The sequence below is a fragment of the Clostridium beijerinckii genome (genome assembly GCF_018223745.1).
Taxonomy (GTDB): Bacteria; Bacillota; Clostridia; order Clostridiales; family Clostridiaceae; genus Clostridium; species Clostridium beijerinckii.
This window is the reverse complement of sequence record NZ_CP073653.1, coordinates 1,232,400-1,945,000: the sequence shown is the minus strand read 5'-3', so window position 1 is coordinate 1,945,000 and position 712,601 is coordinate 1,232,400. Positions and strand designations below refer to the sequence as shown.

Annotated in this window: 652 protein-coding genes, 4 tRNA genes, 1 other RNA gene, 8 pseudogenes, 5 riboswitches and 5 other annotated features (1 of these 675 only partly in view); of the genes and pseudogenes, 100 read left to right on the top strand and 565 right to left on the bottom strand. The window is 29.6% G+C overall.

Annotation, left to right across the window (positions count from 1 at the left end; genetic code table 11):
* Positions 1 to 288: 288 nt before the first annotated feature.
* The gene (locus KEC93_RS08950; protein ID WP_011969080.1) at positions 289 to 702 is read left to right on the top strand and encodes a DUF1284 domain-containing protein; all 414 of its coding nucleotides are present in this window, start codon (positions 289 to 291) and stop codon (positions 700 to 702) included.
* 153 nt (positions 703 to 855) lie between these two features.
* Here KEC93_RS08950 and trpA read toward each other — a convergent pair whose 3' ends face one another.
* From trpA to trpE, 7 genes are all read right to left on the bottom strand, one after another.
* Positions 856 to 1,632: a tryptophan synthase subunit alpha gene (gene trpA, locus KEC93_RS08945; RefSeq protein ID WP_017208947.1), complete on the bottom strand. Its 777-nt coding sequence runs from the start codon at positions 1,630 to 1,632 to the stop codon at positions 856 to 858.
* Positions 1,632 to 2,807 (bottom strand): tryptophan synthase subunit beta, encoded by a 1,176-nt coding sequence (gene trpB / locus KEC93_RS08940; protein WP_017208946.1) that lies wholly within the window; start codon positions 2,805 to 2,807, stop codon positions 1,632 to 1,634. Before trpB ends, trpA begins: the two co-directional genes overlap by 1 nt.
* A 21-nt stretch (positions 2,808 to 2,828) precedes the next feature.
* On the bottom strand, positions 2,829 to 3,518 hold the full coding sequence (locus tag KEC93_RS08935) for a phosphoribosylanthranilate isomerase (protein ID WP_011969077.1): 690 nt from the start codon (positions 3,516 to 3,518) through the stop codon (positions 2,829 to 2,831).
* A 42-nt stretch (positions 3,519 to 3,560) separates the two neighbouring features.
* On the bottom strand, positions 3,561 to 4,364 hold the full coding sequence (trpC, locus tag KEC93_RS08930) for an indole-3-glycerol phosphate synthase TrpC (RefSeq protein WP_077855706.1): 804 nt from the start codon (positions 4,362 to 4,364) through the stop codon (positions 3,561 to 3,563).
* A gap of 24 nt (positions 4,365 to 4,388) precedes the next feature.
* Positions 4,389 to 5,405 (bottom strand): anthranilate phosphoribosyltransferase, encoded by a 1,017-nt coding sequence (gene trpD / locus KEC93_RS08925; protein ID WP_207652012.1) that lies wholly within the window; start codon positions 5,403 to 5,405, stop codon positions 4,389 to 4,391.
* A gap of 82 nt (positions 5,406 to 5,487) precedes the next feature.
* Positions 5,488 to 6,075 carry an anthranilate synthase component II gene (locus KEC93_RS08920; protein WP_017208942.1) on the bottom strand — a complete coding sequence of 196 codons (588 nt, stop codon included), beginning with the start codon at positions 6,073 to 6,075 and terminating at the stop codon, positions 5,488 to 5,490.
* Positions 6,072 to 7,463 carry an anthranilate synthase component I gene (gene trpE, locus KEC93_RS08915; RefSeq protein WP_077869460.1) on the bottom strand — a complete coding sequence of 464 codons (1,392 nt, stop codon included), beginning with the start codon at positions 7,461 to 7,463 and terminating at the stop codon, positions 6,072 to 6,074. Before trpE ends, KEC93_RS08920 begins: the two co-directional genes overlap by 4 nt.
* A gap of 730 nt (positions 7,464 to 8,193) precedes the next feature.
* Here trpE and KEC93_RS08910 point away from each other — a divergent pair.
* Positions 8,194 to 8,379 carry a hypothetical protein gene (locus tag KEC93_RS08910; protein ID WP_023974682.1) on the top strand — a complete coding sequence of 62 codons (186 nt, stop codon included), beginning with the start codon at positions 8,194 to 8,196 and terminating at the stop codon, positions 8,377 to 8,379.
* Between the two features lie 74 nt (positions 8,380 to 8,453).
* Here KEC93_RS08910 and KEC93_RS08905 read toward each other — a convergent pair whose 3' ends face one another.
* The gene (locus KEC93_RS08905) at positions 8,454 to 8,882 is read right to left on the bottom strand and encodes an RrF2 family transcriptional regulator (protein ID WP_011969072.1); all 429 of its coding nucleotides are present in this window, start codon (positions 8,880 to 8,882) and stop codon (positions 8,454 to 8,456) included.
* Positions 8,883 to 9,205: 323 nt separating this feature from the next.
* On the opposite strand from KEC93_RS08905, the gene KEC93_RS08900 reads away from it, so the two are divergent.
* Positions 9,206 to 10,315 (top strand): DEAD/DEAH box helicase, encoded by a 1,110-nt coding sequence (locus KEC93_RS08900; protein WP_077830663.1) that lies wholly within the window; start codon positions 9,206 to 9,208, stop codon positions 10,313 to 10,315.
* A gap of 214 nt (positions 10,316 to 10,529) precedes the next feature.
* Here KEC93_RS08900 and KEC93_RS08895 read toward each other — a convergent pair whose 3' ends face one another.
* Positions 10,530 to 11,222: a cyclic nucleotide-binding domain-containing protein gene (locus KEC93_RS08895; RefSeq protein WP_039770497.1), complete on the bottom strand. Its 693-nt coding sequence runs from the start codon at positions 11,220 to 11,222 to the stop codon at positions 10,530 to 10,532.
* Positions 11,223 to 11,394: 172 nt separating this feature from the next.
* Between KEC93_RS08895 and KEC93_RS08890 the strand changes: the two genes are divergently transcribed.
* Both KEC93_RS08890 and KEC93_RS08885 read left to right on the top strand, forming a co-directional pair.
* Complete coding sequence (locus tag KEC93_RS08890) at positions 11,395 to 11,817, top strand: DMT family transporter (protein ID WP_011969069.1); 423 nt, start codon at positions 11,395 to 11,397, stop codon at positions 11,815 to 11,817.
* Between the two features lie 21 nt (positions 11,818 to 11,838).
* The gene (locus KEC93_RS08885) at positions 11,839 to 12,300 is read left to right on the top strand and encodes a DMT family transporter (RefSeq protein ID WP_011969068.1); all 462 of its coding nucleotides are present in this window, start codon (positions 11,839 to 11,841) and stop codon (positions 12,298 to 12,300) included.
* A 93-nt stretch (positions 12,301 to 12,393) separates the two neighbouring features.
* On the opposite strand, the gene KEC93_RS08880 is transcribed toward KEC93_RS08885, so the two are convergent.
* From KEC93_RS08880 to KEC93_RS08850, 7 genes and pseudogenes are all read right to left on the bottom strand, one after another.
* On the bottom strand, positions 12,394 to 13,173 hold the full coding sequence (locus tag KEC93_RS08880) for a M48 family metallopeptidase (protein ID WP_077869461.1): 780 nt from the start codon (positions 13,171 to 13,173) through the stop codon (positions 12,394 to 12,396).
* A gap of 81 nt (positions 13,174 to 13,254) precedes the next feature.
* Complete coding sequence (locus KEC93_RS08875) at positions 13,255 to 15,291, bottom strand: GTP-binding protein (RefSeq protein ID WP_077869462.1); 2,037 nt, start codon at positions 15,289 to 15,291, stop codon at positions 13,255 to 13,257.
* A gap of 281 nt (positions 15,292 to 15,572) precedes the next feature.
* Entirely contained in the window at positions 15,573 to 16,274 is a 702-nt protein-coding gene (locus tag KEC93_RS08870; RefSeq protein ID WP_011969065.1) for a lysophospholipid acyltransferase family protein, read from the bottom strand.
* 266 nt (positions 16,275 to 16,540) lie between these two features.
* Positions 16,541 to 17,467, bottom strand: coding sequence for a ribonuclease Z (locus KEC93_RS08865; RefSeq protein WP_077869463.1), 927 nt, complete (start codon positions 17,465 to 17,467; stop codon positions 16,541 to 16,543).
* A gap of 69 nt (positions 17,468 to 17,536) precedes the next feature.
* Positions 17,537 to 18,319, bottom strand: coding sequence for a peroxide stress protein YaaA (gene yaaA, locus KEC93_RS08860; protein ID WP_023974684.1), 783 nt, complete (start codon positions 18,317 to 18,319; stop codon positions 17,537 to 17,539).
* Positions 18,320 to 18,452: 133 nt separating this feature from the next.
* Positions 18,453 to 18,608 carry a hypothetical protein gene (locus KEC93_RS08855; RefSeq protein ID WP_011969062.1) on the bottom strand — a complete coding sequence of 52 codons (156 nt, stop codon included), beginning with the start codon at positions 18,606 to 18,608 and terminating at the stop codon, positions 18,453 to 18,455.
* A gap of 307 nt (positions 18,609 to 18,915) precedes the next feature.
* Positions 18,916 to 19,511 (bottom strand): annotated as a pseudogene (locus KEC93_RS08850) (FMN-dependent NADH-azoreductase).
* A gap of 363 nt (positions 19,512 to 19,874) precedes the next feature.
* Here KEC93_RS08850 and KEC93_RS08845 point away from each other — a divergent pair.
* Entirely contained in the window at positions 19,875 to 20,363 is a 489-nt protein-coding gene (locus tag KEC93_RS08845; protein WP_011969060.1) for an RNA polymerase sigma factor, read from the top strand.
* Positions 20,356 to 21,759, top strand: a complete 1,404-nt coding sequence (locus KEC93_RS08840; protein ID WP_077869464.1) for a hypothetical protein — start codon at positions 20,356 to 20,358, stop codon at positions 21,757 to 21,759. Before KEC93_RS08845 ends, KEC93_RS08840 begins: the two co-directional genes overlap by 8 nt.
* 103 nt (positions 21,760 to 21,862) lie before the next feature.
* On the opposite strand, the gene KEC93_RS08835 is transcribed toward KEC93_RS08840, so the two are convergent.
* The gene (locus tag KEC93_RS08835) at positions 21,863 to 23,095 is read right to left on the bottom strand and encodes a hypothetical protein (protein ID WP_077869465.1); all 1,233 of its coding nucleotides are present in this window, start codon (positions 23,093 to 23,095) and stop codon (positions 21,863 to 21,865) included.
* 491 nt (positions 23,096 to 23,586) lie between these two features.
* Here KEC93_RS08835 and KEC93_RS08830 point away from each other — a divergent pair, with 491 nt between their 5' ends.
* A complete protein-coding gene (locus KEC93_RS08830) occupies positions 23,587 to 23,889 on the top strand; it encodes a hypothetical protein (RefSeq protein WP_017208926.1) in 303 nt (100 codons plus the stop codon).
* 174 nt (positions 23,890 to 24,063) lie between these two features.
* On the opposite strand, the gene KEC93_RS08825 is transcribed toward KEC93_RS08830, so the two are convergent.
* The 56 genes from KEC93_RS08825 to dapF all read right to left on the bottom strand — a co-directional run bounded on the left by KEC93_RS08825 (position 24,064) and on the right by dapF (position 75,152).
* Positions 24,064 to 25,578 carry a sensor histidine kinase gene (locus KEC93_RS08825; RefSeq protein ID WP_077868100.1) on the bottom strand — a complete coding sequence of 505 codons (1,515 nt, stop codon included), beginning with the start codon at positions 25,576 to 25,578 and terminating at the stop codon, positions 24,064 to 24,066.
* Positions 25,579 to 25,580: 2 nt separating this feature from the next.
* On the bottom strand, positions 25,581 to 26,258 hold the full coding sequence (locus tag KEC93_RS08820) for a response regulator (protein ID WP_017208924.1): 678 nt from the start codon (positions 26,256 to 26,258) through the stop codon (positions 25,581 to 25,583).
* A gap of 148 nt (positions 26,259 to 26,406) precedes the next feature.
* Positions 26,407 to 26,913, bottom strand: a complete 507-nt coding sequence (locus KEC93_RS08815; RefSeq protein WP_041895770.1) for an NUDIX hydrolase — start codon at positions 26,911 to 26,913, stop codon at positions 26,407 to 26,409.
* 255 nt (positions 26,914 to 27,168) lie between these two features.
* Positions 27,169 to 28,392 carry a macrolide family glycosyltransferase gene (locus KEC93_RS08810; protein ID WP_077868099.1) on the bottom strand — a complete coding sequence of 408 codons (1,224 nt, stop codon included), beginning with the start codon at positions 28,390 to 28,392 and terminating at the stop codon, positions 27,169 to 27,171.
* Positions 28,393 to 28,550: 158 nt separating this feature from the next.
* Complete coding sequence (locus KEC93_RS08805) at positions 28,551 to 29,003, bottom strand: hypothetical protein (RefSeq protein ID WP_011969052.1); 453 nt, start codon at positions 29,001 to 29,003, stop codon at positions 28,551 to 28,553.
* Between the two features lie 181 nt (positions 29,004 to 29,184).
* Positions 29,185 to 30,075, bottom strand: coding sequence for a UTP--glucose-1-phosphate uridylyltransferase GalU (gene galU, locus KEC93_RS08800; protein ID WP_039770524.1), 891 nt, complete (start codon positions 30,073 to 30,075; stop codon positions 29,185 to 29,187).
* Positions 30,072 to 31,823 (bottom strand): glycosyltransferase 87 family protein, encoded by a 1,752-nt coding sequence (locus KEC93_RS08795; RefSeq protein WP_077868098.1) that lies wholly within the window; start codon positions 31,821 to 31,823, stop codon positions 30,072 to 30,074. Before KEC93_RS08795 ends, galU (KEC93_RS08800) begins: the two co-directional genes overlap by 4 nt.
* Before the next feature lie 295 nt (positions 31,824 to 32,118).
* Positions 32,119 to 34,335: a glycosyltransferase family 39 protein gene (locus tag KEC93_RS08790; RefSeq protein WP_077868097.1), complete on the bottom strand. Its 2,217-nt coding sequence runs from the start codon at positions 34,333 to 34,335 to the stop codon at positions 32,119 to 32,121.
* A gap of 13 nt (positions 34,336 to 34,348) precedes the next feature.
* Positions 34,349 to 35,335 (bottom strand): glycosyltransferase family 2 protein, encoded by a 987-nt coding sequence (locus KEC93_RS08785; protein ID WP_077868096.1) that lies wholly within the window; start codon positions 35,333 to 35,335, stop codon positions 34,349 to 34,351.
* 304 nt (positions 35,336 to 35,639) lie between these two features.
* Positions 35,640 to 36,050 carry a methyl-accepting chemotaxis protein gene (locus KEC93_RS26460; RefSeq protein ID WP_238892780.1) on the bottom strand — a complete coding sequence of 137 codons (411 nt, stop codon included), beginning with the start codon at positions 36,048 to 36,050 and terminating at the stop codon, positions 35,640 to 35,642.
* A complete protein-coding gene (locus KEC93_RS08780) occupies positions 36,044 to 36,868 on the bottom strand; it encodes an MCP four helix bundle domain-containing protein (protein WP_238892779.1) in 825 nt (274 codons plus the stop codon). Before KEC93_RS08780 ends, KEC93_RS26460 begins: the two co-directional genes overlap by 7 nt.
* Before the next feature lie 424 nt (positions 36,869 to 37,292).
* The gene (locus KEC93_RS08775; protein WP_077868095.1) at positions 37,293 to 38,459 is read right to left on the bottom strand and encodes an iron-containing alcohol dehydrogenase; all 1,167 of its coding nucleotides are present in this window, start codon (positions 38,457 to 38,459) and stop codon (positions 37,293 to 37,295) included.
* Positions 38,460 to 38,934: 475 nt separating this feature from the next.
* Positions 38,935 to 40,092: a metallophosphoesterase gene (locus KEC93_RS08770; RefSeq protein WP_077868094.1), complete on the bottom strand. Its 1,158-nt coding sequence runs from the start codon at positions 40,090 to 40,092 to the stop codon at positions 38,935 to 38,937.
* Between the two features lie 178 nt (positions 40,093 to 40,270).
* Positions 40,271 to 40,882 carry a histidine phosphatase family protein gene (locus KEC93_RS08765; protein WP_039770533.1) on the bottom strand — a complete coding sequence of 204 codons (612 nt, stop codon included), beginning with the start codon at positions 40,880 to 40,882 and terminating at the stop codon, positions 40,271 to 40,273.
* 25 nt (positions 40,883 to 40,907) lie between these two features.
* A complete protein-coding gene (locus KEC93_RS08760; protein WP_077868093.1) occupies positions 40,908 to 41,918 on the bottom strand; it encodes a type II toxin-antitoxin system antitoxin SocA domain-containing protein in 1,011 nt (336 codons plus the stop codon).
* Positions 41,919 to 41,956: 38 nt separating this feature from the next.
* Complete coding sequence (locus KEC93_RS08755) at positions 41,957 to 42,358, bottom strand: hypothetical protein (protein ID WP_023974700.1); 402 nt, start codon at positions 42,356 to 42,358, stop codon at positions 41,957 to 41,959.
* Between the two features lie 183 nt (positions 42,359 to 42,541).
* Positions 42,542 to 43,150, bottom strand: a complete 609-nt coding sequence (locus KEC93_RS08750; RefSeq protein WP_026015633.1) for a thioester domain-containing protein — start codon at positions 43,148 to 43,150, stop codon at positions 42,542 to 42,544.
* A 211-nt stretch (positions 43,151 to 43,361) separates the two neighbouring features.
* Positions 43,362 to 44,654, bottom strand: coding sequence for a uracil permease (gene uraA / locus KEC93_RS08745; protein WP_171780394.1), 1,293 nt, complete (start codon positions 44,652 to 44,654; stop codon positions 43,362 to 43,364).
* Between the two features lie 352 nt (positions 44,655 to 45,006).
* A complete protein-coding gene (locus KEC93_RS08740) occupies positions 45,007 to 45,234 on the bottom strand; it encodes a hypothetical protein (RefSeq protein ID WP_017208908.1) in 228 nt (75 codons plus the stop codon).
* Between the two features lie 409 nt (positions 45,235 to 45,643).
* Positions 45,644 to 46,051 (bottom strand): bacteriohemerythrin, encoded by a 408-nt coding sequence (locus KEC93_RS08735; protein ID WP_011969037.1) that lies wholly within the window; start codon positions 46,049 to 46,051, stop codon positions 45,644 to 45,646.
* 884 nt (positions 46,052 to 46,935) lie between these two features.
* Complete coding sequence (spo0A, locus tag KEC93_RS08730) at positions 46,936 to 47,757, bottom strand: sporulation transcription factor Spo0A (RefSeq protein ID WP_023974703.1); 822 nt, start codon at positions 47,755 to 47,757, stop codon at positions 46,936 to 46,938.
* A 607-nt stretch (positions 47,758 to 48,364) separates the two neighbouring features.
* A complete protein-coding gene (gene spoIVB / locus KEC93_RS08725) occupies positions 48,365 to 49,555 on the bottom strand; it encodes a SpoIVB peptidase (protein WP_023974704.1) in 1,191 nt (396 codons plus the stop codon).
* Between the two features lie 228 nt (positions 49,556 to 49,783).
* Positions 49,784 to 51,472 (bottom strand): DNA repair protein RecN, encoded by a 1,689-nt coding sequence (gene recN / locus KEC93_RS08720; protein WP_077868091.1) that lies wholly within the window; start codon positions 51,470 to 51,472, stop codon positions 49,784 to 49,786.
* A gap of 19 nt (positions 51,473 to 51,491) precedes the next feature.
* Entirely contained in the window at positions 51,492 to 51,944 is a 453-nt protein-coding gene (locus KEC93_RS08715) for an arginine repressor (RefSeq protein WP_011969033.1), read from the bottom strand.
* Positions 51,941 to 52,795: an NAD(+)/NADH kinase gene (locus KEC93_RS08710; protein ID WP_011969032.1), complete on the bottom strand. Its 855-nt coding sequence runs from the start codon at positions 52,793 to 52,795 to the stop codon at positions 51,941 to 51,943. The genes KEC93_RS08715 and KEC93_RS08710 overlap by 4 nt, the downstream gene beginning before the upstream one ends.
* Positions 52,796 to 52,811: 16 nt before the next feature.
* Positions 52,812 to 53,621: a TlyA family RNA methyltransferase gene (locus KEC93_RS08705; protein ID WP_023974707.1), complete on the bottom strand. Its 810-nt coding sequence runs from the start codon at positions 53,619 to 53,621 to the stop codon at positions 52,812 to 52,814.
* Positions 53,622 to 53,633: 12 nt separating this feature from the next.
* A complete protein-coding gene (dxs, locus tag KEC93_RS08700) occupies positions 53,634 to 55,490 on the bottom strand; it encodes a 1-deoxy-D-xylulose-5-phosphate synthase (RefSeq protein ID WP_039770546.1) in 1,857 nt (618 codons plus the stop codon).
* Between the two features lie 17 nt (positions 55,491 to 55,507).
* Complete coding sequence (locus KEC93_RS08695) at positions 55,508 to 56,377, bottom strand: polyprenyl synthetase family protein (protein ID WP_077868090.1); 870 nt, start codon at positions 56,375 to 56,377, stop codon at positions 55,508 to 55,510.
* Positions 56,364 to 56,588 carry an exodeoxyribonuclease VII small subunit gene (locus tag KEC93_RS08690; RefSeq protein ID WP_011969028.1) on the bottom strand — a complete coding sequence of 75 codons (225 nt, stop codon included), beginning with the start codon at positions 56,586 to 56,588 and terminating at the stop codon, positions 56,364 to 56,366. The genes KEC93_RS08695 and KEC93_RS08690 overlap by 14 nt, the downstream gene beginning before the upstream one ends.
* Before the next feature lie 12 nt (positions 56,589 to 56,600).
* Positions 56,601 to 57,800 (bottom strand): exodeoxyribonuclease VII large subunit, encoded by a 1,200-nt coding sequence (xseA, locus tag KEC93_RS08685; RefSeq protein ID WP_077868089.1) that lies wholly within the window; start codon positions 57,798 to 57,800, stop codon positions 56,601 to 56,603.
* On the bottom strand, positions 57,790 to 58,638 hold the full coding sequence (locus tag KEC93_RS08680; protein ID WP_077868088.1) for a bifunctional methylenetetrahydrofolate dehydrogenase/methenyltetrahydrofolate cyclohydrolase: 849 nt from the start codon (positions 58,636 to 58,638) through the stop codon (positions 57,790 to 57,792). Before KEC93_RS08680 ends, xseA begins: the two co-directional genes overlap by 11 nt.
* 127 nt (positions 58,639 to 58,765) lie before the next feature.
* Positions 58,766 to 59,167, bottom strand: coding sequence for a transcription antitermination factor NusB (nusB, locus tag KEC93_RS08675; RefSeq protein WP_077868087.1), 402 nt, complete (start codon positions 59,165 to 59,167; stop codon positions 58,766 to 58,768).
* A gap of 131 nt (positions 59,168 to 59,298) precedes the next feature.
* Positions 59,299 to 59,679 carry an Asp23/Gls24 family envelope stress response protein gene (locus KEC93_RS08670; RefSeq protein WP_011969024.1) on the bottom strand — a complete coding sequence of 127 codons (381 nt, stop codon included), beginning with the start codon at positions 59,677 to 59,679 and terminating at the stop codon, positions 59,299 to 59,301.
* Between the two features lie 101 nt (positions 59,680 to 59,780).
* Entirely contained in the window at positions 59,781 to 60,296 is a 516-nt protein-coding gene (locus KEC93_RS08665) for a SpoIIIAH-like family protein (protein WP_011969023.1), read from the bottom strand.
* 39 nt (positions 60,297 to 60,335) lie between these two features.
* Entirely contained in the window at positions 60,336 to 60,956 is a 621-nt protein-coding gene (spoIIIAG, locus tag KEC93_RS08660) for a stage III sporulation protein AG (protein WP_011969022.1), read from the bottom strand.
* Positions 60,957 to 60,967: 11 nt separating this feature from the next.
* Entirely contained in the window at positions 60,968 to 61,567 is a 600-nt protein-coding gene (gene spoIIIAF, locus KEC93_RS08655; RefSeq protein WP_077868086.1) for a stage III sporulation protein AF, read from the bottom strand.
* Between the two features lie 6 nt (positions 61,568 to 61,573).
* A complete protein-coding gene (gene spoIIIAE / locus KEC93_RS08650; protein WP_039770562.1) occupies positions 61,574 to 62,863 on the bottom strand; it encodes a stage III sporulation protein AE in 1,290 nt (429 codons plus the stop codon).
* 10 nt (positions 62,864 to 62,873) lie between these two features.
* Complete coding sequence (gene spoIIIAD, locus KEC93_RS08645; RefSeq protein ID WP_011969019.1) at positions 62,874 to 63,257, bottom strand: stage III sporulation protein AD; 384 nt, start codon at positions 63,255 to 63,257, stop codon at positions 62,874 to 62,876.
* Positions 63,258 to 63,268: 11 nt separating this feature from the next.
* Positions 63,269 to 63,466 carry a stage III sporulation protein AC gene (gene spoIIIAC, locus KEC93_RS08640; RefSeq protein ID WP_011969018.1) on the bottom strand — a complete coding sequence of 66 codons (198 nt, stop codon included), beginning with the start codon at positions 63,464 to 63,466 and terminating at the stop codon, positions 63,269 to 63,271.
* A gap of 64 nt (positions 63,467 to 63,530) precedes the next feature.
* The gene (gene spoIIIAB, locus KEC93_RS08635) at positions 63,531 to 64,049 is read right to left on the bottom strand and encodes a stage III sporulation protein SpoIIIAB (protein WP_023974715.1); all 519 of its coding nucleotides are present in this window, start codon (positions 64,047 to 64,049) and stop codon (positions 63,531 to 63,533) included.
* A complete protein-coding gene (gene spoIIIAA / locus KEC93_RS08630) occupies positions 64,037 to 64,957 on the bottom strand; it encodes a stage III sporulation protein AA (protein WP_023974716.1) in 921 nt (306 codons plus the stop codon). Before spoIIIAA ends, spoIIIAB begins: the two co-directional genes overlap by 13 nt.
* A gap of 154 nt (positions 64,958 to 65,111) precedes the next feature.
* Positions 65,112 to 65,477 carry a CD1247 N-terminal domain-containing protein gene (locus KEC93_RS08625; RefSeq protein WP_011969015.1) on the bottom strand — a complete coding sequence of 122 codons (366 nt, stop codon included), beginning with the start codon at positions 65,475 to 65,477 and terminating at the stop codon, positions 65,112 to 65,114.
* Positions 65,478 to 65,567: 90 nt separating this feature from the next.
* On the bottom strand, positions 65,568 to 66,125 hold the full coding sequence (efp, locus tag KEC93_RS08620; RefSeq protein ID WP_077868085.1) for an elongation factor P: 558 nt from the start codon (positions 66,123 to 66,125) through the stop codon (positions 65,568 to 65,570).
* A 321-nt stretch (positions 66,126 to 66,446) separates the two neighbouring features.
* The gene (locus KEC93_RS08615) at positions 66,447 to 66,815 is read right to left on the bottom strand and encodes a hypothetical protein (protein WP_017208892.1); all 369 of its coding nucleotides are present in this window, start codon (positions 66,813 to 66,815) and stop codon (positions 66,447 to 66,449) included.
* Positions 66,808 to 67,218, bottom strand: coding sequence for a hypothetical protein (locus tag KEC93_RS08610; RefSeq protein WP_017208891.1), 411 nt, complete (start codon positions 67,216 to 67,218; stop codon positions 66,808 to 66,810). Before KEC93_RS08610 ends, KEC93_RS08615 begins: the two co-directional genes overlap by 8 nt.
* The gene (locus tag KEC93_RS08605; RefSeq protein WP_023974719.1) at positions 67,169 to 67,834 is read right to left on the bottom strand and encodes a hypothetical protein; all 666 of its coding nucleotides are present in this window, start codon (positions 67,832 to 67,834) and stop codon (positions 67,169 to 67,171) included. The genes KEC93_RS08610 and KEC93_RS08605 overlap by 50 nt, the downstream gene beginning before the upstream one ends.
* Before the next feature lie 64 nt (positions 67,835 to 67,898).
* The gene (locus KEC93_RS08600) at positions 67,899 to 68,321 is read right to left on the bottom strand and encodes a hypothetical protein (protein ID WP_023974720.1); all 423 of its coding nucleotides are present in this window, start codon (positions 68,319 to 68,321) and stop codon (positions 67,899 to 67,901) included.
* Entirely contained in the window at positions 68,312 to 68,776 is a 465-nt protein-coding gene (locus tag KEC93_RS08595; protein WP_023974721.1) for a hypothetical protein, read from the bottom strand. The genes KEC93_RS08600 and KEC93_RS08595 overlap by 10 nt, the downstream gene beginning before the upstream one ends.
* Positions 68,766 to 69,191 carry a hypothetical protein gene (locus KEC93_RS08590; RefSeq protein ID WP_039770571.1) on the bottom strand — a complete coding sequence of 142 codons (426 nt, stop codon included), beginning with the start codon at positions 69,189 to 69,191 and terminating at the stop codon, positions 68,766 to 68,768. Before KEC93_RS08590 ends, KEC93_RS08595 begins: the two co-directional genes overlap by 11 nt.
* Positions 69,163 to 69,633 (bottom strand): type II secretion system protein, encoded by a 471-nt coding sequence (locus tag KEC93_RS08585; protein WP_077868083.1) that lies wholly within the window; start codon positions 69,631 to 69,633, stop codon positions 69,163 to 69,165. The genes KEC93_RS08590 and KEC93_RS08585 overlap by 29 nt, the downstream gene beginning before the upstream one ends.
* Positions 69,630 to 70,745: a type II secretion system F family protein gene (locus KEC93_RS08580; RefSeq protein ID WP_023974724.1), complete on the bottom strand. Its 1,116-nt coding sequence runs from the start codon at positions 70,743 to 70,745 to the stop codon at positions 69,630 to 69,632. The genes KEC93_RS08585 and KEC93_RS08580 overlap by 4 nt, the downstream gene beginning before the upstream one ends.
* Positions 70,738 to 72,102 carry a GspE/PulE family protein gene (locus tag KEC93_RS08575; RefSeq protein ID WP_172462727.1) on the bottom strand — a complete coding sequence of 455 codons (1,365 nt, stop codon included), beginning with the start codon at positions 72,100 to 72,102 and terminating at the stop codon, positions 70,738 to 70,740. The genes KEC93_RS08580 and KEC93_RS08575 overlap by 8 nt, the downstream gene beginning before the upstream one ends.
* 206 nt (positions 72,103 to 72,308) lie before the next feature.
* Positions 72,309 to 72,530: a hypothetical protein gene (locus KEC93_RS08570; protein WP_023974726.1), complete on the bottom strand. Its 222-nt coding sequence runs from the start codon at positions 72,528 to 72,530 to the stop codon at positions 72,309 to 72,311.
* Between the two features lie 91 nt (positions 72,531 to 72,621).
* On the bottom strand, positions 72,622 to 73,044 hold the full coding sequence (locus KEC93_RS08565) for a GNAT family N-acetyltransferase (protein WP_023974727.1): 423 nt from the start codon (positions 73,042 to 73,044) through the stop codon (positions 72,622 to 72,624).
* Positions 73,045 to 73,290: 246 nt separating this feature from the next.
* Entirely contained in the window at positions 73,291 to 74,298 is a 1,008-nt protein-coding gene (locus KEC93_RS08560) for a hypothetical protein (RefSeq protein ID WP_077868082.1), read from the bottom strand.
* Positions 74,299 to 74,324: 26 nt separating this feature from the next.
* Positions 74,325 to 75,152 carry a diaminopimelate epimerase gene (gene dapF, locus KEC93_RS08555; RefSeq protein ID WP_039770578.1) on the bottom strand — a complete coding sequence of 276 codons (828 nt, stop codon included), beginning with the start codon at positions 75,150 to 75,152 and terminating at the stop codon, positions 74,325 to 74,327.
* Between the two features lie 430 nt (positions 75,153 to 75,582).
* Here dapF and KEC93_RS08550 point away from each other — a divergent pair, with 430 nt between their 5' ends.
* Positions 75,583 to 77,316: an Rqc2 family fibronectin-binding protein gene (locus KEC93_RS08550; RefSeq protein ID WP_039770580.1), complete on the top strand. Its 1,734-nt coding sequence runs from the start codon at positions 75,583 to 75,585 to the stop codon at positions 77,314 to 77,316.
* A 71-nt stretch (positions 77,317 to 77,387) separates the two neighbouring features.
* Here KEC93_RS08550 and KEC93_RS08545 read toward each other — a convergent pair whose 3' ends face one another.
* The 4 genes from KEC93_RS08545 to KEC93_RS08530 all read right to left on the bottom strand — a co-directional run bounded on the left by KEC93_RS08545 (position 77,388) and on the right by KEC93_RS08530 (position 81,252).
* Positions 77,388 to 78,233: a MurR/RpiR family transcriptional regulator gene (locus KEC93_RS08545; RefSeq protein WP_017208879.1), complete on the bottom strand. Its 846-nt coding sequence runs from the start codon at positions 78,231 to 78,233 to the stop codon at positions 77,388 to 77,390.
* 362 nt (positions 78,234 to 78,595) lie between these two features.
* Positions 78,596 to 79,756: a THUMP domain-containing class I SAM-dependent RNA methyltransferase gene (locus KEC93_RS08540; RefSeq protein ID WP_077868081.1), complete on the bottom strand. Its 1,161-nt coding sequence runs from the start codon at positions 79,754 to 79,756 to the stop codon at positions 78,596 to 78,598.
* A 23-nt stretch (positions 79,757 to 79,779) separates the two neighbouring features.
* Entirely contained in the window at positions 79,780 to 80,316 is a 537-nt protein-coding gene (gene pyrR, locus KEC93_RS08535; RefSeq protein WP_039770583.1) for a bifunctional pyr operon transcriptional regulator/uracil phosphoribosyltransferase PyrR, read from the bottom strand.
* Between the two features lie 18 nt (positions 80,317 to 80,334).
* Positions 80,335 to 81,252, bottom strand: a complete 918-nt coding sequence (locus KEC93_RS08530) for an RluA family pseudouridine synthase (RefSeq protein WP_039770585.1) — start codon at positions 81,250 to 81,252, stop codon at positions 80,335 to 80,337.
* 294 nt (positions 81,253 to 81,546) lie between these two features.
* Between KEC93_RS08530 and KEC93_RS08525 the strand changes: the two genes are divergently transcribed.
* Positions 81,547 to 82,320, top strand: a complete 774-nt coding sequence (locus tag KEC93_RS08525; RefSeq protein WP_011968920.1) for a flagellar motor protein — start codon at positions 81,547 to 81,549, stop codon at positions 82,318 to 82,320.
* 12 nt (positions 82,321 to 82,332) lie between these two features.
* Positions 82,333 to 83,088: an OmpA/MotB family protein gene (locus KEC93_RS08520; protein ID WP_039770587.1), complete on the top strand. Its 756-nt coding sequence runs from the start codon at positions 82,333 to 82,335 to the stop codon at positions 83,086 to 83,088.
* Between the two features lie 444 nt (positions 83,089 to 83,532).
* Here the strand turns inward: KEC93_RS08520 and KEC93_RS08515 are convergent, their stop codons facing one another.
* On the bottom strand, positions 83,533 to 84,168 hold the full coding sequence (locus KEC93_RS08515; protein WP_011968918.1) for a DivIVA domain-containing protein: 636 nt from the start codon (positions 84,166 to 84,168) through the stop codon (positions 83,533 to 83,535).
* Here KEC93_RS08515 and KEC93_RS26885 point away from each other — a divergent pair.
* A pseudogene (locus KEC93_RS26885) lies at positions 84,068 to 84,295 on the top strand (hypothetical protein); the annotation flags it as partial. The gene KEC93_RS08515 and the pseudogene KEC93_RS26885 overlap by 101 nt on opposite strands.
* A 39-nt stretch (positions 84,296 to 84,334) precedes the next feature.
* Here the strand turns inward: KEC93_RS26885 and KEC93_RS26880 are convergent.
* The 19 genes and pseudogenes from KEC93_RS26880 to pheS form a co-directional block, all read right to left on the bottom strand.
* Positions 84,335 to 84,694: pseudogene (locus tag KEC93_RS26880) on the bottom strand (YlmH/Sll1252 family protein); the annotation flags it as partial.
* Positions 84,695 to 84,949: 255 nt separating this feature from the next.
* The gene (locus tag KEC93_RS08505) at positions 84,950 to 85,204 is read right to left on the bottom strand and encodes a YggT family protein (protein WP_011968916.1); all 255 of its coding nucleotides are present in this window, start codon (positions 85,202 to 85,204) and stop codon (positions 84,950 to 84,952) included.
* 12 nt (positions 85,205 to 85,216) lie between these two features.
* Positions 85,217 to 85,669 (bottom strand): cell division protein SepF, encoded by a 453-nt coding sequence (locus KEC93_RS08500; protein WP_011968915.1) that lies wholly within the window; start codon positions 85,667 to 85,669, stop codon positions 85,217 to 85,219.
* Positions 85,662 to 86,342, bottom strand: coding sequence for a YggS family pyridoxal phosphate-dependent enzyme (locus KEC93_RS08495; protein WP_023974735.1), 681 nt, complete (start codon positions 86,340 to 86,342; stop codon positions 85,662 to 85,664). The genes KEC93_RS08500 and KEC93_RS08495 overlap by 8 nt, the downstream gene beginning before the upstream one ends.
* A 92-nt stretch (positions 86,343 to 86,434) precedes the next feature.
* On the bottom strand, positions 86,435 to 87,169 hold the full coding sequence (locus tag KEC93_RS08490; RefSeq protein ID WP_011968913.1) for a DUF881 domain-containing protein: 735 nt from the start codon (positions 87,167 to 87,169) through the stop codon (positions 86,435 to 86,437).
* 12 nt (positions 87,170 to 87,181) lie between these two features.
* Positions 87,182 to 87,574, bottom strand: a complete 393-nt coding sequence (locus KEC93_RS08485; protein WP_011968912.1) for a small basic family protein — start codon at positions 87,572 to 87,574, stop codon at positions 87,182 to 87,184.
* Between the two features lie 12 nt (positions 87,575 to 87,586).
* Positions 87,587 to 88,315: a DUF881 domain-containing protein gene (locus KEC93_RS08480; RefSeq protein WP_011968911.1), complete on the bottom strand. Its 729-nt coding sequence runs from the start codon at positions 88,313 to 88,315 to the stop codon at positions 87,587 to 87,589.
* A 7-nt stretch (positions 88,316 to 88,322) separates the two neighbouring features.
* Positions 88,323 to 89,084 carry a cell division protein FtsQ/DivIB gene (locus tag KEC93_RS08475; protein WP_011968910.1) on the bottom strand — a complete coding sequence of 254 codons (762 nt, stop codon included), beginning with the start codon at positions 89,082 to 89,084 and terminating at the stop codon, positions 88,323 to 88,325.
* 190 nt (positions 89,085 to 89,274) lie between these two features.
* Positions 89,275 to 90,411 (bottom strand): stage V sporulation protein E, encoded by a 1,137-nt coding sequence (gene spoVE / locus KEC93_RS08470; RefSeq protein ID WP_017208869.1) that lies wholly within the window; start codon positions 90,409 to 90,411, stop codon positions 89,275 to 89,277.
* 29 nt (positions 90,412 to 90,440) lie between these two features.
* The gene (mraY, locus tag KEC93_RS08465) at positions 90,441 to 91,421 is read right to left on the bottom strand and encodes a phospho-N-acetylmuramoyl-pentapeptide-transferase (RefSeq protein ID WP_011968908.1); all 981 of its coding nucleotides are present in this window, start codon (positions 91,419 to 91,421) and stop codon (positions 90,441 to 90,443) included.
* A gap of 103 nt (positions 91,422 to 91,524) precedes the next feature.
* The gene (locus tag KEC93_RS08460) at positions 91,525 to 92,877 is read right to left on the bottom strand and encodes a UDP-N-acetylmuramoyl-tripeptide--D-alanyl-D-alanine ligase (protein WP_011968907.1); all 1,353 of its coding nucleotides are present in this window, start codon (positions 92,875 to 92,877) and stop codon (positions 91,525 to 91,527) included.
* Positions 92,878 to 92,973: 96 nt separating this feature from the next.
* Positions 92,974 to 94,434, bottom strand: a complete 1,461-nt coding sequence (locus tag KEC93_RS08455; RefSeq protein WP_077868080.1) for a UDP-N-acetylmuramoyl-L-alanyl-D-glutamate--2,6-diaminopimelate ligase — start codon at positions 94,432 to 94,434, stop codon at positions 92,974 to 92,976.
* Positions 94,435 to 94,731: 297 nt separating this feature from the next.
* Positions 94,732 to 96,981, bottom strand: a complete 2,250-nt coding sequence (locus tag KEC93_RS08450) for a stage V sporulation protein D (RefSeq protein WP_474259584.1) — start codon at positions 96,979 to 96,981, stop codon at positions 94,732 to 94,734.
* Between the two features lie 246 nt (positions 96,982 to 97,227).
* A complete protein-coding gene (locus KEC93_RS08445) occupies positions 97,228 to 99,489 on the bottom strand; it encodes a stage V sporulation protein D (RefSeq protein WP_023974740.1) in 2,262 nt (753 codons plus the stop codon).
* Positions 99,490 to 99,600: 111 nt separating this feature from the next.
* A complete protein-coding gene (locus KEC93_RS08440; RefSeq protein WP_011968903.1) occupies positions 99,601 to 100,131 on the bottom strand; it encodes an FtsB/FtsL family cell division protein in 531 nt (176 codons plus the stop codon).
* A 17-nt stretch (positions 100,132 to 100,148) separates the two neighbouring features.
* Positions 100,149 to 101,081 (bottom strand): 16S rRNA (cytosine(1402)-N(4))-methyltransferase RsmH, encoded by a 933-nt coding sequence (rsmH, locus tag KEC93_RS08435; RefSeq protein ID WP_011968902.1) that lies wholly within the window; start codon positions 101,079 to 101,081, stop codon positions 100,149 to 100,151.
* A 12-nt stretch (positions 101,082 to 101,093) separates the two neighbouring features.
* Complete coding sequence (mraZ, locus tag KEC93_RS08430) at positions 101,094 to 101,522, bottom strand: division/cell wall cluster transcriptional repressor MraZ (RefSeq protein ID WP_011968901.1); 429 nt, start codon at positions 101,520 to 101,522, stop codon at positions 101,094 to 101,096.
* 217 nt (positions 101,523 to 101,739) lie between these two features.
* Positions 101,740 to 104,118 carry a phenylalanine--tRNA ligase subunit beta gene (gene pheT / locus KEC93_RS08425; RefSeq protein ID WP_077868078.1) on the bottom strand — a complete coding sequence of 793 codons (2,379 nt, stop codon included), beginning with the start codon at positions 104,116 to 104,118 and terminating at the stop codon, positions 101,740 to 101,742.
* A gap of 293 nt (positions 104,119 to 104,411) precedes the next feature.
* Positions 104,412 to 105,431 carry a phenylalanine--tRNA ligase subunit alpha gene (gene pheS / locus KEC93_RS08420; RefSeq protein ID WP_011968899.1) on the bottom strand — a complete coding sequence of 340 codons (1,020 nt, stop codon included), beginning with the start codon at positions 105,429 to 105,431 and terminating at the stop codon, positions 104,412 to 104,414.
* 119 nt (positions 105,432 to 105,550) lie between these two features.
* Positions 105,551 to 105,771: a binding site (T-box leader), on the bottom strand.
* A gap of 366 nt (positions 105,772 to 106,137) precedes the next feature.
* Here pheS and KEC93_RS08415 point away from each other — a divergent pair.
* A complete protein-coding gene (locus KEC93_RS08415; protein ID WP_172462726.1) occupies positions 106,138 to 106,953 on the top strand; it encodes an IS982 family transposase in 816 nt (271 codons plus the stop codon).
* A 227-nt stretch (positions 106,954 to 107,180) separates the two neighbouring features.
* Here the strand turns inward: KEC93_RS08415 and KEC93_RS08410 are convergent, their stop codons facing one another.
* The 5 genes from KEC93_RS08410 to ytxC form a co-directional block, all read right to left on the bottom strand.
* The gene (locus KEC93_RS08410) at positions 107,181 to 107,963 is read right to left on the bottom strand and encodes a TrmH family RNA methyltransferase (protein WP_077868076.1); all 783 of its coding nucleotides are present in this window, start codon (positions 107,961 to 107,963) and stop codon (positions 107,181 to 107,183) included.
* Positions 107,964 to 108,063: 100 nt separating this feature from the next.
* A complete protein-coding gene (rplT, locus tag KEC93_RS08405; protein WP_011968897.1) occupies positions 108,064 to 108,423 on the bottom strand; it encodes a 50S ribosomal protein L20 in 360 nt (119 codons plus the stop codon).
* Between the two features lie 28 nt (positions 108,424 to 108,451).
* Complete coding sequence (rpmI, locus tag KEC93_RS08400) at positions 108,452 to 108,649, bottom strand: 50S ribosomal protein L35 (RefSeq protein ID WP_011968896.1); 198 nt, start codon at positions 108,647 to 108,649, stop codon at positions 108,452 to 108,454.
* Positions 108,650 to 108,669: 20 nt separating this feature from the next.
* The gene (gene infC / locus KEC93_RS08395; RefSeq protein ID WP_023974742.1) at positions 108,670 to 109,191 is read right to left on the bottom strand and encodes a translation initiation factor IF-3; all 522 of its coding nucleotides are present in this window, start codon (positions 109,189 to 109,191) and stop codon (positions 108,670 to 108,672) included.
* Positions 109,192 to 109,362: 171 nt separating this feature from the next.
* Complete coding sequence (ytxC, locus tag KEC93_RS08390; RefSeq protein WP_111944690.1) at positions 109,363 to 110,262, bottom strand: putative sporulation protein YtxC; 900 nt, start codon at positions 110,260 to 110,262, stop codon at positions 109,363 to 109,365.
* Between the two features lie 225 nt (positions 110,263 to 110,487).
* Here ytxC and KEC93_RS08385 point away from each other — a divergent pair, with 225 nt between their 5' ends.
* Complete coding sequence (locus KEC93_RS08385) at positions 110,488 to 111,192, top strand: DUF6873 family GME fold protein (RefSeq protein ID WP_077828810.1); 705 nt, start codon at positions 110,488 to 110,490, stop codon at positions 111,190 to 111,192.
* Positions 111,193 to 111,297: 105 nt separating this feature from the next.
* On the opposite strand, the gene KEC93_RS08380 is transcribed toward KEC93_RS08385, so the two are convergent.
* Together KEC93_RS08380 and KEC93_RS08375 are read right to left on the bottom strand one after the other, a co-directional pair.
* The gene (locus KEC93_RS08380; protein WP_011968892.1) at positions 111,298 to 111,480 is read right to left on the bottom strand and encodes a hypothetical protein; all 183 of its coding nucleotides are present in this window, start codon (positions 111,478 to 111,480) and stop codon (positions 111,298 to 111,300) included.
* Positions 111,481 to 111,778: 298 nt separating this feature from the next.
* Positions 111,779 to 112,330 (bottom strand): GNAT family N-acetyltransferase, encoded by a 552-nt coding sequence (locus KEC93_RS08375; protein WP_077868752.1) that lies wholly within the window; start codon positions 112,328 to 112,330, stop codon positions 111,779 to 111,781.
* 465 nt (positions 112,331 to 112,795) lie between these two features.
* Between KEC93_RS08375 and KEC93_RS08370 the strand changes: the two genes are divergently transcribed.
* From KEC93_RS08370 to ilvA, 3 genes are all read left to right on the top strand, one after another.
* Positions 112,796 to 114,352, top strand: a complete 1,557-nt coding sequence (locus tag KEC93_RS08370; RefSeq protein WP_077868751.1) for an ABC-F family ATP-binding cassette domain-containing protein — start codon at positions 112,796 to 112,798, stop codon at positions 114,350 to 114,352.
* Positions 114,353 to 114,675: 323 nt separating this feature from the next.
* On the top strand, positions 114,676 to 115,095 hold the full coding sequence (locus tag KEC93_RS08365) for a YjdF family protein (protein WP_077868750.1): 420 nt from the start codon (positions 114,676 to 114,678) through the stop codon (positions 115,093 to 115,095).
* A 330-nt stretch (positions 115,096 to 115,425) separates the two neighbouring features.
* A complete protein-coding gene (gene ilvA, locus KEC93_RS08360) occupies positions 115,426 to 116,646 on the top strand; it encodes a threonine ammonia-lyase (RefSeq protein ID WP_077828807.1) in 1,221 nt (406 codons plus the stop codon).
* A gap of 126 nt (positions 116,647 to 116,772) precedes the next feature.
* On the opposite strand, the gene KEC93_RS08355 is transcribed toward ilvA, so the two are convergent.
* The 4 genes from KEC93_RS08355 to KEC93_RS08340 form a co-directional block, all read right to left on the bottom strand.
* Entirely contained in the window at positions 116,773 to 117,387 is a 615-nt protein-coding gene (locus KEC93_RS08355; protein ID WP_077868749.1) for an alpha/beta fold hydrolase, read from the bottom strand.
* A gap of 34 nt (positions 117,388 to 117,421) precedes the next feature.
* Complete coding sequence (locus KEC93_RS08350) at positions 117,422 to 118,087, bottom strand: HAD family hydrolase (RefSeq protein WP_023976268.1); 666 nt, start codon at positions 118,085 to 118,087, stop codon at positions 117,422 to 117,424.
* Positions 118,088 to 118,211: 124 nt separating this feature from the next.
* Entirely contained in the window at positions 118,212 to 118,832 is a 621-nt protein-coding gene (gene udk / locus KEC93_RS08345) for a uridine kinase (protein WP_077868748.1), read from the bottom strand.
* A 187-nt stretch (positions 118,833 to 119,019) separates the two neighbouring features.
* Positions 119,020 to 119,832 (bottom strand): hypothetical protein, encoded by an 813-nt coding sequence (locus KEC93_RS08340; protein WP_054249140.1) that lies wholly within the window; start codon positions 119,830 to 119,832, stop codon positions 119,020 to 119,022.
* Positions 119,833 to 120,185: 353 nt separating this feature from the next.
* On the opposite strand from KEC93_RS08340, the gene KEC93_RS08335 reads away from it, so the two are divergent.
* Positions 120,186 to 120,665 carry a CarD family transcriptional regulator gene (locus KEC93_RS08335; protein WP_011968883.1) on the top strand — a complete coding sequence of 160 codons (480 nt, stop codon included), beginning with the start codon at positions 120,186 to 120,188 and terminating at the stop codon, positions 120,663 to 120,665.
* Between the two features lie 232 nt (positions 120,666 to 120,897).
* The gene (locus KEC93_RS08330; RefSeq protein WP_011968882.1) at positions 120,898 to 121,050 is read left to right on the top strand and encodes a hypothetical protein; all 153 of its coding nucleotides are present in this window, start codon (positions 120,898 to 120,900) and stop codon (positions 121,048 to 121,050) included.
* A 96-nt stretch (positions 121,051 to 121,146) separates the two neighbouring features.
* Here KEC93_RS08330 and KEC93_RS08325 read toward each other — a convergent pair whose 3' ends face one another.
* The 7 genes from KEC93_RS08325 to KEC93_RS08295 all read right to left on the bottom strand — a co-directional run bounded on the left by KEC93_RS08325 (position 121,147) and on the right by KEC93_RS08295 (position 130,081).
* Complete coding sequence (locus KEC93_RS08325) at positions 121,147 to 121,302, bottom strand: zinc-ribbon domain-containing protein (protein WP_011968881.1); 156 nt, start codon at positions 121,300 to 121,302, stop codon at positions 121,147 to 121,149.
* 165 nt (positions 121,303 to 121,467) lie between these two features.
* Complete coding sequence (locus tag KEC93_RS08320; protein ID WP_077868747.1) at positions 121,468 to 123,084, bottom strand: cell shape-determining protein; 1,617 nt, start codon at positions 123,082 to 123,084, stop codon at positions 121,468 to 121,470.
* Between the two features lie 598 nt (positions 123,085 to 123,682).
* The gene (locus KEC93_RS08315; protein WP_077828805.1) at positions 123,683 to 125,524 is read right to left on the bottom strand and encodes an ATP-binding protein; all 1,842 of its coding nucleotides are present in this window, start codon (positions 125,522 to 125,524) and stop codon (positions 123,683 to 123,685) included.
* A 79-nt stretch (positions 125,525 to 125,603) separates the two neighbouring features.
* A complete protein-coding gene (locus KEC93_RS08310; RefSeq protein ID WP_077868746.1) occupies positions 125,604 to 126,950 on the bottom strand; it encodes an FIST signal transduction protein in 1,347 nt (448 codons plus the stop codon).
* Positions 126,951 to 127,217: 267 nt separating this feature from the next.
* The gene (locus KEC93_RS08305) at positions 127,218 to 128,513 is read right to left on the bottom strand and encodes a homoserine dehydrogenase (protein ID WP_077868745.1); all 1,296 of its coding nucleotides are present in this window, start codon (positions 128,511 to 128,513) and stop codon (positions 127,218 to 127,220) included.
* 205 nt (positions 128,514 to 128,718) lie between these two features.
* Positions 128,719 to 129,324: a DUF975 family protein gene (locus KEC93_RS08300; protein WP_023976274.1), complete on the bottom strand. Its 606-nt coding sequence runs from the start codon at positions 129,322 to 129,324 to the stop codon at positions 128,719 to 128,721.
* Between the two features lie 58 nt (positions 129,325 to 129,382).
* Complete coding sequence (locus KEC93_RS08295; RefSeq protein WP_077305796.1) at positions 129,383 to 130,081, bottom strand: DUF554 domain-containing protein; 699 nt, start codon at positions 130,079 to 130,081, stop codon at positions 129,383 to 129,385.
* A 319-nt stretch (positions 130,082 to 130,400) separates the two neighbouring features.
* Between KEC93_RS08295 and rpsD the strand changes: the two genes are divergently transcribed.
* Both rpsD and KEC93_RS08285 read left to right on the top strand, forming a co-directional pair.
* Positions 130,401 to 130,997, top strand: a complete 597-nt coding sequence (rpsD, locus tag KEC93_RS08290; RefSeq protein ID WP_039770608.1) for a 30S ribosomal protein S4 — start codon at positions 130,401 to 130,403, stop codon at positions 130,995 to 130,997.
* Between the two features lie 70 nt (positions 130,998 to 131,067).
* Positions 131,068 to 131,775 carry a hypothetical protein gene (locus KEC93_RS08285; protein WP_077828803.1) on the top strand — a complete coding sequence of 236 codons (708 nt, stop codon included), beginning with the start codon at positions 131,068 to 131,070 and terminating at the stop codon, positions 131,773 to 131,775.
* Positions 131,776 to 131,909: 134 nt separating this feature from the next.
* On the opposite strand, the gene aspS is transcribed toward KEC93_RS08285, so the two are convergent.
* The 21 genes from aspS to KEC93_RS08180 all read right to left on the bottom strand — a co-directional run bounded on the left by aspS (position 131,910) and on the right by KEC93_RS08180 (position 153,656).
* Positions 131,910 to 133,709 (bottom strand): aspartate--tRNA ligase, encoded by a 1,800-nt coding sequence (gene aspS / locus KEC93_RS08280; protein WP_077868744.1) that lies wholly within the window; start codon positions 133,707 to 133,709, stop codon positions 131,910 to 131,912.
* A gap of 31 nt (positions 133,710 to 133,740) precedes the next feature.
* Complete coding sequence (hisS, locus tag KEC93_RS08275) at positions 133,741 to 134,994, bottom strand: histidine--tRNA ligase (protein ID WP_011968872.1); 1,254 nt, start codon at positions 134,992 to 134,994, stop codon at positions 133,741 to 133,743.
* Between the two features lie 59 nt (positions 134,995 to 135,053).
* Positions 135,054 to 136,481, bottom strand: coding sequence for a coproporphyrinogen III oxidase (locus KEC93_RS08270; RefSeq protein ID WP_011968871.1), 1,428 nt, complete (start codon positions 136,479 to 136,481; stop codon positions 135,054 to 135,056).
* 45 nt (positions 136,482 to 136,526) lie between these two features.
* The gene (locus KEC93_RS08265) at positions 136,527 to 137,123 is read right to left on the bottom strand and encodes an MBL fold metallo-hydrolase (RefSeq protein WP_011968870.1); all 597 of its coding nucleotides are present in this window, start codon (positions 137,121 to 137,123) and stop codon (positions 136,527 to 136,529) included.
* 12 nt (positions 137,124 to 137,135) lie between these two features.
* Entirely contained in the window at positions 137,136 to 137,585 is a 450-nt protein-coding gene (dtd, locus tag KEC93_RS08260) for a D-aminoacyl-tRNA deacylase (protein ID WP_011968869.1), read from the bottom strand.
* Positions 137,586 to 137,616: 31 nt separating this feature from the next.
* A complete protein-coding gene (locus tag KEC93_RS08255; RefSeq protein WP_011968868.1) occupies positions 137,617 to 139,833 on the bottom strand; it encodes a RelA/SpoT family protein in 2,217 nt (738 codons plus the stop codon).
* A 344-nt stretch (positions 139,834 to 140,177) separates the two neighbouring features.
* Entirely contained in the window at positions 140,178 to 140,696 is a 519-nt protein-coding gene (locus KEC93_RS08250) for an adenine phosphoribosyltransferase (RefSeq protein WP_011968867.1), read from the bottom strand.
* Between the two features lie 90 nt (positions 140,697 to 140,786).
* Positions 140,787 to 141,662, bottom strand: coding sequence for a DHH family phosphoesterase (locus KEC93_RS08245; RefSeq protein WP_011968866.1), 876 nt, complete (start codon positions 141,660 to 141,662; stop codon positions 140,787 to 140,789).
* Between the two features lie 123 nt (positions 141,663 to 141,785).
* Positions 141,786 to 142,661 (bottom strand): protein translocase subunit SecF, encoded by an 876-nt coding sequence (gene secF, locus KEC93_RS08240; protein ID WP_039770614.1) that lies wholly within the window; start codon positions 142,659 to 142,661, stop codon positions 141,786 to 141,788.
* Positions 142,654 to 143,919, bottom strand: a complete 1,266-nt coding sequence (gene secD, locus KEC93_RS08235) for a protein translocase subunit SecD (RefSeq protein WP_039770616.1) — start codon at positions 143,917 to 143,919, stop codon at positions 142,654 to 142,656. The genes secF and secD overlap by 8 nt, the downstream gene beginning before the upstream one ends.
* Before the next feature lie 372 nt (positions 143,920 to 144,291).
* Positions 144,292 to 144,660 (bottom strand): TIGR04086 family membrane protein, encoded by a 369-nt coding sequence (locus KEC93_RS08230; RefSeq protein ID WP_011968863.1) that lies wholly within the window; start codon positions 144,658 to 144,660, stop codon positions 144,292 to 144,294.
* A 51-nt stretch (positions 144,661 to 144,711) separates the two neighbouring features.
* On the bottom strand, positions 144,712 to 144,990 hold the full coding sequence (gene yajC / locus KEC93_RS08225; RefSeq protein WP_017208831.1) for a preprotein translocase subunit YajC: 279 nt from the start codon (positions 144,988 to 144,990) through the stop codon (positions 144,712 to 144,714).
* A gap of 162 nt (positions 144,991 to 145,152) precedes the next feature.
* Entirely contained in the window at positions 145,153 to 146,289 is a 1,137-nt protein-coding gene (gene tgt / locus KEC93_RS08220; protein WP_077868743.1) for a tRNA guanosine(34) transglycosylase Tgt, read from the bottom strand.
* 193 nt (positions 146,290 to 146,482) lie between these two features.
* Positions 146,483 to 147,508: a tRNA preQ1(34) S-adenosylmethionine ribosyltransferase-isomerase QueA gene (queA, locus tag KEC93_RS08215; protein ID WP_077841714.1), complete on the bottom strand. Its 1,026-nt coding sequence runs from the start codon at positions 147,506 to 147,508 to the stop codon at positions 146,483 to 146,485.
* Between the two features lie 132 nt (positions 147,509 to 147,640).
* Positions 147,641 to 148,684 carry a Holliday junction branch migration DNA helicase RuvB gene (gene ruvB, locus KEC93_RS08210; RefSeq protein WP_077841715.1) on the bottom strand — a complete coding sequence of 348 codons (1,044 nt, stop codon included), beginning with the start codon at positions 148,682 to 148,684 and terminating at the stop codon, positions 147,641 to 147,643.
* Positions 148,685 to 148,749: 65 nt separating this feature from the next.
* Positions 148,750 to 149,346 carry a Holliday junction branch migration protein RuvA gene (ruvA, locus tag KEC93_RS08205; protein WP_077868742.1) on the bottom strand — a complete coding sequence of 199 codons (597 nt, stop codon included), beginning with the start codon at positions 149,344 to 149,346 and terminating at the stop codon, positions 148,750 to 148,752.
* A 205-nt stretch (positions 149,347 to 149,551) separates the two neighbouring features.
* Positions 149,552 to 150,121, bottom strand: coding sequence for a hypothetical protein (locus tag KEC93_RS08200; protein ID WP_077868741.1), 570 nt, complete (start codon positions 150,119 to 150,121; stop codon positions 149,552 to 149,554).
* 118 nt (positions 150,122 to 150,239) lie between these two features.
* A complete protein-coding gene (locus KEC93_RS08195) occupies positions 150,240 to 150,974 on the bottom strand; it encodes a hypothetical protein (protein WP_023976288.1) in 735 nt (244 codons plus the stop codon).
* Between the two features lie 16 nt (positions 150,975 to 150,990).
* Positions 150,991 to 151,860 (bottom strand): radical SAM/SPASM domain-containing protein, encoded by an 870-nt coding sequence (locus KEC93_RS08190; protein ID WP_077868740.1) that lies wholly within the window; start codon positions 151,858 to 151,860, stop codon positions 150,991 to 150,993.
* Between the two features lie 620 nt (positions 151,861 to 152,480).
* Complete coding sequence (locus KEC93_RS08185; protein WP_373866461.1) at positions 152,481 to 152,912, bottom strand: L,D-transpeptidase; 432 nt, start codon at positions 152,910 to 152,912, stop codon at positions 152,481 to 152,483.
* Positions 152,913 to 153,041: 129 nt separating this feature from the next.
* Entirely contained in the window at positions 153,042 to 153,656 is a 615-nt protein-coding gene (locus KEC93_RS08180; RefSeq protein ID WP_023976291.1) for a DUF488 domain-containing protein, read from the bottom strand.
* A 308-nt stretch (positions 153,657 to 153,964) separates the two neighbouring features.
* On the opposite strand from KEC93_RS08180, the gene KEC93_RS08175 reads away from it, so the two are divergent.
* Both KEC93_RS08175 and KEC93_RS08170 read left to right on the top strand, forming a co-directional pair.
* Positions 153,965 to 154,324 (top strand): DUF5658 family protein, encoded by a 360-nt coding sequence (locus tag KEC93_RS08175; RefSeq protein ID WP_039772866.1) that lies wholly within the window; start codon positions 153,965 to 153,967, stop codon positions 154,322 to 154,324.
* Between the two features lie 383 nt (positions 154,325 to 154,707).
* Positions 154,708 to 155,979, top strand: a complete 1,272-nt coding sequence (locus KEC93_RS08170; RefSeq protein ID WP_017208821.1) for a cation:dicarboxylate symporter family transporter — start codon at positions 154,708 to 154,710, stop codon at positions 155,977 to 155,979.
* 146 nt (positions 155,980 to 156,125) lie between these two features.
* Here the strand turns inward: KEC93_RS08170 and KEC93_RS08165 are convergent, their stop codons facing one another.
* A complete protein-coding gene (locus KEC93_RS08165) occupies positions 156,126 to 156,590 on the bottom strand; it encodes a CBS domain-containing protein (protein ID WP_017208820.1) in 465 nt (154 codons plus the stop codon).
* A gap of 160 nt (positions 156,591 to 156,750) precedes the next feature.
* Positions 156,751 to 158,274 carry a DHA2 family efflux MFS transporter permease subunit gene (locus KEC93_RS08160; protein WP_023976357.1) on the bottom strand — a complete coding sequence of 508 codons (1,524 nt, stop codon included), beginning with the start codon at positions 158,272 to 158,274 and terminating at the stop codon, positions 156,751 to 156,753.
* 286 nt (positions 158,275 to 158,560) lie between these two features.
* Here KEC93_RS08160 and KEC93_RS08155 point away from each other — a divergent pair, with 286 nt between their 5' ends.
* A complete protein-coding gene (locus KEC93_RS08155; RefSeq protein ID WP_077870035.1) occupies positions 158,561 to 159,211 on the top strand; it encodes a TetR/AcrR family transcriptional regulator in 651 nt (216 codons plus the stop codon).
* A 128-nt stretch (positions 159,212 to 159,339) separates the two neighbouring features.
* The gene (locus tag KEC93_RS08150) at positions 159,340 to 160,734 is read left to right on the top strand and encodes an IS5 family transposase (protein ID WP_111944702.1); all 1,395 of its coding nucleotides are present in this window, start codon (positions 159,340 to 159,342) and stop codon (positions 160,732 to 160,734) included.
* A 201-nt stretch (positions 160,735 to 160,935) separates the two neighbouring features.
* On the opposite strand, the gene thiH is transcribed toward KEC93_RS08150, so the two are convergent.
* The 7 genes and pseudogenes from thiH to KEC93_RS08115 all read right to left on the bottom strand — a co-directional run bounded on the left by thiH (position 160,936) and on the right by KEC93_RS08115 (position 169,903).
* Positions 160,936 to 162,096: a 2-iminoacetate synthase ThiH gene (gene thiH / locus KEC93_RS08145; RefSeq protein WP_011968848.1), complete on the bottom strand. Its 1,161-nt coding sequence runs from the start codon at positions 162,094 to 162,096 to the stop codon at positions 160,936 to 160,938.
* A gap of 10 nt (positions 162,097 to 162,106) precedes the next feature.
* Positions 162,107 to 162,877 (bottom strand): thiazole synthase, encoded by a 771-nt coding sequence (locus KEC93_RS08140; protein ID WP_011968847.1) that lies wholly within the window; start codon positions 162,875 to 162,877, stop codon positions 162,107 to 162,109.
* A 205-nt stretch (positions 162,878 to 163,082) separates the two neighbouring features.
* On the bottom strand, positions 163,083 to 163,280 hold the full coding sequence (thiS, locus tag KEC93_RS08135) for a sulfur carrier protein ThiS (protein ID WP_011968846.1): 198 nt from the start codon (positions 163,278 to 163,280) through the stop codon (positions 163,083 to 163,085).
* 202 nt (positions 163,281 to 163,482) lie between these two features.
* A complete protein-coding gene (locus tag KEC93_RS08130) occupies positions 163,483 to 165,120 on the bottom strand; it encodes a putative ABC transporter permease subunit (RefSeq protein ID WP_077869994.1) in 1,638 nt (545 codons plus the stop codon).
* Positions 165,113 to 165,838, bottom strand: coding sequence for an ABC transporter ATP-binding protein (locus KEC93_RS08125; protein WP_077305780.1), 726 nt, complete (start codon positions 165,836 to 165,838; stop codon positions 165,113 to 165,115). The genes KEC93_RS08130 and KEC93_RS08125 overlap by 8 nt, the downstream gene beginning before the upstream one ends.
* Positions 165,839 to 166,093: 255 nt before the next feature.
* Complete coding sequence (locus KEC93_RS08120; protein ID WP_077869995.1) at positions 166,094 to 168,136, bottom strand: thioredoxin domain-containing protein; 2,043 nt, start codon at positions 168,134 to 168,136, stop codon at positions 166,094 to 166,096.
* 398 nt (positions 168,137 to 168,534) lie between these two features.
* Positions 168,535 to 169,903, bottom strand: a pseudogene (locus KEC93_RS08115) (ISNCY-like element ISCb1 family transposase).
* A 168-nt stretch (positions 169,904 to 170,071) separates the two neighbouring features.
* Here KEC93_RS08115 and KEC93_RS08110 point away from each other — a divergent pair.
* A complete protein-coding gene (locus KEC93_RS08110; protein ID WP_023976360.1) occupies positions 170,072 to 170,224 on the top strand; it encodes a hypothetical protein in 153 nt (50 codons plus the stop codon).
* 247 nt (positions 170,225 to 170,471) lie between these two features.
* On the opposite strand, the pseudogene KEC93_RS08105 reads toward KEC93_RS08110, so the two are convergent.
* Positions 170,472 to 171,796: pseudogene (locus tag KEC93_RS08105) on the bottom strand (IS1380 family transposase).
* 231 nt (positions 171,797 to 172,027) lie between these two features.
* Between KEC93_RS08105 and KEC93_RS08100 the strand changes: the two are divergent.
* The 8 genes from KEC93_RS08100 (at position 172,028) to KEC93_RS08065 (ending at position 180,016) form a co-directional block, all read left to right on the top strand.
* On the top strand, positions 172,028 to 172,213 hold the full coding sequence (locus tag KEC93_RS08100; protein ID WP_011968842.1) for a hypothetical protein: 186 nt from the start codon (positions 172,028 to 172,030) through the stop codon (positions 172,211 to 172,213).
* A 205-nt stretch (positions 172,214 to 172,418) separates the two neighbouring features.
* Positions 172,419 to 173,099, top strand: coding sequence for a GntR family transcriptional regulator (locus tag KEC93_RS08095; RefSeq protein ID WP_077869686.1), 681 nt, complete (start codon positions 172,419 to 172,421; stop codon positions 173,097 to 173,099).
* Between the two features lie 64 nt (positions 173,100 to 173,163).
* Entirely contained in the window at positions 173,164 to 174,102 is a 939-nt protein-coding gene (locus KEC93_RS08090; protein WP_077869685.1) for an AEC family transporter, read from the top strand.
* 489 nt (positions 174,103 to 174,591) lie between these two features.
* Complete coding sequence (locus KEC93_RS08085; RefSeq protein WP_017208809.1) at positions 174,592 to 174,768, top strand: DUF1540 domain-containing protein; 177 nt, start codon at positions 174,592 to 174,594, stop codon at positions 174,766 to 174,768.
* 146 nt (positions 174,769 to 174,914) lie between these two features.
* Positions 174,915 to 175,601 carry a FadR/GntR family transcriptional regulator gene (locus KEC93_RS08080; RefSeq protein WP_011968839.1) on the top strand — a complete coding sequence of 229 codons (687 nt, stop codon included), beginning with the start codon at positions 174,915 to 174,917 and terminating at the stop codon, positions 175,599 to 175,601.
* Positions 175,602 to 175,742: 141 nt separating this feature from the next.
* Positions 175,743 to 177,413 (top strand): dihydroxy-acid dehydratase, encoded by a 1,671-nt coding sequence (ilvD, locus tag KEC93_RS08075; RefSeq protein WP_077869684.1) that lies wholly within the window; start codon positions 175,743 to 175,745, stop codon positions 177,411 to 177,413.
* Positions 177,414 to 178,069: 656 nt separating this feature from the next.
* A complete protein-coding gene (locus tag KEC93_RS08070; protein ID WP_077869683.1) occupies positions 178,070 to 178,786 on the top strand; it encodes a DUF434 domain-containing protein in 717 nt (238 codons plus the stop codon).
* A 129-nt stretch (positions 178,787 to 178,915) separates the two neighbouring features.
* Positions 178,916 to 180,016, top strand: coding sequence for a hypothetical protein (locus KEC93_RS08065; protein WP_077869682.1), 1,101 nt, complete (start codon positions 178,916 to 178,918; stop codon positions 180,014 to 180,016).
* Positions 180,017 to 180,108: 92 nt separating this feature from the next.
* Here the strand turns inward: KEC93_RS08065 and KEC93_RS08060 are convergent, their stop codons facing one another.
* The 9 genes from KEC93_RS08060 to KEC93_RS08020 all read right to left on the bottom strand — a co-directional run bounded on the left by KEC93_RS08060 (position 180,109) and on the right by KEC93_RS08020 (position 187,089).
* Positions 180,109 to 180,723 (bottom strand): superoxide dismutase, encoded by a 615-nt coding sequence (locus KEC93_RS08060; RefSeq protein ID WP_077869681.1) that lies wholly within the window; start codon positions 180,721 to 180,723, stop codon positions 180,109 to 180,111.
* Between the two features lie 92 nt (positions 180,724 to 180,815).
* Entirely contained in the window at positions 180,816 to 181,799 is a 984-nt protein-coding gene (locus KEC93_RS08055) for a D-isomer specific 2-hydroxyacid dehydrogenase family protein (protein ID WP_077869680.1), read from the bottom strand.
* 355 nt (positions 181,800 to 182,154) lie between these two features.
* Positions 182,155 to 183,399 (bottom strand): Nramp family divalent metal transporter, encoded by a 1,245-nt coding sequence (locus KEC93_RS08050; RefSeq protein ID WP_023976367.1) that lies wholly within the window; start codon positions 183,397 to 183,399, stop codon positions 182,155 to 182,157.
* Positions 183,400 to 183,660: 261 nt separating this feature from the next.
* Positions 183,661 to 184,458: a TIGR00266 family protein gene (locus KEC93_RS08045; RefSeq protein ID WP_011968832.1), complete on the bottom strand. Its 798-nt coding sequence runs from the start codon at positions 184,456 to 184,458 to the stop codon at positions 183,661 to 183,663.
* Between the two features lie 260 nt (positions 184,459 to 184,718).
* Positions 184,719 to 185,024 (bottom strand): spore coat protein, encoded by a 306-nt coding sequence (locus KEC93_RS08040; protein ID WP_017208801.1) that lies wholly within the window; start codon positions 185,022 to 185,024, stop codon positions 184,719 to 184,721.
* A 29-nt stretch (positions 185,025 to 185,053) separates the two neighbouring features.
* On the bottom strand, positions 185,054 to 185,272 hold the full coding sequence (locus KEC93_RS08035) for a spore coat protein (RefSeq protein WP_041895638.1): 219 nt from the start codon (positions 185,270 to 185,272) through the stop codon (positions 185,054 to 185,056).
* 33 nt (positions 185,273 to 185,305) lie between these two features.
* A complete protein-coding gene (locus KEC93_RS08030) occupies positions 185,306 to 186,442 on the bottom strand; it encodes a zinc-dependent alcohol dehydrogenase (RefSeq protein WP_017208799.1) in 1,137 nt (378 codons plus the stop codon).
* Positions 186,443 to 186,461: 19 nt separating this feature from the next.
* A complete protein-coding gene (locus KEC93_RS08025) occupies positions 186,462 to 186,824 on the bottom strand; it encodes a spore coat protein (RefSeq protein WP_023976371.1) in 363 nt (120 codons plus the stop codon).
* 55 nt (positions 186,825 to 186,879) lie between these two features.
* A complete protein-coding gene (locus KEC93_RS08020; protein ID WP_017208797.1) occupies positions 186,880 to 187,089 on the bottom strand; it encodes a hypothetical protein in 210 nt (69 codons plus the stop codon).
* 280 nt (positions 187,090 to 187,369) lie between these two features.
* On the opposite strand from KEC93_RS08020, the gene KEC93_RS08015 reads away from it, so the two are divergent.
* Positions 187,370 to 189,079 carry a methyl-accepting chemotaxis protein gene (locus tag KEC93_RS08015; protein ID WP_077869679.1) on the top strand — a complete coding sequence of 570 codons (1,710 nt, stop codon included), beginning with the start codon at positions 187,370 to 187,372 and terminating at the stop codon, positions 189,077 to 189,079.
* A gap of 337 nt (positions 189,080 to 189,416) precedes the next feature.
* Here the strand turns inward: KEC93_RS08015 and KEC93_RS08010 are convergent, their stop codons facing one another.
* From KEC93_RS08010 to KEC93_RS07970, 9 genes are all read right to left on the bottom strand, one after another.
* Positions 189,417 to 189,620 (bottom strand): hypothetical protein, encoded by a 204-nt coding sequence (locus tag KEC93_RS08010; protein ID WP_077831202.1) that lies wholly within the window; start codon positions 189,618 to 189,620, stop codon positions 189,417 to 189,419.
* Positions 189,621 to 190,429: 809 nt separating this feature from the next.
* Positions 190,430 to 190,750 (bottom strand): carboxymuconolactone decarboxylase family protein, encoded by a 321-nt coding sequence (locus KEC93_RS08005; protein WP_017208795.1) that lies wholly within the window; start codon positions 190,748 to 190,750, stop codon positions 190,430 to 190,432.
* 21 nt (positions 190,751 to 190,771) lie between these two features.
* Complete coding sequence (locus tag KEC93_RS08000; protein WP_238893124.1) at positions 190,772 to 191,077, bottom strand: glycosyltransferase; 306 nt, start codon at positions 191,075 to 191,077, stop codon at positions 190,772 to 190,774.
* 23 nt (positions 191,078 to 191,100) lie between these two features.
* Positions 191,101 to 191,625, bottom strand: a complete 525-nt coding sequence (locus KEC93_RS07995) for a PadR family transcriptional regulator (RefSeq protein ID WP_236892160.1) — start codon at positions 191,623 to 191,625, stop codon at positions 191,101 to 191,103.
* 236 nt (positions 191,626 to 191,861) lie between these two features.
* A complete protein-coding gene (locus tag KEC93_RS07990) occupies positions 191,862 to 192,236 on the bottom strand; it encodes a nuclear transport factor 2 family protein (RefSeq protein ID WP_023976376.1) in 375 nt (124 codons plus the stop codon).
* On the bottom strand, positions 192,236 to 192,652 hold the full coding sequence (locus tag KEC93_RS07985) for a hypothetical protein (RefSeq protein ID WP_011968826.1): 417 nt from the start codon (positions 192,650 to 192,652) through the stop codon (positions 192,236 to 192,238). The genes KEC93_RS07990 and KEC93_RS07985 overlap by 1 nt, the downstream gene beginning before the upstream one ends.
* 14 nt (positions 192,653 to 192,666) lie before the next feature.
* Positions 192,667 to 192,999 carry a TfoX/Sxy family protein gene (locus KEC93_RS07980; RefSeq protein WP_011968825.1) on the bottom strand — a complete coding sequence of 111 codons (333 nt, stop codon included), beginning with the start codon at positions 192,997 to 192,999 and terminating at the stop codon, positions 192,667 to 192,669.
* Positions 193,000 to 195,321: 2,322 nt separating this feature from the next.
* On the bottom strand, positions 195,322 to 196,323 hold the full coding sequence (locus KEC93_RS07975) for a GGGtGRT protein (RefSeq protein ID WP_011968824.1): 1,002 nt from the start codon (positions 196,321 to 196,323) through the stop codon (positions 195,322 to 195,324).
* Between the two features lie 25 nt (positions 196,324 to 196,348).
* Positions 196,349 to 197,041 (bottom strand): iron-sulfur cluster assembly scaffold protein, encoded by a 693-nt coding sequence (locus KEC93_RS07970; RefSeq protein WP_011968823.1) that lies wholly within the window; start codon positions 197,039 to 197,041, stop codon positions 196,349 to 196,351.
* Positions 197,042 to 197,412: 371 nt separating this feature from the next.
* Between KEC93_RS07970 and KEC93_RS07965 the strand changes: the two genes are divergently transcribed.
* Both KEC93_RS07965 and KEC93_RS26820 read left to right on the top strand, forming a co-directional pair.
* Positions 197,413 to 197,499, top strand: a tRNA-Leu gene (locus KEC93_RS07965).
* Between the two features lie 611 nt (positions 197,500 to 198,110).
* Positions 198,111 to 198,305 (top strand): hypothetical protein, encoded by a 195-nt coding sequence (locus KEC93_RS26820; RefSeq protein WP_307725812.1) that lies wholly within the window; start codon positions 198,111 to 198,113, stop codon positions 198,303 to 198,305.
* A gap of 69 nt (positions 198,306 to 198,374) precedes the next feature.
* On the opposite strand, the gene KEC93_RS07955 is transcribed toward KEC93_RS26820, so the two are convergent.
* From KEC93_RS07955 to KEC93_RS07945, 3 genes are all read right to left on the bottom strand, one after another.
* Positions 198,375 to 199,688, bottom strand: a complete 1,314-nt coding sequence (locus KEC93_RS07955) for a reverse transcriptase/maturase family protein (protein ID WP_077869475.1) — start codon at positions 199,686 to 199,688, stop codon at positions 198,375 to 198,377.
* A gap of 490 nt (positions 199,689 to 200,178) precedes the next feature.
* On the bottom strand, positions 200,179 to 200,745 hold the full coding sequence (locus tag KEC93_RS07950) for an ATPase (RefSeq protein WP_077869476.1): 567 nt from the start codon (positions 200,743 to 200,745) through the stop codon (positions 200,179 to 200,181).
* Positions 200,745 to 200,918: a hypothetical protein gene (locus KEC93_RS07945; protein ID WP_105412195.1), complete on the bottom strand. Its 174-nt coding sequence runs from the start codon at positions 200,916 to 200,918 to the stop codon at positions 200,745 to 200,747. Before KEC93_RS07945 ends, KEC93_RS07950 begins: the two co-directional genes overlap by 1 nt.
* A gap of 1,458 nt (positions 200,919 to 202,376) precedes the next feature.
* On the opposite strand from KEC93_RS07945, the gene KEC93_RS07940 reads away from it, so the two are divergent.
* Positions 202,377 to 203,333 carry a DMT family transporter gene (locus KEC93_RS07940; protein ID WP_077869477.1) on the top strand — a complete coding sequence of 319 codons (957 nt, stop codon included), beginning with the start codon at positions 202,377 to 202,379 and terminating at the stop codon, positions 203,331 to 203,333.
* Between the two features lie 375 nt (positions 203,334 to 203,708).
* On the opposite strand, the gene KEC93_RS07935 is transcribed toward KEC93_RS07940, so the two are convergent.
* Entirely contained in the window at positions 203,709 to 204,947 is a 1,239-nt protein-coding gene (locus KEC93_RS07935; RefSeq protein WP_065418584.1) for a GNAT family N-acetyltransferase, read from the bottom strand.
* Between the two features lie 557 nt (positions 204,948 to 205,504).
* Here KEC93_RS07935 and KEC93_RS07930 point away from each other — a divergent pair.
* The 6 genes from KEC93_RS07930 to brnQ all read left to right on the top strand — a co-directional run bounded on the left by KEC93_RS07930 (position 205,505) and on the right by brnQ (position 211,030).
* On the top strand, positions 205,505 to 206,356 hold the full coding sequence (locus KEC93_RS07930) for a sensor histidine kinase (RefSeq protein ID WP_077869478.1): 852 nt from the start codon (positions 205,505 to 205,507) through the stop codon (positions 206,354 to 206,356).
* A 148-nt stretch (positions 206,357 to 206,504) separates the two neighbouring features.
* On the top strand, positions 206,505 to 207,002 hold the full coding sequence (locus tag KEC93_RS07925) for an NfeD family protein (RefSeq protein WP_023976780.1): 498 nt from the start codon (positions 206,505 to 206,507) through the stop codon (positions 207,000 to 207,002).
* Between the two features lie 26 nt (positions 207,003 to 207,028).
* Positions 207,029 to 208,015 carry a flotillin-like protein FloA gene (gene floA / locus KEC93_RS07920; protein WP_023976781.1) on the top strand — a complete coding sequence of 329 codons (987 nt, stop codon included), beginning with the start codon at positions 207,029 to 207,031 and terminating at the stop codon, positions 208,013 to 208,015.
* Positions 208,016 to 208,036: 21 nt separating this feature from the next.
* Positions 208,037 to 208,438, top strand: coding sequence for a hypothetical protein (locus KEC93_RS07915; RefSeq protein WP_077869479.1), 402 nt, complete (start codon positions 208,037 to 208,039; stop codon positions 208,436 to 208,438).
* Between the two features lie 17 nt (positions 208,439 to 208,455).
* Positions 208,456 to 209,199: a LytR/AlgR family response regulator transcription factor gene (locus KEC93_RS07910; RefSeq protein WP_077869480.1), complete on the top strand. Its 744-nt coding sequence runs from the start codon at positions 208,456 to 208,458 to the stop codon at positions 209,197 to 209,199.
* A 472-nt stretch (positions 209,200 to 209,671) separates the two neighbouring features.
* On the top strand, positions 209,672 to 211,030 hold the full coding sequence (gene brnQ, locus KEC93_RS07905) for a branched-chain amino acid transport system II carrier protein (protein ID WP_023976784.1): 1,359 nt from the start codon (positions 209,672 to 209,674) through the stop codon (positions 211,028 to 211,030).
* 551 nt (positions 211,031 to 211,581) lie between these two features.
* Here brnQ and KEC93_RS07900 read toward each other — a convergent pair.
* The 5 genes from KEC93_RS07900 to KEC93_RS07880 all read right to left on the bottom strand — a co-directional run bounded on the left by KEC93_RS07900 (position 211,582) and on the right by KEC93_RS07880 (position 213,439).
* Positions 211,582 to 211,657, bottom strand: a tRNA-Lys gene (locus KEC93_RS07900).
* A gap of 6 nt (positions 211,658 to 211,663) precedes the next feature.
* A tRNA-Gln gene (locus KEC93_RS07895) sits at positions 211,664 to 211,738 on the bottom strand.
* A gap of 3 nt (positions 211,739 to 211,741) precedes the next feature.
* A tRNA-His gene (locus KEC93_RS07890) sits at positions 211,742 to 211,817 on the bottom strand.
* A 380-nt stretch (positions 211,818 to 212,197) separates the two neighbouring features.
* Positions 212,198 to 212,797 (bottom strand): nitroreductase family protein, encoded by a 600-nt coding sequence (locus KEC93_RS07885; protein ID WP_077869481.1) that lies wholly within the window; start codon positions 212,795 to 212,797, stop codon positions 212,198 to 212,200.
* A 333-nt stretch (positions 212,798 to 213,130) separates the two neighbouring features.
* A complete protein-coding gene (locus KEC93_RS07880) occupies positions 213,131 to 213,439 on the bottom strand; it encodes a winged helix-turn-helix transcriptional regulator (protein WP_011968801.1) in 309 nt (102 codons plus the stop codon).
* A gap of 173 nt (positions 213,440 to 213,612) precedes the next feature.
* On the opposite strand from KEC93_RS07880, the gene KEC93_RS07875 reads away from it, so the two are divergent.
* Positions 213,613 to 214,146, top strand: coding sequence for a DODA-type extradiol aromatic ring-opening family dioxygenase (locus tag KEC93_RS07875; protein ID WP_023976786.1), 534 nt, complete (start codon positions 213,613 to 213,615; stop codon positions 214,144 to 214,146).
* A 54-nt stretch (positions 214,147 to 214,200) separates the two neighbouring features.
* On the opposite strand, the gene KEC93_RS07870 is transcribed toward KEC93_RS07875, so the two are convergent.
* The 10 genes from KEC93_RS07870 to KEC93_RS07825 form a co-directional block, all read right to left on the bottom strand.
* The gene (locus KEC93_RS07870; protein WP_023976787.1) at positions 214,201 to 214,653 is read right to left on the bottom strand and encodes a hypothetical protein; all 453 of its coding nucleotides are present in this window, start codon (positions 214,651 to 214,653) and stop codon (positions 214,201 to 214,203) included.
* A 167-nt stretch (positions 214,654 to 214,820) separates the two neighbouring features.
* The gene (locus tag KEC93_RS07865; RefSeq protein ID WP_023976788.1) at positions 214,821 to 215,690 is read right to left on the bottom strand and encodes a cation diffusion facilitator family transporter; all 870 of its coding nucleotides are present in this window, start codon (positions 215,688 to 215,690) and stop codon (positions 214,821 to 214,823) included.
* A gap of 394 nt (positions 215,691 to 216,084) precedes the next feature.
* Entirely contained in the window at positions 216,085 to 216,867 is a 783-nt protein-coding gene (locus KEC93_RS07860) for an HD domain-containing protein (protein WP_077869482.1), read from the bottom strand.
* 217 nt (positions 216,868 to 217,084) lie between these two features.
* Positions 217,085 to 218,479 (bottom strand): NADPH-dependent glutamate synthase, encoded by a 1,395-nt coding sequence (gene gltA / locus KEC93_RS07855; RefSeq protein WP_077869483.1) that lies wholly within the window; start codon positions 218,477 to 218,479, stop codon positions 217,085 to 217,087.
* A complete protein-coding gene (locus KEC93_RS07850; RefSeq protein WP_111944703.1) occupies positions 218,479 to 219,369 on the bottom strand; it encodes a sulfide/dihydroorotate dehydrogenase-like FAD/NAD-binding protein in 891 nt (296 codons plus the stop codon). The genes gltA and KEC93_RS07850 overlap by 1 nt, the downstream gene beginning before the upstream one ends.
* Positions 219,370 to 219,519: 150 nt before the next feature.
* Positions 219,520 to 220,602, bottom strand: coding sequence for a 2,3-butanediol dehydrogenase (locus tag KEC93_RS07845; RefSeq protein WP_077868643.1), 1,083 nt, complete (start codon positions 220,600 to 220,602; stop codon positions 219,520 to 219,522).
* Between the two features lie 240 nt (positions 220,603 to 220,842).
* Positions 220,843 to 222,789 carry a sigma-54-dependent Fis family transcriptional regulator gene (locus KEC93_RS07840; protein ID WP_077868644.1) on the bottom strand — a complete coding sequence of 649 codons (1,947 nt, stop codon included), beginning with the start codon at positions 222,787 to 222,789 and terminating at the stop codon, positions 220,843 to 220,845.
* 160 nt (positions 222,790 to 222,949) lie between these two features.
* On the bottom strand, positions 222,950 to 223,438 hold the full coding sequence (locus KEC93_RS07835; RefSeq protein ID WP_236892158.1) for a hypothetical protein: 489 nt from the start codon (positions 223,436 to 223,438) through the stop codon (positions 222,950 to 222,952).
* A gap of 797 nt (positions 223,439 to 224,235) precedes the next feature.
* Positions 224,236 to 224,727, bottom strand: a complete 492-nt coding sequence (locus KEC93_RS07830) for a 2Fe-2S iron-sulfur cluster-binding protein (protein WP_077868645.1) — start codon at positions 224,725 to 224,727, stop codon at positions 224,236 to 224,238.
* Positions 224,728 to 225,114: 387 nt separating this feature from the next.
* Positions 225,115 to 225,264: a hypothetical protein gene (locus KEC93_RS07825; RefSeq protein WP_017211431.1), complete on the bottom strand. Its 150-nt coding sequence runs from the start codon at positions 225,262 to 225,264 to the stop codon at positions 225,115 to 225,117.
* Between the two features lie 536 nt (positions 225,265 to 225,800).
* Here KEC93_RS07825 and KEC93_RS07820 point away from each other — a divergent pair.
* Entirely contained in the window at positions 225,801 to 226,379 is a 579-nt protein-coding gene (locus KEC93_RS07820; protein WP_023976864.1) for a 5' nucleotidase, NT5C type, read from the top strand.
* A gap of 48 nt (positions 226,380 to 226,427) precedes the next feature.
* Here KEC93_RS07820 and KEC93_RS07815 read toward each other — a convergent pair whose 3' ends face one another.
* The 7 genes from KEC93_RS07815 to kdpF all read right to left on the bottom strand — a co-directional run bounded on the left by KEC93_RS07815 (position 226,428) and on the right by kdpF (position 234,940).
* Positions 226,428 to 227,126 carry a response regulator gene (locus KEC93_RS07815; protein WP_039773319.1) on the bottom strand — a complete coding sequence of 233 codons (699 nt, stop codon included), beginning with the start codon at positions 227,124 to 227,126 and terminating at the stop codon, positions 226,428 to 226,430.
* Positions 227,119 to 229,830 carry an ATP-binding protein gene (locus KEC93_RS07810; RefSeq protein ID WP_031276378.1) on the bottom strand — a complete coding sequence of 904 codons (2,712 nt, stop codon included), beginning with the start codon at positions 229,828 to 229,830 and terminating at the stop codon, positions 227,119 to 227,121. The genes KEC93_RS07815 and KEC93_RS07810 overlap by 8 nt, the downstream gene beginning before the upstream one ends.
* A gap of 146 nt (positions 229,831 to 229,976) precedes the next feature.
* The gene (locus tag KEC93_RS07805; protein WP_065415896.1) at positions 229,977 to 230,312 is read right to left on the bottom strand and encodes a hypothetical protein; all 336 of its coding nucleotides are present in this window, start codon (positions 230,310 to 230,312) and stop codon (positions 229,977 to 229,979) included.
* 47 nt (positions 230,313 to 230,359) lie between these two features.
* Positions 230,360 to 230,986 carry a K(+)-transporting ATPase subunit C gene (locus tag KEC93_RS07800; protein ID WP_077868646.1) on the bottom strand — a complete coding sequence of 209 codons (627 nt, stop codon included), beginning with the start codon at positions 230,984 to 230,986 and terminating at the stop codon, positions 230,360 to 230,362.
* A gap of 66 nt (positions 230,987 to 231,052) precedes the next feature.
* A complete protein-coding gene (gene kdpB, locus KEC93_RS07795; protein ID WP_077868647.1) occupies positions 231,053 to 233,116 on the bottom strand; it encodes a potassium-transporting ATPase subunit KdpB in 2,064 nt (687 codons plus the stop codon).
* Positions 233,117 to 233,150: 34 nt separating this feature from the next.
* Positions 233,151 to 234,830, bottom strand: a complete 1,680-nt coding sequence (gene kdpA, locus KEC93_RS07790) for a potassium-transporting ATPase subunit KdpA (RefSeq protein WP_023976870.1) — start codon at positions 234,828 to 234,830, stop codon at positions 233,151 to 233,153.
* A gap of 32 nt (positions 234,831 to 234,862) precedes the next feature.
* Positions 234,863 to 234,940, bottom strand: coding sequence for a K(+)-transporting ATPase subunit F (gene kdpF / locus KEC93_RS26875; RefSeq protein WP_077310054.1), 78 nt, complete (start codon positions 234,938 to 234,940; stop codon positions 234,863 to 234,865).
* Positions 234,941 to 235,335: 395 nt separating this feature from the next.
* Between kdpF and nifJ the strand changes: the two genes are divergently transcribed.
* Positions 235,336 to 238,854 (top strand): pyruvate:ferredoxin (flavodoxin) oxidoreductase, encoded by a 3,519-nt coding sequence (gene nifJ / locus KEC93_RS07780; RefSeq protein WP_023976244.1) that lies wholly within the window; start codon positions 235,336 to 235,338, stop codon positions 238,852 to 238,854.
* Between the two features lie 313 nt (positions 238,855 to 239,167).
* On the opposite strand, the gene KEC93_RS07775 is transcribed toward nifJ, so the two are convergent.
* The 4 genes from KEC93_RS07775 to KEC93_RS07760 all read right to left on the bottom strand — a co-directional run bounded on the left by KEC93_RS07775 (position 239,168) and on the right by KEC93_RS07760 (position 245,184).
* Complete coding sequence (locus KEC93_RS07775; RefSeq protein ID WP_023976245.1) at positions 239,168 to 239,332, bottom strand: CDIF630_02480 family spore surface protein; 165 nt, start codon at positions 239,330 to 239,332, stop codon at positions 239,168 to 239,170.
* A 237-nt stretch (positions 239,333 to 239,569) separates the two neighbouring features.
* Positions 239,570 to 241,408, bottom strand: coding sequence for a S8 family peptidase (locus KEC93_RS07770; RefSeq protein ID WP_023976246.1), 1,839 nt, complete (start codon positions 241,406 to 241,408; stop codon positions 239,570 to 239,572).
* A gap of 569 nt (positions 241,409 to 241,977) precedes the next feature.
* Positions 241,978 to 243,180 carry a cadherin-like beta sandwich domain-containing protein gene (locus KEC93_RS07765; protein WP_077868648.1) on the bottom strand — a complete coding sequence of 401 codons (1,203 nt, stop codon included), beginning with the start codon at positions 243,178 to 243,180 and terminating at the stop codon, positions 241,978 to 241,980.
* 174 nt (positions 243,181 to 243,354) lie between these two features.
* Entirely contained in the window at positions 243,355 to 245,184 is a 1,830-nt protein-coding gene (locus KEC93_RS07760) for a S8 family peptidase (RefSeq protein WP_077868649.1), read from the bottom strand.
* 276 nt (positions 245,185 to 245,460) lie between these two features.
* A riboswitch (cyclic di-AMP (ydaO/yuaA leader) is annotated at positions 245,461 to 245,595 on the top strand.
* 202 nt (positions 245,596 to 245,797) lie between these two features.
* Between KEC93_RS07760 and ablB the strand changes: the two genes are divergently transcribed.
* Positions 245,798 to 246,664: a putative beta-lysine N-acetyltransferase gene (gene ablB / locus KEC93_RS07755; protein WP_023976251.1), complete on the top strand. Its 867-nt coding sequence runs from the start codon at positions 245,798 to 245,800 to the stop codon at positions 246,662 to 246,664.
* An 81-nt stretch (positions 246,665 to 246,745) separates the two neighbouring features.
* Here ablB and KEC93_RS07750 read toward each other — a convergent pair whose 3' ends face one another.
* The 13 genes from KEC93_RS07750 to KEC93_RS07690 form a co-directional block, all read right to left on the bottom strand.
* Positions 246,746 to 247,105 (bottom strand): C-GCAxxG-C-C family protein, encoded by a 360-nt coding sequence (locus tag KEC93_RS07750; protein WP_023976252.1) that lies wholly within the window; start codon positions 247,103 to 247,105, stop codon positions 246,746 to 246,748.
* Between the two features lie 73 nt (positions 247,106 to 247,178).
* The gene (locus tag KEC93_RS07745) at positions 247,179 to 247,499 is read right to left on the bottom strand and encodes a rhodanese-like domain-containing protein (RefSeq protein WP_011968783.1); all 321 of its coding nucleotides are present in this window, start codon (positions 247,497 to 247,499) and stop codon (positions 247,179 to 247,181) included.
* 39 nt (positions 247,500 to 247,538) lie between these two features.
* Positions 247,539 to 248,231: a Crp/Fnr family transcriptional regulator gene (locus KEC93_RS07740; RefSeq protein ID WP_023976253.1), complete on the bottom strand. Its 693-nt coding sequence runs from the start codon at positions 248,229 to 248,231 to the stop codon at positions 247,539 to 247,541.
* A 125-nt stretch (positions 248,232 to 248,356) separates the two neighbouring features.
* Positions 248,357 to 250,786, bottom strand: coding sequence for a heavy metal translocating P-type ATPase (locus KEC93_RS07735; RefSeq protein ID WP_023976254.1), 2,430 nt, complete (start codon positions 250,784 to 250,786; stop codon positions 248,357 to 248,359).
* A 22-nt stretch (positions 250,787 to 250,808) separates the two neighbouring features.
* Entirely contained in the window at positions 250,809 to 251,174 is a 366-nt protein-coding gene (locus tag KEC93_RS07730) for an ArsR/SmtB family transcription factor (RefSeq protein ID WP_011968780.1), read from the bottom strand.
* A gap of 601 nt (positions 251,175 to 251,775) precedes the next feature.
* The gene (locus KEC93_RS07725; RefSeq protein ID WP_011968779.1) at positions 251,776 to 251,982 is read right to left on the bottom strand and encodes an alpha/beta-type small acid-soluble spore protein; all 207 of its coding nucleotides are present in this window, start codon (positions 251,980 to 251,982) and stop codon (positions 251,776 to 251,778) included.
* Positions 251,983 to 252,166: 184 nt separating this feature from the next.
* On the bottom strand, positions 252,167 to 253,363 hold the full coding sequence (gene nhaA / locus KEC93_RS07720; RefSeq protein ID WP_023976255.1) for a Na+/H+ antiporter NhaA: 1,197 nt from the start codon (positions 253,361 to 253,363) through the stop codon (positions 252,167 to 252,169).
* A gap of 123 nt (positions 253,364 to 253,486) precedes the next feature.
* Positions 253,487 to 253,544, bottom strand: a sequence feature (sodium ion sensor (DUF1646 type); this cis-regulatory element may regulate processes involved in with the transportation of sodium ions).
* A 131-nt stretch (positions 253,545 to 253,675) separates the two neighbouring features.
* Positions 253,676 to 254,563 carry a DUF1002 domain-containing protein gene (locus KEC93_RS07715; RefSeq protein ID WP_017211448.1) on the bottom strand — a complete coding sequence of 296 codons (888 nt, stop codon included), beginning with the start codon at positions 254,561 to 254,563 and terminating at the stop codon, positions 253,676 to 253,678.
* A gap of 218 nt (positions 254,564 to 254,781) precedes the next feature.
* On the bottom strand, positions 254,782 to 256,446 hold the full coding sequence (locus tag KEC93_RS07710) for an alpha-glucosidase (RefSeq protein WP_023976256.1): 1,665 nt from the start codon (positions 256,444 to 256,446) through the stop codon (positions 254,782 to 254,784).
* Between the two features lie 34 nt (positions 256,447 to 256,480).
* Positions 256,481 to 258,853, bottom strand: a complete 2,373-nt coding sequence (locus KEC93_RS07705) for a glycoside hydrolase family 31 protein (protein ID WP_077868653.1) — start codon at positions 258,851 to 258,853, stop codon at positions 256,481 to 256,483.
* Positions 258,854 to 258,973: 120 nt separating this feature from the next.
* Positions 258,974 to 259,831: a carbohydrate ABC transporter permease gene (locus KEC93_RS07700; RefSeq protein WP_077868650.1), complete on the bottom strand. Its 858-nt coding sequence runs from the start codon at positions 259,829 to 259,831 to the stop codon at positions 258,974 to 258,976.
* Complete coding sequence (locus KEC93_RS07695) at positions 259,831 to 260,871, bottom strand: carbohydrate ABC transporter permease (RefSeq protein ID WP_023976259.1); 1,041 nt, start codon at positions 260,869 to 260,871, stop codon at positions 259,831 to 259,833. Before KEC93_RS07695 ends, KEC93_RS07700 begins: the two co-directional genes overlap by 1 nt.
* A gap of 161 nt (positions 260,872 to 261,032) precedes the next feature.
* Positions 261,033 to 262,325 (bottom strand): ABC transporter substrate-binding protein, encoded by a 1,293-nt coding sequence (locus KEC93_RS07690; protein WP_023976260.1) that lies wholly within the window; start codon positions 262,323 to 262,325, stop codon positions 261,033 to 261,035.
* 446 nt (positions 262,326 to 262,771) lie between these two features.
* Here KEC93_RS07690 and KEC93_RS07685 point away from each other — a divergent pair, with 446 nt between their 5' ends.
* Positions 262,772 to 263,806 (top strand): LacI family DNA-binding transcriptional regulator, encoded by a 1,035-nt coding sequence (locus tag KEC93_RS07685; protein WP_023976261.1) that lies wholly within the window; start codon positions 262,772 to 262,774, stop codon positions 263,804 to 263,806.
* 242 nt (positions 263,807 to 264,048) lie between these two features.
* Here the strand turns inward: KEC93_RS07685 and KEC93_RS07680 are convergent, their stop codons facing one another.
* From KEC93_RS07680 to KEC93_RS07665, 4 genes are all read right to left on the bottom strand, one after another.
* Positions 264,049 to 264,405 carry a hypothetical protein gene (locus tag KEC93_RS07680; RefSeq protein WP_077868651.1) on the bottom strand — a complete coding sequence of 119 codons (357 nt, stop codon included), beginning with the start codon at positions 264,403 to 264,405 and terminating at the stop codon, positions 264,049 to 264,051.
* A gap of 73 nt (positions 264,406 to 264,478) precedes the next feature.
* The gene (locus KEC93_RS07675) at positions 264,479 to 265,708 is read right to left on the bottom strand and encodes a cell wall-binding repeat-containing protein (protein WP_077868652.1); all 1,230 of its coding nucleotides are present in this window, start codon (positions 265,706 to 265,708) and stop codon (positions 264,479 to 264,481) included.
* Between the two features lie 253 nt (positions 265,709 to 265,961).
* The gene (locus KEC93_RS07670) at positions 265,962 to 267,224 is read right to left on the bottom strand and encodes a S8 family peptidase (RefSeq protein WP_039773340.1); all 1,263 of its coding nucleotides are present in this window, start codon (positions 267,222 to 267,224) and stop codon (positions 265,962 to 265,964) included.
* Positions 267,225 to 267,567: 343 nt separating this feature from the next.
* Entirely contained in the window at positions 267,568 to 269,388 is a 1,821-nt protein-coding gene (locus tag KEC93_RS07665) for an urease accessory protein UreH domain-containing protein (protein WP_023976266.1), read from the bottom strand.
* Between the two features lie 1,317 nt (positions 269,389 to 270,705).
* Between KEC93_RS07665 and KEC93_RS07660 the strand changes: the two genes are divergently transcribed.
* Positions 270,706 to 271,827: an IS4 family transposase gene (locus KEC93_RS07660; RefSeq protein ID WP_172462699.1), complete on the top strand. Its 1,122-nt coding sequence runs from the start codon at positions 270,706 to 270,708 to the stop codon at positions 271,825 to 271,827.
* A gap of 177 nt (positions 271,828 to 272,004) precedes the next feature.
* Here the strand turns inward: KEC93_RS07660 and hcp are convergent, their stop codons facing one another.
* The 6 genes from hcp to KEC93_RS07630 form a co-directional block, all read right to left on the bottom strand.
* A complete protein-coding gene (gene hcp / locus KEC93_RS07655) occupies positions 272,005 to 273,708 on the bottom strand; it encodes a hydroxylamine reductase (protein ID WP_111944704.1) in 1,704 nt (567 codons plus the stop codon).
* Positions 273,709 to 274,005: 297 nt separating this feature from the next.
* Positions 274,006 to 274,761, bottom strand: coding sequence for a DUF438 domain-containing protein (locus KEC93_RS07650; RefSeq protein WP_077870038.1), 756 nt, complete (start codon positions 274,759 to 274,761; stop codon positions 274,006 to 274,008).
* Positions 274,762 to 274,974: 213 nt separating this feature from the next.
* Positions 274,975 to 275,613, bottom strand: a complete 639-nt coding sequence (locus tag KEC93_RS07645) for an oxygen-binding di-iron domain-containing protein (protein ID WP_077870039.1) — start codon at positions 275,611 to 275,613, stop codon at positions 274,975 to 274,977.
* Positions 275,614 to 275,653: 40 nt separating this feature from the next.
* A complete protein-coding gene (locus KEC93_RS07640) occupies positions 275,654 to 275,887 on the bottom strand; it encodes a DUF2249 domain-containing protein (protein ID WP_011968764.1) in 234 nt (77 codons plus the stop codon).
* A gap of 350 nt (positions 275,888 to 276,237) precedes the next feature.
* Positions 276,238 to 277,515: a serine--tRNA ligase gene (gene serS / locus KEC93_RS07635; RefSeq protein WP_023974205.1), complete on the bottom strand. Its 1,278-nt coding sequence runs from the start codon at positions 277,513 to 277,515 to the stop codon at positions 276,238 to 276,240.
* Between the two features lie 66 nt (positions 277,516 to 277,581).
* Positions 277,582 to 277,788, bottom strand: a binding site (T-box leader).
* 457 nt (positions 277,789 to 278,245) lie between these two features.
* Positions 278,246 to 278,902, bottom strand: coding sequence for a YczE/YyaS/YitT family protein (locus KEC93_RS07630; RefSeq protein WP_017211463.1), 657 nt, complete (start codon positions 278,900 to 278,902; stop codon positions 278,246 to 278,248).
* Positions 278,903 to 279,428: 526 nt separating this feature from the next.
* Here KEC93_RS07630 and KEC93_RS07625 point away from each other — a divergent pair.
* Together KEC93_RS07625 and KEC93_RS07620 are read left to right on the top strand one after the other, a co-directional pair.
* Positions 279,429 to 281,090 carry a glutamine--tRNA ligase/YqeY domain fusion protein gene (locus tag KEC93_RS07625; RefSeq protein ID WP_039772134.1) on the top strand — a complete coding sequence of 554 codons (1,662 nt, stop codon included), beginning with the start codon at positions 279,429 to 279,431 and terminating at the stop codon, positions 281,088 to 281,090.
* Between the two features lie 265 nt (positions 281,091 to 281,355).
* A complete protein-coding gene (locus tag KEC93_RS07620) occupies positions 281,356 to 283,119 on the top strand; it encodes a methyl-accepting chemotaxis protein (protein WP_017211465.1) in 1,764 nt (587 codons plus the stop codon).
* A gap of 82 nt (positions 283,120 to 283,201) precedes the next feature.
* On the opposite strand, the gene gltX is transcribed toward KEC93_RS07620, so the two are convergent.
* The 3 genes from gltX to KEC93_RS07605 form a co-directional block, all read right to left on the bottom strand.
* The gene (gene gltX, locus KEC93_RS07615) at positions 283,202 to 284,863 is read right to left on the bottom strand and encodes a glutamate--tRNA ligase (RefSeq protein WP_077867990.1); all 1,662 of its coding nucleotides are present in this window, start codon (positions 284,861 to 284,863) and stop codon (positions 283,202 to 283,204) included.
* Positions 284,864 to 285,127: 264 nt separating this feature from the next.
* Positions 285,128 to 285,769, bottom strand: coding sequence for a lactate utilization protein (locus KEC93_RS07610; protein ID WP_023974211.1), 642 nt, complete (start codon positions 285,767 to 285,769; stop codon positions 285,128 to 285,130).
* Positions 285,770 to 285,824: 55 nt separating this feature from the next.
* Positions 285,825 to 286,093, bottom strand: a binding site (T-box leader).
* Positions 286,094 to 286,219: 126 nt separating this feature from the next.
* Positions 286,220 to 286,717, bottom strand: coding sequence for a DUF6803 family protein (locus KEC93_RS07605; protein ID WP_077867991.1), 498 nt, complete (start codon positions 286,715 to 286,717; stop codon positions 286,220 to 286,222).
* A gap of 156 nt (positions 286,718 to 286,873) precedes the next feature.
* Between KEC93_RS07605 and KEC93_RS07600 the strand changes: the two genes are divergently transcribed.
* Entirely contained in the window at positions 286,874 to 287,452 is a 579-nt protein-coding gene (locus KEC93_RS07600; protein ID WP_023974215.1) for a serine/threonine protein kinase, read from the top strand.
* Between the two features lie 89 nt (positions 287,453 to 287,541).
* Here the strand turns inward: KEC93_RS07600 and lgt are convergent, their stop codons facing one another.
* From lgt to KEC93_RS07575, 5 genes are all read right to left on the bottom strand, one after another.
* Positions 287,542 to 288,318, bottom strand: a complete 777-nt coding sequence (gene lgt / locus KEC93_RS07595) for a prolipoprotein diacylglyceryl transferase (protein WP_077867992.1) — start codon at positions 288,316 to 288,318, stop codon at positions 287,542 to 287,544.
* A 276-nt stretch (positions 288,319 to 288,594) separates the two neighbouring features.
* Positions 288,595 to 288,846 carry a TM1266 family iron-only hydrogenase system putative regulator gene (locus KEC93_RS07590; protein ID WP_011968754.1) on the bottom strand — a complete coding sequence of 84 codons (252 nt, stop codon included), beginning with the start codon at positions 288,844 to 288,846 and terminating at the stop codon, positions 288,595 to 288,597.
* 118 nt (positions 288,847 to 288,964) lie between these two features.
* On the bottom strand, positions 288,965 to 290,005 hold the full coding sequence (locus KEC93_RS07585) for a hypothetical protein (protein WP_077867993.1): 1,041 nt from the start codon (positions 290,003 to 290,005) through the stop codon (positions 288,965 to 288,967).
* Positions 290,006 to 290,019: 14 nt separating this feature from the next.
* Complete coding sequence (locus KEC93_RS07580; protein ID WP_011968752.1) at positions 290,020 to 291,054, bottom strand: phosphodiester glycosidase family protein; 1,035 nt, start codon at positions 291,052 to 291,054, stop codon at positions 290,020 to 290,022.
* A 202-nt stretch (positions 291,055 to 291,256) separates the two neighbouring features.
* On the bottom strand, positions 291,257 to 292,624 hold the full coding sequence (locus KEC93_RS07575) for an MATE family efflux transporter (protein WP_023974217.1): 1,368 nt from the start codon (positions 292,622 to 292,624) through the stop codon (positions 291,257 to 291,259).
* A gap of 483 nt (positions 292,625 to 293,107) precedes the next feature.
* Between KEC93_RS07575 and KEC93_RS07570 the strand changes: the two genes are divergently transcribed.
* Both KEC93_RS07570 and KEC93_RS07565 read left to right on the top strand, forming a co-directional pair.
* Positions 293,108 to 293,755, top strand: a complete 648-nt coding sequence (locus KEC93_RS07570; RefSeq protein WP_031275701.1) for a hypothetical protein — start codon at positions 293,108 to 293,110, stop codon at positions 293,753 to 293,755.
* 241 nt (positions 293,756 to 293,996) lie between these two features.
* Positions 293,997 to 294,641 (top strand): macro domain-containing protein, encoded by a 645-nt coding sequence (locus tag KEC93_RS07565; protein WP_023974219.1) that lies wholly within the window; start codon positions 293,997 to 293,999, stop codon positions 294,639 to 294,641.
* Positions 294,642 to 294,744: 103 nt separating this feature from the next.
* Here the strand turns inward: KEC93_RS07565 and KEC93_RS07560 are convergent, their stop codons facing one another.
* A complete protein-coding gene (locus tag KEC93_RS07560) occupies positions 294,745 to 295,287 on the bottom strand; it encodes an NADH peroxidase (protein WP_011968748.1) in 543 nt (180 codons plus the stop codon).
* Positions 295,288 to 295,696: 409 nt separating this feature from the next.
* Between KEC93_RS07560 and KEC93_RS07555 the strand changes: the two genes are divergently transcribed.
* From KEC93_RS07555 to KEC93_RS07545, 3 genes are all read left to right on the top strand, one after another.
* Positions 295,697 to 296,602: a DUF5685 family protein gene (locus KEC93_RS07555; RefSeq protein ID WP_023974220.1), complete on the top strand. Its 906-nt coding sequence runs from the start codon at positions 295,697 to 295,699 to the stop codon at positions 296,600 to 296,602.
* On the top strand, positions 296,602 to 297,207 hold the full coding sequence (locus KEC93_RS07550; RefSeq protein WP_011968746.1) for a J domain-containing protein: 606 nt from the start codon (positions 296,602 to 296,604) through the stop codon (positions 297,205 to 297,207). Before KEC93_RS07555 ends, KEC93_RS07550 begins: the two co-directional genes overlap by 1 nt.
* Before the next feature lie 177 nt (positions 297,208 to 297,384).
* Complete coding sequence (locus tag KEC93_RS07545) at positions 297,385 to 297,879, top strand: hypothetical protein (RefSeq protein WP_011968745.1); 495 nt, start codon at positions 297,385 to 297,387, stop codon at positions 297,877 to 297,879.
* Positions 297,880 to 298,043: 164 nt separating this feature from the next.
* Here the strand turns inward: KEC93_RS07545 and KEC93_RS07540 are convergent, their stop codons facing one another.
* The gene (locus KEC93_RS07540) at positions 298,044 to 299,066 is read right to left on the bottom strand and encodes a pyruvate kinase (protein WP_023974223.1); all 1,023 of its coding nucleotides are present in this window, start codon (positions 299,064 to 299,066) and stop codon (positions 298,044 to 298,046) included.
* A gap of 144 nt (positions 299,067 to 299,210) precedes the next feature.
* On the opposite strand from KEC93_RS07540, the gene KEC93_RS07535 reads away from it, so the two are divergent.
* Complete coding sequence (locus tag KEC93_RS07535; protein ID WP_077855359.1) at positions 299,211 to 299,693, top strand: DUF4883 family protein; 483 nt, start codon at positions 299,211 to 299,213, stop codon at positions 299,691 to 299,693.
* 251 nt (positions 299,694 to 299,944) lie between these two features.
* Positions 299,945 to 300,784 carry a PHP domain-containing protein gene (locus KEC93_RS07530; RefSeq protein ID WP_023974224.1) on the top strand — a complete coding sequence of 280 codons (840 nt, stop codon included), beginning with the start codon at positions 299,945 to 299,947 and terminating at the stop codon, positions 300,782 to 300,784.
* Positions 300,785 to 300,870: 86 nt separating this feature from the next.
* Here KEC93_RS07530 and KEC93_RS07525 read toward each other — a convergent pair whose 3' ends face one another.
* From KEC93_RS07525 to KEC93_RS07515, 3 genes are all read right to left on the bottom strand, one after another.
* Positions 300,871 to 302,268 (bottom strand): aminopeptidase, encoded by a 1,398-nt coding sequence (locus KEC93_RS07525; RefSeq protein ID WP_077867994.1) that lies wholly within the window; start codon positions 302,266 to 302,268, stop codon positions 300,871 to 300,873.
* 99 nt (positions 302,269 to 302,367) lie between these two features.
* Complete coding sequence (gene hprK / locus KEC93_RS07520; protein WP_011968740.1) at positions 302,368 to 303,276, bottom strand: HPr(Ser) kinase/phosphatase; 909 nt, start codon at positions 303,274 to 303,276, stop codon at positions 302,368 to 302,370.
* A gap of 6 nt (positions 303,277 to 303,282) precedes the next feature.
* Positions 303,283 to 303,480 carry a DUF896 domain-containing protein gene (locus KEC93_RS07515; RefSeq protein WP_023974226.1) on the bottom strand — a complete coding sequence of 66 codons (198 nt, stop codon included), beginning with the start codon at positions 303,478 to 303,480 and terminating at the stop codon, positions 303,283 to 303,285.
* 308 nt (positions 303,481 to 303,788) lie between these two features.
* Between KEC93_RS07515 and KEC93_RS07510 the strand changes: the two genes are divergently transcribed.
* On the top strand, positions 303,789 to 304,001 hold the full coding sequence (locus tag KEC93_RS07510; RefSeq protein ID WP_017211484.1) for a hypothetical protein: 213 nt from the start codon (positions 303,789 to 303,791) through the stop codon (positions 303,999 to 304,001).
* Positions 304,002 to 304,183: 182 nt separating this feature from the next.
* Here the strand turns inward: KEC93_RS07510 and ssrS are convergent.
* The 4 genes from ssrS to KEC93_RS07490 all read right to left on the bottom strand — a co-directional run bounded on the left by ssrS (position 304,184) and on the right by KEC93_RS07490 (position 305,914).
* Positions 304,184 to 304,377: non-coding RNA, 6S RNA (gene ssrS / locus KEC93_RS07505), on the bottom strand.
* 56 nt (positions 304,378 to 304,433) lie between these two features.
* The gene (locus KEC93_RS07500) at positions 304,434 to 304,832 is read right to left on the bottom strand and encodes a hypothetical protein (RefSeq protein WP_011968738.1); all 399 of its coding nucleotides are present in this window, start codon (positions 304,830 to 304,832) and stop codon (positions 304,434 to 304,436) included.
* A gap of 16 nt (positions 304,833 to 304,848) precedes the next feature.
* Positions 304,849 to 305,094: a DUF1292 domain-containing protein gene (locus KEC93_RS07495; protein ID WP_011968737.1), complete on the bottom strand. Its 246-nt coding sequence runs from the start codon at positions 305,092 to 305,094 to the stop codon at positions 304,849 to 304,851.
* A gap of 271 nt (positions 305,095 to 305,365) precedes the next feature.
* Entirely contained in the window at positions 305,366 to 305,914 is a 549-nt protein-coding gene (locus tag KEC93_RS07490) for a hypothetical protein (protein WP_023974228.1), read from the bottom strand.
* A gap of 248 nt (positions 305,915 to 306,162) precedes the next feature.
* On the opposite strand from KEC93_RS07490, the gene KEC93_RS07485 reads away from it, so the two are divergent.
* Positions 306,163 to 306,966, top strand: coding sequence for an MBL fold metallo-hydrolase (locus KEC93_RS07485; RefSeq protein ID WP_023974229.1), 804 nt, complete (start codon positions 306,163 to 306,165; stop codon positions 306,964 to 306,966).
* 110 nt (positions 306,967 to 307,076) lie between these two features.
* On the opposite strand, the gene KEC93_RS07480 is transcribed toward KEC93_RS07485, so the two are convergent.
* From KEC93_RS07480 to KEC93_RS07435, 11 genes are all read right to left on the bottom strand, one after another.
* Positions 307,077 to 309,482 carry a homocysteine S-methyltransferase family protein gene (locus KEC93_RS07480; protein WP_077867995.1) on the bottom strand — a complete coding sequence of 802 codons (2,406 nt, stop codon included), beginning with the start codon at positions 309,480 to 309,482 and terminating at the stop codon, positions 307,077 to 307,079.
* Entirely contained in the window at positions 309,472 to 310,155 is a 684-nt protein-coding gene (locus KEC93_RS07475; RefSeq protein WP_077867996.1) for a vitamin B12 dependent-methionine synthase activation domain-containing protein, read from the bottom strand. The genes KEC93_RS07480 and KEC93_RS07475 overlap by 11 nt, the downstream gene beginning before the upstream one ends.
* Before the next feature lie 158 nt (positions 310,156 to 310,313).
* Positions 310,314 to 310,422: riboswitch (SAM riboswitch) on the bottom strand.
* 102 nt (positions 310,423 to 310,524) lie between these two features.
* Complete coding sequence (locus KEC93_RS07470) at positions 310,525 to 311,481, bottom strand: MraY family glycosyltransferase (protein WP_023974231.1); 957 nt, start codon at positions 311,479 to 311,481, stop codon at positions 310,525 to 310,527.
* 163 nt (positions 311,482 to 311,644) lie between these two features.
* On the bottom strand, positions 311,645 to 312,859 hold the full coding sequence (locus KEC93_RS07465) for an MFS transporter (protein WP_238892904.1): 1,215 nt from the start codon (positions 312,857 to 312,859) through the stop codon (positions 311,645 to 311,647).
* 63 nt (positions 312,860 to 312,922) lie between these two features.
* Positions 312,923 to 313,108: a hypothetical protein gene (locus KEC93_RS26450; RefSeq protein WP_238892902.1), complete on the bottom strand. Its 186-nt coding sequence runs from the start codon at positions 313,106 to 313,108 to the stop codon at positions 312,923 to 312,925.
* Between the two features lie 494 nt (positions 313,109 to 313,602).
* Positions 313,603 to 314,916, bottom strand: a complete 1,314-nt coding sequence (locus KEC93_RS07460) for an acyl-CoA thioester hydrolase/BAAT C-terminal domain-containing protein (protein WP_077867997.1) — start codon at positions 314,914 to 314,916, stop codon at positions 313,603 to 313,605.
* Positions 314,916 to 315,389 (bottom strand): MarR family winged helix-turn-helix transcriptional regulator, encoded by a 474-nt coding sequence (locus KEC93_RS07455; RefSeq protein ID WP_077305554.1) that lies wholly within the window; start codon positions 315,387 to 315,389, stop codon positions 314,916 to 314,918. Before KEC93_RS07455 ends, KEC93_RS07460 begins: the two co-directional genes overlap by 1 nt.
* 277 nt (positions 315,390 to 315,666) lie before the next feature.
* Positions 315,667 to 317,325 (bottom strand): B12-binding domain-containing radical SAM protein, encoded by a 1,659-nt coding sequence (locus KEC93_RS07450; protein ID WP_077867998.1) that lies wholly within the window; start codon positions 317,323 to 317,325, stop codon positions 315,667 to 315,669.
* On the bottom strand, positions 317,300 to 317,854 hold the full coding sequence (locus tag KEC93_RS07445; protein WP_017211495.1) for a hypothetical protein: 555 nt from the start codon (positions 317,852 to 317,854) through the stop codon (positions 317,300 to 317,302). Before KEC93_RS07445 ends, KEC93_RS07450 begins: the two co-directional genes overlap by 26 nt.
* Positions 317,855 to 318,009: 155 nt before the next feature.
* On the bottom strand, positions 318,010 to 319,314 hold the full coding sequence (locus KEC93_RS07440; protein ID WP_077867999.1) for a PQQ-dependent sugar dehydrogenase family protein: 1,305 nt from the start codon (positions 319,312 to 319,314) through the stop codon (positions 318,010 to 318,012).
* A 249-nt stretch (positions 319,315 to 319,563) separates the two neighbouring features.
* The gene (locus KEC93_RS07435; protein WP_077868000.1) at positions 319,564 to 320,394 is read right to left on the bottom strand and encodes a methyl-accepting chemotaxis protein; all 831 of its coding nucleotides are present in this window, start codon (positions 320,392 to 320,394) and stop codon (positions 319,564 to 319,566) included.
* Between the two features lie 187 nt (positions 320,395 to 320,581).
* Between KEC93_RS07435 and spoVB the strand changes: the two genes are divergently transcribed.
* Complete coding sequence (gene spoVB / locus KEC93_RS07430) at positions 320,582 to 322,081, top strand: stage V sporulation protein B (protein WP_077868001.1); 1,500 nt, start codon at positions 320,582 to 320,584, stop codon at positions 322,079 to 322,081.
* Positions 322,082 to 322,262: 181 nt separating this feature from the next.
* On the opposite strand, the gene KEC93_RS07425 is transcribed toward spoVB, so the two are convergent.
* The 4 genes from KEC93_RS07425 to KEC93_RS07410 form a co-directional block, all read right to left on the bottom strand.
* Entirely contained in the window at positions 322,263 to 323,879 is a 1,617-nt protein-coding gene (locus KEC93_RS07425) for a putative polysaccharide biosynthesis protein (RefSeq protein WP_077868002.1), read from the bottom strand.
* Positions 323,880 to 323,888: 9 nt separating this feature from the next.
* Positions 323,889 to 324,863: an RluA family pseudouridine synthase gene (locus KEC93_RS07420; RefSeq protein ID WP_077868003.1), complete on the bottom strand. Its 975-nt coding sequence runs from the start codon at positions 324,861 to 324,863 to the stop codon at positions 323,889 to 323,891.
* A 93-nt stretch (positions 324,864 to 324,956) separates the two neighbouring features.
* Positions 324,957 to 326,138, bottom strand: coding sequence for a M20 metallopeptidase family protein (locus KEC93_RS07415; RefSeq protein WP_077853954.1), 1,182 nt, complete (start codon positions 326,136 to 326,138; stop codon positions 324,957 to 324,959).
* Positions 326,139 to 326,291: 153 nt separating this feature from the next.
* Positions 326,292 to 328,385 (bottom strand): cell division protein FtsA, encoded by a 2,094-nt coding sequence (locus tag KEC93_RS07410; protein WP_077868004.1) that lies wholly within the window; start codon positions 328,383 to 328,385, stop codon positions 326,292 to 326,294.
* Positions 328,386 to 328,651: 266 nt separating this feature from the next.
* Between KEC93_RS07410 and KEC93_RS07405 the strand changes: the two genes are divergently transcribed.
* The gene (locus KEC93_RS07405; protein WP_077868005.1) at positions 328,652 to 329,281 is read left to right on the top strand and encodes a hypothetical protein; all 630 of its coding nucleotides are present in this window, start codon (positions 328,652 to 328,654) and stop codon (positions 329,279 to 329,281) included.
* A 501-nt stretch (positions 329,282 to 329,782) separates the two neighbouring features.
* Here KEC93_RS07405 and KEC93_RS07400 read toward each other — a convergent pair.
* Entirely contained in the window at positions 329,783 to 331,525 is a 1,743-nt protein-coding gene (locus KEC93_RS07400; protein ID WP_077868006.1) for a solute:sodium symporter family transporter, read from the bottom strand.
* Between the two features lie 450 nt (positions 331,526 to 331,975).
* Here KEC93_RS07400 and KEC93_RS07395 point away from each other — a divergent pair, with 450 nt between their 5' ends.
* From KEC93_RS07395 to KEC93_RS07385, 3 genes are all read left to right on the top strand, one after another.
* A complete protein-coding gene (locus KEC93_RS07395; protein WP_077305535.1) occupies positions 331,976 to 333,715 on the top strand; it encodes a sensor histidine kinase in 1,740 nt (579 codons plus the stop codon).
* 59 nt (positions 333,716 to 333,774) lie between these two features.
* Complete coding sequence (locus KEC93_RS07390) at positions 333,775 to 335,400, top strand: response regulator transcription factor (protein ID WP_077305533.1); 1,626 nt, start codon at positions 333,775 to 333,777, stop codon at positions 335,398 to 335,400.
* 66 nt (positions 335,401 to 335,466) lie between these two features.
* Positions 335,467 to 336,462 carry an arabinose ABC transporter substrate-binding protein gene (locus KEC93_RS07385; protein WP_077853957.1) on the top strand — a complete coding sequence of 332 codons (996 nt, stop codon included), beginning with the start codon at positions 335,467 to 335,469 and terminating at the stop codon, positions 336,460 to 336,462.
* A 94-nt stretch (positions 336,463 to 336,556) separates the two neighbouring features.
* Here the strand turns inward: KEC93_RS07385 and KEC93_RS07380 are convergent, their stop codons facing one another.
* On the bottom strand, positions 336,557 to 338,572 hold the full coding sequence (locus KEC93_RS07380; protein ID WP_077868007.1) for an ATP-dependent helicase: 2,016 nt from the start codon (positions 338,570 to 338,572) through the stop codon (positions 336,557 to 336,559).
* A 298-nt stretch (positions 338,573 to 338,870) separates the two neighbouring features.
* Here KEC93_RS07380 and KEC93_RS07375 point away from each other — a divergent pair, with 298 nt between their 5' ends.
* Complete coding sequence (locus KEC93_RS07375) at positions 338,871 to 340,355, top strand: nicotinate phosphoribosyltransferase (protein WP_023974245.1); 1,485 nt, start codon at positions 338,871 to 338,873, stop codon at positions 340,353 to 340,355.
* Between the two features lie 142 nt (positions 340,356 to 340,497).
* Here the strand turns inward: KEC93_RS07375 and KEC93_RS07370 are convergent, their stop codons facing one another.
* Together KEC93_RS07370 and KEC93_RS07365 are read right to left on the bottom strand one after the other, a co-directional pair.
* The gene (locus tag KEC93_RS07370; RefSeq protein ID WP_236895129.1) at positions 340,498 to 340,734 is read right to left on the bottom strand and encodes a hypothetical protein; all 237 of its coding nucleotides are present in this window, start codon (positions 340,732 to 340,734) and stop codon (positions 340,498 to 340,500) included.
* A 142-nt stretch (positions 340,735 to 340,876) separates the two neighbouring features.
* Positions 340,877 to 341,203, bottom strand: a complete 327-nt coding sequence (locus KEC93_RS07365; protein ID WP_011968671.1) for a hypothetical protein — start codon at positions 341,201 to 341,203, stop codon at positions 340,877 to 340,879.
* A 413-nt stretch (positions 341,204 to 341,616) separates the two neighbouring features.
* On the opposite strand from KEC93_RS07365, the gene perR reads away from it, so the two are divergent.
* Positions 341,617 to 342,024, top strand: coding sequence for a transcriptional regulator PerR (perR, locus tag KEC93_RS07360; RefSeq protein ID WP_011968670.1), 408 nt, complete (start codon positions 341,617 to 341,619; stop codon positions 342,022 to 342,024).
* A 137-nt stretch (positions 342,025 to 342,161) separates the two neighbouring features.
* Positions 342,162 to 343,085 carry a hypothetical protein gene (locus tag KEC93_RS07355; RefSeq protein ID WP_077853960.1) on the top strand — a complete coding sequence of 308 codons (924 nt, stop codon included), beginning with the start codon at positions 342,162 to 342,164 and terminating at the stop codon, positions 343,083 to 343,085.
* Between the two features lie 281 nt (positions 343,086 to 343,366).
* On the opposite strand, the gene KEC93_RS07350 is transcribed toward KEC93_RS07355, so the two are convergent.
* From KEC93_RS07350 to hisZ, 21 genes are all read right to left on the bottom strand, one after another.
* Positions 343,367 to 343,891, bottom strand: a complete 525-nt coding sequence (locus KEC93_RS07350) for a hypothetical protein (RefSeq protein ID WP_077853961.1) — start codon at positions 343,889 to 343,891, stop codon at positions 343,367 to 343,369.
* Between the two features lie 114 nt (positions 343,892 to 344,005).
* Positions 344,006 to 344,260, bottom strand: a complete 255-nt coding sequence (locus tag KEC93_RS07345; RefSeq protein WP_011968667.1) for a hypothetical protein — start codon at positions 344,258 to 344,260, stop codon at positions 344,006 to 344,008.
* A 31-nt stretch (positions 344,261 to 344,291) separates the two neighbouring features.
* Entirely contained in the window at positions 344,292 to 344,780 is a 489-nt protein-coding gene (locus KEC93_RS07340; protein ID WP_017211512.1) for a hypothetical protein, read from the bottom strand.
* Between the two features lie 220 nt (positions 344,781 to 345,000).
* Positions 345,001 to 345,597 (bottom strand): ribosome biogenesis GTP-binding protein YihA/YsxC, encoded by a 597-nt coding sequence (gene yihA, locus KEC93_RS07335; protein WP_011968665.1) that lies wholly within the window; start codon positions 345,595 to 345,597, stop codon positions 345,001 to 345,003.
* Positions 345,587 to 347,917, bottom strand: a complete 2,331-nt coding sequence (lon, locus tag KEC93_RS07330) for an endopeptidase La (RefSeq protein ID WP_039772091.1) — start codon at positions 347,915 to 347,917, stop codon at positions 345,587 to 345,589. The genes yihA and lon (KEC93_RS07330) overlap by 11 nt, the downstream gene beginning before the upstream one ends.
* Before the next feature lie 307 nt (positions 347,918 to 348,224).
* A complete protein-coding gene (gene lonB / locus KEC93_RS07325; RefSeq protein ID WP_077868008.1) occupies positions 348,225 to 349,901 on the bottom strand; it encodes an ATP-dependent protease LonB in 1,677 nt (558 codons plus the stop codon).
* A gap of 245 nt (positions 349,902 to 350,146) precedes the next feature.
* Entirely contained in the window at positions 350,147 to 351,436 is a 1,290-nt protein-coding gene (clpX, locus tag KEC93_RS07320; RefSeq protein ID WP_023974252.1) for an ATP-dependent Clp protease ATP-binding subunit ClpX, read from the bottom strand.
* Between the two features lie 42 nt (positions 351,437 to 351,478).
* On the bottom strand, positions 351,479 to 352,078 hold the full coding sequence (gene clpP / locus KEC93_RS07315) for an ATP-dependent Clp endopeptidase proteolytic subunit ClpP (protein ID WP_011968661.1): 600 nt from the start codon (positions 352,076 to 352,078) through the stop codon (positions 351,479 to 351,481).
* A 156-nt stretch (positions 352,079 to 352,234) separates the two neighbouring features.
* Positions 352,235 to 353,518, bottom strand: a complete 1,284-nt coding sequence (tig, locus tag KEC93_RS07310; RefSeq protein ID WP_039772087.1) for a trigger factor — start codon at positions 353,516 to 353,518, stop codon at positions 352,235 to 352,237.
* 95 nt (positions 353,519 to 353,613) lie between these two features.
* Positions 353,614 to 354,429: a hypothetical protein gene (locus KEC93_RS07305; RefSeq protein ID WP_077868010.1), complete on the bottom strand. Its 816-nt coding sequence runs from the start codon at positions 354,427 to 354,429 to the stop codon at positions 353,614 to 353,616.
* 129 nt (positions 354,430 to 354,558) lie between these two features.
* Positions 354,559 to 354,753, bottom strand: coding sequence for a hypothetical protein (locus KEC93_RS07300; protein WP_017211518.1), 195 nt, complete (start codon positions 354,751 to 354,753; stop codon positions 354,559 to 354,561).
* Positions 354,754 to 355,391: 638 nt separating this feature from the next.
* On the bottom strand, positions 355,392 to 355,718 hold the full coding sequence (gene hisE / locus KEC93_RS07295; RefSeq protein ID WP_011968658.1) for a phosphoribosyl-ATP diphosphatase: 327 nt from the start codon (positions 355,716 to 355,718) through the stop codon (positions 355,392 to 355,394).
* 31 nt (positions 355,719 to 355,749) lie between these two features.
* Positions 355,750 to 356,079, bottom strand: a complete 330-nt coding sequence (gene hisI / locus KEC93_RS07290; protein WP_011968657.1) for a phosphoribosyl-AMP cyclohydrolase — start codon at positions 356,077 to 356,079, stop codon at positions 355,750 to 355,752.
* A 57-nt stretch (positions 356,080 to 356,136) separates the two neighbouring features.
* Entirely contained in the window at positions 356,137 to 356,898 is a 762-nt protein-coding gene (gene hisF / locus KEC93_RS07285) for an imidazole glycerol phosphate synthase subunit HisF (protein WP_011968656.1), read from the bottom strand.
* Between the two features lie 4 nt (positions 356,899 to 356,902).
* Positions 356,903 to 357,625 (bottom strand): 1-(5-phosphoribosyl)-5-[(5-phosphoribosylamino)methylideneamino]imidazole-4-carboxamide isomerase, encoded by a 723-nt coding sequence (gene hisA / locus KEC93_RS07280; protein ID WP_011968655.1) that lies wholly within the window; start codon positions 357,623 to 357,625, stop codon positions 356,903 to 356,905.
* Positions 357,622 to 358,242: an imidazole glycerol phosphate synthase subunit HisH gene (gene hisH / locus KEC93_RS07275; RefSeq protein ID WP_023974255.1), complete on the bottom strand. Its 621-nt coding sequence runs from the start codon at positions 358,240 to 358,242 to the stop codon at positions 357,622 to 357,624. The genes hisA and hisH overlap by 4 nt, the downstream gene beginning before the upstream one ends.
* A 127-nt stretch (positions 358,243 to 358,369) precedes the next feature.
* On the bottom strand, positions 358,370 to 358,957 hold the full coding sequence (hisB, locus tag KEC93_RS07270) for an imidazoleglycerol-phosphate dehydratase HisB (RefSeq protein WP_011968653.1): 588 nt from the start codon (positions 358,955 to 358,957) through the stop codon (positions 358,370 to 358,372).
* 217 nt (positions 358,958 to 359,174) lie between these two features.
* Positions 359,175 to 360,215: a pyridoxal phosphate-dependent aminotransferase gene (locus KEC93_RS07265; protein ID WP_023974256.1), complete on the bottom strand. Its 1,041-nt coding sequence runs from the start codon at positions 360,213 to 360,215 to the stop codon at positions 359,175 to 359,177.
* Complete coding sequence (gene hisD / locus KEC93_RS07260; RefSeq protein WP_077853965.1) at positions 360,202 to 361,500, bottom strand: histidinol dehydrogenase; 1,299 nt, start codon at positions 361,498 to 361,500, stop codon at positions 360,202 to 360,204. The genes KEC93_RS07265 and hisD overlap by 14 nt, the downstream gene beginning before the upstream one ends.
* 132 nt (positions 361,501 to 361,632) lie before the next feature.
* On the bottom strand, positions 361,633 to 362,262 hold the full coding sequence (gene hisG / locus KEC93_RS07255) for an ATP phosphoribosyltransferase (RefSeq protein ID WP_011968650.1): 630 nt from the start codon (positions 362,260 to 362,262) through the stop codon (positions 361,633 to 361,635).
* Between the two features lie 2 nt (positions 362,263 to 362,264).
* Positions 362,265 to 363,410, bottom strand: coding sequence for an ATP phosphoribosyltransferase regulatory subunit (gene hisZ / locus KEC93_RS07250; protein WP_077868011.1), 1,146 nt, complete (start codon positions 363,408 to 363,410; stop codon positions 362,265 to 362,267).
* A 270-nt stretch (positions 363,411 to 363,680) separates the two neighbouring features.
* Here hisZ and KEC93_RS07245 point away from each other — a divergent pair, with 270 nt between their 5' ends.
* Positions 363,681 to 364,430, top strand: a complete 750-nt coding sequence (locus KEC93_RS07245) for a YoaK family protein (RefSeq protein ID WP_011968648.1) — start codon at positions 363,681 to 363,683, stop codon at positions 364,428 to 364,430.
* Positions 364,431 to 364,496: 66 nt separating this feature from the next.
* On the opposite strand, the gene thiI is transcribed toward KEC93_RS07245, so the two are convergent.
* The 6 genes from thiI to KEC93_RS07215 form a co-directional block, all read right to left on the bottom strand.
* A complete protein-coding gene (gene thiI, locus KEC93_RS07240) occupies positions 364,497 to 365,654 on the bottom strand; it encodes a tRNA uracil 4-sulfurtransferase ThiI (protein WP_011968647.1) in 1,158 nt (385 codons plus the stop codon).
* A complete protein-coding gene (locus tag KEC93_RS07235; RefSeq protein WP_011968646.1) occupies positions 365,654 to 366,802 on the bottom strand; it encodes a cysteine desulfurase family protein in 1,149 nt (382 codons plus the stop codon). Before KEC93_RS07235 ends, thiI begins: the two co-directional genes overlap by 1 nt.
* A 228-nt stretch (positions 366,803 to 367,030) precedes the next feature.
* Positions 367,031 to 367,906, bottom strand: a complete 876-nt coding sequence (locus KEC93_RS07230) for an NAD(P)-dependent oxidoreductase (protein ID WP_011968645.1) — start codon at positions 367,904 to 367,906, stop codon at positions 367,031 to 367,033.
* A gap of 65 nt (positions 367,907 to 367,971) precedes the next feature.
* Positions 367,972 to 368,796 (bottom strand): RelA/SpoT domain-containing protein, encoded by an 825-nt coding sequence (locus KEC93_RS07225; protein ID WP_011968644.1) that lies wholly within the window; start codon positions 368,794 to 368,796, stop codon positions 367,972 to 367,974.
* Between the two features lie 444 nt (positions 368,797 to 369,240).
* A complete protein-coding gene (locus KEC93_RS07220) occupies positions 369,241 to 370,461 on the bottom strand; it encodes a dicarboxylate/amino acid:cation symporter (RefSeq protein WP_077868012.1) in 1,221 nt (406 codons plus the stop codon).
* 45 nt (positions 370,462 to 370,506) lie between these two features.
* The gene (locus KEC93_RS07215; protein WP_011968642.1) at positions 370,507 to 371,976 is read right to left on the bottom strand and encodes a UDP-N-acetylmuramoyl-L-alanyl-D-glutamate--2,6-diaminopimelate ligase; all 1,470 of its coding nucleotides are present in this window, start codon (positions 371,974 to 371,976) and stop codon (positions 370,507 to 370,509) included.
* Between the two features lie 319 nt (positions 371,977 to 372,295).
* Between KEC93_RS07215 and KEC93_RS07210 the strand changes: the two genes are divergently transcribed.
* Entirely contained in the window at positions 372,296 to 373,156 is an 861-nt protein-coding gene (locus KEC93_RS07210; protein ID WP_077869748.1) for an AraC family transcriptional regulator, read from the top strand.
* A gap of 73 nt (positions 373,157 to 373,229) precedes the next feature.
* Here the strand turns inward: KEC93_RS07210 and msrA are convergent, their stop codons facing one another.
* From msrA to KEC93_RS07170, 8 genes are all read right to left on the bottom strand, one after another.
* Positions 373,230 to 373,703, bottom strand: a complete 474-nt coding sequence (gene msrA / locus KEC93_RS07205; protein WP_172462736.1) for a peptide-methionine (S)-S-oxide reductase MsrA — start codon at positions 373,701 to 373,703, stop codon at positions 373,230 to 373,232.
* A gap of 175 nt (positions 373,704 to 373,878) precedes the next feature.
* A complete protein-coding gene (locus KEC93_RS07200) occupies positions 373,879 to 374,826 on the bottom strand; it encodes an alpha/beta hydrolase (RefSeq protein ID WP_077869746.1) in 948 nt (315 codons plus the stop codon).
* A gap of 313 nt (positions 374,827 to 375,139) precedes the next feature.
* Complete coding sequence (locus KEC93_RS07195; RefSeq protein ID WP_077869745.1) at positions 375,140 to 376,090, bottom strand: DUF3800 domain-containing protein; 951 nt, start codon at positions 376,088 to 376,090, stop codon at positions 375,140 to 375,142.
* 439 nt (positions 376,091 to 376,529) lie between these two features.
* Positions 376,530 to 377,762 (bottom strand): anti-sigma-I factor RsgI family protein, encoded by a 1,233-nt coding sequence (locus tag KEC93_RS07190; RefSeq protein WP_077869744.1) that lies wholly within the window; start codon positions 377,760 to 377,762, stop codon positions 376,530 to 376,532.
* Position 377,763: 1 nt separating this feature from the next.
* On the bottom strand, positions 377,764 to 378,318 hold the full coding sequence (locus KEC93_RS07185) for a sigma-70 family RNA polymerase sigma factor (RefSeq protein WP_077837974.1): 555 nt from the start codon (positions 378,316 to 378,318) through the stop codon (positions 377,764 to 377,766).
* Between the two features lie 367 nt (positions 378,319 to 378,685).
* Positions 378,686 to 379,759 (bottom strand): anti-sigma-I factor RsgI family protein, encoded by a 1,074-nt coding sequence (locus KEC93_RS07180; RefSeq protein WP_077869743.1) that lies wholly within the window; start codon positions 379,757 to 379,759, stop codon positions 378,686 to 378,688.
* Between the two features lie 217 nt (positions 379,760 to 379,976).
* Positions 379,977 to 380,117, bottom strand: a complete 141-nt coding sequence (locus KEC93_RS07175; protein WP_011968634.1) for a hypothetical protein — start codon at positions 380,115 to 380,117, stop codon at positions 379,977 to 379,979.
* 559 nt (positions 380,118 to 380,676) lie between these two features.
* Complete coding sequence (locus KEC93_RS07170) at positions 380,677 to 381,816, bottom strand: acyltransferase (RefSeq protein ID WP_077869742.1); 1,140 nt, start codon at positions 381,814 to 381,816, stop codon at positions 380,677 to 380,679.
* A gap of 592 nt (positions 381,817 to 382,408) precedes the next feature.
* Here KEC93_RS07170 and KEC93_RS07165 point away from each other — a divergent pair.
* Entirely contained in the window at positions 382,409 to 382,750 is a 342-nt protein-coding gene (locus KEC93_RS07165) for a hypothetical protein (protein WP_077869741.1), read from the top strand.
* A gap of 301 nt (positions 382,751 to 383,051) precedes the next feature.
* Here the strand turns inward: KEC93_RS07165 and KEC93_RS07160 are convergent, their stop codons facing one another.
* The 6 genes from KEC93_RS07160 to KEC93_RS07135 all read right to left on the bottom strand — a co-directional run bounded on the left by KEC93_RS07160 (position 383,052) and on the right by KEC93_RS07135 (position 388,816).
* Complete coding sequence (locus KEC93_RS07160) at positions 383,052 to 383,717, bottom strand: hypothetical protein (protein ID WP_077869740.1); 666 nt, start codon at positions 383,715 to 383,717, stop codon at positions 383,052 to 383,054.
* A 437-nt stretch (positions 383,718 to 384,154) separates the two neighbouring features.
* Positions 384,155 to 384,709 (bottom strand): hypothetical protein, encoded by a 555-nt coding sequence (locus KEC93_RS07155; protein ID WP_077869739.1) that lies wholly within the window; start codon positions 384,707 to 384,709, stop codon positions 384,155 to 384,157.
* Positions 384,710 to 384,914: 205 nt separating this feature from the next.
* Positions 384,915 to 385,352, bottom strand: coding sequence for an ACT domain-containing protein (locus KEC93_RS07150; RefSeq protein ID WP_023974269.1), 438 nt, complete (start codon positions 385,350 to 385,352; stop codon positions 384,915 to 384,917).
* Positions 385,352 to 386,248: a homoserine kinase gene (thrB, locus tag KEC93_RS07145; protein ID WP_077869738.1), complete on the bottom strand. Its 897-nt coding sequence runs from the start codon at positions 386,246 to 386,248 to the stop codon at positions 385,352 to 385,354. Before thrB ends, KEC93_RS07150 begins: the two co-directional genes overlap by 1 nt.
* An 11-nt stretch (positions 386,249 to 386,259) precedes the next feature.
* Complete coding sequence (gene thrC, locus KEC93_RS07140) at positions 386,260 to 387,717, bottom strand: threonine synthase (protein WP_011968627.1); 1,458 nt, start codon at positions 387,715 to 387,717, stop codon at positions 386,260 to 386,262.
* Positions 387,718 to 387,877: 160 nt separating this feature from the next.
* Complete coding sequence (locus KEC93_RS07135; protein WP_077869737.1) at positions 387,878 to 388,816, bottom strand: DUF6414 family protein; 939 nt, start codon at positions 388,814 to 388,816, stop codon at positions 387,878 to 387,880.
* Between the two features lie 373 nt (positions 388,817 to 389,189).
* Here KEC93_RS07135 and KEC93_RS07130 point away from each other — a divergent pair, with 373 nt between their 5' ends.
* The gene (locus tag KEC93_RS07130; RefSeq protein WP_077869240.1) at positions 389,190 to 390,164 is read left to right on the top strand and encodes an alpha/beta hydrolase; all 975 of its coding nucleotides are present in this window, start codon (positions 389,190 to 389,192) and stop codon (positions 390,162 to 390,164) included.
* 418 nt (positions 390,165 to 390,582) lie between these two features.
* Here KEC93_RS07130 and KEC93_RS07125 read toward each other — a convergent pair whose 3' ends face one another.
* From KEC93_RS07125 to hemA, 8 genes are all read right to left on the bottom strand, one after another.
* A complete protein-coding gene (locus KEC93_RS07125; RefSeq protein ID WP_077869239.1) occupies positions 390,583 to 391,140 on the bottom strand; it encodes a DUF3867 domain-containing protein in 558 nt (185 codons plus the stop codon).
* Positions 391,141 to 391,223: 83 nt separating this feature from the next.
* Positions 391,224 to 391,865: an epoxyqueuosine reductase QueH gene (locus KEC93_RS07120; RefSeq protein ID WP_077869238.1), complete on the bottom strand. Its 642-nt coding sequence runs from the start codon at positions 391,863 to 391,865 to the stop codon at positions 391,224 to 391,226.
* A gap of 40 nt (positions 391,866 to 391,905) precedes the next feature.
* The gene (hemL, locus tag KEC93_RS07115) at positions 391,906 to 393,201 is read right to left on the bottom strand and encodes a glutamate-1-semialdehyde 2,1-aminomutase (RefSeq protein ID WP_077831519.1); all 1,296 of its coding nucleotides are present in this window, start codon (positions 393,199 to 393,201) and stop codon (positions 391,906 to 391,908) included.
* A gap of 237 nt (positions 393,202 to 393,438) precedes the next feature.
* On the bottom strand, positions 393,439 to 394,404 hold the full coding sequence (gene hemB, locus KEC93_RS07110) for a porphobilinogen synthase (RefSeq protein ID WP_041900860.1): 966 nt from the start codon (positions 394,402 to 394,404) through the stop codon (positions 393,439 to 393,441).
* A gap of 97 nt (positions 394,405 to 394,501) precedes the next feature.
* Complete coding sequence (cobA, locus tag KEC93_RS07105; protein WP_077869237.1) at positions 394,502 to 395,965, bottom strand: uroporphyrinogen-III C-methyltransferase; 1,464 nt, start codon at positions 395,963 to 395,965, stop codon at positions 394,502 to 394,504.
* Between the two features lie 12 nt (positions 395,966 to 395,977).
* The gene (gene hemC, locus KEC93_RS07100) at positions 395,978 to 396,853 is read right to left on the bottom strand and encodes a hydroxymethylbilane synthase (protein ID WP_077869236.1); all 876 of its coding nucleotides are present in this window, start codon (positions 396,851 to 396,853) and stop codon (positions 395,978 to 395,980) included.
* Between the two features lie 43 nt (positions 396,854 to 396,896).
* Positions 396,897 to 397,577 (bottom strand): NAD(P)-dependent oxidoreductase, encoded by a 681-nt coding sequence (locus KEC93_RS07095; RefSeq protein ID WP_077831515.1) that lies wholly within the window; start codon positions 397,575 to 397,577, stop codon positions 396,897 to 396,899.
* Positions 397,535 to 398,740 carry a glutamyl-tRNA reductase gene (hemA, locus tag KEC93_RS07090; protein WP_077831514.1) on the bottom strand — a complete coding sequence of 402 codons (1,206 nt, stop codon included), beginning with the start codon at positions 398,738 to 398,740 and terminating at the stop codon, positions 397,535 to 397,537. Before hemA ends, KEC93_RS07095 begins: the two co-directional genes overlap by 43 nt.
* A 1,249-nt stretch (positions 398,741 to 399,989) precedes the next feature.
* On the opposite strand from hemA, the gene KEC93_RS07085 reads away from it, so the two are divergent.
* Positions 399,990 to 400,631 carry an undecaprenyl diphosphate synthase family protein gene (locus KEC93_RS07085; protein ID WP_077869235.1) on the top strand — a complete coding sequence of 214 codons (642 nt, stop codon included), beginning with the start codon at positions 399,990 to 399,992 and terminating at the stop codon, positions 400,629 to 400,631.
* A gap of 144 nt (positions 400,632 to 400,775) precedes the next feature.
* Positions 400,776 to 401,042, top strand: a complete 267-nt coding sequence (locus KEC93_RS07080; protein ID WP_077869234.1) for a DUF1294 domain-containing protein — start codon at positions 400,776 to 400,778, stop codon at positions 401,040 to 401,042.
* Positions 401,043 to 401,081: 39 nt separating this feature from the next.
* On the opposite strand, the gene KEC93_RS07075 is transcribed toward KEC93_RS07080, so the two are convergent.
* Entirely contained in the window at positions 401,082 to 401,690 is a 609-nt protein-coding gene (locus KEC93_RS07075; RefSeq protein WP_077869233.1) for a DUF2238 domain-containing protein, read from the bottom strand.
* Positions 401,691 to 401,774: 84 nt separating this feature from the next.
* The gene (gene metA / locus KEC93_RS07070) at positions 401,775 to 402,689 is read right to left on the bottom strand and encodes a homoserine O-acetyltransferase MetA (RefSeq protein WP_077869232.1); all 915 of its coding nucleotides are present in this window, start codon (positions 402,687 to 402,689) and stop codon (positions 401,775 to 401,777) included.
* A 587-nt stretch (positions 402,690 to 403,276) separates the two neighbouring features.
* On the opposite strand from metA, the gene KEC93_RS07065 reads away from it, so the two are divergent.
* Complete coding sequence (locus KEC93_RS07065) at positions 403,277 to 404,335, top strand: lactonase family protein (RefSeq protein WP_077869231.1); 1,059 nt, start codon at positions 403,277 to 403,279, stop codon at positions 404,333 to 404,335.
* 255 nt (positions 404,336 to 404,590) lie between these two features.
* Entirely contained in the window at positions 404,591 to 406,360 is a 1,770-nt protein-coding gene (ade, locus tag KEC93_RS07060) for an adenine deaminase (protein ID WP_077869230.1), read from the top strand.
* A gap of 45 nt (positions 406,361 to 406,405) precedes the next feature.
* On the opposite strand, the gene KEC93_RS07055 is transcribed toward ade, so the two are convergent.
* Complete coding sequence (locus KEC93_RS07055; RefSeq protein WP_017211561.1) at positions 406,406 to 407,512, bottom strand: HD-GYP domain-containing protein; 1,107 nt, start codon at positions 407,510 to 407,512, stop codon at positions 406,406 to 406,408.
* A gap of 463 nt (positions 407,513 to 407,975) precedes the next feature.
* Entirely contained in the window at positions 407,976 to 408,788 is an 813-nt protein-coding gene (gene yidA / locus KEC93_RS07050; protein WP_077853987.1) for a sugar-phosphatase, read from the bottom strand.
* Positions 408,789 to 409,098: 310 nt separating this feature from the next.
* On the opposite strand from yidA, the gene ytaF reads away from it, so the two are divergent.
* Positions 409,099 to 409,725, top strand: a complete 627-nt coding sequence (gene ytaF / locus KEC93_RS07045; RefSeq protein ID WP_011968608.1) for a sporulation membrane protein YtaF — start codon at positions 409,099 to 409,101, stop codon at positions 409,723 to 409,725.
* Positions 409,726 to 409,925: 200 nt separating this feature from the next.
* Here ytaF and KEC93_RS07040 read toward each other — a convergent pair whose 3' ends face one another.
* The 20 genes and pseudogenes from KEC93_RS07040 to KEC93_RS06950 form a co-directional block, all read right to left on the bottom strand.
* The gene (locus KEC93_RS07040; RefSeq protein WP_077830304.1) at positions 409,926 to 410,441 is read right to left on the bottom strand and encodes a hypothetical protein; all 516 of its coding nucleotides are present in this window, start codon (positions 410,439 to 410,441) and stop codon (positions 409,926 to 409,928) included.
* 16 nt (positions 410,442 to 410,457) lie between these two features.
* The gene (locus tag KEC93_RS07035) at positions 410,458 to 411,957 is read right to left on the bottom strand and encodes a cobyric acid synthase (protein ID WP_077869229.1); all 1,500 of its coding nucleotides are present in this window, start codon (positions 411,955 to 411,957) and stop codon (positions 410,458 to 410,460) included.
* 106 nt (positions 411,958 to 412,063) lie between these two features.
* Positions 412,064 to 412,726 (bottom strand): Dph6-related ATP pyrophosphatase, encoded by a 663-nt coding sequence (locus KEC93_RS07030; RefSeq protein WP_077869228.1) that lies wholly within the window; start codon positions 412,724 to 412,726, stop codon positions 412,064 to 412,066.
* Positions 412,727 to 412,746: 20 nt separating this feature from the next.
* Positions 412,747 to 413,484, bottom strand: a complete 738-nt coding sequence (locus tag KEC93_RS07025) for an immunoglobulin-like domain-containing protein (protein WP_077869227.1) — start codon at positions 413,482 to 413,484, stop codon at positions 412,747 to 412,749.
* A 76-nt stretch (positions 413,485 to 413,560) separates the two neighbouring features.
* Positions 413,561 to 414,646, bottom strand: a complete 1,086-nt coding sequence (gene cobD / locus KEC93_RS07020; RefSeq protein WP_077869226.1) for a threonine-phosphate decarboxylase CobD — start codon at positions 414,644 to 414,646, stop codon at positions 413,561 to 413,563.
* Positions 414,647 to 414,833: 187 nt separating this feature from the next.
* Positions 414,834 to 415,781 (bottom strand): adenosylcobinamide-phosphate synthase CbiB, encoded by a 948-nt coding sequence (gene cbiB, locus KEC93_RS07015; protein ID WP_077830308.1) that lies wholly within the window; start codon positions 415,779 to 415,781, stop codon positions 414,834 to 414,836.
* 56 nt (positions 415,782 to 415,837) lie between these two features.
* On the bottom strand, positions 415,838 to 416,446 hold the full coding sequence (locus tag KEC93_RS07010; protein ID WP_077869225.1) for a histidine phosphatase family protein: 609 nt from the start codon (positions 416,444 to 416,446) through the stop codon (positions 415,838 to 415,840).
* 53 nt (positions 416,447 to 416,499) lie between these two features.
* Positions 416,500 to 416,886, bottom strand: a complete 387-nt coding sequence (locus tag KEC93_RS07005) for a bifunctional adenosylcobinamide kinase/adenosylcobinamide-phosphate guanylyltransferase (RefSeq protein ID WP_077869241.1) — start codon at positions 416,884 to 416,886, stop codon at positions 416,500 to 416,502.
* A 17-nt stretch (positions 416,887 to 416,903) separates the two neighbouring features.
* Complete coding sequence (locus KEC93_RS07000; protein WP_077869224.1) at positions 416,904 to 417,662, bottom strand: adenosylcobinamide-GDP ribazoletransferase; 759 nt, start codon at positions 417,660 to 417,662, stop codon at positions 416,904 to 416,906.
* The gene (locus KEC93_RS06995; protein WP_077869223.1) at positions 417,659 to 418,198 is read right to left on the bottom strand and encodes a bifunctional adenosylcobinamide kinase/adenosylcobinamide-phosphate guanylyltransferase; all 540 of its coding nucleotides are present in this window, start codon (positions 418,196 to 418,198) and stop codon (positions 417,659 to 417,661) included. The genes KEC93_RS07000 and KEC93_RS06995 overlap by 4 nt, the downstream gene beginning before the upstream one ends.
* 38 nt (positions 418,199 to 418,236) lie before the next feature.
* Positions 418,237 to 418,767: a cob(I)yrinic acid a,c-diamide adenosyltransferase gene (locus tag KEC93_RS06990; RefSeq protein WP_077869222.1), complete on the bottom strand. Its 531-nt coding sequence runs from the start codon at positions 418,765 to 418,767 to the stop codon at positions 418,237 to 418,239.
* 420 nt (positions 418,768 to 419,187) lie between these two features.
* A complete protein-coding gene (cobT, locus tag KEC93_RS06985) occupies positions 419,188 to 420,279 on the bottom strand; it encodes a nicotinate-nucleotide--dimethylbenzimidazole phosphoribosyltransferase (protein WP_077869221.1) in 1,092 nt (363 codons plus the stop codon).
* Positions 420,280 to 420,353: 74 nt separating this feature from the next.
* Complete coding sequence (locus KEC93_RS06980) at positions 420,354 to 421,319, bottom strand: glycoside hydrolase family 73 protein (RefSeq protein ID WP_077869220.1); 966 nt, start codon at positions 421,317 to 421,319, stop codon at positions 420,354 to 420,356.
* A 519-nt stretch (positions 421,320 to 421,838) separates the two neighbouring features.
* Positions 421,839 to 422,018, bottom strand: coding sequence for a hypothetical protein (locus KEC93_RS06975; RefSeq protein WP_011968594.1), 180 nt, complete (start codon positions 422,016 to 422,018; stop codon positions 421,839 to 421,841).
* 72 nt (positions 422,019 to 422,090) lie between these two features.
* Positions 422,091 to 422,267 (bottom strand): hypothetical protein, encoded by a 177-nt coding sequence (locus KEC93_RS26445; protein WP_242958782.1) that lies wholly within the window; start codon positions 422,265 to 422,267, stop codon positions 422,091 to 422,093.
* Between the two features lie 24 nt (positions 422,268 to 422,291).
* Positions 422,292 to 422,537: pseudogene (locus KEC93_RS26870) on the bottom strand (NUDIX hydrolase); the annotation flags it as partial.
* Positions 422,538 to 422,759: 222 nt separating this feature from the next.
* Positions 422,760 to 423,212, bottom strand: a complete 453-nt coding sequence (locus KEC93_RS06965) for a GNAT family N-acetyltransferase (RefSeq protein WP_077868676.1) — start codon at positions 423,210 to 423,212, stop codon at positions 422,760 to 422,762.
* Positions 423,213 to 423,225: 13 nt separating this feature from the next.
* Positions 423,226 to 423,990: a cobalt-precorrin-6A reductase gene (locus tag KEC93_RS06960; protein WP_039772190.1), complete on the bottom strand. Its 765-nt coding sequence runs from the start codon at positions 423,988 to 423,990 to the stop codon at positions 423,226 to 423,228.
* A 129-nt stretch (positions 423,991 to 424,119) separates the two neighbouring features.
* Positions 424,120 to 424,842, bottom strand: coding sequence for a precorrin-3B C(17)-methyltransferase (cobJ, locus tag KEC93_RS06955; protein WP_011968592.1), 723 nt, complete (start codon positions 424,840 to 424,842; stop codon positions 424,120 to 424,122).
* Between the two features lie 180 nt (positions 424,843 to 425,022).
* A complete protein-coding gene (locus KEC93_RS06950) occupies positions 425,023 to 425,577 on the bottom strand; it encodes a helix-turn-helix domain-containing protein (RefSeq protein ID WP_077830320.1) in 555 nt (184 codons plus the stop codon).
* Positions 425,578 to 425,727: 150 nt separating this feature from the next.
* Here KEC93_RS06950 and KEC93_RS06945 point away from each other — a divergent pair, with 150 nt between their 5' ends.
* Positions 425,728 to 426,663 (top strand): DMT family transporter, encoded by a 936-nt coding sequence (locus KEC93_RS06945; protein WP_077830321.1) that lies wholly within the window; start codon positions 425,728 to 425,730, stop codon positions 426,661 to 426,663.
* A gap of 173 nt (positions 426,664 to 426,836) precedes the next feature.
* Here KEC93_RS06945 and lon (KEC93_RS06940) read toward each other — a convergent pair whose 3' ends face one another.
* The 6 genes from lon (KEC93_RS06940) to KEC93_RS06915 all read right to left on the bottom strand — a co-directional run bounded on the left by lon (KEC93_RS06940) (position 426,837) and on the right by KEC93_RS06915 (position 432,343).
* Complete coding sequence (gene lon / locus KEC93_RS06940) at positions 426,837 to 429,224, bottom strand: endopeptidase La (RefSeq protein ID WP_077830335.1); 2,388 nt, start codon at positions 429,222 to 429,224, stop codon at positions 426,837 to 426,839.
* A 126-nt stretch (positions 429,225 to 429,350) separates the two neighbouring features.
* On the bottom strand, positions 429,351 to 429,914 hold the full coding sequence (locus KEC93_RS06935) for a TetR/AcrR family transcriptional regulator (protein WP_077868677.1): 564 nt from the start codon (positions 429,912 to 429,914) through the stop codon (positions 429,351 to 429,353).
* A 276-nt stretch (positions 429,915 to 430,190) separates the two neighbouring features.
* Positions 430,191 to 430,562, bottom strand: coding sequence for a four-helix bundle copper-binding protein (locus KEC93_RS06930; protein ID WP_077868678.1), 372 nt, complete (start codon positions 430,560 to 430,562; stop codon positions 430,191 to 430,193).
* 253 nt (positions 430,563 to 430,815) lie between these two features.
* Positions 430,816 to 431,211: a carbonic anhydrase gene (locus KEC93_RS06925; protein WP_077868679.1), complete on the bottom strand. Its 396-nt coding sequence runs from the start codon at positions 431,209 to 431,211 to the stop codon at positions 430,816 to 430,818.
* A gap of 229 nt (positions 431,212 to 431,440) precedes the next feature.
* Positions 431,441 to 431,848 (bottom strand): VOC family protein, encoded by a 408-nt coding sequence (locus KEC93_RS06920; RefSeq protein ID WP_077868680.1) that lies wholly within the window; start codon positions 431,846 to 431,848, stop codon positions 431,441 to 431,443.
* A 54-nt stretch (positions 431,849 to 431,902) separates the two neighbouring features.
* Positions 431,903 to 432,343, bottom strand: a complete 441-nt coding sequence (locus tag KEC93_RS06915) for a YiiD C-terminal domain-containing protein (protein WP_077868681.1) — start codon at positions 432,341 to 432,343, stop codon at positions 431,903 to 431,905.
* Between the two features lie 202 nt (positions 432,344 to 432,545).
* Between KEC93_RS06915 and KEC93_RS06910 the strand changes: the two genes are divergently transcribed.
* Positions 432,546 to 433,247 (top strand): MJ1433 family protein, encoded by a 702-nt coding sequence (locus tag KEC93_RS06910; protein WP_077868682.1) that lies wholly within the window; start codon positions 432,546 to 432,548, stop codon positions 433,245 to 433,247.
* A 72-nt stretch (positions 433,248 to 433,319) separates the two neighbouring features.
* Here the strand turns inward: KEC93_RS06910 and amrS are convergent, their stop codons facing one another.
* The 4 genes from amrS to KEC93_RS06890 all read right to left on the bottom strand — a co-directional run bounded on the left by amrS (position 433,320) and on the right by KEC93_RS06890 (position 436,321).
* On the bottom strand, positions 433,320 to 434,306 hold the full coding sequence (gene amrS, locus KEC93_RS06905; protein WP_077868683.1) for an AmmeMemoRadiSam system radical SAM enzyme: 987 nt from the start codon (positions 434,304 to 434,306) through the stop codon (positions 433,320 to 433,322).
* Between the two features lie 100 nt (positions 434,307 to 434,406).
* The gene (amrA, locus tag KEC93_RS06900; protein ID WP_077830326.1) at positions 434,407 to 435,813 is read right to left on the bottom strand and encodes an AmmeMemoRadiSam system protein A; all 1,407 of its coding nucleotides are present in this window, start codon (positions 435,811 to 435,813) and stop codon (positions 434,407 to 434,409) included.
* 21 nt (positions 435,814 to 435,834) lie between these two features.
* Positions 435,835 to 435,990, bottom strand: a complete 156-nt coding sequence (locus tag KEC93_RS06895) for a hypothetical protein (RefSeq protein ID WP_017210005.1) — start codon at positions 435,988 to 435,990, stop codon at positions 435,835 to 435,837.
* A gap of 190 nt (positions 435,991 to 436,180) precedes the next feature.
* Positions 436,181 to 436,321, bottom strand: a complete 141-nt coding sequence (locus tag KEC93_RS06890; protein ID WP_017210004.1) for a hypothetical protein — start codon at positions 436,319 to 436,321, stop codon at positions 436,181 to 436,183.
* Positions 436,322 to 436,733: 412 nt separating this feature from the next.
* On the opposite strand from KEC93_RS06890, the gene KEC93_RS06885 reads away from it, so the two are divergent.
* Entirely contained in the window at positions 436,734 to 438,734 is a 2,001-nt protein-coding gene (locus KEC93_RS06885) for a KUP/HAK/KT family potassium transporter (RefSeq protein WP_307725779.1), read from the top strand.
* A gap of 80 nt (positions 438,735 to 438,814) precedes the next feature.
* Here the strand turns inward: KEC93_RS06885 and KEC93_RS06880 are convergent, their stop codons facing one another.
* From KEC93_RS06880 to KEC93_RS06855, 6 genes are all read right to left on the bottom strand, one after another.
* Positions 438,815 to 439,183 carry a ribosomal maturation YjgA family protein gene (locus KEC93_RS06880; protein WP_077868685.1) on the bottom strand — a complete coding sequence of 123 codons (369 nt, stop codon included), beginning with the start codon at positions 439,181 to 439,183 and terminating at the stop codon, positions 438,815 to 438,817.
* A 275-nt stretch (positions 439,184 to 439,458) separates the two neighbouring features.
* Positions 439,459 to 440,751 carry a C40 family peptidase gene (locus KEC93_RS06875; RefSeq protein ID WP_038457272.1) on the bottom strand — a complete coding sequence of 431 codons (1,293 nt, stop codon included), beginning with the start codon at positions 440,749 to 440,751 and terminating at the stop codon, positions 439,459 to 439,461.
* A 477-nt stretch (positions 440,752 to 441,228) separates the two neighbouring features.
* The gene (locus KEC93_RS06870) at positions 441,229 to 442,521 is read right to left on the bottom strand and encodes a lactate racemase domain-containing protein (RefSeq protein ID WP_011968577.1); all 1,293 of its coding nucleotides are present in this window, start codon (positions 442,519 to 442,521) and stop codon (positions 441,229 to 441,231) included.
* A 637-nt stretch (positions 442,522 to 443,158) separates the two neighbouring features.
* Positions 443,159 to 443,515: a PqqD family protein gene (locus KEC93_RS06865; RefSeq protein ID WP_011968576.1), complete on the bottom strand. Its 357-nt coding sequence runs from the start codon at positions 443,513 to 443,515 to the stop codon at positions 443,159 to 443,161.
* Complete coding sequence (locus KEC93_RS06860; RefSeq protein WP_011968575.1) at positions 443,502 to 445,424, bottom strand: OPT/YSL family transporter; 1,923 nt, start codon at positions 445,422 to 445,424, stop codon at positions 443,502 to 443,504. Before KEC93_RS06860 ends, KEC93_RS06865 begins: the two co-directional genes overlap by 14 nt.
* Positions 445,425 to 445,756: 332 nt before the next feature.
* Positions 445,757 to 446,344, bottom strand: a complete 588-nt coding sequence (locus KEC93_RS06855; protein ID WP_039772220.1) for an acyl carrier protein phosphodiesterase — start codon at positions 446,342 to 446,344, stop codon at positions 445,757 to 445,759.
* Positions 446,345 to 446,674: 330 nt separating this feature from the next.
* Here KEC93_RS06855 and KEC93_RS06850 point away from each other — a divergent pair, with 330 nt between their 5' ends.
* The gene (locus tag KEC93_RS06850) at positions 446,675 to 447,154 is read left to right on the top strand and encodes an S-ribosylhomocysteine lyase (RefSeq protein ID WP_026889258.1); all 480 of its coding nucleotides are present in this window, start codon (positions 446,675 to 446,677) and stop codon (positions 447,152 to 447,154) included.
* A 533-nt stretch (positions 447,155 to 447,687) separates the two neighbouring features.
* On the opposite strand, the gene lacZ is transcribed toward KEC93_RS06850, so the two are convergent.
* Positions 447,688 to 450,714, bottom strand: a complete 3,027-nt coding sequence (lacZ, locus tag KEC93_RS06845; protein WP_077868686.1) for a beta-galactosidase, LacZ type — start codon at positions 450,712 to 450,714, stop codon at positions 447,688 to 447,690.
* Positions 450,715 to 451,113: 399 nt separating this feature from the next.
* Here lacZ and KEC93_RS06840 point away from each other — a divergent pair, with 399 nt between their 5' ends.
* Both KEC93_RS06840 and KEC93_RS06835 read left to right on the top strand, forming a co-directional pair.
* Positions 451,114 to 452,667 (top strand): response regulator transcription factor, encoded by a 1,554-nt coding sequence (locus tag KEC93_RS06840; RefSeq protein ID WP_077868687.1) that lies wholly within the window; start codon positions 451,114 to 451,116, stop codon positions 452,665 to 452,667.
* A 30-nt stretch (positions 452,668 to 452,697) separates the two neighbouring features.
* Positions 452,698 to 454,488, top strand: coding sequence for a sensor histidine kinase (locus KEC93_RS06835; protein WP_077868688.1), 1,791 nt, complete (start codon positions 452,698 to 452,700; stop codon positions 454,486 to 454,488).
* A 422-nt stretch (positions 454,489 to 454,910) separates the two neighbouring features.
* Here KEC93_RS06835 and KEC93_RS06830 read toward each other — a convergent pair whose 3' ends face one another.
* From KEC93_RS06830 to KEC93_RS06780, 11 genes are all read right to left on the bottom strand, one after another.
* Complete coding sequence (locus tag KEC93_RS06830) at positions 454,911 to 455,843, bottom strand: ketopantoate reductase family protein (RefSeq protein ID WP_077868689.1); 933 nt, start codon at positions 455,841 to 455,843, stop codon at positions 454,911 to 454,913.
* Between the two features lie 327 nt (positions 455,844 to 456,170).
* Positions 456,171 to 458,264, bottom strand: coding sequence for a beta-galactosidase (locus KEC93_RS06825; RefSeq protein ID WP_077868690.1), 2,094 nt, complete (start codon positions 458,262 to 458,264; stop codon positions 456,171 to 456,173).
* A 109-nt stretch (positions 458,265 to 458,373) separates the two neighbouring features.
* Positions 458,374 to 459,207: a carbohydrate ABC transporter permease gene (locus KEC93_RS06820; protein WP_023973300.1), complete on the bottom strand. Its 834-nt coding sequence runs from the start codon at positions 459,205 to 459,207 to the stop codon at positions 458,374 to 458,376.
* Positions 459,197 to 460,093: a carbohydrate ABC transporter permease gene (locus tag KEC93_RS06815; RefSeq protein WP_039772232.1), complete on the bottom strand. Its 897-nt coding sequence runs from the start codon at positions 460,091 to 460,093 to the stop codon at positions 459,197 to 459,199. Before KEC93_RS06815 ends, KEC93_RS06820 begins: the two co-directional genes overlap by 11 nt.
* 113 nt (positions 460,094 to 460,206) lie before the next feature.
* Complete coding sequence (locus KEC93_RS06810) at positions 460,207 to 461,520, bottom strand: ABC transporter substrate-binding protein (protein ID WP_023973302.1); 1,314 nt, start codon at positions 461,518 to 461,520, stop codon at positions 460,207 to 460,209.
* A gap of 477 nt (positions 461,521 to 461,997) precedes the next feature.
* Positions 461,998 to 463,002 (bottom strand): LacI family DNA-binding transcriptional regulator, encoded by a 1,005-nt coding sequence (locus tag KEC93_RS06805; protein ID WP_039772234.1) that lies wholly within the window; start codon positions 463,000 to 463,002, stop codon positions 461,998 to 462,000.
* A 1,106-nt stretch (positions 463,003 to 464,108) separates the two neighbouring features.
* Positions 464,109 to 464,573, bottom strand: a complete 465-nt coding sequence (gene ribH / locus KEC93_RS06800) for a 6,7-dimethyl-8-ribityllumazine synthase (RefSeq protein WP_077868692.1) — start codon at positions 464,571 to 464,573, stop codon at positions 464,109 to 464,111.
* 167 nt (positions 464,574 to 464,740) lie between these two features.
* Positions 464,741 to 465,934: a bifunctional 3,4-dihydroxy-2-butanone-4-phosphate synthase/GTP cyclohydrolase II gene (locus tag KEC93_RS06795; protein WP_077868693.1), complete on the bottom strand. Its 1,194-nt coding sequence runs from the start codon at positions 465,932 to 465,934 to the stop codon at positions 464,741 to 464,743.
* Positions 465,935 to 465,998: 64 nt separating this feature from the next.
* Entirely contained in the window at positions 465,999 to 466,649 is a 651-nt protein-coding gene (locus tag KEC93_RS06790) for a riboflavin synthase (RefSeq protein WP_011968561.1), read from the bottom strand.
* A gap of 26 nt (positions 466,650 to 466,675) precedes the next feature.
* Positions 466,676 to 467,761, bottom strand: a complete 1,086-nt coding sequence (ribD, locus tag KEC93_RS06785) for a bifunctional diaminohydroxyphosphoribosylaminopyrimidine deaminase/5-amino-6-(5-phosphoribosylamino)uracil reductase RibD (protein ID WP_077868694.1) — start codon at positions 467,759 to 467,761, stop codon at positions 466,676 to 466,678.
* A gap of 332 nt (positions 467,762 to 468,093) precedes the next feature.
* Positions 468,094 to 468,209, bottom strand: a riboswitch (FMN riboswitch).
* A 53-nt stretch (positions 468,210 to 468,262) separates the two neighbouring features.
* A complete protein-coding gene (locus tag KEC93_RS06780) occupies positions 468,263 to 469,513 on the bottom strand; it encodes a DUF6398 domain-containing protein (protein WP_011968559.1) in 1,251 nt (416 codons plus the stop codon).
* A gap of 459 nt (positions 469,514 to 469,972) precedes the next feature.
* On the opposite strand from KEC93_RS06780, the gene KEC93_RS06775 reads away from it, so the two are divergent.
* Positions 469,973 to 470,968 (top strand): amidase domain-containing protein, encoded by a 996-nt coding sequence (locus KEC93_RS06775; protein WP_011968558.1) that lies wholly within the window; start codon positions 469,973 to 469,975, stop codon positions 470,966 to 470,968.
* A gap of 449 nt (positions 470,969 to 471,417) precedes the next feature.
* Here KEC93_RS06775 and purB read toward each other — a convergent pair whose 3' ends face one another.
* Positions 471,418 to 472,848, bottom strand: a complete 1,431-nt coding sequence (gene purB / locus KEC93_RS06770; RefSeq protein WP_039772241.1) for an adenylosuccinate lyase — start codon at positions 472,846 to 472,848, stop codon at positions 471,418 to 471,420.
* 201 nt (positions 472,849 to 473,049) lie between these two features.
* On the opposite strand from purB, the gene KEC93_RS06765 reads away from it, so the two are divergent.
* A complete protein-coding gene (locus KEC93_RS06765) occupies positions 473,050 to 473,268 on the top strand; it encodes a DUF378 domain-containing protein (protein ID WP_011968556.1) in 219 nt (72 codons plus the stop codon).
* Positions 473,269 to 473,395: 127 nt separating this feature from the next.
* On the opposite strand, the gene KEC93_RS06760 is transcribed toward KEC93_RS06765, so the two are convergent.
* From KEC93_RS06760 to KEC93_RS06585, 36 genes are all read right to left on the bottom strand, one after another.
* Complete coding sequence (locus KEC93_RS06760) at positions 473,396 to 473,656, bottom strand: HPr family phosphocarrier protein (RefSeq protein WP_011968555.1); 261 nt, start codon at positions 473,654 to 473,656, stop codon at positions 473,396 to 473,398.
* A 122-nt stretch (positions 473,657 to 473,778) separates the two neighbouring features.
* On the bottom strand, positions 473,779 to 474,039 hold the full coding sequence (locus tag KEC93_RS06755; protein WP_009169189.1) for a stage V sporulation protein S: 261 nt from the start codon (positions 474,037 to 474,039) through the stop codon (positions 473,779 to 473,781).
* 220 nt (positions 474,040 to 474,259) lie between these two features.
* A complete protein-coding gene (rny, locus tag KEC93_RS06750; protein ID WP_011968554.1) occupies positions 474,260 to 475,801 on the bottom strand; it encodes a ribonuclease Y in 1,542 nt (513 codons plus the stop codon).
* 294 nt (positions 475,802 to 476,095) lie between these two features.
* Positions 476,096 to 477,181, bottom strand: coding sequence for a recombinase RecA (recA, locus tag KEC93_RS06745; protein ID WP_023973309.1), 1,086 nt, complete (start codon positions 477,179 to 477,181; stop codon positions 476,096 to 476,098).
* A gap of 171 nt (positions 477,182 to 477,352) precedes the next feature.
* Complete coding sequence (gene pgsA, locus KEC93_RS06740; protein WP_011968552.1) at positions 477,353 to 477,943, bottom strand: CDP-diacylglycerol--glycerol-3-phosphate 3-phosphatidyltransferase; 591 nt, start codon at positions 477,941 to 477,943, stop codon at positions 477,353 to 477,355.
* Entirely contained in the window at positions 477,927 to 479,246 is a 1,320-nt protein-coding gene (rimO, locus tag KEC93_RS06735; protein ID WP_171780387.1) for a 30S ribosomal protein S12 methylthiotransferase RimO, read from the bottom strand. The genes pgsA and rimO overlap by 17 nt, the downstream gene beginning before the upstream one ends.
* Positions 479,247 to 479,538: 292 nt before the next feature.
* On the bottom strand, positions 479,539 to 481,908 hold the full coding sequence (locus tag KEC93_RS06730; protein WP_039772245.1) for a DNA translocase FtsK: 2,370 nt from the start codon (positions 481,906 to 481,908) through the stop codon (positions 479,539 to 479,541).
* Between the two features lie 113 nt (positions 481,909 to 482,021).
* Positions 482,022 to 482,729, bottom strand: coding sequence for a ClpP family protease (locus tag KEC93_RS06725; RefSeq protein ID WP_011968549.1), 708 nt, complete (start codon positions 482,727 to 482,729; stop codon positions 482,022 to 482,024).
* Positions 482,730 to 482,997: 268 nt separating this feature from the next.
* Positions 482,998 to 484,194 (bottom strand): aspartate kinase, encoded by a 1,197-nt coding sequence (dapG, locus tag KEC93_RS06720; RefSeq protein ID WP_077868866.1) that lies wholly within the window; start codon positions 484,192 to 484,194, stop codon positions 482,998 to 483,000.
* 16 nt (positions 484,195 to 484,210) lie between these two features.
* Positions 484,211 to 484,492, bottom strand: coding sequence for a YlmC/YmxH family sporulation protein (locus KEC93_RS06715; protein ID WP_011968547.1), 282 nt, complete (start codon positions 484,490 to 484,492; stop codon positions 484,211 to 484,213).
* 67 nt (positions 484,493 to 484,559) lie between these two features.
* A complete protein-coding gene (locus tag KEC93_RS06710; RefSeq protein ID WP_017210729.1) occupies positions 484,560 to 485,867 on the bottom strand; it encodes a M16 family metallopeptidase in 1,308 nt (435 codons plus the stop codon).
* Positions 485,868 to 485,916: 49 nt separating this feature from the next.
* On the bottom strand, positions 485,917 to 488,022 hold the full coding sequence (locus KEC93_RS06705; RefSeq protein WP_011968545.1) for a polyribonucleotide nucleotidyltransferase: 2,106 nt from the start codon (positions 488,020 to 488,022) through the stop codon (positions 485,917 to 485,919).
* A gap of 106 nt (positions 488,023 to 488,128) precedes the next feature.
* Positions 488,129 to 488,392 (bottom strand): 30S ribosomal protein S15, encoded by a 264-nt coding sequence (gene rpsO / locus KEC93_RS06700; protein ID WP_011968544.1) that lies wholly within the window; start codon positions 488,390 to 488,392, stop codon positions 488,129 to 488,131.
* 119 nt (positions 488,393 to 488,511) lie between these two features.
* Positions 488,512 to 489,447: a bifunctional riboflavin kinase/FAD synthetase gene (locus KEC93_RS06695; protein WP_011968543.1), complete on the bottom strand. Its 936-nt coding sequence runs from the start codon at positions 489,445 to 489,447 to the stop codon at positions 488,512 to 488,514.
* A gap of 57 nt (positions 489,448 to 489,504) precedes the next feature.
* Positions 489,505 to 490,380 carry a tRNA pseudouridine(55) synthase TruB gene (truB, locus tag KEC93_RS06690; RefSeq protein WP_023973315.1) on the bottom strand — a complete coding sequence of 292 codons (876 nt, stop codon included), beginning with the start codon at positions 490,378 to 490,380 and terminating at the stop codon, positions 489,505 to 489,507.
* Positions 490,381 to 490,474: 94 nt separating this feature from the next.
* The gene (locus tag KEC93_RS06685) at positions 490,475 to 491,455 is read right to left on the bottom strand and encodes a DHH family phosphoesterase (protein ID WP_011968541.1); all 981 of its coding nucleotides are present in this window, start codon (positions 491,453 to 491,455) and stop codon (positions 490,475 to 490,477) included.
* Positions 491,448 to 491,804, bottom strand: a complete 357-nt coding sequence (gene rbfA, locus KEC93_RS06680; protein ID WP_011968540.1) for a 30S ribosome-binding factor RbfA — start codon at positions 491,802 to 491,804, stop codon at positions 491,448 to 491,450. The genes KEC93_RS06685 and rbfA overlap by 8 nt, the downstream gene beginning before the upstream one ends.
* A gap of 17 nt (positions 491,805 to 491,821) precedes the next feature.
* Positions 491,822 to 493,909: a translation initiation factor IF-2 gene (infB, locus tag KEC93_RS06675; RefSeq protein WP_011968539.1), complete on the bottom strand. Its 2,088-nt coding sequence runs from the start codon at positions 493,907 to 493,909 to the stop codon at positions 491,822 to 491,824.
* Positions 493,910 to 493,935: 26 nt separating this feature from the next.
* Entirely contained in the window at positions 493,936 to 494,247 is a 312-nt protein-coding gene (locus tag KEC93_RS06670) for a 50S ribosomal protein L7ae-like protein (RefSeq protein WP_011968538.1), read from the bottom strand.
* Positions 494,240 to 494,506: an RNase P modulator RnpM gene (gene rnpM / locus KEC93_RS06665; protein ID WP_017210732.1), complete on the bottom strand. Its 267-nt coding sequence runs from the start codon at positions 494,504 to 494,506 to the stop codon at positions 494,240 to 494,242. The genes KEC93_RS06670 and rnpM overlap by 8 nt, the downstream gene beginning before the upstream one ends.
* 13 nt (positions 494,507 to 494,519) lie before the next feature.
* The gene (gene nusA / locus KEC93_RS06660; RefSeq protein ID WP_011968536.1) at positions 494,520 to 495,716 is read right to left on the bottom strand and encodes a transcription termination factor NusA; all 1,197 of its coding nucleotides are present in this window, start codon (positions 495,714 to 495,716) and stop codon (positions 494,520 to 494,522) included.
* Positions 495,717 to 495,732: 16 nt separating this feature from the next.
* Entirely contained in the window at positions 495,733 to 496,191 is a 459-nt protein-coding gene (gene rimP, locus KEC93_RS06655; protein ID WP_011968535.1) for a ribosome maturation factor RimP, read from the bottom strand.
* Between the two features lie 455 nt (positions 496,192 to 496,646).
* Positions 496,647 to 497,726, bottom strand: coding sequence for a flavodoxin-dependent (E)-4-hydroxy-3-methylbut-2-enyl-diphosphate synthase (gene ispG / locus KEC93_RS06650; RefSeq protein ID WP_065415744.1), 1,080 nt, complete (start codon positions 497,724 to 497,726; stop codon positions 496,647 to 496,649).
* Positions 497,727 to 498,086: 360 nt separating this feature from the next.
* Positions 498,087 to 499,097 carry an RIP metalloprotease RseP gene (rseP, locus tag KEC93_RS06645; protein ID WP_011968533.1) on the bottom strand — a complete coding sequence of 337 codons (1,011 nt, stop codon included), beginning with the start codon at positions 499,095 to 499,097 and terminating at the stop codon, positions 498,087 to 498,089.
* Positions 499,098 to 499,114: 17 nt separating this feature from the next.
* A complete protein-coding gene (dxr, locus tag KEC93_RS06640) occupies positions 499,115 to 500,278 on the bottom strand; it encodes a 1-deoxy-D-xylulose-5-phosphate reductoisomerase (protein WP_077868865.1) in 1,164 nt (387 codons plus the stop codon).
* Between the two features lie 124 nt (positions 500,279 to 500,402).
* Entirely contained in the window at positions 500,403 to 501,371 is a 969-nt protein-coding gene (locus tag KEC93_RS06635) for an AI-2E family transporter (RefSeq protein ID WP_011968531.1), read from the bottom strand.
* A gap of 140 nt (positions 501,372 to 501,511) precedes the next feature.
* On the bottom strand, positions 501,512 to 502,306 hold the full coding sequence (locus tag KEC93_RS06630; protein WP_023973317.1) for a phosphatidate cytidylyltransferase: 795 nt from the start codon (positions 502,304 to 502,306) through the stop codon (positions 501,512 to 501,514).
* A 15-nt stretch (positions 502,307 to 502,321) separates the two neighbouring features.
* The gene (locus KEC93_RS06625; protein ID WP_077868864.1) at positions 502,322 to 503,080 is read right to left on the bottom strand and encodes an undecaprenyl pyrophosphate synthase; all 759 of its coding nucleotides are present in this window, start codon (positions 503,078 to 503,080) and stop codon (positions 502,322 to 502,324) included.
* 412 nt (positions 503,081 to 503,492) lie between these two features.
* A complete protein-coding gene (gene frr / locus KEC93_RS06620; protein ID WP_011968528.1) occupies positions 503,493 to 504,050 on the bottom strand; it encodes a ribosome recycling factor in 558 nt (185 codons plus the stop codon).
* Positions 504,051 to 504,278: 228 nt separating this feature from the next.
* Positions 504,279 to 505,001: a UMP kinase gene (pyrH, locus tag KEC93_RS06615; protein WP_011968527.1), complete on the bottom strand. Its 723-nt coding sequence runs from the start codon at positions 504,999 to 505,001 to the stop codon at positions 504,279 to 504,281.
* A gap of 108 nt (positions 505,002 to 505,109) precedes the next feature.
* On the bottom strand, positions 505,110 to 506,027 hold the full coding sequence (gene tsf, locus KEC93_RS06610) for a translation elongation factor Ts (protein ID WP_011968526.1): 918 nt from the start codon (positions 506,025 to 506,027) through the stop codon (positions 505,110 to 505,112).
* Between the two features lie 95 nt (positions 506,028 to 506,122).
* Positions 506,123 to 506,824 (bottom strand): 30S ribosomal protein S2, encoded by a 702-nt coding sequence (rpsB, locus tag KEC93_RS06605; RefSeq protein WP_011968525.1) that lies wholly within the window; start codon positions 506,822 to 506,824, stop codon positions 506,123 to 506,125.
* Positions 506,825 to 507,365: 541 nt separating this feature from the next.
* Positions 507,366 to 508,142 (bottom strand): GTP-sensing pleiotropic transcriptional regulator CodY, encoded by a 777-nt coding sequence (gene codY / locus KEC93_RS06600; RefSeq protein WP_011968524.1) that lies wholly within the window; start codon positions 508,140 to 508,142, stop codon positions 507,366 to 507,368.
* 208 nt (positions 508,143 to 508,350) lie between these two features.
* Complete coding sequence (topA, locus tag KEC93_RS06595) at positions 508,351 to 510,444, bottom strand: type I DNA topoisomerase (RefSeq protein ID WP_039772254.1); 2,094 nt, start codon at positions 510,442 to 510,444, stop codon at positions 508,351 to 508,353.
* A 46-nt stretch (positions 510,445 to 510,490) separates the two neighbouring features.
* Positions 510,491 to 511,546 carry a DNA-processing protein DprA gene (gene dprA / locus KEC93_RS06590; RefSeq protein ID WP_011968522.1) on the bottom strand — a complete coding sequence of 352 codons (1,056 nt, stop codon included), beginning with the start codon at positions 511,544 to 511,546 and terminating at the stop codon, positions 510,491 to 510,493.
* A gap of 22 nt (positions 511,547 to 511,568) precedes the next feature.
* On the bottom strand, positions 511,569 to 513,089 hold the full coding sequence (locus KEC93_RS06585) for a YifB family Mg chelatase-like AAA ATPase (RefSeq protein ID WP_023973320.1): 1,521 nt from the start codon (positions 513,087 to 513,089) through the stop codon (positions 511,569 to 511,571).
* Positions 513,090 to 513,250: 161 nt separating this feature from the next.
* On the opposite strand from KEC93_RS06585, the gene KEC93_RS06580 reads away from it, so the two are divergent.
* Complete coding sequence (locus KEC93_RS06580) at positions 513,251 to 513,622, top strand: YraN family protein (protein ID WP_077869956.1); 372 nt, start codon at positions 513,251 to 513,253, stop codon at positions 513,620 to 513,622.
* Between the two features lie 190 nt (positions 513,623 to 513,812).
* Here KEC93_RS06580 and KEC93_RS06575 read toward each other — a convergent pair whose 3' ends face one another.
* The 20 genes and pseudogenes from KEC93_RS06575 to pta all read right to left on the bottom strand — a co-directional run bounded on the left by KEC93_RS06575 (position 513,813) and on the right by pta (position 534,497).
* Complete coding sequence (locus tag KEC93_RS06575) at positions 513,813 to 514,625, bottom strand: ribonuclease HII (RefSeq protein ID WP_077869955.1); 813 nt, start codon at positions 514,623 to 514,625, stop codon at positions 513,813 to 513,815.
* Positions 514,612 to 515,475: a ribosome biogenesis GTPase YlqF gene (gene ylqF, locus KEC93_RS06570; protein ID WP_077869954.1), complete on the bottom strand. Its 864-nt coding sequence runs from the start codon at positions 515,473 to 515,475 to the stop codon at positions 514,612 to 514,614. Before ylqF ends, KEC93_RS06575 begins: the two co-directional genes overlap by 14 nt.
* A gap of 217 nt (positions 515,476 to 515,692) precedes the next feature.
* Positions 515,693 to 516,043, bottom strand: coding sequence for a 50S ribosomal protein L19 (gene rplS / locus KEC93_RS06565; protein ID WP_017210749.1), 351 nt, complete (start codon positions 516,041 to 516,043; stop codon positions 515,693 to 515,695).
* A gap of 116 nt (positions 516,044 to 516,159) precedes the next feature.
* Positions 516,160 to 516,879, bottom strand: coding sequence for a tRNA (guanosine(37)-N1)-methyltransferase TrmD (gene trmD / locus KEC93_RS06560; RefSeq protein ID WP_011968516.1), 720 nt, complete (start codon positions 516,877 to 516,879; stop codon positions 516,160 to 516,162).
* Positions 516,869 to 517,366, bottom strand: coding sequence for a ribosome maturation factor RimM (gene rimM, locus KEC93_RS06555; protein WP_077869953.1), 498 nt, complete (start codon positions 517,364 to 517,366; stop codon positions 516,869 to 516,871). The genes trmD and rimM overlap by 11 nt, the downstream gene beginning before the upstream one ends.
* A gap of 558 nt (positions 517,367 to 517,924) precedes the next feature.
* Positions 517,925 to 518,152, bottom strand: coding sequence for a KH domain-containing protein (locus KEC93_RS06550; protein ID WP_011968514.1), 228 nt, complete (start codon positions 518,150 to 518,152; stop codon positions 517,925 to 517,927).
* A 48-nt stretch (positions 518,153 to 518,200) separates the two neighbouring features.
* Positions 518,201 to 518,446 (bottom strand): 30S ribosomal protein S16, encoded by a 246-nt coding sequence (gene rpsP, locus KEC93_RS06545; RefSeq protein ID WP_008424801.1) that lies wholly within the window; start codon positions 518,444 to 518,446, stop codon positions 518,201 to 518,203.
* Positions 518,447 to 518,498: 52 nt separating this feature from the next.
* Positions 518,499 to 519,851 (bottom strand): signal recognition particle protein, encoded by a 1,353-nt coding sequence (gene ffh / locus KEC93_RS06540; protein ID WP_011968513.1) that lies wholly within the window; start codon positions 519,849 to 519,851, stop codon positions 518,499 to 518,501.
* A 12-nt stretch (positions 519,852 to 519,863) separates the two neighbouring features.
* A complete protein-coding gene (locus KEC93_RS06535) occupies positions 519,864 to 520,193 on the bottom strand; it encodes a putative DNA-binding protein (RefSeq protein WP_065415735.1) in 330 nt (109 codons plus the stop codon).
* A gap of 334 nt (positions 520,194 to 520,527) precedes the next feature.
* A pseudogene (locus KEC93_RS06530) lies at positions 520,528 to 521,852 on the bottom strand (IS1380 family transposase).
* A gap of 511 nt (positions 521,853 to 522,363) precedes the next feature.
* Positions 522,364 to 523,272 carry a signal recognition particle-docking protein FtsY gene (ftsY, locus tag KEC93_RS06525; RefSeq protein WP_023973327.1) on the bottom strand — a complete coding sequence of 303 codons (909 nt, stop codon included), beginning with the start codon at positions 523,270 to 523,272 and terminating at the stop codon, positions 522,364 to 522,366.
* A 138-nt stretch (positions 523,273 to 523,410) separates the two neighbouring features.
* Positions 523,411 to 526,968, bottom strand: coding sequence for a chromosome segregation protein SMC (smc, locus tag KEC93_RS06520; protein ID WP_077869860.1), 3,558 nt, complete (start codon positions 526,966 to 526,968; stop codon positions 523,411 to 523,413).
* 240 nt (positions 526,969 to 527,208) lie between these two features.
* On the bottom strand, positions 527,209 to 528,240 hold the full coding sequence (locus tag KEC93_RS06510; RefSeq protein WP_023973330.1) for an elongator complex protein 3: 1,032 nt from the start codon (positions 528,238 to 528,240) through the stop codon (positions 527,209 to 527,211).
* Positions 528,233 to 528,931, bottom strand: coding sequence for a ribonuclease III (gene rnc / locus KEC93_RS06505; RefSeq protein ID WP_011968508.1), 699 nt, complete (start codon positions 528,929 to 528,931; stop codon positions 528,233 to 528,235). Before rnc ends, KEC93_RS06510 begins: the two co-directional genes overlap by 8 nt.
* A gap of 274 nt (positions 528,932 to 529,205) precedes the next feature.
* A complete protein-coding gene (acpP, locus tag KEC93_RS06500) occupies positions 529,206 to 529,436 on the bottom strand; it encodes an acyl carrier protein (RefSeq protein WP_009169140.1) in 231 nt (76 codons plus the stop codon).
* Positions 529,437 to 529,516: 80 nt separating this feature from the next.
* Positions 529,517 to 530,518: a phosphate acyltransferase PlsX gene (plsX, locus tag KEC93_RS06495; RefSeq protein ID WP_077869861.1), complete on the bottom strand. Its 1,002-nt coding sequence runs from the start codon at positions 530,516 to 530,518 to the stop codon at positions 529,517 to 529,519.
* A gap of 638 nt (positions 530,519 to 531,156) precedes the next feature.
* The gene (rpmF, locus tag KEC93_RS06490; protein WP_011968506.1) at positions 531,157 to 531,339 is read right to left on the bottom strand and encodes a 50S ribosomal protein L32; all 183 of its coding nucleotides are present in this window, start codon (positions 531,337 to 531,339) and stop codon (positions 531,157 to 531,159) included.
* 3 nt (positions 531,340 to 531,342) lie between these two features.
* Positions 531,343 to 531,849: a YceD family protein gene (locus KEC93_RS06485; protein WP_011968505.1), complete on the bottom strand. Its 507-nt coding sequence runs from the start codon at positions 531,847 to 531,849 to the stop codon at positions 531,343 to 531,345.
* A 347-nt stretch (positions 531,850 to 532,196) separates the two neighbouring features.
* A complete protein-coding gene (locus tag KEC93_RS06480) occupies positions 532,197 to 533,399 on the bottom strand; it encodes an acetate kinase (RefSeq protein WP_011968504.1) in 1,203 nt (400 codons plus the stop codon).
* 96 nt (positions 533,400 to 533,495) lie between these two features.
* The gene (gene pta / locus KEC93_RS06475; RefSeq protein ID WP_011968503.1) at positions 533,496 to 534,497 is read right to left on the bottom strand and encodes a phosphate acetyltransferase; all 1,002 of its coding nucleotides are present in this window, start codon (positions 534,495 to 534,497) and stop codon (positions 533,496 to 533,498) included.
* A 559-nt stretch (positions 534,498 to 535,056) separates the two neighbouring features.
* Between pta and KEC93_RS06470 the strand changes: the two genes are divergently transcribed.
* Both KEC93_RS06470 and ylbJ read left to right on the top strand, forming a co-directional pair.
* Entirely contained in the window at positions 535,057 to 536,262 is a 1,206-nt protein-coding gene (locus KEC93_RS06470) for a nucleotidyltransferase (protein WP_039772275.1), read from the top strand.
* A 52-nt stretch (positions 536,263 to 536,314) separates the two neighbouring features.
* On the top strand, positions 536,315 to 537,496 hold the full coding sequence (gene ylbJ, locus KEC93_RS06465) for a dipicolinic acid transporter SpoVV (protein WP_077869205.1): 1,182 nt from the start codon (positions 536,315 to 536,317) through the stop codon (positions 537,494 to 537,496).
* On the opposite strand, the gene KEC93_RS06460 is transcribed toward ylbJ, so the two are convergent.
* The 6 genes from KEC93_RS06460 to KEC93_RS06435 all read right to left on the bottom strand — a co-directional run bounded on the left by KEC93_RS06460 (position 537,476) and on the right by KEC93_RS06435 (position 543,559).
* Positions 537,476 to 538,018 carry an ATPase gene (locus KEC93_RS06460; protein ID WP_011968500.1) on the bottom strand — a complete coding sequence of 181 codons (543 nt, stop codon included), beginning with the start codon at positions 538,016 to 538,018 and terminating at the stop codon, positions 537,476 to 537,478. The genes ylbJ and KEC93_RS06460 overlap by 21 nt on opposite strands.
* A gap of 174 nt (positions 538,019 to 538,192) precedes the next feature.
* Entirely contained in the window at positions 538,193 to 538,672 is a 480-nt protein-coding gene (gene coaD, locus KEC93_RS06455; RefSeq protein WP_011968499.1) for a pantetheine-phosphate adenylyltransferase, read from the bottom strand.
* 3 nt (positions 538,673 to 538,675) lie between these two features.
* Positions 538,676 to 539,233, bottom strand: a complete 558-nt coding sequence (rsmD, locus tag KEC93_RS06450; protein WP_077869204.1) for a 16S rRNA (guanine(966)-N(2))-methyltransferase RsmD — start codon at positions 539,231 to 539,233, stop codon at positions 538,676 to 538,678.
* Between the two features lie 227 nt (positions 539,234 to 539,460).
* Positions 539,461 to 541,494: an ATP-dependent DNA helicase RecG gene (gene recG / locus KEC93_RS06445; protein ID WP_077869203.1), complete on the bottom strand. Its 2,034-nt coding sequence runs from the start codon at positions 541,492 to 541,494 to the stop codon at positions 539,461 to 539,463.
* Between the two features lie 60 nt (positions 541,495 to 541,554).
* Complete coding sequence (locus KEC93_RS06440) at positions 541,555 to 543,195, bottom strand: fatty acid kinase ATP-binding subunit FakA (RefSeq protein ID WP_077869202.1); 1,641 nt, start codon at positions 543,193 to 543,195, stop codon at positions 541,555 to 541,557.
* 13 nt (positions 543,196 to 543,208) lie between these two features.
* On the bottom strand, positions 543,209 to 543,559 hold the full coding sequence (locus KEC93_RS06435; RefSeq protein WP_017210764.1) for an Asp23/Gls24 family envelope stress response protein: 351 nt from the start codon (positions 543,557 to 543,559) through the stop codon (positions 543,209 to 543,211).
* A 1,103-nt stretch (positions 543,560 to 544,662) separates the two neighbouring features.
* Here KEC93_RS06435 and rpmB point away from each other — a divergent pair.
* Entirely contained in the window at positions 544,663 to 544,854 is a 192-nt protein-coding gene (rpmB, locus tag KEC93_RS06430; protein ID WP_008424849.1) for a 50S ribosomal protein L28, read from the top strand.
* Positions 544,855 to 545,343: 489 nt separating this feature from the next.
* On the opposite strand, the gene KEC93_RS06425 is transcribed toward rpmB, so the two are convergent.
* The 63 genes from KEC93_RS06425 to KEC93_RS06115 all read right to left on the bottom strand — a co-directional run bounded on the left by KEC93_RS06425 (position 545,344) and on the right by KEC93_RS06115 (position 614,663).
* Positions 545,344 to 545,979, bottom strand: coding sequence for a thiamine diphosphokinase (locus KEC93_RS06425; protein ID WP_077869201.1), 636 nt, complete (start codon positions 545,977 to 545,979; stop codon positions 545,344 to 545,346).
* A 4-nt stretch (positions 545,980 to 545,983) separates the two neighbouring features.
* A complete protein-coding gene (gene rpe, locus KEC93_RS06420; protein ID WP_039772286.1) occupies positions 545,984 to 546,628 on the bottom strand; it encodes a ribulose-phosphate 3-epimerase in 645 nt (214 codons plus the stop codon).
* Positions 546,622 to 547,494 (bottom strand): ribosome small subunit-dependent GTPase A, encoded by an 873-nt coding sequence (gene rsgA, locus KEC93_RS06415; RefSeq protein ID WP_017210766.1) that lies wholly within the window; start codon positions 547,492 to 547,494, stop codon positions 546,622 to 546,624. Before rsgA ends, rpe begins: the two co-directional genes overlap by 7 nt.
* 352 nt (positions 547,495 to 547,846) lie before the next feature.
* Positions 547,847 to 549,793 (bottom strand): Stk1 family PASTA domain-containing Ser/Thr kinase, encoded by a 1,947-nt coding sequence (gene pknB / locus KEC93_RS06410; RefSeq protein ID WP_017210767.1) that lies wholly within the window; start codon positions 549,791 to 549,793, stop codon positions 547,847 to 547,849.
* 1 nt (position 549,794) lies between these two features.
* Positions 549,795 to 550,514, bottom strand: a complete 720-nt coding sequence (locus KEC93_RS06405; protein ID WP_011968490.1) for a Stp1/IreP family PP2C-type Ser/Thr phosphatase — start codon at positions 550,512 to 550,514, stop codon at positions 549,795 to 549,797.
* On the bottom strand, positions 550,498 to 551,559 hold the full coding sequence (gene rlmN / locus KEC93_RS06400; RefSeq protein WP_011968489.1) for a dual-specificity RNA methyltransferase RlmN: 1,062 nt from the start codon (positions 551,557 to 551,559) through the stop codon (positions 550,498 to 550,500). Before rlmN ends, KEC93_RS06405 begins: the two co-directional genes overlap by 17 nt.
* Before the next feature lie 11 nt (positions 551,560 to 551,570).
* Positions 551,571 to 552,890 carry a 16S rRNA (cytosine(967)-C(5))-methyltransferase RsmB gene (rsmB, locus tag KEC93_RS06395; protein WP_017210768.1) on the bottom strand — a complete coding sequence of 440 codons (1,320 nt, stop codon included), beginning with the start codon at positions 552,888 to 552,890 and terminating at the stop codon, positions 551,571 to 551,573.
* Between the two features lie 14 nt (positions 552,891 to 552,904).
* Positions 552,905 to 553,597: a zinc metallopeptidase gene (locus KEC93_RS06390; protein WP_017210769.1), complete on the bottom strand. Its 693-nt coding sequence runs from the start codon at positions 553,595 to 553,597 to the stop codon at positions 552,905 to 552,907.
* Between the two features lie 15 nt (positions 553,598 to 553,612).
* Positions 553,613 to 554,539 carry a methionyl-tRNA formyltransferase gene (gene fmt, locus KEC93_RS06385; protein WP_077869200.1) on the bottom strand — a complete coding sequence of 309 codons (927 nt, stop codon included), beginning with the start codon at positions 554,537 to 554,539 and terminating at the stop codon, positions 553,613 to 553,615.
* A gap of 22 nt (positions 554,540 to 554,561) precedes the next feature.
* Positions 554,562 to 555,020, bottom strand: coding sequence for a peptide deformylase (def, locus tag KEC93_RS06380; RefSeq protein WP_011968485.1), 459 nt, complete (start codon positions 555,018 to 555,020; stop codon positions 554,562 to 554,564).
* Between the two features lie 12 nt (positions 555,021 to 555,032).
* Positions 555,033 to 557,231 carry a primosomal protein N' gene (gene priA, locus KEC93_RS06375; RefSeq protein WP_077869199.1) on the bottom strand — a complete coding sequence of 733 codons (2,199 nt, stop codon included), beginning with the start codon at positions 557,229 to 557,231 and terminating at the stop codon, positions 555,033 to 555,035.
* A 180-nt stretch (positions 557,232 to 557,411) separates the two neighbouring features.
* Entirely contained in the window at positions 557,412 to 558,596 is a 1,185-nt protein-coding gene (gene coaBC, locus KEC93_RS06370; RefSeq protein WP_011968483.1) for a bifunctional phosphopantothenoylcysteine decarboxylase/phosphopantothenate--cysteine ligase CoaBC, read from the bottom strand.
* A 1-nt stretch (position 558,597) separates the two neighbouring features.
* Entirely contained in the window at positions 558,598 to 558,816 is a 219-nt protein-coding gene (gene rpoZ / locus KEC93_RS06365; protein ID WP_011968482.1) for a DNA-directed RNA polymerase subunit omega, read from the bottom strand.
* Positions 558,797 to 559,435 (bottom strand): guanylate kinase, encoded by a 639-nt coding sequence (gene gmk / locus KEC93_RS06360; RefSeq protein ID WP_039772294.1) that lies wholly within the window; start codon positions 559,433 to 559,435, stop codon positions 558,797 to 558,799. Before gmk ends, rpoZ begins: the two co-directional genes overlap by 20 nt.
* Positions 559,435 to 559,707, bottom strand: coding sequence for an extracellular matrix/biofilm regulator RemA (gene remA / locus KEC93_RS06355; protein WP_011968480.1), 273 nt, complete (start codon positions 559,705 to 559,707; stop codon positions 559,435 to 559,437). The genes gmk and remA overlap by 1 nt, the downstream gene beginning before the upstream one ends.
* Positions 559,708 to 559,721: 14 nt before the next feature.
* A complete protein-coding gene (locus KEC93_RS06350) occupies positions 559,722 to 560,603 on the bottom strand; it encodes a YicC/YloC family endoribonuclease (protein WP_017210774.1) in 882 nt (293 codons plus the stop codon).
* Between the two features lie 869 nt (positions 560,604 to 561,472).
* Complete coding sequence (locus KEC93_RS06345; RefSeq protein ID WP_077869198.1) at positions 561,473 to 561,898, bottom strand: PBECR3 domain-containing polyvalent protein; 426 nt, start codon at positions 561,896 to 561,898, stop codon at positions 561,473 to 561,475.
* A gap of 441 nt (positions 561,899 to 562,339) precedes the next feature.
* Positions 562,340 to 563,818 carry a stage IV sporulation protein A gene (spoIVA, locus tag KEC93_RS06340; RefSeq protein ID WP_011968476.1) on the bottom strand — a complete coding sequence of 493 codons (1,479 nt, stop codon included), beginning with the start codon at positions 563,816 to 563,818 and terminating at the stop codon, positions 562,340 to 562,342.
* 361 nt (positions 563,819 to 564,179) lie between these two features.
* Entirely contained in the window at positions 564,180 to 565,172 is a 993-nt protein-coding gene (locus KEC93_RS06335) for an NAD(P)H-dependent glycerol-3-phosphate dehydrogenase (protein WP_077869197.1), read from the bottom strand.
* 2 nt (positions 565,173 to 565,174) lie between these two features.
* Positions 565,175 to 566,491 (bottom strand): ribosome biogenesis GTPase Der, encoded by a 1,317-nt coding sequence (gene der, locus KEC93_RS06330; RefSeq protein ID WP_039772301.1) that lies wholly within the window; start codon positions 566,489 to 566,491, stop codon positions 565,175 to 565,177.
* A gap of 58 nt (positions 566,492 to 566,549) precedes the next feature.
* Entirely contained in the window at positions 566,550 to 567,884 is a 1,335-nt protein-coding gene (locus tag KEC93_RS06325) for a radical SAM protein (protein WP_039772303.1), read from the bottom strand.
* Positions 567,885 to 568,237: 353 nt separating this feature from the next.
* On the bottom strand, positions 568,238 to 569,359 hold the full coding sequence (locus KEC93_RS06320; protein WP_172462732.1) for an IS4 family transposase: 1,122 nt from the start codon (positions 569,357 to 569,359) through the stop codon (positions 568,238 to 568,240).
* A 147-nt stretch (positions 569,360 to 569,506) separates the two neighbouring features.
* Positions 569,507 to 570,628 carry an IS4 family transposase gene (locus KEC93_RS06315; RefSeq protein ID WP_172462699.1) on the bottom strand — a complete coding sequence of 374 codons (1,122 nt, stop codon included), beginning with the start codon at positions 570,626 to 570,628 and terminating at the stop codon, positions 569,507 to 569,509.
* A 173-nt stretch (positions 570,629 to 570,801) separates the two neighbouring features.
* On the bottom strand, positions 570,802 to 571,464 hold the full coding sequence (gene phoU, locus KEC93_RS06310; RefSeq protein WP_077868362.1) for a phosphate signaling complex protein PhoU: 663 nt from the start codon (positions 571,462 to 571,464) through the stop codon (positions 570,802 to 570,804).
* Positions 571,465 to 571,724: 260 nt separating this feature from the next.
* Positions 571,725 to 572,387 (bottom strand): phosphate signaling complex protein PhoU, encoded by a 663-nt coding sequence (gene phoU, locus KEC93_RS06305; protein ID WP_011968471.1) that lies wholly within the window; start codon positions 572,385 to 572,387, stop codon positions 571,725 to 571,727.
* Between the two features lie 18 nt (positions 572,388 to 572,405).
* Positions 572,406 to 573,155: a phosphate ABC transporter ATP-binding protein PstB gene (pstB, locus tag KEC93_RS06300; RefSeq protein ID WP_011968470.1), complete on the bottom strand. Its 750-nt coding sequence runs from the start codon at positions 573,153 to 573,155 to the stop codon at positions 572,406 to 572,408.
* A 9-nt stretch (positions 573,156 to 573,164) separates the two neighbouring features.
* Positions 573,165 to 574,049 (bottom strand): phosphate ABC transporter permease PstA, encoded by an 885-nt coding sequence (gene pstA / locus KEC93_RS06295; RefSeq protein WP_077868361.1) that lies wholly within the window; start codon positions 574,047 to 574,049, stop codon positions 573,165 to 573,167.
* Positions 574,049 to 574,942 carry a phosphate ABC transporter permease subunit PstC gene (gene pstC / locus KEC93_RS06290; RefSeq protein ID WP_077868360.1) on the bottom strand — a complete coding sequence of 298 codons (894 nt, stop codon included), beginning with the start codon at positions 574,940 to 574,942 and terminating at the stop codon, positions 574,049 to 574,051. Before pstC ends, pstA begins: the two co-directional genes overlap by 1 nt.
* 23 nt (positions 574,943 to 574,965) lie before the next feature.
* Complete coding sequence (locus KEC93_RS06285) at positions 574,966 to 575,874, bottom strand: phosphate ABC transporter substrate-binding protein (RefSeq protein WP_077868359.1); 909 nt, start codon at positions 575,872 to 575,874, stop codon at positions 574,966 to 574,968.
* 202 nt (positions 575,875 to 576,076) lie between these two features.
* The gene (locus KEC93_RS06280; protein ID WP_077868358.1) at positions 576,077 to 577,783 is read right to left on the bottom strand and encodes a sensor histidine kinase; all 1,707 of its coding nucleotides are present in this window, start codon (positions 577,781 to 577,783) and stop codon (positions 576,077 to 576,079) included.
* A 2-nt stretch (positions 577,784 to 577,785) separates the two neighbouring features.
* Positions 577,786 to 578,487: a winged helix-turn-helix domain-containing protein gene (locus KEC93_RS06275; protein WP_011968465.1), complete on the bottom strand. Its 702-nt coding sequence runs from the start codon at positions 578,485 to 578,487 to the stop codon at positions 577,786 to 577,788.
* A gap of 15 nt (positions 578,488 to 578,502) precedes the next feature.
* On the bottom strand, positions 578,503 to 579,243 hold the full coding sequence (gene pgeF / locus KEC93_RS06270) for a peptidoglycan editing factor PgeF (RefSeq protein ID WP_077868357.1): 741 nt from the start codon (positions 579,241 to 579,243) through the stop codon (positions 578,503 to 578,505).
* A gap of 264 nt (positions 579,244 to 579,507) precedes the next feature.
* A complete protein-coding gene (nrdR, locus tag KEC93_RS06265; protein WP_011968463.1) occupies positions 579,508 to 579,957 on the bottom strand; it encodes a transcriptional regulator NrdR in 450 nt (149 codons plus the stop codon).
* A gap of 70 nt (positions 579,958 to 580,027) precedes the next feature.
* On the bottom strand, positions 580,028 to 580,297 hold the full coding sequence (locus tag KEC93_RS06260) for a YlmC/YmxH family sporulation protein (protein ID WP_011968462.1): 270 nt from the start codon (positions 580,295 to 580,297) through the stop codon (positions 580,028 to 580,030).
* Positions 580,298 to 580,337: 40 nt separating this feature from the next.
* Complete coding sequence (gene sigG, locus KEC93_RS06255) at positions 580,338 to 581,111, bottom strand: RNA polymerase sporulation sigma factor SigG (RefSeq protein WP_011968461.1); 774 nt, start codon at positions 581,109 to 581,111, stop codon at positions 580,338 to 580,340.
* Positions 581,112 to 581,193: 82 nt separating this feature from the next.
* Positions 581,194 to 581,901 (bottom strand): RNA polymerase sporulation sigma factor SigE, encoded by a 708-nt coding sequence (sigE, locus tag KEC93_RS06250; protein ID WP_011968460.1) that lies wholly within the window; start codon positions 581,899 to 581,901, stop codon positions 581,194 to 581,196.
* Complete coding sequence (locus tag KEC93_RS06245) at positions 581,876 to 582,718, bottom strand: sigma-E processing peptidase SpoIIGA (protein WP_171780169.1); 843 nt, start codon at positions 582,716 to 582,718, stop codon at positions 581,876 to 581,878. The genes sigE and KEC93_RS06245 overlap by 26 nt, the downstream gene beginning before the upstream one ends.
* Before the next feature lie 954 nt (positions 582,719 to 583,672).
* Positions 583,673 to 584,812: a cell division protein FtsZ gene (gene ftsZ / locus KEC93_RS06240; protein ID WP_017210785.1), complete on the bottom strand. Its 1,140-nt coding sequence runs from the start codon at positions 584,810 to 584,812 to the stop codon at positions 583,673 to 583,675.
* Between the two features lie 14 nt (positions 584,813 to 584,826).
* On the bottom strand, positions 584,827 to 586,080 hold the full coding sequence (gene ftsA / locus KEC93_RS06235) for a cell division protein FtsA (protein ID WP_077868355.1): 1,254 nt from the start codon (positions 586,078 to 586,080) through the stop codon (positions 584,827 to 584,829).
* A 100-nt stretch (positions 586,081 to 586,180) separates the two neighbouring features.
* Positions 586,181 to 587,212, bottom strand: coding sequence for a type IV pilus twitching motility protein PilT (locus tag KEC93_RS06230; protein ID WP_077868354.1), 1,032 nt, complete (start codon positions 587,210 to 587,212; stop codon positions 586,181 to 586,183).
* Between the two features lie 248 nt (positions 587,213 to 587,460).
* Positions 587,461 to 588,159, bottom strand: coding sequence for an RNA polymerase sporulation sigma factor SigK (gene sigK, locus KEC93_RS06225; protein WP_011968455.1), 699 nt, complete (start codon positions 588,157 to 588,159; stop codon positions 587,461 to 587,463).
* A gap of 309 nt (positions 588,160 to 588,468) precedes the next feature.
* Complete coding sequence (locus KEC93_RS06220) at positions 588,469 to 590,085, bottom strand: penicillin-binding transpeptidase domain-containing protein (protein ID WP_039772337.1); 1,617 nt, start codon at positions 590,083 to 590,085, stop codon at positions 588,469 to 588,471.
* Positions 590,086 to 590,335: 250 nt separating this feature from the next.
* Complete coding sequence (locus KEC93_RS06215) at positions 590,336 to 591,556, bottom strand: peptidase U32 family protein (protein ID WP_011968453.1); 1,221 nt, start codon at positions 591,554 to 591,556, stop codon at positions 590,336 to 590,338.
* A 6-nt stretch (positions 591,557 to 591,562) separates the two neighbouring features.
* Positions 591,563 to 592,207 carry an O-methyltransferase gene (locus KEC93_RS06210; RefSeq protein WP_011968452.1) on the bottom strand — a complete coding sequence of 215 codons (645 nt, stop codon included), beginning with the start codon at positions 592,205 to 592,207 and terminating at the stop codon, positions 591,563 to 591,565.
* Positions 592,208 to 592,306: 99 nt separating this feature from the next.
* A complete protein-coding gene (mltG, locus tag KEC93_RS06205; RefSeq protein WP_077868353.1) occupies positions 592,307 to 593,332 on the bottom strand; it encodes an endolytic transglycosylase MltG in 1,026 nt (341 codons plus the stop codon).
* Positions 593,333 to 593,440: 108 nt separating this feature from the next.
* Positions 593,441 to 595,267: a translational GTPase TypA gene (gene typA, locus KEC93_RS06200; protein ID WP_039772323.1), complete on the bottom strand. Its 1,827-nt coding sequence runs from the start codon at positions 595,265 to 595,267 to the stop codon at positions 593,441 to 593,443.
* A 399-nt stretch (positions 595,268 to 595,666) separates the two neighbouring features.
* Complete coding sequence (locus KEC93_RS06195) at positions 595,667 to 597,334, bottom strand: ribonuclease J (protein WP_011968449.1); 1,668 nt, start codon at positions 597,332 to 597,334, stop codon at positions 595,667 to 595,669.
* Between the two features lie 363 nt (positions 597,335 to 597,697).
* Entirely contained in the window at positions 597,698 to 598,162 is a 465-nt protein-coding gene (locus KEC93_RS06190; RefSeq protein ID WP_011968448.1) for a Fur family transcriptional regulator, read from the bottom strand.
* Between the two features lie 85 nt (positions 598,163 to 598,247).
* Entirely contained in the window at positions 598,248 to 598,526 is a 279-nt protein-coding gene (locus KEC93_RS06185; RefSeq protein WP_017210790.1) for a DUF1292 domain-containing protein, read from the bottom strand.
* Positions 598,527 to 598,733: 207 nt separating this feature from the next.
* Positions 598,734 to 599,150, bottom strand: a complete 417-nt coding sequence (ruvX, locus tag KEC93_RS06180) for a Holliday junction resolvase RuvX (protein WP_011968446.1) — start codon at positions 599,148 to 599,150, stop codon at positions 598,734 to 598,736.
* A gap of 108 nt (positions 599,151 to 599,258) precedes the next feature.
* On the bottom strand, positions 599,259 to 599,516 hold the full coding sequence (locus KEC93_RS06175) for an IreB family regulatory phosphoprotein (protein ID WP_008424959.1): 258 nt from the start codon (positions 599,514 to 599,516) through the stop codon (positions 599,259 to 599,261).
* A gap of 136 nt (positions 599,517 to 599,652) precedes the next feature.
* Positions 599,653 to 602,292: an alanine--tRNA ligase gene (alaS, locus tag KEC93_RS06170; RefSeq protein ID WP_077868352.1), complete on the bottom strand. Its 2,640-nt coding sequence runs from the start codon at positions 602,290 to 602,292 to the stop codon at positions 599,653 to 599,655.
* Between the two features lie 399 nt (positions 602,293 to 602,691).
* Positions 602,692 to 602,870, bottom strand: a binding site (T-box leader).
* Positions 602,871 to 603,301: 431 nt separating this feature from the next.
* Positions 603,302 to 604,330, bottom strand: coding sequence for an AI-2E family transporter (locus KEC93_RS06165; RefSeq protein WP_077868351.1), 1,029 nt, complete (start codon positions 604,328 to 604,330; stop codon positions 603,302 to 603,304).
* On the bottom strand, positions 604,311 to 604,811 hold the full coding sequence (locus KEC93_RS06160; RefSeq protein WP_011968443.1) for a PRC-barrel domain-containing protein: 501 nt from the start codon (positions 604,809 to 604,811) through the stop codon (positions 604,311 to 604,313). Before KEC93_RS06160 ends, KEC93_RS06165 begins: the two co-directional genes overlap by 20 nt.
* A gap of 603 nt (positions 604,812 to 605,414) precedes the next feature.
* A complete protein-coding gene (locus tag KEC93_RS06155; RefSeq protein ID WP_241394019.1) occupies positions 605,415 to 605,726 on the bottom strand; it encodes a hypothetical protein in 312 nt (103 codons plus the stop codon).
* 385 nt (positions 605,727 to 606,111) lie between these two features.
* A complete protein-coding gene (gene mnmA / locus KEC93_RS06150) occupies positions 606,112 to 607,188 on the bottom strand; it encodes a tRNA 2-thiouridine(34) synthase MnmA (RefSeq protein WP_077868350.1) in 1,077 nt (358 codons plus the stop codon).
* An 11-nt stretch (positions 607,189 to 607,199) separates the two neighbouring features.
* Positions 607,200 to 607,637 carry a Fe-S cluster assembly scaffold protein NifU gene (gene nifU / locus KEC93_RS06145; RefSeq protein ID WP_011968440.1) on the bottom strand — a complete coding sequence of 146 codons (438 nt, stop codon included), beginning with the start codon at positions 607,635 to 607,637 and terminating at the stop codon, positions 607,200 to 607,202.
* Position 607,638: 1 nt separating this feature from the next.
* Positions 607,639 to 608,820: a cysteine desulfurase NifS gene (nifS, locus tag KEC93_RS06140; protein ID WP_039772333.1), complete on the bottom strand. Its 1,182-nt coding sequence runs from the start codon at positions 608,818 to 608,820 to the stop codon at positions 607,639 to 607,641.
* A 2-nt stretch (positions 608,821 to 608,822) separates the two neighbouring features.
* Positions 608,823 to 609,275, bottom strand: coding sequence for an RrF2 family transcriptional regulator (locus KEC93_RS06135; RefSeq protein ID WP_039772335.1), 453 nt, complete (start codon positions 609,273 to 609,275; stop codon positions 608,823 to 608,825).
* A 122-nt stretch (positions 609,276 to 609,397) separates the two neighbouring features.
* On the bottom strand, positions 609,398 to 610,642 hold the full coding sequence (locus KEC93_RS06130; protein ID WP_077868349.1) for a replication-associated recombination protein A: 1,245 nt from the start codon (positions 610,640 to 610,642) through the stop codon (positions 609,398 to 609,400).
* 811 nt (positions 610,643 to 611,453) lie between these two features.
* Positions 611,454 to 612,536, bottom strand: coding sequence for a cell wall-binding repeat-containing protein (locus tag KEC93_RS06125; RefSeq protein ID WP_077868348.1), 1,083 nt, complete (start codon positions 612,534 to 612,536; stop codon positions 611,454 to 611,456).
* Between the two features lie 102 nt (positions 612,537 to 612,638).
* Positions 612,639 to 613,943 (bottom strand): hypothetical protein, encoded by a 1,305-nt coding sequence (locus tag KEC93_RS06120; protein ID WP_077868347.1) that lies wholly within the window; start codon positions 613,941 to 613,943, stop codon positions 612,639 to 612,641.
* 60 nt (positions 613,944 to 614,003) lie between these two features.
* Complete coding sequence (locus tag KEC93_RS06115) at positions 614,004 to 614,663, bottom strand: hypothetical protein (RefSeq protein ID WP_077868346.1); 660 nt, start codon at positions 614,661 to 614,663, stop codon at positions 614,004 to 614,006.
* 338 nt (positions 614,664 to 615,001) lie between these two features.
* On the opposite strand from KEC93_RS06115, the gene KEC93_RS06110 reads away from it, so the two are divergent.
* Positions 615,002 to 615,976: a PspC-like choline-binding domain-containing protein gene (locus tag KEC93_RS06110; RefSeq protein WP_077868345.1), complete on the top strand. Its 975-nt coding sequence runs from the start codon at positions 615,002 to 615,004 to the stop codon at positions 615,974 to 615,976.
* A gap of 306 nt (positions 615,977 to 616,282) precedes the next feature.
* Here KEC93_RS06110 and KEC93_RS06105 read toward each other — a convergent pair whose 3' ends face one another.
* The 9 genes from KEC93_RS06105 to KEC93_RS06065 form a co-directional block, all read right to left on the bottom strand.
* Positions 616,283 to 618,262: an ABC transporter ATP-binding protein/permease gene (locus KEC93_RS06105; RefSeq protein ID WP_077868344.1), complete on the bottom strand. Its 1,980-nt coding sequence runs from the start codon at positions 618,260 to 618,262 to the stop codon at positions 616,283 to 616,285.
* Between the two features lie 38 nt (positions 618,263 to 618,300).
* Complete coding sequence (galU, locus tag KEC93_RS06100; RefSeq protein ID WP_077868343.1) at positions 618,301 to 619,179, bottom strand: UTP--glucose-1-phosphate uridylyltransferase GalU; 879 nt, start codon at positions 619,177 to 619,179, stop codon at positions 618,301 to 618,303.
* Positions 619,180 to 619,689: 510 nt separating this feature from the next.
* Complete coding sequence (locus KEC93_RS06095) at positions 619,690 to 620,211, bottom strand: VanZ family protein (protein ID WP_077868342.1); 522 nt, start codon at positions 620,209 to 620,211, stop codon at positions 619,690 to 619,692.
* A gap of 178 nt (positions 620,212 to 620,389) precedes the next feature.
* Complete coding sequence (locus tag KEC93_RS06090) at positions 620,390 to 620,617, bottom strand: acyl carrier protein (protein WP_017210807.1); 228 nt, start codon at positions 620,615 to 620,617, stop codon at positions 620,390 to 620,392.
* 379 nt (positions 620,618 to 620,996) lie between these two features.
* Entirely contained in the window at positions 620,997 to 622,508 is a 1,512-nt protein-coding gene (locus tag KEC93_RS06085) for an amino acid adenylation domain-containing protein (RefSeq protein ID WP_077868341.1), read from the bottom strand.
* Between the two features lie 42 nt (positions 622,509 to 622,550).
* Positions 622,551 to 623,915 carry an SGNH/GDSL hydrolase family protein gene (locus tag KEC93_RS06080; protein ID WP_077868340.1) on the bottom strand — a complete coding sequence of 455 codons (1,365 nt, stop codon included), beginning with the start codon at positions 623,913 to 623,915 and terminating at the stop codon, positions 622,551 to 622,553.
* Positions 623,902 to 625,500, bottom strand: coding sequence for an MBOAT family O-acyltransferase (locus tag KEC93_RS06075; protein WP_077868339.1), 1,599 nt, complete (start codon positions 625,498 to 625,500; stop codon positions 623,902 to 623,904). Before KEC93_RS06075 ends, KEC93_RS06080 begins: the two co-directional genes overlap by 14 nt.
* A 1,207-nt stretch (positions 625,501 to 626,707) precedes the next feature.
* A complete protein-coding gene (locus KEC93_RS06070) occupies positions 626,708 to 628,480 on the bottom strand; it encodes a diguanylate cyclase (RefSeq protein WP_242960324.1) in 1,773 nt (590 codons plus the stop codon).
* A gap of 323 nt (positions 628,481 to 628,803) precedes the next feature.
* Positions 628,804 to 629,016 carry a nucleotidyltransferase domain-containing protein gene (locus tag KEC93_RS06065; RefSeq protein ID WP_172462737.1) on the bottom strand — a complete coding sequence of 71 codons (213 nt, stop codon included), beginning with the start codon at positions 629,014 to 629,016 and terminating at the stop codon, positions 628,804 to 628,806.
* Positions 629,017 to 629,490: 474 nt separating this feature from the next.
* Here KEC93_RS06065 and KEC93_RS06060 point away from each other — a divergent pair, with 474 nt between their 5' ends.
* Entirely contained in the window at positions 629,491 to 630,048 is a 558-nt protein-coding gene (locus KEC93_RS06060) for a hypothetical protein (protein WP_077868336.1), read from the top strand.
* 87 nt (positions 630,049 to 630,135) lie between these two features.
* On the opposite strand, the gene KEC93_RS06055 is transcribed toward KEC93_RS06060, so the two are convergent.
* The 12 genes from KEC93_RS06055 to KEC93_RS06000 all read right to left on the bottom strand — a co-directional run bounded on the left by KEC93_RS06055 (position 630,136) and on the right by KEC93_RS06000 (position 641,970).
* Positions 630,136 to 630,711, bottom strand: coding sequence for a Uma2 family endonuclease (locus KEC93_RS06055; RefSeq protein ID WP_077868335.1), 576 nt, complete (start codon positions 630,709 to 630,711; stop codon positions 630,136 to 630,138).
* A gap of 180 nt (positions 630,712 to 630,891) precedes the next feature.
* Entirely contained in the window at positions 630,892 to 631,941 is a 1,050-nt protein-coding gene (locus KEC93_RS06050) for a galactose ABC transporter substrate-binding protein (protein ID WP_077868334.1), read from the bottom strand.
* A gap of 164 nt (positions 631,942 to 632,105) precedes the next feature.
* Positions 632,106 to 632,282, bottom strand: coding sequence for a Uma2 family endonuclease (locus tag KEC93_RS06045; RefSeq protein ID WP_241394816.1), 177 nt, complete (start codon positions 632,280 to 632,282; stop codon positions 632,106 to 632,108).
* Positions 632,283 to 632,431: 149 nt separating this feature from the next.
* Complete coding sequence (locus tag KEC93_RS06040; protein ID WP_238892883.1) at positions 632,432 to 634,513, bottom strand: hypothetical protein; 2,082 nt, start codon at positions 634,511 to 634,513, stop codon at positions 632,432 to 632,434.
* Between the two features lie 348 nt (positions 634,514 to 634,861).
* Positions 634,862 to 635,713 (bottom strand): Rpn family recombination-promoting nuclease/putative transposase, encoded by an 852-nt coding sequence (locus KEC93_RS06035; protein WP_077305086.1) that lies wholly within the window; start codon positions 635,711 to 635,713, stop codon positions 634,862 to 634,864.
* 298 nt (positions 635,714 to 636,011) lie between these two features.
* Positions 636,012 to 636,350: a hypothetical protein gene (locus tag KEC93_RS06030; protein ID WP_173696062.1), complete on the bottom strand. Its 339-nt coding sequence runs from the start codon at positions 636,348 to 636,350 to the stop codon at positions 636,012 to 636,014.
* A 199-nt stretch (positions 636,351 to 636,549) separates the two neighbouring features.
* Positions 636,550 to 637,515, bottom strand: coding sequence for an Rpn family recombination-promoting nuclease/putative transposase (locus KEC93_RS06025; protein ID WP_077868333.1), 966 nt, complete (start codon positions 637,513 to 637,515; stop codon positions 636,550 to 636,552).
* 41 nt (positions 637,516 to 637,556) lie between these two features.
* The gene (locus tag KEC93_RS06020; protein WP_077868332.1) at positions 637,557 to 638,465 is read right to left on the bottom strand and encodes an Rpn family recombination-promoting nuclease/putative transposase; all 909 of its coding nucleotides are present in this window, start codon (positions 638,463 to 638,465) and stop codon (positions 637,557 to 637,559) included.
* A 226-nt stretch (positions 638,466 to 638,691) separates the two neighbouring features.
* Positions 638,692 to 639,555 carry a GH25 family lysozyme gene (locus tag KEC93_RS06015; RefSeq protein ID WP_077868331.1) on the bottom strand — a complete coding sequence of 288 codons (864 nt, stop codon included), beginning with the start codon at positions 639,553 to 639,555 and terminating at the stop codon, positions 638,692 to 638,694.
* 191 nt (positions 639,556 to 639,746) lie between these two features.
* Positions 639,747 to 640,790 carry a putative phage replisome organizer gene (locus tag KEC93_RS06010; RefSeq protein ID WP_077868330.1) on the bottom strand — a complete coding sequence of 348 codons (1,044 nt, stop codon included), beginning with the start codon at positions 640,788 to 640,790 and terminating at the stop codon, positions 639,747 to 639,749.
* 374 nt (positions 640,791 to 641,164) lie between these two features.
* Positions 641,165 to 641,713 carry a YqaJ viral recombinase family protein gene (locus tag KEC93_RS06005; RefSeq protein WP_051144820.1) on the bottom strand — a complete coding sequence of 183 codons (549 nt, stop codon included), beginning with the start codon at positions 641,711 to 641,713 and terminating at the stop codon, positions 641,165 to 641,167.
* 53 nt (positions 641,714 to 641,766) lie between these two features.
* The gene (locus tag KEC93_RS06000) at positions 641,767 to 641,970 is read right to left on the bottom strand and encodes a helix-turn-helix domain-containing protein (RefSeq protein WP_039771242.1); all 204 of its coding nucleotides are present in this window, start codon (positions 641,968 to 641,970) and stop codon (positions 641,767 to 641,769) included.
* 193 nt (positions 641,971 to 642,163) lie between these two features.
* Between KEC93_RS06000 and KEC93_RS05995 the strand changes: the two genes are divergently transcribed.
* The 5 genes from KEC93_RS05995 (at position 642,164) to KEC93_RS05975 (ending at position 644,497) form a co-directional block, all read left to right on the top strand.
* On the top strand, positions 642,164 to 642,583 hold the full coding sequence (locus KEC93_RS05995; protein ID WP_039771244.1) for a helix-turn-helix domain-containing protein: 420 nt from the start codon (positions 642,164 to 642,166) through the stop codon (positions 642,581 to 642,583).
* Positions 642,584 to 643,030: 447 nt separating this feature from the next.
* Positions 643,031 to 643,621 (top strand): sigma-70 family RNA polymerase sigma factor, encoded by a 591-nt coding sequence (locus KEC93_RS05990; protein ID WP_077870045.1) that lies wholly within the window; start codon positions 643,031 to 643,033, stop codon positions 643,619 to 643,621.
* Complete coding sequence (locus tag KEC93_RS05985; protein WP_023973389.1) at positions 643,603 to 643,800, top strand: YvrJ family protein; 198 nt, start codon at positions 643,603 to 643,605, stop codon at positions 643,798 to 643,800. Before KEC93_RS05990 ends, KEC93_RS05985 begins: the two co-directional genes overlap by 19 nt.
* A 95-nt stretch (positions 643,801 to 643,895) precedes the next feature.
* Complete coding sequence (locus KEC93_RS05980) at positions 643,896 to 644,120, top strand: DUF1659 domain-containing protein (RefSeq protein ID WP_039771247.1); 225 nt, start codon at positions 643,896 to 643,898, stop codon at positions 644,118 to 644,120.
* Positions 644,121 to 644,278: 158 nt separating this feature from the next.
* Entirely contained in the window at positions 644,279 to 644,497 is a 219-nt protein-coding gene (locus tag KEC93_RS05975; RefSeq protein WP_017210821.1) for a DUF2922 domain-containing protein, read from the top strand.
* A 209-nt stretch (positions 644,498 to 644,706) separates the two neighbouring features.
* On the opposite strand, the gene KEC93_RS05970 is transcribed toward KEC93_RS05975, so the two are convergent.
* The 47 genes and pseudogenes from KEC93_RS05970 to KEC93_RS05745 form a co-directional block, all read right to left on the bottom strand.
* Positions 644,707 to 645,555: an Rpn family recombination-promoting nuclease/putative transposase gene (locus KEC93_RS05970; protein WP_077870047.1), complete on the bottom strand. Its 849-nt coding sequence runs from the start codon at positions 645,553 to 645,555 to the stop codon at positions 644,707 to 644,709.
* Positions 645,556 to 645,771: 216 nt separating this feature from the next.
* The gene (locus KEC93_RS05965) at positions 645,772 to 646,047 is read right to left on the bottom strand and encodes a DUF2442 domain-containing protein (protein WP_077870044.1); all 276 of its coding nucleotides are present in this window, start codon (positions 646,045 to 646,047) and stop codon (positions 645,772 to 645,774) included.
* Positions 646,048 to 646,059: 12 nt separating this feature from the next.
* A complete protein-coding gene (locus tag KEC93_RS05960; RefSeq protein ID WP_077870043.1) occupies positions 646,060 to 646,320 on the bottom strand; it encodes a DUF4160 domain-containing protein in 261 nt (86 codons plus the stop codon).
* Between the two features lie 187 nt (positions 646,321 to 646,507).
* Positions 646,508 to 647,467, bottom strand: a complete 960-nt coding sequence (locus KEC93_RS05955; protein WP_111944705.1) for an Rpn family recombination-promoting nuclease/putative transposase — start codon at positions 647,465 to 647,467, stop codon at positions 646,508 to 646,510.
* Between the two features lie 277 nt (positions 647,468 to 647,744).
* On the bottom strand, positions 647,745 to 648,716 hold the full coding sequence (locus KEC93_RS05950) for an Rpn family recombination-promoting nuclease/putative transposase (RefSeq protein WP_111944706.1): 972 nt from the start codon (positions 648,714 to 648,716) through the stop codon (positions 647,745 to 647,747).
* A 155-nt stretch (positions 648,717 to 648,871) separates the two neighbouring features.
* Complete coding sequence (locus KEC93_RS05945) at positions 648,872 to 649,411, bottom strand: Uma2 family endonuclease (protein WP_017210825.1); 540 nt, start codon at positions 649,409 to 649,411, stop codon at positions 648,872 to 648,874.
* Positions 649,412 to 649,579: 168 nt separating this feature from the next.
* Positions 649,580 to 650,275, bottom strand: a complete 696-nt coding sequence (locus KEC93_RS05940; RefSeq protein ID WP_077868868.1) for a Fic family protein — start codon at positions 650,273 to 650,275, stop codon at positions 649,580 to 649,582.
* 236 nt (positions 650,276 to 650,511) lie between these two features.
* Positions 650,512 to 650,781 carry a DUF2442 domain-containing protein gene (locus tag KEC93_RS05935; RefSeq protein WP_077868869.1) on the bottom strand — a complete coding sequence of 90 codons (270 nt, stop codon included), beginning with the start codon at positions 650,779 to 650,781 and terminating at the stop codon, positions 650,512 to 650,514.
* A 5-nt stretch (positions 650,782 to 650,786) separates the two neighbouring features.
* Positions 650,787 to 651,035 (bottom strand): DUF4160 domain-containing protein, encoded by a 249-nt coding sequence (locus KEC93_RS05930; RefSeq protein ID WP_077868870.1) that lies wholly within the window; start codon positions 651,033 to 651,035, stop codon positions 650,787 to 650,789.
* Positions 651,036 to 651,193: 158 nt separating this feature from the next.
* Positions 651,194 to 652,056, bottom strand: a pseudogene (galU, locus tag KEC93_RS05925) (UTP--glucose-1-phosphate uridylyltransferase GalU).
* A gap of 262 nt (positions 652,057 to 652,318) precedes the next feature.
* On the bottom strand, positions 652,319 to 653,365 hold the full coding sequence (locus tag KEC93_RS05920) for an NAD-dependent epimerase/dehydratase family protein (protein WP_077868871.1): 1,047 nt from the start codon (positions 653,363 to 653,365) through the stop codon (positions 652,319 to 652,321).
* Positions 653,366 to 653,409: 44 nt separating this feature from the next.
* Positions 653,410 to 654,120 carry an IspD/TarI family cytidylyltransferase gene (locus tag KEC93_RS05915; RefSeq protein ID WP_077868872.1) on the bottom strand — a complete coding sequence of 237 codons (711 nt, stop codon included), beginning with the start codon at positions 654,118 to 654,120 and terminating at the stop codon, positions 653,410 to 653,412.
* A 360-nt stretch (positions 654,121 to 654,480) separates the two neighbouring features.
* On the bottom strand, positions 654,481 to 655,689 hold the full coding sequence (locus KEC93_RS05910) for a CDP-glycerol glycerophosphotransferase family protein (RefSeq protein ID WP_077868873.1): 1,209 nt from the start codon (positions 655,687 to 655,689) through the stop codon (positions 654,481 to 654,483).
* A gap of 82 nt (positions 655,690 to 655,771) precedes the next feature.
* Complete coding sequence (locus tag KEC93_RS05905) at positions 655,772 to 657,223, bottom strand: lipopolysaccharide biosynthesis protein (protein WP_111944707.1); 1,452 nt, start codon at positions 657,221 to 657,223, stop codon at positions 655,772 to 655,774.
* A 201-nt stretch (positions 657,224 to 657,424) separates the two neighbouring features.
* Positions 657,425 to 657,955, bottom strand: coding sequence for an acyltransferase (locus tag KEC93_RS05900; RefSeq protein WP_238892882.1), 531 nt, complete (start codon positions 657,953 to 657,955; stop codon positions 657,425 to 657,427).
* Positions 657,952 to 658,764 (bottom strand): O-antigen ligase family protein, encoded by an 813-nt coding sequence (locus tag KEC93_RS05895; RefSeq protein WP_172462738.1) that lies wholly within the window; start codon positions 658,762 to 658,764, stop codon positions 657,952 to 657,954. Before KEC93_RS05895 ends, KEC93_RS05900 begins: the two co-directional genes overlap by 4 nt.
* Before the next feature lie 319 nt (positions 658,765 to 659,083).
* The gene (locus tag KEC93_RS05890; RefSeq protein WP_077868876.1) at positions 659,084 to 659,800 is read right to left on the bottom strand and encodes a glycosyltransferase family 32 protein; all 717 of its coding nucleotides are present in this window, start codon (positions 659,798 to 659,800) and stop codon (positions 659,084 to 659,086) included.
* Between the two features lie 27 nt (positions 659,801 to 659,827).
* Complete coding sequence (locus KEC93_RS05885) at positions 659,828 to 660,445, bottom strand: acyltransferase (RefSeq protein WP_077868877.1); 618 nt, start codon at positions 660,443 to 660,445, stop codon at positions 659,828 to 659,830.
* A complete protein-coding gene (locus KEC93_RS26660; RefSeq protein WP_274597742.1) occupies positions 660,438 to 660,569 on the bottom strand; it encodes an LbetaH domain-containing protein in 132 nt (43 codons plus the stop codon). The genes KEC93_RS05885 and KEC93_RS26660 overlap by 8 nt, the downstream gene beginning before the upstream one ends.
* Positions 660,570 to 660,572: 3 nt before the next feature.
* Positions 660,573 to 660,740, bottom strand: a complete 168-nt coding sequence (locus tag KEC93_RS05880; RefSeq protein WP_173696061.1) for an LbetaH domain-containing protein — start codon at positions 660,738 to 660,740, stop codon at positions 660,573 to 660,575.
* Between the two features lie 6 nt (positions 660,741 to 660,746).
* Positions 660,747 to 660,917: a hypothetical protein gene (locus tag KEC93_RS05875; RefSeq protein WP_172462739.1), complete on the bottom strand. Its 171-nt coding sequence runs from the start codon at positions 660,915 to 660,917 to the stop codon at positions 660,747 to 660,749.
* 5 nt (positions 660,918 to 660,922) lie between these two features.
* Positions 660,923 to 662,014, bottom strand: a complete 1,092-nt coding sequence (locus KEC93_RS05870) for a glycosyltransferase (protein WP_238892881.1) — start codon at positions 662,012 to 662,014, stop codon at positions 660,923 to 660,925.
* Positions 662,015 to 662,069: 55 nt separating this feature from the next.
* The gene (locus tag KEC93_RS05865) at positions 662,070 to 662,816 is read right to left on the bottom strand and encodes a WecB/TagA/CpsF family glycosyltransferase (RefSeq protein WP_077868878.1); all 747 of its coding nucleotides are present in this window, start codon (positions 662,814 to 662,816) and stop codon (positions 662,070 to 662,072) included.
* Between the two features lie 14 nt (positions 662,817 to 662,830).
* Positions 662,831 to 663,484: a D-sedoheptulose-7-phosphate isomerase gene (locus tag KEC93_RS05860; protein ID WP_077868879.1), complete on the bottom strand. Its 654-nt coding sequence runs from the start codon at positions 663,482 to 663,484 to the stop codon at positions 662,831 to 662,833.
* Between the two features lie 44 nt (positions 663,485 to 663,528).
* Positions 663,529 to 664,803, bottom strand: a complete 1,275-nt coding sequence (gene gmhB / locus KEC93_RS05855) for a D-glycero-beta-D-manno-heptose 1,7-bisphosphate 7-phosphatase (protein WP_077868880.1) — start codon at positions 664,801 to 664,803, stop codon at positions 663,529 to 663,531.
* A 49-nt stretch (positions 664,804 to 664,852) separates the two neighbouring features.
* Positions 664,853 to 665,899: a GHMP family kinase ATP-binding protein gene (locus KEC93_RS05850; RefSeq protein WP_077868881.1), complete on the bottom strand. Its 1,047-nt coding sequence runs from the start codon at positions 665,897 to 665,899 to the stop codon at positions 664,853 to 664,855.
* A gap of 83 nt (positions 665,900 to 665,982) precedes the next feature.
* On the bottom strand, positions 665,983 to 666,654 hold the full coding sequence (locus tag KEC93_RS05845; protein ID WP_077868882.1) for a sugar transferase: 672 nt from the start codon (positions 666,652 to 666,654) through the stop codon (positions 665,983 to 665,985).
* A gap of 78 nt (positions 666,655 to 666,732) precedes the next feature.
* A riboswitch (cyclic di-GMP riboswitch) is annotated at positions 666,733 to 666,815 on the bottom strand.
* Positions 666,816 to 666,905: 90 nt separating this feature from the next.
* Positions 666,906 to 667,670 carry a tyrosine-protein phosphatase gene (locus tag KEC93_RS05840; RefSeq protein ID WP_077868883.1) on the bottom strand — a complete coding sequence of 255 codons (765 nt, stop codon included), beginning with the start codon at positions 667,668 to 667,670 and terminating at the stop codon, positions 666,906 to 666,908.
* Between the two features lie 946 nt (positions 667,671 to 668,616).
* Positions 668,617 to 669,333, bottom strand: coding sequence for a CpsD/CapB family tyrosine-protein kinase (locus KEC93_RS05835; RefSeq protein WP_077868884.1), 717 nt, complete (start codon positions 669,331 to 669,333; stop codon positions 668,617 to 668,619).
* A gap of 11 nt (positions 669,334 to 669,344) precedes the next feature.
* The gene (locus KEC93_RS05830) at positions 669,345 to 670,043 is read right to left on the bottom strand and encodes a YveK family protein (RefSeq protein WP_077868885.1); all 699 of its coding nucleotides are present in this window, start codon (positions 670,041 to 670,043) and stop codon (positions 669,345 to 669,347) included.
* Positions 670,044 to 671,026: 983 nt separating this feature from the next.
* Positions 671,027 to 671,821, bottom strand: coding sequence for an ABC transporter ATP-binding protein (locus KEC93_RS05825; RefSeq protein WP_011968424.1), 795 nt, complete (start codon positions 671,819 to 671,821; stop codon positions 671,027 to 671,029).
* Positions 671,787 to 672,689 carry an ABC transporter permease gene (locus tag KEC93_RS05820; RefSeq protein ID WP_011968423.1) on the bottom strand — a complete coding sequence of 301 codons (903 nt, stop codon included), beginning with the start codon at positions 672,687 to 672,689 and terminating at the stop codon, positions 671,787 to 671,789. The genes KEC93_RS05825 and KEC93_RS05820 overlap by 35 nt, the downstream gene beginning before the upstream one ends.
* A complete protein-coding gene (locus tag KEC93_RS05815) occupies positions 672,689 to 673,705 on the bottom strand; it encodes an ABC transporter substrate-binding protein (RefSeq protein ID WP_039771287.1) in 1,017 nt (338 codons plus the stop codon). The genes KEC93_RS05820 and KEC93_RS05815 overlap by 1 nt, the downstream gene beginning before the upstream one ends.
* 545 nt (positions 673,706 to 674,250) lie before the next feature.
* Complete coding sequence (locus tag KEC93_RS05810) at positions 674,251 to 675,843, bottom strand: AAA family ATPase (RefSeq protein WP_077868886.1); 1,593 nt, start codon at positions 675,841 to 675,843, stop codon at positions 674,251 to 674,253.
* Positions 675,844 to 675,894: 51 nt separating this feature from the next.
* Positions 675,895 to 676,308 (bottom strand): HutP family protein, encoded by a 414-nt coding sequence (locus KEC93_RS05805; protein WP_077868887.1) that lies wholly within the window; start codon positions 676,306 to 676,308, stop codon positions 675,895 to 675,897.
* 48 nt (positions 676,309 to 676,356) lie between these two features.
* Complete coding sequence (locus tag KEC93_RS05800) at positions 676,357 to 677,919, bottom strand: AAA family ATPase (RefSeq protein ID WP_077868888.1); 1,563 nt, start codon at positions 677,917 to 677,919, stop codon at positions 676,357 to 676,359.
* A 599-nt stretch (positions 677,920 to 678,518) separates the two neighbouring features.
* A complete protein-coding gene (locus tag KEC93_RS05795) occupies positions 678,519 to 679,337 on the bottom strand; it encodes an acetyl-CoA carboxylase carboxyltransferase subunit alpha (RefSeq protein ID WP_077868889.1) in 819 nt (272 codons plus the stop codon).
* Positions 679,338 to 679,339: 2 nt separating this feature from the next.
* Positions 679,340 to 680,203, bottom strand: coding sequence for an acetyl-CoA carboxylase, carboxyltransferase subunit beta (gene accD / locus KEC93_RS05790; RefSeq protein ID WP_039771293.1), 864 nt, complete (start codon positions 680,201 to 680,203; stop codon positions 679,340 to 679,342).
* The gene (locus KEC93_RS05785; RefSeq protein WP_039771295.1) at positions 680,196 to 681,548 is read right to left on the bottom strand and encodes an acetyl-CoA carboxylase biotin carboxylase subunit; all 1,353 of its coding nucleotides are present in this window, start codon (positions 681,546 to 681,548) and stop codon (positions 680,196 to 680,198) included. Before KEC93_RS05785 ends, accD begins: the two co-directional genes overlap by 8 nt.
* A gap of 14 nt (positions 681,549 to 681,562) precedes the next feature.
* Positions 681,563 to 681,991: a 3-hydroxyacyl-ACP dehydratase FabZ gene (gene fabZ / locus KEC93_RS05780; protein WP_077868890.1), complete on the bottom strand. Its 429-nt coding sequence runs from the start codon at positions 681,989 to 681,991 to the stop codon at positions 681,563 to 681,565.
* Between the two features lie 3 nt (positions 681,992 to 681,994).
* Entirely contained in the window at positions 681,995 to 682,510 is a 516-nt protein-coding gene (gene accB, locus KEC93_RS05775) for an acetyl-CoA carboxylase biotin carboxyl carrier protein (RefSeq protein ID WP_039771297.1), read from the bottom strand.
* A gap of 407 nt (positions 682,511 to 682,917) precedes the next feature.
* Entirely contained in the window at positions 682,918 to 684,153 is a 1,236-nt protein-coding gene (fabF, locus tag KEC93_RS05770) for a beta-ketoacyl-ACP synthase II (RefSeq protein WP_077868891.1), read from the bottom strand.
* A 17-nt stretch (positions 684,154 to 684,170) separates the two neighbouring features.
* On the bottom strand, positions 684,171 to 684,911 hold the full coding sequence (gene fabG, locus KEC93_RS05765; protein ID WP_017210853.1) for a 3-oxoacyl-[acyl-carrier-protein] reductase: 741 nt from the start codon (positions 684,909 to 684,911) through the stop codon (positions 684,171 to 684,173).
* Positions 684,912 to 685,109: 198 nt separating this feature from the next.
* On the bottom strand, positions 685,110 to 686,054 hold the full coding sequence (gene fabD / locus KEC93_RS05760) for an ACP S-malonyltransferase (RefSeq protein WP_077868892.1): 945 nt from the start codon (positions 686,052 to 686,054) through the stop codon (positions 685,110 to 685,112).
* Positions 686,047 to 686,988, bottom strand: a complete 942-nt coding sequence (gene fabK, locus KEC93_RS05755) for an enoyl-[acyl-carrier-protein] reductase FabK (protein WP_011968412.1) — start codon at positions 686,986 to 686,988, stop codon at positions 686,047 to 686,049. Before fabK ends, fabD begins: the two co-directional genes overlap by 8 nt.
* Before the next feature lie 353 nt (positions 686,989 to 687,341).
* Entirely contained in the window at positions 687,342 to 688,313 is a 972-nt protein-coding gene (locus tag KEC93_RS05750; protein WP_011968411.1) for a beta-ketoacyl-ACP synthase III, read from the bottom strand.
* 14 nt (positions 688,314 to 688,327) lie between these two features.
* Entirely contained in the window at positions 688,328 to 688,777 is a 450-nt protein-coding gene (locus tag KEC93_RS05745; protein ID WP_011968410.1) for a MarR family winged helix-turn-helix transcriptional regulator, read from the bottom strand.
* A gap of 494 nt (positions 688,778 to 689,271) precedes the next feature.
* Between KEC93_RS05745 and KEC93_RS05740 the strand changes: the two genes are divergently transcribed.
* Positions 689,272 to 689,883, top strand: a complete 612-nt coding sequence (locus KEC93_RS05740) for a hypothetical protein (protein WP_023973448.1) — start codon at positions 689,272 to 689,274, stop codon at positions 689,881 to 689,883.
* A gap of 142 nt (positions 689,884 to 690,025) precedes the next feature.
* Positions 690,026 to 691,347 (top strand): IS3 family transposase gene (locus tag KEC93_RS05735; RefSeq protein ID WP_420022546.1). Its coding sequence is split into 2 segments (ribosomal slippage): positions 690,026 to 690,419 and positions 690,419 to 691,347, totalling 1,323 coding nucleotides; the frame shifts between segments, so codons are not numbered across the junction.
* A 294-nt stretch (positions 691,348 to 691,641) separates the two neighbouring features.
* Here the strand turns inward: KEC93_RS05735 and KEC93_RS05730 are convergent.
* The 17 genes from KEC93_RS05730 to KEC93_RS05650 all read right to left on the bottom strand — a co-directional run.
* Positions 691,642 to 692,175, bottom strand: a complete 534-nt coding sequence (locus KEC93_RS05730) for a hypothetical protein (RefSeq protein WP_039771304.1) — start codon at positions 692,173 to 692,175, stop codon at positions 691,642 to 691,644.
* A gap of 985 nt (positions 692,176 to 693,160) precedes the next feature.
* Entirely contained in the window at positions 693,161 to 694,096 is a 936-nt protein-coding gene (locus tag KEC93_RS05725; RefSeq protein WP_077868053.1) for a tetratricopeptide repeat protein, read from the bottom strand.
* A 117-nt stretch (positions 694,097 to 694,213) separates the two neighbouring features.
* A complete protein-coding gene (locus KEC93_RS05720; RefSeq protein ID WP_077868054.1) occupies positions 694,214 to 694,672 on the bottom strand; it encodes a HepT-like ribonuclease domain-containing protein in 459 nt (152 codons plus the stop codon).
* Positions 694,656 to 695,096: a nucleotidyltransferase domain-containing protein gene (locus tag KEC93_RS05715; RefSeq protein WP_236892141.1), complete on the bottom strand. Its 441-nt coding sequence runs from the start codon at positions 695,094 to 695,096 to the stop codon at positions 694,656 to 694,658. Before KEC93_RS05715 ends, KEC93_RS05720 begins: the two co-directional genes overlap by 17 nt.
* 198 nt (positions 695,097 to 695,294) lie before the next feature.
* Complete coding sequence (locus KEC93_RS05710) at positions 695,295 to 696,119, bottom strand: Rpn family recombination-promoting nuclease/putative transposase (RefSeq protein ID WP_077868055.1); 825 nt, start codon at positions 696,117 to 696,119, stop codon at positions 695,295 to 695,297.
* 372 nt (positions 696,120 to 696,491) lie between these two features.
* Complete coding sequence (locus tag KEC93_RS05705) at positions 696,492 to 698,801, bottom strand: M56 family metallopeptidase (protein ID WP_077868056.1); 2,310 nt, start codon at positions 698,799 to 698,801, stop codon at positions 696,492 to 696,494.
* A 4-nt stretch (positions 698,802 to 698,805) separates the two neighbouring features.
* A complete protein-coding gene (locus tag KEC93_RS05700; protein ID WP_077304961.1) occupies positions 698,806 to 699,174 on the bottom strand; it encodes a BlaI/MecI/CopY family transcriptional regulator in 369 nt (122 codons plus the stop codon).
* 790 nt (positions 699,175 to 699,964) lie between these two features.
* Positions 699,965 to 700,267, bottom strand: a complete 303-nt coding sequence (locus KEC93_RS05695; RefSeq protein WP_077868057.1) for an HAD family hydrolase — start codon at positions 700,265 to 700,267, stop codon at positions 699,965 to 699,967.
* Positions 700,268 to 700,385: 118 nt separating this feature from the next.
* Complete coding sequence (locus tag KEC93_RS05690) at positions 700,386 to 700,565, bottom strand: hypothetical protein (protein WP_154861613.1); 180 nt, start codon at positions 700,563 to 700,565, stop codon at positions 700,386 to 700,388.
* A 61-nt stretch (positions 700,566 to 700,626) separates the two neighbouring features.
* Positions 700,627 to 700,709, bottom strand: a riboswitch (cyclic di-GMP riboswitch).
* Positions 700,710 to 700,950: 241 nt separating this feature from the next.
* Complete coding sequence (gene purD / locus KEC93_RS05685) at positions 700,951 to 702,201, bottom strand: phosphoribosylamine--glycine ligase (protein WP_077841359.1); 1,251 nt, start codon at positions 702,199 to 702,201, stop codon at positions 700,951 to 700,953.
* Between the two features lie 415 nt (positions 702,202 to 702,616).
* Complete coding sequence (gene purH, locus KEC93_RS05680) at positions 702,617 to 704,125, bottom strand: bifunctional phosphoribosylaminoimidazolecarboxamide formyltransferase/IMP cyclohydrolase (RefSeq protein WP_077868058.1); 1,509 nt, start codon at positions 704,123 to 704,125, stop codon at positions 702,617 to 702,619.
* Positions 704,126 to 704,138: 13 nt separating this feature from the next.
* Entirely contained in the window at positions 704,139 to 704,750 is a 612-nt protein-coding gene (gene purN, locus KEC93_RS05675; protein WP_039770439.1) for a phosphoribosylglycinamide formyltransferase, read from the bottom strand.
* Complete coding sequence (gene purM / locus KEC93_RS05670; RefSeq protein WP_011968400.1) at positions 704,738 to 705,739, bottom strand: phosphoribosylformylglycinamidine cyclo-ligase; 1,002 nt, start codon at positions 705,737 to 705,739, stop codon at positions 704,738 to 704,740. The genes purN and purM overlap by 13 nt, the downstream gene beginning before the upstream one ends.
* 69 nt (positions 705,740 to 705,808) lie before the next feature.
* Positions 705,809 to 707,224 carry an amidophosphoribosyltransferase gene (purF, locus tag KEC93_RS05665; protein ID WP_011968399.1) on the bottom strand — a complete coding sequence of 472 codons (1,416 nt, stop codon included), beginning with the start codon at positions 707,222 to 707,224 and terminating at the stop codon, positions 705,809 to 705,811.
* A gap of 257 nt (positions 707,225 to 707,481) precedes the next feature.
* Entirely contained in the window at positions 707,482 to 708,189 is a 708-nt protein-coding gene (gene purC / locus KEC93_RS05660) for a phosphoribosylaminoimidazolesuccinocarboxamide synthase (RefSeq protein ID WP_011968398.1), read from the bottom strand.
* Positions 708,189 to 708,668, bottom strand: coding sequence for a 5-(carboxyamino)imidazole ribonucleotide mutase (gene purE / locus KEC93_RS05655; RefSeq protein ID WP_017210869.1), 480 nt, complete (start codon positions 708,666 to 708,668; stop codon positions 708,189 to 708,191). The genes purC and purE overlap by 1 nt, the downstream gene beginning before the upstream one ends.
* Positions 708,669 to 709,077: 409 nt before the next feature.
* Positions 709,078 to 712,601 carry the 3' portion of a phosphoribosylformylglycinamidine synthase gene (locus KEC93_RS05650; RefSeq protein WP_039770444.1) on the bottom strand. It continues 223 nt past the right edge of the window, so only the last 3,524 of its 3,747 coding nucleotides appear in the window; the start codon falls outside the window, past its right edge; it ends in the stop codon at positions 709,078 to 709,080.

Sequence of the window (712,601 nt, the reverse complement as noted above, 5' to 3'; positions counted from 1 at the left end):
ACTTAAACACCTCATTTCCTCAAAATTATAACATTATTAATTACAATTTACTATTTATATTCAATACACCTTAATAAAACTATTTTTTAACTGATGTATTATTATATTTTACTCCTATAAAAAATTCATATCCAGATATTTTATAGACTTCTTTATCATAAACTTTATTTTCAACATAAACTATTTCATAAATCAATCATGCAAATAGTCAACCTTACAATTCCATAAGGTTGACAAACTATTTTTATATGCTATATACTGGAAGAAAAATTAGATGGAGTTATAAAAATGTTATTACTTAGACCACATCATATAAATTGCTTATTTTTTTATCAAGGATTAGGATACAGTAAGGATTTTACAATAGGCATGGATAAATTGGTAACTTTAATTAAGGAAAATCCTTATTCTAAAGTTATGTTCATTGTAGGATGTGATATCCTATGTAATAATTGTCCTAATAGACAAGTTAATAATTGCTGCATCACTCAAAATAAAGTTAATGAATTAGATTATAATACTTTACGAACATACAATATCAAAGAAAATAAAGTATATACGTTTCATGAAATTATAGATACTATTTACAAAAATTTTAGTGAAGCTAAATTTAATAAAATATGTAGCTCATGTAACTGGTACAAAAAAGGAATATGTACGCAAAGTATAATTAGCTGTCAAATTGAAAAATGGGACTTATAAAGCAAATATCCAATATATACTTTTCACTACTTCAGCCAGTTTAACATAAAAATATGAAATCCACTTTATCTTTACGATAAGGTGGATTTAACTGAAAATATCATAATAATAAATATGATATTTTTTTATAGCTCATATTAAATATACTTTATATTATTTAAGACCATCACTTAAATCTTTCACGAAATCTATTACTGCTTCTTTGCCTTCTGCCATTCTCTTCACTATTGCACTACCTACAATTACCCCATCACAATAGTCTTTAACTTCTTTTACTACCTCTTTTGACGAAATTCCAAAACCGATGCACATTGGTATATCTACGTTCTTTCTAACTTCTTCTAAATATTCATGAGTGCCAGAATCCAAAGTTTTTCTTTCCCCTGTAGTTCCATTTGTAGATACACAATATACAAAACCTTTTGCCCCTTTTGTTATTGCTGCTATTCTATCTTTTGAAGTTCTAGCCACTAGAGGAATTAAGTATATGCCATTATCTTCACAAATTTTATCAAGATCTCCCCTCTCCTCTAGAGGGACATCTGGAACTATAAGCCCATCTACACCGCTTTTTGCCGCTATTTTTAGGAAATTTTCTACTCCAGTAAAGTATACAACATTGAAATACACCATTAATACAATCGGAACTTCTGATTTTCCCCTTATTAATTCTACACATCTAAATACGTCTTTTACTTTTGTTCCATTTTGAAGCGCTTTAGTATATGCATTTTGTATTACTGGGCCATCAGCAAGAGGATCTCTAAAAGGCACTCCAATTTCAACTATAGTTGCTCCTTCTTTTTCTAAAGACACTATCAAATCAGCTGTTTCTTCAACCGTGAAATCTGCCCCACATGTTACAAAAGGTATTAAGGCTTTTCTATTTTCTTCTTTTACTTTATTAAATGATAAATCTATTCTATTCATTATTTTTCACCTAGATATGCAAGCACAGCATCCATATCTTTATCTCCTCTCCCTGAAATATTTACAATTATGATTTTATCGCTGCTAAGTGTTTGTGCTAATTTTTTAGCATATGCTACAGCATGAGATGATTCAAGGGCTGGTACTATCCCTTCTATTCTTGTTAAATACATAAATCCATCTCTTACAGCTTCTTCATCTGTTATGCTTTCATATTCAGCTCTATTAGTTTCAGCTAAATATGCATGTTCAGGTCCAACTCCTGGATAATCAAGACCAGCTGATATTGAATATGCTTCAAGCACTCCACCATCATTATCCTGAAGTACATAACTCAACATTCCATGTAAGATTCCTTTTTCCTTCTTTGTAATGGTTGCTGCATGTTCTCCAGTTTCAATACCTTTACCTGCAGCTTCAACTCCAATAAGATTAACTTCCTTGTCGTGAATAAATGGATAAAATATTCCTATTGCATTGCTTCCTCCACCAACTGGAGCTAAGATATAATCCGGTAGCCTTCCTTCAAGCTCTAATATTTGCTTTCTAGCTTCATCACCTATAACTCTTTGGAAATTCCTAACCATAGTTGGATATGGGTGAGGACCAGCAGCTGTTCCTAAAACATAGTATGTATCTTCTACATTTGAGGCCCAATATCTAATTGCTTCAGTTACTGCATCATTTAATGTTCTTACTCCATTTAATACTGGAACAACTTCAGCACCCAAAAGTTCCATCTTCTTAACATTCATAGCTTGTCTCTTTATGTCTTCTTCTCCCATAAATATCTTACATTCCAAGCCAAACTTTGCTGCTACTGTAGCTGTTGCAACGCCATGTTGTCCAGCACCTGTTTCTGCTATAACTTTCTTCTTACCCATTCTTTTAGCTAAGAGTACTTGTCCTAAAGCATTATTAATTTTATGAGCGCCAGTATGATTTAAATCTTCTCTCTTTAAATAAATTTTTGCCCCACCTAAATCTTTTGTCATATTTTCAGCATAATAAAGTGGACTTGGTCTTCCTGTATAATAGTTTAAATAATACATGTACTCATCCATAAATTCTTTATCATCTATCACCTTATTGTAAGCATCTTCAAGTTCAATAAGTGCATTCATTACAGTTTCAGGAACATATTGCCCCCCAAATTCATTAAATCTACCTTTCATTACTTTTCCGCCTTTCTTGATTCAATTAATATTAATTGCTCTCACTTTTTCAATTAAACTTCTCATCTTTTCAAAAGATTTTGTTCTAGTTCCATCTTCATTTGTTATTTCTATCCCTGATGAAACATCAATTCCATAAGGACTTACTTTCACTATTCTTTCAGCTACATTTTCTGGTGTTATACCACCTGCCAAAAAGAAACTGCAGGTATTGTTAGTTAGATTACAATTATTTTCCTTGTTAGAATCTACTTTTAATAATTCGCATATATCTTCTAATGGAAAAGTTTCTCCACTACCTGGTTTATCCCCATCAATAAGGATATTATCAATTGAATCTCTATACTTATGATCTGCATATTTTCTTATATTTTCAGCATCGCTTATTGATAATGCTTTCCATATACTTACTGATTTCTCCACTCTTGCCTTTAACGATGATATAAAGTTTTCATCTTCTTTTCCATGAAGCTGAATAATATTTAAAGGTAGTATGTTAATTACATCTAGAATTTCATCTATAGAATTATCTTTAAATACTCCAACGATTTTTATTTGTTTATCTAAATTATTAGATAACTGTTTAGCTTCTCTTACTGTTACCTGTCTTTTACTTTTTGTAAAAACAAATCCCATATATTCTGGCTTTAATATATTTAAATATTTAATCTCATTCTTATTAGTTATCCCACAAATTTTAACTTGAATCATATCAAATCCTCACATAATCTAATATTATTTTAGATTTATAAATTACTTATTATTTCTAAATTCTTTATATTTAGCTTTAAATTCAGAATCATTTATTTTTCTCATAAATAATTCTCCAATTAAAACTCCATCTACTCCATATTCCTTAATTACATTCAAATCTTCTATACTCATGATTCCACTTTCAGCTATTATTATCTTATCTTTTGGAATACACCGAATTAATTCTTTAGTTATATCTAACGAAACATTGAAATTTTTTAAATCTCTATTATTAACTCCAATAATTTCACAATCATATTTAAGTGCTAAATCTAGTTCTGCCTTATTATGAATTTCTACTAATGGTTCTAAATTAAATCTCTTTGCTTCTTTGTAAAACTCCCCCAACCTTTCACCTAAAACACTAGCAATAAGCAAAATTCCATTCGCGCCCAAAACTTTCGACTCATAAATCTGGTAGAAGTCAATTATAAAATCTTTACGCAATATTGGAGTATGCGAAATTTTTCTAATTTCTTTTAAATAATCATCACATCCTAAAAAGAAATCTTCTTCAGTTAGAATTGAAAATACATCTATTCCAATATACGTATAATAGTTTAATATTTCTTTTATATTAAAGTCCTCTACAATAATGCCTTTAGATGGTGATGCCTTTTTAAATTCTCCTATTACTGATAACCCATCTTTTCTTAATACCTTTATAAAAGGATTTCTAAAACTTGCTTCTACTTCATTTTCAACTCTAAATAATGCTTGTTTTTCTAATTCTTTCATAGGAATTTCTTTTTTTCTCTTCTCTACCCTTATTTTTTTCATTTCAATAATATCATCCAAAATCAAAAACATTGCCCCCTTTATTATTATTTAAACTATCACTTGCAAACTAGAAAGTTCCTCATACTTTTTATAAGCTGCTCTCGAATCAATGAGCTCTGATGCTTTTTTAATACCATCTTCTATGGAATCAACTAAGTTCGCTACGTATAATGCGGCCCCCGAGTTCAAAACTACAATATCTCTTTTAGGACCTCTTTCCCCCTTAAGAATTTTAATTATTATTTCTGCGTTTTCTTTTGCTTCTCCACCCTTAATATCATCTAAAGTAGCTTTCTTAAAACCTAGCTTTTCTGGATCTAGTTTGTAATTTTTAATTTTTCCATCTTTAACTTCACATATACTTGTTGATGTAGTAATCGTAATTTCATCTAACCCATCATCACCATGAACAATCATTGCTCTCTTTAATCCAAGATTTAGCAATACTTCCCCAATATCCTCTAGTAAAGCTCCATCATATACGCCCATTAGTTGCCCAGTAATTGGTGCTGGATTTGCTAACGGCCCTAGTAAATTAAAAATTGTTCTTATTCCAAGTTCTTTTCTTTCTTTTGATACATTCTTCATAGCACCATTGTATTTTGGTGCAAATAGAAATGCCATTCCATTTTCCTCAATGATTTTTTTACTTTGAATTTCATCAAAATCAATATTTATTCCAAGTTCAACTAGTACATCTGCACAACCACTTTTACTCGAAACTGCGCGATTCCCATGCTTTGCAACCTTAGCACCACCACTTGCTGCAACTATTGCTACTGCTGTAGATATATTAAAAGTTTTTGAACCATCTCCTCCTGTACCGCAGGTATCAATCAAATGTTCTGTGTTTTCTATTTCAACTTTTACCCCATTATCTCTAATTGCTTTAACTGCACCTAATATTTGCCTTGGAGTTTCCCCATTTACTCTAAGGCCAACTAAGAAACCTCCAATTTGTGACGAAGTTGCTTCCCCTTTCATAATCTGATTAATTACACCTCTTACTTCATCTTCAGTTAATTCTTCCCTTAAAGCCAACTTCTTGATTGCATCATTTATGATCATTTTAATGCCCCCTTAAAATTTATAAAATTGCTTATTTCAGCGCTTTCACATTTAATATCACATTCTTTAATATTTAATTTTAATCGCCTAATGTGTCCCCACAAATATTAATCACAAAATTTCCAATAATATGTTTACCTTTTGCTGTATATATTGATTCCGGATGGAATTGAAGTCCAAAAACGTTATATTCCTTATGCTTAAGTGCCATTATATAGTTGCCTTCAACAGTTAAAGCTAGTACTTCAAGACAGTCCGGAAGTGAACTATTCTCAACTATAAGCGAATGATATCTCATAACCTCTAATTTTCTTGGTATTCCTTCAAATATATCCTTTCCTTTTACTTGAATTTTTGATGTTTTGCCATGAAAAATTTCGTTTGCTCTAATTACTTTTCCTCCATAAGCTTCTGCAATGCTTTGATGCCCAAGACATATACCTAAGATAGGAATCTTATTTCCCAATTCTTTTACAACATCTATCGATATACCTGCATTCTCTGGAATACCTGGTCCTGGGGATATTACTATACCTTTTGGATTTAGTTCTCTCAACTTCTCTACAGTTATTTCATCATTTCTAAAAACCACTGTTTCTGCAAATTCACTTAAGTATTGATATAAGTTAAATGTAAATGAATCATAATTATCTATTAAAGCAATCATCTTAAAGCCTCCTTTAAAGCCATTAGTTTACTTTGAACTTCTTCAAATTCTTTTTCTGGAACTGAATCATATACTATTCCAGCTCCTGCCTGAAGATAAGCTGTTTTATCTTTTAATATTAACGTCCTTATAGAGATTGCTGTATCCATATTTCCTCCATAAGAAAAATATCCAACGGCCCCTGAATAAATTCCTCTTTTGAAATCTTCAAGATCTTCTATAATCTCCATGGCTCTGATTTTAGGAGCACCAGATACTGTTCCTGCTGGAAGGCAGGCTGCTAATGCATCAAATCCATCTAAATCATCTTTTATATCCCCAACAACCTTAGTAGTAATATGCATAACATGCGAAAACCTCTCAATTTTCATAAAATCGCTCACATTAACTGTTCCTATCTTGCTTACTTTACCTATATCATTTCTTCCTAGATCAACAAGCATAACATGTTCTGCAAGCTCCTTTTTATCTTCAATTAATTCTTTTTCAAGTGCATTATCAATTTCTGGAGTTTCACCTCTTTTTCTAGTTCCAGCTATAGGATTTGTAATAACTTTTCCTCCTCTCACCGATACTAAACTTTCTGGTGATGATCCTATAACTTGATAGCTATCATAATCTATTAGGTACATATACGGTGAAGGGTTCTCTTCTCTAAGCTTTCTATATATCTCAAAATGGCTTTTTTCAGTTTCACAAGTCATTCTCTGTGATAATACAACTTGGAATATATCGCCTGCCAATATATGTTCTTTTGCTTTTCTAACTTTTTCTTCAAAATCTTCTTTGGATGTATGAAATCTGAACGAAACATCTTTCTTTCCTTTCGATGGCTCTGTTACTATCGGCTTATAAAGCAGACTATTTATATATTCATATTGTGATTCGATTATTTCATCATACTCTCGAGCATCGTTTTTTAATATGTTGTCTATAATATAAACTTTATGAGTAAAATGATCGTAGCAAATATATCTGTTATAAAAATTAAATCTTATTATAGGAAGCTTTAAATCATCTTTGTTATTAAAATTAAGTTTTTTCTCATAAAACTGTATGGAATCATATCCCATATATCCTATAGCCCCACCTTTAAATGAAAAAATATTAGTACTATTATCAAACTTTAATCTACTTTCTTTTTTGAGTTCATCTATTTCTTCTTTTCCATCCCCACAAATTTCTTTATAGGGATTTTCTCCCAAAAACGAATACCTGCCGAAATAATTTTCTTTACTTCCACTTTCGAAAATAAATTTTCTTTTACCTTTGAATCCACCAAAAATTTTAATAGGAGTAATTTCATCTCCTCTAAATTCACTTATTAATGAAAATATATATTCATCCTTCTTTTTTTGATTAAAAGTTTCCTTTGAAATATTAATCATGATTCTCCCCCCAATTTTAGTTAAATTATATAAAAAAAGCCACTCCATCCCGAATATTGGGACGAAGTGACTCGTTATGCCACCCAAAATCAAATACAATCTAAACGGTATTTCTCATAGCTACTTTAATCTTTAAATAATAGTCAAATTTAATATGGCGAATAGTAAATACTTTTACTTCTAACTCTATATTTAATAGAATTAAAAGTATTTTATAAGAACAAATAACATATTAAACTTATTAAAAATAAAAAAACATCCCGTCCTAAATAGGACGAAATGTATAAATTTCGCTATACCACCTAATGTATATATGCTATCAGATACTATTATGAAATTCAGTCAAACACAAAATTTCCTAATTATATCCTGTCATTTTAACGGCTGACTTCCCGTACATTCCTACTCTTAAAATTTCAAAATGTCACCTCAAAGACCCATTCAATAATATCTTCAGTACTCGACTCTCACCAAACATCGAACTCTCTTTACACTAAGTTTTATTATCTACTATTCTTATCAAAGGTTTTAATTTATTGAACTTATAATAACATAGTCTTAAGAATAATACAAGCCCTTTTAACATAGATAATTTATCTATAATATTAACTAAAAACATTATAGAAATATATAATTCACAATAAATATTTAAATTGAATATACTACCTTAGTAATTAATTATCCATTACTCTTTCTAAATTATTTATATTTCAATGAAAGGAGTTTTCATATGGAAACAGCATATGATTTATTTAAAAAATTACTTGTAGTTATGGCCGATATAGATAGAATTTTAGATGAAAAATCTAAGATAATTGACTCTAAACGTATAGAAATCTTAGATAAAAAAATAGATTCCTTGGAATTAGAAATGTTTGAATTAAAAAACAAATTAAAAAGCATTAAGCTAAAATAAAATAAGCCTACAGTAATGGTAGGCAGTACATATTTAGTAGCAGTAAATATATATCTACTGCTACTAAATCATGATTAAATATAATACATATCTTCTTTATTGTATTTTTTATAATCATTAACCAAATCCTCTAAAGTTATAGAATTGAAAAAATTAATTATTTTATTATTTATAACATTCCACAAATTTTCGCTCATAAAATTTTCTATTTCATTTTCATCATTCTCTATATCAATTAGAAGTAAATCACCTTCTAGAACATTTAATATATCTCCAATTGTAAATTCTCTAGAACTTTTAGCCAAAAAGTAGCCTCCTTGAGCTCCTTTCTTAGCATTTATAATGCCTCCTTTTCTTAAAGAAGAAAATATTTGTTCCAAATATCTCTCAGATATTCCTTGTCTTTCAGAAATACTTTTTACAGTAACCATCTCTGAAACCGAGAATATACAAATATCAATTAATGCTCTTAATCCATATCTACCTTTTGTTGAAATCTTCATAAAATCACCGTATCTTGCCTTTCTTCTATATTTAATTATATTAAGACACATTTAGAAAATCAACTATTAAAAGTTTTGTTTTACATACGATTTTCTTCAAATCTTTCTTTATAAATATATAAAATACTATCTTTTTCCCATAATTGTAAATACATTTTATTCTTCCTATTATAATTTAACACATTTTATTATTTTGTAAAACTCTTTTATATAGTAGATTGACTTTTAATGCTAGATAATTATATTATAAAGAATAGTGTCTAACATAAAAAGAAATACTTAAATTGATACTTTATTTGTAAATTATGAAAGGTATGAAAATAATGAATTTTAAACAATTAGGTCTTAGTGACGATTTAATCAAAATACTAAATAAATCAGGGATTGCTGATCCCACACCAATACAGAAGCAAAGTATCCCCAAAATAAGAGATGGTAAAGACGTCATTGCAGAAGCAGCTACAGGAACTGGGAAAACCCTTGCATTTTTACTTCCTCTTTTAGAAAATATAAATTCAAAATCTAATGAAATTCAGGCTCTCATATTGACTCCAACTCGAGAGCTTGCAATACAAATAACTAATGAAGCTAACAAACTCAAAGAATTTAATGATATCAATATATTACCTGTTTACGGAGGTAAAGATATTGCTTCGCAGTTAAAAAAACTAAATAATAATATTCACTTAATTATTGCAACTCCAGGCAGACTATTAGATCATCTAGAAAGAAAAACTATCGACTTAAGTAAGTTAAAAACTTTTATCTTAGATGAAGCAGATCAAATGTTACTAATGGGATTTAAAAACGAAGTTGAATCGATTATAAGTAAGATGCCTAGAAAAAAACAACTTCTTTGCTTTTCAGCTACAATTGACTCTTCTGTAAAAAAACTAGCTTATAGATATATGAAAGATCCTATTGAGGTATTCATAAAACAAGATGATATAGCTCTAGATGCTATAGAACAAGATATTGTTGAAACTACTGATAGAAAAAAACGAGATGCTTTATGCAAAGTTCTAGATGAAGATAATCCATTTATGGCTATTATATTTTGTAGAACAAAAAGAAGAGTTGATGAACTTGAAGCAGTCTTGCATACTCGTAAATATAATTGCGAAAAATTACATAGTGACATCCCTCAAAATAAAAGAGAGAGAATAATGAAATCTTTTAGAAATGCAGAAATTCAATACTTAATTGCTACCGATGTTGCCGCAAGAGGACTAGATATAAATGGAATAACACATATTTATAATTACGATATTCCTGAAAGCGTGGAAAGTTATATACATCGTATTGGTAGAACTGGAAGAGCTGGCGAAAGCGGCTATACATGCATGTTTATAGATCCAAAGAACATAAAAGACGTCAACGAAATTGAGGGCGCAATTGGATTTAAAATAAGAAGACGAAATGTAGAAATATAAAATTCAGACCACTAGCAGTTTTGAAAATACTAAATCAAAATTTTGTGTGAGTAAAAGTCCTCTACTAAAAATAATTTTAAACTTAGTAGAGGACATTTTTTAATACCATTCTTAAATATATAATTCAATTCATATTTATCTAAATAAGCCTTTGCATCAATCTATGCTAATTATATATCTGGTGGATCCTAAAATAAGTAAATACAACAATCTGTTATTTATATAAATCTCCTGCTAAATACAATAATTTATCATAATCCTGAATAAAATATTCCTTATTATCTCTTTTCAAAATCCCTTCTAAGCAAAGCTTATTCAATGTTCTACTTAAATGCCTATAACTTGTTCCTAGCAATTCTGCTATTTCAATATAATTTTCTCTAAATACAATTTTTCTAGTATTTGAATTTTCAATTTCAGAGAATGCTATTATATAACTAGCAAGCCTATTTTCAAGTGGATATAATAAGTTTATTGAAGTATTAGTACTGCTATTTGTTAATTTCTCACTCAAATAGCTACATAAATTCACCAAAAACTTACAATCATTTATTAGAATTTTTCTTACAATATCAAATCTAATTCCTATACAGTAAGTGTCCTTAATTGCTTGAACACTGCAATCTGTTGGATTATTTCTCACAAATTCAGCATCTCCAATTATTGTAATCGGACTATAAAATGATATTAATAATGATTTACCATTTTCTAGATGCTTAGATACTTTAGCTTTTCCCTCAACTAAAAAATACATATTTTCTAAAATCTCTTCTTCCCTACAGATATATTCATTTTTATTAAACATATATAGTTCCATATATCTTCCCATATCTTCTGAAAATAGGTTTTCTAATTTATTTTTATTTATATATTCTGAAATCCTAATATTATCTTCTATCTTTATCAATGAAGTCAACTCCTAATAAATATTGAATAAAAAAATTAATTTTAAACATGACATTTGTCCTATATAAATCTCATTATAGTAATTTACAATATAAAGAGCAACTTTCCTATCAAAATAACTCTTAAAACTATTTATAAACAAAATAATAAATTTATTTAAGGAGATAGCACTTATGTATAATATTTTATCATTACTAATAGGCGTACTTATAACTATTATGATTGCTTTCAACGCTAAATTATCTGACGGACTTGGCAACTATTCTTCTTTAATTGTAATTCACTTTGTAGGATTAATAATTGTTATAGGAATAGTCATCTTTAAAAAGATTAAAATTACTTTTAAGAATAATTTACCATTATATCTTTATATTGCTGGGGCTATTAGTGTTTTCACCGTTATGTTTAATAACTTAAGCTATGCAGCTCTTGGAGTTTCTCTTCCTGTTGCATTAGGACTTCTAGGCCAACTATTAACTTCATTAGCTTTTGATCACTATGGATTCTTAGATGTGCCAAAGTCTAATTTTAATAAGAAAAAATTTATAGGCCTCTTAGTTATAACAGCTGGAATCTTTATCATGTCATTTTTTTAAAAGAAAGGAGCAATTATTAATATGTTTTTTGTTTTAATTTCGATAGCAGCTGGCGCTATTGTAGTAATTTCAAGAATTCTAAATACTAGACTTTCTGAGAAGGTAGGGTTAGTACAATCAAGCTTTTTTAATTATATTACTGGTTTAGTTGCATCAATATTATTATTTATTATTATAAAAGATAAATTTTTACTTGAACAATTTCGCACTCTTCCACTTTATGCTTATTTAGGTGGTCTATTAGGAGTAATTGTTGTCATCTTATCTAGTGTTATAACGCCAAAGATGACCTCATTTTATGCCACTTTATTAATATTTATTGGACAACTTTTTACTGGAATCATTTTGGATTGTGTGATACAAAATACTATTCCATTAGCCAAAATCATCGGGGGACTTTTAGTTGTCTTAGGTTTAGCGTACAATTTGCATATAGATGCATCTACACAAGAACTTACAGAATTAGATGAAAATATTATATAGGCTAATCTACAAATATGTAATTATAAAAAGAGGTAACATACAAAAACAAAGTGTTACCTCAAAATCCACATATTATATTTTACAGTGTTTATCCTATAAATACATATTTAATCCATTTAATTTAAGCCATTCATGTTTTTCTTTATAATCCGGCATTATTTCATGAACTCTATTCCAGAAATCCTTTGAATGATTCCTGTGGTCCATATGGCACATTTCGTGTACAACAATATAATCCAAAACATCAGGTCTTGCCATACTACATCTCCAATTAAATAGAATAACATTTTTCCATGTGCAGCTTGCCCATCTTCTTTTTTGTTCCTTAACTCTTATACCTGTAACCTTGTCTCTAAAATTCTTTGAATAATAACCTATTCTTTGTGTAACAATCTCCAAAGTTTCTTTTCTATACCACTTTTCAAATGCTGCCCTTAATTTTTCTATTTCCATTGTATTTGTGTGTATTATAAAACATTTCTCCTCATTACTGATATCTATATCTCCTAATAGCTCTTTACCATTTCTATATACATTATTAAAATTTCCACTAAGTTGAATATATATGTTCTTTATTTTTTCATCAAAAATTAATTTAAAAGAATACTCTTTTCCTAAATATATAAATGTGCTTTCTGGTGTAAAATCTCTCTTAGTCTTTTTTGAATTTCTTTGAATCATTTCTTTCTGCTTTTCAAAAATCCAATCTGACCTTTTTCTCACAACTAACATAATATAATCTTTGCTAGTTTTTAAAGGAGCACTAACAACAACTTTTCCACTTTCTTCAATTTTAATACATATAGTTTTTCTTTTCCTACGAATTAACTCAAATTCTATAATCTTCTTTTCAAACTCCAATTTATATTTCATTTTATCTCCAAATTATTAAATTTGCATTATAATTATTAAAATGAGTAATTACCTAAATGCAAATTTACTATAGTAACTTATTTATGCATCAAATTCAATATGCATTTCCTCATCAGCTCTATCCCATGTGACCAAATAGCCTTGACCATGCGAACAAAATACTGATGTTGACGTATATTCAATATCAGCGTTTTTATTGTATGCTTTAGTTTCTATTACTTCTTCACTATTATGGCATAAATCATATCCATCATATATTAAGTTTATGCTGCCTTTCCCTCTTGTAAAAGCTATAACTTCCATACTGTAATCCATAAATGTTGATACTGGTCCCCTCCCATTTATTATCACTTTATTTTCTAGCATTTCTATAGGTTCAAAAGTTCCACTTAGTTTTTGAATATCTGCTAAAATTCTTCCAACATGTTCATTAGAGGCTCCTATTACAAATTTATAATATGGTTCCAATAGTATATTATAAGCTTTCTCTAATCCTTGCCTTAATGCCCTAAATGTTGCCTCCCTAAAATCCCCCCCGCAAGTATGCTTATTATGAGCTCTTCCAGTTAATAGTGTTAACTTTATATCTGTTATAGACGATCCTGTTAATATACCATGATGCTCTCTCTCAAAAATATGCGTTCTAATTAAATTCTGATTTCCTTGAGTCAAATCATCGTCATGACATTTATTTTCAAAAACAATTCCACTATTCCTTGGCAACGATTCAAGTTTAAGATGCACTTCTGCGTAGTGTCTTAATGGCTCAAAGTGTCCACGACCTATAGATTCTTCTGCTATAGTCTCCTTATAAATAATTTGACACTTACCAAAATCAACTACTAAACCAAACCTTTCTTTAACTAGCTCCTTCAATACCTCTAGCTGAATTTTCCCCATTACATGCACATGGATTTCTTGAAGAATTTCATTCCATGTAACATTTAGTGATGGGTCTTCTGACTCTAGCACCTTGAAATACCTTAAAATTTCACGAGCATTGCAATTTTTATCAAAAATCACTTTAGACATTAAAGCTGGAGTCATTTCGTATTGTGTTTTTTCTTTTAGGTCCCCAATACCATCTCCTGCTACTGCCTTTGAAATACCTGTCACAGCAAATAAATCTCCAGCTTCTACAACATCCACTGCTTTAAATTTTTTCCCATTATATATTCTTATACTGCTTATCTTCTCAGTAATTTCGTTAGAATTTTCTTGTACATGATCTAATTCTTTTACGAATTCACCACCATAGCTTACTTCCTCTCTAATCTTTAACTTTCCTTTTAAAGCTTTAATAAAAGTTACACGATTTCCATTTTCATCATGACGAATTTTATACACACGCCCAGAAAATTTTTCATTACTTTTATACTCTGTATATGTTAATTTATCAATAATATTTAGGAATTCTATTATTCCATCATCTTGAAGTGCAGATCCCCCAAAACATGGAAATACTTTATTTTCTTTTATGAGTGATATAAACGTTTTTATCCAAAGATCATAATCATAGTTTCCTTCAATATATTTTTCTAAAAGTCCATCATTATGCTCACTTATAAATTCTATTAAATACTCATTTAAATTGAACTCATCAAATTTGTTTATATCATCTATTTCTTTTTTGCTGTCATAAATAAAATTATTATCTATATAACACGCATCACTCGATAAATCTCTTTTTATTTCTCTTATAACTCTATCTTTATCTGCTCCAGTTCTGTCTAATTTATTAATGAAAAATATAGTCGGAATCTTATATTTTCTTAATAAATTCCACACTGTCTTTGTATGACCCTGTACTCCTTCAACTCCGCTTATAATGATTATCGCATAATCCATAATTTCTATAGACCTTTCCATCTCTGTGCTAAAATCAATATGTCCTGGAGTGTCAATTAAGTAATACGTAGAACCATTCAGTTCAAAAGTCCCTTGATCAGAAAATACAGTTATTCCTCTTTCTTTTTCTATATTATGACTATCTAAAAATGAGTCTTTATGATCTACTCGTCCTCTATTTGTTATACTTTTAGTATGATAAAGTACTTGTTCTGAAAATGTAGTCTTCCCTGCATCAACATGTGCTAAAATCCCTATTGTCTTTTTCATCAAATCATCCTTATAGTTTATTTATAAAATAATTATTTACCTTAATCTTCTATTAGTATTTACTTAGAGTATATCACATAAATTATTTGGAAGTAATATAAAACAAATGCACAATATTCAACTAAGTAATCTCAAAGAAAAAACATAATTTAAATTTTATCTATAATTATCATAATAATTATTATATAAAATAAATTTCTTCTTCCCGTAAAATTATTTACTGAAAATTGTGCATTAGTATTAATACAAATAATTTAGTTCTAAAAATTATTAACTATTCTTTATTTTAAGTTATCTATAATTGTATTTCTTATATTCTCTGCTAAATTATACTCTTCTTCTTTAGATAAATTTTTAGTATCAATAGTTTTCCCAAATACCACTTTTATTTTTGTAGGTTTAAATTTCCTAGTATCTTCAAATGCTCTAGAAGCCCTATCTATACTTACTGGCACTATCATAGCTTGAGATTTAGTTGCTAATTTCAAACTTCCTTTTTTGAATTGCCCTACTTTTCCTTCTTTATTTCTAGTTCCCTCTGGAAATATAACCATTGAACTTCCATTCTTAATATTTTCAATTGCTTCATTTATTGATGCAATGGCAGCTCTTGTATTACTTCTGTCTAAAGGTACACATTTACTCTTTTTCAACCAGTAACCTAGTATTGGAGTTTTTAGCAATTCCCTTTTAGCAATAAATCCCATCTTCTTATTCACAGTATAAAGCAATATTATTATATCTAATATACTTGAATGATTACCTACAAACACGCATTGCTCTTCAGGTATATTTTCCGTGCCCGTCACATCTAATTCTATTCCTATTATTTTTAAAGTGAATTTACTCCAAAGATATGCAGTTTTTCTTACATACTCCTCAGCAGATTCATCACCCTGAGTTCTCAAAATAAATGTATGCTTAACTCCTTTTATCCTTACCCACAGCATATAAAAAACATAACATATTTTTTTTAAAAACATTTCTTGATTTCTCCTTTTTCTTTCGTCTCCAATTATTATATAATTTCTACCATATTATACTCTTTTTTTATTACATTGGCTATTTATATATGTAAAAATTATATAATTTCATTTTTTAAATTCACAACTAACTCAAATTCATGTTAATCTTCTTACTATCAAGTATAACATCAAAACCATATACACATTTAGATTAATGTACTCAAATACTAAAAGTAAAAAAACATAAAACTAATATTCATAATCGGTTTTATGTTTCTCCTGGATTAATCTTCATTAAAATTTAAAGTTGTTTTATACCTATCAAAGCCAATTATAGTTTTATCGAAAACTTCATTTGCATTATTTAAGTATTCTTCCGGCTCGTTCATGGCCGTTCCAAAATGAGTTAATAAAAGTTTTTTAACATTGCCTTTTAGTGCTAAATCAGCTGCTTCTCTAAAAGTCATATGTTTATTTTTAATAGCTTTAGGTAAATCTTTATCATCTCCATAAGTACCCTCACAAATGAAATAATCACTATCATTAATAAATTCTATTATATTTTTAATTGGTCTTGTATCTGTAATTATACTGACTTTTATTCCTTTCCTCTCTTCTCCCGTTACCATATCATTAGTATATAAAGCACCATCTAGCACAATATTTTCTTCATTTCTTTGCAACCTATTCCACAGAATTTTAGGAACTTTATTTTTTTCAGCTTTCTCTACATCAAATTTTGGCTGCCGTTTAAAATAAAAACAATAACCTATACATGGTGAAGAATGATCTAACTCTAGAACTGATATATCTACATCTAAATTTATATTACCATCAAATAATTTAAAGGTATCTTTAGGATTTTCTATTATATTAATTTCATAAGGCAACCAATTTGCTATTACTCTTAATTTTTCTACTGTTTCTCTTATTCCTTCTGGTCCTATAATTGTTATGGGTTCAGTTCTTCCACTATTACCTATCGTTCCAAGAAGTCCTGGAAGTCCTACAATATGATCGCCGTGGATATGAGTAATGCAAATAACATCTATAGACTTAAATCCTGTATTTGATATTCTCATTGATACTTGAGTTCCTTCACCACAGTCAACCAGAATTTTCCTTCCTCTATAGTTTATTAGTGTAGCTGATAGAAATCTATTGGGCATAGGCATTCCACCTCCGCAACCTAATAAAAGTATATCAATCATCTAATTTCACCTCCTTTATGTAAAATACATTAAATTAGCTTGTCTAAAAGCAAGTAAATCCAAAATTATCTAGTGACTATTATGTATATCTCTAGTAAATACCAAGTCCGCTTCATTAGATAACTCTTCATTAAATTCATAACCATCGTGATTGAATTCTTTTAATTCTTCTAAATCTTCTATCTTATTTCTTATAATAAAAGAGGTCATCAGCCCTCTTGCTCTTTTCGCCATTATAGTTATTATTTTATATTCTCCATCTCTATATTCCTTAAATATTGGTGTTATAACCCTTATGTCTCCTATTGTTTTAATATCTTCTATTGCTTTAAAATATTCATAAGAAGCTAAATTAACAATGGCATTATTTTCACGTCTTTCTATATCTTTCATAATATTACCTATTAATTTATTCCCCCAATAATCATATAAATTTTTAAACCCACCAATACCTAGCCTTGTTGCCATTTCTAACCTATAAAGATTTATTCCATCAAAAGGCTTTAAAACTCCATAAAGTCCTGATAAGATTCTTAGATTATCATTGGCATAAAAATAATCTTCCATCGTATAACTCCCTACATCAATTCCCTTAAAAACCTCACCTTTAAATGCAACTAGACACTGTCTCGCAGATTCTAAAGACTCTGACCAATTTTGAAATCTTTGGGTATTTAATTTAGCTAGCTTAGGACTTATTTTCATAAGCTTTTCCAAAGAGAAATTATCATATTTTTTCAACTCCTCAACTAATTCTCTAGCCTCATTTAAGAAATATGGCTTAGTCATTGGTAATGTCTCATTAAACTTAGAAAAATCTAAAGTTTTAGCTGGGGAAATTATTATCATCATTAAGTTTCTCCGCCTTTCATTTATAATATACTTCTTCTAGTTAATATAAATTTAGTATTAAATACTTACTTTGTGCTGTTCAAGTTACTTTTGAAAGTTTTATTCGTAATGAATTTATTATTTTATGGCCTTATTACTTATCAAATAAACCTCCACCGTTACCCACTTTTACACCTTTAGAATGTTTTCCTATAACTTTTTTTGCCCTTTGATTATTTTTACTGTTATTATTTTTTTGCTTCTTTTCCTCAATTATTTTTTTCATAATTTCTATGCTTTTATCGTTCATGTAAAATTCCTCCGTCGTATAACATATTTCTCTCTGCATTTAATCTTAATAGAATAATTTGCAGCTTATTAGATCTTTAAATATAGATTTATTATTGTAACATATATAATTTAGTTTAATAGTTACCAAATTATTTTACAATATAGAAAATGCATTAAAATTCATGATTACTACATAAAAAGATTTGTTTATAATTTATGAAAATTTTCTAACATTTACATATAAAAATAACCGGATAAATAAAATTAATCATTATTAACTAGTTAATTTAATAGCTAATAATGATTAATAAATAATATTATTAAATTTAGAAATTCTTGGCAGTTTCCTTTGCTTTATCTATAGCTTCTTCTAGTATTTTATCAACATTTTCTCCTTGTACATCTAATTTCTCAGCTGAAATAGTTGTAATGTCTTTTATTCCAAAAAAGCCTAGTATACTTCTTAAATAGATACCATCAAGCTCATATGGTGTTTCAGCATATGAGCCACCTCTTGCCGCAATATATACAGCCTTTTTATTTTCTAAAAGTCCTACAGCTCCTTCTTGTGTGTATTTAAACGCAATTCCTACTACACTTATATAATCAACATATGCCTTTAATATCGCCGGAACACTTAAATTCCACATTGGTGCTGCTATCACATATTTATCAGCTTCTGCAAATTGATATGCATACTTAAGTGTTGGATGATTTTTACTTTCCTCATTTTTAGGTCCAAATACTGTATCTAAATCCTTACTTCTTAAGAAATCTATATCTTCTTTATACAAATCTAATGTAATAATTTCATCATCAGGATTATTTTTTTTTATTCATCTATAAATACATCCGAAATTTTAAAAGTTCTTGATTTTCCTTCTGGTTTTGCATTTGCTTTAATATATAATACTTTGTTCATGTATCTATCTCCCTTACTATATTATTCATATATAAGTTTGCACAGCTTTTTTATTTCTATTACTAAAAACTGATAGTTTTCTTTTACATTGATTTCTCCCTATCAGTTGCTAGACTATATTTCAGAAAAAGTGCTTTTATATTATATGTTATTTAGTTTAATGACAGACATATATTAAAATATTATTTTTCGAATTTTGATTGATTAAATTATTAATATCTTTTAAAGTATTCTATATACAATTATTACTCTTATATACTTATTCTAATAGATTGAAATTCATCATAAACTAAGAAAATTATTGTCGTTTGCAAAATTTTGTTGTTATAAATCGTATTAAGTATTGGAGGGGGTAAAAATCAAATGGATGAGTTGGACAATAACAAAGGTTACATTCATTACTTAATAGAAACGTATTCCGATATGCTGATTCGAATTTCGTATTCATATATGAAAAATTTAAGTGATGCCGAAGACATAACCCAAGAGGTTTTTATAAAACTACTTGAAAAACGACCAGATTTTAAGAACGGAACACATGAGAAATCCTGGTTAATTAGAGTTGCTATAAACTTAAGTAAAGATAAATTAAAGTCTTCTTATTTTAAAAATACTACATCATTAGAAGATGATTTTGTTGATACAACTCAGGAGGATACTGATGTAATCCAAGCAGTACTTAGCCTGCCAGTAAAATATAGAAGTATCGTTTTTTTATATTATTATGAGAATTATAGTATTTCTGAAATTTCTAATATTTTAAACATAAAGGAATCTACTGTAGGTTCACAACTTAGCAGAGGACGAAAATTGCTAAAATCTATACTAAAGGAGGATTTTGAATATGAATAAAATTAAGAGCTCTTTTTCCAAAATAAAAGCAAGTGAAGAATTTAAAGACAAGCTAAAAATGGAATTGCTAAATAATACTTCACAATTAGGGAAAAAAACAACTGTAAATTATTATCCATTTGGATTAAAAGTTGCTGCTGTATTATTAATATTTTTAGGCACTGCTAGTTTTAAGCTAATTATAAACAATACATATAAACCAGAAAATATAGATGCAGGAAATACGACGTATGTCTCAAAAGATGAAGTAGATAAATTCACTAATGATAATTCAATTTCTTCTCCTGTTTCTAACAAAAATGATAACCATGCTATTGATAATAGTAAATCAAATGTAAAAGCTGAAAACTCTGCTGGTATAAAAAATAGTTCAAATTCTCATGATAATTCGCCAAGTACTAACAATAAGTATAACAATAATAATAATAGTAGTAATAATAAAGTTAAATATTCTAAAGAGACACCTTCAGGAAATACTAACACTAATAAAAATATAGCATCAGTTTCACAAAATTCTGATGATAATAATTTAACACCTTCAAACGATATAAATTCATCACAATATGCAACGACTTCAAACACTACTAATGATAATTCTAACAAGAACGGGGCTTTGTCCCTTAATTCAACCTTGAGAAGTTTTAGTTCGAATGCAGTATACATTCCAAAATTCCAAATACCAAATATTCAAGAAAAAACCAAATCCACAAAAATGGTTCCGTTAATTATTTACAATGGAAATGTATATCTCAAATCCCCTATATCGATAGATTCAAAAAGCTCAAAAAATATTTTAGGAAGAAAAATCGGTACTACAATGGGTGCATTAAATGAGATTAATCCTATGAATACCTATTCTAAAAATATCATTTCTAATATAGGCACTACTGATGTATATGCTGTAAACGGATATGATGAGGATTTTAGAATAATGACTAATGTAACTTTAAGTGATGGGACAAATTCCCCCGAAATTTATGAGTGCCTTAATGGAATTACAATAACTACTGGCAATGACTTTTTCGGAAAACTTAATCTCCCGGGAAATATCGTGAATGCCAGAGTTCAAATTCAAACATTTAGTAATTCGAATAGTGAAAAAGAGAACTTTTATACAGCTAGTGATCTTAGTTTTCTTAATTCTTTTGTTCGAGAACTAGACAATTCAACTCCATATCTACCAGAAAATATAGAGAATTCTTTAGATGATTATAAAAATAATGATAAATGTAAAAAGATATTTTTGGATTTAAAAGATGGTAGTAAAAATATTCCTTTTACGATATTAAGGAATGGTTATATATACTATGGAGAATATCCTACAATCTACTTTAAAATTAGTACTAACTTTATAAATAAAATTTGGAGTACTCCCTCTATAATTGACGCTAATTAATCTGTGAATAAAAAAATAGTAGGGTCTGTCTGTTATATTCCCTACTATTTTTATAAAAGTCTTCTTAACATAATATATTTATCAATATTCTATTTAAATAACTCTATTCTAGTGGCTTTGAATTCATAAATTCTTTAACAATTCCATCACAATTTTCAATATTCACAAAAAATATTACACTATAATATATGTTATTTTCTTTCCAGATATAATTAACCTGAGGCACGATACCTTCTTGTGAACGTTTAAATACTTGATTATTTTCAATTCTTAATTCTTCAACTTTCTTCTCTACGTTTCTTTCTTCATTAATTTTAATATACTTATTTCTCATTATTTCATCATAAACTGATGAATTCACAGACTGACTAAATGTTATCGAACCATTTTTGTTTGAATAAAGATTATTTATTTCATAGCATGTTTTTTCTTTGTTATTATTCAAATCTCCAACTAACCTAGCAGTGGAGTTAGTTATACTTATATCATTACTAATTCTAATTGGAAATTTAGGATCAAATCCGAGAGCATTTTTTGCTTCTTCTATATCTTCTCTATCATAAATGTTCATTTCTATATTTCCATCATTAAGATTCTTTATACAATAATTTGAATCTTTTGTGTCCTCAGGATATTTTAACGATTTCACTATATTTTTTATATCATCACTTGAAAGTTCTAATGAGTTATTACTACTCTTTTCGCTTTTAGACTCCGATTTATATTCCACACTATACCATAATCCATCATCTTTCCATGAAAAATAATTATTAACAGCTTTTATTTCACTTAATTGGTTTTCCATAGCTTTTTTTACCGGAAATGTGGTTGTTAAAATAACACTTAATCCGTTTATATCTCCTACTTTCATTGGTTGCTTGGAGATTTCCACCTGAGAATTTTCTAATGCCTTAGATTTCCCATTTTCTATCACTTTTAATGATTCTGAAGGATCTTGTTCCGATATTTGTAACGAATATATTCCATCTTTATTTCCGTAAACTATTTCTAAAACGTTATCTTTATCAGAAATCCTTTTTAATTGAAGCTCTTGAACTTTGTAGCCATCTGGAAAAAAATCTGGAATTTTAAATCTAAAGTCCGATACCTGCTCCACTCTTTCTATGTCATTATAAAATTTTATAGGTGCATCAATAATAAATTTATGTTGTTCCTTCATCTTATCCATGTTATTTGAACCTATTTCATAAAGACTATTTTCTTGCGTAGCTTTAGCAACTATAAAATTTGTAAAAAATACTGCTGTTATTGCAATGCAACTTAGAATAAATCTTGTTAATTTATTATTATATCTATTTCCCAACACCTTCCCCATTGTATTCCTCCTTTTATTCATTATTGTTTTCCTTTTAGCTATGCATATTTTAAATCATTCCAATATTCTAAGAGTATGGAACCAGACACTTCTTAATCGTAAATAATTTATAGAAATTATTTATAAAGAAATTGAGTTGTCCTTTAGCTTCTTATGATATAATTATTGTAATAATTTTACAATAATTATATCATAACTTTTGGTTTATTAAATTTGTTTTTTTAAAACATTTTTCCTTATTTTATAAACATTTAAGCTCAATTTTCACTTATTTCTTTATCATTATTGTCTCTCAGCGTATAAGTAAATATTAAGGATAATAACTATTCTCTAGTAGAATACACTTATAAAAGAATATAATTACTCTAATGTAATAAAGAACTATTTGTCTATTTATTTCTCCCATATTATAATTAGGTATAAAAATATCTATTATTAGAGCTTAAATACCTAAATAACTAAATTATTTTCGTGGAGGATGATAAAATAATATGATAGATTTACTTTATAAATTATTGCCTATGGTATTCTTACTAATACTGAGTCAAGCTATCTATTTAAAGTTCGATGAAAAATACAAATTTACAGATATAATAAATTCAAAAATTAAAGTTCAACAAAAATGGAAACAATCTATTTGTATACTCTTTTTAGCGATTTCTTTATTATTTATTGCCGCTATTGGTATTTATGTGATTGAAATTCCTACAATTGTTTACTCTATGTTATGTGGTGTTTTAACTGGTACAAGCATTGGTATTTCGAACAAAATAAAAATTAAAAATAGTTTATAATATGTATTTTCTAAAAAATTTAGTTCATTGAAACTTATCTTAGGCTATTAATCTATATAAACTAAATAATTTTATAATGAATAAATTATCTTATTGAAAACTTATATATAAATTAGGGAGCTGCCGCTAACAGATTTTAATCTGATATCCACAACTCCCTTTGTATTTTTATTTTTAATTTTCTGCCGAATTTAAATCTATCTTATCAATTTCAAACCAAAAGTTAACTCCACCTTCAGTGTTTTCCACTCCATAAGCATTACTATGAAGATCTGCTATTGCCTTTACTATAGATAAGCCTAAGCCATAACCCCCATAAGATCTTGTCCTAGCTTTATCTACTTTATAAAAACTATTCCATATCTTATCCAAATATTCATCTGGTATATGCTTTCCTGTATTAAATACATTTATTCTTATTTTATCTTTAACACTAATCTTAGTTATCCCAATAATCTTATTATTGTCTACATGATTAATTGCATTATTAATGTAGTTTGTAAGTATTTGCTCTATACGAGTCATATCTCCATATACAATCACGCTTTCTCCGGGTTCAAATCTGATTTCTATGCTTTTTTCTTCGAAAGTTGATTTATATCTATTAAGTACATATTCTATTAGTGATACTAAATTAAATTCTGTTTTTTCTATATGAAAATAACCAGATTCAATTTGTGATAAGTTTAATAAATCTCTTACTAATTTGTTCATTTTATCAGTTTCATTCATAATAACATCACAGTAAAATTTCCTATCTTCATCGCTTTCTGTAACATTGCTTACAAGACCTTCCGCATAGCCTTGTATTACTGATAGCGGAGTTCTTAACTCATGAGAAACACTTGAGATAAATTCTTTTCTCATTTCATCTATTTTTCTTTCCTTCTCTATATCTTCTTCTAATTTCTTATTCTTTATATTCAATTCCGTAATTGCCCGACTTAGCTCTCCAGATAGATAATTAACGCTTTGTCCAAGCTGCCCGATTTCATCTTTTCCATTTATGCTGCATTTTTTACTAAAATTGAATTTAGACATATTCTGCGCTATGCTGTTTAATTCTAGTATTGGTTTTGTAAATCTTTTTGAAAACCAAAATGCCCATAAGCTCCCTAAAAGTATAATTACTCCTCCAATAATTAATATAAATCTATTTGCAATATCAACACTTTCACTTATTGAGACTAATGGAACTCTTATAGCAAGGATGTCACCATTACTTATTTTGGTTACAAGAGTTAGAAAGTCTATTTTAAGTTGAACATCTCTTCTATTTTCAAATGTATACTTGCCCTCACTATATGTATTGTTAATCTTATCATTTTGAACATCAGAATCTGGTGGTGGCTCCATATTAGGTTTAAATTTATTTCCCATATTATCAACTATATTTTTTTCATTTGGCAGTCGTCTTGAAGATTTATATATTAGCTTACCATCTTTATCTCTAATATCAATACTACCACCTACTATATTAGCGGTCCTATCCAATTCATCTTGAATGTCATTTGGATCTCCGGTGTACATATCAACTAAATGCTTTGCATTATTTTCAAGCATATTTTCTTTATTCTTAATATAGTATTGCTGAAGATATAAGTTATTTAATACCCATAAAGCAGAGATAAAAAAAACTAGCAATAAAGTTATAGATAAAAAAAGTTTTGATCTTACTGACTTACTCATACCTATTCCTCAAATCTATAGCCGTAACCACGTACTGTTTGTATATAATCACTTTTTCTATCTAACTTTATTCTTAATCTATTTATATGTGTATCCACTGTCCTTAAATCTCCATAATAATCGTATCCCCATACCTTATCTAATATTTGTTCTCTACTTAATGCTTTTCCATAATTTTCAGAAAGATAAATCAATAGTTCATATTCCTTAGGACTTAAATCAACAACTTCTCCATCTATAACTACTTGATGAGCACTATGGTCTATTGTCAATCCATTAAAATCTTTGAGTTCTTTACCTTTATCTTCTGAATTTGCCCTTCTCAGAACAGCATTAACTCTCGCGATTAGTATATTAGGACTAAAAGGTTTTGATATATATTCATCAGCTCCAATATCTAATCCAAAAACTTCATCAAATTCCTCACCTCTTGCAGTTAGCATAATAATCGGAACTTTAGATTTCTTTCTTATCTCTCTGCATACAGTAAACCCATCATATTCTGGCAGCATTACATCAAGAATTATTAAATCTATATTTTCCTCACTAGAAAACAAATTCATAGCTTTCTTTCCATCATCAGCCTCAATTGTTACATATCCTTGTTTTTTTAAAAAATCTGTTACGAGTTTTCTTATTAATGGTTCATCATCAACAACTAATATCCTTTTCCCCTTCATTATATCCCTCCACAAAAATATCAATCATTCTTATTGTAGCTAATTTTTGTTACAAACATGTCACAGATCATTCTTATATCTTAAAATAAACAAATATTAAGATATGCATTATAAATTTTCTTGTCTTATTTAATATAACTAACTGTCTCTAATATTCACTAACTTTATCCTTAACTAGCGATAGCATATCATAAATTTCTGGATATTCAAATAATTCTCCAGATAAAAGCATATTATTAAATTCTTCTATAGATACAAATTTCACGTTACTAACCTCTTCCTTTTGAAGGATTAATTTCGATAATTCAACATTCTTATATACAAAATATATATCCCAAATAGAATTTTCGCGAAATATTCTACGAATAAAATTTAATTCATCTTTTTCAATAGATAATCCAATCTCTTCCTTAACTTCTCTTAAAGCCCCTTCCGCTGTGTTCTCTCCACTAACCATACATCCTGTAGTTAGCCCCCACATATTAGGAAGTACATCCTTGTTACTTGACCTTTGTTGAATTAATATTTTGCTGCTGTTATTAATTATCCACACTTCAGTTGCTAAATAATATTCACCATCTTCTAACTTTTCGGACCGTTCTTTTCTTACTCCAGTTTTATATCCTTTATTATTGTATATATCTCTTAATTCCATATTGCATCTCCTATTTAATTAATATAAAGTTGATAATCAATTATATATAGCTTTATTTCTTTTTGAAATATTATAATAAATATACTATCATAAATTATAATATTATATTTCATTTGATGCGAATTTCTTCCATATAAATTATAAATTTTTAAAATAAATATCGCATAATTCAAATGAATTTGCGATATTCTAGCACCTTATGTTTATATACAATAAATCTAAGCTAATTAAATTTGGCTTATCAATAGCTAAATACTATTTCATAGAATCTTTTAGCTTTATTATTTCATCAACTCCAACTTTATATCCTCCTGATTCCCTTAAGGATTCACCTATCTTCTCACTGTTAATCTTAAAGTTATCATCTGATAGTATTTCAGCTACACATTTATTTAGTACTTCCGGTGTAACTCTATTTTTTTCTATGACAATTCCTGCGCCAAGTTCAGCCACCCTATTAGCCACAAAAGGTTGATCAACCGATTGAGGTATTAAAATTAACGGTATGTTAAAGTATAAACCTTCATTTGTACTATTCATACCACCATGAGTGATAAATACATCTGCATATTTTAATACTTCTAATTGTGGTACATAGTTACGAACTATAAAGTTTGATGGGATATTTTTAAATATGCTTATATCAATTTTTCTGCCTACAGACATAATAACTTTTACATTCATATTGCAAAAAGCTTTAAAGCAACACTCATAGAATTCAATAGAATTATTGAATATAGTTCCTAGCGATATATAAATTACCTTCTTATCCTCATTATTTGATAAATCAAAGTCGATACTTTCTTTTCTATCTATTACTGATGACCCAATAAATTTATAACTTTCATCAAAACTTTCGCTATATGGTTGAAAGTACTTAGATGTATATACAATATTAAGCATTCCTTTCTTTCCAGATCTATCTACCATACTAGGAAACTTTATATTATACTTCTCTTGTAATTCATTTACAAAGTCCACATAATTATGACTGCTTAGAATTTCTTTAATCTTTGGTTTAGCTCCTTCCATCTTTAACTTAAATTCTTGTGAGATTGGTAGATCTAACAAACTTTTTATTATTTTTTCATTTATTGCAAAAATGCTACTAGAAGAAATTGTTGGTATATTTAATACTCTTCCCACTTCTTCACCTAATACAAACGAAGAATCGTAAATAATATAATCAAATTTTTTATCTAATTTGAAGATCTCTTCGATTATTTCTTTAAAAGTATTAAGGGCATTCAATAGTTTTTCATTAGTTTCTAAATTTAAACTACTCGTAATTAAACTAGATAAATCAAATAAATTTTTATGCCCAATAAACTTAGCACCTGTTTTTTCTATTTTATCTCTAAACTCTTCTCCTGCTATATATGTAACATCTTCTCCTCTATTTATGAGCTCCCTAACTATTCCTATAGTTGGATTAACATGTCCGTGACCTAACATATTTACAAATAAAGCTTTTGACATTTTTTTCACTCCTTTGCCCTTATATATTTATATTAATGATTCGCAAATATTTGTTTTTTGCAAGACTTTAAATATTAATTTTATATTATCTAATGTTTATTTAAAAAATCCACGTATTACTAAAAAGTAATCCATGGATTTTTGTTTTTAAGAAAGATTTAAAACCGCTTATTGGGTTGGATTTGATATGCTGCCATGCTTATATTTTGGCAATACTCCGCATCAAAGTCTGGTACATCCCAATCTATTTCAGATTTATGAAATACTCCTTCATTGTGACTACCTTTTTCTATATATACTTCTCCATCCTGTATTATTGTAACTGGCATCAAGCTTCCAAACTTTACAGCTACTGGACCCTGTATAGTTTCATCGCTCATTTGCATAAATTTTCTATCCTTAGGAATAAAAATTCCGTCACATTGCCAATCACTAGGAATAGTTTCTCCTGAGTGGAGAACATACCACGAATTATCATAGTTTCCTCCATCTGTTTCTCTTCTTGGTCCATATACAATAATAGTTTCAGATGTTGAATTCGTTATTATAGCATTCTGATCCTTATGTTCTAACTTTTTTTTAGTCGCAATAGTCATAGTTGAACTACTCATATTTCTCCTACTTTTATTACTTTTTATCTTACGTTACTAATATACCCAACATTAATTAACTATACTCATACTATAAATTTGTTTTTCCTAACTATTGATATATTCATTTATTTATAAAATGCTTTTATACAAACGGAGAAAATTATATAAAGTTTGCATCATATAGACAATGTATTACGTTTTAATGAATCAAATCTAGATTAGCACTTCTGTCTCTTAAATCTGACAAGTAAGTTATAAAATCATCCCTTAAATCGTCGCGTTTTAAAGTAAATTCTATATTAGCTTGAAGGTATCCTAACTTATCACCAACATCATACCTTTTTCCTTCAAAACAATAAGCATATACTGCTTCTTGTCTTGTTAATTCTTTTAGCGCATCTGTCAATTGAATTTCTCCTGATTTTCCTGGTTTGGTACTCTCAAGTATATCAAATATATCTGGCGTTATTATATATCTACCTAAAATAGCTATGTTAGATGGTGCCTCTTCAATTTTAGGCTTTTCCACCATATCACTAACCTTATAAAGTCCTTCATCAATCTCTATCCCTTTTATTATTCCATATTTCGTTATATTACATTCTGAGATTTCTTGAACTCCTAATACTGAAGTCTTATATTTATCGTAGCAATTTATCAATTGTTTTAAGCATGGAACTTCATTATCAACTATATCATCACCAAGCATTACTGCAAAAGGTTCATTTCCAACAAAATTTTTAGCATGACTTATTGCATCTCCAAGTCCTTTGGGCTCTTTTTGACGTGTATAGTAAATATCTACCATATTAGATATACTTTGTACCATCTTAAGCAACTCGTCTTTTTTACTGTTCTCAAGCTCATCTTCAAGCTCTACAGATTTATCAAAATGATCTTCTATAGCCCGTTTATTTCTCCCTGTTATTATAAGTATTTCCTCAATGCCAGATTCAACGGCTTCTTCTACTATATATTGGATAGTAGGTTTATCTACTATAGGTAACATTTCTTTTGGTTGAGCTTTAGTTGCTGGCAAAAACCTAGTTCCAAGGCCAGCTGCAGGTATTACAGCTTTTCTTACGTTCATAACAATTCACTCTCCTTATTATCAATTTTTAAAGAAAATTTTTTAACAGTGTTATCTATAATAACTTTTACTAAATATAAAACTAATATTACATTAAATAATGAAGTTACTTTCAATAAAACCTCAAAAACTGATGTGTTTGTTTTGAATAAAACCGTGGATATGTTGATATAGCTAGTAATACTAAACCCGATAGCCATTATAAAAAATCTCCTGTCTTTTGAATATATAAATGCTAAAATTGATAATGCTACCGCTGGAAATAAATATCTTTCGTGCATTCCAACCGAAAACGTAAATATTCCTGCAATTTGAAGTAAGGACACTGCCGAAATATACTTTCTATCATTCCCTTTTATATATAAAATCCATCCAATTAAAGTTGTTAGAATTATAAACATAATTCCAATTGTATGATAGCTAAATATAAAAAATGTAGTATTACCATTTTTATAATTTGCTCCCACTAAACCAAAAAAATTGAACGCATTTACAGAAGCATATGGATATTCTGATATTGTCTTTAAGTAAAGATTAAAAATCCAAATTGGACTTTGTTCGTTTAATGAAAAAGGAATTATAATTACAATTATAGTTGCTACTGCTGAAACTGCAGCATATATAAAATTTCTAATTTTTCTTTGTCTAACTAATTCAAAAAAAAGTACTGGAAGAAATATAATTCCCTGTGGTTTCATAAGTACAGATAATGCAAACAGTACTGATGAAAATACATATTTTTTTTCATATAACAGATATATCGAAATAACAATAAGTAATGTAAATAAAGAATCAACTTGTCCCCAAAATGTGGAATCTATAAAAATTACTGGATTAAAGATGTAAAATATAGCTAAAAAAATACTAGTTACTATATTTAAAAACCTTTTCCCAATTCTATATATAAAATAAGCTGTCGCAACATCTGCTATTATAGATGGAATTTTAAGTAATAATATATAATACGAATTAAACACTTGTATATTTGCAATTCTTCCTATGCAACCTAATATGTATATATATACAGGTGGATAATCGGCTTGTCTAGCATTAGCATAAAATTGTGAAAAACCATTTGCCGCAGTTTCTGCCCAATTTTTAAATAAATTAATATCATTATGTCCATTTACAAGTGTAGAAGCTGAGATTCTCAGAAAAATTCCTGTAAATATTAATATAATTATCATGAATTTTTCATCTTTATAATTAAATTTTATATTTTTTCGTTTAATTAAACAGTAAGCGCTACATGATCCAATTAAAAATAATACTGAATATATAGTGATACTTAAAAGATATCTATCATCCACTCCCCCTCTTTGAATATTGCCATTTACCTCCCCTTGCTTAGCATTTTTATTGTTTCCTCTTTGTTTACTATTAGATCCAAATTTAGTATCACGACCCCCATTTATCCCTACATTTCCATCTTGCTGTGATTTATCATTCATTCCTTTCTCAATAGAATCAGCATTTCGTGAACCTATTCCATTCGGACCATATTGGCTATTATCACTTTTTATCTCATTATTTTCTAAATTAGATCCACTATTGTTTAATGAAGGTATATTATCTGGTAAATTTTCGCCATCTCTTATATTTAATATTTTTTTTAATCCACCACTTTGTTCCATAACATTAATACTTTTATAGTTTCTTACCGCATAAATACTAGAAAACATTGATACTAATAATATAAAAATCAAACCTATTCTAAATATATACTTCTTAAAGTTTACTTCATTCATCACTATTGTTTCCTTTCACAATATATAAATATATGTTGCAATTAAGTTTCTATATTCTAGCCTTAATCGATTATTTGCTTTGCGAGAATTTTAATTTTAGATTTATTATTGGAATATATATTAATCATTTTCTTTAAAATTTTAAGAATTTATTCTACTAAAAAAGGGCTTGTTCTTGCAAATATTAAACTATAAGAATTAGTTCTAAAACTACTAAATAGTTAAACTCTTTAGTCTTTATGCAGCTAAATCTTAATAACTTGCACTAATACATGCCCTTTTTATTGTAAAAAACTTATTTTAAAATATTTGCTTCATCCTTTAAATCATATAATTGTTCCTGATTATTTCCTCCTAGGCCTCCCATATTCTGACTTATTGAATTTACATTCTGATTGTCATCTTTTGAATTATTTTTTATATCGTTACTGTCTTTAATATTTGGTTCATTACCTGATACAACATCCTTATATTGACTTTCCGGAACTAATGTTCCATTTTCAGCAACCCATTTTAGAATTTCACTACTTTCGCCTCTGCCCATGCCACCAGTAAGTACATATCTCACTTCTCCATTCTTAACCATCTCTTTAAATTCATCTAAAGAAAGAATCTTATCAGATCCTGAAAATCCACCAAGTGCCATTACTGATTCACCAGTTTGGATTATTATACTATCAGCGCTTTGTGATGATGGTACGACAAGTGAATATTTTTCAGTTGTTATATTACTTTTTAAGAAATCAAGTAACTTCGAATTTTTACCATTGTCACTTCTTTCCTTACCAAAACTTGCTCCGCCTCTTTCACTGTTTGAAAGAAGTTCCAATCCAGCAGTAGGAATAGTACTATTTACACTATGAGTAATTGCTGCACTTGATCCAATAAATGGTACAGTTAAAATACTGACTATAGAAATTCCTAGCAATATTTTTTTCAAATGTATGTCCTTATTATCACTTAAATTAGTATTATTTTTTCTTCTAATAAAGCTCAATAAATTTAATATTGCTAATATTGATGAAGTTAAAAAACACAATAACAAGGCTATTAAAATTATTTTTCTTATACTATCTGATAGATTATTTGAAAAATAAGATAACATCATCATATTAACAAGACCTTCTATAATTAATGATATTGGTAATAACCATGACGCCCATTTTTTTTCATTATATAGTTTCCACATTGTTACTATTCCTATTCCAGCTAATGCTGCAGCCGGAGGTGCCATCATTGTTAAATAATATGGATGGAATAAACCTGTTGTGTAACTGAAATATATGAATTCAGGTACCAACCATAAAATCCATAATGCTAGTGATATTTTTCTTTTATTATCTAACTTTAATCTTAGTTTTTCTTTTATAGCACCAGCTACAAAACCTAACAACGCAAGTGGTAAAAACCAAATTATTTGATCAGATAAACTATTTTTAGAAAATAATCTTGCTATTCCTGCTTTTGTCTGTCCTCCAAAGGTACCTTGAAGTCCACCTTGTCCTCCTAGGCCTCCTGGCATTCCTTCATTAGGTGCTTTCTGCATACTTCCGTCACCTTGTCCATCTCTATTTTCTGCTCCACTTACCATTCTATTAGTGCTTCCATTGTAATTTTCTTTATTCACTTGTTGATTCTGATCATTAATTACTTCAGTATTATTTTGAATTTGTCTATCATCTTTTTTATTATTGCTAGCATTAAATCCTTTATTTGATTTACTGCCAATTCCAAGTCTTTCTAATCCATTGTGACCAACTATAAGTTCCATAACACTATTATCTGTACTACTACCAATATAAGGTCTATTTTGTGCTGGAACTAAATCTACAATTAAAGCCCAAGATAATGATACTGACATAAGAACAAATGTGCCTATAACAATATGAACTATTCTCTTTTTTAATGTTATAGATGAAGAAAGAAGATATGTTATATAAATTGCTGGCCCAATCATATATGCTTCCAGCATTTTTATATTAAAACCAATTCCGACAAGTATTAAACTTAGATAAAGATATTTAGCTTTTCCTTTTTCAGCGGCTAGTGTAAGAGCTAAACATGCAAAGAGCAGTGTTAGAACAAGCAAGTTATCTATTGTATTGTTTCTACTTGCTGCTACAAAAACTGGAGTTACTGAGAGACATAATCCTGAAATAAGTCCAGCGGCACTTCCAAAAGATCTTTTCACTATAAAATATATAAGATAAACTGAAATTACTCCAGCTAATGCTTGTGGTAACAATATACTCCATCCGTTAAATCCAAGTATCTTAGCAAATAAGGCCTGTATCCAAAATCCCATTGGCGGTTTATCAATTGTAACAAAACTCCCTGGATCAAAGGATACAAAAAGGAAATTTTTAAGATTCATAGTCATGCTCTTTACTCCAGCAGCATAGTAGCTATTACCATATCCTTCAATTCCTATATTAGCAAAATTCAATACCGCAGATAATATTAAAATTAAAGATATACTTATATTCTCTTTAGTTAATTTTAGTTTCTTCAAATTCGTTCCCCCTCTATAAAGTCTTTTTATCTAGATCAATAATATTATATTTTTTACTTGATCTATTATAATTTGTTGTACTAGAAATTATATAAATTGGTCTACCTTTGCTTTCATCGAATATTCTTCCAATATACTGACCCATTATCCCAATACAACCTAAAACTACTCCAAACATCATCATGTTAATTCCTATCATCATAGTAAAATTCAACAAGCTGCTTTTATTAATTATAGCTTTCATAATATCAACAAACATTAAAATCATTCCAACCAGCAAAGCTAGAATCCCAAAATGGCCCGCAATAATAAGTGGTTTATATGATAGTGCTGTTATACCATCACATGCCAACTTAAGCATCTTTTTTAAAGGATATTTAGTTTCTCCTGCAAATCTTTCCTGTCTTATAAACTCAACATAAGTTTGCTTATAGCCAACCCAACTTACAAGCCCTCTTACATATCTGTTCCTTTCAGGTAAAGCTATTAGTGTATTACACACCTTCCTATCTATAAGCCTGAAATCTCCTGCATCTACTGGAACGTCAACTGTTGTCATACTTCTTAATAATCTATAATAAACTCTTGCCGTAAATTTTTTAAAAAAGGTTTCACCTTCTCTCTTTACTCTCTTTCCATAGACAACTTCATAACCTTCTTTCCATTTTTCAATCATTTTAAGCATTACTTCTGGTGGATCTTGGAGATCAGCATCTATTACAATAATTGCATCTCCTAATGCTAGATCCATACCTGCAGTTATAGCCGCTTGGTGACCAAAATTTCTTGAAAAATTAATGAGTTTTATATTCTCATCTCTGCTACATATTTCTTCTGTTATTTCTCTTGTTCTATCTTTACTTCCATCATTCACAAATACAATTTCGTAACTTTCAGTTGTAGAATCCATAACTTCTTTAAGTCTTTTATAACTTTGATTTATAACAAGTTCCTCATTATATAAAGGTACTATAACAGAATAAACTGTTTTATCATTCATATTTATCACCTCAAATATCTTTTATAAATTAAATGTTGAGTTATAAACTCTTTTAAATCTATATTTACATTCTAGAAAATAATTGTCACAGTTTTGTTACATTCCAATCACAAATTATATACATTTTAAATAAATATTATTATTAGAGATTTACCTATGAACTTATACCAATATATTTATGCGAGGAAGATTTCTCATTAAATAAAAAATAATTCACAAAAAAAGATAGCACCTCATCTTGAAAATGCTATCTTTTTTTCTTTAAATACTATAATTTTAAAGAGATCTACTTATATATAATTACTTATATCTTAAATTTGTTCACCACTTCATTTAACTTTTCTGCTAGCAGAGCCTGCTGCTCTATCTCAATTGTTGTTTCGCTTACACTATCTTTTATTGTTTCAGCGTTTTCAGATGATTTCTGTGCAATTTCAGCTGTATTTTGTACTGCATTAGTTATTTCATGAATTGTTGCTGTAAGTTCCTCTGACATATTTGCTACAAATTCTGCATCATCATAATATTGATTCCCCATATTCTTCATATCCTCAAATTTAGAATTTACATCTTCTTTTATAAAATCTAATACTTCTACGTTATTATCAGAAAAATTTCTAAACGCAGCTTGTACTTTTACTATTGTATCTTTTATAATAGTAACAGCCTGAGATGCCTCTTCCGCTAACTTCCTAACTTCTTCTGCTACTACCACAAAACCTTTTCCATTATCTCCTTTACTAAAATACTAATATCATTTTTCATTAAAAATATTGAATTAGCTAGATCTCCAATTTCATCTTTTCGTTTTAAAAGCAGTTCAGGAACTGATACTGTAAAATCTCTCTTAGCTAAAACTCTAATGCACTCTACTGATAATTTCAATGGGTTAGCAATTGTTTTAGATATAATAACTGATAAAGTAGCTGCTATCACTACTGATAAAAAACCTAGTATTATAAAAATCTTTCTAGAATAACTAAAACTATTGTTATTTTGAACATTTATTTCTTGTGCTTTATCAGCATTATATATCGCCAAAGTCTTTAAGTTTTTTTGAAATTCATCTACTTTCCCTGTTATTGATTTATATTTTTCTAAAGCCTCTTCTTGCTTCCCATCCATGGCTAACTTTATAATTTCATCTCTTGCTGCTCTATATTCTTTAAGATCATTCTCAACTAAAGGTATAATTTCTAATTCGAATTGATCAACCTCATTCCCTTTATAAGCCTGCCAGTTATTATCATATGCCTTTACTCTATCTTTAATATCATTTAATTTCTTATTTTGTTCTTCAGTATCTTTTACATTCAAAATAATATTATATGTATCTGCCTCTATTGCCCTTGATTGGTTTCTATTATCATTTAACCACTGTACAGGAAGCAATCTATCTTTATACATAGATGTTACATTATAATTTGATTGTAAATTATAATAATATCCAATTCCCCCCATAAAAATAATCAGTAAAATCATTATCCCCGAAAATAAGAAAATCTTCTGTTTAACTTTTAAATTATTAATCATATTTTATCCCCCTTTAAGCATTGAAAACTTAATTTAATCGTTTAATCTTTTAATTATTTAATATTTACTCCTACCCAAATATAATAATAGACCAATTAAAACTGTAAAGTTTGAACCGGCCTTTTGTAATGTTAACTGCAAACTACTATAATATTTACTAAAAACAGTTAATCACACTCTTTTATTTATTACACCAAATTACATTATGTGACTTTCATTCATCTCATAGCAATTATTATTTTCTTAATATTAAAGTAATTTTATCATTTAAATAAAAAATAACAATAAATATTATAATTTTCCCATAATTTTTTCATAATAAAAAAGCCCTCAAAAGAGAGCTTTTTATTATGAAAATCAAAAACATTGATTTATACAATTATATTATTTTATTCTTATGTTATTAAATTTATACATCTAAGTACTATAGTTCAACCTTTGTCCCATAATATGTGCATTCAAATAATTTTTCCATTGTAGCATCATCTATTTCTCTAGGATTTGATCCTGTACATGCATCTAACACTGCATTATGAGCAATAAATGAAAGATTTGCCTTAAAATCATCCTCTGTAACCCCATATTCTTTCATTGAATGAGGAATATTTAAATCACTATTCATTTTATTAATCATTCCAATTAATGAATCAGTTAATTCTGAATCTGTATTTCCTTCTAATTTTAATGCTCTAGCAATATCAGCATATCTATCTTCGCATTTAGTTCTATTATATTGTATTACATATGGTAAGAATATAGCATTCGCACATCCATGAGGAATATGGAATACAGCACCAACCTTATGAGCCATTGAATGAACTATTCCAAGTAATGCATTAGAAAATGCCATTCCTGCTAAACATTGAGCTTCATGCATTAAGTTTCTAGCTTCCTTGTCTCCTTCAAAAGACTTGAGTAAATTTTCTTGTACCATCTGCAATGCTTTAATTGCTAAAGGATCAGAAAAGTTTGATCTAAGCGATGCAGTATATGCTTCTATAGCATGAGTTAGTGCATCCATTCCAGTATGAGCTGTTAATGTTTTTGGCATGGTTTGAGCTAATACTGGATCAACTATTGCTATATCTGGAGTTATGTTAAAGTCAGCTAAAGGATATTTAATCTTTTCTGTGTAATTTGTTATAACTGAGAATGCTGTAACTTCTGTAGCTGTACCACTTGTTGATGGAATAGCTACAAATTTAGCTTTTTGTCTAAGCTCTGGTAAACCAAATGGAACAACCGCTTGTTCAAAAGTAAATTCTGGGTATTCATAGAATATCCACATAGCTTTTGCAGCATCTATTGGCGATCCTCCACCCATAGCAACTATCCAATCAGGTTCGAAGTTTCTCATTGCTTCGGCACCCTTCATTACTGTTTCTACTGATGGATCTGGTTCTACTCCTTCAAATAGCTCTACTTCCATTCCTGCTTCTGTTAAATAATCTTCAACTTGTTTAAGAAAACCAAATCTTTTCATTGATCCTCCACCAACAACTACAAAAGCTTTTTTGCCTTTTAAAGTTTTAAGTACTTCAAGCGCCCCTTCTCCATGATATAAGTCCCTAGGTAAAGTAAAACGTGCCATAAATTTATACCTCCTAAAATTCATCTGTCATATTTATTTGCTTTTAACCACATTAATTATGTAAAGCAATATTTATGCCAAATGTTATTATTTTATCAATTTATTATATAGGTTTATGTAATATTCTGGTATAATTTATCGCATAATTTTTATTTCATACTAATACAAATAAGGATATATTTCCCTGTAAATACAAGGTTCTAATTCATCAATCTACGTGAATTTTTCAAAATATATTAGTAGACTTATTTCTCCATTTATTGAAATTTTATAATCTAATTATTAACAATGTAGTTTTTCTAACACAAATTTACTGTATCAAAAAAATACAATTTATAAATAAAATGTTCAATTTTATTACACTGTATATTTTTAGGACATATATTCCATTCATTTTTTTATGTTTATATATTGTTCATTTTTGATTCATGATAGTTTATCTATTTAATTGCTTGTAGACACTAAAAATAATCCTTTACTTAAATGTTACATTTATATTTACTATCTCACATTTACTCCCAATCCTTATAGGCGGTCCCCACGTTCTTGTGCCACATGAAACTATTATTTGAAATTTATCCATTTTTAGATATCCATAATCAATTTTAAATACTCTTTTCGTTATTAAATTAAAAGGAAAAAACTGTCCTTTATGTGTGTGACCAGATAATTGTAAATCAATTCCTTCACTCACAGGTTCATTTAGGTTATTGGGCTGATGATCAAGCACTATTATAGGTAATTCTCCACTAATTTCATTTACAGTTTCTGATAGTTTTTTTCTTCTTATCCCGCTTATTCTTTCATAAGAGATATCTTCACGCCCTATAACATAAAAACTATCATCAATTTTTACATAACTATCTCGTAATATATTAACTCCTACTTTTTTGAAATTATTTATTCTATTTGATGAATCACCTTTATGATCATAGTCATGATTCCCCAAACATGCATAAATCCCATATTTACTTTTTATTTTTTTAAAATTACTTTGCATCTTAGAAAAATCATAATTTATCATATCTCTATTAGAATCAATTATATCTCCTGCAATTAAAACAATATCTGGTTGTATAGAATTAATTTTATCTATTAGTTTATCTATTCTTTTATCCATTAAATTACCAAGATGAATATCTGATAAAAACGCTATTTGCAATTTACTTATCTTTCCTGCCTTTCTAGGTAAATCTATATTATATGGTGTAATTGTTGCGTTTTTAGCATTTATCGTTCCGTATAGAATTATAATCATTACAGTAAAAAGAATTATCAAAGCAATATAAAATAAAACATTTGCATTAAGTTTAATATCGCTAGGTATAAACTGTAAAGTCTTGCCTAAAATAAAAAAGCACTCAATCATGCCAATAAATATTGCAAAGTATAATATAACAGCAAGCCAATAAGATGCTATCAAGTAAATTCCATCATGGAGAAACTTAGGTATATGGCGATTCCATATAACTCCAACTAAGCTTATTATAAATATAATAAAAAAGAAGCTAAAGTATATTTCACTATTAAAAAAAGGGATCATACTGCATAAATTTTTCCAAAACCATATGCTAATGTAATAATTTATTCCAGAATATAAAATCAATATAATACTTATCATCATGTATATCATTCTTTTTTACTCCTTATGAATCATCGTAAAATACATTTACGATAATTTTATAAACTTCATTGGTAAAATAAATCTTATCTATTTATTTAGAATAATTATTTTATGTTTAACATTTAGTATATTTTGATACCTTTTATAGAATTGCATTTTTTTAATTAATTCATATAACTTTCGTAATTTAATCTAAATGAGTTGTATCATTTAAACTAACTAACATTGGCATTAAATCATCATTGAAAGTTATTTTATTAATACAAGTATTGCCAAGTGCTACTTTATGATACATTGTCATATCCCAGTCAAATATTCCTATAAGTCCAGCTTTTATTATTCCTCCATGAGCAACAATTACTATCTTCTCACCTTTATGTTTAGATACTATTTCTAGAATACACTTCTTAGCTCTACCTACCGCATTACGTATACTAGAATCTCCACCGCAAATATAACTTTCTTTTTTATCAGTTCTCCAAGCTTTAAAAACATCAGGATATTTTTCACTAATTTGCTTAACAGTTAATCCTTCCCATTCACCAAAATTAATTTCTCTTATCTCAGGCTCTATTATAACTTCTTTATTCGTAATTGATGCTAATATATTTGCTGTTTTAAAAGCTCTACTTAACGGACTAGCATATATCCAATCAAATTCTTCATTAAGTCTATTTTTTAATATTTGCGCTTGTTTTACTCCTTCCTCTGACAACTCTATATCTGTACACCCTTGAAATTTTCCTAAAGCATTCCATTCTGTTTCGCCATGTCTAATAAGTAATAATGTAGTTTTCATAATTTACCTCTTTCCTAACTTCATATTAAATAGATATCTTATCGAATGAATCTCTACTATAATTTTGTATATCTAATAAACTACTAATATTATATTTTTCCTTAATACTATCAAAATACTCTTGGATCAAACTTTTTTCAATCACAGTATTAAATTCACCATATTTGATATTCTTTCCATTAATAGAATTAGTTCTTGTTAATATCCAAGGAGCTTCGCTTTTAGTCATCTCCTTTAATATTTTCCCACTATAACAACCATAAAATTTTATTATACTTTCTACAATATTCCGTTCAAAATTCTCCAACCTTAACTTATCATTAGCCATTATATCTTTATTAACTTTTTCATATCCAAATTGTTCATATCTTTCATATAAACTTGGATAAAACGGACCATCCTTCCAAGCTTCGCAATCTTCTTCAAACATAAAATTACCAGTAAAGACATAATGAAATGCTTGTACATAATATAGAAGTTTTTGGATTGATAAAGCTGTGAAATCTTCACATCTTATCAACAAATATTTTATTACTGCGTCGATTTTTTCTTCTGTCTCATCTTGATCTAAAATATATCTAATAGCTTGTCTACTTTTATTGTAATCTGCTGGATTTATTCTTTCCTTATTATTTTGCAATATGATAGAATAATAACTGGTATTTTCATATACTTTTCTTAATAAATCACTATTGGAGACTCCAATCATATCCCCATCTAAATATCGTTCTATAGTCTTACTATTCCATCCTAATATTAGTGAAAGTGCTTCTGAATTAATTGAATACTTTATTTTAACTTTTTCTATTTCATCCGTACTAATAATATTATAATTCCTTCTATATTCTTTATATAAGTTCATCAAATTATACTCACATATGTCTGACACAAAAATCTCATTACCACAAACGTTACAAACAGCTTCTTTAGCCTTGTAGCTTACCTCTTCTTCTTTTAGTATAGATGTTCTTCTTACTTTATATACTTGATATTCTCTTTCGCTAAAACAATATTCACAAAATGCTGATTTCTTCATGAGTTTATCCCTCCTTTTAGAAATGAAGACAATTCTTTTTATCTAAAAAGATATGTAATAGGCTTGTTTCTTTTATGTAGAGAGACTAATACTCTACTACTATTCACTTCATTACATATTACATTAAATTTCAAATAAATATCTACTATTTCTCTCTTATCCTCAACATTATACAATTCTTTTTGTAAACAAAATACATAAAGATCATTTTGCTCAACTCCATTTTTTACGTTTTGGAGGCCATAACAAAAATCTTTGTAGTCTATATCGCATAGTATACTTATTCTCTTCTTTTCATTTATATTGTATTCTTCTATAAATTGAATATTTTCTGCCTTATTTTCTTCTAAAGATATAGTATACATATCTTCACGGACACAATCTTTAATAATTTCAACTAAATTCCTAATTTGTTCCTTACTATAATCCTTTAGCAGCAATCTTCTTCACCACCTTACTACTTCTAATAATCTAACAAAAGGTTATCATTTTATAGAATTGGTGTCAATCATAGCCAAGATTTCCTTCTAATTAACTATTAATGCTGTTACAAGGTAAATTCTTTAGACTAATCATAAAACATTCATTATGTAACAGCATTAACATGTAATCTGTAATTTTATTTATCCTTCTTGTGGTGCATATTCTGTTTGAATTGATTCTCCTTTTTCTTCCGATACTAAATCATCAGTATATACAACTATTATTTCTTGTATAGATTCATCACTTGTTTTATATACTTTACTTCTTATTTTACTTGAATATTTCCCATTTACCCCATCATTATATATGCTCTTTATCGCATCTACTATTTTAGAGTTATTTCCTTTTATTTTATTAACATCATATCCTTCCATTGAACTCCATATTGCTATCTGAGTAGCGAAATACGCTTCGTTTTCATTGTCTAAATTTAATTCAGCTACAGATCTATTTGGATATCCGGCAGCAATAACATTACGAACTGATTCACTTAAATTACTATTTGACGAAAAATTTTGCCCAGATGGATATTTTTCATTTATCTCTAAGCAATATGCAACATTGTTGCTTCCAGCAACTCTTATTCTTCTCGCTGTAAGATCATAGCCATCGTACTCAACTGTATATAATGGTTCCTTATCAGTAGTTATTTTCACAGTATTAGCATCAGCGCCAACGAAAGCCAAACTCATAAGTACGTTAAAAATAATAAAATAACTTAATACTTTTATGTATTTTTTTAATTTCATTTGTATTCCTCCTATACATTTATCTTCATACATAGTTTCTCTTTTAATACTCTTATATATTCATAAATTAACTATAAAAATATAAATAGTTAAATATATCTACTTTCTTTAATTTTATACTTCTTTTCTTTAAAATAAAAAATGCCATTAGTATTTTCATTAATACTAACAGCATTCTTATAATTAATTTCATTATTTATAAACTTTTATCTTATTCCGCTTCGTTCATTATACCTAATTTATCAAATATCATAAAACTTATACTTAACACCATAGCAACCAATGTTGCTAGCCCCATTCCTTTAAGTTCAATAGTCCCTAAAGTTAATTTTATGCCACTTAATCCTACTATAAATACTACCGAAGTTAATATTAAATTTCTTGATTTAGAAAAATCAACTTTTTCTTCAATAAAAGTTCTTAATCCTGAAGTTGCAATAGTCCCAAATAATAAGAAGCTTATTCCTCCAATAACAGGCGTTGGAATTGTACTAATAAGTGCTGACATTTTCCCAGAAAACCCTAGCAAAATTGATACTAAGCCGGCCCCACATATTACATATACACTATACACTTTAGTTAGAGCTAAAACTCCTATATTTTCACCATAAGTTGTTGTTGGTACAGAACCAAACATTCCCGAAATGATAGTTGATAGCCCGTCTCCAAGTAAAGATCTATGAAGTCCAGGATCTTTTGATAAATCTCTTCCAACAATGCTACTAGTAACTTTTAAATGACCAACATGTTCTGCAATTACTACAAATGTTGCAGGTAGTATAGTTAAAATTGCATTTAAACTGAAATGTGCAACCTTTATATTAGGTAAAACAAAATAATTTGCATTATTTATAGTACTAAAATCTACTAATCCCATAAAGAATGCTGTAATGTATCCAACTACTACCCCTATTAATATAGGTATAACTTTCAAGAATCCTTTTAATAAGATATTACATAAAATCACTGTAGCTAAAGTAACCATCGAAACAATTACCCATGTTATGTTTAAAGTTGGAGAATTACTTAATCCAACCGGAAAACCTGCTTGATCTGCTGCATTACTGGCTAATTCTAAACCTATAATTGTTATTATTGATCCCATAGCAGCTGGTGGAAATAATTTATTTATCCATCCCATACCTGTATATCCAACAATAATCGCTATTATTGAAAATGATATACCTACAAATACAAAACCGCCTTGTATAGTCTGAAAATCATATCCTTGACTATATAAAAGTAATACTGGTGATATAAAGGCAAAACTTGATCCTAAATAAGCTGGAATACTTTTTTTGGTAATAAAGGCATAAAGTAATGTACCAATACCATTAAAAAATAGCACTGTTGTTGGATCAATTTTAAAAATAAGTGGTACTAAGACTGAAGCTCCAAACATTGCAAACAAATGTTGGATACTTAATGGAATTGCTCTCTTTAAAGAAACTTTCTCTTTTACATCTATAAAATTTTTTTCGCTTTTTAATGATTTATTATTCATCATATGTTCCCCCTTCTTAGCTTCTCTGAACTAAATTAAAAGTATGCTTTTACAAAAATATCATATATTCATGAGTTTTGTCAACAATTCTGTGCAATTTTTTTAAATATTATTGTTGAAATTTTAATATTAGTTTTTTATTGTTGTCATAATATTGCCACAATATATATTTATACTATTACTTGAAACAAGATAAAACATTATTTTACTCCTATAAAAAATACTATGACCCATATAAGAATAGTTCATTTCACCCTAGTGAACTATTCTTTTTTGTTATGTGAAATATTTTTTATGCTGCACTAATTATACTTTAATAACACTATATCTATTTTAATTATTTAGATTAGTTTCATATTCCTTCCCACAAAACGCCTTTATCAAGCTTACATTTCGTTATAAATTCTATTGCTGCCACACTATGTTCAAGATCACCGTATAATTTTTGTTTCTCTAGGCCTGATATATTATTATTACTTATTAGCAACATCTTGTAGTTTTCTACTATTGTTGTTATTGCGCTTTTTAATGCTTCTTTTTGTTGATCCTTTGTTAGCTTTTCATCTTTTACTTCTCCCATACCCTCACCCCTTTTCTATAACTAAAAATATTCTATAAATTATATAAAATCCCTTTTTCCAATTTGCAGTATTTATGTTATTCTGTATAAGATTTTTATTTATAAAACTGTGTTATCGATATTTTCTAATATAAAACAATTTTTTCATAAACTTAAAATTCAATAAGAATTAATTTATATACTAGCCTTGTCATAATCCTGTAGCAATCTTAAGTTATAATATCAATATAAACAATTTTCATTATTTTTTTTACCTCAAAAAAATATCGTCAACCAATTTTAAGATAGCTTATATTTCTAAATAAGCTATCCTTTTCATTGATTTTTCTTAATAATTTACCAAATTCAAATGATTGGATTTTTTATCTTGTAGTACAATTCGATTCCATCATACCTTCAGTAAATAGTACTATTTAGAACTTTCTATTAAGAATCCTCCTAGATCTCTATCCAATTCTCTAATATGCTTTCTCCACCAACTGGACATCTTTTGTTGTACATTTATAACAAACAATGCTGAGACACCAGCTTTTTCAAAAACTTTTCTTAATTCTCTAAGCTCCTCTTTGAATTCTTCATGTTGCTTATGTTGAATATCGTATTTAGGATAATTGCTCTTTCTTTGCATCTCTTCTTCATCATTAAAATGCTTAATAACGTACTCTTCTAGAAAGCTTAAAGTCTCTATAACCTCATCTTTTCCTTTTCCCTCTCTCATCGCACTTACTAACTTATTAATTCTATCAAACAATTCTTTGTGTTGATGATCTATTTTATCAATACCCACTGACCATTTCTTATCCCAATTAAATTCCATAAAAAACCACCCTTCATTAATGCATAAATTATTCTTAAGTTGATTCTCTTTTTTATAATACCTCCATAATATAATTTTAGTTAAATTGACTCGATATACTTATCAAGATCGAATCTCTTTTACCTAATCATATATTTCTACATTCTTATACAAATACCTTCTTTCTGTAATCTTTATTTTAACTTTTATTTCCACATTTTTCAGCATTAAAAGCATATTTTTCTCTTTTTTATACATGATGTATTGTAAATTTATAACATTGTATAAACTTTTGTGTCGTTAATAATTTACTATCGTAATATATTTCTTAATAGAAATATACTTATTCACTTTTTATTAACGCTTGTATACCATAGAATTATATTTTCACATACTATAATCTACTTTTGAAATATCATGACCTTCTTGTTAATTAATTTATTTTTTTACATAAAAAAAAGACCAAAGAATAATTATATCTCCTTAGTCTAAAATATCATATCTATTTATATACTATTATTCCAGTTATATAACCCAATATTCCCGAAATAGTTATCGCTAATATTTTTAATACTGGAATATTAATTTTTATTTCCATACACTTTAATCCTCTGTCTTTCTATATCTTAAATTCTAACACTTTAATTATAACATGTCCGCTTTAAATTTTCCACTTAAAAAGGATGGTTAATTTATGTTGCTTTCCTCTATAATCTTTTGTTTTTATTTTTGCATAAAAATAACCTTTTATTAGTTAGATTGTTACACCCAACTAATAAAAGGTATTAGTCTTACATAAATTTAGAGTATTAATTGATATGAAAAACTATTAGTTGCTATTAAAATATAGATGAAAGATATTTTCCATTACCTTCAACGTAGCTTTTCACATTACTTCAAGCCAATTAGCTAACTTTATTTTTAAGTCTTAATTTATCAGCTATTATAGCTATAAATTCACTATTTGTTGGCTTACCTTTATCATTATGCACTGTATATCCAAATAACCTGTTAATCGCTTCTATTTGACCTCTTCCCCATGCTACTTCTATTGCATGTCTTATTGCTCTTTCAACTCTTGAAGCTGTTGTATTGTACTTTTTAGCAATTGAAGGATATAACTCTTTAGTTACTGCTGATAATAATTCCATATCGTTTACTACCATTGTTATAGCTTCTCTCAAATACATGTAACCTTTAATATGAGCTGGTACTCCAACTTCATGTATTATATTAGTTATTTCCGTTTCTAAATCAATAGGCGCCTTTGCTTTATTTTCACTTGGAGTAGATATCATTGATGATGCATACGAATTTCTCATATTTGTTTCTTGAACTGCTGCAGAGCTATTAAACATTTCTCTGATTCTCTTTGTAAATACTTCCATGTCAAAAGGTTTTACAGTATAATAATCTGCACCAAGAGTTATTGCCTGTTGAGTAATCTTATCTTGGCCTACTGCTGATAATATTATTATTCTTGGAACCTTTTCCAATTGCATTGTATTTAATTTTTCTAAAACACCTAATCCATCTAAATGTGGCATAATTATATCAAGAATAACTAAATCAGGCTTTCTTTCTACTATTAACTCTAAAGCCTCTCTACCATCTTTTGCAATTCCTGTGACAACTATATCTTTTTGATTAAGTAGATAATCATTTAATATACTGCAAAATTCTTTGTTATCATCAGCAATTAGTACAGATATTTTTGAATCTTCCATATTTTTTCTCTCCTTTTGTCCATTCTTTTATTATGTTTGTATTTTAATATATTATTTAACCCCTATAACCATATCTTATTAAATAGTTCCATCATTGTACAATATAACACAATATATTACTTCTACAAATTATTGTAAGATCCTTGACATTAATAGGGTATGTACGTCTACATTTGCAATAGTAATTTTTCTATTAATATATTCCCTTTTACATAAATATCTCTTAAGTCCGATTAATATTACTTTATCATCTTCCACTATTTGTAAATTATACACTTTTTTTCTCAGAAAGTAAATAGGTTCTGACAAAATACTTTTAAAGTATTTTTTTAAGTAAAAATGTAACTATATATTTCCTAAATTCTCAATTATTAAGCGAATACATATTTATTATATAATTATATTTCTTTTTCTACAATCTATATCGAAATTATATATTAATAATTATTTTAAAATTATGTACTTTTATATAATATAACACCATAAATTAATACTATATTTCCCTATGTTTATTTTATATTCCATAAATTCAAATAACTTTATATCAGACTCAAAACAAAAGCAAATATAGGTAGCGATTTTTAAATACGCTACCTATCATTTGTTTTTATTTTATTATTCCTGCTTCTTGAAGCATCCACTCTATATAAATACCATATCCGGTATCAGGTTTATTTATTAGTACATGAGTGACCGCTCCAACTATTTTATCGTTTTGAATTATAGGACTTCCACTCATTCCCTGAACAATTCCACCTGTTTTTTGTAATAGCCTTGGATCAGTAATTTTTATTACCATGCTTTTCGATCCTGGAATAGATTGATTTAAAGTCTTTTCAATCTCAATATCGAATTCTTGTGGACCACTCTCATCTACTGTTGTAATTATTTTAGCTTTTCCTACAGATATATCATCCCTAAACCCAACTTTAAGAGGTTTAATTTTATTATTTAATACTTGAGTATTTTTGATTTCACCAAAAATTCCACTTTGCGTATTTTTTTCAATGTTTCCAGTTGGTGTCTCTTCGTTTAAAAAAATTCCTTTTAATTCACCTGGTGATCCTTTTTCTCCTTTTCTAACACTTATTATAGATGACTCTAATAAGTCTCCTTTCTTTACTAGAAATGGTTCATTTGTGTCTGCATCTGTTATCGGATGTCCTAATGCTCCGAACTTTTTAGTAGTTGGATCAAAAAAAGTCATTGTTCCCACTCCTGCAGTTGAGTCTCTTATCCATAATCCTATTTTATAATCTTTATTATTTTCTTTTTTTAGATGTATTGTTTTTGTGAGATTCTCACCATTTCTTAAAATATCAACCTTTATACTTTCATTATCACATTCTTTAATTGTTTTTAACAAATCCATGGAATTCTCCATATTTTCACCATTTACTCTTAGTATTACATCACCAATTTCAAGCCCAGCAGCCTTACCAGGACTTTCTTCTTTCTTATTATTGATTTCAATTTCAGAATATCCAACAATAATCACGCCTTCACTATTCACTCTAACTCCGACTGGATTTCCGCCTGGACATATCTCTAAATCTTTAATTTTTTGTACTTCGACAGCTTTCAGAGGAATCATTCCCAAAAATTTTATCTCATACTCATTATCGTTATTACCAATCTTACTTATGGTGTTTCCTATGGGTGCAATTGATTGTACTGTCTTTTCATCTCTTGTATAAATCTTACTTGGTAATTTCCTTATGCTCATCGTGGTAAATAAAATTAGAATAAGGATTGGAGTCATAATTAAACTAGTAGCACATAAAATTTTTCTCTTCATATTTCTCTCCTCCTTTACTTACTAAATTTAATTTTCCCACTGCACTCAAGTCTTATCCTATAAGAACTTTGTTATTGTAGTCAAAAAATTTAGCTTATACTAAATTTTAAAAGTATATAACTTTATTTCTTTTACTTTATATATAAATTTCCAAAATTATAAAAATAAAAAAATAAAACCATGCAATTACATGGTTTTATTTTTACCAATTTTATTTTCTATATGTATTTATTTTTGAATTTCTAGCTTTTTTAGTTCACTTAATTTTATCATTTCCTTAACATTATTTAATGTAGCTTCTGTTACATCGTCTCCTGCTAACATTTTACTTATCTCAAGTTCTTTTTCTTCCTTTTTTAAAACCTTTATCTTTGTAAATGTTTTGTTATCTTTAACTTTTTTCATAACAAAATAATGATGATCAGATAATACAGCAATCTGCGGCAAATGAGTTATGCATAAAACTTGATGCGTATCTGATAATTGATACATCTTTTCTCCAACTCTTTGTGCAACTGCTCCACTTATTCCTGTATCTATTTCGTCAAAAATTAATGTTGGTATTTCATCCTTCTCAGCAAAAACACATTTTAAAGCTAACATTATTCTTGACAGTTCTCCACCTGATAATACTTTTTCAAGCGGCATAAGTGGTTCTCCTGGATTTGTAGATATTAAAAAACTAACATCATCAAATCCCTTTTCATTAAACTCTTCTTGACGAACTATACTTATTTCCATTCTTGATTTTTCAAGACCAACAAACGTAAGTTCTCTTAATATTTTTTCTTCTAAGAATTTACTTTTTCTTACTCTTAGTTCATGAAGAATTAACGCTTCTTTTTCCATTTTAGATAGAATTTCTTTCTCTTTTTCCTTAAGACTTTCTATTATTTGTTCAGAATTTAATATTTCATTATATTCTTTTTTTATTTTTTCATAATAATCTAAGATCTCTGGAATTGTTGGCGCATATTTCTTCTTGTAAATATTTATTTCATAAATTCTAGCATTTACTTTCTCCAACGCATCTTGATCAAAAACAATCTCTTCTGCCATGTCACGGATCTCACGACTAGCTTCTTCTAAAGTATAAAATGCTTCTTCAATTAATTGCTTATTCTTCTTAATCTTTTCAAAATGATTTTCTACATTAGATAGTTCGTGCATTATCTTTGATATGGAATCAATCACATTTAACTCTTCGTTTCCACTAAGCATTCCATATGAGATAGATAAACTATTATTAATTTTTTCAGCATTTGCTAAAATATTATATTCTTCTTTTAAAGTTTCTTCTTCATCCTTTTTTAATTTAGCTTTCTCAATATCTTCAATTTGAAATTTAAGATAGTCTAGCAATTTTTCTCTATCTTGATTGCCACAAATCCTATTAATTTCTTCTCTTATTTTTATTAAATCTGCCCTTAAATCGCTAAATCTACCTATAGGATGTATCATCTCATCTCCTATAAATCCATCTAAATATGATATATGAGTATTTCTTTGTAGAAGTTCTTGATTAGCATGTTGTCCATGAATATCTAAAAGTTTTGCTCTAATTTTTCTAAGTTGTGAAGTAATTAAGCTTTTCCCATTTACCTTTATCAAGTTTTTCCCACTCGCATGACTTTCTCTCGAAATTATTAAGACATCTTCATACTCAATATCTAATTCTTCCAATACCTCAGAAACTTTTGATTTTTCTAATGAAAATAATGCCTCTACATATGTTCTATCTTCACCAGTTCTTATTAAATTTTTCGAGAACTTTCCACCAAGAACAAAGTCGATTGCATCTATCATGATGGACTTTCCTGCTCCAGTTTCTCCTGAAAGTATATTAAACCCTTCACTAAAATTTATCGTCATGTCTTCTATCAACGCAAAATTTTTGATATTTAATTGAATTAGCATTTCATCCCACCCTTAATATTTATGATGACATTCTTTTTCTTATTTTATCAACCAAATCTTCAGCACTTTCCAAACTTCTAACTAAAATGAAAATAGTATTATCTCCTGCTACTGTTCCTGCAATATCCGCACTTTCCAAATTATCAATAGCTTCAGCTGTAATTGGTGCCGACCCTGTTATAGTTTTTATTACAACCATTTTATCTACATTTTCTACTGAAAGCACTGTATTAGCTAAAATATTGCTTAATCTATCAATGATATTTTTTTGTTCTCCTGTAGACACAGCATATTTAGATTTACCATTAGTCGATTGCATTTTTATTAACTTTAAATTCTTTATATCTCTAGATACAGTCGCTTGTGTGACATCAAATCCTTCTTTTTTTAATGCATCTGCCAACTCTTCTTGTGTCTCTATTTCTCTTGAGCCTATGATTTCTAATATTTTAGTATGCCTTTTTGATTTCAAAGTTTCTCACCATCACATTCTTTAGAATTATTCAAAATCTTACTTCTCAAGACTTTAAAATAATCATAATCATCAAATACAAGTAATTTTACACTTTTTTTATTTTTACTTACCTTTACCGAAGTTTCATGATTAATTTTAATAGCCTTTTGACCATCTACAGTCAAATAAATTTTTTCTTCTTCATGGTCCGCATATATATCTATAACACTGTCTCCTTTTAATACGATAGTTTGCATACTTTTAGTATGAGGACATATAGGAGTTATTGTTATAAGTTCTAAATCCGGATATATAAATGGTCCTCCTGCTGAAAATGAGTATGCTGTAGATCCAGTAGGTGTTGCTATAATAAGTCCATCACCTTTGAATGTAGAATATATCTTTCCATCTACAAATATCGTAAATTTCACCATTCTTGAAAGAGTTCCTCTAGCCAGTACCACATCATTTAAAGCCTTAAGTTCTTCTTTATTTTCATCTGATTCAACTTTACAATTTAACATCATTCTGTCAACAAATTTATATTTCCCGTCTTTTAATTTTTCAAGAGCAATATCAATATCTGATATATCTACACTTGACAAAAATCCTAAATTGCCTATATTAATCCCTAAGATAGGTGAATTAAAACTATCATTTAAAGATCTAGCTATTCCAAGGAGTGTACCATCTCCACCCAATACGATAAGTAAATCAATATCTGCTAAATTCTGCTCTTCTATATCGAATGAATTAAAAACTTCAATATTTTTCAAGTTAAACTTTTCCTTAAATTTTTTTACAACCATATTCAATATTCTATTATCTACATCTTTTGATGGATTAATTGCAATCCCAATATTATTCATAGCCCCTCCAAGGAAGTTAAATTTCTATGTGTGAATTTTCAACAACTTCATCTATATCATCTTTTCCAAAATCACTCTTTTTATTTTTATCCTTTGTAAAATACACTAAATATTCTCTATTTCCTTCTGGCCCTTTAATAGGAGAAAAACTCACACCTAAAACATTTAAGTTTTGCTGTAATAAAAAGTCTACAATATCATGCACTACTTCTTTATGTGTGCTTATCTCTCTTACAACGCCTTTTTTTCCTACTTTCTCGCGTCCAGCTTCAAATTGAGGCTTTATAAGTGCAACAACTTCTCCATCATCTTTTAGCAAATTTATTGTCGCAGGCATTATTTTTTTTAATGATATAAAAGATACATCTATAGATGCAAAGTCCAAAGGTTCTCCTATATCTTCTAGAGTAACATATCTTATATTTGTTCTTTCCATACAAACTACTCTTTCGTCAGTTCTAAGTTTCCATGCAAACTGTCCATACCCAACATCTACAGAAAACACTTTAGAAGCACCGTTTTGAAGCATGCAATCAGTGAATCCGCCTGTGGATGCCCCTATATCCATACACACTTTATTCTCTAATGATATGCTATAAGTTTTCATTGCTTTTTCTAATTTAAGTCCACCTCTGCTAACATACTTAAGTGTTTCTCCTCGATATTCAATATTAGCATTAGAACTTACTTTCTCACCAGCCTTATCTACTTTCTGGCCATCAACATAAACTTTACCTTCCATTATACAAGCTTTTGCTTTTTCTCTAGAATTAATTATGCCCTTTTCTACTAAAAGTAAATCAAGTCTTTCTTTTTTTTCCGCCATTTGTTTCTCCTTTTAATCATAAAGCTTCATAACAATCTTGCTTATATTCTCGTAATCTAATTTATATGTTTTGTACAAGATTTCTACATTTCCCTGAGGAATAAATTCATCATCATATCCAAGTGATCTAATAGTTCCTTTATAATCTATTTCACTTAAATAATCTTTTACAGCTGAACCTAACCCGCCTTTTAAAATGTTATCCTCTATTGTTAAAATATTATATCCTTCTTTTTTTATATTTTCTAGTAATTTTTTATCAATTGGCTTAACAAATGTTGCATTAATAACCGTTGGATTTAATCCTTTCTCATATAGGAATTCTTTTGCAAGCATTGCATGTTGAACCATCCTGCCAGTTGCAATAATACAAACCTTAGAACCTCTATTTACTATTTCCCATTGTCCTTCTACCACCTCTTTAATTGGTGAAAGAGTATCAATTATGTTTCCACCCTTTGGATATCTTATTGCAACTGGCGCATTTTTGTTAATTGCCCACTTTAATAAAACATCAACTTCTTCTAGACATTTTGGTACAACTATATGTATATTAGGGATCATAGATAAATAGGATAAATCATTAATGCCTTGATGAGTTTCACCGTCTTCTCCAACTATTCCCGCTCTATCTATCGCAAATACTACTGGAAGATTTTGAATGCAAACATCATGCAATACCTGGTCAAACGCCCTTTGTAGAAATGTTGAATAAACTGCGAAAACAGGTTTTAAACCGTTACTCGCCATCCCAGCTGCAAGAGTAACTGCATGTTCTTCTGCTATTCCCACATCAAAGAATCTATCTCTAAATTTCTGTGAAAAGCACTTAAGTCCTGTACCTTCTGGCATAGCTGCTGTAATTGCAACTATTTTTTCATCTTGAGCTCCAAGATTTACTAGTGCCTTTCCAAATGCCTTTGAATAGCTATTCTTTGGTGATGCATTTGATTCACCGCTTTCTAAATTAAATGCTCCTACCGCATGGTACTTACTTGGACTTTCTTCTGCTAGCGCATAACCTTTTCCTTTTTGAGTTAAAATATGTATTATTACTGGTTCGTTTATTTCTTTTGCTTTTATAAACACCTCTGTCATTGCATCGATATCATGCCCATCAATTGGTCCAATATATTTTACCCCCATGTTTTCAAAAAACATAGATGGAACTATTAATTGCTTTATGCTATCTTTAACTTTAGATATTTTTCCCGCTATATTTTTACCTAGATTTGAGTTATCTAAAGATGCATGAATATCAGTCTTTAACTTATTGTATACTGGAGCTATTCTAAGTTTATTTAAATATCGTGATAATCCTCCGACATTTGTTGAAATTGACATCTGGTTATCATTTAATATAATTATTAATTTTGTTTTTCTAAACCCAACATCATTTAGAGCCTCGATTGCCATTCCACCTGTTAGCGCACCATCACCTATAACAGAGATAACATTATATTTTTCTTTCTTTAAATCTCTTGCCCTTGCAATTCCAAGAGCTGCTGATATTGAAGTACTACTATGGCCTGTGTCAAAATAATCATATTTACTTTCATTTCTCTTAGGAAATCCACTTATTCCATCGTATTTCCTAAGCTTTTTAAACCCTTCTTTTCTTCCAGTCAAAATTTTGTAAATATAACTCTGATGTCCTACATCCCATACTATTTTATCTTTATCAAAACTAAAGGCTTTAAATAAACTTAATGTTAATTCAACAACCCCTAAATTAGATGCTAAATGGCCACCAGTTTTAGAGACACTATCTATTAAAAATTTTCTAATCTCACTACTTAAAACTTTATAATCTTCTTCATTAAGCTTTTTTAAATCTTCTGGAAAATTTAATTTATCCAGTAAGTTCATAACAATCATTCCCTCTATTAATTTTCTCTATTTAAAAGAGTATATGTAAGTTCAACTAAGCAATCTGAATTAACACTCAAACTGTTAAGAATAGATATGCATTCTTTAGTTAAAGTTTCGCATAATTCTTTGCACTTATCTAATCCAAAGACCGATATAAAATTTGTTTTATTATGTTCTTCATCTGCATGTATATTTTTACCTAATATATTACTATCTCCAATAACATCTAATATATCATCTTTTATTTGAAAAACAAGCCCTAGCTTTTCACCATATTCCCTTAATAATCTCAAATCATCTTCAGGCGCTTCAGCTAAAATTGCTCCTGAAACTATTGCCGCTCTAATAAGTGCACCTGTTTTTTTAGCATGCATATATTCTAGCTCATCTTTTGATATCTTCTTTCCTTCTGAAATAATATCTACTACTTGACCGCCTATCATACCTTCTGCGCCTGCCGCAACTGCTATCTCATGTGCTGCTCTTAAAGCATTGTTTTCACTTTTTATCGCATAATCCATCATTATTATCATAGCTTCATTTAATAAAGCATCTCCTGCAAGAACTGCTATATTTTCCTGAAATTTAATATGATTTGTTGGTTTTCCTCTTCTTAAATCGTCATTATCCATACAAGGAAGGTCATCGTGAATTAATGAATATGTATGAATCATTTCCATAGCAGCCGCCATTGGTATAACTTTCCTATAATCTTCTTTGTATATATAATAAGTTAGCGAAAGCAATATTGGTCGTATTCTTTTTCCACCTATATTCAAACTATAGCTACATGAATCATATATAATTCTATTAAAACTTCCTTTTTCACTGAAGTAATTTTCCAAATATTCATTAATATCTTTTTTTAAATTATTTATCTCCATAATCTTCACTAAACTCCAATTCTTTATCATCTTTAATTATAGAAATTTTAGCTTCATAGGAATCTAAAATCTTATAAATCTTATTTACAAGTTTAACACCTTCTTCATAAGATTTCATAGATTCCTCAAGATTCAAGTCATCTGTTTCTAAATTGCTTAATATATCTTGAAGTTTAGTTAACATTTCTTCATAACTCTCTTTTTTAGCCATATCTCAAACTCCTCATTTTGATGGTATGAATTTTCCTTCTATATTGCCATCTTTAAGAATAACTTCTATATTTTTATCTTCATTTAGCTGTTCTTTCGATGTAATAATATTATTTTCATTATCTTTTATTATAGCATATCCTTTTGAAATTACCTTAATTGGATTATGAGCAAAAAGCAAATTATTTAAATTTTCTACTTTGTTCTTTTCTCCTTTAATTTTCGTTCTCATTGCAAAATTCAACCTATCTTGTAATCTATCCACTTCTAAATATGAATTAGATATTTTAGCCATCGGAGAATGAACCTTTAAAATTCTTTGAGCTCCTGATAAATTATTTCTACAAGTATCTAATCTATCACTTATATACTTATCTAAATTCTTTGAAATATCTAGTAATCTATCTTTTATATTATCACTAAGTGGAACAGCAATCTCAGCTCCTTGAGAAGGTGTTGCTGCCCTGACATCTGCTACAAAATCACAAATCGTAAAATCTATCTCATGCCCTACTGCTGAAATTATGGGTATTTTAGATTTGAAAATCGCCTTAGCCAACTCCTCTTCATTAAAATTCCATAATTCCTCTATGGAACCTCCGCCTCTGCCTACTATAATTATATCTACTGATTTCTTTCTATTAAAATAACTAATTCCAGAAATGATATCCTTGTAGGCACCTGCACCTTGTACTTTTGCCGGATATAGCACTACATCCACAAGACTGCTTCTTCTAGTTGAAACATTTATAATATCTCTTATTGCCGCTCCTGTTGGCGATGTAACTATTCCTATTCTCTGAGGATACTTTGGTAATTCCTTTTTATATGCTTCATCAAAATATCCTTCTTTAGATAGTTTTTCTTTAAGTTTCTCAAATTTAATGAATAAATCTCCTAAGCCTTCTTTTCTTATCTCATCACAATAAAGTTGGAAGCTTCCAGTGGCAGGGTATATTGATGCCCTACCTTTAATAATAACTTCCATTCCTTCTTCTAATGGAAAATCTAATAGTACTGCATTATTTTTAAACATAACGCAATTTATCCTGCCACTACTATCTTTAAGTGTAAAGTAAATATGACCACTACTATGATACTTCAAATTAGAAATCTCCCCTTTTACAGAGAGATTACTTAAGATAAAATCATTGTCTAACATTCTTTTTATATAATTTGTGACCTCTGAAACAGTTAAAGTCTTAATATTCATTTTCCTGTAAAGCCTCACATGCATTTTTTATTAATAAAGTAGTTGTTAACGAGCCAACTCCACCTGGAACTGGAGTTAAGTATCTACATTTATCTATTACCTTATCAAAATTTACATCTCCAGTTATTTTACCCTCAAAAGATGATGTTCCAACATCTATTACAATCGCATTTTCATTTACGTATGTATCATCAATGAATTTTGGTCTTCCTATAGCTACTACCAAAATATCTGCATTCTTGCAAACTTCTCTTAGATTCTTAGTTTTTGAATGACAAATTGTAACTGTTGCATTTTCATTCAATAAAAGCTGAGCTACTGGCTTTCCAACTATGTTGCTTCTTCCAAGGACTACAACATTCTTCCCTACAATATCTATGTTTAGACTTTTAATTAAGGTAATTACTGAATTAGGTGTACAAGGTAAAAATTTTGGCTCTCCCATATATAGTTTTCCTTGACTCTCAAATGTAAGACAATCAATATCCTTATTAGGAGATATTTGCTTGATAATTTTCTTTTCATCAAAATTATTCGGAAGTGGCAACTGTAGAATAATTCCATGAATATTATTATCTTCATTTAATTTATGTATTTCTGCTATAACATCTTCGTCATTGCAAGTTTCTGGTAAAGTTAATTTTAGAAACTCAACTCCAAGAGAATTAGCTACTTTCTCTTGACTGCCCATATAATAAATAGATCCACCATCATTTCCAACTAATATTGATGCAATTTTAGGAACTTGAAGATTTTTTTCTTTTCTATTATTAACAAAATTTTTTATTTCTTCTTTCACTTTTAATGCAACTTCTTTACCATTAATAATTTGCCCCATTTTATCATTCTACCTACTTTCACTTTGTAATCCTATTTTATATAATTTTAAGTATCTTTATTGCAAATATTCTAAACATAATTAAATTATAAATCATGTATATTTAAAATGTATTAGTATATAAAAATTAGTCCTGCTTAATCTTATCTAGTACTCCGTTTATAAACGATACACTTTTTTCATCTGAATATCTTCTTGTAATTTCTAAAGCTTCGTTGATTGCAACACCTCTTGGTACTTCCTTATCATATAATAATTCGTATGTTGCAATTCTTAAAATGCTTAAATTAACTTTAGATATTCTTTCAATTTTCCAGTTATGTAAATTCTCTTGTATAACTTTGTCAATTGCTTCTTTATTATTGCTTACACCAATTAACACTTGTTTTACATATGTTAAGTCAATCTCTTTTATATCCCCTTCATAATTCTCTACAAATGCTTCCACTGCATCTTCCATTGTATCTTTGCTCAAAGTCATTCCAAATAGTAACTCCATAGCCTTTTCCCTTGATAATTTTCTGTTCATATATTCCTCCTAAATATGTATCATAGTTAATTATGTACATTTATCATTATACACACTTTTGCTTTCTTTTAAACCTTGGTTAATTTCAGCATAGAAACACCCTCTGAAAGCTTCAGAGGGTGAAAATCAAACTAGTTAGATTCACTTTCTTCCTTTTTTGATATATAAATATTCTGAACATAGATATTAACGGCTTCAACATATAGTCCCGTCATAGCTTCCACGGTTTTCTTAACATTATCTTGCACCTGAGGCACAACTTCCATTATTTTTTTACCATATTCAACTGATACGTTCATATCTATAATTGCTTTATCTTCTTCTAGAGTAACTTTACTTGCTTTAGCGGTGTTCTTTTTACCTTTAAATATGTTTGTTAAGTTGTTTGCAACACCCATTTGAGCATCTAATATTCCATCAATCTCCTGAGCAGCAATTCCTGCAATAACGCTTACTACCTCATCAGAAATTTTAACTACTCCGATATTTTCTTCTCTAACTAAATCTTCCATGTTACTTTAACCTCCTAGGTTTTGTGATAACAAAACATGATAATCTTGTGTTCATTATATCAAATATAATTTAACATTACAAATATATTATGGTTTTTATACTATTTTTGTACTTGTATTATTACGTCTTTAATTTTTGATATCTCTTGAACTATTTCTTGTATAGCCACAGTTTCACTTTCTTGAAGTTCATTAGGTGATTTAACAATTACTGTTGCTTTATCTGATTGTAACATACATAAAGCATCCTCATAACCTTTATTTTTGATACTTAATTCTATTCTTCCTTCACTATCTTTTGTCATTGTTTTTTGTGTTAACTCTTTTGTTGCTTGATCCTTTTGCTCCTTTGATGTATTTGCATCTGAAATTATTGAATTTAAAGTTTGTATTGTAGTTGAATCCTGTTGATCTCTTTCGCTTCGCGCATCATAAAAATAATTTTGTTGACTTAAAGCCTGTGTATCTTGTTCAGTTTTTGATTGATCAGTAGATAAAACCTGGCTTAAATCTGTTGGATCATTTAGCCCTCCGTTATTAAGTTTTGCTGCTAGCATTCCTACACATAATATTAATGCTAATAATGTAAATATAATCCCACATTGTTTCTTTGTCATAATATTCTTCCTCCCATTCTTTTTCTATAAAATTATATGCTACTTCTTCATGCTATATACATTAACCTTATCTAAACTTAAGTTATATAGTTTTGACACAGCTTGTTCTATTCCATATTTTATCTTGCTATTGTCAGCACCTTCTGCAAGTATTATTATCCCAGTAATTTTAGGCTTATAGGTTTTCAAAATAAATGGTTCATTATTCCCATCAGATGTTGTCATTACAGTTTTTGACGTATCTGTGTCTTGATTTGTAACTCTTTTTCCACCCTCGGTATCATTTTCCTCTGTAGTTGACTTTTGATTATTATTATCATACGCCGGAACTTTTTCTCCCCCATTTTCAAAAGACATCATTACCTCAACATCACCAACTCCATTCATTTTCTTTAATATGTTTTTTAAATCATTTTTTTGTTTTTCTTCATAATTTTTTTCATCTGATTCATTATTTATTTTAGTATCATCTACATTTTCTGCATTTGTTTTAGCTGCGGTAGATGATAGTTTATTGCTGCTAAAATTATTGTTGCCAGATGAAAATACATTCATAGCAATAAGTATAAATGCAAGTATTATACAAACTGCTATAAGACTTTTCATCTTTTTCTGCTCTAGTATTTTGCTAAATTCTTTTTTAAATTTATCTTTATCCATATATATACCTCCTACTCCTCTAATCCATATACTTCTATTTTCTCCTTTGGAATGTTTAATTCATTGCTTGCAAAATCAGCTATTTCACTATATTCCGCATTTTTTCCTTCGTTATTTTCATCTGCACCTTTGCTTATTACTATTTTTTTTATTTTATTTATTTTATTACTACTTACACCTATCCTAAGTTTCTTTACATTTATAGCTACTTTACTAAAATCCACATCACAATCAACTTCGCTCTTAAAGTTCATCTCTTTGAAATTATTTTTTAAAATGTTATCACAATTTTTATTAAAGTTGGCTACAAATGCTTTTTTTCTCTCATCATCTGTATTACTTTTGCTTAATGTATTTATACTTTCAAAATTAGCTGTATCTCTATCTTTTGAAAATGCTTGTTCATAATTATTAATTACATCTGTAAAGTTTTTTTCTCCACCTTCTACAATTTGCAATATTGGATTTAATATAATTGTTATTAGTATTAATCCCAAGACAAATTTTATATATTTCTTCATCTTACTAGGAGCAATCATCTCTACAGCGCTCATAAATATAAGAACAGTCACAAGGGTAATTACAAATTTTTTTAAAGCTTCCATAAACATATTATTTTATCCTCCAACTATAAACCTACCAGTGGATGCCATGATACCTATTAATATAAAAAACATAAAGCTTACAGTTAATACACATGATATTATAAGCATCATGGAACTTCCCGCTGCCTCCAATGACTTCGTTATTCTAGAATCGCTTATTGGTTCTATTAATGCCGCTGATAATTTATATATAAACTCTATAAGAACTAACTTAATAAGGGGGTGTAAGAGAATTAAGATAATTACAACTAACCCTATTGAACTTATAGCGTTTTTTATTATAAGTGAATATCCAGCAACAGAAGTAATCGCATCCGAAAAGGCTTTTCCAACAATAGGAATAAAGTTGTCTACAGCGAATTTTGCCGTCTTTAGTGTTACTGCATCAATCGTAGTTGATGTAATCCCTCTAATCGTTAATAATCCTATAAAAATTGTTACTATGATTCCCTGAAACCATATGATGATTTGCTTAAACAACTTACACAAATTATTTATTTTATGCTCTGCTGATATGTTATTCGCAAATTCTAATACAAATCCCATTAATATCATTGGAATTATCACATTGGAATAAACTTTAGGTATAAATACAACTGCACCAAGTACTATAGGATCTAATGTAGTAGCCGCTGCTATTCCTCCAGCAAGAGAAATCATAGTCACAAGAATAGGGAGAAGCGCACTCATAAAATCTGAAATATTATTTATTACATCTTTAGCAACTGAAATTGAAATTATAAAACTCTTTGATAACACCATTATTATTAAGGCGTAGCATGCATAAAATGCTACTTGGGATATACTTTCACCTGAAAATGCATCTTGTAGATTTTTTAGTAGTGAACATATTATTGCTATTGTAACTATTGATATTACTAAAGATAATACACTTTTCACTTCTTTAAATATTATGCTTAATGCTGCTTTTAGAAGTGTATCAATTGAAAGATTCCCTTTACCTTCTTTGATATAAGTTTTGACATATTCAACTGGATTTAAATTATTCATGAGCTCAACATCTGTTTTCATTTTGCTTATATATTCATATAGCGAATTAATTTCTTCTTTCGCACTTCCCCCTAATTCATCTATGTTAACTTCATTTTCAGAAGATTGTTTACTTTTATTCTTATCATAAAAGTTTGTGTTATTACCTGTTTCAATATCAACTTTATTATTTACTTCTGCCGCATAAATAGTTCTCGATTCAATAAAAGAATCACCTGTCACAGCCGAAATAAATATGTTAATCATAAGGCTCATTAATACTATAAACGTAACTCTTTTTATCATCTTCATATATAAACACCTACATTATCTGCAATATAGAATTTAATACTGCCATAAGTATCGGAATTGCTAGTACTAAAATCATTATTTTACCTGATAAATCTATTTGAGTCGCAAGGCTATCGGCATTAGCATCCTTACATAATGCACTTGAAAATGATGCTATATATGCTATAGCCAAAATCTTGAGTACTATTCCAATATAGACCATATCAATATTGGCTTTATCTGCAATTTCTTTTACAAAGTCTATCACTTGTCTAAGTGGCTCTATCATAATAAGAAGAATTAATGCACCCGCAGTTAGAACAAGGAATGTATTTAATTCATTTTTAGATTGCTTGAATAATAGCATAATAAATAATGTTATAAACGCTATGCCTACAATTTTTACTATTAACATAATCTGCATCCCTACATTACAAACATAGTTTTAACAGTACTAAATAAATCCCCTATGATCGAAACTATCATAAGCAGAATTATTACAACTCCTGCAATATTTGTTATAGCTGCAATCTCACCTTTTCCACTGCTAGTAAGAACCTTATCTAATACTACTAAAAGTATCCCAGCTCCTCCAATTTTAAAAAGTATAGTTATATCATGCATTTATCTTCCTCCAATCCTTATTTAGTATAATTATTTTAGCTATTATAAATTATTTATAATGACCTCATATCATAAATATGATTATCATTGCTCCCAAACATACTCCAAGATATCTATAAAGCTTTGTATTCTTCTTTGCATTTTCCTCTGCATCACTTAGATTTATTTTTATTCCTTCAATCGCCAATAAGAATATTTTTTCTTGTCCATAAACACCTGATTCTCCAAGAGACTTAAAAAAATCTGACATTATCTTTCTGTCATCACGTTCAAGATAAAATTCATTTTCCAACACTTCAAACTCCTCTAATGCTGCTTCATATACGCTTTCTACATTCCCTTTTAGTAATCTATTAACCACTAATTCAATAAAATTGCTCAGAGGCTTGCACACTTTATGTGATAAATTTCCTAAAGCTTCAGGCAAAGGAGTTGTTCCATAAACTATATCATTTTGGAGAATTGTTAAAGATTTCAATATCTCTTTAAGCTGCTCCTGCCTTTTCTTGAAAGTTTCTCCATATGCAAATCCTATATATGTGCTTATAATAAATATGCATACTATAAGAATTAATTTAAGCACATACTCTCACCTCCTTTTATGCTATACACATTTTCAACTGTTCCAATACCATTTCTATTACTTAATATTATTACTCTTTCCAAAATCTCATTATCTAATAAGTCACTAAGGACCCTTCTCTTATATAGATCTTCTATTGTAAAACCATGGATTGTTGTTATTATATTTACGCCAGAATTGAACGCCATAATAAGTGCTTCTACATCTCCCTTAGTGCCTATTTCATCGCAAATTAGTACTTCCGGAGAAAGACTTCTAATTGCCATGATTAACCCTTCTCTTTTTAAACAGTTATCTAATACATCTGTTCTGATTCCTAAATCGCTTTGAGGAATTCCAAAATAGCAGGCTCCTATTTCACTTCGTTCATCTATCACCGCCACCTTCTTACCAGCAATCCCCAAAGATGGCATTCCACTTGATATATTTCTAGCTATGTCTCGTAAAATTGTTGTCTTTCCACATTTAGGTGGAGAAATTATTATAGTATTATAAACTTTATATGCTGATGTAATATATTTCATAACCTTATTTGAACATCCAATTACTTCTCTGCAAATTCTTATATTTACAGATGAAATATTTCGTATAGTCTTTACTTCACCCTTTTCCATTACACATTCACCAGCTATGCCGATCCTATGTCCACCTTTAATTGTTATAAATCCTTGCCTTATATCTTCTTCATAGGCATATAATGAATAATTGGAAACTTTTTGCATAATACTTTTCATATCTTCCTTTGTAGAAATATAATTAATAATACTTTCTCCATATTTTGAGTAAACTAAAATTGGTTTCCCAATTTTAATTCTAAGCTCATATACCTGTTCTTTATTAAGCCTATCCTTAAGTAAATTGCCTATTTTAGTTGGAAAAATTCCTACTATCTCTTCTTCACCAATCAAAACTCCACTGCCTCCTCCATCGTTCTCTTAATTAATTAATATTTAATATCTCCCCAAAATATTACTGAATTATAATAAAAATATGTAAATTAAAAAATGGCTATCTTAAATTTAACTTTAAGATAGCCATTTTATTTATATATTTAATAATTAATTATCCTTTTATATTCTTTTTACAATAAGGACATGGAATTTCTTCGTTATTGCTTAGGGTAGATTGTTCAATAAAAATTGGTTTATTACAATGAATACAGTTTATTTCCGTATATTCATCTTCGATATCATTTAATTCATCTATAGACATCTCTTCAAATAGTTCATCTTGAATATTTGATAAATCATCATCCATAAATCTAATATTTTCTTCCAATGTTTCTTGATTTACAGTCAACTCTTCTATTCTTTGATTCATAACTTCTAAAATAGAGTATACATTATCAAAACATTCTTTATAATCCTTATTTTCTATTTTAGATAAATTCTTTTTTAAAGCTTCAATCTCTTTGCTAAGCTCTTCCATATCTTTTCACTTCCTTCTCTTTATTTGTAAAAATGTTGAGATTAAATATAAAATAAAGTTGCTAAGCTTCTCGCTTAGCAACTATATAGCTTAAACTCTTTCCATGTATTCGCCAGTTCTAGTGTCTACTCTTATAACATCACCTTCATTAACAAACATAGGAACATTAACTATCGCACCTGTTTCAAGTGTAGCTGGTTTCATTGCATTAGTAGCAGTGTTTCCTTTAACACCTGGTTCAGATTGTGTTATTAATAATTCAACAAAGTTTGGAGCTTCTACTGAGAATGCATCACCTTTAAAGAATTTTATTGTTGCAAACATATTTTCTTTTAAGAATCTTATTGCATCTTCAACTTTTTCATAGTTTAAAGGAATTTGCTCATATGTTTCTTGATCCATGAAGTAATATAATTCTCCATCTGAATAAAGATATTGCATTTCTTTTCTTTCAATTACTGCTTCTTGTAATTTTGTAGTTGGGTTGAATGTTGTATCTGTAACTCCACCTGAAATTACATTTCTAAGTTTAGTTCTTACGAATGCTGCTCCTTTACCTGACTTAACATGTAAAAATTCTACTACTGTAAATACTTGTCCATCCAATTCAAACGTTGTTCCTTTTCTTATATCTCCTGCTGTTATCATTAAAGATCCCTCCAAATTTATAAAATAAGACATATAATAAATAACACCTCTAAGATGTTCTGTATTCTTTTTGTTACTAAATAAACAACATTACATCAAAGTAATATATTATTCAGTAAATATATTACTTTAGTATTATACAAAACAGACTATCATAATGACTTGTTATTTTTTTAATATGCCTAATTACCGCGTAACTTTTTCCAAATATTAAGCTAATATACTTAATCGTTGACATAACACTCATATTTTATCAAAAGACAATGATAATTGCAATCTTTCTGATTATTTTCCAGTAAAATTTTATAATTTTATAGCCTTTTAAACACTTTCCTTAGTGCTTATATCTAATATAATAGAGGTTTCGTCCTTATTTTTATCTATAATATAGTTATTCACATCATAATTTTTTAATTTAGGCAACTCATTTAATAGATCATCTTTACTACCGGATATTTTTATTTTCACATACCATTTACCGTCTTTTTCATTAGCAGAAAGAATATTCTTTTCATTTAAGCAATCTAAATCTCTGTTAATTTGTTTTAAAGTTTTATGATCGTAAAATTTATTTTGATAATTGTGTACTTTGATATTATTAGCTTTTTTTATATTATTTATACATAGTATTTGCGTAAAGGCTAATATTATCATTATGCTTAAAATTATATGATTGAGTAGTCTATTCATATAAGCTTACTCCTAGTTTATATTTTTCATTATCATTTAAATTCATATCATGTATTTCTATAAAACCATTGGAACTTAACTCATCTATATCACTTAAATTATTTACTATTATATCCCCGCCATTATTAGTTATGTGTGCCTCTTCAATATTGTCTTTCATTAAATTTTTTACCCAAATGCTAATATCTTCAAACTTAATCTTACCTTCTTCTAGGTTACTATTTCTATTTAATTTAGAACTTTCTTTAGTTTCACTTATATTTTGAACTACAAACGGAAAAGCAATTAAGTTAATAATTAAAAATAATATTATTACTTTATTCTCCTTTCTAATTGTGTTCATTTCAGCCTTGTTAAAAAATCTTTCTGGAATGAAATCTTTGTTTTTCGTATATATTTTCATTTATAAATTCTCCTATATTCACTTTTTTAGCCTTAGATTTATTATTGTCTGAAATAATATCAACCGTATTGTCATCAACGTATATTCCTTCGAGATCACCTTTCTTTAAAAGTTTCTCTTCAACAATATGTTTATTTTCAGAAACAAATCCATCATGATATAATCTATCCCTAAATGATACATAATAATAGCATGTATCATATTTTATTAGTGCTTTAAAATTTCTATTATTATCTCTAACTATTTTCATCAAAGCATCTTTTATTATAAATTGAATTGGCTTAATTTCTATATTTATTGCCTTCTCCACTACTTTTTCAACTCTCTTAGACCCCTTTATAGAGTATATTGAAATTACATTTCCCTTTTTCTCAAAATCATATAGTATATCTCCATTTTGAGGGAAATCATTTCTAATTTTTGAATCTACAAAGCCGCATAATTTACATCTTCTTACAGAATTCTCAAAATGGCTCACAAATAATTCTTCTTGAAGTATTACCACCTTTATATTTGAAGTTAATAAACCACTTAATTCTCTAAATTCATTAAAATCATATTTTTTTCCATCATATGTGCAATAATTTTTTTTAATAAATATTATTGATTTTCTCATTAAACACCTCTTTTATAAACTCTTAGTCTAAATGCTTTTATAATTATTCACATTATCATAGATGCTATTTGTTATAGTCATCAAAATTATATGTCGGAATTAAAATTATTTTTTCCCCCTTAAAACTGTAAACAATTGATCTTTTTCTTATTACATCATCTTCTTTGTAAGTTGTTAATAGAAGTTTATTATTATCTTTATTGTATTCGATTATATTATCATCTATTTTTTTATTAAAGTTTTCTGAAAACATATCTTCATTCAGTTTCTCACTATTTACTTTCTCTCTATTAATCTCTATCATAAACTTATTTAACACTTGCTCCTCATTTGAATTCAAATCATATCTATCTTTATCAAAATTGTATAAACAGCTTAGTTCATTGTTGTTTTTCATCATTTTGAACATAAAACACCCTAGAATGCTCATTAAGGATAATACTATCATAGTACTTATTAATACAGTTCCTTTTTTCTTCAAATGCACTTAATAAATTCCCTCCCATCTTTGTCATGTAGTATAAAATAAATTAATTTTCCTTTTCCCTTAATTTCAAGATTGTCTATATCTTCAAGCATAGTATTTATTGTTTGTGTAACATCATTTCTTGTATATTTTATAAAAACTTTTCCATCATAAGATTTAATTATTTTATCCATGCTATTAAATTCATCATTCTTTAAAAATTTAATTTGGTTATTATTGACTGTTATCTGCTTAATTCCACCTTCACTTACGATATTATCTAAATCTATAAAAAAATTTTGATAGTTATTATACTTTATACTTAACTGAATTGATTCTAAATACGCTCTATACATGGATGTAAACAAACTTATTCCAGATGCCAAAATCATTGTTGTTAAAAAAATATACGCTAATGATTCAATAATAGTAAATCCTCTCTTCTTTTTAAAAACGTATCCAATTTTATACTTCATCCATCCACCAACTTTTAGTAAACTTTTTTTCCACATTCACTTCATTTTTTCCGACCTTAATATTAGCTACTATTTCTAAATTTAAGCCAATGCCATCCTCACTTATTTTGTTTAGCCTAATGTCTTCTCCATCTTCTAATTCATCTAAATTTTTATATATTAATTCTCTACTAAAATCACCATTATATTTAAATCCAATTTTATTTTCTAACATTTCATGTATCTCTTCACTTGATGTATTGTATTTTAATTCATTTTCCAAATTACTTATTGCCCTATCGACTTCTTCTTTTAAAATTCTTTCCCTTAGTATATTAGAATTTTCTATGCTCGTACTTATAATAAATGTAGCAGTCAAAGTTACAATCATTGCAGACGCTAATGTTTCAATTAATATACTGCCCTGCTTTTTCATATTGCTTCACCTTCTTTATACTAATCAAATCCACTCCAACGCCTATCGTTATATCCTGCTTTACACCGCAATTATCTATTATCTTTATTGTATTCCCCCTAGATATTTTTCCATCTGGCGTTACCAATATATTTATATCTCCACTAATGATTTTTATTTCTTTCGAAATATATACAGTCTTCTCTATACTATCCCATCCATCTATAAATTTAATTTCATTTTTACTTGCCATTACAGTTATTTTTCCATAGTTATTCTTTTCTCTACAAACCGCTTTGCCATATGAAAGTAAATTTTGAATCTCATAAATATATTCCGAATTATCTATATTTTTTGATACATTCCGAGCAAATTTACTTAATGATATTCCTACACTAAGTAAAATTGTTAGTATAAAAATACTTACCATAGTTTCTATTAAAGTGAATCCCTCTCTTCTCATTTTCTTATTCCACCCTGAAGATTATTAAACAATGGAAGGACAAATATCAGTAAAAATAAAGCTATGAAGCTTGCCATCATAATTATGAAAATCGGGTTTATCATTTTTAAATATTTTTGTATTTTCTCATTAAGTCTATATTCTAGAGTATTGGCTAATTCTTTAAAACCTTCTTCTATTGTCCCCCCTTCTTCTCTAATCCTTACAATAGCTAACGCATATTTTGAAAAAACTCCACTTTTCTCTAAAGACTCAGTTAGAGTTTCCCCGCTTATAATATTTGAATTTATTTCAGTAATTTTATTTCGTAAATACATAAAACTCATACTATTTTCACAATATTTAAGAGCCTGTGAAATATTTATTCCAGTACTTGTTATTATTGAAAAAAGCAATACCATTATATACTCAAAGAAAGATCTTACTATACTTATTTTCGTTAGCTTGTTTATGCTAATTTGATTAGATAAACACTTTGCTAAAATTATTAATATTACACTCCAAGAAAAAATTGCAGCACCAGTAACTAGATGATTGTCCTTAAAAGCAATACTCATATCATATATGACTTGGCAACCTTTTGGTAATTTGATATTCATAGATTTATAAATTTCGAAGAAATTCGGAATCACTTCATTTACCAAAAATATACTAAGTAATATCATTGAAATAAATACAAACATCGGATAAATACATGCATTTTTAATTTCTTTCTTAATAAATATAGATTTATCATAATAGATACTTAATCCCTTTAACACCTCATATAGTTTTCCTGTATTCTCGCCAATTGAAATAATTCCTATGAAGAATTCTGGATATAAGTCTTTAAACTCCGAAAATCCTTGTGACAAACTACTGCCTTGTTTTATTAACTCTAAAACGCCATATAAACTTTCCTTATATATCTTACTTTGTAATGTATCCGCCACCAAATCTAACGCTTCGGTTATTCTTATTCCATCTTTATAAATCTGTGCTAAACTTCCTGATATTAATGCCAGTTGTTCTTCATTTACTTTATGCTTAATCTTAATCCCTTTTTTTAAGCTAAAATATGTTATATTTTTAAATCCTCTATAACTTGAACTTTCCGAATCATTACTATTCATTCAATCTTTCCCCTTCTATAAATTCTATATAATCACTATTAGATATCTTTCCTTGAAGTAATAACTCTTCCAAATCTTTCTTCATATTTTCATTTGATAGGTATTTGCTATCCTTATATAAATCCACCATCCTTTTTTCACTATTTTCCTGTAAGAAGTGAACCGAACTGATTATTTGTCTTCCTGCATACCCTGAATAATTACACATTTTACAGCCACATTTTTTATATAATATCTTTCCATTCACTGAATTTTCATCATCTATATTCTTACAATCATCACATAAAATCTTAACTAATCTTTGTGATATTATTCCAACTAGCGCATCACTCAATAGATATGGTTTGATCCCCATATTTTCTAATCTTATATAAACTTCCCTTGCTGATTTACAGTGAATAGTGCTATATACTTTATGCCCAGTAATCGATGCTCTTACCGCCATGCTAGCAGTCTCTTCATCTCTTATCTCTCCAATCATAATCACATCTGGGTCCTGTCTCAATATACTTCTAAGGCCATTCGAAAAATCTATGTCCAATTTTTTATTTAGACTCATTTGGTTGATATTAGGCATGACTATCTCAACTGGATCTTCCAAAGTCGTTATATTTAAAGCCTTGGAATCGATTTCCTTCAATATTGTGTAGATTGTAGTAGTTTTACCAGAACCGGTTGGGCCGCTAATTAATATAAGCCCGTTCTTCAAAGATATTATTTTTCTAATCAGTTTAATTTGACTTTCTGAAAATCCTAAGTCCTCAAGATTATAGTCAAAGTTATCACAATATAATATTCTAATTACTAATTTTTCTCCATATACTACAGGTATTGAAGATACTCTTAAATCGTATTTTAGATTATTATAATTAACTATTATTTTTCCATCTTGAGGTCTTCTTTTTTCAGTTATGTCCATATTAGCTTTCAGCTTAATCTTCGATGCAAGAGTTATATATTCATCAGAATCTATTTTGTGCACCAAAACTAAACTACCGTTAATTCTATATCGTACATAAACACATCCATTTTGAGGTTCTATATGAATATCGCTGGCATTAACCTTTATTGCATTAGTTATCAATATCTCTTCTAATGATTTATCATCTATACCAAATATTATATTTTTTAAACTTTCGTAATTTCTCTCTTCGATTTCTTTGATAACTATGTTTTTGTTATATATAAATCTTAGATATTCTTTTGCTTCTTCAGTTACTCCATATGACAAAACTATTACCTCGTCCAATTTTTCCTTTATTGGAATAACTCTATACTTCTCACAAATTTCTTTTTTTAAATTTTTAGCAGTTCCTAAATCTACATCTTCAATTTCATATTCCTTAATTTTAAACACACCTATCTAATTATATATTTTTTAGTTTCTATTTTAAATTTTGAACCAAAATCTCAGTAATTATTCATTATATTCCAAATAATGTAATCTTTTTTATCGCCTAAATAATAGAAATTACTAAACTTTTAAATTAAAAATCCTAGACATTAATTAAAATGCCTAGGATTTCATGATAACTTAACGAATCAAATTCTAATACATACTTTTTATTTCTTAACATCACTATATTTTCTTGCAGCTTTCCATGTTTTACCGTACAATGACTTAGGATTTTTATTTGGCTTAACTCCCCTCATTTCTTCTCTAACAATTGCTCTAGCAATAATTTTAAATTTTCTAAACTCTTCTTCAGTAACTTCTTGCCCAAGTAAGTTCTTTGTTATTAATTCACTAGTCTTTTGGTTAATAACTTTATCAAATTTATTCATTTTCTACGCTCCTATATCACAATTTTAAATTCTAAAGATATTATTATCTTTAAAGCTTTAGTTTATCCATTAACTCTTACTTATTCTTTTATTATTCTATAAAACCTTTCATTTGCATTTTAATTGAATTTCTGAAAAAAGCCATTCCTGTTTTCATCTTTTTAAAATTTAATTTTTCATAAAATTTTTCTTTTCCAGGTGAAGCATATAATATAGCATTACATGTAGGAACGCATTCTAAGATTTTATTAACAATCTTACTTCCTATACTCTTACCTTGATATTCAGGTAGCACAGCTATATCATAAATTGCAGATTGATAAACTCCATCAGAGATTGCTCGTCCAAAGCCAATCAACTTATCATTATCAAAAGCAAATACAGCAGCATAACTATTTTCAAATGCTTTCTTATGTATTTCGCCTTCATAATGACTCATCCCTACTTTTTCTAGTATACTAGATACTTCTTCCCAATCTATATTACTACAGTTATATTGTAATTTTAGATCCATTCTACTATCTCCTTTTTTAATATATATGTTGCAATTCGCAATGCATATTTCATAATTCACAATTACAGCTAAAATTCTTTTGATATTTTTAGAATTATGATGAAGAATTATTTTTGCAATATGTATATTATTATTTTTATGATAAGAATAGCATATACTCCTACGTAAGGTAAGAGTCAATACTTTTTTATATTAATAAAGAATCCTCCATCATATAAAAACATGATAAAGAATTCTAAATTTAAATTACTGCGTATATGCTAAAAAAACATATTCTGATGAACTATTCCCTATTTCACTTATACTACCATCTTGAGTGTATGTATAAATTTGCTCTTTCTTGAGATCTCCATTACTAGAACCTATAAACAAAACATCTCCATTTTCACTTACCTCTAATCCTTTTTCTATTTTTACGGTACCCGGAAAATCAAAAACTAATCTTTTTACCTTATTATTTATTAATTCATATAAAGAATTAACATTATTATACGCTTTTCCTGTAAAATACAATTTATCTTTATTTATAATTATATCTGAAATCTCTTCTACGTTATCTGCCAAAAGCTTAACATCCTTTGTTTTTTTGTTTATCATCATTACTTCTCTTTTATTTTCCAGTGTTAATTGTAAAAATACTACATCGTCATCTCTTGATTTTATAAATGCTAAATAGCCTTCATTAATCTTATAAAGTAACTCTTCTTTATTTTCTTTTATATTATAAGTAAATAATCCATTAACGCCATCATTGCTTACTCCATAATAAACCAATGTATCTGTATCATACCAATCATATAATGTTCCCGATATTGAAACATTAGATTTCATTTCAATTTCTTTATTTCCATTTGTATTGAATATTTTTAACTTAAGCCCATTATCATCTATAAAGTAAGAAATATAATTTCCACCTTTTGATAATTTTAATCCACTATAATTTTCATCTTGGATTTCATATCTATTTCCGTTATTAACTACATAATTTTTACCACTATCTACATATATATAATTAGAACTACTTTTATCATAATCTATGATAACCTTATTTTCCTTTGTCTCCACATACTTACCATTGTCATAATTATATAGTTTATAATTACCGTCTTCGCTTTTTAGAACTGCTCCTATATTTAACTTAATATCCTCTGTCACATTAGGTATGTCTTCTTTTTTAGATGCACATCCTAAGACAAACAGTGGAATTGCAATGAAAGCAAAAATGCTTAAGCACTTTCTTACTAATGAATTCATTTTTTGTTTCCTCGTTTTTTATAATTTTATAAAGAAAGTTCACCCTTGAAAACCACTTCTGCAGGACCTTTCATATAAACATCTTGACCTAAAATTTCTATGATTAACTCTCCTCCAGGAGCTTTAACAAAAATTTCTTTATCCTTATTAACAAGTCCCAACTTCTTGGCAACTACTACTGAAGCACTACATCCTGTTCCACAAGCTAACGTAGCTCCAGCGCCTCTCTCCCATGTATTAACTCTTATATGGGTATCATCAACTATTTTCACAAAATTCACATTACTTCCTTCACCAAAAATATCCAATTTTTCTATCTTTGATCCCTCTTGAATAACATTGTATTCTCTATCACTTTCGAAAATTATTGTATGAGGAACTCCAAGGAGCAACGTAGTCATCTTATACTTTTTATCATCTACTGCAATTTCTTTTTCTATAAGACTTTCCAAATTATTTAAAGGTATATCGCATCCGTTATAAGATGGATTCCCCATATAAACTCTCACATACTTAACCTTTTCATTTTCTAATATTATTTCAATCTCTTTAATTCCATCACCAGTTTCAACTGAAAATTTATCACCCGTAGCTATTTTATGTTCATAAACATATTTTCCAAAACATCTTATAGCATTTCCACACATATTAGCTCTTGAACCATCGGCATTTATTATAACCATTCTAGCATGAGCTAACTCTGATTTTCTGACAATCACAAGACCATCGGCACCAATTCCAAAATGTCTGTCACAAATCTTCTTTGCTAATAAGCATTCATCTTTAATCTTATTATCGAAATCCTCAATAAATACGAAATCATTTCCTGCCCCTTGCATTTTATAAAAGTTCATCTAAATTCCCCCTACTGATTAACTGTATTTCTTATAATTAGTAATTGTATAATTTCATAAGCTTCAACTATTTAATATTAAACTTTTGTATTTAATCATTTAATAATATCACCAAGTTTAAATTATAACTTATTTAAAAATTTTTCTATATACTTTTTTAAATTTTTTTATAATATTTGGCTCTTTTTTCATTCTATTATTCTAATTTTACATTTATAATATATAATTTTTTAATATAAGTTTACATTTGGTATTTTAGCAATCCAAAAACTCAATTAGGATTACAATGATAAAACTATATTATAATACATCAATATAACATCTATGCATGAATTTGATTCACCCTTCTTCTCATTTTTGCTATTAATTGATAATTATATGCCTATAATGTTATACTATTTATAGTTACACTAAGAAAGGATGACATAAAATGGCATTAGATGGTATCTACCTATATAGTTTAGTAAATAATTTAGAAAAATCAATATTAAATTCCAAAATAGATAAGATAAATCAACCTGAAAAAGATGAAATTATTCTGACTCTAAGAAAAGATCGTCAGAATATCAAACTTTTAATTTCAGCATCCCCTAGGTTTGCCAGAATACATTTAACAAATAGCACGAAAGAGAATCCTATTAAAGCTCCTATGTATTTAATGGTTCTTAGAAAATATATACTAGGTGGTAGAATTACAAATGTTACTCAAAAAGATAACGATAGAATCTTAATAATAGAAATTGAAAATAGAGACGAACTAGGATTTGATAGTTTATATTCTCTTATAGTTGAAATTATGGGACGACACTCTAATATCACACTTGTTAGAAATAGAGATAATAAAGTTATGGAATCAATAAAACATATAACTGCTGATATAAATAGTTATAGAGTATTATATCCTGGTGTTAATTTTATTTATCCCCCATCTTCTACTAAGTTAAATCCTTTTTCTATTACTTTAGAAGAACTATCCTCTTTTACAAACAAAAATTCTATTGTTTTTGATAATAAATTTTATTTTAATTGTTTCACAGGAATAAGTAATCTATTGTCTAATGATTTATATTATAACATTACAAATCATAATAATTCACCTACAATAAGTGAAATTTATGAAAATTTTAATAAATTCATTTATGATTTAAATCAAAATATCTCTTACAATATGTATACAAATAAATTAGGAATTGTAAAAGATTTTTATTCTCTAAAATTAAATTCACTAAATGAAGATTATTTATCAATTTCATATGATGATCCTAATGTATTAATGGATGCCTTTTATGAGAAGAAAGATAAACAAGATAGATTACAAAATAAATCTACTGATTTACAAAAGCTTATTCATACAAATATTGATAGATGTAATAAGAAATTAAAAATACTTAATGAAACTCTTAGTGAGTGCGATGAAAAAGAATCATTTAGAATAAAAGGTGATCTTTTAACTTCATATATTTATAGTATAAAAAAAGGTGATAGCGAATGTACTCTACTAAATTTTTATAACGAAAATCAAGAAGAATATATTACTATCTCTTTAAACAAAACCAAAACACCTGCTGAAAATATTCAGTATTATTATAAAAAATATAATAAGTTAAAGACATCTGAGGAATACGCTAAAGTTCAACTCAAGAAAAATGATGAAGAAATGAAATATTTAAATTCTGTACTTACTAATATTCTAAATGCTGAAAGCTATAATGAAATTGATGAAATAAAAAACGAACTTATTGAAACTGGATATATAAGATTTAGAAAAAACAACAAGAATTCAAAAAAGGTAAAGACTTCTAAGCCTAATCACTTTGTTTCAAGCGATGGAATTGATATTTATGTTGGTAAGAACAATCTGCAAAATGATTATCTAAGTTTAAAATTTGCAAATAAAAACTATCTGTGGCTCCATGCAAAAGATATTCCTGGATCTCATGTTATAGTTTGCTCTTTTGATGTACCAGACAAAACTCTTGAGGAAGCAGCTATAGTCGCAGGTTACTATAGTAAAGGAAAAAATTCATTAAAATTACCTATTGATTACACAAAAGTTAAAGAATTAAAAAAGCCTAATGGGGCAAAACCTGGAATGGTAATTTACCATACTAATAAAACTCTAATTGTAAACCCTGCTGACTTTAATAACATATTTAATTCATAATCTACTGAAAAAGAGATATATCTTAATCCTAGGATATATCTCTTTTTAGTAAACATATAATATTTTTAGATTTAAATAAACAAATCAAACTTTCTACACGCTTCCTCTAGCAATTCTACATTACTATTAAAAAAGTCTTTCTTTTCTTTTTCAATAGATGCAATCAAAGCATTAATCAGGCTCAATGGTGCAGCAAAAGATTCTATAAACCTTGTTCCCTTGCTTATAGCTGTTAGAGTTATATCAGAATATGGAACAAGCGGAGACAACATACTGTCAGTTATTGATATTGTTGTAGCTCCTTTTCTTTTTAGATGTGTAAAAATTTCTACTGTACTTCTTGCATATTTCTCAAAGGTAATCCCTATAATTACATCTTCATTATTAACTCCACTAATCTGCTTTGGAATTTGCTCTATATGCTCAATTAAATTTACGTTGTTAAACATTAAATCAAGATAATATTTTAAAAACATTCCGAGTACAGCAGAACTTCTTCTTGCTACTATATATATTCTTTTTGCATTTAATAGCAGATTAACAGACTTTCTTAATTCATATATATTTAAGTCCTCCATTGTCAGTTTAATATTATTTACGTCATCTTCAAATATGTTATAAATATCTCTTTCTTCACTATCACTTGAATCAGAATCAATCCTTATACGCTTGGCTTTAGATACTTGCTGTTGCATGGATTCTTGAGTATGTTTTAAAAATTCAGGATAACCTTTGTATCCCAAAAAAATCACAAACCTCGTGACAGTTGCTATGCTTACTCCTGATAATTTAGCTAACTTTTCAACAGTTAGAAAAGGCGTACTATTTGGGTGCGCTAATATATATTTTGCTATTTTTTCTTGTGCTTTGCTCATATTCGGTATTTTTTCTGCCATTTTTTGATATACCTCTGACATAGTTTAAACTCCTTTCTTTTGGCAATTTAAGAGTATCTATCTGACTACTAGTTTCAAGTTCTTTACAATCTCATTTCTCAAATTATTAATTTCTAATATGCATATTACAATTGATTCCCTACATTTTACTTATAACTAAAGATTTGGATTATTAAATTTTCAAATTTAAATTTGTTATTGAAACTGTATATCTTATATGTTTTTATTTCAATTATCATATGCAGAAACTCTTTAACAAAAAAAGACGCTAACAATTCCAACTGATTGTTAGCGTCTTTGCTATCAAATTTTATTTAAATTTATTTTATCACTTTAAGAAAACTTTGTAAATATGTTTTCAAAGCTTTCTGATGCCTTAAACTTTACTTTATTAATTCATTTATTAATATATCACCAGCATTTTTAATTTTATTATTGTCAAAGTATTGATAATAATAACATTTTATTTTTCCATTGTATAATTTTCTATTCTTTGTTGATTTTAATCTAAATGTTTTTTCAAATGGCTCAAAGGATGTTAATATGTTAAAATCCCAATCTTCCAGCTTTTTCTTTGCATTTCCCATATGTTTATATAGTATAGGTAATATTTCCTTCTCACCGATTCTTTCTCCATATGGTGGATTTGAAACTACAAATCCATACTTTCTTGAAGTTGAAAATTCCATAAAATCTCTTTTTTGAAATTGTATATATTTATCAACTCCTGCTTTTTTTGCATTTTCCATAGCAACTTTAAGAACTCTATAGTCTATATCGTATCCTATTAGTTTTATATCCTTATTCTTTTCAGATTTCTTTGCACCTTCTCTTACTGAATCAAATATATCTTTAGTAATTGAAGGCCATGTTTCACATACAAAACTTCTGTTTACTCCTGGTGCAATATTTTGAGCTATCATAGCCGCTTCAATTAAGATTGTCCCCGATCCACAAAATGGATCTATTAATTCAAACTCGTCCTTCCATCTTGAGATTAGAAGCATTGAAGCTGCTAAAGTTTCTTTTAATGGTGCTGCTCCAGCAAGTTCTCTATAACCCCTTTTATGTAATCCTGGTCCTGTTGTATCTATAGTAAGCGTAACTCTATCTTTTAAGATAGCTACTTCTATTTTATAAACTGGTCCACTTTCGCTGAATGTCTCCATTCCATAGCTTTCACTCATACTTTTAACAACAGCTTTTTTAACTATAGATTGGCAGTCAGGAACGCTATGAAGCGTTGATTTAATACTTTTGCCAACAACATGCATAACTCCATCTTCAGGAATTATCTTACTCCATTCTACTTTTTTGGTCCCTTGAAAAAGTTCTTCGAAAGATTTAGCTTCAAATTCTGCCATTTTTATAAGTACTCTATCCGCAGTTCTTAAGTGAATATTGCAAATTGCTATATCCATTTCGTCTCCCTCAAAAGTTACTCTTCCATTTTCAATTTTCAAATCTTCATAACCAAGTGCCCTTAATTCTTTTGCAGTTATGCTTTCTATTCCGAAAGTACTTGTTGCAATTAACTCATACATATTTTTGCATTCTCCCTTTTTATCTATTTATCAAATATTTTCACTGAATCTTCTCCATCAATTTCTTTTAGAGATACTGCTATAACCTCATTTTTAGAAGTTGGAATATTTTTGCCCACATAATCTGCTCTAATTGGTAGTTCTTTATGCCCTCTGTCTATAAGAACTGCTAATTGAATACCTCTAGGTCTATTTACATCCATAATTGCATCTATAGCCGCTCTTGCTGTCCTACATGTATATAAAACATCATCAATTATAATTATCTTTTTATCTTTTATTTCAAGACCTAAATCTAAATTCTTAATCTCTAAATCTTCACTTATCTTAGTTAAATCATCTCTGTACAATGTTATATCTACAGATCCAACTGGAACATCTACCCCTTCTATTCCCTTTATATACCTAGCAATTCTTTTTGCAAGCGGATACCCTCTAGTCTTAATTCCAAGTAAAACTAGTTCATCTATTCCTTTATTTCTTTCAATTATTTCATGAGAAATTCTTATTAGTGTTCTATTAACAGCTTTTTCATCTAATAAAACTGATTTTAATTTCATGTTATTCCTCCAATATTTTTATCTTACTTCATTTCTTAATTTTTCTATTATTTCTTGAAAGTATTCTGGCAATTCTGTTGTGAATTCCATATACTCATTTTTGCTTGGATGAACAAAACCTAATGTCTTCGCATGTAACACTTGACCTTTCAATTTGAATCTTTGTTTCTTAAATCCATAAAGAGGATCACCAACTAGCGGAAATCCGATAGATGCCATATGAACTCTTATCTGATGTGTTCTTCCAGTTTCTAATATACATTTTATCAATGTGTAGCCATTGAATCTTTCTAAAACTTCATAATGTGTTACAGCTCTTTTGCCTCCCTCTACAATTCCTATCTTTAATCTATCTCTCTTATTTCTAGCCAAAGGTTTATCAATTATACCTTTATCATTCTTTAGTCTTCCTTCAACCAAAGCATAATATTCTCTCTTCATTGAGTGATCTTTTAATTGATCTGAAAGCTTATTATGAGCTTCATCATTTTTTGCTACAACCAGAACTCCGGATGTATCTTTATCAATTCTGTGAACTATTCCTGGTCTTATAATTCCATTTATGCTCGATAAATCTTTACAATGATAAAGCAGAGCATTAACTAACGTTCCATTATAGTTTCCAGGCGCAGGATGCACAACCATCCCCTGAGATTTATTAACAACAACTACATCTTTATCTTCATAAAGTATATTAATAGGTATTTCTTCAGCCTCTACTTTTAATACTTCAGGTTCGCTAAATGTTACTTCTATTTCATCAAGAGCTCTTAGCTTATAATTACTCTTAGGAGTTTTATTATTAACCTTAATACCATCCTTTTCAATAAGTCCTTGGATAAAAGATCTTGATTTATCAACAAAAATTTCAGCTAAATACTTATCGATTCGCTCTCCTCTATCTTTTTCATCAACTATAAAAACATTTTTCTCCATAAATCAATATCCCTTCCTATTTAGCATATTCTTTCAACATTATAATATAATAACTTAGACTTTACAATTACTTAACACCTTAAATTTATTAGATTAATTTGTATGAATTAACGGTCATACATGAACTTCTCCCCTAAATATATAATTATTTTACATATTTTTTATAATATGCTATTATTTTTATATAAGTATATAAATTCATATACTGTATCAAATTTACATAAATATATATTAACCAGTATGAAAAATGCTACATATGAGCTAAAATTTCATATATTCAAGGGGGATAATTTTATGGATATTATGACAATTTTAAGTGTACTATTTGCATTTATTTGTATTATAGTAGGCTTTATTATTGAAGGGGGAAAACCCATAGCTTTACTGCAGCCAACTGCTGCAATGATAGTTATTGGTGGAACACTAGGTGCCGTAGGAATTTCATTTCCTTCCTCAACATTGAAGAAATTCCCGAAAGTATTATCAATAGCTTTCAAAAAGAAAGAGATTGATCTTAAGGGGTATATAGACTATTTCAAAGGAGTATCACTTAAAACAAGAAGAGATGGGCTTTTGAGTTTAGAATCTGAGCTAACAGATGATGCCTTAGATCCATTTGTAAAAAAAGGGCTACAAATGGTTGTGGATGGTATAGATCCATCCTCTGTGAAAAGCATCTTAAATACCAAGCTCGAACAGCTTTCTACAAGACATGAAAATTGTATTGAAATGTTCACCTCTGCAGGTGGCTATGCTCCTACTATGGGAATAGTAGGAACCATAACGAGTTTAGTTATAATATTGAGCGCTTTAAGTGATGTAGCTGCAATGGGTGAAAAAATTGCTGTTGCATTTGTAGCTACTCTATATGGTCTTGCTACAGCAAATCTTTTTTGGCTTCCTATAGCAAGTAAATTAAGAGAAATAAATAAAGAAGAGATTGCTGAAAAAGAAATGATCATTGAAGCAGTATTACTCATTCAAGAAGGAGTTAATCCAAATACCTTAGTGAGTAAACTTGTTAGTTATCTAACCGAAGATGAAGCTAAAGATTTAGAAGGAATTTAAAGAGGTATAATTATGAAAAAGAATACAAAAAAAGAAAAAGATGATACTGAGAGATGGATGTTATCTTACCTTGATTTTATAACATTAATGATGATTTTCTTTTTAATGATGTATGCTATTTCTAATGTGGATACTAAAAAATCTCAAGCTCTAGCAAATTCATTGAAAATTGGATTTAATAGTGGTAATGGAGAAAACGTAATAGCAGTATCTGATAGCTCAAATTCTCCTCCTACTGTAATTGATCAACAAAATACTCAGAACAATTCAGACTCTATAGCAGAAGAAGAAAAACTATCCGATGTAAAAAAGAAAGTAGATGATCTTGTCAATGATTCCGAGCTAAAAGGAAGTGTTACTACATCCATTCAAGAAAGAGGACTCATAATAAGCTTCAATGATAGCGTATTCTTTAATAGTGGACAATCTACTATCAAACCTGATTGGCAAGGTAAACTAATATCTATTTCAAAGATTTTAAACGATATTGATAACTATATACATGTTGAAGGACATACTGATAATGTTGCTATTAATAATGATTATTTTCATTCTAACTGGCAGCTTTCAGCTGTAAGAGCCGCAAATGTAGTAGAGTTTCTAATTTCAAAGGGAAACGTTAAACCCGAGAGGTTATCTTCAGTAGGCTATGGAGAGTATAGACCTGTTAAAGATAACAATACCGAAGATGGCAGAGCTGCAAACAGAAGAGTTGATATAGTAATATTAAATACTAAATTTAATAATTCTGAAATCCCAAAGGAATAATATTATAGATAACACAATCACAAACTCTACTTAGACTATGAAATATATTCCAACCAGAAATGAGTAAAATACTTTTGTAACCACAAGGGTCATAATATGGAATGTTTCATTAGTAATTTTGATGGATGTGATTCTTTGGCTATAAGTTGTTCCAAATCTGCTAGTTAAAAGCCTGTTCTTTGAGGCTAGCACTTTGGGTGCAACTTTATAGCCTTAGAATTGCCCAGAAACTGGAATAAACGTATTTTACTCATTTCGGCGAGTTATATGCATAAGTTCAGGTCTTAGTTTGGTTATCTGTAATTAAGCAAATATAGAAAAGCTATCCTTAATCGCTTCAGGATAGCTTTTCTATTATTCAAAAAATACATAATCTTCATTTTATTACGTTATGTAAATAAAATATGCATAATTTTTATTCATTATTTCTGTTGGATAGTAAATTTATTCACCTTGAACAAAAAAACTTTTAATCTCATTTAATTCATCATTCAATGAAGGATCATTTTCTTCAGCCTCTATATTTTCACTTAATCCACTCGTAGTGCTTGCAACTTCTTTTTCAACTATTTTTTCTATATTAGTTACTTCATCATCTTCTATAGGATCAGATACATTATAATTTTTTATAAAATCCTTCTCTAAATCATCAAATGTTTCTAACTGTGCATTCATGAAGTTTCTATATTTTGCTCTAAATTTAATAAATTCTTGTTTAACTCTTTCATATTCATCATTTATTTGAATAACATCATTATGTGCCTTATCCATAACCTTCTGAGCAGTTTCGTTAGCATTTTTCATCATAAATTCGGCTTCTTTTTTAGCCGAATTTTTTGCTTGCTCTGCAGCATTTTGAGCTAATATCAATGTATTTTGTATAGTACTTTCGATTTTAGAGTAATGCTCTACCTTTTCATTCAAATTAGCAAGCTTCTCTTTTAGATTTGCATTTTCTTTATAAAGCTCTTCATAGTTATCTACTACTTCATCCAAAAATTCATCAACTTCATCAGAATTATATCCTCTTAATCCCTTTTTAAATTCCTTGTTGTTTATATCCATTGGTGTCAACTTCATACTTTCACCTCTATTATGTATATTTTTTGATAATAATTTTTATCCTTCCACTTTTGCTATTTCCAACAGAATTACCAACTATAAATTTTCCAAAACCTCTTATAGTAATTCTTTCTTGTCCTTTTAGTTCATAACTTTTATCTTTTATCTTAACGTAATCTATAAGCACTCGACCCTGCTCGATCATTGCTTGAGCTTTAGATCTAGATATATTTATAATCTTAGAGACAATTCCATCAATTCTCAAAGAAGAAACTAAAACTACTTCTTCTTCAAAATTAACCTTTGGTAAAAATCCAAAATCATCCACCACTTTTACATTACAAATAACCTTAGAAATTCTGTTTAAATTATATATAATGAAATCTTCTACTTCTTCGTGAACTGGCACATAACATGTATTATTATCTACTAATAAATCACCTATCTTATTTCTTTCTATTCCTAGAGATAGAATTCCGCCCAAAAAATCTCTATGAGTAAGATTAGAAAATTTCGAGGTACTTTCAATTTTAATCAATTTCATAGGAAATGGACTTTTATATATGTTATTAAAAGAAACCATTCTTCTTTCAGAATCATCTAAAAGTCCATTACTTTCAATTTTTAAATCATTGCTAGAGAGGTTTTTCTCAAACCACATCCATATATTTGGTGTATAAAAACTTTTTCCAAATACAGTTATGTTTTTATCTCTAGCTAGTAAATATTTCTCATATAAATTCAATGCATCATTTCTATCATCATCTGCAAAATACTTTGCTATTCTTTCTTTCATAATTTATGGTATAATCCTTTGTAAAAAATTTATAATAATCAATGCAAATATAGGTGAAAAATCCAATGGTAATCCAGGACTTAATCTATATTGTAACTTTCTAATTGGTTCTAAAACGGGACTAACAAAACTGTGTAGTAAATCAATAAATTTATTCCCCTGAATTTGTGGTATCCACGAAACTATACATTCTATGAATATAGCTAGCTCTAATATGTTTAGAAACATATCAATAACTATGTAAACACTATATATCATAATTTATACCTCCTATTTTGACCAATTAAATAGAGCTTTTGAACTTAGTTCATTTTTTAATTCATTTGTTACTTCTACATTTGATGGTGAAAGAATATATACTCCCTTTTCAATTTGTTGTAATTCTCCGCCTAAAGCATAACATGAACCACTGATGAAATCTAATAATCTTTGTGCAATCTTTAGTTCCAAAACCGTTGTGTTTACTAATACTATTCTTCTATTCTTAAGTGCTTCACAAATTTCAGTAGCCTCTTCATAATCGATTGGCTTAGTTATTGTTACCTTTGTAGTCGAAGATGTATGGATATTTACAACCTTACTATTCTTCTTATTGGTAATAACAGGTTCTATTTCGTCTTCATCCTTCACCTGTTCTTCGTATTGTTCTTCTTCGTACTCGTCATACTCCTCGTAGTCCTCAAACCCTAATAAAGATTTAACTTTTGATATAACATTACCCATTATTTTCGCCTCCTAAATTATAATTTCTTTCTCCAAATATTCCTGTTCCTATTCTTACTAAGTTAGAACCTTCTTCTATAGCTGTCATAAAATCATGAGTCATCCCCATTGATAATATTTTCATACTAATATTATTATAATTTTTTTCCTTAAGCTCATCAAATATTTTTTTTGTTTTCTTAAAATATTTTCTATTGCTTTCTTCATCCCCTATTGGAATAATAACCATTATACCTTTTACAGAAACAAATTTGCATTTTTCAATTGCTTCTATGAATTCATATAAATCTTCTTCCAAAATTCCACTTTTGCTTTCCTCTCTTCCAATATTAATTTGGATTAAAGTATTAGCAACCTTGTTAACTTTACTAAACTGCTTTTCAATTTCATTTAGCAAACTAATACTAGATAAAGAATGTATCAAATGTACCTTATCTACTAAATACTTAACTTTATTACTTTGAAGCTGTCCTATAAAATGCCATCGTACATCCTCATGAAAATTTTCGGATTTTTTTACTAATTCTTGAACTTTATTTTCCCCAAAATCTCTCATTCCTGCCATATACGCATCTTCTAGAGCCTCTAATGGCTTCGTTTTTGAAACAGCTAAGAGCGTTACTTGTTCTGGAAGTTTGGATCTTAGTTCTTCAATATTTTGCTTAATTCCCATACTATAACACCTTACTAAATTATTCCTTTCTTTATCACTTTGTATAATATTCTATATAAACTTAAAATTTCCTTCCTAAATATCAATTAATTTCATTTTTTACTTTCATCTCTACTCATATATTTTACATTTGAATTTGCTGTCGTTGGCGGCATAATTATTTTATCTACAACTTTAATATCAACATAAAGTTTTCTAAGCATTAATTGTTTAACATGGCTTCCATCTTCAAGTAAAGCCGCCTTCAATTTTTCTGGATCTCCTATGGCATATATATTAAAAGGAGCATACTCCATTCCACCATCATCAAACCCTAAAAATGCCCAATTACAAATTACTCCAGACCATGGAAGTATTCTATGGTTATTAACACTAATCGCCTCAGCTCCAGCCACTCTAAGTTCATTTAAAACAAGCGCCATATCATTATCATGTAAAAGCTTATTATTTATTTCATCTGTATTTTCTTCAAGAGCATTTGTAGTTCCATCATTTATCTTAAGTATAATTCCTGGTCCCTCTACGTTATTTGACCCAATAAATGATTTATAATCACTAATTTGAGTTTTCATATCATCAAGGATCTTATCATTTTTTTTATCATTCTGAGCATAATTCCTAATCTTATCTTTTTTCTCATTATTATCTTCTTGAAGATTTCCAATGTCTCTATATAATGCTGCCCTTTCTTCAACAGCATTTTGGTACTCTGTTGCATTTAATTGACTATAGGACTGAATACCTTTAAAATTAAAATTCATTGATATTAAAACCCCTAATATTATGGTTGCAATGAAAACAAAGAAAAAACCTTTATTATTTTTCATCACATCACCTCTCTATTTATCATCATGATTTTCTTTATCTATAGAATTATTTCTAGACCTATTTCTTCTTCTTATTTTAAATTCTTCTAATAATAGTCTGCGTATTATTGCGAAGTTATCAAATATTCTTCCTCCGAAAACTATTACCGCCGCCATATATATAGGTATTCCAAGCTTATCACCTAAATAAGCAAGTCCTGCTGCAAGTAATGCATTTCCAAAAAATCCAGATATGAATATATCTGCTTGAAAGTTTTTAGAGAGATTTCCTCTGACTGCTCCAAAAACTGAATCCAAACATGCTAGTATTGCAACAGACATGTATGGTGACAATTTATCAGATATATTAACATCTAATACAAATCCAAGTATTATTCCGATTAGTAGTCCTATAATTGCTATCAAATTAACTCTCTCCTATTCTTTAACTGATTTAATAAAGTCACTCTTCAATGACTGTTTTGATTTTCCTATAAATATATCATCTTCTGATTTAACTTCATTATTGTAGTTAGGAAGAGCAAGATATTCTAATGAACCTGGGAAAGAAATTCCAACGTTAAGTCTGCCCTTGTCTCCAATTGCCTTAATTATAATTTTATCTCTAGGATAAACTTTCCCAGTCGAACCTATGGCTATTCCATTTCCAGCAGTTTTTATTCCCGTTTGTGGTGTTATTCTAATATCATTTATAGATATTGCCTCAGCTCCTGAATACCAAAGTAAGTTAACTATATGAACCAATTCATCTTCTCCTAGATCTCTGCTACTATCATTTGTCGTAGAACCAAAAATAGATGTTTTAGGTGTTATTGTAAGAACAATGCCCTGCCCTTTAACATCAACTATACCTAAATGCATTCTAGCCTCATCAAGTTGATTTTTTATATCTTGCCCCATGTCACCATTTTTAGCTGCTGTTTCTTCCATTTGTTTTAACTGATCGGATAACTTTGAATTTGTTGACGCTAATTCTTCTTTTTCTTTTTTTAGAGATTCAACTTCTGAAATAATATCGTTTTTATCATAATTACTAATTTTTGACTCTATATTCTTATTTGATAATACCTTAAATTGATATGCCAATAAAAAGCCTAAAAGTCCACAAACAATTGCTATAAATAATTGTGATCTAGATATCTTCATTAATTACCTACCTTTCTTCCTTATAATATACAGGCGCACCATTAAATCCTACATCTACATATCCCTTAACAATCCCTATATCAGGATTTTGAATTATATGTAATAATTTATTCATTTTATCTGGTATATTTTCATCATTACCAAGTCTTCCTTCTACTTCACCAACATATACCTTTATGTTAGTAAAATCACTTATATCAACATAATCAATTTTATAATTTGTCGGATTGATCTTTATAATTTGATAAAAAATATCTAAAAAATCTAATACTCTACTGTCATCTATCATCTTTTGTCCTAGCGCTACATCTTTTAAATCTATTCCTTTAACATTAACTAAACTTCTGTTTTCAACGCTATCTGTTTTTTCAAGTAAATTTCCATCATTATCCAAAACATATTTATATCCATCTTTTTCAACATAATAAATCCCCTCTTTTTCTGAGATCTTTATATTAACTTGTTTAGGATACGACTTGCTTATTTCAACATTTTCTACGTATGGATTCTTTTTAGCATTGCTTATTATATTTTGTTTATTTATAAATAGAATATTCTGTCCTATTAGATTCTCTGTGCCATTCTTAACATCTTCTCCACTCATTACTGGATTACCTAAAATAGAAACCTTTTTAATAATGAAAAAATTCGATTTTATTGCAAAAATTGTTCCCACTATAAATAGGACTATAATAGTCATAATTATTTTCCTTATTAGTCTTCTTCTTTGCGACCTCAAGATCAATTTATTATTATTCGTTTTTACCATACCCATCCCTATTCTTATCTATGCCTTATATATTCTAACACTTATTATTTTATAATCTTTAGTATAAATTTCATATATAATAATACCACTTTAACGATATATTTTCATCTAAAATTTAAAACTACTTTAAATAATTACCTAAAAAATACAGGGCAAAGACTTGTATTCTAATTCTTTGCCCTGTATTTTCTTATATTTCCTTAAATTCATCTTTTCCTTCAGTTTGCCTTGATATGTTTAAAAGTATTCCTATTGCCGTCATATTTATTACTAATGAAGTTCCCCCATAACTAATAAACGGTAGCGGAACCCCTGTAACTGGCATCGATCCTGTAACAACTGCAATATTTATTAAAGATTGAACTGCTACAACTCCAGTTATGCCTATTGCAAGAAGAGTACCATATGTGTCTCTAGCTTTCATCGCTACACTTATTCCTCTCCAAACAAATATTACAAAAAGTAATATTATACATATACATCCAATAAGCCCCAATTCCTCGCCGATAATGGAGAAAATAAAATCATTATGTGGCTCTGGCATATACAAAGTTTTTTGCCTTGATTGGCCAAGACCAAGCCCTGTAACCCCTCCAGCACCTAATGCATAAAATGATTGTATAAGTTGATATCCATCTCCTATTGGATCTTTCCATGGATTTGTAAAACTCATTAACCTTTTCATTCTATACGGTTCTAATACTGTAAATGCAACTGCTGCTGCAACTAATGCTGGCGCAACAATTCCAAATAAATGCTTTATTCTTCCACCTGCTGCAAACAAAACAAGAAATGTAACTATCATTATAACAGAAGCTATACTTAAATTTTTTTCAGCTAATACAATAGCTGCATAAAATCCTGATGTAGCTAAATAAGGAACTATTCCAGTTTTAAAATCTTTTACTCCTTCACCTTTCACTTCAAGGCTTCTTGCTAAAAAGAGCACCACAACATATTTTGCAAGCTCAGATGGTTGAAAGCTTAACGGACCTAAATTAATCCATCTTTGCGCTCCATTAGTTCCTGGAAAAAGAAATACTGCTAATAGTATAGGTATAGTCGCTATCATTATTATAGCCGTATATTTCTTTATCTTATGATAATCAACACTCATCGCTACTGCCATCGCTATAACTCCAACAACCCCTGCCATTAATTCTTTTTTCAGAAAAAACATGCTATCTTTATACATAAACATAGCATAATAAGAACTTGCAGAATATACCATAACCACACCAATTGTTAAAAGTAATGCTACTGTATAAAATATTCCATAATCTATTTCACCCATTTTTGATTTTCTTTTGGACCCAATGACCTTCATACATAAATCCTCCAAATCTACTACTTAACTTAAAGTGCTACAAAGCCAATTATACATAAAATTGCTGTAATGCTTGAAAAAATTGTTACTATTTTTACTTCACTCCACCCAACTTGCTCAAAGTGATGATGGATCGGAGACATTCTAAATACTCTTTTACCTGTTAATTTAAATGATGTAACTTGAATTATAACAGACAATGTTTCGATTAAATATATTCCTCCAACTATAATCACAAACAACTCCATTTTTAACATTAATGCTATTGTTCCAATAACTCCCCCTAGAGCTAGCGAACCTGTATCACCCATAAATATCTTTGCAGGGAAAGCATTAAATTTTAAAAATCCAAGTAATGCTCCAGCTAATGCTATTGCAAAAACTGCTACTTCAACATTCTGTGTTCTAAAACCAATGATAGCAAAGAAAGTTAACACTATAACCGTAACTGAAGTTGCAAGTCCATCTATTCCGTCAGTTAAGTTTACAGCATTAGTTACTGCTGCATAATATACTACTATAAATGGTATGTATAGTATTCCTAAATTCAATCTAAAATTTTGATTTATAAATGGAATCAAAATATCTGTACCCACATTTGTATATCCATACCATGCTAAAGCTACTGAAAATAAGACTAGCAAAATCATCTTTTGCGCTGCTCTTAATCCTAGATTATCTTTATGAATTATTTTTAAAATATCATCTAAAAATCCAATAAATCCAAAAGCTAAAAATGAATAAAGTAATATCATTTCTCTACTCATAGGTTTTTGCCCCATAATTAATATAGCTGTAGCTGTAGCTATAAAAAATATAAGCCCTCCCATTGTTGGTGTTCCAGATTTTTTCTGATGACTTTTAGGTCCTTCTTTTCTTATATTTTGACCAAATTTCAACTTGTGTAATATCGGTATAAATATTGGTCCAAGTACTATTGAAAATAAGAACCCCATAATTAATGGTGCTAAAATTTTTGAGTTAATTAATAAGTTTATTGCTTCCCCCATCCAGTGTTGCCTAAAATATCCGAAAGAAAATAATCATGCTAAGTAATTATTTTCTTGAAGATCCTAATTAAGGCAAGTCACCTCCTTCGTGTTATTTTAAATTCTATAGATATTTGGTTATTTCCTCAAATTTTGCACTTCTAGATGCTTTAATTAAAATAGTATCATTTACTTTAATCATATCAGTTAACCTCTGCATTAATTCTTGTTTACTCTCAAACACCATTGTACGCTCTCCAAAGCCTTTCTTATAATACTCTTTAAATTCACCAGTAGTCAATAAAATATCTGCCTTATCTTTCGCAAATTCACCAACTTGGATATGTGCTTCTTCCGCATAATCTCCAAGTTCACCCATAGTTCCAAGTACTGCGATTTTCCTTGATCCAGAATAATTTTTTAGCACTTCAAGTGCAGCTTTCATTGAATCTGGATTAGCATTATAAGAATCATTTATAATAGTAAACTTATCTTTATTTATAACTTCAAGTCTCATAGAAGTAGCATTAAAATTCCCTAACCCCTTTTCCATCTCTTCAAAAGTCAACCCAAAATTTCTTGCTATTTGTATTCCTATAAGTGCGTTTAAAACATTATGTTCTCCGACCATATTTAGAGTAAATCTATAATTTTCATTATCATCAGTAACTACATCAAACGAAGTATTTTCAGATGTTAATTTTATATTCTTAGAGTAAAGATTATAAGTAGAATCATAACCTACTCTCTCTAAATTAAACTTATCACACTCAACTATTGTTTTTAGCATATCATTTTCACAGTTCACTATTAATGAGTTTTTGTTTTCAAAGAAATCTGTTATAGACATCTTCTCTTTAAGTATATTTTCTCTAGTCTTCAAATATTCTATATGAGCCACTCCAATATTAGTTATTGCACCAACATCCGGAAGTGCAATACTCGCCAACTTGTTTATCTCTCCAAAATTACTCATTCCCATTTCAAGGACAGCTATATCATAATCTTTAGAAAGTTCAAATATCATAAGTGGTAATCCAATTTCGTTATTGAAATTTCCTTGAGTTTTAAAAACTTTGTATTTTCCACTTAGAAATGCAGCTACTAAATCTTTTGTTGAAGTCTTACCAGTAGATCCTGTTATCCCAACTACCTTTACTCCAATTTTCTTTCTGTAAAACCTAGCCAAATCTCCTAAAGCTTCTTTAGTATCTTTTACTTTAATAATAGTTCCCCTATTTTTTAACTCTTCAATTTTAAACTTCACATCATCAATTATTATTATAGATGCCCCTTTTTCGATAGCTTGTATTGTATAATCATTGCCATTAAAATTCTCTCCTTTTAATGCAATGAATAAATTATTTTCCTGAATTTTTCTAGTATCAGTTGAAATCTTATTAAAAATACCTTCGTTATTTTTAACTATTATTTCTCCATCCACTGCCTTAATTATTTCCGCTAAATTTAAATCCAAGTTCATCCACCCCTTATTTTCCTGTTAGCTTCATCACCAAAATAACAATCCTAAATATCGCTTAAATCCGTCATTGTTACATTATGAATAAGCTCCCTAATTGTTCATGTTATCTAATATTTCTTTTACAATTTCTCTTTCATCAAAATGTATAGTTTCATCTTTCAATACTTGGTAAGTTTCATGACCCTTACCCGCAATAACTATTACGTCATTATCTAGAGCTATATCTATAGATTTTTTTATTGCTTCTTTTCTATTTTCTATTACAAAATAATTATCCTTATCAATTCCAGATTCAATATCTTTTATTATACTTAGAGGTTCCTCACTTCTAGGGTTATCTGATGTCACAATTGTAATGTCTGCAATATCTGTAGATATTTTACCCATTTCAGGCCTTTTTACCTTATCCCTGTCTCCCCCACAACCAAATACAGATATCAATCTTCCTTTTGTAAATGCCTTAGCTGTCTTTAATATATTTTCTAAACCATCTGGAGTATGTGCATAATCTATGATGATTTCATAACCTAAATTATATTCTTTTGCTACTCTTTCACATCTTCCCAAAACTACTACATTTTCAATGCCGCTTTTTATATCCTTTATAGGCATACCTAATTTAAAACACGCTGCTATTGCACCTAACGCATTATATATATTATATTCACCTGGTATATTTAAAACAAATTGCTCATCTTCTTTCAAGTTGAGTTTAAATTTGATTTCTTTACTTCCCATTTCTTCATCAAAAGCTTTAAAATCTGAAATGCTTTTTACTGAGAATGAATATATATCATCACATTTTAAATTGTTTAAATCACTAATTACTTGTCTCCCGTAATTATCGTCAACATTAACAATTTTTATTCTAGATCTTTCAAACAATTTAAACTTTGCCTTATAATAATTTTCAAAAGTCTTGTGAAAATCCAAATGATCTCTAGTCAAATTAGTAAATATTCCAACCTGAAATTCAATACCATAAACTCTATCTAATGCTAATGAATGGGAAGACACTTCCATAACACAATACTCTACACCTTTATCAACCATTTCAGAAAATAATTCTTGAAGCTCTAAGGATTCTGGAGTTGTTCTTTCAGTATGAATTTTTTCATCACCTATAAAATTTGCAATAGTTCCGATAAGACCAACTTTTTTATTACTTTCTTCTAAAATATGCTTAATCATAAAAGCTGTAGTAGTTTTCCCATTAGTTCCAGTAACTCCAATTATCTTCATTTTAGAACTAGGATTATCATAATAATTTGCTCCCATTAATGCCAATGCTTTTCTTGTATCATTGCATTTAATAATGGTAATATTCTCATCCTTTATTTCTATATCATCTTGGATTACTATAACTTTTGCTCCGTTTTCAATAGCTTTTTCTATATATTTATGGCCATCAGTTGCATATCCTTTTACACAGACAAAAACATCATCATTGCCAGCTTTTCTGCTATCATAGTTTATTTTGTTAACTTCAATATCAATATCACCCTGAATTGATTCATAATCTATTCCTTTTAAAATACTTTTCAAATTCATATTGAATTCCTCCTAATTAACTTATGGTATATGAATATTTTAATTTATTTTTTATATTAATAATTATTACGTTTAAGAAAATTAAATGCACAATTATTATCTAATCTCAACGAATATGATTTATTTTGTATGTAATGATCTTATGAACTATGAAATCCATTAATTAGAACTTATATGATAAAAAAATATAGCATGCGAGCACCCCCACATGCTAGTATTTTATCATTCGCCAATTTACTTTAAATTTTCCGCAAAAAGCGATTTTAATTTAAATTTCCTATATATCTACCATTATTCTTAATCTTCATAATACGAACTTAAAATCAACTCGGCAGTTGTTCCTTTAGGTATAACTTCACCTTCTGAAATATTCTGTACTGAAACAACTCCATTTCCTTCAAAAGTTGCTGTTATTCCAAGATTTTTTAATAAAGTAGTCGCATCCTCTTTTGAATATCCCCTAACATTTGGCATTACAACATTATTATTATAAGTCGCATCCCCACTTGTGTAAAGAGTTATTTTAGAACCTTCCTTTACTGATGAACCTGGATATGGCTTCATACTTAATATTGTTTCTTCATTTCCATCTATATTAAAATCTAGGCCTTTATCCTTTAATACTTTCTCAGCATCTGAAACTTTCATGTTTCTAACTTCTGGGATAATAATATCCTTAACAATTTTCTCATTAGAAGATGCACTATCTAAATAGTTAAAGATACCTGTAAACAGCATTTTTGCATATGGTACTGCTACTTGTGAAGCATAGTATTCACCGTTACTAGGCTCATCAACAGTTATCATAACTGTAACTTTAGGATCATTAGCTGGAGCCATTCCCACAAATGAAGATATATATTTGCCTTCTCCATACTTACCACCAACAACCTTTTCTGCAGTTCCTGTTTTACCCCCAATGTGATATCCCTCTATAAAAGTTCCAGTTGCTGTTCCTCCAGTTACAACACCTTCAAGATAACTTCTAAGTTCTGCTGTTTTTTCTACACTTGCGACTGTAGCAGTCGTAGGTTTAAAAGTTTCATCAACAATCTTAACACTATTTTCATCATTATGAGTAATTTCTTTCATTACGTGAGGTTGAATTAGAGTACCTCCATTAGCAATAGCATTAAATGCAGCCATATATTGAACAGAATTTACTGTATTAGTCTGTCCAAATGATATTGTTGCAAGATCCGCTTCTGAAACTTTATCGATTGGTTTCACAATTCCAGATGCCTCCCCTGGTAAGTCAATTCCACTTACTTTTCCGAATCCGAACTTATTAATAGATTCATACAATTTGTCTTTACCAATCATTTGTCCTAATTTTACAAAACACACATTTGATGAATTCTGAATGATTTGAAGTAAATTTTGAAGTTTATTTTCTCGTTCCGCATCCTTCACTACAATTCCACCTACAGATATTGATCCATTATCCACAAATTGTGTATCTTTATTTGCAACATTGTTTTCTAGACCAGATATAGTAGTGATTACTTTAAATATTGATCCTGGTTCAAACGTATCACTTACCAATCTATTTCTCCACATTTTCTGTATCTTATCAGTGAGGTCTGCTCCATCAAATTTACTTGCTCCATCATATGGATTATTAGGATCAAAATCTGGTTTATTTACCATTCCTAGAACTTCCCCAGTCTTAGGATTCATTACTAATATCGAAACTTCTTTAGCTTTATCATCTTTATAGGCTTTTTGTGCTATATTTTCAACAATGTTTTGGATATTTTCATCGATAGTTAAAGTAACATCTTTTCCATTTACAGGTTCCGTATATTGAGAAACTGTATAAGGCAAATCTTCATTATTTTTATCAAGCTCCGCAACCTTCATTCCAGGAATTCCTGACAAATATGAATTATATTGAAGTTCTACACCACTTAATCCTTTGCCATCAGGATCAGTAGTTCCTAAAACATGCGATAGAAAATTATTATTAGGATGATATCTTTTAGTATCTTGCGAAACTATAATTCCATTTATATTAAGTTCTTTTACTTTATCCGCTATATCTTTTTCTATTTTTCGTGCTACAGTCACAGAAAATGCATCTGCCCCACTTGGAAGCTTCTTTTCTAAATCCGCTTTTATTTCTGACACATCCATATTCAATACTTTCGCAATTACGGGTGCAATATCATCGTTTGTTAAGCCACTTCCTTCTGTAGGGATCGGAATTCCTACACTTTTCATATTGGTAAGCTCTTTATTTGGAATGGATTTTACAGATCTTTTCAAGTAATTCCTTATTGAATTTAAATCAAAATCCACTCTATAGACATTAGCAGATACAGCTAGCTCATTTCCATTTCTATCCAGAACTTCTCCTCTTTTAGCATCTATTTTCACTTCACTTGTCCACTGTTCTTCAGCTCTTGCAGAATAGTCTTTTCCATCAACCATCATTATATAAGAGAGTCTAATTATTAATATAGCAAAAATAGCTGTTAATGAAAAAGCGACACTTCTCGTTCTCTTTCGTATTTTTACTTTACTTACATGTTTTTTCTTTTTCAATACCTGTTCCTCCATTTATTTTCCTCTGAATAAAACACTAATTTAGATATTCACCTATTAGCTGAGTATTGCTTTTAACAATTCTAATAAAATACGTAAATATATAACGGATATTATTACTAAAAAATATTAGTATGCGAGAATTCTCACATACTAATATTTTTTCATTTGTATAATTCATACCAAACCCCTTACAAAACATACCCGTTTCGTTTTAAAGTTTTAGTATTAATTTATTCTCACTTTTTAATCCTTATAGTCTGAACTTAATGTCAACTTAACAGTTGTTCCCTTTGTTATAACTTCACCTTGAGAAATATCTTGTTCTGAGACTGCTCCACTTCCTTCAAAGGCAGGCACTATTCCAAGCTTCTTCAATAGTGTATTAGCATCTTCCTTTGAATATCCCCTAACATCAGGCATTACAACATTATTATTATTTGTTCCATCGCTACTTGTATAAAGATTTATTTTTGACCCTTCTTTTACCGAATATCCTGGATATGGTGTTAAGTTTACTACTGACTCCCCATCACCATCTATATTAAAATCTAACTTGGCATCCTTCAACGCTTTTTTAGCATCATCAACTTTCATTCCTCTAACTTCTGGAATAATAACATCTCTAGTAATTTGTCCCATATTTTCATCAGAAAATTTGTTATTAAGGTAATTAAAAATATCAGTAAATAATGGTTTTGCTGGCGGTACAGCTACTTGTGCCGCATAATAAGCACCATTACTTGGTTCATCAATAGTTACCATCATAGTAATTTTAGGATCATCCACAGGCGCCATTCCAACAAATGAAGATATATACTTACCTTCTTGATATCTTCCATCAATAACTTTCTGAGCCGTACCTGTTTTACCGCCTATATGGTAACCTTCTATAAATGTTCCTGTTCCAGATCCCCCAGTAATAACCCTTTCAAGATAACTTCTAAGTTCTGCTGTCTTTTCAGTACTTGCAACTGTTGTTGTCTTAGGCTTAAAAGCTTCATCGACAATATTAACATTATTTTCATCTTCATGAGTGATTTCTTTCATTACATGTGGTTGTATCAAAGTTCCGCCATTAGCAATAGCATTAAACGCAGTCATATATTGAACTGAATTAACCGTATTAGTTTGACCAAAAGATATTGTAGCAAGATCTGCCTCAGAAACCTTATCAACTGGTTTAACAATTCCTTTTGCTTCTCCAGGTAAATCAATTCCACTCGCTTTTCCAAAACCGAATTTATTAATATATTCACATAATTTTTCTTTTCCAATCATTGCTCCAAGCTCCATGAAGCCTACATTACATGAATTTTGAATTATGTCTGGGAATACTTCTGCTCCATGCCCCTGAGTTCTCCAGCACTTAGGAGTAATTCCTCCAACTTTTAATGAACCTCCACAATAAAACTTACTATCCTTATTTACAATGTTTTCTTCAAGACCTGTAATAGCTGTTACTACCTTAAATATTGAACCAGGTTCAAAAGTATCATTTACAAGCCTATTTCTCCACATTTTTTGTACTTTGTCATCTGAATTTGCCCCATCAAATTTATCTGCACCATCACGCGGATTATTAGGATCAAAATCAGGTTTGTTTACCATTGCTAAAACTTCACCTGTTTTAGGATCCATAACAAGAATTGAGACTGCCTTAGCTTTTGTATCATTATAAGCTTGTGTGGCAGCTTTTTCCGCAAAATTTTGTATATTCTCATCAATTGTAAGTGTAACATCTTTACCGTTTACCGGTGCTGTAAACTGAGATATTGTATAAGGTAAATCTCTATTATTTTTATCAAGTTCTGCTATCTTCATTCCAGGAATTCCTGATAAATACGAATTATATTGAAGCTCTACTCCTGTAAGCCCTTTACCATCAACATTAGTACTTCCAAGTACATGTGATAAGAAATTATTATTTGGATAATATCTTTTAGTATCTGGTGATACTAAAACTCCACTTATATTAAGATCTTTTACCTTATCTGCCTGTTCTTTTTCTATCCTTCTAATTAAAGTAGCAGATCCAGCCTTTGCTCCACTTGGAAGCCTTGTTTCAAGCTTATCTTTTACTTTATCTACATCTAAATCTAATGCCTTTGCAATAACAGGCGCAATATCATCAGTTTTTAATCCATCATCTCCAGAAGGTATTGGAATTCCTACACTTTTCATATGCTCTATTTCTGTTTTTGATAAATCCTTTAATCCTCTTGATAAATATGCTCTTATAGAGTTCAAATCGAAGTCTACTCTATAAACATTCGCAGATACCGCTAATTCTTTACCATTCCTATCTAATATCCTTCCTCTTATGGCATCTATTTTTACCTCACTTGTCCACTGTTCTTCTGCTCTTGCTGCATAATCAGCTCTTTTAACTATCATTATATAAGAAAGTCTAAGAGTTAATATTACAAAAACAATTGTCAACGCAAAAGCTGCTATACTCATCCTTTGGCGCATCTTTGCCCTATCTTTATAATTCTTTTTTTTCAACTTTTATTTCCCCCATGCACACTTTCTTTTACATAAAACCCAAAAGAACCAAGATAAAGCCAATTAATTTTCTAATATAATTACTTATTTTTTATTATTTTAAGTAACTTATTATTTTATTAAACTTATTAATTTAGAGAATATGTTCTTACTTTTAGCAGTATTTTCGGAACTTTTAGGTTTTAAATCTTCAAAATAATTCTGTGAAAAATCAACTTTTATAGTTTGTTCTTTTTTGGGAATAGCCATTGCCAATTTGCTTTCAGCATTTTTTTGAATATTATTTAATGAAGAAAATTTCAATATTTTTACTTTTAATGCCTCATTATCTTCTTGTGTTTGTTTTATTTGAGTATCCAAGTTTCTCGCATTGCTTTCCATAGTATAAACCTTGTTATCTCCGTGAATAGTAATAAACCCTAAACTAAATATGACAACTGCCACAGTTAGTAAGTATTTCCTATCATTTTTTCTCCTGTTTTTTAATAGGATATTTTTACTTATAATTTGTTTTCTTCTTTGTATTTGTTTATATTTTTTATCCGGTTTACGTACTCTTGTTTTTCTTTCTGGAGCTAATACTGTATTCCCTTTTATATAATCATATTCTCTTCTTCCCAATTTATTCACATCCCAACTCATTTATAACATAATAATAATTATAATTTCTCAATTACTCTAAGCTTAGCGCTTCTACTCCTTGGATTTTCTTCAATCTCTTCTTTAGTTGGTGCAATACCTTTTTTAGCTATATTTTTAACTAATGGCGATTTTCCACATATACACATTGGAAATTCTTTTGGACAAGTACATGGATTTTCTAATTCTCTAAACTTTAATTTCACTATTCTATCTTCCAAAGAATGGAAAGTTATAATAGCCATTCTTCCACCCTTATTTAATCTATTCACTCCATCCTCTATAGTTTTATTAAGTATCTTTAATTCTGAATTAACTTCTATTCTAATTGCCTGAAAAGTTCTTTTAGCCGGATGAGGCCCTTCTCTTCTCATCTTTGCTGGAATTGCAGCCTTGATAATGTCTACAAGTTCAAAAGTTGTTTCTATAGGCTTCTCAATTCTTCTATTTATAATAAAATTCGCAATCCTTTTAGCAAATCTTTCTTCACCATAGTCCTTTATTATTTTATATAAGCTGTCCTCATCGTAATTATTTACAATATTGTACGCTGAAAAATCATTTTCTCTATTCATTCTCATATCTAACGGAGCATCTTTCATATAACTAAAACCTCTTGATGCTTCATCAAGTTGATATGATGAAACTCCAAGATCCATCAAGATTCCATCAACCTTTTCAATATCTAGATCGTTTAAAATACTATCAATATTATAAAAATTGCTATGAACATACTTTACATTTTCAAAATCTTTAAGTTTTTCTTTTGCTGCCTTTAGAGCGTCTTGGTCTTGATCTATCCCAATAAGCATCCCATCTTTAGAAAGATTGCTTAAGATATGAGATGAGTGTCCTGCTCCTCCTAAAGTACCATCAACATAAATCCCATTTTCCTTTATGTTTAATGCCTCTATACATTCATTTAATAAGACCGATACATGTTTAAATTCCATAATAAAAACTCCTTATATTCCTAAATCATTCATTTTTTCTGCAATTGAATCAAAGTCTATATTTGATTCGTTATATTCGCTCCACTTTTCCTTGCTCCATATTTCTACTCTAGATAATACTCCAATACTTACTATGTCCTTTTCTATACCTGCATATTCCTTTAAATTTTGTGGAATCAATCCTCTTCCTTGCTTGTCTAACTCGACTTCACAAGCTCCAGAAAAAAAGAACCTCACAAAGGATCTAGCATCCTTATTTGTTAAAGGTAAAGTTTTTAATTTATCCTCCAATATTCTCCATTCATCAAGCGGATAAGCATACAAACACCCATCAAGTCCTTTGGTAATAACAAATTTATTACCAAGTCCATCTCTTAGCTTTGCTGGAACAATTATTCTATTTTTAGGATCTAACGCATGTTGATATTCCCCAATGAACAATATTCTCAGCTCCTACTTTTATTGATTAGGTAATTTCCCTCTATTTTAAACCACTTAACACCACTTTTAACCACTTTATCTATACTTATTCTATAGAAACATGATATTTCCTTCTTTAAACTTATATTTTTTTGTATAAATAAAAATAGCTGCTTCAAAAATAATAAAACTTATTTCTGAAGCAGCTTTCATGGAGCAAAGCTTGAGTTATTATATTTTAATCTCTTAATGTAGCTCCAAGCTTATATTCTAAAGATTTTAGGATTTTTTCATGAACTTTATTAACATCTTTATCTGTTAATGTTTTATTTTCATCTCTGTACCAGATTGCATAAGCTATACTCTTTTTACCATCTGGAATTTGTTTTCCTTTATATATATCAAATAATTCTACTTTTTCAACTAAATTTCCACCAGCTCTTTTTATTGTATCATCAATTTCTTGGACCAAAAGACTATCATCAACAAGTAATGCAATATCTCGTGTTACTGCTGGGAATTTTGGAAGTGCTTTATATTTTTTATCCATATCAGCATTTTCATATAAAACATCCAAATCTAATTCTGCTACATAACAAGGCACATCCAAACCGTAATTTTCGCATACATCTAAATGAACTTCTCCTAAAGTTCCAGCATTAGTTCTGCCAACAACTATCTTAGCTGTTTTTCCAGGATGGTAACTTACATTTTCGCTCTCTCTTTCATATTTAACACTCTTTATACCTAATCCATCAGTTATATTTTCAACAACACCTTTAAGATCTAAGTAGTCACAATCTCCATAAATACCTATAGTTAAAATATTCTTTTCTGTTGGAAGTTTTGTTTCATCCACATTTGGAATGTAAACTTTCCCCATTTCAAACAATCTTACATATGAGTTATTTCTAGAATAATTTCTTCCAAGTGATTCCATCATTGATGGAAGTGTTGAAGTTCTCATCACACTATAATCTTCCCCTAATGGATTTCTTATCTTAACTACATTTCTAAGGTCACTATCTTCTAGTAAATTAATTTTATCAAAAACCTTTGGAGATACAAACGAATAACTGATAGATTGATTTAATCCACTTCCTGTAGCAAGCATCACTACTCTATTATCTAATAATCCTTTTCTATATCTTGGCTCTCTTTCCGTAGAAACTTTAAAAATTGTTGTAGGAATTTTTTCATATCCATAAATTCTTGCAATTTCCTCAGCTATATCTTCTCTAATTGCAATATCAACTCTAAAAGTTGGAGCTGTCACAACTAAGTTATCACCATTTATTTCTGTAAATAAATCAACACTATCTAAACATCTCTTCATCTCTTCTTTAGAAAGATCTGTTCCAAGGAAGCTGTTTACCCAATTTGATTCAACAGTTACAGTTGATACTTCTTTCTTGTTATTGTAAACATCTATAGTACCTTCCATAACTTCTCCGGCATCTAATTCACAGATTAATCTACATGCTCTATTTAATGCAATTTCAGCTAAGTTAGGATCTATATCTTTTTCAAATCTCCCAGACGCTTCTGTTCTTAGATTTAATTTCTTTGAATTTACTCTTATGTTAGTTCCATCAAAATTTGCACATTCAAAAACAACTTCTGTAGTATCTTCTTTTATTTCTGAGTTTAAACCACCCATTATTCCAGCAAGACCGATAATATTTTCTCCATCTTTAATGCAAAGCATCGAATCATCTAATTCTCTTTCTACTTCATCTAAAGTTGTAAACTTTTCTCCTCTCTTTGCTCTTTCAATTACTATTTTATTCGTAGCAATTTCTCTTTTATCAAAAGCATGCATTGGTTCACCAGTTTCAAGCATAACAAAATTTGTTATATCAACTATATTATTTATTGGTCTTATACCAGCTTCAAGAAGTCTCTCTTGCATCCAGCCTGGTGATGGCTGAACTTTAACATTTTTCACGCCTCTTGCCATATACCTATTGCAAAGAGTATCTTTAACTTCAACAGTTAACTCTTCATTTATATTTTTAGAATTTTTAATTTTATATTCTAAATTTGGCATTTTATAAGTTTTTCTAAGAGCTGCTGCTGTTTCTCTTGCCATCCCTACCATACTTAGGCAGTCAGGTCTGTTTGAAGTAATTTCAAAATCTAAGATAGCTTTATTTAATCCTAAAAGTTCCTTAATATCAACTCCAAGCTTAGTATCAGTAGGTAAGATCATCAATCCATGAACTGGCTCATCTCCAGCTGTACCTAATTCTTCTTCTGAGCAGAACATACCATTAGATACTACTCCTCTAAGTTTTCCTTTTTTTATTTTAGTTCCGTCAGCAAGTGTTGAACCATGAAGAGCAACCGGCACAACATCTTGCTCTTTCATGTTCGTTGCTGCTGTAACTATTTGTATTTGTTCACTTCCTATATCAACTTGACATATGCTTAACTTATCTGCATCAGGATGTTTTTCAATATTAGTAATTTTTCCTGTAACTACATTTTGAATTACATCTCCTTGGATAACAAGTTCTTCTAGTTGTGAACCAGTTAAAGTTAATTTATCTCCTAATTCCTTAGGACTAACATTTATATCAACATAATCTTTAAGCCAATTATATGGTACTTTCATTTTGTTTCCTCCTTTTATTGCTGGGTATAGAATAATATTTTAATCCAATTTCTTCACTAACCCTCATTTTTAATATTCAAAAAATCTTAGTTGTAGCATAACTGCTTTTTTAAGGTGATAAGTTCGTAATTGAAACATAACTGCTTTTTTTAAGTTAATAAGTTTTTAATTGCAGCATAGCTGCTTTTTTCATATGGGCATATCTTTAGAATATATATGGTAATATTCTTCAGAATAAATATTCCTAAGAATGTATATTCTTAAATTCTTGAATTTCAAATAAAACTAAGCTTTTAGAATTGATTTAAGAATCTCATATCACTTTCATATAATAATCTTATATCATCTATTCCATACTTTAGCATTACCATTCTATCAACACCAAAACCAAAAGCAAATCCACTATATACTTCTGGATCAAGTCCGCAGTTTCTAAGAACATTTGGATGAACCATTCCGCAACCTAAAAGTTCTATCCAACCGCTGCCTTTACATACTCTACAGCCTTCACCGCCACACACAAAGCATGTTGCATCCATTTCAGCAGATGGCTCTGTAAATGGGAAGTGATGTGGTCTGAATTTAGTTTGAACCTTGTCTCCAAACATTTTTTTTGCAAATAATTCTAATGTTCCTTTTAAATCAGCAAATGTAACTCCTTTATCTATAACTAATCCTTCCATTTGATAGAATATAGGTGAATGTGTAGCATCTACTGAATCTGATCTATATACTTTACCAGGGGAAATCATCTTTATTGGTGGTTTTTGATTTTCCATAGTTCTAACTTGAATTGGTGAAGTCTGAGTTCTAAGTACTATATTATCATTTATATATAAAGTATCTTGTTCACTTCTAGCCGGATGATCCTTAGGTATATTTAGAGCTTCAAAATTATAATGATCATATTCAACTTCAGGTCCATCTTCAATTGTGAACCCCATTGAAACGAAAATTTCTTCCATACTTTGAAGAGTCAAATCTAACGGATGCCTCTTTCCTATAACTTTCTTTCTTCCTGGAAGAGAAATATCTATAGTTTCACCTGCAAGCTTTTCAGCCTTTTCTTTATCTTTAATAGCTTTTAACACGCTTTCTAATTTTTCTTCAACAGCAGCTTTAGCTTCATTAACTAATTTTCCTACAATAGGTCTTTCTTCTGGAGAAAGATTCCCCATACCTCTTAATATTGTAGTAAGTTCCCCTTTTTTTCCTAAGAACTTAACTCTAATTTCTTCTAATTCACTGCTAGTTTTAACAGCTTCAATTTTGCTTAATGCAAGTTCTTGTAATTCTTTAAGTTTTTCTTTCATTATTGTTTCTCCTTTCAATAAGACATATAAAAATAATAATAGACCTATAAATATTTCTTTTAAAATCATTTGTTGGTAATTAAAAAGATTTTTTGCATAAAAAAAAACGCCACCTCATAAAAAGGGACGAATTATCCGCGTTACCACCCTAATTGGAACTAAAAAAGTACCCAACTCAATTTAATTAACGACTCTTCTTGCCGCTAGCTACTACTATAAATTTCACAGCTAGAACTCCTGAGCGAACTTCAATATTATATTATTTAAGAAGGCTTACAGTCTATGACCTTCTCTCCCTTAAAACTTTTCTAATATCTACTCTCTCATTCACAGTTTTTCAATGTTCAATTAATACAACTCATTATACAAATAAATATATAAAATATCAATACTATTTTCAAAATTTATATATAAATCCACTGCTTTTCTAATATACCATATTTATAAGTATATTCCCAAATCAAATTAAATATTTTATCTTAACATAATTATTCTATTTTAAATATAAAACCTCTGAACACCAGATGTTTCCTATAAATATTTATATATTTTAAAATTTACATGCGAATCAACTGTTAGAAAATAACAAAAGAAACATAGCAAGAATTAGTGTAAAATAAAATTCATGAAAAACCATTTTATCTTAAAACTAATAGAATTATATTGCTATGTTTCTGCTATTTATGATAGCAGAATAGCGTATTCTGTGCAACGTTTTAGTAATAATTGTTTACCCAAATTCACAGATGAGGAGATAATAACAATATATTTATGGGCTACAATGCAAAAACAATTTACTAAAAAGGATGTTTACAAATATGCTATAAATCACTTAATAGAGTATTTTCCTGATATACCGAGCTATCAAGCTTTTAATAAAAGACTCAATAACTTACATGAGGCATTTAGAGAAATTACTTCTACATTAACAGCATTATTTGAAAATAAGTTTTCTATCTCTACTGAAAGCATCATAGATTCTTTTCCGATAGCGTTAGCAAAAGATAAACGCTCATATAAAGGGAAAGTAGCAGGTTTAATATGCAATAAAGGTTATTGTGCAACTAAAGACTTTCATTATTATGGATGTAAGTTACATGTTATTGCACATGTAAGACCTAAAACAACACCTTATCCAGAATATGCACTATTAACTCCTGCATCAGAGCATGATTTACAAGCAGTTAGAGAGATTATAAGTAACTTTGAAAACCGCAATATATATGCTGATAAAGCATATATTGATTCTGATGTAAAAATATCAGCTAACGCTAACGGAACGGTAATCCGTACACCAATCAAGAAAAAACGTGGTCAGAAACAACTGGATTCAGCTGAATCATTGCATTCCACCTCTGTAGGTCGCATTAGGCAACCAATAGAATCACTTTTTAATCAAATTGATGAAAAAGTAAAATTGCAAAATGCATCTAAAGTTCGCTCTTTAAAAGGCGTGTTAACTCATGTATGGGGTAAATTAGCAGTATTTATGATATCTGTTTCTGGTATCTTAACTGTATAAATTTGCTAATTCCTAAAATCATTTAAGATAAATATATTTGTTATTTTCGGAATATTAAATTTATTTAAATATTGATTCGCATACTTACATAGATAAATATATAAATTTTAAAATTTTTTCATATTAATATAGATTCCTAGAAATATTCAAATCTACTTTCATTCTTAAATAGTTTCAAATTTTCCTAGAAACCTATTAATATACTTTCCTATTTTAATAAGATTTAATCACAATTGATTTTGTCTTACTTTCTCATACATTATAACAGATGAAGCTACTGCTACATTTAAAGATTCAGCATTGCCTGGCATTGGTATCTTAACCTTAGTATCCGCCATCTCTAACACTTCTTTACTTACTCCATTTCCTTCATTCCCAACAGTTAAGAGAACTCTCCCTCTTAAATCTGCTTGAAAGAAATTTTTATCTGTATCTAAGGATGTCACTACTAAATTAAAACCTTTCCCCTTTAATTCTTTTACCAAAGAGAGATTCTCATCATCATAATAAATAGGAATATAAAATATAGATCCCATTGTAGATCTAATTGTCTTTTCATTATATATATCCACAGTACCCTTTGTTAATATAATTTCTTGTACTCCAGCTGCATGTGCAGTTCTTATTATAGTCCCTAGATTCCCTGGATCTTGCACCTTGTCACAAAGCAAGTAAAAATCTCCATCGAATTTCAATTCCATTGTATTCATTTTTATAACAGCAAGTATTCCTTGGGGATTTTCTGTAGAAATAAGTTCTTTAAATAAATTGCTGGAAATTTCATAAATCTTAATTTCATCATTTATATATTTGCCCAAAAATTCGTCTACTTTATCATGTGCATCTTCAGTCACAATTAGGTAATCTACATCGACTTTGGCCTTAAATGCCTCTTGAACTAATCTAAATCCTTCAATTATATATCTACTTGTTTTAGTCCTATTTTTTCTTTCTTTAAGCTTTTTTGTATTCTTAAACAAATTATTTTCTTTACTTTCTATATATATCAAAGTTTTACACCTCAAAACTATAGGATTATGGAAAAATAATAGTATTATTATTTATATTTGAATATAAAAATAAAATGCGGCATAAGCCGCATTTTATGTACTAAGCATTTAATTGTTTCTTAGCAACTTCTACTAATTCAGTAAATGCCTTTGGATCATTTATAGCTATTTCAGATAACATCTTTCTGTTGATGTCTATTCCAGCTAATTTGATTCCATTCATGAATTTAGAATATGATAAGTTGTTTATTCTTGTAGCTGCGTTAATTCTAGCTATCCATAAACTTCTATAATCTCTCTTCTTATTCTTTCTTCCAACATAAGAATTTCTTAATGCTCTTATTACTGATTCATTAGCAGTTTTATATAACTTACTTTTTCCACCGTAGTATCCTTTTGCAAGTTTTAAAACTTTTTTATGATTTTTACGAGAATTCTTCGCTCTCTTTACTCTTGCCATTACTTAAACCTCCTGCATTACCCCTATATTATAGGTATGGTAATAATTTCTTCATTACTTTTAATTGTGAATCTGAAACATATCCAGCTTTTCTAAGATGTCTCTTAGTTTTTGAACTCTTCTTTGTTAAGATATGGCTTCTAAATGCCTTACCTCTCTTAAGTTTTCCTGTACCTGTTTTTCTGAATCTTTTTGCTGCACCTCTATGAGTTTTCATTTTTGGCATGATTAAATCCTCCTCTCAAGTTACGCCTTTTTAGGCCCTAAAACCATTGTCATATTTCTGCCTTCTCTTTTAGGTCTTTTTTCTACTAGGCAGACATCTTCTAATTTAGCTGCAAAGTTATCAAGAATCTTTTGTCCCATGTGGGCAAGTTCCATTTCCCTACCTCTAAATCTTACAGTGATTTTAACTTTATCTCCTTCTAATAGGAACTTTCTGGCATTTTTTGCTTTTATATCAATGTCATGTTCCTCAATAGTTAGACTACATCTTACTTCTTTAATAGATATGATTTTTTGCTTTTTCTTAGCATCTTTTTCTTTTTTAGATTGCTCATATACATACTTACCATAGTCCATAATTCTACAAACTGGTGGTTTCGCAGTAGGAGACATCATAACTAAATCCATATCTTTTTCTTCAGCAAGTTTTTTTGCTTCAATAGTTGGGACAATCCCTAATGGTTCCCCGTTACTTCCTATTAGTCTAATCTCTTTTTCTCTAATTTCTTCATTCATAGAAAAATCTTTATTAATATTTTTCACCTCCGAAAAACTATATACATAATAAAAAGACGGCATAACTGCCGCCTCAAATTATCAATACTCAATGTATAGACATCACACAAAACCCATACTAGTAAATTCAACACTGCAGGGTGAGAAACGGCTGTTTCTTCTTAACATGTATGAGTATATCATTGTTGTTAATCCATGTCAATATTTTTTTGCTATTATTTGACCAATTTTATTATAGTCGCTATTTGCTTCATAAAAATGAACCTTATCTCCAAATACATTTTGAATAGTATCTAAAAATTCTTTATTGCTACATTTTTCTTTTCCATAGATATTTATATTTTCAGGTGCACTTGTTATTAGTCCGCTAATTAATATATCTTCCATATTTAATTCAGCTTTATTTTGATCTGTTGCGATTTCACTGAAAAAATCGTAATATAAATCTTTGCCTTCCTTATCTCTTACTATATAATTATTATCTTCTACTATTATATTTATTTCTTCTATTTTACATTCCTGTATTTCTACAAAGTACTTTAATAGTCTTATAAATTCCTTATATTCTTTTTCTACCATATATCTTTCTACTACTTTATCTATAACTTTTTCTATATCCTCTCTTAATTTTCTCATCCTAAAAGTTATAAATCCATCTATATTAATCTCTTGTTTTTCACTTATGCAGTCTCTAATCTTTTCTACCATAGAATTAATTTTATTTAAACAAAATATAGTATCCTCATTTGCATCTACTTCTTCATACTTTAACACCTTTAGTATTTGATCTTCAACCTCTAATATTTCAGATTGCTTTAAGAAAAAATAATTATCCGTTATAAATTCAAACATTTCCTTTTTTCTATAATTATCAATAACTATTCTATATAAAATATTACTAACATATAAGTTAATAATCTCTTTTACTTTTTCATTATAACAATTTTCTTCACAAATTATCTTTATTATATGAGTTTTTCCTTCTATACTTTCAACAAATCCTATTAAAATCTCCTTCTTCTTTAGTAGCTCTTTTAGCTCTTGCAGGTCACGGGAAAAAGTCAAGTCTTCACTATAAGCTAATTTTAAAATAAGCATGGATTTCACTCCCTTCTTAATATTAGTATGTATTAAAAATTTGAGGATATGCAAAATTCATATGATATATTTCTAGTTGATAAAATATTAATTTTTATACATTCTAGCAGTTACTTAATTGACATATCTGTCTTTAAAGCGCAAAATATAATTTAAAATAATAATTTCAGTATTGATTATTTTGCCTTTAAATATCAGTTATACATTCTTATAAGGAGAATTTATATGCATTGTTTTGTCGATTATAGAATTACTAAAGAAGAATTACTTAGCCTTTCCAAACTAGACCTAAAACCAATATTAGTCCCTAAATGTAATGATGTTTATGATGCCATAAATGGTCATCCTGATATTCAATTAAATGTACTAAAAAATGATTCATTTAATAAGATAATTATCCAACGAAATATCTCAGAAAATTTCAAAGAGATCCTTAAATTAAACGACATAAATTATATTGTTTCAAAAAACACATTGTCCAATACATATCCAAACGATATTATTTTAAATTCTTTAATTTTAGAAAACTATTTTATACATACTTTAAAATATAGCGATGAAAATCTCTTAAACTCTCAAAATTCAAAAATACACATTGATGTTCCTCAAGGTTACACAAAATGTTCTATTCTCCCTGTTAGAGAAAAAGCCTTAATCACAAGTGATAAAGGGATTTTTAATTCTCTTAAAAATTACGATTTTGACATCCTTCTGCTTCCTCCTGGAGATATACTACTACCTTCACTAAATTATGGTTTTATAGGCGGGGTCGGTGGTATGGTCTCTAATAATAAGATGGCTTTCTTTGGTGATTTAGATAGTTACACATGGGGAGATCAAATAAAGAAATTTCTTTTTAAATATGACGTCTTACCCATTGCACTAAGAAAAGGGAACTTAATAGATCGAGGTAGTCTATTTACCCTATAACCATGTCCACTATATAATATGATTTCTACTTTTTTATGTTACTTTTAAATAAATATAAAGAAGATAGCATTCACACTAATAATGTAATTACTATCTTCTTTATATTCACCTTGTCATTCTATTCTTTATTTCATCAGTCAATTTTTCTGCTTTTGACTTTACTAATTCTCCTACGTTTCTCATTTCATTCCCCATATCTTCTGCCAAGCCTTTCATTTCGTAACCCATTTTTTCTGCCATTTCTTTTATTTCCTTAGTTAAATCTAACATCATAGTATCTCCTTTCATATAATAATTTACGCAATTTATAATACCATCAATAAAAATTTTTTTATACTAAAAGTTTGCCCCAAAATAGGAATATTATTATAGAAATTCGGCTAAATTATTTTTTTAATTACTTGCAAACAAAAACAATTTTTATCTGAATATAAAAATTAAGCTAATAGATATTTTCTTATCCATTAGCTTAATTTCGTGCCTTTTCTCTTACTATTAAACAAAATATTAATTTACTAACTAATTATTCTAAAAGTTCTTTAGACATTCTATTGTAGTCAGAATCATGTAAATTCATAACATTTGGTTATATTCTTAAGTTATTTTTATACTCAGTTCTAAAAATACAATAATACAATGTGGTTACCTCTTTATTATTTAGAAATTTTAATCTCTCGAACTTTTTAAATTTATATTTGAATCCGCACTTTTCAATTACTCTTTTTGAGTTGTTGTTAAAATCAAAATGTGCGCACCAAATTAATTCTAAATTTAGTTTATTAAACCCATAGTCTACTAAAGATTTTACAGCTTCAGGAACGATTTCTTTTCCCCAGTATCTAGGATTGAGAGCATACCCCACTTCTTTCTGATTTAGTTTCAACAAATTATTATCAGGCTTTCTATCATGAAGCCCTATGCTACCAATAACTTTATTTTCTGATTTTAAAACTACAGCATATGTTTCATTATTTCTAATAAACATTCTTATTATTTTTCTACTTTCATCCTCATCTTTATGCGGCATCCAACCAGCGTTAGGACCCACCAACTCACTTTTGGCATATTCATATAAATCTTTGTAATCATCCTCTTTCCATGTTCTTAATAGCAATCTATCAGTAACCAAATCCTCCATCTTGCTTCCCCCTTATATAATCTGGTCAAATATCTAATTACGCCTCCAGCATATCCTCTTTTCGTTTCTAACACATTGAACTAAAAGTTTTATCGAGTAAATTCTCTAAACAATTATTAACATTCTTTAATTTATAGACACACGGATTTTATTACTAAAATTATAACATATTATGTAAATATACAACTACAATTTATACCCAGGGTGCTTTGGGCAATTGATAAATATTAGCTTTAATGAATTTTACTATTTTATGAATATATTGTTATAGTTTCAATACTCTTCTCATCTATATTTTTAATATACACAAATTTTCTTAAATTTACTTTGACATACTAGCTTTTTATACTTTAAACTATTATGGATACGCAACTACAAAAAGTGATTATAAGCTTATTATTTTTCTCTTATTTTAGGAGTCTTTTCACTTAGTTGCAAATTTTATAAGTTTTTTGGAGGTAATTGATGAGCATACTTACTGTTAAAAATATGAATCACGGATTTGGAGATAGAGCTATTTTTGAAGATGTTTCATTTAGATTATTAAAGGGTGAACATGTTGGTCTTATTGGTGCTAATGGAGAAGGTAAATCTACATTTATGAATATAGTAACTGGTAAGCTAATGCCTGATGAAGGGAATGTTATTTGGTCTAATAATGTTAGAGTTGGTTACATGGATCAGCATGCAGCATTAATGAAAGGTCAAAGTATAAGAGATGCCTTAAGAGATGCTTTTAAATATCTTTTTGATCTAGAAGCAGAAATGAATTCTTTATACGAAAAGATGGGGGATTGTACTGAGGATGAGTTAAATAAAATGCTGGAAAGAACTGCTGTAATTCAAGACATGCTTGATCATAACGGATTTTATGTTATTGATCCAAAAGTTGAAGAAGTTGCAAAGGGTCTTGGGCTTTTAGACCTAGGGTTAGATAAAGACGTTGATGATTTATCTGGTGGACAAAGAACCAAAATCCTTCTAGGAAAACTATTATTACAATCTCCTGATATTTTACTTTTAGATGAGCCTACAAACTACTTGGATGAAGAACATATCGAATGGCTAAAAAGATATCTTCAATCATATGAAAATGCGTTTATATTAATATCCCATGATGTTCCATTTATAAATTCAGTAGTTAATTTAATATATCATGTAGATGAAAGAAAACTTACACGATATGTTGGAGATTATGATGAATTCCAAAGGATATATGCAATAAATAAAGAAAAATTAGAAGCTGCTTATGAAAAGCAACAAAAAGAAATCTCAAGACTTGAAGATTTCGTAGCAAGAAATAAAGCTAATGTTGCTACTGCAAATATGGCTAAATCTAGACAAAAGAAGCTAGATAAGATGGATATAATTGAACTTTCAAAAGAAAAGCCAAAGCCAGAATTCAACTTCAAATCTGCTAGAGCTTCAGGCAAAGTTATTTTTGAAACTAAAGATTTAGTTATAGGTTATGACTCTCCTCTTACAAAACCATTAAATTTATATATGGAAAGAGGACAAAAAATAGCATTAGTCGGGGCTAACGGGCTTGGTAAATCAACTCTTCTAAAAAGTTTACTTGGTATAATAAAACCAATAAGTGGAGAAGTTCATTTAGGAGATTATCAATACATAGGTTATTTCGAACAAGAAGATAGAGGCAATAATAGCAATACATGTATAGATGAATTATGGCAGGAATTCCCTGGATATACTCAATATCAAATAAGAGCTGCTCTTGCTAAATGTGGACTTACAACTAAGCAATTAGAATCACAAATAAGAGTTCTATCTGGTGGTGAGGCTGCAAAAGTTAGACTTTGTAAAATTATAAATAATGAAACTAATATATTAATACTTGACGAACCTACTAATCACTTAGATGTTGACGCAAAAGATGAGTTAAAAAGAGCGCTTAAAGAATATAAAGGAACAATTCTGTTAGTTTCGCATGAACCTGAATTTTATAGAAATATAATAACAGAAACTTGGAATTGCGAAGATTGGACAACTAAAATAATATAGTCAGTTAATAAAAAAATGTAGTCAGTTTATTAAAACTGGCTATTTTTTTATGTTTCAACCTAAATTTCTCTATAAAACTTATCAATAATTCTATTTTTATAGGCTTTATCTAGATTATCTACTAAGTCATAGAAGACATAATATAAATATAATTAATAACAACCTCTCTTTTCATTAGTATACTCTTCTACTATAATAATATTTAAAGAGATAAAAACACTGTTTCTGTTGGTAGTCAGAACCTATATTATAATATAGCAGTAACCTGCCCTCCTGGGGTTGTCCATTCTCTGTGAATTTATATACTACAGGAGGATTTAATTATGATAACAATAATTAAATTAACAGTTCTTTTTGATGATCCATTTTGGATTGGTGTCTTTGAAAGTATTAAAAATGGTGAATATAAGGTATGCAAAGTTACCTTCGGCTCAGAACCAAAAGACGAGGAAGTTTACGAGCTCATACTGAAAAAATTCTATCGTCTAAATTTTAGTTCGCCAGTATTGTCTGATGACTTCAAATCACCAGCAAAACCTAATCCTAAAAGGCTTCAACGAAGCATTAGAAAAGAGGTTAATGTTAAAGGCATAGGAACTAAAGCCCAAATAGCAATGCAATTACAGCATGAACAAAGCAAAATTGTACGCAAACAAAAATCAAAAGAACAAAAGGAGCAAGAAGAGCAAAGAAAATTCGAGTTAAGAAAAAATAAAAAGCTTGAAAAGCATAAAGGACATTAACAATAAAAGTTCTTTATGAAAATCATATATCTTAACTATATATTATGAATTTTTTCCTATCTAAAATGCTCAGAAATAACAAGTTAAAAATGCTATTAACACTTTAATACTAATAAATATATCTTTTTGATAAATATATTTATTTAATTATAGTATTACAGCATCATCTTAACTTGTTATTTTTTATTATTCCTTATTCCTAGAGTTACCTTTCGATTTAAATTTACGAAACTTATTGTCTTAAAAACTCTTACTTGACATAAAATGCTAACATGTTATCATAAAACTATTAGCTAAAAGCAATATACATATAAAGGGGATATTACAAAAATGATGACACTTGATAAATTTGAAGAAGCATATGAAATCGTACAAAAAGTAATCTTAAAAACCAAGTTAGTGTTTAGCGACTATTACTCAGATATTACAGGAAATAAAGTTTACTTTAAGCCTGAAAATATGCAAAAAACGGGGGCGTATAAAATCAGAGGGGCATACTATAAGATCAGCACACTTTCAGAGGAAGATAGAAGCAAAGGTCTTGTGACAGCTTCTGCTGGCAATCATGCTCAAGGGGTAGCTTATGCTGCCAAAGCCTATAACACAAAAGCAATAATTGTAATGCCAACCACCACTCCTCTAATGAAAGTTAATCGTACAAAAGCCTATGGCGCAGAAGTTATTTTACATGGAGATGTTTATGATGAGGCTTGCAATTACGCTTTAAAACTTGCTGAAGAAGAAGGTTATACTTTTATTCATCCTTTTGATGACTTAGACGTAGCAACTGGTCAGGGCTCAATAGCAATGGAGATCATAAAAGAATTGCCAACTGTTGATATAATCTTAGTTCCAATAGGTGGCGGCGGACTTGCTACAGGTGTTTCTACACTTGCAAAACTTCTAAACCCTAATATAAGAGTTATAGGGGTAGAGCCTGCTGGCGCAAACTGCATGCAAGTTTCTTTAAAGAATGGAGATGTAACTACTCTTCCTTCAGTAGATACAATAGCTGATGGTACTGCCGTTAAAACCCCTGGTTCTAAGATTTTTCCATATATACAACGAAATCTCGACGATATCATAACTATCGAGGATCACGAACTTATAGGAGCGTTCCTAGATATGCTCGAAAATCACAAAATGCTTGCTGAAAACTCAGGCTTATTAACTGTGGCAGCTTTAAAACACTTAGATGTAAAAGATAAAAAGATTGTATCAATTATAAGCGGTGGTAATATGGATGTAATTACCTTTGCATCCCTAGTGCAACATGGTTTAATAGAAAGAGAACGTATTTGTACAGTTTCTGTTTTACTTCCAGATAAACCTGGAGAATTAACCAATGTATCTAAGGTAATTGCAGAAGCTCATGGTAATATAATCAAACTTGATCACAATCAATTTGTAAGTATTAATCGTAACAGTGCAGTTGAACTTGATATCACAATGGAAACCTTCGGACATGATCACAAAGAAGCAATCATTAGAGCTCTCAAGGATAGCGGATATGATCCTAAAGTTATTCAACCTAAAATGATTTATCAATAAAATCCATAAAAATCTTAGTTGACTGTGAAGTCATAGATTTCACAAACATGATATTTAATGCTAACATTATAATTTTTTTAATATAACAAAAAACATTTAAAGAATACATTCTTTAAATGTTTTTTGTTATATTAAGTATTTCTTTTCAGCCTCAATTACTTTACGAATAACATCTATACTTCTTAATATATCATTACTTATATTTAGCGAATGGTCAGCTCCTTCTATTTCAATCATCTCTACACCATTAATTCTTTTTATTTTTTCAATAGATTCTATATTTATTAGCGGATCATTTGTTCCACTTATTACTAACGAATTTTCCTTTATTCCAACTCCTAAAGTATGATCTATAGGCGTTAAGTAAATATGCTTAACTTCATAACCACTAATCTCATCACAAAGTAGAGTATGTACAATAGTTCCTATGCTTTTAGATATGAATACTATCTTGGTGTAATTCCCTTTTAATGCTGATTTAAAGATACATATAGATTCTTTTATTAAGTGCTGAAGCTCCTTTTCTATAAGCAAGTTTTTTCTTGCAATCTGAAAACCATATTCTAAAGAAAGAACATCACAACCTAACTCTAGAGCTAATTTCTTCGAATAATCTAAAAGAGGTCTGTCTAATGTATAGCCAATTCCTGGCATCAACACAGTTAGCGTCGTACTAGATTGACTTATTACTTTACTTTCTAAATTAACTCCCCAATAAGAATTTATTAACTCTTCACTCATAAATTTAGTGTTCCTTTCTCAAACTTAATTAAATTCAATACTCTTTAATTTCTTCCAAAACGCTCTTAACATCAACCAATTCCTTACATATTTTAAACGCTAGCTTCTTTGTCTTATCATCTAATATCTTCATATCTGGAACATGAACTCCTGTCATACTCGCTGCATGTGCTGCTGTTATTCCAGCATCTGAATCTTCAACAACTAAGCAGTTATTTGGTTTAACATTTAACCCTTCTGCTGCTCTTAAAAATATTTCTGGATCAGGTTTAGAATTTTCAACTTGATCTCCACAAACTATATAATTAACTTTTTCCTTTATTTTTGCTCTTTCCAATAATTCAAGGGCTCTTTGTCTTCTTGTTGAAGTAGCTACCGCTATTTTATAATTTTCATTATTTAGGTAGTCTAATAGTTCATGTACTCCAGGCTTGATTTTAACACCATTTTTATCAGTAAATTCCAATGCTAATTTAGATTTTTTCTTATATATCTCATCGAAAGGAAAGTCCTTCCCAAACTCTTCCTGCAATGCCTCTTTTATACCCTCAACATTTCTTCCTATGAATTTTACATAAATCTTTTCATCCATTTCATATTGATAATCTTTTAAAACTTCCTGATAACATTTGAGCGATATTCTTTCCGAATCTATTAATACCCCATCCATATCAAATATTACTGCATCTACCTTTTTCATACGTATCTTCTCCTTTTTATGAATTACTACCAACTTGTCTACAATAATTAATAAATGCCTTTTTAAATTTATTCAAACTTAAAAAGACACACTTTATTTAATACTACTTAAAAATTATGTACTGCTATTCTTTATATATAAAATTCCTTACTCTTTCCAGTAGCATGCTTAAAGCAACTGCATTACAACCACCCTCTGGAATTATTATGTCTGCCCTTCTCTTACTTGGATCAACAAACTCCTCATGCATAGGTTTCACTGTACCTAAATATTGATTGATTACAGAATCTAAATCTCTTCCTCTTTCTTTTACATCTCTTAGCAATCTTCTTATTATTCTAACATCACCAGCTGTATCTACAAAAACTTTAATATCCATCAAATCGCAAAGTTCCTCATTTTCAAATATTAATATACCTTCAACTATTACAACTTTAGCTGGTTTTACTTCTACAGTTTCGTCTAATCTTGTATGTTCAACAAAAGAATATACCGGATGATATATTGTATTTCCCGCTTTTAATTCTCTAAGCTGCTCTATTAGTAGATCTGTGTCAAAGGAATTAGGATGATCATAATTAAGTTTTTTTCTTTCTTCCAAAGAAATTCCCTCATTAGATTTATAATAGTAATCATGACAAAGAATTACTATATCATCACTAAAAGCTTCTCTTATATTTTGAGCCAAAGTAGTTTTACCTGACCCGCTTCCTCCAGCTATGCCTATTATCATTATATCTTGCATTTTTTCCTCCATAAGTAATCTAATATAATTATACTTATAATTAATTTTAATAAATACATATTACTACACTCATTAGATTTTATTACAAAATAAAAAAAAAGACAACTCCTATAACTGCGATATCAAATCATATACTACAGTCAATAGAAGTTTACTTTTTACTAACTTTATTATAAATGTTAGCTCATCACAATACGTTTTTTTGTAGTGGCGATGACTTTTTATATAAATATACTGTAAGATTTTTATTTTCTTTATTAACATTTTTTAGGACAACGGCATTTTCGTTAATGTTTTCATTATCTCCATCATCAAAGAACTCAATTGCTTTGTTAACTCTCTTAATCTCTCCATCACCATTTTTATAAAGCACAGAAAATTTTTCATTAAAACTTCTATAATAATTATTTACTCTCGTATTTTTATGCTCATCCCTATTATATATTTCACAATTTATATTATTATCATTTTCAAAGAAAGTAATTTCACTATTATCTATTATAAGTTCTTCTTTGTTATCTATATTTGTTTTATCCTTGAAAGTTATATTTTTTAAAGCAAATTCAATATTTGTTACTAAAGCTTCATATTTATCCAACATGCTTACCAATTGTTCATACTCAACGATATCTTCTCCATATTTAACTTTAAAATCATTTAACATATCCTCTACTTTACCTTTATTATATATCCCTTTAAAAGATAAATCCTTTGCTATTTCATTTACTATATTATTTATGCTTTTATATTTAATAAACTGCAACATTCTAATAATAAAAAACATAGACAATATACAACAAGGCACTGATATTATCGGAAAGTCGATTAACAAAGCTCCAAGAAATATTAAAAATATAAAGTTTCTACTTGCATCTTTATATACTGCAATTCCTTCCAAAAACACAGGATTATAAGCCAAAATCTTATCAGCAAGTAAATTCTTATTTTTCCGTTTTATTTTTCTTTCACTTTTTATAACTTTTTTATTATGAACCCCCACGCCAGCAACCCCCTCTTTTCTGTAATCATTTCCTTAATTTTACATCACATATTATTTATTATCAAGCTGTTGTTTTACTTATATTTCTATATTTTTTTACATTTTTTACATTTAATTTATTTTTTGTATTATTATTACTTATCATAATTTCTTTAAATATGTATTTTTCAATTTACTTTTTACCTTTAATTGTCATATAAATTTTTACGTATATAGTTATCAAAGAATTAATATTACATTCTAAAAAAACACAAATATTATTGACATGAAATAATAGATATGATATATTTAAGTTTTATTTTTTTTAATAATGTGTTATAATAATAGAACAACCATTTAAGGAGGTGTGTTTTTTGTTTTTGATAGGAGATAAAGTTGTTTATCCAATGCAAGGCATAGGCACTGTTGAAAGAATAGAAAATAAGATTTTTTCAGGAAATACCAAGGAATACATAATAGTAAAGATTACGTCAAATAATTTAGAAATTATGATTCCAAGTGATAAGGCATCTAACTCAAATTTACGAAAAGTTTGCGATAACTCTACCTTAGATCATATATTGCTCACTCTTGAAAATAAAAGTAGTGAATTTGAACTTGCATCATCTAAGGAAAGATATCAAGCTAATGCAAAAAAAATAAGATCTGGATTACTTAAAGATAGTGCAGAAGTAGTTTACGATCTGATTCTTATGAATAAGAAAAAATCACTTAGTTCAAGTGAAAAACAATTATTTAATACTGCTTACAAATTTTTAGTTGAAGAAGTTTCAGTTATAAAAAATATTAGTGAAATTGAAGCTACAAGCTTTTTAAATTTGAACCTTAATTAATTTTTGTTTAGATTAACTATTACCAAATAACCTATATACTGAAAATAGATTTGAATAAACCTGCTAAATAATATAGGTATAATTAATATATTATTTAGCAGGTTTATTTATTTTCTATTTAATTAATAATATAACTAATATTGTTATTATTTTTTCTACAGCTTACGAATAATATTGTATCACTTAGCAAAAAATTAATATGTAAATTTATTGTTTAAGGGAGGTTTTTATTATGCCAAAAGATAGTCAACCTGATAACAAACATGCTAGAATGGAAAAATGCAATCATCAAACTCCTATAACTCAAGAAAATATGAACCACAATCCAAACAGAAAAAGACATTCAGTTAAAAGAGAAGGGGTTCAAAATGACCATATAAATTAGTGTATGGTTTGTCAATTAATAGTATCCTATATATACCAATATATAATAAAAAAGCTATAAGAATAATATCTTATAGCTTATCTTTGCAAACAGAAACTATCTTCTGTTGTTTTGTTGCTTTCTAGCTCTTCTACAATCTGCACATCTTACAGGATCATTTTCGAATCCTTTTTCTTTGTAGAATTCTTGTTCTCCAACTGTGAATATAAATTCTTTTCCACAATCTTTACATACTAATGTTTTATCTTCCATTTTCAATTCCTCCAAATTTAAAGACTTAGTTAAATAATACTTTCTCATAAGGAGAAATTTTAATATAATTAAATCTTTGATATATTTTTTTATTCCCTTTAGGAACTATTTTAGTATATCATAGCTCCCTTTTAATTGCAATACTTAATTTTAATTATTTTCTTCCTATTCCTTTTTCTGTTTCTCACTGTTAACAAAAGAAAGATTACTAAATGAATTGGTTATAATATATCTATTATCTCCAACTTTAATAAACTTCATTTCCACTGAGTCGTTAGCCTGAGTTAATGCAACCTCTCTAGATGTCTCCGTTGAAACCGAAAAAATATTTTCATTATTTTTTAACTTAATGTCATAAATACTCGTACCTTCTTTTATAACTAGACCTATCCTTTCTACTTCTCCTCTTATAACTTCTTCCTGGTTTCCACTTTCGAGAGAAATATTAGTATTGGTTAATCCCTCTAAATATTTATTTAAAGTAGCTTGAAGTGTATCTCCAACTCCTACAGTGTTATAATTTTTTACATTCACCATAGCATATTGCTTAACTAATCCATTAGAATCTTTCAGCGTCATAAAATATGTCGGCTCATTTTGTATGTTTATCAGATATGGAAAAGTAGCTTTATAACCATACTGTTGTACTTTTCCTTCTGCTGATCTCATGCCTGCTTCTTCTGTAGCACCAGCCGTTTTATACATTTTAGTTTCTCCGGTTCTTGTATTTGTAAGCATAAATCCTACAAGTGATTCATCACTTCCTACTGACGTTATACCTGTATAATAGTAGCAGACACCCTTATCGTATATAATATTCATACCATCTGTTGTTGTCTTAAGTTTATCTTTATCCGTAAAATTCAAAACACCATGAACCAATTCTCCCCATTTGTTAATATACCTATTAATATATTTCATCGGCTGTATTCTGTCTACCCATTCTGGTAGATTATCAATATTATAAATAGTTGAGTCACCTGTCTGAGCATCCATTATTAATGCACCTATGGCCTTTTCTTCTGTAATGCCCACGCCAGTATCATATCTTGTAATGACCCAATATGGTCTGCCGCTATCATCTAATTCAAAAGTATAATCTGTGTGCCCTGCTTTCATATCTCTAAAGTAAGCCGCTCTATTTAAATCACTAAGAAAATATGCAGAATTTAAATATTTAAGCCTAATATCTTTTCCATCAAGCTGGGTAACCAACTCTACATCATTTTGATTTGTAGCACTTACCTTAATATACCCTATCGTTCCTTCTCTATTGCTAATCCATTTAAGAAAAGAAGAATGCTCAAGTGGTCCAACATAACATAGTTGACCATTTACACTTTGTAATGTCAATTGACCAACACTCACTTGACTCCCAAGACTAGTAATTTCACCTAATTTTTTATCAGCTAGCTTGTATGCAAGTTCTTTATCAATAATAGGCAACTGGTTTATATCAATATATTCTATTTGGCTAGAAAAATCCATTTCTTCTATATTTCCTATTAAATTCCTATGAGCATTATAACTAATTAAAGGACTATATATGATAATTGCACCAACATATAACAAGGCAACAATAATTGCCGTAGATATATATTTTTTATTTCTAATTAATACTCCATATACCAGTGTACACGCCACAAATATGCCTGTTATTGTTAAAATATTAAGACTTAAATCTAAAACCATAGAACTACTAAAAATTAAAATTAATCCTATAATTAAATATGCGCTTAATAATATCTTTAAATATCTAATTAAATCTCTATTATTCCCCATCCTTTTCCTCCACACTGTATTTTATTTCTTTTGCTTAAATTATAACATAAAGAATGGAATTAAAAAGCCTCTGTATTTATGAAGCTATATAAATACAGAGGTTCATATATTATTAAAAGGTAATATTTCTAATAACATAGCATATAAAGTGTGGAAACTATATTACTTGAATACTTAGATATATGCAATAGCAAATTATTCCTCGCACTCTAGAAACATTCCTTTTGGGGGCAAATAGTTTAAATTCTCATTTCTCAGTGCCTATAACAATCAAAAAGAGATAAATAAAGTCCCATTAATTGTTTGAAACCTCATTATCTCTAACCTATTAAACACACTAATATAGTAACAAATATTAAATTTATATTCAACATTTGTTTAAAACTCTTAAAAAAAGTAAGTAAAAATATCTTTTTACTATATTATCTTAACTTTTTTTCACATATACTTACATTATAAAAGAAATATTTTACAAGCATGTACATGTTAGAATTCACATTGCACAATGTATAATTTCATAATTACTGTTAAAATTCTTGTAATATTTTTAGAATTACGATGAAGGATTATTTTTGTAATATAATTGAAATCTATAATTTTAATTATAGATATCCGAAAATTCTATATTAATTTTTTCAATACAATCTCCGCCTATAGAGCTGCAAAGCGAATATTGCTCTTCTGCATTTTTTACTAGTTTGCATGGGATATATATAACAAATTCAGTGCCACAGCTTATTTTACTTTTTACAGATATTACTCCACCATGCAGCTCAACTAAGGACTTTACAAGAGAAAGTCCTATTCCACTTCCTTCATGATCTCTAGCTAGAGATTTATCTACCTGTATAAATCTTTCAAATATCGAATTTAATTTATCTTGTGGAATACCTCTTCCTGTATCTTTAATTTTTATACAAATTTTATCATAGCAATCTTCAATACTAACAGTTATTTTTCCACCACTTGAAGTAAATTTTACTGCATTTGATAGTATATTCAAAATAATTCTTTCAATTTTTTCCGGATCACATGACATAATTTTTTCTTCCACGTTCGTATCAAATATAAGAGACAGTCCCTTATTCTCAATATAGTCAGCCACTGATAAAGTTATATTCTCTATAAGAGCGATAATATCAATATTATGTTCATTGATATTAAAATACCCAGAATCAATTTTTGTTATATCTATAATATTATTAATAAGTCGTAAAATACGATAACAATTCTGTTTCATTATTTTAGTATATTTATATTTATCAATACTTCTATTTTCAAATATACAATCTTTTAACCTAAGTTCATGTATTTGCAGCGCCGAGAAAATAACACTAATCGGTGTTCTTAATTCATGAGATATATTAGAAAAAAATTCCGTCCTTATTCTGTCGTATTCCTTAATTTCATATAATTTTTTCCTCTCTTCTTCAACACTTTTTTGCAATTCTTCCATATGCTTTTTCTCTGTCACATCTATGGCTACTTTCATGAATAATTTATGTCCATCCTCTAAATCACCAATATATGCTGAATAAAAATTGCAGATTCTTATATTTCCATCATGTGTCCTTATAGAAAACTCCCCATTGTTTTGCCTTTTCTCGGAATTAAATAATTTTTTTATATTTGTACTGCTCAATTCCTCTTTAAAAGCCTCTGAAATATCTGCCCATTCTGAAATCATTGGAATATCTTCAAGTCTATATCCGGTAATGTCACTCCATGATCTATTGATCTTCTTTACAAATCCATCTTCTGTATATAACATTATTGGGACTGGTGCTTCTTCTATGGAATGTCGTAACTGTCTCTCACTTTCCTTTAACGCTTCTTCTGTTCTAGTTCTTTCATTCATTTCTTCTTCCAATATAATGTTGAATTCTTTTAACTCAAATGTTATCTCATCTAATTGATTATCTTTTTCAATAACTTCATTAACCAAATCACTGTTTCTTTTTAATAAAACCTTATTCCAACTCTTTAATTCAGTAGATGTTGTATCATAATTACCTTTATGAAATTTTATCTTATGCTCCATAAACTTAATTCTTAAATGCATTTCAATTCTATTTATAACTTCCTCGTATTCAAGGGGGGTACTTAAATAATCATTTCCTCCAACAATATATATTTTATTTCTATCAATAGCTTCTCCACCTGTGTTTATAAAAATAATTGGAACATCCATCAAATCATCATCTTTTCTTATAACTTCACATAACTCATATCCATTAATGGCTTCCAAATTTATATTTATTAAAATCATATCTGGTATATTTTCTTTTATTGATTTTATGATTGATTCACTTTTTTTAACACTTTTTATATTTATATATCCTCTATAATTAAGAAATTTTATTAGCACACGTGAATCTTCAAAGTACTCATGAACGATAAGAATATTAGCTTTATAAAAAAAGTTTTCTAAATTCTTCATTACTTATAGCCTCGCTTCAAAACATTGTAATATTCAATAAAAAGTATATATTTAAATTTCTTATTCTTTTGTTCTTTGTTTATTTTCCTGTCTTTAAATTAAAAATTAGCATTGTAGATGTGTCATTTATATGACCTATATACTGTTCTCCATAAGCTGAAAATCCTATAGTAGGAATATCTTTAAATATTTTAGCATATTCATCTGACAAATTTTTCCTTTTTAATTCCAAAGTTCTATGTATACATTGAAAATTTATAATCCCATCAATTTTTCCTAATTCACTGGCTTTATTTTTAATTATCCTTCTTGTATCATCAATAATATTTGTAGCTTTTAAAAGTTTAACCTCCATTCCTTCAAGTATATTACAATAAAACATCATACTTGTCCCTATAACTCTCTGAGGTGATCTTACAAAAAAATCATTCTCTTCAATCATCAATCCTAGTGGGTTACTCATAAAATATTTTGAAATTTCTTTAATATTATCAGCTTTCACAGCATCTGCATATTCCAACGCAGCTGGTCTATTATTAAATTCAATTACTTGTCTTCTCTCTTCGTCCACTTTATTTGCAACGAAGCTATAATCCAAAGATTCAAAACTTTGTGTTTTTATAACACTAAACTCAGCATCATCGCTTATCTTTATTAAAATTAAAGCCACTGAATCTGTCGAAGTATATCCATTTACAGAAACATAGGTCTCTACGAACTCATTGTTATCCGCAGCTGAACCACCAACAAAGAACACATTAGTCCTATCACCTATCAGATCCATTATTCTTTCCTCTTTCATGCTTAATCCATCTATTAATGTTATACCAACAAATTTTTCTGAGCTCATATTATATAAACTTTCTTTATAGTATTCTTCAAAAGAAGTAAAAGCAGGCTCTAAATTTAAATTTTTCTTTATATTTCCAACCAATTCAACTTTTATATCAGAAATAATATTAGAGTTAATAGCCATTGCAACAATGGAATTATCCAATATTTCTCCGCTTGCAAGTTCTCCTGCCGTAGAGCACCCTACAACAATACATCCCTTGAATTCTTCTTCCATAAGTGAACTTATCTTTTGTTGATTATAATTAGAAGATGCAAAAAATATTACTAATTTTATGTCGTTAATATTTAATTGATTTTTTATATCCTTTACTGCATCCTCCTCCGTTATTTTACTTGAGGATGATGATCTTATACTTTTTTCAATATTATCCAAATTATTTACATTTAATTGCCTAGCAATATCAAGAAGTTTATTAATTATTGTCATATCATCTGGAGAATTTATATCAAATTTATTGGGATTAATTCCTTTTAGAATTAATTTAGCTATAGTCATTTCCGTAATAGCAGGATTCCCCTTTGATCTTTGTTGAATGATTTCGTCAATCATCTTTTTTATTTTTCCGGGCAAAAATGACCACCCCTTTCTTTCCACTAAATAAATAATCTATTATTCAAATCGACTCATATATTGTCCAATTTTTCAAATATAAAGTAATTATAACATATTTTTTCTATATTTTACTTAATTTTCGTATCATATTTTTTAAGATTTTTCAAAAAACTTTTAATTAAAAAAAATGCCACTTATTACATTTAATAAGTGGCATTAACATTAATCTTTACTAGAATATTACCTATTTTTCCAACAAACGAAGCTGTACGTTCGGGCTAGAATTTATTTAAAATCCTCTATTCTTATTATGTTATCTATTTTGTAAACAGATTTTAAGCTAGTAATTTCTTCAACCGCACCATCAATTTGAGCCTCACTAGTTCTGTGAGTAACTAATACAATAGTTACCTGACCATCTTCTTCGTCACCTTTTTGTATCACAGACCTTATACTTACATTATGTTTTCCAAGTATTGCAGTAATTTCTCCAAGAACCCCTGATTCATCCAAAACAGTTGCTCTTATATAAAATTTACTTTCAACTGAACCCATGTCTAAAATTTCTCTTTCCCATAGGTTATTCTTTACTACTGGATTCGGATTTTCTGTTTCAACATTATTTCTTACAATAGAAACAATATCACTCACCACCGCACTGCCAGTTGGAAGATCTCCTGCTCCTCTTCCGTAAAACATTAAATCTCCTACTGCATTTCCTCTTATAAATACAGCATTGTATGAATCATAAACATTCGAAAGCGGGTGTTTCTTCGGAATCATTGTAGGATGAACTCTAAGTTCAACTTTGCCATTAGTTTCTTTTGCTATAGCAAGTAATTTAATTCCCATTTTAAATTCCTTAGCATATTTCATATCAACAGCTTCAATTTTTGTAATTCCTTCTCTATATACATTTTTCACATCTATCTTTGACCCAAAAGCTAATGAAGCAAGTATTGCTAATTTATATTGTGCATCATACCCTTCAACATCTGATGTAGGGTCAGCTTCAGCATATCCTTTTTCTTGCGCTTCCTTTAATACATCATCGAAATCAGCACCTTCAAGTTCCATCTTACTTAAGATGTAATTAGTTGTTCCATTTACTATTCCATAAAGAGTTTCTATTTTATTTGCAGTTAAGCTTTCATCTATTCCCTTTATAATTGGAATCCCCCCAGCTACACTAGCCTCATAACTAAACATAATTCCGTTTTCATCAGCTTTTTCAAAAAGTTCATCTCCACCAGTTGCTAATAACATTTTATTTGCAGTTACTATATGCTTTTTGTTTTCCATGCATCTTAGCATATACTCTCTAGCGGGTTCCATTCCTCCCATGACTTCAACGACAATTTTAATGCTACTATCTTTTAATATTTCATTAAAATCAGTTGTTACAAGTTCGTCCGATATTTCAATACCTCTTGGTTTATTTTTATCTCTAACAAGAACTTTTGCTATTTCTACTTCATATCCACATCTTTTCATAATTTCTTCTTTGTTAGAGTTTAAAATCATCCAAACACCACGACCAACATTCCCCAATCCCAGTAGTGCTATTTTTACTTTTTTCATTCTGCGCCCCCCTTAAGTTACGACTATTATAAATAATAGTATACGTATTTATTATAATTCTTATATTAATTTTTGGCTATATTTTTTTGTCTAATATTTTGTACGTCAAATAAAAAATTATTACTTATAATTCCACTATTCGAAAATGTTTTCTCAATAAAAAAATATTTTATCATGTTATGTAGCTGCAATTTAAATAAGAAAATTACTTTTTTATCTCTAAATAAAAATTGGCACGAGTTACTTGTTGATATGGATATATCCATAAGACTCCTATTCCAAAAGTCAGAATTGACATAATCCACCACCCAACAAAACTTAACTCAAGGAGTAACAAGCGAATCTTATATCCCCTCATAATTGATAGACTCTGCTTTAAACATTCTATTATAGACTTATTGTTATCTTCACATAATATGAAGAACGCTTGTGAAAACATAAGCGAGACTATAATACCAGGGATTATCAAAAACATTGTTGCAATAGATACAGTTAAATTAATCAATATCCATAATCCTAAGGTCTTAAAGTAAATATTAATGCCTACAAATAAATCATTAAACTTTTCCTCATTATTACTGAATGCCAAATTTAATACAAATTTGCATGTTCCTAACGTAGCCATTCCACCTAAGAAAACACTAACACATTCACCAATAGCAGTAAGAAGACCTCCATCTGGTTGAAGCAACTTCATCGCAACGTAAAATCCACTTATTATTATTAAACTTACAAATAAAGTTGTTATTGCTATTCCCCATTTTCCTTTTAATTGTTTTTTCGACTTTCTCTTTAGTTCAGATATCTTCATTCTAAATCCTCCAATCAGAAATTGTAACAATATTATATTCTATTAAAATCCAGTCAACTTATTTTAAAAAAAATCCAAATATAATTGGTAAAAATATTCCCGGCAACAAATTTGCAACTTTAATTTTACTTATCCCAAGCATATTAAAACCAAGTCCTACTATTAACAGACTTCCTACTGCTGACATATTAGAAATTACATTATCAGTGAGTATTGTTGAAAGTCCTCCTGCAAGCAAAGTTATACTTCCTTGATATATAAAAATTGCGATTGATGATAACATTACACCTATCCCAAGAGATGATGCAAATATTATTGATGACACTCCATCTAGTATTGATTTAGCAAAAAGGGTTGAGTTATTTCCTTGTAACCCACTTTCAAGAGACCCCACCACTGCCATTGCTCCAACACAAAATAATAAGCTAGATGTAACAAATCCTTCTGATATGGATATTTTATCGTTAGAATTATTTTTCCTTTTTCCATTTATTTTTCTCTCAATCATATTTCCCAAATCATTTAATCTTCTATCAATATCTATAATTTCTCCTATAAGAGCACCTAGTGCAATACAGATTATTATTTGCAATGTATCTTTTCCCTTGAGAGCACCAGATATACCTATGTATAATACACATAAGGCTAAACCATTCATTATTGTGCTACTAATCTTCTCAGTTAATCTACCTTTTACTATTAACCCTATTAAGCACCCACCTATTATTGCTAACGAATTAACTATTGTTCCTAACATTTTTCTTCCCCCAACTTTTTTATTATTTTATTTTCCGATTAATTATAACATATATGACTTATTATCCCTACTTTGCGATTTATAAATAAGGAATTTAATTTCATGAATTTAGCTAATTAAACTCAATTACCAAAAAATACAACGTGTCAAATAAATTATCTTGTACAAACTAATTTATGAAATCATTAATATAGATTTCTAAATAATATTATTCCATTGGAATAGAAAACATTAAGATAATTTTCATTCGTATATTATATTTATTGTATTATTTTAGGTTAACTTTTATCAAAGCAAGACCTTATAGGAGATGATAATTATGGCAAGAATGAGAGAACCTAGATTCAAGTTGTGTAGGCGCTTGGGATTAAATGTTAGTGGACATCCCAAAGCTATGAAAAGAGCCAACAATGGCAGTGCTAGAAACGCAAAAAAGCTCTCGGCTTATGGCCTTCAACTACTTGAAAAGCAAAGACTCAGAGCATACTATGGTGTAATGGAAAAACAGTTTGCCACCTATGTACGAAAAGCGTTAAAAGATAAAGAACCTACTGGTTATGCTCTAATAAAAAGGTTAGAATGTAGATTAGATAACTTAGTTTACAGACTGGGCCTTTCGTCTTCTATTGCACAAGCTCGCCAAATGGTAGTTCATGGGCATATTTTAGTTAATGATAAAAAGGTAGATATTCCTTCTTATGAAGTAAATATAGGTGATATAATTTCTTTAAAAGAAAAATCCAGAAATAATGACTTGTTTAGGGATACTTTTTTATCAAATACTCTTAATACCTATCCGTATCTAGCCAAGGATCAAGATAATTTTTCAGGAACTCTTATAAGATACCCTTTAAGAGAAGAAGTTCCTATTGAAATCAATGATTCATTAATTGTAGAATTCTATTCTAAACTCTAACATAATTAATCATAAATTTAAAATGTATTTTTTTAAATATTATGATAACATCGAGAGGAGGAATTTATCATTGGAATTTAATATAAAACAAAATACTCTTGAAAAAAGACCTTATAGAAGCTTTTCTTTTTGGAAAGAAAAAATTCTAAATGAAGAAAATTTATGGGAGGGTTATTTTGATAATAAAGAGATAACTAACACCTCAAAAGTAATTTACACTGGAATTTTTGATCTTGAAAAAAACATTCTCCAATGCGGTTGGGCTGCTTATCCTTGCGGCTATAGTCTATTAGGATTTTTACAACATGTATTCTTGCCAACATCTTTTTTTACTTGGTTTGACCGCAAATCTGATGGTTTCTTTATTCCAATATCAGATTTTGATACTGTTATTAATGAAACTTTAAAATACAATGATTCAAATGTAGATTTAAATTCTTTAAATTCAATAAAAAATTCATATGATATTTTAAATAATCTTTGGGACTGTGATTCTGAATCATTAAAACAGGAATTAAAATCTTTTTCTAAAAAGTTTAATGATACTTGGAATAACATTCCTAACCAAAGGCTATTCATAGAAATTTTTGATAACCCATGCGATATATTTGATTTTGTAAAGGAGTCTATATCGTGGGAATCAAAAGAATTCATAGAAGAGGATATTTCTATGAGCTTAGAGGCTCTTAAATTTGCCTGCGATAATGCAGTTGAAGAACCACTATTAAGCAGGAGGCTCATTGATATCCTAAATACTAATGCACCAATACTCTTCTAATAATAACCAATTGTAAATTGAAACAAGACAATTAAAAGTCTTATCTATATAAATTAATCCTATATAATAATATAAACTTAAATAAAAACTCTTATACTTTCATTCGTATAAGAGTCTTTTATAATTAATTAATTCTATTCTTTATCATTTTTTTCTTCTTTTGGTAGTATTGCTATGCCAAGTTCAGTTAATTGCTTTTCATCAACTATATTTGGTGCTTCGCTTAAGTAACAATATGCATTTTGATTCTTAGGGAATGCAATAACATCTTTGATATTTTCTGTCCCTGCTAAGAACATAATCATTCTATCAAGACCAAATGCTAAACCGCCATGTGGTGGTGGCCCAAATTTAAATGCCTGTAATAAGTATCCAAATCTTTCATTTACTACTTCATCTGTTAGTCCAAGTGCTCTAAACATTCTTTCTTGAAGAGCTGTATCATGAATTCTTATAGAACCTCCACCTAACTCTTCACCATTTAATACTAAGTCATAAGCCTTAGAACGTACATTTCCTGGATCTGATTCAATAAAATCTAAATCTTCATCCATTGGTGCAGTAAATGGATGGTGACAAGCTTTATATCTTTCTTCTTCTTCACTATATTCAAATAGTGGGAATTCAGTAATCCATGTGAAATTAAATTCATTCTTATCCTTAATCAAATCAAATTGCTTAGCAAGTTCTAATCTTAACGCACCTAAACTTTGGAATACCACTGAATTTTTATCTGCTACTATAAGTATAGCATCTCCAGTTTCAGCATTCATAGTTTTTACTATAGAATTTGTTACATCATCAGTTAAGAACTTAGCTATTGATGATTTAACACCATCTTCTTTAATTTGAATCCAAGCAAGACCTTTAGCCTTGTAAGTCTTAACAAACTCCCCTAATTTATCTAAAGGCTTTCTTCCAAGGTCTGCTCCACCTTTTAAACATAAAGCTCTAACAGATCCACCAGCTTCTATTGCTGATTTAAATACAACAAAATCTAAATCCTTAACATCCTCTGTTATATTAGTTATTTCCATTCCAAATCTTAAATCTGGTTTATCAGATCCGTATTTTTCCATAGCATCTTTAAATGTCATTCTTTTTATTGGAAGCTGAACATCTACACCTGCTACTTTTTTAAATACATGAGCAATTAATCCTTCGTTTACTGCCATTATATCTTCTTGTTCTACAAAACTTAATTCCATATCAACTTGAGTAAATTCTGGTTGTCTATTCGCTCTTAAGTCTTCATCTCTAAAGCATTTAGCTATTTGATAATATCTATCAAATCCAGATACCATTAATAACTGCTTAAATATTTGTGGTGACTGTGGAAGCGCATAGAACATTCCAGGATAATTTCTTGAAGGTACTAAGTAATCTCTAGCTCCCTCTGGAGAACTCTTTGATAAAATAGGAGTTTCTACATCTAAGAAGTTATTTTCTTCTAAATAATCACGTATAGCCTTTGTAGTTTTACTTCTAATTTCAAATATTTTGTGCATATCAGGTCTTCTTAAGTCTAAATATCTATATTTTAATCTGATATTTTCTGCAGCGTCTAAATCTTCTTTTATATATATTGGCGGAGTTTCTGATTCTGAAAGTATCTTTATATTTTCACATTTTAATTCAACAAAACCAGTTGGCATATTTTCATTAACGCTTTCTCTTTTAACAACTTCCCCTGTTACTGCTACGCAGTATTCAGATCTTACTCCTTTTGCCTTTTCAAAAGCTTCTGCATTAATTTCCTCACCAAATACAACTTGCATTATACCTGTTTTATCTCTTAAATCAACAAATTCAAGTGCTCCAAGCTTTCTGTTTCTTTGAACCCATCCCATTAATGTTATTTTTTTACCTACATGTTCTTCTCTAGGTTCACCGCACATCATTGTACGTTTTAATCCATTTAAAGATTCACCCATTACTAAAATCCTCCCTTAGTTTAACTTATTCTTATTTAACTATTTTAGCTATTTCCATCAAGTCTTCTAATGAAACTTCAAAAATCTCACCATCGCTCATTCTTTTCAAATTAACTTTTCTATTTGTTAATTCATCTTCACCTAAAATAGTAGTAAATGCTGCTCCTAATTTGTTTGCATACTTCATTTCAGCTTTCACGCTTCTACCCATGTGATTTATCTCACACTTCACACCTAAAGCCCTTAAATCACTAGCCAGCTTAAAAGCATACTTACTTTCCGCTTCTCCTCTAGCACCAATATATAAATCAAATAATTTTTCTTTAGGTATTTCTATATTTTCTTTTTCTAAAGTCATAATTAATCTTTCAACACCCATACCAAATCCAACTGCTGGCATATCTGGTCCACCAAGTTCTTCTATAAGCTTATCATACCTTCCTCCTCCACATACAGTAAAATCAGAAGTTAAGATTTCAAATATAGTTTTTGTGTAATAGTCTAATCCCCTTACGATGCCTGGATCTATTGTATAAGGAAGTCCTAAGATATCTAAATATTCTTTGACTTTATTAAAATGTGTACTACACTCTTCACAAACATAATCCAATATTATCGGCGCATTTTTAGTAATTTCATGACATTTCTTCTCTTTACAATCCAATATTCTCATAGGATTTTTTTCAAATCTATCTTTACAAGTGTCACAAAGTCCATCATAATTATCAGCTAAAAATTTCTTAAGCGCTTCATTATATTTAGGTCTACAACTTGGGCAACCTAAATTATTTATATTTAAACTTAAACTTTTTAATCCTAATTCTTTTAATGTATCCATAGCGACTGCTATAACTTCCGCATCCATTGAAGCTGCATTTGAGCCAAACACTTCTAATCCACATTGATGAAATTGTCTAAGCCTTCCTTTTTGGACATTTTCATATCTAAACGCTGGTGTAATATAGTATAATTTTGTTGGCTGAGCTTCGTTAAATAATCTATTTTCCACAAATGCCCTTACTGCTGATGCAGTTCCTTCTGGTTTCAATGTTATACTTCTATTTCCCTTGTCATTGAAAGTATACATTTCTTTCTGAACTATATCTGTTGTATCCCCAACACTTCTTAAAAATAATTCTGTGTGTTCGAACATCGGAGTTCTAATTTCTCTAATTCCATATGTTTTAGCAACCTTTCTAAAGGCACTTTCTATATAATGCCACTTATAGGCATCTTCAGGCAACATATCCTTGGTGCCTTTTGGTGCTTGCATTTCAATCGCCATTGATCTTTTCCTCCTATTTGACTAAACAAATTTACAATATTCTAATTTATTACAGTTAATTATGTATACAATGTATCAAGCAACGCTTTCTTTTTCTCAATCATTTCATCAATTCTAGATACATATTCATGAAGATCTTTTAAGTTTGGAAATCTTTCAAGTCTATCTTCCTCTAAAAATATCACTTTACTTACAGCTGCTGCTCCCAGTGCAATTACTGTTTGTTTTTCCTCAATCATTTGAATATTGTATATACATTCTTTGCCTTCTTTAGCATAACCTAAATTCTCCATATTTCCAACCATATTTTTTTGCCTATACATATAATATGGTGAAATACCTAAATTTTCTGCCAGATTCCTACTTTCTTCATACATTTTTATAATTTCATCTTGGGACGTAATTTGTATTCCTTTTTTCAAGATAAATTCTTCATACATTCTAGACCCTCTTTTAAGCGCTAGACCATGAACTGTAATGCTATCAGGTTTTAGTTTTATTAACTCATTCTTAGTATGAATGACATCTTCATGCGTCTCACCTGGAAGTCCTATTATTATATCCATATTAATATCATCAAATCCAAGTTCTCTAGCCATTTTAAATTTTTCTTTTATATCTGCTGAAGAATGAGTTCTACCAATTAAATTTAAAGTTTTATCATTCATTGTTTGGGGATTAATACTTATTCTATCTACTCCATACTCTTTCATTGTCTGAAGTTTATTTCTAGTAAGCGTATCTGGTCTTCCGCATTCAACCGTAAACTCTTTTATATTATCATCCTTAATAAAACAATTATAAATTTCTTTCATGATTATGTTGAACTCTTCATCACTTACTGATGTTGGAGTACCGCCACCAAAATATACTGATTCGATATTAAGTTTTCTTTCCTTCACATATGAACTCATACCTTTTATCTCTTTAATAAGTGCCTCTATATATGGCGTCACCATCTTTTTATAAACACCTATAGGGTTCGAAGTAAATGAGCAATATAAACATTTTGTTGGACAAAATGCCATGCCTATATATATAGCTATAGTATTTTTATCCTTATTAACTATTTTTTTCTCAGCTTTTGCCACATCTATACAAAGTCTAGCTTTATCCTCATGAGCCAAGTATTTTTCTTTAAATATTTCTATCACTTCATCTTCAGTATTGCCTTCTTCAAGCAATTTTAATGCTATTTTAGATGGTCTGATTCCAATTAATATTCCCCAAGGATAAATGTCATGAGTTACATTTCTAAGGCACAGAAAAAGAAATCTTCTAAGAGAATTTTTAATATCTTCTCCTAAAGATTCTTCTACATAATAATTATTATATTCAAACCTTAAGGTTTTCTCATCAATATAAACCATATAATCTGCATCTTCTGCACCCACAAATTTAATTTCCCTCATTGAGTAATATACATTAAATAATTGGTATACTTCGTATCTAAATTTAAAATCATTTAAACTAACTTTAACTTCCATCGTTTCTCCCCTTAAAAATGTGCAAATTAATGCACATTTTTATTTTTATAAGAATGGATTATTCCTTTTTTCATATCCTATTGTAGATGCTGGTCCGTGTCCCGGATAAACTTTAACACCATCTCCTAAAGGCAATAACTTTTCCTTTATATTTTTTATAAGCTGTGCTCCATTCCCTCCTGGAAAATCACTTCTTCCAATAGATCCTTGGAAAAGAGTATCTCCTGTAAACAGTTCATCATTTACTAGGAAGCATATACCACCTGCTGTATGCCCAGCTGTCTCTATAACTTTAATTATATTATTGCCTAAAGATACTGTATCTCCTTCTTTTAAATATTTTGAAGCTTTTGGCAGTGATCCAAATACAAACTCGTCATTTTTCATATATTGTTCTTCATTTTCACTTATATAAAAAGGAATATTGAGTTTATTCATTAATTCAATAACTGCTCCCACATGATCCATATGTCCATGTGTCAAAAGAATAAATTTAGGCTTTCCATCCAACCTACTAATCTCTTTTTCTATCAAATTCGGCTGCCCGCCTGGATCTATAATTGCAAGTTCCTTGGTGCCTTCATCCATTATTAAATAACAATTTTCTTCATACATTCCCGCTATTAATGTTTTTATAATCAATTTGAATTCCTCCTAAAAATTTCTCTTACTATCTAATAATATGGTAACAGGCCCATCATTATTAATTTTAACCTTCATGTCTGCTCCAAATTCTCCACATTCAACTTTTAAGTTTGATGTCTTAAGAAGATCTAAGAATTCTTCATACAGCTTTTTAGCCTCTTCTCCACCTTGTGCTTCCATAAAATTGGGCCTTCTTCCTTTTCTACAATCACCATACAATGTAAACTGAGATATCACAAGTATTTCACCTTTAATATCCAATAGTGACAAATTCATTTTATCATTTTCATCATGAAACACTCTCAAATTGATAATCTTATCTTTTATATATTTTAGGTCTTCAAAAGTATCATCCTTAGATATTCCTATTAATACATTAAAGCCTACACCTATTTCACCAATTATATCTCCATCAACACAAACGCTAGATGAGCTCACTCTTTGTACAACTGCTCTCATGTTATCTCACCTTTCTGATATATATAAGATTCTAACTATTTACTCTATATACATCTGTCACACCTTTTAATCTTTTAAGTCGCTTCATTAAATCCTTCAGACTATCGACAGATGTAATTTTTATTTTTACATTAATTAGTGCCGATCCTTGCTTTGCTAAATTCGCATTTACAGCACTTAACTGTAGTTTAAGCTCTGTTATAACACTCATTATATCTGCTAGCAATCCATCTCTATCATCAGCTACAACTTGAATTTCTGCAAAATAAGATGTACCTTGTGCTGATCCCCAATTAACTTCTACTACTCTATCTTTATCTGTATCTATAAGGTTTTGCAAATTACTGCAATCACTCCTATGAACTGATACTCCTCTACCTTTAGTTATATATCCTAAAATTTCATCTCCAGGAACTGGACTACAACACTTAGCAAACCTGACCATAAGATTACTTTCACCTTTTACTGTTATTCCATATCCATTAGGTTCTGGTTTTCTTGCTGTTTTTGCAATTTGTTCCTCGATATTCTTATTTAAAATTTCCTTATTTTCTTTTTCCTTGTTTACCTTATCTACACCTATCCCATTGTCTTCCTTCAATCTTGCAATAAGAGTAGATACAGAGAATCCTCCTATACCAATTAAAGCATATAAATCATCCATAGAATGAATATTATATCTCTTCACTAATTTTTCATAAAAATCCCCTTTAGCAACGTCAGCATAGTTAACACACTGTTTCTTTAATTCCTTTTCAAGAAGTTCCTTGCCCTTTAGCATATTTTCTTCTCTTTTAGCCTTTTTAAACCAAAGTTTTATTTTGCTCTTAGATTGATTACTTTTTGCGATGTTTAACCAATCCATATTAGGTCCCTTAGCATTAGGCGAAGTTAAAATTTCTACAATTTCTCCTGTCTTGAGAGTATAATCTAAAGGAACTATTTTACCATTAACCTTAGCACCTACGCACTTATTTCCTACATCAGTATGTATTCTATATGCAAAGTCTATAGGCGTAGCATTGCTGCATAAATTTATTACAACACCTTTTGGAGTAAACACAAATACTTCATCTGAAAACAAATCTATCTTAAAACCTTCAATAAACTCTTCAGCATCTGATGTTTCTTTCTGCCATTCCAACATATCTCTAAGCCATACTAGCTTCTTTTCAAAATCTTTTTGCTTATCTTGCTCCCCTTTGGCGTTATCTCCCTCTTTATATTTCCAGTGAGCTGCAATTCCATATTCTGCTGTTTTATGCATTTCAAAAGTTCTAATTTGAATTTCAAAAGTTTTGCCTTGTGGTCCAATTACAGTGGTATGTAATGATTGATACATGTTTGGTTTAGGCATTGCTATATAATCTTTAAACCTTCCTGGAATTGGCCTGTAGATAGTGTGTACTATTCCAAGGACACCATAACAATCCTTAACAGAATGCACCAGAACTCTAATAGCCGTTAAATCAAAAATTTGCTCTATGCTTTTATTCTTACTAACCATCTTTTTGTAGATACTATAAAAATGCTTTGGTCTTCCATCAATATCCGATTCAATTCCAGAATTTCCAAGCTTTTGTTTTAAATCATTTACTATATCGTTTATGTAAGTTTCTCTTTCTACTCTCTTTTCAGCAATACTATCTACTAATTCATAATATTCTTTTTCATGTAAATATCTAAAACATAAATCCTCTAATTCCCATTTAATTTTAGACATACCCAGCCTATGCGCTAAAGGCGCGTAAATATCCAATGTCTCTTTTGCTTTGTTTTTTTGCTTTTTTGCTGGCATAAATTTGAGAGTTCTCATATTATGTAATCTATCTGCCAATTTAATAATTATTACTCTTATATCTTTTGCCATAGCAAGCAACATTTTTCTCACATTATCAGCTTGTTGCTCTTCTTTAGTTTTATATTCCATTTCTCCAAGCTTAGTAAGCTTCGTAACACCTTCTACAAGATTAGCGATTTCCGCATTAAAAAGGCTGACTGTTTCATCATAAGAAAACTCCGTATCTTCAATTACATCATGCAATAATCCAGCTACAATAGTATTAGTATCCATACCCAACTCAGCTAGAATTTCAGCTACTGCTATCGGATGAATAATATACGGTTCACCAGATTCCCTTTTTTGGTCCTTATGAGCTTTTTCAGCAAAATCATATGCTTTTTTTACCATTTCAACATCAACATTATTACAATTCTTATCAATCTTTTCCAGTAATTTATCAATCATAAGGATTACGCTCCTTCTATATTAATTCATTTGAAGTAAGTATCTAAAACAAAATAACAGATTAGAAATTACAGTATAATTTTTAGGCAGATAATTTAGTAAATACTGATTCTTAGCGTTAGTCAATTTATCAGCATAAAATACAATTAAATTAATAAAGTATCCTGAATTCCGCTCCGCTTTTTTGAATATACCTAAATTCAAAGGCTGGTTTAATAACCAGCCTAACTTTTTAATAATTATATATTATTTTAGAATTATTTTCAACAATACATTTAAAAGAAATGGAATCCTTACCAATTATAATGCCCAGAAACAACTCTTAAAATACCTAAAATCACAACTTAGATGTCGTATTTAACTAATGATAGTACATCATATCCTTCTAATTTATCTTTTCCTTTTAATTCAGTTAGTTCTATTACAAAATCAAGTGAAGCAACTATTCCACCTGCTTGTTCTATTAATTTAGCAACGCCTTCTACAGTCCCCCCTGTTGCTAATAAGTCATCTACAACAGCAACTCTTTGACCTGGTTTGATTGCATCTTTATGAAGTTGAAGCTGATCCTCTCCATATTCCAATCCATAATTAACTGATATAGTTTCTCCTGGTAATTTTCCTGGCTTTCTTACTGGAATAAATCCTACTCCTAAAGCATATGCCACAGGAACTCCAAAAATAAATCCTCTTGCTTCAGGCCCAACAATCAAATCAATTTTTTTATCCTCTAGATGTTTAACTATTCTATTAATAGTTTCTCTTAGCGCTTCTCCATCAGCAATTAATGTTGTTATGTCCTTAAAACTAATTCCTTCTTTAGGAAAATTTTCGATTACCCTTATTTTTTCTTGTAAATCCATTTTAACTCCTCCATAGAATTTAATTTAACATATCATTTATGATTCAATATTAAACAACTACTAATTAATAAATATTGCTTTACTATTTCATTAACTTTCCATATACCTTATGGAATTATTTGTTTTAAGTCTATATAAATATTTAACAATTTGATCAGCTCTATCTTTATCATTTGTAGTTAAGAGCTCTAAGACAATTCTAGCATTATCCATAACACCTACCGCACCTATAGGCGGAATTATGAATTCAATTATATTATTTATACCATCATTATTAAACTCTTCCAAACTGTTAAATTCTATTATTGATCTCAATCCATTATTATTAGTATTCATCAGGAACTTATTTCCTTCTTTAATTAGTACTCCATTTTCTCCCTTTGATGGTACCTTTGCCCACTGAATACCTATAAGTATTAAATCTAAATATTTATTTATACTTTTCATATTATAATATATAGCAATAGCTTGCATAAGCTTAAAAGTAAGTCCACTTGTCGATAAGTTCTTATATCTGTATTGGCACCCCTTTTGGTTAGGATTTATATAAATATAGTCATTAACAAGATCACTTTCTTCATTTTCAAGAATAATTAAATCAATACCTAGTTTTTTGCATAGCTCAACTTCTTCTTTAGATTTTAATCCAACACCTAAAGTTATTAATAGTTCAGCACCTAAAAAATCTACGTTATTTTTTATATCTACCGAATTTATTCTAGCATCAGCTTCTTGCCTATCATATATTAAATATTCTACATCAGCATTTAAATATCTCAAAACAAGAATTAACGATGAAACTGCACAAATCCCATCGACATTATATGTACCATAAACAACTATTTTTTGTCTATTATTTACCGCCAAAGCTAATCTCTCTATTGCTTTGTTCATACCCTTAAGTATAAATGGGTTATATCCGCTAATATAATTTGGACAATATATACTTTCCCAGAATTTACGCATGGTTTATTCCTCCATAAAATTAGAAAACACCTTTATTATAAATGATTATAATAAATTTTACAATTATTTTGTTAACAAATGAAAAAACCCCCATTGTGCTGGAGGTTTCTTCATTTCCAGTAATTAAGCTTTTTGTAATTTTTTCTTTTGGCTTCTAACTCTATCTTTTAAGTATACCCAAATTGGTGATGCTATACATATTGATGAATACGCTCCACTTATGATACCTACAATTAAAGGTATCGTAAATGCTTGAACAGATGGCACTAAAAAATTCATTGCTATTATAGTAACAACTGTTGCTGAAGAAGTATATAATGATCTTGCTATAGTTTCAGTCAAACTTACATCTGCCACTTCAATTGATTTCGCTCTTCTCATCATCTTTGTGTTTTCTCTAATTCTATCAAAAATAACTATCGTATCACACATAGAATATCCCACTATAGTCAGTATCGCTGCTATAAAAGGTGTATTTACTGGAATATAAAATATTGAGTAAACAGAAATAGTTACTAATATATCATGAATTGTGGCCGCTATAGCCGCTACTCCAAATTTGAATTCAAATCTAATAGCTATATATACTAACATTACTGCAAAAGCCGCGAGTAATGCATATATAGAATTTTGAGTCAACTCTCTACCTACTGATGATCCTATTTCATTCTGTGAAACTAGCACTTTATCATCCAGTTTATATTTAGATTCTAAATCAGATACAATTAATCCTAACTTATCACTATCCAGATCTGCTGATTTTATTTCATATTGATTATTATTAATTGTATTCGTCGAAGCATCTGGTGCATAACTTCGAATGATTGTGTCAACATCATCTTTATTTATACTTTCGTCTAGTTGAAGTACTATTTCAGAACCACCTTTAAAATCTATACCAAAGTTTAGTCCTCTAACACATAAGAATCCCATTCCGATTACAATAATGATTAGGGATATTGAAAACCATAATTTTGTCTTTTCCATTATTTTAAGCATGTTTTTCATCCCCCTTTTTCAAAGTAACACCAAAGTGTGATGGTTTATTTATAATTCCACTTTCAACAGCTAAATTAACAAGTACTTTTGTTACTACCAAACCTGTAAATAAACTTATAATTATACCTATCATAAGTGTAATTGCAAAACCTTTTACTGCTCCAGATCCTATAAAATATAGAATTAGTGATGCAAGTAAAGTTGTCATGTTAGAATCTACTATTGAAGATAATGCATGCTCTGATCCTTTTTTCACTGCCGCCTTAACAGTGTACCCTTTCTTTAACTCCTCTTTAGTTCTTTCAAACGTTAGTATATTAGCATCAACAGCCACACCAATAGTAAGCAAGAATGCCGCTATACCTGGAAGAGTCAATGTAACACCTACTTCTATAAAAGCAAAAAGTGTAAGTGTTATATACAAAGTTAAAGCAATATTAGCCATTAATCCTTGAATTCTATAATGGAATAGCATGAATAAAAATACTAATCCAACTCCTATAATTCCCGCCTTAACAGAGTTTGGAAATGCTGTAGCTCCTAGTTCCGCTCCAACATTACTAACTGAAACTTCTTTAACTGGAAGTGGAAGTGCACCTGCATTAATCATTCCAGCTAATTCCTTATTCTTTTGTAATGTATCATGTGTTTCAATACTTGCTTTTCCACCTGAAATTTGCGAATTTACTCGCGCACTAGATATTTCTTCGTCATCAAGGTAAATTGAAATATTTTGCCCAATATATTTTCCTGTTGCATCTGCAAACTTTTGTGCACCTTCATCATTTAATTCTAAACCAACTTCATATCCACCATTTTGTTGATTCATTTGTGCAGTTGCTTTTTTTACATCTGAACCTGTTAAAATTTCAGTTCCATCTGGCCCTTTAAAACTCAAATTACCAGACTTAACCAAACTATCTACTATTTCCTTAGAATTAGTTAATCCCGGTACATCTACTCTTATTCTCTTTGGACCTTCTGTTGCTACAATTGTTTCTGCAACACCAAGTTTATTTACTCTTAAAGATAAATGTTCCTTAGCACTTTGTAATTCTTCTGCAGTTACATCATCTTTTTGAATTTCCATAAGAACAGAAACTCCGCCTTGTAAATCTAGTCCTCTAGTTATTACTTTATCAAATGATTTAAATTCCCATCCTCCTAGAACAAATCCTTTAAATCCTGCAAAAGCTAACAGTCCAATTACAGCAATAATTAATATCAACAATGCTGAACTTTTGCTTTTTCTTTTCATCTTAATCCCCCTCTGCATATTATGTCTTTCATTAGGTTAGTATTTACTATATATTCCTTACTGAAAATTTTGGATTACAATTTCATTAACAGTTTCCTTTATTATGTAAAATACTTTAATATTTAAAATTAAGAAATTAAAGTCTTTAAGTTAAATTTTAAAGAACTTATTACTTCTTAATTTTAAATATTATTACATTCTTATGTTGCACATTGTTCATTATAGCACACTATAATTTCTTAATAAAGTTTTTTATTAATGTATGATATAACAATAAAATACTGTTTAACCTTCATTTAAATAAAAATGATTTCACATATGTATAACTTCTTTTAATCTTTGTAACGTTAGTCATTAAAAAGCTGAAGTATCTTATAAATTTATCCCTAGCATCCCAGCAAGAGTACCTACAACTAGTGCTATAATCAATTTAATGAAGTCAAAAAGCTTAAATGCTAATTCTCCATTAAAGCTACTAGATAGTATAAACAATACTAAATAATATGATAGTGCTACTCCAAAGCCTACAAGCCATCCCTTTGATTCATTTTTCTTTGCTCCTATCATTGCTCCTAAACTTAAACTGCATAAAGATATTATTACATATATCATGTTAAAAATACCTTTACTAAATACTAGTTTAGTCATCAATAAAGATAGAATTGTAACTCCTATGAAGCTTAAAATCAAAGTTCCAATAGTACCTTTTACTACTGATCTAAAATATTTACTATTTTCCATCAAAAACACCCCCCAACACTTCATTTTATGAAATATTAAAGGGCATTATGATTAATCCATCTTTATTTTATGAGATATTCCACTCTTCTCTAATTTAATCCTAGTTTTTGCAGGACCACTTTCAATTGTAACTGATTTTTCATCTATATGTGTAATCTTACCTATGATTCCACCTCTTGTCACAATTTCATCATTTACTTTTAATTCATCAATCATACCTTGATATTTCTTTTTTCTCTTCTTTTCAGGTAATATAAGAAGGAAAAAAAATATCACAAATACAAGTAAATAAGGCACTACGCTCGTAAGTAACGCTAACATATTATCCATACTCTTCCTCCAATGTGTTTATTATATTTTTTTCTATTCATGATATGTAGTTTACATTTTATTTACTTTAATGTCAATATAAACCTACCTTTGTTACTCATCTTCATTTAGAAATTGTGTAAAGATCTACATCCTACCAAATTCATAAATAATCATTTTCAATTATCTGCCTTCCCATTGTGATAATTTTTCTTCCTTAAATTGCTTGAAATAACCGCCTTCAATTGCGTCTCTTATATCTTTCATTAGCTTATTATAAAAATATAAATTATGTAAAACACATAATCTCATCGCAAGCATTTCCTTTGCTTTAAATAAATGTCTTATATATGCTCTTGTATAATTCTTGCACGTTGGACATTCGCAACCTTCATCAATAGGTCTATCATCAAGTTCATATTTAGCATTCATAAGATTAAGCTTGCCTTCACTACAAAATACATTTCCGTGTCTCCCATTTCTGGCTGGAAGTACGCAATCAAAGAAATCCACACCTCTGTCGACTGCTTCCAATATATTGCTAGGTGTACCTACTCCCATTAAATATATAGGTTTATCTTCTGGCAAATGTGGCACAACTGCATCTATCACTCTATACATTTCTTCATGAGTTTCTCCAACAGCAAGCCCACCTATGGCATATCCATCTAGATCCATCTTAGTTATTTCTTCAGCGTGCTTTATTCTTATATCTTCATAAACTCCACCCTGATTTATTCCGAACAACATTTGTTCCTTATTTATTGTATCTGGCATAGAATTTAATCTATCCATTTCAATTTTACATCTTTCAAGCCATCTTGTAGTTCTTTCTACTGATCTTTCCACGTATTCTCTAGGTGCTGGATTTTCAATACATTCATCAAAAGCCATTGCTATTGTAGATGCCAAATTACTTTGAATTTGCATTGATTCTTCTGGTCCCATAAATATTTTCTTTCCATCTATATGTGAATTAAAATACACGCCTTCCTCTTTTATTTTCCTCATCTTAGCTAACGAAAATACTTGAAATCCACCTGAATCTGTGAGAATTGGCCTATCCCAATTCATAAATTTATGTAATCCTCCAAGTTTTTTAACTACTTTATCACTTGGTCTTAAGTGAAGATGATATGTATTAGAAAGTTCAACCTGGCATCCTATCTCCTTTAAATCCATGCTAGAAACTGCACCTTTTATAGCTGCTAATGTTCCAACATTCATGAATACTGGAGTTTGTATAGTTCCATGAGGAGTTTCAAACTGCCCTCTCCTTGCTTTTCCATCCTTTTTTAATAAAGTATACCTTTTACTCACAAGCGTTCACCTCTTAATTATATTTTTACGAAACTCAGCTACCTTTGTTTACTGAGCAACTCTGAGATTCTTTAAAGAAACTAACTTCCATTTAGTTGTTAGCTGAATTATAAAATCAATATCTATTTTCTAATTCATCCCATTTTATATTGAAACACTTGACTATGTCACCTCATCAATGTAATCAAAACTTTTATTTAATAAACATAGCATCTCCAAATGAGAAAAATCTATATTTTTCATTTACTGCTTCTTCATATGCATTCATAACATTTTCTCTTCCTGCTAGAGTTGAAACAAGCATTATCAACGTAGATTCTGGTAAATGGAAGTTTGTAATTAACTTATCCACTACTTTAAATTTATATCCAGGATAAATAAATATATTAGTCCATCCACTTTGTTCCTTAACAAATCCATTTTCATCGCCAATAGTTTCTAATGTCCTTGTTGAAGTTGTTCCAACAGATATAACCGCATTTCCTCTTTTTTTAGTTTCGTTTATTATATCTGCACTTTCTTTTGAAAGCATATAAAACTCTGAATGCATTTCATGCTCCTCTAGAGATTCAACTTTTACAGGTCTAAAAGTTCCAAGTCCAACATGTAATGTTAAATATACTATGTTAATTCCTTTATTCTTTATTTCCTGCAATAACTCTTTTGTAAAATGTAATCCCGCAGTAGGTGCTGCAGCAGAACCATTTTCTTTAGAATACACTGTTTGATACCTTTCCCTATCTTCTAATCTCTCATGAATATATGGTGGCAAAGGCATCTCCCCAAGCGAATCTAGAACTTCCTCGAATATTCCATCATAGAAAAATTCAACTATTCTATTTCCATTTTCCTTCACTTCAACTACTTCTGCTTTTAACTTACCTTCTCCAAATGTAAATTTTCTACCAACCTTTGCGGATTTACCTGGCTTTGCTAGACACTCCCATTTATCCTTTTCAATTCTTTTAAGTAGAAGGAACTCAATTTTTCCGCCCGTACCTTCCTTTTCTCCAATCAATCTTGCTGGCATTACTCTCGTATTATTTAATACTAAAGTATCTCCTTCATTTAAGTATTCTATAATATCATGAAATCTCTTATGCTTAATTTCACCAGTTTTCTTATCTAAAACCATAAGTCTTGATGAATCTCTTTGTTCCAACGGATGTTGAGCTATCAACTCTTCTGGTAAGTAAAAATCAAAATCTTTTACGTTCATTTATTTATCTTCTCCTAACTAACAGCTTATTCTTATTATTGACACTTCTAACGAAGTTAAACTTTTGAGAAACTATATCAGTTGTTCAGAACTCAATTTTAAAGTGCTTATTAATAAATCACTACTTAATCTCTATTTATCAAAAAAGCTACCTTGTACTTTCCCATTATTACTTTTGTTTTTTGAAGTATTTACTCTTCCAAGATGTTCATAGGCCTTATCACTAGCTATTCTTCCTCTTGGTGTTCTTATTATAAAGCCTTTTTGAAGCAAGTATGGTTCATATACGTCTTCTATAGTTCCCAATTCCTCACCTATAAAATAGGAAAGTGTTTCAATCCCAACAGGTCCCCCGTTAAAATTATCAATAATAGCTTCAAGTATTTTATTATCAACTTTATCAAATCCCTGATTATCAACTTCCAATAATTCTAAAGCCTCTCTAGCCTCTTTTAATGATACTAGCTTATTAGATTTTACTTCTGAATAATCCCTAACTCTTTTTAATAGCCTATTGGCAATTCTAGGTGTTCCTCTAGATCTCTTAGCAATCTCCAAAGCACCTTCTTCAGTAATTGTACAGCCAAAAACTAAAGCGCTTCTACTTACTATCTCTTTAAGTTCTTCATCTGTATAATATTCCATGGCACAAAGTACACCAAATCTATCTCTAAGTGGAGATGTAAGCATTCCAATCCTTGTTGTTGCTCCAATTAGTGTAAATTTGGGAAGATCAATTCTTATAGATTTCGCTGTAGCACCTTTTCCTATAACTATATCTAAAGCATAATCCTCCATAGCAGGATATAATATTTCCTCAACATTTCTATTTAACCTATGTATTTCATCTATAAATAAAACATCATAATCTTTTAGTGTTGTTAGTATCGCTGCTAAATCTCCTGCTCTTTCTATTGCTGGTCCAGAAGTAATTTTTAAATCCCCACCCATTTCTTTTGCTATAATATTAGCTAAAGTAGTTTTTCCAAGTCCAGGTGGTCCATATAAAAGTGTATGATCTAATGCTTCTTTTCTATTTTTTGCAGCTTTAATAAAAATATCTAATCGCTCTTTAACTTTATCTTGTCCTATATATTCATTTATTTTTTGAGGTCTTAAACTAAGTTCAGAATTAAAGTCTTCTTGCATCTCAGATGGATTAACTATTCTTTCCAAAAAACCTCCCCCTTTTCTTATGAGTCATATATGTATAATTTTTTGCTACTTATGTCTTAGAAGTTTTATCCCATCAATGCCTTTAATGCATTTTTAATGATATTTTCTACACTGTCATTCTTATCTATCTTTTTAAGTACTGATTCTGCTTCCTTCTCGCTATACCCTAGCGCAATTAACGCGCTTAAAGCTTCTGATAATGCCATAACATTCTCATTATCCTTAGTATCATTTTCCACACTACTATCCAATAATTCATCTGGCTTTAGTTTATCTTTGATTTCTAAAATAATTCTAGCTGCTGTTTTTTTCCCTATTCCCACACCTCTACAGATGTGTTTCTCATCGCCAATCATTATTGCATATTTTAAATTATTAACTCTGCTTATAGATAATAAAGATAATGCTGCTTTTGGTCCAACTCCACTTACTGTTAAAAGAAGCTTAAACATCTCTAGCTCTTCCTTTGAATCAAACCCATATAATCCAATAAAATCTTCCCTTACTATTTGCTCAAGGTAAAGCATAATCTCCTCTCCATTCTTTGGCATAGAGGACATTGTAGCACCTGATGTAAATATCTTGTAGCCTATACCGCTATTCTCTACTATTACATAATCTTTATTTATTCCAATATATTTACCTTTTATATATTCGTACATCTATTTTACACCAACTTTTCTATATCTATAACTGTATTTAAAATTTAGCTAAAAAACTAATTTCTACATTATTAAAACCTAACTTATACTTTATCATTTTCAGGCAAATCTTTCAACAATGTATTTTTTAATTAATAAAAGGCATGTAAGTATCAAATTACTAACATGCCTTTTATCAATTAAAATTTACCTATCAGAATTTCCATTATGATAAAAATTCTGACAAGCTTTCTTCTGCATCGTCTTTTGAATTATATTCAAGCTCAAAATTCTTAATTTTGTCTTTATCTATCTCGCTTAATTTATCTACTTTTTTGCTATTAGTATACACATCTTCGCTGTTTTCAATTGATAAAGTTCCATTATCATCAGTTTTATATATAGCTAAAAAGCCATCTTTTTCTCCAATATAATATTTATTAGGTTTTACAGCTTTAGAAGCATCTCTTTTATAAGTCATTTCTCCATTAGATTCTACTTCTAAAACATATCCCTTATCTTTTAATGCCTTTGATAATTCCGTTTCTGTTAAATTCTTATCTATATTTAATTCTTTCTTTAACTCTGATAATGTTAATTCTTTTTCTTTCTTTTCACCTGCATATAAATAAATTCTTATATTATCATTTAATTTATTATTTATTTCACTTGATGATACAGGATTATTTTTAGCATTTTTGTTACTTATATACTTTTCTGAAAAATAATATGTTATAGAAAATATAAGTGCTAATGCTAATGTCATACCTATAAATAATTTCTTTTTATTTACCATAATAATCACTCCTTATCAAGGAGTATAGCCATTATTTCTATATTTATACAAAAATTTTCTTTCAATGTTCAAATTAAGTATCTGTATAAAGTATTTACCATTTAAGAGTGATTGCCCATCAACTTTTTCTAAAAGCATGTTTTATGGCACTTATTAATATAATCCATGTTATTTTGAAACAATTCCTATAATGTATAATAGCATTTATTATCAACACGAATACTATTAATTCAATATAGTATAATAGTACTGTTAATATTGGCTTTGCATTCATCCACTTCATATCTAAAAACCTTGAAGTTAAAAATGATAATCCGAATATAACTGCACTAAGAATTATAAGTCCTTTTATCATTCCCTTAAAATCTTCATGACTTGGTGCTATTCCACTTATTAACACTAGAAATAAAAATATAGTTATTATACCTTCTTTACTCACTATTATTCTTGGATCTAGTATTCTAGATATATCAGCAACTTTATCTTTCAATACAAATTTACTCTCTATAAATATGAATAATGGTATATTTATTATGACAGGTGCTATAGCTATAAGAAATTCCTTAATGCTAATTAAAAATGGCATACTGCTTCCAACTCTTGATCTTATAAATCCCGGCCTGTTTCCTTTTGGCAAAAGTTGTACTTGTTCTATTTTAGCAAGACACAAAATTGCAACCAATAAATGTGCAAGTTCATGAGCCGGTGTACTTAAAGCATATATAAATTTAGCCACTCCTGCATTTATACTACTCAGTGCTCCTTGAAAAACCGATTGTATAAATCTCAATACATAGTAATACGAAAAATATATCAATAAAAAAATACCCACTGACTTAATTGCTGTCTCCATTTTAACAACGCCCCCACTATCTTACTCTATTTATAAAACCACATTTTTTGCATAATTCTTCTACTGCCTTTCTTCCAGAAAAACCATTATATATGTCTATAGCTCTTTTTGAACTTAGAATTTCTTCTAATGTATTGTCAAAGATATTACCAAGTGCTATGCTACCATCACTATCTAAACAACAAGGCACTACTGTTCCATCTACTAATATTCCCACTTGATCTCTAAGCCCATAGCAGAAGACTCTTTCTCCTAACTTCTCAACTTGCAATGATGGCCACTTAAATTTCTCTCCCATACTAAGATATACATTATTTTTTAGTTTAAAACTATTTTTTTCCTTTAAACTTTCTCTCAAACTGGATTTTATTTCGAAACTTTGTTCAAGAAATTCAAAAATATCAATATTCATGCTATTACTAGCAGTATACTTTGTATCTAAATTCCACAACCTTAAAGAAGTTATTATATTAGTTTTTTCACTAGCTTCTTTAACAAATTCAATTATATTATCTATATATTTACTAAACTCAACATGTCCCTCATTCGCTTCAAAGCTATGAAGCGAAATATTAACTTGCCTTAAAGCATTTGAACTAAGTAACACATCCTTAACTTCACTTATTAAAGTTCCATTAGTAGTTATATTAACCTTTAATGAATTTTCATTGCTTATATCCAAAAAACTCTTTATATTTTCATTTAAAAATGGTTCTCCCATTAGATGAAAATATACATAATCAGTATGTAATTTCACGCTATTTACGATATGTTGAAAACTTTTCTTATCCATAAACTTAAGTTCCCTATTTGTTTTAGGGCAAAAATCGCAACTTAAATTACACACATTTGTTATCTCTATATAAATCTTTTTAAATTTCTTCATTAAATTATTACTCCAATCAATACATTTAGATAAAAATAAAATATATTTTATATCTCAAACTAGTATATATTTTAATCCCCGCCTTTGCAAGAAAATCACTGCTTTCTTAAAATTATTTTACAATAAAAATTCCACCTAAATCTAATATAAAATTTAGATGGATATACGAATCAGCTTATATTAAACATTTTAATTATAATAATCAATTATTACCTTTACAAAAGATAAAGAGCAAGTGAATCTTACTAACTCCACTTGCTCTTTCTTAGTTACTGATTTTAACGTTGTCCGCCAACTGGGTACGACCGTCTGTCGTACATTGCTACCGGGATTTTTCCGTTGCCCGTCACCAACTGTATATCTCTTGAGATACACTCTTCTGCCGGATTGAAGTGTCAGTACACTAAGATAAATTAAACCTTTATCTTGATTTAATTATATCTCATTTCATCATTAATTGCAATAGTTTTTTGAATTTTCTGAATAATTGTAATTTTTATAATAAAATCCATATACTAGATTTAATGTGAATATGTTTTCTTTTATATTTAATTACAAGTGCAATTTTATATAATTATTCTCTTAACTTTTATTTATCTATCCAAATATATAAATATAGGTTAATTTATAACTACTTTAGTCCCCTTAGGTATATTGTCATAAATCCATTTAGCATTTTCTTTGGCTAACCTTATACACCCATCTGATAGCTTCATACCTAACCTTCCATCTCTAACCGATCCATCCAAATTATAAATTATTGAATGAAATAAATAATTACCTTTAAACTGTGTATAATACCAACACTTGTATCCTTTATTTACGCCAAAATAGAGTCCCTTTATTCCAACCTTATAAGTTCCTTTAGGTGTTGGCGTTGAGGCTTTTCCCAAGGTGCACAAATAACTATTAATTAGGTTCCACTTATTTGTGCTTCCTTTAAAAATATTCACTTTAAAGCTTCCAGTATCTACCCAAATCAAGTAGTTGGTTTCACTAGAATAATTCTTAGAATTTACATAATCTGCATAGCTAATACGGTCACTCGACATATCTGCTCTAATGCCATTTTTTTTAATCCCAATACCTCTTAATACTTTAGATAAAATTTTTTTCATAATTAAAATCCTAATTTAGTAATACATATTAATATATGTCTTATATATTAATTTTGATTTCTATTATTCTAAATGCTCCACTCTATATCCAATTTCTTTATTTGCCAGTCGATAACCTTCCTTAATCATTTCAACCTCGCTAATTTCGTTACCAAGTAAGCTGTCTATAGTAATCTGATTCCTGTTACTAAAGTATTTACTTAAAAGTTTCTCTTCTATTTTTTCTTGAGATGCCAAAGTATAGTCATCTAAAATATGCTTAACATTAAATCCATTTTCCCTTAATGATCTTCCAACTAATATACTCCTATGACACCTTATAGGATCCTGCATAGCTCCAAGAAGTACAATATTATAACCTTTCTGACATCCTGTTTTTAGCCTCTCAATTCCTCTTAAAAAATCTTCTTCCATAATTACCTTTTCAAAATCAGAATATCCTTCCTTATTATAAGAGTTTTTATCTTGTCTTTGAGCCGCAAGTTCTTTAGCCATATATATGTATATAAATCCTTCTTTTTTTAAAGTTTCAGCTATTGTTTCCTTATTATATTGAACATTATATTTCGAATACGGAGTTCCTCTTATATCTACAACAGTATCAATATCATAAGTCTTTAGCATATCTATTAATTTCTCTATAGAATAGTTAGAATGTCCTATTGTGTATATGTACATTTACTTGAACTCCTCTCTTTATTATATTATTTTTTCTTTGCCTTCAATTATACCTTGCTCTTTCCTTAAAATTCTCTTAATACAAACTTTACTTCTATCTTATTCACAGCTTTTTTAATTTCTTTGATATTTTAAATCCTATCTATAAAAATATAGTAACATAAAAACCACTTAGAAAATAAGAACATATCTATAATAATGTAGTTCAAAATACACGTTCCAATAAAAAATATATATATCTACCTATAATTAATAAAGCTTATACAATATCTTCATTATGGTAATAATCACTAAATGGAGGTGTTTTAATGATTACTTTTATAAAAAACTACTCTCTTAAAAATATAAAAATAAAATTTTTAGCTCTATATATCCTGAATGTTACAGACATAGTATTTACTATTTTACTCTTAGATACTGGTTTTTACGTAGAAGCAAATATTTTCATGTTAGAAGTAGTAAAAAGTCCAACTATAAGTTTTTTATTAAAAATATTAGCTCCTGCAGTTCTTTTTGTATTCATATATTTTAGAATGAAAGATGCAACTAATAAACAACTAAAGTACTGTAATTACTTTATTAATGGAAGTATCATATTCTATGGTTTAATAAACACATTTCATATTATCTGGTTTGCATTATTGCCTATATTTATTTTCATATTTTAATTTGCTAACTCTTTTGAAAATCAATATCTAATTCTCTAAATATATATTTATTATATTAATTAATATGTTCAGTTTTCTATCTTAAGCCCTTTATCTTGGTGCTTTTCTCTTAGTGTTAAAATCTAGCTTTTCGTAAATACACCATAGTAAGTTTATTAAAAATATAATTAACAACTAGAAATATTTTCAATTAATTGAACAACAAGAAAGGAATATATTCTTTATTTTTAAAAATGAATTTCTTTTAGAGACAAAATTCATTTTTTATGTTATAATTCAAAATGTTGCTAAGTAATCCTAATAATTTGCAACAAGAAATGATAATAACGTCATATTTAATATTATTTTTATTCAAATTTTAAACTAAGGAAGGATAATTTACTATGAAGAAAATTAAATTTGGTCTAGCATTACAAATTCTTGCAGGACTTATACTTGGAATTATAGTAGGTGGATTTTTTTATGGAAATCCAGCTGTTGAGGCATATTTAAAGCCTATTGGAGATATTTTTATTCGTCTAATAAAAATGATTGTAGTTCCAATCGTCTTTTCATCACTTATAGTTGGTATTGCTGGAGCGGGAGATATTAAGCAGGTTGGAAGACTTGGAGGAAAAACTCTTCTTTACTTTGAAGTAGTAACAACTATTGCTATTGTATTAGGACTTTTAATTGCTAATGTATTTCATCCAGGTACAGGAATAAATATGCAAGAGCTTGCTAAATCTAGCATTGATTCTTATGTAAGCACTGCAGAAAATGTAGCACATCATAGCTTTGCAGACACATTTATAAATATTGTACCTACTAATATTTTTGATTCACTTACAAAAGGAGACATGCTTTCAGTCATTTTCTTTTCTGTTATGTTCGGTCTAGGAGTTGCTGCAATTGGTGAAAAAGGGAAACCTGTTATACAGTTCGCCCAAGGAACGGCTGATGCAATGTTTTGGGTAACAAATCAAATAATGAAGACAGCTCCTTTTGGAGTATTCGCTTTAATTGGTGTGACAGTTTCTAAGTTTGGACTTTCATCTTTAATTCCACTTGGAAAACTAATAGTTACAACTTATGGTTCAATGATTTTATTTATATTACTAATATTTGGACTAATTGCAAAATTAGTTGGGACAAGTATCTTTTCAATCATAAGAATTTTAAAAGACGAACTTATACTTGCTTATAGCACAGCAAGCTCAGAAACAGTTTTACCTAAAATCATGGAGAAAATGGAGAAATTCGGATGTCCTAAAGCTATTGCAACTTTTGTAGTACCAACAGGTTATTCTTTTAATCTAGATGGTTCTACTCTTTACCAAGCTATTGCCGCAATATTTATTGCACAATTATATGGTATTAATTTATCAATACCAGCTCAAATTAATTTAATGCTTGTATTGATGCTTACTTCAAAAGGTATAGCAGGCGTGCCAGGAGTATCTTTTGTAGTTTTACTAGCCACTCTTGGTTCTGTTGGAATTCCAGCCGAAGGCCTAGCTTTTATAGCTGGAATAGATCGTATACTTGACATGGCTAGAACTGTTGTAAATGTATTAGGTAATTCTCTAGCAGTTGTTGTTGTATCAAAATGGGAAGGAAAGTATAATTCTATAAAGGGCAAAGAATATATAAAATCCATAAAGAAAGCTGCTTAATTCTATAACAAAAAAGTGAGTGTTTATCTAGAAATTATTTTCTAAATTAACACTCACTTTTATTTTTATATTCTATTGTCCTAGATTAATTGTTATCTTTATTTCTACTTTTAATATAATTATTATAGATAAGTTTTTACTATTACCTACAACTTATCTATAATCTTTTTCTGTATATATCTAATTACATCGCCTCTACTAATAACTCCTACTACTCTTCTTTCTTTATCTATAACCGGTATCTTTTTAAAGTTATGTTTTGAGAAAATAGACAAAACCTTTTCCATAGTATCTTCTGGAAAAACACAGAAAATATCTTTACATTTTGCAATAGTCATGATATTAGTATCCTTTATCATTCCAATTTCTTCTTCTAATTCTTCCTTTTTAAGATAAAATACATATGAAATTAAATCATACATTTTTCCTTCTTTAGGATTTATGCTTCTTATTATATCACCATCACTTACAATACCCGAAAGTATTCCCTTGTTATCTACTATTGGTACTCCGCCTATTTTATTGGTGACTAATACCCTCATGACATCTTTAATAGTATTTTCTTTACTTACGGAAATTACATCAGTAATCATAAAATCCTTTACTTTCATTATTCTATCCCCTTTAATCAATTTACTTTATAAGTATTTTCTTATTTGTCTATCAAATTCATTAGTAAAATTTTATATTATTTTTATATTAATATCTTTTTAATTTATATATATCTATTATTAAATAACACATTCCTCTATTATAGTTTAATTTTTTATATCATCTTCTAGTTCTCATAAATAATGTTAAAAATATAGCAATAACAGCTATAGCTCCAGTTACAGAAATAGAATATGCCATAGCATCTACAGATGCTTGTCCTTGAATAATTTTTGCCAATTGAGATAGTGCCATAACTTTAGAAGTTTCTTGTGAAAAACCTTCATACATATATGATTTTGTTAGTGAATTTATAGTTCCTACTGCTGTTTTATTGTAGATATTTATTTGCTCTGCAAGTTTTGAATAATTATAACTTGTTTTCGATTGTATTATTACTGTCATTATGGTTACAGCAAGAGAACTTGCCACCTGTCTTATAGTGCTATTCAATGCTGATGCTCTTGGAATCATTTCGCCTTTTACTACATTCATACCAGCAGTGCTAATAGGCATCATAGCTATTCCTAATCCAATAGATCTTATACAGTTAATAAATATTATTGATTCCTTGCTAGAATTCATGCTTATAGCTGTTGACAACTTAAATGTAGCTAGTGCTAATATAATAAGACCTGGTATAACTACAGGTTTAGCTCCGAATTTATCATAAAGCGTTCCGCTTAATGGCATCAAAGCCCCCATAACTAGTGCTGATGGAAACATGATAAGTCCCGCCTGCATCGCAGTATATCCCCTTACATTCTGCAGAAATAAAGGCAATACATATGACCCTCCCATTAATCCTATAGTTAACACAGTTATTATAACTAAGCTCATACTAAAATCAAATAGTTTGAGAACTCTCAGATCTAATAGTGGGTCTGGATGTGTAAGTTCATTAACCACAAATAATATGAGGCTTAAACTCCCCAACGCTACTAACATTGGATTTATCATATCACCCCAATCAATTGAGGATCCTTTTCCAAGTACATATAACAAACTTACCAAACCTACTGTAGATGATAAAAATCCTACTATATCAAATGCCTTAAATGGTTTCATAGGTTGGCCTTTTAAAATAATCATCCCCAACAATACTCCTATTATTCCTATTGGGATATTTACTGTAAAAATTAGTCTCCAATCCATTTTTTCTATAATCAGTCCACCAAGAGTTGGTCCTATAGCAGGTGCGGCCATAGCTGCTATTCCATAAACTCCAAGTGCAAGTCCTATCTTTTTTCTTGGAAATACAGAATATATTATACTCATGCCAACAGGCTGCATCATCCCTCCTCCAATAGCTTGAAATACACGAAATGCTATCATACTAGAATTGCTCCATGCAAATCCGCATAACGCAGACCCTATTGTAAAAATCGCCAATGCAACTATATATACTTTTTTAGCGCCAAAAATATCTTGAAGATATCCTGTTAAAGGAATAATTGCTCCAAGTGCTAATGTATAAGCTGTCATTACCCACTTCACATCATCCAATCCTACGCCAAATACAGACATCATTTTAGTTAATGCAACATTAATTATACTACTGCTTAGTACTGACATAAATGTACCAACTATGATAACTATCATTGCTAACCATGGATTGGCCTGCTCATTACTATTATCCTTCATTCTTTACTCACCCCATTATTTAACATATTACTAGGCATTAAATAAGCTAAAACATTTACATACTACTGCTTCTAAGTTACTTAAGCTTTCTTATACGTCTCTTCTCATTAATTTATGACTTTTTATCATATCTGCGATTTTCAAAATATAAGTTACACTACGAAACTTATTTAAGTATAAGTTACACCGCGTAACTTGTCAATGAATTTTGAGTAACATTTAGTAACTTGTAAGTTTATGATTCATTTGCTATGATGTAATTGTCAATTAGTGAGGAGGTAAAGAAATGGAATTTCAACGCGCTCGAAACGAAGAACAAAAAAGCATTAGGCGTGAACAAATCATAGAGGCTACATTAAAGCTATATGAAAGAGAGCCCTTAGAAAAAATCACACTTGCTTCAATTGCTAATGAGTTAAATTTTTCAAGAGCAAATTTATATAAATACGTTTCCACTAAGGAAGAGATTTTCCTATGGATATTAAGTTCAGATTTAGAAAAATGGGTAAAAAAGACATATGATAAACTTAGAGATTATGATCAATTAGAACTTAAAACATTTTGTCTGTTATGGTCAGAACAAATGTATGAAAATCAGCGTTTTTTAAAGCTGTTCTCAATTTTAGTTTCAGTATTAAGAAGTAATGTGACAACAAAATCACTGGAGATATTGAAGCAAGATCTTGCTAATAGCTTTGGTAAATTAAATTTGATTACTAAAAAATTTATTCCTAACCTGACAGACGATGAGCTTAAACTTTTTAATGAATATCAGATTTATTATGCCGCTAGTTTATATTCTCCAGCAGTATCCTCTAAAAACCAACGTCAAGAATTTCAAACTGTTTCACTACTAGAAGCCCCACCTGATTTTGTTTCGCGTTTTGCAGGATATCTTGAAGTAATTATATTGGGTCTTCAATCGAAAAATAAATAATATTTAGGGGCTGCTCCAAATTGGCTTAAGTGTTTGGAATAGTATTATGTATGATATTTTATGGAATACTAAGTGCATAGATATTTTAAATATAGGGTAAAAACCCTTGCACTTAGGAGTGAATTTATATGTATTCAATTGATAACCAATTAAAAATAGAAGATTTTATATTTCCATACGGAGAATTAGATAAAAATAATAGGTGGGTTAAATTAGCGTCAATAATACCATGGCATGAATTTGAAGAAACATATGCTAAACAATTCATTAATAATGGTCGTCCATCAAAACCATTTCGAATTGTATTAGGAAGCTTAATAATAAAGCAAAAACTTAATTGTTCCGATCGTGAAACGGTATCTGCTATCGCCGAAAATCCTTACCTTCAATATTTTATTGGTTTGAAAGAATTCCAAAATTCCGCACCATTTGGAGCGTCTTCAATGGTTGAATTTCGAAAAAGAATTGATGATGATATGATTATTGAAATGAATAATACTATTCTTAAAGATACTACTAAAAATAATGATGATAAAGATAAGCATGACGATAATGATGATGGAAATGATTCAGATCAATCTAATCAAGGCACTATCATTATTGATGCAACATGTACTCCAGCCTATATAACTTATCCACAAGATTTAAATCTTTTAAATTCTGCAAGAGAAAAACTTGAAGGATATATTGATCAATTGCATAATCCTTCTGAATCTAAAAAGCCTAGAACTTATAGGAAAATTGCGCGTAAGGATTTTCTAAATGTTTCAAAGGCCAGAAAGAAAAATTCTAAAAAGATGCGCAAAGCTATAAGGAAACAATTAAATTATATTGCTAGAGATATTGGATATGTAGTAAATTTTATTGCGAATGGAAAAAAGCTTAATAGTCGACAATCAGAAGAATATGAAGTGATTTTACAGTTATATCATCAACAAAAATATATGTTTGATAATAGAAAACATACAGTAGAAAATAGGATTGTTAGTATCAGTCAACCACATGTTAGACCAATTGTTAGAGGAAAAACTAAAGCTCCTACGGAATTCGGGGCAAAAGTTGAAATAAGTGTTGCTAATGGTTATGTTAGAATGGAAAAGTTGAGTTGGGATGCTTACAACGAATGCGAAAGCTTAATACCTATAACAGAGAGTTATAAAGCAAGAAATGGCTTTTATCCTGAAAGAATATTGGCTGATAAAATTTATAGAAATAGAAAAAACTTAAACTATTGCAAAGAAAATGGAATTAGCATTACCGGCCCTGCTTTAGGCAGACCTAAAAAGAATAAAACTAAAGCTGAAAAAAATCAAGAGTATGTTGATACATGCGAAAGAAATGAAGTTGAGGGAAAGTTTGGTACTGGTAAAACTAGATATGGTTTAGCCAGAATATTTGCAGATTTAAAAGAAACTGCTGAGTGCGTTATTAATATGGCATTTTTTGTAATGAACCTTGATAAAAAATTGAGGGTCATTCTACGCCATTTTACAAATTACTATATTTTGGAATACTACATATAAATATAGGGGGTTTTAAAGCACCCCCTATTTATTTTATAATTCTTATATATAAGTCAAACTATAATTAGTATAATAAATTTATCTAAAAAAAAGTAGGAATCAATTAGAGATTCCTACTAAATTATTTCAGTATTAAGATATATTTAGATTACAACTTATCTATCTTTGCCTATGTTTAAAGATATAAACATCTTATTAATCTTATAAATATACATAATCATTCATTACAGGCTGTAAGCCTTTAGACTTAATTGCTTCATACACTTCATCTACTGATCTGTTATCTGCAATTTCAAATTGATTATCTCCCCTGTCTTCTGCATCTTCCGCATGGCTTCCTATTCCTGTACTTACACCTGCTGAAATCTTAGTAGCTGCTAAGCCAATTACATTATTACGAAATCTTTCGCATTCTCTTGTAGAAATCGTAATATTAGCAAAAGGCATAAAAAGACGGTACGCTGTAATGACTTGCAAGAGTTGTTTCTCATGCACATCCTTTGGATTAATTTTATCATTATTAATAATTGGTCTTAACCTTGGACATGAAAATGCTATCTCTGCATGCGGATACTTTCTTTGAAGAAGGTATGCATGTACCCCTGTCGCAAAAGCATCTTTTCTAAAGTCATCTAGGCCAAGTAATGCTGCAAATCCAACACCACGCATCCCACCTTTTAGAGCTCTTTCTTGCGCATTAAGTCTATATGGAAATATGCGCTTATGCCCTTCAAGATGAAGTGTTTCATATTTATCTGAATTATAAGTTTCCTGGAATACAGTTACAAAATCTGCACCGCATTCTTGAAGATATTCATATTCATCAGAATTCATAGGATATACTTCTAATCCTACCATCTTAAAATACTTACGTGCTATCTTACAAGCTTCTCCAATATATTTTACATCTGACATTTTTCTGCTTTCACCAGTAAGCAGAAGCACTTCCTCCAAACCTGTTTTAGCTATTGCCTGCATTTCTTTCTCTATTTCATCGAAATTTAACTTCGCTCTGCGTATTTTATTATGACAGTTAAATCCACAATAAATACAATAGTTCTCACAATAATTTGCTAGATATAGTGGTGTGAACATGTAAACTGAGTTACCAAAATGCTTTCTTGTTTCCTCTTTAGCTAATTGAGCCATCTCCTCTAAAAACGGCATAGCTGCTGGTGATAATAATGCTGCAAAATCTTCTATGGTACGATAATCATTATCCAAAGCCACTCTAACATCTGTTTCTGTATACTTATTATAATCATAAGCTTCCATGTGATTAATTACTTTATCCATTACATCTGATTCTAATACTTCCATCCCAGCCATATATTCCATGTGATTTATACGTTCTTCGCTCATAGTCTGCCTCCTAATCTTCTAAAAACCCAGTTAATGGTGATGACGCAGAAGCACCTTTATCTAGAACTCTACCTAGTCCTGAAAGATATGCTGCACGTCCTGCCTCAATTGCTTGTTTAAATGCTCCTGCCATAGCTGGAATATCACCAGCTGTCGCAATTGCAGTATTAGCCATAACAGCTGCCACTCCCATTTCCATAGCTTCACAGGCTTGAGATGGTCTTCCAATCCCTGCATCCACAATAATTGGAAGATCTATTTCATCTACTAATATTTTTATGAATTCTTTTGTAGCTAAACCTTTATTAGATCCAATCGGTGATGCAAGAGGCATAATACACGCTGCTCCAGCATTAACTAAATCACGAGCCACATTTAAATCTGCATGCATATATGGCATTACTATAAAACCTTCTTTAGCAAGAATCTCAGTTGCTTTAATAGTCTCATAATTATCTGGAAGCAAATATTTTGAGTCATGAATTATTTCAACTTTTACAAAATCACCACAATTCATTGCTCTTGCAAGTCTTGCAATTCTAACTGCTTCTTCCGCATTTCTTGCCCCAGATGTATTTGGAAGCAATGTAACACCCTCTGGAATAAAATCCAAAATATTTTCACCTCCGCTTGTATTAGCGCGTCTTAATGCCAAAGTAATCATCTGTGCGCCTGCATTCTCAACTGCAGCCTTAATTAAATTCAAATTATATTTTCCAGACCCTAGTATGAATCTTGATGAGAATTCATGTCCTCCAAGTGTTAATACATCTTTTTTCATTCCAATACTCTCCTTTAGCATTTTTCAGCAAGAACTAGCAGTATATAAAATTCGATTATTAAAATAAATTAATATTTATAACCAAATTATTAAATAAATAACTTAATTTAAAAGCTTGTCCTTTTCTAATCTAGATCTTGCAGTAAAATTATTGTTTTTATTGTTGATAATATACATTAGTGATATTTCTGAATTTATTAATGCATCAGCCGCCTCCAACAAAGCTAATTACTTCTAAAGAATCACCATCTTTAATATTTGTCTGCTTATATTGGGGTTTTGGCATTATTTCACCATTTAGCTCAACTACAATCTTATCTATTAAATATCCTTCACTGATAAGAAAGTCCTCTAACGATAATCCAGTTGCATTATCTGCCTCTTTTCCATTCACTTTTACCATTTAATCACCTCTTAAATATTTAATATGACTAAAAAAGGCCACACGAAAAAATACACCCAAGGTGGTGTACCCCTTCGTGTGACCTTCACACTCTGTAAATGATTATATCATTACACTAAGTTGGTGTCAAATTAACTTTAATTCAAAATGCATTACAAAATCAAAAAACAAATTTTTGTAATGCATTTTTATCTTATTCTGACTATTTTTCATTATATATTTTATAAGCATTCTTTAATAAGCCTTTATATAAAAGACTACTTCCAACAAGTGAAATAATAATGCAAATTCCAAATATAATTACATAATTCCTCAATATTATGGCAGCTACTACTAAACCAGCTCCTAATATAAATATAATAAGCATAATTAATAGAGGTATATAATTATTTTTAAACATAGCTTTTTCATTTTCCCATTCCAATTTTGGTGATTTAAAGTCTATATATAATCCCAATAAAGTTACCATAAGTATTGATCCAAATGAAGATATCGTCCCGAGCAATATTATGATAGGACTTACGTTTACTAATAAGAGTCCTAAGACAACTATAACCATCCCAAATTCATTTATAAATAATGATGAAAGAATCTTAGAGTATAGCTGAGTTTTATATTCCACAGGAATATACTTCGATACAATAAAATCTTTCCCCTCTCTTGAAAGTGCACTTGCACCTGCTCCACCTGACATTATACATACCGTTCCACCTACAAATGCAATTGCTATGGTAATCGCATTCCATTTGGGACTACTATTTAATAAATACCTATACTCTGATAGTTTACCACCGGAAAAAAATGCAACACCCATTACTGCCGGCATGTAAAACATCATCGCTATGCAATTAATAAAGAATTGAGGAGTTCTGAATAAGATTTTAATATCTTTTATAATTAATGCTTTTAACTTTGAATTTTCTTTTATTATTTTATCTGCCTTACCGTTTTCTAAAATATTTTCCCTCTTGCTATAAGTTTCAGAAATACCTATTACTCCCTTTAAATATAACTTTCCTCCTATATAATAATATATTATGAAAATAATTAAACTTAGGCATAAAGACATAAGTATATTAAGTAAGCCTCTAATGTCATTATTATATAATAGCCCATTTGAAGAAAATCTACTTGTTATGAAAATATCATTTAGCGTACTCATCGCGCTGTTATTTCCATCTGAAAATCTTTGAATCATTTGCTGTGAATTTGTACTTCTTCCAGAACTTGATGTAAAAAAATTGAATCCTACTATCAATATTAGTGATGCACACCCTGTAAATACTCTAAATGCATCTTTATGCTTAGATAAGCTAGTGAACCTCATAAGAATCATGCATATTAACGATGCCAATACCATCGGTATAATAGGAGTTATTAATAACACTATAATTCCATATAAATAATACAAGAAGCTTGCCTTTGACACAAATCCATAGACTATAAGTGGCAAAATTAACATTGATGTATACACATACATATTAATTAACACTGCCATAAACTTTCCAAATACTATTTCACTACTTTTAAAAGGAAGTGGTAATATAACTTCAATATCATTTGAAAAGTATAAGATATTTATTATTGTATACATTCCAAAGATGAAAGAAACACTCTCCCCAATTGACAATATTATTGATAATAATATTCCTTCCTGTCTCATAGCATGAAGCGGTCCGTAGCCTTCACTTATTATTACAGTAAAAGGCATAGATAACATTACTACAATAAATATCATTAGCATCACTGCGAATACAGGTTTCATTTTCTTACTACTAGCAAACATTTCCTCAAATGCATTTCTTATAAAATATTTTGTTATTATCTTAAGCCTATTCATCTTGAATCATCTCCAAAAACATCTCTTCTAAGGATTCATTCTCTTTAAACTCTTTTCTCATATTGCTTAGTGTTCCATTAAATATTAATTGCCCTTTATTAATAATCGCGACTTTATCACAGACTTTCTCTGCAACTTCCAACACATGTGTAGAAAAAATCACGGTATTTCCTTCATCGGCATGTTCTCTCATCATTTCTTTTAATGTAAATGCTGATTTTGGATCTAAACCTGTCATTGGTTCATCTAAAATCCAAACTTTTGGCTTATGAATCAAAACTCCCATAAGAACCACCTTTTGTCTCATACCATGAGAATATGAATGTATCTTATCTCCTAATGCCAACTCCATTTCAAACCTTTTTGATATTTCTCTTATCCTTGATAATCTTTCTTCCTTTGAAACCCCATAAACATCAGCCATGAAATTTAAATATTCCATTCCACTTAATCTTAAAAACATATCCGGGCTATCTGGAACATAACCAAATTGCTCTTTTGCTCTAACTGGCTCTTTACTAATATCAATTCCGTTAATTTCAATTTTTCCCGATGTAGGCGATATTATTCCAGTTATCATTTTAATAGTTGTTGTTTTTCCAGCCCCATTAGGCCCTAATAATCCATATATTTCTCCATCCCTGATTTCCAAATTTAAATTGCTTACCGCATTATAATTTCCATTATAACTTTTTGTTATATTGCTTATATTTATCATAAATTTATCCTCTCCTTGGAATTATTATACTAAAACTCGGTCTTATAACAACTTAAATAAATCTTAATTTTAGATTAATTATTCATCTCCTTTTAATATGCATACATAATCCTACAATTAATAAAGCTATTATTGAAAATTTAATAAGGAGTATATAACTTCTAAAATTATTATATACATCCTTAAAAAATGTATTTAAATAAATTTAATCCTATAAAAAACCTCTTTTTGATGTTTACTAAATACTACGCTACCTTATAATTTAGATAACATTTTTCTTAATTCACCAATATCATTTACTGGAGCCATACACGATTTTCCTTTACATAAATAATATGTAGATTTTTCATTTATAAGATCATATTCCTTAAGAAATGGTGCTAAATTTTCTATTTTATTTCTATTTTCATCATTCTTAATTATTGTTGTTAAATTAAAAATAGACCTTTCACTTAATAAATCTTTGATTTTTTCTTCTTCACCTTTATCATTAGTAACGCATACTAATTCTTCTGATTCATTTAAAGCAAATGATGCAGCCATTAAAAAGAATGAATGATTTATCTCTTCATTAAATACTGAGCCACAAATAAAATTAAATTGTTTCTCTGCCATTTCTTCAAGAGTTAAATCACCAGTAAGTCTTGCAAGCTTTATTAAATTGTAAGCTGCAACAGAATTTCCTGAAGGCATAGCACCATCAAAAAGTTCCTTAGGTCTAGCAATTAATTTTTCACTATCCTCACCATAAAGGAAGAATCCATCTTTTTCATTATCCCAAAATAAGTTAATCATATCCTTATTTATTTCAATCGCCTTATTTAAAAACTCAATATCATAGCTACTTTCATAAAGCTCTATAAGTCCAAAACAAAGAAAAGCATAGTCATCTAAATAAGCTTTATGACGCGAATCCTTATCTCTATACCTTGCAAGAAGCCTTTTATTTTCGTCCATCAAGTTATTGAAAATAAACTCTACTGCTTTCTTAGCATATTCAAAGTATCTTTCATCCTCAATAACTTTATAGGCTTTTCCAAGTGCAGCTATCATAAGTCCATTCCATGAAGTTAAGATTTTATCATCTTTATGTAATTCCGTTCTGTCACTTCTATATTGAAGTATTTGTTCACTAAGTAACTTTATCCTATCATCTGACTTATGAAAGTTTTTATTTTTTATTAAATTCGGAATGCTCTTGCCCTCAAAGTTCCCATCAGAAGTTATGTCAAAATAATCATTAAAATACGTACCATCTTCTTCTCCTAAAACACTTAAAATTTCTAAAGGTTCAAAAACATAATATTTTCCCTCTTCACCTTCGCTATCTGCATCTTCAGCACAGTAAAATCCACCCTCTTTACTAGTAAGCTCTCTAAATACATATTCTAGCACTTTTGTTGCAACCTCTTTGTAAATCTCATTTTTTGTGACCTCATATCCCTCTAAATATGCAATGACAAGCAAAGCATTATCATAAAGCATCTTTTCAAAATGTGGTACCAGCCACTTACTATCCGTAGAATATCTTGAAAAACCAAAACCTATATGATCAAATATTCCACCTCTATACATAGAAATCAAGGTTTTTTCAGCCATTTCTAAAGCTTTAATTTCTTTATGAGATTTATAATATCTAAGCAAAAACATTGTTATATGAGGCGTCGGAAATTTAGGTGCATCACCAAAGCCTCCATACTTTTCCTGAAAAGCGTGTAAAATTTGATTATACCCATTTTTTAATGTCTTAGATGTCAACTTCAATTTGCTTGTTTCACCATCAAAATAGCCACCAAGTTCTGATAAAATACTATCACCAGATGATATAAGCTTATCCTTATTATCCTTCCATTGCTTATTTATTGAATTTAAAATATCCATAAGTCCTGGCATATTATATTTAGCCTTTTTAGGAAAATAAGTACCTGCAAAAAATGGTTTTTGATCTGGAGTCATTATCACTGTAAGCGGCCAGCCTCCATGGCCGGTTAAGGCTTGGCAAACTGTCATATATACACTATCAATATCTGGTCTTTCCTCTCTGTCCACTTTAATCGCAATAAAACTATCATTCATAATTCCTGCAATTTCCTCATCTTCAAATGATTCGTGGGCCATTACATGACACCAGTGACAAGTTGAATACCCAATCGATAAAAAAATAGGCTTATCTTCCTCTTTAGCTTTTGCAAATGCTTCATCCCCCCATGAATACCAATTTATTGGATTATTAGCATGTTGCAATAAATAAGGAGATTTTTCATTTATTAAATTGTTGGCTTTTATTGTAGATAACATATAAACAACACTCCTTTTATACTTTATTAAAATTATCTTTGCCACGCTGAAAAAATATATACACTTATATGATACATACAATAAAAAGCTTATTACTTTATTATTTTCAGATTAAAATCTTTCTACCTATCCATACTATACTAGATAATTGCGAAACTCATTGATAAAAATGAATAATGATTGATTTGAAGTTGCAAAAACATTATTAATGGATTTAATGGTTCCTGCTATACAAATATAATAGTTGACTTCTTAAAAAAGGGCGCACGAAATAAAGCGAAGGTGAATTCCAATTTTTATAAATAAATTTTATGCAATTAATGGCTTTAAGCTTCGGATATATTTATGTTTATGAATTTTATCTGCCACGATAACTGTTATTAGTTGAGTTATTCCGGCTAGAAGTAAATCAGCATGAAGTGTTTGCTCATTTTGAGTCTTACGCTCCGCGACGCAGTAACTATATTTGAAGTGATTTATATTTTTTTCAACAGCTACTCTGATTTTATAAGTATTACTCCATTCTTGGGTTCCTCGTGTTATTCCAGGATATGCGCGCAGATTCTTTTCAGGATAAATATAAAACATTCGTCCACATAAGGAATTTGTACATGGATTTTCACATTGAGTTACACGTTTGCTCTTTTTGGTTTCTTTGTTATATAACCATTTCATTTTAGGGCATACAAACTTCATTGTTGGAATTCTAGAACGAAGATGACTTTTACTACCTTCACGTTTCATTGGAATAGAAGGATCATTCGGACAGCATGGAATGCCGTCTTCGTTTAAAGGGCAATCAGCATTTTCTAGTGTAAGCCTAGTTTTTAAAGGAATATATGCTTTATCAAATTTTAATTCGAGAAGAAGATCACGATAAATTTGAATACTGTCAAAAGCAGCATCTCCTAAAAAGGTTTTTGGACTTATTAATGGATGCTTGTTAAAAAAATCTTTGAGAACAGGGATAAGAGCCTTAGAATCTGCAAGAGATTTATCTTCATCAGGTGAATCAGATTTTTTCTCAACAATAATATCAGGATGAGCATTGAGAAAATCTTTATTATAGAACGAAATATCTCTTACGATACCGAGGCCATTAGTAATGATTCCGAATTTAAAAGCATAGCAAAAATGCCCATTAATATACATTTGTTGGATGGCAGGGTTGGCTGAAGCGTGTGATGGCATAGAGCCATAGGCAGCTTTATAAGGATCATAAGAGTCATCTAAATTGCATGCTTTCTTAAAATTTTTAAGCTGTTTTATAATGCGATTAGCATATTTAGGATTATTTTCAGTGACAAATGCTTCAAGGCCTGAAGTATCAAAAATAGTCATGGAAGCAAGAGCCGTATCAATCTGTTGGCATATCGGTTCAGTAATATCAACAAGATTATCGAACATGGATTGTAAGTCCAAAAGAAAGTCCTGCTTGAAACGAGTAAACTTAGATGAATCAGGAACTCTTAAAAAGCCGCAGAAGTCTCTTAGTTCTTGAGAATATTTAAGGAAAATAATTAAAAGAGAATCTGTAGGAATAGAAAAAATGCGTTGTAAAATTAAAGCACTGATCATAGCATAAAGCTGATATTTTCGCGGCCTTCCTGTGGAAGCGTAAAAATGGTTAATGAAAGATGCAGGAACTAACTCATCAAGGTCGATAGTGTTTTCGAGTAAAGAAAGAAATTGGAATTTATCATTTTCAAATTTTTCTTTGCAATCAGAATAAACATCTGCCAAAGAAAGCTGTTTATATGTTATCATATATATGACTCCTTTCTGAGGTATATGGTAGTTTTGTTTTTAGGCAATTCAATTTTACCATAAATCAGTGAGGAGTTATTTTATTTTGCTAAAAAAATATCCCGCATTTCTGCGGGTTGCGGCGTTTCGCAAACGCCTACATACTATACTTATGAAAGGAGTGATAGCATGAGTAATGATAGCAGTAAATTTGATAATGAATTCAGTGATTTATCTACAGAAGATATATATTTCATAAGACAAATGGAAAACAGAATAAATGAACACCATAATCCTCCAGTATGCCTTATAGCATATGATAAGCAAACCGAAGATAAGTAAAATTTATAAAGCAGATAATTTAATATTTTTTATAAATTATTACTTAGCATAAAAATCATTTTAAGTGGAAAGTTACTAATGTAAACCTGAATTATTCATAGATATAGTTAATAACATAAGAAAGTTAGTTTTTCATGCTATTAGCTATTTCTTTTCTTAATTTTTAATTATTTTTCTAAATATACGTACAGCTTCGCTACGGACTTTAGGTTTTAACCATATCTTACATATTAAATTGTAATCTGAATCAATTTAATAACGGCAGTGAATTGATATTTTTTAAAATATGCCAAAACTCATTTTGATAAGCACATGAACTACAGAGTTTGAATTTTAAGTATCTACTACTCTTTACAAGTTTACCAGCTACTTTAATTATTTTCATTCGTATTGTTTCTATTCTTAGAGATTTCATTGAATTTGTAAAACATAATCTTCTAATCCAATTGTTTAAATTGTATGCTAAAACCATCTCTTGAAGCTTATTAGCATTTGCGATAAAAGATGAACTACTCATTTTATCGAAAGCGAAGCCGTTTTTGCCTTCTTTAATAAAATTCTCCATTGTTCCTCTATTACAATAAAATTTTATTACAGCTTCTGGATGGCTGGTCATGTTAGTCACAACAAAAGTATAATCTATACACATTTGACCTTCTTTCTTTTCTAATTTCACAACAACTCTACGTTCTTTAGTCCATTTCTTTGCTTTATATACAAATTCACCATATATAGTATAATGGTCATAGATATTTCTTTTGCATAATATCTCCATTCTTGTAGTAAATTCTTCAGAATACTTATACAATGTTGCATTTGCTTTTAATCTTATTGCATATTTAGCATCATGTTCTTCTGCAATTTCATAAAGTCCATAAGTATAGCAAAACCGCTATCGCCACGAATGTATAGGTCTGTACAAATATATTTATTTGAATACCTTTTTAATAATGGACCAATAAAAGCCACTGTTTTTCTTGATGTATAAACATTTCCAGAACGCAACTCTGCCTTTAATAAATCACCTGTTAGTCCATCAAAAACTAATAGTGGATGATATCCATTTGCTGAATAATGTGAATTGTATGCTGAACCATATTGATTACCATAAGTTTCAAAATTAGTAGAATCAATATCCAAAATTATTTGATTTGGCATATCAATTGAGTATACTTTATCCAAAACCAACTCATTTATTTTATTAAATTGTCTTAAGTTTTCTTTATCGAGATTGTTATTAAAACGTGAAATTGTAGGCTGTGAAGCTAGTGCATTTTTATCTAAAATTGTAGTAAGCGCTGGATCATATCTTAATTCATCTGAATTATCGTCGGTTGTATAGCCAGCTATTCTTTGATAAACTTTTTGTAGTAATATCTCTTCGTTTGTATGTTCTCTATGATTAATTCCATCATTAACATAAAAAACATCTTTTACAGTTCTTGAAAAACCTATTCTTTCATCAAATTCACTATATAAAATAAGACCAGAATCTGATGTTAAATTTCCACCATCAAAATTAATTTTTACATTTCTCTTGAAATTCAAAGATTTTTCTAATAAACTACCCATATAGACTCTCCTTTGTTAATTGTTTTTTTTCGCAAATTAACCATAACAAATTTGAGTCTATTTTTCTATATTTTTTCACTTAATAAGTGAAGTTTTGAATTTGTTAAGAACAGCTTAACGAGCCATGCAAAGCATGTTTCATATAATTTTATGAATAATTCAGGGTAAATAATAAATCTTAGATAAAAACATACTATTATTAAACTCTATTAGTTTAAAGGAGGAATAAATATGAGAATTCGAGAAGGAGCAATACCAACCGCATTAGGTACAGTTGTAACAGGTGTAGGTGCAGCTATGGTGGCAGTAGAAATGGCACCAGTTATCGCTGCTGGAGTTGTTGGGTTCGGTGCAGCTCACATGGTTCTTGGAGCTATCGATCTAGTTGAACATAAGAAACATCATAGAAGAAGATAAATAAAATAGGCTAATATAATTATCTGGCCTGGTAGATTATAAATTTAATCCACCAGGTTTTTTATTTATTTTTACAATCTAATTTCAATTATATTGATTATTTAGTATATGTAGATTATACTAAAATTAATTTGTCGACAGTATACATTGTATAAATATTGACATTAATTAATCGTTTTAACACAATCTATAGGAGGATAAAGTAATGGAAAAATATAAAATTGAAAAAGCGCCTTCTTACTATGATCAAGCTTACAATTCTATAAAAGCTATGATATTTAACGGTATTTTAAAACCCGGAGATAGGATTTATGAATCCAAACTTGCCAGCGAATTTCAAATAAGCAGAAGTCCAGTAAGAGAAGCCATACGTTCTTTAGAAAAAGATGGACTACTTGTTATTGGAGATAAATCAAAAATTACAATTTATAAGCCAACTAAAGAAGACATAGAAAATATTTATGAATGTCGCCAAGCTTTAGAATCTCAGGCTGCAAAATTAACTACTCTTAAAGCATCTGATAAAGAATTAGATGAAATTGAAAAGGTATTAGTAAAAATTCAAAAAAACATAGAAAGATTTGATGATACACTTACTAAAAGTATTATTGAACTAAATACTAAATTTCATGATTTAATCTTAGATTTCAGCCAAAATAATCATCTAAAAAAGTTGAGTAAAGATTTGAGTTCTCTCACTTATTTTTATAGATCTATAGATGTTTATGAACCTGAGCGTAATATGGATATTTTCAATCATCATCTTGAGATATTTCATTATATTAAAAAGAGAGATGAAGAAAAAGCATATAAAGCAATGTACAACCACATAGACAATGATTTAAAACATTTGAAAAACATTTTATCAAAGGATTGCATTATATAAGTCAAAGTGTAATCCATTATTCTTTAATTCAATTAGTTAAAAATATATTAAAGGAGAATTTATAATGATTATTTTTAATGCATTAGGAAGTGTATTTAGTATAGTTCTCATGATTTCTACTGGATTCTTTTTATCTCATAAAGGCTGGTTTGATGAAAAAACTTCAAAGCTTTTTTCAAGATTAGTGTGCAATCTTGCTATCCCCTGCCTCATGATTTCACAATTTACAGAAAGCTTTGATAAAGAGAAACTATTGAGTCTTAGTGATGGATTATTCGCTCCATTTACATCCATGGCTATTGTTTATATAATTGCCGTAATTGTTTCTAAAGCTATTAAAGTGGACAAGAAACGAATTGGTACCTTTAGATCAATGTTTTTTGTATCAAATTCTATATTTATTGGTCTTCCAGTGAATATGGCTTTATTTGGTGAAAAAAGCATCCCGAATGTTTTATTATACTACATAGCAAATACTACATTTTTCTGGACACTTGGTGTATATGAAATTAGTCGTGATGGCGACTCTACCAATGCCAATATCTTTTCCTTTGATACAATAAAACGTATCATGTCACCTCCTTTATTAAGCTTTACTTTTGCTGTTTTACTTATATTACTAGATATTCATCTTCCAAAGTTTGTTCTAGATACTTGCAAATATTTCGGTAATTTAACAACACCATTAGCTATGTTGTTTATAGGGATAACAATTCACTCTGTTAATTTCAAAGAATTTAGATTTAGCTGGGACATGCTAGCAATACTTTTAGGAAGGTTTGTCATTTCTCCTATATTAATTTTGTTATTGTGTAATTTTGCAAATACTCCTTTACTTATGAAAGAAGTATTTGTTATTCAAGCAGCAATGCCAGTCATGACTAATACAGCAATAGTATCTAAACGTTATAATGCAGATTACGAATATGCTACGATAAATACAATCATAACAACTATTTTTAGCTTAATTGTCATTCCAATTTATATGTTATTACTAGCTTGAACTCATAAGCATCTGTTAAGCCATTATATGAGTTTAATATATAACTCCTGCATTTCAAAAATTGCTAATGCTAAACTTTATTCCTTAACACTAAAAAAAGAGCAGCGTTTAAGCTACTCTTTCTAATATAAATTATATATTTATTTTTTATTAAACTTTACAATTTTGATTGTATAAAAATCTATTTCTCTTTATTGGATGCGGTACTTGGTTTACGCACCATCGAATAAATCACAAATACTGTTATTATTACAAATGTCATTTGTACCCCCCCTAATCTATTTGTTAATTATATATTACTATAATCATGTAATCGTATCAATGGACAATTAGTGGCACGAAAAGATAAAAAATACATTTTTAAAGTAATAAACAAAATATCTTTAGTCATTTTTTGAAAAATATAACTTACATTTTTTCGTATAAAAAAATTCCATTAACTAATAATATTATTGTTAATTAAAATAATATTATTAGGAGGTAACAACTATGAAACCAGAAAAAATGAGTTCACCAAACCAAGGAATCAAATGCGTTGTTAATACATGTCAATATTATATGTCAGGTGATCACTGTTGTGCACAACAAATAGAAGTACAACCTAAAAATGCTAGCGATACTCAAGAAACAGACTGTGCTACATTTATCCCTGAAAACCAAATCTAATTTTATGTATGTGCTCGTTGGATTCACTTCAACGAGCTTTATTTTGTATTTATAGGAATCTTTAATCATAAGACATCAGACATCACTATTGAAAGCTAGACTCTTTTATTATATTATATAAACATAACCTAAAAGGAGGTTTGTTTATGCCACGAAAAGGAAAAAGCTTATCGGAAAGTGTTGCTGATGATATACTAGCGATGATTACTATAGATAAAAAATTTAATATTGGTGATAAACTACCAAATGAAAATGAGCTTTCTACTGAATTAAAAGTAAGCAGAACTACTCTAAGAGAAGCCATTCGTATTTTAGTTGCTCACAATATTTTAGAAATTAGGCGAGGCAAAGGCACATTTGTATCAGAAATAAAAAACATTACTGAAAGCATGGGGTTAGAAAATCTTTCTACTCAAAAATTAGATGTTAAAGATTTATATGAGATGAGATTAATTTTCGAACCAGAGACTGCTTACTATGCTGCTAAACGCGCCACTGATAAGGAATTAGAAAGAATATTGTACTACGGAAGACTTGAAGAAGAAATGATCTTAAATAATGAAGATCGAACCGAGGTAGAGAGATCCTTCCATAAATCTATCGCAAAAGCTACTCATAATGAATTTATGAACAAGCTGATGCCTATATTATACAAAGCAATTGATAATGGTGTTATTTTATCCGATGAAAATAAATCAATTCTTCAAAATACTTTAAATGATCATCGCATGATAATGGAGTTTCTGGAGGCTAGAGATGCTGAAGGTGCAAAAACTGCCATGAAAATTCATATTATTAGAGCAATGAAAGATTTAGGTATACCAAATGAATAAGATAAAGTGCTAATTCTTTATATTTATAGAAATAGCACTTTTTTATTTTAATCTTATGTTACAATTGACAACAGACATCATACAACTTATAATTAAAACATACAACGCGATAATTATAAATATATGTAAGGAGAATATACTATGAGAAGTGATGTAATAACAAAAGGATCTAAAAGTGCACCTCAACGTTCATTGCTTAGTGCCTTAGGTTTAACAAAAGAAGAAATGGAAAGGCCTCTTGTAGGTATCGTGAGCTCACAAAATGATATCGTTCCTGGTCATATGAATTTAGACAAAATAGTTGAAGCTGTAAAAATGGGAGTTTCAATGGCTGGAGGTACTCCAATTGTCTTTCCTGCAATTGCTGTTTGTGACGGTATTGCTATGGGACATGAAGGAATGAAATATTCATTAGTTACAAGAGATTTAATTGCAGATTCTACTGAAGCTATGGCAATGGCTCATGCCTTTGATGCATTAGTAATGGTTCCTAATTGTGATAAAAATGTTCCTGGCCTTCTAATGGCTGCAGCAAGAGTTAATATTCCTACAATTTTTGTAAGTGGCGGACCAATGCTTGCTGGAAAAGTTGACGGATGTAAGACAAGCTTATCAAGTATGTTTGAAGCTGTTGGCGCTTACAATGCTGGAAAAATTACAGCTGAAAAATTAGATGAATATGAAAACAACGTATGCCCTACTTGTGGTTCTTGTTCAGGAATGTATACTGCAAATAGTATGAACTGTTTAACTGAAGTACTTGGTATGGGCCTTCAAGGGAATGGCACAATCCCTGCAGTTTATTCGGAAAGAATAAAACTTGCAAAGCATGCTGGCATGAAAATCATGGAATTACTTGAAAAGAACATAAGACCACGAGATATTATGACGGAAGATGCATTTATGAATGCTATGACTATGGACATGGCTCTTGGCTGTAGTACCAATAGTATGTTACATTTACCTGCAATTGCACACGAAGTTGGCTTTGATTTAAATGTTGATATAGCTAATGAAATTAGTTCAAAAACACCTAATCTTTGTCATCTTGCTCCTGCAGGACACACTTATATTGAAGATCTAAATGATGCTGGTGGAATTTACGCTGTTATGAATGAAATAAGTAAGCTTGGTTTATTAAAAACTAACCTTATAACATGTACAGGAAAAACTGTTGGTGAAAACATTGAAGGATGTGCAAATAAAAATCCTGAAGTTATTAGACCAGTCGAAAATCCATATAGTCAAACTGGTGGGATTGCAGTTCTTAAAGGAAATCTAGCACCTGATTCATGTGTCGTTAAGCGTTCAGCCGTTGTACCAGAAATGTTAAAGCATGAAGGTCCAGCTAAAGTGTTTGATTGCGAAGAAGATGCCCTTGAAGCCATAAATACAGGAAAAATTGTTGCTGGAGATGTTGTTGTTATCAGATATGAAGGACCTAAAGGAGGCCCTGGCATGAGAGAAATGCTTAATCCAACTTCTGCAATTGCAGGAAGAGGTCTTGGAAGTTCCGTTGCTCTTATAACAGATGGACGTTTTAGTGGCGCTAGCAGAGGTGCTTCAATCGGTCACGTTTCTCCAGAGGCGGCAGTAGGTGGTAACATAGCATTAGTTGAGGATGGAGATATGATCCAAATTGATATTAACGCTAACACTATTAACTTCTTAGTTAGCGATGAAGAATTAGCAAGAAGAAAAGCAAATTGGAAACCAAGAAAACCAAAAATAACTACAGGTTATCTAGCAAGATACGCTGCTCTTGTTACGTCAGGAAATAGAGGTGCTATCTTAGACATTCCTAAATTTTAATTAAACTAATTGTTAATTATATACTTATAGATAACCCAACTAAAACCTGAACTTATGAATATAACTCGCCGAAATGAATAACATACTTTTGTTCCAGTTTCTAGTTGGGATATATTTCATAGTATAAATCTAAAACTAAATTTATGTGGTAACTTACCGAAATCATAAATATTTTGTTCCGAAAATCTATGAAAATATATTTATGATTTCTAGTGAAGATATGAACTTAAAGTTTTAGCAAATTTGTAAATACATTCATCTAATAAGTTAAATTCTTAAATTGGATATCTATAAACAAAATAGTGATATTAATCCACTTTATTTAACTATAATATAGCTACAGATTTCTGATCTAGGAGTGATTCCTATCAACAAAATTTCCGTAGCTATATTTTTTATTCTCAATGAATTTATTTTATTCCTATCACATAAATACAATGTTACATTGTTATAATTTCCTGCCTTTACCTAATATAATAATTCCTATAATTTTTTAATTGCTTCTCTACTATACTCTCCATAAAAGTAATTATTTCATTATATCACATATGATTTATTTGTATTATTTTTACATAAGTATGTTATAATTCAAGGTATATTTATGGAGATATTAATAATTATATAGATATAGATGCTACTTTAGGAGGTATATTTATATGACACAAATAGTTAAAAGAGGCTTTGTTCCATCTGACGAAATTGAATTTAATGAAGAAAACCTAACATTATTAAAAAAAGCTCAAAAGGATATCTATTACTTAATAAATCACGGGTATAGTATAGATAAAAGTGTTGAATTTGTAGGAAATCATTTTTTATTTTCTGCTAGGCAAAGACTAGCATTAAAAAGAAGCATATCTTCTTATAAAGATATTATTAGCAGGCAGAAACGTAAAATATTAGATACATACGAAAATAGCACACTACATATTGATGGTCTTAATATAATTATTACTCTTGAAGTAGCTTTGTCTAACTCAACACTAATTAAATGTATGGACGGAACTCTCCGAGATTTGGCTGGACTTCGTGGAACATATAAGTTAATTGATAAAACGGATACAGCAATAGATTTGATTGGTAAAAGATTAGATGAAATGAAGATACGTAAGGCTATCTTTTATCTTGACTCTCCTGTTTCTAATACAGGAAGATTAAAATCAAGGCTATTAGAACTTCTATATAAATACAACTTCGATATAGAAGTTATTCTTATTCCAAATGCAGATGTTATTCTAAATAAATTGGATCATGTTGTAACTAGCGATGGGATAATTCTTAACACATGTGAAAGTTGGATAAACTTAGCATATGAAATTGTTGAAGAAGAATTACCTAGTACGTCCTATATTGATTTTGAAATTAGATTTTAGTATATTTAAGAATACAACCAATTTATGTAAGAATATAAAAGTTCAAGAATTATATTAACGTAAATTATAACAATCTGAAACTCTGATGAATATATTATTTATAACTAATTTCTGAGGAGTAAAATATAAATGTTAATTGATAATGAGTTCATTAGTGACGATACTATGAACTTCGAAGACTTTAATAGCTTTGAATTTTCACCAATTTTAGATGAATCTGCTGATAAAAAACGTGCACCTTTTACACCAAATAGTGGAGGTTTTCCGCCTCCAGGAAACTATCCTCCTAACTTTAATTTTAATCCTCCTAATTTTGATTATGATAATTCTCCAAATTTTAATTACCCTGGCGGTGGTGTATTCAATCCTCCTGGAGCACCTAAATCTCCACCACCTAATTATGTCCCCCAAAAAAATGATTCTGGAGTTCAAAAAGTCGGAGTTAGCGGTGGTGTAAATGCTAAAGCTGTTAGTTCTAACTCTATAAGATTTTGTCTTTATAAATACACATATATTTGGGAAGAGAATGGAAATAACTATTGGACTTTCTTATTAAGTGTTAACAGACGTACAGTATCTGGTTTTAGATGGTTCCGTAGAAATTGGGTCTATTTCGGATTAGATTTAAGAAGAATAGATTCTTTCATATGCTATAGATCTGATTCTGAATCAGAAGAAAAATGCAATGATTGCATAGATTTAAACAGAAGTGATAAATCATTATTACTAAATAATCAAAAGGAATATTCATTAAATGGAAGTAAGGATGTCTATACTAAAACTCTGGCTTCAATAGATATACCTGATATCAAAGAAGATGTTATGACTAAGACAATAGGTTATTTGGATGATAACGAAATTGCTAGCGAAATGCCTTGCGTAAAAGCCAGAAATATTTGTTATAGAATTAACTTAGAAGTAACTTATCCAAGTAATTATGATATAAACTTAAAAAGAAATATAAATAAGTTAGTGGAAGAAGCAAGTAATGATGCTTATGAAATTATATCTTTAAACAGAAACGGTGAAAGCAGTTTTGAACCGCTTGAAACTTTCAATTTATCTGCTAAGTCGATTCCTGATGCTTTTAAAGCTTTCTCTGATTCCTTTAGCAGTAAGCTTAACCTTTTAAACTCCACTATAAACCTTGAAGACATTACTTATTGTATAAGGCATGAAAAGATTTATAACAACTGGAAACCTTATTTTTATAATGATTCATTGTATTAGGTAACAAATAAATTTTATCCATTTCTTACAAATATAACAAGGCTAGAGAAACACATCAACTCTCTAGTCTTATTTTTTATCGTTAAAAGTATTTAAATTGTATAATTTAAATATAGACCTTCTACTTTTTTCCAATCTATTAAGTTCCATATGTTTTTTACATAATCTGCTCTTAGATTTTTATACTTTAAATAATAAGCATGTTCCCACACATCTATGGTCAAAATTGGAACAACCCCATTCATAGCAGGTGAATTTTGATTTAGTGTATTTCTCACTGATAATTTTCCATCTTTATCTTTAACCAAAAAACCATAACCCGATCCAAATTGACCTATAGCTGCATTACTTACTTCGGTCTTTAGAGTATATAAATCACCAAATGTATTATGTATCTCATCTAATAATTTTCCTTCTGGAGCTTTCTTGGGAGTTGGCGAAAGAAGTGCAAAATACAAATTATGATTTGATACACCTCCACCTTGATCTATTACTCCTTGCCTAATTTCTTCTGGCAACTCATTCACATTTGCTAACAATTGATCTAAAGATTTACCTTCTGTATACTGCTCATAGCCTTTTATAAGCGAATTTAAATTATCTACATATTTTTGAAGATGCTTACTATAATGTGTTTCAACTGTTTCTGCATCTATATATGGTTCTAATGCATCAAATGCATATGGTAATTGGATTTTATCAAACATATTTCATCTCTCCTTAGTATTTTATTAATCTGAAATATTAATAGTTTTAGCAAGAAAGAGTGATTTATGTATTGTAACTTATATTTATAATATTATATATCTATCTCCCATGGGTTTTCCTTATTTTCTGAGAATAATATGCAGCTTTTTATTGAATTTTCAATCATATCACTTACCGCTTGATCTGTATAAAAAGCTGCATGAGGTGTTATTATTACATTAGGAAAAGACTTTAGAATAGCTAAATTTCTATTTTTTAAAGTCTCTCCCTTTAGATCACTATAATAAATATTAGATTCCTGTTCAATAACATCTAAAGCAGCTCCTCCTATCTTTTTACTTTCAATTCCATGTATTAAATCATTTGTATTAATTAATGATCCACGGGCAGTATTAATAATAAAGACTCCATCTTTCATTAATTTAATGGCTTTCTTATTAATTATATGATAATTATCGTCTGTTGCTGGCATATGCAATGTTATAATATCACTATCTTTAAATAGATTGTCCAAATCTACATACTTAGCATTTGATTTCATTTCATCATTTTCATATATATCATGTGCTAATATTTTGCAACCAAAACCACTTAAATGTTTGATAACAGTCCTTCCTATTTTCCCTGTCCCTACAACACCTATAGTCAAGTTAGGTAATTCCTTGCCTTGAATACCTCTTAAAGAAAAGTCTTGCACATTGCTTCTTTCCATTATAAGTTTGACTTTTCTAACTGCCATTAATATTAACATTATAGTATAATCAGCTACGCTATTTGGTGAATACGTCACATTCCCTACACGAACCCCAAGTTCCTTAGCCTTTTTCAAATCTATATGATCATATCCAATAGTCCTTGTCGATATAAATTTGACACCTAACTCATGAAATTTTCCAACTAATTCTGAGTTTATATTTGTTGTAATTATACTGATACAATCAAAACCTTTTGCAAGAGGTGCTGTTTCTAAACTTGGTTCCTCATTACATGAAACAACTTCAACATTATACTTTTTACTAAATTCTTCGAAATACTGTGTTTCATCACGCCTATGACTATATGCTAAAATTCTCATTTAATATCAGTTCCTTTCAGAAATTATTATTTCTACAATATTTATTTAATTCTAATTTTACCATACTTTTTAACTTATTTTCCAAATTATTCATTAATTAATCATTCCTCTAATAAAGCAAGTTAAATATAAACTTCCTAATAAAAGCAGATTACCTATTCTGCTTCATAGTAACATTTTTATATTTCTTGTAAACTCCTAATATAAATTACGGCGATTGTGGTTGTGCTTAGCACTCTTTTCATATATGTAGACTTTTTACGCATCTACCTTTTGAACTCATGTAAGAAAAATATAGCACGCCAAAAAAAGGAGCTCAACTGCTCCTCTTATAATTATGAATTATTATATTGTTTTAAAACGAACTTACTAATAGCATAATATTTAAAATAGTAACTATTCCTGCAATACTCCATAAAACAATCTTTTCTAATGTAGTATTTTTATATTTTCCCATTACTTTCTTTGATGATGTTAAATATATTTGCGTGAAAATTGTTATTGGTAATTGTATACTTAATAGCATTTGGGAATAAAGTAATCCCTCAAATGGATTGCTAATAAAAAATATAATAACTAAGGCAACCAGTGTAGTTATTAATACTCCAATCTTACTGCTTTTACTGTTTATATCATATTCTTCTCCAAATAAACCAGCGAATATTGATCCTCCAGCCATACCAGCTGTAACTGATGATGCTAATCCAGCAAAAAGCAATGCTATAGCAAATATTATCGAAGCTGAATTTCCAAGCAATGGTTTTAACATTGTTTGAGCTTGTTCAAGTTCGGTAACCTGAACATTATTATTATAAAATGTTATTGCTACTAAAATCATAGCACTATTTATTATAAATCCAATTATCATTGATAACATTGTATCCATAAATTCATACTTTAACTGTCTCTCTAATATGGACTTATCTTTTAAATTCCATTTTCTACTCTGGATTACTTCTGAATGTAAAAATAAATTGTGTGGCATAACTACAGCCCCCAATACACTCATTATTATTGGTAGGGAATTTACTGGAATGCTAGGTACAACTGCACTACGTATTGCTTCTCCCCAATTTATATTCACTAAGAAAGTTTCAAATATAAATGATATTCCTATAATTGATACAAATCCAATTATTACTTTTTCTATTTTCTTGTATGAATTGGAAAATAGCATAAATATAATTACTACAGCAGAAATTAATGCACCTAATTTTAATGGAATATTAAATAACATGTCCAAAGCTATTGCAGCTCCTAATACTTCTGCCATAGCAGTACTCACTGCTGCTAACATTGCTGTTATTGTAATTACTCGTCCTAAAAATTTATTTATATGTTTATTAATTGCTTCCGAAATACATAATCCTGTTACTATTCCTAAGTGAGCAGCATTATGTTGTAATATTATAAGCATTATTGTTGATAGAGTAACAATCCAAAGTAGTTTATAACCATAATTAGATCCAGCTGCAATGTTTGATACCCAATTTCCTGGATCTATAAAACCTACTGTAACTAAAATTCCTGGGCCAATATATTTTAATAGATCTTTTCCGATTAATTTATTTTTAGTTAAATCTTTATTTTTCTCATTCATATATAGATCCACTCCTTTCTTCTACTTATTATATGATAATGATTATCAACTGTAAAGTGCCTTTTATTTTCTTTATTATATAACTTATTATTATTTACCTAATTTATCCCTTCTTAATTATAATATATAAAGATATAGTTTTTAACCCTAATCGGTGACAAACTTCTAATTGTTTTAATAAAAAAATAACATAAGTTGTAAAATCATAAATAACTTATGTTACTCCCATCATATATATATCAGTATAAATCTATTTTCCTTCTAATTATCTCCATCTAAAATATTTCCAAGCATTCCAAGTACGCTGCCTTCTTCTCTATTTTTTCCGCCAGAAGTTGGAGCTGCTGCAAATACACGTTCCGCAAGCCTGCTAAATGGTAAGCTTTGAACCCATATCTTTCCCGGCCCTGTTACAGTTGCAAAGAATACTCCTTCCCCGCCAAAAAGTGTATTCTTAATTCCACCTATAAATTGTATATCATAATGCACATCTTTAGTCATAGCAACTAAACATCCAGTATCTATTTTTAATGTTTCTCCAGGCAATAAGTTTCTTTCAACTATTGCACCACACGCATGTATAAAAGCTAAGCCATCCCCTTCTAATTTTTCGAGTATGAACCCTTCACCTCCAAAAAAGCCTACACTTAACTTTTTTCTAAAATCTATTCCTACAGATACACCTTTAGCAGCACATAAAAAAGCATCTTTTTGACATATTAGTTTTCCTCCTAATAAACTCAAGTCCATAGGAATTATTTTTCCTGGATAAGGTGCCGCAAAATAAACTTTTTCTTTTAATGTTCCCGAATTTGTAAATGCGGTCATAAACAAACTTTCTCCAGTTAGCACTCTTTTTCCCGCCGAAAAAATTTTATTCATAAAACTGCTGCCGCTTTGTTTTGATCCATCTCCAAATATGGTTTCCATTTGTATGTTTGGATCCATCATCATCATTGCTCCAGCCTCTGCTATTACAGTTTCTGTGGGATCAAGTTCAATTTCTACATATTGTATATCGTCACCTTTTATCTTATAATCAATCTCATGCGAATACATCAGTTGTACTCCCCCTTATTGCTAAAATTTTAATTTTCTTAATCAACTTTTTATTGATTATTTATAATAAATTTATCATTCTGTAACATTTCTGTAACATAAATCTATTATAATAATATTTGTAAAGTAGTTAAAGCATTATTATTAACCCTAATTTAAAAATACTTTTAAATAGTATTTTAGAATGGCTTATTCCCCTAAATAAGTCATTCTTTTTTTCTATCATATTTTATTATATTGGGTCACATGTGTTCTCTGAATCACTTTAAATTCTTTGTAAGACCCAACGTTGTATCTGTTGTTTCCATATCTACCTTATACTGCTCGCCTAAATCATAAGCATTGTAATAACCTTTCTCCATCATGTAATTTGATATTTTTTCATGGGTTTGAATTGCATCTTGTAATTGCTTCTTTAATATAGCTCTAACTTCTAATGAAGTTGATTCTGTTATCGCAACTGCATAATTTTGTACTCCGCTCTTGGCCGAAATTAAAAAGTCAGTAGCTATAACTTGATCAGTCATTTTACTCATTCCTGTAAGACTTTCTATTAATCCATTCATAATTCCGTCTCCTTTCTAAAATATAGTATTTATTCTTCTGAAGATGCAATATTAGATTTTTCCATAAGACTTCTCAACTCTTCAATATGTTTTTCTGATACAGATACCTCTTGTTGCAATATTGATTTTAATTCTTCATCAGAAACTAATGGTGACATAGTAAGAGCTTTAGTTAAACATGTATTTTTGAATGTTAATATTTCATGCAACTGCATAGTTTCATTTGGTGCAATACTTTGATCATTCATATTTTTTTACCCTCCTTAATAAATAAACTTTTCCTATGGCTTTAGAACAACTTTAATACATCCGTCAGTTTTTGTATCAAATACTTCATATCCATATGGCGCTTGATCAAGGGGCAATCTGTGAGTAATAATATCACTTGGATCTACTTTTCCTTCAGCAAGTAATTTATAAAGTGTTGGCATATATGGAATAACTGGAGCTTGACCTGTTCTTATATTAATATTACGATTCATTATATCTCCAAAAGGAAATGCGTTATATCTTCCTCCATAAACTCCAGTAACTTGAATCATTCCACCTTTTCTCACTGCCTGAGTAGCTATAACGAATCCACCTAATGATCCACTTTGAAGTTTTAAACCTGATCCTAAAAACTCCATTGGTGTCATTTTTCCATCCATTCCAACACAGTCTATTACTACATCTGCTCCACCATGAGTGATTTCTCTTAGATATTCCCCTGTATTCTCATGTTGTTCGAAATTAACAGTTTCAACTTTATTATGTCTCCTTGCATGCTCTAACCTATAATCGATATAGTCAACTGCTATTACCCTCTCTGCACCGTGCATCCAGCAGAACTTTTGTGCTAATAGTCCTACAGGCCCACAACCTAACACAATAACAGTATTACCTTTCTTAACCCCAGCATTTTCTACACTCCAATAAGCAGTTCCCATTGCATCCGACATCAACAATAATTTTTCATCCTCTACTTCACAATCTTCTGGAATTTTGAAAGGAGTAAAATTAGCATAAGGCACTCTCATATACTCTGCCTGGCCTCCTGGATATCCTCCAAATGTATCTGAATATCCAAAAAATCCTCCATTTTCTCCATTGGGATTTGAATTATCGCACATACATGTTAAATCATGTTTACAATAAAAACACTCTCCACAACTTACATTAAAAGGCACTATTACTCTATCACCTTTTTTCAATTTCGTAACTTCCGGTCCTACCTCTTCAACAATCCCCATGGGTTCATGTCCTATGATATAATCTTGTGGTAAGTTTGGAACCATATCATGAATTAAGTGCAAATCAGAACCGCATATCGCTGTACTTGTAAGCTTAACAATAATATCATCAGCTTTTTGAATTTTAGGATCTTTAACTTCTTTAACTTTTACATTTTTTATTCCTTGAAATGTTACAGCCTTCATTAAACAATTACCTCCTTTGTTATTTTTCTAGTGTTGCAAACATACCACTTCTACTTGTATCTCCGGGAAATAAATCTAAACTAGCAATTTGAGATATTGTTGTAGATGATTCAATATCCATTTGAAATTGCTTTTCTAGGTTTGTTGGATGGAACCAGCCTTTTTCTACCATAAGATTTGATATTTGTTCATGCATAAGAATTGCATCATTTAACTGATTCTTTAAAACAGTTCTCACTTCTGGAGTTGTCGCCTCAGTCAATGCAATCGCGCAATTTCTCACACCACTTTTTGCATTTAATAAAAAGCCTAGAGACATATTTGCATCCACAAGTTTAGGCATACCCTCCGCATTTCTTATTTCTAAATAATCATTAATCATAATTTTCCCTCCTTTGTTTTCTAGCATTTTTACAAACAATTTATATATAAAATTCTCATCTTATTTTAGGAGCTTTTTTCAATAAATTTTGTAAGTTACTTATTGCTGTTATAGATTGTTGTACATCCTTTTCTAATAATGCCTTTAGATCTTGATCGAAGACTACACCTTCCATCATTTTTGATGTAGTCATGCATATAGTTTTGAAGTTTAACATTTCATGAACTTGCATTGTCTCATTTGGTGCTAGATGTTGGTTTTCCATAAATTCACCTCCTTGACTTCCTTACTAATAAATGTATTCTTCCACACGCAGCTTTTAGTTATGCAATTAACACTTTATTTTTAGCAGTTATCATAAGTGCTTAATTCATATGTCTATAAAGGTGAAATATCAGTACAAAGATTTACAGGGATTGTCATATGGCTTATAATAAAATCAAATAAATATTAATTATACTTAATAAATATTCTAAAATCCTAATTTTAGACATCACTAATTTAGGGAATAATTAATCAAAATTATGAGAGAAGGTTGAACAAAAGTGAACGCAGTGAAAAGTGTAAAAACAAAATTAATTATATCCTTTTTAGCGGTCGCCATCCTAATTGGCATCGTTGGTGTAGATGGAGCTATGTCCCTAAGGACTATAAATAATAACTCTGAAAAAATGTATAGCAATAATTTGCAAAGTGTTAAATACAACTTATCTATAAAATCAAATATGTTTCAGATTAGATCAAATATTTTATCATTAATGCATGAAAAAGATAAATTTAAAATAGATCAGTCAAAAAATAATATAGTGTCTTTAGTAGAAGATGATAATCAATACATAACTTATTATGAAAAGTTAGACAATCCTCAAGATGAAGTTTCTGCTTATAAAGAGTTTAAAGATAACGTAGTAAACTATCGAAATGCCAGAAATAAAATAATACAAGCAGTTGATCTAGGTGATTTTAATAAAGCTCAAAATCAATTTGAGGTCATGCAACCAATCGAAACTCAAATGCTCCATAGCCTTGATAATGTTATACAATTAAATTTAAATTCTGCTGATAATTCTAATACTGAGAATAATTTAATCTACGTACGTTCTAACATAACTATGTCTATACTAACTGGCATAGGATTAATAATCGCGATAGCTCTTGGAATTTTTATATCAAAAAACATAAGTGTATCTCTTGGAAAAATGAAAGAATATGCTGAGAGGCTGGCTTCTTATGATTTCTCAACACCAATTGAATTTAAAAGGAAAGATGAGTTTGGACAAACAGGAGTCGCTTTAAATAAAGCTCAAGCGAATGTAAATAAATTAATTAAAAGAATTATGGAAAATTCGCAAGATATAAGCGCATCAAGCGAGGAACTTTCTGCAACTGCACAAGAATTAACCTCTAGAGTTGTAAACATTGATAAAGCAATAAATGACATTGCTAGCGGAATGCAAGAATCCAGTGCTGCTACAGAGGAAATAAGCGCCTCAGTTGAAGAAGTCAATTCAAATATTAATGAACTTTCAGAAAAAGCTTCTGATGGAAGTAATAATGCGAATAAATCAAAAGAAAGAGCTACAACAGTCCAAATAAATAGCCAAAACGCTATAAAACAAACAAAAGACTTATATTCTGAAAAAGAGAACAAAATGGTGCAGGTTATTGAGAATGGTAAAATAGTTGATAACATTAAAATCATGGCTGATACTATTGGAAATATATCAGCTCAAACTAACCTATTAGCTCTAAATGCAGCTATTGAAGCAGCTAGGGCAGGAGAACACGGTAAGGGATTTGCTGTTGTTGCTGAAGAAGTAAAAACTCTAGCAGAACAATCATCAGACGCAGTAACATCAATTCAAAAAACTATTTCTAAAGTACAGGATGCATTTAATAGCAGTATAACTACCGGAATTGACATACTAAAATTTATTGATAATGAAGTAAATGATCAATTTAATGCTTATCAAGAAACAGGTACTCAGTATTATAATGATTCAAGTTTTGTAAGTAAAATGTCTGAAGAAATCGCATCTATGTCAGAAGAACTTACAGCTACTATAGGCCAAGTAAGTGAGGTTGTACAAGATATGGCTGCAACAACACAAAAGTCAACTGAACAAATAGATACAATCAAAGAAAGCATGGATGAAGCTACTAAAGCTATAGAACAGGTATCACAAACAGCTAACAGTCAAGCTGATCTCGCTCAAACGCTTAGTGAAATGATTCTAAAATTTAAAATTCAATAATTGTTTATATTAACCCTATAGGATAAAATTTAATTTTCTATCTTATAGGGTTAAAAATATTCTTTTCTTCTCATATGTTTTAAAAATCTTTATTTAAATCCATTTATTATAATATTCCTATAACAAAATATTATTTTTTATATAAAATTAGCTAGAACATTTAATCCTAGCTTCTGTATTTCAAACTAATGTGATGAAACAACACTTCAAATAAAATATGCTAATGTAATGTCGTTTCAAATAAATTAATTCATATTTCTATTTATCATTTTTTCTTTTGCTTAATTGTTCTAATCTTAATAATATCTATCTTCTTTGTTCTTAATCTTATATTTTGTTACAATGAGCAATCAATTTTTATATAAGTATTATCTACAATTTGATAATTTAATTTTGATTTCAAATTTTTAACTGCAGATAACTTCTCAATATAATCAATATCTGATAAAGTTATATCTTTCAATCCCGCGATAAACTCAACCTCAGAGTTTATCTTCAATTTATCATTGATAACTTTCTTAAGTTCACTGTTTATATTCATGAAATACCCACACTCCTCATCTACATAGTAATTATTTTCTATACATAATATAGGTATATCATAGCATATTTTGTTGAATTATTCAATTTATTCACTATTTTCCTTTTATTTAAATCGAGTACACTGGCACTTAATCTTCTCATAATTTTAGTAAAAATCTTTTTTTAATTGACATAATATTGCCACAATTATCCTTTATTATAATATTATAAACAATTTATATTAATTGTTCTCCTATTAAATAAATATACAACAAATCAGTATTCAGGATAACTCGATTCCCTTAAACAAGTTATCCTTTTTATTATTTATTACTATATTTAATTCATATAAGACTAATAACTCTAATAAAATTGTATAACACTTTAATCTCATAGCAAATTTTGTAACTTTTTATATCAAAGTCACTCTACATTCATATAGTAAGTTAAATATTTAACAATAATATAATTCAATATCAAAAAAAGGCTTAAGTATTAACTACTTAGCCTTTTTTGGTGATTACCATCTCTCACAAACCATATTTTTTATACCCTATTTTTATACCCACTTATATTCTACCATATTCCAACATAATTTCACTTATTTTCGTAATACATTTTCATCTATATATTGATGTTTTATAACAAAATACATCAATATATCTGTATTTTTATGTCGTTTAAAATCATTATTAATCTAAATTTACATAAAATATTCGTTAAAAAATTATCTATTTGTCTGTAATATTTTATAAATATTATTATTTTAATATAATATTATTTTATTCTATAAAAATAATACCTAAAACTAAAATAAATTCTCCATATTTATTCACCATCATACGCATTAATTGCTATTGGTAATGATTGAATTACTATATTACCTACGGCTGGCAATCCTATTAAAACAGCGCTTATTATTTCTTCTCTTGTTGCTCCAAGAGATTTTGCATGTTTAACATGAAAAGGCAGACCACCTTCAAGTCTTGAAGAAGCTAAAACTGCAATATATGCAAGTTCCTCTGTTTTCGAATCAAGTTTACTTACTGAATCTAATTTTTGAACTGTCTCCATCCATATCTCTTGATACTCCGGCGCCTCTTTCATAAAAGTTTTAAATGCATTACTAACTGATGACACATCACTCATTCTCTTATCCTCCAATCATTTTTATTGATTTAACTTATTAAGTATATAATCCCATATGGCAAGCGCTGAATTTTTCTTACCGTCTGAGGATTCTAACAATTTTTTTAATGTATTTATATTTTCTTTATAGGAAGTGTCTTTAATTATATTTCTTATAGCCAATTGTATTTTTGGTGCATTCCATCTGTTAATTGGTATTCGTATTCCAGCACCTTTCATTACTACATTATCAAGATTTATCTGCTGTTCTGGCTGCATTGCAAATCCAACAATAGGAGTACCACTTGCAATAGCAGTTTGGACTGTTCCTTGCCCACCATATAGCACCCCTCCACTATAATCAGCTTTACCTAAAAATTTTCATTAATAAAGTTTTCAATCCAAGAAATCTCAGTATCTATAAATGCTATTGGTCTTTCAAACAATGCTTTTATATGTGGCCTCTCCTTTGCTGTAGGATGCTGATCATATCTTTTATTTAAGAATTCTTTTCTATCTTTCAAATTTTCTTTATGGTTAATTAAAGCTTTTTTAAATTCTTCCTTGGTCACTAAATAAGAAAATAATAAGCCTATATCAAATTCACTAGGGTCATTCTTATATTCGCTTATCATTTTTATAATCTGTTTCCTAATAATCACTTTGGTTTCTTCTTTTATGAAATATACTTTTCTCTTAGGCGAACCATATTCTTTTTCATATCTGGAACCAATATAGCCTTTCTTTTCAAGTTTATTCAAAGAATTATAAATTGACGAAAATCCAATATCCGTCCACCCTCTCATATTTCTTTGTTCTATTACAGTTTCAAATTCGTATCCATAATAATCTTTATCATATAAAAGTGATAAAAGTATCACCTCAATTTGTGTCATATTCATTCCACCCACCTATTCTATGGTTAGAATAGCATTTTAGGAAGAATGTGTCAATAACTTATAAAAAATAATTTAAATAAAGATTAATTTCAATAATTCTAGTAATTAATCTTCATTTAAATTAGTATATTCATTTATCTACTCTATAATTGTATACAACTCTATTTTTAAGCTGCCCTTCAGAACTTTTCATAGCTTCTCCTTATATGTAACTTATCAATATAAACCATAATTTAATTACTATAAGGATAATAATGTGGAATTTTAGATTGGAATTCTTTTAAGCTTACGATATAATTATCACCATTAAATTCAATAAGCGATACTCCATCAAATTCTTCAATTTCTCCATCATATCTACATTTAAAATACCACTCAACCACTGATATATTCCCCTGATGAATAAACTGCTTTATATCCCAAGCCAATACTTTTCCACGTTTATTCCATTCTTTAAACCATGTTTCAACTGTATCTATTCCATGATATTCAGGACCATAACATTCGCTATAACTTACATTTGAATCAAAAATATCTTTTAATACTGAACAATTATTCTCTAACCAAGATTTAAAATATTTTTTAATTATTTGTTCTCTAATATTCATTACTCACCCAGCTTCTTTCTTAAATCTGAAATATAAGTATTTTGTATTTTCCCTAAATCCATAAAAAAATATGAAAGAATCCTGATAAAAGGATTTTTAATAAAGACATTCTCTTTAAATACTATTTTAGTTCCACCATTTTCTTTTTCTGAAAAACTACCTTTCCAAAATCCAGTAAACATTTTATTTTCCATATTAAAAGCATACTCACTATATTCATCCTTTTTGGATATAATAAACTTTGTAGCATTCCCGTTATGAGTGTATTCAATAAATTCTTTACCATTATTATAAATTTCAATTTTTTTAATATCACTACGCCAACTATAGTCATTATTATTTGTTACTATATTCCAAACCGATTTTATATTAGAATTAAATTCTGCTGTTATTTCTGCTACTCTCGCCCTTTTCAAACTCCTCACCCCTATTATTTTTTCCCTTTTATTTTCTTTTTAACTTTTTGCATTGGCAATTCTTCATAGGTTGCTGATACAACTTCAGTTAAATAGTCTCTATCATCTAAAGATTCAATTAAAAAGGAAGGTTTTGCTCCTTCATAAGCAGGGGCTTCTATAACTTCACATAATAAATTTCTGCCTCCTTTTGTTATCTTTAAAAAGAATTGATTATCACATATTAATCCTATTATTTTTTGATTACAGTAGATTCCGTAATCTCCAAACATTTTTCTATACGTTATTCTTCCTGCACCACTTATCTGTTCGCATACATATTCTACAAACTCTATATTCGAAGCCATTTTCTTTCCTCCCGTTAAGCTCATTTTATAACATCTCTATTGCTTATATCACAACCATTTATAAATATACCTTTTATGTATAATTTTAGCATAAATAATAATTCAAAAGATAGCTATTATTTAAAAACCATTTTTAAATTTCACCTCTAACCCGCATGCTTCCTATAAATATTTATATATGTATATATTTTTCTTTGTATCTATGTTTCTAGGTAAATATATTTCTATGAATAAATTTAACTAGGAACATATAAACATATTTGTATTATTTGATTTTTCTTTATAAAATGTTTATATTAAGTTTATTAACTTGACATAATACTGTCACAAATACCACTTATAATAAAGACATAAGGTTGATAAAACTTTTTTTCATAAATATTTACCCCTATTAAATATTTATAACACAGTATTCAGGATAATTTGTTGCACCCTAGCAGATTATCCTTTTTATTTTTTATTATAGAATTTATATATTGACACAATTTACAATTTTATCCTATAATATTATTGTAAAGTGACTAGAACATATTATAAAACTCCTATCAAAGATGACTTATCCCCCTAAAGTAAGTCATCTTTTTTTGTAGTGTATTATTAATTTATTCACATTAATTTAATAAGTAATAAAGAATTATTTAATATTTGTATTTTATAATAGTAATTGTAAAATAATTAAAGCATTATTATTTTACCCCCGTATTGGTAAATGTATTTTACCTTTATAAGTTCAACCTGCTCCCCTAAGCAGGTTGTTTTTTTCTTCAATTGTTTACCAATCCTTAAATTTATTTAAGAAATTGTTTATATTTAATTAACATATTTAACATAATTTTGTAATGACTATTTGCTATAATAATAATGTAAGATAATTTCTTATTAAATATTTGTCCTTCTACTTATTAAAAAAATATAATAATCTTTTAAAGGATAACTTGGCTAGTAAAACAAGTTATCCTTTTCCATTTAACTAAATTATATAAATCTATTTAATTTATATTTTTATCCTGTAATATTATCGTAAAAAATTATCATTATTTGTAATACGATTTTCTTTGATTAGTTTCCTCTTATGTTATAAAATGTAAAAGTCGGGTTAAATCAAATTAAATAAAAAGAGGTATTATTATGAACAATTTTAAATTATTTCAATTAAAATATAGAATATTCCTAAGAAAATCTATTTTAAATAAGTTGTTAAGTTTTTTCTCCCCAAGTAATAAATTTATGATTATACTATCACAAAATTTGGACAAACATATTGTTGCATATTATAAAAATAAGGAAATTCATGAAGTACATAATTCAAAACAACTTTATTCAGTTTCGAAGTCTTTCTAAAGGACTTGTAATTTACTGAATACTTTTAAAGTTAAGCTTGACTTCATACCTAAGTAACTATACGCTTTTTATCTGAGTTAGACGCAATTCTCCAGCAACTCAAAAAAATACTGAAGAAATTACAATATCGCTCTTTAGAGCCTCGACGTGTATACGAATCACGTACCGTTGCAAACATAATTTACATAGAAAACTCTATGTATAGTCTTTTTATATGCGTCAACTCCCTACTACATATCATATCTTTCAATATTTTGACTACCTCCGATTAAGTTACCCTGAACCGCTCTAATGCCATATCCTTATGAAGGACTTAGGCTATAACATGGTAATAATCTATCTATTTTTTTAGTTTTTTAAAGTCTCAATAATCTTTTTTAATCTTTCAATTCATATATGTCTAATGTAATTATTATTTCATTAAATCCATTAGTTGTTTTATTATGATTAATGTTTATTTGCATATCAACACCTACTTTCTTAACTTAATATTTTTCCCTTTAGAATTTTCCAACTTAATAGATTCCAAAGGATTTTGTGCAATATTTTCGTAATTCAAATCTTCTGTTAACATCTCAATGTAGCGCTTTAAAATCTCTAAATGTCCCAATAGATGTTATAATCCAACTATATTAACACCGTTTAATACTGATTTTTTTGCCCACCAGTGCCTAAAGGCGTGAATTGATGTACGTTCATTCCCTTGCTTTTGTTGTAGTCTTCTATGGCTCTTGTAAGTCCTCTCTCTTTCATTTTTCACCTTGAACTGTTGAGAATAAATAAGTACAATCTACTGGCAAATATTCAATATATTTTCTATTCATTTTTATCATAAAAAAATAGTACCCCTTCCTAAAGCCGTGGGTACTAAAATCATGTATAAAAAATACCCACACCCATTAATAATTAAATTAATATAGTGTGAGTATTTATATTAGCTAATTAATTCACTCTTAAACCAGTAAAACCTTGATTTTCAGACTATTTAGCTAATGCTTCTTGAACAGCAACAGCTACAGCAACAGTCATACCAACCATTGGGTTGTTTCCTGCTCCGATTAATCCCATCATTTCAACGTGAGCTGGAACTGATGAAGATCCTGCGAATTGTGCATCTGAGTGCATTCTTCCCATAGTATCAGTCATACCATAAGAAGCTGGACCTGCAGCCATGTTATCTGGGTGAAGAGTTCTTCCTGTACCACCACCTGATGCTACTGAGAAGTATTTCTTACCTTGTTCGATACATTCTTTCTTGTATGTTCCTGCAACTGGATGTTGGAATCTTGTTGGGTTAGTTGAGTTACCAGTGATTGATACGTCAACTCCTTCTTTATGCATGATTGCAACACCTTCTCTAACGTCGTCAGCACCGTAACATCTTACTTTTGCTCTTTCTCCGTTTGAGTATGCTTTTTCTTTAACTACTTTAACTTCTCCAGTGTAGTAGTCAAATTGAGTTTGAACATATGTGAAACCATTGATTCTTGAAATGATGAATGCAGCATCTTTTCCAAGACCGTTTAAGATAACTCTTAACGGTTCTTTTCTTACTCTGTTAGCTTTTTCAGCTATTTTAATAGCACCTTCAGCAGCAGCAAAGCTTTCGTGTCCTGCTAAGAATGCGAAACATTTAGTTTCTTCTCTTAAAAGCATAGCTCCTAAGTTTCCATGTCCTAAACCAACTTTTCTGTCGTCTGCAACAGAACCTGGGATACAGAATGCTTGTAATCCTTCTCCGATTGCTTCAGCAGCATCAGCAGCCTTAGTGCAACCCTTCTTTATTGCTATAGCAGCACCTAAAACGTATGCCCATCCAGCGTTTTCGAATGCGATTGGTTGAGTTTCCTTAACGATTGTATATGGATCTACTCCAACTTCAGCACAAACTGCTTTAGCATCTTCCATAGTTTTCATTCCGTATTTTTCTAATACTGGAGTGATTTGGTTAATTCTTCTTTCATAACTTTCAAATAATGCCATTTTAAAAATCCTCCTTTACAAATAATTATTTATGTCTTGGGTCTAATAATTCAGCAGCGTCAGCAACTCTTCCGTATTGACCTTTAGCTTTTTCTAATGCTTCGTTAGCATCCATGCCTTTAGCAATGCTTTCCATCATTTTTCCTAAGTTAACAAACTTATATCCGATGATTTCTTTATCTTCGTCTACAGCAACTTCAGTAACATAACCTTCAGCCATTTCTAAGTATCTTGGTCCTTTAGCTAAAGTTCCGTACATAGTACCAACTTGAGATCTTAAACCTTTTCCTAAATCTTCAAGTCCTGCTCCGATAGGTAGTCCACCTTCTGAGAATGCAGTTTGAGTTCTTCCATAAACGATTTGTAAGAATAATTCTCTCATAGCTGTGTTTATAGCGTCACAAACTAAGTCTGTGTTTAATGCTTCTAATATAGTCTTTCCTGGTAATATTTCTGAAGCCATAGCAGCTGAATGAGTCATTCCTGAACATCCAATTGTTTCAACTAACGCTTCTTGGATTATACCATCCTTAACGTTTAATGTTAATTTACAAGCTCCTTGTTGTGGTGCACACCAACCTATTCCGTGAGTTAATCCTGATATATCAGTTACTTCTTTAGATTGAACCCATCTTCCTTCTACAGGAATTGGCGCTGATCCGTGATTAGGACCTTTAGCAAGTACACACATTTCTTCAACTTCTTTTGAATACATCATATATTTTTGCTCCTCCCTAATTAATAGATAATTACAAATTATTAAATCTTATTTCTAAGTTTAAAATTGTAGTTGGGCATAAAATAACCCAGTGGGGCACTTTTCCCTATTCCTATTCTAGCAAATGATTTGATTCCCCACAACCTTTATTTAAAAATTTATGCACATTTATCTACTTTTATTTGAAAATCCGAACTACAAATGAATAAAAATCTTATATTAACTTTAATTAGATAAAATTTTGTCTAATACTTTCATTATGTATTTTTATATGGATATTATAAATTAATTTTCCAAAAATAAAAATAAATTAAAAATACCTATTGAAATATTCTTTAAGACATGGTAGAATAATTTTTGTCAGTTTACATGCCGCTGTGATGGAATTGGCAGACGTGGTGGACTCAAAATCCTCTGGTAGTGATATCGTGCCGGTTCGAATCCGGCCAGCGGCACCATTTGTTTTGGTGGATTGCTGTATTACTTGGCTTAGATGCCTTGTAGTACAGCTTTTTTATACGTTTCTCACTTCTTTTCCCATTTCTGCACAAAATCCTACATTTACCAGTAATTAATCCTCTAAACCCTGTAATCATGGCATTTATAGCGTTTTGTAATATTCTAGTTATAAATCCATCTTACCTTAATATTTTCCTTTTGGGCATTAAATAATATTGGCTATAATTGCAATTGTATTTGCCACTAATTGTTAAAGTATATTGATAATAATTTTATTAATATATTTCTTATGACATAAAATTGAATATTTTTTAATTACTATTTGCATAAAGTTTACTATTATTTCTGATAAAAATAATAAAGAAAGGTAAAAAGATATATGAAAATAGAGTCACTATTCCCAAAACTAGAACTAGTATAAGAGAAGTACCTCTTCCAGATATGCTTAAACCTATAATAAAATCTCTCATAAAAAAAGAATATGGAGAATAAACTAAAATTCGGTGAATTATATTTGAACAATAATCTAATCTTCTGCAAAGAAAATGGTGATTATATAGATAATAAGAAAACAAATAGACATTTAAAAATTGCATAAAAAAAAGCTGGAATTAAAACAGATATACATTACCATAATTTAAGACATATCTTTATAACCAACCGCCTAAGTAAAGACATTAATCCACGTACTGTTATGGGTTGGGTTGGCCATACTGATATTAAAATGCCTATGCTTGTTTATGCTGAAATTAATAAAGATAAGAATAAGAAGGAATATGCGAAAATTAATTGTATGTTTGATTAAAGCTAGGCCAATGGCCTAGCTTATTTAAATTTAATAGAGTTTTATATCAATCTTAAAATTACATCCTATCTATTCTTTCATCTTGTTATTTATTTTAGCCCAATGTTTTTTTACTTGATTGTGAATTTCATTTTTTAAAATATTACTTTCGTTAAATATTTCTTCCGATCGTCTTGCATATGTAATAAAATTTCCATATTCTTTACTATACTTATAATCACCTAAATGAGTATAAAGTTTATATAATTTTCTTTTTAAAGTAAATTCGTATTTACTGCCGTTATATTTCTTAACAGTTCTTGCTTTCTTATAAGCTCTACAATAATATTTAAATAAGCTTTTCTCTCTTATTTTCACTACTTGTCCATCAAAACTAAACCCTAGATAATTTAAAATATTTTTATTAGTATTTAGATTAATAAGCTTATCATTTCCCTGACTATCATATATAAATTGCTCTGTTTTACTTGGATTTAAATCTAATCTTGGTATACTTTTAGCAATTCTATTTATCTCATTAATGTATTCATTGTATTTTTTACTTATAATCTCTGAATCTTGAATTGGAATAACTATAATTAAATCATCACAATACCTTCTATACAAGCCTCTTTTACTTGTTACATAATCATTAACTTGCTTATCAAAATCTAGCATATAAACATTAGAATAAATTGAACTTATAGCAGACCCTTGCGGTATTCCATAACTATTTTCATTCTTTTTTAGATATAATTTTTTAAATTTTCTAAATTCTTCAGTTGTAAAATATTTAGGTTCTTTTAGCATTTCTTTTATCTTTTTATTTTTGTCTTTTTCAATATCATCACGTTCTATATATGTATATTGTGTTATATTTTTATAAATACAAAAATGCTCTATTGGTAATCTTTCAACATCCAATGCTTGTACCAATTTATCCTTAAGATAGTCATGGTCTAAGTTATCAAAAAAAACCGAAAAATCACCAACAAATATAAATGCACTCTTGCATTTACATATAAATTCTAACGCTTCCTTTGAAAAATGTATATTGCATCTGCCCTTAAGATTATTTCTATATGCAGTGGCTACTTTATTAATACCTCTATTAATAGAAATTTTGTCATAGCATTCGTTAAGTATTTGTCCATAATATTGGTAAATAAATCTATCAATATGTGATGAATAAAAAATATCTCGTTTCTTTTCTCGTTTTTCCTTTATTCCAGTATCTTTATCATAAACATATTTGTTAAATATAATTTCATAATGTATAAACGGATAAAATCCATGTTTTTGTATCCAGTTAGTATTTTTAATCATATTTTCATATTTAACATAATCTTTTTTAATATCCAAATGAGTATAATACTTGTTTTTAAAAACAACATTTCTATTCATCCTTTTACCTCCAAAAGAGCTTATTAGCCATACGACCGGTAGATATCAAAAGCTAATAAGCATTTTAGAAACTTATCAATACGTATATTAGATTTCTCCATATATGTATTAATCTCTACCATCCCTCCACGATACTTATTGGTATATGATTATATTATTAATAGCTCTACAGGCATATTAATCGGAGGTAGTGAAATGCACAAGTTAGTTCTTATACTGTTCTCACTTATTATCTTATTCTTATTCAAATTACATCTTGACAAAGAATACCAAATCCCCCTATAACAGCAAAACATTACTTTATAGGGCACTTTTATTATATTACAAATTACCATTTATTTCAACAATCTATACTTTAATATTAACTGTTTTCTTTCATTTTTGATTATAACAAAAAAAGCCTAGTACAAAAAACTAAGCTTCTTTTGAAACATTTTTAGTGTTAAATTTATCATTATCATTCAATTTACATTAACTTTATTTTAATCATCTATTTTATTAAAATATCTCTACTCCATTCAGGTATAATATTTCTTATCCATTTAATTTTCCCACCACATATATAAGCTACATCCTTAAATCTGTTTGTATTATCATATATATTTACTTCATTGCATACATTCAATACTTCTTTCAAATTTTCTAATGACTCATAATATCTTCTCTCTATAGCTTCATCTGGAATTCCATGTCCACCTTTTAATACCCTAATTCTAACTCTTTCTTTAGCAATATTAGGATTATTAACTCCAATATAATTTATAACTACATAGAAACCTCTTTGCCTTGCTCTTTCTATATTTTTAATAATACTTTTGCCTGCAAGAGTAGTTTCTTGATTAAATGATATATCATTTTTTATATAGTAGTTTATGAGCTTTACCGCTTCCCTTGCACATTTGATTTGAAGATTATTATCTTTCCATGAACCTATTCTTGCTACCATCTCATCTGTATTTATTCTTTTTTCATTCTTATTTCTTTCATAGTAAATAGATTCATATATCGATGTTTTTCCTGCTCCATTTACTCCTGCAAATATAGTATAAGTAGCCATTAATTTTTACCTATTACTCTTTCTTGTTCCTTTTGCAGCACTATCTCAGATAAAGCAATATAAAAATCTTGTTCTTCTTTTGTTTTAGCTCTTTTAAACAATTCCTTTAAATCTGCATATGAATATTTTAAAAATTGATCATATAAATTATTTTTTTCATTTATCTTTTCCATAGAACTTCCTCCGATAAATAATACTTTTATTATATTATATCCTAACCAATTATCAATATAAACACTTTTATCTATTGAATTTACAAGGTTGCTCTATAATTACTTCTATTATTCTATATATTTTTACTATTATATTTTTCTAGAGAATTCATCTTTGATTTGTCATTTTCTGATAAAGTTTAATTGTCTCATTCATATCTTCATCTTGACCACCATCTTGGCCTTTATCTTGACCACTAAGATAATATTGCTTCTTGATTCAATATCTTATTATTTTATAATAAATCTAATTTTATTTTCCAAATTTCTTTCAAGCATTGATATCACTTAACTAGCAGCTATAATTTTTCCACTATTTTTCCCACTACGGCACAAAAAACCACTAAAAGCCGAAACTACTTGTCTATATATAAAATGGCGTAACCATGGGCTTTTTAAGCATTACTGTATATTAGTGTACATACTCCCCTTATGTTTTATCAAAAGAGTCTGTTGTATTTTAATAACCCCTAACATTATTTTAAAATCTTTCTACTCCGCTCAGGAATTATATCTCTTTTTCATTTAATCATTTCATCACATATATAAGTACATGCTTAAATTTATTTGTATCATATATATTTATTTCATTACAAATATCAAATATCTCTTTCAAATTCCCTAATCACTCATAATATCTTCTTTCTATAGCTTCAGCTGTAATTCCGTATCTACCTTTTAATACTCTAGTTCCAACTCTTTATCTGCAATTTCATGACTATCAACTCACAATATCACAATCATCTTTAATGTTTACAATCACTCTAAAATTTATCAGATACCTCCCCAGTAACTCTTCCACTTTTTCAAATAGAAAAATATAAAGTAACATCTGTATACTGCTTCTTAAGCGAAACCTTATCTACTTCTATTATAGATACATGACTCCTTCTCTAGAATAACATTAAAATCAATTCCATTTTTCATACTAGAATCCTTTCAACCCGCATTTTATAAGCATATTCTGAAGAATATATATTCTAATATGGTAATATTCTTTAGAATTTAAAACAATCAGAAACGTAATCAATAATTATAAATGACCTATATAATAAATACTTTTAAACTATAAATAATGAACCTATAGATAACCCAACTAAGACCTGAACTTATGCATATAACTCGTCGAAATGAATAATATGCTTTTATTCCAGTTTCTAGTTGGGATATATTTCATAGTATAAATCTAACTTATAATTGGCTTATCTATAATAATAGTTGAACTTTCAACAAACATATTATATGATAGTTAAAGTTCACATATCATATGGATAAAATTTCTACCACAAAAGCGACTCAAAAGTTGAAAACAGAAGAATACACCAAGTAAGAGACAGATATACATGATAAACAAGTTACTCGTCTTTATACATTTGAAAGAAGTCTTAAATCATATAATCATATTTATAAAGAAATATTATGAAATTATTTTTATTTAGAAAGGACGTAATCTTTTTGAAGAATTCACATAAAATTATACATTACCTTTTTTTATTTTTTGGAGTTTTAGCTATTTCTACATCTGCTATATTTGTAAAACTATCAACTGCGCCTGCTCCAATCATTGCTACATATAGATTAGTTTTTTCAACATTGATGATATTGCCTGTAATACTATTTAACAAAAAATACTTATTAGAAATAAAAAAATTGAAGCTCAAACAATTAGCGGCAGTGTTTTCATCAGGAATTTTTCTAGCAATACATTATATACTTTGGTTTGAATCCTTGCGTTTTACTTCAGTTGCAAGTTCAACTGTTCTTGTAACTATGCAGCCACTATTTGCTTTTATAGGAAGCTATTTTTTCTTTGGTGAGAGATTAAAGAAACTATCACTATTTGGTGGTTTTTTATCTATATTCGGAAGCTGTATAATCGGATTTGGAGATTTTAAAATTGGTGGGATAGCCTTGATAGGAGATATACTTGCTTTACTAGCAGCTGGAGTTATTACAGCATATTTCCTCATCGGACAAAGTGTAAGAAAAAATTTATCTCTAGTTGCTTATGTTTTCATTTGTTATTTAAGCAGTAGTATATTTTTATTAGCATATTCTGTCATATTAAAATATCCCCTAATAGGCTATGCAAACTCTGATTGGTTATGGTTCTTCTGCTTAGCATTAATTTCAACAATACTTGGTCAAACAGTTTTAAATTGGCTAATTAAGTGGTTAAGTGCTTCAACTATTTCCATGAGTATATTAGGTGAGCCTGTTGGAACGTGTACATTAGCATTCTTAATACTCGGAGAATCCATATCTTATAATCAAATTATCGGATCACTAATTATCTTAATAGGGATATGTATATTTTTAATTGGCCAAACGGTAAAAGTAAAAGATGATAGTTCAAGTAATTCAAAAGCTATATAAGTATTTAACAAAAAAATTCTTATCCTACTTATGCTCTGTCATTTCATTATTTAAATACATTTAATCTTTTTAGAATTTCAATATACTTTAATGCAACATGAATATAGTAATCTTTTTATTAATTTTATATTATTTATTAATACAATTATATTGTTAATTTATTTTCTAAATTTATAATCATTTATAATTAATGTAGAAATAGTCTTGAAACAAATCATATTTCAAGACTATTATTTATTCCTATAAGTTATACTTCCTTGATCAATTAGAACAAAATCACAAACGCCTTTGTAGTTTGAGATTTTGTTACACAGTTTAAAAGTCCACTGTAAGTAAATGATATATAACCACCAATATATTTCTATATCTCTAAATTTAGAAATAGTCTGAAAAATAAGGCTTCTCTACTGGTATTAACTGTTCTAAAATTTTGAGCATATAATATTCTGTTTTTATTCTTCCACACTCATATAGGAATGTAGGACGCTTATATCCCATAAGCATAGTTGTTAATGTCTGAATATCCATTTCTACTAAATTAGCAGCATACATATCATCACTCTTCTCACAGACTGTTTCTTCATCATCCCAATAGATATTAAAAATGCCATTATTCCATTGAGCAATAGGATCATTTATTTTGAAGCTTATCTTAAGTTTCTGTGCTTTTACTAGGAATGGGTATTTTATTATAAATTCTTTTACATTTATAATCCTTGCCATAAAATATGGTTTAATAGTTTCAACTATTTCGCTATCTTCAAATAAAAAGGCCATTGGCTCTCCCGAGAAATTATTTCCCTTCACTTCATTAACCATAGAATAATGGGCACTTATATAATTCCAAATTCCGTGGTGTGCTTCAGTATTTAAATAAACCATTTCTTTAATATAAAATATATCATTTCTAATATAATAGATTAAATAACCAAGGGGCTTATGATTCTTACTGTAGTAAATAGCCGCAATAATATCATCACTATCCCAACGCCAATATTCATCCCACGCAAGCTCATCTCTAATCATTGCACCATGTCTCTGCATTGAAAAATAATCATGTACATTTAAAAGATCCTCACATTCTAAATCTACACGCTCCATCATTCCTTCTACTGCTCTTTTTTTAGGAAGCTGCGAATCTTTGATTGTAAAAGTTATTTTATCAGAAATTATTTCCCAACCATGCTTTCTATAAAGAGGGATTGAATATGGATATAAACAAGAAATAACTTGACCTTCTTCATTCATATGAATAATAGCTCGCTTAATCAAAGAATGAATTAACCCTTTTCCAGTGTATTCAGGATAGGTAGCAACTCCAGTAACCCCACCCATTTTGCAAATACTATCATGGATATTTACTTTCATGGAATATACTACAATCATTGAAGCTAACTTACCGTGATAAAACCAACCAAGAACATAGGCATTTTTAAGAATCGGCATTTTAGCATGCATAATTTGCTCTTCTGTCCAACCAGTATGCAAAAGATCTTCCATCGTTATTTGAAATGCATAACGTAAAAGCCCATTAAACTGTTCTAGATCATCCTCAGTTAATTTTCTCATTTTAAAATCGCCGTATTCTTCAATAAACATTTCTTTATCTTTCATAAATCCTCCCCATATTCATCAAAAACGTATTAAATATAATTCATTTTACGTTTATTGTTAATAACCTAAATATTTATTAGTATAATTTTACAAGACCATATAATTAATTATCCTTTATTATTATCTTATATTATACTATAAATCTTTGTGCGATACATGCTAAACTTTACAATTTATTCCTCTTTGTTTTAAGTATATAAACTCCTTTTTTCACTATTTGCATAAAAAACTAACCCACTCTTTCCTTGTACATTCAATAAAATCAGACATATTTATTTATTATATTTGGTAATTAAAATTAATATATTTCACATATATGCTGCAACAATAAATTCACATTTAAAATTTAAGTTATGTGAGCTAAGTTAAGACTCAAATTTAAAAATTCAATTGTATCATATATAATATCCCAAAATTTTTCACAAACTTTTATAACACTATATAAACAGCTTTTATTTTCCCTATCACTGATTAAGAATAAATTAAGGTGATTCAAGGTTAATATTAAGAGAAACATGGTAAAATATATTTGTCATTTATTTGCAAGGAGGTAAAGTATGATAATAAAAAAACAGCCCTACAACATCTCTAAGATTGTACTAGCATCTATATTTTTAAACTTAATACAAATAATCTTTATAACTCTATTTATCTACTACAAAAGTCAAAATCCACATATGATTGAAGGAAATTTTATCATTTATGTCGTAGCTATAAGCATAGGTATTAATAGTATTATTACAGGAATAATATTTTATAATTTTTTATTTAAGAAAGGCAGTAATAATTTAATAGATACTATAAGATACCTTGAGGACTTCAATAAAACATTAAGATCTCAACGTCACGACTACTTGAATCACATTCAGGTGATTTACTCATTAATGGAACTTGAAGAATTTCAGGAAGCAAGAAACTATATAGAACCGGTCTATAAAGATATAGTGAGAATTAGCAAAGCTCTAAAAACTTCAAAGCCAGCAGTTAATGCATTGTTTCAGGCAAAATTACAAGTGGCCGAAAAGAACAATATCGATATGGAACTTGAAATAAAAAGCAACTTAAATAATCTTAATATGGAACCATGGGATTTTTGCAGAATTATTGGCAATATTATAGATAATGCTATATTTGCTTTAAAACAAAAACCAAGCAATAGATATATGCTTGTTGAATTATCAGAAGATCTAAAAAATATACGACTCAATATATCCAATAACGGAGATTGCATACCTCCTGAAATTATAGTCAACATATTTAAAGAAGGATTCTCAACAAAAAATGAGAAAGGTGATGGCATGGGCCTCGCTATAGTTAAAGAAATTGTTGAATGTTTTTCTGGTACGATTGAAGTTACATCAAATGATAAACGAACATCTTTCGAAGTTATTCTACCAAAAAAAGAATAATAAAATCTTATAAATTGATATTCAAAGATGCCAACACTCTTATAAATGACATTTGAACCTAAAAACTGTATAACTTAGAAGCTTTATGTTACCAAACTTCAACATGTGGCTTATTATATTTATATACCAAGGAGGGAGGTACAAAAATATGATCGCATTTTTACCTGATGTAACAGTTCTTACAGTTTTACTTCTAGTAGTAGGGTTTGGATTAGTGCTTTTAGAAATGCATATTCCAGGTTTTGGGGTGCCAGGAATTGCCGGAGCTATATGTTTAATACTTGCAGTGGCATTGACTGCTGAGAATTTTGCACAAGCTTTAGTTATGATATTAGGAATTTTAGCAATCCTCGGAATCATGTTAGGTGTTGTTCTAACTTTTTTCACGAAAGGAAAGTTCTTTAAACCATTAATTCTTCCTGATGAGCAAAAGAAAGAACATGGGTATATTAGTTCTTCAGATTTAGATTATTTGTTAGGAAAATCTGGAGTAGCTGTTACTGATCTAAGGCCAACTGGTTCTGTAGATATAGACGGAGTTAAATTTGATGTAATTTCTGAAGGAGAATACATTAATAAAGGGACTAATGTAGAAATATTTAAAGTTAGCGGAGTTAAGTTGCTAGTAAAAAAAGTTAAAATATAAATTTATATTTAAAGGAGAGATTATTAATGATTACCAATTTAATTATAGTAGTAATAGCAGTTGTATTTTTAATTACTGTGTTTGTTAGATTTATACCAATAGGATTATGGATATCATCTTTAGCAGCAAATGTTCAAGTAAGCATATTCAACTTGATTGGTATGAGACTTAGAAGAGTTGTACCTTCTAAAATTGTAATTCCACTTATTAAATCAACAAAAGCTGGTATGGGACTTAATGTCAATCAATTAGAAGCCCATTATTTAGCTGGTGGTAATGTAGATAATGTAGTTAATGCATTAATTGCAGCTCATAGAGCTGACATAGACTTACAATTTGAAAAAGCTGCTGCTATTGACTTAGCTGGTAGAGACGTCTTAGAAGCAGTTAAGATGAGTGTTAACCCTAGAGTTATTGAAACTCCAAATGTTTCAGCAGTTGCAAAAGATGGTATAGAACTTTTAGTTAAGGCTAGAGTTACAGTTAGAGCTAATCTCGAAAGGTTGGTCGGAGGGGCTGGAGAAGCAACTATACTAGCCAGAGTTGGTGAAGGTATAGTTACTACAGTTGGTTCTTCTACTAGTCATAAGATAGTATTAGAAAATCCTGATGCTATTTCAAAAACAGTATTAAATAAAGGCTTAGATGCAGGTACTGCCTTTGAGATTCTATCCATTGATATCGCTGACGTAGATGTAGGAAGAAATATAGGAGCCCAACTTCAAACTTTACAGGCAGAAGCTGATAAAAATATAGCTCAAGCTAAAGCTGAAGAAAGAAGAGCTATGGCTGTAGCTAAAGAGCAAGAAATGAGAGCTGCTGTTGTAGAATCAGAAGCCGAAGTACCAAGAGCAATGGCTTATGCACTTAGAGAAGGAAAACTTGGAATAATGGATTATTATGATATGCAAAATGTTATTGCAGATACAAGTATGAGAAGTTCAATTTCTAGCGCAGGAAATAAAAATCAATCTCTTTCTAGTGATAACAAAGATCAGAGAGACAAAAAATAGACTCCTAGGAGAGTGAAAACTATGAAATATGATGATACCATTAATCTATTAAAAATTCTTGCAAATGCTATATTCAATCCTACGTCCATATTAAACAATAATTCAAGAAATTTTGTTTTCAAATATCCAAATGCAACCGAAATGAACGATGGTATAAACAACACTTCTGATACAGAGTTAGAGAATGACGATGAAGAATATGACGAAGGTGATTCAATTGACGATATAGCTAGTGAAAACACGAATTCTTATAATAATACAAAAAATAGCTACTATGATAAAAAAGAAGCAGCTTCTTCAAATCCACAAGGAATTATAGATTCTATTACCCAGGAAATAACACCAGTTAGACTTCAACAAGCTATTATACTTTCAGATATAGTTGGAAAGCCAAAAAGTAAAACTAGAAAAAGAAGATTTTAAATTAGGAGAATTATTCTATGAATATAAAAGTGCTTATAGTTGACGATGAAATAGGAATAAGGACCATAATAAAAAAAATACTAGATAAATCTGGTGGCTTTGAAGTTGTCGGAGAAACAGATAATGGTGAAGAAGCTATAGCCATATTTAAAGAGCACCGCCCTAATGTGGTGTTCTTTGATATTGAAATGCCTAAGTGCAACGGTATAGATTGTGCTAGAGTTTTAACAGATATAGACCCTAAAACTATAATTATCTTTGCAACAGCCCATGCAGAATATATGTCTGAAGCCTTCCAGTTGTACGCTTTTGATTATTTGATAAAACCGTTCAAAATAGAAAGAGTAATGCAAACCTTAGACAGAATTAAAAATTTAAATAAACCCAGCTATGGAGATGGTATAGACAAGATAATAAAGCACGAAAAAGGATTAGATAAGCTTATGATAAAAAATAAAGAAGGCATAAGTTTTGTAGACACAAAGGAAATTGTTTTAGTTCAAAGGGAAGAAAGTTCCACTGTTATATATACAAAAACAGATAGCTTCACAACTTCCATTTCTTTATCCGATATAGAAGAAAAACTAGACCATACTCAATTCTTTAGAAGCCACAAATCATATATTATCAATTTATCATTGATTACAAAAATCTATCCATACGGAAGATGGACCTATATTGTGAAACTTAAAAATACAGAAAAAGATGCATTACTTACTCACGAAAAATATGAGGAAATAAAAAAACTTTTTAGTTTATAATAAATTAAACCTTCTAGAAATAGTAACATAACATTACTTCTAGGAGGTTTTTATTATAAAAAAATAAATTCTATATATTTTTTTATATGAAATATACGGTAAGTTCTATAATTGAATTTGGATCTTTCTTATTTTTTTACTACTCTTCATTAAAAAACGCAAATAAGTTAACTATCATCTCTAAAAAAATTATAATAATTGGCTGATTATCATATGCAACTCATAAAAACTGTATTTGCATACATATTTATTCGACAAAGTGATTTCACTTCAATATATGTAAATATCCCTTTCATTTTAATTTTTAAGTAGAATAATTTAACTAATATATAAAAAATGAGTTTTACTAATATAAATAAATATATTATAATTAAAAATTGACAATGTATTATCAAAATGCAAAAAAATAAACACTTTAATAAAAGAAGTATAATTATTTTGATAATACGAAAATATTTAAGGAGGATTATTTATGAAACAAAAGCTAAGCTTTCAGCAAAACTTATTAATAGGTTCATTATTATTCGGACTATTTTTTGGTGCTGGTAATCTAATTTTCCCAGTTCAAATGGGACAACAGGCTGGAGATCACGCTTTTACAGCTACTATTGGATTTTTAATTACTGGAGTAGGATTACCTATATTAGGAATTATCGCATCAGCTCTTTCAAGAAGTGAAAGTTTATTTGATATGGCGAGGCCTATTAGCTCTCGTTATGCAAGTATATTCACATGCTTATTGTACTTAACAATTGGCCCTTTATTTGCAATTCCACGTACTGCTACAGTTGCATTTGAAGTTGGAATTCATCCTTTTATTTCTGATGGATATTTGAAATTAGGACTAATTATTTTTTCATTAATATTTTTTGCTTTTACTATTTATTTTTCATTAAAACCAGGACAAATTTTAGATTGGGTTGGTAAGTATCTTACCCCTATTTTCTTGGTATTATTATCAATTTTATTAATAGCTACATTTGTAAATCCAATGGGACAAGCAAGTCAATTTCCTGCTCAAGGAAATTATGCAACTCAGCCATTATTCACCGGTTTATTAGATGGATATAATACCATGGATGCACTTGCTTCTGTAGCCTTTGCTATTATTATTATTTCTAACATACAAAAACTAGGAGTTAAAAATCCTCAATCAATTGCTATAGAGACATGTAAATCAGGTCTTGTTAGCGTTATAGGAATGACTATTATCTATGGATCTCTAGCTTATATGGGTGCTACAAGCTTAGGCAGCGTTAACCGTGCTGATAACGGCGGAAGTATATTATCTATGGTAAGCAATCATTACTTTGGTTTTACCGGACAAATTTTATTAGCTTTTATTGTTGGAATCGCATGTATAAAAACAGCTATTGGTTTGATAACTTCTTGTTCTGAAATGTTCAGTGAAATGTTTCCAAACTCTGTTTCGTACAAAAAATATGCTGTTCTATTTACAGTTTTCTCTTTCATAATCGCTAACTTTGGATTAAGTAATATCATTCAACTATCTATACCAGTACTTATGTTTTTATATCCTTTAGTAATTACTTTAATCCTACTATCTCTATTAGCACCTTTTATTAATAAACAAAGCGATGTTTATAGATGGACAACAGGATTCACAGTTATTGCGGCATTTTTTGATTTATGTAAATCATTGCCTCAACCTCTACAAGAGAATTTAATCGTTAAGCAACTTGTGAATTTTGCTCACTCATATTTACCTGGCTTTGATTATGGATTTGGATGGATAATACCAGCACTTTACGGGTTCTTCATAGGACTAATCATCTGGACTATTCGTTCAAAGAAACGCAAAAGTGCTTAAACATAATATTTCAAAGATAACTTAGACTTATGCAATAAGCATTCGAAAGGAGAAACATTGTTATTTCACAGGACTATGAAAATTTCGCTGAAAGTGCTAAATTGCAGGTTGCACCATTAATGCTTGCTCCCAATTTCATTGTGACAAGCATTAATGAAACAACCTACAATTAAGAGCTTTTAACAGCTTATTTTCAATGCCTGCTGCATAAAAATGTTTCTCCTTTCTAGTATGGTATTTATAATATGTAGTTTATTGTTTATATCACTTATCTATTTTCACTTTCCACAAGTCTCCGGTTGATTTATAAATTATAAATCAACCGGAGACTTTTACGCATCTGTCTTTTCAAATGCATGTGATCGAAATCTGGTAGGTGAATATATTATCTTTTAAAAGGCAATCTTCAAAACCAGTCTTTTTCATAATTTATACTACAAGGAACACAGTATTTGCAGATTTGAATCAAGTATGAATTTTTGAGAATAAAAAAATAACCTAGCATACTAATGCTAGGCTCAATTCAAACTCTTCAATTTGTATTATATAATTGGTGGCTCACCCGGGAATCGAACCCGGGACACCATGATTAAAAGTCATGTGCTCTACCGACTGAGCTAGTGAACCAAAAATTGGCTAGGATGACAGGATTCGAACCTGCGAATAATGGAGTCAGAATCCATTGCCTTACCACTTGGCGACATCCCAGTATGGGGTGAACGATGGGACTCGAACCCACGACAACCAGTGCCACAAACTGGCGCTCTACCAACTGAACTACGTTCACCATATTTGACTACAAAAATTAAAATTCAACTTTTAATTTTTAAAGATTAAAGTATTACCAATATAGGTAAAAAATTTTTATTTGCTTGTTTATTATAAGTTACATATTGTTAATTGTCAACTATATAAATATAATTAATGTTAAGTACAGTACCAATCATATGTTAAAAACCATTATATTCAAATCCTAAAGCCTCTTTATTCCACTGACATCTCAACATTTCTAGCTAAAAATACTCTTATCTAAAATAAAAAGAATTATTCATTTAAATCATAATCTCATTATTTTCTGATTTTAAATAAAATTAGAATCAGTTATAATAATTTTTAGGGGTGATAAAATCACCCCTATTATATGATAATAATCATTGAAATATTTCTTTATTTAAATACCTTTATACGTTCTTCTAATGGTTTAAATTCTTTTGGGCCTGGATCCGCTGTTGGCTTTCCAAAAGGCATTTGCCCAATAAGTTTCCAATCATCAGATATTCCCCATTCTTTCTTTATGTCATTTTCAATAAGCTCATTATAATGTTGAAGCGATGCTCCAAATCCTTCAATTTCTAATGCAGTCCAAATAACAAACTGGTGCATTCCACTTGCTTGTTGAGACCAAATTGGGAAATTGTCTTTATAAAGTGAAAATTGTTGTTGAAGAGATTCTATCACGCTATTATCTTCAAAAAATAAAACTGTACCATAACCGCTTCTAAACGAATTTATTTTTTCTTGAGTTGGCTCAAATTTATCTTCAGGAACAATCTTTCTTAAAGCATTCTCTGTGATATCCCATAATCTATCATGATGATCTCCTAACAATAGCACTACTCTTGCACTTTGTGAATTGAATGATGATGGTGTATGCTTTACAGCATGTTCTATAATTTCATTGATTCTATCATCAGAAACCACCTTTTCTTTACTAATTCCATAAAATGAACGTCTATCTGCTACAGCAGTAAAAAAATCTTTTGACATATAATCATTCCTCCTATCATATCTAAATTTATTTAAGTATTTATATTTTTTTCTTTTTAAATAATTACTTATAGTAATTTAAAATTATATCTAACTATAACTAGTACATCTTTTATATAAAAACAGTGAAGCCTAATAAATCCACTTCAATATTTTTAATTAGTTACTTACATTTAGTAAGTAACTTTAGATTAATTATTACATACTTATAACACTTAGTCAATAGTATTTTAAATATAAATTCATAATTTTTTTAATTTTCAAACAATAAAAAAATATAAAGAATCTCCATTGTAATTAAGAAAATTCTTTATATTTTTTGAATTGTCTTAGTTAATTCCATTTTTCTGCCCATTTTTGGATCTCATCCATGGCACTCTGAAGATCACGGCCTTTTTCTGTCAATTCATATTCTATGCGCACTGGAGTTTCCGGATAAACTTTTCTAATAATTATTCCTTCCTTTTCCAGCTCCTTAAATCGTTCTGTAAGCATACGAGCACTCATATTAGGAATAGCTTCTTCTATATCTGAAAATCGATTTTGTCCATTCAATAATGTTCTTATAATCAATCCGGTCCATCTTTTTCCTAGTAATTCAAAAGCATTTTCAAACCTTGGGCACATATGAAATTTTTCCATATTTAATCACCACCTGTTACTATTCTATCATAATCACTTAATTAAGATAAGCAACTTATGATATTATACTAAATATAATAATATTCATTGAATAAGTCAATATTCCGTAAAACTTATGTATTAACTTTGATCTTTATGGATTTCCAGAAGAACTTTACAATATAAAATATGAGGTGCAAGGTTCTAGTACAGTTGCAGCAAAAGTCGAAGAAAAACTTTCACACGAAGGCATAAAAGTGAAAAAAGACTTAAATAGGGGTCTAGATCACGGAGCTTGGACTCTTTTAAGACATCTTTATCCAGAAGCCAACATCCCCGTTGTTCAAGTTTCAATAGACTCGAACTTATCCATTGAAGAACAAATTAAAATAGGTAGCGCTCTAAAAACTTTAGGTGACGAAGATATTTTAATTATCGGAAGCGGAAATACAGTTCATAATTTAAATTTAGTTGATTTTGAGGCTGTAAGCAATGATTCTTGGGCTGAAGAATTTGATGACTGGTTAATTAACAGGTTAAAAGAAAATGATTTCAATTCACTTTACAATTATAGAGATCAAGCTCCAAATGCCGATTTGGCTGTTCCAAGCCCTGAGCATTTTGTTCCGCTATTTATAGCATTAGGCAGCAGTTCGCTATTAATTCCTAGAGTTATTTTTCGAGAGTATGAATTAGGAAATTTAAGCCGTCTTTGCCTTGAATTTTAGTAATCTAATATTTTAGCAGGATATGATATACTCAATCCTGCTTTAGTAAAAAATTTAATAGTATTTTTCCTTTACTTCTCTTGTAAATCCATAATCAATAATTACTGGCCTGCCATTAATTACTCCCCAACTACTTTGTCTATTCAAATCACATAATAGTAAATTATAACTTTGAGAAATATTTTTTATCTGTTTTAAATCAAACATTTCTTTTTTACTTTTAACATCAAAATATCTCCATATTTCCGTAATATTATATACCTTATCCGCTCTCTCCATAATTAAGAACTCAAAATTTTTCGAAACATCTATAACCTTCGCAAACAGATTAGAATCGTCATAACGGGAAATATAATACTCTGTTTTATTTTGTGCAATTCCAGCTGCATTCTTTGCTATTTTTACTACATATCCATTCCCAAGATCAAATACTTCTCTACAAGAACCGGAACCAATATATCTGCAATATCCTCGTGTTATACTAAATATAATTTGATTAATATCCATTTAAACACCTGCTTTATGCTCATCTCTTTATATTCATTGGTAAAATTCTACATATTATATTATTCGCTCGATACGAAATTGGTTCGCTATGCTTTTACAACTTAATTAATTCCAAATAAAAATGTAGCTGAGGAATTTTATTTTTTCCTCAACTACATTTATACTTTCTACTTATCCGGCTCAACATGAACCATTACCTGCGTTATATCTAGATCTTCTTTCAATTTATCTTCTATTTTTTCGGTAATGGAATGTCCCTCAACTAAAGACAACTCAGAACTGACACTAACTACTAAATCAAGTAAAATATTATTTCCATGAACGCGCGCTCTTATATTCTTAATTTGTTTAACCCCAGGAACTTGGCTAATAGATTTAGTTATACCATCAAGCTTCTCTCTACTAAAACCATCTGATAGATTATGAGTTGCCTCCCTAAATATATCCCATCCTGTCTTTAATATTAAAGCACTTACAACTACAGCTGCAAGAGGATCTATCCAAGGAAAACCAAACTGAGAAGCAACAATACCTATGGTCGTACCAATACTTACCCATGCATCTGACAGATTATCTTTTGCAGCAGCCATTAGCCCAGAGCTTTTTATCTTAACAGCAATCCTCATATTATAACGATATACCATGTAAATAGCCGCAGCACAAAAAATTGCCACTACAGCAGATATTAAATCAGGAGCCTTAGGGTTAAAAAAGATAACTGATTTAATCGCATTATAAAGCACATCAAGACCAACAGCTATCATAATTAAAGATGCTATTAATGATGCTATTGTTTCTGCTCTAAGATGACCATAAGGATGATCATCATCAGCTGGCTTTCTTGATATCTTTAATCCAATTAAAACTGCCACTGAAGCTATTATATCGGTAGTATTATTAATTCCGTCAGCTAATAATGCCTTGGATTGAGCAAAAAAACCAACTCCGAGTTTTAATAATGATAATGTTATATACGCTATAATACTCACTCTAGCCCCACGTTCCGCTATTTTTAAATTATTATAACTGTTTTCCATACTTTCCACCCCTGACTATACTATTTTTCAATGCTATCTTAATAATTATCATTCTTAAATAAATTTATGCAAAACATACTCTTCATTGAAGTAATTCACTTTCAAGTACTTTACTATAAGGCAATTACAGCATATGATTTGCTATAAAAATGTATTTTACAATTAAAGATTACATAAAGTTAATTTTCCAAATAACATAAGTATTATTCGTTATTATATCTACATATTATATGACACTGAATTTTATAGACCTTATCATACTTATATGTGTATATACTAAACATAACGCATTTAGCATTTGGTTAATAGTTTCAGGTTAGCTAATATGGCCATAAATTAAATATTATTATCAAACAGAAAGTAATTAAAATGTTCATTTTACAGATAAATTAAATTAATTTGCTATGGAATTTTCTATATATTTATCAAGATACCTTTCTAAGTCATCAATCTCTTCATTTTTAGGCAAACAGCTAATTAATGTTTTTAAAACTTCTCTCTCCTTTATATAGTTAAGAGAAAATGAAAAATTTAAATCAATTATCCAACTTAATTCATATATTTTTCTATCATTATAATTTTCCAGTGAATTATTACTAATTTTTTTGTTTGAACGAATGTCCTTAATAAGCTCTGAATTATAGCCTGATGTAAAAGGTAAATTATCAAGCGCCGGATTAGGATGATTTTTTCTTTCTCTCTCATATCCCATAATGATTCTGAAAATATCAAGTTTATCGGCATCTCTAATCAATTTGCAAAACAATGATTCTTCCTTATTCAAATCCATCGGAAGATCTTTTGCATTATGAAGATTTACAGCTTTAATAATAATCTTTCTTCTACTGTCATCTAAGTTTTTTAATGTTCCATTCTCTTCTAATATTTTAACGCCTAAAGCAGCATGATTTTCTGAAAAAGCATCCCTAAATGTCTTATACTTTTTAAATTGTTCAAACCTTCCTATATCATGGAATAATCCTATTATCTCCGCTGTATCAACTTCTTCTTGGGTGAAATTTAAAGATTTTGCAATATTTACAGCATGCTCTGCGACTTTTAGCGTATGTATTTCCTTAAGTTCAATATTCTGATTTATTAAGCTATCTTCCCCATAAAATTTTTTTACATAAGAGCTAAACCAATCATAATATTCTTTAACTAATATATTTTCCATTTTTGTCTCCTTACTATATCTAAATATATATCTATTATACTCCTTTAGCATAAATTACTTAACTATAAAACTTCCTTCTATACGAGCATAGGCTTTAATTCACATTCATTACGAATCCTTAAAGAATAAAAATACCTTGACAATATTCATTTAATATTGCCAAGGCTTTATAATTTAGGATTTGATCATAAAAATTATATTTATTTTATGTTTATATTTATTTTCCTTGTAAATACTCATCTATTGCTTTTGCTGCCTTCTTACCAGCACCCATAGCAAGTATTACTGTTGCTGCTCCTGTAACTGCATCTCCACCAGCATAAACTGCTTCTTTAGTAGTAAGACCTGTTTCTTCTTCAGCTACGATACATCTTCTCTTATTAATTTCTAACCCTTGAGTTGTTGATGAAATTAATGGATTTGGTGATGTTCCAAGTGACATTATTACAGTGTCTACATCCATAACAAATTCTGAACCAGGAACTTCAACTGGACTTCTTCTTCCTGATGCATCTGGTTCTCCAAGTTCCATTCTTACACATTTCATTCCTTTAACCCATCCATTTTCATCTACTAAAATTTCTGTTGGATTAGTTAATACGTCAAAGATTACTCCTTCTTCCTTAGCATGATGTACTTCTTCTACTCTTGCTGGAAGTTCTGATTCACCTCTTCTATAAACGATATGGCTTTCAGATCCGAGTCTTAAGGCAGTTCTTGCTGCGTCCATAGCAACATTTCCTCCGCCTACTACTGCAACTTTTTTACCAGATCTAACTGGAGTGTCATATCCTTCTACTGCTGCTTTCATTAAGTTTACTCTTGTTAAAAATTCATTTGCTGAACATACTCCATTTGCATTTTCTCCTGGTATTCCCATGAATCTTGGAAGTCCTGCACCTGAACCTATAAATACAGCTTTAAATCCTTCATCTTCAAACAATTGATCTATAGTTATAGTTCTGCCAACTATAACATTAGTTTCTATTTTAACACCAAGTTTCTTAATGTTTTCAACTTCATTTTTAACTACTTTTTCTTTTGGAAGTCTGAATTCTGGAATTCCATATTCTAAAACTCCGCCTGCTTTATGAAGTGCCTCAAATATAGTTACTTCATATCCTTTTTTAGCTAAATCTCCAGCACAAGTAAGTCCTGCAGGACCACTTCCTATAACTGCAACTTTAATTCCATTTTTAGGTTCTGTTGCACTTAAATCAACATTATGTGATGCTGCCCAATCTGCTGTAAATCTTTCAAGTTTACCAATAGATACTGAGTCACCTTTTATTCCTAAAACACATCTTCCTTCACATTGTCTTTCTTGTGGACATACTCTTCCACAAACTGCTGGAAGTGAGCTGTATTTTGAAATTTCTTTTGCTGCTTCTTCAAATTTTTCATCTTTAACATAAGAAATGAATCCTGGTATATTGATTGATACTGGACACCCTTCTACACATTTAGGATTCTTACAGTTTAAACATCTAGAAGCTTCTTTAGTTGCTTCTTCCTCGTTATATCCGATACAAACTTCTTCAAAGTTTGCTGCTCTAACCTTTGGATCTTGTTCTCTTACTGGTATTCTAACTAATCTCTCATTCATGTCCATTATTTATCACCTCTACAACCACAGCCACCGTGACTATGAGTATTTCCTTCTTCAACCTCTAACTGTGCTTTTCCTTCTTCTGTTTTATACATAGCTTGTCTTCTCATTGATTCATCGTAATTTACTAAATGTCCATCAAATTCTGGTCCATCAACACAAGCAAACTTAACTTCTCCTCCAACGGTAACTCTACAAGCACCACACATACCTGTACCATCAACCATTATTGGATTTAAGCTTACTGTTGTTGGTATTCCTAATTCCTTAGTTAGCATAGAAGTAAATTTCATCATTATCATTGGTCCAATAATAATTGCATGATCATATTTCTTACCTTGATTATTAACTAGCTCTTTAAGCATATCTGATCCAGTTCCCTTAAATTCATATGAACCATCATCAGTTGTTACATAAAGATTTCCAGCAGCATTCTTTAATTTATCTTCATATATTAATAAATCTTTGTTTCTGCTTCCTAAAATAACATCTACAGCTATTCCATGTTCATGCATCCATTTTACTTGTGGGTAAACTGGTGCTGCACCAACTCCGCCTGCCACAAAGATGAAATTCTTTTTCTTTAATTCTTCTATATCCTCATGTATAAATTCACTTGGTACACCTAATGGTCCAACAAAGTCAGCTACATGATCCCCTTCATTAAAAGCAGCTAACTGTTTTGTTCCTTTTCCTACAGTTTGAAAGACTATAGTTACTGTTCCTTTTTCCTGATCATAATCTGCTATAGTTAAAGGAATTCTTTCACCTTTTTCATCATTTTTTATAATAATAAATTGTCCAGGCTTTGCAGATTTTGCTACTCTTGGAGCTTCTATATCCATTGAAAATATATTATTTGTTAGCTCCTTTTTGTTCACTATTTTATACATTTACGTTCCTCCTAATTTAACCAAGTAAACTTGATTCAGATGATTTTTATATTCATCTGAATCTTAGCATAATTTTTGTTCTTGCGAGAATATACTTTATCTATAAGTATTATTTAATATCTTTATTGCTAATTGCAAATTCCATATAGATTAAGATTTAGATACAAGTTCTTTGTCTGGAGATACTAATATCTTAACATGTTTCTTCTTTTCTGGACCTGTTAATGCTCCGAATCCTTCTTCAACTATATCATCTAAATGTATTTTCTTAGTTACATATCCTTCTGCTTTTATTCTTCCATCTTTCATTTGAGCCATAGTTGCTGGGAATTCATGTCTGTATGCTAATGTTCCAATGATTTTCTTCTCAGTAAATACTAATACATTAGGATTAAATTTAACATCATTTTCCCATATGCTAGTTACAACTAAAGTTCCTTCAAACTTTAAGCTATCTATACCTGTATCAAAACCTATTTGAGCTCCTGTAGTTTCAAACGCCACGTCAACTCCTAATCCGTTAGTAAGCTTCTTAACTTCCTCTGCTATATTTACTTCATTAGGATCTAATACTACATCTGCCCCTGCTCTTTTAGCATACTCTTGTCTTATAGATTTTCTTTGTAATACTATTATTAATTTTGCACCAGCTGCTTTTAAGCACTCAATAGTTGCTAGTCCTATTGGACCAGATCCTAGTACTAACGCAGTATCCCCTGTTCTAAAATTACCAATTCTAATTGAATGTAATGCTACTGCCATTGGCTCAACTAAAGCAGCTTGTTCGTAAGACATTTCATTTGGAATCTTATGTACGAATTCTTCTGGGAAAACTGTATATTCAGCAAGTCCTCCACCACTTCCACAAAGTCCATGGAAACCTAATGATGAACATAAATTATATTTTCCTTCTAAGCATGCTGGACATTTTCCACATGCAACTATAGGTTCAACTATTACTCTATCTCCTGGTTTAAAATTCTTTACATTAGGACCAACTTCAACGACATCTCCTGAAAATTCATGTCCTAAAACTACTGGAGCAGTTGTACCACTTAATGGGTGAGGTTGTCCTACTGGTATAAATATAGGTCCTCCTAAATATTCATGTAAATCTGATCCACATATTCCACACCATTTTACTTTAATCTTTACACCATTAACTGTAACTTTAGGTTCTTCAATTTCCTCTACTCTAACGTCTTTCTTTGCATACCATAATGCTGCTTTCATCTTAAAACTCCTCCTTGGATAAATTGTTAATTAATTCACATATATTTATTAAGCAATTTCCATGCCAAGTTATGATTAAGATTATATTTTTTTGCGTTATTTAGGTTGTTTGCTTGATATAATTTTATTTTACCTATTATTTATATATGATTTCATATATAAACTATTGAAGTATAAAAGAAAAATGTATCAAAACGATACATTTTATTTTCTCATTTTGATACACAGATTTTTCTTTTCTCATTTTGATACATCTATATGATATTTTTTTATCTTTCTATATAAAGTTGCTCTACCTATACTTAATAATTTAGATGTTAGTTGAAGATTTCCATCACATTTTTTTATAGCATCCCTTATAGCATTCTCTTCTAATAAATCAAGAGGAATTATTTTAATCTCCTCTTGATTTAGAGGTTCCTCATTCAAAGTTTGTGTCATATTATTGTAATCTAAATTGTTTATATCTATATTCATCATTTCATCTTCACTCAAGTAATAATCTCGTTCAACAACATTCTTAAGTTCTCTTATATTTCCGTCCCAATCATATTTCTTTAACTTATCAATATATTCCTTACTTACAGTTATAATCTTATTTTTGTTTTTTATGTTTAGCCTTTGAACAAAATCATTTACAAGTACATCTATATCATCTTTTCTTTCTCGTAATGGAATAGTCTTTATTTCCATTACACTTAACCTATAATATAAATCCTCCCTAAAATTTTTCCTTCTTATTTCATTTTTCAATATTCTATTAGTAGCACCAATAACTCTAACATTTAGTTGTTTCTCATAAGTCCCACCGACTCTAACGATCTTTCCATTATCTAAAACCCTAAGAAGCTTACTTTGAATATCTAATGGTAGCTCACCAATTTCATCGAGGAAAATTGTCCCTCCGTCTGCTAATTCAAACTTACCTGGATGCCCTTCTTTTGATGCTCCAGTAAAAGCACCCTTTTCGTATCCAAATAATTCACTTTCAACTAATTCGCTAGGTATTGATGCACAATTTACAGCGACAAACGGACCTCTAGCCCTATCACTATAATTGTGTATTGACTGAGAAATCAACTCTTTACCAGTACCGCTTTCTCCTTGTATTAGTATATTGCAGTCACTTTTTGAAGCCTTTTTAGCGAAGGCTATCATATTTGCCATCTCTTTGCTTGTTGTCATAATGTCTTTAAATTCATATTGTGCTTTATATCCAACAAACTTATTTACTAGTTTATGTACAATCTTAACTTCTGTAAAAGTTATTACCATACCACTACTCTTACCATTTTTATTTAATGGCAAGACATTTATAACACATTTTATTATGTCATTATTTATAGAAAAATCCCATTCTATATTATTTAAAGATTTATTTTTTTCTTGCAATAATTTTTGAAAGTCTACACCATTTAGTACTTCATTAATATTCATATTCATTGCTTCTTCTAATGATATATTTAGAATTTTCAAAGCTCGTCCATTTATTCTTTTAACTTTCATATACTCATTAATAACTATCATGCCTTCTGATATAGAATCAAATGTTACATTAAGTAACTTATACGAAATAGCGAGTGCCATTTGCTTCTGTATTGATTGTGCCGCAGCAGTTACTATACCTAACGTATGAGAATGTGCATTATAATAATTTCCAGACATATTTATACATCCAATTAAATTATCATCTTCATCATAAATAGGAGATGCAGAACAAGTCCAAGAGTGTTGATTTACCCCATAATGTTCTGCTCCTATAGTCTGCACTGGTTTACCAAGGTATAAGGCAGTCCCTATAGCATTAGTTCCAACTACATTTTCTGACCATAATTCACCCTTAAGAAAGTTTAATTCCTCAATTCTCTTCATTATATCGTTATCGCCTATTACATCTACTATATATCCATCTTTATCCGTTAAAAATAATGCAAATCCTGATCCTCGAACCATGCTATAAATACTTTCCATAACAGGCCTAGCTACAGATATGAGTTCATTATTTTTATTAATTAATTCATTTATATTAGAATGTTTAACATGACCCTTACCATCATAAGGATCAACACCATAGTTCATGCATCTTATCCATGAATCACCAATTTCACTTCTAACCTTAGGATTGACATTTCCTGTAGAAATAAAGTCTTTCCAAGCCTTATTAATAAAATCCACATAATTCTCCATATATTTCTCCTATGCTTACACAAAGATAAATTTATCATTTATTATATCTTATATGATAAACTTATTAAATATATATGTCGAATTTAATAATATTTAAATTTGATGTTAGTTTTTGAATAATATAAATATATCACTCTCAACTTACTCTAAAATTTGAAAATCATTTAATATCCATACATAATTCTAATCCAAAGTAACGCTTATGTTCATCATCAATAAATTTTAAAGGTCCATTATAAAGTATTATTCCTGCATATTTTCCCTTCGTTATAACAATAAAATTATTCAAATTATGGTCTGATGATCTTAAATTAAATTGAAATTCCCTAAGTTCTTTTTGAATAGTTTTAGTATCCAATTTCATTATCCCAAGTTCTGTAATTTCATCATCTGATAACTTTTTATCGTTATCCATGTCTCCGATTTTAATTAAAGCTGTCGCTAAGTCTGTTCTAATTTCACTAGCATCAACTATTTTGCCATCAGATCCAAAATGATTTATTTGAAGATTCTCACTTGATGTTCTTTCCGTCTCAAGAGTATTTACCGTTTCACTAAGCATACTGATATCAGTTTTAAAGTCATCAACTGCGAGGCTACTACTATTGATACATTCAATAAAATTATAGAACCTTACTATACTTGTCAAAAAAATAATTAACAATAACAGGAGAAAAAGCATTTTTATTAGATTAATTTTTCTTATAACTATGCTATCTATATTAGACTTATAATTATAAGACAGTAAATTTCTAGTATACATTCTTTCACCTATCCTTTAAAATCTATTTATTTACATTATTAAGTGTAATACTCTATTATTAATTAAAACTTGTTTACGTGTAAAAAGCATGTTAAAACTCCTTCTGTTTTTGCTGATTTTATATAGATAATTCAACTAAGACCTTAACTTATGCATATAACTCGCCGAAATGAATAACATACTTCTGTTCCAGTTTCTAGTTGGGATATATTTCATAGTATAAATCTAACTTAGAATTGGCTTATCTATATAGGTATCCAAACTTAGAATCCAACTTATTAGATGAATGTATTTACAAATTTACTAAAACTTTAAGTTCATATCTTCACTAGAAATCATAAATATATTTGTGGAGAAAACATTTGAAAATGAGCTGTTAAAGGTTCTTAGCTGTAGGTTGTTCCATTTTAGCTTGTCAAACTGAAAGTTGGAGCATGCTAAAGTGGATACTACCTGCTGCTTAGAACCTTCAGCGATATTTTCATAGCTTTTCGGAATCAAAATATTTATAATTTCGGTGAGGTATACTTAGGCTATGAAATATATCCTAACTAAAATAATAAGGCTTAGAAATGCAATTTAATAACATTTCTAAGCCTTATTTTAAAATAAATATTATTCACTAATCTATTCTTATTAATTTAGCTATATTTTTTGTCTATGTACTTTATATTCTATATATTCTATTTATCTGATTTTTTATTCTTTTTTGCAGTATCTTTGTTATGTACCTTATGGTTCAACTTATTATCATCACTATCTATCTTAATTTTCACCTCTTCGGTTTCAGAAGCTTCTACTTTATCATTAGCATCTATATCTTCTTTGCTTAATTTTATTTTATCACTATCCTTAACTTTTAAAGTACCACACTTAGTATCCTTTTTAGCTTTTATATCTTCGCTATCTATTATTTCTATCACTGAATCCTCAAGTATACGGGTTTGGCATGCCAATCTATATCCATCATCAATTTTTTCTTTTCCTAAAACTTTTAATTCTTCTTTAGTTGGTTCAGAAAGTTTTCCCTCTATAACTTTAATAACACACTTTCCACATTTTCCTTTTCCTTCACATGAGTCATTAATTTTTACCTTAGCATTTTTAGCAGCTTTTAAAACCTTTTTCTCATCTTTAACTTCTACTTCACTTATAAACTTAACCCTTACTGACATTCTTTCCCTCTCCTTTAAATCTTATATTGATAATTTTAAATTGACAGTTGTAACTTTAGTAAAGCTACCCTCTAAAAATTATATGATTGTTTACCTCTACAACTTCCCAATCAAAACTTAAATCCAAAATTATTACTCTAAATACTTATCTTTATTAAAATTATATACTTTAAATCATGATACTATACAAAACCTACTGGGTTCTATGCCTCAATAGCTCAATATTACTATTTTCAACTTTCCCTCTATATTTCTTTGCACTAACAATGACATAAATAGCAAACCAAGGTACTTATTTTAAATGACATATAAATGACAAATAGAGTCACCTTTTGTTGGTAACTCTATTTATTATATAATCCATATACTCGATCTATATTTAAATCATTACCATCTACATCCTCCAACTCTAACACTCCAGTTTCTCATTTTCTTTGCAGTTTGATCGCTTTGATAAGCCTTAATCTCATTCTCAGCTTTCTTTCTTCTTTTAATTATATCCTTAACTGTTTTTTGAGTTAGTTCTTTTGGAGTCATATTATCCCACCATCCTTTTTATTTTTGAAATAAAATTTCATCATTACATAAAGTCAATGGTAAATATATTAAGTTTGTACACATTAATTATTTTGTATAGTATTAAAATCACATCATTTATTCTATAAAACGCTGTACTTAAAATTTATTTATCTTTTACTGTAATTATACATCACATTTCTAATTTTTCACCATAATGCGTATAAATTATATTTAATATAAGCATTAAATTAGTAAATTTCTTTAAATACAACCTTTCTAAATCTATTTATTTCTATCATACAATAAAATTGTTAAATTTCTACACGTAAAACTTTAAAAGAACGTTAAAAATATTATATTGGTTACTATACTAAACTAACATTATTTTATTATTCATAAAAGTAACACAACATTAACATACCTTTAATGCTATCTTAGCTTTTTATAAATATACTATATCTATAAAGAATTTAACCATTCTTTGCTTCCTCAATTAAGAATAACCTTGTGGAAGTTTTCTAATATAAATATTTAATAAAGGAGATGTAAATAAAATGAATACTTTAAATATCTGTATTGATATCGACGGAACGATAACTAAGGCTTATGACTGGCTAGATATGGCGAATAAATATTTTAAGAAGAATATAACGGAAGATCAGGTAACAGAATATGAAATTCATGAAGTTATGGGTATAAAAAGGCAGGAATATGACGATTTCTATAATAGAAATAAGTTCAAACTCCACTCAGATCAAAAACTAAGAGATGGTGCTAAACTTGTTATAACTGCATTGCATCAATTTCATAATATATATTTTGTGACAGCTAGAGATTTAGAGCTAAAAACACTGACTCATCTATTTTTAAGAAACAATGAAATACCTTATGATAACTTATTTGTTTTAGGTAGCCACTACAAGGTTGACAAAGCACACGAATTAGATTGTAATGTTTTTATTGAAGATAACTACAATAATGCAATTCAGTTATCGGAGGCAGGATTCAATGTTCTTCTTATGGATACAAATTATAACAGGAAACCTATAAATGATAAAATAACTAGAGTTAATAATTGGAATGAAATATTCTTAATTATAACAGAACTATCTTCACAAATTAAAGCTGTTTAAAAAAAAGCCTCTCCTTAAAAGAATTAGGATAAGCTTTTATCTTAATAACTAATCATCTATCAGCCTGTATCCAACACCAACTTCTGTATAAATATATTGTGGCTGTGCTGGATTCTTCTCTATTTTCCTTCTAAGGCTTGCCATAAAAACCCTAAGTGATTGAGTTTCATTACCTAAAGCTGCACCCCAAATTTCATTAATTATGAAATTATGGGTTAATACTTTTCCTGCATATTTACAAAGTAGTGCCATTATTTTATATTCTATAGGGGTTAGATGTATATCCTCGTCATCTATACTAACTTTTCTTTTATTAAAATCAACAACCAATCCCTTAACCTTAAATATTTCTGTATTTTTATTTTCAGATGTATTTGTTACACTGTGCCTTAAAGAAACTCTAATCCTAGCTAATAATTCTCCAATTCCAAAAGGCTTAGTCAAATAATCATCTGCTCCTTTGTCTAAAGCTTCAATCTTCTGTCTTTCATTTTCTCTTGCTGAAACTATTATTATAGGTATTTTAGACCACTCTCTTACTTTTGTGATAACATTGATTCCATCAATATCTGGAAGCCCTAAATCCAATATTATCAAGTCTGGTTTATGAGACATAGAAAGCGCAATAGCTTCAATTCCTTTCTCTGTTTCTATATAATTAAATCCTTGTGCTTTTAATGATGCTGTTATGAAATTTCTTATGGGCCTGTCATCTTCCACTACAAGAATATATGGCTTATTATCCATCTATCTTTCCCTCCTTTGGAATGTTAAATCTAAAAATTGCGCCTCCTTCATCTTTGTTCTGGGCGCTGATTTTCCCACCATGTCCTTCAACTATAGATTTACAAATTGCGAGCCCAAGCCCAACACCTCTTCTTGAATCAGATATTTTATCTCCATTTGTAAAAAATCTATCAAATATATGTGGTAATATTTCTTCTGATATTCCTATCCCATCATCTATTACCTCAAATATAACATCGCCTACTTCCTCATATACTTTAACCTCAATTAAAGCTTCCTTAGGAGTAAACTTAATAGCATTATCAAAAAGATTTATAAGAACTTGCTCAATTAAATTTCCATCCATAGATAACATTATAACATCTTCTGGAACTGTTACCTTTATCTCATGATCCTTCAAGCGTTTTGAAGTTCTTTGAACTGCTTCATATACAACTTCTTCTACGAGTTCAAGGTTCTTTTTAATTTTCATGTTCCCACCTTCAAATCTAGTCATGCTGAGTAAATTTTCTACCAATCTTATAAGCCATTCAGTATCATCATAAATTCCTTGGAAAAGTTCATCTTTAGTATCTTTAGATAGAAGTTCTCCTGTTTCAATGATAGTACTTATTGCTCCTTTTATCCCTGCAAGTGGACTTCTTAAATCATGGGAAATTGATCTTAAAAGATTACTTCTTAATCTCTCACTTTCAATTTCTAACTTTGAATTTTTCTGAGTTTCAGCGAGAATTTCTCTATCTAAAGCAATATATATTTGACTAGCTACAGTCTCGAAAATGAATTTTTGTTCTGGTTTTAAGTTTCCAGTGATACAAGAGACACCTAACACGCCTAATACTTTATTATGACTTTTCAGAGGCATATAATATCCTTTTGCTCCATAGAAAGTATTAGTTCCCGCACCTGACTCTTTATCATTTAATAATGTCCAATATGCAACAGCTTCTTCCTCTTTATTTAGCAATGTCCGATCTTTCTCACCTTTAGTAGCCGTATAAATAAAAGGTGTTGTTAATTTATTTTCTTGAACTAAGTAGCAAATAACTGTTCTTTCTAATAATCTAGATAAATATTTTATCCCTATTCCCACAACATCAGCTGTACCTGTTGCACTTAGTAACTTTCTACTTACTCTATATAAAATTTGTGTTGTATTCTCTCTTGCTAAAGAATTTTGTGCTTCCCTTTGTATCTTGCTTGTGAGAGTACCAATTGTAAATGTCACTATTAACATTATTGGGAAAGTAGCTAAGTAGCTTTTATCATAAACTTCAAGAGAATATCTTGGATCAGTAAAAAGAAAATTAAATAAGAATATACTTATGATTGAACATATAAATCCTAAAAGATACCCTCTAGTTTTCATATTTACTATAATTACACCCAGAATAAAAATCATGATGACATTTGCTTCACGAAATCCTATGTAGTCTATAAATAATGAAATCATTGTAGATATAATCATTATTAAACTAGCTGTTAAAATTTCTTTCCATGAAATACTGACCCTTACTTTTTTTCTTTTTATAATGTTTTCTTTTTCTTTATTAAAAGTTGAATTCGGTATAACATAAACGTCTATATATGAATTAGACTCCATTAATTTATCAACTATATCTCTAGCATAAATTCTAAAAAAATTATTTGGTTTTTTATGATTTTTTCCTATTATAATCTTTGTGACATTTCTAAATTTTGCATATTGAATTATTTGTTCAACTATATCATCGCTATATACAGTTACTATCTCTCCATCCAACTCTTCTGCCAACTTAAAATTTGCACTCAAACTCTCCTTATCCTTTTTACTTAAGTTTCTCGACTTTGTTGTTTCCACATAAAATGCTATCCATTTTGAATGATGTGCTTCTGCCATTCTCCTTGCTGTTCTTATAACCCTTGAAGAAGATGGTGATGAAGAAATGCAGGCTAATATTGCATCTACTGTTGGCATTACGGTAATTTGCCCTTTTGACAACCTTACGCTTTCCACTTCATAATTTACTCTATCAGCAGTTCTTCTTAATGCAATTTCTCTAAGTGCAAATAAATTATTTTTAGTAAAAAAATTATTAAATGCTTTTGTCGCTTGTTCCTTATCATACACTTTTCCATCACTAAATCTTTTCAAAAGTTCATCTGGTTCAATATCAATTAATTCTACTTTATCAGCCTCATCAAATATTTTGTCCGGAATTCTTTCTCTAACTGAAATATGGGTTATACTTTCAACTATATCATTTAAGCTTTCTATATGCTGAACATTTAAAGTCGTATAAACATTTATTCCCGCTTCTAAAAGTTCCTCAATATCCTGCCATCTCTTTCTGTGCCTTTGCTCACTAGCATTTGTATGAGCTAGTTCGTCTACTAGCATAATTTCAGGTTTTCTAATAAGAGCCATATCCAGGTCAAATTCTTTTAAGGTTATCCCCTTATACTCAATAATCCTATTTTCTATACTCTCAAGTCCATTTAGCAATGCCATAGTTTCTGGTCTTGCATGTGGTTCTATATAACCTATCACTACATCGTAGCCCAATTTCTTCATATCATGTGCTTCCATAAGCATTGCATAGCTCTTACCAACACCAGCAGCATAGCCAAAAAATATTTTTAATTTTCCTCTTGAAGACACATTCTCTTCTTTTTTTATTTGATTTAAAAGATACTGTGGATCTGGCCTTTCATTTATATCTATTTAAATCACTCCTAACATTTCTTTAATTTTATCTTAGGCACATAAAAGAAACTAATAGTAAGACATACTGTTTTATTATTTCTTTGATTGCGCCTTCTGCCTAATGAAATTATATATCGTCTAATAATAATATAAAAGTACTTTCACTACTCTACTTTAGAATAAGTAGACTCTTTTCCTAAGTAATCATAAAATTCTATATTACTTCCTTTAACTTCTCCATTTAAAGATTTAACTCTCATATAGTTTTGTTTATCCTCATCAAAAGTTATTTCTATTTTATTATCATTTATAGTATACTTACCATACGTATAAAATACATCCTTATAAGAATTGTTTATTACCTTGCATTTACCATTCGAATTAAGCTCTAAAATAGTATTATCAGATGTTTTATATTCTCCAGCATATGGATTATTATTACACCCAGCTATGGAAATGATTATGATAATAGCTAAAAGCCCTAAAAATACTCTTTTCATAGTAATCCCTCTCATTCTATAAAAGTAAAATGAACTAGAATCCCAAATTACTTTATATTTAAAAGTGAAGCTATTTCCATATTGACTTTTAGAACATTTACTCTTGGTTCACCAAATACCCCAAGTGTTCTACCTTCAGTATATTTATTAACTATTTTTTGAAGATCTGCTTCACTTATTCCTGATGCTTTTGAAACTGCTGGAATTTGAATTTCTGCCGCCTTTGGACTTATATCAGGATCTAACCCAGAACCAGAACTTGTAAGCAAGTCTGTTGGTATATCTTCTTTCTTAACTCCAGGATTAGCAGCTAAGAAATCATTTATATCTTTTTCAACTCTTTCTCTAAGAATTTCATTGGAAGGCGCTAAATTTTGTGACCCTGAGCCCACTCCACTATATACTGCCTTTCCGCTTTCATCGGGTACAGTATCTGCTTCTGTATAAGTGTTATAATTTACAGCTGAAATTCTTCCTCTAAAGAACCTTGGATCTGTGAAATTTTGTCCTATAAGTTCCGATCCAACTTCATTTCCATTAACAGTTATCATACTTCCATTAGCTTTTCTATTAAAAACCAACTGGCTTATTCCAGTCATTAAAAGAGGATATATAAGCCCACAAAGTACCATAAAAGTAATACTTAACAGAATAGATTTTTTGATTATTTTCATATAAAAATCTCCTTTTCTTATTGAGGTGCATAATTTTTTCTTAGCTAATAATCTTCACTATCTAAGTTAGCCAATATTAAGAATTCTGACTAACGGAGTAATAATCATGTCAATTACCTTTATTCCTATGAATGGAATAATTACTCCACCGCCTCCATAAATAAGCATATTTCTAAGCAACATCATCTCTGCTTTCATCGGTTTATATTTTACGCCTTTCATTGCCACAGGAATAAGTAGTGGTATTATTATTGCATTAAATATAAGAGCCGATAGTATAGCACTATATGGTGTTGAAAGTCTCATTATATTCATAATCTGCATTTCAGGTATAGCTACTGTAAATATGGCAGGTATAATAGCAAAATACTTTGCTACATCGTTAGCAATACTGAAAGTAGTTAAAGCCCCCCTTGTAATCAATAATTGTTTTCCTATTTCAACTACCTCAAGAATTTTTGTTGGATCCGAATCTAAATCTACCATATTAGCTGCTTCTTTAGCCGCTGTGGTTCCACTATTCATGGCAAGTCCTACATCTGCCTGTGCTAGAGCTGGTGCATCATTGGTTCCATCTCCAGTCATAGCTACAAGTTTACCTTGTTCTTGTTCTCTTTTAATTGCATCAATTTTATCTTCTGGTTTACATTCAGCTATAAATTCATCTACACCAGCTTCTTTAGCAATAGTTGCAGCAGTCAATGGATTATCACCAGTACACATAACTGTTTTAATTCCGATTTCTCTAAGTCTTTGAAATCTGAGAGCAAGACCTGGTTTAACAGTATCTTTAAGATATATAACTCCGTATATTTTATTGTTTATGCAAACTACAAGAGGTGTTCCTCCAAGTTTTGATACTCTGTTAACAGCTTCATCTAAATCATCTGGAATAATTCCTCCCATTTCTTTTATTCTGTTTCTTATAGAATCAGAAGCTCCCTTTCTTATAGCAGTACCATCAGGCAAGTCCACTCCGCTCATTCTTGTTTGAGCTGTAAACTCAATAAAATCTAAATTTTTATACTCTTCTTCATTAATTGTTGCTTCGCTTCTTCTAGCAAGATCAACTATTGATTTTCCTTCTGGTGTATCATCTTTTATTGAACAGATTACTGAATAATTTATTAAATCTAATTTCCTTACGTTGTCAACTGGTATAAAATCCGAGGCTAATCTATTACCAAATGTTATAGTACCTGTCTTATCAAGAAGCATTGTATCAATATCTCCGCAGGCTTCTACAGCTTTTCCTGACATAGCTATAACATTGAATTTAGTAACTCTATCCATACCTGCAATCCCAATAGCCGATAATAGACCACCAATTGTTGTTGGTATTAAACAAACAAGAAGTGCTATTAAAGTTGAAATATAAATTGAAACACCCGAATAATTAGCCATTGGATAAAGTGCAACTATAACTATAAGAAATATAATTGTTAAGCTAACAAGTACAGTATTAAGCGCAATTTCATTTGGAGTTTTTTGTCTTGATGCTCCCTCTACAAGAGATATCATTTTATCCAAAAATGACTCACCTGGTGTTGCTGTTATCTCAATCTTTAGCCAGTCACTTACAACCTTTGTTCCTCCTGTAACTGATGCAAAATCTCCTCCACGTTCTTTCATAACAGGTGCTGACTCACCAGTTATTGCAGATTCATCAACAGAGGCTATTCCTTCTACAACTTCACCATCATTAGGAATTATATCTCCATTTTCAACTAAAACTATATCTCCTTTTTTTAATTCATTTGCATTTATGACCTTAGTTGTTCCATCAGCATTCAACAATTTTGCTACAGTATCTTTACGCATTTTCTTTAAATTCTCAGCTTGAGCCTTTCCTCTACCCTCAGCTACGGCTTCCGCAAAATTTGCAAAAAGTACTGTTATAAACAATATTAGAGCTACAATAAAATTATATATTCTTAAATTACTTCCTTTATCTCCAAATAAGCTTGGACAAAATGTAAGCAATAAAGTTATAACAAATCCCACTTCAACAACAAACATAACTGGATTTTTTATCATATATTTAGGATTTAGTTTCTTAAAGGACTCTATAATGGATTCTCTCAATATATCTCTTGTAATAAATTTAGACTTTTTTCTTTTATCACTCATACTATTTTTCTCCTTGCTTTCTACTTCATAATAATCAATTCCACAATGTTAAATGCTCTGCTATTGGTCCAAGCGCTAAAGCAGGTAAAAATGTTAATGCTCCAATTATTAAAACAATTGCAATTAGAGTTAATGCAAACATTGTATTATCTGTTCTAAAAGTTCCTATTGTTGTTGGAATTGTTCTTTTGGCCGCTAAAGAGCCAGCTACCGAAAGAAGAATTATAATTGATAAATATCTTCCATAAAACATCACTATACCTGTGGCAGTATTCCAAAACAGAGTATTATCTCCTAACCCTTCAAATCCAGAACCATTATTTGCTGCTGAAGATGTAAATTGATAAACTATTTGAGTTAACCCATGAAATCCTGAATTTGATATTCCTGCAATTCCCTCTGGCGATATTAATGCCAAAGCTGAGGACATCAATATTAGTAATGGGTGAATTATTATAGCTAATGCTATAAGCTTAATTTCTTTTCCTTCAATTTTCTTTGATAAAAATTCTGGTGTTCTGCCAACCATAAGTCCACATAAAAAGACAGTAAGAATAGCATACATCATCATATTCATAAATCCTACGCCCTTACCTCCGAATACAACATTAAGCATCATATTCATAAGAGCAATTGCTCCACCTATAGGTGTTAATGAATCATGCATATTATTAACTGTTCCTGTTGTGAAGGACGTAGTTACTGTCGCAAATAATGCAGATTGTCCTACTCCAAATCTCACTTCTTTCCCTTCCATATTCCCCATAAGTTGATTTAACCCCACATGTGCTAATGCTGGATTTCCAGCCTTTTCTGCATAATAACATATTGGAAGTGCTATTATAAATATTCCAGCCATTGCTCCAAATATGGTCCAGCCTTGTTTTTTATTTCTAAGCATTAACCCAAAAGTATAAACTAGTGCTCCTGGAAGTATCATCATAGATAGTATTTCAATTAAATTTGATATAGGTGTTGGATTTTCAAATGGGTGAGCCGAATTTGCCCCGAAGAAACCTCCGCCGTTTGTACCTATATGCTTAATTGATTCAAGAGCTGCTACCGGGCCAATTGCTATATCTTGCATTTTACCTTCTATTGTAGTAACTGTTTTAGTTCCAGATAAAGTTTGTGGTACGCCTTGACTTACCAAAAGAATTCCCACTATTATTGATAGTGGCAATAAAACTCTTGTTGTAACTCTTGTCATATCTACAAAAAAGTTTCCTATTAACTTTCTTCCAATTATTCCTCTAATAAAAGCAATAGCTGCTGAAAAGCCTGTTGCTGCTGATGTAAACATCATAAAAATAATCACTATCATTTGACTAAAATTAGAAAGTCCTGATTCTCCACTATAATCTTGAAGATTTGTATTAGTCATAAAACTTATAATTGTATTAAAAGATAGACTTTGTTCCATTCCATTTATTTTATTTGGATTAAAAAATAAGAATCCTTGAGCTCTAAGCATTATATATCCTATAAATACCATTGCAGCATTCACTGCTATAATAGAAAAAATATATTCTTTCCAATCCATTTCGTCATCTTTACTTATTCCACATATCTTGTAGATAAAGTTATCGATTTTATCAAATAGCTTGTCTCCAATGATTTTATGACCAGTGCTAACATAATATAGATACTTTCCAACTGGTACTACTATTATCATAAAAAGTAGTAAAGTTATTATTATTTGTAACCACTCCATAACTATTCCTCCTAGTTCCACTACTAATAATTTTAAAATTTCTCTGGATTAAATAATGCATACCCTAAATATCCAAAAAGTAAAATTATAATTACAACTAAACTTAGCATTTATATTCCCCCATTTATTTTCTTTTACTTGTTAGTTTGTTTTCCACACCAATTAGCAAACAGTATGATAGAAAAAAATCCTACAAATAATGATGTCAAAAAAATAAAATCTAGCATCATCATATTTCTCCTTTCGTCATTCATATCTCATATATAAATATTACTAGCTATAATATAAAGATTGGATTAAGACTTTTTTCTTCTGCATAAAGATTGTATAAAGATTTCGCTTATAGAATTTTATATTTAATATCTTCCATGTCCATAATTTAATATAAATTATTACTAAATGTACGGCTTATCAGAAATATGTATACTTTTCCTCAGTTTTCAAATAATAAATGAGATAAATAAATTATGATTTTCTATAAAAATAGAAGAGGAGGATTAGCCTAATGCAAAAAGTCACAAAAACAATGGACGGAAATCAAGCCGCAGCATATGCTTCCTATAATTTTACTGAAGTAGCTGCAATATATCCTATAACGCCTTCTACACCTATGGCCGAGGGGGTTGATGAATGGTCTGCTCACGGAAAGAAAAATATGTTTAATCAGCCAATTAAGGTTGCTGAAATGCAATCTGAAGCTGGTGCAGCTGGCGCAGTACACGGATCACTTCAAGCTGGTGCACTAACTACTACATATACAGCATCACAAGGCTTGCTGCTTATGATACCAAACATGTATAAGATTGCTGGAGAACTTTTGCCTGCAGTATTTCATGTAACTGCTCGTGCAATTGCAACTCACGCACTATCAATTTTCGGAGATCACCAAGATGTTATGGCAACTAGACAGACCGGATTTGCTATGCTTGCATCAAGCAGTGTTCAAGAGGTAATGGATTTAGCATGTATAGCCCATTTAAGTGCAATTAAAGGAAGAGTTCCATTTACTCATTTCTTTGATGGTTTTAGAACATCGCATGAATACCAAAAAATTGAGGTACCTGATTTTGGAGAAGTAACTAAACTCGTAGATAAAGCTGCTTTAAAAGCTTTCAGAGATAGAGCTTTAAATCCTGAACATCCAGTTGCTAGAGGTACAGCACAAAATCCTGATATCTACTTCCAAGGAAGAGAAGCTCAAAATCCTTTCTTTGATGCAGTGCCTGATATAGTAGAAAATTACATGAAGGAATTAAAAAATATTACTGGAAGAGAATATCACCCATTCGATTACTACGGAGATCCTGAAGCTGAAAGAGTTATAGTAGCCATAGGTTCAGTATGTGATACTATAAGTGAAGTTGTAGACTACTTAAGAGAAAAAGGCGAAAAAGTAGGTATGATAAAGGTTCATTTATACAGACCTTTCTGTGATAAGTACTTCTTTAACGTTTTACCTAAGTCTGTTAAGAAAATAGCTGTATTAGATAGAACAAAAGAACCTGGTGCACCTGCTGAGCCATTATATTTAGACGTTACTAAGCTTTTCTATAATAAAGATAACAAAACAGTGATAGTTGGTGGACGATATGGGTTAGCATCTAAAGATACAAGACCGTCTCAAATTATTTCTGTTTTTGGCAATTTAAATTCAGATAAGCCAAAAGATAATTTTACTGTTGGTATAGTTGATGATATTACTAACACTTCTCTGCCTGAAGGAGAAATAATTGATACTACACCACAAGGAACTATAAGCTGTAAATTCTGGGGGTTAGGATCAGATGGTACAGTTGGAGCAAATAAGAGTGCTGTTAAAATTATAGGTGATAATACGAATTTATATGCTCAAGCATATTTTTCTTATGATAGTAAAAAGTCTGGTGGTACTACAGTGTCCCATTTAAGATTTGGAAAGAGCCCTATAAAATCTCCTTATTTAGTTTATAATGCAGATTATGTTGCTTGTCACAACAAATCCTTTATCTATAATTTTGATGTCTTAAAGGGGCTAAAAAAGAATGGAACTTTTGTACTTAACTGCCCATGGAATAAGGATGAAATTGAAGATAAATTACCTGCAGCATATAAGAGATATATGGCAAAAAATAATATTAAATTCTATACTATAGATGCAATTGCTATTGCTGGCGAAATAGGTCTTGGAAATAGAATTAATATGATAATGCAATCTGCATTCTTTAAACTTGCTAATGTTATTCCTGTGGAAGATGCAGTTAAATATTTAAAAGATTCAATTTCCCACTTGTATGGTAAAAAAGGTGATAAAATAGTAAAAATGAATCATGATGCTGTTGATAGAGGGATAGATTCATTGAACGAAATTAGTATACCTGAATCTTGGGCCAATGCTGAAGATAGTGATAAACCAGTTAAAGACGAACCAGACTTTGTTAAAAACATTCAACGTCCTATGGCAAGACTTGAAGGTGATGAATTACCAACAAGTACATTTAAAGGAATGGAAGATGGTACTTTCCCTCTTGGAACTACAGCCTATGAAAAACGTGGTATAGCTGTTAATGTTCCTGAATGGCAAACAGATAAGTGTATACAATGTGGTCAATGTGCATTTATATGTCCTCATGCTACAGTACGCCAATTCTTAGTTGATGAAAATGAAATGAAGAATGCTCCTGAAGACTTCATTACAAAGAAGGCTGCTGGAAAAGGTCTAGAAAACTACGGTTATAGAATACAAATAGCTCCTCTAGACTGCACTGGCTGCGGTAACTGCGCTGATGTATGTCCTGCTCCTGGTAAAGCTCTTATAATGAAACCGGCTGAAGAACAAATATTAGAGCAAGCTGAAAACTGGGAATACGCAATGAAGCTTACACCTAAGGAAGACTTGATTGATAGAAATACCTTAAAAGGCAGCCAATTAGTTAGACCTCTTCTAGAATTCAACGGTGCTTGCCCTGGATGTGGAGAGACTCCATATATAAGACTTCTAACACAACTTTTTGGTGAAAGAATGATAATTGCTAATGCAACTGGATGTTCATCTATATGGGGTGCAAGTGCTCCTTCTATAGCTTATACCACAAATGCTGAAGGAAAAGGTCCAGCTTGGGCAAATTCATTATTTGAAGACAATGCCGAATTTGGATATGGTATTTTCCTAGGTGTTAAACAAATAAGAGAAAAGCTAGCAGATTTAATGAATGAAGGATTAGAATCACCTGATTTTAGTGACAACATTAAAAGTGCATTCCGTGAATGGCTTGATAACTTTAATGATGGAAACGAATCAAAAATAGCTTCTGCTAAAGTTTTAGAAGTTCTAAAAAATTCTAATAATGAAATTGCTAAAGAAATATTAGAAAGAAAAGATTATTTAGTTAAAAAGTCTCACTGGATACTCGGTGGAGACGGATGGGCTTACGATATAGGCTACGGTGGAGTCGATCAAGTGCTTGCTATGGGTGACGATGTAAACATATTTGTAATGGACACAGAAATCTACTCTAACACTGGAGGGCAGGCTTCAAAATCTACTCAAACTGCTCAAGTTGCTAAATTCGCAGCAGCAGGTAAGAAAACTAGAAAGAAAGATTTAGGACTTATGGCTATGAGTTATGGCTACGTATATGTTGCTCAAATAGCTATGGGTGCAAACATGAATCATGCTATTAAGGTAATAGCTGAAGCTGAAAAATATCCAGGACCATCAATCATTATAGCTTATGCTCCATGTATAAGCCATGGCATAAAAGTTGGTATGGGTAACAGTATAAAAGAAGAAAAGAAAGCTGTTGAGTCTGGATATTGGCATCTATATAGATATAACCCATTATTAAAAGATGAAGGTAAAAACCCATTCTTACTTGAATCAAAAGAACCTTCTGCTCCATATAAAGACTTCTTGCATGGAGAAATACGTTACTCATCATTAATGAACGTATTCCCAGAGGTAGCCGATAAATTATTTGATGAAGCAGAAAAGAATGCAAAAGAAAGATATGAAACTTATAAGCGCTTAGCTGATATGCAATATTAGTAAAAAAATTCCAAATAATACACATGTAAATAGTAACCAAAATAAAAAAATCCCCGATTTTCCGGGGATTTTTCTATAGATAATTTGAAAATCAAAAGTTATATTCCACTAGAAATAAGAAGCATGTTTTGTGGAGTGTTTCATTGGAATTTTTATGGTTATGATTCTTGATTAGAAGTTGTTCCAAATATGCTAGTTCAAACTCGCTTTTGAGGCTAGCATTTTGGGTACAACTTCTAATCTTAGAATCGTCCATAAAAATTCCTTAGAAACCGCAATAAAACATGTTTCTTATTTCGTGATGGATATATACTTACTTTTGATTTGTATCTACATATTCTTTTGCATTTCTAACTTGTACTTCGCTAGGAATGTTCACATTAGATACAGGTTGTGCGTCTTCCATATTAGCCCATGCTGCTGCATCATGCTTTTCTATTGGCGTGCCAACGAACTTTTCTTTAAATTTATTTGTCATGTGTAAACCTCCTTTTACTATCCAAAATTATTCTAATAAATTTAGATCAGTAATAGTATTTACTTAAAAATGAAAAGTATGACTAGAGTTGATTTGCAACATCACAATTATTTAATTACACATTGGATTAAACTGTAAATAAATTTGGAATACAATCTTCAGAAATAATACAAGTTCTGATATGAGACTTTATTATTATATATAAAGAAAATTTTCTTAATTAAATACTCATATTTTTTATTTTAATATTTCCATATGTGTTTTCGGAAGTCTTATAAGTAGATTTCTTACACTATATTCAATACAGTTTTTCTCAATGCTGACTTCATCTTTTTCTTTTAGATCTAGATTTATTCTATAACTTCTGCTAATAATATTAAATGTACCAAGTAAATCAAAAAATCCATACCCTATTTCTCTATTAGGGTATCTATATGTCGAGTTGCTTCTATCGGCACCCAAAATCAAATATGCTATAACTTTCGCTGAAAACATGGTTTTGTCATTTCCATTAACAACTCCCCACTGCAACAAAAGTGCGCAAGCCCCAGAAATTATCGCAGCAGCCACCGAGCTACCAGATACAGTTGTAGTTCCCCCTCCTACTTTTGTAGTTAATACATCTATCCCTAACGTCGCTAAATCTGGGTTATTTATATCTACATTAACATTTGGACCTTTTCCAGATGCTGCAAGCAACGCATTATCATTTCCATAATAAGCTATTGTTGCTACTCCCCTAGCTGTAGATGGTATTGTTAGTGTAGTAAATGGATCTGCTTGAAGAAATCTTGTATTCTCTGGTAATGTTTTCTGAGGCGGCAGCCAAATGTGATATCTTCCATCAGTTATATAATCTCCTCGTAACTGCAATGTCCATATTCCAGCTTTTATGCTATCAAAATTTATGGCTATTGCTTCATGGCCTGTAAAATATTCCGGAACATAATATTTCACAGTCATTCGAGTCTTAAAAAATACAAAATTAACATTTTGTATTTCATTGGCTTTCGCTTTAATGAATTTAGATGATTCTCCATTAGGCGAAATTACATTTATAGATGCCCTATTAGGTTTTATTACCCAAATTGTAAAGGAAAAATATTTCATTTCCTTTGATATTCTTAATTCTATAGAAACTATATCCCCTGTTTGCTTTATAATTCCCGAAGCATGACCTTCTGAAGCGCCTTCATTTCCAACACCAGCTACTGTAATTAGTCCTCTAAGCCTTCCTAGCGATGCTATATACCTTGAAATTAAATTATTACCATCATGACTACCTTCTGTTGTTCCAACTCCAATATATATAACCATTGGTCTATTAAGACTTACTGAAACTTTTTTTAAATAATCTATTGCCGCTAAGACCTCTGAATCATTATATACTGGTGTATATGGAATACCATTTGCTATGAGCTCTTCCCTGAATTCCATGGACTCATAAAGTTTTACAACCACAAACTCACATCCAGAAGCTATCCCTTGAACATCGGCATTATACCCCCTTGCTCCAATGATACCGGCCATTTGAGTTCCATGCCCAACTTCATCTCTTGAAGGTACAATTAAATATGCATCCTGTTTATTTCTATAAGCCTTGACTGCATTAGTAATCTCTTCATTATTAAAGGTTTTTCCTATGTAAACTGAGGTATCATCAGAATCAGGAACAGTTTGATCCCAAAGACTTATTATTCTTGAAGTATCATCTTCCCTTATAAATTCTTCATTTAAATAATCTATTCCAGTGTCAACCATGCCTATAAGGACACCTCTACCATTTAAGTCCAAGTAAGGATTAATTTTAATTGCATTTATATTATCTACACTTGACGGAGATATATCTTGTAATACGTACTTACTTCTAGGATCTATGTAAAGAATCGATGGTACATCCTTAGCCAATCTAACTAAATCTTCTGGTGAAGCAGATACAACCGCGATAGTATCAGTAATTACATCTCCACACGCATAAGATACTTTGTCTATTTGACCTCTAAAATCTCCTCTATATTGAACTAAATAATTAGGCAGTCCTCCATAATATAAACTACACTTCTTAAAACTAGGCACAGCAAACTCCTTAGTATTACTTATATTTAATAGTATTTAGCTAAAGTACAAATTATTCATTATGAAAATATAAATATGATTAAATGGCCTTATCATATTTATAAAAATGCGACCCATACTAATATTTATAAATATTAGTATGGGTCATAAATTTATTAAAAGTATAGATAAGACAATCATAGACTATACTTAGACTATGAAATATCCTCCAACCAGAAATGAGTAATATACTTTTGTGGAATGTTTCATTGGTAATTTTGATGGATGTGATTCTTTGGCTATAAGTTGTTCCAAATGTGCTAGTTCAAAAAGTGAGAATCGAAATTTTATATTTCATTCTTCGAACTTTCTCTGTGAGCGCTTGTTCTTTGAGGCTAGCACTTTAGATGCAACTTTATAGCCTTAGAATCACCCATCAGAATTGCCCAGAAACTGTAACAAAAGTATCTTATTCATTTCGGTGAGGTATACGCATAAGTATAGATTATAATTAGTTTATCTATATATGTTAATTAGCTAGATTATCACTATTTCTAAATAAAAACTTTACATTAAGCATTTTATGAGTTCTACTTAATCCAAGCACCATTAGATCCTAGTCTATACCCACCAATAGTGGTATTGTATGCCATAGCTCCATTACTATATAAGTAGTAATACTTTCCAGACACATCCTTAATCCATCCTGTTTGCATTCTTCCTTCCGAATCCATATAGTACCAATTACCATTAACTAGCTGCCAGCCTGCTTTTTTTGCTCCGTCGCCACCCAAATAATACCATGTACCTCCATAGTTTAACCAACCTGTGGCCATGTTTCCATCTGATTGTAAGTAGTAATTACGTATCCAATTATTTTTTACTGAATTACCCATGGAATCGTTGTATTGCCATCTTCCATTGACCTGTACCCATTGATTTGTCTTAATATTCTTAGTTGGCAATGGTGTACCACTGCTATTAGAGTTATTGCTACTTCCACCTCTATAAATATTCAATGTGTATGTTCTCTTATCACCATCATTTTTAACAGTTATCTTTATATTATTCTTTCCTTTATTTAAAGATACTGTTTTTCTAAATTTATCGCTTTCATCTACAATACTTCCATCTATTTTTACTTCATAATCGTCATACTCATCACTATCACAATCTGGTTTTGCGGTTATTTTAATTTCATCAACAGATCCCGAAACATTTACACTGTAATCAGAAGTATTTTTAGAAAAACTCAAATCCCCTTCACTAAGTGAGATGCTCTTCAAATACACATCTTCATCATCACTAGAAGAACTTGCTGTACACTTCACCCTAATAGTGTATTGACTAGAATATGAATCATCACTGTATTTGACCGTTCCTGGATTATCGTTATATGTTCTTATTGTAAGAACTGTTGTTGATCCTTTGGATAGTTCAATAGTACTGCTTGTCTTTACACCTTTAGTAGAACTTGTTCTTCCTTTAAAGATTCTAACATTACTTGAGTCAGCGCCATTTACACTTATTTTTATTTTACTAGATGAAGTCTTAGCGTAATAAGTTTCATTATTTTTCAACTCATCGTCATCAACTTCATTTTTACTTTTATAATTATCATCACTATAAGTCTTTATTGTGCTTCCGCCTGATGTCTTTAATTTAATGCTTGATAAATCACCTGTTGACGCATAAGCTGTTGTAGTTAAAGTTAAGCTTGTTGCTGGTACAATTGCACTAAAGGCAGTTGCCGCAATTGTTAATGCAACTATTCTTTTAATATTTCTATTCATATTATATCCCCCTAAATTATTGTATTAGCATCAAACAATGCTGTTCACTATATAATACAATATCAAATACCATTTATAGTACCTTTTAGTTGGTAAAATAGGATTTTTTTCTTTATATTACATATTTTCTTATTTCAATGTACAATTTTAAACAAATGTATTGTTTTTTAACATTTATATTTCTTTAGGAATTCTTATAAATAATGCTTTTACACTGTATTCAATATACTTATCCCCTTTTTTACAATCTGCCCTTGACTTATTTTCTAGGCCTAGGTCCATTCTATAGCTTCTGCTTATTATATTAAAAGTACCTAGTAAATCAAAAAATCCATATCCAATTTCTCTAGTAGGGTATCTATAAGCCAAATTGCTCCTATCTGCACCAAGCACTAAATAAGCTATGATTTTTGCTGCAAACATAGTTCTATCATTTCCATTAACAATCCCCCATTGCAATAAAAGCGCACAAGCTCCTGCTATTATAGCAGCTGCTACTGAACTGCCAGAAACAGTAGTAGTCTTGCCTCCTATATTCGTTGCTAATATATCTGCCCCCAAAGTAGCCATATCCGGGTTTTCTACATATGTATTAACATTAGGGCCCTTTCCAGATGCTGCAACCAAAGCATTGTCATTTCCATAATAAGCTGTTGTGACTACACTTCGCGCCGTAGATGGTATTGTCAATGTAGTAAATGGATCTGCTTGAAGAAATCTCGTATTTTCTGGCAATGTTTTTTGTGGTGGTAACCATATATGATATCTACCATCTGTTATATAATCTCCCCTTAGCTGGAAGGTCCATATTCCTGCTTTTATGCCATCAAAACTAATTGCTATGGCTTCATGACCAGTGAAATGCTCAGGAACATAGTATTTTACAGTCATTTGAGTCTTAAAAAATACAAAATTAACATTTTGTATTTCATTTGCCTTTGCTTTAATAAATTTTGATGATTCTCCATTAGGCGAAACCACATTTATAGATGCTCTATTAGGTTTTATCAACCAGATTGTGAAAGAAAAATATTTCATCTCTCTAGGTATTCTCAATTCAATAGAAGCCACATCCCCAGTTTGTTTTATGATTCCAGAAGTATGACCTTCTGACGATCCTTCATTTCCAACACCAGTAACAGTAACAATACCTCTAAGTTTTCCAATAGAAGTTAAATACCTTGAGAGCAGATTATTACCATCATGACTGCCTTCGGTTGTACCTACACCCAGATATATAACCATAGGTCTATTCAGTCTTACTGCAACACTTTGCAAATAATATATTGCTGCTAAAACTTCTGAATCATTATATACTGGTGTATAAGGAATACCATTTGCTTGAAGCTCATTTCTAAAATTGATAGATTCAAAAAGCTTAACAATCACAAATTCGCATCCTGATGCAACGCCTTGAACATCGGCATTATAACCTCTTGCGCCAATAATACCAGCCATCTGTGTTCCATGTCCCACTTCATCCTTTGATGGGACAATTAGATATGGATATTGATTATTTCTATAAGCTTTGATTGCATTAGTAATTTCTTCATTGCTAAATGTTCTTCCAATATAAACTGATGTGTCGGTAGAATCTGGTACTGTCTGATCCCAGAGACTTACTATTCTTGAAGTATCATCCTCTCTTATAAATTCTTCATTTAAATATTCTATTCCGCTATCAACCATACCTATAAGCACGCCTCTTCCATTTAAGTCTAAGTATGGATTAATTTTGATTGCATTGATATTATCTACACTTGATGGCGAGACCTCTTGTAGTACGTATTTGCTTCTAGGATTTATATAAAGAATTGATGGAACATCCTTCATTAAACGGTTTAAATCTTCTGGTGCTATAGAGATTACTGCAATTGTATCAGTAATTTTGTCGCCACAGGCATATGATATGTTATCAATTTGTCCCTGAAAATCTCCTCTATATTGCACTAAATAATTAGGAAATCCAGCATAATATAAATTACATTTTTTAAAACTAGGCACATTAAACTCCTTAGTATTGCTATATCTAATAATATTTCCGTAAAATATAATTTATTCATTTAGTACACATTAATAAAACACAAGCGAATGCATGCGAACCTATACTATTTAAATTTATTTCACTTTCACAAATAAAGTAAAAGGAAGAATTTATAATATATAATTGATTAATTAATATTTATATTTGCATAATAATGCACATTGACTTACACATATATTGACTCAAATATTTAAAAATGATATGTTTATATATAAGATATTAATAATTACAAAATGATATATGTAACGCTTAATCACTTTGAACGGGAGAACCATTTTTTGGGGTGAATCTTATTACACGATAATAAGTAGGGTTAATTTTCTTCAATCCGAATCCGTCAGCTAATCTCGTAAGCGTAGAAGAGAAGTTTTGGTATACTTTGATATTTTTTATGTATGCCTATAAATATTATTGCTTTATAAGCTATAGAGACTTCTCTATAGCTTATTATTTTTTTTATAATTATAAACTTAAACTTAGGACAAACTTTTGAGGCTGGAAAAATATCTTATAGTTAAGAAACTTTTTCCTAACTTCAAGTAATACATTATGATAAAAGGAGAAAGCAATTTAATGAGAGCAAGTAGATGTGAATTAAATAATACTTTTTACGCAAAAATAGATCGGACTAAAATATTAGTAGATTTACCTAACAAGCGAATAAAAATAATTGACTTTAATGCCATATCAATGCAAAACTTGAAAAGAATAATTCACTTTGCATCAAAACAACATTTAAGTAAAATTATTTGTAATTGTGATACTAAATCATTTGAAACTTTTATTAATGCGGGATTCAATTCCGAAGGCAAGATCAATGGATATTTTAAAGGTAACGATGCTTTTTGTATGTCATACTTTATTAACAGCGATAGAAAAGTTTGCAGCAATTTTGCAAGAAAAGAACTATTAATAAAAGAATGTCAGAATGTTAGGAACACATATGCGCATCAAAAAAATAATTTAGGATACCTTATTCGAAACGCAAATAAAAATGATATAAAAGAAATGATAGATTTGTTTTCCACCGTTTTTTTAACTTATCAATCACCTATTTATGATGAAGAATATTTAAAACAAACAATGAATGATAAAGTTCTATACAAAGTTGCCGTATATAACGGAAAAATAATCAGCATAGCTTCAGCGGATATGAATAAAGAAAATTTGAATGCTGAAATAACTGACTGTGCTACTCATCCATCTTATAGAGGCATAGGAATATTATCAAACATTATTTATTCTTTAGAATCAGACTTAAAAACTAAGGGTTTTCTCTGTTTATATAGTTTATCTAGATCAATAAATCCTAGCATTAACTTTGTTCTAAGTAAGCATAATTATAATTTTGCTGGCAGACTAGTAAACAATTGTAATATATGCGGTACCTTTGAAGACATGAACCTTTGGGTAAAAAACATAAATAGTACAAGCTTTTAAATTAGTTTTATTATAGTAAAAAATATTATTTATTTGCATGAAGCAAATAAACAATATTTTTTAATCCCCTCTTTTATCATGCTATTTTGCATATTCATTCAAAATATTATAAGCATATTCTATGATTTCATCACAAGTTATACCTTTTTTCTTAAGCTCAATACACTCAAGAGTACCATACTTCTCTTTAACTTTATTTATAATTTCTCTAGTTAATACTCTTGAATTATTTTTTTCTTCACTGCTATTCCTTCCTTTTAATGCACCTATCGCCATTAAAGTTCCAGTGATTGCTCCGCATGTACTTCCAATAGTCATGCCTCCTCCAAAAGGACTTGCTATTGCAATTGGAATTTCAGATCCTGTATCCTCATTAAATGCTTTAAGTATAGATTCTGCACAATTATATCCTTCTTTATGAAATTCAATAACTTTCTTCATGTTATATCCCCTCAATCTAGCAAAATAATTATTATTTATAAAATAATAATAATACTACTTAGTATTATGTACTTTATTTTCTTTTGTTTCCTATATAAGAGCCCATTCCTCCTGCAACATTTATAACCTTGAAACCCTGATTTCTTAGATTGTTGCACGTTCTTGCACTTCTTCCCCCTGATTGGCACATTATATAGTATTCTTTGCTTTTATTTAAGTATTTCTCTGGTTCATCTAAAAGCTCTCCCATAGGAATATTTTGGGCACTTTTTATACTTCCACCTTTATACTCATATTCTTCTCTTATATCAATCAATTCAACTTTTCCTATTAGATCATCAATTTCATTTACATTAATAACTCTTCCATCATCTTTTTTTAAAAATTCAAACACTATAACTTCCTCCTAAAATACTTTCCTAATTTCTCATCTCTAATTGTCTTTTAATATTTTATTTAAATCCTTAAGTATGATTATTTTGCCTCTTTCTAAATTTATATACCCAAGCTTTTCTAAATTCTTTAGCTTTCTACTTATAACTTCACGAACTGAATCAATTTCAAAAGCCAATTCACTATGAGTCGCATAAATTATTTTGCTTTTCTTGCTTATTAGCAATTTTATAAGCCTTGTTTCAAGGGATTCATGAATAATTTCTTCTTTATTCCCTATGATAGTATTAAACTTATTATACAAATCTTTATATATATATAATAAGAAGTCATTATCACTAATAAAATATTTTTTAACCACTTCAAAAGGAATTATGCATACCTTAGAATCTTGAATTGCCTTACCTGTTATATTTAATGATTCCAAATCTGATAAGCAGCTTAAGGCTTCATGACAAAATTCACCTTGGCTTATATTATAAAGGTTAGTTTCTTCACCATTCTTATTAATTTTTTGTATTTTTATTACACCTTTTATAACAAATAATATCCCTTTACACGCTTTCTCTGTAGCTTCTACATATTCATCAGCATATAAAGTTTTAAAATTAGCTTGTTCGTTTATTACTTCATTATTCTTTTTATTAATCTCATATAACACCGGATATACCTTATATAGAGATTTTATATATTCCAACCTATTCCCACTTGATATTTCAATTCTATTATTCACTTCATCCCTCCTTTATTGTATTATATTCTTTTTTTTAATAAATTTGTGTGACTTAGTCACATAAGAAAAAAATTTGCATTTAAAAAGTGTAGTCATAGCAATATTATGACTACACCAATCTATAACTATATATTATCTACTTTCATAGCTCTCATAGCATTTAAGACTGCAAGCAATGCAACTCCAACATCACCAAATACCGCTTCCCACATAGTGCCCATACCTACAGCTACAAGCGCCAATATTATCAATTTAATACCTAATGCGAAAACTATATTTTGCATTACTATAGTTCTAGTCTTCTTTGCAATCTTTATAGCCGAAGCTATTTTTGATGGTTCATCTGTCATTATAACTACATCAGCAGCTTCAATTGCTGCATCTGAGCCAACACCGCCCATTGCTATACCTATATCAGCCCTCGCTAGAACTGGCGCATCATTTATTCCATCTCCAACAAATACTATCTTGCCTCTAGGTGATTTTTCCTTAAACAATAGCTCTAGCTCTTCTACTTTTTGATCTGGTAATAGTTCAGCATGAACTTCATCCAAACCTAATTCTTTAGCAATTTTACTTCCAACAGTTTTATTATCACCTGTAAGCATTACTGTCTTCTTAATGCCTATTTCTTTTAAAGCTTTTATAGCCTTTAATGAATCTTCTTTTACTTCATCTGAAATAACAATATAACCTGCATATTTCTTTTCTATAGCAATATGGACTACAGTTCCTATTTCATCTACTTTGTTATAAGATATATTCTCCTTATCCATTAACTTGTAGTTTCCAGCAAATACCTCTTTTCCATCTAGAACAACTTTTACGCCGTGCCCTGATATTTCTTCATAACCTGTTATCTTATCTGTAATTATCTCTTTATCATAAGCTCTTAATATAGAAGTTGCTATTGGATGATTTGAGTAATTTTCTGCATAAGCCGCACAAGCTATGAGTTCATCTTTTGAAATATTATTTTCTGGCCTTATTTCTGTCACTTTAAATATTCCTTTTGTAAGAGTTCCTGTTTTATCAAACACAACTGTTTCAACATTATTTAATGCTTCAAGGTAATTCCCACCTTTAACGAGTATCCCATTTTTTGATGCTCCACCTATTCCTCCAAAAAATCCTAGAGGTATAGATACAACTAATGCACATGGACAAGATACAACTAAGAATGCTAATGCTCTATAAATCCACTGTGAGAATGTTGCTCCCTCAATAACAATTGGTGGTATTACAGCTAGTGCTAAAGCTGCAAAAACAACAGCAGGAGTATAATATCTAGCAAACTTTGTTATAAAATTTTCTGTCGGAGCCTTTTTTCCACTTGCATTTTGAACTAAATCCAGTATCTTAGCAACAGTAGAATCTCCAAATTCTTTTTCTACCTTTATTGTTAAAAGTCCATTTTTATTAATTACTCCACTTAAAATACTGTCTCCTACCCCTACTTCTCTAGGAACAGACTCACCTGTCAATGCAGCAGTATCAACCATAGAGTTTCCTTCAATTATTTCACCATCTAATGGCACTTTTTCGCCTGGTTTAACTAATATAATATCTCCAACCTTAACTTCTTCTGGATCTACTTTTTTGAAATCATTATTTATTTTTAAATTAGCAAAATCCGGTCTTATATCCATAAGTGATGTGATGGATTTTCTAGAGCGATTAACAGCCATATCTTGAAACATTTCTCCTATTTGGTAGAAAAGCATAACTGCAACTCCTTCTGGATATTCGCCTATTGCAAAAGCACCAATAGTTGCTATAGTCATCAAGAAATTCTCATCAAATACCTGACCTTTAGCTATATTTTTTAGAGCTCTTAAGACCACTTCTCCACCTATAAGAATATAGCTTATTAGATATAATAATAATTCTATATAATTTGAAAATTTAAAAATAGTAGCGGCTCCAAAAATTATAGCACCAATAGCTAATCTTATAATTTCCAACTTATCATTATCCTCTTCAACTTTTTCATTCTTGCTCATAGCTCTTCTATCTATTCCATCAATTTCAACAACATTAACATCTGGTTCTATTCTTTTGACAATTCGTTTAACATTATCAATAATGGCATTTTCTTTTGCTGGGTCTTCCATCTCTATAATAAGCTTTGTTGATATAAAGTCCACTAGTGCAGATTTCACACCATCTATATTATTTGATTCCCTTTCGATTTTTGCAGCACAGTTACCACAGCATAATCCTTCAAGTAAAATTTCTTTTTTCAAAATTTTTTCTGTTACCTTTTCTACAACTTTAACATGAGATTCAATATTAGTTACAATGTTAGTTACTGCTCCTATCAGCTCTTCTAATTTATTAACTTCATTTGTTTCTAATATTAAAGTTTTAGTAAGAAAATTTACATTGGCAAAATTAACTCCATCTAATTCATTTATTTTTTGTTCTATTTTAGCTGCACAATTGGCACATCCAAGTCCTTCTAAGATAAATTCTTTCTTTACTTTCTTTATACTATCTTTCTTTGATAATTTTGCGTTAACAGGACCACTAGCTATTTTTATATTGCTTGCCATAATGTTTCCCCCAATCTAAAACTTATTTTTTCTCAGATATATGAATCAACCCTTGATCAAAAATACTTTTAACATGTTCATCATCTAGTGAATAGTAGACTACCTTACCATTTCTTTTATATTTCACTAATCTTGCTTGTTTTAAAACTCTTAATTGATGTGAAATAGCAGATTGAGTCATGCCAAGCAATGCTGCTATATCACAGACACACATTTCAGCCTCAAATAATGCACATAATACTTTTATTCTTGTTGAATCCCCAAGCACTTTAAATAAATCTGCTAAATCATAAAGTGTTTCTTCCTCTGGTATAGATTCCTTAACCTTATTAATTATATCTTCATGAATTATAGTGCAGTTACAAACTTCAATATTATTATTTTCCATACTCTTCACCTCTTCGTTTGAACATATGAATATCTGTTCATATGTTTATTATATTCGACATTACTTTATTCTGTCAATAGAAATGAGAATAATTTTCAGCCTTTCCAATAAAAAATCACAGGCGACTGTGGAGCCGGAGATTTTTTTACCCATCTGCCTTTTCGAACGCATGTGAGAAAAATCTGGCAGGCGAATATATTTTCTTTTTTATTCTTTTTAAAATACCCAAACTATTTAATCAACCTTTTTAAGTCATCCACAGATTTCACTGGAATATAAATTCCTAAAGAATAAAAAAACAATAAGCTCAATACTTATTGTTTACATACTATGCCGAAGTTATATAAAATTATATACTCATATATATCGCAATTTACAATGCTCATTTCAAAATTCACAATTACTGCTAAGATTCTTATAATATCTTTAGAATTATGATGACGAATTATTTTTGCAATATATATAATTATTAAAAGTTAAATTTATCATTAATAAAGGAACTCGTTGCTAAAGTAAAATTTTACTTTTTACTTTGAATGTATGTAATCTAAATAACAGATGTACTGAGAATAAACTCAGTACATCTGCTTTTATTTATCTTCTATAGTCCTTGTTCATAGCTTTCTATCATTCTTTTTACCATTTCTCCACCAACGCTACCGTTTTGTCTTGAAGAAAGGTTTCCTTTATCCATGCTTTCATAATTGCTTAATCCAACTTCTGAAGCAACCTCTGTTTTTAATCTGTTTAATCCTTGTTTTGCTTCTGGTACTAATGTTCTGTTTGTTCCACTATTTTTTGAAGCCATATAAATCTACCTCCCTTAAATTTTTGATTTTGTTTGGCAGTAATATCTTAACCACTATCACAAAATATAACCTATAAAAATCTTAACAAAACTAGCACAGATGGCTTGTATTACAAAACTTTAACTATTCTTCCTTTGCCTTTATTTTTAGAAAAATAAGTTCTAATTTTTCATGAAATTTATATTACACTTGCTCTTCACTTTTAAATTTTATTATTTTAAATATTACAGCTCCAAATGCAGCAGATAAAATAGAGGCTATTATAATACTTATTTTAGCCATAGATAAAGCACTTTCCTCTGTAAATGACAAGGATGAAACAAAAAGTGACATAGTAAATCCAATTCCGCCAAGTACACTTGCTCCATATAAATGCCTCTTAGTTACTTTAGATGGCAATTTTGCAATTTTTAATTTCACTAAAATATACGAAGCCCCAAAAATACCAATTTGTTTTCCTATAAATAATCCAAAAATTATACCTAGACTGACTGGATTCATTATTGCTGCTGATAAACTATTAATATCTATAGTTATGCCTGAATTCGCTAATGCAAATATTGGCATAATTATAAATGAAGATAATGGCGTTAGGACATGCTCAAATCTATATAAAATTGATGTTCTAAATTCCTCCATATTTTTTCCGATAGGTAATCCCATTCCAAGTAATACTCCAGCAATTGTCGCGTGTACTCCAGATTTTAAGAAACAAATCCATAATATAATTCCAAAAATAATATATAACCATTTATTCTTAATATTGAGTTTATTAGCCAACATTATCGCTAAAAAAATAATCAAACCTATGATTAATGCAATCCATGAAATTTCACTTGTATAAAATATAGCAATTACTATAATAGCTCCCAAATCATCAACTATAGCTAATGCTGTAAGAAAGATTATTATTCCTTTTGGTGCCTTTTTACCAACCAAAGAAAGTATTCCTAATGCAAACGCGATATCTGTAGCCATTGGAATTCCCCATCCTATTATAGTTGGTTGGTTGAAATTGAATAGCGCATAAATTATAGCTGGTACGACCATCCCACCTATAGCTGCTGATACAGGCAGTATAGTTTTTTTAAAAGACTTGAGTTCTCCAAATACTATTTCTCTTTTTATCTCCATTCCAACTACCAAAAAAAATATAGCCATCAACCCATCATTAATCCAATGCAAAATTGACATAGATAAAGAAAAATCCTTATACCCAATAGTTATATAAGTATGAATTATATTATTATACATACTAGAAAAATTTGAATTTGCAATTATTATTGCAATAATTGCACAAAACAGCAGCACTATCCCACTCGAAGACTCATTCTTAAAGAATTGCAAGAATGGATTTTTAATTTTAATTTTGTTTTTCATACTTTACTCTCCTTCACATAATTATTTATTCCCAAAAATCAGCAAAAATAAGATATTAATTTCTTATTTAACCATTGATTTATTAAAACTCTATACAAAAAAGAGGTGGGAATACTCAAAAAGAGTTTCCCACCCCAGAAACTAAAATTGCTTGAAAGCAAATTATAAAATTTGCCCAACCGTACAACTTAATATATTCATTTATTTCTTATTAATAATTATATCATATATTACTATAATACTCAAGAATGGTAACTAAAATTCACATTTTCTTACTTTAACTAAATTATACTAATATAAACTTTTAATCTGTTACTTAGAAAATGCACCTTTAATTGAACTTAAAAAATCAGAGAACATTTTTTCTAACTTATCAAAAAAACCTTGTGCTTCTTTGCTTGTTAGCTTATCTTTTAATTGATTCGTTACATCATCCATCTGCGCTTTTAAATTATTATAGTTAAGATCTAATGAATTTATTTTACTCATTACATCTTTAATTTTAGCTATATCATCATCTGATAAATTGCCTTTATAGTCTTTAACAGCCTTATCTACTATCTTATTTAATTCTTCATCTGTTTTTGGTTTTTCCTTTACTACATCTTTTTTTATGTCATTCATTAAATTACTAGCATCATTTTGCCCTATCTTCTCTGCGATATCTCCTGTAGTAACCAATTCTTCATTAGCTGCTTCTTTTTTATTTTCATCAATCTTTTTTCCTGTACTACTATTTTCAAATCCTTTTAATATTCCTGTAAGTGCAGCAGTTCCTGATACTTTAAATGGCGCAGATGCTTTTACATTTGCATTTTCTACTCCTGCTGTAATCAACGCATTTTTTATCATGCCGTCATTAACCCAAGTAAGATTGTTTGTAGTAACATTTATTCCTCCTTTTTCAGTCGGTTCTACATAAGAACATGATATTGCTTTATTACCAAGTTGAGCTTCTGTTGCAACTTTACCTAAATATGAATGTTCTTCCTTTGATGTTACCTCTAATACATTAGCATCACTTTTTGTTACTTCAAAATATTTTAACATTTCTGCCTTTTGAGCATCGCTTAAATCAGCTCCTAACGTAACAGATTTAAATGAATCTGCAAACGCCTGTCTTCCTGTAACTGAAGTAAAAAACAAACTCAAAGTTAAAGATGAAATAATTGCTTTTGATATAAATGATTTGAATTTCATATTTTCTATTCTCCTTATATTATTATGCTACAAATTATGTCCAAAAATTTAATTTCCTTTATTCCCGTTCATTATAGCACAAAAATAATTAAGTTTTATTTATTATTATATTACTTTTATATTAATATTTTAGTATGCAATAAAGAATTCTCTCCAGGTCTTTTGGAGAGAATTCCATTATATTTATTCAATTTTATACCGTAAGCATATTACCTTTACTAAACTTCAAGAATAAGTACTTGATATCCTTGCAATATGATTTTATTCTTATCTTTCTTTATTTCTTCACAATTATTTATTAACACTTTAACATATTGTTTATCTAACTCAATAATCTGCTCTTCCTTTTGGTAATTTGCAAGTATCATTAATTTCTTAGATTCTCCTTGTCTATAAAAAGCAAACAAGTTATCATATTCCTCAAATGTCGGTACGAATTCTCCGTATACTATGGCATCTTTAAATTCTTCTGACTTTCTTAAATTTATCAGCTTCTTATAAAAATTAAATACTGATTCCTCATCTTCAATTTGTGAATTTGCATTAATAACTTTATAATTTTCATTAACTTTAAGCCAAGGCCTGCCAGTTGTAAAGCCTGCATTTTCACTTCCACTCCACTGGAACGGTGTTCTAGCATTGTCTCTGCTAAATATATTTATAATTTTTAGTGCTTCTTCATCACTATATCCTTTTTCAATAGCTACATTATATTGGTCTATTGTTGCAATATCGTCAAATTCTTTTATGGAATTGAATTTGTTATTTGTCATTCCAATCTCTTGTCCCTGATAAATAAACGGTATTCCTCTAAGCATAAGCGATATTGCCCCAAGCATTTTCTTGCTTCTATCATTTAAGTCTTGTTCAGGAATATATCTACTTACGCCTCTCGGCTCATCATGATTTTCAATAATATTAGCCTTAAAACCTACTCCACTTGTCTCTAATTGACTGTTAAAAATAGCTTTTCTTAACTCGTTAATTGAGAAAGGTTTATTATCATACCAACCAAATTCACTTTTTCCCAAGACTTCCATCTCAAAATCGAAGATAGAAGAGAAGTATCCGTCTTCACCTATAAATTTATCAAGTTCTCCTTCTTTTCTGTTGAAAACTTCTCCAACTGTAAATGCATCAAATTTTTCGAAGGTTTTCTCTTTTAACTCATGTAACATGTTCCCTACGCCTTCTGCTGCTTCTAACATTCTATCTATACTGCAAAGTCCATCTTCTCTATCAGCTGGAAAGTCTTGAAATCTCAAATCCTTTTTTATGTTAATAATGGCATCAATTCTGAAACCTGCTAATCCTTTTTTAAGCCACCAGTTAACCATCTTAAATATTTCATTTTTTAGTTTCGGATTTTCCCAATTTAAGTCTGGCTGCTCTTTTGCAAATAAATGCAGATAATATTTATTAGTGTTAGGTATCTTTTCCCATACGCTTCCGCCAAAGTAAGATCGCCAATTACAAGGATGATTATCACCTTTACCTTCACGAATATAAAAATAATCTGCATATTCTCCTTCTGGATCATCCAATGCTTTCTTAAACCACTCATGCTTATCTGAGCAGTGGTTGACTACTAAATCCATTAATATATACATATTTCTTTTTTTTGCTTGCCTTAGAAGTTCATCCATATCCTCCATAGTTCCAAACCTTGGATCAATATTATAATAATCAGATATATCATAACCTTGATCTACTAAAGGAGAACAATAAATTGGTGATAGCCAAATTATATCCACTCCTAGGTCTTTTAAATAATCAAGTTTACTGATAATCCCCTTTAAATCACCTATTCCATCTCCATTTGAATCACAAAAGCTTTTTGGATATATTTGATATGCTACCTTGTCATGCCACCATTTCTTCATAACGTAAAACCTCCTAAATTAGTATTGAATATATTTATCTTGCTGGATTAGCTATAAACGCCTTGCCATTTATAACTTCCACTGTTTCTCCATTTATGACTAAAGTTTTCTTATTTAAATTGTGAACGATAAATTCTATATTTTCATATTTGTCATCATATCTATAATTTATCAAGTCAATTTTTATTTCGATTTTCTCCTTATTGACTACTTTAATTTTATAATTATTAAATTCTCCTAATTCATATTTAAAACTTTCTCCATCATCAACATAGTGATTATATTCGGTATCAGAATTATCATTAGATAGATAAACTTCTATAGTTAATGAATTAGATTGTTTTTCACCAATATAATTTTGTACTTGCCCTACTGGAATCAATGTTCCTCCTTTAATAAATATCGGACATAGGTCTAACGGAGTTTTTTTAATTATATATTGTCCACCTTTATATTCTTCTTTTGTCCAATAATCTATCCAATTCTCCCCTTCAGGAAGATATATGCTTCTAGCTTTTAATCCTTGCTCAACAACTGGTGCAACTAAAATATTATCTCCACAAAGGAACTCATCATTAATTTCATAAGTATTTTTATCACTCTGATAATTAAATAAAAGCGGCCTTATAAGTGGTGCTCCATTCTTACTACACTCCCACATCATGTCGTATATATATGGAATTAGCTTATATCGTAATTTTATATACTTCTTATTGATTTCCTCAGTATCTTTATCAAATGCCCAGGGTTCTTGATCTCTTGTTCCCATAGAAGAATGATTTCTAAAAAGTGGAGTAAATGCTCCAACTTGAACCCATCGGCTTAATAATTCCCCAGTACAATCATATCCAAAGCCTCCTACGTCAGTCCCACAAAAAGCCATTCCACTAAGTCCTAGGTTCATAAGCATTGGAATCGACATTCTTAAGTGCTCCCATGTGCTTTGATTGTCTCCCGTCCACACAGTTGAGTATTTCTGAGTTCCTGCATAACACGCTCTTGTTACTACAAAAGGTCTCTTTCCAGTTGCTTTCTTCACTCCATCATAAGTAGCCTTAGCCATCATATGGCCATATACATTATGAGCTTCTTTATGATTAACTGTAATTCCATCATTATTGAACATTACATCATCTGGTAATGGTCCTCTAAAGCTTGCAGGTTCATTCATGTCATTCCAGATTCCACTCACACCTGAATCTATCATTATCTTTTGATTTCCTGACCACCAATCTCTAACCTTTGAATTTAAAAAATCAGGATAAACAGCATCTCCTGGCCAAACTTCATTTACATATGTTATACCTGATTTGTCTGTTGCAAAATACCCTTTTCTGAGTCCTTCGTCATAAATCTTATATCCTTTATCAACTTTAACTCCTGGGTCTATTATAGTTACCACTTTAAATCCCATGTTATTTAATTTTTTAATCATTACTTCTGGATTCTGAAATTTTTCATTATCCCACGTAAATACCCTATAGCCATCCATATAATCTATATCTAAATATAATGTATCGCAAGGTATCTCCTTTTCTCTAAGAGTGCTTGCAATTTCCATGAGTCTTTCTTCTGAGTCATAAGACCATCTGCATTGCTGATAACCAAGAGTCCATATTTGTGGCAAAGGCATTTTCCCAGTAATTTCAGTATATCCTTTAATAACATTTTTAACTGATGGACCATAAATAAAATAATAATCTAAATTCCCATCAACTGCAGCGAAATAATAATATTCAGAATTATCTTTTCCCATGTCAAAATGAGTCTCAAAGTGGTTATCAAAAAATATTCCAAATGCATTATCTTTGCTCAATCCAACAAAAAATGGAATTGATTTATAAAGCCTATCAAATGTTTCTCCATGGGGCTTTGGATTATCTGTATTCCAATTTACATAATGATATCCTTTTTTATTTAAATGCCCTGTCTTTTCTCCAAAACCATAGAAATACATTTCTTCTTCCATTCTTTTTGATACATATACCTTGTAATCAGATTCTTCCCTAAGAGAATGCCCCTCTGATTCTGCAAGCATATAATCACCATATCTTCTTTTAAAAGGTTTACTTTCACCTCTATAATCTGCACACAGTAATGTTCCCCTCTTATCATAAATATCTACTTTAAATTCATCATAAATCTTACAAACTAATTTTTCTGTGATTATCTGAATTCCATTTGTTATATTTTCAACTTTAAAATCATAATAATCATCTTTTAAATTTCCAACTGCTTTAGAATTTCTTTCCTCCCTATGTAAAGGCACAAAGAAATTAATTATATACGAATTCAATACTTTTATAAAAACAGCTTTCTCTTGGAATCTAATATTGATTATGTTATTTTCGATTTTATGACTTAGCATTTTACCAAATTTCATTTTTTCTTCCTGATATTTTCCCATACCTAGTACCTCCATTGTTTCAACATTTTCTAAAAATGCTTTTATTCCCAAAAATCCACTTAAGATTTTTATTAATAATATCTTTTACTTCGACTATCTATTATTTTATAAATTTATTACTTATTTAATTGCACCATCTACTATGCCTTTAATTATTTGCTTTTGAGCAAATAAGAATAAGATGATAATTGGTATCATTGCTAAAAATGCAGCTGAAAGAATTAAGTCCCATTGCTTTACGTAGGATCCTACAAAAGCACTTACTGCTACTGGAAGAGTTTTTATTTTACCATTTAACCCAAGCATTAATGATGGTAATAGATAATCATTCCATATCCAAATTCCATTTAAAATCAAAATTGTCATTTGAACTGGCTTTAGTAGAGGAAAAATAATTCTAAAAAAAGTTCCTTCTGGGCTACAGCCATCAATCCATGCTGCTTCTTCTAATTCACGTGGAATTCCTTTTATAAAACCATGAAGGATAAAGACAGACATGCTTCCACCAAATCCTAGGTAAGCAAATATGACACCTTGATAACTTTGCAGCATTTGAATTCCCAGAAAATTAGATATATTTCTGAATGTGGAAAGTAAAGGGAGCATAACAACTTGGAAAGGTATAACCATAGCTGCCACAAGAAGCATAAAAATAAATCCAGACCATTTTCTCTTATTTCGGCAAAGTACCCATGCTGTCATGGATGAAAAAAGAGACAATAGAGCCAACGAAACGATTGTAATAAATAATGAACTAAAAAAAGATTTCCAATAATTAAAGCTATCGTTGTGTATTACATTTTTAAAGTTTGTTAACATCTGTCCCCATTTATTAGGAATAGAAAGAGGGCTGATTACAATATCTGCACTTGTTTTAGCTGAATTTAAAATCACTAAAATAAATGGTGAAAGAATTATAAGAGCAAGTATAATTCCAATAATCTCTCCAATCATACTTCTTGTTTTTATCGACTTCATTATACTTCTACCTCCTTCTTCTTACTTATATATACCTGAGTTAATGATACAACTGCCAATATAATAAAGAATATAACCGCCTTAGTTTGTCCAAGAGCATATTGATTTTTGCCAATTGCAGTATTATAAATATTAAGAGCTAAAAACTCTGTTGATTGAACAATATTTCCATTTAAAATTCTACTAGGAGCACCATTAGTTATTGCTAAATTTAAATCAAACTGCTTAAACGAATTAACCAATGTTAGAAATATACAAACTGTAAATGTATTAGCAATCATTGGAATCTTAATTTTAAACAGTGTAACCCAGCCGCTTGCACCATCTACACTAGATGCCTCAAGAATATCTTGAGGAACATTTTGTAATCCTGTAACATAAATCATCATAATGTACCCTGCATATTGCCAAGTGCTAACTATTAAAATTGCCATTAATGCTAAATTAGGGTTTGTAAGCATAGACGCACTACCATTTATTACGACTGTGAATACCTTATTAAAAATAAACTGCCACACATAACCAAGCACAATTCCACCAATTAAATTTGGTATAAAGAAAGCTGCACGATAAAAATTTTTTCCTTTTACTTTTGATGTACAAAATAGTGCTAATGCAAACGCTGCCGAATTTACAAGAATCATATTAACAACTGTAAAAATAAAAGTTACTATAAATGAATATACGTAGTCCTCAGATTTAAACATACTTATATAATTGCCTAATCCAACAAATTCAGTAAACTTAATCCCATTCCAGTTAGTAAAGGAATAAAAAACACCGCATACAAATGGTATTAACACAGTTACAAAAAATGCAAATAGCAATGGAAATAGAAATAGTATATTAATTATCATTCTATGCTTCTTAGTTGGAAAACTATATAAGCCTAAAATTACTAATAAAGCACCTACAATTAATATAGTTCCACGCATCGTGTTTTTACTACCAATAATATCTAGATATAGTGCAAAAGCCATGGCTAAAATGCCAAACAACATTACTCCGATTGAAAGCAATCTTTTTATATTTGTATTCATGCTTTTTCCTCCTAAACTTGAATGATTATTATAATCATTGTTGTAATTGCCCATACTTTGCGCTTATGCTTCCCCCCTTTTAATATTTCACCTGTACAAAAAATATAATTAATATAGGTTACTCTATTTGAAAGTAACCTATATAATTTATACTACAGTTATTATTTTGCCATATAATCTGAAACTGCTTTCTTCATTGCTTTTGTAAATCCATCTTTATCTAATTGGCCTTTAGCATACAATTCAAAAACAGGTCCTGTAGAATTCATTGCAATACCATCTTTCATATGTGTCCAATCCCATGCATAAGTTTGATTATTTTTAATATAATTGCTCTCGCTCTTTGCTAAAGGTAAGTCTGGTTCAATAGTGCTTGTCTTAAATGGTGAAACCATTCCACTATCTTTTATCAAACATTTTTGCCCTTCTTCTGTAGAGACAAAAGCTTTAAGAAATTCTTTGCACGCATCTATTTTTTTACTATCTTTATAAATTCCCCAATAAGCTGGTGCATCTGCTAAAATACCTGGGGTATCTTTTGTAGTAAATGCTGGTGGCGCAATTCCGCAATCAAACTTCACATCATATGTTGCTAAAGAAGGATCTATCCAATTTCCTTGAGTAATAAAAGCTGTTTTTCCCTTTGCCCATAATGCTAACTGATCATCGTAAGTACCTGATATTAAAACAGTCTTGTCTGCATAATCAAATAATAATTTTACATAGTCAGCAAATTCCCCAAAACGCTCGTCGTCCAATTGTCCTTTATTCAACATATCAATATATTTTTTATCTTTTCTATCTAGTCCTTCTGATAAATAAGCCCCCATGATATGATTACCAGTTGACCAATACATTTGTCCTGATTCTGCTGCTACTGATGCAACCGCTTGAATACCTAACTGATCTTTCATTCCATCAATTTTTTTGAACGCTTCTTTATAAGCATTGATGTTTGTTAAAGTCTTTGGATCAATCCCAGCCTTCTTCAATATATCTGCATTATACACTAATCCAATACCTTCAATAGCAAATGGAAATCCATACACCTTACCGTCATCACCCTTAAATGCAAAATCAGTATCTTTTATCCATTCTTGATCACTTAAGTCTGTTAAATAATCTTTAAATGAAACATACGAATCTGGTCCAAACGCATATATATCTGGCATATTTCCTGCTGCTAAATAATTCTTTAACTGTCCATTAACATCTACTCCACCTCCAAGAGATTCAATATCTACCTCTTGTCCAGTTTTCTCTTGATATTTTTTTGCAAATTCTTTTAGTGGCTTGTCAATCTCAATTTTCGTATTTACGAAGCGAATTGCTTCACTATTCCCAGTTGATGTTTTAGAATCAGAACTAGCTTGACTCGAGCTACTTCCACAGCCTGATAAAGAACCAATTACCATAGCACTTGCAAGTAATGCTGCTAACACTTTTTTCCTCATATCTTTTCACCTCATATACATTTATTTAGATTAATATGATTTATATTTACATTATTATGCCTATCTTCGAGTCATTATGTTTAGCGCTAAACTATATCATAAGATTAACATTGTTTCTTTTTTCTGTCAATCGTTTTCATATGCATTTTTACCTCAATTATCTACATTTTTTATATTTACTATTATATATATCTAATTTAATAACTTAAGAATTCTTAGTACTTTTCTTTTGTTTATTCAAGTATTTAATATCTCGTAAACCTAGTGATTAAACCTACTTTAAATACTTTACTTTTCTTATATTTAAAGGTCATGAGGTATCTTTCCCATACGTTAATTCTTATGATTAATGCATATGCTCTCATTGCAATAATATGTAATATATATTAATATTATCTATATACACTTATCTTCATAATAGTATATCGGTAAACTAGGAGGCAATTATGGTTACACTAAAAGATATCGCAGCTGAAGCTGGTGTCAGTATCATGACAGTATCAAATGTAATAAATGGAAATCATTCAAAAGTATCAAAAAAGACTATAGAAAAAATAGAAAAGATAATACAAAAATATAATTATGTTCCTAATCTAACTGCACGAAGCTTGACAGCTAAATCCTCTAAAATTATAGGAGTTATAGTTCCCATTAAAGGTTCGTTTAATAATTTATTTAAAGATCCTTATATTAGTGAATTATTTGGCATTATACAAAATGTAGTTCGTGAAAACGGATACTATTTAATGGTTCGCTCAGTTAAGGATGTTTCAGATATATCTGCATTGCTTAAAAATTGGAATATGGATGGTGCTATATTTTTAATGCCTGACTATGACAATCTTATCTATTCAATATTAAAGGAAAATAAACTTCCAATGGTATTTCTAGATAGTTATTCAAAAATTGATAACATAATAAGTGTAGGTATAAATGATTATAAAGGCGGTTATATAGCTACTCGCTATCTTATAAATAATGGACATAGGAAAATTCTATTTGCAGGGCCATGTCATAAAGATGGTATCCCAATTCCTCAGATTATAAAAAGACTTGAAGGCTATAAAGATGCTTTATTAGAATCTAATATTGAGTTTAATGAAAGTCTCATAGTCGACGTAGAACCTAACTACGAAGTTGGTATCAATTTAGGCAGGTCTATATGTAATAAAGAATTTGATGTTTCTGCTGTATTTACAACGGCTGATATTATGGGAATTGGTATAATTGAAGGTGCTAAATTAAATGGAAAAATTGTTCCTAATGATTTATCAGTTATTGGTTTTGATAATCTTCTACCATCCGTTTATGTTACGCCAAAACTCACTACTATTTCTCAGGATATAGAGTCTAAAGCAACAAAAGCTGTAGATCTACTCATAGAGTATATCGAAAAGGGTTCTGTATCAAACAACAAAATAACTTTAGATGTAGAATTAGTCGAACGTCAATCTGTTGGACAATTATCTAATTTAAAATAGCTGGCAAACTTAGAAAACATCAAATAGTTCACGTTAAACTATTTATTTAGCTCATTTTTTAAATAAATCTAATGGTTATAATAATTTTTAAAAATATAGATATTTGTTGAATCCTGCATTATGCTTATTAGTACAAATGGCAATTGTTCTTATTAAACAATTGCCTACACAATATTATAAATGCACATGTTTCTAACAAAGTTATATATTTTATCTATTAGGCTTCTTCTTTAAGTATATCTCTAATAAGGATAGTAAGGGTACGGATAATAAGGATAAGGTACTGGTGGAGCGATATAAGGCAACAAAGCTACTTCTGCCAAAGCAGAAAGTGGGAAATTTCTACGTCTGTAACGTCTAAATCTAGGGTTATAACCATATCTTCCATATTGCCTTTGCTGATTAGAGTTTCCTTCACTCTCTTTCTCTATTACGTCTTCACCGATTAATACTGAAACATTATCTCCATCTACATTTTCAATAATTCCATCAAATGTACTTCCATCTGTCATTATTAAAGTTGCTCCGTAATACATGTATTTTTTGCAATTATCATATAGGCCTCTTAAATCTCTGTAGTTATCTTTTTCTACATCCATTCTTTAAACCATCTCCTTCCAAATATTATTTTATTCAAAACCAAGAAGGATTGTGATAATTTATAGCCCAAAATTATAGTATTTCGTCTACATTAACTTTTCTATAGCCCAAATTCCTCCATTCAAATATATAATCCTTGTCATATATAGAATCATGTTTTATATTTTCATTCATATCTTGCATACCATTATTTATTATCATATTTTCTTTATCAGCATTCATAACATTATCTTTCATTTTCCCCGTCATACCTTCCATATTTTCATTATCCATCATGTGCTGATCAATAGAAAGCATTCCTTCAATCATTTTTTGTGCTTTATAACTTATATTTGAAACATCCCCTAATATAAAACCGTGCATAAATGGAGGCTTTGGCATTCCTTTGGGCTGTATAGGTTTAATTAAGTTAATATATCTATTTACCACTTCTGGTATTTTATCTTTTTCAATTAAAAGAAGCGGAGTATGTTTTCCCATATGAGCAAATACTACACTAGCAATAATTTTCATTGGCTCATTAAGTTGTCCAAACGTAAAAGCATGACCTCCTCTATAATTTCGTCCCCACCCAAAATCAGTTTTCGTATCATTATATCTAGAAAAATTAACTGCTATTTCGTATGGATTTTCCCCGCCAATTCTGTCTACCCTTTTAACATTATCTAATCCCGACAAATAGTATTCAACATCTTTTGATATTGTTTTAGTTGAACCAATTATATAAATATTGATATCATTCATTTTCTTGATTGCATCAATAGTACAATTAGGAATTCTGTTTCTTTGTACAAATAGAATAGGATCTCCATGATGTGCAGACCAATACCCCGCAATAATTCCTTCTGAATAATCTTCCCCTGAAATTATAAGAATATTATTAAATTCTTTTCTTATCCTAGATATTATGCATGCAGTATCGTAATAATTGCGACCCGATATATGCTTTGTTTTATAACCATGATCATTTAATGCAAAAGATACATTTTTAGAAATATTACCGACTAAAATTACTTGTACCCCATTATATCCCTTAGGGGATAATCTCTCAATTTCTCCTAAAGTTTTTTCATTTAAACTATTACCATCAGTAAACAAAAGTGATGCATTAATTGGAAAATGAACTAAGGATGTTGCTGCAATTCCATCAAAAACTTCATCTTTATTGACTAAAATCACAGCATTTGGTTTCATATTATTAAAACCAATTTTAGATATTTCTATAGAAGTATCTAATTCATCATCAGCACAAATTCTAGTAGTATTTAGTGTAAAGGGACAACTTTTCAAAGCATCATTCATTGATTTTTCTCCTAAAACTTTTTAATATATAATATGATTACAAGTTATATTTTGTCATGAAACAAAAAAAGAAGCTAATCATTATGTAAATTATTGATTAACTTCCTTAAATATAATTTATCTATAAAAAACGTAACCTACTCTATTGTATTAGAATTATTGTCAACTTCTTCATTTCTTTCACAGCACTTTTCATTTTTACCACCTTTAAACATCATAATCATCATTAATATCATCATTAACTTCATTTATATTACTTTTCTAATTGCTTCACTTTTTTGATAGCATTATAAGCATCTATAAGTCCATATCCTGATTGCTTATCCTTACCTTTGGACATAATATCCTTTGCAGTACTATCTAAAACATCTTCAATCTGACTTGGAGATAAATTAGGATCTTCTGCTTTAACCATAGCTGCTATTCCTGTTGCTACTGGTGCTGCCATACTTGTTCCATCCCATGCTTCGTAACCACCTGGAACTGTGCTTAATATTTCCACTCCTGGCGCTGAAACTTTTATACAATTACCATAATCAGAAAACGAGGCCTTTTTATAATTATAACTCATTGCAGCTACTGTAAAAGCTCCGTCTCCAGCTGGACTTATATTATCACTATCTTCATTATCATTACCAGCCGCAGCTACAACAAATACTCCTTTACTCTTAGCATAACTTATTGCTTCTGCAATTAATTTACTCTTCTCATTAGCTCCAAAACTCAAATTGATTATATCAGCTCCGTTGTCTGCAGCATATTTAATACCCTTAACTATATCATTTATATCCCCTTCCCCATTGCTATCTAATACTTTTATCGGAATTATTTTTACATCTAATGTCCCATCAATTCCTGCTATACCAATATTGTCATTAGCATTTGCAGCTATTATTCCTGATACATGAGTACCATGACCATTGTCATCCATAGTATCAGAATTATTATCTACAAAATTATACCCCTTGCTCTTTAATACTCTATTTTTTAAATCTGGATGTGTGTAATCTACTCCTGTATCTAAAACCGCTACATTAATTTCTCTTTTTTGTTTTATTAGAGGCCATGCTTTATCCGCCTCTGTATAGCTTATATACCACTCATACTTATATCCAGGATCATTTACAGCTTTATTAGTATTTTCATTTATCTCTCCTAATCTAAAATCACTTTTTACCGGAGTCTTCTGTATCGGTTTTATTATTTTTATAATTTTAGGCTCATTGATTATTTTAATCCCTTTTATATCACCAATTCCATCTAAAATGTATTGTTCTAGATCTTTTGGTGACACTAAGTTATATTTATTATTATTATTATTTTTATCAACACTTATTATATCTTTCACACTACTTAGAAGGCTATCTAAATCACCGCTTCTTAGTGATTTTACAAAATTGCTTACACTATTACTCGTACTATTCATGCCATTATTTCTAGGTAAGTAATCTGAAATAGAAACTAATGTAAATATTGAAGCTGCAATTATTATAAATTTAGCTAACTTACTTCTCATAAAAAACCTCCTTAAATCATAGTTACTTACTTATATCTTTAATTATGAACAATAATACCTTTTATAAACTTCATTTACCTAATTGTTAAATAATAATACATCATAATTGTGTCGATTTTGTGAAATTCTTTATTTTTTATTATATATATATTGCAAAAACAATTCTTCATCATAATTCTAAAAATATTGCAAGAATTTTAGATGTAATTGCGAAATGTGCACTGTGAATTGCAACATATATTATCTGCTTATAATAAATATCTTCAATGTATATCCTAATTAACCAAAAAAAGACTGATATACATTAATTTGATATATACCAGCCCTAATTCTCATTTATTCTTTATTCATTTATAAGTTTCTTACGAACTTCATCTAAATTTACAGTTTTTAATGAATCTGTAACTTCTATTCCCATTGCAACTACATTGTCTTTAACAATTACGTATGTTCCACTCTTGTCTATATTAAATTCCACATTTACTACATCTTTTCTACCTGTAAAAGTAGTTACCTCGTCTCCACTATCTGCATTATATATTATGAAAACTCCATCAGCCTTATCAAAGGAATTAAGATCTACAGAAAGTTTAGTCTTTATGCCTTTTTGTAGAACTGCTACAAGTGGTTCAAATTCATAACCAGTTCCCTTTATACTTAGATTTTGGGTGTCTCCTGAAATATTAGCTTTTTTAATCAACCTATCAGTAGAAACTTTACTCAAATCATTACCATATATACTTGGAGCTTGAGGAGTATTACTTGCTGAAGTTCCTGTACAGCAACTCATCCCACTACTAGGAGCCGGAATTGATGAATCTGCTTTCGATGTATCCACTGAATCAAGATTATCTGTAACTTTAATTATCCCTCTTATCATTCCCATCCAACAGCTAAAGTTTATGTCCCCGTCTTTAGGTGTAAATTCTATAACATTTTCTCCAGATTTTAATGTTTTTTGGATGTTAAGTGATGGCACTACTACTGCATTATTACAAGAATTTATTTGATTTCCTGTAATTATCCACTTAACAGGCATATCTTTTTGTACGTAAAATGCATTAGGAGTATATCCATTATTATCTGCTGTCATTCTAATTACTTGAACTCCATTTTCTATCGTCGCCTTACCTATATTGGATTGCGCGGCTTGAGCTCCATCTCCAGAAAAATTTTGTGCTAGTGTACTAGCATTTGGAATTCCAACTCCAGCAAGAGCTAATCCCCTATTCCCCATTATTAATCCAAGTACTACTACTAAAATCCCACTAAATTTTAAAAGTTGTTTCGTATATCCCTTACTTAAAAAACCTGATACAGCACCAAATATAAGCATCAAAGGAACTGTTCCGAGTGAAAATAAAAACATTGATATTGCTCCATTTATGGCACTACCGGTACCTAATGCATAAAGCTGCATTGTCTGAAGTGGACCGCATGGCATTAACCCATTTAACATACCAACTAAAAACGGAGCCTTAGGTTTATTTTTAATTTTGCAAGAGGACCATGGCAGCTTAATATTAAGCTTTCTAAATAAAGAAAAGCCTGTCATATTTAATCCCATTATTACCATAAATAATCCTGCAAATATTTGCAATCCAGCTTTTACATTAAGTGATAGCGATAAAACAGAACCCAATGCACCTACAATACCACCTATAATTGTATATGAGGTTACTCTTCCAGCATTATATAAAATCGAAGGCTTTAAAGCTTTAAATCTATTCTCTTTTTCATCTATAATACTATTTTTAGATAAACTTTGTGTAAGCATTATTCCACCGCACATGCCAACACAATGTATAGATGTAAGCATTCCAACAATAAATAACACCACATAAGACGCATTATTCAGCTTAGCACTCATATCAAATCCTGCTGTTGAATTGCCAAGAAGTAAGACTGCTGCCGCTATAACTAAAAAGCCAGCAAATTTTAAGCTAACCGAATTTTTTGTACTATAACCCGCCTTATTAATAGCTTCTTTTAATTGTTCCATACTGCAAAGCTTGCTATCATATTCAACCGTTACCTGCTGTGCACTATAGCTAGCCATAGCATTTAAAACTCCATCAATTTTCATTAAAGCTCTTTCCACTCTATTTTCACAAGACGTACATGTCATATCATAAACTTTAATATTCTCCCTCTTAATACCCATAATCTCCTCCTAATAAATCGCTGCTTATTATAGACAGTGATGAATTTTAAATCATAACTCAAATTACATATATAGATTATAATATAAAGTTATGAAGATTTTATGAGGATATAAAAAAGTACAGAAATTTTTCTGTGTACTTTTATAAATATATTTGAATAAACTCCATATGCTTCTCTTTCAACTAATATTGCATTATCATGTATTTAATAAATTAACATAAACTTATAAATTTTATGTGTAAAAAATAATCTACCATTTGATAAATTTATTAAGATAAATTTCCAGTATAACTATTAACTTCATAGTATTGACTACATAATTAGGGGCACATTAAGATTATAAAGAAGTTAGCAGTTAAGCATTAAATATTCAAGAATGAATATGCCTTCTCAATATAGAGTCAAAAGACTTAACTTGAGAAATAAAGATGCAATCCTATAGTTAGAGTTTTCTATAATTGATTAGTTATTGTAGGGTTACGCGAAAATTGCAATTATGTTAGTCTGTTGCAATAAGGTTTGATTGTTATTTTCTTTATTTAAGGACTGTAGATAAACTTATTGTATGATAGGTTTATCTATGGTTTTTTGTCTTTATGAATATTTAAAAAATAATTTATGATAAGATTTTTTGCATAATACTTAACACTATTTAGGCTCTCAAAATTGCTTTAAATATTAAAAGTTCATTTTACGCAGTCACTAAGTAGTTTCTCTATTATTTAATCTTCTCTACTCTCTTACCCCTGATGTTTCCTATAAATATTTATATATTTTCATATTTATATAGAAAAAAATGTTTATAGGAATATATAAACATATATTTATTTTTATATTTTTTCATATTTTTATATTTTTATATAAAAATATTAATCTATAAATATATAAAAATATGAAAATTTCTCTATTATTGAAAATAGATCGCTGAATATCTGCTTCATCCTTAAAAGGATATTAAAATTTAAAATAAATTCTTTTAAAAGCAGAACAAAATCGCAGGCGACTGTGGAGCCGGAGATTTTTTCACGCATCTGCCTTTTCGAACGCATGTGAGAAAAATCTGCACATCAGAAATGGTAGCTCTGCTGCATATAAGAACATTTTATGCAGGCGAATAAGATTTCTTTTTTATTCTTTTTAAAATACAAAAACTAGTCAATCAACCTTTTTTAAGTTATCCACAGATTTTATTGTAATATAAATTCCCATATGTGTTGATTAACCAAAAAATAGAAGTGAAAATATATAAAAAATGAGGTCATTCTGTAGTAATATTAAAGTGCGAACCAAAATAATACTTAAGGAGAATGCCCTCATGAAAAATACTACCACTATATTTGATATATTTCAAACATTTTTAAGTGAAAAGGAAGTTGAAAAATTTAGTAAAATTTTAGAATATGTTGATACTGCAAGAAAATTCACATTATATGATTTAATAAAATTCTTTATTGCAGCAGCTACGAATGAATATAAGAGTTATAGGGATGGCGTTGAGCATATGGAATCAGTAGGGCTAACACCAGTTGATTATTCAACTATTTCTAAAAAAGCCTCTAAGGTAGATTACAAAATTTCTAAAACTTTATTTGAGATTATTGTTTCTAAATGTAATCGTAGAATGCGAAGAATTCTAAATTTGCCAAAACAATTAATAGCAATTGATTCAACTACCGTGACCGTAGGTGAAAACCGTCTTAAATGGGCAAAATTTAATGGGAAGAAATCTGGAATAAAACTTCATATATCTTTAAATATTAATGACTTTACACCACAAAAAGTTATTGAAACTATTGCTAAAAAGCATGATGGACCGATAGGTGAAGGTTTAATAGATGTACACTCTATTTTAGTTGAAGATAGGGCTTATGAAAATCATGAGAGATTTGATATGTTTAAAGAAATAAAACAATCTTTTGTTATAAGAATAAAAAATAATACAATACTTTCAAAACCAAAGAAATTGAGAAGTTTAGGAGTAGTAGAAAATTCTTCTGTAATTCGAGATGTTACATGTTATTTAGGAAAAGAGACTAAAAAAACTCAAAATAGATTTAGAGTAGTTGAATTTACTGATTATTATGGTAAATCAGTAAAAGTGTGCACTGACCTAATGAACATTACTCCAGAAAAAATAGCAGAAATATACAAGGAACGTTGGAAAATTGAAACCTTCTTTAAATTTATAAAACAAAACTTGAATGTAAAAAGAATATTTGGAACAACTGAAAATGCTGTCTATAATCAACTTTTCATATCATTGATAGCTTATGTTTTGCTTCAATTTACTTATGTTGAAACGACTAAAAATTTAAAATATGTTAAATTATCACTAATTCAATTTGTAAGAAAATTGCTTAAAAAAAGTCTTAAGGTCGAAGTCTATATATCTATTAACTTATTTTTGAAAAATATCAAAAATAAGTTAATAATTTAAAGTAAAAATTTGGTTAATCAACACTTGTGATAAATTCCTAAAGAATAAAAAAAATCCTAGCAGCAATCATGCTACTAGGATTATATACTTTAAATATATTGTAGATTATTAAATAGGGTGTTTCCTTATTTGATCGAACTTATTTTATTTGCCATTGTAATTTGCCATAAATTATTTTTATGCTTCCATAAACATCTTCATGTCATCATCTACATTAGTGATTCCACCAATTCCAAAGTTATCAACTAATACTTTAGCAACATTTGGCGAAAGGAATGCTGGAAGTGTTGGTCCTAAGTGAATGTTCTTAACACCTAAGTGTAATAATGATAATAATACTATTACAGCTTTTTGTTCATACCAAGCTATGTTATATGATATAGGTAATTCATTTACACTCTTTAATCCAAATACTTCTTGAAGCTTTAGTGCTATTACAACTAATGAATATGAGTCATTACATTGTCCTGCATCTAATACTCTTGGGATTCCACCAATATCACCTAAATTTAATTTGTTGTATTTATATTTTGCACAACCTGCAGTTAAGATAACTGTATCTTTTGGTAATTTTTCTGCAAATTCTGTGTAATAGTTTCTTGATTTAGCTCTTCCATCACAACCTGCCATTACAAAGAATCTCTTTATAGCACCAGATTTAACTGCATCTACCACCTTATCTGCTAAAGCTAAAACTTGGTTATGAGCAAATCCACCAACTATTTGTCCCTTTTCTATTTCTGTAGGAGCTTTACATTTCTTGGCCATTTCTATAACTTTAGAGAAATCTTTTGTCCCATCAGCCTTAGCTTCTATATGAGCACATCCAGGCATTCCTGTAGCACCTGTTGTAAATAATCTGTTCTTATAAGAATCCTTTGGTATAACTATACAGTTAGTAGTCATAAGGATTACTCCATTGAAGCTTTCAAATTCTTCTTTCTGTTTCCACCATGCATTACCATAGTTTCCTGCAAAATGACTATATTTTTTAAATTTTGGATAGTATTGTCCAGCAAGCATTTCTCCGTGAGTATAAACATCTACCCCAGTTCCTTCTGTTTGCTCTAGTAACATTTCTAAGTCTCTTAAGTCATGTCCTGAAATCAATATTCCTGGATTTGTTCTAACACCAATGTCTACTGTTGTAATTTCTGGATGTCCATAGCTTTCTGTGTTGGCTTTATCAAGTAATGCCATACCATCTACACCGAATTTACCAGCTTCTAATGCTAGTCCTACATAATCATCAACTGTTAATGTATCATCAATTGTAGCAGCAAGAGCTTTTGCCATAAATGCATGAACTTCTTCATTATTATATTTTAAATTCATTGCATGCTTCATGTAAGCAGATAATCCTTTTAATCCATAAGTTATAAGCTCTCTTAAACTTCTTATATCTTCATTTTCAGTTGCAAGAACTCCAACCTTTTCTGCTTTTTCATCAAATTCTATTGTATTGTCAGCTGTCCAAGTAGCTGCTTCTGGCATAATCATTTCTGTAGTTTGCATTCCGAATATTTTCTTGAAGAAACCACCAGTTACTTTTACTTCTCCAACTTTACCACCAGAGCTAATTACTTTAGCTTTTAATTCTTCTCTTAATTTTAAAGTTTCTTTAACTCTATCTAAAATAGAATCTCTATCAAAATTAGCGTTTGTAATTGTTGTAAATAAGTTTTCTGTTATATATTTATCAACTTTACTGTCCTTAACTCCAACTTTTCTTCCTTCATTACTTACTATAGCTAGTCCTTTAGTTACATATATTAATAAGTCTTGAGCTTTTGCTACATACTCATCCTTACCGCATACCCCTACTTTAGTACAGCCCTTACATCCAGCTGTTTCTTGACATTGATAACAAAACATTGACATATTATGTCCTCCTATTTCCTATTTTTCTTTTTATATGAATAATTAATAATTTCTTGTTAATCTCTCTTAACTTTGACAATTTAGAGTTTACTATATTGCCAGTATCATTTCTGTAACATACGTTACTAAAATAAAATTAATATTTTTTAATTTCTATATTAGCTCTGTGCTACAGATATATATTACTAAAATACTCTGCCCAAATCTGTAACAATGGTTACGCAATTTCAAAAATAAAAAGACAGCTAGTTTGCTGCCTTTTCTATTCCTACTATATGAAGATTATATCTATAGGAATTATGATTCTGGTGTAAAACTACAATATCCTATTTCATCACATCGTGTCTTCATACTATTCCATACATCCTTTTCAGTTATGGCTTCCACTGCTGTAGGGTATAATATATAATTTTCTTTAAATATATGATCTCTCAAATTGAATATAATATATTTTGCAGTTTCATCAACTTTTTCTTTAAATTCAATAAATTTTAATTTAGATACTTCTGTTGCTATTTGCTTCAAAAATTTTTTCTTTGCTCTTAAATCGTCATGTTCCATTCTCATAATTCTTGTTGGTCCTGTAATTTTTCTATCTTCCATCTCAGCGAAAAGCACTTCTTCCTCTCTTTTATGGTGATTTTCTGCATCTAATATATTATCAATAACCTTTATTAATTCTTCAAATTCAATTAAATTGCTATCATAGCTTTCTAATTTTTGAATCTTTGAATTAATATCTTCAAGTTCTTTTAAAAATCCAAGAATTTTATCATGTTCTGCAATAAATGTGTATACAACATGCCCTGGTTCAATTTTATTCTTTATTTTATCAAGTTCTCCTCTTAAAACTTCCATATGAATATCACACAGATGTCTTAAATCCTGTGGATTCATTCCTTCTTCTATTAAATTTTGCTCCGCTATTGAAAGCTCAATAGGATTTATGTCAGACACAATCTCCAATGCTTCTTTTCTTAATGCCTCTGTTATTCCATCTTTATTTAATTTTTGTAAAACTTCAGTCAAACTTTGTATTTTGGTATTATTCATCTCAAAATCCTCCTATGGATATATAAATTTATATATTCAATATCTCTATGACCTAATTCTACTTAAATTTTTATTATAATAATGTGATTTAAATCAAAATTTCAAATATTTAAGTTATAAAAGAATTACCATTAGAATATTAAACTTTAAATTTAAAGAAAAAAGGTTATATTTAAGAATAAATTGATTTGTTTCTTAAATATAACCTTTATTTTATTTTAGTTTAAGACATGGCCCATGGCCTGTAGCTATAAGGTCAGGCTTTAACTTTTTTAAAGTTTCTTTTAAATCTTCCAGCTTATTATTGTTTGGTATTTGTTCTTGCTTAATGCTGTTTACTTCTGTATACCAATCAGATTCTTGTACTGTGCCTATTTCTTTTCCCAACGCAAACATCAAATCACTGCTAAAAAATATCCTACGTTTATTTTCTATAACTAATAATCCATCCCAAAGATGCATTTCAGAAGGATAATTGATAAACTCTAATTCATAATTATCAGTATTTAAAGTTTCCTCTGCTTTCTTAGTAATAATTTCTGCTTTTATTCCAAAACCATTTAACTGACGCGCTGTAACTTCAGAGCAAATTGTTTTAGCTTTAGGAAAATGTTCTAATATTAATGATAATCCTCCACATTCATCTGCTTCAAAATGTGAAATAAAAATATACTTTAGCTCTTTGCCATTAAGTACATCTTTTAATTCTGGTAGCAAAGCTTCTGCCTGAATAACGTTCCCTGTATGGACTAATAATGGTTCATCCCCTAATAACAAATATTGATGAAATGTAAGGTTAATTGGTTCAACATAGCTATTAAATTGGTATAAATCTTTACTTATAAATGGCATATTATAAAAACAACTCCTTTTCTCTCTTATTGAATGTGCCTTATTTCTTTGTGATACCTATTCTCCATATTTCAGGTCCCTGCTCTAAATATTTCCACTCAAAGTGTTCTGGAAAGTTAACTATAAACTGCTGATAAAGCGGACGAGGATCATGATCATTTATAAGCTCCATTGTTTCACCTTGTTCAAGCTCTTCAAAAGCTTTAAATATAATCTCCTTTTTATGACCTCTTTCATAAATTCTAACATCTATACTAACAGCAAAACTCGACATAATTAATTCCTCCCTTAATATTATTATCTAAACTTCTTCTTAGATGATAATATTATAACCATTGTGCTGAATTTTTAGCGTGATTTATATCACATTGTCAGTAACTTTTGCTTTTATATGTATATATTTCAATTTCTTTAGAATTTTTGTTTTATATTAAAGTAATACTATGTAAACTGTTCTTATAATTCTTAATCACTACTATGTATAATATCTTAATTCACTACCCAAAATATTATTGAAAATATTTAATAATATTTCACTGTATGAAAAAGACAGCAAATTAATGAGCTTAATACCTCTTTAATTTGTTGTCTTTCTAAATTTAGATATATCTGATCTATTCTACTTTATTTAATTACTGTCATACCGCCCATATATGGTTGCAATGCAACTGGAATATTTACAGATCCATCCTCATTTAAGTTGTTTTCTAAAAATGCAATAAGCATTCTTGGTGGTGCAACTACTGTATTATTCAATGTATGAGCAAAGTACTTACCATCTTTACCATCTACACGGATTTTTAAACGACGAGCTTGTGCATCCCCTAAATTAGAGCAGCTTCCTACTTCGAAGTATTTCTTTTGTCTTGGAGACCATGCTTCTACGTCTACTGATTTTACTTTTAAATCTGCTAAATCACCTGAGCAACATTCTAAAGTCCTTACTGGTATATCTAAAGAACGGAATAAATCTACTGTATCTTTCCACATTTTATCATACCAAGTCATGCTGTCTTCTGGCTTACATACAACAACCATTTCTTGCTTTTCAAATTGATGAATTCTGTATACTCCTCTTTCTTCTATACCATGTGCCCCTTTTTCTTTTCTAAAGCAAGGTGAATAACTAGTCAAAGTTTGAGGAAGTGAAGTTTCTGGTAATATTGTATCTATAAATTTACCAATCATAGAATGTTCACTTGTTCCTATTAAATATAAATCTTCACCTTCAATTTTGTACATCATAGCATCCATTTCAGCAAAACTCATAACTCCAGTTACAACCTGGCTACGAATCATAAAAGGTGGAATACAATATGTAAATCCTCTATTTATCATAAAATCTCTTGCATAAGATATTACAGCTGAGTGAAGTCTAGCTATATTTCCCATTAAGTAGTAGAAACCATTACCAGCTACCTTTCTAGCACTATCTAAATCAATACCACTTAATTTTTCCATAATATCTGTATGGTATGGAATTTCGAAATCTGGAACAACTGGTTCCCCAAACTTTTCTACTTCTACATTTTCGCTATCATCTTTACCAATTGGAACACTTGGATCTATTATGTTTGGAATAGTCATCATGATAACTTTAACTTTTTCTTCTAGTTCTTTTTCTTTAACGTCTAACTCAGCCATTCTTTCTGAATCCGCATTAACTTTTTTCTTTATTTCCTCAGCTTCTTCTTTTTTACCTTGAGCCATTAAGCCACCAATTTGTTTTGATAACTTATTTCTATCAGCTCTTAAAGCTTCTACTTCTTGCTTAACTTTTCTAAGTTCGATATCTAAAGTTAATACTTCATCTACTAACCCCAACTTATTATCTTGAAACTTATTTTTTATGTTTTGTTTAACAATCTCTGGATTTTCTCTTACGAATTTAATGTCTAACATTTTTTTCCCTCCTGATTAAATATATATATTATTATTTCAAAAAATAAAAAAACCATCCCAATATATAATTGGGACGGAATAATCCGCGTTGCCACCCAAATTGCTGGTTAATATTACAACCAGCCCCTCGACACTAGTATTATATAGGTTACTAACCTTTGCATTTATCACGCACAGCTCCAAAAGTGGAAAGATTTAACCTTTCACCGATTCGCACCACCCATCGGCTCTCTGAAGAAATTTATAAATCGTAGTTTTTATCATCGCTGTTTTTTATAACTATTAATTTGTTGCTATGTATATTATATATATATTTATGTTAATTTTCAAGTATATGTTTATATTTAACTTAATAACTAGTTTTGGAATTATATTGACCAGTTATAATATACTATAAATTTCTTATTAAAGTCTACTTAAAAAAATTAAGGTGAGAAGATTTATATAAAAACTCTTCTCACCTTAAATAAATATCCCCTTAAAAATTTTACGGTAACATATATATGTTGCAATTCACAATGCACAATGAACATTTCACAATTACAGCTAAAATTCTTTTAATATTTTTAGAATTATGCTGAAGAATTATTTTTGCAATATATATATAATTATACTACCATAAAATTTTTCACTTACTTTGAATTACTATAGCATATGGATATATAAAGCTAGATATGCCTTTTTGCTTCTATATCTTCGTTTATCAGTTAAAATCAATTCTATTAGAATTCTAACAGATAGTTATACATTCGTTAACAAACTTTAACCCTTCTTTTATATTCCTATGCTTTAGTACCTTTATATCAAATCCAAATACTTTATAAATTAACTGTACACAATATCCTATTCCAATGGCAGTGACTAACGTTCCAATTCCGACAAACCCGCCTAGAATCCATCCAATAATTAGGGCTCCTGCTTCTATAAATAGTCTTATTATTCCAATTGGTTTACCTGTAAGCTTAACTAATGCAATCATAAGACCATCCCTAGGACCACATCCCATTTCACATCCAATATACAAATAGCTTCCTAATGCTGTAACAAATAAGCTTCCAATTAACATTATTATGCCTGTATATATGTTATTACAAACTGGAATGATTTTAGAATGTATTATTAAATCCATAAAACATCCAATTACTATCATATTCGCTATAGTTCCCATCCCAACTTTAAGCCCTAGGATACTTGTGATTGCTACTATTATTATTCCAACTATAATGCTTGCCTGTCCAATAGTTAAACTAGTTACATTTGTTAATCCTTGGTGAAATACGTCCCATGGACTTAAGCCTAAATTCGAATTAAGAGCCAAAACAGTTCCTAGTGCGCATAATAAAAATCCGAATGTCATTCTAATTATAAGTGCTAATAATTTCTTCATACTTCTCCTTTACATTTCTCAATTTTTTGGAATTATAGGCCAAATTACCTATCATAATCCCATTAACTTAAACATTAGTTTCACGTGTGCAAAGCTGACTATAAGCTAATCTTTCAACTAATGTCAGTTTACATCAATTTAATGAAATATTCAATTCATTTTTTAATTTAAATCATAATTATTACTGAAATAAATTCACTAAATACTAATACTGCTACACTCTCTTTTGTAATAAACTATCTAAAAACAAATCAAATCCTAAACAATGTTATTAAAAATGTTAATATTATAATACACAAGTTATCCTACATTTATTTTCCATAATAATAAAATTAAAACTAAATTTAAGTTTATTAAAGCTCATGTTTAGCAACTTTAGGCAATTTAAATAATTTTATCTTTATTTTTTCTTTATATTAGATTAAAATTATTATTAAGCAAAAATAACAATATAGTTAAGAGGGAATACTACTTCAAGTAAATATTCTTTTCTTAATTTAAATACACTTATAAGTGAGGTAAGACTATGTCAAACGAAATAAATTCTTCTAATTTTATAAGAAATATCGTTGTAGAAGATCTAGAAAGCGGAAAGCATAAAGAGATAATTACTCGTTTTCCACCAGAACCTAACGGTTACTTACATATAGGCCACGCTAAATCAATTCTTTTAAATTTTGGTTTAGCTGATGAGTTTAAAGGAAAAACTCATTTAAGATTTGATGATACTAACCCTGTTAAAGAAGATACAGAATATGTTGAATCAATTAAAGAAGATGTACAATGGCTTGGTGGTCATTGGGATGAACTTTTCTTTGCATCTAACTATTTTGATGAAATGTACAATAGAGCTGTTCTACTAATAAAAAAAGGTAAAGCTTATGTTTGTGACTTAACAGCTGAAGAAGCTAAAGAATATAAAGGTACACTAACTCAGCCTGGTAAAGACAGCCCTTATAGAAATAGATCCGTTGAAGAAAATTTAGATTTATTTGAAAGAATGAAAAATGGTGAATTTGCTGACGGCGAAAAAGTTCTTAGAGCTAAAATAGACATGGCATCACCAAATATAAATATGAGAGATCCTGTTATATATAGAATATCTCATTCTACTCATCACAATACTGGTGATAAATGGTGCATATACCCAATGTACGATTTTGCTCATCCATTAGAAGATGCTATTGAACATGTTACACACTCTATTTGTACTTTAGAGTTTGAAGATCACAGACCACTTTATGACTGGGTAGTAAGAGAATGTGAAATGACCGCTTCCCCAAGGCAAATAGAATTTGCAAGATTAAATATGACTAATACTGTTATGAGTAAAAGAAAATTAAAACAATTAGTTGATGAAAAAGTTGTTGATGGATGGGATGACCCTAGAATGCCTACTATTTCTGGCCTTAGAAGAAAAGGATGTACTCCTGATGCGCTAAGAAATTTCTGCAGCGCTATCGGTGTTGCTAAGGCTAATTCTGTTGTTGATTCCCAAATGCTAGATTATTTTATAAGAGAGGATTTACAACTTAAGGCGCCATTGTCTATGGCTGTGTTAAATCCTTTAAAGCTTGTAATAACTAATTATCCTGAAAATGAGACAGAAATGCTTTCAATAGAGAATAATGCAAAAGATGAAACTCAAGGTACAAGACTTGTTCCATTCTCTAGGGAACTATACATTGAAAAAGAAGACTTTATGGAAAATCCACCAAAGAAATACTTTAGGTTATTCCCTGGTAATGAGGTTAGACTAAAAGGAGCATACTTTGTTAAATGTAACGAAGTAATCAAGGATGAAAATGGTGAGGTAGTAGAAATTCATTGTACTTATGATCCAGAAACAAAGAGTGGTTCTGGCTTTACCGGCAGAAAAGTTAAAGGAACAATCCATTGGGTAGATGTAAAAACTTGTCTTCCTGCTGAATTCAGGTTATATGAGCCTTTAATTTTAGATGATGCACCAGAAAATGAAGGAAAACACTTCCTTGAACAAATTAATCCAAACTCACTAGAAATATTACAAGGCTTTATTGAACCAACTGCATTTAAAGATGCTAAACCTCAAGATAAATTCCAAATGGTTAGAAATGGTTTCTTTAATGTAGATACTAAATATACAACTGCTGATAAGTTAGTATTTAATAGAATAGTACCATTAAAATCATCATTTAAGTTAAGCTAATTATGCAACTTGAAAAGGCAGAGAAATCTAATGTATAAGATTTCTCTGCCTTAATTTATTTTTAATCTCCTAATCCAGATAATTTTATACAAAACTATCTGATCAAAATTTTTTATACCACTTAAAAATTCTTCACCATTGTCATCATAACCAAGCCATAAATTCCACCTAATTTTCTATATTTCGATAAAAGGTAACATTTACTATCAAGTTGATAAATTACATTTCGATAATAGAGTAAGTTTATATATTAGGGGGAATGCAAATGATTACAAAATCTACAAAAAAGACAAAAGGCTTACCTATAAAAACAAAACTTATTTTAGTAATGATTTTATTGCTGAGTATACCTGTACTTGTACTCGGATTAGTAAGTTATTATGTAGCAAGAGCTGAACTTGAAAATAGCGGGAAGATTTTATTAAAAAATAGTGTAGAAATGACATTACAAGTGATTGATGCAAATCAAAAGCTTGTAGATCAAGGAAAACTATCTCTTGATGACGCTCAAGAAAGAGTTAGAGAATATATGCTTAGCGAAAAACAAGCGGATGGTACAAGAAAAATCAATCAAAATTTAAGCTTAGGTAAAAGTGGTTATTTGTTAGCTTATACTCAAGATGGAGTTGAAGCAGCTCATCCAAGTTTAGAAGGCAAAAGCGTACTAGATTATAAGGATAAAAAGACTGGTACATTATTCGTTAAAGATCAAATTAAAGTAGCTAATGATGGCGGAGGCTATTTAACTTATTGGTGGACACTTCCTAATTCAGATAAGATTTCAGACAAAATAACTTATCAAAAGACTGATCCGCATTGGGGATGGGTAGTTTGCGCTGGTACTTACATGAATGATTTTAATGTTGGTTCAAATAATATTCTTATTACTACTCTGATTATATTATTGTCAGTAATTATTTTAGGTTCTGCAGTAATTATGATATTTGCAAAACACATATCTACTCCAATTAAAGAAATTAGTGACGCTGTAGATACTGTAGCTTCAGGTAATTTGAATATTAAGGCTATGAAAATCAAAAATAGAGATGAAATTGGTAATCTAAATAATTCCTTTAATATAATGGTTAGAAATGTTAACGATTTTATAAGTTCAGTTAAAGATTCAGTTAATGTTGTTTTTGACTCCTCTAAATTGTTAGATGAAATTGTTGCTGAAAATACAGCTTCGATTAATGAAGTATCAGATTCCGTTGAAGAGATCGCTAAAGGTTCAAATGAACAGGCTAAAGAAACTGAAAACGGAGTTATAAGAGTTAAGAATTTATCGGAGAAGATAGATTTAGTTACAAAACTGACAATAGAAACTAATGATATTGCAGTTAAAACAACTAATATAAGCAACAGAGGTTTAGAAGCAATTGATTTACTTTCAAAAAAATCAATTGAAAATAGCAAAGCCACTGAAAAAACTAGTGCCATAATAATGGAAGTAGATAAAACTTCTATTGAAATTGGATCTATTACTGAGGCAATAAGTCAGATTTCAGAACAAACAAATTTATTATCTTTAAATGCTGCTATAGAAGCTGCAAGAGCTGGTGAGCAAGGAAAAGGCTTTGCTGTAGTTGCTGAAGAAGTTAGAAAATTGGCTTCTCAATCTTCAATGTCTGCTTCAAAAGTTAAAGAATTAATCAATGGAATCCAAGATAAATCAAAAGCTGCTGTAAAAGCCATTGAAGACGGAAAGTTAATAGCTAAGGAACAAAATAATTCTGTAATAGACGCTAAGGATATATTTGTTGAAATATTAAAATCTGTAGAAAAGATTACAAACGATATGAAAAACCTAAAAACTTATAGCCTTGAAATGGAAAACGAGAAAAATGAAATAGTTGAAGTTTTAGAGACTCTTTCTGCTTCAACTGAAGAAAGCTCTGCTGCCACTGAACAAATTTCTGCTACAACTGAGCAGCAACTAGCAAGTGTAAATCAAATAGCTAAACATACTCAAGACTTAAATAAACTTGCAGAGAAGCTTAGAGACGCAGTTAATGCATTTCAAGTTTAAATGAATTAAGTTCAAACTTTCCCACAAAATTAAAAAGGCATAGTGTTTGGAGTACATCCACCCTATGCCTTTTGGTTATGGTTTATATATTTAAAAATTTATCAAATCTGTTTCTTGTATTTTCTTCCCCTATGATTTGCATTATAGTATAAATGTCAGGTGAATTAGTTCTATGAGTTAATGCCGCTCTAACTGCTCCTGCAACATCCGAAATCATACCTTTATATTGATCTGGATTTGCCTTAAATTCTTTTCTATTAGCGCAATAGCCAAGTCTAATTCCTATTTCCTTTAAGTCATCAAACCAAGCTTCTTGACTTTCTACATCAAATTTAAATTCTTTCTTGTAAATTTCTACTATTTCTTTTGCTGCTTCTAATGTAACTCCCTTTGGAAGTTCAATTTCTTCTGCTGATTCTTTATAGAATAGTTCATCAAAGAAATAGAAAATCTTACTTTTTACTTCATCCCATTTTGCAAAATCTTTTCTTGGTTTTGGACCTTCTTTATCTATATTGAAGATTTCCTTTGCCATAGTTTCATTTTCTGTAACTAATTTATACATTTCTTCATCAAATTCCTTAGCCCATGCTGTATAGTATTCATAAACATCAGTAGCTTTCATAGCAGCAATTCTATCTTTTGATACATCGTTTAATTTAACTAAATCAAATAATGCTCCACTCTTACCCATCTTTTCTAAATGAACTTCGAATTCATGGTAGTCAGCCTTAGGATTTTCAGCTCTCCATTCTTCATAAGTAGAGTTTACTATATTAAGTAAATATTCAATTACAGTTACTACTGGGAATCCAACTTCTTTGTAGTAAGAAACAGCTGCTTCTGCATCTTTTCTCTTTGAAAGCTTTCTTTTTGATCCACCATCTTGCTTCATTATTGTTGGAATATGAGCATATCTTGGTGCTTCAAAACCTAAAACTTCAAATAATTGAACGTGTATAGGAAGTGATGATAACCATTCTTCTCCTCTTATTACATCTGTTGTTCTCATTAAATAATCGTCTATTGCATGAGCAAAATGATAAGTTGGAAGCCCATCCCCTTTAATAAGTACTACATCTTGATTATTTTCTGGGAATGAGATATCTCCCTTTATTAAGTCGTGAAATTCAACCCTTGTTTCGGGATTTCCTGGAGATTTTAATCTTATAATATATTTTTCTCCGTTTTCAATTCTCTTTATTGCTTCTTCTTCAGTTATATTTCTAAACTTAGCGTATTCTCCATAGTAACCAGGAGTTATTTTATTTGCTATTTGTCTTTCTCTAAGTTCAGCTAATTCTTCTGGGGTACAGAAATCTGGATAAGCTAAACCTTTTATAAGTAAATCTTTTGCAAAAGTATTATATATTTCAGCTCTTTGACTTTGTCTGTATGGACCATATTCACCTTTAGATGTTTCTTCTCCTGTCATACCTTCACTAAAATCCATACCAAAATTATGCATAGTAGCTATTGTATCTTCTATTGCACCTTCAACTTCTCTCTTTTGATCAGTATCTTCTATTCTCAAATAAAAAACACCTTCACTTTGGCTTGCTAATCTTTCATTTATTAATGCAGCAAAAACTCCACCTATATGTTGGAATCCAGTTGGACTTGGTGCATATCTAGTAACTCTTGCACCTTCCTTAAGACTTCTCTTTGGATATTTTTCAACGTAATATTCAGTTGTATGTTCAACATTCCCAAATATTATATCTGCTAATTTTTCAAAACTCATTATTTGTATCTCTCCTTATCATTCTTCCTTACAAGGTATTATAAGCCCCTTGTCATGGCAATTTATATCAAGTGAAACTTGATTCAGGTAGGGTTTGATCCCCATCTGAATCCTAGTTGAACTTATCCAGGAGCGTGCAGCCGTTATCCCCCGCTTAAAGAAGTGTGGGTATTACGGATGCTAGCTATCGGATAAACCACATAATAAATATGTAGAATAAATTAAAATTATTTAATTATCATAATTTGATAACACTACAAAATATTAATATCCTAATTGTTTTCCTACGATTATTACTTTTATCCTACCTTTAACAAATTGTCCTCTGATAATTGTAAAATCATTGCATATTCTATTAGGACTTTTACAATCCACACAATACCCTAATTTAGTACATGGAGTATCTTTACCTAATCTTTTTGCATCAATCGGAGCAGCATAATTTCTAACTCTTTTTTCTGCTTCTTCTATATCTTTAACAATTTTATTTGTTCCAGTTATTAAAATAACCTGCTTCGGGCCATAAATCATTGGTGCAACTCTACTTCCATTACCATCAATATTGTATAGTTCTCCACTTTCAGTCAAGGCATTGGTACTACACATAAAAGTATCAGCAGAAAAGTTTTGTATATAAATACCTTTCTTTTCTTCACTTGTAATACCTTCTCTATACTTATCTAAAAATATATAATTTTCCTCACGAAGAAAGTCTATAACACCTGTTTCAAACAACGTCATAGAATCGCCAACCCCTACAACAGAATTTTCATCTATGAGTTGTTTTAAAAGTTCTTTTAATTCATTATCATCATTTACAAAGAAACCATCCATATTGCGTTGCCTTAAATTTTTTATAGTTCTATTAATTTGTTCTTCTTTGTACCATGAAATATTAATCTCCATATAATATATAGTCCTTTCTAAGTTAAATACAAAAAAGCCCTTCGTCCTAAAATATCCTTAGGACGAAAGGCTGACTTCCGCGTTACCACCTAAATTGATTAATTTAAACATACTAATTTTAAATTTCAAATACGTTTGATTTAATCCTCTTAATTATCTTTAAGGGAATAACCCCATAAATATACTACGCTTTAAGGCATATACCTTATGCTTTCTATTTATTACTCAAAAGCTTCCTTCAATAGTTTTAAATTCTAGGATTACACCCTCCCTAGATCTCTTATAATTAAAATCTTATTTACTCTTCTTTTTCATTGCAATTCTCTATATTTATATTTTATATAGTATTTACAAAATACAAATCAATTATACATTTTGGAAATGCTAATGTAAAGATAATTTATCTTATTATAACAAAAAATGCAATTATCTTAACTTGCTACATTCATTTTACATTCCAGGCATTTGCGACATGTTTGACATACTATTTATTATTTCAGGATTAACCATTCCAAATATCATTGCAATATGAGCAACAACTAGAAATCCTCCAATAAGTATAAAATGAATTTTTGCTTTCTCTCTTGATGTTCTATTCCTAAAAATTAATCCTAACTCCATTAGAGCTATAGGCAAAAGGAAGATAACTCCACTTAAATAAAAACCAACTGCCAATACATCAACCCAAGTATGCCATCCACCAGTATTTGTTAGAGGGATTACAGCATTTATTAATAGGTAAATAAATATTCCTGTAAAGTAAATTCCATCGAATATACCGACAACTTTATTTAGAGTTCTTAACCCACCTTTTTGTACATTGTTGAAAATAATGAAAAATTCAGTAATTGTAAGTGTTTCCGCACAAATAACTGGTATTGCCATAAAAATAATTAAATTCCAAGGTTGATTATCCGCTAATAGTGACATGTAATGTGTCATATTCATAATTATTTCCTCCATATAATTTATCTAATTTTCATAATCTATATTACAAAATTAATATGAAGATTTTATGAAGATGCCTAGAACAAATTTATATAAATGTAGAATTCTAAATAGTCTCAGCATATAATATCTAAAGTAATTAATTAAAGTGATAAGATGAGATACATTTTAGATGTTAAAGAGTGTGAATTTTTAGGGAAAGGCAAGGAAGGCGCTGTTTATTTAACTCCAGAAGGATATGCCTTAAAGATATTTTATAATAAAAAGAAAGCTAAAAACGAAGCTGACCTGCTTGAAAAAGTTAATGGCAGTAGATTCTTTCCGAAAGTATTATTTATTGCTAACAACATGATTTTAAGAGATTATGTTGAAGGTGATAATCTAAGTTCTTATATAAAAAAGAATGGATTATCTTATAATCTATCTATCGAAATAATAAATCTTATAGAAGAGTTTAAAACTTTAAAATTTACAAGACTTGACATAAGAGATGCCCATATATTTGTTAACAAAAATGAGCAAATTCAAGTTATAGATCCAAGAAAGGTTTTTGTAAAAAAGACTCCTTATCCTAAGGAGATTATTAAAGTTTTAGTAAAATTAAATGTTTTTGAGGATTTCTTAAAACATGTTTTAAGTTATAAACCTAAACTTATTAAATACTGGATTGATGGATATAATTACTTTAGATATACATCTAAAAAAGTGATACGCATTAATATGTTTGCTTCTTAGATTTTAATTTAAATTAATCTTCCTAATAGCTCCATTAAGTATATTATAACTCTGAATTTATTCGTTTTATAATATACTTAATTTTAGGCTTAAGTTAAATTCTTAGCTTTTTTTCTTTTAATGTATAGTACAATCACTATTCCTAATACCATTCCAATAATACTTATCAATTGTGCAATTCTTATATTACCAAGCATTAAGCTGTCTGTTCTTAATCCTTCTATAAATACCCTTCCTAAAGAATATAGCGTTATATAACTTGCTACTACAACACCATCCTCATTATTTTTCTTTTTATAGAGAATTAATAGCAAAATCAAACAAACCACAATGTTCCAAATTGATTCATATAAAAATGTTGGATTGAAGTAACTGCCTTCAATATACATGCCTTTCTGTATAAAGCTTGGAAAATGGCTTATAAATGAATGTGAAACTTCTCCCCCATGCGCCTCTCCATTCATAAAATTTCCCCATCTCCCAATTGCTTGGGCCAAAATAATTGATGGTGCTGCTAGATCTAAGTATTTTAGCATATTTAATTTCTTTATCTTAAAGAATACATATGTAGCAATAAACCCACCAATTAATCCTCCGTGAATAGCTAATCCACCTTTTCTAATGTTAAACATATCTATTAAATTGTTTTTATAATTTTCAAATTCAAATATTACATAATATGCTCTTGCACCAATAATTGCAACAGGAAAGGCAATAAAAAAGCAATCTAATATTATGTCAAAGTCTATTCCTTTCTTTTTACAATTATAGTTTGCTAATAGTATAGCTACTATTACTCCAAGAGCTATTAATATACCATACCACCTAATTTCATAGGTTCCAATTTGAAATGCTACCGGATTCATAAAACACCGCCTCTTCCTATAAACTTATATATTTTCTAAAAATCTGCTTCATAGAAGTTTATCTTAAATCATCAATTAATATTATAACTGAAATAATTTCGTAAAGAATAAATTATACTGATTAGAACTTATATATTATAGCATTTATTTTAAAATATAACTGTAAAATTTATGTTATGATAAAATTAATGCATACCTACCAGCTTTTAAAGGTGTCAGGTATGCATTCTTTATATTTTTAAATACAGACTTTATTTTCAAATATTTCTTTTCTTGCTAGACTTCAATCTTTGCTATTGAAGTTTTCACTGATACACCATCAATACGATCAAGCTGCTCTGTAAAATCATTTATTGTTTCTTCTGATTCCCCTGTAAGAGCTATAGATATAACTGATAACTCATCAGCAAAAGGTATCCCCATCCTTCCTTTTATGCTTCCTCTAAATGATGCTACTACATCATTAAATTCATCTTGCACTTCCTTTGGATGCTCTAATATTGCGCTCACTACTCCTATTTTAGACATTTTCATTCCTCCATTGATTTTATGTAAAAAAACAAGATCTTCCTTTTTATGAAGATCTTCTTTTCATCAATGTATAGTTTATCTATTTTTTCTTAACTTATTCATTATTCATATTATTCTATTCCAACTTATTTTTAATTAATGTATTGCCATCTCTAGAAATGATTCCTTTAGAATATGATTGAACCAATTCCCCTTTATATTTTATGTTTTTATTACTTGTTAATTCTAATACACTATTATCTGATTTACTATTAATATAAACTTTACCTGAATAATCGATTAGTATATCATTTTTATCAACAGGTTTCGCAAGTTTTAATTGATTCCATTTCCTCTGACTATCAGATAACACGCTGTAATATATATTTTTAATTTTGTTGTCTGCTACTTCGCCAAAATATACATTATCATTAACATCAGCTCCTAATATTTTTGCACTTTTAACATTAGGTATTGATACATTTCCTTTTGTATTTAATATAGTTATACTGTTATTTTCCTCCATTATCGCATTAGTGCTAGTTGTTGGTACTACAACATTTCCTATAACTTTTTCACTTTTAACCTTCTTCAACTGATTCATTACGTTTGCGTAATACAAATCACATTTTCCACTACTCTTCTTCACTTCTATATATAAACTATGAGTTAATGTTGAAAATACAACATTATTAATTTCATCCTTTGTACTCTCAAGCTTAATTCTAACCTTTTTTAAATCAAAGTCTGCAAGATCCCTTGCTTCTCCTTTTTTAGCATCAAAAGATATAGGCTCAAAATAGTACGCACCTTTTTCCTTTATCTTTTGGATTATTATCATATTATCTTCACTATTAAGCCATCTATAGAATACAATTTCTGATCCACTATCTGTATCACATACTTTTTCCTTATCATCATTGCTATCTAATGTTTTAAGCTTACTGTCTTCTATATATGATACATATCTTGCATCTGAAGATACTTTAATTTCACTTACTCCCTTTTTTATATTAATCTCTGTTTTCTTATCAGCCACATTATCCTCATCTTTAACTTCTTCAGCTTTTATATTAAGATCAGATGCCAAATATACTTTATCAAAATATAAAAATATGCATTGCTGTAATATTAGAGCAAGCGCACACCATGCTAATCTTCTTTTAATATTTCTCATCACTTATCCTCCTTTTACTGTTCCACATAAAATGCTGTAGCAACGGTTCTTTCACCATCCCAAGCATTAGGAGAATTTATAACATTTCCTTTATAATACATAGTTGAAGAATATCCTCCATCAAGAGCACCTGCATTAACAGCACCTCTTTCCATCATTATCTCTTGAACATCATATAAACTCGCTCCTGGTGACGTTATCTTTCTGCCATCTATAACTAATAGAATTATAGTTCCATCTTGTTTCTGACCAACTGCAGTTCTAGGATTAAGCCCATCTTCCATTTTATTTTTTACTTGTCTAATCCCATTAATTACAATATTAGGTCTTCTAAAACACATAGCTTCCTGTACATTCATCTTTTTTAAATCAGCCAAACTATGATCCCCAACTACTAGTTCTCCACTTTTTGTAAATGCAATTACATTTTCAACTTTTTTCTCATCTGCACCAGACTTTGGATAAATAACATTTCCGCCTGATATTACAAATCCACCAGGTTCAGATCCAGTACCTGCATAAGCAGTTCCATCAGTTGATTTATCAATGAATGATCCACCATTAATAGCTGCAACAGCATTATTATCTTCCGCCATCTGACTTGTCTTTTCACCCATTTTACCTAAAAACTTAGTCATTGCAACCTTCATTTTTAATGGATTTTTCACTTCTAGCACATATCCATCAAATCTCTGAGTATGTATATCGTATCGATTTATTTCATTTCCAACTTTATATTTAACATTTATTTTTTTCATATCTTGAAAAACTTCTTGACTATCACTCTCTTCATCTATTCCAAGAAGTTTATTTAATGCTGACTGTGGAATTATATCATTTATTAAATATGCATGCCTTGTTGCTAGGACTGTTGATATAAATGTTTTTCTCGTATTATCATATGGTCCAAAGAACAATACCAATGGTGTTGTTATAGCTAAAAAGATAAACATATCCAATAATCCCTTTAAAAGTACTCTCGAATTAGATTTTCTTTTCTTTCTTTTGTGCGTTTTTTTTCTTGGCTTATGGTTTGTTTGTTTATCCATATATTCCTCCGAAATCTATATTTATTTAATATTTTCATTATCTCCTATTATATAGGAAATAATCCTCTGAGAGGTTACAAAAAAATTAAGAATTCCATATTTATACAATTCACTTCTATTTTCTAAAGTCTTTCTTTTTTAGAATAGACAGGGAGAATTCTAAAAATAGACTTCATCTTCTATTTTAAAATCCTCCCCAATTCTAAACTAAATTTTTAAGCCATATTCTTTGCTTGTATCTTCTAAATCCAAGTATAAATTTGTATACTTCTTCAAATGTAACCATTGCATATACGAAATATATCTGAAGCTCAAGTAACATTCCACCTAAATAGGCAAACGGTATGCCAACTAACCAAACTCCAGTAATATCTAGCATTAATGCAGCTTTAGTGTCGCCACCACTTCTAAGTATACCAACAATATTTACCCAATTAAATATCTTAAATGGCAAATAGCACGAAAAAACTATTAGGCATCTGCTAATATCTACTGCTACACTTTCAGTTACATTAAATAGCATAATTATTGGACTTCTAATAAACAAGCATGTTGCAGACATTATTAAAGCAAAAATAAACTGTAGTATTATAAAATACTTTGCATGACTTTCTGCATCATCCAATTTATTAGCACCTAATTCATTTCCCAATATAACCGCAGTTGCTGCACTTATCCCCTGAAATACAACTGTCATTATTTGTTCAACTGTTTGGGTTATTGTGATTGCTGCAACAGCTCCATCCCCCATTCTTCCATATACTAAAGAATACATTGTTACTCCTAATCCCCACATAAATTCATTAATTATAACTGGAGATACAGTTGAAGCATATAATCTTGTAAAATTCTTATTAAAAGATATAAGTTCTTTAAATTTTGCAGCTGCAGGTCCTTTTTCATAATATACTATAGCTAAAATACATGTGCATTCAATTGTTCTAGCTATTATAGTTGCAATAGCTTCTCCTTGTACCCCAAGAGCTGGTACACCAAAATGTCCAAATATTAAAGTATAATTTAGCATTACTTTAATACAAATAGAAAACACTGTTATGACAACAGGGGCTTTTACCTGATTTACCCCTCTTAAAAGTGCTACATAAACATTTGTAACTGCAGTTAAAGGATAACTAATGGCAGCTATAGCTAAATACGATGCACCTATTTTTATCGTATTTTCATTTGGTGTAAAAATACTCATAACTATTTCAGGACATATTAAACTCGGTATTACAAAAATAATTGATCCAACTAAGCCAATAATCAGAGACATACCTAATACTCTTCTTATATTTTTTATATCATTTTTGCCAAAATATTGGGCTGTTAAAATCGAAGACCCACTAACGACACCAAATAATAGTAATGTAAAAACAAAAAATACTTTATTTGCAAGGCCAACTGCTGCAATTGAACTCTGACCTAAACTTCCAATCATTACAGTATCCACAAGATTCAAGCTTGTGTTTAACAGAGCTTGTAATGTTATAGGTACTGTAATAGATATAGCTTTGTGTATAAATTTCTTATCTTCCAAAATGTTTTTTAAAGTCTCAGTTATTATCATATTTAGTACCTCATTATCTGCGCTTTCTTAATATCAAATTCTATTTTACTTTAGTTTACTCAGCTGCGTCTACCATATATTTAATATTTTTTAAGATTTTGTGGGTATACACAATGAAATATAATTTAATGATCTTGGTTGCGCTTCGCGCTTTTTTATAAGGTGCGTACTTTTTTATCAGTTGTTCTTATTACATATTACTAACACTTTTTTAATTAATAATATGTTTTTGGTTGCTCTCCTTTTTATAAGGTAAGTGCTTTTTCTAATTTTAAATGATCTTGGTTGCGCTTCGCGCTTTTTTTAGAGGTGTATATCTTTTATATTTTTAATCTGGTATAATGATGTAATGTTTAAATTAATTATATATGTGTCATAATATATACAAAACCTTGAAAAATAACTTATTTTGTGTTATTTTTCAAATTAGATTGTCATTCACATATATTAATAAACATTAAATCATGAAAGAGGTGCTTAACCATAAATACAAATTATAAAACTCAAGAAAATAAATATACTGAAAAAGGTAATCTTACTGAAATTACTGTCTTAAAAAAAGATGGAAGTGAACTAGTTTGCAAGATAGACACATTCGACGCTAAAAAAGTTAAAGAAGCTGGAATTTGGTTTGCTGAATGGCATAAGGATTTCAATAATCATCTTGTTCAAACTTTAGAGACTGCTAAAGTTAATGGAAAAACAGTTTCCACTAAAAAATCAATTCAATCTGTTATTTTAGATGTTAATCCAAAGACTCCAATAAAACACTTAAACGGAAATACTTTAGATAACAGAAAAGAAAATTTAGAATTATATAATAGAAGTTTAAAAAATGATTGTACTAAAATCGATCACGATACAATGGGTATAATTTTAAGAGATAAATTCGGAAATCATAAGGATACTGCTTTAATTTCAATGGAAGATGTAAATAAAGTAGTAAAAGACGGTTACAACTGGGTTCTTTACAAAAAGGGTACTGAAACTATGGTTGTTGCAAATACTTCTGAAGGTAGAATTCGTTTAGACAGGTTAATTATGGACCCAGACGAAACAATGAAAGTACATCATATAAATTTAAATCCTTTAGATAATAGAAGAAAAAATTTAGAAAATCAACCTATTTAATTAATTTATTTTATTAGTTCTTTTTCTAGAATTTAAAGATTATTGTAATTAAACAAAATAATAAAGCATACATTAAATGTGTGCTTTATTATTTTATTATTTCTCTCATATGTATAACTAGAATTTAATTTTCATATAGCTAATTAACATTTTTTTCAAAAAATAGTATTTTTATTTATGTTAATTGGGTGTAAACTATTAAGTGAGAGAATTTTTGTATGACTAATATGAGGTGATTAATTTGACTAACTTTAAAATACTTTTTGATGATATAACAAAAATCAAATTTGATGCTATTGTAAATGCTGCGAATGCATCTCTACTGGGTGGTGGAGGAGTTGACGGTGCTATTCACAAGGCTTGCGGAGAAAAACTATTAGATGAGTGTAGACAGTTAAATGGCTGTTTGACTGGTAGATCAAAATTAACAAGATCTTATAACTTGAGTGACCACGGTGTGCATTGGGTAATACATACTGTAGGGCCCATTTACCGAAATAACGGCTCAGAGGAAAAATACTTAAGAAATGCTTATCGTTCTGTTTTTGAAATAGCTGCTAATTACTCGGAATTTTATTCAAAGCAGTGTAATGAGATTCTAAATAAAAATCTTTATCGCTTTAATACTGATAAACAAAGAGACTTTATACTAAAAGAACTTGATGATTATATTAATGATCATCCCATTAAAACTATTGCTTTACCATCTATAAGCACAGGCGCCTATTCCTATCCATTAGATGAAGCCTGCAATATAGCATTAGATGAGATTTTATCATTTATAAATAACTCTCCAGATACCTTTGATGAAATTGCAATGGTTTGCTTAGATGAGAAAACATATAATATGTACAAATCTTTGTATGAAGAAAGATTACAAAAGTAAAAGAGAAGATAAATTATTATCTTCTCTTTTACTTTGCTTATTAAGCAGAATTATCATTAATTATTCAGTTAAAAATATGTGTATATTATTCTATCTTATAATATTATGCAAAATATCTATCTAATAATCCTTTGAATGCTTTTCCATGTCTAGCTTCATCTTTACACATTTCATGAACTGTATCATGAATTGCATCTAAGTTTAATTTCTTAGCAAGTGTTGCTAAATCTTTTTTACCTTGACATGCACCATGTTCTGCATCAACTCTAGCTTGTAAGTTAGCTTTTGTATCTGCTACTACTACTTCACCAAGTAATTCAGCAAATTTAGCAGCATGTTCTGCTTCTTCAAATGCTATTCTCTTATAAGCTTCTGCAACTTCTGGATATCCTTCTCTATCAGCTTGTCTTGACATAGCTAAGTACATTCCAACTTCTGTACATTCTCCAACAAAGTTTGCTTGTAATCCATCAATTACTTCTTTATCAACACCTTTAGCAACTCCGATTACATGCTCATCAGCAAAAGCTAGATCTCCGCTTTGTTCAACAAATTTTTCTGCTCCTACTCCACACACTGGACATTTTTCTGGAGCTGTTTCTCCTTCATAAATATAACCACACACTGTACAAACGAATTTTTTCATAATCTCTTCCTCCTAAAATTTTAATTTATTTATTTTTTATTTATATCATTTAATTTTATCTTTTGTTTTCTTGTTTCCTACATTTTTTATTATATAATAATAATTATCCGTTGTAAAGACTTTTTTTATAAATATTTCAAATTTTCCTGAAATACTTATTATTTACTGCTTAACTCCTATCGCTCCTGTTTTGGCCACGATAACATTATACTGGATTCTATAATAAAAAATTCCTACAAATTAAAATTAAATTCATATTTTACAGAAATACATAATATGTCCAATATACAGTCATACAAATGTTAATATTATCTGAAAATTTTATTATGTATATATGAACTTTATTGTTTATATGCTTAAATTTACTGTATAATTGATTTATATTGAATTTTATAAGGAGTGTTTTTTATTGTTTGGATATGTTACTCCATTAAAAGCAGAAATGAAAGTAAAAGATTTTGCTAGATTTAAATGCTATTATTGTGGATTATGTTGCCATATAAAAAAAGAATTTGGTAATATACCGAGGATGTCTTTAAATTATGATATGACTTTTTTAGGTTTACTATTAGATGCATTAAATCCAGAAGAGCTAGAAATTTCTCATCACAGATGTTCTCTTCACCCTACTGAAAAAAAAATTGTAATAGCTAATAACAAGGCGTTATCTTATGCCTCTGCTATGAATATATCCCTGTTTTATTATAAACTGTTAGATGATGCTCATGATGATAAAAATTACAAAAGTAAATTTTTATCACTTCTTTTATCCCCTTATAAAAGAAAATTTCCTAGTTCAATCATTAGAATTAATAACAACATAATGGAATCTTTAAATAAGCTTTCCACTTTAGAAGATAGTAAATCATTTAATTCTATAGATGAAATATGTGATCCTTTTAGCGATTTAGTTGGCGGAATTTTACGTGACTATCCTTATAAATTAATCGATGACGGATTGGATTTAAGGAATACTTTATATAGATTAGGATATTCAATAGGAAAATGGATTTATCTAATAGATGCCTTAGATGATTTGAAATCTGATATGGAAAATAAAAAATTTAATCCAATAAATTTCTTGTATAACAAAAATTCTTTAACATACGATAAATTTATGGAATTCATACAGCCTAAAATAGAATTTACAATTTTAAATTGTGGATATAGTTGTAAAGAAAACTTAGAAAAATTAAACCTAAAAAGAAATGAGGATATATTATATAATATAATTGAATTAGGTTTAATGGATAAATATATGAACATAGTTAAAAATCCAGAAAATACAAATGAGACTAAAAGGAGAGATTTATAATGAATCCATATGAAATATTAGGTGTAAAGCCAGGTGCAAGCCAAGATGAAATAAAAAGTGCTTATAGAAAACTTATTAAGCAATACCATCCTGACCAATATGGTGATAATCCATTAAAAAATTTAGCACAAGAGAAAATGATCGAAATTAATGAGGCTTATGAGGCATTAACAAAAAATCCTGGAAGTAACAGTTATAATTCCAATAGTACATCTAGTTATAACAATTCATCAAGTAACTCATATGATTTTCAAGAAATAAGAAGACTTATTCAATCTGGAAATTATGCAGCAGCTGAAAGTCGTTTAAATTCTATAAATAACAAATCTGCTGAATGGCATTATTTATATGGTGCAATAATGCTTAACAAAGGGTGGTTTGATTCAGCACTTGATCATATGACTACAGCTGTTAATATGGATCCAAATAATTTTGAATATAGGCAGGGCTTGAACTCATTAAGGCAAAGAGGTAATAATTACTCTAATCCTTACTATAGAACTACAAATACTAGTAATGCTGACATGTGTAATTGTTGTATAAATCTTTGGTGTCTTGATTCCTTATGCGAATGTGCTGGCGGAGATTTAATTGGCTGCTGCTAATATAAATATGATTAACTCTTTTATTTTATAATATATATGTTCTAAATATTATAATTCATTCTTTAAAAAACTGGCTGACTGCCACTACATTAACTTATACTTTAAAGTAAACTTCTATGAATTAAACTTTTTAGAACATATATATAAGTTGCATTTATTTAGTGAGGTGAATATCTTATGAAGGCAAAATATATAGCTGAAAACGGAATAACTATAGCATTAACATTAATTGTACTTTATGCTGCTTCTATACTTCCAGTAAGCACTTTAACAATATTGACAATAGCTTCTTGCTTAATTCCTATCTCAATAATAAGAACTTCAATAAAAAATACTATATTAGTTTATGTAGCCTCAAGTATTCTTAGTTTATTTTTGATTCCAACCAATATTGCCGTCTATTATATATCATTCTTTGGGATTTATGGAATAGTAAAATATTTTTCAGAAAAACTTAGAAATATTCCACTGGAATTATTTTTTAAATTAATCGCTTTTAATGCATCACTTCTAGTAATTTATTTTATTTTTACTAATCTTTTAGTCGATTTTAACATTGATTATCCTTTATATATGATATGGATTGCTGGGCAAATTGTACTTTTAGTTTATGATTACGCATTGACTATTATCATAAGTTTCTATTTGAAGCGAATACATAATAACATATAGACAAATTAAGAGTATAAGAAATAAATCATATTTATTTCTTATACTCTTAATACATATTTATATATACTTTTTAATATACTCAGTCTAACTAATATCATTTCAATTACTTTCATGATTAATTGATTTCCGCTATTTCATAATCGCTTGGACTTTTTTATTACTGCTCATATATTTCTATATTTTATAATCAAATTATTTAGAAATTCTACTGTTCTTATAGGTGCTTTTCCTATTGACGTTTCCCCTGCCAAAAGAAATCCAGTAGCTCCGATTTTTATGAAATTATATATGCTCTCTACCTCTGAAATCGATGGCATTTTTCCATTTTTCATGCTATTAAGGATATGCGTAGCTATAATTATCTCCTTATCTTTATCTCCTAGAACTTCTTTTATTATTCTTTCTTCATAAATAGGAGTATCTTCTATAGATGTTTCTGGAATCAAATCACCTCTGCCTATAACAATTCCATCTGCTTCACCTAAAATGCTTTTTATATTATTAACTCCATTTAATGTTTCTATTTTAGCCCAAATTTTAGGCTTAAATTGATTTGATTTTCTGTTATTTAGAAATAATTTAACATCATCAATATCTTTCTTTTCCTCAACGAACGATTGGCATATTATATCTACTTTATTGTTAACTCCCCAAACTATTGCGTCCTTATCATTTTCATTTAGTGGCAACTCTTTTCTTTCAAGATTCTTTATATTGCAACCCTTCCATTTTCTAATAACTCCTCCCCGAATTGTAGTTGCCTTTATTAATCCATCAACTTTATCTATGATATCGAAAGTCATCGTATTGTCCTTTATTCCTATTTGTTTATAATCTTTTTCATTCAAAATTTTGTTTTTTATATTTAATGGGATAACTTTAATTTTATTTTTACTATTTTTTACTACTTCACTATATTTGTCTTCTCCACAAAAATAAATTACTTCTCCATTATAAACTTTGAAAATATATTGGAATTTACCAGATACTCTTACCTTAGTTCCTGAAAGATCTAGCATTACTTGGATATCACTCTTTATATCTTTAGCCATTTTTAAAAATTCTAAAAATTCTTCTGCGCTTCCGTGTATAAAGTTAAATCGTAAAGCATTTACTCCACTCTCTATTATCCCTTTAAGTACTGCTCTATCTTTTACATTAGGGCCTACCGTTCCTATTATATACATAAACTAATCTCCCAAATTATCACTACTTTTTATTCATATTATAGAATCTTCGTAATTATCACTTATTGGCTAACTGAAAAGTTCTAAAAAATAACTAAAAGAATAAATTTAATAGTATATAACGTATTTCTAGGAGGTATACTTTTGAAAAAATTAACTTTTGCTTTCACAATTTTATTTCTCTGTTTCACCTTGAGCAGCTGTGCTCTTCAAAGTCCTAAATACATAAACTTTTCAGTAAAACCAAGTAATCATTATTATATTGATGAAATTAAAGCTAAAATTTTAAATAATCAAAACTTCACGCTTTATGTATTTGATACTAATCTATATAAGGAAATAGAAGTTCCAAGTGAAGAAAATTCAATAATTGAAGATTTTGTTTCAGCTCTAACAACTGTTAATTATTCTGACGAATCAGTTGATGCAAAAGAACCTTTCAGAATAAAAATACTTTTTGAAGATAATAGCCAGTATCTATTTAGGATTTTTAATGATTCAACTATATCAGTTTCACCTTGGGATGGGAATTATAAGGAAGATATTATATCAATTAAAGATTTACCGCTAAGATACAATCCATTCGATTTTTGTAATCATATAGCTAATAAACCTTTATCAAAATAGATATTTTTATAAAAAGATCATGGCACAATTGTTTTAATTTATATACACATAAGTTGGAAAATGTGAATATTAACTTATGTTATAAATATCCGCCACTAAGTTTTATTTTAGTATACTTGTATAAGTATCTTATGATATGATTATATTATTAAAATTTGCATAACATATTTTTATATTATTCCAAGTTAATCTACAATAAATTAGATAATTTTATTACTATAAACCTTAAATTAAATTGGAGGTTAAATTATATGCTTAAAGTGGACTTTCACGTTCATACATCTTCTTCAGATGGAACATTATCCCCTAAGGAAGTGGTTAAAAGGGCCCATGATAACAATGTTAAGTACTTAGCTATAACTGATCACGATACCTTAAGTGGTTTAGATAAAGCTATTGAAGAAAGCTTAAAATATGATATCACGCTAATTCCTGGAATTGAATTATCAACTCAACACAATAATGAAAGTGTACATCTTTTGGGATTCTTTAGAGATAATAACTTTAAAAATGATGATCTTATTAGAGAACTAACTAATATTAAGGATCATAGGATAATGAGAGCTAAACTTATGGTTGATAAGCTTAAAGATGAATTTAACATAGAAGTTAGTTTTGAAAAAATTCTAAAAGAAGCTAATGATACTATTGCAAGGCCTCATATTGCTAGAGAAATAGTCAATTGCGGATATCCTTATAACCTAGAGGAAGTTTTCAATAAATTTATTGGGAAAGGTTGTAAAGCATATGTCCCAACCTTAAAACTTTCTACTAGCGACGGATTGAAATTACTAAAAAGATATAATGCTCTTGTATTTTTAGCTCACCCTAAATTAATAAATGATTCTAATATTGATGAATTATTGCTAATGAATTTTGATGGAATTGAATCAATTTATTTTCAAAATACACAAGATGAAACTTCCAGATTCCTCTCTTTAGCAGATGAACACAATTTGTTAGTTTCTTGTGGTTCCGATTTTCACGGTGATTTAGAATCAGATGATCGTCATGGGGACATTGGCTGTATGCAATTTCCTAGTAACTATCTATCGAAATTTCTATCCGCTTTAGATCCACCACTATTATAATATTAGGTGATTAAATTAACTGTCAATAAAAAAAGATATTATCAGTCCTTAGACTTGATAATATCTTTTTTCTTAATTTATTGAGATTAAGCCTCTATTAAAAAAGCTTTATATCCATTCACTGTTTCAAATATATCAACTTTACTTGCAACTTCCCAAGGTGCATGCATATTGTGAAGTGCAACTCCACAATCTATTACTTCCATATTGTATTGAGCTAATATATATGCAATTGTTCCACCGCCACCAGCATCAACTTTTCCAAGCTCTGCAGTTTGAATTGAAACATTATGCTTTTCCATTATATTTCTAAGCTCTGCCATATACTCAGCACTAGCATCATTAGAACCTGATTTTCCTCTAGCTCCAGTATATTTGTTAAATACCATTCCTTTTCCAAAGAATGCAGAATTCTTCTTTTCCATTACTGATGGGTAATTAGGGTCAAAAGCTGCACTAACATCGGATGATAGCATCTTTGAATTAGTAAGACATCTTCTTAATTTAAGATCAGAATATCCCTCAATTCTATCAATGATTTCTGCAACTATATTTTCAAAAAATCTTGAGTGCATTCCAGTTGCTCCGATACTACCTACTTCTTCTTTGTCAACCAATAGACAGCAGCAAGTTTTATCAGGCTCTTTTATTTCAAACATAGCCATTAGTGAAGTATATGAACATACTCTATCATCATGCCCATAAGCCATAACCATACTTCTATCTAAACCATAATCTCTAGCCTTTCCAGCTGGTACAATCTCAATTTCAGCAGATAAAAAGTCTTCTTCTTCAAAATCATATTTTTCTTTTAATAACTTTAATATATTTCCCTTAACAGCATCTTTTTTGCTTCCCTTTAAAGGCATACTTCCAACTAATACATTAAGATCTTCACCTTCTACTACTTTGTCAGCTTTTTTGCCCATTTGATCTCCTGCTAAGTGAATTAAAAGATCAGATACTCCAACAACAGGATCATTATCATCTTCACCTATGCAAATATCTATTACAGTACCATCTTTCTTTGCTACTACTCCGTGTAATGCTAGTGGCAATGTAACCCATTGGTATTTTTTAATTCCACCGTAATAATGCGTATCAAGTAATGCTAACTCACTATCTTCATAAAGTGGATTTTGCTTTAAATCTAATCTTGGTGAATCAATGTGAGCTCCTAATATCTTTAGCCCCTTTTCTATAGATTCACTTCCTACAATAAACAACGCAACAGCTTTTCCTTTGTTATTTGCAAAAACCTTGTCGCCTGGTTTTAATTGTTTATTATTTTTTATAATTTCCTCTATATCTTCATAGCCTTCAGCTTTAGCTAATCTAAGTACTTCCTTAACACATTCTCTTTCAGTTTTACATTTAGACATAAAATTCTTATATCCTTCACAAAACTCGAATATGCTTTGAACTTCTTTCTCATCATATTTATTCCATGCATTTTTGCTTAAATCTTTTTTTTCATTTTCCATAGTCAATCCTCCTTTTGATGATAAATATATATCTCATATTCTAAGCATTTCAAATCATTTACTTAGACTTGAGTTATGTAAAAATAGTTACATACTATATTAATCATTAAGCTCATTCATTCTATTTTCTATTACATCAACTGGTGTAATTTTAGACATTAATGCGTGTCTATAATTTACTGCTGCTGCTTCTATAATAACCGCGATATTTCTACCTGGTCTAATAGGAACCGTTAATTTCTTCACGTTAATTCCTAGTATATTCATATATTCATTATCTATTCCTAGCCTATCATAATCATTGTCATCTTTCCAATGTTCAAAATGCATAACTAGCCTTATCTCTTTCTCTTGAACTACTGAACTTAATCCATATAGTGTTGTAACATCAATTATGCCAAGGCCTCTGACCTCTAACATTCCAACGGTTATTTTAGGTGATCTTCCTATTAGCTGTCCATCTATGTCCTTTATATCAACTGCATCATCTGTGACAAGTCTATGTCCCCTTTTTATCAACTCTAATGCAGTTTCACTCTTTCCTATTCCACTCTCTCCAGTAATCAATATTCCTATACCAGATACATCTACCAAAACTCCATGCAATCTTGTTTCTGGTGCAAGCTTATCAGCTAGATATATTGTAGTTTTGCTTATAAATTGTGTAGTAACTAAATTACTTCTAACAAACCATATATTGTGCTTTTTCGCTTCCTTTATAAACTCTGGATGTGGCTCCAATCCTCTAGTTATGATTAAGCAATTTATGTCAAAGCTAAAATATTTTTTAACTCTTTTTTTCCTTAATTCAATTTGCATATAATCTAAGAAGCTCCATTCTGCTTTACCTATAACCTGGATTCTCTCTGGAGCAAAATAATTATAAAAGCCTGCAAGCTGTAGTCCCGGTCTATTTATATCATTTACTGAAATTTCAACATCTTCTTTTCCTTCTACAAGCACTTCTAAGTTTAAATCATCAATTAACTTTTTAACTAAAACACCCAATTATCATCATCCCTTTTTCTTATTGTTAAGTTCTATACCTTCTAATTGCGCTCTAAAATTTTTCTTAACATTATCTATATATCTTTTTCTTAATCTACTTTGCAAATCCTTCTCCTCATTACTTAATTCTCTTTCTTGACTAGTCTTATATAATGAATTGATTTTTTCTATAACTTCTTCTATTTTAGCCTTTTCAATGTCCATCATATTTTCATCCTTTCTATCCGTATATCAATAATTTTACCATTTAAAATAATATAATCAACCCGAATTTTTTCGACACCATTTATTCTTCTTCGTAATCGTTTGTCGAACACTTTGTCTGTAAAATATATACAATTATGTTCTATTCAGGTATGAATCTACTAGAAAAACAAATTATTAACCGTTTTATTAAACATTTCTGCAAATTATTGTCATTAATTGTATTATGAAATATTTTTACAAATTTTCTTTTCTTGTTTATAATAATCATATAACAAAAACCAAGTCTGATAAAAAGAGGTGTTAGTATGAAAACTTGGGTAATTTTTAAACTAAAATGTAATATTGTACTTAGGAAAAACCTACTTAACTTATTATTATTGTTTTTTTCACCAAGTAAAACATTTATAGTTGATTTATCTCAAAATTTGGACAAGTACATTGTCTTATATCAAAAAGAATTGATTTCAATATATTATAAGCAACATAACTCTAAATCTGTAAAAAACATAGCTGCTTAAAATATAGCAATAAATAAAATATAAAAATAGCTACTTTATAAGAACTAGAATATTTAATTATAACTTTAGTTTTATGTTAATATAACTGAATACCAAACTAGATATAGGTTTGGTATTTTCTTTTTAGTTTATATTTTATTGTACATAAAAAAACACCTCTAATAGAGGTGTTGAATTCAATCATAGCTCCCAACATGCCGTTCACCTATATATTCAAGTCCTGCGCCTCGCAGGTGGGTTAAACTCAATTCATTCCTGTCTTCTACTGACACAATACTGTGCTTTTAATGAAGCCTGACATTTATGAATATATTGTAAATCCCGATAATGTAATGTAGGTTGAATATCATAAGCTTTACGCACATCTCAGGAAATCTATGATTTAATTATAACATAAGGAAATATATTTTCAATAGTATTTTAATACCAGTTTTACTCATAGTAATCGTTTAAAATATCTTCCATTTCTATATCTGTTAACTCTTCAGAAAATGCTGCTATAAACTTGAAATATCCACTATTTCCATTTTCCATTCCGAATTCTTTATATTTAGATTCTAGTTCAAACTCATCTGATATTTCTTCAATTATTGATTCTACATTATCTACGGCAATATCTCTTAAGTAAGGAATGTAATATTCGTTATACCATTCATCACTTTCTGGTTCAAAATCACTTTCTTCAGTTGAGTATGCTTTTGCAGCGCTTAATTCTTCTTTGTCAAAGTCATAATAAAATTTTATTATCACATAATTGCTTTTGTGTTTTATTTCTTCAACATCTGCTAAATCATTGTCTTCCAAAAAATCAATTATTTCTGAACTCTTCATTAAATTTCACTCCTATTTAATACAATAATTTCTTATATTCTTTCTTTATTTCCTCAAATTCCTTATCATCTTCCACAAGGTTTAATTCTTCATTGCCTTCTTCATTAATATCTATTCTAAATGCAAACATATCATCACACTTTTCATCTACTGGTGATAGTAACAAATATCCTTGTTCTTCTAAATATATCTTTGCAATAGCTTCAAAATCAACTTTATTTCCATTTTCATCTTTAAACGACATTATTTCTTTTTCTTCCAAAATGTTCACCTCATTGTATTCTAATTTGAAATTGTTTTTCTTAAGATTCTTAGTCAAATAACATTTAACATACTTCTCAATTTTACAACTTTAAATTTATTCTATCCTTATTATATGATATTTAGTATTTTTGTCTATATCTTTTTTATTATTTTCTATAACTTTCCATATAATTTTAAAAAACAAAGCTGAATGCATGTAAATATAATGCACTCAGCTTTAAATATGAACGGCTCTATTATATTCTATAAATTATAAGTACTAATTATCCTTATCTCTGTAAAGCTCTTTGAGTCTTGAATTCTCCAAAAACATTATAAATGTTTTTCTTTCTTGCTTTTGCCATAGCTTTAACTATTGCATATGCTATTATGCTATCTGCTGAATGATGCAATATTGCACCAACAACTGTAATGATCAATGCAGGATAAACGGCAACTGAAAATCCTATAAATGGTATTGTAACTAAAGCCTCTAAGATTCCATGGATTGGAGCTGTTATTGCTATTGCCTTAACATAGCTTTTATTTTTCATAATTATCATTGCTCCAACATATCCTACAACTATATGAGTTGCTGCCCTTGCCACTACTGGCGCTGGTGTTCCAGCTATTAAAAATCCAATTGTAGAGCCTATTCCAACTACAGCTGCCACAAAAGGCGATATCAACATTGATAACATCATAGGTACATGAGCCGCTAATGTTGCAGTAAAGTATGGTGGAATAACTATTCTTAAAAATCCAAACTGAATAGGAATTATTATTGCTAATGCTGTAAGTAATCCGGCATACACCATTTGTTTTATTTTATTATTCATTATATTTTCTCCTCCTCTTGCATCACATGTATATACACTAGTATATAGCATGTCTAATTATAAGTAAATGCATTTGACAAAATATATTTGTATTTATATTTCAAACTTAAGCTTATTTATGTAGCACTATCATAATATTGAATTTATTTCATTTAACTCTTATAATTGTAATTATGTTAAATTTAATATTTAGTAATCTTTACTCATATTATCTTTAAAATTTTTTAATTTATACAAGGAGATTTACGATGGAAAATATATATATTCTCGGAACTGGTTCCGCAATGGTTACAAAATGCTATAATACATGTTTTACTTTATCTAACGAAGACGAGCACTTCCTTATTGATGCAGGTGGTGGTAATACAATCCTATCAAATCTAGAAAAGTTAAATATATCAATTAATAAAATACATAATATGTTTATATCTCATAATCATAATGATCATATACTAGGAAGCGTTTGGGTTATCCGTGCTGTAGCACAAAGCATACTAAATGATAAATACTCTGGAAATTTAAATATCTATTGCCACAAAACTTCAATAGATGCTATAAAATCAATTTCTTCATTTGTGCTTCAAAAAAAATTTTTAAAATTATTTGATGATAGAATATTATTTAATGGAATTGAGGATAACTATACAGCAACTATATTAAATAGAAAAACTACTTTCTTCGATATAAAAAGCACAAAAGATCTCCAACATGGATTCACAACAACATTAAATAACGGTAAGTCTCTAACATTTTTAGGTGACGAACCTTATAGAGAAACTGTGAAGAAATATTGTGCTAATGTAGATTATTTATTCCATGAAGCATTTTGCCTTTACTCTCAAAAAGAAATATTCAAACCATATGAAAAACACCATGCTACCGCAAAAGACGCTTGCAAAAATGCACAGGATTTAAATGTTAAGAATGTTATTTTATATCATACAGAAGATAAAAATCTAAAGAATAGAAAAGAATTGTACATAAATGAAGGTAAAGAGGAGTTCAGCGGAAAGATATACATGCCTGATGATTTAGATATAATAGAATTATAATATTTTATAATTTAGCTTTAGTATAAATTCTTGTAATTTAAAAGGTTGTCCTATGCATTTTTAATGCATAGGATAACCCTTTAAATATTAGTTTCTTAATTTATTATTTACTATGAAAGTACTCTTCTTGCAATTTCTACTGATTCCTTTGCATCTTTGGCATAGAAGTCTGCACCTATTCTTTCTGCTGTATCTTTTGTAAGTACTGCTCCACCAACAAATATCTTTCCATTGTACCCATCTTCCCTTAGCGCTTTTATCGTTTCCTCCATGCTTTTAAGTGTCGTTGTCATAAGCGCACTTAATCCAATTAAAGATGCATTATGTTTTTTTGCTTCCTCTACAACAGTCTTTATAGGTACATCCTTCCCTAAATCTATCATTTCATAGCCATAGTTTTCTAAGATAACTTTTACTATATTTTTACCTATATCATGAATATCTCCTTTTACTGTAGCTATAATTATCTTACCCTTTGATATAGTTTGAGAATTAGTTCTAGATATTTCTTCCTTCAAAATGGTAAATGAATTTTTTACCGTTTCAGCTGCTTGAATTAGCTGCGGTAAAAAAAGTTCCCCTTTTTCATATTTTTCTCCAACCATATCTAATGCTGGAATTAAATGCTCATTAACTATTTCAAGCTCCTTCTTTTCTTTTAATAATTCAACAGTGGCTTGCTTCGCCTCTTCTTTTAGTCCTTTAACGACAATATACTTTAAATCATGAACTGTATTTATATTTGAATTAATCTTTGCTGCTCCATTACCTTTAATAGTGACTTCTCTTGATAATTCTACATTTGCATAATTATTAATATAACTTTCAGCGCCTTTATCATAATTATATAAAACATTGTAAGAATCAATAACTCTAGTCATTCCATTCACATTAGGATTAATTATTGGTAAATCTAGCCCATTGGCAAGAGCTAGAGCCAAGAAAGTCTCATTAATTAATTCTCTATTAGGAAGGCCAAACGATATATTTGAAACTCCAAGTACTGTTTTAACTCCTAATTTCTCTTTAACCATTCTTACAGCTTTTAAAGTTTCTTGAACTTCTTTCTGCTGAGCTGACACAGTTAAAACTAAACAATCTATAAATACATCTTCTTTTCTTATTCCGTATTCCGCTGCTTTACTTATTATTTTTTCTGCAATCTCAAATCTTTCTTCTGCTTTTGCTGGAATACCTCTTTCATCTAATGTTAAACCTACTACACTTGCGCCGTATTTTTTTACTATAGGAAGTATTCTATCTAAAACTTCATCTTCTCCATTTACAGAATTCAATATAGGTTTTCCATTATAATATCTGAGCCCTGTCTCTATTGCTTTATGATCAGAAGAATCTATTTGAAGTGGTGTATCCATGATGCCTTGAATCTCTCTAATTACTTTATGCATCATATCTGCCTCATCAATTTCAGGTAATCCTACATTAACATCTAGAATGTGAGCTCCAACTTCTATTTGAGAAACTGCTTGATTTAATATATAATCTAAATCTCCATTTTTTAAAGCTTCCTTAAATATCTTTTTGCCTGTAGGGTTAATTCGTTCACCTATGATTCTAACACCATCTATCCTTACTACTTTTGACGGTGTACAAACTGCGGAATAATATTCTTTTTCCATGGACACAAGTTTCTTATTTCTCGTTATTTTATACAATTCCTCGATATATTCTGGACTTGTTCCACAACATCCACCTATCACTCTTACCCCTAGGTCAATTAATCCACATAATGTATCTGCAAATTCTTCTTTAGTAACATCATATTTTGTTTCATTACCTATTGATAGTGTTGGAAGTCCTGCATTAGGCTGAACCATTACTGGAATATGTGATAAGCTGCATATTTCTTCAACAATTGGTTTTAGCTGCTTTGGCCCCAAAGAGCAATTAACGCCAAGTGCATCTACTCCTAATCCTTCTAATACAAGTACCATGGCTTCTGGAGTACATCCGGTGAATGTTCTCAAATTTTCTTCAAATGTCATTGTACAAAATATTGGCAAACTTGAATTTTCCTTTGCTGCAAGCACTGCGGCCTTAAGCTCGTATAAATCTGTCATTGTTTCAATTAAAATTATATCAACACCAGATTTAACCCCTTGAATTATTTGTCGTTTAAAAATTTCATACGCTCTGTCAAAACTTAGAGTTCCCATAGACTCTAAAAGTTCCCCTATAGGACCTACATCCAGTGCTATATATGTTTCACTATTTCCTTTAGCTTTTTTGGCGATATTAACTGCCGCATCTATTGCTTCTTCAACCACTAAATTACAAAGTTTTAGTTTAAGCTCATTAGCACCAAAAGTATTAGTAGTTATTACATTAGCACCGCTAGATATATATTCTCTATGGATTTCTTCTATTATATATGGCTCTTTTAGATTTAAGATTTCAGGATTTTCTCCTAATTTCAGCCCTTTCTTTTGAAGCATTGTTCCCATAGCTCCATCAAATATTAATATGTTATTTCTTATATATTCCCTAATCCCCACAGATTTCTCCCTCTCTTCTAAAACTGCAATTTTTGTAGTTAGTACATTTTTTGCAGCTCTTTATTTTCTTTTCACTTCCCCTATTTATTATCCCTATTATTGCTGTAACAGATTTCCTAGGAAATAGTAAATTATTTTCTGATACAGTTAGTCCAATTTTTTTCTGGGCATCTAATGCCCTTAAAAAGCTACTTTGAACATCTAACGGCAAATCTCCATAACCTGGACTATACCTAAAAGTTATATCCTTATTATTCAATATAGCTTTTTCCTTAACAATCCTTTCTACATAATCACATACTTCCTCTACTGCCGTTGTAGCACAAGCATCTAATATAAGTGCTTTTGTTAAATTTATTTTTTCATATAATCTCGTTTTTCTTTCCACATCATTTCCCAAAGTTACTGCCATTAATACGCACTTTTTTGAATCTTTAAGATGCTCTTTTATATCTTTTCCATATAAAATTAGTTTTGTATTAACAACCTCTATAGCCTCATCAAGCTGTATTATATCTTTATATTCATACATAAATCTTGGGGTAATTATCTTCTTGATTTCTTCTCTACATTCCTCAATAAGATTTACAATATTTTCATCTATATCCTGTCCTTTATATCCAAGATACCTAAGTACTTCATTCTTGTTTATCTGTAGTTTCAAATCTCCCATATATTGATCACCACCTTATTACTAATCTCAAAGCATTACCATGTCCTATAAATTTTCATTATTACTCTTCACAATTATTTATATAATCTTTCCTTTGCGGAATTTATTTTAACAAAAAAAGCCTAAAGGTATTCCTTTAGGCTTAAATGCTTTTCAATACCTTATCTACCAGCTTTTACGCTGCAGGATTTAGCACCAAGTAATTCTATAAAATTTACCGGTTGCTGGGTTTCTTCGGGCCAGTCCCTCCACCACTCTTGATAAGTTCCTATATTTTTTAATTATATATTATAATATCTTGTTTGTAAATGTTTCATCTTTAACTTTAAATACTTCACTTAAAATATAAAATGTCTAAATATACTAACTTTATCTTTTAATTAACAGCAATATTATAGAAATCGCACTAAAAGATAAACTTATTAACATTATGTAATTTACGACTTGTACAGTAGTAAGACCTCTTTTCTCTAATCTAAAATGTATCTGGCTTCTATCTGCTTGATACACTGGTTTCCCTTCCGAGAATCTTTTAATAATGACAAATAAATTATCAAATATAGGTACTGCTAAAGCAAGTATTGGTATAAATAGACTTAAAACAGTTGCCTGTTTAAATGCCCCCTCCAATGCTGTTATACTTAAAATAAATCCTAAAAAATTAGCTCCAGAATCTCCCATAAAAACTTTTGCCGGGAATCTATTATAATACAAAAATCCCAAAATTGTTCCAACTAACATTATAGATACTAATGCAGAATCACTTTGTTCTAATATAATTGCTGCTAAGAAAAATGTTATTGCAGATATGAGGGATAACCCTCCTGCCAATCCATCCATACCATCAGACCAGTTAATTACAGTTGTAACTCCAAATATCCAAGTTATTGTAAGGATAAATTGTATTGTAGTGTTCAACTCTACATAACTGCCTGTAAAAGGATTTGTAAATCCTTGAAAAAAAACACCTGCCTTAAACACTAAGATTGCAGATAATAGCTGAATAACTAATCTTGGAAATATAGCAAATTCTTTTCCTTTAGTCTTATACCAGTCATCTATTAAACCAATTATTATTATCATTGTTGCTGCAACAAAAACAGTTAATTGTTGTAGCAGCTTCATATCATCCCTTGGGAATATAAAATATGAAACAAAAAAACCAAAATACAATGCTAAACCTCCACATAGTGGTGTTGGCACTTTATGTTGTTTTCTTTTGCTGGGCTTATCCGTGAAATGTAATTTGTTAGCTAGTTTCATAAGAAATGGCATGGTAATTAATGCAGTTATAAGTGAAATTACCATTGCTAATACATAATCCATCTTTCCTACTCCTTAGTTAAATCTACAGTAGTAAATTATATCCAAGTATTCCATCTTGGTTTACTTCCTATTTGATTATACTATTAAAGATATCTTATATCAATTACAAAATTATTACGGTATAATTAAAAACTAAGAACATAATTTTTTTCCTTTTAAAATACTACTTCTTTTTCACCTTTAGTTGTATTCCAATATTCAAAACTAACGCAATAGCTAATAAAACTAATGCAACTAACATTATATTATGTAAACCACCGTACATAATCTGCTTCATAAGTGGTAATAAATTTTTGGGTAAATCACCTGCGCTTTGGGAGTCACTCAACTTATTTAATGCTTCAATAGTAACTTCTCCATGAGATTCAGCCACACCTTTGTTTAAAGCGTTATTTAAAATTACTCCATATATTGATGACATAAATGTTTGACTTAAAATACGTAAAAGATATGCAAATGATGTCGCAATTGGAATATCTCGTTTTTCGGCATCCTGTTGTACGCTTATTTGTAATATATTGAAACTTAACCCCAAACCAAATCCCTCAAATGCTCCTGCTATTAATATAATCCATAATGGTATAGATATTCCAGCTAATGCCATAATTCCAAAAGAAATTATAAACGCTAATGTTCCTAGAGCAACTGTACGATACTTACCCAATCCTGGCTGCATAGCTGGTCCAACTACTGAGCCCAGAAAATTAGTAATAGACCCTGGAATCTGAGTCACCCCTCCAATTAAAGCACTTACTCCTAATAATCCTTGCGCCCACATTGGTATGTATATATTAAAGGCAACAAATGCGCCCCATAAAAGAGAAAATAATATGAAATCAACTACTAATGGTCCATTTTTAAAAAGTCTATTAGGTATTATAGGATCCGCTGCCTTTTCTTCAACTTTAAATAGTACTATCAATAAAATAAGACTTATAATAATCAAACTACTAACCAAGCTTAATGAAGCTGTCTCTATCATTTGAATACCTGTTAAAAGAGTTACCAAGCTAACTATCATAATTACAGCACCTAAGTAATCAATTTTTTCTACCGTAGAAATCTTTTGGGGCTCTTTAAAGAAAATTTGAACACTTAGTATTGAAATTAATGCGATTGGAACATTGATATAGAATACCCAATGCCAACTAAAAGTATCAACTATCCAGCCGCCTATTAAAGGCCCTATAATTGCTGCTGCACTAAAGCTTGCTGTCGCATATCCAATTACCTTAGCCCTCTTTCTTAAGTTTGTATACAAATCTGCATAAATGATAAATGGGATAGTGTTCATTCCACCTGCCCCTATTCCCATAATGGTTCTTGCAATAAGAAAAAAAATTATATTACTTGATAATGCCTGAAATATTGAACCAATTGCAAATAATAATGTGGCTATTTGATATGTTCTTCGGTTCCCAATACGCTCTCCTAATTTGCTTCAAAGAGGAGTTACTACTGCCATTCCTAATAAAAAAACAGCTACTATCCACCCCATGTATTGAATTCCATGTAAATCACTTATGATTGCTGGTAATGCTGTGTTGACAATTGTCCCATCTAAACCAGCTATTGCATTTGACAGCAATAACGCAAGTGTTACAATCAAATTTCCTTTCTTACTCATCCTCTAAAAATTCCTCCTTAGCTAAACTTATTATATTCAGTAATTCATAAAAAAATGCTTTATTATGAATTGGCTAAATATTGTAGAATACATTTCTATCTTTTTGTCATATATAACTTATCACTTGAAGTTAACTCCAAGTCAAGATGTTTTTTTTCAGAGATTCAATAATTATAAATATAAACAAAAAACTCTTTACACTTTTTAATTACGATTCAAGTGTAAAGATGATTGATTGTCATATTATTATATCCTGGCCATTCATTTAATTCAAAATCAGATTTTCTTAAGATAACAATGAATTTAAATTTAAATATTAACATATGTTTATATTTAAATATTATCAAAGATATATATTTTCAAACATATATAGTTAAATATTTATATACTTTAATATTTAACTATTAAAATATATAAATATTTATAGGAAACATCAGGGGTTGGACCCATTTCAATAATTTGGATACATTTTCTAGGTTAAATCATTCTCGTTATTAGATCTTTTGTCTTGACCATTTGTTTATAAAGTTTATAGTTTCATTCCAACAATTTATATTTGCCTTTGCAAAACCATCTATATCGTCTGGATATTTATTTGAAGGATATATAGATTGATACGGTACAGTTAGCATATGTCCAGATTTTTCGTATGTGATATGTTTATATTCATGTTTAAAATGAGCTTTTCTAAGCAATTCCACGATTATTTCACAGTGAGTTTTAGAAGGCCAAATTTTATCTTTTAAAGATGAAGCCATAAGAATTGGTCCGTTTATTTTTTCTACTGGAATCATAGCTTCATAAACATTTCCATCCTCAATGAGCTTCCTGTACATCCAAGCCATAGCTTCTTTATTTCCTATCATCATTTTTACAAGTGTCTGAATCAAAATAGAGAAACTAAATTTTATATATGGTATTTCTCTCCTTTTGTACATCCACGATGAATGTTTAGAAGGAAACTTATTAGCTTTTAACCCCTCATAAACATAACAGCTTGGCGTATTAGCAATGACGCAACTTATGTCTTTAAAAATAGATGCGGCAAGTAAAACCATTTCTCCACCTTTAGATCTACCATAAATTCCAATCTTATTTTTGGCCACTGTAGATTGTTTTTTTAACCAATCTATCGCATTTTCAACACATTCAAGCTCCACACAGCTTAAACTTTTATTAGTTCCTTCAAGACCAAAATAACATACAGCTAGTGCTGAATATCCGTGCATTGCAAATATTCCAGCAATTGCCTGTGCCTTTTCAAGTCTACCATCGCTTCCACTCAAAACAATAATCGCTGGCTTGGGTATATTTTCCTTTGAAGTAAAATATCTTCCTAAAAGTTTATCTTCTACTACATCTACACTTGAAATAAATTCATCACAATAAATTCTTTTATGTGTTTTTGACGCAATAACTCTTCCATTACGCTCTACCTGAAAGGTCATTGTATAATCTCTGTTCTCTCCAATATCACTTAATCTTATAGGAATTTTAGTTTTATAGTTTTCTTTTACAGTCATAGAATAGAAAAGCCCCATTTTATCTGCCTCTTTATATGTTCCCTCAACAGGCTTAGCATTTTCTAAATCTATAGTTCCACTTTCATCCGCCACAAAAACCGCATAAGATTCCCACTCTGCTTTATTCCCTACATCAAATATAGAAGTATTTATGCAATAATAATCATTGCTTAAGGCGCGAATTAATACTCTTTCATTTTTTAAAAGTCCACTTATTTTTATTGTTACAGGTTCATCAACTTTTGATGTTTCAGGCATAATACTTATCGTACAATTATTCTCCATTAACCTCTCCCCCAAATATTAACTCTTTCTTCATAGCCAGTCCAATTGCTGCCATCATAGTTTGCTATTTTTTTCAACAAATCCCACAAATTTTCTAGTTCCTTTTCCTCAAGGTCATTAAACATATCTTTTAAAAATTTATTTCCTTTTTCGTAATACTCTCCCATAATTTCTCTACATTCTTTAGTTATTTTTATATTTATAGCACGTTTATCTTTTTCATTTTTCTCCAAAAGCACATAGTTCTTTTTTTGTAAGCTATCAATAATGTGCTTTACGTTCTGTTTTGTACATCCCATCTTATCTGCTATTTTGCTATAAGATGCATTGTCTTCTGGTAAATGTGAAATTGTCAAAAGCACCATCCATTGACGTACAGTTATTCTTTCATCCATCTTATCCCCTTGTACTTGAATCTTGTTTGATAAATAGAAAATTGTTGAAAAAATTTGCTGTATATAATATTCGTTCACTTTTTTAATCTCCCCAATATAATTTTAGTTAACATGTTGTCTATTTAACTATACTCCTCTTTTCTAAAAATAAAAATATATTTTATTCGTAAATGCAAAAATTAAAGCTTAATAATACTAATTATCAAGCTTTTTACAAAAGTTTATTATCTAATCATATAAAAGAGTAACACTCATATTATTCCTATGCATGTTACTCTTTGCTATATTCAAATAATCCTTTTATCTTATTTAACCTACATAGATATAAATAAGTCTCAATATTTTCTTATATTACTTACATACATCTAATATATTCAGCCCTATCATTAAATAAATAATAAGTATCCTCTTCTAATATTTCTCCAGTTTCAATATATTTCTCTATGTTAATTTTAAACTTTTCTAAATGATATTCTTTAAATGAATATTGTTCTTTAAGTTTTTCTTTTATACTCTTTTCTTCCTCTTTCTCCATGTCACTTCTCAAAAATTCTGGAAGACCACGTTTCTTATTAAATATTAAGTAATTAAATCTAATAATCTCTTTTAAATATTTGTTACTTTCTTGTAATACACTTTCACTATAATCTAAAAATACTTTATAGTATTCAGCATTTCCTATGTTTTTGCTAAAATAACCTTTATCTTCAAAGAACATTCCTAGACTATAATAAAAATCAAATGGTAACTCAAATTTTCTCTCAAAATATCTAATTATATGATTAAACTTTTGAGAATTATAATATTTATCTACCATCTCTTCTACCTTTTTTAGTTTTAATAACTCTTCGTATGAGATCTTATCCGTTTTTAATATCTCATATGGCGGATATGGTGAGTATTCCATTCCATATTTGTCTGCATCTTCTCTCATAGAAGATCCCTTTAATAACTTTAAAAAACCAAGTTGTATTTCTTCTGGTTTTATTTCATACATATCATTAAAAGACTTTTTGAAAGATTCATAATCTTCTCCAGGAAGTCCTGCTATTAGATCTAAATGCTGATCTATATTTCTTAATGCTTCAATTTCTAAAACTTTTTCTTTTATATCACTGAAATTAACAAATCTATTTATATTTCTTAAAACTTCGTCATTAGTAGTTTGAACGCCAACTTCAAATCTAAATCTTCCTTTTGGAGCTTTTGATAAAAGTTCTATTTCCTGTGGCTTTAATATGTCTGCTGATATCTCAAAATGAAATTGAGTATTCGTATCTTGATTTATTAAGAAATCCCATATTGCCATAGCAAATTTAGAATTACAGTTAAATGTACGGTCAACAAATTTAACTAATCTAACTTCCTTATTTATAAAATACATTAAATCCTTTAATACTCTATCAATATCTAAAAATCTAACTCCATGACTTGTAGATGAAAGACAGTATTTACAGTTAAAAGGACACCCTCGTGAAGCCTCATAATATACAATTTTATTAGTCAAATCTTCATTTTCTTCATATGGAAAAAATATTTCATCCATTGACATAAGTGGACGCTTTTCATTGGAATAAACTATATCATTAACTTTATAATGAAGCCCTCTGACATCTTCCAGTTTAATTTTACCTAATTTATATAGAATAAAATCTCTATAAGTTTTTTCTCCTTCACCTTCAATAACATATTCTCCTACATTATTTTTCAAGAAACTTCTTGAGTCAAATGAAACTTCTGGTCCACCATATAAAATTTCTATATTAGAATCCACTCTCTTTATCAAATTAGCCACTCTTGAGATAAGTTCAACATTCCAAATATATGTTGAAAATGCTACAATATCTGGTTTTTCTTTAATTATTTCTTCAAGTATTCTACCTTCCCTATCGTTTATAGTGAATTCTTTTATTTTGCTTTCATAATCCATATCTCTTGTAAAACTTTTTAAGTATCTAACTGCTAAATTACTATGAATGAATTTAGAGTCAATCGCTGTAATTAATACCTTCATAATTAATATTCTCCTCTACTTCAGCTTTAGTCTTCAGTTTCTTTCCTCTTATGAAGAAAACATCTTCCCAAGCTTTAGTTTCTTCTATTTCAAAATATTTTTCAAGAATTTTTTTTATTTCTTCAATATTCGAATTTAAAAGTATATTTAAATTCTTAAATGTAAACTCCTTAACTTTTTCATTTTGTAATATTACTTTTATCTTATTATTAAATATTTTTCCCCTTTCTTTATTAATATCCCAAATAAATATTTCACCAGATTCTTTTATATATGAACTTATTTCTCTTATTAATCTTTCTTTTTCTAAACTAGTCCATATTTTATTTAACTCAAAGAAAAATGTACATGCATCATATTTTCTATCTTTTAGCTCTACTTTACTATCGCTAGATACATAGTCTAATGATATCTCATCCTTTGCTTCCTTTGATATATTATATATTATACCAAGATTTTTTTCTCCTACATCTAATATATCTCCTTGAAATATAATATTCTCTAGATTAATTACCAATGTTTTTCCCATAACATCTCCTCCATTATCACTAATACCTTTTATTATATTTTAGCATTTATTCCATAAATTTGAATATAAATTATTTTTGTTTATTAGATTACTTAAATAATAAAACTGTCTTAAGTTGATAAAACATCACTTAAGACAGTTCAATTTTCTATTTATTATTTTTTATATCCGCGCTTAGAATAAAATTTAAATATTATTAAGCAGGTTAGTATAAATAAAAATACAAATATAAATATCCAAATTGGTTTTGGAAGATTAAATTTCAATCCAAAATCATTAGATTGTAATTTATATATACAACCCATTCCACTATCTAATATATAAATATCTCCATCTGAATATTTAATTCCCTGTATTTTACTCTTATCTTTTAACTTTAATAAGTCATATACAACACTTTCTGAATTTATTCCAGCTATAAGGTTCTCTTTACTATTAAAATATACATTCGAATTCTTTTCTAATATTTTTCCATCTTTATCTATGGCTAAGTATCTTATCGCACTAACTTCTGGATATTGATATATAGGTGCTTGAACTATTTTATTAGGAGGATTAGCAATAAGAGGTGATACTAATTTTTCCCCTTTAAACCTTGGTGAACTTATAGGATCTCCACCACTAAAATCAGGCCAACCATACCATTTTCCTTTATCTAGTTTATACAAATAATCAAAATCTCTATTAATAGGCCTATCCCCTATATTCTCCATTCCACCAACAATTCCAATTAGATTTCCTTCACTATCTAGATCCCATCCCTTTACATTTCTTATTCCTGAAGCATATAATGATGTCTTATCGTTATTTAGATTCACTTCAATTATACAAGAGTTTGCTATACTCTGGGCTTTTATTTTTTGCCCTCCTTCACTGGAATTTCCATATGGCATAAAAGCTCCTGTTTTCTTTTCACCATAATTGAATCCATTTAATGTTACATCTATAGAGCTTTTATCATAAGGTATTTTGTTCTGTGAATACTCGCTATCATTAGATGCTATTCCTGAATTCGTAGCACTTCCTATCGCTAAAAGTAATTTTGAATCCTTTATAATTAAATTCCTATCTAAATATTTCCCTTCACTAGGTATATTCCCTAAAATGCTTTTTAAACTTTTTGATGCTAAATCATATTCATATAAATCTGTTTTAGAAATAAAATACAATTTATTATTATAATAAAGCAAGTTTTCTATTTCTAAGGATTTATCCTCCAATAAAGTTTCTTCCCTACCATCTATTTTAATAACTTTAATATAATTATTGTAAGCTATATAGGTATTTTGGTTTTCATCTTTCTCAAAAGCTACAGAATCTTTACAATTTTTATAAACAACACTCCAACTAACATTATTTTTTAATGTATTCATCCTATATTCATTAGATAATTTAAATACAGCAAAAGCTAGTACAACTATTATAATTGATATAATCAAAAACTTTAGAAATCTTTTCACTACACTTCCCTCCTTTACCTCTATAATTAAATTCTAAAAATACTTCCTATGTACAAATCATAATATCCATATTAAATTTATATTGTAAATTTAATAAAATAAGACCTCTCTTTAAAAATCTTATTTGTTTTACATATTAAAATAAGAGCAATAACTCACATAAAATATATGGATTATTACTCCTACTAATTTTTATATTCTTTTTAACTATGTAAAGATGTTTATATATGTTAATCAATATTCCATAAATTAAAGATTTTCAGCTAATTCTCCTAATTTCTTAGCTGTTGAGTTTAACTCCGCTATAGATGCTACTATTTCTTCTAATGCAGCTGATTGGCCTTGTGAGACATCATTAGATTTAATTAAACCATCATTTATGCTATTTATTGATGTTGATATATGTTTTATAACTGAATTTATCTGTTTTATTGACTCATTTGAAGAATTTGATAGTTTCCTAATTTCTTGGGCAACAACATTAAATCCTCTTCCTGCATCGCCAGCTCTAGCCGCTTCAATTGCAGCATTTAACCCTAATAAATTTGTCTGTGATGAAATTCCTTGAATAAATGTTACTATATTATCTGTATCTTTGGTTTTTTCATTAGTTTCTTTAGTTTCCAATAATAATTCTTCATTCATTGTCGCTAACTCTTGTACATCTTTTGCAACTTCGTTTATAGTTATTGATATTTGTGATAAAGTTTCCGTTAAATTTTTAGTTATACTCATCACAGCATTTTTTCTTTCTAAACTTTTTCCTACGACAAAAACACCTACAACTTTACCCTCTTCTTTAATTGGAATTGCGAATGATTTAAAAGCAGTTCCATATACATGCTCTGGCACAACTTTTATCATAGTATTCCCAGTTCTCAACACTTCAATTATAGCTCCTCCTTCTGGAATTATATCTCCCTTATTTGTGTTTAATTCCAATTTAGGGCTGTACTTTGTATATAAATATTGCTTAGTATCAGTTAATGCCATAGATACATCTTCATCAAAAAGGACTTCTAGAGATGGTAATGCATTATAGAAAAAATTTATCATATCGTTATCTGAAATTTTGTTCATTATGTTTCCCCCACTTAGTACAATCGTTTTTTATAATTTAGCCACAGATAATTATATCTTTTTATCACTTCTTTGTAAATATTTGTTTTATTTTATATCATTATGCCTTTATATCTAAAATTTTCAAATTCATATTTAGTTATCATTTTGAATATTATTTAAAGTAATTTAAAGGAGTGAATGAACTTTGGGCAAAGATAATTTTTTAAAAAATTCTTTTTTATTAGTGTCCTCTAACGTAACTACGGGTATACTCGGTTTTATATTTTCCATATATCTTTCTAAAGTCCTAGGTGCCGAAGGAATGGGACTCTATAATTTAGTTATGCCTATTTACAATTTATTTATATGTCTTATGACTGCAGGGATAGTTGCTTCTATATCTAAAATAACTGCTGTCTATGCACAAAAAGGAGAACATAAAAATATAGAAAAAACAGTTAGAGTTGTTTCATTATTTAATATATCTTGGGCACTCTTGGTAGGTATACTAGTATTTATATGTGCCCCACTAATTGGGAAATATGGTGTAAATGATGTTCGTACTATAAATGCAATAAAAGTTATCTGTCCAGCTATGGTATGTATAGCAATTTCAAATATACTTAAAGGATACTTTTACGGAACTTCTAAGATTACAGTGCCAGCTATAATTGATATTTTTGAAAAGGCCATGAGAATTCTAACTGTAAGCATGCTTATATTTTTTACTAAAGCTAATACTTTAGAAGGTATGGTAACCTTAGCTACAGTTGCATTATGCATTGGTGAATTTCAAAGCTTATTTTTCCTCTATATTTACTACAAATACTCAATTAGAAAAATGCCCATTTCTCACGAAAAGACTGAAAGCAGATTTCAGCTTCTCTTTGATGTGGTAATTATAGCAATTCCACTTTGTGCAAATGGCTTTTTAACTAATATTCTAGGGACTCTTGCAACACTAATTGTTCCTCGGCGTTTACTAGTAGCTGGTTTTACTTATACTGAAGCTTTAAGTATGATAGGTAAATATACTGGGATGGCTCTTAGCATAATAACAATACCGTTAATTGTAGTCTCAACAATTAATACATTATTAATTCCAGATCTTTCTCAAAGCCTAGTTTTAGGAAAACAATATGAAGCCTCTGTTAGAATAAGAAAGGTCCTTAAAGTTGCTTTCTTGCTTGGTATAGCGACAACAATAATTTGTAATGTTATTCCTCATAGCCTTGGTGAGATGTTTTATGGACGAAACGATTTAGGTCTGTATATTAGATTTGCTTCACTTACTGCACCAATATTCTTTCCTGCAGTAACTATGTTTGGAATATTAAACGGACTTAATAGGCAAGGAATAATTTTAAGAAACTCATTAATAGAAGCCGTAATTGAATTGATATGTTTATACATATTTACTGCTATTCATGCAATTAATATATTTGGTTATAGTTTAACTATGCTTGTAGCGTGTACAATTGGCTTTATTCTCAATATGTACGAGGTTAACAAACATATTGAACTTAATTTAAACAAGTTTAATATAGTAATATATATATTGCTTGGATTTTTAACTTTCTTAATTATAAACATATTTTCAAAACATATGTTCACGAATTCTATAGTCATAAATAACTTTATTATAATGGGTCTTGTTTTCTTAATTTTTACGTACCTTGGTACCTTTGGAGAAAATGAATATTAATATCTATGTAACCCAGTTATTTATATAGTTTAGCTTAATAAGGCTTTGTTCTTGTTTAAAGCAAATTGGGATTTAACTATAAAATTTTTGCTAGTGTACATTATATAATCCTATGAAGCCGTCTGGCCATAGTAGATATTATAAATACACTGACTAAATGTTTATAGTTAAATCCCATTCTTTACTTTTGAAGTTTTTTTCTCAAAAATCTAGGTAAATAGTTGAATATTCTAGGTGATATACTGTCTATATCATTCTTTTTTATTCCACCTATTAACATCATTGAATATAAATAAACAAATCCAGCTATAGAAATAATTAAAATCGTTGTGATTGCTTTTAATAAAGTATTTCCATTAGCTAATGTTAGTATAACTGATGTTGGTGTCTTGAGCATAAATATTATACCTGCCATTATTGCAGAAGCAAAAAGAGGTTTAACTGCGCTTCTAAAAAGAGGAATCTTAACTCTAAGTGCCTTTTTTAATGCTCTTTTATTTAAGATCATTGGTATTGCAAACCATAAAAAGTTTCCTGCTACTACTCCTAAAATATTAATTTCTGGTATCCCTACTAATATGTAATTAGCTATTATTTTAGCTACTATCCCTATACTAAATGTTCCAAGCACATAGTAAAGCTTATTCATACTTTGAAGTATTATTGTTTGTATTTGCACAACAGCCATGAGAACCAAAACTACTGATCCCATTACCATTAATTCAAACCCTTGATCAGTTCCATAAAGCAATTCAAAAACCTCTTGTCCTAAGCAAGAAAGGCCTACAGCTGCTGGTATTGTTATTATTAATGTTATTCTAAAAGCAAAAGAAGTTTTTCTTCTTATTTCCTTCTTATCTTTTAATGCCATAGCTGCTGAAACAGCCGGTAATACGGTTGTCCCAAGGGCAGTAACTATTATCAATGGAACAGATAATAAGGTCTTATATCTCCCAAGAACCCCATAAAGCACGTGGGATTGCTGTAAATTAAATCCTGCAAATGCTAATCTACTATTTACGTTCACCATATCTACTAAGCTACCAAAATTCTGAAGCCCTGAACTTAATGTTATTGGTAAGCCGTATTTAATTAACTTTCTTATGATATGCTTAGTTCTTACTCTTTTAACATTTTGTTGAGCATACATAGAATCTTCTTCAAAATTCTTCTTTCCATAAACATATACCATATATAGACATGCAACGAAAGCACCTACGGAAGTACCTATAGTTCCCCCTGCACTACCATATTCAACACTTATATGTACTAGGAAATATGCACAAGCTAAACTAATTGCGATATTTATTACTTGTTCTAATACTTGTGATACCGCAATTGCAGTCATACTATTTCTTCCTTGAAAATATCCTCTATACGATGATAAAAGCGATGTAACAAATATACTTGGCGCAAGCATCAAAATTCCATAAGAAGCTGCTGGGTTTCCAATCATATTTCCAATAGGAAAAGCAAACAGCATTAAAAATATAGTTAATACCGCACCAACTAAAGATAAAAGAGTTCTTGATATTTTAAGAGCTCTTACAGCATCGTTTGGTTTTCCTAATGCTGTAAGCTCTGCAACCACTTTAGCAATAGCTGGTTGAGTCCCTAAGTTGGTAACTGCATATACAAATAAAAACACTTCATAACAATTCTGATATATTCCATATCCATCTAACCCAATTATTCTTTGAAGCAGTGGTATATAAAAAACTGATATAACTTTGGTTAAAAGCCCTGCTATTGAAAGAATTAAAAAGCCTCTGCTACTATTGGCTGATTGATCTTCCATAATTACCTCCTATCTAAGTGAGAACTTAAATACATCTTGCTTTATTTTTTTTAATATTGGAGGTAATGCCGATGCTATAGTCTTGTTTTTTAGATATTCTAACTTTCCATTAATTTTTCTAAAATTCAACTTATAAGCATATAAATACTGAAAATTTAGACCATATTTACTTTCAAAAAATGAATTTAATTTCTTATCTCCATATTTATTATCTCCAATTATAGGGTTTCCTAAATGTGCTAAATGTGCTCTAATTTGATGACTTCTTCCTGTAATTAAGTGTATTTCTAAAAGTGAATATGCACCATTGCTTTCCACTATACTTATTTCCATTGATATTTTTTTTGAGTTCTTAACCTCAGTGTCGTATATCTTAGATGTGTTAGTTTCAGGATTCTTTAATATGTACGCCTCATAAAGTCCAGCTCTTATTTTTCCTTTTGCTAAAGCGTAATAATATTTTCTTATTTCGTCTTCTCTAATAGCTTCATTTATGGCTTTTAAACCTTCGAAAGTCTTTCCGAACATGACCATTCCTGAAGTATTTCTATCTAATCTATTGCATGCTGCTGGTGTAAATGTTATTTCGTTTTCTGGAATATAATCACCCTTATCATTTAAATAAGAAAGAACATAATCTGTAAGAGTAGGTTCTTCACTATTATTGCTATCTGAATGAACCAATACATCTGGCCATTTTTCAATTACTACTACATTTTCATCTTCATATGCAATCTTGATTCTTTTAGGATCAACTTTAATAAACTTTTCTTTTTTATCTTCTTTGTTACTTTGTATGTATTTTATTTCTACTACATCGCCTTCTTGTAAGAAGTATTTCTCATTTTGTTTTGTCCCATTAACCCTTATATCTTTTTTTCTTAAAGCTTTAAAAATTGCGCTTAATGGCACATCTTTTAATAATTTTCTTAAAAATTTATCTAATCTCTGACCTGCCTCGTTTGGACCTATTTCTATTTTCAAATATAATCACTCCTAAATTTATTACCCTTAGCATTATCTAGTTTTTTAAACATATTGTCAATTTATTTTACATAAAATCGCAAAATAATACTATTACTTTGTTAAATAATTAAATGCTGCCAAAGCTTGAATAGAAACTCCAATTGGAAGACAATCCTCATCTATATTAAACAAATTACTATGTGCTGGCTCAGTAGTATTCTTTTCTTTATTTCCTGAACCTAAAAAATAAAATGCACTTGGTCTTTCATTTGCAAAATAAGCAAAACTTTCAACTCCCATTTTAGGCGCTTTTTGTTCTAAAACATTTTCTTTTCCTAAAATTTCATTTGCGCTATCACTTATTAAATCTACAAACTCATCATCATTATATAAGCAAGGATAACTTTCTTCTATTTTCACTTCTGCTTTAGCTCTTGACATAACTGCAATCCCATTTACAATTTCATTTAATCTTTTTATTGCAAATGCTCTATCTTCTTTTGTCATTGTTCTAATCATCCCACTTAAAGTAGCTTCTCCTGGAATAATATTCTGAGCAGTTCCTGCATGTAATGTACCAACAGTTATAACAATCGGATTAACTGGTGATATTTCTCTGCTTACTATTGTTTGAAGTGCTACTACAATGTGACTGGCAATAACAATAGGATCAACAGTAGTATGAGGTGATGCTCCATGACCGCCTTGACCTGTTATCTTTATACTAAACGGATTTGAAGCTGCATTAACTACACCTTTTTTTATTTTTATAGTGCCACATTTTGTTTCCTCATCAACGTGAAGCCCAATAACACAATCAACTCTTGGATTATCTAAAACTCCCTCGTTTATCATAGGCGTAGCTCCACCAGTAGTTTCTTCAGCAGGTTCAAATAATAACTTTACTGTACCGGAAAACTTATCTTTATTATCGTTTAATAACTTTGCTGCTCCCATAAGTATTGTTGTATGAGCATCATGTCCGCAAGCGTGCATTCTTCCATCAATTTTTGATTTAAATTCGCAAGTTTTCATATCCTTAATAGGAAGCGCATCAATATCTCCTCTTAAGGCTATAGTTTTATTATTTCCTTCTTTTGTACCTTTTATAATTCCACATACGCCTGTTTTGGCTACTTGAATATAAGGAATATTATTAGATTCTAAAAAATCCTTGATTACTTTAGATGTCCTAACCTCTTCAAATCCAAGTTCTGGATGTTCATGTAAATCCCTTCTTATTTTTATAAGTTCATCTTTTATAAGATTAGCTTCTTTTTTAAAATCTATCATTTCTCTAATCCCTCCATATTTAATAATAATTAGATTTTTAAGCATATTTAAAGAAGACAATATGCCAATTGTACAAAATAAATTCGTATATGGACTTATTTTAATTTTGAATATGCCTAAATTCAAGATATTAGCTCTAAGAAATAATAAACTTTAATTATCACTCCAAAAAACTTCTATTATATCTCCATCTTTTATATTTGCTGTGTATGGTGCCTTTTCCCCGTTTAAATTCAAGTTAATTATTCCTTTTGGAACTGTTAAGTCAAAATCTATATATTCAAATATATCTACTATTAGATATTGAACTTTTCCTTTCAATACTATATTTTCTCCATTGATATTAACTGTTATATTTCTAAACTCTTCTCTACCAATTGCTATTTCGATTTTATCTGAATTAATATTTTCACTATCTTCATTGCAACCTTCTATATTTTCGCTTTCTATCACATCTACATAATCTTCCTTATGATTTACCTTAGCAGCATCTTCACTTCCTATATATGAATCCATTGCTTTAATTACGATATGATCACCTTCTGAAATTTCATAATTATCTTCCAAGTATTCTCCACCTTTTAGTAATATTACTTCTTCTTTTAATATATACTTCTTAAATTCATCAACTTTACATGGTAAGAATACTCTTATTTCATCACCATTTTTTATTATATAATCTAACTCTTCTCTTTTCTCATTAACAAGCGTTACAGGTTCTATATTCATAATATTATCATCTAAATAAATAGAAACTGAATTTATGTTTCTTATATTTTCTGATAATTTAGGTGATGCATCTTTTCCATTCTGTGCGTATTCTAGTATTATATTGTCATTTGCTTTAACTTCTGTTTCAAGAGTTGCTTCCTCTCCATTTATTCTGATCTTTGCATTAGTTCCATATTCACCAAAAACAATTCTTTTACATCCATTATAGTTAAACCTGACACTTTTACCATTTTTACTTATAAGTAGCGATGGATTTATTCCTGCCTGAAGCAATACATCCATTATAGTATGTTTATGGGAGTTAAATAAACTAATTGGATCATTATTTAAAATAACATCAATAAAATCATTTCCCATACTACGTATTGCTGTTAAAGCTATTCCTAGAACAGTTACACCTGATGATCCCATATCATTATCTGAAACACACTCTATCACTGCCTGCCTATCTTTAATAGCTATTCTTTGAGGTGGTAATTTTAATTTATCAGCAATAGCCTCTAAAATTCCGGGTGTATGAGCTCCACCTCCTACTAAAAATACAGCACTTGGAGCCTTGCCCCCATTTAATTCTAAAATCTTTTTAGATATTTCTTCTCCAGTCTTAATAACAATAGAATCAATTAGTTTGTATACACTTTCTGATGATATTATATTTTCCATACCCAGAACATCAATATATTTTATTTCTTCTTCTTTCACTATAGATCTTTTTATATTTTCAGCAGTATTAAAGTCTACTAAATATTCTTGAACAATAGTTTCTGTGATCTCATCTCCAGCCATTGGAACCATTCCATATGCAGATATACTTTCTTTAGAACTTATGGCTATATCCGAAGTTCCAGCTCCTATATCTACAAGCGCGATATTAAGCAGTCTTAAATTTTTAGGTATAGCAGCTTCCATAGCAGCTATAGGCTCTAAAGTCAAATTTACAACCTTTAAATTAACCCTATTCATTACTGCATAAAGTGAATCAATTACAGACCTAGGTAAAAAAGTTGCTATAACTTCTGCACCTATATTTTCTCCCTTATGCCCTAATAAATTAGATATTAAAAATCCATTTAAGTAGAAATTTCTAACTGAATATCCAACACAATATAGTTTTCCTTCAGTTGTAGAAGCTATCTGCTCCTCTGCCTTTTTTACAGCACTCAATTCAAGACTTCTTATGATTTCTTTATTAACTTCTTCATCATCATTAAGCTCAATATCTGCTCTTACATCAATAGTTCTTAAAAACCTACCTGCCGCCGCAATAGATACTTCATTTAGCTGTATTTCAAGTTCATCTTCGAGATAATTCTTAACTTTTTGAACAACAGACGCCACTAAATTAATATCGTGTATTTGCCCATCCACCATGGCTCTTTCTTCATGCTCTAAATATTTCTCGCATACAACTTGGAACTTCTTATCTTTTACTATTCCTACTGTACCTATAATTGACCTAGTTCCTATATCTAAGGCAAAAATTATATCCTTTTGATTAAATCTTTTTAATTCCATATAAACACAACCAACCTTTATTGTTTTATTTATATTTTTAACTCCTGCATAAATATACTATAAATTATATATTATAAGCCAATTACATACAATGACTTAAAATATTTGTTCACAATTTTGCATTACTTCAACTTATTTACTTATTAACTTCCCTCTGCTAAAATGGTAGAAGGTGTAATTGCCGTGATTTTAATACATAAAAATGATTGACTATGGAAATAAATGTATACAAAATTAAAATCATTAGTTTTTAAGAGGGGGATAACATGCAAAGTAGACCTAATATATCTTTATTAAAAAATAACTACTTAGAGACCTATCATGCTATACAAGCATGTTTGATGCAACATAACTTTAGCCTTTTATTACCAAGAAATATAGAAAAACAAATTTTTGATATTGTACTTACAGCTCAAAATCAAAAGGTTCCAACAAAAAAATTAGAATGCAACAAAGATCTGGATAAGTTTTGTAATAAGTTAATTTATGAGTATAATTCTTCAGTGTCTGCTATTCAACAAGTACTTGAAGGCATATTTACTTTTTCAATACTAGTTTTTTTCTTTACTTTACTAGATGTTTTATTTGAAAAGGGAGTATTAATGAGCACCTTAATTACTTGTATTCTAATATCTATAGGGTATTTCATCTCAAATACTATTTTAAGACATAAGGAAACATCCAGTTCTAAGCTTCGCTCCTTATTAATCTTTGGAATTGTGTTAATTCCATTTATGATTATGTCTTTTCTAAAGACTAAAATTCCTTCTTTAGCTGTCACCTTTCCATTTCTTGATAGTTTAGTATTAACATTAGTAACTGGTGTTATTAGCTTTCTTTCATACTCCATACTTTCAAAAAAGTATGATTTGTTTATATTTATAAGACGTAAATAATTTAATATTTTAGAATGTATATATACTACAATTTAATTCCTACATTATTATTTAAATTAAGCACTTGGATTATTAGAATTTTAAATGTAAGTTTATTATTGCAACATATATAAAAGCTAGAAAGTACTTAACTTTCTAGCTTTTGTGCTTTTATTATAATAAATACAAATCTCCCATAAAGGAGCTAAGCAATGTTAAAAGAAAATAAATATTAAAAGGATGTTAATATTATATGAGAACATTAATCATTTAATTCGCAACATTTATTGTTCTAAATAAAGTGTTAATGAAAAGTCTAAAATCTCCCCCTTAAATAAATAAGGTGGGAGATTTTATCTGAAGAGATGTTTAAAATTATATGGGTATAATATATTATGCAGAAACTCATATAATAATACTAACTTTATCGACTTACTAAATCATTATTTAAGTATGATTTCTGCTTATACATAATTAGGATTAAATATGTTCACCTATACTAAATCCCTAATGACTTTTTAGTTAAAAATCCAATTTCTCTACTGAATTTCTGTAAACTAACTCTGCATTATCTCCCGCTTTCTTTCTTAGACCTCTTGCCTTGACTACTTTCACTAATCCATACATTACTACTGCAATTACAGCTATAGGTACCAATGTTCTAATTCCTATTCCATTTCCACTGGCAAATCCTAATTTTGAGCAAACAACATACATTGATACCATCAAGAATAATACTACTCCACAAGCTTCATAACGATATTTCCATGGCTTAATATCTACTACTTTATTGTCTTTTAACACATATTCCTTTTCTCTTGGTTTTATTTTACCAATAATTAGCATAATCATACATGTGATTACAAATAAGATTCCTAATTGATGAAGGAAATGCATTTCTGGTTTTATTATTAGTTGAAGTGTTCCATAAGTTAATACAAAAAATATTATTGATATTTTTGCTGCTATAGCCGGTACCTTTTTTGTTACATATCCTATAAAAACTATTGTGAATATAGGCACATTGAAGAACCCATTTACTGTTTGCAAGTATTGGAATAATCCTTGTGGTGCATACATTATAAATGGTGCTATAGTCATTGAAATTATAGCTAACACAAGTCCAAATATCTTACCCTTTGATATTATTTCCTTATCAGACTTTCCTTTTCCAAATACAGGACTATATACATTTAATGCAAATAAGGTTGACGCACTATTTAACACTCCATTAAACACACTTAATACTGATCCAAACATAGCTGCTGCAAAGAAACCAATTAAAGGTTTTGGTAATACATCGTTTACTAGTCTTGAATATAATAAGTCTGGATTTTCAACACCTGCTCCATATATATGAAAAGCTACTATTCCTGGTACTATAACTATTAATGGTGTTAATACTTTTAAAAGTCCTGCAAAAATTATTCCCTTTTGCCCTTCTGCTAAATTTTTAGCTGCTAATGCTCTTTGAATGATTGCTTGATCAGTTCCCCAATAATAAAGATTAACTAAAAGCATTCCTGTAAATAAAGTTCCAAAAGGTATAGGATCTTGTGATGTTCCTATAGCATTGAATTTATCTGAATGATTAACTAATATATTTGATAATCCTGTCGAAAAGCTTCCATGACCAAAATATATTATTCCAAATATAGGTACTATTAATCCTCCAATAGCTAATCCTATACCATTTAATGTGTCTGATACTGCAACTGCTTTTAATCCACCAAGTATAGCATAAATAAATCCTATTATACCGATAATCCAAACCATAATCCAAATGCTAGCTGTATAGCTTATACCAAACATTTCTTGCACGTTAAATATTTGAGCCAATGCAATAGCACCAGAATAAAGAGTTATTGGAAGTAGATTCGAAACATAACCTAATAAAAATAATATTGAAACTATCTTTTTAACACCTGAATCGAAACGTTCTTCAAGAAAATCAGGCACGGTTGTAACCCCTTGTTTTAAATATCTTGGAAGTAAAAATAAAGCTACAATTACAAGAGTAATACCAGAGCCAACTTCCCAGCCCATAACACTCATATTGCTTGAGTAAGCTTGAGCACTCATACCTACAAAATTAGATGCACTTAAATTTGTAAGTAATAAAGATGCCCCTATCACACCACCTGTCAAACTACGTCCACCTAAGAAATAAGAATCTTTTGAATTATTTTTTTGCCCCTTTAGCTTACGATACGTAATTGTTGCTACTAATACGATGCAAAATAAAAATGAAATAACGGTTAACATGCTTTTTTCCTCCTTTAAAATTACGAACGTTTACATCTCACATAGAATTCCACAATTTATTTTAATAAGTACTCTAAATATAAACTGTTCATATTTCCGTAAACTACAGTATGTTATTGTTTTCTGTAATCGTTAATCACATTATATTGAAATCGTTCCATTATAAAAATCTCATTTATTAACTTTTCTTATAAAATATTAACTTAATTAAAAATAAATTTTATATAGCCCTCTTTCATAGTTGGTTTTAAAAAATAATAAACATTTCTTTACTCCGATTTCTATACAGCACTCAATTAAAAATATTCATCATTTTTAATTTAAGATATATTCTACACCACATCTTTAATTTATAATTATCCAGTACATAAATTTAAATCCACTATTAAGTACATACCTTCACTAGAATTCCTATACTCTTAGTGCTATAATTTCCTATGGTGATGATCAATGAAGGTAAAAAAAATCACAAAGATAAGAAATCGAATAACTATATATTTTTCAATTATAATACTTGGATTAACTTTAGCTGTTACGTCCTCTATAAGTTCTATTTTTTCTAAAGAAATAATTAAACAATATAATAACGTTGCTACTGAGAAAATAACTGTAATTTCTAAAATCCTTAATGAAAATTTAGATTCTATAAGACATGATTCTTATATGATTGAAAATGATAAAAATATTTATGATTATATGTCTAAAGTTAATAGAAATAACTCTGCAACTCCAGAAACTAATGCAGAATTTTTTAATACTCTTTCAGAATATTGTAAATGGAGTAACTATATAATTTCTATAATTCCTTTGACAACAGATAAAAAAATAATGGATCCTCTTTATTCACAATATCCTTATAATGAATTAATTTATGGAAATAAAGAATTGGACAACTTTATTGAAAGTGGATATTCAAATAAATTTTCTTCTCCTAATACTTTTCCATTTAATTATGAGAATGCCGACTATGAAAAAAGAACAACTATAACTTATTTTTCTAGGTATTTGGATAAAGAAAACTACTCCCTTATCGGCTACCTTATGATCAATATAAAGAAAAAGAATTTATTTATGAACATAGATGATTACTGCCATGGAGTCTTTGATAGCACTTTTATTGTTGATAAAAATGGTAATCTGATTTATAAAATAGGAAATATTGATTATGACAATATAATGCTTGAAAAAGTTAATAATGATACTGTAAATGTTAATAACGTAAAGTATATGGAATTTAATAGTGTTATAGAAGCATATCCAGAATGGAGAGTCATTGGATTAATATCTTTGGACTCTTTAACCAGAAACCTTGATTCTATTCGATGGTTAATTTATTGTATTGGTATTTTTAGTATTGCAGTTGTACTTTTTATCAGCCACTTTACTTCAAAGAAAATTACAGATCCTATATATGATATTACAAAAGCAATGAATAAGTTTGAAAATGGAGAATGGCCAGACAAACTAGAAGCCAAAACCGAAGACGAACTTAAGTATCTTATAATTAGTTTTAATAAAATGATTTACAATATAAAAAATCTAATTGAACAAATCTATAAGGAAGAAGAGGAAAACAAAAAGCTTGAAGTTGAATCCATGAAAACCCAACTGGATTTACTGCAATCACAAATAAATCCTCATTTTATACATAATACACTAAATACAATAAACTATTTGGCTATAAAAAATAATCAAAATGAAATAAGAGAACTTATTCAATCATTTAATGGTCTGCTAAGACAAAGCATATCAACAAGTAAAAAGCTTATAACGTTAAAAGATGAACTTACATGCACTCAAAATTATCTGAAGATACAGAAGTATAGATATGGAGATATAGTTAAACTAGTATGTAATATTCCTGAAGAATTGAATAACTGTTTAGTGCCCAAACTTATTCTTCAGCCACTTATTGAAAATTCTCTTTATCATGGAATAGTACCTAAAGGTTGTGCTGGGACTATAAAAATAGATATATTGCCACAAAAAGATTTTATAAAAATAAAAGTTATCGATGATGGCGTAGGAATTAGTAAGAGAAAATCAACTCACAAAGGCTTTAATGGTATAAGCCTAGATAACATAAGCGAAAGACTCAGACTATATTTTGGAAGCGAATATGACTTAAAAGTATATAGCAAAACAGGAATTGGAACTTGTATAGAATTCAATATTCCATACATTTACTAGAGCACATTCGGGAAATAACAAGTCAGTGTGCCTTAATTCTAAAAAAGGAGGCAAATAGCATGTATAAAGTAATGATTGTAGACGATGAAATACCTGCACGAGAAATTCTCTTGTGCATCATAAATTGGGAAGACACTGATTTTAGAATAGTATATAGCGCTTCAAATGGTAAAGACGCACTGGACAAATATACTGATATAAAACCAGATCTTATTATTACAGATATACAAATGCCTATTATAGATGGTTTAGATTTAATAGAAGAAGTACAGAAAATAAATAAATCTCAAAAATTTTTAATATTAAGCTGCTATGAGGACTTTACGTATGCGCAAAGAGCTATGAAAATGGGCGTAACAGACTACTTGATAAAAGATTTAATAACACCTAATGATCTATATGGAATATTAGCAAAAACTAAAACTGATCTTGATAATATAACTATAAAAAAGAGTGAAATAAAAAAAGAACATAAACTTTTAAATTTCCTAAAGGAAAATAAGGATATTGCACTAAGAAAGCTTATATTTAATGATATAAGTCAAGACGATTGTTATAACCTTATTGAAAACCTTAACCTTAATCTAAACGGAAAACTTTTTGTTCTTTTCCTTATCCAGATAGATAACTTTTTTAAATATATAGAAGATGAGAATTTCTATACAAATACCCTTAATGAAATAATAAAAAATGTTTCTGAAACCATCGAAGAACTCAATATTGGTGAATGTTTTTATAGTGAAAATGGAGAATTCACAGCTATTGTACGCTTGTCGCCAACCATTAGTGAAGCGGATATAATAAATGAGTGTTATTATTTAGCGCAGGAAATAAGAAAAAGGATTTCCCTCATGCATAATATCAGCTTAACAATAAGTGTGAGCTCAACATTTAAAAAGCCATTTAAAATAAAGAAATACTTTGATGAAGCATTTAAACTTTCTAAAATGAAGGTATTCCTAGGCAATGATACTATAATTTTAAATAATACCTTTGTAAAAAATTTAGATTTAGATACTGATACTTTAGCAAAAAGAATTAATGCCATTAATATAGCTATTGAACAAAATAATATTGAAAACTTAAAATCAGAGTTAACTCACTTATATGATAAAGATATACGAGGATTTATGCAGTTTAATTATCTAAATTATATAAACTCCTCTCTCCTAGATTTAGTAGTAAGAACCTGTAATAGATATTCTATAGCTTATGAAGATATTTTTTCAACTTCATACCTACCTATAGAAATATTATCAACAAAAGAAACCGTTGAAGAAATGAGCGGATGGTTTATTGAGATCTTTACTAAAATAATAAATATTAATTTTAATAACTCTTTTAAAAATAAATATAGTAAAAAGGTTGCTGATTCCATAGATTACATAAACAAAAATCTCTTTAATCAATCTCTTAGTCTAACAGATATAGCAGAAAACATTAATGTCCATAAAGTTTATTTATGCAGAATCTTTAAAGAAGAAACAGGTGAAAATGTTACGCAGTATATTTTAAAAGCTAGAATTGAAAAATCTAAAGAAATAATTTTATCAACTAACTATAAGCTTTATGAAATATCAGACAAACTTGGATTTAATAGTCCTCAACAATTTAGTATTTTATTTAAAAAAGTTACAGGTATCACTCCGAACCAATTCAGAGACTCTTATTTTAAAAATCTATAGTTGGGTAATGGCTTATAACTACTCCAAATATACATTTTAAAAATTTTGAAAGGAATTTATATTTACATGAATAAGAAAATACTTTTAGTTGTAATAATAATTTTATCTAGTTTTGCTTTCTCTTGTGATACTACAACTTCTAAACAGAGCTCAAAAAAATCTGATTTAGTTATTGCCGTTATTTACAAAACTTTAGATGAAGCTTGGTTTCAGGAAGAAAGTGAGGCTGCTAAAAATAAGGCTTTAGCTATGGGGGCTAAAGATGTAATTACTATAGATGCTAAAATGAATCCTGATGTGTATTTATCTGCTTTGGATAATTTAATTACTCAAAAAGTAGATGGTATATTAATATGCGTTCCTGATCAAAAATTAAGTAAAATCACTATAGATAGATGTAAGAAATCAAATATTGCTGTTATAGCCTGCGACGATCCGCTTACTGATGATGAAGGTAATTATATTGCACCATTTGTCGGAATAGATTCTAATCAAATTGGAAGGGATATGACTAGTCTCATGGTAGATTATTTAGAAAAGAATAATAAATTAAGTGATCCTAATTCTTCAGGACTTCTGCTTATGTCAATGGATTCTGTATCTAGCTGCATACCTAGAACTGAAGGACAGTTAGAAACATTTAAAGATAGACTTCCAAGCTTTCCAAGAGAAAATATTTTTCAAGCCGAATATAATGGACAATCAGAAAAAAGTTTTTATTCTGCCGCATCAACTATAACGTCTAATAAAAATATAAAGAATTGGTTTGTCATGTCTGCAAATGAAGCTGGCACCATTGGTGCAATAAAAGCACTGGATCAATCTGGTCTTGCAGAAAATGCTGTTGCTGTAGGGGTAGGTGGATATGTAGCAAAGGATGAATTTCAAAAAGAAAACTCTCCTCTTATAGCGTCTGCATACATAAGTGCTACAGAAGTTGGAGAAATTGCAGCTCAGGAACTTATGGAGAACCTTTTGCTTAATAAAAATATTCCTGATAAATATTTGGTAAAAGATAAAGTGATTACAAAGGATAATTATAAAAGTCTTGTGATCAAATAATTTAACAATAAAATAACTCCATTCACATAATAATTTCTCAACTGTTACATGAATGGAGTTCCACCAACTTAAATTTAATTATTATCTTTTTAATTTAACATTTTGATATCAAATTGTTATCAACCAAAATTTTCAAGGAAAAACTCCTAAAAAGTCCATCATCAAACTTCAATTTAATCTTATCTTTGTCATTTTCATCAAATCCTGCGATTTCTCCAATACCATAAGTTCTATGGGCTACTTTATTTCCTATCTCGTATCCATAAGTATCAACAGGCATATCATTTAATTTTCCTTCTACAACAAACCTCGAAACATCCTTAAATTGACCTTTCCTGCTCCTTGGAGAAAATAGATACAGGTTATCTATCGCCCTAGTTATTCCAACATAAAATAATCTTCGTTCTTCCTCAATATTTTCCTTTATACTTGATGCATGAGGTATAGTTTCCTCTACACAATTTATAACATAGACATTCTTAAATTCCATTCCTTTTACTCCATGTATAGTACTTAAGATAACTCCTTCTCTCTTAGTTTTTCTTTTACTTTCCTCTATACTTTGTTTTACTTCCTCTATATGTTCTAGAAATTCAAATATAGTTTTATATCCTTCTGCTGATAATTTAAATTCTTCTATTATATCTTCTAAATCCTCAAAACTTTGATTAAATTTATTAGCATATTCCTGAAGATAATCTCTATATCCTAAATCCATTACTATATATGCAATTGCTGATGATAAAGATATCTTATTTAAATAGTTTATATCTTTTCTTAACTCATCAAGCTTTTTCTTTTGAAATGGTGGTGTATCTTCTTTGCTAATAATTATAGTAAATGGACTCTCTTCTCTATCATAATTTTTTATATAAAATAAATTTCCCTTACTTATATATCTGAAAGGCCTATTTATTATTTGCAAGAAGCTATTTCTATCAAATTCATTTACACTTAATCTTAAATATGATATTAAATCCCTGCAAATAAAATGCTCAAAAAAATTATATTCTCTATCAAGCAGTGTAAATGGGATCTTTCTTTTAGTTAATACATCAATAACAGACATAGACTCTATATTGGTTCTATACAATACTGCATTATCTTCATAATTAATTCCTAAAGTTTTATTATTTATAACTATATCAGTCAAACTTTCAGCCTGCATCTTTTCATTATATGGATTAAACCACTTAACAATGCCATCACACTCTTTATTCCATTTTATTTCTTTATTATTTCGCTTTTCATTATACGCTATTACAGTTTTTGATTTATCAACTATATTCATTCTGCTTCTATAATTTATAGATAAATAATATTTTTTCCCACCCATAAATATTTTATCAAAGTTAACCATATACTCTGGCTTTGACCCTCTAAAAGAATAAATACATTGATCTTCATCTCCCACTGCAAAAAAATTATTATCTTCCCCATCATTTATTAACCTTAAAAAATCTATTTGCATTTCATCACAATCTTGAAACTCATCAACTAAAACATACTTGAATAATTTCCTATAAGACAACAACATATTCTTATCATTCTTTAGCAATTCTAATACTTCTATAGCTAGATCGTCAAAATCTCTTTTGTTGTGTTCTTTTTTATATTCTTCATATTTTTCTAATGCTTCTTCAAAAATTTCTTTTGCAATTGATGGCTTAAATTCATTTAGAGGAACTCTTGAAGTTTTATACAAAGAAATGTTATTTATTGCTTCTTTAATTTTATCTTCATTAACTTCATCAAAGTACTTACCTAAAATATTACTAACTATTTTGTGAACAACGGCCCCATCAACTATGTCGATATTTCTTCCACATCTCAAAAGTATCTTATAAAATAAGCCATGGAATGTCCCAAAAAAAGGCGAACTGTTTGTATCAAATTTAGATACATATCTATTCTTCATATTCTGCGCTGCAGCTTTTGTAAATGTAATTACTATTATATTTCCATTAGCTACTCTTTTATGCTTTACTAGATAATCAACTCTATTTATTATAACCGTAGTTTTTCCAGATCCAGGTGCTGCAACTATCAAGACATTTTTTTCTTCTGCTTTTACTGCATCCATCTGATATTTATCAAGATCGTACCCCACTGTAATGCTCCTTCTTTCATTCCTATTTACATTTCAGCATTTATGAATTTCTTTATATAAGACTTACATATTTTAAATTCTTTCCATATTTACTATATGAATTTCATTTTCTCTCATAATACTGAATATTTTCTACTTAAATTCAAAAAATTAATATATGTCTGATTTTAAGTTATAAGCAACTATATTGTAATCAAACTCTTATAGATGTACAATAGTTTTATGCATTTTAATTTATAATGGATTAAACGATAATTATAAAATAAAATTATTTACATGTTTTTTAAAGGAGATTATTATGGATAATAAATCTAGTTTTAATGTTAAGGATGAACGAAATTTAACGATGTTAGTTGATTTTTATGAATTGACTATGGGTAATGGTTATTTCCGTAAAGGACTTAAAGACAAAATAGCATACTTTGATATGTTCTTTAGGCGAATCCCCGATGATGGCGGATACTGTATAATGGCTGGAGTTGAACAATTAATTGATTATTTAAGCACTTTAAAATTTACTGATGACGACATTACTTATCTAAGAGATAAACACGCCTTCTCCGAAGAATTTCTTGACTATCTAAGGGACTTCGATTTTAGTTGCGATGTTTGGGCTGTTCCAGAAGGGAACCCAGTATTTCCAAACGAACCTCTTGTAACTGTTCGTGGCCCTGTAATTCAGGCTCAATTCCTTGAAACAATGATTCTTTTAACAATAAATCATCAGACACTAATTGCTACAAAAGCTAATAGAATTTGTAGAGCAGCAGATGGGCGTCCTGTAATGGAATTTGGTTCAAGAAGAGCTCAAGGTTATGACGGCGCAATTTATGGTGCTAGAGCAGCTATTATAGGTGGATGTAGTTCAACAGCCTGCACTATGTCAGACAGAATGTTTAATATACCTGCTGTTGGAACTATGGCTCATAGTTGGGTTCAATTATACGATACAGAATATGATGCTTTTAAAGCCTGGGCTGAAATTTATCCAGATGATTGTGTATTACTTATTGATACCTACAATGTCATAAAGTCAGGAATTCCAAATGCAATAAAAGTATTTAATGAAGTTTTAAAACCTCTTGGCAAGAGACCTCGTGGCATAAGAATAGATTCTGGCGATATTACTTATCTAACAAGAAAATGCAGAAAGATGTTAGATGAAGCTGGATATGAAGATTGTGGAATTGTAGTTTCTAACTCTCTTGATGAGCATATTATAAAAGATGTATTAGATCAAGGTGCATGTATAAACTCTTTTGGAGTTGGTGAGCGACTTATAACTGCTAAGTCAGAACCAGTTTTTGGCGGCGTTTATAAATTAGTTGCATTGGAAGGTGATAATGACATTATCCCTAAAATTAAAATAAGCGAAAATGAAGAAAAAATAACAAATCCAGGTTTTAAGAAGATAATAAGAATATTTGATAAAAACTCTCACAAGGCCATTGCGGATTTAATTACTTTAAGAGATGAAAACATTAACGAGAATGAACCATTAATAATATTCGACCCTATTCATACATGGAAGAGAAAAAAAATCAAGAACTATTACACTAAAGAACTTCAATCACCAATATTCAAAAGTGGAAAGTGCGTGTATAAATCTCCTACAGTTTTAGAAATAAAAGATTTTTCAAAACTTGAAACTGATAAGCTGTGGCCTGAAGTACTTAGATTTGAAAATCCTCATACTTATTATGTTGATTTATCACAAAATTTATGGTCTTTAAAACATTCTCTTCTTCATAAATATACAAACTCTTATGAAGCACAAGAGTAAAACTCTACAAAACTAAGTTAATTCGCGAACTTATCTATAAATATTATAATATTTTTATAGATCAAATAAACATATACTTCTTTTATCAATAAAAATATAGATTAGAATATTTTCATATATTCTAATCTATATTTCTTTAGCATTAATAGTTAATATTTGTTCTTTTTTCGTCATCATATATAGGCAAATTTAGAAAACCGTAGTCTTCCTTCATAATTTCCTTAAAATCGATACTGCTTGACTCACTACATTCATTAAAAATGCAAAGCTTATCATCTTGCCCTTTTAATGATTCACTTTTTATAGGGCATTCACTATAACACTCCACTTTCTCTTTTGTTGTTGACCAAAATGGACACCTACTCATAAAACCCGCCATCCTTTTCTCATCCTAATAATTTATAAATCTCATAAATTTATGAATTCATTATATTACAAACGCCCTTAAAAGTAAAGATTTTACAATGGAATTCTATGTAAAATTAAGGAGCATTTTTTATAATGCTCCTTAATTTTTATAATTATATTTGACAAATATTCTTAACAACTGATATATTTATAAGTTCATTTTGGAATGCTCTAAGTAATGCCTTTTCCAAAACTTTTTCTTTATCAAAGTTCTCTATGTCTCTACATTCAGAAAAAACTTTATTTTTCTCGCCTTTAACATTTTTATAAGTTAATGTCACATATGGCTTGTCATATTCTACTTCTAATATTTTTATTCCCCAAGATATTTGTGCGAAGTCTCCATCAACAGTTAATTTTGTTAATTCCTTTAACTTCTCATTATCCTTGCTTGGATCATTTACAATTATTAATTCGTCCCCAACTTTATATTTTCCCACAAAAATACGCCTCCTCATCAATTTCTATTTATATTTTTATCATAGGCTAAATGATTTTGATTAAGTCTGTAATAAAAATTATCATTTTTTTGTAGAAATAGTAATTATAATTACTATAGTATGTTAATTAATTAACACACTCTGCTTAGTTATATTTTAACAGACTTTTCTTTAATGTACAACAAATTTTTGATATTTTCATTCAATTATCAGAAAATTAATTGAAATTGCATGTTTATTTATAATTAAATGTTCAAATTAAGCAAACTCAATCTTTTTCTTTGCATTTTTATTAACAATATTTCTCTAAATAATAATAATTGTTTAAAAATAGTATTAATTAATTAGTTGACTCCTTCTTTATTTCTATGCTATAATCGATACATAAAACTAATAGAAGTGAGGTTTTTAAAATGGATCAAATAGCTTCAGTTTTCAAAGAAAAAAAGCTAAAATTAACTCCTCAACGACTTGCAGTATATAACTATTTAATTAATACTACTTCTCATCCTTCAGCAGACGTTATTTATTCTGATATTCATATCCAATATCCAACTATGAGTTTAGCTACTGTATATAAAGCATTAAAAACATTAGTTGATGTAGGATTAATTCAAGAAATAAATGTTGGTGAAGGAAACTTTAGATATGATGGTAATTCATTACCTCATCCTCACTTACAATGCTTAAGTTGCGGAAGAGTAGATGATTTTAAAGATCTATCTCTAGATAATCTTAATGCTTTAGCAAAAGAGCATACTGATTATCAGATTGTTTCAAATAAGGTTTATTTTTATGGTTATTGTAGCAACTGCAAATAATTGTTATTTTTTTCATCCTGATCATAACTTAGGCAAAAAATATTTTGCGTGAAGTTATGGTCTTTTTTTATTTTATCGCTTTTATATTATTAATATGCATCACTATATCAACATATAATTTATTGAGGTGATACATAATGAAAATCATAATATTAAAGAAAAGGATTTTAGTAAACTCAGTACTATATATATCAGCATTATTTTTAATTTTAGGTATGGTTTACTTTATTTCTAATAAGTTTAAATCTTTACAAACTATATCTCCAATAAACATTACCCAAAATACACAATATGACTTAACAGGTGATGGCAAAAAAGATACTTTTCAATTATTAAGCTCACAAAATAAGGTTGATTTTAATATAAATTGTTTTGATAATGATCATTATCTTTCCAATCAACTTAGTGACAAAACACTTTTCACGACTAATCTTCATTTTGAGCCTAAAGTTTATTTTCATAATCTTTCTAGAGATAATATTCCTGAAATTATACTTCTTGGCTCTAAAAATGATAAGTCTATGTCTTATGTATTTAAGTGGAATAAAAAAAACTTTAATTTGCTCTATTCAAGTAATAATAATATTTTTGGTATATTGGATTGTAAAAATTCTAAGACTCCTCAATGTTATTCAATATCATCATCAGAAGGGCTTTCTTCATTAAATAGCTTTATGCTCATTAATAATGATATTTTAGATACTAGTAAGGATAATACAAATCTTCCTTCATTAGATTCTGCAACGAGTTTTATTAATTTAGTTGAGCTTCCTTACGTAGTTGATGATCTTCCAGATATCTTCTCTTCTACAATTGACAAAGAGAATTTATCTTTACTTTGGAGTTTAGATAAAGATAATTATTCGTATACTTTTCAAAATGCCTTTTTTTATGATTATAAGTGGACTGAGTCATTAGAGCCCTCAGCTATAAGGTGGAGACTATCTTTTGAAAAAAGCAATCTTAAAGGTACAAATAATAAAAGTGAGTTGATATTATTAATAGATTTTGAAAAGCAAGGTTCTTCTTATAAAATAAATAGTATACAAAAAGCTAAATAAATATAAAAGGCCGCATTAGCGGCCTAAAGGGGGATGAGGGGTTACTTAATGAAGTAAAAAATTTATCCGATAGTTGAACTGCCATTAACACATCAAACTCTTTAAATGTTAACCAAACGGCATTAAACTTCTGGATAAGCTTAACTAGATTTTAGATGTAAATACCTCTCTAAATCAAGTCTTACTTAATAATCCATTAAGTTTGTAAGAGAATACTTTCTCTATTACATTAATATTATTGACATGATTTCTTTTTGTATACACAATTCAAAAAATAATTTTTATGCTTCTTTAAGTTCTCCATTCTTATAAGCTTCAATGATTCTATCAATAAACTTTATTCTATCCGGATGAGCATAACTTCTAATTGCCATTAAAAATTCTAAGTTCGCATCCTTATCCTTAATATTTCTATTTGTTGTAACATTGTTCTTTTTAACGCCTTTATCTTCATTTAGATTTTCAGAATTTTTAGGATTCGTATTGCTAGAATATTCTTTAGGATTTGAATACATATTCTTATTATTTACATTGCTTTGACTTCCACTCATATTCCCTTGAAATAAGTTATTATCTAAATTTAACCCCATCATTTGAGCTATTGAATTTAAATTTCCCAAATTAAATCCATTTGTATTCATTGAAGCTAACATATTCCCCATATTATTCATATCAAAATTTCCACCTAGTAATCCCATTAACTGCATAGGATCAATTCCGAAAGGTGTATTTCTAGCATTATCATTAATATTAGAACTAGTATCATTTGATGTTTGATCTTGTTCTCTATGTTTATGCTTAGCCATTTTAAAATCCTCTCACTTAAAATTGTCTCTTTTTAATATATGTATATCATTCTAAAAATGTTTATGTTTTTACGCATTTTTTTAGAGGGCCATTAAAGCCCTCTATCCACTATCCTAGCAGCAGCAATTACTTTCTCCTCGTCCGCCTCCTAAAAGATTAGAGAAGCATCCACCACATAATATAAATAGTAAAATAATTAAATATGATTTGTTACAGTTTAATAAACCTGACCCGCATGCTATTAATAGAAATATGATTGGTGTACAACCACTTCCTAATAAACCATCTGAAGCATTTGATCTTGGCTCATAGCAGCAACATTCATTGTGTCTTTTTTCACAGCAACATTTATTCTTCCTTTTAGACATATTTATCTCTCCTTCCTAAAAATTAAGAATCTTAACAATTAGCAGCACAACCAAAATTATTACCGAAAGGACTTACTCCTCCGCCAAATCCACAATTGTTAAATCCTCCGCCTATTCCATTGTTATTATTGCAAAGGAATAATAGTACTAATATAAACAAATATGGTGCACAACTACCTAAGAATCCACTATTAGCTCCGCCTTTGTTGCAACAGCAATCTTTCTTTTCACAGCAGCAATCGCACTTTTTCTCACAGCAGCAATCACAACTTCCTACGTTGCCTCTTCCTAAATTATTTCTTCCACAGCCACAATAGAATAATATTAATAAAATCCAAATCCAGCTGTTAAATCCGCAACCACCATTATTGAATCCTTGTCCACAGCCTCCTATACCCCCTGGAAAACCTCCGATTCCTGGTCCACCAAAGTTTGGCCCGCAACCACAATTGTTAGAACTTGAATCTGAACAATCATCATCACATGAATTTAAACCATTTAGGATATCATTCATCTCCATTTTTATTCCTCCTTGGAAATATTTTTTTCTTTTTTATACTATATATTATTCCTACCTAAAATTTTTGACACTATTTTTTATAACTTATAATTATTTAAATTTTTTATCAGCTATTTTAATAAATAATGTCATTACTTAAATAGAAATAACCTCTTACAAATATTATATCTGTAAGAGGTTATTTGTTTACTATTATATAAAAATTTATATAAATATTTTACTAATCTAAATCTGTCGCAAATTCTAAGAAAAGATTATCTATTAGTTCATCTTTCCCATCTTTATTTAATGATGAGAAAAAATATAATTTGTCATCTGAATTTAATTTGAGTGTTTCTTTTATAACTTTCTCATTTTTCTTTAATTCATTCCGTGTAAGTTTATCGCTCTTTGTAGCAACTACTATAACGTCATAACCAAAATGTTTTATCCATTCATGCATAATTATATCATCACCTGTTGGCTTATGCCTAGAATCTACAAGCAAGACAACTCTTTTCAGCTGTTCTCTACCAGTCAAATACATTTCAACAGTTTTCCCCCAGCTATCCTTCTCCGCCTTCGAAACTTTTGCATATCCATATCCAGGCAAATCAACTAAATAAAAATCATCATTTATAAGAAAAAAGTTAACTAATCTAGTTTTTCCTGGAGTCTGACTAACCTTTGCAAGTTTTTTTCTATTGGTTAATGAATTTATCAGCGAACTCTTTCCTACATTAGATCTTCCAACAAATGCAACTTCCACTCTATTATCTATGGGATATTGATTCTTCTTTACTGCCGACGTAATAAAATCTGATTTCTTAATTCTCATTAGTATCCTCTCCAATTAGTGCATTTTTCAATACCTCATTAACTTCTTTAGCAGAAATAATATTCAAGCTATTTCTAATCGAATTTGGTATCTTATCTATATCTTTCTCATTTTCTTTAGGAATTATTATAGTATCTACTCCTGCTCTAAATGCTGCTAAAGATTTTTCCTTTAGCCCACCAATCGGAAGCACTCTTCCTGTTAATGTAACTTCACCTGTCATTGCTACATTATGCTTAACCTTCTTACCGGATAGTGCTGATACAAGTGCAGTTACCATAGTCACGCCTGCCGATGGACCATCCTTAGGCACTGCACCTTCTGGTGCATGAATATGGATATCCTTTTCTTTATAAAAAGTTTCATTTATCCCAAACTTAATTGCATTAGCTCTAACATAACTGTAGGCTGTTCTTGCCGACTCTTGCATAACATCTCCAAGCTTACCTGTAAGTTCAAGTTTTCCTGATCCAGTCATAACCATAGCTTCTATTGGAAGCGTATCGCCTCCATATGCAGTCCATGCCATTCCTGTAACTACTCCAACCTTGTCCACCTTATCAATTTGATCAAAATCAAACGTCTTCTTACCTAATAATTTTTCAACACTTTCATTATTAATTAGGAATTCCTTTTGTTCTCTTTTTAACATTTCTGCTAATACTTTTCTTATTAAAGAACTTAATTTTCTTTCTAATCCACGAACTCCTGATTCTCTTGTATATCCCTCGATAACCATTCTAATAGAATCGTCTTCTATATCAATTTTATCTTGCGGAATATCAAGTTCTTTAAATATCTTAGGGATAAGGTGATTTTTAGCTATATTGAATTTTTCTTCATACGTATATCCCGATACTTCAATAACTTCCATTCTATCTAAAAGCGGCCTTGGTATTGTTTCTAAAGAATTTGCTGTTGCTATAAACATAACCTTAGACAAATCCATTGGTACTTCTAAATAACTATCTCTAAAATCTTTGTTTTGCTCACTATCTAATATTTCTAATAATGCATCAGATGGATCACCTTTATAGCTCGAACTAATTTTATCTATCTCATCAAAAAGCATTAATGGATTCATAGATTTTGCCTCTTTCATTGCATAGACTATTCTACCTGGAATTGCACCAACATATGTCTTTCTATGACCTCTTATTTCAGCTTCATCCTTCATTCCACCTACGGATATTCTTGTATATTTTCTATTAATGGCATTAGCTATAGATTTTGCTATAGATGTCTTTCCCACACCCGGAGGGCCAACTAAACAAAGAATAGGTCCTTTTTGGGACTTACTGAATTGTTTTACTGCTAAATACTCTATAATTCTATCTTTAACGTCTTCCAATCCATAGTGCTCATTATCTAAAACTTCTCTTGCTTTAGTAACATCAATATTTTCCTTTGTATTCTTACCCCAAGGGATATCCAATACCCAGTCTAAATATGCCTTTACAACATTGCCTTCTGATGACGTAGGACTCATACTTTTAAGTCTTGATAACTCGTAATTAACCTTTTCTTTAACTTCATTAGGAAGTTTAGCTTTCTTGATTTTTTCTTCATACTTAGCTATTTCTTTCTTGTCCTCATCATCTTCACCCAATTCTTCTTGAATTGCGCGCAATTGCTCTCTTAGATAAAATTCCTTCTGCTCTTTTGCAACTGTATTCTTTACTTTATTAGCAATCTTTTTTTGGATTTTTGCTATAGAAATCTCTATTTTAATTCTTTCTAGTACTTTCTCTACTCTCTTGGTTATATCTACTATTTCCAAAATTTCTTGTTTAAGCTTTTCATCAGTTATTGCATAAGAAGCTACCATGTCTACAAACTGACTTGGTTTTTCAAGTGAATCTATTGATTTAACTGCTTCTCCAAAATTATCTTCACTTAACTTAAGTAGTTTCATAAATTCTTTATCCAAGAATTTAATATAGGCGTCTAATTCCTCATTCTTAACCACTTTATCATCTAATTTTTTTACTGAAACTTTTATATAACTTTCTTCTTCCTCTATATATTTAACTATTTTACCTCTTTCTTGGCCTTCCACAAGAACTCTAATAGTATTATCAGACATCTTTAAGATTTGCTTTATTTTACATATGGTTCCAATCGAATATATTTCATCTTGATTAGGTTCTTCTATCATTGAATCTTTTTGCCCTACAAGAAAAACTTCTTGTTCATCTAACATAGCTTGTTCAATAGCTGCTATGGATTTTTCTCTTCCCACATCAAAATGTACAACCACACTAGGAAAAACAGTCAATCCTCTTAAAGGAATTAGCGGAATCGTATATAGCTTTTTCATAGTACTATTTCCCCCCATATCTTAATTACATTATTTATTTTGACTTATCTAGTATACACATAATAAATATTTTTTTCAATGATTCTAAAAATAAAAAACTCATTATATATTGTAGAGTTTACAAAACAAGTATACCTAGTCACTTGCTTTGTAAACTTATAATAATTTTGTTTAATCAAACAGCATATACACTACTATAAATACTCTTTAGTTTATCTATTATAACATAATATATTAATTTTAAAAGAAAAAGTGTAAAAATATTAAGATTTATTCATATTTTACTGTACTAATTAAAAATATAACTTTACAAGTTATTCAAAATGTTATTGCCTTCAGCTGATAATATTTCTCGCTCGCTTTCATTAATTATATCTTCTTCTATAGCCAACTTAATTACCTCTTTAAAATTTGTTACAGGAATTATTTCTATTTCACATATTTCATGTAGTGATTCATCATAGTTTTCTTGTGGAATTATAACTTTTTTTGCACCAGCTTTAAAGGCTGCAGATATTTTGGCCTTCACTCCTCCTATCGCTTTTACAGATCCTAATATGCTTATTTCTCCAGTCATAGCAACAAACCTGTTTATTTTCTGCTTAGTTATAGCGCTATAGATCGCTGTCGCAATACTTATACCAGCTGATGGGCCATCAACTGGAATTCCTCCTGATATATTTACATGTATATCATATCTATCAGTTAATAAATCGAATAAATTATCCAATACTGTAAGCACATTTTGAACAGATGCAAAAGCAGTGCTTTTCATTTTTATTTTTTTATTGTTATTAGTTATCTCTTCCTCTTCAACTATTCCAGTTATTTTAAGTTCCCCTCTTCTACCTGTAACTTTTTTACAACTAACTTCAAGCGGCATTAACATTCCAATGTTTGCTCCATATACTGCTAATCCATTAACAACCCCAACTCTAGATTGAGATGGTATCTTATTTGAAATTATTTTGTTATACTGTCCATTCTCCAATACCCATTTAATATCATCTAATGTAATCTCACTTCTATCTTCATTAATAGCAATTCCAGATGCCAACTGAATCAAATTTATTACTTCTCTACCATTTGTGCAATATTTACTTACTTCTTCAACACCATCTTTTGAAATTTGCAATCCAACTTTATTAACACAATTTTCAGCTATTTTCTCTATTTCTTCAGGCAATAATGCCCTAAAAAAGATTTCAACGCATCTTGATCTTATAGCTGGTATGATTTCATGTGGCGCTCTTGTTGTTGCTCCTATTAATCTAAAATCAGCAGGAAGCCCATTATCAAATACTTCCTTTATGTACTTAGGCATATTAGTATCTTCTGAACTATAGTATGAGCTATCTAAAAACACTTTTCTATCTTCTAATACCTTCAATAACTTATTTAACTCAATTGGATGAAGCTCTCCAATCTCATCTAAAAATAATACACCCCCATGAGCTTTTGTAACAGCTCCTGCCTTTGGTTGTGGAATTCCAGCTATACCTAAAGAACCAGCGCCTTGATAAATCGGATCATGCACTGAACCTATTAGTGGATCTGCTATTCCTCTCTCATCAAATCTCAATGTGGTTGCATCTAACTCAACAAATTTTGACTTTTCTGTAAATGGCGATAGTTTGGATTTTCTAGCTTCCTCCAACACCAATCTAGCTGCTGCTGTCTTTCCAACCCCTGGTGGTCCGTAAATTATAACATGTTGAGGATTCGGCCCGCAAAGAGCTGCCTTTAATGCTTTAATCCCTTTTTCTTGCCCTATTACCTCATCAAAACTAGATGGTCTACTTTTTTCAGTAAGTGGCTTAGACAAACTTATTTGTCTTAATCTATTTAGATTATTTAATTCCTTAGTATTTTCCCTATCAATTATTATCTCCCTATTTTTTTGTGGTTTACTTATTGCATTACACATAACATAAACCATGAGAATTAGAACTATAATTTGCAAAATCATTAATATATTTGTCATAATCTTTAAATATACTTACCTTTACTAATATATACATTTTATTTCCTTATTATTACTAAAGTAAATATACTTTGCCTCCTTCAATTTTTATTATTAGTATTATTTGCTTATTATTACAAATATATTCTTGATTTTGAAATATAAATAAAAACAATCCAATATTTAAAATACTAAAAACTTGTAAAAACGCTAAATAAGTCAGTATATATAAAAAAATATATACTGACTTATTATTCTCGCTAATATTAAGCTGATTCAATATCTTTCTTAGTCCTAGCTTTTACTAAAGTAGGTCTAATCTTTCCCTCTTCCAATCTTTCAATTCTAGGCTGCTTCTTCTCTTTGATAGCCTCTTCAGTTATTATAACATTAGTTATTCTATTATCAGAAGGTATCTCATACATTATTTCATTCATTATATCTTCAATAATAGCTCTTAAACCTCTGGCACCAGTCTGTCTGCTAATCGCTTCTTCTGCTATTGCGATTAATGACTCTTCGTCAAACTCTAACTTAACATCATCTAGCTCGAATAATTTCTTATATTGCTTTACAAGAGCATTTTTAGGTTTAGTTAAAATTTGAATTAAAGCTTCTTTATCTAAAGACTCTAAAGTAACTAGTATTGGAAGTCTTCCAACAAATTCAGGAATTAACCCAAACTTTAATAAGTCTGCTGGCATAATTTCTTTTAGTAAGCTTCCAACATCCTTTTCATGTTTAGCTTGAATTTGTGCTCCAAATCCCATAGAACTCTTTCTTGTTCTATTTTCTATTATCTTATCAACACCATCAAAAGCTCCACCACAAATAAATAATATATTAGAAGTATTTATTTGGATAAACTCTTGATGAGGATGCTTTCTTCCACCTTGTGGAGGAACAGATGCAACAGTTCCTTCTAGTATCTTTAACAATGCTTGTTGAACACCTTCACCTGATACATCACGAGTAATAGATGGATTTTCTGATTTTCTAGCAATTTTATCTATTTCGTCTATATAAATAATGCCTCTTTCAGCTTTTTCTACATCATAATCTGCATTCTGTATTAGTTTAAGAAGAATATTTTCTACATCTTCTCCAACATATCCAGCTTCTGTTAATGTTGTAGCATCAGCAATTGCAAAAGGTACATTTAAAAATCTTGCTAATGTTTGAGCAAGTAGTGTTTTACCTGAACCAGTTGGCCCTAGTAGTAAAATGTTACTTTTTGATAATTCAACATCAATATCTTCTTTATTAGTATTAATTCTTTTATAATGATTATAAACTGCTACTGCTAAAGATTTTTTTGCTCTTTCTTGCCCAATGACATAAGAATCTAAGTATTCTTTAATCTCATTTGGCTTTGGTACACTTTTAGGGTCAAAATCAACAGTTTCTTGGAATTCATCTGCTATAATTTCAGAACATAAATCAATACATTCATCACAAATATATACTCCCGGACCTGCAATTAATCTTTTTACTTGTTCTTGAGTTTTGCCGCAGAAAGAACACTTTAACTGCTTCTTTTCATCATATTTAGCCATACATTCACCTCACTTAAAAACGTATAAATTGAAAATTCAATCTTATTTATCTTTTCCTATTTTATGCGTAGTTATTACTTCATCAACTAACCCATAAGCTTTAGCTTCTTCTGCAGACATGAAGTTATCTCTTTCTACATCTGCTTTAATTGTTTCTAAAGGCTTACCAGTATTTTCACTTAAAATTCTATTTAAAGTTTCTTTCATCTTTAATATTCTTTTAGCATGTATTTCAAAATCTGTTGCTTGACCTTGAAAACCGCCTAGTGGTTGATGTATCATAACTTCAGCGTTTGGAAGTGCAAATCTCTTTCCTTTTGTTCCAGAAGAAAGTAAAAATGCTCCCATTGAAGCTGCCATCCCTATACATATTGTTGATACGTCACACTTAATATATTGCATAGTATCATATATAGCATTTCCAGCTGTTATTGATCCTCCTGGACTATTTATATATATATATATATCTTTATCTGGATCTTCACTTTCTAAAAATAATAATTGTGCTACTATTAAATTAGCGCTATCATCATTCACTTCTCCACTTAACATGATTATTCTTTCTTTTAATAATCTTGAAAATATATCATAGGAACGTTCTCCTCTACTTGTTTGTTCTACAACCATAGGTACTAAAGCCATATAAATCCTCCTTTTACTATTATACTTTTTCTAATTCTAATTATATATTTTTTTTATTACTTTGTTAATTATTATTTGAATAAATTGCCAGAAAAAAATTTTTTTTCTGGCAATTTATAATTAGCATCCTTATTTTATATTATATATTAAAATAAATTATTTGCAATTTTCTTTTAAGAATTTTAAAGTATTTTCTAATATTATGTCTTTTTCAATCATGTTTCTTTGAGACTTAACTAAGATTTTAGCCATTTTTTCTGGATCTTTTGGTCCATAAATCTTTCCCAATTCTAAAGCTCTTGCATTTAACTCTTCTTCAGTTGCTTTAATTTCTTCTGTTTTTGCAATAGCTTCAAGAACTAAATCAGCTTTAACTTTTCTTTCTGCATTTTCTTTCATAAAGTCTCTCATTTTTTCAGTTGTATTTCCTGTGAATTCCATATATTGTTCTAAGCTTAAACCTTGATATTTTAATCTTCCTTCAAGATCTTGCATCATGGCATCAATTTCTTTATTTACCATAACTTCTGGAATATCCATTTTTGAGTTTTCAATTACTGCAGTTATAACAGCTTCTTCGAATTCTCTTTCTGCCTTTTCATCGTTATTTTTTTCTAATGTCTTTTCAAGATTTTCTTTTAATTCTGCAAATGTGTCAACTGCTGATACATCTTTAGCAAATTCATCATCTAATTCTGGCAATTCTTTAACTTTAATTGACTTAATTTCAACTTCAAACATTGCTGGTTTTCCGTTTAATTCTTCTTTTCCATAAGCTTCTGGGAAAGTAACATTTACTTCTTTTTTATCCCCAACTGCTAAACCGATTAATTGTTCTTCAAAATTATCAATGAAAGTACCAGAACCTATTTCTAAAGAATAATCAGAGCCTTCTCCACCTTCAAAAGCAACTCCATCTATGTATCCTTTGAAATCAATAACAGCTATATCCCCTTTAGCTATATTTCCCTCTGTTTTAACTTCTATTCTAGCATTTTTTTCTTGCATTTCTTTAATTTGCTTATCTATTTCAGTATCTTCTACTTTATATATAGGCTTCTTTATATCTAATCCTTTATACTCTCCAAGTTCTACTTCTGGATAAGTAGTAACTGTAGCAGTATAAACTAATTCTTTACCTTCTCCTAATTCCACTATATCAACTTGTGGGTAATCTACAGGTTTAATATTTTCTGCATTTAATGCTTCTGGATATGATTCATCTATAGCAAAATTAACTGCGTCATCATAGAATACTTCAACTCCATAGAACTTTTTAACCATTGCCATAGGAACCTTTCCTTTTCTAAATCCAGGTATATTATATCTGCCCTTATTCTTATTATAAGCTTTAGTTAACGCTGCATCGAATTTTTCAGCTTCAACCCTTATTTCTAATTTTATCACATTTGTTTCTATTTTTTCCACTTTAGCTTTCATTTTATTCTTTCCTCCTAAATAGTGTGCATCTAATTTAACTAAGTCATTATACCATAAACACTTAAATCTTATCAAATAATTTATTAATATTATCTCTATTGAATATAATTACCATTTACATCGATAAAATATACTCTACCATCAACAGTAATTTTAACGCCTTTTTCTTCCTTTTCACCAATTTCTATATTAGCTCCAGCTAAATCCCACATAACCTTATCTTCATTAGTTGAAATATCAGTCATCCATAGATACTTTTTAAGATTTCCACCTCCAAAATATGGCCTATTAGTTACAAATATTATTTTATCTTCACTAATAAATTTTGGATTCTGATTCCATAAGTATTTTGGATTTGATTGAATTGTAGCTTCTTTAGTAAAAACACTTCCACTTGTAGATACATATTGATCTTTTGATATCACCTTGTTTGTTCCATCTAAATTATATAGAGTAATTACTGAATTTGTATCTTCCACAATTATTTCCTTACCAGATGGACTTATACTGTAACTAACACCATTATCGCTAGTATCTAAAGTTTTGAAAACTTTTCCGGTATTAGCATCATCTACATAAATTGCTTTTGCAACATTTCCACTCGCTAGAGTTATATTTATATATTCTTCCACCGGTTTTTGAAGTTCTTCTTGAACTACTTCCTCATCTTTTTTCTCATCAGATGTTTCTTGTTTTTCTGCTTTAGTTTGTTCTGAAGAATTATTAGTATCACTATCAATCCATGCCTGTATATTTTGTTTAATATTTTCATAATCTATTGGATTATACGCTATTTTAATTGATAGCGCAGATGTTATTAATATTATTGCCAAAAATATTATTATCGCATTTCTTCTTCTTCGCTTCATCCTTTTTTCATATTCTCTACTAAAAATACTTGGCTTTCCCAAAGATGGCCCCCTCCAAATCTTTCTAATGTATTATAATATAAACAAATTCATTATATATTATTCTTTTGTTTAAATCTACAACATATTTTATATTTTTATAATCATATAATCCTAGATCAAAAAATAATATTATTTTTTACAACTGTTCTTACTATTGCAGCTTGAGCAATTACCTTTTTTATTTTCTCCCTTTAAGCAGCAACCTCCACATTCCAATAACCCTTCTTTTTTAAGTTCTTCTAGTGTTAATTTACAAACATTTTCTGAATACTCTTCATAATCTATGGTATTTTTCAACAATTCTTCTTTATATATTTTAATCATTTCATTCTCCTACACATATTATTTTATTTTGTAATTATATATTGCAATATTAAATTTATATATTAATTTAATATTTTCATTCTTAATCTACATTAAATTCAAGTTAGTTTCTACATAATATCTATATTATACACCTATAAATTTCTTATAATTTTTTCTATATAAAAAAGCCATTACTTAGCAATATAAACTTTACTTATTTCTCTTATATTTTAATTGTCATAATATAAAAAATTATTGTTTTTTTTTGTGATTATTGTATAATTAAATTATCAATATTGTAACAAATAGCCCATACACTTTATGGTTTATCGCCATAAAATTTTATAAACCCACAATAACATGTTCATTTATTTCCTTTCTCGAGTGGACATGCGAAAACCTGTACTATATATACAGGTTTTCTTTTTTATATTTAATATTATAAGTATTCTTGCCTATAATTAATAAAAAATTTACTTTGTGTTTATCTAATATTATAATACTCAACTTATAATTGACAATCAACCGTTAAAATTTTGTAATTCTAAAACTTATGTTATTCAGATTTCCGCATCTTAACATCAAAAAAAGGATTGTTCAGACAAACAATCCTACTTTTATACTTATAATACCGCTTAATTACAAATAGAACTTATTTAAACATTTGTTATCGGTTTTCTTTCACCTTTAAAATTATTAATTTTATTTCTCCTCTTTTCCAATTCTGCTCCTACTTCTTCAATTGAAATATTCATTTGAGCCATTAGAACAAGTAAGTGATAAGTAAGATCACAAATCTCATTTATCTGTTCTTCTTTATTATTTTCTTTACAACTAATTATAACTTCCGTGCATTCTTCTCCAACTTTTTTTAGTATCTTGTTTGTTCCCTTTTCAAAAAGATACTTCGTATAGGATCCCTCTTCACCTTCTGTTTTTCTTTTTAATATAGTCTCATATAAAGCCTTTATATTTTCATCCATTTTTAATCCTCCAATGCTTCTCATATATAAATTACAAATCCCTATAAAAACAAGTTCTATTTCCTGTATGGCATGCCGCTCCAACTTGCTCAGCTAATATCAAAATGGTATCATTATCACAATCTATTTTTATTTCTTTCACATACTGAAAATGTCCCGAAGTTGCTCCTTTATTCCAAAGTTCATCCCTACTTCTACTGTAAAACCAAGTTGTATTATCCTCTAATGTCTTATTTAAACTTTCTTTTGACATATAGGCTAACATTAAAACCTCTTTAGTTTTATAATCTTGAACTATAGTTGGAATCAATCCATTCATCTTTTCAAAATCAACTTGTTCCACTCTCTTGCAAATCTCCATACAATTTTTCTCCCTTCAGATATATACTAGCTATTTGCTTTTTATATAATCTTAAACTTATATACGTACTGAAACATTTTTATCATGTAAATATCTTTTAACCTCATCAACAGTTAACTCCCCATAGTGAAAAAGAGAAGCGGCAAGTGCTGCATCCGCTATATTACTTTTAAATACATCATAAAAATCTTCTAAACAACCGCATCCACCTGAAGCTATTACCGGAACATTAGTTATATCACTTACAGCTTTTGTTAATTCCAAATCAAAGCCTTTTTTAGTTCCATCTGCATCCATAGATGTTAAAAGAATTTCTCCTGCTCCAAGCGCTGTTGCTTCTTCAATCCACTTTAGCAGATCCAATCCTGTATCAATTCTTCCTCCGTTTATTACAACATTCCATCCTGTATTATCAGATCTTTTCTTTGCATCAGCTGCCAATACTATACACTGACTTCCAAAATAGAAAGCTCCTTCTTTTATAAGCATTTTATTTCTAACAGCTGCTGAGTTTAAACTCACCTTATCTGCTCCTGCTCTAAGTATTGACTTTATATCATCTAAAGTCTGAAGTCCTCCACCCACTGTAAATGGGATGAAAATTTTTTCAGCTACACTTTGAACAACTTTTTCCATTATCCCACGTTTTTCATGAGTTGCTGTTATATCTAAAAATACTAATTCATCCGCTCCTTGCTTATTATAATATTCTGCAAGTGCAACAGGATCACCTACATCGACCAATCCCTCAAAATTAATTCCTTTAACAACCCTTCCTTCTTTTACATCAAGGCATGGAATAATTCTCTTAGTATGCATCCAGTTATCTCCCCTCTTTAGAAATTTCTATTGCTTTTTCTAAAGACAATGTTTTAGCATATATAGCTTTACCTGTTATTGCCCCATATAAGTCTATGTTTTTTAATTCTTTAATATTTTCAATATCCTTAATTCCACCAGAAGCTGTAATATCAATACTTACTGTTCTCTTAAGTTTTTTAAGCATTTCTACATTAGGTCCTTCTAATGTTCCATCTTTACTAATATCGGTTACTATTATATTCTTAACACCAATATTCTCCATCTTTTTAGCAAATTCTATATAGTCAAGGTCACTGGCCGCAAGCCATCCCCTTCCATATACTTTGCCATCTTTACAGTCTATTCCAACTGCTATTTTGCTATCATATATTGCTATTGCCTTTTTTAGTAACTCTTCATCTTCCATTGCTATAGTTCCAAGAATTACTCTTGCTACTCCATTATCTAAAAGATATTTAATAGTTTCAAAAGATCTTATTCCTCCACCTAGTTCCACAGGAATATTAAGCTCATTAGCAATTTTAATTACTAACTCATGATTTTGATTACTTCCACTTTTAGCCCCATCTAAATCTACTAAATGTATATATTCTGCTCCCATATCTTGAAAAGATTTTGCTGTTTCAAATACATCATCTGCAACAATTTCTTTTTTATTATAATCTCCCTGATACAATCTTACTGGCTTGCCATCAATTATATCAATTGCTGGTAAAATTATCATTTAATCAACTCCCCAAAATTTTTTAAAATGGCCAAACCTACAGATCCACTTTTTTCCGGATGAAATTGAGCTCCTATTACATTTTTGCACCTAACTACACCTGGTATCTTATTTTCCCCATATTCGCTGTATGCTACCAAATCTTCATCATTATAACCTTGTGCAAAATAAGAATGCACATAATAAACAAATCCCCCTTCATCTATACCTCTGAAAAGTTCATCGCTTCTACTAAACACCAAATCATTCCAACCAATATGTGGGATCTTTATATTATTAACTTTATCATCTTTCATTTTAATAATACTACCCTTTAATAAGCCGAGCCCTTTTCTTTCAATTCCTTCAAATCCATTTTCAAATAATAATTGCATACCGAGACATATTCCAAGAAGCGGTTTATTCCTTTTTACTTCTTCTGATATTATTTTGTCTAAAGATAACTTTTCAATAGTTTCCATAGCATCTGGGAATGCTCCAACGCCTGGTAATATTAATGCATCAGCAGCTCTGATTTCATCTTTACTACATGAGATCTTATTCTCAATCTCAAGATAATCCAGGGCATTCTTAACGCTTTTTAAGTTTCCCATTCCATAGTCTATTATAACTATCATTATATAACCCCCTCCTATAATAAAGATCAAAATGAATAACAAATGATAAGTTAGCATCTCTATTCCCCAAGCTTTACAGATATTTTACTAATAATCATCATTATTCATTTTTCTCTTTTATAATTTTTTATAAGCTTCCTTTAGTAGATGGTATATCATTATCACTACTTCTAGATATAGCTTCTTTAATTGCTCTTCCAAAAGCTTTAAATAAAGCTTCTATTTTATGATGATCATTTTCACCATATAAAACTTTTAAATGAAGTGTTATTCCAGCATTAAATGCAAAGGCTCTGAAAAACTCAACCACCATTTCAGTTGACATTTCACCAACTTTTTCTCTCTTAAAATCACAATCAAAAACCAAAAAGGGTCTATTGCTCACATCAATTGACGCTAAAGCAAGCGTTTCATCCATTGGTACATAAAAAGTTCCATATCTGTTTATGCCATGCTTATCTCCTAGTGATTCTTTAAATGCTTCTCCTAATGTTATTCCGATATCTTCTATTGTATGATGATCACATACATAAGAATCTCCTTTAGCAAACACATCCAAGTTAACCTTACTATTAAATGAAAACAAAGTTAACATGTGGTCTAGAAATCCAATCCCTGTATTTATTTCACTATTCCCGTTTCCATCTAAGTCAATTTCTACTCTAACACTAGTTTCTTTAGTTATTCTTTCTCTTCTTGAGCTTCTATCTGACATACTAATTCTCCTTAAAACGAATAATTGTATTTTAAATATAGTTTTCCAAAAGAATTCTATAAATTAATAATATCTATATAAAACATAATCTTTCTATAGTCAAGCATATCTAAGAAAATAATATGCAAATGATATAATTATTTTTTATTGAATCAAATATTATCCCTTTAAATAAATCAATATACCAACTTATTATTTTCCTAAACATGCCAAGTATTTATACATATATAAAAATCTTTTTTATTCCTTCAACTACTTTCCTATTTTGCATTGGTGAACCAACTGTAATTCTGAAACTGTCATCATTAAAATTTCTAATTATTATCCCAATACTCTCAAGTCCCTTAATAAGAGCTTCCTTATGAGGTGTTCGTCCAAAGATGTAGTTTCCCTTTGACGGATAGAATTGTATTTTCATTGCGGCATTTTTTTCAACCTCTTTTAAATTCTCATATAATTCTTCTCTTTGTTTAACTATTTGTTTTGCATTTTTAACAACATTTTCTGGGTATCTCAAAGCCATTGAGGCCAGATTTTGCGAAAACGAACTTATTGTATATGGAATTTTATAATTTAATAATTCAGAAATATTACTCTCATGAGTTATCAAAAATCCTACTCTCAACGATGCAAGCCCCCAAGCCTTTGACAAGGTTCTTGTAACAACCAAGTTTTTATATTTATTTATATATGGAATCATTGATTTTCCGTAGAATTCATAATAAGCCTCATCTACAAGAACAACAGTATTTTTAAAAACTTCTAAAATATTAACTATATCTTCTAACTCTATTCCAATTCCAGTAGGATTATTGGGATTTGAAAAGATAATTAAATCTACGGCTTCTTGTTTTCCTATATTTATAAATTCCTGAACATTAAAATTCATAGTTTGCCCTATATCATATTTCTTTAATTCTCCACCAAATCTTGAAACAAAAAAATCATACATTGTAAAATCTGGTCCTAGAGTTAATGCCTTCTTTCCATTTTTAATAGCCTTACTTACAACAAGTTCAAGCATTTCATCAGACCCATTTCCTACAATTATATTTTTGCTCTCTATATTTGCATAATTTGCATATAATTCTTTAATGGTAGTCATCTCATTTGTAGGATACCTATGGAAAAGTACATTAGTTAAGCAAGATTTCATTTTCATTAGTATCTTTGGGTCCATCTCTAGATAAATTTCATTGCTATCTAGATTTATTGTATACTCATCATACGAATTTATATACTCATTATACGTTCCCATTCTCTAATCTCACTTTCACAGAATTAGCATGAGCTGTAAGTCCTTCCTTGCTTGCTAATGTTATAATTTTTTCTCCATTTTCCATAAGTGCTTCTTCTGAATAATAAATGAAAGAAGATTTTTTTATAAAACTATCAACTGATAACGGTGAAAAGAACCTTGCTGTACCACTTGTAGGTAATACATGATTTGTTCCCCCAAAATAATCTCCTATAGGCTCTGGACAGTATCTTCCTAAAAATACAGACCCTGCATTTCTAACCATACCTAAATATTTCATTGGATCATCTACCATTAGCTCTAAATGCTCTGGAGCTATAGAATTAGAAATGTTAATACATTCTTCTATTGTTCTACAAATTATTGCACTTCCAAAATTTTCAAGGGAAGTTCTTATTATTTCTTCTCTTTCAAGAGTCTTTACTTGTCGTTCCAACTCCATCTCAACTCTCTTGTGTAATTCTTTTGATGTTGTGATTAATATTGATGATGCTAATTTATCATGCTCTGCCTGTGACATTAAATCTGCTGCTACAAAACACGGATTAGATTTCTCATCAGCAATAACTAATATTTCACTGGGCCCTGCAATCATATCTATATCAACTTCTCCAAATACTAATTTCTTTGCAGTAGCAACAAATATATTTCCTGGTCCAACAATTTTATCAACCTTTTTAATGCTCTCTGTTCCATAAGCCAAAGCTGCAACAGCTTGTGCTCCTCCAACTTTATATATTTTATTAATTCCTGCTATTCTTGCAGCCACTCCAATATATGGATTAATTCCTCCATTTTTATCTGGTGGAGTTACCATAACAATTTCATCTACTCCTGCTACTTTTGCAGGTATTACATTCATAAGCACTGATGATGGATAAGCAGCAGTTCCACCTGGAACATAAACTCCAACTCTTTCTAAAGGCAATACTCTCTGCCCTAGGTATACTCCTTTATCTTTTGTCATTAAAAATCCATTTGATTTTTGTTTTTCGTGATACTCTTTTATATTTGCTTTAGCTTCTTCTAATGCTTCAATGAACTCTTTCTCCACTTTATTAAAACATTCATCAATTTCAAAAGTTGATACTTCTAAAGTTTTAAGTTCAACCTTATCAAATGACTTCGTAAGTTCAAATAAAGCTTTATCCCCATCTTTTTTCACTCTTGATAGAATACTATTTACACTTGAGATTATCTCTTGTTCCGTTTCTGTAACTCTACCTTTAAGTTCACTAATTAAGCTTTCTTTATTACTCTCGGTAATCTCCATTAAATTTAACATATAATTAATAGCCCCCCTTTGACTTGATAAAAAAGTAATAACAACAAAAAATACTCTTTAAATTTTATTTATTATTTTTTGTTAATTACTCAAGATATCATAATCAATTTTATCAACATCTCACGAATTTTGTCAATTATTAATCACTTTCTTAATCCTATCTATAAAATCCCATATTTCATTCTGCTTCATTTTAAAACTAGCTTTATTCACTATCAATCTAGCACTTATCTCACAAATCCTATCTATAACAACTAAACCATTTTCCTTTAAAGTTGTTCCAGTTTCCATGATATCCACAATTCCATCGCATAGGCCTAATATTGGTGCAAGTTCTACTGATCCCTCTATTTTTATAACTTCTACATCCATCCCTTTCTTTTTAAAATAATCCTTTGCAACTTTTGGATATTTACTTCCTATTTTTATATGACCAACTTTTTTGAAAATATCACTTTCTGGTAATGATGCTACTATGAATCCACACTTTCCAAATCCCAAATCCAAAACTTCATAGCAATTGTTATCACTTTCCAAAATAGTATCTTTTCCAACTACTCCAAGATCAGCTACCCCATGTTCAACATAAGTTATTGAATCTGCTGCCTTTACCAAAAAATAATTTATATCCTGCGTTTTATCTTTAAACACAAGTTTTCTACCTTTGCTTTTTAATTCTGAAGGATCAAATTTCGCCTTATCTAAGATCTTTATGGTTTCTTCTTCTAATCTTCCCTTTGTTAATGCTATGCTTATGCTCATTTTTAATATTCCCCACCCTTAACTACTTTTATTTCTTTCATATCTTCATTTGGTAATAAATCAACGATATACCCTTGATTCCTAAGCTCTTCACTTTTTTTAATAGCTTCAATTCTAGTATTTTTATTATAGTATATCTTATATATATTTTCCTTTTCACTTGCTATTTTATTGAACTTTACAGTTTGAATCACAGCATCAATATCTATCGAAAATCCTACTGCTGGAACACATTTTTCTGAGAGCTCAATTAAATTATCATATCGCCCACCTCTCAGTAACGTATTGCCAACACCTTCACCATAACCTCTAAAAATAATTCCTGTGTAATAATTCAGTCTCGGAACCATTCCTAAATCAAATGTCACATTTTTACCATAGCCCAACAAATCTAGTTCCTGGTATAATGCCTCCAGATAATCAAGATTTTTTCTTAACTCTTCATTAAATGCTAACTTTTTAGCCTCTTCCAAAATCTGTTTATCCCCAAACATCCAAGGCAACTTATTAAAAAATGCCTTATACTCTTCCTTTATATCTAAATTCTCTAAATAATCCTCCAAACTTTTCATGTTTTTATCTTCTATAAACTGCGCAATAGCCTCTTTATATTCCTGCTCTATTTCTAAATTTTTAAATGCCCCATTAAAAAAACCGATATTTCCTATTTCAAGCTTAAAATCATTTAATCCTAATTTCTTCAAAGCTTCTAATGCCAATACTAATATTTCTAAATCAGATTTTTCATCTTCAAGTCCTATAAATTCAACACCGCAATCTGTATATTCATTCCTCTTTCCTCCAAGACTTGCGTGAACTCTAAAAACATTCGAGGTATACCTAAGCTTTATTGGTAATTCTACATCTTTGAGCTTAGTCTCCACAACTCTTGCTATTGGAATTGTCATATCTGGCCTCAAAATTAATATACGACCCCTATTATCGAAGAACTTGTACATATCTTCTTCTCTTAAAGTTTGTGAATTATAGTTGAAAGTTTCATAAAACTCCAGCGTCGGTGTTATAACTTCTTTATATCCCCATTTTTCAAAAAGTTTATCAATGTCTTTTTCTAAAATACGTTTTACTGCACATTCATCTAATACTAAATCCCTTGTTCCTTCTGGAAGTATGTTCTTCTTATTCATTTTCCACCCCACCTATTCTTATTGCTTAATCTCTATATTGTTTTATCGTTTTATCAGTTTAGCGTGCTAAATTATCATTTAATTTATGATAACTTATTTTTTCTACCATGTCAATCATTTCAAAAACCTTTATATAGTTATTTATAAGTTATATGTTAAATATTCTTATATCCTTAATTTTAACTATATAGAAATTAGTGTTATAATATAATAGTTTATTTGTAAAAGTATTTTTAATACTGGAAATATATTGAAAGGGGACTTTTTACATTGATTACTAAAGATATACACTTAAACGCAATAAAAAAAATGCACATCCATACCAAAACTTCTGAATCAGTACGTCTTGGTATTCTCCTTGCAATTGTTGGAGGTTTCTTAGATGCTTACACCTTTGTCTGCAGAGGTGAAGTTTTTGCTAATGCTCAGACTGGTAACCTTGTTTTACTTGGAATAGCTCTTACGAAGAGAAATCCTGGCCAAGCAATTACAGCTTTACTGCCTATTTTAGCATTCGTGCTTGGGGTGATATTTACCGAAAGGATAAAAGATATTAAAGTTCCATCAATGACTTTTGCTACAAATGCGGAACGTATAATTTTAATTATTGAAATTATTGTGCTTTTTATTATAGGATTTATACCAACTACAGTCCCTAACATATTTGTAACAGTTCCAATTTCATTTGTGTCATCAGTTCAAATCGCATCTTTTGGAAAACTAATTGACTCTCCATATAGTACAGCTATGTGCACAGGTAATTTGCGTTCCGCATCTCAAGCTGCTTATAAAGCATTTATAGAAAAAGATAAAAAACTTGCTTTCAAAAGTATTCGCTACTTAGTTATAATCTTTTTCTTTATTGTTGGAGCTTATTTAGGCGGAATCTTAACTTTACACGTTGGCGGCAAATCAATTTGGTTCGCCGTAGTAATATTAATTATTTCAGTAGGCTTATTTAGCTTTGATAAATATATTTTTGATCATAACAACAAAGAACAAATAACAAGTGTAACTTAGAATGTCATTAAAATATTTAAATTATATAAAAAAATACCTCAGGTAAAATAAACCTGAGGTATTTTTCTAAAATGTTACAACTTCAATATTTTCAATTGATTTTTGTACTAATTCATCCACATTTAATTTTTCTTCTTCTTTCATTATTGCATCAAGTTTTGGATTTGTCTTCGGATGCTTTGGAACAAATATTGTACAACAGTCTTCATAAGGCAAAATTGAAGTCTCATATGTTCCTATTTTTCTTGCTATTTCCATTATATCTGTTTTATCCATTGCAATTAACGGCCTAAATGCTGGTCTATCAGCACAATTATCACTTACAATAAGACCATCCATAGTCTGACTTGCAACTTGGCCTATACTTTCTCCCGTACTTACTGAATTTATTCCATACTTATCTGCAAGTCTACATGCTATCCTCATCATAAATCTTCTCATTATTATTGTAAGTTCATCTTCTCTACATTTATTTATAATTTCCATTTGAATATCTGTAAAAGGAACTATGTACAAATTAATTTTTTCTGTATATTGAGCTAATATTTTCGCTAAATCTTTAACTTTATCCTTTGCTCTTTCCGATGTATATGGGTGACTGTGATAATAAACACAACTTACTTCAACACCTCTTTTAGCCATCATGTATCCTGCCACTGGGGAATCAATACCACCAGATAACATTAACATTGTACTACCATTCATTCCATACGGAAGACCTGCTGCGCCCTTTGTTATATCAGTATTTGCCCAAACATAAGCATAATTATTTCTTATTTCAATATTTATTAAAATATCTGGATTTTTAACATCAACATTTATTTCTCCATCTAAATTAGTAAGAACATATGCTCCTACTTTCCTTGAAACTTCCATAGAATTCAATTCAAATTTTTTATTAGCTCTATTTGTAATAATCTTAAAAGTATTTCCTTCTGATTGTCTAACCTTTTCTAACGCAACCTCTTGTATACTATTAAAATCTATGTCAACTTCTCTAACTAAACATACTTCAAGTATCCCAAAAACTTTACTGATCCTATTAATACTTTCTTCTATTTCATCAGTTTTTATAAAATATCTTCCACTATCGTGTATAAATTCAGCTTTTATCCCATCAAGTTTTTTAGCTATATTATCTCTTAATTTTCTTTCAAATTTACCTCTGTTTAACCCCTTTAAAAATATTTCTGGTGCGTACTTTACTAAAATAAGTTCTCTCATTATTTTTTTATCCTCCTTAAAAATTTAAGTCCTTTTTCTAAAATGTCTACTACATAATCTATCTCTGATTCATCATTATCATCCGAAAAAGAAAATCTAATTCCTCCTGATATTTCATCCTTAGTTAATCCTAAAGATTTTAACACATAACTACCACCAATTCTCTCTCTTTCCTTAGAAGAACACGCTGATCCTGTAGACACATATATTCCTGATTCCTCTAAATAATGAAGCAATACTTCGCCTCTTACACCTCTAAAAGAAACATTCAATATATAAGGTGAAAAATCATTATTTAGTAGACTATTTATCTTTATATTATCGATATTACTTAATTTATCAACGAATTTTTTCTTTATTTGAAATACCTTTTCGTAATTTTTTTTCATATTATCATTTGAAATCTTAGAAGCTAAAGCCATTCCCATAATTCCAGATATATTTTGTGTACCCGCTCTTATTCCAAACTCTTGAGATCCACCTTCTATCAACGGTGATAAAGAACTAGTATTTTTTATATATATAAATCCTACACCTTTAGGTCCATGAAATTTATGAGCACTCACTGTTAGAAAATCTATATTCATTTTCTTTACGTCTATAGGTAATTTACCATAGCTTTGAACTGCATCAACATGAAATTTAGTTCTATTGCTACTTGCTCTTATTATGTCTCCTATTTCTTTTAGATCTTGGATTACTCCAACTTCATTATTTACATGCATTATTGAAACCAATACAGTTTCCTTAGTTATAGCTTTTTTTAGCTGTTCTAAGTTAATCTTACCATCTTCATTTATCTCTAAAAATGTTACTTTAATATTATTTTCTTCTAATTTCTTTATAGTATTCAAAATAGAAGCATGTTCAAAAGGAGTTGTAATAAGATGAGTTCCGCTTTTCAAAAGCCCCTTTAGAACTAAATTATTTCCTTCACTTCCACCCGAAGTAAAATGTATTTCATTTTCACTTGCGTTTATAGTTTTAGCTAATATACCTCTGCATTCTTTAAGTTTTCTTTCACTTTTCAACCCCAAATTATGTAAGGAAGACGGATTTCCGTAAAATTCCTTCATACCAAAACTCACTTCATCTATTACCTCATCAAGCGGCTTTGTTGTTGAACTATTATCAAAATAAACTTCCATATAAGTCTTCTTCCTTTCAAGTTTATAAACGTCTAAAGATCAATTATAAAATATATTCTTCCCTTATTATCTTATAAACTTACTATGTAATATACATGTTTTATTATAACAAAAAAATAATCCCTGCATAGTATTTTTTTAAATATATAAAATGAAGCAGTAAATAAGAATTTCTTACTTACTGCTTCTGATAGAGAGAGAAAATTAATAAGGAATAATTTCTTAGTATTAATTTTTGCTATACTTTTCGTAATATTTAATAAGACCTTGAGTTCCTAGATCACCCAAATTATCGTTATCTAATGTTTTATACATTTTTAGCACTTCATTTAATACGCCTAAATTTATGGAATTATCCGTAGACTCTTCTATTGCTAAATTCATATCCTTAATAAAATGTTTTATATAAAAACCAGGGTCAAAATCTCCTTTTAACATACGAGGAGCCATATTTTTCATTTGCCAACTTCCCGCTGCACCTTCACTTATACTATCAAGCATGGTCTGAACATCTAATCCTACTCCTTTTGCATACGTAATTGCTTCGCACACTCCAGCTATCGCACCAGCTAAAGCTATCTGATTTGCCATTTTAGTATGCTGTCCATTCCCAGCTTTTCCTTCATAAATTATATTGGTTCCAAGTGCAGATAAAACATCTTTGTGTTTTTCAAAAACTTCTAAATCTCCACCAACCATTATAGATAATGTAGCATTCTTTGCACCTACATCTCCTCCTGATACTGGCGCATCCAAAGCATATATTTCTCTCTTTTTAGCCTCATTATAAATTTTTATAGAAAGCTTCGGACTTGTAGTAGTCATGTCAATTATACAAGACTCTTTTTTAGCATTCTCTAAAATGCCATTTTCCCCAAAATAAACTTCTTCTACATCTTTAGGATATCCTACAATTGTTATTATGACATCTCTATTATTTGCACAACTTTTAACATCGTCGCACCATTTAGCACCTTCATTTATAACATCAAGAACTTTTTCTTTTGTCCTTGTATAAATAGATACCTCATATCCTTTCTTCATTAGGTTTCTAACCATAGATTTTCCCATTACACCTACACCTATAAATCCAATTGTCTTCACTTCAAACTCCTCCATTTTTAGTTATAATATTTTGTATCCTCATATTTAACTTCTTAAAATTAGTATTAAGAATCTTTTTCTACGTCAATCCATGTCATTTTACTTTTTAATCTATTAATTTCTGCTTCCTGATCTTTTATTATTGTTTTATAATAAACTTCTTTATCTCCCCACTCTTTACTTAAATTGTTTATTAATGATGCCATTTCGTCAGCACTTCCTACAATTCTATTAAAGAGCATTAAGTTGGACTTAAGTATTTCCGGAATTTCATTATGGGAATATCTTAACCTATGATCTATTTCCCCATATCCTTCCTCAAAAATTGTTCTAACCTGTATCTCCGCTATTACCTTTTCATTGATTGGATAAAATTCAACTAAATAATGAACTGATCGATATCCAGAGGCTTTTGACCTTACTTCTATAATAGGATCATCAAAAACATCTATATTATCTCCTTCTCTTACATTTGCAGTAATCTCAGTTACATTCCAAGTTTTTATTATAAAATCATGTATCCCCTGCCATTGGTCTTTAAATATATGTATAACTCTAATTCCTATTAAATCATTTATTTCATTTCTATAATTATTTACTGTAAATTCAAAATCATCTCCGTATTTATTTTTTCTATCTTCTGTCTTTCTTATAACTTTTTCTATTAATCTCTCAGGATCTTTAATCCTTGATTTAACAGAATGCACCATTCTCTGCGATCGTAAAATGTTTGCTATAAATGCAGCCTGGCTTTCATAAGAAGTTTTATAATTTATGTAGTCTTCGTAGATTTCCTTAAGATTTTCAATATTAATATTATTTTTAGAAATTATTTCTTTAGCCTGAGGATATTTTTCCAAAAATATATCTATGTTAAAACTTTTTTTCATTCTGCATACTCCTCTATAAATTCCATTAATTTCGATACTATATAGATTATACTACATTAGGCATAATCAAAAAATAACAAATCCATCTGCCACATCTATTTTCCATCATGCTGCATCAGCAGATTGCCCTACTAGCTTGCTATGATCCCACTCTACTTTCTTGCCTGATGAAAAATAATCATAGCATTTTGACCTTGTTATTCTCTTTCATATGCCTTAATTAAAAATTATTTCAAAAAACTTCAACCAAAATAAGATTGAAGTTTTTTATTAAAATTATATGGTTTATAATAACTAATAGTTTAGATTAAATTTCTATGAAATAGTCCTTTTCAAGGTATATAAATGTAAATTGTTTATTATAGCCCAAATTTTTATATGCAAAATACTTGTAAAGAATATGCTATCCAGCTTCTAATTTAATTCTTAGCAAATTTTTCAGTTCTATTTCTTGTCTATAAATTTTGATATTATCATTGTACAGACAGTATTTCCTGATGAATTTAATAATGTCGCTGGTGCATCAATTATTGTAGCTATTACAAGCATTATAGCTAATGCTTCCTGTGGAAATCCAAATATACTTAAAATGAGCATTTCACCAATCGCCCCACCTCCTGGCACCGCCCCAACTACTGCACCAATGAGAAGCCCTGCTCCTAATATAGGAAATAAGGAACTAATAGTATTTATGTCTCTGCCAAATATAGCAAACAAGAACATTATTTTATATATTCCTCCAATTACTGAACCATCCTTATGAATATTGACTCCAAGTGGCATTATTATATTAGCCAAGGTATCTGATACCCCCATATTTTTAGTTGCTTTTATATTTACTGGTATGCAGGCAGCACTAGAGCATGTTGCTAATGCAGTTATTGAAGGTTCTGCTGCATTTTTCCAAAACAATTTCACGCCTTCTTTTCTACTTGCTATATAAGCATATATACTGAAGAATACAAAGAAGTATATTATGGAGACAACCAAGTATAGTATAAATATTTTTGCATACCCACTTAATATTTGTCCTCCTAATTGTCCAATTACATTTGCAAAATAAGCTCCAAGTCCAATTGGTGCATAATACATAATTATATTTACAACTTTCATTGTCACTGTAGCTCCACTGCTTAAAAATGACGCAAAAGCCTTGCCTTGTTCCTTAGAAATCATAGTTCCAAAACCTATTAATATAGAAAATAATATTAGTGCTAACAAATTATTTCTGGATAAAAGTTCAGAAAAATCCCCTACACTTATACTCGAAACAATCTTTTCTAAAACTCCTACACTTTTAGGTGTATCTATACTATTAGTGGTCATTAGATTATTAAACATTGATGGATCCAACCCAACTGCTGGATTAAACATTTTGAAACTAATTACTCCTATTATGCCTGAAATAATTGCAGTAATTCCAAATGTAATCAATGTTATTATAAATATTCTTCCGAGCCTTTTTGATTTATCCATATTAGCTATCGCGGAAGCAATACTAAAGAATACTATAGGAACTAACATTGTAAATATTAAATTCAAAAATAAATTTCCTAGTGGAGCAAATATTTTAGCTTTATCTCCCATGATAATACCTATCGCCCCGCCTAATAATATCGATAACACTAGAATCAATGACGATTTATAGTTCTTTAAAAATCTCAATTTTCTCACCCCTAAATTTTGATGCTTAAATTATAAATACTAGCACTATCCAAGAGCTTTCCTAACAATTTCCCTATCATCAAAATATATTTTATCTTTACCTATTATCTGATAATCTTCATGCCCTTTTCCTGCTATTATTAATAAATCATCGTCTTTCAAAAGTTTTAATCCTTTTTCAATAGCTTTCTTTCTATCAACAATTTTCTCATAAGTTGAATTTATGACTTCCATTCCTTCTTCAATGTCTTCAATTATTTTTATCGGATCTTCTGTCCTTGGATTATCTGATGTTATTATGCAATAATCTGATAAAATTCCTGCCGCCATTCCCATTACTTTTCTCTTACTCTTATCTCTATCTCCACCACAACCAAATACAGTAATAAGTTTGCCTTTAGTCGTCTCTCTTGCCATCATTAATAGTCTTTCTAGCGCATCCGGAGTGTGTGCGTAATCAACTATTATATTTTTATTTAAATTATTTTTTATCATTTCTAGTCTTCCCGGAACATGTCTTAGATTAGATAAACAGCTTATAATGTCACCCATATCCATGCCAAGACCTATACAAGCTCCTATAGCAGCCAAAACATTATATACGGTTATTTTTCCAGGAATATTTACTTTTACATCTGTAATACACCACCAGCGCCATTTTATGTCCCTAAATTTGATTTTGAATATTATACAATCATTTCTATATCTAATCTCAGTTGCTCTAATATCAGCCTCTTTATTTATTCCATAAGTTAAAATCTTGCAACTAGCCTTTTGTATAATTTCTTCTGCTATTCCATCATCTAGATTTATAACTCCTAGCTCACATTTTTTAAACAATTTTATCTTTTCATTCTTATAATTCTCCATTGTTCCATGTTCTTCAAGATGATCTTGAGATAGATTTGTAAATACTCCAACTTTAAAATCACAATACTCAACTCTCTGTTTTGCTAATGCAGACGAAGTGACTTCCATTACAATATTTTCAGCACCTTTATTAATAAATTCCCTAAATAATCCTTGTAATTCTAATGATTCAGGTGTTGTAGGATTAACCTTTTGTATGCTTGCTTTTTCTTTATTAAATTCATATCCCAAAGTTCCTATTATAGCTGTTCTTTTTTTATATGACTCCAATATGTCTTTTATATAATGTATAACTGTAGTCTTTCCGTTGGTACCTGTTACTCCAACCAAATTAATTTCTTTAGAAGGTTCATTATAAAACACGTTAGCTATACTTGCTAAAGCTAACTTAGTATTTCTTACTTTTATTACTGTTATATTTTCATTATCTATTTTAATTTCTTCCTGTATCACTATTGCTAAAGCGCCACTTTTTATTGCTTCATCTATATAGTCGTGACCATCTGCATTAGCCCCCTTTATGCAGATAAACACTGAACCTCCTTTCACTTTTCTAGAATCATAACTAACACTCCTAGCATCTATATCAACACTGCCGCTAATTATTTCGTAATCTAAATCTTTTAATAAATTGTATAACTTCATTTTTATTCCTCCAAGAATTACTTAACTTCTTATATCTTCATTATATACAACATTTTCGCATTAAATAGTGCATATATTGCTTGATATACTGCAAAAAGTGCTTTATGATTTTAATATATATGTTGCAATTGAATTTTTACATTATTATTATAATTGTGCACTTAGCTTACTGGAATTTTAAATGTAAGTTTATTATTACTACATATATAAAACTAAGATTTATATATACACTTCTTAGAGTTAATTGAATATATATTTATATCTTATATTTTTAATTAATACATTTGTAATTAGAGTTATTTCAAGGGAGTTTTCAACTATGAATAAAAATAGTAATAAATCAGGCTACTTAAACAATGATTTTCAATTATTTCATTTAAAAGATAAAAAAAATCAAGAATTCGAGTTCCATTATCACGACTTTAATAAAATAATAATTTTTTTATCTGGAAAAGTAACTTATTTAATTGAAGGAAAAGCATACAACTTAAAACCATGGGATATTCTACTTGTAAATAATCATGATGTTCATAAACCTATTATTGATTCTTCTGAAATTTATGAAAGAATTATTATCTGGGCGAATTCTGATTTTATAGAAAACCATAACTATGAAAATTGTGATTTATCTACTTGTTTTAGACTAGCGAATGAAAAAAGTTTCAATCTTATTAGACTTAATAGTAAATTGCAAGATAACATTAAGTTTATAATAGATTCACTAATGACTTCATTTAATTCAAAAGATTTTGGTAGTAAACTTTTGAGCAATTCATTATTTATTCAATTGCTTGTATACTTAAATAGAGTTCATCTTAACAACATGTATATAAATGATGAAGGATCTCTCAAATATGATAAGCAAATTGAAAAAATCCTGAAATATATAAATAATAATTTATCTGAAAATCTTTCTACGGAGACTTTATCTCAAAAGTTCTATATTAGCAAATATTATCTTATGCATAAGTTTAAAAAAGAAACTGGATATACTCTTCACAACTATGTAAATCAAAAGAGATTACTAATGGCAAAGGACCTTATAAGCAGTGGTGAGCAAATTACGAAAGTTTATTTACTATGTGGATTTAATGATTATACATGTTTTCTACGTTCATTTAAAAACCTGTTTAAAAAATCTCCAAGTGAGTTTTCCCCAAAAACAAAAAAACTATCTTAAAATAGTTTTCTATTCTTAAGATAGTTTTTAATAAGTTACCAGTATAAATACGCTAACTCATCAATATTTAATATTAGTTAAATTTAATATGGCAATAACCAGTAGGATTTTTTTCTAAATAATCTTGGTGATATTCTTCTGCTGTGTAATATTTCTTTAGCGGTTTTACCTCAGTTACAACTTGAACATCACATTTTTCTTGAATCTTTTCCTTACTTCTATTAATTGTATCAGCATCAGATTCATCAATATAATAAATTCCACTTCTATATTGAGTACCAACATCTCCAGCTTGTTTATTTAATGTCGTAGGATCAATGATATTCCAAAACTTATCTAATAATTCATCAAGTGAAACCATTTTTTCATCGTATGTTATGTAGCATACCTCAACGAAATCTGTATCATTTTTGCAAACTTCTTCATATGTTGGATTTTCTGTTTTTCCATTTGCATATCCTACTTCTGTTTCTAATACTCCTGGTATCATAGAAAAAAATTTTTCTACACCCCAGAAGCAGCCTCCGCCAAAAACTATTTTTTTCATATTTAACACATCCTTTAACAGCATTATAAACCCAAATAATAGTACTTTGCAATTATATATATTATAATTGAGTTTCTAAATTTTTATCCTAATTGGGCCATTGGCTTAGTATAATAATAAATGTAGATTTATCATTGCAATAAATCTACCTATTGAAATATCCTGCTTGATAAAATCAAGTTTTCTTTTCATCATTAACTCTATCCATCCAATTTAAAATATCCTTATATACCTGCAATTTATTTACTTCATGTAAAAGATCATGATATTTATCTGAATATATTTTAGTAAAAACTTTCTCATATCCCATTCCTTTCATAAACCTTGTTAATTCATTAAATCTTTTTTTACTTATAATAACTATATCCTCTTCCCCCGCAATAGATAGAATTGGGAGATTTAAGTTTCTTTTTGCCCAGTCTTTTTTGCTATAGTCAATTTTTATTAGGTTACATAAATTCTCAAATCCATTTATTGTGAAAATAAATCCACAGCCTTCATCATTCATAAACTTATCTCTTTCTATTTCTGAGGTCGTTATAACATTATCACCTATTCCTCGAAGTATTTTATGTATAAAAATTGACCTATAATGATCTCCCTTTATCTTCTCTATAATTTTACACAATTTTTTAATATACGGGATGACTTTATTCTTTACTGGTGAACCGCATAGTATAAGACCATCTAACTCATAATCATATTTTTTTAAATATGCTCTTGCAATTAGTGATCCCATACTAAATCCAAATAAAAAATAAGGATATTCCCTGTATCTTTTCTTCATATACAGTGTTATCTGATGTAAATCTTCTATAAGATTGGTAGCTCCATTATCATAAAAATAACCATAATCATCTTTTTTAATAACACTTTCTCCATGCCCTATATGATCATGTACTATTGAAATATAACCATTTGATCCTAAGTAATCCATAAATCGTATATAGCGTTTTCTATGCTCCATCATACCATGGCTGATTTGAAATATCCCCTTTATTTCACCCTTAGGTACATAAAGCGTTATACCAAGATTTACATTGTCTTGGATAGATTTCATCTTGAAATCTTTAAATTTTTCAGAATAATCTTCCACTTCATTTTCATAAGATAATTTATTCATAAATTCCTCTTTACTAAAAAACTTATTTTTTATATGCTTCCCTTATTTAAAGAAATTTAAAATACTTATTGAGGAAATCTATAAAATTCTAATGTTTTGCTTTATTCTTCTTACAAAATAAAATGCCCAAAAGCTTCATTTAAGATTCTTTCAGGCATTTTAACTTTCCTAATTTAATATAATAAGTTTCTATTATAAATTCTAATATACTACCTTATCATATAACTATATAATTGCGAATAAATAATTCTTTGAAATTGTAATCGCTTTGTCAAACAAAATTCAATATCTACATATAAGAAAATTCGTGATACTATATTATCATTTTTCTGTTCACTAAAACTCTCTCTAACTGTTTAGATAACAATTTAATCTCACTGGTAAGTTCACTAATTTCTTTTTCCTTTTCTTTTATTCTATTATCCTTAAGTTTTAATTGCTCTTTTAGTAATTTTAATTCTTTATTAAAACCTTCAATATAGTTGTGCGAAATGGCTTGTAATTGAGTCCGTGATATTCCTATTTCTAAATCGTTGTATACCTTATGTTTAAGCTCACTAAATATCTTGTCCCTGTTACCATACTCTATGTATGATATTAATTCCTCATTAATTTCTCTATTTCCATTTAAAACTCTAAAAAATACATTAGTTATTATATTTAATATCTCTATTCCGGAACCATAAATTTTATTATTCTTGTCAGATACAATAAACGTATTAATTTTATTCTGAACGTTATCTTGTGTACTTAAATTAATATTTCTATTGTTATATATATCAAAGAAATTTTGCATTATACTACAATTTCTATTTCCTACTTTTGCTTCAATGACTATCCCGCCTGATTCTCCATCATTCTTAGTAATAAACGAATAGAACTTCTTTAAAAGTCTTTTTGTCACTATTGAATATGAATCCTCTGTTTCACTTAAATTCTGTTTTATTGAGCTTGAAATTATTTTGAATCTTAATTTGCTAATTAATGTTGGTAGTTTGCTTACGAACTCATTCATTCTGGCTTTGTCAAAATTCCTGTATACTTTATCTTCCAATATTATGCTATCTATTGGTATATTAGAATCACTCTCCATAAAACTTTCTTTCTTATATTCATTTAATTTTCTTTTTAATTCACATTCACTGTTTTTTAAATCAATACAGTAATTATATTCAAAAATCAATCCTACCATTGAGAAATTTCCGCTTTTATCTAAACTTCTAATTCCCCTTTCATCAACAAACATTACATATTTTTTTCCCATATAAACTCTCCCCTTTAATAATTACTCCTTAACCTTATATATTCAATCCTCTTCACACTGTACAACAAATTATTCCTATGAGTACATTAAACACGCTTGCTTATATATAACTTATAAAACATCCTCGTATTAAGTCCATCTTTCAAAGGAAATATATTTTTCATCCCCCTACTACTCAAAATTGAATTCCCTTTTATTTTTCAATACGTTGAAATAACAAATACAATCACAAAATAAGTTTAAATTTATCTTGCAATTGTATCCGTTAATACTAAATAAATATATGATACCCCTATACAGATTTAGAACTCAGGTTATTAAATTTATGAAAAATATTTTTCTAGAATTTTAAAGTTCTTAAAATGTTTATAGAGACAGGATAATTTACGTATTAAAATTATCCCATCTCTATAAAAAATGTATCAGTTTAAATTACTGCCTATTTATTTTTATCATTTCCTTTACCTTTGGAATCTGAATTGCCATTATTACTTTTCTCTGACTTTGATGAGTTACTATTTCCATGAGTTTCAGCATCCCTTTTTTCAGATCCATTTGAAGACTTTTTATATTTCTTATCTTCATTTTCTTCTTGCTTAATACCTGCATTGCTATTTTCTTCTTTTTTCAAATTGCCATTATTACTTTTCTCATTCCATGAGTCATTACTTTTTTCTGTCTTAGCTTCTTTAGTTTTTTGTTCTCCTATTGATGATTGTGTAAATGTAATATCTTCTGTAGATTCAGACGTTACATCAGCATCCTGATTGCTATTGCTTGTGTTAGTATCTGTTTCAGTATTAGTATTACTATCTGTAGCATTCGTATTAGTATCTACAGAATTATCTACATCAACAGCATCATTATCAGCTCTAGTCATTTTTCTCAATTCTTTAGCTTTCTTTTGAATTTCCTTAACCGAAATCAATTTATAATCCTCTACCTTAATACTTGGATCTAGTGCTTGAAGCTTTTGTATAAGATTTAATTTTCCTGGAGTTATTCCAAGTTGCCTTGCTTCATCTCTTCTTGCAAGCGCTACTTTATCAGTTTCGACTTCTGCTTCTAAATCATTATCTTTTAATGTTTCATCTGCAGTTTCTTTTAAAGATTCATTTAATTTATCTGCTAAGCCATCCTTATCTGTAGATACTGTAATTTCAACTGCCGCAGAGGTTGTTACATTTGTACTATCTTCCTTTATGTAACCATCTGATATGGCATTTGTTATTACTGTACTGACTGCATTGTCAACTTTAGTGTTTACCAGATTAGTTCCTTCTAGAACTTTTTCACCATCTTTATTATACGCTTCTGCAGATACCACTGTATCAAAAGCGTTTACTCCTAATTCAACACTTGGATTAATATCCAGACTGACATATGCTACCGGAGTTTTAGCATAAGCATATACTCCTCCTCCTAAACTAAATGCTACTGCAATTGATGCAGCTAAAGCTATTTTTCTCTTCATATAAGTTCCCCCTAAAATATTTTTCATCTTATTGTTAAATGTATCTTTCTTGCTTAAGTATCCCGCTTTTTTCTTTACAGATTCTTCAATACGTTTTCTAGAAGACAAGTCCATAGATAGATTAATATTTTCATTCAATAATAAATCAGTATCACTAATGTTTAAGTCATCTAATAATTCAAATAATTTGTCATCCAATTTATCTCCCACCTCCCAATAATTTTTTTAATTTTTCCATACATCTAGAGACTTTTTTATCAATTGTATTAACTTTTAAACCCAGATCACTGGAAATGTCTTTCGAGCTTTGATGTAAGTAATATTTTCTTATAATTATTTCACTATCAGGTTCTCCTAATGATTTTATAGCATTTATAAGCTCAGAATTGCTTTCTTTTAATAAAATCGAATGTGCTGCATCATCTACAACACTATGTAATTCTTGGGCTACATCATCTATTGGAAGATGATTATTATTTTTATTTTTTCTATACATATCTATAGCTTTTCTTTTTGCTATAATTGCCAAAAAGGCTTTAATTGATCCCTTATCTAAATCAATTCTATTTTTATAATGAAATACTTCAAAAAACACATCACTTACACATTCTTCTATATCTTCTTTTGAATACATTCCAGAAAGTTTATTAAATATTATTGTGTAAATAAGTGCCATATAGTTATCCATCAGCTTCTTAAGGCCTATTTCCGGTTTCGTATCCAAAAGGTTTAGTAATTCAATATCCGAAATCAAAACGCACCTTCTTCCCCTAAAATTTCGTTATATATTATACAGTTCGTAATACATAAATAAAATCTGACAATAAATTTCAAAAAATATATTAACTTTTACATTATCAATGATAAATACTTATATTTTCTTTTCTCTCCTGTTCTATGTAATATATATTAAATATATAGATAAATCCTATTAATGCTATTACTAGTGATTCTTCAATAATGATTTTTTATACTATTTAGCTGATATATATTTAAATTAAATTTATTATTCTGCTCTTTCACTTGATTTAATAGAGTTATAAATTCAAATTTGTTATCGCATACATACAAAAATGAGTAGCTATTATTATTTTCTATATTAGCTACTCATTTTAAACTATTTAGTTATTTTTATTTTTATCCTTATTACCATTCTGTGAGTTTGAATTACCGTTATCACTTTGTTTTTGAGTTTTAGCTGAATTATCTTTTGATTTTTCAACTTCTGTGGCATTTTCTTCTTTTTTGCTAGATGAATCACTATTCTCTTCTTTCTTGATACTTCCATTTCCATTTGATTTAGAAGAAGAATTGCTTATTTTCTCTTCTGAAGCTGCATCTTGATTAGTATCATCTTCTACGTTTCCACCAGTATTTGCATCATCTTTAACTGTAGTCTCTTCATTATTATTGATCTTCTTTAATTCTTTAGTCTTCTTTTGTATATCTTTTACAGAACTTGATTTATAATCTTCTACATTTATAGTTGGATCTAATTCCTGTAGTTTTTGTATCAAGTTTAGTTTGCCTGGAGTTATTCCTAACTTTCTTGCTTCATCTCTTCTTGAAAGAGCAACATTCTGAGTTTCAACTGTTGCTTCTATGTTATTTTCCTCTAATGATTTGTCAGCAATTTGTTTTAAAGATTCATCTAACTTCGTTGCCACATTATCTTTATCCGTAGCTGTAGTAATTTCAACTGCCGATGTACCGTCTTCCTTTATATATCCATCTGAAACTGCATTTGTAATAATATTCTTAACTGCATCATCAACATCGCTATTTACTAGGTTAGTATCTTCCAACACTTTTTTACCATCTTCATTATATGATTCTGCTGAAATAACTTGATCAAATGTATTTACTGATAATTCAATACTTGGATTAATATCCACACTAACGTATGCTACAGGAGTGGTTTTTGCATGAGCATATACGCCTCCCCCTAAACTTGAAAACGCTACAACAGATAGTACTAAAGCTATTTTTCTTTTCATATAAATTCCCCCTAAAATATAATTTACCTTTTCTTTAAACGTATTATTTGAATTATAATAGCCAGCTTTTTTGCCAACTAATTTTTCAATCCTCTTTATAGTAATATCATCTAATGATAACTTTATATCTTTAGATAGCAACAAATCAGTATCGCTAATGTTTAAATCATCTAATTTTTCAACTAGTTTATTCTCCAAGTTATAAAATCCCTCCCAATAGTTATTTTCTTTTACATAAAGTAACTATTTTTTGTTTACTCTTCTTAATAAATTTAAAACCCTGGTTTTAATAAGTACTGCAAAACTTCTGTCAGTTGTTTTTTTGCTTTTCATAATATAATTCGTATTATTATTATGAAATCTGACAATACTGCTTATAGAATTTAAATAAATTTAATTAAAATAAAAAAGAGCCTTATTTATTTGGCTCTTTTCTTACAGGTTTATATTTTGAATTTGGATCATTTGGATTTATGTAATCATAATCTCCATTTTCAGTCTTTCTTAATCCTAATGATGCCATTTGCTTTTTAGTGACTTTACGTTTATTAGTCATAATTATCTCTCCTTACACTTCTTTAGATTTAACTCATGTTAAAAATTTGTATCAGTAAGCCACATAATGATATATAAATATTATTTCTAAATAACATATAGACTAACATGACTAAACATTATCATCATTAATCTATATTATATAAGGTATATAGTCCTAAAATCTTCTTTTGTAATATCTTATGTACTTATATCTAAATTTCTATTTTGCATATTATTCTTGACTTTAGTATACTCACTCATTCAAAGTTTATACTAATTTATGATTCATCTTATTATGCATTAAGCTGCTCATAAAACTACTTAAGACAGCTCCATAATACTGTGAAGCATAAATCTCCTACTAATCTTAAGACTTCTTTAAATGAATCAGTCTTCTCGTGATTTATACCCACAACGAATCAACTCAATGTCCACCAATTTGGCTTCATATAGATAACTAAGGAATAAAAAAAACAAACTCAGAAATATTTGTAACTTCTAAGTCTGCATCTCTTAATAATTTAATATAAGTTTTAGTTCATAACAATAATGAAATCTAGACAATAAAATTCTCATTCTTAATTTGATATATGTTGGGAGAAAGATCTATCTATATAATTTCTACTTTTATTTAGGAATTTGCTCTCTATTTCCCTATCCCAAAACTTCATAGCTGGTTTTTCGACAAAATTAATTCTCATCCCTTCAATAACCATGCATATGAAAAATACAAGAGAAATAGTAATTATAGCATGAAGCGACAACCATCTTGAATTGTAAAAGGAATTATTTTTAGCAATATGTTCCCATAAGTAACTCCGAACAAGATTATTATCATGAATCAAATATATTCCAAATGTAGTTAAAGATATACTATTAATTATCTTTTTAGATCCAATATCTAATTTTTTAAAATAAAGAAATAATGAAATCGAGCAAATAAACATTGGTAGGGAATTCATCTCTCTTAAAAATGTAGGATCAATAGGAAAATCATTTATTCTTAGAGATAACACATCGAGTATAACTACCGAGAACATTATTAAGATATAGCTGCTAGTAAATATCACTAAAAGTAATTTCGTCTTATCAAAAAACTTATGTTGATATTTCCTTATATAACTTGCAACTAAATACAAAAATACAAACCAAGATAGATTATCAATTTCAAGTAATGAATTTGAAAAAGTAGGTATGACTGATAACACTACAATCAGTATGGTAATCAATATCTTATTCTCTTTTTGCGTACAATAATTGATAAGCTTATTTAAATATGGGGATAGTATATATAATTCCACATATGTAGTAGCAAACCAATACTTAGAAAATATTATAGGGAAAAATGATTTAGCAGTTTCTCTAATTCCTATATGAGATATTCCGAATAATTTAAAAATCAGCATTATAACTACAGAATAAAAGAAAACTTGTCCTACAATTTTAGCAAACTTTTTTATATTAAATTTTGAATTAATCATAAAGTATCCTGTAATTAAAACAAAGCAATTAACACCTAATTTCCCACCTAAACTTAAAAATTGGACAATTATCCTGTTGTAACTTAGTTCGTTAGGAATATCCCATCCACCATGAACAGAATAATGATGTGCAATAATCATTATTATCGCCAAAATTCTTAGTAACTCCAAATTAGAGCTTCTTCCTATTTTTCTTTCAAACATATTAATCTTCGAGTCAATTTCTGTATTTTCCACCGCATACACCTCATGTCAATAAAACTAACTTAATAGTCTTATACTTAAACTTTCTATTATCACTGGTAAATTATATCATAATTTACTGTTATAATAGCATTTATTTTCAACTTATATTTCTACTGAATATTAACTATATCACGCCTAATGACTATATATAGTTAATATTCTAAAATTTTTAACAATATTTCAACATTCTTTAAATTTTTATTAATAGAAATCACTTTATTATCTTACAAAATACATCCCCAAGCTATCCCCTATACATTTCTAATGGGGTCTATCTATTTGGAACTAATTCTCCTTTTTTTTATTTATATGTTTTTAGCTTATTGATATTACGCAAAAAATTGGAAACTCAACTTTAAGTAATCTATACTTCTCATCCTCTAATAATATCGACTACAACTATATTCATTATGGCAACGTAATTACTAATCAATCTTACCAGATACATTTACTTTATATTCATTAATTCCTAGTATTCATATTAATCTTCTAACATATTTCTGTTATATATTTTATCTAAATTCTAATAATAAAATTTGAGCGGTTCAATATTTTAATTTAAATTATGAAAGGTGGCTAAATAATGAAAAAATTTACTTTTATACTTTCTATTATTTTACTAATCACATTTAATATTAATAAAACGACTGCCACTGCTGCATCTCTCCCTCAAAACTTTTCAGAAGGATTCTACACTATATCAGATTTAAGTATCATGCAAAATGTTATGTATAATGTTCAGAACCTTTCTCCTAACGAAGTTTTTATGATTATTTTCGATAGTAATAAAAGAATTCAACAATCTATAAGGTTCGAAGGACATTCAATGAAATATGTACTGCGTCCTATGAAATATGATTATAAAATTATAATAATTGGTGATGGCAGCATATCATTTTCACCAATCAATATAAATGGCAGATAAATACTCTTTATAATTACAAATGTATATACAAGCTCCTCCTTTATAGGAGCTTGTCTGAAATTTAAGCATTTTTCTACTGATCATGAACAAGGAGGTATACGCCACGCTTAGTTGTATCATTTTGAAATTTCCACATTACTTAATTCCTTTAAATAATCCAATTTTATAACCTAACATCTTTATAATTCCATACAACAATAAGGCTATTTTTATTTTATATTTTTGAAGACTTTGCCTTTATCAGTGATCCTGTAACACAAAAAAGAGCCTTAACTATAAGACTCTTAAATCCACATTATTTTTAAACCCATAATTCATGACTTTCTCTTTTTAGTGAATATTGACATTTTCCTAATAGTTTAGAGCTTAACTCACTCTTAGCATTTCTATGAATATGCTCATAAGCATCATATACATAGAGAATGTCCAAATCTAAATCTTTAGTATGTTTGTTTAAAGTACTTTCTGCATATAAAAAGTGCTTTTGTAAAGATGGTTGAACTATCCACCTAGATTTTTCTTCTCTTAATTTAATAGATTTGTCATTATTCTCAATCATTGATTTAATATCTTTTAAACACATAAATTTAAATTTTTCTGTAGGAATTCTATTGATTATAAGATAATTTTCTAATCTCTTATAAAGATTTTTCTCAACAGAAATGTAGATATTTTCTTCACTTCTTATTCCTTCTTCTATGTAGTTATATAAATTAACAATTAAATGCTGCTCTCCATAGTAGTATAAAATAGAATCTCTTTCACCAGTATTTCTTCGATTGGAACTATATAAATTGCTTGTGTTGCAAAATATACAGTCAGATATTAAATCATCAATAGATTGACTTAAGCAAATTACTTCATCATCCAATAAGTTATTTTGCTTTTTGGCTAGCAAATCATCAAGCCTTTCCTTCCATTCCTTAATATGACACTTTAAACCACAATTATTACATAATACTCTCATTATCTCACCCCATTTTTATTTTAAAACCCTTTTACAATAAAATTATAACATCTTTCCATGTAAATTTATGTCATTACTTGTAAGCTGAAAAAATAATTGTATTTTTTGTAGTTTAAACATACCGGAATTTTCTAAACTCTTCAATATTTTTGTATTTTCTTTAATTCATCTCGAAATAAATAATTATAGTGTTTATACTGAATTGTTTTTTTATTTCAGACATTCATATATTCCCCTCTTTATGCTATAATAAAATCAAATAAGTTAGAGTTCAAACTTTCCACTTTGCTTTCTCTAATTATTGATAGGCACTCATAACGAGTGCCTTTTATTTACATTTGCAAAAATTTTAACATATGAATCATAAGAAAACGAAGTTTGTTTTTTCATTAAAAAATATATGATGTTTACTTCTATATAATTTTAGTCATCACTTTTTAGTAGTTTCTTAATTCCCAAATTATTATATTTTCTTGGTTTATTCCAACCGGTATTTCAAACAGAGAGAACTCAACCACCATGTCAATTAAAGAATTTTGTGATATATAATCTATAACTTTAGCTAATCCACTTATTGGCGGATCTCTTTTTTCTTTTAGATCGTAATTATAAATATTATATACTGGCTTTTCCATTGCAATTCTATTTGATATTCCTTTTATATCACTTAACGATGCTCTCATAATAAAATCTCTGTCTATCTCTATGTCACCTTGTAATATTAATCTATCATCTGCAATAGCTAAACTCTCATATACTGCATATCTCTTGTATTTTTTGCTTTTTAGCAACACCTGATCTTTGGTAAGCATATATAAAAACTTACCGCCTGATACAGATTTATCTCTTATATTATAATATTTATAGGTATTCTCTTCTAAATAACTTTTAAGTTCATCTAAAGTTGAATTATACGTAAATATCTTTTCTGACATTCTATTTAATCCAAGCTTTTTAATCATATAATCACTTTCATATTTATTTCTAATCATGAAATCACTCCATTTTAATTTTGTGTAATAAAAAACACACCTCCATTTCTGAATAATGTGCTATTTCTAATCTTTATAGTTACTATAAAACCTTCCTTGTTGCATATAAAACTTGTCTCTACTGACTTTAATTTATTCTAGCATATTTTTGAACAGATTTTATATTTTTTAAATTTATATAATTAAAATAGGAAGGTTTCCCTTCCTATTCCATTCCTATAAATTCAACTTTTTCAACATTTCTTATGTTAAGCAAACCCTCTGTCAATGTTTTTATATCTCCATCTACTGTAGACAAATCTATGGTTATACTCAAATTAGCATAACCATTTAACGGTATGCCTTGATTTATTGTTAAAATGTCTCCGCCTTTTTCTGTAATATAATTACTTATATTCGATAAAAGTCCTTTTTCATTCTTAAATATAATATTATAGGTAACTTTTCTACCCTCTGAAGTTTCTGCAAAATCAAATACGAAATCTCTATATTTATAATAAACACTTCTACTTATTCCTGCTATTTTTACTGCTTCAGTTATTTCTTTTACTTTTCCATCTTTTAATAATTTTTTTGCAAAAAGAACTTTTTCATAAACATCAGGCAAAACCCTTTTATCTATAACTAAGTAATCTCCACTCATCATTTTGTACCTTCTATAATGGTTGCCCCCGCATTATCTAAAGATAACTCTAATATATTCCATTCCAATCCTTTTATTTGCAAGAATTCTTTAAGCTTATTGCTAAAGCGCTCATCCTTTTCATCGATAATCGCCATGATTGTAGGACCTGCTCCACTTAGATAGCAAGCTAGAGCTCCTAATTCATAACTCTTATTATACACCTCTTCAAAACCAGGAATTAATTTACTCCTGTAATTTTGGTGAAAGGCATCTTTACATGCATACCTTAATAATTCATATTTTCCGCTAGAAAAACATGCAACCATAAGAGCTGCTCTTGATACATTATATACTCCATCCTTTAAACTTATTTCCTTCGGAAGCACTTTTCTTGCTTCCTCAGTTGATAATCTAAAATTAGGAATTATCGAAATAAACTTAATTCCATCTTTTACATCTATCTTATCATAATAGGTCTTGTTTTCATCAACTATTGCAACAACCATGCCCCCAAGTAAGGCTGGTGCAACATTGTCTGGATGCCCTTCAATTTCTACAGCCATCTCCAACAACTCTTCTTCTGAAAACTTCTTCCCCAAGATTTCGTTAGCTCCTACTAGTCCCCCAACTATACATGTAGAGCTACTTCCAAGACCTCTAGATACTGGAACATCTTGTTTAATTTCACTTATTTCTAATCCTTTTATTTTATAGCCCGCTTTATCAAAACAATATTTCATTGCTTTGTAAATAATATTATCTTCATTACAAAACTCTTCTGGCATTCCATTAAACTTCAAACCATCTTCTATTTCCCTGAACCCAAAATCATTGTATAAATTTAATGCTATTCCAAGCGTGTCAAATCCAGGTCCCATATTTGCTGATGTAGCTGGTACTCTAACTGTAATCATATATTTATCACCTATGAATCCAAATAAGATAATAGAGCATTTCTCATTTCACTCTTATCCCAAACTTCATCATGTATTACTTTTGCATTTTCCAAAGTACTTAAACTATTTGGTATTTTATTATTTGTTGAATCAGATAATTTATTTAATACTTTAAAATCATCTAATCCCTCTACATCAATATCAAGTGCATTACAAATACTTCTTGGGAATTTAAACGGACTTGCTGTTGAAAGTATTAAAGTTGGTTTGTCGTCTTTAGTTTCTTCTATATACTTCTTTTTAACTACATATGCCACTGCTGTATGAGTATCCATCAAGTAATTATCTTTCTTATAAACTTCCTTTATAGCATCATACACTTCTTCTGTAGTCGCAAAGTTTCCATAAAATTCTTTTATGAAGCTTTTAATTTTTTCGTTTACTTCATAAACACCTTTAGTAGTTAGATCTTCCATTAATTTGCTAACAACTTCAGTATCTCTACCGCTTGCTTCAAATAATAATCTTTCAAGATTAGATGAAACAAGTATATCCATAGACGGTGATTCTGTTAAAATAAGTTCTCTTTTCTTGTCATATACCCCAGTTTCAAAGAAATCTGTAAGAACTTTATTTTCATTTGATGCACATATAAATTTATCTATTGGTAATCCCATTTGCTTAGCATAATATCCTGCTAATATGTTTCCAAAATTGCCTGTAGGAACTACAACATTTATAGGATCATCTTTTTGTATTACTCCTTGGTTCACTAAATTAAAATATCCATAAAAATAATACACTATTTGAGGTACTAATCTTCCAATATTAATGGAGTTTGCCGATGATAAGATAAATCCTTTTTGAGATAGCCCTTCTCTGAATTCATTATCTCCGAAGATTTCTTTTACGCCTGTCTGAGCATCATCGAAATTCCCCTTTATTCCAATGACCTTAACATTGTTTCCTTCTTGACTTGACATTTGTCTTTCCTGAATTGCACTAACACCATTCTTAGGATAATAAACTACAACTTTAAAACCATCAATATTTTTAAAACCTTCAAGTGCAGCTTTTCCTGTATCTCCTGAAGTTGCTGTAAGAATTGTTATATCCTCTTTAACATCACAAATCTTTTTAGCTCTTTTCATGATTTGTGGTAAAAATAATAACGCTGCATCCTTAAATGCACAAGTTGGTCCATGATATAATTCTAAAAAATTGTTCTTTACTTCCACACTAAATCTATCATTATATGCGTCATTAATTGCCCCAGTTAATTCCGCATCATCAATATCTGTGAAAAACTCATTGATAACTTTAAATGCTAGATCTTCATATTTAATATGCGTATCTTCCTTCAATTCATCATAGACTTTAGGAAATTCATCTGGAACATACAATCCGCCATCTTTTGAAATTCCATTAATTATTGCTCTAGCAGATTCTATATTCTTATCCAGACCCCTAGTACTTCTAAACTTCATCTAATATCACCTCAAAATTGTATTAAATATGAAAATATATCTTTATTAATTAACAAATTTAAGTATATATAAACATATTCCACCTGTAATATATATTATCATGTATTCTATAGATAAACAAGTGTTTTTCCATAAAACACATTAAAATCATAATATTTTTTTACATGTAAATGTTTAATGGCATTATTTGGATTGCGCAATCATTAATTCTTAAATCTGGGCACTCTGGTACAAAAATATTATTTTTCTCTAAACACTCTATAAGAGGAGTAAATTGCTCAAAAAACTTTTCATAAAACTGTTCTTGGCCAGTTTTTCTAAGTAAACTTATAGAATCTTGTTCTTCAGTGCACGTTTTTATTACTTTTCCTATGACCCTACACGGACAATTTATATTATCAAATATATTAAATTTATTATTCATGAAATTATCTTTATTGACGTTTAGTATTATTGTTCCATTTCCACATTTCATAATTAAATCTGTAGTGTTATTACTTTCTAAAATACTTTTCATATAAGTCAGCATTTTTAAGCACATTGAAAAATTTATTTTCACATTACATTCTTTAGTTAGATCATCCAAGTATTCTGCTCCAAATATTGTTATCAAATTAATTAGAGTTTCAATATAAGACATAATGCTTTTATTTGTAATTGTTCCTTCAATCTCAATTAGATCTCCTGGATATATATTATTATTTTCTATATCTTTTTCATTTTTATGCTGCAACTGTTTATTTTCATTAAAGTAGTTAATTAAACTTCCATTTAATACGAATGTAGTATAAGTAGTCTTAACTTGTCTTTCCTCTCTTACGCATTGCCTTGCATCTATTTCTTTATCAATATGATGATGCTCAAAATTATTATTAGCATCTAATTCATTTTTATCCTTAAATCCTTTTCTCTCAATTCTTGTAACACTTCCTTGATTAGAATTTTCTATTCTATCTCCCTCATGAAACCCTGCTGATAATGTTCTATCAAAAGCTTGAGTTCTAGTTATTGTTTCTATGAATCCAGTTAACACTAAAGAGGATAAATTTCTAACTAAAATTTCATCTAAATAAACAAGTATACCAAAAGGATTGCTCATATATACTCCTTTCAAAAAGGTTAATATCTATTCGTTTCTTCTTATATATTATTCATATTCATACTAATATAAAATATTATTTATACTTTTATTTTTATTAAAAATGCATCTATTTTTTCCCAACAAATTGCAAATTTCTTAATTTGCGAATTATTTGAATCTTTTGTAATATAAATTTATAGTATAAATTTATATTAATATAGAAATTCTAATATAGTCTTTAGGTGTACTTAAACGCTTGTTTTCTATACACATTTTTTAGATTGCCTATATTAGTATTTTAGTATTATAAAATCTTTCTAGAAAGGAGATATGCCTAAATTATTATAAATATCTAAGTAAATTTTATTAAATATTAGGCATTCAGTATTTAATGAAGAAGTTTTTTAAAAGATTTTTCTTAATTTTATTTATTGTACTTTTTATTTTTAGTTTATTTTTCTACAAAAGAATTATATTATCATACAGAATTGCTGATAAATATATTTCTTTAAAAAATCACGCATGGACAATACAAGAATTTAACACTCAAAAATCATCAAGTTCAATGAATTACAAAGATGTTATTTATAAAAATACTAATGGTATTCCCTTGAAATTAGATATTTACGGCCCAATAAATCAAGTATATAAATCTTCACCAGTACTTGTATATGTTCATGGTGGAAGCTGGGCTTATGGCGATAAAAATATTCCTGATGCATTAAGTCCGGTACTAGATACTTTTAGAGAACAAGGTTATACAATCATAAGTACTTCCTATGAACTTATGAAAGAAAAAGAAAATTTCACCAAGCAAATTTCTGATGTTAAAGATACTATAAGGTGGATAAATAAGAATCAATATTCCTATAATCTTAATACAAGTGAAATAGGCATCATTGGTGTTTCATCTGGTGCGCATCTTTCTCTTATGGCAAGTTATAGTGGTGATGATGAGTTTATAGATGATGGAGATTTAAGTAATTATTCTTCAAAGGTAAAATACTTAATCGATTTTGCAGGACCAACTGATTTAAGTCTACTAAATACTCAAGATTTAAATTATGATTTAACAAAAATTTTTGCTTCTATTTCAAATAAAGAAGAAGTAATAAAAAAATATAATCCTATAAACTATGTAAGCAAATCGAATCCAAATACTTTGATAATTCATAGTGATTCAGATAATATGGTTCCTTATGAAAGCTCAAAGGAACTTTACGATAAATGTGTTCAGGAGCACTCAAAAGCCAAGCTGATTACATTAAATAGCAGTGCTCACGATTTATCAAATATCTCTAAAGATGATATTATGGACTTTTCTGAAGGATTACTTAAATTTATAATTTTCAATTCACCTTTATAGAGTAAATATTTATAGAAATCGTAGGTAATGTGATGCAACAAATCTAATCCTCAACTGTAATTCGTATATCTGATGCAAGACTTTACCTTCGTTTTCCTTCAGATTATACTTCACGTCGGACATTCTTCTCCTAGACTAATGATTGATACTATCAGCCAAATTACAGGCTATCATCATTAGTACTTTCCAACTCTTTACACATAGGTATAAAAAAATAAAGGGTATGCCCTAATTTCTTTATGGCTCACCCTTAACTTTTTAATGTCCTAAAATATACATCTTATAAAGCGCAGCTATGCACTTATGAAAAGAGCAGATATACTGCAATACAGAACTTTTCTGCACATAAGAACATTCTATGATAATTGGGACTTGTTATATAATTTCATCTACTTTATCTGACACTTCACCTAGAAAATTAATATTCGTAATTTTTTACATTTTCACATATTACTATATTTATTTTCTTATCCTCTATTACTTTTTTATATGAGCATAAAAATTCATTTAACTCATTATCATTTAAGTCTATACTTTTCTCACTAACTAATATAACATCTAAATTCTCTAGAAGTACTTTCAAATCATTTTTCTCGTTTTTTATGAAATATTCTGACATTGTTTTATTAGATATTCTACTTTTATATTTTTCCTGAAACCCCATTGTCTTTTTAATAGTCTGATAGTCTAAGTTGCTTCCACCCGTATCAAATCCAGGTATTTTAAATTGCCCCTGAATTAAAGAAGGATCTACTCCATATCTTTCTAGAAACTTTTTTTGTATATTTATTAATTTATCTTGTGATATATTATTTTCTTCCATGTAAGCTAATATATTTTTGGAGAAATCAGACATATTCATTTTGCCCTCAGCCAGTTTATAATACATAGAATAAATATAATCTTCGAATTTATCTATGTCTTTATCTTTGACCTTATTTTTTAATTCATTAAAATCTATAATTTTATCAGACACATTAATCCTCTCCTTTGTATTATTATATAATATTAAGTATTTATCTGTTGTACTTTTTTTATTATATTTTATTTAATAATTGCTTACTTATTTTTTTCATTATGATCGTTCATTCTTTCATTTTTAGAAAATACGCATCCACAATAATCTTGCCTATATAATTTATATTGTTTAGAAAGCTCTATAGAACGTTTATACCCTTCTTTCTTCTTAAAGTCAGAATATAAATATTTTACATCATGTTCTTCAGATAAACTTTTACCAATTTCGTTTAATTTAGCAGAATTTTTATGAGGGCTTATAGATAATGTTGTTGTAAAATAGTCATAACCTTTTTCCTTGGCCATTATGGCAGCTTCATTAAGTCTTAATTCATAACAATTAAAACATCTAACTCCACCTTCTTTTTCCTCTTCCAAACCTTTAGTTAACTTATAAAAACTTTCCGTATCATATTTTCCTTCAATAAATCTTATTTCATTTTTGACTTTCATTTCTGATATAAGACCCTTTTGTTCCGCAACTCTTCTAGTATACTCCTCCATTGGGTATATATTAGGATTATAAAAGAAGATAGTTATCTTAAAATATTGTGACAAATATTCCAACACATAGCTGCTGCAAGGTGCACAGCAACTATGAAGCAGTAAAGTTGGAACCTCTTCATTTTTTACCAAATTTTCAATTAAGTAATCTAATTCCTTTTGATAATTAATTTTATTCATATGTAAGTCATTCCTTTTATAAGTTTATTGATGCATTTTATTATAAACTCATTTTATTTTCATTTGATGCAAACTCTTCAAATGCTTTTAAGAAAGCATCTATATGACTTTCTTTATGTTGTACACTTAAAAATAATGCTTCAAATTGTGACGGAGGTAAATTAAATCCTGATTTTAACATATGTTCAAAATATCTATTAAATCTATTCACATCACATTTCTTAACATCATCATAAGTTCTAACTTCTTTTAAATCATTAAAGAATAAAGTCATCATTCCTCCAACTCTATTCATTACAACCGGAAGATCATATTTTTTTGATATATTTATTATACCTTCTTCAAGTCTAGCTCCTATATTTTCGATGTGATCATAATAATTCTGATTATTTTTTAACTTATTTAAAGTTGCTATACCTGCTGCCATAACAATTGGATTTCCTGACATAGTTCCAGCTTGATAAACTCCGCCTAAAGGGGATAGATTCTTCATTATTTCTTTTCTTCCACCATATGCACCACATGGAAGTCCGCCACCCATAATCTTAGCATAAGTAACCAAATCTGGCTTAACGTTAAATAGTGATTGTGCTCCTTTAAATGCTACTCTAAATCCACTCATTACTTCATCAAATATTAGTAGTGAACCATATTGATTACAAAGATCTCTTAGAGTTTCCATAAAATCATTTTCTGACTTTATTACTCCCATATTTCCAGCTACCGGCTCAATAATAACTCCCGCAATTTCATTACCATATTTTTTAAATAATTCTGTAATTTGTTCCTTATCATTATATATACCAATTAACGTATTTTCTATGCTTTCATTAGGTACACCAAGTGAACCTGGTATTCCTCCTGTCATCACTCCTGATCCAGCTTCAATTAAAAAACCATCAAAATGTCCATGATAACATCCTGCAAACTTAACAATTCTTTTTCTCTTTGTGTATCCTCTTGCAAGTTTAACTGCACTCATAGTAGCTTCTGTTCCCGAATTGACCATTCTAATCATCTCAACATTATCCAGATTAGTGCATATAAATTTTGCTAAATCTAATTCTAATTTTGTTGGTGCTCCAAAAGCCAATGCCATTGAACTAACTTCCTTAATAGCTTCTACAACATCATCGTCGCAATGTCCTAGAATTAATGGTCCCCAGGCTAATACGAAATCTATATATTCATTATCTTCCTCATCTTTGATTATTACGCCTTTACCGCTTTTTATAATAGGCGGATTTAAATTAACTCCCTTAAAGGCTCTAACCGGACTGTTAACTCCACCAGGCATGTATTCCTCTGATTCTTTAAATATATCAACGTTTTTCAATTTAACTCCTCCTTAGCCCGCATAAAATCTATAAATATTTATATATGTTTATATTTTTATTGTTTCATATTTACATATTATTATATTTAAATTGTAAAAAATTTATATATTTAAATATATATGTTGCAATGCACAATTCACAATTACGACTAAAATTCTTGTAATATTTTTAGAATTATGGTGAATAATTATTTTTGCAATATATAAATTTTTTAATTACTATCTATTTGTGTTCTTTTATCTTCTTAGAACTTTTGCTGCCTCTAATGCATGATAAGTAATAATTATATCTGCTCCTGCTCTCTTAATCGATGTTAAAGTTTCCATCATTACTCTTTCTTCATCAATAACGCCAAGCTTTCCAGCTGCTTTAATCATAGCATACTCACCACTTACATTATAAGCCACAAGAGGAAGATTGAAATTTTCTTTACAATCTCTTATTATGTCTAGGTAAGAAAGTGCCGGCTTAACCATAATGAAATCTGCTCCTTCTTCTACATCCATTTGCGTTTCACGAATGGCTTCCATTCTATTTCCTGGATCCATTTGATATGTCTTTCTATCTCCAAATTGTGGTGCTGAATTTGCAGCATCTCTGAACGGTCCATAAAAAGCCGAGCAATATTTCGCAGAATAACTCATTATACTAACATTCTTAAAGTTATTCTCATCTAATGCACTTCTTAATGATCCAATTCTTCCATCCATCATATCTGAAGGAGCTATAATATCTGCACCTGCCTTCGCATGTGATACTGCTATTTTACTTAAATATTCTAATGTTTCATCATTGTCTACATATTCATCATGAATTATTCCACAATGTCCATGTGAAGTATATTCACACATGCAGACATCAGTAATAATAAGCAATTCTTTATCAAGCTTCTTTATTTCTCTTATTGCCTGTTGAACAATTCCATTATCATTATAACTTTCAGAACCACACTCATCTTTATGGTTTGGAATTCCAAAAAGTAATACTCCAGAAATATTAGCTTCTCTAACTTCTTCAACTACTTCATACAGCCTATCAACTGAATAATGATAAACACCTGGCAATGATGAAATTTCATTTTTTATATTATCTCCCTCAACAACAAAAATAGGATAAATAAAATCCTTTGAATTTAAACTTGTTTCTCTAACCATATCTCTAATGGCAGCATTAACTCTAAGTCTTCTACCTCTTTTAATCATAACAAACTCCTCCATTATTTTAGCCATCTTCAAAGATGTCCCTCATTTTATTTAATATCTAAATTTATATATTAATTATTTTAAAAATCTATTTCCTCTATTGCAGTAAATTTTCTATCTCTTTTAGAAATCCTTCCTCTGAGTGTTCTTTACATACGTATGCTTTTATTCCATACTTTTCTAAAGGTTCATTAGTCTTTGGTCCTATAGCTATAACCTGCTTTTTCTTAATTTCCTCAATCCCTAACATATCAATCATGTTTTCAACTGTTGACGGACTTGTGAAGAATACTATGTCAACTTCATCAAAAGATCTCTTATTAACTACTGATCCACAAACCGTATCATATATATATACTTTATCTACACTTGCACCACAATTTGTTAGTTCTTCATAAATATATTTCCTACTTTTTGCAGAACACGGCAAAAGTAGAGTTTGGTTATCTTTCAAATGAGGTTTTAATATGCTCACTAAACCTTCACCAACAAATTCTCTGGCCTTTGCAAAACAGATAATTCCTCTTTGTTTTAAAGAATTTGCAGTAGCAGCGCCTATTGCGGATATTTTAGCTTTAATTCTTCTTATATCATAATCTTTTTCAATAAGATAATCAAAAAATATTTCTACACTATTAACTGAAGTAAATACTATATGATCATAATTTTCTATCTTCTCTATATAATCATTTAAGTTTTCCGCACTGCTTTCTATCTTAATAGAATTAAAACTTGTAACTTCCGCTCCTAAGTCAACTAATTTATTTTTTAATTTCTCAGATTGTCTCCTTGATCTTGTAATACATATATTCTTTCCAAACAAAGGTTTATTTTCATACCAGTTCAAATCTTTATTTAAATTTACAACTTCACCAACAACAATTATACATGGAGATTGTAATTTAGCATCTTTTACTTTTTGTGAAATATTCTCAAGCGTTCCTACTACCTTTTTTTGCTTAGCTGAAGTTCCTCTCATCACTACCGCACATGGAAACGTTGGTTCTTTTCCATTATTAATAAGCTCCTCCACTATATTATCTAAATTGCTTAATCCCATCATAAATACTAATGTGCCTTCTTCTTTAGCTAATGCCTTAAAATTCACATTTAAATCTTGCGCAGATTTTCCTGTTATAACATGAAAACTTTGTGCTATCTTTCTGTGAGTTATTGGGATTCCCGCATAATTTAAAACTGCAATAGGAGATGTTACCCCTGGTATTACCTCAAAGTCTATATTTTCATTAACTAAAGCCAATACCTCTTCTCCGCCTCTTCCAAAAACATAGGGGTCTCCACCTTTAATTCTTCCAACTGTATGCCCCTCTTTTGCAAGCTTAACTAAAAGTTCATTAATCTCTTCTTGGGTTTTTGAATGAGCTCCTGGTTCCTTTCCACAATAATAAATTTCACAATTTGGTTCTAGATAATTCAAAACATTATTTGAAACCAATCTATCATAAAGAACAGCAGTACATCTTTTTAATACCTTGACAGCCTTTAATGTTAATAACTCTTCATCTCCAGGACCTGTACCTATTATATATACTTTACTCATATTCCATCTCTCCTATATCTCTAATATCTTATTTGCCAATTTTCTTCCTAATTCAATATGATTATTTTTATCTCCTAAAATATCTTTTTTAACTATTCTTCCGCCTATGTCATATATACCAATCATATATAAATCATTACCCTGAATTTCAGAATAAGCTCCAATAAGGCTATGACAATCACCATTTAGCATTCTCATAAAGCTTCGTTCAGCCTCAACTGTTAGCTTAGCATTTGAATTCTCTAGCTTTTCAAAATATTCCTTAGCACTGCTATTTTTTAAACATTCTATTCCCAAAGCTCCTTGAGCCACTGCTGGTATAAATACTTTAGGATCAAAATATTCAGTGATTATATCTTCTTCATTTAATCTTTTTAATCCTGCCGAAGCTAGTATGATTCCATCTAAATTCTGACTTTTCATTTTCTCTAATCTAGTTTGAACATTTCCTCTAATTGGGACTATCTCCAAGTCATTTCTCATAAGTTTTAACTGACAAGCTCTTCTTATACTGCTAGTTCCGATTATTGCACCTTTTCTAAGCTCTTTAAATGATATATTATCTTTAGAAATTAATACATCCCTTATATCTTCTCTTTCTGTTATAGCCGCTATTTCAAATTCATGACTCAATTCATAAGGTACATCCTTCATACTATGAACTGCCCCATCAGCTCTTTTTTCTAAAAGTGCAATTTCTATATCTTTTACAAATAATCCCTTTCCGCCTATCTTTGCCAAAGAAACATCTAATTTTCTATCGCCTTCAGTAACAATAAGCATTTTTTCACTATCTATATTAAATTTATCCTTTAAACTTCTCATTATTATTTCTGTTTGCGTTTGTGCTAATTTACTTTTTCTTGTTGCTATAGTCAATTTATCCATTAATTTAATTCTACCTCCAAAATTCATTCATCTACAAACTCATTTAAAATTTAATTAAATAATCTACAATTTCCTTTGAAAACCTGCTTCTTAATGCTTTTTCTGCTTCACCATTATCAAAAGATTTTTTAAATTCATCATTCCCAATAAACGAAGTTATTTGCATTTTAAACTCTGGAAATGACTTTGCTTTGTTTCGTATTAATCCTATATATCTAATAAATTCATCATATTCTTTTATAGTCTTTTCTACTTTGTTAGAAAGTAAAACTGCCCCTTTGGGATTTCCATAATTAGTGTTTAAAGCAAATACTACATTTTCTGTACTTCTTTGAATCGGAACAACTCCCATTCCACTTATAAAATCAGATGAATCTATATATATCTTATAATTCTCTTCACAGTATTTCTTCACTATGTTTTTTAAGTTTTCATCATCTAATGCAATAATTATAAGGTGCTTATCTCTTAAAAATTCATAGCTTAAATCTTCATTTTTAAGTTTAAGTATTTCTGAAAATTCTTTGGAAAGTTCTATTAATTCTCCATCAAAAGTTTTAGAGATTACCTCAACACAGCATTTATTTTTTACAAAATGTCTTGCTTTTATTGTTCCTGCTTTACCTCCGCCAACTATTCCAACTCTTAGTTTTTTAGAAATTAATGAAATATAAGAATACTCTATTCCTTGGTCATAAATATTTTCTCTATTATCCCTATCCATTCTTCACCACATCCCTTTAGAGTCTCTTCTTTAATAACTTCAATTGCCCTATTTATGTAAAAATCAGATGTACTTTTAATTAATTTATGTGCTAAAGCAATATTATTTTTATCTTTGCTTTTATGTGAAAAAGTTTGAACTCTTTTCTCGTAAACATTATTTCCAACAGTTTTTAAGTTTTTGATTACATGAGAAATACTTCTTAATTTTAACCATTCATCGTATTCCTTTAGGTATTTATTCATTATATGTCTATTTTCTTCCATCTTGTCTTTTCTTAATTTTTTATTTGCATCATCTATACGGCTTATTGTATCAATATTATAAACCTCAGTCCTATATAATAACGCCACCTCTTTTTCCACATCTCTTGGAACTGATAAATCATATATTACTAACCTATTTCCGCTTTCACTAATATCTTCTGTTTTTACAACTGGATGTGGTGCTGAAGTACAACTTATTATACATTCTATACTATTAATATATTTATTCTTTTCTTCAAAAGTAATTACTTTTACTCGTTCATCCTGTATTTCATCTTTTATTTTAGGATTTCTAACAACCAAGTAGACAGTTTGGATTTTATGTGAAAGCAAATATTTCATTACAAGCTGTCCAACTTCCCCATAACCTAAAACCATAAATTTAGTACATTCACGCTTAATAGATTCGCTAACCACTATCGAAGAAGATGATACTGGTATTTCAAATAACTTAGCTTCTTTTCTGAATCGCTTTCCACAAGTAATAGCTTCCTGAAATAATCTATGCAATTCCAATGAAACAGCTTTAAATTCTAAAGCTTCTTCATAAGCATCCTTAACTTGCCCTAGAATTTGATCCTCTCCTAATATTTTCGAATGAAATCCGGAGCAAACTTCAAACAAATGCCTATAAGCATCCTTACTACTAGTTATAAAAACATATTTTTTATATTCATAATCCCAATTAAAAATATCAAAAATCTTTTTTAATAATTCTTCTTCATTTAAAGAAGCATTAAAATAAATTTCTGTTCTATTACATGTAGCTAAAATAACTACTTCATTCAGCTCCTTTAATAATTCCTTAAAATACTCGTTATATTTTTTAGACTTAACTATAAATTTTTCTCTAATTTCCAATGGAGTATTTTTTCTTATGCCTATTAAGCCTATCACGTATTGACACCTCACATACTTTTTTATTTGCATTTTCTATTCATTTCCAAATACTACATTCTCACAAGGAGAAAATGCAGTAACCAAATATAAAATTTGGATCTTCACTTTTGGACTTATTAGCTGAAACTCGACTCACATTCGTTCGCTGAGTAAGTTAGAGTTGCCAAATGATACATTCTCGCAAGGAGAAAGTTCAGTAGCCAAATGTAAAATTTGGATCTTCACTTTTGGACTCTCACTTAAGTTTATCAGATAGAGATTGTTTTTTCCAAGCAATTCTTATAAGAATTATAGATTAACTCTGAATAATATAGATAATGAAAAATATTTTTCTTGCTCTCCATTTAATAAAATTCTAGTCAAGGTATATTCCTTAGAATGTATAAAAGCAACATTAATCAAAAAAATTTCTAACCTCAGATAAACATCTTGTTCTGCTAATATTTTAGTATATACTATTTTCGCTCAAAAAACATTTAATTTATAATTAATTATTAAATATTTATAATCAGCTCATATAACTTAATAACTTATTCTTCATAGCGATGCAGCTCTTTATAAATATTATTATATTAATTAAATGTATTTTTTATTTCTGACATATTTTTGACACATTTCAGGATTATACTGATATCGTAAAGTAGTTAATTATTTACCCCTTATTAATTAATAGAAGTCGTTTATATATTATAATGACTCACCCTAAGCATGGGATCCCCTAAACTTATGCTTAGGGTTTTTATTTTTTAAGTTTATATCCAACCTATTTTAATAATTATGCTTTTCCCTTTTTTCATAAATGAGTACTTTCTCACCTGATTTCCTGGTTGTACTTAATAAGTTCCGAATTTGTGCTTCGCACTCTTTTCATATGTGAGTGCTTTTTCATCTAAGATCTCGGTTGCGCTTCGCACTTTTTACACAAAGTTCTTAGTTGGGCTTAGCAAGTTCCGAATTGCGCTTCGCGCTTTTTTTATATGTAAGTGCTTTTTTCATCTAAGATCTTGGTTGCGCTTCGCGCTTTTTTTATACTAAGTTCTTAATTGCGCTTAATAAGTTCCGAACTGTGCTCCGCACTCTTTTCATATGTGCGCGCTCTTTTCATCTAAGATCTTGGTTGCGCTTCGCGCTTTTTTTATTCAAGATCCTAGTTGCGCTTCGCGCTTTTTTCATCGGTGTGTATTTTTTTGGATTAATTGGGTTATACTCTTAAAAGCAATATCAAATTTGAGAGGTGAAAAAAATTATGCGAATCCCGAAACACATAGGCATCATTCCTGATGGAAATAGACGTTGGGCTTTATCTAACTCATTAAGCAAAGATAAGGGATATGATCACGGAATAAATCCAGGACTTGAGGTCTTTAAATTATGCCAAAAAGAAAATATTCAGGAAGTAACCTTTTATGGATTCACAATTGATAATACCAAACGTCCCAGCGAGCAAAAAGTAGCGTTTACTAAAGCTTGCATTGATTCTGTTATGCTTTTGACGAAAGAAGATTGCGAAATATTAGTCTTAGGTAATACTGAGTCTAGCTGCTTTCCAAAGGAACTATTACCATTCACTAAAAGAAAAAAATTTGGTTTAGGCGGAATAAAGGCAAACTTTTTAATCAATTATGGTTGGGAATGGGATTTAAATTTACTAAAAAGTGCAGATATTTCAAAAAAGCATATTCAACCATATTTACAATCAAAAGATATTTCTAGAATAGATCTTATAATTAGATGGGGTGGGCGAAGAAGATTAAGCGGCTTATTGCCAGTTCAATCAGTTTACTCAGATTTTTATGTTTTAGATAATTACTGGCCTGATTTTAGGAAAGACGACTTTTATGATGCTTTATCTTGGTACAATGAGCAAGATGTAACTTTAGGCGGCTAATTCCATAGATTAAAAATAAGAAATACTAAGAAAATTTCGTAAATCTAACTTCTTTTACTCCATATCTCTATATTTTGTGCTTGAGTATGAATTATGTTATCATTAATATTAATTTATATTTGATGATATATTGGAGTGAAATTTATGTTAAAAGTCGTATTTACATATTTATTAATTATTAACCTTCTAGGATTTCTTATTATGCTTATAGACAAACAAAGAGCTATTCATAAAGAATGGAGAATACCTGAAAAAACACTCATTGGTATCTCTATTTTTGGAGGATCTATTGGCATGCTTATTGGAATGTCTAGTTTTAGGCATAAAACAAAGCATAAGAAGTTTACAATTGGAGTTCCATTCATACTTCTTATGCAAATTTTCCTAACTGTACTATATTTAAATTATTAATAATGACATATTAATATTCAAATTTTGTTAAAGAAAATATTATTGCTTTTTCTTTAATAAATTCTCATGATATTTTCCCAGCGTTAATACTGAAACCATTGAGCCTAGAAGCGCAAAGATCATATCCCACTGAGTATCCCAAATATCTCCTTGAGTTCCTAAAAAAGCAGTTGCACTTTCACCAGTAATTAATGCTACAATAAATTCTATTATTTCATAAGAAGCACTAATAGCAAGACAAATTGATATTGTAATAAAATTTGTCCATGCTATATTTTTAACAATTTTGTTTCTTATGAAAATTTCTCTAATAATTATTGCTGGTATAAATCCTTGTGCAAAATGCCCAAGCCTATCATAGTAATTTCTACTCAAGTCGAAAGTATCTCTTAGCCAATTAAATAAAGGCATTTCTGCATATGTATAACGGCCCCCCACTATTAATATAACTGCATGAAACCAAATAAGAGTATAAGTTAAGTTAGTAAATACGAATTTATTATAAGTAGTTATTAAGACCATAACTCCTATCACTGCCGGAAGAACCTCTAATACCCATGTAAATTTATCATGAGGATTTATTCCCGATGCAACTAAAATTGCAGATATACTTATTAATAATATTAAATGAAAATTCTTTTCCTTCATCAACATCTCCTTATATACGATTCACAAAATTTAAGAACAAAATAATAAGTGCTTAAAAAGCACTTATATTTATCTATAAAATTTCTAAAGAGTATTAAGATCAAAAGGTGTATTTTGGTATACGCAATAATTTAGCCAATTTCCAAAAACTATGCTAGCAGGACCTCTCCATGTGTACAACGGTTTTTGATTTATATCATCATTTTTAAAATAATTTTTAGGTAAAGCTATTTCATCGCCTTTTTCTTTATCTCTTATATACTCATCCATCAATGTATTTCTATCATATTCCATATGTCCAGTTACAAACACATTTCTCCTATCTTTTGTTGCAACTATAAATACTCCAGCTTCCTCCGATTCGGATAAAATTTCAAGATTTGAAACTTTCTCTATATCTTCACGCTTGACTTCAGTATGTCTAGAGTGAGGTGCATAAAATACATCATCTAATCCTCTTGTCAAATCAGCTTTCTCATCATTAACCCAATGTGAGAACACACCAAACATTTTTTCATCTAAGTCATATTTAGGTATATCATAGTGATAATATAGACCTGCCTGTGCCCCCCAACAAATATAGAATGTTGAAAATACATGAGTCTTACTCCATTCCATTATTTCAGTAAGTTCTTTCCAGTATGTAACCTCTTCAAAAGCCATTTGTTCAACTGGAGCTCCAGTTATTATAAGTCCATCAAATTTTTCTTGCTTTATATCATCAAAATAGCTATAAAATTTATTTAGATGCTCCGGTGGTGTATTGTGTGAAGTATAACTTTTAGTCTGTATTAGACTTACCTCCACTTGTAGTGGCGTGTTAGATAAATATCTTAATAATTGATTTTCTGTTACTATTTTTTTTGGCATTAAATTAAGAATTGCTATTTTTAGCGGTCTGATATCTTGAGTATTAGCCCTCTCATTATTCATTACGAATATGTTTTCATCAGATAAAACCTGAAATGCAGGCAATTCTATAGGAATTTTTATTGGCATATTTGTTTCCCCCCAATGTGATTATTGCTTATTTTAGATTATTATTTAATTATTTTTGTATATAAATATTATTATATCAAAATTCCACCTCTTATCAACATTATAAAAATAAATATAATACTAAAATTATGTAAGATTAAATAATTTATTTTGCTATACCTTTCACAAGTTAAACTATAAATATATGATATACATTCTTTAAGATAATTTATATAGGTTTCGATTACCAATGCACATTTTACAATTCAAAATTACGGCTAAAATTCTTGAAACATTTTTAAAATTATTATAGAGAATTGTTTTACTATTTACTTGTATAAAACTAATTTTATGGTAACCACTGTTAATAAATCATAGATTTACTTCTTTTCAGTTTATAAATGTTTATAATTAACTATTTACAAAAACTTACTATTATTTAATTGTATTTTAACATTAATAATTATACACAATTATTAATTTTTTTTATTTCTTCCACTACTATAATTAAATGATTAAAATCAATAGATCTCTGCAAAATTTCATAAATATCTTTTACTTCCATTTATGCTATACTAATAGATATACAATAAAAGGGGGCATATATAATGGTACTAAAAGAAAATATTTCAGTTGGATTTATTGGAACTTATACCAAAAATGAAAGTAAAGGAATCTATAGAATTAATTTTGATACAATTTCAGGTAATATTGAAAATATCAACTTAGCTTACAATATAGAGAATCCTACATATCTAACTCTAGATAGAGAACGACACATTCTTTACTCAACATGTAAAGTTAAAGAAAAAGCTGGGGTATCTTCATTTAAATATTGGAAAGAAGATAATAAACTACACTTAATAAACTCAAATCTTTCAGAAGAAAAACCACCTTGTCATGTAAGTCTAAATAACAGTCATGAGATTTTAATTTCTTCAAACTATCATGAAAACAAGATGTTTGTCTACAAAACTTTAGATGGCTTGATTTTAAATTCTCCTATGCTTGGAAGTCATAGTGGGTCTAGTGTAAATCAATTAAGGCAGGAAAAACCTCATATTCATTGCTCAATGTTTACTAATGATGAGAAATATATTTTATCTATTGATTTAGGGATTGATAAAATGATAGTTTCTTCAATAAAAGATGGGAAACTATATCAGAATGAAAATTTAAGCTATACATTCCCTGCCGGCACAGGGCCAAGACATATTACTTATGCTAATGGAAAACACTATTACTACGTTTTAAGTGAGTTAACTTCTGAAATATTTGTTTTTGATTATAAAGCAAAATCAAATATTGCTTTTGAAAATATTCAAACTTTAAGTTCATTACCAAAGGACTACAAAGGGACAAAATCTGGTTCCGCAATTCGTATACACAAGAATAATAAATTTCTCTATACTTCGGATAGAGGAAATAATTCTTTAAGTTTATTCCATATAAATTCAGATAATGGAAAGCTAAAGTATATCGACACTATTTCTTGTAATGGTGATTCTCCTAGAGATTTTCAATTGGATCCATCTGGTAAATTCCTACTTTGTGCTAATGAAAATTCTGATAATATATCTATATTTTCTATTAATTCAATAACAGGAGAATTAACTTTTATAAAATCTGAAAACATCCCAACTCCAACATGTATAGAATTTATTTAGTTAAATAATTAATCATATAACTAAAAGTTAGGTGCATATTATAATTAAGCTTATAATATGCACCTAACTTCCTTATCTCCATATTATGTATAAAACCTTTATATCTAAACGTTATCAAAAGTAAAAATATATTTTTTTTATTTGTAAACATTTTTACTTTTGACAATATTCACAAATTTCAATTATAATAAGGCAATATATTTTTTAGACACAGTGAATATAACTAATAAAATTCGTAATAAGGAGGACTTTTATTTGAATAAAGATACATTAATAAATCACATTAAAGCTTCTAATAGAAGTGTAAAATGTGATCTCGTAATTAAAAATGTTACCATAATTGATGTTTTTAATAAGAATAGATTCGTAGATACTATTGGTATTAAAGATGGATATATTGTTGGTATTGGTGACTATGATGGGTATGAAATTGTAGATGGAACTAACAAATATATTTGTCCTGGACTTATTGATTCCCATTGCCATATAGAATCCAGTTTGGTCACACCTACTGAATACAGCAAGCTGGCATTATTAAACGGAATCACATCTGTTATTGCAGATCCTCATGAAATCTCAAATGTTATGGGAACTGATGGTATAAATTTCATGCTTAATTCTTCACAAAACATCCCATTTGATATATATTTTATGCTTCCATCATGTGTTCCTGGTACCAGCTTCGAAAGCTCTGGTGCAACTTTGCTCTCTAAGGACTTAAAAGATTTTTATAAAAATGATAAAGTTTTAGGTTTAGCTGAAGTTATGGATTATCCTTCTGTCTCAGAATGTGATGATAAGATAATTGATAAGATATGCGATTCAATTACTAATAATAAAGTTATTGATGGTCATGGAGCTGGCTTCACATCTATGATGACAAACACCTATAGGACCGCCAATATTTTAACTGATCACGAATGTAATAATGCTGAAGAAGCTCTTGATAAGATCCGACGTGGTATGTATATTCTAATTAGAGAAGGTACCGTTGCTAAAAACTTAAAAGAATTATTACCTGCAGTCAATGAATCTAATAGTAATAGATTTTGCTTCTGCACTGATGATAAGCATATTGACGATATTGCTGCCAATGGATCAATTAATAGCTCAATTATTTATACTATAAACAACTCTAATTTAAATCCAGAAACAGCTATTCAAATGGCAACACTAAATCCATCTCTCTTATATAAACTAAATAACAAAGGAGCAATTGCCCCTGGATACATTGCAGATTTTATATTATTAGATGACCTAGAAAGATTTAATATATCTCAAGTTTATAAAGAAGGTAAATTAGTTGTAAACAATAATGAACTTATTAATTTCAATACAGATTTATCAAAAAACGCAAATAATAATGCTTTTTATAATTCTATAAATCTTCCACCGCTAAGTGAAGATAGTTTCAAAATTAATATACCAAATAAAGATGTAAATATATTAAATGCAATAGAAATAATTCCGAACAAATTAGAAAGCATTCACTTAAAGCTCAATATTTCAGATATTAATTCAATAAAGGACAATGATTATAAATTTTTCACTTCCTCAACTAAAGATGACTTATTAAAAATTGCAGTTATTGAAAGGCATAAGGCTTCTGGCAATTTAGGACTTGGAATCTTAAAAGGTTTAGGAATTTCAGAAGGTGCAATTGGAACCACCATTGCTCATGATTCCCATAATTTAATAATTGCTGGAACAAATGATAAAGATATGCTATTTGCTGCTAAGGAATTGGAGCGAATGGGCGGCGGTATAATTGTAGTTAAAGATAAAAATATTCTTGCTCATATTAAACTTGAAATTGGTGGGCTTATGACAAATAGAACATATGGTGAAATTGAGTTTGATTTAAAAAATCTCCATTCAGCTATCAAAATCATAGCACCACAAATTGATTTCAATCCATTTTTAACATTATCATTTTTATCATTACCAGTAATACCAGATTTAAAGATTACAGATAAAGGTTTATTTGATGTTATCAATTTTAAGTTTATTGACATTTTTGAATAGTTATAAAGGCAATCTTTAGATTAAGATTGCCTTTATATGCTTATACTAATCAATTTCATATTTCACCCCAGTAATAACTATTGAAATTTCTTTTATAAGATCAATTTTCATACTAATTCTACTTACCCTAGGACTTTCTATTACTCTTACAGTTGGTCTGAGCGGGAATCCTGGTATTGTTTCTTCAACCACAGCAACTTCTTCTGTGCTTAATTCCACAATAGTTCCTTTTGGATATGGAATTACTATTCTACAAAATATATTAACTATATTATAATCAAACATTGTTCCTGCATTCGACATTAAATATTCCAGTACATCACTTGGAAACATTGCTCTTTTATTCGGCAAGTCTGTTGATAAATTATCATATACATTGGCAATACTTACAATATTGCTTAGTTCAATAATATTATCCTTAGTTAATCCATCTGGATATCCATTTCCATCTGGTCTTTCATGATGTTGAAGTACTATTAATTTACTTAGACTATTAATATTATAAGTAGTTGATAAATACTTATATCCAAGTCTTGGATGTTGTTTTAATATTTCTTTTTCTTCTTCACTTAAACTTCCCTGTTTATCAAATATCTCTCTAGGTACTAATGATTTTCCAATGTCATGTATCAATGCTCCTATACATAGAGCTTCTAATTTCTTTTTTGATAGTTGAAGCGCAATTCCTATAGTAAGTGATATTACTGCAACATTTACAGAATGAGAATACATATAATTATTCATACTTCGTATATCTACTAATGCAAGCATTACATCCCTTCGATTTAAGATATCATCAATTAAATCTACTGCCATCTTTCCAATATTATAAAAATAACTCTGCTCTTGCCAAGTATAATCACTTTCTTTATTCCTTACTGAATTATTATTAAGTCTTCCTATGTTAGAAAAAGCTTCTTTTATCGTTATAATTGCTTTTTGTCTAAGTTCTGGCTTAATAATATCTTCAATTTCTTCATTACTATATTTATCAACTATATATATCGATAAAATATTTATTTCCTTTATTTTTGCAATTGTATTTTCTCTTAAAACTACTCCAGCTCTAAGTAGAATTCTACCATTAATGTCATACAGCGATTTTCCAAGTACTGTGTTTGGCTTTACGTTTTCAATTGGGACTAATCTCAAAGCTTATACTCCCCCTAAATAAATCATTATTATTTATACCATACCCCTAAATATAGACCATATGTAAATAGCCTTTCTTTATGTAACACCTATAATAATAACCAAACAATTAATTTAATTTTTTAATTATTAAGTAAATTAATCCTACCGTATAGGTACATAAATATATTATATTACCTTAAACATCAAATTTCATTAATTAAATATATTTATTTTATATTGTTTTGGTTCTTTTTATCCCTCACTTTCGCAGGAGCTATTATATTAATTATACTCACAAGCCGCACAATGTCCATATATTTCACCGTATTATAATTTTCTTGCGAAAATAAAACAACTTTCATTATACTCTGTGAGGGATTTGCCTTGATAGGTAGTTCCTAAAGAATAAAAAGAAATTGTTTTATATCGCCTATCAAAATGTGGTTTAGGCAATAGAAATAAAACAATTTCCTATAGATTCCTACTTAGATTCACTTAAAATAAATTTTTCTATTACTCTTACTATTCCATCTTCATCGTTTGAATCAGTAATAAAATTTGCAGCTTGTTTAATTTCTTCAGTAGCATTCCCCATTGCTACACCAAGACCAGCATACTTTACCATTGATAAATCATTACCAGCATCTCCACATGCAATTATTTCTTCTTGTTTTATCCCAAGATATTCACCAAGTTTTTTTAATCCAAGTCCCTTATCTACTTCCTTATGAGTAAATTCTAAAAAGTAAGGTGCACTTTTAAATACACTATATTTCTCATAAATTTCACTAGGTAATTCCTTTATGGCTGGATCTAATATTTCCTGGGGATCTATCATCATGACTTTTATAATATCTTCATTGTCATCAACTTCATTGAAGTCCTTAATAGTAATATCAATTCCATTCATTGTAGCTTCATACTCCGTATATTGACTAGTTTTAGGCGTTATTAATCCATCCTTTGCAGAAAAAGCATGTATATTTACATTAAGTTTTTTACTTATTTCATATATATTTTTTAAATCATTTCCCTTTAAGCATACCTTTGAGACAATTTTTCCTCTAGTATTTTGAACTAATCCGCCATTAAAACTAAGTACATAGTCCTCACCTTTTATTAAATCAAGCTCTTCTAAATACCTATTTAATCCATCTAATGGTCTTCCCGATGCTAATACTATCTTAACACCCTTTTTTTCTGCAGCTTTTATAGCTGCCTCAGTATTTTTTGAAACCTTCTTATCCGTTGTAAGTAAAGTTCCATCCATATCTAGTGCAAGTAATTTATACATTTTATTCCTCCATTTATATAATATAATTTACAGCATATTTATTGGTATTTTTTTTAGATATAATATGTTGCGATTAAATTGCTACATTATAAATATTTAAATTACCAAAGGCTATATATATGAATATGTTATTACAACAATATATTATATATTCACTGTTACTATTTCTTATAGTTTACAGGGATTCTATAGGAATTTCAATTATTATTAATAAATCTATTCCAAAATAATATAAAACCTCAAAATTTGTAACTAATAGTAGTTTTCTTTCATATCATGAATTGTATCTAAAACTTATGAGGTAATAGTTATGCTTGAGTCTTTATTATTAGTATCTTCGTTATGCATAGATTCTTTTGTTGCAAGTATTGCTTATGGTACTTCGAAAATTCGTATTCCACCCATATGCGCAGTAGTAATAAATTTAGTATGCACCATTACACTTGCTTGTTCTTTACTTATTGGCTCAATAGTTAAAAGCATACTCCCAAGTAACCTTCCCGCAATTTTAGGATTTGTACTTTTGATGTTACTTGGAATATATAGATTATTTGAATATATTTTTAAATCATATATTTCAAAATGCTCAAAATCCGATAGTCCCTTAACATTTAAGATCTTTGATTTTCAATTTGTCCTACAAGTTTATGCAGATGAAATAAAAGCTGACTTTGATAACTCAAAATGCCTAAATATTAAAGAATCATTTTATCTAGGTTTAGCATTATCATTAGATAGTCTTGCAGTAGGAATTGGGTCTAGCCTATGTAACATTAACTATACGGAAGTTTTAGTATTATGCTTTATCATAGGAGTTTCTCTAGTATCTCTTGGGGTAGTTATTGGACGAAAATTTGCTCAAAAAGTACACCTTGAATTATCTTGGTTATCAGGAGCTCTACTTATATTATTAGCAATACTTAGAGTATTAAAATGATAAATTTATACCCAGTTCATATAGTATATTATTACATGAATACTATAAAAACTGGGTATAAAAATTGCATCTATTATTTTCTTTATTCTTTAGAATACATATATGCTCTATTTATCTAAATTTATTTCTAATGCTTAAAATCGCAATTATTACCTCTTAACTACAACCAGCTCTGCTTAATAATTATTTTTAACTTAATACTATAGATTTACAAACCTATTAAACTGCTTATCTAATTCCTCTAGGTCTGATTGTAGAAACTTATGAAAGGTCTCCTTTTCTAACCTATATGAAAATATTGGAGAATTTAAAAACTTTAAATACTTTTCTGTTACCTCCATAATTTCTTCGTCTGGGATTTTATAAACTTCTCTAAGAAGATCAAAAAACGTACCACCTTCATACTGCTTTAACCTTCTTTCAGCTGCATACATAACACTCGTATACTTATCCCCACCAAATAAATCTACCTGTTCTTGTATTGATCCATATCCTTTTTTAAGCATATCAATATATTCATCTATAATAGCATCTTTGGAATTTCCTATATTTTTTCTAGCTATTATATTCTTTAAAACCTCATATGCCTTTTCTTCAGATATCCAAAACGCTTGCTCTAATATATCCGTCATCTTATAGAAAGTTTTACCTCTAACATTTGCTCTTGCGCGTTCTTCTATATATTCTAATAATCTCTCTTCAGTAGCCGTTAACATCTCTATCCCCTTCTTCCTAAAGTTCCATTATTTTTCTCAACTGATATATATCTATATTTTCTTCAAAAAGTTTAGATAATCTATCATATTCATTATCTTTATATTCATTTACTTTTTCTATAATTATATCTTCTGTAACAACAATATCGTTGTTCTCTTTAAGAGATTTAACAAATGAACTTATAAATTCTTCTGAATCAAACATACCATGAAGATAAGTTCCTGCAACAATTCTTTCTTTGTCGCATACACCTACAATATCACCGTCTAAATCCTTAATAAAAGGTATTGCTTTCTTACCAATCTTGCTTATTCCATTATGAATTTCATAGCCACTTATAGTGCTACCTTCTATAGACTTAATTGATTTTAGATCACATAAAATATTTCCCTTAGTCTGCTTTGTAACTTTCGTCTCATTAAATCGTGTCTTTATATCCAAAAATCCGAAACCATCCTCTTGAGATATATTACCCTCAACGCCTAATTTATCGAGTATCAACGTTCCAAGCATTTGATACCCTCCACAAATTCCTAAAATGGGTGTACCACTCTCTTTTAATTCTTTTATTTTATCAAATAATTTATTTTCTTTCATACTTCTTAAATCTTCAATTGTATTCTTTGTTCCAGGTATTATAATTAAATTTGGATTTTTTAATTCACTAGGTTTATCCACATATCGTATAGTCACATCTGGAATTCTATCTAAAATACTAAAATCAGTAAAGTTTGACATATGAGAAAGCCTGATAATAGCAATATCTAAAGTTCCAACTTCTTCTTTGTTCCTAATTCTTTCAGTTACACTATCTTCATCATCAATATCAAATTTTTCATATGGCATAACTCCAAGGACTGGAATATTTATAATATCCTCTAACTGTTTTATTGCAGGTTTAAATAGTTCTATATTACCTCTAAACTTATTAATTATTACCCCTTTTATTCTTTCACGCTCTGATTCGGGTAATAATTGAATTGTACCAACTATAGATGCAAAAACTCCACCTTTATCAATATCGGATACTAAAATTACAGGTGCATCAGCAATTTCTGCCATAGCCATATTAGATATATCGCTATCTTTCAAATTTATTTCGGCACAACTCCCAGATCCCTCCAGTACAATTACATCGTGCTTTTTGCTTAGCTTATCATAAGCTTTCTTAACTCTGACCTTTAAAGTTTCATTAAGTTCCTTGTATTTATAAGGCTCAATATTACAAAAAACTTTTCCATCTGCTATTACTTGTGTATATTCACCACTTGGTTTTAGCAAAACCGGATTCATCAATGCATCTGGCTCTAATTTGCAAGCCTCTGCTTGAACTACTTGAGCTCGTCCCATTTCTAATCCATCTTTTGTTACATAAGAATTTAATGAAATATTTAAGGCCTTAAAAGGAGCTACATTTAACCCTTGATTTTTTAAATATCTACATAGGGCTGTTACTAAAGTACTTTTACCAACAGAAGACGCTGTACCTAAAAACATTATACTTTTTTTATCCATTTCTTTACTCCCCTCAAATTCGAGTTCCAATACTTAACATTTATTTTTAATCTCTGATTTCCAACATTTGAATTCAAATTTTGAATTATTTTTCTAATTTATATCTTTAATCTAATAATCCGTTTACTGTTAAATATCCATAATTCTCTGTAATCTCTGTACCACTCTTATTAAATTTGATTGAACTCTTAAATATAGGACCATCAAAAACTAATGTATGATATTCTCCATTTTCTCCACAAGGATCACATCCTAAGTTTTTTATTTCATTAACAATATCCTTTGTTAATTCTTTTCCTAAGAACTCTATTCCTAGCGCCTTTAGATTTACCTTTTTAATTATAGCCTTAAAACCACAATCTATAAATTCATTAGTAAGCTTTTCCCTATTTTCTTGCCATAAAGGGAATACTCCTTTAATTTCTGCTGCCTTGCACCTATCTAAACACCAACCTCTATGTGCCTCTATATCTATATCTCCAAATACACAAATTTCAGCTCCTTTATCTTTTGAAACTTTTAATGCCATCTCAAATTCTTCTTCATAATTATTCTTATTGCTACAATCTATTTCAATAAGTGGAATTCCCAATTCTTTAGAAATATCCTGAAAAACACTCTTTGGTATTTTATGGAAATACGAATCCTTTTTGCTTTCAAACGTAACTAATAATCCTATTATTTTATAACCACTTTTAATCATCCTATACAAGGCTAAAGTACAATCTTTTCCCCCGCTGAATGAAACTACAACTTTTTCTTTATCCATACTACCCCTCTTATTTGTTTTTACTTTAATTCAAATTCAGCAGCACATTTTCCGCTAAACTTTACTATTCTATATTTCCCAGCAGTTAAATTCTCAAAATTTTCTAGAGAAATAACTTGACTACTTGTTTTTCCCGGCTCTAAATTATAAGCGATTTCTATAAACATTTGTTCTTCTTTAAAAGGGACTTTACTCCATTTATTATCTACAAATTTTTCAACTGCATATTCTACTCCATAATAAGCTGATTGTTTTCCATTGTTTGTGATATACACAGTAATTTCTTTAGTATTTAGACCATATTCAGTTTTTTCTGTTTTCATAGTAATATTATTTTTAGATTCATCATTAACTTCCGTCACATCATTAGTTGAGTTTTTTTCAACCCAAGATCCATCTACTCCTAAATAGTATCCATCCACAGTATCATTGGAAATCATTTCTCCATTTTGGCTTAAATAATACCAAGCTCCTTTATACTGAACCCAGCCTGTTTTCATAGCTCCAGATTCACTCATATAATACCACTTGTTATTAACATTAATCCATCCTACAGCCATATTCCCATCGTCTTTAAGGTAATAAAAATTCCCCTTATCATTTACCCATCCAGTCTTTACACTGCCATTTTCATAATAACTCCAGCCATTATTGTTATTGATCCAGCCATTGTTAATTTCTGCATTAACTTTATTAGAGATTCCTACACTCATCCCTACAAACACGCTCATTATTGAAGCAATAAATTTTCTATTCATATCCTGCTCCTCTCATTATCAAAGCTTAATATTTCATCTGATTCCAACAATAAAATTATCCTATACATAACTTAAATTATTGTTCAGTTCTGTGCATTTTAAATATATTTTTCATTATTTTTATCATTCTGTAATTCTCTTCATGACTTCGTACAGCAACTCTATAATATCTATTATCTAATCCAACATAATTGCTACAACTTCTAATTAATATATTATTCTTTAATAGTTCTTTTTTCAAATCTATTTTTATCAGAGTCTTTAATAAAATAAAATTCACACTTGGTTCAAAGACTTTAATTCCATCTATTTCTCTTACTTCATTATAAAGGTATTTTTTTTCATGGTCTATAAATTCTATAGATTTCTTTATATAATTCTTTTCATTAAGTGCTGCTTTTGTTGCTATTTCTGCCAAGATATTTATATTCCAAGCTGGAGATATAGATTCTATCTTCTCTTTTAATGTTAAATCACTGCAAATAGCATAACCAATTCTTATACCTGGAAGTGCAAAAAATTTGGTCAAAGATTTTATTATAATTAAATTTTTATATTCATCTATATATGGAATCATAGAAAAGCTTTCTTTTCTAAAATCCAAAAACGATTCATCTATTATTACCCTAACATTATTTCTCTCTGCTTTGTTCAAAATTCTTTTTAATAAATCTATTTCAGTTATAACACCTGTTGGATTATTTGGATTACATATAAATATTAAATCTAAGTTTTCATTTATATCATGTAGAATATCTTCTCTTATATTAAAATCATTTTCCTCTTTCAAATTATAATAAATAATATTACTATTTATTGCCTTTGCCGCTTCTTCATACTCTGAAAAAGTTGGAGCTAAAATTAATGAATTCTTTGGATTAACTCCTCTTACTGCATTAAATAAAACTTCCGCTGCTCCATTACCTAAAATCAAATTTTCTTTGCTAACATTTTCAAACTTCTCTATTGAATCCTTGAGCTCAAAATAAGTTATATCAGGATATTTCTCAATTTCATCTATACCTTCAATAATCGCATCTTTTACACTACTTGACATTCCCAATGGATTAATATTAGCTGAAAAATCAATTATGTCTTTGTAATTTATTTTGTTTTCTCTACTTATTTCTTTAGCATTTCCACCATGTCCAAAGCTTGCCATGACTTCCCTCCCTATGTATAGTGCATATATGTTTCAATTTAATTTCTCCGCTTCAATCTTAATTTATTTTTAGATTGCAATAAACTTAAATATAAATTCACTATTTCAATATACATTAATTTTAATTTAATATTAACTCTCACATCTCTATATTATAATATTCGTTAACCACTCAAATTTCTGACATTTAAAACATTGTTATCATTAGCTTTCTAAATATTAAAGTGAACACAAATCCTATAAAAAATGATAAATAAAGAACCTTAGCAGTCTTCTTAACATCATTGATATCAATTTCTTTAATTTTATCTCCTATTGTAGGCTTACTTACAAGTTTTCCAAAATAATAATTGGCCCCTCCAAGCTGTACCCCTAATGCACCAGCTATAGCTGCTTCTGGATGTGCACTATTAGGGCTTGTATGATTATATCTATCTCTTCTATATATCTTAAAGCTATTTTTATAATCATATCCTAGAAATGCAGAAGCTAATATTATCAACATGCCCGTTATCCTGGCTGGAATAAAATTAAAAACATCATCCAATTTAGCCGGGAAATATCCAAACTCTATGTATTCCTCGTTCTTATATCCAAACATCGAATCTAATGTATTCACTGCTTTATATGCAAATGCAAGAGGCGCTCCAAAAATCATAGCATAAAATAACGGAGCTATGACCCCATCAGCCATATTTTCTGCTATAGTTTCAACAACTGCTTTTATTATTCCTTCTTTACTCAAACTTGCAGTGTCTCTCCCAACTATAAATGATAACTGCTTTCTTGCACCATCTAAATCATTTATTAATAAAAACTTAACTACTTTATATCCTTCAACAACTAATGCTTTCGATGATATACAAAAATATATCAAAATCCCCTCTAAAATAATTCCAAAGTAAATATTGAATTCTCTCGATAAGTTAACAATTGCGAATGCAATTGCAAATATTATTGACACAGTAAGAATCCATACAATGAGACCTGCTGCTTTTAAATGCTTTCTAAGGATTCTTCTAAACATTGCTTCAAGTTTTTTAGCCACATATCCAATTCCTCTAACTGGATGAAACGGATTATTAGGATCCCCAATTAATAAATCCAAAACAAATCCTATACTAAGTTCAATCATATAGTTCTCCTCGTTATTTTCTTTCGCATCTCAAAAATAATTCTAATCATATTTTCTTACTGTATTTGAGATACATTTTCTATTTCAAATTGTTCATCTTTTCTTATTTTTATTGTAAGTTCGTACCCTTCTCCATTGCTAGGCTGCCACTCATAGAATTTTTTCTTACTATCATAAAACATTTCTAATAGTATACCTATACTTCCTCCATGAATCACTCCAAAAGCAGTATCTATATTTTCTTTAATGATATAATTTATAAGCTCCACAAATCCATCATTAACTCTTTTTCTAAATTCTGCTCTGCTCTCTCCGCTTGGACATTTTACATTTCCTTCTTTGTCTTCTATCCAAGTTATATACTCTTTTGACAATTTTAGTTCTTCATATGATCTTAATTCAAAATCACCAAAATCATACTCAAAAAACTTATTTAAAATTTTATACTTATTCTGCGGACAAATAATTTCTAATGTTTGATTTGCTCTCTTTGCCCCACTTGTAAAGTAAAAATCGCATTTTGTATACTTAACCCTTCTAGAAATTTCCCTTAATTGCTCTTTCCCGCTTTCACTTAATTCAACATCACTTTTACCGCAATATAATTGTCTTTCATTGCAATAAGTTTTTCCATGCCTGACCAAATATAACTTAATTTCTTTCATACCTTAATCGTTATAGATTTTCAATTAACTCTATAACTACTTTACCTCTTTCTTTAAATTGTATTATTTTTCAATTCCTCTTCAATTCCAAAAAATATTCTATATACATGGGAAGAATGCTTTGCTAGAAACTGAAGTAAGCGCCCAGTTTCTTCTCTCCATATTCTATCAAATTTTTCGATTGGAACAATTCCAGAATTTATTTCATCACATATTATTATTTTATTTTCTAACAAATCTATTTTATCTTTTAAGACTTCTATTGGGTTAAGCTTATTAGAAATACACGCTTTAACGAAAATATGTAATCCACATATAATTTCCTTGTTATATTCTATATTTTCATCTCTACAAAAAAATATCTGTTCATTACTTACTTTATATTTTTCTTTTACATAATCTAATTTTCCATTATAGGCTCCACCAAAGATTAATTTCATAAATGCCATCCTTCCTCTTACGGAATTATTCCTAGTATTAATATTCCAACCACTTCACCTATAACCAAAGCAAATCCAGCAACATCTCCAGATATTCCACCAAATTCTTTTCTGCATTTTTCTACTGACAATTTAATTCCTAAACTCATTAATAAAACTAATATTATTCCATAAATGTTTAACAAAATTACTGATATTATTAATGTTATTATCAATGTTATTATCATAATAAGCTTATCATAAACATTGGTCCCTTTTTTAAAATAAGTCCCTAAAGTACTTTCTTTTATGGTTGCTCTGCTTAAAAGATAATACGCTACAACACTTCTGCTTATTATTGGAATCAAAATTAATGTATAAAGAGAATTATTCTTTTCTAAAATAGAATATACCCCTCCAAATTGTAAAAAGAACAAAGTCACTAGGGATATTACTGCAAACGCTCCTGTAGCTGAATCTTTAAGTATTCTGAGTTTTTCTTCCTTACTTCTCCTTGAAAGAATTGCATCGCAAACATCCATAAAACCATCTAAATGCAGCATTCCTGTTATTATAAATGGTACTATGGTAATTATTGAACTCTTTAAAATTATTGAGATATTTAATATACCCACTAAATAATATATTATACTCCACAATATTCCAATTATTAATCCAATCAGTGGGTAAAATTTCATCATATTTTTTACTCCATCATCATCCCATTCAACATATGGAGTTGGAAGTATCGTAAACATGCTTAATGCCATAATAAATCCTTTGTATAATTTCTTCATAAAGTTACTTTCTCCTCATGTTTAATATACTTTATTAATCCGAAGCTACATTCTATAACATTCTCACAATAATTTGCTAACCCTCTATTTATAATAGCTAGTTCCTTCTTAAAATTTTCAGTTATTTCATCATATTGTATAGCATCATTAAATATGTAATCACTCACAGTAATAACATTCTTTGCATTATTCATAATTTGTTTTAAATTACTTAGTATCTTATGCGAAGGATTTTTTATAATATCATTTGCATTAAACATCTCATTGGTCAAAAGCGAAGTTATGCTATCTATAAGTACAGTATCCTTGCAATTGATTATATTAATCACACTATCCAAATCTCTAGGAACTTCCAGTGTCTTAAAATTTAATCCTTCTCTACTTTTTTTATGTTTCTCTATTCTCTCTTCATCTTCTCTATCATATGGATTCATAGTGGCAATATATATAACTTCATTTCTATTTAAGGTTAGAGCTATTCTTTCTCCAACTTCTGATTTACCACTCTTAGAACCTCCAATTATTAAATAATTCATATACTCTAATTTAAGCCCAAAATACTATTAAAAATAAATTACTTCTCTATACCTATCCTTGAGCCTATTCCTTTCTCATATGGATGTTTTACAGCTTTAATTTCTGAAACATAATCTGCAAGTTCAACTAACTTTTCATTAGGATTCCTACCAGTTAGAACAACTTCTAATCCCTTTGGTTTGTTTTCTAAAAAATTTATTACTTCACTTAAAGGGATTAAATCTAAATTAGTAGATGCAATCACTTCATCTAATATCAATAAATCAAAATTTTCTTCTACAGCCTTTTTAGTAACCTTAGAAAATCTTTCCTCATGCTCTCTTTTAGTATCTATTTGCTCTTTTTCACTCATAAATTTAAAAAATTTCTTTACTGGAGCCCCTTTAAAAACTTCAAAGTCATTTCCTAGCTTATCAATAGAATTCAATTCACCCGTCTCATTATCCTTTAAAAATTGTGTTAACAAAACTTTCTTTTGACGTCCAACAGCCCTCATTCCAAGACCCATAGCCGCTGTTGTCTTTCCCTTTCCATCTCCACAATAAATATGAATAAGTCCTAATTCCATAAACAATCTCCTTTCTTATTCATAAAAACAAGTAATTTTATATTCAAAAATGCTGCTTAATCATTACTTTATAAGCATTTGTCAAAACAAATATATTATTATCAAATTATTAAAACATAATATCATAAGTTTTAACCGCTTTACATACTCATGTTTTCATAGAGTATACAGTTATTATAACATATTCTTTAAATTCCATATTAACCCCACTATGATGATCTTTTACTTCCTCGCACGACTAGAAATATACCACTTATAAAAAGCAGCTATACACTTATGAAAAGAGCATCTATACTGCAATACGGAACTTTTCTACATAAAAAAACATTCCTTAGTAGTTTTTTACTTATTATTTACTTTCATGTGCCTTATTAAATTATAAATAGTTAATTTAATACTCTGCAATCATTTAAATATTTATCATTTATTCATAGCCTTAAGTTCATCTAAATAACTGTCGTTAATTTCTGCTTCTTCAAAAGTTGCCATGTTATTCATAACCGCACATGCAGATTTCATTATTGAAAATGCTAATGGGCATCCACTTCCTTCTCCAAGTCCCATATCTAAGTCTAATATTGGACTTAAGCTTAGCTCTTTCATTGCAACTTTGAATCCTAATTCTTTTGAGTCATGTGAAGTAAACATATAATCTCTAGCTTTTGAATTTAATTTAAATGCTATAAGTGCAGCAACTGCTGATATAAAGCCATCAATAACAACTGGAACTTTATAATAAGCAGAGCCTAAAAAAACTCCTGCCATAGCTGCTAAGTCAAAACCTCCAACTTTCGAAACTACGTCTATTGGATCATCTTTTGATGGATTGTTTACCTTTATTGCTTTCTTAATAACTTCCTTCTTTTTCTCAAATGATTCGTCTGTGATTCCAGCACCTCTTCCTACAACTGTTTCCACTCTTACATCTGTTAATACTGACAACACGGCACTGCTAGTAGAAGTATTGCCAATCCCCATCTCTCCAACGCCAAGCATTTCATAGCCCAGTTCTTTAGCATTTTTAACAGATTCTATTCCAATTAAAATTGCTTTTTCTGCTTCTTCACGTGTCATTGCAGGGCCCTTTGCAATATTATTAGTTCCTTTTCTTATCTTTTTATTAATTACGCCAGGATAGCTAAAATCACAGTTAATGCCTACATCTATCACCATAAGCTCAGTATCATTTTCTTTTGCAAGAACTGCTACACCTGTTAATCCTTTTGTGAAGTTAATTGTTTGTGCTAAAGTTACCGATTGAGGCGCAGAAGCAACTCCTTCTTCAACCACCCCATTATCCGAGGACATTATTATAACCATTTTTTTTGTTATGTTATTTTTCACTTTTCCTGTAATGCCCGCAAGCTTTATAGCAATTTCTTCTAACTTTCCTAAACTCTTCAGCGGCTTTGCAAGTGATACCATTCTTCTATCTGCTTCAGCGATTACATAAGTATCTGCTTCTCTTATACTATTAATAATATCTCTTAATTCTTTAGAATTAATGTTCATTTTATTTCCCCCAATTATATACTCTATTATTTTTTGTTTTAATATAACATAAATTCATAAAAAATGTGTATAATTTATTTTTTATCTTTAAAATAATTCATTTCACATTCGAAATCTAAAAGCTGAAGATTTTGTTCTTGAATAACTCCTATCAGAAGTTTCGAATAAATTTCTTCTCCCTTGTCATTTTCTACTGTACTATATCCAGCCTTTTCTATAGCATTAGCCTGGTCTAGATAATCAGTCGCCTGGAAAACTCCACTTTGTTTATATCTTTTATTGTTGCTGAGAAATTCTCCATAATCTTTTATGGAATCTTCTTTACTACTATATACCCGAAAGTAATCCTCAATTTTTTGTTTATAATATTCTGAAGTACTCATTTTAATTTTTTTCCCTGTCCATCCCGAATCTGCTTTTATTCCAAATAAATTATTGGCTTTGGTACTTAAATCTGATTTTCCCCAGCCACTTTCTAATATTGCCTGAGAAATAGTTATAGAAGGAAGAACACCATACTTATCATATATCTCAATTGCCTCTGGATATAAATCATTAATAAATCCTTGCTTAGATTCATCTTTTAAATTATTCTTTTGAGATCCAATATATTTTAAATCATCTAAATACTTATATACTTTTTCTTTTTGTTCTTTATCAAAAGATAGCTTATCTAACACTGTATCCAAGTCAACGAGCTTATATTGACTATTTTTAATTTTAATGCTTGTACTACTATTTTTATCTATGAACATATTAGCTAATTGATTTATGCTACTATCTGTTGCTTTAGAAAAATCATTTTTATATCTAACACCATCAATAGCCGCCATGAACTTCCAATTTACTTGAAGTTTACCTTTGCTCGCATCATCTGCATTCTGTATATACATTTTTGTGTTTAAATCCTTCAAGTTTATACTATTATATTTTGCCATATAGCCGCTATAAACTCCAAAAATGGCAAAGGCTATAATACCAAATGCTATAATATTTAGTATAACTCTTTTAAATCCTCTTTTTCTTTTTCTCGTGTTCATAATAATTCTCCCTTTCATCCCACATAAAAAATATATGATTATAAATGAACAATCATAGCCAAAAAAACTTCTCTTAATAAGCTATAAAATGTTATGCTAAAATAATAAAATTACATTCAGAATTTCAGTAACCCAATGTTTAATGATAACTTATATTATCTATAAGTTATATATTTAAATTATATAATGTAAATATAAATTTCAGATAACTATTTTTATTAAACTTCTATTACTTTTTAAATAATATTTCGACAATCACTTATTCTTTTAAATATATTTTTAAGTGTAATTACTAAAAAAATTATTAATGAACTAACAGCTAGCTTCTTTAACATAAACATCATATATATGCTGCAATTCATAATGTAGAGTTCACAATTACTGTTAAAATTCTTTCAATATTTTCAGAATTATGATAAAGAATTATTTTTGCAATATATATTCGAAAAAAAATAAAGAGCCTCTTTTGCGATATCATCATTATCCCAAGAGTACTCTTCAATTTAATTATCATGTATATTAGTTTGCTGGCTCCCATTTGCAGCGAACTGGTGATATAATAGCGCTTTCTTTCTTTAATTCCTTGAATGCATTATCAATTTCTTTACGATCTAAACCAGATAACTTTTCAACCTCACCTGCGCTAACTGGCTTTCCAGCCTCTCTCATAACTTCTAAAACTTTTTCTTTAACGCTCATTACTTTAACTCCCTTCAGTATGAATTATTTATTTTCTTTGATTATATTCCAAAAAGATAATTTAATCAATAATCATTTTCCAATAAAATCTATTATTGATTTTAGATATTCTTTCTTGTGTACACAAAATTCATGAGCTCTTATATTAAATTTTAACTTTTCATCAATTGAAAAAGCCATAATATAGTCATAGCGACCTAATACCAGCTTCTTAAATTCACTAACTGATAACTTTACCATCTTTTCCACTTCAGATCCAATATTAAATTTAGGATCTTTTACATTATATAAATATACTTCACATATTTCATTATTTAAGAAGTTATTTAGGCTAAGTTTTTCTCTTATACTTCCAACAAATCTTAAGTTTCTAAAATTAATTTCTATCCCTATTTCTTCCTTAACTTCACGTTTTAATGCATTTTCTATTTTCTCTCCAATATCAACATGTCCTGCTGCTGATATATCATATAATCCTGGAAAATCTTTTTTCTTATATGATCTCTGTTGAAGATATATCCATTTTTCATTGCTAGACTCATCTACTATCCAACAATGAACAACCTTATGTAGAAGTCCATTTGCATGTATTTCCGAACGAGAAGCTACACCAATTTCATTTAATTCTTCATCATAAAATGACAGTTTCTCTTCACTTTCCGTAAGTATCTCCCCCTTTTATCTATTTTCTTTCAATGAAAACACTTTTATAGCTATATTAACATCTCATAACCAATTTTTCTATCCAACAATTCTCTTCATACAAATGTTATTACTATCATTTATATATGGTCCATAGTTTTCATTTAACTTATAGCCCATACTCTCGTATAAACTAACAGCTGCCTTTTGTCTACTTCCTGTCTGTAAAATAATATTTTTAACATTACTTTCAATTGCCAATTTTTCAATTTCTTTTACTATAATCTTAGCTACCCCTCTGCCTCTATCTTCTAATGATACATATACCCTCTTCACTTCTGCTAAATCATAATCAAGAAATTTTAAGCACCCACAGCCTATTGGTTTTTTGTCATCATATATTATAATTGTCTTTAAATCTCTAACTGTATTGTGTGATGAATAGTTATTTTGCATCTCCCCATATATTTCGAATAACTCCTCATCAAGTTGCTTCTCTAAAAACTTAAAGCCTACATCTTCCGAAGTGGTTCTTTTGACTATATAATTCATTTTTACCCCCAATTTATTTTTTATCTTTCATCAGAAACTCTACTAATTTTTCTTCATGATTAAATACTAATTCATAATTAAATTTTGGTTTTTCTATTACTATTAACTTAATTTTGGCTTCCCGAACAGCCTTAAGCTTTTCTAGAACTCCACCTTCTTTACCACTGTCTTTAGTCAAAATTGCCTTAATATTATATTGGCAAATAAATGCTTTCTCCAATTCATAAGATATTGGACCTTGAAGCGCTATAATATCTTTAATATTAATTCCCTTCTCGACTATCTTTTCCAATACTTTAGGTGATGGTAAAATTCTATGTATCACTCTATGGTTAAACTCTAAATTTACAAACTTAGAAACATTATTTCCGCCTGTAGTATTTAAAATATTTCCGTCTATATTTTTTATAATTTTAATAGCCTCATCATAATCTTTAACTCTTACTATATCTTCTCCAGTAATACTCTCAAGAGCACCTAATCTTTCATATCTTATATATTTAATCTTAAGATAATTTGCGCACTCTAATGCAGTCTTGGTAACTTCTTGTGCATAAGGATGAGAGGCATCAACTAGCATATCAATTTGATTGACCTCTATCCATTTTAGCATTTCTTCTGCATTCAAAGGCTTTGTGTTTAGCTGCTTTATATTAAATTCCTTGAGTAACTCTCCTCCATACGCTGTAGCAGTTGTAACCGCAATGTCACTAGTATATTTATTTATTAACGATAAAATTTTTCTTCCTTCTGAAGTTCCTAAAATAAATCCAATCATACTTTCTCCATTCCAGATTGCCAAGACACATTAAAAAAATAACGAGCCAACCATGCTAATTTATTTCAAATTTATGTAGTGCATCATTAACTCATTATTTTCTTTCATATACCTAAATACAAACTATCTCTATCTTTTATTTTCATAGCCTCTAGGTGTTATAAATTTTTCATCTTTATAATAACTTTTTGAATTTCCTACTATTACAATAGACATCATATCTACTATATCTTCATCAAAATCTTTGATAGTAAATAATTTATAACTTTGCCCTTCTCTAAGTGCATGTCTTACTACTGCCACTGGAGTGCTATCCTGTCTAAACTCCCTTATTATATCAATACACTCTCTTAAATAGTCAGGTCTTCCTTTACTTTTAGGATTATATAAAGATATTACGAAATCTCCTTCTGCTGCAAGTTTTACTCTCTTCTTTATATCTTCATAAGGTGTCATTAGATCACTTAAGCTAATATTGCAATTATCATGCATAAGAGGCGCCCCAACTACAGATCCTGCTGCACTACTTGCAGTAATACCTGGAATTATCTCCACGTCCTCATCTTTTTTAAGTTCAAGTATCAATCCAGCCATTCCATAAATACCTGCATCTCCAGTACTTATTAATGCAACATTTTTATCTTTACATAAATTTAAAGCTTCCTTGCATCTAGCTTCTTCACCTTTCATTCCTGTCGAATATAACTCTTTATCTTTAACTAAGTCTTTTATCATGTCAATATATTTGTTATATCCTACAACAACATCACTATCTTCAATGGCCTTTAATGCTCTCAAGCTCATATTCTCAATGCTTCCAGGCCCTATTCCTATTACTCTTAATTTTCCCATACTTCAATCAACCTCTTTCGCTTCATTTTTATCCTTGGAATAAAATCTAATTCTTATTATCTAATTCTATATTATAGCATTTCACTCTAATATAGGTAAGATAGCATTTGCAATCTTAAAATGCAACTTACCTATTGTATATTTTTCTCATCGAAACAATTTTGATCATATGATATTCCATTACTTGAAATAAAATATTATATTTTGAAATATTGCTTTTTCTCTACTCAAATTTCTATATTTATGGGGTATATTGGCTACGAATTTAATAGAATTACCTTTTTGTAGTGAATACTTTTGATCATCAATATCTATCTCTACTTCACCTTGAGTTACTATAATATACTCTTCAACACCATCACTATGTGGAGTAGATACATGATTGCACCCTGGTTCTAATTCTATAGTGAATATTTCAACCCCCCTATTGGCATCGAAAGGGAATATAGGATATAACTTCATTCTGGCATCGTCTTCTATAATCGGATCAATATTATTTTGATCCACTATCTCTAATTCATCCTGCTCTTCATCAATAAAAAAGGAAAATGATACCTTTAATCCAGTTGAAATTTTCCATAAAGTCGATACTGTCGGATTTGATTGTCCTCTCTCTATTTGACCTAACATAGCTTTACTAACTCCAGTCAATTTTGCTGCTTCATCCAAACTTAATTCTCTCTTATTTCTGATTTCCTTTAATTTGCTTCCAATAATCGAATTTAAATTTCTCATATTCTGCTCCTTTGCTCGAAAACATTGTATGTCATAACATATATACAAATAATATATTGCACAAAATATTGTTCCCGTATATAATATAACATATCTTACTAATTAGATTCACAACTTAATTTCAAATATTTTAGATAAGGAGTCTTTCAAATGGCAAAAGCATTTCTATTAGGAGTCGCAGCATCATTTTTCTTTGCATTCACATTTATATTAAATCAACAAATGAATATTTCTGGCGGAAGCTTTTTATGGAGTTCATCACTTCGATATATCTTTATGTTGCCACTCTTGCTTATTATTATGATTATAAATAGACAATTAAATCCTGTATTAAATGATATAATTAATAAACCTATTCAATGGATTACTTGGAGCACAATAGGCTTTGGATTATTTTACGCTCCTTTAAGCTTTGCATCTGCATATGGTGCATCATGGCTAGTTGCTGGAACTTGGCAATTAACTATAATTGCTGGTGCTCTTATGTCTCCATTATTTTTTAAAAATATTAAAACACCTGCTGGAATATGCAAAGTAAGAAATACACTTCCGAAAAAATCTCTGTTAATGTCCTCTTTAATATTACTAGGTATATTTTTAATGCAGTTTGAACAATCAAAAAATGTCTCTTTCTCAGAAATAATCTCTGTAGTTATTCCCGTTATTCTAGCTGCATTTGCTTACCCACTTGGTAATCGCAAGATGATGGAAATCTGCGATGATAATTTTAATACCTTTCAGAGAGTATTTGGAATGACTTTATGTAGCATGCCTTTTTGGATATTAATATCAATATTCGGTGTATTATCTGTAGGTATGCCAAGTAACGGACAAATACTTCAATCCTTAGTCGTTGCTATTTTTTCAGGAATCATTGCCACAATACTGTTTTTTAAGGCAACCGACATAGTAAGTAATGATACACATAAGTTAGCCGTTGTAGAATCAACACAATCCGGGGAAGTAATATTTACTCTTATAGGTGGAGTTTTTATATTTCATGATAAATATCCAACATTTGTTGGACTAGCAGGCATAATATTAATAGTAATAGGCATGATTTTAAATAGTATTGTGGAATCATAAAATCATTGGTTTAACAAAAAGATAGGCTTTGATAAGCTTATACTTATCAACCATTGATTTCATTACTTTTTACGACTAGAAATTTTTATATTTCCGTTCTTGTAAAAAACAAGAAGAGATGTTGCTTCTTCTACTTGTCAATAAGTATTTTTCACAACATCTCTTAATATTTCTTATTCTTCTGCTGGCTTGAAAGTTCCTTCAATAAATTTATTAGGATTAAATATATGCTCTATTCTTGGTAGTGAAATCCCCAATGTTTCTCTTAGAACATCTTCTACTGTTTCTACTGCTATAATAGTTAATTGTTCCTTAACTTCTTGTGGAACCTCATTTAAATCAACTACATTATCCTTTGGAATTAGTACTTTTGTAATTCCGGCTCTTTGAGCTCCTAATAATTTTTCTTTAAGTCCTCCTATTGGAAGAACAGCTCCTCTTAGAGTTATTTCTCCTGTCATTGCAAGTTTCGAATCTACTTTTATACCTGTAACAAGTGATGCAAGTGCAGTAAATAATGCAATTCCTGCTGATGGTCCATCTTTAGGAACAGATCCTGATGGAACATGAATATGAATATCTCTTTCTCTAAAGTTTATAGCATTAATCGGCAATCTTGATTTTAATAAACTTAAAGAGATTTGCGCAGATTCTTTCATAACATCCCCTAGCTGTCCAGTTAAGACAATTTGTCCACTTCCTAGCATTCCTGTCGCTTCAATGAAAAGTATTTCTCCACCTACAGATGTCCACGCTAGTCCAGTTACAACCCCTGGAACATTATCATCTTGAGCCTTATCATGGCTTGAAACCTTTCTTCCTAATAAGTCCTCTAAATCATCTTCTTTAACTTTAAAAGGTAATTCCACCTTATTAGATACAATCTTTTCTGATGCAATTCTTGCAATAGTTGCTATTTGCTTTTTAAGTCCTCTTACTCCAGCCTCTAGAGTATATTCACTTATAATTCTTTCTAATGCTGCATCTTCTATAACAAGCTGAGTATCATTTAATCCGTGTTCTTCAAGAACTGCTGATATCAAGTGATTCTTTCCTATATGGAATTTCTCATTCATAGTATAACTAGAAATTTGAATTACTTCCATCCTATCTAATAAAGGCCTTGGTATAGTATCTAGAGAGTTAGCTGTAGCAATAAAGAATACATTAGATAAATCATAAGGTACATCTAAATAGTGATCAGTAAAAGTATCATTTTGTTCTGGGTCTAGTACTTCTAATAATGCACTTGCTGGGTCTCCATTATAGCTAGCCATCAACTTATCTACTTCATCTAAAACCATAACTGGATTTATTTCTCCTGCTTTCTTTATACTTTGAATAATTCTTCCTGGCATTGCACCTACATAAGTTCTTCTATGCCCTCTTATTTCAGCCTCATCACGAACTCCACCTAAGCTTAATCTTACATATTTTCTGTTTAAAGCTTCTGCAATACTCTTTCCTAAACTTGTCTTTCCTACTCCTGGAGGACCTACTAATAGTAGAATAGAACCCTTTTTATCATTTTTAAGCTGCATAACTGCTAAATGTTGTATTATTCTATCTTTAACTTTTTCTAATCCATAATGCTGTTCATCTAATATTCTTCTTGCCTCTTCTAAATCAATGTCCTTAAATTCTTGTTTTTTCCAAGGAAGCTGAATTAATAATTCTAAGTAGTTTTTAATCACATTGTATTCAGCACTATTTGGACTTTGGCTTTCTAATTTTCCTAATTCTTCTAAAGCAACTTCTTTTATCTCATCCGGCATCTGAGCCTCTTCAATTCTATTTAAGTAGTTCTTGTCCTTTTTAGAAGGTGAGCTTTTTCCTTCATTTAATTCTTCTTGGATAGCTTTTAACTGCTCTCTTAATACTGTTTCCCTATAATTCTTATTAGCTTTTTCTGTGAATTTTTCTGCTAATTCAAATTGTAATTTTAAAGATTCTTTTTGTTTTAATAAATAATCTATAAATTTAAGACCTCTATCCTTTAATGATTGAGTTTCCAACAAATCATATTTTTCCTCACTTGAAATTTGCATGAAATGAGATAAATATCCCATAAGCTTATTCAAATCTTTTTGACCTTCTACAGCCAACATAAACCTTTCTGATCCTTTAAAATTCTCACTAATTTCACGAGTAACTTTTTTAATATACTCTACCATTTCATCCTTACTTTTTTCTGTAAGATCAATAATATCGGGTGCAAATTCGAATTCAGCTTTAACAAAATCTTCTTCAATACTAAATGTTTTAATTTCAACTCTATCTAATATTTTAATTTCAGCTTTATATCCCTTTTCTGTTTTTTCAATTGCATTTACTTGAAATGTAACACCAACTCTATGAAAATCTTCTTCCTTTAACTTACTTTGACCAAAGTTTTGTTTTAAAGGTAATGCAATATTAACTATATCTTCATCTGATAAACTTTCAATCTGAGTTTCACTAAATTTATTAAATTTTAGTGTATGGTACATTCCAGGTAATAACACTATATCTGATACAGGAATTACTTTTCCTATATTATTTTTATTATCTAAATTTATCATCATAATCATCCTTCCTATTAGAACATTCTTAAACGAGCATTCATTTAAAGATTAGTTAAGCAATAGCGAGATACTTCTGCAATTATATTTCACAAAATCTCTCGCACTAAAAAACAGTCCGTTTAATTATATAAGTAATGCCTCTTGCACTATTCTAATGAGTTCCTTTAGCAACTCAATTTTTTCATTTTCATCAATACATGAATTAATAGCAATTGATTTTACTGGATAAAAAAGTATTGCTTTTAAATTATCATTTTGAAGATTTTTAAAAACTTTTCTTTCTTTCATTTCATCAAGAAAATTATTTAGGTTATCTATTCCCCTCTTAGTCAAGCATTGATTTGATAAAGCTGGACAATTAGCAAATTGATCTACGAAATGAAAGACTTCTCCATGCTCCCTAATATAAATAAAATACTCTTTAACAATAATTTCAATAACTTGCTGACCATTCATCTTATTGTTAAGTTTACTGAGTATGTAATCAAAAATATCTTCAGAATATTCAAGATATATGTCTTGTAACATGACTTCTTTATTTTCATAATAAATATATACTGTAGCAGGTGATACCCCTGCCTCTTTTGCTATCTTCGAAATAGACGTACCGTGAAAGCCTTCTTTAAGAATTAATTTAATAACTGCTTCCTTTATGTTCTTTTGCTTTTCATCGTCTTTCCTTCTCATTTAAACACCTCTATTATTATATTTCTATAATAAATGAACATTCTTTTATTGTCAATATATATTCCACCAATTTTATCTTATTAAATGTTAATTTTCTTTTAAAATCTACATAAAGAAACTAAAAACATAATTTACTTGTTTTTAATCTAGTAAAAAATACATCACTCCTAATTATCAAAAGCATTAAAAATCGCTATTCAACTTTAAAATAGCGATTTTTAATACTTTCCAAACTTTTATGTTTAAAACAAGATGTAACTTAAATCAAACAATTCCTTACATATTCAATACATGTCTACATTCACTAGCACATTGACTACATACATCAGCACAAGTTTGACAATGTTCATCATTGAATCTTCCGCATTCTTTTGCACAGCTTTCACATACGGTAGCACATACAGTAGCTATTTCTCTTATATGACCGCTTCCTCTTGAAATAAAACAAGCTGTTGTAGAGCAAATTTCAGCACAATCTTGAAGTGATTTAATACAATACATCCGATCTCTAGCATCACTATGTTGTAAACATAAATTTAAGCATTCCTCACATATTTGCACACATTTGCTGCAAGCATCAATGCAATATTGCATTGGGTTTCCTTCGGATATTAATGAATTTGAATGTCTAGTCATAGTTGCTTCCATTTTTGTTTCCTCCTTTATTATTTTATTGATAACAAAATATATTTTCTTCTAACGCACTAAAAATATACTTTGTAATTTCTGCTTAAGTCGCCTATAAAATTCAAAAAGGATAAATTAATATATTGATAATTTTTTGTATACACTTTTTAGTTTATACTTGTTATATCTTAAATCTTTGTAGTTAATATATTTGTGCATCAAAAACAGGAGCAGATTAAGTACCATCTGCTCCTAATTTATATATGTTCTATATTTAAATTCTTTTATACAAGCTAATGACATGTACTTCCCAAAACTCATCTACCCATAAACCAACTATTGTATCAACTGAAAAATTCCAATTTTTAATCAAATTTGTAGCTTCTTCTATTTGCCTATAATGAACCTCAGCATCCACTGGATTCGCAGCACAGTCATAATGGCCTACCAATCCAATTATTTTGGATTTATGAGCTTTAACCGAAATATTAATCTTATCTTTTAATCTACTTGAATAAAACGGATTCCCTTCTGACACTATCTTATCCATTCCAGGCTCAGTTATTAAATCTACATACTCCACATTAAAATTTTCTTTTATCCAATTTATTACTGGAATCTGAGTCCTTCCGTCAATACAATTTAAAACTGTCCCAAAGCTTTTTTTCATTCATACCACCTAAAACTATTATTCTTAGGTAAGATATGAATATAAGTTGGCGTTTGCTATCAATCTCCTCAAATAAACATTATATATTATTGTTTTTTAACTACAAAAATAATTATATTCATAATTCTTTATTAGAATCTTAATTGCTCTAATGAACTCTTAGATGCATTTTACCTCTATTCTATTACATTTGCTTCCATAGGGCTACAGAGTTCCTTTAAAATGAAATCTATATTTCATTTTTATCTCTAAATTCAATTTCTGTGCCCTCAGGAGCCTTTAGTTTAAATAAGAAACTATCCTCAACTTTGTATATCACTTCATTATTTTTAACCCTAAAATTGTTATAACCTAAACCTTTAATCCTGTTAAATTCCTCTTGAACATTATCCACTAAAAAGCACATATGAACTATTCCTTCGCTTAACTTATTCCACTTAGAAAGATTTTCTCCCTTCTTGCTGGTTTGTAACTCAATCATGAATGTTCCTAGTTTTAACCATGTATTATAATCTCTAGTATGGAAATTCTTTGTCTCTTCTACAATCTCAAACCCAAGAATATTTTTATAAAATTCAAGCGATTCTTTGTAACTATTAGTTTGAATGCACACATGGTGCATAGCTTTTATTCCCATTATTTTTCCTCCATAATAAATCTATTTATACTTGTAAATTTATCCATAATTATTCTATTTAAATACAACATATTGTCCCTCATACTCTGCGAAAACAGTTCCCTTATTTTTAATAACAACCTTAAGATCTAATCTACTCTTGTTATGTTTCGTGTATGTTTCGAGAAATTCTCTTCTTGTTTCATCCCCCAAGATTTCACATTGTGCAGTGAAATCTTCACGTATAGGAGCTCTATAATTTATATTACTTTTTTTAATTACTATCTGAGCCTTTGGATCAATTTCTTTAATATTTACAAAAACCATAGACCATCCGCATATTGTCATCAAAGTATTTATACTTCCTCCAAACGCTGTTAATTTATCATTTATATTAGGTTTTAATTTAGCAGCAAGTATAACCCTCGACTTAGTAAACTCTATAACACTTATGCCCATAGCTTCTGTAATTGGTATGTTGGTATGTAAAAACTGCTCAAACTCATTCTCACTCATTATCTTACCTCCGATGTTCATCTACATGTATTGTAGACAAAATATAATATTTATAAATTTTATCATATAACTCAATTCAAATCCAATATATGACATAATATTAGAATCAAATGATTATTATTCTAATATTGAAATATAATTGTCTTAACTTGTCAGACATGCTATTGTTATCTATATAAATTCTAATATTAAAGGAGCAATTATGAAAAATATTACACATTATTTATTAGTTTCATTTATTTTAATTTTATTATCATTCATAATGTTTTTCATTCACTATTTAGTATTTGGTCAATTGGAAAACACGATTTATTACTCTTTTATGAGTCTCTGTTTTATCCCTATAAATATATTAGTCGTAACCCTAGTATTTGATAAACTTGTAGAAAGACGTACTAAACTTGAACGCTTAAGTAAATTAAATATGTTAGTCGGATTATTTTTTAGTGATATTGGTTTTACTCTATTGGAAATAATAGTAGCTGGTGATGCGAATATACAATATTTAAATCTAGATTTTATAGACTTAAAAACTTCTAATAATAAACTAAAATCTTATGAACACATAATAGCCTTTGAAAAAATTAATTATCCTAGGCTTGAAAAACTAGTTCTCGGAAGTAGAGATATTTTATCTAACCTTATAAGTAATGAGAATATATTAGAGCATGAAACCTTTGCCGATTTACTTATGTCTCTAATGCATTTAAGAGATGAAATAGTATTTTTACAATATAAAACATTGACAAAAGATGACTCTACTCACATAAAAGGTGATATTTGCAGAGTCTATAGGGCATTAACTTCTCAATGGATAAATTACCTTTCTCACTTAAAGCAATTTTATCCTTATCAATATAATGGTGCCATCAAATTCAATCCATTTACAGTTACTAGCAGATAATAATTAAAGCAGGAGCTTTAAATTCTCCTGCTACAATTTCTTTAATCATTAATTTAAAGTTTAAATTTTATTTTACAATATTATGTTTATTTCCTTACCACACTTTGGGCACTTATTGTCTTTTATAAATACATTAGTTGAATAACCATTCCTCTCAATAAGCAGTTCATTGCAATTATCACAATAAGTATTATTATCAACTCCTTGAACATTTCCTACATATACATGTTTCAAGTATTTCTTTGCTTCATTTTGAGCTTCTGTTATCTTTTCTATTTTTGTAGCCTCATTCTCCATCTTATATCTTGGAAAATATCTGCTTAAATGAAGAGGTATATTTTCATCAACACTAGCTATAAATTCAGCTATTTGCCTTGATTCTTCTAAAGAATCGTTTTCTTCGCTGACAAGTAAAGTGGTAATTTCCACATGACAGTATTCACTGCACCTTTTTATAGTTTCTAGAACAGGCTCAAGTTTTGCACCACAAATATTATTATAGTATCTATTTGTATATCCCTTTAAATCGATATTCATAGCATCTACATAAGGAAGAAGCTTCTTAAGCGGCTCTTCATTAATATAGCCATTAGTAACAACCACAACACTTGTATCAGTATTACTCTCTTTTATTCCCTTTGCAGCATCATAAATATATTCATACCACATAAAGGGTTCATTATAAGTAAACGCAACACCAATATTGTTTTCTATGGTCGGAATAATGCCTATTAGTTTTTCAACGTTTATATATTGGGTTTGTGGCTTCCCCTGCGATATCTCATAATTTTGACAAAAGCTACACGTCATATTACATCCAAAGCTTCCAATTGATAAAATATCTTTTGATGGTTTGAAATGATATAAGGGTTTCTTCTCAATGGGATCAACTCCCATTGAAGTTACTTCTCCATAATTTATTGCAATAGGGACTTTAGATTCCAACGTTCTAACTCCACAAATTCCAAACTTATCTTCATCTATTAAACAATTATGTGGACATATCCTACATCTCACTTTATCCTTAACTTCCTCATAAAACGGTATTTTTTTTCCCACTCTTTATCACCTTCTTTAAATAAAGTATAAGTTATTCATAAATATCTTTGATTTTTAAAACTATACTATTAAAATCTTTAACTTTAAATAAATTTATTATCTATCCTTCCTTATATCTTACAACTTCAAATCTTTCTATCTTATAATCCTCGTCAAAATCTATATTTGCCTTATCACATGCAATTTGCAATTGTTCATCTACAGTATTCACACCTTCAAGATCCGGAAGCAATAACCCTCTTCTCATTCCTAAAGAAACAATGACTCCATATTTTTTAGGATCTAAATCTTCCTTATTACATGGTTCCGAATCCATAAGAACATCTACAGATATATCAATATCATCCATTTCATCTTCTGAAACTTCTGGAAATCTTGGATCACTCATAGCTGCTTCTATAGAATTTCTTATTATTTCCTCACCCACAGAACCTGTTGTTGGTGCAATTGTTCCTATACATCCCCTAAGATTGCCAAACTTCTTTAAAGACACAAAGACACCGTGTCTTTCATTTAATAGTTCTTTTGGCAAATTAGAGATATCTTCTATACTTTTTCCGTGAGAAAAATAATGATTTAAATTCTCCCTTGCAAGTTTTACATAGGAATTACTCTCATTTAGCTTTGCTTTCAGTTTTTCTTCTTTATATTTTGTTAGCTCGTCTAAATAGTTCCTATCTTGGTGCTGTCTACTAAGTTTCATTACTCCATATCCCACTCCAAAAGTTCCCTGATACGATAAAAGCTCTCCTTTTATTTCTTTGCCTTCCATTGCTCCAAGAAGTATATAAACCGAATTTAACCCACATTGTCCAGCCTCACTAATCATAGTTCTATTCATATTAAAGGCTCCTAAAACATCTCCTTTTTCGAGGTTACCTAAAAGAGCTTTATCAAACAATTCTCCATATGGTGAATATGAATATGGTCCTTCATCTTTAAGCTTATGCGAAAGGTCTCCACTTGCTATAATAACAGCTTTTCTATTTAATTCTTCTGCTACATTTTTTATCTCCATACCAAATTTATATAAGTTAATATCCCCTATCATTGAGTAAGTAATGTGAACTAATTTATAATCGTTGTAATATTTATTAATGAAATATAGTGGTACTATACTTCCATGGTCTAATTCATAATTAACATTATATCTACGTAATAATTCCCAATCTACAAGGACTGACGGAATTCCTTCTACATGACATGCAGTGCCAAGTTTAACATTAAATTCTTTATCTATAGGAATATCCATTTTTATGTTTGTACATCTAAATTGGCTTAAATCTCCTGAAATTCTTTCCTCGTCTGATATGGCTATTGCATCAGAAAACATTGTAGCATGAGGTGTTATAATTATTATTGTATCTGGTTTAATATCTGCTACTTCTCTCCCTATTTCATTGCATGCCAAACTTGTTTCCTCTATTTTCTTTTCTTCTCCTTTACCTATGTCTGGTATAATTATTGGCGGATGCGGCATTAAATAATAACCTAGTATATTTTCCATGTTCTCACCTCCTAATTGGAACTATTGATTTTCTCTAGATTTTTCATTTTCCTTAACCTTTTCTAAATAGTTTCTTTGATTTACTATATTTTCTTCGAAATTTTCTACTGCATGTTTAGTGAAATTTCCAACACTCATAATGTTCTTAAATTTATTACCTTCACTATTTCTACTCATTAGTTAAATTCTCCTTTCTAAAGAATTATTTAAGCTAATTTTCTTTAAATATATATGTTGCAATTCACAATGCATATTTCACAATTCACGATTAAACCTAAAATTCTTGCAATATTTTTAGAATAATGATGAATGATTATTTTTGCTAGATATATACGTCTTTAACCAAAACAGTTTCAAAGAAAATTACTTATCTCTCAATTTTATTATCCTTTTTATTAGTGATTTTTTTAATCTCTTCTCCAGAATAATGGAAATTCTGAATTGCTGTAGTCAAATCACTTCCTAAACTACTAATACTGTTTCTTTTATCATAAGGCTTATTCTTCATAAATTTGTCTCCCCGAACTCTAATTTATTTTTAAAAATTGGGTAAATTATTTTTATAGAGATAAATTTCTGTAATAAATCATTTCGTTTCTATTATTTCTATAAATATATTTATTATGCTTGCAGCATACTAAACTCATAAGCTAACAACTTATTATTAGCTTCTTATCAATATTAGTCTAAATCCTCATATAAGGGCTGAAATCCTATGGATTTGGCACTATTCACTGTATTATCTAATTTTTAATGGTTTGACTAATATTTTTTAACAATGTTATTATAATAATTATTCTTAAAATAATTATTAATTTACCTACTTTACATATTAAAAGTAAATTAAACAAGTATTTAAATTTCATTTATTTAATTTTAGGAATTATGTATAACTATATTTGATGTAAAGGATGATTAATGTGAAATCAACTACAAAACATGGAGATGTTGCAAAACTGAGTGCTGGAGGAGTACTTATAGCACTAGGTGTAGTTTACGGAGATATTGGAACTTCACCACTTTATGTAATGAAATCAATTATTGAAGGTAATGGAGGCTTGAAGAATATATCTGAAAACTTTATTCTTGGATCGTTATCTCTAATTTTTTGGACAATTACAATTTTAACAACAGTAAAGTACGTCCTTATAACTTTAAATGCTGACAATAACGGTGAAGGTGGGATCTTTTCACTATTTACCTTGGTTAGGAATCGCGCAAAGTGGCTTATTATTCCAGCAATGATTGGTGGATCAGCATTGCTTGCTGATGGGACGCTAACTCCCGCTGTAACTGTCACTTCAGCAATTGAGGGATTGGATTTAATTCCAAGTTTTAGGGCTTTTTTTGGCAGTCAGGTTGATATTGTTACAATTGTAATAATAATATTAAGCGCTCTATTTTTCATTCAGCACTTTGGAACTGATTTGATTGGAAAAATGTTTGGTCCAATAATGTTTGTCTGGTTCTCTGCACTAGCTATATGGGGAATTATCGGTATTTCACACGATTGGACATTATTGCGTGCCCTATCTCCATACTATGCAATTAACACTCTTTTTAGCAGTGAAAATAAAGCAGGTTTTTTTATACTTGGCAGCATATTTTTAGCAACTACAGGTGCTGAAGCTCTTTACTCAGATCTTGGGCATGTTGGTAAATATAATATTTATGGTTCTTGGCCATTTGTTAAGATATGTTTATTATTGAACTATTTTGGTCAGGGAGCTTGGTTATTATCAGCTAGACATAATCCTACTTTTACGAATATGGAAGATTTAAACCCATTTTTTCAATTAATTCCATCTTCTTTTTTAATTTTTGGTATAATAATTTCAACTTTAGCGGCAATTATTGCTTCACAAGCGCTAATTTCAGGTTCTTTTACTCTTGTTTCTGAAGCAATTAAGCTAAATTTATTTCCAAGATTACATATTATGTATCCATCTAGCACTAAGGGACAACTTTACATACCTTCGATTAATAAATTTTTATGGATTGTCTGTATCGGAATTGTTCTCTATTTTGGAAATTCCGCAAGAATGGAAGCAGCTTACGGATTATCGATTACAGTTACTATGTTGATGACTACTATTCTTTTATTTAATTACTTATTGAAGAAAAAAACACCGCTCATTGCTGCTGTATTAATCCTTGTTTTCTTTAGTGCATTTGAGTTTTCTTTCTTCATTGCAAATATTGTTAAATTTACTCACGGAGGATTTATTGCTGCTTTAATCGCTCTTGCAATCTTAAGTGTTATGTATATTTGGATTAAAGGTTACTATATTAAAATGCGTTTATTAGAACATGTCCCAATTGAAAATTATAAAACCCAACTTAATCAATTGCGCCAAGATAGTGATCGTCCTAAGTATACAACAAACCTTGTATGTTTAACTAGCAGCCATGATCCTGAACAAATCGAAAGAAAGATAATGTATTCCATTTTAGACAAAAGACCTAAAAAAGCAGATGTTTATTGGTTTGTTAATATTGCTGTTACTGATGAGCCTTATGTAGCAGAATATTCAGTAGATACTTTAGGAACATTATATATTGTAAGAGTTCAAATAAGACTTGGATTCAGAGTAGAACAAAAATTGAATGTCTTTCTACGACAAATTTCAACTGAGTTAGTTGAAAATGGTGAAATAAAAATTCAATCTAGAAACTATACAACTATGCCAGATAGAAAAGTCGGAGATTTCCGTTTTCTTTTAATTCAAGAGCAGCTTTCGTATGAGACAGCTTTAAATTTCTGGGAAGAATTGATACTTAAATCAAAATTATTCATAAAAAGATATACTGTTTCTCCAACCAAATGGTTTGGCCTTGAGAATAGTGATGTTGATGTTGAAAAGGTACCTCTATTTATAGGGAAATATGACCATACAACTTTAAAAAGAACTCCAAAATAGCATTATTAAATTAACTAAATATTTAAATATAACTGTCCACAATTTAGTGGGCAGTTATATTTTTTCTCTAAAATATTTATTTAATTTTTACAGTTTATTTTTTCTATAGCTTTATATATAAATATAAGAATTGTTCCTATTAAGTATGAAATGATATCACAAAAATCAAAAGTTGATCCAAGAATTATTTTTGCTATTTTAAAATCTTCCATGTGCAAAATAGAAACCAAATTAAAATACTGTCCTATCTCAATTAAGCAAGCAAATATGAAAACATATATTGGTGAAACCTTCTTGGTAAACACTCCAATAAAAAAATAAATTAAGCATACAACTAATACATCTCCAATAAAAGGTCTAATTATATTATCATGTATAAAAGCTCCAATATATACTTCTATTAAAAATAAGACTATGAAAATATATAAATATTTGTAGTTTACTCTCATATGAATCCCTCCCATTAATCTGGCTTAAATATATAATTTTTTACGTATCCATTGAAATAATTTATATCAGCATAGACCAATCCTAGACTACTGTGGTCAAGTTCAGTATTGTGCTCCCCAATATTTTCATTATAATTTGTTAAGGCTTTGCCGTCATGATCAGTTCCTATAGAATAAAAAACAATAAGGATAGAATTACTGAATTTCTATCCTTATCATATATTCTAAATTGATTTATGTTTTATATTATACTCTAATCCACCATAAAAGCTTCTTTAAAGTATTCTTCTTGCTGCGTAAAAGTTATATACTGGACCGACCTTAACAACATCACCTGTTTGTGGTGCATGAATCATTTGTCCATTTCCAACATATATTCCAACATGTCCAGCATGAGGGAATACTAAATCTCCAGGTTGAAGTTGATCCTCACTAACAGGTCGTCCAACATCAATCTGTGTATAAGTTGTTCTTGAAATATCTATCCCTGTAGCATGCTCATAAACATATTCTGTAAATCCTGAACAATCAAATGTACTTGGTCCTGTTGCTCCCCATACATAAGATGCTCCTAAATGCTTATATGCCTCATTAAGGACTGCTTGTGCACTACCTCCAGATGGCGCAGCTACAGATGAACTTGATTTCTGACTACTTTTTGATTTGACGCTTGATTGTACATTTGAAGCTACTACTGATTGCTTTACACTTTCTGCAGCAATCCTATCTTCCTCTTGCTTCTTTTTAGCCGCGGCTGTCTTTCCTTTTTCTATTTTATCATTGATTTCCTTAGTAACAATTGGGCTCTTAATTTGACTATCCCTAATACTAATTAACTGGTTAACTGCTCCTTGAATCTCTGTTGATGAACTATTTGAACTATCAATTATATCAAACTGATACTTTACAGCGTCTCTTTCAAGTTGTGATAAATACTGTTCATCAAATTTACTTTTTTCTGCCTTAGCCTGATTAGCTAATTGTTCTTCTTCTTTCTTTTTTTGTGATAACTGATTTAAATTATCCTGTGTTTCTTTGTTAAGCTTGCTAATTTCAGCTTTTTTATCGTCTAATGACTTTATTTTAGCATTTAATTCATTTTTCTTGTTATTGATATCTTCTATGTAAGACTTGTCTTTCCCTACAATCTTACTAACAGCCTGCAATCTCGAAAAAAATTCAGTTGTTGAATCCGAGTTAACGACAAAATTTAAATAATTAAATTCCAAATCTCCTGATGCATACATAACTTTAACTCTTTGTCCTAAAGCTAGATCTAAATCATTGATGTCTTTTTTGTATTGCTCAATATCCTTTTTTGTCTTCTCAGTAATTTTATTAATATTATCTATCTCTATTTTATTTTTATCCACAGTTGCTTGTAATGGCTCCATCTGAGTATCTAAATCATAAATTTTATTTTCAATATCTTTTATGTTATTTTCTATTTCCGCATATTTCTGTCTAGAAGCATCCAACTGTGCATTATCAGGTGCTGCAAAAGCAGCTATGGAACTACTTGTAGTGATTACTGTTGCTAATATAAGTGCTAAAACCTTATTTTTCATAATACCGTCGGTTGTTACAACCCTTTCCCCCTTTGTCATCCCCTGTTATACATAATTATAGCACTTTTAGTAACCGTCAACAAACCTCATATATGCTGTGATAATACATTAAATTAGTTTTTCTTCTCTATTCTTCTATTCTCCTTAAAAATTTGGTAAAATATTCACATTTACTTAAGTTGAGGTTTATAAATATTTTTATATACGTTAGCATATTTTATATAAGAATGCAGACTTTTACAATAAGAATATTTTTTGATTCGCCACTACTTTTTCTATAATTTCACTATTAAATTTATTACTCAAAAAACTACTCCATTAATATTATTTTGATTTTTCACCTTTATGTTTTCCTAGTTAACAAAGTATTTATATCCATTAGATTTTAGTCTCATAAAAGAAAAAAAGCACTAACTTCCATATAAAGAACAGTTGTGCTTTCATTAAAATACTTCATAATTTATGACCAATACTATTTTAAACTAATTTGGGAAGCGTAGTCGCTCCATGAGGCATAAGGTTAATCGTAGGATTTTTATTTTGATTATTATCATAAGAAATTTTAAGTGCCTCTTCCAAAGTTCTAACAACAATAATTTTTGTATTCTTTAGCAAATCAGGATCAATTTCTGAAACCAAAATTAACCTATACTTTTCTCCTGTTTCACAGAAAAAGTACCCTACATATTTTGAGATAGTATAATTCTCTCTAAGATCTCTTTCTCTATCAAGCATATTGTCAAAATTTAATATCATATCATTAATATCTTTAATTTCTCCAATTCCCTCACTGCACTCAGCAAGTACTATAATGGTACCTCCTTCTACAACCGCTTCTTTGGCATTTATCAAAGTTTTTATTGATTGATAAAGATTTATGTCTTTTGGTGCCCCTCCTGCACTTGCAATAACTATATCTGATTTACTTCTTATATTGACGCCGTCAATACTATCCACCAATTTTCTTCCTGCCTCATGAGCTGTTATATAGTCTCCAGCAACCGCCCCAGCTATATTTCCATCAGGTCCCATGACTACATTAAACATAAATGCTGGTTTCACCATTGCTGCTGCTTGCATCATATCATCATGTACTGGGTTTTCTATAATATTACCCGAGCACACACTCTCTCTTGTCCCGCTTCCAAATCCATCATTTAACGAAAGTGAATGATTGGCTGATATTGTTTTAAATGATGCAATACCAGGAAGTATAGATTTTTTCCCTCCTGACCAGCCTACAAGAAAATGATAGACTATAGCTCCTGTAATAACTATATGATCAGATTCAACAGCTTTTTTATTTAACATAACAGGAGTGCCATAGCTTGTCTCCCCTAGATATGTCATACTTTCTTCATCGAAGCAATCATGATCGTAAACTTCAAATCTTTTTGATAGCTTTTCTCCAAGAAGTATTTCATGTTCTTCTCTTGTCTGTTTTCTATGAGTCCCCTGAGCAGATAAAAATATAATATCTTCGTCTTTAACTCCGCCTTCATTTAGTTCCTCTACGATTTTATATAAAAATTTATATGGCTTTTGCCAACTTCTTGTAATATCTGAAATTATTATACAAACTTTTTCACCTTCATGTACAATATCTTTAAGTCTTTCGCTGTCAATAGGATTATACAATGCCTCAGCTATAATTTCATCTTCTGTCTTACTCTTTTTAAAATCGTTGCTTTCAATTATCTCCAAAAGATTTTCTTCTTCAATAAAAGCCCTCATTTTATCTCTTCCATATTTCATATTAATTTCTTTCATTTATAGTCCCCCAATAACGAATTTGTTAACGCTTTCGAATTTTTATTGCCAATTTATCAAAGTTTTCCATCTACTTTTAATATAATACAAATTTTAACTATAGTCAAATTAGAATTTAGAAATAGCCTTTTATTCTAACATATCTATTTAGACTCAAATATATTTAATCTTATATCAAAAAGTAAGAAACATGATTGCTTGATATCACTAAAAGAACAAAATCGCAGTCGACTGTGGAGCCAGAGATTTTTTTACGCATCTGCCTTTTCGAACGCATGTGAGAAAAATCTGCACATAAGAAATGGCAGCTATGCTGCATATAAGAACATTTTATGCAGGCGAATATATTTTCTTTTTTATTCTCTTTATAAAGCACAACATTCTTAATCAGCCTTTTCATAAGTTATCCACAGATTTGAATCGAATATAAATTCCTAGAGAATAAAAAAATCCACTATTCATTGATGCATAGTCACAGTATATAGGGATGGATCATACACTTCATGATAACATTCACAATATTTACTTAGTACTTTCTTGGATATATGAAAAAAATTAAAACCATGGAGAAACATACATCTCTATGGTTTTAACTTTATATATTATAATTTATTACAAGTATAATAAAATATCATATTTAATTTTGAAAATTCACTTTTTCTATATAGTGACAATTAACATCAATATGATTTAAAAATAATAATAATCTCTCATAAAGCGGATGAACCTTATCACCATATTTTGCTTCTAGACTTTCTCCTATGTCTTTAACATTTTTCTTTCCATCTATCTGCAATAATATCCAGCTTCCATATTCATCTAAAGTAATCTTTTTATACTCTGGAATTCTGAATTTAAGTTTTCTAAAGAACCTTTGGACCTTATGGTCTTGTTTTAAAAGTATAGTCACAATATTATCTTTATCCACTTCATACTCTAAATCATCAGATATTTTATATACTAATTCTAAAACATCTTTATTATTTTCCAGCATTTTTTACCTTACTCTTTAGAATTGGTATTGCAGTTGCTATTACTAAAACTATTAGTAATATGAATGCCATTCCATTAGAAGCTGCAAATCCACTTGGTTCAGCTCCACCTACAAGACCCGATATCTGGAATATTATCCCTATAAGTCCAAGAATAGAACCTCCAGCAACTAGTCCAGAAGATAAGCTTATACCATTTGAAACTTTAGCTTCTTTTTCCTTTTCAGATTTAGAATTCTTTTCTATAAATAGACGTACCAATGCTCCTGCCAATATTATAGTAGTTGTAGATATAGGTAAATAGAATCCTATAGCAACTGCCATTATAGGAAGGTTTAACATAAATAAAACAAGTCCCATAACAACACCAGCAATTACCATTACCCAAGGTAATTGGCCTGACATTATTCCAGCAGTTAGTGTAGACATTAAATTAGCTTGTGGTAATGCAAACGGAACATTATCACCAGTAATTGCAAGTTGATCTGAAAGTAATAATATAGTACCAACAACCACTGCAACACCTAGAATTCCAGCTATTGCAAAGTATTTTTCCATTTCTCTTTTGTCTCCACCTATTACAAAAGTAACCTTTTGAGATTGTGAGTAACCGCCTGCTACTGATATAGCAGTAACAATAAATGTCCCAAATAAAAGTAGTGATTTGTTGCTTTCAGGGCTCTTCCATCCCATTACAACAAATAATGATGTCACAATAACTATAGAAGCTATAGTCATTCCTGATACAGGAAGATTTGAAGTTCCTATAGTACCAGTCAAACGACCAGAAACTATAACAAATAATAATGATAAAAACATTGATAAAATAGAAGCAAGTATTGCCATTACTATATTACCATTAGATGCTACAAAACCACCTACAAATCCTAATATTATACCACCAAGTAATATCATATTTTCAACAGATGAACTCTTTCCACTATTTGAAGCTTTAGCATTAAGAGTTTCTTTTATAGAAGATATTATAGTCGGAATAAGTTTTATAGCGCCTATTAAACCACCAGAAAGCATCATTCCTGCCCCTATATATTTTACATAGCTACCAGCTATATCTTTAACTTGCATAGCATTTATAGCAACATTAGGATTATTCCACACAGATCCTCCATCTCTTCCAAGACTTGAGAAGTAACCTATTAATGGCATAATTCCAAAGTTAGCTAGTATAGCTCCAGCAAACATAGTTAAAGAAACCTCCATACCAACTATGAACCCTATTCCTAATAGTAGAGGATTAACTTCAACTTCGAATTTCCACTTATAAAACGACTCATTTACATAACTTATAACATTGTTAACTAAATTCAAAAATGAACTTGTTATAACAGTTATAATACCTCCTATTCCAAAACCAATTCCCATGAACTTCATTGATTCTCCAGCACCTTCTGAAGCAACAAGTGTTTCAGATATAGCCATTGATTCTGGATACATTAATTTACCATGTTCTTCAACAATTAAGTAATTGTAAACAAGAGAAGCTATTCCTATACCAAATAAAACTCCAGCTGCTCCAACAGAAAAACCTTCTATGAAACTAACTTTAGAGCCTATTAAAAGAATTGCTGGTAATACGAATATTACACCACTAGCAACAGATTCTCCACCACTTGACATACCTTGAACTAAATTTTTACCAAGTATGCCTTTTTGCTTTGCAAATACAGCTATAAACCCAGACCCTATTATAGATCCCGGTATACCAGCAGCAACTGTAAGTCCTGATTTCATTCCCGAGTAGGCCGTTGATGCTGCAAATAGAACAGCCAATATAATACCGATTATCAAAACTGAAACGTTTCCACCCGACTTCGAACCGTTAGAAATGTATGGAACATAGCTCTTGCCGGCTACACCGCCATATGCATCTTTGGACAATTTATTATTCATAAGGGCACCTCCTTTTATATTTTACAAGCAATATTATAACACGATTTTCATATAATACTATATTTTTTCTCTTCAATTATTTATATTTTTTTAAATATTTTTATCAAAATATTTAATTTTTTTGAAGATTTCCACACATAATAGATAAGTTTAGCAATATAAGACCATTACACTTTAATTCATCTAGTTTTAGAGATTAGCATATCAATAGAATTATGTTTTCCTATGATAAGCTATAATATTCTAAACATAAAAAATATACAATATATTCGTTTAATTTCCTAAATACATTGTATACTTTATGTTAACTCTAAATACTATGAATCACGTCATTAAAGAATTATTTTAAGCTTATTTGAATAATCAATTGCATGAGGATAAAAACATTTAAAGTCACTTTCAAGACCTTCGTAATTATTAATTAACTCCTCTATAGGATTTACTAATGGGTGCCTTGTGTTGACAAATCTTGTAGCAATCCTATCAACTGCTGTTTGAATGCCATGTATATCTCTGTAAGAAATGAGCCAGTTTTCTTCTATAATATAATTCATCCTTCTTAATAACTTATCTGGCAGACAGTAAGAAAACTTTCTAAGTATCTTATAAAAATTATCAGCATACTCTTCTAATGATATTGAGGAATAATCCTTCCAATTTTTAGCTAAGAAATGATCATAAAATATATCAATCAATACACCTGCCAAGCGTCTATTACTTTTTGAAATTCTTTTTCTACTCCTTAGGAAGTCTGGATGTGAATCCGTAAAGGTATCAAGCTTTTTATGCATAATAATCCCTTTTCTTATTGATTGTTCAAATTCATTTTCCAAAGACTTATTTACAAAGTCCCCTAAGAAATTTCCTAACATATTTTCTTCGCTATTATCTGCGAGATATATGTGTGCTAAATAATTCATTTTTTCTCCTTTCAAATTCCTACAAATAATATTCTAAATTTATAATTTCTATAACTTATTGTTTTTCATTCTTTACCAAGATAATATCACTGATATGATCTTTGGTCATTTAAAAGTATCATATTTTTCTCTATTAATTATAAGTTCTTCTTCATATAACACTTCTTATGGTTTTCTGAACAATTATCTAATATATAAGCATGTTATTGATAATAGAAATTACAAGTGTTAAAATTTAATAGAAACAAATTTAAATAAAGTTCTAATAGATGTAACTATTATAGTATATTATTGAGCATTTATTCTAAATTATATTAAGGAGTGACGTTAATGGAGAAGATAGCAAGTTTTACAATTAATCACCTAGAATTACTTCCTGGTGTATATGTCTCAAGACAAGATAAGTTTGGTGATACAGTTCTTACGACTTTTGATATTAGAATGACTAGACCAAACTTTGAGCCAACTATGAATACAGCAGAAATGCATGCAATTGAGCACTTAGCTGCTACATTCTTAAGAAATCATAAAGATTATGCAGATAAAACAGTTTATTTTGGACCAATGGGATGTAGGACAGGCTTTTATTTGATTTTACATGGTGATTATAAATCTAAAGATATAGTTCCTCTACTTACAGAACTATATAAATTTATGGCTGAATTTGAAGGAGATATTCCTGGTGCTTCTGCTAAAGATTGTGGAAACTATTTAGATATGAATTTACCAATGGCAAAATATTTGGCAAATAAATTTCTTAACGATATCTTATTAAATATAACCGAGAAAAATTTAGTTTATCCTAATTAATGAAATTATGATAAACTTATATGATATAAAAAATAGGATGCTTTTATGGGCATCCTATTTTTTCTTTCCTTAATAGATATATACTTCTAGAATCTCTTAACCGATGTTTATCTAATAGATATTTTTCATTTATATAATTTATAACATTTTATAGATAAACCAACTAAGACCTGAACTTATGCATATAACTCGCCGAAATGAATAACATACTTTTGTTCCAGTTTCTAGTTGGGATATATTTCATAGTATAAATCTAACTTATAATTGGCTTATCTATATAGACAAACAATTTAAGAATTCGATTTATTAGATTAACATATTTACAAAGTCGCTAAAAATTTAATTTCATAAGTTGTTCCATTTTTGCTTGTCACGAGCTTGTCTCGGGAGCATGCTGAAATGATGCAACTTATTATGTTAGAAAGCCTCAACTTATTCTTAGTAACCGAAACAACAGAGTACCTGTCCTTTCGGTAAGTTATTGCATAAGTCTAAGTTTTGTTTTGGATATCTCTAGTTCTTATATGTGCGTATTACATTTTAGAAATTGCAAAACTATATTCTAAATCTTTACTTGAATCGATACGGAATTCAGGTAATACTGGTGCTCCCCAGCTGTCATCTCCGCCAACACCCATTTGTTTACCTATTATATTCACATGAGTAAAATTAACAGATGGTAATTCTTCTATATGAAGTGCGTTTTCTAATTCCATGTTGCTGTATGGTAAAACACTAAATTCAAATGGAACTTTATCATAAGTAAATTTAAGCCCTTCATTCTTATGATTTTTAACTACTACCCATCTAGTTCCTGTCCTGTTACCACATTCTTGTGGTACTAAATACCTTGATAGATTTTCTATTGGTGTACTTTCATATATTCCAAGTTTTGCCCCTTCACATCTGTCTATATAGTTTTCTTCCGGCCCCATTCCATACCAGCTAAATGAATTAAATTCGGCTAATAATTTAAAATTCATTCCTAGTACAGGCAGTTCAGGTAATCCGCTAACTCCTTTATACTTAACATTTACTTTAATTATTCCTTCTCCAGATACTTCATAAGTTATCTTAACATTAGTAGATGGCACTGTTGATAATTGATAATTATAATATAATGTAATCTTCTCATCAAATTCCTCAACTGAAAAATCCACATACTTCTGCCCCATAGTAGCAGCCAGCCATTGACCGCATCTAAATTCATGTTTATTTCCCCTATCATTATCTGTTGTTGCTCTCCAATAGAAAGTTTTTGGCGTTCTTGTTATAAACTCCTTGTTATTATATCTCAAGGATACAATTCCTCCTTCTTGTTTAGAGAATATAACCTTGAAATCTTTTCCGTGAACCCCTATGTTTACATCTCCATGAATGATCTTCATTTCAGACTCTGAATTATGATTATTCATATCTGATTTTTCTTTAATAACCTTTTGTCCAAATGCTACTTCATATCCTTTTTCTGCCCAAAGTGTATCTTGTACTAATCTTAATGAGGTTGTAAGTACAATTTCTTCAAGAAAATTATACTTTTCTATTGGAAGTTCTATATATTTTTCTTCTCCTGGAGCTACACATACATTTAGATAACCATCTCTTACTAGTTTTCCATCTCTTTCAACGATATAGTATAAATCATATTTATCAGTGTTAACAAAAAGATTTTGATTCTTAATAGTCACCCCTTTTGCATCTGGTTCTAATTTTACGTTTTGATATAGGTACTTAACTTCCTGTGCTTTAGGTGATATAGTTCTATCTGCATAAATCAAACCATTTCCAGAGAAATTATAATCTGTTGGACGATCTGTAAAGTCTCCTCCATAAGCTAGAACTTCTTTTCCATCTGGAAGTTTTCTATATAAAGCTTGATCGCCATAATCCCAAATAACTCCACCTTGATACATCAAATATTTATCTTCAAGTTCTGTATATTTCATCATTCCACCAGTTGAGTTACCCATTGAGTGCATGTATTCGCAGCTGATATAAGGTTTCTTTGGATTATCATTAAGATACTCTTCTATTTCTGCTGCCTTTGCATACATTCTACTTTCCATGTCACTCGTGTCATCAAATTCTCTACATCTAGTTACCCCTTCATAGTGCACTAAACGTGAAGGATCTTTTTTTCTAAAGTATTCAGACATTTGATAAATATCTTCACCCGCATAAGATTCATTACCACATGACCAAATAAGGACAGATGGATGATTTTTATCTCTTTCAACCATTGATGATGCTCGATCTAAAACTGCTGCCTGCCACTGTGGAAGACTTCCTGGCACATTCCAAGTAGGATCGCAAGTGCCTATCTTTTGCCATGAACCATGGCTTTCTAAATTTGTTTCATCTATTAAATAAATCCCGTATTCATCGCAAAGCTTGTACCATAAACTTTGATTTGGATAGTGTGATGTTCTAACAGCATTAATATTATGTTGTTTCAAGAACTTAATATCCCATAGCATATCCTCTTTCGTAATTGAGCGTCCACGCCTTGCGCTAAATTCGTGACGGTTTACACCTTTAAAGATAATACGCTTTCCATTCAGACACATAATTTTATCCTTCATTTCAAAGTGCCTAAACCCTATCTTTTGAGTTACAACCTCAACTAAAGTACCATTTTTTTTCTTTACTAAAATATAAAGTGTGTATAAGTTAGGCTCTTCTGCACTCCATAAGCTTATATTTTGCGCATCTAAATATAAAGTCAACTGATCAGAAAACGGAACTTTTTCAGATATAGCTATTTTATTTCCTTTTTTATCTTCTAAATATGTTTCAACTGTTGTTTCTGAATTTCCAATCATTTTAAGTTCAGCATTTAACTTCGCATTTTTGAAATCATCATATAAATCTGTTTTTATAAATATATCATTTACATGAGTTTCTGGAACTGCATATAAGTATACATCTCTAAAGATGCCTGAAAATCTCCAAAAATCTTGATCTTCTATCCAACTTGCGCTACTCCTTTTATAAACTTCAACTGCAAGTTTATTTTCTCCCTCTCTTAAATAGTCAGTAATATCAAATTCTGATGGTGTAAATGTATCTTCGCTATATCCTACAAATTCTCCATTTACCCATACATAAAATGCTGTTTCAACACCTTGAAAGGAAATAAAAGTCTGCTTATTTTTAAGTTCATCTTTAACTTCAAAAAATGTTACATAGCTTCCCACCGGATTATATGTTTTTGAAATATGAGGTGGTCTTAATTCATCATGACCTTCCCAAGGATACATAGTATTGATATATTGACATTTATCATATCCTTGAATCTGAATATGACCTGGAACTTCAATATAATCAAATCCATTTATATCAAACTCATCCTTATAAAACTCTTTAATTCTTAATGATGGATTTTCACTATATGAAAATCTCCATTTTCCATTTAAATTTTGCTTAAGAGGCATGGCGTCTTCTAATTTAACATCCTCAACTTTTTCATAAAACCAATGATCGGAATGAGCATCTATTCTATTAACTCTAAATATTTCTGGATCTTCTAGCCAATCTAATGACGGTTTATTATTAATCATACTCTTACCTCACTTTCACCTTGTAGAGTTATTGCTTTTTTAAATTAAAGTTGTTAATCGTATTAACTAAATGTAACTCTTTTATAAAGTCACATTTAATTAATACTTAAACATATATGAGAATAAAAAAAATTATGGGCTAATATTATTAGGACACCTTACTTCGTAACCAATTACATTACCTCTTTAATTTATCCTATCTTCTGAAGTTAGATTTATGCTATTAACTAAATTTATAGTTTCATTTTATTATCTTTTTAGTAAAAAATCAATTATATTTTACTAAACTTTACTAAAATAATTTATCACTTAATTGAAAACCTTTAATTTATAAGATATAATCAGTATTAAACAATATTTATCTATCTTGTGGTAATTTTAGAATAGAGGTGCTAACTATTGAACGAATATAGTAAAATTTTAGTTGTTGATGATGAATTTATTATGCGACAAGGCATAACTCATATGATTGATTGGGAAAAAGAAGGCTTCCAAATTATAGGACAGGCTTCTAATGGTCAAGAAGCTCTCGAAATGATAAAAAAGGATATTCCTGACATTATAATTTCTGATATTGTAATGCCTCAAATAAATGGAATTGAATTAGCTAAATTTGTACAGGACAAATACCCTAAGATAAGAATTATCATCTTAAGTAGTTATAGCGATTTTGAATATGTTAAATCATCTTTTCAAAATGGTGCTGTTGATTATATTTTAAAACCTTCTCTAAATCCTTCTGAGTTATTAAGTACTCTAAAAAAGATTTCAATTAAAATGAAAAGAAATACTTTAGAAGGAAACTCTTTAAGTCTCACCAATAGCGCCTTAAATCGACTTATATCTGGCTTTGACAATGATCCTGACTTTAACTATTTTAATACGATATTTACTTTTCAATCATTTTGCTTATTTGGTTTAAACGCAAAGAAAATATATGATAATTATAGCAAACGCCTTGAAATTATTGATTTTACAATTTCAGAAATCGGCAAGGAATTTTCTTTAGAAGGTTTAAATGCAAATTATAATATACAAGTCGCTAATATTAAAAACGAAATCATAGTTGTAATTATAAATTTTGATGATAAAAGTTATAATTCTCTATTTAGTAAGCTAGAAAATATTTCAGAAATAGTTTCAAATAGTTTTAAAGAAGCATTTTTTGTATTAAGCAACTTCTTCTATTCTAGTAGAAATATTAAGGATATATACGAAAAGGAATTCCTAGTGTTAACTCAACAATATTTTTACAACAAAAATGTTTCTTTAATGTGCTCTTCCAACTTCAAAACACCATCGCCAATAGAAAAATTTAATTTTAAGCGTTTTTCAGAATCAATTTCTATAATGCAATTTCAGAATGCATTCGAAATGCTAACAATATACGTTACAAATGCTATTGATCAAAGATCTCTTACAGAATTTGAATTAAAAACATTGATTCAAAATTCTTTTTATAATGTGATTACTTCTTTAGAATATTTAAATTTTGATTTAAATAAGCTAAATTCATTAAAGCAAGAGTGCTTTCATGACATAGATAACACTAAATATTCAGAAGACTTACTTGTGGCCTATAACTCTCTCTTAAATCGCTTTAAACAAATAATAGACACATATGAAAATAAAATAAATTCACATATGATTAATAAAATTATTCAATACATTCATGATCATTACGACGAGCAACTTACTTTAACTAATGTATCTAAGCTATTTAATTTTAATTATTCATACTTATCAACCTACTTTAGTTCCCATAACGAAGAGGGGTTTAATGAATTTCTTAATAAAATTAGAATACAAAAAGCTTGTGATTTTTTAAAACAGGACATTCCTATCTCAGATATAAGCGGAATGGTTGGCTACTCAGATCAAAGTTACTTTTGTAAGGTTTTCAAGAAATTTATCGGACTCACTCCTAGCGCTTTTAGAAAAAAAGGATATTAATACTAGTAACAAACGAAAGGACTTTTCATTATGCTAAAATTATCAAAATCAATACATTCTACGAGCCTGTTTTTTAGAGTTGCTTCAGTTGTTCTTATAAGCGTTATTTTAGTATCTATTTCAATAGGAATTATTACAATTAAAATTTCAAAGGATATACTTGCTGATACTTTCAGCAAATCAAATTATAAAGTTTTAACACAAATTAGCAATGAACTCAGTACATTTAATGATAATACAATTAACATTATGAATGCGATTGATTATATCCCTGATTTTCAGCGATACTTATCAGAAAAGGAGCTTACTCCACAGCAAAATTATCGAACTTTATACAATATGTTTACAGGCTTCCATAAAATGATCCCTGATAAAGATCTTTATGATATTACTGTACTAGCTGTAGGCGTTAATGGGAATACCTATGTAGCAAGCGATTATGACCATCTTATCCTTGATACTAATGAAGTTTTAAATAGCAGCTTTACTAAAAAAGCATTAGATAATAAGAATACTGTTCTATATCAATACTTAGATCATGGTTTTACAAAACTCACAAAAAACTCTAGTACAATTGTAGCTATAAAGGTTCTGTGTGATAAACTTACAAGAGAACCCTATGGATTTGTATATGTACTTATTAGTGAGCATACATTCCATAAATATTATGATTATTTTGTAGGTAATGGTAATAGTATTTCTATCATATCAAGTGATGGTACTATTGTTTCTTCTAGCCTTTCTTCAAAAATAGGAACGAAAAATTTAGATTTATATAATATATCAAGTGTCATTTTAAATAATAACCTCAAATACGTTAACACTAAATTAGATTCTTCTGATGTAGCAATATTATCAAAACATTTACCAACTTATAATTTTAATATAGTTGGCACGATTGATAAAAATATAGTATTAAGTGAAATATATGATTCTTCTGAAATTATAGCAGTAAGTATCTTAATTGCATCAATATTCATTGCTATTACTTTCTTCGTAATACGAAGAACCACAAAACCAATTTCAGCTCTTGTTAAAGTTATGCCTAAAATAATTCATGGTGATTTCAATAATCATATTCCCGTTGTCGGAAGCTATGAAGTTCGCGAACTATCAACTAACTTTAACTATATGTTAGATGGATTAAATAATTATGTCCATGCCCAAATAAAAATGCAGAAAGAAAAGAGAAAAGCCGAAATACATGCTTTACAGATGCAAATTAATCCACACTTTATTTACAATACTTTAGCTTCAATCAAATGGCTTATGTGGCAAGGAAGCACAGAAAAATCTATACAAACTATAGATGCATTTATATCACTTCTTAGAAATACTATTAGTAATAAAAATGAAATGATAACAATACAAGAAGAAATCGAAAATTTAAATAATTATGTTTTAATTAATCATATACGATATGGAGATAATATTAATGTAAATTTTTTCGTAATTCCAAATTGCGAAAACTATGTAATTCCAAAATTAATTTTACAACCTTTCATTGAAAATGCATTTTTTCATGGCTTTAATGAAAGAAATAATGGATCTATACATGTGTTTGTAAATGAACAAAATCAGAATCTAATTTGTGAAATCATAGATAATGGCGTCGGAATGACAGATGAAGAAGTACAAAAGATTCTTAGAGAATCTTCTAAAAAACACGAACATTTTACAAGTATTGGAATTCAAAATGTTAATGATAGAATTAAACTTCTATATGGCGATGATTATGGTATTTCAATTAGCAGCGAATTAGGTAAAGGGACTACTGTAAGAGTAACAATTCCTGCTCAAAAGGAATTTGTAGAGAATTAACTATGTGGGAAAAATCTGTATATCAGAAATGATAGCTATGCACTTATAAAAAGAGTATCTATGCTGCAATAGTGAACTATTATGAATATAAGAACATTTTTTGCAAGCAAATATATTTTCTTCTTAATTCTCTTTATGATCCATAACTTTCTGAGTCAGTCTTTTCCATAACTTATATCCTCAATGGGCACAACATCCACAGATTTAACTTGAATATAAATTACTTAAGAATAAAAATTTAAAAACTATAATATGTTGTATATAAGTTCTAAATGATATAATTCACTCCTTATAGTATTATTTGTTTTGAATCACCTAATAGTTTAAGGTAATCTCTGATGAATTAAAATTTCTAGAATATATATTAAGTTTCAAATGCAGCATATTATAGTTTTCTATAAATAAAACATATTTTATAATTATTAACTTTTCTTCTTTAATTCATTATAGAAAAATTGACTCATAGGAACTTCTACTTGACATTTTAAAGCTAATTCAATTAACTTTCCAGAAAAGACCTCTAATTCATTTTGTCTTCCTGCTTCAATATCTCTTTTTAATGAACTTGTTGATTCTCCAGCTTGGTTATGCATTAAGTGATAAAAGTGCTCTTCTTCTAAATCATCAGAAATATTAATTTTTAATTTACGAGCTACGGCACAAGATTCCTTTAGTAATATTTTAATTTGCTTGACTGCTTCATCATTTTTTATAATTTCTGCTGTTGTTGCGTTATAATAAGCAGTTATTACGTTATATGCACAATTTAATATATATTTTCTCCAAATTGCAGCTTCTATATCTTTTTCTATTTTACAAATAATTTCAGCTTCTTGTAATATTTTTTGAATTCTAATTAATACATTCTCTACTTCATCATTGTTTTCCAAGCCATACCCTATATGTATCTTACAATAAGAACTTGCATGATGTATTGAAAAATCTTTTTCTGCCCCAGAAACTACATATATTAAACTATCGACAACTTGGCCATCATTTATAAATTTTCTTACTTTTTCAGATACTCCAACTCCATTCATTAATGGAATTATTACAGTATTTTCATTAATCATTGGTTTTATTTGTTTACATACTTCTTCTAAAGAAAAATTTTTAACACATATAAAAATATAATCCATTATTCCAATTTCATCAGCGCTATCGCTTGCTAATTTAGGATGTACGTTTAATTCTCCATGAAGATTACTGTATAATTTCAAACCATTATTTTTTATTGATTCTAATCTTTTTCCTCTTGCTAAAAAATAAACATTAGAAAAATGCTTTGCAAACATACAGCCAATATATCCTCCAACTCCACCTAACCCTACAACACAAATTTTACTATTATCCATAAATAACTTATCCTTTCACCTTTTATTATTTATTCAAAATACTTTATCTAATTTATACCTATTTAGTTTATTTATAGTATATCATTAAATTAATACATTGTTAATTTTCATTCTTTCTCCTCACTTATAAATAAGATAAAATCACTACAAACCTTTAATTTATAGTGATTTTATCTTAATTGGGGGTAATATATTAATTTTTTAACATATATATCGAAATTTAATTTCTACATTCTATCCTTAACTAAACACTTGTCTTACTAGAATTTTAAATGTGAATTTATTATTGCAACATATATACATAAAGAATTTTTCTCATTCTAATAATTAATTACAATTAATTTGCTTTAGTATTTTTAGACCATACTTACCTAATATGATCTTTCCACTGATTTCTTCTCCAGAAAGCATATCAAAATATATTTCTTCTCCTAAATCCACCTTTTTTTCTTCTTCAGTGAAATTCATAATGAAAGTATACTTATTATTTTTATTGGAACGCATTTGAGCTGTAACACCTTGTGGCAATTTTCCCTCTATAACACTCTTAATATTTAAATCCTTAAAAAGCTTTGAATAAAAATCATTGTTAAAATCTGCTCCCGTTCTTGCTGAAATATAATATGCTCTTCCATCTCCATAGTTATTAACTGTTAACGCAGGCATATCCGCATAAAAATCTTCTTTATATACTCCAAGAACTTCTGCAGTTTCTACATGGATTAAGTCACAGTAATCTTTTACTTCATATTGGCTCTTTAATTCTTTAATTTTATCATTTTTAAATTCTATATAATTCACTTCATTATCATATAGTGAATCTATTTCTTCTGACCAAATTCCAGTTACTTCTCGAAGTGGTCCTGGAAATCCTCCTAAGAAGCAAAGATCATTTTCATCCACCATTCCGCTAAAATAAGTAGTTACAAAAGTTCCGCCTGTCTTTACAAATTCATTAATTCTTTCTGCAACATTTGGTCTTATCATATATAGCATTGGTGCTATTACAAGTTTATAATCTGATATATCACAATCCATATTAATAATATCTACTGAAATTCCATTTTCCCAAAATACTTTATAAGCTGCTTGACAGCTTTCTTCATAGCCCTTTCTATATTTTTTTAATCCCTGTGCATCATCGATAGCCCATAAGTTTTCAACATCAAATATTATGGCCACTTCTGATTCTTTAATTGACCCTTGGATTTCTTTAATCTTTTTTAAGACTTCTCCAACTTCTGTAACTTCTCTAAATACTCTTGTATTCTCATGGCCACAGTGATCTACAACAGCACCATGGAATTTTTCCGAAGCTCCTCTTCCTTTTCTCCATTGGAAATACAGAACAGAATCTGCTCCATGAGCCACACCTTGCATTGATGATAATAAATGCATTCCAGGGCGCTTTAATTTATTAGTATCATGCCAATTTACTAGACTCGGAGTACTTTCCATTATTAAAAACGGATGTCCACCTTTTAACGACCTATATATATCATGCACAAAACTAACATTAGCTGCAAGATCTTCAGTACTTTCAAAATCGTTATGCCATGCAGGATAGTTATCCCATGTAACTACATCCACTTCTTTTGCAAACTTCCAATAATCTAAACCTGTGAACAAGCCCATACGTGGATAATTACCCATGAAATTAGCTGTTACAGGTATGTTAGGTGTTATTTCTCTTATGGGGGCAATTTCATTTTTATAAAAATCTATTGTCTGATCTGTAACGAACCGCTTCCAATCTAAATTATGTCCATGAACAAACATCTCACCCTTTTCAGACGGACTTTCGATTTGTGACCAACTGTTAAATCTATGACTCCAGAAACCAGTCCACCAAGCCTCATTTAATTTATCTAAATTATTATCGTACTTTCTTTTAAGCCATTCTCTAAAAGCATCTTGGCAGAGATCACAGTGACATTCTCCTCCATATTCGTTAGAAACATGCCACATAATAAGCGCTGGATGATCTTTATATCTCTCAGCAAGAATTTTATTTATTTCATATGTTCTTTTTCTATAAACAGGTGAAGTAAAGCAATGATTGTGTCTCTGACCATGAAGATTTTTACTTCTATCGCTATTTACTCTTAAGACCTCTGGATATTTTTCTGACATCCATGCAGGTCTTGCACCACTTGGCGTCGATAAAATTACATGAATATTGTTTTCTTCCATATCATTCATAATTTTATCTAACCAATCAAATGTATATTTCCCTTCTTCCGGCTCTATTGAACTCCAGCCAAATATGTTTATTGATACACAATTGCAATTTGCAAGTTTCATAAGCCTCACATCTTCTTTTAATACTTCGGGATAATTTAGCCATTGATCTGGATTATAGTCACCACCATGCAAAAATCCATTTATTTTACTACTAAGTACAGGAAATTCCTTCTTCACAAGCTACCCTCCAATATTTTATAAAACTCTTATTTTTTCAGATTCTAATTATTTAATGAATTATATTATTTAAAATTTATATATACTTATACTTTAGTTCTATTAAATTTTATTTTATTGAACCAGTCATTCCTGCAACAAAGTGTTTTTGCATAACAAAGAATACAAATGCAGTTGGTAAAGTCGTAATTACTATAGCCATCATTATTAATCCATAATCTGGGGAGTAACTTGACGCTAACTTTGAAATTATAAGTAAAACAGTTTTCTTTTCTGGTGATTGCAATGCAATCAATGGCCATAAATAAGCATTCCATGCACTCATAAATGTTATAATCGCTGCTGCTGCATAGGTTGTTCTCATAGTTGGGAAAAATATCTTAAAGAAAATTCCAGCTTCGCCCAAACCATCAATTCTTGCTGCTTCTAAAATTTCTTTAGGAAATGATTTAGCATTTTGTCTAAAGAAGAAAATTAAAAATGCAGTACAAACACTAGGCAAAACTACAGCCCATAATGTATTCACCCCAAGAAAGCCCAATGGTGAACTTTTTAAATTTGAGAAAAATTTGAATAATGGAATCATCAAAGCTGAAAATGGAACCATCATAGACAAAAGTAAAATGTTAAATAGTCTATCTCTAGCTTTTGTTCTAAATATTTCAAATCCATATCCTGCTATTGATGAAACAAGGAGTGCAAGAATTGTAGTTATAATCGCAATTTCTGCTGAATTAACTAATGAAGAAGCAAATCCCAATTCTGGCTTAAAAAGATTATTTAAATTTTCCATAAAGCTATGCCCAGGAATTAGTTTTCCTCTTGTTACATCAACAGATTTATTTGTTGCACTAATAACCATCCAAAAAAACGGAAATATAGAAACAAAAGATGCTATACTCAAAAATATATATTTAAATACTCTATTCATTTTACTTGTCATTCTTATCTCCTCCTATTTTGAATTGGATTATAGCTAACACTACCACTATAATAACAACAAGATAAGCTACCGCTGTTGCATATCCAAAGTCTGGTGTATATGTGAAACATAAGTCATATATATATTTAGAAATGGTAGTTGTTGCATTGGCAGGACCACCTTTTGTGATATTCATAGGTTCATCAAATAACTGTAATGTACCAATTGTTGAAGTAATTGTTGTAAATAATATTATAGGTTTTAATAGTGGCACTGTTATAGATATGAATTTTTTAAATGGAGATGCTCCATCAATTTCTGCTGCTTCATAAATCGAATGATCAATATTTTGTAAGCCTGACAAATAAAATATCATATTATAACCTGTCCATCTCCATGTTATGGCTATAATAATCAATATCTTAGCCCAAAATGGATCTGTAATCCATTCAATTGGTACTGAAATTAAATGTATATTGATAAGCAATTTATTTACTAAACCATCTGATGCAAATATGCTCTTTATAATAACTGAATATCCAACTAAAGATGCTACACAAGGTAAGAAAATTGCTGTTCTAAAAAAGCCACTAAATTTTAATTTTTTATCATTGAGAACTGAAGAAATAATAAGTGCTAAAATAATCATTATTGGAACTTGGACTATTAAAAATATAAATGTATTTCCAACTGCTTTAATCAAAGTTGCATCTGAAAACATTCTCACATAGTTACTAAAACCACTAAATTTTAAATTATTACCTTTACCTGATTGTAGTGACATTATCAAAGATTGTATCATTGGAAAAAACACAAATAGTCCTATTAAAAATGTACCTAATGCTACATAAATCCATCCCCAAAAGTTTTCTTTGCTGTTAATACCAGATCCAATTTTGCGTTTCATTTTTTCAACTCCTTTAGGATTTATAAAAGGCCATTTGCTAAACATATATTTAAACTTTTAACAAATAGCCTTTACAAATTCATATTTTTCAAATTACGGTTATTTTATCTGTGTTATTTGCTTACAGCTGCTTCTGCTTGAGCTTGAGTTTTCTGAAGAGTTTCGTCTATATCGGCTCCATTAACAATAGCCTGCATCCCTTCTGACATAACACTTTCCAATTGATATGTGTAAAGACCATAGTTTACAGATGGAACCTTTTCAGCCCAAGCTGATAAATCTTTAAATACTTGTTGATCTCCATAAAATTTTATTGGCTTACTATAATTTTCACTTGTACTTGCTGATTTTAATGTACTTACTAAACCAATTGCTGGAACTAAATCATTCATTAAAGCATCATCTGATGCAAAAGTATTTGCTAAAAAGTCAGCAGCTAAATCTGAATTTCCAACCTTATCTAGAACATACCAGCTACTACCACCAAGGTTAGATGCATTAACTGATTTTGGATTTGAAGCCATTCTTGGAATAGCTGCTACTGCCCATTTTCCACTCTGGTCTTCAGAAGCTTGTATTGAAGATGAAACCCAACATCCACTTGGCACAGTAGCAACGTCACCTTTTTGGAATGCTGCTATAAATGCATCCCATCCTGATACTTGCTTTGTAATTCCTGCATCAACCATTTGCTTGTATATATTAATTGCATCTTTTAAAGCTTGATTACCAGCAATATTTACTGTTTTTCCATCATCTTTAACATACCATGAACCAGCTGATTGCATCATAGCTCTTAGTTGATTTAAATCACTTGGATCTATAGTTATCATAGCTTTTCCAGTTTTAGCTTTAACAGCTTTACCAATTTCTATATATTTTTCCCAAGTAAGGTTTTGCATATCTTCTTTCTTATATCCAGCTTGTTCAATTAAATCTGTTCTATAAAATAACGCTGTTACGCCACTATCAAATGGTACCCCGTAAGTCTTATCACCTTGCTGCATAGATTTTAATTTATAATCCATAAATTTACTTTTATCTATTTTTCCACTTAAATCTTTAATCTCGCCTGGATAAGATTGCAAATAATTTTGAATTTTATAGTCTTCAATTAACACAACATTAGGAAGCCCATCATATGTTCCAGATGAAAGACCTGTATTTAATTTTTGCACTACATCATCTTGTGCCATACTTACTACGTTAATAGTTACATCCGGGTGATCCTTTAGATATTTTTCTTTAGCCATATTAGCTGCTTTTATATTGAATGTATCATCCCAAGCCCAGATAGTAATTGTTTTATCATCTTTTCCTTTGCTTGATGATGAAGCATTGCTACCACCTGATGATGAACCACATGCTATTAAACTAAAAGCCATCATGCCAGTTACAACTGCAGCCATAATCTTTTTAAGTTTCATAAATTATTCCCCCTTGAAATTAAAGTTTATACATAAATAATTTTCTAATTTATATTAGTTATGTATTTGTTTACATTATAGCATTCTCAATATAGTAAACGTTATTGCATTATTGGTATCAATTTGTAATAATTTTATAATATTAATATTGGGATTTGTACTTTTTTTGGTTATTAGCATTTTTTTATTAGTTTGATGTAAATATTAAACTCGTCTTTTTCAATAAAAGAATTTAATCTTCACGTTAGATTTAATGGTGATAAAAATCTAACATGCTTTTTGTATTTTTTCTTTATCTAATTCTTCAAAAGTTTAAATATATATGTTGCAATTCACAATGCACATTTCATAATTCACAATTACGGCTAAAATTCTTGCAATATTTTTAGAATTATGATGAAGAATTGTTTTTGCATATATATTCATTTAGAGCAAAAAAATAGTAACCCTTTTCCACAAAAGGCTACTGCTTATTTTCTATATTCTCTTACAACTCTCTCTAATTTTAAATTCAGTTGGTATTATTACTTTTTTATTATATTCCCTAATTCCATTCAAATTTTCAAGCAGCAAGTCAACAGCTGCTTTTCCTAAATACTCACTTGGTATTCTTATTGTAGTTAGAGCTGGTATCATATACTTTGCACTAGGCTGATCATTAAATCCAATTATGCTTATATCCTCTGGTATTGATAATCCTTCCTCTGAAATTGCTTTGTAAGCCCCGACTGCCATTGTATCATTTCCAATAAAAAAAGCTGTTATGTTATTTTTAGATTTTAATGCTTCCTTCATAAGATTATATCCAGCTTTAAAAGTGAATCTCTCCGTCTCATATATGTATTTATTATTATAGATATTCTTACTTTCCATAAATTCTTTATATTTCATATCCCTTTTATCCAAATATATATCTCTATAATCTATGCATTCTAATTTATTCCCACCAATGAAACCAATCTTTCTATGGCCTAAACTATACAAATAATCTAAGATTTCATAAGTTGCTTTTCCTAAATCCGCCATTACTGAATCAAATTTATTTTCATCAGGTGAAAAATCTACAAATACTATATTATCATTGGCACTTGCTAATTTATCTATGATACTTGAAGAGAACTTTCCAATAGCAATTATTCCACTAACATTCTTAACATCCTCAATACTGCTATCCTCACTTAGCTTCACCAAATTAAAATTATTTTCATTACATTTTTTTTCAGCAGCTAACCTTATTGATAAGTAATATGGATCTCCTAATTCTTCCTCATAGTTATACCAATAAATAATTCCTATATCCTTACTTTTCTTATTCTTAGCTTTTTTTGTTTTTGCTGAAACATAATCAAGTTCATCTGCTATTTTTAATATTTTTTCCCTTGTTGCATCACTTACATTTAATGTTTCATCAAAATTTAAAACTCTAGAAACTGTTGCTATAGAAACTTCTGCTATAGAAGCTATTTCCTTTATAGTGGCCAACTTAACTTCCTCCTTTAGCTCGCATAGTCCAAAAAAATTAAACACGAGATTTTGCTGAAAACAAATCTAAGTTAAGTGTATCTCACAAGCAAAATATAGTCAAACTGTTGTGATACTTTTCTTATATAGATGGCATTATGCGTCAATTCACCGAAAGTAGAGACATTGTTATTTCGCAGGACTATGAAAATTTCGCTGAAAGTGCTAAATTGCGGGTTGCACAAATAATGCTTGCTCCCAATTTCATTGTGACAAGCATTATTTGAACAACCTCCAATTAAGAACTTTTAACATCTCATTTTTAAATGCCTGCTGCATAAAAATGTTTCCACTTTCTAGTTAATGATATATCATAGTATAAATCCAACTAATAATTGTTTTGTCTTTTTATATATCACGACTAATATGGAGCTTACCAAAATTATAAATATTTTATTCCGAAAAGCTATGAGAACTTCAGAAATAATTAAGAGAAAGAGGGTTCCACTTAAACTTATTCCATTTTAAATTGAATAAGCAAAGCGTTAACCCTCTTCCTCCAAATAGCCTTGACATCTTACTTTGTTTCCTCCACACAAGTAATTTGACTTCTTTTGTGAATGTACTCGTATAATAAATCAAATATATATCTATGCCACGCTAGAAATGATAGGTTCTCTTATAGCCATAAATGGCCCTTACACCTGATGTTTCCTATAAATATTTATATATTTACATATGAAAATATTTTTATACATACATATATTTCTTTAAAAATATATACCTTTAATCCTATATAAGTATATACATATATTTATAAGCTTAATGTATTTTCATGATCCCATATAGATAACACAATCATAAACTATACTTAAACTATGAAATATCTTCCAACTAGAAATGAGTAATATACTTTTGTGGAATGTTTCATTGGTAATTTTGATGGATGTGATTCTTTGGCTATAAGTTGTTACAAATGTGCTAGTTCAAAGCTCGTTCTTTGAGGCTAGCACTTTGGGTGCAACTTTATAGCCTTAGAATCACCCATCAGAATTACCCAGAAACTGGAACAAAAGTATATTATTCATTTCGGTGAGCTATACGCATAAGTATAGATTATAGTTGGCTTATCCTATTGTATTAATTAGATTCGCCATTTCGATAGCTGAAACTGCACTTTCATATCCTTTATTACCAGCTTTAGTTCCCGCTCTTTCAATTGCTTGTTCTATAGTATTTGTTGTAAGAACACCAAAAATTACTGGCTTTCCACTTTCAAGAGAAACACTTGCAATTCCCTTGGATACTTCTGAGCAAACATAGTCATAATGTGATGTAGATCCTTTTATTACTGCTCCTAAACATATTACTCCATCGTATTTAGGGCTCTTAGCCATCTTTTTAGCAATTAGTGGGATTTCAAAGGCACCTGGTACCCATGCAATATCGATATCTTCTTCTTTCACACCATGTCTCTTTAATCCGTCTATTGCGCCTTCTAAAAGTTTTCCTCCAATAAATTCATTAAATCTTCCTACTACTATCCCAAATTTTAATCCTTCTGAAACTAAATTTCCTTCAAATATATTCATTATTTTTTCCTCCAATATTTTATATTATTTATTTTATTTTTTATCAACTTCAATTAGATCTACATGTAAACTAAATACTAATTGAACTTATAACCACAAATATTCCACCTAATTTATCTCAGCTAATATTACTTTAAATGCAGTAACATGTTATTAGAATTTGATCATCAAATATTTAGCAAATGATTCATTCTTTCTTTTTTAGTCTTTAAATAAAATTCATCATTTTCATTCAAAGGCATTTGTATTGAAACTCTTTCTGAAACTTTTATATCATTTTTTTCTAATCCTTCTATTTTATCTGGGTTATTAGTAATTAATCTAACATTCTTTATCCCTAAAATCTTAAGCATGTCAGCACTTGTTTTGTAATCTCTCATGTCTTCTCTAAATCCTAGAGCTAAATTTGCATCTACTGTATCCAATCCCTCATCTTGAAGTGCATATGCTTTCAATTTATTTAAAAGGCCAATTCCTCTTCCTTCCTGTCTCATATACAGAAGTATTCCTGAGTCCTCTTTTGCTATCATTCTCATCGAAGCTTCATATTGTTCTCCACAATCGCATTTTCTAGATCCTAGAGCATCTCCAGTTAAACATTCAGAATGAACTCTAACAAGTATTGGTTCATCATTATTTTTAATATCTCCTTTGACTAAAGCCAAATGACATTTTGAGGAATCTTTTTCTTTAAATGCGAGTACTTTAAAATTCCCATACTTAGTTGGAAGATTAGCTTCCGTTTCCATAACGACACTTAAATGTTCTTCTTTTCTGTATTTAACTAGATCAGCTATAGTAACTATCTTTAAGTTATGCTCCTTAGCAAACTTTATCAAATCATCACGCCTTGCCATTGTTCCATCGTCTTTTACTATTTCACATATAACTGCCGCACCTTTAAATCCTGCAAGCTTTGCCAAATCTACCGATGCCTCTGTATGTCCAATCCTCTCAAATACTCCGCCATTCTTAGCTATCAAAGGAAATACATGGCCTGGTCGTCTAAAGTCATCGCCTTCACTTGCAGTTACAAGTTTGTTTATTGTATAAGCTCTTTCAAATGCTGATATGCCTGTTGTCGTATCCTTATGATCTATGGATACTGTAAAAGCAGTTTCATGGTTGTCCGTATTTTTTTCAACCATTGGATTTAATCCAAGTTTCACTGCAATTTCTTCTTCCACTGGCGTACAAACAAGTCCCCTCGCGTACTTAATCATAAAATTAATATTTTCTCCATTAGCCAGTTCTGCTGGAATTACTAAATCTCCTTCATTTTCTCTTCCCTCGTCATCTACAATTATTATCATTTTCCCTTCTTTAATATCCTTTAATGCCTCTTCTATACTATTAAACATAATGCTCAGCTCCTTAAATTTGTATTTTATATATACTTAAAATTCATTCTGATGATTTATATGATTAAAACCCATTTTTTCTTAGGAATTCCATTGTAATATTGCTATTTTCATTTTCTTCTTTTTCTTTTCCACCAAATAACTTTTCCACATATTTCCCAATTAAATCGCACTCCAAATTAACCTTTGAATTAACTTTTTTATATGAAAGTATAGTATTATCTATAGTATGAGGTATAACAGAAACCTTAAATACTTCATCATCAACATAAGCAACAGTTAAGCTTATTCCATCTATTCCAATTGATCCTTTATATATAATGTATCTTAGTACCTCCTCAGGTGCAGATATAGTAAACCAAGTTCCATTACTTTCTTCTTTTATGGAAACTATTTTTCCAACACCATCTATATGTCCACTTACAATATGACCACCAAGCCTATCGCTTAATCTCAATGCCCTTTCAAGGTTTACTTTATCTCCAGCCTTTAAATTTCCTAAGTTACTTTTCTCTAAAGTTTCGCCCATCACTTCTGCTTTAAAAGAATCTGAATATTTTTCTTTTACTGTTAAGCAAACTCCATTGGTGGCTATACTATCTCCGACTCTAGTTTCCTTTAAAACTTCACTACACTTGATTTCCATAACTCCAAAGCCATTACCTGTGCTAAATTTCTCTAACACGCCAACTTCTTCAATAATTCCAGTAAACATCTTCTCCTCCTTATATCTTTCATCTCTTATTTAGCAACATAACCTTCTAGTACTAAGTCCTCTCCAATCGTTCTATAATTAATGTCCTCTAATCTAACTGCATCATCTAATTTAAAGAAGCCTTTTCCTGCTATACTATTTCTGCTGCTTTGTCCACCTATTATCTTAGGTGCTATATAAAATCTTACTTTATCTACAATTCTCTCTTCTAATGCAGAAAAATTTAAAGTTCCTCCACCTTCTATAAGTATTGAATCTATTCCTTCTTCTCCAACCCTCTTAACCAGCTCTTTCAGATTAACTCTATTATCTTTATCTGCCACTTCTATAACTTTAATGCCCATAGATCTTAATTTCTTTTTCTTTTCTTTATCTGATTTTAAAGTAGTTACTACTATTGCAGCTTTATCACTATTTGTGAGAACTTTAGACTCTAGTGGGATTCTAAGATTACTATCTACAATAATCCTGATTAACTTCTTTCCATCGTTGATTCTGCATGTGAGTTCAGGATTATCTTCAATTACCGTGTTTACACCTACCATAATCGAATGAAACCTATTTCTTAAGTGTTGTGAATCTTCTCTAGATTCTTTAGATGTAATCCATTTTGATTCTCCACTATAAGTTGCTATCTTCCCATCAATAGACATTCCACTTTTCAAAATGACAAATGGAATCTTTGATGTTATATACTTTATAAAAATCTCATTCAATTCTTTACATTCGTTTTCTTTAATACCTACTACAACTTCAATCCCATGCTGTTTTAACTTTTCCACACTTTTTCCAGAAACTAGCTCATTGGGATCTAACATACCTATTACTACTCTTTTAAACTTTTTTTCAATTATTAAATCTACGCATGGGGGTGTCTTTCCATAATGAGCACAAGGTTCTAGTGTGACGTAAATTGTACTTTCCTCCACAGATTTTGTTGCATTTTTCACTGCATTTCTTTCTGCATGAGCTTCTCCATAGCACTCATGATAACCTTCTCCTATTATCTCATTGTCTTTAACTATAACGGCTCCAACTAGTGGGTTAGGATTTACTTTACCTATTCCTCTTTTAGCTAATTCTAAAGCTATCTCCATGTACTTCTCATCCAAAACTAATCATCTCCAATTTTTCATACTATTTCCTATAATATAATCTTATAAATACTTAGTTGAATTATAATTTAATGAATAATAAAGAAACTCCGGGATTCAAATCCTCGGAGTTTTAAAAAATTGTAATGATTATTTATATATACAAGTAAAATTTTAAAATTTATCCTATATATTACAGCATATATTTTAAGCCAGTTCTATCAATCTTATACAATTTCAAACTTAAAAATATATTGTAATAAAAAAACCCTGAATTCTAATAAATTCAGGGTACTTAAATACGAACAAATAACATTTAAAACTTTAATTTTAAATATAATTTATAACATTACTCTCTTCTTTCATCCAGACTTTACTGTCGGCTTCGGAATCTAACCGAATCTGCTTTTTAAAGCTCGCGGGCTGTACCGCCGATAGGGAATTTCACCCAACCCCGAAGATTTCTTTATTTAATTTACAATAACTATGATATCATGAAGTTTTATCTTTGTAAAGTGATTAGCTAAAATTTATGATATCGAATTCTTTCTTCTTTTCTTTAATCCATTGAAGCATCTTAGGATCATTCCAAATGTCTAAACCTAAGCTAGCATATTTCATAGCTTCTTCCTCGCTTCCAAATCTAATTAAATTAGGCAAGGTACTTGAAACTCTTTTTTGTTTTAATATGTATGGTATAACATGCGGGTTTCTCTTATATGCTCTTCTTAAAGCACTTTCTGCCGCTTTAATTTCATTAATCTTATATAATAACGCTACTCTACTATAATGTATAGCTGCCAAATTATCTTTTTCATATTTTTCTAGCAGGCTTTTTAGTTGTTCATATCTCTCCTCAATTAAAAGCCAATTAACTACTAAACTTCTAACCACTAATTCATCTTTCTCATCATACTCTAGGATTTCTAAAGCATTCTCTATTGCAGCTTCTTTTTCACCAATTTCCCATAAATGAATCGCTAAACTATACTTAGCTCCGAAAAGTTGCCTCGCTATCTTTAATCTAAGAAGCTCTGCCGGTGCATTTTTCAAATCATCTATTCTTAATAAATTCTTCGCTGCGTTAACTGCTTTTTCTAGAAGTTCTGTCCTCTGATTATTATTTAAACTAGAATCTTTTGATAATATTATATATGCATCCGCACAATCTTCATATACTTCTAATGCTTCTTTTGCATATTTTGCTTTATTTTTATAATTCTTTTGTCTCCATGCATACTCAATAGTTCTTTGAGCCATTATATAATCTTTATGGACAGCAAATTTAAAAGGAACTTTTGTTTCATCCTTAACAGCTTTATCCTCTTCTATTTTATCATTCATAGTTAATGCAACTTCTTCTTTAGCTTTTAGCATAGTACCTTCTGAAGCTTCTGCATCCTTATTTTCGCCTATTATCCATTTATTATTATCTTTTGATATATCTAATAAGCTTTTTACTTCCTTTGATTTACTAGAGCCTGTACTACTACTAACACCAAACTCCTTATATAAGTCAGCAACTTTAATATATGGCTTTTCTTTTGAATCAAATAAGTTATTTGCAGTTCCTATAGCATGCACTATTCCTGCTCCCCATGAAAAGCTCTTCCCCTTTTTAAATTGTTCTTCATAATTCAAAAATAAAGTTTCTGTTGCTAGAACACAAATATTCTTATAATCTTCATTGAGATATTCATCTGAAAAACTCTTTATTTTTTCAATTATTTCTTCATACTTGCTAGCTATTCCGTTAGATAATTCTTGCATTTCTTCTTATAGCTCCTTTATAAAAATCTTTAACAAATTTGACTTTATCCTACAACAATTATAATTTGCAAGTATAGTCACCAAATTTATAATTTTCATTTTAGATTTACAATATTCTCTATAAAAATATTATAAGTTCATTACTTTTTTCGTCCATATTACATTATAACATATTAAATATATTTGTATCTACTTTTAAATTTTTATAAACATTTTTGTTGTTTTAATCTATTATCTAGGGTATTACCAATCTTAATATATATTTTTCTGAAAATTTTAGTTCATTAAGGCATACGAAATAAATGAAGTGTTATTTTTTGATTATGCCTAAAGCTCATATTAAACTATCAATCAGGTAATGCAAACAAATAATTTTATAAAAAATGAATTTATTAACACATTTCTATAATTTCCCTCATAAACATATTTAATGATAACAATTTTAAATAAGGAAACTATATGCTAACAAATAGTTTATATAATTTATCCTTTTTACTATCAATGCCTTATAATAATATCAATTTAATTTCTAAACATAAGTATAATTTAGATGATACCATATTAAAAGAAATTTACCTAAAAAAATTATTCAACTTTGAATGGGCAAAAAAATTAAACTCTTCATTTAAAGACTATAAATTTGATTATGCATATAATATACTAGAACAAATTCCAAGTTTTATTAAGGTTAAACTGATTCTGAAGACTTCTTTTATTGTTAAAACTTATCCTCAAAATATAAATTCAGTTTCAATAAATGAATATATACTCATTTTAGAGTATTTGCAAGACAAATGCAAAATACAATTTATAGCAGAGAATGAAGAAAATCCACTTTTATATGAACATATCCTAAATACTGATTTATCAAGCCTAGTAAATAGCCGTAATTTCAATAAAAACAGCAACATAAATGTATATAAGGATAAACTTTCATCAATTGATTCATTATTTGAAATGTTCATAGCTTCTAGCTGGCTTTCTACTAATAACCATGATGAAAAAAGAGCTTCCAAATTTAATGTCACAGATGCCTGCGATTATGCTGAAAGATTTTCATTAAATTATAATCCTGAATACAAATCATTTTCTGGCATCGGAGGGGATTGTACTAATTTTATGTCTCAAATAATTCATGCTGGGGGTTTCAGTCAAAATGCAACTTGGAAACCATATACTCATGCCTGGATTCGAGTTGAAGAACTATATCAATACTTAATAACGCCGAAATTAGAAGCCACTAAGCTTCCAAACGATAAATCATTAGATAGAGGCTGCTTAATTCAATTTTACACTCCGTCTATAGGACGATATTTTCATAATGGCTTTATTACTTATAGGCTTCAAAATGGTGACTGTCTTTATTGCTGTCATAGTTATGACAAATTGAATTATCCTCTTAGTCAAATTTATCCCAACAGATATCCAACACTCAGAGCCTTAAAATTCGATTGATATACAATATCTATCTCAAACTCCAGATCATATATAGATAACCCAACACTATAATCTATACTTATTCGTATAACTCACCGAAATGAATAATATACTTTTGTTCCAGTTTCTGGTTGGAAGATACTTCATAGTTTAAGTATAGTTTATGATTATTATATCTATAAATCTAAGTCAGATACATGTTTACCTGAATACTACAAAACATAACTCTGAAAGCACATAAAAAGAGGTTGCATTAAGGACCAGCTTGCTTCAACTTTAATCTTGCAAGCTAATCCTTAGCAACCTTACTTATAATTAAATCAATTTTTAATAAGTTAACTAAGTTCGTGAACTCAAATTATAAATTTGAACTTTCATTTATAACAGTTAGCTTTCAAATACATATTCATAAATATGTATCTCATTTCTTTGATTTATATATATGCTTAATTTTAACGTTTATATTGTTATACAGTTATCTCACTCTTGATTTTTAATGCATCTTCATTATTCTTAATAATAGGATCTACATATTCATCTATAAACTCAACAACTTGACTTGGTGCTCTTCCAACAAACTTATTTGGATCTATAATTGCTAGAATTTCTTCCTTAGATAGGCCAAATGAATCATCATTTATTATTCTATCTATTAGGTCATTATCTAACCCTTCTCCTTTTACTCTTTGAGCAGCAGCCATAGAGTGCACTCTAATTTGTTCATGTAATTCTTGTCTATCCTTACCTCTTTTCACAGCTTCCATCATTATATTTTCAGTAGCCATAAATGGTAATTCTCTTTGCACGTGAGATGCTATAACTTTATCATATACTACCATGTTTTCAGCAATATTTATGTATAAATTTAACACTCCATCCAATGCTAAAAATCCTTCAGCTACAGATAGTCTCTTGTTAGCTGAATCATCTAGTGTTCTTTCAAACCACTGAGTTCCTGCTGTAATTGCTGGATTTAATGCATCTACTATTACATATCTAGCTAATGCACTTATTCTTTCACTTCTCATAGGATTTCTCTTATATGCCATAGCTGATGATCCTATTTGATTTTTTTCAAATGGCTCTTCCATTTCCTTCATATTTTGAAGCAATCTTAAATCATTACTAAATTTGTAAGCACTTTGAGCAATTTCCGATAATGTATTTAATACAATAGAATCAAGTTTTCTTGGGTATGTTTGGCCTGTTACTCCATAACTTTTTTCAAATCCCATTTTTTCTGCAACAATTTTATCTAAAGACTTAACTTTATTTTCATCTCCATCAAAAAGTTCCATAAAACTAGCTTGAGTACCTGTAGTACCCTTAACACCTCTAAGCTTTAATGTTGATAATAAAAAGTCTATATTTTCAACATCCATTACTAAATCTTGCATCCATAATGTAGCTCTTTTTCCTACTGTAGTTAATTGAGCTGGTTGAAAATGTGTAAAACCTAATGTTGGCATGTCTTTATATTCTAGTGCAAAATTTTTCAAATGATTTAGAACTGTAACTATTTTATTTTTAATTAGATTTAAAGCATCTCTCATTATTATAATATCTGTATTATCTCCAACATAACAAGATGTAGCTCCTAAATGGATAATTCCCTTTGCGCTTGGACATTGAAGACCATATGCATATACATGACTCATAACATCATGTCTAACTTCTTTTTCTTTTTTAGCAGCCTCATCATAATTTATATCATTGATATGTTCTTTTAACTCTTTGATTTGTTCCTCAGTTATATTTAATCCGAGTTCTCTTTCTCCTTCTGCTAAAGCTACCCATAATTTTCTCCAAGTTGTAAACTTCATATCATCAGAAAAAATAAAGCTCATTTCCTTTGATGCGTATCTTGAATTTAAAGGTGTGCTATATAAATTTCTCATCTAAAAACCTCCACACGAATATATTTTATGCTTTTTCTTTTAACATTCGTATTATATCATATTTTTTTCATTTTTGCCTATTTAATTTTAGAATTATTTGTTCTCTTTTGTATTTAAATTTATTTTACATTTTTGTTATTATTGTCTCTAAGAATCATATATATATACTAAGGATCATATTAAAGATTGGAGTGAAGAAATATGTGTAAGATAGGTATCTTAGATAAACTTTCCTTTTTATTAGTTCTTATAGGTTCATTAAATTGGGGAACAATAGGTTTGTTCAACCTAAATATAGCAAAATTAATTTCTATGAATATTCCAATAATAGAGAGGTTTATCTATATTGCAGTATTTTTAGGTGCCTTAGATTTGGTTTCATTGCTATTTAGATGCAATTTAATAATGGATGAGAATTAGACTTTAATTAAAGATCTGCATGAGTAATCGATATCAAGAATTATACTTATATAAATTATTTAATATTTATACTACTAATGCACCAAAAAAGGTTCCATATTAATAATATGGAACCTTTTTTGGTATATTAGTCTTCTAAAGTTTGAACTAATTTAACGATTTCTTCTACTGCTAAAGCTTCGTCATCTCCTGAAGCAACAACCTTGATAGTAGCATCTTTAGTTACTGCTAAAGATAATACTCCGATTAAGCTTTTTACATTTGCTTTCTTGCCGTTATATTCTATACTAACGTCTGATTTAAATGAAGAAGCCTTCTTAACTAATAATGTTGCTGGTCTAGCATGAAGACCAGATGAATTTTTTACTGTAACCTCTTTTGCTATCATTATATACACCTCTTTACAAAAAATTAATAAATATAGCATTTAACTATTATAGTATAATCGTTTTTATTGATAATTTCAACTTAAAAATGATTGCTCATATGATAATTTAGAAATAATTTTAATTATCTAGGTTGTACTATTAATTTTATGGCCGTTCTTTCTTCTCCATCTATTTGTATATCTGTGAAAGCCGGTACACATACTATATCTTTTCCACTTGGTGCAACAAATCCCCTTGCTATTGCAATAGCCTTAACTGCTTGGTTTATAGCACCTGCACCAACAGCTTGAATTTCTGCAATATTTTTTTCCTTTATTATAGCTGCTAGTGCACCTGCTACAGAATTAGGATTTGATTTTGTTGATACTTTTAATACTTCCATTTTTGTTATTCCTCCTAGAATTTAATACACAAATCGTTTACATTAAATATATTCTATATAATTCCTAAAATTCCTTTTAGAATTACTAAATTAAAAAATATTTTTATTTCTAGGTATTTTGTTTTTATATACTCAATTATAGTTTAAATGAATTAATTACATCTAATCTATAATAAAACGAAGTATATTTCATCACTTAACAAAATATACTTCACTTTTTTTACTTAGCAAAATCTACTGCTCTAGTTTCTCTTATGACATTAATTTTAATTTGTCCTGGATATTCAAGTTCTTCCTCGACACTCTTAACTAAATTACGTGCCAATTCAATTGTTCCAGCATCATCTACTTTATCTGGTTTAACCATAATTCTAATCTCTCTACCAGCTTGAATGGCATATGACTTTTCTACACCTTCATGTGAATTTGCAATTTCCTCTAACTTTTCCAATCTCTTAATGTATGCTTCCAATGTCTCTCTTCTAGCGCCTGGTCTAGCCGCTGATATTGCATCTGCCGCTTGAACTAGTACTGCTTCTAAAGATTGCATTTCTACATCTGAATGATGTGCTGCTATTGCATTTATTACTAATGGCGATTCGTGATACTTTTTAGCTAGATCTCCACCAATTAGAGCATGAGGCCCTTCTTGCTCTTGATCCACAGCTTTACCAATATCGTGTAGCAATCCTGCTCTTTTAGCTAAAGTAACATCTAAACCTAGCTCTGAAGCCATTAAGCCAGCTAAGTATGAAACTTCTATGGAATGCTTTAACACATTTTGCCCATAACTTGTTCTATACTTTAATCTACCAAGAAGTCTTATAATTTCAGGATGTAGTCCATGTACACTAGTTTCAAGAGCTGCTTGCTCTCCTTCTTCTTTTATACTACTTTCCACGTCCTTAGTTGCTCTTTCAACCATCTCTTCGATTCTCGCTGGATGTATTCTGCCATCCACTATTAACTTTTCTAGTGCCATTCTCGCAACTTCTCTCCTAATTGGATCAAAGCTAGAAAGAATGACTGCTTCTGGAGTATCATCTATAATTAAATCAACTCCTGTTAATGTTTCCAAGGTTCTAATGTTTCTTCCTTCTCTACCTATTATTCTACCTTTCATCTCATCATTCGGTAGTGCAACAACGTGTACAGTTGATTCAGACACATGATCGGCAGCACATCTTTGGATCGCAGTTGTAATTACTTCCCTTGCTCTCTTGTCTGCCTCTTCTTTTGCCTTACTTTCAATATCTTTTATCATTAAAGCTGCATCGTGTGTAATTTCTTTCCTTATTTCATCTAGAAGAATCTCACGTGCTTCTTCACTAGATAGAGCCGATATTCTTTCAAGTTCTGCTCTTCTTTCTTCATAAAGCTTCTGTACTCTTGCTTCTACTTGATCTACCTCAAGCATTCTTTGATTGATTGTTTCGTCTTTCTTTTCAAGAAGTTCACTCTTTTTATCAAGTGCTTCTTCTCTTTGAATTACTCTTCTTTCAAGCCTTTGAATCTCATTTCTTCTCTCACGAGATTCCTTATCAAAATCATTTCTTAATTTATGAAGTTCTTCTTTTGCCTCAAGGATTGCTTCTTTTTTAGTTGCTTCTGCATCCTTTTTAGCTCTTACTAGAATTTCTTCTGCTTCTTTTTCAAGCGATTCAATCTTTGCTTTTGATATGTTTTGAATCGTTTTATAAACCACTATTCCTAATATTAATAAAACTATTACATCTATTAATATCATTACTGCTGTTACCACATAAACACCTCCTAATTTATCATTTTCTCATTATATTATTAACAAGAAAGTATAGTAGGTGTCATATTCTTCTCACTGCATTTGGAATATGATAAACCAGTATTCCTTTTTATTCTATATTAAAAACAAAATTATGTCAAGTTTGCGCATATAACTGTTACATACTGCATTATGCTGTTAAATACTTAATATAGCTGCATATATATGAGTTATCATAATATATGCAGCTATACATTTATTAATAAATATTATGAAGTAAATTCACATTTAAACTTTCCATTTATTACATCTTCTTTATTCTTTTGTATCTACAGCAACATCATCTTTATCGCTTATATTTTCTTTAGCTCCCTCTGGTGCAGCTGCCTTAAATAGTTCTGCAGGTGGAAGATTATACTTTTCTCTAATTTGATTTTCTATATCTAATGCCACTTCAGGATTTTCTTTTAGATATAATTTAGCATTTTCTCTTCCTTGACCTAATCTTATATCTCCATAAGAAAACCAAGCGCCACTCTTTTGAACAATCTCTTCTTTTACTCCAACATCTACTATATTACCACATCTTGATATACCCTCATTATACATAATATCAAATTCTGCTTGTTTAAATGGTGGTGCAACTTTATTTTTCATGACCTTTATTCTTGTTCTGTTACCTATTATTGAATCCCCTTGTTTTATAGAATCTATTCTTCTAATATCAAGTCTTACTGATGCATAGAATTTTAATGCTCTTCCTCCAGTTGTTGTTTCTGGCGAACCAAACATAACCCCAACTTTTTCTCTTAATTGGTTAATAAATATAGCAACACAATTAGTCTTATTTATTGTTCCTGCAAGCTTTCTTAACGCCTGTGACATAAGTCTTGCTTGAAGACCAATATGTGAATCTCCCATTTCTCCTTCAATTTCAGCTTTAGGTACTAAAGCCGCAACTGAGTCTACTACCAAAACATCAATAGCTCCAGAACGGACTAATGCCTCAGCTATTTCAAGTCCTTGTTCCCCTGTATCAGGTTGAGAAATTATTAAGCTATCTACATCAACTCCAAGTTTTTGGGCATAACTAGGATCTAATGCATGTTCTGCATCTATGTATCCTACTGCTCCACCTTTCTTTTGTGATTCTGCCGCTATATGAAGCGCAATTGTAGTTTTTCCTGAACTTTCTGGTCCATAAATTTCAATAATTCTACCTTTAGGTACTCCTCCAATTCCAAGAGCTATATCTAAATCTAAACATCCTGTTGATATAGCATCCATGTTAGAAATATTGTGATCACCCAATTTCATTACTGATCCTTTACCAAATTGTTTTTCTATATGACTCATAGCACTTTCAATTGCTTTTAACTTTTCTGCATTTATAATTCCCATAATACTAATTAACTCCCTTCCATCGAACTTATGTTCTATATTTATTATAAATTAATTACAAACCATAGTCAATAATTAATTCTAAGAAAAGCCCCTTCTTTGCTAGCAAAGAAGGAACCTTTTTAATTCATATCCATTTTTTTATATTTCTAAACATGGATCTTATATATTTTATTTATCGTAAGAAACAGCTTCCTTATTCTTTTTAAAGTAATCGTAACCTGAAAGCAGGGTTACTATAACCGCAATCATAAGCATTATCATTGGAGCGAATTTAAAAAATCCTTTCAAATAATAATTGTCTATTACAAAAATTTTTAACAGCCTTGCATCATGAATATTTACTTTTAATAATAATAAAATTATTGCTATAATTTGTATAACCGTTTTAATTTTTCCCCACCAGCTAGCTGCTATAACTCTTCCTTGCGCTGCCGCTATTGATCTTAAACCTGAAACAGCAAATTCTCGTGCAATTATAACTACGGCTGCCCATCCTGGTACTACCTGTAAATCAACTAAAGAAATTAACGCCGCAGTAACTAATAATTTATCTGCTAAAGGATCCATAAATTTTCCAAAGTTAGTTATTTGATTTCTAGATCTAGCAATATACCCATCTAACTTATCCGTTAATGAAGCTAAAATAAATATAAATGTAGCAATAAAACTTCCATATGGTATATCTTTAACTGCTATAAATACTAAAAATACAGGAACCAAAAATATTCTAATTAAGGTTAACTTATTTGCAAGATTCATCAACAACAACTCCCACTAAATCATAATCCATAGTCTCTACTATTTTTACCTTTACAAATTCACCATTTTCTATTTTTGCATTTGATTCAAATAATACATTTGCATCTATATCAGGAGCCATTTCATAGCTTCTTCCATAATAGCACTTTCCATTATATCCCTCAACAAGAATATCATATAACTTTCCAATTTTCAATTTATTTATTTCTTCTGAAATATTCTTTTGTAAAAGCATTAAATCTTCTTCTCTTTTTTCCTTAATTTCTTCATCTATTTGCCCATCCATTTTAGCAGCTGGAGTATCTTCTTCCTGAGAATAAGTAAATGCACCTACTTTCTCAAGCTTATGTTCCTTTAAGAAATCAATAATTTCATTAAAATCTTCATCAGTTTCGTTTGGAAATCCTACTATAAATGTTGTTCTTATAACAATTTCAGGAACTCTTTCTCTTAAAATTTGTATTTTATTAATTATATCTTTTTTACTAGTTTTTCTTCCCATAAGTTTTAAAATCTTATCGCTTATATGTTGAATAGGTATATCTAAATACTTTACAACTTTTTCATTGCAAGCAATTTCGTTTATAAGTTCATCATATATCTCTTCTGGATAACAATAAAGCACCCTTATCCATTCAATTCCTTCAATTTTGGATAATTCCTTAAGAAGAACATGCAGATTCTTTTTCCCATAAATATCGCTTCCATATAAAGTAGTGTCTTGAGCTATAAGTATAATTTCCTTTACTCCACTCTCACTCAAATCTCTTGCTTCATTTATAATATTTTCCATCTTCCTACTTCTAAATTTTCCCCTTATCTTAGGAATTATACAATATGTGCAAAAATTATTGCATCCTTCTGCTATTCTTATATATGCACTCTCCCTTTGAGTTGTAATAATTCTCTTTCCTTCATTAATGTTTTCATCGGAATAATTCAAAAGTTCTGTTGCTAATTTATTTCCATCTATAAATTCAGTTATGATTTCATTTATTTTATTATAGTCATTAACTCCAAGCATTATATCTATTTCAGGTATTAATGTCTTCAACTCTTCTCCATATCTTTGAGTAAGACACCCTGTAGCTATAAGCAGTTTGCATTTATAATTAATTTTATAATTAGCCATCTCTAAAATTGTGTCAATGGATTCTTGTTTGGCACTCTCTATAAATCCGCATGTATTCACTATAATTATATCTGCGTTCTTGGGGTTATTAGTTATCTCATATTCATCACTCATCTTACCTAATATTATCTCTGAGTCAACTCTATTTTTATCACAGCCTAAGCTTACCATTCCAACTTTATACTTGCTTGAAGCCTCTTCATTATATTGTTCTCTATTCTTCGCTATTTCTATTTTAATTTCGCTCAACTTCTTATATCCTCCTACGTTCTAATAGTCTTAATTATAACAAATTAGAACTACATTTTACAAGTTGCTATTATACATATACTACTCCCAAATCTCATAAAAATCACTTATTATTTTACCTCAAAAGAGTTAAATTAAAAAAGTTAACATAATGTTTAATTTTATTTCATAATTAATCTAAAACTATAGCTTTAAACTTTTTAGACATTATTAATTAATTTTCCTCTTCATGTTCATCTTCTAATAGCTGCTGCTTAGTAATAAGCACCTGCCTTGGTCTACTTCCATCCTTTTCCGATATAATCCCCCGTTCTTCTAATTGATCCATTATTCTAGAAGCTCTATTAAACCCTATTCTGAACTTTCTTTGAATAAACGAAGTTGATGCCTGACCATACTCAACTACAACATTTATCACCTCATTAAGTAATTCATCAACATCGTCATTACTATCATTTGCATCCACAGATTTTGAATCTGACGCATTATTAATATGATCAATTATATCTTCTTCATACTTAGTATCACCCTGTTCACTCTTAATAAACGATACAACTTGCTCTACTTCTTCCTCCGATATGAAGCAGCCTTGAACTCTAAGAGGCTTACTTTCTCCCACTGGATAATATAACATGTCACCTTTTCCTAACAATTTTTCCGCTCCGGATCCATCTAAGATAGTTCTAGAATCAATTTGAGATGATACTGCAAATGATATTCTAGATGGAATATTAGCTTTAATTACCCCTGTTATTACATCAACTGATGGTCTTTGAGTTGCTATAACTAAATGCATACCTGCAGCTCTTGCCATTTGTGCTAATCTTCCAATATAATCTTCTACATCATTAGGACATACCATCATAAGATCAGCAAGCTCATCTACTATAATAACTATATATGGCAGTTTTTGTTCTATTATACCCTTATTAAATAATTCATTATACGACTCCATATTTCTAACTCCAGAGTCTGCAAAGAGCTTATACCTATTGGTCATTTCATTTACTGCCCAATTTAAAGCTGCTGCCGCTTTCTTAGGATCTGTAACAACTGGAATCAAAAGATGTGGTATTCCATTATAAACATTTAACTCAACAACCTTTGGATCTACCATTAAAAGTTTAACTTCTTCTGGATTATACTTATATAATAGGCTTATTATAAGAGAGTTTATGCATACACTCTTACCAGAACCTGTTGCCCCTGCAATCAGTGTATGTGGCATCTTACTCAAATCTCCCACAACACATTTTCCTGATATATCTTTTCCTAAAGCAAATGCAAGCTTTTTCTTAGACTCGATAAATTCATCATTTTCTAGAACTTCTCTTAAAAAGACTGGTTTTTGTTTTCCATTTGGAACTTCTATACCAACTGCCGCCTTACCTGGAATTGGTGCTTCTATTCTTATCCCAGAAGCTGCTAACCCTAAAGCTATATCATCAGATAGATTTACAATCTTACTAACTTTGACACCCGGACTTGGCTGAAGTTCAAATCTCGTAACTGATGGACCTTTTGTAACTTGAGTAACCTTGGCATCTACTCCAAAATTAGATAATATTTCTTCAAGCTTATTAGCATTCTCTATTAATTCTTTTTTGTCACTGCTATTAAGTTTTGTATTTGAATTTAATTTTAATAATTCAAGGCTTGGATGTTTATACTCCTTAGTTTCTTTTTGTTCCATTATATGTTCTTGTATCTCTTTATTTACTACTTCCTTAACATCATTACCTAAGTTTTCTTTCTTCTTAGTATGACTTTGCGTAGGTTTTTCTATAAAACTCTCTATCTGAATATCTGATGATACTTCAGCTTTTGATATAGGTGAGATTTCTGTATCATCACTAGTATTTTTCATAAAATCTAGAATTTTTATCTTCTTTTCTACACCAGAAAGAAATGCTTCTTTTTCATTTTCTTTATCATCTTTTTCTACTATATTTATAAAGTTCTCTCTAACTGGTTTCTGCTCATCCCTTACTTTTCTACTTCTTCTGCTATTTCTTATTTTTTCACCTTTATTGTAGGCCTTTATCCCTAAATCATAAAGAGTAATATCGAAAATCAAAGTGATGGCAATTATTGAAAATGCGAGAAGAACTATATATGTCCCAAGGGCCCCTATAATTTTATACATTGGATAACATATGAGATATGCCATTATTCCACCATGAGGAGTCTGGGCGCTATCATTAAGTATGACCTTAAAATTTTCAAAAAAACTTCCTTGCCCGTCTAAACTTTGAATGTTTATTGTTCCAAATGTCAATATGGTAACAGCTACTAATATAGTTATTCCAAAAAAATTCTTGCTTAATTTAATATTTCCTCGTGTTTTTATATATTGGAATCCAAAATATATTAAATAAATAGGCAATGCATTTGCACCTATTCCAATTACTACATATGATACTCTTTGCGCTAAAGATGATAATATTCCAGCTAAAGAAGTGTATATTGCTATACCAAGTATTATTCCTGTTGCAATATACACTATTCCTACTATATCTGGATTTATTGTGTTTTCATCTTTTTTACTTTTTGTAGTGCTATGTTTGCCTTTAGTCCTACCCACCTTAAATCACCTCATAATTTTATTTCTACATTGAATAGCAATTCTCCTTTAATAAGATAACACTAAAAACAAAAATCGGCTATAGATTTTTTCTATAACCTTAAAAATAGCTACTATTTTTCTATTAATTCGTTAAGTTTGCTTAAAGCTTCCTGTATTCCTCCAACTTGGTCAATAAGTCCACAATCAACTGCTTGCTTTCCAATTAACATTGTTCCTACATCATTTAATAAATCATCTGTCTGAAGCATGAATCTTTCTAAAGTATCTGGTTTTATATTTGATGTTCTAACTATAAACTCATTTATTCTTTCTTGCATTTTCTTAAAGTATTCAAATGTTTGAGATACTCCAATCACAAATCCATTCATTCTTACTGGATGAACTATCATTGTTGCAGATGGTGTTATAAATGAAAAGTCTGCTGATGTAGCAAGCGGTACTCCTATGGAATGACCTCCACCAATTACTATAGAAACGGTTGGTTTTGACATACTTCGAATCATTTCAGAAATAGCTAAACCAGCTTCTACATCTCCTCCAACTGTATTTAAGACTATGAGTAGCCCTTTTGCATCATCATTTTGTTCGATATCTATTAATTGAGGTATAATATGTTCATATTTTGTGGCTTTTGTTTGTGGGGGAAGTACAGAATGCCCTTCAATCTGCCCTATTATAGATAAAACCTGTATTCTTTTATTTGGAGTTGCTAATGTAGTATTTCCAAGTTCTTTTACATTTTCTATTTTATCCTGTGCTTCTGATGTATTTTTATCTTCCTTTTCTTTCTCATTATTATTTAAAATATATTTATCCATAAAATAATTCCTCCTATACTCTTTTTATTTTGTACAGTAGGAATTATTTTATACATAAGTGAAATTCCAAATCTATGATTTGGCTAATTGAACTTACTCAGCGAACGAAGCGAGTCGAGTTTCCTTTTAAATTCAAAATCTATGATTTAGTTACTCGAACTTACCCAACTAGCCAATTTTCCTTTTGAATCCCAAATCTATTATTTTATTAATTTAACTTACTCTATATAAAAACTCATAGAACTCATTTAATTAAACTTCCGTTATATTAAAGTTTAAAAGTTTTATGTAAAACATTTATTGCTTCTTTTTCATTTTCAGAGTGAACCAAGCACCAGATTGTCATATGAGAATCCGCTGTTTGTAATACTTCTATATTATTATCCCTTAATGCCTTGATTATTTTAGCCATTACTCCTGGTATTCCCTTCATTCTAGAACCAATAACCGCTACTTTGCTACAGTTGTCTATCAAAGTATACTTTAAACTAGCACTATTTAGAACATTTTCTAAAATCTCTTTATCCACTTGATTTATAGTGAAAATTTGTTCATTAGGAAATATATTTATTAGATCTAAGCTTATTTTATTTGCAGCTAATAAATCCAATACATTTTTGTATTTTACATTTCCTTGATTTTCTGCAGCCCTTATAGAAATCTGAATTCTATTCTTTTGGCTTGCGATTCCTGTCATTATCCTGTCATTGCTTTTATCTCCAAAGTTGTTTATTAAAGTTCCTTTACTATTGCTCATAGTATTTTTAATTAATATAGGAATATTTCCTTCCATTGCAACTTCTACAGCTTTTGGATGAATTACTGTTGCCCCCTTATCTGCTAGTTGGAATACTTCATTATAGCTTATAACATCAATTAAATTTGCATTTTCAACAACTCTTGGATCTGCTGTCATGATTCCATCTACATCAGTATATATTTCAATTTCTGACGCTTTAAGGGCCACTCCTAAAATAGAAGCCGTCGTATCGCTTCCCCCTCTGCCTAAAGTAGTTAAATATCCGTTTTCAGTCATTCCTTGAAATCCAGTTACTACAGGAATTCTTCCTTGAGACACTAACTCTAGTATTTTTTTAGGTTTCACCTCAATACAAGTTGCATCAGTAAAATTATTATCAGTTAATATTCCTGCTTGTCCGCCAGTAAGTGGTACAGCATCAATTCCTGCATTATACAAATCATTACTCATAACAACTGAGCTTATAATTTCTCCACATGTCATTAATAAGTCTTGTGCTAACTTATTGGCATTTTTAAATTTATCGCTTATTAATGATAATAATGTATCTGTTGCATATGGCTGACCTTTTCTTCCCATTGCTGATACTACCACAACAGGACTATATCCATCTTTAATAGCACTCTTAACTTTTTCAATTACTTTCTTTCTATTTTCTTCAGTGGATACTGAAGTTCCTCCAAACTTTTGTACAACTATTTTCATTAAATTTCCTCCTGAATTATAACTTTACTTTTTTTATTACTTCCTCATCTGCATCTAATATGATAGTTTTAGCACCAATTTTTTTTACACAATCCCATGGAATTTCTAAAAAATCTTTACTGCTAAATAGATTAAATTTTCCGCCACTTAAATTAACTATTAAATATTTAAAATTTCCTTCTTCATCTATTATTAGATCATTATTCAATAGATAATCATATTTTTCACCATCATTTATATTAATAAGTTCGTATCTCTCTATGTCACTTAAATATTTCACCTTATTTTCTTCGCTCATAATAAAAACCTCCTTTTAGTACTCATAAAATAATATGAGAAAAGGAGGTGTATTATTACATAATCTTCTATAAATTAATTTTACCATTATGATTTGAGTTATCATATGCTTTGGCACTCTTTAGTATTATAGAATCTAATTTACTATATTCTACATCTTGCCCAACATACGCTGCATTTATAACTCCCTTTTTAAAACATCTTTCTAAGACGTATTGTATATCATCTTTTCTTATATTATCTATTTTCTTTATTACTTCTTCTTGAGTTTTTATTTTATTTCTAAACAAGAATGTCTTTGCATTCGAGAACATTCTCGAACTAGTACTTTCAAGCCCTAAAATATAATTAGCTTTAATTTTCTCCTTATTTATTTCAAGCTGCTTATCAGTTATTCCGTTCTTACTAAATAGAGTAATTTCTTTTTCTATAACTTCTAAAGCCTTCTCTCCATAATTTCTATTTAATCCGGCATATATATTTAAAGTTCCAACTCCCTGAAATGGTTGCAGGTAAGATGTTATAGAATAACATAATCCTAATTCTTCTCGCACTTTTTGGAAAAGGATTGAAGATGCACCACTTCCAAATATATTATTAAGTAGCACTAATGCGTAATTGTTTTCATCTCCATAAGGTAATCCCTCTAATCCCAGAGAAATATGAAGCTGCTCGATTTCTTTTTTTGCATATGCAGAATCAACTTGTATTATTGTTTTATCATATTCTGGAGTATATTCACCTTTGCTTTTCCATTCACCAAAATATTTATTAATCAATTCATCTAACTCTTTATCATTGAATTTACCACAAACTGATATTACAGAATTATATGGCGTATACTTTTCACTAATAAAATTTAATATCTTTTCTCTAGTAAATGACTTTACCAATGGTATTGTTCCTAAAATAGGATATCCTAACGACTCATTTCCAAAACAAGCTTTAGAATGCACATCATCTAATACATCTTCCGGCGAATCTTCACTCATATTAATTTCTTCAATTACTACGCCTTTTTCTTTTTCTATCTCTTCTGGATCGAATTTTGCATTTAAAAGTATGTCTGAAAGGACATCTAACGTTAAATCTAGATGGGTATCTAATGCTTTAATATAATAACAGGTAGCTTCTTTACTTGTGAAAGCATTGATCTGTCCTCCAACATTCTCAATATCCTCCATTATTTCTTTAGAAGTTCTTTTATCAGTTCCTTTAAAAAACATATGCTCAATAAAATGGGATATTCCATTAACTTCTGGACTCTCATTTCTAGAACCATTCTGAACCATTACTCCAACACTGATAGAATTTAAGTGTTCTATTTTTTCTGTTACAATTCTTAATCCATTTTTAAGGGTATATGTGTTATACATTTTATACTTGCCCTCCTTCTTAGTTAAAAAAAAGGCAATTAATTGCCCTTTATTTCTCTTCCTTATTTTCTTGTTCTACTAAAGCATCTTTTCTCGAAAGATTTATTCTACCTTGGTTATCAATTTCTGTAACCTTAACTAAAATCTCATCTCCAATAGATACTACATCTTCTACTTTGTTCACTCTTTCCTTAGCTAGCTTAGAAATATGAACTAATCCTTCTTTACTTGGTAAAATCTCAACAAAAGCTCCAAATGTAGTTATTTTAGTAACTTTTCCAAGATAAACTTCTCCAGCTTTAACTTCTTTAGTTAATCCTTCTATTATCTTTATGGCTTCATTAACACCATTATGATCAGTTGAGCTTACAAATACAGTTCCATCTTCTTTTATATCTATCTTAACTCCTGTATCTTGTATAATTTTATTTATAACCTTACCACCTGCTCCTATTACATCCCTTATCTTATCAGGATTTATGCTCATAATTTGTGTTTTTGGAGCATATAATGAAACATCTTCTTTAGGTGTAGAAATACATTCGTTTATTTTATCAATTATAGTAAGTCTAGCTTTTCTAGCATCTCTTATAGCATTTTCTACTACATTAAAACTAAAACCTTGAAGCTTAGTATCTACTTGAATAGATGTTATACCTTCTGTTGTTCCAGCTACCTTAAAATCCATATCTCCAAAGAAATCTTCTATTCCTTGAATATCAGTTAATACTGCTTCTTCACTTAAATCTTCTGAAGTTATTAATCCCATTGCAATACCAGCTGCTGGTCTTTTAATTGGTACACCTGCATCTAATAATGCTAATGTTGAACCACAAACTGATGCTTGTGAAGTTGAACCATTAGAACTTAAAACTTCTGATACTAATCTTATTGTATATGGGAATTCTTCTTCGGAAGGGATTAATGGTTCTAAAGCTCTTTCTGCTAAAGCTCCATGACCTATTTCACGTCTACCAGGACCTCTTAAAGGTTTTACTTCTCCAACACTGTATCCTGGGAAATTATAATGATGCATATATCGTTTTGATTGAGCTTCATCTATTCCATCTAGAATTTGAATCTCGCTAATTGAACCAAGAGTTGCAACTGTCATTACTTGAGTTAATCCTCTTGTGAATAATCCTGTACCGTGTGTTCTAGGCAAAATTCCTATTTCACATCCTAATGGTCTGATTTGATCAAATGCTCTTCCATCTGGCCTTCTCTTATCTTTTAGAAGCATGTGCCTTACAACTTTCTTTTGCATAGTGTAAAGAACTTCCTTAATATCGCCCATTTTGTCAGCATATTTTTCACCAAATGCTTCATTAACTTTTTCATAAACTGCATCAACAGCAGCATTTCTTTCATCTTTTTCCATGATATACATTGCTTCTTTAATCATGTCAGATGCAAATTCTTTAACATCTTTTTCAAGTTCTGGATCTACAGCATATAATACTGGTTCATCTTTTTTCTTTCCAAACTTAGCTACTGCTTCTTCTTGGAATGCAATAATCTTTTGACACTCATCAAAACCATATTTAATAGCGTCTATCATAGTATCTTCTGGTATCTCCTGTCCACCAGCTTCAATCATCATTACTCTTTCTTTTGTAGCGCATACTGTTAAATGAAGAATGCTTTTTTCACGACCTTGAGTATCTGGATTTGTAACGAATTTACCATCGATAATTCCTACTTGAACTGCTGCAGCTGGAATTGTATAAGGAATACTTGAAAGGCATAATGCAAGCGATGCTGCATTAATTGCTAAGATTTCTGGCAAATTATCTTTTTCTACGGATACAACTGTAGTAACAACTTGAACGTCATTTCTGTATCCCTTTGGAAATAGAGGTCTTAGAGTTCTATCAACAGCTCTACCATTTAATATAGCTTTTTCTGATGGTCTTCCTTCTCTCTTGATAAATCCACCTGGAATTTTACCTACTGCATATAATCTTTCTTCATATTCAACACTTAGAGGAAAGAAATCAATTCCTTCTCTTGGCTGCTCTGATGCATTAACATTAGTTAAAATTACTGTGTCTCCATAGCTAGTAAATGTTGCTGCATTTGATAACATACCTACTTTTCCGAACTCAACTTTCAATTCTCTTCCAGCGATTTCAGTCGTTAGAACGTTATTCATAATTTATGACCTCCCTTTAGGTTCATCTAATCATTAATAATATTGTATAATTTTTCTATAATTTGTATAGTTTAAAATAATAGAGCGGAAAACTCCGCTCTAAAAATTATCTTCTTAAACCTAATTCTTTGATTAAAGTTCTATATCTTTCGATATCTTGATCACTTAAATAGTTTAAAAGACCTCTTCTTTGACCAACCATCATTAATAGCCCTCTTCTTGAGTGATGATCTTTCTTATGAACTTTTAAATGTTCAGTTAAAGATTGAATTCTTTCAGTAAGTAATGCTACTTGAACTTCTGGTGAACCAGTGTCGCCTTCGCTTCTTCCAAACTTTTTAATTAATTCTAATTTTCTTGCCTTATCCATTATAAGTGCACCTCCGTGTATTATATTAATTATCCCCTAGTTCCAAGTAAAAGATGGCACCTTACAACTTAGAATTAGGTTCCCTGTGTTATTATATCAAAAGTAACTATTATTGTAAACTATATTATTAAAGCCGACATGCAATTCTCATTTTTCGCAAAAGCTTTATCACTTTCGAGCTGGTCCTTTAACTCTTCTAAACTATTAAATTTTTCTTCGTCGCGGATTTTTTTTATAAAACTCACATCTATTTTATCTCCATATATTTCTTTATTAAAATCTAATATATAAGTTTCTACCGTTAAATTTTTACCTTCAACCGTAGGATTGTATCCAACAGATGTGATTCCTTTATATATATTATTATTTACCTTAACATTAGTATAATATACACCAATCTTAGGTAAAATGAAATTTTCATCATATTTCAAATTCGCTGTAGGAAAACCTATAGTTCTTCCAATTTTCTTTCCATGAATAATTTCACCACTTAATGTGTAAGGCATGCTGAGCATCTTATTAGCTTCTGAAACCTCACCATCTTGAATGGCTTTTCTAATTCTAGTACTGCTTACAACATCGTTATTATATGTACGTGGATCCATAACATATAGTTCATACCCATATTCATTTTGCAATTCTCTTAGAAGTTCTACATTTCCTAAATTCTTGTATCCGAATTTATAATTAAACCCTACAACAAACCCCTTGATATTATAATTAACTATCAAAAACTCTATAAATTCCTTTGGTGTCATTTTCATAAATTCAAGATCAAATTCCTTAAAGCAAACTATATCTACTTTATGTTTTTCCAGAATTTTTGCTTTTCTTTCATTGTCCATCAAAAGTTTTACTGAGTTTTCTTTATTTATAAGAGTTCTTGGATGGTTTTTAAATGTAAAAACCATACTTCTCCCTTTATTTTTTTTTGCAACTTCTACTACTTTATTTATTAAAGAAAGATGCCCAATATGAAGTCCATCAAAACTTCCAAGAGCTATATAATTATTAGAACTTTGAATATCTTTTGAATGTTTATCTATAATTATCATTATCCTTACTCCTAAATCAAGGCACCCAGAAAAACAGCTACATACTAGTTAAGATGCCTAAAGCAACAATTTTTCGATTTTGAATCCATCATCATCTTGTTTTCCAATTCCTATAAAAATGCCTTCACTATCATATACCCTATATAGAACATTTTTTTCTCTTTTTTCATTTGTCAATCTCTTATCGAATACTTTAACTCCATTTATTAATAATTTAGTAAATGTACTCTTTACTGTAATTTTAGGGTAAAAAGAAAGTGCATCCTCTATAGTCATAATATAATCTTGTATATTTTCCTTAGTTAAATCATCTATGTTTACACTATCTAATTGCTTAAAAATAGATGTTTCAGATCTATTTAATTCTGCCATAGCTGCTCCAACTTTTAGTTTTTCACCAATATCATAACATAAACTTCTAATATATGTCCCTTTTGAACAAGCTACTTTCATATATACATAAGGTAATTCAATCTTCAAATCTGATATATTAAATATTCTAACTTTTCTCGCTTCTCTTTCAACCTCAATACCTTTCCTAGCTAATTCATAGAGCCTTACTCCATTTTTTTTAAGGGCAGAATACATAGGTGGAACTTGGTCATATTCTCCGATAAAGGATAATGCGACCTCTGAAACTTCATCACTCTTAATATGATCTATTTCATTCTTCTCCAATATCTCACCTTCAAGGTCATATGTGGTTGTCTTCACTCCAAGTAGAAATTTCACCTCATATACCTTATTACTGTTCATGATATAATCAATAGTTTTTGTAGCTTTTCCAAGGCAGACTGGAAGGACTCCAGTAGCTTCTGGGTCCAATGTTCCAGTATGACCGACTTTCTTTTCGTTAGCCAAGAATTTTATTTTTCTAACTACATCAAAGGAAGTCATTCCTTTATTTTTGAATATATTTAATACTCCATTTATCTGTGAAGTTTTTGTATCTTTCATATATGAATTCTCTATTCCTTCCTTATATAAGTGAAGTTATTACTTACTTTTCATAAATATAATTTATATTTTATGAGTCGAGCTCTTCTTTAAGTATCTTTAGCAGATTTTCTTTTGCAGTTTCTATATCTACACCTTTTTGCATAACTCCAGCAGCTTTTATATGCCCGCCACCGCCATATACTTCTGCAACTTTTCGAACATCCACATCATTTTTAGATCTTAAGCTTCCTTTAACTCCATCTTCAACTTCTTTCAAAAGCATAGAAACTTCTACACCTTTAATTCCAAGGCCAACTGAAATTATATCTGAAGTATCAGTATTTTTTAAGTTAAATTCCTCTAACATTCCCTTCGGTATCTCAAGGACTGCTACTTTATTTTCTAGAGCAAGCTCAATATTAGATAACACACATCCCATTAATTTTACTTTCTCAAATGGTTTATTATCAAAAAGATTACTATGGACTTTACTGTTGTTTACTCCAAGTTCTATAAGTTCTGATACTATTTTATGAGTTCTCTTAGTAACATTGGAATGCCTAAAAGAACCTGTATCTGTTACAATCCCTGTATAAACTGCGTTCCCTATATTTATTTCAACATCAGTTTTATTATTAAAATCAATTCCTAACTCTTTTGCTAGTAAATATGATATTTCACATGTAGCCGCTGCACTTACATCAACATAATTTATAAATCCATATTCTTCATTTGAAATATGATGATCAATATTAATAATCTTACCTTTGTAATTACTTAGATCTGCAGAAATTCTTTCAACATTACCACAATCCAATATCATTACAAGATCAGTGCCCTCTTTAGGCTCTAAAGTATTACCATCAATTTCGTTGGCAAAAGAAAGGAAAGAGAGGTTATCAGAAATAACATCTCTTGATATAATATATGAATCCTTTCCTAAATGTCTTAATGCATTTAGTAATGCTAAAGTGCTGCCTATAGCATCTCCATCTGGAGATGTATGGAATGATAATCCAATTCTTTTTGATTTTAAAATTTCTTCTTTTATTTCTTTAAGACTACTCATTGCCCTTACTTATCCTTTGAATTAATTCATCCATATGCATACCGTAATTTATAGAGTCATCTAATTCAATAATTATTTCTGGTGTGTGCCTTAAATTTATTTTTTGGCCTACTGATTTCCTTATAAATCCACTTGCATTTTTTAATGCCTCTAGATTATTTTTCTTTTCCTCATCATCTTTAGAGAATATACTTACATAAACCTTAGCATATCTTAAATCTTTTGTAACTTTAACATCTGTAACTGAAATCATAGCTGTAAGTCTTGGATCTTTAACTTCATTTTGAATTAAATTACTAATTTCTCTTTTAAATTCTTCGTTAATTCTTCCACCTCTATAGTTTGCCATGTTGATCTTCACCTCTTTTAAAGTTCTTTTCTCTTAATTGCCTCCATCATGAAGCATTCAACGATGTCACCTTCTTTAATATCGTTAAACTTTTCAATTGTTAAACCACATTCGTATCCTGCATTAACTTCTTTTGCATCATCTTTAAATCTCTTTAATGATGATAATGCAGATTCAAATATTACTATTCCATCTCTTATAACTCTTGTCTCTGCATTTCTTTGAAGTTTACCCTTTAGCACATAACAACCAGCAATTGTTCCTACATTTGAAATTTTATAAGTTTCTCTTACTTCTGCTGTTCCTAATATAACTTCCTTATAATCTGGTTCAAGCATTCCTATCATTGCTGACTTAACATCATCAATTGCATCATATATAATTCTATAAGATTTAATATCTACTCCATCTCTATCAGCTTGAGCAGCCGCATTGTTGTCAGGTCTTACATTAAATCCTATAACTATTGCATTAGATGCTGTCGCAAGAGTTATATCTGTTTCAGTTATAGCTCCAACACCACCATGAATAACTCTTACCTTTACATCATCAGTAGAAAGTTTTTCTAAAGATTGCTTTATAGCTTCAACAGAACCTTGAACATCTGCTTTTACGATTATAGCAAGCTCTTTAACCTTACCTTCTTTAATTTGATTATATAAATCTTCTAATGATACTCTATGGTTAGCAAGTAAAGTTTCTGCTTTTAATTTGTCTTTTCTGCTTTCAGCCATATTTCTAGCAGTTTTTTCATCTTTTACTTGATTAAATCTATCTCCAGCTTCTGGAACTTCAGAAAGTCCTAGAACCTCCACTGGTATAGATGGTCCAGCAGATTTTATTTTTTTACCAGTATCATCAAACATAGCCCTTATTCTACCATATGTAGATCCGACTAATATAGAATCTCCTACTCTTAAAGTTCCATTTTGAACTAAAAGACTAGCAACTGCTCCTCTACCTTTATCTAATTTAGCTTCTATAACAGTTCCAACTGCTCTTCTATCTTTGTTTGCTTTAAGTTCAAGCATTTCTGCAGTAAGTAGAACCATCTCTAATAACTTATCAATATTAAGGTTTTGTTTCGCAGATACTTCTTCACATATAGTATCTCCGCCCCAGTCTTCTGCAAGCAATCCTTGTTCAGCTAATTCTTGCTTAACTCTATCTACATTTGCTCCTGGTTTATCTATTTTATTTATTGCAACAACAATAGGAACTCCTGCTGCTTTACAGTGATTGATAGCTTCCTTAGTTTGTGGCATGATTCCATCATCTGCAGCAACAACTAATATAACAACATCTGTAATTTGTGCACCTCTAGCTCTCATAGCTGTAAACGCTTCATGACCTGGAGTATCTAAGAATGTTATTTCTTCTCCGTTCAATTTAATAGTATAAGCACCTATATGCTGAGTTATACCACCTGCTTCTGTATCAGTAACTTTTGCTTTTCTTATACAATCAAGTAAAGATGTTTTACCATGGTCAACATGACCCATAACAGTTACAATTGGTGGTCTCTTTTGAAGATTTTCTTCATCATCTTCTTCTATTTTTAATACTTCTAACTCTTGAATTTCTTCTTTTCTTTCAACTAAAACTCCATATTCAGCACAAACCTTTTCTGCAGTTTCAAAATCTATTTCCGCATTTATTGCTGCCATAACTCCGGCAAAAATTAACGTTCTTATTACATCATTTGAAGGTTGTTGCAATTTTTCTGCCAATTCCTTAACAGTTATGCTTCCACCAATTTCAATTACTTTACCTTCAGCCTCTGCTTCAGCAGCTATTCTTGCTTCTTCTTGTTCTTCTTTTTTAGTCTTTTTCTTTTTCTTTATACCTTTGTTAAGTTGTTCTGCTAATTCATCTTCATATACGTCAACTATGCTTTTTGAATTCTCAGCATTATCAGCCGATGCTACTAAATCGCTTGGTGATTTTCCTGCTAATAATTCTTTTATTAATTCAGCATCTTCGTCTTCAATTGTACTCATATGATTTTTTACTTCTATATTAAATTCTTCCTTTAATATAGTTATTAATTCCTTTGACTCTATGTTTAATTCTTTTGCTAATTCATGTACTCTTATTTTTGACATGCAGTCACCCCCGTATTATTATCTACTCATATATTTTTTTCCTCCTCATATAACGCTAACAGTCTTTTTGCTATATCGTTATCTAGAATTCCCAGCAACATAATTTCTTTACGTCCAATTGGAGGTCCTAGTTGTTCTTTTGAGAAGTCTTCAATATATGGTATATTTTTTTCATTACAATGCTTTTTAAATTTATCTTTAGATTTATCTGATAAATCATTAGATATGATAAAAAGATAAATTTTAGTATTATTTCTATAGTCATCACACTTGCTATATCCTTCAAGCAAGTTTCCTGACTTCTTTGCCATACTTAGAAAGTTAAAAAACTTATTCATTATTTACTTCATCCTTTAGTTTATTATAAATTTCTTCACTTATAGGAATTTCTAAATTTCTACTAAGTCTTTTTGCTTTAAATGCTTTTTCTAAGCACTCTGTGTTCTTACAAATGTATGCACCTCTTCCTGATTTTTTACCAGTCAGATCAACACACACCTCGCCTTCTGGAGTTTTAACTACTCTTATTAATTCTTTTTTTGGTTTCATTTCCATGCAACCAGTGCACATTCTTAAAGGAATTTTCTTAACCTTCATGAAAAGCACCCCTCTATTCTTGTATTTCTTCCATTGAAGTTTCTTCATCTATTGAATCATCAACTTCAATATCATCAAAAATTTCTAATTCATTTAAATCTGTAGTTTGTTCATTTTCAATTTCTACTTCAGTATTTAGAATTCTTTCATCTTCTTCATCTTGCGCTTCTTTTTGAGATTTACTCTTTATATCTATCTTCCAATTTGTAAGTTTAGCCGCAAGTCTTACATTTTGGCCTTCTTTACCTATTGCAAGCGATAACTGATTATCATCAACAACAACCTTTGCAGATTTATTATTTTCATCAACCGCTACACTTAGCACCTTTGCAGGACTTAAAGAATTAGCTATAAATTCTTCTGGATTTTTGCTCCATTTTATTATATCTATTTTTTCATTCTTAAGTTCATTAACTATACTTTGTACTCTTACTCCTTTTGGTCCTACACAAGCGCCCATTGGATCTACTTCTTCATCGTTAGAGTATACAGCTATTTTACTTCTTGAACCTGCTTCTCTTGAAATACTTTTAATTTCAACTACGCCTTCAAATATTTCTGGAACTTCAAGTTCAAATAGTCTTTTAACTAATCCAGGATGTGTTCTTGATACATGTATTTGAGGTCCTTTATTACCATTTTTAACTTCAACTATATATAGTTTTAACTTTTCGTTGAATTTATATTCCTCATTTGGAATTTGTTCATTAGGTCCTATTATACCTTCCAATTTTCCCAAATTTACAAAAACAATACCTTTATCTTTTCTTAATATAGTTCCTGTAATTATATCAAATTCTTTTTCTTTGTATTCATCATATATTATAGTTCTTTCAGCTTCCTTAATTCTTTGAGTAACAACCTGCTTAGCAAGTTGTGCTGCAACTCTTCCGAAATTTTTAGGAGTTACTTCTAAACTTATAATATCATCAACTTCACTTTTAGGATTTAATTCTTTAGCTTCTTCTAATGAAATTTCTGTTACATCATCATATACCTCATCAACTACTGTCTTTTGAGCATATACATGTATTTCTCCTGTTTCTCTATCGATATTAACTTTCACGTTTTGTGCATTTGTATTGGCATTTGCATAATTTTTCTTATATGCTGCAACCATCGCGTCTTGAATAGTTGTAAAAAGTAAATCTTCACAAATCCCCTTTTCCTTAACTAATTCTTTAAGAGCACCTACAAACTCTTCATTCATTTTTATACCCTCCTCGTTATATTTCCCCTTCTAAATTTGCTGCCTTAATTTTATCTCTTGGTATTTGAATTTCTGTCTCGCCTTCTACTAATATAGAATCTTCTGAGACATCTCTTAATAATCCTTTTACACTTTTCACTCCATTTAGTGAACTAGTAAGCCTAATTAGCACTTCGCTTCCTATGTACTTTTTAAAATGCTCTTCTTTATATAATCCCCTATTAAGACCTGGCGAAGAAACTTCTAAATAATATGCTTCTTTAATTGGGTCTTCCACATCTAGAATCTCACTAACTCTTCTTGAAACCGCTTCACAATCATTTAATGATACTCTGCCTTCTTTATCTATATATATTCTTAAGTAAAACTCACCGTTTTCCTTAACATATTCTACATAATATAATTCACATGACAATTCTGAAACAATAGGTCTTACTAATTCTTCAATTCTTTCAATCAATACATCTTTTTTCATCTTTCTAACCCTCACTTTCATCTTTTAAAAACACATGTCTTATATCTATCTTATGCATTTTTAAAATTTGTAATCAAAAACGCAACTATCTTAAGTTAGTTGCGTTACAAACAGAAAGAGCGGGTAACTTCCCACTCCTTTTTTCTAGCTATTAGAAATAAATCTTCTTATATAATATCATAAACAAATTAACTTTACAAGGGATATTCCCAAATTTTAAATATCTGCTCAATATTTTAATGCATAGTTCATAATTCACAATTTTAAAATACATTTTATAGACATATACATTATTATATATACTTAGCTCCACGATTCTTCAATCTGCGAAAACATCCCTAATTTAATTTCGTGCCTTTTTCATCTGTGAAATGTTCTTATTTGCACTCCGTGCTTTTTTCATCTGCGAGTTGTTCTTAATTGTGCTCCGCACCTTCTTCATATGTGAATTGTTCTTAATTGCACTCCGTGCTTTTTTCATCTGTGCATAATTTTTCTATTTCTTCCATTAGGGCATCAATAAGATCTTCTTCCTTTACTTTCTTTATGATTTCGCCTTTTTTAAAAATTATTCCTTCTCCTTTTCCGCCAGCAATCCCAATATCAGATTCCCTAGCCTCTCCAGGCCCATTTACAACGCATCCCATAACAGCAACTTTAATATCTTTTTTATAATTTTCAAGCCTTTTTTCAACTTCTTCTGCAATTTTTATCAAGTTTATTTGTGTTCTGCCACAAGTAGGACAAGATACGAATTCAACGCCTTTTTTCCTTAATCCCAATGCTTTTAAAATTTCAATTCCAACCTTTATTTCTTCAATTGGATCAGTGGTTAATGATACCCTTATAGTATCACCTATTCCTTCTGCAAGAAGCGTCCCTATTCCTATACTTGATTTAATTGTCCCTCTTTGAATAGTTCCAGCTTCTGTCACTCCTAAATGAAGAGGATAATCACATTTTTCTGCTATCAATCTATAACATTCTATCATCATTTGTACACTAGATGATTTTATAGATATCACAATATCGTGAAAGTCTAAATCCTCTAAAATTTTAACATGTCTTAAAGCGCTTTCAACCAAACCCTCTGCCGTTGGCATGCCATACTTTTCTAGAATATCTTTTTCTAGAGATCCAGAGTTAACACCAATTCTTATTGGTATCTTTTTCTCACTACAAGCTTCTTTAAGTATTTTTATTCTATCTACACTTCCTATATTACCAGGATTTATTCTAAGAGCTGAAACACCATTTTCTATTGCTTTTAGCGCTAATTTATAATCAAAATGTATATCTGCAACTACTGGTATTGGAGATCTTTTTGTAATTTCCCCTAGACTTTCTGCATCTTCCATATCCAAAACTGCGCATCTTATGATATCGCATCCAGCGCTATATAGCTTTTCTATTTGATTCAAAGTATTTTCCACATCTTTAGTACGAGTATTTGTCATTGATTGTACTGTGACAGGTGAGTCCCCTCCAACAAATACATTTCCAACTTTGACTTTTCTAGATTTTCTTCTTTCCATACAATGTATCTCCTCTAATTATAATTAATCTAAAATATAAACATTATATATATATATATATATATATATATTGCAAAAATAATTCTTCAACATAATTCTAAAAATATTGCAAGAATTCTAGCCGTAATTGTGAATTGTGCATTGTGAATTGAAGCATATATATTTTTGCATATTTCTCTTTTATCAAAATATTTCTAATACTATTTTTTTAATATTTGTCTTATAATTCTTATAAATTGTACATTATTAAAATTATGTATAGTAAGTTTAATACTTTAAACTTAGGAAACTTGCATTCATATAAGAATCACTTCAAATCTGAATGCAAGTTTTTTATAGTTATAAAATCATTTTTTATTCTTAGAACTTTACAGGGAACAATATATCTTTTATTGTTACTAATATCATCAAACCTATAAGTGCAGCAAATCCTATATAATTTAAAACTCCAACTATTTTATCCGGAACCTTTCTTCTAGTTATTAACTCTATAAGTAATATCACACACCAGCCTCCATCTAAAGCTGGGAAAGGTAAAAGATTAAAAACAGCTAAATTAACACTTAAAAAAGCAGTAAAGTAAAGTAGCGGCCAAATTCCAGCTTTAGCAGTTTCTGCCGAAATCTTAACTATTGTAAGTGGACCACCTACATCAGTTTTTAGATTAGCCTTACCTGTGAATATCATCTCTAAACCTTTAAAAGTTTGAGAAACTAACGAAGCTGTCTGATTAAAGCTCTGCTTAAAACTCTCTGAATATCCTGGATTTTGAATTCTTTCAAAATTAAGCCCTATTAATAATTGTCCTTGTTCATTCTTCATTGGTGTTACCGTAACGTCCTTCTTTTCTCCATTTCTTTCAATAGAAATATCTACTGGATTTCCATTTGCTAATACTATTCCAGCCGAAATATTATCGTATGAGAAAGCTCTCATTCCATTTACTTTCACGATTTTATCTCCTGGTAAAATCCCAGCTTCTGAGGCTGGTGAATCTGGAGTAACTCCAGTCGGAATCTTATTTGTGTACCCAAACGCATGTATAAAGAAAGTAAAAATAACTATCGCTAATACATAATTCATAAATACACCAGCAATTATTATGCTTATTCTTCTTAATGGAGATTTTGCTGAAAAACTTCTTTCGTCTTCAACACTTTCTTCCTCTCCCATCATTTTTACATATCCACCTATTGGAAATAACCTCAAAGAATATTGTGTTTCTTTTCCTTGGTTAGAAAAGATTTTCGGTCCCATTCCAATTGAAAATTCTTCTACTCTTACCCCATTAAGTTTAGCTAATGTAAAATGTCCAAGCTCGTGAACTATTATCAAGACTCCAAATGCTAATATAGCCAAAATTATATACATATTAAATTTTTCCCTCCTTAAAGTACCGCATTTTTTATTACATATTCCTTAACTTCTTTATCTAACTCAATAATGTTTTCTAGGGTTAATTCTTTATTTGCCTGAGTTTTAAATACTTCCATGCATCTTTCTATTATGTCAGCTATTTGTAAAAATTTTATCTTTCTATCTAAAAACAACTCTACCGCTGCTTCATTTGCTCCATTTAAAATAGTTGGCATAAGTCTACCTGCTTTTCCAGCTTTAAACGCTAAATTTAAAGCCTTAAAAGTATCTATATCAGGTTTTTCAAATGTTAATTGAGATATTTCATAAAAATCTATTGTATCTGCAATACGCTTTTCCCTATTTTCGTAAAGTAGAGCATATTGTATTGGTAATCTCATATCCTGTGCTCCAAGTTGTGCAACTATACTTCCATCATTATATTCTACCATCGAATGCACAATACTTTGTGGATGAACTACGACCTGTATATTATCATAATCACAGTTAAAAAGCCAATGTGCTTCTATCACTTCAAGTCCTTTATTCATAAGTGTCGCAGAATCTATGGAAATTTTTCTCCCCATATTCCATTTTGGATGTTTCAGTGCATCTTCCACCTTTATATCTTCAAGACTTTCTAAAGTTCTTCCTCTAAAAGGTCCTCCTGAAGCAGTTAAAATTATTTTTCTCAAAGTATTTATATCATTCCCCCTTAAGCATTGAAATATAGCACTGTGTTCCGAATCGACTGGAAATATTTTTACATTGTTCTCTTTGGCAGCTTTCATCACAATTTCGCCTGCTACAACCAAAGTTTCCTTATTGGCAAGAGCAATGTCTTTTTTTGCCTCTATAGCTTTCATAGTTGGCTCTAATCCTATCATTCCAACTACAGAAGTTACTACCATATCAATTTCATTTAAAGATGCTATCTTATCAAGTCCTTCTATCCCTTCCAATACTTTAATCTTTTTATTATGCTCTTCACAATACTTTTTTATTTCGTGAGCACTTACAGCATCCATCATACCTACATAAGAAGGTTTGAACTCTTCAATTATCTCAATAACTTTTTTTACAGATGTGTTCGCCGTTACTCCTATAAGCTTTAGTTCTCCATTTGATTTTCTTATTACATCTAAGGTCTGAGATCCTATCGAACCTGTAGCCCCTAGTATAGAAATGTTTTTCATTCTTTTTCCTCCTAAAAGCAAATCTTAATCAGTACTGCTCAAGGTTTAATTCGAAGATTAAAAGTCTCTTAATTAACTTTAAATAAATTATTTAAATCAAACTAAAATTCCTTATTCTTCATAATCACTCAGTACTATAAATTATTTCTTTTGCTAGAATGCTATACATTGGGCCAATTAATATACCTAAAACACCAAATATTTTTACTCCTATGTATATAGATAACAATATAACAAGAGGATGCATATCTAATTTGTCGCCTAAAAATTTAGCCTCTAGTATTTCCCTAATAACTTGCACTAGTATATATAGACATATAAGACCAAATGCAGTAAGGAAATTCTTCATTATAATATTGTATATTATAATCGGAATAAATACAATTATAGTTCCAACATATGGCAAAATATCCAATATTCCACACACTATACCAAGGGCAAAAAAATTCGATACTCCAAGTATACAAAATCCCATTATTATCTCCATAGTTGAAATTATAACTAAGATTCCTTCTATCCCAATCATTTGAGTAAAATTTTCTTTTTGATCTCTAAATTTCATCATCATTTCCTTTGGAAGCAACATAGAAATTAGTTCTAAAATTTTTGACTTATCAATCAATATAAAGAAAGCACATATGTTTCCTATAAAGTAAGCTAAAACACTATCTCCAGTATTTACTGCTCCCTTCCTTATATTCTGATCATTAATTATGGATATTACGCTCTTTCCAATTTCCAAATTATTAAAATTTACATTTAGCGCAACTGAAATATCTTGAATAAATTTCTCTATCCATTCTAAATTTGTTAAGTATAATTTTTTTATTATATAAAAAATTTCACTTCCCAAATATATTGTCACAAGTATTATAATAATATTGACAGTAACAATACTTAAAGCCCCCGCAATTTTACTTGGCATTTTAGCCTTAATCATGATTTTGTATATAGGAGCGCATACTATAATTATTATAATCATGGATAAAAACGGCTTAAAATAGTATTTTATAAAAAAGGTTCCTATTAATACAAATACGAAAGACAATAAAAGTGAGAAAAGTTTCTTATAAGTTTTAAAAATATTCTTCACCTCACTAACTTAATAATTATTAATATTTGTATATTATATGCCAATCATCTCTTGTTAAAAACTTCATAACTTAACTTATATAAAAAAAAATTAAGCCTTATATAAGTTATACTATATAACGCTTAATTTCTCTCTAATTTTTAAATTCTTATTATAAAAGTTAAGTAATAAAACACTGCTGCTGCTGCAAAAATTATACTATCAAATCTATCTAGAACTCCTCCATGACCAGGAATTAGATTACTATAATCTTTTACTCCTACATATCTTTTTATTGATGATGCAACCAAATCTCCCAATTGTCCAAATAATCCGCATAAAATACCGATAATGAAATAATTATATATCGGCATAATATTAACATATCTTTGCACTACTATTCCAAATATACCTGTAAAAACAGTTGCTCCTACAAGTCCTCCTATTGAACCTTCTATGGTTTTCTTAGGTGACACTTTAGGCGAAAGCTTGTGCTTTCCAAAGAGCTTTCCGCTATAAAAAGCGGCTGTATCTGAAAGCCATGACCCTATAAATATAATCCAAACTAAAAATTCACCATGTGCTTTCACATTAACAAGATACACAAAACTAAATAAAATTCCACAATATATAAATCCAAGCAATGTTAGTGATGTGTCAATAAAAGTATATTTCAAATTTATAACCGGAAATATCAATAATATGAACGTTGCAGCAACAACAACATACATCATATTTTCGAAATTGTTATTCAAAAGATAATATATTATCAACAGGATATATCCCGCACTTCTCATTGGTTTTAAATCATTCTCTTTTAACGCATTGTAAAATTCCCATAAAGCCATTGCTGACAATGCGAATATAAAGCATTTAAGATAAATTCCTCCAAGAAATACAAATACTATAAATGGAGCAATCATAGCAGCACCCAAATATCTATTATTAGACTTCAAAATCTAACCACTCCTCTATTTAACTTTTCCAAAGCGCCTATCTCTATTTTGATAATCCGCTATAGCTTTTCTTAAATCTTTTTCTTTAAAATCAGGCCAATTAATATCAGAATACCAAAATTCTGAGTAAGCACATTGCCATAATAAAAAGTTACTAAGCCTTTGTTCCCCTGATGGTCTAATAATTAAATCCGGGTCAGGTATCCCTTTTGTATATAAATACTTCTCTACTAAAGCTTCATTAATATCTTCTTCGTTTAATTTGCCATTCTTTATATCTGAATTAATAAGTTTTATAGCTCTGACAATTTCATTTCTACCACCATAATTTAGTGCAAAATTCAAATTTATTTTTGTATTATTTCGAGTGGTTTCTAAAGCTTCTTCTAATGCATTCTGGCATTCCTTGGGTAATTTCGAAGTATCTCCTAAAACATTCATTCTAACTCCATTCTCATGGCATTCTTTTAGTTCCCTTTTTAGATAAGTTACTAAAAGCTTCATTAGTGTTCCTACTTCATCTTTAGGTCTAGCCCAATTTTCAGTTGAAAAAGCATATAAAGTCAGATTTTTTATTCCAAGCCTTGTTGCTTCCTTTAAAATCCTTCTAATAGTCTCTACTCCTGCTCTATGTCCCATACTTCTAGGTAAATTCTGTTCTTTTGCCCATCGTCCATTTCCATCCATTATTATAGCTATATGATTTGGTATGTTATTCATATCCAAGTCAAAATCTTGATTAAATTCCTTTTTTGATTTAAATATATTTAACATCTTTCTCCCCCTAGTTTATTAGAAAAACTTGACCTACCCGCATATATTCTTTATATACATTATTAATACTAAACCTTTTTCATATGAAGTCAACAATAAAGTCTTTACTAATTATCCTCATTTAAACAAAATGTAATAATATGTATTACTTTTCAACAATTTCACAAATATTTTATTCATACAGATATTGAATCTATATTTCACTTGCCCTGAGAAAAAGTTTACTTTACAACTTATCTTTTATTCAAAAACAAGTTAACTCTTGTAGGAGTTAACTAAATTAACCAATCTAAATAATATATTTAGATTTTTACTCTTCAGCTTGTTCAAAGAATAAATTATTCATATACTAAATTCTGAATTCTAAAATCTGCTTAAGGAAAAAACCTGCTTTTCTAGCAGGCTTTAAAATTTAAACCGATAAGACTTCTTTTTCTTTTGCAGCAATTATAGAATCTATTTCCTTTACAACTGCATCAGTCTTCTTTTGAACCTCATCTTCAGCTTTCTTTACTTGATCTTCTGATAAATCCTCATCCTTTTTCAAGGCTTTTATTTTATCATTAGCAGTTTTTCTTATTGATCTTATAGCTACTTTAGCTTCTTCTCCTGTTTTCTTAACATTTTTAACAAGAGTTTTTCTAGTTTCTTCTGTTAATTCTGGTATTACTAGTCTGATGATTGAACCATCACTTGAAGGATTTAATCCTAAATCTGATTTCAATATAGCTTTTTCTATCTCTTTCAATAGAGGCTTTTCCCACGGTGTTATCATAAGTACTCTTGGCTCTGGAGCTGAAACATTAGCTACTTGGCTAAGTGGGCACATGCTTCCATAATATTCAACATGAATTCTATCAAGCATCGTAGGGTTCGCTCTTCCTGCTTTCATTGTTGATAAATCTGATTTTAATACAGATATTGTTTTTTTCATTTTTTCTTCTGCATTTTGAATAATATCCTTAATCATGATTTTTCCTCCTATTTCTTTTTAAAGACATAAAAGAAATAATAGACCAAAGATGCAACGTATATTTCGCGTCACACAAGGAAATAAATTCTGCTCATAGCAGGGCTATTAGTAGAGTTTACTGATGAGCAGATAACCCAAATCTATGATTTGGTGTGAATCGCTTACTCAGCGAGCGCATGCGAGTCGAGCTTCCAACGACACAAAATAAACAAGCATACTGGCCTATTATTTTCTTGGTTGTGTTGCAACTAATGTACCTATATTTTCTCCATACATAGCTCTTCTAATATTTCCCGGCTCATCTAACCCAAATACAAGGATAGGAATTTCATTGTCCATACACAATGAAGTTGCTGTAGAGTCCATTACTTGTAATCCTTGTTCTAATACTTCTATATATGATAGTGTATCATATTTTTTTGCATCTGAATACTTATGAGGGTCTTTATCATAAACTCCATCAACCTTTTTAGCTAAAAGAATTACATCCGCTTCAATTTCAGCAGCTCTAAGCGCTGCAGTAGTATCTGTTGAAAAATATGGATTTCCTGTACCAGCAGCAAATATAACAACTCTTCCTTTTTCTAAGTGTCTCATTGCTCTTCTTCTTATGAATGGTTCTGCAATTTCCTTCATTTCTATAGCAGTTTGTACTCTTGTTTTAACTCCAACTTGTTCTAAAGAATCTTGTAGCGCTAATGCATTTATACAAGTTGCCATCATTCCCATGTAATCTGCAGTAGTTCTGTCCATGCCTTCTCCACTTCTACCTCTCCAAATGTTTCCGCCACCAACTACTGTTCCTACTTCAACGCCCATATCAATTAATTCTTTAATTTCAAGCGCAATTCTTTTTGCTACACTAAAATCAAGCCCAAATCCATTAACTCCTGCTAACGCTTCTCCTGAAAGCTTTAAAATTACTCTCTTGTATTTACAATCTGCCATTTATAATTACCTCCTGAATATTTTAGGGATCAATAAAACCTTTTTAATAAGTATATGTACTTTATTTCTTAAAAAAAGAGAACACAAAGTGTTCTCTTTAGGTTCCAACTATTTACCGATTTGTCTTGCAACTTCTTCAGCAAAGTCTACCTTTTCAACTTCGATTCCTTCTCCTCTTTCGTATCTTACGAATCTAGTTATCTTAACTGGAGAACCAACCTCTTTAGATTTCTCTTCTAAGAATTTATTGATTGTCTTATCAGAATCTTTTACCCATGGTTGTTCTAAAAGACAAACTTCTTTAAAGTACTTTTGAATTCTTCCCATTACCATTTTTTCAACGATATTTTCTGGTTTTCCTTCATTTAAAGCTTGAACTCTATAGATTTCTTTTTCTTTTTCCATAGATGTTGCATCAACATCATCTTTACCTAAGAATAATGGGTTTGCTGCTGCAATTTGCATACAAACTTCTTTTGCAACTTCATCTAAAACTTCTGAAGCCTTATCACAAGAAACTTCTACTAAAACTCCAATTCTTCCACCACCATGAATATAGCTACTAACTATTCCATTATCAATAGCGAATTTAGTAAATCTTCTTACTGACATGTTTTCACCAAGTTTTGCTATTAAAGCTTTTAAACTTTCTGCTACTGTTGCTTCTCCATCAAACTTTTCTTCAAGAAGTTCTTCTACTGTTTTAACTGAAGTTTCAGCTACCATTTTAGCTAACTTATCAGCAAAACCAACAAATTCTTCGTTTAATGCAACAAAGTCTGTTTCACAGTTGAATTCAAGAACTGTTCCTGTTTTCTTATCATCTGAAATATATGTCTTAACTATACCTTCAGCAGCAACTCTACCTGACTTCTTAGCTGCATCTGCAAGTCCTTTTTCTCTTAAGAATTCAACAGCCTTTTCAATACTTCCTTCTGTTTCAACTAGAGCTTTCTTACAATCCATCATTTTAGCTCCAGTCATTTCTCTTAGTTCTTTAACTAATTGTGCGCTTATATTTGCCATAAATTTAATTCCTCCTCTATATCGAAAGTAATCCTTAACACCTAATAAAAGGGCAGTTGGAGTGAACTCACTTACCCTTTTAAAGTTTATATAAACTACTCAGCTAATTGTTCGCCTTGTCTTCCTTCCATAATAGCATCAGCCATTTTAGCAGTTATTAATTTAACAGCTCTAATAGCATCGTCATTACCTGGGATTACGTAGTCAACTTCTTCTGGATCACAGTTAGTATCTACAATAGCAACAACTGGTATTCCTAAAATCTTAGCTTCTAAGATAGCATTTTTTTCTTTTCTTGGATCAACTATAAACATTGCTCCAACGTTTGATGCATCTAAGTTTCTGATACCACCAAGATTCTTTTCAAGTTTTTCCATTTCGCCTTTAAGCTTTATAACTTCTTTCTTAGGAAGAACGTCAAAAGTTCCATCTTCTTGCATTTTTTCAATTTGTTCTAATTTTCTTATTCTACCTCTGATAGTTGAGAAGTTTGTTAACATTCCACCTAACCATCTATTATTTACGAAATGCATGTTACTTCTGATAGCTTCTTCTTGTATTGCTTCTTGAGCTTGTTTCTTAGTTCCAACGAAAAGTATATCTTTTCCTTCTTCAGCTACTTGCTTAACGAAGTTATAAGCTTCTTCAGCTTTCTTAACTGTTTTTTGAAGGTCTATTATATAGATCCCGTTTCTTTCTGTGAAGATATATGGAGCCATTTTAGGATTCCATCTTCTTGTTTGGTGACCGAAGTGTACACCTGCTTCTAATAATTGTTTCATTGATATTACTGACATTTTGTTACCTCCTTGGTTTTTACCTCCACTATCTTCATCTTATAAATTTCCCTTAAAATAAGGGCACCAAATCTATAAATTGGATAGTGTGTGTATTTCTTACCTTAAGTAGTATATCATAAGGTATTTATGGTATCAACAAAAATTTTTCAATTTAACTTGCATAAATAAAAATATGCACATTATTTGTATTTAATAAAATTTTATTAATCATCTTAAAGTCTTCTCAAAATAGTTAAATCTTATACACAAATGGAATAAACTATATATTATTATTTGTATTATTGTGCTTCAAAATTTATTTTTTACTTTTCTTTAGAAGAAAATCTCTGAAGCTGTTAAGCAAGAGTTTTTTTACGCTTCTACCTTTTCGAACACATCTAAGAGAAATATAGTTGGAGAATACGATTTATTTTTCATTCTTTTAGATACTCCCTTAGTTAATTACCCGTCCCAAAAATTGTTCACAGATTTTACCGAATTATAAATTCCAAAAGAATAAAAAAATAGCTATAGACCATTACTTGTCTATAGCTATCTATTATTTAATCTTTTTTAACTCATCTATTAGCTTTTCATTTAATATTCTAATATAAGTACCTTTCATTCCAAGTGATCTTGATTCAATAACTCCTGCGCTTTCAAATTTTCTAAGTGCATTTACTATAACGCTTCTAGTTATACCAACTTTATCCGCTATCTTTGAAGCCACTAAAAGTCCTTCATTTCCATTTAACTCATCAAAAATATGTTCAACTGCTTCCAATTCTGAGTACGAAAGAGTTCCTATAGCTAACTGAACTACTGCTTTTTTTCTAGTATCTTCTGTTATTTCATCCTGCATAGCTCTAAGCATTTCCATACCTACAATCGTTGCACTATATTCTACTATAACTAAGTCCTCATCAGTAAATGGATTACCGAATCTAGCTAAAATTAATGTTCCTAGTCTTTCTCTACTTCCTATAATAGGAACTATTGTTGATAGCTTATCTACCTTCTTGCACTTACCAATCTCTTGAAATACACATCTGCCTTCATTAGGGAGATTAGATAATGTTTCATTAACTTCCAACAATGTCTTATTATAATCTTCTGGAAATTTTTTATCCTCTATTACTTTTTTCTTCATGGCTTCACATTCAAAATCTTTACCAAAAGTATATCCAAGTACTTTCCCTTTTTTGCTTATTATGTACACATTACATTCAAGAACTTCACTTAATAATGTACATATATCTTGAAACGCTACAGGTTCTGTACCAGATTTCTGCAGAATCTTATTTAACATTCTAGTTTTAGTTAATAATGATGACATATTATAATCCTCCTTGGCAGCTGTATAACAATATTATTTAGCAAAAGAATATTATTGTTAGAAAATTCTTAATTTATTGAATTTTTTTACAAGTTGCTACCAAGACTAGTTTATCATATAAAATCTTGCTTTTCAACACTCTTTTTATTAGATTCGACAAAATAATATCACTTATTTACTTATAAAGCTGTTTTCTTCGTATTTATTTCTACTCTTCTTTTGAGTTATCTTTTTTTACTTCTTCTTTATAATTACACTCACTATTTGAGCATTGTATATAGTTTCCTTTTGTTTTCGAATACTTTGCTACCATATAGGAATTACAATTAGGACATTTTTCTTTTACTGGTTCATACCAACTTACAAATTTACATTCAGGGTAACCTAAACATCCAAAGAATTTCTTTCCCTTTTTGCTCTTCTTAGCTACAATTGGTTTTCCACATTCAGGACATGGAACATCTAATTCCTCAACTATAGGTTTAGCATTCTTACACTCCGGATATCCAGGACATGCCAAAAATTCTCCAAACCTTCCTCTTTTAATAACCATCATACGACCGCATTTTTCACATTTTACATCGCTGACCTTATCTTCAATTACTACTTTAGATATTTCTTTTTCAGCCTTTTCAATAGCAACTTTTAGTGGACTAAAAAATTCCTCTACTATTTGAGTCCAATTCTCAGATCCTTCTTCTACATCATCAAGCTTTCTCTCCATATCTGCCGTAAAATCAACATCAACTATTTGCCTAAAATATTCACTTACAATATTATTTACTATTTCACCAAGTTCAGTTGGAATTAGATTCTTCTTTTCACGAATAACATAATTCCTTCCTAGAAGAGTTGAAATTGTTGGAACATAAGTACTAGGTCTGCCTATACCTTTTTCTTCTAATAATTTAACAAAAGATGCTTCAGTATACCTTGGCTGTGGTTGTGTAAAATGTTGTGTTCCATTTAGTGATTCCACTTTTAACTCTTCATTTTCCTTAAGCTCTGGTAATATTACAGAATTCTCATCTTCTTCATTTGAGTATTCATATATTTTCATAAAACCATCAAAAGAGATTACTGAACCAGATGCTTTAAATTTATAGTCTCCATTTTCTATATCTATTGAGTGTGTATTTAATTCGCATGACGCCATTTGACTTGCAACAAATCTATTCCATATTAGAGAATACAATTTATATTGCTCTGGATTTAAATTTTCTTTAGCAATTTCAGGTGTAATCTCTACATAAGTAGGTCTTATCGCTTCATGAGCATCCTGAATATTTTTCTTACCTTTATATACTCTAGGAGCACCTGGAAGATACTCTTTTCCATAAGTACCTTCTATAAATTCTTTTGCGCTTTCTTGAGCCTCTTCTGAAATTCTTACCGAATCAGTTCTCATGTATGTTATCAATCCGACTGTACCATAATTTTTAACTTCAACACCTTCATAAAGAACTTGCGCAATCGACATGGTTCTTTTTGTCATGAAATTTAATTTTCTATTTGCATCCTGTTGAAGAGTACTTGTTGTAAAAGGTGGAAGCGGATTTCTATTTTTCTTACCTTTTTTTATACTTTTTACTACAAAGTTTCCCTTATTAAGCTCTTTTATAATTCCATTTGATGTTTCTTCATTTCCAATCTCAATCTTCTTTCCTTTATATGTTGATAGCCTAACTGGAAATTTCTTTTTTTCTTTTTTAAGTGTACAGTCTATTGACCAATATTCCTTTGGTATAAATTCATTTATTTCCTTTTCTCTGTCACAAATCAATTTTAAAGCAGCTGATTGTACTCTTCCTGCACTAAGTCCCCACTTTACATTTTTCCATAAAATCGGACTTATTTCATAACCAACAAGTCTATCTAATATTCTTCTTGCTTGTTGGGCATCAACTAAATCCAAGTCTATTTTTCTAGCTTGTTTTATAGAGGCTTTTACAGCTGTCTTTGTAACCTCATTAAATACAATTCTGCATGTTTCATCCTCTGAAATTTTTAATATATTGGCTAAATGCCACGAAATCGCTTCACCTTCTCTATCGGGGTCAGTTGCGAGATAAACCTTTTCTGCTTTTTTTGCAGCCTTTCTTAGTTTATCTATTAATTCTCCTTTTCCTCTAATAGTTATATACTTAGGAGTATAGTTATTTTCTATATCAACACCTAATGTACTCTTAGGTAAATCTCTTACGTGTCCCATTGATGCTTCTACAATATAATTCTTACCCAAATATTTGCCGATTGTTTTTGCTTTAGCCGGCGACTCAACAATTACAAGTTTTTGACCCATAGTATAACTCCATAAAATTTATGAAGTATTCACCCCCTACACATTTTTAAATTGTTTTCACATAGTAATTTCCCGGTAGACAAATAATTTCACTTTTTATCTGCATTTCAAATAATAATGCGTATAAAGCTCCTCTATCAACAGACGTATTTTTAAAAATATCATCTATGTGAATTGGTGAATCTGTAATTAACTCTAGTATTTCACTTTTCTCTGGTGTAAAATTCATTGGTTGAATTTCAATATGTTCTAAACTAAGTAAAACTCTTAAATCCTCTATATCAGTACATATACTAGCACCATCTCTAATCAGTTTGTTAGAGCCACTTGCTCCAGCATATAATATAGAGCCTGGAACAGCAATAACTTTTTTCTCCTGCTGCTGCGCAAGTCTAGCTGTTATTAAAGATCCGCTTTTTTCTGAAGCTTCTATAACTATTACGCCATCACTAAGACCACTAATTATTCTATTCCTTTTAGGAAAGTTTTCTCTTAATGGCGCTGTACCAAGTAAAAATTCTGAAATTACTACGCCTTTTTCTGCTATTTTAGAAAACAACATTTTATTTTCAGATGGATAAGTTCTATCTATTCCACATCCTAATACGCATATGTTATATCCATCATTCTCTAAAGCTGTTTTATGTGCAATTGAATCAATTCCTCTTGCACCTCCGCTTATAAGCGTTATATTATTAGTAATAAGCTCCTTTGTCAAGAGTTTTGTTACAGTTAGTCCATAATTTGAGCATTTTCTTGCCCCTACTACACCTATAGATTTATTATTTATAATGTCTATATTTCCAATATAAAAAAGGAAATAAGGGGGATTTAAAATCCCGCTCAATTTCTCTTTATATAAAGGATTAGAGTATGTTATATATCCTATATTTTTTTTATATAATGTTTCTTCTAATTTTAAAACTTCATAGTATAAATCATCTTTTTGAAAATTTTTTAATTTTTTAGATATTGTTTCATTTTCTTTTAATATCTCCTCAAAATTATTATATACATTTTCTGCTGTTTTATATTTATTTATTAATTTTATTTTTTGAAAACTTGTTATATCAATAAGTATTAACCACAATTCATAATTCATTTATACATGTTCCCTTCTAAACCTATATAATTTCTCCATTAATATTTTTCCTATAACTAAAAGCTTCTAGAATATGAAACTCTAAAATATCCTTTTGATTGTCTATATCTGCTATAGTTCTTGCCAATTTTATTACTTTTCCATACCCTCTTAATGATACACTTGATGTGTTATAATATTTTTTTAGAAGCTCTGAACATTTCTTACTAACCCTGCAAATTTCAAAGATATCCTTTCCTTTTATATCTGAATTATATTTATAAACTGTATTCTTAAATCTTAGTTTTTGTATTTCTCTAGCTCTAAGTACATTTTCTTTCATAGCTTTCGAATCGTATGAATCTTTCTTGTTTTCTATTTCATCATAATTGAGTCTAGGTACGTAATTTAATATATCAATCCTATCTAGCAAAGCACTTGAAAATTTCTTAGAATATTTAGTAATTTTAGTATTCAAATAATATTTGCTATCATTAAAATCTTTATCCTCATTGTTTTCTACTGGATTAAACGCTCCAATTAGTAAAAAATCAGCAGGCATTTGATAACTTCCACTAAGCCTATTAATATTCACATTTTTTTCTTCAAGAGGTTCTCTTAGAGATTCAAGAACATCCTTCTTAAACTCCAAAATTTCATCTAAAAATAGCACCCCATTATGTGCAAGAGTTATTTCCCCTGGCCTTATTTCTTTTCCTCCACCAATTAATGCTATTCTTGTAGTTGTATGATGTGGCGCTCTAAAAGGTCTGTTAAGACGAGAAATCCTTGTCATAAGACCACATGCACTATATATTTTGGCAATCTCTATTAATTCCTCTTGAGATAAAGATGGTAAAATTGAAATTAATGCTTTAGCAAGCATTGTTTTACCACATCCTGGCTCTCCATAAAGAATTATATTGTGTTTTCCAGCTGCCGCAATCTCTAATGCTCTTTTAGAAGAATACTGTCCTATAATATCTCCGTAATCTGGCGAATCTAATATTTCTTCATCTTTCCCATCTTCATCCATCTCATAAGGAAGCATATCTTCATATGTAATGTGCGAGACTACTTCTTTTAAACTTTTTAATGGGTAATATTCAACATTCTTAAAATAATAACTTTCTTCTAAGTTTTCATAAGGAAAGATAAATTTTCTAATTTCCTTCCTTGCTCCTTCAATTATTATAGGTATAGTACCTTTTACCCCTTTAAGCTCACCAAATAGAGATAATTCTCCGAATATAATATAATCCTCTAAATTCTTTCTGCAAATCTGATTTGATTCCATTAGTATACCAATCGCGATTGGTAAATCTAAAAGAGATCCAATTTTTCTCACATCCGCCGGAGCCAGATTAATAGTAATTCTACCTAATGGAAATTCAAATCCACAGTTTAATATTGCGGCTCTAACTCTTTCTTTTGCTTCTTTTACTGAAGTGTCTGGAAGGCCCACAATATTAAATACCGGTAAGCCTTTAGATATATCTACCTCTACTTTTATCAAAAAACCTTCTAATCCATTGTGCGTTGCACTAATTATTTTTACTGCCATATAAATCACCTACTAAAAATTATAGACATACATTCAAATATTAATTCCATAAAAATACATTTGTTATATTTATTTTTTAATTGTTAATAATTCAAAGATATAATAGCAATACAGTTAATAATTTTTAATATGTTTCAGTAAATAAAATTGGAAGTGATATAGTGAAAAAAATAAATAAAGATATAGGTAATTTCAGCGAAGATTTAGCGAAGAAATATTTAGAAAAGAATGATTATAGTATTTTAGATTGTAATTTCAAAAACTTTTTAGGCGAAATTGATATTATATGCAAAAAGAATAATTTACTAATTATTGTGGAAGTTAAGAGTAGATATAATAATAATTATGGATCGCCAAGAGAATCTGTTAATTTTTCAAAACAAAGATCTATAATAAAAGTGGCTAATTCTTATATTAATTATAAAAGATTACCTAATATTAATGTTAGATTTGATGTCATTGAAGTTTATCTAAATTTAGAAAGTACAAATTTTAAAATAAACCATATAAAAGATGCCTTTAGACTCAACTAATTACTTAACTCACTTGAGTTTTTCTAGCCCTTTTTGTATCCCCTTAATGTATGATTATTGCTACAGCATATAAAATAAAAAAGTCTATAAGAATATTATTTATTTTAATATTCTTATAGACTTCAAATCAACTTCTTTATCTTAAACACATAAATACCATTCATATAAATTTCATTTGACCAAAACTTAATTACAATAATTTTGTTAAAAAGCTATTTCTATGAATGTCGCTTTTTCCGTATTTTTTTAGACCTTCTATATGTTTTGATGTGCCATATCCGACATTATTTTCAAAGTCATAATGTGGATATTTCTTAGCATACTCTTTCATAAGTCTATCTCTATACACTTTTGCCACAATTGATGCCGCAGCAATACTAGCACTTTTTGTATCACCCTTTATGACAGATTTATTCTCTATACCAATGTTCTTAATTAAATAGCCATCAGATAATACTAAATCAGGTTTTATGCTAAGTGCATTACAACTTTCTAAAAACACTTTATTATTTGCAAAAGCTATTCCTTTTTCATCAATTTCTTTATTAGAAGAAACTGCTATTTGATAACTTAATGCCTTTTTTTTTATAATTTCAGAAAGTTCTTCCCTTTTATGCTCTTTTACTTTTTTTGAATCATTTATATATAAGATTAAATCTTTTTCTAAAACATTTAAATCAAGAATAACACTACAAGCTACGATAGGACCTGCAAGAGGTCCTCTACCAACTTCATCTACACCAGCTATATATCGATAACTTCCAAATGATTTATCAAACTCATACATTGTTTTGACTCTTTTAACTTCATTTAAATATGATTCTAAATCTTTCTCAATCTTTTTCTTAAGTGATAATACATTTTTCCTTTTATCTTCTTCTAGCCAGTTTATAACTTTTGTATGTTCACCATTTCTATATAAATCAACTATAGATAACTTATGTATTTCTTCCTTAATTTCCGCAAATGATAGCGATCTTATATCTTCATTAAACTGTATCATTTTCTTCTATTGGGCGCTCCAATGTGATATTGCCCATTTTTCCTCCCCTGAATTCGTCAAGTAGTATAACAGCTATTCTATTATAGTCAATTTGTCCTCCAGAAATTAAAGCACCTCTTTTTTTGCCTATAGCATCTAGTGTATCTAATGGATTTTCAAAAACTTCTTTAAGTTTATATCTTTCTTTTAATTTCTCTTCATAATTAGTTTGTAATTTTTCAACAAGTTTCAAAGCTAATTCTTCTATATCCATTATTTCATCTTTTATAGCACCAGTAAAAGCTAAATTCAAAGCTGTTTCATCATCTTCAAATCTAGGCCATAACACTCCTGGGGTATCTAGCATCTCAATCCCAATTCCTGTTTTAATCCATTGTTTGCTCTTAGTAACTCCTGGCCTATCACCTGTTTTAGCTATATTATTTCTCGCCATTTTATTGATAAATGTAGATTTTCCTACATTAGGTATTCCAACAACCATTACTCTCATTGTTATATTAACCATACCTTTTGCCTTTAATCTATCATGCTTTTCCTTCAATAATGTTAGTAGTGTAGGCTTTATATTCTTAAGTCCATCACCTTTTAAACAATTAACCTCTAATACTTTAACATCATCTTTGGTTAAATAATTTATCCACTCTTTTGTAACTTTGCCATCGGTTAAATCACTCTTATTTAAAAGTATAATTCTTGGTTTTCCCTCTAACAATTTTTCAATATCAGGATTTGCAGAACTCCTTGGAATTCTAGCATCTCTTATTTCAATTACAGCATCTACTAATTTCAAGTTTTCTTTAATTTCTCTTTGGGTTTTTTTCATATGTCCCGGAAACCAATTAATTGCCATATGAATTCCTCCTTAAATTTATTTTTCAGTTCACAATGCACATTTCACGCCATTTAAGGCACCCTGTAGCAAATTATAATAAAATCACTTAGACTTTTATTATCAGAAAATTCCTTGAATTTTCCATCCTTAATTGTACACTGTACATTAATCACATATTGATATTAATTTTCTCATATAATAAAAAAAAGGACTGAAACAGTCCCCTTTTCAAATACTATCTAGTTAATAATTCTTTAACTTTAGCAGACTTACCAACTCTATCTCTTAAGTAGTAAAGTTTAGCTCTTCTAACTTTACCTTTTCTAGCGATTTCAATTTTGTCGATGATTGGTGCATTCATTGGGAATGTTCTTTCAACTCCAGTTCCGTAAGCAACTCTTCTTACAGTGAAAGTTTCTCTTAAACCACCATTTTGTTTTTTGATAACAGTACCTTCGAACATTTGAATTCTTTCTTTGTTACCTTCTTGAATCTTAACGTATACCTTTATAGTATCCCCGATAGCAAATTTAGGTAAGTCAGTTCTGATTTGTTCAGCTTCTATAGCTCTTATTATTTCGTTCATTGTGCATTCCCTCCTTAACGATAATTTGACGTTCTTAACACATATGTATGACAGCGGAACGCCCGTACTAGCACAAATTTAATATTATCACATAATTTTTTATATTTCAACAAAAATTATTTATTATTTTTATTTTTTAATATTTTAATATCTTCTTTGGTTAATGTAATTTTCTTATATAAATCGGGTCTAATCTTCTTTGTTACCTCAAGAGACTTAAGTCTTCTCCATTTTCTTATATTTTCATGATGCCCAGATAGCAGAATTTCAGGCACTTTATCTCCTTCAAACTCTTCTGGTCTAGTATATTGCGGATATTCTAAAAGTCCATTATAAAACGACTCTTCCATAAAGCTCTCTTCTTTTCCCAAAACACCTGGAATTAATCTTAATATACAATCAATGACCGGAATTGCAGCCATCTCTCCACCAGTCAACACAAAATCTCCAAGTGAAATCTCCATATCTATATGCTTATAAACTCTTTCATCTATTCCTTCATAATGTCCACATAAAAATATAAGCCCTTCTTCCTTAGAAAGCTCTTTAGCAATCTCTTGGTTAAAGGTTTTTCCTCTCGGCCCTAAGAAAACAACCTTCCCTTTATTACTTAACTTTGCATCCCTTATAGTATCAACTATGGGCTGAGGCGCCATAACCATTCCAGCACCGCCACCATAAGGATAATCATCAACTTTTTTATGTTTGTTTAATGTATAATCTCTTATGTTTAGCGTTTCTAAATCCACTATGTTATTTTCTCTTGCTCTTCCTATTATACTATGATCGAAAATAGAAAACATTTCTGGAAATAACGTTAATATGCTAATCTTCATCTTGCCATTCACCTACTGGCTTAATAATGATTTTTTTCAATTTTATATCTATATCTAGAACTATATCTCTAAGAACTGGTATTAATAGTTCCTTAGGTTCCTTAATCCAATATACATCATTGTTAGGAGTGCTTATTACATCGAAAATTCTTCCAATTTCTTTTTCATTAATATCATATATAGTACATTCTTTTAAATCAGAAACATAATATGTGTCAGGTGGAAGTTCTGGCTCATTTTCGCGTGGTATTTCAATATATTTTTGTTTATAAGTTTCAGCATCATTCATAGAGTCTATACCTTCAATTTTTAGTATCACTCTATCTTTTTGAAATTTAACTCCTAATATTTTCTTTTCCTCTCCACCTACTAAAACAGTTTCTAGACGTTTAAATTTATTCACATCTTCTGTTAGAGGATAGACTTTAACTTCGCCTTTAATTCCATGTGTATTTATAATCTGACCAATTTTAAATAAATTTCCCACTCTTTTCACCTCATTTTAAGCATAAGAAGAATAATGGCATAAAATAACTTAGAGACGCGTATGACGAAAAATAGACCAGCATACTGACTTGTTGTTATTTTTAATAGTATCTTATACTGAAATCCATTATTTTTTTGATTATGCCCTATATAAATTATTATATACTTTTTTCTTTGAACTCATTGTTAAAGATATTAAATTGCCTATATGATCTTAGTTTCACTTAACAAGTTCCGAATTGTTAATCGCACTCTTCTCATATACGTGTGCTTTTTCATATACGAATTAATCTTAATTGTGCTGACGCGCATTTTTATAGACAAAATGTTCGCGGTTGCGCTAACGCATCTTTTTTACAGTTAAATTATCTTAGTTGCGTTTACACACTTTTTTTATAAGAGAAATGTTCTCAATTGCGCTTACGCGCATCTTTTACAGCAAATGATCTTGGTTGCGCTAACGCGCTTTTTTTATAGGCGAAATGTTCTCAATTGCGCTTACGCGCTTTTTTCTAATGTGTATATTTAAAAAGAGTTAGGTTTCCCTAACTCTCAATTTTTAGATGATTTCTACTATAACTCGTTTATTCTGTTTAACTGCTGCAGCTTTTATAACTGTTCTTATAGCTTTCGCAATTCTTCCTTGCTTACCTATAATCTTACCCATATCTTCTGGTGCAACTTTTAATTCAAGTATTATGGATTGTTCTCCATCTACCTCATTAACAGTAACTGCATCTGGGTTATCAACAAGGGATTTAGCCATAAATTCAACTAATTCCTTCATAAACGCCTACAATTAGTATGTACTAACTGCAGAATTCACCTCCAAAAATTACTTAGTAAGACCTGCATTATTGAAAAGTCTCTTAACTACTTCTGTTGGTTGTGCTCCATTAGATAACCATTCATTAGCTTTTTCTTCGTTGATTTTAACTTCAACTGGTTCAGTTAATGGATTATAGTATCCAATTTCATCGATGAACTTACCATCTCTTGGTGCTCTTGAATCTGCAACAATTATTCTATAGAAAGGAGCTTTCTTAGCACCCATTCTTCTTAATCTGATTTTTACTGCCATTTTAATTTCACCTCCTTTAAAGGATAATAAATATATATTTTAACTCTAATGCTTAGAAAGGTAACTTGCCAAATAGGCCGCCTTTCTTTGCCTGCTTCTGGAATGACTTCATTTGCTTCATGTTCTTTTTCATCATTTCATAGCCCTTCATGAGTTTGTTAACTTCTTGTATATTAGTACCTGATCCTTTAGCTATTCTGCTTTTTCTTGATGGCGATTTTAGTATAAGACTTGGATTTCTTCTTTCTTTTAATGTCATTGATTGAATAATCGCCTTAGTCTTATCAAGAGCCTCAGTCCCCTTATCAAAGTCAACTCCTTGAAGTTCCTTTGAATTTAAGCCAGGTATCATTTCCATAATCTTATTTAAAGGTCCAAGTTTTTTCATCTGTTCCATTGCCATTAGATAATCCTCAAAGTTAAATTCTTGATTTAACATTCTCTTACCTAAATCAGCTGCTTCCTTTTCATCAATGGCTTCCTGAGCTTTTTCAATAAGCGATAATACATCACCCATTCCTAAAATTCTTGATGCCATTCTATCAGGATGGAACACTTCAAAATCATTCATTTTTTCGCCAACACCGGCATATTTGATTGGCTTATCAATTATAGTCTTAATTGACAGTGCAGCTCCACCTCTAGTATCACCATCTAGTTTTGTTAAAATAACTCCACTTAAATCTAAATCATTATTAAAGTTTTCTGCAACATTAACAGCATCTTGACCTGTCATAGCATCAACAACTAATAATATTTCTGATGGGTTTACATTATCTTTTATATTTTTTAGTTCCTGCATTAATTCTTCATCAATGTGAAGTCTACCTGCAGTATCTATGATAACTACATTATTTCCATTATCTTTTGCATGAGTGATTGCATTCTTTGCAATTTCAACAGGGCTTACTTTATCTCCCATCGAAAATACTGGAATTTCGATTTGTTTTCCTACAACTTCTAATTGCTTTATAGCTGCTGGTCTATAAATATCGCAAGCTACTAATAATGGCTTTTTATTATTTTTTCTAAGGTTTAGCGCAAGTTTACCACACATAGTAGTTTTACCTGCTCCTTGTAATCCAACTAACATTATAACTGTAAGTCCTGAACTACTATAATTAAGTTTACTTTCAGTTCCACCCATAAGATTAGTAAGTTCTTCATTAACTATCTTTATTACATGTTGTCCTGGTGTTAGACTTTCAAGAACTTCACTTCCAACACATTTAGAACTAACAGAAGAAATAAATTGTTTAACAACTTTATAGTTAACATCTGCTTCTAGTAAGGCAAGCTTTACTTCTCTCATGGCTTCTTTTATATCTTTTTCAGTCAACTTTCCTTTACCTTTTAATTTTCTAAAAGTCTCCTGTAATTTTTCACCTAATCCTTCGAAAGCCATGTTTACTCCTCCTTATAAATTTTCTAGCTTTTCTTTATATTTTATAATATCCTCATCATCAATGGAATATTTATTTTTTAAGTGTTCTAAAAAATTCATAATTTCCTTTTTTCTATTTATACTCTTTTGAAGTAAGTTAAGTTTACGTTCATAGGAGAGAAGTTGTTTATAACATCTTTTGATTAAATCATGAATAGCCTGACGACTCGTTTGATTAAGCTCAGCTATTTCAGCTAACGATAAATCATCATTATAATACCACTGCATAATTTCACTTTGCTTTTCTGTTAATAACGGACCATAAAAATCCATAAGTAACGAAATCTCAACTCTATCTTCCATTTAATCACCTTACCCACAAAAGAGATTTTAACAGGATTATTTCAAAGTGTCAAGTATTTTTACTTAACACTTTTATTTTTTATCCCTGGGCTCTATATATCAAATTTCTTAATGCAATTAATGACTTTTAAATTATATACGTTGCAAAAATAATTCTTCATCATAATTTTAACCTGAATTATTCATAGATATAGTTAATAACATAAGAAAGTTAGTTTTTCATGCTATTAGCTATTTCTTTTCTTAATTTTTAATTATTTTTCTAAATATACGTACAGCTTCGCTACGGACTTTAGGTTTTAACCATATCTTACATATTAAATTGTAATCTGAATCAATTTAATAACGGCAGTGAATTGATATTTTTTAAAATATGCCAAAACTCATTTTGATAAGCACATGAACTACAGAGTTTGAATTTTAAGTATCTACTACTCTTTACAAGTTTACCAGCTACTTTAATTATTTTCATTCGTATTGTTTCTATTCTTAGAGATTTCATTGAATTTGTAAAACATAATCTTCTAATCCAATTGTTTAAATTGTATGCTAAAACCATCTCTTGAAGCTTATTAGCATTTGCGATAAAAGATGAACTACTCATTTTATCGAAAGCGAAGCCGTTTTTGCCTTCTTTAATAAAATTCTCCATTGTTCCTCTATTACAATAAAATTTTATTACAGCTTCTGGATGGCTGGTCATGTTAGTCACAACAAAAGTATAATCTATACACATTTGACCTTCTTTCTTTTCTAATTTCACAACAACTCTACGTTCTTTAGTCCATTTCTTTGCTTTATATACAAATTCACCATATATAGTATAATGGTCATAGATATTTCTTTTGCATAATATCTCCATTCTTGTAGTAAATTCTTCAGAATACTTATACAATGTTGCATTTGCTTTTAATCTTATTGCATATTTAGCATCATGTTCTTCTGCAATTTCATAAAGTCCATAGGTATAGCAAAACCGCTATCGCCACGAATGTATAGGTCTGTACAAATATATTTATTTGAATACCTTTTTAATAATGGACCAATAAAAGCCACTGTTTTTCTTGATGTATAAACATTTCCAGAACGCAACTCTGCCTTTAATAAATCACCTGTTAGTCCATCAAAAACTAATAGTGGATGATATCCATTTGCTGAATAATGTGAATTGTATGCTGAACCATATTGATTACCATAAGTTTCAAAATTAGTAGAATCAATATCCAAAATTATTTGATTTGGCATATCAATTGAGTATACTTTATCCAAAACCAACTCATTTATTTTATTAAATTGTCTTAAGTTTTCTTTATCGAGATTGTTATTAAAACGTGAAATTGTAGGCTGTGAAGCTAGTGCATTTTTATCTAAAATTGTAGTAAGCGCTGGATCATATCTTAATTCATCTGAATTATCGTCGGTTGTATAGCCAGCTATTCTTTGATAAACTTTTTGTAGTAATATCTCTTCGTTTGTATGTTCTCTATGATTAATTCCATCATTAACATAAAAAACATCTTTTACAGTTCTTGAAAAACCTATTCTTTCATCAAATTCACTATATAAAATAAGACCAGAATCTGATGTTAAATTTCCACCATCAAAATTAATTTTTACATTTCTCTTGAAATTCAAAGATTTTTCTAATAAACTACCCATATAGACTCTCCTTTGTTAATTGTTTTTTTTCGCAAATTAACCATAACAAATTTGAGTCTATTTTTCTATATTTTTTCACTTAATAAGTGAAGTTTTGAATTTGTTAAGAACAGCTTAACGAGCCATGCAAAGCATGTTTCATATAATTTTATGAATAATTCAGGTTTTAAAAATATTACACGAATTTTAGCTATAATTATGAATTGTGAAATGTGCATTGTGAATCGCAATATATATATATTTATATTTTGTATATTCATAATCAAAAACCTTGAACCCCTGATGTTTCCAATAAATATTTACATATTTTCATATGTATATTTAAAAATATGAATCTTTGAAACTATTTTTATATAAATCTATGTACCTTTAAAAATGTGTTTATAGAAATATATTTTCATATAAATATTTAAACATAGTTTAATTTTTATATATTTTTCTAGAAATATTTTTAAGGCACATGAAAGAAATAATAGGCCAAACATACTGGCCTATTATTTCTTAGCTAACCCTATATTAATGCTTCAGCAAATCCTTCTGCATCAAATTTTTGAAGATCATCAATGCCTTCTCCAACTCCTATGTATCTAACAGGAATATTTAAGCCTTGCTTTATAGATAAAACAACACCACCTTTTGCTGTTCCATCTAATTTAGTTAATATTATTCCATCTATCGGACAAGCTTCCATGAACTGCTTTGCTTGAATAACAGCATTTTGACCTGTTGTTGCATCTAAAACTAGTAACGTTTCTTTTCTATAGCCTTGCAATTCCCTGTCAATTATTCTGTTTATCTTTTCAAGCTCATTCATTAAGTTCTTCTTATTATGAAGCCTTCCAGCCGTATCACATATTAATAGATCAACATTTCTAGCCTTTGACGCTTCTATTGCATCGAAAACAACCGCAGCCGGATCCGATCCTTCCTGATGTTTAACTATATCAACTTCGGCTCTAGAGCTCCACACTTCAAGCTGATCAATAGCAGCAGCTCTAAATGTATCAGCTGCAGCCAGTAATACTTTTTTTCCTTCTTGTTTATTCTTTGCTGCAAGTTTTCCTATAGATGTAGTTTTACCAACACCATTTACCCCAATTATAAGCATTACTTTCTTTTCTTTTTCGTCATCTTCATATGTACCTTCAAGTAATATATCTCTAATCACTTCCTTTAATGCCGGTTTTACTTCTTGAGGATCGTTTATTTTTTCTTTTCTGATTTTCCCCCTTAATCTTTCTATAATATCTACTGTTGTGTCCATACCGATATCAGACATGATTAATATTTCTTCTAATTCCTCATATAAATCCTCATCTATAGTTACTGCCAAATTTAAGGCCTCATTTATCTTATCGGTCAATCCATCTCTTGTCTTTGCTAATCCCTCTTTTAGTTTATTAAATAAATTTCCAAACAAATTCATTTCCTCCTAATTAAAATTTTCTGCTCAAGTGAAACTTGATTTAAGATAAGTCATCTCATCTTAAATCTTAGTCTAACTAATCCAGAAGCTTGCAGCCGTTACCTCTTACTAAAAGTAGGAGGTTTACGGATGCTAGCTATCGGAAAAGTCTACTGAAACTACCTTTGATACACCTTTTTCTTCCATTGTTACTCCATATATAATATCACTTACCTCCATAGTTCCCTTTCTATGAGTTATAATTATAAATTGAGTATTTTTAGAAAACATTTTTAGGAACTCTGCATACCTATATACATTTGCATCATCTAAAGCCGCTTCTATTTCATCCAATATACAGAAAGGCGTTGGTTTCATCTTTAAAATTGCAAAAAGTAAGGCTATTGCAGATAGAACCTTCTCTCCACCAGACATCAGATTAATATTTTGAAGTTTTTTTCCTGGCGGCTCTACATTTATGTCAATATTGGCTGTAAGCTCATCACCTTCACCTAAAATAAGCTCAGCGCTTCCACCTTTAAACAAATCTTTAAAAGTTTTATCAAAATTATAATTCAATATTTTGAAGTTTTCTTTAAATAAACTTTTCATTTCATTAGTCATTTCTTCAATAACGGCATTTAATTCCCTTTTGGCATTTTCTAAATCCTCTGCCTGAGTAGACATAAACTCATACTTTTCTTTAATTTCTTCGTACTCTTCTATTGCTGCTAAATTTACTACTCCAAGTTTTGTTATCTTTCCTTTAGTAACAAAAATTTCTTGTTTCAAAGCTTCCTCATCAACTACTGGCTCACATTTATCTAATGCCTCTGCATAAGTTAATTCTAACTCTTCATTAAGTTTCTTATAAACATGCTCCCTATCATTTTCTTTCTTAGCTTTAATTACTTCTCGCTTATTAACTTCCATTTCTTTTAAGCTTACTTCATCCAAAATACCGCTTATTACATTATCTTTTTCTTTAAATTCTTGCTTTAACTTTTCTTTTAATATCTCATCATCTTTAAAGTTTACTTCTAAATTGCTGATATTAATATTATTTTCTTCAATATTCTTATTCTTAGCCTTTATATCTAAATTTAAACTTTCAATATTTTTTTTATTTTCCTCATTTTCATTATTTAAAATTTCATTTTTAATCTTTAAATCCTTAATTTCTTTTTCTATTCTTAAAAATTCATTCTTTTTATTTTCTATTGCCTCATCCAACTTAGCCTTACTGATTTTCATTTCTGTAAGCTTAGTATCGCTATCGTTAACTTCTTGAACTTTGATTTTCATTAACTGTTCCAGTTCTATACTTTTGCTCTTGTTAGCTGTATTTTCACTTTCAATCACCTGAACTTCAGATTCTTTAGCTCTAATCTTTTCTAATATAGCTTCTCTTTCGCCTGCTATTCTTTTTATTTCTTCTTTAGCAGTTTCTAGATTTCTCTTTAACTTATCCGTATCAGACTGTAACCCTTTAATCTCACTTTCCTTTTTTGTAAGTTCAATATTTTTCTCATGAACTTCATCCCTTTTATTCAGCATATCCTCATCTAGGTCTTGTATTTCTTTCTTGATATCTTGAACTAGTATTTTCAATTCCTCATATTTCTCTTTTTTATTGCTTATATCTAATACTAATTCTTCAATTTCTCTTTTTCTACCTAGAACATTTGAATTTTTCCCCTTTATGCTACCACCTGTTAACGCCCCCCCTGGATTTATGATTTCTCCATCCAAAGTAACGATTCTATAATTATATTTTCCGATTCTTGCGATATTAAGAGCGCAGTCCATATCACTGCAGATTATTGTTCTTCCTAGAGAATAATCCATTATATTTTTATACTCTTTATCATAAGATATTATGTCACTTGCAATCCCAATATATCCATTAGCTTCAGTTATACTTCTATCTAGTTCTAACTTCTTTCCTTTTATAATATTTAAAGGTAAAAATGTCGCTCTTCCTAGACTATTTTTTTTCAAATATCCTATAAGAACTTTTGCTATTTCTTCATTTTTTGTTATAACATTTGAAATCGCAGCACCTAAAGCTATTTCTATAGCAACTTCATACTTTTTACCTACAGTGAAAATTTCACCTAAGACTTTAGTATCATTTGCAGCCGTAATTCTTTCCCTATGAATTGATTCCATTAAAGATTTTACTGACCTGTTATATCCCTCATAATGCTTTTCCAAGTTTTCTAACATTGATCTATTTGCATCAAGTTTTGTTAAAGTCCCACTTAATTCTCTAAGCTCATTTTCTTTTTTAGTTAAATTTGCTGATAGAGAACCTATTTTTTTCTTATGCTCTACTATTTGCATATTTAGCAATTTTATATTGTCTTTATTCTTTTCAATTTCATTGGTTAGGTCTTTATAAGTCGCTAAATTAATAACAATATTATTTTCTAGAAAAGATATAGACGAATTTAGGGTTTCTTTTTTCTCTTCTCTTAGCGAGAGATCTTTATTTAGCATAGTAATCTCATTCTTCATATCTGAGTTACTTCTTAAAAGTTCAAATTCACCTTCTCTTAGAGATTTTATTTCTTCATCTATACTTTTAAGTTCCTTAGAACTTTTTATATTGTTTTCTTCTAAATTTACTATATCTTCTTCTCTTAATCTTTGTTCCTTTAGTCTTTCACTCAATTCACTTTCTAATAATTTCTTGTTTTCATTAAGCTGATTTACCTTAACTAAAATATCATCCAGCTCATAATTATTCCTATTGATCTTTTCTTCAAAACTCTTAATTCTTTCTTTATAAAGTTCTATACTTTTTTCATCTTCACTAACAGTTTCTTTTAAGCTATAATATTTCTCTTTTTCTTCTAAATTCTTCTTTTCTAGCTTTTCTATTTTTATCTCTAGTTCTTTAAGTTGTGACTTATAACTAGATACTTCTTTACGCTTATCTTCAATTTCTTTAATTTTTAAATTCAAATCTTCATTGAACCCTTTTAATTCTTCTTCCATTTTGTCTATGGTATGTACTATAAGTGATACTTCTTTTTTCTTCAAATTATTAGATAAGTCAGTAAATTCTAATGCTTTCTCTCTTTCAATCCTTAGGGGTTCTATTCTCTCTTCGTAAGTTGACAGAATATCATTTATTCTAACTAAATTTTCATCTGTATTGCTTAACTTTTTCTCTGCTTCTTCTTTTCTATTTTTAAACTTTACAATACCTGCAGCTTCCTCTAAGAGATTTCTTCTATCTTCCGGCTTACCACTTAATATAGCTTCAATCTTACCTTGTCCAATTAGTGAGTAACCTTCCTTACCAATTCCTGTATCCATAAAAAGATTTATTACGTCTTTTAGCCTGCACTTTGAATTATTTATTAAATATTCCGATTCTCCTGATCTAAATATTCTTCTTGATACAACTACCTCGTTATATTCTGTCGCGAGCTTTTCATCACTATTATCAAGGGTTAGTGAAACCTGAGCAAGGCCCACTGGCTTTCTAAACTGCGTTCCTGCAAATATTACATCTTCCATTTTTCCGCCTCTTAGAACCTTAACGCTCTGTTCTCCCAGCACCCATCTTACCGCATCCGAAATATTACTCTTTCCACTTCCGTTAGGTCCTACAACAGCTGTAACGCCTTGTTTAAATTTTAATTCTGTTTTATCAGCAAAAGATTTAAATCCTCGTATTTCTAGAGATTTTAAAAACATGTGTCCTCTCCTTAAAAAGAAAATATACTAGGTAATAATGTTACAATAAAGATTACTACAATAAAAATAGTCATTGCAATTATCATTTTTTCTCTAGTCTTTTTTTTCATATCAAACAACTCCTTATTATAATTTAGTTTATAGTAAAGCTTATTAAATATCAATAATTCACACAAAAGAAAATACCAATTTAAACTTCATAAACATAATCAACATTTTAAAAGCGAGAGTCTCCTCTCGCTAATATGCTATATCTAACTTTCTATTTTTTAGACAAAGTTTTATATGACCTCTTTCAATATTATCATCTTGTTTTACATCAATAATTTTCCCATTATCTTTAAGCTTATTGAAATATGTTTTCTTATTAGCATAAAGCTTACTTAAATCCTTTGAGTTAATATACAGAACTCCATTTTTTTCTTCACCCATATTTTCTAAAATGATATCTGACAATAAACTGCCCTCAACCAATTCCCTAAACGATGGATGAAATGGACCTGCCACTATATCTTTTCCTTCATTTATACTTTCTGTCGGCTGAAGACCAATTCTTATTACGTTGATGTTATGCTTTTTATACATATCATACATAACCTTACTTACATTAACGGCCTCTTCAAGAGAATATGGAATGTACTCGTTATTAATATACATTCTTTCCATTGGAGTATCTTTTATAACTAACGACGGATATATTCTACAAATATCTGGATTCATCTTAATTGATTCTTTAGTCGTTTCTATATCTCTTTCAAAAGTATCTCCAGGTAGTCCAGGCATTATTTGATGTCCTAATATAAATTTATATTCTTTTATTAATTTAGATGCATCTATAACATCATGAACGCTATGTCCTCTGCCAGCTTTTTTTAACACTTCTTCATTTAGTGATTGAACTCCAAGTTCTATTATGTCAACTCCATACTCTTTAAGATATGTAAGTATATAATCATTGATGTAATCTGGTCTTGTAGAAAGTCTTATTTTATCTATAAGACCTTTTTCCTTAAACTCCTCAGCTACTTTTAGAAGTTCCCTTTGTTTTTCTTCCCTAATCCCTGTAAATGTACCACCAAAAAATGAAATTTCAATAGTTGCATTTTTATTCTTTATAGTTTCTAGATAATCATTTATTGTTGTAATTACAGAACTTGCCGTAACCTCTTCATCATCAACACCTGTTATTCTATCCTGATTACAGAATACGCAATTATGCGGACATCCTTCATGAGGTACAAATATCGGTATTATATAATAATTTTTACTCATGCTTACCTTCCAATATATCTAATGCCTGTTTAGCTGCATTTTGTTCTGCTTCTTTTTTACTATAGCCTGAACCTTCACCCATTAATTTTTTATCTATCACTACATTTGTAAAGAATTTTCTTCTGTGAGGTGGTCCTTCAAATTTTGTAAGCTCATATTGAATTACTACTTCTCCATCTTTTTGAAGAAGCTCTTGAAGCTTTGTCTTGAAATCTAATACAATTTCATTATTTATTGCTTTATTTATTATCTCTTCAAAATGAAGCAATATAAAATCTCTTACAAAACCAATGCCTTTGTCTAAATAAACAGCAGCAATGATTGCCTCAACAGCATCTGCTTGTATTGAAATCCTTTCTCTTCCGCCTGTAATTTCTTCACCTTTACTCATTCTAATATAAGATCCTAAGTTTATCTTTTTTGCAATTTCGTAAAGAGAATTTTCACAAACTATCAAACTTCTTATTTTTGTCAGCTCACCTTCTGTTTTATGTTTGTAATTATTAAAAAGGTATTCTGTAATACAAAGCTGCAATACTGAGTCTCCTAGAAATTCAAGCCTTTCATTATACTCCGCATCCTTGAATTGATTTCCAAAAGAGCTATGAGTAAGAGCTGTTTTTAGTAATGTGTGGTTATTAAAAAAAACCCCTAAATTTTCTTCTATTTCTTTAAGTGTATATCTATTCATGTATTCCACTCCTTGAAGTTTATTCTTCAACTTGCTAACTTATTGCTATATACTTCTCATAACAAATTCAAGAATAAACTATTAATTTGATATTTTAGTTACTATAATGATTTTTCTTCCTAAATTCCAACTAAAAACATCGTTATCATAGACAGTAACATTTGTACGCCAATATATTACTAAAGTACATTTCTCACTAAAATCTATTTTAAAATGATTTTAAATTTAGTTCTCACTTTGTAAAATATAAAATCCCGCAAGATGCGGGATTATTTTATTCTTCGTGATGAGCTTTTACGTAATTGACAACATCTCCAACTGTTTTGAAGTTTTCAACGTCTTCGTCAGGTATTTCCATATCTAGTTCATCTTCTAGAGCCATTATAAGCTCAACTATATCTAATGAGTCCGCATTTAAATCTTCAATAAATGATGCTTCCATAACAACGCTTTCTACATCGATACTTAATTTATCAGCAATAATTGCTTGGATCTTTTCAAACATTTGTTTCACCTCCCAAGTTCTACATTTAGATAATATTATATATTGTTTAAATCGTCAATATTAGTTTCAATATATTTTAACTAATTTTCCGAAGAAAATTCATTTCTTATATCTTTTAATACATTATTATCATAGAAAATTTTAGTTTGTTTAATGGAATTCTTAAACGCTCTTGCATCAGAACTGCCATGAGCTTTTATACAAATTCCATCAACCCCCAAGAACGGAGCTCCACCATATTCCTTATAATCAAACTTTTTCATTATATTTTTTAGCACAGGTTTTAGCAGAACCACCCCTATTTTAGATATAATCGACGATTTAAGCACCTCATCTTTAATTATACCTAATATACTCGAAGCCGATCCTTCATACATCTTTAAAGCTGTATTCCCCACAAAACCATCACTTACTAAAATATTAGTGTCACCAGTAGGTATTTCTCTTGGCTCTATATTCCCTTTGAAGTTTATGGAACTTTCTTCCTTCAAAAGCTTAAAAGCAGCTTTTGTAAGTTCATTTCCCTTTTCTTCTTCTTCTCCAATATTTATAAGTCCTATAGTCGGATTTTTAACGCTGAAAACCTTTTGATAATATATTTTTCCCATCTTTGCAAATTGCACCAAAAATGAAGGTTTGCAATCTACATTAGCACCAACATCTACTATCATAAACTTTCCACGTCTTCCAGGCATTATAGGTGCAAGAGCAGGCCTTTCTATTCCTTTAATTCTACCTATTATCAGCGTACACCCAGCTAAAAATGCACCTGTACTGCCTCCTGATACAACAGCATCACAAATACCTTCCTTAACTAAGTTTAAAGCCTTAACTATACTTGAATCTTTCTTCTTTCGCAAAGCCATAACAGGATGCTCATTAGTTGAAATTACTTCCTTTGCATCTACCACAATAACTTTTTCCTTGGGATAAGTATATTTAGCTAATTCTATATTTAGAACCTCTTCTGGACCTGTAATATATAATTGGATATCATCATATGCCTTAAGAGCTTGAATAGCACCATCTATTACTGCTACAGGTGCATTATCTCCCCCCATGCCATCTATAGCTATTTTCATCTGAATACCTCCCTTCTTCCACTTTAATTATAAATAAATTAATTTAATTAATAAATAGAATATTTTCTTTTTTAGATAAAGATTATTTAACTTATACTTATGTGATATAGATAACCCAACTAAGACCTGAACTTATGTATATAACCCGCCGAAATGAATAACATACTTTTGTTCCAGTTTCTAGGTAATTATGATGGGTGATTCTAAGGCTATAAAGTTGCACCCAAAGTGCTAGCCTCAAAGAACAAGCTATGAACTAGCACATTTGGAACAACTTATAGCCAAAGAATCACATCCATCAAAATCACCAATGAAACATTCCACAAAAGTATATTACCCATTTCTAGTTGGGATATATTTCATAGTATAAATCTAACTTATAATTGGCTTATCTATATAGGGTTCCATATTGATACCAATACATATCTACTGTTCGAATTTCCTAAATACCAGCGATATTGAAATTTTATAAGTTTGAATATCATTGTGGAACCCTATAGTAAACCCAAAGTAGAAACATCTTTATTTCTCAGAACCATGAAAATTTCGCTAAGAAGTTTTAAGTATAAATTTAATAGCACAACATATATCTATATATATTTCTTTATATAAGAAAAGAAAGTCATAAAGACTTTCTTTTATTTTTCAGAAGCTACAACTTCCTTACCTTTATAATAACCACAATTTTTACATACTCTATGAGCAAGTTTCATTTCGTGGCATTGTGGACATTCAACTATGCCAGGTAAACTAGCTTTAAAAGTTTGAGCTCTTCTTGCTTTTACTTTAGCTTTTCCTGATTTTCTTGCTGGACAACCCATTCATTACACCTCCTTATTATCAAACAAACCTTTCAAGGCCTCAAAACGTATATCTACATCTTCTTTTTGACATGAACATGAATTGTGATTTAAGTTACATCCACATTCTTGACAAAGCCCTTTACAGTCGTTCTTGCAAACTCTTTTAATAGGTAGTGTTGAAATTATGCTACTTTCGACAATTTCTGTGATGTCTAAAACATCATCCATTACAACAATAGCTTCATCATCACCACTATCTCTATTAGTTGTAAACCTTTCTTCTATATCAATATCTATTGGATAGATAAAGGTATCTAAACATCTTGAACATATCATTTCTAAATCAGTTTTGATTTTAGCATTCAATATTAATATATCACCATCTGATAAGATATTCCCAACAACTTCAAAAGGTTTTATTGGTTTAATTATATCTCCTTCAAAATCAAATTGCGGTGCATCAAATATATAGTCAATTTTCTTGCTTCTATCTTTACCTGAAATAATATCTGAAATTTGTACTTTCATAAAATCACAGGATAACCATATAATAAAACTAATGTAAACTATATAATATCTCCTCTTTCACTCCTTAGCACATATATTTATAAAACAAACACAACTAATTATATAAATTGCGTGCTAAAAAGTCAAGAAATTTATTATAAATTCCTATTTCTCCATATGAAAGAAAACAACAAACTCATGATACAAATGTTTTTGTATCTATACTAACCGCTCCCCTTTACGTATATATTTTCTTCTATAAAGGAAGTACAGCCAAATATATTGTATAAAGCTATTGAAAAAACATGCTGATAAATTATAAATAAAAACCAATCAGCATGTTAACTCACCATTTTTTCAATTATGCCTTACTTAACTAATTCTAAAGTTTCTTTAGCAATCATTAATTCTTCGTTTGTAGGTATTACAACTACTTTTACCTTTGAAGTTTCTTTAGAAATTTCCATACCATCTCCGATATTATGACTTTCGTTCTTTTCTAAATCTACTTCTATTCCTAAGAATTCCATATTAGTTAAAGCTCTTGATCTTATTTCTGGAGCGTGTTCTCCTATTCCTGCTGTAAATACAATTGCATCTACACCACCCATTACGGCAGCATAAGCACCTATTTGCTTCTTAACTTGATATCCGAATATATCCATTGTAAGTAATGCTCTAGGATCATTATCATTTTCCACTGCACTTCTAATATCTCTAAAATCTGTTCCTATTCCTGATATACCTAGAACCCCTGATTTCTTATTTAAGATATCATTTACTTCATCTATAGAATATCCTTTTTCTTTTACTAAATAAGTAACTATTGCTGGATCTATGCTTCCAGATCTTGATCCCATTATAATACCATCTAATGGAGTGAATCCCATTGTAGTATCTACAGATTTTCCACCATCAACAGCTGTAATACTTACACCATTACCTATATGACAAGTTACTATCTTTAAATCGCTTATGTCTTTATTCATCAATTTTGCCATTTCACCTGCTACATACTTATGAGATGTACCATGGAATCCATATCTTCTTACGTGATCTTCTGTATATAATTCATATGGAAGAGCATACATAAACGCTTTTTCTGGCATAGTTTGATGGAATGCTGTATCAAATACTGCTACCATTGGAGTTTTTGGCATAAGAGCCTTACATGCATTTATTCCAATTATATTTGGAGGATTATGAAGTGGTGCTAATTTTGTAAATTCATCAAGTGCCTTAATTACTTCTTCATTAATTACTACTGAAGTTGCGTATTTTTCACCACCATGAACAACTCTATGTCCAACAGCTGATATCTCATCCATTGAACTTATTACACCATGGTTTTCATCAACTAAGCATTTTAAAACAAGTTCTATTGCATCTTGATGGTCTTTTAATGGCGTTTCAACTACATATTTATCTTTTCCTTCAACTTTTTGAGTCAATATTGACCCAGTAATTCCTATTCTTTCAACAAGTCCTTGAGCTAAAGACTCTTCATTACTCATATCAATAAGTTGATATTTTAGTGAAGAACTACCACAATTTATAACTAATACTTTCATAACTCTACTCTCCTTTTAACATTCAAACCTTTTGTATTTTTGTTTTAACAATCTATAAGCTAACTTACTTTAAATTATCTGTAAAAATAATACTTACTATTTGTTTGTTTGAGCTTGAACTGCTGTAAGCGCAACAACACTTACAATATCATCTGAGCTACAACCTCTTGATAAGTCATTGATTGGTTTTGCAAAACCTTGACAGATAGGTCCAATAGCTTCAGCATTTGCAAATCTTTGAACTAATTTATAACCTATATTTCCAGCTTGTAAATCTGGGAATACTAAAACATTAGCTTTTCCAGCAACAGTACTTTCTGGTGCCTTTTGAGCTGCTACTTTTCCAACTATAGCTGCATCTAATTGTAGTTCACCATCTATATCTAAGTCAGGTCTCATTTCTTTTGCTTTTTGAGTAGCATTTCTAACCTTATCAACTAATTCATTATCAGCACTTCCCATAGTAGAGAATGATAACATTGCCACCTTAGGTTCCATGTTACATAAATTCTTAGCTGTTTCTGCAGTGGCTATTGCAATTGCTGCTAATTGATCCTCGTTAGGGTTAGGGTTAACTGCACAGTCTGAGAATATTAATGTTCCTTCTTCACCATAAGATGATCCTGGAACTTGCATTATAAAGAAGCTCGAAACAACAGATACCCCTGGTGCTGTCTTTATAATTTGTAATCCTGGTCTTAATAAATCTCCAGTTGTGTGAATTGCTCCTGATACCATTCCATCTGCATCATCTAATTTAACCATCATCGTACCAAAATATAGAGGATCTCTGACTATTTTATCTGCCTTTTCCATTGTAACGCCTTTTGTCTTTCTAAGTTCATAGAAGGCTTCAATATACTTTTCTAATTTATCTGATTCATTTGGATCAATAATCTCAATTCCTGATAAATTTACATCTAATTCCTTTGCCTTATTATTTATTTCTTCTTTGTTACCTATTAAAATTGGGTAAGCTAATCCTAATTTTTGTATTTTTTCTGCAGCTGCTATATTTCTTTCCTCGTTTCCCTCTGGAAGAACAATTTTTTGTTTATTTGATTGTGCTGCAGTCCATATTTTTTTCATAAGGTCCATAATCTATTTATCTCCTCTCTATATCCTATCTCTAATACTAATATACTCCTTTATCAGTGCTTTTTTCAACACAAATTCTCTATAAAATAGAAGTCTTTAGATTTGAAATAATCTAAATTGTCAGACAATACTCCTGTAAAATAACAATATAGGAAAAGTATAATTTTTAACAATTAAATTTTATTTAAAATTATTTTATAATTTATTATTAAACGCTATCAAATGTTTTAAATTATTGACCTAATATATGAAAAATACATGTCTATTTCATATTATTTTCATTAACTTTTTCTTAAAAATCTATAGTATATTCATTCAACTAGCTGTGTATAATCTATTTTCTTGCCAATATTAAGCAATAATTAAAAATTCACCATTCTTTTAATGTTCTGAATATTTTTTAAACTACTTTTTAATAGAGTAATATTAAAAAAGTATATTTTTTAACAATAATTTTATAATATCTTATTGACATTTTACAAAAAATACACAACATATTAAACCTTAATAACTAATATTATAAAATTCCATAATATGCTATACTAGCTTTATAAAGGAGATGATTTTAATACTTACAGGAATAATTACAGAATATAATCCATTTCATAAAGGTCATGAATATCACCTTAGTAAAGCAAAATCCGACACAAACGCAGATGGCATAGTTTGTGTAATGAGTGGTAATTTTATGCAAAGAGGAATTCCAGCAATTATAGATAAATGGAAAAGAGCTGAAATGGCTATTAAAAATGGTGTTGATCTAGTTCTAGAGCTACCTCTAGTTTATTCCATTTCTTCTGCTGAACATTTTGCTTTCGGAAGCGTATCTCTTCTTAACTCGTTAGGCGTAATAGATCACTTATACTTTGGAAGCGAAGAAGGAAATGTATCTATATTAGAAGACATAGCCAAAGTTTTAGTTTCCGAGCCTTTAAATTATAAAAAACTTTTAAAAGATAATTTGGACTCTGGCTTACCTTTTCATTTGAGCCGAGCAAATGCACTTAAAGATTATTTAAACTCAAATAAATTATTAGATACAATATCAAATTCTAATAATATCTTAGGTATTGAATATATAAAATCTCTAATTCGTTTAAATAGCGCAATAGTTCCTAAAACCATCAAAAGAGAAGGTTCATTATATAACGATGTCAACATAAGCGCTTCATTTGCTTCTGCTACATCGATAAGAAAACATCTAAAAGAGAAATCTTTAAATGATTTAGCTGATATTATGCCAAAGGCGAGCTATGACATTCTGCTTAGTTTATCTTCTTCTAACTATCCTTTTATTTTTGAGGAAGATACCTTTAAATATATAAAATATAAATTACTCACTAACGAAAGATCTCTTTTAAATTTGCCAGATGTATCAGAGGGCATAGATAATAAAATATTAAAAGAAATTGTAAGATCCAATTCGCTTAACGAATTAATATTGAATTCAAAAAGCAAAAGATATACATACACGAGGATAAGTAGAATTCTTTTGCAAAGCTTTTTGAACCTTGAGAATTTTGATTTATTAAGCTTATCTAAGAGCCCCGCACCTTACGCAAGAGTTCTTGCTTTTAATTCTACAGGGCAAAGAATTCTAAAGAGTATAAAAGCTAATTCTAGTATAAATTTAATAACAAAGGTGCCAAGAAACAATCAATGTGATCATCTAAAAATAGATATCTTAGGAACAAAAGCATATTCACTGCTAAATCCAAAAATAAGTCCTATGGATGATTATTTAAAAGGGCCTTTTATAATATAGTAATATTTTACATAACCATGAGAATATAAATATTATTGATTGGAGTGATTTCATGATATATATTATTATCTTATGGTTTCTTATTATTAGCTTAATCTTTATTTTAATTAAACAACTTAATATCAAAAAAAATACTATCATTTGTATATTTATATCCGTCTTAATAGTTCTTTTTGTTTTAAACATAAACCAATGCATAGTCGCAGCTATTGATGGTTGTAAATTATGGTATAACTCAATATTGCCAACCACCTTTCCTTTTGTAGTTATATGTAATTTATTAATATACTACGATGGAATAAATCTTTATTCTAAATTTCTTGGGCCATTAATCTGCAAGCCATTAGGCCTTTCTAGAAATTGTTCCTTTCCAATCGTAGCAAGTATACTATGTGGCTATCCATTAGGTGCTAAATATTGTGTAGATTTATACAAGATGGAATATATAGATAGGAATGAATACGAAAGACTTTTAAACATAGCGTCTAACGTTGGTCCCCTGTTTTTAATCGGATCTGTTGCTGGAACTTTATTAGGGCATGTATCCTTAGGTTATATCTTGCTTCTAGGAAGCAATTTATCAATAATCATAATGGGATTTTTGACAAAAAAAAAGAGAAACTTAAATGCTCTAAGTTCTCTCCCTTGTCCTAAAAATGAAAGTATGAATTTCGGTAATGCTGTAAAAAATGCAGTTCAAAACGGAATAAACACCACATTATCTATAGGTGGTTTCATAATAATTTTTTCAGTTGTTATATCTCTTGTTAAAAACAATCCTTATATTCATATTGCATTTAGGCAGCTAGATAATGTTTTAAAACTGCCTTCCCAAACTTTATACAGTATATTTTTAGGAAGCATTGAAATGACTAATGGGTGCAGTATAATCTCTCCCCTAGAAATTTCTATCCCCTTGAAGCTTGGTATAATAAGCTTTTTAACTTCATTTTCTGGTCTTGCGGTAATCGCACAAGTAAGTTCTTTCGTAAGCGATACTAAGATAAATTATAGCAGATATATTTTTTTAAAAGTAATCCAAGGAATCGTTAGTTTTATTATAACTTATGGGTTATGCAAAGTGTTTCCTACAAGTATTTATACATCAAACTTACAAATGAGCCATTCTTCAAGTTTATTTGTATATATATATCCTGCATTAACTATACTGTTATTAACACTTTTATTAAGTATATTTAATAGAACCTTGAAATTATTTTTTCATACCGCGTAATTCTTTAATGTTCTCTTTTATAACATCGCATGTACCAGTTAAATTTGTATCTATCTCTTTAGCTACTACTTCAAAACTTTCTTGAAGGCTTTTTATTAATTTTATTTTGTGTTCTTCTAATTCCTGATCTAATTGGGTTAATATTTCATCAGAATAATCCCTAGACCCTAATCTTATAGCCTTGGCCTCTCTCTGTGCTGAGGCTATAATTTCTTGTGCTCTCCCCTTGGCTTCCCTCACTATATCGTGATTCTCGACATTCTGTCTCATCATAGTCATTGTTTCTTTTCTAACAGAATCATACTCTTTTTTAGCTTCATTAAGGATTCTTTCTCTCTCGTTCATAACCCATTCAGCTTTTTTAAATTGATCAGGCATATAGTTAATTATTTGATCTATTACATCAACAACTTCTCTTTTATCTATCATAACTTTACCGCTCATTGGCACTTTAGGTGAATTTTCCACCAAGTCTTGTAAATATTCTAATAACTCTATTATATTTACCTCCATTTTTTCCATAAAAACACTCCTTAGATATTTATTCTATAAATGCTCAAAATACCAGGAACAAATCTTAATCTAGTATTTTTAATTGCTTTTAGTATTATTAATATCATTAATTTCAAGTCAATGCGCCTGCTTAAACACAGCACATTCTAATTACGAAAATACTTTTCCTTAAAAAATCACCATTTATAGATTTATTCTGGACATTATATCTGAAATAATTTCATTGGGAACAAGTCCACTAATATCTCCTCCAAACCTTGCCACCTGCTTAACAGTTGAGGAACTAATATGTATATTTTTAGCCGATGACATCATACATACAGTTTCGGTATCATCATCTAATTCTTTATTAATAAACGCCATTTGAAATTCATACTCAAAATCAGAAGCTGTTCTTAATCCCTTTAATATTATATTAGTCTTACATTCTTTTAGAAAATTAACTAAAAGCCCATCAAAGCTTCGTATTTCAACATTCTCAATATCTCTTGTCACTCTTTTTATAAGCTCAACTCTTTCGCTGCTTTCAAAAAGATATTTCTTATCAACATTAACTAATACTGCAACTATTACTTTATCAAAGACCTTTGCTCCTCTTTTTATAATATCGAGATGTCCATTTGTTATAGGATCAAAGCTCCCAGGGTACACTGCAACTCTCATTTTTTACTTCTCCTCATGCTTGTAATAACATACTGTTGTATTTCCATACTTCTTACTTTTTGTTAATCTTATATCTTTATACCCTTCATAAATCTCTTCAATAGTATCTATTTTAGTAACTATTATTCCATCGTTCTTTAAAATTTCATTATCCTTAACAATTTTCATAGCTTCTGGAATCATTTCTTTGCAATAAGGTGGATCAATAAATATTATGTCAAATTTCTTTCCCTTCTTCGCAAGATTCTTTAAGCCTTCATAAGCATCTATATTCATAGGAAAACAGAAATCTTGAAATTTAAGGCTTTCTACATTTTCCTTTAATAAAGGAAAAGTCACAGAGCTTTTATCAAATAAATAAACTTCACTTGCCCCTCTGCTTGCCGCTTCTAATCCAAGGCTTCCTGTCCCAGCAAAAACGTCTACAACTACTGCCTCTGGTATATACATTTGAACTGAACTAAACATAGCCTCTTTAACTCTATCTAATGTAGGCCTTGTTTCCATTGTAGCTGGAGGTATTAATTTATGTCCTCTTGCTTTTCCTGCTATTATTCTCAAAATTTTATTCCTCCTAAAATAAGCATATAAGAAAATCTACTCTCTAGATTTTTAATTTACAATTTAAAATTAAACTTAATTATACACTCCGTACTCTTTTCATACGTGAAAAGTTCCTAATTGCGCTTCGCAGTCTTTTCAAAAGTGAAATGATCTTAATTGCACTTCGTGCTCTTTTCATAGGTGTATATTTTATATATTAACATATCTATACATAATATTTCAAATTAATTAAAGCAAATATATTTACTACTTTTTTTCAAATTTTTACTAAGTTCATTAATTATTTCCCTATTTACCTCAAATTCGTTTTGTAAAATGTTATTCGCCTCTAATTTAGCACATCTTAAAATCTTCATATCATCATAAAGATTTGCAAGTACAAAGCCTTCATCACCACTTTGCTTCTTACCAAACATTTCTCCTGCCCCTCTGAGTTCTAAATCTTTTTCTGATATTAAAAACCCATCACTACATTCTGTCATTATCTGCATCCTTTTTTTAGTCACATTACTTTTAGCCTTTGCTATTAATATACAATAAGATGAATACTGACCTCTTCCAACTCTTCCTCTTAATTGATGTAACTGTGATAGCCCAAATCGTTCTGCATTTTCAACAATCATTACAGATGCATTAGGAACATTAACCCCCACCTCAATTACAGTTGTTGATATTAGAACATTAACTTCATTGCTCTTGAATCTTTTTATTATTTCATCTTTTTCAGAGCCTTTCATTTTTCCATGAAGTATCTCAACCTTTAGTTCCTTAAAAATTCCACTGGTAAGTTTATTATATAAAGTTTCTACTGAATTTAACTCCTCTTTTTCATCCTCTTCAATAAGAGGGCATACAATATATACTTGTCGGCCTTTTTTTATCTCATCATATGCCAAATCATAAGCTATATCTCTTTGATTATCAGCATAAAATCTAGTATCTATTTTCTTTCTCCCAGGTGGCAGTTCATCAATTATAGATACATCAAGATCTGAATATAAGTATAATGCCAATGTTCTTGGAATTGGAGTAGCTGTCATAACTAAGCAATCAGCCCTTTTTCCTTTGTTTATAAGTTTACTCCTTTGCTCAACACCAAATCTATGCTGCTCATCAGTTACTATAAGCCCTAACTTTCCAAATTCAACATCATCTTGGAAAAGTGCATGAGTTCCTATCACTAAAATTGGTTCTTTAGTTCTAATTCTTTCTTTGATCCTCTGCTTTTCTTTTGCTGAAGTTGTTCCTGTTAATAATTCGATTTCTATATTAAATTCATCATAAACTTTCCTTGCTTCTTCAAAGTGTTGATTTGCAAGAATCTCTGTTGGAGCCATAAATGCACATTGATAACCATTTTTGATCACATTAAAAATAGCTATAAGTGCAATTATTGTCTTTCCACTACCAACATCTCCTTGTATAAGTCTATTCATTGATGAATTTGATTTTTGATCTCTCAATATTTCACGTATAACTCTTGTTTGAGCATTAGTAAGAGGAAATGGTAACTTCTCTTTAAATAAGCTAAGTTCATCTACCCACTGAAAAAGTCTACCATTTTTGTTTTTCTTAATTTTATGTTTAAGAAGCAGTAACTTTAGTGAATATGTAAATAATTCCTGAAATTTAAGTCTTATTATAGCCTTTTCCAGCACTTCCTTATTATCAGGAAAATGGACGCTTCTAATAGCTTCATTTAATGAAATTAGAGAATATTTATCTAATATATTTTGCGGTAAATTCTCCTTAACTGCCATCTTGGACAAAATTTCATTAATTAATTTTTCAAACAACTTATTGCTTATATCACCTTTTAGAGGATATTTAGGTATGATCTCATTCGAAATAGCTTCTTCACATGTCACCATAGGATTAACCACCTCTAAAGTATTTCCTACCCTTTTAAATTTACCCATCAAATTATATATTTCTCCTATTTTAAAGGAATTTTTTATATACCTTTGATTAAACCACTTTCCAGATACTTTGTGCCCATTATAATCAAATTCTACAGTTGTTAATAATTTACCAGTTTTAGTTTTTACATCGCTTCTAAATCTAATGACTTTACACTTTAAAATCTGCTTGTCTTCTCCTGTAATATTTTCAAATTCCACATTACTATCTACAAATTCATAATCTCTTGGAAAATATAACAGAATATCTAGTATATTAAAAATTCCACATCTATTTAATTTTTCTGTGGCCTTTGGGCCTACTCCTTTTAATGTTGAAATATTGCTATATATATCCAAAGCCCTTCTCTTCCTCCCTAAACAATAAGAGCACCTAGCATTAGGCGCCCTTACTATTTCTTATTCTACTGATATTAAAAAGTAATATAGTGGTTGATTTCCTTTGTAAAATTGAATATCTAAATCTTCGTACTTTTCTTGTAACTCAACCTCGAATTCATTTGCATCTTCATCACTTACATCTTCACCATAATATACAGTAATAAGTTCACTTTCATCATCTATCATATCTTCTAGAACTTTACCGGCAACAACCTTCTTGTCCTCGCCTACCTCTTTTATTTTACCTTCTACAAGTCCTAACATATTTCCTTGTTTAATATCTATTCCATCAATTTCTGTATCACGGACTGCGTATGTCACCGAACCAGTTTTAACTACTTCAATTGTATCCTTTAAATTAGTGAAATTTTCTTCAACTTCAGAATCATAGTTAAACATTGTGGCACATGCTATTCCTTGAGGAATAGTTGTTGTAGGTACTACTAATATATTTTTACTTGATATTTCTGCCGCCTGATTAGCCGCCATAATTATATTCTTATTGTTCGGCATAATGAAAATATGTTCAGCATTTATTTTCTCAACAGCATCTAAAATATCCTGAGTAGACGGATTCATTGTCTGGCCACCTTCAATGACATAATCTATTCCTAAGTCCTTAAAGATATTTGAAATTCCATCTCCCATAGCAACTGTTATAAAGCCATACTTTTTCTTTTCGCCATCACCAACTTCATCTTCAGACGAAGTTTCTGTTAATTCCTTAGTATTTATTAATAACTCTCTGTGCTCTTCTCTCATATTATCAATCTTTATCTTTGATAATTCCCCTATAGCAACTGCCTTTGATAAGACCAATCCAGGATCATTAGTATGTATGTGCACCTTTATAACATCATCATATCCAACAACTATCATGGAATCTCCAAGGCTCTCTATCTCATTTTGGAAATCTTGTGCACGTTTAGCGTCACCAAGTATTATAAATTCAGTACAATACCCAAACTTTATATCAATTTCTTCTGTAGATTTAGCTAAAGTACCATTTGCGCCACTTATTTTTATATCACTTAATTCAGCTTTAATATCATTCTTTAATGCTTCAAACATACCTCTAAGTATAATGTAAAGCCCCATTCCACCTGAATCTACTACTTTAGCCTTTTTTAGTGCGGGTAATAATTCTGGAGTTCTATCTAACATTTCTTTTGATTTAACTGTTATCTCTTCCATAAAGCCAACCATATCCTTAGCATCAGATGACACTGCTGCTTCAGCAGCGGCTCTAATTACAGAAAGTATAGTACCTTCAGTCGGTCTCATTACAGCTTTGTATGCTGACTTTGATCCCTCTGAAAAGGCTACTGCAAACTCCTCAATATCTACTTCTTTTTTTCCTTCTAGACCTTTAGAAAAACCTCTAAGTATTTGCGATAATATAACACCAGAGTTACCCCTAGCTCCCATTAAAGCACCTTTAGCTAATTTTTTTGATATTTCCCCTATAGAATCACTATCCATATCTTCTATCTCTTTAACTGCTGCCTTAAACGTCATAGACATATTAGTTCCAGTATCTCCGTCTGGAACAGGAAATACGTTAAGTGCATTTACGAAATCACTTTGCTCTAGCAATTTATTGCTAGCATTCACAACCATGTTATAAAAATCATGGCCATTTATCTTTGTATATTCCATTTAGTTTAACCTCCTAAACTCTAACCGCTTGCACATTTACTGTTATGGACGACACCTTAAGTCCTGTATAGTTTTCAACACTATAGCGTACTTTTTGAATTATATTATTAGATATAACCGATATCTTTGTTCCGTATTCAACCATTACAAATAATTCTATTTGTAATTTCTTCTCGCTTGTTAGCTGTATCTTTACACCTTTACTAAAATTTTCTATACCAATAAGTTCCCAAAAGCCTTCACTGGCATTTCTAGAAACCATTCCAACTACTCCATAACATTCCATTGTGGATAATCCAACAATTTTTGCTATAACTTCCTCTGAATAATTTATATTACCATTTTCGTTTGAAAATCCAACCATCCATATTCCTCCTAAATTCTTATATCTTATTTTCTATTCTATATTTACATCTTATTTTCTATTCTATATTAGAACAATATTTTATTCAAGTATTCAAAAAATATACACCTTTAAAAAGAGCACGAAGTGCAATTACGATCATTTACCTTTATAAAAAGCGCGCAGCGCAACCAAGATCATTTTTCCTTAAAAAAAACACAAACTGAAATTAAGATCCTTCCATCTAAAAAGCACGCATATATGAAAAATTTCAAAGCACAGTTAGAAACTTATTATGCGTAATCAAGTCCTTTCCCTAGAGAAAAGAATCGAATCTAATTAAGATAATTCTCCCTTTAGAAAACATACAGTATAGCTATATCTTTTTTCTCTTAAAACCGCAGTGCAACCAAGATCATAAAATAAGAAAAAAGTACTCACATAGAAAAAAGTGCAAAGCACAATTCGAACTTATTAACTACAATCAAGCTTACTTCCTAGAAAAAAGAATCGAGTCCAATTAAGATAATTCTCCCTTTAGAAAAAATAAAGTACAACCAAATCATTTCCCCCTATGAAAAAGCATAAACTGCAACCTAGATCATAAATTTATAAAAAACATACATACGAAAAGAGTGTAGATCACAATTCAATACTAACTAACTGCAATCAAGATCTTTTCCCCAGAAAAAAGTATTAAGTCCACTCAAGATTATACTCCACTTAGAAAACATAAAGTACAACCACATCATTTCCTTCTCTTCTTTAAAAATCTATCTCTACAAAGTCTTTCCTTCTAAAAAGTTTTTAAAACATAATCAAGAGAATAATTTACCTATGAAATAAATATATATATTGCAAAAATAATTCTTCATCATAATTCTAAAAATATTTCAAGAATTTTGGCCGTAATTGTGAATTGTGAATTACAACATAATACATATCAAATTTCGGCAGGTATTCACATAAGTTTCATTTTCGCTGTAAAGCCGCATATTAACTGCCAATACATAATTTTTAATTTATAATTAATAATTTATCTTGCCTATTACATTTTCCTATGATATAATTTACACTGTCCTATTGAAGATGATTATCTTTGGAATATAAGGAGGTGTTTTCTAATGGCAAGAAGATGCGAAATTTGTGATAAGGGTGTTGTAGCTGGAGTAAGCTATAGCCATTCACATCGTCAATCAAAGAGAACTTGGGCTCCTAACATAAAGAAAGTAAAAGCTTTAGTTAACGGAACACCAAAAACTGTTCATGTATGTACAAGATGCCTTAGATCTGGAAAGGTTCAAAGAGCAATATAAGTTCATAATAAAAAATGCAATTGTTATCCCAATTGCATTTTTTATTTTTAAGGCATATGAAAGAAAATAACGAGTCTAAAATGCCATGGTTATTTTTCATCAGGCGAAGAAGCAGATCGGGCTCATAGCGAGCCTATTAGTTCAATCTGTTGATGAAGCATGATGAAAAGAGCAGCTATGCTGCAACAAGGAACTTTTCTTGGCAGATGGACTTGTTATTTTTTTTGATTACGCCTAAAGCTATTTAGAAAGCTTAAAACTAAATTATACATTATGTACTTCTAGCCTTTTTTTCTAAAAAACTTTATTATATTAGATAGAAACTTAGGTAGTTTAAAAGCTATTATTTTCATTTACAAGTCCTCCCAAATATTAATATATTAAAAATTAAAATGAAAATTTAATCCGTCTTATTATATTAATATTCAGTTACTACTCAAAATGTTCCACTTTTAAATATAAAAAATAATTAAATAAGTTCATGAATATTTAGTCTATGGAATGAATAACTAATAACTCTCCTTTTTCATAAGTTATATCTATTGGTGTATCAATAAATTCATTACATATAGCTCGTGGATCTAATAAACCCAAATCATAACTTGGTAGATCGTATTTTCCACCACTAATTTGAAGTTTGCTTACTTTATCGCTTAATGCATGAAATGATATATTTTCACCATATTTGCCGTATAACCTCATTTTATTTTCTCCAAGGTAAAGTCTATTATTATCGTCTAATATTTCTAAATTAGCACCTTTTTTTTTCGTAGTTAGCATAAGTCCTATATTTCCTAGTGTATGATCCATTCTAGTTCCAGTTGCCCCGAATAGATATATCTTTTCTGCGCCTCTTTTTATCGCTTCCATAACTGCAATTTCAGTGTCAGTATAATCTTTCTCTGGTTGAAATTCCAAGACTTCCTTAACCTTTAACTTCATATTATCTAAAATTTCCTTTTTGGCAGAGTCAAAATCACCTAAAAGCAAGTCTGGAATAATATTATAATTATAAAGGCATTCACTTCCCTTATCAGCTGCTATTATAAATTCAACTTCACTAATATATTTCTTTAGTAACTTCTCTGAAGGTGGGTTTCCTCCACTTACAATTGCAACATTCAAATTATTACCCCCTTAGAGCTTTTATATTCTCATCAATTTCCCCACCATTAAACACTGCTGAACCTGCAACAATGACATTTGCACCTGCTTCTATAACCTCTTTAACATTTGTCTTATCAATACCACCATCAACTTCTATTAAAAGCCCTGGGTTCAATCTATCACTAAGTTCTTTTATCTCTCTAATCTTATCTAGAGAATAAGGTATGAATTTTTGTCCTCCAAATCCTGGATTAACAGACATTATCAACACCATATCTAAACTTGGTATTAAATCTTTCAATACACTTGTTGGAGTTCCTGGATTTAAAGAAATCGCTGCTTTTTTTCCTTTTGACTTAATATAATTAATTGTTCTATCTATATGTTTATCTGCTTCATGATGAATTGTAATTATATCAGCCCCAGCCTCTATAAAAGCATCTATGTAATTTGATGGATTATTTATCATTAAATGAACGTCAAATAACTTCTTTGTTCTATTTCTAATAGATTTTATAACTGGTAAACCAAAAGATATATTAGGAACAAAAGATCCATCCATTACATCTATATGAATAAAATCTGCTCCTCCTTTATCTATTCTTTCTATGTCCTCTCCTAATTTTGAAAAATCCGCTGATAATATTGATGGTGCAATCTTTACCATTTATTTTTTTCCTCCTCAATTATTTCTTCTAATGCTCTTACATAAAATTCGTATCTGTATCTATTAATCTTTTCGCTTTCTACAGCCTCTTTTAGAGCACAATTTGGTTCTTTATAATGTAAACAGCCTCTATATTTACACTTATCATTATACTGTGTAAATTCAGGAAAACAATATTTTAAAGAATTTTTATCCATTAAATCCTTTATTTCTAGTGTAGAAAATCCTGGGGTATCAACGATATATCCGTCCGCTACCTCAATTAATTCACTATGCCTTGTAGTATGCTTCCCTCTTCCAAGCTTCTCGCTTACATTACCTGTTTCCATATGTTCTTTGTTTGAAAGCTTATTTATTAATGTTGACTTTCCTGCCCCTGATGGTCCACAAAAAACTGTTATATTTCCTCTAATCTTTTCTTCTAACCGCTCTATTCCTATTCCTTTCTTAGCATTTATAAAGAGAACTTCATAACCTATGACATTTATTCGCTTCTTTATTTCTTCTCTTTCTTCTTCCGATACTAAATCTATCTTATTCAAGCAAACTATAACCTCAATGTTATTATATTCACATAGAATCAAAAACTTATTTAATAAATCAAAATTTATGTCTGGATTCTTAACTGCAAAAACAACAAATGCTAAAGAAACATTTGCCACCGTGGGTCTAACCAATTGAGATTTTCTATTATGTATCTCTTCAATAACGCCTTTTCCATGTTCCATCTTAATTGTAACATCATCCCCTACCATAGGCTTTATGTCTTTATGTCTAAATTTCCCCCTGGCTTTGCATTCTATTAAGCCTTGATCTGTCTTAATATAATAAAAGCCTCCTATGCCCTTTATTATTTTTCCATTCATAATTTCCCTCCATAACTTATAAAATAAATTTATATATTCTTTTATAGAATGTAATATATGCTGCAATGATAAATTAGATAAATTTAAGTTTAAGATTTTAATAAGCCAAGTGCCTAAATACAACTAGAACTTAGCAACTTAATTGCAAAATATATTAAATTTCTAAATTAGTATTTTCTATCATAGTATATTTTCTTTTTAGAGATTTAATGTAGGTTTAAATACAAATATATATTGCAAAAATAATTCTTCATCATAATTCTAAAAATATTGTAAGAATTTTAACCGTAATTGTGAATTGCAACATATATATCATATAAGGAGAGGTTTTTATCAACCTCTCCTTACCTTATTATTGATGGTTTTGATTTGATGTTTTAGTTTGAGTGTTGTTTTGGCTGTTATTTGTATCATCCCATGGACCTGTAGGATTAGTTGTACCTGGAGTATTAGGAGTCTTTCCTGGTGTATCAGTAGTAGTACCACCTGTTCCTCCAGTATTTTTATCAGGAGTACTTCCATTTCCACCCGGTTTAGTATTTCCTTGAGTAGGATTATTAGTTACAGGTGGATCTTGTTTTGCAACATATTTACCAACTGTTATAACAATTGTAGTTCCCTGCTCCACTCTATTTCCTTCTCCTGTTTGTTTTAAAACTTTACCATTTTGACTCTCATCTTGTGTTTCTTGGGAATTTACAGATACTTTTAAACCAGCATCTTGTAATTCGCCTGTAGCTGTATCTTGGTCTTTACCAACTACGCTAGGTACTTTTGTAGTCTTAACTTCCGGTCCTTTACTTACAACAACTGTTATTTTATCATCTGCTGTTACTTCAGTATCTTTTTTCGGAGTTTGACTTATTATTTGTCCCTCTGGTACACTATCGCTAAAAGCTTCGCTTTTATCACTAATCTTAAGTCCAAAGGATTTTAAAATAGTAGTTGCAGTATCTATATCATACTCCTTCAAATCAGGCATTTTAAGTTTTGTTGCTCCTCCACTTACAATAACCCTAATCTGACTTTTTTCTTTAACCTTAGTTCCAGCATCCGGATTCATCTTAAGAATAGTTCCTTCTGGCTGATCGCTTGCTTCAGTTCCACCTTCCACTAAAACTAAATTTATAGCTTCAAGTGCTTTCTTTCCATCATCAACATTCTTTCCTACTATATTAGGAACCTCAACTTCTTTGCTGTTAGCACTAGCAGAACTAACCATTTTAAAAGCTGCAACACCTAAAACTATTAACAATAATGCTAAAACTACACCTATTGTTATTTTCATTATTCTCTTCTTGTTTATTCCACTGCCTTTTTCATCTTCATCGTCTTCGTAGTAATAATCATCATCGTCTTCATCATCATAGTCATCATCTTTTTTATTAGGCAACTTTTCCTCTTGCTTTGCTATCTGTTCGGTCACAGCAGACATTATTATAGTATGATCATTGTCGTCTTCTTTATCTATCTTTGCATTAGGATCATCCTTTATTCTTTGGAGATCTGAGATCATTTCTTTAGCATTCTGATATCTCTTAATAGGATCCTTTTCCATTGACTTTAAAATTAATTGATTTAAACTCTCAGGAATCTTTGAATTAACACTTTTTGGCGGAACAACTTCTTCTTGAAGATGTTTTAAAGCTATAGTTACAGCAGTATCTGCTTGGAATGGGAGATTTCCAGTAACCATCTCATATAATACAACTCCTAATGAATATAAGTCCGTTCTACAATCAATAAAATTTCCTTTTGCTTGTTCTGGAGAAAGATAATGAGCAGATCCCATTATTGTACTAGTATTTGTAATAGTTTCAGAATTTGATGATTTTGCTATTCCAAAATCAGTTACTTTCATAACTCCATCTTCTGTTACTAAAATATTTTGTGGCTTAACATCTCTATGTATTATATTGTTTCTATGAGCACAATCTAAAGCTTTGGCTATTTGAATTGCAACTGATATAGCTGTTTCATAATTCATCTTTCCAACTTGTTTTATAATATCTTTTAATGTTTTTCCTTTAACATATTCCATTACAATATAATTTATTTCATCCTGTGTTCCTACATCTAGTATATTTACTATATTATTGTCAGATAAGGCTGCAACAGCTGTTGCTTCACCTTTAAATTTTTCTACAATATCAGGGTTGTCGCAAAGTTCTTTCTTAAGTATTTTAACTGCAACAAACCTATTTAATTTATTGTCTCTTGCCTTAAATACTTCTGACATTCCGCCTTCCCCTATTTTTTCTAACAACTCGTATCTGTTTCCAAGTACAATTCCATCCATGCTACATCTCTCCTCCAAACAACAATACTGTTATATTATCTCTGCCACCGTTTTGCTTTGCCAAGTATACAAGTTTATTAGCAATGTTTACATAACTTTCTCCTTCAGTGACGACTTGTAGAATCTCTTCTTTAGTTAATTCATTTGTCAATCCATCTGAACACAATATATAAAGATCATATTCTCTGTTCTCTAACTGAAATATATCTACATTCACATTAATGCTAGTTCCTAATGCTCTTGTAATAATATTTTTCTTAGGATGATTTTCCGCCTCTTTTTCACTTATACTCCCAATATCAACTAGTTCTTGTACTAAAGAATGATCTTTAGTAATCTTCTTAATTTCATTATTTTTAACTGCAAAACAACAGCTATCACCTACATTCGCAACCTGTATAAAATTTTTAGTCATAAAACAAGTTGTAACAGTAGTTCCCATTCCACTTAAATTTTCGCTAGTGTTAGAAAAAGTAAATATATCTTTATTTACTTTTTCTATGGCTTCTACAAGCAAATTTTCTGCTCTACTCGAAGAAAAATTTTCTCTTACATAGTCAACAATATTTGTTGCAGCCATCTGACTAGCGACTTCTCCTGCATTATGTCCACCCATTCCGTCTGCCACTACATAAATTTTGAATTCGTCTCTTTCTAAATACGAAGCAGAGTCTTCATTTAATGTTCGCCTTAACCCAACATCACTAACTAAACCTACCATTTTGCTCCCCCTCTATTTCTTGGGTATTTATGTAACTTCTTCTAAGTTGTCCACATGCTGCATTAATGTCACTTCCCATTTCACGTCTTGTAGTAACTTCTATTCCATGATTTTTTAGTATTTCTGAAAAATCTTCTATTGCCTTTTTTGAAGATCTCTTATATGTATTTTCTTTTATTTCATTTACTGGAATCAAATTAACATGACAAAGCATACCTTTTAACAATTTGCCTAATGCCTTTGCATCTTCTCTGCCATCATTCACATCTTTCACTAGCGCATACTCAAACGTAATTCTTCTATTAGTTTTATTTATATAATATCTGCAAGCCTCTAATATTTCCTCAATGCTATACCTATTAGCTATAGGCATAATTTCTTTTCTCTTATCATTACTAAATGCATGTAGTGATAAAGCTAGAGTTATGCTAAGTTCCTTATCTGCTAATTCGTATATCTTAGGTACAATTCCACAAGTAGATAATGTTATATGTCTCTGCCCAATATTTAATGCATATTCAGCAGAAACTATTTCTAGAAACTTTATAACATTATTATAATTATCAAGTGGTTCGCCACTTCCCATTAATACTACGTTGGAAATCCTTTCATTGATATAATCTTGAACAACCATAATTTGCGATAAAATTTCTCCAGTTGTAAGATTTCTAACTTTACCTTCAATTGTGGATGCACAAAATTTGCATCCCATTGCACATCCAACTTGAGTGGATATGCATATGGAATTTCCATGCTTATATCTCATTAGTACAGATTCTATTAAGTTTCCATCCTTAAATCCTAACAAGAACTTTTCTGTACCATCTATATTAGATTTATATACTTCTATTATCTTTGGCAGACCTACAAAAAAATTTTCTTTTAGTTTTTGTACTAATGGCTTTGGTATATTCTTCATATTATCGAATTCTTTAACACCTTTATAAATCCATGATAATATTTGTTGACCTCTAAATGCACTTTCACCATTTTCCTTCATCCATGCTTTAAGTTCTTCTAAAGTAAAATCTAGCAAATTGTTCATTTATTCACCTACTATTGTCTTTTTTCTAATTTAGTCACAAAGAATCCATCCATATTTTCATTTGGCATAATAGTTAGAGAGCCATCTCTATTGTATACTAAGTTATCTTGTTTACCAATAAAGATCTTTTTCACGCTACAGTCTTTATGTCTGCTAACAAACCACTCAATATTTTCTTCATTTTCTTCTTTATTTAATGTACAAGTTGAATATATCATTATTCCATCCTCTTTTAAATACATCCATGCACATTCCATTATATCTCTTTGAACTTTTATAATTTCTCTTAACTCATTTCTTGTCTTGTTCCACTTTATTTCTGGTTTTTTTCTTATTATTCCAAGCCCTGAACAAGGAACATCTATTAAGATTCTATCACTAGATGCTATTAAATCTGGGTTTAATTTAGTTGCATCACTTGTATTAACTTCAACGTTAGTTATACCCAATCTCTCACAATTTTCTTTTATTAATCCAAGTTTAGATTCATGAAGATCATACGCTAATACTTTTCCAGTGTTTTGAAGTATTTCAGCAATATGAGTAGTTTTACCACCAGGTGCACTACACAAATCTGTAACTGTCATTCCTTCTTCCAATTCTAATAATGGTGCTATAATCATTGCACTTTCATCTTGAACTGTGATTTTTCCTTCTTGGAATAACGGATTATTTTCTATAGATTTACCACCTTTTATGCAAATTGCTTCTGGGCAAATAACGCCTTCTTCAACTTCATATTCAAGTTCTTCTAATTTTTCAAATACTTCATCATAATCAGCTTTAAGTTCATTTACTCTAACACTTACTTGTGGAATTGAATTTAATCCAGACATTATTTTCTTTGATACATTTTCACCATATTGCTTTATTAAAAGTCTTATCATCCAAGGTTCAAATGAAAACTTATATGCATATTCGTCAATTTTATTTCCTACAACTTCAATATCATCAGGATTTTTAGTGAAATTTCTAAGTATTCCATTTACTAACTTTGAATCATTTTCTGATATTTCTTTTGCTTCCTCTACCGCTTCATTACAAGCAGCATAGCTAGGTATTTTATCCAAAAAGTTCATTTGGTATATTGCTACTCTTAAAATATTTAAGATATCTTTGTTCATTAACTTAAGATCTTTTACAAAGTTCGAAATTATAATATCTAATGTTTTTTTCCTTCTTAAAACTCCATAAACAATTTCAGTTAATAGTGCTTTATCTTTATCACTTAATTCTGCTTCATTTAACTCTTTTGCTAATACAATATTAGAGTAAGCCCCTTCATTTAAGACTCTTCCTAATATCTTTACTGCTAATTTTCTACAATTCATACGCTACCTCTTTACTAATCATTTCTTCTATTGCTTATAGCAATTAATCTTATTAATTGTGATACTGCCATTAATGTCGCAGCTACATATGTCATTGCTGCTGCGTCTAAAACCTTTTGTGCACTTTTAGTTTCGTCACCATATAGTATTCCTCTTGACTTTAATATATTCAAAGCCCTTGTTGATGCATCAAACTCTACCGGTAATGTTATTAGCTGAAAAATTACAACTCCTGAAAATAAAATTATTCCAAGTGTAGTTAATCCCTTAAAACCTAATAATATACCAACAAAGAATAGCATCCATGATACATTCGAGCCAATATTTACAATTGGCACAATGGAATTTCTTATTACTAGTGGAGCATACCTTTCTTTATGCTGCAATGCGTGCCCGACCTCATGGGCAGCTATGCCTGCTGAAGAAATAGATGCACCTGAATATACCTCCGGAGACAATCTAAGGATTTTACTTGCAGGATCGTAATGATCTCCAAGCTTTGAATTTATCAATTCTATTCTAACATCAAAAAGCCCAGCTTCATCTAACATCATTCTTGCAACTTGTTGACCAGTATATCCATTTATTGTTCTTACTTGGCTATACTCGCTATAAGCGCTATTAATTTTGGATTGAGCCCAAAATGAAATTATTATAGCTGGAACTAATAATATCATTGTTGGATCAAAAAACGGATAAAAATGCATTATACATCAACTCCATTATTGTAAGATTATATTTTCCTCTATTTCATGTCCATTAATATATTGTTCTATTGCCAAAGGCTTACCATTAGGAAACTGTACTCTTTTTATTAATAGAACATCTTCCTTGCATGAAACTTTCACTCCATTTTTGCTTACATCTATAATAGTACCAGGTTCTTTATTGCTTTTTTCTTTTAGAACTTCTGTTTCATATATCTTCATTCTTTCGTTCTTATAATCAGTATAGGCAATTGGCCATGGATTTAGTCCTCTAACTAAGTTATGAATCTCTTCAGCACTTTTATTCCAATCTATATTAGCGATATTCTTATCAAGCATCTTGGCATAAAAAGTCTCATTCCCTTGCTTTTCTGGGACTATATCGCCTTTTGAAATTCCCTCTATACTTTTTACAAGTAAATCTGCTCCTCTAACCATTAATATATCATGTAATTCACCAGTTGTCATATTATTAGTAATTTCAACTTCATCCTTAAGAATCATATCTCCTGTATCTAAACCAACATCCATAAGCATTGTGGTATTTCCAGAACTCTTCTCTCCATTTATTATTGCCCAATTTAGTGGTGCAGCACCTCTATACATCGGAAGCAAAGATGCATGAAGATTTATACATCCATATTTCGGTATATCTAATACTTCCTTAGTTAAAATCTGCCCAAATGCCACTACTATAATAAAATCTGGTTTTAGCTCTTTTAATTTCTCTATCAAATCTCTATCGTCTTTTAACTTTATTGGTTGGTATATTGGGATTTCATGTTTTAATCCTTCTTCTTTAACTGCAGAGTATGCCATTTTCTTTCCTCTACCCTTTGGTTTGTCTGGTTGAGTCAAAATAGCAGTAACATTGTACTCTTTAATCATTCTTTGCAAAGAAGGAACTGCAAAATCAGGAGTACCCATAAATACTATATTCATTATATTATCCTCCTATCAGTATTTATTTTTTTGAAGCTCCCCTACCTTTAACTCTATCTATAAATAGAGTTCCATTTAAATGATCATATTCGTGCAAAATAGCTCTCGCAAGTAATTCTTCAGCTTCTATTTCGAATTCTTCTCCCTTTTCATTTAAAGCTCTAGCTCTAACGTAATTAGGTCTCATAACTTCTTCTGTTTCCCCTGGTAAGCTAAGGCATCCTTCTTCGTCTATTTGAGACCCACTTGTTTCTATTATTTCTGGATTAATAAATACTAGTGGCCCATCTCCAATATCTACAACAAATAGTCTCTTTAATATCCCAACTTGAGGAGCTGCAAGACCAACACCATCAGCATCATACATTGTTTCTTTCATATCTTCAATTAATGTCAATAATCTATCATCTATTTTATCAACTTCTCTGCATTTCTTTCTTAATACGTCATCACCATATTTTCTTATATTTCTTAATGCCATTTTGTATTCCCCCTATGTCATATTGTTAGGATTAATATCTATACTAACCCTTATTTCATTATATACACTCTTATTTAATAGATAAAGTGTATCTTTAACTTTTTCACTAAACTCATCATCAAAATTTCCTTTTATTATTATCTGCCATCTGTAATTTTCTTTTAATTTAGAAATTATACAAGGAACCGGTCCGAGAATAGTAAGATCATCTACTACTAATTTTTTCAAATCAGCTTCTAAAGTATACATAAATTTTGTTAATTTTTCTTCAAATTTTGAAGATCCAACAATTAATAATATTTTACCAAAAGGAGGATTTTCCATCAACCTTCTAATCTTTATTTCTTCTTTAAATAGAGATTCATAATCCTCTTCTTGAGCACACTTTAAACTATAATGGTTTGGAGTATAGCTTTGAACTATTACCTTGCCTTCATCTTCACCTCTTCCAGATCTGCCTGCAACCTGCGTTATTATTTGATATGTTCTTTCAGATGCTCTGTAATCAGGCAAATTTAAAGACATGTCTGCCGCTAAAACTCCAACCAGTGTAACATTTTTAAAATCTAATCCTTTTGACACCATTTGTGTTCCAATTAAGATGTCTGCTTCTCCATTTTTAAAACAATTATAAATTGATTCATGAGAATTTTTATGTCGTGTAGTATCAACATCCATTCTTAATACTCTTGATTTCGGGAAATATTTTTTCACTTCTAATTCAACGCGTTCTGTTCCTGCTCCAAAAAATTTCACATATTTACTATTACATTTTGGACATACAGTTTTTGATTTCTCTGCCCTTCCGCAGTAATGACATATCAAATATCCATTTTTATGGTACGTCATAGAAACATCGCATTCTGGACATTTAAATACATATCCACAACTTCTACACGAAATAAATGTTGAATACCCTCTTCTGTTTAGAAACAAAATTACCTGCTTCTTATCTTTTAAAGTTGCCTCTATTTCAGCCAAAAGTTTCCTACTGAACAATGATAAATTCTTACTCTTCAATTCTTCCCTCATATCTACTATTTCCATATGCGGCATTTCTTTCCCATTAGTTCTTTTATGCATTTCTATTAGTTTATATTCACCACGAATAGCTTTGTAGTAACTTTCAATGCTAGGAGTTGCTGACCCCATAACTAATTTACAGTCCTTAATTTCACATATGAACTCACTTACTTCTCTAGTATGATATTTAGGATTATGTTCTGATTTATATGTATTTTCATGTTCTTCATCAATTATAATAAGTCCAAGATTCTGAAGCGGCAAAAACAAGGCACTTCGTGCTCCTATAACTAATTTAGCTTTCCCTTCTTTTACTCTATACCACTCATCAAATCTTTCACCATCACTTAACCTGCTATGAAAAAGCGCAACATTTTCTCCAAATCGTCCCTTAAATCGTTCAATCATCTGAGGGGTTAATGAAATTTCCGGAACTAAAACAATTGTACTTTTATTTTGCCTTAACATTTCTTCAACTAGTCTTATATATACTTCTGTCTTCCCCGATCCCGTAACACCTTTTATTAGATATTTTTGATCAGGACTGTTTAAAATCGTATTAAGACAGTTTTCCTGTTCTCTTGTAAGTTTCTTATTACTATCAGTATCATATATTCGAGTATTGTATCTAAATACTGTTTGTTCTTCTGTTTTTAGTATACCTTTTTCTATTAACTTATTTAATAAATATAAAGAAAAGCATCCATTACTAACAATTTCTGTTTTTGTATAAATCCCATTGTTGCTAGCTACGAAATCATATAATTTTTTATAATTTTCTTTATCAAGCTGATCTTCATGTATTTCTTCATTTACTAAAACTACTTTTTTCTTTTTTTCCCTTAACCCCTTCATAATTCCAACGGGAATCATAAGTCGGATTGCATCAATAAATTTACATAAATACTTTCTTCTTAAAAATTTAATTACTTCCATATCATAGTTTGTTAATATAGCATAATCATCGCATATATTTAAAATCTCTTTCACTCTATAATTGAAATTAATTAAATCATCTTCCTGCAATATTGAAAATACAAAGCCTTCTATTGGTCTGCTTTTAGGCCCAAAAGGCACTTTAACTCTAAATCCTATTCCTATTTTATCCTGAAGTTCGCTAGGTACTTTGTATGTAAATGGCTTATCAATCTCCAAAGCATCACTATTTATAATTATTTCAGCATACATGATATTTATACCTACCACCTCACATCTAATCTTATATTAACAATATTCAATATTAGATAATTAACATTCTGATTATTACATAAAAACTAATAATCAGAACTATTTCATACTTATACATCTACCTTCATTTGCGTATCATATGTATAAGTATTTCCAATATTAATAAAAGAAGCGCAAATTCTAGCGCTTCTCAAGTATAATATCAAATAAGTTAGTTGCAATTTTTTCTTTGCTCATCTTATCTAAGTAAATTTCCTTACCTTCTTTAGACAAGATTATTACTTTATTATCTTCTGAGGCAAACCCAGTATCACTTGCTGTTATATCGTTTGCTACAATATAATCTAAATTTTTTCTTTGTAGTTTTGACATAGCATTATCTTTTAACTCTTGGCTTTCAGCCGCAAATCCTACTAGAATTTGATTTTTCTTTTTGCTTCCAAGCTCCATTAGAATATCATTATCTCTAATAAATTCTATGCAGAGCTCTCCATCACCTTTTTTTATTTTTTGTGTGCTATAATTTTTAGGCTTATAATCTGCAACTGCAGCTGACTTTATTACTATATCTGCTTCATCAAATATGTTCATAACTTCATTTTTCATTTCTTCATTTGTAGAAACCTCTACAACATTAATATCTTTTGGAGCTATTATTGATGTTGGTCCAGATATTAATGTTACATTGGCTCCTCTATTTCTTGCTTCCTTTGCTATAGCATAACCCATTTTTCCAGTTGATCTATTTGTAATAAACCTCACCGGATCTATAGGTGCTATAGTTGGACCTGCTGTTACTACAACATTTTTATTTAGCAAATCTTTATTTTCATTTAATTCCATTAAAACTTTGTCAACAATAATTTCAGGACTTTCAAGTTTACCTTTACCGCTTGTTCCACAAGCAAGTCTTCCTTCAGCCGGGTCTATGAATTCATATCCAAGTGACTTTAATTTCTTAATATTTTCTTGGACTATAGGATTCTCATACATATTGGTATTCATTGCAGGCGCAAAAATCACTTTTGCCTTAGTTGCCATTATTGTAGTCGAAAGCATATCATCTGCTATTCCATTTGCAACTTTACCTATTATATTAGCTGTAGCAGGTGCTACTAAGAATACATCTGCCTTTTCTGCTAAACTTATATGTTGAATCTCCCAAGCTTTCGGTTCTGCAAACATATCGCATGTAACCATATTCTGACTTAAAGATTGAAATGATAATGGGGTCACAAATTTAGTAGCTGATTCTGTCATAATTACATTAACATTAATATCTTTTTTAACAAGTAAACTTACTATTTCTAATGCCTTATATACTGCAATTCCACCACTTACACCCAACACTAAATTCTTTTTCATCTTATTTAAGACCTTCTTCTAAAATTTCAAATTCAACTGCATCTTGATCTACTTCATTTATTGCAATTGTTAAAGGTTTATTTGATTTTATTGAAATCTGAGGTTCTGCACCTTCTATTATTTGTCTAGCCCTTTTTGATGTTAAAATTACTAAAGAATATCTGTCATGTATCTTTTCTAATAAGTCTACTACTGATGGACTAATCATAGAGTTGTTCATGAATAATTCCCTCCTTTGAATCTAATATACTATCTTTTATTCTATCTACTCTGCATTTTTCAGCAGATATTATAGCTTCTAATTTTTCTACAGCTATCTCTACTTTATCATTTACTACTGCATAATTATATTTTGAAATAAAATTAATTTCCTTATAAGCTGATTTAAATCTCTTCATTAGAGATTCGTTGGTTTCACTGCCCCTGTTAATGATTCTTTGTTTTAACTCTTCCATAGATGGTGGAAGGATGAATACAAAAACTCCTTCTCTTGTGTTTTCTTTAACTTTTAATGCACCTTGTATATCTATTTCTAGAATAACATCATTCCCACTTTGTAACATTTCTTCAACGTTAGATTTAGGTGTACCATAGTAATTATCATACACTTCTGCATATTCTAAGAAATCATTGCTTTCTATCTTCTCTACAAACTGCTCTTTGGACATAAAAAAGTAATTAATACCTTCTACTTCTCCAACTCTTGGAGATCTTGTAGTTGCTGATACAGACAACATTACATCCTTATTTTTCTCCATAAATCTTTTACATATAGTACCTTTTCCAGCACCAGATGGTCCTGATATAACTATTAATAGACCTCTCCCTTTAGTAATCATTATTCATCATCCTCATCAACTGCCATATCATCTTTTGTAGATAATCTATGAGCTACTGTTTCAGGTTGAACTGCTGATAAAATAACATGATCGCTATCTGTTATTATTACAGCTCTAGTTCTTCTTCCATAAGTAGCATCTATTAGCATACCTCTATCTCTTGCTTCTTGAATAATTCTTTTAATAGGTGCTGATTCAGGACTCACAATTGCAACTAATCTATTAGCAGAGACTATATTCCCAAAGCCTATGTTTATTAACTTTATTCCCATTTTTTACCTCCTAATTATTCAATGTTTTGAACTTGTTCTCTTATTTTTTCAATGGTATTTTTTATCTCTATTACTTTGTTAGTCATATTTATTTCTGTTGATTTAGATGCTATAGTATTAGCTTCTCTATTCATTTCTTGAATTATGAAATCTAATTTTCTTCCAATAGGTTCATCTAAATCTAACGTACTTTTCATTTGGCTTAAATGACTTCTGAGTCTTGTTATTTCTTCATCTACTGCTGCCTTATCTGAAAGAATAGCCACTTCTAATGCTATCCTGCTTTCATCTATATCAACACCAGATAATAATTCTTCCAATCTTTCTTCAAGTTTCTTCTTGTAATTCTTTGGAATACTGTCAGCTACCTTTTCTATTTCTTCAACATAATTCTCTATAATCTCAATTTTTGATAAAATATCAACTTTTAATTTTTCGCCCTCTTTGCATCTCATATCATTCATTAAATCTAGAGCAGATTCAATCAGAGGCGATATCTCACTAAAAATATCATCTAAATCATCATCCAACTCTTCCAATGTAATAACATCAGGAAATTTAGCTATTTTAGTTGTAGATATATCATCAATAACATTCAATTCACTTTGGATTTGTTTTAAACATTTATAATACTCTTCAGCTAACTTCATATTTAGATTTGCTTTTCCAATGTTATTTCCATAGGCTTTATAATTAATAAAAACATCAACTTTACCTCTATTTAGTCTTTTACTAATTATCTTTCTTATCTTCTCTTCTAAAGCCAACATCGTTCTAGGCATTCTTATGTTTATATCTAAATATCTATGATTTACGCTCTTCATCTCTATAGAGAAACTTGACTTTCTTCCATCTTCGCTTTGAGCCCTTCCAAAGCTAGTCATACTTTTTATCAACTGTACACCTCCTTTTAACTTTTAAACAATTTGGAGTTTGCTTTACTAAGTATAATCATAATAAATTTCTATGTCAACATTCTGTTCACAAATTGTTAACATTTATATTTGCAAATTTGATAAATCTTCAAATTCATATATTTACTAGAAATTAGTGACAAGTTAAAGGTGAAATTTTCTTCGTAACTGGAACAAAATGATATTTCTTATTTCTCAGATCTATATGTATAATTTCAGATCTTAGATGGTTTATCTATAGATAAACAATTTAAGAATTAGACTTATTAGATGAACATATTTACAAAGTTACTAAAACTTTAAGCTCATATCTTCACTAGAAATCATAAATATATTTGTAACCACAAGGGTCATAATATGGAGAAAACATTTGAAAATGAGCTGTTAAAGGTTCTTAAGCAGAGAATACAAATCTTTGATTTGGTGAGAATCGCTTACTCAGTGAACGAATGTGAGTCGAGTTTCCGCTATTGGTTGTTCCATTTTAGCTTGTGAAGTGAGAGTCCAAAATTTTATTTTGGGTTCTCGAACTTCCTCAGCGAATGTAATGAGTCGAGCTTCCCTCGGAAAGTTGGAGCATGCTAAAGTGGATACAACCTGCTGCCTAGAAACTGGAACAAAAGTATATTATTCATTTCGGTGAACTATACCCATAAGTATAGATTATAGTTGTTTTATCTATTTAAATAGCAAAAGATTACTTAACAACTATTTATTAAACCATTGTTAAGTAATCTCTCTAATATAATTTATTTTTTGGCAGGTCGGCGTATCCTGCATCTCTGATTACTAAGACTAGCGCGTGAGGAGCCTTTTCTCACCTCAAAAAACAAAATTTATTTCAAAATTAATTATAATATATTTTCTTTTAATTCACTATCTTCAACTTTTATTAATCTTCCCCTATATATTCTAGCATTCATTTTTGATAATGTTATTGGATACATAGTTGCGACATATATATATTGCTCTTCTAAATCAACTTCCAACCCTAAAAGTAAGATAATATTATCAATCTTCTTAACTAATTCAAGAGAGTCACCAACTGATCTCTTATAATTTACACCAACATATTGTGGATCTTTAATCACTTTTTCTATAGTATCTATTATATTATCCTTGATTTTTTTTGTGAATTGCCTACCATGTCTTTTTTTTATATGGCTTACAACACCTGGAGAGGCATAAACTATTCTAGGTAAATCAAGCTCTAAGAGCTCACTTATAGAGATTTTAATTTTACCAACTTTCTTATAAGCTTTATACTCTCTTTTCATAATACCCCTCATTTATATCCTTTCTTTTATTATATCCCAGTAGTATGTATTTTTCCACCACTTAAATAAAAAATCATGGTAAAAAAAGTGTTGATTTTATTACTTTACAATACATAAGGCATATACGAGAAAAACGAGCCCAAGATACCATGATTATTTTCATTAGGCATGGAAGCAGATTTCTCTTATATCTAGCCTATTTTGGTTCTCCGCCTCCGTGAACCGAGAACCAAAATCTATGGTTAAGTGTGAATCACTTGCTCATGGATTGCAGCGAGTCGAGCCTCCCCATGTACTTGAAAATAGGCTCGGCATATGCACTCGTTATTCTCTTGATTATGCCTAATATGTAGTATCACTAATATAACTAATTTACTTAACTACAATATAAAATCAACACTTTGTTAGGATTAAATTATAAAAATCTTTATATCAGATTTTTTAAAGTATTATACAGATTAATCCACCATTACCTTCATTAATAATTTTCTGCAAAGTTTTTTGAATCTTAACTTGAACATCTTCTGGCATTTTATATAGCTTGTTTTGTAATCCTTCTTTTACTAACACTTCTAAAGATTTTCCAAACATATTACTTTGCCAAAGAAGGGCTGGATCTGTTTCAAATTGTTCTAGAAGACCTTTTACTAGTTCTTCCGATTCCTTTTCTGATCCCATTATAGGGCTTATCTCAGTTTTAATATCGCACTTTATAAGATGTAAGCTTGGAGCACTTGCCTTTAATTTAACTCCATATTTATTACCTTGTTTAACTATTTCAGGTTCCTCAAACTTCATTTCTGAAAGTTGTGGTGCAACTAATCCATAGCCACTCTCTCTTACATCTTCTAATGCATCTTTAACCTTATCATATTCACATTTTGCATGACTTAGGTCATTTATTATGCTGAGTAAGTCACTTTCTGAACCAACTTCTAAATTACATATCTCACTAAGAACCTTATAGAAAATTCCATCCTTAGGTTTCATAGATATTTTTGCTGTTCCACTGCCTAAATCAACTTCATTTATGGTTGCTTTTCCCATAAAGTCTTCATTTTCAAAATCATTTAAGCAGTATTTTATGTCTCTTACCTTAGAGACATCTTGACTCATGTTCATAATTATGTTGAAAAAATCTTTTTTTAGCCAATGGTTACATTCCAATTTTTCTAACCATTCGGGCATATCAATATTTATTTCTTTTACAGGGAATTCCTTAAGTACGTGTTTAAATAAATCTTCAATATCTTGTTCTTCCATATTATAAACATCCATAACTTGAACAGTTACATTATATTTATCTTCTAATTCTTTTTTCAATGCCTTAGTTTCTTGAGAATTAGGCTTATTAGTATTAAGAACTACAATAAAAGGTTTATTTAGTGACTGTAATTCATATATTACTCTTTCTTCTGGTTCTACATAGTCATTTCTATCTATTCCAGTTATACTTCCATCAGTTGTAATTACTAATCCTATTGTTGAATGGTCTTTTATAACTTTTCTTGTCCCAATTTCTGCTGCATCCTCAAAAGGTATTTCGTAATCATACCATGGTGTATGAACCATTTTAGTTTCTTCACCATCTAGATATCCTAATGCTCCTTTTACAATATATCCTACGCAGTCAACCATCCTTACTTTAAATTTTATTTCATCCCCTAAATTTATTTCTACTGCTTCATTAGGTACAAATTTAGGTTCTGTTGTGTGAATATTTTTTCCTGAGCCACTCTGTGGTAACTCATCTTTTGCTCTTTCCTTTTTATAAGTATTATCAATTTTAGGTATTACCATAAGATCCATGAACTTTTTGATAAATGTAGATTTCCCTGTCCTAACTGGTCCTACGACTCCTACATATATGTCCCCTTGGGTTCTATCGGCTATATCTTTGTATATGTTAAAATTGTCCACATTTTTCCCTCCCATATTCTTTTTTCCAATATATATATATTCATGCTTTATTTAAAATATACAAATATAATAAATAAAAAATTTTAACACAATTCTAATCACTAAATATATGATTAAAATATTATTAAAATTCCTATCTTTAAAATTAAACATTAACATTAGGCATAATTGAAAAAGAATAAAAAAATAGTAGCCTAAGAACTTTTCACACAACCTATTGAGGAATTTAATTAGACTACAATTTACTAATATTTGAAAATACAAAACCAGCTATATAAAAAATCAATCTTTTTTATATAGCTGGTACAAATAACTTAAATATAAATCCCTAAAGTATACTCATATTACAATACTAAAAATATTAAAATAATTCACTCTTTTTGTCTCTGTTCATGAGTTCATCAATAATAGACTTAGCATTCTTTCCTTCAAATAATCCTTTATAGAGCCCATCTGTTATAGGCATTGATATACCTATTCTTTCCTTCAGTTGATAAAATGCTCTGCAAGCTTTTACTCCTTCAACAACCATTCCAACTTCTTTTAAAGCATCTTCAAGAGACATACCTTTACCTATAAGTAAACCAGCCCTTCTATTTCTAGAATGCATAGATGTACAAGTAACTATTAAATCTCCCATACCGGTTAATCCGTAAAAAGTTTCCGCTCTTCCACCAAGTGCTATCCCAACTCTAGAGATTTCCTTCATCCCCCTAGTTAAAAGTGCAGCTTTTGTATTGTCTCCATACCCAAGGCCATCTATAACTCCTGCAGCTAACGCAATTACATTCTTTACAGCGCCACCAACTTCTACCCCTATTATATCGTCATTAGTATAGACTCTAAAATATGGTGTCATAAATAAATCTTGAATATCAGTTGCAAATTTCATTTCTTTAGATGTACTAACTATTGTAGTTGGTATCTTCATTACAACTTCTTCCGCATGGCTTGGTCCTGATAAAACTACAACTGGATTATCTAATTCTTCCTCAATTACAACTGATAATCTTTTATCTGTATCTTCCTCAATACCTTTTGCAATAGATATTATTGGAATATCTTTAGGAATTTTCCCTTTAATAGCTATACACATACTTCTAATTACATGGGAAGGTACTGATAAAACTATATAATCAGCACCATCTATTGCTTCTTCAATACTATTAAATGCAGTTACTCCTTTAGGAATTGCAAAATCTTTCATATACTTTTCGTTTGTTCTCTTAATGTTTATTTCATTAACAACATTCTTATCTCTATCGTATATATTAACAACATTATTTTTTTCTGCAAGTAAAACAGCTAAGGCACTTCCAAAGCTTCCTCCTCCTAAAAAAGTAATTTTACTCATAACTATTCCTTTCTTTGTCTGTATTCAATTTGTATTCCAGTTCCTTTGAAATCAAAACTATCTCTTAATTGATTTTCCAAATACCTTTCATATGAGAAGTGTCTTGCACTTTCATCATTTATGAAGAACACAAATTTAGGCGGTTTAGTTGCAACTTGAGTTGCATAGTAGATTTTCATTCTCTTAATTCCAACGATAGGTGGTTCCTTCATTAGTACAGCTTTACTTATAACATCATTTAATATACCTGTTGAAATTCTCTTATTGTAATTATCATAGCAATATCTTGCTAACTTAAGCACTTTATTAGTTCTTTGTCCTGTTAGTGCAGAGATGAATAAGTATTCAGCATAACTTAAGAACTTTAAATTTGATTGAAGATCCTTTTTAAATTTATCTAAAGTTTTATCATCTTTTTCAACCAAATCCCACTTATTAACAATAACCATAATAGCCTTTCTCAATTCATGAGCATAACCTATTATTTTTTCATCTTGTTCTGTAATTCCTTCTGTTGCATCAATCATAAGTATACACACGTCCGCTCTTTCTATTGCAGCGTAAGTTCTTATAACACTATATCTCTCAATTTCTTCTTTTACCTTGCTCTTTCTTCTAAGACCAGCCGTATCAACTAAAATAAATTTACCTTCCTCTGTTTCTAAATGACTATCTATTGAATCTCTTGTAGTTCCTGGAATATCAGAAACTATTACTCTTTCTTCTCCAAGTAATTTATTAATTAAAGAAGACTTTCCTACATTAGGTTTACCAATCATAGCTATTCTGATATATTCATCCTCTTCTTCATCATAAATAGATTTATCAAAATGCTTAACTACCTCATCAAGCATATCACCAAGTCCTAATCCTTGCCCTGCTGATATTGCCATAGGATCGCCTATTCCTAAATTATAAAATTCATACGCATTATTTTCATCTTTTAAATTGTCAACTTTATTAACAACTAAAACTACTGGTTTTTTGCTCTTTCTAAGCATAGTAGCCACTTCATTATCTGCAGCAGTTAATCCTTCTTTACCATCAACTATAAATATTATTACGTCAGCTGTCTCAATTGCAATATTTGCTTGTCTTCTCATTTGTTTTATAATAATATCATTATTCTCTGGTTCAATACCACCTGTATCTATCATAGTAAAATTATATCTCAGCCATTCAGCCTCTGCATACACCCTATCCCTTGTAACCCCTGGTGTATCTTGAACTATTGAAATTCTTTTCCCTGCTAATTTATTAAATAACGTTGATTTTCCAACATTCGGTCTTCCAACTATAGCAACTATCGGTTTACCCATTAAAATTCCTCCTCTTTATATTTAGACATATTCAAAAATAACAAGCCAGCATGCTAGTCTATTTTTCTTCATATGCCTCATTAAGTTTTTCTATTAAATCTTCACCTGTGTAGTCAACTACTATTACCTTGACATCTAAAGCTGATTCAATATCTTTAATTTTAATATCATCCAGCATTATCTGCTCATTAGAATCAGATAATTCGTAGCCTTTTCTAAACATGTTATTAGACATTATTAAATACTTACTATTTATTATTCCCTTCATCTGATTTATTATATCAGTTCCAGTTAAAAGTCCTGCTATAGTAATAGTTTCTCCAAAATAATGATTCACTATTTTGTAGACATCAAGCTGTATCTTAGGATTTTTACATTTAATTTTATTGCTGGCTTCAAGCAATTCATTATACGCCAGCTCTCCTGTAACTATAGAAAAGCTTCCCTTCATATTTAAATCCAAGTCATCTAAAGTGCTATCTATGGCATCTCTAAAACACCTAACCATTCCTATACCATCTTCTATTTGATGATAATCATCATAAAATTCCTGATTTGGAATTTCTTTATCTGCGACTAAATAAAATTCATCAGATAATCTCACAAATGGCTTACCAGTTTCTTTAATATATGTATCTTGCAATTCTTTAATATTATTGATTTCCTCAATAGATTGTTCCTTTGTATACGTATTAACATGCTTAAGTCCTTGCCTAAACTTTGTGATACCTATGGGAACTACTGCTACATCTGAAACTTCTGGATAAAGTTTATATAAATCTTCAATTGTTCTTTTAAGTTCATTTCCATTATTTATTCCTGGAACACAAACTATTTGTGCATTCATTGTAATACCTGCATCCGCTAGCCTTTGCATTCTTTCAAGAACATTGCCTGCAAATCTGTTATTTAGCATTTCAACCCTTAGATCTGGATTAGTTGTATGTACAGAAATATTAATTGGACTTATATGATATTTTATTATCCTATCAATGTCCTCATCTTTCATATTTGTTAATGTCACGAAATTTCCTTGTAAAAATGACAATCTTGAATCATCATCTTTAAAGTATAATGTTTCTCTCATTCCCTTAGGCAGCTGATCAATAAAACAAAATATACATTTATTACTGCATGATTTTGCCTTATCCATGATGCCTCCACCAAATTCTATTCCTATGTCTTCACCATACTCTTTTTCAATTTCAATTTCCCATATTTCACCACTAGGTTTTTCTATCTCTAAAACAATCTCTTCATCTGCAGATAAAAATTTATAATCTATGATATCATTTATTTCCTTATTGTTTATAGATACTAAGATATCATTTTCTTCTATCCCGACTTCCTCTGCAATTCCATTAGAGGTTACTTTTGTTATAATATTTTTCATTTTTTCACCCCTTATTATAACATTCTTATCTTTGTTATATTACATTAAACCCTTAGTTAAGTCAACAATTCATATTGTTAAAACATATTTAAACAATTGAAAGAACAAAATCGCAGGCGACTGTGGAGCCGGAGATTTTTTTACGCATCTGCCTTTTCGAACGCATGTGAGAAAAATCTGCACATAAGAAATGGCAGCTATGCTGCATATAAGAACATTTTATGCAGGCGAATATATTTTCTTTTTTATTCTCTTTTAAAAGCCAGCCTTCTAAATCAGCCTTTCTTATAAGTTATCCACAGATTATCCAACAATATAATTTCCCACAAGTGTTGATTAACCAAATTTTCACTTTAAATTATTAACTTATTTTTGATATTTTTCAAAAATAAGTTAATATATATATAGACTTCGACCTTAAGACTTTTTTTAAGCAATTTTCTTATAAATTGAATTAGTGATAATTTAACATATTTTAAATTTTTAGTCGTTTCAACATAAGTAAATTGAAGCAAAACATAAGCTATCAATGATATGAAAAGTTGATTATAGACAGCATTTTCAGTTGTTCCAAATATTCTTTTTACATTCAAGTTTTGTTTTATAAATTTAAAGAAGGTTTCAATTTTCCAACGTTCCTTGTATATTTCTGCTATTTTTTCTGGAGTAATGTTCATTAGGTCAGTGCACACTTTTACTGATTTACCATAATAATCAGTAAATTCAACTACTCTAAATCTATTTTGAGTTTTTTTAGTCTCTTTTCCTAAATAACATGTAACATCTCGAATTACAGAAGAATTTTCTACTACTCCTAAACTTCTCAATTTCTTTGGTTTTGAAAGTATTGTATTATTTTTTATTCTTATAACAAAAGATTGTTTTATTTCTTTAAACATATCAAATCTCTCATGATTTTCATAAGCCCTATCTTCAACTAAAATAGAGTGTACATCTATTAAACCTTCACCTATCGGTCCATCATGCTTTTTAGCAATAGTTTCAATAACTTTTTGTGGTGTAAAGTCATTAATATTTAAAGATATATGAAGTTTTATTCCAGATTTCTTCCCATTAAATTTTGCCCATTTAAGACGGTTTTCACCTACGGTCACGGTAGTTGAATCAATTGCTATTAATTGTTTTGGCAAATTTAGAATTCTTCGCATTCTACGATTACATTTAGAAACAATAATCTCAAATAAAGTTTTAGAAATTTTGTAATCTACCTTAGAGGCTTTTTTAGAAATAGTTGAATAATCAACTGGTGTTAGCCCTACTGATTCCATATGCTCAACGCCATCCCTATAACTCTTATATTCATTCGTAGCTGCTGCAATAAAGAATTTTATTAAATCATATAATGTGAATTTTCTTGCAGTATCAACATATTCTAAAACTTTACTAAATTTTTCAACTTCCTTTTCACTTAAAAATGTTTGAAATATATCAAATATAGTGGTAGTATTTTTCATGAGGGCATTCTCCTTAAGTATTATTTTGGTTCGCACTTTAATATTACTACAGAATGACCTCATTTTTTATATATTTTCACTTCTATTTTTTGGTTAATCAACACATATGGGAATTTATCACAAGTGTTGATTAACCAAATTTTTACTTTAAATTATTAACTTATTTTTGATATTTTTCAAAAATAAGTTAATAGATATATAGACTTCGACCTTAAGACTTTTTTTAAGCAATTTTCTTACAAATTGAATTAGTGATAATTTAACATATTTTAAATTTTTAGTCGTTTCAACATAAGTAAATTGAAGCAAAACATAAGCTATCAATGATATGAAAAGTTGATTATAGACAGCATTTTCAGTTGTTCCAAATATTCTTTTTACATTCAAGTTTTGTTTTATAAATTTAAAGAAGGTTTCAATTTTCCAACGTTCCTTGTATATTTCTGCTATTTTTTCTGGAGTAATGTTCATTAGGTCAGTGCACACTTTTACTGATTTACCATAATAATCAGTAAATTCAACTACTCTAAATCTATTTTGAGTTTTTTTAGTCTCTTTTCCTAAATAACATGTAACATCTCGAATTACAGAAGAATTTTCTACTACTCCTAAACTTCTCAATTTCTTTGGTTTTGAAAGTATTGTATTATTTTTTATTCTTATAACAAAAGATTGTTTTATTTCTTTAAACATATCAAATCTCTCATGATTTTCATAAGCCCTATCTTCAACTAAAATAGAGTGTACATCTATTAAACCTTCACCTATCGGTCCATCATGCTTTTTAGCAATAGTTTCAATAACTTTTTGTGGTGTAAAGTCATTAATATTTAAAGATATATGAAGTTTTATTCCAGATTTCTTCCCATTAAATTTTGCCCATTTAAGACGGTTTTCACCTACGGTCACGGTAGTTGAATCAATTGCTATTAATTGTTTTGGCAAATTTAGAATTCTTCGCATTCTACGATTACATTTAGAAACAATAATCTCAAATAAAGTTTTAGAAATTTTGTAATCTACCTTAGAGGCTTTTTTAGAAATAGTTGAATAATCAACTGGTGTTAGCCCTACTGATTCCATATGCTCAACGCCATCCCTATAACTCTTATATTCATTCGTAGCTGCTGCAATAAAGAATTTTATTAAATCATATAATGTGAATTTTCTTGCAGTATCAACATATTCTAAAATTTTACTAAATTTTTCAACTTCCTTTTCACTTAAAAATGTTTGAAATATATCAAATATAGTGGTAGTATTTTTCATGAGGGCATTCTCCTTAAGTATTATTTTGGTTCGCACTTTAATATTACTACAGAATGACCTCATTTTTTATATATTTTCACTTCTATTTTTTGGTTAATCAACACATATGATAATTTCCTAGAGAATAAAAAATGTTCTTAATAAAAAGAACATTTTCCTACATTTATATACTACTATTCATTTAGATCAACATAAGCTCCTGTTTTTGAAAAGATAGTCCATTCACATATATTAGTTACGTGATCTCCTATTCTTTCCAAATACTTTATTACAAATAGCAATTGAGTTCCTTCTTGAAGTAAGCTTTCATCTTTTTTTATTGCTTTAACAAAAGAAGCAAACAAGGATCTATATATAGTATCTATCTCATCATCTTTTTTGCAAATTCTATATGCCATTTCATCATCATCATTAACGTGAGAATCTATAGATGCCTTTATCATATATCTTGCTTTTCTTTCCATATCCCATAAATCCTCTGAAACCTTTTTAAGAGAATTAACATTTTTACCAATTCTTTTAGTTATTTTGCAAATATCCACTGCATAATCTGCTATTCTTTCTAAATCTGTCACTATTTTAGAAACAGTGAATACTCTTCTCAAATCTGTTGCCAGAGGTTGCTCTGATGCAATAAATTTAATACACTGTTCTTCAATTATTTTTTGCAATTCATCAACTTTATCATCAGCCTTAATAATTTTTTCTACTGCTTCTACGTCACAATTCTTTAAACACAGCATACTTTCATATATTTGCTTTTCTACTAAGTCTGCCATAATTACTAGTTGTCTATTTATATTTTTTACTTTAGTATCTTGTGATCCTCTTGTCATTCTTCCATTGCCCCTTCATACTTAAATTTATCGTTTACACCTAATTACACCTTAGTTACATATAAAAAATAATCATTAACTAGATTCTTATTAAATTTCCGATTAACTACTATGAATCATTTTATTATATGATATATTTCATTTATGCTTTCAATTTATTTTTTTCATATTACATTAATATAATACCTAAGTCAAGAAATTCATAGCCAAATGATAAAAATGTCCTCAATAAATTAAGGACACTTTATAATACTTATACCTTATTCATTTAAATCAACATAGGAACCTGTTTTTGAAAAAATAGTCCATTCACATATATTGGTTACATGATCTCCTATTCTCTCTAGGTATTTTATTGCAAACAGTAATTGAGTTCCTTCCTGAAGCAGCTTTTCATCTACTTTTATTGAGTTAATCAAAGTGGAGAATAAAGATTTATAGAATGCATCTATTTCATCATCCTTTTCGCAAACCTTATATGCCATTTCCTCATCTTCGTTAATATATGAATCTACAGAAGCTCTTATCATAGCTCTAACTTTATCGTCCATCTCCCATAATTCTTCTGAACCTTTTTCAAATGAGCTTATCTTTTTCCCAATCCTCTTTGTTATCTTACATATATCTACTGCATAGTCTGCCATTCTTTCTAAATCCGTCACTATTTTAGATGCTGTAAATACTCTCCTCAAATCTGTTGCGAGCGGCTGTTCAGTTGCTATAAATTTGATACATTCCTCTTCTATCATTTTTTGCATATCATCAACAATATCATCATTCTTAATAACTTGCTCAGCCTTTTCTAGATCATATTTTTTTAAACTTAGCAAACTCTCATATATTTGCTTTTCAACTAGACTAGACATTTTTAGCAGCTCTCTATTTATATTTTTTACTCTTGTATCCTGCGATCCCCTTGTCATAATTATCATTGCCCCCTTTTAGCCAAATCTACCTGTAATATAATCTTCTGTTCTCTTATCTCTTGGATTATAAAATATGTCTTCTGTTTTTCCGAACTCTATAACTTCTCCATTTAAAAAGAATGCAGTTTTATCAGCTATTCTCCCTGCTTGCTGCATATTATGAGTTACAATGATAACTGTATATTTCTTCTTTAATTCATCCATAAGTTCTTCCATTTTTCCAGTTGATATTGGATCTAATGCAGATGTTGGTTCATCCATTAAAATCACTTCTGGAGAAACCGCCAATGTTCTAGCAATACATAATCTTTGTTGTTGTCCACCTGACATTCCAAGCGCACTTGATTTTAGCCTATCTTTAGTCTCGTCCCAAAGCGCTGCTCCTCTTAAGCTTTTTTCTACTATTTCATCTAAGATCTTCTTATTTTTTGTGCCGTGTATTCTAGGTCCATATGCAATGTTATCATAAATCGACATTGGAAATGGATTTGGTCTTTGGAATACCATTCCGATTCTTTCTCTTAAATATATATCATCATAGTCCTTATATATATCCTTACCTTCAAAAAACACTTCCCCAGTTATTTTTACAATCTCAATTAAATCATTCATTCTATTTAAAGTTCTTAGGAAAGTTGATTTTCCGCAGCCTGAAGGTCCAATAAGTGCTGTAACTTCATTTTTATTTATGGACATATTTATATCTTTAAGGGCCTGATTATCACCATAATATAAGCATAAATCTTTTGTTTCTATAATATTCATAACTATCTCCTACTTCCCACTATAAGCTTTCATCAATCTATTTCCAATTAACCTTGCACAAACATTGAATAAGAGAACCGCTATTATAAGCACAGCCGCTGTTCCGTTAGCTATTTGAGCAGCATCAACCACTGCGCCTTCTGAATTTAGCTTCCATATATGGACAGCTAAAGTTTCTGCTGGCCTAAAAAGTGAAAATGCTGACCTGTTCCCAGCCATACTTATGGTATTGAAATTTAAATTTTTAGAACTTAATCCTGCAGTATATAAAAATGCTGCTGCCTCACCAAAAATTCTTCCTGCTGCTAGTATTATACCCGTTAATATCTCTCCCATAGCTGTCGGAACCGTAAGCTTCGCTAATGTTTGCCATCTAGTTGCTCCAAGCCCCAAAGATGCTTCTTTAACCCTTTTACTTGCTGTATTTATTGCATTTTCTGAAATTCTAGTCATTGAAGGTATATTTAATATACTTACAGATAAAGCACCTGCAAGTATTGAATATCCCCATCCCGCCATATTTACAAAAACCAATAATCCAAACATACCAATAACAATAGATGGAAGTGAAGACATTGTTTCAAGGGACATTCTTATAAATTTAAGAATAGGTCCTTCTTTAGCATACTCTGCCAAATAAATTCCCGCTCCAACACCAATAGGAATTGTTATAACCAAAGAAATAACAAGCATATAAAATGAATTAAATAATTGCGGTGCTATTCCTCCTCCTGCTCCTGTAAGCTTTGGATTACCAAAAAGGAATGACGGTTTTAACATACTTCCACCTTTATATAAAATATATAAAATAAATGCACCAAGTAAAACCACTATGAACATACTTATTATATAAAATATAACTGTCGCAATTTTATCTACTTTTTTTGCATTCATTATACCGCACTCCTTTTCTCAATTACTCTTACTATAACTATAAATATAAAAGAAATCACAAGTAAAATTAATGCTAATGTCCATAATGCATCATTCCATGGCGTTCCGCCGACAGTATTAGCCATATCCATTGTTATTATACTTGTTAATGTTGCCATTGAGGAAGTGATACTATCAGGTATCTTTACAGTGTTACCAATTACCATTTGAACTGCTAACGCTTCTCCAAAAGCCCTTGCAATACCAAGTACTACACCTGTTAATATCCCTGATTTGGCGCCTGGAACTATTATCCTATAAATCGTCTGCCATCTTGTAGCTCCAAGGCCATATGATGCCTCAATGTGATCTTGAGGTATTGTTTTTATAGCATCTATAGATAACGTTGCTATAGTTGGTAAAATCATTAATGATAAAACTAAAATCCCTGCGATTAAAGAAAATCCCATTCCTCCAAAACTTCCTTTTATAAATGGTACTAACACAGAGATACCGACCCAACCATAAACAACAGAAGGTATTCCAACTAATACTTCTAATGAAGGTTTAATTATCTTTCTCCCAAATTTGCTTGATATGACATTCACAAATATCGCCAAAGCAATAGCAATAGGTGCACTTATAACTACTGCACCTATTGATACTAAGGTTGACCCTAAGATGAAAGCGAGAGCTCCAAAGGAAGGCTCTCCACCTTTGTTTGGCTTCCAATTATTTGTGAATAAAAATTCTGTGACACTATATCCATCTTTTGTGAATATTCTTATCCCTTTTGAAGCTATAAATACTATGATTGATATTGTTATCACTATTATTAATATTGCACATAGCCTTGCAAAGCCTTGGCCCAAATACTCATTTTTAAGCCTTTCTTTAAAACTTCTTTTTTCCATCTTTACTCATCCCTTAATTGAAATTATTTTACTTTCATTTCACTTCCTGAAACAAATCCTAAATTATCTAAAACTGATTTATCAACTTTATTTGTAACATAATCTATAAAACTCTTAGCTACTCCTGTTGCTTCGCCTTTAGTATACATATGTCCCCATGACCAGAACTTATATGATCCATCAGATATATTTGCTTTTTCAGCTGCAACTCCGTCAAGTTTTACTATTTTTATAGCATCCTTAGCTTCTTGTGTGTTCATATATGCAAGACCTAAATAACTAATTGCACCATCATTTTGTTTCATTGCACTTAAAACTGCTCCATTTGAATCTTGAGTTACTCCTAATGATTCGTTTTCTGCTGATTTATCTCCACCAAGAATTACCTTTTCGAATGTTGCTCTTGTTCCAGAACCTGCTGTTCTATGAACTAATAATATTGGCTTATCAGGTCCTCCAACTTCTTTCCAGTTAGTTACCTTTCCAGAGAATATATCTTTAATTTGAGCTGATGTTAAATTATCTATTCCAAGTGATTTGCTTACCGCAACACCAAAACCTTCTGCTACAACTTTATGATCAACCAACTGACTTGCTTTATCTTTATCTAATTTTTCTTCTGCAAAAATATCTGAATTTCCTACATCTACTGATCCATCTAGTACTTGAGTAAGACCTGTACCTGATCCACCTGCTTGAGCACTAATTTGTGCATCTGGATTTTCCTTATTATATGTTTCAATTGCTTGTTCCATTAGTGGAAGCAATGCAGATGAACCACTCATTGTTATTGATCCACTTACTTTATCACTTGATTCAGTCTTTGTACCTGTTTCTGATTTATTTGATGAGCTTCCACACCCAACCATTGCACTTCCTATAACTGTCACTAACAAAGCCCCTACGATTAACTTTAATGTTCTTTTTTTCATTATAAATTCCCTCCATCAATAAATTCGACATAAATTATGTTGGTTAAATTGTTTCTTATTACATATCTAATAATATACCCATTTAGTTAATCTATTATTAGAGAATTGTTAAGTTATATTAGAGTGGTGTTAAGAAAATTTAACATACCTTTTATAATAATTAAAAAATGCGCAAAGTTTTTACCACTTTGCGCATTATCTGTTATAAATATGGAATTTTTACTTCAAAACAAGTTCCTACTCCAAGCTCACTTTTAACATAAATCTCTCCGTTAAAAATTTTAACAATATGTTTTACAATTGCTAAACCAAGACCTGTTCCACCTTTTTTTCTTGATTTATCAACTCTATAAAATCGTTCGAAGATTCTTGATATATCTTCCTTAGGTATTCCTAATCCATTATCCTTTACTCTTAAGCAATAATATTTATCTTCATTATAACTTAACACTTCGACTTTTCCGGAAGTATCCTTAGAGTATTTTATTGCATTTTCTATTAAATTCAAAGCTAGTTGATGGAATTTATCTCTATCTCCAAAGATCTTCTCATTACTATTATCTTTAAATTCTAATTTAATATTTTTATTAATCGCAGTTTTTCTCATTATATTAATTACTTCTTCAATTACTGACCCTGGTTCGAACTCATGCATATCAACCGCTAAGTTGCTTTCAATATTAGATAACACTAATATATCATTTATAAGTCTTGATAATCGTTCAGCTTCTTTATCTATAATATCTAAAAATTTCTCTCTTGTTTCGTCATCCTTAACAAATTTTAAAGTTTCAGCAAATCCCTTTATAGATGTTAACGGAGTCTTCAATTCATGAGATACATTGGCAACAAACTGGCTTCTCATAAGTTCTACTCTATTTATATCAGTTATGTCTTGAAAAGTTATAACCTTTCCTACGCCTTCCATTCCATCTACCATAGCTGATTTCTTAATTTTGAAATCCCTTTCCATTGGATGACGTATTTTTATTTCTTTATCATTTACATCATCTTGTTCTAAGAATCTGATTATATCATAGTCCTTTATATGGTCTAATAAACATTCGCCTACAATATTTTTTTTAATGCCAAGTAACGATTCTGCACACGGATTAATTGAAATTACCATATTGCAATTATCAACAGCTATAACTCCGCTTTCCATACTTTTTAATATTGATTCTATTTTATTTTGATTATCTATAACTTCACGAATCTTTATTTGTAGCTGTTCCGCCATATTATTGAAGCTATTTCCCAAAGTCCCAAGCTCATCATTTGTATTGATATTGGCTCTTATTTTATAGTCCCCATGAGTCATTTTCAAAGTTACACTTTCTAACTCTTTAACTGGATCAATAATTTTTTTAACTAGTCTTAATGATAGAAATAAAGAAAATGGCATAACCACAAGTAATATTCCAAAACAATATTTAATATTTTCTTTAAGTATTATAGTAACAGAATTTATGCTTACAGAACTTCTAATTACAAAGTTATTGTTAAGCCTAGTAGCATAATATATTAAATCTGACTTAATTGTCTCGCTGTATCTCTTTGAATACCCTTCACCAGTTTCCATTGCTTTCTTAACTTCTTCTCTATCCCTATGATTTTCACTACTCTTCTGCTCATTATCATATAAGACAACTCCATTATCATTTATAAGGGTAAATCTTACGTCTATACCATTTATTTTCGTATTATTTAATGCTTTTAACTCTTCATAATCATTTCTACTAATATCAGTAACATCATTAAGTTCAGAAACTAGCAAATTTATGTTTCTAAGTTGTTCTTTTGTATTTTTAATTTGTTCTAAATTTATTATTGTGATAAAAGAAGATGCTACAATTAATAGTGCAAATAGCACAGTTATAATAACTGAAGTTAATATTTTGTTTTTCATTTTTACTCAGCTGGGTTAAATCTATAACCTACTCCTCTTATAGTTTCAATAAATCTCGGATTTTTATCGTCTTCTTCTATCTTCTTTCTAAGATATCTTATATGAACATCTACAGTTCTTGTTTCTCCTATATACTCATAACCCCAAATCTTATCTAATAGAGTTTCCCTTTTGAGTATTCTTCCTTTATTCTTTATTAGTATTTGTAAAAGTTCAAATTCTTTTAAAGTTAAATCAACCTTTCTATCATTCACATATACCTCATGACGTTCAAAGTCTACTTTAAGATTTTCTGAATTATAAACATCATCTTCTGCCTCATTAAATGAGCTTGTTCTTCTTAAAACTGCCTTTACTCTTGCAAGTAATTCCCTGACCGAAAATGGTTTTGTTATATAATCGTCAGCTCCAAGTTCTAGCCCAAGTATCTTATCAAGTTCTTCGCCTTTAGCTGTTAACATTATTATTGATGTTTTTTTCATTTCAGAATCTCTCTTTATTTCTTTACAAACATCAAATCCATCCATACCTGGCAGCATTAAATCAAGCAATAACAAGCTCGGCTTCTCAGCCTTAGCTATTTTCACTGCATCAATACCATTATTAGCACTTAAAACCTCATACCCAGCATTAACTAAATTAAAATGTAATAATTCAACTATATGTTCTTCATCATCTACAATCAAAATTTTTTCATTAGCCATATTTCATCTTCCCCCTTAACGTGAAATAATAAAAGAAAACATTCTACCATAGGAACCCTGAGATTTTCTATATGAATGCAATTTAATATCACTACTACAATAAGTACACAAATCTAAACTATTTATATTGCACTCATTTATTCCAGATTTCCTTAGATCGTCTATTATGCACGCTTCAAGATTAAGATTATTTCCATTAAATAGCTCTTTTTCATTTATTGTATCTTTCTTTTCAATAAACTTCTGCTTTAAATCTTCTGAAACTTCATAACAACATTTTCTAATATGTGGTCCTATATAAGCCTTAATATTTCTTACATCAGATCCAAATTCATTTTTCATTTTATCTATTGTCTTCAATGTAATAGACTCGAAGGTACCTCTCCATCCACTGTGTATCGCAGCTGTAACCTCTTTTTCCTCATCTACCAATATAACCGGTACACAATCAGCAGTAAAAACCCCAATAATAACATTTTTTTCATTTGTTATTATTGCATCTCCCTCTTCATCTATAATATCTTTCCCATTACCTTCATATTTTAATATTCTACCACTATGAATTTGCTTTATATATATTATATTATCTGCATTAAATTCTTTTTTTAATGAATTTAATTCTCTAACTCCCTCTTCTGTATTTCTATTAAAACTTCTTCCTTTTTCTGCATTTGTGAATATAATTTCAAATTTTTTACCATTTATTATTGTAAAATCATCTTTAATTTCTAAGTCTTTCAACTCTAATGTATTCACTCTAATCCTCCAATAAATTAATACTTTTTTAATAATGTATATGAAAATAAAAGTCACAAAGCCACCATGAAATCTTCTTATATACAGCTAGATACTTTTTATAAGAATAAAATCCTTGTTCCATTTAATTCATTTTAATTCTTTACTTAATATTAACATTTTATTAGCTGCTTGGCATCTTTATTAACTGAAGTTTAACTTATATATAACATTTTTCATTATAAAAAGGACATTGAAAACTTTTCAACATCCTTAATTATGTGATTATGTTCTAAGATTTTTTATTTCTTCTAGGAAAGTATCTATATCCTTAAATTGTCTATAAACTGACGCGAATCTTACATATGATATTTCATCTAACTCTTTCAATCTAGCCATAACCATTTCCCCTATTTCATTTGATGGGATTTCAGTGAGCATACTATTAGATATTGTTTTTTCTATATCATATGCTATTTCTTCGATTTGCTTTCTAGATATGGGTCTTTTTTGACATGCAATAATTAATCCGTTAATTATTTTTTCTTTGTTGAAATTTTCTCTAGTTAAATCTTTTTTAATTACTAGGATTGGAAAATCCTCTATTTTTTCATATGTAGTATAACGCTTATTACATTTTAAACATTCTCGTCTTCTTCTAATTGTTGTATTGTCATCCGTTGACCTTGAATCAACAACCTTACTTTCTTCAAATCCGCAAAATGGACATTTCATACTTTCATTCACCTCTTTGCTTTCGTATATCAAAACCTATACTTATTATAACTATATTTTTGAAATATGGCTATACATTGTTTGCATTTACTTTTTCTTTATCTTTTGCCTTCACCAATATAACATCTGTTCCTATTTTTACTATATCGCTCCACAAAATCTCTTTTTCATCTTCTTTTGCAAACCATGATTTTATTTCTCCTGGTAATATTAACGCAACTATTTTATTTTCATCGCAGTCTATCTTAAAATCTTTTATAAACCCGATTTTAGTTCCTGTTAATATATCTATAACTTCCATACTTCTCATAGCATTGAGTGAATGTAATTCAAGTTCCATAATTATCCCCCACCATTATAATATTATTAAACTCTCATTCTTATACGTGTTTTCTCATATGCTTTAGTGCTGTTTTTTCTAATCTTGAAACTTGTGCTTGTGAAATTCCAATTTCATCTGCTACTTCCATTTGAGTTCTTCCATTGAAAAATCTTAAATTCAATATAAGCTTCTCTCTATCAGTAAGTTTTTTCATTGCTTCTTTTATTGAAATATTTTCAAGCCAATGTTCATCTGTATTTTTTGCATCACTTATTTGATCCATTACATAAATGGCATCTCCTCCATCATGATAAATCGGTTCAAATAGCGATACGGGATCTTGTATTGCATCTAACGCAAATACAACTTCTTCTCTTGGCAATTCAAGTTCTTTTGCAATCTGCGATATAGTAGGCTCTTTATTATTGTCTTTTATAAATTTTTCTCTCATAATAAGAGCTTTATAAGCTATATCCCTTAAAGATCTACTTACCCTAATAGAATTATTATCTCTTAGGTATCTTCTAATTTCCCCAATTATCATAGGAACTGCATAAGTTGAAAATTTAACATTTTGAGACAAATCAAAATTATCTATTGATTTCATTAAGCCTATGCAGCCTACTTGGAATAAGTCATCGATATTTTCTCCTCTATTATTAAACCGTTGAATAACACTAAGTACTAATCTCAAATTTCCCTTTATAAAAGTTTCTCTTGCGTTCTTATCTCCAGCTTGCATTTGTAAAAAAAGCTGCTTCTTTTCTTTTTCTTTAAGTATAGGGAGTTTTGAAGTATTAACGCCACATATTTCTACTTTGTTAATTATCACAAGTATTCACCCCTTCGAAAGTAATAATCCATTGCATTAAACATTATCTCCGATAGGCAATACTTTTATACTTGAAGACAAGCTAAATCATTCTACTTATTTCTTTTTTCAATCTTTTAATTATTTTTTTCTCTAATCTAGAAATGTAAGATTGTGAGATTCCAAGCATATCCGCGACCTCTTTTTGAGTTTTTTCTCTTGTTCCATTTAAACCAAATCTAAGTCTTACTATTTCTTTTTCTCTATCATTTAAGCTCTTTAATGCCATAACTAATAACTGCTTATCTACTTCATCTTCTATCAAATTATAAACAGTATCGTTTTCAGTTCCTAATATATCTGATAACAGAAGTTCATTTCCATCCCAGTCAATATTAAGAGGTTCATAAAATGATATTTCAGCTTTTATCTTGCTATTTCTCCTTAAATACATAAGTATTTCATTTTCTATACATCTAGACGCATAAGTTGCAAGCTTTATCTTTTTCTCTGGATTAAAAGTATTTACTGCTTTTATTAATCCAATGGTACCAACTGATATTAAATCTTCTACATATACACCTGTGTTTTCAAATTTTCTTGCTATATAAACAACCAATCTTAAATTTCTTTCAATTAAAGTACTTCTTATATTTTCATCTCCACCATTTAATTTATTTACCAAATCTTCTTCTTCATCTTTTGATAATGGTGGTGGTAGAGCATCATTTCCTCCTACATAATATAATTTTTTTCTAAACAACTTGAACTTACATAATAATTTATTAAAAAACAGAACTAACTTTTCCATAAATATCCCCCTTATAGACTATTCCCCTTGATAATAAGGCATTAAATTCGCATTCTTTACTTAATTTTTCTTTACATGGACATATTATTGCATCGACTTCTTCATATAGATGATAATTATTGCTTATTTTTATGTTGTTAACTTTTATACCTTTAAGACTTCCTCCATATCCTATTGAACTGTAAAGCACATGATATGTATTGATACTATTAAAATCCACATCACTTATTAGATTTTCTTCAATTAAAATACATGGAAGATTTGTAATTGGCTCTCTAAGCTCATTTCCAGTATCTAAAAAGCTTTTAATACTATATTGCTTGCCTTCTATATTGAATTCAATCTCAAAAACAAAATTCCTTACAAACAGCTTGTCTCTAATGTATTCCACAAGTCTGCTAAAAATTATATACATAATCATTACTCCTAGCATAATATATTTAATTGAATACTTCTCTATTTTGAATGTAGTTCCTAATAAATATAAATTTTGCTTTAATGAAAATAGAAAACATACTCCACTTAAAGTAAATGTCATCATTAGAAATATAATAAGAATCTTGATCATATTAAGAATATTTGTTTTTCCATACACTATTCTGAGCATCATGAACGCAACAATTAATTCAATAGGTAAACAAGATAATATGTTTAACTGTGGAATAACTAAAACCAATGTATAAATTCCACCCAATAAACTGGAGCTTAAGAGCGCAATTACCTTACATTTATGCTTTATGCATTTCATAGTTACTGTTAACAAAAAGAAATTTACTATGCAATTTTCCAAAACCAAGGTATCAACATAAATTTCCATCTCAACGCCTCCAGTCTGTCTGGATTTTATTATATACTTCTTTCTCATAAAAATTTGTCACAATCACATTAAATCTTTTTGTTTTTTTAATTGAACTTTTTACATTTATTTACACTATATTTTTTTGTACTCTTTTTTATATTTAAAACTAACTTAATATGTAAAAATAAATTCTTTTATCTTATATAAATTTGCTAAAAATAAGTGGAATAAATTTTAAGTCATTCTATTCTAAATTTAATTATGTAATTTAAATTTAGAAATACCCAACTTTAAAACTAAATTTATATGATAACTTACCGAAATCATAAATATTTTGATTCCGAAAAGCTATGAAAATATCGCTGAATGTTCTAAGCAGCAGGTTGTATCCAATTTAGCATGCTCCAACTTTCAGTTTGACAAGCTAAATTGGAACAACCTACAGCTAAGAACCTTTAACAGCTCATTTTCAAATGTTTTCTTCACAAATATATTTATGATTTCTAGTGAAGATATGAACTCAAAGTTTTCGCAACTTTGTAAATATGTTCATCTAATAAGCCTAATTCTTAAATTGTCTATCTAATAGGGTTCCATATTGATACCAATACATATCTACTGTTCAAATTTCCTGAATACCAGCGATATTGAAATTTTATAAGTTTGAATATCATTGTAGAACCCTATAGATAATCCAACTAAGACGCGAACTTATGCATATAACTCTCTGAAACGAATAATATATTTTACAAATTATGTTATTCATAATTTAAAGATAATATCTCCATTAATAGCAAGTGGCACGATGTAACAGACAAGTTTCTGAGAAAAATACAACATACTAAAAAATAAAAAAAAATAGAATGAAAACTTGTATATCAAAGACTAAAAAACTATTTAATAGGTTTTTCAGCTTCTAAAACAAATTTTCATTCTATTTAACTTTATTTCTTAATATTATAAATTCCGTTATTAATGTCTCTTTTGTCTTCTTAAGAAAACAGGTATGTCTAAATCATCTTGTTCATAATTGTTAGAGGTCATTTCTGGTTCTTTTGCATCTACCGCAACTTCTTGTTGTTCTTTTGCGACTTCCTTAACTTGAGGTTGAACTTTTTTAGATTCTTCTACTATAGAACCTAATGATAATCTGTTATTTTCACTTTCAAATCCAGTTGCTATAACAGTAATTCTAATTTCTTCATTAAGAGTTTCATCTATAACAGCTCCCACGATTATATTAGCATCTGGATCTACAGCCTCACGAACAACATCCGCAGCATCATATACTTCTAATGCTCCAAGGTCTGCTCCTCCAGTGAAGTTTATAATAACATCTGTAGCTCCATCTATTGATGTTTCTAAAAGTGGAGATGAAATTGCTTGTTTAACAGCATCTTGTGTCCTAGTATCACCTTTACCGAAACCAACTCCCATATGAGCTAGTCCTTTATTAAGCATTACTGCTTTTATATCTGCAAAGTCAGCATTAATTACACCTGTTATTGTAATTAAGTCTGAAATAGCTTGAACACCTTGTCTTAAAACTTCATCAGCTAACTTAAACGAATCCAACAGCGTTGTTTTCTTATCAGCCATATTAAGTAGTCTTTCATTAGGGATTATAACTAATGTGTCAACTTTTTCTTTTAATGTTGCTATCCCCATTTCAGCATGTCTCATTCTTCTTTTACCTTCAAAAGGGAAAGGTTTAGTTACTACTCCTACAGTTAAAATCTCCATAGATTTAGCAATTTCCGCTACTATTGGTGCAGCACCTGTTCCTGTTCCGCCGCCCATACCAGCAGTAATAAACACCATATTTGCTCCCTTTATAGAAGCTGTTATTTCTTCTCTGCTTTCTTCTGCTGCTTTCTTTCCTATTTCCGGATTAGCTCCAGCTCCTAGTCCTTTAGTTAGCTTTTCACCTATTTGAATTTTTTGATCTGCATTAGAAAGCATAAGTGCTTGCTTATCTGTATTTATTGCAATAAATTCAACATTTTTTAGTCCTTCAACTATCATTCTATTTACGGCATTACTTCCGCCGCCGCCGCAACCAATAACTTTTATATTGGTTAACTCTTGCATATCTGTCTCAAAATCTAACAAAACAATTCCTCCCCTTAAAAAATCTTATCAAAAAAAACTTTAACTTTTTTTAGAATATGATTTTCACCTTCATTATTGTGTAAATGTTCTTTTTCATTAATTACTTTATTATCATTATGTTTATTAGTTAGAATTATATTATCATCCTCTAATAAATTTAATCTATCATATACTTCTTTAGCAATAGCCATAGAAGTTATATTTTCTGAATTTTTTATTCCCAGATCATTTTTTCTTATAACTTTAGTTTTTATTTTGAAAATTTTACGAACGATTTCATCTATATCTTCAAAATAATTAACTCCATCTCCATATAGAATTATACTACAAATTCTATCATAATGACCAGTATTTTTTAATTTTATATTGATATGGCTTAATATTTCTTCAATTCTAGCATTTACCACTTCATAGAATAATTTCCTGGAAACTTTGGTAGTTCCTACCTCAATTTCCTCTTCAAGCGAATTATCTAGATATAAAGCTTTATAATTGCTAGAGTAAATCTTTTTCATATTATCTGCTTTTAAAAACGAAAACTTCCCACAAATTGCTAAATCCTTAGTTATATTTCTTCCACCTATTGGAATAGAATTTATGCTTTTAGGAATTCCATCCGTAAATAATGCTATATCAGTAGTCCCAGCTCCAATGTCTGCAATCACTATACTTTCCATAGAATTTTTTTCATTCAAAAACACTTGCTTTCCTACTAATATATTCAATTTTATAGACCCAATATTATACCCTGTTTTTCTAAAAAGTTCATAATATTTTTCTATTTCACTTTTAGCTGCTATTACTAATGTAAGATTTATTTCAAGTTTACTTCCTTTCCAATTTAATATATCTTTACGTATTACTTTGTTATCTAATATATAAAAATTGATAAGCACATCTACTATACTTTCATCGTCACTTAAAATAAAATCTCTTTGTGCATTTTTCAGCGCTTTTCTTATATCCGCACTTGTAACTTTTTCTTGAATATTAACTACAGTTGATACTTCAGTAACTCTTACTTTATTAGAAGAAATTCCAATGGATATTCTTTCACTTTTTACTGTCGTCTTTTTTTCTAAATCCTTTAATAAGCTTACTGCAACATCCCTGCATTTATCAATATCTAATAACAAACCTTTCTCTATACCTGCTGATTTGCATGATTGAACTCCTAAAATTTTAAGTTCGTCTTTCTCTCTAATCGCTACAGTAGCAGATAATTTTTGAGTACCAAAATCTAAGGACGTAATTATCTCTTGTTGCATGATTAAATCTTTCCCTTCTCTGCAGAAAAAAATCTACTAATTGCAATATATTCAACACATTTACTCAAATTCCTTTTTTTATTTATGCAATTATTATTTTTTATTTATTATTTCGTATCCATTTTTCATATTCTTCCCTCGATATAGTATTATTACTTACTAATCTTTTCAAATCCATCTCAATAGTCTGCATTCCAAATTTAGAGCCCATTTGAATAAAGCTGTTAATCTGCTCAAAATTTCCTTCTCTTATAAGATTTTTTATACTAGAGGTACATACCATAATTTCCATTGCAGCAGTTCTACCCTTTCCTGAAGCATTTGGCAATAATACTTGTGAAACAACTCCCCTAAGCAATGATGATAGTTGAATTTTCACTTCATTTTGATGGCCTGATTCAAAAGAATTTATAATTCTATATATACTATTTGCTGCTCCCATATTGTGCAAAGTTGAAAAAACCAAATGTCCTGTTTGTGCTGCTCTTAAAGCTATTTCAATTGTCTCAGGATCTCTCATTTCTCCAAGTAATATGACATCTGGATCTTGTCTTAAGGCAGCTCTAAGACCCATTGCATAGCTTTTTGTATCTTGCCCAACTTCCCTTTGATTCACCATCGACTTTTTTGTTTCATAAATATATTCTATTGGTTCTTCTAATGTGATAATATGCTTTTCTTTAGTCATATTTATTTCATTTACCATAGCAGCAAGTGTTGTACTTTTTCCAGATCCCGTTGGTCCAGTAACAAGAACTAAACCATCCTGTAATTCAGTAAAATCCTTTAACACAGATGCATCTGATATATCTCTAAGTTTGGGTATAGCTTCCTTTATAACTCTCATACATATAGCATAATTACCTTTGCATTTAAATGCATTAACTCTAAAATTGCCTAAGCCAGGCTTATTATACTTAAAATCTATTTCTCCATTCTCTAAGAATTCTTCATATTTACTTGGCATTAAATCTCTAATATATTCCCCAACAACTTCGTGTGGTACAGCATTTTCATCTGCAATGACCAAATTACCGTCTATTCTTACCATTGGTGGCAATTCTGAAGTTAAGTGAATATCTGATGCGCTAGTTAGATCAATTCTATCTAATAAGTTGTCTATTTTAGCCATAAGTTTTCTCCTCTATCCATAATTTCAAAAAGTATATCTTATAAAAAATAAGGTGCTATATTAAAAATAGCACCCTTGTTTAAAGTATGTCAATATTCTTTATATAAATATAGAATATTTATCCTTCCAACTTCTCTTAACATTACACTAATATGAATGAAAATGGATATTATTAAGTACATATTATATACTAAATAGCAGCGCATCGCTTTATAGTGATAAAGATTTATAATTCTCTATACACTAAATTAATTTTTAGTAAATAACTCTTTTTTTAATTTTTTTAAAGCTTTTTTTTCTATTCTCGATACATATGATCGTGATATTCCTAAATTTACTGCTATTTCTCTTTGTGTTTTGCATTTTCCATCAATTAATCCATATCTCATTATTATAATAGCACTTTCTCTTTTGGTTAATGACTCAATCAACTTTTTATATAGAGCTCTAACTTGTAAATTGCTTTCGACTTTTTCTAAGACGCTATCTTTTTCACTGCTTAGTATATCCATAAGACAAAATTCATTTCCTTCTTTATCTACTCCGATTGGATCTTGGAGATAAACTTCACTTTTTTGCTTTTTACTATTTCTAAACAGCATTAGAATCTCATTTTCTATACATCTAGAAGCATAAGTTGCAAGTCTAGTACCCTTACCTGCATCGAAAGAATCGATCGCTTTTATTAATCCAACAGTACCAATTGAAATTAATTCATCTACATCCTTATTAGGAAACGAATATTTTTTTACTATATGAGCTACTAATCTTAAGTTTCTTTCAATTAAAATACTTTTGGCATTTTTATCTCCTTCTTTAAATTTTTTCAAATACATTTGTTCTTCTGTTTCATCTAAAGGTAGTGGAAATGTATTATTGTTTGTCACATATCCAGTTAAGAATAGTGAATTTAATATTAGGTCTATAAAGCTATTTAATATAAACACCTTTTTCCTCCATAGCAGTGCTTGATATTATAATATGTTGGAGTACCAAAAAAGTTGCTTATACATTTTTATTTTTTATATTTATATTTTACTATATAGGTTCTAAATGATATAATTCACTCTTAATAAAGTTATTTGGTTTGTAGCGACCGATATTCCAATATATGTTCTTATTAATTAATTTTTTCAGAACACTTATATTGCAATTAAATTTCTATATCACAAGCTTAATTTACCACTTAGTTCACTAGAATTCTAAATGTAAATTTATTATCTCACTGTATATAATATAGCAGTGATTAAATTTCACTACTTCGCATTTAAAGTTTTAACTATATCTTTAAATATTGGTGCTGCAGTATCGCCACCACCAAGATCTTCATTATTAGCATCCTTATCCATCTGTATGTCTGGAGTAAATACTACCATAGTATAGTTTTTTCCTCCTGCACTAAAATATCCAGCAAACCATCCATGGGTTTTACCTTCACTACCTGTCGCCGAACCAGTTTTACCACCTATATCAAGGTCTGATTCATATGCTTTTATTCCTGTTCCTTTCAAAACAACCTGCCTCATTTCATTCTTAACTATTTTTGCTGTTGTTTCACTAAATACTCTCTTTTTATCAGTTTTAAACTCTTTTATTAAATTATCATCTTTATCCAAAATACCTTCGACTAAGTATGGTTTTTCATAAACCCCATTATTAGTTATAGAATTTATAGCTCCCAGCATTTGAATTGGAGTTACATTCATGCATTGTCCTATAGATATATTGTTTATTCCGGACTCCTCTTCTGGTTTCACCCCTTGTGCCTCTTTTACGATTCCACTATTTAAATTTAGTACTCTATCGTATAATCCTAATTTCTGTGAGTAATCCATTAATTTATCATAGCCAACTTTTGCTCCTATATCAGCAAACACATCATTAGAAGACTTTTCAAAAGCCTGCTCAACTGATAATTTACCATATACTTTTCTATCTATCTTACCTGCTCCAACAAAAGTATCATTTATATTTATAAGCCCCATATCTAAAGCTGCTCCGAGTGTTATTACTTTGTAAATAGATCCAGGTTCATATCCAATCTGCTGTATACCTAAATTCACATTAGCAGCGCTTTCATCCTTTTGAACCATTGCCCTAATTTTACCTGTATCACTTTCCATTATAGTAACCCCTACATTGCTTAAATATGAATATTCCTCTTTATCCAAAATATCTCTTATTTTATTTTCAATATCACTATCAAGAGTTAATTTTAAATTTTTATTATCATCACTTATACTTACTGATTGTTTCGCATAAACAGCTTTATTATCTAAATAAAATTCACTTTTAGGTTTTTCATTATCTTTTAGATAATCATACATATCACCTTCAAGAGTTCCTGCTTCATGTTCCTCATCTAATATTTTTGATAACATACTGCTGACACTCCACGCTTTTTTAGTATCTACTTCATCAGAAATATAAGTATATATTCCTTTAATATTTTTTAGATTATTAATTTTGTTATATGTATCCTCTGATATGTTAAAATATAATTTCCCACTTTGTTTCATTATATCTGAATAACTAAAATCAGGATTTTCAGATTTCATTATGAAATTAAACGCCATTAAATCCTCAAGTGTTTCTTCATAGTTATTTAAACTGAATGGTCTTGTATCAATGACAAGTACGTATTTTTTGTTATACTTCATTAAATCTTTCCCATTAGTGTCTAAAATCATATAATTCATATTGCTAATATTTTCTTCTTGGTGATTTTGATAAGAACTCACAACTCTTTCAGATGGATATATTTGCAATATTGTTAAACGCGCTGTTAACATAATAATTACAGTCATAAGCATAGCTAGAATCTGAATCAATCTCTTATTTCTATCAAATTTTCCAGTAAAAATGAAAAACACCTCCCTCTCTAGCTTAGATTCTAGCCTTAAAGGAGATGTTTTATTCAAAATATCTAGACTTATATATTTATAGATATCCAGCTCTAAAGCTAAATTTATGTGGTAACTTACCGAAATCATAAATATTTTGTTCCGAAAAGCTATGAAAATATCGCTGAAAGCGCTAAAAATAAAAGCTTACAACAACTTTAGCTTGCTCCGAATTATTCATTCGTACAAGTCAAAGTTGAGCAAGCTCCCATTAAATAAACTATTCTTTGTCTTTAACTATTAAATCTTTTTCTTTTAGAGGAATATCTACTCTTACTTTGTATATCATTTTCGCTCTATTTGCCGACTCTATTGGAGTTCCGTTTTCTTCTGTCATATCATGAAGAACAACTTCGAAATTATCTCCTTCTGGTCTTAAAACTTCTACTGTATCACCATTTAATACTTTATTTTTTTGTTCAATAGTTGCTATTTTTGTTTCTTCATCGTATGCTCTTACTATTCCTATTATATCTGCATGCCTTATATACGCTGAATCTTCGTATACTTGCTCTCCACTCTGGCCATAGTAAAAACCTGTATGATATACTCTGTGACTTACTTTATTTAAATTTTCCATCCACTTTGGATCGAATTTATAATTATCAGGATCTTTCATATATGCATCCACTGCCTGCCTATATGATTTAACTACTGCTGCAACGTAATATAAACTCTTCATTCGTCCTTCGATTTTTAGAGAGTATACTCCAGCCTTTATAACATCGTCTATATGTTCAATCATACATAAGTCTTTTGAATTCATTATGTATGTTCCATTCTCATCTTCAACTACTGGATAAAATTCATTTGGTCTCTTTTCTTCTACCAAATGATATTTAAATCTACATGCTTGCGCACAAGCCCCTCTATTAGCGTCTCTCCCAACCATATAATTAGAAATTAAACATCTTCCTGAGTAACTTATACACATTGAACCATGCACAAATGCTTCGATCTCACATTCCTCTGGCAAGTTATCTCTCATTTCTTTTATCTCAGTTAAGCTAAGCTCTCTAGCCATTACTATTCTCTTAACACCTTGTTCATACCAAAACTTAGCTGCTCTCCAGTTAACATTATTAGCTTGAGTGCTTAAGTGAATCTCTAAATTTGGTGCAACTTCTCTAGCTGCTGAAATTATTGCTGGATCTGATGCTATTATTGCATCAACACCTGTTTCATATAATTCCTTTATATAATCTTCTACTCCGCCTAAATCTGCATTATGAGGAAAAACGTTCATAGTTACATAAACTTTTCGATTTCTATCATGAGCGTATTCCACGCCTTCCTTTAATTGTTCATTAGTAAAATTATCTGCAAATGCTCTTAGATTTAATTTGCTTCCGCCAAGATATACAGCGTCTGCACCAAAATCTATTGCTATTTTAAGTTTATCTAAATTTCCTGCTGGTGCTAAAATTTCTGGTCTTATCATTTTAATTTACCTCCTCTTTGTAACTGCAATTCCATCTCCCATTGGTATAACAGATGTAATTAAGTTTTCATCTTGAGTAACTAATTCCAAATAAGTCCTCATTCTCTTTACTATTGTAATTTTTCTTCTTTTAACTAATTCTTGTGATGCCACCATACCTCTAAATAAAACATTATCAGCAACTATTACTCCATCTGGATTAAGTAGTCTCAAACAGTGTGGCAAAAAGTGGTTGTAATGTCCTTTGCCTGCATCCATAAAAATCAAATCAAAAGGCTCATTTAATTTTTCTAAAATCTCTAAACAATCGCCCTCTTCAATTTTGATCTTATGGTCTAAATTAAATTTCTTTAAATTAATGTTTGCAAGTTCAATCATTTTTTCATCACGTTCTATTGTAACAATTTCTGGTTCTGTCCCCGCAGCTTGATACATTAGTATTGATGAAAACCCTATTGCTGTTCCAAGTTCTAATATTCTTTTTGGTTTCTTCATACTAGTCATGAATTCAAGAAATACACCTGTTTCTTTTTGAACAATAGGCACCCCATTTGCTCTTGCAAAAGCTTCTATTTCCTTTAATGTCCCTTCTCTCTCAGGAATTAAACTTCTAATATATTCTTCCATATAGTCATATGTGATTTCGCTCATGAATTTCCTCCATAAATCTGTATTATAGATAAACAAAAAACAACTTAAATTATCAATTCACAACTATCGATTGTGCATTGTACATTGTGTGCATTACAGTTAGTATCCCAACTCTTTTTTCTTATTTAAAAAATCTTCATAGTTATTAGTAAAATAATGTGATCCATCATCTTTCATAATATAATATAAATAATCTGTCTTTTCAGGAAGCAATGCTGCCTTAATGCAGTCTAAACCTGGATTTGCTATAGGACCAACTGGCAGGCCTTTATACTTATACACATTATATGGAGAATCTACTTCTAGATGCTTGTTTAATACCACATCAACGTGATATCCCAATGCATAAATTACTGCTGCATCTATTTGAAGTTTCATATCTTTCTCTAATCTGTTGTAAATAACTGATGATATTAATGGCCTATCACCAGGCACTCTTGCTTCTCTTTCTATCATGGAAGCTATAGTAACTATTTTTTCAACATCTCCATCACTTATTTCAACTTTAGTCTCATCTTCTGCCTGCTTCAGCACATCTTCAAATCTATCTAACATAGATTTAATTACATCATTTGCATTTGACCCTTTTTCTATTAAATATGTATCAGGATACAAATATCCTTCCAAATTATATCTCTTCTTATTATTATTTTTCACGAAACTAGGCAATTTATAATCTTTAACGTCTTTAATAAATTCGTCTTTAGAACAAATACCTTTATCTTCTACGCTTTTAGCAATATCTTCTATAGAATAACCTTCTGGTATAGTTAATTTAACCAAATCCTTATCCCCATCCTTATTTTCTAAAGATTTTATCAGTTCTTCTAAGGATGAATTTGTATTTATTTCATATATACCTTCTGTTAAATTTACTTTTCTCTTATCTATAGCCAGATTTACTTTAATAAGAAGTTTATTGGTCAATTTATTTTCTTTGTCTAACTTATCCAATATATCATAAAAACCTTCGCCTTGTTTGACTTCAATTATAATTGAGTCTTCAGTCGACTTTAATGGTTTTCTTATGGTACTACTATAAGATATTACAAACGTCAGAGTTATTACAAATAAAAATAATATAATTAACAGTATTAGCTTTCTAAAAGATTTATATTTATTCATAAACTTTTTCTACTTTCTCCTAGATATAATTAAAAGTAAATAGCCAAATAAAGACCATTTACTTTAATTATATTTATTTTATTTAATAGTTAAAGTATTTTCAGCAAATTATTTTTTGTTTCTGCTAATCATTCTTCTTCTTTCAGCACTATCCAATACTCTTTTTCTCATTCTTATATTCTTTGGTGTAACTTCTACCAATTCATCAGCATTTATAAATTCTAAACATTGTTCAAGAGACATTTCAACTGGTGGAGTTAATTTTAATGCATCATCAGCACCTGATGATCTTGTATTAGTAAGTTTCTTCATTTTACATACATTAATTTCAAGATCCTCTGCTCTTGCAGAAACCCCAACAATCATACCACCATATACAGGAACACCAGCACCTATGAATAATTGGCCTCTTTCTTGAGCACTATATAATCCATATGCTATTGAATCTCCTGCTTCAAATGAAACTATTGATCCTCTGCTTCTTCCTGGAATATCACCTTTGTATTTTTCATAAGAATGGAATACGTGATTCATAATTCCATTACCTTTTGTATCAGTCATTAATTCACTTCTAAATCCAATAAGTCCTCTAGCTGGAACTGTGAATTCTAATCTTGTATATCCATTTACTGCAGATGTCATATTAACCATTTCTGCTTTTCTTGGTCCAAGCTTTTCCATAACAGGTCCCATAAATTCTTCTGGAACATCAATTGTTAAGTACTCAATTGGTTCTTCCTTATGGCCATCTACTTCTCTAAATATAACATTTGCCTTTGAAACTTGGAATTCATATCCTTCTCTTCTCATTGTTTCAATAAGAACTGAAAGGTGAAGTTCTCCTCTTCCTGAAACTTCAAAACAATCTGGAGTAAGCTCTTTTACTCTTAAACTTACATTTGTTTCAAGTTCTTTCATTAATCTATCTCTTAAATGTCTTGATGTTACGAACTCACCTTCTTGACCTGCAAATGGTGAATCATTAACCATAAAGTTCATATTTAAAGTAGGTTCATCTATTTCAAGGAATGGTAATGCTTCTGGCGATGATGAATCTGCTATAGTATCACCTATATTAGCATCAATAACACCACTTACTGCAACTATATCTCCCATTGAAGCTTCTTCTGCTTCTTCTCTCTTTAATCCTTTGTATGTGAATATACTAGTTATTTTGTAATTAGCGCTTGATCCATCATTCTTCAATAAAGCAACTGTTTGATTTCTCTTTACTGTACCTCGATGTATCTTACCAATTGCAATTTTCCCAACAAATGCATTTGTATCTAGTGTACTAACAAGCATTTGAAGTGGTTCATCCATATATCCTTCTGGTGGTGCAACATATTTTAATATTGTATCAAATATAGGAGTCATATCATTATTTTGATCATCTACATTATATTTTGCAAAGCCTTCTCTAGCTGATGCATAAATAATTTGGAAATCTAATTGTTCATCATTAGCTCCAAGTTCTACGAATAGATCAAATACTTCATCAATAACGTCTGTTGGTCTAGCATTTGGTTTATCTATTTTGTTAATTATAACTATTGGCTTTAAACCTAATTCTAATGATTTCTTTAAAACGAATTTAGTTTGTGGCATTGGTCCTTCATAAGAGTCAACAACAAGCAAAACTGAATCAACCATCTTAAGTACACGTTCAACTTCTCCACCGAAATCAGCATGCCCTGGTGTATCTACTATATTTATTTTTATATCATTATAAATTACTGCAGTATTCTTTGAAAGAATTGTAATTCCTCTTTCTTTTTCTAAGTCATTAGAATCCATTACTCTTTCTTCTACTTTTTCATTAGCTCTAAATGTATGGCTTTGTTTTAACAAAGCATCTACTAAAGTTGTCTTACCGTGGTCAACGTGGGCAATTATAGCAATATTTCTTATATCTTCTCTTTTAATTAATTCCATTATTATTCCTCCAAACAGCAAGCAAGCTGCGAATTTTTCTTTTATAGTTTCTCTTTAGTTTGTATATAAATTAGTTAAAATTTAAGTATACACTGTAAATAACTTCATACTGTTAATATATTATTACTATTATTATAAATAAATTGCGATTAAAATTATTCACGTATAAATGTAAACCTATAACTGTTTTTCTCCAAAAGAAAATTGGATACTTAAAGTATCCAATTCCTACACAACTATTATAAATTCTACTCTTTTCATCAAAAAAAGTCAACCCTATTCCAAAGAATATATATTTAACAATTTAATATTTAGTTAATTCATAATTTAATTATCAATAACAAAATATATTCTTTGCAGTTTTAGAATCACTATTTTCTTTCATACTTCTAAAAACTTCTAAAACTCCATAATTATTGGCAATATCATAGGTTTTCTCTTAGTCTTTTCGTAAAGATACTCTCTAAGTTGATCTCTCATCTTAGATTTTAATGTAGCCCAGTCAGTAATCTGTTTTTCTTCACAAGTCTTTAATACAGATTTAACAATTTCTCTTGCTTCATCCATAAGACCTTCAGATTCTCTCACATAGACGAATCCCCTTGAAATTATATCTGGACCGGATACAACCCTTCCAGTTTGTTTCTCTATTGTAACTACTATTGTTAATATACCATCTTGTGAAAGATGTTTTCTATCTCTTAAGACAATATTTCCGACATCTCCAACACCGAGACCATCAACAAACACTTGCCCTGAAACAACAGTACCATTCTTTTTAATATAATTTCTTGCTACTTCGATAACATCACCATTCTCAGGTATTAATAAATTCTTTTCTGAAAGTCCAACTTCCATAGCTAATTCACCATGCTTCTTTAAATGTCTATATTCACCATGAACTGGCACAAAGAATTTTGGTTTAACTAAAGCCTGCATTAGTTTAAGTTCTTCTTGACATGCATGACCTGAAACGTGAATCTTTTCCTGAGAATCATATATAACTTGAGCACCCTTTTTAAATAGTTGATTTATAACTTTTGAAACAAATTTTTCATTACCTGGTATAGGTGTTGCTGAAATAATTACTGTATCGCCTGGAATTACATTAATTTTTCTATGCTCCGATGCTGCCATTCTTGCAAGAGCAGACATTGGTTCCCCCTGGCTTCCAGTTGTTATTACAACAATTTTTTCGTTTGGATATTTTGAAATTTGATCCACTGGAACAAGTACATCTTTTCCAACTGTGAGATATCCAAGTTCTATTGCAACTTGAACAATATTCTCCATACTTCTTCCTGAAACTGCTACCTTCTTTTCATAAGCTTCAGCAGCTGTAATTATTTGCTGAATTCTGTGAACATTAGATGCAAATGTTGCAACTATTAACCTACCCTTAGCCTTACCAAAAAGTCTTAGGAAAGTTTCGCCAACAACCTTTTCTGTCATAGTATATCCTGGTCTTTCAACATTTGTTGAATCCGCCATTAATACTAAAACTCCCTTTCTTCCAAGTTCAGCTAATCTTCCAAAATCCATCATTTCTCCATCAATTGGTGTGTAATCAATCTTAAAATCTCCTGTATGAAGTACTACCCCAAGTGGTGTATGAACTGCAATTGCAACTGAATCTGCAATTGAGTGATTAGTCTTTATAAATTCAACTGAAACACTATCAAGTTTAATTATATCCTTTGGCTTTACTCTTACTAACTCTGTTGAAGCTAACAAACCGTGTTCCTTTAGTTTTGTTTCAACTATTCCAAGAGTAAGCTTAGTGCCATAAACAGGAACATTTAGTTGTCTAAGTACATACGGCAACGCTCCTATATGGTCTTCATGTCCGTGAGTTAAAAATATCCCCTTGATTTTCTCTGAATTTTTGATTAGATATGAAACATCTGGTATTACAATATCTATTCCAAACATATCATCATCCGGAAATTTTAGTCCACAGTCTATAATAATAATATCTTCTTTATATTCTATAGCTGTTATATTTTTTCCGATTTCGTTTATACCACCAAGAGGAATTATCTTTATCTTCGCTCTTTCATTTTTCATACTTCCCCTCCTTCTTCTTAATATTATATTTATAAACAAAGGTTCTTTCTTTAGCATTAAAAAATAACAAGTCCTATGTGACAATATATTTCACATTAATATAGGCGACCTTAATCTACATTCCAATCTATAAGCCTACATTGCTTTATTTAGCATATAAGGTTTAGCCATATTAATTCACTTTAAATACATATACCTTAATAACAATTACCATTTGATACCATACCCTTTTAAGCATGGCACTAAATGCATTTTCTTAGTAAATATATAAACCGTAAAATACATATCCTTACTTCATTCACGGCAAAATATCTGGCACACTTTTGACTTTATTTTATTTTTAATTTTCTATTAAAAGTCCTTTTATTCATCACTTAGCTTCTTTTGGCATTCATCACATACGCCAAAAAATTTTAAACTATGGTCTAAAATCTTAAACTTATATTGCTTTTCAATTCCAGATTCTAAATCCTCTAATAAATCATCCTGAACTTCCAAAACCTTATGACAGATATTACAAATAAGATGATGATGTCTGTGCGTTTCATTTGAATGCACTATTTCATATCTACTACATCCATCATTTAGATCTAATCTTGATATTACTCCTAATTCTTCTAACAAAAGAATAGTTCTATATACTGTTGCTAATCCAATTTCCGGACAACTTTTTTTTACACTATCATATATTTCTTCCGCTGTTAAATGTTGACCTTCATTTTCAATAATAGTATCAACAATTGATCTTCTTTGTGGTGTTAATTTATAACCCTTTTTTTTCAAGTCTTCCTTCAAGGCATTCATATCAATTAAATTTGATGCATCCATACATGACACCTCACTTTTCATATTAAATGAATTGATTTTTCTCTAAATAAACATTAAAGAAAATATCATATTACTAGATTGTATACTATTCCTCAATTAAACCATCTTCATTCATAAGAGTTTCATAAGTTTCTAATACCATTTCGAATTCTTCATCGTCATCTTCTAACGCTATAAATATATCGCTTCCATCCTCATCTTTGAATATCTTAAAAGCATAAGCTTCATCAGTTTCTTCAAATGCAGGAGTTGCAATAATATATTGGCCTTTTAATTTTTCTATTTCAAAGTATATAACAACCTCAAACTTAACGTCATTTCCTTCTTGATCAGGTATATATACATATTTTGCTTCCTTATCCATAAATGTATCCCTTCTGTATTTTATTTTTATTTATGTTGCAATTCACAACGCACATTTCACAATTCACAATCGCGATTAAAATTCTTGCGATTTTTTAGAATTATGATAAGGATTATTTTTGCAATATATATTTATTAATAAAAGCATATTGTATAAGAAATTAATCTTATACATATACTCCTCAAAATTTCCTATTCCATCAGATATTTATTTTCTTGAAATCATATCTAAATATCCTTGAAGTATGTAAGTTGATGCAACTTTATCTACTATCTTCTTCCTCTTATTCCTTGACAAATCAGCTTCAAGCATTGCTTTATGTGCTGCAACAGTAGTTAAACGTTCATCCCAGAATTTCACTTCTACATTAAGTTCTTCTTCTATAACCTTTCCAAAAGCCATCGCAATCTCTCCAGATGGTCCTATTGTTCCGTTCATATTCTTGGGTAATCCAATTACAATAACCTTTGCATCATATTCATCGCAAAACTTTTTTATTTCCGCTATATCTTTTTCTTTATTAGTTCTTCTAACTGTAGTCAGGCCTTGAGCAGTGAATCCTAGCGGATCACTTACTGCCACTCCAATAGTCTTTGAACCCAAATCTAATCCAAGTATCCTCAAATTACAGCACCTCTCACAACATATAAGCATCAAATATCAAGAAAATCTCGATATCACGCTTTCTTTCATATACTAAAATTAAAAGTGCCCGTTATAAACGGGCACTCTCTACTTTATCTCTAAATAAGATTTTATAACTTCTTCTAGTATGTCATCTCTCTCGAGTTTTCTTACTAAAGCTCTTGCTCCGTTGTAATTAGTGATGTAAGTAGGGTCTCCTGAAATCAAATATCCAACTAATTGATTTATAGGATTATATCCTTTTTCCTGTAATGAATTATAAACCTCTGTTAATATTGTTTTTGTAAGAGCTTCTTTATTCTTACTTAAATCAAATTGCATTGTATGTTCAATATTATTACTCATAAAATTGCTACTTAAAGCAACTCACCCCCTTAATCATTTTATAAGGAAACGATATCCATATTTATTATTAACTTTATTTTTTAAATTTATTCACTAACTATAATTAGATTATAACCTATTTTTTATAAAAAGTATACTACTTTGCTAAAGTTTCCACTATTTTATATGATTCTTCAATCGCCTCTTGTATCTTTTCTGGCATCTTTCCACCTGCTTGAGCCATGTCTGGTCTTCCGCCGCCACCGCCGCCAAGCATAGAAGATATTTCTTTTATTAACTTTCCGCAATGAGCACCTTTAGCTACTGCATCTTTAGTTGCCATAGCACAAATAATAACTTTTCCAGCATTTGCACTCATAAGTAAAACTATGCTATTTGGAGCTTTATCTCTTACCTTTTCGCATACATCTCTTAAAGTATCACTATCAACGTCTTTTAATTCATAAGAAATTACATTTATATCCTTAACGTTTCTTGAAGAAGATACTATATCATCTATTCCCATTGATGCGAATTTAGATTTTAGAGCTGTTATTTCTTTATCTTTTTCCTTAAGCTCCTTAACTTGTTGCTCAAGTTTAGCTAATAATTCTTTTTCTGAGCATTTAAGCTTAGTTGAAATTTCTTTTAATAAATCTTTCTTTTCATTTACTATCTTATAAGCTTCTTTTCCTATTACAGCTTCAATTCTTCTTGTTCCTGCAGCAATACCACTTTCAGATATAATTTTGAATAAACCAATCTTTCCTGTGTTATCTATATGTGTTCCACCACATAATTCTTTAGAGTATTCCCCTGCACTTACAACTCTAACTTTATCAGCATATTTATCATCAAATATACCTATAGCTCCACTATTTTTTGCTTCTTGAAGATCCATAACTTCTGTAACAACTGGTGTAACACTTGTAACTGCTTCATTTACTAAATCTTCAACCCTACTTATTTCTTCCTCTGTCATAGCTTCAAAGTGAGAAAAGTCAAATCTAAGTCTATCATGACTTACATATGATCCAGCTTGATGAACATGTGATCCAAGAACCTCAGTTAAAGCTTTATCTAAAAGGTGAGTTGCAGTGTGGTTCTTCTTAATATTTTCACGTCTAACTTTATCCACTTCTATAGTAACTGTATCTCCCACTTTAAGTTCTCCTGATACAACTTCAACAAAATGAACTATTTTTCCACCTATGTTCTTTTTAGTATCAAGCACATTAGCTTTAAAACCATCATTAAATATTACACCTGTATCTCCTATTTGACCACCCATTTCAGCGTATAAAGGAGTAACATCAGTAACTATAATAGCTTTATTTCCTTCTGTTATAGCATCTGTAAAGTCTTCACCTTCAATTAACACTTTAACTTCTGCATTTAAAGTATCATTGTCATATCCATCAAAAACAGTTTCGATTTCTCCTGGTATAATATCTAATGTTTTAACATCAGTTCCCATGTAATTAGAAACTTTTCTTGCACTTCTAGCTCTTTCTCTTTGAACTTTCATTTCTTCGTGGAAAGCATCTTCATCTAATGATAAGCCTTCATCTTCTAATATTTCTTTTGTAAGTTCCATCGGAAAACCAAATGTATCATATAATTTAAATCCATCTACACCACTAAGAACTTTTTCATTCTTTGCTTTTAGTTCACTTATAAATCCATTTAATATTTCCATTCCTGAATCTAAAGTTTCTCTAAATTTATCTTCTTCTATTTTAATTACTTTTTTAATATATTCTTTTTTGCTATTTAGTTCTGGATAAGCTTCACTTGAATCTCTTATAACAGTATCGCATAAGTTACAAAGGAATGCTTCTTTAATCCCTAAAGTTTTCCCATGTCTTGCTGCTCTTCTAAGAAGTCTTCTTAAAACATACCCTCTACCTTCATTTGATGGCATAACATCATCTGAAATCATGAAAGTTATCGATCTAATATGGTCAGTTATTAATCTTAAAGATATATCTGTTTTTTGATTTTCTCCATATTTAACATTAGCTAATTTTGCAACTTCACTTAAAATATTTTCTAATGTATCAATTTCAAAAATACTATTCTTCTCTTGCATTATAGTTGCAAGTCTTTCAAGTCCCATACCTGTATCAATGTTAGTATTAGCAAGTTTTTCATAATTTCCTTTTCCATCACCATCAAATTGAGTGAAAACAAGGTTCCAGAATTCTATTATCTTATCTTCATCTGCTAATTTAACGAACTCATCAGCGTTAGTTGGTATTTCCTCTGATCTATTAAAATGAATTTCTGTACAAGGACCGCATGGACCTGCACCATGTTCCCAGAAATTATCTTCTTTGCCTAATCTAAATATATGAGTTTTATCTACATCTGTAAGTGTAGTCCAATATTCATATGCTTCATCATCATCTAAATATATAGTTACATATAATCTATCTTTAGGAAGTTCCAACACTTCTGTGATAAATTCCCAAGCCCAAGGAATTATTTCTTTCTTGAAATAATCTGCAAAAGAAAAGTTTCCAAGCATCTCAAAGAAAGTACCATGTCTACTTGTAATACCTACGTTTTCGATATCCCCTGTTCTAATACATTTTTGACAAGTTGTAATTCTTCTCTTTGGTGGCTCTTGTAATCCAGTAAAATAAGGCTTCAACGGAGCCATTCCTGCATTTATTAATAATAAACTTTTATCGTTCTTTGGAACCAAAGAAAAGCTATCCATTCTTAGATGATCTTTACTTTCAAAAAATTTCAAGTATGCTTCTCTTAAGTCATTGGTTTTCATAAATTTCATAAACTATTCCTCCATTTTTTTCAGTTAACAGTTGACTCCGATATCCATTGTGAATATCTTTTTATTGTTTATAATCTTCTTATGAAGATTTAAGATTTCATAATTATTTGTGACAAGTTATTAATTGCAGAACCACTGCTCTTTTTATAGGCGAAAAGATCCTAATTGCAGAAAAGTTCCGTATTGCAGCGTAGCTGCTCTTTTCAGTAGTGCATAGCTGCTCTTTTTTATAGGCGAAAAGTTATTATTTGCAGCATAGCTGCTCTTTTTATAGGTGAAAAGTTATTATTTGCAGCATAGCTGCCTTTTTCAAATGCGAAAAGATCCTAATTGCAGCATAGCTGCTCTTTTTATAGGTGTATAATTTACCAAATAAAAAAAGCCCTCTCCCCAAATAGATATAGGGACGAAAGCTGGAATTCCGCGGTACCACCCTAATTATGTATGATATAATCATACATCACTTAGTAATTTATAGCTCCTAGGTAGCTTCAAAATATATAGCCAAAAGTTTTCACCAACCACTTTTTCTCTGAAATGACTATGATAAATTTACTTATCCTATTCATCGCTTAATATTTAATTATTTCATCAAAATTATATTTCATATAGATAATTATGTCAATATTCAACTTTATTTGTACACCCCTAATGCATAAGCTTTTTTATAGATAACCCAACTATAATCTATACTTATGTGTATAACTCACCGAAATGAATAATATACTTTTGTTCCAGTTTCTAGGTAATTATGATGGGTGATTCTAAGGCTATAAAGTTGCACTGTGTGAAAATTCTGCTAACCAAATATAAAATTCGGAGCATCACTTTTTGGGTTTTCTGCTTAAGTACCTTTAACAGCTCATTTTCAAATGTTTTCTTCATATTATTGCCCTTGTGGTTATAAATATATTTATGATTTCTAGTGCAGATACGAACTTAAGGTTTTAGTAACTTTGTAAAATGTTCATCTAATAAGTCCAATCTTTAAGTTTTTTATCTATAAAATCTAGAACAGATAGTAATTTATATCATCATATAAAACTTTTATAATAACAGCTATTGGCACTACTAAAACCATCCCAACAAATCCGCCAAATTTATCTCCTATAAGTAATAAAATTATTATAACAAATGGATGCATTTCTGTGCTGTCCCCTGTTATTTTCGGAGATAAAATATCGCCCTCAAGCTGTTGAATTATGAACATACCCACAATTACCCAAAATGCCTTTATTGGAGAATCTAAAAGTGCAACTATTACCGCCGGAACTGCACCAAAAATTGGTCCAAAATAAGGTATTATGTTTAAAATTGCATTCAATATAGAAATCCATAAAGGAAATTTTACTTTCAATAATAATAACAATATCAATGTTAATCCGCCTATCAATCCCGAAAGCATCAATTGACTTGTTATATATCTTGTTAATACTCTATCAATATCGCTTAATATTTTTTTAGTAAGCCCTCTTTTAGAAGTTGGCAATAGCAACAGCATTTTACTATATATTTTATTACCATCGCAAAGAAAGTAATAAACCATAATAGGTATTATTGCTAGTGACATTGCATTATCTCCAATGCTCATTAAATTTTCCACTGCATTTTCTGAAAAATTTGTCCAAAAAACATTTCCTTTTTCTAAAATTTCATTATAAATTACATTAGTGGTAGAAAAGTCATCCAAGTTATTTTTCTTTAACATTCCTTCAAGTAAGTTGCTTACGTTATCAAATATATTACTGATATTGGATATCTCATTAAATAGCGTAGGAACTATAACAATTATACATGCAGTTATGATACCTATAATTATTAATATAACCACTATTGAGGATATTTTCTTGCTTATTCTAAATTTTGCCTCAAATCCATCCCTAATAGGAGTCAAAGTATAAGCTAAAATAAAAGATGCTACAATAATATTTATTATTGAATTTATTGATTTGTTAAAAATGTAAGCTAATATTAAGCTAATAAAGCATAATAGGGTTATACCTAGAAGAATTGCTTTTTTATGCTTTCTTAATTGCATTGTGCCTATCCATATTATGAGGTAAAGTTTTAAACATAACTCCCTCATTTCCTGTATATAATATATATTCCTCTCCGAGGATGCATCTATTTAATAGAATAATTTGCTTACCCTTTATCATTTTATCTACTAACCCTGAGCTTATAACTATTGCTTTAATTGAATAATCTTGTATATCTATTATAATATCCTCTAGAACTCCTTTAACATTCCCCAATGTATCAATAACTTCCATATACTTAATCTCTTTAAATGTAAGTCCCTCACCTTTTTTTATATTTTCTATTATTACATCTTCACCTATATCTATAACATCTTCCATGTCTATATAGTTATTTTTAGAGAACAGATGGCTATTGGATACCTTAAATCCTACAATCTTTCCCCAAAAGAAATCTATGTATAAGTCTTCTATAATGCCAATCTTTTTGCCTTTAATGTTATAAACTTTCTTGAAATAGAAGTCTCTAGTTTTAAACATTGTGCACCTCCAAAATAATTTTTAATAGAAAGTCCTTATGCCTGTTTATGTCTATACACTATATACTGTAGTGTTCCCCCTATATTCTCTAAAATAAGTAATATAGTTAATAAACTAAATCTAGTTCATTTGATATAGTCTCCAACAAGAGGAAAATTATTCATATTAATATGCTCACATGTATAATTTTACCGCACAATAATTTTACACTTAAAAAATCGTAGACGAATATGTTTAATTATGAAGCCTTTGCCTCTATGGGCGAGCTCCTACGAAAATACCAATACTTTCATCATCATACATTGTGGATACTTTGTCTTCATGAGCAGTACTAGAGAATAAAAATAGTACCTACTATTTAGTAAGTACTTAATTTCATCAACTAAAATTTTTGAGACAAAATTTTAATATCCTTAGAATTTAGGTGAATCTATTCAATAATATACAACCGTTTTCTTTAACTTTAATAAAAGAGACACTACCATTATCAGTTATTAGAAAAATTAATGTAAGTATAAAATGTTCATTCTAAATGCCGATTTAGAAATGCAGCTTTTTATTCGCTTCATGACATTACCCTCTTATTATTTAGATTTACTCCAATCACTTCCACTTATATCTTACTTCTAAGTATTCACCACCTCTGTCGTATCCTAATATGTTATATCCATTTTTGTTATATCCTTCTTTATCAAAACCTGCACTATTAAATCCATTTCTATCATATCCTTTTTTGTCGTATCCTTCTCTATCATACCCTTCCTCGTTATAATATGTCCCATTTCTATGCATTCCTCTTTTACCAAATCCATACTCATCATACTTCGTGCCATTTTTATGAAATCCTTTAGAATTAAAGCCATGTTCATCGTATCTTTTTAACGCCTTGAAGATATTCAAAAAATCACCTTCCAATTTTTTACTTCCAAAAATATTATATCAAGTATATCTTCATAAGTTAATACTATTATGTAAAATATAGGCAAATATTTTATTCCTTCTAGCTGATAATTCATATTCACATATATTGTTTATTTATACTAACTTTTTAGTATTATTTCTATCAATTATCAAATCAGGACAATTACTCACAAAGTTCTTTTTAATTCTAAATCACATAGTTAATCCTCTCGTAAAACGCGCAGCTTGCTCTGAACCTATAAAGCTTTTTACTGTCTATAACACTCCTCTGCTACTTGCATATTGAAATATTCTGCAACCTCAAACCAAAACAAACAAACAAAAAACGAGAGCACTTACGCACTCTCAGTTTTAAAAATATTTAAATTACAATAACTCTTTAGATTATACTTTCTATTATTCCGCCGCCAACTACTATTTCATCATCATAAAATACAACTGACTGACCTTTAGTTATTGCCCTTTGTTTTTCCTTAAAGATAACTTTCACCCTACCATTTGGAAGTGGTATTAAAGTCGCTTCTGCCGGTTTTGCAGAATATCTGATTTTCGCTGTAACTTCTATTTCTTTTTCTAGTTTATCAAAAGGAATAAAATTCACATCAGTTGCAATTAATTCTGTTTTGAAGATATCATCTTCAGAACCTAGTACAACTTCGTTGGTTTTAGCATTTATATTTGTTACAAATACTGGCCTTCCAAGTGAAAGTCCAAGTCCTTTTCTTTGTCCAATAGTATAATATACAATTCCTTTATGCTTACCTAGTATATTACCACTCTTATCGACAAAGTTACCTGGTTTAACCCTATTTGGTTCTGCTTCTGAAATATATTTCCCATGATTATTATCAGAAATGAAACATATTTCTTCACTATCCTTTTTATTATGAACAGCAAGACCAATTTCTTTCGCTATTTCTCTTATTTTTGTCTTTTCATAATCTCCACAAGGCATTAATGTATGTTCTAACTGATCTTGAGTAAAATTATATAAAGCATACGTTTGATCTTTTCTATCATCATCAGATCTGATTAAAAGATATCTATCATCTCGCTTTTCAATTTTAGCATAATGACCAGTAGCAACATAATCTGCCCCTATACCTCTTGCTCTTCTTAAAAGTTCATCAAACTTTAAATGTTTATTACATTCAATACAAGGGTTTGGAGTTTTTCCGTCTATGTATTCTTGAACAAATTTATCAATAACTTTTTCCTTAAAATAATCTCTAAAATTCAAAACATAAAATGGTATATCAAGTTTGTCGCATACTCTTCTTGCATCATCAACAGCAGAAAGGGAGCAGCAGCCCCCTTCCCTTTCTTCAAATTCCTCATCGTGCTGCCAAATCTGCATTGTAGCACCAATGACGTCATATCCCTGCTGTTTTAATAAATATGCAGCAACAGAACTATCTACACCACCACTCATACCTACTAAAACTTTTTTCTTCATAAATTCACCTATTACTCTTCTCCATGTACAGCAGCATGTAGATCTTCATCACTATGTTCTTCCATAGGTATTACTTCTAATCCATTTTTTGCTCTGTAATCATTTATAGCTTTATGAATTGCTTCTTCTGCAAGAACTGAACAATGCATTTTTACTGGTGGAAGACCATCTAAAGCTTCTGCAACTGCTTTGTTAGTTAATTCCCAAGCTTCATCTAATGTTTTCCCTTTAATTAATTCTGTAGCCATTGATGATGAAGCAATAGCTGATCCACATCCAAAAGTCTTAAATTTAACATCTTTAATGATATTATCTTCAACTTTTAAGTAGATTTTCATTATGTCTCCACACTTAGCGTTTCCAACTTCACCTACACCATTTGCATCTACTATTTCTCCAACGTTTCTTGGATTTTGGAAATGTTCCATTACTTTTTCACTGTATATCATATTAATTTTCCCCTTTCTTTAAAAAGTCATCCCATAATGGTGACATATTTCTTAATCTTTCAATAATTGGTGGTACAACTTCAAGAACATAATCTACATCTTCTTCTGTTGAACCTTCACCCATACTAAGTCTTAATGATCCGTGAGCAATTTCATGAGGAAGCCCGATTGCAAGTAATACATGTGATGGATCTAAAGAACCTGAAGTACAAGCACTACCGCTTGATGCACAAACCCCTTTAAAATCTAATGATAATAAAATCGATTCACCTTCAATAAATCTAAAACATACATTAACATTTCCAGGAAGTCTCTTATCTCCTCTTGGTCCATTTAATTTAGTGTATGGAACTTCAAGTAAACCAGCTATTAATTTTTCTCTTAACGCAGTTAATCTTTTCATATGCTCTTCTAAATTATTAGTAGCAAGTTCAAGAGCTTTACCAAGTCCAACGATAGAAGCAATATTTTCTGTACCTGCTCTTCTATTCTTTTCTTGAGCTCCACCGTGAATTAAATTATCAATTTTAATTCCCTTCTTTATATAAAGAACTCCAATACCTTTTGGTCCATAAATCTTATGACCTGCAAGTGATAACATATCTATATTCATTTCTTTAACATCAACAGGAACATTTCCAACAGCCTGAACTGCATCTGTATGGAAGAAAACTTTCTTTTCTCTACAGATTTCTCCAATTTCTTTTATAGGTTGAATTGTTCCTATTTCATTATTAGCAAACATAATACTTACTAAAATTGTCTTATCAGTTATAGCATTTCTTAAGTCATCTAAATTTATGAAACCTTCTTCATCAACATCTAAATATGTAACATCAAAGCCATTCTTCTCTAAGTATTCACAAGTATGAAGAACTGCATGATGCTCAATCTTAGTTGTTATTATATGGTTTCCTTTATTCTTATGAGCTGATGCAATACCTTTTATAGCCCAGTTATCAGCCTCTGATCCGCCACCTGTAAAATACACTTCATCAGGTAAACAGTTTAACGCCTCTGCTATCTGTTCTCTTGCCTTATCTATAGCTCTTTTTGTTTCTCTTGATATTCCATAAAATGAAGATGGGTTACCAAACTTTTCAGTAAAATAAGGAAGCATTTCTTCTAATACTTCTGGCTTTACATAAGTTGTAGCTGAATAATCCATATATACGTTCTTCATAATCATTCACTCCTATCCACTATCTTAATATTATTCTTATTGTTTTTAATTGTCTCATAATCATCAAGTATATCTTGTAATGTAATTGAGTTCATAACATCGTCTATGCTTCTTTTAATCTTCTCCCAAACTGCTTTGGTTGCACAGCAATCCGAGCTATCGCACTCAACACCATCAATACAATCTGCTATCTCAACTGGCCCTTCAAGAATAGTCATAATATCGCCAACCGTTATGTCTTTTGGCGGTTTACATAGAACATATCCACCTTGAGCACCTCTTATACTTCTAATCATATTAGCACGTCTAAGCGGGCTAAATAACTGTTCTAAATAGTATTCCGAAAGATTTTCTCTCTTTGATATAGTTTTTATTGAAACTGGGGCACCACCATAATTAGATGCTAAGTCAACCATAGCTCTAACTCCATATCTTCCTTTAGTTGAAAGTTTCATTATTTCTTCACCCCTTTTCGTTTTTTGTTGATATTTCTTTGTTTTTCTAGTATTATAAAAGATATATTAAATTCGCTTATATCTTACCAAAATACTCGGCTTTTGTCAAACGATAATTGCTATTATTTTTTTATTTCTGCCCAGTATTTCCTCAAACTCTCTTCATATTTATTATTTTGTTCATTATAATAAATCTTTCCAAGCAGTTCTTGCGGTAAATAACTCTGTTTTACATAATGATTAGGATAATCATGAGGATATTTATAGCCACCAACACCAAGGTTTGCTGCTCCAGAGTAATGAGCATCCTTTAAATGCATTGGAACATCTCCAAAGTTAATGTTTTCTAGATCACTCATAGCAGAATCTATAGCTAAGTATGCACTATTAGATTTAGGAAGCGTTGCTAAATATACAACTATTTCTGAAAGAATTATTCTTGCCTCCGGAAGTCCAACTTTTAATGAAAGTTCTATTCCAGAATTAACAACAGATAATGCATTTGGAAATGCAAGACCAATGTCTTCTGCTGCAATAACAGATATTCTTCTAATTATAGCAGTTAGATTTCCTCCTTTAATCAATCTAGCTAGATAGTGTACTGCTGCATTAGGGTCACTGCCCCTTATACTTTTTTGAAGAGCACTTAATAAATTATAAAATTCATCTCCACTAGAATCAGCCCGCATACTTGATTGGCCTAGACTTTCAATATATTCGCTCGAAATAACTCTAACCTGCTTAACCTGAGAGTTTACAGCCAGCTCTAAAATATTATAAGCCTTTCTATAATCACCTTGAGAGATTTCTCCAATATACTCCAGCGCCTCATCTGAATATTCTATTTCTATCCCTTCATCTATAAGCTTTTGTATAGATCTCTTAAGACCAACTATTATGTCACCTGTAGTTAGAGGCTTAAAAGAGAATATATTACATCTGCTTATTATAGCTTTGTGTATAACAAAATATGGATTTTCAGTTGTACTTGCAATCAAAGTTATTCTTCCATCTTCTATAAATTCTAACAATGCCTGCTGCTGCTTTTTGTTAAAATGTTGAAGTTCATCAATATACAAAACAACTCCATTATAATTTAATAAGCTATCTATATTATTAGTTATGTCCTGAATATCCTTAACTGATGCAACTGTTGCATTTAATTTATAAAATTTCTTATCTACATAATTAGCCATTATATTCGCCAAAGTTGTTTTTCCAGTTCCTGGTGGTCCGTAAAATATGCAATTACATATGTTTTTTCCAGCTATCAAGTTATATAATGGCTTTCCTTGCCCTAATATATGCTGCTGACCTACAAAATCTTCTAATTTATTAGGTCTCATTAAATCTGCTAATGGTCTCACCTTTCCCACTCCTTTCTGCAATTATCGTTTTAAAACGCAATCAAAAATAATAACAAATCTCACTTTAATCATTTTCTATCAGAGTAAAATCTCAGGCGACTACTGAGTAGGATACTTTTTATAGATCTGATTTTTAATCCCTACGACAAAAATCCAAATGACTAATATACTTCTTTTTTATTCTCTCTAAGAATTTAACACTCTTAATCAGTAACTTTCATAATTTATGCCATCAAAGAGTACAACGCCAAAAATTTGACTTTAATATAAACTTCTAGAGAATAAAAAAGTCTCAGCATATGCTCAAAGCAATTGATTCACTCGAAGCCTAAGATTTCAAATTTTCTATTTAGCAGCGGATATATCCCTAGCAAGGCCCTTCTTACTGCTATATTACTTATGCCTAACTCGAAATCTTCTTGATAGTTTTGAACTTCTTTTTTCTTTAATGCCTCTTAACTTATATATATTTTACAATTCACAATTCACAATGCACAATTACGTCTAGAATTCTTACAGTATTTTTAGAATTATGATGAAGATTTATTTTTACAATATATATAATAAACTTTATTTTATATAAAGTAACACTTTCCCCAATATTTTTCTTCGCTAGAAATAAAAATAGCGACAAGTAATATTATAGCAGATATAAAAAAATAAGAAAGCAGTAAGAATTCAAAATTCTTACTGCTTTGCTTCTGCTATTAATGAATAAGTATTACTATTACATTTGATTATAAAACTCTTAGTTTAATACAAATATAATTAATAATTCTTAAATCTTTATATTCGTCTATAAATTCAGCTATTAAGCTTGGAATGGTGTAGATTGTGAACTTACATAATATAATTGTCCTGTTTTAGGATTTAATAAAGAAATAACTGCTGTTACTGTTCCTTTAGTACCTGCTGTTACTTTATATTCAGCTAATCCAGTTTGTGTTATACCTACATCAGTTCCATCAGCTGTACTTATAGTTATATCTTTCTTAACAAGATAGTCAACACCATCTATATTATCAGGTTTTTCTTGTCCTAATTCTTCTTTAAACTTAGGTGCAAGTACTGCTGCTACGTTTATAGTTGCAGTTTTTTTATCATCACTAAGTACTGGTTTTATTTCAGGAATTACAGCTTCTTGTGCATATTTATTATCTATCGCAGCTTGCTCAGGATCTACTGTACTTCCGCCTGAGCTATGATGGCCTCCACCACCGCCTCCAGTTTTTGTAGTTGGAATAGTAGTTCCTGTTGTATCTGACGGATCATTTACTTTCACTGGAACACCAGCAGATGTGAATGCTAATGTTGGTGTCGGCTTCTTATCCCCTATAGCTTCTCCGCTTGCTGCAAAAGTATAAGTAACTCCATTGATTGTTACATTACCTGTTGCCATTGCTCCATTTGCTGCAAGATAATATACTTTTCCATTAACTTCAATTACTCCTGTTTGCATTGCTCCTGATGTTGATGCAAAATACCATACACCATTATCATTTATCCAACCTGTCTTCATTGCCCCTGATGATTGTAAATAATACCATGTACCTCTATCATTTACCCATCCAGTTTGCATTGCTCCTGATGCATTTGTATAGTACCATGTACCGCCATCATTTACCCAGCCTGTTCTCATTTCTCCTGATGGTTGCATATAGTACCATGTACCTCCGTCATTTGCCCATCCTGTTTTCATATACCCTGTTGAATCAAAATAATACCAATTTCCATCTATTGATCTCCAACCTGTAGAATATGAATTTCCTTCTGTATTCCACCAACCATTAGAATCTTGCTTCCATTCTGCTGATGCTCCAATTGGAGATAAAGTTGCTATTGTTAATGCTGCAACTACAGATGCAACTATTTTCCTTAATTTTAAACTTTTCATTATTATATTACCCTCCTTAAATACTCTTACTATTCAATTATAATAAAACTTAATTTGTTTATATCATCCTAATAAACAAATAACACCTTATATTGCCTACTCTTAATTTAGCCTTCTTCTAAGTTTAGGCAAAAACATAAGTAAACCTATGACAAATATTATTGCACCATAAACCAATAAAATATTAGAAAAATATTTTATCGTATAAGAAATTGTATCAACTAAATAAGCTTGGCTAATATTTATCTTTTCATAAGCTTTAAAAAAGTACGCACCACTAGAGATTGCTAACAATACTAGACCTGACGATAAAAATGCATTTCTTATGTATTTTAAGCTTGAATTAAAATCTCCGCCGTTTATTTTGATTAGCATTCCCATCAAAATAAACGGTAATATTATAAATAGCCAAAACAGTTTATAACTTATTGATGTGACTTTTGCTATCTTTTGAAGCTTACTAGAACCTAACATCTTATTTAAGTTTATTTTTTCAACTTCTTTATTAATATTATCCTCAGCTTCACTTTGTAATTTTTTTGTTATGTTTTCTAACTGACTTTTGGCACTTTTACTAACCCCAGGTTGATCTGTAGGATTTGTAATTTTACTATTTGATGATCCCTCACTTGAGTTTTTAACATCCCCCTGATTTTCTTGTGCAGGTGAATTATCATTGCTAGTATCGCTAGTAGTTTTCTCTGCTGTTGACCCAGTTGAATCATCATCAATTGTTATCCCATACCCAGCCAATATATTTAAAGCTTGCTCTTCAGTTATCCCTTTTTTTCTTGCCTTTTCAATAGCTTGTTCCTCAGTTAAACCTTTTTCTTTTAATATTTCCCTTACTCTAGCCTCTGCTTCTTCTTTAGACATTAGCTTTTCTACATTAATAGTATTTTGTCCTACTTGCGACTGTTCTTTATTAACAACCATATTACTGAACATAACAGGATGCCCACTATAGGCCATATTATCCAGCTTTATATTGCTATTATAAGACAAATCATTTTTATCAGATTTCAAATTACCAAATATAGATTGTAATATATCCGCAACTCTTTGCTTATATATTTCTGTATTTAAAGGTTTTATATTATTTTCTCCTGTTTCTAAATAATCAATTAAGCCAGAAATCATAGTATCAGCTTCTTTTCTTATGTCATCTTCTGTTATTATAGATTCCTTAATGTCATAATTAATATTTTTAGCACTTAATATAGCATCTATTTTATCATAAACTGATGTTGTAATTTGTTCATAAGTATTATTTTTATCAAGTATATTAGTATACGTATTTTTATTTAATACAATAGCCTTAAGAAATATAGATAATACTGCAAATATAATACTGCACACTAACAATATGGCAATAATAACACTGATGCTTTTTCTTGTCTTATTCATGCTAGTATATTAATCCTTCCTAATAAGATTAAAAAATTCTTACAAATCTAATTATTAAATTTATTTTTGTGATGGATTTTTTATTTCGCTTTTTTTATTATTAAAATCATTCCAAGTGAAATCTTTAGCCTTATCTATAACCTTTTGAAGATCCTCAGAATTAAGTTGAATTATAGTTTTACCTGATTTCTTAATAGTAGCACTTGTTCTTCCTTCAGCATCTTTTCCAAAAGCAACAGTTAAAGAGCTATTATAAGCACTAACAATACTAATTACTTTCTTTTCAGCCGCTGCTCTAGCAGTATCATCTGTTAATTTATCCATAGCTTGTACTTTTTTTGCAATTTCTATGAAATCATCTCTAAATCTCTCGAAATTCTCTTGGCTGCTAGTAGCTTTTTGTAAAATTTCTTTTACAGTAGCATCTTTATTGTTTTCAAATTTTTTTATTGCTTTATTAGCAACTTCAGAATCTCCAAACGTATCTTTAACATTGCCAATGAATTTATCAGTGACAACTGTATTGATTGGAGTATCTGCCTTTACCCCTTCAAATAGACCTGTTGGATTTGTTCCCTCAAGATATTGAGTTGCAATCATTTTTATTAGTAAATCAGTCTTACTAGTTGTTTGTGTGTCAGCTGCTAAAGCTCCTATAGATGTAGAACAAGCTACTACTAATCCAAGTGCTCCCATTGATAATAATTTTTTCATTTTCATTCTTATTTTTCCCCTTTCAATATTTTAACTATATTCTCTTCCAATAACAGTATACATATTCTATAATATATTATTTATGGGCTAATTACAATATTTTTTCCATGATATCCACTTATATGAATAGTTTTTCATTTAAAAATTACTATTTTTTTCAATTTTCTTATTCTAGATATTAATTAACCTTCCATCATTTATAATAATTTGAAATTTACATATTTAAATGGTAAATTATATATATGTATATTTCAAACTTCACATAGTTATACATATGCAATAACCTCAAACAAACTATTGTGAATTTTGAGCATAACTAATCAAGTATTATGAGGAGTGTTAAAATGAAAAATTTCAAACTAAAAAACTTAGTTTTTGTAGCTGCAATAACACTTGTAGCTACTGCTACTGTTGTGCTTCCTACAAAAGCATCAGCTGCTTGGAGACAAGCTGATAATAGTAGTTGGAGCTACAGCGACGGAGATGCTGCGGTATCCGGTTGGAAATCAATAAATGGAAATTGGTATTTCTTCGATTCAAATTCCGTAATGAAAACTGGCTGGGTTAATGATGGCGGTAAATGGTATTACCTAGCATCATCTGGCGAAATGAAAACTGGCTGGATTAGCGATGGCGGTAAATGGTATTATACTAATCCATCTGGAGATATGCAAACTGGCTGGCTTTTAAACAACGGAGCTTGGTATTACCTAAATTCATCTGGAGATATGAAAACTGGATTACTTGAATTAAACGGTAAAACTTATTATTTAAGTGACTCTGGAGCAATGAAAACAGGAACTATAACTATTAACGGAGTAAGTTATACTTTTGGTCAAAATGGCGAAAAAGTAAATGCATCTACAGCAAATCAAAATACTACTACGGGTACTACTAATACAACAACTTCTACTTCATCAGGAGGCTCAGGTGGTTCAGGAGGCAGTAGCTCTGGATCAAAAAATGATGACACTGACTCTTCATATGAATACTTATATGGGACTTGGACCGTTGGCGATCTCGTTTATAAAGGTAGTAACAATGACTCTATAGAATCATATGTCGGTGAACAATTTACAATCTCTAAAGATGGTATTACTGCTACACTTCCTGTTCTTGGCGTAACAACTATTAATCCTACTATTAAAGAAAGCTCAATGACAGCTTCTGAATTCAAATCAAAATGGAAGATTTCAGTTAGCGGCAATACTGTTAAACGCCTCCACATATCTTATAGTAGCTATTCTGCAGATATGTATATTACTGAAGATGATACAAAATATGTTTCAGTAAAAGGGGCTCTTTTTGAATTACAATAATAAAACTTGTTATTCTTGTATTTAGCTTTTAATCTAAAAAATAGGTACTTATTTATGTACAAGCATTTAACATAATCGTGAGCTCCATTTAGAAGATGGTTTTCTGAGTGCTAAAATATACAGTAAAAATAAACCTTTGGATAATGTAACATCCAAAGGTTTATTATATATATATGTTTCAATGCACAATGCACGATTCTCAATTCACAATCACAATGCACATTTCACAATTACGGCTAAAATTTTCCCAATATTTTTAGAATTATTATGAAAAATTATTTTTGCAACATATATATTTACTATTAATTATTCTCTTCTTAAAGATTCAACAGGATCTAATCTAGCAGCTTTATTAGCTGGTAATAGTCCAGCCAGAACGCTTATAGCAATACTTAATGTTAATCCAAAAGCAGCATATGACTTCTTTATCAAAACTAAATTGATTCCAAATAATTTAATTGACTTGATATTTATACCTCTCATTAATGCATATGCAAAGGCAAGTCCAATAATCCCACTGAAGCAGCCGATTAAGAACGCTTCTAAAACAAAAATCTTTCTTATATCCTTCCGACGCCCCCCTATGGCTTTAATTATGCCTATTTCTTTAGTTCGTTCTACAACACTAATATACATTATTACTACAATCATAATTGCAGATACTACCAAAGATACCGCCGAAATTCCTGATAGCACGTAAGTTAAAATACTTATCATAGAATTAAACATATTTAACATTTGCTCCTGCGAAGATCCTGAATATCCGAGTTCCTTAACCTTTTCTTTTATTCCGTCAGTATATTTTTCACTAGGTGTATTTAAATACATTACATTAGACTTTAATTCATATTTATTCTCTAAATACCAGTTTTCTAAATCTGAATAGTTTAAAAAGACAGACTTCATGATTGAAGTTAAATCTCCACCTGCTGTAGTATAAATTCCGCTTACAACAAATTCTTTTTTTAATACCTTTTGATTTACTAAAATGCTCAAAGTCACCTTTTTACCAATAACGTCTTCTCCAACTTTATCACTTATAGTTTTATTTATTAGTATCTCTCCGTCTTTAGGCAACGTTCCTTCCTTAAGATTTGATTCTGTTATATTTGAAGATATGGTTGAAAGCCTCATGACATTGCTTCCTTTTCCATTATAACTTAAAGAATCTGCTCCTAGAGATATTTCATTAAATCCCTTTTCTATAGAAGATACATTTTCTATTTCTGATAGCTTTTTTATATCTTCTTCTTTAAATGGAGTTTGTTTATTAATGTCAGGCTTCTGTATGGTTGCAATATCTAAATCAACCGTTTCAGAATCATCACTAGGCATGTTTACCTCTATTACTAGAGGATTAACATAACTATTCATAGTTCTATTAAAATAAGCCTTAATTCCATTTCCAAAAGCCAACATCAAAATAAGACTCATTATTCCTATACTTGAGCCTATAGAAATAAATATATTTCTTATTGCCTTTTCCTTCATATTAGTAAGTGCCAGCTTTATTGCATTAAAAGAATTTAAACTTTTCCCTCTTTTTCTGATGTATCTGCTTCCTTCATAGTTCTTCTCATCGCCAACAGCAGCTTCCAATTCAAAGGATTTATTATCCTCATTTATACTTCCATCAGCTATTTTAATTACTCTGCTGCAGCAAGATGCTACTTTTTCAGAATGAGTAACCATAATCACAAGTTTACCAGCTTTAGCTATACTCTTCATTATTTCTAGAACTTGCATTGATGTCTTTGAGTCTAGGCTTCCTGTAGGTTCGTCTGCAATAATTATTTCAGGATCATTCACTAATGCTCTTGCAATAGCTACCCTCTGTTTCTGCCCACCTGATAACTGGTTTGGCTTCTTATTTATATGATCTTTTAACCCAAGTTCTATTAACAATTCTTTTGCACGTTTAACTCTTTCTTTTTTCTTTACATTAGATAGCGTCATAGCTATTGCTACATTATTTAAAATAGATAAATGTGGTATTAAATTAAAGCTTTGAAATACAAACCCAATCTTATTTTTCCTATAATCATCGAGTTCTCTTTTCTTAAACTTTTTAATATTATCTCCGTTTACAAATAATTCTCCATTATATTTAGAATCCAATCCACCTATTAAATTCATTAATGTAGACTTACCACTACCTGATTCTCCTATAATCGCCACTAATTCATTTTTCTCAAAAGATAAATTAATATCTTTTAGCACATAAACTTTTTCACTACTTTTTACTTTATAATATTTGCTAATATTTTTTAAACTTAATATACTCATTATTTTCCTCTTTTACTAATTCAACTTAATTTCAAAACTTAAATAACTATACTCTTTAAGTAATCTGTAAATCCATCTCTAAGTTCTGAATTTCTTAATGCGTATTCTACTGTAGCTTTTAAGTATCCAAGTTTATCTCCAACATCATATCTTGTTCCTTCAAAGTTATATGAATAAATTGCTTCTTCTTTAAGCAATTCTAATAATGCATCTGTAAGCTGTATTTCATTACCTTTTCCAGGTTTAATTCTGCTTAATACCTCAAATATCTGTGGTGTTATTATGTACCTTCCAAGAATTGCAGTATTAGATAAAGCATCTTTAATATTTGGCTTTTCCACTAACCCCTTAACCTTAGACACTCTATCCTCAATTTTTATTCCATTAACTATTCCATACCTTGATACATGCTCTGGTTCTACTGCCTGCACTCCCAATATACTTGTTTTGTATTCACTATAGCAGTCCATAAGCTGTTTCAAACAAGGCTTTTGGTATTCATTTGTATAAACAATATCATCTCCAAGCAATACTGCAAAAGGTTCATTTCCTACAAATGCCCTAGCACAGTAAATAGCATGTCCTAACCCTTTTGGTTCCTTCTGTCTTATGTAGTGAATATTTGCCATACCTGATATATCCCTGACTATCTTTAATAAATCGTCCTTATTATTTTTAGCTAGTTCTGCTTCAAGTTCCACTGACTTATCAAAATGATTTTCAATGCATGTTTTATGCCTTCCAGTTATAATAAGAATTTCTTCAATTCCAGAAGCTATTGCTTCTTCCACAATATACTGAATTGCAGGTTTATCTACTATAGGAAGCATTTCCTTAGATTTTGCTTTAGTTGCTGGAAGAAACCTTGTGCCCAAGCCTGCCGCAGGAATTATCGCTTTTTTTATTTTTTTACTCATGATTATGTCCCCCATATTAGTCATCTTATCTTTTTTTGTCAATTATATCCTATTTATAGTATAACATGAAATTTTATTGTATTGTGAAATTATTTTAACAGCTGCTGAAATAAAGAGAATTTTAAATCAACCTTGACCTAATAAACTATAAAAACAAATATATAGATAGCCAATAAGAATTTAACTTATTAGATGAACATATTCACAAAATTGCCAGAACTTTAAGTTCATCTCTTCACTAGAAATCATAAATATATTTGCGTAGAAAACATTTGAAAATGAGCTGTTAAAGGTTCTTAGCTGTAGGTTGTTCCACTTTAGCTTGTCAAACTGAAAGTTGGAGCATGCTAAAGTGGATACAACCTGCCGCTTAGAATCTTCAGCGATATTTTCATAGATTTTCGGAACAAAATATTTATGATTTCGGCAAGCTACCACATAAATTTAGTTTTAGATTTGGATATCTATAAAGAAAAAAGCACGTAATTTTTTAACTACGTACTTTTTCCTTTAAGACCTTTTCCTTTTATAAATTTTATAATAAGAAAAATAAAATAAGCCTAATCCAATCATTGCTCCCATAAAATCAACTAAAATATCACTAACTAATGAAGTCCTTCCTGGTATAAAAGATTGATGGAACTCATCAGTTACAGCATAAAATAAACAAATAAACAATATGTAAATTATCATACCTTTTCCATTTTTATTATAAGAGAAAAGTGCACCGCAAACTAGAATTGCTAGTACCATATACATAAATGCATGAGCATTTTTCCTTACTATATGATCTAAATTACTTGCTTCTTCCTGCTGAACATTAATGCTATTCTTATTTACTTGGGAACTATCACTACTGCTTACTGCCTTATCTTTATTTTCAGCTTGTGATTTTTCTTGATTTCTTTGAGCATTTTCAATTATATTAACCACCTTAGTGCTTTGTTCATGAGAAATTGTTCCGTTATTTCCTGACATATAAAATATAAATCCCATCCAGAACAAACATAAAAGTATAACGATTTTTTTCAAGTGACCACCTCTTTTTAATTAGACCATTTGTGAATTCTATTTCAATAGTGTTAATAGTTATCTTATATTATACCCCATATATCACTTGCTTAAAACAAAATCTGCACTAAACATAATTTAGTGCAGTAATTTTATATAATTATAATTTTCAATCTCACCATCTAACTTATAATAAAATTTATTCTTCTAAAAGGCGTTGTATCAAGTTAAAAATTGCTTCTGCACTGTTAAAATTTTCAGGAATTATTTCAATTGCAGGAACTTCGATATCATATTCATCATCAATTACATTAACAATTTCAACAATATCAAACGAATCCAAAATACCTTCATCAACTAAAGTTGTACATGTCCCAAAATCAACATCATCTCTAACACCTTGTAATAATTCAATTAACTTCTCCATAATATATCTCTCCTTCATTGTATGATTTTACATATTATATAAACATATTTGTAAATTTAATAAAACTCTAAGTTCATATCTTCACTAGAAATTATAAATATATTTGTGTAGAAAACATTTGAAAATGAGTTGTTAAAGGTTCTTAGCGGTAGGTTGTTCCATTTTAGCTTGTGAAGTGAGAGTCCAAAATTTTATTTTGGGTTCTCGAACTTCCTCAGCGAATGTAATGAGTCGAGCTTCCCTAGGAAAGTTGGCGCATGCTAAAGTGGATGCAACCTGCTGCTTAGAACCTTTCAGCGATATTTTCATAGTTTTTCGGAATCAAAATATTTATAATTTCGGTAAGTTACAGCATAAATCTAAATTTAATGTTGTTTATTTATTTTATATATTCTTCTATTAGCTTTTTACGATCAATTTTTCCATTCATATTGAGTGGCATACTGCTTCTATTATAGCAGACATTAGGCAGCATATAACGAGGCAGCTTTTTCTTCAAATTCTGTGATAGTTTTTTAGTCTCAAGGCTTCCTGAATATACAGCAACAATTTGATCACTTTCTTTATTATATAGGCAGCAACACATATCCACGCCTTCTAATGCACTCATTGCATTTTCTATTTCACCTAATTCTATTCTATTTCCCATATGTTTTATTTGAAAGTCTTTACGTGAAACATAAACTAATTCTCTATTCTCATTCCAGTAAACTAAATCTCCTGTACAATAAACAGTTTCAGGATAGTTCTTATTTAGTGGATTTTGAATAAATGCTTCCCTTGTTTTTTCTGGATTATTATAATATCCACAAGCCAAGAAAGATCCACGAATTAACAATTCTCCAACTTTTCCACATTCTTCAACAAGTTGTCCATCTTCATCAACAACCAGAGCATCTACATTATCACATGGTACCCCTATAGGAATAGGTTCATCATCATTAAACTCTCTGTCAACTATATAGTATATTCCTATATCTGTAATCTCAGTTGGTCCAAACAAATTTGCATATACTGCATCAGGAACATGTCTACGCCATATATTAAGCTGTTTAGTAGGCATTGTCTCTCCTGCAAATAAAATCTTCTTTAAATGAGGCAACTCAATGACATCTAAAGCTCCTAAATTAGCCACTATGCTTAATGCAGATGGAACCCAATAAATTGTGTTAACCTCTTTTTCATTTAAAAATTCAAGTAGCTTTACTGGAAACGAAAATAACATTTTAGGAATAATGTATAATGTTGCTCCACTTCTAATAGTTGCAAATATATCTAATACAGACATACTAAAATAAAATGGTGTCTGATTTCCAAAAGTAGTATTCTCATCCAACTCAAAAGTTTTAACTACCCAGTCTGCATAATCAATTACAGATCTATGGCATACAATGACACCTTTTGGAATTCCTGTTGACCCGCTTGTAAAAAGAATGTACAAAGGATCAGTATCAATCATTTGTCTTCTTGCAGTCACTAATTTTTCTTCATTTTTTGGTAACATATAAATTTCATCGTACAATACCTTTATGCAATCTGTTTCTATAAGCGAAAGATATTTTTCTGTTTTATTATCATAAATTATAGCAGCTGGCTTCAATGTATCTAATATTATGTTAATACGCTCTACAGGCATTTGAGCATCCAGTGGAACATAAAAACAACCTGCATATGCTACCCCCATAAATGCTGAAATATTTCGCGCGCCTTTTTCCATATAGACAACAACAGCTTTATGCATACCTATGTTTTCTATCAAAAAACTCCCAATACTTTTAGATTCTTCAACTAATTCATGATAAGTTAATTTATATTTACCATCAGAAAAAGCAACTTTATTAGGAAATTTCTTTTCTGATTTTTCAAGATAAGATAAAATGCTTTTTTCCATAATATTTCCTCCATAATCTATTTTTTCATAGCTTACTTTACATTATCTTTTATATGACTCTTCTTTGGAAACATCTTCATCATAATGACGAATTGCTTCATTATTATTAGATCCTTTTGCTCTGGCATTTACTCGTATTTTAAACTTCTTATAGGACTTTGAATCAAAAACGAAATCTGGATTTTTATCATAATCTCGTATAATATGCTCCTGCCCAGTTTCTGAATCCAGTAATACAAATTGGTATTCTGGTGTAACTTTAGATCCATGAAGAGAATCCCCTGATAGTGTTATAATACTACCATTCTTTTTCCAATTAAACCACGCAGATGAAACATAATCTATTGATGCATAATATTCATCTTGTTTATAAAAATATTTGCTCATATCATCACCATTTTGGCGCTTCTTTATGAAAGCTGCTAAAGACTTAGAAAAAGCCTCTGCTCCTTTAGTATTCAAATGCTCAGTATCAGCAAGATAGTCATTTTTAAGCTTAAACAATTCTGGCTTTATTAAGTTATAATTGTAATATTGAATATTTAAGTTCTTTGCTATCTCTGCCACCTTATTATCAAATTCAAAGTAATTTTTTACTCTAAGGATTTGAAATGTAGGAAATGGTGTTGTTAAAAGAATTAACTCACAATTATTTTCCTTACATAATTCAGATATCTTCTTTAAATATTCAGTATCTTTTGAGTTTATATCACCTATATTTTTATTAGCCGGAGGTAATTTTAGATTATCGTAATTTAAAGTTCCTTTTTGATCACTAGGATCAACCTTATTGAATCCTTTTCCTACATAGCCACTCTTATTGTTTTCCATAGCTTCTACTTGTCCCGGTTTTGGATAATCTGTATAAAAAGAATCAAATTTTCCATAAATATTGTTTACTACATCAAGAGGTGATTTTACATCATATCCACGCCACGGAAATAGCCTGTCTAAATAAGAACCATCTTGGGACGATGAAAAATAATATTCAAGCTTATTTAAAAATGATTTCATATATAAAGAAACTGAAAGAAATACTATTGGCTTTTCTTCCTTGCTAGTAAAATTATCTGGATCAACCGTTAAAACAATTAGTTTAGGTTTATGGTAAGAAAATAATTCTTTCAATGAATAGTAAGTACCCACAAACATTTGCTGAGAAAATGCATAATTAAAAGTATTTTCCCCCAATTCCTTATCCATAATATACGGATTAATATCTCTTTGAGATAGTGAGGCACCTGCAAATACCACATCAAAATCTTTTTTCTCAGAATACATTTCACGCATTGTCATTCGTGAATAATTTCCCTTTGGCACAAGGGCAAATGCTAAGCCATAACTTAAAATAATAAATACCATTATAAATATGATTCCACTAAACCATTTATATTTAAAATTGTGCATACATAAATCCTCCTAGAAGATTTCCAGAACTAGCATCAAAGCTTATGACAGCAAAAATTAATGCATAAAATACTGCCCACCTAAAAACTAAATTTTGCTTAGATAAAAATTCACGTATCTTTACTCCTCTTTCTTGTAATACACTTACTGCAAACAAAATAACCGTTGCCCAAAATAAAATTCTAAAATCCTGTTCTTTAAGTCCAAGTTTATAAATTGTACCATCAAGTAATTGCGTAATTTTAAAATTTGCTACGGTATTATGTAACATATAAAGTGAAGAGTTAAGATTACTTGCTCTATCAAAATACCATCCTAAATTTACAATAAAAAATGTTCTTAATATCCTAAACAAGTGATATGAGAAGCATTCCGTATTTACTTTAGTTACTCTTTTTAACCATTCATAAAACGGTTCTAGAATCGTGCTAAAGGCAATAACAATTCCATTATATAATCCCCACGCTACGTAATGCCAATAAGCTCCATGCCAAATGCCAACAACTAAAAATACCACTAAGTTAGAAAATACAACCGGAATAGTCCTTCCTGCTTTCCTTCCAAGATGTTTATTGGCTAGTTTTGATACCTTAGACATTTTCTTTGAAAGAGCTAGAGGGTAAAATATATAATCGCGCATCCAAGCACCTAAGGTAATATGCCATCTGCGCCAAAATTCTGATAGTGAGGTTGAAAAATACGGTCTTCTAAAATTCACAGCCATATTTATTCCAAGCAATTCAGAGATCCCCATAGCAACATCAATTCCGCCTGAAAAATCTGCATATTGCTGTAATGAATAGAATAAAACTCCTACTACTGTGATTGCACCACCATAATTATCATAGTTCTTAAATGTTTCATTAACTAATGTGATTGCTCTATCTGCAATTACCATCTTCTTAAAAAGCCCCCATAAAATCAATTGGAGACCATATTTAAATTTCTGCCAATCAAACCTGTGAGTTTTATATAACTGTTCTGATAATTTATCAAATCTATTAATAGGGCCTTGTACAATTTGAGGAAAAAATGAAATAAACAGTGCAAATTTAAATAAGTTTTTTTCTGCTTTATATTTTCCATTATATACATCAATTAGGTATCCCATGGACTGAAAAGTATAAAAAGATATTCCTAATGGTAGCAACAAATCCAACTTCATTGGAACTGTTCCATGATGCGTTACCATGTTAAACAATCCAACAATGTTTTTTGATAGAAAATCAAAATATTTTAAAAACGCTAAAATTCCAAAATTACTTAATAAAACACACCAGAAAATTATTCTCTGCTTCCTCTTTGCCAGAGCCTTTATTTGTTTCTTATTTTCAGGTGTCAGTGTTTCTTTTTTTTCAGTTAATTCAATTTTCATATTTTCGCTAATTTTACTTATAATAATTGTTCCAACCCAGACTGTCAAAGTCGTAAAAACTATATATCCAACGGTCTTTATACCAGCAGATATATAAAAAATATAACTTCCAATAAGTAAACATATCCATTGAACCTTCTTAGGTAAAATATAGTATGCCAAAATCAATATAACAAAAAAAATACAAAAATTAAATTGCAAAAACGACATTATTCCACATCCTTATAAAGAGATTAATATACATGTTTCAAAAAGTTTAATTCATAAAAATTCATCTTAAACTATATACTACAATTCACAATTCACAATGCACAGTTCACAATGCACAATTACGGATAAAATTCTTGCAATATTTTTAGAATTATGATGAAAAATCATTTTTTCAATATATAGTTTTATAAAGAATGAATTATACTATTTAAAGCTTATATATGGCAAAAAATATTTAATATCCAAACATTTTTTATTATAGCACTTTATAACATTTGTTCCATACATAAACTAATAAATATAAGAATTTTTTAATACTTTTGTATAGATACCCCAACTAAGACCTGAACTTATGCATATAACTCGCCGAAATGAATAATATACTTTTATTCCAGTTTCCAGGTAATTTTGATGGGTGATTCTAAGGCTATAAAGTTGCACCAAAATGCTAGCCTCACAGAACAAGCTGTGAACTAGCACATTTGGAACAGTTCAAAGGAAACTCGACTCACTTCGTTCACTGAGTAATTTCAATTGACCAAATCATAGATTTGGAATTTCAATTAAGAATCACATCCATCAAAATTACCAATGAAACATTCCACAAAAGTATATTACCCATTTCTAGTTGGGATATATTTCATAGTATAAATCTAACTTATAATTGGCTTATCTATATAGATAAACAATTTAAGAATTCAACTTATTAGATAAATGTATTTACAAATTTACTAAAACTTTAAGTTCATATCTTCACTAGAAATCATAAATATATTTGTGAAGAAAACATTTGAAAATGAGCTGTTAAAGGTTCTTAGCTGTAGGTTGTTCCATTTTAGCTTGTGAAGTGAGAGTCCAAAATTTTATTTTGGGTTCTCGAACTTCCTCAGCGAATGTAATGAGTCGAGCTTCCCTCGGAAAGTTGGAGCATGCTAAAGTGGCTACAACCTGCTGCTTAGAACCTTCAGCGATATTTTCATAGCTTTTCGGAATCAAAATATTTATGATTTCGGCGAGTTATATGCATAAGTTGGGGTATCTATAGTCCACATATTATTCCACAAAAAATACGTTGTATCGACGGTAAGTGGTATAACTGCCTGTACAACGCATTGATATTTCATATGTATATTGAAAATATTTTTATTTATGTAATATCCTGATTTAAATTTCAGTGTGAAACTATATATTAATTTTGGATTATTTTTTAATCCATATTTAATTCTGGCTTCCATATGGTTAATTGATTCTTTCCATTTCGTTTTGATTTTAATGATGCTTTATCTGCATTTTTTATTAACATTTCCTTATCATAATTGACATCAACTAAAGAGCTAATTCCTACACTAATAGTAATATTAAAAGTGTTAGATATAGACTTAGATTTGCTTAGTCCAACTTTTTCAGAAATCCACTTCTTAAAGATATTAGAATTAAATAATTTTTCCGATTTAAACATGCTTTCTTTTATCACTTCTACATCTAATGCTGTTTCTTCTGTTTCTTCTGTTTCTTCTTCCTCTTTATCACCAATTTCAAATTTATAATCACTAATAATATTTTTTATTTGCTCCATAATAACCCCTGCATCTTCACTATTAGTATAAGGCAAAATTATCGTGAATTCATCTCCACCATATCTAAATATAACATCTTCATCACGTAGAATGCTTCGCATAACTTCTACAACCTTTTTTAAAAGAAGATCCCCTACTGGATGTCCATGAGTATCATTATATTTTTTAAAATTATCTATATCAATCATTGCCATAGATAGATCATTCTCATCCTTTTGAACTTTTCTAATATATTCATCAAGCATATTTTGAAAATAACGATGATTATAGACTCCTGTAAGTCCATCTCTTGTAGCTAATCTTTCTACATTTTTGTATAAAAAGGCATTTTCTAGTGCACTTGTCAAAGGTGTTATAGTTCCATTTATAAGTTCAATTTCTTCTATTGTTAATTCATTTTTTGTGTTTATATGTAAAATACCTATACAACTTTCTTTTGATAATAATGGGATGGAATATATGTATCCTTTATCTGCTTTTAATTCAGCCATATGTTTCTTTTTAAAAGCTTCTTCCACAGTTCCACTAAACTCCAAACCTTTTTTATCATCCCCATAAGATGAAATAACATTAATCTTATTTTCATCCACTTTATCAAATATACCTAAAGTACATGAATGAACTTCTATAATCTCAGTTACTATCTTAATACCCATATTAGATACCTCTTCCAAATCCATAGATGAGGTTATTCTTTTAGTTAGCTCAAACAGTCTTTGATTATTTTGATTTTCTTTTTGAAGCTTAGCAGTTAATTGGGCATTATTTATAGCAAGTCCAATTTCTCCAGATATAGTATTAATCAATTTAAAATCTGATTCTCCAAAATCCGAATCTTTTTTACTTCCTAAAACTAATACACCCAATATTTTTTCATGCATTTTTATAGGAATTGTAATCTGGGCTCTTGTATCACTTATGCACCGTATATATCTAAAATCCTTTTGAACATCATCTGTGAGTAACCCCTGTTCTTTATAAAATGTCCATCCAACAAGACCTTCACCTATTCTGAAAGTTGTCTTTTCTAACTCTTCATATAAAACATTAGAATGTGATTTCAGTTTAAGTTCATCTTTTTCTAACAAAAATATTAATCCAAAATCTGCATTTGTGTGAGTTACAAGACGAGCTAATATAGTATCTAATAACTCTTGTATAGATGCCATATTATATATAGCAAATGCTGTATCATATAAAATACTATTTTCAAATTTTAATATTCTTATACTTCTATTTATTTTATCTATTTCATTGAATAGAGATTCTCCATCTATTAATTTAACATCATTAGAATATTTTCTATCTCCAATATTTAAATTACTTTTCATTTGTTTTAATTTTATATATGCTCTTATAATTTTATTTACAATAATGGCCAATAATAAAATAATAGTAAACATAAAATAAATAAAATTGCTAATTTCCCATTTTTCAAAGGATATAATTATTTTTTGCTGCACTAAAATAATAAATAATGTAGGCATTAATATGGCAATAATACTAAAGATTAGATACAGTTTAAATGTAAAGCTTTTACTCACTATTAAATCTCCCTTTTCGATATAATATATGTTTCAATTCACAATGCACAGTTTTCAATCTACAATTCACAGTTTTTCAATGCACAATTCACATTTTCAATTTACAGTTCACAAGCCACAGTTCATAATTTTCAATGCATAGTTCACAATTACTGCTAGAATTCTTGCAGTACATATTCAATTTAATAAATATTAATCAAATAAGTACTTGTATTCATTTCTATGTCCTCAATAAATTCAGATATTGAATTTTCACAATACACGGCAAGATCAATATCACTTTTTAATAAATTATCCCCTCTTGCTCTAGATCCAAAGAGAATAACTTTATTAATACTTTTATGCTTATGGCATATATCAAATATATCATCAACAATTTTCTGTTCTAAATTCAAACTTATCTCTCCTTTGGCTTGTTACACTTAACATACATAATATTATAACCTATAAATTATTTACTTAAAACAATAAATGTACTAAGTACTCTTTTATGGCTGTCACTATTAACTTCTGCCATAATATATTTTATATAAATTTTCATTCATCTATCTCAAACCCTTATGTTTCCTATAAATATTTACATATTTAAATATTTTCCTAGGTAAATATTTTTCTATAAACATACTTACCTAGAAAAATATATTCCCATAAACCTATTTTCCTAGAAACATTTAAACCTATTTTTATTCTAAAATATGAACCTAGAAACCTATGAATATATAAAAAAATTTAAATTTTTTCATATTAAAGTATTTATATATTTTAATATTTGCATATATCTTATATGAGGGGGTAATTATTTCTGGATATGACGAGGCTTATATACTCTATTATTTCTTCATATTTTAATACATAGGGAGGAATTATAAATGAACATGTCTGTAAAAAAATCTAAGGTAAAAGGCGAAATCAAGGATGATTTTTCCATTGTGGAAAATGAATCTTCAGATATATTTACCTTCTCAGAAGGAGAGCTTAAATTAGATGGGACTCTTATAAAATCATTTTCTTTTGATTCTGATGAAGAACTTATTGAACATCCTGCGCCACCCACCATTCACGATACCACCACCAACAACAATAATAACAATAATAGCAATAATAGCAATAATAATAATAATAATTACAGTAACAATGATAGCACTAATACTACACCTAATTTAAATTCTCATGATATTCCATATAATCCTGATGTCAAAAATGAAATTTTGGACCACAGAACTTTAAAAGTTAATCCAAATGGAAGAACACCATCTGTTGATGGCGAAGCTTTTGATATGGTAAGAAGCTATACTTTAAGACGCTCTACTGTAAGAATCTTAAGTAAAATTAAAGCCATTCATATTGATGATAATGTTTATTTAAATACCATCGTTGACGAAGCTATTCGTTATTATTATGAATACCTTAAAACTCAAAATGAATGACTTCTTCTGATGTTTATGTAAATTTATTCAGCTACGAAAGAGAAAAATCTCCCACCTACTAATAAAAAATATAGGCAGGAGATTTTCTTAATCCTCTTCTATTAATTCAACTTCTGATAAATCCATCTCTAAATCGTCAAATCTTATAGATTTAAATTTTTCATTTAATGTACAATTATTCTTTAATTCATATTTATTATTTACTAATGAATAAATCCATACTTTCTTACTCATTGGTGATACAATCCAATATTCAGGTACTCCATATTCCTCATATAAATCCTTTTTAGAAATAAGATCATCATCTGAATTTGATGGACTTAAAACTTCTATAACTAATTGCGGAATTCCTATATATCCTCTATAAAAAATTTGATTTTTATCACAATATACTGCAACATCTGGAGCAACTTCAGCTTTCTTTGATTTTATTAAATTATCAATAATATTTTTATCGGATTTGATAATAGCTGGATCTTCTTTAGTCAAAAATAATGCAGCCTCAATTGAAACATTACAAGATTTTTTGAAATAGTTTCTTAACTGCAAATACAATTCTCCTTGTAACTCTATATGATTATATCTAGGCCTTGGCGACATATATTTTATATTATTAATCCACTCTTCTTTTAATAATGATTTTTCTAAATTCCCCGATTCCATACTATCATCTCCCCATACACAATAACTGTATCATAAAATTATTTAGTACTTTAATTATAACCTATATTTTCTCTTCCTAAAACAAAAAATAGATTTAATACAATGCTTATGCTCGGTAATTTTTATTTTTACAAAAAGTATATGGTTGCTCTTCTCTGATTTTAATATTCCTAAATCAAATTATTTCTTGTATATAATTTGATTAGGTATGCGAATTGCAACTCCTGTTTGATCAAATTGATAATCAGTACCTTCAATTGGATCTCTGCCTTTAACCATATTCATCCCTATAGTATAAAGTGCTTCTGCCATTGCTTTTGGATCTTGAAAAATAGTCCCTAACATTAATCCTTCATTAATTAACTTCTGTGATTCTGGCAACCCCTCAACACCAACTACTGCAATATTTTTTTCTTTATCTCCTAAATTATATCCATAGGATTGCAGTGCTTCAATTGCACCTAATGCCATGGAGTCGTCATTTGCAATTATGGCTTCAATTTTAGGTCCAGTTTTTAAAAATAGCGACTCTATGGCCTCTTTTGCGAGTTCTCTACTCCAATAAGCAAATACTCTTTCAAGCTCCTGAGTTTCTACTCCTGCTTCACTAAGTGCTAAAAGAGAATATTTTGTTCTATCAGCTGCTACCAAATTATTTCTTTCACCTTCTAAAAGAACATATTGCATTATTCCATCATGGTTCTTATCAATGGAATCTCTATTTGTGTTCCATTCATTAGCAAGAATCTCGCCCTCCATAGTTCCATCGCTTTTTGCATCTAACCCTATATATAGAGATTTATTGTATCTTTTAATCTCACTTAGCAGCGGCTCCCTATTAAAAAATATCACTGGAATATTAGCTTTAGCAATTTGATTAGTAACTCTTTTTACCGTTAATTCATCCCTGTTCTTAACTAGATGCATTATTATAAGATCAACACCTTCTTTAAGTACATTATCAAGCTGTTCATTTTGCACTGCTTGATTTGATTTAGCATCATAAAACGTGAATTCTACTTTTCCTGGATTTTCTTCTTGAATATCTTCTAAATCTTTACGCACTAAAGAAATATAATCATCACTAAAATTTATTAAAAATACAGCTACTCTAACGGGCCTTTTTTCAGCAACATTAATACTCGCAAATGTGGCTTTTTCTTTAAAGCTAAATAACATATATGACATTATCATTAGAAACATTATAATAGATAGCATTTTCTTAAACATTTTTACTTCCTCCAACAGTAGAAAATTTCCACAATGTTATTATGTATATCGCGAAAATATTTATGCTAACCTATTATGGGTATTTTACAATTATTTAATATTAAGTATAAGTAAAATAGAGTGGTAATAAATACCACTCTATTAAAACCCTAAACAATCATTTCCTAGGAAAATAAATCTTCTATATCAACTTCAAATTCTTCAAAAAGTTTTGATTTGACAATTCCAGTTTCAGTCTTAACTATGCTTTGTTCATACATTCTATCTTGGTTTAGTGTATATAACATAACAGTATTTAATATAGGATTAACTATCCAATATTCTTTCACACCATATTTCATATATATGTTTAATTTCGTTACTAAATCGTGAGACTGATTGGATGGGGTATATTTTTCTTTCATCTTTATCTAAATACACAACATCCAATCTTTCTACAGCTAGTGCAAGCTAAAAAAGAGGTGCAACCCCTGCACCTCTAATTAAAGAATTATCTTATCCAAGCTCCATTTGATCCTAATGTATATCCATCAATTGTTGTATTAGATGCCATTGAACCATCTGCATTACAATAGTACCAAGTATTTCCGTCTTGTACCCATCCTGTTGACATATATCCATTATTCTTTAGGTAATACCAAGAGCCTCCTACTTGAGCCCAGCCTGTTTGCATAGCCCCAGTTGATGGTGACATATAAGTCCATCCTGTATTATCTTTTTGCCATCCTGTTAATGGGTCTCCTGTAACATTTACCATATACCAGTTATTGTTAGCTTGTACCCATCCTTGTTTTATTGTAGCCACTTCTGGCATAACTGTTGGTGAAGCAACATATGTTGCATTTGCCTGTACAGGTAATGTAATAGCATCTGTTGTTATAACTGCGTTTTGCACTTGAATATATTTATCTAATAATGGCACATATTTATAAACTGCAGTAACTGGTGCCTGATTCTTATCAACTGGAATAACTGCCTTTGCACTAGCTGCTTCCGCTGTTATAACAGCTCCTACACTCTTACCATCTTTAGCAATAGGTGTTACAGATAACTTAGCTCCATCTGTTGTTACTAATTCTTTAGCTTCTCCAGCAGTCGCTCCAGTAACTGCACTTATACTATTTACTACTTTAGCTTCAACTGCTTTTACAGCTTCCTTCGACATATTAGCTAATGATACTGGTTTAGATGAATCTGATACAGTACCATTTGCTGAATTTGCAGCTCCTGAGTTAGAATTTGAGCTGCTTGATGAACTTGAGCTATTTGACGATGAACTTGAGCTGCCCGATGAATGATGATGTGATGAGCTTGAGCCGCTTGATGAGCCCGAGTTACCTGAATTTCCTGAAGAATCATTTGATGTTGTATCGCTACAAGATAATGGGTAGATATCAACCCATCCATTGCATGTAACAACTGAGTTATCTGCTCTAGTAAGTGTTATTTTGCAATCTATATATCCCCACTCATCATCAGTAGCTGCATCTAATTCAAAATCTGAAACAGCTACTCTTATATTTTCATCTGATAAACCATTTTCGATTTCTGATTTTATTTGATCTGCTGTAGTATTATTTGATCCCTTATATTTTGTATAACTATAATCACTTAATATATCATCAATATCATTTATTAACTCTTCATCCTCATCTGTTAACTCCTTGTCTATTACTATATTAAAAGATACACTTTGTGTTTCTGTACTACCATCTTTATGTATAACTATTGTTCCAGTTGCTTTTCCTTCTGTATCTAGAGTAGACTTTGTAATATCAAGATTATCTAGCGTTAAATATAAATTTGGATTTTCAACAGAATGCTTTAAACGATTTAGAATATTCTCACTTGTATAATCATTATTCACATTAAGATGTTCCATTCTATTTTCTATAACTTTTGCCAATTCTGCCATAGTTTGATTAGTATCATCTACTTCATCTATGTATTTTTTATATCTTACCTCAGTACTATTCCCATCCTTTGACAGCTCAACTTTGCTATATAAATTACCTTCAGAATTAGTTGTTGACGGAGTTATAGTAAACTCTTTAAACTGTGCTGTTACTCCAAGATCAGATAGAGAATCATTAATTCTAATCAATACAGCTCCAGGTGTCGTTTCATTTTTTATGTCCATAGAATCTATACTATCTACAACTTCATATTTTGCCTTAGCCAATGACTTCTTAGCATCTTCTACAGCTTGATCCGGAGTTAAAACTGCTATGTCTTTGTCAATAGAAACCCACGCTGAATCCGGAGTTGTTTGGGATTTATTAGCTATATCCACATTGATTACCGCAGAACCTGTTGTAGTTTTTGTAGCTTTTTTTTCTATCCATATATATGGTTCCGTTGTTATATTTTCATAACCTGATATAGCGTCTTTGTATTTTGCTTCTACATCATCCGATGTTGTTTGATTAGTTACTACGAAATCTTTTAAAGTGTCTTCTATAATTGTTTTTATTTCTTCTGCTGTTGCTACTTTTGCTTCTGCTGGAATTGATGAAGCTGTCACTGATACTACTGCCGCTACTGCGACTAAACCTGTTAAATGTTTGTTCATTTATTATTTCCCCTTTTCTTACATATAAAGTTTTATTTTATTTCACTGTATGATAATTCTTCATGCTATTCCAATTTCCTCTATATTGATATAATTTTTTTATATTTTTATTAAAATAACAAACATTTTATTTCCTAAATATTTAAAATATATCCATAATTTATTTAATACTACATATTATTTGGTAGTTTTATAATTTCTAAATTTATGTATTATAAAGCCAAAAGGCCCATTACTTCATAGTAATGGGCCTTTTCCTATTTAAATATATAAAAGTTCCTTTTTCATTAAATTTCTTACTGAGAATTTTTGAATTTCAAAACCGCTAGCCTAGAGTTATCACTTATTTTATAATCTTAACTTTTCTATTTCATTTATATTTAATCCTGTTTTAACAGCTATAGTTTCATTATCTAAAACATCCAATAAATTTTTAGCTATCTCAAAAGCCTTTTTATTTTCTCCTTCTTTTATTCCTTTTTCTATTCCTCTTATTTCAGTTGTTTTCATTTCCGCTATGTAATCTCTAAGTCTTTTTAAATCATTTTCGTATATTTCTCTTTCATCTTTATCCAAATACATAACGTCCAATCTTTCTACAGCCTTCTTTACTGCTTCATCTACTGCTAATTCTTCTGGAATTTTATCCTTTTCAAGCTCATATGCTCTGTTTAAAAAAACTATCCATCTATCTAAAGCTGTTCTTACATCCTTAAAATCCTTTTTGAATTTATTTAATTCTAAAAAGTGCATTTCAAATACAGAGGATAATTCTTTCTTACTTTTTTCATTGTAAACTTTGTATACATTATGAAATTCTTCTTCATCCAAATAATCAAAGTCAAGAATATTTATAGATATTGTTTTTCTTAACTTATCATAATTATATCCGCCTTCTAATTGATCTGAATATACTTTTGCCCAATAATAAAAGGCTCTCTTTTCATAGAAAATCTGCTCTGAAAGCTGCATCTCTATATCATACCAGATTCCCTTATCATCTACTGCTTTTATGTCCAGTATGCTCATTTTGTCTTTTCTATAATTTGCTATATTATATGGATTTTTAAGATATACATCTTTTATTTGTTGATTCTCTGATAACATTGAATTTATAAACGAAATAAGAATATCTTTGTTCTCTTCACTTCCAAATAGCTTTTTAAATGCAAAATCAACTTTGGGATTTAATCTACACACAAGCTTCACTTCCTCTCTCATACGTATTGATACTTTATATTGATTATAGTAATATTATAACCTATAACCAATTTCACTAAAACAAAAAAACTGCACTAAATAATTATTCACTTCACTGCTTGTTCTTGGTGTTTCTTTAAAAGTATCTGCCCCCCTTTGTGATACTCATTGCTCCATAGAATAATTTAAATAATTTAAGATAAATGTTTATTTTTATAAAAAATTTAATACAATATAAATAAGAAAAGCTTAGTGCTGGTAACACTAAGCTAATCCTATATTAATTTCAAGATTAAATTTACTTATCTAACTCCACTTTAACTTCGTATTCATTTAAGATATTATTATCATCTTCATATTTTATGCTTGAATCTGGTTTATTATTATATACTCTTATAATAAGAGTTGTTGTTCCTGGATCTAAAACAATATTATCATTATCAACAAGCTTTGCTCTTCTCACCTCACCAATATCTGAATATGAGGTCACCCTAAATACTTTAATATACTTTTCATCTAATCTTTTTATATTAACACTTATATTATCTGATGACGCTTTTGCATAATAAGTTCTCTTATTTTTTGCTTCGCTAACTATATTATTACTATTATATTTGTCATCGCTATAAGGTTCCATTGCTCATCCCCCTGACCATTTTTATTTAATTATACCATATTTTTCTTTTTTAAAAAATTCGAAGCTAAATTAACAGAGAAAACTGTTACTAAAATTGATATAGCATAAAACTAAAAGGCTCGTTACCATGGTAACGGGCCTTTTCCTATTTTTTCACAAAGGTCTCACCCCTTTATGAAATACCGAAGAAGTGAGATTTCTATAAACTTTTCTTTAGCTCTAATATCTCATTTTCACTAAGCTTTGAATACTTAATTATTTTTTCTATTGGCTCTCCATCCTTTAACATCTCTATTGCCACTTCTATTTTTCCTTCCTCTCTTCCTTCCTCTCTTCCTTCTAATCTCGCTTCTTCTCTAGTTTGTTCAAAAGTTTCTTTTATTGTTCTTGAAATATTAGAAGTCATTATTTCAACCTCCTCTTTTTTTGCTATTAAAATATCCTCTATTCTTTCACCTAATTTATTCTTCATATCGTCATTCAAGGTCGTTCTTAACCAATGCCTTATCATCATTTTTTGTTCTTCTGTCAAGTTATTAAAGTTTATTGCAATCTCTTTTATCCTGCTTATAAATTCTTCAACATCTACTTTTTGATCTAATAAAAATACTGCTGATGCTATATTTTTTAATTTCATCAATTCATCTTTTTCATACTTATTTATGTCTATAAGTATATATTCAAAATCAATTATGTTATTTCCAAATAATTCGTTTTTATTTATAACATTTTTAAATTTTCTCTCTACAGTCCATTTATACTCTCCATTATATAATACGATTGGTACTATTGCTGGAAGTTTAAATTCCTTACTTTTAACATCTATCTTTTTAGTATTCTTTAATACTTCTCTCCATATTTCTGACATATACATAAATAATCTTATAGGCATACTATAATCAACATATGACTGAAATTCTAGTAATATATAAAATATTACTTCTTTATCTTCTATATTTGCTTTATATACTATATCTGATTCTAATTCCTCATAATCTGAAAGAATATATGACTTATTTACTAATTCCATATTATCCTCTGTAATGTCTTTTCCCCATGGACTTTCAACAAAACTTTGAATCATAGTAACTAGCATTTTCTTATTAGAAAACAAATCTTTATAGCTTTTATCATGTATATGATGCATTTCTTTTTTTATTTTCATTTTTCACCTATTGTTTCATTAAATTCAATTTCTTCCTTATCTTACCTTAATTTTTGTATTTCTTCTATAGTTAATCCAGTTTTAATAGCTATTGTTTTATTGTCTAAAACGTCTAGCAAGTTTTTAGCTATATTTATTTTTTCATGATACTGTCCTTGTTTTATTCCTTTTTCCATTCCTTTTTCCATTCCTTTTTCCATTCCTTTTTCCATTCCTTTTTCCATTCCTTTTTCCATTCCTCTTATTTCAGCTGTCTTCATTCCCGCTATGTAATCTCTAAGCCTTTTTAAATCATTTTCGTATATTTCTCTTTCATCTTTATCCAAATACATAACGTCCAATCTCTCTACAGCCTTCTTTACAGATTCATCTACTGCCAATTCTTCTGGAATTTTATCCTTTTCAAGTTCATAAGCCCTGTTTAAAAAAACTATCCATCTATCTAAAGCTGTTCTTACATCCTTAAAATCCTTTTTGAATTTATTCAATTCTACAAAGTGCATTTCAAATACAGAGGATAATTCTTTCTTACTTTTTTCATTGTAAACTTTGTATACATTATGAAATTTTTCTTCATCTAGATAATCAAAATCAAGAATATTTATAGATATAGTTTTTCTTAACTTATCATAATTATATCCACCTTCTAATTGATCCGAATATACTTTTGCCCAATAATAAAAGGCTCTCTTTTCATAAAAAATCTGCTCTGAAAGCTGCATCTCTATATCATACCAGATTCCCTTATCATCTACTGCTTTTATGTCCAGTATGCTCATTTTGTCTTTTCTATAATTTGCTATATTATATGGATTTTTAAGATATACATCTTTTATTTGTTGATTCTCTGATAACATTGAATTTATAAACGAAATAAGAATATCTTTGTTCTCTTCACTTCCAAATAGCTTTTTAAATGCAAAATCAACTTTTGGATTTAATCTACACACAAGCTCCACTTCCTCTCTACTACACATTCACATCTAACATTAACTATAGTAATATTATAGCCTATAAATTATTTCATTAAAACAAAAAAATTGCACTAAATAATCACTTAGTGCAGCTCCTTTTAATAGGAGATTGTTCACATGTTTTAAAATTAATTTTAAAACCTTTTATATTAATTTCAAGATTAAATTCACAATCTTTTGAATTATGTCTTAATGCTCTTCTTTATACGTCTGTCTGCATTATGCCTTCCTCATTAAAGTAGTACCATTTAGAGGATTTTTCATCATAATACCATCCAGTTTTCATAGCTCCATCATTGCAATCTCCAAAGTAATACCAACTATCTCCATACTTTTTCCAATCATGAACCATCCAGCCCTCTGCATCAAACAAATACCATTTTCCGTTTATAAATTCCCAATCATCCTTAGTAAAAGTTCCATCATTATGCTTATACCACCATTTATCATTCTCATTTATCCAAGTTCCTAAGTACATATTATTTTTAAGCAAAACCCCTTCTGTAAATAAATTCACATCACACTTTCCACTTACCCCTGATATATCTCCATTTTCAGTATATTGATGCCCTATTCTATTAGTAAAGAAATTTGAAGGAAGGTTCCAGGGATCATTATTATAATTTGCTTCCCAGAAAGGATAATCTTTTATTTTACTTTTTATCTCTTCTATATTTGATAAAAATCCTGTATAAGAGTAGATTCCTAATTGAAGAGGACTTAATTCCTTAAATGCATTTACAAATCTTATTATATAATCACACAATTCATCAAATTCAGATTCAATATCAAGCATAGGAATCATGTCCCATGCACAGTCTTTAATCTTTTTATAAAAGTTTCCTGCCTGAGCCTCTGGAGAGCTTGTACTAACTAAAAAATGATAAGCTCCAACATTTATCCCATGGCTTTTACATAAATCATAAAACTCCTCTAGTCTGCTGTCTTGAAAAGTCTTCCCCTCAGTAGCTTTCATATAGACGCATTCTATGTTATCTTCTGAAACTTTATCAAAATCAATACTTGCATTATTATTTGATATATCAATTCCTTTAACATACCTCATTACCTATACCCCCTTATATACTTTTTTTCAATTCACAATGCACAATGCACATTTTGCAATTCACAATTCACAATTCACAATGCACAGTTCTCAATTAGGGATAAAATTCTTGCGATATATTTAGAATTACCATGAAGAATTATTTTTGCAATATATTAAGACATAATCCCTAAAATAACCAATTCATATGATTAACTATCTTCGTTCCACCCTAGAAGTTTCTTCTCTAAATCATCATAATCATACTGCCTAGGCTCAAAGTTAATAAATCTAAGTTTTGGTTTTTCTTTAACAAATGATGAATTGCCTGCATCGCAATCATTAAACTCCATATCTTCATAGTCTTTTGGATATCCTTCCTTAAGCCAGTTTTTAAGGATACCATTAATATAATTTATATCAAGCTTATTTCTTTCTATGGCCTCTCTAACAGCCATTTCTACATACTTTTCTTTATGAATCATTAACTCTTTTATTACCCAGCTTAAAGTAAATCCTCTTATGACTTTATTATCTTCTTCTAAGGTTTTTATAATTTTAAGAGCCTGTGATTTTATTTCATCATGAGACGAAGAGAGAATTTTAGTCTGTATATGAGCTTTATCATAAGATTCATCATTTTCTTTTGTTAAAGCAACATCATTTACCTTATCTTTTTCTTTATTCTCTTTTTTATCTATATTCTTTTTCTTATGTTCTTTATCTTCTTCTCTCTTCTCCTTCTGTAGCGTTACATTTGCGTTACAGTTTTTATTTTTGTTAATTTTATTAGTATCACTTCCTTCATTTATGGCATTATTACAAGCTTCATCAGTATTTAATTTTTTCTCTACAAGTTCCTTTTCTTTTTTCTTTCTTTCTCTAAAGTTTTTAACTCTTTCACGAGTACCCTCTTTTACTCTTTTCATTCCTTCAATATTTTGATGTTTTTCCCAGTTGCATATTTTTATTACGCCATTTTCATAAATTTTAATAAGCTTAAAAGATTCTAATATATCTAGAACCTCTTCTATAATATCTAGTGGCCTGTTAAATAATATAGACAGCATTTTTTTAGTATAAGGTACGTCTTTTTTTAGATATATTAATCCACCATCATTAACCTTTCCCGCCTGTAAAAGCAGTCTTATCCATACATAATTTGTACAATCTCTTAATGGCAGTGAGTCAATTAATCTCATTGTTTCATCTTCACACATATTTGTATTTAGCTTAATCCACTCTATCCCCTTCATAAATATCGTCCCCTACCTAATTTTTACTTAAAATATTCAGTACTCCCTTTTAGATTTATTTTCACTCATTTTCTTCTCTTCAACCTAACTTAAATGGTACATATATGTTGAAATGCACAATGCACGATTGGCAATGCACAATTCACAATTCACAATTGGCAATTATGGCTAAAATTCTTGTAGTATTTTTACAATTATCGCGAAGAATTATTTTTGCAATATACATTATAAGCTGTACTCATAATTGGTAAATATACGCAGATTTAATAGTTCTATAATTCTCACAAAAATAAAGTAATCTCTGAAACTATATAAATATAGATAAACAGCCATGACTAAACTCCACTGTATAGGCTATTTATCTATATCTTTAGTCACCTAGGCGAAATTTCCTTTAAGATATGATCATAAAAAAATACTTTCTCTTCATTAACTATCTTTGAAATCACCTTTTCATCTCTATGTATCTCTTTAAATACAAATTTTCTGCTGTTGATTAAACATGCAAAATAGCATTTATCGGCTTTTGTAACTCTCATATTATGTTGACATTCAAGAAAAACATTTTTATTTATTTCTTCATCAAAGTTAATTCCATTATATATGCTGCAAAGTAAAATAGAATTTTCACCAACTATTCTTCTATCTACTTTACAACACATAAATTCATATTCTTCATCAATAATTGTTTTTAATTCTTTTCTTACCTTCTTACCACTTCTTATGGTAAATTCTTTACATAAAATCTCCTTTAAAGTATTAAACCAATAAATTTCTTCATATTCTTCCTTAAGATTTATATGTCTACTCTGACCTTTTTCTAACTTCTCTTCATATAATTCTTTTATTGTTTTCTTTGCATTTATACCTAATATTATCCCTATCTCATTCCCATAAATGAATTTTAAATCTCTTTCTGCCATACTTCCCCCTTAAACGTAAATACTTTCATGTCATCGTTTACAAAACGCATATATTAAAAATATTCACTTATTCTAATATTAAATAAACATCTTATTGCGTTTAAATCTTCTGAAGTAAATCTTGCACCTCTTCCATTTAACGCATTGTTAACAAAAGAGCTTGATCTGCCAATGTGTTCTGCTAACTCACTTTGTTTGATGTTATTCACCAATAAGAATTCCTTAAATTTATTATATTGAGCTTGTGACTTTGACATACTATATTCCCCCTTATATAATTTTATCGTAACAGCATTTGGTTTAAGTTGCCACCGTTAATTTAATTATACGACTACAGCTATAAGTGTCAATGATTTTTTTGGAAATTTTTTCAAATTATTTTCTTGCTTTTTGTCGCTTACAGTTGTATACTTATCTCCAAAGTAATCTTTTACATTATGGAGGAGAAATATGAATATAACAGGTATAATCCTTAAGAACTTGCGATTAAAAAAGAATATTACTCTAGATCAGCTAGCTTCTGAAATAAATAAAACATTTGATATTAATATTACTGGAAGCATGCTTTCTAAATGGGAAACTGGTAAAGCAGCACCAATATATGATCACTTGAAACGCTTAGCCTCATACTATAATGTCACTACAGACTTTCTTCTTGGTTTTGATCAATATGAAAACTTAATTAGCGTTGATTCTTCTGCTAATTTAAATAAGACAAAACCTAAAATACGTTATTCTAAAAAGGCCAATAAAGTAAAAACACTAGCAAAATTATTGGAGAACGATAAGATCACTCTTAAAGATCTTCTAATCTTTGAGGATTTTATTCGTATTTATATATCAAAAAAATCAAAAAATTTATATAGGTAGAAGACTAGATAAATTTCTAGCTTCTATTTTCTCAACTTTCTTCTTTACTCAATTCACAATGCACAATTCACAATTGCAGTTAAAATTCTTTAAATATTTTTATAATTAGAATTATTTTTGCAATATATATTTTAAATACACAACTTAACATACATTATAGATAAACAGAATATAACCTAGATTTATGTTATAACTTATCGAAATTATAAATATGAATATCCAATTTTCAAATTTGATATCCATATTGTACATACCTAATATCCTATATATGTTGCAATTCACAATTACGGTTAAAATTCTTGTAATATTTTTAGAATTATCATGAAGAATTATTTTTGCAATATATATTTTTTTAAATTTTTTCTTAAAATTTGTTCCCAAAGTGTTTATAAAAATCTTTTTTTCTGTATATCTCTTATGAAAAGTAATTTTTAGGAGGGATTATATGTGAATTATGATTATATTGAACACTTAGCCTCAAAGGCTAAGGGTGGTGACCTTAAAGCTAAAGAAAATTTAATTAAGGAATTTACTCCACTTATAAATTCCTTATCTATGAGAACATTTATCCATGGTTATGAAAAATGCGATATTAAAAATGAGTGCTTCTTAATGCTTTTTAACTGCATAGCTAAGTACGATTTAAATACTCATCGTTTTGTTGCATATGCCACAAATTCCATAAAAAATAATCTACTTGTTCTACTAAAAAGATACGATAATCGAAAAGATATTGATGGATATTTCTCTTTAAGTGATGATATTGAGTGTAATACTTCTCTAAGTAATGATATGGAAGATGAAAGTATGAATCTTGAATATGAGAACATTAAACTATTATCTGCAATAAAAAATAATTTAAGCGATTCAGAGAGGTATTTAATAAACTTTGTCTTTTTTATGAAAAATACCCTTACAAATTATGCTTATCATGAGAATGTATCATATATGACAGCTTTAAAAAGAAAGAAAAAAGCTTTAAAAAAATTAAAAAGTTGTATTGTTGGAGGTAATGAATTATGGGAATTAACGATATGATGAGCCTTATTACTAATGCTGGATTTCCTATAGCAGTGTGCGCTTATTTACTATTTCGCCTTGAAAAACAACTATCTACCCTTTCATCTTCAATAAACAAATTAAATACTATAATTTCTACTAAACTAGGTGTTGTCATTGATACTTCATGTGATAGCGAAGTTCAAAATCTGAAATAAAAAATAAATTTTAAAAAAATTTTCAAATTACCCTTTATAAAAATCAATTTTTATGTATATACAATATGAGAACAAAATTTAGGAGGTAAGAAAATATGGCAGTAGCAAAACAAATTAAAACTACATCTTTAAGTATCGAGGTTCAAAGTGGGTTGGATAAAGCTGGCGACCCAATCTACAGCAAGAAAAGCTTTGCAAATGTGAGGACTGACGTAGCTCCAGAAAATGCATATGCAGTAGGAGAAGCAATTAAGAGTGTTATGTCCACTGGTACAAGATCCACTTTGTTAAATGAATCTTCAAGCCTTACTCAAGAATAAAAACAGCTCAATCAAACACTTAACTTTCCTTTCAAAATATGCATTAAACTTTAAGTAATCCTTAGTTTACTTAATATTTAAAAAGGTACTTTCTCTTATCCTTCATCTTATAATCAATCTTTAACTACTATAAATAAAATTTTAGGGGGATTTAAATTATGGAATATGTTTTAGCAATGACTTTTATAACTGAAAATGGATTAAAAAGCAACTTCAGTATCAGCGGGGTTAAACCTGATGTTACTCCTGCTGAGGTAAATTCTCTTATGGACACAATCATTCAAAAGAATGTCTTCTTCAGCTCCTCTGGAGCTTTAGTAAAAAAATCAGACGCTAAATTAACACAGAAAACTGTTACAAAAATTGATATAGCATAAAATTAAAAGACTCGTTACTTTGTTGTAACGAGCCTTTTTCAATAGTATAAAAAATATAAATTGGTTTAAAATACTAGATATTAAGGAATACTACTAATTCAAATGAAAGTAATTCTACTGAAAAAAGAGCTACTCTGTCATATGATAAAATAATATGGAGAGATGGATTGTATCATTACTGAGTACTTTTAGCGAATGCTTGCTATATCTCACCTTAATTTTTGTATTTCTTCTATAGTTAATCCAGTTTTAATCGCTATTGTTTTATTGTCTAAAAAATCTAATAAGTTTTTAGCTATATTTATTTTTTCCTGATACTGTCCTTGTTTTATTCCTTCTTTTATTCCTTTTTCTTCAGCACTCCTAATTTCTGCATTATGAATACGTAGTGCTTTTAAATCATTCTCATATATTTCCCTTTCTTCTTTGTCTAAATACATTATATCCAACTTTTCTATAGCTTTTTTTATGTTTTCGTCTTCTTCTAATTCTTTTGGTATTTTATATTTATCTATTTCATAAGCTCTATTTAAAAAGCTAACCCATCTATCTAACGCAGTTTTTACATCCTTATAATCCTTCTTAAATTTATTTAGTTCTATAAAATGCATTTCAAATAAATCAGAAAATTCTTCTTTTGTTTTTTCATTATAAACCTTATATACATTATGAAAATCTTCCTCTTTTAAGTAATTAAAATCTAATATATTTATTCCTATAGTCTTTCTTAAAATTTCAAAATCATCTCCACTTTCTATCTGATCTGAATACACCTTTGACCAATAATAAAAAGCTCTTTTATCATAAAAGCCTTGTTCTGCTATTTGCATCTCTATATCATACCATATTCCTTTTTCATCTACTGCTTTTATATCAAGAATTGTCATTTTACCTTTTCGGTAATTTGAAATATTATATGGATTCTTTAACTCTATATCTTCTATTTTATTTTTCTCTGATATTATGGAATTTATAAATGCTATTAATATACTTTTATTTTCTTCACTTCCAAATAACTTTTTAAATGCAAAATCAACTTTTGGATTTAATTTACACACAAGCTTCACTTCCTCTCTCATATATATTCGCACTTGATATTGATTATAGTAATATTATACCCCATAGCCAATTTCCTTAAAACCAAAAATTGCACTAAGATTCCATTTAGTGCAACGCTTGTACCTGTAAAATTTTAGGCCTCAGGGGTTGCTAGTCGAGAGTTTGCGAGCGACTTGCTTCGGCTATTCCCCCCTTGCTTGGCGTACCATCAATTGCTACTCATCTACATCCGGACAATTTTCATATATCTCAAACGGATCAATATCTAAACATGTATTTTCATTATAATTACCATCCAAATCCCAAGCCAGTGTTCCATTTAAGACAGTGCAAGTTTCCTTAAAAACATTTATATCCTTAACTTTAGTAAATATACCTTTATTTATTAACTCCTTAGCATCATATAGCTTAATCGAACCATCATCAAAATAAACATAAACTTTGAAATCATTTGTTGGTCTTACTTGAATAACTTCTGGCATATATTCCATTTAAACATCCTCCTAACTCAATGGTGCTATTCTATATAATGCTTGGTGACTTCTAGCCAATTCCCAGTTTTGCATCAATTCATCCTTGTGAATTTCAGCCCAAGCTAAAACCAATTTCAATTGTCTCTTAGGCAAATATCCTTTCATAACTCTACCATTAATAATATCTACCAATGCCTTTTCACCATTATATTCAGCATGAAAATGTGGTGGTACATGATCATTATAATTTATAGTAATTCTTATTCCAAAAAATAGGCTTATTTCTGGCAATCCACTCACCTCTTTATTTCTATTTATTAGTTATATTATATCCTAAAAACTATTCGCTTAAAACAAAAAATGCACTAAATAATCCTTTAGTGCATTGCTTGTACCTGTAAAATTTTGGACCTCGGGGGTGCAAGTGAGTCACAAGTGCCTCACTTGCTAATTTTTATTTCCCCCATGGGTGGCTCAGTTAGTGACTTTGTCCTTTTCTAATAAAATCTATATCTTCATTTGATAGTCCTGTTAACTCAGTTATAACCTCATTATTCATTCCCATTTCTATAGCCTTTATAGCTGTTTCCTTTGCTTTCTTTTCTATTCCTTTTTCTATTCCTTTTTCTGTTGCTTTTCTTTCCATCTTTTCTAAAGTCTTTCCTAAATTGCTAACCATAAAATCTACCTCCTCCTGATTAGATTTATCTAATACCTCATCAACTTCTTTTTGCATTTCTTCAGTTAATCTAGGCTTTACTATTTTCTTGAGCCATTGCTTAAAAACACTAAGCTGTTCCGGCGAAATTTTCTTTAGAATATATATTAATTTTCTTAGTCTTCTTATTAATTCATCTTCATCCATTTCCTGATCTAATAAAAATACTGCTGATACTAAATTAGATACACTATATAGCTCTTCATCTGAATATCTATTTATATCAAATAGCATATAATTAAAGTTTAATATATTATCTTCAAATAATTCATATCCACTTAATATTTGCTTAAAACTTGTCTTTGCTGTCCATTTATTTTTTCCATTGTATAACACTATCGGGATAACTGCTGGTAGCCTAAAAGATTTTCTTTTAACCTCACTCTTATCCGCATTTTTTAGTACATCTCTCCAAACTTCTGTCATATAAAACAGCAACCTCATTGGCATTTGAAAGTCTACTTTCGATTGAAATTCTAGTAACACATAAAATATTACTTCTTCTCCATTTATGTTTACCCTATAAAGTATATCCGATTCTTCCTCTTCAAAATCTGAAAGTATATAAGATTTATCTACTAATATTAAATCCTCTTCTTTTATTAAGTCTGCCCATCCCTTTTTAGTAAAACTTCTTAAAAATTCTAAAAAAGTACCCTTATGTGAAAATATGTGCTTATAGCCTACATCATGTTCATGATATACTTTATTCTCTTTCACCATATCACTCCCTTGTTTCTTACTTTAATTATAAACTATATTTCATTTTCTTAAAACAAAAAATTGCACTAAACAATTCACTTAGTGCAGTACTTGTACTTGGAAAATTCTGTTTCCCTTAGGGGTTGCTAGTCGGGAGTTTGCGAGCGACTTGCTATTGACTTTCTTTTATTTTTCTAAACAAAAAAACTACGCTTTCACGTAGTTTAATCTCACACCATTAATTTATTATAACACTTGTACTGGGTAATTTTTCTTTCCCCCATGGGTGGCTCAGTTAGTGACTTTGTCCTTTTCTAATAAAATCTATATCTTCATTTGATAGTCCTGTTAACTCAGTTATAACCTCATTATTCATTCCCATTTCTATAGCCTTTATAGCTGTTTCCTTTGCTTTCTTTTCTATTCCTTTTTCTATTCCTTTTTCTATTCCTTTTTCTGTTGCTTTTCTTTCCATCTTTTCTAAAGTCTTTCCTAAATTGCTAACCATAAAATCTACCTCCTCCTGATTAGATTTATCTAATACCTCATCAACTTCTTTTTGCATTTCTTCAGTTAATCTAGGCTTTACTATTTTCTTGAGCCATTGCTTAAAAACACTAAGCTGTTCCGGCGAAATTTTCTTTAGAATATATATTAATTTTCTTAGTCTTCTTATTAATTCATCTTCATCCATTTCCTGATCTAATAAAAATACTGCTGATACTAAATTAGATACACTATATAGCTCTTCATCTGAATATCTATTTATATCAAATAGCATATAATTAAAGTTTAATATATTATCTTCAAATAATTCATATCCACTTAATATTTCCTTAAAACTTGTCTTTGCTGTCCATTTATTTTTTCCATTGTATAACACTATCGGGATAACTGCTGGTAGCCTAAAAGATTTTCTTTTAACCTCACTCTTATCCGCATTTTTTAGTACATCTCTCCAAACTTCTGTCATATAAAACAGCAACCTCATTGGCATTTGAAAGTCTACTTTCGATTGAAATTCTAGTAACACATAAAATATTACTTCTTCTCCATTTATGTTTACCCTATAAAGTATATCCGATTCTTCCTCTTCAAAATCTGAAAGTATATAAGATTTATCTACTAATATTAAATCCTCTTCTTTTATTAAGTCTGCCCATCCCTTTTTAGTAAAACTTCTTAAAAATTCTAAAAAAGTACCCTTATGTGAAAATATGTGCTTATAGCCTACATCATGTTCATGATATACTTTATTCTCTTTCACCATATCACTCCCTTGTTTCTTACTTTAATTATAAACTATATTTCATTTTCTTAAAACAAAAAATTGCACTAAACAATTCACTTAGTGCAATACTTGTAATTGGTAATTTTTCATAAGGTTCTAACTCTTTTTTGAGTGAAACATGACTCAACTAACTATTCTAATATTTCTTCTGTTTTAATAAATAATCCTTCAAAAATATTACTGGAGTAATACTCATTTATAGAAGGCTTAAATACGCCATCTACCAGATTATACTGAATCATCTCACCTGTCTGCTCAACTATTACATATTCTAAAACTCCATACCTTTGATATATTTGAAGTTTGGTTATATAATCATGTCCTGAATAATTAGGAGAAACCACTTCGAATATTATCTTTGGTGGAGATACGAAGCTTTCTCCAACTTTTTTTCCATCTTCACACATTACAAATACATCTGGAAATATATTTATTATATCCTTATCATTATGAAATTTTAATTCTATTTGCTCAGTATATACTTTACATTTACTATTAGTTAAGTAGCTCATAAGCTTAAATTGAATATTATTTACTATCTCATTATGTTTAACAGAGGTTTTAGAATGAAGAACAACATCTCCATTTATGAACTCTATATTATATTTATATTTATGTTGTAACTTCTCATATTCTTCTAAAGTAAACATTCTATTTTCTTCTATATGCATTTATATCAGCCCCTTATTTAATAAATTATATACTAATATATTTTTATTATAGCCTAAATCACATTGTAATGAAACAAAAAGCAGACATGATTTTTTATTAACCATACATGATATACATTAAATACATGTGATTTAAAAGTACTAATAGGTAGCTTGAGAATGAAGTTGCTATATATATCTTTCCAAACATTTTTTATAGAAAAACTCCACAATATTATCTGCTTTTATAGTGTTATAAAATTCTAACATCAAAGTATTAAATTCTAATCTATCTTTAGCTTTAACATTTAATACTCCTTGACCATTAGAAAGCAATATATAGTTACATACTAATCTTGATGTTCTCTTATTTCCATCATAATAAAATTTATTTAACGCCCCCCATAGGAACATTTCAAATGCTAAATCCGTCTTTGTCTTACATCTATCTATAATTTGTGGCAATTCAGTAGCAAATATAATTTCTAATTCATCATATTTTGGTGGCATAAAATCTGTTCCACCAATCCTAACCTGTCCTGTTCTAAATTGCCCACATATTAATGCTTCATCTTTTGCAATTATTTTGTTGAAGTCATTAAAAAGTTCTTTCCCCATTGTTATATTATCTTTCTTCACTATTTCAAATAATAAATTCCAACCTTCTTTTATACGAAGAACTTGTTGCTCATCACTTAATCTATGACCTCCAATTGTTATTCCATCTAAAAGTGTTTGTACTTCTGGATATGTAAATGGATTTCCTTCTAAGCTCGCCATATTAAATACAACATCTGGCAATAATCTTTTTATCAATATAATTAATTTATTTATTTCTAATTGAGGTACAACATCGGAAAATGTAACATTTCGCTCAAATAACATTATCTTTAACATCCTTTCAATTTGTCTATAAAGTAATTATATTACACCCTATAACCAATTTCCTTAAAACAAAAAATTGCACTAAACTTTCACTTAGTGCAACACTTGTACTTATAAACTTTTGGACCTCAGGAGTGCTGGTGAGGAACTTGTGACTCACTTGCTAATTTTTGTTCCCCCCAGGGGTGCTAGTCGGGAGCTTGCGAGCGACTTGTCCGAAGGGCTGAGGTTGCTAACTAGAATAAAATGGACTCATTACTAATAACTTTCCCAATATTCCAAAGTTCATATTCACTAATATCAATATCCTCATTCCAGCTTACACCATAACCACCAATATCAACTTGTGCTTGTTCAAATAACATCTTATTTTTTAAATCACTGTAGAAATCATTTTGTAGTTTTTCTTTAAAATCAATCTCTTTAAGTATTCCATTATCAAATAAAACTATTAAAATATATTGCTGAGAATCTATCTTTATTTTCTTTATTTTAGGATTATTCATAATTATTATTCTAAGCCCTCTAACTTCCTAAATAATTTAGTATTCCACATATCTATCAAATCTTTTTGATATCTCTCAGCCCATTCTTTTACTAATTTTAAAGCTCTATTTGATAAATCACCTTCTATCATTTCTAATGTATTTATATCTATAACACCAACATATTCTCCATATATTGCATGAAAATGTGGTGGTGTATGATCATTTGGATACATCTTTACTACTATCCCATAAAATCTTGTAATAACTGGCATGTTGTTCACCTCATTCATTCATTTATTTATATTATATCCCATAAACTATTTTTCTTAAACAATAAAAATTGCACTAAACATTAATTTAGTGCAATACTTGTACTTGGAAAATTATGTTTCCCCTCAGGGGTGCTAGTGATTAACTTGTGACTCACTTGCTATTTTACTATATTTTTTAAATACTCTATAAACTCATCCTTAATTTCAGGCTTTCTTAAGGCATATTCTACTGTTGCTTCTAAAAATCCAAGCTTATCTCCAACATCGTATCTTCTTCCTTCAAAGTTATAAGCATACATAGCTTCACTTTTAGCAAGCTCTAGCAATGCATCTGTAAGTTGAATTTCATTTCCCTTGCCAGGTTTTGTATTTTCTAAGATTTCAAATATTGCAGGAGTAACTATGTATCTACCAAGTATTGCAGTATTAGATGGTGCATCTTCTATACTTGGCTTTTCTACTAATCCCTTGACCTTGCAAACCCTATCTTCTATTACTATTCCATCAACTATACCATACTTACACACATCTTCAGGTTCAACACTTTGAACACCTAAAATACTTGTTTTGTACTCATCATAACAATCAATAAGCTGCTTTAAGCAAGGTTTCCCTTCATTATATACTATAGAAGAATCGCAAAAGGTTCATTACCTACAAAGCTCTTAGCACAATGAATAGCATGTCCCAATCCTCTAGGTTCCTTCTGTCTTATATAATGAATATCAACCATATCTGAAATATCTTTAACTAATTCTAATAATTCATCCTTGTGGTTTTTTGCAAGCTCCATTTCAAGTTCAACCGATTTATCAAAATGATCTTCAATACATTTTTTATTTCTACCAGTAACAATTAGAATTTTATCAATACCCGAAGCAACCGCTTCCTCTATAATATATTGAATTGTTGGCTTATCCACTATAGGAAGCATCTCCTTTGGCTGAGCCTTAGTTGCAGGTAAGAATCTCGTTCCAAGACCTGCTGCTGGAATTATTGCTTTTCTTATTTTCTTATTCATTTATGTTTCTCCCATATTTTTTAATATGAATATAATATTCAATTTTTACTTGAGTAATTTCACAATTAAATTCAACAAAAAGATTGCACTAAACAATTCATTTAGTGCAACACTACTTGTACTTGGAAAATTCTGTTTCCCCCAGGGGTGCTAGTCGAGAGCTTGCAATCGACTTGCTAATTTAGTACAACCTCCACAATTGATAACTTTTCACAAGGGTCTGATCCCTTTGTTAGTCAAGCATAACTTAACTTGCTGCATTTTATTGATTTTCCTTTAAAATTTCGATTGTTCTTCCGACCCCTTCATCAATATCATAAAGCCCTTGCCACCCAAGATTCTCCAACTTGCTCGCATCCAATGCTGAGCACGACATCATATTATATCCCAAGATTTCCACATCATCTGGATTTTCAAATACAATCTTTCGATCACAGCTATTTGCAAAGCTTTCTGCAAGTTGTCTTATTGTTACAACTGAATTTCTATTTGAAATATTATAAGCTTCCCCCGATGTTCCATTCAATAGGACTGCCAATATAGCAGATACACAATCGAACACATAACAATATGAACGGAGTTGTAATCCTGCACTCTTCATAATAATATCTTGTCCATTTATTACATTTCTTGCAAATTGAGCAGAAGCCCTTGAATCACTATTTGTCATGGTTGGTCCATATATATGGCCTGGCCTAACGACTAATACATCTAAATCGTATTCTTTTTTGTAACTTGCACATAAAGTTTCAGACGCCCTTTTACTTGAAGGATAACAAGCTCTTGGATTTAGGATGTTAACAAATCCATAATCATTTTCTTTATAATATTCCGAATCAGTTTTTTCACCATACACTTCGCTCGATGAAATATATAAAGTTCTAAGTACGTTATGTTCTTGAGCGTACTTCAGTAAATTATTCATTCCGCAAAAATTACTAATCATAGTTTCCACCGGTTGTTCTGAATAAGCTAATGGATGTGCATTACTAGCACCATGTATAATATAATCGACATCAAAATCAAAATCCAACTCTTTATTAGCATCATATAAAACAGAAGTAAAAAAATCTTTATCTAAAAACTGGCTAAATCTTTGTTGAATTCTATCTTTACTTCTTCCAGCTGCATAGATATGGATATTCGAATTATCTATGCAATTTTTATAGATTAACGTATCTATAATTGCAGAGCCAATCAATCCTGTGGATCCAGTAACTAATATGCTTTTATTCTTCATAAAATCAACATTAAAAACATTATCTATTGTTTCCTGTAAATTTTTATTATACTTATCATTATATTCCATATTTATATTCCTTCCTTATTATTATAAAAGTAATATAATTTTTACTATTTGATCCATGCATCATTATTTGAATGTAAAAGCGCTTTGAAGATTTCAATATCCTCAACTGTTGTAATTTTAATATTTTTTTCAGATCCCAATGAAAAATAAATTTTTTCACCAAGTGCATTCATAAGAGAACAAGAAGCAGCTGTATTTATAATACCTCTCTTTTCAGCTTCTTCATGAGCCCATAACAACTTACCTAATTTATAAACATGAGGTGTCTGTGTTCTATATAGTTTTTCTCTCGGAATTGTATTTTCCGATTCAATACCATCTTCACTTTGAAAAACCGCTTCAGTACATGGTATTGATGCAATAGCAGATCCATATCGCTTATGTTTAATCAACGAATCCGTAATAATATCTTGAGATACAAATGGTCTATTTCCATCATGTACTAATACTACATCATCAATATTACAATGCTTGCTTAATTCCATAAGACCATTTTTTATTGATTCTTGGCCAGTCTTCCCGCCTTCAACAACCCACTTTAATTTTGTTATATTAAATTGTTTTGCATAAGCCCATAAAATTTCTATCCATGCAGATAATCCAACAACAATAATAGCATCAATGCTAGGATGCTTTTGAAAGGCTTCCATTGTATAAATGATAATTGGCTTATTTTCAACATGTATAAATTGCTTTGGTATATCCTGATGTGCTCTAGTTCCAATACCACCAGCAGTTAATAATGCTATATTCATAAATATTTCCTCTTTTCTTATAAATTAATTTATTTTGAAACATTTTTCTTTAAAATCATGTGGTATTTAAATGCAAATAATGTTGCAACCAAGTATCACAATTATATCCTATAAACTATTTACTTAAAATACAAACTACACTAAACATTGATTTGATACTGTATTTTTTGGTAAATAACTATTATTATATATTTCTAATCTTTCCACATAATTCGGCAGATGACTGAAACTCTTGTGAATGAGATAACGGTTGATAATATCAAAAGGGATGAAGTGAGCTCTTCTTGATATTCCTTATATAAGAATGATGCTTTTACGTGTTCAGAAAGATCATTTACTTATTTAATAATAATGCAATTTTCATTTTCGTAACCCCATAAATTCAACCAATCTTCTACAACTATTACCATCTTGATACTTATATAACCATTTAATCAGCTTACTGCGCCTATCCTTGAATACATCATTATTAGAAGCAACATTTTCAATAAATTTAATCATGTCATTAAATGTAAAGATTTTATCTCCAACCAGATAATCCTCTACATTATCAACGCATAATCCCAATTTATAATCTTTTAAATCTGATAAAACAAAACCAATGGGACGATTCATTAACAAATATGAAAAAGCCGATGCCGAATAATCACTAATCAACGCATCTACATTTGCCATAAGTCTATAATTATCGATCATTAACTCCTTTACTGTAATCCCCGTCAAAATTTTGATATTAGGAGTCTCACTTAAGTTAGCAATTGTCTCTAAATCCTGCATCGGATGTATCTTTATTACTAAAATCACCCCAAATTTATTCAAAATCCTATCAAGCTTTTCAAACATTTCAACACTATCAATCATCGGAATACCAAAAGGCAACTCTGCATCACTGTCAACTCGCTTATATCCCCCCCCTTTTCTAAATGTAGGCATCCATAATATTTTTTTATTATATTTACCATCTGTAATCTTACTAAATTCATCTGTAATGTTTTTAAAATAAACGTCTTCTGATGGATATCCCATGTGAATCATCCTATCATTTGGATATGACATAGACAACTCGCGTGACAAAATCGAATCATAATTCTTAGATGGTGACAATACATAATCAACTGAAGATGGTATATCACACAAACCTTGGGTTTCTTTTAAACTAATAGCACCATGTGTAAAATAGAACGATTTTTGATCCGAACGTACTTTATCAGTAATCGTATTATCAGATAGCAGATACTTTGCCATGCAAATATAGTAAGCTTTTTTAAGACTTGGCTTATGTAAAAAAAAGCATTCTACATTTTGGGGAAGTCGATCTGGTTTATCATGTTTTAACAACCAAATAATTTTATAATCTCTATTAAACCCATTATCAATCAAATAGTTATAAAATGCGCCACCATTACAATCAAAATCATTGTGACTCTCAATAATGATAATATTCTTCAATGCTTTATTCTTAGTAAAAATACTGCACAATTTAGTAAATGCTATTTGAATCTTATACTCATAAAGAACTTGCACCATTCTTTTGATTCCTTTATCTTTAATGTAGTGAAATAATTTCATCAACGTACTTTCCTTTCTTTAATGATTTACATTTATTAACCACATATTACCAATCGCATATTCATTAATAAAAAAATAAATGTTATCTTTGGATATCTTTAATTTCTTTAATAATCCATTCCTTTTTTATCCAAGCAATAAATAAAGCACTAAGTAAAATTGAATATCTAATTATCATGTATTTATAAATTATTACCATTATCATCATAACAACTAAAACAAAAAATGTAATAAACACATATCGCTTAATGTCAAAAATATCTGTTAATCTAATATTTTTTTGCTTCAAAATACTATAACAAAAAAGAAAATGTATAGTAGCATAAAGAATATAGCAAACAAGCGTTGTATATCCAGCTGCATAGTAACCAAATCTTGGAATAAATAAGTAATTCAATACAACATTAATGATTGCACATATAATACTAGATATTGAAATATATGTTGTCTTTTTATAATAGTATTCAATGTTACTAAACAAAGAGTACATGAATATGAAAAATACAGATGCTGATACTGGCGGTATTACCCCAATTGCCTCATAGTAATTACTTCCAGCAAATATATATATTATTTCTGGTGCAAAAATGATTGATACGCAAACCATACTTGCCGCAAGTATAAGTAATGTATTGGCATTCTTTTTTATACCACAAAAATTATTTTCTTTTAACGCTTGATAAGTATATGGCGTGAAGGAATTATTAATCGCATTAGTAACCAATAAAACAACTGTTCCGATTACATATGCAATCCCATACATTGCGGCAGATGAAGCATCAACCATATTCTTAATCATAATCCTATCTGACTGGTTCAATATCATTGTAGATAAGAAATGTGGGATTAAAGGGATATTAAATACTAAAGCATATTTCCAATATTTTTTGTGAAATAATTTTTTTCCTCTTAAAACTAGCAAAACAAAGATAAAAATTCCCACAACAGCCTTAACAAAAACATCAGAATATACTCTTGCTTCTAATTTATAACTTGTTGACAAAACTGCAATAACAGAAATGAGTATACTCATCACTGACATGCCAATACTTGTTCCAATCAATGCTTTATATTTATATTCAAATCTCAATTTTGTTGTCCAAAACTCATACGCTGGCATGGTAAAAAGCTGAATAAACATAGCTGTCATAATAATTGGCGATAAACCCAAAAAACGTGTCCAAAAATCAATATTAAGAGCATAAATAACTAACGTGACTATAGTAATAACTGTAGTCAATGCTAATAATGAAGATGTATATTTATCTTTATCTTTATCAAATTCAACTAGTCCTTTACCATACACACCAATAAAAAGATTACATGTCCCAAAAATTATAAGAATGCCATACCAAGACTGAAATACTGTATAATCTCCATACTGCTCAGTAGTCAGCATTCTAGTAAATATAGGAGTTGCAAGTAACGCAATTCCTTTATTAAGAACATTGCATATTGTAAACCAAAATGAGGCCTTAACAGGTTCAGAAAGTCCCTCATATTTTTTAATTAATCTTATTATTTTTTCTCTCATTTTCTAATCCGTAAGCTCCTATATATCATCATATTTATATTCTTTAATCTTTTCTCCTATTGTTTTCATAAACCTCAAGCTCTAAGCGCAATCACAAATCACCTCATATTTCAAAGGTAGTATCATCCCAATTATAATACATTTATCAACTATACTTCAGAAATCAAGTTCCTAAACTACTTTTTAAATAATACTTATAATTTAATGGAACCTTTCCTCTTTTTTGAGTTTATTATAATGATCCTTATCCCTATATTTAAAAGAAATTGCAGGATGTCCGCCTGCAATTGCATATGGAGGTATATTTTTACATACCACGCTCCCCGCCTGAATAATGGCACCTTCTCCTATAGTTACTCCTCCCAAAATGATTACATTATTTCCGAGCCACACATTGTCTCCAATTATTACATCTTTATCTATAAATGTATCATCATATGGAATTGCATTACCTTCATAATTATGAAACGAAGTAATAATTTGACATCCAGGCCCTGAGTGGAAGTTATCTCCTATATTCACCTCGCCCTTTCCAGAAATCGCCATGCCGTTAAAGCATACATTATCTCCCAATATTGTATTACCAGTCACATAACTTTTCCCGCCAACATACAGTTTTCCTCTATAAAATTTTGCTGTTTTTCTAATTTTCCACGGATAATATATTTTATTAAACTCAAAAATTATTTTCCTGAATATACTCATTTTCAATTTCCTTTCATTTTCTCTCAATCTACTAATCTATATAGTCCAAACAAAGATGATAGAAATAAAAACATATAACAATATAGTGTTGTACTGTCAGTTATCATAATAGCGAGGAATGTAATTAACGTTCCATTAGCCAGAACTTTATATTTTTTCAACTGAATTCTGTCTATATATGAAGAAAATTCAATCATCATAATCCAAAAGGATATACATAATACAACTCCACCATCGATTAAATTCTGAACAATCTGATTGTGCGCATAATTCATCCCAGTACTCCAAAAAGTTGTTATTAATGCCCCATCAATTCCATATCCAAAATATGGGCTATTACAAAAAAGTTCCAGAGCGTTTTTCCAAACAAAATTTCTTCCACTAAAAGTACTGTTGTCTATAATATTTACAAAAATATTATTTCCTGACACAGTATACACTATAAAAACGCTTAACCCCCAAAAAGCAAAAACATACCATTTAGATTTAAACCATAGCAAATGATATATTTTGAATTTATACATCATACCAACAACAATCATAATAATTGCTGCAACTCTAGCAGAATCAGCATCTCCAGTAAACATTGTTATTAATGAAATTATGATAAAAAAAACTGCCTTAATTCTCCGATTTTTATCTAATAAGAATTGTAAAGATCCAAAATAAAGTGCCAATGTTCCAAACTGTGATATAGTTTGGACATGGCCTAAGAAAACAATGTGTTCATATGCAAAAAATATTGATCTAAATGCAACTAAATTAATAATGAAATTAACAAACAATATATTAACTATGCTATTAATAATTTTTATCCCATCTTCTTCAAAATTCATTGAGAAAAAAATGCATAAGGCGGGTGCTGCAATCATCTGCTGTAAACCACTCCCAATTGTTCCTCTTTTGACCCAAGTAATTATAATTGCTAATAAAAAATAGAGAGATATCATAAATTTTTTATTGTTAAATTTGCAGCCTTCTTTGATGCATCTCAAAAAAAATTGGCTTAATATTAACAATACCGCTATCCATATCCATATTGTAAAGAATAATTTATAGCCTTCATTTATTTCAGAAAACCCTCTCGGATACAAAAATGGTATAAAAATAAAATATAACCATATATTTTTTAGTACTATCCTTATAGAATATTTGTTACCTACCATACCTTATTATCCTCTTAAAATGATTAATTCTTTCTTGACCTATCATACGAATTATGCTTCTCCTAATTCTTGTCTTTTTCCCCATCCAGGAAGCACTATAATGATGTATTGAAATGGTTTCATTACACTTTAAATTTCTCATGTCTTTTCCAGGCGCAGCAGGATCAAAGTATAGCGGCGGGAATATCACTGCATTATCAACTCTTTGGATGTCATCACTATACTTATATCCAGCATAAAAAAACACTTTTGAATTTAAATATGGGCATGCCATATTTATTTTATTTTCTTCTGAATACATTAGTCCGTCATATTGTTTTAGCATCGCAAGTACTACCGGATTGTGTGGTTCTGCCCCGAAACCTAATCCAGTGTTACATAGATGTTCGCACTGCTGAACACCTATGTAACACTCATAATTAAGCAATTGATCGAGGCTTTTTAAAAGTTCTACATCAGTGTCTAAATAGATTCCTCCATTCTCATAAATTATCTTCAATCTAGCATAGTCTGAAACAAAAGCCCACGCTTTTGCTTCATAAGCACTTTTTACAAAAGGGGAACTATTCAAATCAAAATTTTTTTCATCCCACTGTATTATTTTATAGTCTGGACAATATTTTCTCCAAGATTCTTTACATTTTTCAACATCATTTGGAAGATGTTTACCTCCAAACCAACAATAATGAATTACTTTTGGTATCATGTTATTTTCACCTATTCTTCCTATCCATCAATTAGAATTTATACTTTTTTTATATACCGTTGGATTTCCAACATATAAGGCATTTGATTTAAGATTTTTAGTAACAACTGAATTTGCACCAATGACACAATTACATCCAATTGTTATTCCTTTTGTTACAACTACATTAGTACCACACCAGACATATTCACCAATTCTTACTGGCTTCACAGAATATTTTTCACAAGATTCTTTAACTCCCAACGAAATATCATGGTCATGGTCATATACTGACACATTAGAGCCAAACATACACCCCTGACCTATGGTTATCTCACCTTTTGATATTAAACGGCTGAAAGTATTAAAATATGTATCCTTTCTAATAACAATACGTCCATTATCGGCCAGCACAGTGCAATAATCATCAAAATACACATCATTATGCATTATTATCTTACCACATCCAATTATTATGAACCTACAATTCTTGCCTATATATACTGGCTTACCCTGAAATAAGTTGAATTCTATTTTTTTACCATATATTAGTTTTATTCTTAGCAATCTAACAAGGCTTAAACTCCATTTTACACATTTCATTAATACAGAAATGATATTTTCCCCACTTTGTACATTAAATCTTTGTTTCTCTTCTCTATTCATTTAGCATGTCCTCCAAAATTTCAAAAGGTGGAATGTCTTTCATTACAACTGCACCAGCTACTATAACCGCTCCATATCCAACATTTACCCCATGAAGCACAGTAACTCCAGTACCAATCCACACATTCTATCCTATAGTACTAGGTTTAAATTCAGCAGTAAACATAGTATCATCGATATCATGGCTTCTCGTAATAAATTTTGAATAACTTGAAATATTACAATTATGTGCTACTTTTATTCCTGCTCTAGCATCTAAATGCACAAACCATCCAATAGCTATATTTTCATCCAAATCTAATCAATTTGCATACAAAATATCAGCTCTTCTACATATAACCGTTCCTTTTCCAATCTTTGATCCAAGGGCTCTGTAAAAATATTTTCTAACATGTCTGCTTGGTATTTTATTAACAACAACATTACCGAATAATACAATTGCATAATAAATGCACTTAGCAACTTTATTCATAAAATTCACTCCATTAATCTCTTATAATATTTTATATATCTATCCTTTAAGATTTCATAACTAAATTCTTCATTATATTTTTTTAAGGCATTAATTTTAAACATTTCTGTTCTTTCCGGAAATTTAAAGATACTTATAATTGCATCTGCTAGTTCCTTAATATCTTTAGGTCCTACCAAAATTCCATTCACATCATCATCAATAATCTCCACAGTACCATCAACCGCAGTAGCAACAATGGGTTTTGCAACTGAGAAAGCTTCTATTGGTGTAAGCGGAAGTCCCTCCCAAAGAGAACTTAAAACAATTAAATCAAGTTGACTCATTACATTTTGTATGTCATTTCTATATCCCAAAAGAACCACATAATCTTCCACATGAAGTTCCGATATAAGAGTTTTTATCTTCCCTTTATCTTCACCATCTCCAATAATAAAGAATTTTGTTTTTTTATATTTTTCCAAAACTAAAGGAATAGTTCTAACAAAATATTCCATACCTTTTTGCTCAGATATCCTTCCAATATTCCCCACCAATGCATAACCGTCTCTTTTATACTTTTTTAGTATTTCTATAGGCTCAATCTGATCTTCAAACGGTTCAACAGCATTATGTATAACTTCAATATTAAATTTTGAAATACCATAAAAATCACAAAGATTATCTTTTACTTTGTTTCCTACAGCTACAATATTTGCTTTTCCCAAAGAAAACTTTGTTAACAATTTTTTATCATAAAAAGTATTGTGAGAGTTATTTATAAATATAAAATTTCTAGTAAACCCAATAATTCTAGTATAAAATGCTGCCATACGATGATGGGTGTGCACAATATTTATGTTTTCTTCCTTTATTATCATCGATATCTTTTTTAAAACAGTCAAAATAGTTCTAATATCTTTTTTATCAATGTCAGGAATATTGTAATGTTTAATATTCATTTTATTAAGATTTTCAACATTTACTCCTCCACAAGAGCAAACTACAATTTTATCTGCTTCAGATTTCATAATTTCACATAATTGTAAGACAACTTTTTCAGTCCCACCTAAATTCATAGTTCTTGTGAAATACAATATATTTTTCCGCTCTTTCACCACAAAACCTCTATCTTTCTATTATGATAAGACTTGTATTTAATCTTAACCATCTTTATCTATATTTCCATATAAGTTTAAATATTTTCGTATCGTCAACAAAATAACGTCTAAATAACCTTTTAGGCTCTTGCATGAATCTATAAAACCATTCCAACCCATTATTACTCATCCATTGTGGAGCTCTACTAATATTTCCCGCAAGAAAATCAATAGTTGCCCCTGCACAGATTGAAATTTTAGCATCATATTTATCTATGTTCTCATAAATAAATTTTTCCTGCTTAGGACATCCAAAGCAAACAACTAGAATATCTGGTTTCACATCAGAAATCATACGATTAATTTTATTTAGCTCTTCTTCACTTTTTTCAAATCCAAATTTTGGCGCATACGTTCCTACTATTTTAATTTGTGGATACTGCTTTTCAAGTCTAACTTTAGCTTGGTCTGCAATACCTTCTTTTCCACCTATAAAAAACATTGTATACCCTTTATTTGCTGCCATTTCACAAACTAATGGAACTAAATCAGAACCTGATATTTTTTCTTTTACCGGAGTTTTTAACAAGCTAGATATCCAAACAAGTGGTTTTCCATCCATAAGAACCATATCAGCATTATCTGCTATTTCCTTTAGATAGCTATCATTTTCTATTTTGATTATTACGTCAACATTCACCGCTATAATGTATGACTTTTTACTATCTTCTTTAATGCAATTTTCTATGTAACTTAAAGTTTCTTTCATGGATACGTTATTTACATACGTATTTAAAAATTTAATTTTACTATTATTCATATTCTCCTAATATCCTATTCAAAAAATTTTTCTTCGAGCATTAGACACAAGCAATGATATACTGGCAAATGTAATTCTTGAATCATATAGGTTTCATATTCAGGTACCGTTATTAATACATCTGATATACTTTTAAGTTTTCCACCGTCTTTACCTGTAAGTCCTATAACTTTCATTCCTTTAGCTCTAGCCGTAATTGCTGCATAATAAACATTTTCTGAATTACCAGACGTAGATATGCCTAAAAAAACATCTCCTTTTTTCCCATAGCCATTAACTTGTTGTGCGAAACATAAAATACCATCAACATCATTGAGATAAGCTGTTGCAAGCGCCGCGTGATTATTTAAGGCAATAGCTGGCAATCCATCTTGTAATTTTTCTGCTAGCTTTTTGCCCATTACATCGTCAATATCTATAAGTTTTTTGGAAAACTCATCAGAAATTTTTCTTTTCTTCTTGAAGCCTTTCATCAATTCACCAACAATATGATCAGCATCAGCTGCACTTCCACCATTACCAGCAATTAGTAATTTCCCTCCATTTTTATATAACTCCTCAAGCGCACAATATGCTTCAATAATTTCAGCCTTAATAATTTCTAATACTGGATATCTCTTTATTAACAATTTTATATGTCCAGTTAATCTATCATCCAAAGTTCCCATTATTAATCTCCTTCATTTCACGTTTTAACTTCTGAAATATAGATCTAAATATTATCTACAAATTTATTTAATGTTTCATAATTCGTATAAATATCACTCTTACCTATTAAAACAACATTACAACCTGCGCTTATACCTGCCTTCATATCACTTTCACTGTCTCCAACCATCCATGACTTTGAAAGATCAATATTATATTTTTTAGCAGCACTTAAAAGCATCCCAGGCTCAGGCTTTCTACAATCACAAATAATTTTATATTCAGTTTTCTCACCATCAAACCCTTTATCTGGATGGTGAGGACAGAAGAAGATATCATCTATATAAGCTCCGCTTTCACCTAGAAGTGTCTCCATTTTATTATGTATTTCTTCAAGCTCCTGAATACTAACCTCTCCTCGTGCTATTACAGGCTGATTAGTAACCACAATAGCAAGGTATCCTTTTTCATTGATCTTCTTGATAGCCTCGTCCACACCATCAATCAACTCAAGATCATCAATATTCTTTAGAAATCCCACATATCTATTTATAGTACCATCCCTATCCAAAAATACTGCTCTTTGTTTATGTAATAAGTTCTTTCCTTTCACTTTTCCAGTTTTAATGTCTTCAATTACAGAATAAAATCTATCTGGAGTCCCCATATCTTTCACATACTCTGGTGAATCATAAACAAAAAGTTCTCCAGATGAAATAAGAGGTTTCAATACTTCCCTATCCAAATCCATTTTTTTTAAGTCTTTAAATGTTTTAAGAATATTTACCGAAAACATATGAAGTCCAGCATTAACACGATTCTTGTACCAAAATCTCTTATCCTCCTTGTGAAGCCAATTAATTACTTTCTCATTGCTATCAGCTACAATAATTCCACTATCATAAGGATGGTTATTAGGGTGTGTAAATAAAGTTGCCGATCCACCTTTATCCTTATGAAATTTATAAAATTTCTTTATATCAACATCAAAAATAATATCTCCATTTACTAACAGGAAATCTTCTGTAAGCTTTTCTTTTAACAAATATAAAGCTCCAGCTGTTCCAAGTGGCTCTTTTTCTTCTACGTATTTGATATGGACACCAAATGACTTTCCTGTAGCTGATGATATCTTACTTCCATCCCCAAAGTAATCCTTAATTACACTTCCAAGATGACCTACAACTAAAATTATATCTGTAAAACCTTGATTTCTAAAACATTCCATTTGATATTCAAGAATTGGTTTATTTAAAATTGGAATCATAGGTTTTGGAACTTCTGAATTAATTGATGCTATTCTAGTTCCTTTCCCTCCAGCCATAATAACTATTTTCATAATACATATCCTCAAATTTCTTTTATATTTATTTTCAAATAAACTCACTTTAAAAACTAGAATCCGCTGCCACAAATTGCTGTGAGTTATCTATTGTTTTCTCTTTTAGCACATATGATTCAGATGTATAGTGAATGATACTAGTTCCATTATTTTCGAATTCAAACGGAACATACAATAAATCTTTCATAGCATCTTTAACTTTTTGCTGCTTATCTTGTTCAACATAAAATAATAAAAATCCTCCTCCTCCAGCTCCAAGTAATTTTCCACCAATTGCTCCTGCTTCTATAGCTTTTGCATATAGATTATCGATAGAATCATTCGAAATCTTGTTAGTAATTCCACGCTTTAATTTCCATGTATAATCAAGTAGCCTTCCAAATTCATTCAAATCACTTTTAGATGTCAGAATTTCCTCTGCATCATCAACCAAGCTTAACATTTCCAATAATTGTTTACTCTTATCTTTCATTGTGCTTTCTTGAATTTTTGAGATATCAGACGAGAATCTTGAGAATCCAGTAAAAAAAAGCATCAAATTATCATTCAGGTGCCTCTTTTTATCAGCTGAAATAATTATAGGATTCACTGTATATCCATCTGCTCTAAAATCAATTCTATTAAATCCCCCAAAAGAAGCTGCAATTTGATCTTGGATTCCTCCACTTTCTTGACATAGCACTCTTTCTAGATATATTGCCTCATCAGCAAGCTTTTTTTTATCTGCATATTTTCCTTTTAGTCCATAGAATGCGTTTAGCATCCCTACTGCGAACGAACTGCTAGTCCCTAATCCAGAACGAGCAGGAAGGTCCGCTTCGTAAGTAAGGCGAATTTCATGCATATCTAAAAATTTCATTGCTTCTCTTATGGCAGGATGTTCTATATTTTCTATAGAATTTACACGCTCTATTCTTGAATAGGAAAGTTCATTAGAATAATCGAAAAATCTTGGCAAATGTCTGACATTTACATAGCAATATTTATCAAATGTAGTAGAAATCACTGCTCCTCCATGTTCATTATAGAATCCAGAAAAATCTGTTCCTCCCCCAAAGAAAGACATTCTAAAAGGCGTTTTTGTTATAATCATTAGTTTATTCTCCCCCTATTTCCAACATATATTTTATCAATATCTGCGCAAGTTACATCACATCTATTTTCATATTACTTCCCCTATCTTGCATGTTCATCACCAAAAAACACCCCAAATGTTTTTAATACTAGCTTTATGTCAACTAGAGTATTCCTCTCTCTAACATACTTAACATCTAATCGCATCCAATCTTCAAAGCCAATGTCGCTTCTTCCAGACACTTGCCAGTAGCAAGTTAGTCCTGGTTTAACTATTAATCTTTCCATCATCCAATCTTCAAATTTCACTACTTCTTTTGGAAGTGATGGCCTCGGTCCAACCAAGCTCATTTCACCTTTTAAGACATTAACTAATTGTGGCAATTCATCTATACTTGTTTTTCTTATGAATCTTCCTATTTTAGTTACCCTTGGATCTTCTTTCATTTTAAACATTGGTCCAGCCATTTCATTTTTAGCACTTAGCTTGTCCTTTAGTTCTTCCGCATTGACCACCATAGATCTAAATTTATACATTCTAAATTTTTTCCCATTTCTTCCGACCCTCTCTTGTGAAAAGATTGAGTTTCCTTCAGATTCTAATCTGATTAAAATAGCTGTAACTAAAAATATTGGGCTTAAAATTATAAGTCCAATAGATGAACAAACCACATCCATAGTTCTCTTTAAAAAACAATATCCTATTCTGCTGTCTTCCGTTTCCAGTTGTTCTTTAAACAAAACTTCCTCACTGTTAAATTCTAACTGCTGCATACTACTCCCCCTAAACCTTATCATTTTTAGCAAAATAAACTTCCCCTTGTTCATTCATAAAAAACAACCACCTTTAACTTAAATTAAAGCCGGTTGCACTAATAACTTACCATATATAAAGTGCCCAAATAAATATATGGTTCAACGCATCTCTGTCTCAGATTATACCACATAATTAATAATTTGTTAATATTGATTCGACAATCCATCCCATGAAATTTCTTCCATAGTTAGACATCTAATTAACGGGCTTATCTTTTTAAAAACCAAAATATCGATTTTTTTTCTTTGATTTTCTCTCCTGAAAACTTTATCTCCCCATTATTTAACATTTTTTCAGAACTATCTTTAAATACATCCTTAATTTCACTTTTATTTATTAAATCCAAAGCCTTACTAAGACCAGTATTTCTTCTATTAATATTATGAGCATCTGACCCTATAAAGTTATATATACCATTATTTAGGAGTGCATTAGCTGTCCTTTGAACTTTTTCTCCAAATCTTCCATCTATACTTCCAGCATTTACTTGGAACAAATAACCTTCATTAATAAACTTATTAATATTCTTAGGATCTTCTATAATAGGAATATATCTTTCTGGATGAGCGATTACTGGCACTATATTTCTCACTTGAAGTTCATAAAGAGTATCGAATATACTTTCATCAAACTTTCTCATCGGAAATTCAATAAGCATATATCTAGAATCATTTATAGTTCCAATATTCCCTTGCATATAATATTCTATCATCTTTTCAGTATAATAAACTTCCTGACCACTATATATCTTTATATCTATGTTCTCTTTTACTAAAATATTATTAATTTCCTTCACATAATTCTTAACTTCATCAATTGTAGCTTCTCCATACTCAAGCAAATAATGAGGAGTAGCCACAATCTCTTTAACACCATCTTTTTCAGCATTTCTAAGCATCTCCAAAGTCATTTCCATATCCTTAGACCCATCATCAATCCCAGGTATTATATGTGAATGAATATCAACTATCATAACTATCCCTCTCCTCTAAAATAAAAAAATCAGTAAAAGTTTCCCTCTTCTTTCCGTAAATATACTCACAAAACTAATTTTCATAGATACGCAATTTAAATCTTCGACTTATTAGATAAACAAATTCGCTAGAAATTATATTTTTTATCTATATCTGTTTCAAGTAAATATCCATATTCCAAACCATATCTATGCCTGAATATATTCTATACTAGAAATAAAGGTCTTGCTTTTGTGGAAGTGTTACATTAGAGGCTAAACTGTAATTATATATCCAATTTAAACCTCTACTTATTAGATAGACAAATCTGCTAGAACTTTGAATTCATGTCTTTACTAGAAATTATAATTATTTATCTATATCCGTCCAATTAGATATCCATATTCCAAACTATATCTATGCCTGAATATACTCTATACCAGAAAGAAGAGGTACTCCTTTGTGTAGTGTTTCATTAAGAATTCAGCTGTAGGTATTTCTTCAGTAGAAGTTGTTCAATTTGAAGTGAGAGTCCAAATTTTATATTTGGATTCTCGAACTTCCTCAGCGAACGTATGTGAGTCGAGTTTCCTTTTTTCAGAAACTTATCGCAGGAGCATGCAGAAATTGGTACAACTTCTACTGTTAGAAATCCACAATCCTATTCTCTAGCATATCAAAACAACACAGTTCCGCTTCTTTCGGTAAATATACTCACAAAACTAATTTATATTACATATAGAATTCTCACTAGAAAGTAGAAACATTTTTATGCAGCAGGCATTTGAAAATAAGCTGTTAAAAGTGCTTGATTGTAGGTTGTTCAGCTACTGCTTGTCACAATGAAATTGGGAGCAAGCAGTAGTGATGCAACCTGCAATTTAGCACTTTCAGCGAAATTTTCATAGTCCTGTGAAATAACAATGTTTCTACTTTCGGTAGATCATTATGTAAATCTATATTACTTTATTTACCTTCTTCACTGCTTCCATAATAGTAGTAGTATTTACCCCTAGTATTTTCTACTGCATGAAGTACAGTACCTAATATATTAGCTCCAACTTTAGTTAATGAATTTTTAGCATCAATTACCGATTCTCTGTTTGTTCTTTGTGCTCTTACAACAAGTATAGTTCCATCTACCTTTGTAGAAAGAATTTGAGCATCTGTAACAGCTTGAAGTGGAGCACTATCTAAAATTACCATATCGTATTTTTCTCCTAATTTTTGTATCAAATTAGTCATGGCAGTTGAAGATAACATTTCCGATGGATTAGGCGGAATCTTGCCAGATGTTAGTATATCAAGGTTTTCGTTACGACTTTGTATTACATTATCTAAATCTTCTTTTCCTATAAGAACTTCTGATAATCCACTTAAGTTCGATAATTTAAAATTTTTATGAACTGAAGGTTTTCTTAAGTCACAATCAACTATTATAACTCTCTTCTCATTTTGAGCAAAAGATAATGCAAGATTACCTGATACAGTAGATTTCCCTTCTGCTGCTTCCGCACTAGTAACTACAATACTTTTAATTGTCTTATCGAAAGATGAATACTGAATATTTGTTCTTAATGTTCTATAAGCTTCTGATACTATTGACTTTGGCTTTTTTTCAACTACAAAGCCTCTATAGTCTTGATTAGCTACTGCTTTATGTAATTTTTTTGCTGAAAACATCTTTTATCCCCCTATTCCAAATCCTCAGGAATTGCACCAATAACAGGAACTCCTAATATTTGTTCTAATTGTTCTTTGCTTTTAAAAGTACTATCCAAGAATTCTAATAAAAATGATAATCCAACACTGATCATAAGTCCAAGTAAAAATGCAATAGCAATATTTAATTTCTTATTAGGGCTAGCCGGATTTTCAGGCAATTCTGCTGGCTCTACTATTTTAACATTACCATTTGGTATAAGATCTGTAGATGTCTTTATAAACTGATTCGTTATAGAATCTAATACTTCTTTACTTAAATTTCTATCCTTGCTTATGTATGTTATTTCTAAAATCTGAGTATTGGCTGCTGGTGTAACAGTTAAATCCTTAAGTACATCTTTTGCCTTTAAATCAAAATCTCCAGCATTAATAGCTTTTTCAACGAGAGCATTAGTCTTTATAACTTCTGCATAAGTTTTTAATAATTGCTGATACATCTGAATATCACTATTATTATAATTTTGATCCTTGCTATCTGTCTTTTCTTTACCTATAAATACTTTTGTGCTTGCTTCATACTTTGGTGCAATTACAAAAAAACTAACAATTCCGGCCGTTAATGTTGCAAGTAAAGTTATTGAAAGTATCATCTTCCATCTTTTTAATAATATATTTATTATTTCTTCGATCCTAATGGACTCCTCAATTCTTATGTTTTCTTCGTTCATCTGTCAAACTCCCTATAATTTCTATTTTTAAATGCATGTACCATTTTTTTCGGTTTAAATCATTTTTTCAAATAATCAGTCGTAAAGGTTTAGTCTAAAATTACACACATCATTAATTTCATTAATCTTCTCAAAAAAATATTCCCCCTAAATAGTTAATTAAATTTAATAACATCACTATTTACCATTATATCATAATTTTTTCTTATATTATACTTAGTATTTAAATTAGACATAAAAAAACAAAATATTTTACACTAATTTTTCTATAAGTTATATTTTGTAATTAAACTTGTTATGTTTTTTTATAAAATTCACATTCTTTAATGCACAATACTTACTTCAATGCACAATGCACAGTGTACAATTCTTACTTCAATTCGCTATTAGGGACATAATTCTTGGGATATTTTTTCGAATCATCATGAGGAGTTATTTGTTTCGATATATATGTAACAAAAATAAGCAGTAAGATCTATAAGTTTCTTACCACTTCATTATAGTTATTATTTTGCGTAGTGTTGCATTGAGAAAAGAGCTATAGGATTCCTTAAGTAGACGTTGTTCCATTGTTGCTTGTCCTGAGTTTTGCCTCAGGAGCATGCAAAAATGGATGCAACTTTTACTTTTAGAAATCCATAGTCCGATTCTCAAAAAATATTATTCCCACAAAACTTTATTCATACATAAAACAGAAATGAGATACATGTTTATGCAGCAGGCATTTGAAAATAAGCTGCAACAAGTGGAGTTTTAATACTATATAACTTTACTTTATATCTACACTAGAAATAAAGGGCATGCTTTTACGGAATGTTGCATCTAGGATTTTGATGGCTATGTTTCTTGATTATAAGTTGTTCTAAAATGCTAGTTCAAAATTTACTTTTGAGGCTAGCATTTTGGGTACAACTTATACTCTTAGAAACATCCATCTAAATCCTTAGCAACTGGAGTAAATGCATGCCCCTTATTTCGGTGGTTTATCCAAATAAAGTTCTATCGCTTAAAGCTTCTGCTCCATTAGCTTTTTCAAAGAGCCCAAGAAGTTTATTATTATCTAATTTTTCTTTTTCTTCACCTTTGACGTCAACTAAAATCTTGCCTCTATGCATCATGAAAAGTCTATTACCATTTTCAAGAGCATGTTTAAGATTATGGGTAACCATAAGTGTTGTTATTCCGCTGTCTTTTACTATATTTCTTGTTATATCCATTATTATTTCTGATGTTTTAGGGTCTAGTGCCGCTGTATGCTCATCTAGTAATAATAATTTTGGTTTAGACATTACTGACATAAGTAGAGTTAAAGCTTGTCTCTGTCCTCCTGATAAAAGCTGTACTTTATTATAAAGCTTATCTTCAAGCCCCAAATTAAGTTCTTTTACCATCTCTTTGTAATAATCTATCCTCTTTTTATTTATCCCAAAGCTAAGCCCAAAGGATTTCCCTTTATTATCTGCAAGAGCGATATTTTCTAATATTGTCATATTAGGTGCTACACCCATTGATGGATTTTGAAAAACCCTCCCAATGGACTTTGATCTTGCGTATTCAGGTTTATTAATAACTTCATCACCATCTAATAATATTGATCCTGAATCTGCTTCAAGAGTTCCAGATATCATATTTAACAATGTTGATTTACCTGCTCCATTTGAACCTATTATACTTATGAAGTCACCTTGCTTAACATCCAATGATAATCTATCAAATACCCTATTTTCATTTATTGTATTTTGATTAAACACTTTGGATAGTTGTTTCACTTTTAACATCTTTAGCACTACCTCCTATAACAGATTTTCTTTTCTTAAATTTCAAGACACCGCTATTAGAACATAATGCTATAACTACAATTATAGCTGTCATTAATTTTAAGTCATTGGCATTTAATCCAAGTTTTAATACTATTGCTATTGCCGCCTTGTATATGATTGCCCCAAGTATTGATAAGGTAGTCACTTTAATAAAAGATAATCTCTCAAATAATGATGTTCCGATAATTACTGCCGCAAGCCCCATTACAACAGTACCAGTTCCCATTCCAACATCACTAAATCCTTGATATTGTGCAGTTAGTGCCCCAGCAAGTGCAACTAATGCATTACTTATCATAAGACCTAACACTTTAACCAAATCTTTATTTACTCCAAGAGATGAAACTACTTGTTCATTATCCCCAACAGCTACAAGCAAAAATCCTGATTTAGTCTTTAAATATAAGTCTAATAGTATTTTAACTACAATAACCATTATCAAAATCACTACTATAGCCGGAATTGATGACTTAAATAAATTAGGAGTATTAAATAATGGAACATTTGCTTTTCCCATTATTCTTAAGTTAATAGAATATAATCCTATCATTACTAATATTCCAGCCATTAAATTTGTTATTTTAAGCTTAACATGCAAAAATGCTGTTATTCCTCCAGCTAATGCTCCACCTAAGGTTGCTATTATTATACTAATCCATGGATTAACCCCATTTACCAAAAGAGCTGCTGAAATTGCAGCCCCAAGTGGGAATGTAGAGTCCACTGATAAATCAGGAAAATCTAAAATTTTATAAGTTATATATACTCCGATTGAAACTAATGAAAATAGCAGCCCTTGTTCTAAAATATTTATTAAAACACCCACTACTCAACGCCTCCAGTTACCTTTTTACAATTTGATTCTATATCTGCTGGAAGTGTTATATTTAATTTCTTAACTACATCAGTGTTTATAGTAAATGACATATCACTTAATGTGCTTATTTCAACATCTGATGGCTTCTTTCCATCTAAAACTTCTGCTGCTTTATATCCAGCTTCTTTTCCTAGCTTGTAATAATCTATTCCTATAGAAGCAAGTCCACCTTTAGTTACTACTGCTTCTTCTGCACCTATTATAGGAACGTTTTTATCTAAACAAAGTTTACCTACTAACGCATATCCTGAAGCAACTGTGTTATCTGTAGGTGTATATAATACATCTATTTGACCTAAAGCACTTGCTAAATTTTGATTTATCTCATTAACATTTGTAACACCAATTTCTTTTACTGCTAAGCCTTGTTTATCTGCCGCTGCTTTAAGCTCATCAACTTGAGTTACAGAATTTGTTTCTGAAGTGTTATAAATTACTCCTACTGTTTTAGCATTTGGAAGTAATTTTTTTAATAATTCTATTTGCTTGTCCACAGGAACTTTATCTGATGTACCTGTAACATTTGTTCCCGAGCTCTTCCAATCCTTTGCTACTTCTGCTTTAACAGGATCTGTTACTGCTGTGAATATTATTGGAATATCCTTAGTTGAATTATAAGCTGCTTGAACTGCTGGTGTTGCAATTGCAAAAATCAAGTCTTTCTTTGCATCTGTAAATTGCTTAGCAATTGTTTGAGCATTAGCTTGTTCACCCTGAGCATTTTGTTGTTCAATTTTAATATTCTTACCTTCTTCATATCCCTTTTCTTTTAATCCATCAACAAATCCCTTATTAGACGCATCTAAAGCATCATGTTGAACTAACTGAATCACTCCAATATTCTTCACTGCCGATGATGCAGCACCTCCATTATTAGAATCCGTTGCACTCTTTCCACATCCTGCAAGAATTCCTCCAACTAAAACTGTACATAGCAGCATGGCTGCTTTCTTTTTTCCTACCATATTTCTATCCTCCTACTATATTCTTATTATCAATTTCCTACTATACTTCAAAATGCCAACTACCTTCTCAATAAATACAATCATAATTATATATCTATATTTATGATAAATATTCAAATAAATTGATAATAATTTATAAATCTTTTAAGTTATGATATCATATTTTGAAATACTTGTAAAGTTGCTACCCTTACTTTGCAAGCTTTTTTAGTTTTTTAGTATAAAAATTATACATCAATTCACAATGCACAGTTCACAATGCACAATGCTCAATTCGTAATCCACAATTCGCGATGCATAATTTACAGTTCACATTTTATAATTCACAATGCACAATTCATAATTCACAGCTCACAATTTACAATGAAGATTTCAATATATATATTTAGAAAAGCCGACGGCTTTTCCTCCTTAATTGTGCATTGTGAACTGATAATTGTGAATTGTTATTTTCTTCATATATATAAGAGAACACAAAAAAGGGGTTGTCGCATTAACGGATTAAAATTCGTTAGCAACAAACCCTTTTCTTTCATGTATGTATATCAGCAGTATACTTGTATTATTCTTTTTTGTTTTTCACCAAAATTCACAAATTCCTCATCTAGCTTTCCTGTTTCGTTTTTAGTTTTTCTAAAATCAAATATTAAAAGATAGCCTTCTTCTAATCCATACTGTTCTAAATATTCACTTAACTGTATTAAGCCTTTTTTGTGGTAAGCTTCTCCATTCCATTTCTTAAGTTCTAATATATACATTTTCTTATTATAAGTTATGACTATATCAAAACGTTTTTCATCTCCACCCTGTACTTCCTTAAATGCAAACCCTGTGCCATTTATTATTGGACTTATAAAAGCTAAAAATAGTAATCTTCCATCTGCTTCTAAAAAAGCTTCTCTTTTCGCTGAGTATTCGTGTTTCATTAACTCTGAGAATTTTATTAAAATCTTTTTTACATCCAGATTTCCATCCTCTTTTATAAAATTCGACTTATAATTATATTGAGACATAACTGATTTCTTATCCTGCCTTATTACTTTCATCATCATATGATTATAAATCAATTGCTCATAAAGCTTATTATTTATTTTACAAACTCCATCTTTTTCTTTTAAAATACCGTATATACTTCCTAAACTTACTATATTATCTGTTTTTATATAATTTATATTTTCGTTATCTAATACTATTCTTTTAACAAAATCATATAGCTCCTCATTGTTTTCTATATTTTTAATAAGACTCTCAAAATTAGTATTACTATCTTTTAATATTTCTTTTACAGCTAAATCCATATATTCCTTTTCCCAAACAAATTCATTATCACTCATTATCTTTTCATCTATTATCTTACATAATTTGCTTACTAAAAACGGATATCCTTCTGTATAAAAATAAAGCTTTTCTGAAAAGTATTCTTTATCTAATATAACTTTTTTATCTTCTACATAATCCTCAAGCATAGTCATTATTTCTTCTTTTGAAAAACTCATATCAACATCAAAATCTGAGGCTATATTCCAAGGGCTGTTATATTTATGTTCTTCATCACTTCTTATTTTAACTTTAAGAGTTTTAACATCATAGACACCAGCCAAAATTATACTGTGAAAAGTATAATCCCGCCCTTCACTTCTAAGAAGATATTTGTTTCTAAGCATTCCTAAAAAACTCAAAAACAATTGATTATTACTGCTTTTATCAACTTCATCTATCATTAATACTACCTTTTTGTTTATCTCTCTAACAAATTTAGTTATAAAATAGGATAAATCATCTAAGGTTTCTACGCTTTCTTTATTAGAAGAAATAAATTTTGATAATTCAACATTTTCAAACTCGATTGTACGTTCTAATATTTTCATAAAACCTTTACTAAACCTATTTTCATCCTCAAAAATCAAATCGCCTATACCTTCAAAGCTTATCTTTATAGGAAAATAATCTTCTGATTCCTTTAACTTATTATCTAGTAAAAATAAAGTTGTAGTTTTCCCATATTGTCTTGGTCTATTTATCACGAAATACTCTTCACCATCAATAAGCTTCATTATTTTATCTATTTTTTTCGAAATATCTACAATGTAATGTTTATTAGGAATGCAAGTTCCAGTGACATTAAATTTTTTTAACATAATTTTATCACCATCCCATAAATAATATTTAATTCTGTTAATTGTTTCCTGCTATAAAGGTAATGCCCTATGCCCTATTCCTATAACTACTTCATCTAAGTGCAGAAGTCCAATACTTAAGAATATACACACTGAAATATGTTCTCCGCCTCTAGCTATTCCAATTTTTCCACCTACATTTTGCCCATTTGCTCTATTTGCAACTTGAATTACCGCATCTCTAGTTGCACCTATAACAGCACCTTCATGCAAATGTTCTTCTCTTATTAACTCGTTTCTTTTTGCAGCAACTAATGCACTTTCAAGTATTTTAGCTATCGATGAATTAATATTTCCACCTATATTTACTGCGGTGACTTTAATTCCCTTCTCTGCATATACTTTCTTTAAATGCTCTTCTTCATGTCTATCACATATAGCCATTTTAGTAGCTATCTTTGCAACTCTTGTACTATTGCTTTCCATTTTTACACTCTCCAATCAATCTAAACCTATAACATTGATCTGATTAACTTAAACATATACCTGAAAAATATCCTTTCCATTAATATTAGATCTTTCTTCTTTAAACTCTTTGTTTTTATTAAAATTAAAGATTAAGAGATACCCTTTATTTAAATCATGTATATTCAAATAATCACAAAGCTGCTCGATTCCCTTTTCGTGGTATTTTAAACCTCTCCATATTTTCATCTCAATTATATACTTAAACTTATTGTAGGTTATAACTACATCTAATCTTTTCTCTTCTGAAACTTGAACTTCCTTAAAATCAAATCCTGTTCCATTTATTATAGGCTTTATAAATGCTAAAAATAACAATCTTCCATGATGTTCTATAAACTCACTATCTTTAGAAGAATACTGCTCCTTCATAAAATGCTGAAATCTCTTAAGTATTTTTTCTATATTTAAGCCACCATCTTTTTTTATAAATGCTTCCTTAAAGTTATACTCTTCTATATTGTTATAATTATTTTCAAGCTTTGAAATCATATAATTATATATTATTTCTCCAAATATTTTATTAGATATAGATACTTTTCCGTTTTTATTTTTAAAATAACCATATGTGCTTCCAATTTCTATAATTGGATTATAGCTATTAAACCCCTTATCGTTTCCATTTACTATTATGTCTTCAATGTAATCATAAAGTTCTTTATTGTTTTCTAAGTTCTTTATTAAACTATCAAATAAAGTATTTTTTTCTTCTAAAATAATTTTAACTGCCTTTTGTATATCTTCACCCTCCCAAGGCCCTTTATCCAATTCATAAATTTTTTCATCTACAATTTGGCATAGCCTGCTAACTAAAAACGGGTATCCATCTGTAAAAAAGTGAATCTCTTCACTAAGTTTATCTATATCCATAGATAAAGAATTTTCTATTGCATATTCATTTAGCATAGTAGCTATTTCTTTGGGCGAAAAACTCATATCCACATTGAAATCAACAGCAATATTCCATGGGGAATTATATTTAGCTTCCTCTTTATTTCTAATTTTTAATTTTAGACTCTTCACATCATATACCCCTGCCAAAATGACACTTTTAAAAGTGAAGTCCTTTCCAACTTCCCTCCCAAGGTACTTATTTCTAAGCATTCCAAGAAAACTTAAAAACAACTGATTATTTGAGCTTTTATCTACTTCATCTATAATTAAAACAACTTCCTTTTTAGCTTTTTCAACGAACTTTGTTATTATTTCTGATAATTCTTCAATGTCATTAATCTCTCTACTTAAATTTTCTAACCTATTGCTTTCTTCTTTATCTACAAATGCTAGATCTTTAATTATTAGCTTCAAAAATTTGTTGCAAAAACTTTTTTCCTCTTCGAATACGATATCTCCAATTCCTTCAAAGCTTATATTTATAACTAAATATACATCCTTTAATCTATTATTTATCTCATTCAAAGTCGTCGTTTTTCCATATTGTCTAGGCCTATTTATAGTAAAATAAAATTCATTATCTATAAGTTTCTTTATTTGTTCAATTTTCTTACTTATGTCAACCATATAGTATTTTCTTGAAACACAAACCCCAGTACTATTAAACCTTTTCTTCATACTCTATACACACCACCGATCTTTAACTGATTTATTATATTATATCCTATAAGTTATTTTAATAAAACAAAAAATAGGGCTAAAGAGTATTTCTCTACCCTTTAGCCCCTATATTAAATCTTGCCATATATAAATCAATTATAAGCTATAGATATCCAACTTTAAAACTAGACTTATGTGATACCTTACCGAAATCATAAATATTTTGATTCCGAAAAGCTATGAAAATATCGCTGAAGGTTCTAAGCAGCAGGTTGTATCCACTTTAGCATGCTCCAACTTTCAGTTTGACAAGCTAAAATGGAACAACCTACAGCTAAGACCCTTTAACAGCTCATTTTCAAATGTTTTCTCCACAAATATATTTATGATTTCTAGTGAAGATATGAGCTTAAAGTTTTAGTAACTTTGTAAATATGTTCATCTAATAAGTCTAATTCTTAAATTGTTTATCTATATAGATAACACAATCATAAACTATACTTACACCATGAAATATCTTCAAACCAGAAACTGGAATAAAAGTATGTTATTCATTTCGGCGAGTTATATGAATAAGTTCAGGTCTTAGTGGATATCTATAGATTCATACTATAAAATTAATAAAAATTCCCCATAGCTCTGAATTTATTATATCTATTATCTATTAGTTCGTTTAAATCTTTTTCTTTTAACTCTAACAAGTTATCTACAATTGTTTTCTTAAGAGCCTCTGCTGCTTTAACAGGGTTTTTATGTGCACCACCCCTAGGTTCTTTTACGATACCATCAATTATATCAAAACCCTTTAAATCTTTAGCAGTAATTTTCGCAACTGCTGCTGCTTCTTTAACTCTGTTTGGATCTTTCCATAGAATCGAAGCAAATCCTTCTGGTGAAAGAACTGAATATATAGAATGTTCTAACATAAAGATTTTATCTGCAACTGCTAAAGCTAAAGCTCCTCCACTTTCGCCTTCACCTGTTATAATTGAAATTATTGGTGTCTTTAATCTACTTAATTCAAAAAGATTATTTGCTATAGCCTGCCCTTGACCTCTTTCTTCTGCTCCCATACCTGGAAATGCTCCCATAGTATCTATAAAACAAATTACAGGTCTTTTAAATTTTTCAGCCTGCTTCATAAGTCTTAATGCTTTTCTATATCCTTCCGGATTAGGCATTCCAAAATTTCTTTTTATATACTCACTAGTATTTGATCCTTTAGTTATTGCTATAACTGTAACATTTATATCATTAATAGATGCGATTCCACCAATTATAGCTTGATCATCACCAAAGTTTCTGTCTCCATGAAATTCAATGAAATCTTTAAATATAGTTTCTATATAATATTGCCCAGATGGTCTGTCTTTGTGCCTTGCTATTTCAACACTTTCCCATGGTGTTACATTAATTTTCATAAAATCTTTATCCATAATTAATTCCTCACTCCATGCAAAATAAGAATTTTATATATACATGCCCTCATATTCTTTCTTTCAACAATGGCATCAACAAAACCTTTTTCAAGTAAAAATTCTGCTTTTTGAAAATTATCTGGAAGAGTTTCTTTAATTGTGTTCTCAATAACTCTTCTTCCTGCAAATCCTATTAATGCATTCGGCTCACTTAAAATGATGTCACCTTCCATTGCAAAACTTGCAGTTACTCCTCCAGTTGTTGGATCTGTTAATATAGAAATATATAAAAGACCAGCTTCACTATGCTTTGCTAGAGCTGCACTTATTTTTGCCATTTGCATAAGTGAAAAAATACCTTCCTGCATTCTAGCACCGCCAGATGCTGTAAAAATCATTAATGGAAGCTTATTTTCTGTGGCATGTTCTATAAGTCTTGTAATCTTTTCACCAACTACAGTCCCCATACTTCCCATCATAAAGAAGCTATCCATAATAGCACATGCTACTTCTATACCATTTAGCTTTCCAACTCCAGTAACAACAGCTTCTGTACTATCAGTCTTAGTGCTTTTTAACTTTTCTTCATAGCCTTTAAAATCTAATGGATTAGTAGTTTTTAAGTCTTTCCAGAATTCCTTAAAAGTATCTTTATCAAAAAATACTTTTATTCTTTCTTTTGCATTAAGTCTAAAATGATGACCACAAGTTGCACAAACGAACTTAGAATTTTCTAAGTCTTCTGCATATATCATCGAATTACACTTATCACATTTTTCCCACATACCTGATGGTATATTAGGCTTTTCTTCAGAAACACTCTTTTTTAACGTTGAGGATTTAACAGTTGCATATTGTCTTTTTACAAATAAATCCTTAAGCATTCTTCTTCACCATCTTTTCTGCTAAAAATGAAGTATCATAATCTCCTTCTAAGAATTCTTTAGTATGAAGTATTGATAATTCAAAATCAATATTAGTTTTTACCCCACCTACTGCAAATTCTGCTAATGCTCTATCCATTTTTACAATAGCTTCATTTCTATTATCACCAAAAGTAATTAATTTAGCTATCATAGAATCATAGCAATGAGGAATTTTATACCCACAGAATATAGCTGAATCAACTCTTACTCCCATACCCCCTGGGACACAAAGCTCTTCGATTGTTCCTGGACATGGTCTGAAATCATGTTCTGGATCTTCTGCATTAACTCTACATTCTATTGCATGACCTTTAATCTTTATATCATCTTGAGTATAAGCTAATTTTTCTCCTGAAGCTATCTTCAATTGTTCTTTTACTAAGTCTATACCTGTAATCATTTCAGTAATTGGATGCTCTACTTGTATTCTAGTATTCATTTCCATGAAGTAGAAATTATTATCTCTATCAAACAAGAATTCTATAGTTCCTGCATTCTTATAATCTACAGCTAGAGCTGCTTTCTTTGCAATTTCACCCATTTTAGCTCTTAATTCTTCTGTTAATACATTTGATGGTGCTTCTTCTAAAACCTTTTGGTTCTTTCTTTGCATCGAGCATTCTCTTTCACATAAATGTATAACATGGCCATGTTCATCGGCTAATATTTGAAATTCAATATGCTTTGGCTTTTGAACAAATTTTTCTATATATAATGAATCATCCCCAAAACAAGCTTTTGCTTCTGTTTTAGCAGTTTTAAAGCCCATTAAGAATTCTTCATCATTATTAGCAACTCTTATTCCTTTACCGCCGCCACCTGCTGATGCTTTTATCATTATTGGGTATCCAATACCTTTTGCAATTTCTAAAGCATGGGCTTCATCTCTTATTTCACCTTCATATCCAGGTACTACAGGAACACCAGAAGCTTTCATAATTTCTCTTGCTTTAGCCTTATTTCCCATAAGCTCAATTGTCTCATAATCAGGACCTATAAATTTAATATTGCATTGTCTACACATCTTTGCGAATTTAGGATTTTCTGATAAAAATCCAAACCCTGGATGTATAGCGTCAGCTCCAGTTAAAACACATGCACTTAGAATGTTTGTTATGTTTAAATAACTATCTTTAGGCATTGCAGAACCAATACATACAGCTTCATCTGCAAGTTGAGTATGAAGTGCTTCTTTATCTATTTCTGAATAAACAGCTACTGTACTTATTCCCATTTCTCTACAAGCTCTAATTATTCTAACTGCAATTTCTCCTCTGTTGGCAATTAGCACTTTCTTTAACATTTTTATCACCTATCCTACTGCAACGCAAAAAGTATTTCAGCTTCACAAACTGTTTTTCCATCTACTGAGGCAATCCCTTTTCCAATACCTATAGGTCCTTTAATCTTAATAATTTCACAATATAAATCAAGCTTATCTCCAGGTACAACTTTTCCTTTAAATCTAACTTTATTTATACCTGCAAATAATGGAGTCTTACCTTTAAATCTTTCCATTGAAAGAATAGCAACTGTTCCTGTTTGAGCTAAAGCTTCAACTTGAAGTACTCCTGGCATAATTGGTTCTTCTGGATAATGCCCTTGAAAGAATGCTTCATTTGCAGAAACATTTTTATATCCTCTTACAAATTGTTTTTCTTCTATTTCCATTTCAGTTACTCTATCTACTAAAAGCATTGGGTATCTATGTGGTATAATCTTTTTTATTTCATTTATGTTAAGCATTAATTATTCCCCCTTAACCTTAAATAATGGCTGGCCATATTCTACCATATCTCCGTCATTAGCTAAGCGTTCTACTATTACTCCATTATATTCGCTTTCGATTTCATTCATAAGCTTCATAGCTTCTATAATGCAAATAACCTTTCCCTTAGAAACTGTGCCGCCAACTTCTACGAAAGGTGAGCTTTCTGGTGATGCTGAAGAGTAAAATGTTCCAACCATAGGAGAAGTTATAATACTTACATCCTTATCGTCTATAACTACTTCTTTTTCAGCAGCCTTTACTTCTTCTTTCTCCACTATATGATTTTCTGATCTTTCTACTGAACTAAGTGAACTAGCAGCAGTGTTAACCTGATTATTTACAGCTGGAGTATAATTTCCTGAGCCATTATCAGCTAATCCTCTAGTTAATGATTTATCCATCTTTATATGATCATTTCCACTTTGAAGCTCAAAAAAGGCTAAACTTGAAGAGTCAACCAATTTAACAAGCTCTTTAATTTTTTCAAAGTCCATAAAAATATCCTCCTCTTATATATGTTGCAATTCACAATTCATAATTATCAATTCACAATGCACAATGCACAATTCACAGCTTAATGCACAATGCTCAATTATCAATTCACATTTCAATTCGCAATGCTCAATTCATAATTCAATGCACAATTCACAATTATCATTTCACAATGCACAATTATCAATTATCAATTCACATTTACGTATGAAATTCTTGTAATATTTTTAGAATTATTCTTAGGAATTATTTTTTGCAATGTATATATATATCTTATTCAAAAATATTATTTATATATTTTATGCCGTACTAAGTCACATTCAAAAAGTTAATATTTCTTATTAACTGCATTTAACTTTTCTGGCATAAAATATATGTAACACTTTTTATTTTACCAAATATATCTTCATTATTTCCACTTTTTCAAAAGTAAAGTGGCATTATGTCCACCAAAGCCTAAAGAGTTAGTAAGTGCATATTCTAAATCTTGCTTTCTTCCAACGTTAGGCACATAATCTAAATCTAATTCTTCATCTTTTGTTTCATATCCGATTGTTGGCGGGATAAATCCTTCTTCAAGAGCCTTTGCACATATTATTGCTTCTATTGCTCCTGCTGCTCCTAAAAGATGACCTGTCATAGATTTTGTTGAAGATATTGGAACTTTGTATGCATCTTCTCCAAACGCCTTTTTAATAGCTGCTGTTTCAAATTTATCATTTAATTCTGTTGAAGTTCCATGAGCATTTATATAAGAAACTTGTTCTGGTTTAATTCCTGCCTCTTGCAACGCATCAGCCATAGCTCTTGAAGCTCCTGCTCCTTCTGGATCTGGAGATGTAATATGATATGCATCACAAGTTGATCCATATCCTACAACTTCAGCTATGATGTTTGCACCTCTAGCTTCAGCATGTTCTAAAGATTCAAGAATTACAACTCCTGCACCTTCTCCCATTACAAATCCGCCTCTTTCCTTATCGAAAGGGATAGAAGCTCTTTCTGGATCATTTCCTGAATTTAATGCCTTCATACTATGAAATCCAGTAACTCCAAGTCTAGTTATAGGTGCTTCTGCTCCACCTGCAAGCATTACATCTGCATAACCATGTTTTATTGTTCTAAATGCATCACCAATATTGTTTGTTCCTGTTGCACAAGCAGTTACTGCTGATGTACATGGTCCTCTTAATCCATATTTAATAGCTACATTTCCTGCACCTAAATTTATTATTGTCATAGGAACGAAAAATGGAGATACTCTTTTAGACTTTCCAGTTGCAATTTTAGTACATTCAGTTTCAATAGTTTCAAATCCACCTATACCAGATCCAAGCATTACTCCAAATCTTTCTAGATTTTCTTTTTCTAAATCTATTCCTGAATTCTTTATTGCTTCATCTGATGCAACCAAAGCAAATTGAGCAAATCTATCTAATCTCTTTGCTTCTTTCTTACCTATTAAAGTATCTGGATCAAAGCCCTTAACTTCTGCTGCTATTTTTACATCTACTAAATCTTTATCAACTAAAGTTATATAATCTATTCCTAGCTTTCCGCTTTTTGCATTATCCCAAAACGTACTTACATCATTTCCTATCGGAGTCAGAGCTCCCATCCCCGTAATTACTACTCTTCTTTCCATAAATCAAACTTCCTCCATTACATTAACATTCCACCGTCAACCTGGATAACTTGCCCTGTAACATAATCTGCACTTTCACTTGCAAGGAAAGCTACAACATTTGCTACATCACTTGCTTTTCCTAATCTCTTAAGCGGTATAGTCTTCTTCATCTCTTCTTTGTATTTATCTGCTAGAGCTTCTGTCATATCTGTTTCGATATATCCTGGTGCTACTGCATTTACAGTGATTCCTCTTGAACCAACTTCTCTAGCTAATGATTTTGTCATTCCAATTACTCCTGCTTTAGACGCAGAATAATTTACTTGACCTGCATTTCCAGTAATTCCAACTACTGATGAAAGATTTATTATCTTTCCATGTTTTTGTTTCATCATAATTGGAGTTATAGCTTTTAAGCAGTTAAACACACCTTTTAGATTAACATCAATAACATTATCAAAATCTTCTTCTTTCATTCTGATTATTAATGCATCTTTTGTGATTCCTGCATTATTTACCATTATATCTATAGTGCCAAATTTTTCTTTAGCAGAATTGATAAGATTATCAACTTCTTCTGACTTAGATATATCACCTTTTACACATAAAGTTTCTACACCCATGCCTTTTATTTCATTTTCAACTTCTAATGCTTCTTTTTCATTACTTCTATAATTTAAAACTATATTAGCTCCAAGAGATGCAAGCTTTAAAGCTATTGCCTTTCCAATTCCTCTTGATGCTCCTGTAACAATTGCACATTTTCCTTTTAGCATATATTAAATTACCTCCTATTGTTATAAACAATTAACCTATAACTGAGCTGCAAATAATCATTTATAATCCATCTACTCATTCTAAATAACTATTACTATATTTTACAATAATAAGCCTACATTTAAAATCCTAGCAGACCATGTGTCAGTTAAGATAAAAATGCAGATACTTACTTTTAATAAATATATATTTATATATTAAAGATTGCTTTTAATCTTATCAATTGTATTTTTCAATGAATCCATATCCTCAACATTTAAAAGACTTGCACTCTTATCTATTTTCTTAACAAATCCTCTAAGTGCTTTTCCAGGACCTACTTCTATAAATGTATCAACGCCGCTATCTATCATATGATTTATAGTCTTTTCAAAAAGGACTGATGTTCTTATATGTCTCTTTAATAATTCTTTAACATCATCTTCTTTTTCATAAGGAAGCCCTTTAACATTTGAATAAACTACTTTGTCAAGTTCTTTAATATCAACATTTTTTATAGTATTAAAGAATTCTTCACTTGCAGGCTCAAGAAGGGAACTATGAAATGGTCCACTAACCTTTAGCGGAATTCCAAGGCCTCCTAATTCTTTTGCAATTTTTACGGCTTCATCGATTGCTTTGTTTTCTCCTGAAATAACTACTTGGCCTGGGCAGTTATAGTTAGCCCCTTCAACTATTCCAAATTCACCTGCTCTAGTTAATAATTCTTGTATCTTTTCATCATTTAATTTTAACACAGCAGCCATTTTTCCAAGGCCTTCTGGTAGCGCACTACCCATTATTCTTCCTCTTTCTTTTATAAGAAGTAATCCTTCTTCTAAAGAAAGTGCTCCCCCGTATATTAACGCTGCATATTCTCCTAAGCTAAGACCTGCTGCATAATCTGCTTCAATGCCATTTATCTCTAGTGCTTTTAACGCGATAAGTGATGCAACAAGTATTGTAGGTTGTGCATTTTCTGTTGCTGTTAAAATTTCTTCTGGCCCTTCGAACATCATTTTCTTAATAGGCATATTTAAAATTTCTTCACTACGATCTAATATTTCTTTACATTCTGGTATATTATCGCAAAGTTCTTTTGCCATTCCAATAGTTTGAACTCCTTGACCTGGAAAAAGAAATGCAGTCTTACTACTATTCATGATTCCCTCCAAAACGCTTAAATATTTCATTTGATTCTGTAAATAATTCTTCAATCATTTCCTTACATGATTGTTCCTTGCAAATAAGTCCTGCTATTTGACCTGACATAAGTGATCCATTATCCACATCACCATCTACAACAGCCTTTTTAAGCGCACCAATTCCAAGCTTTTCTAATTCTTCAGCAGATGCTCCTTCTTTTTCTAACTTAAGATAAGTTCTTGCAAGCTTATTTCTTAGAACTCTAACTGGGTGACCTGTTGGTCTTCCTGTTACTTCTGTATCTATATCATTGGCTTTTAGTACTTTATCTTTATAATTTTGATGTATTGTACATTCTTTTGCCACTAAGAATCTTGTTCCAACTTGAATTCCTTCAGCGCCTAGCATAAATGATGCAGCTACTCCTCTACCATCACCTATTCCTCCAGCTGCTATAACTGGTACGCTTACAGCATCAACAACTTGTGGTACTAATGTCATAGTAGTTAACTGACCTACATGCCCACCTGATTCAGTACCTTCTGCAATAATTGCATCAGCTCCTGACTTTTCCATTCTTTTAGCTAGTGCTACAGAAGCTACTACTGGTATAACCTTTATTCCATGAGCCTTCCATTTTTCCATATACTTTCCTGGACTTCCTGCACCAGTTGTAACAACAGATACGCCTTCTTCACATACTAATTCTGCTATTTCCTCAGCATTTTCTGCCATTAACATTATATTTACACCGAATGGCTTATTGGTTAATTCCTTTGTTTTCTTTATCTGTTCTCTTACCCATTCAGTTGGTGCTGCCCCAGTTATTATTCCAAGTCCACCAGCTTCACTTACTGCTGAAGCTAAAGATGCATCTGCAATTCTTGCCATAGCACCTTGAAATATAGGATATTCTATTTTTAACAGGTCACATACTCTATTTTTTTCCACAACATATTCCTCCTACCATTACCAATCACAAAATATCGCTTAATGTACTATCTCTTACTATAATAATGGAACTTCCTGTATTTTAATCTTATCTATGTATAATAGCCATTTTGCCTATTATGATAAGTAATTTTACTATTATAGCATATTTTTATCAATGAGATTACTAAAAAGTTAAAAATAAGTTCATATTCTCCAACGTTTATACATTGGTTTTTTTATAAATATTAAATTGCATCTTGTATTATTTTAATCTCAAATGATATGATATTTGTTTCCATAACCATTCCATTCTTATATATAAATCTATTTTAAAGTTAAATAATAAAAGCTTATTTAACTATTATTTTTAATTACCACTCAAGTAATGTTGCTGCATAAGTTAACCCACCACCAAATGCGACAAGAATAATTTTATCACCTTTATTTAGTAAGCCTTTTTCATACATTTCATTTAAAGCTATAGGTACTGTTGCAGCTGATGTATTTCCTACCTTTTCTAAGTTCAAATAAAACTTATCTTCGCTTAATTTCAACTTTTCTGCTGCTAATTTTATAATTCTATAATTTGCTTGGTGAGGTACTATATATTTAATGTCATCAAATGAAACATTAGTATCTTTCATAACTTCAGTAACGGCTTCATCTATTGCAGATACTGCAAATCTAAGTATTTCTCTACCATTCATATCGATAGTTCTTTTAGCTAATTTTTTTTCTTTTGAAAAAGGAGTATCAAAATCAGTAGCGCCTATAGTAAGTGCTTCCCCCTTTTTTCCATCCGCTCTTAAATATGATTTAATTATTCCTGGTGCCTCATCCCTCTTAAGTACAGCCGCACCAGCACCATCTCCAAATAAAATACAAGTGCTTCTGTCTGTCCAGTCTGTTACTTTTGAAAGAACTTCAGCTCCAACTACTAATGCATTTTTATAATTCATAGACATCATTAAAGCTTTAGCTGTCTCCAAGCCGTATACAAATCCTGAACATGCAACACTTATATCAAAACAAGCTGCCTTACTTGCATCTAAATTACTTTGAACTAGACATGCAACCGATGGTATAAACATATCTGGACTAATTGTAGCAACAATAATAAGCTCTAAATCTTTTGCATCAATACCAGCTCTTTCAAGTGCAAGCTTAGCTGCTTTTGTTGAGATATCAGATGTATTTTCTCCTTCTGAGATTCTTCTTTCTCTCATACCTGTTCTTTGCACTATCCACTCATCACTTGTTTCAACGAATTCACTTATTCTATCATTAGTAACTACTAGAGATGGAAGATATGCTCCAATTCCAGCAATTTTAATATTACTCATATTTTTCTCCTTCATTATACTAATTCATATTTTTCTTTAAAAAAGTTATTTATTTTACTTAAAGAAGAAATTAAAATTTCTTCTTCTTCTAACGTTAATCCTTCTATTGCATTATTTATCATTTCTCCATGAAATCTCTGATGGATTCTGAATGCTAACTTTCCTTTTCGAGTTAATTTAATAAGAACAACTCTTCTGTCTGTTTCTATCCTGTTTCTTTCTACATATCCTTTTTTAATTAATTTATTGATAGCAGTTGTTAAAGTACTTACTGTAATTTTTAATTTCTGCGCTACCTCTGACATTGTTCTTTCACTGTACATACCAATAGATTCTATAGTATGAATTTCTGTTATTGAAAGATCTGAAAGTACACCATTCTTTAAACTTTGCTCCTCAATTTGTAAGACATCATTAAATAACTGCACCAAAAGCTCATTAATCAGTTTTGTTGATTTATCCATTTATCTGCACTCTCCATTTTGACATCCAAAAATATCTTCTAACAAAAATTATATTCAGTGTTTATAAAATGAAAAATTTGGTAATGAAAATCTTAAATATCATACCAAATACGCAATCTATTGACCAATTAGACATATGAAATAAAATAACAAGCAAACGACATAAAGATATTTTGTCCTAAGATTGGCTGAGGAAAATTCATTTTGAATTCAGAATGAACTACATGAAAAGTTTCACTTTACTTTAGACAAAATATATAAACAAACATATTTACTTTATATTTTCTGAGTATGCCTCGCCTTTAATCAAAAAGTTTTAAAATCAAATAGTTTGATAATCAAAATATACTATACTCAAAATACATTGTCAAATTTTTTTCAATTTTTTCCAGTCTCTTGTATGCTTTTAATTAGCAATTTCATATGATATAATTAATTAAATTAGTTAATATTATCTATAATATTAATTTTTAAACATAGGAGGTGTACATATCATGACTAGAAAGTTAATTATAGCTACAGTTTTAATGTTAAGTACCGTAATGGTTTCTTGTAGCACAAAGCCTAGTGATTCCCCTAAGCCTAGTGATAATAACACTACTACTGTAGAGCAAAATAAAGACGACAATGGCTCTTCTAATGCTGATAGTAAAAAAGCTAATGAAACTACAAGCGATACAAAAAAAGTAAATAAGTTAAAACTTTCTATATATAGTATAGATGATAACTCTTTGGAACCAAATCAATCAGGTACTATTGAGGTAAATGAAAATTCAACTCTACAGGACAAGCTAAAAGAATTAGCAAAAGCTGTATCAGAGAAAAAATTTGACAATTTACCAATTGAAGTTAAATCTATAGATACTGTTAACGGCAAAAAAGTTGCTACTATAAACTTAACTGACTCAAATAATAAAAAATGGGTTCCAAAGTTTCAAGGATCAACTGGTGGTTCAGTTACAGCTAATACTTTGATTGAGAATTTCCTTCAATCTAATAACAAATCTAAAGGCGAATGGATTGATGGCGTGAAATTCCTATATAATAATGAAACAATAGAATATGAACATGCATCAGACTTATCTACTGTTAAGTATGCAAATTAATTACATTAAGTTATAACAAAAAGAAGCCAAGCTTTAATATAAAATGGAACCTATGAAATAGACACTAAAAAAAGACTATTTCAATAGGTTCTTTTTTTGTACAATAAAAGATAAGAAGAAATATAGTAAGGTTGTGAAAAGAATGAGTAAAAAATTATTTTCAGATGAAGAAATTAAAAGTTTATCAAAAAATAGATATGTTAAATCTGTAAGTAAACGTGGAATTACATATACAGATGAATTTAAAATATTGTTTATCGCTGAGCGTAGCAAGGGAAAACTACCTATTCATATTTTTCAAGATGCTGAATTTGATATAGATGTTATTGGAAATAATAGAATTTGGTGTGCAAGTAAAAGATGGCGTAATGCTTATAATGAATCAGGAGAGCTTGGTCTAAGAGATTCTAGAAAATTAAACAGTGGTCGTCCACTTAAACGTGAACTAACCGTTGAAGAAATAATAGCCAAAAAGGATGCAGAAATTGCTTATTGGAAAGCTGAGGCAGAACTATTAAAAAAATCGAGCTGCAAGAAAGGCAGGTGAAAAATAGTAAACTAAGTGCATCATCAATCTTTGTAATAATACAACATATAATTTTGACATATAACTATAAAAATATGGTTTCACATTTATGCGAAGTAGCTTTAGTATCTAGATCAGGCTATTATAATTATTTAAAATCAACAGGCAAACGTAATCGTAGAGAAGAAAAGGATTTAGAATTGAAGGATATCATTCTTAAAGCATTTAATCATAGGGGCTACAAGAAAGGTTCTCGTTCTATAAAAATGGTGTTAGAGAATGAATTTAATCTTATAATAAATCGAAAATGTATACAACGAATCATGAGAAAATATAATATTGAGTGCCCAATTAGAAAAGCTAACCCTTATCGTAGAATGATGAAAGCTACTCATGAGCATACTGTTGTACCTAATATTTTAAATAGAGAATTCAAGCAAGATTTGGTCGGAAAAGTTTTATTAACAGATATAACTTATTTAACATATGGAGCATCCAATAGGGCTTATTTGTCAACTATTAAAGATGCTTCAACAAATGAAATTCTTTCATATCAGCTTTCCAATAGCCTTACATTAGATATAGCTACCGAAACTATTAAAAAGTTGATGAAAAATCACAAAAATTTACTAAATAAAGATGCCTTTATTCATTCGGATCAAGGAGTTCATTATACTAGTCCTAGATTTCAAAAACTTCTTAAAAAATATAAAATTGGTCAGTCTATGTCTAGGCGCGGAAATTGTTGGGATAATGCCCCGCAGGAATCATTTTTTGGTCATATGAAAGATGAAATTGACTTAAAAAGTTGTTCAACATTTGAAGAATTAGAAGCTTCAATTGATAACTATATGGAGTATTATAATAATTATAGATATCAGTGGGGACTTAAAAAGCTGGCTCCTGTACAATACAGAAACCAGCTCATAGCTGCCTAGCCTTTTTCAAAATGTCCTTGACATAGGAACCATTTTAATATTTAAAACTTGGCTTCTTTTGCTTTTTATTTTATTATCCAGTATTTCAACAAAATCTCTTCTTATATAATGGTATCTATTTCAAAGTTCTTCAAATTTTTCTTCATTAGAATATATATATGTTGCAAAAATAATTCTTCATCATAATTCTAAAAACATTGCAAGAATTTCATATGTAATTATGCATTGTGAAATGATAATTGATAATTGTGCATTAAATTGAGCATTGTGCATTTCAATATATATTTCAATCTATTAAGAAATTACTGTATATGTTTGAGTATAAGCTATTTGTTCATCACCTAATGTAAGGTAATAATATATTGGTATCATATACGTTGAATAAAATAACGTTGAAGCTTCTGGCACATTGCTTTCTATTGCTCTTACTAAGATCTGTTGGTGCTTTAAACTTACAATATAGCAAGTAGCTATAATTACAATTTGTTCTGAAAAAAACACGTCAGAAATTGAATTTGAATATTTATCAGCATGATTTACCAAATTAGTCCTAATAATTCTAAGCTGCTCAATATAACGCTGTATCTCAATATCAAACTTCTTCAAGTCATCAACTGGTGTATCTGGTTTTATATTATATACAGTTAAATTTGCCCGTATAACTTTAATTTGATTTAAGCTGTTAATAATATCCTCCTTATTCTGTAAATTAGATATTTTAGGGCCATACTGCTGAGGTATATTCGGAATTTGTGCATATGCTAAATTACTTGTGAATACTGTTATGAATACTACAAACGTTATCAAACGGATTATTATTTTACGCATTATTGTTCCTCCATATTATAATAAATCTACCTTATTTACAAAAAGTACTCTTTAAGTTTATCCTTTGTTATTTTAAATATTTTATTCCTAAAAGATAGATTATATTAATGAGGATATACGCACTACTCAAAGGGCATCCGTTCTATTGTTTCCAGTATTGTATAGATAAACCTACTAAGACCTGAACTTATGTATATAGCTCGCCGAAATAAGGATTATGCTGTTGTTCCAGTTTCTAAGGAATTATGATGGATGATCCCAAAATTACAAGTTGCACTCAAGATGCTAGCATCAAAGGCAAGCTTTGAACTAGCATACTTGAAACAACTTATAATCTAGGAATCAGAGCCATCAAATTCCTAATGAAACATTTCACAAAAGCATAATTCTTATTTCTAGTTGGGATATATTTCATAGTATAAATCTAACTTATAATTGGTTTATCTATATACATAAACAACTTAAGAATTTGATTTATACTTTGAAATAAATACCATACTAGAAAGTAGAAACATTTTTATGTAGCATGCATTGAAAATGAGCTGTTAAAAGCGCTTAATTGTAGGTTGTTCAACTAATGCTTGTCACAATGAAATTGGGAGCAAGCATTAGTGGTGCAACTTGCAATTTAGAACTTTCAGCGAAATTTTCATAATCCTGTGAAATAACAATGTTTTTACTTTCGGTGGATTATTGCATAAGTCTAGGTTATATATTGTTTATCTATATAGATATCCACAACTTGAAATTTACTTATACCTTGAAATATACGCCATACTAGAAAGTAGAAACATTTTTGCGCAGCAGGCATTTAAAAATGAGCTGTTAAAAGTGCCTTATTGTAGGTTGTCCTACTTATGCTTGTCACTCTGAAAGTGGGAGCAAGCATAAGTTGCGACAACCTGCAATTTAGCACTTTCAGCGAAATTTTTATAGTCCTGCGAAGCAACAATGTTTCTTCTTTCGGTGAACTATATGCATAAGTCTATGTCTCAAGTTGGATATCTATCCAAAGATTCTTATATTTTTCAAGTTCTCTTATTGGATCTAATTCTTTGTCTTTCTTCATATATTCTAAAAAGAATTCATTTAATTCTATACTTTTTTCTACATCTCTTAATGCTTTTAAATTTTCATTTATATTTACATAATAACAAGCTCTATTATAATATAAAAAACCTTCATCATCATTTTCTTCTATTCCCTTACTTATTACTTCAATAGCTTTTTTAAAATTACCTTCTTCTCTATATGCTACAGATAAATTCAGAAAACTATAAGGATAATTGGGATTTGCTTCAATAGACTTGTAATAATACCCTTTGCTCTCTTCTATCTTATTTAACTTATTTAAAATTACTGCTTTATTAAATAATATCTTGTAATGTCTATCCTCAATTTCTAAGGCCTTATTTATATAATTCAGTGCATCAATATTTTCATTGTTTTCTTCTAAAATACAAGCTAAATTTGCATATGCCCACATATAATTAGGATTTATCTCAATAACCTTTTTATAGTTGCTTATAGCCTTATCCTTTTCACCTGATTCATCATATATATTGGCTAAAAAGAAATATGCTTTATCATAATTGGGATTTTTTTCTATGGCCTTCTCATAATATTTCTTAGCCTTTTCTAATTCATCATTTTCATCATATATTATTGCCAAGCCATAATATGCTCTAGCATCATCCTCATCTAATTCAATTACTTCTCGATACTTTTTCTCTGCATCACCAGATAACCCAATTTCATCGTAAATTAATGCCATATCCATTAGTAATTCTATATCTTCTTTTCCTATATTTAAGGCATATGCCTTTTGATAAAATGAAATAGCTTTTAATAAGTTATTTTCTGATCTTAAATTTCTCGCCATATTTATATAATTATTGTATAAATAATTCTTGTTTTCCATGTTGCTCTTCATCCATTCATTTGATTTGTTATATGCATACTTATGTAATACTAACCGAAAGAGCAGGTACTCATTGTTTCGGTTTCTAGAGAATTTGGTTGTGGATTTCTAAAAATATTATTTTTTATCTCTATATTTTAATATAACATTGTCCTTGCTTTCCTCTAAAAACAATTCAAAATATGCTAATTTTTCCAAACAAAACTTTTCTATTTCGCTTTCACTTGTTTCTCTAATATAATAATCATGAGTATACCTATTTCTCAACTTAACTACTACTGATAAATATTTTTTTAATGTCTCATCAAAAAATCCAATTTCAGAAGCTTCTTCAATAAGCTTTAATGCCGAAGCTGAACTACTTATTTTCCCATCATTTATGATTATATAGTTCTCACACATGTCAATTACATATTCCGCAAAATCTTGAAAATAAGCTATAACAGCTCTTTTTATTATTTTGTTATTGGATTTCTTATATTCATTTATAGCTTCCTTTAAATTTTCTAAATTATCATAGGCAGCTTTATATTTTTCTAAAAATTTTTCTTTTTTATATCTAAAGTAAGGACTCATCTGTAATTCCTCCAAAATAACTATATTGCTCATCTATTTTTAATACTTTTTCAAAGTTTGCATTGTTCCTCGCATGTTTTAAGACATAATGCTGAAAATCATACCATAATTCTTCATCAATAATATATTTATTATTACTATCTACTGCAAATCTTGCATACTTACTTCCAAAATCTTTAAATAAAACAAATGTCAAATGTATATTATCGTAGTTATAATATTGCTTTGATAATTCTATGATTTTATCTTCAATGTCTAAGGTGTCCATAAATGAAACTTTTGGTTTTACTACAACAGCTAAGTCTATGTCACTTCTATCTTTGTCCCAATACTCTGTTCTATAACTCCCAAATTCAGCAATACAAACGATACTTTGAATTTTCTTTAATTCATTTAAAAAATATGATTCAGCCAAAATTATCACCTCTTTAGAATTATATCACTAAAATAATAAAATACTCAATTTATATACAATTGAGTATTTTATCATATTGAACTTATATATATCGCAATTTAATTTGCACATTTTATGTAAAATAGTTTTATCCCTATATTTAACCTATTATAAGTAAAAATAATACTGATGGAAATTAACCCATCAGCAACTTTTACATGAAATTTTTTAATTATTAATTTTAGATGTATTATTTCTCACTATATCTCTTACATATTCAATATCTATTTCATTTATATCCGCAATATACTCTACAGAAAGTCCTTTGCTATATTGTTTTAATATCAATTGCTTAATTGCTTCTTCTCTTCCTTCTTCTCTTCCTTCTTCAATTTTTTCTCTATCTCTTTCCAATAAAGTCATAAACTCCACCTCCACCGAAATATCATTTTTAACTTCCAGCACTCTTTTATGTATACTTTTAACAAGATTCCCTTTAGCTCTCTTTGCTATTCCATCTGTTGATTCTTCTACATATTCAAGGAATTCTAATAATTCTTCGCTTAAATCATTCATAATTCCCTTTGTATTTAATACTATTTTCTGAGCTTCATCATTTAACATTATACTATTGTCTTCTAAACATAAATTTTGAAAAGTATATTTATGGCGACCTTTATTAAATAAATCAAATGTACAAACAAATATAATATAGCTTTTGGTAAGTTTTCTGTAATCCTCGCCTTTGCTTATTAAGTCTAAATCTATGCTTCCTTGATAATATCTTAGCCTTTTAGGCAAATTCTTATGCTTTCCTCTCTGCATTTCAACATTGTAGATTGTATTATTTTCGTCTTTAACATAAACATCTAAACGGATTCCCTTACTTTCAAGTAATAAATCTATGGTTTTCTGTTCTTCAACTATTTCAACTTTTTCTATTTCAATTTCCAAAATTTTCTCTAATAATTCTTTACAAATTGCTTTATCACTCATAACCTTTGCAAAAAGGAAGTCATCTTCAAGATTTAATTCCTTTAAAGTTTTGTTCATCTTATTAACCTTACCTTATCTTTTATCATTTATATTGGTTTCTTATTAATATTATATCTAATTAAACATTGTATTTCAATATACTCAAATTATATTGCCATTCCATTTATGAACACTGCAATAATAGTAATAATGCTCTGTCACCGTTAGTCTTCAAAGTAGTATATTCTATCTTTCCTTATACTAATTCATTTCCAATTAGATAGAGAAGTAATAGTAACTACTAAAATAATAAAATACTCAATTTATATACAATTGAGTATTTTATCATATTGAACTTATATATTGCAATTCACAATTACGGCCAAAATTCTTGTAATATTTTTAGAATTTATGATGAAGTATTATTTTTTCAACATATATATGAAATATTTACTTTTTATATACGTCTATAACATTTTCAGTTTTATAATGACCGTAGTACCAAGTATTTGTATAAGAAGTTGATCTAAAATTCAAAGAATCAGCAAGCTTAGTTTCTACTCCATCTTTTGTCTTCCATAAACTAAATGAATCGCCATCTTTTCTTACAAATAATATTTGATTTTCTGATATATATTTTGGCATGAAATCAAATGATTTGTTATTTGTAATTTGAGTTATTTCTTTTGTTTCAGTGTTCACTTGATAAATATAGTGCGGTTCACTTTCCCAGTTTTTCGAACTTTGTGATATGTCATCTTTTAAGGCATCAGCTCCAGAATATACTATATTCTTTCCATCACTAGAATAATCCGGTGTCATTGATACTTGATTTTCTGGAATTAAACTTGTAAATTTGTTAGCTTTGATATCGAAAATTCCTAACGCCTTATTACTATACATATCTCTATATTCGCCATTGTTAACAGCAACCATGCTGCTATCTACTGGGTTTTGAGATATATTATCTTTATATGCTAATGCAATCATATTATTATTTTCTATAAATTTATTGTTTAAAAGATCATATACTGCAAATTCTGTCATATCTGCTGACATTGAGCCTGAATTAGGTTTGTTCCATATATACATATATCTATCATCACTTGATATCCTCTCAACATTAGGCCTTGATCCAATAGATTCAAATAACTCAGATGCTGTATACTGCTCTCCAATCTCTTTATCATTTCCTTCTTTACCTTCCAAAACAACCTTTTCTTCTTTAGTAGCTAAATCATAGCTAATTATACCTATTGATTTAATAGTTTTCCCTTTGTCTGTAGTAGTTTCTAGCTGTTTATTAGCATATACCTTATTTTTACTATCGCAATTGATATTAAAATAATCATACTCATTGCTTATAATATCCACTAACTTTTTAGTATTGGTATTATACATAGACATACCTTCATTTTTAGCAGAGCAAATTAAATTTCCTGAGTTATTCCAATCATATGACTCTACATTTTTAGCTACTTCAATTACTTCACGAGTCTCTATATTGCAAATATATAAATTATCTTCTTTAGTATAAGCAACATATAATCCATCTTTAGATATTTTCGGCAATTTAATTTTTTCATTTTTATCAAGAAGAATTGGGTTATTTTCTTTTAGTTCAGACATGTATAGCCCATCATCTGATACAAATACTGCAAATTCTGCTCCTTTAGCACTTTTTGCTGTATCACTATTACTAGCAAATACAGTTTTTGAAGCAAGCAAACTAGTAGATGTAAAAATCATGGTTACCATAAGTGAAATACAAACAACTATTTTTTTTGACTTTTTAAAAAACACTATATTTTTCAAGCGTGTCTCAATCTCCTTCCTACTTTTACAAACTGATGCCCCTAAGCTTAGGGATTTATTCTGAGAATATTCTATTAACTCTAATATAATTTCTCCATAATATTTTCTTTTTGATTTATCCATATTCTTTATAAGTTGTTCATCTAAAGACAGCTCACAGATTATATTTATCCTATTTCTAATAATATAAACAATAGGATTAAACCAATTGATTATATTTGCTAAAAGCGCTACTGCCTTCACCCATAAATCTTTACGTTTAAAATGAATTAATTCATGATCCAGTATTATTTCGAGCTTGTCCAAATTGTGGTCCATCTTAGGAATTGTGATAGTAGGTGTTAATATTCCTGTAATCATTGGACTTTTAATGCCACCGCATTCTTTTAGAATTATCTTCCTATATATATTTAATTTTTTCTTACAGTTTTCAAAAACATCAATTATTGATTTATCATCAACAATATCGCTTACACTTTTAAGTTTTTTATAAAAAGAAATATATACGTATGTCTCTTTAATTACTAATATGAGTGCACCTAATATCCATGCATAAAGCAGCATATTTCTATTCATTATTTTTTGCATCATACTTGTCTGCTTTAAATCCACTTGGCTTTGGCTTACAGGCTTAAGAGTACCATCCCCTTGCAAAACTCTTATCTCATCACTTTTATCGTTGCTCTTCAGCATCTTTTCATAATTTTGCTGCACCACCGTATTCGTATCATCCTGCATAAATAAATAATTCTTATGTTCCACTATTTGAGGCAGTTTAACAAAACTCCCAATAGGTATAATAAAAATTAAAAGCGTTATAAATAGCATATAATAATTCCAAGTGGCACTAAAAGTTTTCTTAGTAAATGGCCTAAATAAACAAAGTATTAAAAACATAACGCTGCCTGCTAGTGACATTTGCAGAATATAATTTAGAATCTCCATATGCCTACACCTCTTTGAGCCATTCTTTCAACTCTGCAATATCCTTATTACTTATTTTCTTATTATTAAACAATGTTGCCATAAAGTTTTTAACTGATCCCTTATGCATATCTTCTAAGAAATTATCAGTTTGAATAGCCTTATATTCTTCTTCCGTAATTTTAGGAAAATAATTATTTAACTTTCCTACTTTAGTTACACTCAAAATTCCCTTTTCAGTTAATCTTGATATCAGCGTCATTATTGTTGTTACCTTCCATGAATTTTCTTTTGGAAGCTCGTCTAGAATCTCAGCTGTAGTAATTTGATCATTCTTTTTCCATATTATTTTCATTATCTCCATTTCAGCGTCAGATATCTTCCCTAACTTCATATTAAATCATCTCCTCTATGTAATTCTACAAAGTGTAGTATTTATGTTTTTATACTACACTTTGTAGAATTACATGTCAATATATTCCTATGAATTTTTAATAAAAAACTTATTAGCATATGTTTGTTACAATTCACATTTCACAATTATTCCTAGAATTCTTGTAATATAAATAAATAGACTAAGACCTGAACTTATGCATATAACTCGCCGAAATGAATAACATATTTTTGTTCCAGTTTCTAGGTAATTCTGATGGGTGATTCTAAGGCTATAAAGTTGCACCCAAAGTGCTAGCCTCAAAGAACAGGCGCTCACAGAGAAAGTTCGAAGAACGAAATATGAAATTTCGATTCTCACTTTTTGAACTAGCACATTTGGAACAACTTATAGCCAAAGAATCACATCCATCAAAATTACCAATGAAACATTCCACAAAAATATATTACTCATTTCTATTTAGAAAACATTTCCTAGTTCAAGTATAGTTTATGATTGTGTTATCTATATTAAAACTAAGAGTACATAAAAATAAGCTGTTAAAAACAGTTAATGCAGAGCTGTTCTCCTCTTGCTTGTCCTAATGAAGTTTAGAACATGCGCGAGAAGATCCCCCTGCATTAGTGGTTTCAAATGAATTTTTCATAAATCTACTAAATAAACATATATGTTGCAATTCACAATGCACATTTCACAATTATGCTTAGAATTATTGCAATATTTTTAGAAATTTTATGAAGAATTATTTTTGCAATATATATTGAATTAATTTATAGCAATTTTTATTTTTCTATTTCACTTTCCATTTATATCTTGTTTCTAAAAATTCCCCTTTCCTATCATATCCTTTTATGTTATATCCCATCTTGTTATATCCTTGCCTGTCATATCCTCCACTATTATATCCTTCTTTATCATATCCATATTTATCGTACCCGTCTATATTGTAGCCTTCTATATTAAAATATGTGCCATTTTTATGAACCCCTTTTTTATCAAAACCCTCTTCATTAAATTTTGTACCGTTTTTATGAATTCCTTTTGAATCAAACCCATGTTCATCATATTTCTTTAACCTATTAAAAAATAACATAAAGATTGCACCTCAATTTTAATTTATTATCTATATACTTATTTATAGATATGCCAAGTGAAATCTAAACCTATGCATATAACTCACCGAAATAAGCATTATGCTGTTGTTCCAGTTTCTAAGGAATTATGATGGATGATTCTAAGATTACAAGTTGTACCCAAGATGCTAGCTTCAAAGACAAGCTTTGAACTAGCATACTTGGAACAACTTCCAATCTAAGAATCAGAACCATCAAATTCCTAATGAAACATTTCACAAAAGCATAATTCTTATTTCTAGTTAGTACATATTTCATAGTCTAGATATAGTTTATAATTGGCTTATCTATATTTGAGTCAGCAAAAAAAGACCGACCTTAATAAAAAGGTCGGTTGCACTATTAACTCATCGAATATAAAGTGCCCAAGTAAATATTCGAATCACAGTTTCCTTATATACATAATATTACTATTTCATGATTATTTTAACATTGAATCAATTAGAAATCAATGAACAAATAGCGAATAAAATGACGGAATTTTAAATTTCAACATATATGTTACAATTCACAATTCTGGCTAAAATTCTTACAATATTTTTAGAATTATGATAACGGATTATTTTTGAAATATATATAAGCTATTAAGCATTGTTGACTAAAATCATAATAATACCTAATAGCTCATTTCTTTAATATATATTTATTTATGTGTTCCTATATCACTTCTACAATATGCTCCTTCAAAAGTGACATATTTAATATTTTCGTAAGCGTCTTTTCTAGCTTCTTCTAGAGTTTTTCCAAGACCAATAACTGATAATACTCTTCCACCGTTAGTCTTTAAAACTCCATCTTCTACTTTAGCTCCTGCTAAAAATACTTTATCTTTAACTTTTTCATCAATTGTTATCTCATAACCCTTAACAAAATCTCCTGGATATCCTTTAGATGCTAAAACAACATTTATGCAGACACCATCGTTCCACTTAACTGTGGTTTTATCTAATTCTTCTCTTAATGCTGCTTCAATGACTTCTACTAAGTCACTTTCCATTAGATAAAGAACTGATTGTGTTTCAGGATCTCCCATTCTTACATTATATTCTAAAAGATAAGTTCCTTTTGCAGTAATCATGATACCAAAGAAGATTATTCCTTTATAATCAAAGCTTTCTTCTCTAATACCGATTAAAGTCTTAGCCATAATATTTTCTTCGAAATCCTTCATCACATCTTCTGTAACATAAGGATTTGGTGCTAATACTCCCATTCCACCTGTGTTTGGTCCTTTACCTCCATCAAATATCTGCTTATGGTCTTTACCTGATATAAATGGAATTATTGTCTTTCCATCAGTAATAGATAGAATTGATGCCTCAACACCTTCTAGGAATTCTTCAATTACTATTTTTTGACCCGCTCCATTGAAGATATCATCTACCATATAAGATTTTACTGCATCTATTGCTTCTTCTTTAGTTTCACATATAGCAACGCCTTTTCCTGCTGCAAGACCATCTGCTTTAACCACTGTTGGATAAGGACATACTTCTAAATATTTAAGCGCTTCATTGACATCTGTAAATGTTTCGTATTCTGCTGTCTTAACGCCATACTTTTTCATAAATTCTTTAGAAAAGCTTTTACTACCTTCAAGCATTGCTCCATTTTCAGCTGGTCCAAATATCTTTAATCCTTCCGTTTTAAACTTATTAACAATTCCCTTTGTTAAAGGATCTTCTGGCCCAACTATTGTAAGGTCAATAATTTCTTCCTTAGCAAATTTAATTAATTCATCAATATCAGTTATATTTACATTTTCGCATTTATTTTCAATTGCAGTTCCACCGTTACCTGGAGCAACAAATATTTTTTCAACCTTTTCACTTTTTGCAAGTTTCCAAGCCAAAGCATGTTCTCTACCACCTGAACCAATTAAAAGAAGTTTCATTTACATACCTCCAAAATAATATTCCGTTATAGATAAACAGTATACACCCATAGCTTATGTTACAACCAACCGAAAGAAAGGATACTCCATTGTTTCGGTTGACTTAGAGAATATAACTGTGGATTTCTAACATCAAAAGTTGCGCCCATTTCTGCATGCTCCCAACACAAGATTGGGACAAGCAAAAATGGAACAACTTCTAATGAAGAAATCCTACAGCCATATTCTCAGATGCAACACTGCACAAAAGAGTACCCTTTCTTTCTAATGTGGGAGTCATTTCAAAGCATAAGTCTAATTCATAACTTGTTTATCTATAACAATTAACTTTAAAAAACACAGGGTTTTTATTATATATTTTCAATTCAATATAGAATTTATTGCTTAATTACCTAATACAAATAACTTATTTATATTAATGTTTAAAATGTCTATATCCTGTAAATACCATTGCTATCCCATGTTCATTACAAGCATCTATTGATTTTTGATCATTCATTGAACCACCTGGTTGAATTATAGCTTTAATACCGTTTTTAGCAGCTTCATCAACTACATCTCTAAATGGGAAATAAGCATCTGATGCAAGGATTGTAGCTCCTTTTCCTCTCTTTAAAGCATCTTCTGTTGGCCAGATTCTGTTAACTTGACCTCCGCCAATTCCAAGTGCTATTCCATTATGAGCAACAACTATAGCATTAGATTTAACGTATTTAACTACTTTCATTCCGAATAATAAATCTTTCATTTCCTCATCAGTTGGTTTCTTTTCAGTTACAACTTTAATTTCTTCTACTAATTTATTGTCTTCCTCTTGAACAAGCATTGCTCCATCAACTGTAACCATATATTTATCTGCCTTTGGAGTATTATGGAATTTAAGAACTCTTAAGTTCTTTTTAGTCTTTAAAACTTCTAAAGCATCTTCATCATATTCTGGTGCAGCTATAACTTCTAAGAAAATTTTAACCATTTCCTCAGCAGTTTTCTTATCTACTTTTCTATTAAACCCAATAATTCCCCCAAATATTGAAGTTGGATCTACTTCATATGCCTTCATATAAGCTTCATAAGAATCTTTTCCAATTGCAACACCACAAGGTGTATTATGTTTTAATGCACAACATGCTGGTTCATCAAATTCATTAGCACATTTCCAAGCTATATCAACATCTTTAAAGTTATTATAAGATAATTCCTTACCATTTAATGTTTCAAAAGTATTCATAGCTCCATCAAGCATTGTTGATGCGTAAACAGCTGCAGTTTGATGTGAATTTTCGCCATATCTAAGACTTTGCATCTTCTTATATGAAACTGAAAGATATTCTGGATATTCTTCTTCATCATCAGCTAACAAGAAGTTTGAAATAGCCCCATCATAAGCACTCATAAGATTAAATACTTTACCAGCCAATTTCTTCTTAGTCTTATAAGAAGTTTCACCATTTGTTTCAATCTCTTCCATAACAACTTTATAGTCATTTTTATCAGAAATTACTACAACATCCTGAAAATTCTTAGCCGCTGCTCTAAGCATTGTAGGTCCGCCAATATCTATAAATTCAACCTTTTCTTCAAATTCTAAATCTTCTTTAACTTTCTCAAAGAATGGATATAGATTTACAACTACATAATCTATAGTATGAATATTTCTTCCTTTTAATGTATTCATATGTTCTTCATTGTCTCTTATCGCTAATATTCCAGCATGAACTAATGGATGAAGCGTTTTAACTCTTCCATCTAACATTTCAGGAAAATCAGTAACTTCATTGATTTCAATTACATTTAATCCATTTTCCTTCAAATATTTATAAGTTCCACCTGTTGATACAATTTCAACATCTTTAGATACTAAAAATTTAGCAAAATCTAAAACTCCCTCTTTATCAAATACACTTATTAAAGCTCTCTTTTTCACGAAAAGGCCTCCTTTATTCTTCTATCTTGACTCTACCATCAATTACTCTGATTTTATTTTCGCTAATTAACTTAATTGCCTTAGGTAATATTTCGTGTTCTTTTTCTAAAATCCTCTTTTGAAGTGTTTCCGCATCATCTTCAAAATAAACTGGCACAACTTCTTGAAGAAGTATGGCACCCCCATCAACTTCAGAATTTACAAAGTGAACTGTACATCCTGAAAATCTTACACCACTTTTAATTACGGCTTCATGAACCTTTAATCCGTACATTCCAGGTCCACAAAACGATGGAATTAAAGATGGATGAATATTTATAATTCTATTATCAAATTCTTTTAATATTTCCCCATCTAAAATTGCCAAAAATCCTGCAAGAACTATTAAATCAACCTTTCCCGTTGTTAATTCTAAGATCTTGTTAGAGGATTCTTCACCATATTCACGCCTATTAACAACAAAAGTATCTATATTATGCTTTTTTGCTCTCTCTAAAGCATAAATATTATCACGGCTTCCTATAACCATCTCTATCTTAACATTCATATAGTTACTTTCAACCGCATCTATTACCGATTGTAGGTCTGTTCCGCCCCCAGAAACCAAGACCGCTATTTTAAACAAATACCTTCACCCCCAGATGTTACGTATCCTATTTCATAAGCTTTTTCTCCCATTTCTACTAAAGCCTTTATAATAGGTTCCACATCTTCATCTTTAACAGCAAGAACAAACCCTATTCCCATGTTAAAAGTGTTATACATATGCTCCTTGTCTACACCTTTTTCAATGATTCTTTCAAATATAGCTGGAAGTGGATATGAATCTTTGTTAATTACAGCTGTGAAGTCCCCACCATTAAACATTCTTGGAACATTTTCTATAAATCCACCACCTGTAACATGAGCCATACCTTTAATCTCATAGCTTTCTAACAATTTAAGTACTGGTTTTACATAAATCTTAGTTGGTGTAATTAATGTCTTCCATACTTCTTCACCATTAAATTCTTCATTTAAATCTGGGAATACTTTTCTGATTAATGAATATCCATTAGAATGTATTCCAGAAGAGGCTATACCAATCAACTTATCTCCATCTTTAATATTGCTTCCATTAATAATCTTATCTTTATCAGCTATACCAACTGCAAATCCAGCCATATCATATTCTCCATCTGAATAGAATCCAGGCATTTCAGCTGTTTCTCCACCAATTAAGGCACAGTCAGAATCAACGCATCCATCCGATATACCTTTAACTAAATCTGCTGCAACTTCAGCTTCAAGCTTCCCACAAGCTATATAATCTAAGAAAAATAATGGTTTTGCCCCATGGCATAAAATATCATTTACGCACATAGCTACGCAGTCAATACCAACTGTATCGTACTTCTTGTTCTTAAATGCGATTTCTAGTTTAGTTCCTACTCCATCAGTTCCAGAAACTAAAACTGGTTTTTCATAGCCTGATGGTAATTCAACCATCCCAGCAAAACTTCCAAGACCATTTAAAACATATTGACTCATAGTTCTTGCTGCATATTCTTTTATAAGCTTAACTGATTTATATCCTTCTTCTATGTTAACTCCCGCTTCTTTGTAAGTAATCATTTATTAACTCCACCTTTCAAAATGCTATTGACATATTCAAAAAACAATAGATGAATGTGCCTTAGATGTCTATATCTCTTTCTCTACTGGTGTTGCAACTGGGTAAACTCCATTAAAGCATCCCATACAAAATTCTTCTCTATCACCGCAGCTCTTATAAACGCCTTCTTCACTTAGATATCCTAAATAATCTGCTCCAATCATATCTCTAATCTCTTCTATAGTATTATTAGCAGCAACAAGCTCACTTCTATAAGGTGTATCTATTCCAAAATAACATGGATACTTAACACTTGGTGATGCTAGTAAGAAACTAACTTCTTTTACACCTACACGTCTAAGTGATTCAACTAAATGTTTTGATGTAGTGCCTCTTACTACTGAGTCATCAATAAGTATAACTCTTTTTCCTTCTAAGTTTGATTTTAGTGGATTTAACTTTACTGCAACTGCTCTTTCTCTAATTTCTTGAGATGGCGATATAAAAGTTCTTCCAACGTATCTGTTTTTAATAAATCCAGTATCATAAGGTATACCAGAAGCCTTTGCATATCCAATAGCTGCTGGTATTCCAGAGTCTGGAACTGCTATAACAACATCTGCATCTAATGGATGCTCTTTATATAACTGTTCTCCTGCTTTAACTCTTGTTGTATGAACTTCAAGCCCATCAATTCTAGAGTCTGGTCTAGCAAAATAAATATATTCAAAAGCACATGTCTGACATTTAGTATTTTCAGAATATCTGTATGATTGTATTCCTTCACTATCTATTATAACTATTTCTCCTGGTTCTATATCCCTTACAAATTCAGCACCTATTGCATCTAAAGCGCAGCTTTCTGAAGTTAGAATGTAACCTTCTTCAATTTTCCCCAACGAAAGCGGTCTAATTCCATGTGGATCTCTAGCCCCAATTAATCTATCCTTTGACATAATAGTTAATGCAAATGAACCTCTAACAGCTGACATAGCATCAACTACTGCTTTTGCAAAACCTTTTTTTGCACTTCTTGCTATAAGACATGCAATTACTTCAGAATCTGTTGTAGTATGGAAAATTTGTCCTCCATCTTCAAGCAATTCTTTTATTACATCTGCATTTACTAAAGTTCCGTTATGAGCCATAGCTATTGGTCCCATCTTTGATGAAACGAGTATTGGCTGAGCATTTTCAATGCCTTTTCCACCAGCAGTTGAATATCTTACGTGGCCTATAGCTATATGACCTTTTAGCTTTTGTAAATCTTCCTGCTTAAATGCTTCAGTTATTAAACCTAATCCTTTATGTATGTCAATTTTTTCACCATCTGCTACTGCAATTCCAGCACTTTCCTGCCCTCTATGTTGAAGAGCATAAAGTCCATAGTAAGTCATTGATGCTACATCTATTGGCTTATTAGTATATACTCCAAATACCCCACACTCATCCTTAAATTTATCATTACTTGGATCCATTATTAATTCAAAATTCGGATTACTCATCTATACAATCCTTTCACTAATCTATTTTTGAAAAACTTAAAATACATGAGAACTAATGCACAATTAAGGATGAAATTTTTTTTGACTTCTAAATCACATAATTCATCAAACTTCATCAGAGAAATGAGAATTCAAAATAACACTCAAGACTTAATGTACGAATTCTCAACCTTCCTCTGCGAACTTAGTTCCCTCATTGTGCATTGCTAATTGCATTCTAATATAAATTTTATAGTAAATTTGATTCTAAATATATACTACTTAGAAATTCTCTTTAATATTTCAACATAAGCATCTTTAACATTACCTAAGTCTCTTCTGAATCTATCTTTATCTAATTTTTCTCCTGTTGTTGCATCCCAGAATCTACAAGTGTCTGGTGATATTTCATCAGCTAAAACTATTGTTCCATCAGCACATCTACCAAATTCAACTTTAAAGTCAATTAAGTTTATGTTTTGTTCTTTAAATACAGCTTTAAGAGTGTCATTAATTTTTGCTGTCATATCATAGATTACTTTTAATTCTTCAAAAGTAGTTGCACCAATTCCAACTGCATGATAATCATTTATTAATGGATCTCCTAATGAGTCATCTTTATATGATAATTCAAATACAGTAGTCTTAAGTTTAAATCCTTCTTCAAGACCTAATCTCTTAGCCATGCTTCCTGCTGCAACATTTCTAACTATTACTTCAAGTGGTACTATTTCAACCTTTTTACATAATTGTTCTCTATCATTTAGTTTCTCTATAAAATGAGTTTTAACTCCTGCTTTTTCTAATATTTCAAATAATACTGAAGTTATAGCATTATTCATTATACCTTTATCTTCGATTTGGCCTTTCTTTTCTCCATTGAATGCTGTAGCATCGTCTTTGTAATATACAATTACTTCATCAGCCTTATCTGTTGCGTAAATTTTCTTTGCTTTTCCTTCATATAACATTTCTAATTTTTCCATTATAGTTCTACCCCTTCCGCATTTTCCTCAATGAATTTTTTCTTCATATTTAATCTGAATTCTTTTAATTTATTTTTTAATTCATCATTATTAACTGATAACATTTGAACCGCTAACATTCCTGCATTGTAGCTGTTATTTATACCAACAGTTGCAACTGGGATTGACTTTGGCATTTGTACTATAGAATATAATGCATCAACACCTTCAAGAGCTGCCTTAACTGGAACTCCTATTACAGGAAGTATTGTCTTTGATGCTATTACTCCTGGTAAATGTGCTGCAAGCCCTGCTCCAGCTATAATAACTTGACATCCTTGAGCTTGAATTTCTTCTAATGTTTCTTCTAACTTTTCTGGCACTCTATGAGCTGAAAGTATAAACGCTTTGTACTCTACTCCAAATTCCTTTAAAGCATTTGCCGCTCCTCTCATAACTTCTGTGTCTGATTTACTTCCAAAAAATATTGCTACCTGCATTTTTAAGCCTCCTGTTTTTGTAATGTTCCTATTAATACATTTATATATTTCTCTTAAGGGCTGTACCCCGCATTATAAGTGAGAATCGAAATCTTTGATTTCGCTCTTCGAACTTACTCAGCGAACGAACGTGAGTCGAGTTTCCTTTAAATACCCGTAACCCGCATTACAACTATAAATATTTACATATTTATATATTTATCTATTTACATATCTTCATATTTATCTTTTTAAATATTTATATACTTAACTTTGTACATATTTAAAAATTTAACTTCTTACATATATACCTATTTAAATTTTTAAATATATAACTATTTAAATTTTTAAATATATAACTATTTTTATATTCTGCATCTTTCATCTAATTGAGAGTTAGCAATCAGCAAGCAATGCTAACTTTCAACTTTTATTTAAAATATTCTACTCCTGCTTTGAAGATCTTTTGATCAAAGTCTCCTGGGATGTTTCTATATAAATCTGTTCCTATTCTTTCACTATGTGCCATCTTACCTAAGACTCTTCCATCTGGACTTGTTATACCTTCTATTCCGTACATTGATCCATTTGGATTGAACGGCATATTTAATGATACATTTCCATCAAAGTCAACATATTGAGTTGCCACTTGACCATTAGCAATTAATTCTTTAATTAAGCTTTCTGGTGCAACAAATCTTCCTTCACCATGCGAGATTGCAACTGAATGTATATCTCCTACATTAACTTCACTGAACCAAGGTGATTTATTTGAAACAACCTTTGTACTTATAATTGAAGACATATGTCTGTTTATATTGTTGTAAGTCAATGTTGCCATATCTTCTTTAATATCAACTATTTCGCCATATGGTACTAATCCTAATTTAATTAACGCTTGGAAGCCGTTACAAATACCAAGTGCTAATCCATCTCTATTCTTAAGTAATTCCATCACGCTATTGCTTATCTTTTCATTTCTAAGAGCATTGGCAATGAATTTACCTGAACCATCTGGTTCATCCCCTGCTGAGAAGCCTCCTGGAATCATAAGAATTTGAGCAGTACTTATTTCTTTTGCAAGTCTTTCAATAGATTCATTAAGTGCTTCTTTAGTAATATTTCTAAATACTACTTGAGTTACTTCTGCTCCTTCTTTTTCAAATGCTCTTGCACAGTCATATTCACAGTTGTTTCCTGGGAATACTGGAATTACAACCTTTGGCTTAGCTACTTTAATTGCTGGAGAAAGTGTTGATTTCTTATCATATAAAACTGTTTCTACTTTTCCTTCTACATCTTCAGTTTTAATTTTAAATACTGAGCTTAATTTTTCTTCGTATGTTTTTTCTAAAGCTTCTATATCTAAATTCAAATCATATTCCTTAGAAATTATAACTGCTGAACTTATTGTCTTACCAACTTCTTTATATAAACACTCTTTGAATTCTTCTTCTACATTAACACCATTCTTAACTTCTAGTACTATAGTTCCATAGTTAAATCCAAATAGCTCATCCTTTGTTAAGTTTTCAATTTCTGCACCAATTCTATTTCCAAGTGTCATTTTAGTAACAGTTTCTGAAACTCCACCATACTTAACAGCAGATGCTGAAATTACTTTTCCGCTTTGAATTAAGTTATATAGTACGTCTAAGTTCTTCTTAATCTTATCTAAATTTATAGTTCCATCTTCTAGTTTTTCAGTTTGAAGTAAAACTAAACTTGATCCTGCTTCTTTAAATTCTGGTGATATTATATTTCTAGCTTTTTCTACTCCTACAGCAAATGATACTAATGTTGGAGGTACATCTAAATCTCCAAAACTTCCTGACATTGAGTCCTTACCACCGATTGCTGCTGTTTCAAATGCCATTTGAGCTTCATATGCACCAAGCAATGCTGCAAATGGTTTTCCCCATCTAGAGCTTTCTGATCCTAATCTTTCAAAATACTCTTGGAATGTAAGCCTAGCTTTTCTGTAATCTCCACCCATAGCTACAAGTTTTGATATACTTTCAATTACTGCATAGTATGCCATATGATATGGACTCCAAGTACCTAATTCTGGATTAAATCCAAATGTCATTAATGTAGCATCTGCACTTTCTCCATCTAGAACTGGGATTTTAGCTGCCATTCCTTCTGCTGGAGTCTTTGCATACTTACCACCAAATGGCATAAGTACTGTTCCATGTCCTATTGTTGCATCAAATCTTTCTGATAATCCTTGCTGAGATGATACATTTAATTTTCTTAAATTATTTATCCATTCTTCTTTAACATCAATATCTGCTACTACATATGGATAATCAACTGGAGCTTTAACTGTAACATTTGTCTTTTGAGTTGCACCATTTGTATCTAAGAATATTCTCTTTAAATCAACTATATTTTTACCTCTCCAGAATAATCTAAGTCTATCTGTATCAGTAACATGTGCAACTAAATTGGCTTCCAAGTTTTCATCGTTTGAAAGTCTTATAAATTCATCTGCATCTTCTTTCTTAACAACTACTGCCATTCTTTCTTGTGATTCTGAAACCGCAAGTTCTGTTCCATCTAGACCTTCATATTTCTTTGGAACTTTATCTAAATCTATATCTAATCCTCTGCAAAGTTCTCCAATTGCAACTGAAACTCCACCTGCACCAAAGTCATTACATCTCTTAATCATCTTTGCTACTTTAGAATTTCTAAATAATCTTTGAAGCTTTCTTTCAGTAGGTGCATTTCCTTTTTGAACTTCTGCTCCACATTCATTAAGTGAATCTACTGTATGTTCCTTAGATGAACCTGTAGCTCCTCCAACACCGTCTCTTCCAGTTCTACCACCAAGTAAGATAATAACATCTCCTAAAGCTGGTTCTTCTCTTACCACATTTTCCTTAGGTGCTGCTGCAATAACTGCTCCAACTTCCATTCTCTTTGCTGCATAGTTTGGATGATATACTTCTTCAACTTGACCTGTTGCAAGACCAATTTGATTTCCATATGAACTATATCCATGAGCTGCTCCAAGTGTTATCTTTCTTTGAGGAAGTTTCCCTTCTAATGTATCTTCAACTGGAACTGTTGGATCTGCTGCTCCTGTAACTCTCATTGCTTGATATACGTAAGTTCTTCCTGATAGTGGATCTCTTATAGCTCCACCAAGACATGTTGCTGCTCCACCAAAAGGTTCAATTTCTGTTGGATGGTTATGTGTTTCATTCTTGAACATTACTAAGTAATCTTCCATGCCTTTATCAGTTTCAATTTTCACGTTAATTGAACAAGCATTTATTTCTTCGGAAATATCTAGATCTTCAAGTTTTCCTCTTTTTCTAAGTTCTTTCATAGCAATTACTGCCATATCCATAAGAGTTTTATTCTTTTCTTTCTCGCCATAAACATATGATCTAGATTTTATATAACCTTCATAACTTGCTTTTATTGGAGCTGTATATTTATTATCTTCAATTTGGATATCTTCTAATATAGTTGAGAATGTTGTATGTCTACAGTGATCTGACCAGTATGTATCTATAACTTTAATTTCAGTTATACTTGGATCTCTTTTCTCTCCTTTGAAATAATCTTGAATCATAAGAAGATCATCAATACTCATAGCCAAACCTTGTCCACTATGAAATTCTTTTAATTGATCCAATGTCTTGCTGGTAAATCCATCTAAGATTTGTACATCTTTAGGTATGTTTGAAAGTGATGATAAATCTTTGCTATTTATATCTACTTCCCTTGAATCGACTGGGTTTATATAATATTTCTTAATTTTTTCAATATCATCTTTTGAAAGGTTTCCTTTTAATAATACTACTTTAGCTGATTTTATTTCAACCTTGTCTTCTGCTGTTAATAGAGCTAGACATTCTGAAGCTGAATCTGCTCTTTGATCGTATTGACCTGGCAAATATTCTACACCAAAAGCTACTTCTCCTTCATTCATTGGTA

Bases quoted from the DNA above. Each gene is read 5' to 3' on its own strand.
- KEC93_RS08950 (WP_011969080.1), top strand. From the start codon at position 289: ATGTTATTACTTAGACCACATCATATAAATTGCTTATTTTTTTATCAA.
- trpA (WP_017208947.1), bottom strand. From the start codon at position 1,632: ATGAATAGAATAGATTTATCATTTAATAAAGTAAAAGAAGAAAATAGA.
- trpB (WP_017208946.1), bottom strand. From the start codon at position 2,807: ATGAAAGGTAGATTTAATGAATTTGGGGGGCAATATGTTCCTGAAACT.
- KEC93_RS08935 (WP_011969077.1), bottom strand. From the start codon at position 3,518: ATGATTCAAGTTAAAATTTGTGGGATAACTAATAAGAATGAGATTAAA.
- KEC93_RS08920 (WP_017208942.1), bottom strand. From the start codon at position 6,075: ATGATTGCTTTAATAGATAATTATGATTCATTTACATTTAACTTATAT.
- trpE (WP_077869460.1), bottom strand. From the start codon at position 7,463: ATGATTAATATTTCAAAGGAAACTTTTAATCAAAAAAAGAAGGATGAA.
- KEC93_RS08910 (WP_023974682.1), top strand. From the start codon at position 8,194: ATGGAAACAGCATATGATTTATTTAAAAAATTACTTGTAGTTATGGCC.
- KEC93_RS08905 (WP_011969072.1), bottom strand. From the start codon at position 8,882: ATGAAGATTTCAACAAAAGGTAGATATGGATTAAGAGCATTAATTGAT.
- KEC93_RS08900 (WP_077830663.1), top strand. From the start codon at position 9,206: ATGAATTTTAAACAATTAGGTCTTAGTGACGATTTAATCAAAATACTA.
- KEC93_RS08890 (WP_011969069.1), top strand. From the start codon at position 11,395: ATGTATAATATTTTATCATTACTAATAGGCGTACTTATAACTATTATG.
- KEC93_RS08885 (WP_011969068.1), top strand. From the start codon at position 11,839: ATGTTTTTTGTTTTAATTTCGATAGCAGCTGGCGCTATTGTAGTAATT.
- KEC93_RS08880 (WP_077869461.1), bottom strand. From the start codon at position 13,173: ATGAAATATAAATTGGAGTTTGAAAAGAAGATTATAGAATTTGAGTTA.
- KEC93_RS08875 (WP_077869462.1), bottom strand. From the start codon at position 15,291: ATGAAAAAGACAATAGGGATTTTAGCACATGTTGATGCAGGGAAGACT.
- KEC93_RS08870 (WP_011969065.1), bottom strand. From the start codon at position 16,274: ATGTTTTTAAAAAAAATATGTTATGTTTTTTATATGCTGTGGGTAAGG.
- KEC93_RS08865 (WP_077869463.1), bottom strand. From the start codon at position 17,467: ATGATTGATATACTTTTATTAGGTTGCGGAGGTGGAATGCCTATGCCC.
- yaaA (WP_023974684.1), bottom strand. From the start codon at position 18,319: ATGATGATAATAATTTCCCCAGCTAAAACTTTAGATTTTTCTAAGTTT.
- KEC93_RS08855 (WP_011969062.1), bottom strand. From the start codon at position 18,608: ATGAACGATAAAAGCATAGAAATTATGAAAAAAATAATTGAGGAAAAG.
- KEC93_RS08845 (WP_011969060.1), top strand. From the start codon at position 19,875: ATGGATGAGTTGGACAATAACAAAGGTTACATTCATTACTTAATAGAA.
- KEC93_RS08840 (WP_077869464.1), top strand. From the start codon at position 20,356: ATGAATAAAATTAAGAGCTCTTTTTCCAAAATAAAAGCAAGTGAAGAA.
- KEC93_RS08835 (WP_077869465.1), bottom strand. From the start codon at position 23,095: ATGGGGAAGGTGTTGGGAAATAGATATAATAATAAATTAACAAGATTT.
- KEC93_RS08830 (WP_017208926.1), top strand. From the start codon at position 23,587: ATGATAGATTTACTTTATAAATTATTGCCTATGGTATTCTTACTAATA.
- KEC93_RS08825 (WP_077868100.1), bottom strand. From the start codon at position 25,578: ATGAGTAAGTCAGTAAGATCAAAACTTTTTTTATCTATAACTTTATTG.
- KEC93_RS08820 (WP_017208924.1), bottom strand. From the start codon at position 26,258: ATGAAGGGGAAAAGGATATTAGTTGTTGATGATGAACCATTAATAAGA.
- KEC93_RS08815 (WP_041895770.1), bottom strand. From the start codon at position 26,913: ATGGAATTAAGAGATATATACAATAATAAAGGATATAAAACTGGAGTA.
- KEC93_RS08810 (WP_077868099.1), bottom strand. From the start codon at position 28,392: ATGTCAAAAGCTTTATTTGTAAATATGTTAGGTCACGGACATGTTAAT.
- KEC93_RS08805 (WP_011969052.1), bottom strand. From the start codon at position 29,003: ATGAGTAGTTCAACTATGACTATTGCGACTAAAAAAAAGTTAGAACAT.
- galU (WP_039770524.1), bottom strand. From the start codon at position 30,075: ATGAACGTAAGAAAAGCTGTAATACCTGCAGCTGGCCTTGGAACTAGG.
- KEC93_RS08795 (WP_077868098.1), bottom strand. From the start codon at position 31,823: ATGAATGAAGTAAACTTTAAGAAGTATATATTTAGAATAGGTTTGATT.
- KEC93_RS08785 (WP_077868096.1), bottom strand. From the start codon at position 35,335: ATGAATGATAAAACAGTTTATTCTGTTATAGTACCTTTATATAATGAG.
- KEC93_RS08780 (WP_238892779.1), bottom strand. From the start codon at position 36,868: ATGATTAATAATTTAAAAGTTAAACAGAAGATTTTCTTATTTTCGGGG.
- KEC93_RS08775 (WP_077868095.1), bottom strand. From the start codon at position 38,459: ATGGCACGTTTTACTTTACCTAGGGACTTATATCATGGAGAAGGGGCG.
- KEC93_RS08770 (WP_077868094.1), bottom strand. From the start codon at position 40,092: ATGATATACATGATGATAAGTATTATATTGATTTTATATTCTGGAATA.
- KEC93_RS08765 (WP_039770533.1), bottom strand. From the start codon at position 40,882: ATGAAAACTACATTATTACTTATTAGACATGGCGAAACAGAATGGAAT.
- KEC93_RS08760 (WP_077868093.1), bottom strand. From the start codon at position 41,918: ATGAAGAAATCAGCATTTTGTGAATATTGTTTTAGCGAAAGAGAATAT.
- KEC93_RS08750 (WP_026015633.1), bottom strand. From the start codon at position 43,150: ATGAAATTAAAAAAATACATAAAAGTATTAAGTTATTTTATTATTTTT.
- uraA (WP_171780394.1), bottom strand. From the start codon at position 44,654: ATGAATAATAAATCATTAAAAAGCGAAAAAAATTTTATAGATGTAAAA.
- KEC93_RS08740 (WP_017208908.1), bottom strand. From the start codon at position 45,234: ATGGGAGAAGTAAAAGATGAAAAGCTAACAAAGGATCAACAAAAAGAA.
- KEC93_RS08735 (WP_011969037.1), bottom strand. From the start codon at position 46,051: ATGGAATTTAATTGGGATAAGAAATGGTCAGTGGGTATTGATAAAATA.
- spo0A (WP_023974703.1), bottom strand. From the start codon at position 47,757: ATGGAAGATTCAAAAATATCTGTACTAATTGCTGATGATAACAAAGAA.
- spoIVB (WP_023974704.1), bottom strand. From the start codon at position 49,555: ATGAAGAGAAAAATTTTATGTGCTACTAGTTTAATTATGACTCCAATC.
- recN (WP_077868091.1), bottom strand. From the start codon at position 51,472: ATGCTAATTCAATTAAATATCAAAAATTTTGCGTTGATAGAAGACATG.
- KEC93_RS08710 (WP_011969032.1), bottom strand. From the start codon at position 52,795: ATGAATAATATTGGGATTGCAATTAATCCATCAAAAGATGTAGATAAT.
- KEC93_RS08705 (WP_023974707.1), bottom strand. From the start codon at position 53,621: ATGGCGGAAAAAAAAGAAAGACTTGATTTACTTTTAGTAGAAAAGGGC.
- dxs (WP_039770546.1), bottom strand. From the start codon at position 55,490: ATGAACTTACTGGATAAATTAAATTTTCCAGAAGATTTAAAAAAGCTT.
- KEC93_RS08695 (WP_077868090.1), bottom strand. From the start codon at position 56,377: ATGGAGATAAATAATTTAAAAAAAGATATTAATGAATATTTGGAAAAT.
- KEC93_RS08690 (WP_011969028.1), bottom strand. From the start codon at position 56,588: ATGGCTAAAAAAGAGAGTTATGAAGAAATGTTAACTAAACTTCAAGAT.
- xseA (WP_077868089.1), bottom strand. From the start codon at position 57,800: ATGAATATTAAGACTTTAACTGTTTCAGAGGTCACAAATTATATAAAA.
- KEC93_RS08680 (WP_077868088.1), bottom strand. From the start codon at position 58,638: ATGGGGCAAATTATTAATGGTAAAGAAGTTGCATTAAAAGTGAAAGAA.
- nusB (WP_077868087.1), bottom strand. From the start codon at position 59,167: ATGAACAGAAAATTATCAAGGGAAAAGGCTATGGAGTTACTATTTGGA.
- KEC93_RS08670 (WP_011969024.1), bottom strand. From the start codon at position 59,679: ATGGAAGATTTAGTTAGAGAAGAAAATATCGGAGTAGTTAAAATTTCT.
- KEC93_RS08665 (WP_011969023.1), bottom strand. From the start codon at position 60,296: ATGACAAAGAAACAATGTGGGATTATATTTACATTATTAGCATTAATA.
- spoIIIAG (WP_011969022.1), bottom strand. From the start codon at position 60,956: ATGGATAAAGATAAATTTAAAAAAGAATTTAGCAAAATACTAGAGCAG.
- spoIIIAF (WP_077868086.1), bottom strand. From the start codon at position 61,567: ATGTTTATGGAAGCTTTAAAAAAATTTGTAATTACCCTTGTGACTGTT.
- spoIIIAE (WP_039770562.1), bottom strand. From the start codon at position 62,863: ATGAAGATGATAAAAAGAGTTACGTTTATAGTATTAATGAGCCTTATG.
- spoIIIAD (WP_011969019.1), bottom strand. From the start codon at position 63,257: ATGTTAATAGTAAAAATTGTAGGCATAGCGTTTATAACATTATTTATT.
- spoIIIAC (WP_011969018.1), bottom strand. From the start codon at position 63,466: ATGCATGATATAACTATACTTTTTAAAATTGGAGGAGCTGGGATACTT.
- KEC93_RS08625 (WP_011969015.1), bottom strand. From the start codon at position 65,477: ATGGAAGAGCTTAGCAAAGAGATTGAAGCTTTAAAAAAGAATTTATCT.
- efp (WP_077868085.1), bottom strand. From the start codon at position 66,125: ATGATAACAGCAGGAGATATAAGAAAAGGAACAACGTTTGAATTGGAT.
- KEC93_RS08615 (WP_017208892.1), bottom strand. From the start codon at position 66,815: ATGAATAGACTACTCAATCATATAATTTTAAGCATAATGATAATATTA.
- KEC93_RS08610 (WP_017208891.1), bottom strand. From the start codon at position 67,218: ATGAAAATATATACGAAAAACAAAGATTTCATTCCAGAAAGATTTTTT.
- KEC93_RS08605 (WP_023974719.1), bottom strand. From the start codon at position 67,834: ATGAGAAAATCAATAATATTTATTAAAAAAAATTATTGCACATATGAT.
- KEC93_RS08595 (WP_023974721.1), bottom strand. From the start codon at position 68,776: ATGAAGTATAAAATTGGATACGTTTTTAAAAAGAAGAGAGGATTTACT.
- KEC93_RS08590 (WP_039770571.1), bottom strand. From the start codon at position 69,191: ATGAAAAAGCAGGGCAGTATATTAATTGAAACATTAGCGTCTGCAATG.
- KEC93_RS08585 (WP_077868083.1), bottom strand. From the start codon at position 69,633: ATGAGAAGAGAGGGATTCACTTTAATAGAAACTATGGTAAGTATTTTT.
- KEC93_RS08580 (WP_023974724.1), bottom strand. From the start codon at position 70,745: ATGAATAGTAATGATTCGGAAAGTTCAAGTTATAGAGGATTTAAAAAT.
- KEC93_RS08570 (WP_023974726.1), bottom strand. From the start codon at position 72,530: ATGAATAAATTTGATAAAGTTATTAACCAAAAGACTAGTGAATTAATA.
- KEC93_RS08565 (WP_023974727.1), bottom strand. From the start codon at position 73,044: ATGGATCTAAAATTACAATATAACTGTAGTAATATAGATTGGGAAGAA.
- KEC93_RS08560 (WP_077868082.1), bottom strand. From the start codon at position 74,298: ATGAATTCATTAGTAAGAAAGTGCTTAAGCATTTTTGCTTTCATTGCA.
- dapF (WP_039770578.1), bottom strand. From the start codon at position 75,152: ATGAACTTTTATAAAATGCAAGGGGCAGGAAATGATTTCGTATTTATT.
- KEC93_RS08550 (WP_039770580.1), top strand. From the start codon at position 75,583: ATGGCATTAGATGGTATCTACCTATATAGTTTAGTAAATAATTTAGAA.
- KEC93_RS08545 (WP_017208879.1), bottom strand. From the start codon at position 78,233: ATGTCAGAGGTATATCAAAAAATGGCAGAAAAAATACCGAATATGAGC.
- KEC93_RS08540 (WP_077868081.1), bottom strand. From the start codon at position 79,756: ATGTATGAGTTAATTGCAACAAGTACTTTCGGAATAGAAAGCATAACT.
- pyrR (WP_039770583.1), bottom strand. From the start codon at position 80,316: ATGAAATTAAAATCAGTTTTATTAGATGAAAAAGCTGTTAATAGAACA.
- KEC93_RS08530 (WP_039770585.1), bottom strand. From the start codon at position 81,252: ATGGAGAAAAATGTTTTTATAGTTGATGAAAAAGATAGAGGAGAGCGA.
- KEC93_RS08525 (WP_011968920.1), top strand. From the start codon at position 81,547: ATGGATATTATGACAATTTTAAGTGTACTATTTGCATTTATTTGTATT.
- KEC93_RS08520 (WP_039770587.1), top strand. From the start codon at position 82,333: ATGAAAAAGAATACAAAAAAAGAAAAAGATGATACTGAGAGATGGATG.
- KEC93_RS08515 (WP_011968918.1), bottom strand. From the start codon at position 84,168: ATGAAGTTGACACCAATGGATATAAACAACAAGGAATTTAAAAAGGGA.
- KEC93_RS08505 (WP_011968916.1), bottom strand. From the start codon at position 85,204: ATGATATATAGTGTTTACATAGTTATTGATATGTTTCTAAACATATTA.
- KEC93_RS08500 (WP_011968915.1), bottom strand. From the start codon at position 85,669: ATGGGTAATGTTATATCAAAAGTTAAATCTTTATTAGGGTTTGAGGAC.
- KEC93_RS08495 (WP_023974735.1), bottom strand. From the start codon at position 86,342: ATGGGAATTAAGCAAAATATTGAAGAACTAAGATCCAAACTTCCAGAA.
- KEC93_RS08490 (WP_011968913.1), bottom strand. From the start codon at position 87,169: ATGAAAAATAATAAAGGTTTTTTCTTTGTTTTCATTGCAACCATAATA.
- KEC93_RS08480 (WP_011968911.1), bottom strand. From the start codon at position 88,315: ATGAAGATATCTAGATCACAATTATTTATAGCAATTGTTTGTGGACTT.
- KEC93_RS08475 (WP_011968910.1), bottom strand. From the start codon at position 89,084: ATGGTAAAAACGAATAATAATAAATTGATCTTGAGGTCGCAAAGAAGA.
- spoVE (WP_017208869.1), bottom strand. From the start codon at position 90,411: ATGAAGGTCATTGGGTCCAAAAGAAAATCAAAAATGGGTGAAATAGAT.
- mraY (WP_011968908.1), bottom strand. From the start codon at position 91,421: ATGGGGGAAGCAATAAACTTATTAATTAACTCAAAAATTTTAGCACCA.
- KEC93_RS08455 (WP_077868080.1), bottom strand. From the start codon at position 94,434: ATGAATTTGAAAAGTATTTTAAAAGGAATAGATTATGAATCAATTCAG.
- KEC93_RS08440 (WP_011968903.1), bottom strand. From the start codon at position 100,131: ATGAGTTGGGATGTGAATAAATTGGGAAGAAGAGAATATGATTATATA.
- rsmH (WP_011968902.1), bottom strand. From the start codon at position 101,081: ATGGAATTTAAACATGTATCGGTCTTATTAAATGAATGTATAGAGGCA.
- pheT (WP_077868078.1), bottom strand. From the start codon at position 104,118: ATGAAAGTACCATATAATTGGCTTAAAGATTATGTTGATATAAATGTT.
- pheS (WP_011968899.1), bottom strand. From the start codon at position 105,431: ATGAAAGAAAAACTTAAAGAATTACAAGAACTTGCATTAAGCAAAATT.
- rplT (WP_011968897.1), bottom strand. From the start codon at position 108,423: ATGGCAAGAGTAAAGAGAGCGAAGAATTCTCGTAAAAATCATAAAAAA.
- rpmI (WP_011968896.1), bottom strand. From the start codon at position 108,649: ATGCCAAAAATGAAAACTCATAGAGGTGCAGCAAAAAGATTCAGAAAA.
- ytxC (WP_111944690.1), bottom strand. From the start codon at position 110,262: ATGCTTATTTTAAAATTAGCTTATAGTGAAGACTTGACTTTTTCCCGT.
- KEC93_RS08385 (WP_077828810.1), top strand. From the start codon at position 110,488: ATGCATTGTTTTGTCGATTATAGAATTACTAAAGAAGAATTACTTAGC.
- KEC93_RS08380 (WP_011968892.1), bottom strand. From the start codon at position 111,480: ATGAAAGGAGATACTATGATGTTAGATTTAACTAAGGAAATAAAAGAA.
- KEC93_RS08375 (WP_077868752.1), bottom strand. From the start codon at position 112,330: ATGGAGGATTTGGTTACTGATAGATTGCTATTAAGAACATGGAAAGAG.
- KEC93_RS08370 (WP_077868751.1), top strand. From the start codon at position 112,796: ATGAGCATACTTACTGTTAAAAATATGAATCACGGATTTGGAGATAGA.
- KEC93_RS08365 (WP_077868750.1), top strand. From the start codon at position 114,676: ATGATAACAATAATTAAATTAACAGTTCTTTTTGATGATCCATTTTGG.
- ilvA (WP_077828807.1), top strand. From the start codon at position 115,426: ATGATGACACTTGATAAATTTGAAGAAGCATATGAAATCGTACAAAAA.
- KEC93_RS08355 (WP_077868749.1), bottom strand. From the start codon at position 117,387: ATGAGTGAAGAGTTAATAAATTCTTATTGGGGAGTTAATTTAGAAAGT.
- KEC93_RS08350 (WP_023976268.1), bottom strand. From the start codon at position 118,087: ATGAAAAAGGTAGATGCAGTAATATTTGATATGGATGGGGTATTAATA.
- udk (WP_077868748.1), bottom strand. From the start codon at position 118,832: ATGCAAGATATAATGATAATAGGCATAGCTGGAGGAAGCGGGTCAGGT.
- KEC93_RS08330 (WP_011968882.1), top strand. From the start codon at position 120,898: ATGCCAAAAGATAGTCAACCTGATAACAAACATGCTAGAATGGAAAAA.
- KEC93_RS08325 (WP_011968881.1), bottom strand. From the start codon at position 121,302: ATGGAAGATAAAACATTAGTATGTAAAGATTGTGGAAAAGAATTTATA.
- KEC93_RS08320 (WP_077868747.1), bottom strand. From the start codon at position 123,084: ATGGGGAATAATAGAGATTTAATTAGATATTTAAAGATATTATTAAGC.
- KEC93_RS08315 (WP_077828805.1), bottom strand. From the start codon at position 125,524: ATGAAGAATTTAGAAAACTTTTTTTATAAAGCTAATATTCTTATCGTT.
- KEC93_RS08305 (WP_077868745.1), bottom strand. From the start codon at position 128,513: ATGAAAAAAGTAAAAATAGCACTACTGGGATTGGGGAATGTTGGTCGT.
- KEC93_RS08300 (WP_023976274.1), bottom strand. From the start codon at position 129,324: ATGAAGATATCTGAACTAAAGAGAAAGTCGAAAAAACAATTAAAAGGA.
- KEC93_RS08295 (WP_077305796.1), bottom strand. From the start codon at position 130,081: ATGTTAGGAACAATAGTTAATTCGTTAGCAATAATAGGTGGGTGCTTA.
- rpsD (WP_039770608.1), top strand. From the start codon at position 130,401: ATGGCAAGAATGAGAGAACCTAGATTCAAGTTGTGTAGGCGCTTGGGA.
- aspS (WP_077868744.1), bottom strand. From the start codon at position 133,709: ATGGGTGAATCTTTAAATGGATTAAAACGTACAATGATGTGCGGTGAA.
- hisS (WP_011968872.1), bottom strand. From the start codon at position 134,994: ATGGCGATTGAAATGCAAGCACCAAAAGGCACCAAGGATATGTTGCCT.
- KEC93_RS08270 (WP_011968871.1), bottom strand. From the start codon at position 136,481: ATGGAAGTTAAAGTTAGTTTAAATGATTTTAAATTTAGATACGAAGTA.
- dtd (WP_011968869.1), bottom strand. From the start codon at position 137,585: ATGAGAGCAGTTGTACAAAGAGTGAGCTCATCTAGCGTTTGTGTTGAT.
- KEC93_RS08255 (WP_011968868.1), bottom strand. From the start codon at position 139,833: ATGATTGATAAATTACTGGAAAAGATTGATAAGAATTGTAATAATGTT.
- KEC93_RS08250 (WP_011968867.1), bottom strand. From the start codon at position 140,696: ATGGATTTACAAGAAAAAATAAGGGTAATCGAAAATTTTCCTAAAGAA.
- KEC93_RS08245 (WP_011968866.1), bottom strand. From the start codon at position 141,662: ATGCGTAAATTCTGGGAAAGTATATATTGTCCAAATTATATTAGCGGA.
- secF (WP_039770614.1), bottom strand. From the start codon at position 142,661: ATGCTTAAAATAATGGAAAAGACAAAATTATGGTTTTCAATATCCCTA.
- secD (WP_039770616.1), bottom strand. From the start codon at position 143,919: ATGAAAAGAAAAAGCAAAAGTTCAGCATTGTTGATATTAATTATTGCT.
- KEC93_RS08230 (WP_011968863.1), bottom strand. From the start codon at position 144,660: ATGGAAAATAGTAAATATTTTAGATCAGTAGTAAAAGGTACTATTGGA.
- yajC (WP_017208831.1), bottom strand. From the start codon at position 144,990: ATGGATAATATGTTAGCGTTACTTACGAGCGTAGTGCCTTATTTACTT.
- queA (WP_077841714.1), bottom strand. From the start codon at position 147,508: ATGAACGTAAAAGATTTTGATTTTTACTTACCAGAAGAGTTGATAGCT.
- ruvA (WP_077868742.1), bottom strand. From the start codon at position 149,346: ATGTACGAATATATAAAAGGTAAATATATTGGAATAAATAAAGATTAT.
- KEC93_RS08200 (WP_077868741.1), bottom strand. From the start codon at position 150,121: ATGGTAAATAAAAAGAAATTATTTATAGGTATGACATTAGCATTAGCA.
- KEC93_RS08195 (WP_023976288.1), bottom strand. From the start codon at position 150,974: ATGGAGACAGCAATTAAGTCAGTGGGTATTTTTTTATTGATATATTTT.
- KEC93_RS08190 (WP_077868740.1), bottom strand. From the start codon at position 151,860: ATGAAGAAATTTAAAAAGATTTATATAGAGATAACAAATGTGTGTAAT.
- KEC93_RS08185 (WP_373866461.1), bottom strand. From the start codon at position 152,912: ATGTCGAGTGACCGTATTAGCTATGCAGATTATGTAAATTCTAAGAAT.
- KEC93_RS08180 (WP_023976291.1), bottom strand. From the start codon at position 153,656: ATGTACATATACACAATAGGACATTCTAACTATTCTATAGAGAAATTA.
- KEC93_RS08175 (WP_039772866.1), top strand. From the start codon at position 153,965: ATGATTACTTTTATAAAAAACTACTCTCTTAAAAATATAAAAATAAAA.
- KEC93_RS08170 (WP_017208821.1), top strand. From the start codon at position 154,708: ATGAAGAAAATTAAATTTGGTCTAGCATTACAAATTCTTGCAGGACTT.
- KEC93_RS08165 (WP_017208820.1), bottom strand. From the start codon at position 156,590: ATGAAAGTAAAGGATTTTATGATTACTGATGTAATTTCCGTAAGTAAA.
- KEC93_RS08160 (WP_023976357.1), bottom strand. From the start codon at position 158,274: ATGAAGGATAATAGTAATGAGCAGGCCAATCCATGGTTAGCAATGATA.
- KEC93_RS08155 (WP_077870035.1), top strand. From the start codon at position 158,561: ATGGAATTTCAACGCGCTCGAAACGAAGAACAAAAAAGCATTAGGCGT.
- KEC93_RS08150 (WP_111944702.1), top strand. From the start codon at position 159,340: ATGTATTCAATTGATAACCAATTAAAAATAGAAGATTTTATATTTCCA.
- thiH (WP_011968848.1), bottom strand. From the start codon at position 162,096: ATGAGCGAAGAACGTATAAATCACATGGAATATATGGCTGGGATGGAA.
- KEC93_RS08140 (WP_011968847.1), bottom strand. From the start codon at position 162,877: ATGAAAAAAGATGTATTAACACTTGGAGGACATGAATTCTCATCAAGA.
- thiS (WP_011968846.1), bottom strand. From the start codon at position 163,280: ATGGTAAAAGTGAATGGAAAAGAGGCAGATAATGCAACTGGATTATCG.
- KEC93_RS08130 (WP_077869994.1), bottom strand. From the start codon at position 165,120: ATGAATAGGCTTAAGATAATAACAAAATATTTTATAAGAAATGCATTT.
- KEC93_RS08125 (WP_077305780.1), bottom strand. From the start codon at position 165,838: ATGATAAATATAAGCAATATAACAAAAAGTTATAATGGAAATTATAAT.
- KEC93_RS08120 (WP_077869995.1), bottom strand. From the start codon at position 168,136: ATGTTATCTACAATAAAAGCCAACAATTTAATAAATGAAAAATCTCCT.
- KEC93_RS08110 (WP_023976360.1), top strand. From the start codon at position 170,072: ATGAGTAATGATAGCAGTAAATTTGATAATGAATTCAGTGATTTATCT.
- KEC93_RS08100 (WP_011968842.1), top strand. From the start codon at position 172,028: ATGAGAATTCGAGAAGGAGCAATACCAACCGCATTAGGTACAGTTGTA.
- KEC93_RS08095 (WP_077869686.1), top strand. From the start codon at position 172,419: ATGGAAAAATATAAAATTGAAAAAGCGCCTTCTTACTATGATCAAGCT.
- KEC93_RS08090 (WP_077869685.1), top strand. From the start codon at position 173,164: ATGATTATTTTTAATGCATTAGGAAGTGTATTTAGTATAGTTCTCATG.
- KEC93_RS08085 (WP_017208809.1), top strand. From the start codon at position 174,592: ATGAAACCAGAAAAAATGAGTTCACCAAACCAAGGAATCAAATGCGTT.
- KEC93_RS08080 (WP_011968839.1), top strand. From the start codon at position 174,915: ATGCCACGAAAAGGAAAAAGCTTATCGGAAAGTGTTGCTGATGATATA.
- ilvD (WP_077869684.1), top strand. From the start codon at position 175,743: ATGAGAAGTGATGTAATAACAAAAGGATCTAAAAGTGCACCTCAACGT.
- KEC93_RS08070 (WP_077869683.1), top strand. From the start codon at position 178,070: ATGACACAAATAGTTAAAAGAGGCTTTGTTCCATCTGACGAAATTGAA.
- KEC93_RS08065 (WP_077869682.1), top strand. From the start codon at position 178,916: ATGTTAATTGATAATGAGTTCATTAGTGACGATACTATGAACTTCGAA.
- KEC93_RS08060 (WP_077869681.1), bottom strand. From the start codon at position 180,723: ATGTTTGATAAAATCCAATTACCATATGCATTTGATGCATTAGAACCA.
- KEC93_RS08055 (WP_077869680.1), bottom strand. From the start codon at position 181,799: ATGAGAATTTTAGCATATAGTCATAGGCGTGATGAAACACAGTATTTC.
- KEC93_RS08050 (WP_023976367.1), bottom strand. From the start codon at position 183,399: ATGAATGAGAAAAATAAAGATTTAACTAAAAATAAATTAATCGGAAAA.
- KEC93_RS08045 (WP_011968832.1), bottom strand. From the start codon at position 184,458: ATGTATTCGCATGAGATTGATTATAAGATAAAAGGTGACGATATACAA.
- KEC93_RS08040 (WP_017208801.1), bottom strand. From the start codon at position 185,024: ATGAATGGATTAATAGAAAGTCTTACAGGAATGAGTAAAATGACTGAT.
- KEC93_RS08035 (WP_041895638.1), bottom strand. From the start codon at position 185,272: ATGAATGATCAAAGTATTGCACCAAATGAAACTATGCAGTTGCATGAA.
- KEC93_RS08030 (WP_017208799.1), bottom strand. From the start codon at position 186,442: ATGAAGGCTGTAACATTTCAAGGAATAAAAAATGTAAAAGTTAAAGAA.
- KEC93_RS08025 (WP_023976371.1), bottom strand. From the start codon at position 186,824: ATGATTAATGATTATTTAGAAATAAGAAATGCGGAGGGTATGCCTAAA.
- KEC93_RS08020 (WP_017208797.1), bottom strand. From the start codon at position 187,089: ATGGAAAACCAACATCTAGCACCAAATGAGACAATGCAAGTTCATGAA.
- KEC93_RS08010 (WP_077831202.1), bottom strand. From the start codon at position 189,620: ATGAATATAAACAGTGAACTTAAGAAAGTTATCAATGATAAATTGAAG.
- KEC93_RS08005 (WP_017208795.1), bottom strand. From the start codon at position 190,750: ATGAGTGATGTGTCATCAGTTAGTAATGCATTTAAAACTTTTATGAAA.
- KEC93_RS07995 (WP_236892160.1), bottom strand. From the start codon at position 191,625: ATGACACAAATTGAGGTGATACTTTTATCACTTTTATATGATAAAGAT.
- KEC93_RS07990 (WP_023976376.1), bottom strand. From the start codon at position 192,236: ATGAATATTAGAGAACAAATAATTAAAAAATATTTTAAATCTTGGTTA.
- KEC93_RS07980 (WP_011968825.1), bottom strand. From the start codon at position 192,999: ATGGCTTCGAATATAGAGTTTGTAGAATATGTATGCGAACAGATAAGT.
- KEC93_RS07975 (WP_011968824.1), bottom strand. From the start codon at position 196,323: ATGGCATTATTTGAAAGTTATGAAAGAAGAATTAACCAAATCACTCCA.
- KEC93_RS07970 (WP_011968823.1), bottom strand. From the start codon at position 197,041: ATGATGTATTCAAAAGAAGTTGAAGAAATGTGTGTACTTGCTAAAGGT.
- KEC93_RS07955 (WP_077869475.1), bottom strand. From the start codon at position 199,688: ATGAATAGAAATGTTGTTTTTAAAAACAAGTATTATACTCATTTGGAT.
- KEC93_RS07950 (WP_077869476.1), bottom strand. From the start codon at position 200,745: ATGGCTACTTATACTATATTTGCAGGAGTAAATGGAGCAGGAAAAACA.
- KEC93_RS07945 (WP_105412195.1), bottom strand. From the start codon at position 200,918: ATGGAAAAGATAAATGAAAAAAATAATTTATATGATCAATTTTTAAAA.
- KEC93_RS07940 (WP_077869477.1), top strand. From the start codon at position 202,377: ATGAAATTATTTTTATTTAGAAAGGACGTAATCTTTTTGAAGAATTCA.
- KEC93_RS07935 (WP_065418584.1), bottom strand. From the start codon at position 204,947: ATGAAAGATAAAGAAATGTTTATTGAAGAATACGGCGATTTTAAAATG.
- KEC93_RS07930 (WP_077869478.1), top strand. From the start codon at position 205,505: ATGATAATAAAAAAACAGCCCTACAACATCTCTAAGATTGTACTAGCA.
- KEC93_RS07925 (WP_023976780.1), top strand. From the start codon at position 206,505: ATGATCGCATTTTTACCTGATGTAACAGTTCTTACAGTTTTACTTCTA.
- floA (WP_023976781.1), top strand. From the start codon at position 207,029: ATGATTACCAATTTAATTATAGTAGTAATAGCAGTTGTATTTTTAATT.
- KEC93_RS07915 (WP_077869479.1), top strand. From the start codon at position 208,037: ATGAAATATGATGATACCATTAATCTATTAAAAATTCTTGCAAATGCT.
- KEC93_RS07910 (WP_077869480.1), top strand. From the start codon at position 208,456: ATGAATATAAAAGTGCTTATAGTTGACGATGAAATAGGAATAAGGACC.
- brnQ (WP_023976784.1), top strand. From the start codon at position 209,672: ATGAAACAAAAGCTAAGCTTTCAGCAAAACTTATTAATAGGTTCATTA.
- KEC93_RS07885 (WP_077869481.1), bottom strand. From the start codon at position 212,797: ATGTCAAAAGATTTTTTTACTGCTGTAGCAGATAGACGTTCATTTTAT.
- KEC93_RS07880 (WP_011968801.1), bottom strand. From the start codon at position 213,439: ATGGAAAAATTTCATATGTGCCCAAGGTTTGAAAATGCTTTTGAATTA.
- KEC93_RS07870 (WP_023976787.1), bottom strand. From the start codon at position 214,653: ATGGATATTAATCAAATTATATTTAGTATAACACGAGGATATTGCAGA.
- KEC93_RS07865 (WP_023976788.1), bottom strand. From the start codon at position 215,690: ATGGAAAACAGTTATAATAATTTAAAAATAGCGGAACGTGGGGCTAGA.
- KEC93_RS07860 (WP_077869482.1), bottom strand. From the start codon at position 216,867: ATGGAAAATATATTAGTTAAAGAATATTATGATTGGTTTAGCTCTTAT.
- gltA (WP_077869483.1), bottom strand. From the start codon at position 218,479: ATGGACATGAATGAGAGATTAGTTAGAATACCAGTAAGAGAACAAGAT.
- KEC93_RS07850 (WP_111944703.1), bottom strand. From the start codon at position 219,369: ATGTATAAAATAGTGAACAAAAAGGAGCTAACAAATAATATATTTTCA.
- KEC93_RS07845 (WP_077868643.1), bottom strand. From the start codon at position 220,602: ATGAAAGCAGCATTATGGTATGCAAAGAAAGACGTTAGAGTAGAGGAA.
- KEC93_RS07840 (WP_077868644.1), bottom strand. From the start codon at position 222,789: ATGGAGAATTATGTGGATTTTATTAATAAGGCTTGGAAAGACTTTATT.
- KEC93_RS07830 (WP_077868645.1), bottom strand. From the start codon at position 224,727: ATGTCAGTAAGGGTTAAGTTTATAAGTGAAGTAGAAGTTAAAGATGAG.
- KEC93_RS07825 (WP_017211431.1), bottom strand. From the start codon at position 225,264: ATGACTCCAAAAGAACTAACTCAAAAAACAGTTAAGGATATAATTAAA.
- KEC93_RS07820 (WP_023976864.1), top strand. From the start codon at position 225,801: ATGAATACTTTAAATATCTGTATTGATATCGACGGAACGATAACTAAG.
- KEC93_RS07815 (WP_039773319.1), bottom strand. From the start codon at position 227,126: ATGGATAATAAGCCATATATTCTTGTAGTGGAAGATGACAGGCCCATA.
- KEC93_RS07805 (WP_065415896.1), bottom strand. From the start codon at position 230,312: ATGAAAAGAGTATTTTTAGGGCTTTTAGCTATTATCATAATCATTTCC.
- KEC93_RS07800 (WP_077868646.1), bottom strand. From the start codon at position 230,986: ATGAAAATAATCAAAAAATCTATTCTGTTAAGTATTACTTTTATGGTA.
- kdpB (WP_077868647.1), bottom strand. From the start codon at position 233,116: ATGAGTGATAAAAGAAAAAAGTCTAAATTTATTACAAGAGATATATTG.
- kdpA (WP_023976870.1), bottom strand. From the start codon at position 234,830: ATGGAGTGGTTACAAATAATAATAACTTTACTACTTTTTATGATAATA.
- kdpF (WP_077310054.1), bottom strand. From the start codon at position 234,940: ATGCTAAGTTTAGTTGTAATTATAATTTTACTTTTTGGATATTTAGGG.
- nifJ (WP_023976244.1), top strand. From the start codon at position 235,336: ATGCAAAAAGTCACAAAAACAATGGACGGAAATCAAGCCGCAGCATAT.
- KEC93_RS07775 (WP_023976245.1), bottom strand. From the start codon at position 239,332: ATGACAAATAAATTTAAAGAAAAGTTCGTTGGCACGCCAATAGAAAAG.
- KEC93_RS07765 (WP_077868648.1), bottom strand. From the start codon at position 243,180: ATGAATAGAAATATTAAAAGAATAGTTGCATTAACAATTGCGGCAACT.
- ablB (WP_023976251.1), top strand. From the start codon at position 245,798: ATGAGAGCAAGTAGATGTGAATTAAATAATACTTTTTACGCAAAAATA.
- KEC93_RS07750 (WP_023976252.1), bottom strand. From the start codon at position 247,105: ATGAAGAAAGTTATTGAATTTCATAAAGAAGGATATAATTGTGCAGAA.
- KEC93_RS07735 (WP_023976254.1), bottom strand. From the start codon at position 250,786: ATGGCAAGCAATATAAAAATAGCTAGTGGTCCTGTTAACGCAAAATTA.
- KEC93_RS07730 (WP_011968780.1), bottom strand. From the start codon at position 251,174: ATGGAAAATAATAATATTGAAGTTTGTAACTGCACTATAATTCATGAA.
- KEC93_RS07725 (WP_011968779.1), bottom strand. From the start codon at position 251,982: ATGGCTTCAAAAAATAGTGGAACAAACAGAACATTAGTACCAGAAGCA.
- nhaA (WP_023976255.1), bottom strand. From the start codon at position 253,363: ATGAAAAACAAAATTAAAATTAAAAATCCATTCTTGCAATTCTTTAAG.
- KEC93_RS07715 (WP_017211448.1), bottom strand. From the start codon at position 254,563: ATGAAATTCAAATCATTTATATCAAAAGCAATTATTTCATCTTTAACT.
- KEC93_RS07710 (WP_023976256.1), bottom strand. From the start codon at position 256,446: ATGAAGAAATGGTGGCATGACAAGGTAGCATATCAAATATATCCAAAA.
- KEC93_RS07705 (WP_077868653.1), bottom strand. From the start codon at position 258,853: ATGGGAAAATATCAGGAAGAAAAAATGAAATTTGGTAAAATGCTAAGT.
- KEC93_RS07700 (WP_077868650.1), bottom strand. From the start codon at position 259,831: ATGAAGTCGATAAAAACAAGAAGTATGATTGGAGAGATTATTGGAATT.
- KEC93_RS07695 (WP_023976259.1), bottom strand. From the start codon at position 260,871: ATGAATACAAATATAAAAAGATTGCTTTCAATCGGAGTAATGTTGTTT.
- KEC93_RS07690 (WP_023976260.1), bottom strand. From the start codon at position 262,325: ATGAGGAAAAAAGTGTTAGCAGCATTACTTGCAAGTGCTATGGTAATT.
- KEC93_RS07685 (WP_023976261.1), top strand. From the start codon at position 262,772: ATGGTTACACTAAAAGATATCGCAGCTGAAGCTGGTGTCAGTATCATG.
- KEC93_RS07680 (WP_077868651.1), bottom strand. From the start codon at position 264,405: ATGGATGTAGAAAAAGATAACTACAGAGATTTAAGAGGCCTATATGAT.
- KEC93_RS07675 (WP_077868652.1), bottom strand. From the start codon at position 265,708: ATGAATGATGCTTTGAAAAGTTGTCCCTTTACACTAAATACTACTAGA.
- KEC93_RS07670 (WP_039773340.1), bottom strand. From the start codon at position 267,224: ATGAGAAGTAAGTTAGCTAAATTTATAATAATTGCAGCTTCAATATTT.
- KEC93_RS07665 (WP_023976266.1), bottom strand. From the start codon at position 269,388: ATGGGTATTAAGAGGGAGAATATTAAAGTTTATGATATGACATGTACG.
- KEC93_RS07660 (WP_172462699.1), top strand. From the start codon at position 270,706: ATGAAAAATACTACCACTATATTTGATATATTTCAAACATTTTTAAGT.
- hcp (WP_111944704.1), bottom strand. From the start codon at position 273,708: ATGTCAATGTTTTGTTATCAATGTCAAGAAACAGCTGGATGTAAGGGC.
- KEC93_RS07650 (WP_077870038.1), bottom strand. From the start codon at position 274,761: ATGAATAATACCAAAATACAAAGTTTGACTGAAGTTTTACAAAAATTA.
- KEC93_RS07645 (WP_077870039.1), bottom strand. From the start codon at position 275,613: ATGCCATTTATAAGTAAAGATTTATACCAATTTAATAGCTATGTTGAA.
- KEC93_RS07640 (WP_011968764.1), bottom strand. From the start codon at position 275,887: ATGTCGAGTTTTGCTGTTAGTATAGATGTTAGAATTTATGAAAGAGGT.
- serS (WP_023974205.1), bottom strand. From the start codon at position 277,515: ATGTTAGACATTAAATTCGTAAGAGAAAATCCAGAGATTGTTAAACAA.
- KEC93_RS07630 (WP_017211463.1), bottom strand. From the start codon at position 278,902: ATGAAGAAATTATTAGCACTTATAATTAGAATGACATTCGGATTTTTA.
- KEC93_RS07625 (WP_039772134.1), top strand. From the start codon at position 279,429: ATGTCAAACGAAATAAATTCTTCTAATTTTATAAGAAATATCGTTGTA.
- KEC93_RS07620 (WP_017211465.1), top strand. From the start codon at position 281,356: ATGATTACAAAATCTACAAAAAAGACAAAAGGCTTACCTATAAAAACA.
- gltX (WP_077867990.1), bottom strand. From the start codon at position 284,863: ATGAGTTTTGAAAAATTAGCAGATATAATATTTGGGAATGTTGAACAT.
- KEC93_RS07610 (WP_023974211.1), bottom strand. From the start codon at position 285,769: ATGGAGATTAATATTTCATGGTACAAAGAAGAACAAATTAATAGAACT.
- KEC93_RS07605 (WP_077867991.1), bottom strand. From the start codon at position 286,717: ATGAATATGACACATTACATGTCACTATTAGCGGATAATCAACCTTGG.
- KEC93_RS07600 (WP_023974215.1), top strand. From the start codon at position 286,874: ATGAGATACATTTTAGATGTTAAAGAGTGTGAATTTTTAGGGAAAGGC.
- lgt (WP_077867992.1), bottom strand. From the start codon at position 288,318: ATGAATCCGGTAGCATTTCAAATTGGAACCTATGAAATTAGGTGGTAT.
- KEC93_RS07590 (WP_011968754.1), bottom strand. From the start codon at position 288,846: ATGTCTAAAATAGGAGTAGTGAGCGCAATATTAGAGCATCCAAAGGAA.
- KEC93_RS07585 (WP_077867993.1), bottom strand. From the start codon at position 290,005: ATGAGAAATATTAAAAGAAGATTAGCATGGTGTGCGCTTGCTCTAATA.
- KEC93_RS07580 (WP_011968752.1), bottom strand. From the start codon at position 291,054: ATGGATAAACAAACAAACCATAAGCCAAGAAAAAAAACGCACAAAAGA.
- KEC93_RS07575 (WP_023974217.1), bottom strand. From the start codon at position 292,624: ATGATAATAACTGAGACTTTAAAAAACATTTTGGAAGATAAGAAATTT.
- KEC93_RS07560 (WP_011968748.1), bottom strand. From the start codon at position 295,287: ATGAAAAAATTCGTTTGTACAGTGTGTGGTTATATTTATGAAGGAGAA.
- KEC93_RS07550 (WP_011968746.1), top strand. From the start codon at position 296,602: ATGAATCCATATGAAATATTAGGTGTAAAGCCAGGTGCAAGCCAAGAT.
- KEC93_RS07545 (WP_011968745.1), top strand. From the start codon at position 297,385: ATGAAGGCAAAATATATAGCTGAAAACGGAATAACTATAGCATTAACA.
- KEC93_RS07540 (WP_023974223.1), bottom strand. From the start codon at position 299,066: ATGTATATAATAGGAACGGTAGGCCCTAATGTAAAAGATAGAGCAGTA.
- KEC93_RS07530 (WP_023974224.1), top strand. From the start codon at position 299,945: ATGCTTAAAGTGGACTTTCACGTTCATACATCTTCTTCAGATGGAACA.
- KEC93_RS07525 (WP_077867994.1), bottom strand. From the start codon at position 302,268: ATGGAAAATGAAAAAAAAGATTTAAGCAAAAATGCATGGAATAAATAT.
- KEC93_RS07515 (WP_023974226.1), bottom strand. From the start codon at position 303,480: ATGGACATTGAAAAGGCTAAAATAGAAGAAGTTATAGAAAAAATCAAT.
- KEC93_RS07510 (WP_017211484.1), top strand. From the start codon at position 303,789: ATGAAAACTTGGGTAATTTTTAAACTAAAATGTAATATTGTACTTAGG.
- KEC93_RS07500 (WP_011968738.1), bottom strand. From the start codon at position 304,832: ATGAAGAGTTCAGAAATAATTGATTTTTTGGAAGACAATGATTTAGCA.
- KEC93_RS07490 (WP_023974228.1), bottom strand. From the start codon at position 305,914: ATGAATAATAAAATAAAACAAATGGTGTATGCCGGATTACTTACAGCA.
- KEC93_RS07485 (WP_023974229.1), top strand. From the start codon at position 306,163: ATGGAAAATATATATATTCTCGGAACTGGTTCCGCAATGGTTACAAAA.
- KEC93_RS07475 (WP_077867996.1), bottom strand. From the start codon at position 310,155: ATGGGAGATTTGAAACTACAGATAAACAAGAATGAAGTACTTAGGTAT.
- KEC93_RS07470 (WP_023974231.1), bottom strand. From the start codon at position 311,481: ATGGATTATGTATTAGCAATGGTAATTTCACTTATAACTGCATTAATT.
- KEC93_RS26450 (WP_238892902.1), bottom strand. From the start codon at position 313,108: ATGAGTAAGAAAGGAAATTTGATTGTAACACTTGCGTTATTGCTGTCA.
- KEC93_RS07460 (WP_077867997.1), bottom strand. From the start codon at position 314,916: ATGGAGAATAATTGTACGATAAGTATTATGCCTGAAACATCAAAAGTT.
- KEC93_RS07450 (WP_077867998.1), bottom strand. From the start codon at position 317,325: ATGAAGGTATTAATTACAGCGATTGACTCTAAATTCATTCATAGTAAT.
- KEC93_RS07445 (WP_017211495.1), bottom strand. From the start codon at position 317,854: ATGGGAAAAACATTGGTAATTAATCTAGAGAATATTATATTTCAAGGA.
- KEC93_RS07435 (WP_077868000.1), bottom strand. From the start codon at position 320,394: ATGAACAAAATTTCAGATAACGATATGATAAATTTTTTCTATAATGCA.
- KEC93_RS07425 (WP_077868002.1), bottom strand. From the start codon at position 323,879: ATGGAAGATCAATCAGCCAATAGTAGCAGAGGCTTTTTAATTCTTTCA.
- KEC93_RS07415 (WP_077853954.1), bottom strand. From the start codon at position 326,138: ATGATAGATTTTAAAAAAGAAGCTAATCTTATAAAAGATGAACTTATA.
- KEC93_RS07410 (WP_077868004.1), bottom strand. From the start codon at position 328,385: ATGGAATTAAAAAGATTTAATCAAAAGGATATAATTTTTGCCTTAGAT.
- KEC93_RS07405 (WP_077868005.1), top strand. From the start codon at position 328,652: ATGCAAAGTAGACCTAATATATCTTTATTAAAAAATAACTACTTAGAG.
- KEC93_RS07400 (WP_077868006.1), bottom strand. From the start codon at position 331,525: ATGTTAACCGTTATTTCATTTTTATTTTGCATCGTATTAGTAGCAACA.
- KEC93_RS07395 (WP_077305535.1), top strand. From the start codon at position 331,976: ATGAAGGTAAAAAAAATCACAAAGATAAGAAATCGAATAACTATATAT.
- KEC93_RS07390 (WP_077305533.1), top strand. From the start codon at position 333,775: ATGTATAAAGTAATGATTGTAGACGATGAAATACCTGCACGAGAAATT.
- KEC93_RS07385 (WP_077853957.1), top strand. From the start codon at position 335,467: ATGAATAAGAAAATACTTTTAGTTGTAATAATAATTTTATCTAGTTTT.
- KEC93_RS07375 (WP_023974245.1), top strand. From the start codon at position 338,871: ATGGATAATAAATCTAGTTTTAATGTTAAGGATGAACGAAATTTAACG.
- KEC93_RS07370 (WP_236895129.1), bottom strand. From the start codon at position 340,734: ATGGCGGGTTTTATGAGTAGGTGTCCATTTTGGTCAACAACAAAAGAG.
- perR (WP_011968670.1), top strand. From the start codon at position 341,617: ATGGATCAAATAGCTTCAGTTTTCAAAGAAAAAAAGCTAAAATTAACT.
- KEC93_RS07355 (WP_077853960.1), top strand. From the start codon at position 342,162: ATGAAAATCATAATATTAAAGAAAAGGATTTTAGTAAACTCAGTACTA.
- KEC93_RS07350 (WP_077853961.1), bottom strand. From the start codon at position 343,891: ATGGCTAAGCATAAACATAGAGAACAAGATCAAACATCAAATGATACT.
- KEC93_RS07345 (WP_011968667.1), bottom strand. From the start codon at position 344,260: ATGTCTAAAAGGAAGAATAAATGTTGCTGTGAAAAAAGACACAATGAA.
- KEC93_RS07340 (WP_017211512.1), bottom strand. From the start codon at position 344,780: ATGGAGATGAATGATATCCTAAATGGTTTAAATTCATGTGATGATGAT.
- yihA (WP_011968665.1), bottom strand. From the start codon at position 345,597: ATGAGAATTAAGAAATCAGATTTTATTACGTCGGCAGTAAAGAAGAAT.
- lon (WP_039772091.1), bottom strand. From the start codon at position 347,917: ATGAAAAAGCTATATACGATTCCGCTAATTCCTTTAAGAGGATTGACT.
- lonB (WP_077868008.1), bottom strand. From the start codon at position 349,901: ATGACAAATATATTAATGATTTTGCAAATTATAGTTCTAATTCTCATG.
- clpX (WP_023974252.1), bottom strand. From the start codon at position 351,436: ATGGCTAAATATGATGAAAAGAAGCAGTTAAAGTGTTCTTTCTGCGGC.
- clpP (WP_011968661.1), bottom strand. From the start codon at position 352,078: ATGGCTTTAGTACCTATGGTTGTAGAACAAACAAGTAGAGGAGAACGT.
- tig (WP_039772087.1), bottom strand. From the start codon at position 353,518: ATGAAAGCTAAAGTGGAAAAAATAGAAACAAATGTGATAAAATTAGAA.
- KEC93_RS07300 (WP_017211518.1), bottom strand. From the start codon at position 354,753: ATGATTAAAATATATAAAGAAGAATTGTTGAAAAATACCATAGATTAT.
- hisE (WP_011968658.1), bottom strand. From the start codon at position 355,718: ATGGATGAAAATATAAAGGCTTTATATGAGACTATATTAAAAAGAAAA.
- hisI (WP_011968657.1), bottom strand. From the start codon at position 356,079: ATGGAGATTTGCAAGAGAGTGGAACAAGTTGATTTTGAAAAGATGAAT.
- hisF (WP_011968656.1), bottom strand. From the start codon at position 356,898: ATGCATACTAAGAGAATTATTCCATGCCTTGATGTAAAAGAAGGAAGG.
- hisA (WP_011968655.1), bottom strand. From the start codon at position 357,625: ATGATAATTTTACCAGCAATTGATATAATTGATGGCAAGCCAGTAAGA.
- hisH (WP_023974255.1), bottom strand. From the start codon at position 358,242: ATGATAGTTATAATAGACTATGGAATGGGAAACTTAAAAAGCGTTAAG.
- hisB (WP_011968653.1), bottom strand. From the start codon at position 358,957: ATGTCAGATAGAAGCTCAAGAAGAGAAAGAATAACTAAAGAAACTAGT.
- KEC93_RS07265 (WP_023974256.1), bottom strand. From the start codon at position 360,215: ATGGGAACGTATAATGAGTATATAAATTCGTATGATGAGTATACAATA.
- hisD (WP_077853965.1), bottom strand. From the start codon at position 361,500: ATGTTAAATTTAATGGAGATTACCGAGAGTAATAAAGAAAGCTTAATT.
- hisG (WP_011968650.1), bottom strand. From the start codon at position 362,262: ATGAGCATAAGCATAGCATTAACAAAGGGAAGATTAGAAGAAGAAACC.
- hisZ (WP_077868011.1), bottom strand. From the start codon at position 363,410: ATGAATAAGAAGAACATACTTCCAGAAGGAACAAGGGATTTAGTATTA.
- thiI (WP_011968647.1), bottom strand. From the start codon at position 365,654: ATGAGAGAACTTATTTTAGTAAAGTACGCACCAGAAATATTTTTAAAG.
- KEC93_RS07235 (WP_011968646.1), bottom strand. From the start codon at position 366,802: ATGGAAGTTTATTTTGATAATAGTTCAACAACAAAGCCGCTTGATGAG.
- KEC93_RS07225 (WP_011968644.1), bottom strand. From the start codon at position 368,796: ATGAAAAAAAGTTTTAACATAGATATATTTTTGGAAAAATATCCTCAG.
- KEC93_RS07215 (WP_011968642.1), bottom strand. From the start codon at position 371,976: ATGAAGTTATACAATTTATTAAAAGATTTAGATTACGAAATAATTAGC.
- KEC93_RS07210 (WP_077869748.1), top strand. From the start codon at position 372,296: ATGAATAAAAATAGTAATAAATCAGGCTACTTAAACAATGATTTTCAA.
- msrA (WP_172462736.1), bottom strand. From the start codon at position 373,703: ATGAAAAAAATAGTTTTTGGCGGAGGCTGCTTCTGGGGTGTAGAAAAA.
- KEC93_RS07200 (WP_077869746.1), bottom strand. From the start codon at position 374,826: ATGAATAAATTATCTTATGAAAATGAAGTGGAAGATTATTCTGAAAAA.
- KEC93_RS07195 (WP_077869745.1), bottom strand. From the start codon at position 376,090: ATGGGAAAAAAATATGTAATGTTTGTTGATGAAAGGGGAATTAGAAGT.
- KEC93_RS07175 (WP_011968634.1), bottom strand. From the start codon at position 380,117: ATGACTAATAAACGTAAAGTCACTAAAAAGCAAATGGCATCATTAGGA.
- KEC93_RS07165 (WP_077869741.1), top strand. From the start codon at position 382,409: ATGAAAAAATTTACTTTTATACTTTCTATTATTTTACTAATCACATTT.
- KEC93_RS07160 (WP_077869740.1), bottom strand. From the start codon at position 383,717: ATGAGAGTATTATGTAATAATTGTGGTTTAAAGTGTCATATTAAGGAA.
- KEC93_RS07155 (WP_077869739.1), bottom strand. From the start codon at position 384,709: ATGATTAGAAATAAATATGAAAGTGATTATATGATTAAAAAGCTTGGA.
- KEC93_RS07150 (WP_023974269.1), bottom strand. From the start codon at position 385,352: ATGAGTGGAGATTACTTAGTTATAGATAAAAGGGTTTTGCCTGATGTT.
- thrB (WP_077869738.1), bottom strand. From the start codon at position 386,248: ATGATTACAGTTAGAGTACCAGCTACATCAGCAAATATGGGACCTGGA.
- thrC (WP_011968627.1), bottom strand. From the start codon at position 387,717: ATGAAGTTTAGAAGTACTAGGGGTCTGGATAAGAATATAGAATCTGCT.
- KEC93_RS07135 (WP_077869737.1), bottom strand. From the start codon at position 388,816: ATGAGCAATCCTTTTGGTATACTTGTTTATTTAGATGAAATTTTAGTT.
- KEC93_RS07130 (WP_077869240.1), top strand. From the start codon at position 389,190: ATGAAGAAGTTTTTTAAAAGATTTTTCTTAATTTTATTTATTGTACTT.
- KEC93_RS07120 (WP_077869238.1), bottom strand. From the start codon at position 391,865: ATGAATAAAATTAATTATCAAAAGGAATTAGATTACTTAATTGAAAAT.
- hemB (WP_041900860.1), bottom strand. From the start codon at position 394,404: ATGATTAAAAGAGGTAGAAGACTTAGAGTTAATGCTGCCATTAGAGAT.
- cobA (WP_077869237.1), bottom strand. From the start codon at position 395,965: ATGAGTAAAGTATATATAATAGGTACAGGTCCTGGAGATGAAGAGTTA.
- hemC (WP_077869236.1), bottom strand. From the start codon at position 396,853: ATGGATAAATTGACTATAGCAACAAGAAAAAGTAAATTAGCACAAACG.
- KEC93_RS07095 (WP_077831515.1), bottom strand. From the start codon at position 397,577: ATGGATAGGGATAATAGAGAAAATATTTATGACCAAGGAATAGAGTAT.
- KEC93_RS07085 (WP_077869235.1), top strand. From the start codon at position 399,990: ATGCGAATCCCGAAACACATAGGCATCATTCCTGATGGAAATAGACGT.
- KEC93_RS07080 (WP_077869234.1), top strand. From the start codon at position 400,776: ATGTTAAAAGTCGTATTTACATATTTATTAATTATTAACCTTCTAGGA.
- KEC93_RS07075 (WP_077869233.1), bottom strand. From the start codon at position 401,690: ATGAAGGAAAAGAATTTTCATTTAATATTATTAATAAGTATATCTGCA.
- metA (WP_077869232.1), bottom strand. From the start codon at position 402,689: ATGCCAATAAAAATTCCTATAGAATTGCCTGCATTTCAGGTTTTATCT.
- KEC93_RS07065 (WP_077869231.1), top strand. From the start codon at position 403,277: ATGGTACTAAAAGAAAATATTTCAGTTGGATTTATTGGAACTTATACC.
- yidA (WP_077853987.1), bottom strand. From the start codon at position 408,788: ATGTATAAATTACTTGCACTAGATATGGATGGAACTTTACTTACAACG.
- ytaF (WP_011968608.1), top strand. From the start codon at position 409,099: ATGCTTGAGTCTTTATTATTAGTATCTTCGTTATGCATAGATTCTTTT.
- KEC93_RS07040 (WP_077830304.1), bottom strand. From the start codon at position 410,441: ATGTTAACGGCTACTGAAGAGAGATTATTAGAATATATAGAAGAACGC.
- KEC93_RS07035 (WP_077869229.1), bottom strand. From the start codon at position 411,957: ATGGATAAAAAAAGTATAATGTTTTTAGGTACAGCGTCTTCTGTTGGT.
- KEC93_RS07030 (WP_077869228.1), bottom strand. From the start codon at position 412,726: ATGGATAAAGAAAAAGTTGTAGTTTCATTCAGCGGGGGAAAAGATTGT.
- KEC93_RS07025 (WP_077869227.1), bottom strand. From the start codon at position 413,484: ATGAATAGAAAATTTATTGCTTCAATAATGAGCGTGTTTGTAGGGATG.
- cobD (WP_077869226.1), bottom strand. From the start codon at position 414,646: ATGGCAAGCTTTGGACATGGTGGAAATGCTAAAGAAATAAGTAGAGAA.
- cbiB (WP_077830308.1), bottom strand. From the start codon at position 415,781: ATGATTGAACTTAGTATAGGATTTGTTTTGGATTTATTAATTGGGGAT.
- KEC93_RS07010 (WP_077869225.1), bottom strand. From the start codon at position 416,446: ATGAAAGAAATTAAGTTATATTTGGTCAGGCATGGAAAAACTTATTGC.
- KEC93_RS07005 (WP_077869241.1), bottom strand. From the start codon at position 416,886: ATGAAATTAATCTTTGGTGGAGCCTATAATGGAAAATTAGATTATGTA.
- KEC93_RS07000 (WP_077869224.1), bottom strand. From the start codon at position 417,662: ATGAAGAAATTATACAAAGGATTTATTATGGCATTAAGCATGTTTACG.
- KEC93_RS06995 (WP_077869223.1), bottom strand. From the start codon at position 418,198: ATGAATTATTTAATAATTGGAGGTTCTAAGAGTGGTAAATCAGAAGTT.
- KEC93_RS06990 (WP_077869222.1), bottom strand. From the start codon at position 418,767: ATGGAATTAGGACTTATTCATATTTATTGTGGAGATGGAAAGGGAAAG.
- cobT (WP_077869221.1), bottom strand. From the start codon at position 420,279: ATGAACATTAATTCTAAAGAATTAAGAGATATTATTAATAGTATAAGA.
- KEC93_RS06980 (WP_077869220.1), bottom strand. From the start codon at position 421,319: ATGAACACGAGAAAAAGAAAAAGAGGATTTAAAAGAGTTATACTAAAT.
- KEC93_RS06975 (WP_011968594.1), bottom strand. From the start codon at position 422,018: ATGAGCGTTAAAGAAAAAGTTTTAGAAGTTATGAGAGAGGCTGGAAAG.
- KEC93_RS06965 (WP_077868676.1), bottom strand. From the start codon at position 423,212: ATGAATTATATAGTCAAAAGAACCACTTCGGAAGATGTAGGCTTTAAG.
- KEC93_RS06960 (WP_039772190.1), bottom strand. From the start codon at position 423,990: ATGATTGGATTTATTTTAGGAACTTCAGAAGGAAGAAAAATTTTATCG.
- cobJ (WP_011968592.1), bottom strand. From the start codon at position 424,842: ATGGGAAAATTAAGAGTAATAGGAATAGGGCCTGGAAGCATTGAGAAT.
- KEC93_RS06950 (WP_077830320.1), bottom strand. From the start codon at position 425,577: ATGAGAAATTTAAATTCGATTATTGGAAGCAAATTAAAGGAAATCAGA.
- KEC93_RS06945 (WP_077830321.1), top strand. From the start codon at position 425,728: ATGGCAAAAGCATTTCTATTAGGAGTCGCAGCATCATTTTTCTTTGCA.
- lon (WP_077830335.1), bottom strand. From the start codon at position 429,224: ATGATAAATTTAGATAATAAAAATAATATAGGAAAAGTAATTCCTGTA.
- KEC93_RS06935 (WP_077868677.1), bottom strand. From the start codon at position 429,914: ATGAGAAGGAAAGACGATGAAAAGCAAAAGAACATAAAGGAAGCAGTT.
- KEC93_RS06930 (WP_077868678.1), bottom strand. From the start codon at position 430,562: ATGGAAGCAACTATGACTAGACATTCAAATTCATTAATATCCGAAGGA.
- KEC93_RS06925 (WP_077868679.1), bottom strand. From the start codon at position 431,211: ATGAAAAAAAGCTTTGGGACAGTTTTAAATTGTATTGACGGAAGGACT.
- KEC93_RS06920 (WP_077868680.1), bottom strand. From the start codon at position 431,848: ATGGGAATAAAAGCTATGCACCATGTGTGCATTCAAACTAATAGTTAC.
- KEC93_RS06915 (WP_077868681.1), bottom strand. From the start codon at position 432,343: ATGAGTGAGAATGAGTTTGAGCAGTTTTTACATACCAACATACCAATT.
- KEC93_RS06910 (WP_077868682.1), top strand. From the start codon at position 432,546: ATGAAAAATATTACACATTATTTATTAGTTTCATTTATTTTAATTTTA.
- amrA (WP_077830326.1), bottom strand. From the start codon at position 435,813: ATGGAAAATATACTAGGTTATTATTTAATGCCGCATCCGCCAATAATT.
- KEC93_RS06895 (WP_017210005.1), bottom strand. From the start codon at position 435,990: ATGAGTAGAAATAGTGAAGGTAATAAATTTAAGAACATTATGAGTGTT.
- KEC93_RS06890 (WP_017210004.1), bottom strand. From the start codon at position 436,321: ATGAAGAATAAGCCTTATGATAAAAGAAACAGTATTAGTAGTTTAGGA.
- KEC93_RS06880 (WP_077868685.1), bottom strand. From the start codon at position 439,183: ATGAGAGTAAACTACAAATATTTATATATTTTCATAGTCTTATTTTTA.
- KEC93_RS06875 (WP_038457272.1), bottom strand. From the start codon at position 440,751: ATGAAAAATAAGGTTTTAGCACTTATATTAGCAACAGTAATCACTACA.
- KEC93_RS06870 (WP_011968577.1), bottom strand. From the start codon at position 442,521: ATGAAAGAAATTAATATGAAATATGGAAGAGATAAAATGAGGGCTTTT.
- KEC93_RS06865 (WP_011968576.1), bottom strand. From the start codon at position 443,515: ATGCTGGAAAATAATAAAGATGTTTTAGAATTAGTATATAAAATATCT.
- KEC93_RS06860 (WP_011968575.1), bottom strand. From the start codon at position 445,424: ATGAATAATAAATTGTCCAAAGATGCATATGGCGGTGTAGCCGGCAAG.
- KEC93_RS06855 (WP_039772220.1), bottom strand. From the start codon at position 446,344: ATGAATTATTTAGCACACATATATCTCGCAGATAATAGCGAAGAAAAT.
- KEC93_RS06850 (WP_026889258.1), top strand. From the start codon at position 446,675: ATGGAGAAGATAGCAAGTTTTACAATTAATCACCTAGAATTACTTCCT.
- lacZ (WP_077868686.1), bottom strand. From the start codon at position 450,714: ATGATTAATAATAAACCGTCATTAGATTGGCTAGAAGATCCAGAAATA.
- KEC93_RS06835 (WP_077868688.1), top strand. From the start codon at position 452,698: ATGCTAAAATTATCAAAATCAATACATTCTACGAGCCTGTTTTTTAGA.
- KEC93_RS06830 (WP_077868689.1), bottom strand. From the start codon at position 455,843: ATGGATAATAGTAAAATTTGTGTTGTAGGGTTAGGTGGAGTTGGAGGA.
- KEC93_RS06820 (WP_023973300.1), bottom strand. From the start codon at position 459,207: ATGACAAGTAAAATGAATAGAGTATTTAAATATATATTTTTGAGTATA.
- KEC93_RS06815 (WP_039772232.1), bottom strand. From the start codon at position 460,093: ATGAAACGCAAAATTGGATCTGGTATTAACAGCAAAGAAAACTTTTGG.
- KEC93_RS06810 (WP_023973302.1), bottom strand. From the start codon at position 461,520: ATGAAACTTAAAAAGATTATGGCTGCAGTTGTAACTGGCATGATGGCT.
- ribH (WP_077868692.1), bottom strand. From the start codon at position 464,573: ATGAATATATTTGAAGGAAATTTAGTTTCAGAAGGATTAAAATTTGGG.
- KEC93_RS06795 (WP_077868693.1), bottom strand. From the start codon at position 465,934: ATGTTTAATAGTATAGAAGAGGCATTAAAGGATATTAAAGAAGGGAAA.
- KEC93_RS06790 (WP_011968561.1), bottom strand. From the start codon at position 466,649: ATGTTTACTGGAATTATTGAAGAAGTTGGCGTGTTAGAGAAATTTAGC.
- KEC93_RS06780 (WP_011968559.1), bottom strand. From the start codon at position 469,513: ATGCAAGAATTATCTAACGGAATAGCTAGCAAGTATGAAGAAATAATT.
- KEC93_RS06775 (WP_011968558.1), top strand. From the start codon at position 469,973: ATGCTAACAAATAGTTTATATAATTTATCCTTTTTACTATCAATGCCT.
- purB (WP_039772241.1), bottom strand. From the start codon at position 472,848: ATGAGAAATTTATATAGCACACCTTTAAATTCAAGATACGCATCAAAG.
- KEC93_RS06765 (WP_011968556.1), top strand. From the start codon at position 473,050: ATGTGTAAGATAGGTATCTTAGATAAACTTTCCTTTTTATTAGTTCTT.
- KEC93_RS06760 (WP_011968555.1), bottom strand. From the start codon at position 473,656: ATGATAGCAAAAGAGGTTACAGTAAAAAATTCATCTGGTCTTCATGCT.
- KEC93_RS06755 (WP_009169189.1), bottom strand. From the start codon at position 474,039: ATGGAAGTATTAAAAGTATCAACAAAATCAAATCCTAATTCTGTAGCA.
- recA (WP_023973309.1), bottom strand. From the start codon at position 477,181: ATGGGAATTATAAATGCAGAAAAGTTAAAAGCAATTGAAAGTGCTATG.
- pgsA (WP_011968552.1), bottom strand. From the start codon at position 477,943: ATGAATCTTGCAAATAAGTTAACCTTAATTAGAATATTTTTGGTTCCT.
- rimO (WP_171780387.1), bottom strand. From the start codon at position 479,246: ATGGTAAGCTTAGGCTGTGATAAAAATAGAGTTGACTCAGAGATAATA.
- KEC93_RS06725 (WP_011968549.1), bottom strand. From the start codon at position 482,729: ATGGATAAATATATTTTAAATAATAATGAGAAAGAAAAGGAAGATAAA.
- dapG (WP_077868866.1), bottom strand. From the start codon at position 484,194: ATGAAAATAGTTGTACAAAAGTTTGGAGGAACTTCAGTATCCACTGAA.
- KEC93_RS06715 (WP_011968547.1), bottom strand. From the start codon at position 484,492: ATGAGCGAAGAAAATAAGGTGAAATATTTAAGTGACATAGAGAGATAC.
- KEC93_RS06710 (WP_017210729.1), bottom strand. From the start codon at position 485,867: ATGTATAACACATATACCCTTAAAAATGGATTAAGAATTGTAACAGAA.
- KEC93_RS06705 (WP_011968545.1), bottom strand. From the start codon at position 488,022: ATGAATAACGTTCTAACGACTGAAATCGCTGGAAGAGAATTGAAAGTT.
- rpsO (WP_011968544.1), bottom strand. From the start codon at position 488,392: ATGGATAAGGCAAGAAAATTAGAATTAATTAAAAAGTTTGGAAGAAGC.
- KEC93_RS06695 (WP_011968543.1), bottom strand. From the start codon at position 489,447: ATGATAATTATAGATAAACATTCAAAAGATATTCAAAGTTCTAATAAT.
- KEC93_RS06685 (WP_011968541.1), bottom strand. From the start codon at position 491,455: ATGAGTAGTCTTAAAGAAATAAAAGAAGAAATTTTAAAATCAAAAAGA.
- rbfA (WP_011968540.1), bottom strand. From the start codon at position 491,804: ATGGCAAACTATAGAGGTGGAAGAATTAACGAAGAATTTAAAAGAGAA.
- infB (WP_011968539.1), bottom strand. From the start codon at position 493,909: ATGTCAAAAATAAGAGTACATGAATTAGCAAAAGAATTAAACATAGAG.
- KEC93_RS06670 (WP_011968538.1), bottom strand. From the start codon at position 494,247: ATGAATAAGTTTTTTAACTTTCTAAGTATGGCAAAGAAGTCAGGAAAC.
- rnpM (WP_017210732.1), bottom strand. From the start codon at position 494,506: ATGAAGGTTAAGAAAATTCCTTTAAGAATGTGCACTGGTTGCATGGAA.
- nusA (WP_011968536.1), bottom strand. From the start codon at position 495,716: ATGAATGAAGAGTTTGTAGGTGCTCTTAAAGAATTAGTTAAGGAAAAG.
- rimP (WP_011968535.1), bottom strand. From the start codon at position 496,191: ATGAAAAAAGATGTATTGATTGAAAGAATTGAAGAATTAGTAAGACCT.
- ispG (WP_065415744.1), bottom strand. From the start codon at position 497,726: ATGGAAAGAAGAAAATCTAGAAAAGTCAAAGTTGGAAATGTATTTGTT.
- rseP (WP_011968533.1), bottom strand. From the start codon at position 499,097: ATGTATATAATTTTGGCTATATTAGCATTTGGAGTCTTGATAATAGTT.
- dxr (WP_077868865.1), bottom strand. From the start codon at position 500,278: ATGAAAAACATTTCTATACTAGGGGCTACAGGTTCGATAGGATCTCAG.
- KEC93_RS06625 (WP_077868864.1), bottom strand. From the start codon at position 503,080: ATGTTAAATATATTTAAATCAAAAAAGGAATTTAATCAAGATTTTGAC.
- frr (WP_011968528.1), bottom strand. From the start codon at position 504,050: ATGATTAAGGATATTATTCAAAATGCAGAAGAAAAAATGAAAAAAACA.
- pyrH (WP_011968527.1), bottom strand. From the start codon at position 505,001: ATGGCAGATTGTAAATACAAGAGAGTAATTTTAAAGCTTTCAGGAGAA.
- tsf (WP_011968526.1), bottom strand. From the start codon at position 506,027: ATGGCAAATATAAGCGCACAATTAGTTAAAGAACTAAGAGAAATGACT.
- rpsB (WP_011968525.1), bottom strand. From the start codon at position 506,824: ATGTCAGTAATATCAATGAAACAATTATTAGAAGCAGGTGTACACTTC.
- codY (WP_011968524.1), bottom strand. From the start codon at position 508,142: ATGTCATCATTATTAACTAAAACTAGAATGTTAAATAAGATTCTGCAG.
- topA (WP_039772254.1), bottom strand. From the start codon at position 510,444: ATGGGTCAAAAACTTGTAATTGTTGAGTCGCCGGCTAAAGCAAAAACA.
- dprA (WP_011968522.1), bottom strand. From the start codon at position 511,546: ATGAATTATGAATTGTGGTTAATACTTATTGATATAACAAGTTTTCAA.
- KEC93_RS06585 (WP_023973320.1), bottom strand. From the start codon at position 513,089: ATGGCAGTAAAAATAATTAGTGCAACGCACAATGGATTAGAAGGTTTT.
- KEC93_RS06575 (WP_077869955.1), bottom strand. From the start codon at position 514,625: ATGATACAGTTTAATGAAGATATAAGATCGCTATCATTTGCGGAAATT.
- ylqF (WP_077869954.1), bottom strand. From the start codon at position 515,475: ATGGCAATTAATTGGTTTCCGGGACATATGAAAAAAACCCAAAGAGAA.
- rplS (WP_017210749.1), bottom strand. From the start codon at position 516,043: ATGAACGAAATAATAAGAGCTATAGAAGCTGAACAAATCAGAACTGAC.
- trmD (WP_011968516.1), bottom strand. From the start codon at position 516,879: ATGAAGATTAGCATATTAACGTTATTTCCAGAAATGTTTTCTATTTTC.
- KEC93_RS06550 (WP_011968514.1), bottom strand. From the start codon at position 518,152: ATGAAGGAATTAGTTGAATTTATGGCTAAATCCCTTGTTGATAACCCA.
- rpsP (WP_008424801.1), bottom strand. From the start codon at position 518,446: ATGGCAGTAAAAATCAGATTAAGAAGAATGGGTGCTAAGAAAGCTCCT.
- ffh (WP_011968513.1), bottom strand. From the start codon at position 519,851: ATGGCTTTCGAAGGATTAGGTGAAAAATTACAGGAGACTTTTAGAAAA.
- KEC93_RS06535 (WP_065415735.1), bottom strand. From the start codon at position 520,193: ATGGAAGATAGAGTTGAGATTTCGTTACTTATGGATTTTTATGGTCCG.
- smc (WP_077869860.1), bottom strand. From the start codon at position 526,968: ATGTTTTTAAAATCTCTAGAAATACGAGGATTTAAATCTTTTGCTGAT.
- KEC93_RS06510 (WP_023973330.1), bottom strand. From the start codon at position 528,240: ATGAGTAAAAATTATTATATAATACCGATATTTGTACCTCATGAAGGA.
- rnc (WP_011968508.1), bottom strand. From the start codon at position 528,931: ATGAATAGATATACACTTAAAGAAATAGAAGAAAATTTAGGGGTTTTT.
- acpP (WP_009169140.1), bottom strand. From the start codon at position 529,436: ATGTTTGAAAAGATCCAAGCAATTATTGCTGATAAATTAAGTATCGAT.
- plsX (WP_077869861.1), bottom strand. From the start codon at position 530,518: ATGAAAATAGCTATAGATGGCATGGGGGGAGATAATGCACCTGTAGCA.
- rpmF (WP_011968506.1), bottom strand. From the start codon at position 531,339: ATGGGTTGTCCAGCAAGAAAATCAGGAAAAGCTAAAGTAAAAGCAAGA.
- KEC93_RS06485 (WP_011968505.1), bottom strand. From the start codon at position 531,849: ATGAAAGTACAAATTTCAGATATTATTTCAGGTAAAGATAGAAGCAAG.
- KEC93_RS06480 (WP_011968504.1), bottom strand. From the start codon at position 533,399: ATGAAAGTATTAGTTATAAATTGTGGTAGTTCTTCACTAAAATATCAA.
- pta (WP_011968503.1), bottom strand. From the start codon at position 534,497: ATGGACCTTATGAAAAAAATATGGACTGCAGCACAATCAAATAAACAA.
- KEC93_RS06470 (WP_039772275.1), top strand. From the start codon at position 535,057: ATGATTTTAATACTTACAGGAATAATTACAGAATATAATCCATTTCAT.
- ylbJ (WP_077869205.1), top strand. From the start codon at position 536,315: ATGATATATATTATTATCTTATGGTTTCTTATTATTAGCTTAATCTTT.
- KEC93_RS06460 (WP_011968500.1), bottom strand. From the start codon at position 538,018: ATGGAAAAAATGGAGGTAAATATAATAGAGTTATTAGAATATTTACAA.
- coaD (WP_011968499.1), bottom strand. From the start codon at position 538,672: ATGAGAGTTGCAGTGTACCCTGGGAGCTTTGATCCTATAACAAATGGA.
- KEC93_RS06440 (WP_077869202.1), bottom strand. From the start codon at position 543,195: ATGGAATATACAAAGATAAATGGCCATGATTTTTATAACATGGTTGTG.
- KEC93_RS06435 (WP_017210764.1), bottom strand. From the start codon at position 543,559: ATGGTTGGATTTTCAAACGAAAATGGTAATATAAATTATTCAGAGGAA.
- rpmB (WP_008424849.1), top strand. From the start codon at position 544,663: ATGGCAAGAAGATGCGAAATTTGTGATAAGGGTGTTGTAGCTGGAGTA.
- rpe (WP_039772286.1), bottom strand. From the start codon at position 546,628: ATGGTAAAGATTGCACCATCAATATTATCAGCGGATTTTTCAAAATTA.
- rsgA (WP_017210766.1), bottom strand. From the start codon at position 547,494: ATGAATGGAAAAATAATAAAGGGCATAGGAGGCTTTTATTATATTAAG.
- pknB (WP_017210767.1), bottom strand. From the start codon at position 549,793: ATGGATGGAATTGTACTTGGAAACAGATACGAGTTGTTAGAAAAAATA.
- KEC93_RS06405 (WP_011968490.1), bottom strand. From the start codon at position 550,514: ATGGTAGGTTTAGTTAGTGATGTTGGGTTAAGGCGAACATTAAATGAA.
- rlmN (WP_011968489.1), bottom strand. From the start codon at position 551,559: ATGAACAATTTGCTAGATTTTACTTTAGAAGAACTTAAAGCATGGATG.
- rsmB (WP_017210768.1), bottom strand. From the start codon at position 552,890: ATGAATTGTAGAAAATTAGCAGTAAAGATATTAGGAAGAGTCTTAAAT.
- KEC93_RS06390 (WP_017210769.1), bottom strand. From the start codon at position 553,597: ATGCATTTTTATCCGTTTTTTGATCCAACAATGATATTATTAGTTCCA.
- fmt (WP_077869200.1), bottom strand. From the start codon at position 554,539: ATGAATATAGTATTTATGGGTACTCCTGATTTTGCAGTTCCTTCTTTG.
- def (WP_011968485.1), bottom strand. From the start codon at position 555,020: ATGGCATTAAGAAATATAAGAAAATATGGTGATGACGTATTAAGAAAG.
- priA (WP_077869199.1), bottom strand. From the start codon at position 557,231: ATGTATGCTGAAATAATTATAAATAGTGATGCTTTGGAGATTGATAAG.
- coaBC (WP_011968483.1), bottom strand. From the start codon at position 558,596: ATGAAAAAGAATTTAGTGTTGGGTGTAAGTGGTGGAATTGCAGTATAT.
- rpoZ (WP_011968482.1), bottom strand. From the start codon at position 558,816: ATGAACAACTCTATGATTAGTCCATCAGTAGTAGACTTATTAGAAAAG.
- gmk (WP_039772294.1), bottom strand. From the start codon at position 559,435: ATGATTACTAAAGGGAGAGGTCTATTAATAGTTATATCAGGACCATCT.
- remA (WP_011968480.1), bottom strand. From the start codon at position 559,707: ATGGGAATAAAGTTAATAAACATAGGCTTTGGGAATATAGTCTCTGCT.
- KEC93_RS06345 (WP_077869198.1), bottom strand. From the start codon at position 561,898: ATGAAAAGAGAGTATAAAGCTTATAAGAAAGTTGGTAAAATTAAAATC.
- KEC93_RS06335 (WP_077869197.1), bottom strand. From the start codon at position 565,172: ATGAGTAAAATTACTTTTTTAGGAGGAGGAAGCTTTGGAAGTGCCTTA.
- der (WP_039772301.1), bottom strand. From the start codon at position 566,491: ATGGGTAAACCGATAGTTGCTATAGTTGGAAGACCGAATGTTGGAAAA.
- KEC93_RS06325 (WP_039772303.1), bottom strand. From the start codon at position 567,884: ATGAAAAATATTATAACAAAAGTAACCTCTAATGGAATTGCAGAGGAA.
- KEC93_RS06320 (WP_172462732.1), bottom strand. From the start codon at position 569,359: ATGAAAAATACTACCACTATATTTGATATATTTCAAACATTTTTAAGT.
- KEC93_RS06315 (WP_172462699.1), bottom strand. From the start codon at position 570,628: ATGAAAAATACTACCACTATATTTGATATATTTCAAACATTTTTAAGT.
- phoU (WP_077868362.1), bottom strand. From the start codon at position 571,464: ATGACAAGAGGATCACAAGATACTAAAGTAAAAAATATAAATAGACAA.
- phoU (WP_011968471.1), bottom strand. From the start codon at position 572,387: ATGACAAGGGGATCGCAGGATACAAGAGTAAAAAATATAAATAGAGAG.
- pstB (WP_011968470.1), bottom strand. From the start codon at position 573,155: ATGAATATTATAGAAACAAAAGATTTATGCTTATATTATGGTGATAAT.
- pstA (WP_077868361.1), bottom strand. From the start codon at position 574,049: ATGAATGCAAAAAAAGTAGATAAAATTGCGACAGTTATATTTTATATA.
- pstC (WP_077868360.1), bottom strand. From the start codon at position 574,942: ATGGAAAAAAGAAGTTTTAAAGAAAGGCTTAAAAATGAGTATTTGGGC.
- KEC93_RS06285 (WP_077868359.1), bottom strand. From the start codon at position 575,874: ATGAAAAAAAGAACATTAAAGTTAATCGTAGGGGCTTTGTTAGTGACA.
- KEC93_RS06280 (WP_077868358.1), bottom strand. From the start codon at position 577,783: ATGAAAAACAAAATATTAACTTCAGTTATTATAACTGTGCTATTTGCA.
- KEC93_RS06275 (WP_011968465.1), bottom strand. From the start codon at position 578,487: ATGGCTAATGAAAAAATTTTGATTGTAGATGATGAAGAACATATAGTT.
- nrdR (WP_011968463.1), bottom strand. From the start codon at position 579,957: ATGAAATGTCCATTTTGCGGATTTGAAGAAAGTAAGGTTGTTGATTCA.
- KEC93_RS06260 (WP_011968462.1), bottom strand. From the start codon at position 580,297: ATGGAACTTGAATTACATTCACTCAATGCTATGAGAAGTATGGAAGTT.
- sigE (WP_011968460.1), bottom strand. From the start codon at position 581,901: ATGGAAAAGTTAGTTCTGTTTTTTAATAAATTATTATGTAAGTTCAAG.
- KEC93_RS06245 (WP_171780169.1), bottom strand. From the start codon at position 582,718: ATGGAAATTTATGTTGATACCTTGGTTTTGGAAAATTGCATAGTAAAT.
- ftsA (WP_077868355.1), bottom strand. From the start codon at position 586,080: ATGCAACAAGAGATAATTACGTCCTTAGATTTTGGTACTCAAAAATTA.
- KEC93_RS06230 (WP_077868354.1), bottom strand. From the start codon at position 587,212: ATGGCTAAAATAGACAACTTATTAGATAGAATTGATCTAACTAGCGCA.
- KEC93_RS06215 (WP_011968453.1), bottom strand. From the start codon at position 591,556: ATGATAAGACCAGAAATTTTAGCACCAGCAGGAAATTTAGATAAACTT.
- KEC93_RS06210 (WP_011968452.1), bottom strand. From the start codon at position 592,207: ATGAGCGAAATCACATATGACTATATGGAAGAATATATTAGAAGTTTA.
- mltG (WP_077868353.1), bottom strand. From the start codon at position 593,332: ATGAATAAATATAAATCTTTTAGAAAGCTAATACTGTTAATTATATTA.
- typA (WP_039772323.1), bottom strand. From the start codon at position 595,267: ATGGAATTAATTAAAAGAGAAGATATAAGAAATATTGCTATAATTGCC.
- KEC93_RS06195 (WP_011968449.1), bottom strand. From the start codon at position 597,334: ATGAAAAATGAAAGAGCGAAGATAAAGATAATTCCTCTTGGTGGTATA.
- KEC93_RS06190 (WP_011968448.1), bottom strand. From the start codon at position 598,162: ATGGATGCATCAAATTTAATTGATATGAATGCCTTGAAGGAAGACTTG.
- KEC93_RS06185 (WP_017210790.1), bottom strand. From the start codon at position 598,526: ATGGATAAGGAAGCAAAATATGTATATATACCTGATCAAGAAGGAAAT.
- KEC93_RS06175 (WP_008424959.1), bottom strand. From the start codon at position 599,516: ATGAGTAATAATATTGAACATACAATGCAATTTGATTTAAGTAAGAAT.
- alaS (WP_077868352.1), bottom strand. From the start codon at position 602,292: ATGAAATTTATGAAAACCAATGACTTAAGAGAAGCATACTTGAAATTT.
- KEC93_RS06165 (WP_077868351.1), bottom strand. From the start codon at position 604,330: ATGCAATTAAGAAAGCATAAAAAAGCAATTCTTCTAGGTATAACCCTA.
- KEC93_RS06160 (WP_011968443.1), bottom strand. From the start codon at position 604,811: ATGTTTAAAACTAGAGACTTCTATTTCAAGAAAGTTTATAACATTAAA.
- mnmA (WP_077868350.1), bottom strand. From the start codon at position 607,188: ATGAAGAAAAAAGTTTTAGTAGGTATGAGTGGTGGTGTAGATAGTTCT.
- nifU (WP_011968440.1), bottom strand. From the start codon at position 607,637: ATGATATACAGTGAAAAAGTAATGGAACATTTCCAAAATCCAAGAAAC.
- nifS (WP_039772333.1), bottom strand. From the start codon at position 608,820: ATGAAGAACGTATATATGGATTATTCAGCTACAACTTATGTAAAGCCA.
- KEC93_RS06135 (WP_039772335.1), bottom strand. From the start codon at position 609,275: ATGAAACTTTCAACTAAAGGAAGATATGGAGTTAGAGCTATGGTTGAC.
- KEC93_RS06125 (WP_077868348.1), bottom strand. From the start codon at position 612,536: ATGAAAAGTTTAAAATTAAGGAAAATAGTTGCATCTGTAGTTGCAGCA.
- KEC93_RS06120 (WP_077868347.1), bottom strand. From the start codon at position 613,943: ATGAATAAGACAAGAAAAAGCATCAGTGTTATTATTGCCATATTGTTA.
- KEC93_RS06115 (WP_077868346.1), bottom strand. From the start codon at position 614,663: ATGAAAATGAAAAAATTATTATCAATGGGAGCACTTGGATTAGTAGTA.
- KEC93_RS06110 (WP_077868345.1), top strand. From the start codon at position 615,002: ATGAAAAATTTCAAACTAAAAAACTTAGTTTTTGTAGCTGCAATAACA.
- KEC93_RS06105 (WP_077868344.1), bottom strand. From the start codon at position 618,262: ATGAGTATATTAAGTTTAAAAAATATTAGCAAATATTATAAAGTAAAA.
- galU (WP_077868343.1), bottom strand. From the start codon at position 619,179: ATGAGTAAAAAAATAAAAAAAGCGATAATTCCTGCGGCAGGCTTGGGC.
- KEC93_RS06090 (WP_017210807.1), bottom strand. From the start codon at position 620,617: ATGGAGAAGTTAATTGAATTATTACAAGGTGTTAGAGATGATGTTGAT.
- KEC93_RS06085 (WP_077868341.1), bottom strand. From the start codon at position 622,508: ATGGAAAAAAGCATTTTATCTTATCTTGAAAAATCAGAAAAGAAATTT.
- KEC93_RS06080 (WP_077868340.1), bottom strand. From the start codon at position 623,915: ATGCACAATTTTAAATATAAATGGTTTAGTGGAATCATATTTATAATG.
- KEC93_RS06075 (WP_077868339.1), bottom strand. From the start codon at position 625,500: ATGTCGTTTTTGCAATTTAATTTTTGTATTTTTTTTGTTATATTGATT.
- KEC93_RS06070 (WP_242960324.1), bottom strand. From the start codon at position 628,480: ATGTTTACTATTATTTTATTATTGGCCATTATTGTAAATAAAATTATA.
- KEC93_RS06060 (WP_077868336.1), top strand. From the start codon at position 629,491: ATGAACATGTCTGTAAAAAAATCTAAGGTAAAAGGCGAAATCAAGGAT.
- KEC93_RS06055 (WP_077868335.1), bottom strand. From the start codon at position 630,711: ATGGAATCGGGGAATTTAGAAAAATCATTATTAAAAGAAGAGTGGATT.
- KEC93_RS06050 (WP_077868334.1), bottom strand. From the start codon at position 631,941: ATGTTTAAGAAAATGCTATCTATTATAATGTTTCTAATGATAATGTCA.
- KEC93_RS06045 (WP_241394816.1), bottom strand. From the start codon at position 632,282: ATGAAATATGGTGTGAAAGAATATTGGATAGTTAATCCTATATTAAAT.
- KEC93_RS06040 (WP_238892883.1), bottom strand. From the start codon at position 634,513: ATGAACAAACATTTAACAGGTTTAGTCGCAGTAGCGGCAGTAGTATCA.
- KEC93_RS06030 (WP_173696062.1), bottom strand. From the start codon at position 636,350: ATGGAACCTTATAGCGATGACAAATATAATAGTAATAATATAGTTAGC.
- KEC93_RS06025 (WP_077868333.1), bottom strand. From the start codon at position 637,515: ATGAAAATAAAAAAAGAAATGCATCATATACATGATAAAAGCTATAAA.
- KEC93_RS06015 (WP_077868331.1), bottom strand. From the start codon at position 639,555: ATGAGGTATGTTAAAGGAATTGATATATCAAATAATAATGCAAGTATT.
- KEC93_RS06010 (WP_077868330.1), bottom strand. From the start codon at position 640,790: ATGAAGGGGATAGAGTGGATTAAGCTAAATACAAATATGTGTGAAGAT.
- KEC93_RS06005 (WP_051144820.1), bottom strand. From the start codon at position 641,713: ATGGCAGAAAGAGATTTAAAATTCATTTATGGGAATGAGATAGGGATA.
- KEC93_RS06000 (WP_039771242.1), bottom strand. From the start codon at position 641,970: ATGTCAAAGTCACAAGCTCAATATAATAAATTTAAGGAATTCTTATTG.
- KEC93_RS05995 (WP_039771244.1), top strand. From the start codon at position 642,164: ATGAATATAACAGGTATAATCCTTAAGAACTTGCGATTAAAAAAGAAT.
- KEC93_RS05985 (WP_023973389.1), top strand. From the start codon at position 643,603: ATGGGAATTAACGATATGATGAGCCTTATTACTAATGCTGGATTTCCT.
- KEC93_RS05980 (WP_039771247.1), top strand. From the start codon at position 643,896: ATGGCAGTAGCAAAACAAATTAAAACTACATCTTTAAGTATCGAGGTT.
- KEC93_RS05975 (WP_017210821.1), top strand. From the start codon at position 644,279: ATGGAATATGTTTTAGCAATGACTTTTATAACTGAAAATGGATTAAAA.
- KEC93_RS05965 (WP_077870044.1), bottom strand. From the start codon at position 646,047: ATGGAATATATGCCAGAAGTTATTCAAGTAAGACCAACAAATGATTTC.
- KEC93_RS05945 (WP_017210825.1), bottom strand. From the start codon at position 649,411: ATGCATATAGAAGAAAATAGAATGTTTACTTTAGAAGAATATGAGAAG.
- KEC93_RS05940 (WP_077868868.1), bottom strand. From the start codon at position 650,275: ATGTTATTTGAGCGAAATGTTACATTTTCCGATGTTGTACCTCAATTA.
- KEC93_RS05935 (WP_077868869.1), bottom strand. From the start codon at position 650,781: ATGAATAATCCTAAAATAAAGAAAATAAAGATAGATTCTCAGCAATAT.
- KEC93_RS05930 (WP_077868870.1), bottom strand. From the start codon at position 651,035: ATGCCAGTTATTACAAGATTTTATGGGATAGTAGTAAAGATGTATCCA.
- KEC93_RS05920 (WP_077868871.1), bottom strand. From the start codon at position 653,365: ATGGAATATAATGATAAGTATAATAAAAATTTACAGGAAACAATAGAT.
- KEC93_RS05915 (WP_077868872.1), bottom strand. From the start codon at position 654,120: ATGAATATAGCATTATTAACTGCTGGTGGTATTGGAACTAGAGCACAT.
- KEC93_RS05910 (WP_077868873.1), bottom strand. From the start codon at position 655,689: ATGAAATTATTTCACTACATTAAAGATAAAGGAATCAAAAGAATGGTG.
- KEC93_RS05905 (WP_111944707.1), bottom strand. From the start codon at position 657,223: ATGAGAGAAAAAATAATAAGATTAATTAAAAAATATGAGGGACTTTCT.
- KEC93_RS05895 (WP_172462738.1), bottom strand. From the start codon at position 658,764: ATGAATTTTGAAGAAGATGGGATAAAAATTATTAATAGCATAGTTAAT.
- KEC93_RS05890 (WP_077868876.1), bottom strand. From the start codon at position 659,800: ATGATACCAAAAGTAATTCATTATTGTTGGTTTGGAGGTAAACATCTT.
- KEC93_RS05885 (WP_077868877.1), bottom strand. From the start codon at position 660,445: ATGAATAGAGAAGAGAAACAAAGATTTAATGTACAAAGTGGGGAAAAT.
- KEC93_RS05875 (WP_172462739.1), bottom strand. From the start codon at position 660,917: ATGAATAAAGTTGCTAAGTGCATTTATTATGCAATTGTATTATTCGGT.
- KEC93_RS05865 (WP_077868878.1), bottom strand. From the start codon at position 662,816: ATGAATAATAGTAAAATTAAATTTTTAAATACGTATGTAAATAACGTA.
- KEC93_RS05860 (WP_077868879.1), bottom strand. From the start codon at position 663,484: ATGGGAACTTTGGATGATAGATTAACTGGACATATAAAATTGTTAATA.
- gmhB (WP_077868880.1), bottom strand. From the start codon at position 664,803: ATGAAAATAGTTATTATGGCTGGAGGGAAAGGAACTAGAATAGCATCA.
- KEC93_RS05850 (WP_077868881.1), bottom strand. From the start codon at position 665,899: ATGATTATAACAAAAACGCCTTTTAGAATGTCTTTCTTTGGGGGAGGA.
- KEC93_RS05845 (WP_077868882.1), bottom strand. From the start codon at position 666,654: ATGCAGCAGTTAGAATTTAACAGTGAGGAAGTTTTGTTTAAAGAACAA.
- KEC93_RS05840 (WP_077868883.1), bottom strand. From the start codon at position 667,670: ATGATAGTTGATATTCATTCACATATAATACCTGGGATTGATGATGGG.
- KEC93_RS05835 (WP_077868884.1), bottom strand. From the start codon at position 669,333: ATGTTTTCAGCAAAAAAATTACATAAAGCAGTAGCTAATCAAGACTAT.
- KEC93_RS05830 (WP_077868885.1), bottom strand. From the start codon at position 670,043: ATGAACGAAGAAAACATAAGAATTGAGGAGTCCATTAGGATCGAAGAA.
- KEC93_RS05825 (WP_011968424.1), bottom strand. From the start codon at position 671,821: ATGTTAAAAGTGAAACAACTATCCAAAGTGTTTAATCAAAATACAATA.
- KEC93_RS05815 (WP_039771287.1), bottom strand. From the start codon at position 673,705: ATGGTAGGAAAAAAGAAAGCAGCCATGCTGCTATGTACAGTTTTAGTT.
- KEC93_RS05810 (WP_077868886.1), bottom strand. From the start codon at position 675,843: ATGTTAAAAAAATTTAATGTCACTGGAACTTGCATTCCTAATAAACAT.
- KEC93_RS05805 (WP_077868887.1), bottom strand. From the start codon at position 676,308: ATGGAAAGCAATAGTACAAGAGTTGCAAAGATAGCTACTAAAATGGCT.
- KEC93_RS05800 (WP_077868888.1), bottom strand. From the start codon at position 677,919: ATGAAGAAAAGGTTTAATAGTACTGGGGTTTGTGTTTCAAGAAAATAC.
- KEC93_RS05795 (WP_077868889.1), bottom strand. From the start codon at position 679,337: ATGGATAAAGATTTTATGAAAATTAATGTAACACCATGGGAAAGTGTT.
- accD (WP_039771293.1), bottom strand. From the start codon at position 680,203: ATGCTTAAGGATTTATTTGTAAAAAGACAATATGCAACTGTTAAATCC.
- KEC93_RS05785 (WP_039771295.1), bottom strand. From the start codon at position 681,548: ATGTTAAAGAAAGTGCTAATTGCCAACAGAGGAGAAATTGCAGTTAGA.
- fabZ (WP_077868890.1), bottom strand. From the start codon at position 681,991: ATGCTTAACATAAATGAAATAAAAAAGATTATACCACATAGATACCCA.
- accB (WP_039771297.1), bottom strand. From the start codon at position 682,510: ATGGACTTTGAAAAAATTAAAGAGCTTGTTAAATTGGTTGACTCTTCA.
- fabF (WP_077868891.1), bottom strand. From the start codon at position 684,153: ATGGAAAGAAGAGTAGTAATTACGGGGATGGGAGCTCTGACTCCGATA.
- fabG (WP_017210853.1), bottom strand. From the start codon at position 684,911: ATGCTAAAAGGAAAATGTGCAATTGTTACAGGAGCATCAAGAGGAATT.
- fabD (WP_077868892.1), bottom strand. From the start codon at position 686,054: ATGAATAGTAGTAAGACTGCATTTCTTTTTCCAGGTCAAGGAGTTCAA.
- KEC93_RS05750 (WP_011968411.1), bottom strand. From the start codon at position 688,313: ATGAGTAATATTAAAATTGCTGGAATTGGAGCATATCTTCCATCTCTA.
- KEC93_RS05745 (WP_011968410.1), bottom strand. From the start codon at position 688,777: ATGGATAAATCAACAAAACTGATTAATGAGCTTTTGGTGCAGTTATTT.
- KEC93_RS05740 (WP_023973448.1), top strand. From the start codon at position 689,272: ATGACTAGAAAGTTAATTATAGCTACAGTTTTAATGTTAAGTACCGTA.
- KEC93_RS05730 (WP_039771304.1), bottom strand. From the start codon at position 692,175: ATGCGTAAAATAATAATCCGTTTGATAACGTTTGTAGTATTCATAACA.
- KEC93_RS05725 (WP_077868053.1), bottom strand. From the start codon at position 694,096: ATGGAAAACAAGAATTATTTATACAATAATTATATAAATATGGCGAGA.
- KEC93_RS05720 (WP_077868054.1), bottom strand. From the start codon at position 694,672: ATGAGTCCTTACTTTAGATATAAAAAAGAAAAATTTTTAGAAAAATAT.
- KEC93_RS05710 (WP_077868055.1), bottom strand. From the start codon at position 696,119: ATGAACAAAACTTTAAAGGAATTAAATCTTGAAGATGACTTCCTTTTT.
- KEC93_RS05705 (WP_077868056.1), bottom strand. From the start codon at position 698,801: ATGGAGATTCTAAATTATATTCTGCAAATGTCACTAGCAGGCAGCGTT.
- KEC93_RS05700 (WP_077304961.1), bottom strand. From the start codon at position 699,174: ATGAAGTTAGGGAAGATATCTGACGCTGAAATGGAGATAATGAAAATA.
- KEC93_RS05695 (WP_077868057.1), bottom strand. From the start codon at position 700,267: ATGTTATTTTTTAATAGGTTAAAGAAATATGATGAACATGGGTTTGAT.
- KEC93_RS05690 (WP_154861613.1), bottom strand. From the start codon at position 700,565: ATGAAATATGTACTAACTAGAAATAAGAATTATGCTTTTGTGAAATGT.
- purD (WP_077841359.1), bottom strand. From the start codon at position 702,201: ATGAAACTTCTTTTAATTGGTTCAGGTGGTAGAGAACATGCTTTGGCT.
- purM (WP_011968400.1), bottom strand. From the start codon at position 705,739: ATGATTACTTACAAAGAAGCGGGAGTTAACATAGAAGAAGGATATAAA.
- purF (WP_011968399.1), bottom strand. From the start codon at position 707,224: ATGAGTAATCCGAATTTTGAATTAATAATGGATCCAAGTAATGATAAA.
- purC (WP_011968398.1), bottom strand. From the start codon at position 708,189: ATGGAAAAATTAGAAATGTTATATGAAGGAAAAGCAAAGAAAATTTAC.
- purE (WP_017210869.1), bottom strand. From the start codon at position 708,668: ATGCAGGTAGCAATATTTTTTGGAAGTAAATCAGACACAGAAGTTATG.